This window comes from Streptomyces sp. NPDC050534 (genome assembly GCF_044457745.1).
GTDB lineage: Bacteria > Actinomycetota > Actinomycetes > Streptomycetales > Streptomycetaceae > Streptomyces.
In genome coordinates, this window is sequence record NZ_JBITHF010000002.1 from 170,912 (window position 1) to 1,079,422 (window position 908,511).

The window sequence follows — 908,511 nt, forward strand, 5'->3', positions numbered from 1 at the left end:
GTGTGCACACAGCCCTGCCCGAAGTGGCCGTAGAGGCTGGGCCCGGTGTCGCCGAGGTAGCCGAACTCCTCGTACAGCTTGTTCAGCCGACGCAGGTAGTCGCCCAGCTTCTCCGGTGCCACCGCCGAGTCCTCCCAGCCCTCGAAGGTGTCGGCGTGCTCCGGGACGTGCGCGGTGGCGCCGAGCCCGGCCTCGCGCACCTGCCACAACTCGTCCTCGTGGGAGGGGTCGTCGAGGAAGGCGACGTCGGCCTCGTGCTCGGACTCGTGCAGGCCCCGCAGCATCCGGTGCGCGCGCTCGTCGGCCTCGTCGACGGTGTCCCCGCCGAACTGCACCATCAAGAAGGCGTTCCCGTCGGGCATCTGCTCCCGCGCCTTCGGATTGAGGCCCTTGATCCGCTCGTCCCTCAGCAGCCGCGCGTCGAGACCCTCCAGCGCGATCGGCTCGTACGGCAGGATCGCCGGTACGGCGTCGGCGGCCACCGCGATCTCCGGGAATCCGAGGACGACCAGCGTCCGTTCCCTGACCACGGGCACCAGCTCCAGCTCGGCCCGCACCACGGTGACCAGGGTCGACTCGCTGCCGACGAGCAGCCCGGCGACGTCGAAGCCGTGCTCCGGCAGCAGCGAGTCAAGGTTGTAGCCGGAGACCCGGCGCGGGATGTCCGGGTAGCGGCGGCGCACCTCTTCGCCGTAGCGGTCGCGCAGGGCGCGCAACTGCCGGTAGACCGTGGCCCGCAGGTCGCCCTGCCGCTCGATCTCGGCGAACTCCTCCTCGCCGGTCTCACCGCACCAGAAGCGGGTGCCGTCGTAGAGCAGCACCTCCAGGCGGGCGATGTTGTCGACGACCTTGCCGTGCGCCTGTGCCGTGGCGCCGCAGGAGTTGTTGCCGATCATGCCGCCGATGCAGCAGTTGGCGTGCGTGGCGGGCTCGGGGCCGTAGCGCAGCCCGGTGGGCGCGAGCTGCCGGTTGAGCTCGTCAAGGACGATGCCGGGCTGGACGACGCAGGTGCGCGCCTTCTCGTCCACGGACTCCAGCCGGTTGCAGTACTTCGACCAGTCGATCACCACGCCCGCGTTGGTGCACTGCCCGGCCAGGCTGGTGCCGCCGCCGCGGGAGAGGACGGGGGCGTCGTGCTCGCGCGCGACGGCCACCGCCTCGGCGGCCGCCTCGGGGGTGCGGGGCACGACCACGCCGATCGGGGTCTGCCGGAAGTTCGAGGCGTCGGTGGAGTACGCGGCCCGGCTGCCGGGGTCGAAACGGATCTCTCCGTCCACCCGCTCACGCAGCGCGGCCTCGAGCCGCGCGATGTCCACCGGGGGCGCGGCTCCGTCGCGGACGACGGGTTCGGGCAGGTCCAGTGCGCCCATGGAGGCCCTCCTTCGGTCGCCGTACGGCAAGAGAACGGGAGCGCCGGGTACCCAGGCCCGGACGGGCCATCCGCCCTGCCGGCTACCTCGCCCCGTGCTCCTCGGCGAGCCGCGGCAGCAGACCGCACATCGCCTCGTGCTGGTCCGGGCCCATGACGCGGGACAGGGCCCCGGTGACCGTCGAGGCGAGGGTGGCGGAGGTGTCCTCCAGGAGGCTGCGCGCCTTGTCGGTGAGGGCGACCTCGATGCCGCGCCGGTCGCCGCAGACCGACTTGCGGGTCACCAGGCCGGCGTGCTGCAGGCAGGCGATCTGGTAGGTGAGCCGGGTCTTGGGCCGGCCGAGGAGCTCCGCGATGCGCGTCATCCGCAGGCCCTCCCGGGGCGACTCCGCGAGCAGGCACAGGATCAGGAACTCGTCGTGCGAGACGTCGAGCCGGTCCTTCACCACGGACCGCAGCTCCTGCTCCACCGCTCCCATGGCCGCCAGCATCACCATCCACGCCCGCAGCTCCTCGGGCAGCAGTCCGCCGCCCTGCGCGGACGGGCATTCGGGCAGGTCGCCGGTGTGCTCCTCGGGGTCGGCCATGGTGCCGAGTCTAACCGTTGTCCATTTTTGGACGAGACGGTTGTCCAGATTTGGATAACGGGCTAGCGTGTGGTCATCCAAAATTGAATCAAATGCTGGGAGAAGCGCATGACCGTCGCCGTCGAAACCGGTGTGTGGCAGCTCGACGCGACCGCCTCCACGGTCGCCGTACGCCACAGGACGATCTGGGGTCTCGTCACCGTCAAGGGAGCCTTCGGCGCCGTCGGCGGACAGGGCGAGGTGCGTCCCGACGGCTCCGCCACCGGCACCCTGACCCTGGACGCCGCGACCCTCGACACCAAGAACAAGAAGCGCGACGACCACCTGCGCTCCGCCGACTTCTTCGACGTGGCGAGCCACCCCGAGATCACCTTCGCCGTGCGCGAGGCACGGGCCGGGGCAGGCGACACCGTCGAGGTCTCCGGTCAGCTCACCGTGCGCGGCGTCAGCCGTCCGCAGACCCTCACCGCGCGGCTGGCCGGCGCGGACGCCGACGCACTCACCCTGGAGACGGAATTCGCCGTGGACCGCGCCGAGTTCGGCCTCACCTGGAACCAGCTGGGCATGATCCGCGGCCTGACCACGGTCACGGCCGCGCTCCGCTTCGTGCGCCCTCCCGCGGCCTGACGGGCGTCAACGGCCCCGGTGCGTACGGGAGTCGGCGCGCCCCTTCAGCTGGATGTAGGTGCTCGACAGCGTCTGCGGCGTCGCCGTGAAGGCCCGCAGACGCAGGCGGGTGCTCGGCTTGGTGGGCAGGGCGTACTTCCCGGCGGCCGGGCGGATCTCCATCCGTACGGTGCTGTGGGCGGGCACCGTGGCCGGACCCCGCACCAGTGACCAGTACTTGCCGGAACCCTGGTTCGTCGTGACCATGAAGTGCGGCGTCAGGGCGCTGCCGTCCACGTTCGTGACCTGGAGCGTCAGCCGGGAGACGACGTCCGCCGACAGGCGCCGCACCGCGGCGACGCGCATGCGCAGCGGCGGCGTCCCGGTGGCCGCCACGGCCGCGCTCGCCAGCGCCGGGGCGACCAGGAGCACGCAGGTCACGATCAGCGCCGTACGGCGGTGCGGACCGCGCAGCGGACGCGGGCGCGGCTGCCAGGCGCGGGCGAACTCCGACGGGGGAGCGGTGACCGCCGCCGCCAGCCACAGCGGCGTCATCATCAGGTAGTAGCCGTCCTGGGAGCGGGTCGCCAGGTAGAAGGCGCACCAGGGCAGGACGGTCGCCGCGGGCCCCAGGCGGCGCATGAACAGCACCAGCAGCGCGAGCAGGGCCGCGGCCAGCAGCAGGCTGGCGTGCCCGTACCAGTCGAGCCGGTCGCTGCCGTCGGTGAGGTACAGGGAGATGTCCCCGAGGCCCTGCCCGTGCAGGGTCGCCCCCTGGGTCAGCGGCAGTGCGATGCCCGCGAGCCAGGTGCCCGGCTCGCTCACGATGAAGTACGTGTTGATCAGCAGCCACACGATCGCGTCGATGCCGACGATCCGCAGGGTCACCAGCGTCGCGGCGCGCCGGCCCAGTTCGCCCCGGCGCACGGCGTAGATCCCGGCCAGCAGGAACGGCGCCAGGAACCACGGCAGTTGCTGCGTCGCGCACGCGGCGCCCAGGCACACGGCCCGGGCGACGCCGGCCGGTCCCAGCCGGCCGCCCCGCCCGATCCGCGGCCAGTACATCACCACCGGGATCAGCAGGGCCAGGGCCGTGATCGCCGGGTAGCCGAGCCGGGCGTAGGTCGGCAGGAAGCCGAAGCCGAGGCAGGCCATGGTGGCCGCCGACCGCCACGGCGTGGGGAGCATCCGCCACAGCACGACGGTGCCGGCGACGAGGGCGCCGGTGCTCACGGCTGTCGCCGGGGCGCCGCCGTGGCCCAGCCACAGCAGCGGTGCGGTGAGCAGAGGGGCCAGCGGCGGATAGCCGTAGGTGAAGTCGTAGCCGCCGCTCACGGTGGGGGTGAGCGCGATGCCGTGGCCGAAGAGCCACGGCCAGGGCTGCCCGTAGACGGGGTGGCCCGCGACGAGCTCATGGGCGGCCTGGGTGGTCAGCATCGCCTCGTCGGAGCCGCCGTGGTTCATGACCCAGGTGCACAGGGCGAGCGTCACCGCGGTGACCAGGACGCAACCGTCCAGCCGTGCCAGCGAACGGGCCCGGCGCACCACCAGCGTCAGCACTCCGCACACCAGGATCGAGGCGTAACAGACCGAGATCACCGCGGCCACGGGCAGCCGGTGGCTGGCCGCCTGGACCCACACGGAGCGGGTGCCGATGAAGAGGCTGACATCGGCGAGCAGCGTCAGGACGCGATGCCACTGCGCGGGCGGTTGCGGGATGGGGGTACCACCCGCTCGAGCGGAGTCGAGAGTGGGGGAGGGCACCGCCGACCGTGTCCGCCGACCGCGTGCCACCAGCCGAGTTTCTGCCAAGTGCACGTCAGGTGACGCTAGACGCGCCCGGTGAGCGGGGCGTGGCGGGAGGTGAAGAGTCCGGTGTGAGGCCGGTAAGAAGCCTCGAGCGGGCAGGAACCGGTCATTCCAGACGTCGCGGCCGGCTCCTCCCGGCACGGTTGTGGCGGTCGCGGACCGTGTCGCTGTTGGGCCGAACGGGTGACTTGGCGTAAGAATTGGCTGGTGCAGGCATGGAGTGCGAGTGAGTTGGGGGAACCGGTGAACAGCCACGACGTCACCGATGAGCAGTGGGCGGGCCTTGCGCAGGTCGTACCGCTGCGGGGGCGCGACGCCTGGCCGTCCGCGGTGGACCACCGCTCGCTGCCCGAGGCGGAGACCGAGATGCGCCGCCGCTTCGTGGTGCTCCGGGTGAACGTCTTCGCCGACGCCCGCGACGTCGCCGAGACCCTGATGGCGGGCATCCCCGTCCTCCTGGACCTCACCGGCGCGGAGTCCGAAGTCGCCAAGCGGGTCCTGGACTTCAGCACCGGGGTCGTCTTCGGCCTGGCGAGCGGCATGCACCGCGTCGACCGCAACGTCTTCCTGCTCACCCCCGCGGACACCGAGGTCACCGACCTGATGGAGAGCGCCGGGATCTCCGGCGTCTGACCGCGGTCCCCTGATCGGGCCGCGGTCCCCCGATCGTAGGAAGCTCACGACGACGTAACGGTTCACCTCACGGACGGGGATCTACGGTCCGGACATGACCCTGTCGCCTGCGGACCGCCCGGGCCCCGTCCGCCCCTGTCTCACCGAGCTGCGGCTGTCCGCCTTCGCCGGGCACCGGGGGACCGGGTTCGGGCTCGGGCCGGTCACCGTGCTCGCCGGGGGCAGCGGGCGCGGGAAGACGACCGCGCTGCGGGCGTACGAGGCGCTCGCGCGGCTCGGCGGGGGCGCCGAGGTGGCGGAGGTGTTCCCGGACGCGGGCGCCTGTGTACCCGACCGGGCGCGGCCCGACGCGCAGCGGCGGCGGGGTTTCCGTATCGGCTGCACCGCCGACGGGCCCGAGGGGCCGGTCCGGCTCGACGTCGCCGTGCAGGCCGAGCCCGAACTGCGCGTCGTGGGCGAGCGGTTGACCGCCGGCGGCCTGGTGCTGCTGGAGACCGCCCTGCGCGACCCCTCCCGCCGCACCGTGCAGGCCGCCTGGCACACCGCCGGCTCCGCGCCCGTGACCCGCGCCCCGCTGCCCGACGACCTGCTCGGCACCGCGCTGCTGCCCCTGCGCGTGGCCGGCAAGACCGACGGGCAGCGCCGGGTGCTGGCCGCCGCCGAGCAGATGGTCGTGGCCCTGCGGTCCGTGTTCGCCTGCGATCCGCGCCCGAGCCGGATGCGGGCCCCCGTGCCGATGGGCTCCGGCCGGCTCCTGGGCGGCTGCGACAACCTCGCCGACGTCCTGTGGCGCACCAGCGTCGAGTGCGGGCGGCGCCACGCCCTGCTCGTCGACGCCTTGCGCGCCGGATGCCCGGGACCGGTGGCCGACGTGCTCGCCGAGCCGCTCGGCGACGGCACCGTGCGGGCCCTGCTCGACCGCGGCGACGGCTTCCGTACGGCCCTGCGGCGCCTGGGCGACGGCGAGTTGAGGTATCTGGCCCTCGCCCTGGTCCTGCTGACCGGCCCGGGCGTGCTGGACGTGGACGCCGCCGGCGAGGTGCCCGCCGCGATGCAGACCCTCACCGTCCTCGCCGACGGCTTCGACCGCTCCCTCGATCCGCGGCAGCGACGGGAACTGCTGCGGCTGGCCGGGCGGATGGGCGTACGCGGACACATCCGCGTCGTCGCCGCGGTCAGCGACGCGTCGTGGATCACGGGGGCGGACGGAGTGCGGGAGGACAGGGCGGACGGCGCGGAGGGGAACGGGGTCGATGGGGGCGGGGTGGACGGGACGGCTGGTGTCACGGTGGTACACCTGAAGCCGTGAACGAACCCCAGGGCCCCCGGGGCGGCCCCCCGCGCGAACCCCTCGACGTCGCGAGACTGCAGCGCAGGCTGGCCGACTTCGCGGCCGCCCGCAACTGGCAGCCGTACCACACGCCCAAGAACCTGGTCGCCGCGCTCAGCGTGGAGGCGTCCGAACTCGTGGAGATCTTCCAGTGGTTGACGCCGGAGGAGTCGGCCCGCGTCATGGACGAGGCGGAGACCGCGCACCGTGTGACGGACGAAGTCGCCGACGTCCTCGCCTATTTGCTCCAGCTGTGCGAGGTGCTGGGCATCGATCCGCTCGCGGCGCTGGACGCGAAGATCGACCGCAACGAACGGAGATTCCCCGCGCCGTAAGGCAGTTGCGAGGAGTGGTTCAGTCCACTTTCACTCTCCGGAGTCAAATTCCGGCCTGAAATCGATTTGTTGTCCACAGATTTCCGTCTTGCTCTGGCTTTTCGTCCCACACGCCCTCACTCTGGGTAGTGGACAACGGAGTTCGGGCAGACGCGTGGGCAGCGCGTCGGGACGGACGGGGGCAGCGCATGGACGCTGTGCGGCTCATCGTGACGAGCAGATGTGCCCTGATAGGCAGCTGCGGCACGCCGGAGACCATGACGGAGGTGTGGCAGGCACAGGCCCTGGCGCAGGCGATCGGCAGCCGCCTCGCAGTGGCCGGCCCGCCCGAACTACGCGGCGAGGCACTGGGGTTGACCGAACTGGCGGGCCGCGGCTGCGGCGTCCTGGACACCCCGCGCCTCACCACCGAAGAACTGCGCGCGGCCCAGCTCACCGAGTTGGGCGACGCCCGCCAGGCGCTCCTGTGCCTCGGCGGGCTGCTCGGCGAGGTGAGCATCGCCCTGGTGGGCGTCGCCTGCGCCGCGGGCGAGGAGGGCACCTACTGGCAGTGCATGGAGGCCATCGACGCGGCGGACGAGGCCAGGGACCGGGTGCGGGAGATGCTGCGCAGGCTGGCGGACCGGGAGGAGGCGTTACCGGAGAGGGAGGCGGGCTAGGGGGGCTGACAATTCCCGTCGGCCGCCCGGAGGCCGGGCGTGGCCGGTGTCAGCCGGTCTCCGCCTCCTCGGTGCCCCGCCCCGCCGACTGCAGGTCCGCGTCCAGTGCCGACAGGTCCGCGTTCAGCGCCGCCATCAGCTCCTCCATCTGCTGCAGCAGCCCCTTGGGCCGGCCGGTGCCCTCGCCCTGCTGCGGAACGGACTCTTCGGACATTGGCGGCCTCCTCGACCCCGGGCCCCGGCGAGGCCCATGCGGGTGACACACCGGCGAAGACCGGCCGGTGCGGGCGCCGGGCTGTCCGGCTCCGCACGCCCAACGATCGCCATAAGGCCCGGTCACTGGCGTGTGCGTGCCACGGGCGCGGCGTTGACGGATTTCACCCGACCGAGGACGGACGTTCCGCAGGACGCCGGTGAGGCCGGCCGGCTCCGGGACGTGCAGGATGGGCGTATGGATCTTCGCATCTTCACCGAGCCCCAGCAGGGTGCCTCCTACGACACGCTTCTCACCGTGGCGAAGGCCACCGAGGACCTCGGCTTCGACGCATTCTTCCGCTCCGACCACTATCTGCGCATGGGCTCCGGGGACGGCCTGCCGGGCCCCACCGACGCCTGGATCACGCTCGCCGGCCTGGCCCGCGAGACCAGCCGCATCCGCCTCGGCACGCTGATGACGGCCGGCACCTTCCGGCTGCCCGGCGTGCTCGCCATCCAGGTCGCGCAGGTCGACCAGATGTCCGGCGGCCGCGTCGAACTGGGCCTGGGCGCGGGCTGGTTCGAGGAGGAGCACAAGGCGTACGGCATCCCCTTCCCGAAGGAGAAGATCGGCCGCCTGGAGGAGCAGCTCGAGATCGTCACGGGCCTGTGGCGGACGAAGCTCGGCGAGACCTTCGACTTCCACGGCACCTTCTACGACCTCACGGACTCGCCCGCGCTGCCCAAGCCCGCCCAGGAACGCATCCCGGTGCTGATCGGCGGTCACGGCGCGACCCGCACGCCGCGCCTCGCGGCCCGGTTCGCCGATGAGTTCAACATGCCTTTCGCCGGCGTCGAGGACAGCGAGAGCCAGTTCGCCCGCGTCCGCGCCGCCGCCGTGGAGGCCGGCCGGGCCCCGGACGACCTCGTCCTGTCCAACGCCCTGGTCGTCTGCGTCGGCAAGGACGACCAGGAGGTCGCCCGCCGCGCCGCGGCGATCGGCCGCGAGGTCGACGAGCTGAAGGCCAACGGTCTCGCGGGCACCCCGTCCGAGGTCGTCGACAGGATCGGCCGCTACGCGGAGATCGGCTCCCGCCGCATCTACCTCCAGGTCCTCGACCTCTCCGACCTGGACCACCTGGAGCAGATCTCCTCCCACGTCCAGTCGCAGCTGTCGTAGGAGGAGCGAAAAGGCCCCGGCCGTCGTGGCAACGGACGGTTCCGGAAGCCGTAGGAATATACAAAGGCGCCGGTCGGCAGCCGTGTGCGAAGGTGGGACGGTCGTCCTGCCGAGCCCCCAGGATCACCGTTCCTGGGGGCTTTCGCGCGCACGGCATCGGAAAACCGTCCACCGGCCGGAGAGGCCCTGCCCATGTTCCTGACCATCACCACGACCGGCACGCCGGAACGCCCCGCCACCGACCTCGGCTTCCTGCTCCACAAGCATCCCGACAAGGCGCAGGCGTTCTCCACCTCCTACGGGACGGCGCACGTCGTCTACCCCGAGGCGGAGGATCAGCGCTGCACGGCGGCGCTGCTGCTGGAGGTCGACACGGTGGCGCTGGTCAAGCGGGGCAAGGGCAAGGGGCGCGGCGGCGCACCCGACGCGGCGCTCGCGCAGTACGTCAACGACCGCCCGTACGCTGCCTCCTCGCTGCTCGCCGTGGCGCTGAGCAGCGTGTTCTCCAGTGCGATCAAGGGCACCTGCCACGCCAGGCCCGAGCTGCCGGCGCAGCCGCGCCCGCTCCGCATCGAGGTGCCCGCGCTGCCCGCCCGCGGCGGCCCCGAGCTCGTACGGCGGCTCTTCGAGCCGCTCGGCTGGACGGTGGCCGCCGAACCGGTGGCCCTGGACAGCGAGTTCCCCCAGTGGGGCGACTCGCGGTACGTGCGCCTGGTCCTGGAGTCCGGGGCGCTGACCGTCGCCGAGGCGCTGCGCCACCTCTACGTCCTGCTCCCCGTCCTCGACGACGCCAAGCACTACTGGGTCGCGCCCGACGAGGTCGACAAGCTGCTGCGCGCCGGTGAGGGCTGGCTGCCCGCGCACCCGGAGCAGAAGCTGATCACCAGCCGCTATCTCTCGCGCCGTTGGTCGCTGACCCGGCAGGCGATGGAGCGCCTCGAACTGGTGCGGCTCGCTGAGGCCGACGACAGCGAGGTCGAGGAGCTGGACAACGCGGTCGGCGCCGAGACCGAGGACGAGGAGAAGCCGGCTCCGCTCGCCGTGCTGCGCAGGGACGCGATCATCGAGTCCCTGCGCGGGTCCGGCGCGGCCCGAGTCCTCGATCTCGGCTGCGGACAGGGCCAGTTGGTGCAGGCGCTGCTCAAGGACCCGAAGTTCACCGAGATCGTCGGGGTCGACGTGTCGATGCGCGCGCTGACCATCGCCTCCCGGCGGCTGAAGCTGGACCGCATGGGCGAGCGCCAGGCCTCGCGCGTCAGGCTCTTCCAGGGCTCGCTCGCCTACACCGACAACCGGCTCAAGGGCTACGACGCCGCCGTGCTCAGCGAGGTGATCGAGCACCTCGACCTGCCGCGGCTGCCCGCCCTGGAGTACGCGGTGTTCGGCGCGGCCCGTCCGCGCACGGTCCTCGTGACCACCCCGAACGTGGAGTACAACGTCCGCTGGGAGTCCCTCCCGGCCGGCCACGCCCGGCACGGCGACCACCGCTTCGAGTGGACCCGCGAGGAGTTCCGCGCGTGGGCGGACGCGGTGGCCGAACGGCACGGCTACGGCGTTCGGTTCGTGCCGGTCGGGCCGGACGACCCGGAGGTCGGACCGCCCACGCAGATGGCCATTTTCGAATGGAACACAGCCACGACGCTCACGACGAACGAGAAGGAGGCGAAGGCGGCATGACCGAAGCAGCAGAGCGCAAGGGACGGGTTCTCCCCGTCACCGACCTCTCCCTCGTCGTGCTCGTCGGCGCCTCCGGCTCCGGCAAGTCGACCTTCGCCCGCCGGCACTTCAAGCCGACCGAGGTGATCTCCTCCGACTTCTGCCGCGGACTGGTCTCCGACGACGAGAACGACCAGAGCGCGACCAGGGACGCCTTCGACGTCCTGCACTACATCGCGGGCAAGCGGCTGGCCGCAGGCCGCCGCACGGTCGTCGACGCCACCAGCGTGCAGTCGGACGCCCGGCGTCAGCTGATCGAGCTGGCCAGGCAGTACGACGTGCTGCCCATCGCCGTCGTGCTGGACGTCCCGGAGGAGGTGTGCGCCGAGCGCAACGCGGCGCGCACCGACCGGGCCGACATGCCGCGCCGGGTCATCCAGCGCCACATCCGTGAACTGCGCCGTTCGATACGGCACTTGGAGCGCGAGGGCTTCCGCAAGGTGCACGTCCTGCGGGGTGTCGAGGACGTCGAGAACGCCACGGTCGTCACCGAGAAGCGCTTCAACGACCTGACCCACCTCACCGGCCCGTTCGACATCGTCGGCGACATCCATGGCTGCGCCTTCGAACTGGAGTCGCTGCTGGGCAAGTTGGGCTACACCGACGGCGTCCACCCGGAGGGGCGTACCGCCGTCTTCGTCGGCGACCTCGTCGACCGCGGCCCCGACAGCCCGGGCGTCCTGCGCCGCGTGATGTCGATGGTGAAGTCGGGCAACGCCCTGTGCGTGCCCGGCAACCACGAGAACAAGTACGGCCGGTACCTCAAGGGCCGCAAGGTTCAGCACACGCACGGACTCGCCGAGACCATCGAGCAGATGGAAGGGCAGAGCGAGGAGTTCACGCGGGAGGTTCGGGAGTTCATCGACGGGCTCGTCAGCCACTACGTCCTCGACGGCGGCCGGCTGGTGGTCTGCCACGCCGGTCTGCCGGAGAAGTACCACGGCCGCACCTCCGGCCGGGTCCGCTCGCACGCGCTGTACGGCGACACCACCGGCGAGACCGACGAGTTCGGGCTGCCGGTGCGCTACCCGTGGGCGGAGGACTACCGCGGCCGCGCCGCCGTGGTCTACGGCCACACGCCCGTCCCCGAGGCCACCTGGCTCAACAACACCATCTGCCTGGACACCGGCGCCGTCTTCGGCGGCAAGCTGACCGCGCTGCGCTGGCCGGAGCGCGAACTGGTCGACGTACCGGCCGAGCAGGTCTGGTACGAGCCGGCGCGTCCGCTGCGCACCGAGGCGCCCGGCGGGAACGACGGCCGGCCGCTCGACCTGAACGACGTGCACGGCCGCCGGGTCGTGGAGACCCGGCACCAGGGCCGCGTCGCGGTCCGCGAGGAGAACGCGGCCGCAGCCCTGGAGGTCATGAGCCGCTTCGCGGTCGACCCGCGCCTGCTGCCGTACCTGCCGCCGACCATGGCACCGACGGCCACGTCGAAGGTGGAAGGGTATCTGGAGCACCCGGTCGAGGCGTTCGCGCAGTACGCCGCCGACGGGGTCGAGCGGGTCGTGTGCGAGGAGAAGCACATGGGCTCGCGGGCCGTGGTGCTGGTGTGCCGGGACGCCGAAGCGGCACGGAAGCGGTTCGGCGTTGGGGGTACCTTCCGCTCGAGCGAAGCCGAGAGTGGGGGAGGTCCTACGGGCTCCCTCTACACCCGCACCGGACGGCCGTTCTTCGACGACGAGGCGGTGACGGAGGAGGTCCTCGGTCGCGTCCGCACGGCGGTCGGCGAGGCCGGCCTGTGGGACGAACTCGGCACGGACTGGCTGCTGCTGGACGCCGAGCTGATGCCGTGGTCGCTGAAGGCGTCCGGGCTGCTGCGGTCGCAGTACGCGGCCGTCGGCGCCGCGTCCGGCGCGGTGTTCCCCGGCGCGCTGGCCGCGCTGGAGGGCGCCGCGGCACGGGGCGTCGAGGTGACGGACCTGCTGGCCCGCCAGCGTGAACGCGCCTCGAACGCGGCCGCGTTCACGGACGCCTACCGCCGCTACTGCTGGACGACCGAGGGCCTGGACGGCGTGCGCCTGGCGCCGTTCCAGATCCTCGCCGTCCAGGGCCGCAGCCTCGCGGGGCTGCCGCACGACGAGCAACTCGCCCTGCTCGACCGGCTGGTGGAGCACGACGGCAGCGGCCTGCTGCAGACCACCCGGCGGCTCTACGTCGACACCGGCGACCCGGAGTCGGTGCGGGCCGGCGTCGACTGGTGGCTGGAGATGACCGGCCGCGGCGGCGAGGGCATGGTCGTCAAGCCGGTGGGCGCGCTGGTGCGCGGCACGGAGGGACGGCTCGTGCAGCCGGGCATCAAGTGCCGGGGCCGCGAGTACCTGCGGATCATCTACGGTCCGGAGTACACGCGCCCCGACAACCTGACCCGGCTGCGCACCCGCTTCCTCAACCACAAGCGGTCGCTGGCGATCCGCGAGTACGCCCTGGGCCTGGAGGCCCTGGACCGGCTGGCGGAGGGTGAGCCGCTGTGGCGGGTGCACGAGGCCGTGTTCGGGGTGCTGGCGCTGGAGTCGGAGCCGGTGGACCCGCGGCTTTGAGCCATTCGTGAGCCGTGCTCAGGTACCGCTTGTGTCTCACACGCCCCCCGCCTAACTTGAACACCCGCACGAATCAGGGGAGTTCGGGAAGGGCGGGGCAGGCGTGGAGATCAAGAAGGTCGTCGTCCGCGAGGAAGAGAAGACCAACCGGCAGCCGCGCATCGTGGAGAAACGGCCGACCCGCTGACCGGGCGGCGCGGCCTGCGCGTCCAGCTCGTGACGATGCCCTGGCATCCGATCGATCTGCCGTCGCTCCAGGTGGGCCTGTTGCACACGCTGCTCTCGCGCACCCGTCCGCACGACGAGGTACGCGAGTTCCACGGCTCCCTGCGCTGGGCGGAGTTCCTGCTGGAGCGCTCCGGCGGCCGGCTGCGGCCCGGCGACTACGTACGGGTCGGCAGCGACTCGATCTTCCACGGCCTGGGCGACTGGGTCTTCTCCGGTGTGCTCTACGACGACCCCGGCTGGGGGAGCGAGCGGCTGCGGGACTACGCCGAGCGGCGCTCGCTCACCGTCGGCACCGCCCGCCAGATGCGTGCGCACGCGGCAGGGTTCGTCGCCGAGTGCGCGGACGCGGTGCTCGCGGACGAGCCGGACGTCGTCGGCTTCACCACCACGTTCATGCAGAACGTCTCCTCGCTCGCGCTGGCCCGCGAACTCAAGTCCCGCCGACCGCGGTTGAGGGTCGTCTTCGGCGGCAGCAACTGCGACGGACCGATGGGCCGCGCCCTGCACCGCAACCACCCCTTTGTCGACCATGTGGTGCGCGGCGAGGCGGAGTACGCCTTTCCGGCGCTGCTGCACCACATCGAGGAGGGCACACCGCCCGCGGACGTCCCCGGCCTGTGCTGGTGGGACGGCGAGCGCTCCCGCGCCAACGAGGAGTCCCGGCGCACGGTGGCGCCCGCCGACATCCCCTCACCCGACTACGACCAGTGGCAGCGGGCGCTGGACGCCTCCCCGGTCGCCGAGTACGTACACCCCAAGCTGGTCGTCGAGGGAGCGCGCGGCTGCTGGTGGGGCGAGAAGCACCACTGCACCTTCTGCGGGCTCAACGGCTCGGCGATGGCCTTCCGCGCCAAGCCCGGCGAACGGCTGTGGGACGAGGTCGGCCGGCTGGTCCGCCGGCACCGCATCCTGGACGTGGTCACCGTCGACAACATCATCGACATGGCGTACTTCAAGGACTTCCTGCCGCGGGCGGCCGCCAGCGGCTGGGATCTGCGCATGCACTACGAGGTCAAGTCCAACCTCACCCCCGCCCAGCTCGCCCTCCTCGCGGAGGCGGGCGCCGTGCACATCCAGCCCGGCATCGAGAGCCTCGGCAGCAGGGTCCTGGACCTGATGGACAAGGGCGTCACCGGCGCCCGCAACGTCCGCACCCTGCGCGAGTGCGAGAACCACTCCCTGACCTGCTCCTGGAACCTCCTCTACGGTTTCCCGGGCGAGAGTGCCGACGACTACGCCCACGTCGTCGACCAGCTCCCGGCCCTGGTCCACCTGCAACCGCCGAGCGGCGCCCACCGCATCCAGCTGGAGCGCTTCAGCCCCCACTTCGACGACCCCGGCCTCGGCTTCGGCAAGCGCCGCCCCGCCGAGATGTACCGGCACGTCTACGACCTGCCCGAGGACGAACTCGCCGATCTGGTCTACCTGTTCGACACCGAGGACGCGGGCATCGGGGGAGCGGTGGAGACCCGGCTCAGGCAGGGGGTCGAGCGCTGGCTGCTGGGGCACCCCGGCTCCCGGCTGACCTTCGCCGAGGACGGCGACGCCCTGCTCGTCCACGACCACCGCCACGGCTGGCCGCGGCGCACGCACCGGTTCACGGGGTGGCGGGCGGCCGCCCTGCGCAGACTGGAGGACGGGCGGAGCGCGGCGGCCCTGCACCGCCTGCTGACCGAGGACGGCCACCGGGCGCCGGACGGGGCGGAGTTGGCCGAGTGGCTCCAACAGGCGCTCGCGCTTGGGCTGTTGTTCCGCGACGGGCCGACGTACGTCTCCCTGCCCACCTGGCGGGTGCCGGTGCGGGTGGACGGGCCCGGGTATGAGTACGGGATGTTCTATCACCGGCGCGGTCCCGGCTTCGTCACCGTCATGGACCGCAGGGACAAGGGGGCGGCGGCGCGCTACACGCTCGACGACCCCGACCTGCTCGCGACCTTCGACCTGCTGCAAACGCCCACGCCGATGCAGGAGTTGAGCGACATCCAGCGCGAAGCCGTCTCCCTGCTGGCGGCCGAGGGGCTGGCGCTGGTCGGCGACGACGGCCGGGCGGTGGCCCTGCCACCGCGGATAGGACGCTGGCCCGTGCCCTGCACGGGCATCTGACGGTGACCGTCCCGCCGGACGGTCGCCCCCTGTGGCGCCACCGTCCCTTCGTCCTGCTCTGCGCGGAGCAGACGGCCGGCTCCGTGGGCCGCCAGATCACCGCGCTCGCGCTCATCCTCCTGGCCGTGACCGAGCTGCGCGCGGGGCCCTTCGACGCGTCCGTGATCCTCGCGCTGACGTATCTGCCGGGAGCGGCGCTGAGCCCGTTCGCCGGGGTGCTCGCCGACCGGGTGCGGCTGCGCCGCCTGCTCGTGCTCGCCACCGCCCTGCAGGCCGTGGCCGTCGGCTCGGTCCCGCTCGCCCGCGCGGCGGGACAGCTCACCTGGCCGCACCTCTACGCGGTCGCCGCCGTCTCCGGAACCCTGACCTTCACCCTGTCCGTCGGCCTCCAGGCCGCGCTGCCCCGGGTCGTGGGCGCCGCACGCCTGCTCGCCGCGAACTCCGCGCTGACCGGCGCCCGTACCGTCGGCCAGATCGGCGGCCCGGCCGCGGGTGGTGTCCTCGTCGGCCTCGTGGGCACCGGCCCGGCGCTGACGGCGGGCTGCGCCGCGTACGCCGTGGAGGCGCTGGTACTGCTCGCCCTGCCGTCGGCCCTGAACAGCCCCGCCGCACACGGGGATGCCGCCCGCCCCTCGCCGGCCGCCGCGCTGCGGGCGGGCCTTGACGTCGTCCGCCGGGAACGGCGGCTGCTCCGCATGACGGCGGCGGGCGCCGGCCTCAACCTCGGCAGCGGTGCGGTGGCCGCCCTCTACGTGCTGTACGCGACCCGCGAACTCGGCTTGTCACCCTGGCGGTTGGGGGCGACGTACGCCCTCTTCAGCGGAGCCACCGTCTTCGGGATCCTGGTGTCCGGGCGGTTCGGCGAGCGCGTCGGGGCGTGGCGGGCGACCAGGATCTGCGGGCCGCTCGCGGGCGCCGCGATGTTCCTGGTCCCGGCGGCGGCCCTGGGCGCGCCCTTCCCGCTCCTGCTCGGGTACCAGCTCGTTTACGGCCTCGCCGTCACCGTCTGGTCCATCTCGATGACCACGCTTCAGCAGCTGGCGGCGCCGCCCGGGCTCCAGGGCCGCGTTGCCGGCGTCACCCAGGCGGTGCTCCTGATGACGGTGCCGGTGGGGGCCCTGGGCGGCGGGGCGCTGGCGGCGGCGCTGGGGAACGTGCCGGTCCTGGTGGCGTCGGCGGCGGTGGCGCTGGTGTCGGGGGCGACGCTGTGGGCGCCGGTGCGCGCGGACCACGGGGAGAAGAAGGCCGCGCTAGCCGACCAGGCGCAGTGAGGCCGCGGCCACGCCGACCCGCACCGACTGCCCCCACGTCAGGTGCAGCGCGTCCGTCTCCATGCCGTCCCCGAAGGCGACGAACCGCTCCGACTCGACGGTGACGTGCAGCCCGCCGGACGCGGTGAGTTCGCCCGCGACCAGCGACGTACCGGTCGCCGGGGACGGCCACGCCTCCCGCACGAACCACAGCAGACGGCCCTCGGTGGGGCGCGGCAGGGGCAGGGCGCCGCCCCGTTCCTGCCACACCGACCGGATCCAGCCGGTCGCCCCGGTCCCGGTCCCCACCAGCACCCCGGAGGATGCCTGGGCCTCGACGGCACCCCCGTCGTCCTCGAGGCCCAGGCGGTATCTGGCCGTCTGGTGTCCGACGGCGCCGAGGTAGATCTCGTTGAGGGCCACCAGCCGCTGGGTGTCGTCGGCGACGGCCTCGACCATGGTGAGTTCGTCCGCGCCGGTGACGGGCGCCGCGGGCAGCAGCGTGGGCGCGTCCGCGGGGCGGTGCCGCACCAGCACGCCGGGGTTGCGGCCGGGATCGGTGTCGATGCCGATCACCGGCTGCCCGGCCAGGTACTTGGCGGTGTTCGCCACCAGCCCGTCCTGCCCCACCACGACCACGACGTCCTCCGGCGCGAACAGGAAGCGGTCCAAATCGGCGCGTTCCACCGTCGCCTGACGCCAGGTCAGCGGGATCGCGGCCGTCACCTCTGCCAGCGCACGGCGGCTGCGGCTGTGCCGGTCCGCGACCTCCTCGATGTCCCGCCCCCGGGTGGACAGGAAGAAGGCGGCCTGTCCGTGCGTGCCGTGGTGGGCCACCAACTCCTCGTACTCCGTGGTGCGGTGGACCAGCACGGCGCGCGGCGCGAGGCTCACGCCGGCTCCCCGTTGCCGAGCCGGGCGAGCAGCCCCGTCAGCACGTCCGGCGAGATGGTCACGCTGTCGATGTGCGGCAGGTTCTCCGCCAGCCGGGTCCCGGTGAGGGCGTGCAGGGTCGCCACGTCCACCTCGGCGTGCACCCGCAGCCAGGCCGCCTGCGCCTGGGCCCGCGCCTCGCCCACCTCGCGCGCGCCCTCGGCCTCCGCGCGGGCCAGCCGTACCGCCTTGGTGGCCTCCGCCTCCGCCAGCCGCACTGTCCGCGCCGCCTCCGCGTCGGCCCGCACCGCGTCCGCCGCCGCGTGCTCCTCGGCCTCGCGGCGGCTGTTGGTGCCGCGCTGCTCGACCAACTGCTCCTCACGGCGGGCGAGTTCGATCTGGCTGGCCAGTTCGTTCTCGGCGATGGTCCGCTCCCGCTCGACGGCCACGGCCCGGCGCTCGTAGGTCGCCCGGTCGGCCTCCTGCTGGATCTGCTCACGGGCCGGGGTGCGCAGGGCCCGCTCCACCTCCGGTTCGGGCCGCAGCGCGACCACGCGCACGGCGACCACCTCGATGCCGGTGGCGGGCAGCCGCGGCTCCGCGCCCAGCCCCGCCGCGACCCGCTCCCGCACCGCCGCGACACCGTCGACCAGCGCCGACGACAGCGGTGTCCGGGCCAGCACGTCCAGCGCGTGCTGCTGCGCCGTCTCGGTCAGCAGCGTGCCCAGCTGCTCCAGCGGCGCGCCCCGCCACACGCCCGTGTCCGGGTCGACGGAGAAGTCCAGCCGGGCCGCGGCGAGCGCCGGGTCGCTGATCCGGTAGGTCACCGTCGCCTGCACCGCCACGTCCTGGAAGTCGGACGTACGGGCATGGAAGGTCATCGCCAGCTCCCGGTCGTCGACCGGTACTTCCGACAGTGCCGCGGTCAGTGCACGGAACCAGAAGCTGAGTCCCGGCCCGTCGTGCAGCAGGTGCCCGTCGCGGTGGTGCCGGATGTGCGCCGTCGGCGCCCCGCGCAGGTGGCGCCAGCCCAGGCGCCGGGTGATGTCGGCCATCGGATCCCCTCTTTTTCGTCTCTTCGACGATAATCGGGGGAGCCGTTTATCGTCAAGAGGACGAAAACAAGAAGTCGCGGAAACCTCACAGCGGCGGGTCAAGACGCCCGTCGATGGTCAGGATGGAGGCATGGCATTCCATGTCGACTCCGAGGCCGGGCGGCTGCGCCGCGTCATACTCCACCGGCCAAATCTCGAGCTCAAAAGGCTCACGCCCAGCAACAAGGACGCCCTCCTGTTCGACGACGTGCTCTGGGTGCGCCGGGCACGCGCCGAACACGACGGATTCGCCGACGTCCTGCGCGACCGCGGGGTTGCGGTCCACCTCTTCGGCGACCTGCTCACCGAGGCCCTGGAGATCCCGGCGGCCCGCACCCTCGTCCTGGACCGGGTCTTCGACGAGAAGGAGTACGGCGTCCTCGCCACCGACCACCTCAGGGCCGCCTTCGAGAAGCTCCCCGCGCCGGAGCTCGCCGAGGCCCTGGTCGGCGGCATGACCAAGCGCGAGTTCCTCGAGGGGCACACCGAGCCGACCTCCGTGCGCTTCCACGTCATGGACCTCGACGAATTCCTCCTCGCCCCGCTCCCCAACCACCTCTTCACCCGCGACACCTCCGCCTGGATCTACGACGGCGTCTGCGTCAACGCCATGCGCTGGCCGGCCCGGCAGCGTGAGACGGTCCACTTCGAGGCGATCTACCGCCACCACCCGCTGTTCCGCGCCGAGACGTTCCGCGTCTGGTCCGAGGGGCAGGCCGACTACCCCTCCACCATCGAGGGCGGGGACGTCCTGGTCATCGGCAACGGCGCCGTCCTGATCGGCATGAGCGAGCGCACCACCCCGCAGGCCGTCGAGATGCTCGCGCACAAGCTCTTCGAGGCGGGTTCGGCCGAGACGATCGTGGCCCTCGACATGCCGAAGCGGCGGGCCTTCATGCACCTGGACACCGTGATGACGATGGTCGACGGCGACACCTTCACCCAGTACGCGGGCCTCGGCATGCTGCGCTCGTACACGATCGAACCCGGTGCCGCGGACAAGGAGCTCAAGGTCACCGACCATCCGCCGGAGCACATGCACCGCGCGATCGCCGCCGCTCTCGGGCTGAGCGAGATCCGGGTGCTGACCGCGACGCAGGACGTGCACGCGGCCGAGCGCGAGCAGTGGGACGACGGCTGCAACGTGCTGGCCGTCGAGCCGGGCGTCGTCGTCGCCTACGAGCGCAACTCCACCACCAACACCCATCTGCGCAAGCAGGGCATCGAGGTCATCGAGATCCCCGGCAGCGAACTGGGCCGGGGCAGGGGCGGCCCGCGCTGCATGAGCTGCCCGGTGGAACGGGAGGCGGTCTAGGCGTGTGGGCTGTACAGACCCGCGGTCTGTATAGGCATGCAATTCTTCGTATAGACTTCCAAGAGTAGACGTTCCCGCATTCTGGAGTGCCCCCATGGCGACAGTCCCGACCGCCCTCGCAGGCCGCCACTTCCTCAAGGAGCTCGACTTCTCCGAGCAGGAGTTCCTCGGCCTGATCGAGCTGGCCGCCGAGCTGAAGGCCGCCAAGAAGGCGGGGGCCGAGACGCGGTACCTGAGCGGGAAGAACATCGCGCTCGTCTTCGAGAAGACCTCGACGCGCACACGCTGCGCGTTCGAGGTCGCGGCCGCCGACCAGGGGGCCTCGACGACGTACCTCGACCCGTCGGGCTCGCAGATCGGGCACAAGGAGTCCGTGAAGGACACCGCGCGCGTGCTCGGGCGGATGTTCGACGGGATCGAGTACCGCGGACACGGTCAGGGTGTCGTCGAGGAGCTGGCCGCGTACGCCGGGGTCCCCGTCTACAACGGGCTCACCGACGAATGGCACCCCACCCAGATGCTGGCCGACGTGCTCACCGTGACCGAGCACACCGACAAGCCGCTGACCGGGACGGCCTTCGCCTACCTCGGCGACGCCCGCTACAACATGGGCAACTCCTACCTGGTCACCGGCGCCCTGCTCGGCATGGACATCCGCATCGTCGCGCCCCGGCTGCTGTGGCCGGACCAGACGATCGTGGAACTGGCCCAGCATCTCGCAGTGGCGTCGGGCGCCCGGATCACGCTCACCGACGACGTGAAGGAGGGTGTGCGCGGCGCCGACTTCATCGCCACCGACGTATGGGTGTCGATGGGGGAGCCCAAGGCGGTCTGGGACGAGCGCATAGGGCTCCTCGGCCCCTACGCCGTGACCATGGACGTCCTGCGCGCCACCGGCAATCCCGACGTGAAGTTCCTGCACTGCCTGCCGGCCTTCCACGACCTCGGCACCGACGTCGGCCGCGAGATCCACGAGCGCCACGGGCTCACCGAGCTGGAGGTCAGCGACGAGGTGTTCGAGTCCGAGCACTCCGTGGTCTTCGACGAGGCCGAGAACCGGATGCACACCATCAAGGCGGTCCTGGTCGCGACCCTGGCCTGACCCGCGCGGCCGGCGGTCAGGCGTGGCGCCGCTGCCGCGGCACCGTCGGCAGCCGGAACCAGACGGCCTTGCCCGAGGTGGTCGGCCGGTGTCCGCAGGACGAGCTGAGCGCGCGGATCAGCAGCAGCCCGCGCCCGCCCTCGTCCCACACGTCGGGCTCCTTGTCGCCGGGCCAGGTCAGTTCGTAGGGCGGCATCGGGTCCGGGTCGTGCACCTCGACCTGGCAGCCGCCCGGCAGCAGCTCCACCACGAGCTCTATCGGGGAGTCGCCCACGGTGTGCTCCACGGCGTTCGCCACCAGCTCAGCCGTGAGCAGTTCCGCGGTGTCGCAGTCGGCCCCGTGGTCCAGCTCGGCCAGCACCGTGCGCACGAGCGCACGGGCCACCGGCACGGCCGCGGTGGTGTGCGGCAGCGCGATGCGCCAGGAGGCGGAGGTGGAGGGGCGTTGGTGCAAGGCGGGTCCGTTCATAGCAGGCTGTCCTGCTTTCAACCTTATGAATGGTACGGCGCCGTCCGTCAGAGTCCTCCGGCGGGCGCCGTACGGGACCTTCGGCCCCGATGACGAGCGGCTTACCCGTAACGACGGCTCGCCTCGCACGGCTGATCCGGCCGTAGCCCGTCTGTCGACGATCCGTGACGGATGTGACCCGGCCGGGTCGGATCCGGCCAGCCTTATCGCGCACTCCTGACGACGGTCACAGAAGGGTGATAACTTCGAAGGGCAGAGCTCAGTACGGCAGTGCCCGCCCCCCGAGGAGGCCGCAGTCATGAGTCCCTTCACCGGCTCCGCCGGCCGCACCCCGCGCTGGGAGCACCTGCGCGTAGAGCTCGCCGACGGGGTCGCGACGGTCACGCTCGCGCGCCCCGACAAACTCAACGCGCTCACCTTCGGCGCCTACGCCGACCTGCGCGACCTGCTCGCCGAGCTGTCCCGGGAGCGCGCGGTACGGGCCCTGGTGCTGGCCGGCGAGGGCCGCGGCTTCTGCTCGGGCGGCGACGTCGACGAGATCATCGGCGCCACCCTGTCCATGGACACCGCCCAGCTCCTCGACTTCAACCGGATGACCGGGCAGACGGTGCGGGCGATCCGGGAGTGCCCGTTCCCGGTGATCGCGGCCGTGCACGGCGTGGCGGCGGGCGCAGGCGCCGTGCTGGCCCTGGCGGCGGACTTCCGGGTGGCCGACCCGAGCGCCCGCTTCGCGTTCCTGTTCACCCGCGTCGGCCTGTCCGGCGGCGACATGGGCGCGGCCTACCTGCTGCCCCGGGTGGTCGGACTCGGCCACGCCACCCGTCTGCTCATGCTGGGCGAACCGGTCCGCGCGCCCGAGGCCGAGCGCATCGGCCTGATCAGCGAACTGACCGAGGAGGGCCGGGCCGACGAGGCCGCCCAGGCCCTGGCCCACCGCCTGGCCGAGGGACCGGCCCTGGCGTACGCCCAGACCAAGGCCCTGCTCACGGCGGAGCTGGACATGCCGCTCGCGGCCTCGGTCGAACTGGACGCCTCGACGCAGGCGCTGCTGATGAACGGCGACGACTACGCCGAGTTCCACGCCGCGTTCACGGAGAAGCGGCCGCCCAAGTGGCAGGGGAGGTGAGGTCGCGATGCGCGTCGCGATCATCGGCGGCGGTCCCGGCGGCCTCTACGCCGCGGCACTGCTGAAACGGCTGGACCCCGCCCGCGAGATCACCGTCTGGGAGCGCAACGCCCCGGACGACACCTTCGGGTTCGGCGTCGTCCTGTCCGACGAGACGCTCGGCGGCATCGAGCATGCCGATCCCGTGGTCTACGAGGCCATGTGCGAGGAATTCGTCCGCTGGGACGACATCGACATCGTGCACCGGGGAGCACGGCACACCTCCGGAGGCCACGGTTTCGCGGCCCTCGGCAGGAAGCGCCTGCTGGAGATCCTGCACGACCGCTGCCGCGCCCTCGGGGTGGAGCTCCGCTTCCGCTCCGAGGCCCCGCACCCCGACGAGCTGGCGCGGACGAACGACCTCGTCGTCGCCGCCGACGGCATCAACAGCACCACCCGCGAGACCTACGCCGACGTCTTCCGCCCCCGGGTGACCAGCCACCGCTGCCGCTACATCTGGCTCGCCGCCGACTTCGCCTTCGACGCCTTCCGCTTCGACATCGCCGAGACCGAGTACGGCGTGATGCAGCTGCACGGCTACCCGTACGCGTCCGACGCCTCCACGGTCATCGTCGAGATGCGCGAGGAGGTGTGGCAGGCGGCCGGGTTCGCCGAGCTCGACGAGGCCGGGTCCGTCGAGCGGTGCGCCAAGATCTTCGCGGAGGCGCTGGGCGGCCGGCCGCTGCGCTCCAACAAGTCGGCGTGGACCACCTTCCGCACGGTGACCAACGAGCACTGGTCGCACGGCACCACCGTGCTGCTCGGCGATGCCGCCCACACGGCCCACTTCTCCATCGGCTCCGGCACCAAGCTCGCCGTCGAGGACGCGCTCGCCCTCGCCGCCTGTCTGGAGGAACAGCCCTCCCTGGACAAGGCGCTCGCGGCCTACGAGGAGGAGCGGAAGCCCGTCGTCGCCTCCACGCAGCGTGCCGCCCGCGCGAGCCTGGAGTGGTTCGAGAACCTGGACCTCTATCTCGGCCAGCCGCCGCGCCAGTTCGCCTTCAACCTGCTCACCCGCAGCCGCCGGGTCACCCACGACAACCTCCGCCTGCGCGACGCCCACTTCACCGGTGCCGTGGAGCGCGAGTTCGGCTGCCCGGACGGTACGCCGCCGATGTTCACGCCGTTCCGGCTGCGCGGGCTGACGCTGCGCAACCGGGTCGTGGTCTCGCCGATGGACATGTACTCCGCCGTCGACGGCCTGCCCGGCGACTTCCACCTGGTGCACCTGGGCGCACGGGCCCTCGGCGGGGCCGGCCTGGTGATGACCGAGATGGTGTGCGTCAGCGAGGAGGGCCGGATCACGCCCGGCTGCACCGGCCTGTACACCGCGGAGCAGGCGGACTCCTGGAAGCGGATCACCGACTTCGTGCACGCGCAGTCCCCGGGCACCGCGATCGGCGTGCAGCTCGGCCACTCCGGCCGCAAGGGCTCGACCAAGCTGATGTGGGAAGGCATGGACGAGCCGCTCGAGGACGGCAACTGGCCGCTGACGGCCGCCTCCGCGCTGCCGTACAAGCCGGGCAGCCAGATCCCGCGCGAATTGACCCGCGCCCAACTCGCCCATCTGCGAGAGCAGTTCACCGCCTCCGCCCGGCGTGCCGCCGACGCCGGATTCGACCTCCTCGAACTGCACTGCGCCCACGGCTACCTGCTCTCCGGCTTCCTCTCCCCGCTGACCAACCGCCGCACCGACGGCTACGGCGGCTCGCCGGAGAACCGTCTCCGCTTCCCGCTGGAGGTCTTCGACGCGGTGCGCGAGGTCTGGCCGGACGAGAAGCCCATGACCGTCCGCATCTCCGCCACCGACTGGGCCGAGGGCGGCACGAGTGCCGAGGACGCCGTGGCGATCGCCCGCGCCTTCGCCGCGCACGGCGCCGACGCGATCGACGTGTCGACCGGTCAGGTCGTCTCCGACGAACGCCCGGCCTTCGGCCGCTCCTACCAGACCCCGTACGCCGACCGCATCCGCCACCGCGTCGGCGTCCCGGTGATCGCGGTCGGCGCGATCTCCTCCTGGGACGACGTCAACTCCCTCATCCTGGCGGGCCGCACCGACCTCTGCGCCCTGGCCCGCCCCCACCTCTACGACCCCCACTGGACCCTCCACGCGGCAGCCGAACAGGGCTACGTCGGCCCGGGCGCCATCTGGCCGGAGCCGTACCGCGCGGGCAGCCGCCGCCCCCAGACGGGCCGCACGGACGCTCCCAAGCAGCGGCTCAAACTGGGGAGTTGACGCTCGCCATCCCCGCAGTCAGGGTCGCGCCGTCCGCCGGGTCGATCAGGATGAACGCGCCGGTGCGGCGGGAGGCGGTGTAGTCGTCGAGGGGGAGAGGGGCGGCGGTGCGCAGGGTGACGCGGCCCAGGTCGTTCGCGGCCAGCCCCGCCGCTCCTGCCAGGTCCTTGACGATGGCCTTGACCGTGCGGGTGGTGTGCCGGAGCAGGACGCGGTCGCCGACGCGCAGGGGGCGGTCGGCCAGGTGGCAGACGTTCGCGGTGACGGCACCGGCGCGGGGGCGAAGGCCTTCAGCGCCAGGTGCAGCATGAGGATGGAGTCCTTGCCGCCGGAGAAGAGGATCACCGGCCGTTCGAACTCACCCGCCACCTCACGGAAGATGTGCACCGCCTCGGACTCCAGCGCGTCCAGATGGGACAGGGCGAAGCTCCGCGTCGCCGCGCTCACACCAGCCCCCGCTCCGCCAGCACCGCGTGCACCGCGTCCGCCGACTCCCGCGGCGTCTGGTCCTGCGTCGGCAGCACAAGGTCCGGGTCCGACGGGGGCTCGTACGGATCGTCGACGCCCGTCAGCCCCACCAACTGGCCCGCGGCCTGCCGGGCGTAGAGCCCCTTCACGTCCCGCTCGCTGCACACCTGAACCGGCGTGGCGACGTGCACCTCGATGTACGGCGTGGAACTGGCTTCGTGCCGCCCCCGCACCGCCTCGCGGCTGTCCGCGTACGGCGCGATGACCGGGACGACGGAGAGCACGCCGTTGCGTGCGAGGACCTCGGAGACGAGGCCGATGCGCTGGACGTTGGTGTTGCGGTCCTCCCGCGAGAAGCCGAGGCCCGCGGAGAGGAAGCGGCGTATCTCGTCGCCGTCGAGGACTTCCACACGATGTCCCTCGGCCCTCAGGCGTTCCCCGAGGTGGCGGGCGATCGTCGTCTTGCCCGCGCTCGGCAGTCCGGTGAGCCAGACCGTGGCTCCCTGAGCCCGTGCCCTGGTGGTCATGCGCAACTTCCTCTTTTCTTACCTTGGGAGGCTCCGAGGGACCCTAGGTAAGAACCTTGAGAAGAGTGATAGAAGAAGCTGAGGGTTCCGTGAGTGACGCGCGTTGTGTCTGGGATCACACGCCCGCGAACTCGGCCCCCGCGTCCCTGAGCCGCGCGTGCAGTCCCCGGAAGACGGCCGCCGAGCGCACCCCCGGCCAGTCCTCGGGCAGGAGGCGGGCCGGCAGGCCCGGGTCGACGTAGGGGAGATGGCGCCAGGAGTCCAGGGCGAGCAGGTAGTCGCGGTACGCGTCCTCCGGCGAGGTGTCCGTCCGGTGCTCCCATCCCTGGAGCACGGGTCCGTGGCGGTCGAGGAACGCCTCGTGCTCCTTGGCGATCGCGGCCAGGTCCCACCAGCGGGCCACCGCCTCCGCGGTCGCCGCGAACCCGAGGTGCTCGCCGCGGAAGAGGTCGACGTACGGGTCGAGGCGCAGCCGCTGGAGCGTGTGCCGGGTCTCCTCGTACAGCCCCGCGGGAGCGATCCACACCCCCGGCGTCGCCGTGCCGAAGCCGAGCCCGGCCAGCCGGGACCGCAGCACGTGCCGCTTCTGCCGCTCCGACTCGGGCACGGAGAACACGGCGAGCACCCAGCCCTCGTCCTCGGGTGGGGTCGTGGCGTAGATCCGCCGGTCGCCGTCGTCGAGCAACTGGCGCGCGTCCGGCGAGAGTTCGTAGCCGGCCGCACCTTGGGCCGTGCGGGCCGGCATCAGCAGCCCGCGGCGTTTGAGCCGGGACACCGACGAGCGGACCGAGGGGGCGTCCACGCCGACCGCGGCCAGCAGCCGGATCAGTTCGGCCACGGGCACGGGGCCCTCGGCGAAACGGCCGTAGGCGCCGTAGAGCGTGACGATGAGAGACCGCGGTGCATGCTGGTCGGACACGTTGATCATCTTAGGTCGTCGGCATCAGTGCTGGTCACCATCGGTTTCACGTTCGACCTCCGGTTCGCTGCGCAGCCGGAAGCGCTGGAGCTTGCCGGTCGCGGTGCGCGGCAGCGCGTCCAGGAAGACGATCTCGCGGGGGCATTTGTACGGTGCCAGCTCGGACTTGACGAAGGCGCGCAGGGCTTCGACGTCCCGCTCGGCACCCTCCTTGAGCACGGCGTACGCCACGACCACCTGCCCGCGCGCCTCGTCGGGCCGCCCCACGACGGCCGCCTCCACCACGTCCGGATGGCGCAGCAACGCGTCCTCGACCTCCGGTCCCGCGATGTTGTACCCGGCCGAGATGATCATGTCGTCGGCGCGGGCGACGTAGCGGAAGTAGCCGTCGCCGTCGCGGACATACGTGTCACCGGTGATGTTCCAGCCGCCGCGCACATAGACGTGCTGCCGCGGGTCGGTGAGGTAGCGGCAGCCGACGGGGCCGCGCACGGCGAGCAGTCCGGGTTCGCCGTCGGGCACGGGGTTGCCGTCCTCGTCCTGCACCCGCGCCCGCCAGCCCGGTACGGCCGTGCCCGTCGTCCCGGGTCTGATGTGCTCGTCGGCCGCGGAGATGAAGATGTGCAGCAGCTCGGTGGCGCCTATGCCGTTGATGATGCGCAGCCCGGTCCGGTCGTACCAGGCCTGCCAGGTGGCGGCGGGCAGGTTCTCGCCGGCCGAGACGCAGCGGCGCAGTGACGCGACGGCGTGGGTGTCGAGCTCGTCCAGCATCGCGCGGTAGGCGGTCGGCGCGGTGAACACCACGGAGACCCGGTGCTCGGAGATCGCCGCCAACAGCTGCTTGGGATGGGCCTGTTCGAGCAGGAGCGAACTCGCGCCGGCGCGCATCGGGAAGATGACGAGACCGCCGAGCCCGAAGGTGAAGCCGAGCGGCGGGCTGCCCGCGAAGACGTCGTCCGCGCGGGGCTTGAGCACATGCCGCGAGAAGGTGTCGGCGATCGCCAGCACGTCCCGGTGGAAGTGCATGCAGCCCTTGGGGCGGCCGGTCGTGCCCGAGGTGAACGCGATGAGCGCGACGTCGTCGGCCGCGGTGTCGACGGCCGGGTACGGGGTGTCGGGCGCCGGCCGGCGCAGCAGGTCGTCGGGGGCGTCGCCGCCGTACGTCGTGATCCGCAGGCCGGGTATCTCGGCCTTCGCCAGGTCGTCCACGGCCCGTATGTCGCACAGCGCGTGCCGCACCTCGGCGATCCCGCACACCGTGCTCAGCTCGTGCGGGCGCTGCTGGGCGAGCACGGTGACCGCGACCGCGCCCGCCTTCAGTACGGCCAGCCAGCAGGCCGCGAGCCAGGGCGTGGTCGGGCCGCGCAGCAGGACGCGGTTGCCGGGGACGACGCCGAGATCGCGGGTGAGGACGTGCGCGATGCGGTCGACGCGGGCACGGAGCTCGCCGTACGTCCAGGACGGGCCCGCGGGGGTGTGGAACACCGGGCGCGCGGGGTCGGCGTGGTCCAGCAGTTCGGCGGCACAGTTCAGCCGATCGGGGTAACGCAGCTCTGGCAGATCGAAGCACAGTTCGGGCCAGTCCTCGCGCGGCGGGAGGTGATCGCGCGCGAAGGTGTCGACGTGGGCCGAGACGTTCATGGCGGTGCGCCCCCTTGCCGTTCTGGCCGTCGTGGTGGGCTCGCGCTTCGAGCGTATCGTGTTGGTGACGACAGTCAACGGTACGCGATACGGTCAGGGGAGGCGCTGAGGAGAGGGGACCGGCAATGCCCGCATTCTCGCTCGAACCGGAACAGATCGCCTGGTGTGGCGAGCTGCGCACCCTGGCCGCGGAGCAGTTGCGCCCGCTCGCCGAGAAGGGCGAACCGGGGCACGTCAACCGCGCGCTCGTCGCGGAACTGGGCCGGCTCGGGCTCCTGGGGCGGCTGTTCACCTCGGGCGCCCTGGACCTCTGCCTGATGCGGGAGTCCCTGGCGTACGCCTGCACGGAGGCCGAGACCGCCCTCGCCCTGCAGGGCCTCGGCGCGCATCCGGTGCACGCCTGCGGCACCCCGGCCCAGCGCGACCGCTGGCTGCCGAAGGTCGCCGACGGCACTGCGGTGGCGGCCTTCGCGCTGACGGAACCGGGGGCGGGCTCGGACGCGGCGGCGCTGGAGCTGCGCGCGGAGCCGGAGCCGGAGCCGGGGCAGGCGCCGGAGTCCGGTGGGTCGCTCGCGGCCGAAGCCGACGGCCGTACCGGCTGGCGGCTCACCGGCGAGAAGTGCTGGATCTCCAACGCGCCCGAGGCCGACTTCTACACCGTCTTCGCCCGGACCACGCCCGGCGCGGGCGCACGGGGCGTGACGGCCTTCCTCGTCCCGGCCGACCGGACCGGGCTCACCGGAACGGCCCTCGACATGCTCTCGCCGCACCCCATCGGCGCCCTCGACTTCGACGCCGTACCCGTCACGGAGGACGACGTCCTCGGTGAGGTGGACCGCGGGTTCCGGGTCGCGATGGGAACCCTGAACCAGTTCCGCCCCAGCGTCGGCGCGTTCGCGGTCGGCATGGCGCAGGCGGCGCTGGACGCGACTCTCGCGCACACGTCCCGACGGGACGCGTTCGGCGGCAAGTTGAAGGATCTGCAGGCCGTCGCCCACCAGGTCGCGGAGATGGCGCTGCGCACGGATGCCGCCCGCCTCATGGTCCACGCTGCGGCGTCGGCGTACGACGAAGGCGCCCCCGACGTCCCCAAGCGCGCGGCGATGGCGAAGCTGCTCGCCACCGAGACCGCGCAGTATGTCGTCGACACGGCCGTCCAGTTGCACGGCGCCCGCGCCCTGCGCCGCGGCCATCTGCTCGAGCACCTGTACCGGGAGGTGCGCGCCCCGCGCATCTACGAGGGGGCGAGCGAGGTCCAACGCGGCATCATCGCCAAGGAGTTGTACGCCGGCATGGAGACAGTGGAGGAATCGCAGTGAGCACCGAGCGTGTCAATCCGCCCGACCTGTCCCCGGCGACGGGCTTCTCCCACGCCGTGGTCGCCACCGGCTCCCGCGTAGTCCTGCTGGCCGGCCAGACCGCTCTCGACGCCGACGGCAAGGTCGTCGGCGACACCCTCCCCGAGCAGTTCGCGCGGGCTCTGGCCAATCTGCTCACGGCCCTGCGCGCGGCGGGCGGCACCCCGGCCGATCTGGCCCGGGTCACCGTCTACGCCACCGATGTCGCCGCCTATCGCGCCCACGCGCCCGAACTGGGCCGTATCTGGCGGGAGTCGGCGGGCCGTGACTATCCGGCGATGGCCGTCGTCGGGGTCGTACGCCTGTGGGACGAGCAGGCGATGGTGGAGCTCGACGGGTTCGCCGTGCTGCCGTAGACCGTCCTACGCGGCGATGGTCAGCCGCTCCGCGGGCACCCGGTGCGGCGCGACGGCCCGGCCGTCGGACGTCAGCTCACCGGTGTCGTCGAAGACGATCGCGCCGTCGCACAGCAGGCTCCAGCCCTGCTCGGGGTGGGCGGCGACGACGTGCGCGGCGCCGGCGTCGAAGGAAGGGCACGAGGACTGGTGGGAACACATGGCGCACCTCCACGTCGGTCGGGACCGTCCGTCCGGTCCCTATGGACAGACCATGCTCCCCTCGTGAACTCATCGGAACGGGCCGCCGGGAAGCGTGACAACACGCGGACAACCCCCGGACGGTTCCACGACGGTCGGTGCGGACTCGCCACCGAAGGGGTGACGGTCACGGCCGTCGGCGTTCTCGCCGGGTACCAGTGGAAGCCCCCACCTACAGGAGGTTTCCCATGACCAAGCGTCCCGCCCTGGCCCTCGCCGCCGGTGCCGCGCTGTTCCTGCTCGCCGCTCCGGCCGCCCCGGCGACCGCGGCCCCGCAGCGGGCCACGGACGTGCAGGAGACGGTGACCGTCGACCCGACGGGCCACATCGCCGAGGACGGCACCGTCACGCTCTCCGGCACGTACCGCTGCGTCGGCAGCGACGGACCGGCCTTCGTCAGTTCCAACGTCCGGAAAAGTTCCACGACCTCCTCCGGGGGCAGCACGACCGTGATCCAGGGCATCGGCGGCACGATGGCCATCTGCGACGGTGCGAAGCACCGCTGGGAGAACAGCAGCGTGCCGTCCCCGGAGGTCGAGCCGGGCAAGGTCAGCGTCGAGGCCACGGTCACGGAGCTCCACTTCCAGGGCATCCTGCCCCTGCCCCGCTTCCACGCCGTGGAGCGGCACGAGGTCACCCTGACCAAGGTCTGACAGCCGTCCCGTCGCGCCGCCGAACCGGGAGGCCGGCGGCGCGCGGCAGGTCCGGAACGGACCGGGCGGAGCCCAAGACGATCTACTTATCCCTCGCGTGACGACAAGATATTGTGCAAGTACGGCATCGGGTCACCGGCAGCGAGGGGTGTGACGGGCATGGCGAAGGACGCGTCCGCGCGGCCGGTGGTCAGCAGGCGCCGGGAGGTCGGTGACACGAGCGCCCGTTCGCTGCTGATGACCATGCTCGGCGAGTACGTCCTGCCGCGCGGCCGGCCCGTGTGGACGTCGGCTCTGGTGGAGGCGCTCGCGCTGTTCGGCGTGGAGGAGAAGTCGGCCCGCCAGTCCCTGGCCCGTACCGCCGCGGAGGGCTGGCTGGCCTCGGAGCGGGTGGGCCGCCGGGTGCGCTGGGCGCTGACCCCGCCGGGACGCCGGCTGCTGACCGAGGGCGCGCAGCGCATCTACGACTTCGGACGCGAGGAGCGCTCCTGGGACGGCACCTGGCTGGTGGTCCTGGTCTCGGTGCCGGAGTCCAAGCGCGACCTGCGCCACCGCGTCCGCACCCGGCTGAGCTGGGCCGGCTTCGGCTCCCCTGAGCCCGGCGTGTGGATCACATCGCGCGCCGACCGGGAGGCCGAGGCACTCGCCGTGCTGAAGGAACTCGGCCTGGCCGACGACGCGATGTCCTTCTCCGCGGCCTACGGCGCCGTGGGCAGCGAGCCGGCCATGGTCGCCCGCGCCTGGGACCTGAGCGAGGTGGAGGACCGCTACGAGTCCTTCATCGACGAGTTCACGGGCCTGCACCCGGCGGACGGCGACGCCGTCCTGCACGACCTGACCAGGCTGGTCCACGAATGGCGCCGCTTCCCCTTCCTGGACCCACGCCTCCCGGCGAAGCTCCTCCCCACGGGCTGGAGCGGAGCGCGGGCTGCGGACCTCTTCCACAGCAGGCACGCGGACTGGAGCACGGCGGCACAGCGGCGCTGGGAGGAGCTGGAGGGCTAGCGCCCCCGGGCCCGGCCGGCTAGGGCCCAAGCCCCCGAGGACCGCCGGTCACGTCGCCTCCTCGGAGCGGACCATCTCCCGCAGCACGTTGCGCCGGATCTTCCCCGTCGGCGTGCGCGGCAGCTCGGTCAGGCCGACGACCGCGCGCGGCCGCTTGAACGCCGCCAGGCCCTGTCGGCACCAGGCGACCAGCGCCTGCGCGTCGACCTCGCGCCCGGCCCTCGGCACCACGCACGCCACGGGCTTGTCCAGCCCGTCCGCGTCGCGCGCACCCACCACGGCGACCTCGGCCACGTCCGGATGGGCCAGCAGCCGCTCCTCGACCTCGGCGGGCGAGACCCAGATGCCGCCCGCCTTCAGCAGGTCGTTGGTGCGGCCCATGCAGGTGTACGTGCCGTCGCCGTTGCGTACGTACGTGTCGCCGGTGCGCACCCGGTCGCCGAGGAAGACCTGACGGGTGGTCGCGGCCCGGCACCAGTACCCGGTGGCGGCCGACGCCCCGCGCACGTACAGCTCGCCGGGCACGCCCTCGCCGGCCACCACCCGGCCCTCCGCGTCCCGCAGCTCCACGGCGTACCCCGGAACAGGCTCGCCGGAGGAACCGGGGTGGACCCGTCCCCGCCGGTTGGAGATGAAGATGTGCAGCATCTCGGTCGACCCGATCCCGTCGAGCACCTCGACGCCGAACCGCTCCCGCATCCCCTGGTAGATCCGCGCGGGCAGCGCCTCACCGGCCGAGACGCCCACGCGTACGGTCCCGAAGGCGTCGTCGGGGATGTCGAGGCTCGCCAGCAGCGCCCCGAGGAAACCGGGCACCCCGTACAGGACCGTGGCCCGGTCGGCCGCCGCCCGTTTGGCGAACAGCGCGGGCGAGGGCCGGGCCGGCTCCAGCAGCGCCGTGGCGCCGGCCGACAGCGGGAAGAACATCGAGTTGCCGAGGCCGTAGGCGAAGAACAGCTTCGCCACCGACAGGCAGCGGTCCCCGGGGCCGATGCCGAGCACCTGCCGCCCGTAGTTCTCCGCGACGAGCCTGATGCCGTCGTGCCGGTGCATCGCCGCCTTGGGCGTGCCCGTCGTACCGGACGTGTAGAGCCACAGGGCGGGGGAGTCCGGCCAGGTGGGATACGGCCCCTCGTCCGTGCCGGCGGCCCGCAGCCGCTGCCACTCCTCGCCCAGCACGACGTGCTCGACCTCCGGAGCCTCCTGTACGGCCGCCCGCACCAGGGGCGCGAACTCGGCCGATCCCAGCACCACCCGCGTACGGCAGTCCGCGATCAGGCTGCCCAGTTCCGGCCCGGTGAGCATGGTCGAGGCGGGCACGGCCACCGCGCCGACGCGGAAGGCGGCGAGGATGCCGGTGAACAGCTCGACGTCGTCCGCCATGCAGAACAGGACGCGCTCCTCGGGCCGCACCCCGAGGGCCCGCAGCCCGGCCGCCACCCGGCGGACCTCGCCGGACAGCTCCTCGTAGGTCAGGGACCGGGTGGGCGTCACGACGGCCGTGCGAGCGCCGTTGCCGTCCGCCACCTGCCGGTCGACCAGCCACTGCGCCGCGTTGAACAGCTCGGGCATGACGGCCGCCTCACACCAGTCGGACGTACTCGTAGTCGAAGGGTTTGCCGTTGATTCCGTTGACCGGCGGTGCCACCCAGCTCGCGATCCTCCCGCGCTCGTACACCGGCTGCATCAACGACCGTACGAAAGCCAGGTCTTCGGCCGTCGGCAGCCAGTGCCCGCGGCTCGCCTCCCAGGTCTCCTCGTCGACGATCGTGCCGTCGGGCGTGACGTGATGGCCGGAGGCGAGGCCGACGTGGCGGTTGAAGCCGGGGTGCGGGAGCGTCAGCCGGAAGTCGACACAGTGTTCGTCGAGGATGCGGTTCCAGCGCTTGACGCCGGTCCTGCAGTCGGCGATGTACTCGTCGCGCAGGTCGAGGTTGAGCGCGAGCAGCGCGGGAACCTCGTCCACGCCCCAACTCCCGTCCCCGGCCGGCTTGTCCAGCCGTACGCCGTCCTCGGTGAGCCGGTGGTCGTCGCCCCGCCGCTCCTCCTGCCACCGGCCCTTGAGGCCCGCGGTGTAGTAGTTGGCCGCGTTGGTGGAGGTCTCGCTGCCGAACAGGTCCAGGGAGACCGTGTAGTGGAAGTTGATGTACTTCTGGACGATGTCGAGCGGGATGCCGCCGCAGGCCGCGATGTCCAGCGTGTCGTGCTCGCGCACCAGTTGGGCGCTCCGCGTCACCACCCGGTCGACACCCGTGGTGCCGACCATCATGTGGTGCGCCTCCTCCTTCAGCATGAAGACGCAGGTCCGCGACAGCGGGTCGAAGGCGCTCTCCTTGAGCGAGCCCAGCTGGTACTTGCCGTCCCGGTCGGTGAAGTACGTGAACATGAAGAAGGCCAGCCAGTCGGCGGTCTCCTCGTTGAACGCGCCCAGGATGCGCGGCGAGTCGGGGCTGCCCGAGTTGCGGTACAGCAGCGCCTCGGCCTCCTCGCGCCCTTCGCGGCCGAAGTAGGCGTGCAGGAGGTAGACCATCGCCCACAGGTGCCGCCCCTCCTCCACGTTGACCTGGAAGAGGTTGCGCAGGTCGTACAGGCTCGGCGCGCTCAGCCCGAGCAGGCGCTGCTGCTCGACCGAGGCCGGCTCGGTGTCGCCCTGGATGACGATCAGGCGTTGCAGATCGGCGCGGTACTCGCCGGGCACCTGCTGCCAGACCGGCTCGCCCTTGTGCTCGCCGAAGGCGACCCGGCGGTCCGGGGTGGGCTCGGCGAGGAAGATGCCCCAGCGGTAGTCGGGCACGTTGACATGGCCGAAGTGCGCCCAGCCGTCGCGGCCCACCGACACCGCCGTACGCAGATAGACGCCGTGGTTCTCCAGCGACGGGCCCATCTCGCCCCACCAGCCGAGGAACTTGGGCTGCCAGCCCTCCAGCGCCCGTTGCAGCCGCCGGTCGTCGGCGAGGCCGACATTGTTGGGGATCTTGGAGTCGTAGTCGATGGCCGTGGACATCGGGTCACACTCGCTTCCGGTCGTAGACCGCCCGCTGCCCGGTGCCGTAGCGGCGCAACGCGCCTTCTGGACCTGAGGCGTTGGGGCGTACGAAGATCCAGTTCTGCCAGGCGCTGAGGCGGCCGAAGATCTTGGACTCCATGGTCTCCGGGCCGACGAACCGGTGGTTGGCCTCCATCCCGGTCAGCGCGTCCGGGCTCAGCGCGGCCCGGTTCTCCAGGACGAGACGGATCTCGTCCTCCCAGTCGAGGTCGTCGGGCGCGTCGGTGACGAGCCCCAGCTCACGGGCCCGGGCGGCGGTCAGCGGGTGGCCCGCCTCCCGGCGCAGCCAGTCGAGATGGTCGTCCCGGCCGTAGAAACGAGACTGCAGACGCGACAGCCCGTTGCTCATCGGGAAGACGCCGAAGTTGGCCTCCGAGACGACGAGTTGAGCCCGCTCCTCGCTGTCCGGGTCCTCGATCGGCGGCCCGTCCAGCATGTACTGCACATCGCAGGCGAGGGCGAGCTCCAGCAGCAGGCCCGCGAAGCAGCCGCCCGGCTCGATCAGCGCGACGAGGCTGCGGCTGGTGACGTCGAGCCGCTTCAGGGTGCGCTTCCAGTAGTGCAGGACCTCGTTCCCCAGCCAGTCGTCCGGCGCGCCCAAGTACCGCCGCTCGTGGGTGAGTACGCGTTCCGGGTCGCCCTCGGTGCGCAGCACCCAGGTGCCCAGCTCGGGCTCGTTCGTCCGCAGCCGCAGGATCAGGTCGTCCAGTTCACGGGTGAGGGCGAGCAGCCAGCCGTCCTCGTCACCGGGCCCGCGTACGGTGATCCGGACGAGACCGCCCGGGCGGTCGAACTCGGCGCGCACATACCGGTAGAAGATCCCTTTGCCGGTCACCTCCCTCTGCAGCGGCCCGAGTCGGATGCCCTGAACGTCCCCGGGGCGGGGATGGCGCGCCGCCGCCTCCCGTGCCCGCTGCTCCACGATCGCCCGGAACTCCCGCCGCGGCACGACCTCGTCCACCAGCCGCCAGTCGACGGCCGTCTTGCCCCGTACGCCGTCGCTGCGGGTGGCGAAGACGTCGGCCAGGTCCTTGCGCACCCGGCGCTTGTCCGTCAGCCGGGTCAGCCCGCCGGTGCCGGGCAGCACGCCCAGCAGCGGCACCTCGGGCAGGGCGACCGCCGAGGAGTTGTCGTCGATCAGCAGGATGCGGTCGCAGGCGAGCGCCAGTTCGTAACCGCCGCCCGCGCAGGAGCCGTTGACCGCGGCGATGAAGGTGAGCCCCGAGTGCGCGGAGGCGTCCTCCATGGCGTTGCGGGTCTCGTTGGTGAACTTGCAGAAGTTGACCTTCCACTCGTGCGGGGAGCCCGCGAGCATCCTGATGTTCGCGCCCGCGCAGAAGACCTTCTCCTTGGCGCTGGTCAGCACCACGGCCCGCACCTCGGGGTGCTCGAACCGCAGCCGCTGAAGCGCGTCGTACAGCTCGATGTCCACACCGAGGTCGTACGAGTTGAGCTTGAGCTCGTAGCCCGGCACCAGTCCGCCCTGCTCGTCGACGTCCAGCTCCAGCCAGGCGACCGGCCCGTCCGTACGCAGCCTCCAGTGCCGGTACGTCTCCGGGCTCCGGTCGAAGGACACCTCCACCATGCCGAGCGCCTCCTCGCGCCGGTGCGGGTACCGATGTCTCGATGGTCTACAGGAGTGCGGCAGGGCGTCAAGGTTCTGTAGAACAAAAAGAGGTGTCCGATGGCTCGAGGCCGTCCGCTACGGGATGGCGCGCACCGCCGCTTCCGTCAGCGTCCTCGCCGTCCGTACGGCGCTCGCGACCGCCTGGTCGGCATCGAGTCCGCACAGGTCGGTGAGTGTGAAGAGCGCCTCCGCGCCGACGACCACGGCGAGATCCAGCTTGAGCTGGGCGAAAGCCTGCGGATCCGTCGCCCCCAGCGTGCCTTCCAGGGGTGCGAGGGCGTGGTCGATGAGGCCGAAGCGGATGCCGGGGCGGGTCGTCACCGTCTCGGGCCGGGTGATGGTGGCCGAGATCATCGCACGCACCGACCCCTGGCGGGCGAGGATGCCGCGGAGCAGGAACTCGCAGGCGAAGGCGATGCGTTCGACGGGGTCGGCCGACTCCGCGACCGGCGCGAGCGCCTCGGCGGGAGGCGGCCAGACGCCGGCCAGCGCCTCACTGATCAGCGACGGGAGATCGGGGAAGTACCGGTAGGCGGTGGCCTCCGACACCAGGGCCGCACGGGCGATCGTGGGCATGGTCACCTCGCCGCCGGTGCCGATCAGCTCGCGAGCGGCGTCGACGATCGCAGTGCGCGTGCGCAGCTTCTGGTTGCTGCGCCCGGTGTTCATGCCTGGTCCGGTCTCTGTCGCCATCGGCACGTCCTCATTCCCGCTGGTCGGTCCGCCCGCCAGCTTATCACTGTCCGCTCCCGTCGTGAGAGTGCACTTGCATGACGAGAGTTCATCTTCTACTGTCCTCTTCGTGAGAGCGAGCCCTCATGAACCATCGGCGGCAGAGGAGAAGAAGACAGTGAACGACGTTTCCCTGGTCGGGCCGGACGACGGCGAAAGCATCCAGCTCGGTCCGGCACGGATCCGCATCCTCGAGGACGGCAGCACCACCGGCCACCGCCTCGGCATCGGCGAGATCACCATCGCCCCGCACACCCAGGGCCCGCCCCAGCACCGGCACGCCCAGCACGACGAGGGCTTCTACGTCGTCTCCGGCACCGTGCACTTCACCATCGGGGAGACCACCCACGCCGCCCCGGCCGGCACCCTCGCGATGATCCCGCCCGGCGCCCCGCACACCTTCGCCAACCACGGCGACGAACCGGCGGTGATGCTCAACACCTTCACGCCCGACCTGTACGTGCAGTACTTCCGCGACCTGCGGGACATGATCGCGGGCGGCCGGGAGATGACCCCGGAGTCGACCATCGAGGTGATGAGCCGGTACGCCACGGTTCCGGCCACCGACTTCGCGTGACGCCCGCCGCACGCCCCCCGTACACGACCGTCCACTCAAGGAGCACCTCCATGACCGGCACCAGCACTCGCACGCTCACACTCGACCAGGGCGACGTGGACCTCACCTTCGACGTCAAGGGCAGGCCGCAGGGCGAGGGCCACCCCTTCCTGCTCCTGCACGGCGGTGGCGGCCCGCAGACCGTCGCCCCCTTCGCCGGACTCCTCGCCGAGCAGCGGCCGGCCAGGGTCGTCACCCCGGTCCACCCCGGCTTCGGCGGCACCGACCGCCCCGCCTGGCTGACGGACGTCCCCACCCTCGCCCAGCTCTACCTGCGACTGCTCGACACCCTCGGCCTGGAGGACGTCACCGTCGTGGGCAACTCCATCGGCGGCTGGATCGCCGCCGAACTGGCCGCACTCGGCAGTGACCGGATCAGCAGTGTCGTCCTCGTCAACGCCGTCGGCATCGAGGTCCCTGGCCATTCCGTCGCCGACACGTTCCCCCTGACGCCCGTCGAACTGGCCCGGCTCTCCTTCCACGATCCGTCGAAGTTCCGCTTCGACCCGAGCGCGCTGTCCGAGGAGCAGCGCGCCGTCATGGTCACCAACCGGGCCGCGCTGGTGGTCTATTCGGGCCCGCACGCCATGGCCGACCCGACTCTGCGCGAACGCCTGGCCAAGGTCGCGCACCCGACGCTCGTCGCGTGGGGCGAGAGCGACCAGGTCGTCGACGCCGACTACGGGCGGGCGTACGCCGCGGCCGTCCCGGACGCCCGGTTCGAGCTGCTGCCCGGCACCGGCCACATGCCGCAGGTCGAGACACCGGCCGAATTCCTGCCCGTGCTCTGGGACTTCGCGGACGCCCACGCCACACATCGGCCGGCCCACTGAACGCCGGCCGGCCACACAGGGACCTCCTCGTGTCCGAACCCGGCGGCAGGCGGCGGCAGTCGCTCGTCCTGGCCATCTGCTGCATGAGCGTCCTGCTCGTCAGCCTCGACGCCACCATCCTGAATGTCGCGCTGCCGTCGATGCAGGACGACCTCGGCTCCTCGGTCTCGGGCCTGCAGTGGACCCTCGACGCCTACACCATCGTGCTCGCCTCGCTGCTGACCCTGGCCGGCTCCACGGCCGACCGCGTCGGACGGCGGCGCGTCTTCCAGCTCGGTCTGGTGCTGTTCACCGCCGGGTCCGCGCTGTGCAGCCTCGCGCCGACGCTGGGATGGCTGGTGGCCTTCCGGGTGGTGCAGGCACTCGGCGGCTGCATGCTCACCCCGGTCGCGATGGCCGTCCTCGCCAACACGTTCACGGAACCGCGGGCACGGGCGCGGGCGATCGGCGTGTGGGGCGGAGTGGTCGGGATCAGCATGGCGGCGGGACCGATCCTCGGCGGTGTCCTCGTCGAGTCGGCGGGCTGGCGCTCGGTGTTCTGGCTGAACGTCCCGATCGGCCTGGCCGCCCTCGCCCTTGCCGCGCTGTACGTCCCCGAGTCCCGCGCCCCCCGGGCCCGCAGACCCGACCCGGTGGGCCAGCTGCTGGTCATCACCCTGCTCGGCAGCCTGACGTACGCCATCATCGAGGCCCCCGGCGAGGGCTGGACCGCACCGCCGATCGTGGCCTGCCTGATCGCCGCGGCGGGCGCGCTGGCCTGCTTCGTCCCGTACGAGAACCGTCGCACCGAGCCGCTCGTCGACCCGCGCCTCTTCCGCGGCGCGTCCTTCAGTGGGGCCACGGCGACGGCGGTCTTCTCCTTCGCGGCACTGGGCGGCTTCCTGTTCGCCAACACGCTCTATCTGCAACGTGAGTTGGGTCTGAGCGCTCTGGCCACCGGCCTGCATCTGCTCCCCATGGCCGTACTGTCGCTGATCTGCCCGCCGCTGTCCGGACGGATCGTGGGCAGCCGCGGTCCGCGCATCCCGCTCCTCCTCGCGGGGGCGGGCATCACCGCGAGCGGAGCGCTGGCCGTCCTCGTGACCCGCTCCGCGCACCCCTCGTACATCCTGCTGTCCCTCGCCTACGCCCTGTTCGGCCTGGGGTTCGGTTTCGTCAACGCGCCGATCACCGACACGGCCGTCGCCGGTCTGCCGCGGGCCCAGGCCGGGGTCGCCGCCGCGGTCGCCGCGACCAGCCGCCAGGTCGGCTCCTCCCTGGGCATCGCGGTCACAGGAGCCGCGATCGCCGCCGGGGCCCGCCCCGCGCCCTGGTGGATCATCACCGGCTGCGGGCTGGCCGTCCTGCTCCTGGCCGCGGTCACCGCGCGGGGCTCGCGCCACGGTGCCGAGCGTGCGGCATCGGTACCGAAGCCGATACCGGCCGGCGGACCGACGCGTTGAACGGCCCGCAGCCGCACAGACGCCGCCGCACCTCTTCGGTGCGGCGGCGTTCGCACATCAGATGTCCCGGAAGATCTCGATCTGCGCCCCCACGGAGTTCAACCGCTCGGCCAGGTCCTCGTAACCCCGGTTGATGACGTACACGTTCCGCAGCACGGACGTGCCGTCGGCCGCCATCATCGCCAGCAGGACGACCACGGCGGGCCGCAGGGCCGGCGGGCACATCATCTCGGCGGCGCGCCAGCGGGTCGGGCCCTCCACCAGGACCCGGTGCGGGTCGAGGAGCTGGAGGCGGCCGCCGAGGCGGTTGAGGTCCGTCAGGTAGATGGCGCGGTTGTCGTAGACCCAGTCGTGGATCAGCGTCTGGCCCTGCGCGACGGCGGCGATGGCCGCGAAGAACGGGACGTTGTCGATGTTCAGGCCCGGGAAGGGCATGGGGTGGATCTTGTCGATCGGGGCCTCGAGCTTGGAGGGACGGACCGTCAGGTCGATCAGCCGGGTACGGCCGTTGTCCGCGTAGTACTCCGGCGAGCGGTCGTGGTCGAGCCCCATCTCCTCCAGGACCGCGAGCTCGATCTCCAGGAACTCGATGGGCACCCGGCGCACCGTCAGCTCCGACTCCGTCACCACGGCGGCGGCGAGCAGGCTCATCGCCTCGACCGGGTCCTCGGAGGGGGAGTAGTCGACGTCGACGTCGATGTCCGGGACGCCGTGCACGGTGAGCGTGGTGGTACCGATTCCCTCGACCCGCACGCCGAGCGTCTCCAGGAAGAAGCACAGATCCTGGACCATGTAGTTGGACGAGGCGTTGCGGATGACGGTGACTCCGTCGGAACGGGCCGCGGCGAGCAGCGCGTTCTCGGTGACGGTGTCCCCGCGCTCCGTCAGCACGATCGGCCGGTCGGGCCGGATCGCCTGATCCACCTGGGCGTGGTACTGACCCTCGGTGGCGGTGATGTCCAGCCCGAACCGGCGCAGCGCGATCATGTGCGGCTCGATGGTCCGCGTACCCAGGTCGCAGCCGCCCGCGTACGGCAGCTTGAAGCGGTCCATACGGTGCAGCAGCGGGCCGAAGAACATGATGATGGACCGCGTCCGCACGGCCGCGTCGCCGTCGATCGCCGCCATGTTCAGCTCGGCGGGCGGCACGATCTCCAGGTCCACGCCGTCGTTGACCCAGCGGGTGCGCACGCCGATGGAGCCCAGCACCTCGAGCAGGCGGTACACCTCCTCGATCCGCGCGACCCTGCGCAGCACCGTGCGTCCCTTGTTGAGCAGGGACGCGCACAGCAGCGCGACGCAGGCGTTCTTGCTCGTCTTGACGTCGATGGCGCCGGAGAGCCGACGGCCGCCGACCACGCGCAGATGCATCGGGCCCGCGTAGCCCAGCGACACGATTTCGCTGTCCAGGGCTTCACCGATTCGAGCGATCATCTCAAGGCTGATGTTCTGGTTGCCGCGCTCGATGCGGTTGACGGCGCTCTGGCTGGTGCCGAGCGCTTCCGCGAGCTGCGCCTGTGTCCAGCCACGGTGTTGCCGGGCGTCACGGATGAGCCTGCCGATGCGTACGAGGTAGTCGTCTGCCATGAGGCTGAGGCTATCTCAGATATGAGATGGAGCCCGTTGGGGGGTCCGTTCGGGTGACAGGCCGTCAACGGCGCTTCTCGGTACGGGTGTGCCTCCATCCGAAAGGTCCGGGCAAATCCATCGATGTCGTACGACGTCCCGTGCTGCTGTGCGTATGCCGCGGGCCGTTCTTGCCGCCGGTGGTGATGGACCAGGAATGCCGGTTGATGTTCAGCCGCACCCCGGGCAGGATCCGGAAGCTCTTGCGGAACGTGAGCGGCATGACCGCCTCCTTCGGTATCGGGACTGATGGTCGCTCAGCTCGGATACCCCGTGTGCGCGTACTGATGTGGGCCCGGGTGGCGTCGCCGTGCCTGTCCGTGTGTGGCCAACGCCACCGAATGTCGGCATGCCGGGGCCGGTCCGGACATGACCAGTCGACGGCCATGTACTAGAGTTATCTCGACATCGAGATATCTGCCCAGGAGCACCGCAGTCGCCAGCCTGGTAAGGGTTACCTAATTTAGCCTTACCTTAGTGGATCGGCCGAGTTGCCGTGGCGGCAGGATCGTGGTGAGTACGCGCACATCAATGAAGGAGACTGTCGTGTCGGCGAACAGCTTCGACGCCCGCAGCACGCTGCAGGTGGGCGACGAGTCGTACGAGATCTTCCGGCTGGACAAGGTGGAAGGCTCGGCTCGCCTTCCGTACAGCCTCAAGGTCCTGCTGGAGAACCTGCTCCGCACCGAGGACGGCGCGAACATCACCGCCGACCACATCCGTGCCCTCGGCGGCTGGGACTCGCAGGCCCAGCCCAGCCGGGAGATCCAGTTCACGCCGGCCCGCGTGATCATGCAGGACTTCACCGGCGTGCCCTGCGTCGTCGACCTCGCCACCATGCGCGAGGCCGTCAAGGAGCTCGGCGGCGACGCGGACAAGATCAACCCGCTCGCCCCGGCCGAGCTGGTCATCGACCACTCCGTCATCGCCGACAAGTTCGGCACCAACGACGCCTTCAAGCAGAACGTCGAGCTGGAGTACGGCCGCAACAAGGAGCGCTACCAGTTCCTGCGCTGGGGCCAGACCGCCTTCGACGAGTTCAAGGTCGTCCCGCCCGGCACCGGCATCGTGCACCAGGTCAACATCGAGAAGCTGGCCCGCGTCGTCATGGTCCGTGACGGCAAGGCCTACCCCGACACCCTGGTCGGCACCGACTCGCACACCACGATGGTCAACGGCCTGGGCGTCCTGGGCTGGGGCGTCGGCGGCATCGAGGCCGAGGCCGCGATGCTCGGCCAGCCGGTCTCGATGCTCATCCCGCGCGTCGTCGGCTTCAAGCTGACGGGTGAGCTCAAGCCGGGCACCACCGCCACCGACCTGGTGCTCACCATCACCGAGATGCTGCGCAAGCACGGCGTCGTCGGCAAGTTCGTCGAGTTCTACGGCGAGGGTGTCGCGGCCACGAGCCTCGCCAACCGCGCCACCATCGGCAACATGTCGCCGGAGTTCGGCTCCACCGCCGCGATCTTCCCGATCGACGACGAGACCCTGAACTACATGCGCCTGACCGGCCGCAGCGACCAGCAGGTCGCGCTCGTCGAGGCGTACGCCAAGGAGCAGGGCCTCTGGCTGGACCCGAAGGCCGAGCCCGACTTCTCCGAGAAGCTCGAGCTGGACCTCTCCACGGTCGTCCCCTCCATCGCCGGCCCCAAGCGCCCGCAGGACCGCATCGTCCTCGCCAACGCCGCCGAGCAGTTCAAGAGCGACGTGCGCAACTACGTCGCCGACGACGACGAGGCTGGCAAGGAGTCCTTCCCGGCCTCCGACGCCCCGGCCTCCTCCAACGGCGTGCCGAGCAACCCGGTCCAGGTCACCGCCCCCGACGGCTCGACCTACACGATCGACCACGGCGCGGTCACCGTCGCGGCCATCACCTCCTGCACCAACACCTCGAACCCGTACGTCATGGTCGCCGCCGCGCTCGTGGCGAAGAAGGCGGTCGAGAAGGGCCTGACCCGCAAGCCGTGGGTCAAGACCACGCTCGCCCCGGGCTCCAAGGTCGTCACCGACTACTTCGACAAGTCGGGCCTGACGCCGTACCTGGACAAGGTCGGCTTCAACCTGGTCGGCTACGGCTGCACCACCTGCATCGGCAACTCCGGCCCGCTGCCGGAAGAGGTCTCCAAGGCCGTCAACGACCACGACCTCGCGGTGACTTCGGTTCTCTCCGGCAACCGGAACTTCGAGGGCCGGATCAACCCCGACGTCAAGATGAACTACCTGGCCTCGCCGCCGCTGGTCGTCGCGTACGCCCTCGCGGGGTCCATGAAGGTGGACATCACGCGCGACGCCCTCGGCGCCGACCAGGACGGCAACCCGGTCTACCTGAAGGACATCTGGCCCTCCGAGGCCGAGGTCAACGACGTCGTGGCGAACGCCATCGGCGAGGACATGTTCAACAAGTCCTACGCCGACGTCTTCGCGGGCGACGCCCAGTGGCAGGCGCTGCCGATCCCGACCGGCAACACCTTCGAGTGGGACAGCGAGTCGACCTACGTCCGCAAGCCCCCGTACTTCGAGGGCATGAGGATGGACCCGGAGCCGGTCTCCGACATCTCCGGCGCCCGCGTCCTGGCCAAGCTGGGCGACTCGGTCACCACCGACCACATCTCCCCGGCCGGCGCCATCAAGGCCGACACCCCGGCCGGCAAGTACCTCACGGAGCACGGCGTAGAGCGCCGCGACTTCAACAGCTACGGCTCCCGCCGCGGCAACCACGAGGTCATGATCCGCGGCACGTTCGCCAACATCCGCCTGCGCAACCAGATCGCGCCGGGCACCGAGGGCGGCTACACCCGCGACTTCACGAAGGACGACGCCCCCGTCTCCTTCATCTACGACGCCTCGCGCAACTACATCGAGCAGGGCATCCCGCTGGTCGTCCTGGCCGGCAAGGAGTACGGCTCCGGTTCGTCCCGCGACTGGGCGGCCAAGGGCACCGCGCTCCTGGGCGTCAAGGCCGTCATCGCCGAGTCGTACGAGCGCATCCACCGCTCGAACCTCATCGGCATGGGCGTCCTGCCGCTGCAGTTCCCGGAGGGCCGGACCGCCGAGTCCCTCGGCCTGACCGGCGAGGAGACCTTCTCCTTCACCGGCGTCGAGGAGCTCAACAACGGCACCACGCCGCGCACGGTCAAGGTCACCACCGACACCGGTGTCGAGTTCGACGCGGTCGTCCGCATCGACACCCCCGGCGAGGCCGACTACTACCGCAACGGCGGCATCATGCAGTACGTGCTGCGCTCGCTGATCCGCAAGTAAGCGGCGCCGCAGGGAAGTTGAGGGCCGCGTTCCCGGTTCGCCGGGGGCGCGGCCCTTGCCGTGTGGTGCTGCCAGGCGCGCCGACCAGCTGTTCCACCGGAGCGCATTCCAGCTCCAGGAAGTCCAGCTTCCCAGGCGCGAAGACGATCACACCCGGCTTGTTGGTGTTGTGGTCGGGAACATCCAGGTGTCCTCAGTGGCGGGTCCCTGCCGGGGTGTGGTCATCACTGCTCCCGTGGACGCCGATACGCGGCGTGATCGTACGTACGAAGGTACCGCCACCCGAAGTGGCGATGCCACGGCGCACGATGGACGCGCGTCGCGCCGCGCGGACTTCCCGCAGCCGGTGCGCCTCCCGTTTACAACCGGCCCAAGCGGCGCTACTTTCCCCACGAGCGGGGTGGGAGCGCTCCCATAGCGGGGGGCGTCGGACCGGAACCTGCCGCCCCCGGCCGCCCCCGCCCCGCTCTCCCCTCCGTGCACCTTCCCGCAGCCGTACTCCTGAGAGGAGAAGCTGACATGACCCTGACAAGCGCAATGCAACGGCACCACTCCGCGGGTCGATCAACCACCCGCGCTCTCTTTCTCATCCTCGTCTCCCTCCTCGCCACCCTCCCCGCCTTCGCCCTCGTCGTCACCGCGAGCGGCAGCGCGGAGGCGCACGGGACGCCCATGAAGCCCGGCAGCCGCACCTTCCTGTGCCGGCAGGACGGGATCACCGACACCGGGGAGATCAAGCCCGTCAATCCGGCCTGCAAGGCGGCTCAACAGGTCGGCGGCACCACGCCGTTCTACAACTGGTTCTCCGTGCTGCGCTCCGACGGAGCCGGCCGCACCCGTGGCTTCGTCCCGGACGGGGAGCTGTGCAGCGGCGGCAACCCCAACTTCGCGGGCTTCGACCTCCCCCGCGACGACTGGCCGTTGACCCACCTCACCTCGGGCGCGACCGTCGACTTCTCCTACAACGCCTGGGCCGCGCACCCGGGTTGGTTCCACGTCTACATCACCAAGGACGGCTTCGACCCGGCCAGGCCGCTGACCTGGGACGCCATGGAGGACACCCCGTTCCTCACGGTGGACCACCCGCCGCTCAACGGCACCCCGGGCACGGTCGAGGCCAACTACTCATGGACCGGCAAGCTCCCCGCGAACAAGTCCGGGCGCCACGTCATCTACATGGTCTGGCAGCGCTCGGACAGCGCCGAGACCTTCTACTCCTGCTCGGACGTCGTCTTCGACGGCGGCAACGGCGAGGTCACGGGCATCCACGACCCGGGCAACCCGACCGATCCCGTACCGGGCAAGTGCGAGGCCACCCGCAGGACGACCGGGAGTTGGAGCGACGGGTACCAGTCCGAGGTGACCGTCACCAACACCGGCGACGTCCCGATGCTGGGCTGGATGGTCGACTGGACGCTGCCCGCGGGGCAGCAGGTCGACAGCCTCTGGAACGGCAACGCGACCTACACCGGCCAGGACGTGATGGTCCACAACGCCGACTGGAACGGTTCGCTGGATCCGGGGAAGAGCACGACCTTCGGATACGTGGTCAAGGGCGACGGCGGTGACACGGCGACCGGCCTGCCCTGCCAGGTCGGCTAGACGCGCGCGCCGGACCAGGCGCACTTCTCCGCTCAGGGCGGACCCGGTGGGCTAGGACGGGCCACCGGGTCCGCGAGCCGGGCAGGCCGGGGGAGTACCTGTTCCGGATGGTGCTGGCTTGTGACGGCGCTGCGACGCGACAACGTTGTCTGATGGTCTGTACGTAACTTTACCTCTTCAACGGACAACGATGTCAAGCCAGTTGACAAATCGGCCCGTCCGGGCGGCCGTCCTGCGAGCCCTTCTGCCCGGACGCGCTCTTCCGTGGTACGCGTGGCGCACGCTACTGTCCCTGCGGCTTGTGCGACCTGTGGTGCGCGACCCGTCCGAAGGAGGAGGGGCCGCCCCATGCGTTTCCGTCCTACGTCATTGCTGCTGGCCGCGGTGCTCGCGGTCGGTGGAGCCACCCCAGCCCTCGCGGCGACGACCGCACCACCGGACCTGGTCAAGGACCCGGCCACGTACGTCGATCCGCTCATCGGCACCCGGAACGGCGGCAACGTCTTCCCGGGCGCCGTCACGCCGTTCGGCATGCTCTCCTGGAGCCCGGAGAACACCAGAGGCGACGCGACCAGAACCGCCGCGCCCGGCGGTTACCAGTACGACGCCACCCGCATCCGCGGCTTCAGCCTCACCCACATGTCCGGCACCGGCTGCGCGGGCGGCAGCGGGGACGTCCCGTTCTTCCCGTACGCGGGCGAGGTGACCTCCTCGCCCGCGAGCGACACCAAGGACGCCGTCTACGCGTCCGGCTTCAGCCACTCCGACGAGACGGCGGAGCCCGGCCACTACAAGGTGGGGCTCGCGTCCGGGGTCACCGCCGACCTCACGGCGACGCCCCGGACGGGTTCGGGCCGCTTCACCTTTCCGCCGGACAAGCCCGCCTCCCTGCTCATCCGCACCGCCAACTCCGAGGTGGGCTCCACCGATTCGTCGGTGCACATCGATCCGAAGACCCGTACCGTCACCGGCTCCGTCACCTCCGGCGACTTCTGCGGTTATCTGGACCCCGAGGGCCAACGCCCCTACTACACCCTCTACTTCACCGCCCGCTTCGACCGCGCCTTCAAAGCCACCGGCACCTGGCAGGACGACAGGCTGAGTCCGGGGGCGACGACGGCGAGCGGCGGCACCGGCGGCTTCTCCAGCGGCGGGCGGCCCGTCGCGGGCAAGGGCGCCGGCGGCTACGTCGAGTTCGAGCCCGGCTCCGGTCCCGTGAACGTCAAGGTCGGCATCTCCTACGTCAGTCAGGCCGGCGCCGCCGCCAACCTCGCGGCCGAGAACCCGCCGCACCGCTCCTTCGAGGCGGTGCGGGACGCCGCCCACCGGGCCTGGCGCGAACGCCTCGGCGCCATCCGGGTCGGCGGCGGCACCGACGCCGGGCGCACCACCTTCTACACCGCGCTGTACCACGCCATGATGCACCCCAACGTCATCAGCGACGTCGACCGCAGATACAGCGGCAGCGACGGCAGGGTGCACAAGGTCGCGCGCGGGCACGAGGCGCAGTACGGCACCTTCTCCGGCTGGGACGTCTACCGGGACCAGGTGCAGTTGCTGACGCTGCTCAGCCCGCGCACGGGCTCCGACGTCGCGCAGTCGCTGTACGAGCTCGCCCGGCAGAACGGCGGCGTCTGGGACCGCTGGCTGCACGGCGCGAGCGGCACGCACGTCATGAACGGCGACCCCTCGCCCACCGCCCTGGCCGGCATCCGTGCCTTCGGCGGCACCGACTTCGACCTGCGCGGAGCCCTGGCCTCGCTCGTCAAGGCCGCCACGGTCCCCACCGGACAGGACCTCTCCTCCTCCGGAAAGCCGGTGCTCTCCGTCGGCCAACGGCCCTCCCTCGACAAGTACCTGAAGCTGCACTACATGCCGTCCGTGTCGAACGCGTGGGGCGGCGCCGCCGAGACGCTGGAGATGTCCGGCGCGGACTTCTCCCTGTCCCAACTCGCCACCGCGGCAGGGGAGAAGGACACGGCCGCCGCTTTCGCCAAGCGTGCCCAGTGGTGGCAGAACAACTTCAACATCGCGGCCGATCAGAGCGGCGGCTACATCGCCAACCGCAAGGCCGACGGCAGCTGGGTCACCGGGTTCACCCCGTCGACGGGCAACGGCTTCGTCGAGGGCACTGCGGCCCAGTACACCTGGATGGTGCAGCACAACCCGGCCGGCCTGTTCGCCGCGATGGGCGGCAAGGACAAGGCGCTCGCCAGGCTCGACTCCTTCTTCCACGGCAGTGACGGCGGCTGGGTGTTCACCGGCGGCGGCGGGGACAAGTCCGAGCTGGACAACGAGCCGTCGATCAACGTGCCCTACCTGTACGACTACGCGGGCGCCCCGTACAAGACGCAGGAGACCGTCCGGGCGGCGATGAAGCAGCTCTGGTCGACACAGCCGGAGGGCATCCCCGGCAACGACGACCTCGGCGCGATGTCGTCGTGGTACGTCTTCTCCGCACTCGGCATGTATCCGCAGGTGCCCTCGCGCGCCGAACTCGCCCTCGCCTCACCGCTGTTCCCACGCATCGAGATCAGCAGACCGCAGGGCAACGACATCTCCATCCGCGCGGCCGGTGCCGCCGCGGATGCGCCGTACATCCGGTCCCTGAAGGTCAACGGCCGTACCAGTGAACGCCCTTGGCTGTCGTCCTCCCTCGTGCGCGACGGCGGCAGGCTCGACTACACGCTCTCCGGGACCCCGGACAAGGAGTGGGGGAGCGATCCGTCCGACGCGCCGCCCTCCTTCCGCCAGGGCGAGCAGCCGTACCAGATCGGTGTCGGTCCGACCGCGGCGACGATCGCGCCGGGCGACAGCGCGAAGGTCGGCATCCGCGCCCTGTCGATGAGCGGCGGCAGCGGGCCCGAGGTGCGCTTCAGGGTCGACGTGCCCGACGGGGTCACCGCGACCCCGGCCGAGGGAACCGTCTCCGACGGCTCGCAGGAGATCACCCTGTCCGCCGCCAAGGACGTCAAGCAGGGCTTCTACGACGCCGAGGTCACGGTGACCTCGGGCGACACGTCGTACCGGCAGCCCGTGGCGCTGACGGTGGCCGCGCCCGGCACGCTCCTCGCCGCCTACGACAACACCGGCGTCTCGGACGACGAGGGCGAGCACGACGAGGCCGACTTCGACGGCGGCGGCTGGAGCTACTCCCGCCAGGCCCTCGCGGCGGCCGGCCTCACGCCCGGCGGGCAGGGCACGGCGGGCGGGCTGGCCTTCGACTGGCCCGACTCGCCGCCCGCCCGCCCGGACAACGTCTCGGCGGCCGGCCAGACCATCGAACTCGCGCATCCCGCAGGCACGTTGTCGTTCATCGGCAGCGCGGTCAACGGCAACCAGGCGGCCAAGGCCACCGTCACCTACACCGACGGCAGCACCGGCACGATCGACCTCTCCTTCACCGACTGGACCGTCGGCGGAGGCGGCGGCACCGTGCAGTACGGCAACGAGGTCGTCGCCAGGACGGCGTACCGCAACGTCGCGGGCGCGGACAAGGATCCGGTGGCGACCTACGTCTTCGTCACCAAGCCGTTCACGGCGCCGGACGGGAAGACGATCGCGAGCGTGAAGCTGCCGCAGATCACGGACCTGCACGTGTTCACCCTCGCCACCGGCTGACGCGACGGGCGGCCGAGTGCCGGCCGGCCCTCGCCGCCCGCAGCGGTCTGCGCTCCCAGGACCTCGTGGAGGAGGTCTATCTCGTCGGGCCGCGCGACACCGACCAGCCAGATGCCTGGCGCACTCTCGTGGCCTGGCTGCTCGCCCCCGAACCCGGTCCGCCGCAGACGTAGAGGCGGCGGTCCGCCACACGGCCCGGGGGCCGCGCCGAATCCGGCGCGGCCCCCGGCCGAAACCCAACTCAACTGCTCACGCGAGCAGTTCGACCTCCGAGATCACCGCCTCGCCGTCGAGCACCAGGCGGTACTTCCCGTACGTGCCAGGCGAGTCGACGCTGAACGCGCGTGTCTGCCTGTCCCACCGGAAGGACTCCCCGGACCGCTTGTCCAGCGTCTTCCACGTGGTCCCGTCGGCGGAGCCCTGGAGCGTCCAGCCGGTCGGTGCCTTCGTGTGGTCGGCGGACGACGTCACCGTGTACTGCAGGCCCTTGACCGGCCCGGAGACCGGCAGGTCCACGGAGGTCACGGTCGCGTCGGTCGCCGAGGTGTTGTCGAACAGCGCCCCGTCGCCCTTCAGTACGTCGGCACGCGGCGTCGGCACCTTGTCGTCCTGGGTGATCGACACGGGCGCGGCGTCCTTGCCGGTGCCCCACGAGGAGGGCTTCGACCCCATGTCGAAGTCGAGGACCCCGCCCTTCTGGAGCAGTTCACTGGGCAGCGAAGTCTTCGACCAGGTACGGCCGTTGACCTTCAGCCCCTGCACGTAGACGTTCTTCGCGCTGTTCTTCGGCGCCCGGACGACCAGGTCGTGGCCGTTCTCCAGGTGGACCGTCGCCTTCTTGAACAGCGGGGAGCCGATGGCGTACTCGCCGCTGCCCATCACCAGCGGGTAGAAGCCGAGCGAGGAGAAGAGGTACCAGGCCGACTGCTCGCCGTTGTCCTCGTCGCCGTGGTAGCCCTGCCCGATCTCGCTGCCGGTGTAGAGGCGGGACATCACCTCGCGGACGTTCTTCTGCGCCTTCGAGGGCTCACCGGCCGCGTCATACATGTAGATGACGTGGTGGGCGACCTGGTTGGAGTGGCCGTACTGGCCCATGCGTACATCGCGCGCCTCGGTCATCTCGTGGATCACACCGCCGTAGGAACCGACGTTCTCGGGCGAGGCCGTCTCAGGGCTGGCGAAGTACTCGTCGAGCTTGTCCCCGAGCGCGCTCCGGCCGCCGTACAGGTTGGCCAGACCCCGGCTGTCCTGCGGGGCGGTGAAGGCGTAGCCCCAGCCGTCGGTCTCCGTGTAGTCGTAACCCCACACCTTCGGGTCGTACTTGGCCGAGTCCACGCGCCAGTCGCCCTTGTCGTCCTTGCCCTGGAAGAAGCCGGCCTTGGAGTCGAAGAGGTTGACGTAGTCCTGGGCGCGGTTGAGGAAGTACTGGGACTCCTCCTTGTAGCGCTTCTCGCCCGTCTTCCTGTACAGGGCCTCGCCCATCTTGGCGATGCCGTAGTCGTTGACGTAGCCCTCCATCGCCCACGAGAAGCCCTCGCCGGTGGAGGTGGTGGTGTAGCCGAGGAAGGGCGAGGTGGCCATGCCCTTGCGGCCCACGCCGGAGGACGGCGGGACGACCGTCGCGTTCTTCACGGCCGCGTCGTACGCCGCCTTCGCGTCGAACTTCACGCCCTTGACGTACGCGTCCGCGAACGCCACGTCCGAGGAGGTGCCGGTCATCAGGTCCGCGTAGCCGGGGGAGGACCAGCGCGAGGTCCAGCCGCCGTCCTTGTACTGCTGCACGAACCCGTCGACCATCTCGCCCGCCTTGGAGGGGGTGAGGAAGGAGTACGCCGGCCAGGTCGTCCGATAGGTGTCCCAGAAGCCGTTGTTGACGTACACCTTGCCGTCGACGATCTTCGCGCCGGTGTGCGTCGGGCTGTCGGGACCGGGCATCGGCGAGAACGGCGAGGCGTACTGGTACTTCGAACCCACCTTCTCGAAGCCGGAGTTGGGGTACAGGTACAGCCGGTACATGCTGGAGTACAGCGTGGTCAGCTGGTCCGGCGTCGCGCCCTCGACCTCGACCTTGCCGAGCAGCTTGTCCCAGGTGCTGCGGGCGTGGTTCTTGACCGCGTCGAAGGACATGCCGTCCGGGATCTCCTGGCGCAGGTTGTCCTTGGCCTGGTCGACGCTGATGAGCGAGGTGGCCAGGCGCAGGGTGACGGTGTGGTCGGAGCCCGCGTCGAAGCGCATGAAGCCCTTGACGCCGCCGGCGGAGCCGTCGGTGACGGGCTTGTCGAAGACGCCGTAGACGAAGAGCCGGGTGGCGCCCGTCGACAGTCCGGACTTCACGTCCGAGTAGCCGGTGACGACGCCGTGCTCCTTGTCGAGCGTGAGCCCGGCCTGCTCGGTGACGTTGTCGAAGACCACGCTCGCGTCGTCGCCCGGGTAGGTGAAGCGCAGCGACGCGGCATGGTCGGTCGGCGCCATCTCGGCCTTCAGGCCGTTCTCGAACTTCACACCGTAGTAGTACGGCCGCGCGGTCTCGTTCTCGTGCCGGAACGCCAGCTCACGGGCCTCCCGGCCGGTGTCCGGGGTGCCGGAGGCGGCCGACGGCATCAGCTGGAAGGTCTGCCGGTCGCCCATCCACGGGCTCGGCTCGTGGCTCGCGCTGAACGCCTGGATCGTCGGCAGGTTGTCGTCGTTGTTCGCCCGCGCGTAGTCGTACAGCCAGCTCAGCGAGGACGCGTTGGTGACGGGCGTCCAGAAGTTGAAGCCGTGCGGCATGGCCGTCGCGGGGAAGTTGTTGCCGCGCGAGAAGCTGCCGCTGGAGTTGGTGCCGCGGGTGGTCAGCGCGTAGTCGGCCAGATGCGCCTTCGGCTTCTCCGGCGCCGCCCGCTTGAGCGCGATGTCGTCCAGCCAGCCGCGGAACCTCGCCGGGCCCTTGGGGGAGTCGTACGCCACCAGGATCCGGTCGACGGTCTTGCCGGCCGCGACCGAGCCGATCCGCGAGACCACGTTGTTCCACTGGTTGACGTAGAGGATCTTCGCGGCGCCCTGCGCCTGCGGTGACATCCCGAAGCCGTGCTGGTCGGTCGCGCCCAGGCCGCTCAGGTAGGTGCCGTCGGTGAAGGCCAGGTCGACGGAGACGTTGGTGGCGTCGTAGTCCCGGTCCTTGTCCGCCATCTGCGGGAAGACCCGGTACGAGAGCCGGGTGTCGCGGCCGACGGCCACGTTCACGTCGAAGACCTTGTTGTACGAGTACGCCCGGCCGTCGGCGGTGTGCCGTCCGGCGTAACGCAGGGCCTTCTTTCCGGTGAAGCCGGCGGCCGCCTTCGCGGTCGGGGAGCCGCTCGGGCCGTGGTCGACCAGCGACAGCATGTCCTGCGGGACCGGGCCGCCGCTGTCGCCCGTGGACAGCTGGAGGTCGGCGAGCTGGAGGATGTCGGAGGCGCCGTTGTTCTTCGTGATGTCGAGCCGGAAGTGCTGGTACTCGGCCGGCTCGGCCAGGTCGTAGGACTTGGTCTGGAACCGCTCGGAGAAGGACTCGCCGGTGCGGGAGTCGAGGGTCTTCCAGTCCTTGCCGTCGGTGGAGCCCTGCAGGGTCCAGTCCTTGGGGTCGCGCTCGTCGAAGTCGTTGGCCGAGGTGAGCGCGTAGTTCGTGATCTTCAGCGGCTTGTCGAGGTCGAACTCGACCCAGCCGGTCGGATCGAAGGTCAGCCACTTGGTGCCGGACTCGCCGTCGACGAGGTTCTCCTTCACCTCCCCGCCGCCGGTGTTCTCGCCGCTCGCCCGGACGTCGGTGACATGGTCGTTGACGTTTCCGGGAATGCCGCTGCTGTATCCGCCGTCGACCCCGGAGGCCCGCTTGCTCCCGTCCGCCGTGGTGTCGACCGTGTTGAGCCAGTCCGGCGCCGGATCGCCTGCCTCGAACGAGGAGGCGAACTCCTGGTCGGCCGCCGGTGCCTTCGCGGGCAGTGCGGTCGCCGCCCCCTGTGTGCCCACCGCCAAAGCGAAGGCGGCCGTCAGCACGACCGCCGGTCCCCATCTGTGCCGAGTTCTGTGCCCCATACGCCAGACCCTCCCTGGGCTGTGGACAACGTTGTCAACTTAGCCGCGCAGAGACCAGTAGTGGGCCAAGTGGCCAGTGATGTCAAGGGTGTTGAGTGTGGCATTCGAGGTTTATGTCGTGGATTTTTCCGGCAAGGGGACCACAGGGGGCTCATATTTCCGCGAGGTCTCAACTCGGATAAGACCATCGGCCAACCTTGCATTCGATCTTGCTCCGTTGGCGGGAAGTGGACTATACCTGTCGGCGATTCACCCGATCCGTACTGCACGACACGCACTTTCCGCACGACCCTGCTTGACCTGACCGCGGTGCCGGGAAGGATCCGGTTCACCGCCTGAGTCCTGGAGAAGGCGAGGACTTGAGCATGGGATCCACTTCCGCCGAGAACAACGGCGCGGCGACCACTGGCGCACCCGGTGTCGGCCGCCGCGATCTGATCAAGCGGTCCGCCGCGCTCGGCCTGATCTCCGTACCCACGATGAGCTTCCTGTCCGCCTGTGCCAGCGGTGGCGGCGGCGGCAACGGCGACAAGGCCAAGGCGGGCAAGAAGACCGCCAAGAACCCGCTCGGCGTGAACGAGACGGCGGGGATGGAGTTCGTCCTCTTCGACGGCGGCTTCGGCAAGGAGTACGCCCAGGACGCCGTCAAGATCTACGAGCAGAACTTCCCCAAGGTGAAGGTGAAGTTCTCCGCCACCCAGAAGATCCAGTCCACGCTCCAGCCCCGCTTCAACCAGGGCACCCCGCCGGACCTGATCGACAACTCCGGTGCCGAGCAGATGGACATGGGCGTCCTGGTCGGCAAGAACCAGCTCTCCGACCTCACCCCGCTGCTGGACGCGGCGTCCTACGACGACCCGAACAAGAAGGTCCGCGACACGCTGCGCCCCGGCATCGTCGAGATGGGCCAGTTCGACGGCAAGCCCGTCTGGATCATGTACTACGCCTACACGGTCTACGGCGTCTGGTACTCGCAGAAGGCCCTCGACTCGCTCGACGCGCAGTACCCGAAGACCTGGGACGAGATGCTCGCCGTGTGCGAGAAGGCCAAGAAGAAGGGCATGGCCGGCTGGACGTACGCGGGCAAGTACCCGTACTACATCCCCTTCTCGCTGTACCCGATGATCGGCAAGGTCGGCGGCCGCGAGGTCCTGGACGCCATCGACAACCTCGAGCCGAACGCCTGGAAGCACCCGGCCGTCAAGGCCTGCTTCGAGGCCTACTACGAGCTCTACAAGAAGGGCTACATCCTCAAGGGCACCCCGGGCCTGGACCACATCCAGTCGCAGACCGCGTGGGCCAAGGGCAAGGCGCTGTTCATCCCGAACGGCTCCTGGGTGGAGAACGAGTCGGCGAACGTCATCCCGTCCGACTTCAACCTCGCCGTCTCCGCGCCCACCGGCATCGACAGCTCCGACAAGCTGCCCTTCGGCACCATCTGGGCCTCCGGCGGTGAACCCTTCATCGTGCCGGCCAAGGCGAAGAACCCCGAGGGCGGCATGGAGCAGCTGCGCATCATGCTCAGCGAGGCGTCCTCGAAGAACTTCACCAGCAAGGTGAAGTCGCTGACCGCGTTCAACGGCGGCACCACCGGCATCACCCTGACCCCGGGCCTCAAGTCCGGTGTCGCGGCGCTGGACCTGGCCAAGGACAACGTCCTGAACCCGCGGATCCAGGACTGGTACGTGCAGCTCCAGAAGGAGCAGATTGGTGTGGCGGGCCTCGGCGAGATGATGGCCGGCCGCGCCACTCCCGCCGAGACCATCAAGAAGATCCAGGGCTTCGCCGACGCGGCGGCCAAGGACAGTTCGATCAAGCACTACAAGCACCAGTGAGAGTCCGTCACCAGCGGCGGCACCCGCTCCCGGATCGGGGTAGGTAGTAATGCAGCACGGCAAGTACCGGTTCATCGTGGGGTTCCTGGCGGTTCCCCTCGGGCTGTACGCGCTATTCGTCGTCTGGCCGTTCATCCAGTCCATCTACTACTCGTTCACGGACTGGACCGGCCTGAGCCCCGAATTCAAGATGGTGGGCTTCGACAACTACAGAAGGATGTTCCACGACGAGATCTTCTGGAAGTCGTTGTGGCACAGCCTGCTGTTCGCGTTGCTGCTGCCGCTGGTGACGATCAGTCTGGCGCTGTTCCTCTCCTTCATGATCAATGTGGGCGGGCGGAGCAAGAGGGGCGGTCCGGTGATCTCCGGTGTCCGCGGATCCTCGTTCTACAAGATCGTCTATTTCTTCCCGCAGGTGCTCTCGATCGCGATCGTCGCCCTGCTGTTCGCTTTCGCGTACAACCCGGACAGCGGGGCGATCAACGCGCTGCTGCGGGGGATCGGGCTCGGCAGCATCCAGCCGCTGTGGCTGGGTGACCCGAACCTCGCCCTGTGGTGCGTGATGGCGGTACTCGTCTGGTCCACGGTCGGCTTCTTCGTGGTCCTCTTCTCCGCCGGAATGGCCTCCATCCCGGCCGACCTGTACGAGGCCGCGCTGCTGGACGGCGCCAACCGCATCTCCACGTTCTTCCGGATCACCCTGCCGCTGCTGTGGGACACCGTGCAGTCCGGCTGGGTGTACATGGGCATCCTCGCCCTGGGCGCCGAGTCGTTCGCGGTCGTACAGATCATGACGACCGGGCCCGGCGGCCCCGACTACTCGACCACCGTCATGGTCCTCTACGTGTACCAGAAGGCGTTCCGTGACGGACAGGCCGCCTACGCGACCACCATCGGCGTCGCCCTGCTCGTCGTCACGCTGGCCTTCGCGGCGATCGTGATGCGGCTCGGCCGACGCGAGCGGCTGGAGTACTGATCAATGAAGACGACCGAGACCCCCGCCCCCGTGCCGGCCGAGTCCGGCGCCACCGTCAGCAAGACCGACACCCCGGCCCGCCCGCAGAAGAAGCCGAAGAAGGAGCGAGGCGTCCTCAACGTCTTCTCCCACGGCTTCCTCATCCTGTGGGCGTTCATGGTCGTCATGCCGCTGCTGTGGGCCGTGATGACGTCCTTCAAGGACGACAGCGCCATCTTCTCCTCGCCCTGGTCGCTGCCGGACAAGCTGCACTTCGACAACTGGGCGCGGGCCTGGACCGACGCCAACATGAGCGACTACTTCCTCAACACCATCCTGGTGGTGGGCGGTTCGCTGATCGGCACGCTGGTGCTCGGCTCGATGGCGGCGTACGTGCTGGCCCGGTTCGACTTCCCGGGCAACCGCTTCATCTACTTCCTCTTCATCGGCGGCATGAGCTTCCCGATCATGCTGGCGCTGGTCCCGTTGTTCTACGTCGTGAACAACATGGGCCTCCTGAACACCATCCACGGGCTGATCCTGGTCTACATCGCCTACTCGCTCCCGTTCACGGTGTTCTTCCTGCACGCGTTCTTCCGGACCCTGCCGACCTCGGTCGCGGAGGCGGCCTTCGTGGACGGGGCCTCGCACAGCCGGACGTTCTTCCAGATCATGCTGCCGATGGCGAAGCCCGGCCTGATCAGCGTGGGGATCTTCAACTTCCTCGGGCAGTGGAACCAGTACATGCTGCCGACGGTGCTCAACACCGACCCGGACAAACGGGTGCTGACGCAGGGCCTGGTGCAGCTCGCGGCCAGCCAGGGGTACAAGGGCGACTGGTCCGGTCTGTTCGCCGGTCTGGTGATGGCCATGCTGCCCGTGCTGGCGGCCTACATCATCTTCCAGCGGCAGGTGGTCCAGGGACTGACCGCGGGGGCGCTCAAGTAGCGCCGCGACGCCTCACGAACGCGCCGCCCCCGAACCGGGGGCGGCGCGCCTTCGTGTGTGCAAGAACCCGGATGCGGTTCAACCTCTTGACGGGAGGCGACCCGAACGGCTCAGCTTAGAGTTCACTAGTTGGACATAGTCGGGGCCTCATCGAGGCGGTCCCGCACGCGCAGGAGGTCGTCGTGGAGACTCCGGGGTCGCAGTCGTCGCTGCACCGAGCCAACCTGGAGCGGGTCGTACGTGCCGTGCGGCTGGCCGGGTCGCTCACGCAGGCGGAGATCGCGCGGACCACGGGACTGTCGGCGGCGACGGTCTCCAACATCGTCCGCGAGCTCAAGGACGGCGGAACGGTCGAGGTCACACCCACCTCGGCGGGCGGCCGCAGGGCCCGCAGCGTCTCGCTGAGCGGGGACGCCGGCATCGTCATCGGAGTCGACTTCGGGCATACGCACCTACGGGTCGCGGTCGGCAACCTCGCCCACCAGGTGCTGGCCGAGGAGTCCGAGCCGCTGGACGTGGACGCCTCCTCGGCGCAGGGCTTCGACCGGGCGGAAGAGCTGGTCAACCGGCTGATCGCGGCGACGGGCGTCGACCGCTCCAAGATCGCCGGGGTGGGCCTCGGCGTGCCCGGCCCGATCGACGTCGAGTCCGGCACCCTGGGCTCCACCGCGATCCTGCCGGGCTGGACCGGCACCAAGCCCGCCGAGGAGCTGCGGGGGCGGCTCGGCGTGCCGGTGCACGTGGACAACGACGCCAACCTCGGCGCCCTCGGCGAGCTCGTCTGGGGCAGCGGCCGGGGGGTCAAGGACCTGGCGTACATCAAGGTCGCCAGCGGTGTCGGCGCCGGTCTGGTGATCAACGGGAAGATCTACCGGGGTCCCGGCGGCACCGCAGGCGAAATCGGACATATTACACTCGATGAATCCGGTCCCGTCTGCCGCTGCGGAAACCGCGGATGCCTGGAAACCTTTGCCGCAGCGCGCTACGTGCTTCCGTTGCTCCAGTCGAGCCACGGCACCGACCTCACGATGGAAGGCGTCGTCCGGCTGGCCAGGGACGGAGACCCGGGCTGTCGTCGGGTGATCGCCGACGTCGGCCGCCACATCGGCAGTGGAGTCGCCAATCTCTGCAATCTGCTGAACCCGAGCCGTGTGGTCCTCGGTGGTGATCTCGCCGAGGCCGGTGAGCTGGTGCTCGGGCCGATCAGGGAGTCCGTCGGCCGCTACGCCATCCCCAGTGCGGCGCGCCAACTGTCCGTTCTCCCGGGGGCACTTGGGGGCCGTGCGGAGGTGCTCGGAGCGCTCGCTCTCGCACTCAGCGAGATGGGCGATTCAACCCTTTTGGACGGTTCGCTGTCCGCAGCGACCCCTGCCTTCACTTAGAGAACGGATGGCACCGTTGCCATCTCGTTAAGGATTTACTTCTTGACGTCGCACGCGTGGCCGAGTTGACTTCCAGCCACCTCGGCCGCAGTGTCGCGGCCTCGTCAGGGAGGTTTCTGAAGTGAACACGCGTATGCGTAGTGCCGCGTTTGCCGTTGCCGCGGGTGCGATGGCCGTTTCCCTCGCCGCTTGTGGAAGCGCGAAGGAGTCCGGCGGTGGCTCCTCCTCGTCGTCCGCCAAGAAGGGCGACAACATCAAGGTCGGTCTGCTCCTCCCGGAGAACCAGACGGCCCGCTACGAGAAGTTCGACAAGCCCCTGATCGAGAAGAAGATCAAGGAGCTCACGAACAACAAGGCGACGCTGGTGTACGCCAACGCCAAGCAGGACGCCAGCACGCAGAACCAGCAGGTCGACACGATGATCACCAACAAGGTGGACGTCCTCATCGTGGACGCGGTGGACGCCGCGGCGATCAAGAACTCGGTGCAGAAGGCCAAGGACGCGGGCATCCCGGTCGTCGCCTACGACCGTCTCGCGCAGGGCCCCATCGACGCGTACACGTCGTTCGACAACGAGACCGTCGGCAAGACCCAGGGCGAGGCCCTCCTCAAGGCCCTCGGCTCCAAGGCCAAGTCCGGCAAGATCGTCATGATGAACGGTTCCTCCACCGACCCGAACGCCGCCCAGTTCAAGAAGGGCGCCCTCGAGGTCCTCCAGGGCAAGGTGAACATCGGCAAGTCCTACGACACCAAGGACTGGAAGCCGGAGAACGCCAACGCCAACATGGAGGGCGCGATCTCGGCGATCGGCAAGAAGAACCTCGTCGGCGTCTACTCCGCCAACGACGGCATGGCCGGCGGTATCATCACCGCCCTCAAGGCCGCCGGCATCTCCAACATCCCGGTCACCGGCCAGGACGCGGAGCTCGCGGGTGTCCAGCGCATCGTCGCCGGCACGCAGTACATGAGCGTCTACAAGCCCTACGCGCCGGAGGCAGCCGCCGCCGCCGAGATGGCCGTGGACCTCGCCCAGGGCAAGTCGCTCGACTCCGTCGCCAAGGACAAGGTCGACAGCCCGACCACCAAGCAGGTCCCGTCCGTCCTGGTCCCGGTCCAGTCGCTGACCAAGGACAACATCAAGGACACCGTCGTCAAGGACGGCGTCTACACCGTCGCCGACATCTGCACGGCCCAGTACAAGGCCGCCTGCGACAAGATCGGTCTGAAGTAAGCAGCGGCGCGTCCCTTCCCAGGTAGGGGAATTCGCTCTTGAATTCCCCTACGGGACGCCCGCCCCGAAGGCTCCTCCGGCGCCCCGCGTATCAAACAGCCCCGCAAGCTCGTCGCGGGGCGCCGGACGGATCAGCCCCCCAAACTTTCTGCACAACCTCCCGCCGGGTCAGGCGGCGAAGGAGATGGTTCACGTGTCCGCTACGCCCGTGCTGGCGTTGCGCGGGGTCTCCAAGCGATTCGGTGCCGTCCAGGCGCTCACCGACGTAGAGCTTGAGGTCCACGCCGGTGAGGTGGTCGCCCTGGTCGGCGACAACGGAGCCGGAAAGTCCACGCTGGTCAAGACGATCGCCGGCGTGCATCCCATCGATGAGGGCGTCATCGAGTGGGAAGGAAAGTCGGTCAACATCAACCGGCCCCACGACGCCCAGCACCTGGGCATCGCGACGGTGTACCAGGACCTCGCGCTGTGCGACAACATCGACGTCGTCGGCAACCTGTACCTGGGCCGTGAGGTCCGCAAGTACGGCGTGCTGGACGAGGTCGAGATGGAGCGCCGCTCCCGCGAGCTGCTGGACCAGCTGTCGATCCGCATCCCCAGCGTCCGCATTCCGATCGCCTCGCTCTCCGGCGGTCAGCGCCAGACCGTGGCCATCGCCCGCTCCATGCTCGGCGCGCCCAAGCTGGTCATCCTCGACGAGCCCACCGCCGCTCTGGGCGTCGAGCAGACCGCCCAGGTCCTCGACCTGGTCGAGCGGCTGCGCGAGCGCAACCACGCCGTGATCCTCATCAGCCACAACATGGCTGACGTGAAGGCCGTCGCCGACAAGGTGGCGGTGCTGCGTCTGGGTCGTAACAACGGTGTCTTCGAGGTCAAGTCGACCTCGCAGGAAGAGATCATCTCCGCCATCACCGGTGCCACGGAAAACGCCGTGACCCGTCGTGCGGCGCGCACCACTGGGGAGATCAAGAAGTGAGTATCGACAAGACCTCCGCGGCTCCGGGGGCTCCTGACGACCACGTCGTGGAGAACCCCGATGCGGCGCGCGGCTCCGACGTCGCCGTCGACCCCCGGCTGCTGGTCCGCGAACAGGGCTTCGCGGGCTACATCACCGAGTTCAAGCGCAAGATGAAGGCCGGCGACCTGGGTTCCATCCCGGTCGTCATCGGTCTGGCCATCATCTGGATCATCTTCCAGAGCCTGAACTCCAACTTCCTCACCGCGAACAACCTCTCCGACATCTCGATCGCGATGGTCGGCACCGGCATGATCGCCGTCGGCATCGTCTTCGTGCTGCTGCTCGGTGAGATCGACCTGTCGGTGGGCTCGGTCTCCGGTGTCGCGGGCGCCGCCTTCGCCGTGCTGAACATCAACCACGGCATGAGCGAGTGGCTGGCCTTCGTACTGGCCATCCTCACCGGCACCGCCGCCGGCGCGATCCACGGCTTCGTCTTCGCGAAGATCGGTGTGCCCGCGTTCGCGGTCACCCTGGCCGGCCTGCTCTTCTGGAACGGCCTCATGCTCCAGATCCTGGGCAGCAACGGCACGATCAACCTGAACAGCGACGGCATGGTCGCCAAGCTGACCACGTACTACTTCTCGGACGTGGCCGCCTCCTACGGGCTCGCGATCGCGGTCACCGCGCTGTACTTCGTCAGCTCCTTCGTCGGCAACCGCCGCCGTGAGGCCGCCGGTGTGCCGTCGAGGCCGCTGAGCGAAACCATCCTGCGCACGGTGCTGCTGGCGGTCCTCGCGTTCGCCGTCGCCATCGTCTACAACCAGTACAAGGGCCTGCCGCTGGCCGTCGTGATCTTCATCGGCACCCTGCTGATCACGGACTTCGTGCTGCGCCGCACGTCGTACGGCCGCAAGATCTTCGCGCTCGGCGGCAGCGTCGAGGCCTCCCGGCGTGCCGGTATCAACGTGGAGATGATCCGGATCTCGGTCTTCGCGATCTCCGGCACCTTCGCCGCGATCGGCGGTCTGTTCATCGCCTCGAAGATCGCCTCCGCCAACCAGGGCGCCGGCGCCGGCGACCTGCTGATGAACGCCATCGCGGCGGCCGTCATCGGCGGTACGTCCCTGTTCGGTGGCCGCGGCCGCACCTGGAACGCGCTGCTCGGCGTGCTGGTCATCGTCTCGATCCAGTACGGCCTGGCGCTGGAGGGCATCGCCTCCCCGGTCCAGTACATGATCACCGGTGGCGTTCTGCTGGCGACCGTCGTCATCGACGCGGTCACCCGCAGGACGCAGAAGACGGCGGGCCGCGCCTAGCCCCCACCGATCCTGTGCCCGGTACCAACGGCGGTACCGGGCACAGTCATGTCCCGGGCACAGTCATGTCATGGGTACGGCCGATCCTGGGTACGGCCGACCGCGTGACGCATCACGCACCGCCCGGGCGCCGAGCGCAAAGGCGGAACATTAGACTCGTCAAGGCCCGGCAACAGCTCGATCAGCTCTACTGCAAGGAGGCACGGGTGCCGCTGCTGACCCGCATCAGGGGACCGCGCGATCTGGACCGGCTCAGCCTGGAGGAGCTGGACCAGCTGGCGGAGGAGATCCGTGGCTTCCTCGTCGACGCGGTCTCCAAGACCGGCGGCCACCTCGGCCCGAACCTCGGTGTGGTGGAGCTGACCATCGCTCTGCACCGCGTCTTCGAGTCCCCCAAGGACAGGGTGCTGTGGGACACGGGCCATCAGTCCTACGTGCACAAGCTGCTCACCGGCCGCCAGGACTTCTCCCGGCTGAAGAAGAAGGGCGGCCTGTCCGGCTACCCCTCGCAGGCCGAGTCCGAGCACGACGTCATCGAGAACAGCCACGCCTCCACGGTGCTCGGCTGGGCCGACGGGCTCGCCAAGGCCAACCAGATCCTCGAGCGCGACGCCCACGTGGTCGCCGTGATCGGTGACGGGGCCCTGACGGGCGGCATGGCCTGGGAGGCGCTCAACAACATCGCCGACGGCGACCGTCCGCTGGTCATCGTCGTCAACGACAACGAGCGGTCGTACGCGCCGACGATCGGCGGCCTCGCCAACCACCTCGCGACCCTGCGCACGACGGACGGCTACGAGCGCTTCCTGGCCCGTGGCAAGGACCTGCTGGAGCGCACCCCGGTCGTCGGCAGACCCCTCTACGAGACCCTGCACGGGGCCAAGAAGGGCCTCAAGGACTTCATCGCGCCGCAGGGCATGTTCGAGGACCTCGGGCTCAAGTACGTCGGCCCCATCGACGGCCACGACATCGAGGCCCTGGAGTCGGCCCTCGCGCGCGCCAAGCGGTTCGGCGGGCCGGTCATCGTGCACTGCCTCACCGAGAAGGGCCGGGGCTACCAGCCCGCGCTCCAGGACGAGGCCGACCGCTTCCACGGCATCGGCCCCATCCACCCCGACACCGGCCTGCCCATCAAGGCCTCGGGCGCCGACTGGACCTCCGTCTTCGGCGACGAGATGGTCAAGCTCGGCAAGGAGCGCGAGGACATCGTCGCGATCACCGCCGCGATGCTCCAGCCGGTCGGCCTGAAGAAGTTCGCGGACACCTTCCCGGAGCGGATCTACGACGTCGGCATCGCCGAGCAGCACGGCGCCGTGTCGGCCGCGGGCCTGGCCCACGGCGGTCTGCACCCCGTCTTCGCCGTCTACGCCACCTTCCTCAACCGCGCCTTCGACCAGGTGCTGATGGACGTGGCGCTGCACAAGTGCGGGGTCACCTTCGTGCTGGACCGGGCCGGTGTCACCGGCACCGACGGCCCTTCCCACAACGGCATGTGGGACATGTCGATCCTCCAGGTCGTCCCCGGCCTGAGGCTCGCCGCGCCGCGCGACGCCGACCAGGTCCGCGCCCAGCTGCGCGAGGCCGTCAAGGTCGAGGACGCGCCGACCGTGGTGCGCTTCTCCAAGGGCGCCGTCGGCCCCGCCGTACCCGCCGTGGGACGGGTGGGCGGCATGGACGTCCTGCGCGAGCCGGGGACCCAGGCCCCCGACGTGCTGCTCGTCTCCGTGGGCGCGCTGGCCCCGATGTGCCTGGAGATCGCCGCCCTGCTCGACAAGCAGGGCATCTCCACCACCGTCGTCGACCCGCGCTGGGTCAAGCCCGTCGACGAGGCGATGGCGCCGCTGGCGGAGCGGCACCGCGTGGTCGTCACCGTCGAGGACAACTCGCGGGTCGGCGGTGTCGGGTCGGCGATCGCGCAGGCCCTGCGCGACGCGGGCGTCGACGTGCCGCTGCGCGACTTCGGCATCCCGCCGCGCTTCCTCGACCACGCCGCCCGCGCCGAGGTCATGGCGGAGATCGGGCTCACCGCCCCCGACATCGCCCGCCAGGTCACCGGCCTCGTCTCCAAGCTGGACGGCCGGTTCGACCGTACGGCGACCGAGGTGGACTCGGTGGAGCCCGCGCGCGACTAGACGCGACTGCAGCAGCGCCCCCACGGGCCGGTTTCCCCACTCCTACAGGTGGCGGAACCGGCCCGTTTGCGTGAACCTGCCCTTGCCGGGGCATACGCACACCCGGCCCTCTCGATCATGTCGAGGACGACAAACGTGGGAGGTAGGTACGTGAGCAGCACGCTCTTCAGGACGAAGAACATCGAACAGTCCATCCAGGACACGGAAGAACCGGAACACGCGCTCAGGAAGTCACTGTCGGCCCTCGACCTGACGGTGTTCGGCGTCGGTGTCATCATCGGCACCGGCATCTTCGTCCTGACCGGCACGGCGGCGAAGAACACCGCCGGCCCCGCCGTGTCCCTGTCCTTCGTCGTCGCCGGCGTCGTCTGCGGGCTCGCCGCCCTGTGCTACGCCGAGTTCGCCTCCACGGTCCCGGTGGCGGGCTCCGCGTACACGTTCTCGTACGCCTCCCTCGGTGAGTTCCCCGCCTGGATCATCGGCTGGGACCTGGTGCTGGAGCTGGCGCTGGGCACGGCGGTGGTGGCCGTCGGCTGGTCCGGCTACATCCACTCGCTGCTGGACAACGCCGGCTGGCATCTGCCCGAGGCGCTGAGCGGCCGGGACGGCGCGTCCGGCTTCGGTTTCGACATCCTCGCCGCCGCGCTGGTCCTGGTGCTGACCGCCATCCTCGTCCTCGGCATGAAGCTCTCCGCGCGGGTCACCTCGGTCGTCGTCGCCATCAAGGTGGCCGTCGTCCTCGTGGTCATCATCGCGGGTGCCTTCTTCATCAAGGGCGACAACTACCACCCGTTCGTCCCGCCGAAGCAGGCCGTGGAGGCGGGCGGCAACCTCAAGGCGCCACTGATCCAGCTGATGTTCGGCTGGGCCCCGTCCAACTTCGGCGTCATGGGCATCTTCACCGCCGCGTCCGTCGTCTTCTTCGCCTTCATCGGCTTCGACGTCGTGGCCACCGCGGCCGAGGAGACCCGCAACCCGCAGCGGGACGTGCCGCGCGGCATCATCGGCTCCCTGATCATCTGCACGGTGCTCTACGTCGCCGTGTCGATCGTGGTGACCGGCATGCAGAAGTACAGCAAGCTCTCCGTGGACGCGCCGCTCGCCGACGCGTTCAAGGCCACCGGGCATCCCTGGTTCGCGGGCCTGATCAGCTTCGGCGCCGCCGTCGGCCTGACCACGGTGTGCATGATCCTGCTCCTGGGGCAGTCCCGGGTGTTCTTCGCGATGAGCCGGGACGGCCTGCTGCCCCGGTTCTTCTCGCACACGCACCCCAAGTTCCGCACCCCGTACCGGCCGACGATCCTGCTCGGCGTGATCATCGCGATCATCGCCGGCTTCACCAGCCTCAGCGAGCTCGCCGAACTGGTGAACATCGGGACGCTCTTCGCCTTCATCATCGTCGCGATCAGCGTGATCATCCTGCGCCGGAGCCGCCCCGACCTCGAGCGGTCCTTCCGCACCCCGTGGGTGCCGTTCCTGCCGATCGTGTCGGTGCTGGCCTCGCTGTGGCTGATGCTGAACCTGCCCGCGGAGACCTGGCTGCGGTTCGCCATCTGGATGGTGATCGGCCTCGTCGTGTACTTCCTCTACAGCCGCTCCCACAGCCGGCTCGCGCAGTCCCGGCAGGAGGCCGCGGCGGCCAAGCAGTAGCCGGGGCCCGCACACCCGCGGCCCCGCCGTCCTCCTCGTGGAGAGGACGGCGGGGCCGCACCGCGTCCACGGCCGGCCCAGGGAGTGTCCGACGGTTCCCGCCCGGCCCGCGACGCCCGGCACGCCCTAGGCGGGCCTGACGGTCCGCGGCCCCGCCACCTCCGCGCCCAGGTCCCGCACGCGCCGGCGCAGCTCCCGGTCCGCCGTCACCACCAGGACGGGCCGCTCGCCCGCGCCCGCCACCAGGGCGACCATGTGGTCGTCCCCGCTGCCCGGCGCCGACTCCACCCGTACGCCGGGCACGGACTCCACGCCGCGTGCCGCCCCCTCCACCACGAGGACGATCTCCACGGGACCGGCGTGGCCCGGGAGACCGTCGGCCGCCAGCCGGTCGCGGAGGCGCTCCGCGGCCCCGCGCCGGTCGCGCCACCAGCCGTCGGGGACCGACCCGACGACGTTCGCGGCGTCGACGACCAGGAGCAGCGGGGAACCGCATTCGTCCTCGGGCCCCATGGGTCAGCCGGCCTGCTTCCCGTTCTCGTCCTTGTTCTCGTCCTCCTCGAAGCTGGCGAAGTACGCGGCGGCCATGTCCTCGTCGGCGTGCCCCTGCGCGGCGGCCCGCTCCATGCGCTGCGCGCTCGCCTCGGCCACGTCCAGCCGGACCCCGTGCCGCCGCCCGGCCTCGACGATCAGGCGGGCGTCCTTCGCCGCGGTGTCCACCGCGAAACTGGCCGGCGTGAGCTTGTTCTCCAGCACCAGCGCCGCCTTGGCCTTCAGATAGTCCATGTCGAGCGGACCGCCGGCGATGAGGTCGAAGAAGCTCTCCGGGTCGACGTCGAGGGCCCGTGCCAGCGCCAGCACCTCGCCGGTCGCCGCGGTGGCGGCGAGCACCCAGCTGTTGGCCACCAGCTTCAGCCGGCTCGCACTGCCCGCCGCCCCGTCCTCGCCGGTCCACACGGTGCGGGCGCCGACCGCGTCGAACACCGGCTCCACGGTCTTACGGCCCTCGACGGGCCCGGCGGCCAGCACGGTCAGCCGGCCGGCCTCGGCGGGCTCGCGGGTGCCGAGCACGGGAGCGTCGTAGAAGACGAGTTCGTGCTCCCGGGCGAAGGCAGCGAGGTCGCCGATCGCCTCGGTCCCGGCGGTCGTCGACTGCACCCAGACGGTGCCGGGGCGCAGGGCGGGGGCCGCCTCGCGCAGGACGGCCAGGGCGGCCGGGCCGTCGTAGAGCATGGTGAGGACCACGTCGGCGCCCTGGACCGCGTCGGCGGGGGAGCCGCACACCAGGGCCCCGTCGGCGGCGAGCGGTTCGGCCTTGGCGGCGGTGCGGTTCCAGACGCGGACGGTGTGTCCGGCGCGGGCGATGTTGCGGGCCATCGCGGCACCCATGATGCCCGTGCCCAGGACGCTCACGGTGAGCTGGTCGGTCATGAGGTCGGCTTCCTTACTCGTGCGGGTTTCGCGCTCGTGCGGTGGTTGCTGGGAACAGCCTGCCCGCCGAGTGCCCCACCGTGCGCAGGGGACCCGTCGGAACCGCGCGTCGGCCGGGGGGCCGGGACGCGGTCCGTGTACGCGCCCGCTTAAGGTGAACCGGTGAACGGCGACTGGCTCATACGCGGCCGCGACGGCCGGCTCAGTGTCTACCTGCCGACGGACGACGCCGTCCTGTGCCGCGCGGAGCGCGGACCCGGCGGCCCGTGGGCGCCCGCACGCAGGATCGGCGGCGACCAGAAGCTGCTCCCCTCCCACGCCGTCGGCCAGGGCCGGGACGCGTACGCCCATCTGGTCTCCTGGCGGCCCACCGTCCCCGGTGAGTCCGGCCTCGTCCACTGCACCCACTTCCGGCCCCGGCTCGCGGCCCTCGACTGGAGCCCGATCGGCCACCCCAACAAGAAGGGTGAGGAGACCGGCACCCCGGCCGTGGCGGTCGACGCCGAGGGCCGCGCCCATGTCTTCGTCCGCAACAGGGGCGCCGGGGTGAGCATGATCGCGCAGAAGGAGAAGGGCGGCTGGGATCCCTGGCGCGACCTCAAGGGGCGTGCGGTGCAAGGGGAGTTGGCGGCCGTGACGGGTGAGTCCGGACGTGTCGAGCTGTACGCGGCCGTCCCCGGCGGCATCCTGCACTGGCGGCAGGAGGAGCCGGGAGCGCAGCCGGCCCTGGAGGAGGCGATGGAGGCCCCGGTCCGCCCGGGCACGCTGCGCGCCCTCGCCACCTCCCCGGACAGCACCACGCTGTTCTACACCGACGACTCGGGCGACCTGTGCGCCTGGCGCCCCGGCGGCAAGCCGGTCGTCCTCCTCCCGTCCACCGGCCCGGGCCCGGTCGCCGCGATCCGCTGCGAACTCGACGGCCACGACTGCACGTTGCTCGCCCAGCGCTCCTCGAGCGGCCGCGTGGCCTTCGCGGCGTACCCGACGGAGCAGGAGTCGGCGGGCGCGTGGTGGACGGAGTCGGGACCTCAACTGCCCTCGGACACGGGGGTGTCGCTGGCGGTGGACGAGGAGGGGCGTGTGGTGGCGGCAACGTTGTCCGCCTCGACCGGGCAGCTGCTGGTCACCCGGCGCAAGGACGAGGTGGGCCTGGCGCTGGAGGCCTGGCGGGAGGTGTGACGGGCCCCGGAGACGGGTGACGATCGTCCACATCTCGGTCACACCGTGTTCGCGCGATGTTCGACCTATGATGGGGCGCGCTCGGCCTCCCCTGCGACAGGTGTTCGGGGATCGGCATGTCGGCCGCGCCGGGCGGGAAGGAAGGGGCGGGCCACGTCATGCGGACCGGATCCGGGCGCGGCGCCGCCCGACGAAGAGCTGCCGACCGCGTCGTCGTGCACCAGGATGCCGGGCGGCACGCGGCGGAGGCGACCGTGGACGGGCGCTGGCTGGTGCTCGGCAAGGACGGGCGGCTGACCGCGTACGGCCGTACCCGTGGCGGGCTGCTGCGGTGGACCGAGCTCAGGCCGGGCGGTCCTGAGTGGACGGGCCCCGAGTTCTTCCCCGTCGGGGACCTGACCCATCTGTCGGTGGTCCAGGGCGCCGACACCTACGTCCACTTCCTCGGCCGGCGCGAGGTGCGCAAGGGCGACGGGCCTCCCGCCGTGGACATCGTGCACGCCATCCAGTACCAGACGGGCCGTCCGGTCACCGAGTGGCGTTCGCTGGGCAATCCGCACAAGGACCGGGAGAAGGCCGCGCGGTTCGGCATACCCGTGGGCGCGGTGAGCGGGTCGGGGCGGGTGCACGTCTTCGTGCGCAACGCGGGGCGCGGTCTGATGCTGCGCCGCGAGGGGCCGACCGGGAAGTGGCAGGGCTGGGAGGACCTCAAGGGCAGCGGGCTGCAGGACGGACTCGCCGTGGTCGCGCACGCGTCCGGGCGCATCGAGGTGCTGGCGGGCGGCGGGCAGGACGCCATGTGGTGGCGGCAGGCCGAGGCCGACGGGGGCTTCCGGCAGGAGCCGAACATCGCGCTGCAGGTCACGCCGGGCACGGTGGCGGCGCTGGAGACGGCGCCGGACCGGGCGACGTACTACTGGACCGACCGGAGCACGCGCCAGCTGATCGCCCACCGCCCGGGCGGCTGGCTGATCCCGCTCGGGGGCGGCCCGTCCGACGAGCCCCTCGCCCTGCTGCGGGCGGCACTCGACGGCTACGACTGCACCGTTTTGGCCCACCGCGGCCCCGACGGCCAGGTCATGCTGACCGCCTGCGGCACGGAGAACGAACAGGCGGGCCTGTGGTGGTCCCCGACGGGCGAACACTCCACCACGCCCCCGGCGTTGTCCCTGGACGCCCACGGCCGCGTCGTCCTGGCGACCGTCGCCGAGGACGGCGCCCTGCACATAGCCCGACAGTCCAACGGCCCGGGCTTGGCCTTGTCACCGTCGATACGGATCTGAGTCGATACGGACTGAGTCGATACGGATCTGAGTCGATACGGATCTGAGCGCCGGCGGGACAGGGCCGCCACCCCGGCCGCTCGTCCCACTATGCCCCCGCCCGGAGCGGCCGCGCGGAGCAGCCGTCAGGAGCTGGACCCCGTCCCTCCGCCCCGCGCCGGCGACTTCTTGGCCGAAGCCGGGATTTCCTTGTCCTTGCGCAGGGCCTGCCACAGTTGGCCCGCCTGGGGCTCGGCGGCGACCACGCGGTTGGGGTCCTGGGTGTCGTACTTCACCGGGAGCATGATCGTCTCCATCGTGGCGGGGTCGATGCCGTTCATGCTGCGGGCGAACTTGGCCAGCTTGGTGAGCGAGGCGAGCCCCGAGTCGGTGGTGAGGGACTCGGTGAGACTGTCGGCGATCTTGAACGTCTTGGTGGGACTGCCGAGCAGGTCCTGCTTCTTGATCTCGCTCAGCAGCGCGATCAGGAACTGCTGCTGGAGCCCGATGCGCCCGAGGTCGCTGCCGTCGCCGATGCCGTGCCGCGTGCGCACGAACTGCAGCGCCTGCGTGCCGTCGAGCCGGTGCGCGCCGGCCGTCAGGTTCAGGCCGCTGGACTTGTCGTGGATCTCCTGGTCGACGGTGATGTCGACCCCGCCTATCGCGTCGACCAGCCCCTTGAAGCCCGCGAAGTCGATCTCCACGAAGTGGTCCATCCGGACCCCCGACATCTGCTCGACCGTCTTCACGACACAGGCCGGACCGGCCACCGAGTAGACCGAGTTGAACATCACGCGCTTCGCGGACGGCAGGGCCGAGCCGTCCTTCGCCGTGCACGCGGGCCGCGTCACCAGCGTGTCGCGCGGGATGCTCACAGCGACCGCTTTCCGTCGGCCCTCGGGCACGTGGATCACCAGCGCGGTGTCGGACCGTGCCCCGGAGACGTTGCCCGTGCCCAGCGACGCGTTGGCGCCCGAGCGCGAGTCCGAGCCCAGGACCAGCAGGTTCTGCCCCGACGTGGGCAGCTTCTCGGGACGGTTGTCGCCGATCGCCTTGTTCAGGTCGACGCCCTTGATGTTGCCGTTCAGGTCGCTGTACAGCCAGTAGCCGACACCCCCCGCTGCCAGCACGATCAGCACCAGACTCAGGGCGATCCAGCGCCAGACCCGACGGCGCCGCCGCGGCGGCCTGGCCCGGCGGCGCGCCGGTGCGCGCCGTGATTCCGGGGGCCCCGTCTCCGTCTGGGCGTGCGTCATGTGCGTCGGTCCTCTCTCACTCGACCAAATGGCTCGGGGCACGAGTGGGGGGAGAGGCCGGGCCCGTCAGCAGTGGCGGACGGTCGTCCACCAGTCATCAGACGTTCAGAGTTGGTTAAGGGTTGTATGTGTTTTCTGTCATTTCTGACTGGTGTTGACAGGCGTGTATGCGCTTGCTGATGATGTGCCGGTCCTGTGAACGTTAAATTTCGGTGTGAACCGGCGACGGCTTTTTGCCGTCGTCTTACGTGGTCGTCAGATCGAGCCGGGGGGCACGAAGGCGAGCGGCCACCAGTACTCACCTCGGCCCTGCCGGGTGAGGAGAGGGAGGGGTGGCTGTGCTGGTGCGTGCGTCGGCCCGTGGGGGGCGAGCGGCGTGACGACCGTTTCCGATCATGCTGTCGGCCAGGTGCCGGGCGCAGCCGGGGGCCGCACGGCCCGGGGCGGTGCCGCATCGCGGCCCACCGCCCAGGCCGCGCCCACCACGGTCACCGCGGAGCACGGCGACGTCTACGTCGAGCCTGTACTGACACCGTTGTCGGCCCGTGAGGCCAACCGTTCCGCGCTCACGGCCCTGCTCGACACGGCCGGCGTGCCGCACTTCGCCGTCCGCGGCACCGCCGACCACGGCACGGTCGTGGCCGTCGCGGAGGAGGACCGGGAGCGGGTGCTGGGCGTGGTGTTCCGCGGGCTGAGCCAGTACCCCGGGCATCTGAGCGTGATCGACCCCGACGCGCCCCGCCCGTCCAAGCCCGTCTCCTCCCGCGACCCCAGGGCCTGGCGCGAGGTGGCCACCGCGCGCGTCCTGCAGATCAGCTGGTACCGCACCGACCCGGGCCGGCACCTGCTGCTCGGCCACGAGTACGGCTGCGCGATCGAGTTCTGGCAGCGCAACGGCACCTACCTCGTCGCACCGCGGGCCAACCGGGCCACCTGGGCCGTCGCGGCCGACGGCCCGAACGTCCTCGGCGCCGCCAGACTGTTCAGCCGGTTCGTATCGGACTGGACCCCGCGGCACCTGGCGCCCGCCCTCGCCACCCGCTCCGAGTTCCTGGTGAACTGCGCGGACGACATCGCCTTCCCGGTCGACGCGGTCTACACCTGGGTCGACGGCAACGACCCGGCCTGGAAGCAGCGCAAGGCGCAGGCGAAGGGCGAGGTCTACCACGCCGAGTCGGCGAGCGACGCCCGCTTCATCAGCCGCGACGAACTGCGCTACTCCGTGCGCTCGCTGCACCTGTTCGCGCCCTGGATCCGCAACGTGTACATCGTCACCGACGACCAGGTCCCGCCCTGGCTGCGCGAGGACCTGCCCGGGGTGCGCATCGCCACCCACCGCGAGATCTTCCGCGACCGGTCGGTGCTGCCGGTGTTCAACTCGCACGCCATCGAGTCGCAGCTGCACCACATCGAGGGCCTGGCCGAGCACTTCCTGTACTTCAACGACGACATGTTCATGGGCCGCCCGGTGGCACCGCACGCCTTCTTCACGCCGAGCGGCACGGCCCGCTACTTCCCCTCGCGCAACCGCATCCCGCAGGGCCCGGTCGTGGAGACCGACACCCCCGTCGACGCGGCCTGCAAGAACAACCGGGCTTTGCTGATGGAACGTTTCGGCAGAGTGATCACCCAGCCGATGGAGCACATCCCGTACGCCCTGCGCCGCTCCGCGATGGAGGAGGCCGAACGGGACTTCCCCGAGGCCTGGGCCCGTACGGCGGCCAGCCGCTTCCGCGCGATGACCGACCTGTCGCCCACGTCGTCCTTCGCGCTGTACTACGCGGCGCTGACCGGCCGGGCGCAACCGGGATCGATGCCCTTCACCTACCTCCAGCTGGCGGTGCCGGACCTCGCGGACCGGCTGCAACGGCTGCTCGACGGCCGTGACCAGGACTCCTTCTGCCTCAACGACGCGTTCTCGACACCCGAGGACATCGAGGCGCAGCAGGAGCTGCTGGACGGCTTCCTCAACGCCTACTTCCCCACCCCCAGCCCCCACGAGAGATGAAACGGAGTTCATGACGTGTCGGACCCGACGTCCATGAGCTCCGCGGCCAACGTCTACAAACGCCTCGTCCCCCAGCCCGTACGCTCCGCCGCCGCGACCACCGTCCCGGTGGGCGTACGGCGCAAGGTCAAACGCCGTCTCGCGCGCACCCTGAGCCGCCGCGAGGCCCGGCTGCACCGGCGCGCCCTGCGCCGGGTGCGCAAGGCGGGCCTCGGCCACTCCGAGCGCCGTACCCAGGCACCCGACGGCAGGGTCGCCCACGTGCACGCCGGACTCACCGCCGACCTGGCCCGGCGGCTCGACCACGACCTGGTCACCCAGGCCCTGGACGCGGCCGAGATCCCCTGGTTCGCGGTGCCGGCCCTCGACGACCGGCGGATCTGCCTGGCCGTCGACCACAACGACAAGAAGGCCGTGCGCCGCGTACTACGCGCGTTGCTGGAGGATCACACGGGATACGTCGTCTCCGTCTCGCCCGCCCAGAACGACACCCGCGAGCTCCCGGGCAGCCACGTCAAGGCGTGGAAGAACTACGGCAAGGCCAAGGTGATCCGCCTGACCTGGCTGCGCACCGAGCCCACCGAGAACCTCTGGGTGGGCGAGGACCAGGGCATCGAGATCGAGTTCTGGACCGCCAACACCGACCTGGCCGCGGAGCGGCTGATCGGCCCGCGCCCCAACCGCGTACAGCGCTCGGTGCCCAGTGACGCGCCGGGCGTCGAGATCGGCCTGGACCGGCTCTCCGGCTACTCCGACATCGACGGAGACCTGGAGCCGACGATCACCCTGGAGAACTTCGACGTCCTGCGGCTCGAGGAGATCACCTTCCCCGTCGACGCGGTCCTGCTGTGGCAGCACGCGACCCCGTGGGGCGAATTGCTGCTGCGGGCCGCGCTTCGCTCCCTTCACCAGTACGCGCCGTGGGTGGACGTCGTGCACGTGGTCGCCGAGGCGGAACCGCCGGCCTGGCTGCATGCCGACGACCGGCTCAACGTCGTCCGTGCGCGGCCCGGCTCCGAGTGGCACCTGCACCTGCTGCCCGACCTCGCCGACCACTTCCTGCTGCTGCGCCCCGGCGCCCTGCTCGGCCGCTCGGTCCGTCCCTTCGACTACTTCACCCCGAACGGCGCGACCCGCCCCCGGCGCGGCCCCTGGAACGCCCAGGAGTCGTTCGCCCCGTGGACCCGCACCGCGTACTCGGCCACCGGCCGGGTCGCCGCCCACGGCTATGCCCAGGGCCCCCAGCCGCACCGTGTCGAGACCCTCGCCCGGTTCGCGGAGACCGGGACCGCGCCGCTGCCGCTCGACGACGCGCAATGGTTGCCTGGGGTACCCGGCACCCATCCGCTGGACGGGGTGGTCCATCACTTCGGTCACACCGCCGGCCTGGCCGACCCCTCGGGCGAGGCCACCGTGGCGCTGCACGCCGCGCTGCCCGGTATCGGCAACCACCTGGAGCGGCTGCTGGTCCGCCGGGACAGCCAGCAGATCCAGCTGCTCGGCCTCGGTACCGACGAGGCACGCGCCCGCGGCGGCACCAAGGCCGTCCTGGGCTTCCTGAACCGCTACTTCCCCGTCCCGAGCGTCTTCGAGGGCGACCGGACCACTGACAGACACGACGAGGCGGTCAACCAGCCGTGAGCATGGGCAATCCCGAGGCCTCCGCGGCGGTCGGCGCGTACCGCACCCTGGTACCGGCAGGTCTCAGAAGACGTATCGCGCGCCGCGTCCCGCTGCGCCTGCGCGCGGCGCTCAAGCAGCTGCTGCGCCGGCTGCACACCGTGGGCCTGTTCGCCCGGGTCGTCCGCGGCGCGCGGGCACGCCGCCGCTGGCCGCACCTGTTCGGCGCGGGGGAGCGGCTGGCCGCCCTTCCCGGGCACGGGGCGCGGATCGCGCTGGTCCGCCCAACCGTGTCGCCGCTCGGCCTGCGCGAGGCCAACCTCGAACTGGTCGTCACCGCCCTGGAGGAGATCGGCGTCGACTACTTCGCGGTGCGCGGCAGTTCCGACTTCCGCTCCTGCCTCGCCGTTGCCGAGACCGACCGCGAGCGGGTCGGCGAGGTGCTCCAGCGGTGCGCCGAGCGCAGCCCCGTCCATCTGCGGGCCTGCCGGGGCGAGGCCGCGCAGGGCCGCGTCGTGCTGGCCGGCTCCCGGGCCGGCCGTCAACTGGCGCGTCACGCCGCGGTGCTGCGCGTCGGCATGGTGTGGAGCGACCCGGCCGGCTCCCTGGTGCTCGGCCTGGAGCACGGCTGCGACATCGAGTTCTGGCGGCCCGAGGACGGGCGGCTGCACGCGCCGCGCCCCAACCGCGTCACCGAGGACGTGGCCCTCGACGAGCCACGTGTCACCGTCCCGGTCAGTCGGCTCACCGGCTTCGCCGCCCTGCACACCCGCCGCACCCGCTCGGTGCGCACCATCCGGCCCTGCGCCGACCCGCTGCCCGAGGACGTGCGCTTCCCGGTCGACGTCGTCTACACCTGGGTCGACGGCAGCGACCCCGAGTGGCAGCGGCGGCGCGGCGCGTACGGCGACCACGGCTACCACACCGAGTCCGCCAACGCGGCCCGCTACATCAGCCGCGACGAACTGCGCTACTCCCTGCGGGCGCTGGAGCAGAACGCCCCGTGGGTCCGCCACGTCTACGTGGTGACGGACCGGCAGCGCCCGGCCTGGCTGAACGACGCCCACCACCGCATCACGGTCGTCGACCACTCGGAGATCTTCGACGACCCGGCCGCGCTGCCCACCTTCAACTCGCACGCCATCGAGAGCCGGCTGCACCACATCAAGGGCCTGTCCGAGCACTTCCTGTACTTCAACGACGACATGTTCCTGGGCAGCCCCGTCACCCCGCAGGACTTCTTCCTGTCCAACGGCATGACCCGCACCTTCTTCTCCCCGTCCCAGGTGCCCCGCTGGGACCTGACTCCCGTGGACCGGCCGGTCGACGCGGCCGGCAAGAACAACCGCCGTCTGCTGCAGGACCACTTCGGCAGCGCCATCGTGCAGAAGCTCCGGCACGCCCCCTACGCGCTGCGGTGCAGCGTGCTGGCGGAGATCGAGCGGGAGTTCGCCGATGAGCACCGGCGCACCTCGCAGAGCCGCTTGCGCAGCGCGAGCGACATCTCCATCCCGTCCTCGCTGTACCACTACTACGCCTACTTCACCGGCCGGGCCGTGCCCTCGAACATCACCTTCGCCTACCTCGACCTCGCCAGACCGGAGATCCAGCGCCGGCTCGGCATCCTGCTCGCCCGCCGCGACCGCCAGGCGTTCTGCATCAACGACACCCTCTCCGACGGCCACGACGTGGAGCGCCAGACGGCGATGCTCAGCCGCTTCCTGCGGACCTACTACCCGGTGCCGTCCCCCTTCGAGAAGAAGGAGAGTCACGAGAAGAAAGAGCCCCAGGTCCGGTGAAGATCTCGTTCCTGATCAACAACATCTACGGCATCGGCGGCACCAACCGCACGGTCATCAACCTCGCCGAGGCACTCTCCGTCCACCACGACGTGGAGATCGTCTCCGTGTTCCGGCGCACCACCGCCACCAAGTTCGAGATCTCCCCGCGCATCACCGTCCGCGCCCTGGTCGACCTGCGTCCCGGCTCCGCCGACAAGGGCGCCGCCGGCAGCGACGAACCGAGTGAAGTGGTTCCGCGCCAGGAGGAGTTCTACGCGCAGTACAGCCGGTTCACCGACGCGCGCATCATCCGGGACCTGCAGCGGACGTCCGCCGACGTCGTCGTCGGCACCCGCCCCAGCCTCAACCTCTTCGTCGCCGCCCACACCCGCGACGGGGCCCTGCGGGTGGCCCAGGAGCACATGACGCACCTGGCGATCCCGCCCGCGGTGCGCGCCGAGATGGCCCGCGTCTACCCGCGCCTCGACGCCATCACGACGGTCACCGACGCCGACGCCCGCTCTTTCACGGAGAACACGCCGATCCCCGGCATCCCCGTCGTGGGAATCCCCAACAGCGTGCCCGAACCGGCCGTCACGCCCTCCGACTGCTCGCACAAGGTCGTCGTCAGCGCCGGCCGCATGCACCAGATCAAGCGCTACGACCTCCTCATCCGTGCCTTCGGACAGCTGGCCCAGGACTTCCCCGACTGGCAGCTGCGCATCTACGGCGACGGTGGCGAGGCCGGCAAGCTGCGCGCTCTGGTCACCGAACTCGGCCTGACCGGACGGGTGTTGCTCATGGGCGGCTTCTCGCCCATCGAGTCCGAGTGGGCCAAGGGCTCCATCGCCGCGGTCACCTCGAGCGCCGAGTCCTTCGGCATGACGCTCGTCGAGGCGATGCGCTGCGGACTGCCCGTGGTCTCCACCGACTGTCCCGTCGGCCCCCGCGAGATCCTGCGCGACGGCGAGGACGGCTTCCTCGTGCCCAACGGCGAGGTCGAGGGCATCACCTGGGGCCTGCGCCGCCTCATGGGCGACGAACCGACACGCCGCGCCATGGGCGCCGCCGCCCTGCGCAACGCCACCCGCTTCGACCCCGCGGCCGTGGCCGACCGCTACACCGAACTCTTCGAGGACGCCGCCCGCCGACGCGCCGCCGCCGAACGCGGCTACCGAGCCCCGGCCGGCCCCCGCACGGCCGGCGCCGACCAGCTCACCGTGCCGCCCGTCTCCCTCGGCGCGGCCACCGTGGACGTCACCGCCGACGACGCGGGCTGGCTGCGGTTCTCGGCCGACGGGCCCGACGAGGGACGCCGCCGCTGGCGGTTCGTGCTGCGCCACAAGCCCTCGGACGGCGAACCCCGCCCGGACCTGCCGCTGCGCACCTCGCGCAAGGACCTGGACAACGGCGGCACCCGCTACACCGCCGTCGTCACCCCCTCCGCCCTCGACGACCTCGGCGACGGACGCTGGCAGGTCACGATGAGCGCCCTGAAGTCCTCGCCCGTCCACATGAAGGCGGGCGTGCGCGACACCCGCGCCCTCATCGACGCCCGCGCCCGGCTGATCGCCCGGCCGCCGACCGGCCCGATCGGCTGGAACCTGCCCTACGCCCAGCCCAACGGCAGGCTGATGCTGCGCACCGTCGTACGCGAGGAACACGCCGAGTGCACGCAGGTCGAATCGGCGGACGGCGCCATCACCGTGCGCGGCGTGCTGACCGGCACACGCCGGATCGAGCCCGGCGCGCTGTTCATCGTCAGCCGCCGCGGCCGCCACAGCCGCACCTTCACCGTCCCCGTCGAGGTCCTCGGCCGCCAGGCGTTCCGCGCCGAGGCGCCGCTGCGCCACGTCGTCGACCACCGGCTCGAGCGCTGGGAGGACTGGGACTGGTGGCTGCAGCCCGACCCGTACGACCGGGCCAAGGTGCGCGTCTGCCATCTGCTGGAGGACTTCCCGGACGTCAAGGGCGCCTACGTCTACCCGTCCGTCCCGCTGGTCGGCGACGAGGTCTCGCAGTACGCCGTCGTCCACCCGGCCCGCCCGGTGTGGGTGCGGCCCTACTGCTCCGCCTCGGGCGCCATGGCCATGAACGTGGTGGACCGATGAGCCCGCTGGACCCGATGGCCGAGGAGGGCCGATGACCGAACGCGCCCGCTCCATCCTGCACATCGTCGCCCACCAGGACGACGACCTGTACTTCATGAACCCCGACCTGGTGCGCTCCCTCCAGGACGGCGACCGGATCACCACGGTGATCGTCACCGCGGGCGAGGGCGACGGCATCAACGTCGACACCGACGAACCCCAACGCGCCGCGGTGCAGCCGGACTTCGCCCGCTACAGCACCGAGCGAGGCTGCGGGCAGCGCGCCGCGTACGCCCGTATGGCCACCGGCGACCGCGACCACCCGTGGCGGCGCGAGCCCGTCAGCCTGGTGCCCGGGTTCGCCGCCGAGCGGTTCACCCTCGTCGACCACGACGAGGTGTCCCTCTACTTCTTCCAGCTGCACGAGAACGCCCCCACCGACCGCGGCACCCGCACCCGCCTGCACGACCTGTGGGAGGGCGCCCTGCGCACCCAGGCCACGCTGCCGGTGCACGGCTGCACCGTCGGCGCGGTCCAGCACGTCACCCGGGACCAGCTGATCGCCGCCCTGACCGCTCTCCTCGGCCATGTCCGCCCCACCACGGTGCGCACCATGGACCCGGACCCCGAACACGACGGCGGGCGGCAGGAGTTCGTCTGCTCCGACCACGTCGACCACGCGACCACCACCCAGTTCGCGCTCGCCGCCCTCGCGCACCACCGGGAGGGCGGCCACAACCCGGTCGTCGAGCACTACCGCGCCTACGCCAACCGCTTCTGGGGCTACAACCTCGACCCGGCCGCGATCACCGAGAAGGCCGAGTACCTGGCGACCTACGGCGGACTCGACGCCCCCGCGGTCTGCCCGCACGGCACCTGCCGGACCTGCGGTGACCGCCAGTTGGGGCCCAACCCGTTCCGCAGCACGCACATGAACAGCGCCGCGTACCGCTACTCGCCGGCCACGAACTGGCTGCGGCTCGGCCCGGGCGGGCGGCTCAACGCCTTCGCCGTGCTGGCCGGACGGCTCGCCTTCTGGACGGAGACCGGTCCGGCGAGCGGCGAGTGGAAGGGTCCCTTCGTGCTCGGCGACGGCTGGATCGCGCCCACGCTCGCGGTCACCGGCCTGCCCGGCGGCCCGGCCGAACTCGTCGGTCTGCGCCGCCAGAACGTCGTCGGCGGCGGGGTCACCGTCGACGTCGTGCACACCGCGCAGGACCCGGGCGGCAACGGCTTCAGCGGCTGGCAGACCCTGGAGAACCCCGACTGGGCCCGGGCCGACGGCCGCAGGCAGCGCGAGGCGGGCGTCCCGTCGGCCGCGGTGGACGCGGCCGGCCGGCTCCACGTCTTCGTCCGCACCTTCGACCAGGGCATCGCCTGCCGCCGCCGGGAGGCCGACGGCACCTGGCTGCCGTGGGAGGACCTCGGCGGCAGCTTCCTCCAGGACGCGGGCTGCGCCCTCGCCACCGGGCGCGGCACCGTGGAGCTGTACGTGCCGGGCAAGAACACCGTCCTGCGCTGGCACCAGGCGGAACCCGGCGGCCCCTTCCTCCTCGACGACACCCTGCGGACGGGCCGCCCGGCCACCGGCGGGGTGACCGCCGTCGACTCCGGGGACAACCGCACCTGCCTCTACTTCCGCGAGGCCGGCACCCAGCGGGTCATGGCCTACCGCCAGCACGCCGACGGCCGCTGGCCCGGCTCCGGCGCGGGCCTCGGCGGCCACGGCGGCACCGGAGCCGTCGCCGCGCTGTGGGTCCCCGAACGCGGTGCCCGCGAGTCCTTCCTGGCCCACCGGGGCAGCCGCGGCCGCCTCGTCACCTCCATGCCCGACCGGGACAAGAAGGTCACGGGCACCCACTGGCAGGAGTCCGGCGAGATGGTCGCGCAGGCCCCGGCCCTGGCGTACGACGCCACGGGCGCGCTCGCCGTCGCGGTCATCGGCACGGACGGCCGCCTGCACACCCGCCGTCAGCTGTCCGCGACCGTCGGCAGTCCGCTGGGGCCCTGGTCGGCCTGAGAACAGCGAAAGAGGGCCTCCGCCACGACGGCGGAGGCCCTCTTCACCTACGGACGAGCGTTACGCCGGAACGCTCGCCACCCCCGGTGCCAGGAACCGCTTGCCGTTCACGCGCTCCGAGACACCCTCGCGGTCCAGGTACGGCGTGATGCCGCCCAGGTGGAAGGGCCAGCCGGCGCCCGTGATGAGGCAGAGGTCGATGTCCTGGGCCTCGGCGACGACGCCCTCGTCGAGCATCAGGCCGATCTCCTGCGCCACGGCGTCCAGGACGCGGTCGCGGACCTGCTCCTCGGTGAGGACGGAGTCGCCCTGCTTCAGCAGCGCGGCGACCTCCGGGTCCAGCTCGGGCTTGCCGGAGTCGTACACGTAGAAGCCGCGCTTGCCCGCCTTGACGACGGCGGCGAGGTTCGGGGAGACCGTGAAGCGGTCCGGGAAGGCCCGGTTGAGGGTCTCCGAGACGTGCAGGCCGATCGCGGGGCCGACCAGCTCCAGCAGGACCAGCGGCGACATCGGCAGGCCGAGGGGCTCGATCGCCTTCTCGGCGACCTCGACCGGGGTGCCCTCGTCGATGACGTTCTGGATCTCGCCCATGAAGCGGGTGAGGATGCGGTTCACGACGAACGCCGGGGCGTCCTTGGTGAGGACCGCGGTCTTCTTCAGCTTCTTGGCGACGGCGAAGGCCGTGGCCAGCGAGGCGTCGTCGGTCTGCTCGCCGCGGACGATCTCCAGCAGCGGGAGGATCGCGACCGGGTTGAAGAAGTGGAAGCCGACGACCCGCTCGGGGTTCTTCAGCTTCGACGCCATCTCCGACACCGAGAGCGAGGAGGTGTTCGTCGCGAGGATCGCGTGGGCCGGGGCGACGGCCTCGACCTCCGCGAAGACCTGCTGCTTGACACCGATCTCCTCGAAGACGGCCTCGATGATGAAGTCCGCGTCGGAGAAGCCCTCGGCCTTGTCCAGGACACCGGAGACCAGCGCCTTGAGGCGGTTGGCCTTGTCCTGGTTGACACGGCCCTTGCCGAGCAGCTTGTCGATCTCGGCGTGGACGTAGCCCACACCCTTGTCGACGCGCTCCTGGTCGATGTCCGTGAGGACGACCGGGACCTCGAGGCGGCGCAGGAAGAGCAGGGCGAGCTGCGAGGCCATCAGGCCCGCGCCGACCACGCCGACCTTGGTGACCGGGCGCGCCAGGTTCTTGTCCGGGGCCCCGGCCGGGCGCTTGCCGCGCTTCTGCACCAGGTTGAACGCGTAGATGCCGGAGCGCAGTTCGCCGCCCATGATCAGGTCGGCGAGCGCCTTGTCCTCGGCGTCGAAGCCCTGCTGCAGGTCGCCGTTCTTGGCGGCGGCGATGATGTCGAGGGCGCGGTAGGCGGCCGGGGCGGCGCCGTGCACCTTGCCGTCCGCGATGAAGCGGCCCTTGGCGACGGCCGCGTCCCAGGCCTCACCGCGGTCGATCACCGGGCGCTCGACCTCGACGTCGCCCTTGAGGACGGACGCCGTCCAGAGCAGCGACTGCTCCAGGAAGTCGGCACCCTCGAAGAGGGCGTCGGCGATGCCGAGGTCGAAGACCTGCTTGCCCTTGAGCTGCTTGTTCTGGTTCAGGCTGTTCTCGATGATCACCGAGACGGCCTTCTCGGCGCCGATCAGGTTCGGCAGCAGCGTGCAGCCGCCCCAGCCGGGGACCAGGCCGAGGAAGACCTCGGGCAGCGAGAAGGCCGGCAGGGACTTCGAGACAGTCCGGTAGGTGCAGTGCAGACCGACCTCGACGCCACCGCCCATCGCCGCACCGTTGTAGTAGGCGAAGGTCGGCACCGCGAGACCCGCGAGGCGCTTGAAGACCTCGTGGCCGCCCTTGCCGATGGCCAGCGCGTCCTTGTGCTCCTTCAGCAGCTCGACGCCCTTGAGGTCGGCGCCGACAGCGAAGATGAACGGCTTGCCGGTGATGCCGACACCGACGATCTCGCCGGCCGCGGCCTCCTTCTCGACCTGGTCGACGGCGGTGTTCAGGTTCGCCAGCGAGCCGGGGCCGAAGGTGGTCGGCTTGGTGTGGTCGAAGCCGTTGTCCAGCGTGATGAGCGCGAAGCGCCCGGCGCCGTACGGCAGGTCGAGGTGGCGTACGTGCGCCGACGTCACGACCTCGTCGGGGAACAGCTCGGCCGCACCCTTCAAAAGCTCAGCGGTGGTGCTCACTTGTCCCCCTCGAAGTGCGGGTTCTCCCAGATGACCGTCGCGCCCATGCCGAAGCCGACGCACATCGTGGTCAGGCCGTAGCGGACGCTGGGGTGCTCCTCGAACTGGCGGGCCAGCTGCGTCATCAGGCGGACGCCGGAGGAGGCCAGCGGGTGGCCGAAGGCGATGGCGCCGCCGTACTGGTTGACGCGCTCGTCGTCGTCGGCGATGCCGTAGTGGTCCAGGAAGGCCAGGACCTGGACGGCGAAGGCCTCGTTGATCTCGAAGAGGTCGATGTCCCCGATCGACAGGCCCGCCTTGGCGAGGGCCTTCTCGGTGGCCGGGATCGGGCCGTAGCCCATGACCTCCGGCTCGACGCCGGCGAAGGCGTACGAGACCAGGCGCATGCGGACCGGCAGGTTGTGCTCGCGGGCGAAGTCCTCGGACGCGATGATCGAGGCGGTCGCACCGTCGTTCAGACCGGCCGCGTTGCCCGCGGTGACCCGGCCGTGCACGCGGAACGGCGTCTTGAGGCCCTGGAGGTTCTCCAGCGTGGTCCCCGGGCGCATCGGCTCGTCGGCGGTGACCAGGCCCCAGCCCGTCTCGCCTACCTCCGCGTTGGTGTTGCGCACCGAGATCGGCACCAGGTCCTGCTGGATCTTGCCGTTGGCGTACGCCTTGGCGGCCTTCTCCTGCGAGCGCACCGCGTACTCGTCGGCGCGCTGCTTGGTGATGTGCGGGTAGCGGTCGTGCAGGTTCTCCGCGGTCATGCCCATGAACAGGGCGGACTCGTCGACCAGCTTCTCGCTCACGAAGCGCGGGTTCGGGTCCACGCCCTCGCCCATCGGGTGGCGGCCCATGTGCTCTACACCGCCCGCGATGACGGCGTCGTAGGCGCCGAATGCGATGGAGCCCGCGGTGGTGGTGACGGCCGTGAGCGCGCCGGCGCACATGCGGTCGATCGAGTAGCCGGGCACCGACTGCGGGAGGCCCGCGAGGATGCCGGCCGTACGGCCGATGGTGAGGCCCTGGTCACCGATCTGCGTGGTCGCGGCGATGGCGACCTCGTCGATCTGCGCCGGGTCGAGTCCGGGGTTGCGGCGCAGCAGCTCCCGGATCGCCTTCACGACGAGGTCGTCGGCACGGGTCTCGTGGTAGATGCCCTTCGGGCCCGCCTTGCCGAACGGGGTGCGGACGCCGTCGACGAAGACGACATCCCTGACGGTACGAGGCACGATGGCTCTCCTCCAGAGGTGCGGGATCTGCACTGCTGCGGCACGCAAGCGCTGAGCGCGCGCTCAGGCCCATGCTACTTATGAGTAACGTAGCTGCACACCCCTGGCGGCGGGAGCGGCGAAGGTCACACCGGTGGCGGAGCCGTCGAGCCCCGCGGAGTGAGCACCGGAGTGGCCACGGGGTGGGACCCCGGCCCCTCACCGGTGATCACCCCGAACAGTGTCCGTGCCACGTCCGCGCCGAATCCGTGCACGTCATGGCTCATCGCGGAGAGGGTGGGCCGGGTCAGCCGGCACAGCTGGGAGTCGTCCCAGGCCAGCAGCGAGACGTCACCGGGCACGCTCAGCCCCATCTCGGCCACCACCGAGAGACCCGCCACGGCCATGATGTCGTTGTCGTAGACGATCGCGGTGGGCCGGTCGGGCGGTGCGGCCGTCAGCAGCGACCGTGTCGCCCGCGCCCCGGCCTCCCCGGAGTAGTCGGTCGTGACCTGCCACGCCCCGGCCAGCTCCAGCGACCGCGCCGCCTCGTCGAAGGCCGCCGTGCGGATCGCGGTGTGCCCGAGCGCCGCCGCGCCGCCGACCCGGGCGATCCGCCGGTGCCCCAGCGCCGCGAGATACCGCACCGCCTCCGTCACGGCGGTGGCGTCGTCGGTCCACACCGAGGTGAGGCCGCCGGTCAGCGAGGGGTGCCCCACCGCGACGACCGGCATGCCGAGCCGTCCGACCGCCGCCACCCGGGGGTCCTCCGACCGGAAGTCGACCAGGATCGAGCCCCCGATCTGCCGCCCCCGCCACCACGTCTCCTGCAGTCCGGCCTCCTCCTCCACGGTGCGTACGAGCCTGAGCAGCAGCGAGCAGGAGTGCTCGGTCAGCACGCTCTCCACGCCCGACACGAACTCCATGTAGAAGGGTTCGAGCCCGAGCAGCCGGGCCGGGCGGCAGATCGCGAGGCCCACCACGTCCACCCGCGACCCGGCCAGCGTCCGCGCGGTGGGGTTCGGTGCCCAGCCCAGCTCCCGGGCGGCCTCGAAGATACGGTCCCGGGTCGCCTCCGACAGCCCGGGCTTGTGGTTGAAGGCGAGCGACACGGCGCCCTTGGACACACCCGCGCGCGCGGCGACGTCCTTGATGGTGACGCGGGAGGTCGTCATCGGGTGGGCTCCAGGCAGTACAGGGCGGCTCGGGCGGCATCCGGGTCAGGAGTCTCCCAGCCCCGCACACCGATCGTGACCCGTTCCCCCGGCAGCAACGTCACCAGCCCCCGATCGGCACGAGCCTCCGGCTGCAGCCGGTCGGCCTGCAACAGCAGATCCCGTACGAGGGTGTGGGCCGTCACGGTGACGGCACCCGGCGCCACGGTCACGTCGAACTCCGGCCGCGGGTAGGGGATTTCGCGGTCGGGGGAGGGGAAGTACAGGGCGCGCATCGCCTGTGGATCATCGCCCCCGCGAACATCGGCCACCAGGAACTCCTTCGCCCCCACCGGCTCCAGCTCCCTCGGCACCGGCACGTCCGCGACCGCCCGCCGGTCCGCCCGGAAGGGCACCGTGCCCTCCCCGAGCACCTCGCCGTCCACCGACATCCGCCGCAGCCGCGCTGCCCCCGCCCAGGGCTCGGGCGCCTGGTTGACGGCGGCCAGGACCAGTCCTCCGCCCCGCGCCTGCACCGTCGGCAACCGGTCCGCGTACAGCCGGCGCAGCTCGTGGTAGAGCGGCTTCTCCCGGCCGTCGCCGTCGATCGCCGCCCAGGACGTCACCGGCCAGCAGTCGTTGAGCTGCCACACCACCGTGCCCGCGCACACCGGCCAGTGCGACCGCCAGTGCTCGATCCCGGCCGCCACGGCACGCGCCTGGTTGACCTGCGTCAGATAGTGCCAGCGGTCGAAGTCCCCCTCCGGCACGGCGAAATGACGCGCGAGCCCGCGCCGGAGCTTGCCGTTGCCGTCCTCCGCCTTCTGGTGGTGCAGCATGCCGGGGGAGTCCGGCGCGAGCTCCTCACCGGGCAGCGCCCGCCTCAACGTGGCGTACGCGGGCGGCGCCTGCCACCCGAACTCGGCCACGAAGCGCGGCACTTGGCGCCCGTAGCCGGCGTAGTCCTCGCGGTTCCACACCTCCCACGAGTGATGGGTGCCGTGCGCCGGGTCGTTCGGGTGGTGCGCCCAGGAGCCGGACCACGGACTGCCCGCCGTGTACGGCCGGGCCGGATCCAACTCGGCCACCACACGCGGGAGCAGGCCCAGGTAGTACCCCTCGCCCCAGGAGTCCCCGCCCAGCCGGCCCTCCCACCCCCAGTCCCGGAACCCCCACAGGTTCTCGTTGTTGCCGTTCCACAGCACGAGCGAGGGATGCGGCATCAGCCGCACGACGTTCTCCCGCGCCTCGGCCTCCACCTCGCCCCGCAGCGGCTGCTCCTCGGGGTAGGCCGCGCACGCGAACGGGAAGTCCTGCCAGACCAGCAGCCCCAGTTCGTCGCAGGCGTCGTAGAAGTCCTCGCTCTCGTAGATCCCGCCGCCCCAGACCCGCACCAGATCGACTCCCGCGGCGGCCGCCTGCCGCAGCCGCTCCCGGTACCGCTCGCGGGTGATCCGGGAGGGGAAGACGTCGTCCGGGATCCAGTTGACGCCCCGCGCGAAGAGCCGCTCGCCGTTGACGGCGAGGGTGAACCCGGTGCCGTGCGCGTCGGCCGAGGTGTCCAGCGAGACGGTCCGGAAGCCGATCCGCCGCCGCCACGCGTCCAGCGCCCCGGCATCGTGCAGCAGCGTCAACTCGACGTCGTACAAAGGTTGTTCACCATATCCGCGGGGCCACCACAGCTCTGCGTCCGGCACGCGCAGCCGTACGGCGCCGGCGGTTCCGTCGATCTCCGCGCGCGCCCGCACCCCGCCGACCGCCGCCTCGACCGCGAGGTGCGCCTCGACGCGGGTGCGCTCCACCTCGACGTGCAGCTCGACGACGCCCTCGCCGCCCTCGACGGTCACGACCGGACGCACCCGTGCGATCCGCGCCGTCGACCACCGCTCCAGCCGCACCGGCCGCCAGATTCCGGCCGTCACCAGCGTCGGCCCCCAGTCCCAGCCGAAGGAGCAGGCCATCTTGCGGAGGTACGGATAGGGCTCGGCATAGGCGGCGGGCCGCTCGCCGACCCGCCCGCGCACCGCCTCGGCCTCGGCGTACGCGGAGGCGAACCGCACCGCGAGGCGCCCCTCCATGCCGGTCACGTCGAAGCGGTAGGACCGGTGCATGTTCCTTGTACGGCCGAGGGGTTGGCCGTCGAGCAGGACCTCGGCCGCCGTGTCGAGCCCGTCGAAGACGAGGTCGGTCTGCTCGTGCCCGGACCTGGCCCGCAGATCCGTCTCGTACGTCCACTCCCGGCGGCCCACCCAGGTCACCTCGGACTCGTTCCGCCCGAGAAAAGGATCGGGGATCACCCCGGCCGCCAGCAGATCGGTGTGCACACAGCCCGGCACCACGGCCGGAAGCTGCCCCTGCTCGTGCCGCAGGACCCATCCCTCGCTGAGCGGTGTCGCCTCCAGCATGCACACTCCCTAAACCGTTCCAGTCCGAGCCCCGGTGAACTTTTGACAGCGTTGGCGGAATAGGGACTTTACCGGTTAAGAAAACGTTGTCAGAGTACCGAACCAGCCAACCCGCTCGTGCTCGTCCGTCCCATGAACGGAGCTGATGCACATGAACCGCCGTACAGTCCTCACCGTCGCCGCCTCGGCCGCCCTGCTGCTCGCGGGATGCACCGGCACCGCAGGCACTACGAAGGGCGCGGAGGCAAAGGCGCCTGACGACCCGTCAAAAGTGAGCGGAACCATCAGGGTCCTCACCCAGCGGACCGACCTCGTGCAGGACGGCACGATGAAGAAGTACGCCGCCGCGTTCAACCAGACGTACCCGAAGGTCAAGGTCGAGTTCGAGGCCCTCACCAACTACGAGGCCGAGGTCAAGATTCGGATGAACACGGAGAACTACGGCGACGTCCTGATGATCCCCTCGGTCATCAAGAAGAACGACTACCCGAAGTTCTTCGCGTCCCTCGGCACCCGTGCCGAACGCGCCAAGAAGTACCGCTTCACCGACTTCACCACCGTCGGCGGCAAGGTCTACGGGCAGAGCCCGATCGGCGTGACCCCGGGCTTCGTCTACAACAAGAAGGTCTGGAGCCGGGCGGGCGTTACCAGGTGGCCCACCACACCGGCCGAGTTCCTCACCGACCTCAAGGCCATCAAGTCCAGGACGGACGCGGTCCCGTACTACACGAACTTCGCCGCGCAGTGGCCGCTGACCTCCTGGACGTCCGTGAACGGCTCCGTCACCTGCGACACCCAGGCCACCACCAAGCTGGCCGAGGGCGACCCCTGGACCAAGGGCAGCGACCTGCGCGTCGGCGACACGCTCCTCTACGACATCGTCCACCAGGGCCTGGCGGAGAAGGACCCGGCGACCACCAACTGGGAGCTTTCCAAGCCCGAGTTGGCGAAGGGGAAGATCGCCACGCAGTGGCTCGGCACCTGGGCGATCATCCAGTTCCAGGATGCCGCGCGGAAGGCCGCCGTGAATCCCGACGACATCGGCTTCATGCCCTTCCCGGCCCAAGTGGGCGGCAAGTTCTGCGCGGTGGTGGCGCCCGACTACAACCAGGCCGTCAACGTCCACTCCTCGCACAAGGCGGCCGCCCGCGCCTGGATCGACTGGTTCACCGACAAGTCCGGCTACGACAAGGACAACCTGGCGATCTCCCCGCTCAAGGACGCGCCCCTGCCCACCGTCATGAAGCCGTACGAGGACGCGGGCGTGAAGTTCATCGAGGTGAGCGACGCCAAGGGCGCCCAGGTCAAGGAGATAGACGACCAGTCGGAGGTCGGCATCTACAAGCCCGACTACCGCCAGGACCTGGTCGACCTCGCACGTGGCGCCCGCAAGGGCAGCCTGGACGACTTCCTGGCCGGCCTCGGCAAGAAGTGGACCGAGGCCCGGAAGACCGTGGGGTCCTGATGACGGACACCACCCACAAGGCGGCCGTCGCCGCCGTGGGGCCGATGCCGACCGCCCCCGCGGCGGCCCCGGCCCCACGGGGCACCCGGGTGTGGCGGGGCCTGACCCCCTGGCTGTTCCTGCTGGCCCCGCTCGCCCTGCTGATCACCTTCACCTACGCGCCGATCGCCAACATGCTGGCGTACAGCTTCACCGACTGGGACGGGGTGAGCCCCGAACTGCACTACACGGGCGCCCACAACTACACCGAACTCTTCACCCGCCCCGACCTGTTCGAGGTCTTCTGGGTCAGCGGCTACTATCTCGCCGCCTCCGCGGTCCAGATCGTCGCGGCGCTCTACTTCGCCACGATCCTCAGCTTCCACGTCCGCTTCCGGAACTTCTTCAAGGGCGTGCTGTTCTTCCCGTACCTGATCAACGGGGTGGCGATCGGCTTCGTCTTCCTCTACTTCTTCCAGGACGGCGGCACCCTCGACTCGGTCCTCGGCCTGTTCGGCCACCACTCCGACCACTCCTGGCTCGGCACCCCGGTCTCGGCGAACATCTCCCTCGCCGGCGTCTCGGTCTGGCGCTACACGGGCCTGAACTTCGTGCTGTTCCTGGGCGCGATCCAGTCCATCCCGGGGGAGCTGTACGAGGCGGCCGAACTGGACGGCGCGAACCGCTGGCAGCAGTTCCGTCACATCATCGCGCCCGGCATCCGCCCGGTCCTGGCGCTGACGGTGATCCTGTCCGTCTCGGGCTCGCTGTCGGCCTTCGAGATCCCGTACATCATGACCGGCGGCGCGACCGGCACCGAGACCTTCGTGATCCAGACCGTCAAGCTCGCCTTCCAGTTCAACAAGACGGGACTCGCCTCGGCGGCCGCGGTCGTGCTGCTGCTGATCATCCTGGCGGTGACCTGGGTGCAGCGCCGCCTCGTCCCCGACTCCGTCGACAAGGGAGTGGACCTCGTATGACGCGCCGAACGGTGACCCGCACCCTGATGTACCTGTCGCTGATCACCGCGGCCGTGGTGGTCCTGCTCCCCCTCGGCGTGGTCCTCCTGACCTCTCTCAAGACCGACAAGGAGATGGCGAACGGCAGCGGAGCCCTCTCGCTCCCCGGCGACCCGCTCAACGTCCACAACTACGTGACCGCGTTCCAGGACGGGCACATGCTCGCGGCCTTCGGCAACACGGCCTTCATCCTGGTCTTCGCCGTCGGCGGCACGGTTCTCATCGGCTCGATGACGGCCTACGCCATCGACCGTTTCACCTTCCGCTTCAAGAAGCTGGTCGTCGCGCTGTTCCTGCTGGCCGCACTGGTCCCGGGGGTCACCACCCAGGTGGCGACCTTCCAGATCGTCAACAGCTTCGGGATGTTCAACACCCGCTGGGCGCCGATCGCCCTCTACATGGGCACGGACATCGTCTCGATCTACATCTTCCTGCAGTTCGTCCGGTCCATCCCGACCTCGCTCGACGAGGCGGCCCGCATCGACGGCGCAAACGCCTTCACGATCTACCGCAAGATCATCTTCCCGCTCCTGAAACCGGCGATCGCCACCGTGGTGATCGTGAAGGGGATCACCGTCTACAACGACTTCTACATCCCCTTCCTCTACATGCCGTCCCAGGATCTTGGCGTGATCTCGACGTCCCTCTTCCGCTTCAAGGGCCCCTTCGGCGCCCACTGGGAAACGATCTCGGCAGGAGCGATCCTCGTCATCCTGCCGACCTTGATCGTCTTCCTCTGCCTGCAGAGGTACATCTACAACGGCTTCACGAGAGGGGCGACGCGGTGAACGGGCCTCCCGCCCCGGCCTTCGGGGGCGGCTAGGCGGACAGCGCGGCCACCAGAACCGGCGTCACCTGCTCAACCTGCCAAGGCCGAGCCCCGTACCCCGCAAGCGCCGCACCGACGGATTCCCCGTCGACGACCTTCGGCGGCTCCCAGCACACCCGCCGCACCGTATCCGGAGTGATCAGGTTCTCCTGCGGCATGTTCAGCCGCTCGGCCACCCCGGACACGGCGGCCCGGGCCGCCGAGAGCCGCGCGGCCGCCGCCGGGTCCTTGTCCGCCCAGGCCCGCGGCGGCGGAGGCCCCGTGACGGGCTGTCCCGGCGCCGGCAACTGCGTCTCCGACAGGGACTTCGCACGGTCCACGGCCGCCTGCCACTGCTCCAGCTGGCGCCGGCCCATCCGGTTCCCGAAGCCGTTCAGCGCGGCGAGGGCCTGCACGTCGGCCGGCAGGGAGAGCGCGGCCTCGACGATGGCCGCGTCACCGAGCACCTTCCCGGGGGACACGTCCCGCCGCTGGGCGATCCGGTCCCGGGTCTGCCACAGCTCCCGCACCACGGCGAGCTGCCGGCGCCGGCGCACCTTGTGCATCCCGGACGTACGGCGCCAGGGATCCTTGCGGGGCTCCGGCGGCGGGGCCGAGGCGATCGCGTCGAACTCCTGGTGGGCCCATTCGAGCTTGCCCTGCCGGTCGAGCTCCTTCTCCAGCGCGTCGCGCAGATCCACGAGCAGCTCGACGTCCAGCGCCGCGTACCGCAGCCACGGCTCGGGCAGCGGACGGGTCGACCAGTCGACGGCGGAGTGGCCCTTCTCGAGTACGAAGCCGAGGACGTTCTCGACCATGGCGCCGAGACCCACCCTGGGGAACCCGGCGAGCCGGCCGGCGAGCTCGGTGTCGAACAGCCGCGTCGGCACCATGCCTATCTCGCGCAGACACGGCAGATCCTGCGTGGCGGCGTGCAGGTCCCACTCGACGCCGGTGAGCGCCTCGCCGAGCGAGGACAGATCAGGACAGGCCACGGGATCGATCAGCGCGGTGCCGGCGCCGTCGCGGCGCAGCTGCACCAGATAGGCGCGCTGGCCGTAGCGGTAGCCGGAGGCGCGCTCCGCGTCGACGGCCACGGGGCCCGAGCCGCCCGCGAAGGCGGCGACCACGTCGGCCAGCGAGCTGGCGTCGGCGATCACGGGCGGGATGCCTTCGCGCGGCTCCAGCAAAGGGATCGGCTCTGGTTTCGGCGCCCCGGTAACAGATGTTCCGCCGTCTTCCGGAGGGGCGCCTCCGGTGGTTCGCAGTGAGCTGTCTGCTGCGGTCTCTTGGGCGTCGGTCACCTGTCAAGAGTATCTGTGTATGGACAGCGCCCGCCGACGTAACGTTCCGTCGACGGGCGCCTGGGGGTCGTAAACCAGTCAGGTCGGTGAAAGGTCTGGTTCACGACAGGTGGGACACGGGCGGGGGAATCAGCGGCCGATTCCATTCACGTCCGTGAATGGGTGAGATGTACGGGGGACGGGAGGCGGGACGCGCGGCAGGTGAGGCTGAGCGTTCGGGTCAGTGGATGATGCCGGTCCGCAGGGCGACCGCGACCATGCCGGCGCGGTCTCCCGTGCCGAGCTTGCGGGCGATGCGGGCGAGGTGGCTCTTGACGGTCAGTGCGGACAGGCCCATCGAGACGCCGATCGCCTTGTTCGACTGGCCCTCTGCGACCAGCCGCAGCACCTCGACCTCACGGCCGGAGAGCTCGCGGTAGCCACCCGGGTGGCTCGGGGTACCCGGGGGGCGGCGGTGCATACGGGCGGCGGCTGAGCCGATGGGGGCGGCACCGGGCCGGGTGGGGAGCCCGACGTTGGTACGGGTGCCGGTGACGACGTAGCCCTTGACCCCGCCCGCGAGGGCGTTGCGCACGGCGCCGATGTCGTCGGCGGCGGACAGGGCGAGGCCGTTGGGCCAGCCCGCCGCGCGGGTCTCCGAGAGGATGGTCAGGCCGGAGCCGTCGGGCAGATGGACGTCGGCGACGCAGATGTCGCGGGGGTTGCCGATGCGCGGACGTGCCTCCGCGATGGACGAGGCTTCGATGACGTCGCGCACACCGAGGGCCCACAGGTGGCGGGTGACGGTGGAGCGGACGCGCGGGTCGGCCACGACCACCATGGCGGTCGGCTTGTTCGGACGGTAGGCGACCAGGCTTGCGGGCTGCTCGAGGAGAACGGACACCAGGCCTCCTGGGGTGCGGGACGGCTTTCAAGGTCACAGTCGTCTTCGGCACCGAACCCGGAGTCCTTTAGGGAAAGATCACGATTTAGTGAGTAACAATCTGTGCAATTCGGACAAGCGATCGATCACTTGTTGAACGAATCGGTTCGTCGGAGAACCTGGTCGTGATTGAAAGTGGCCGAATCGACAAAGTGACGGTCAATGAAGTGGCACTCCGTGAGGTGAGGGTCAGCGCGCCTGCGGGTCCCGTCGCTGCGGCAGCGTCACGATCGACGCGTCGCCCGGACCGGCCGGCGGCAGGCCCGCGACCTGGGCCAGCAGATCGCACCAGGCGGCCAGGTGGGCCGCCGTGTCGGGAACGCCGCCCAGGCCCTCGCGGGGCGTCCAGGACGCACGGATCTCGATCTGCGAGGCGGCCGGGCGCTCCGCCAGCCCGCCGAAGTAGTGCGAGCTCGCGCGCGTGACGGTGCCGCTCGGTTCGCCGCACGACAGCCCGCGCGCCTGGAGCGCGCCGGTCAGCCAGGCCCAGCACACGTCGGGCAGCAGCGGGTCCGCGGCCATCTCCGGCTCCAGCTCCGCGCGCACCAGCGTCACCAGGCGGAAGGTGCCGCGCCAGGCGTCGTGCCCGTCCGGTTCGTGCAGCAGCACCAGCCGGCCGTCGGCCAGGTCCTGGTCGCCGTCGACGACCGTCGCCTCCAGCGCGTACGCGAACGCGGCGAGCCGCTGCGGCGCGCGGGTCGCCTCCACCTCGATCTGCGGCCGCAGCCGCGCGGATCTCAGCGCATCGACCGCGGCCCTGAAAGGCAGCGGTGCCGCACTGCCCGCATTCCGGTCCCCCTCCGTGTCGCCCATTCCGTCAGCGCCGTCCGACAGTCGTCCCTGAGCCGCAGCCATGCGGGGAAGATTAAAGGGAACGGAGCCGTCGCGCAGGGAGGGACACCCGTGCGAGCGCCGCCTGTCCGGATCGTGCCCCACCGACCCCGGCCTTCGGCGCGTCGCCGCCGTGCGAGACTTGCCGTCGTGAGTGCGAACGAGAGCCCCGCGGGCCAGGCCCAGACGCTGCCGACAGCCACGCCCGACCCGGTCCAGGAGTCGGCCTTCCTGAAGGCGTGCAGGCGCGAGCCCGTGCCGCACACGCCGGTGTGGTTCATGCGCCAGGCCGGGCGCTCACTGCCCGAGTACCGCAAGGTCCGCGAGGGCATCCCGATGCTCGAATCCTGCGCGCGCCCCGAGCTGGTCGCCGAGATCACCCTCCAGCCGGTGCGCCGGCACGGCGTGGACGCGGCGATCTACTACAGCGACATCGTCGTCCCGCTCAAGGCCATCGGCATCGACCTCGACATCAAGCCGGGCGTCGGCCCGGTCGTCGCCCACCCCGTCCGCACCCGCGCCGACCTGGCCCAGCTCAGGGACCTCACGCCCGAGGACGTCTCCTACGTCACCGAGGCGATCGGCCTGCTCACCCGCGAACTCGGCACCACCCCGCTCATCGGCTTCGCCGGCGCGCCTTTCACCCTCGCGAGCTACCTGGTCGAGGGCGGTCCCTCGCGCACGTACGAGAACGCCAAGGCGATGATGTACGGCGACCCCGAGCTGTGGGCCGACCTGCTCGACCGCCTCGCCGAGATCACGGCCGCGTTCCTGAAGGTGCAGATCGACGCCGGCGCCTCGGCGGTCCAGCTCTTCGACTCCTGGGCCGGTGCCCTCGCCCCGGCCGACTACCGCCGCTCGGTGCTGCCCGCCTCCGCCAAGGTCTTCGACGCCGTCGCCGGATACGGCGTCCCGCGCATCCACTTCGGCGTCGGCACCGGCGAACTCCTCGGCCTGATGGGCGAGGCCGGCGCGGACGTCGTCGGCGTCGACTGGCGCGTCCCGCTCGACGAGGCGGCCCGCCGGGTCGGCCCCGGCAAGGCGCTGCAGGGCAACCTCGACCCGACCGTCCTGTTCGCCTCCACGGAGGCCGTGGAGGCGAAGACCCGCGAGGTCCTCGACTCGGCCGCCGGCCTGGAGGGCCACGTCTTCAACCTCGGCCACGGCGTCATGCCGTCCACCGACCCGGACGCGCTGACCCGCCTCGTGGACTACGTGCACACGCACACCGCCCGCTGACTCACCACGTGTGCCGGGGCCGCGCCTTCCTGCCGAACAGCAGGCCGCGCGGTTCCGGTGGCGGGGGCGTGCCCGGTTTCAGCGGCCAGGCGAGGGCCATCCCGGCCAGGAAGCCGACGACATGCGCGGCGTACGCCACCGTGCCCGCGGAGGAGACGCCCTCGCCGGACGAGTAGACGGCCTGGAGCACGAACCAGAAGCCCAGCACCAGCCAGGCCGGCAGCCTCAGCGGCAGGAAGATCAGGAACGGCACCAGGACCCAGACCCTGGCCTTCGGATACAGCACCAGATAGGCGCCCAGGACTCCGGCGATCGCTCCTGACGCGCCGATCAGCGGGTCGGCGGAACCGGCGTTGAGGAGCGCGAAGCCGTATCCCGACGCGTAGCCGCAGACGACGTAGAAGAGCGCGTACCTGACGTGGCCCATGCGGTCCTCGACGTTGTTGCCGAAGATCAGCAGGAAGAGCATGTTGCCGAGCAGGTGCAGCCAGCCGCCGTGCAGGAACATCGCGGTGAGGACGGACAGCGCGGGGGACTTGTCGTAGGACGGCGGGGCCACCACGCAGCCCGCGCCGTGCGCGCCCACGCCGACGTCGCCCGTGGGCACCAGCCGCGCCATCTGATGGTGGATCAACTCCCGCGGTACGGCCGCGTAGTGGTCCAGGAACGCCTGTAGATGACACGTCTGCGCCAGGCTGCTGTCGCCCACCACGGAACCGGCGAGGCCGGGCATGGACAGGAAGACGAGGACGTTCGCGGCGATCAGCGCGTACGTCACCCAGGGGGTGCGCCGCACCGGGTTCACGTCATGGACGGGGATGACCACAAGGGATTAGTGCCCCCGGCCGTCGGAAATAGTGCCTCCCCGTGCGCCGGGTACGCCGGAGTGCGTCGGTGAACACGGGCACGCGCGCGTGCGTATGAATCGTCAACCGCCCGCGGCACGGGGAAGGCGGGTCGCGGGGACGACGTGAGGAACAGGCGATGAGCGACCGAGTTACTCCTGCGATGCATGCCACGCCCGACGGTGAGGCGGAGATCTCCCTGGTGGTGAAGTTGCCGTGGGAGGACGTCGCCCGGCTCGGCCAGGAGGCGGGGCGGCTCGCTTCGCAGATGCAGCGGCCGGTGACCCTCGACGAGGCGGTGAGTCACCGGCTGCGATCCGTGCGGAGCGCCGCGCACGCGAAACCCGCCGGGGAGCAGCCGGCCGCTGTGGCCTCCACGGCCTCCGTGTCGTCGTTGCCGCCGCGGCCTCCGGCGGAGCAGGCCCGGCAGGCCATCGAGCGGATCAACGGCAGCGCGTAGCGGTCCGCCGTGGGGGCGCGGGTGAGGTGGCGGCCGCGGGTTCGTCGTGGCTCGTCGCGCAGTTCCCCGCGCCCCTTCAGGGGCGCTGCTGCACCGCCTTCGACGCTTTGCGGGCCGCCACCAGTACCGGGTCCCAGACCGGGCTGAAGGGTGGGGCGTAGCCCAGGTCCAGGGCCGTCATCTGTTCCACCGTCATGCGGGCCGTGAGGGCCACCGCTGCGATGTCGACGCGCTTGCCCGCGCCCTCGCGGCCGACGATCTGCACGCCCAGCAGGCGGCCCGTTCGGCGCTCGGCGAGCATTTTGACCGTCATGGGGGAGGAGTCCGGGTAGTAGCCCGCCCGGCTCGTCGACTCGATGGTGACGGCCTCGAACTGGAGGCCCGCCCTGCGCGCGTCCTTCTCGCGCAGGCCCGTGCGGGCGATCTCCAGGTCGCAGACCTTGGAGACGGCGGTGCCGACGACGCCGGGGAAGGTGGCGTAGCCGCCGCCGACGTTGGTGCCGATGATCTGGCCGTGCTTGTTGGCGTGGGTGCCGAGGGCGATGTGGCGCTCCTGGCCCAGGACCAGGTCGAGGACCTCCACGCAGTCGCCGCCGGCCCAGATGTTCTCGTGCCCGCGCACCCGCATGGCCAGGTCGGTGAGCAGGCCGCCGTGGGCGCCGACGGGGAGTCCGGCCGTCCGGGCGAGCGTCGTCTGCGGCCGTACTCCGATGCCCAGGACCACCACGTCCGCGGGATATTCGGCGTCCTCCGTGGCCACCGCCCGTACCCGGCCGTCCTCGTGGGTGTGCAGCTTGGTCACCTCGGCGTCGTTGACCATGGTGATGCCCAGGCCCTCCATGGCCTCGTGCACCAGGCGGCCCATGTCCGGGTCGAGCGTGGACATGGGCTCGCTGCCGCGGTTGACGACCGTCACCTCGTAGCCGCGGTTCAGGAGCGCCTCGGCCATCTCCACGCCGATGTAGCCCGCCCCGACGACCACCGCGCGGCGGCCACGCGTGCGTGCCAGCGAGTCGAGCAGCGCCTGGCCGTCGTCCAGGGTCTGCACCCCGTGCACACCGGCCGCGTCGGCGCCCGGCATGTCCGGGCGGATCGGGCGGGCGCCGGTCGCGATCACGAGCTTGTCGTACGACGTCCAGGACTCGGCCCCGGAATCGACGTCACGCGCGCGTACCCGGCCGCCCGCCACGTCGATCTCCGTGACCTCCGTCCGCATGCGCAGATCGATGTCCCGCGCGCGGTGTTCCTCGGGCGTACGGGCGATCAGCCGGTCCCGCTCGCCGACCTCCCCGCCGACCCAGTACGGGATGCCGCACGCCGAGTAGGAGCTGAAGTGGCCGCGCTCGAAGGCGACGATCTCCAGCTCGTCGGGGCCCTTCAGCCGGCGTGCCTGCGACGCCGCGGACATCCCCGCGGCGTCGCCGCCGATCACCACCAGTCGTTCCCGCGCAGCGCTCATGTTCATGTGAACACGCTACGAGGGCAGGCCATTTCAGTGCTCGTCGCCGTCCCGTCGCGTGCTGTTGCCCGGCACGGGAGGGGCCGACGGCAGCGGGCCGAGCGCGCTCGTCGCGGGCGCGGGGGCCGGGCGGCGCGGCAGGCGGGGCCGGATCAGCCGCAGCCATGCCAGCACGGCCAGGGCCGCCACCGCGGCGAACGGCAGCACCGCGCCGATCGCCACCGCCAGCCAGCGCAGCATCGTCACGAACGCGTCCCAGCCGCCCGCCAGCGCGTCCAGGAACCCGGGGCTCCCGTCCTTGGCGGCAGCCTTCACCGGGGTCTCCGACAGGGACAGGGTGATCGTGGCGAGGCTCGTGCGGTCCTTCAGCGACGCCTGCTGGGCGAGCAGCGCCTCCAGGTCGGCCTCCCGGCTGCTCAACTCGCCCTCCAGCTCCACCACGTCGCTGAGCTTGGTGGCCTGGTCCATCAGCTCACGGACCCGGGCCACGCTCGCGCGCTGCGACTTGATGCGGCTGTCGACGTCGACGACCTGGTCCGTGACGTCCTGGGCCTTCGCGGTGCGGTCGAGCAGTTTGCCCGTGCCCTGGAGTGCGGCGAGGACCTCGTCGTACCTCTCCACCGGCACACGCAGCACGACACGGGTGCGCTCGCGGCCCTTCTCGTCGCGGGTGGTGGTCTCGTCGCCGACGTAGCCGCCCGCGTCCTCGGTGGTGGTGCGGGCCTCGTCGAGGGCCTTCGGTACGTCCTTGACCTGCACGGTCAGCGACGCGGTGCGGATGATGCTGCTGGTGAGCCTGGGCGCCTGGGCCGGCTTGGCGCCGTTCGCGCCCTTCTCACCGCCCGGCGCGGACCCCTTCGCGTCGCTCTGCGCGGCCGCCTTGTCGTTCGCCGCGCCGCCTCCGGAGTCGGAGCCGCTCGCGCTGCATCCGGTCAGCGCGAGAGTCGCGGTGAGCAGGACCGCGGCCAGGGCCGGGACGGGTCGTACGGGATGCCGTGAGCGCATGTGCTGAACCCCCGAGGGTCGTGACGACTGACGCTTCTTGGACGCCCGGAGGGGCCCGGACGTTGGACCGGCGCGATCCCGATGCGGTCACGGTCGGGACTCGTGACGGACACCGGGGCGCGGATGGTCTGTCAGCGGGGTCTGAGAGGCTGGGGACATGCGCGAAGAGGAGAGCCGTACGGGTGCGGGGCAGGTCGTCGTCGTCGGGGCCGGGATCGCCGGGCTGGCGGCGGCCCACCGGCTGCTCGGGCGCGGTGCGCGGGTGACCGTGCTGGAGGCGTCGGACCGGGTCGGCGGCAAGCTGCTGCCCGGCGAGATCGCGGGCACGCGCGTGGACCTCGGCGCCGAGTCCATGCTGGCCCGCAGGCCGGAAGCGGTGGCCCTCGCGCGCGAGGTGGGCCTCGGCGACCGCCTCCGGCCGCCGGCCACCGCCACGGCCTCCATCTGGACCCGCGGCGCCCTGCGCCCCATGCCCAAGGGCCACGTCATGGGCGTCCCCGGGACCGCCGCCGCCCTGGCCGGCGTCCTGTCCGACGAGGGCCTCGCCCGCATCGAGCGCGACACCGACCTGCCCCGCACGGAGGTCGGTGACGACGTGGCGGTCGGGGAGTACGTGGCGGCGCGGCTCGGCCGGGAGGTCGTCGACCGCCTGGTGGAACCCCTGCTCGGCGGTGTCTACGCGGGCGACGCGTACCGCATCTCGATGCGCTCGGCGGTCCCGCAGCTCTACCAGGCCGCGCAGACGCACGACTCGCTCACCGAGGCGGTCCGCGAGATCCAGGCCAGGGCCGCCGCGGCCCGGCAGAACGGTCCCGTGTTCATGGGCATCGAGGGCGGCGTGGGCAGCCTGCCGCTCGCGGTCGCCGAGTCGGTGCGGGCCCGGGGCGGCGAGGTCGTCACCGGGGCGCCGGTGACGGAGCTGCGCCGCACGGACGGCGGGACCTGGCGCGTCGTCGCCGGTGACCGCGAGCTGCGCGCGGACGCCGTGATCGTCGCCGTGCCCGCCCCGGCCGCCGCCGCGCTCCTGCGCGCCGAGGCCCCGGCAGCCGCGACCGAGCTCGCCGCCGTGGAGTACGCCTCCATGGCGCTGATCACTCTGGCCTACCGCCGCGCGGAGGCCGACCTCCCAGAAGGCAGCGGCTTCCTCGTGCCGCCGGTCGACGGGCACACCATCAAGGCGTCGACGTTCGCCTCCCAGAAGTGGGGCTGGATCGCCGACGACGACCCCGGCCTGCTGGTCCTGCGCACCTCGGTCGGGCGCTACGGCGAGACGGAGATCCTCGGGCGCGAGGACGCCGACCTGGTCGAACTCTCCCGCCGCGACCTGCGCGAGGCCACCGGCCTCGACGCCGACCCCGTCGAAACCCGCGTGACGCGCTGGACCGACGGCCTGCCGCAGTATCCCGTCGGCCACCACGCGCGCGTGGCCCGCATCCGCGAGCACGTCGCCAAGCTGCCGGGTCTCGCCCTGTGCGGCGCGCAGTTCGACGGGGTCGGCATCCCGGCGTGCATCGCGAGCGCGTACGCGGCGGTGGATCAGCTGGGAGGCGACCTGAGCGGTGTGCAGGAGCTCACCGCCAACCCGGTGCAGAGTCTGCACGGCGGAGCGGGAGAATAGGGGACATGAGTGACGACGCCCCCACCACCGAGCCCGGCAGGATCCCGAACAAGGGCAAGCTGGCCAAGGATCTCAACGAGGTCATCCGCTACACGCTGTGGTCCGTCTTCAAGCTGAAGGACGTGCTGCCCGAGGACCGTGCGGGCTACGCCGAGGAGGTCCAGGAGCTGTTCGACCAGCTCGCCGCGAAGGACGTGACGATCCGCGGAACGTACGACCTCTCCGGCCTGCGCGCCGACGCCGACCTCATGATCTGGTGGCACGCGGAGACCGCCGACCAGCTGCAGGAGGCGTACAACCTCTTCCGCCGCACCAAGCTCGGCCGCGCGCTCGAGCCGGTCTGGTCGAACATGGCGCTGCACCGTCCCGCCGAGTTCAACCGCTCGCACATCCCCGCGTTCCTCGCCGACGAGACGCCGCGCAACTACGTCAGCGTGTACCCCTTCGTGCGCTCCTACGAGTGGTACCTGCTGGCCGACGAGGACCGCCGCCGCATGCTCGCCGACCACGGCAAGATGGCCCGCGGCTTCCCGGACGTGCGCGCCAACACGGTCGCCTCGTTCTCCCTCGGCGACTACGAGTGGGTCTTGGCCTTCGAGGCCGACGAACTGCACCGCATCGTCGACCTCATGCGCCACCTGCGCGGCTCCGAGGCCCGCCGCCACGTCCGCGAGGAGATCCCGTTCTTCACGGGCCGCCGCAAGGACGTCGCGGAACTGGTCGCGGGCCTGGCCTGACCGAACAGGGGGCTCGGTGCTCGGCTGGGGAGCCGGGATCGACTTCCCGGGGTGTGGCAACGGGTGCATTGGGTTCGGGGCCGTGCTGCTCGACGAGGTCGTCTGATCGCGGGCGATGCCTCATGCCGGCCGGGGGCCCGGGGGTTGTCCCCCGGGAGTCGCAGCACGGGCCGCCGCAAGGACGTCGCGGAACTGGTCGCGGGCCTGGCCTGATCGGCCGAGTCCACGTCCGACTGCACGTCCGAGCCCGGGCCCAGGTGTGAGCCCGGGCCCGGTGGTTGCGTCAGCCTCTGGGGGCCTTGCCCTTCAGGGAGTCCTTCACGGACGTGGGGTGGGCGCGGTCGTCGGAGGACGGCTTCGGTTCGGCGTGCGGGGCGCACGAGGCGCGCCGCTCCGGGGTGCGGCCCTCCAGCAGGTAGGCGTCGAGGTAGCCGTTGACGCACTTGTTGGGGCCGCCGGCGATGCCGTGCGTGCCCGCGTCCCGCTCGGTCACCAGGACCGAGCCGGACAGCCGCCGCTGCATCTCCAGGGCGCCGTCGTACGGCGTCGCCGCGTCCCGCTCCGCGGCCAGGATCAGCGTCGTCGGCAGCTCGCCCGGTCCGGTCCGCACGTCGAGCGGCTGCTGCCGGGGCGCCGGCCAGTAGGCGCACGGCAGGTTCATCCACGCGTTGTCCCAGGTCTCGAACGGCGCCACGCGCGCGAGCCGGGTGTTGTCACGGTCCCAGACCTTGAAGTCGGTCGGCCAGGCCGCGTCGTTGCACTCCACGGCCGTGTAGACCGCGTTGGAGTTCTCCGCCTCGGCCGCCGCCTCCGTGGCCGGCCCCGCCTGTTCGATGAGCGGCTTCGGGTCGCCCTTCAGGTACGCCGACAGCGCCTGCGCGCGCCTGGGCCAGTAGTCGTCGTAGTAGCCGGCCGACAGGAACGCGGCCTGGAGCTCCGCGGGACCCACCTTGCCGCCGGCGGGCTGGGCCGCGAGCTGTGCGCTCGCCTTGGTGTAGTTGTGCTGGACCGTGGCCACGGTCCTGCCCAGCCTGTACACGTCGTCGTGCCGGGCGATCCACTGCCGGAAGTCCGTCCAGCGGCTCTCGAACGCGGCCGACTGGTCGAGGTTGTTGCGGTACCAGATCTGCTCGGGCGCCGGGTCCACCGCCGAGTCGAACACCATCCGGCGCACGTGCGAGGGGAACAGCGTCGCGTAGAGGGCCCCGAAGTAGGTGCCGTACGACGCCCCCATGAACGTCAGCTTCTGCTCGCCCAGCGCCGCCCTCAGCACATCCAGGTCGCGGGCGTTGTTGAGGGAGTTGAACTGCTTCAGCCCGCTGCCCGACCGCCTGGCGCAGCCCTGCGCGTAGGCCTTCGCCTGCGCGATGCGCTCCTGCTTGTACGACTCCGAGGGATGCGCCGGCGCCTGCGAGGGCGCCTTGAAGAAGCGCCCCGGGTCCTCGCAGGACAGCGGCGCGGACCGGCCGACGCCGCGCGGGGAGTAGCCGATCAGGTCGTAGGCCGACGCGATGCGCTTCCACTCCGGGAGCAGGCCGACGAGCGGGAAGTACTGGCCGTCGCCGCCCGGTCCGCCGGGGTTGTAGACCAGCGCGCCCTGCCTCCGCACCCGGCGCTTGCTGTTGTGCGGGTCCTTGTGCGTGGCGGCCACCCGCGTGACGGTCAGCTTGATCTGCTTGCCGCCGGGCCGGGCGTAGTCGAGCGGTACGGACACCGTGCCGCACTGCATGGCGCCGGGCATGTCCTTGACGTCGGAGCACTTCCCGAAGTCGATGCCGGCCGCCCGGGCCCGCGCGGCCGCCGCTGCCGTGCCCTGCTGCTCGGCCGCGCCGGGGGCGGCCGGTGCGCCCGGCGCTGCCGGTGCGCTGCCGGCCGGTGCGAGCGCCAGGGCGGTCACGAGCAAGGATCCGGCGGCCGAGTAGAGGGCGGCAGCTCTCATGACGTATCCCTTCGGTGCATGGCAGCGACAAAAGGGATGTTTCGTTCGGTGTATGGAGAAGGCAAGCACCAAGCGCCGGTGTCGGCGCCAATGCCCCCTATGCGCCCCCGATGTGCGGTTCGCGCCAGGGCTCGTCGCGGTGCGCGAAGGCCGCGCGCAGGTCCGGTTCGCCGATCGCGCGGACCCCCCGCACGGCGACGGTGGTGAGGTACGTACGGTCGTCGCCGCTCGTGGCGCGCCGGGTGAGGGCGCCCAGCAGCCGCTGCCCGGCCGGGGAGGCCCAGCGCGAGTACGGGTGGACCTCGACCCGGGCGATGGCCAGGCAGCTCAGCGTCAGTGCGAGCGGCAGCGCGAACCACAGGGCGACCAGAGCGCGCGGCATGTCCGGCTGGGCGGGCACCAGCAGCGCGGTCGCGCCCAGGGCGAGCACCGCGAGCGCGGCGAGCCGCACCTGGCGCACGCCGGCCGCGACGGTGGTCCGGGCGCCCGCGGGCACGGCCAGGCCCGCGTCGACGAGCCGGTCGGCGAGACCGGCGACGGCGTCCGTGGAGGCGGCGGCGGCCCGTACGGGGGCGATGCGGTTCTGCCCCTCGGGCCCGATGGCCCCGATGACCGACCGCTCCATGTCGTCCCGGCCGCGCGGGTCGACCACCGTCGCCCAGCCGGTGTGGGCGAGCAGCAGCCGCCGCTGTCTGGCCATCGAGACCATGGTCAGATCGGCGACCCGGCCGGGTCCGCCGGACAGGAAGGCGGCCTCGTAAAGGGTCAGCTCATGACGCCGTGCGTCCCCTCGGACGTCCGCGTCGCCCGCCGCCGCGCGTACGGCGGCCAGGCACAGGCGTGTGCACGCGGTGCCGGCCGCGGCCCAGGCCAGCAGCAGGAGAAGGACCCAGAACATGCCGCGTTTCTATGCCAGATGCTCTGGGGAACGCCATGCCCTGTTCACAATACGGACAAGCCGTTGCCGGTATGTGACGTTCCGTTTGATCGTCACGGCGGCGGGCTGGTGGTGGGCGGCGGGAGCGGGTAGGTCGGGGACGGCGACGCCGTGACGGGGGTGGCCGGACTCGGGTCCGCCGTCGGGCCGGGCGGGGCCGGGGAGCCGGTGAGCGGGGGAGTGCTCGCGGAGGCCATGTCCCGGGCGAGCGCGTCCCAGTCCACGTACCCCGTGGCCTCCAGGACCTTGATGTGGTCCAGCACGGTCGTGTTGGCGTCGTCGGCGAGCGACCGCACCAGCGAGTTGCGGGTGGTCGCGCGGACCTGGGCGACGAGGGAGAACACCGTGCCGTGCGCCAGCCGCGCGATGTTCACGAACTGGCGGTCGTAGTCCGTGCCCTCGGCCGTGTGCAGGGTCGCGAGCCACTGCCGCTGCTGGGCCGTGGGCTCGTTGGGCAGCTGGAGCCCGAGCTTGGCGGCGACGTCGCGCACCCGCTGGTCGAGGAAGGTGTGGCCCTGCACGAGGTGCTGCCCCGCCGTGCGGACGGCCTCGGTGGTGCCCTTCTCCTCGGCCTCCTGCCCGGCGGGCAGCTCCCACAGCCCGGCCAGCCGGACCCGGGTGACGAAGTCGCGGTCGAGAGCGGACAGCGGCCCGTACTGGGTCGGCACGGTCTGGGCGCTCAGCGTGCCGGCTGCGGTGCCGGTGCCGGTGCCCGAACGGTCGGCGTAGGACCAGATCGGGAAGATCAGCGCGAGCAGGGTGGCCATCAGGCCGATGACGATGATGCCTGTGCCGCTGACTATGCCTCGGCCCTTGAGGGGTGGTCGGGGTCGCATGGTGCCTCCTGTACGGCACCGCATATTACTGCGAGGTTCGTGCGCCCCCTCAGCGGTGCAGCAGCACGCGCCGGGCCGCCCTCGCCACCCGCCCCGGCCGCGGCGCGGGCCCCGACCGCTCCAGCCACCAGGTCCGCAGCTCCCGCCGGACGCGGCCCTCCTCCAGCCGCCCGTCGAGCAGCAGATGCCCGGCGAAGTCCAGGGCGTCCCTGCGGTAGCCGCCCGTCATGGGGTGCCCGTGGGCGTACGCGAGGAAGGCGGGCCGGTACGTCCCGCCGAGGATCTCCGGCAGTTCGGGCGCCACCTTGGCCACCACGTCCGCGCGCTTCCCGGCGAGCGCCCGCGCCTGCACCCCCAGCCGCACCCGGTCGAACCCCTCCGGCACGGGCGTCCCGGCGACCAGCGCCGACAGCAGGGCGGTCTGGGCGAGCGCGAGCCGCTGGCGGGCGTCGCCGGTGGAGGGGGAGGAGGCCGGCGGGGTGCCGGTGCCGGTGACTGCCGCACCCTGCGCCCGCAGGGCCCGCCCCTTCTCCACGGCCACCCGGATCTCCTTCAACTCCCGCTCCAGCTCGGCCGGTTCGGGGAAGTTCTCGTCCCGCTCCAGCAGCACGCCCGGCGGTGAGATCCGGGAGGCGAGGTCGGTCAGGATGTCGAGGACCGGCCGCGGGACCGGGTGGGCGTGGCTGTCGTGCCAGACGCCGTCGCGTTCGAAGCCGCCCGCGACATGGACGTAGGCGATGGCCTCCAGGGGCAGCTCGGCGAGCGCCTCGGCCGGGTCCTCGCCGCGGTTGACGTGGTTGGTGTGCAGGTTGGCCACGTCGATCAGCAGCCGTACGCCGGTCCGGTCGGCGAGTTCGTACAGGAACTGCCCCTCGGTCATCTCCTCGCCCGGCCAGGAGACCAGCGCGGCGATGTTCTCGACGGCGAGCGGCACCGGCAGCGCGTCCTGCGCGATGCGGATGTTCTCGCACAGCACGTCGAGGGCGTCCCGGGTGCGTGGCACGGGCAGCAGGTGCCCGGCCTCCAGGAGCGGGGAGGCGGTCAGCGGGCCGCCCGCCCGTACGAACGCGATGTGCTCGGTGACCAGCGGCGATCCCAGCGCCTCGGCCCGCTCGGCGAGTGCGGCGAGCCGTCCGGCGTCCGGCCGGTCGGCGCCGCCGAGGCCGAGTGAGACGCCGTGCGGGACCACGGTGACGCCGCGGGCGCGCAGCCGCTGAAGCGACTCGGAGAGGTGCCCGGGGCACACGTTCTCGGACACGGCCTCGACCCAGTCGATGCCCGGCATGCGCTCCACGGCGTCGGCGATCTCCGGCCGCCACCCGATGCCCGTTCCCAGTCGCTCCATGGTCCGTCCCCCTCCTCGGCTGTGTTCCGATCCATGCGTCCGCGGTGATACGTCTCCTTCGATGCGTCGCCCTTGACGTGACGGAGGTATGGCCCCGCCGCCGCGGCCCGAATCCCGCCCCGTCCACCTTCAGAGCAAGATTTGAGGTTCGCGGCTCACTCCAGGAGGCCCTGCGAGTCCACCGGCTCGGGCCGGTTCGTGTTGACCGTGCCGGGTGCGCCCGGGGAGGGGCGCGAGGTCGTCCTGATGTCGCCGCCGGACTCCGCGGCCGGCGCCGAGGGCGGCACCTGGCCGGGAAGCGGCGCGGGCGGGCCGGTCGGGCTGGCGGTGCTGGCCGACACCGCGTCGTTGGCGATGGCGTCGAAGTCGACCCGGCCGGTCTTCTCCAGGATCGTGATGTGGTCGAGCACCGTCTGGTTGGCGTCCGAGGCCAGCTGCCGTACGAGGGTGTTGCGGGTGGTGTTACGGACGGTGCCGATGGCCGGGAAGATCTTGCCGTGCGCGGCGCGCAGCAGATTGACGAAGGTGTACTCGTACGCCGAGCCCGTCGCCGCGTCCATCTCCCGCAGCCAGCCCTGCTGTTGCTCGTTCGGCTGGTTCGGCAGGGGGACGCCGAGCCGGGCCGCGACGATGCGCACCCGCTTGTCCAGATCGGTGTGGCCGACGACGAGGTGGTCGCCGGCCTCCCTGATCGCCCGGCTGGGGGCGCGCTCGATCGCCTGCTGCCCGGCGGGCAGCTCCCACAGCCCGGCCAGCCGCACCCGCACGATCAGATCGCGGTCGGCGGCGGTCAGCGGACCCCATTCGGTGTTCACGGTCCCCGCCGCCACGTTCGCCTGCCCGGTGCCCAGCCGGTCGGCGTACGACCACACGGGGAACACGAGGGCGCCGAGGGTGACGACGAGGGCCACGACGAGCAGAGCCGTGCCGTTGATACGCACGCGCAAGGTGCCTCCCGGGTGAGAGCAACTGGTCGTCGGCGCAGGGTGCTTGGCCGGTGCGCCGGTGCCGGGAGATACGCGCGGGGTTCACCCGCTGTTCAAACAACGGGTAAAGAATCACATTACTTGGCAAAGACTGCTGGTCGGTGGGTGGTCATGGCCGGTCAGCGGAGCGCCGGGTGGTCGGCCACCACGGTGCAGGAGCCGGGAGCGATCTCCGTGAAGCCGGCGTCGCGCACCAACGGCAGCCCACTGGACGTCAGTTCGCCCCAGCGCGCCGGGTCCGCGGTGCGTACGGCGAGCGCGAATCCGCTGTCACGCCAGGCGGCCCGCTCCTCGTCCGGCAGTTCCCACCAGGCCAGTTGGGCGGCGTGGCCCGCCTGGGCCATCGCCTTGCCCGCGGACATGCCGAGGCCGGGGTTCAGCCACAGGACGGGGAGGGCCGGGTCCGCCGCGACCGGCGGCTCCGGGTCGTCGAGATCCGTGCCGGACACCTGCAGCCTGGCCAGGTCCTTGGGCCATCCGTCGAGCGGTACGGGCGGGAAGACCCGCACCTCGGCGTTCTTCCCGCTCACCGTGATGCCGGGCAGGGCCTCGGCCCGCCGCCACTCGGCACCGCGGGCGCGCCGCACCACCTTGCGGATCCGGGCGTCCTGCCAGTCCCGCACGGCCTCGGCCCACTCGCCGTCCCCGAGGGCCCGCTCGTCGCTCAGCATCACGAGCACGGCGCGGGCGGCGGTCTCCATTGCGTCCGTACGGGCGGGCGGCGCCGCCTTCTCGATGCGCACGACGAGGGGCAGCACGAACTGCGGTGCCTGGTCGCGCTCGCTGGGCTCGGAACGGAACGGGCTGTCGGCGGAGGACGTCACTTCATGGCTCACACCAGCCAACTTTAAGGGGGCGCGGGACGGTGCCCCTTTGGGAGGATGCCCGCATGCGACGCGATCTTCGGCTGGACGACGTCGGCCGCCGCTACGGACTGCGCGGCCCCTGGGTGCTACGGGGCGTCCACCTCGCCCTCGCGCCGGGCACGCTGACCCGCGTCGAGGGGGCGAACGGCACCGGCAAGTCCACGCTGCTACGGCTCCTGGCCGGCATCGACGCCCCCACCGAGGGCCGGATCACCGGCCGCCCCCGCACCGCCTACGTCCCCGAGCGCTTCCCGTCGGCCCTGCCCTTCACCCCGCACGGCTATCTCACCCACCTCGGCACGATCCACGGCCTGTCCCGCCCGGCAGCGATCCGCGCCACCGGGGAGTGGCTGGAGCGCTTCGGCGCCGCCGGCTACGCCCGCACCCCCATGGCCCGGCTGTCCAAGGGCAGCAGCCAGAAGGTCGCCGTGGCGCAGGCGCTGCTCGCCGAGCCGGAACTGCTCGTCCTCGACGAGGCGTGGACGGGTCTGGACACCGCCGCCCGAGGCGAGCTGGAGCGCGCGGTCGCCGAGCGCACCGCGGCCGGCGGGGCGGTCGTGTTCGTGGACCACGACCCGGGCCGCCTCGCGGGGGCGCCTGACATGACATACACCGTGCGGGCCGGCGCTCTGGAGAGCCGTACGCGAGAGACCGCCGCACCGGCGGACGGCCCGCAGGTCGTGGTCGAGGCGCAGGGGCCGCCGGGTGCTCGGCCGCCCACCGGCACCCTCGGTGCCGTCCTCTCGGCCGAGCAGACCGCGCCGGGCCACTACCGCCTCACCGTGCCCGCCTCCCACTCGGACGCCGTGCTGCGCACCCTGCTGACGGCCCGCCCACCGTGGCACGTGACCGGCGTGCACCCCCTCGCCCCGGACAGCCACGCCTCGCACACCCGAAACACGGACAGTCAAGACAAGGACAGCCACCGATGACCGCCCCCCTGCGCTACCAGGCCGCCCTCCTCCTGCGCTCGCAGCGCTGGCTGCCGCCGGTCATCCTCTACGCGGCCTTCCTCGGCGTCGGGCTCCAGGGCGGGCAGCCGGTGCTCGACTCGCTCGGCTACGCGGCCGCCGCCCTGCTGCCGGTCGCGGCCTGGCTGGTGCGGATCTGCGTCACGGTCGAGCCGCCCGCGGCACGCGCGTGCGTGGCCGCGGCGTCCGGGTCCGGGCGGGCCCATCTGGCCAGGCTGCTGGTGGCGTTGACCGCCGCGGCCGTGCTCGGCACGGTGGCGACCCTCTTCGTGACGCTGATCAGCGATCCGGTGAGTACCGACCACCACACCCGGGTGCCGCTGCTTCCGGCGGGCGCGGCCGGGCTGCTCGCCGCGCTGGCCTGCGCGCTGCTCGGCACGGCCGTCGGCGCGCTCACCAACTGGCCGGTGCTGCGCTCGCCCGGCCGCGCGGTCCCGGCGATGCTCCTCGCGGCGCTGCTGTCGGTCGTGGCGACGGGCTCGCCCGCGCAGGCGGCGGTCAGCGGCCTGGTCACCGGCTCGCAGTCGGGCACTGTGCACGTGCCCCTGCTCCCGCTGGCGGCGGCCGCCGTCCTCGCGGCGGCGGCGACCGCGGTGGCCTGCGTGCTCTCGTCCCGCCGCTCAGCCTGAACAGGCGGTGCGCTGCGCCTCCTGCCACTCACACACCGGGCACAGCGTGATCCCCTTGTACGACTCCGGATACTCGGTCGGCTCGCGGCACAGGACACACTCCGCATACGGCGGTCCGTCGGCCTTCGGCGGCCTGGTGGCGTCGATCAGGCAGTAGCCGTCGTCGCTTTCGTCGCTCATGCCTCCAGCGTAGGCCGGTCACCGGTGGCCACTGGTGGCCCCGATGAGCTGGGACACCTTCACGAACCGGAAGCCCTTCGCGCGCAGCTCGGGCACGACCGTGCGGACGGCCTGCTCGGTGACGGGAGCCGCGCTGCGCGTGCAGTGCATGACGACGACCGAGCCCGGCCGCACCCCGTCCAGCACCTGCCGCGCCACCGCGTCGGCGTCCGTCGCGAACGCGTCCCCGCTCACCACGTCCCACTGCACGGGCGTGACACCGGTCGGGGCAAGCGCCTTCAGCGTCCGCCGGTCGTAACACCCGCCCGGGAAACGGAAGTACGGCATCGCGTCCGGCACCCCTGCCCTGCGGAACGCCGTGTACGCCCGCTCCACGTCCGACCGCATCCGGTCCGGGGACATGGTCGGCAGGCCGTAGCAGTTCGCCGTGAAGGCGTAGTGGCTGTAGGAGTGGTTGGCCACCTCGAACAGCGGGTCGCGGCCGATGGAGCGTGCCTCCTGCGGATACTCGTCGGCCCACCGGCCGGTCATGAACAGGGTGGCCGGCACCTTCAGCGCCCGCAGCGTCGCGATCAGCTGCGGATTGTCGAACCGCTCACCGGCCGCTGCCCGCGGGCCCTCGTCCGCGGTCATGTCGGCGTCGAAGGTCAGCGCGACCGTCTTGCCCTGCGTGCGCGGGCCGTTCTCGAAGACGCGGGCGAGCCCCGCCGGGCCGGGCGCGAGCGTCGGCGGCCGGGACGGAGCGGCGGAGGTGGCGGACGGTGCCGGGCGGGCGGCACGGGGCGCCTCGGGGGCGCCGCAGGCGGTGAGTACGGCGCCGGCTGCGCAGGCGAGGGCACAGGTGGCGACCACTTGTCGTACTTGAATGATCACCACACGAACATAACGGCGTAAAACGGGCGAATGGTGGACCGGCGCGCTCGCTCACCGAGCAGCGGCCACCGACGGGCGCGCGGCCGTGCCCGCCGGTCGTTCTCAGCGGCCGTAGAGTCCGGTCAGGTGGCCGGCGGCGAGGGTGTGGCCGTTCAGAGCTCGCTTCACGGCGTCGGCCGAGGCGCCGGACGGCAGGCCGAGGGTACGGTCGGCGGCGTAGGCGGAGAAGACGTAGTGGTGCCGTTGGCCCTTGGGCGGGCAGGGCCCTCCGTAGCCGCTCTTCTTGAAGCCGTTGCGGCCCTGGGCCGCGCCCCGCGGGGCCTGTCCGGCCGGCCAACTCGTCGGCGACGGGGGCGCGTTCCACACCACCCAGTGGGTGAAGGTGCCGTGCGGGGCGTCGGGGTCCTCGACCAGGACGGCCAGCCCCTTCGTGCCGGACGGCACCCCGGAGAAGGAGAGCGGGGGCGAGACGTTCCCGCCGTCGCAGGTGTAGCGGCGCGGGATCGTGCCGCCGTCGGTGAAGGCCGTGCTGGTCACGGTGATCCGCCGTGCGGCGCTGGGCGCGGGTGCTGACGAGCCGCCGCCGTCGCCCCCGCATCCCGAAACGAGCCCCACTGCCGCCGCTGCGGCGACGATCACGAGCCTGCGCTGCATGGACGGAACGCTAGCCGCGCCCCTGCGCGGCCGCTACCCGCCGCGTCACGGGCCGCCGGCCGCTGATCACTCGTCGGGCCGATGGTCCTGCGTGGGCTCGATCTGAGGGGTCTCCGCCTGCTCGATCCGAGGGGTCTGGGCTTGCTCGATCCGAGGGGTCTGCGTGTGCTGCTGGTCCTGCGGATGCTCCTGCGCCTTCTCCAGGAAGCGGAGCAGCTCCACCGGGAAGGGCAGGACCAGTGTGGAGTTCTTCTCGGCGGCGACCGCCGTCACGGTCTGGAGCAGCCGCAGCTGGAGCGCGGCTGGGGTGTCCGCCATCTGTTTCGCGGCATCGGCCAGCTTCTTCGAAGCCTGCAGCTCGGCGTCCGCGTTGATGATGCGGGCACGGCGGTCGCGGTCGGCCTCGGCCTGCCGGGCCATGGAGCGCTTCATGGCCTCGGGCAGGGAGACGTCCTTGATCTCGACACGGTCGATCTGCACGCCCCAGCCGATGGCCGGGCTGTCGATCATCAGCTCCAGGCCCTGGTTGAGCTTCTCGCGGTTGGAGAGCAGGTCGTCGAGGTCGCTCTTGCCGATGATCGAGCGCAGGGACGTCTGTGCCATCTGGGAGACCGCGAACTTGTAGTCCTCGACGTTGATCAGCGCGGCCGCCGCGTCGACGACCTTGAAGTAGACGACGGCGTCCACGCGCACGGTCACGTTGTCCCGGGTGATGCCCTCCTGCGCCGGGATCGGCAGCGTCACGATCTGCATGTTCATCTTGCTCATGCGGTCCGCGATCGGGACGATCATGGTGAAGCCGGGCGACCGCACCTCACCGGCCAGCCGCCCGAGCCGGAACACCACCCCGCGCTCATACTGCTTGACGACCTTGGCCGCCGCCGCGAAGTAGACGACCCCCGCGGAACAGGCCGCCACGATCGCCGTCACCACCTCAGGGCCCATGCCGGCCCCCTCTGTCAGAGGTCTCGTGTGTCTGCTCCTGCAACGATATGCCTGGTTACCCGGCCCCGGGCCACGACTGGCTCCCGGGACCGGCCACCAGGGTGCCTACGGCGCTGTCACCCGCGCCGGCTCGGCACGGGCCGTCACCCGCACCGGCTCGGTGCCGGCCGCGCTGTGCCGCTCGGCCCAGTTCTCCAGCGCCGTACGGCAGGCGTGGTCCAGGTGGTGCAGGCCGGAGAGGTCCAGCTCCACCGGGCGGTCCTGGGGCAGCGCCTCCAGACTGTCGAGGATCTTCGGCAGCCGCAGGAAGGTCGCGTTGCCCGAGAGGTACGCCTGGACGGGGCCCGCGCCCTTGTCGACGATCTCCAGCTTGAGGTGCGAGGCCTCCCAGGCCGTCTTGACGACGGAGAGCGCCAGCCCGATCAGGACGCCCTCGAACATGCTGACCGCGACGATCGACAGGGCCGTCACCACGAGGATCAGCGCCTCGCCGCGGTGCTCGCGCCACAGCGTCACGAGGCCGCGTACGGGGATCAGCTTGGCGCCGGAGTGGACCAGGACGCCCGCGAGCGCGGGGATCGGGATGAAGGCGAGGACGCCCGGCAGCAGGGCCGCGAACAGCAGCAGCCACACGCCGTGCAGCACACGGGACGCCTTCGTGCGGGCGCCCGCCTGGACGTTCGCCGCGCTGCGCACGATCACCGCGGTCATCGGCAGCGCGCCGAGGACACCGCTGAGCGCGTTGCCCGCGCCCTGCGCGACCAGCTCCTTGTTGTACTGGGTGCGCGGGCCGTCGTGCAGCCGGTCCACCGCCGCGGCGCTGAACAGCGACTCGGCGGAGGCGATCAGCGTGAAGGCGACGATCGTGCCGAGCAGGCCGAGGCCGGCGAGCTCGCCGAAGGCACTCGGCGGGGGCGGCTGGATCGAGCCCAGCAGGCCCTTCACCTCGACCGTGGCGATCCGCAGCGGGAACACCGTCGCGACGAGGGTCGCGAGTCCGACTGCGGCGAGCGGCCCGGGGATCGCGCGCAGCCGCTTGGGCATCCGCTTCCACAGCACCAGGACGGCGATGGTGCCGGCGCCCACGAGGAGCGAGGTGAGCGCCTGGGTGTTCCCGAAGGTGCCGACGAGCGCCCCCGGGAGGCGGGCTATCTTCTCCAGGCCCGAGGCGGGTGCCTCGGCGTCCGCCATCGAGTAGAGCTGTCCGGCGATCAGTACGAGACCGATGCCGGCGAGCATTCCCTCGACCACCGAGACCGAGATGGCCCGGAACCAGCGCCCCAGCTTCAGGACGCCCATGAGGATCTGGAGCACGCCGGTGGCGAGCACGATCACGCCGAGGGCCGGCAGCCCGAACTCCCGCACGGCCTCGAAGACCAGCACGGTCAGACCGGCCGCGGGTCCGGAGACCTGCAGGCTGCTGCCGCGCATGAGACCGGTGACGACGCCGCCCACGATGCCGGTGACCAGGCCCAGTTCGGCCGGGACACCGGAGGCGACGGCCACGCCCACGCACAGCGGGAGCGCGACCAGGAAGACGACCAGTGAAGCGGCGAAGTCCTGCCGCAGGTGGGGGTATGTGGTCATCATCGCGGCGCTCACAGGGCCTTGAAGACGTCGGTCTGCGGGTCGTGCGTCAGCACGGCACCGGTGTGGACCTCGTAGAACCAGCCGTGCAGGGACAGTTGACCGTCGTCGATCCGCTTCTCGATGTACGGGTACGAGCGCAGCCGCAGCAGTTGCGTCAGGACGTGGCTCTGCACGCCTTCGGTGACGGCCGGGTCCTCGACCGTGCCGGACGGGCGCGGAGTGGCGTGCGTCAGCCAGTCGCGCACGGCCGGCACGGCGGTCAGGTCGTCGCCGCGCACCAGGGCGCCGACGGCGCCGCAGTGCGAGTGCCCGCAGACCACGACGTCGCGGACGCCCAGCACCTCCACCGCGTACTCGATGGTGCACGCCTCGCTGGTGGGGTGCTCGGAGGCGTACGGCGGGACGATGTTGCCCGCGGTGCGCAGCTCGAAGAGCTCGCCCGGGCGGGCGCCGGTGATCAGGGCCGGGACGACCCGGGAATCGGAGCAGGTGATGAACAGCACCTGGGGGGACTGGCCTTCGGCGAGGCCGGCGAACTCCTCAGGGCGCTGTCCGAACAGACGGGCGTTGTCGATGAGGGGCTGCATATGCGTGACTCCTCCTGGCGCGCCGCGGTGGCGCGTCGGTGTGGGCAGGACAGAGGTGGGGGCGGAACTGCTCTGCTGTCAGCAGCGGAAGACCTGAAGTGCTGCCGGAGTGTGGGCTGTCGGGGATCTCGACGTGCCGGGTGCCCGGATCACGGCCGGTTCGTGAGCGGCCGCCGGGCCCGGGGCCGGCTGTCCGCGCTCGGGGCCCTCGGGTGTGAAGTCGGCGGCGCGGGTCCGGTCGCGGGTGCGCAGGGGACCGGTCGGGCCCCCTGAGGGATCGCAGTGGCGGTGCGTGACCGTCTCACCGCGCTGGGCCGAGCCGGACAGTGTGATTCCGGTCTGGGCCTTGGCCTCGACATGACGGGCCGTATGCGCGGATGCGAAGGAAGCGGTGGGAGCGAAGAACGGGAGCGCGACAAGAAGGGCGACGAGGAGCGCCAGCGCGCTCCGGCCCGCGGTGATGCGGAACATGCGCCCCCCTCCAGGTGGTTCACGCCGTTCGTACGCACCAATCGCAGCTCAACCATTGATCAATGGACGGTCTGCGGCGGGTCAACGGCAGGTCAAGAAACAGGTTAACCCTGCAACGTTGTTTGCAGGGTTAACTTTACGTTTCCAGTTGAAGAGAGCCTGAAATGCGCTGCTGGAGTGGCGGGAACTAGTCGCTCTCGGTGAGCCTCTCGGCGTCCCGCGCCAGCGCGGTGAGCCGGGAGATCGCCCTGAAGTACTTCTTGCGGTAGCCGCCGTTCAGCATCTCCTCGCTGAACAGCCGGTCGAAGGGCAACCCGGAGGCCAGGACCGGCACTTCACGGTCGTAGAGCCGGTCGGCGAGCACGACGAGCCTGAGGGCCGTCGACTGGTCGGGGACGGGCTGCACATCGGTGAGGCAGACCGCCTGCACGCCGTCGGTCAGGGCGCCGTACCGGCTGGGGTGGACCTTGGCGAGGTGGCCGAGGAGCTGCGGGAAGCCGTCGAGCGAGGCGCCCGCGGTGGCGTACGCCGCCTTGGTCACCTGCTCCTTCGGGAAAGGTGCCGGCGCGGCGGGCAGGCCGCGGTGGCGGTAGTCCTCGCCGTCGATGCGCAGGGGGCGGAAGCGGGCGGACAGGCCCTGGATCTCGCGCAGGAAGTCGGCCGCCGCGAAACGGCCCTCGCCGAGCTTGCCCGGGAGGGTGTTGGAGGTGGCGGCGAGTGCCACGCCGGCGTCGACGAGCTTGCCGAGCAGGGTCGACACGAGGACCGTGTCGCCGGGGTCGTCGAGCTCGAACTCGTCGATGCACAGCAGCCGGTGGCCGGAGAGGGTCTGGACGGTCTGCTGGAAGCCCAGGGCGCCGACCAGGTTGGTGAGCCCGACGAACGTGCCGAACGCCTTCAGCGCCGGCTCCGCCGGGGTGGCGTGCCAGAGGGAGGCGAGCAGGTGGGTCTTGCCGACGCCGTAGCCGCCGTCGAGGTAGACGCCGCGGGGACCGGCCGGGGGCTTTGCCGCCTTCGCCCTGCCGAACCCGAGGAAGCCGCGCTTGCCGCCGCCGACGGCGTGCGCCCCGCCGAGCCCGGCCGCGAAGCCCTCGAGGACCTGGACGGCCTCGGTCTGGCTGGGCTGGTTCGGGTCGGGTATGTAGGTGCTGAAGCGCACCGAGTCGAAGCGCGGCGGCGGCACCATTTCGGCGACCAGCCGGTCGGCGGGGACATGCGGCATGCGGGCGCACAGGGACAGCGGCGCCGCGTCCGCTATCGGGCTGCGGTCGGTGGCGGAAGGGGAGGACGACACGGTTCACCATGCTAAGCGCCGTGCCACACTGCACGACATGCGACGCCTGTTCCCTGTGACCGACGAGACAGCGCCGAACCCTCCAGGTGAGGCCGAGTGGAGCCTCGCCGAGCTCGCCGCCGCCTACGCCTATCCCGAGCCGGCCGCGGATGGCCGGCCCGTGCCCTGGCTGCGGGCGAACATGGTGTCCACGCTCGACGGCGCCGCTCAGCACGACGGGCGCTCGCAGTCGATCTCCAGCGCGACCGACATGCGGATCTTCGGCACCCTGCGGCAGCTCGCGGACGTCGTGATCGCCGGTGCCGAAACGGTACGTCAGGAGGGGTACCGGCCCGCACGCGCGCGTGCGGAGTTCGCGGAGGCGCGCCGGGCCGCCGGACAGGGGCCGGTGCCGGCCATCGCGGTGGTCAGCGCCAGTCTCGACCTGGACTTCTCCCTCCCCCTGTTCGCCTCGCCCCTGGTGCCCACCCTGGTGCTCACCGGCGCCGCGGCACCCCCGGACCGGGTCGCCGCCGCCGAGAAGGCCGGTGCCAGGGTGGTGGTCGCCGGTGACGGCGTGGGCGTGGAGCCCGCCCGTCTCGTACGGGCCCTGGGCGAGCTGGGGCACACCCGGCTGCTGACCGAGGGCGGCCCGCGGCTGCTCGGCCAGCTGGTGGCCGCCGGAGTGCTGGACGAGCTGTGTCTCGCCGTGTCCCCGACGCTCACCGCCGGTGACGCGCAGCGCATCGCGGGCGGTCCTTCGGTCGCGGTTCCGCAGCGCTTCGTACTCGCGTCGGTTCTCGAGGAGGAGGGGTTTCTCTTCACCAGGTACCGGCGGGCCTGATATTCGGTCAGCGGTACCCCCGGTCCCGAAAACGGCGGAATCAACCGTTCCGCTTTGCTTCGGGCGGGCACACTGAATCTCGCAGTCCCCGTGACACGACGGGGCAGGATGGTTTCCGCAGAAGGGGCGCCCGGTGTTCACAAGCGTACTGATGATCGAGAAGGCACTGACGTCCGCGGACGTGGAGTTCGTCACCGGTCTGCACGGGGACGAGAGCGTCTTCTTCCACGTGCTGCTCCAGCCCCGCGGCGACCAGGCGGACCGCCTGCTGCGGGCCATCGACGACGTGGCGCTCGGCGAACTGGACGAGGCGGCGAAGGAGCACGAGGCCCCCGAGGGGGAGGCCGCGAAAGACTTCGGGACGCGGGCCCTGGAGGTGTCCCTGCAGGCACTGCGGGCCGCCGGCAGCGAGGCCGAGGGCAAGCTGATCGAGGACCATCCGCTGGACGCCCTCAAGGCGATGGTCGACGAGATCGACGCGGACGAGGTCATCGTGCTGACCGATCCGCACTACGTGGAGGAGTTCTTCCACCGGGACTGGGCGTCGCGGGCGCGGCACAAGGTGGGGGTGCCGGTGCTGAAGCTTTTCTCGCACAGTAAGGCGTAGTTCTTCGGGCGCGGGCCGGTGGGGGTTGCTCGCGCCGTTCCCCGCGCCCCTGGGGAGTTGCAGGCCCCCGGAACGCATAGGCTGGGCGGCCGAACGTTCCGCCGTACGCACCACGCACAGGAGAAACGCATGGCACCCGGCCTTCCCCCCGCCATGGACCGACCGCACTTCATCGGCATCGGCGGCGCCGGGATGTCGGGCATCGCGAAGATCCTCGCGCAGCGCGGGGCCAAGGTGGCGGGGAGCGACGCGAAGGAGTCCGCGACGGCCGAGGCGCTGCGGGCCCTGGGCGCGACGGTGCACATCGGGCACGCGGCGGAGCACCTCGCCGACGACGCGAGCTGCGTGGTCGTGTCGTCGGCGATCCGCAAGGACAACCCCGAGCTGGCCCGCGCGGCCGAGCTGGGCATCCCGGTGGTCCACCGCTCCGACGCCCTCGCCGCGCTGATGGACGGCCTGCGCCCGATCGCGGTCGCCGGCACCCACGGCAAGACCACGACGACCTCGATGCTGGCGGTGTCGCTGAGCGCGCTCGGCCTGAACCCGTCGTACGCGATCGGCGGCGACCTGGACGCGCCCGGCTCCAACGCCCTGCACGGCGAGGGCGAGATCTTCGTCGCCGAGGCGGACGAGTCGGACCGGAGCTTCCACAAGTACGCCCCCGAGGTCGCCATCGTCCTCAACGTCGAGCTCGACCACCACGCCAACTACGCCTCGATGGACGAGATCTACGAGTCCTTCGAGACGTTCGCGGGCCGGATCGTCCCCGGCGGCACGCTGGTGATCAACGCGGACCACGAGGGTGCGCGCGAGCTGACCCGGCGGCTGGCCGGAGCCGTCAGGACGGTGACGTACGGCGACGCGGAGGACGCCGACGTACGGGTGCTCTCCGTAGTGCCTCAGGGCCTGAAGAGCGAGGTGACGGTCCTCCTGGAGGGGCGGGAGCTCACCTTCACGGTCTCGGTCCCCGGCCGCCACTACGCGCACAACGCGGTGGCCGCCCTGGCCGCCGGCGTCGCGCTGGGCGTCCCGGCCGAGGAACTGGCGCCCGCCCTGGCCTCGTACACGGGCGTCAAGCGCCGCCTGCAGCTGAAGGGCGAGGCCGCCGGGGTCCAGGTGATCGACTCCTACGCCCACCACCCCACCGAGATGACGGCCGACCTGGAGGCGATGCGCGCCGCGGCGGGTGGGTCCCGGATCCTGGTCGTCTTCCAGCCGCACCTGTTCTCCCGTACGCAGGAGCTCGGCAAGGAGATGGGCCAGGCGCTCGCCCTCGCGGACGCCTCGGTCGTCCTCGACATCTACCCGGCCCGCGAGGACCCGATCCCCGGTGTCACGAGCGAGCTGATCATCGAGGCGGCACGGGCCGCGGGCGCGGACGTGACGCCGGTCCGCGACAAGGCGGACGTGCCGTCCGTGGTCGCGGGAATGGCGAAGCCCCGCGATCTCGTTCTCACCATGGGCGCGGGTGATGTCACCGACCTCGGACCGCGCATCCTGGACCGTCTTTCGCAGTGAGGGGCTGAGGCTCATGTCGTACGACGTCGAAAAGCCGGACGAGCAGTGGCGCGCGGAGCTGACCCCCTCCGAGTACGCGGTGCTGCGCCAGGCCGCCACGGAGCCCGCCTTCACCGGTGAGTACACCAACACCAAGACCGAGGGCGTCTACTCCTGCCGTGCCTGCGGCGCCGAACTGTTCACCTCGGAGACGAAGTTCGACTCCCACTGCGGCTGGCCGTCCTTCTTCGACCCGAAGGACACCGACGCGGTGGAGCTCATCGAGGACCGCTCGCACGGGATGGTGCGGACGGAGGTGCGGTGCGCCCGGTGCGGGTCGCATCTCGGGCACGTCTTCGAGGGCGAGGGGTACGGCACGCCCACGGACCAGCGGTACTGCATCAACAGCATTTCGCTGCGGATGACCGACGACCAGGGGTGACGCGGGCCGACGCGGGCCTCACAGCACCTTCCGCTGCACCAGTGCCGACAGCACCAGTGCACCCGGCAGGAGCGGCAGCCAGACCGTCAGGACGCGGTAGCCGATGACGGCCGTCGTCGCGATGTCCACGGGTGCCCCGAGGGCGCTCATGGTGAAGACGACGGCCGCGTCCACGGGGCCGATGCCGCCCGGCGCGGGCACGGCCCCGACCGCCGTGCTCGCGGCCAGGAAGGCGAAGGTGACCTGGACCCAGGTCAGGGGTGAGCCGAGTGCCGCCCCGACCGCGAAGATCACGCTCGCCTGAAGCACCGGGGCCGCGGCCGCTCCGCCCCAGAGGGCGAGGACCCGGGCGGGGCGGGTGTGCAGCAGGCGTACGTCGGTGAAGGCGCAGCGCAGGGCGTCCAGGAGAGCTCGGCGCAGCGGGCGTACGGTCGCCACGAGGAGGGCCGAGAGGCCCAGGGCGAGCGTGGCTCCTCCGGCGACCAGGAGCAGGGTCCGGTCTTCGGGCACCAGGGCGCGCGTCAGCAGCACGTCGGGGAACACCACCAGGAAGACGAGCAGGAGGAGCGTCTTCGCGATCGGCCTGACCACCGAGTACAGGGCGAGCGAGGCGGTGGCGCGGGGCAGGGGGATGCCCCGGTTCTGCAGGAAGCGCAGCGTGACGGCGTGGGCGCCGAGGCTGGCCGGCAGCGCGTGGTTGGCGGCGCCGGCGGCGAACTGGGAGGCGATCAGCAGGCCCGTCGGGAGCTTCTCCGGCAGGGCGCCCTGGCGGACGCAGGCCGCCGTCAGCCAGCCCAGGCAGGTGAAGAGCAGGGCGAGCAGCAGCCACCGGGGGTCGGCGGACGCGAGGCGCGCGGAGCCGTCGTGGACGGTGCGCCAGTCGACCGCGACCCATACGCCGATCAGCAGCAGGGGCAGCAGCACCAGCACTCGCCGCAGCAGGCGGGTGGCGGAGGAGAACCGCGGGGGAGGGTCGGCGCAGGGGCCCGCGGCGGGGAGGGGTCCGCGGACTTCTTCGAGCGGGAGCAGAGTCACGGCGCACGTCGTCCTTTCACGTCGGCCCGGGCGACGGGGTGCGGCGTATGGCAGCAGGGGACGGCGGAACCGTTCCCGCCCGGCGTGACGGCCTGGTGTCCGGGAGCCGAAGGGGCGCGGGCGGGCGGACGACGCGGCAGCCTTCCCATTTGTGCCCCGCGCGGCGGTCGATGAATCATTCATCCAACCAAGTGTTGACTTCCGGATGAACAAGCCAGCACCATCCTTGGGTGACCTCCGAGCACGTGTACGCGGGCACGGCCCTGTCCTCCGTCTCCTCCGGGCTGGACGAGGCGGTGCACCGTTGCCTCGTCGCCGGCTTCGAGGGCACGACGACCTTCCCCGACACGCTCAAGCGGCTCGTCGACCGCGGTCTGGGCGGCGTCATCCTGTTCACGCGCAACGTGCGGGACGCGGAGCAGGTCCGCGAGCTCACCGACGCCCTGCGGGCGATCCGCCCCGATCTGCTGGTGGCCGTCGACAACGAGGGCGGCGGCATCGGCCACCTCGTCGGCGCGGGCGCCCCCGAGGTCCCCGGCTCCTACGCCCTCGGCGTCGCCGACGACCCGGAGCTGACCGCCCGCTGCGCCGACGCGCTCGCCGGCCACCTGGCCACGCTCGGCATCACCGCCACGTACGCCCCCGTGGCCGACCTCCAGCAGCGTCCGGACAACCCGATCGTGCGCACCCGTTCGTTCGGCACCGACCCGGCACTCGCCGCCCGCCACCTGCGCGCCTGGATCGCCGCCACCGAGGCACGCGGCATCGCCTCCTGCGCCAAGCACTTCCCCGGCCACGGCGGCACCGCGACCGACAGCCACTACGACCTGCCGGTCGATCCGCGGCCGTACGACGAACTGCGCGTCGACCTCGAACCCTTCCGCGCGGCCGTCGCCGCGGGCGTGCCGATGCTGATGAGCGCGCACGTCGTCTTCCCGGCGCTGGACGCCAACCGCCCCGCCACCCTCAGCCGCCGCATCCTGGGCGACCTGCTCCGCCACGACCTCGGCTTCGAAGGGGTGCTGGTGAGCGACGCCCTGGAGATGAAGGCGATAGCCGACCACTACGGCGAGGCGGCCGGTGCCCGCATCGCGCTCGCCGCGGGCGCGGACCAGGTCGTCGTCTCCGTACCGGACCTGGAGGTCACGCTGGCCTGCCGCGACGCGGTGCTCGACGCCCTGGACACCGGCCGGCTGGCCGAGGAGCGGGTGCGGGAGGCGGCGGGGCGGGTGCGGCGGCTCGCCGAGCGGTACGCGGCCCCCGTGGCCGGGCCGGTGCCCGGCTGGGACACCGGGGCCGGAGCGGAGGCGGCCCGGCGCGCCGTGCGCAGCCGTCCCGTGCCGCCCGCCGTGCGCGGCGTGCACATCGTCGACCTCTTCCCGCCGCCCCACCCCGCCCTCAACTGGGGCGGCGAGGACCTGCTCACCGAACTGCGCGCGCTCGATCCGACGGCGTGCGGCACGGCGGTCGGCGGGGAGCCGGCCGACCCGGGCGCCCTGATCGACGGCATCCTGCACATGTCCGCCGACGCACCTCTGGTCGTGGCCACCTGCGACGCCGGCCTGCACCCCTGGCAGGCCCGCTTCCGGGACGCGCTGCTGGCCCGGCGGCCGGAGGCGGTGCGGGTGGACACCGGGCTGCCGGAGGGCGGGGACCTGTGCTCGTACGGCCGCGGACGGGTCAATCTGCGGGCCCTGGCCGAGGTGCTGACCGGCGCCTGAGCCCTGCCGGGAGTGGAATCCAGGAGTGGAATACGCAGCAGACACGGCGAGCGGTCCGAACGAGAGCGCGGGCGAACCGGCGCCGCCCCTGGTGATCGGCCTCGACGCCGGCGGCACCCGTACCCGCGCCGTCCTGGCCCGCGCGGGTGACGGCCGCGTCCTCGGTGAGGGTGCCGCCGGGCCGGGCAACGCCCTCACCGTCCCGCCGCCGCTTCTCACCGCGCACCTCGCGGAGGCCGTCGCCCGGGCGGTGCCCGAGGCCGCGCGCGGCCGGGTCGTCGCCGTGGCGGGCGGTTTCGCGGGCGCCACGGGTGCCGCACAGGACGAGCCCGGGCATCTGAACGCGCTGGCGGCGCTGAAGGACGCGCTGCGGCAGACCGGCGTCCCCGCCTGCCCGATCGCCGTCGGGAGCGACATCGAGGCCGCCTTCGCCTCCGCCCCCGGCGCCCCGGCCGACGGCCTCGCGCTCGTCGCCGGCACGGGCGCCGTCGCGATGCGCATCGAAGGCCGCCGCTGCACGGCCACGGCCGACGGCGACGGCTGGCTCCTCGGCGACGACGGCAGCGGCTTCTGGATCGGCCGCGAGGCGGTGCGGGGCGCGCTGCGGATGGCGGACGGCAGGGGCGGGGCGACCGTGCTGGCCGGAGCGGTGGGGCGGGCGCTGGGACTGCCCGGGGACGTCCTGCCCCAGGACGGTCCCGGCGCTCCCGGCTGGTCCCGCGCCGACCGCGAGCGCTACCGCATGCACCTGCTACCGGTCGTCATGGCCGAGCCCCCGACGCGGCTGGCCCGGCTGGCCCCGCTGGTGGCCGAGGCGGCCCGGGGGAGTGACCCCGTGGCGCGGGCGATCCTCGGCGAGGCCGCCGACCGGCTGACCGAATCGGTGCTTGCGTTGGAGCCGCGGGCCGGTGAGCGCGTGGTCGCCACCGGCGGCCTGCTCGGCCCCGACGGCCCGCTGACCGCAGGACTGACGGCCCGCCTGCGGACACTCGGCCTGACGTTGGACTGGGTGGCGGACGGCTGCCGCGGGGCCGTGGCCCTGGCGCGGATCGAGTACGAACGCTCCGGGTGCGGGGGCCCGAGGTGACCGTCCGCCGAGGGGGCCGCTACCGCTTCCGGCGCGACTTCGCCGCATGCCGCGGCGTGATGTGGTCGGTCAGCGCCAGCGAGGCGCTCGCGCGCTGGTAGGAGAGCTGGGCGACGCGGACGTAGAGGCAGTCGACGAGCATCAGGACGGAGTGGCGGCCGCCGATGCTGCCCGTGCGGAAGCTGGTCTCCGAGGCGGCCGAGATGATGCGGATGTCGGCGGTCCTGGCGAGCGGCGAGCGCGGGTCCGTGGTGAGGGCGATCGTGGTGGCGCCCCGCTCCTTGGCCGTCTCGAGCGGTTCGAGGGTCTCGCGGGTCGCGCCGGAGTGCGAGATGCCGATGGCCACGTCGGCCGGGGTGAGCAGGGCGGCGGAGGTGGCCGCCCCGTGCACCTCGGTCCAGCCGCGCACCTGGCAGCCGATGCGGAACAGCCGCGTCTCCGTCTCCTGGGCCACGGCGCCGCTGCCGCCGACGCCGTAGACGTCGATGCGCCGGGCCTTGGCGAGGGCCTGGGAGGCGCGTTCGAGCGCGTCCAGGTCGATGCGGTCGATGGTCTGCTGGATCGCGCGCAGGTCCGCGACGCCGACGACCTGGACGACCCGCTCCAGGCCGTCGTCGGGGGAGATGTCGGTGTCGATCTCGGTGGAGCCCCAGTCGGAGACCTCGCCGCGGCCGCGCTCCTGGGCCAGTTCGATCAGCAGCTGCTGGTAGGAGTCGAGGCCGATGGCGCGGCAGAAACGGGTCACCGTCGCCTGCGAGGTGCCCGTGCGCCGGCCCAGTTCGGCGGCCGAGCACCGGGTGACGGCGGCGGGGTCGTCCAGGATCAGCTCACCGACCTTCCGCAGGGACCCGGCCAGCCGCGGGAGCTCGGTGCGGATCAGTGCGGTGACGTCCGTCGAGGGCATACGGAGAAGGTACCAGCCACCGTTCGGGGCAAGGATTGAATACCAGGACCAGTGCGGCGGGCACGCTTCGTGCATCACACGTGCATTCCTGACGCATTGCTCGCCGTCCGGACCGTGTGGTTTATTGATTCAGCTGTTGAGGCCCATCTGGGGTGGTTCAGTCCACCCGTCGGTTCCATCCATCAGTGGGGAGTGCCGCGTGACCGCCGAGTCTGTGAGCGCCGAGGGCTTCGCACGGGAGGGCCTGGCCGTCCTGCGGGACATCGCCGAGTCGGCACGCGAGGAGGTGGCGGCCGCCGCCGCACTCGTCGCCGACTGCGTCCGCGCGGACGGCGTGATCCAGGCCTTCGGCACCGGCCACTCCCAGGCCCTCGTCCTCGAACTCGCCGGCCGGGCAGGCGGTCTCGTCCCCACCAACCGCCTCAGCATGGCCGACCTCGTCCTCTACGGCGGCGACGATCCGAGCGTCCTCGCCGACCCCCTCCTGGAGCGCAGCGAAGGCGTGGCCGAGCGGCTCTACGGGCTCGCGGGGCCGAGCCCCCAGGACCTGTTCGTGATCATCTCCAACTCCGGCGTCAACAACGTCGTCGTGGAGATGGCGCTGCACGCCAAGGAACAGGGCCACCGCCTCCTCGCCGTCACCTCCCTCGCCCACACCCGCGCCGTCCCGTCCGGCCACCCGAGCGGCCGGAAGCTCGCCGACATCGCCGACGTCGTCCTCGACAACCGGGCCCCGCGCGGCGACGCCCTCCTCGACCTCCCCGGCGGCGGCTCCGTCTGCGCCCTGTCCACCCTCACCGGCGTGATGCTGGTCCAGATGACCGTCGCCGAAGCCGCCCGCCTCCTCCTCGACTCCGGCGAACGCCCGCCCGTCTACGTCTCCGCCAACGTCCCCGGCGGCTTCGAGGGCAACCTCGAACTGGAGCGGCGGTACGCGGGGAGGATCCGGCGCACGGCCAGTTGACGGCGGTCGGGCCGGGACGTGAGGGGTACACGTCTGACATTGTGGTGTGGGTCACAGCGGGTCTAGTGTGAAGGCGCTTGGAGGGACAGCCCGGGCGGGCCGAACGGCGGCACGCATTCGGGCCTGCTCCGGGTGAGGAAGTGATCTCGTTGTCCGTCGCCTGGGACGACATCGGCGGGCTCGTCGATGCCCATGAACGGTTCCTGGCCGGTGCGCGCGTCGAGGCGGATGTGCGGGGCCCGGTGCTGGAGTCCTGGAAGCGCTGCCGGTCCGTGGGGCTCCAGCCGCATCAGCTGCTGCTGCCCTACGAGGCCGGGCTGAGTCTGGACGAGCTGTTCCTGCGCGCGGCCGAACCGGTGCTGGCGGAGCTGCTGGACTCCCTTGCGGAGATGGGCACGGTGCTCGCCGTGTGCGACGGGCGGGGCCGGGTGATCCAGCGGCTCGGCGGGGCGAAGGCGCTGCGCGAACGCCTCGACGCGGTGCACTTCGCGCCGGGGTTCGACGCCTCGGAAGGGGTGGCCGGCACCAACGGCGTCGGCACCGCGCTCGCCCAGCGCGGACCCGTCTACGTCGTCGGCCGTGAGCACTTCGCCGACTGCCTGCAGCCCTTCGCCTGTGCCGGCTCGCCCGTGCGCAATCCGCTGAGCGGGCGCGTCGAGGCCGTCCTCGACCTCACCTGCCTGCGCGACGACGGCGACCCCGCCATGCTGCGGCTGGTCCGCGCGGCCGCCCAGGACATCGAGGCCCGGCTGCTCGAGCAGGCCACCGAACGGGAGCGGGCGCTCCTGGCCGCCTACCACCGGGCCGACCTCGCGGCGGGCGGCGCCCCGCGCCCGCCGGACCACGGCGCGCCGGGCCAGGGCGGCGACGGACTGGGCCGGATCGACCTCGCCGTGCTGCGGGAGAAGGCCGAGGAGCTCATCGCCTCGCCGAACCGCACCCTCGACGAGGTGCTCCTGTCGGGCGGCCGTGTCGCCACCCTGCTGCGGCGCCAGATCTTCGGCGCGGCGGGGGAGACGGGGGCCGCGGTGGAGGCGCGCATCCTCGGCGGACCGCGGCTGACGGGCCTCGGGCTGCCGGTCACGCCACCGGCCGACGCCGACGCTCACGCCGACGGCTCGGCGAAGGCGTCGGCACCGGCGGCCGGGGCACCGGCGCACCCGGCCCGGGCGCGAGCCGCCGTACCCCCGGCATCCCGGCCCGTCGAAACCGTCGGCGACATCCTCGACGGCGCCGGGAGCCGGCTGCTGCTCCTCGGCGAGCCCGGCGTCGGACGGCTGGCCGTCCTGGCGCGCAGACGTCTGGAGTTCCTGCACGAGGCCGGCACCCGGATCGGCACCACCCTCGACGTCACCCGCACCGCGGAGGAGCTGGCCGAGGTGATGGTGCCCCGGTTCGCCGACTTCGTCGCCGTCGACCTGCCGGACGTGGTGCTGCGCGGCGAGGAGCCCGAGGAACTCGGCGGCCTCGACGCGCTGCGCCGGGTGGCCATCCGCGCCGTACGCAGACAGCCCCACCACCTCTACGACGTCGGCGACACCGTCGCATACGTGCCGTCCACCCCGCAGGCGCGCTGCCTGGATACCAGGCAGTCCGTCATGGAACCGGTCCTGGCCGAGGCGGGCGGCTGGCTCGCGCAGGACCCGCAGCGGCTGGAACGGGTGCTCGCGGTGGGCGCCCACTCCCTGATCACCGTGCCGCTGCGGGCCCGCGGCACGACCCTCGGCGTGGTCAGCTTCTACCGCTCCGTGCGGCCCGCCCCCTTCGAGGACGACGACCTCTCCCTCGCGCAGGAACTGGTCGGCCGGGCGGCGGTCTGCATCGACAACGCCCGCCGCTACACCCGCGAGCACAACACCGCCCTCGCCCTCCAGCGCAGCCTGCTGCCCAAGGGCCGCCCCGAGCAGAGCGCGGTCGAGGTCGCCTGCCGCTATCTGCCCGCGCAGGCCGGCGTCGGCGGCGACTGGTTCGACGTCATCCCGCTGTCCGGCGCCCGCGTCGCGCTGGTCGTCGGGGACGTCGTCGGCCACGGTCTGCACGCCGCCGCCACGATGGGCCGGCTGCGTACCGCCGTGCAGAACTTCTGCTCCCTCGACCTGTCCCCCGACGACCTCCTCACCCACCTCGACGACCTCGTCGGGCGCCTCGACCGGGGCGAGGGCTGGGCGGTGGACAGCGCCCAGGCCGACTCCGGCATCGTCGGGGCGACCTGCCTCTACGCCGTCTACGACCCGGTCTCGCGGCGCTGCACCCTCACCTGCGCCGGGCACCCGCTGCCCGCGGTCGTCGCGCCGGACGGCACGGTCGAGTTCATCGACCTGCCCTCCGGGCAGCTCCTCGGCCTCGGCGGCATGCCCTTCGAGACCGTCGAGGTGGAACTGGCCGAGGGCAGCCAACTGGTGCTCTACACCGACGGGTTGGTGGAGGACCGGCACCGCGACATCGACTCCGGCCTGGACCGGTTGCGTACCGTCCTGGCGGCCGCCGGCCGGGCACCGGAGGACACCTGCGAGGCGGTCCTCGACGCGCTGCTGCCGGTCCGGCCGGGCGACGACGTCGCCCTGCTGGTCGCCCGCACACACGTCCTCGGCCCGGACCGGATCGCCGAGTGGGAGCTGCCCAGCGACCCGGCGGTCGTCTCCCGGGCCCGTTCCGCGGTCACCGCGCAGCTCGCCGCCTGGGGCCTGGACGAACTGGCCTTCACCACCGAACTGGTCGCCAGCGAGCTCGTCACCAACGCCATCCGCCACGCCACCGGCCCCGTCCAGCTCCGCCTCCTGCGCGACCGCGCCCTGATCTGCGAGGTCTCCGACGGCAGCAGCACCTCCCCCCGCCTGCGCCGTGCCCGCAGCGAGGACGAGGGCGGCCGCGGCCTGTTCCTGGTCGCCCGGCTCACCGAGCGGTGGGGCACGCGGTACACGCCGTCCGGCAAGGTGATCTGGACGGAACAGCCGCTGCCGTGACGGACGCCCGCGGAGGTCACCAGAACGTCAGCAGCAGGTGGTTGACCAGGAGCGCGAGCGCGGCCTGAGCGGCCAGCCAGGCGCGGGGCCTCGGCAGGAACGCGCAGCACGCGAGCAGCCACATCGCGAACGGCAGCCAGATGCGTTCCGTCTCCGCCTTGCTCATGCCGGACAGGTCGGCGAGCAGCAGGGCGAGCAGGGCGGCGGTCACGAGGACGGCCAGCCGGAAGGGTGCCCGGTCGGTGCGCGGCACGCGGACGCGGCGCAGGCCCGCCGCCGTCGCCGGGCCCACGATGAACACCGTGCAGGCCAGGTTCGCCCATACCCAGTAGCCGTACGGCCGTACGCCGCCCGCCCCTTGGTAGTAGCGGGTGACCAACAGGCGGTAAGCCTCCCACCAGTTGAAGCCCAGCGCGGTGAACACGGCTGGTACGACGGCGAGTCCGGCGAGGAGGAAGGGGAGCGGGCGTGTGCGGTGGGAGCCCAGCAGGAGGACGGCGGCCGCGAGCACGGCGATGAGCGTGAGTCCGTAGGAGAGGTAGAAGGTGAGGCCGAGGAGGAGGCCCGACGCGAAGCCGATCGGGACCGGGTGGTGTCCCGTCACCGCGAGCGCGAGGAGCGCCAGTGCCCAGGCGGCGACCGCGGTGAACCAGGCGTCGGCCGAGGCACCCATCCACACCGCGCCCGGGGCCAGGACCAGGAAGGGGGCGGCGCGGCGGGCGAGCCGTTCGTCGGCCAGGGTGCGGACGGCGATCAGAACCGCGGCGGTCGCCGTCGTGCCGGCCGTGATGACGAAGGCGCCCGCCCAGGCCCCGCCGCCCAGCCCGATCCGGTCGAGGAGGACGAAGGTGACGGTGGCTCCCGCCGGGTGTCCCGCGACGTGGGCGGGCCAGTTGCCGGGGGAGTCGATGAGGATGTGGTGGGTGAAGTCCCGCAGGGTGCCGGGGATGTCGTGGAAACGGCCGATGACCTGGAGGTATTCGTTGCGGGTGGTGAGCCGGCCGGCGACGCCGAGGTGCCACCCGTCGACGAGGGCGAGGGACCACGTCCAGGCCATGGCGGTGCCCCAGACGGCGAACAGCAGCGGGCGCCAGGGCAGGCGGGCGGCGAGGGCGGGACCGTGGGCGACGACGGCCACCGCGACGGCGATCGCCGCCGGGGTGCCGGGGCCGAGGTGCGGGTCCCAGGTGGCGAGGAGCGGGGGCCAGTTGACGCGGAGGGAGCCGTCGCGGCGCTGGATGCCGGTGCCGACGACCGCGGCCGCGACGACGAGCAGTGCGGCGGCCGTGGCGGCGTACAGGTCTCGGCGAAGGTCGCGGTTCACGGTCCGAACGCTAGGCCGCGGGACCCTCCCCGGGCGGCTGACGTGCGCGGACGTCAGAGTTTCGTCATGGTTCGCGAACCCCTTCATGGGGTGGTCGCGCCCTACGGTCGGGACATGAGACGGACTCCCTTCTCGCCCACCTTCTGGCGCAGCCCCCTGCGGGGCCCGTGGCTCACCTCGGTGCTCGGCGTCGTCCTCCTCGGCGGCATCACGGTCCTGTTCGTGACCGGACTGCTGTCCTACGCCGCCTACAACCCGGACCTGTCGCCGGTGAACGACAAGACGCCGGGCAAGGGGCTCCTCGGCTTCTACCTCTTCGCCTGGCCGACCGACCCGCACTGGCTGTACCGGCTCACCCAGGGCGTCCACGTCACCCTCGGGATCACGCTGATCCCCGTCCTGCTGGCCAAGTTGTGGTCGGTGGTGCCCAAGCTGTTCACCCTGCCGCCGGCCCGTTCCCTCGCGCACGCGCTGGAGCGGCTCTCGCTCCTGCTGCTGGTCGGCGGCGGGTTGTTCGAGTTCGTCACCGGCGTGCTCAACGTCCAGCTCGACTATCTCTTCCCCGGCTCCTTCTACCCCCTGCACTTCTACGGCGCCTGGGTCTTCTTCGGAGCGTTCGCCGCGCACGCCGCGCTGAAGATGCCGGTCGCGTGGCGGAATCTGCGCCGGATGCGGGAGGAGGAGCGGACCGAGTCGACGGCTCCGGACCCGGACCCGCCCACCGTCTCCCGGCGGGGCGCCCTCTGGCTGGTCGGGGGCGGCTCGCTGCTGCTGTTCGGCACGACGGTGGGGCAGGACGTCGACGGGCTGCGGTGGAGCGCGGTGCTCGCGCCGCACGGTGCCGATCCGGGTGACGGGCCCGGCGGCTTCCAGATCAACAAGACGGCCGCGTACGCGGGGATCAGCGCGGCCGACAGGAGCGAGGAGAGCTGGCGCCTGACGGTGACGGGACGGACCGGCACGGTCCGGCTCAGCCGCGCCGATCTCCTTCAACTGCCATTGCACAGCTCGGCGTTGCCCATCGCCTGCGTGGAGGGGTGGTCGACCTCCGACCAGTGGTGGCGCGGCGTACGTCTGCGGGATCTCGCAGCGCTGGTGGGCCACGACGGCGATCCGCCGGACCTGTTCGTGGAGTCGCTGCAACGCCACGGCTCCTTCCGCCGGGCCGCGCTGCGCGCCAACCAGGTCGCCGACCCGCGCTCCCTGCTCGCCCTGTTCGTCAACGGCGAGACCCTGACCCCCGACCACGGCCACCCGGCCCGGGTCATCGTGCCCGCGGCACCCGGCGTCCTGAACACCAAGTGGGTGGCCCGGCTGACCTTCGGAGACCTGCCATGACCCGCCCCCGCCTGGCGCTGCCGCTCGGCAGTCCTCTCCAACTCCTGCTGCTGGCCTGCTCGTTCGCCCTGTCCGCGTATGCGGGTGTACGCCTACTGGAAGGGGACTGGTTCGAAGTGGCCCTGTGGTTCGTGGGCGCGGCGCTCCTCCACGACCTGGTGCTGCTGCCCCTGTATGCGGCGGCGGACCGAGCACTCGTGCGCGCGGTCGGCCCGCGACGCCGGCGGGTGGCCTACGTCCGCGTCCCGGCCGCCCTCTCCCTGCTCCTCCTGCTGGTCTGGTTCCCCTTGATCAGCGGACAGGTGGCGGAGCGCTACGGCGCCGTCACCGACCTGCCCGCGGACCGCTTCCTGACACGGTGGCTGCTGCTGACGGCGGCGCTCTTCGGGGGGTCGGCGCTGGTGTTCGCGGTGCGGTCGTTGCGGCTGCGGAGGGGGACGAAGGGGCGGCCACGGGCGGCCCGTTGACCGGCCGCCGGTTGACCGGCCGCCCGTCGACCCACCGCCCGTCGGCCTGCGCGGTCAGCGGGCGGTGGGGACGTTCGGGGTGTGGCTGCGCAGTGCGACGAAACTCCGTCCCCCGGTCGTCCAGCGATCCACGGTCCGCCAACCCGACCGGCGTGCGTGGCGCAGTAGGGACCGGGTGCCGAGGCGGGCCCAGGGGAAAGGGCTGCCGGCGGCTCCCCGGGTGTCGGTGACGTGGACCTGGACCCGCTCGTCGAGGTTCGGGTCGGGGACCGTTTCGACGATCAACAGGCCGCCGGGGGAGAGGAGTTGGGACATCCGGGTGAGCAGGGCCCCCGGGTCGCCGCCGATTCCGACGTTGCCGTCCATCAGCAGTGCCGTGCCCCAGCGGCCCTCGGCGGGCAGCGGTTCGAAGACCGAGCGCTGAAGGGCCTGGCCGCCGAGACCGAGCGTACGCGTCACCGCTGCCTCGCTCACGTCGATGCCCAGCACCGGCCGGCCGCGTGCGGCCAGCGCGGCGACCAGGCGGCCCGGGCCGCAGCCGACGTCCAGGACCGCGCCCTCGCAGCGCCGTACGACCTCCAGGTCCACCGCGTCGGCGTCGGCGCACCAGCGCTCCACTTCGAGCAGCAGCAGCCAGCCGTCGGCACGGCGCAGGAACAGGGGGCCCCGGCCGGTGCGCAGGGCGTGGGAGTAGGGGTCCGCGGACCAGGTGCCGCCGTCCGCGGGCGCGAGCGGCCGCGGCTCGATCCTCGTCGTCGTCATCCGGTGCGCCGCGCTCATCGGCGCGCCGCCGCGAGCCGCGTCAGCCGCGCCGCGAACCGGCTGCCGGGTGCCTCGCCCGCGACCACGTGCGCGTCGTGCGCCGTGTCGACGTCGCGAAGTTGCGGCAGTTCACGGACCCGCAGGCCCGCCAGTCGCGCCCGCTGGGCGGCGCCCGTGCCGGGTGTCGACATCGGGACGCCCCGGAGGAGGGCGGGGTCCGGGACGGCCAGGCCCAGGGCCCAGAAGCCGCCGTCCGCGGCAGGGCCGAAGTACGCGTCGCAGCCGGCGAAGTCCACCGCCAGCAGTTCCGGCGTCACCTGGGGTGTGTCCATGCCGATGAGCAGGGAAGGGCCCGTGCAGTGCGCGAAGGCGGCGGCCAGCCGTTCGTCGAGACCGCCCGGACACTGCCGTACGACCTCGAAGCCCGCCGGCAGCCACGGACCCGGCGCGCCCTGGAGGACCAGGACCCGGCGGCGGGCCGGTGTCCGGGCCACGACGTCCAGGGTGTCCGCGAGGGCCGCCTCCGCGAGCGCGGCCGCCTCATGCGGGGTGAACGGTGGTGTCAATCGGGTCTTCACCTGCCCCGGCCGGGGCTCCTTCGCGATGACCAGGAGTGTGGTCACCGGACGGCTCCTTCGAGCGCCGGCAGCTCGGTGCGCGGCATCGGCGGCTCCGCCAGCACCCGGCTCATGTCCCGCACCGCCTGCCAGGTGCCTCGCCAGGTGCCGGTCACCTTGGAGGCGCCCGTACGCGGGAGGTAGGGGACGTCGTACTCGGCGACGCGCCAGCCCTCGTCGGCGGCGCGCACGACCATCTCCAAGGGATAGCCGCTGCGGCGGTCCGTGAGGCCGAGGGCGAGCAGGGGCTCGCGGCGGGCGGCCCGGAGGGGGCCGAGGTCGTGCAGGCGCAGGCCGGTGCGGCGGCGCAGCAGGCGGGCGAGGGCGAGGTTGCCGGCGCGGGCATGCGCGGGCCAGGCGCCGAAGGACCGCGGGCGGCGGCGGCCGAGCACCAGGTCGGCCTCGCCGGCCAGGACGCGGCGCACGAAGGGCACCAGGTCGGCCGGGTCGAGCGAGGCGTCGCAGTCGCAGAAGCAGACGATGTCCGCGGTGGCTGCGGTCAGTCCCGCGTGGCAGGCGGCGCCGAAGCCGCGTCGCGCCTCGTGCACCACCCGCGCGCCGAGGCGGCGGGCGATGTCCGCCGAGCCGTCGGTGGAGCCGTTGTCCACGACGAGCGCGCGCCAGCCGGGCGGGATCCGTTCCAGCACCCGGGGCAGGGCCTCGGCCTCGTCGAGGCAGGGCAGCACGACGTCCACGGACGCCGCGACCGGATCTGAGCCCGGTCCTCTTTCGTCTTCGTCGGAAGGGGTCGTCACGCCATTCACCCTACGAAGGGGAGGCGGACAATTCGGGCGCAGGCTCCTTACGAAACACGGACGTCGACGGAGGTGGGCGGCGCTCGCGCGCACGCGGTGCGAGGCTGGCTCCATGGAGCAGCAGCAGGACGCACAGACCGGGGCCCGGGTGCTCGTCGTCGACGACGACCCCACGGTCGCCGAGGTGGTCACGGGGTACCTCGACCGGGCCGGATACGTCGTCGACCGGGCCGGCGACGGCCCCGACGCGCTCGCCCGGGCCGCCGCGCACTGGCCCGACCTCGTCGTCCTGGACCTGATGCTGCCCGGCATGGACGGCCTGGAGGTCTGCCGCCGGATGCGGGGGCACGCGCCCGTGCCGGTCATCATGCTCACCGCGCGCGGCGACGAGGACGACCGCATCCTCGGCCTCGAGGTCGGCGCGGACGACTACGTCACCAAGCCCTTCAGCCCCCGCGAACTCGTCCTGCGCGTCGAGTCCGTTCTGCGCCGCACCCGCCCGGCCCGGCCGGCGCGCCTGCTGAGCGCCGCCGGCCTGTCGCTGGACCCGACGGCCCGCCGCGCCCTCAAGGACGGCACCGAACTCGCCCTCACCATCCGCGAGTTCGACCTCCTCGCCTTCTTCCTCGGGCACCCCGGCCGCGTCTTCAGCCGCGAGGACCTGATGCGCGAGGTGTGGGGCTGGGACTTCGGCGACCTGTCCACCGTCACCGTCCACGTACGGCGGCTGCGCGGAAAGGTCGAGGACGACCCCGGCAGACCGCGCCTCATCCAGACCGTATGGGGCGTCGGTTACCGCTTCGACGGCTCGCACGCGGAGGCGTGAGCATGCGCGACAACCTCCTCATCGCCCTCTTCGCCTTCCTCGGCGCCGGCGCGGCCGGGCTGCTCGGCGCCTGCGTGCTGCTGCTGATCCGGCGCCGCTCGCTCGCCCTGCACCTCGGCGTGGTGGCCGCCGTCGCCGTCACCGCCATGTTCGCGGGCACGCTCGCGGTCGCGCAGGCCATGTTCCTGTCGGCGCACGACCTGAAGGTCGTCACGACCGTCGTCGCGATGGCCGCCGTGGTCTCCTTCGTCACCGCCCTGCTGCTGGGCCGGTGGGTCGCCGCACGCAGCCGCGACCTCACCCTCGCCGCCCGCTCCTTCGGCGAGGGCGGCGGCTTCACCTCGCCCGACGGTCCGGCCACCGCCGAACTGTCCGCCCTGAGCCGCGAGTTGGAGGCCACCAGCGCCAGACTCGCCGAGTCCCGGGAACGCGAGCGTGCGCTGGAGACCTCCCGCCGCGAACTCGTCGCCTGGATCTCCCACGACCTGCGCACCCCCCTCGCCGGACTGCGCGCCATGTCCGAGGCCCTGGAGGACGGCGTCGCCACCGACCCCGGCCGCTACCTCAGGCAGATCCGCACCGAGGTCGAGCGCCTCAACGGCATGGTCGGCGACCTCTTCGAACTCTCCCGCATCCACGCGGGAACGCTCGCGCTGAGCCCGAGCAGGATGTCCCTCTACGACCTCGTCGGCGACGCGCTCGCGGGCGCCGACCCGCTGGCGCGCGAACACGGCGTACGGCTCGTCGGCGGCAGCGTCGCGCCCGTCCCGGTGGAGGTGGACGGCAAGGAGATGAGCCGCGTGCTCGGCAACCTGCTGGTCAACGCGATCCGCCGGACCCCGGCCGACGGCACGGTCGCGGTGGCCGCCGAACGCTCGCCCGACGGCGTCGTCGTGTCGGTGACGGACGGCTGCGGCGGCATCCCGGAAGAGGATCTGCCGCGCGTCTTCGACACCGGCTGGCGGGGCACGCACGCCCGGACCCCGCCCGCCGGAGCGGGACTCGGCCTGGCCATCGTCCGGGGCATCGTGGAGGCGCACCAGGGCACGGCCAGTGTGCGCAACGTCCCCGGCGGCTGCCGTTTCGAGGTGGTGCTGCCCGCTGCCGCTTCGTGAATGCGGGCAGCACCACCGGTACGTGGGGGGTTCGCGCGCCGACCGGTCACGCGCCCCGCATCCCGGCCCGCGCGAACTCCCGCATCCCCTCCGCGAATCCCACGTCGGACTTCCAGCCGTACTCGGCCCGCAGGCGCGCCGAGTCCGCCGTGATGTGCCGTACGTCGCCCAGGCGGTACTCCCCGGTGACGACCGGGTCCGGTCCGCCGTACGCAGCGGACAGCGCGCGGGCCATCTCGCCGACGGTGTGCGGCTCGCCGCTGCCGGTGTTGTACGCGGTCAGCGCGCCCTCGCGGGAACCAGCCTCCAGCACGGCCACGTTGGCCGCCGCCACGTCCCGCACGTGCACGAAGTCCCGGCGCTGGCAGCCGTCTTCGAAGACGCGCGGCGCCTCGCCCCGGGCCAGCGCCGAGCGGAAGAACGAGGCGACCCCCGCGTACGGGGTGTCGCGGGGCATGCCAGGCCCGTAGACGTTGTGGTAGCGCAGCGACACCGCGCAGCCGCCCGTGGCCCGCGCCCACGCCGCCGCCAGGTGCTCCTGGGCGAGTTTGGTCGTCGCGTACACGTTCCGCGGATCGGCGGGGGCGTCCTCCGCGACCAGGCCGGGCCGCAGTGCCGCCCCGCACACCGGGCACGGCGGCTCGAAGCGCCCCGCGTCCAGATCGGCGACGGCGCGCGGGCCCGGCCGTACGGCACCGTGCCGGGCGCAGGAGTAGCGGCCCTCGCCGTAGACCACCATCGACCCGGCCAGCACCAGCCGCCGTACGCCCGCCTCCGCCATGGCGGTGAGCAGGACGGCGGTGCCGAGGTCGTTGCGCGAGACGTACTCGGCGGCGTCCGCGAAGCCCGAGCCCAGGCCGACCATCGCGGCCTGGTGGCACACCGCGTCGACGTCCGCCAGAGCCTCACGGACGACGACGGGGTCGCGGACGTCCGACGCGGGGTCGGCCCGTACGTCGAGGACGACGGGCTCGTGCCCGCGGTCCCGGAGTGCCGTCACGACATGGGACCCGATGAACCCGGCACCGCCGGTGACCAGTACGCGCATACGGCCACGCTAGGGCCGTGCGCGGTCCGGGCGGGCCGGCCCGCCCGGCACGTCACCGGTCCGTAAGACCCGCCGTGCCGCGCAGCGGCAACGACACCGTGAACACCGTGGAGCCCGGCGCGCTGCTCAGCCCGATCGTGCCGCCGTGCGCGCCGGCCAGCGCACCGGCCACCGGCAGGCCGAGGCCGCTGCCGCCGCGGTCACGGCTGCGGGCCTTGTCGACGCGGTAGAAGCGGTCGAAGACGCGGTCCCGGTCGGCGGCCGGGATGCCGGGGCCCTCGTCCGCGATCCGCACCACGGCCTCGCCGCCCTCCCGCGCGACCTGCACCGACACCCGCGTACCGGCCGGGGTGTGCACGGCCGCGTTGGTGAGCAGGTTGTCCAGGACCTGCCGGATGCGGTGCGGGTCCATGCGCAGCTTCAGGGCGGCCGGACGCGAGGTGAGGGTCAGCGGATGCTCCGGCCGGCTCGCCCGGAAGGCGGCGGCCGCCTCCTCGGCCAGCTCCACCAGGTCCGCCTCCTGAAGCCTGAGCGGTGTGGCAGGCTCCGCCGCGTCCAGGCGGGCGAGCAGCAGCAGGTCGTCCAGGAGGGCCCCCATGCGGGCGGCCTCGGCGCGCAGCCGGGCCAGGTGCCTGTCGCGTTCCTCGGGGGCGTTGGCGGCGGCGTACTGGAAGAGGTCCGCGTAGCCCCGTACGGACATCAGCGGTGTGCGCAGCTCGTGCGAGGCGTCCGCGACGAAGCGGCGCAGGCGCTGCTCGGCCTCGGCGCGGACGGCGAGCGAGTCGTCGATGTGCTCCAGCATCGTGTTGAAGGCCGTGCGCAGCTCCTCGACCTCCGGGCCGCCGCCCCGCTCGCCGGCGCGCAGCGGCAGCCGCGCCGCCGACTCCGTCAGGTCGTGCGAGGCGATGCCGTGGGCGGTGTGCGCCATGTCGCTCAGCGGGTTCAGGCCCCGGCGCAGCATCCGCCGGCCGAACACCACCAGCGCCAGCAGCGCGAGCCCGAAGGCGACCACCTGGACCCCGATCAGCCGCCGTACCGTGTCGCCGATGGCGTCCGTCGGCGCACCGCTGACCAGGACCACGCCCGGCTCCACCTCGCAGGCGCGCAGCCGGTACTCGCCCTCGCCCGTCAGGTGCGCGGTGCGCAGTACCTCGGTGTCCTCGGCGGACTGCGCCTTCGCCAGGGAGGTGAGCGGGGCGATGTCCGCGGGCAGGTCGCCGGCCTCCTCCGGCTTGCGCAGCACGGCGGTGCCGTCCTTCACGTCATAGACCGCGTAGTACCAGCGGTAGTACTTCTTGCCCTGGAGGGTGCCGCTCTGCGCGATGCTCTTGGACTGGGCGACCTGGGCGAGGCCGAGCTGGGTGTCGAGCTGGTTCGACAGGTAGTCCCGCATGTACGTCGTCAGGGCCGTGCCGACGACGGCGAACACCACCAGGGCCAGCGCCCCGAGGCCCAGCGCCAGCCGGGTGCCGAGGCGCAGCCGCCGGTACGCACGGCGCACCCGGCGGATCACTCGCCCGCCTGCCGGATGACGTAGCCGAAGCCCCGCACCGTCTGGATCAGCGGCTCACCCGTGTCGTCGAGCTTGCGGCGCAGCCGGCTGACGACCAGCTCGACGACGTTCGAGCGGCCCCCGAAGCCGTACTCCCACACATGGTCGAGGATCTGCGCCTTGGTCATCACGGTCGGCGACTTGCGCATCAGGAAGCGCAGCACCTCGTACTCGGTGGGGGTGAGCGTCAGCAGCCGGTCGCCGCGGCGCACCTCACGGGTGTCCTCGTCCATCGACAGGTCCGCCACCCGCAGCACCGACCGCTGGAACGCCGGCCCGGCGCTGCGCCGCAGCACCGTGCGCAGCCGCGCCATCAGCTCCTCCACCGCGAACGGCTTGACCAGGTAGTCGTCACCGCCCCGGGTCAGCCCCGCCACCCGGTCGGCCACCCCGTCCCGGGCGGTCAGGAACACCACCGGCACCATCGTCCCGGACCGCCGCAGCCGGTCGAGCACGCCGAAGCCGTCCACGTCCGGCAGCATCAGGTCGAGCACCACGATGTCCGGGTGGAACTCGGCGGCCAGCCTGAGCGCGTCCTCGCCGCAGTTCGCGGTGACCGCGTCCCAGCCCTCGTAGCGGGCGACGGTCGCGACGAGATCGGCGATGGGCGGGTCGTCGTCGACGACGAGGAGGCGCACTTTTTCCACCCGCTCATACTGCGTCACGCGGCTGACGAGGCCATGCCGCGGAGCTCACAGGCGGCACATCGATAAGGACTTGTAAGTGGTCCGACAGCTTTCCGACAGCTTCCGGCGGCGAAGCTCGGTACCCCAGGAACCGATCGAGGAGCTGCCGACCCGTGACGACCGTCCCATCACCCCCTGCGCCCCCCACGGCGATACGCCCCAGGGTGGTGGCCCGCACGGGCCTCTACGCCGTGCTGGCCGTCAACGCGGCCGTGGTCGCCTTCTTCTTCACCCAGGCGGGCTTCGCCTCCAACGCGCTGATCGTCATCGGCCGCCTCTTCGGCCTCTACGGCGCCCTCGTCATGGCCTTCCAACTGGTGCTGGTGGCGCGCCTGCCCTGGCTCGACCGCCGCATCGGCATGGACCGGCTGACCTCCTGGCACCGCTGGACCGGCTTCGCCCTGCTGTGGACGCTCCTCGCGCACGCCGTCTTCATCACTCTCGGCTACGCCGACGGCGCGGGCGTCGGCCCGGTCGGCGAGCTCGTCGACCTCGCCGAGACGACGGAAGGCGTGCTCCGCGCGATCGTCGCGCTGGGCATCGTCCTCGCCGTCGGCGCTGTCTCCGCCCGCTACGCCCGGCGCCGCCTCGCCTACGAGACCTGGCACTTCATCCACCTGTACACCTACGTCGCCGTGGTGCTCGCCTTCACGCACCAGGTCGCCGTCGGCACGACCTTCACCTCGTCGGGCGCCGCGACGGCGTACTGGTACGGCGTGTGGACGGTGGCGCTGGGCGCGGTCGTCCTCGGACGCGTCGTACTGCCGGTGTGGCGCAACACGCGCCACCGGTTCCGTGTCTCGGCGGTCGTGCCCGAGTCCGGCACCGTCGTCTCGATCCACATCACCGGCCGCGACCTGGACAAGCTGCCCGCGCGGGCCGGCCAGTTCTTCCTGTGGCGGTTCGCGACCCGCGACCGCTGGTGGCAGGCCAACCCCTTCTCCCTGTCCGCCGCCCCCGACGGCCGCGGCCTGCGCCTGACCGTCAAGGCGGCCAGCGCGGGCAGCGCCGCCCTGCGCCATGTGCGGCCCGGCACGCGGGTGTTCGCCGAAGGGCCCTACGGTGCCTTCACCGCGATGCACCGCACGAGGACCGAGTCCCTGCTCATCGCGGGCGGCGTCGGCGTGACCCCGATCCGCGCCCTCCTGGAGGACCTGGAGGGCCACGCGGTCGTCATTCACCGCGTAGCCGGCGAACGCGACGCCGTCCTCCACGACGAGCTGCGCGAGCTTGCGGAGGCGAGGGGCGCCGAGTTGCACCTGGTCACCGGGCCGCCCGTCCCCGACAGGCTGGCGCCGCGCGAACTGGCGCGGCTGGTGCCGGACATCGCCGAGCGGGACGTCTTCCTGTGCGGACCGCCGCCGATGATGAACGCGGTCCTGCGCACGCTGGGCGACCTCGGCGTGCCCAGGCGGCAGATCCACTTCGAGCGCTTCAGCCTGGCGGGTTGAGGGAGACGGGGAATCCATCATGAAGCGAGCCATACCTGTCGTCGTCCTCAGCATCGCGGGCCTGGTCCCGGTCTGGCGCTACGAGCCGTCACCAGGCGGCACGACGTCCACCGCGGAGCCGGCCACGGCTCCCTCAATTTCCTCCACTTCCGCCTCGGGCGCGGTCGTCAAGGGACCGACGATCAGGACGGAGAAGGGCCCCGTCCAGGTTCAGGTCACCTTCGACGGCGGCCGGATCACCGCGGTGAAGATGCTGCGGCAGCCGGACCATCCGCAGACGGTGGCGGCGGTGCCGAAGCTGGTCGCGGAGACGTTGAAGGCGCAGAGCGCGGACGTCGACACGGTGTCCGGGGCGACGATCACGAGCGACGCCTACAGGACGTCGCTCCAGGCCGCCATCGATGCGAAGGGCGTCCGAAATGCGGCGCGTTGAGCAGGTGATGGGGTTTCCCGTCTCGCTGCGGGTCGACGACGAGGGCGTACCGGAGGAGGCCGGGGACGCGGTCTTCGGCTGGCTCCGCCAGGTCGACGCCCGGTTCAGCCCGTTCAGGCCCGACAGCGAGGTGTCGCGTCTCGGCCGGGGCGAGCTGGCGCGGCACGAGCTGAGCGAGGAGCTGGCCGAGGTCCTCGACCTGTGCGAGCACTACCGGATCGCCACGGGCGGCGCCTTCGACGTACGGCTCCCGGGGCGTGGGCTGGACCCGTGCGCGGTGGTGAAGGGCTGGTCGGTGCAGCGGGCCGCGGAGCTGCTGCGGTCCGCCGGGGCGCGGAGCTTCGTCATCAACGCCGGCGGTGACGTGGTCGCCTCAGGCGGACCCTGGCGGGTCGGCGTACGGCACCCCGAGCACGCAGACCGGCTCTGCACCGTCCTGGAGCTGACCGACGGCGCGGTCGCCACCTCCGCCCGCTACGAACGCGGCGACCACATCCTCGACGCCCGCACGGGCCGCCCGGCGACGGGCCTGCTCAGCATGACGGTGCTGGCCCCCACCCTCACGGAGGCCGACTCGGTGGCAACTGCCGCCTACGCGATGGGAGTCGAGGGCGTCGGGTGGGCGGCCTCGCTCGCGGGGTGCGGGGTGTTCGCGGTGGACGGCGACGGGCAGGTGCTGCGGACGGAGGGCTTTCCCGTCGTTCGGGAGTCCCCGTTGGCCGCCTGAGGGGCGGGCCGCCGATCGGCGCACGCACCGGCAGAGCGCAGGCCGCCAGGGCCGAACCTCCAGGCCGGGCCCCTGCCGGACCGCGCGGTGGAGCCCGTGCGCCGGGCGGAATTACGCCAAGCTCCCGACGAACCGCCGCAACACGGTCGGTCTAGACTCTTCCCTCAACGGCCCGCGCGACCGAGGCCACCGTGCGGACGGCCTCTGCCAGACCCGAAGGGTATTCGGCGCTTTGATACGAATAGATTCAGTCACCAAGCGGTATCCCGACGGGACGGTCGCGGTCGACAACCTCTCGCTGGAGATCCCCGACCGGTCGATCACCGTCTTCGTCGGTCCGTCCGGCTGCGGGAAGACGACGACGCTGCGGATGATCAACCGGATGATCGAGCCGAGCGAGGGCAGGATTCTGCTCGACGGCAAGGACATCACGCAGCAGCCGGTCAACACGCTGCGCCGGTCGATGGGTTACGTCATCCAGAACGCGGGGCTGTTCCAGCACCGCACGATCGTGGACAACATCGCCACGGTGCCCCGGCTGCTCGGCTGGGGCAAGGAGAAGGCGCGCGGACGGGCGCGGGAGCTGATGGAGCGCGTCGGGCTCGACGGAGCGCTCGCCAAGCGGTACCCGTACCAGCTCTCCGGCGGCCAGCAGCAGCGCGTCGGTGTCGCGCGGGCGCTCGCCGCGGATCCGCCGGTGCTGCTGATGGACGAGCCGTTCTCGGCCGTCGACCCGGTGGTGCGCAAGGGCCTTCAGGACGAACTGCTGCGTATCCAGGACGAGTTGGGCAAGACCATCGTCTTCGTCACCCATGACATCGACGAGGCCGTCAAGATCGGCACGATGGTCGCGGTGATGCGCACCGGCGGGCATCTGGCGCAGTTCGCGCCGCCCGCCGAGCTGCTGTCGAACCCCGCGGACGACTTCGTCGAGGACTTCCTCGGCGCGGACCGCGGCATCCGGCGGCTCTCCTTCTTCTCCACCGCCGACCTCGACCTGCTCACCGGCCCGATCGTCGCGGTCGACTCCACCGCCGAGCAGATCGCGGAGCGCGGCACCGACGAGGTGCCGTACCTGCTCGTCACCGACGTGGAGGGCAAACCGCTCGGCTGGAGCGAGCCGGGGGCGCTGACCGCGGGCGCCGTCGACCCCGCGCGGCTGCTGCCGTACGGGCGGCCCTTCGTGGCCGGCAAGGAGTCGCTGCGCGCGGCGCTCGACGGCGCCGTGCTCTCGCCCACCGGGTGGGCCGTCGCGGTCGGCGCCGACGGCCGGGTCACCGGCGTCGTCTCGCAGCAGACCATCGGCGAGGCGATCCGCACCGCCCACGCCGCGGGCCGCAGCGACGAGAAGGTCGCGGGATGAGCGGCGGCCTCTTCGACATACCGAGCGACCTCCAGAACACCTACTGGGGTCTGGTCGGCATGCATCTGCGCCTGGCCCTGGTCCCGGTCGTGGCCGGACTGCTGCTGGCGCTGCCGATCTCCCAGCTGTGCGTGCTGATGCGCTGGCTCTATCCGCCGGTGCTGTGGATCACGACGATCCTCTACGCGATCCCGTCGCTGGCCTTCTTCGTCGTCCTCATCGACTACACCGGCCAGTCCGAGCTGACCGTGATGATTCCGCTGGGCATCTACAGCCTGGTGGTGTTCGTCCCGGCGATCGTGGACGGCGTGCGGTCCGTGCCGCAGGAGACGCTCGACGCGGCCACCGCGATGGGACTTGGGCCCGTACGCCGTTACTTCCAGGTGCAGTTGCCGATCGCCGCGCCCGCGATCATCGCCGGGCTGCGCGTGGCGACGGTCTCCAGCATCTCCCTGGTCAGCGTCGGCATGCTGATCGGCAATCAGGGCGGACTGGGCAACCTGCTCAACGACGGCATGATCTACCACCAGCCGCGCCTGGTCTGGCTGTCCGTGATCGGCACGGCCGTCCTCGCCATCCTGGCGGACGCCTTCCTGGTGCTGGTACGGGTCCTGGTGACGCCCTGGATGCCGCGCGGCAACCGCAAGCCGCGTCCCGTCGACGAGCCCGAGCCCGAACCCCGGCCCGAACCGGCCGCCGCCGCACTGGAGGACGCCGTCCGATGAACGTCCTCCACTTCGTCAACGCCTTCTTCAGCGACAACGCCCACTGGCACGGCTACGACGGCATCCCGACACGGATGCGCGAGCACATCCAGTACTCGCTGATCGCCCTCGCCATCGCCGCCGCCATCGGCCTTCCGGTCGGACTGCTCACGGGGCACACCGGACGCGGCGGCAACAGCGTCGCCTTCGTCGCCACCGCCGGCCGCGCGCTGCCCAGCTTCGGCCTGCTGGTGCTGATGTTCGTGCTGCTCGGGCTCGGCCAGACCCCGGTGATGATCCCGCTGGTGGTGCTCGCCGTCCCGCCGATCCTGGTCACCACCTACGAGGCGGTGCGCTCCGTCGACCCGTCCCCGGTGGACGCCGCACGGGGCATGGGCATGGCCGAGCCGCGCATCCTGTTCCAGGTCGAACTCCCGGTCGCTCTCCCGCTGATCCTCAGCGGGCTGCGCTCGGCGGCCATCCAGATCGTCTCGACGGCCACCATCGCCGCGTACGTCTCGCTCGGCGGCCTCGGCCGGTACATCGTCGACGGCCTCTACCAGCGCAACTACGAGAAGGTGGTGGGCGGCGCGACCCTGGTGGCCGTGCTGGCGCTGGTGACGCTGGGCTTCTTCTGGCTGGTGGCGCGGTTCACGGTGTCGCCCGGCGTGCGCCGCAGCAACTGAACCCCCGAAGACCGCGGGCCCGGGGCGGATCCTCCATCCGCCCCGGGCCCGCACCGTTTCCATGCCCCGGTCCTACGCCTCCGTACGGGCCAGCGCCTGTTCCAGTACGACGAGCAGGGCGTCCCGCACGGAGCCCCGCTCGCGGGCGTCGAACACGAGCAGCGGGACGCGCTCGGCGACGTCGAGCGCCCAGCGCACCTCGTCCAGGCTGTGCTCGACCTTCCCGTCGAAGGCGTTGACGGCGACGGCGAACGGGATCTGGCGGTGCTCGAAGTAGTCGACGGCGGCGTAGCAGTCGTCGAGGCGGCGCGTGTCCACGATGACGAGGCCGCCGACGGCGCCCTCCACGATGTCGTCCCACATGAACCCGAACCGCTCCTGGCCGGGCGTGCCGAACAGATACAGCTTCAGCGTCGGGTCGATGGTGATGCAGCCGAAGTCCATCGCCACGGTGGTCGTGGTCTTGCGCGGGGTGTGGCTGAGGTCGTCCACGCCCGCCGCGACCTCGGTGATGGCGGCCTCGGTCGTCAGCGGCTCGATCTCGGAGATGGAGCCGACGGCGGTGGTCTTGCCCACGCCGAAACCGCCCGCGATCACCAGCTTGACCGGGAGCGGCGGTCTGACGGCGGTCACCTCGGCGGCCGCCACGGGGGCGGCCGGTTCAGTCCGAGTCACGGATTACCCCTCGGGAGTCGGGGATGGCACGCAGGGCGTCGATCACCCTGCGCAGGACGGTGGCGTCGTGCGTGACGCCGGAGTCGGGGACGTGCACCGTCAGCAGCCCGGCGGCCCGCAGGTCCTCCGCGAGCACCCGGACCACGTTCAGGTGCAGCCGCAGCCGGGCCGCGAGCTCCGCGATGGACTGCGGCTGCCGGCAGGCGGCGATGATGTCGTACTGCTCGAAGGAGAGCTCGTCGAGCACGGTGAGACCCTCGACGGTGGCCACCACCTGGGTCTCGACCGGCACCGGCCGTCCGGACGCGGTCGGCGCGACCCGGCCGGCGGTGACCAGGAACGGCCGTACGGCCGAAGCGGGGCCGACCGGGTCCGGACCCGGTGGTGGGGAGCCGTCCGCCATGAGGTCGTCGTCCGTCCCTCGGTCAGAGGGCTGTCGGGGAGCCGACGCTGTTCTTCAGCGCCAGCACCAGCTGAGGGCTGAGCGCGCTGCCGGCCCGGTTGGCGAACAGGGTCATCTCGTAGGCGATGTTGCCCAGCTTGGCCTCCTTGTCGGTGACGACGCCGAGCACGGCGCCGCTGCCGATCGCGGAGACCAGGACATGGCCGCCCTCCAGATCGATGATGACCTTGTTGAGGCCGCCGAGGCCGTAGTTGCCGGACGCGCCCGCGGCCAGGCTGGTGATGCCGGAGACGATCGCGGCCAGCCGCTCGGAGTCTGCGTGCTCGCGCAGCTCGGACACGGCGATCAGCAGTCCGTCGGAGGACACCGCGATGGCATCCACGACGCCTGCCGTCTCCGTGGCGAAACGGTTGAGCAGCCAGGTGAAGTCGGCTGCGGCGGCCTGCAGTTCGGCCGGCGTGGTGGCTCCCGCGTGGGGAGTGTCACCTGTCGACGTGCTCACTGCTCGGCTCCTTCCGGGAGGTGGTTCTGGTCGTGCGGGTCTGTGGTCGCGGGCCGGTCGTCGGCGTCGCTGTCGCGGTGCGCCCGCTCCACGGCCGCCTCGAACTCCTCGAGTGCGGCCCGCACGGCGTCCGCGTCGGCGGGCCGAGGGGCCTGCCGCGCGGCCTGCTGGGCGGCGGTGTCGGTGGTCGTGCGGAGGGTGGCGCCCCGGACGCGGCGGCGCAGCGGGCGGGGGGAGCCGTCGCCGGCCTGGGCGGACCGCGCTGTCGCACCCGGCCGTACGTCGTAAGACGATACCGGTTCGTCAAGCCCGCCCGTGCGTGCGGGCGTTGAATCATCGGACCGACTGTGGGTCGCTCCGGCGCCTGTCTCCGTACGGCTTCGGGATCCGGCGCCCGAGCCCGAGCCCGCGTCCGCTGAGCCCGCGTCCGCGTCCGCCTCCCGGCGCGGCACCCGGCGGGGGAGCGGCCGCGGCAGCCCGCCGTCCGCACCGGCACCCTCACCGACGGCGGCCGCGGGCCGCGGGCCGGACAGGGCACCGCTCGGTGTAGGGGAACCGGCTCGCTCGGCACCGGCTCGCTCGGTACCGGTGCCGACCGCGTCGGCCAGGGCAGCGAGGCCAAAGGCCCCGGCTCCGACCGGGTTCGCGATCCCGGCACCGGCGCTCGGGTCCGCCGTCCCCGGCCACGCGGCGTCCACCGTCCCGGCCGGGCGTTCCGGCGCACCGCCGCCCGTCACGTGGCGCTTCTCTGCCGCCGGACCGCCGGAGGCCCCCGCCCCGACCGGGCTCATGGCCAGCAGCAGCGACGAGGGAACCGTCACCTCCGCCGTCAGGCCGCCGCCCGGTGTGCGGGACAGCTCGACCGAGACGTCCCAGCGGCGGGCCAGGGTGCCCACCACGAACAGGCCGAGCACCTTCGTCGGCACCAGGTCCAGCCGCTCTCGGCGGATCAGGCGGGCGTTCTCCTCGGCCAGGCGCTCGGCGCTCATGCCGAGACCGTGGTCGGAGATCACGATGGTGGCGCCCCCGGAGCGCGCGGCGTCCACGCCGTAGGCGTCGCGGACGTAGACCTCGACCGGGCTGCCCGCGGGCGAGAACGACACGGCGTTCTCCAGGAGTTCGGCCACCATCAGGGTGAGGTCGCCGATGATGTCGGGCTCCACCATGACCTCGGTGTGCGCGTGCAGCCGCACCCGCTGGAAGCCCTCGATCTGGCCGAGCCCGGCGCGCACGACGTTGGTGAGCGCGGTGGGGCCGGAGTCGAGGACCGTCTCACGGATGCCGGCGAGCAGCATCAGGCTGTCGGCGTTGCGGCGCAGCCGGACCGCGATGTGGTCGATGGAGTAGAGGCGTTCGAGCAGCGCGGGGTCGGTCTCGCCGCGCTCCACGGCGTCGATCAGCGCGAGCTGACGCGTCGTCAGATTACTGACGCGGCGGCCGACGTTGCCGAACATCTCGGCGACGTTGCGGCGGCTGAGCACCTGCCGCTCCAGCAGGCCGATCGCGGTGGTCTGCACCCGGTTGAACACCTCGGCCAGCTCGCCGATCTCGTCGCGCGCGGTGACCGGCATCTCGCGCAGCCTCGGCGGGCTGTCGTCCCCGGTGTCGTCGTCGGCCACCCGGGCCAGCTCGCGCCCCGCCACGTCGGCGACCTCGCGCGCGGCGCCGGTGAGAGCCTGCACCGGGCGGACCACCGAGCGGCGCACCAGGACCGAGAAGGCGAGCCAGAGGACGAAGCCGAGCAGGGCGGCGGCCAGCAGCAGACCCGCGCGCCACCAGGCGTCCTTGGACGTGCTGTCCGCCCCGTCGGCGATCTGGCCGATGAGCGAGGAGGTGATCTTCAGCCGGTTGTCCGCCTGCTGCGGATAGGCGGGGTAGTCGCTCAGCGCGTCCTCGAACGCGGCCCGGATCTCGGCCGGCGTGTTCGCCTGGAGTGTGCTCGGGGCGACCTGGAGCTCGGCGTAGGCCTCGGCGATGTCCTGGTGGGCAGCGGTGTGCTCGATGCCGGAGAGCTGGTCGGCCTGCTGCTCGGTGGCGAACCGGGCGAAGCGGTCGGCCTGGGTGGTGTAGAGCTGGTAGGCGCCCACGGCGGTCGTGAACTCGATCTGCGCGTTCGCGTCGCCGGTCGTCGCGGAGAACACGCCGGTCTCGAACGAGCCGTGCGCGGCGTCGGCGCGCAGCAGCGAGTCCAGCAGGTTGCCGGTGAAGGTGGCCGCGAGCTCGGCGTTGCGGTCCAGTCCCAGGCCGGCGATCACGGTCCGGGCGGCGTTGTCGTAGGCGGGGTCGATGTTGCTCGCCGGCAGATAGCTCTGCTCGACGGTGCCGCGCAGGCTGGTGAGGCCCTCGACCTCCTTCAGCGCCTGCGTCTCGCCGTCCGGCAGGGTGTCGCCGAAGGCGTCGCGCACCTTCGCGACCTGGGCCTCGACCGCCTTCTGCGCCGTGCGGTAGTCCGAGAGCGTGGACTTCACGCCGCGCCCTCCGGCCTCGTACCGCACGGAGAGCAGGATCGCCAGCTGGTGTTCGGCCTCGATCTTGTTGACCAGCGACGACACCTGCTCGCTGTTGCGCACGAGGTCCGCCGCGGAGGCCGCGTCCCGCGCCTGGCCCACCTGGTCGGCGATCAGGTAGGCGAGCAGGGCCGCCACGACGGCCAGCGGGATGCCGACCAGGAGGTTGAGCTTGCGCCGGAAGGGCCAGCGGTCGGCGAAGCCTCGTATGCCACCCCTCAGTGGCTTCGGGGCCGGCCGGGCCGGCGCGTCCACCTCTGTCGTGGACACCGGGCCTCCTTCATGGGGTCTCATCGCGCGCGACCACGCCGATGATGACTGATTCTGACCGTTGAGAAAAGGTGCAGGACGGCACCGCAGCGACCCCCGTTGCCGCTGTGACGGACGCCAACTTCCGTGAGACTACCGCCTCTTTGAACGATCAAGCTCGTCGCCCTACGTCAAGAATCCGTTACAAAGAGCCGCTGCTTCCCTCCCGATCTGTTCACGCTCCATTCACAACTGATCACGCATTGAGGCCAATTGGTGACCCGGCTGGTCTTGACTGAGTAAGAACAGGCTGGATTGGATCAGTTCCAGAGTTTGCTTCTCATCAATCCCCTGAGTCCGGAACGAGAATCGTGACTTCCAACGCCCCACGCAGGTCCCTCAAGAGCTACTCCGCGGCGGCCGTCGCGCTTGCCGCGACCACGGCCCTGCTGGCGGGATGTGGCTCCTCCTCCGACGGCAGCAAGTCCTCCGACCCGCTCCAGGGCGGGAAGTCCGACGGCAAGACGGTGGTCGTCGGATCGAACAACTTCGCCGAGAGCATCCTCCTGGCCGACATCTACGGCGAGGCTCTGAAGGCCAAGGGCGTCAAGGTCACCTACAAGCCGAACATCGGCAGCCGCGAGACGACCTACGGGCTGCTGAAGAACGGCTCCATCACCGTGCTGCCCGAGTACAACGGCGCGCTGCTGGCCTACCTCGACCCGAAGGCCGCGCCGAAGACGGTGGAGGCGACGACGGCCGCGATCGAGGCCAAGCTGGACTCCAAGCTGACGCTGCTCGACCCCGCGTCCGCGCAGGACAAGGACTCGGTCACGCTCAACAAGGCCACCGCCGACAAGTACAAGTTGACGTCCGACTCCAGCATCGCGGACCTCAAAAACATCGCGAAGGACCTGGTCATCGGCGCCTCGCCGGAGTTCCAGACCCGGCAGCAGGGCCTGGTGGGCCTGAAGTCGGTGTACGGCCTGGAGTTCAAGGGCTTCAAGGCGCTCGACGCGGGCGGCCCGCTGACCCAGGCGGCGCTGAAGAAGAACACCGTGCAGGCGGCGGACCTCTTCACCACCGACCCGACCATCACCAAGGAGAAGCACGTCGTCCTCCAGGACCCGAAGAACCTCTTCGGGTTCGAGAACGTGCAGCCGCTGGTCTACAAGAGCGGGCTGCCCTCGGACGGCGTCTCCGCCCTCAACGCCGTCTCCGCCAAGCTCGACACCAAGGCACTGCTGGACCTGGACACCCAGGTGCAGGCGGGCAAGGACCCGCTGGACGTCGCCAAGACGTGGCTGAAGTCGGCCGGCATCGGCTGACCCGGCCCGTCCTCGTGCGGATGCCCAAGGGTGCCCCCCTCTTCCGGGAGGGGGGCACCCTTGCGTGTCAGTACCCGACGCGTGTCAGTACCCGACGCGGAAGGTCGCGTCCTGCTTGTCCGTCGTCGTCGAGACCGGGTCGATGCGCAGGACGAAGTCGGAGTGGCGGATGTACCGGGTCGGGTTGTTGTACGACCGGAACGACGCCCAGGAGGCGTCGGCCAGGCCCGCGGTCCGGTAGAACGTGGCGTCCCCGGCGAACGTCGACGTGCCGTCGTTCTCGTCGAGCCGGAGTGCGTAGTCGTAGTGCCGCAGGTAGCGGGTGGGGTAGTTGACCGACTGGAACGACACCCCCGAGCCGTCCGCGAGCCCGGGCACCAGCTTCCACATCCCGTCCGTGTACGGGTCGAAGGCGTACTCGTCGATCCGGCCGACGAAGTTCGAGTGCCGCACGTAACGGGCCGGGTAGTTGTAGGACTTCAGCCGGTTCCAGACGGGGGTGCCCCACTTGGCGAGCAGGTTTGCGTACTCGGTCGCGGTGATCGGCTGGATGCCGCAGTGCTTGGAGTTGAGCGGCTGGGTGTAGGTCCTCTGGTCGAGCGCCGTCCAGCTGCCGGCGGCCAGGCTGCCGGTCTGCCAGGCGTAGAAGACGCCGTTCGGGCTCCAGGTGTCGCCCCACAGGTACCAGGTGCCGCTCGACGCCAGCGACTTCACGAGCGTCGGGGCCTCGGTGCCGCCGTGCGAGACCGCGGTGCTGAACTCGGTGAAGCTGCCCGGGTCCAGTGAACCGGAGCGCGCGCCGACGAGCGTCGAGTTCTTCTTGAAGTAGAGGTAGTTGACGCCGTTCACGCCGACCGCGAGATCACCGTCGATGACGTCGTACCCGGGGTCGAAGAAGACCTGCGGGCTGCCCGCGGTGACGAAGTCGCTCGTGTAGTTCACCATGATCACGTTGTGGCCGCTGCTGTTGACCGCCGAGTAGATCACGCCGTACTGGCCCCGGCCCGCGTCCCAGAAGACCTCCGGCGCCCAGCTGTGGGTGTTCATGTCGTGCAGCTTCATCCGCCGGTAGCCGGTGAAGGTGCGCAGGTCGGTGGAGTCCCAGACGTGGACGTACTGGCTCACGTACGTCCAGTCGGTGCCCTTGAGGTCGGTGGCGAGCACCACGAACGTGCCGTCCTGCTTGCGCAGTACGAAGGGGTCGCGCAGCCCGCCGGAGCCCGCGGTGGGGGTGGCGACGGGGTTGTTCTGGTTCAGCGGGGTCCACTCCAGGCCGTCGGGGCTGACGGCCAGGTGCAGGCCGTAGTCGGCGGCCAGCATGTCCGGCGACTCCGTGAAGTAGCACATCACGTAGGCCGAGTCGGTGGCCGCACGCGCGGTTCCCGCACCGAGGGCGAGGGCGCCGGTGGCGGCGAGCGGAACGCCCGCCGCCATGCCGAGGAAGCGGCGTCGGGAGGAAGAGCGGAGTGAGGGGGGAGGTGCGTCCATGGAGTCTCCAGGGGCGTGTGGGGAGTGGGAATCGGGGAGCAGGGAGCAGGGGCCGGACGGGGAGCCTGGTGATCGACTGTCGGTATTTCGAACGCTGTTCGGTAAACCGATCAGAAGGTAGGGATGTGGCCCGTGGGCGTCAATCACACGGCCGTGGTTGGCTGGATTTCATCCACCCCCAGCTCCGCCCGCGCCCGCGCCGCCGCCCCGATCGCCACCGCGTCGCCGCCGAGGCCCGCCGGCAGCACCCGGAGCGGGCGGCCGCTGACCGGGGGCTCGGCGGCCAGCGCCCGCCGGATCGACGGCTCCACCAGTGACCAGGAACGGCTGACGCCCCCGCCGATCACGAAGGTGGTCACGTCCAGCAGGCCCGCCGTGATCAGGATCGCCCGGGCCACGCCCGCGCCCGCGGCCTCGTAGACGGCGAGCGCGTCCGTGTCGCCCCGTGCCGCCGACTCGGCCACGCGGCGGGCGCTGACGGACCGGCCGGTGCGCTCGCCGTACCGGGCGGCGATGGAACGGCCGGACGCGAGGGTCTCCAGATGGCCGCGGCCGCCGCAGGTGCACGGCAGCTCGCCGAAGCCGGGCACGTGCCCGATCTCGCCGGCCGCGCCGTGCGGGCCGTCGTGCAGACCGCCGTTCAGCCACAGCGCCCCGCCGACCCCGGTGCCCAGCGTCATGCCGAGCACGTGCGGTACGCCCGCGACGGCACCGGCCGCCGCCTCGCCGCGCAGGAACGTGTTGACGTCGTTGTCGAGGAACGCCGGTACGCCCAGCGCCCGTTCGGCCTCCGCGGTCACCTCGAACCCGGCCCAGTCGCGGAAGGAGTCGCTCGCCACCAGGATCCGCCCGGCCCGCGCGTCCACCACCCCGGCCGCCCCGATCCCGACGGCGAGCAGCCGCGTGGGCGTACGGTCCAGCAGCCGTCGTACGCAGTCCAGGGCGGCGCCCACCATGGCCGAGCCGCCCTCGGCCGCGGGGGTCGGCACCTCAAGGCGGCCGACGACGCGCAAGTCCGGCGCGCACAGGATCACCCGGGTGCTCGTGCCGCCGATGTCGACGCCCGCGATCACCTCGGGGACTCCCTCACTCCCGGCTTGGTCCGAGTTGGAGGACCTCCACGTCACGCGGTGGCCTCCGTCCGCTCCCGCGCCCGCCGGCGTCTCTGCACCACCGGATCGGGCACCGGTACGGCCGCGATGAGCCGCCGTGTGTACTCGGTGCGCGGCCGCAGCAGCGTGGACATGGTGGGCCCCTGTTCCTCGACCCGCCCGGCCCGCATGACGACGACCCGCTGGGCGAACTCCTGGACGACCGCCAGATCGTGGGAGACGAACAGGCAGGCGAAGCCGAGTTCGCGCTGGAGCTCGGCGATCACTTCGAGCACCGTCCGCTGCACGCTCACGTCGAGCGCGCTGGTCGGCTCGTCCGCGACCAGCAGCCGCGGTTCGAGGACCAGGGAGCGGGCGAGGCTGACGCGCTGGCGCTGACCGCCGGACAGTTCGCGCGGTCCCCTCCCGGCCAACTCCCCGGGCAACCGCACCAGTTCGAGCACCTGCGCGACCCGGGCCCGGCGGTCGGCCGCCGACATGCCCCGGCGGTGCATGCGCAGCGGCTCGGCGACGCACTCGGCCACACTCATCCGCGCGTCCAGCGAGGCCACCGGGTCCTGGAACACCACGCCCACTTTGGACAGCAGGGCCCGCCGCTTCCGGCCCCGTGAACGGCCCAGGTCGGTGCCGAAGAGCGACACCGTTCCGGAGTCCGGCGGAATCAGGCCCAGGGCGACCCGGGCCGCCGTCGACTTGCCGGAGCCGGACTCGCCGACGAGCCCGACGGTCTCGCCGGGGCGGACGTCGAGCGTCACGCCGTCGAGGGCCTGCACGGCGCGGGCCCCCCGCCCGAACCGTACGGACACGTCCCGGAGTTCGACCACCGCCGCACCCTCCCTCGCCGGGGCGTCCTCCCCGCTGAGCGCCAGCCGCGGGACCGCCGCCAGCAGCTGCCGCGTGTACTCGTGCCGCGGCCGCAGCAGCACCTCCTCCACCGGTCCGGTCTCCACGATCTCGCCGCGCAGCATCACGGCGACCCGGTCGGCGAAGTCGGCGACCACGCCCATGTTGTGGGTGACGAGCAGCACGCCGGTACCGGAGTCCGCCGCCAACTCCCTCAGCAGATCGAGGATTTCGGCCTGCACCGTGACGTCCAGGGCCGTCGTGGGCTCGTCCGCGATGAGCAGGCTCGGCGAGTTGGCGATCGCCATCGCGATGACGACCCGCTGCCGCTGCCCCCCCGACAGCTGGAACGGGAACGCGGAGGCCCGCCGCGCCGGCTCGGGAATGCCGACCCGGCGCAGCAACTCGACCGCCGCACGCGCGGCTTCGGCACGCGAGAGCGGCCGGTGGTTGCGTATGACCTCGGCGATCTGCGCGCCCACCCGGGTCAGCGGGTCCAGAGCGGTGGCCGGTTCCTGGAACACCATCGAGGCCGTACGGCCGCGCAGCCGGGCGAGTTCGGCCTCGCCGGCGCCGACGACCTCCGTGCCGCCGACCGTGACCCGGCCCGACACCCGCGCGCTGCCGGGCAGCAGGCCCAGTGCGGCCAGGGCGACCGTCGACTTGCCGGAGCCGGACTCGCCGACCAGGGCGAGGGTCTCACCGGGCCGCACGTGCAGTGCTATGTCACATACCGCGGGTACGTCACCCGTGTCCGTGCCGAACGTGACCTCCAGCCCCTCGATCTCGAGCACACTCTCCGCCTCCGCGGCGTTCATCCCCGCCCCCTCACGTCGAACGCGTCCCGCAGCCCGTCGCCGATCGCGTTGAACGCGCAGACGACGAGGATGATCGCCAGACCCGGTGGGACGATCAGCCACCAGCGTCCCGAGTACGCCGCCGTCAGACCGGACGACAGCATGCCGCCCCAGTCGGTCTTCGGCGGCTGCACGCCGAGGCCCAGATACGAGACGTACGCGACGAGCAGGATCGCGTCCGCGACCTGGAACGTCGCCGCGACGACGATCGTCGACACCGAGTTCGGCAGGATGTGCCGGGTGATGGCCCGGCCGTGGGTGCCGCCGGTCGCGCGCAGCGTCAGCACGTAGTCGCGGCTCTTGAGCGTGAGCGTCTCCGCCCGCACCAGACGGGACGGCACCAGCCAGGAGACCAGGCCGAGGACGACGATCAGCCCGAGGGTGTCCGGCGTCGTGATCGCGGAGACGACCAGCAGGATGAACAGGGCGGGAATGGCGATCCCGGCGTCCACGACCCGCATCAGCACCGCGTCCGCCCAGCCGCCCGCGTAGCCCGCCGCCGCGCCCCAGAGCGTGCCGATGACGGTGGCGAGCAGGCCGGCAGCGAGCCCTACGACGAGCGAGACGCGCCCACCGAACATGAGCCGCCCGAGCTCGTCGTGCCCCACGGCGTCCGTACCCAGCCAATGGGCCCCGCCCGGACCGAGGTTGACCTGGTGCAGATCCGTGTGGACCTGGTCGGTCGAGTACAGCAGCGGCCCGGCGAAGCAGAAGAGCAGAAAGAGCACGACCACCGCGAGCCCGGCGACGGCCAGCTTGTTACGGCGGAACCGCCGCAAGGACAAACGGTAGTTGGCGACGGGCTCCACCGCCGGGGTTGTGGTCTGCAGCACCGCACTCATGCGCGGCTCCCCTTCACGCGAGGGTCGACGACCCGCTGGACGACGTCGGCAAGCAGCGTTCCGGTGACCGTCGCGACGGAGATGACGAGGACGCAGCCGAGCAGTACCGGATAGTCGGAGGACTGCGCGGCGCTCCAGAACAGCAGCCCCATTCCGGGGTAGTTGAAGAGCTGCTCGACGACGAGCGCGCCGCCGAACAGGACGGGCACGTAGTAGCCGAGCATCGCGACCACGGGGGTCAGCGAGTTGCGGAACACGTGCCGGAAGAGGATCGCCCCCTGCCGTGAACCCCCCGCCCGCGCGGTGCGGACGTAGTCCTCGGAGAGGTTCTCCAGCGTCGAGGCCCGCATGTACCGGCTGAAGACGGCCACCATGGACGCGGCCCCCGTGACGACCGGCAGTACGAGCGCCGCCGGATCCGCGAACACCTGCGCCAGGGTGTCCCCTTGGGGCGCCTGGGAGGGGAACCAGTGCAGGGTCTGGGTGAAGACCAGCACCAGGATCAGCCCCAGGAAGTACACCGGCGTCGAGTACGCCACGAAGCTCAGCGTGGTGATCACGTAGTCGGCGGGCTTGTTGCGCCGCACCGCCTGCCACATGCCGAGCGGGATCGCCAGCAGCAGACCGGCCAGCGCGGACAGCACCGTCAGCACCAGCGTCTTCGGCAGCCGCTGCCCGATGAGCTGGGCGACTCCCTCGTTGAGGGTGTACGACGTGCCCAGGTCGCCGTGGAGCAGCGTGCGCAGGTAGTAGACGTACTGGACCGGCAGCGGCCGGTCCAGGCCCTGTTCGTGGTTGAACGAGGCGATCTGCTGTGCCGTCGCCTGCGGTCCGAGGATCCCGCGCGCGGGACCCCCGGGCAGTGCGTGCAGCAGGCAGAAGACCACGATCGTGACGATGAGGATCACCACGAGGGCCTGGAGCAGCCGCCGGGCCAGATAGAGAAGCGTCTCCATGCCTCAGCTCGTCCACTTCCACTGCGCCGGGTGGAAGTTGGCGAGCGAGTCCTGTGAGAAGCCGCCCAGCCCGTTCTTCATCACGGAGATCTGGTAGTCGGGCTCCGGCAGCCAGATCACCGGCAGGTCCTTGGCGAGGGCCGTGCTGTAGTCCTGGATCGCCTGGTTCGAACTCGACGTCGTGGACGTGCTGATGAGCCGGTCGACCCCGGCGTCGGAGTAGTTGCCGAAGTTCGATCCGCCCTTGGACTGGAAGAGCGAGTCGCCGGTCGGGAAGGCGGGGAAGTACCAGCTGCCGGCCGTGCCGAAGAAGGACAGCTGCCACTTGCAGATCGGCTGGCCCGCCGTGCACTGCGGGGTCTGCGAGAGGACCGAGTTGACCGGCGCGGTCCTGATGGAGAACTTGATGCCGGTCCTGGCGAGCGAGGACTGGATCGTGCTCATCATGTTGTCGGTGACGGCCGAGCCGGACTGCGACAGCACCTGCACCTGGAACTTCGTCCCCTTGGCGACCCCGTCACCGCACTGACGCGCTCCACCGCCCGGGCTCGTGCACGTCATCACCCCGCCCTGCTCGGTCCAGCCGTGGCCGGTGAGAAGGGACTTGGCGGCGCTCGTCGAGAACGGGTACGGGTTGTCCTTCTGCGTCTGCGAGACGAAGGCGGAGGCCTGCGCGGTGGGAATGGGGCCGTAGCCGGGGACGGCGGTGCCGTTGAAGACGACCTTCGCGATGCTCGTCTGGTCGATCGACCGCTGGATCGCCTGGCGGGCGTAGAGCTGCTTGAACACCGGTCCCATGGAAGGGTTGTTGAAGTTGTACGGCATGTAGGTGATCGCCCAGCCCGACCACGGCTTCACCGCGTAGCCCCGTGAGGTGAAGCTCTCCTTCTGGTCGAGGTCGGTCGCCTCGATGTAGCCGTAGTCGACGCTCCCGGAGCGCAGCGCGTTCTTCTCGGCGTCCGCTGTGGTGAACGGCAGCAGGTTCACCGTGGGAATCCCCGGCTTCTCCCCGCCGTCGTACTTCTTGCTGGCGGTCAGGACGACCTTGCCGGCCGTCGAGAAGGACTTCACGGCGTACGGGCCGCTGATGGTCTTCCACAGGGGGTTGGAGGCGTAACTCCCGATGTTCTTGGCCGCGTTGTTGAGGTACGTCCATGTCGCGGCGGGGCTGCCGCCCTTGTCCCAGGCGTGCTTGGGGAGCGGTGTGATGCTCTGGAGCTCGTTCGCCAGCATCCACTGCGGGTTGTACGCCTTGTCGAAGCTGATCGTGAAGTGGCGGTCGTCGTCGGCCTTGAAGGAGGTCCAGTCGTCGGGTGCCTTGCCGGGTGTGTAGCCCGCCCACTGCTTCTTGTTCGCCTTGATGAGGTCGAACCAGAACCGCACGTCCTGCGAGGTGATCGGCTTGCCGTCGCTCCAGTGGCGGTCGCCCAGGGTGATCTTCACGCTCTTGTTGTCGGCGGCGAAGTCGGCGGCCGTCGCGATCGAACCGGCCTTGTTCCAGCCGATCTTGCCGGTCGAGCCGTCGTAGGCGATCAGCGGCTCCCACAGCGCGGCCGTGATCGAGTTGTTGTTGGTGTTCAGGTGCGCCGCCGTGCCGATCGGCAGGATCCAGTTCGGGGTGAAGTTCGCGGGCAGCGCGTAGTTGATCGAGTCCTTGGACGCGGAGGACGAACCGGTCGACCCGGAGCAGCCCGCGAGCAGCAGCGCGCCCGCGGAGAGGGTGACACCGGCCAGGAGTCTCGTGCGGGCAGGGGACATGGCTCTCCTCGGGGAAGGGGGTCGAGCGGAGTGAGGACAGTCAACGACCCGTGTGTCCGAAGAAACAGACGCGCTGCTGTAAAAAGTCTGTTTCTGCTGTTCTGAAAAAAGCATGGAGCGACGCGAGTTGGCCTACGCTCGTCGCTCCGACCGCCGAAGACGGAAGTTGTTTCGTCCATGACTGAAAAAAGTCCGCCGAGGCGGAAGCACAGCGCCGGCGTCTCCTCGCTGGCCGAGCGCGTCCTCGAACTCCTCGCCTCCGGACAGGCCACCACGCGTACCCAGATCGCCGGACTGCTCGGTGCAGCGCCCTCGACGATCTCCTTCACGGTGAGCCAGCTGCTGGAGCTCGGCCTGGTCGCCGAGGAGGGCACGGTGTCCTCCGCCGGCGGACGGCCGCGCAAGGTGCTGCGGCTCGGCGGCAGCGACGGGTTCGCGGTCGCGGCGGAACTCGGCGGACGGCACGCGCACGTGGGCGTGGTGCTGCCCGGCGGCGGCCTCACCGACGTCTCGACCGTGCCGTTCCCGACGGCGGACGGCCCCGACGCCGCCCTGCCCGGACTGGCCGGGACCCTGGCGGACCTCGCCGGCAAGCACGGGCGGCCGCTGCTGCGCGGCGTCGGCCTCTCCCTGCCCGGCCCGGTCGACGTCGCCTCCGGCGTGGTCACGCTCCCCTCCCGGATGCCGGGCTGGAACCGCTTCCCCGTCCGCGCCTGGCTGGAGGACCACTTCGGCGTACCCGCGGCCATCGAGAACGACGCCAACTGCATGGCCGTCGGCGAGCACACCGTCCAGCCCGCCGGGCGCCGCCAGTCGATCATGGTGAAGACCGGCACGGCGATCGGCGCGGGCGTCATCGCCGACGGCCGTCTCTACCGGGGCGGCACCGGGGCCGCCGGCGAGATCACCCACGTCCGCGTCGAGGCCGCCCACGACACCCCGTGCTCCTGCGGGAACACGGGCTGCCTGGAGACGGTGGCCTCGGGCGCGGCCCTCGTCCGCATCCTGCGCGAGCGGGGCCTCGCGGTGGCGTCCACCGAGGACGTCGTACGCCTCGCCTCCGACGCCGACCCCGAGGCGACCCGCGCCGTCCGGCAGGCCGGCCGCTACCTCGGCCAGGTACTCGCCGCGAACGTCAACTTCTTCAACCCCGACGCCGTGTACCTCGGCGGCATCCTCTCCACCCTGGAGCCGTTCGTCGCCGCCGTACGCAGCCAGTTGTACGAGGGCTGCCATCCGCTGGTGACCGAGCATCTGGTGATCGAGCGGGCCAGCCTCGGCGCGGACGCCGGCCTGGTCGGCGCCGGGCAGTTCGCGCTCCAGCGGGCGCTGGCGCACGCGCTGCACACCGTGACCGGCAACCACCACCCCTGACCCTCCCGGAGGAGCCATGCCGCAAGAGCGCCCCGTGATCGCCGTCGCCGGTCTCGGCATCGAGTCCTCGACGTTCTCGCCGGCCCGCACCGAGGCCCCCGCCTTCCACCCGCAGCGCGGGGAGGAGGTCCTGACCCGCTACCCGTTCCTGGCGTCCGGCACCGCCCTGCGCGCCGCCGCCGACTGGCGCGGCGCCCTGGTCGGCAAGGCGCTGCCCGGAGGCACGGTCACGGCGGACGCGTACGCCGAACTCTCCGCCGAACTCATCGAGCGCGTAGGCAGGTTGGGCCGTGTCGACGGACTCTGGTACGACATCCACGGCGCCATGACCGTCGAGGGCCTCGACGACGCCGAGGTGGACCTGCTGACCCGCATCCGCGCCGTGATCGGCCCGGACGTCCTCGTGTCGACCTCCATGGACCTGCACGGCAACGTCTCCCGCGAACTGGTCCACCACAGCGACCTGATCACCTGCTACCGCATGGCCCCGCACGAGGACGCCATGGAGACCAAGGAGCGCGCGGCGCGGAACCTCCTGAGCCTCCTGACGAGCGGTGCGCCCCGCCCGGTCAAGGCATGGGTCCCGGTCCCGGTGCTGCTGGCGGGCGAGCAGACCTCGACCCGGATCGAGCCCGCGAAGAGCGTGTACGGCGCGGTCGCGGACGTGGAGGCGGCCGAGGGCGTCACGGACGCGGCGATCTGGGTCGGCTACGCCTGGGCCGACGAACCGCGCAACCGGGCCGCGGTCGTGGTCACCGGCCCGGACCGGACCGCGGTGTCGGCGGGCGCCGAGAGGCTTGCCCGCGGCTTCTGGGAGGCCCGCCACGACTTCGCCTTCGTCGCCCCGACCGGCACGCTCGACGACTGCCTGGACGAGGCGCTGGCGTCGGGCGCCCGGCCCTACTTCATCAGCGACACCGGCGACAACCCGACCGCCGGCGGCGCCGGAGACGTCACCTGGGGCCTCCAACAGGTGCTGTCCCGGCCGGAGTTCAAGGACCCCTCGGGCCCGACGGTCCTCTACGCCTCGCTGCCCGGGCCGTCCGCGGTCGTCACGGCCGAGAAGGCCGGCGTCGGAGCGACCGTCACCGTCACGGCGGGCGCCGAGACCGACGACCGGCACGCCGGCCCGCTCACCCTGACCGGAGTGGTGCACGCGATCCGCCACGGGGACCGGGACGCCGGGACGGAGGTCGTCCTGCGGGTCGGCGGCGTGCACGTGATCCTGACCCGCCTGCGCAAGCCATACCACCACGAACACGACTTCACCGACCTGGACCTCGACCCCCGCACGGCCGACCTCGTGATCGTCAAGATCGGCTACCTCGAACCCGAGCTCTTCGCCATGGCCGCCGGCTGGAAGATGGCCCTGACCCCCGGCGGCGTCGACCAGGACCTCACCCGGCTCGGCCACCACCGCATCCGCCGGCCGATGTTCCCCTTCGACGCGGACATGGCCGACCCCGACCTCACGGCCCGGATCGTCCCGCCGCCGGCCGAACCGCTCAGCGGCCCGGACCGGTGAGCCGCCCCGACCCGTTCGCCCCGGCCGCCGACGCGATCAACTGGTCGATCAGCGCGATCAGTACGTCCCTGGACGAGTCCCGCTCGCGGGCGTCGCACAGCAGCACCTGCACATGCTCCGGAAGGGCGAGCGCGTCGCGGATCTCGTCGGGCGGGTACGGGTGGTCGCCGTAGAAGCCGTTGACGCCGACGACGAAGGGGATCTTGCGGCGTTCGAAGAAGTCGATGGCGGCGAAGCTGGTCTCGGGGCGGCGGACGTCGACGAGGACGACGGCGCCGAGGGCGCCCAGGGCGAGGTCGTTCCACATGAACCAGAAGCGCTGCTGGCCGGGGGTGCCGAAGAGGTAGAGAACGAGGTCCTGGCCGATGGTGATGCGGCCGAAGTCCAGGGCCACGGTGGTGGCGCTCTTCTCCTCGATGCCGGCGAGGTCGTCGACGTCCACGCCCGCGCCGGTCAGCCGTTCCTCCGTGCGCAGCGGCGCGATCTCGCTGACCGAGCCGACCATGGTGGTCTTGCCGACGCCGAAGCCCCCGGCGATCAGGATCTTCACCGTGTCGGGCGCCGCCGGGGCGACGGTGTCAGAGCCGGCCAAGGCCGTCCCTCACTTTCTGCAGCAGGTCCAGGTCCGGGTTGCAGGAGACGGGGTGCGGGGGCCGGGCGGTGATGCGGCCCGCCTCCAGCAGGTCGCAGAGCATGATCACGACGACGCTCACCGGCAGATCGAGCAGCGCGGCGAGCTCCGCGACGGCGACCGGCTCGGCGCAGCGGCGCAGGATGCGCTGATGCTCCGGCTGCGGCCGGGTGGCCCAGGTCGGCGGCGGGTCCACCGCGGTCACCGTGGTGATGAGCGTGAAGTCTGCGCGGCTGGGCCTGGTGCGCCCGCCGGTCAGCGCGAACGGCCGGACCAGCCGGCCCGCCGTGTCGCCACCGCCCACCTCACGCGCCGGGTTCGGCGGCCGGCCCGAGGCCCGACCGTGGTGCCGCGCTGAGGTGCTCGCCGATCTTCTTCACCAGCATGTTCATCTGGTACGCCACCACGCCGACGTCCGCGCCCTGGCTGGTGAGGACGACGAGGTGGGCGCCCGGGCCGGCCGAGGTGAGTATCAGGTAGCTGTGCGCCATCTCGATGAGCGCCTGGCGCACCGGGCCGCCGCGGAAGTCCATGCTGACGCCCTTGCTCAGGCTCATCAGCCCGGACGCGGTGGCCGCCAGCCGCTCGGCGTCGTCGCGCAGGAACCCGGTGGACTTGCTGACGACCAGGCCGTCCTCGGAGAGGACGACGGCGTGGTTCACCTCGGCGACCCGCTCCACGAGTCCGGTCAGCAACTGGTCGAGCTGGGTGTGGGTGGCTGGGATGGGGCGTGTCATGGCGGTGGTCCTTCGTCAGCGGTCGGCGGGCGGAGTCGAGGGAACGGGGGTGGCGGGGAGCGGCGCGTCCTCGTCCCGGGCTTCGGGCGCGTCCTCCTGGTCGTACTGCGGCTCGGTGTCGTCGTCATGGGCGCGGAGCGTGCCGCGCTGGAATCCGGCGAGCGAGGAGGCGGCCTGCTCCGCGGTGAACTCGTCGGTGTGGCCGTTCTGTTCGCCCGCCGGGGCCTCCTCGCGCAGCTCGGCCGCCAGGCTGGTCTGGGGGACGCGGCGGGGGAGCGGGGCGACGTCGTCGCGCCGGGTGGCGGAGACGGGGCCGGTGGCGGAGACGGCGCCGGTGGCGGCCGGGGGTTTCTCCTCGGCGGGCGGCTGCGCGGGCTCCTCCTCGGCGGGCGGTGCCGGGGTGTCGTCGGGGGCGTCCGGTGTCTCCCGCACGACGATCTCATGCGGCAGCAACACGATCGCCGTCGTGCCGCCGTACGGCGACGGGCGCAGGGTGACCGCGATGCCGTGCCGGGTGGCGAGCCGGGCGATCACGAACATGCCGAGGCGGAGGTCGTCGGCCAGCGCCACCACGTCGAACTGCGGCTCCACCGCGAGCTGGGCGTTGAAGGAGTCGTAGTCCTCCTCCGACATGCCGAGGCCCCGGTCCTCCACCTCGACGGCCAGGCCCTTGGCGACCATCGCGGCCCGCACGCCGACCGGGGCCGGCGCGGGCGAGTACACGGTGGCGTTGTCGATGAGCTCGGCCAGCAGATGGATCACGTCGGCCACCGCGGGCGGCGCGAGGTACACGTCCTCGTCGGTGTGCACCTCGACCCGCTGGTACTCGGCGACCTCGCCGACGGCGCTGCGCAGGATGTCGATCAGCGCGACCGGCTCCAGCCAGCTGCGCCGGGGCTGCTCGCCGCTGATGATGACGAGGTTCTCCTCGTAGCGGCGCAACTGGCTTGCCGTGGAGTCCAGTTCGTACAGGCCCTTGAGGACGTCAGGGTCGGAGTGGCTGCGCTCCAGCGCGTCGAGCTTGGTGAGCTGGAGGTTGACCAGGTTCTGGCTCTGCCGGGCGATGCCGAGGATGACCTTCTGGAAACCGCGCCGGATGTCGGCGAGTTCGACCGCGGTGTGCACGGCCGTGCGCTGCGCCTTGTTGAACGCGCGTGCCACCTGGCCGAGTTCGTCGCGGCCGTAGTCCAGCGGCGGGGTCGCGAGGTCCGCGTCGACCGTCTCGCCCCGGTCGAGGCGGGCCACCACGTCCGGCAGCCGCTCCTCGGCCAGGCTCAGCGTGGCCTCACGCAGGCCGCGCAGCCGCCGGGACAGGGAGCGGGTGATCCGCCAGGACATGCCCACGCACAGAAGCAGGGCGATCAGCCCGCCCGCGCTGAGCGCGGCTGCCTTGAACAGGAGGCTGTCGGCCTTGTCGGCGCTGCGGTCGAGCAGCCCGGACGTCTGGTCGCCGATCAGGCGCGAGTACTGGTCGGCGACCTTCTGGAACGCGGCCGTCCACTCCTTGCGTGCGGCCGGCAGCGCGACCTTCCCGGCGCCGCCGGACGGCCGGGAGGCGAGCACCCGGTCCTCGACGTCCTGCATGGTCTGCCACTCGGGGCTCTGCAGGATCCGCTCGGTCTGCGTCTTCGCGCTGCCGCGCAGTGAAGGGACTATCTGGTCCTGGACCAGCCAGCGGCGGGTGTCCACCAGCTCCGCGAAGTCGGACCACTCCTTGCGGCTCAACTGCCCCGACGGCCAGGCCACGGTGAGCCGCGCGTCCTCCTGGGAGACCAGCTCCGCCGCGTGCTCCAGGGCGACCAGCGGGCCGGCCTGCGAGGTGAGGTCGCCGTCGTCGACCTGGGAGAGCTCCTGGAAGGCGTGGATCTGGTCGTCGATGATCGAGCCGTACTGGTCCAGCGCCTGCGCGGCGGTGATGTCGCTGGGGTCGTCGAGCTGGCTGCGGTAGTACTCCAGGCTGCTCACCGAGCCGAGGACCGAGTACAGCCGGTCCGAGATGCGCGCGGGCGCGTTGTTGATCGCGTCGGTCTGGCCGACCAGTTCGGCGACCGCCTTGTCCGTCGCCCTGCGCTGCGCGTCCAGCGCGGCCCGGGAGCCGTTCGGATCGGCCAGCCAGGCCGCCGACAGGCTGCGCTCCCGCTGGAGTGCGAGCGTGGCCTCGGTGCCCATGGCGCCGGTCGACCGGCTCAGCTCCGTCTGCCCTCGCAGCCGCAGCCCCTCGCTGAACATCTGGGTGGTCGTCAGACCCCACATGGCGGCCAGGGTGACGGTGGGCACCAGGGCCAGCAGGATCAGGGAGAGACGTATGGAGCCGAGACGGCGCCCGGCACCTGCACCTGTCCGTGGAGACATCGTCGTCCTAGGCGTTCAGCGGAGCGGAGGGGGAAACACGGGGGTGGCCGTGAGCGGGGAGAGAAGGGGTGCACAGGATGCTATCCGTACAAGTGACCGCACGTGCCCCAGGTCTCCGAATCTTTCGAGACATCGGCGTCCGAAGTGTCGTCGAGCGAGGTCACGAGTGCCGTTCAGCGTGTCCCGTGCGCCGCGAAGGCGGCGACCGAGGCCACGTTGGCCTTGGTGACGAACGCCGGACCGGTGAGCACGGGGGACACCCCGCCGCCGCTGACGTTCCCGTTGGCCTTGTACAGCCACAGCGAGTCCACCGCGAGATAGCCCTGCAGATACGGCTGTTGATCCACCGCGAACTGCACGTCGCCGCTCTTGACGGCCTTCACCAGGTTCTGGTTGAGGTCGAAGGTGGCCACGTGCGCCCTGCTGCCGGACTGCTTCACCGACTTCACCGCGTTGAGCGCGAACTGTGCGCCCAGGGTGACCACTTCGTCGATCGTCGGGTCCTGCCGCAGCCGGGCGGTGATCGCCGCGGTGGTCGCGGTCGCGTCGGTGCCCTCGACGTAGACGATGTCGGTCTGGCCGGCGAAGGTCTTCTTCACGCCGGCGCAGCGGGCCTCCAGGGCGACGTTGCCGCGCTCGTGGATCACGCACAGCGCGTGCTTGGCCCTGAGCTCGTCCAGCTTGTCCCCGACGGCCCGGCCGGCGAGGCTCTCGTCCTGCCCGAAGAACTCCAGGATCCCCTCGGACTGCCAGGAGTCGATACCGGAGTTGAGGCCGACGACGGGGATGTCCGCCGCCCTGGCCGCGGCGACCGGGCCCTTCATCGCCTGCGGCTTGGCCAGGGTCACCGCGATGCCGTCGACCTTCTGCCGGACCGCGTCCCGCATCAGCGCGGCCTGTCCCGCCGCGTCCGGGTCGTTGGCGTACGTCAGGTCGACACCGTCTTTCGCAGCGGCGTCCTCGGCCCCCTTCTTCACCAGGTTCCAGAACGTGTCGCCCTCCGAGGCGTGCGTGACCAGGGCGACCTTGAGGCGGGCGGTGTCCGCCCCGCTGCCGGAGCCGGGTGCGGAGCCCGACGTGCCGCCGGAGGCGGAGCAGCCCGCCGCGAGCAGGCAGACGGCCGCCGCCGCGGCGATCACGCGAGCGGATCTGTGCGGGGCGGGGGGTGGTGGAGGAATGTTCATGAGGGTGCGGCACCTCGCTGTGCGGCCGAGCAAGTGGAACGGCGAGAGCGGGTCTTCGTACGACGTCCGACGTCCGACGCCGTAGGGGTGACTCTCGCTGGCCGGAGCCAATCGCGTGTGACCGCCGGTAGTCAAGTGATCAGCGACATGGAGTGAGTTGTCGCTGCCGCATCGTGATGATGCCCCTCCGGGCGGCGGCGGCCGTCTACACGTGTACGTGCTCGCCGGTGACCCGCCCGGCCTCCTCCTGCGCGCACTCGGCCGTGTTCGTCGCACGCAGACCGGGCCGTCCACGGGACGGCCCGGTCGTAGGTGCCGCAGGAACGCTCACAGCTGCACGGCTTGTTCCGCGTCCGCCGTCCGTTCCGTCGTGGCTGCCTGTTCCGTGTCCTTCGCCGCTCGTGCGTCGTCGGCCCGTACGGCCTCGGCCGCCCGCGCGTCCTCCCTGCGCCGGCTGCGGCTGCGGCGGGGTTCCTGGTCCGGGAGCCAGCCGAAGGCCAGACAGCTGCCTACGGCCCCCAGGAGCAGGCCGACGAAGAAGCCGCCCAGGTTGGAGGTGACCCAGGTGCCCAGGGAGGTCAGGATGCCGATGATCGAGTAGAAGATGCGCTGGGAGGGGCTGAAGAGGGTCAGCAGGCCGCACAGGAGCATGACCACGGGCAGGAGGTATCCGGCCAGGCCCTGCATGCCGACGTGCATGACGACCTTCAGCGAGGCCTTCTCGGTGAGCAGGATCTCCGCGCCGCCCAGGGCGAGCAGCAGCCCGCCCCAGAACGGACGGCGGGCCCGCCACTGACGGAAGGCGGACCGCACGCCTTGTTCCGGACGGCGCGGCATCAGCAGCCCGAGTCGCTGAACTTCAGCTTCAGACCGGGGAGTTTGAACACGCCCGCGGTCGTCGCGTAGTTGGTCTGCCGCAGGTTGGCGATGTGCACCGTGTCGGCCTGCTGGCTGAAGACGCCCTTCGGGCCCTTGACGCCGGCCTTGGTGAGCGTGCTGGCGTCGTTGCCGATCTCGATGTTGTTGAACGCGGCGTCGCCGGTCAGCTCCGTCGAGTCGGTGGTCAGATCGGTCGCCTGCACCTTGGACGAGCCGCTGCCCGCGGTGATGAGCAGGTTGGTGCCGCCCAGGTCGACGCTCTGGCACAGGCTGTCCAGCGTCGCGTTCTTGATGGCGGATGTGACGACCAGCACCTGGCCGCCGGTGTCCCCCTGGTTCGGGCTGTCGTCGATCATGCTGTCGAGCGCGCCGAACTGCTCGAACCCGGTGCCGTCCAGCGACTTGGCGGTGACGGTGAAGGGCATGCCGGAGATCGAGAAGGACACCCCCAGCGCCCCCTCGGCGGTCATGATCGCGAGGCCGGCGGCGACCGCGACGGCGGGCACCGCCATCACGGCGGCCCGGCGCAGCCGGACCCGCCCGCGTCTGGCGGGATCGGGCGCGGAACCGCTTTCAGGGGTTCCGGGTGTGTGCTCGGCGGACGAGGTGACGTCCGAGGACGAGGCCATTTCTGCTCCCGTGTGCATAGTCAGTGCGGGTTGGGCATCAGCGGCACGTTGTCCTGGCGCGGACAGCGGACTGCGGCGCACGACTCCTCGCAACTCCCGGCGGGTGCAAGGGCTTTCACGTACTCCGCAGTAGCCGACGAGGAAGTTACCCGTGGTTACATTTAAGGGTCAAGGGAGTTGTGGAAAAAGGGTGGTGGTTGTGCCTCACCTGTGCGTCCATGGGCGGCCGCGACGCCGGTGTACTCCTTGAACGATCGTCAACTCCCTTGCCGCACCTTGACGTTGACTGACACTCAGGTCTACAACTGCCCCTGGCTTCCCCCAGGATCCGTGGCGCCGGATCCCCGTCACGCGGCATCGCCCGCGTTCCCGGAAACCGCACACCCCCCACGCTCTCCAGACGGCCCGCACGGGCACTTCCCCCTTGGTCCGTGCGGGCCGCCTCCCACCGCCCGGTTGCGGCAGGCGGCCCTTCCCACGGGTCCTCGGCCGATGGCCGGCCGGTCGCCGTTGCCGGTCCGTCACGTACGGAGAAGGCGTCACGGACCGGCAAGGGCGGACGCAGTTCCGCGTCCCCCTACGCCACTTCCAAACCCCCCATGTCGGAGAAGCCGGCTGCGTCATCGCACAGGAGCCGGCCTCCGCATCCCAGAAGGAAGAGACCCCCGCATGCGTACTCGCACTCTCGTCACCCTCGTCGGAGCCGTCGCCGCCCTCTCGATCCCCGCGGCCGTCCCCGCCTCGGCGGCCGACACCCCCGTCCTGACCACCGGTTCGGCCGGCGGCACCGCCGTCGCCGTCGGCGACGTCCTCACCGCGCCGCTGGCCGCCGGCACCAACGCCACCCTCTACTCCAGCTCGACCGGCACGAGCGGCGTGACCTGCTCCTCCTCGACGTTCACCGCGAGCGTCACCGACAACCCCGCCGCGCCGGGCACGGCCACCGAGTCGGTCAGCGGGCAGAGCTTCGACAGCAGCAGCTGCACCAGCAACGTCCTGGGCGTGACGGGCGTCAGCAGCATCACCGTCGACAACCTGCCGTACACCACCACGGTGGCCTCCGACGGCACCCTCACCGTGACCCCGGCGAGCGGCTCCACCATCCAGACGACGGTCAAGCTGAAGACCCTGCTGGGCAGCATCACCTGCGTCTACCAGGCTCCGAGCCTGACCGGCACGGCGAGCAACGGCGACAACAGCATCGCCTTCACCAACCAGCAGTTCACCAAGACGTCCGGCTCGTCGCTCTGCTTCAGCAGCGGCTACTTCACCGCCAAGTACGCCCCGGTGGCCGACAACGGCGCGACGGTGTACGTCAACTGACCTATCCGCGCCGCGAGTTCAGCGACGGCGCAGACGCAGCGCCAGGGCGGCGCCGCCGGTGAGTGCCAGCACCGCTGCGGCGCCGCCCGCAAGCATGGGCGCGGACGGCCCCGAGCCCGCGGTGGAGGTCGAGGCCACCGGGGTGCTGTCGGGGGCGCCCGTGCCCTGCCGCGGGGTCGCCGCAGCCTCGGCGGTGCGCGAAGGGGCCGTGGAGGATGGGGGTGTGGCCGCAGGGCTGCCGCTCGACAGCTTCTTACCTGCGCCCGAGCCACCGCCCGTGCCGCTGCCCGCGCTTCCTCCCGTGCTCGACGCGGCCGCCTTGCCGCCGGTCCCGGACGCGGTCCGGAACACCACGTCCGAGCAGGAGTAGTACGTGTCCGTCGTGCTGCTGTTCTGCCAGATCGTGTAGAGGACGTGGTGCCCGGTCCGGTCCGACGGCAGCTTGGCGGTGATGCGGTACGCGCCGTTCGTCAGGGCCGGGTCCTTGACCGCGGCGAAGGGCTGGGACGGCAGTTCCGACCAGGTCAGCGGCTTGGCAGGGTCGTAACCCTGCTTGGTGAGATAGAGCTTGAACGTGCCGGTGTGCGGGATCGTCGAGGCGTACTTCATCGACAGTGTTGCGCCCGGGGTCAGTGTGGTCGACGGCCAGTCGGAGCGGGCCAGGTCGAGTCCCTTGTAGGCGGGCAGGCCCCCGCTGCACAGCTTTCCGTCGGGAATGACCTGCCGGTCCCTGCCGCCGACGTCCGGCACGCGCAGGTTGTCCCACAGGGTGAAGGGGGCGCCGTTCGCGGCGACGGCGGCCTTGCAGGCCGCGGACCGTGCGTCGGCGCCGCCGTCGGGGGAGCAGGCGTAGACCCGGCTGACCGGATCCGTTGGTGCGCCGTGCGCCTGCGCGGGGCCCGCCGCCCACAGCGGCAGCAGGAACGGGGTCACCAGAGCGGCCGTCAGGGCGGCGCGGTGTGCGGTCATCCGGGACATCCGGAACGTCTCCTCGGCCGGCGCGGGAACAGGGGTGCTCCCGGTGAGTACGGGGCGCGTGCCCGGCGCGTTCACCAGGGCGGCCCACCTGCGCCGTACGCCTCTGGAGGCCGCCTATGCCTCATTGCAAACCAACCGGTCGCCTCGTACTCTGGCGTCGCCGGGGCGGATGCGCCCGTCTGGCCCGTTGTCGTTCTCGGGGGTCGAGGGAGGGGCATGCCTCAACCGTCCTTGACGGCCGATCCGGAGAAGGCCGGGGCCCGCCGGTCCAGACTGTGCGAACTGCCGCCACGAATGCATGAGTTACACGTGTCCCCGCGCCGACTCGCGCCGCCCGGACGCCCTGGACGCCGGGCACCTCGATCAAATACCGGCCATCCTGTTTTCTTCGATTGCTCAACGGGTCACGTTCCGGACATGCTCCTCTCGAAGGCGGCCCGCCGGACCGCCTCGGTCAGCACCTCCGGCCCCCGCTCGTCCGCGCCCCTTCGTGCCCCCTCCCATCAGCACGCCGAGCTGGACGGACCCCCCCGGACCGAGGTCGTCGAGGGGGACGGTGCGTGCAGGGAAGTCCGGTGCGCCCAAGGCGATTTCGCCCTCTTCGGGGGTGCTGTGGACCCCCACAAATGGGTGGGATATCGTACACGGGGAGTGACAAAAAACAGCACGCCCCGTTCTTTCCAGCCTCAGGAGTGTTCAGTCGATGGCGAGGCAGTTACGAGCCGAGCAGACCCGCGCGACGATCATCACGGCCGCAGCAGACCTGTTCGACCGTCACGGCTACGAGTCGACCAGCCTCAGCGACATCGTCGAACACGCCCAAGTGACCAAGGGTGCCCTGTACTTCCACTTCGCGGCCAAGGAGGACCTGGCCCACGCGATCATGGAGTTGCAGTCCAGGGCGCTGCGTGAGGTGGAGGGGGATCTGGACGCCCAGGGCTACTCCTCGCTCGAGACCCTGATGCGCATCACCTTCGGCATGGCCCGGCTCTCCGTCGAGGGCCCGATACCGCGCGCCGGGCTGCGGCTCACCACCGGGGGAGTCGCCGTAAGGCCGCCGCTCAAGCATCCGTTCACCGAGTTCCGGGACGTGGCCGGCCGCAAACTCCTCGGCGCAGTCAAGGAGTCGGACCTCCACACGGACATCGACGTCGACGCCGTCGCCCACTCCCTCGTCAGCTTCTACGTCGGCACCCGCGTCGTGAGCCGCTCCCTCGAACCCGTCGCCCGCCAGCCCCGCAGACTGGCCGAGATGTGGTACGTCATGATCCGCGGCCTGGTCCCGGTGACCCGCCGGGCCCGCTATCTGAACCTCGCCGCGCGGCTGGAGAGGGAGATCAGGATCGCCTGAGACGGGTGATCGCCTGACACAGGCCCACAGGGGACGCAGGCCCTAGGGTGAGGCACATGTCCGACATCCCGTCCGCGCCCGTGATCCTGGGCAACGAGCCCGGTTCGTTCCCGCACAGCGTGCTCGCCGAGCGGCACCCCGCGATCATCCGGCAGGTGCGGGAGGCGTTCCCGTACGGCCCCGCCCAGCATCGTGCGCTCGACGCACTCCTCGCGAGCTGCACCAAGGGCGTGGTCGAACCGCTGCCCGCCGACGCCCACGACCGGGAGCGCTGGCTGGAGTGGGGCGCGGCCGAGTACACCGGCCGTTCCTGGTACGACATTCCCTGGCTCTGGTCGGAGAGCTACTTCTACCGCCAACTGCTGGAGGCGGTCGGCTACTTCGGTAGGGGGCCCTGGCAGGGCATCGACCCGTTCCGCCCGTTCAAGCTGGCCGAGCTGGACTCCGCGGAGACGGACGAGGAACTGGCCGCCCTGGACTCGCTCTCCGCCGGGGACCAGGACCGGGCCCTGCTGTACGGCTCGCTCTGGGGCAACCGTGCCGACCTCGGCTTCCGCCTCTCCGCCGGGGACGCGAGCGGCGCGGAGGCCGCACCGGGCCTGGTCGCCGACGACAGCTCGGTCCTGTGGTCGCTGCTCCCGCCGTCCGGCGCGGGCACCCTGTGCCTGATCGCGGACAACGCGGGCCGTGAACTCATCCCCGATCTGCTGCTCATCGCCCATCTCCTGGAGCGCGGGCGCATCGCGCGCGCCGTGCTGCACATCAAGCCGTACCCCTACTACGTCTCCGACGCGACGACGGCCGACGTGCTCGACGCGCTGCGCAGGCTGACCGAGGCCCAGGGCGCCGCGGTCGAGTACGGCCGCATGCTGTGGGCGGCGATGACGGACGGCCGCCTCGTCCTGCGCGCCCACCCTTTCTCCGGCGGACCGCTGCCGTACGCGGACATGCCCGGCGACCTCCGCGCGGAACTCGCCGCGGCCACGGTGACGATCGTGAAGGGCGACCTCAACTACCGTCGTCTGGTGGGCGATCGGCTGTGGCCGCCGACCACTCCCTTCCGGGCCGTCACCGCGCACTTCCCCGGTCCGGTCGCCGCGCTGCGCACCCTGAAGTCGGACGTGATCACGGGCCTGGACCCCGAGACTGAGGCCGCGCTGGTGGCGGCCGAAGGGCAGCGGTGGCGGACCGGCGGCACGCACGCGCTCGTCCAGGTCCGCACCTGACTGAGACTCAAGTGATGTGTACCGGCAGGGATTTGATGCCATTGATGAAGTTGGACGTCAGCCGTCTCGCCGGACCCGCCGTGCGCAACACCGGCAGCGTGCGCAACGCCTCCTCGTAGAGCACCCGCAGCTGCAGGCGTGCGAAGTGCGCGCCCAGGCATACGTGCGGGCCGTCCCCGAAGGAGACGTGCGGGTTCGGGCTGCGGGAGAGGTCGAGGCGGTCCGGCGCGGCGAAGACCCGTTCGTCGTGGTTGGCGGAGGCGTGGAAGACGACCACCTTGTCACCGGCGCGGATGAGCCGGCCCGCCAGTTCGGTGTCCTGGCCGGCCGTGCGGCGGAAGGTGAGTACGGGTGGATGCCGTCGCAGCAACTCGTCTACCGCGGTGGGGAGTTCCGCCTTGCCCGTGCGGAGCGCGTCGTACGCCTCCGGGTGCTCCGCCAGGGTGAGCAGTCCGCCGGGGCCCGCGCTGCGGACGGTGTCGTTGCCCGCGACGGTGAGCAGGAAGAAGAACATCTCCAGTTCGGCGTCGGCGAGTTCGGGCTCGTGCGCGAGAGTCGTCAGTACGTCGTCGGCGGGGTGCCGGCGTTTGTGCGCGGCGAGCTGCCGGGCGTAGTCGAACATGTCCCGGAGCATCGCGGGGGAGCGGGGGTTGACCGGCATCCCCGCCGCGTCGAGCACGGGCGGGCCGGCCTCGTCCGGGTCCTGGTAGCCGATGACCCGCTGCGTCCAGTGCAGCAGCAGCCCGCGGTCGCTGTCCGGGACGCCGAGCAGGTCGGAGAGGTTGAGCAGGGCGTAGTCGTCGGTCACGGCGCCGACGAGGTCGACACTCCCGTCCTTCGCGCGGGCGTCCCGCAGTGCCCGCGCGAACAGCGTCCGCGCCCGCTCCCGCGCGACGGCCGTGAATCGGTCGATGCGCCCCGGGGTGAAAGCCCGGCTGACCAGTCGCCTCAACCTTCCGTGTGCGGGCGGGTCCTGATTGAGCATCATGCGCCGGATGAAGGGCAGGTCGGCCGGGTCGGGATCGCGGATCTGGGTCGCGCCGAGATACGAGGAGTACGTCGCCGAGTCCTTGAGGACACGGACGACGTCCGTGTGCCGGGTCACCGCCCAGAAGCCGGGGCCGGCCGGCCAGCCCAGCACCTCGTACTCGTCCTGCCAGGCCACGGGGTGGTGGTCGCGCAGGACGCGGTAGGCGGCATGGGGCACCCCGGCGGCGTACTGCCGCGGGTCGAAGACGTCCGGGACCGGCGGGGCCTCGCGCACATTCATGCGACCACGGTGGCGTGGCGGACGCGCACGCGGCAAGGGAGCGCGCGGCGGGCATGCCCGCGGCGGCAGCGGTGTTGGCCCCTGTGTCAGCGTCGCCGGGCGAGGGGAACGGAACGACATGTTGCGTATCGGAGTGGCACCGCACCGTCTGTGGCCCGCACGGGAGACCGAGATCGACGGGGTCCTGGCGACCGCGCGCAAGGCCGAGGAGCTCGGCTTCGACCACGTCTTCGCGAGCGGCCACGCGGTCGCGGGCGATCTGGGGGTGACCCCCGACCCCCTGGTCACGCTGTCCGCCGTGGCCGGCGCGACCGAGCGGATCGGGCTGGTGACCAGCGTGCTCGTGCTGCCGCTGTACAACCCGGTCGTCCTCGCCCACCAGACCGCCACCCTCGACCGCCTCTCCGGCGGCCGCTTCACGCTGGGCGTCGGCACCGGCTGGGACACGCAGGAGTACGCGGCCGTCGGCGTGCCCTTCGCGGGACGGGGCCGGCGTGCGGACGAACAGCTTGCCGCCGTACGGGAGTTGTGGCGGGGCGAAGGCCCGGCACGGCTCGGAGTGCTGCCGCGCACCGAGGGTGGACCGGCCGTATGGGTCGGCGGGCAGAGCGACGCGGCGCTGCGCAGGGCGCTGCGGTACGCGGACGCCTGGCACGGCTCGGGGGTCGACGCCGCCGGGCTCAAGTCGGTGGCAGAACGGCTCGTCGCCCTCGGCGAGCAGGCCGGACGTGACCCGCGGAGCCTGGGCCTGACGGCGGGCCTCTTCCTCGTGCCGCCGGGTTTCGCCCCGGCCGTGCGGCTGCCGGGGCGCCCGCTGGGAGGTGCGGACGCGAGCGCCGAGAGCGTACGGGAGGAGCTGGCAGCCCTGGCCGACGCCGGGCTCTCCTCCTGCTCGCTGTGGCTGCCGGTGGCCGCCGACGCGCTGCCGGACGCGCTCGCGTGGACGGCCGCGGAAGCCCTTTCGTTTTTCTCCAAAGATTGACGGTTGTACCGATCACTCTGTAGTGATCATGACAAATCTTTGGTAATCATGCCCGTATGGCGTTACGTCGATTACGGCCGGGCATCGCACGACCGGCGGTCGTCCTGACCGCCCTGACCCTGCTCCTCGCAGCCTGCGGTGACGACAAGGGCGACTCCGCGTCCACAGGCGCCGGACACACGAAGCTGAGAGTGGCCGCACTGCCGCTGACCGACTCGGCGGCGCTCTATCTCGCCCGGGATCGCGGGCTGTTCAAGAAGGAAGGGCTGGACGTCACGATCCAGCCGGTCCAGCAGAGCATCCAGGCACTGCCCGCCCTCGCCAACGGCCAGGTCGACGTGATCGCGAGCGCGAACTACGTGACCTTCCTCCAGGCCGACGAGAAGGGCACCCTCGACGTCCGCATCCTCGCCGAGGGCGTACGGGTCGCGCCGCACATGATGGACGTCCTGGTGCCGAAGGACTCCGCAGTCAAGAGCGTCGCCGACCTCGCGGGCAAGAAGGTCGCCGTCAACATCCTCAACAACATCCAGTCGCTGACCCTGAACGCGATCCTCGACGCCAAGGGTGTCGGCCGGCCCGTCTACCGGCAGATCGCCTTCCCGCAGATGGGGCCCGCCCTGGAACGCGACCAGGTCGACGCCGTGCACGCGGTGGAGCCCTTCGACAGCGCGATCCAGGGCGACTTGAAGGCGAAGGTGCTGCTGGACGGCGGCTCGGCGCCCGTCCAGTCGCTGCCCATCAGCGGATACGTCACCACGCAGAAGTTCGCCGCCGGGCACGCCAAGGAGGCGGCCGCCTTCCGGCGCGCCATCGAGGCGGCGTCGAAGATCGCGACGCAGGACCCGAATGCCGTACGCGAGGAACTGCCCAAGTACACCAAGGTGACCGCCGACCAGGCGCAGAAGATCCAGCTGCCGGTGTATCCGGCCACCACCGACCCGGCGCAACTGCGGCGGCTGACCGAACTCATGCTGAAGCAGGGGTTGTTGAAGAAGAAGCTCGACCCGGCGACACTGCTGGTCACATGAAGCGGCCGAACGCCAGGTGAAGCGGCTGAGACGGCGTCATGAACTGTGGCTGGGGCTGCTCGGCGTGCTGCTGGCGTTCGGCGCCTGCGAGGCGGTCGGCCGCGCGGGCGTCGTCCGCCGCAGCTATCTGCCGCCGGCTTCCGAAGTCCTCGCCCGCGCCGTGGAGTTGGGTGGCGACCGGGCCTTCCTGGACGGGGTCGGTGCCACCTTGAAGGCATGGGCCCTGGGGCTCGGCCTCTCCGTCGCGATCGCCGTCCCGCTCGGGCTGCTGCTCGGCAGCGTGCCGCTCGTCGACTCCGCCGTCCGCGTGGTCGTGGAGTTCCTGCGGCCGCTGCCGTCGGTCGCGCTGATCCCGCTGGTCTCCCTGCTCCTCGGCACCGGCACCGAGACCAAGGTCGCCCTGATCACGTACGCGTGCGTCTGGCCCGTCCTGTTCAACACCGTCTACGGCCTCGGCGAGACCGACCCGCTCGCCAAGGACACCCTGCGCGCCTTCGGCTTCGGCCGGCTCTCGGTGCTGCTTCGGGTCGAACTGCCGGGCACAGCACCGTTCATCGCCGCCGGCATCCGCATCTCGGCGGCCGTGGCGCTCATCCTCGCCGTCGCCACCGAACTCCTCTCCGGCTTCGGGGAGGGGCTCGGCATCTTCATCGCCCAGGCGGGCCTGGCCACCGACGGCACCCGGGACGTCCTGGCCGGCGTGGTCTGGGCGGGCGTCCTCGGCCTCGTCATCAACGGCGTCCTGGTGTGGGGCGAGCGCCGGCTGTTCCCCTGGACGCCGGAGCGACGGGCCGGCGGACGCGGGGGGCGGCAGTGAAGGGGGCCGCCGCGCCGGCGCGGAACGCGGCGCGAGGGCCGATGACCGCCGGGCGCGCCGGCGGTCACGTCCTGCTGCGTCTCGTGGTGCTCGCCGTGGCGGTGGCCCTGTGGCAGGTGGCGGCCCAGGCCCACGGGAGCGTGTACTTCCCGCCGCCGGGCCAAATCGCCGGTCGCGCACACGAGTTGTGGTTCTCCGGAACCGTCGGCCGGCTGTTCCTCACCGACGCCGCCGTGGCCGACATCCTGCCCAGCCTCGGGCGGATGGCGGCCGGGTTCGGGATCGCCGCCGTCACCGGGATCGCGCTGGGTCTCGCGGTCGGGCGGTCGCGGTGGGCGTACGCGCTGTGCAATCCCGTACTGCAGTTCGCGCGGGCCGTTCCGCCGCCCGCGCTCGTGCCCGTCTTCGTCGTCGTCTTCGCCCTCGGAACGCCGATGCAGATCGCCTCGATCGCCTTCAGCGCCGTCTGGCCGGTCCTGATCAACACGGCGGAGGGGGCGCGCGGCACCGATCCGCTCCGGCTCGACGTGGCCGCCGTGCTGCGCCTGAACCCCGTCGAACGGCTGTGGTTCCTGCTCCTGCCCTCCGCGCTGCCCCGCATCTTCGCGGGCCTGCGCCTGAGTCTCTCGCTCTCCCTCATCCTCATGGTCTTCTCCGAACTGCTGCCGGGCACCGCCGACGGCATCGGCTTCACCCTCACGGACGCCCAGTCCCGCTCCGACCTGCTCACGGTCTGGGCGGCGCTGCTCCTGCTCGGCGTCCTCGGCTACGTGCTGAACACCGCGCTGCTGGCGGTGGAGAGACGGCTCGTCGGCCGGGGAAGGACCACGGCATGAAGCTCCGCCTCGACGCCCTCGGCCAGCGCTACGGCGACCAGTCCGTCCTGCACGACATCTCGCTCACCGTCCCGGAAGGCCAACTCCTGTGCGTCGTGGGTCCGTCGGGCTGCGGCAAGTCCACCCTGCTGCGCACCGTCGCGGGCCTGCAGCCCGCGTACGAGGGCTCCGTCACCTTCGACGGAACCCCGGTCACCGGCGTGCCCGACCAACTGGCCGTCGTCTTCCAGGACTACGGCCGCTCCCTCTACCCCTGGCTCACCGTCCGCGACAACGTCGCGCTCCCGCTGCGCCGCCGCGGCCTGCCGCGCGCCGAGCGGCGCGCGGCGGCCGAGCGCATCCTGGAACGCGTCGGCCTCGACGGAGCCGGCCGCCGTCACCCCTGGCAGCTCTCCGGCGGCATGCAGCAACGCGTCGCCATCGCCCGCGCCCTGGTCTGCCGCCCCGCCCTGCTCCTCATGGACGAACCCTTCGGGTCCCTGGACGCCCAGACCCGCGAGGACCTGGAGGACCTCCTCCTGGAGGTCCACCGCACCGACGGCGCGACCATCGTCTTCGTCACCCACGACATCGACGAGAGCGTCTACGTCGGCGACCGCGTCGTCGTCCTGTCGCCGGGTCCCGCCTCCGGCGTCGTCCTCGACCTGCCGGTCGAACTCCCGGGCAGGCGCGAGCAGATCGGCACCCGCGGGCTGCCGGAGTTCGTGGCGCTGCGGACGGCGGTGGGGCGGGCGGTGCGGGGGAGCTGAGGCCGGCCGGCAGGCGTGCCACCGCTGCCGGCCGCCCCTGCGGGAACTCCCGCCGATTCACGCGTTGGTGTGATCATGTCCGGGCCGGCGGATGGCGCGGGAGAGCCCCGGGTAGGGCCCGGCCATGACGCACCAGCCCTTCGAACTCCCGCACTTCTACATGCCGTACCCCGCGCGGCTGAACCCGCACGTCGACGAGGCGCGTGCCCATTCGGCCGAGTGGGCACGCGAGATGGGCATGCTGGAGGGGTCCGGGATCTGGGAGCGGTCCGACCTGGAGGCCCACGACTACGGACTGCTCTGCGCCTACACCCATCCCGAGTGCGACGGCCCGGCCCTGTCGCTGATCACGGACTGGTACGTGTGGGTCTTCTTCTTCGACGACCACTTCCTGGAGATCTTCAAGCGCACCCAGGACCGCGCGGGCGGCAAGGCCTATCTGGACCGGCTTCCGCTGTTCATGCCGATGGACCTCGGCACCCCGATGCCCGAGCCGCGGAACCCGGTCGAGGCGGGCCTCGCCGACCTGTGGACGCGCACCGTGCCCGCGATGTCCGCCGACTGGCGCCGCCGCTTCGCCGTCGCCACCGAGCACCTCCTCAACGAATCCCTGTGGGAGCTGTCCAACATCAACGAGGGGCGCATCGCCAACCCCGTCGAGTACATCGAGATGCGCCGCAAGGTGGGCGGCGCCCCCTGGTCGGCGGGGCTCGTGGAGTACGCGACGGCCGAGGTCCCCGCCGCCGCGGCCTGCTCGCGGCCCCTCAGGGTGCTGATGGAGACGTTCGCGGACGCCGTCCACCTGCGCAACGACCTGTTCTCCTACCAGCGAGAGGTCGAGGACGAGGGTGAGAACAGCAACGGCGTGCTCGTCCTGGAGACCTTCTTCGGCTGCACCACCCAGCAGGCCGCCGACACCGTCAACGACATCCTCACCTCCCGCCTGCACCAGTTCGAGCACACCGCGCTGACCGAAGTGCCCGCACTGGCACTGGAGTTGGGTCTCACCGCGCCAGAGGTCGCCGCCGTCGCCAAGTACACGCAGGGGCTGCAGGACTGGCAGTCCGGCGGCCATGAATGGCACATGCGCTCCAGCCGCTACATGAACGCCCGCGCGCGGTCGGGGAATCCGTGGCACGGCCTGACCGGTGCGGCCGGCTCCGCCGCCGACGTCGGCGCCCTGCTCGCGGCGGCCGGGGCGGAGCGCCTTCGCGCGTACACGCACGTGCCGTACCAGAAGGTCGGCCCGTCCCTGCTGCCCGACTTCCACATGCCCTTCCAGGTCGAGCTGAGCCCCCACCTGGAGGCCGCCCGGCCCCGGCTCACCGCCTGGATGCACGCCATGGGCATGCTCCAGGAGGGCGTCTGGGACGAGGACAAACTCGCCGCCTACGACCTTCCGTTGTGCTCCGCGGGCCTGGACCCGGACGCGACACCCGAGGTCCTCGACCTCAGTTCCCGGTGGCTCGCCTGGGGGACGTACGGCGACGACTACTACCCGCTCGTGTACGGCCACCGCCGCGACCTGGCCGCCGCACGGCTGACCACCCGGCGCCTGTCGGACTGCATGCCCGTCGACGGCGAGGTGCCCGTCACCCCGCTCAACGGCATGGAGCGCGGCCTCACCGACCTGTGGGCGCGGACGACCGCGGGGATGTCACCCCAGGACCGGCGCACCCTCAAGAACGCGGTGAACGTGATGACCGAGAGCTGGGTCTGGGAGCTGTCCAATCAGCTGCAGCACCGCATCCCCGACCCGGTCGACTACCTGGAGATGCGCCGCGCCACCTTCGGCTCCGACCTCACCCTGAGCCTGTGCCGGATGGGCCGGGGCCCCGCCGTCCCGCCCGAGGTCTACCGCAGCGGCCCCGTCCGCTCGCTGGAGAACGCCGCGATCGACTACGCCTGCCTGCTCAACGACGTCTTCTCGTACCAGAAGGAGATCGAGTACGAGGGCGAGATCCACAACGCGATCCTCGTCGTGCAGAACTTCTTCGGCATCGACTACCCGACCGCCCTCTCGGTCGTCCACGACCTGATGACCCAGCGCATGCAGCAGTTCGAACACGTCGTCGCGCACGAACTCCCCATCGTCTACGACGACTTCGGTCTCTCGCAGGAGGCACGCGAGGCGATGGACGGCTATGTGGGAGACCTGCAGAACTGGCTGTCGGGCATCCTCAACTGGCATCGGAAGGTGGACCGTTACCAGGCCGACTACCTGGCCCGGCGGGCCCACGGCTTCCTCCCGGACCGGCCGCCCGCCGTACCCGTCCTCTGAGGGGATCAGCCGGTACGGCAGTGGGGACGCGGTACCGGCGCGCGGTCCGCACCCGGACGCCGGGTGCGGGCCCCGCGCGTCCCTCGCATCGAACTGAAGTCCGGCTCTCGTCCGCCGGTGCCGATCGCCGGTCAGTCTCACTCGTTCGTGGCTCGTCGCGCGCCGGGGCTCCCGGGTAGAGCTTGAGCAGGAGGCGATCCATGGAACAGACTGCGTTGCGGCCCAAGCCGATGCCCGGCCAGGACCCCGGCCGCGGAACCCGGCCCGGTGCGTCCGTACGGCATCCGCACGCCGCGCGGAAGCGGGCGCGACGGCTCAGGACCCTGTTGTTCGGGCTGCTGGTGGCCGCGCTTCTGGTGCTCTCCGGGGTCGGCATCGGGACGGTCGGCGCCACGGTGATAGGGATGAGCAAGCTCGCCGATCTGCAACGGCAGGCACCGCAGCGGCCGCCCGCAGCGCCTCGTCCCGGTTCCGCGCCCCCGGCCGCACCCACACCCACCCCCACCGCCTCGTCCGCGCCCCCGGCCCCCGCCACCGCGACCCTCGGCCTGGAGGCGGTCGACGCCTACCGGAAGGGGGCACTGATCGTGGGCGTCCACGTCCCCGGCCCGGGCTACACGGCCGGACTGGTCCGCGGCGACGTGCTCCTCGCGTTCGGCGGGACCCGCGTCGCATCGGCCGCGGACCTCGCCCGCGCCGTCGCGCACGCCCGCCCCGGCTCCGAGGTCGTCCTGACGATCCGGCACCGCAGCGGCACCTACCAGCGGCTGACGGCCGTACCCGGATTCGTCATGTGACCACCGGAAAAACACTGGCCCTGCCCCGCGGCACCGGCCACGATGGCCCTCATGCTGAGCACCCTCCTCGCCTTCCTCGGCGCCTGCACCCTCATCGCCGCCTCGCCGGGACCCAGCACGGTGCTGATCATCAAGCAGTCGCTGCGCAGCAGACGCGACGGCTTCCTGACCGTGCTCGGCAACGAGACGGGCATCTTCACCTGGGGTGTCGTCGCCGCCTTCGGCCTGACCGGGCTGCTCGCCGCCTCCGAGGTGGCGTACGACGTGCTGCGCGTCACCGGCGCGGTCGTCCTCGCCGGCTTCGGCATCCAGGCCCTGCGGCAGGCGCGGCGGGCGAAGGGGGCGCCCGGGGGCGACGCCTGGGAGGGCACCGGGAAGAGCGGCTGGGCGGCCTACCGCGCCGGGCTGCTGATGAACCTCGCCAACCCCAAGGCGGCGATCTTCGCCATGTCCTTCCTGCCGCAGTTCGTGCCGGCGGGCGCCCCGCACCTGCCGGCGATGGCCGGGCTCGCCGCCCTCTGGGCGGTCTACGAGGTCGGCTACTACGGCCTGTACGTGTGGTTCGTCGGCCGGATGCGGACCGTGCTGTCACGCGCCGGGGTGCGCCGGCGCCTGGAGCAGATCTCCGGCGGCGTGCTGCTCCTCCTCGGCGTCCGTCTCGCCCTGGAGAGCTGACGTCATGGACGGCACGATGCCCGAAAGCCCCGCAGACCGGTCGCGCGGCCCCCGCTGTCCGGGCAGGATGCTGCCCGTAGTCCTATGTGGTCCTTGCAACCGCCCAGGGAGGCCCGGATGACCGGCAGCACGCGCGCGCCCTTCACCGCCGACGACTACCGGGCCCGTATGGACCGCGCCGCGCGGGCCGCCGCCGACGCCGGTCTCGACGGGCTCCTGGTGGCGCCCGGACCCGACCTGGTGTGGCTGACCGGCTACGCGCCCACGGCGGTCACCGAACGGCTCACCCTGCTGGTCCTCGCCCAGGGCCGGGCCCCCGTCCTGGTCGTCCCCACACTGGAGGCCCCGGACGCCGCGCAGGCGCCCGGCGCGCCCGCCCTGAACCTGCGCGACTGGACCGACGGCAAGGACCCCTACGCCGCGACCGCCGCGCTCCTGTCCGGCACCGGCCGCTTCGGCGTCAGCGACAACGCCTGGGCGATGCACCTGCTGGGCCTGCAGCGGACGCTGCCCGGCACCACCTACGACTCCCTCACCGAGGCCCTGCCGATGCTGCGCGCCGTCAAGGACGCGGCGGAGCTGGAACTGATGGCGGCCGCGGGCGCGGCCGCCGACGCGGCCTTCGAGGAGATCCGCAAGGTCCCCTTCGCCGGCCGCAGGGAATCCGAGGTCGGCGCGGACCTGGCCGATCTGCTGCGGCAGTTCGGCCACTCCCAGGTCGACTTCACCATCGTCGCCTCGGGCCCGAACGGCGCCGATCCGCACCACGAGGTCGGCGACCGCGTCATCGAGGACGGCGACATGGTCGTCCTGGACTTCGGCGGCCTCAAGGACGGCTACGGCTCCGACACCTCCCGTACGGTCCACGTCGGCGAGCCCACCGACGAGGAGCGCCGGGTGCACGACCTGGTGCGCGAGGCCCAGGAGGCGGGCTTCAGGGCGGTGCGGCCGGGCGCCGCCTGCCAGGACGTCGACCGGGCCGCCCGCGAGGTGATCGCCGGCGCCGGGTACGGCGAGTACTTCATCCACCGCACCGGCCACGGCATCGGCGTCACCACGCACGAGCCGCCGTACATGATCGAGGGTGAACAGCAGCCCCTGGTGCCCGGAATGTGCTTCTCCGTGGAACCCGGCATCTATCTGCCCGGCCGGTTCGGTGTGCGCATCGAGGACATCGTCACCGTCACCGAGGACGGCGGGCGGCGCCTGAACGACACGACCCGCGAGATGGTCATAGTGGACTGAGCGACCAGCAGGAGCCCCAGCAGACCCCCGAGGGACAACGGCGCGGACCATGACCCAGGCACCGACACCCACCGCGGACACCGTCCGCCGGCTGGTCAGTTCCCTGCTCAAGGACGGTGCGGCCGGCGCCGGACCCGAGGTGCGGCCCGTCACCGAGGGCGGCGGGCACGGCACCTGGTGGGTCGGCACCCGGTACGTGCTGCGTCTCGCCCCCGACCGCGAGGCCGCCGTCCGCCAGCGCCGCGAACTGCGTCTGCGCGACCTGCTGCGCCCGTACCTGCAGGTCGCCGTGCCCACCAGCGTGGCGCAGGGGGAGTGGGCGGCCGGGCTGACGTACACGCTGGACACGAAGGTGCCCGGCGGCACGGGCGAGGAGCACGACGTGTCCGCCGTCGGCGAGGCCGACCTCGCGGGGCTGCTCACCGGGCTGCGCGAGGTGCCCGCCCGGCAGGCCGAGGCCCTCGGCGTCCCGCGCGTCGCCCCGCGCTCCCTGGAGGCCCGGCGCCTGGCCGCCGAGCGCGCCGCCGAACGGCTCGCCGCGGCCGACGAGTTCGACCCCGTGCGTCTGCACCAGCTCACCGGCCCGGCCGCCGTGCAGCTCGCCGCCCAGTCCGGCACCGCGGTGCTCGTCCACCACGACCTGAGGGGCGAGCATCTCGTGGTCAGTCCCGACGGCCGGGTGCGCGGCGTCCTCGACTGGTCCGGGGCGGCCGTCGGCGACCCCGCCGAGGACATCGCCGGGCTGGCCGGTGCCGTCGGCTCACCGGCCGCCGTCCGCGCCGCGACCCTCGCCGGCTACGGCGCACGCCCCTGCCTGCGCGGTCTCTGGCTGGCCCGCTGCGACGCCGTCGTCCGTCTCGCCGAAGCCCTCCAGGACCGCGACGCGGCCGCCCTGCCGCTGCTCCGGCTCCGGCTCCGCCGGGCCTGGGAGGCGATCCTCCTGGAGCGGGTGACGGAGTTCCGGGACGGCGAGGCCGACGTCTGACTCGGCTCAGCCCTGCAGCAGCACCACGGCCGACTCCCCGGGCACGTGCAGCCCCCCGTCCGGGCCCGGCGCCTCGACGGGCTCCCACGCGGCGAGCACGCGCGCGTGGCGCGGGCCCAGGGGGATCTGTGCGGGTTCCTTGGCGAGGTTCACGGCCACGCGGACGTCCCCGCGGCGGAAGGCGAGCCAGCGCTGCCGCTCGTCGTACGCCACCTTGATGTCGGCGAGGTCGGGATCGGTCAGGTCGGCCTGCTCGTGCCGGAGCGCGATCAGGCGGCGATACCAGTCCAGCACGCGCGCGTGGGGCTCACCGGCGGGCTCCGCCCAGTCGAGGCAGGAGCGGTCGCGGGTCGCCGGGTCCTGCGGATCCGGTACGTCCTCCTCCGCCCAGCCGTGCGACGCGAACTCCCGCCGCCTGCCGCGCCGTACGGCCTCGGCGAGCTCCGGATCCGTGTGGTCGGTGAAGAACTGCCAGGGCGTGCCCGCCGCCCACTCCTCGCCCATGAACAGCATCGGCGTGAAGGGGGCGGTCAGTACCAGCGTCGCCGCGCAGGCCAGCAGACCGGGGGATAGGGAGGCCGACAGACGGTCCCCCAGGGCCCGGTTGCCGACCTGGTCGTGCGTCTGGCTGTAGCCGAGGAGCCGGTGTGCGGCCACGCGTGTGCGGTCCAGAGGACGTCCGTGGCGCCGGCCGCGGAAGCTCGAGAACGTGCCGTCGTGGAAGTAGCCGCCGGTGAGCGTCTTGGCGAGCGCCGCCACGGGGGCGCGCGCGAAGTCTCCGTAGTAGCCCTGCGACTCGCCGGTCAGCGCGGTGTGCAGTGCGTGGTGGAAGTCGTCGTTCCACTGCGCGTGCAGACCGAGGCCGCCCGCCTCGCGCCCGGTGATGAGCCGCGGGTCGTTGAGGTCGGACTCGGCGATCAGGAACAGCGGGCGGTCCAGTTCGGCGGCGAGGGCGTCCACGGCCGTCGACAGCTCCTCCAGGAAGTGGCACGCGCGCGTGTCCGCCAGCGCGTGCACGGCGTCCAGGCGCAGCCCGTCGATCCGGTAGTCGCGCAGCCACGACAGGGCGCTCTCGCGCAGGTAGTCCCGGACCTCGTCCGACCCCGGCGCGTCGAGGTTCACGGCGGAACCCCACGGCGTGTGGTGGGTGTCGGTGAAGTACGGCCCGAACGCGGGCAGGTAGTTGCCCGAGGGCCCGAGGTGGTTGTGCACGACGTCCAGGACCACGCCCAGGCCGAGTTCGTGCGCCCGGTCGACGAACCGTTTCAGCGCCTCGGGACCGCCGTACGGCTCGTGCACCGCCCACAGGGAGACGCCCTCGTAGCCCCAGCCGTGCCGTCCCGGGAACGGGCACAGAGGCATCAACTCGACGTGGGTGACGCCCAGTTCGACGAGATGGCCGAGCCGCCCGGCGGCCGCGTCCAGGGTGCCCTCATGGGTGTACGTGCCGACATGGAGCTCGTACAGGACCGCACCCGGCAGCGGGCGCCCGGCCCATTCGGTGCGCCAGGCGTAGTGCGCGTGGTCGACGACGGCGCTCAGGCCGTCGGGGCCGTCCGGCTGCCGGCGCGAACGCGGGTCGGGCAGCACGGGGCCGTCGTCCAGTGCGTACCCGTACCGCGAGCCGTCCCGCGCCTCGGCCTCCGCCCGCCACCACCCCTCCCGTCCGGGATCGCGCTCCAGCGCGCGCGTGGCGTCGTCGCACTGGAGCGTCACGCGCTCGGCCTGTGGTGCCCACACCTCGAACTGCACGGACGGTTCCCCTTCGTCTGCTCACCGTGATGTAGCCCGTCCATGGTGCTCCAAACGAGATCAATCCGCCTTTGCATCCGCCGTTTTGCGGCGGGTGTCGCCGGGCACGCGTGCGTGCCCGGCGTTTTCCGGTTTTCTGGACACCCGGAGTTCACTGACCGACAATCACGAACGTGACGTCGTCCTTCGAGTTCCACACGTACCCCGCGCGGCTGTCCGACGCGGAGCGCGACAAGGCGCTCAAGGTCCTGCGTGACGGCGTCGCCATGGGACGGCTGTCGCACGACACGTTCATCCGCCGCATGGAGCTGGCGCTCACCGCCCGCCGTTCCGACGAACTCGCCGTGCTCACCGCCGACCTCCCCCAGGAGAACCGTCTCTCCCGTCTGGTGTTCGGCACCGTGGAGGCGGTCTCCGGCTTCACCGTACGGCTGCGCAGGGCCTGGCAGGCCGAGCGCCTGCCCAAGCTGCTGCTGCCGCACCCGGGCAACGGCCATCCGCTGCGCATCGGACGCGATCCGGCCAACGGACTGCGCCTCACGCACGAAACCGTGTCCCGCGTGCACGCCGAACTCCGCCGCCAGGGCGGCATGTGGGTGCTGCGCGACCTCGGTTCGACCAACGGCACGACGGTGAACGGGCGGCGGGTCATCGGTGCCGCGGTCGTGCGCGAGGGCGATCAGGTCGGCTTCGGACGGATGTCGTTCCGGCTCGCCTGCGACTGAACCCGCCCGGCTGCGCCGAATAGCTTTGGCCTGAGCATGACATCGCGTTGACGTGCTGCGATGGACCAAAGCGGTTTCCGTTCCGCGGTGTTGACGTACCCCCCAAGTCGTGACTGACTGTGCGTACGCCATGTACATCAGGTGAAACGACGGCACCACATTGTGGAGGTGTGCCCTGCCGCCCCTCCTCCGCTACCCGACCGTCGACGAACTCGGCGCGCGGGCGGCAGCACTCGTGGCCCGACGTCCTTCGGACGCTCGTCTGCGCCGCGTCGGCACCTCCCGTGCGGGCAACCCGATGTGGCTGCTTTCCGTCGGTCACGGCAGCCGTCAGGCCCTCGTCGTCGCCGGGCCGCACGCCAACGAACCCGTCGGCGGCGGCACCGTCCTGCGACTGGCCGAACGCGCCCTCGCCGACCCGCGGTTCACCGAGGGCTCCGACGCCACCTGGAACCTCCTGCTCTCCCTCGACCCCGACGGCCTGCGCCGCAACGAGGGCTGGCTGCAGGGCCCGTACAGTCTCGGCCGGTACTTCCGGAACTTCTTCCGGCCCGGCTTCCTCGAACAGCCCGAGTGGCTGCCCGACGGCGCGGCGGGCGCCGCACTGCCCGAGACCCGCACGCTGCTCGAACTTCAGGACGAACTGCGGCCCTTCCTCCAGTGCTCCCTGCACGGCGTCGACGTCGGCGGCGGCTTCGTCGAGCTGACCCACGACCTGCCGGGCCTCGCGGGCCGCGTCGCCCGCGCCGCCGCCCGCCTCGGCATCCCGCGGGAACTCGGCCCCTACGACACGCTGTACTGGCCGAACCTGGGCGCCGCCGTCTACCGCATCCCGCCGCCGCGCATCGGCGACCTCGCCGCGGCCATCACCGAGGCGGCCGTCGAGTCGACCTGGTTCCACCCGTACCGGCACGGCACGGTGACCGCGGTCGTCGAGGCGCCCATGTGGGGCGTGGCGGCCGTGGAGGACGGCTCCCCGCCCGCCGACGCGGCCGCGGTGCTGCGCACCGTCAGCCACGCGCTGCGCCGCGACACGCGGCTCCTGGAGGCGCTCCTCGCCCGGCTGCGGCCGCACCTCGCGCGGACGCCGGACGCGGCCGCCCTGCTCGCCCCGGTGGACGACTATTTACTGGTCTGCCCCGGCCTCGCCGACGCGTGGGACCCCGACGTCGCCGACGGCGCGCGCCCGCTGCCCCCGCTCAGCAGCGGCCACCTGGCCGCCCTGCGCATCGCCGGGCGCCGCCTGGCGCTGCGCACGGCGGGACTGCTGCACCAGCTCGTGACGGCCGCCGGCCGCGACCCGGCCGGTGTGCTGCCGGACCTGGACCGGCTCGTCGACCAGTGGTGCGCCGACTACCGCGACGCCATCGGCGCGCGCTGGATCCCGGTCGCGCGGCAGGTGGAGTACCAGTCGCGCGTGGTGCTCGCCGCGTTCGAGCTCGCCGGGCAGTACGCGCCCGCGTGCTCCCGTTCGGGTGAGCCGGGCTGGGGTTCCCAGGCGCCCGTGCCGATGCATCGGGAATGACGACCAGCACCACACAAGCGATCAGCACCACGGCGAAAGCGGTACGAGGCGGTCTGCTCGCGGCCGCGCTCCTCCTGGCGGGCGCGGCCCCGGCGCAGGCGGTCTCCCACCACTTCCCGCCGGACAACTGGCTCTACCTCACGGTCAGCAAGGGCGACGGCCGCGCCGCGAGCCACCACGACACCCTGCTGCTGTGCGACCCGCCCGAGGGCCACGCACGGGCGGCCGAGGCGTGCGGCGAACTGGCGGCGGCCGACGGCGACATCACCCAGATCCCGGTGAAGGACGCCTACTGCCCCATGGTCTACGCGCCGGTGACCGTCCACGCGCGCGGGGAGTGGAGCAACCGGAAGGTCGACTACACCCAGACGTTCTCCAGCGCGTGCTTCATGAGCGCGCGCACCGGGTCGGTCTTCGCCCTCGACAACTGAGGCCGGTGTCGCTGAGCCGGTGTCGCTGCGGTCGGCGCGCGTGAGCCCGTGCGGCGTGCTCACGCCGCACGGTCGCGCGCGCACCGCGCCGCCGTGACGACCGTGCGGGACTGGTGCTCCACCTGGTGCTCCAGCGGCACCCAGCGCGCCCGGAAGCGCTCCGCGAAGGCCTCGCTCCAGGTCGCCACGAGCCGTTCCAGACCCGGTGCCGCGCGGTCGCCGCTCTGCCGCAGCACCCGTAGCAGCATGGCCGCCGCGCGCAGCGGCAGGCGGCGGCCGAACGCGTCCACGCTGCTGACGTACGCCATCGTGTTGTCGGCGGGCGGTGTGCGGGTCCAGTCCGCGGCCAGTCCCGGGACCAGGTCCAGCACCCACCGGGCGGCCCGCAGCAGCGGCCCGTCCACGCCCTCCAGCCGGGGCAGCGCCTCCGCGAGCACGCGGTCCACCTCGAAGGCGTCCCGCAGCAGCCGGCGGGCCACCCACCGGATCGCCGCGGCCGGCGCGGGATGCGGAGCCGGGTCGTCCACCAGGTCGCTCGCCCACATCGGCACCTCGACCACCGCCGTCAGACCGCCGTACCGGTGCGTGGCGTACCAGGTGCTGTGGCGCGCGTCGTCCGGCATGCTCGGGTAGGCGGCGCCCGCGCCGGGGGCGGGCATCACATGCACCCCGGGTCCGGACGCGGCCCAGCCCGCGGCGTCCGAGGCTCCCGTCTCCACCGGGATGTGCAGCTGCGCCGCGGACTTGGCGAACGGCTCGGCGAGACCCGGTATGTCCTTGGTCAACTGCACCCAGCTGCCGCCCAGATCGGTTCCGTGCAGGGTGACCTGGAGGTAGGGGCGTAGCTCGTCGATGACCCTGGTCAGCGCGCGCGTCTCGGGCGGCAGGCGGTGTGCCGGCAGCACCGAAGGCGACCACTCGGGCTGCTCCTCGGCGGCCGGCCGGAAGAACCCGAGGTGGTAGTCGTAGAGGCTGCGCGGCGCCGGAGTGTCGTGCAGGCTCGCTCCGTCGGGGTCCACGCAGAGCAGGAAGTGCCAGGACGTGTCCCAGCGCAACTCCCGCTCCGCCAGCACCCGTTCGGCGAGCGAGAGGACCGTGCAGGCGCCGGTCGGCTCATTGGCGTGGGCGCCGGCGACGACGAGCACGGCCCGCCGGGCATGGCCCACGGACAGCAGGTACAGGGGCCTGCCGGCCCGGGAGACTCCCACTTTCCTCAGGGCGCACAGGCTGGGCCTCTGAACGGCCAACGACCGTGCGCACGCGATGAGTTGGGTCACAGTGGGATAGCGCCGCTGAGGCAGGAGACTCACCCCCGTCACGTCCGCCCTGCATCGCAATCCGCAGTACCCCACGCTCTCCCCGAAGTGTCAATGACATCAAGGGGGAGGCTCCAGGGGGCGCCCAGATGCATTCGCGGCCGGCGGTGTGCGAGGCACTCATTGCCGGTCCGGCGGGCCCTGCCGCGCACCGTCCGCACACCGGCGTGCGCGATACGCGCGCCCCCACGCACGGTGGTCGCGGCTCACGACGTCCCGCGCGTGGCGACGCACCGGCCGTCGACGACCGTCCGGAGGCGCCCTTCCCCGCCGCTTCCCGCCTCCCTACTCCGCGTCGACCCGCTCCAGGAGCGCCACCGGCTGCCGCTCGAAGAGCTCCTCCACGCGTGCGTGCCCCGTGAACTCCCGCCCCGGAGCGAGTACGTCGGACCAGCGTCCCGGTGGCAGCGGCAGCCGGGTGTCCCGCCAGCCGCCCGCCTCCGCCAGCCGCAGCGACAGCCGCGTCACGGCCGTCACGACCTCCGAGGAGCGCGCGAACGCCGCACAGTGGGCCGCCGCCGGGCCCTGCGCCGCGAGCGGCGTGTACGTGGCCGCGTCCCCGAAGGCCCCGGGCCGCCGTGCGCGCAGCCGCAGCGCCGCCGCGGTCACGGCGTCCTTGTCGCCGGGGTCCTCGGGCGGGAAGCTCACGGGCCGCCGGTTGTCCGGGTCCACCAGCGCCAAGGACTCGCCCTCGGTGCCCTGGTACACGTCGGGCACACCCGGCATCGTCAGATGGACCAGGGCGGTGCCCAGCACGTTCGCCCGGATGTGCGGCTCCAGCGCCCGCCGGAGCGCGATGACGTGCTCGCCCGCAGGCCCGCACGGTCCCGCGGCGACGAAGGCGGCCACCGCCTCCTCGTACGCGGGCTCCTGCTCCGTCCAGCTCGTCAGCAGCCCCGCCTCGCGCACATGCTTCAACAGGGCCTGCTGTACGCGCTCCTCGGCCGCCGCCCCGAGCCCGAACACCGTCTGCCAGGCCGCCCACGCCAGCTGCGCGTCCGGCACGCCCTCGCCCGCGCGGGTCACCTCGGCCAGGACGTCCGCCCACCGCTGCGGGCACTCGGTGAGCACCGCCAGGGCCGCCCGTACGTCGGCACTGCGTTTGGTGTCGTGCGTCGAGACGACGGTCCCCGTCGCCGGCCAGTCGCGCTGCACGCGCGCGCAGTAGCCGTGGAAGTCCTCCGGGGACACCGCCGGGTTCCCCGGGTCGCCGCCCACCTCGTTCGCCGACAGCAGCGGCACGTAGCGGTAGAACGCCGTGTCCTCCACGGACTTGGCGCGCAGCGCCGACGCGGTCTGCGCGAACCGCGTACGGAACTCCTCGTGGTCGGGCCCGGTCGCGTCACCGGCCCGCCCCAGCACCAGATCGCGCACCACGTCGACCGCGCCGGCCTCCTCCGGGACGACGAAGGCGAGCCGGGCCTCGGCGGCGGCCTCCTCGGTGACCACCGAGGCCGCGTCCTGGGAGGCGTAGGGGCGGTAGACCTCGAGGCGGACCAGCAGCTCCTGGAGCGCCGTGCGCAGCGCCCATGGGGCGCGGTCGCGCAGCGCCGGGTCCGGGGCGGTGGCGCACAGCCTGCTCGCCACCCGGGTCAGCCGGTTGATCTCGGTGGCCAGCTCGTGCGTGATCACCTTGTACGCCGCCCGCCGCACCGTGGCCGCCCAGTCGCCTCCCCGGTCCGTCTGCGGGGCCGCGAACCGCCGGTACTGGCCGAGGAGTTCACCGAACCCCGCCGGGTCCGTGAAGAGGCCGTCGACGTGCCGCAGGGCGTCGTAGCCGGTGGTGCCGGCGACGGGCCAGGAGGCCGGCAGGCACTCCCCGTCCGCGAGGATCTTCTCCACGACCGTCCAGCGTCCGCCGGTCGCCTCGTGCAGGCGCCGCAGATACGCGTCGGGGTCGGCGAGCCCGTCGGGGTGGTCGACGCGCAGCCCGTCGACCACGCCCTCGCGCAGCAGCTCGAGGATCTTCGCGTGCGTGGCCTCGAAGACCTCCGGGTCCTCGACCCGCACCCCGATGAGCTCCGAGATGCTGAAGAAGCGCCGGTAGTTGAGTTCGGTGCGGGCCAGCCGCCACCACACCGGCCGGTACCACTGCGCGTCCAGGAGCTGCGGCAGCGGCAGTTCCCCCGTGCCCTCGCGCAGCGGGAAGGCGTGGTCGTAGTAGCGCAGCACGTCGCCGTCGACGCGCAGCTCGCCGATCACCGAGCCGACCGGCTGCCCGAGCACCGGCAGCAGCATCTGGCCGCCCTGCGCCTCCCAGTCGATGTCGAACCAGCGCGCGTACGGCGATTTGGGGCCCTCCCGCAGCACCTCCCACAGGGCGTGGTTGTGCCGCGGTGCCATGGCCATGTGGTTGGGCACGATGTCGACCACCAGGCCGAGACCGTGCTCCCGCGCCGTGCGGGACAGCGCGCGCAGCCCCTCCTCGCCCCCCAGCTCCTCGCGCACGCGCGCGGGGTCGACCACGTCGTAGCCGTGCAGCGAACCGGGCACGGCCTCCAGCACGGGCGACAGGTGCAGGTGCGAGACGCCGAGCGAGGCCAGGTACGGTACGGCGGCCGCGGCGGCCGCGAACGGGAAATCGGGCTGCAGCTGCAGCCGGTAGGTGGCCGTGGGCGCCATGAGGTCGGGTCGCTCAGGTGTCATGCAAACCTACGTACCCGCCCTGCCGCCCTTCGTGTCATCGTCCCCCGCACGGGTGCACGCGTGCGTGGCCCGCTCCGGGCGGGCGATGGGCCGCCGGGGCACACGGAGAAGGGCGTCACCGGCCTGACCGGCCCGCCGGCTCCTCCACGCGCGCGCGGAGGAGCCGGCGGGCCAGGGCCTAGACCGGCCGCCGGAGCACCGTCATGCTCCGGTCCACCAGTGTCAGGTGGTCACCGGCCTGCACCTTCTGGTCCCCGTCCGGCAGCACCCCTTCCGTGCGGGCCGTGTCCACAACGACCTGCCACTGCCGGCCGTGGTTGACCGGCACCACGAAGTCCAGCGGCTCGGGCGAGGCGTTGAACATCAGCAGGAACGAGTCGTCGCCGATCCGCTCTCCGCGCACACCGGGCTCGGAGATCGCGTTGCCGTTGAGGAACACGGTCAGCGCGGAGGCCGGGGCCGTGTCCCAGTCCCGCTGGTTCATCTCCTTGCCCTCGGGAGTGAACCAGGCGATGTCCGACAGGTCGTCGTGCGTGCCCTCCACGGGCCGGCCGTGGAAGAAGCGGCGCCTGCGGAAGACCGGATGGTCCTTGCGCAGCCACACCATCGCGCGCACGAAGTCCAGCAGTTCGCGGTCGGCGGAGCCCTCCTCCGCGTCGGGGTCCGGCCATTTCACCCAGGCCAGTTCGTTGTCCTGGCAGTAGGCGTTGTTGTTGCCGCGCTGGGTGCGCGCGAACTCGTCGCCGTGGCTGATCATCGGCACGCCCTGGGAGAGCATCAGCGTGGCGAAGAAGTTCCGCATCTGGCGGGCCCGCAGCTCCAGCACACCGGAGTCGTCGGTCTCGCCCTCCACCCCGCAGTTCCAGGACCGGTTGTGGCTCTCGCCGTCCCGGTTGTCCTCGCCGTTGGCCTGGTTGTGCTTGTCGTTGTACGCGACGAGGTCGTGCAGGGTGAAGCCGTCGTGGCAGGTGACGAAGTTGATCGAGGCGAGCGGACGGCGGCCGTCGTCCTGGTAGAGGTCGGAGGAGCCGGTCAGCCGGGACGCGAACTCCGCGAGCGCGCGCTGCTCGCCGCGCCACAGGTCCCGTACGGTGTCGCGGTACTTGCCGTTCCACTCGGTCCACAGCGGCGGGAAGTTGCCCACCTGGTAGCCGCCCTCGCCGACGTCCCAGGGCTCGGCGATCAGCTTCACCTGGGAGACCACCGGGTCCTGCTGCACCAGGTCGAAGAACGACGACAGCCGGTCCACCTCGTGGAACTGCCGGGCCAGCGTGGCCGCGAGGTCGAAGCGGAAGCCGTCGACGTGCATGTCCGTGACCCAGTAGCGCAGCGAGTCCATGATCAGCTGCAGGACGTGCGGGGACCGCATGAGCAGGGAGTTCCCGGTGCCCGTGGTGTCCATGTAGTACCGCGGGTCGTCGGTGAGGCGGTAGTACTGCGGGTTGTCGATGCCCTTGAAGGACAGCGTCGGGCCGAGGTGGTTGCCCTCGGCCGTGTGGTTGTAGACGACGTCCAGGATGACCTCGATGCCGGCCTCGTGCAGGGCCCGCACCGCCGACTTGAACTCCAGGACCTGCTGGCCGCGGTCGCCCCAGGAGGCGTACGCGTTGTGCGGGGCGAAGAAGCCGATCGTGTTGTAGCCCCAGTAGTTGTTCAGGCCCATGTCGACCAGCCGGTGGTCGTTCACGAACTGGTGCACCGGCATCAGCTCCAGCGTGGTCACGCCGAGCTCCACCAGATGCTCGATGATCACCGGGTGCGCGAGTGCCGCATAGGTGCCGCGCAGCTCCTCGGGCAGCCCCGGGTGCTGCATCGTGAGGCCCTTCACATGCGCCTCGTAGATCACCGTCTCGTGGTAGCCGCGGCGCGGCCGCCGGTCGTCGCCCCAGTCGAAGTAGGGGTTGACCACGACCGACGTCTGCGTGTGCGGGGCCGAGTCCAGGTCGTTGCGCTCGTCGGGGGCGTCGAAGTGGTAGCCGTACACCTCCTCGCCCCAGCGGATGGAGCCGCTGATCGCGCGCGCGTACGGGTCGAGCAGCAATTTCGCCGAATTGCAGCGCAGACCGCGCTCGGGTGCGTACGGCCCGTGCACACGGAAGCCGTACCGCTGCCCCGGCATGATGCCGGGCACGTACGCGTGCCGTACGAACGCGTCGCTCTCGCGCAGTTCCACCGCCGTCTCCGAGCCGTCGTCGTGCAGCAGACACAGCTCTACTCGGTCCGCGGCTTCCGAGAAGACCGCGAAATTGGTGCCGGCGCCGTCGTACGTGGCACCGAGCGGATACGCCTCGCCAGGCCAGACCTGCATGGATCGACTCTTTCAGCTGGAGCGCGACGCCGGAGGCGCCTTCGGGTCGAGTGTCCCCGAAAGTGATGGAACCACCTATGACTTACGTCCCTCTTACCGCTCGACCAGGCATACGCGGTATGCCGAACCAGTGGGGCAAACAGGTACTCCCGTGACCAGGGGGAGTAGGGGGAAGATGTGCGCAACATAGTGCACCGCCATCTGGGAAAGGTGGTGGCCGGTGCGGCCGTCGCGGTGGCAGGGACCGCCGTGATGGTCGGGATCACCCTGCCGGGGACGGCGGGGGCCGACGAGTCGGGAGGGAGCGGGGCGGGGACACAGTCCGCGCAGCAGGCGGGGCAGGACGGGGCGGTCCGGCCCGGCGTGGTCCAGCAGGCGCCGGCCGACGGTGACCGGGGCAAGGGCAGCGACCCGCTGACCGGCGACGAGATCAAGCGGGCCGAGCAGATCGCCGCGAACCGGCAGCTGCTGAATTCCGCCCAGAACGTGGCGGGCGACCGGGGGCCGCAGCGCCTCACCGTCGACCTCGTCGACCCGGAGGACGACGGGACGGACGGTGCGAACGCGCCGCGCCGGGCCGATGTGACGTTCTACGACTACAAGAACGACACTCTCGTCACGAAGACGGTCAATCTGGACACCGGGAAGGTCGAGGAGACCGGCACGCAGCACGGCGTCCAGCCGCCGCTGAGCCGGGCCGAGAACGCCGAGGCGGCCAGGCTGCTGATCGCCGACCCGCTCGGCGCGGGCCTGAAGGCCGACTACAAGGACGCGACCGGCAAGGAGCTCACCTCGCCGGACCAGCTGCTGCTCAACGGCGCCGTCTACCGCGCCACCGCGGGCGCCCAGCCCGCCGTGCTGGACAAGTGCGGCGAGCACCGGTGCGTGCGGCTGTTCCCGAAGGTCGTCAACGGCCCGTGGATCGACGCCAGGAAGCTGATCATCGACCTCAGCGCCGGCAAGATCGCCAAGCTCGACCGCTGACCCTCGTCCACTTTTCCAACTTGCTCCTCCTGTAAGGGAGTCACCTCTTCATGCACGTACAGCGTCCGATCAGCGGCCCCCGGCCGTGGAGAACGAGCCGTGCACGCACCCGCGCGGCCGTCGGTCTGTCCGTGGTCGCGCTCGCCGCCGGAGCGATGACCGGTGCCGGGCCCGCCTCCGCCCAGCCGAAGACCGCCGCCGCCCCGGCCGCCGGCTGCAGCGCCGCCTACAAGATCCAGCAGAAGCTCTCCAGCGGCACCACCTGGACGATGTGCTGGCGCTACGACAGCAAGGCCGGACTCGTCCTCGACGACGTCTCCTACCAGCCCAAGGGCGAGACCAAGCCGATCAAGGTGCTCAACAGCGCCCGGCTCGCCCAGATCGACGTCCCCTACGACGACGGCAGCGTCGAGTACGACGACCTGACGGGCTTCGGCTTCGCCCAGGGCCTGGTGAACCTGGCGCCCGGCGAGTGCCCCGGCGGCACCATCAAGTCCGTCAAGGTGCCGGACTCCTGGGACCCGCAGCACCCGAACGTCAACGGCCTGTGCACCACCACCCGTTCCCGCGGCCACGCCTACCGCATGCAGGGCGACAGCGCGAACAAGGTCTACCAGCAGCAGGGCAAGGACCTGCTCGTCTACACGGTCAACCAGGTCGGCTGGTACGAGTACATGACCGAGTGGCGCTTCCAGGACGACGGCACGATCAACATGAACGTCGGCGCCACCGGCAGCCTCTCCTACGAGGACTACGACGCCGGCGACGGCCGCGGCTGGCCCATCGGCAAGGGCGCCACCGCCTCCGCCACCAGCCACACCCACAACGTCTTCTGGCGGCTGGACTTCGGGCTCGACGGCTCCTCCAAGACCAAGGTCGAGCAGTACGACTCGAAGGTCAGCGCACCGGCCCGCGGCCAGGAGGCCCCGTCCGCCAAGACCACCCGCACCAAGATCACCAAGGAGCTCGCGGGCGACTACAAGACCTACCGCTGGTGGCGGATGGTCAGCGCGACGGGCAAGAACAAGGACGGCCACGCGCGCTCGTACGAGATCGTCCCCGGCCCCACCACGAAGTACCCGGGCCGCAGCTTCACCCAGCACGACCTGTACGTCACCGAGTACAACAAGTGCGAGCAGTTCGCCAGCAACAACACCGGCAGCTGCCCGGCCGGTGCGGGCAAGTCCGTGGACAAGTGGGTGAACGGCCAGACCCTCACGCACCCGATCCTCTGGATGAACGTGGGCTTCCACCACATAGCCCGGGACGAGGACCAGCAGCCCATGCCCGTCCACTGGCAGGGCTTCTCCATCGCCCCGCGTGACGTCACCGCTATGAATCCGCTCACTCCCGACGCCCTCGCGGCCCAGAACGGCCACTGGGAGCCGCGTAGTTGAGAAACGACCCTGTCCATCCGGCTGCATCGCCGACCGGTCCCGGAGTACCCTTCCTTGATCGTTGAGACGGGGAAGCTCGGGGGAGCGGAAGGCGGTGCGCGGGTGGGCTCGGGAGGGCTGGAGCTGCCCCCTGGTGACGAGGGTCACGAGGGGAACTCCACAGACGTCCCGCCCGGCACGGTGTCTCTGGCCAGGCCCATGGCGACGAACTCCATCGGGCCGGAGCTGGACTGGGACGCCGACGCCTGGCGCGAGGTGCGTACGCGCGCCCAGCGAGCGGGACGGGCCTACATATGGCTGAACCTCGTCGAGCAGCGGCTGCGCGCGGTCGTCGCCGCTGTTCTGCGGCCCATCTACGAACCCGTCCACGGCGACGACTGGGTGGTCGCCGCGGCCGGTCCGGCGGGCCAGGAGTGGGTGCAGCGCGCGGTCGCCGTGCGCGAAGTCAGCCGCCGCAAGGGGTACTTGCTCGACCCGGCCGACGACAACGTCCTCAGCTTCCTGACGCTGCCGCAGCTGCGCGAGCTGATGGTGCAGCACTGGCCGTGCTTCGAGCCGTACGTCGACGACCGCCGCGAGGTGGAACTCGCCCTGGACGAGCTCGAGGTCACCCGTAACGTCGTCTCCCGCAACCGGGCCCTGTCCGAGGCCGTCCTGAGCCAGGCCGAGCGGGCCTCCGCGAAGCTGCTGGACGTCCTGGGCGCGGCCGGGGACGTGCCCTCGGCCCGCCGGCTGCCCGTGGACGCGGTGGAGGACCTGGTCGGCGACCGGTACGCGGACGTGGTCGCCGTGCACCCCGACCGGGTGCGGCTGCTGCGCCACTTCCCGGCCGAGGACATCTTCGGCGGCGCCCGCCGCCTCGACGCCGTCGGCATCGGCCTCAACCTGCTCGTGCAGAACTTCTCCGGGCGGCGGCTCGTGCGCCTGGCCGAGGCGGGCTGCCGGGTACGGCTGCTGTTCCTCAACCCGGCGTCCAGCGCGGTGAAGCGGCGAGAGCGCGAACTGGGCATGAAGCGGGGCGAGTTGAGCCGCGCCGTCGAGATGAACATCCTGCACATGCGCCGGGTCCGGTCGCGGCTGCGCGACCCGGGCGCCTTCGAGATCCAGGTCTACGACGAGACCCCGCGCTGCGCGGCCTACCTGGTCGACGGGGACGGCTCGGACGGCGTCGCCGTCGTGCAGTCCTATCTGCGGCGCTCGCGCGGCATGGAGGCACCGGTGCTGGTGCTGCGCAACGGCAACCGCGTGGTCAAGCCGGGCGATCTGGACAAGGGCGTCGACAACGGACTCTTCCCCACCTACCGCGAGGAGTTCGAGACGACTTGGGCGGATTCACGTCCCGTGTCCTGAACCGTCCCCGGCGGTAAGCGGAATGCGCTCCTCGGATTGTCAGTGGCGCATGGGAAGGTGGAGACCACTGGGGGAAAGCACCACCAAGAAGGGGGGCCGCCCATGGGCTGGCACCAGGAGCTGCTGGTCGGCTTCGACCTGGAGACGACCGGGACCGATCCGCGCGAGGCGCGCATCGTCACGGGGGCCGTGATCGAGGTCAGGGGCGGGCAGCCCGTAGGGCGCCGGGAGTGGCTGGCGGATCCGGGCGTGGTCATTCCGGCGGACGCGGTGGCGGTGCACGGGATCAGCAACGAACGCGCGGCGGCCGAGGGCCGCCCGGCCGACCAGGTGGCGGACGCCATCGCCGACGTCCTCGCGGGTTACTGGAAGACGGGCGTCCCGGTCGTGGCCTACAACGCCGCCTTCGACCTGAGCCTGCTCTCCGCCGAACTGCGGCGGTACGGACTGCCGTCGCTGAGCGAACGCCTGGGCGGCATCGCCCCCGCCCCGGTCATCGACCCGTACTGCATCGACCGCCGGGTGGACCGCTACCGCCGCGGCAAGCGCAACCTCGAAGCGGTCTGCACGGAGTACGGCGTCCCCCTCGACGCCGCGCACGACGCCGCCGCGGACGCCCTCGCCGCGGCCGGACTGGCCTGTGCGATAGCCGGCCGCCACACCAAGATCGCGGCCCTGGGCCCGGCGGAGCTGCACCGCCGGCAGATCGAGTGGTACGCCGAGTGGGCGGCGGACTTCCAGAACTTCCTGCGCGGCAAGGGCGACCCGACGGCGGTGGTCGACGGCACGTGGCCCCTACGAGAGCTTTCGGACGAGCCGGCGGTGTGAGCCGTCACGTCAGAGCAGGGCTCGCCACGCGTTCCACCCGAGGGCGGGCCACCCGCTCGTAGTCGGCACCCGAGAGGGACAGGGAGCGGTCGAGCCGGGCGGCGTTGAAGTACAGCCGCGGCTGCGCGACGACGTCCGGGTCGGTCACCAGCTCGAGTTCGGGATCGAAGCTGAACGGCAGCACGGTACCGGGGACGGCCTGTGCGAGCCGCTCGGCCGTCTCGGTGTCGCTGAAGCCGACGTAGCGGGCCGCGAACAGCGTCTTCACGGCGTCCAGGTCCACCCGGCGGTCCCCGGGGACGACCGCGAGGACGTGCCGGGTCGTGCGGCGGTCGACCTTGACCCGGAGCACGATGCACTTCGCCGCCTCGGACACGGGGTGCCCGCGCAGCGCGCTGACGGCCTCGGTGGTGCCTTCGGGCTCGTGGTCGATCAGCTTGTAGTCGACGGAGGAGGAGTCGAGCAGGGAGATCAGACGGTCGTAGGTGCCGTGGTCCGGCATCGGGCGTCCCCTTCGTGGGCGTGGACTTGGGTCTCGGGCGCGGCCGCGGCGCGATGGGCGCGCTCCACGGACTGGCCCCAGTAGGTGCCGGCGACCATCATGGCGGCGCCGAGCGCGGTGAGCGCGGTGAGGTGTTCGCCGCCGAGCGCGATGCCCGCGGCGACGGCCCACACCGGTTCGGTGCCCAGCAGCAGACTGGCCCGGCTGGCGGAGGTGCGCTGCACGGCCCAGGTCTGCGCGAGAAACGCGAACACGCTGCAGAACAGGGCGAGATACACCAGCTGCGTCCAGGTCGCCGTGCCGGCCCGGGCGAGCGTCGGCAGGCCGTGCACGGCGGCCGGCAGGAACAGCGCCGTGCCGACGAGCGTCTGCACGGCCGTCAGATGCAGCGGGCGGATGTCCCGGCCGCCGGTGAGCCGGCCGACGAGCGCGACATGCGCCGCCCGTACCACCGCGGCGCCGAGCATCAGCAGGTCGCCGAGGCGCGGGGCGTGGAAGCCGTTGCCGGACATCAGCAGCCCGACGGCCAGGACGCACACGCCGGCGGCGGCGAAGAACAGGGGCGGCGGCCCGCCGTGCGCCCGGTCGAGGAGCGGGGTGAGCACGATGGTGAGGCTGATGATCAGCCCCGCGTTGGCGGCACTGGTGTGGGCGACGCCGTACGTCTCCACGATCAGGACGGCTGCCTGCGTCAGGCCGAGCGGCACACCCGCGCGCAGCTCGTCACGGCTCCACCGGCGCGGCCCGCGGCGGGCCGCCACGACGCCCAGACAGGCGAGCGCGGACAGGGCGTAGCGCGCGAAGAGCACCAGCAGGACGGGGAGCGCGGCGGTGGCCGTCCGGGCGGAGAGATAGCTCGAACCCCAGACGACGGCGACAAGGAGGAGTACCGCATCGGTACGGCGGACGTCGGACACCGCCCCACCGTGCACCGGAGACCTCTCTGAAGGCCAGTACCACTTTCTAAAACGATCTTTTAGCAGAGCTACATCGAATCCCTAGACTGGAGGCATGGACGAACGGCAGCTGCGGATTCTCCGGGAGCTCGGCGAGCTGGGCAGTGTCACCGCGGTCGCCGAGGCGCTGCTCGTGACCCCGTCGGCGATCTCCCAGCAGCTGCGGCTGCTCCAGCGGTCGATCCCGGTGCCGCTCACCGAGCGCCAGGGGCGGCGCCTGGTGCTCACCGACGCCGGGCAGACGCTCGCGGGCTCGGCGATCGAGGTGGAGAGCGCGCTGGAGCGGGCCCGCCGCAGCGTCGGGGAGTTCCTGGACCGGCCCGACGGCGAGGTGTCGGTGGCGGCCTTCCACAGCGCGGCCGCGACGTTCTTCCCGTTGTTGCTGCGGGCACTCGCCGGGCCGGGCACACCGGTGCCGAGGCTCGCCGACGAGGACGTACCGCAGGAGGACTTCCCGCGCCTCACCCGGGAGTACGACCTCGTCCTCGCGCACCGTCTCGACCACGCCGCGCCGTGGCCGGACACGGTGACCGCGACGACGCTGCTGCGCGAACCCCTGGACGTGGCCATGCCGGCCGGACACCCCCTCGCCGCCAAGCGCCGCGTGACCCCGCGCGACGTGGCCGCCGAGCCGTGGATCACCGTGCACGACGGCTTCCCGGTCCTGGCGACCGTCGAGGCGATCGCCGCCGCGGCGGGCAGGCGTCTCCATCTCGCCCACCGCATCAACGATTTCGCGGTGGCCGCCGAGGCCGTGGCGGCGGGCGGCGGCCTCGCCCTGATGCCCCGCTGGACCACGCGCCCCCACCCCGCCCTGGTCCTCAAGCCCCTCAGCGGAGTCCAGGCACGACGCCACATCGACGCCCTCCACCGCCCGGAACGCACAGCCCGCACAGCGGTCCGAACGGTCCTCAAGGAGCTTCAGGAGGCGGCCCGAACAATCCAGGCCGGGTGACGGCAACTCCCCGAAGGCGCGCGGGGAACTGCGCGACCAGCCACGAACGACCCGCACCCGCCCAAGGCCAACGCGTCCCGGGACATCACGCGTTCAGAACGAATACCACCGCACCGTCTCGTCCCCGTCCCGCAACGACGCCACCCGGCGCCCGAACTCGGCCAACGCCTTGGGATTACTCGGCGCATGCTGAGCAACCCACGCACAACTGGCCGTCTCCCGGGCCCCCCGCAGCACGGAACACCCCTCCCACTCCCGCACATCCCAGCCGTACGCCGAGACGAACGCGTCATAGGCCGCCGCAGGCAACCCGTACCGGTCACGCGACAGCGCCATGACCACCAGATCGTGCTCCCGCAGATCCGAGGAGAACGTCTCCAGATCGACCAGCACCGGCCCGTCCGGCCCCACATGCACATTCCGCGGCAACGCGTCCCCATGGATCGGGCCCGGCGCCAGACGAGGCGTCAACGCCGCCGCGGCGGACGCGAACCCGTTCCGCCGCGCACGCAGATACGCCGCGTCAGCCGGAGCGATCGCGTCCCCCGCGAGCCGCAGCCAACGTTCCACGCCACCCAGCAACTCCCGCGGCGGCAACCGGAAAGAAGGAACCGGCAGCGCGTGCACCACCCGCAGCAGTTCGGCCAGATCCCGCGGCTCGGCGTCCCGCACGGGATCCGGCAGCCGGTGCCACACGGTCACGGGGTGCCCCTCCACCAGCCGCGGCTTCGGCTCGGCCGCCCGCACCGCAGGCACGCCCGCCTCGGCGAGCCACAGCGCGATGTCCAGCTCGCGGCGTGCCCGGTCCAGCAGCTCCGCGTCCCGGCCCACCTTGACCACCAGGTCGCCGGCGGCGAACACGGCGTTCTCGCCCAGGGCGAGCAGCCACGCGTCCCGTGCCGGGCCCGGCAGCACCCGCGCCGAGGCCAGTACGTCCCGCGCGCGTGCCTCGTCCATCGTCCGCCTCCGTGTCGTCGTACCCCTGCCGTGGACAGCGTCGGACTCCCGCCGTGAGCAGCGTCCAAATCACGCCATACGTCGATCAGTCTCGCATCCGTACAGGTCGCACCGGGTGCGCGGGCACTTTGCGGGGCACATTGCCCTCACGACCATGAGCGGGCCCGGCCGCCCCGCACGATCCGGCCGCGCCGTACAGAGGGGGAGATGCCGTGGCGGCAGTGGCCCAGGCGGTGAGACCGGCGCGGCGCTCCACCGACCGCGGCGCCTGGTTCCTCGTCCTCCCCGCGCTGATCCCCATCCTCGTACTGAGCGTCGGACCGCTGCTCTACGGCGTCCTGCTGGCCTTCACCGACGCCCAGTCGGGCCGGACGCAGGCCACGCGGTGGATCAGCGGCCTCAACTTCCAGGACCTGCTGCACGACACGCTGTTCTGGGAGTCGTTCCGCATCGGGCTGGTGTGGGCGGTCGGCGTGACCGTGCCGCAGTTCCTGCTGGCGCTCGGACTCGCGCTGCTGCTCAACGAGGACCTGCGGCTGAGATGGCTGGCCCGCGCCCTGGCGATCATCCCGTGGGCGATGCCCGAGGTGGTCGTGGGCGTCATGTGGCGGCTGGTCTACAACCCGGACGCGGGCGTCCTCAACGAGACCCTGCGCGACCTCGGCCTCGGCGGGGGCCACGACTGGCTCGCCGGGCTCGCGACGGCCCTGCCCGCGGTGATCGTGGTCGGCGTCTGGGCCGGCATGCCGCAGACCACGGTCGCGCTGCTCGCCGGGCTGCAGAACACCCCGCGCGAACTGCACGAGGCGGCCGCCGTCGACGGGGCGGGCGCCTGGCGCCGCTTCCGCACGGTCACCTGGCCCGCACTGCGGCCGGTCGCCCTCGCCATCACCGCTCTCAACCTCATCTGGAACTTCAACTCCTTCGCCCTGGTCTACGTGCTGACCAGCGGCGGCCCCGGCGGCCGTACCCGGCTGCCCATGCTCTTCGCCTACGAAGAGGCCTTCCGCTACGGCCAGTTCGGGTACGCGGCGGCGATGGGATGCGTGATGGTGGCCGTCGTCGCGGTGCTGCTGGCCCTCTTCCTGGTCGGCCGGCTGAGCGGAGGCGAGGACGCATGAGAACCAGGACCCGCACCCGCACCCGCATCCGCGCCGGCCAGTACGCGGCGCTGCTCGCGTATCTCGTCTTCCTCGCCTTCCCCCTCGTCTGGCTGCTGTCCACCGCCTTCAAGTCCCCCCGGGAGCTGGGCAGTCTGCATCCCACCTGGATCCCCCGGCACCCCACCCTGGACAACTTCCGGCAGGCCTTCGACGAGCAGCCCCTGCTGCACGCCGCGCTCAACTCCCTGCTCGCCGCGGCCGGGGCGGCCGTCGTCGCCGTGGTGATCGCGACGCCGCTCGCCTACGTGATGGCCCGCCGCCGTACCGCGCTGACCCGGGCCGCCACCGGCTGGGTGGTGGTCAGCCAGGCGTTCCCGCTGGTCCTGGTGATCATCCCGCTGTTCCTGGTGCTGAAGAACCTGCGCCTGATCGACTCGCTGTTCGGGCTGACGCTGGTGTACGTGGTGTGGGCGCTGCCGTTCGCGCTGTGGATGCTGGCCGGATACGTCCGCGCCGTACCGGCCGAGGTCGAGGAGGCCGCGGCCGTGGACGGCGCCGGGCGGGCGCGGACGCTGGTGTCGGTGGTGGCGCCGCTGCTCGCGCCCGGGATCGCGGCGACGGGGCTGTTCGCCTTCGTCACCGCGTGGAACGAGTTCTTCTTCGCGCTGGTCCTGCTGAAGACCCCGGAGAAACAGACCCTGCCGGTCGTCCTCACCCACTTCATCGGCGCGGAGGGCGTCGCGGACCTCGGCCCGCTGGCGGCGGCCGCGTTCCTCGCGACCCTGCCTTCCCTGGTCGTCTTCGCGCTCATCCAGCGGCGGATCACCGGCGGCATGCTCACCGGGGCGGTGAAGAACTGATGCGCACCCGAACGATCTGCCTGCTCGCCCTCGCGCTCACCCTGCTGCTGGCGGGCTGCACGAGCGGCGGCAGCGGGGCGGGCGGCTCGGCGGGCGGCCGCATCACGCTGCGCTTCCAGTCCCTGGCCTGGCAGCAGGAGTCGGTCGAGGCCAACAAGGATTTGGTGAAGGAGTGGAACGCGAGCCATCCGGACGTCAAGGTCGAATTTATCCAGGGGAGTTGGGACAGCGTCCACGACCAGCTGCTCACCTCCTTCGAGGGCGGTGAGGCCCCCGACATCATCCACGACGCCTCGGACGACCTCGCGGACTTCGCCTACGGCGGCTATCTCGCCGACCTGACCGGACTGCTGCCCGCACGACTCAAGTCCGATATCCCGCAGCGGAGTTGGAAGACAGCGACCTTCGGCGACGGCGTCTACGGCGTGCCCTTCCTCCAGGAGCCGCGCGTGCTCATCGCCGACTCCGCCCGGCTGCGGAAGGCGGGCGTACGGATTCCGACTCCCGAACGCCCCTGGTCCTGGGCGGAGTTCAGGCAGGTGACGAAAAGGCTGAGCGGAAAGGGGAGGTACGGCGTGGCCTGGCCGCTCAAGGAGCCCGTCTCCGCCACGCTCAACCTGTCCCTGTCGGCGGGCGGGGAACTGTTCCACCGGGGCGCGGACGGCAAGGTGACCATCCGCTTCGGGGCCGCCGACCAGGTGGTGCCGCGCACCATCCACGCGCAGGCGAACACCGATCACAGTGCCTCGCCCACGACCCTGGGCAGCGGCGGCTCCGACACCCTGCCCGGCTTCTTTGCCGGCAGGTACGCGATGGTCCCGCTCGGCTTCTCCTACCGCCAGCAGATCGCGCAGCAGGCCCCCAAGGGCTTCCGGTGGCAGGTGCTGCCGGCCCCGGCCGGCGCCGACGGGCTCACCCAGGGCGTCAGCCCGCAGACCCTGTCCATCGCCGAGGACAGCCCGCACAAGAAGGAGGCCGCCGAGTTCGTCGGCTTCCTGCTCCGGCCGAAGAACATGGTGCGGCTCGCACTGGGGGACTGGATGCTGCCGACCGGCATCCGGGCACTCGCGGACCCTGCCCTGCACACCCCGAAGGACGGCTGGGCGACCGGCACCGCCCTCGCAGCCCACCTCCGCCCGGCGCCAGCGCAGTCCGTCCGCGGCTACCCCGAGTGGAAGGACAAGGTGGCGACACCCGCCTTCCAGGAGTACTACAGCGGAGCCATCGATCTCGCCGAGCTGCGCGGACGGCTGGAGAAGGACGGCAACCTGGTCCTCGCGCGGTACCAGCGCTGAGCGGACCGGGAGTGTAGCCCGGGCGAAAACCCGTTGCCCGCGAACGGCCGGCCGCCCAGCGTCCCGTCCGTGGCAGCTTGCAACGCGATCACCATCTCCGGTCTCGGCCGGGGCACCGCGCACTCCGTACGGATGCGTCGTGGCCCCGGTGCCCTGACCGGTACGGAGAGCCGCGTCCGCTGATTCCCTCGCGGCGCGTGACCCCTTGGCGGCACGCGTCCCGCGCACCTCTCGCTTCCTGTCTTCCGGTCAGGGCCTCGGCTGCCCTCTCCCTTCTCACGGAAGACAAGGACGCAGGCCATGGCCCGTCCCAGCCCCACCTCCCGCGCGCTCTCGCAGAACTTCCTCGCCGATCGCGCCACCGCCGAACTCCCCCACTCTCGACTTCGCTCGAGCGGGGGGAGGGGACCCCACCGCCCGCCTCGCCGTCCCCCGCGGGAGCGAGGCTCCTCTGCTGCTCGAAGTCGGCGCCGGGAAAGGCGCGTTGACCGAACGGCTCGCACCTCGCTGCCGGGAGCTGCGCGCGTACGAGATCGACCGCCGGCTCGTCCCCGTACTCCGCCACCGCTTCGCGAAGGCGACCCAAGTCACCGTCATCGGAGGGGACTTTCTCGTCGCCGAGCCCCCGCGCACCGCCTTCTCCGTCGCCGGGAACGTGCCGTTCTCCCGCACCTCGGCCATCGTCGAATGGTGCCTGCGGGCGCCCGCGCTCACCGAAGCCACCCTCCTGATCCAGCTCGAGTACGCCCGTAAGCGCACCGGCGACTAAGGGAGTTGGACCCTCGTCACGGTCCGCAGCCGGCCGCGCCACGAGTGGCGGCCGGCCGGACGGGTGGAGCGCAGCCGGTTCCGGCCCGCGCCTGGCGTCGACGCCGGGATCATCCGCATCGAGCGCCGCCGCACCCCGCTGCTGGAACCCGCCGCGTACGAGAGCTGGCGGCGCCTCGTCGAACTCGGCTTCTCCGGCGTCGGCGGCTCCCTGTACGCCTCGCTGCGGCGCGGGTGCCCGAGGTGCCGGGTGGACGCCGCGTTCCGTGCGGCGGGACTGGACGCCGGGGTCCTGGTGGGCGAGGTACCGCCGGAGCGCTGGCTGAGGCTGCACGAGGTGCTGGGCGCATGAGGTCACCGGCACGCGCGCGGCTCACCTATTCCAGTTGCACGAGACGTATCGTCTCGCCTACGGTCGATCACATGACCAGTCGAGCCCTCGTGACCCGCCCCGCCCACATCGCGATGTTCTCCGTCGCCGCCCACGGGCATGTGAACCCCAGCCTGGAGGTGATCCGCGAGCTCGTCGCCCGCGGGCACCGGGTGACGTACGCGATCCCGCCGGTGTTCGCGGAGAAGGTCGCCGGGACCGGTGCCGAGCCGAAGCTCTGGAACTCCACGCTGCCCGGGCCCGACGCCGACCCGGATGCCTGGGGCAGCACGCTGCTGGACCACGTCGAACTGTTCCTGGCCGACGCGATCCAGGCGCTGCCGCAGCTCGCCGAGGCGTACGAGGGGGACGAGCCTGACCTCGTCCTGCACGACATCACGTCGTACCCGGCGCGCGTCCTCGCCCACCGCTGGGGCGTGCCCGCGGTCTCGCTGTCGCCGAACCTCGTCGCCTGGGAGGGCTACGAGGAGGAGGTCGCCGAGCCGATGTGGGCCGAGCCGAAGCAGACTCCGCGCGGACAGGCGTACTACGCCCGGTTCGAGAACTGGCTGAAGGAGAACGGGATCAGCCTGCACCCCGATCCCTTCGCCGGCCGGCCCGACCGCTCGCTCGTCCTGATCCCGAGGGCGATGCAGCCGAACGCCGATCGGGTCGACGAGGGCGTGTACACGTTCGTCGGCGCCTGTCAGGGCGACCGCGCCGCCGAGGGCGACTGGAGGCGGCCCGCGGGAGCCGAGAAGGTCGTGCTCGTCTCCCTCGGGTCCGCCTTCACCAAGCGGCCCGCCTTCTACCGGGAGTGCGTGCGGGCCTTCGGCGAGCTGCCGGGCTGGCACCTCGTGCTCCAGATCGGCAGGCATGTGGACCCGGCCGACCTGGGGGCCGTACCGGACGGCGTCGAAGTGCGCTCCTGGGTCCCGCAGTTGGCGATCCTCAAGCAGGCCGACCTGTTCGTCACGCACGCCGGTGCGGGCGGCAGCCAGGAGGGGCTGGGCACCGCCACCCCGATGATCGCCGTACCGCAGGCCGTGGACCAGTTCGGCAACGCCGACATGCTGGTGGGCCTCGGCGTCGCACACCGGATCGACACGGAGGAGGCGAGCGCCGAGGTGCTGCGCGAGGCCGCCCTCTCCCTCGCCGGCGATCCCGAAGTCGCCCGGAGGCTCAAGGACATCCAGGCCGAGATGGCTCAGGAAGGCGGCACGCGGCGGGCGGCCGACCTCATCGAGGCCGAACTGCCCGAACGCCGGGCATGAGTGAGGGCCCGTTGGCTCCCCTGTTGCCAACGGGCCCTCGTCCAGGGAGGGTTCACACCCTCAGCGGCTCACCCTCGTCGTCCCGCGCCGAGGGCGCCACCACGGCGTCCGCGGCCTCGTCGTGCGTCATGTCCGGCAGCCGGTGCATCCACTTCGGCAGGTACCAGTTGCGCTCGCCGAGCAGCGCCATCACCGCCGGGAGCAGCACACCCCGGATGATCGTCGCGTCGATGAGCACCGCGGCCGCGAGACCCACGCCCATCTGCTTCATGGACTGCATCGACAGCGTCCCGAAGATCGCGAACACGGCGACCATGATGACCGCGGCACTGGTGACGACACCGGCAGTTGTGACCACACCGTGCTGGATCGCGTCCCGCGTCGTACGGCCGCGCATCCGCGCCTCACGGATCCGCGAGACCACGAACACGTGGTAGTCCATGCTCAGCCCGAACAGGATCACGAACAGGAACAGCGGCAGCCAGGTGATGATCGCGCCGACGCCCTCCGCGCCCACCAGGGACGCGCCCCAGCCGTGCTGGAAGACCGCGACGAGGATGCCGTAGGCGGCGCCCACCGACAGCAGGTTGAGCAGGATCGAGGTGATCGCCACCGTCAGCGAGCGGAACGACAGCAGCATCAGCGCGAAGGCGAAGACCACGACGAACGCGAAGACCGGGACGACGGCGCCGCCGAGCTGGTCGTTGAAGTCGTGCGAACCGGCCACCTGCCCGGTGATCGGCGCCTGCACCCCGTCCACCTTGCCCAGCGTCGCGGGCCTCACCTCGTCGCGCAGCTTCTCCAGGCTGGCGCCCGCCTTGTCCAGGTCGGAGCCGCCGACCAGCGGGACGTAGACGTAGGCGATGTTCTGCGCGTCGTGCAGCTTGATCTCGACCGGGCCGCGCGAGGCGCCCGAACTGATCGCCCGCTCCTTGAAGCCGGCGAGCGCGGACTTCACCTCGGGGGCGTTGATGTCCTTCGCCTTGACGACCACCTCGGCCGGCTCGGAGCCGCCCGGGAAGGCGTCGTTGACACGGTTGTACGTCTGCACGATCGGCAGCGAGTTCCCGAACTCCTGGTCCAGCGTGAGGTTCTGGGTCTTCATGCCGACCGCCGGAGCCGCGATCGCGAGCAGCGCGCCGGCCGCGACCAGCACCGACACCAGCGGCTTCGCGAGCACGCCGCGCAGGACGGCGGTCCAGAACGGGCTCTCCCCGCCCGTACGGGCGGCGCGGCGCTCCATGGCCTTGGCCAGGAAGGGGACCTTGCCCTTCTCGACCCGACCGCCCAGCAGCGACAGCAGGGCGGGCAGCACCGTCACGGAGCCGACCATGGCGACCGCGACGACCATCAGGGAGGCCAGGCCCATGCCCTGGAACGTGGCGAGCCCGGTGAGCAGCATGCCCGCCATCGCCACGCACACCGTGATGCCCGAGACGATGATCGCCCGGCCACTGGTGGCCGCGGCGATCTGCAGCGCCGTCTGCGCGTCACGGCCCGCGGCCCGCTCCTCGCGCTCGCGGCGCAGGTAGAACAGGCAGTAGTCGACTCCCACGGCCAGACCGACCAGCAGCATCACGGAGTTGGCGGTGTCGGTCATCGGCTGGATGTGGCTGACGATGCCCATCAGGCCCATCGTCGCCATGATCGCGGTGATCGCCAGGGCGACCGGCAGCAGCGCGGCCACCAGTGCGCCGAAGGCGATGAGCAGGATGCCGAGGGCCACCGGCACCGCGGAGAGCTCGGCCTTCTGGAAGTCGTCCCCGAACGCGTCGTCGAACGTCTTCTGCATGCTCGCGCCGCCGATCTCCTCGATCCGCAGCGTCTCGTGGTCCTTCTGCACCCCGCCGACGGCCTTCAGCACGGGCGCCACGCGGTCGCCCGCGGTCTCCGCGTCGCCGCGCATGTCGAACTGCACCAGCGCGCTGCGACCGTCCTTGGAGATGGTCCGCGTGATGTACGGCGACTTCACGTCCGTGACCTTGCCGGTGGCGTCCACGGCCTTGACGACGGCGCCGACGGCCGCCTTGAACTCGGCGTCGGTGGCCTTGAGCTCGCCGCCCTTCGCCTGGATCAGGACCGTCTCGCCTGCCGGCTCCTTGATCCCCGCATCGTCGATGATCCTGGCGGCGGTGTGCGTCTCGCCCTTGAGCTGGTCGCTGTCCTTGAGGTCGACCCGGCCCGCGGCCGAACCGAGCCCCATCGCCAGAACCACGAACAGCACCCAGATGCCGACGGCAGCCCATCGGTGCCGGGCGCTCCAGCCACCGGCCCGGGCGGCTATACCCCGCACCCGCGAATCTCCGTTCCCCATGACGGGCTTGCCCCCTCGTGCACGGTGACAGCCCCCTGCCGCCACCTTTCGCTTCGAAGGTATGGCCGGGATAAGCGCATCTCGTCGTGCTGCCCGGTGAAGTGCCGCGGCCGGAACTCATCCGCTCGGACCCGGCCGCCTCACCGCTGGGGAGGACTCCGGCCCCTTACATCTATCCGGGCTACCCGAAAGTAGTGATCAGGGTGGCCGGTCGGTGTCCGGTCCGTGTCCGGTCCGTCGGCATCGCTCCTCTTTGTGATTACAAAACCTTGTTGAACAAGTCACAGCTGCGTGTAGGTGTTGCTCCGGACCCGGTCGTTCGGCCAGAGTTTCGCGCAGTCCGCCTGTGCGGACACCGGCCGTCGTGCCCACCCCCACGGGGCACGACGGCCGTCCTAGGGTGTGCCTATGACGACGTATGCGGCGCTGCTGCGCGGGATCAACGTGGGCGGGAAGAAGAAGCTCCCGATGGCCGAGCTGCGCCGGCTGATGGAGGGCCTCGGACACGACGGCGTACGCACCCACCTCCAGAGCGGTCAGGCCGTCTTCACGTCCGGTCACGGTGACGAGGAGTCCCTGGCGGCCGAGCTGGCGGACGCGATCGAGAAGCACTTCGGCTTCTCCGTGGACGTGATCGTCCGCGACCACGCCTATCTCGAGGCGGTCGCCGCGGCCTGTCCCTTCCCGGCCGCCGAGCTGGAGGCCAAGCAGCTGCACGTCACCTACTTCTCCGCGCCGGTCGACGCGGCGCGCTTCGCGGAGATCGACCGGGAGGCGTACCTGCCCGAGGAATTCCGGCTCGGCGAAAGGGAGTTGTACCTCTACGCCCCGGACGGACTCGGCCGCTCCAAGCTCGCCGAGCACCTGGCGAAGTCCCGTATCAACAAGGGCGTGATCGCGACCACCCGCAACTGGAACACCGTGGTGAAGCTCGTCGAGCTCACGGCGGAGTGATCGGGCCGGACGACCGGACCGTGCGACCGGACCAGGTGACCAGGGGCGAGGACGGCCGCGCGCACGCGTGTGCGAGGCTCGTCCCATGCGCTACATCATCATCGGGGCAGGCGCCGTCGGCGGCGCGATCGGCGGGCGGCTCGCGGGTGCGGCGCACGAGGTCGTACTGGTCGCGCGGGGCGCGCACCTGGCCGCGCTGCGGGAGGGCGGGCTGCGGCTGAAGGTGCCGGACGGCGAGTACACCCACCGGCTGCCGGCCGTCGAAGGACCGGAGGAGCTGGGCGAGTTGAGGGCCGACGACGTGCTCCTCCTCGCCGTGAAGACCCAGGACACCGTGGGCGCGCTGCAGGTCTGGGGCCCGGCACCGGTCGCGGGCGGCGGCACCGCGGCGGAGCGGCTGCCGCTGTTCTGCGCGCAGAACGGGGTGGAGGGCCAGCGCCTCGCGCTGCGGGTCTTCCGGCACGTGTACGGCGTCTGCGTCTGGCTGCCGGCCACCTTCGTCGAGCCGGGCGCCGTCTCCGCCGCCGGCGCCCCGCTCACCGGCATGCTGCACCTGGGCCGCCACCCGCACGGCACCGACGAGACCGTCCGCCTGGTCGCCGCCGACCTGGAGAAGTCGCACTTCGAGGCGCCGGTGGCCGCCGACGTCGCGCGCTGGCAGTACGCCAAGCTGCTGTCCAACCTGGCAAACGCCCTGGAGGCCGTCGCCGGGCCGATCGCCCGCGACGACGCCGGGGCGCTGTACGCGCGCGTGCGGGCCGAGGGGGAGGCCGTGCTCGACGCCGCCGGGATCGCGTACGCGAGCGTCGAGGAGCAGCAGGCGGTACGCGGCCACAAGGTCGACCTGGTGCCGCTCGACGGCGCCCCGCGCGGCGGCGGCTCCTCCTGGCAGTCCCTCAGCCGTGGCACCGGCACCATCGAGGCCGACTACCTCAACGGTGAGATCGGCCTGCTGGGCAGGCTGCACGGGGTACCGACGCCGCTCAACGACCTGCTCCAGCAGCTCGCCAACACCTTCGCGCGGGAACGCCGGGCGCCGGGCTCGATGCCGGTCGAGCAGCTCGCCCGCCTCGCCGAGGAGGCGACCGAAGCCGCCGAGGCTGTCGCGTTTGTTCAAGAGTCCTGAGCGGGGCCTTTCTAGCGTGGGGTGCATGACGTACGACGACCCGAAGCAACTGCACCCGTACATGAGCGAATGTGCCGCCGAGGCGGCGCGCGTGGCGCGCGGCGTCCCGGCGGACCGGCTCGGCGAGCCCACCCACTGCACCGACTGGGACGTCCGCGCCCTGGTCAACCACTGGGTCCTCTACACCTCCTACGGCCTCGAGCACCGCGCCCTGCGCAAGCAGCTCCCCGAGGAGCTGACCGCGCGCGACTTCACCGCCGACCCCGACTGGGCCACGGCCTACGCCGCCCAGCTGGACCGCGCCGTGGCGGCCTGGGCCGACCCTGCCGTGTGGGAGGGCGAGGTCGACCTCGGCATGGCGAAGGTCCCGGCCCTCGACATCGCCTCGATGGTGGTCAAGGAGACGGCCGTGCACGGATGGGACGTCGCCACCGCCACCGGCCAGCGGTTCCACGTCTCGGACGGCGCCGCCCGCTTCGTCCTCGACGTGGTCGAGAAGCACGGCGACCTCTACCGGCAGTACGACGGCTTCGCCGACCCGGTGCCCGTGCCGGACGACGCGCCCGTGTTCGACCGCGCGCTCGCCGCCAGCGGACGGGATCCGAAATTGGGCCACTGAAACGGTCGCCGAATGGGCCGGTACATTGCACCATTGCCCGACTAGCGTCGACACCATGACGAACACCGAGCCCGCCCGCGTCGACTTCTGGTTCGACCCCGCCTGCCCCTTCGCCTGGATCACCTCCCGCTGGCTGCTGGAGGTCGAGCGTGAACGCCCGCTCGACCTCCGCTTCCACGCGATGAGCCTCTACCTGCACAATCTCGGCAACGAACTGCCGGACTGGTACCGGGAGTTGGTCGACAAGTCGATCGGCCCGGTGCGGGTCGCCGTGGCCGCGGCCGAACGGCACGGCGAGAAGGTCCTGCGCGAGCTGTACACCGCGTTCGGCACCCGCATCCACGAGCAGAAGGCCGGCGACTTCGACGCCGTGGTGGCCGCCTCCCTCGCCGAACTGGGCCTCCCGGCCGACCTCGCGGCCGCCGCCCACGACCCGTCGTACGACGAGGCCGTACGCCGCAGTCACGAGACGGGCGTGGAACCCGAGTCGGGCGGCTATGTGGGCACACCCACCATCCATGTCGACGGAACGGTGTGGTTCGGGCCCGTGCTGCGGGCCATTCCCCGCGGCACCCGCGCAGCCGAACTCTTCGACAGCTTCCGGACGCTGGCCACCTGCCCGGACTTCTTCGAACTCAAGCGCACCCGCACGAAATCGCTTGCTTTTGATTGATCGGACGAATCAGCCTCCACCTTGGAGGATCGCGCCATTTTCCGTCACGTTCATTGACCGAGGCACCCAAGTGCTCCTACCTTTCCCGGCGTTGGGTACAGGCTGACCCACGGGAGGGGTACATGCCCACGCACCGAAGAGCCGCCCTCGTCGCCCTCGCCGGCGCCGTCCTCGCCCTCGGCGTGCCGGCCCTCGCGGCCCCGGCACAGGCCGCGTCCACCGACCTCTACGTCTCACCCGCGGGCGACGACCACGCGGACGGGAGCGCACGGCATCCCGTCCGCACCCTGCAACGCGCCCGCGACCTGGTCCGGGCGCGGGCCGGCGACCTCACCTCCGACCTCACGGTCCACCTCGCCGCCGGCACCTACCGCCAGGCGGGCCCGCTCGTCCTCGACGCCCATGACTCGGGCACGAACGGCCACCGGGTGATCTGGCAGGGCACCGGCACCACGGTCGTCAGCGGCGGCCGCCAGGTCGTGGGCTGGCACCAGGTGCCGGGCCGCAAGGGACTGTGGTCCGCGCCCGCGCCTCAAGGGCTCACCGACACGCGGCAGTTGTACGTCGACGGAGTACGCGCCCAGCGCGCCCGCGGAGCCGTGCCGGTCCAACTGACCCAGACGGCAACCGGATACACCGCCTCGTCCGACGCCATCGCCCATTGGAAGCACCCCGCCGACGCCGAGTTCGTCTACACCGGCGGCGAGGCGCTGTGGAACGTCGAGCGCAACGGCCTCGGCCAGTGGACCGAGCCGCGCTGCCGCATCGCCTCCGCGGAGGGCACCACGATCACGATGGCCCAGCCCTGCTGGGACAACTCCAACAGGCGGGTCGAGTTCCCCGACATTCCCGGCCGCACGGTCAGCATGGTCGGCCCGGGGCATCTCACGAACAACGGCAAGGCGTCGTACGTCGAGAACGCCTACGAACTCCTCGACCAGCCCGGCGAGTGGTACCTCGACCGGAGCGCGCACCGGGTCTACTACCTGCCCCGCAAGGGCGAGAACCTCGACCGCGCCGACGTCGAGGCGGCGGCGGCCGAGAAGCTGGTCGACGGCCGGGGCACGGCGGACGCGCCGGTCCACGACATCGCCTTCCGCGGCATCCAGTTCAGCTACGCGACCTGGTTGACGCCCAATCGGCCGGAGGGCTTCTCCGAGATCCAGGCCGGCTACACCGTCACCGGCGACAAGGGCTGGGCCACGCAGGGCCTGTGCCAGTACGTCGAAGGCGGCACCTGCCCGTTCGCGTCCTGGACGAAGATGCCCGGCAATCTGACCGTCGCCCACGGACAGCGCATCGAGTTCGCCGACGACGTCTTCGCCCATCTCGGCGCAGCCGGACTGGAGTTGGGCACCGGAACCAAGGACGCCTCCGTCCGCGGCAGCATCTTCACCGACATCTCCGGCAACGGGCTCGAGATCGGGGGAGTGGACGGCCGGACCCCCGCCTTCGGAGTGCAGGTGACGGACAATCACCTCTACGGCCTGCCGCGCGAGTTCCACGGCGGCGTCGCCGTCCTCAACGGCTACACCCAGGACGACACCATCGCCCACAACCAGATCGACCACGTCGGCTACTCCGCGATCTCGATGGGCTGGGGCGGCTGGCCCGACAAGATCGGCGACCCGGCGACGCCGAACCCGAGCCACGGAAACACCGTCCGCGACAACCTGATCTCCGACTACATGCAGATGCTCGACGACGGCGGCGGCGTCTACACCCAGGGCCTGACCGGCACCTCCATGACCGACGGCGAGAAGGTCACGGGCAACGTCGTCCACGGCCAGTGGGGCCTCGGCAAGAGCGTCTACACCGACAACGGCTGCACGTACGAGACCGTCGACGGCAACGTCCTCTACGACGCCTCCTACGCCAACGTCGCCTCCCGGCACACCGACTACCGCGACGGCCTCGGCAACAACGACCCGACCCTCGTCAAGGACAACTGGTGGGAGGAGGGCACGGCCGACGGCGACAACAAGGGGCTGGTGACGACGGGCAACGAGATCATGGCGTCCCCGTCCGACGTACCGCCGAAGATCCTGGCCGACGCCGGACTCGAGCCCGCCTACCGGTCCCTGCTCGACCGCCGCGTCGGCGCGCGGTCCGTCCCCGAGGCGCCGTCCCGCGTCGGCACCGGCACCGCGGGCCCGGACGCGCTGTACGTCACCTTCAACCCGGCCTTCGCGGACGGCGGTTCACCGGTGCGGTCGTACACGGCCAGGGCGTACGACATGACGGGCAGGCAGGTGGGCCGGCAGAGCGTGCCGGCGGCCGACTTCGAGCGCACGGCGCTGGTGAGGATCGGCCAACTGCCGGCGGCCGGCGGCCCGTTCACGGTGACGGTCACCGCGAGCAACGACGTCGGCGCCGGCGCCCCGTCCCTCGCCTCATTCCCGCTGGCGCCCACGACGGCGACCGCCCTGCCGGGCGCACCCACAAGCCCGAAGCTGCGCACGGCATCCACGGCAGCCACTCTCGCCTGGACCCCACCCACCGCGACCGGCGACGCGAAGATCACCGCCTATCGGATCACCGTCTCCGACGGCCGCGCCCCCATGGACGTGACCGGCCGGGACGTCCTGGTCACCCAGCCATCGGCCAAGGGCATGTTCCGGGTGATCGGAGACTTGAAGCCGGCAACGTCCTACACGGTGACGGTCGCCGCGGTGACGGCGGCCGGCACGGGCCCGGCGGTCACGGTCACGGCAACGACCAGGCCGTAGGCCTGGACAAGGGGCGCGGGGAACTGCGCGACCAGCCACGGCGGTGCCGCACACGATCGACTGCCCACGCCGGCGAAGTGCTGCGTGCCTGGTCGTACCGCTCCAGCAGCACCCGCGCCACCTCCGGCGCCGGACCGAGCACGTCGGCGAGCACGTCCGCGTCCGCCTCGGCCGCGCCCCGCGCGATCCGGTCCGGCAGAAAGCCGGGGGCGAGCACGTACGGCGCGACGGCGACCCGCTCGCAGCCGAGAGAGCGCAGCTCCCGTACCGCCTCCCGCGTGCGTGGAAGGGAAGCGGAGGCGAACGCAGGCCGCACGGCGCACCAACCGGTGTGCCGCCACTCCCGCGCGATTTCTGCGATCACTGCGATCGCCTCCGGGTCGGAGGACCCCGCCGAGGCCAGGACGACCCCGGTCGAGGACTTGTCGGCGGGGGTCAGCCCCGCCTCGTACAGACGTCGTTCGAGGGCGGAGAGAAGGAGCGGCGAGGGGCCCAGCACCTCCGCCTGGCGGATGCGCAGCTGCGGCGGCGCGTCCCGCAGGACCGCGGGGATGTCGGCCTTCGCGTGGAAGGCGCGCGTCAGGAGCAGGGGGAGGGCCACGACGTCACGGACGCCCTCCGCCGCCAGAGACTCCAGCACCCCGCTCACGGACGGGACGTTGAAGTCGAGGAAGCCGGTCTCCACACGCAGCCCCGGCCGCAGCGACCGTACCCGGCGCACCAGGGCGTGCACGGTCGCCGCGTGCCGCGGGTCGCGGCTGCCGTGGGCGATGACGAGAAGGACCGGCTGCACAGGACGCATGGCGATCAGCTCTTCACCAGCAGGCCGCGGCTGCGCAGCACCCACCGCTCCAGCGGACTGAAGATCAGCAGGTCGATGGCGATGCCGACGAACAGGATCAGCAGGATGGCCTCGAACACCATGGCCATGTCGCTGGCGGTGCGGGCGTTCTCCAGCAACTGGCCGAGGCCCACGCCCAGGTCGGGGAAGCTCGCGATGATCTCAGCCGCCATCAGCGAGCGCCACGAGAAGGCCCAGCCCTGCTTCATGCCGGCCACATAGCCCGGCAGCGCGGCGGGCAGGGTGACGTGCCAGGTGCCCTTCAGACCGATCGCGCCCATCGTGCGGCCCGCGCGCAGGAACAGCGGCGGTACCTGGTCGACACCGGACACCAGGCCGTTGGCGATGGACGGGACCGCGCCGAGCAGGATCACCGCGTACATCATCGAGTTGTTCAGGCCCAGCCAGATCACGGCGGGCGGCACCCAGGCCACCGACGGCAGCGACTGCAGGCCGGACAGGATCGGGCCGATGGCCGCGCGCACGAACCTCACCCGGGCCACCAGCAGCCCCAGCGGGGTGCCGATGAGCAGGGCGAAGCAGAAGCCCAGCAGACCGCGGGAGACGCTGGTCCAGATGTAGCCGAGCAGCGTGCCCTCGAGCCACGACTCGTGGACGGCGTGCCACACGGCACCCGGCGACGGCAGCTTGGTCGGATCGTCCACGATCTTGAGCGAGATCAGCCCCTGCCAGACCACCAGGACCACGACGACCGCGGTGAGCGGCGGGAGGACCTTGGTGACGAGAGTCTGCCGCAAAGACGCCCGGCCGGTGGCCGTGGTCTCCAGCGCGTCGAGGCCCGCCTCGACGCTTCCGGCACCCCGCGCCGGCGTCGTATCAGTGCTGGCCATGACGGCGGATCTCCCCACGCAGCACATCGGTTATCTCGAGGGACAGTTCGGCCACCGGCGCGTCCTCGATGCGGCGCGGCTGCGGGATGCCGACCGTCCACTCACGGGCGATCCGGCCCGGACGGGAGGACAGCAGGACGACCCGCTGGGCCAGTCGTACGGCCTCGCGCACGTTGTGCGTCACGAACAGGACGGAGAGGCCGGTCTCCGCCCAGATGCGGGTCAGTTCGTCGTGCAGCACGTCCCGCGTGATGGCGTCCAGCGCCGCGAACGGCTCGTCCATCAGCAGCAGCCGGCTGTCCTGGGCCAGCGCGCGGGCCAGCGCGACGCGCTGGCGCATACCGCCCGACAGTTCGTGCACCCGCTTGCCGTACGCGCCCTTCAGCCGGACCAGTTCGAGCAGTTCCTCGGCCCTGCCGCGCCGCTCCGCCTTCGCGACTCCCGCGAACTTGAGCGCGAGTTCGATGTTCTTGCCCGCGGTCAGCCACGGGAACAGGGCGTGCTCCTGGAACATCAGGGCCGGGCGCCCGTCGGTCGTGATGCCGCCGGCGCTCGGCCGGTCCAGGCCCGCCACCAGGTTCAGCAGCGTCGACTTGCCGCAGCCCGAGGCGCCCAGGAGGGTGACGAACTCGCCCGGTGCGACATCGATGCTGATGTCGTCGAGGACCAGCTGCTGCCCTTGGGGAGTGGCGAAGGACTTCGAGACATGCTCAAGGCGTGCCGCGTACGCGACCGACTCGGCGGCCTTCGCCGGCATCGTGGTCGTGGCCATGGTCGTCACCTCCTGGGAACTCGTCGGGTACTGCGTCAGCTCGTGCCGGGACCGGCGTCGTCGGCCGTGTCCCTGCCCTGGGCCTCGATGCTCAGAAGTCCCACCCGTCGTCCTCGCCGTCGTCCTTGACGGGCTCGGGGGCCGCGAACGACTCGCCGACCATGCCCGCGGTGAGCGTGGTGCCGTCGCTGGGGTCGATGAGGATGAAGGAGCCGGTGCGGCGCGAGTCGGCGTAGGAGTCGACCGGCAGCGGCTCGGCGGTGCGGATCTTCACCCGGCCGATGTCGTTGGCGACGAGCTGTCCCGGGTGCGGGTGCAGGGACAGGTCGGACAGCGTGAGCCGGGACGGGATGTCCTTGACGATCGCCTTGACCGTACGGGTGCCGTGCTTGAGCAGCACCCGGTGGCCGACCGTCAGGGCGGCGTCGGCGACGTGGCAGACGGTCGCCTCGACGTCCTGCGTGGTCGCCGGGGCGTCCTTGCTGGGCACGATCAGGTCGCCGCGCGAGATGTCGACGTCGTCCTCCAGCAGGAGGGTCACCGACTGCGTGGTCCAGGCGACGTCGACCGGCTCACCGAGCAGGTCGATGGCGGAGATCCGCGACGCACGGCCGGACGGCAGCACCGTGACCGCCTCGCCGACGTGGAACGAACCGGCGGCGATCTGTCCCGCGTAGCCCCGGTAGTCGGGGTGCTCGGCGGTCTGCGGCCGGATCACGTACTGCACGGGCAGCCGCGCGTGGCAGTGGCTCAGGTCGTGGCTGACCGGGACCGTCTCCAGATGCTCCAGGAAGGTCGGGCCGCCGTACCAGTCCATGGTGGCGGAGGGCTCCACCACGTTGTCGCCGACGAGCGCGGAGATCGGGATGGCGGTGACCTCGGGGACGCCCAGCTCGGTCGCGTACGCCGTGAACTCCTCGGCGATCGCGGCGAAGACGGGCTCCTTGTAGTCGACCAGGTCCATCTTGTTGACGGCCAGGACGACGTGCGGGACGCGGAGCAGGGCCGCGATCGCGGCGTGGCGGCGGGTCTGCTCGACCACGCCGTTGCGGGCGTCGACGAGGATCACGGTCAGTTCGGCGGTGGAGGCGCCGGTGACCATGTTGCGGGTGTACTGCACGTGGCCGGGGGTGTCGGCGAGGATGAACCGTCTGCGTGGGGTGGCGAAGTAGCGGTAGGCGACGTCGATGGTGATGCCCTGTTCGCGTTCGGCGCGCAGGCCGTCGGTGAGCAGGGCGAGGTCGGGGGTCTCCTGGCCGCGGTTGCGGGAGGCGTGTGCCACGGCCTCCAGCTGGTCGGTGAGGACCGACTTGGAGTCGTGCAGCAGCCGTCCGACGAGCGTCGACTTGCCGTCGTCGACAGAGCCGGCCGTGGCGAACCGCAGCAGGGTGGTGGCCGAGAGCTCCTCGGTCGTGATCGTGCTCATGTTTAGAAGTACCCCTCGCGCTTGCGGTCTTCCATCGCGGCCTCGGAGAGCTTGTCGTCGGCACGCGTGGCGCCGCGCTCGGTCAGCCGGGAGGCGGCGATCTCGGTGATGACCTGCTCCAGGGTCACCGCGTCGGAGTCGACGGCGCCGGTGCAGGACATGTCGCCGACGGTGCGGTAGCGCACCTGCCGCTTCTCGACGCTCTCGCCGTCCTTCGGCCCGCCCCACTCGCCGGCCGTCAGCCACATCCCGGCGCGCTTGAACACCTCGCGCTCGTGCGCGAAGTAGATCTGCGGCAGTTCGATCCGCTCGCGGGCGATGTACTGCCAGACGTCCAGCTCGGTCCAGTTGGACAGCGGGAACACGCGGACGTGTTCGCCGGGGGCGTGCCGGCCGTTGTAGAGGTTCCACAGCTCGGGCCGCTGGCGGCGCGGATCCCACTGGGAGAACTCGTCCCGGAGGCTGAACACCCGTTCCTTGGCGCGGGCCTTCTCCTCGTCGCGTCGTCCGCCGCCGAAGACCGCGTCGAACTTCTCCGCCTGGATCTTCTCGGTCAGCGGCAGCGTCTGGAGCGGGTTGCGGGTCCCGTCCGGGCGCTCCTTGAGTACCCCCCGGTCGATGTAGTCCTGCACGGAGGCCACATGGAGGCGCAGCCCGTGCTGCTCCACCACGCGGTCGCGGTACTCCAGCACCTCGGGGAAGTTGTGCCCGGTGTCGACGTGCAGCAGCGAGAAGGGAACGGGCGCGGGGGTGAAGGCCTTCAGCGCCAGGTGCAGCATGAGGATGGAGTCCTTGCCGCCGGAGAAGAGGATCACCGGCCGCTCGAACTCACCCGCCACCTCACGGAAGATGTGCACCGCCTCGGACTCCAGTGCGTCCAGGTGCGAGAGGGCGTACGGGGAACCCGTGCCCTCCTCGACTGTGGCGACGGTCGTCATGCCAGTCCCCTTTCGGTGAGCAGCGCGTGGACCGCGGCCGCGGACTCCTGGACGGTCTGGTGCTGCGACTCGATGCGCAGGTCGGGCGACTCGGGCGTCTCGTAGGGGTCGTCGACCCCGGTCAGCCCACTCAGTTCGCCCGCGGCCTGCTTGGCGTAGAGGCCCTTCACGTCACGTACGGAGCACACCTCGACCGGAGTCGCGACATGCACCTCGAGATACGGCGCCCCGCTCTTCTGGTGGCGCCCCCGCACGGCCTCGCGGCTGTCGGTGTAGGGCGCGATCACCGGGACGAGCGCCTTGACGCCGTTGCGGGCGAGCAGTTCGGCGAGGAAGCCGATGCGCTGCACGTTGGTGTGCCGGTCCTCGCGGGTGAAGCCGAGGCCCGCCGAGATGAACTCGCGGATCTCGTCGCCGTCGAGCACCTCGACGAGGTGGCCCTCCTCGCGCAGCCGGCCCGCCAGCTCGTACGCGATGGTGGTCTTGCCGGCGCTCGGCAGACCCGTGAGCCAGACGGTGGCTCCGGTCGTCACGTGCGTCTCCTGATTCGTCGATGTCGCAGTCATGGTCAGCCGTGCAGCCCGCACTCGGTCTTGCCCCGCCCGGCCCAGCGGCCGGCCCGTGCGTCCTCGCCCTCCAGCACCCGGCGGGTGCAGGGGGCGCAGCCGACGGACGCGTAGCCGTCCATCAGCAACGGGTTGGTCAGGACGCCGTGTTCGGCGACGTACGCGTCCACGTCCTCCTGGCTCCAGCGGGCGATCGGCGAGATCTTGACCTTCTGCCGCTTCTCGTCCCAGCCGACAACCGGGGTGTTCGCCCGGGTCGGGGACTCGTCGCGGCGCAGACCGGTCGCCCAGGCCACGTAGTTCTTCAGGCCCTGCTCCAGCGGCTGGACCTTGCGCAACTTGCAGCACAGGTCGGGGTCGCGGTCGTGCAGCTTCGGGCCGTACTCCGCGTCCTGCTCGGCGACCGTCTGACGGGGCGTCAGCGTGATGACGTTGACGTCCATCACGGCCTCGACCGCGTCACGGGTGCCGATGGTCTCCGGGAAGTGGTAGCCGGTGTCGAGGAACACGACGTCCACGCCGGGCATGGCCCGGGAGGCCAGGTGGGCGACCACCGCGTCCTCCATGGACGAGGTCACGCAGAAGCGCTTGCCGAAGGTGTCGGCCGCCCACTTGAGGATCTCCGGCGCGGAGGCGTCCTCCAGGTCGCGGCCCGCCTGCTCGGCGAGCGCCTTCAGGTCCTCGGTCGTCTGTTCTTCCGTCACCGTGGTCATGTCTCGTCTCCCCCTGCTTCGGAGTGCTGCAGGCCCCGGGCGAGCAGCCCGAGGAACTTCAGCTGAAAGGCCCGGTTGCACGCCGCGCATTCCCATGCGCCATGGCCCTGTTCGCCGGGACGGAGGTCCTCGTCGCCGCAGTAGGGGCAGTAGAAGGGGGCGGCGCGCTCGCTCACGACAACGCTTCCTCGGACGCACGCGCGGCCCACGCGGCGAACCGCTCACCGTCCCCGCGCTCGGCCTGGAACCGCTTGAGGACCCGCTCGATGTAGTCGGGCAGCTCGTCCGAAGTCACCTTCAGGCCACGGACCTTGCGGCCGAACCCGGCCTCCAGGCCGAGCGCGCCGCCGAGGTGCACCTGGTAGCCCTCGACCTGCTCGCCCTTGTCGTCGAGGACCAGCTGGCCCTTGAGACCGATGTCCGCGACCTGGATACGGGCGCAGGCGTTCGGGCAGCCGTTGAGGTTGATGGTGAGCGGCTCGTCGAACTCCGGGAGGCGGCGCTCCAGTTCGTCGATCAGCTGCGAGCCACGCTGCTTGGTCTCGACGATGGCGAGCTTGCAGAACTCGATGCCGGTGCAGGCCATGGTGCCGCGCCGGAAGGTGGACGGCCGGGCGGTGAGGTCCAGCGCCTCCAGCTCGTCCACGAGCGAGTCGACCTGGTCCTGCTCGACGTCGAGGATGATCATCTTCTGCTCGACGGTGGTGCGCACCCGGCCCGAGCCGTGTGCCTCCGCGAGGTCGGCGACCTTCGTCAGGGTGGCGCCGTCGACGCGTCCCACGCGCGGGGCGAAACCGACGTAGAAGCGGCCGTCGCGCTGGCGGTGCACGCCGATGTGGTCGCGCCACTGCTGGACCGGCTGCTCGGGGGCGGGGCCGTCGACGAGCTTGCGCCCGCCCAGGTACTCGTCCTCCAGCACCTGGCGGAACTTCTCCGCGCCCCAGTCGGCGACGAGGAACTTCAGCCGGGCACGGTTGCGCAGCCGGCGGTAGCCGTAGTCGCGGAAGATCGAGATGACGCCCTCGTAGACGTCGGGGACCTCGTCGATCGGCACCCAGGCGCCGAGCCGCACGCCCAGCTTGGGGTTGGTGGACAGGCCGCCGCCGACCCAGACGTCGAAGCCGGGGCCGTGCTCGGGGTGGCGCACGCCGACGAAGGCGACGTCGTTGATCTCGTGCACCACGTCCAGCACCGGCGAGCCCGAGATGGCCGTCTTGAACTTCCGCGGGAGGTTCGAGTACGCCTTGTTGTTCAGGACCCGGCGCTTCATCTCCTCCAGCGCCGGCGTGCCGTCGATGATCTCGTCCTCGGCGATGCCCGCCACCGGGGAGCCGATCATCACACGCGGGGTGTCGCCGCAGGCGGTGACCGTCGACAGGCCCACGCCCTCCAGCCGCTCCCAGATCGTCGGGACGTCCTCGATGCGGATCCAGTGGTACTGGACGTTCTGCCGGTCGGTGATGTCCGCGGTGCCGCGCGCGAACTCCTGCGAGACCTCGCCGATGACGCGCAGCTGCTGCGTGGTCAGCGCACCGCCGTCGATGCGCACGCGCAGCATGAAGTACTCGTCGTCCAGCTCCTCCGGCTCCAGGATCGCGGTCTTGCCGCCGTCGATCCCGGGCTTGCGCTGGGTGTACAGCCCCCACCAGCGCATCCGTCCGCGCAGGTCGCCGGGGTCGATCGAGTCGAAGCCGCGCTTGGAGTAGATCGTCTCAATGCGTGTCCGCACATTGAGACCGTCGTCGTCCTTCTTGGTCTGCTCGTTGCCGTTGAGCGGGGTGAAGTGCCCCGCGGCCCACTGGCCCTCGCCACGGTGTCGGCTCACCTTGCGGCGGGGAGTCGCGGCGGCAGGCTTTGGCGGGGTGGCGGCCATGGTTGATACGTCCTTCGGGACAGGCGGGAATGCGGCTCTGGCCTGCGCGTGCGGGCGCATGGGCAGACATACGCGTCATCGCGCAGAGGCAAAGGGAGAAAGTCAGAGATGCCGGGCGTGCTGTGCTGTCAGCTCGCCGGACAGATGGCGCTGGACATGCGGCCGAGGTCGACGTGCCGCCGACTCACCAAGGCAATTCCAGTTCCAGACATGACGGAAGCGTGGCACGGCAATCTGGACACAGTCCAGCTTCGTCCACGATGCGGACATCCTTGTCCCGAAATGCGAGACAAGGGTGTCCTCGATCACATTGGCTGTGACCGGTCTTGTCCGCGCAGGTCAGACCGGGTAGGCGCCGGTCCACGGGCCGGGCGCGGGCACCTCGCGCTGCTCCTCGACCTCGGTGTCGAAGAGCTTGAAGCCCCGGCGCCGATAGTTGTCCATGGCGTGCTCGCCGTCCAGGCTGCAGGTGTGCACCCAGACCCGCTTCGTCTGCGACCGCTCCGGCCAGCGGCCGGCGAGGTCCCAGGCGCGGGCGGTGCCGTAGGACAGCAGATGCCCGCCGATACGGCGGCCCCGGAAGGCGGGGATCAGCCCGAAGTAGGCGATCTCCACGACGCCGTCGTCCTGCGCGTCGAGCTCGATGTACCCCGCGGGCGTGCCCCGGTCGTAGGCGACCCAGGTCTCCGCGCCCGGCCGGTCCAACTGCTCCTGCCACCGCGCGTACGTCCAGCCCAGCCGGTCGATCCAGCGGATGTCGCCGCCGACGGACGCGTACAGGAAGCGGCTGAACTCGGGGGAGGGGACCTCGGAGCGGACGATCCGCACGTCCCCCTCCGGCGCGGCGGCCGGCAGGAGGTCGGCCGGAGCGGTCTGCTCCAGGGACCAGGTGGTCACGGGGATGTTGGTCATGCCCGTCAGGGAATCATCTACCGCAGAGATCTGTCGATCGAGGCCAGCGGCAGTGCGTAGAGCATCCGGCCCGACTGGGACCAGACCTCGCCCGTGTCCCGCGCGTACGACAGCGACCCGGCCCGGCCGGTCCAGCAGTGGTTCGACTCGTCCGCTCCGCACTCGACGGCCCGCGCCTTGCGCGTGTTCTGCCGCCAGAGGGTGCCGCGGCCGTCCGGGGTGTCCGCCGAGCGCGCCAGGTACCAGTCCGAGCGGTAGGACAGGACTCCGCCGACGCCGGTCGTCCTCGTCTCGTACGCCTGGGTCGGGGCCGCGCGTCCCGCTGCGTCGGTGGCCAGCAGGCCGGCGCGTGCCGGGTCGCCGCTGAAGGCGTAGCGCCACAGCCGGGTGGTCTTCTTGGCGTCCGCCGGGACGCGCTCGCTCGCGACCAGGCTGTCGGGCGCGGTGCTGCGGTCGAGCGAGATCGCCGCCGGGCTCGCGGCCCTCCCGGTGAGCCGGTACGAACCGACCGCCGGCAGCACGTACTTCGCGCCGTACGCCGACCAGCCGCCGCGCACCCGGCCGACCGCGCCGCTGTCGACGGTGGCCCGCTGGATGCGGTGCATGTCGTACACGTACAGGCCGTCGGCGGCGGTGACCAGCAGCTTGCCCTGGTACCAGACCATGCCCAGGACGCGGGATCCGAGCCCGCGGTAGTCGCGGCCGCCGTCGACCGGGACGGCGAGCGTGGCCCAGGTGTAGGTCAGGCGGGCCGGGTCGGTGGCGTCGACGAAGGCGACCCGGGCGTGGCCGGCCCGGCCGCTGCCGCGGCTCCAGCCGGAGAGGATCACCCGGTGCTCGCCCCAGTGGCCGTCGTCGTCCGCGTCCCCCGAGGTGGTGACCGCGCCGGCCCGCCAGCCGCGTGTGTCGGCGGCGTCCCAGCAGTACGCGCGCCCCGCCGCCGGCGCGACGGGCAGCGCCGTGCGCACGGTGGACGGGCAGTCGGCCCCGTCGAGCAGGGAGTGGTCGGCGTTGCCGAGGACGGTGGTGACGCCGACGGGCCGGCCCATGGCGGAGGCGAGCCGGTCGAGTGTGCTCGGCGGCACCGCGCGCTCCTGGAGCCGCAGCCCGGCGGCCGCCCGGTCGGAGGCGGAGAGCGCCTTCAGTGCCCCGGTCCTGTCACTCACCGTGGCCTGCGAGGCGCTGATCATCGTGGCGGCGGCGGTGAGGGCGAGGGCGGTCCCGGCCAGCAGGGCGCGCAGCGCTCGTCCCCGCTTCTGCCTGCGATGTCGGCCACGTTGCGTCATAGGTCCTCCCGAGGCGAGCCAACTGCGGCCATTGGTCTGTGTGTTGACCAAAGAAGCAGGTGGGGTGGCCCAAAGAGGGATGCTACGGCAGTCCGGTGCGGTGAGGGACGAAGAACCTGCAAATATGCGGAAGATGACCCTGCAGGGGTCACGTAGCGGCGCACTCCGGTGACACACTGTGCGCGGTCGGCGCCTCGGCAGGCCTCCCTCTCAGGGCGTCTCCGCCGGCTCCCGCCCCTGCCGCACCGCAGGCGCCGTCGACTGCGGCAGCAGGTCACGCGGGTCGGGCGGCAGGAGCAGCTCCACCTCCGAGCCCTCGGTGAAGCGGTACGGCCGGTGCTCCAGCAACCCCCCGAGATAGCGCCGCACCCGGGACATCTCCGCACGCACCGTCACCCGGCGCGCCGGGTCGCCGAACACCTCTTCGGCCAGGCCCGCCGCACTGCACCCCTCGCGGTTCAGTGCGAGCAGATACAGCAACTCGGCGTGCCGGGGGCTCAGTTCGTGACACCAGGAACCCGCGCTTCCGGACACCGTCACCGAACAGCGGCGCGGCTGGGACAGGTCCAGCACGATCCGGGTGGCGCCGTGCGGCAGCGGCTCGTCCGAGGCCCGGACCAGCCAGCCCTCGGCCAGCGGCTCCACCGTGCACAGACCGAGCGGGGGCAGCCACCGGCGGCCCGCCGACAGGGACTTGGGCAGGGTGACCCGGCCGGTGTACGGCATCCCGGTCACCGCCGCGGTCCAGCCGTCCCGGTCCACCGCCAGGGCCCGGCCGCCCACCCGCGCCAGCACCGGTGCGGCCACCGCGCGCAGCCGCTCCAGCGAGGCCAGGTGCAGCTCGCGCAGCCGCGCCTCGGCGAGTTTGGCCACCGAGTCGACCCAGGCGAGGGTGGCCGGGTGCATCGTCTCCAGCGGCCCGCTGACGTCGACGACCCCCAGCAGCCGGCCGTCGCGCGGATCGGTGATCGGCGCGCCCGTACAGGTCCAGCTGGTCATGGAGCGTACGAAGTGCTCGGAGGCGAAGACCTGCACGGGCCGGCGCACCACCGCGGGGGTGCCGACGCCGTTGGTGCCGACGACGTCCTCCCGCCAGTCCGCGCCGAGTTCGAAGCCCAGGCCGTCCGCCCTGCGCAGCACCGCCGGGCTGCCCTCCCGCCACAGCACCCGGCCGTCCTCGTCGGTGACGACCATGATGTGGTGGGCGACGTCCGCGACCGACAGCAGCCCTTCCCGCAGCACCGGCAGGACGTGCCGCAGCACCGAGGTCTCGCGGCGCCGGCGCACCTCGTCGGCGGACAGCAGCCCGGAGCGCCGGTCGTGCTCGGGGTCGATGCCGCTGCGCAGCATCCGCCCCCAGGACTGCTCGATCACCGGGCGCGGGGCGACCGGCGTGCGCTGGCCCGCGAGCCTGGCGGAGCGGAGCTCGCTCAGCACCCGCGCCGCCCGTGCCGTGTCGACCATGGCGAGCTGCGTCACGTCCGTCGGCGGATGCACCACTGGTCCTCCCGCTGGGTGGTCTCCGGACAACCGTTTTCCGTGGCGTATCGGCGACGGGTTCCCGAGTCGTCCGCACTGTCCGTCTCATAGTGCCGTCCGGCACTGACGGACGGAGACAGTCCAGCCACAGACAGCAGCAAGTTGCAACCCCTTGCAACCCTGGTGGACCGCTCCCCGGTTGATTGAATATTGAGCGACGCCGTCCCGAGCGGCGTTCGTGGCCTTGATGGGGCCAGCTGAGCGGGGGTGGTGCCGTGTCGGCGCAGCACCACCCCCGCGTCCCGCGGTGACCCCTCAGGACTGCGGCCGGGCCCGCTCCACGACCGACGCCAGGTCCAGGGTGTGGGGCAGGGTGCCGAAGGCCGAGCCGCCGTCGCCGCCCAGCCGCGCGGCGCAGAAGGCGTCGGCCACCTCGGGCGGTGCGAACCTGACGAGCAGCGAGCCCTGGAGCACCAGCGCGATCCGCTCCGTCAGCCGGCGGGCGCGCCCCTCGACACCCTCCAGGTCGGCCAGGTCCGTCAGCAGGTTCTTGATCGCGGCGTCCAGCCGGTGGTCGGCGCCACGCGCCCTGCCGACCTCCTGGAGATAGGCGTTGAGGGCCTGCGGCTCCCGCTGGAGCGCGCGCAGCACGTCCAGCGCCTGGACGTTGCCCGCGCCCTCCCAGACCGAGTTCAGCGGCGACTCGCGCACCAGCCGGGGCAGCCCCGAATCCTCGACGTATCCGTTCCCGCCCAGGCACTCGGCGGCCTCGACCGCGACCGGAGCGCACCGCTTGGTCACCCAGTACTTGGCGGCCGGTACGGCGATCCGCAGCAGCGCCCGCTCCTGCTCGCCGCCCTCGTCGTAGGCGGCGGCCAGGCGCAGCGCGAGGGTGGTCGCCGCCTCGGACTCCAGCGCCAGGTCGGCCAGGACGTTGCGCATCAGCGGCTTGTCGACCAGCTTCGCGCCGAACGCCTCCCGGTGGGCGCAGTGGTGCACGGCCTGCGCGACCGCCTGCCGCATCAGACCCGCGGAGCCCAGCACGCAGTCCAGCCGGGTGGCCGCCACCATGCCGATGATGGTGTGCACCCCGCGCCCCTCGTCGCCGACCCGGCGCGCCCAGGTGCCGTCGAACTCGACCTCGCCGGAGGCGTTGGAGCGGTTGCCGAGCTTGTCCTTGAGCCGCTGCAGCAGGAAGACATTGCGTGAACCGTCGTCCAGAACGCGCGGTACGAGGAAGCACGTGAGTCCGCCGGGAGCCTGCGCGAGCACCAGGAATCCGTCGGACATGGGGGCCGAGCAGAACCACTTGTGGCCGGTCAGCTCGTACGTCCCGTCCTCGTCGAGCGGCCGTGCGACCGTCGTATTGGCGCGTACGTCGCTGCCGCCCTGCTTCTCGGTCATGCCCATCCCGAACAGGGCCCCGGCCTTCAGCCGGGCGGGCCGCATCTCGCGGTCGTACACCACGGAGGTCAGCCGGGGCTCCCACTCGGCGGCGAGCGCCAGGTCCGTGCGCAGGGCGGGCACGGCGGCGTGGGTCATCGACAGGGGGCACAGGTTGCCGGCCTCGACCTGCGTCCAGACCACGAACGCGGCGGCCCGGCGCACATGGCCGCCGGGCCGGTTCCAGGCCGAGGTCAGGCCCGCGGAGACGCCCTTGCCGAGCAGCCGGTGCCAGGCCGGATGGAAGTCGACCTCGTCGACGCGGTGGCCCTGGCGGTCGTGCGTGCGCAGCCGGGGCGGGTTCTCGTTGGCCTGGATGCCCCATTCCTGCAGCTGCCGGGAGCCCGAGGCCCGCCCCAGGGCGGCCAGTTCCTCGCGTCCCTCGTCGAGCAGCCCGGGGTCCAGGTGCCGCTCGACGGCTTCGGTCAGGGCACGGTCGGCGCTGTAGACGTCGTAGCCGACCAGGGGCGGGGACTGGTTGGTCACGGTGTGGGTGCGGCGTGCCATGCCGCGAACCTACCCCGGGCTGCGCCTTCGGCACACCGCGGACACGGGGTGCCGCTCCGCGATGCCGTCCGGGGGCCGCCGCCCCCGGACCCCCCGCCGTACGGATCAGGCCAGCCTGGCCATGGCCGGTTCCGGTTCGACCGCGTCCGCCGGCCAGCCCTCCCGGTACACCGTGTCCAGATAGCGCTCGCCGAGGTCCGGGGCGATCGCCACCGAGGTGAGGCCCTGCCGGCCGTGCTCGGCCAGCCACTGGCCGGCGCCGCTGATCACCGTGCCGGTCGAGCCGCCGAACATGAAGCCGCGTGCGGCCAGCCGGCGGCAGGCGAGGATGGCGTCGCTCTCCTCGACGCGGACCAGGTCGTCGACGTACGACTCGTCGAGCAGCCGCGGCGGCACGCTGGTGCCGAGGCCCGGGATCATCCGGCGTCCCGGTGCCCCGCCGAAACTCACCGAGCCGACGCTGTCGATCGCGACGATGCGCACCCGGCTCCGCCACTGCCAGAACCAGCGGGCGCAGCCCATCAGGGTCCCGGTCGTGCCGGCCCCGACGAACAGCACGTCCAGATCGGGGAAGCGCCGGGCGATGGCCGGGGCGGTGGTGCGGTAGTGCGCCCTCCAGTTGCCCTGGTTGGTGTACTGGTTGAGCCAGACGTACCGCTCGTCGGAGGCGCACAGGGCGTCGACGTACGCCATCCGCGCCCCGAGGAAGCCGCCGCGTACGTCCGGTTCCTCGATGACGTGCACCTGGGTGCCGAGCGACTCCATCAGCCGGATCGTCGGCTTGTTGCAGCGCGCGTCGGTCACGCACAGAAACCGGTAGCCCCGGCTCGCCGCGATCACGCTGAGCGCCACCCCCAGGTTGCCGGACGAGGACTCCACCAGGACCGAGCCCGGCCGCAGCCGGCCCTCGCGCTCGGCGGCGTCGACCATCTCCGTCGCCGCCTTGAGCTTGATGGACCCGGCGAAGTTGAAGCCCTCGCACTTCAGGTACAGAGGCAGCCCCAGCGCGGCCCGAAGGTCGACGTAGAGCTCCTCCTCGTTGAACTGAACAGGATCAGAAATGACGGGCATGATGCCCCCCTCCTCATGCGCCACGGGCCGGTCAGCCGTGCCGGCGCAGCTCGTGGAAGAACCCGTCGACGACGTGCAGCCCGCCCCCGCGGGCCACTTCGTCGTGGACGAACTTGCCGACCGCGAGGTCGAGCACCCCCAGTCCGAACGGGGAGAACACCACCGTCCGGTCACCCGGGACGGTGGCCCGCCCGGTCAGTACGTCGTTCAGCGTGCCGTCGAGGAACTCCCGCCCGCCCGTGAGCTGTTCGGCCAGGTGCGGCGAGGTCTCCGCCTTCAGGCAGTGCTCGACGTCGTCGACGTAGTTGGCCGACGCGAGCAGGATCCTCGGGTCCAGGTCGCGCAGCGACACGTGCAGGACCAGCGGGTGGTGCGTGAACCACGACGGGTCGTGGATGTGCGGTGCGGCCGCGACCGTGGCGAACACCAGCAGGTCGCTGGAGCGGACCAGGCTCTCGGGGTCGTCGTGCACCCTGAACCGCCCCTTGGCGCCCGAACGTTCCAGATAGCCGTGGAATCCCGCCGCGCTGCCGGGCGACAGGTCGTACACGCCCGTCTCCTCGAACTCCCAGCCGGTGGCGGCGAGATGGGTGTGGATGTAGCGGGCGATCAGACCGGTCCCGACGAAGCCGACGCGCGTGGGACGCTCGCGGGTGCGGCTGAGCCGGTCGGCGGCCAGCGCCGCCGAGGACGCCGTGCGTGTGGCGCTGATGACCGAGCTCTCCAGACACGCGAACGGATAGCCCGTGTCGGGGTCGTTGAGGATCAGCACGGCCGACGCCCGAGGCAGCCCGGACTTCGTGTTCTCGGGGAAGCTGGAGATCCACTTCAGCCCGTCCACCCGCAGCGCGCCGCCGAGCGAGGCCGGCAGCGCGATGATCCGCGACGACGGACGGTCCGGGAAACGCAGGAAGTACGACGGTGGATTCACCGAGTCACCCGCCCCGTGCAGCCGGTACACGGCCTCCACGAGCTCGCCGATCTCCGGTTCCCGGCCCTGCAGCACCTGCTGCACCTGCTCCCCGGAGATCACCGCGAACGGCGGTGCGCCCAGGGCGCTGTGGGCGGCACTGTCCGTGGTCGTCATGCGGTCATCCTCACTTCGATGGTCGGCGCGCAGTCGGTCAGCCGTACCGGGTCGCCGAGCGCGGCCAGCACCTCACGCGGCCCGTCGAAGGGCTCCCTGCTGTGCGAGGTGCGGATGTTGTCGACGAGCAGCAGGTCACCGGAGTGCCACGGCTCGCGCAGGGTGTGGGCCTCGTAGACCTCGTTGACGGTCCGGACGATGTCCTCGTCGAGCGGATCGCCGCCTCCGAAACGGGTGTTGAAGGGCAGCCCGTCCGGCCCGTAGACGTCCACCAGGTACTCGCGCACCTCGGGGTCCATCGTCCACTCGTTGAGGAAGGCGATCTGGTTGAACCAGCAGCGGCGGCCGGTCACCGGGTGGTGCACGACTGCGCTGCGGCGCTGCCGGGTGCGCAGCGAGCCGTCGTCCTGCCAGGCGAACTCGATGGCGTTGGCCCGGCAGTAGCGCTCGACCTCGGCCCGGTCGTCGGTGCCGAACGCCTCGGCGACCGACGCCCCGATCTCGTCGTTGTAGGTCCGGGTCAGCAGCCAGCCCTCCCGTTCGAACCGCTCGACCAGCTCGGCCGGCAGCGCCTGGAGCACCGTCGGGCCGTCGGCGACCGCGGTGGCACCACCCGCCTCCGGCGCCACCAGGCAGGCGAAGAGCAGCAGGCCCGGGAAGTCGAGGGCGTAGCTCAGCTCGTGGTGCATGCACATCTGCTGGTTGGGCGGCCACTTGGAGGAGGAGTACACGCCGTCGGAGTAGGAGCGGCGCGGCGCGAAGGGCTCCCGGTCGGCCATCAGCCGGTCGCCGGTCAGGCGCCGGAACACCTCCTCCGTGACGCCGGGCCCGTCGAGGCCCAGCCCGCGGACGAGGAGACTGCCGTGCTCGGCGACCGCGGCACGCAGCGCTTCGCGGTTCCCGGCGACCCAGCCGGCCACGTCGCCGCCGGGCTCGATGCGCAAGAGCGGCGGCCGGCCGGGGGCCGCTTCGATGTCGGGGAGGTAGGTCGGGGACGCGTGCGACATTGCACAGGTTCCTTTCAGTGGCGCTGATCCAGAAGCCCCGCCAGATCGGCGAGGACCGGGTGGCGGGTGACGTCCTTGAGGGTGATCGCGCGGTCCAGGGCGATCGCCAGCTTCACGGCGGACAGCGAGGTGCCGCCGCGGTCGAAGAAGTGGTCGAGGCGGCCGATCCGGTCGGCGTCGATGCCCAGCACCCCGGCCCAGGCGGCGGCCAGCCGCCGCTCGGCGGGGCCGTCCGGCGCACCGGAACCGCCGGTCTCGAGCTCCTCGGCGAGCGCCGTCAGCGTCTTGCGGTCGATCTTGCCGTTGGCGGTCAGCGGCAGCCGCTCCCGCCAGTGCACGACCGCCGGGACCATGTACGGGGGCAGCGACGCGGCCAGCTTGTTGCGCACCTCGCCTGCGCCCACCGGCTCGGCACCGGAGCAGAACGCCACCAGCTGCGCGCCCCGAACGACGACCACGGCGCCGTCGCGTACGCCGGGCACCCGCAGCAGCGCGTTCTCGACCTCGCCGATCTCGACGCGGAAGCCGCGGATCTTCACCTGGCTGTCCCGGCGGCCGAGGAACTCCAGCTTCCCGTCGGGCAGCCAGCGCCCGTGGTCGCCGCTGCGGTACAGCCGCTCGCCGGGCCGGTACGGGTCCTCGCCGAAGGCCGCGCTCGTCCGCTCGGGGTCGTTGACGTACCCGCGGCCGACGCAGACGCCGGAGAAGACGATCTCGCCGGGTGCGCCCAGCGGCACGGGCGTCAGGTCCTCGTCGACGACGTAGACGCGTACGTTGGCGATCGGCGGCCCGAGCGGCACCCGGTCCTGGTCCGGCACGCGGTCCATGACCTCGTGGTTGGTGTCGTCCGAAGTCTCCGTCAGGCCATAGGCGTTGACGAGCCGGATGCCGGGCATGGCGCCGAACCAGCGCTGCACCAGCTCCTTCTTGACCGCTTCGCCGGTGACCGACACACAGCGCAGATCGGGCAGTTCGCGCGGCCGCTGCTCCAACTCGGCCAGCACGGCCTCGAGATACGACGGCACGATCTGGAGCACGTTCACCCGGCCCCGCACGACCGTGTCCACGAACCGCGGCACGTCGAGGATCGTCTCCTGCCCGATCAGCAGCGTCCGGCCACCGACGAGGAGGGCGGAGACCAACTGCCACAGCGAGATGTCGAAGCACTGCGGCGCGGTCTGCGCGACCGTCCGCCCGGCGCCGACGCCCAGGTCGTCGATCTTGGCGAGGACGTGGTTGAGGAAGCCCGCGTGCTCGCACATCGCGCCCTTGGGCTCGCCGGTGGAGCCGGACGTGAAGTAGATGTAGGCCAGTTGGCCGGCCGCGACCGGGATGCCCAGGTCCTCGTCGGAGTGGCCCTCGGCGCACGCCTCGTCCACGAACAGCCTGCGGACGGACGGGTCGACGTGCGTGGCGCTTCCGTGCTCGGTGAGGACGAGCCCGCAGCCCGCCCGGGTGAGCGTGGTGGTGATGCGGTCCGCCGGGAAGTGCGGCTCGATCGGCAGATACACGCCGCCCGCCTTGAGGACGCCGAGCACGGCGGCCGGCCAGTCCAGGGTGCGTTCCATCACCACCGCGACCGCGTCCTCGGGCCGCAGCCCGCGGGCGAGCAGCGCACGGGCGATGCGGTTGGCACGGGAGTTGAGCTCCCGGTACGTCCACCGGCGCCCGTCCTGCTCGGCGGCCACCGCGTCCGGGTGCATCAGCACCCGCTGTTCGAACAGCTCGTGCACCCGCCGGTCCGGCAGCTCCCGCTCGGGACCCGCCAACTCCTCCAGCTGGAAGCGGAGTTCCTCCTCGGAGAGCAGGCTGCGCCGGTCGGGGCCGGCGAGCGCGGCCAGGTGGTAGCCGGCGATGCGGGCCGCGGCCCCCACGTCGAGGACGTCGGTGCGGTAGCGCAGGCGCAGCGTGCGGCCGGTGACGGTGACGTGCAGGGCGCCGTCGTCGGGCCCGGCCGTCACCTCGTCCTCGCCGGACAGCGCGGCGAGCACCCTGGTGTGTGCGGCCGCCAGCGCGGCCGGTGTGCCGGACACGCCGTCCGGCAGCGGGACTTCGTACTCCGCGACGCCCACAACCGGGTCGAGCGTCCAGCGCGGAATGGTTTCCATCGGTGGTTCCCCCCTGTGTTTCCCTGCTGTTCCTGTCACCCGTGCCGCGGCTCGACCGCCGGGTTCCCGCCCCAGTGGGCCCTCGGCGGCATCTCCTCGCCCTTCATCAGGAAGGAGTCGGGCGCGAGCACGGCGCCGTCGCCCATCGAGACGCCGTAGTGCACGAGTGATCCGGTGCCGAGCGTGCAGCCGGCGCCGATGGTGATGTGGTCGGACTTGAAGGTGCCGTCCTCCTGGGAGTGGGCCTGCACCTTGGTGTGCGCGGCGAGCGTGCAGTCGTCGCCGATCGCGGACAGGGTGCGGTCGGTGATGTAGCAGCCGTCGTCGAAGACCCGGCGTCCCATCCGCACGCCCAGCAGCCGCCAGACGAAGGCCTTGAACGGCGTCCCGTTGAACACCACGAGGTGGTTGTCGGGCACCTTCCACAGGCGCTCCACCCACCAGAAGTGCGGGTCGTAGATGGACCGCAGCTGCGGCTGCAGCGGCCGGAAGCGGGTGATCAGCCGCTCCACCAGCACGTAGTAGCCGGTGCTGAACGCGAGGCCCACGACCAGGGACGCGCCGATCAGCACACCGCCCACGACGCCGCTCGCGCCGTACAGGTCGAACGCGGCGAAGCCGAGCACGCTCAGGCCGAACCAGTGCAGCCAGCGCACGAACAGGAACAGGCCCATCGAGCGCAGGTTGTAGCGGTTCTTCGCGGCCAGCCGACGGTGCAGCTCGTCGCCCTCGCGCAGATGGTCGAAGCGGCTGTCGCGCTCCACCGAGCGCGGGATCTCGAAGGGGGGCGAGCCCAGCAGGCCGACGCCCTCGCGGACTTCGCCGTCCAGCGGGACCATCACCTTCGTCGCCAGCAGGACGTTGTCGCCGGTGCGGCCGCCGCTGGGGTAGGCGATGTTGTTGCCCAGGAAGTTGTGCGCGCCGATCGTCGTGCGCGAGACGCGGAAGGATGTGCCGGAGAACTCCGCGTTCACGATCGACAGTCCGTCGGCGACCATCGTGCCGCTGCCCACGGAGACCAGGTACGGCGCCTCGTGCTGGACCTCGGTGCCGAAGTTGGAGCCGGTCTGCTCCACGTGCGAGAGGTCGTAGCCGATGGACCGCAGGTAGTGGACGATGTACGAGCTGTCGCCGCACAGCCACTTGAAGAACTTGATGTTGGTCATGCGGGCGACCGCGCGCTGCAGCGAGTAGTGGAAGCCGTAGAGCGGGTAGACCCGGTCCGGGCGCAGCATCGGGCTCAGCAGGCGCGGCAGCAGGGACACGGCGGCGAGGCCGAGGACCAGGAAGCCCGCGTAGGCGGCCAGCGAGAAGCCCAGCGCCTCGCCGTAGAAGGCGGCCGAGCCCAGGTCCCGGGAGGTCGGGTCGAGCAGCATGTTGAGGGCGGGAACCACCGTCAGCAGCAGGTAGGTGCCGCCGACCGCGACGGGGACGTAGACGACCAGCATCTGGAGCAGACCCCCGAGGCCGTACACGGTGCGGCGCACGGTGGAGACGCGGGCCGGGGGGACGCGGACGTAGTCGACGTCGGTGGGCTGGGCCGGGGAGCCGTGCCGGCGCTCGCCCGCCGGGACCGCCATGCCGCCGTACAGGGCGGAGGAGTGGCCGAGCCGGGCGCCGTCACCCATCGTCGTGCCGATGTCGACGACCGACTTCTCACCGATGTACACGTCCCGGCCGAGCGTCACCCGGCCGGTGCGGATGCGGCCCGCGTGCGCCTGGTAGCACAGGACGAAGGAGTCCTTGCGGATCACCGAGCCGGCGCCGACCGTCAGCAGATCGGTGCAGACCGGCACGGTGTGCGTCAGGATCGTGACGCCCTTGCCGATCTTCGCACCGAGCGCGCGCAGGTACAGCACGTACAGCGGGCTGCCGGTGAACAGGATCAGCGGGCTGGCGTGCAGCAGCGCCTTGACGGTCCAGAAGCGGAAGTAGGCGAGGCTCCACACGGGGAACTCCGTCTCCTTCCACCGGCCCACCAGCAGCCACTTCGCGGCGATCGGCAGAAGGCAGGCCCCCGCGAACACCGAGGCGCCGAAGACGAGCGAGCGCAGGTAGATGTCCACGACCCCGTCCACGGCGGAGATCCACGCGTAACCCTGGCCCATGACGATCCCGGCGAGCACGCAGTAGGCGGCGAAGACCAGGAACTGCAGCGCGCCGCACAGGAGATGGCGCGCGGTGCCGACGGGCTGCGGGGCGGGCGCCTCCGGGGCCGGGGCGGGCGCGGGGGCGGCGGGAGCCGTGTCGAGGGCGGCGGCCAGGCGGCGGATCGTCGGATGGCCGTAGACGTCCTTCATCGACACGGACGGCAGATCAGGGCGCTTGCGGACCCGTGCGCAGAAGTGGGCCATGGTCAGCGAGTTGGCGCCGAGATCGTCGAAGAAGTGGCTGTCGACCGGTATGTGCTCCTTGCGTACGACGCCGGCCAGAACCTCGGCGAGTACAGATTCGGTGGCGGTGTCTATTTTTTCCAGCACGTCCGCTCCTTACGGGTTTTGCAGTCTTTACGCGCTTTGCCGGTTGCCTGGTTCCGGCGGTGACAGGCTTGTTGCACGGGCCCCCGGGCTCACCGCCCGCGATCGGCGGGCGGTCGGGAGGAGGGCGCGAGGGGCCGGTGCGGCGCAGGGCGGAGTGTCGTCTCCGCCGGCCTGAGGCGGACGCGTCAACGGGTGCGGAGCTGGCATGAGAATTCCCCCGAGAGAAATACGGTGGAACTCCGTCCGCTGTTCACGGAGAGCCGGAATTCCATATCAGTGGTATTCGAGTTCAAAATGATGTGGAAGGTTGTGGAGTGGCCGCGTGGAAAATGGCGCAGGGCAGCACGGCGCGACCCACATGGATCCCATGCGGATCACGGGTAACGCGGCTGGATCGGGCCTTGGTCCCGGGCCCTCGAAGTCCCCGTGTCGTGTACGCCTGAGTCGTTCTCAGCAGCGCAACGAATGCAATGTAAATTCTTTCGGAGAGTTCATGAACGCTTCAAGGGCGTTTCAGCCATTGGCGCATTCCGGTCGCTCCGGAAAGCCTGGGTCATGACGCGGTTTTCCGGTGTTCCGGCGCGTGACCGGGGATGTCGCCGAATCGGCGGTACATGTGCCGGGCACGGTTCCGGTTGAGAAGTTGAACAAACCGGCCAACGGGGACATGACAGAATAATGGGACGGAACCGCCCGTCCGGTTTCCCGTCCGTTGCCGCCCCGTTTCCGTCCGTGCGCCCCGACAGGCGGTGGACCGGGGGGTGAGCGCACCGGGCAACGGCGGATACCTTTAGTGCGTGCAGCCAGCAAGTGAACCCCCACAGGGCCCTTCAGGGCGTCTCCACCGGGCGCGTGCCCTCTACCGGAACGTCTCGAAGCGAAGGACCGCCTGGCTGCTGCTCAAGGACACCGTCAACTCGTGCATGGAGTACCGGATCCTCGGCCTCGCGGCCGAGGCCGCGTTCTTCACCCTGCTGTCCGTGCCGCCGCTGCTGCTCAGCATGATCGGACTGCTCGGCTACGTCGACGACTGGACCGGCGCCGACACCATCGCCAGCCTGGAGAACAACCTCCTGGAGGCGTCCCGGACCGTCCTGTCCGACAAGGGGGTCTCGGAGATCGCCCAGCCGATCCTGCACGACGTGATGAAGGGCGGCAGACCCGACGTCATCTCCATCGGCTTCCTGTTCGCCCTGTGGTCGGGCTCCCGCGCCGTGAACGTCTTCATCGACACCATCACCGTGATGTACGGCCTCGACGGCGTCCGCGGCATCGTCAAGACCCGCATGCTGTCCTTCGCGCTCTTCATCGTGGCCCTGCTGATCGGCTCCATCGCGCTGCCGCTGATGGTGGCCGGCCCGGACGCGGTGGTGAACGTCGTGCCGTGGTCGACGACCGTCGTGCAGGTGCTGTACTGGCCCGTCGTCATCATCCTGTCGGTCGTCTTCCTGACCACGCTGTACCACGTCTCCGTGCCCGTCCGCTCTCCGTGGATCGAGGACGTGCCGGGCGCGCTGGTCGCCCTGGCGATGTGGGTGCTCGGCAGCTTCCTGCTGCGCATCTACCTCACCAGCACGGTCGAGGGACCCACCATCTACGGCTCGCTGGCCGCGCCCGTCGCCGTGCTGCTGTGGATCGGTGTGTCCGCCTTCGCCGTCCTCGTCGGGGCCGCGGTCAACGCCGCGATCGACCGGGTCTGGCCGGCCGCCGCGACGGCCGCGGCCCGCGCCGCGAACGAACGGGTCCGCGAGGCGCAGCTGGCCGAGCACGTGGCCCGCGCCGCCGCGGGCGTCGAACCCGATCCGGACGACCCGGACATGCCCTCCGAGTTCCCCGAGCGCTGGTCGCGCTTCCTGCCGCCGGAGGACGTGACGTCCCGTCTGCGCACCCATGTGAAGAGCACGCACCCACCCCACCATCACAAGCCGGACAGCCCTTAACCTCCTCGGCCCACGCCTGCCGGGTGCCCTGCCACCCCTGCTGACCCTCACCCCCGACGTGTGGGACTGCCCGCTCGCGCCGTTCCTCATGGAGGAGATCGTGCGCGACGGACCGGGCCAGGAGGTGGTCCTCGACTGCTCGACCAGCTGGTCATCGCCGCGCTCAGGGCCGGGTTCTCCCGCCCTGGGGCGGCGGCCCCGGCCTGGTACCGGGCGCTCGTGGACCCCGTCGTGGGCCGGGTGCCGCGACGGCGCCAGGACGACCCCGCGCGCCCCTGGACGGTGGCCTCCCCGGCCGTCAAGGCCGGGGTGTCCCGCGCGGGCCTCGCCCGCCGCTTCGCCGAGCTCGTGGGCGAGCCCCGATGGCGTATCTGACCGGCCGGCGTCTCGCCCTGGCCGCGGACGCACTCCGCGACGCCGGCGACACCCTGGAGGCGATCGCCCGGCGGGTCGGCCACGGCAGCGCGTTCGCCCTGTCCAGCGCGTTCAAGCGGGTCTACGGCGTGAGCCCCCAGGAGCATCGGGAGCGGGTGGGGGAGACCGCGCGCGTAGGCTGACGGACGTGTACGAGGAGAGGCCGTCCCGGCTGCCCGGAGCGGTCGTGTGGCGGAACACTCCGGCCGAGGCCGGCGTGGGACGGGTGCTGCCCGACGGCTGCATGGATCTGCTCTGGCACGAGGGCCGGCTGCTGGTCGCGGGACCCGACACCCGCGCCTACCTCACCGAGGGCGCCCCCGGTGTGTGGACGGGCCTGCGGTTCCGTCCCGGAACCGCCCCCGCCCTGCTGGGCGTGCCCGCCCACGAACTGCGCGACCGGCGCGTGGCCCTCGCCGACCTGTGGCCGGCCGCGGAGGTCCGCCGCCTCACCGCCCGCATGCACGCGGCCGCCGGACCGGCGAGCGGGCTGGACGAGCTGGCACTGCGCCTGGCCGCCGCGGCCGAACCCCCCGACCCGCTGCTACGGCACCTCGTGGCCGCCCTCGACGCGGGCCGCCCGGTCGCGGCCACCGCCGGAGAACTCGGCCTCGGAGCACGCCAGTTGCACCGCCGCTCCCTGGCCGCCTTCGGCTACGGCCCCAAGACGCTGGCCCGCGTGCTGCGGCTGCAACGGGCTTTGGGGCTGGCCCGGCGGGGTGTCCCGTTCGCGGAGACGGCGGCCCGGACCGGGTTCGCCGACCAGGCCCATCTGTCCCGGGACGTCAAGGAGTTGGCGGGCGTCCCGCTGCGCGAGCTGCTGGGGTAGCGGCGGGGATCTACCGGGGCAGCGGGGCGAACAGGTCGACGCCGTTGCCGTCCGGGTCGTGCACGACCGCGTACCGCTGGCCCCAGAAGGCGTCCCAGGGCTTCAGCTCTCCGTGGTGTCCCGCTGCGACCAGCTCCTCGTACGCGGAGTCCACCTCCGCCGGGCTGCCGCAGTGGAAGGCGAGCGCGGTCCGGTAGCCGCCGGTGGGCGGCCGCCATCCGGCGTGGAAGGAGCGGACCGTGTCCTCGGTGTCGAGCAACAGGCGCAGCCCGCCCGGCAGTTCGGCCTCGCAGTGCGGCTCGTTCTCGGCGCCCTCGGGGAACGCCAGGCCGAGCCGGCGGTAGAAGGTGACGGCGGCCGCCATGTCGGAGACGACCAGCCCGACGGCATCGATTCGTGGAGTCATGCGATCACGGTAGGCAGCAGTCCGGTGACGGGTCTTGAAGGAATCGGACATGGCTCACCGGCTCACCCGAAGGTCACCGGCCCCTGAGGCGTCTCCACCGTGAACGACAGCCCCACCGGCCCCTCGGCCACGACCAGTTCGGCCCCGACGGCGGCCAGCAGAGGCCGCAGCTCGTCCGGGTCCGGAGCGGTGGCGGACAGCCGTACCAGGGGAGTGACGGGCAGCTCCGTGGCGGTCGGATGGACCGACGCCCCCCAGTCGATGAGGAACGGCACCAGACCGGAGGGGTGCTGCGTGTCGCCGTCGGTCAGCCGCCACTCCAGCAGGGTGCCGTCGGGCCGGCGGCGGCTCATCGGGCGGACGTCACCCGGGTCGTAGCCCCGGGCGCGGGCGGCGGCCACGGCCGCGTCGAGGTCGGGCGGGCTGATGGCCCAGGTCACGGTACGCGCGCGGTCCACCTCGTCGACGTCGAACGGACGGGGACCGTCCGGCTCCGACTGCTCCGGGTCCGGCCCGATGATCTCCAGATAGCTCGAACCGCCCAGCGACACCAGGAAGTTACGGGTGCCCCGCCCGACATGGGCGCCGCCGGGAGCGGGTGCCACACCGGTGCGACGGGCGAACTCGGCGACCGTCGCCGCCAGATCGGGAGTTGCGAGGACGAGGTGGTCGAGGTGTGAGGGGATCGCGTTCATCGGAGTCGAGGCTACGCAGCCCGGCCTGCGCGATGGAACACCTGTGCGGCGGCGTTGCGTCGCATACGGCAGGATGGGGGAGTGATCCGTACCCTGCGCGCCCTGCCGCCGCTTCTGCTGCTGCCGGTGCTGCTGACGGCCGGCTGCGGCACGGAGAAGGCCGGCGTGGGCGCCGGAGCCGGCGGCTCGGCCGCACCCGCCGACCCGGCCCAACTCAAGGCGCGCGCACAGGCGTTGGGCATCGCACCGGAACTCGTCTACGTCACCGGGTCGCCCGGCTACACCCTTGCCCGGCAGTCCGTGGGCGTGTCCGGCGACGACGGCTTCTCCGCCGTGTACTGGTCGCGGAAGGCCGGCACGCAGATCGAGATCCGGGTGGACCGCGGCACGCTGACCTCTGCCACCTGCCCGCGGCAACCCGTCGGCGACGCACCCGACGGGCAGACCAGCTGCACGCGCGAGGGCGACGCCTGGTACCGCAGCGCCGGGCGGCAGCACGGATACGCGCAGCCGAGGAAGGGCTACGTCATCTGGCTCACCGGCGCCGGCGTCCCCCGCGCCACTCTGCACAAGGCGCTCCTCGCCGTGCACCACCCCTCCGCCACCGAACTCTCCGACCTCCTGCCACCGGCGCCCACATCGACCCCCACCGCACCGGTACGCCGCGGCGACCTCCCGCCGAACGGCGACGGAGCCCCGAACAACGACGTGCCGGACGAGGCCGGCTGAGCAGGCCAAGTGCCGGGTCCCCGCAACGTTTTCAAGGGCGCGGGGAACTGCGCGACCAGCCACAACAACGTTTTTGGGGGCGCGGGGAACTGCGCGCCCAGCCACGACGCACCCGCGGACGACCGAAGAACCCCCGCGACACCCCCCCGAACGCTCAGCGCGAGCGCCCCGTGCTGGCCCGCTCCACCAGCCGCGTCGACAGTTCCGTACGCGTGCTCTCCGGCCGGTCCCCGTCCATCATGCGGACCAGCTGGTGCAGCGCCGTCGCCGCCATCTCCGACAGCGGCTGGCGGACGGTGGTCAGCGCGGGGGAGATCCAGCGCGACTCCGGCAGATCGTCGAAGCCGACCACGCTGACGTCGTGCGGGACCCGCAAGTCCCGTTCCGCCAGGGCCTGGTACACGCCCAGGGCCATGTGGTCCGAGCAGACGAAGACCGCGGTCGGCGGCTGGCGCAGGTCGAGGAGTTCCAGCATGCGGCGGTGCGCGACCGTGTCGTCGAAGCCGGCGTGGCGGACGTACTCCGGGCGATGGCGGACGCCCGCCGACGCGAGCGCCGAACGGTAGCCGGCGACACGCGCACTGCTGCACATCTTGCGCTGGTCGCCGGCGATGACGGCGACGCGTTCGTGGCCGAGGGAGAGCAGGTGCTCGGTCGCGGTGACCCCGCCCTGCCAGTTCGCCGCACCGACCGACACCACGCCCGGCGGTGGTTCGAGGACCGGGTCGATCAGGACGTACGGGATGCGGTGCTGGTCCAGCCAGGCGTACTGCGACACCGACAACTCGGCCAGGTTGAACAGCACTCCGGAGGATCCGCGCGCGATGAGCTTGTCCAGCCAGCCGCGCTCCGGGCGGGCGCCCCGGGTGCGGGTGAGCCCCGCCGAGACGACCACCTCCAGGCCCGCGTCGTGCGCCGCCGACTCCACGCCCTGGAGCACCGCCCCCGACCAGGAACTCTCCAGCGAGTGCACCACCAGGTCGACCAGCCCCGGCACCTTCGCCGCGTCGAAGCGGGGCCTGCGGACGTAGCCGAGGCGGTCCAGGGCCTCGGTGACGCGGCGGCGGGTCTCCGGTGCCACGTCCTCCCGGCCGTTGACCACTTTGGAGGCGGTCGGCACGGACACCCCGGCCTCGCGGGCCACGACGGCCAGCGTCGGCCCGGCCGCCACGCCGGCACTTCCCGTGCGGACCATCGGGGACCGCCTCTCCGGCCCGCCCGAGGGCCATGAAAAGTTTCGACCAGCGCGAAAAGGTAAGCGCTTCCTACCCTAAGTTCACCGGCTCATGACGGGAAGAGCCCGGGCTTCGCAGGTCTCGATGGTCCCGAACTTTCGAAACTTCGAACGTGGCGAGGGGTGTTGGCGGGCGACCGGCTTCACCGGCGGCGGCTGCGGCCGGCTCGGCCCCGGCACGCCGGTGTACGCAACGTAGCCGCGGCCCGCGTGAAGCGGTACGCACCGTAGCCGTGTCCCCCGGTCGGCGGCCTGAACGCGCTCTGCGCCGGAATACCGCGCCGTGCTGTGGTGCTCTGTTGTTCACGGTGCGGCGGCGCGTGAGGAAGCTGGTGGTCGTATGACGGCGGCAGTCCCTGCAGACCCCGTGGTGAACACGCCGTACGGAGCCGTGAGGGGCCGGTACGAGCACGGGATCGCCGTGTTCCGCGGTGTCCCTTACGCTGCACCGCCCTTCGGCCCCCGGCGGTTCAGGCCGCCCGTGCCGCCCGAGCCCTGGGACGGTGTGCGCGACGCCGGTTCCTTCGGGCCGACGGCGCCCAAGCCGCCGTACTCCGAGTCCTTCGCCATGTACCTGTCGGACCCCGAGGTGCCCGGTGACGACTGCCTCAACCTGAACGTGTGGACGCCGGAGCCGGGCCCAGGTGCCCGGCTCCCGGTCCTGGTGTGGCTGCACGGCGGCGCCCTGACCAGGGGCTCCTCCGCGGTGCCGGTGTACGACGGGCGGGCCTTCGCCCGGGACGGCGTGGTCCTGGTCTCGGTGAACTACCGGCTGGGCGTGGAGGGCTACGGACTCTTCCCGGACGCCCCCGCCAACCCCGGTCTGCGCGACCAGCTGGCCGCCCTGGAGTGGGTGCACGCGTCGATCGCGGCCTTCGGCGGCGACCCGGACCGGATCACCCTGGCCGGCCAGTCGGCGGGGGCGATCAGCGCCGGGGCCCTGCTGGCCGCCCCGCAGACACGGGGGCTGATACGCCGGGCGGTCCTGCAGAGCGGGCCGCCCGAGGCGTTCGAACGGGACAAGGTGCGCCGGATGGTGCGCCGCATGGCGACCCGGCTGAAGATCCCCGCGACCGCCGCGGCCTTCGCCGAGGTCGACCGCGACCTGCTGCTGCGCACCCAGGGCGAGGTGGGCCGGCTGAGCAGCCCCGTGGTGGGCGGTCCCTCGTTCGGCATCGTCATCGACGGCGACCTCGTGCCCCGCGACCCCCTGGAGGCCCTCGTCGAGGGCGACGCGGCCCGCGGCGTCGACCTGATGATGGGCTGGACCAGCGACGAGTACCGCCTCTGGCTGGTCCCCGGCGGTCTGCTGGAGCGCGTCGACCGGCTGGGCGCCGTCGCCCTCGCCGGCGCGATGGCCCGCTGCCGCTGCGGCACGGAGGTGCCGCGTGGCTACCGCACCCTGCACCCGGAGGCCGGCACCGCCGAGATCGTCGGGCAGCTCGTCACCGACCATCTGCTGCGCGTCCCGGTGCACCGGCTGGCCGACGCCCGCAGCGGCTCCTCGTACGTCTACGAGTTCGCCTGGCCCTCCAGCCTCCCCGGCCTGGGCGCCTGCCACGCCCTGGAACTCGGCTTCGTGTTCGACACCGGCCACGTGCCGGAGTCGCGCAAGCTGGCCGGTGAGGGCGGGCCCGACGAACTGGCCACGGCGATGCACACCGCGTGGGTGCGGTTCGCGACCGGGGGAGACCCCGGCTGGCAGCGCTGGGACGAGACGCATCCCGTGCGGATCTTCGACGCGGGCCCACCACGCATCGCGTACGGACCGCGGGACGCCGAGGTCGCCCTGTGGAGCGCCGACGCCCTTTCCCCGCCGGAGGCCGCACGCGTGTCGGTCCCCACGCTCGCCGCGCCGCCGCGCGGTACGGAGCTGCGGTCGGTCGTGCGGCGGCTGCGGCTGCCGGGCTCGGTGCGCCGGCAGTGACCACGGCGGTGTCGCCCGGGGCCGGCGCGCGGGCCGGTTCCGGCGGGGCCCGGTCCGGGGTCAGGCTTGCAGCGCTGAGCACACATGTCGGTCCCCGCGCTCGCCGCGCCCCTGCGCGGTTCGGAGTTGCGGTCGGCGGTTACGGCTGCCGGGCTCGGTCCGCCGGCAGTGCCCAGGGCGGCGCCGCCCGGGCCGGTTCCAGCGGGCCCGGTCCGGGTTCAGGCTCGCAGCGCTGAGCGGCTGCGGCTGCCCGGGTCGGTCCGCCGGCAGTGACCACGGCGGCGCCACCCGGGGCCGGCGCGCGGGCCGGTTCCGAGGGGGCCCGGTCCGGGTTCAGCCCCGCAGCGCCCTCGCGATGCCCGCGACCGCCTCGGGCCCCACCCGGCAGCACCCGCCGATCAGGCGGGCGCCGGACGCCCGCCAGCCGGCGACCTCGTCCGGGGCGAAGCTCGCCCGGCCGTCCCAGGCGCGGGCCGCGGCGTCCCAGGTCTCGCCGCTGTTGGGATAGACCACGACCGGCTTGCCCGTCACACGTACGGCGGTCTCGACCGCGCCGCGGACGTCCTTCGGGGCGCAGCAGTTGACGCCGACCGCAATGACCTCGTCGGCCCCGGCGGCGAGCGCGAAGGCCTCCTCCAGCGGCTGCCCGGCACGGGTGCGGCCGCCCGCGACGGAGTACGACAGCCAGGCCGGCACGCCGAGCCCCCGCACGGCCCGCAGCAGCGCCGCCGCCTCGTCGGCGTCGGGCACCGTCTCCAGCGCCAGCACGTCGGGGCCGGCCGCGGCGAGCACCTCCAGGCGCGGCCGGTGGAATCGCTCCAGCTCGTCGACGCTCAGGCCGTACCGCCCCCGGTACTCGGACCCGTCCGCGAGCATCGCCCCGTACGGCCCGGCGGACGCCGCCACCCACAGCGGCCGCGCGATCCCCTCCGCCCGGGCCCGCCGCGCCGCCTCGCGCCCCAACTCAACGCTCAGGGACAGGAGGTCGGCGGCTCTGCCGTGACCGATGCCCCGCTTGGCGAAACCCTCGAAGGTGGCCTGGTAGCTCGACGTGATCGCCACGTCCGCGCCCGCCTCGTAGTACGCGAGGTGCGCCTCGGCGATCGCCTCCGGCCGATCCGCGAGCAGCCGCGCCGACCACAGCTCGTCGCTCAGGTCGTGGCCGGCGGACTCCAGCTGGTTGGCCAGGCCGCCGTCCAGTACGACGGTCCCGGCGGCGAGGGCTGCGGCAAGGCTGTTCGTGCTGGTCATGCCGTCGACGGTAGTCGAACCGGTAAGCACATGTGGAGCAGGGGAGAAAGCGCTGTCTCTTTGTCTCGCCGGACCCGTTGACCTCGTCGCGCCACACCTCTACCTTTTCGGCGTTCGTAATGACAGATGGCGTTCGTGATCTCGAACAGATGAGCCTGTCCACCCCTTCCGTCCCCCCACCCCGCGAGAGGCAGCCGTATGAGCCGCAACGACGACCTCCCCGAGCCAGAGCCCCCCAGCAGACGCCTGATGCTGAAGGGTGCCGCCCTCGCCGCGGGCGCCCTGGCGGCCACCCCGGCCGTGGCGGCGGCCGCGCCGAGGCCGGCGCCGTTCCGCAACCCGCTCGTGCGTCAGCGCGCCGACCCGTACATCCACCGACACACCGACGGCCACTACTACTTCACGGCCACCGTCCCCGAGTACGACCGCATCATCCTGCGCCGCTCCCGCACGCTGAACGGCCTCGCGACCGCCGCCGAGTCCGTCGTCTGGACCAAGCACGCCACCGGTGCCATGGGCGCCCACATCTGGGCGCCGGAGATCCACCGCATCGGCGGCAAGTGGTACATCTACTTCGCCTCCGCGCCCGCCGAGAGCGTGTGGGACATCCGCATCTGGGTCCTGGAGAACGCCAACCCCGACCCGCTCAAGGGGACTTGGGCCGAGAAGGGCCAGATCAGGACGGCCTGGGAGACCTTCTCGCTCGACGCCACCACCTTCACCCACCGCGGCACCCGCTATCTCGTCTGGGCCCAGCACGAGCCCGGCATGGACAACAACACCGCCCTGTGGCTGTCGAGGATGGCGAACCCGTGGACCCTGACCGGACCCCAAGTCCGGCTCTCCACACCGGAGTACGACTGGGAGTGCGTCGGCTACAAGGTCAACGAGGGCCCCGCGGTCCTCGCCCGCAACGGCCGCATCTTCCTCTCGTACTCGGCCAGCGCCACCGACTACCACTACTGCATGGGCCTGCTCACGGCGGACGCGGACGCCGACCTGATGAACCCCGCCAACTGGTCCAAGTCGCCCGTCCCCGTGTTCACCAGCAACGACACCACCAAGCAGTACGGCCCCGGCCACAACTGCTTCACGGTCGCCGAGGACGGCCGCAGCGACGTCCTCGTCTACCACGCCCGCCAGTACAAGGAGATCACCGGCGACCCCCTGAACGACCCCAACCGCCACACCCGGATCCAGAACCTCCGCTGGACCCCGGACGGCACCCCGGACTTCGGCATACCCGTGGCCGACACCGCGACCGGCGCGACGGCCGGCCCGGCCGCCGGCTGAGGTGAAGGAGAGTGTGTGAGATGAGACGTGCCTACGCGGTACTGCTCGCCCTCTGTCTGACGCTGGTGGGCGCCCTCGCGACCGCGGGCCCGGCGCAGGCAGCCGCCCAGACGGTCACCAACGGCGTCCAGTTCACCGACACTTCGGGCAACGCCGTCCACGCCCACGGCGGCGGGGTCATCAAGGTCGGCTCGTACTACTACTGGTTCGGCGAGGACCGCAACGCCGACAACACCTTCAAGTACGTCGACGCCTACCGCTCCACCGACCTGAAGAACTGGGAGTTCAGGAACCACGTCCTGACCCAGTCGTCCGCCTCGGAGCTGGGCACCGCCTACATCGAGCGGCCCAAGGTCATCTACAACGCCTCCACCGGCAAGTTCGTGATGTGGATGCACAAGGAGAACGGCGTCGACTACAGCGAGGCCCGTGCCGCCGTCGCCGTCTCGGCCACGGTCGACGGCAGCTACACCTACCAGGGCAGCTTCCGCCCGCTCGGCGACTCCATGTCCCGGGACATCACGACCTACGTCGACACCGACGGCACCGGCTACATGGTCTCCGCCGCCAACGAGAACTACGACCTGCACATCTACAAGCTCACCGCCGACTACACCGGCATCGACAGCCTGGTCGCCAACCCCTGGCCGGGCGGCCACCGCGAGGCCCCGGCCCTCTTCAAACGGGGCGGCGTGTACTTCATGCTGACTTCGGGCGCCACCGGCTGGAGCGCCAACCAGCAGCAGTACGCCACCGCCACCTCGCTCGCCGGACCGTGGACCGCGTGGACGAACGTCGGCGACTCCACGGCGTACAACTCCCAGACCGCGTACGTCCTCCCGGTCACGGGCACGTCCGGCACCTCGTACCTCTACATGGGCGACCGCTGGGGCAACTCCTTCGGCGGGACCGTCAACGACTCGCGGTACGTGTGGCTGCCGCTGACCTTCCCGAAGTCGACCTCGATGTCGATGTCCTGGTACCCGGAGGTCACAGTCGACACGGCCGCCGGAACCGTCACCGGCACCAGCGCCACGTACAACACGCTGATCGCCCGGCACAGCGGCAGGTGCGCCGATGTCACCAGCCAGTCGTTGTGGCAGGGCGCCCAGCTCAAGCAGTACGACTGCAACGGCGGCGGCAACCAGAAGTACTGGTTCAGGTCCGCCGGCAGCGGCTACTACCAGCTGATGGTCAGGAACAGCTCCCTGTGCGTGCAGGAGAACGCGAGCACCGTCACCCAGGAGAACTGCAGCTCCTCGGCCACCGCCCAGCAGTGGTCGCTGACCACGTCCGGCTCCTACGTCACGCTCACGTCCCGCGCGAGCGGCGAGTGCCTGGACGTGTCCGGCGCGTCCACCGCCAACTCCGCCGCGATCATCACGTACACCTGCAACGGCGGCACCAACCAGCAGTGGACGCGCGGGACCTGACGTCAGGTCAGCAGGTCGATCGCGTCGATCGAGGTGCCCGCGCTCAGGAACGACGTCGATCCCGAGCCGCTCGCCACGTAGATCCTCAGCGTGTTGTACGCGCCGGTGTCCGTCAGCCAGGCGGACGCCGGCACGCTGTAGGTGAACGTGTGGTTGTTGCCCCGGTAGGAGCCCACGGTCAGCGACCGCGTGCTCGGCTGGGCGGGCGGCGTGGGGACGGCGGAGGTCCAGGTGTCGTTGACGGTGACTTGCGGCCGGCCGTTGGCGTAGGCCGTCGTCACCCCGATGCGCAGGGTGTGCGCGGCGGCGGCCTGGGCGGCAGTCAGCCTGAAGTAGACGGTGACGCCGCTGTTGACGTCCTTCCACAGATAGCAGGGGAAGGACGAGGTCTCGGTGCCGCTGCCGACGACGACGTTCCCGGTCCAGGACGCGGCCCGCACGTCGGAGGGGTGCGCGTACGTCATCAGGTCCGCGTTCTTGAACCCGCTCGGCGAGCCGTTCCAGTCACCGATGCGCCAGATCGCGCTCGCGTTGCTCGGGTCGTTGGAGGACGGGATCGCGATGCTGTTGAGCGTGGTCGTGGTTCCGGCCGTGACGGTCACCGAGCCTGTGTGGACGGCGAGTTCACCCTTGAAGACGGTCAGCGTGTACGTCCCCGGAAGGACGCCCCCGATCGAGAAGTAGCCGTCGGAGGACCGTGCCGAACTCCAGTACTGCGCGGCCGAGTTGGCCAGCCCGACCGTGTACGGGGACGCCGTGTCGCGCCCGGTGATCCCGACGCCGGCGACCCGGCCGCGCCCGCTCGCCGCCACATACCCGGAGATGCCGAGCGCATCCGCCCAGGAGGTGTCCATATTGGCGTGGTGGAGCGCGGACGAGGGCGCCCCGCCGTCCGTGAAGGCGATGACGTACGGGCCCTGGAGGCCGAAACGTTGGGCCTCCGTCTGGTTCTCGCCGTAGTAGAGGATCTCGTACAGGCCGCCGCCGTCGGCGCTCTGATGCCGCAGCAGGGAGCGGTAGAACGGGCCACCCGACGCCTTCTCGTGGTTGCTGCGGACCATCCACAGGCCGACACCGCCGGCCGACCAGCCGATGTAGTCGTAGTCGGCGACCCGGAGCTTCGAGTAGTGCTTGGAGCGGGTCTGGCCGTCGGACTTCCGGAAGACGTCCGAGGCCTCGACGGTCGTGGGCGCGTAGGTGTACGAGTCGGGCTCGTCGTTGAGGAACAGGCCGGCCCTGACGCGCACGATGTAGCGGGTGGCGCTCACCGAGTCGTCGGCCTTGTTCGTCCACAGGTAGACGTTGTTCTCGCCGCTGCGGGCCGCGTAGTAGTGCTTGAGCGTGCCGTGGGCGACGGAGACCAGGATCGTCGGACCGGACTGCTCGATGGTCACCGTCGAGGTGCCCAGGCCGGATTCGATGTGCGAGTTCTTGCCGCCGTAGCCCTGGTACTCCGTTCCCTTGTAGACCAGCGAGGTCAGGTCGCCGTTGGCCTTGCTGACCTTGAGGACCAGGCTCGCGCCGGTGTCGACGACGTAGTTCGAGCCGTCGTCGCTCCAGCCGAAGCCGGCGGCGGACGCCCGGCCGGCAAGCGGGCCGGCGAGGGCGGCCGTGCCGGCGGCGGCAGCGGAACCGAGGACGAAGGTGCGGCGGCCGACCGCTCTGTTCGCGGTGTCGGACATGGGGGTGCCTCCTTCGGAAGCCAGTGGGGGGTGCGAGTGACTGTGAGAGTGACAGTTGAACTGCCTTCGCGAAAGGGCTTTCGCAGGACTCAGGTCGGCAGTCCGGCGAATCTGGTCCTATATCTAGAAAGCGCTTGCAGATCAGCGGTACGGTCCCTGCCGCCAGGCCTTGTCGTCCGGTCGTTCACGGAGGGATGCGCGTATGAGACGTTTCCGCGTACGTTTCCACTTCGCCGTGCTCGCGGCGCTGGCACTGAGCGCCGACCTGGGCGCGGCACCCGCCCAGGCGCACGAAGAGCCCAAGCCCCCCGGCATCGCGAACTGCACTGCCACCGCCTGCCACTTCGACGTCCCGCCCGGCACGTACGACGTCCGGGTCCTGCTCGGCGGCGAGGCCGCCTCCAGCACCGCCGTCAGCGGTGAGACCCGCCGCTCGCTGCTGCCCGGGACACCGGTCGCCGCCGGTGAGCGCGTCGCCCGCAGCTTCACCGTGAACGTCCGCACGCCCGAGGGCGAACCGACCGGACCGCAGGGAGCTCCCGGCCTGGATCTGGCGATCGGCGGAACGGCGCCCGCGCTCGCCGGGATCCAGGTCACCCCTGCCCGGCACACGCGCCAGATCTTCCTGGTCGGCGACTCGACCGTCTGCGACCAGCCCGCCGACCCGTACTCCGGCTGGGGCCAACAGCTGCCGCAGTACTTCCGCAAGGGCCTGTCCGTCGCCAACTACGCGGATTCCGGGGAGAGTACGGTCACCTATCTGGGGAATCCGCAGCTGTGGGCCACCGTTCAGCCGCTGATCCGCCCCGGTGACCTGGTCCTGATCCAGCTCGCCCACAATGACAAGACCACCGACGGGGCGACGTATCGCGGGAATCTGGAGACACTGGTGGCCGGTGTACGGGAGAAGGGCGGACGTCCGGTGCTGGTGACCCCCATCGTGCGGCGCTGGTTCAACGCCGACGGAACTCTGAACAACGACACCGCCCTGCTGGTCAACAGCCTCGGAGTGGACCATCCTGCTGTCATCCGTTCGGTCGCCGCGGAGCACGGGGTGCCGCTCATCGACCTGACGGCGCGGACGAAGGCGCTGGTGGAGTCCCTGGGCGTCGAGGGCTCCAAGGCGATCTACCTCTACAACGAGAAGAAGGACAACACCCACACGTCCGTCCACGGCGCCACGGTGTACGCAGGGCTTGTCCGTGACGCGCTCGTCGCCCAGCATCTGGTGCCGAAGGGCCTTGTGCGGGTGGGATGAACCCCTGGGGCGTCTCGACCGGAACCGGGGCGCCCCAGGTCTCACCTTCCGTACGCCGTGAAAGAGAGCCGATGGACCTGCCGCCCGACGACCGCACGCTCAGCCCGCGCACCGGATACACCCGCGCCCACTGGGAGGCCGCCGCCGACTCCCTGCTCGCCGCGGTCGAGCCGTACGCGGTGGAGGGCGGCGCGCTCTACGACCTCCCCGGGGACCACACGAGCTGGTCCGGCCGGCTCTCGGACGGCCTGGAGGGCTACGCCCGTACGCTGCTCGCCGCGGCCTTCCGCCGGGACGAGACCGTGCTCCAGCGGTACGCCGAGGGACTCGCGGCCGGTGTCGCGGGCGTCTGGCCCCGGATCGAGGACCGCAGCCAGCCGCTGGTCGAGGCGGCCTCGATCGCTCTCGCGCTGCGCCTGACGCGCCCGCTGCTCTGGGACCGTCTCGACGACGGTGTACGGCAGCGGGCGGCCGCCTGGCTCGCGGACGCTCTGACCGCCGACGCCTGGCCCTGCAACTGGGAGTTGTTCCCGGTGACCGTGGGCGGCTTCCTCCAGGAGATCGGCCACGAGCCCGAGGCGTCCCGCAAGGCGATCGAGCGCGGTCTTGCCCGGATCGAGGAGTGGTACGTCGGGGAGGGCTGGTACACCGACGGCGACGGCCGCAAGTTCGACTACTACAACGGCTGGGCGATGCACCTCTACCCGGTGCTGCACGCGTGGCTGGCGGACGACGCCGACCTCCTCGACACGTACGGCGGCCGGCTCTCCCGTCATCTGGAGGACTACGCCCGCCTGTTCGGCGCGGACGGCGCCCCGATGCACCAGGGCCGCAGCCTCACCTACCGCTTCGCGACGACGGCGCCGCTGTGGCTGGGCGCGCTCACCGGGCATACGCCGCTGCCGCCGGGGGAGACGCGCAGGCTCGCCTCCGGGGCGCTGAAGTACTTCGTCGAGCGGGGCGCGGTGGACTCCCGCGGCCTGCTCACGCTTGGCTGGCACGGGCCCGACACGGCGCTCCTGCAAGGCTATTCGGGCCCCGCGTCCCCGTACTGGGCGAGCAAGGGGTTCCTCGGGCTGCTCCTCCCGGACGACCACCCGGTGTGGACGGCTCCCGAGGAGCCGGGCCCGGCGGAGCGCTCCGACGCGCTCACGACGATCTCCGCCCCCAACTGGCTTCTGCAGTCCACGCGTTCGGACGGGGTCGTCCGCCTTCACAACCACGGCAGTGAGGACGTCCGCTACGACCCGTACTACACGCGCCTCGCCTACTCGACGGTGACGCAGCCGGTCTCGTCGTACGACAACAGCGTGATCGTCGGCGACGACCCGAGCCGCACGGAGATCGTGCCCTTGGGTGTGGGCGACGGCTGGGTGGCCTCCCGGCACACGGCGGGCGGGGGAGCGCGGGTGACCAGCGTGGTGCTCGTGCAGGGGGCCGTGGAGGTACGGGCTCATCTCGTCGCGGGCGCGCGGCCCGGGACGCCGGTGCGTGTGACGGGGTGGGCGGCTTCGGAGGGGGTGCGCGCGGAACTGCTGCCTGCCGTGGGCCTGTCGGAGACGCCGACGGGGGTCGCCGGGGTCGCCGGGGTCACCGGTGAGGGAGACACCCTGTTCGTCGCCCTGGCCCGGCTGACCGGAGAGCCGGATTCGGTGCCTCTCGGGGAGGCGGTGAGTGTACGGGCCGACGGGGAGCGGGAGTTGACCGTACGGTGGGGCGACGGGTCCGAGGCTGGTGTCCGTTGGGTTGGCTCCGGAGTGGAGGTCGTGGCACCGGACGGCCGGTGAACCGAATCTCGGTTGCTGTGGCCGATCGGCGCGTCTGAGAATCCCTCCCATGACCTCCACGATTCGCCACACCACGTTCGACTCCACCGACGCCCACGCTCTCGCCTCGTTCTGGTCGCAGGTCCTGGACAGGCCGTTGCACGAGGACGACCATCCCGGTGACCCGGAGGCGCTGATCGCTGACGCGGGCCTGCTCTTCGTCACCGTGCCGGAGGGCAAGAAGGCCAAGAACCGGCTGCACTTGGACCTTCAGCCCCAGGACCGCACCCGTGACGAGGAGGTCACCCGCCTGCTCGCCCTGGGGGCCACCCTCCTCGACGACCGGCGCACCGACGACGGCAAGGGCTGGGTCGTCCTCGCCGACCCGGAGGGCAACGAGTTCTGCGTGGAGCGGAGCGCGGCGGAACGCGCGGGCTGAGGCGGGTCAGGACACTTCGGCCGGCGCCGAAGTGATGCGGCCTTAGCGTGCCTGTATGACCGAGAACCCGCAGGAGACCCCCGCCCAGGCCGTCACCGGCATGGTGGGGCACGTCCTGGAACTGGCCGCCACCTGGACGAGCTGGGACGGCAGGCCCGCCCATGTCGACGATCGCGTCTACACCCCGCACAAGGCGGTCCGCCGGGTCGCCGATCATCTGGTCGACCACCTCGCCGAGCTGGAGGCCCGGCTGGCGGGCGAAGTGCCGCAGCCCGACCACTGGCACGCCTCCATGGTGACGACCGAGGCGGACCTCGCGCCCTTCACGCAGGCCGACCTCGACGAGGCCCGCAGCCGTCTGATCCGCCTCGCCCGCATCTGGGCGAACCGCCTCGACGCCCTCACCGACGAGCAGCTCGACCGCTCGCCCGGCGAGGGCTGGAGCTTCCGCGAACTGGCCCTGCACCTCAAGGGATCGACGTACTACGCCGATTCGGTGGGCGATCTGTCATGAGCGAGTTCGCCGATCTGCACCACGCCGCCGAGCCGTTGCTCCTGCCCAACGCCTGGGACCACGCCTCGGCCATGGCGCTCGCCGCCGAGGGCTTCCGTGCCGTCGCGACGACCAGTCTGGGCGTCGCCGCGGCGGCCGGCCTGCCCGACGGGACGTCCGCGACACGCGACGAGACCCTGCGGCTCGCGCTCACCCTGGGCACGGCGCCCTTCCTCCTGTCCGTCGACGCGGAGGGCGGATTCAGTGAAGTCCCGGACGAGGTGGCGGAGTTCGCGCGCCAGTTGGCAGCCGTCGGGGCCGTCGGCATCAACCTGGAGGACGGGCTCGGCCCCGTCGAGCGGCACGCCGCGAAGATCGCCGCGGTGAAGGCCGCCGCACCCGGCCTCTTCGTCAACGCCCGTACCGACACCTACTGGTCGGGCGGCGGAGAGGGCACGCTGCCCCGGCTCGACGCCTACCGGGAGGCGGGCGCCGACGGGGTGTTCGTCCCCGGACTGACGGACCCACGCGAAATCGCCCGTCTCGTCGAGCACTTGGGCGACCTCCCCCTCAACATCCTCTACTCGCCGACCGGTCCCACGCTTCCCCAGCTCGCCGGCCTCGGCGTACGGCGTGTGAGCCTCGGCTCGCTGCTGTACCGGCGGGCCCTGGGCGCGGCCCTGGAGACGGTCGCGGACGTCCGGGCCGGCCGGACTCCGCAGGGCACGGCACCGTCGTACGCGAAAGTCGACGCACGGGCCCGAAGGAGCGACCCGGCTCACAGCGCCGGACGGTGACTCCTTGGTACGGTGGATGCTTTCGTGGGTATCAGACCCTTTGGACTCATCTCCGGCAAGGGACCGAGGAACCATGGACATGGACATCCCCGGCGACAAGCGACTGGCGGCCGCCGTCGTGATGGACGACGACGGCAGGGTGCTGCTGGTCCGCCGCAGCGAGACGGAGAAGTTCCTGCCTCGCGTCTGGGGCGTCCCCTGCGGCAAGCTCGAACCGGACGAGAGCGCCCAGGACGGTGCGCTGCGCGAGCTGAAGGAGGAGACCGGGCTCCTCGGCGAGGTCGTCCGCAAGGTCGGCGAGTCGTCCTTCCTCAGCGAGTACCGCGGCCACGAGGTCAAGAACTGGCAGGAGAACTTCCTGGTCAGGCCGCTGAGCCGGCACATCACCCTGCCCCGGCCCGACCAGGACCACGTCTGGCTGACGCGCTCGGAGCTGACCACGGTCGACATCGACGAGTACAACCTCGGCATCGTGGACCAGGCGTTCACGACATCCTGAGCAGCTTCCCCGCGCCGCCCTCTACGACTTCCTGAGCAGCTCGGCGAGCCCGCTGAGCGCTCCCAGATAGTCGTCCACGCCGAGCGGCACCTTCGCCACCGCTCCCGGATGCGGGCCCGCCGCCGTGAACACATCGGTGTGCGGCCGTCGTTCGGGTCCCGTCTCCAGGAACAGGGTCACCGTCGGCACGTCCGTGTCGCACCAGGCCCGGTGCAGGGTGTGCGCCGGCAGGGCGTACGCGCTGCCGGCCGCGTACTGCCCCACATGGGTCAGCCGCAGCCGCGCCGGGCCGACCGGCTCCAGCAGCCAGTCCGCCGTCCGCTCGGACAGCGACTCCTCGTAACGGGCGGTGGGGATGCCTGTGCCATCACCGTGTCCGACCTCGTACAGCTCCATCGACAGCCGCCCGCGGGCGATGTACGAGGCGAGAGCCGAGCGGTGGTTGTGCACGTCCTCCTCGCCGATCGCACCGGCACCCCGGTGCCACAGGTGGACGCGGAGCATGTGGCGCGGTCCGTCGTCGACGAGCAGCAGCTTGTCGAAACCGAGGACGTGCCGGTACGACAACCGGGCGCAGCCCTCCGGATCGCCCTCCCCGGAGGCGAGATCGGTGACCAGTTCCAGCAGCCGCTCGGGGGAGCCGAGTTCGGCGACGACGGAGCGGGCCGCCGCGACCAGTTCGTGCTCGGGCAGATCACCGTCCAGCGTCCTGGTCAGCAGCCGCCGCGCCTCCAGAACCTGCCGACCGCCCATGCACTTTCCTCCGCCTCCGGCCCCGGTCGCCCAGGGCCCGGGTTCATTGTTCCGGCTGATACATCCATACGGCATGGGCCCGCAGCGCCGAAAGTCCTTGATAGGTCATCCACATGGGCTGCCGCAGTTCACCGCCGTCGGGCCGCCCCCAGGACCAGATGCCGTCGCTCTGCCCGGCCCACACCGCGGCTGCGGCCCCGTCCAGCCGCTCCCGCCATGCCTCCTGAAGCCCGTCCTGTGCCGCGACCTCGCGGGCACCGGGTGTCATCAGGGCGCGGACCAGCCAGGAGGCGGTGAAGTGCCGTACATTCAGCACCTCGTGGCGCGAGGGGTCGTCGGTACGTGGCCGGCGCACCTCCTCGCGCAGGTTCCGTAGATCCTGACACCGGTGATGGGGAGTGTCCGTGCAGGTCAGCAGCCAGCGGACGCCGTCCTCCCGGGTGGCGCGCACGGCCTCGTCCTCGCCCAGGACGCGGGCCGCCCGGTCCAGCGCCACCACGGCCTGCGCGGTGTGCAGCGCGGACGGCAGCCCGTACGGCGCATCGAGCCGGTAGCCCCAGCAGCGCAGGTGCTCACGGCGGGCGTCGCTGATCGCGCCGTCGGCCAGGGCCTCGCGCAGCAGCGGCAGTACGGCGGCGTCGGGCGCGGCGCGCATGAGTCCGCGCAGCACGGTCGTCACGACATGCGTCGACTCCCGCCCGGCGCGGTCGAGTTCATGGGTGAACCCGTCCGTGCAGTGGCCCACCTCCGCCGCCAGCCGCTCGCCGGACACGCCGGCCCGGGCCAGCGCACCCAGCACCAGCGCCGTCACCTCGGGGCGGGCCTCGGCTCCCTGCGACCGCGCCGACCAGCCACCGCCGGGCAGCCTGAGCCGCCACAGCGTGTCCACCAGGTCGCCGGTGCGCAGCCGGCCGTCGGGCACGCCGAGGTCGAGCATGATGTGCAGGCCGTAGGCGGTGCCGACCGAGGTGGGCCGGAACGGCCCCGACTCGCTGAGGGAGTGCGACCAGCCGGTGAGGCGGCCGCGGTCCGGGTCGTCGACCACGGCCGCCTTCTCGACGAGCGTGCCGTATGCGGAGGCGAACACCTCGGGGAGCGGGCCGGGTGAGGGACGCTCCGCGGCGGCGGGGACACGGACGAGGGGCCGGGCCGGGCCGGCCGCGCCCCGGGCCCGGACCAGCGCCGCCGCCAGCCAGGCGGCCACGCCCGTCCCGATCCCGCTGACCCCGGCGACCAGATACCGGGCGGGCTGCCCGCCGAGGGAGTCGGGCAGCACCCCGAACAGGAACTGGAACACCCCGTACCCGGCCGCCGCACACCCGAGACTCCCCAGCCAGCCGACGAAGCGCGCGGTGTCGCTGGGCCCGCCGGGTTCCGGTGGTGTCGTACGGTCGGTTCTCAAGGGACGGCGTCCCAGCTGCTGTTGAGACAAGGCGTGCTCCCTCCCCCCGGGGTTGCACGTGGCTTCCGCGAAGATTCCAGTCTAAGTGGTCTGCGGGGCCTGTGAGTCGCCGACCGGAACGAGTGTCTCCGCGAGCAGTCCGGCGAAGTCCACGGGATGCTCGGCCACGCCGACATGCCCGCCGGGGAACTCGACGAAACGGCTTCCGGTCTCACCGGAGAGGAACTGCGCGGTGCGGTGCAGGAGTTGACCGCGTGAGTCGGAGCCGGCGGCGAGGGTGAGGCGGGTGGAGGAGCTCGTGAGGGCGGTGAGGTCGGGGGCGTGGGCGGTGAAGTTCCGCAGGACATGTGCGAGGAAGAGGGCCATGGGGTTGACCAACTCCTCCTCGCCCGTCAGGGGTTGAGGATCGACATGCGGCTCGGGTTCGGTCTCCGTCAGTACGGCGCCGAGCCGGGCACCGGCGGCCTGGAGCCCGGCCGCCCGATAGGTGTCGTACACCTCCCGGAACCGGGCCAGCTGCAGCGCCCCGTCCGGCAGCACTCCCACACACGGCGGCTCGTGCGCGACGACGTGACTCAGCCGCCGCGGATGGCGGGCGAGCAGGTCGAGGACGGCGATCCCGCCGGAGCTGGTCCCGAGGACGAACGCCGACTCGCCCTCGGGCAGCACGTCGTCGAGCACCCGCCGCGCCCCGTCGCTCCACCCCTCCACCCGCTGGTCGGGCACAGGCTCCCCGAGCCGCCCGTGGGCGAGCCCGAGGGGGTCGTACGTCACGACGGTGAACCGGCCGGCGAGCACGTCGGTCATCCGGTCGAGGCCCATGGGGTGGCCGGCGCCGCCCGGGACCACGAGGAGGACGGGCCCCGATCCTTGGACGTCGTAGTGGATGTCGGTCATGGGTGTCCTTCTCCTCCATGGTTGTCCGTGTCCTCGCGAGGCCAGTGCTCGAGCGTGATGTGCAGGGCGTCGACGGCCTTGTCCCAGGACTTGCGCACGTCGCGCGGGGCGCCGAAGCCGCCGGTGGCCTCCAGGGCGCAGTAGCCGTGGAAGGTGCTGCGCAACAGGCGTACGGCGTCGGTGAGATCGGGCTCCTCGAGGCCGTAGGCGCGGAGCATGCCGTAGGTGATCTCGGCGGTGCGCCGCAAGACCGGGGAGTCGACGACCAGCGACTGGTCGATGCGGATCTGCGTCGCGGCGTACCGTCCCGGCCGCTCCAGCGCGAACTCCCGGTAGGCCCCCGCGAAGGCGGCCAGCGCGTCCTTGCCGGCCCGCCCGGCGACGGCCGCCGCGATCCGGTCGATCATCTCGGCCCCGGCGAGCAGCGCCATCCGCGTACGCAGGTCCTGAAGGTTCCTGACGTGCGAGTACAGGCTCGCGTCCTTGACCCCGAAGTGCCGGGCGAGCGCGGAGAGCGAGACATTCTCGAACCCCACCTCGTCGGCGAGGTCGGCGGCGGTGGCGACGATGCGATCGGGGGTGAGCCCCGCTCTGGCCATGGAGACGCCTTCCTGGGAGGGCCGAACCTAGGGGGTCTAGGTTCGGCCCTAGTGTAGGAAGGACTCCGCCCGCCGGGCGACTGCTTTACGCGGAGGGCTTCGGCGGAGGCGGCGTCAGCGGATCGGGGCGTACAGGACGCCCAGCTTGTCGATCTCGTCGGCCGCGCGGCCCGTGAAGCCGACGATCTGCCAGCCGGCCGGGGCCGTGAAGGTCGTGCTGTCGGAGGTGGGGGTGCCGGACGAGAGGGTGCGGGACCTGTCCGTGGTGAAGGCGGCCGAGAAGATCCGGGTGTGGCCGTCCTTCTGGCCTTCCGTCAGTTTCACCGAGGTGAGGTGTTCGCCGGAGGCGAGGGTCAGGGACGCCGCCGTGCCGCCCGTGCCGCCGTGGGTCAGGGTCGTGCCGCCGTCATGGGTGAGGGACACCGCGTCCAGGCGGGCGCCGCCGCGCAGGGTGAGCGTGCGGGGCGCGGGTGTCGCCGGCAGGCCGTCGGCGTCGGTGAAGGCCGTGCCGTGCGGACCGCCGAAGAAGTCACTCGCCCGCAACGAGGAGTTGAGGGCGTACGAGAAGTCCACCGTGTGCGGGAAGTGGTCGGAGAGGTTGCCGCCTGCGGCGTCCAGGAATTTGGCCCACTCGTCGTTGTAGCGGGTCGCGTCGAGCGAGAGCAGCTTGCTGCCGCGGTAGAGGACCTTGTCCACGACCTCGCAGTCGTTGGCCGGGGCCGTCGTCGGGCAGAGCAGCGGATCGGCGCCCTGCGCCGGCGCCGTGCCGCCCTTGACGAGCTGCACCCATGCGTCCGTCAGGCCGTTGCCGTCGACCAGGGTGCGGATGTTGTCGCCGGTGCGCGTGTACCGCGTGTTGGTGTCGCCCATCACGATCACCGCGTTGCCCGCCGAGTTCGCCCGGATGAACTCCGAGAGCTGCTCGATGTTGGCGCGGCGCGCGGCCAGCGCGTCGTCGGTGTCGTCCGCGTTGGGGTGCAGGTTGTACAGATCGACGAACACGCCCTCGGCCAGCCGCACCCGCGCCAGCGAGAAGCCCTTCGGGGTCAGGCAGTTGGTGCCCGTGCAGTCATTCCACTTCACCCGCTCGAAGTCCTCGAAGGGGAAGTCCGAGAGGGTGTTGAGGCCGTCGCCGATCCCCGCGCCACCACTCGTCGCCGTGCGGTAGGGGTGGTTGTCGTCCGCGTACAGGGCCGCGTGGTAGTTGAAGTCCTCCTGGACGTTCACGATGTCGTAGGACCCCAACCGCGGTGAGATCAGCGGGGTGTTGGCCGCCGGATGGCTGGAGCTGAGGCCCTCCGGGAGGCCGGCGACGTTGTACGTGAGCACATTGAACGAGCCGGTGGCCGCCGCGTCCGCGGCTGCGTCCGCGGAGGCCGCCGTGCCGGTGGCCGTCAGACCCGCGAGGGCGAGCGCGGCGGCCGCGAGGGTGCCGATGAGTCGTCTCATGGTGGGGGTGTCTCCGGTCGGGGGAGTGGGGAAGTGGGGGAGGAACGAGCGCCGAGAACCTGAACGTTGCTCATGTTCGGTGTCAACCAGTGTGACCTGACAGGTCAGTTGAGGGAACATCGCAGGACGAGTTCACAGGGAACGGGGGGACACATGGCGCATGAGGCGCGCAGACGCGACGGCGAGCCCGGCAGACGGACGCTCGACGGCGCACGGTCCGCCACCGGTCAACCCCTCTGGCGCCAAAAGGACTTCGGCATCTTCTGGGCCGCCCAGACCCTCTCCGTCCTCGGTGACTCCTTCGCCCTGATCGCCCTGCCCCTGCTGGTGCTCGAGGCCACCGGATCGGTCGCCCGGATGGGGCTGCTGACGGCCGTCGGATCGGTGGCGGCCGTGGGCGCGGCCGTGTTCGCCGGGGCCCTGGTGGACCGGGCCGACCGCCGCAGGCTTCTCATCGCCTGCGATGTGGTGCGGATGGTGCTGTACGGAGTCGTCCCGGTGGTCTGGCTGTTCGGGGCGCGGATTTGGCTCCTGTACGTCGTGCTGCCGCTGTGCGAGGCCGTCGGCATGCTCTTCGCGGTCGGCTATGTGACCGTCGTGCGCAGTCTGGTCGGTGGTGAGCGGCTGACCGAGGCCAACGGCCGGCTGAACGCCACGGCCGCCGCGGCCGGGGTGCTGGGGCCGCTGGGCGCGGGAGTCGTCGCCGGGTGGACCGGGCCGGCCGCCGCGGTCGGCGTGGACGCGGCCAGCTTCGGGGTGTCCGCGGCCTGCATGCTGCTCGTACGCTTCCGCCCCCGCCCCGCCGACGACCGTGCGCGGCAGGGCGGCAGCCTGTGGCGGGATCTGCGCGCGGGCGTCTCCTTCCTCCGCGGCCACCCGGTCCTGCGCTCCCTCACCGCCCTTCTCTGCGTCTTCAGCTTCTTCACGCTCGGCCTGACCGACCTGGTCATCTACCACCTCAAGCACGACCTCGGCCACGACGACGGGACGGTCGGCACCGTCATGGCGTGCGGCGCGCTCGGCACGATCGCCGGCTCGCTGCTGGTCGCCCGCATCCGGCGCCGGCTCGGTTTCGGACGCACCTGGACGGGCGCCGTCGCCGTGTGCGGACTGGCCTTCGCGGGCCTGGGCCAGGTGCGCGGCGTCCCTCTCGTCGCGGCGCTGAGCGCGGCCTTCCTGGCCTGCGTCGGGATCGCCGGCACCTGCTCCATGTCACTGCGCCAGGAGATCACCCCCGAGGCCCTGCTCGGCCGCGTCACCTCGGCCTTCTGGACCCTCCAGTACTCCGCCGCCCCGCTCGGCGCCGCCGTCCTGACCTGGTCGGCGGAGCACCGGGGGACGGCGCCGGTGAGCCTGGTGGCGGGCGGCTGCTGCGTACTGGTCGCGGGTGCGGCCCTGTTCACCCCGATACGGCGGTCAGGGCGCCCCTCGTGAACGGCTTCCCGTGACGCTCAACTGATCTCCGTGAACACGAAGGAGAACTCCGCCGGTTCGGCCGTCAGGTGGTACTGCGGCAGCACGCCCGGGCCGCAGGAACCCGAGCCGATGCCGTGCAGGCCGTGGTCGAGGTTGACCCAGACCTTGTCGCCGGGCGTGAGGTCGGTGAGGTGGGCGGCCGCGTCCAGCTGCTCGGTCGTCCAGCGCCGGGTGCTGAAGGAGAACTCCGGGTCGCCCTCGACGCGCAGCCCGCCGATCTCCGCCCAGCGGACATCGGCGCGCGCGCCGTTCTCCTGCGGACGTACGTAGGGCGTCTGCAGGCCGTCCACGGTGGACTCCCAACGACCCAGCCTGGAAGCCGACTTGGTGTCCGGATAGCCCTCGCCGGGACCGCCGCCGAACCAGCGCACGGCGTCGGCCCGCGTCAGCCCGAAGCGGACGCCGAGCCGTGGCAACGGCATCGTCCAGTCGCCGTCCGGGCTCACGGACACCGTCAGCCTCAGCCGGTTGCCGTCCGACGTCCAGCGGTACACCGTGCCGAGGCCGAACTCCCAGGCGGCCGGCGCTACCCGGGTCCGCACGGTCAGCGCGTCGTCGCCCAGTTCCACGGCGTCGAGGCGGTGCCGCATGCGGTGCAGGCCGTACGTGCGCCAGACCGTCGCCCAGCGGGTCTCGGACTGCCATTCGGCGCCCGCGTCGTTGTCGGTGGTGGCCCGCCACACGTCCAGGCGCAGCCCGCTCACCTCGACACCGCCGATGGTCCTGAGCGCGCCGGTGCGGGCGTCGAAGGAGGCCGGGCCGAGGGTGATCACCCGGTCGCCGAGAGCCGGTCCGTCGGTCGGCGCGACGGCGGGCAACGGCCGTGCGGCGACCGGGACTTGGCCCCACGCCACCTCGTGGCCCTTCGGTCCCCAGGCGGTGTCCGCCGCGAGCAGTGCCCGTACCGTCCATCCTGTCTCGGCACCCCGCACCTCCACGGGCGGTTCCGGCAGCTTCACCTCGGCCGACGCGCCGGGTGCGAGCGCCGGGACCGGCAGCCTGCCCGTGCCGGCCGTCTCGCCGTCCACCTGGTACGACCACTCGAAGGCGAGGTCGGACAGGTCGGCGAAGTCACGCTTGTTGGTGACGCGAACGGTGCCGTCCGAGTGGTCGGACTCGATGCCGACCGGCTCGATGACCTTCTTGAACTCCAGCAGGCCCGGGGAGGGCCTGCGGTCCGGGAAGATCAGCCCGTCGCAGACGAAGTTGCCGTCGTGCAGCTCCTCGCCGAAGTCGCCGCCGTAGGCGAAGCCCAGCTCCGGGTGGGTGATGCCGTGGTCGATCCACTCCCAGATGAAGCCGCCCTGAAGCCGGTCGTGGGCCTCGAACAGCCGCTGGTAGTCGGCCAGGCCGCCCGGGCCGTTGCCCATGGCGTGGCCGTACTCGCACAGGATGAAGGGGAGTTCGCGCCGCCTGTGCGTGCCGCCGTCAAGTTCCTTCCCGATTCTCTCGACCTCGGCGTGGGCGGCGTACATGCGCGAATAGACGTCCGTGTCACGGCAGTTGATGTCGCCCTCGTAGTGCACGAGACGCGAGGAGTCACGGCCGCGGATCCACTCGGCCATGGCGGTCAGGCCGCGTCCGGTGCCGGCCTCGTTGCCGAGCGACCAGATGACCACCGACGGGTGGTTCTTGTCGCGCTCGACCATCCGCGCGGCGCGGTCGAGGAGGGCCGGGGTCCAGCGGTCGTCGTCGACCGGGTTGTCCCGCCAGCCCTGTTCGGTGAAGCCGTGGGTCTCCAGGTCGCACTCGTCGATCACCCACAGGCCGTACTCGTCGCACAGGTCGAGGAAGGCCGGGTGCGGCGGATAGTGCGAGGTGCGGACGGCGTTGAGGTTGTGCCGCTTCATCAGCAGCACGTCCTCGCGCATGGTGTCCAGGTCGAGTGCGCGGCCCCGCTCCGGGTGCCACTCGTGCCGGTTGACGCCCTTGAAGAGCAGCGGCCTGCCGTTGACCTTGACGAGGCCGTCCTCGAGGACGACCGTCCGGAAGCCGATGCGCAGCGGCACGCGTTCGCCCTCGGTGACGAGGACGCCGTCGTAGAGCCTCGGCGTCTCGGCGGTCCATGCCTCGACGAGGACGGTCACCGGGGTGCCGGTCTCGACATCGATGTCCAGGGCGGGCACGGACACCCGCCCGTCGACGTCGGAGTCGACGCGCAGGGTGCCCTCGCCCGTGCGGTGGTCGTAGGAGGCGTGCACGAAGAAGTCGAGTGCGCCGCCGGCCGGGCGGTGCAGCAGTGTCACGTCACGGAAGATGCCGGGCAGCCACCACTGGTCCTGGTCCTCCAGGTACGAGCCGGCCGACCACTGGTGCACGCGGACGGCCAGCACGTTGCCGCTCGGCCTCAGCAGATGCCCGACCGCGAACTCGTGCGGCAGCCGCGAGCCCTTGAACTCGCCGATGTCCGTGCCGTTGAGCCAGACGCGGGCGCAGGACTCCACACCGTCGAAGCGGATCACCGCACCGCCGTCGGAAAGGTCCGGCCAGTCCTCCGGCAGGTCGAAGACGCGCAGATGGTCGCCGGTCGGGTTCTCCGTCGGGACGCGTGGCGGGTCCACCGGGAAGGGGTAGAGGTGGTTGGTGTAGACGGGCAGGCCGAAGGCGCCGTCGCCCTGGAGCACCCAGTGACCCGGGACCGTGACCTCGGCCCAGCCCCCGGCGTCGAACCCCGGCTCGGCGAACGAGTCGTCCTCGGCGTCAGCGGTCGGCGACATGCGCAGCCGCCAACTACCGTTCAGTGACAGGGACTTGGCGCCCGAGGACGCGTACCAGGCGCGGGGCGGGAGGGCCCCGCTGCCCGGCGAGACGTCCTCTACGTAATCGGTGGCCGTGGTGCGGAAAGACATCGGTCTCCAGGTCGTGAGTGGAGGGCGTCAGCCCTTGATGCCGGTCTGCGCGATCCCCTGGACCAGCCAGCGTTGGAGGAAGAGGAACACGAAGACGAGGGGCAGGATGGAGATGGCGGTGGCCATGAAGATCAGATGGAAGTTGACGGTCTGGTTGGTCATGAAGGAGGAGAGCGCGATCTGGACGGTCCAGGAGCTCGGGTCCTGGCCGATGACCAGCGGCCACAGGAAGGAGTTCCAGGCGCTGATGAAGGTGATCGTGGCGATCGCCGCGAAGAAGTTCAGCGAGTTGGGCACGACGATCCGCCAGTACGCGCCCCAGTAGCCGAGCCCGTCCACCCGTGCCGCTTCCTCCAGCTCCTTCGGGAATCCCAGGAAGTACTGCCGGAAAAGGAAGCAGGTGAAACCACTGAAGAGGCCCGGGATGATCAGACCGCGGTAGGTGTCCACCCAGCCGAGGGACGACACGAGCACGAAGCTGGGCACGAAGGTGACGGCCGTCGGGACCATCAGGGTCGCCAGGACCCCGTAGAAGACCTTGTTGGCGTGCTTGTACGGGATGCGGGCGAGACCGTAACCGGCCAGGGAGCACACCAGGAGGGTGCCGAACGTGGTCAGCAGGGCGACGACCAGCGAGTTGAACATGGAGCGGCCGAAGTCGACCGTGGGGTCGTCGAAGAGTTCGGAGATGTTGCCCCACTGGAAGGAGGGCAGCAGCTTCCAGTTCTCGCCCGTGATCTCCGGATCCGTGGAGAGGGCGTTGCGGACGATCAGATAGAAGGGGATCAGGAAGAGCAGGGCGGCGATGCCGACGGCGATGTACAGCCCCGTGTTGCCGAGGGGGCCCCGGCCCTTCTTGCGCTGCTTGCCGACCTGAGGTGCGGTGGTGGTCACTTGGAATCCTCCCCCCTTCCGAAGCCCATGAACTTGCCCTGGATCAGGGTGACGAGGCAGATGAGCAGCGACAGGATGACCGCGCCCGCGCTGCCGGCGCCGTAGTCCTGGCTCGTGCCGAGGGCGGTCTTGTAGAGCTCCATGAGCGGTGTCTGGGCCCAGGTCGCCTTCTGCCCGATGATGTTGAAGAACTCGTCGAACGCCTGGTACGCGGCGATGAGCAGCAGCAGGATCACCGCGGTCGAGGTGGCGCGCAGCTGCGGCAGCGTGATGTGCCGGAAGGTCTGCCAGCCCGACTTGGCGCCGTCGATGGCGGCGGCCTCGTACAGCTCGGCCGGGATGTTCTGCAGTGCCGCCAGGAAAAGGATCATGTAGAAGCCGGACTGGATCCACAGGCGCAGGGTCACGATGACCAGCCAGTACCAGGGCGGACTGGGGTTGGCCAGGTAGGCGATGTTGTCGACGCCGAACCAGCCGAGGACCGTGTTCATCAGACCGAAGCGGACGCCGCTGAAGATGGACATCTTCCAGATCAGCGCGGCGGCGACGTAGGAGACGGCGGTCGGCAGGAAGAACACCGACCGGAAGAACGCCCGCATGAACCGCAGACGGTTCACCAGCAGCGCCAGCCCCAGTGACAGCGCCCAGGTGGTCGGCACGATGAACGCGGCGAACACGGTGAACGTCAGCAGCGAGGCGGGGAAGTTGCTGTTGGTCAGGATCTGCTTGTAGTTGTCGAAGCCGATGAAATGGCTCGGTGTGACGGTGTAGCGGGCGTCGAAGAAGCTGAGCCAGAGGCTCCAGCCGATCGGCACGAAGACGAAGATCACCAGGCCGATGAGGAACGGCCCGGTGAAGAGCCAGAAGTTGAGGGTGGCGTTGCCCCGCAGGCCCCGCCGCGGCCGGGCCTGGGAGGCCTTGGCCGGGGCGGGCTGGGCGACCCCGCGTGTGGTGGTGGTCGACATGGCGTGGTCTTCCCGGCCGCCTATCCGAACAGCTTCTTCAGTTCGACGTTGACCTTCTTGTCGCAGGTGTCGAGCGCCGCCTCCGGGTTGCCGTTCTTGCGGACGGAGGACGCGATCACCTCGGCGAACGCGGTCTGCATGGTCTGGTCGTAGGAGATGTTGTCGAAGTGGCCGTAGTCGGTGAAGAGCTTCACGCCCTCGGCGGGCAGGCCCGACTTGAGCTTGGTGGCCCCGCTGGCGATCGAGGTGCGCGGCGGGATGTGGAAGCCGTACGACGTGGCCCAGTCCTCCTGGTACTTCTTCTGGTCGATCCACAGCCACTTGACGTACTCCTTGGCCGCGTCGACGTTCTTGCCCTTGGCGTTGACGAAGATCGACCAGCCGCCGTTGTAGACGGACTGCCTGCCGGCGCTGCCGATCTTCGGGAACGGGAAGATTCCGAGATCGTCGCCGAGCGCCTTCTGCATGGCCGGCATGGACCACATGCCGCCCCACTGGATGGCACACAGGCCCTGGTTGAGCGAGGAGGGGTCCCAGAAGTCGGTCGGTGCGTCAAGGAGCACGTTGCCGCTGGTGAACAGCTTGCGAAGCTGCTTGAGGCCCCCGGCGACGCCGTCCGTGTGGTAGGCGATCTCGTTCTTCTCGTTGATGGTGTCGGCGCCGGCGGACCAGATGATGGGGTTCTGGATCGCGGTGAAGTCGTTGCCGAGGAAGACGCCCTTGACCTTGCCGGTGGTGAGCTTGGCGGCGGCCTCGATCAGCTCGTCGAGCGTGGTCGGGACGTCGACCTTCGCCTTCTCCAGCATCGACTTGCGGTAGTAGAAGAACTGCGGGTCGTCGATCATCCGTATCCCGTAGATCTTCCCGTCGACCGTGTGGGACTTGATGTCGTTCGGGTTGAAGTCGTCCTTGACCGGGTCGATCAGGTCGCTCAGGTCGGCCACCTGGCCGCTCTTGACGAGCTGCAGCTGCGGGTGGAACTCGAAGACGTCGGGCGCCTTCTTGGTGAGCAGGGCCGCGAAGAGCGCAGACTCGAAGTTGTTGCCCGTGATCCAGTTGGTGCTCACGTCGGCCTTCTTGTACGCCGCCGCGTACCGCTTGAGGGCCTGCTCCGTCCCGGCCTCACCGTAGGCGTGGAAGTACTGGGTGAGCTGCGGGCCCGAACCTCCGCTCCCAACGCGGCCGTTGTTGCTGCCGCACGCGGCAAGCGTGCCGGCGGCGGCCATGCCCGCGGCGGCGCGGAAGAGGGATCGGCGGGACCAGTTGCTGTTGCTCATTGCCGACATGCTGACGTCCTTGTCTCGAATACGGCTGCGGCTCCACGGCTTCAGCGCGACGTGGCTCGAAATGCGGTGCGGTGCGGGGACGTTAATCTTCGGCCAATCCTTCGGCAAGGGGTTGGACGAAGTCTGCACGAAGCGTTGTCTACGGTTCGGGATGCCGAACGGACGGATGGCGCAAGGGGGTTGAGAACCGCCGGTTCAGGGGTCGCCGGCGGCGGAGTGGAGGATCCCTTCCGTCGTCATGAAGGTGGTGCGGTACGGCTCCTCGCGGGGGTGCGCCGCTGCCCGACGGACTGCAGTGCCCCTTCCAGCGCGAACGTCGCCGCACCCAGGCACACCGGGTCGGTGGGGATGGGGGAGAGGACGATCTCGGTGGCGGCCATCGGGCGCGGCAGCGCGTGCCGGGCGACGGCCTCGCGCACCTCGGTGATCAGGGGGTCGCCGAGGGCGGTCGCGACCCAGCTGCTGAGCACGACCACCTCGGGGTTGAACAGGTTGACCAGGTCGGCGATCCCGGCGCCGAGGTACTTGACGGTGTCGCGGACCACCTTGAGCGCCACCGGGTCGCCGGTGCGCAGTCCCCGCGCCAGCGCGTCGACGGTGGCCGTCTGGTCCTCGGTGTGCAGCAGCGGGCTGTCGGGGCTCAGCTCCCGCAGCGTCAGCATGATGCCGGACGCGCCGACATAGGCCTCCACGCAGCCGTTCTTGCCGCACCGGCACAGCCGGCCGTCCAGGACGATCGTGGTGTGGCCCCACTCGCCGGCGCTGTTGCTGACACCCCGGTGCAGGGCGCCGCCCAGGACGAGTCCGGCGCCCACGCCGGTGCCGAGGTTGACCACCACGGCGTCCCCGCGCCCGCGCGCGGCCCCGAACCACAGCTCGGCGACCGCGGACGCGCGCAGCGGGTTGTCCAGGTACAGCGGGTAGGCGATGTGCTCGGTGAGCAGGTCCAGCAGTGGCACGTCGTGCCAGTCCCAGTTGGGGGCGTACTCGGAGAAGCCGGTCGCGCGGTCGACCTGGCCCGGAACGCTCACGCCGACGCCGAGCACCCGGGCGCCCTCGATCCCGGCCTGTGCCATCACCGAGCCGACGGCGCCGGCCACATGGCCGACCACCTGCTCGGGGAGGCTCTCGCCGGGACGGACGTCCTCCTCGGCGCGGGCCAGCACGTTCAGCGCCAGGTCGAACAGCTCGACATGGACGTACGTCTCCGCGATGTCGACGCCGATCAGGGCGCCGCCCGAGGCGTTGACGGCGACGAGGCCGCGGGGGCGGCCCCCCGCCGAGTCCTCGAAGCCGACCTCGGTGATCATCCGCAGCTCGAGCAGCTCGCCGACGAGCGTGGCGACCGTCGCGAGACTCAGCCCGGTGGCGGCCGCCAGTTCCTGCCGTGAGGTGGGAGACTGGGCGATGATCTGGCGCAGCACCTCGTAGCGGTTCGCGGTGCGGATGTCCCGTGATGTGCCGCGCTTCATCGAACTCCCCTCACGGCCGGGACTCTCCGGCGCGGCGCAAGGCTATGGCCAGCGGAGGACTTTCGACAAGGGGTTAGGAAAGGGGTCCGTAAAAGTCCCTGCCCAGTGTCCCCAAGGGTGCGGCCCGCACGAAACGCGTGGCGGAGATCAGCCCTCGAGCACGTCCCGCACGAACGCGTTGGTGAACTTCCCCGCCGGGTCCAGCGCCCCCGCCAGCGCCCGGAAGTCGCCCAGCCGCGGATACAGCCCCCGCACCGCCGGCGCCGGCATGGTGAAGACCTTGCCCCAGTGCGGCCGGGCGCCGTAGGCGTCCAGGGCCTCCTCCAGTCGCCGCACCACCGGCAGCACGGTCTCGGTGTCCTCGACCCAGGTGAAGTGCAGCGCCACGGTGTCCCGTCCGTACGCCGGGCTCAGCCACTGGCTGTCGGCGGCCACGGTGCGCACCTCGCAGGTCTGCGTGACGGGTGCGAGCGTCGTCCGGATCGCGTCGAGCGCGTGCAGCGCCTCCAGGGCGTGGGGCCTGGGCAGCAGGTACTCCGACTGGAGCTCGGCGCCACTGCTCGGGACGAACTCGGCCCGGAAATGGGGCAGTCGCTCGTGCCAGGGCCCGGGTACGCCGAACTGCTCGGTGCAGTTGACCGCCGGCATGCCGGGCACCGGGTGCAGCTTCTCGGTCGCGGGCGGGGCCCACGGGAAGTCCGGCAGCGGCTGGTCGGTGCGCCGCTTGCGCCACACCTGACGGAAGCCCGGCGCCCGCCAGTCGGTGAACAGGCTCACGCTGTACGCCGACGCCATGATCGTTTCGAACGTCCCGAAGTCCAGCCCTTCCAGGGGGAGTTCGGTGTGCAGGTGCTGCTCGACCTCGTAGGCGGGCTCCAGGTCGAGGGTCAGGGCGGTCACGACGCCGAGCGCGCCCAGCGAGGTCACGGCGCCGTCGAAGCGGTCGTCGCCGCGTGCGATCCGCACCGCCGACCCGTCCGCCACGGCCAGCTCCACCTCCCGTACGGCGGAGGCGAGCGGGCCGTTGGCCACGCCCGAGCCGTGGGTGCCGGTCGCCACCGAACCGGCGACGGAGATGTGCGGCAGGGACGCCATGTTGGGCAGGGCGAGGCCGTGCGAGTGCACCGCGCGGGCCAACTCCGCGTACCGGACGCCGCCCGAGACCCGTACCGTACGGGCCGCCGTGTCGACGTCGAGCACCGGCGGCAGCCCGGCGATCGAGAGCAGGACGCCCTCCGGGCCCGGCTCGGCGATCTCGTTGAAGGAGTGCCCGCTGCCCAGCACGCGCACCGTCGCGCTCGCGGCCACCAGGGCCCGGAGCGCGTCGAGCGAGTGCGGGCGGTGCACCTCCTTCGCCGTGTACGTGATGTTGCCCGCCCAGTTGGTGACCGTGTCCGTCATGCCGTGCCGTCCCTCCGCGGAGTGTGTGCGCGTTGACCCTCTCACCCGCACCCGCCTACTTTAGAGAGCGTTTTCCACGCGGTTTTCCGTGCCCCTGGCGTCCGTGCCCCGGCACGGGTGCCGCCCAGCGGGAAGGTCACGTCGTTGCCCGAGCGTCCCCAGGCGCTGTTCGCCATGACCGCCGAAAACGTTCCGCAGGTGTTCCCGCCGGAGGTGCTGGCGCGGCTGCGTGAGTCCGTGGACATCGATCCGGCCCGGGTGGTCCGGGACTTCACCGATCCCGGGGTCCGCGACGCGCTGGCCCGCACCGAGATCCTGGTCACCGGCTGGGGCTGCCCCCGCCTGGACGCGGCGGTGCTCGACGCGGCGCCCGGGCTGCGCGCCGTCCTGCACTCGGCCGGGTCGGTCAAGGGCTTCACCACGCCCGAGGTGTGGCGGCGCGGCATCGAGGTCTCCTCGGCGGCCGCCGCCAACGCGATCCCGGTCGCCGAGTACACCCTCGCCATGATCCTGCTGGCCGGCAAGGACGTCCTCGGCGCCCGCGACCGGCTGCGCACGGGGCGCGCGTTCCCCGGCTGGGACGTCGTCCCCGGCGTCGGCAACCACGGCCGCCGGGTGGGCGTCGTCGGCGCCTCCCGCGTCGGCCGCCGCCTGCTGGACCTGCTCCGCCCCTTCGACCTGCGCCCGAGCCTGACCGACCCGTACGTGGACGAGGCGGGGGCCGCCGCACTCGGCGTACCGCTGCTGACCCTGGACGACCTCCTGCGCACCTCGGGCATCGTGACGCTGCACGCCCCCGCGACCCCGGAGACGCGCCATCTGATCGGCCGCCGCGAACTGGGCCTGATGCCCGACGGAGCGGTGCTGATCAACACCGCGCGGGGCGCCCTGGTCGACCACGAGGCCCTGACCGCCGAACTGCGCACGGGGCGCCTCACCGCGATCCTCGACGTCACCGACCCCGAGCCGCTGCCGCCCGACTCGCCCCTGTACGACCTCCCGAACGCCTTCGTCACTCCGCACCTCGCCGGCTCCCAGGGCAACGAGGTCGCGCGCCTCGGCGGCGTGGTGGCGGAGGAGGCGGGACGGTTCGTCAGGGGCGAGGGGCTGGCATACGCGGTGGATCCGCGGATGCTGGAGAAGGAAGCGTGAACTGCGGATTTCGTATCCGATGGACGCCATGATCGACGATATCGAAACTCCGTAGCCACATTCATGCGATATCAGTAGCCTATGGGTCCATGGCTCCTGAACCGCTGCCCTCGGCCCTTCCGCTGACCGGCCTCACCCGCCACCGCCGCCTGCGCGAGCAGGGCAGTCTCGACCGGGCCGACCTGGACGCGATCCTCGACGCCGGTTTCGTCTGTCATCTCGGGGTGGTGGTCGAGGGGCGGCCGCTGGTCGTCCCCACCGTCTACGGACGGGACGAACGGCGGCTCTACGTCCACGGGTCCGTGGCCAGCCGCAGCCTCGCCGGCGGCACTCCGGTCTGCGTCACCGTCACACACGTCGACGGCCTGGTCCTCGCCCGCTCGGTCTTCGAGCACGGCGTGAACTACCGCAGCGCGATGATCCACGGCGAGGCCCGCGAGGTCACCGACCCGGAGGAGAAGCTGGAGGGGCTGCGCCGCCTCACCGAGCACGCGGCGCCCGGGCAGTGGTCGTACGCCCGCCGCCCCAACCGCAAGGAGCTCGCGGCCACCACCCTGCTCGCCCTCTCCCTCGAACACGCCTCCGTCAAGATCCGCACCGGGCCGCCCGACGACGGCGACGGCCCGGACGCGGAACTCGGGCTGTGGGCCGGCTCCCTGCCCCTGACCTCGGTCTGGGGTGCCCCCGTTCCCGACCCGGCGCTGCCGCCGGACACCCCCGTACCGGGACACATCGCGCACCGTGGGGGGACCCGGCACGGCTGACGCGCGGGCGAAGGCATACCGTGAGGAGTCGAACGTCCGAACCGGGAGGAGAGTGGGGATGGGCAGCCGTACCGCACTGGTCGAAGACCTGATGGAGCGATTCCCGCATGTGCCGCGGGAAGCCGTCTTCAAGGAGGACCTGCTGCGAGGAGGCGTGGCCTTCGACCCGTCCGCGCTGAGCGACAACGAGTCCGGCGAGGTCAAGCCGAAGTCCTACTTCATCTTCTCCTTCGACCACGGCACCCTGCCGGAGCTGGGCGAGGCCGCGCTGCGCAGGCCGCCGGAGGAGATCATCCTCACCGGCGGCCCGTACGACCTGCGCCGCACCGTCGTCTCCGTGCGCGTGAACCCGTCCTCGCCCTACCGGGTCGCCGCCGACGAGCACGGCGTGCTCGGCCTCTACCTCGACGGGAAGCGCATCTCGGACGTCGGCGTGCCGCCCATGCCCGAGTACTACCGGCACACGCTCTCCAACGGGAAGTCGGTCATGGAGGTCGCCCCGACCATCCAGTGGGGCTACCTGATCTACCTCACCGTCTTCCGCGTCTGCCAGTACTTCGGCGCCAAGGAGGAGTGCCAGTACTGCGACATCAACCACAACTGGCGCCAGCACAAGGCGGCCGGGCGGCCGTACACCGGCGTGAAGGACGTGGAGGAGGTCCTGGAGGCGCTGGAGATCATCGACCGGTACGACACCGCCAAGGCGTCCACCGCCTACACGCTCACCGGCGGCGCGATCACCAAGACGGTCTCGGGCCGTGACGAGGCCGACTTCTACGGCCACTACGCCAAGGCCATCGAGGAGCGCTTCCCGGGACGCTGGATCGGCAAGGTCGTCGCGCAGGCGCTGCCCAAGGACGACGTGCAGCGGTTCAAGGACTACGGCGTACAGATCTACCACCCCAACTACGAGGTGTGGGACGAGTACCTGTTCAAGATGTACTGCCCGGGCAAGGAGCGGTACGTCGGCCGGGACGAGTGGCACAGGCGCATCCTGGACTCGGCGGACGTCTTCGGCGCGCGCAACGTGATCCCCAACTTCGTGGCGGGCGTGGAGATGGCCGAGCCCTTCGGGTTCAAGACGGTCGACGAGGCGATCGCCTCGACCACCGAGGGCCTGCGCTTCTTCATGTCGCACGGCATCACGCCCCGCTTCACCACCTGGTGCCCGGAGCCGACCACCCCGCTCGGCAAGGCCAACCCGAACGGCGCGCCGCTGGAGTACCACATCCGGCTGCTCCAGGCCTATCGCCAGACGATGGACGACTTCGGCCTGTCCTCGCCCCCCGGCTACGGCCCGCCCGGACCCGGCCGCGCCGTCTTCTCCGTCAGCTCCTTCATGGACAGCCTTCCGGCGCGTGAGGCGGCGCAGACGGCGGAGGTGTGAGCCGAGGTCCGGGCCGGAGGTTCGAGTGACCTCCGGGCACGGTGAGTCGATGCATGGTCTCCTTGCGTACATGAAGCTGGAGTTGTGCCCCGCGGCCGGTTCCACAGGGGTCTGTCAGGACAACTGAACACAGCGCTTGTCAGTTGTGAGAAAAACGTGAAAGGCTCCTGCCCTGCCGCGAGGTTCCCCCCAACTCCTTTGCCGTCATGGTGAGTTGACCTCGCTTGTGGATGCAGGAGACCCATGCCCGACCTGCCGACCCCGAAGGACGCCGCCGAGGCCGCGCTGTTCTCCGAGTGCTGGGACGCGGTGCTTTCCTACGCGGACCTGTGCACCGCCGGTACGGCCGCCGCGACGCAGCTGGCCACGGAGGCGTTCGCGCTCGGAATCCGTGAGGTGCGCGCGGCCGGGACCGCGGCCGTCCGCAACAGCGGCCGCCGCCGGCCCCGGCTGCCGGTGATCCCGCTGCTGCTGACCGCCGTACGCACCACGGCGGCGGCCTGGGAGTCCGGCGGCCAGGGGACCGACCTCGACCCGGACCTGCGGCTGTGGCTCAACTCGGACAAGGCCGCGCGCTACACCGGACTCCCGCTGCGCCGCCCGCTCGCCCTGCGTGCCCTGCGCGACCTCCAGGAGCCGGACGCGGCGCTGCTGTGGCTGGCCGAGGTGGAGTCGCTGCCGCTGTCCGTGGTGGCCCGCCGGCTCGGCCTCGACCCCGACCTGGCCGGCGACGAACTCGCCCAGGTACGCGGCCTGTTCAGGGACCGCTGCCACCGCGCCCACATCGACACCCCGATGGACGCGCAGTGCCGCAGCTACGCCCGTCTCCTCGACGCGGTCACCCGCTCACCGGCCGCCGACGTCCCGCCGGACCTCTCGCGGCACCTGGCCACCTGCGTGGACTGCGCGGAGGCCGCCGCCTGTCTGCGCCCGCAGGGCGGCGGGCTGCCCGCCGCCCTCGCCGGCGGCGTCATCGGCTGGGGCGGCCTCGCCTACCTGGAGCGCCGCCGCCGCGCGGCCGAGGTGCGGCTGGGCGCGGGACGCCCCGAGCGCGCCGACTTCGAGGGCGGCGAGCCGAAGAACGGCACGAACCGCGCGCGGATGCTGCGCGGCGGCCTCCTCGCCGCCGCCGTGCTCGTGTCGCTGCTCGCGCTGGCGGTGTCGCTGATGCCCTTCGGGTCCGCGCACGACGGCGCCGCGGGTGGTGACGCCCCGGCCGACAGCTCACCGGTCGCGGCCCCGGCACCGTCCCTGCCCGGGCTCACCACCTCGCCCGCCGCCTCCCCGACGCCCACCCCCACCGCGACGAAGTCCCGCGGCACGGGGAAGAACCCGGATCCGGAGCCGCAGGGCACCACCTCGTCCACGGCCGCGAGCAAGCCGGTGCCCGACAAGAGCGAGCCGGCCGGCTGCGAGGTCACGTACCACCTCGACAGCCAGTGGCCCGACGGCTTCCAGGCCACCGTCTCCGTCACCACCGCCGACGCGCTCGACGGCTGGCAGGTCGCCTGGTCCTTCCGGGACGGCCAGCAGGTCGGCCAGATGTGGGACGCGAACGTCGCCCAGAACGGCTCCCGCGTCACGGCGTCCGCCGCCGACTACAACAAGTCGGTCCGGGCGGGCTCCACCCTCACCTTCGGCTTCCTCGCGTCCTGGAAGGAAACGAACTCGCCGCCGTACGCCTTCGCGCTGAACGGGCGTGCCTGTACGAAAACCGGTTGACGGGCCACCGTCGCTGCGGGCTACTGTTGCGGCGGTTCACACGGCACCCCCTGCCGCCGTGCCGAGACGAGTGTGTGACCGAGGAGGTGTCGACCGATGGCTGTCATTGCGATGAGCGCTGCTCGCATCCAGATCATCAAGTCCACCTCCGTGGCCGCCGGCTGACGACCTCTCACCTCGCCGGGGCCGCCCTTCGAAGGGTCACCCCTTGACTTCCAGCTCTGCTGCTTCCGTTTTCACCGCACTCGCTCCCTACGGCTGGGACGAGGCATGGGCGGACGAGTTCGCCCCCTACGACACCGAAGGACTGCTGCCCGGGCGAGTGATCCGGGTCGACCGCGGTCAGTGCGACGTGGTCACCGCCGGCGGGGTCGTCCGGGCCGACACCGCGTTCGTCACCCCGCACGATCCGCTGCGGGTCGTGTGCACCGGCGACTGGGTCGCCGTCGAACCCGGCGGGAACCCCCGCTACGTCCGCACGTATCTGCCGCGCCGCACCGCGTTCGTGCGCTCCACCTCCTCCAAGCGGTCCGAGGGGCAGATCCTCGCCGCCAACGTCGAGCACGCGATCGTCGCCGTGTCCCTCGCGGCCGAGCTCGACCTCGGGCGCGTCGAGCGCTTCCTGGCCCTGGCCTGGGAGTCCGGAGCGCAGCCGCTCGTCGTGCTCACCAAGGCCGACCTGGTCCCGGACCCGGCGACGCGGGCGCACCTCGTGCAGGACGTCGAGATGTCGGCGCCGGGAGTCCAGGTACTGGCCACCAGCGCCGTGGAAGGCGACGGACTCGACGTCCTCGTCGCCACCGTCTCGGGCGGTACGTCGGTGCTGCTCGGCCAGTCGGGCGCGGGCAAGTCGACCCTCGCGAACGCCCTCCTCGGCGCCGAGGTCATGGAGGTGCAGGCCACCAGGGACGCCGACGGCAAGGGACGCCATACGACGACCACCCGGAACCTGCTCGCCCTGCCGGGCGGGGGCGTCCTCATCGACACGCCGGGCCTGCGCGGCGTCGGCCTGTGGGACGCCGGGAGCGGGGTCGGGCAGGTCTTCTCCGAGATCGAGGAACTGGCTCGGGGGTGCCGCTTCCACGACTGCGCGCACGAAGCGGAGCCGGGGTGCGCGGTGCTGGCCGCTCTCGACTCCGGTGACCTGTCGGTCCGCCGGCTGGAGAGCTACCGCAAGCTCGTGCGGGAGAACCAGTGGATCGTCGCCAAGACCGACGCGCGGCTCCGCGCGGAGCTCCGGCGGGAGTGGAAGAAGAGGGGGGCGGAGGGGAAGGCGGCGATGGACCTGAAGCAGGGCCGACGGCGTTAGCGGCGGCCGCGCGGGCCGGTGCGGCGGCCCGCGCCGGCTGCCGACGTCACGTCCGATTTCCGCCAGCCCCGTGGACCGGGAGGGCGGAGACTGGACACCGTGATGGACGAGGACACACGCTACGAAGCCGTACGCAGCCGCGACGCCCGTTTCGACGGTGAGTTCTTCTTCGCCGTCGAGACGACCGGGATCTACTGCCGGCCCAGCTGCCCGGCGGTGACTCCCAAGCGGCGCAACGTGCGGTTCTTCGCGACGGCCGCCGCCGCGCAGGGCTCGGGGTTCCGGGCCTGCCGGCGGTGCCGGCCGGACGCCGTGCCCGGGTCGGCCGAGTGGAACGTGCGCGCGGACGTCGTGGGGCGGGCCATGCGGCTGATCGGGGACGGCGTCGTCGACCGTGAGGGCGTCGCCGGGCTCGCGGCGCGGCTCGGCTACAGCGCCCGGCAGGTGCAGCGGCAGCTGACCGCCGAGCTCGGTGCCGGGCCCGTCGCCCTCGCCCGGGCCCAGCGGGCGCACACCGCACGCGTGCTGGTGCAGACGACGGAACTGCCGATCACGGAGATCGCGTTCGCGTCCGGGTTCGCCAGCGTGCGGCAGTTCAACGACACCATCCGGGAGGTGTACGCGGCCACCCCGACCGAGCTGCGGACCACCGCACCCGACGGGGGCCGGGGCGGCCGGCGGGTCACCCCGAGCGCCGGGATCCCGTTGCGGCTCGCGTACCGGGGGCCCTACCGGTCCGGTGCCGTCTTCGACCTGCTGGCCGGCGAGGCCGTGCCCGGGGTCGAGGAGATGAGCGGGGAGCGCGGGCGGCGGACGTACCGCCGTACGCTCCGGCTGCCGCACGGCACCGGCATCGTCGCCGTCGGCGAGCGGGCCGGCAGCCCCCGGTCCATGTCCGGGGCCCACCCCGGTGGCTGGCTGGACGCCCGGCTGCACCTCACCGACCCCCGCGATCTGACCACCGCCGTCGGACGGCTGCGTCGGCTTCTCGACCTCGACGCCGACCCGTACGCCGTCGACGAGCGGCTCGGCGCCGACGACCGGCTCGCACCCCTGGTCGCCGCCCGGCCGGGGCTGCGGTCCCCGGGTGCCGCCGACGCCGAGGAGCTGGCGGTGCGCGCGGTGGCCGGGAGGATGGGGGCCATGGGGGTGCACCCGCGCGAGCGAAGCCGAGCGTGGGGGAGGCTGGTGCGGCGGTACGGGAAGGCGCTCGACTCGCCCTCCGGCAGCCTCACCCATCTCTTCCCGGAACCGGCCGTCCTCGCCGGGGCCGAACCCCACGGCACGCTCGGCGCGCTCACCACCGCCCTCGCCGACGGCGCCGTACGCCTCGATCCGGGCGCCGACCGTGAGGACGCGGAGGCGGCCCTGCTGGCGCTGCCCGGTCTGGACGCCGGTACCGTCGCCGTGATCCGCACCCGCGCCCTCGGCGACCCGGATGTCGCCCCGCCCGGCCTGGACTTTCCCGACAGCTGGCGCCCCTGGCGCTCGTACGCCCTGCAACACCTGCGCGCAGCAGGAGAGTTGGACCGACCGTGATGACCACCCTCTGGACCCGCGTCGACAGCCCGGTCGGCCTCCTCCTCCTCCTCACCGCCGACCCGAGCGGCGCCCTGACCTCCGTCTCGGTGCCCGGGCAGAAGAACGGCCGCACGGTGCAGGACGACTGGCGGCACGAGCCCGTCCTCTTCCGCGCCGCCGAGGAGCAACTGGCGGCCTACTTCGCCGGTGAACTCAAGGAATTCCAGCTGGAGTTCAGCACCATGGGCAGTGAGTTCCGGGAGCGGGTGTGGGCCGCGATCGACACCGTGCCGTACGGGGCGACCACCACGTACGGCGCGATCGCCGCGCGGATCGGCGCCTCACGCGCCGCCGTCCGGGCGGTCGGCGGCGCGATCGGCGCCAATCCGCTGCTGATCGTCCGCCCGTGCCACCGGGTGATCGGCGCGGACGGGGCGCTGACCGGCTACGCGGGCGGCCTGGAGCGGAAGGTGCAGCTGCTCACCCTGGAGGGGATCCTCTAAGGGCTTTCGCCACAGGCCCTACTCCTCCAGACCCCAGCTGTGGATCCGCCGCGGACGGATGCGGATCACCTCCTCGCTGAAGTGCGGGCCCAAGTCGTGTGGTCCGGTGAGGAGTTCGGCCTCGCCGCGGATGTCGATGCCGCGTACCTTCCAGGGGCGCAGGCTGACGATGTCGTCGACGACCAGGGCCACTTTCGGGTTCTGCCGGAGGTTGCGCCACTTCTTGGTGGTGCCCATGGCGTAGCCGCCGACCAGGATGGTGCCGTCGTCCTGCGGGAAGAAGCCGACCGGGTTCGCCTGCGGCTGTCCGTGCGGGTCGACGGTGGCCAGCCGCCCCAGCCGCTGCGACTGCAGATACGCGCGCTCGGCCTCGCTGAATTCGGTCATGCCCGTCAGCCAAACACGCCCGGCCGCCCCGCACATCGGGTTCCCGCCCTACGCCGCCGGCCCTACGCCCGCCCCGGAGCGCCGCGTCAGCCCCAGACCACCGCCCCCAGCCAGGCCCCCGCAATGAGCAGGCACGTGAACAGCTCCGCCAGCACGCTGGAGCCGCCCGAGCGCATCACGGTGCGCAGTGCCGCCATCGCCTCCCCGTGCCGGCCGAGGCGGCGTCGCTCGTAGAGGTAGATGCCGCCCAGGAAGCCGGGGATCGCGCCGAGCACGGGGATCAGGACGAAGCCGAGGAACGCCCCCGTGCCCGCGTACGCCCAGGTGCGGGCGGTGGCGTCGCTCGCGCGCAGCCGTCGGGGCGGCAGGGCCCAGCGCACCACCTGGGTGAGGAACAGCGCCGCGGTCGCCCCCACCAGCACCCACCACGCCACCGGCCGCGGATCCTTCAGCGCCCACCACAGCACCGCGGCCCACACGAGCCACGACCCCGGCAGCCCGGGCACCAGCACTCCGCACAGGCCGAGCAGGAGGACCAGTCCGACCAGCAGGAGGTCCCACACTCCCATCTGACCAGAGTGCCGGAGGAGCGCGGATGCCGCAGATCAGCGGTGATCAGCCGGAATGGTCCCGGGCCACCCAGCCCCGCTCGTACGCATGCCAGCCCAACTGGAGCCGGGTCGTCACACCCGTCAGCTCCATCAGTCGCTTCACCCGGCGCTGCACGGTCCGCAGGCCCAGGTCGAGCTGTTTCGCCACGCTCGCGTCCGTGAGGCCGGCCAGCAGCAGGGACAGGACCTCCAGGTCCGTGGCGTCGGGCCCGTCCGGCTCCTGCTCGGTGACCCCCTCCGTCCCCAGCCGCAGCGGCAGCGCGTCCCGCCACACCGACTCGAACAGCCCGGACAGCAGCTCCAGCAGCCCGCTCTCGTGGACGACCAGCGCGGCGGGCTCCGCGGTGTGCGTGGTGAGCGGCACCAGGGCGAGCGTCCGGTCGGCCACCACCAGCTTGGTGGGCACCCGGTCCACCACCCGCACCCGCTCGTCGCGGCCGAGCGCGGCGGACAGCTCGGTGATGCCGTCCGGCAGGTCCAGCACCGAGCGCTCGACCACCACGCGGTAGCGGACCCCGCGTCCGGCCGCCTGCTCCTCCGCCTCGTTGTCCGGGCCGGAGACGACGACGGGGGCGCCGGTGACCAGGGCGCACACCTCCTCGCTCGCCCCGAGCTGAAGCTGGAGGAAGCGCTGGGCGACCGCGGCCGCGCCGATCACCACCTCGACCAGGTCGTGCACGGCGGGCTCGGCCGCCGCCGCCCGGTACTCCTCGGCGAGCAGCGCCACCGCGAGCTCCGCCTGCTCCAGCTCGTGACGCTGCTGGGTGAGCAGCGCACCCAGCGCCACCGCGGGCGGCGCCGCGACCCAGCGCCCCGGCCGGGCCGACGACTGCGCGGCGAGCCCGTGCCGCTCCAGCCGGCGCAGGGCGCGCTCCGTGTCCTGTTCGCCGAGCACCAGCCGCCGCGCGAGATCGGGCACGTCCGCGGCGCCCACGGACACCAGTGCCCGGTACGCCGACTCGTGCGTCTCGTCCAGCCCCAGCACGCCCAGCATCGGCTTCCCGCCCCTTCCCGAAGTTCCGCGCGGGTGTGTGCGGTGGCGGAAAACAGCCACGGCGCAAACCCGCCTCGGCCCATCATCGCCGTATCACCCGGCACTCTGCCAAGGTGTGGACACGCCTGTGTTGATCAGCGTTTGTGCGCGGCGGAGGGGCAAGTCGGCGGCTCACAGCCGACCTTCGGGGAAACCGGTCACGCTCGGGTCCGGTCGACCGGCACCTTGGCGTGATCCGTGCATCCAGACGTGATCCGGGCCCGAGACGTGCCGTCGGCGCAGCGCCGGCACGAAGGGGATTCGGGCCCGGGTCACTCCCGCGTCGCCGGGCGGTTCTCCCGTGGGGGGTGGAACCGCCCGGCGGCCTTGACGCACCGCCGTTCGGCGGCTCACCCGGCGGGCCGTTCGAGGCGGAGAGCCGCGCCGTTCGGGGCGGAGTGCCGTGCCCGATTTTCCTGATGCCCCGTTTTCATACGGCCCGGTCGGTGGACAATTAGGGGCATGAGCCAGCAGGGGGGAAGTCCCACCGGTCACGACGACGACTGGTGGGGACAGCTGTACGACGAGGCCACCGAGGACACGGGGCCCACACCGGCGCCCGACAGCCTGGACGACCGGTTCGCCTCGGCCTCGGGAGCCGTGGGCGGCCCCGATCAGGAGGGTGCCGAGGCGGCCCAGGCACCGCCCCGCGCCGCGATCGCACCGCAGCGGACCCCCTGGGAGCCGCCGCCGGCCGCGCCCGCGGGCCCGGCGGCGATCTCCGCCCAGGCCGCCGCCCAGGCCGGTGGCCGCACCTCCACGGAGACGCCCGCCACGACCGCCCCCGCCTCGGCCACCTCCACGACGGACACCGTCGCGGACACCGATGGCGCCGAGGCGGACCAGCCGCGGGAGCCGGTGCCGGACGGGCAGGCCGCCCGCACCGCCACCCGCCTGGACGTCCCCACCCTCCCGCCGGCCCCGGTCGACTACGTCGGCTCGGGCCCGCCCACCTACGAGGCCGAGCCCACCGCGCTCCCGCCCGCCGACCCGGACGACCTCGACGACCTGGTCGCGGACACCGTGCTCGACGGCGCCCGTTACGGCGCCTGCCTCCTGCGCGCCGCCTCCGTCCGCGGGGACTCCGCGCGCTACCGCGGCGAGCCGCGCCGCGACTCCCTCCTCACCGCCCGCTTCGGCACCGGGGAACAGGCCCTGGTCCTGGTCGCGATGGCCACCGGCGCCCGCGCCACACCGGGCGCGCACCGGGCGGCCGCCGAGGCCTGCCACTGGATCGGCCGGGCCGTCGGCCGCAGCCACGCCCGGCTCGCCGAGGACATAAGGGCCGGCCGGCGCGGCGACCTCAAGTCGGGCCTGCACCGCCTCACCGACCGCAGCCTCGGCAAGCTCCGCGCGAGCGCCGCCGAGCAGGGCGTCGAGCCGGAGGAGTACGCCGCCACCCTGCGCTGCCTGCTGCTGCCGGCCGACCCGGAGTGCCGTACGCGTGTCTTCTTCGGCGTGGGCGCCGGCGGACTGTTCCGGTTGCGCGACGGCGACTGGCAGGACATCGAGCCGCGCGTCGGCGAGGTCGCCGGCGAACCCGTCGTCGGCTTCGGATCGCTTCCGGCCGAGACGCCCGACGGCGACCGGCTCACCATGGACCTCGGGATCCCCACACCCCCGAGCCCGTACGACCCCGCCCCCGAACCGCCCCGTGAACCCTTCCGGTTCCGCGCGTCCGTCGCCCGCACGGGTGATGCGCTGCTGATGTGCACCGGCGGTCTCGCCGAGCCCCTGCGCGGCGAACCCGACCTGTGCCGCCACCTGGCGACCCGGTGGTCCGGAGCCAGCCCGCCCGGTCTCGCCGCGTTCCTCGCCGACACCCAGGTCAGGGTCAAGGGGTACGCGGACGACCGTACGGCCGCAGCGGTTTGGGAGGCGTGAGGGTCCGCGCTGTGAATTGATGGAACCCAGAGGGATCCGAAAGACGCAGACCGCGGAGACCGAAGGGCACTGACAGCCATGGCCAAGCAGAACGTCGCCGAGCAGTTCGTCGACATCCTCGTCCGCGCCGGAGTGAAGCGCCTCTACGGCGTCGTCGGCGACAGCCTCAACCCGGTGGTGGACGCCGTGCGACGCAACGCAGCCATCGACTGGGTGCACGTCCGCCACGAGGAGACCGCCGCCTTCGCGGCCGGTGCGGAGGCCCAGATCACGGGACAGCTGACCGCCTGCGCCGGTTCCTGCGGTCCCGGCAACCTCCACCTCATCAACGGCCTGTACGACGCCCACCGCTCGATGGCGCCCGTCCTCGCCCTGGCCTCGCACATCCCGTCCAGCGAGATCGGCCTCGGCTACTTCCAGGAGACCCACCCCGACCAGCTGTTCCGCGAGTGCAGCCACTACAGCGAGCTCATCTCCAACCCGAAGCAGATGCCGCGCCTGCTGACGACCGCGATCCAGAACGCCGTCGGGCTGAGCGGCGTCAGCGTCGTCTCCCTGCCCGGTGACATCGCCGACCAGCCCGCCCCGGAGCGGGCCGCCGAGACCGCCCTCGTCACCTCCCGGCCGAGCGTCCGCCCCGGCGACGCCGAGATCGACCGCCTCGTCGACATGATCGACCGCGCCGAGAAGGTCACCCTGTTCTGCGGCAGCGGCACGGCGGGCGCGCACGCCGAGGTCATGGAGTTCGCCGGAAAGCTCAAGTCGCCCGTGGGACACGCCCTTCGGGGCAAGGAGTGGATCCAGTACGACAACCCCTACGACGTCGGCATGAGCGGACTGCTCGGCTACGGCGCCGCCTACGAGGCCACCCACGAGTGCGACCTGCTGATCCTGCTCGGCACCGACTTCCCGTACAACGCCTTCCTCCCCGACGACGTCCAGATCGCGCAGATCGACGTTCGGCCCGAGCACCTGGGCCGGCGCTCCCGGCTGGACCTCGCGGTGTGGGGCGATGTGGGGGAGACGCTGCGCTGTCTGATCCCGCGGGTGCGGGCCAAGCAGAACCGGCGCTTCCTCGACCGGATGCTGAAGAAGCACGCGGACGCGCTGGAGGGGGTGGTGAAGGCCTACACCCGCAAGGTGGAGAAGCACGTGCCCATCCACCCCGAGTACGTGGCCTCCGTGCTCGACGAACTCGCCGACGAGGACGCGGTGTTCACCGTCGACACCGGCATGTGCAACGTCTGGGCCGCGCGCTACATCTCGCCCAACGGCCGCCGCCGCATCATCGGTTCCTTCTCCCACGGCTCGATGGCGAACGCGCTGCCGATGGCGATCGGGGCCCAGTTCACCGACCGGAAGCGGCAGGTCGTCTCGATGTCCGGGGACGGCGGATTCGCCATGCTGATGGGCGACTTCCTGACCCTGGTGCAGTACGACCTCCCGGTGAAGGTCGTCCTCTTCAACAACTCCTCCCTCGGCATGGTCGAGTTGGAGATGCTGGTCGCCGGTCTTCCCTCCTACGGCACCACGAACAAGAACCCCGACTTCGCGGCCGTCGCCCGCGCCTGCGGGGCCCACGGCGTACGGGTCGAGAAGCCCAAGGACCTCCCCGGCGCCCTGAAGGACGCCTTCAAGCACAAGGGCCCGGCGCTCGTCGACATCGTCACCGACCCCAACGCCCTGTCCATCCCGCCGAAGATCAGCGCCGAGATGGTGACCGGCTTCGCGCTGTCCGCCTCGAAGATCGTGCTGGACGGCGGCGTCGGCCGGATGGTGCAGATGGCCCGCAGCAACATCCGCAACATGCCGCGGCCGTAGTGCGGCCTCAGCTGTCGTAGGGGACCCAGGCGCGCTCGCCGGAGCCGTCGGTGCCGTACCAGTAGCGCGGCATGCCCTTGATGCCGCTCGTGCGGAACGGGCGGCCGTGGTCGTCGATGCGGAGCGTGCCGCTGCTGCCCTGGCAGGACCAGTCGAGCTCCAGGTACCAGCGGGCGTCGTAGGTCTGCGTCGTCGCGTCGACCAGCAGCACCTCCGGGTCCTCGGCGGAGACGCGGTAGGGGAAGTGCACGGCGGGGATGCTGTGTTCGCTGTCGGCGCCGTCCTTCGGGCGGGCGACGGGGCGGTCGGCGTCGAGGTTCACGGTGAAGCTGCGCGGGGTGAGGTCGCCGCCGCAGCCCTGGTCCATGGCGTACGCGCTGCCGGCGGCCGGGGTGCCGCGGCTGACGACGCGGACCCGCAGCGCCTCCAGGACCACGGCCGTGGAGGACCGGCCCTGCACGGAGACCTGCACCAGCGTCTGCCGCCCGTGCACCGCGCCCTGCGTCGCCGCCCACGCCCCGGCGTCCTGCTGCACCGGGGGCGGCGGGACCTGCGCGGGTGCCTTGTCGATGACGTAGTCGTGGCCGCAGCCGCCCTGCCAGACCTGGGAGTCCGCGTGCCAGGCCAGGGGCACGCCGGTGACCGGCCGGCCGGCGCCGGTGGGGTCCTGTCCCGGACCGGCGGACGTGCCGGCTGACTTCTTCCCGGTGCCGGACGCGGACGCGCTCGGGGTGGCGGAAGGGGACGAACTCGCGGACCGCTTCGGTTTCGGCGAACCGTGGGCTGCCGCGGGGGCGCTCGTCCCCGGCCCGGAGGAGACGCGCGGCCCGGCCGCGCCGGAGTCACGGTCGGCCGACAGCGCGGACAGCCCGCCCAGGGTGCCGAGCAGCGCACAGGCGACAGCGGTGGACGCCAGGACGCGCCGGCGGCGGTACCAGGGGCGAGGGGATGGGGGCTTGGCGGGCGAGGGCTCGGGGCTCTCCGCGCTCTCGGGCGCGGTGTCCTCCTCGCCGGCGGACGGCGCCCGCTCCTCCGCCCCGTCCCCCGCCGCGCCCGCCGTCCGGGGCCGCTGCCGGGCCGCCACCGCCAGCAGCCACCGCCGGTGGAGTTCGAGGCGTTCGTCCGGGGTCGCCTCGCAGAAGGCCGCGAGGCGTTCCACGGGGGCGAAGTCCTGCGGTACCGCCTCGCCCGCGCAGTACCGGTGCAGCGTGGAGGTGTTCATGTTCAGACGGCGGGCCAGCGAACCGTAGCTGCGGTCCGTGCGCGCCTTCAGGCGGCGCAGCAGCGCCGCGAACTCCTCGACGTCGTCCCGAGTCTCCACTCTTCCCCCGTCGTCCACCGTGTCCCCGTATCCCAGGCACTCATATATCTGCACGTCAGATGGGCTGGGATGGTTCCACCGTCGCCGATCGGCCGTCTGTCGTTGCGCCCGGCCCCTGTGACGGCCGATGCTCTTGGTGTCGCACCGACCAGGGCCGGACAGACCATCCGCCGGCGGGGCGGCATCCCGCACCCATGCACCGATTCTCGACCCATGCACTCATCCACGGGGGGACATCCATGCCCAAGCGCACCCGAGCAGGCGCGCTCCTATCACTCGCCACGGCGGGCCTCGCTCTCGGTACGGCGCTCGCCGCACCGGCGAACGCGGCCACCACCACGCCCGGCTTCCTCGCGGCCAGGGACCTGCCGCCGCATCCGTCCTCGTCGTGGACGGCGGACAAGGTCGCCGTCGGCGTGCCGGAGGACACGGAGTGGGACACCTGTCTCCTGGCGCTGCCGGGGCACGAGTGGGCCTGGCACCGCGACTTCCGCACGGACCTCGACACGAACGCCCGCCAGATCACCGTCGTGCTGCCCGACGTCCGCTCCGCGAAGTACCTGATCGCGGCGCTGGACAGGGACATCACGTCCTGCCCGGAGCGGATCGAGGGGGCCGATCCGGAGACCGAGGCCACGGTCAAGGACTACGGGAAGCTCGCCGTCGAGGAGGGCGCCCACGTCTACGGCCTGCACACCGAGACCTCCTGGGGGGCCAGCGACGTCCGGCTCCTGTCGGCCGGCCGGGACGGCAGGACCGTCACGGTCGTGAACTGGGGGCAGATGGGCGGCTTCGAAGGCGCCCCGGTGAAGGCATTCAAGAAGACGACCGTCACGGCCGTGAACAAGCTCCACTGACCGCGGCACCGGGGCCGCCCTCTCGCCACGGGGGTCGGGAGGGCGGCCCGCACACGACCACCGCAACGACCACAGCACTCATCGGAAAACGGGGAACACACATGTCCAGCAAGACCCGCACCGTCCTGACCGCCGGCGTCCTCGCCGTCGCCCTCGGCCTCGGCGCCACCGCCACGGCCTCCGCCGGCACGCCGCGCAGCGTCAGCGGCAAGCCGTCCGACAACATCACCCGCATCGCGAACTTCTACGGCGCCTACATCGACGCGGTGACCGACGAGGACAGCGGCAACCTCGGCACCGCGCTGCGCGGCCACTACCTCACCCCCGCCTTCCAGAAGCAACTGGCCGCCTGGGAGGACAGGGAGCACGCCGACGGCGTCCTGCGCGCCCAGAACGTGCCGCTCGCCTGGAAGGTCACCGACAACGGCAGCACCGCGAAGCGCACGGAGGCCGTCGTCACCCTCACCTGGAGCCGGAACACCACCACCAAGCTGGTGGTCGACATGGCCCGCGACAGCCGCCAGATCTTCCACATCGGCGAGAAGGGCGCGGCAGCCAAGTAGTCACTCCGGTCGAAGCCGCACCGTGAGGATCTGGAACGGCCGCAGCTCGAAGCTCAAGTCGCTTTCGCGCTGCGGCCGTTCCAACAGGTCCGTCACCTCGGCCCGGGCCACCGGGAACCCGGGTGCCAGTGTGGCCCGGGCCCGTCCGCCGCGGGACTCGTAGAGCCGTACGACCACGTCACCGCTGCGGTCCTCGGCGAGCTTGACCGACTCCACGGTCACGGCCGGGTGGTCCACGCGGACCAGCGGTTCCACGGCGGGCGCGGGCGCCACCCGAAGCGGCAGGTTCAGCGCGAGGCCCTCGGCGACCGCCTGCCCGACGTCCGCGCCCGGCAGCAGCGCGTAGGTGAAGCGGTGCGCGCCCAGGTCCGTCTCCGGGTCGGGGCTGTGCGGGGCCCGCAGCAGCGTCAGCCGTACGGACGTGCCGAGGCCGGCCTCGTGCGGCGTACGGGTCACGTCGTGGCCGTACGTCGAGTCGTTGAGGACCGCCACGCCGTAGCCGTCCTCCGCCACCCGCAGCCAGCGGTGCGCGCAGATCTCGAAACGGGCCGCGTCCCAGGAGGTGTTGGCGTGCGTCGGGCGGTGCACATGCCCGAACTGGATCTCCGCCGTGGAGCGTTCGGCGTGCACGTCGATGGGGAAGGCGGCCTTGAGCACCTTCTCGGACTCCTGCCAGTCGACGTCCGTCACGACGTCGATACGGCGGCTCGCGGCCGCCAGCCGGATCTCCTGTGTGATCCGGGACTTCCCGAACCTGCGGGTCACCCGCACCGCCGCCGCGAGCGGCCCGTCCGCGACCAGCTCCACCGACTCGGCGTCCGTGAGATCCGTGTGCCGGCGCCGGTAGTGCCGGTCGATGTCCCAGGCGTCCCAGGCGTTGGGGTGGTCGGGGTGCAGCTGGAGCAGGTTGCCGGGGCCGCACAGCACCTCGCGGCCGGCGGCCAGGTCGCGAACGGAGGAGAGCAGACCCCGCTCGTCCACGGTGACCCGCAGCCGGGAGTTCTCCAGCACGTACGCGCCGCCGTCCCGCCACGCCCGTACGGTCTCCTCCACGGTGTCCGTGAGGGCCGCGCCGCCCAGGCCCGGCACCGTCACGAGCCCGTCCGCGGCCACCTCGGTGCGCGGGTACGGCGAGGCGTTGAGCACCGCGGGACCGCCCGTCCCGAGCGCGGCCACCGCCTCGGCCGTGATGTCCTCGACGCCGGTCAGCACCCGCTCATAGGTCTCCCGAGCCTCCCGGTGCACCCAGGCGATCGACGACCCGGGCAGGATGTCGTGGAACTGGTGCAGCAGCACCGTCTTCCACAGCCGGTCCAGCGCGTCGTACGGGTACGCGTACGACGGATCGCGTACGGCCGCCGTCGCGCACCACAACTCGGCCTCGCGCAGGGCGTGTTCGGAGCGCCGGTTGCCCTGCTTGGTCTTCGCCTGGGTGGTGTACGTCGCCCGGTGCAGCTCCAGGTACAGCTCGCCCGACCACACCGGGGCCTGCGGCCCGTACTCCTGCTCGGCCGCGGCGAAGAAGGCGGAGGGCTTCTCCACCTCGACCCGCGGTGAGCCCTCGAGGGACCGCAGCCGGCGGGCCTTCTCCAGCATCTCGCGGGTCGGACCGCCGCCGCCGTCGCCCCAGCCGAAGGGGACAAGGGAGCGGCTCGCGCGGCCCTTGTCGGCGAAGTTGCGTTCCGCGTGGGCGAGTTCGCGGCCGTGCAGCTGGGAGTTGTAGGTGTCGACGGGCGGGAAGTGGGTGAAGACGCGGGTGCCGTCGATGCCCTCCCACCAGAAGGTGTGGTGGGGCATCTTGTTGGACTGGTTCCAGCTCAGCTTCTGGGTCAGGAACCAGCGGATTCCGGCCAGTTTCGCGAGCTGCGGGAAGGCGGCGGTGTAGCCGAAGGAGTCCGGCAGCCAGATCTCCTCGGTCTCCACGCCGAGTTCTTCGGCGAAGAACCGCTTTCCGTGCACGATCTGCCGCGCGAGTGCCTCACCGCCGGGCATGTTGGCGTCCGACTCGACCCACATCGAGCCCACCGGGGCCCAGTTGCCGTCCCGCACCGCCTTCTTGATCCGCTCCCAGATGTGCGGCTGGTTCTGCTTCACCCAGGCGTACTGCTGGGCCTGCGAGCAGGAGAACACCAGCTCCGGGTAGTCGGCCGCGAGCGCCGTGACGTTGGCGAAGGTACGCGCCGCCTTGCGGACCGTCTCGCGCAGCGGCCACAGCCACGCCGAGTCGATGTGCGCGTGCCCGGTCGCGGAGATCCGGTGCGCGCTCGCCGAGGCCGGACGGGACAGCACGTCCGCCAGCGCGGCCCGGGCCGCGGCCGCCGTACCGGAGACGTCGTGCAGGTCGAGGGCGTCGAGCATGTCCTCCAGGGCGCGCAGGATCTCGTGCCGGCGCGGCCGGTCCATGGGCAGCTCGTGCATCAGCTCCGACAGCACCTCCACATCCAGCACCAACTGCCAGACGGGTTCGTCGAGTACGGCGAGGTCGGCAGAGCGGAATCGGTAGACGGGCCGATCCCCGGCGGTCAGGACGTCGCCCAGGTGCGTAGGGGCGAAGCCGTGCAGAACAGCCGGATTGGCGGCCGCCTCCAGAAGCAGATGCACAGGTTCGCCTCCGCCCGCCGGGGAGCCGACGGGCAGGTGCCGGTTGCGCGGGTGGATGCCCTTCAACGGCACGCCCGAGGCGTCGTAGAGGAGTCCCTCGGCCTGGAAACCGGGGCCGTCGCCGGAGAAACCGGGGTCGATCACCGCCTCGACGCGGCGGCCCGCCCACTCCTCGGGCACCCGGCCGGTCAACCGGAACCAACTCGTCGACCAGGGCTTTCCCCACGCCGTTCCGGTGGTGAAGGGCGCGTACTCGGCCTGCAGCGCCTGGTCCACGGGAACCGGCTCACCGGGCACATGCCAGGCGGACAGGACCAGCGGCACACGCTCCGCGTACCGGGCCGGTCGCACGAACTGCCCCATGGCGCGCTCCAGGCGCGCCTCCACCAGCGTTCGGTCGTCGTGCACGGCGGCTCCCTCGACGCTCGGACGGCACTGTCCAGGGTGGCACCTACCCGGCCGGAATCGTCGCATCCGTGGCCGAACGCCTGGTCGTTGTGGATTCGACATGACTGGCGCGTGCTCAGAGGGGCAAGCATCCCCCGTGAACGTGTTCGACACGGAGGGGACCGACATCGGCACGCGGGCGGGGGTCATGAAGAGGCAGGCGCGAGGGGGCGGTCCCATGGCGATCGGGGCCTTCTCGGCGAAGACGGCGGAGGCGCGGGCGGACGACGGTGCGGGGGAGGAGCACGCGTCCCAGCTGCGGCAAAGACTCGGACAGGCGGACCTGAAGGCGGTGCCGGAGGCACGCAGGGCGCTGCGCGAGCTGCTCACGCAGTGGGGCAGGCCCGGCCGGTCGGAGATAGCGGAGCTGCTGACCAGCGAACTCGTCACCAACGCACTCATCCACACCCAGACCGACGCGGTCCTGACGGCCACGGTCTCACCCCGTGGCCTGAGGGTCGAGGTGCGGGACTTCGTGGCCCGCAGACCCAGACTGCGTGTCACGAACACCGACGACGGCACGCACGGCAGAGGTCTGCTGCTGGTGCAGTCCCTCGCCGACGCCTGGGGCGTCCGCACGCACGGTGTGGGGAAGGTGGTGTGGTTCGAACTGGACGCCGGCGCGGCCTAGCCGGCTTACGGCAACGGGAAGAGGGCGCGACCCGCAGGCCACGCCCCCTTGATCCTGCCGCCGCTGCTAGCCGAACTGCTGCTCGAGGTCCTTGAGCTTGCGCTCCAGGGAGTCGAGGCGCGGCAGGGCCATGGTGTCGTCCTCCGCGGTGAGGTCGACGGTCACCGGCTCAGAACCGCTCTTGCGGACGGGCTGCAGGGACGGGCGAGAGCGTACGGGCAGCGGGTCCGGGTTCGATATGGCAGGCTCCGCGGAGACCGAGGAGGAGGCTCGCTCCAGGGCCTGCGGTTCCGCCTGACGGCCGCCGCCGCGGCCGATGAACCCGCGGTGACCCCGGCTGATGGCCTTGAGCTGAGCCCGCTCCAGGCGGTCCGCCTCGCGCCGGCGCAGCCGGTTGGTCTCCTTCTGCCGCTCGTCCTCACGGACCTCCTCGACGGCCTCGTCCAGGCTGCGCACGCCCTCCAGGAGCATCAGGGACCAGGCCTTGTAGGTCTCGCGAGGGGCCCGCAGCCAGCGCACGATCCGGATCTGCGGCAGCGGACGCGGCACCAGGCCCTGCTCGCGCAGGGCGGCACGGCGGGTCTGCTTCAGCGCGCGGTCGAAGAGGACGGCCGCCGACAGGGACATGCCGGAGAAGAACTGCGGCGCGCCCGCGTGGTCGATGCCCCGGGGCGCGTGCACCCAGTTGAACCAGGCCGCGGCACCCGCGAAGGTCCACACCAGTATCCGGGAGCCGAGGGCCGCGTCACCGTGGCTGGCCTCGCGCACCGCGAGCACGGAGCAGAACATGGCCGCGCCGTCGAGGCCGAACGGCACCAGGTACTCCCAGCCGTCGGTGAGGCCGAGGTTCTGCTGGCCGAAGCCGACGAGGCCGTGGAAGGAGAGCGCAGCGGCGACCGCCGCGCAGCAGAACAGCAGCACATAGGAGGCGGTGGCGTACAGGGCCTCCTTGCGCCTGCGGCGCTCCTCGCTGCGCTCCCACGAGTCGTCCGTCTTCGCGTGCTCCCCGGACCGCTTGCTGCGCGCGAGCACCGCCACCGCCGCCAGCATGCCCAGGAGCAGTACGGCGCCGGGAAGCAGCCAGTTCAGCGATATGTCGGTCAGTCTCATCTGGGGTCCCTTGCATTGGGATAGGGCGTAACGCCCGCCATAGTGGCCCAATCCCTCCGCCCCTCAGGGGGTTTCGGGGCAAGAGGCCGCCAAGGAAGTGCAAGGGGATGCCCATGGCAGCGATCTGCTCGAACTGCCGCTTGAGGGGCGGGAGTTGAGTTCGAATAAGACTACCCGTACGGGTGGTTCCACGGAAAGTTCCTGCGGCAAGTGAGGAAGTTGTGAATTGCCGGTAACCGGGCGGGCGCCTCGTTCCGCGGCTGATCCTACGGGACGGACGGTGCCTCTTGTGCCTGAAGGGGCCTCAACTCACAGCTGTGGCCAGCGGCTTGGTCACCCGGTCGGTGTCACAGGTGCGCGGACGGGTCGCGCACGTGCCCCGGGGGCGCACGGCGCGGAACGCGCAACAACTCGCCCGGTCCCGGGTGGGCGACTCACGTTCCGTAGTCGCGCGTCACCTGTGTGTCGTCCCGCTAGAGGAACGCCTCGAGGTCGGCCCCGCCCTCGGTGCGGGTGTGCACGCGGGCATGCGCGGACGCCGACCCGAGATCGTTAGTAGGTAAGCCTTGCCTTATTCGAGATGGTGGAGGTTTGAACTGACGGCTCCTGCGCCTATGGTGCTTGACGGACGAGTAACAACCCGTCGTAATGGCCCCAAGTACCGATACGTCCGAAGGAGGACCCGTGAGGCAGAGCGCGCAGGGCTCGGCGGAGACGGGGACTCCTCAGACGTGGGCGGCGGCCGTGGCGCGGGTGCCGCAGCAGCCCGTCGCGGCGGACGTCGACCGGGAGCGGCTGAGACCCTCCCGCGCGGGCGGAGCCGAGCGCGGGGCGGTCGACGCGGATGCCACGCGCGGCGAGCACACGCACAGCGAGCCGCCGGCCCCCACTCTCGGCTCCGCCCGAGCGGGGGCACCCCCATCGCGGCCCCGGCCGGTGCAGCGCTCCTCCGTGCGCGGTCAGATCCTCGCCGCGCTGCGCAAGGCGCTGGTCGCGGGCGAGCTGGCACCGGGCGAGGTCTACTCGGCCCCGGCGCTGGGGGAGCGGTTCGGGGTCTCCGCGACGCCCGTCCGCGAGGCGATGCAGCAGCTGGCGCTCGAGGGCGCGGTCGAGGTGGTCCCCAACCGCGGCTTCCGGGTGATCGAGCGCGGCACCCGTGAACTGGCCGAGCTGGCCGAGGTCCGCGCGCTGATCGAGGTCCCGGTGGTGCTGCGCCTCGCCCGCACGGTCCCGGTCGAGCGCTGGGCGGAACTGCGCCCGCTGGCCGAGGCGACGGTGCGCGCGGCGTCCTCCGGCTGCCGCGCCACGTACGCCGAGTCCGACCGCGCCTTCCACCGCGGCCTGCTCTCCCTCTCCGGCAACGATCAGCTCGTCCAGATCGCCGACGACCTCCACCGCCGCGCCCAGTGGCCGCTCGTCGGCACCCCGGTGTCCCGCGCCCGGACCGAGCTCCTCGCGGACGCGGCCGAACACGCGGCTCTGCTGGACGCGTTGATCGCCCGGGACCTCGAGGTGGTACGGGGACTGGTGGGGGAGCACTTCACCGGCGCGCCCTGAGTGACCGGCCACCGTCACGGAACGGTGGGTTCCAGGTGACGGTTCCCGACGCGGCGAACCCCCACCGCGCGGCACGCGTGGACGTCCGCACACGGCACGGACAGTGCCGGCGACGGAGGTGACACCGATGCCCGACCCGTCCTTCTACGCCCAGCAGGCCGCGCAGCAGGCTTCCCGGCAGGCCCAGCAGCAGGCGCAACAGGCACATCAGCAGGCCGTGCGGGCCCACCAGCAGGCGGTCCGGGACGCCGCGCAGCGGGGCCACCGCCCGCCGTCCGCGCCGGTCCGCGCGGGACACCGGGGCCGCGGCGGCGGCCTCGTCCCGTTCCTGCTGCTGGTCGTCGTGGCCGTCGTCCTCGCCCGGGATGCCGCACTGCGCCACTCCGTGCTGGGCTCGCTCGATCATCTGCTCACGAAGGTCCTGCACCGCTAACGTCAGGCCGTCGCCGCCCCCGCGGCCGGCGGGGCCAGCTGGCGTGCCAGCCACGTCGGTACGCCGCCGAGCAGCCGGAACAGCCGTCGTGCCTCCTCCCGCAGGCGGGACGCCTCCGGCTCCGGCTCCGTGTCGGCCAGCGAGACCAGCGCGGGGGCCGTGCCGACCAGATAGCCCAACTCCTCGCGGATGCGCAGGGATTCGGCGAAGCCGTGCCGCGCCTCGGCCAGCTCGCCCTCCCGCAGCGCGAGTCCGGCGAGGTGGCGCCAGGTGAAGGACAGCAGGAGCGGGTCGGAGTGGGCCGTCGCGCCCGCGTGCGCCCGCCGGAACGCCGCCCGGGCGGCCTGCGGCGACCCGGTGAGGTTCTCCGCGAGCAGCCCCCGCCGGAAGTCCAGCACGGCCCGGCCCGCCGCCCCCGGAGCGATCAGCGCCGCCGCCCGCCCCAGCGCCGACCGCGCCTCGTCGGCCCGGTCGCGCACTCCGTGCAGCGTCGCCGCGTACGCAAGCTGCCCCCGTTCACAAGCGGCCGCGCCCCGCTCGTCGTCGGTGTGGGCCAGCGCCTCGGCCGTGCGCAGCGCGTCCTCGGCCTCCTCCCAGCCCTGCTCCGTGTAGAGACACCGTTCGACCAGCAGCGCGGCCCGCTGCAGGGCGGCATCCGCGGTGCCGGGCTGGAGCAGTGCGGCCGCGTCGGCCCAGCAGGCCCGCGAGCGCAGCCGCCATACCGCGGTCTGGAGGGGATCGTCACCAGCGGTCGTTCCGTAACCAGACATGGCGGTATGCGCCACGTTGCCCTCCCCGAGCACGCCATCGAGCTATGAGTGGTGGCGGCATCTCAGCACGAATTCCGGGGCCCGGCCAAGAGGGTGGGTGAAGGATTTCACAAAGTCGTGGGACGGCGACGGCACTTGGTGCCATCCCGCCCGGGGCCTCGGTGACCTCAACTCATCCGCAATGCCAGGAAGAAATCGAGCTTGTCCTCCAGGCGCGAGAGATCACGGCTCGTCAACTGCTCGATCCGCCCGACCCGGTAGCGCAGCGTGTTGACGTGCAGGTGCAGCCGGGCCGCGCAGCGCGTCCAGGAGCCGTCGCAGTCGAGGAACGCCTCCAGGGTGGGGATCAGCTCGGCGCGGTGACGGCGGTCGTAGTCGCGCAGCGGATCCAGCAGGCGGGCGGTGAAGGCGCGGCGGACGTCGTCCGGCACGAACGGCAGCAGCAGCACGTGCGAGGCCAGCTCCTGGTGGCCCGCCGCGCACACCCGCCCGGGCCGGGCCGCCGCCACCCGCCGTGCGTGCCGTGCCTCCTCCAGCGCGCCGCGCAGCCCCTCCGCCGAGTGCACGGCCGCGCTGACGCCGAGCGTGACCTGGCCGTCCTCGTCCAGGCCCGCCGACAGCGGGTCCCGTACGGACTCCAGCAGCGTGTCGGCGAGGATGCCGGCCTCGGAGCCGTCGTGCTCCGCCGAGACGGCGGGCAGCGGTAGGAGCGCGATGGCCTCGTCGCCCGTGTGCGCCACGGCGATGCGGTCGGACGGCTCGGGACCCGTGGCGAGCGGGTCGACCAGGATCTCCTCCAGGAGCGACTGCGCGACCGGCCCCGCCTCGACGTCCGAGCCCGCCCACTCCACCCGGGCCACGACCACCTGCCAGTGCGGGGCCGCCCCGAGGCCCGGCAGCAGCACCGGGGCGGCCACCCGCAGCCGGGCCGCGATCTCGGCGGGCGCCGCACCCGACTGCACCAGCTCCAGGACCTCCTGCGCCAGCCGCCTGCGTACCGTGCGCGCCGCGTCCCGGCGGTCCCGCTCGACCGAGATCAGCTGCGTGACGCCCTGGAGCAGGTCGAGCCGCTCCGCGGGCCAGTCCCCGGCGTCCGCCTCGACGGCGAGCAGCCAGTCGGACAGCACCGTCTCGCGCACGTCCCGCCCGGCCTGCGCGGCGCGACCGCTGCTCCGGATCGGGAAGAGGCTGTACGTGGCCGGGCCGAGCGTCACCCGGTGCGGCCCGCGCCGGCCCGTGCGCACGGCGGCCAGGTGCTCCGCGGCCAGCTCGGCGCAGAGGTCCGCAGGCATCCCGGGCCCCGCGACCTTCGGGCCCGCGATGAGCCGCCCGGTGGGGGAGAGCACCCAGGCCCGCAGGTCCAGGTCGGAGCCGAGCAGGTCGAGGACCACGTCCGGGCCGCCGCCCGTCGGGCCCGAGGTCATCATCCGCCGGTGCCGGTCGACGACGGCCGCGAGATCCCCCGCGCGCTCGCCGGACACCTGCCGTACGACGTGCTCGGTGATGGTCGCGAACGCCACCGACTCGTCCACCGCGAACAGCGGGAGCCGGTGCCGCACGCAGGCCGCGACCAGGTCGCCGGGGACGGCCCCCAGCTCCGCCTCACCGGCGGCCAGCGCGGCCACCCCGGCCTGCGCCAGGATCCTTACGAACGGCTCCGAGTCGTCGGCGTCCCGGCGCCAGGCCAGCCCCGTCAGGACCAGTTCCCCGCCCGAGAGGTAGCGGCTGGGATCGCGGAGGTCCGTCGTCATCACACCGCGCACGGTGCGGTCGAGTTCGTCCTCGCCGCCGAGCAGCCGCAGGCCCAGCGCGTCGGTGTCCAGCAGTGCGCGCAGCCGCATTCTCGTCGCCGCCGTTCTTTGTCTCGAAATCTACGATGATTGGTGAGGAGGGCCGGTGGAAGACGCCGCGCGACCGCCGTGTCAGGCGCATCCTTCGATTACCAGGCTGTTTCCTGCGTTTCTACAGGAAAACGAAGAGGTTGCTGATGACCTCCGTTCATACGAATCTACAAGATGCCCGGCCTGGCCAGCCAACTCCTTCATGGTTTCCGTGACTGACCCCGGCGGAGTACAGCGCTGTGTACTGGCTCCACTCCGCGTAAACAGCACATGAACGAGCCGCGACCGCCGCACCCGATCTGGCTCGATCCGTACGACCACGAGACGAAGAAGAGAGCCGGCAATGGACTTCCTTCGCCCCGCCAGCTGGCAGGAGGCGCTCGCCGCGAAGGCCGAGCACCCCACCGCCGTGCCGATTGCGGGTGGCACCGATGTGATGGTCGAGATCAACTTCGACCACCGCCGGCCCGAGTACCTGCTCGACCTGAACCGCGTCGGCGACCTCTTCGAGTGGGAGGTCGGCGAGGAGAGCGTACGGCTGGGCGCCTCCGTCCCGTACACGAAGATCATGGAGAACCTGCGCGCCGAGCTGCCGGGCCTCGCCCTCGCCTCGCACACGGTCGCCTCCCCGCAGATCCGTAACCGCGGCGGTGTCGGCGGCAACCTCGGCACCGCCTCCCCGGCCGGCGACGCCCACCCCGCCCTGCTGGCGGCCGGCGCCGAGGTCGAGGTCGAGTCGGTGCGCGGCAGCCGCCGTATCCCGATCGACGAGTTCTACACCGGCGTGAAGCGGAACGCACTCGCCGCGGACGAACTCATCAAGTGCGTGCACATCGACAAGGCCGACGGGCCGCAGCAGTACTCCAAGGTCGGCACCCGCAACGCGATGGTCATCGCGGTGTGCGCCTTCGGCCTCGCGCTGCACCCTCGCACCCGCACGGTCCGCACCGGAATCGGCTCGGCCGCGCCCACCCCCGTCCGGGCGAAGGCCGCGGAGGAGTTCCTGAACGCGGCGCTCGAAGAGGGCGGCTTCTGGGACAACGGGAAGATCATCACCCCGTCGGTCGCCAAGCAGTTCGCGGAGCTGTGCTCCGGTGCCTGCAACCCGATCGACGACGTCCGGGGCACGGCGAGCTACCGCCGCCACGCGGTCGGCGTCATGGCCCGCCGCACGCTCACCTGGACCTGGGAGTCGTACCGCGGCGCCCGCCGCATCACCGAGGGAGCTGCGTAATGCGCGTCAACTTCACCGTCAACGGACGCCGGCAGGAGGCGGACGACGTCTGGGAGGGCGAGAGCCTGCTCTACGTCCTGCGGGAGCGCCTGGGCCTGCCCGGCTCCAAGAACGCCTGCGAGCAGGGAGAGTGCGGCTCCTGCACGGTCCGCCTGGACGGCGTGCCGGTGTGTTCCTGTCTGGTCGCGGCCGGGCAGGTAGAGGGCCGTGAGGTCGTCACCGTCGAGGGTCTGGCGGACTTCGCCAAGCAGCGCGAGGAGCACGGCGGTTGCGCCTCCGGCGCCTGCGGTACGTCGCTGCAGGACGCCCAGCAGTGGGCGGCCAAGGGCCACGACTCGCACACCGGCGAGGGCGGCGAACTCTCCCCAGTCCAGCAGGCGTTCATCGACGCCGGCGCGGTCCAGTGCGGCTTCTGCACTCCCGGTCTGCTGGTCGCCGCCGACGAGATGCTCGAGCGCAACCCGAACCCGAGCGACGCGGACATCCGCGAGGCGCTGTCGGGCAACCTGTGCCGCTGCACCGGCTACGAGAAGATCATGGACGCGGTCCGCCTCGCGGCCGCCCGGCAGGGAGAGGCGGTCTGAGCCCGATGCCCACCAACGGAGCCCCCACCAAGATCACCCAGGGGTCGCAGACCAAGGGCGGCATCGGCGAGTCCACGCTCCGCCCGGACGGCACCCTGAAGGTCACCGGCGAGTTCGCGTACTCGTCCGACATGTGGCACGAGGACATGCTGTGGGGCCAGATCCTGCGCTCAACGGTCGCGCACGCCGAGATCGTGTCCATCGACACGGGCGAGGCGCTGGCCACCCCGGGCGTCTACGCCGTCATGACGTACGACGACCTGCCGACCGAGGTGAAGAACTACGGCCTGGAGATCCAGGACACCCCGGTCCTCGCGCACGGCAAGGTGCGCCACCACGGTGAGCCGGTCGCCATCGTCGCGGCCGACCACCCGGAGACCGCGCGCCGCGCCGCCGCCAAGATCAAGGTCGAGTACCGCGAGCTGCCCGTCATCACCGACGAGGCCTCCGCGACCGCGCCCGACGCGGTGCTCGTGCACGAGGGCCGCGACGACCACCACTGCGGCCACGTCCCGCACCCGAACATCGTCCACCGCCAGCCGATCGTCCGCGGCGACGCGGACGAGGCCGCGAAGCGCGCCGACGTGATCGTCAAGGGCGAGTACACCTTCGGCATGCAGGACCAGGCCTTCCTCGGGCCCGAGTCCGGCCTCGCGGTGCCGGAGGAGGACGGCGGCGTCCACCTCTACATCGCCACCCAGTGGCTCCACTCCGACCTGCGCCAGATCGCGCCCGTGCTCGGCCTGCGCGAGGACAAGGTGCGGATGACGCTGGCCGGTGTCGGCGGCGCGTTCGGCGGCCGCGAGGACCTGTCGATGCAGATCCACGCCTGTCTGCTGGCGATGCGCACGGGCAAGCCCGTCAAGATCGTCTACAACCGCTTCGAGTCCTTCTTCGGGCACGTTCACCGCCACCCGGCCAAGCTCCACTACGAGCACGGGGCGACGAAGGACGGCAAGCTCACGCACATGAAGTGCCGGATCGTGCTGGACGGCGGCGCCTACGCCTCCGCCTCCCCGGCGGTCGTCGGCAACGCCTCGTCCCTGTCGGTCGGCCCGTACGTGATCGACGACGTCGACATCGAGGCCATCGCCCTCTACACCAACAACCCGCCCTGCGGCGCGATGCGCGGCTTCGGCGCGGTCCAGGCGTGCTTCGCCTACGAGGCGCAGATGGACAAGCTGGCGAAGAAGCTGGGCATGGACCCGGTGGAGTTCCGCAAGCTGAACGCCATGGAGCAGGGGACCATCATGCCGACCGGGCAGCCGGTCGACTCCCCGGCCCCGGTCGCCGAACTCCTGCGCCGCGTCAAGGCGATGCCCATGCCGCCGGAGCGCCAGTGGGAGTCCAGCGAGGGCGCGGACGTACGGCAGCTGCCCGGCGGTCTGTCCAACACCACGCACGGCGAAGGCGTCGTACGAGGCGTCGGCTACGCGGTCGGCATCAAGAACGTCGGCTTCTCCGAGGGCTTCGACGACTACTCCACCGCCAAGGTGCGCATGGAGGTCGTCGGCGGCGAGCCCGTCGCGACCGTGCACACCGCGATGGCGGAGGTCGGGCAGGGCGGTGTCACCGTCCACGCGCAGATCGCCCGCACCGAGCTGGGCGTCGCGCAGGTGACCATCCACCCCGCGAACACCCAGGTGGGTTCGGCCGGTTCGACCTCGGCCTCCCGGCAGACGTACGTCACCGGTGGTGCCGTGAAGAACGCCTGCGAGCTCGTCCGCGAGCGGGTGCTGGACATCGGCCGGCGCAAGTTCGGCACGTACCACCCCGCCTGGGCCACCGCCGAGCTGCTCCTGGAGGGCGGCAAGGTCGTCACCGACGGCGGCGAGGTCCTCGCCGACCTGGTGGACGTCCTCGACGGCGAGGCGGTCGAGCTGGAGGAGGAGTGGCGGCACCGCCCGACCGAGGCCTTCGACCTGCGCACCGGCCAGGGCAACGGCCACGTCCAGTACTCGTTCGCCGCACACCGCGCCGTCGTCGAGGTCGACACCGAGCTCGGCCTGGTCAAGGTCATCGAACTGGCCTGCGCCCAGGACGTCGGCAAGGCGCTCAACCCGCTCTCCGTCATCGGCCAGATCCAGGGTGGCACCACCCAGGGCCTGGGCGTGGCGGTGATGGAGGAGATCATCGTCGACCCCAAGACGGCGAAGGTCAGGAACCCCTCCTTCACGGACTACCTGATCCCCACGATTCTCGACACGCCGACCATCCCCGTCGACGTGCTCGAACTCGCCGACGACCACGCCCCGTACGGGCTGCGTGGCATCGGCGAGGCACCGACCCTGTCGTCGACTCCGGCTGTCCTCGCGGCGATCCGCAACGCCACCGGTCTCGAGCTGAACAGGACCCCGGTCCGGCCCGAGCACCTCACCGGAACCGTGTGAAAGACCTCCGGGCGGCGCACGGAACGTCACACACTCCGCGCCGTCCGGAGAACCCAGTTCGTTCGTCTCGGGCCGTCCCCCGGGTCGTGCGGCCGCAGCACCATCCCAAATCCCGCAGTCGCCCCCTGGCGCTGCCGGGTGCCCCTGTGAACCTTGGGAGTAGGCCCACATGACCCAGCAGTCACTGGAGCCGGCGACCACCGCCGACGACGCGGGAGAAGGAACCCGCGTCCCGGCCGGCAGGTCCTGGCTCGACCGGTACTTTCACATATCCCAGCGCGGATCCTCCGTCGCACGCGAAGTGCGCGGCGGCGTCACCACCTTCATGGCGATGGCGTACATCCTGCTGCTCAACCCCCTGATCCTGTCCGGCAAGGACGCGGCCGGGGACATGCTCGGCCAGAAGGCCCTGATCACCGCGACGGCGTTCGCAGCGGCCTTCACCACGCTGCTCATGGGTTTCGTCGGCAAGGTGCCGCTCGCCCTCGCCGCGGGTCTGTCCGTCTCCGGCGTGCTGTCCTCGCAGGTGGCTCCGCAGATGACCTGGCCGCAGGCCATGGGCATGTGCGTGATGTACGGCGTGGTCATCATGCTGCTGGTCGTCACCGGCCTGCGCGAGATGATCATGAACGCGATCCCGCTCGCGCTGAAGCACGCGATCACCATGGGGATCGGGCTGTTCATCGCCCTGATCGGCCTGGTGAAGGCCGGCTTCGTGCACCAGGGCAAGGCGACCCCCGTCTCCCTCGGCGCGACCGGTGAACTCGCCGGCTGGCCGGTGCTGCTCTTCGCGATCACCCTGCTCGCGATCTTCATGCTCCAGGCGCGCGGTGTCCCCGGCGCGATCCTGATCGGCATCCTCGGCGGCACCGTGGCCGCCGTCGTCCTCAACGCGGCCGGGGTCATCGACCCGAAGCAGTGGGCGAGCGGCGCTCCCGAACTGCACGGCAGCGCGGTGTCCATGCCGGACTTCTCGCTCTTCGGGAAGGTGGAGTTCGGCGGCTGGGGCAGCGTCGGCGCGATGACCGTCGGCATGATCGTCTTCACGCTCGTGCTGGCCGGCTTCTTCGACGCCATGGCCACCATCATCGGCGTCGGGACCGAGGCCAAGCTGGCCGACGACCAGGGCCGGATGCCGGGCCTGTCCAAGGCGCTGTTCATCGACGGCGCGGGCGGCGCGATCGGCGGCGTCGCCGGCGCGTCGGGCCAGACGGTGTTCGTCGAGTCGGCGACCGGCGTCGGCGAGGGAGCCCGTACGGGCCTGTCCTCCGTGGTCACCGGGCTGTTCTTCGCGGCCTGTCTGTTCTTCACCCCGCTGACGGCGATCGTCCCCGGCGAGGTCGCGGCCGCGGCCCTCGTCGTGATCGGCGCCATGATGATGATGAACGCCCGCCACGTGGACTGGGCCGACCGCGCCACCGCGATCCCGGTCTTCCTGACCGTCGTGATCATGCCGTTCACGTACTCCATCACCGCGGGCGTCGCCGCCGGAGTCGTCTCCTACGTCGCCATCAAGATCGCCCAGAGCAAGGCGCGGGAGATCGGGGCCTTCATGTGGGGCCTGACGGCGATCTTCCTGATCTACTTCGCCCTCAATCCGATCGAGAGCTGGATGGGCGTGCACTAGCCGCCCGTGAACAGCCCTCCGCAGCTACCTTGTGAGGAGACCGACAGATGCTGGACATCGCCGAGGAGCTCAACCGGTGGGTCGGGCAGGGACGCGACTTCGCCGTGGCCACCGTGGTGGCCGTCGGCGGCAGCGCACCCCGCCGGCCCGGCGCCGCCCTCGCGGTGGACGCCGACGGCACGGCCATCGGCTCGGTCTCCGGGGGCTGTGTGGAGGGCGCCGTGTACGAGCTGTGCCAACAGGCCCTGGAGGACGGCGAAACCGTCCTCGAGCGGTTCGGGTACAGCGACGAGGACGCCTTCGCGGTCGGCCTGACCTGCGGCGGCATCATCGACATCCTCGTCACGCCGGTACGGGCGGCAGACCCCGCCCGCCCGGCGATCGCGTCCGCGCTCGCCGCCGCCGCCCGTGGGGAGGCGGCGGCGGTGGCGCGGATCGTGCGGGGCCCGGCCCAACTGCTCGGACGGGCGCTCGTGGTCCGCCCCGACGGCGCGTCCGAGGGCGGCTTCGGCGCCCACCCCGAACTGGACCGTACGGTCGCGGCGGAGGCCGGGGCCTTCCTGGACGCCGGGCGCACCGGCACCCTCGAGATCGGCGAACAGGGCTCGCGCTGCGGCGCCCCGCTCACCGTCCTGGTGGAGTCGTCCGTGCCCGCGCCCCGGATGATCGTCTTCGGTGCGATCGACTTCGCGTCGGCACTGGTCCGCATCGGCAAGTTCCTGGGCTACCACGTGACGGTCTGCGACGCGCGCCCCGTCTTCGCGACGAGGGCACGCTTCCCCGAGGCCGACGAGATCGTCGTCGAGTGGCCTCACACGTATCTGGATCGCACGCCCGTGGACGGCCGAACCGTCCTCTGCGTCCTCACCCACGACGCGAAGTTCGACGTACCGCTGCTGCAACGGGCGCTGCGCCTGCCCGTCGCCTACGTCGGTGCGATGGGCTCCCGCCGCACCCACCTGGACCGCAACGAGCGCCTCCGTGAAGTCGGCGTGACGGAACTGGAGTTGGCGCGCCTTCGCTCCCCGATCGGCCTCGACCTCGGTGCCCGCACCCCCGAGGAGACGGCCCTGTCCATCGCCTCCGAGATCGTCGCCGACCGCCGCGGCGGCACCGGCATCTCCCTCACCGGCGCCCACACGCCGATCCACCACGACACGACGCCGGTGCCGGCGGGGCGGATCGGGTCGGTGGCCTGAGCCGGCCGCTCATCCGGCCGTCGTGTCCATCCGGTCCGGGCGTACGGAGAAGGCGGTGTCGCCCGCCACGGCCACGATCGCGTCCTTGACCTGGAGTACGTACGGCGTGGTCTGCTCCGCCGACTCTCCCGGATCGCCGATCGCGGCGGTGCGCCGGCGGACCGCGCCGGTGGCGGAGTCCAGGGCGAGCAGCCGGCCGTACCGGTTGGCGAAGTACAGCGTGCCGGACTTCGCCGACAGCACCGGCGTCGACAGGTTCTCGATCTCGCTCGCCCGCTGCCACAACTGCTTGCCGTCGGCCGCCCGTACGGCGGTGACCGTGCCGTCGGGCCGGACGAAGTAGACGACGCCCCTGAGCAGCGTGACCGTCCCGCGCGGTGTGCCCGGCAGGGAGCCCCGCCGCACGGCGCCGGTGCGCGGGTCCACCCGCCTCAGCCCGGTGTACGGCTGGTCCTCACCGCTGCTGCCGAACTGGTTCGGCGCCAACTTCGGCATCAGGAACAGCAGTTGCCCGTCGACGGTGCCCACGGGCTCGGCCCCCGTGGGCAGGGTGGCGATCTCCTTGGGCGTGCCGTCGGCCGGGTCGAACCGCAGGAGTGAGACCTTGCCCTTGCCCGGGTCGTCCATGGGGGTGCACAGGCCGTAGGGGGCGCCGCCCAGCACGACCGGCTCGCAGGCGTTCCCGGCCGACGATCTCGCCGGTGCGGTCCACAGCTGCCGGCCCGTGCCGTCGTAGGCGACGAACGCGGTCTTGTTCTCGTCCATCGCCATGATCCCCCCGCTGAACAGGAGGGCGGGTTCGTCCTCGCTGACCGGGCGGGCCCAGAGCTCGCTGCCGGTCCTCTCGTCCAGGGCGACCAGCCGGCGGGCGATGTAGGTCCGGGTCGAGTCCGGCTTGCGGTAGGTGTAGACGCGGGAGTCCCGGACGCCGATGGGACGTGAGGTCTCCGGGCTGGTGCCGTGCCGCCACAGCACCCGGCCGGACGCCGCGTCGAGCTTGGTGACGGTGAAACCGGTGCCCGCGCAGTACACGGCGGTCGAACCGCCCGCCGCGCAGCCGGACTCGCCGTAGTCGAGCGGATCGCCCTTCTTCCCGGTGAGCAGGCTCGCCCGCCACGGCTTCCAGCCCGCGGGCAGGCTCACCGGGGCGGCGCCGGACGCCGAACCGCCGGCGGCGGCCGGGCCGCCGTTCGTCCCGCCGCCCGACACGATGTGCGCCGCGGTGAGGCCGACCGCGGTGACGGCCAGCGCGGCGCCGAGCGCGACCAGGATCCGCCGTGCCCGGCGGCCGCCCCCGGCGGACCTCCCACCGGTCCCGACGGTCGTGCCGCCCGGGCGGTGCGGGGAGCCCGGCGCCGAGGGGGACCCCGCGAGGTCGGGGACCGTACGGGCGCTTTCGAGGTCCGGCAGCGGAGGGACACCCCCGGTCGGCAGCGTCCGCAACATGTCCTGCAGTTCGGCCAGTTGGGGCCGGGCCGCCGGGTCCTTGTCCAGGCAGCGCCCGGCGATGCTCCGCAGCGGTTCCGGCACCCCGTCCAGACGCGGGGACTCGTGCATCACCTGATAGCCCGTCAAGTACGGGCTGCCGCCGTCGAAGGGGCGGTTCCCGGTGGCCGCGTACACCAGGACCGAGCCCAGCGAGAACACGTCCGAGGCGCCGGTGACCTCCTTCGGCGAGGAGAACTGCTCCGGGGACATGAAGGGCGGGGTGCCGATCAGCCGGCCGGTCACCGTCAGGTCCTCGCTGTCGGCGGCGCGGGAGATGCCGAAGTCGATGACGCGCGGGCCGTCCTCGGCCATCAGGACGTTGCTCGGCTTCAGGTCCCGGTGCACGACACCCGCCCGGTGGATGTCCCGCAGCGCCTCGACGAGCCCCAGCGCCAGCATGCGCAGCGCGCGACCGGTCAGCGGGCCTTCTTCGGCAACGATGTCGGACAGCGTCCGGCCGGGCACGTACAGCGTGGCCATCCACGGCAGTCCGGCGTCCGGGTCGGCGTCCACCACGGGGGCGGTGAACGCACCGCTAACCCGCCGGGCCGCCGCCACCTCCTGCCGGAAACGGGCCCGGAACTCCTCGTCGAGCGCGTACTGCGCATGCACGACCTTGATGGCGACCTGCCGCCCCGAGGCGGAGAGCCCCAGGTGGACGACGCCCATCCCGCCGCTGCCCAGCCGGTCGATCAGCGTGTAGCCGCCTATGGAGCCGTCGGTGGACCCGGCATCACCGGGGTTCGGCGACATGCGCCGGTCACCTTTCCCCATTCCCCTGATTCCCTCGTAGGACGTCGAGTTCGAAGGCATCAGCCTAGGACGTGTGTACGCCTCGCCGGTCAGGGCCCGGACATCCGGGCGCGCCCCGGGGCGTCACTCCATCCTGAGGAGGCGGTTCGCCGCCCGGCCGAACATCGAGCGGGCCGCGGCGCCGAGGAGGGGGTCGACGAAGCGGGGGAGGAAGGCGACGGCGATTTCCTCGCGCCAGACCACCCGGCTGCGCCCGCCCGGTCCCGGGCGGACCTCGATCTCCGCCCAGCCGGTGACGACCCGGCCCCGCTTCTCCAGCCGGCACAGGCCCGCCGCCGTGTCCGTGGGCGGGCGCCAGACCGTGACCTCCATCGGATCGTCGAAGGCGAGCGGCCGGATTCCCGAACGGGCCACGACGAGCGTGCCGACCTGGGTCGGCGCGGGCGGCACCACCCTGACCCGGGTCAGCGGGACCACGTCGCCGTGGCGGCGCCACTGCGTGAGGCGGCGCCACGCCTCGTCGAGGGGGAGCGGTGCCGTGCGTTCGAGAAGGAAGTTGACCACACGACGAATCGTAGGCAATCCGCGTTGCTCACCGGGATGTTCACCCGGGCGTCACGCACTTGGGCGAGCGCGCGGACGCCGCCGCCGACGTCCTTTCGTCACTCCGCGCGGCTCATGGCCTCCGTTGGATCACGCGGTGCGGTACAGGTGGTCCATCACCGAGAGGGTGTCGGAGGCGGTGCCCACCTGCAGCGGCGACGTACGGAAGCGTCCGCCCACGACCACCGTGGGCTCCTCGACCACCTGGTAGCGCTCACGGAGCGCGGGCGCCGCCTTGACCTTGGCGTCGACGGACTTGGAACGGTACGCGGTCCGCACCGCGTCCACGTCGAGTCCCTGCGTGGCCGCCCAGGCCAGGACCCGCCTCTCGGTGGTGAGGTCCTGGTGCTGGTCGCGTACGGCGTGGAAGACCGGGAGCGCCTCCCGCTCCGCGAGGCCGAGCCGGTCGAGGGCGTAGAACAGGCGGGCATAGGCGAGTTGGTCGGGCTGGTCCGTCCAGGCCGCGGGGACGCGTACCACCTTCACCCGCGGGCTCTGCCGTGCGGCCCAGTTCTCCAGCGGCTTCTCGAACGCGTAGGAGTCCGGGCAGTCGTACCAGAACACCTCCACCACCTGGCGGGCGGCCACACCGGTGACCGGGTGCTTGAGCCGGAAGTACTGCACCCCCTCCTTCGGGTCGCCGGAGGAGGCCCCGAGCAGGCAGGTCAGCGCGGCTGTCAGCGCCAGCAGGCGCATCGTCTTCTTCATGGCGGCCACCCTCGCGCCCCTTTTCCCCCCGCACCCCGCAGACACACGCAAGGTCCCTCGATCGGCCGCTCGCCGCCGGGGCGCGAGGCGCCGGACGTCAGAGCCAGCCCCGCCGCTTGAAGATCACGTAGAGGCTGAAGCAGACCACGCCCATCAGGCCGATCGCGAAGGGGTAGCCGAAGCCCCAGCTCAGCTCCGGCATGTCGTGGAAGTTCATCCCGTAGATCGTTCCCACCAGCGTCGGCGCGAACAGGATCGCCGCCCAGCTGGAGATCCTCTTGATCTCCTCGTTCTGCTCGAACCCCGCCTGCGCGAGCGCCCGCATCTCCGCGTTCTGCTGCTGGGTGACCAGCGTCGCGTTCACCGTGAGGATGTCCGCGAGGGCCTGGCGGAAGCCGTCGACGCGTTCACTGGTGTGCGTGACATGGTCGGCGACGTCGCGCAGATGGCGCTGGAGTTCCTCGTCCGTGCCGTACTTGGAGAACCCGGCGATCAGTCCGTGCAGCATGCCGACCAGGGGGCGGGTGGCGCGCTGGAACTCGACCATCTCGCGGGAGAGTTCGTAGATACGGCGGGAGACCTCGGGGTCGCCGCGGAAGACCTCGGTCTCGATCTCGTCGATGTCGTTCTGGACGCCGGAGACCACCGGCGCGTACCCGTCGACGACGGCGTCGAGGATGGCGTACAGGACCGCCTCCGGGCCGAGTTTCAGCAGCTCCGGGGAGTCCTCCAAACGGCGGCGGACCGCGGAGAGGTCGGGGGCGGCGCCGTGCCGGACGGTGATGAGGAAGTCGGGTCCCAGGAACACGTGCAGCTCGCCGAAGTCGACCTCCTCGGGGGCGTCGAGGTAGCGGGCCGCGCGCAGGACGACGAAGAGCGTGTCGCCGTAACGCTCCAGCTTCGGACGCTGGTGGGCCTCCATCGCGTCCTCGACCGCCAGCGGGTGCAGGTCGAACTCGGCCGCCAGGGAGAGGAGTTCGCCCTCGGTGGGGCGGGCGAGGCCGATCCACGCCATGCCGGAAGGCTGGTCGAGCAGCTCGCGGTAGGTGTCGGCGAGGGTGGCCGGCGAGGAGATGCGGACGCCGTCCCGGTACAGCGCCGCCTGGACGACGCCGGCCACCTCCGGCTGCTCGGCGGACACCGGCTCGCCCGCGGGCGGCGGGGTCCTCGACGACGGTGGTTGCGGCGGGGTCAGCGCACGGCGCCAGACGGACCTGCGCGCGTTCGCGTTCTCGGGACGGGCGCGTCGCTCGGACATGCGGCTGCCTCCCGGTTCGTGCCTGCTGCCGGAGTGATCCCGGGCAGGATATCCGGGGCGAACGACGGCGGGACGACCTGCGGGTCCGGTATCCGGTGAGAGTTGCGGACAGCAGGTGTCCGCAAGCACCGCTAGCGTGCGGAGCATGACGAAGCGGAGCATGCCGAAGACGACGACCGCGACGAGCCCCGTGCTCGGCATCCGCGACCTGAACCGCGCCACTCTGCAACGTCAGTTGCTGCTGCGCCGGTCGCCGCTCGACGCGAAGTCCGCCGTCGCGCACCTCCTCGGGCTCCAGGCTCAGAACGTCAAGCCGCCGTACTACGCGCTCGCCGCCCGTCTCGACGGCTTCGGCCCCGAGGAGCTGTCCGCACTGATGGCGGACCGCGAGGTGGTCCGCATCGTCACCATGCGCTCGACCATCCACACCCACACCGCGGACGACTGCCTCACCCTGCGCCCGCTCGTCCAGCCGGCCCGAGACCGCGAACTGACCGCTTTCCGCAAGGGACTTGCGGGCGTCGACCTCGGCCGGCTCGCCGCACTCGCCCGTGAGCTGGTCGAGGACGAGCCGCGCACCATGAAGGATCTGCGCGAGGCCCTGCTGGCCGAGTGGCCCGACGCCGACCCGCAGTCCCTCGGCATCGCCGCCCGCTGCACGCTCCCGCTCGTCCAGGTCACCCCGCGCGGACTGTGGGGCAGGAGCGGCCAGGTCGCCCTGACCACCGCCGAGCACTGGCTGGGCCGCCCCGCCGGGACGGCCCCGGCAATCGACGCGATCGTCCTGCGCTACCTCGCCGCCTTCGGCCCCGCCTCCGTCAAGGACATGCAGACCTGGGCCGGACTGACCCGGCTGCGCGAGGCATTCGAGCGTCTGCGCCCGCGACTCCTCACCTTCCGCGACGAGAACGGCGCCGAGCTCTTCGACCTTCCCGACGCGCCCCGGCCCGACGCGGACACGCCCGCCCCGCCCCGCTTCCTGCCCGAGTTCGACAACCTGCTGCTCTCGCACGCGGACCGCAGCCGGGTCGTCCCCGCCGGGTACCGGGGCCGCAGCTGGGTGGGCAACATGGTGCACCGCACCTTCCTCGTCGACGGCTTCCTGGCCGGGGTGTGGAGGCTGACGGACGACGCGCTCGTCATCGAACCCTTCGGCACGCTCGGCGGGCGCGAGCGGGAGGAACTGGTGCGGGAGGGCGGGCGGATGCTCGCGACCATGCATCCGCAGTCGTCGTACGACATCCGGTTCGGGACCGTGATCCCGCAAGGCTGAGTGCCGCGATCCGGTGACCGTCAGTCGGCGCGGCCCGTCACCGCCACCGTCAGCCCCAGTCCGATCATCGTGAACCCGCCCGCGCCGCCGATCAGCGACAGACGGCGGTCGGAGCGGGCGAACCAGGCGCGGGCCGCCGATGCCGTGAGGCCCCACAGCGTGTCGGTGACCAGGCCGATCGAGATCGGGATCAGGCCGAGCAGCAGCATCTGCAGGGGCAGCTGGCCCGCCGAGTGGTCGACGAACTGGGGGAGCACGGCGGCGAAGAACACCACCCCTTTCGGATTGGTGACACCCACCAGTACGCCGTCCAGCACGGTCCGCAGATCGCCGCGCGCCGGCCCGGCGGGGTGGATGCCGATGGCCGACGCCTTCAGCTCCCTGCGGTGCCGGAAGGCGTGCACGCCCAGGTACACGAGGTAGGCGGCGCCGGCCAGTTTCACCGCCAGGTAGACCGTCACCGAGCGTTCCACCAGCGAGCCGATGCCGACCGCGACCGCCACCACCAGCAGATACGAGCCGAAGACATTGCCGATCGCCGTCGCCACGGCGGTGCGGCGGCCGTGGGCGAGCGCCCGGCCGATGACGAACAGCACGCTGGGCCCCGGGATCACGATGACCAGAAGGGACATCGCGGCGAAGGCGAGGAAACGGTCCGTGGACACCATGCGTATCACTCCCATCCGGGCGCTCATTGAAACAGGGGCCGCCGGCTCCCCTCTAGGGCCTGTCGCGAGAATTCCGCCTGCCCGGCGACGCCCGGCACGCCCTCTCGCCGCACCGGGCACAGACCCGAGTACATCCAGTACGAGGGCCTGCGCCCGGCACGCCGAGAGCACGCACCGGACGCCGCCGGGCCCGCCCTTCGGGCGGACGGCGGGACTCTCGCGACAGGCCCTAGAGTCGGGTCCATGGAACTGCGGCAGCTCGCCTGCTTCGTCACGGTCGCCGAGGAGCTGCACTTCGGACGGGCGGCCGAGCGTCTGCACATCGTCCAGTCCGCGGTGAGCATGCAGATACAGCGTCTGGAACGGGAGCTGGGCGCCGAGTTGTTCGACCGGACCCCGCGCCGCGTGCGGCTCACGGCGGCGGGGCAGCGTCTGCTGCCCGAGGCGCGGACGGTGCTGGCCGCGGCCGAGAAGGCGCGCGCCGCGGTCGCCCCGCCGGCCGGCCTCAGACTCGGCACCGGCCGGGGACCCGGCACGCGTCTGGACCGCGTGCTCGCCTCGTTCGCCCTCCGCGCGCCCGACGTGCCCGTCGAGCTGTTCGCGCTCCCGGCCGGCGAACGGCTGGCCCGGGTCGCGGGCGGGCAGCTCGACGCCGCGTTCGTACGGGCCGTGGAGCCGGTGCCGGGCGTACGCGTGCTGCCCCTGTGGCCCGACCCCCTGGTGGCCGCGCTCCCGGCCGCGCACCCGCTCGCCGCGCGCGGGGAGATCGGCGTGGGGGACCTGGCCCGGCTGCCGCTGAGCCTCACCGAGCGCCGCAACAACCCCGCCCTGGTCGACCTGGTCGTCGGCGCCTGCCGCGAGGCCGGCTTCGAGCCGCTGCGCGGACCGGCGGGCGGCTCCCTGCGCGACACCCTCGCCGGTGTCGGGACGCGGCCGTCGTGGACGGTCGTCTACGCGTCCCACGCGCGCGTGCTGCGCGGCCCCCGCGTCGCCTTCGTGCCGTTCCGGGCGCCCGGCCTCGCCCTGCCGACGGGCCTCGCGGTGCCCGCCACCGCCCCGCCCCCGCACCTGGACGCCCTGCTGCTGGCCTGCGGCGACCACGAGAGATGAGCCGCGGGCAGGCCGCGCGCACTGGAGGCCAGGCCGCGCGCACTGGAAAGGGGGCGCTGCGGGCTGCTCGTGGTAGCCCGCAACGCCCCCTTGTCTTTCACCTGAGGGGTGCTCAGAAGTCCTTCCGGGTCATGAGCCGATCTGCTCGGTGACCAGGTCGGAGAAGGTGGCCAGCCGGGTGTAGACACCCGGGTAACCCGCCTCCGCGCACCCTTCGCCCCAGGAAGTGATCCCTGCCAGGACGCCCCCGATGAGCAGGGGACCGCCGCTGTCGCCCTGGCAGGTGTCTACGCCGCCGGAGGAGTATCCGGCGCAAACCATGTCGGACTGGACGAAGTCCGAACCGTAGGAGCTCTGGCAGCCCGAGTCGGCCACGACGGGGACGGTCGCGGTCCGCAGCTGGTTGGAGGAGCTGCCGTTCTCCGAGGTGGTGCCCCATCCGAGGATGCGGGCGGTGGTGCCGGCCGCGTACACCGAGGTGTCGGCGGACGTGACGTACTTGGCCGGTGTGTACGGCATGGACGTCGAGAGCGTCAGCACGGCCACGTCGTCGCCCTTGGTGGCGTCCGTGTAGTCGGGGTTCACCCAGATGCCGCTGACCTTGCTGACGGTGCCGTTCGTGCCGTTGAGGTAGGTGCGGCCGCCGACGACGCGGACCGCGGCGGGGGTCTCCCCGGCCATGCAGTGGGCTGCGGTGACCACCTTGGTGGCCGAGACGAGGGTGCCGCCGCAGAACTGGTTCTGCGAGGCGTCGGTGATCTGCATGACGAACGGATAGGCCGTTGTGGTGGTGGTCGTGCCGCCCACGATGGGCGAAGGCGCGGCTGCCGCGGAAGGCGCGCCGAGCAGTGCGGTGGCGGCCGCCGCGGCGGTCGCGGCCACTGCTGCCGCTGCCTGTCTGGCACGGGTGAGCCCGAACATGAGTCTCCTCAACGGGGGTTGCCGGTGGGGGGTTCGCGCGGGTGGGGGCGTAGCACGGGGGTCGCGGGACCGACCCCCGTATGCCCGGGCGAGCGGCACGTCCTTCACGCTAGGACCCGGAACCCCGGCTCCCAATGAGGGAACCCCCTAGCGGGTTGGGGTGAGGGAAAACCCTCGGTCCGCCTCAGTTAACCTGGCGCGCCGTCACTTCGCGCGCCGTGCGGCCGCCAAACGGACGATATCCACGCGCGAGCGGATCCCCAGCTTGCGGTAGACCCGGGTCAGGGTCGCCTCGACGGTCTTCACGCTGATGAACAGCCGGGCGGCGATCTCCCGGTTGGTCGAGCCCTCCATCACGAGCGCGGCGACCTGACGTTCCATCGAGGCGAGACCCTCCAGGCCCTCCGACGTGGCGGCGGGGGCGATCGGTTCCACGCTGCTCGCCGCGGCGGCCGCCTGCACCTGGCGCAGCCACGGCAGTGCCCGGCAGCGGCGGAACAGCCGGGCCGCCTCGTCGTAAGGCGAGTCCTCCCGTTTCGCCTCCGCGGCGCCGAAACGTGTGGCGGGCGCCGGCCGCCCGGCGCGCAGCGACGCCAGCGCGAAAGCGGCCCGTGCCTCCTCCAGGCCGTAGCCCAGCTTGCCCAGCCGGTCCTGTGCCGACGTCAGCTGGGCCAGCGCGGCCTCGTGCTCCCCGCGCGCGGCCCGCACCAGGGCCTCGGCCCTGTCCAGCACCCCCAGCACGCTCTCGCGCCCGAGCCGCAGGGCGTGGGCGCGCGCCACGTCGAGGAGGTGCTGCGCCTCGTCGACCTCGCCGGTCCGTACGAGCGCCTCGGCGAGGTCGCCGTGCCAGCGGCCGCGGGCCGGGTCGGTGATGCCGAGCCCGCGCTCCAGCTCCCGCACCCGGCGCAGTGAGCTCACCGCGCCCTCGGTGTCCCCGGCGACCAGTTGGGCGTGCCCGAGCGCGGTCAGGCCCCGCGAGACGTACATCTGGTCGCCGGCCTGCTCGGCCTGCTCCACCGCCTCCCGCGCCAGGGCCAGCGCCCGTTCCGGGTCGCCGCCCGAGGCCTCGGTGAGGGAGTCGAGGACGGCGGAGGGTATCTCGCCGATTCCGGAGTCACGGGCCAGCCGCATGCTCTCCCGGGCCAGGTCGAGGGCCCGGCCGCAATGCCCGGAGCGCAGTTCGGTCTCGGCGAGCAGACGCACGAAGTGCACCTCGCTCTCGACCATGCCGCGCCGGCGCACCTCGCGCAGCAGGGCGTTGACGGTGCTGCGGGCCTCGGGCAGCTGGTCGCTCATGATCAGCCAGCGGTACCGGGTCGCGCCCGCGCCGTTGTGGTGGCACGCGACCTGCGGGTCCTGGGGCTCCTTCAGCGCGCGCTTGATGGTCGCGGGGGCGTCCGGGTGGCCCATCAGGGTTTCGGTCTGCGCCTGGAAGGCGAGCGCGAGGAGCTCGGTGCGGCGGTCGCCGGCCCGGGCGGCGAGTTCCGCGGCGTGCGCGGCCTCCTCCCGGCCCTCCGCGAAGTCGCCCTCCACGACCAGTCCGCGCCAGGCCAGCTGGTAGTGGACCAGGGCGAGCAGCCCCGGGTCGTCGCCGGCGTCGGCGAGCGCCTGCGGGTAGACCGTGTCGACGTCGCCGAGCGCCTGCCCGGCCGCCTCGATGACGACCATCCAGGCCCGCACCCGGTCCGCGGGCGCGGTGGCCCGGGTCAGCACGTCACGGGCGATGTCCCGGGCGAGGTCCACCTCGCCGGCGGTGATCGCGTCCTCGGCGGCCTGGAGCCGGCGCTCGTCCGGGCCCGGCTCGTCGTCGGCGGGGGTGTGCCGGGCGGCGAGCAGCCCGAGCGACGCGGCGACCGAGGGCGCCCCGCGGTCCCGGGCCAGGGCGGCGGCCTCGGCGAGGCGGGCCGCGGCCTCCGGGTCGGTGCCGGTGGTCGCGAGGGCGAGGTGGCGGGCGCGCTCGATCGGGTCCGAGGCCGCCGTGGACAGCGCGGCGTGCGCGGCGCGCCGCTCCTGCGCGGGCGCCTCCGCGTACAGCGCGGCGGAGACCAGCGGGTGCGCGAAGCGTACGGCGGGGCCCTCGGGCTCCGTTGCCAGCAGCCCGAGTTCGGCCGCCTGGACCGTCTCGGCCTCGGCGTTGTCCCGGCCGGCCGCGTGCAGCAGGGCCAGCGTGGGCCGGGCGCCGGCGCTGGCCACCAAAAGCGTGCGGCGGGCCTCGTCGGAGAGCAGGTCCAGCCGGTTCAGCACGAGGGTGCGCAGCGAGGTGGGCACCGGCAGCGGCTCGCCGGGCCGTGGCGGGGTCGGGTTCTCGGCCAGGGCGCGGCCCAGTTCGAGGGCGAAGAGCGGATTGCCGCCGCTGGTGCGGTGGATGTCGCGGACCGTGGAGCGGGGCAGGCCGGTGTAGCCGCGGTGGTCGAGGAGGGCGGAGACCTGGCCGCGGGAGAGTGCCCCGAGCCGGACGGCCAGGGTGTCGGGCGGCGACGCGGCCAGGTGCCGGTCGTACTCCTGGCCCTCGGTGCGCACCGCGCACAGCAGTTGCACCGGGGTGTCGCCGAGGCGGCGGGCGGCGAAGCCGAGGAGTTCCGCGCTCGCCGAGTCCAGCCACTGCAGATCGTCGGCGACGAGCAGGACCGGGCCCCCGGCGGCCAGGGCGCGCAGGACGGAGAGCACGGCCAGGCGCAGGGCGAGGCCGTCGCGCTGGAGGGTGGACTCGCCGCGGCCGGTGAGCGCCGACTCCAGGGCCGTGCGCTGTGCGGCCGGGAGCTTGTCGGACACCTCGTCCGCGACCAGCCCGAACAGGTCCGCGAGGGCCAGGAAGGGGAGATGCGATTCGGACTCGGTCGCCGAGCAGCGCAACACCGTACGGGCCGCCGTCCCGTATTCGGAGGCCAATGCCCGCAGAGCGGTCGACTTTCCTATTCCGGCGGGACCGTGGAGCAGCACGCTGCCGCCGCGGGCGAGCTGCTCACGCGCCGTCCTCAACAGCTCGTCCCTGCCGATGACCAGGTCGGGGCGGCATCGGGCAGGCTCCCTGAAGTCCCCTCGCACGGTCCGCTCCCCTCCACGTGTCGTGTCCCCTCCAAATTCTAGGCAATGTCTCCTTGAAATTCGGACGGACGAGGCGGTGAGGGATATAACAATGGTGCAGCATGGGGAAATTCAAAGCCCGTCCGCATGAATAGATGACCTTCGGGACGGCGGCCCGGGCTACGGCAGCAGCCCGGTGCGCCGCGCCGCGGCGACCGCCTCCCCCCGGGTGTGCGTGCCCAGCTTGCGCATCGCCGAGCGCAGGTAGCTCTTCACCGTCTCCGGGCGCAGTCCCAGCCGCTCCGAGGCTGCCGCGTTGGTGGCTCCGGCCGCGACGCAGGCGAGCACGTCCAGCTCACGGGGGGCCAGGCGCACCGGCCCGCCGGCGGCCTCCGGCGTCAGCAGCTCGCACGCGTCGAGCAGTTCCGCCCGCAGCGCCGGGTCCGCGATCCGTGGCGCCAGCGCGCGCAGGACCGCGTGCGCCTCGCGCACCTGCTCCCAGGCGGCGCCCGCGGCGGCGTCCGGCGCCTGCCCGGCGCGGGCGGCCGCCGCCAGGCTCCGCGCCTCGTCCCCGACGGCCAGCGCCTGCTCCACGTCCCGCGCCACCACCATCGCCGCGTCCAGGATGCGGTCGCCGAGCGGCTGGGCGGTGCGCAGGGCGCCGTAGAGGACACCCCGCACCCGGCGTCGTACGACCACCGGCACCGCGAGGATCGACCGCAGGCCCTCCGTGGCGACCGGGATGTCGTACTCGTGGCTGATCTGCGGCGACGAGCTGTAGTCCGTGACGGCGCACGGCCGGGCGAGCGCGATCGCCCGGCCGCCCAGGCCGTTTCCGGAGCTCACCGGGAGTCCGCTCAGCGCGAGCGTGGCCGCGCCGTTGAGTTCGCTGATGCGCACCTGGTGGCGGCCCGCCTCCACCAGTCCGCCGAAGGCGACCGGGAGCCCGGTGGCGCGTCGCAGCCGTACCAAGGCGTTGCGTATCTCGACCGCTCCGGCCGCGTCTGCTGTCACCTGCTTGCCCTTTCCTGCAGCACACACCCCCGTTCGGGGGTAGTGAGACCTGCATCACGGATTACACGATGGCAGAGAGCCGCCCGGCAATGGTCCGGCCGAACGACCTAAAAGGCGAGGTGGACAGATGACGACGGCGACGGAGCTCTTCCGGAGTGCGCGGGACTTCCTGCTGGAGCACCGCGAGGACTACGCGAAGGCGTACGAGGGGTTCAGCTGGCCCAGGCCCGAGCACTTCAACTGGGCGCTCGACTGGTTCGACGTCATCGCCGAGGGCAACGACCGCACCGCCCTGCACATCGTCGAGGAGGACGGCAGCGAGGTCCGGGTCACCTTCGCGGAGATGGCCGAGCGCTCCGACCGGGTGGCCAACTGGCTGCGCGACCGGGGCGTCGGCGCCGAGGACCGGATCCTCGTCATGCTCGGCAACCAGGTCGAGCTGTGGGAGACCGCGCTGGCCGCGATGAAGCTGCGCGCCGTGGTCATCCCGGCCACCCCGCTGCTCGGCCCGGCCGACCTGCGCGACCGCGTCGAGCGGGGCCGCGTCGGGCACGTCGTCGTGCGGGCCGGGGACGCCGCCAAGTTCGACGACGTCCCCGGCGCCTACACCCGCATCTGCGTCGGCGGGCTGCCGCTGGAGGGCTGGGAGCCGTACGAGGACGCGTACGCCGTCGCCCCCGCCGAGTTCCTGCCGGACGGCCCGACGCTGGCCGACGACCCGCTGATGCTGTACTTCACCTCGGGCACCACCGCCCGCCCCAAGCTGGTCGAGCACACCCACACCTCGTACCCGATCGGCCATCTGGCCACCATGTACTGGATCGGGCTCAGGCCCGGCGACGTGCACCTCAACATCTCCTCGCCCGGCTGGGCCAAGCACGCCTGGTCCAACCTCTTCGCGCCCTGGAACGCCGAGGCGACCGTCTTCATCCACAACTACACGCGATTCGACGCCGCCCGCCTGCTGGCCGAGATGGACCGCGCGGGTGTCACCACCTTCTGCGCCCCGCCGACCGTCTGGCGCATGCTCATCCAGGCCGACCTCACCCAGCTGCGCGGCAAGCCGCGCGAGGCCGTCGCCGCGGGCGAGCCGCTGAACCCCGAGGTCATCGAGCAGGTCCGGCGCGCCTGGGGCGTCACCGTGCGGGACGGCTTCGGGCAGACCGAGACGGCCGTACAGATCGCCAACAGCCCCGGCCAGCAGCTCAAGTCCGGATCGATGGGGCGGCCGAGCCCGGGGTACAGGGTCGAGCTGCTGGACCCGGTGACGGGCGCGCCAGGCGCCACGGAGGGCGAGATCTCGCTCGACCTGTCGGCGCGGCCCGTCGGCCTGATGACGGGCTACCACGGCGACCCGGAGCGCACGGCGGAGGCGATGGCCGGCGGCTACTACCGCACCGGCGACATCGGTGCGCGGGACGACGACGGCTACATCACCTACGTCGGCCGCAGCGACGACGTCTTCAAGGCGTCCGACTACAAGATCAGCCCCTTCGAGCTGGAGAGCGCGCTGCTGGAGCACGAGGCGGTGGCCGAGGCGGCCGTCGTGCCCGCGCCGGACGAGCTGCGTCTCGCCGTGCCCAAGGCGTACGTGGTCCTCGCCGAGGGCTGGCAGCCCGGCCCCGGCACCGCGAAGGTGATCTTCGAGCACTCCCGCGAGGTGCTCGCCCCGTACAAGCGCATCCGCCGGCTGGAGTTCGGGGCGCTGCCCAAGACCGTTTCCGGCAAGATCCGCCGCGTCGAGCTGCGCGAGGCGACCGCCGCCGGATCGGACCAGGAGTACCGCGAGGAGGACTTCCGGTGAGTGAACTGTCGTACGCGCACGGGACGAGCGGGACCGTCCTGCTCGGGGACACCATCGGCGCCAACCTGGACCGGGCCGTCGCGGCCTGGCCCGACCGCGAGGCGCTCGTCGACGTGCCGTCGGGGCGGCGCTGGACGTACGCCCAATTCGGCGCGGAGGTCGAGGAGTTGGCGCGGGCGCTGCGCGCGAGCGGGGTCGCCAAGGGGGACCGCGTGGGCATCTGGGCGATCAACTGCCCGGAGTGGGTCCTGGTCCAGTACGCCACCGCCCGCATCGGCGCGATCATGGTGAACATCAACCCGGCCTACCGAACCCACGAGGTCGAGTACGTCCTCAACCAGTCCGGTGTCTCGCTGCTGTTCGCCTCGCTCAGCCACAAGACGAGCGACTACCGCGCGATGGTCGACGAAGTACGCGGCCGCTGCGCCGAGTTGCGCGAGGTCGTGTACATCGGCGACCCGGGCTGGCAGGCGCTGCTCGGGCGCGCGACGCCGGACGTGACGTACGAGGCGCTGTCCTGCGACGACCCCATCAACATCCAGTACACCTCGGGCACGACGGGCTTCCCCAAGGGGGCCACCCTCTCCCACCACAACATCCTCAACAACGGTTACTTCGTCGGCGAGTTGGTCGCCTACACCGAGCAGGACCGGATCTGCGTGCCAGTGCCCTTCTACCACTGCTTCGGCATGGTGATGTGCAATCTCGCCGCCACCTCGCACGGCGCCTGCATCGTCATCCCGGCCCCCTCCTTCGAGCCGAAGGCCACCCTCGACGCCGTCCAGCAGGAGCGCTGCACCTCGCTCTACGGGGTGCCGACGATGTTCATCGCCGAGCTGGGACTGCCCGACTTCGCCGGCTACGACCTCACCTCCCTGCGCACCGGCATCATGGCGGGCTCGCCCTGCCCGGTCGAGGTGATGAAGCGGGTGGTCGCCGAGATGCACATGGAGGAGGTCTCCATCTGCTACGGCATGACCGAGACCTCCCCGGTCTCCCTGCAGACCCGCAGGGACGACGACCTGGAGCACCGCACCGGCACGGTCGGCCGCGTGCTGCCGCACATCGAGGTGAAGGTCGTCGACCCGGCCACCGGCGTGACCCAACCGCGCGGCGCCGCAGGCGAGTTGTGCACCCGCGGCTACAGCGTGATGCTCGGCTACTGGAACGAGCCCGGGAAGACCGCCGAGGCGGTCGACCCCGGCCGCTGGATGCACACCGGCGACCTGGCGACGATGCGCGAGGACGGCTACGTCGAGATCGTCGGCCGTATCAAGGACATGATCATCCGCGGCGGTGAGAACATCTACCCGCGTGAGATCGAGGAGTTCCTCTACGGTCACCCGAAGATCCGCGACGTCCAGGTCGTGGGCGTACCGCACGAGCGCTACGGCGAGGAGGTCCTCGCCTGCGTCATCCCCCGCGACCCGGCCGACCCCCCGACCCTCGAGGACGTACGCGCCTACTGTGAGGGCCGGCTGGCGCACTACAAGGTGCCGAGCCTGCTCCAGGTCCTGGATGCCTTCCCGATGACCGTGTCGGGCAAGGTGCGCAAGGTGGAGCTGCGGGAGAAGTACGGGGACTGAGGTCTTCTTCCCGACGTGACGCCACCGGTGCTCAGGGGCCGGTGGCGTCCAGGTCGTCCGCAGGGCCGTTCACCGGCTGCGGAGTGCCCGTGAGGTCGAGGACGAACAGGGGGATGCCCAGGGTCTCGGCGCGGGTGTGGGCCTCGTCGGCGTAGCCGGCGAGGGAGAAGTAGGCGCAGTTCGCCGACTCCGTCATGGCGGTCAGCCACAGGCACTCCACGTCGCGCAGCGACGCCGGCCGCGCGGTCGGGTCGACCTGCGCCACCAGGCCGCGGGCCGCGATGCCGACGCCGGACGGGGGCCGCTGGTCGGCGCGGCGGATGTCCCGGTAGCCGAGCCAGCGCAGATACACGGCGGCGGCCGTCACCGCGTCCCGGGCCGTGTGGATGGTGACGGGCCGGAAGCGGGAGCGGCGGCGTTCGGGACGGGTGGCCGTCATCGCCGGGGCGCTCCCCTCCGCCATCGGCACGCGCAGCAGCGTGCCGCACGGGCAGCCCATTTCCGGTCGCGGCCACTGGTCCTCGCGGCCGCAGTCGGCGCACCGCAGGGATACCCAGCCCTCATCCCAGGACTCGTGCGTGACGGCCGTCGCGGTCCCGTGCCGGTCCAGCGAGGGCACGACGCGGGCGCCGCACACGCAGCGGTACGACGGCGCCGTGTACCGGTGCTCGCGCCGGCAGGCCGGACAGCGCACCGGGACGCTCTCGGACATGGCCCTCATCGTCCTCCTGCGGGCGCCCGCTTGTCCGCCTCTTGGCCGCCTTCCTCTCTTGACTGCCTTCCCCCACCCTCTTACATTGATTCCAGATAGTAGAAGTAATTTTCCGCATTGCGGAAACAGTGTGGAAAACATCGAGAAGTCGACACGGAAGAGCCACCGCGGGGCGCGACGGGAGCGAATCCGACAGCCGAAGCAGGAGTACTCCATGGCACGTATGACCGCTGCCCGCGCGGCAGTTGAGATCCTCAAGCGCGAGGGCGTCACCAACGCGTTCGGTGTGCCCGGCGCGGCGATCAACCCCTTCTACGCGGCGCTCAAGGCGGCAGGCGGCGTCAACCACACCCTCGCGCGCCATGTCGAGGGCGCCTCGCACATGGCCGAGGGCTACACCCGTACGCACGCGGGCAACATCGGCGTCTGCATCGGCACCTCCGGCCCGGCCGGCACCGACATGATCACCGGCCTGTACTCCGCCACCGGCGACTCCATCCCGATCCTGTGCATCACGGGTCAGGCCCCGACCGCCGTGATCCACAAAGAGGACTTCCAGGCCGTCGACATCGCCTCGATCGCCAAGCCGGTCGCGAAGATGGCGGTCACGGTGCTGGAGGCCGCGCAGGTGCCAGGCGTCTTCCAGCAGGCCTTCCACCTGATGCGCTCCGGCCGCCCCGGCCCGGTCCTGATCGACCTGCCGATCGACGTGCAGCTCACCGAGATCGAGTTCGACCCGGAGACCTACGCGCCGCTGCCCGTCTACAAGCCGGCCGCGACCCGCGCCCAGATCGAGAAGGCGATCGCGCTCCTGAACGAGTCCGAGCGTCCGCTGATCGTCGCCGGCGGCGGCGTCATCAACGCCGACGCCGCCGAACTGCTCGTCGAATTCGCCGAGTTGACCGGCACCCCGGTCGTCCCGACCCTGATGGGCTGGGGCATCCTGCCCGACGACCACGAGCTGAACGCCGGCATGGTGGGCCTGCAGACCTCGCACCGCTACGGCAACGCGACGTTCCTGGAGTCCGACTTCGTCCTCGGCATCGGCAACCGCTGGGCCAACCGCCACACCGGCAAGCTGGACGTCTACACCGCCGGCCGCACGTTCGTGCACGTCGACGTCGAGCCCACGCAGATCGGCAAGATCTTCGCCCCCGACTACGGCATCGCCTCGGACGCGAAGGCCGCGCTGGAGCTCTTCGTCGCGGTGGCAAGGGAGTTGAAGGCGGCCGGCCGGCTGCCCGACCGCAGTGCCTGGGCCGCCGCCGCGCAGGAGCGGAAGGCGACCCTCCAGCGCCGTACGCACTTCGACGACATCCCGATCAAGCCGCAGCGGGTCTACGAGGAGATGAACAAGGCCTTCGGGCCGGAGACCCGGTACGTCTCCACCATCGGCCTCTCGCAGATCGCCGGCGCCCAGATGCTGCACGTCTTCAAGCCGCGGCACTGGATCAACTGCGGCCAGGCGGGCCCTCTCGGCTGGACCATCCCGGCCGCGCTGGGCGTCGCCAAGGCCGACCCGGAGGCGCAGGTCGTGGCGCTCTCCGGCGACTACGACTTCCAGTTCATGATCGAGGAACTGGCGGTCGGCGCGCAGCACAAGATCCCGTACGTCCACGTCCTGGTCAACAACTCCTACCTGGGCCTGATCCGCCAGGCGCAGCGGGCGTTCGAGATCGACTTCCAGGTCAACCTCGAGTTCGAGAACATCAACTCGCCCGAGCTGGGCGTCTACGGCGTCGACCACGTCAAGGTCGCCGAGGGTCTCGGCTGCAAGGCGATCCGGGTGACCGACCCGGCCGAGCTGGGCGCGGCCCTGGAGCAGGCCAAGAAGCTCGCGGCCGAGTTCCAGGTCCCGGTGGTCGTCGAGGCGATCCTGGAGCGCGTCACCAACATCTCGATGTCGACCAGCAACGACATCGGCAACGTGACCGAGTTCGAGGAGATCGCGACCGAGCCGGGGCACGCCCCGACCTCGATCAGGACGCTGAAGGTCTGACGCGCGAGGAACAGACGAGGGGCGGTCCGTCCGGTGGGACGGGCCGCCCCTTCGCGCGTGCTCGAGGCATCACACCGACGCGCAGCTCAGGCCGCCGCCGCTGCCGCAGGAGGCACCCGGCAGCTCCCGCTCCGTCGTGCCGCCCCGGCCGGTCAGGCCCGCCTCCCGGGTGAAGCGCGGCACGAGGGCCGTCAGCGCCCGGTCGCCGTACAGGGCGACCGCGAACAGGATCTCCGCCGCCGGCTGACCGGCCCGGTCCGCGGGCAGTGGATGCCGGTCGCGCAGCTCCCTCAGGGACCGGCGGGCCGCACCGGTGCGGCCGGGCGGGAAGCCGCGCAGCAGCCCGGCGGACATGAGGTCGTCCCGCGCCTCGGCGAGCGCCGTGCGGACGGCCTGCCGCTGCAGCAACTGGCCCATGCCCGCGGGCCGGTAGAGCGCCGCGTGCACGGCGCCGGTCAGCGGAGGAAGAGCGGCGCCGGTGGCCGGTCCCGAGGTCCGCATGGTGCCCGCGCGGACCACGCCGCGCAGATGCAGATCGAGCACGGCGACCGTGACCGCGGCCCGGCGGCCGCCCCGTATCAGCGCGATCTCGTGCGGCTCGAGCACGACCGTCGTGGACCTGGCCATCGCACACCCCCGTCGCGAAGCCCGCCGCCCCCGTGCCGGCGGGCTCCGCGTGACTTCAATGTGCCCGAGTACGGGGGTGGTTGAAGCGCGTTGAACCATGTTCAGAGCTTCTCTTGAGGATTGCGTAGACGTCCTACGTCCGCGGCGTAGGTGCGCGGTCACGCCTCCTCGTGGTGTTCCGACAGGCCGGGCCAGTCGTCGGGCCCGCCGCCCTGCCACTCGATGAGCTCGCTGCTCTCGACGTCGGTGACGTACAGCCCGGCCTGCCGCAGGATCTCGCCCACGTCGTCGACGTGCGTGGCGATCCCCAGCGTCTCGTCGCCCTCGGTGACCCGCCGTGACCCGTCCAGGGCCGGTGAGTGCACCACGATGTGCGGATGCCGCGGTGGGTGTGCCATGCCTCCAGGCTCCTGCGGAAGCAATCGTTCCGCACCCCGGACAGACCGAATCGGCGCCGGATGCGGGACCGTCCGCATCCGGCGCCGACCGGCCGGTGAGGTATTCCGTTGTGGCCGTCCGGCGGTGCGAGGCTGGGCGCGACAGTACGTTCGCGCCGCCGGACGGAGTCGTGGGGCACTGCGTCAAACGGCTGGGACCGCGGCGGATGCGACAGAACCGCGGCACTCCTTCCCTCAGGTCGAAGAAGGAGGGCCCGGGACCTTCACCACCGCACTGGCTCGCAAGCCGCCGCGGTCCTTGCCCCGCCCGCGCACGTCCGGCCGGCCACCCCTCATCCGGGCCGTACGGTCGTGCGCGGGCCGTCTGTGTCAGTCCTCGCGCAGGGCGCGGACCGCCTCCTCCACGCGCTTGCCGTACTCCGGGTCGGCGGCGTGGAAGTGGGCCAGGTTCTTCTCGATCACGTCGTCGCGGGTGACCTGTGAGAGGCCGCCGGCGATGTTGGCGATCAGTCGGGACTTCTCCTCGGCCGACATCAGGCGGTACAGCTCGCCCGCCTGGACGAAGTCGTCGTCCTTGGTGTGCAGGGGCGCCTCGTGGGTGCCCGTGTGGCCGCTGACGGCCAGCGGCGCCGACAGCGGGCGGCCGGTCTCCATCGGGCCGTCGTAGGAGTTCGGCTCGTAGTTCCTGGCGTACCGGCCCTGGGAGTTGACCGCCATGAGGCCGTCGCGGCCGTAGTTGTTCGCGACGGTCGCCTTCGGGGCGTTGACGGCCAGCAGCGTGTGGTTGACGCCCAGGCGGTAGCGGTGGGCGTCCGCGTAGGCGAACAGCCGGCCCTGGAGCATCTTGTCCGGCGAAGGGCCGATGCCGGGAACGAAGTTGTTCGGGGAGAACGCGGCCTGCTCGACCTCGGCGAAGACGTTGTCCGGGTTGCGGTCGAGGACCAGGCGGCCGACGCGCTGGAGCGGGTAGTCCTTGTGCGGCCACACCTTGGTCAGGTCGAACGGGTTGAAGCGGTAGTCGGCCGCCTCGGCCGCCGGCATGAGCTGCACGTACAGCGTCCAGCTCGGGTTCACGCCCCGCTCGATGGCCTGCAGCAGGTCCGTCTGGTGCGAGTTGGGGTCCTTGCCCGCGATCTCCGCGGCCTGCTCGCTGCTCAGGCAGCGCACGCCCTGGTTGGTCTTGAAGTGGTACTTGACGAAGAAGGACTCGCCCTCGGCGTTCGTCCACCGGTAGGTGTGCGAGCCGTAGCCGTTCATGTGGCGGTACGACGCCGGGATGCCGCGGTCGCCCATCAGCCAGGTCACCTGGTGCGTGGCCTCGGGGGAGTGCGCCCAGAAGTCCCAGACGTTGTCCGCCTCCTGGCGGCCCGTGAAGGGGTCGCGCTTCTGGGAGTGGATGAAGTCGGGGAACTTGATCGGGTCCTTGATGAAGAACACCGGGGTGTTGTTCCCGACGAGGTCGTAATTGCCCTCTTCGGTATAGAACTTGACCGCGAAGCCGCGCGGGTCGCGGACCGCGTCCGCGCCGCCGAGCGAGTCGGCCACGGTCGAGAAGCGCAGGAACACCTCGGTGCGCCTGCCGACGCTGCTCAGGAAGTCGGCGTGCGTGAAGCCGGTGACGTCGTCGGTCACCTCGAAGTAGCCGTAGGCGCCCGAGCCGCGGGCGTGCACCACGCGCTCCGGGATGCGCTCGCGGTTGAAGCGCGCCAGCTTCTCCAGCAGGTGCTGGTCCTGGAGGAGGAGCGGGCCGCCGATGCCGGCGGAGGCGGAATTCTGGTTGTCGGCGACCGGGGCGCCGGACTCCGTGGTGAGCGTTCGCGTCGTGGGCACGCGCTTCGACATCGTGGACCTTCCGTGCGTCAGCACTTCCGTGCGGGTGGCAGCGGAAAACTTCTTCCGCTTGGTGGAGCCTAGAAGTGGGGCAAACTGAACGTCAACAGTTTGTTGAAGTTGATTCCGGGCGGCGCCGACGCCTGGGCGCGACAGGACAGATGTCAGCGGCGGCGCCGCCCGGAAGTCCGTGGCTGCGTCAGAGCTGGGCGCCGGAGAGGCGCTCCACGGCCCGCAGCAGGGCCGAGTGGTCCAGGCCGCCGTCGCCCTGGGCGCGCAGGCTGGCGACCAGCTGGGCCACCACGGCGCCGACGGGCAGCGAGGCGCCCACGTTGCGGGCGGCGTCGGTGACGATGCCCATGTCCTTGTGGTGCAGGTCGATACGGAAGCCCGGCTTGAAGTCGCGGTTCAGGAAGTTGTCCTTCTTCCGCGTCAGCACGGTCGAGCCCGCGAGGCCGCCGTTCAGGACGTCCAGCGCGGCCTTCAGGTCCACGCCCGACTTCTCCAGGAAGACCACGGCCTCGGCGCACGCCTGGATGTTCACGGCGACGATCAGCTGGTTGGCGGCCTTCACGGTCTGGCCCGAGCCGTGCGGGCCGCACAGCACGATGGTCTTGCCCAGCGCCTCGAAGAGCGGCTTCGCGGTGTCGAAGTCGGCCTGCTCGCCGCCGACCATGATGGACAGCACGGCCTCCACGGCCCCGGCCTCACCGCCGGACACGGGCGCGTCCAGCACGCGGATGCCCTTGTCCGCGGCGGCCTTCGCCAGGTCGACGGAGGTCTGCGGGGTGATCGACGACATGTCGATCAGCAGCGCGCCGGGCCTCGCGTTCTCCAGGATGCCGTCGGGGCCGTAGGAGATGGCCTCGACCTGGGGGGAGGCCGGCACCATCGTGACGATCACGTCGGCGTCCCCGACCGCCTCGGCGATCGAGCCGGCGACGGTGCCGCCGGCCGCGGCCAGCCGGTCCAGCTTGTCCTGCTCCAGCGTGAAGCCGGTGACGTCGTAACCCGCCTTGATCAGGTTCTCGGACATGGGGGAGCCCATGATGCCGAGGCCTATCCAGGCGATCTTGGGGAGGTTGCTCATATCGGGGGTGCCTCTCTCACTGCTGTGCTGCGTCAGGGGGTTGGGCTCAGCGGGCGGCGCGGGCCTCGCGCGGGAGCCACTCGAAGGCCTCGGAACTCGGCTTGTCGCCCGGCTTGTACTCCAGGCCGACCCAGCCCTCGTAACCGGCCTTCCTCAGCTGGTCGAGGAGCTCCTGCAGCGGCAGCGAGCCCGTGCCCGGCGCACCACGCCCCGGGTTGTCGGCGATCTGCACATGGCCGGTCTTGGCCGCGTACCGCTCGATCACCGCCGGCAGGTCCTCGCCGTTCATGGACAGGTGGTAGAGGTCCATGAGGAAGCGCGCGTTGCCGAGGCCCGTCGCGTCGTTGACGTTGTCGACGACGCCGATCCCGGCCGGGGCGCTGACCAGCGGATACAGCGGCGACTCCGGCTGGTTGAGCGTCTCGATCAGCAGGATCGCGCCGATGCGGTCGGCCGCTCGGGCCGCGAGGACCAGGTTCTCCAGGGCCAGCGCGTCCTGCTCGGCCGGGTCGACGCCGCCGACGCGGTTGCCGTACAGCGCGTTGAGCGCCGTGCAGCCGAGCGACTGCGCGAAGTCCGCCGCCACGTCGATGTTGGCGCGGAACCTCTCCGACTCCTCGCCCGGGATCGACAGTGCGCCCCGGTCGGGGCCGGGCAGCTGCCCGGCGTAGAAGTTCAGGCCCGTGAGCCGGACGCCCGCGTCCTCGATCGCCTTCTTCAGGGCGTCGAGCTCGGACTGCCCGGGGGTGGGGGAGTCGACCCAGGGCCACCACAGCTCGACCGCGGTGAAGCCCGCCGCGGCCGCGGCCGCGGGGCGTTCCAGGAGCGGGAGTTCCGTGAAGAGGATCGACAGGTTGACGTTGAAGCGCTGCTCTGCAAATCCCATGTGGGTCGGCGCTCCCTTCCGTGTAGTGATTCCGTAATACGGAAGTTCGTTTCTGCTTAATGGAAGACTGCCTGCGACCGGGGAGACCTGTCAAGAGCACCCGCGCAAACCGGCGACCTATGAGGACCGCCATGGCGTTAGGTTGTGCGCGTGCGATTGAGAGTGGAGTTCACGACCGAGCCGTTCGACCTCGACGAGGCGCCCGCGCACGCGGTGGCCGCCCGCGAGGTGATCGAGGCGGCCGAGCTGGACGCGGTGGACGTCGGGCCGTTCGGCAACACGGCGGAGGGCGGCGCGGACGCCGTGCTCACCGCCGTGGACGCGCTGCTGCGCAAGACGCTGAAGGCCGGCGCCACCCGGATCTCGCTGCAGGTCAACGTGGTCGACGCGGCCGGGGAGGGCGCCGAGTGACCGGCACCGGGGACGAACCGTTCATCACGGCCGTGAAGCCGCTGGTCGACGCCATGGGCGGCGAGCTCCTCCCGCCCGACGAGGCCGGTCCCGACGACGTCGTGCTCTCCTGGCAGGGCGCCGATGCGGTCGCCGTGCGGCTGCCCCAGCTCGCGGACTCCCTGGACCACATCCTGGCCGCGATGGAGCGCAAGCAGGGCATGCCGCTGGCCGACCTGGACCGCAAGGCCAAGCAGGAGGTCGTGCGGATACTCGAGGCGCGCGGCGCCTTCTCCGTACGGCACGGCGTGGAGACCGTCGCGAGCGCCCTCGGCGTGAGCCGCTTCACGGTGTACAACTACCTGAACCGGGACAAAGGCGCCTGAGGCGACCGGCCCGTTTTCGTTGCCGCGAATTTTCAACAAAGTGTTGACGGCTCGTTGCCGAGGGCGTTAGCTATCGGCACGCCCGTTCAGCACGAAGGCCCTACGCGGCCACGGAGGCACCCGTGACTTCGACTTCCACGCCCCCGGGCCTGCCCCGGTTCAACGCACTGGAGGAGCACGCGGCCCTCGCCGTTCTCCGCGAGGCGTGCGCCTCCACCGCCTGGGCGCAGCGGCTGACCGCCGCCCGTCCGTACGCCACCGCCGACGAGCTCCTCACCGCCAGTGACGCCGCCATGGCCGAGTTGACGGCCGCGGACCTCGCCGAGGCGATGGCCGGGCACCCGCCGATCGGCCGCCCCAAGCCGGGGGACCCCGCCTCGGCACGGGAGCAGCGCGGCATGGCCGGCGCCTCCGACGGGCTCAGGGCGGAGATGCTCGAACTGAACCTGGCCTACCAGGAGAAGTTCGGCCATGTCTTCCTCATCTGCGCCACCGGCCGGACCGGCGAGCAGATGCGCGACGCCGTCAAGGAGCGGATCGGCAACTCGCCGGATCAGGAACGGGAGATCGTCCGCGTCGAGCTGGGCAAGATCAACCGCATCCGACTGGCCCGACTCGTCGAAGAGGAAGCCTGACCCATGAGCACCAGCACCACCGCTTCCGTGTCCACGCACATCCTGGACACCAGCGTCGGCCGCCCCGCCGAGGGCGTCGCCGTCCGGCTCGCGGCCCGCAGCGGGCGCGAGGCGGACTGGCAGGGGCTCGGCGGCTCCGCGACCGACGCGGACGGCCGGTGCAAGGACCTGCCGGCGCTGCCGGAAGGAACGACACACGTACGCCTCGACTTCGCGGTCGAAGCGTATTTCGAGAAGAAGCAAGCCGATGCGCAGCAGGACGCCCCCGCGAATCGGGACAGCGGTGCCGTGTTCTTCCCCGAGGTGGCGATCACCTTCGCCGTGAAGCCCGGGGAGCATTACCACGTACCGCTGCTGCTCAACCCGTTCGGCTACTCCGTATACCGAGGGAGCTAGCTAAATGCCCACGATCCTGGGACAGAACCAGTACGGCAAGGCCGAGAACCGAGTCGTAAAGATCACGCGGGACGGCGCCACCCACCACATCAAGGACCTCAACGTCTCGGTCGCCCTCTCCGGCGACATGGACGAGGTCCACTACTCCGGCTCCAACGCCAACGTGCTGCCGACCGACACCACCAAGAACACGGTGTTCGCCTTCGCCAAGGAGCACGGCATCGAGTCGGCCGAGCAGTTCGGCATCCACCTGGCCCGGCACTTCGTGACGAGCCAGGAGCCGATCCACCAGGCCCGTATCCGCATCGAGGAGTACGCCTGGGAGCGGATCGAGGCATCAGACGCCAACTCGCAGTTCATCGGCGCGGACGAGGTCAAGCACTCGTTCGTGAAGCAGGGCCGGGAGACCCGCCTGACCCAGATCACCTACGACGGTCAGAACTGGGAGGTCGTCTCCGGCCTCAAGGACCTGACGGTGATGAACTCGACCAACTCCGAGTTCTGGGGCTACGTCAAGGACAAGTACACGACGCTCCAGGAGGCCTACGACCGCATCCTGGCGACCTCGGTCTCGGCCCGCTGGCGGTTCAACTGGACCGACGACGAGCAGAAGATGCCCCACTGGGAGAAGTCGTACGAGCAGACCAGGAAGCACATGCTCCAGGCCTTCGCCGAGACGTACTCGCTCTCGCTGCAGCAGACGCTGTACCAGATGGGTTCGCGCATCATCAACAACCGCAGCGAGATCGACGAGGTCCGCTTCTCGCTGCCGAACAAGCACCACTTCCTCGTCGACCTGGAGCCCTTCGGGCTGAAGAACGACAATGAGGTGTACTTCGCCGCCGACCGCCCCTACGGCCTGATCGAGGCGACGATCCTGCGGGACGGTTGCGAGCCGAAGATCCCGGTGGACCTCACCAACCTCTGATCTCCCCCCGAGGGAACCCTCTTTCGGCACCCGTGACCGGGGGAACCGCCTCCCCGCATCCCCGGTCACGGCACTCAAAACTCCCGGGGTCCTGCCGTGCCCTCCTCACAAGTCCATTGAGCGAAAAGGACGAACCATGGCAGCAGCCCAGCGCATCGTCATCGAGAACTGTTCGATCGCGACGGTCGACGCGCACGACACCGAGTACGGACACGGACACGTCGTCATCGCCGGCAACCGCATCGAGGCGCTCGGCGCGGGCAGGGCCCCCGAGGGCCTGGAGAACGTCGCACGCCGTATCGACGCCTCCGGCCATCTGGTGACCCCCGGCCTGGTCAACACCCACCACCACTACTACCAGTGGATCACCCGGGGCCTGGCCACCGACCACAACCTCTTCAACTGGCTCGTCGCGCTGTACCCCACCTGGGCGCGCATCGACGAGCCGATGGTGTACGCGGCCGCCCAGGGCTCCCTGGCGATGATGGCCCGCGGCGGCGTGACCACCGCCATGGACCACCACTACGTCTACCCCAAGAACTCCGGCGACCTGTCCGGCGCGATCATCCGCGCCGCCCGCGAGACGGGCGTCCGCTTCACCCTCGCCCGCGGCTCCATGGACCGCAGCGAGAAGGACGGCGGCCTGCCCCCGGACTTCGCCGTCGAGACCCTGGAAGGGGCCCTCGCCGCGACCGAGCAGACTGTCAAGGAGCACCACGACGCCTCCTTCGACGCGATGACCCAGGTGGCCGTGGCTCCCTGCTCGCCCTTCTCCGTCTCCACCGAACTCCTGCGTGAGGGAGCCGCCTTGGCCCGCCGCCTCGGGGTGCGCCTGCACACCCACGGCTCGGAGACGGTCGAGGAGGAGCAGTTCTGCAAGGAACTGTTCGGCATGGGCCCGACCGACTACTTCGAGTCCACCGGCTGGCTCGGCGAGGACGTGTGGATGGCGCACTGCGTCCACATGAACGACTCCGACATCGCCGCCTTCGGCCGCACGAAGACCGGTGTCGCGCACTGCCCGTCCTCCAACGCCCGCCTCGCGGCCGGTATCGCACGCGTCCCCGACATGCTGGCGGCCGGCGTCCCGGTCGGCCTCGGCGTCGACGGCACGGCGTCCAACGAGTCCGGCGAGCTGCACACCGAACTGCGCAACGCCCTGCTGATCAACCGCCTCGGCGCGCACCGGGAAGCGGCCCTCAACGCCCGCCAGGCCCTGCGCCTCGGCACGTACGGCGGCGCCCAGGTCCTCGGCCGCGCCGCCGAGACCGGCTCCCTGGAGCCGGGCAAGCTCGCCGACCTGGTGCTGTGGAAGCTGGACACCCTCGCCCACGCCTCCATCGCCGACCCGGTGACCGCACTGGTCTTCGGCGCGGCGGCCCCGGTCACCGCGTCCTTCGTGAACGGGCGCCAGATCGTCGAGGCCGGCCGCCTGCTGCACGTGGACGAGGACGCGATCGCCCGCTCCACGCGCAACGAGGCACAGCGGCTCGCACGGATCGTCGCGCAGGGCTGAACAGCTGAAGATCTCCGGTCGGGGGGGACGGCCCCCGACCGGTAGCCGTGGACCCACTGGTTCCATGGCGGCCGTCTCCGGGGCGCGCGTGGACGCGTGCGCCCCGGAACGGTCTCCGTCCCGGTCCCTCCCCCACTCTCGACTTCGCTCGAGCGGGAGGTACCCCCATGACCTGAGCCCCACCTCCCTGACACCCACGTCAGAGCCGACGTGTAACCGACCGGAGGAGCCGCAGTGGCCGCCCACCCCGTTGACGAACGCCTGCCCGCACTCAAGATGGCGACAACCGGCCTGCAGCACGTGGCCGCCATGTACGCGGGGGTCGTCGCCCCGCCCCTGATCGTCGGCGCGGCCATCGGCCTCTCCGCCACCGATCTCACCTTCCTCACCGGCGCCTGTCTCTTCACCGCCGGCCTCGCCACCTTCCTGCAGACCCTCGGCATCTGGAAGATCGGCGCACGGCTTCCCTTCGTCAACGGCGTCACCTTCGCCGGTGTCGCCCCCATGACGGCGGTCGTGGCCTCCACCAAGGACAAGTCCGACGCGTTGCCGATCATCTTCGGCGCGGTGATCGTCGCGGGTCTGCTGGGCTTCCTGGCCGCCCCCTTCTTCAGCAAGGCGGTCCGCTTCTTCCCGCCGGTCGTCACCGGCACGGTCATCACGCTCATAGGCGTGTCCCTGCTGCCGGTGGCCTTCGGCTGGGCGCAGGGACCCAACCCCGCCGCACACGACTACGGTTCGGCGACCTACCTGGGCCTCGCCGCCACAACTCTCCTGATCGTGCTGCTGCTTCGCCGCTTCACCCGCGGCTTCGTCAAGCAGATCGCGGTCCTGCTCGGCATGGTCGCCGGCACGGTGATCGCGATCCCCTTCGGCGTCACGGACTTCGGCCCGGTGGCGGACGCGGACGTGGTCGGCTTCCCGGTCCCGTTCCACTTCGGGGCGCCCCAGTTCCACCTCGCCGCGATCCTCTCGCTGTGTGTGGTGATGGTGGTCTCGATGACCGAATCGACCGCGGACATGCTGGCGTTGGGCGAGATCGTCGAGCGCCCGGCCGACGAGAGGACGATCGCGGCCGGGCTGCGCGCCGACACCCTCGGCTCGGCCCTCAGCCCCTTCTTCAACGGCTTCATGTGCAGCGCCTTCGCGCAGAACATCGGCCTGGTCGCCATGACGAAGATCCGCAGCCGGTACGTCGTCGCCACCGGCGGCGGCTTCCTGGTCCTGATGGGCCTGTGCCCGATGGCCGCCTCGCTCATCGCCGTCGTACCGCGCCCGGTGCTCGGCGGCGCGGGCGTGGTGCTGTTCGGTTCGGTCGCGGCCAGCGGCATCCAGACCCTGGCCAAGGCGGGCCTGGAGAAGGACAACAACATCCTGATCGTCGCCGTCTCGCTCGCCGTCGGCATCATCCCGATCACCGCGCCGGAGTTCTACCACGCCTTCCCGGAGACCGCGCGGATCGTGCTGGACTCGGGCATCTCCACCGGCTGCGTGGCGGCGGTGGCGCTGAACCTGGTCTTCAACCACCTGGGCAAGGGCCGGGAGGAGGAGGACGTCACCCACCCCATGGAGGCCGGCGAGCAGATCGCCGCCGTCCACTGACCCGACCCGGTACCGCGGGGCACGGTAATCGCCGTGCTCCGCACCGGAGATGGGGCAGTCTGTCCTCCATGAACGAGTCCGGCCGCGTGGAGGCCTTCAGCGACGGCGTGTTCGCCATCGCCATCACCCTGCTCATCCTGGAGATCAAGGTCCCGAAGGTCGGCGAGCACGGCAGCCTGTGGCACGCGCTCGGCTCCCAGTGGCCCTCGTACGCCGCCTACGTGGTGAGCTTCCTGGTCATCGGCATCATGTGGATCAACCACCACCAGGTGTTCAGTTACGTCGCCCATGTCGACCGCGCCCTGATGTTCCTGAACCTGCTGGTCCTGATGGTGGTGGCCGCGGTGCCCTGGCCGACGGCGATGCTCGCGGAGTATCTGCGCGAGGACGAGCCCTCGCACGTCGCCGCCGCCGTCTACAGCCTGGTCATGGTGGCGATGGCCCTCACCTTCCAGGCCCTGTGGTGGCACCTGACCCGCACCGGCCACCTCTTCGACTCCCGCGTCGACATCCCCGCGGCCCGCGCGACCCGCGCCCGCTTCGCCCTCGGCACCCTCGCCTACCCGGTCACGGTCGCCCTGGCCTTCGTCTCGGCCCCGCTCACCCTGGCCGCCCACGGCCTGCTCGCCCTGTACTACGGCTTCAACCAGGTCCCGGTGCCGACCCGTCCGAACCCGGCCACTTCATGAGGTTGGCGAGCAGCTCCGCCTGCTCGATCTCGTCGCGTACAGCGTCTTCGTGTCCAGGCAGCCCGAGTGCCCGAAGGGGCTCGTACCGGTGAAGCGGATCAGGTACCAGTACAGGAACCTCCAGTCGTACGAGGCCGGGTAGGCGCACATCACGTGCTGCGCACCGGCGCACCCCTCGCCGACCCAGGCGTTGAACTCGCCCGGTGCGACGGCGGGTTCAACGCCCCTCGGCCTTCAGCCGTTCCCGGTCCAGCCCGCTGACGGCCAGCGCCTGGGGCACGAACTCCTCACCGATCGGCCTGAGTTCACGGTAGAAGGTCTGCCGCTCCGGATCGGCGGCGGTGAACCCGCCGGCGGTCCGGGCGCGCCCGCATCCGAATTCGGGCCGGGTCTCGGCCCGGAGCCGGCCCCGACTTCAGGCCCGGCGGATCGCCTGGCAGGGCGTGGCCCGCGGCAGGCGGCCGGTGAAGTACGAGCGGGGCGGCACGCCCATGAGGGTGCGGAATTCGGACGTCATGTGGGACTGGTCGTAGTAGCCGGTGGCGGCGGCGAGTTCGGCCCAGGAGCGGGTCGCGGCGTGGTCCAGGACCGTGCGCACGCGGTCGATCCGGGCGTAGTGCTTGGGGGAGAGGCCGACGCCCTCGGCGAACAGGTTGCGCAACTGCCGCTCGCTGACGGCGAGATCGCGCGCCACGTCGCCCACCGGCCCGGGGACGTGCCCGCTGCGTACGGACATCGCCTCGACACCGGCGCGCACCAGCTCGACGCGGGCACGGTCCGCGGCGGCCGCCAGCCGCTCCGGAAGCACGTCCGAGAGATGCGCCAGGGCCTCCTCGGGTGTCAACCTTCGCAGCTCGTCGGCCAGTTGGCGGAGCGCGGGCACGGGCAGGTCACCCAGTGGCACGGCACGCCCGACGAGGTCGACGGCCGGGACACCGAGCAGCGGGCGGACGGTGCCGGGCGCGAGCCGCAGCTCCACGCAGGACACCCGGCGCTTGCCCTGGTGGTACGAGGCCCGGGCGCGCGGGCCGACGACCAGCGCGCCGCGGCCGCCGTGCTCCCCGGAGCGGACCACCACCCTGGTCGTGGTCTCCGGCAGATGCACGAACGGCTCCGTCGGCCCGTCCCCGACCGACACGGACCCGACGCCGGCCACCCATGGGCGCAGCACTTCCGGCGTGGGCAGGACCTCTCGGAACACGGCGTTCGTCACCTCTCCACCGTAAGCGCGCGGCAGGGCCGTCCGGGCGGCCCAACCGTGCCGGAATTTCCAAGAGATCCGGGCCGTGCGCCGCCCACCGTGGTGGACATGATCCTCGTCATGGGTGCCACGGGCACCATCGGAAGTGAAGTCGTACGACAGCTCGCGGCGCGCGGCGAGAAGGTGCGGGCCCTGAGCCGGGACCCGGCGAAGGCGCGGGTGCCGGCCGGGGTGGAGACCGCCGCGGGACACCATCGCGACCGGGAGTCCGTCGAGGCGGCGATGGCGGGTGCGCAGGCCGCCTTCCTGGTCGGGGTGTTCGGCCCGGACGACGGCGAGCACGACCGCGGCCTGGTCGCGGCGGCGAAGGCCGCGGGGGTGCGGCGGATCGTGAAGCTCTCCGCCATCGGTACCGGCGACCCCCGGCTGGGCGTGTTCGGGACCTGGCATCTGCACGGCGAGGAGGCCGCGCGCGGCAGTGGTCTGGAGTGGACGCTCCTGCGGCCCTCCGCCTTCGCCTCGAACACGCTGAGCTGGGTCCAGGCCGTACGGGAGGGCACGCCCGCGCCCAACATGATGGGCGCGGGACGGCAGGGGGTCGTCGACCCGCGCGACGTGGCCGAGACCGCCGTGGCCGCGCTGCTCGACCCGCGGCACGCGGGCCGTACGTACACCCTGACCGGCCCGGAGACACTCAGCGCCCATGAGCAGGCCGCCGTACTGGCCGACGTCCTCGGCCGTCCCGTGCCGCTGCACGACCTCTCGCCGCAGGAGCGGCGCGCGCAGCTGCTCGCCGCCGGGCTGAGCGAGGACTACGCGGACGGACTCATGGTCACCGCCCGGTTCATCCACGAGGGCGGCAACGACGTCGTCACCGGGGATGTGCGGGAGGCGCTCGGCCGGCCGGCGCGGACCTACCGGCAGTGGGCCGAGGACCACGAGCCGGCGTTCACGCAAGGGTGAGGCGGGGCGGCCGGGCGGCACCCGGCAGGCTCGCGGGTGCCGCCCGGCGGCCGGTGCTCAGGCCACGGTCTGCTGGACGTACGGCACCAACTGCACAGGTCCGACAAGGCCGTACGCCTGCCGGGCCGCCGTGCCGAACACCGCCGGGTTGCTGACCCGCAGCCGGTTGAACAGCGGTGTGGCCACCTCGATCTCCACGGTGTTGTCGCCCTTGCGCAGGCGGCCGCCGAGGTCCACCACGGGGTTCACGCGGTCGACCGGGTCGAGCCGGACGCCGTTGACGGTGACCCGGCAGGTGTCGGTGACGCTGCCGAGCTTCAGCAGCGCGCCGTTCGCCGGGGACCAGGTCTCCGGCAGGGCGACCGTGGTCCGGTAGGTGCCGATGCCGCCGACGTCGGCCAGCTCCGGGATCTGCGACCAGGGCGGCAGGGCGTCCAGGGCGAGGGTGTGCCGGACCACCTCGGTGCCGGTGGCGTCGGCGCCGGGCTGCCAGTCGTCGACCGAGAGCGTCCACGTGCCGGGCGTGACGGCCGCGGGTACGTCGGCGACCTTCGTGATGACCTTGCGCCCGGTGGACAGCGTGGTGGTGAAGGTGCCGGCCGCGAAGGCACGCACGGCCGGCGAACCGTCCGCGAACACCACGCTGTCCGCGTCGGTCGCCACGGCGTGCGGACGGTTCCCGTCGCGGTCCCCGAACAGCGCCGGGCGGCCCAGCGCGACCACCATCGTCTCGCCCGGCTGCAACGTCACCCGGAACGTGAACGCGGCGCCGTCCCGGGTGTATTGGGCGAGCCGGGTGACCCGCCCGGACCACGGGTCCAGCAGATACGGCACCGTGTCCGCACCCGTGCACACCGTGGCGCGCAGCGTCACGTCGTGGTCGATGGCGGCGACGGCGGGCTTGACGGTCTCCGCGTGCTTGCCGTTGCACAGGTAGTAGAAGTCGGCGTCGCCGGTGGCCCGGTGGGCGTTCAGGAGCGTCGAGGACACGGAGTAGGTGACGTCGGAGGTCACGCCGAGTTCCGCGAACGCCGCGCCGACCAAGGTCTTGTCGGTGACCTTGCGGACGTTCGGCAGCGCCAGCAACTGGGCCGTCAGCGACCGCAGTTCGTCGGTCTCGCCGCCGTCCGGGACGCCCGGCGTCAGGGCCTGGTCGAAGGCGCCGAGCAGCACGGTGGGCAGGCCGGCGCGCGCGAACTTCAGCAGCTTGCGGGCGTCGTCCACGGCCAGCGTGGGCGTGGAGCCGTAGAAGAAGTCGCCTTCCAGGAACAGGGCCTTGTAGGCCGGACCGTCCGGGGCGAGCCGCTTGCCGGAGACCCTGGCGCTCGGCAGGTCGAGCAGCGGGCCGCTGAGGAACTGGTGGGTCCAGCCGAGCGGGACGCCGGTCGAGGTCAGCCAGGACGCCCCGATGCCGGTCGCGGAGTAGCCGGTCTGCCGGAAGACCGCGACGTCCGCGCGGACGGTGCCCGACTGGAGCACCCGCTGGACCCGGCCGATGTAGCCCGCCACGTCGGCCACATGGTGCCAGGTGGGCTGCCTCGGTCCCCACGACTCGCCGTACCCGGGCGCCCCGCCGTACGGGCTGAACGCGGCGAACCCGGGCCAGCCGGCCCCGGGCGTGGTGGCGTAGGAGAAGCCGTGGATCACCGTCTGGTTGACGCCCGCCGCGTACGCCCCGCCCATGGTGCGCAGGAACTTGTCCCAGGTGGTGTTGTAGGCGCCGCCGGCGTAGGCCCCCGACTCGCAGGACAGCACGCGGCTGCCCGCCATGTCCCGGCCGCCGGCCAGGCAGCGGAAGTCGTCGAGGTTCTTGAAGCCGAGCGACTCGCCCTCGGGGATGTCGAGCAGGGCCGCCGAGGCGATGGCGTCGGTCTGCAGGCCGTACGGCTGCGAACGCAGCTTCATGCCGTGACCGTGGGCCCACGCCTTCAGCGCGCCGAGGTGGTGCTCGTTGAACAGGCCCGAGACGGTCTCCCAGAAGTCGTGCCGGATCTCCTGGGTGAGCCGTGCCTCGAAGGCGAAGATCTGGTTGCTGCTGTCGAGGATCACGGCGGGCAGATACGGCAGCAGGTCGCGTCCGGTGTGCGCGCGGAAGGCGGCGGGCAGCCCCGGCGTCCACTGCAGGCCCTTGGTCTCCAGCTCCACGGAGTCCTCGAAGAAGGCGCCGCCCGCCGCCGTCAGGAGCCTGCGCAGCGTGGCGTCGAGGATCGTGGCGTCCCAGTACCGGGTGACGGCGGCGGTGCCGGCCGCGCTGAAGTGGTCGACCACGTAGGCGGCGGGGGAGGAGTGCGGTCCCGCCTCGGGCTGCTGGCCGGAGCCGCGCTGCCAGTACGACAGGACCACCCAGGTCGCCGAGTCGGGCGGGGTCCAGCTCAGGCTGCCGCCGGACACCCGGCCGGTCAGGTCGGTGACGCTGTCGGCGTCCAGGCCGGTGGCCTTGCCGCTGGAGTAGGTGGTGTTGACGCGGGCCGCCTGCACCGCGAACAGCTTCTGCACGGTGACGCCGGAGGCCGCCGCGTGGACGGGGGCGGGCACCGGGCCGTCGAAGGCGGCGCCGCCGGTCAACGTGGCCTTGCCGTAGGCGAGTTCCTTGATCGCGGCCTCGTCGTCCGGGGTGACGCCCGGCACGGCCACCGGCCAGCTCGGGCCGAGGGTGAGGTCGACGGTCAGCCCGCGTCTCGCGGCCTGTCTCAGCGCGGCCTTCACGCCGTCGCGCCAGGGGGCGCTGCCCCACCCGTGGTGGGCGGTGTCCAGCACGGAGGTGTCGGTCACGCTGTGGTGCACGGCCGCTATCTCCGCGCCGCCGAAGCCCGCGTCGGCCATTTGGTCGATCTCCCGGGCGATCTCGGCCGGGTCCACCAGACCGTCCGGCCACCACCAGCGGAACTTCGGCCGTACCGCCTTCGCGGGTGCGGCGAACCAGCTCGCCGTGGGGGCCTCTCCGGCCGAGGCGGCGGTCCGTGCGGAGGAGGCGGCGGCGCTCGCCGCCGGGCCGAGCGCCGCGAGAACGCCGGTCGACAGACCGGCCGCAAGCACGGACCGCCGTGTCATGCCGCCACGGCGCGGGTGGGTTTCGTGCATGGTTCAGCCCCAAGTGGTCACGGGTGAGCGGGTATTGAATCGTTTCAAACACCATGAACTCGGGAACGGTAAATCGGCGCGCCGATGAAGGTCAATAGGGGCGACAACGATTCAAAGGGTTGACTCCGGCGCGTCAGCTCTTACGGATGCTCTTCCGGGTCCGCAGCGTGGCCGCCGCCAGGGCGAGGGCCGCCAGCGCGACGGCCGTCGCCACCCGGAACGCGAGCCGGTACCCCTCCGCCGTGGCCGGAACCAGCTCCGCGCCGTGGCCGAGCAGCCCGTCGGTGCGGCTCGCCGCCAGGGTGCTCAGGACCGCCAGGCCCAGCGAACCGCCCACCACCTGCGTGGTGTTGAAGAGCCCGGACGCCAGCCCCGCGTCCTCCTCCCGGGCGCCCGACATGGCGAGCTGGGTCAGCGGAGGCATGGCGGCGGCGAACCCGGCGGCCAGCAGGAGCATCGGCGGCAGCACGTCGGTGACGTAGGAGCCGTCGTCGGGGGCCCGGCTCAGCAGCGCCATGCCGCCCGAGATCAGCACGAGCCCGGCCAGGAGCACCCGGTACGCCCCGAAGCGGCCGATCGAGCGCGCGGACAGGCCCATCATCAGAAGGCCGATCGCCACGGGGGCCGGCAGGAAGGCGAGGCCGGTGGTCAACTCGTCGAACCCCAGCACGCGTTGGAGGTAGAGCGCGCCGATGAACTGGAAGCCGTACATCGTCGCGATCATCAGGATCTGCACGGTGTTGGCGCCGGTGAGCAGCCGGGAACGGAACAGCCTCGGCCGCAGCAGCGGGCTGGCGGCGCGTGCCTGGCGGACGGCGAACGCCGCGAAGAGGGCGACGGCGAGCAGTGCGAGGAGCAGCGTCGTGGTGGTGCCGCGGCCGCCGGAGCCGACGATGACGTAGACCGTCAGCATCAGCGCACCGGTGACCAGCGCCGCCCCCGGATAGTCGGCGCCGTCGCGGAGCCCGGCGCCGCGCTCCGGTGCGAGGACCCGGACCGCCGCCAGCCAGGCGGCGATGCCGATCGGCAGGTTGATCAGGAAGATCCAGTGCCAGCTCAGCAGTTGGGTGAGCGCGCCGCCGAGGAACGTGCCGAGGGTCGCGCCCCCCGCGCCGACCGCGCTGAACACCGCGATGGCGCGGGCCTGTTCGCGCGGCTCGGGGAACAGCGCCACCAGCATGCCGAGCACCACCGCCGAGGCCATCGCCCCGCCGGCGCCCTGCACGGCCCGCGCGGCGATCAGCAGAGCCTGGCTGTTCGCCGTGCCGCACAGCACGGACGCCGCGGTGAAGACGGCGAGCCCGGCCGTGAACATCCGCTTGCGGCCCAGCAGATCGCCCAGCCGTCCGACCAGCAGGAGCAGCCCGCCGAACGGGATCAGATAGGCGTTCACGACCCAGGCGAGGCCCGCCCGGCTGAAGCCGAGGTCGTTCTGCATGGCCGGCATGGCCACCGTCACGATGGAGCCGTCCAGAATCGTCATCAGCGCCCCCGCGCACAGGACGATGAGGGATGCCCAGCGGGAGTACGTCCGCCCCGGCGCTCTCACCGGGGACTCGGTCAGGGTGGACATGGCTGCACGGCCTCCGCGTTCTCTACGGACTCAAGTCGTGTCCTTGGTGCACGACTTGTAACGGGGAACATCGTGAGTGACCATGAGGGGGTGAGGTAAGGAGGCAGTCCGATGTCCCAGAGGAACACCGGTGTAACCGTCCAGGTGGTGAACGCGGACGCCTGCCCGGTCCGCGAAGTTCTTGACAGGGTGGCCGGCAAATGGAGCGTCCAGATCCTCGTCGCGGCGGCCCACGGGCCCATCCGCTTCACCGAGTTGGAGCGCAGCATCGAGGGCATCAGCCGCCGCATGCTGACGCTCACCCTGCGCAATCTGGAGCGCGACGGCCTCGTCACCCGCACCGTCCACCCGACGGTCCCGCCGAAGGTGGAGTACGAACTCACGCCGGTGGCCCGTGATTTGCACGAGACCCTGCAGCGGCTGACCGACTGGGCCGAGCGCAACCGTGTCTACATCGCCGAGGCGCGTGCGGCCTACGACGAGGAGCACCGGCCCGAGTCGGCCGACATCTGACCTCCGCAGGCCGACGTGTGACGTTCACCGGCCGGGGTGCGGGCGGCCGGGGTGCGGGGTGCGGGCGGCCGGGGTGCGCAAGTCGCCGGCCGGCCCCGCCGGTCAGAGCCCGAACAGGCTTGGGTCGCTCGCCAGCTCCTTGAAGTACTCCTGCGGTTCGGGGAGCAGCCGCCGCTCCTTGAGGTCCATCAGGCCGCCGACCGCGGTGATCTCGGCCGCCACCGTGCCGTCCGCCTTGCGGATCGTCTGCTCCATGCGGAACGTCTTGCGCTCGCCCCACAGGAAGGCGCACGTCACCTCGACCTCGTCGCCCGCGAGCAGCTCCCGCCGGTAGCGGACGGTGGTCTCCAGCGCCACCGGGCCGACGCCTCTGCCTATCAGCTCCGCCTGGCCTATCCCCGCCGCACGCAGCAGCGACCAGCGGGCGTGCTCCGCGTAGTTGAGGTACACGGCCTGGTTGAGGTGGCCCTGGACGTCGGTCTCGTATCCGCGGACGGTCACCGGGACGGAAAACGGCTCGCTCACTGCGTTCCCTTCTCGTACGGGAGTCTGGTGCCTGCTGCGACGATCACTGATCTTGGCATGCTCATCATGTCCGGCGGGGCGATGCCAGCAGATAGCGCGTTCCGGTGCGCGGCTCCGCGTACTCGCCCGTCTGCCAGCCCGCCCGCTCCAGTGTCGCCGCGCAGGCCCGCCGTGCCTCGGCCGACGGTTCGTGGACGGCGACGGCCTCCGGCTGCGGGGTGGCACGCACCCGGTAGCCGTCCGCCCCCTCCGGCCCGGCAGGGCGGTGGCCGGCCGCCTCCAGGGCGAGCGCGGCGGCCTGCACCAGATGCGTGCGCTCCCAGCCGCACGGCCGCTCCGTGGACCCGTCCGGATGGGTCATCCGGCGCAGCTCCAGCAGGCCCTGCCAGGCACTGTGCACCTCACGCGCGCGGGCGGGCCCGCTCTTCGGCGCCTGCTCCTCGCCGCCGACGCGCGCGGTGAACACGCCCGCGGTGGCCGCAGGCGGCTCGGGCTCCGCCGGTGCCTCCGCCTCGGCAGCGGACTCCCGTATCCGGTGCCCTGCCGGCGTCAGAAAGTGGTCGTGCGGCGGGCGCGGATGCCGGAACGCGAGCCCCCGCTTGACCAGCGCCGCAAGCTGCGACTCCGTACCCCGCAGCCGCCCGGTGACGGGATCGGCGGTGTCGATCACGCGCCGCTGAGCGGCGGTGGGCGGTCGCGTCACGGCGTGTTCCTTTCCCCTGGCAGGTCTCGTCCTGGGCCGCCGCACCGGCTGTGACCGGCCCATTCGAAGACTACGACCCGGGTCTGACATTCCACGCCGCGATCACAGGCCGCCCGTGCTCCGTCCCCAGCCGGCCCAGCGTGCCGGTGGCCAGCTGGAACAGCGCCCCGCCCGACGCCGGCAGCCCGAGCCGCCGGGCCGTCAGCACCCGCAGGAAATGGCCGTGGGCCACGAGCACCACGCAGCCCTCGGTGTTGGCGAGCGCCGCGTCGACCTTCGCCAGCACGCGGTCGGCGCGCTCGCCGACCTGATCCGGGGTCTCCCCGGGGTGCTCCGGCGGGCCCGGCGCCACCCCGTCCGTGAACAGGAACCAGTCGGGCCGGGTGCGGTGGATCTCGTTGGTGGTGATCCCCTCGTAGCCGCCGTAGTCCCATTCCTGCAGGTCCGCGTCGATCCGCACGTCCTGGAGCCCGATCAGCTCCGCGGTCTCCCGCGCCCGCTGCAACGGGCTGCAGAACGCCGCCCCGATCCGGTGCGAGCGGATCAGCGGCACCAGCTGCCGCGCCTCCTGGCGCCCGCGCTCGGTCAGCGGAACGTCGCTCCGGCCGGTGTGCCGCCCGGACCGCGACCACTCGGTCTCGCCGTGCCGGACGAGAAAGACGTCACCCATGCCCCTCACCCTTCCGTTCGGCCCGGCCAGGAGCTGCCGGGCCGTCCCAGGCCCTCCCCGCACCGTGTCACACGGTGGTCGCCGCCCGCAGGACGGACTCCGCCAGACGGCCGTTCTCGGGGGAGGCACCGACGCCCGAGGGGAAGGCGAAACGGCGCCGCGTGTAGGCGTACGCCACCCCGCTCGCCGGGTCGGCGAAGCCGAGCGAGCCCGCCGCGCCGCTGTGCCCGAAGCAGTCCTCGCCGAGGAAGGGGTGGCGGCCGGCGAGGTACTCGAAACCCAGCCCGAAGTGGTCGTCGCCGCCGGTCACCAGGTCCGGTCCCGGCGTCCGCAGCCCTCCGAACAGGGCGACCGTCTCCCGGGTGAGGAGCGGCGCCCTGCCGCCCACCGTGCTGATCGCGGCGGCGTACATCCCGGCCACCCCGCGCGCGTTGCCCACCCCGCCCAGGGACGCCGGGCCCAGCGCCCGCACCCGGGGGTCGTTCCCGAGGACGACGAGGTCGGTCGGCTCAGGGGCGCTCCGGTTGAAGGCCACGAACGGGATGCTGCCCGGGGCCGACGCCCGCGCGGCCAGCGCCTGCGCCTCCTGCGGCGTGGGAAGCAGCGGCCGCACTTCCCGCCAGAGCGGCTCCAGCTCCTCGGGGAGGCCGAGGTGGAAGTCCAGTCCGTACGGCGCCCGGACGCGCTCCTCGTACAGCTCCTGGATCGAGCGCCCGGTCACGCGGCGCACCACCTCGCCGGTGAGCGCACCGATCACGAACGCGTGGTATCCGTACCCGACGCCGGCCTCCCACAGCGGTCTCTGCCCGGCCAGACGCGCCGCGACCAGCCGGTCGTCGGCCAACTCGGCTGTGGTGAAGCCGCCGTCGGGGATGCCGACCAGTCCCGCCCGGTGCTCCAGCAGCTCCCGCAGGGTCAGCCGGTCCTTGCCCTCCGCCGCGAACTCGGGCCAGTACGCGGCCACTTCGCGGTCGAGGTCGAGCACCCCCTCCTGCACCAGGAGCGCGACGACCAGATGCGCGGCGCCTTTCGCGATGGAGAAGAGACTGGTCAGCGAGTTCCCGCTGATCCCCTCCCCGGCCCACAGGTCGACCACCCGCCGTCCGTGGTGGTAGGCCACCAGCTGTGCTCCGGGCTCGTCCCGCTCCCCGGCGAGGAAGGCGGCGAACTCCTCACGCACACCCTCGAATCCGTCGGTCACCGTTCCCTGTACGTCCTGCGACACGCGAGCCCCCAGCCGATGATCGGATACGGAATCCACCAACAAGGGGGCAGGGGCAGGGAATTCCCGCCGCCTCACGCAGTGACAGGTGATCGCTACTGCCGGTACCCGCCGAGGAACCGCCCGATCCGGCCGATCGCCGCCTCCAGGTCGTCGGCGTAGGGGAGGGTGAGGATGCGGAAGTGGTCCGGGGCGGGCCAGTTGAAACCGGTGCCCTGGACGACCTGGATCTTCTCCCGGAGCAGCAGGTCCAGGACGAACTTCTCGTCGTCGTGGATCTTGTGGACCTTGGGGTCGATGCGCGGGAAGGCGTACAGCGCGCCCTTCGGCTTCACGCACGACACTCCGGGGATCTCGTTGAGCTTCTCCCAGGCCACGGTGCGCTGTTCGTGCAACCGCCCGCCGGGCGCGGTCAGTTCGCGGATGGACTGGCGGCCGCCGAGCGCGGCCTGGATGGCGTACTGCGCCGGGGCGTTGGCGCACAGCCGCATGGAGGCCAGCATGGTCAGGCCCTCCAGATAGCTGCGCGCGTGCTGCTTGGGGCCGGTCACCACCAGCCAGCCCGAGCGGAAGCCGGCCACCCGGTACGTCTTGGACAGCCCGCAGAAGGTGAGGACGACCAGGTCGGGGGCGAGGGCCGCGGCCGAGTGGTGGACGGCGTCGTCGTAGAGGACCTGGTCGTAGATCTCGTCGGCGAAGACCATCAGGCCGTGGCGGCGGGCGAGGTCGAGGATGCCCTCGACGACCTCCTTGGGGTAGACCGCGCCGGTGGGGTTGTTCGGGTTGATGATGACCACGGCCTTGGTCCGGTCCGTGATCTTCGACGCCATGTCCGCCAGGTCCGGGTACCACTCGGCCTGTTCGTCGCACAGGTAGTGGACCGCCTTGCCGCCGGCGAGGGTCGTCACCGCGGTCCACAGGGGGAAGTCCGGTGCGGGCACGAGGACTTCGTCGCCGTCCTCGACCAGCGCCTGTACGGCCATGGAGACCAGCTCGGACACGCCGTTGCCGAGGAAGACGTCGTCGACGCCGACCTGGAGGCCGAGGGCCTGGTAGCGCTGGGCGACCGCCCGGCGGGCGGAGAGGACACCGCGGGAGTCCGTGTATCCATGCGCCTGCGGCAGCATCCGGATCATGTCCTGGAGGATCTCCTCCGGCGCCTCGAAACCGAAGAGTGCCGGGTTGCCGGTGTTCAGGCGCAGCACGCTGTGGCCCGCCTCCTCCAGCGCGTTGGCGTGCTCGATCACCGGGCCGCGGATCTCGTAACAGACCTCGCTGAGCTTGTTCGACTGCCGGAACTCCATTGCGCCCCTCCGGTATCTGGTGTTGCTTGGTTTTACCAAGTGAGTGCTTGGAAAGTCCAATGACATGTCTAGACTGCGTCGCATGTCACGACGCCGAAGCTACGACCAGTACTGTTCCGCGGCCCGCGCCCTCGATCTGGTCGGTGACCGCTGGACCCTGCTGATCGTCCGCGAGCTGCTGGCCGGGCCCCGCCGCTACACCGATCTGCACGCGGACCTGCCGGGCGTGAGCACGGACGTACTCGCCTCCCGGCTGAAGGACATGGAGCGGGACGGCCTGGCGACCAGGCGCCGGCTGCCGCCGCCGGGCGCGGCCTATGTCTACGAACTCACCTCCCGGGGAAGGGAGTTGCTGCCCGTGCTCCAGGCGCTCGGGACATGGGGCGAGGCCGAGCTGGGGGAGCGGCGGCCGACGGACGCCCTGCGCGCCCACTGGTTCGCGCTCCCGCTGCTGCGCTCGCTGGAGGGGGAGGGGCTCGTCGAAGTCCGGCTGGAGGAAGGCGACTTCCATCTGCACGTCGGCGCCGCGGACGGGCCGGTGTACGGCGACGGGCCCGCTCCCCGCGAGCCCGACGCGCGGCTGGTCCTGGACGCCGGGACCTGCGCGGCGGTCGGCCGGGGGGAGTTGGGCCTCACCGACGCGGTACGGGACGGGCGCGTCACGGTGACGGGCGAGGGCACCTTGGCGAAGGCGCTCCGGGAGGCATGAGCAGCCGGGAGGCGTGAGAAAGGCCCGCCGCGGGTCGGTGCGGCGGGCCTTTCGGCGAACTCTGCGGCTCTCGGGAAACCGTCAGGCGCCCGGAGGCATCCGCGAAGGACGGCCGGACCCCCGCGTCAGCGCGTATCCGCCGATGCCCGCGAGCGCGGCCAGCACCGCGCCCAGCGCGGTCCACACCCAGCGGTCGGACCACCAGCCGGACGTCCAGCCGTCGCCGGGCTCGACGCTCGACAGCACCGCGGCCTTGGACGAATCACCGTCGCTCGCCTCGGACTTGGACGTCACGGCGATCCCCGGCACCAGGGGCTTCGCCAGCGAGCCGTCGACCGCCGCCGAGCCGCCGATGTCCTTGGAGTCGACCTGCACCGAGGCGGCGATCGGCTGCCCCAGGTCGGCCGTCGCCAGGTTCACCGCGGTCAGCCGGACGTAGTACGTGCCCGGCAGCGGGTCGTTGGCCCACTCCTCGGACCAGGAGCGCACGGTACGCAGCGTGCAGGCCAGGTCGACCGAGGCCGCGCCCTGTGCAGCGGTGCGCGTCTGCGCCCCGTACTGGCAGGACTGACGGCGGCGCAGGCCGTCGTACACGTCGATCTGCCAGGTCTGCGCCGCGTGCGCGTCCGGCAGCTTCACCGTCGCCTTGACGGTGGGGCGCCGGCCGGCGTCGGCGGGGAACGACCAGTACAGGTAGTCGCCGGTCGAGGCGCTCGCCGTGGCCTGCTGTCCCTGCTCGATCTCGGCCGCCGTACGGAAGGACGTTCCCGCCGTGGTCGGCGCGGAGCCGTCGCCGGACGCGCTCGGCGACGGCGAGGAGTCGGCGGCGGCCGGCGTGACGGCCAGCGCGAACATCAGCGCGGCCGCGCTCAACACATGGGTGATCCGCATCAGTTGGTCCTCCAGACCGCGACCCGCCAGCGCGACACCCAGCCCCAGACCAGACCGGCGAGGAAGCCGGTCAGCACCAGGACGCCGAGCAGCCACCAGCCGCGGCCGAGGCCGAAGGAGGCCACGTCGCCCGCCTGCGACGGGCCGCCGACCACGTCCACGGTCAGCTCGAGGGGCAGGCCCGGCGTGGTCTTCACACCGGACGCCGCGGAGAAGGAGTTGGTGACCTGAAGGCACACCGTCTCGGCGGGAGCACTGTCGTCGTCGCTCTCCGCCTTCGGGTAGCGCAGGCCCGTGGAGACCATGTCGGTACGGCCGTTGCCCGCCGCCTCGCCGCGGACGATCTCGCGGCCGTGCGCCGTGACGGCCTGCAGCAGCACGCCGTAGTCGGGGTTCACCGCCCGGTCGGCCGCGACGCTCACCGAGGCGCGCAGCTCTTGGCCGGGCCGCACGTCCACCTTGTACCAGCGCTGCTGCCCGAACTCCTCGCGGTCGGTGTAGAGACCGGACTTCAGGGAGGGCGCGGCGGTGCACTGCGCACCGCCCTCGGTGGCCACCGGCGTCACCACCGGGTCGGCCGCGCGGTCCACCAACTGGTTGACCTTGTCGGTCAGTTCGTCGGTGTGCTGGACCGAGGTGTAGGTGCCGCCGGTCGCCTCGGCGATGCAGCTGAGCTGCTTGCGCAGCTTGGTGTTCGGGACCAGACCGAGGGTGTCGATGGTCATGCCGATGCCCTTGGCCGCTATCTCGCGGGCCACCTCGCACGGGTCGAGCGGCGCGCAGGTGTCCTCGCCGTCGCTGATCAGCACGATCCGCTTGGAGCCGGCGTCGGTGCCGAGGTCGTCGGCCGCCTTCAGCAGGGCCGGGCCGATCGGCGTCCAGCCGGTGGGCGAGAGCGTGGCCACCGCGGTCTTCGCCTCGGTGCGGTCCAGCGTGCTGACCGGGTAGAGCTGCGCGGTGTCCTTGCAGCCCGTCCTGCGGTCCTGGCCCGGGTAGTTCGCGCCCAGCGTGCGGATGCCGAGCCGGACGTCCTCGGGCGTCGCGTCCAGCACCTCGTTGAACGCCTGCTTCGCCGCCGCCATCCGGGACCCGCCGTCGATGTCCCGGCTCCGCATGGAGCCGCTGACGTCGAGCACGAGGTCGACCTTGGGCGTGGCCTCGCCCGTGGGTTCGCCGGCGCTCGCCGCGGCCGGGAACGCGAGCCCGGCCGCCAGGGTGGCGAGCAGGGCGCACACTCCTGCCGCCAGCCGTTGTGTTCTGATCATCGGCGGATCTTATTGATCAGACGTGCCGGGCTCCAAAACGGGACGTCACCAGCCCTGATCCAGCAGGGGGTTGGGCAGCTCGGTCCACTGGTCCCCGGGCGTCCCGGGCGACATCCGCATGAGCGTCAGGGCCTTCGTGGGCAGCGGACGGCCGAGCAGCGCGGCCAGGTCGGGCGTGCGCGGCAGATCCCGTACGGCCGTCTCCAGCGCGCTCCGCAGCGCCGCCGCCGATCCCGCCGTGGCGGCGAGGGACCCCGCCACCAGCGACCCGAACAGCTTGCGCCGCAGGGTCTGTTCGTCATCCGTGACGATCCGTCCGGTCAGCTCCGGGAGCGGGACGCCGTGCCGGGCGAGGCGGGCCGGACCGACCCGGATGTCGGCGAGATCGCGGTACACCAGCCGCAGCGGGGCACCCGTGCCGGAGAGCACGACCAGGAGGTTCTGGCCGTGCGCCTCCAGCGCCACACCCAGCTCCAGCAGGCACAGTCCGACAGTGAGGGCGAGACGGGTGAAGTCGGCGAGCCAGGAGGGGGATTCGGGCAGCCCGGTGGCCGGCAGCGCGGCCACCGGCACGACCCGCTCGCCCCTGTCCGTCGCCGCGTACGTCTGCGGCGACTCCCGCACCACGGCCGCGAGGTCGGGCGAACCGGCCGTGGCCGCCCCCAGTGTGCGGGTGACGTGCAACAGCCCGTCCGTGCGCGCCGCCACCGCCTCGGCGAAGGACGACACGGTGGCCGACAGACCCACCGAGTAGACCGAGATGTCCCGTACGGAGGACGTCAGCCGGGCGCTGAGCGCGGTCTTGACGTGGCTGCCGTCCGCCAGGGCGAGGGTGCGGAGAGACATCAGGGGGTGCGCGGCGAACACCACGTCACGGGCCGCGCCCCCGCCGCCGTGCCGCTTGAGCACATGCGCCGCCTGCCACGGATGCACCGGCAGCAACAGCCGCCCCCCGTCCCGCATCGAGTCCGGCCACGCCCCGGTCACCAGGCACTCCCCGGCCCGCACCGGAACCGTGCCCAGCTCCACCACCGGCCGGTGCTCGGGCCCGTACGCCAGCTGCTCGGCGACCGAGAAACCGGGCCTGGAGCGGCAGTTGGGGTGGTAGGGATGCCCGTCGACGACGCGCTGCTCCCACTCCCAGTCGGTCACGGGCCACGCGTCCGAGGGGACCGGCTGCCCGGCCCGCGAGAGCGCCAACGACGCCACGCTGTGCCCGAGTTCGGCCGCGAAGCCGTCACCGTGCGGTACGGCGAGGTCGGTCACCAGCCGCGCCGGATGGTCGTACTCCAGGCCGTCCACGCATACGGCGGTGACGTACGCGGCGGTCGCGTACGGGTCCGCGGGCGGCCCGTGCAGCCGGCGACCGTCCGCGAGGCGCAGGGTGAGCTCCTCGCGGCCCCGCTCGCGTCCGGTGATCCACGGCAGCGGCTCGTGGGCGAGGGCCCGCCACAGCCGGGTCAGCACGGCAGCCCGGGCACCCGGCAGCTCGGTCGCGTACCGTGACAGCAGGTCCGGCCGGACCTCGGCCAGCTCGTCGGCGACCTCGGCCTCCGCGGGATGGGGACGGTGCACGGGCGGGCTCCTCGGGTACGAGTAGGGCGTCACGGACAGGGTGCGACGGCATCCATACTGATCGTCTCCGCCCTCACGGAGTTCAGGGAACGAGTGGATCGCGTGGATCTCATCCCCCCGCCGGCCGGTGACGACATCGCCGCCCGCGCCGACGCCTACGCGGCCGCACCGCTGCTCAACTGCCTCCTGCGCGAGACGGCGGAACAAGTCACGGAGTCCGGCGCCCTGCACACGTACCGGCTGCCCGGCGTGGACCGTCTGCTGCGCGTCCGCGGCACCCGGCGGCCCGCCGCCCCCGAGGTGTACGCGGCGGGCGGCTGGCACTCCGTCGGCCACACCGAGCTGGTCAAGCTGGTCGCCGAGGAACTGCGCCGCCACACCGGCCTGTCCAACCACGACCTGCCCGCCGAGATGATCGACAGCCGGGAGGCGGTGGCCGCGCTGCTCGCCGCACGCGCGCGTGCGACGGCGCCCGAGGACCCGTACCTGCGCTCCGAGCAGTCCCTCCTCACCGGCCACCCCTACCACCCGGCCCCCAAGGCGCGCGGCGGCGGGCCGGTGGCCGGCTGGCTGGCGTACGCCCCGGAGGCGTACGCCCGTTTCCCGCTGGTGCTGCTGGGCGTGCGCGAGGACACGGTCGTCGAGGAGGGCGACACCTCGGCGCTGGACGCGCTGGGGGAGGCCCCGCCCGGGTACCGGCTGCTGCCCGCGCACCCGTGGCAGCTCGACCTCGTCGGCCGGGAGCTCACGCGGGCCTTCGCGGACGGCCGGCTGGTGCGGCTGGGCACGACCGCCTTCGACGCCTGGCCGACGGCCGCGATCCGCACGCTCTACGCCCCCGATCGCGACCTGTTCCTGAAGTTCAGCCTCGACGTGCGCATCACCAACGACATCCGCCGCCTCTGGCGGCACGACCTGCGAAACCTCCGCCGGACCGACGCGGAGGTCACCGAGGCGTTCGCGGGCGGGTCCGCCGCCTGGCTGAGCGATCGCGGCTACCGCACCGCCGGCTTCGCCTTCGAGGAGCTCGCCGTCCTCGTCCGCGACGGACTGGACGGCCATCTGCTCCCCGGGGCGACCCCGCTGCTCGCCGCGGGCCTGGTGGAGGGCTTCGCGGGCAGCCCGCTGGAGACCGCACCCGACCCCGCCGCCTGGTGGGAGGCGTATCTGCGGGCGGTCGTGCCGGCGGCGCTGGCCGCCTTCGCCGGGCACGGCGTCGTCCTGGAGGCGCATCTGCAGAACACGCTGGTCGCCGTCGACGCCGACGGGCTGCCCGTACAGGCGCTGTTCCGGGACGCCGAGGGCGTGAAGCTGCTGGCGGACGTGGGCCGGGCGGCCGGCTGGGAGCGGCTCGTCTACACCCTGGTCGTCAACCACCTGACGGAGATCGCCGCCGTCCTGGCCGAACGCCACCCCGGGCTCGACCCCTGGCCCGCCGCCCGCCGCGAACTCGCCCGCCACGACCTGCCGGAGATCGCCGGGCTGCTCGCCTCGCCGACCCTCCCCGGCAAGACGAACCTGCTGCTGCGCTGGACCGGCGCGGACGGTGCCGACGCCCGCTACCTGCCGCTGCCCAACCCGCTGGCCCGGCCCCTGCCGGAGCGCTGACATACCCTGGCGGGTGTGCTGCGCGACGTGACTGCCGTTCGATACGTGACCCCACTGCGGTCGGGCGGCTCCGTACCCGGAGTCTTCGAGGCCGACGACCTCGGGACGTACGTCGTGAAGTTCACCGGCTCCGCACAGGGCCGCAAGGCGCTGGTCGCGGAGGTCATCGTGGGCGAACTGGCCCGCGCCCTCGGACTGCGCTTCCCCGAGCTGGTGCTCGTGCACTTCGACCCGGCGATCGCCGGCGACGAGCCGCACCAGGAGGTCCGCGACCTGCACGCGGCCAGTGCGGGAGTCAACCTCGGCATGGACTTCCTGCCGGGCGCGAAGGACTTCACCCCGGAGATCGCCAGGGTCTTCCCGGTCGACCCCGTGGAGGCGGGCCGGATCGTCTGGCTCGACGCCCTGACGGTGAACGTCGACCGAACGGTCCACAGCGCCAACCTGATGGTCTGGCCGACGCTCGGCACCGTGCCCCCGCGCCTGTGGCTGATCGACCACGGCGCCGCACTCGTCTTCCACCACCGCTGGGACACCTCGGCGCCCCAGAAGGCGTACGACTTCCGCCACCACGCCCTCGGCCTGTACGGCCCGGACACACGCGCGGCCGACGCCGAGCTCGCCCCCCGAGTGGACGAGAAGCTGCTCCGGGAGATCCTCGCCATGGTCCCGGACCCCTGGCTCACCGACTTCGGCACGCCCGACGAGATGCGCGAGGCGTACATCGGCTATCTGCTGGCGCGGGTGCGGGCCTCTGACCAGTGGCTCCCCACCGACTTCCCGGGCCGTGACCAGCTCGCGGCCGAGGAGGCCGCCCGCGCGGCCCGGACGCAGCAGGGCCGTCCGGACTGGCTGAAGCGGGTCCCCGACCTGCACGGCAAGCCGGCGGCGGAACAGGACTGGTCGGTCCATCTGGGATGAGGGACGCCCGGGTGCGGCAGGCCGTACGCGAGCGAGTGGCCCCGGGCAGAACCCGGGGCCACTCGGACAAGCTGTCTCCTGGCAGGCTCAGCCTTCGAGCTGCTGGTACGCCGGCAGCGTCAGGAAGTCCGCGTAGTCGTCGTCGAGGGCGACCGTCAGCAGGAGGTCGTGGGCCTGCTGCCAGTGACCCGACGCGAAGGCCTCCTCGCCGATCTCCGCACGGATGTTGTCGAGTTCCTCGGCGGCGACCTCGCGGGCCAGCTCCGGCGTGGCCTTCACGGTGGTCCCGGCGTGCTCGAACTCCACGCCCGCGTTGATCCACTGCCAGATCTGCGAGCGGGAGATCTCCGCGGTGGCCGCGTCCTCCATGAGGTTGAAGATGGCGACCGCGCCGAGGCCACGGAGCCACGCCTCGATGTAACGGGTGCCCACCTGAACGGCGTTGACCAGGCCCGCGTAGGTGGGCTTCGCGTCGAGCGAGTCGATCGCGATCAGGTCAGCGGCCTCGACGTGGACGTCCTCGCGCAGCCGGTCCTTCTGGTTGGGCCGGTCGCCCAGGACCTTGTCGAAGGACTCCATGGCGATCGGCACCAGGTCGGGGTGGGCGACCCACGAGCCGTCGAAACCGTCGTTCGCCTCACGGTCCTTGTCGGCGCGGACCTTCTCGAAGGCGACCTTGTTGACCTCGGCGTCCCGGCGCGAGGGGATGAAGGCCGCCATGCCGCCGATCGCGTGCGCACCGCGCTTGTGGCAGGTGCGGACGAGGAGTTCGGTGTACGCCCGCATGAACGGGGCGGTCATCGTCACCGCGTTGCGGTCCGGCAGGACGAACTTGGCGCCGCCGTCACGGAAGTTCTTCACGATGGAGAACAGGTAGTCCCAGCGGCCGGCGTTCAACCCCGAGGCGTGGTCGCGGAGTTCGTAGAGGATCTCCTCCATCTCGTACGCGGCCGTGATCGTCTCGATCAGGACGGTGGCGCGGATCGTGCCCTGCGGTACGCCGACGTAGTCCTGCGCGAAGACGAACACCTCGTTCCACAGGCGGGCCTCGAGGTGCGACTCCGTCTTCGGCAGATAGAAGTACGGGCCCTTGCCGAGGTCCAGCAGGCGCTGGGCGTTGTGGAAGAAGTAGAGGCCGAAGTCGACGAAGGCGCCCGGCACCTGGCTGCCGTCGGCGTCGACGAGGTGGCGCTCGTTCAGGTGCCAGCCGCGCGGGCGCATGACGACCGTCGCGAGCTCCTCGTCCGGGCGCAGGGCGTAGGACTTGCCGGACGCGGGGTCGGTGAAGTCGATGCTGCGGCTGTAGGCGTCGATCAGGTTGGCCTGGCCGAGGACGACGTTCTCCCACGTCGGCGCCGAGGCGTCCTCGAAGTCCGCGAGCCACACCTTGGCACCCGAGTTGAGGGCGTTGATGGTCATCTTGCGGTCGGTGGGGCCGGTGATCTCGACCCGGCGGTCGTTCAGCGCCGCGGGGCAGGCGGCCACCTTCCAGGAGTCGTCCGCGCGGATCGCGGCGGTCTCCGGGAGGAAGTCGAGCGTGGAGGTGCGGGCGATCTCGGCGCGGCGCTCCGCACGGCGGGCGAGGAGTTCGTCACGGCGCGGGGTGAACCGCCGGTGCAGCTCGGCCACGAAGGCGAGGGCCGCGTCGGTGAGGACCTCCTCCTGCCGCGGCAGGGGTTCGGCGTCGACGATGGCCAGCGGGGACGGCGCTGGTGCGGACATGAGCTGTCACTTCCTTCAGCGGTGGCACCGGGTGCCAGTCGAACCGGGTACGGCGAGGAACGCCCCTGGAGCGGTAGGGCGCTTCTGAACAGTGGATACTAGTTTCCTCATCGTGGAACTTCAATGGTTTGTTGATATCGAGATTCTCCGGGTCGAGGGAAGGTGGCGCTCAGTGCCATCCCGTTCACTCAAGGTGGACCAGATCGGCCGCCGTGTCGATGTCGTACGGCCGTGCCACGTCCCCGCACTCGACGAGCGTGATCGCCGGCGCGTGCGCCTTGAGGTAGGCGCGGGCCCCGCGGTCCCCGGTCGCGGTCTCGGCGATGCCCGCCCAGTGGGCGCGGCCGAACAGGACGGGATGCCCGCGGACGCCGTCGTAGGCCGCCGACACCAGTGACGTCTCGTCCCGGTACGCGGCCAGTACCCGGCCGAACGCCTCGGGGCCGATCCCCGGCTGGTCGACGAGCGAGACGACCGCGGCGCCGGCCCCCGTCGCGGCGAGCGAGGCCAGCCCGGCCCGCAGCGAGGACCCCATGCCCTGCTCCCACTCGGGGTTCTCCACGAGCACACACCCCTCCAGTTCGGCCCGCTCCCGTACGGCGTCGGCCCGCGCCCCCAGCACCACATGGACGCGGGAGCAGCCGGCCGCGCGCAGTACTCCGACCGCGTGTTCGACGAGTGGCCGTCCGCGGTGTTGCAGCAGTGCCTTGGGGCGTCCGCCGAGCCGGCGCCCGCCACCCGCCGCGAGCAGCAGTCCCGCGATCCGGTCTTCGTTCTCCGTCATGTGTTCTGCATACCTGACGCGAGGGCGAGTGCCCGGTTTCCGGGGGCTGAATTTCCGTCCGCACTGTGGCGCGGCCCGCATCCGGTGGCGTTTACTGACCCGCGACCCCGGCACCCGACCAGTGCCTCGGTGTGTTCGGCGGGGTCACGTGTGACTGCGCACAAGGGCGTGCGAGGGGGGAGAGCTGTGTTGCGGAGCTTGGGGCAGAGGTCAGTGATCGGCAGCGACGAGGACCCGAGGGTGGCCGGACTGCGGGCCGCCGTGTCCCGGCTGCGTCGCGAACTCGCCGCCCATCCCGCCGAGTTCCCCGACCGCGGGATCGCCGAGGAGGAACTCGCCGCCCTCGCCGCGATGACGACCGGCGGCGCCCCCGAGATCCGCCGCCTGCGCCGCTCGCTGCTGCTGATCGCCGGCGCGATCGGCTCGGTCAGCGCGCTGGCCCGGGGGCTGTCGGACGTGCGCGACGCGGTGGACCTGTTCGGGGACCCGCCGCGCGACTGAAGGATTTGCGCTACGGGAACATTTGCTCGGTGAGACCGTCAGGTGCTCGGTGAGGCCCGTCGGGCCGCGTGCGGCACGCTTCAGGCGGTCGGCCCCGAACTCGCCAGCGCCTCCGACAGCTCCGACGCCACCTGCTGGAGCACGGGGACGATGGTGTCCGTCGCCGCCTCGGTGACCCGGCCCGCCGGGCCCGAGATCGAGATGGCGGCGGCGGTGGGGGAGTTGGGCACGGAGACCGCGAGGCACCGGACGCCGATCTCCTGCTCGTTGTCGTCGACCGCGTAGCCGGCCCGGCGCACGTCCTCCAGGGCGGCCAGGAACCCCTCCGGGGTGGTGATCGTCTTGTCCGTCGCGGCGGGCATGCCGGTGCGCCTGAGCAGGGCGCGCACCTCGTCGTCCGGGGTGTTCGCGAGCAGGGCCTTGCCGACGCCCGTGGAGTGCGGCAGGACCCGCCGGCCGACCTCGGTGAACATGCGCATCGAGTGCTTGGACGGCACCTGGGCGACGTAGACGATCTCGTCGCCGTCGAGCAGCGCCATGTTCGCGGTCTCGCCGGTCTCCTCGACCAGGCGGGCCAGATACGGGCGGGCCCAGGTGCCGAGCAGACGGGCCGCGGACTCGCCGAGGCGGATCAGGCGCGGGCCGAGGGCGTACCGGCGGTTGGCCTGCTGGCGGACGTATCCGCAGGCCACGAGGGTGCGCATCAGGCGGTGGATGGTCGGCAGCGGCAGCCCGCTGCTCGCGGACAGTTCGCTCAGTCCCACCTCGCCGCCCGCGTCGGCCATCCGCTCCAGCAGGTCGAAGGCGCGCTCGAGTGACTGGACTCCGCCGCCGTTGGACCTGGCGGAGTCGGTGGTGCTGGCGCTGGACGTCGGCACGGCGCGTTCCTTTCGGACTGGCGGGGAGTCGCTGAAGCCTACCCGGCAGTCGGTTGACTCCCTGGTTGTGCATAGCTACGTTCTGCTTGCCGGAAGTCTAATTCCGCTTTGTGGAAACGTCCAGAGTCGATGCGGAAGGCGCACTCTGAAGAAGTGTGCCCTTGACGGCTCGGAACCGGGAGTGAAGACTCCTTCAACAGAACGTTGAAATCCGTTCCGTGGAAGTACCTCGCGGCGGCTGAGAGGGGTTCGGGTGTCCGACGTAGAACTGGTGCTGCGCTCGACGCGCGTCGTCACGCCCGAGGGGACGCGCGCCGCGTCCGTCGCGGTCACCGGCGGGAAGATCGCGGCCGTCCTTCCCCATGACGCCGCCGTACCGCCCGGTGCCCGCCTGGAGGACCTCGGCGACGACGTCCTGCTGCCCGGCCTGGTCGACACGCACGTGCACGTCAACGACCCCGGCCGCACCGAGTGGGAGGGCTTCTGGACCGCCACGCGCGCGGCGGCGGCCGGCGGCATCACCACCCTCGTGGACATGCCGCTCAACTCCCTGCCGCCGACGACGACGGTCGGCAACCTCCGTACGAAGCAGAAGGTCGCCGCCGACAAGGCACACATCGACGTCGGCTTCTGGGGCGGCGCCCTGCCGGACAACGCCAAGGACCTGCGCCCGCTGCACGAGGCCGGCGTCTTCGGCTTCAAGGCGTTCCTGTCCCCGTCGGGCGTGGACGAGTTCCCGCACCTCGACCAGGACCGGCTCGCGCAGTCCCTGGCGGAGATCGCCTCCTTCGGCGGTCTGCTGATCGTGCACGCCGAGGACCCGCACCACCTGGACGCCGCCCCGCAGCACGGCGGCCCCAGGTACGCCGACTTCCTCGCCAGCCGCCCGCGCGACGCCGAGGACACGGCGATCGCCCAACTGATCGCGCAGGCCAAGCGGTTCGACGCGCGCGTGCACGTCCTGCACCTGTCGTCGTCCGACGCGCTGCCGCTGATCGCCGAGGCGAGGGCGGAGGGCGTGCGCATCACCGTCGAGACCTGCCCGCACTACCTCACCCTCACCGCCGAGGAAGTCCCGGACGGGGCCAGCGAGTTCAAGTGCTGCCCGCCCATCCGCGAGGCCGCCAACCAGGACCTGCTGTGGCAGGCGCTGGCCGACGGCACCGTCGACTGCGTGGTCACCGACCACTCGCCCTCCACGGCCGACCTCAAGACGCACGACTTCGCGACCGCCTGGGGCGGCATCTCCGGCCTCCAGCTGAGCCTGGCGGCGGTGTGGACCGAGGCCCGCAAGCGCGGTCACGGCCTGGAGGACGTGGTCCGCTGGATGTCGTCGCGCACGGCGGAACTGGTGGGCCTGGACACCCGCAAGGGCGCCATCGAGGCCGGCCGCGACGCCGACTTCGCGGTCCTCGCGCCCGACGAGACCTTCACCGTCGACCCGGCGGCCCTCCAGCACCGCAACCGCGTGACGGCGTACGCGGGCAAGACCCTGCACGGCGTCGTCAAGTCCACCTGGCTGCGCGGCGAACGCATCGTCGCCGGCGGCGAGTTCACCGCCCCGAAGGGCCGGCTGCTCACCCGCACCTCCTGATCCACCCGCACCGCAGCGGCGAGAACGAAAGGAACGACGTGACGGCGATACCGAGTTTCACCGGTGACGCGAACCCCTACGGAGGAGGCGACCCGTACGCGGACTACCGCACCGCCGACCTCCCCTTCACCCAGTACGCCAACCTCGCCGACCGGCAGCTCGGCGCCGGTGTCATCGCCGCCAACGACGAGTTCTTCGCCCAGCGGGAGAACCTGCTGGTGCCCGGGCCGGCCGAGTTCGATCCCGAGCACTTCGGGCACAAGGGCAAGATCATGGACGGCTGGGAGACGCGCCGCCGCCGCGGTGCCTCCGCCGGCCACCCGTGGCCGACCGCGGAGGACCACGACTGGGCGCTGGTCCGCCTGGGCGCGCCCGGAGTGATCCGCGGGATCGTCGTCGACACGGCCCACTTCCGCGGCAACTACCCGCAGGCGGTGTCGGTCGAGGCCACGTCGGTGCCCGGCTCCCCGTCGCCCGAGGAACTCCTCGGGGACGACGTGAAGTGGACGACGCTGGTCCCGCGCACCCCGGTCGGCGGCCACGCCGCCAACGGCTTCGCCGTCTCGGCCGAGCAGCGCTTCACGCACCTGCGCGTCAACCAGCACCCCGACGGCGGCATCGCGCGCCTGCGCGTGTACGGCGAGGTCGTACCGGACCCGGAGTGGCTGCGGACCCTCGGCACGTTCGACGTGGTCGCGCTGGAGAACGGCGGGCGGGTCGAGGACGCCTCCGACCTCTTCTACTCCCCGGCCACCAACACCATCCAGCCGGGCCGCTCCCGCAAGATGGACGACGGCTGGGAGACCCGCCGCCGGCGCGACCAGGGCAACGACTGGATCCGCTACGGCCTCGCGGCCCAGTCCGAGATCCGCGCCGTCGAGATCGACACGGCGTACCTGAAGGGCAACAGCGCGGGCTGGGCGTCGGTCTCGGTGCAGGACGGCGAGAGCGGCGAGTGGCGCGAGGTCCTCCCGCGCACCCGCCTGCAGCCCGACACCAACCACCGCTTCGTCCTCGCGGCCCCGGCCGTCGGCACGCACGCGCGCGTGGACATCTTCCCCGACGGCGGCATCTCCCGCCTGCGCCTGTACGGCTCCCTGACGGAAGCCGGGGCGACGGGCCTCGCGGCCAGGCATCAGGAACTGGGCGGCTGACGCGCACGCGCGTGGGGCGCACCGGCCGGACGGCGGAAGCGCGCCCCACGCGCTGGTTCAGGCGGAGTGTCCGCCGTCCACCGCGAACTCCGCCCCGGTGACGTAGTCCGCCCCCGCCAGGTACGCGACCGTGTCCGCCACCTCCTCCGCCGTCCCGAACCGCCCCAGTGCCGTCATCGCCGCCTGGTCCGGCGCGAACGGCCCGTCCGCCGGATTCATGTCGGTGTCCGTCGGCCCCGGGTGCACGATGTTCGCCGTGATCCCGCGGGCCCCGAGCTCGCGCGCGAGCGCCTTCGTGAGGCCGATGAGCGCCGCCTTGCTCGTCGCGTACAGCGTGCCGCCCGGGCCCGGCACCCGCTGTGTCATGCACGTGCCGACGGTGACGATCCGCCCGCCGGACGGCATCCGCGCGGCCGCCGCCTGGGACGTCAGAAACACGCCACGGACGTTCACCGCCAGCACCCGGTCGACGTCGGCGAGCGTCAGCCCGTCCAGCGGGCCGAGCACGCCCACGCCCGCGTTGTTCACCAGCACGTCGAGTCCGCCCAGCGATTCCGCGGCGCGTTCCACCGCCCCCGCCGCCTCGTCCGCGTCCGCGGCGTCCGCGCGCAGGGCCACCGCCCGGCGCCCCAGCGCCTCGATCCGCCGCACGACGTCCTGCGCCGCCTCCTCGCCGTTCACATAGGTGAGGGCCACGTCCGCGCCCTCCCGGGCGAGCCGTACCGCCGTCGCCGCCCCGATGCCGCGGCTGCCGCCGGTGACCAGGGCGACCTTGCCTTCGAGCGTTCCGTAAGTCGTCGTCATGGCTCCATCCCAGCGGCCGTCGCCCGCGGGTGCTGGCGGCGGGCGGACACCGAAATCGAGTGGCCGAAACACACCGGGTCGGGCCGGAACTCTTCGCTCCACCTCCCGCGTTCTCCTCCCGTGACCCTTCAGCAAGAGATCGTCGGCAACGCCATGCAGATGGCGGTCGTCAGCCTGAGCCCCGGCCAGACCGTGTACTGCGAGGCCGGCAAGTTCCTTTTCAAGACGACGAACGTGACCATGGAGACCCGTCTGTCGGGCCCGTCCAACGGCGGCCAGCCGCAGGGCGGCGGAGGCGGTATGGGCGGCATGCTCCGTCAGGCCATGGGCACCGCCATGCAGGCCGGCCAGCGCATGCTGGCCGGCGAGTCGATGGCGTTCCAGTACTTCGGCGCCCAGGGCGGCGAGGGGACCGTCGGCTTCGCCGGCGTGCTCCCCGGTGAGATGCGCGCCCTCGAACTCGACGGCACGCGCGCGTGGTTCGCCGAGAAGGACGCCTTCGTCGCGGCCGAGTCCACCGTCGACTTCGGCATCGCCTTCCAGGGCGGCCGCACCGGCATGAGCGGCGGCGAGGGCTTCGTCCTGGAGAAGTTCACCGGCCGCGGCACGGTGATCATCGCGGGCGCGGGCAACTTCATCGACCTCAACCCGGCCGACTTCGGCGGCCGTATCGAGGTCGACACGGGCTGCGTCGTCGCCTTCGAGGAGGGCATCCAGTACGGCGTCCAGCGCGTCGGCGGCCTCAACCGCCAGGGGCTCATGAACGCCGTCTTCGGCGGCGAGGGACTGTCGCTCGCCACCCTGGAGGGCAACGGCCGGGTGATCCTCCAGTCCCTCACCATCGAGAGCCTCGCCAACGCCCTGCGGAAGGCCCAGGGCGGCGACAAGCAGGGCCCGACGGGCGGACTGTTCTCCACCCACCAGGGATGAGCGACCGCACGGCCGGCCGATGAGTTGCGGGTCCCGGCGGGGTCTGAGGTGATGACAGCAGACCCCGCACCAGGAAGGCACCCGCCATGGGCAAGCTCGTCTCCACGATCTTCGTCACCCTCGACGGCGTCTACCAGGCACCCGGCGGTCCCCAGGAGGACACCCGCGGCGGCTTCGAGCACGGCGGCTGGAGTTTCCCCTTCGGCGACGACGACTTCGGACGGTTCGTCACCGAGGTGTTCGGCCGCCCGGGCGCGTTCCTCCTCGGCCGCCGTACGTACGACATCTTCTCCGCCTTCTGGCCGAACACGACCGACCCGGCCGACCCGATCGCGGCCAAGCTGAACGGCCTGCCGAAGTACGTCGCCTCGTCCACCCTCACGGACCCCGGGTGGGCGGGCACCACCGTGATCGGCGGCGACCTCGCCAAGGAGGTCACCGCCCTCAAGGAGCGCACCGACGGCGAACTCCAGGTGCACGGCAGCGGCGCGCTCGTGCAGTCCCTGCTGGCGCTCGGCCTCGTCGACACGCTCCACCTGCTGACGTTCCCGGTGGTGCTCGGCACGGGCCTGCGCTTCTTCGCGGAGGGCGCCCCGCCGACCCGGTTCCGGCACGCGGGCGGGAGCATCACCTCCACGGGCGTGTCCATCCAGACGTACGACCTGGCCGGACGCCCGGAGTACGGCTCCTACGCGTGACCCGGCCACGCCCGGTGAGGCCGCCGCGGGCAGGTTAACTCGCGGAAAACTCATCGGGCGTCAAAGGAAAATCTCCGGGCTTGACATTGACATGCCACTGTCTACGCGCGTCATCATGAGGTCATGAACATCCCCCCACGCATCACTCGTATCAGCGCCGCAGCCGCGCTCCTGTCCGCCCTCCTCGTGGGCGGCACCGTCTCCGCCGGCACGGCGGACGCATCCGTCGCCTCCGCCGCCTCGGTCGGCGGCATCTGCTACGGCGCCCTCCCCTCACAGGCGCACGACACCCTGGACCTGATCGCGCAGGGCGGCCCGTACCCGTACGACCAGGACGGCACCGTCTTCTCGAACCGGGAGGGCGTCCTGCCCAGCCAGTCGTCCGGCTACTACCACGAGTACACGGTCGTCACGCCCGGCTCCCCCACCCGCGGCGCCCGCCGGATCGTCACCGGTGAGCAGGCCCAGGAGGACTACTACACGTCCGACCACTACGCCACGTTCGACCTGGTCGACTTCGACTGCTGAGCGAACTTCCCCCGCTCGGCACGAGGAACGGCGAGATCAGCCGGAAGTCCGGTCCGCAGTCAGCCGGACTTCCGGCTCTCCGCGGCGGCGAAGAGCGCGAACGCCAGCACCACCAGCGTGACGCTCGCGTAGATCCCGTGGCCGTCGAGGAAGCCGAGCCGCTGCACGAGGCCGACATGCCAGTCGGTGAACTCGTGCACCAGGCCCAGCACGCCCTGCACCAGGGCGACGAAACCGAGTACCTCCAGCAGCTGCCTCATGGCTCCGAGCCTCGCCCCGCGGTCCCCCCACGGACATCGGCCGCGGGGCGAGTCGTGCCCGCCGGAAGTCCCCCGCCCCGCGGGCCGCGTGCGCCGAAAGTCTCCGGTGGTGCGACTTTGGTCGGGGATACCCCGTCCGGAGCGGTGACGCCGGGCATTCCTGCGTAGATTTGTCGACCGTGAGCAAGGACAAGGCGACGCCGGCCGCGGTGGGGGTCATAGGGCGCAGATGGCTGTTCCCCTCGGCCCTGCTGCACGAGCTCGACCCCGACGTGGAGCGGACCGGGCGGCGGCCCCGGCGCACCGCGCGTGACTGGGTCGTCGACTTCACCTGCTTCCTGCTCGCCGTCGCCCTCGGTCTCGCGGCCGCCGACACCCTCAGCAACGACCCCCACACCCCGCACGCCCTCGCCGTCGTCGACCAGCTGCTCGGCGCGCTGGCCTGCGCCGCGGTGTGGCTGCGCCGCCGCTGGCCGCTCGGGCTCGCCATCGCGATGATCCCGGTCGGCCTGGTGTCGAACACGGCGGGCGGCGCCGGGGCGGTCGTCCTGTTCACCCTCGCCGTGCACCGGCCCTTCCGCTACGTCGCCTGGATCGGCGCCATCGCGATCGTGCAGATCCCGCTGCAGTTCTGGCTGCGCCCGGACCCCGACCTGCCGTACGGGGGAGCCGTCGCCTTCACGGAGCTGGCCACCCTCACCGTCATCGGCTGGGGCATGTTCGTCCGCTCCAAGCGCCAGCTCATGATGAGCCTGCGCGAGCGCGCCCGGCGGGCCGAGACAGAGGCCCAGCTGCGCGCCGAGCAGGCGCAGCGGCTGGCCCGCGAGGCCATCGCCCGCGAGATGCACGACGTCCTCGCGCACCGGCTGACCCTGCTGAGCGTGCACGCGGGCGCCCTGGAGTTCCGGCCCGACGCGCCCCGGGAGGAGATCGCGCGGGCGGCCGGCGTCATCCGCGAGAGCGCGCACGAGGCCCTCCAGGACCTGCGGGAGATCATCGGCGTCCTGCGCGCGGGCGAGTCCGACGACGCGGGCCGCCCCCAGCCGACGCTCGCCGCGCTGGACGCGCTGGTCGCCGAGTGCCGCGAGGCCGGCATGAAGGTCACCCTCGCGAGCCGCGTCAGCGACCCCGCCGACGTTCCCTCCTCCGTGGGCCGCACCGCGTACCGCATCGCCCAGGAGGCTCTGACCAACGCCCGCAAGCACGCCCCCGGCACGGAGGTCACCGTCTCCGTCACGGGCGCCCCGGGCGACGGCCTCGTGGTCGACGTGCGCAATCCCGCTCCGGAGGGCGAGGTACCGGCCGTCCCCGGCTCCGGGCAGGGCCTGATCGGGCTCACCGAACGGGCCACGCTGGCAGGCGGCCGGCTGGAACACGGGCCGGAGGCGGACGGGGGGTTCCGGGTACGGGCCTGGCTGCCGTGGTGATGACACGACCCGTGCGCGGCGGACCCGCCCGCCGTGATTACGTAAGGCCCATGACTGCGATCAGAGTGCTCCTCGTGGACGACGATCCCCTGGTGCGGGCCGGCCTGTCCCTGATGATGGGCGGGGCCGACGACATCGAGATCGTCGGGGAGGCCGCCGACGGCACCGAGGTCGAGGCACTCGTCGACCGCACCCGCCCGGACGTGGTCCTCATGGACATCCGGATGCCGTCGGTGGACGGCCTGACGGCAACCGAGCGGCTGCGGGGCCGCAAGGACGCGCCCCAGGTCGTGGTCCTCACCACCTTCCACGCCGACGAGCAGGTGCTGCGCGCCCTGCGCGCGGGTGCCGCCGGATTCGTCCTCAAGGACACGCCGCCGGCCGAGATCGTCGACGCGGTGCGCCGGGTCGCGGACGGCGACCCCGTGCTGTCGCCCACCGTGACACGCCAGTTGGTGGAGCACGCGGTGGGCAACGCCGCCGACACCCGGCGCACGCACGCGCGCGTGCGCATCGGCGCCCTCAACGACCGTGAGCGCGAGGTCGCCGTCGCGGTCGGCCGCGGCCTGTCCAACGCCGAGATCGCCGCCACGCTGTTCATGAGCGTCGCCACCGTGAAGACCCACGTCTCCCGCATCCTGGCCAAGCTCGACCTCAACAACCGTGTCCAGATCGCCCTGTTGGCCTACGACGCGGGGCTTCTGGAGGAACCGGAGCCCAACGGGCACTAGCGGCACCCGCCGTGCGTTGGCCATGTACCGGGAGGAAGACCGGCGGGGGACGGGCGGGACGGGGCGGGCATGGCGGAAGCGATCGACCTGGGGGAGTTCGGCGACGGGTTCCGCACGGACCCGCACCCCGTGTACGCGCGGCTGCGCGAGCGCGGCCCGGTGCACCGGGTGCGGCTGCCGGTGCCCGACCAGCACCACGAGACCTGGCTCGTCGTCGGTTACGAGGAGGCGCGCGCCGCGCTCGCCGACCCGCGGCTGTCCAAGGACGCCGGCAAGATCGGCATGGTGTTCCTCGACGAGGAGCTGATCGGCAAGTACCTGCTGGGCACCGACCCGCCCCAGCACACGCGCCTGCGCGCACTGGTCTCGCGCGCCTTCACCATGCGCCGTGTGGAGGAACTGCGGCCGCGCGTCCAGGAGATCACCGACGAACTGCTCGACGGAATGCTGCCGCACGGCCGTGCCGATCTCGTGGAGTCGTTCGCCTACCCGCTGCCCATCACCGTCATCTGCGAGCTGCTCGGCGTGCCCGAGATGGACCGTACGGCGTTCCGTGCGATGTCGACCGAGGCGGTCGCGCCGACCGGCGTGGACAGCGAGCACGACGCGTTCGTGAGGCTCGCCGCCTATCTCACCGAGCTGATCGAGGACAAGCGGTGCGCCGGACCGAGCGACGACCTGCTCGGCGACCTGATCCGCACCACCGCCGAGGACGGCGACCGGCTCTCCGCGGGCGAACTGCGCGGCATGGCCTTCGTGTTGCTCGTCGCGGGGCACGAGACGACGGTCAACCTCATCAGCAGCGGCATCCTCTCGGTGCTCCGGCACCCGGACCAACTCGCCGCCCTGCGCGCCGACATGAGCCTCGTCGACCAGGCGGTGGAGGAGACGCTGCGCCACGAAGGACCGGTGGAGAACGCCACGTTCAGGTTCGCCGCCGAGCCCCTGGAGATCGGCGGCACGAAGATCGACCGGGGCGACGCCGTGATGGTCGGCCTCACCGCGGCCGACCGGGACACGCTGCGCTATCCCGACCCCGACCGCTTCGACCTCGGCCGCGACACCCGCGGCCACCTCGCCTTCGGCCACGGCGTCCACTACTGCCTGGGCGCCCCCCTGGCCCGCCTCGAAGCCCGTACGGCGATACGCACCCTGCTTCGGCGCGCCCCCGGCCTCGCCCTCGACGGCCCGCCCGGCGAGTGGCTCCCCGGCATGCTGATGCGGGGGGTGCGCAGTCTGCCGGTGCGCTGGTAGAACTCCCTGATCCGGAAGCATTCAGGGGGCAGGCGTGCTGCGCACCGCGGAGATCACCGCCGAGCTGACAGGAGAGCTCGGCGGCGACAACTTCCACAATCTGCACTGGCGTTCCAAGCTGGAGTTCAGCGTGGACTGCTTCGTCTGCGAGCGGACCGGCCGCACCACGGTCTACGAGCGCGGCGCGGAGCGGGCCCTGTGCTCGGGCAGCCGCAGCGGGTTCCAGCGCCACTACACGGCGGGGCGGATCGCCGCGTACGACGCGACGTCCGGCGCGGACCGGCTGGCGCTGCGGGCCCTCGTCGACTTCTGGTGGGCGCCCTTCGAGGACGCGCGCGACGGCCGGCGCGGCCAGGCGCCCACCAGCCACCCCTGGGTGCGGCTGCACGTCGGCTACTACTGCCCGAAGACGAAGGAACCCGGCAAGAACAGCGTCCAGACCAACCTGGTCCGGCCCTGCGAACTGCGCTGCGCCCACTGCGACGCGCTGCTGGCCACGGACACCACGGCCCCCGCCGTCCGCCTGCTCACCTGAACGCGGTCTCGGCCCGCCCCGGTATCTCCGCCAGGGCCACCGGTCTGCGCTCCCGTCTGGAGACCTCGCACGCCTCGGCGATCCGCAGCGCCTGCAGGGCCTCGCGGCCGTCGCACGGGTTGGCCCGCTGCCCCATCACGACCTCCACGAACGCGGCCAGCTCGGCCTCGTAGGCGGGCCCGAAGCGCTCCAGGAAGCCGGTCCACGGCTTGTCCGCGGCGGGCGGCCCGGTCGGTTCGGTGGAGGCGATCGGCGTCCGGTCGTCCAGGCCGACCACGATCTGGTCGAGTTCCCCGGCCAGCTCCATGCGGACGTCGTAGCCGGCGCCGTTCAGCCGCGTCGCCGTGGCCGTGGCGAGCGTGCCGTCGTCGAGGGTGAGGAGCGCGGCGCCGGTGTCCACGTCGCCCGCCTCGCGGAACATCGGGGGCCCCGCGTCGGACCCGGCCGCGTACACGTCGGCGACCTCGCGCCCGGTCACCCAGCGCAGCACGTCGAAGTCGTGGATCAGCGTGTCCCGGTACAGCCCGCCGGACAGCGGCAGCCACGCGGGCGGGGGAGCGCTCTGGTCGGACGTCAGCGCCCGCACCGTGTGCAGCCGCCCGAGCCGGCCCGAGAGCACCGCGTCCCGGGCGCCCAGGTAGCCCGCGTCGAAGCGGCGCTGGAACCCCATCTGCAGGATGGTCCCGGCCGCCTCGACCTCGCCGATCGCGTGCAGTGTGCCCGGCAGATCGAGTGCGATGGGCTTCTCGCAGAACACCGGGAGCCCCGAGCGTGCTGCCCGACCGATCAGTTCGGCGTGGGCCGCGGTCGCGGTGGTGATCACCACGGCGTCCACGCCCCAACGGAAGATCTCGTCCACCCCCGGCGCCGCCGTCTCCCCGAGCCGGCGGGCGAGCTCCTGGGCCCGCGCCGGATCCACGTCCGTGAGGATCAAGGACCCCACGTCGCGATGGCGGCTGAGCGTGTTCGCATGAATGGCGCCGATCCGCCCCGTACCGATGACCCCGATGCGCATGGAAACAAAGTGAGGGTTCCGTGCGCACGCTGTCAATGCATATGTCCGGACAATCGGACTACACAACTTCCCGTCAACAACGCGTGGAGCTACGCTCGCCCCGTGCCGAAACCAGAAGTGGACCCCACCGTGTCGCTCGAGCTCAGCGTGGACCGGAGCTCTCCGGTGCCGTTGTACTTCCAGCTCTCCCAGCAGCTGGAGGCCGCGATCGAGCACGGCGCGCTCACGCCCGGCAGCCTGCTGGGCAACGAGATCGAGCTGGCCGCACGGCTCGGCCTGTCCCGGCCCACCGTCCGCCAGGCCATCCAGTCGCTCGTCGACAAGGGCCTTCTGGTGCGCCGCCGCGGCGTCGGCACGCAGGTCGTGCACAGCCAGGTCAAGCGTCCCCTGGAGCTCTCCAGCCTCTACGACGACCTGGAGGCGGCCGGGCAGCGCCCCGCGACCAGAGTGCTCGTCAACACGGTCGTCCCCGCGACCGCCGAGGTCGCGGCCGCCCTCAACGTGGCCGAGGACAGCGATGTCCACCGGGTCGAGCGGCTGCGCCTCGCGCACGGTGAGCCGATGGCCTACCTGTGCAACTTCATCCCGCCCGGCCTGCTCGACCTGGACACCGGGCAGCTGGAGGCCACCGGCCTGTACCGGATGATGCGCGCCGTCGGCATCACCCTGCACAGCGCCCGCCAGACGATCGGCGCCCGCGCGGCCACCGCCGCCGAGGCCGAGCGCCTCGCCGAACCCGAGGGCGCCCCCCTGCTCACCATGCAGCGCGTCACCTTCGACGACACCGGCCGCGCGGTCGAGTACGGCACGCACACGTACCGCCCGTCGCGCTACTCGTTCGAGTTCCAGCTGCTGGTACGGCCGTAAAGGGATCAGCCGCCGCCCGGTTCGACACAATGTGCGGACAATGCAACACCCTGTTTCCGGCGGGCGCGGGGAACTGCGTGACCAGCCCGAGCCCACCCGCACCCGGCGGCGAGGGCGCACCCCCCGCCACCGCCCCATTCGGCACACAGCGTGAGCGTGCGGCAGAATCGGGCCTTGATGAGCACCTACGGCAACTTCACCGCCCCCATAGGCTCCCGCCGCGCCCCGGCACTGCGCACGGTCGGCACGCGGGAGCGCCGCTCGCACCTGACCGCGCCCCGCGTGCCGACGGTGGGCATCGACATCGGCGGCACCAAGGTGATGGCGGGCGTCGTCGACGCCGACGGCAACATCCTGGAGAAGGTCCGCACGGAGACGCCGGACAAGTCCAAGAGCCCCAAGGTCGTCGAGGACACCATCGTCGAGCTGGTGCTGGACCTGTCCGACCGGCACGACGTGCACGCGGTGGGCATCGGCGCGGCCGGCTGGGTCGACGCCGAGCGCAACCGCGTCCTGTTCGCGCCCCACCTGTCCTGGCGCAACGAGCCGCTGCGCGACCGCATCGCGGGCCGGCTCGCCGTGCCCGTCCTGGTGGACAACGACGCCAACTCCGCCGCCTGGGCCGAGTGGCGTTTCGGCGCCGGCCGCGGCGAGGACCACCTGGTCATGATCACGCTGGGTACCGGCATCGGCGGCGCGATCCTCGAGGACGGCCAGGTCAAGCGGGGCAAGTACGGCGTCGCGGGCGAGTTCGGCCATATGCAGGTCGTGCCCGGCGGCCACCGCTGCCCGTGCGGCAACCGAGGCTGCTGGGAGCAGTACAGCTCCGGCAACGCGCTGGTCCGCGAGGCCAAGGAGCTGGCCGCCGCCGACTCCCCGGTGGCGTACGGGATCATCGAGCACGTCAAGGGGCAGATCGGCGACATCACCGGCCCGATGATCACCGAGCTGGCCCGCGAGGGCGACGCGATGTGCATAGAGCTGCTCCAGGACATCGGCCAGTGGCTCGGCGTCGGCATCGCCAACCTGGCCGCGGCCCTCGACCCGTCCTGCTTCGTCATCGGCGGCGGCGTGTCCGCGGCCGACGACCTGCTGATCGCTCCCGCGCGCGACGCGTTCAAGCGCCAGCTCACCGGTCGCGGCTACCGCCCCGAGGCCCGCATCGTCCGCGCCCAGCTCGGCCCCGAGGCGGGCATGGTGGGCGCCGCCGACCTGGCCCGTCTGGTCGCCCGCCGGTTCCGCCGCGCCAACCGGCGCAGGGTCGAGCGGCACGAGCGCTACGCGCGCTACACCGAGGCCCGCCGTTCCCCGCGGGACAGCGCATGACGGCCTCCCTGCCGCACCAGTCCGCGTCCTCCGGCGAGCAGCCCCGGCCGCCCGAGGACCGCCGTCACAAGATCCGCCGCCGGGCGCTCACCCTGCTCATCATCGTGCTGCTCATCGGCGTCCCGGCCGGCTACCTGGCGATCTCCGCCAACCAGAGCCGCAACAGCGGCAAGGACAAGGAGGCCAAGTACGCGGCGACCGGCCTCACCAAGGGCTGGCCGTCGAAGGTGCAGCGCCGCCTCTACCAGGTGCCGATGCCGCACCCGTCGGGCAAGGTCGCGGCCTACGAGACCAACAACTGGAAGACCAGCCGGCTCTACGTCCAGTTCCAGACGCCGTTGGCCAACCTGGACGTCTTCCTGAACGACATGGGCGTCAAGCGGTCCGACCTGAAGAAGGGCGAGATCACCATCAGCGCCCGCGACCAGAAGATCACCGGCTGGGACTTCACCAGCCCGGGCCCCTGGTACGGCCTGGTCCACAAGCAGAAGGGCCCGAAGCCCACTCAGGACGTCATGGTGAGCTTCGGGAACAGGAACAACCCGTTCTTCTACGTCGTCTCCCGCACGGTTCCCTAGCGGGCACGCCCGGTCTCCGACGCCGGAGCCGATTGTCAGACCCCGCCCGTAGAGTCGAAGACGTCTGATCCGATTCACGGGCGGGAGGTGACAGGTCGTATGGGCGGCACGGCTGCGGTGGCCGAGCGCGGACAGGGTGCGGAGGTGTCCGTCCCCGTCCGGCTCGCGGCCGTCTTCCTGCCCGCGCCTCTGCCGAGGGACGGCCGGTTCGCCTTCTGGGACCCCGACGGCGGCCCCCTGCCCGCCGAGGACACCGAACTCACCGTCGTACGGCCGCACGGCTCGGGCGTACGGCGCAGGACCGCCCCCGCGCTGTCCCTCCCGGTCGGCGAGGCGCTGCCCCTGCTCGTCCGCGCCCGGCGTGACCCCGCCGCCCACCCCGCCACCGCCTGCTGGGGCGCGGCGGCGCTGCACGCACTGCGGCTCACCGCACGGGGACGCCTGCTGCCCGGCCTGACGGCCACCGGCCATGACGCCTGGCGGGCCGGCCCCCTGGACCCGGACGACATCGCGCATGTACGTGCCGTCGCCGCGGCCCTTCCGTACGAGGGCCACGCGGTCCCGCTGCCCGGGCCGGGCCCGCTCCGGCTGCCCGAGCCGGAGGCGCTGATGCGCGCCTTCCTGGACGCGGTCGCGGACACCCTCCCGCGCACTCCCGCCGCACCGCACGCGTCCGGCCGGCCCTTCGCGGACCGCCGCCCGCAGCGTCTGCCCGACGCCCAGGACTGGGCCGCCGAGGTCGCCGCCGGCATGGACGCGGGCGTACGCATCTCACTCCGCCTCGACCTGTCGGCCCACGACCTGTTCGACCGGGACGAAGGAGTGCGCACCGCGGGCGCCGCGATCGTCCAGGTGCACAGCCTCGCCGACCCCACTCTGGTCGCCGACGCGGCGGCCCTGTGGGCGGGCGAGGCGGACGCGGCGTTCGGCCCCCGCGCGCGCGTCGACGCCGCCCTCGCCGTGCGGCGCGCGGCGCGGATCTGGCCGCCGCTCGACCGGCTCTCCGAGCAGGACGTGCCCGACGTCCTGCCGCTGTACGACGAGGAGCTGGGCGACCTGCTCGGCGTCGCGGCCACCCGGCTCGCGGCCGCCGGGGTCGCCGTGCACTGGCCCCGGGACCTCGCCCAGGACCTGAGCGCGACCGCGGTGGTACGGCCCGCGCCGGGCTCCGCGACGGACGGCACCGCCTTCTTCGACAGCGAGGAACTCCTCCAGTTCCGCTGGCAGTTGGCGATCGGCGGCGACCCGCTCAGCGAGGCCGAGATGGACTCCCTCGCGGAGGCCCACCGCCCGGTCGTGCGGCTGCGGGACCGATGGGTGCTGGTCGACCCCGCCCTCGTCCGCAAGGCCCGCAAGCGGGAGCTGGGCCTGCTCGACCCGGTGGACGCGCTCTCGGTCGCCCTCAGCGGCACCGCGGAGGTGGACGGCGAGACGGTCGAAGCGGTCCCGGTCGGCGCCCTGGCCGGCCTGCGCGACCGGCTCACCGCGGGAATCCCTCCCGCCGAGCCACCGCCCGGCCTGCGGGCGACGCTCCGCGACTACCAGCTCCGGGGCCTGGCCTGGCTGGACCTGATGACCTCCCTGGGCCTCGGCGGCTGCCTCGCCGACGACATGGGCCTCGGCAAGACGATCACCGTCATCGCGCTTCACCTCAGGCGCGCCCGCCGCGAGCCGACCCTGGTGATCTGCCCCGCCTCCCTGCTCGGCAACTGGCAGCGGGAGATCGGCCGCTTCGCACCCGGCGTCCCCGTGCGCCGCTTCCACGGCCCCGACCGCACCCTGGAGGACCTGACCGGCGGCTTCGTCCTGACCACGTACGGCACCATGCGGACCACGGCGGCGCGACTGGCCGAGCAGCACTGGGGCATGGTCGTCGCGGACGAGGCGCAGCACGTGAAGAACCCGTACTCGGCCACGGCCAAGGCCCTGCGCACGATCCCGTCCCCGGCGCGCGTGGCGCTCACCGGCACCCCCGTGGAGAACAACCTCTCCGAGCTGTGGGCCCTGCTCGACTGGACCACCCCGGGCCTCCTGGGCCCGCTGAAGTCCTTCCGCGCCCGGCACGCGCGCGCGGTGGAGAACGGCGAGGACGAGGAGGCCGTACGCCGGCTGGCCCGTCTGGTCCGTCCCTTCCTGCTGCGCCGCAAGAAGTCCGACCCCGGCATCGTGCCCGAACTGCCGCCCAAGACCGAGACCGACCACCCGGTGCCGCTCACCCGCGAACAGGCGGCCCTGTACGAGGCGGTGGTGCGGGAGTCGATGTACGCCATCGAGACCTCCGAGGGCATCGCGCGCCGGGGCCTGGTGCTGAAGCTGCTCGGCGCGCTGAAGCAGATCTGCGACCACCCGGCGCTGTATCTGAAGGAGGCGGCCGCCGCCGACGGCCGCCTGCTCGCCCGCTCCGGCAAGCTGGCGCTGCTCGACGAGCTGCTGGACACGCTGCTGGCGGAGGACGGTTCGGCGCTCGTCTTCACCCAGTACGTCGGCATGGCCCGCCTGATCACCGCCCATCTGGCCTCCCGCGCCGTCCCGGTGGACCTGCTGCACGGCGGCACGCCGGTGCCGGAGCGCGAGCGCATGGTGGACCGCTTCCAGAGCGGCGCGACACCGGTGCTGGTGCTGTCCCTGAAGGCGGCCGGCACCGGCCTGAACCTCACCCGCGCGGGGCACGTCGTCCACTTCGACCGCTGGTGGAACCCGGCCGTCGAGGAACAGGCCACCGACCGCGCCTACCGCATCGGCCAGACCCAGCCGGTCCAGGTCCACCGCCTCATCACCGAGGGCACGGTCGAGGACCGTATCGCCGAGATGCTCGAGGCCAAGCGCGCCCTGGCCGACGCCATCCTCGGCTCCGGCGAGTCGGCCCTCACGGAGCTGACCGACCGCGAGCTCTCCGACCTGGTGTCCCTCCGGAGACCGGCATGACCCCGGGCCCGGCCGACGAGGCCCGGCGGGCGCTGAGGCAGGCGCGGGAGCGGGAGGGGGCCACCGAGCAGGAGCCGGCCCGTGCCTCCGACGAGCCTGAGACGTCCGAAACACGCGACGCACGCGATGCACGCGACGAAGCCGGTGCGCCCGACGCACCCGACGCACCCGATGTACGCGCCGCACCCGATGTACGCGCCGCACGCGTCGCACGCGACACACCCGATCCACCCGAGACGCCCGAGCGCGCCGAGCCGCGGCCCGGGGATGCCGCCCGCGCGGCGCTCCGCCGGGCGGCCGCTTCGGCCCAGCCGGGCGAGTTGCCGGACGAGGCTCGGGAGCCGGGGGAGGAGGAGCACCGGCCGAGGCCGGCCGACCCCGCCGGGGCGCGTCCCGGAGACGCCGCGCGCGAGGCGCTGCGGACCGCGCGGGCAGAGTCGCTGCGGGCGCGGGAGGAGGCCGAGCGCCGGCCGCGGCGTCCGGCGGCCGGCACGTCCCCCGGCGTTCCCCGCCGTCGTACGCCCGGCCTCCAGGCACGTGACATGCGGGAGTTGCTCGCCGACGCCTTTCGCATGCCCGACGCGGCAGCCGGACCGGTTGAGGCGTACGACGACCTTGAAGGCCCGCGGGAGGAGAGCGAGGCGCAGCCCCGGATCGGCTCGGGAGGCGAAGGCCGGGACGGAGCCCGGCTCGGCCTCCCCCCTGCCCTCGCCGATGAGGCGCACCGGCCCGACCCCGCCCCTTCGCGCACTCCGTCCATGGCCGCCCCCGGCCGCGACGGCGAACTGCGCCGCACGTTCCCGGCGTTCGCGCCCCGTGCCTCGGCTTCCCCGGCCGACACCCGCTTCGCCGGGACCTGGTGGGGCAACGCCTGGGTCACGGCGCTGGAGGAGGGCGCGCTGGACGCCAAGCGGCTGGCGCGGGGCCGGAGTTACGCCGAGCAGGGCAACGTGGACGCCATCACGGTGACACCCGGACTCGTGCTCGCCTACGTCCAGGGCAGCCGCCCGCGCCCGTACCGCGTGCAGGTGCGGTTGCACACGCTGGACGACGCCGACTGGGCGCGGTTCCTGGACGCCGCCGCCGAGCGGCCGGGGCACATCGCGGCGCTCCTCGACAAGGAGCTGCCCCAGTCGCTCGCCGACTGCGGAGTGCCGTTGCTGCCGGGACCGCGCGACCTCGACCCCCACTGCAGCTGCCCCGACCGCGGTCACCCGTGCAAACACGCCGCCGCGCTCTGCTATCAGACGGCCCGCCTGCTCGACGCCGACCCCTTCGTGCTGCTCCTGCTGCGGGGCCGCGGCGAGCGCGAGCTGCTCGACGCCCTGTCCCGCCTGAACGCCACCCGCGCGGCCCGCGCCGCCCGCGAACAGGCACCGGCCCCGCTCCCGGGCGTACGCGCCACGGACGTCCTCGCCAGGCGCCAACTCCCGCCGCTCCCGGCGCCGTTGCCGACGCCGGCGCACCCCGAGCAGCCCCCGGTCTACCCGGCGGCGCCCGGCGGCCCCGACCCCTTCGCGCTGGACCAGCTGGCGACCGACGCCGCCGCCCGCGCCCACGCCCTGCTCAGCACCGGCCGCGATCCGGTGGCGGAGCTGACGCTGTGGCAGGACGCGGTCCGGCTCGCCGCCGCCCGCCCCGGTTCCGGCCTCACCGCCGGCTCCCGCCCGCTCTACGCCTCGCTCGCCTCCGCCGCCGACCGCACCCCCGCCGAACTCGCCCGCGCGGTCGCGGCCTGGCGGCAGGGCGGCATCGAAGGGCTCGCCGTTCTGGAGGAGCCCTGGGACCCGCCGGCCGGACGCTTCGACCGCGCCCGCCCGCTCCTGCTCGCCGCCGACCTGCCGGCCTTCCGCCCTTGGCGCAACCACCTCACCCATCCCCGCGGCCATGTCCAACTCCGCCTGGGCCGGGACGGGTTGTGGTACGCGTACGAGTCGGAACCGGGCCATGACGACTGGTGGCCCCGCGGCACCCCCGACCTCGATCCGGTCGGTGCCCTGACCGGTCTGGGTGCTTCGCCGGAGGGCTGACGGGTATGCACGTACGGGGCGCGACGGCAGGGCGGCGCGACCGGCGACGAGTGCGGCCCCTGTCACCCGTGGTGCCACTACACTCCGCGGTGGCACCACAGGGCACACACATCAACTGGCCGAAAGCGAACGGGGAGCGGCATGGCTACGGGGGGATGGGGGCCGGGTAACGGCCCGGGTCAGCCTGGCGGCAACGGACCGGGAGGTCAGGGCTGGGGCGGCGGGCCGTACGGACCACCGCAGGGCGGCCCCTACGGTCCGCCTCCACCGCATCCGGGGCCGTACCCGAATCAGCCGCCGTACCCGAACCCGCATCCGTACCCCTACGGTCCGCAGCCCACCCGGCGCGTGCCCGCCCGGAGCGGCGGCGGTTGCCTGCGCTATGTCTCGCCGTTCTGGCTCGTGGCCGCCGTCCTGCGCTCCGCGCACCGCGTCGCCACCCGGCTCTTCGTGCAGGAGGGGGACGGCCGGATCGTGGACCGCACCGTGGACCGCGTCCAGTTGGCCCGCACGGTCCTCGGCGCCGGCGCCACGGTGGCCCTGGTCTTCGTCTACAACGTGAACCCGGACCGCTGGTCGGACGCGGCGTACGGCGGCGCCGCCCAGATGCTCGTGGCCCCGGTCCTGCTGCTCGTCGCCGGGCCCTTGGTCATCCTCGGATTCATCTACTACGCGCCCTCGCACGTGCGGCCGCACCTGCGCTCCCGGCTCAGTGCCCCGCTCAAGGCGGTCGGCTGGTACGTGCTGACGCTGGCCGTCATCGGCGGGGTCATGTTCGCGGCGGTCCAGGTCGCGAACAGCGGCCGGAAGGACTGGCTGACCTACACGATCGCCTTCGCGACGCTGGCCGTGTTCGTGTGGGGCTTCCCGTTCTTCTTCCTGGCGTCGCTCTACTCGGCCCGCAGCGCCTTCAACACCGCCCAGGTCCACCCGATGCTGCCGCCCGTGATCACCATGGCGCTGGTGTGGGTGTTCGCCGTCTTCAACGTGATCGGCGACGGCCTGCCGGAGGGCCCGCCGGCCGTCCAGTACTGCTCCATGCTCGGCGGACCGCTGTCGGTGACCGCCGTATCGCTGTGGGAGGTGCGGCGGATGAGGACCCGTTTCGGGGTCACCCTCCGCGCCTGACACCCGGACGCGCGGGAGGGCGTGCGGCTGTCCCGATCACGCCAGGGACAGGAACAGCTTCTCCAGGCGGGCACGCATCTCCACGGGGTCCTCGCCGTTCTTGCGGCCGGACTCCATGTCGATCACGCACTGCTGCAGGCCAGTCGCGATGATCGCGAAGCCGGCCCGGTCGAGCGCCCGGGACGCGGCGGAGAGCTGCGTGACGACGTCCTCGCAGTCGCGTCCCTCCTCGATCATCCGGATCACGCCGGAGATCTGACCCTGCGCGCGGCGCAGCCGGTTCAGCACGGCCTTCAGGTCCGCACCCTCGAGCTCCAGTTCCACGATCACTCCTCGAAAAATACCCCTAGGGGTATTGTACGTCGTCCTCAGTTCGCTTCCGCCGCGTTCGCGGCCTCGCGGCGTACGTCCTGCATGTCGACCGCGCGGATCTTGCCGATGAGCTCTTCCAGTGCCTGGGGCGGCAGGGCGCCCGGCTCGGCGTAGAGGACCGTCCGGTCGCGGACGGCCATCAGCGTCGGGATGGAGGAGATCTGGAAGGCGCCGGCGAGTTCGGGCTGCGCCTCGGTGTCGACCTTGCCGAAGACGATGTCCGGGTGCTGCTCCGCGGCCTTCTCGTAGACGGGGCCGAACATGCGGCACGGGCCGCACCACGAGGCCCAGAAATCGATCAGCACGATCTCGGAGCCGGTGACGGTCTCCTCGAAGTTGTCCTTGGTCAGTTCGACGGTCGGCATGGGATCCGCTCCTCTCGTATACCCGGTGGGGTATACGATTCAACCGGCGGCCATCGCGTTTTGTTCCACGCAGGCCGGCGGCAGCGGGAACCAGCGCATCCGCTCGAAGTCGGCCGGCAGTCCGGTGGGGCCGTCGTCGAGCCGGTCGGGACGAGCGGCCAGCACCTCGTGGGCGCGCGCGAGCTGGCCGGACAGTGCCTCCTCGCCCAGGTGGTGATGGCGGGGAGCGGGGGCGCTGAGCCGGCCGTCTGCCGTCAAGCGCACGTCGGTCAGCCGCAGCGGCGTGGCGGCGGGGCCGTCGTGGTGGTGCCACTGTCCGCTGTGCGCGTCGAAGCGGTAGTCCGGCAGGAGCCGGTGGCCGTGGCGGGCGATCAGGTCGACGGCGTCGATGAGGTAGTCGCGGACGGTGTCGCTGATGAAGTAGTTGAAGTTCACGCGGACCCAGCCGGGCTTGATGCCGTCGCAGCCGTGCACCACCTCGTCGAGCAGGGCGTGGGAGGTGTCCGCGTCGATGGCCAGCAGGCGGTGGCCGTAGGGGCCCGCGCAGGAGCAGCCGCCGCGGGCCTGGACGCCGAAGAGGTCGTTGAGCAGCGCGACGACGTAGTTGTGGTGCAGATAGGCATGGTCGCCGTGGCGGATGCGGAAGGAGACGATGGACAGGCGGCGGGCCTGGTGGTTGCCGAGGATCTCGATGCCGGGGTTGCGGTCCCAGCGGGCGAGCGCCCGTCGCCAGTGGCGCTCCTCGGCGGCCTGGATGGTGCCGGTGCCGACGGCCTGCTTGAGGGCGAAGACGAGACCGGCCCGGATGGACTCGACGATCGCCGGGGTGCCGCCCTCCTCGCGGGCGACCGGGTCGTCGAGATAGCGGTGGCCGAGCGGATCGACGAAGGCGACCGTGCCCCCGCCGGGCGCCGTCGGCACCCGGTTGCGCACCAGAGCGCGTCGTACGACGAGCACACCCGGAGTCTGCGGCCCTCCGACGAACTTGTGCGGGGACAGGAACAACGCGTCCTTGTGGTCCCCGGCACCCGGGGCGCTCCCGGCCATCCGGATCGGGATGTACGGTGCCGCCGCCGCGTAGTCCCAGAAGGACAGGGCGCCGTGCGCGTGCAGCAGACGCGCGATGCGGTCGGTGTCGGTGAGGATGCCGGTGACGTTGGAGGCGGCGGAGAAGCTGCCGATGCGCAGCGGGCGGTCGTCGTAGCGCCGTAGCTCCGCCTCCAGGCGGGCGAGGTCGATGTGCCCGTCGCCGTCCTCGCCGATCACCACGACGTCGGCCACCGACTCGCGCCAAGGCAGCTCGTTGGAGTGGTGCTCGTAGGGGCCCACGAAGACCACCGGCCGCTCCTCGGCCGGCAGGGGTTCCGGGCGGCGCAGTTCCAGGATGCCGACCAGCTTGTTGACCGCGGCGGTGGCGCCCGAGCCGCAGAAGACGACGAGGTCGTCCTCGGTGCCGCCGACCGCGTCGCGGATGATCCGGCGGGCGTCCTCGCGCAGCCGGGTCGTCTGCAGGCCGGTGCTGGAGCTCTCGGTGTGGGTGTTGCCGTAGCGCGGCAGCACCTGCTCGCGGACGAAGTCCTCGATGAAGTCGAGGGAGCGGCCGGAGGCGGTGTAGTCGGCGTAGACGATCCGCTTCGGACCGTACGGGCCCTCCAGCACCTCGTCGTCACCGATGAGGCCGCTCCGGATGCGGTCCAGCAGCGCCGGCGGGGCCGGCGCCAGGGAGGTGCTCATGGCTCCAGCTCGATGTCGATCTCGGGCGGCTGGCGGAGGGTGTTGTGGACGGTGCAGCGCGAGACCACGGCCAGCAGGGCCGCCCGGCGCTGCTCGGGAAGCCCCGGTGGCGGCACGACGACGAGGCGCACGGTAGCCACCCGGGCCGGACGGTCGGTGGCCATGGTGAACTCGGTGCGGACGCGCAGGCCGGTCTGGGGCAGGCCGTGCCGGTGGAGGTAGCGGCCCGCGTAGAAGGCGACGCAGGTGGCCAGGGAGGCGGCGAAGAGTTCGGTGGGGGTGGGTGCGGTGTCCGTGCCGCCCGCCTCGATGGGCTGGTCGACCTGCAGGCGGTGCCCGCGGATGTCGACCGTGTACGCGTCCCGCTCGACGTGAGTGACCTCGAACCGGTGCATCTCCGCGGTCTGCGGCAGGCTGGCACTGAAGATCTGCTGTGTGCTGCCGGTCATGGCCTGACCCCCTCCTCGCTGGTGTCGGCTGCTCCGGATTCCAGTCGACCGTGAACGGTGCGGCGGATCGAGAGGCCGACGGGGTGCGGAGGGGACCGTTCGACCCTCGTACGGAAGTGATCCGGAGGTATACCCTGGTGGGTATTTTTCCAGGGGACTCGCGGGAGTACCCGTGGTTGCCGGACCGAGGCCGGAGTCAGGCGGAGGGGGAGTCCTGCGGTGGCGGCCCGGCGGCCCCGGTGTCCTGTTCGACCAGGCCGGCCTGGAGCAGGAGGAGCCGGGCCAGACCGCGTGCCTCGTCGGTGGTGAGCGAGGCCCACACTCCGGGCTCGTCGCCCTGGTCCCGGCCCACGTCCAGGGTGACCCGGCCGATGGGCCGGTTCGCGGGAGCGAGCCGCAGGCACCGCACGGCGATCCTGCGTCCGCAGGCGGTCACGAGAGAGGTGTCCTCGGCCTCGGGGGGCCGGGCACGTCCTGCCGTCGTCATCGTTCTCACGCTCCTTGGCCGGGTCGGTGCCGATCCCGACGGGTGCCGTATCGGACTCGAATACCCTGAGGGGTATTGGTGACAGCGCCGTGAGAGCCGGGATTGTTCCCCGCCGCGCGGGCCGGCGTCATCTCCGTACGGCGCGGACGAGTGTGTCGAGGGCCGTGCGGCTGCCGCCCTCGGGGTCCGACACCGGCCGGGTGACCGTCTCCGCCCGCAGGATGTCGGCGTAGGGCCGCCACAGGTCGGCGACCCGATCGGCGGTGTACAGCACGCGCGGATCCTGCGGGCCGCCGTAACCCTGCTCGGGATTGGCCGCGTCATGGCCGACCAGCAGCAGGGTTCCGCCCACGCGTACGGCAGTGGCCGCCTTGGGGAGTACCTGCGCCATCTCCGGCCACGGCAGGTGCAGGTACGCGAGCAGAGCCAGGTCGTACTGCGCCTCCGCGGGCGCCCAGGCGGTGAGGTCGGCGTGGACGGTGCGGAGCCGCACACCTCGGTCGGCGGCCAGCCGTCCGGCCTTCTCCAGTGCTACGGCGGAGAAGTCCACGGCGTCCACCTCCCAGCCGCGCTCCGCGAGCCATACCGCGTTGCGCCCCTCGCCGGCGGCGAGGTCCACCGCCCGCCCGGTCGGCTCCAGGCCGGCCAGCTCCTCCTCGACGAACCGGTTCGGCTCGGCCTTCCAGACCAGTTCGCCGCCCCGGTACCGCTCGTCCCAGCCCGCTGCGTCCATCGTGCGTACCTCGGCCCTCGGCGTCAGTGGAACTCCCGCCCGTACTGTCGCATGGGCGGCCGGTCGCCGCCCGCGGCGCGGTGGGTCAGACGTCGGCCGATGCGGGGAGGGCGAGCCAGGCGCCGTATCCGCCCAGCAGGTCGGAGACGTCGGTGCGGCGCCGGTGGCGCAGCAGGCTGGCGGCGATTGAGGAGCGGTGGCCGCCCGCGCAGTGCACGACCAGGGGGCGGTCGGCCGGGATCTCGTCCAGGCGGCGGGCGAGTTCGGCCAGCGGGATGTGCAACGAGCCCTCGATGAAGCCTTCTTCGCGTTCGCCGATGTTGCGGACGTCGAGGACCAGCGGGGGTTCGTCACCGTCGAGGGCCCGGCGCAGCTCGTCGGCGGTCAGCCGGCCGGCCTGCTCCATCTCGTCGGCCAGGGCCACGAAGGCGCCCTCGGGCTCACGCAGATACCCGCCGACCTTGTCGAAGCCGATCCGGGCGAGCCGGGTGACGACCTCCTCCTCACGGTCCTGCGGCGCGATGACGACGACCTCCTGTTCGGGGGTGACGACCATGCCCGCCTGTTCGGCGAAGCGTCCGTCGGCGGGCACGTTGACCGAACCGCGCAGATGCCCGGGCGCGAAGTCCTGCGGCGAACGGGCGTCCAGCACGACCGCACCGGCCGCGCGCCGCTCCATGAACTCCTCCGAGGACAGCGGCCGGGGCGCGGTGGCCGCGTCGAACAGGCCGTGCTCCCTGCGGTTGAGGATGGCGTCGTACACGAAGTAGGCGGGAGCGGAGGGCTGGCCCGCCGTCACCAGCTCCACGAACCGCTCCTCGCTCATCGGGCGGCAGGCGTAGTTGGTGGCGCGCTGCTCGCCGATGGTGGACTGGCGCTGGGTGGAGAGGTTCTTGCCGCAGGCGGACCCGGCGCCGTGCGCGGGGAAGACCCGCACCGGGTCCGGGAGGGCCATCAGCTTGTTCTGGATGGTGTCGTAGAGCATCGTGCCGAGCTCGTCGGCGGTGACGCCGATGGAGGCCAGCAGGTCGGGGCGCCCCACGTCGCCGATGAACAGCGCGTCGCCGGTGAGGACGCCGTAGGGCACCGCGTCGTCCGCGTGCTCGTACACGACGATGCTGATCGACTCCGGGGTGTGGCCGGGGGTTTCGAGGATCTGCAGGTACACGTCGCCGAGGCTGATCCGTTCGCCGTCGACCAGCTTGTGGATGGGGTATTCGGCCTCGGCGCGGTGTCCGTAGCCGATCCAGGCGCCGGTGCGGTCGGCCAGCTCCAGGTGGCCGGCGAGGAAGTCGGCGTGGAAGTGGGTGTTGAGGACGGCCTCGATGGTGAAGCCGTGGGCGGCGGCGTCGGTGAGGTATTCGGAGACGTCGCGGCGCGGGTCGACGACGACGGCCCTGCCCGTGGTCTCGTCGGCGATCATGTACGACGCCTGGGAGAGACAGTCGAGGTAGTACTGGGCGAAGAACATGGTCGGGTGACCTCCGTGCGGGAAGGGTTTCAGTTACCCCGGGGGGTATTCGGAAGAGTCGGGTGCGCTCTGGTCGGAGGGCGGGGTGTGTGGTCGGCCCGGGTCGGGGGATGCCCGGGCCGACCGGTCAGAGGCGGCCGGTGAGCATGCCGTGCCAGTAGACGGGCGGCAGGCCGTACCGCTTGAACAGCCACATCGTGCGCCGCTCCTTGAAGGGATCGAGCAGCGGGAAGGTGGGCGTGGGGTTGAGGTCGTAGTCGAACTCGGCGAGCAGCATCCGGTCCCGGGCGGTGACCAGCGGGCAGGACGTGTAGCCGTCGTAACGGTGGGACGGCGTACGGCCGTTCATGACGTCGAGCAGGTTGCCGGCCACGACCGGGGCCTGCTTGCGCACGGCCGCGCCGGTCTTGGAGGTGGGCAGGCTGGCCACGTCGCCGAGGGCGAACACGTTGTCGTGGTGCGGGTGCTGGAGGGTGTGCTTGTCGGCGGCGACGAAGCCTTGGGGGCTCGCGGGGTCGGCGAGCGGGCCTGTCTTGATCCAGTCGGGTGCGCTCTGCGGCGGCACGGCGTGCAGGAGGTCGTAGCCGAGGGTCTCCTTCGTGCCGTTCGCGTGGTCGGTGACTGTCACAGTGCGGGCGTCGCCGTCGAGGGCGGTCATCTCGGAGCGCAGCCGCACCTCGATGCCGTAGCGGGCTGCCACCTTCTCCAGGACCTGTGACCAGGCGGGCACCTTGAACAGCGCCGGATCGGGGATGACGAGGACGATCCGGATGTCGTCGAGGACCCGGCGCCTGCGCCAGTGGTCGGCGGCCAGGTAGGCGATCTTCTGCGGGGCGCCGCCGCACTTCAGCGGGGTGGCGGGGTGGGTGAAGACGGCCGTGCCCGAGCGCATCTGCCGGATCAGCTCCCAGGTGCGCGGGGCGTACTCGGGGGCGTAGTTGCTGCTCACCCGGTCGTGTCCGACGGCCTCGGTGAGACCGGGCACCCCGTCCCAGTCGAGCTGGAGGCCGGGCGCCAAAACCAGGTACTCGTAGGCGAGTTCGGCGCCGCCGGCCAGGGTCACCGTGCGGGCGCCGGGGTCGACGGCCAGGGCGCGGCGGCGGATCCAGCGCACGCCGTCCGGTATCACGGAGCCTTCGGGGCGGCGGGTGGTGCGCAGGGGTGCCTGGCCGCCGCCGACCAGGGTCCACAGGGGCTGGTACCAGTGGGTGTCGGACGGTTCGACCAGGGTGATGTCGGTGACGCCGGCGCGGCGCAGGCGGGCGGCGACGCTGATGCCGGCGCTGCCGCCGCCGATCACGGCGACGCGGTGGCGGCCGGAGATCGGTGCGTCGTCGGGGGAGGGGGTTGCGGCCAAGGCGGTGCTCCTTTCCGGTTGGCCGGTGTGCGGGGGTCGGACGGGGGTCAGGCCGCGCGCCCGGGCGCGCCGGCGGCGATCGGTCGGCCGCCGCGGGCCCAGGTGAGGGTGCCGCCGGCGACGGAGTAGGCGTCGATGCCGCGGGAGGTCATCCAGTCGGTGGCGCTCCTGCTGCGGTTGCCGCTGGCGCAGATCACGAACACCGGCCGGTCGGCGGGCAGTTCACCGCATCGGGCGGGCACGGTGCGCAGCGGCATCAGCCGGGCGCCCGGCACGTGCCCCGCGGCGTACTCGTCGGGCTCGCGTACGTCGACCACGAGGCCGCCGTCGGCCCAGGCGGCCGCGAGCTCGTCGACTGTTGCTTCACGGGCCATTTCGTTGCCTCCTCAATTACCCCGGGGGGTATCTCCCTGGCGAGAGTACGGTGCCTCGGAGAGGGTCGTCAAATACCCCAGGGGGTATTTGCCCGGGAGGCAAGGTCCGGCGACGGGATGCCGGGACCGGTGGCGGGCACTTCTGCGGGCGGGTCCGGGGCCAGGTGCCGGAGCCGACCGAGATCTCGGCCGGGACACCGTTACGGTTGACAGGTGGACGTCGACGAGACGCGCGGAACGAGGGAGCAGTGATGGCGGACAGCGAGCAGCCCGGCCCCGACAGTCCGATCCGGGTGTTCCTGCTGGACGATCACGAGGTGGTACGGCGCGGAGTACGCGACCTGCTCGACAACGAACCGGACATCGAAGTGATCGGTGAAGCCGGCACGGTGGCACAGGCGTTGGTGCGTGTCCCCGCACTGCGCCCGCAGGTGGCGGTGCTCGACATCCGTCTGCCCGACGGCGACGGCGTGAGCGTGTGCCGGGAGCTGCGCTCGGCGATGCCCGAACTGGCCTGTCTGATGCTCACCTCCTTCGACGACGAGGAGGCCCTGCTGGATTCGATCATGGCGGGCGCGTCCGGTTACGTCCTCAAGCAGATCCAGGGCTCGGACCTGGTGTCCGCCGTACGCACGGTCGCCGCCGGCCAGTCCCTGCTGGATCCGAGCGCCACCGCCAAGCTGATGGCCCGGCTGCGGGGCGGGCGGCAACAGGAGGAGAAGCTCGACGAGTTGCAGGGCCTGACCGGGCGGGAGCGGGAGATCCTCGACCTGATCGGCGAGGGTCTGACCAACCGTCAGATCGGCCTGCGGCTCTACCTCGCCGAGAAGACGGTGAAGAACCACATCTCCCGCATGCTCGCCAAGCTGGGCGTGGAGCGCCGTATCCAGGCAGCGGTCATCGCCACCCAGGTCCAGGATCGGCGGCGGCGGGAAGGGAGTTGAGGCAGACGGGAGACGGCTCCGGCCGGTGCCGGGCGTGAAGACTCCGCCCCGGGCGGGTCGCTGCTCCTCCCGCCGGGGACAGGGCCGCCGCCCCCGTGACGGCGCGGGCGGCGGCCCTGGCGCGATCGTCGTGCCTCCCCCGACACGCGACGCGCGAGGATGTCCTCGTGGCTCCTGGGGCTCCGCAGGACGGAGAGCGGCCCCAGCTCGAACGAGCCAGAAGGACGTGGCACCGCAGCTCGTCGTCGACACGTCCGGATGGAGGGGCTGCAGGGCCGGTCTGCCCTTCATTCTCGAAGCGGCCCCCGTCGCCCGGAAGCGGCCGACAGGCCCAAGCAGAGGGCCGAACCGCCTTGTACCAGGGCCCAGTTCACACGCTGGTGGGGGCGGACGGGGCTGGGTGGGCCTGCGGGGCCGGGACCATCGGGCCGCTCAGGGGCCTTGTGGCCGCTGACCCCGCCCGGGCGGGATGCGGAAGATCGTTCACGGATCGATTCCCCGTAGCGCATCACGCAAGGAGTACGACCATGCCCAGAGCCACGAGCGGCGGAAAGCGGACCACGGCTTCGGCCGCGCTCGGCCTTCCTGCGGCCTCCGCGCTGGTGATCGGGAGCATCATCGGCACCGGCGTCTTCGCGCTGCCCTCCGCTCTCGCCCCGTACGGACCGATCTCCCTCGTCGCGTTCGTCGTGGTGACCCTCGGCGCGCTCGCGCTGGCCCTGACCTTCGGCGCGCTGTCGAAGCGGACTCCCGCCAGCGGCGGGCCGTACGTCTATGCCCGCGAGGCCTTCGGCGAGTTCGCCGGGTTCCTCAACGCCTGGTCGTACTGGATCACCGCATGGGCCGGGAACGCCGCGATCGTCGTGGCCTGGGTCGGGTATGTCGAGGTCTTCGTCAACACCGGTCACCAGAAGTGGATTTCCGTGGCACTGGCGCTGGTCGGGCTGTGGATTCCCGCCGCGATCAACCTCACCGGCGTCCGCAACATGGGCGCGTTCCAGGTGATCACGACCGTGCTGAAGTTCGTCCCGCTGATCTTCATGGCCACCGTCGGGCTGCTCTTCATCGACCCCGGCAACTTCGGCCCGTTCAACGCCGGCGGGCAGTCGGAGGTGGGCGCCGTCTCGGCCGCGGGCGCCATCGCGCTCTTCAGCTACCTGGGGCTGGAGGCCGCCTCCGTGGTCGCCGGCCGGGTGCGTGAGCCGCGGCGGAACGTGCCCCGAGCCACCGTCTACGGCACGCTCGTCTGCGCCGTCATCTACATCCTGGGTATCCTCGCCGTCTTCGGCACCGTCCCGCACGGCAGGCTGAGCGGCTCGACCGCGCCCTTCACCGACGCGGCGAACAACATCTTCGGCGGCACCTGGGCCGGTGACGTAGTCGCCGCCGCCGCGATCATCTCCGGCATCGGCGCCCTCAACGGCTGGACCATGCTGTGCGCCGAGATGCCGTACGCCGCGGCTCGCGACGGTCTCTTCCCCCGAGCCTTCGCACGGCTGCGCGGTGAGCACGACGTCCCGGTCTTCGGCATCGTCGCCTCCACGGTGCTTGCCTCGCTGATCACCGTGTTCAGCTACACCCGGTTCGAGGACGTCTTCACCAAGATCGTGCTGCTGAGCGTTCTCACCGCCGTGATCCCCTACCTGTTCTCCGCCGCCGCCCAGCTGTACTGGCTGCTGGTGGGTGACCGGGAGGGCCTGAGCCGCGGCCGGCCGGCTCGTGATGTCACCGTCGCCGCGCTCGCCCTCGCCTTCTCGTACTGGTCGATCCAGGGCAGCGGTTACCAGACCGTCTACTACGGCCTGTTCGTGCTGCTGCTCGGTGTGCCGGTCTACGTCTGGCTGAAGAGGAGCCAGGCCGTCCACGAAGAGACGGTGGCGCCGCAGACCGCGGTGATCCCGGCCCCGCGCGAACGGGCTCCCGAGACGCCTGCGCCGGCTCCGCGGCTCGCCCGCGGGCCGCGCGCGAACCGTACCGGCGGACTCCGTAAGCGGAACGACTCCCCTCACCACGACTGACCATCCCGCCGCACGGAGGAACACCCACCATGAACACGTTCCACGTCGACTCGGAAGTCGGGCGCCTGCGTCAGGTGATCCTGCACCGCCCCGGGCTCGAACTCTCCCGGCTCACCCCGCGCAACGTCGACGCCCTGCTCTTCGACGACATCCTGTGGGCCAAGCGGGCGCGCGAGGAGCACGACGCCTTCGCGCAGGTCCTGCGCGATCACGGCGCACGCGTCCACTACTTCGCCGGCCTGCTGGCCCAGACCCTCGATGTCCCCGAGGCCCGCGACTGGCTGCTCGACCGCGTCGTCACCACGGCGATCGTCGGCCCGGCACTCATCGGCCCGGTGCGCGGACTGTGCGCCGAACTGGACGGGGAGACCCTCGCCGGCTACCTGATCGGCGGGCTGCTCAAGAGCGACCTGCCGCTCGCCGCCCCGCACAGCCTGGTGTGGAACGCGCTCGACGGCGACGACTTCGCGCTCGCCCCGCTGCCCAACCACCTCTTCCCGCGCGACAACTCCTGCTGGATGTACGACCGGTTGTCCGTCAACCCGATGGCCAAGCCCGCCCGGCGGCGCGAGAGCCTGCATGCCGAGGCCATCTACCGCTTCCATCCGATGTTCGCCTCCGCCGTGGCCGAACCGCTCCTCGACGGAGCGGCGGGCACGCTCGAAGGCGGTGACGTACACGTCCTCGGCAACGGCGCGGTCATGGTCGGCATGGGGGAGCGCACCACCCCGCAGGCCGTGGAGAACCTCGCCGCGCGCCTCTTCGCCACCGGCACCGCGAACCGCCTGGTCGCCGTCCAACTCCCCGCCGCCCGCGCCTACATGCACCTCGACACGGTGCTCACCATGGTCGACCGGGACACGTTCGTCATCTACCCCGGCCTCGCCGACTCCCTGCGCTCCTGGACCCTGCGCCCCAGTGGCACCCGCGAGACCGGCTTCGACGTCACCCCGAACTCCGACCTGGCCACCACGCTCGCCGAGGCACTCGACGTGGACAAGGTCCGCATGCTGTCCGCACCGCAGGACATCCGCAACGCCGAGCGGGAGCAGTGGGACGACGGCAGCAACTTCCTCGCCGTCGCGCCGGGCGTGGTCGTCGGCTACGAGCGCAACGTCACCACCAACACCTACCTGCGCAAGCAGGGCATCGAGGTCGTCACCGTCGCCGGCGCCGAACTCGGCCGCGGCCGGGGCGGACCCCGCTGCATGAGCTGCCCCATCGAACGCGACCCGGCCGCCTGACCCACCAAGGACACCACCATGACCACCGACCTGCGAGGCCGCTCCTACCTGAGCGAACTCGACTTCACCGCCGCGGACATCCACCACCTCCTCGACCTCGCCGCCGAGCTGAAGAAGGCCAAGCACGCCCGCAGGGAGCGGCCCCGCCTCACCGGCAGGAACCTCGCGCTGATCTTCGAGAAGACCTCCACCCGCACCCGCTGCGCCTTCGAGGTGGCCGCCGCCGACCAGGGTGCCGCCACCACCTACCTCGGCCCCGGCGACACCCACATCGGCCACAAGGAGTCCATCGCCGACACCGCCCGCGTGCTCGGCCGCATGTTCGACGCCATCGAGTACCGGGGTTCGGCCCAGTCCCTCGTCACCGAGCTCGCGGCCCACGCCGGCGTCCCCGTCTACAACGGACTGACCGACACCGCACACCCCACGCAGAGCCTGTGCGACATGCTCACCATGCGCGAACACAGCCCCAAGCCGCTGCCGGACATCGCCTACTGCTACCTCGGCGACGCCCGCAACAACATGGGCAACTCGCTGCTGTCCATGGGTGCCCTGCTCGGCATGGACGTCCGCATCGCCGCGCCCGCGCAGCTGTGGCCCGACCCCGCCCTCGTGGCCTCCTGCCGCGCTCTGGCCGAGCGCAGCGGGGCCCGCGTCACGCTCACCGAGGACGTCGGGACCGCCGTACGCGGCGCCGACTTCCTGCACACCGACGTCTGGGTCTCCATGGGCGAACCCGCGGACACGTGGCGGGAGCGGATCGAGCTGCTCCTTCCGTACCAGGTGAACGACAAGACGCTTGCCCTCACCGGCAACGCGGACGTGAAGTTCATGCACTGCCTGCCGTCCCTGCACGACCACCGCACCCGGCTCGGCCAGGAGCTGTTCGACGCCTACGGCCTGAACGGACTGGAAGTCACCGACGAGGTCTTCTCCTCGCCCGCCTCGATCGTCTTCGACCAGGCCGAGAACCGCCTGCACACCATCAAGGCCGTGCTCGTCGCCACCCTGGAGGACTGAACCATGCGCATCGTCGTCGCCCTCGGCGGCAACGCACTGCTCCATCGTGGGGAGCGCCCCGACGCGTCGGTCCAGCAGGCCAACATCGACCGCGTCTCCGACGCTCTGGCCGCACTCGCGCACGACCATGAGCTGGTCGTCACGCACGGCAACGGCCCGCAGATCGGCCTCCTCGCCATGGAGAGCGCGACCGACCCCGCGCTCAGCGCCCCGTACCCGCTGGACCTGCTCGGCGCCCAGACCGAGGGCATGATCGGCTCGCTGCTGGCCCGGACGCTGCACAACGCCCTCCCGGGCCGCCGCGTCGCCGCCCTCGTCACCCACACCCTCGTACGCGCCGACGACCCGGCCTTCGAACGGCCCACCAAGTTCGTCGGTCAGGTCTACGCCGGGAACGCGGCGAAGGCCCTCGCCCGCACGCGTGGCTGGCACATGGCACCGGACACGGGCGGGTGGCGACGGGTCGTGCCCTCCCCGGCGCCCCACCACATCGTGGAGACCGACACGATCCACGAACTGCTCAGCGCCGGCACCCTCGTGATCTGCGGCGGGGGAGGAGGCGTCCCCGTCACCGCCGACCCTGACACCGGAGCCCTGACCGGCGCCGAAGCCGTCATCGACAAGGACTTCACCGCAGCCCTGCTCGCCGAGGACCTGAGGGCGGATTTCCTGCTCATCCTCACCGACGTGCCCAACGTCTACGAGGGCTACGGCACCCCCGAGCAGCGACCCGTCCTCGACGCGACACCCGGCGAGCTGCGCCGGGGCGGCTACCCGGACGGCTCCATGGGGCCCAAGGTCCGGGCGGCGGCGCGGTTCGTCGAGCGCACCGGGGGTCTGGCGGCGATCGGTGCTCTGGACGCGGCGTACGAGATCGTCCACGGCAGGTCGGGCACCTTGGTCCGGCCGGATCTGACGACGGCCTGAAGCCGTCTGACGACCGCCTGAAGACCGTCGTTCTTACGAGAGGCGGGTGGAACCTGGGCGGAGGTGGGTGGAACCTGGGTAGAAGCGGGGGCCACCGGTGGTGCGGCGCGAGGAGTGGCGAGATGGCCGAGCAGGTTGATCACATGGCCCTGTTCGCTGCCACGCCCAGCCCCTATCTGGTGCTGGGCCCGGACCTGGTGATCGTGGACGTCAACCGCGCCTACCTGGAAGCGACCGGGCGGAGTCGGGAAGATCTCCTGGGCCAGCACATCTTCACCGCGTTCCCCGACAACCCGGCCGACCCGGACGCGGACGGCGTACGGAACCTGAGCGCCTCGCTGCAGCGCGTTCTGGCCTCCCGCAAGCCGGACACGATGGCGCTGCAGCAGTACGACATCCCCGTCATGCACCGGCCGGGGATGTTCGAGGAACGCTGGTGGTCGCCGGTGAACACCCCGGTGCTGGGATCGGACGGCGACGTGGCGTGGATCATTCACCGGGTGGAGGACGTCACCGCCTTCGTCAAGGCCCACCGGAGCGGTCACCCCGCCGGGATGCGTGTCGATGAGCCCTGGGAGACCGCCCAGGCCCTGGAGGCGGAGCTGTACGCGCGGGCGCGGGAGCTGCAGCGCCTCAACGAGGAACTGCGCCAGGCCAACACCCGCGAGCGCGAGGTCGCCGTCACGCTGCAGGAGGCCATGCTCCACGCCCCCGACCTGGTCCACCACGCACAGGACGTCGCGGTGCGCTACCTGCCCGCCACCGGTTCGCTGAACGTGTGCGGCGACTGGTACGACGTCGTCGACATCCCACCCGACAGGCTCGCCCTGGCCGTCGGAGACGTCATCGGCCACGGCCTCGAGGCCGCCGCCGTCATGGGCATGCTGCGCAGCGCGCTGTCCGCGGCCATCCGCGCCCTGGAACGTCCCGCCCAAGCCCTGGAAGTGCTGGGGCTGTACGCCCGCTCCATCGAGGGCGCCCTGGGCACGACCGCGGTGAAGGCGATCGTCGACCGGCGCAGCAAGCTGATCACCTACAGCAGCGCCGGCCACCCGCCCCCGCTCCTGGTGCACCCCGACGGCCGGTGCGAGCCGCTGGACCAGGCCACCGACCCGCCACTGGGCGCACGGCCGCAGCACGTGCCCCGTCCGCAGGCCAGCATCCACTACACGCTCGGCGACACCCTGGTGCTGTACACCGACGGTCTCATCGAACGCCGCGAGGAGGACATCGACACCGGCCTGAACCGCCTGATCGGCGTCCTTGGTGAATGCGCCAGACTCGGGCCGGAACAGCTCGCCGACACGCTGCTGGCCCGCCTCGACGTGGCCAGCGGCGGTCGAGACGACATCGCCCTCGTCATCGTCCGCCTGTAGAGGCGACCTGGCCGGGCAACCAGTGGTACCGCGGGTCATCCCACGGCGTACGTCTCAACGGGCCCTGGCGGAGGGGACCTTCAGCCCCATGGCCGCGGCCCTTCGGCACCCGGCCGTGTGCGGCACACGCGACAAGAGTGGCGGGTGTCAGGACACCGACAAGACACCCCCGAAGGGATCACCGCCATGGCCGTGCACGAGCATCATCACCGGAGCCCGGGCTTCCACCTGTCCTTCCGCAGGAACCGGAACCGCTCCACGATCGCCGTGTCGGCAGGCACCGACACCTTCGCCGTGCGGGCCCACGCCCTCGCGTCCCTGCGCATGCTCACTGGCTTCGTCTTCCTGTGGGCCTTCCTGGACAAGACCTTCGGCCTCGGCTACGCGACCGCGTCCGGCAAGGGCTGGATCGACGGCGGCTCGCCGACGAAGGGCTTCCTCAGTTCCGTCGCCGCGGGGCCGATGCGGTCGACGTTCCACTCGTGGGCCGGCGCGACGTGGGCGGACTGGTTGTTCATGCTGGGCCTGCTCGGCGTCGGCCTGGCCGCCATGGCCGGTGTGGCGCTGCGTCCGTCCGCGGTGGCGGGCACGGCGATGATGGCGTTGATGTGGATCGCCGAGTGGCCGCCGGCCAGGCACCTGGCGAACGGGGCACCGAGCATGTCGACGAATCCCCTCGTCGACTACCACGTCATCTACGCGGTCGCGCTGATCGCCGTCGCGGTCACGGGTGCGGGCGCCACCTGGGGCCTGGGCCGGCAGTGGGCGCGGCTCCCCGTCGTCCGCGACCACGCCTGGCTGCGCTGACCCCGGACGCGGCGGGACGAACCGTGTCCCGCCGCCCGGACCCGGGGCGCGTGGTCCCCGCCGAAGGACCAATGGCCCCTGCCCCGCAGAACCCCCTGGACACGACGCTGGAACCGGGTCCCGCCGGGACCCGGTTCATGAGGAGGAGAACATGCCCCGCACCATCACCGTAGGCCTGGACGGTTCGCCCGAGAGCCGCGCCGCGGCGGAGTGGGCGGCCCGTGAGGCACAGCGCCGCGGACTGCCGGTGAAACTCGTCCACACCTGGGAGCCGATTCCCGAGCACCTGGCCGAAGCCACGCACCGCGGCGCGGAGACCCTCCAGCACTGGACCGAGCGGATCCCCCGCGAGGCCGCCGAGGGCCTGCGGCTGCACCACCCCGGCGTCGAGGTGACCACCGAGCAGCTCACCGGGCCGCCCGCCGAAGCCCTGGCCCGCGCTGCGAAGGACGCCGAACTCCTCGTCCTCGGCTCGCGCGGCCTGGGCGGCCTCGGCGGCTTCGTGGTCGGCTCCATCGGGCTTGTGGTCGTGGCGCACACCGAACGGCCCGTCGTCCTGGTCCGCGCCGGCGAGCAGACCGCCCACGAGCACGGGACGGACGAGACACGCCCCGTCGTCCTCGGACTCGACGTCGGCCACCCCGACGAGGCTCTGCTCGGGTTCGCCTTCGACGCCGCCGCCCGCCGCAACGTGCCGCTGCACGTCGTGCACGGCTGGAACCCGCCGCCCTACTACGCCTACGGCATGGCCCTGGAGCCCGCGGTCGAGCGGGAGATGGCGAAGGGCGACGCCCTGATGGTGACCGAGGTACTGCGCCCCTGGCGGCAGAAGTTCCCCGACGTCGAGGTCGTGGAGCAGTCCCGCTACGGCAGCCCGTCCACCCTCCTGCTCAACGCCTCGAAGGACGCCTCCCTGGTCGTCGTCGGCCGGCGCATCCGCAGCTCCTCGGTCGGCGCCCACATCGGCCCCGTCACCCACGCCGTCCTGCACCACGCCACCGCTCCCGTCGCCGTCGTCGCCCACGACTGACGCACACCGACCGCGCACACAGGTGACGCCCAGGGCTGGGATCAGCCCTGGGCGTCACCTGTGTGTCCGGCCTGGAGCCGACTTCGCTGGAGTCCGGTCACAGCAGGCTGCTCCAGTAGGGCCAGAAACGGGTGAGGACGAGGACGGCGATCACGCCGTACCAGGCCGTGAGGAGGATCCAGTGCGTTTCCAGCACCAGGGCGAGCGCGCTGCGGCCGGCCGCCGGGGCGGGGATGACGCCGTGCTTGAGGTTGTGCAGCGTGACGTACCAGAACAGGGCGATGGTGACCGCCCAGACCACGGCGCAGTACGGGCAGATCCGGCCCAGGCCGAAGAGGGACTGGTGGATCAGCCAGTGCACGAACACCACTCCGGCCAGGGCCCCGGCGTTCAGCGCGAGCCACAGGGCCCGGTGCAGGCGTGCCCCGCTGAGCACGGCCAGGCCGAGGACGGCGACCGCGGCATGCGCCGACCCGGCGGTGCCGGGGAGAGCGATCTCATGCGGCGCGTCGGTTGGGCGGTTCGGCGCTCGGCACACCGCGCACCACCGGTGCCGCGGTGGCCGCCCGCCGCCGGTAGACCAGGTAGGGACGCGTGAGGTAGCCGACCGGGGCGCTCCACACGTGGACGAGGCGGGTGAACGGCCAGGCGGCGAAGAGCAGACAGGCGCTCAGCGCGTGCAGCTGGAACAGGAGCGGTGCCCCGGCCATGGCCTCGGGGTGCGGGCCGAGGGCGAAGATGCCGCGGGACCAGACGGAGACGGTTTCGCGGTAGTCGTAGCCGCCGCCGAAGACGTTGTGCACGGCGGTGGCGCTGAAGCCCAGCAGGACCGTGACGGAGAGGAGCGGGAAGAGCACCTTGTCGCTGCGGTCGGTGGTGAGGCGGATCCGCCAGGCCGGGGTGTACGGCTCGGACGCGTCCTGGTAGGAGGACGGCCAGTTGCCCGGCAGACCGGGGCGCCGCACGCCGTACTGGGCCAGCATCAGGTCGAAGACGGTGGTGACCAGCCGGCCGCCGATCCGTCGGACCGGCACCCCGCGCACCATGACCGAGCCGCCCTCGGTGGTGCCCTCGTCGAAGCGAGGCAGCGCGACCTCGACCGTGTCCTCGGCCCGCTCCAGCAGGCTCAACTCCGGTACGACATCGCCCAGTTCGAGATTCCAGCGGCCCTGCTCGGCCTCCCCCCACCGGAAGCCGAGCGAGCCGTTCGGCACGACCGGCTCACCGGTGGCGGCGTCGAGGAGCACCGTCTTGGACTCCGCGTGCTCCGTGTCGTGGCCGAGACCGGCCGCGGTGAGGAACCCGTCGGGGATCAGCCCCCGTTCGTGCTCGCGCAGGGTCACCAGGAACGGGGCGTCGGTGAACGTCCGCAAGTACTCCTGGAAGTACGGCACTTCGCGGTCGACCAGGAACTCGCGCAGGATCACGTGCCCCATGGCCATCGCCAGCGCCCCGTCCGTGCCGGGGTGCGGGGCCAGCCACTCGTCGGCGTGCTTGACGTTGTCCGCGTAGTCGGGGCTGACCGCGACGACCTTGGTGCCGTTGTAGCGGGTCTCGGTGAGGAAGTGCGCGTCGGGCGTGCGGGTGACGGGGATGTTGGAGCCCCACATCACCAGGTAGCCGGCGTTCCACCAGTCCGCCGCCTCCGGCACGTCCGTCTGGTCGCCGAAGACCTGCGGCGAGGCGATCGGCAGGTCGGCGTACCAGTCGTAGAAGGAGAGCAGGGTGCCGCCGATCAGCGACATGAAGCGGGCGCCGGCCGCGAAGGAGGCCATGGACATCGCCGGGATCGGCGAGAAGCCGCGACGCGGTCGGGGCCGTACGCCTTCACGGTGTGGACGTGGGCGGCGGCGACGAGCTCGCTCACCTCGTCCCAGTCGGCGCGGACCAGGCCGCCCTTGCCGCGGGCCCGCTTGTAGGCGCGTGCCTTGGCCGGGTCGGAGGTGATCTCGGCCCAGGCCGCCACCGGATCGCCCAGCCGACGGCGCGCCTCGCGCCACAGGTCGAGCAACTCGCCGCGCACATACGGGTAGCGGACCCGGCTGGGGGAGTAGGTGTACCAGGAGAAGGACGCCCCGCGCGGGCAGCCGCGCGGCTCGTACTCGGGGCAGTCGGCGCCGATGGACGGGTAGTCGGTGGCCTGGTGCTCCCAGGTGATGATGCCGTCCTTGACGTACACCATCCAGGAGCAGGAACCGGTGCAGTTGACACCGTGGGTGGAGCGCACCACCTTGTCGTGCGCCCAGCGGTCCCGGTAGAAGCCCTCCCACTTCGGGTCGCCCTCACCGAAGACGGCGCGACCGTCGGCCGACACCTCGCGGCGGGTCAGCAGCCTGCGGGCGGCGAGCGGCCAGCCTTCACCTGCGCGCCGCTGCGAAGGGTGCGCGATCTTGTCGTTCTCCATGGTCACGAACGTTATGGCGGTGCTTCTGGTCGCCGCCTGGGCCGAACGGCCCTGCCCAGGAGACCTTCCGGCCCGCCTCCACGAAGAGGTGCACGCCCTGCGGAACGACGGGTCGGCGACCGCGGGCCGGACGGGAAACCCGGGACCGCCGGGCCGGGTGATGAGGCCGGATGGCCCACCCCCTGGGGGACTCCGCTTCCGGATAGTGAGTTCAGGCCACCGGCACGCACCGCGCGCTCGGAGGGCCTGCGGCCCCGGCTCCAGACCCGGGGCCGCACCACTGCGAACGAAGGGACGGGCGGCAATGCTCCAGCCGTCGAGGAAGCAGCATGAGGTACGGGACACGGCCGGGTCCGTGTCCGGCCGGGCGTGGCAGATGCTGGCACTGGCCACGGCGGGCTTCGCCGTCAACTTCTGGGCCTGGGCACTGCTCAGCCCGCTCGGCCCGCGGTTCAAGGACAGCCTGGGACTGTCGTCGTTCCAGCAGTCGCTGCTGGTGGCGGTGCCGGTGGTGGTCGGCTCGCTCGGACGGATACCGGTGGGCGCCCTCACCGACCGGTACGGCGGGCGGGTGATGTTCCCGCTGGTCTCGGCGGCCACCATCGTGCCGGTGCTCTACCTGGGGCTGGCCGGGCACTCCTCCCTCGCCGCGCTGCTGGTGGGAGGGTTCTTCCTCGGTGTCGGCGGTACCGCGTTCGCCGTCGGCGTGCCGTTCGTCAACGCCTGGTTCCCGCCCGAGCGGCGCGGCCTGGCCATCGGCATCTTCGGAGCCGGCATGGGCGGCACCGCGATCAGCGCGCTGACCACGGTCAAGCTGGTCAAGGCGCACGGCATGGCCGACCCGTTCCTGATCACGGCCGCGGTGCTGGCCGTCTACGCGGTGGTGGCCGCGCTGGCGCTGCGGGACGCACCCGGCCGAACGGTGCCCACCGAACCGCTGGCCCGGCGTCTCGCCGCCACCCTGAAGCTCCGGATCACCTGGCAGGCGTCGGCCCTGTACGCGGTGGCCTTCGGCGGCTACGTCGCCTTCTCCGTCTACCTGCCCACCTACCTGAAGACCGGCTACGGCCTGACGCAGGCGGACGCGGCGAACCGCATGGCGGGCTTCGTGCTGCTGGCGGTCGCGATGCGTCCGATCGGCGGCTGGCTGTCGGACCGGATCGGCCCGGTGCGGGTGCTGGCCGGCGTCCTGGCCGTGGTGGTCGCCGGGGCCGTCGTCCAGTCGTTCACGCCGTCCCTGGCGCCGGCGGGCACCATCGCGTTCCTCGCGATGGCCGCCGCGCTCGGCGCGGGCAGCGGTGCCGTGTTCGCGCTGGTCGCGCCGCTCGCCCCGGCGAACATGGTCGGCTCGGTCACCGGCGTCGTCGGTGCCGCGGGCGGCCTCGGCGGCTTCGTCCCGCCGCTGGTGATGGGTTCGCTGTACGGCGCCTACGGCTCGTACGCCGTCGGTCTGGCCCTGCTCGCGGTGGTCGCGGCCGCGGCGCTGGCCTTCACCGGCACGGGCGTGCGGCACACGCTCACCCGCCGCGTCCCCGCAGTCCACGTCCACTGATCGGGAGAGGACGAGAACGATGTGTGAGTACTGCGGCTGCCAGGCAGTGGCCTCCATCGGCCAGTTGACCAGGGAGCACGAGGCGGTCGTGGGCCTCGTCAGCCACGTCCGCGACGCCCACCGCAAGGGTGAGATCGCGCGGATGGCCGAGCTGGCCAGGGAGATCGCCGCCGTGCTCGGCCCGCACACCGAGGTCGAGGAACACGGACTGTTCCCGGCCATGGCCCCCGACTTCCCCGACAAGATCGCCGCACTGGAGGCCGAACACCGCCTCATCGAGGTCGTGTTGGCCGAGGCGGACGGACCGTTCCTGGCCGACCCCACCTGGCCGGAACGCCTGATCACGACCCTCGATCTGCTGCGTAACCACATCCTCAAGGAACAGGACGGCGTCTTCCCCGCGGCCCTGGCGGTGCTGGACACCGAGCAGTGGGAGACCGTCGAGGCGGTCCGCGCCCGGGTCGGTGCGCGCATGCCCCAGCCGTCCACGTGACCCGACTCCGCCGTGGCCGGTTCGGGCGGCGGCCCCGCCGCACCGGGGTGGCCGTTTCGGCACGTGGACGATTTCCCCGGGCGTGCCTGTGTGCTCGTGGCGCGACTGTTGACCTTTCGGGGGACGGCGGTCGTAGAGTCGTGTGCGGCCAGACTCGATCACGACTCGAACGGGCCTGCACGCCCGGAGCGGAGTGGCGCGGTGGGTACGGAAACCAGCCAGGCACGAGCGGGCATGGACGGCGACCTGGCGGACGCGCTCGTACGCAGCCGCCGCTTCTTCACCCGGGCGGAGGTCTCCGACGACCTGCGCACACTGCACCGCAAGGGCGGCCGTCAGGCCGACGAGTTCTACCGGGACCGCTGGTCGCACGACAAGGTGGTGCGCTCCACCCACGGGGTGAACTGCACGGGTTCGTGCTCGTGGAAGGTGTACGTCAAGGACGGCATCATCACCTGGGAGGCGCAGCAGACTGACTACCCCTCGGTCGGCCCGGACCGCCCCGAGTACGAGCCGCGCGGCTGCCCGCGCGGGGCCGCCTTCTCCTGGTACACCTACTCGCCGACCCGGGTCCGCTACCCGTATGTGCGCGGCGTGCTGCTGCAGATGTACCGGGAGGCCAAGGCCCGCCTCGGCGATCCGGTGGCGGCCTGGGCGGACGTCGTGTCCGACCCCGAGCGGGCCCGCCGCTACAAGCAGGCGCGCGGCAAGGGCGGCCTGGTGCGCGCGAGTTGGGACGAGGCCGCGGAGATGGTGGCCGCCGCGCACGTGCACACGATCAAGGAGTACGGTCCGGACCGGCTGGCCGGCTTCTCGCCGATCCCGGCGATGTCGATGGTCTCCCACGCGGCCGGCGCGCGGTTCTACTCGCTGCTCGGCGGGGTGATGCTCTCCTTCTACGACTGGTACGCGGACCTGCCCGTGGCCTCCCCGCAGGTGTTCGGCGACCAGACCGACGTACCGGAGTCGGGCGACTGGTGGGACGCCGGATATCTGATCATGTGGGGCTCGAACCTGCCGGTGACCCGCACCCCGGACGCGCACTGGATGGCCGAGGCCCGCTACCGCGGGCAGAAGGTCGTCGCCGTGTCGCCCGACTACGCCGACAACGTGAAGTTCGCCGACGAGTGGCTGCCCGCCCAGCCCGGCACGGACGGCGCGCTGGCGATGGCCATGGGCCACGTGATCCTGAAGGAGTTCTTCGTCGACCGGACGGCGCCGTACTTCGCCGACTACGTCAAGCGGTACACCGACCTGCCGTTCCTGGTCACCCTCGAGGAGCGCGAGGACGGCTCGCACGCGCCGGGCAAGTTCCTGACCGCCGCCGACCTGGGCGGTGAGCACGCCGCGGCGGAGCACCCGGAGTTCCGCACCGTGCTGCTGGACAGTGCCACGGGGCTGCCGGTGGTGCCGAACGGGACCCTCGGCGACCGGTACGGCGACGCCGGCGCCGGGAAGTGGAACCTGGACCTGGGCGGCGTCGACCCGCTGCTGTCGGCCGACGGCGCCGGTGAGGAACCCGTGGCCGTGGAGCTGCCACGGTTCGACACCCCGGACGCCGGCCCGGGGCGGCTGCGGCGCGGGGTGCCGGTGCGGCGGGTCGCCGGGCGTCTGGTGACGACGGTGTACGACCTGCTGCTGGCCCAGTACGGAGTGGCCCGCGAGGGACTGCCGGGCCGGTGGCCCACCGGCTACGACGACGCGGAGGAGCCGTACACGCCCGCCTGGCAGGCCGCGATCACCGGAGTGGACGCCGCGAGGGCGACCCGTATCGCGAGGGAGTTCGCCACCAACGCCGAGGAGTCCGGCGGCCGTTCAATGATCGTCATGGGGGCGGGGACGAACCACTGGTTCCACTCCGACACCATCTACCGGGCGTTCCTGACGCTGACCACGCTGACCGGCTGCCAGGGCGTCAACGGCGGCGGCTGGGCACACTACGTCGGCCAGGAGAAGGTCCGCCCGATCACCGGCTACTCGGTGATCGCAACCGCCGGGGACTGGAACCGGCCGGCCCGGCAGATGATCCAGACCGCCTACTGGTATCTGCACGGCGATCAGTTCCGATACGACCCGTTCTCCGCGGATGCGCTTGCCGCGGCAGGGGCGGGCGGCCCGTTCGCCGGCAGGGCGACGGCCGACGTGATCGCGCAGTCGGCGCGGATGGGCTGGATGCCGTCGTATCCGACCTTCGACCGCAACCCCCTCGATCTGGCCGACGAGGCCGAGGCGGCGGGACGCGCCGTCGGGGAGCACGTGGTGGAGGAACTCAAGGCGGGGCGGCTGGGATTCGCGGGCGAGGACCCCGACGCTCCCGAGAACTTCCCCCGGGTGCTGACGGTGTGGCGGGCCAACCTCCTGGGCTCCTCGGCCAAGGGCAACGAGTACTTCCTGAAGCACCTGCTCGGCACCGACGCCTCGGTGCGTGCCACCGAGGCCCCGCCCGAGGCGCGGCCGCGGGACGTGACGTGGCGGGAGGAGGCTCCCGAGGGCAAACTCGACCTGTTGCTGACGCTGGACTTCCGCATGACCAGCACCACGGTCTTCTCCGACATCGTGCTGCCGGCGGCGACCTGGTACGAGAAGCACGACCTCTCCAGCACGGACATGCACCCCTTCGTGCACGCGTTCAACCCGGCCATCGCCCCGCCGTGGCAGACCCGCACCGACTGGGACGCCTTCCACACGATCGCCCGGGAGTTCAGCCGTCAGGCCGCCGGGCACCTGGGGGTGCGCAAGGACGTGGTGGCCGCGCCGCTGCTGCACGACACTCCGGACGAGTTGGCCAATCCGCACGGCCGGGTCCGTGACTGGAAGGCGGGGGAGTGCGAGCCGGTTCCCGGCCGCACGATGCCCAAGCTGATCACGGTGGAACGCGACTACGCCGCCGTCGCCGACAAGATGGGCGCCCTCGGCCCCCTGCTGGACGACCTGGGCGCCACCACCAAGGGCGTCACGTTCCAAGTGGCCGAGGAACTGGACTACTTGCGGCACAAGAACGGCGTCGTACGGGGTGGGGCGGCCGACGGACGGCCCTCGATCGCCCGGGACGTGCACGCCTGTGAGGCCATCCTCGCGATGTCCGGCACCACGAACGGTCATCTGGCCACCCAGGGCTTCCATACCCTGGAGGCGCGCACCGGCATGCGGTTGGCGGACCTGGCCGCCGAGCACGAGGGCAAACAGATCACGTTCGCGGACACCCAGGCCGCCCCGGTGCCGGTCATCACCTCGCCCGAGTGGTCGGGTTCGGAGACCGGCGGGCGCCGCTACTCGCCGTTCACCATCAACGTCGAACGCCTCAAGCCCTGGCACACCCTCACCGGCCGCCAGCACTTCTACCTCGACCACGACTGGATGACCGCACTGGGCGAGCAACTGCCCGTCTACCGGCCACCGTTGAACATGCACGCCCTCTTCGACGAGCCGCGGATCGGCGAGACGGGCGAACTCGGCGTGACCGTGCGCTACTTGACCCCGCACAACAAGTGGTCCATCCACTCCGAGTACCAGGACAACCTGTTCATGCTCTCGCTCTCCCGCGGCGGGCCGACCATCTGGATGAGCACCGAGGACGCGGCCAAGGTCGGCGTCCGGGACAACGACTGGATCGAGGCGGTCAACCGCAACGGCGTCGTCGCCGCCCGTGCGATCGTCTCGCACCGCATGCCCGAGGGAACGGTCTACATGCACCACGCCCAGGACCGCCTCATCGACGTCCCCCGCACCGAGACCACCGGCCGACGGGGCGGCATCCACAACTCCCTGACCCGCCTGCTGATCAAGCCCAGCCATCTCATCGGCGGCTACGCGCAGTTGTCGTACGCCTTCAACTACCTGGGCCCGACCGGCAACCAGCGCGACGAGGTCACCGTCATCCGCCGCCGCACGAACCAGGACGTGGAGTACTGACATGCCCCGTGGCGAAGCCACTATCGGACGCATCATGGCCCAGATGGCGATGGTGATGAACCTCGACAAGTGCATCGGCTGCCACACGTGCTCCGTCACCTGCAAACAGGCGTGGACCAACCGCACCGGCGTCGAGTACGTGTGGTTCAACAACGTCGAGACCCGCCCCGGCCAGGGCTACCCCCGCCGCTACGAGGACCAGGACACCTGGCGCGGCGGCTGGGAGCTGAACAAACGCGGCCGGCTCGCGCTGAAGGCGGGCGGCCGCTTCAAGAAGCTCATCACCATCTTCTCCAACCCGGTGCTGCCCACGCTCGACGACTACTACCAGCCCTGGACCTACGACTACGAGACCCTGACCAACGCCCCCCTGCAGGAGCACACCCCAGTCGCCCGCCCCAAGTCGCTCATCACCGGCAAGGACATGAAGATCTCCTGGTCCGCGAACTGGGACGACGACCTGGGCAACTCCGCCGCGACCGGCGAGAAGGACGTCCTGCTGAACCAGGTCTCGGAGAAGATCAAGCTCGAGTTCGAGCAGACCTTCATGTTCTACCTGCCGCGCATCTGCGAGCACTGCCTCAACCCGTCCTGCGCGGCCTCGTGCCCCTCCGGCGCCATCTACAAGCGGGAGGAGGACGGCATCGTCCTGGTCGACCAGGACCGCTGCCGGGGCTGGCGCATGTGCGTCACCGGATGCCCGTACAAGAAGGTGTACTTCAACCACCGCACCGGCAAGGCGGAGAAGTGCACCTTCTGCTTCCCGCGCGTCGAGGTCGGCCTGCCCACCGTCTGCTCCGAGACCTGCGTCGGCCGCCTGCGCTACATCGGACTCGTCCTCTACGACGCCGACAAGGTCCTCGAAGCCGCCTCCACCCCCGACGAGCAGGACCTGTACGAGGCCCAGCGAGGCGTGTTCCTCGACCCGAACGACCGGGACGTCGTGCGCGAGGCGGAGCGGGCGGGCATCCCCAGGGACTGGATCGAGGCCGCCCAGCGGTCCCCGGTCCACGCCCTGATCAACACCTACAAGGTGGCCCTGCCGCTGCACCCGGAGTACCGCACCCTGCCCATGGTCTGGTACATCCCGCCGCTGTCCCCGGTCGTCGACGCCGTCCGCGACACCGGGCAGGACGCCGAGGACCACACGAACCTCTTCGCCGCCGTCGACGCCTTGCGCATCCCCGTCGACTACCTCGCCCAGCTGTTCACCGCCGGCGACCCCGCCCCCGTCGACGGTGTCCTGCGCCGGCTCGCCGCCATGCGTGCGTACATGCGGGACATCAACCTCGGCCGTGAGCCCGACGCCGCCATCCCGGAAGCGGTCGGCATGGGCGAGGAGCAGATGTACGACATGTACCGGCTGCTCGCGCTCGCCAAGTACGACGAGCGGTACGTCATCCCGTCCGCGCACGCCGAACAGGCCCACAAGCTGGAGGAACTGGCCACCGAGTGCAGCCTGGACTACGAGGGCGGCCCCGGTATGGGCGGCTCCGGCCCCTTCGGCGAGACCTCCGGAGGCGCCGCGCCGATCGCGGTGGAGAACTACCGGGCCCTGCGCGACCGGCAGACGTCCGACACCCCCGCCACCCCCACCGGCAAGGACACCCGCGTCAACCTGCTGAACTGGGACGGCAAGGGCTCCCCGCCCGGCCTCTTCCCGCAGAAGCCGTCCGGCAGTGCCGGCGGTGACAGCGGCGGGGAGGGCGAGCCGAAGCCATGAAGAAGAAGGCCACTCGCACCATCCGCACGGAGACCTGGCAGTCCTACGCCTGGCAGGCCCAGTCCCTCCTGCTCGCTTACCCCGACGAGCAGTTCGGGCAGCGCCTGGCCCTGGCCGACCGGGTCGCCGCCACGCTGCCGGATCCGGTCGCCGAGCCTCTGCTCCGCTTCACCGGGCACGCCGCGCAGTCGGCCCCCGCCGATCTGGCCACGGCCTACGTCGCCACCTTCGACCACCGCAAGCGCTGCTGCCTCTACCTGACGTACTACGCCCACGGAGACACCCGAAAGCGCGGCCTCGCCCTGCTGAGCCTGAAGCAGACCTACGCCGCCGCCGGCTGGCGCCTGGCCGACGACGAACTGCCCGACCACCTCGCCGTCGTCCTCGAGTTCGCCGCCACCGACCCACCCACCGGGCAGCGCCTGCTGAGCGACCACCGGGCCGGCCTGGAACTGCTCCGCCTGGCGCTGACCGACGACGGCTCACCCTGGGCCCACGTCCTGGACTCCGTCTCGGCCACCCTGCCCGCCCTCGCCGGCGACGACCGCGAAGCCGTCCTGCGCCTGGCCGCCCAGGGCCCGCCCGAGGAACAGGTCGGCCTCGACCCCTACGCCTCCCCGGTGTTCCTGCCCGATCCCGTCGTAGGAGGGCTCCGATGATCGTGCCACCCCATTCCCTCACCCTGGCGGCAGAGCAGGCGGGAACCGGCGGCATCCTGCTGTGGGTCGTCCTGCCGTACGTCGCCCTGACCGTCTTCGTCCTCGGCCACGTCTGGCGCTACCGCTACGACAAGTTCGGCTGGACCACCCGCTCCTCCCAGCTCTACGAACGCCGCCTGCTGCGCATCGGCAGCCCGCTGTTCCACTTCGGCATCCTCGTCGTGCTGCTGGGCCACATCGGCGGCCTGGTCATCCCCAAGAGCTGGACCGAGGCGGTCGGCATCGGCGAGGACGCCTACCACGTCTCGGCAGTCGTCCTCGGCACCGTCGCCGGGGTCTGCACGCTGGGCGGTCTGGCGATCCTCGTCTACCGGCGGCGCACCGTCGGCCCGGTCTTCTCCGCCACCACGAGGAACGACAAGGCGATGTACGTCTCGCTCACCGCGACCATCGTCCTCGGCCTGTCCGCGACCGTCGTGGCCAATCTCGTCGGCGGCGGCTACGACTACCGCGAGACCATCTCCCCCTGGTTCCGCTCCATCTTCTACGTCCAGCCCGACCCGAACCGGATGACCGGCGCCCCGATCCTCTTCCAGCTGCACGCCATAAGCGCGATGCTGCTCTTCGCGGCCTGGCCCTTCACCCGCCTGGTGCACATGCTCACCGCACCGCTGGGCTACCTCACCCGCCCCTACATCGTCTACCGCAGCCGGGACACTCAACTCGGCACCCGCGCACCTCGCCGCGGCTGGGAACGCATCGGATGATCACGTAGAAGTGGTACGTGAAGCCGGATGTGGAGGATCTTCGCGGAGCCGCCACAACGTGGGACGGCTTGCATGGGGTTGCGCCCCAGGCACGTCGGAAATTGTGAGATGTGAGAGCGTGCAAGGTGTGAGTGAGAGTGCGACGAACACCCTGCAATACCGCTTTGACGGGCCAGAACACCTGCCCGTGCTGATCCTGGGTCCCTCATTGGGCACCACCTGGCACATGTGGGACCGCCAGGTGCCCGAGCTGACGAAGCACTGGCGCGTCTTCCGCTTCGACCTCCCGGGCCACGGGGGCGCGCCCGCGTACCCGGTCGGCTCCGTCGACGAGCTCACCTCCCGGCTGCTGGCGACCCTGGACGCGGTCGGCGTCCACCGCTTCGGCTACGCGGGCTGCGCCCTCGGCGGCGCGGTCGGCCTCGAACTGGCGCTGCGCCACCCGGAGCGGATCGCCTCGCTGGCGCTCATCGCCGCCTCGCCCCGCTTCGGCACGGCGGACGAGTTCCGCCAGCGCGGGGTGATCGTGCGCACGAACGGCCTCGACCCCATCGCCCGTACCTCTCCCGACCGCTGGTTCACCCACGGGTTCGCCGCCGCACAGCCCGCGATCACCGACTGGGCCGTGCAGATGGTGCGCACCACGGACCCCGGCTGCTACATCGCCGCCTGCGAGGCGCTGGCCACCTTCGACGTACGGTCCCAGCTCGGCGGCGCCGGGGTGCCGACCCTCGTCCTGGTCGGCTCCGAGGACCGGGTCACCGGCCCCGCGGAGGCCCGCACTCTGGTGGCCGGCGTTCCCGACGCCCGCCTGGCCGTCGTCCCCGGCGCCTCCCACCTGGTGCCGGTCGAGCAGCCGGCCGCCGTCTCCGACCTGCTGGTCCGGCACTTCTCCTCCCCCTGGAAGCCCGCGTTCGACTCGGACACGGGCCAGATGGCCATCCTCGCCGCGCCGGTCAAGCCAGTGCTGGCCGCCGCCCCTCCGCAGCCCGTGCCCGTCGCCGAGATCGCGCCCCCGGTGATCGTGCCCGGTCAGCTGTCGGGGCGGCCCGACCCGTACGACACCGGGATCAAGGTGCGCCGCGAGGTGCTCGGCGACGCGCACGTCGACCGGACGCTGGCGCAGGCGGACGAGTTCTCCGGGGACTTCCAGGAGCTCGTCACCCGGTACGCGTGGGGCGAGATCTGGGACCGTCCCGGCCTCGACCGCCGTTCCCGCAGCTGTGTGACGCTCACCGCCCTGGTCGCGGGCGGCCACACGGACGAGCTCGCGCCCCACATCCGCGCCGCCCTGCGCAACGGCCTCACCCCCGGTGAGATCAAGGAAGTGCTGCTTCAGGCGGCCGTCTACTGCGGCATCCCGGCGGCCGGCAGCGCGTTCAAGGTGGCCCAGCAGGTCATAAGAGAGGAGACGACTCCCACGGAGTGACCCGCGAAGGGGCACGATGGGAGTCATGAAGCTCACGAAGAAGTCGCACAGCTGCGTCCGGCTCGAGAAGGACGGGCGCACGCTCGTCCTCGACCCCGGCGGATTCAGCGAGGAGGACGCCGCGGTCGGCGCCGATGCGATCCTCGTCACCCACGAGCACCCGGACCACTTCGACGAGCGGCGGCTGCGGGCGGCCATGGAGGCCGACCCCGCCGCCGAGATCTGGACCCTCAGGTCCGTCGCGGAACAGATCTCGGCCGCGTTCCCGGGCCGCGTGCACACCGTCGGGCACGGCGACACGTTCACCGCGGCGGGCTTCGACGTCCGGGTTCACGGCGAGCTGCACGCCGTCATCCACCCGGACATCCCGCGCATCACGAACGTCGGCTACCTCGTCGACGGCGGCAGTGTCTTCCACCCCGGCGACGCCCTCACCGTCCCCGACCACCCGGTCGAGACGCTGATGCTCCCGGTGATGGCCCCCTGGAACAAGATCTCCGAGGTCATCGACTACGTCCGCGAGGTCAAGCCGCAGCGCGCCTACGACATCCACGACGCCCTGCTCACCGACCTGGCCCGCCCGATCTACGACCGCCAGATCGGCGCGCTGGGCGGTGCGGAGCACCTGCGGCTGGCCCCGGGAGCGTCGGCCGACCTGTGACGGACCCGGGCGGGACCGCGTTGTCGGACCCGCCCGGTAGGTTGTCAGGCATGCGCATCGCGACCTGGAACGTGAACTCGATCACCGCCCGCCTGCCACGGCTCCTGGCCTGGCTGGAGAGCAGCAGCACGGACGTGCTCTGCCTCCAGGAGGCCAAGCTGGCCGAGGAGCAGTTCCCGTTCGACCAGCTGCGCGAAGCGGGCTACGAGGCGGCGGTGAACGCGACCGGCAGGTGGAACGGCGTGGCGGTGCTCTCCCGCGTCGGCCTGAAGGACGTCGTCAAGGGCCTTCCCGGCGACCCGGGTTACGAGGGCGGCGTCGAGCCCCGTGCGGTCTCCGCGACCTGCGGCCCGGTCCGCGTCTGGTCGGTCTACGTGCCCAACGGCCGCGAGGTGGACCACCCGCACTTCGCGTACAAGCTCCAGTGGTTCGAGGCGCTCAAGGCGGCGATCGCCGGCGACGCGGGCGGCAGCCGCCCGTTCGCGGTGCTGGGCGACTACAACGTGGCGCCGACGGACGAGGACGTCTACGACCGGGCCGCCTTCGAGGGCTCCACCCACGTCACCCCGGCCGAGCGCGCCGCCCTGACGTCCCTGCGCGAGACCGGCCTGACGGACGTCGTCCCGCGCCCCCTCAAGTACGACCACCCGTACACGTACTGGGACTACCGCCAGCTCTGCTTCCCCAAGAACCGCGGCATGCGCATCGACCTGGTCTACGGCAACGAGCCGTTCGCCAAGGCGGTCACCGACGCCTACGTGGACCGCGAGGAGCGCAAGGGCAAGGGCGCCTCGGACCACGCGCCGGTCGTCGTGGACCTGGACGTCTAGGTCTCCCGGGCGTTCACGGCACCAGGGCCCGCAGATCCACCGACCCGGCCAGCGCGGCGAGCCCCGCGTCGCCCGGATGCAGATGGTCCCCGCTGTCGTAGGCGGGCAGCATCCGGGCCGGCCGCGCGGGGTCGCGCACCACGCGGTCGAAGTCGAGCACGGCGTCGAACGCCCCGGCGTCCCGGATCCAGGCGTTCACCGCGGAGCGCCGGGCATCGGCGGCGGCCGTGCACAGCGTCTCGCCCTCGCAGGGCAGGATCGTGGCGGCCAGCATCCGCAGCCCCCGCGCATGCCCGCGGTCCGCGATCTCCCGCAGCCCGGCGATCACTTGCTCCGCCGTGTACTGCCACCGCACGTCGTTCACGCCCTCGAAGACGATCGCCGTACGCGCCGAGGTCTGGGCCAGGACATCCCGGTCCAGACGGTGCAGGGCGCTCACCCCGGCCGTGTCCGTGGAGACGCCGTCGCCGGGATACCGGTCGGTGGCCACACGGTTCCCGGAGATCCCCTGGTTGAGCACGCCGTAGCGGGGCACCGCGCGCTGCTCCAGCAGCCGCCCGGCCAGCACGTCGGGCCAGCGCCGGTTCGCGTCCATGGTCGACCTGTCGCCGTCGGTGATCGAGTCCCCGAGCACCACCACCGACCCCGGCCCACCGCCCACGTCCACACCGGTCAGCAGCGGCCACCGGGTCATGAGCGTGGTGTACGCCGCCGCCGAGCCCTCCGCCGCATGGTCGCCCGGCACGCTCACGTACGACCGCTGCACCGCGAGCTGGTGCACGGGCGCCGCCGTCATCGCCTCCGGCAGATGGAAACTCACCAAGAGGTTGGTCCTCGCGGGCACCGTGAAGGCGAGCGGATCGCTGAACGCCTGTGCCCCCGCCGGGATTCGGGTGCCGGCCGCCCCCGAAGGACACCGGCACCGGCACGTCCCGCGCCGTCGCCCCCTTCGCCTGCACGGCCACCGTCGCGCTCCCGATCCGCACCGGCGCCGCCGCGAAGGTGTTGTCGAACCGCAGCCGCACGCGCGGTCCGCCGACGGAGGTGTGCACCACCAGCCGCACCGTCCGGTCGGCCCACGGCCCCACGGCCGGATACCCGGAGGTCGCCGCCGCCCAACTGCCGCTCCAGCGGGCGGCCGAGGCCCGCACGGCCAGCGCGAACACATGCAGCCCGGCGGCGCGCGGCAGCCGCACCGAGGCGACCTCACGCCCCGGCGTCAGCGGCACGGTCACGACGAACAGCCGCGCCTGCGCGGCGCGTTGGCCGTCACGCGTGTTGATGTGCGGCAGCGCGACCGCCTTCGTGGCGAGCGGGCCGGTGAGCCAGTCGGGCACGGTCAGCCGGTACCCGGAACGGGCACCGTCGCGGTACGAGACCGAGCCGGTGCCGCTCACGTCGGCGGCCCCGCTCGTGCCCGCGGCCAGGAAGGCCAGCGCGTCGCCGCGCCCGCCGACGCGCACGGCCTGTCCGCCGGCCCGTACGTTGTCCGGCCGGCCCGGCTGCCGCCGCGGCCAGGCCAGCCGGGCGCCCTGCACGGTGAGCGTGCGCCCCGGCGTCCAGCCCGCGGCCGTCAGGTCCTGTGCCGACAGAGAGGCGCCGGAGCCGTCGAAGTCCGCCCCGCCGGGACGGGCGTCGTCGCTGACCGCGGTGTTGTCGTAGAGGCGGTCCAGCGGCACAGGCTCCGCCCCGCTGCGGGCGGCGGCCTGTACCGCCGTGGGCGGCGACAGGAACGCCAATGAGGCGGTGACCACCACGAAACCCCGGACACGTCGACGCACGGCCGACTCCTCCCGCTCGCCGGTGGGACGAAAGACGCAGGGTGAAGCTAGAGAGACGGCAGAGACGCGTCAACGCGCCATGCACGGACTCGGCGCGAAATCGCCCCGAAGTGACCGCCCGCGCGCCTGTGGTGCGCACGCGGGTGCGAATGACACGCTGGGTGTATGAAGATCCCTTTTCTGGGCCACCGGCAGGAGAGTCAGGGCGTCCCCGACCCGGAGGGCATCGCCGACCTTCTCTCCGAGTGCGAGCTGCTGCGTTCCCAGGCGTCCCAGGACGGCGTCCAACTGGACGACTCCGCGGCCTCGTTGGAGGCGCTGGATCAGTTGCTGCCGCGCTGGAGAGACGACGAAGAGGTGCTGCACTGGCTCGGCAACGACGCCGGCCTGTACCTGGGAACCGTCATCGTGCGCACCGTGCCCGGTGCCACCTGGGAGATCTGGCCGAGCGGCCAGCCCGTCGTACGGCTGGCCTCCGGCCGCGAGTTCGACGTCGTAGCCTCCGGGCACGAGTGGGCCGCGAGCGGGGTGCCCGAACTCTCGCAGCTGTACGGCGAGGTCGCGGAGGTGTGACCCGCTGGACCTAAGATCGACGTAAATACGGCTTATGCCCGAAAAGTGCGTGTCGTACGATCGCTCCCTCCCGGTCCGGATAGTTTGCCGAGAGGACGACACAGCTGAAAGTGAGCAGGGCTGCGTATGGCCGTCGATCCATTGATCGAACTCCATGACGTCAACACGTACTACGGGGAGCTGAATGTCCTGCAGGGCATCGACCTCGCCGTCGGCAAGGGGGAGGTGGTCGTGGTCATCGAAGGAGGACGCCGACAAGCGGTCCCGCCGGCTTCTGGGCCCCGAGGGGCGCGCCGGCGAACCGGCCCGTGACGGCATGACCGGATTCGCCGTCACGCACCGGAGGGACATCGCCCGCTCCGCTTCGAGCCGCGCCGTCACCGGCCCGCGCAGCGAGCGCGCCCGTCTCCTGTCCGAGATCCTCAAGCACTGAGCCGAAGAGCCCCACCCGCCCGGCGGCAGCCGGAGATCACTGCTTGCGCAGCGGAATCGACACGTACGACGGGTCGTCCGCCGGCGAGGAGAAGGTCAGCTGAGCGCCGGACGGGTTGTGCTCGATGTAGAGCGGGTCGACCGTGTCGACGACCAGGGCGAGCCGGTGCCCTGCCGGGACGTCGTAGGCCGTGGAGAACAGATCCAGGTCGAGACCGAACGGCTTTCCGGGCGTGAGCCCGTGGAAGGTGTACGGCGCGTTGCTGACCAGCTTGCCGAGGCCGAGCGGCCCCACGTCGTACAGGTAGGCGACGAGGGTGCCGCTCTCCTTGGTCGGGGTGACCGTGGTGTGCAACGTGGCCGTACCGCGGATCTGCTGGGCGCTGCCGTACTTCTCCGACTGCCACACGGCGGCCCACCGGCGGGGGAGCAGCGGGATCGCGGCGATCGGGGGAAGCTTGGCCACCTGGTCGAGGATGCTGGAGAGGAAGACGATCCCGCCGTCCGCCCCGGAGTCGACGTTCGTGTGGATCGTGGTGGTGCCGCCGAGGGCGATCTTCCGCTCGGTCGCGGCCACCGACTTCCAGTCCGGGTAGCCCTCGTAGCCGCCCGTGGAACGGGACTTGAGCTCCACCGGCTGCTCGCGGTCGATGCCGTTGTCCGCGCCCTTGAGGTAGTGGTCGAACCAGCGCTCGGTGTCCGTCCAGACGTCGTTGGGCACTCCGAACAGACCGGGCAGTTCGGCCGTCGCGTGGTCGCCGGGGCGGAACTCGAGGCGCTTGGGGCCGGTCAGCTTCTCGTAGAAGTCCGCGTTCTGGTTGGGCGGGAAGACCGTGTCGCCCCAGGCGTTGGCGAGCATGACCGCCGCGCCGTTCTTGTTGAGCTGGTCCACGTAGGTCCCGGGAGAACGTTTCTTCCCCCAGTCGATGAGTTCCTGTTCCCTGGCCAGGTTGGACGCGTAGAAGTCGTCGAAGACCTGGCGGGTCTCGGAGCTCTGGCGGCCGGTGACCAGGCTCGCGCCGTCCAGCAGCGCGGCCGCCTGGACGTGCTGCGTGCGGCCTGAGTAGATCGATCCGATGAGATCGGCCCAGCCGCTGAGGGATGCCACCGCCTTGACCCGTCTGTCGTGTGCGGCGGTGAGCAGACTGATGCCGGCGCCGTAGGAGACGCCCGCCATGCCGATGTGCCGTGGATCCGACGGGGTGTTGGCGAGCGCCCAGTCGATGACCTTGGACGCGTCGGCCGTGTCGGACGGCCCCGCCACGTCGATCTCGCCGCCGGACTGCCAGAATCCGCGCACGTTGTAACTGACCACGACATAGCCCAGGTTCGCGAGCTTCTGTGCCTGGGCGAGGTACTCGACCTGGGGGAAGCCCCAGCTCGTGGGGAGCACGAGCAGCGGGTGGCGCTGCGTGCCGTCGTCGCCCGCGGGTGTGACGACGTTCGCCTTCAGGACGGTGCCGCCGTCGCCGGTGATGTCGACGAAGCGGACGTCACCGGCGGCCTGTGCGGTGGGGGCGAGCCCGAGGACGCAGCCCGCGACCAGAGTCGCGGATACGGCGCCCACGGCGGTCGTGCGCAGGGCCTTGCGATGGGGTCCCACGGGTCACTCCTCACTCGTGTCAATGCAAAGTGACCAGACGGTAACCTCCGCGCCTTACTGGAAGTAACCCGTCGGTAAGTTACGTGCCAGTAACGATTGTTGGGATGTGCCGGCCCTCAGGACGCGCGGTGGGAACTGCGTGCCGCGGCGGTCGCCGCGGGCAGCTCCGTCTGCGCCGCACGCGTCACGTCCGCGACGAGTTCGACGACGTCGGGGCCGTACGCCTGCGAGTTGACGACCTTGAGCAGCAGCACGAAGGAGCTGTTGCCGTGCTTGCGGGTCAGGCGCTCGTGGTTGCGGGCGAGATAGCGGGTGGCGGCCTGGTTGGTGATCGCGGTCTGGCCGCAGAAGAGGAAGACGGGGCGGGTGTTCGGGCTCTGACCGGCCGTCAGCCGGGCGAGCAGCGCGTACTCCTCCCGGCCCGGCTCCACGCGGTAGCGTTCCGTGCCGATCTGGAACGCGCCCCGGTCCGGGCCGGGTTCGGCGTCCACGTTCACCCGCACCCCCGGGAGCATGGAGGCCAGATGCGCCACCATGCGCCGGTTGGACGCCGGGCCGCCCACGCAGAACTCGGTGCGTTCGCCGAAGCCCTGGCGTGCCGCGTCGTGCGGGAGTATCTGGGCGTGGGCGTTGCAGTCCTTGATGAGGGCGGCGAGTTCGAGGAGGGCGAACACGTCGTAGCGCATCACCGTCAGTTCGGGCCCGCCGGCACCGCGGTTCACCACCAGCAGTGACTCGGAGTTGTCCGGCAGTCCGAAGAACGCCTGCTTGCGGCGCAGCTTCCGCTTCCACAGGTAGGTACGGGCCAGCCAGCCGAGCGCGGCACTGATGCCGGCGGCGAGCACGCCCAGGACGATGTTGCGTACGTCGTCATTCATGGGCGCGCATGGTAGCGGGCCGCGGGAAACTCGCGTTCGAGCCGTTCCTGACGGGAACATGTCGTTGGATTAAGCTGCGCGGACGGTCTCTCACCGGAGGTGCGCATGCGTCGTCCTGTGGCACGGAAACTGTCCGTCCTGGTGGTCTCCGCCGCCGTGGTGTCGGTGGGCGCGGCTGCGCCACCCGCCGCTTCGAGGAGCGGCACCCCTGCGAAAGTCCCCGTCGCCGTCGGCTACGGCGGCGCCGTCTCGAGCGTCGACGCGGACGCCTCGGCCGCGGGCATCGAGGTCCTGAAGAAGGGCGGCAACGCGGTCGACGCGGCCGTGGCCACGGCCGCCGCCCTCGGCGTCACCGAGCCCTACTCCTCCGGCATCGGAGGCGGCGGCTACTTCGTCTACTACGACGCCAAGTCCCGTACGGTGCACAGCATCGACGGCCGCGAGACCGCACCGCTGACCGCCGACTCGAACCTCTTCGTGGAGAACGGCAAGCCGCTCGCCTTCGCCGACGCCGTCAGCAGCGGCCTGAGCGTCGGCACACCCGGCACGCCGGACACCTGGCAGACGGCGCTCGGCCAGTGGGGGAGCAGGAGACTCGGTGCGGTGCTGAAGCCCGCCGAACGGATCGCCCGCAATGGCTTCACCGTCGACGACACCTTCCGTTCGCAGACCGCCGCGAACGAGACCCGGTTCCGCTACTTCCCCGACACGGCCAGGCTGTTCCTGCCCGGTGGACAGCTTCCGGTCGTCGGCTCCACCTTCAAGAACCCCGAACTCGCGCGTACATACGAGGAGTTGGCGAGGAAGGGGGTCGACGCGATCTACCACGGCGACCTCGGCGAGGACATCCTGCGCACCGTGAACAAGCCGCCGGTCGACCCCGCCTCGGGCTGGAACGCCCGCCCGGGCAAGCTCTCGGACAAGGACCTCGCGGCCTACGGCGCCAAGCTCCAGGCGCCCACCAGGACCTCGTACCGCGGCCTCGGCGTCTACTCCATCGCGCCCTCCTCCTCCGGCGGCACCACCGTCGGCGAGGCGCTCAACATCCTGGAGAACACGGACCTTTCGAAGGCGAGCGAGGTGCAGTACCTGCACCACTACCTGGAGGCCAGCCGGATCGCGTTCGCGGACCGCGGGCGCTGGGTCGGCGACCCCGCCTTCGAGGACGTACCGACGAAGCAACTGCTCTCGCAGAAGTACGCGGACTCACGGGCCTGCCTGATCAAGGACGACGCGGTGCTCACCAGCCCGGTGGCGCCCGGTGACCCGCGGCATCCGGCGTCCTGCGGCAGCGGTGGCACGGCGGCGCCCACGACGTACGAGGGCGAGAACACCACGCATCTGACGGTCGCCGACAAGTGGGGGAACGTCGTCTCCTACACGCTCACCATCGAGCAGACCGGCGGCAGCGCGATGACCGTGCCCGGCCGCGGATTCCTGCTCAACAACGAGCTGACGGACTTCTCCTTCGCCCCGGCCAACCCGGCCGTGCACGACCCGAACCTGCCCGGTCCCGGCAAGCGGCCGCGCTCGTCGATCTCGCCGACGATCGTGCTCGACAAGCACAACAGGCCCGTGGTGGCGCTCGGTTCACCCGGTGGCGCGACCATCATCACCACCGTCCTGCAGACGCTGACCGAGTTCCTCGACCGCGGTCTGCCGCTCGTCGACGCGATCGCCGCGCCGCGGGTGAGCCAGCGCAACGCGGCCAAGACCGAGATGGAGCCCGCGCTCTACAACGACACCAGCGCGACGGGGCTGAGGGCCCGGCTCGAGGCCATCGGGCACTCCTTCTCGCTCAATCCCGAGATCGGCGCGGCCACCGGTGTGCAGCGGCTGCCGGGCGGGAAGTGGCTGGCCGCCGCCGAGAAGGTACGCCGCGGCGGCGGCTCGGCGATGGTGGTCAGCCCCGCACCCTGATCAGAGTTCGGGGGCGGTCGGCAGGTCCTCCGTGCGGAACGCCAGCCGGCCGTCCTCGACGTCCACCGTCACCCGGCCGCCCTCCTTGACCCGGCCGTCGAGCAGCAGCCGGGAGAGCTGGTTGTCGACCTCGCGCTGGATGGTGCGGCGCAGCGGCCGGGCGCCGTACTCGGGCTGGTAGCCCCGTTCGGCGAGCCAGTCGACGGCCGCGTCCGTGAACTCGACCGTGACGTCCTGTGCGTGCAGCAGTCGGCGGGTCTTCTGCAGCAACAGTTCGGTGATCTTGCGGAGTTGGTCGCCGGTGAGCTGGCGGAAGACGACGATCTCGTCGATGCGGTTGAGGAACTCCGGACGGAAGTGCTCGCGCAGCGGACGCAGCGTCTGCTCGCGCCGCGCCTCCTCGTCGGCGTCGGGGCCGCCCGACCCGAAGCCGATGCCGGCGCCGCGCCGGGTGATCGCCTCGGAGCCGAGGTTGCTGGTCATCACGATCACCGTGTTGGTGAAGTCGACCGTGCGGCCCTGGGAGTCGGTCAGCCGCCCGTCGTCGAGCACCTGGAGCAGGATGTTGAAGACGTCCGGATGCGCCTTCTCCACCTCGTCGAGCAGCAGCAGCGAGTACGGGTGCCGGCGCACCACCTCGGTGAGCTGGCCGGCCTCCTCGTGGCCGACGTAGCCGGGCGGGGCGCCGACCAGCCGGCTGACGGTGTGGCGTTCCTGGTACTCGCTCATGTCCAGGCGGACCATGCGCTCCTCGCTGCCGAACAGGGCCTCGGCGAGGGCGCGGGCGAGCTCGGTCTTGCCGACGCCGGTCGGCCCGAGGAAGAGGAAGCTGCCGATCGGCCGGTCGGGGCTGGCGAGTCCGGCGCGGGAGCGCATGACCGCCTCCGAGACCACGCCGACGGCCTCCTCCTGGCCGACCACCCGCTCGTGCAGGTGCTCCTCCAGGCCGAGCAGCTTCTCCTTCTCCTCCTGGGTGAGGCTGGCGACCGGGATGCCCGTCTGCCGGGACACCACCTCGGCGATCGCCTCGGCCGTCACCTCCAGCTGCCCCTCGTCGGCCTTGTCCCCACCGTCGGTGTCCGCGATCCGCTGCTTCAACTCCGCGATACGGTCGCGCAGTTGCATCGCCCGCTCGTACTGCTCGTCAGCGACCGACTGGTCCTTGTCGCAGGTCAGCTGGTCGATCTCGCGCTCCAGGGTGCGGACGTCCGTGCCCTTGGTGCGCGCCCGCAGCCGTACCCGGGCGCCGGCCTGGTCGATCAGGTCGATGGCCTTGTCGGGCAGGCGGCGGTCGGTGAGATAGCGGTCGGACAGCTGCACCGCGGCCGTCAGGGCCTCGTCGGTGTAGCTGACCTGGTGGTGGGCCTCGTAGCGGTCGCGCAGCCCACGCAGGATCTCGATCGTGTCCGGCACGGTCGGTTCGGGCACCAGGATCGGCTGGAAGCGGCGGGCGAGCGCCGCGTCCTTCTCGATCCGGCGGAACTCCTCCAGCGTGGTGGCGCCGACGATGTGCAGTTCGCCGCGGGCGAGCGCCGGCTTGAGGATGTTGCCGGCGTCCATGGCCCCGCCGCCCTCACCGCCGCCTCCGGCGCCGACGACGGTGTGCACCTCGTCGATGAAGATGATCAGCTTCTCGGAGTTGGCCCGGATCTCGCCGACGATGTTGTTCAGGCGCTCCTCGAAGTCGCCGCGGTAGCGCGTACCGGCGACCACACCCGTCAGGTCGAGTGCGACCACCCGCCGCCCGAGCAGTACGTCGGGCACGTCCCCGTCGGCGATGCGCTGCGCGAGCCCCTCCACGATGGCGGTCTTGCCGACGCCCGCGTCACCGATGAGCACGGGGTTGTTCTTGCCGCGCCGGGAGAGTACCTCGATGGTCTGCTCGATCTCCTCGTCCCGTCCGATCACCGGGTCGATACGGCCCTGCCGCGCCAGGTCGGTGAGATCGCGGCCGTATTTGTCGAGGGTGGGCGTGTCGGTGGGGCGGGGGCGCTCGCCGCCGCGGGGCGCGGCCGCCTCCGGCGCCTCGGGCGGCAGGCCCGACGATGCGAAACGGGCCGCGTTGAGGATGTGCCCGGCGGCCGAGTCGGGGTTCGCGGCCAGGGCGCTGAGCACATGCTCGGGGCCGATGTAACCGGCGCCGCTGGCCCGCGCCAGGTCGTGGGCGTCCAGCAGCGCCCGCTTGACGGCCGGCGTGAGGGAGAGCGAGGTGGGCGGCGGTGCCTCCTCCGCCGTGTGCTGGGCGGGGCCGGAACGCTCGTCGATCTCCGACGCCAGCGAGTCAGGGTCCGCACCGGCCCGGCTGAGCAGGCTCCGGGTCGGCTCGCTGGACAGCGCGGCGCGCAGCAGGTGCTGCGTGTCGAGGTCCCGGCTGCCGTGCTCGGCCGCGTACTGCGCGGCCCCCCGGACCATCTCCCGGGCGGGCTGGCTGAGCAGCCTCCCGATGTCGATCTGCCGGGGGCCCGTCCGCGGGCCGCCGAAGAAGCGGGCGAGGAACTCGCCGAAGGGGTCGTAGCCCTCAGGACCACTGAAGCCGCTGGTCATGGCCTTCCGTTCCGGCATCCCGTGGCGCGGCCCGGGACGCGCTCGCTGATCGACGTGCTGGCCCACGCAGGTGCCCCAACAGGGCCCGGTCACACCACCTTCGCACGACCGCCGGACGGGGGCACGTCCAGGAGCGCGGGCACGTTTCGACGAGCCTCCAGGACGTCCGTTCGACGCGCCCTCACGGGGTCCGTCCGACGTGCGTCTAAGGCGTCCGCTCGGTGAGCACGCGGGGCCCGTTCTCCGTGATCGCCACCGTGTGCTCCACATGGGCGGCGCGCGAGCCGTCGTTCGTGCGCAGGGTCCAGCCGTCGGCCGCCTCGTGGTAGCCGTCCCGGCCGCTGCCGATCAGCATGGGCTCGATCGCGATGACCATGCCGTGCCGAAGCGGGAAGCCGCGGCCCGGTCGCCCCTCGTTGGGGACGTCCGGGTCCTCGTGCATACGGCGGCCCACACCGTGGCCGCCGAAGCCCTGCGGGATGCCGTATCCGCCGTCCCGGCACACCCTGCCGATCGCGTGCGCGATGTCGCCGGTGCGGTTGCCGACCACCGCCGCCTCGATACCGGCCGCCAGCGCGCGTTCCGCCGTCTCGATCAGCCGTACGTCCGCCGGGCGTCGCTCGCCCACGACGAAGCTGATCGCCGAGTCGCCCGCCCAGCCGCCCAGTTCGGCGCCGCAGTCGATCGAGACCAGGTCGCCGTCGCGCAGGCGGTAGCCGGTCGGGATGCCGTGCACGATCGCTTCGTTGACGGAGGCGCAGATGACGGCCGGGAACGGCGTCGGGGCGAAGGAGGGGCGGTAGCCGAGGAAGGGGGAGGAGGCCCCCGCGTCCCGCAGCACCGCTCGCGCCACCTCGTCCAGCTCCAGCAGGGAGACGCCCACGCCGGCGGCCTGCCGTACGGCCGTCAGGGCCTGCCCGACGACCTGCCCCGCCTCGTACATGGCGTCGATCGATGTGTCTGTCTTCAGTTCCACCATGCCAATTAATATACCGGCTTGTTCGACCGGATTAAAATGCGGGATTAGAATGACGGCATGGTGCGCACCCCTCTCACCCCCGAAGAGCGTGAACGCGGCGAACGGCTCGGCCGGCTGCTCCGCGAGGCCCGCGGCGGGCGGAGCATGACGGACGTGGCAGCCGAGGCCGGGATCTCCGCGGAGACGCTCCGCAAGATCGAGACCGGGCGGGCGCCGACCCCGGCCTTCTTCACCGTCGCCGCGCTCGCCCGCGCGCTCGGGCTGTCGATGGACGAGCTGGTCGAGCAGTGCGCGCTGCTTTCCGTATGACGTGATGACGTCGTGGCGCGCTGACGTCGCGACGTTGACACACCTCGGTCAAGATCGGGCAATGAGGTGTCCGCGCGCCCGTCGAAAACTCCCCGTAGCACCGCCGTAACACGGCTGGTGTTGCCTACTGAACCGGAGTGTTCCGGTCGGGTGGGAGTTGAGCGATGGCTGTGGACCAACTCCCGGGCAGGGTGCGGGAGTTCGTGAACTACCTGAACGGCCTGCTGGCCCATCTGGACCAGGGCGGCGGCTGGTGCGCGGTCTTCTGGCAGCGCGATCCGGACGGCATGCGCGCCTGCCTCGACGGGCGTGAGGTGCCGCCGTGGGATGTGATCGAGGCGCTGCTCCAGGACCTTGCCACCGTGTACGGTCCGGACGTCGCGGCCCGGGAGGCGCGGCGGGCCCGCCCGCTGCACGCCGCCGCGATCGCCGCGTACGACGGCCGTCCCGGCGGCCGGGACGCGCTCGGTGACCGCCTCGATGCCATGCTCCACGAACAGCGCCAGGCCACCCGACGCCGGCTCGAACTGGGCCGGCTGCTCACCTCCGCCGGCACGCGGGAGGAGGCCGAGGCCCTCCGTCTCGACCTCGCCTGGGCCCGCGACGACCATGAGCGGGCCACCGCCCGCTGCGCCGAACTCCGCTCCCGCATCGACGAGTTGGACCGGCACGCGCCCCCCGGCCCCGCCCCGAATCCGCAGTTCGGGCGCGCTTCTCGCGTTGCGCCCGGGCCTGCCGCGGATCCGGACTCCTGGCGCGCTTCTCGCCTCGCGCCCGGCCCCGCCCCGGCCCCGGACTCCGGGCGCGCGCCTCGCGCCGCCTTCGCGCAGTCCGCCCCGCCGGAAGCCGCCCCGCCCGAACCCGCCCCACCTGAGCCCCTGCGGCCCGAGCCCGTCCCGCCCGAGCCGGCTCCTCCGCAGGCTGCCCCCGAACCACCGCCCCCCACCCCCAGGCAGCGCAAGCGCCGCCGAGGCAGTGCCCGTTTCGCCGGGATGGCCGAGGAGGAGGCCGCGCCCGTCGTCGTACCGCCCACGGCCGGGCCGGTGCTGCCCGCCCCGGACGCCGGCGGGCGCACGCCGCGCGGGGCCCGGTTCGCCGGGGCCGCCGCCGAGGCGCCCGAGCGGCCGGAGCCGCCGGCCGAGACGGTGGACGCGGCAGGGGCGCGCGAGGTCGCCGGGGCCGTCGCCGGGCTCGTACGGCTGCGGGCCGAGGGCCGGAGCGGCGAGGCACACGTGCTGCTCGCGGAGGCCGCCCACTGGCCTCCGGCCCGCCTGCCGCTGCTCGCCGAGGAACTCCGCCGGGCCGGGCTCGGCGCCGACTGGGCGACGCTGCTGTGGGAGGCCGCCTCGCTGCCCGCCGGCCGGCTGGTCGCGGCGGCGGACGCGCTGGTGGCGGCCGGGCGCGGGGCCGACGGCGAGCAGATCCTGCGGCAGGGCGTCGCCCGGCCCGCCGGAGAGATAGGGCAGGCCGTGCTGGAGCTGGCCGCGCAGGGCCGGAACCGCGAGGTGCGCGCCCTGCTCGACGCCTACGTCCGCGTCCGCACCCCCGAGGAGGCGGCCCGCAGCGCCGAGCCCGGCCCGGTGGCACTCGTGCCGCTCCTGCTCGAGGCTGCGCAGGGCGTTTCGGAGGAGCGACACTGGGATCTGGTGCACGCCCTCCGGGTCGCCGGTTTCGCCACCTGACACCCCCGGCCACCCCTGACCAGGGGCCCCGACGCTCACCCACAGGAGTGCGAAACGTGATCGACTTGGCGGGTTGACGGCGATGGTCTTGGCAAGGCTCCCCCGGAGGCTTACGTTCATCCCTCTACGGCCCGCTCTACGGGCGTAGAGGCTCTGACGACACGCCGAAGGAGCAGCTCATGGCCAACGTCGTACGCGCCGCTCTGGTCCAGGCGACCTGGACCGGCGACACCGAATCAATGGTGGCGAAACACGAGGAGCACGCCCGGGAGGCGGCCCGGCAGGGTGCGAAGATCATCGGTTTCCAGGAGGTCTTCAACAGCCCCTACTTCTGCCAGGTGCAGGACGCGGAGCACTACCGCTGGGCCGAGCCGGTGCCCGAGGGCCCGACCGTCAGCCGGATGCAGGAGCTCGCACGCGAGACGCGCATGGTGATCGTCGTGCCGGTCTTCGAGGTCGAGCAGTCCGGCTTCTACTACAACACCGCGGCCGTGATCGACGCCGACGGCACCTTCCTCGGCAAGTACCGCAAGCACCACATCCCGCAGGTGCAGGGCTTCTGGGAGAAGTTCTACTTCAAGCCGGGCAACGCCGGCTGGCCCGTCTTCGACACGGCGGTCGGGAAGGTGGGCGTGTACATCTGCTACGACCGCCACTTCCCCGAAGGCTGGCGTCAACTCGGTCTCAACGGCGCCCAGTTGGTCTACAACCCGTCGGCCACGCACCGCGGTCTCTCGTCGTACCTGTGGCGGCTGGAGCAGCCCGCCGCGGCCGTCGCCAACGAGTACTTCGTCGCGGCGATCAACCGCGTCGGCCAGGAGGAGTACGGCGACAACGACTTCTACGGGACGTCGTACTTCGTCGACCCGCGCGGACAGTTCGTCGGCGAGACCGCCAGTGACAGCAAGGAGGAACTCGTGGTCCGCGACCTCGACTTCGACCTGATCGAGGAAGTCCGGCAGCAGTGGGCGTTCTACCGCGACCGGCGACCCGACGCCTACGAGGGGCTGGTGCAGCCGTGAACGACCTGTACGGACGCCACCGCTCGGTCCTGCCCGACTGGCTGGCCCTCTACTACGAGGACCCGCTGGAGATCACGCACGGCGAGGGCCGGCACGTCTGGGACGCCGAGGGCAACAGGTACCTCGACTTCTTCGGCGGCATCCTGACGACGATGACCGCGCACGCGCTGCCCGAGGTCACCAAGGCGGTGAGCGAGCAGGCCGGGCGCATCCTGCACTCGTCCACGCTCTACCTCAACCGTCCGATGGTCGAACTCGCTGAGCGCATCGCCCAGTTGAGCGGCATCCCGGATGCGCGCGTCTTCTTCACCACGTCCGGCACCGAGGCCAACGACACCGCCCTGCTGCTCGCCACGACCTACCGGCGCAGCAACACGCTGCTGGCGATGCGCAACAGCTACCACGGCCGCTCCTTCAGCGCGGTCGGCATCACCGGCAACCGCGGCTGGTCCCCGACCTCGCTGTCCCCGCTGCAGACCCTGTACGTCCACGGCGGCGTCCGCACCCGCGGCCCGTACGCCTCCCTCAGCGACGACGAGTTCATCGCGGCCTGCGTCGACGACCTGACGGACCTGCTCGGCCACACCCGCCCGCCCGCGGCCCTGATCGCCGAGCCCATCCAGGGAGTCGGCGGCTTCACCTCCCCACCGGACGGCCTCTACGCCGCCTTCCGCGAGGTGCTCGCCGAACGCGGCATCCTGTGGATCGCCGACGAGGTGCAGACCGGCTGGGGCCGTACCGGCGACCACTTCTGGGGCTGGCAGGCACACGGGCGCAGCGGCCCGCCGGACCTGCTCACCTTCGCCAAGGGCATCGGCAACGGCAGCTCCATCGGCGGCGTGGTCGCCCGCGCCGAGATCATGAACTGCCTGGACTCCAACAGCATCTCGACGTTCGGTGGCACCCAGATCACCATGGCGGCGGGCCTCGCCAACCTCAACTACCTGCTGGAGCACGACCTCCAGGGCAACGCCCGGCGCGTCGGCGGCCTGCTCATCGAGCGGCTGCGGGCCGTCGCGGCGCAGGTTCCGCACGTTCGGGAGGTCCGCGGGCGCGGGCTGATGCTCGGCGTCGAGCTGGTGAAGCCGGGCACGGACGAGGCGGATCCGGCGGCCGCGTCCGCCGTGCTGGAGGCGGCCCGCGAGGGCGGGCTGCTCATCGGCAAGGGCGGCGGTCACAACACCAGCGCCCTGCGGATCGCGCCGCCGCTGTCCCTCACGGTCGCGGAGGCCGAGGAGGGCGCCGCGATCCTCGAAGGCGCTCTGCGGAGCCTGTCGTAGCAGCGCACTGAACAAGGGAAGACGGTCATGACCACCACCTTCGGGACCCTCGAACCCGCCCTGTCGGTGCGCCAGGTGCTGACCCTTGAACGGGTGCTCGCCGGGGAGCCCGAGGTGGTGGCCGGCGCGGGCCAGCTCGACCGGCCGGTGCGCTGGGTGCACGTCGCCGAGGCGCCCGACGTGGGCGTGATGCTCACCGGCGGCGAGATGGTGCTCACGACGGGGGTGCTGCTCGCCGGGGACGAGGAGAAGCAGGCCGAGTACATCCGCTCGCTGCACCGCGCGGAGGCGGCGGCCGTCGTGCTCGGCCTCGGGCGGGCGTTCCCCGCCGCGCCGGACGTGATGCGCCGCGCCGCCGAGCGCTGCGGGCTGCCCATGGTGGTCCTCCACCGGCCGTTCCCCTTCGCGGAGTTGACGGAGGAGGTCCAGGCCCGGCTGGTGCGGCGGAAGTTCGCCGCGGTCAGCCTCTCGGAGTCCGTACGCACGGCCCTGACCGGACTCATCACCGCGGGCGCCCCGCTGCAGCCGCTCCTCGACGAGGTCGCCCAGCACAGCGCCTGCCCGGTCGTCGTCACCAACCTCGCCCACCGCGTCCTCGCCACGGCGGGGGAGCGGCCCGCCGTGGACGACGTGCTGCGCGACTGGGAGCGCATCGCCCGGCAGGCCGGCGGCAGCGAGGGCGACGGCTGGATCCGCGCCGAGCTCGGCGGGCGCGGCGAGCGCTGGGGCCGGATCGTGCTGTGCGGCTACCGCGGCGACACCGCCACCGGACGGCTGCTCGCCGACCGGGCCGCCGAGGCGCTCGTCCTGCACCGCATGCTCGGCGGCACCTCGGCGCACACCTGGGAGGAGCAGTCGGCGCAGAGCCTGCTGACCGACCTGGTCAGCGGCGTCGTACCGGCACGGCAGTTGCTGCCGCGCGCGCGTGCCGCAGGACTGCCGGTCAACCGGCGCACCTTCGTGCCGCTGGTCGTGCACGACGGCGAACCCGCCCAACTCGAGCGTGTGCTGCGGCTGCTGGGCCTGCCCGGCCTCGTCGCGGAGCTGGCCGACGGGGCCACCGCCGTCCTGCTCAGCCTCGCCCGCGACCAGGACGCCGCGGCGCTCGTGGCGAACTTCGCGGCCCGGATGCGCTCGGAGGCCGGCCGGACGGTCGTGGCCGCCGCCGACCCGCGGACCGCCTGGGACGACGTGCCGGTGGGCCTGCGCGAGGCGCAGCACGTCGCCGACGCCGTCGCGGACTCCTCGGCCGCCCTCGACCTCCCGTGCGTCGTACGCCTCAAGGACGTCCATCTCCGGGGACTGATACGGCTGTTGAGGGACGATCCGCAGGTGCAGTCGTTCGCGGAGCGGGAGCTGGACGGCCTGCTGCGCCCGGACGGCGACGATCTGCTGTCCGTGCTGCGCACCTATCTCGCCACCGGCCGCAACAAGTCCCGCACCGCCCAGCTCCACCACGTCTCCCGGCCCGCGCTCTACCGCCGGCTGGAGGCCATACAGGGCCGGCTGGGCGTCGACCTCGACGACTTCGAGCAGGCCGCATCGGTACACATCGCGCTCCTCGCGCACGACGCGCAACAGGGCTGAAACAGACCACGACCTGGGAAAACGGCGGTGAAACATGGGCCTTCGCAAGAGTGACACCGTGGCACGCCGCCGGGCCGTATGCGTGACACCGTGCAACTCAAAGACGACTTCAGGACTTCCTACGCTTCCGGCACACCGAGCGACCGGAGGTCCCGATGAGCCGAGTGATCCGTGCCGCCCTCTTCCAGACCGCGTGGACGGGCGACAAGGAATCGATGATCCAGGTGCACGAGCAGGCGGCCCGCGACGCGGCCGCACAGGGTGCCCAGGTGCTGTGCTTCCAGGAGCTGTTCTACGGGCCCTACTTCTGCCAGGTCCAGGACAAGGCCTTCTACGAGTACGCCGAGCGGATCCCCGACGGCCCGATCGTCAAGCGCTTCCAGGCGCTGGCCAAGGAGCTGGGCCTCGTCCTGATCCTGCCGATGTACGAGGAGGAGCAGCCGGGCGTCCTCTACAACACGGCCGCGGTGATCGACGCGGACGGCTCGTACCTCGGCAAGTACCGCAAGCACCACATCCCCCAAGTGCAGGGATTCTGGGAGAAGTTCTACTTCCGCCCGGGCAACAGCGGCTGGCCGGTCTTCGAGACCGCCGTCGGCAGGATCGCCGTCTACATCTGCTACGACCGCCACTTCCCGGAGGGCTGGCGGGCGTTGGGCCTCGGGGGAGCGGAGATCGTCTTCAACCCCTCGGCCACCTCGCGCGGACTCTCCCGCTACCTCTGGCAGCTGGAGCAGCCGGCGGCGGCCGTCGCCAACGAGTACTTCGTCGGCGCGATCAACCGGGTCGGCGTGGAGGAGCTGGGCCCCAACGACTTCTACGGGACCTCGTACTTCGTGGACCCGGAGGCGCAGTTCGTCGGCGAGGTGGCCTCCGAGAAGGAGACCGAGCTGATCGTGCGCGACCTGGACCTGGCCAAGCTGCGCGAGGTGCGCGACCGCTGGCAGTTCTTCCGCGACCGCCGCCCGGACGCGTACGAGCCGCTGACCGCACCCTGACCGAACCGTCCACCCTGGCAGGAGAGGGACCATGAGCAGCCGTACCGTCATCCGCGGTGGCCTCGTCATCACCGCGTCCGACGAGATGCACGCCGACGTCCTGATCGAGGACGGCCGGATCGCCGCACTCGCCGCCTCCGGCACCCCGGCCGCAGAGGCGTTCACGGCCGAGAGGGTCATCGACGCCGCCGGCAAGTACGTCATCCCGGGCGGCGTCGACGCCCACACCCACATGGAACTGCCCTTCGGCGGCACCTTCGCCTCCGACACCTTCGAGACCGGTACCCGGGCGGCCGCCTGGGGCGGTACGACGACGATCGTGGACTTCGCCGTGCAGAGCGTCGGCCAGTCCCTGCGCGAGGGCCTGGACGCCTGGCACGCCAAGGCGGAGGGCAACTGCGCGATCGACTACGGCTTCCACATGATCGTCTCCGACGTGCACGACGAGACGCTCAAGGAGATGGACCTGCTGGTCGAGGAGGGCGTGACCTCCTTCAAGCAGTTCATGGCCTATCCGGGGGTGTTCTACTCCGACGACGGCCAGATCCTGCGCGCCATGCAGCGCTCCGCCGACAACGGCGGCCTGATCATGATGCACGCCGAGAACGGCATCGCGATCGACGTGCTGGTCGAGCAGGCGCTGGCGCGCGGGGAGACCGACCCGCGCTTCCACGGCGAGGTCCGCAAGGCCCTGCTGGAGGCCGAGGCCACCCACCGTGCCATCAAGCTCGCGCAGGTGGCCGGGGCTCCGCTCTACGTCGTGCACGTCTCCGCGGCGGAGGCGATCGCCGAGCTGGCGCGGGCGCGCGACGAGGGCCTGCCCGTCTACGGCGAGACCTGCCCGCAGTACCTCTTCCTGTCCACCGACAACCTCGCCGAGCCGGACTTCGAGGGCGCCAAGTACGTGTGCAGCACGCCGCTGAGGCCCAAGGAGCACCAGGCCGCCCTGTGGCGGGGCCTGCGCACCAACGACCTCCAGGTCGTCTCCACCGACCACTGCCCCTTCTGTTTCGTGGGCCAGAAGGAGCTCGGCCGGGGCGACTTCTCCAAGATCCCCAACGGTCTCCCGGGCGTCGAGAACCGTATGGACCTGCTCCACCAGGCCGTCGTCGACGGGCACATCAGCCGCCGCCGCTGGATCGAGATCGCCTGCGCCACCCCGGCCCGGATGTTCGGCATGTATCCCAAGAAGGGCACCATCGCGCCGGGCGCCGACGCGGACGTCGTCCTCTACGACCCGCAGGCCGAGCAGGTCCTGTCCGCCGAGACGCACCACATGAACGTCGACTACTCGGCGTACGAGGGCAGGCGCATCACCGGCCGCGTCGACACGGTCCTCTCACGCGGCGAAGTCGTCATCAAGGAGCGGGAGTACACCGGACACGCAGGTCACGGCGTCTATACCCCGCGCTCCACCTGTCAGTACCTCAACTAGGAGTGGCGCCATGGACTTCGGACTCGTTCTGCAGACCGACCCGCCGGCATCGCGGGTCGTCAGCCTGATGAAGCGCGCCGAGCGCAACGGCTTCACCCACGGCTGGACCTTCGACTCCGCCGTGCTGTGGCAGGAACCGTTCGTGATCTACAGTCAGATCCTCGCGAACACGCAGAAGCTGACCGTGGGCCCGATGGTCACCAACCCGGGCACGCGCACCTGGGAGGTCACCGCCTCCACCTTCGCCACCCTCAACGACATGTTCGGCAACCGCACCGTCTGCGGCATCGGCCGCGGCGACTCCGCGATGCGCGTTGCCGGCCGCAAACCCAACACGCTCGCCCGTATCAGCGAGGCCATGAAGGTCATCCGCGCGCTCGGCCGCGGCGAGGAGGCCGACCTCGGCGGCGGCACGGTCGTGAGGTTCCCCTGGATCAAGCCGGACGCCCGACTCCCCGTGTGGATGGCGGCGTACGGCCCCAAGGCCCTGAAGATGACCGGCGAGGAGGCCGACGGGTTCATCCTCCAGCTGGCCGACCTCTACCTCACCGAGTACATGGTGAAGGCGGTCAAGGACGCGGCCGCCGCGGCCGGCCGCAACCCCGACGACGTCACCGTCTGCGTCGCCGCGCCCGCCTACGTCACCGCCGACGACTCGCCCGAGGCGCTCGCCCACGCGCGCGAGCAGTGCCGCTGGTTCGGCGGGATGGTCGGCAACCACGTCGCCGACCTGGTCTCCAAGTACGGCGAGCACTCCTCCCAGGTCCCGGAGGAACTCACCGACTACATCAAGTCCCGTGAGGGGTACGACTACTCCCACCACGGCCGCAGCGGAAACCCCGACACCCAGTTCGTCCCCGACGAGATCGTCGACCGGTTCTGCCTCATCGGGCCGGCCGAGCGGCACGTCGAGAAGCTGAACGCGCTGCGCGAGCTGGGCGTCGACCAGTTCGCCGTGTACGACATGCACGACGCGCAGGAGGCCGTGATCGACGCCTACGGCGACAAGGTCATCCCGGCGGTCAACGCCTGAGGCCCGCGGCACCCGCGTAGCACCACCGCCCCCCACTCCAGTTCTCCCCCTCCCCACCTCCCCGGGGAGGTGGCCGGAGACCGGAGACCCGCACGGCCTTTCCGGACCACCCTTGATCGATTGGCCTGCCCATGACCGACACCGCTTCCTCAGCCATACCGCCGACAGCCCAAGTCACCCTCGACGACGGGCGCGTGGAGATCGCACCCGGATCCCCCATGCCCAGCGGTCCGTACGCGAACGAGGACCTGCTGCCGGTCCCCGTCGAAAGGCGCACCTGGACCACGTACAACTTCTCCGCCCTGTGGGTCGGCATGGCCCACAACACGGCCTCCTGGACGCTGGCCTCCGGTCTGATCGCCGTCGGCATGGACTGGAAGCAGGCGGTGTTCACCATCGTCCTGGCCAATGTGATCGTGCTGGTCCCGATGCTGCTCACCGGTCACGCGGGACCGAAGTACGGCATCCCCTTCCCGGTCTTCGCGCGTGCCTCGTTCGGCGTCCGCGGTGCCAATCTGCCCGCCGTCGTACGGGCGTTGGTGGCGTGCGGCTGGTTCGGCATCCAGACCTGGATCGGCGGCGAGGCGATCTTCTTCCTGGCCGGCAAGCTGATCGGCAACGGCTGGTCCGACGCCGCGAAGATCGGCGGGCACCCCTGGACGATGTGGCTGTCGTTCGCGATCTTCTGGGTCATCCAGGTCGCCATCATCTACCGGGGCATGGAGACGATCCGCCGCTTCGAGAACTGGGCGGCGCCCTTCGTCATCGTCGGCGCGCTGGTGATGCTGGTCTGGATGAGCAACAAGGCGGGCGGCTTCGGCCCGCTGCTCGACCAGCCCTCCAAGCTCGGCTGGGGCGGCGACTTCTGGAAGCTGTTCTGGCCGTCCCTGATGGGCATGATCGGCTTCTGGTCCACGCTGTCGCTGAACATCCCGGACTTCACCCGCTACGGCAAGAGCCAGAAGGCGCAGACCTGGGGCCAGGCGCTGGGCCTGCCGACCACGATGACGCTGTTCGCGTTCCTCTCGGTGCTGGTCACCTCCGGCTCACAGGCCGTGTACGGCCAGACGATCTGGGACCCGGTCCAGCTCGCGTCCAAGACGGACAACGTCCTCGGCCTGCTGTACGCGCTGGTGACCGTGCTGGTGGCGACCCTCTCCGTGAACATCGCGGCCAACCTGGTCTCGCCGGCCTTCGACTTCTCCAACGTCGCGCCGCGGAAGGTGAGTTTCCGTGCGGGCGCGCTGATCACCGCGGTGCTCGCCGTGCTGATCTTCCCGTGGAAGCTGTACTCCGACCCGCAGGGCTACATCTTCACCTGGCTCGGCCTGGTCGGAGGTCTGCTCGGCACGGTCGCCGGCATCCTCATCGCCGACTACTGGATCCTGCGCCGCGCCAAGCTGGACCTGGTCGACCTGTATCGCGCGGGCGGCCGTTACTGGTACACGGGCGGCTGGAACTGGCGGGCCGTGGTGGCCTTCGTGGTGGGCGGCGTGCTGGCGATCGGCGGGGCGAGCTTCAAGCCGCTGATCGACGGACGGCCCATCCCTGCGCTGAGGTCCCTCGCGGACTACGGCTGGGCGGTCGGCCTCGGCACCTCGATGGCGCTCTACCTGGTGCTGATGCTGCTGCGCGGACGGGACGGGGAGCGCACCGCCTGACGCGGACTGCGGGGCGGCCGGCCGGGGTTCAGCTCGTCCGGCCGCTCTGCAGTGCGGCCACGGCCTCCTTGGCGGCCTTGATGGCACCCTTGTTGATCTCGTCCGTACTGGGCGCCTTCTTCGTCTCGAAGTCGCTGCCGTTGTAGGTGATGACCACCAGCACGTTGCCCACCCGGGAGATCACCACGCCCTCGCGTGTCTGCTGCTTGTCCTGGGTGGTCAGGTTCACGACGGAGTAGCCCTCGTCACCGAGTCCGGGAACCGCCCCTCCGCCGCTCTTGTCCGCGATGCGGTTCTTGTACGCCGTCCGTCCCGCATCGTCCGAGTTCGAGACTTCGAAGGAGACGTCGAGCCAGCGGTAGTCGAAGCCGTCGAGCGCGTTCCAGGAGCAGGTGCGGCGCAGTTTCTCGTCCGTCGACTTGATCTCCTTGCCGGCCGTCTTGGCGCCCGGCACGAGCGACTTGAGCGTCTTGACGTCCACGCTGCCGCACGGTGCGGGCGCGGAGGAGTACGACTTGCTCTGGGCCGCCGTGGCCGGGGCGGTGGCCGACTGGGTGCCGGTCTTCTGCGCCTGCTTGTGCCCGGCGGCCGGCGTCGCGGCGGGTCCGGACGACAGCGCCCAGCCGGCCGCCGCCAGCACGACGACCGGGGACAGACGCGCGGTCAGAGCGAGCGGCAGAGGAAAATCGCGCACGGCACACTTTTCGGTGGGGGACGGTGTGCGGAAGGGGTCCGCACTGCGGACGGGGCGCCAGTTTCACATGAGTCTCTGTGAGACGGAAGTGTCAACTCGCTCCGTACACGCGCGGTTACCGCTCCGTCATCGCGGGTGGGGGCTCGAGGAGTCCGGCGAGCTCTCCCTGGCGGCGTGCAGGGTGAAGGCGCTCTCGATGCGGTCCACGGCGGCGAACGCGCCGTGGGCGACGAGGCGGACGAGGCAGTCGTCGGTGTGCTCCGGCCGCCGCCAGGCCGCCACGTCCTCCTCCGTGATGCGGTACGGCGCGAGGGCCGCCAGCAGCGCCAGGCGCGCGCCGGGGCGCTCACGCCGGTCCGGGAGCCCCGCCCAGGACAGCGGCGGATGCGATCCGTCCCAGTCCCACAGGGCCTCGCGTACGAGGGCCTGGTCGTCCGCGTCGAGCAGGTCCGCGCCGGCCGCGGTCGCCGCGCGCAGCGCCGCGTAGGCCGGACCGACGGTCGTGCCGGCCGCCCACGCGGGGCCCGGCGCCGGGTCGTCGAGCAGGGCGAGGGCCGCGCCGGGCACGGCGCTGCGGCGGACGGTGCCGGCGAGCGAGCGGCCCGCGAGGCTGCGCACCGGGCGCCACCGCTGGACGTTGCCCGGCAGCAGCTGCTCGGTCAGCAGGGACGACACGATCCGGTTGATGAAGTGGAAGGCGAGCGCCGTGCCGATGTAGGCGGGGGCGTGCTCGGGCGGGAACGGGTACGGCATCAGCCCGGCGCCCGGCACGCGCGTGTGCTGCCCCCAGGCCAGCACACGCGCGTGCTCCTCGCTCTCCGGCTGCTCGCCCCGCGCCAGCCGCTCGGCGAGCGCGTGGTCGCCGGTGGCGTGCAGCAGGACCGTGTGCGCGTCCACGCAGAACGGGCACTTGTTGGCGCGCGACACCCCGTACGCCGCCAGTTCCTTGCCGGTGCGGCTGCCCGCCCCGGCGATCAGAGACTCGCGCATCAGAGCCCAGGCGGGGGCGAGGATCTCGGGCGCCGAGGACAGCACCACGAAGGTGGCCGCCTTGTCGATGCCGAAGTCGCGGGCGAGCTGCTCGTACACCTCGGCGACACGGCCGGTGGCCGCCTTGGGCGGCGGAGGTTCGGTGAAACGGAAAGGTGTGGTCATGGGCAGCAGCGTGCGCCCCGGGGACCGGCCGCGTCGTCGTACGGCCGAATGCAGTGCGCTCTGCGACGGCCGGGCCGCCGGCAGCCGGTTCTACTACGGCGGGAGTAGCGCCAGAGCCGTCCACAGGGCTGACGCCGTTGTCGCGGGCGCCGTCTACTGTGCGTGCATGAGCGGGTACCGGGTCTCACGCAGGCGGCTCGCCGACGTGGCCCTCGTGATCGCCGTCGGCGCCATCGTCATGTCCGCCGCCGCCTTCGACGCGGACACCACCGCCGTCGACTACGTGCTGATCGCGGTGAGCTCGGCCGCCCTGGCCGGCTACCGCGAGGCGCCGCGGGCGGTGCTGGCGGTGTCGACGCTGAGCGGCAGCGCGTACGTCCTGCACGCCCACCCGGGCCTGGCCTCCGCCCTGCCGGTCTTCGGCGCCGTCCATACGGCCGCGCGTGCCGGGCACCGCGGGGCCGCGGCCGCCGCGAGCGGGGTGTTCCTGGCCGCGTACCTCCCCACCGGTCCGACGACCCACGACGTCGTCGAGAGAACCGCCCTGCTCGCGGGCTGGTTCCTGTGCGCGGTGATCACGGGCATGGCCGACCGCAACTGGCAGGCGTATCTGCGCCAGACCGAACAGCGGGCCGTGGAGGCGGAGCGCACCCGGGAGGAGGCGGCCCTGCGCCGCGCCGGCGAGGAACGCCTGCGTATCGCACGGGAGTTGCACGACTCGCTCACCCACAGCATCTCGATCGTCAAGCTCCAGGCGGGAGTCGCGGTCCACCTGGCCCGCAAGCGCGGCGAGGAGGTGCCGCCCGCGCTGCTCGCCATCCAGGACGCCAGCAGCGAGGCGATGCGCGAACTGCGCTCCACCCTGGAGGTGCTGCGCAGCGACGAGCCGACCGGAACGCCCGCCCTGCTGGTGGAGCGGGCCTGCGCGGCGGGCCTCGCCGCTGACCTCAAGGTGACCGGCGAGGTCAGCCCCGTGCCGCCGACGCTCGACCGTGCCGTCTACCGCATCGTCCAGGAGGCCCTGACGAACGCCGCCCGGCACGCGGGCCCCGCAAGGGTTCAGGTCCAACTGGCTTACGAAACAGATGGGTTGACGATCACGGTGACCGACGACGGTACGGCCGACCCGTCCCGCCCGCCCACACCCGGCGTGGGCCTGACCGGTATGCGCGAACGCGTCACCGCGCTCGCCGGCACCCTGCACGCCGGCCCGCGCGCGGAGGGCGGGTTCGAGGTGCGGGCGCGGCTGCCGCTGGGGGAGGCCGGATGATCCGGGTGGCTCTCGTCGACGACCAGGCGCTCATGCGGGCGGGGTTCCGTGCGCTGCTGGAGGCCGAGGAGGGCATCGAGGTGGTGGGGGAGGCACCCGACGGCGAGCGGGGCCTGGCGCTGGTGCGGGCGCACCTGCCCGACATCGCGCTGATCGACGTGCAGATGCCGGTGATGACGGGCATCGAGGCCACCCGCCGGATCGCCGCCGACCCCGCGCTCGCGGCCGTACGCGTCGTCATCCTCACCAACTACGGCCTGGACGAGTACGTCTTCGAGGCGCTGCGCGCCGGTGCGAGCGGCTTCCTCCTCAAGGACACGGAACCGGCCGACCTGCTGCAGGCCATCCAGGTGGTGGCCCGCGGCGAGGCCCTGCTCTCGCCGTCGGTCACCCGCACCCTGATCGGCGAGTTCGTGTCCCGGCCGCCGGACCGGGCGACGGCGCCCGGACTCGACTGCCTGACGCGGCGCGAGCGCGAGGTGACGGCCCTGGCCGCCCGGGGCCTGAGCAACGAGGAGATCGCCGCCCACATGGTCGTCAGCCCCTTCACGGCCAAGACCCACATCAGCCGCGCGATGACGAAGCTGGGCGCGCGTGACCGGGCCCAACTCGTTGTCTTCGCCTACGAGTCGGGCCTGGTCTCGGCACGGCACGCCTGAGCGGGTGCCGCGCCGGGAGCGCTCAGGCGGCCGTACCGCCCGCGTAGTCGCCGGCGAACGTGGTCTCGACGGTGGTGGCCACGGACTGGGCCACTCCGGTGCCGGTGAGGATGATGCCCAGCTCGCGGTTGTTGGACAGCGAGTTGCTGCTGATGTTCATCGAGCCCGCCTCCACCTCCTGGGTGGACAGCCCGTAGTCGGCGACCATGGCCTTGGCGTGGATGTAGAAGCCGTTGGGGTCGGAGTAGCCGACGACCTTGCCGCCGGCGCTCTTCACCGCGGAGACCTCGCTGGCGTAGGAGCCGGGGGTCTCCAGGACCACCCGTACGGCCACGCCCGCCTTCGCCCGTGCCACGATCGCGTCGACGACCGTGCTGTCGCTGAACTCCAGCTCCTCGACGTCGAGCGTCCTGGTCGCGCTGTTGATCACGGACAGCAGACGGTTGCGGGAGTCGGTGGGCGACCAGAGGAGGTGGTCGCCGTCGGTCGGGGTCACCGCGGTGCCGGCGTAGTCCGCGTTGAAGACCTTCTCGATCGCGGCGACGTCACGGGTGTCGTCGGTGAAGACGCCGTAGTCGCGGCCGGTCGCGTAGTACTGCGAGGTGAGATTGCCCGTGAGGACCAGCGACTTGGTGCCGTCCACCGTGATCGTCTTCTGGTGGGTGTAGACGAAGGAGGACGACGACCACACCACGCCCACGCCCGCGGCGGTCAACGCCGTGTAGGCCGAGCTGTTGGCGCTCTGGTGCTGCCGGTCCAGGACGACCCGCACCGTGACGCCCTTGTTCTTCAGGGCTATGAGGTCGTTGACGGCGGTGGTGTCCTCCAGCTCGTACATCGTCATGTCGAGGGAGCTGGTGGCCGAGTTGACGAAGTCGTAGATCGCCGGCTCACCGCCGCTCTGCGAGAAGGCGAACGCGGAGTAGCTCGCGGCGTTCGCGGGGACGGCGGTGGCGAGGACGGCGGTGCCGGCGGTCAGGGCGACTCCCGCGCGGGCGAGGATCTTCCACAACATGCGTGACTCCTGGTCGAGTTGAAGCCCACGTGGGGGGTGGTGAGCGTGGGCATGACACCACGCGCGTAGAACGCCGAGAAGGACGCGCGGGGTTAACGCGTCATGTCCGCCCGCCCAGGCCGCCGGACAAAGGGGACTTCGCGCAGGTGGGAACCGGTTCATGGGCTCCCCGCGAGAACGCAAAATCTTGGTAGGCGCGGGGGATGGGTAGCCTGCCGGTGGACCCGAGCGCCGACCGGACCGGCGAAGGCGCGTCAGCAGTGAGGTGAGAGATGCCGTTCACGACCCGGCCGACCTTGCAGGGCACCTTCGGGATGGTGTCCTCCACCCACTGGCTGGCCTCGCAGTCGGCGATGGCGGTGCTGGAGGCCGGCGGGAACGCGTACGACGCGGCCGTGGCGGGGGCGTTCGTGCTGCACGTCGTCGAGCCGCACCTCAACGGGCCGGCCGGCGAGGTGCCGATCCTGCTCGCCCCGGCGGGCGCCGAGGTGCGGGTGCTGTGCGGCCAGGGCGTGGCCCCGGCCGGGGCCACGGTCGCGCACTACCGGTCGCTCGGCTTGGACCTCGTCCCCGGCACCGGACCGCTCGCCGCCGCCGTGCCCGGCGCGTTCGACGCCTGGATGCTCCTGCTGCGCGACCACGGCACCAAGCCCCTCGCCGACGTCCTCGCGTACGCGATCGGATACGCCGAGCACGGCCACGCGCCCGTGGAGAACGTCGGTGCGACCGTCGAGACCGTACGGGAACTCTTCGAGACGGAGTGGACCTCCTCGGCGGAGGTGTACCTCCCGGGCGGGAAGGCCCCGAGGCCCGGTGAGCTCTTTCGCAACCCCGCCCTCGCCGCCACCTGGAAGCGGCTGCTCGCCGAGGTCGCCGGGGCCGGGGACCGGGTAGCCCAGATCGAGGCCGCACGCGAGGCGTGGCGGTCCGGGTTCATCGCCGAGGCCCTGGTCCGGCAGGCGCGGCGGCCGACCATGGACACCAGCGGCGAGCGCCACGCTGGCACGCTGACGGCCGCCGACCTCGCCGGCTGGTCCGCGACCTACGAGATTCCGGCGACGTACGACTGGAACGGCTGGACCGTGTGCAAGGCCGGCCCCTGGAGCCAGGGCCCGGCCTTCCTCCAGCAGCTAGCCCTGCTCCCGCCCGAACTGCCCGCGTACGGGACCGCCGACTACGTCCATCTGCTGATCGAGGGCTGCAAGCTCGCCATGGCCGACCGCGAGGCCTGGTACGGGGACGCGGCCGAGGTCCCGCTCGGCGATCTGCTGTCGCCGCGCTACAACGCTGCCCGGCGCCACCTCGTCGGCGCCAAGGCCTCGCACGAGCTGCGCCCCGGCGGCCCCGGCGGACGCACCCCGCGGCTCAGCGCGCACGCGCACGTGGTCGTCGGCGACGAGCCCGGATTCAGCCCCATGGGCGCCGGCGAACCGACCGTGGCCAAGCCGCCCGTCTCGCCGGTGCCGGGCGAGCCCCCGGTCGCGGCGGACGGCGGCACCCGTGGCGACACCTGCCACCTGGACGTCGTCGACCGCTGGGGCAACATGGTCGCCGCCACCCCCAGCGGCGGCTGGCTCCAGTCGAACCCCGTCGTGCCCGAACTGGGCTTCCCGCTCGGCACCAGGCTCCAGATGACCTGGCTGGAGGAGGACCTGCCGAACGCGCTCACGCCCGGCCGCCGGCCCCGCACCACCCTCACGCCCTCGATCGCGCTGCGCGACGGCGTCCCGGTCATGGCCTTCGGCACGCCCGGCGGGGACCAGCAGGACCAGTGGCAGCTGCACTTCTTCCTGGCCGTCGCCCTGCGCGCCCAGGCCCGCGGGGGCCTCGACCTGCAGGGCGCGATCGACGCCCCGAACTGGCACAACGACAGCTTCCCGGGCTCGTTCTACCCGCGCGGCATGCGGCCGGGGAACGTGACGGTCGAGTCCCGCATGGACGCCGGGATCGTCGAGGAACTGCGGCGCCGGGGCCACCACGTGACCGTCGGCGACCCTTGGTCGGAGGGGCGGCTGTGCGCGGTCGCCCGGGACCCCGCCACCGGCGTCCTGTCGGCGGCCGCCAATCCGCGAGGCATGCAGGGGTACGCGGTGGGTCGCTGATCGCGACCGCGGAGTTCACGTGGATTCCACCGGGGATCCACCCTCCCGGCGGGGATTGTCAGTGGCGCGTGCTCTCATGGAGGCATGATCGAAGAAAAGGAAACCATCGACGAGTTTCTCGCCCGCCACTCGGCCGACGTGGAGGAGGCGGTCCGCAAGGCCGCCGCGGCCGAGATCATGCCCCGCTTCCGCAGCCTGGCCGCGCACGAGGTCGACCAGAAGAGCGGACCGCACGACCTGGTGACCGACGCCGACCGCCTCACCGAGCGGTATCTCACGGACGTGCTCCGCCGGCTCCTGCCCGGCTCCGTCGTCGTCGGCGAGGAGGCGGTGCACGCCGACCCGGAGGTGTACGCGGCGATACAGGGCGACGCCCCGGTCTGGATCGTCGACCCGGTCGACGGGACGCGCCAGTTCGTGCACGGCGACCCCGGATTCTGCACGCTGGTCGCGCTCGCCCGGCGCGGAGTCCTGCTCGCCTCGTGGACGTACCTGCCGGCCTCGGACCAACTCGCCACCGCCGTGAGGGGGCAGGGCGCCTTCCTCGACGGCGAGCGGCTGCACGCCGGTTCGCCCGACCCTGGACGCGACCTCCAAGTGGCCACCTCCCACCCCGACTACACGACCGACGCGCAGAAGCGGGCCCTGCTCGGCCTGTGGACCGACGGTGTCGCGCCGCGTGCCTGCGGCTCGGCCGGCCTGGAGTATCTGGCCATCGCCCGCGGCGAGTTGGACGCGCTGGCCTTCAGCTGGGAGGCGGCATGGGATCACGCCGCCGGCATCCTGCTGGTCGAGGAGGCGGGCGGTGCCCATCTGACGCCGACCGGCGAGCCGTTCCGCATCACGGGCGGCAACGCCCTGCCGTTCACGGCCGCCCGCGACGCGGCGACGGCCCGCCGGGTGAAGGGGCTGCTGTCGGACATGGCGTGATCCGGGCGACCGTTCAGGAGTGAACCACCCGCCTCGGGAGAGTGCCGGACCTCCGGCATATCCTGATCCTCAGTGGCCATCGGCTGACGAAGGGGTCCGAAGGTGCCGTCGATGCTCGATGCTGTCGTGGTGGGTGCGGGGCCGAACGGACTGACGGCCGCCGTGGAGCTGGCCCGCCGCGGCTTCTCCGTGGCGGTCTTCGAGGCCCGCGACACCGTCGGCGGCGGAGCCCGCACCGAAGAGCTCACCCTGCCCGGCTTCCGGCACGACCCGTGCTCCTCGGCCCATCCGCTGGGCATCAACTCCCCGGCCTTCCGCGCCCTGCCGCTGGACCGGTACGGCCTGGAGTGGCTGCACCCCGAGCTGCCGATGGCGCACCCCTTCACCGACGGCAGCGCCGCCGTGCTGTCCCGTTCGGTGGCCGAGACGGCGGCCTCGTTCGGCCCGCGGGACGCGGGCGCGTACCGCAGGCTCGTCGAGCCGTTCCTGCCCAAGTGGGACACCTTGACGCGGGACTTCATGTCCCTGCCGGGCACCGCGCTCCCACGCGACCCGGTGACCCTCGCCCGCTTCGGCCTGGTCGGCCTGCCCCCGTCGACCTGGCTGGCCCGCCGGTTCCGCGACGAGCCCGCCAAGACCCTGTTCGCGGGCCTCGTCGCGCACGTCATGGCGCCCCTGACCGGCCTCGCCACCGGCGCCATCGGCCTGGTCTTCGCGCTCGCCGCACACGCCCGCGGCTGGCCCGTGGCCCGCGGCGGCTCCCAGTCCATCTCGGACGCGCTCACCGCGTACCTCAAGGACCTGGACGGCGTGGTCCACACGGACTACGAGGTCAAGCGCCTCGACGACCTGCCGCCCGCGCGCGCCTACGTCTTCGACACCTCACCCACCGCCCTGGCCCGTATCGCGGGCTTCGGCCGCTACTACGACGGCTACCGCTACGGCCCGGGCGTCTTCAAGGTCGACTACGCCCTGGACGGCCCGGTGCCGTGGACCGCCCAGGAGGCCCGGGCCGCCGGCACCGTGCAGATCGGTGCGGACAGCGCCGAGATCGGCACCGCGCTGCGCGACGCCTCACGGGAGGGCCGGGCGCCCGAGCGGCCGTTCCTGATCACGGTCCAGCCCAGCGTCGTGGACCCCACCCGCGCACCCGACGGCAAGCACGTCTTCTGGGCCTACGGCCATGTCCCGAGCGGCTGGACGGGCGACCTCACGGACGCCATGGAGCGTCAACTGGAGCGCTTCGCGCCGGGGTTCCGCGACCGCGTCCTCGCCCGCGCGACCGCCGGCCCGCCCGAGATCGCCGCCCGCAACCACAACTACATCGGCGGGGACATCGGCTCCGGCGCGGTCTCCGGCCTGCAGACCCTGCTGCGCCCCAAGCTCTCCCTCTCGCCGTACAGCACCCCGCATCCGGCCATTTTCATCTGCTCGTCGGCGACCCCGCCCGGGCCCGGGGTGCACGGCATGTCCGGTCACAACGCGGCGAAGGCCGTCTGGAAGAGGCTGAGGCAGACATGACCACCATCACGCTCGCCCAGGGCGACATCACGCGCGAGAGCGTCGACGCGATCGTCAACGCCGCGAACTCCTCCCTGCTCGGCGGCGGAGGCGTCGACGGCGCCATCCACCGCCGCGGCGGCCCGGCGATCCTCGAGGAGTGCCGCAAGCTGCGCGCCTCCAGGTACGGCAAGGGCCTGCGCACCGGCCAGGCGGTCGCCACCACCGCCGGCGACCTCGACGCACGCTGGGTGATCCACACCGTGGGACCGGTCTGGTCCGCAGGCGAGGACCGCTCCGGGCTGCTGGCCTCCTGCTACCGCGAGTCCCTCCGCGTCGCCGACGAGCTCGGCGCCCGTACGGTCGCCTTCCCCGCCGTCTCCACCGGCATCTACGGCTGGCCGATCGACGACGGCGCCCGCATCGCGGTGGAGACGGTCCGGGCCGCGGACACGTCGGTCGAGGAGGTCCGGTTCGTGCTCTTCGACGAACGGGCCTACGAGGCGTTCGCGGCGCAGACCCGCTGACCTGGAGCCGGGCCCGGGGGAGCGGCTCCGTTCACCCGGTGCCGTCCCCGTCCGGCCGGCCGTCGTCCAGCAGGGAGCGCAGCAGCTGCTCGTCCGCGGGGCTCAGATCGGAGACGAAGCGGGCGAGGACGGTGCCGCGGTCGGCGTCCTTGTCGAGTTCGGCATGCATCCGGCGGGCCGTGAGGCCGTGCGAGTCCTGGGCCGGGGCATAGGCGTAACCGCGGCCCGAGCGCGCGCGGGTCACCGCGCCCTTGGCGTGCAGCCGGGTGAGGATCGTCGTCACCGTCGTGCGCGCGAGGCCGCCGCCGAGCTCCTTCTGGACGGCGCCGGGCGTGAGCGCCTTGCCGGCGGCCCACAGCGCGGCGAGTACGCTCGCCTCCAGCTCGCCGGCCGGCCGGCGGTCCGTGCGCCCGTCGACCGGCTCGTCACCCTGCCAATCGGACATGGGAACGCTCCTCGGCTCTCGTTCGTCTACAGTGCGGTAGACGGTCTACGTGACTGTAGTCGCTCGGTGCGGGCCCGTGCCCGCTCCGTCCACGTCCCAGTATGAGAGGGGTCGTCTCCGTGGCAGCTGCCCACATGGCCGTGACCCAGGCGGTGAACGTCCTGGACGCCGGTTCCCTGCTGTCCGCGTTCGGTGCTCTCGGCGTCGCCGTGGTGATGTTCGCCGAGACCGGACTGCTGGTCGGGTTCTTCCTGCCCGGCGACTCCCTGCTGTTCACGGCCGGACTGCTGTGCGCCGGCGGCTCCGGGCGCTCCGTCCATCTCTCGCTCTGGCAGGTGCTGGTGGCCGCCGTGGCCGGCGCGCTGCTCGGCGCCCAGACGGGGTACTGGCTCGGGCGCCGCGGCGGCCGCGCCCTGCTGGCGCGCAGCAGAGCGAGGAAGCTGCACGAGGGCGCGGAGCGGGCCGAGCAGCTGCTCGAGCGCTACGGCCATGCCAAGGCGGTGGTCCTCGCCCGCTTCGTGCCGATCGTGCGCACCGTGCTGAACCCCCTGGCCGGTGCGCTCGACGTGCCGCCGCGGGTCTTCACGGTGTGGCAGGTGCTGGGTGGTCTGGTGTGGACGATCGGCCTGACGCTGGGCGGCTACGCGCTCGGTTCCTCGGTGCCGAACATCGACCACTACCTGCTGCCGATGGTCGCGCTCGTGGTCCTCGTCTCCCTGACCCCGATCGCCCTGGAGGCGCGCCGCGCGCGTGCCCGCCGCGCGTCCGGGGGGACCCCTTCCTGACCGGTGGGACGTGCGGCCGAGCGCACTGACCGCCGTCAGGTATGCGCCGTAATCTGGTGCCATGGCCGGCGCGACTCCTCGCGGCAGGGCCGTGCGACGCGGCCCGGGCGAGCTGGAGAGCGAGATCCTCGCCACCCTGTGGGCGACGGACCGCGCCCTCACGCCGGCCGAGATCCAGGCATGTCTGCGCGGCGGCCTCGCCTACAACACCGTGCACACGATCCTGCGGCGCCTGCACGACAAGGGACTCGTCCTGCGGGACGCCGACGGCAGGCGCGGCGCCTACCGCCCGGTGAAGAACGCCGCCCAGCTGACCGCCGAGGCCATGCACCGCGCCCTGGCCCGCGGCCCCGACCCGATCGCCGCCCTCCAGCACTTCGTGACCGGCCTGACCTCGGCGGAGGAGGCGGCGTTGCGTGCGCTGTTGGACGAGAGCGGGGCATGAGGCCGGGGCGATCCGGGGCATTCCAGCGCACGTGAGGTTGATGTCGGATTCTCGCCAGCCCCGGCCCCGCCCGTCCCCGATGCTGGACGTATGCAGAACGGGATGCACACCGACCGAGAGCGCTGCGTGCGCGCCGTCCAGTCCAAGGACGCGCGCTTCGACGGATGGTTCTTCACGGCAGTCCTGACGACCCGCATCTACTGCCGGCCCAGCTGCCCCGTCGTCCCGCCCAAGCCCGAGAACATGACCTTCCACCCGAGCGCGGCCGCCTGCCAGCAGGCCGGGTTCCGGGCCTGCAAGCGCTGCCGCCCCGACACCAGCCCGGGCTCCCCGGAGTGGAACCAGCGAGCCGATCTCGTGGCCCGGGCGATGCGCCTGATCGCCGACGGCGTCGTGGACCGCGACGGCGTCCCCGGCCTCGCCGCCCGCCTCGGCTACAGCACCCGGCAGATCGAACGCCAGCTGCTCGCCGAGCTGGGCGCCGGCCCGCTCGCCCTGGCCCGAGCCCAGCGAGCCCAGACCGCCCGCCTGCTGATCGAGACGACGACGCTCGCGATGGCGGAGGTCGCGTTCGCCGCCGGCTTCTCCTCGATCCGCACCTTCAACGACACCGTGCGCGAGGTCTTCGCCCTGGCGCCGAGCGAACTGCGGGCCCGGCTGCCGAAGAAGAACGCGCCGGCCGGCACTCCGGGCGCGCTGACGCTCCGCCTGCCCTTCCGTACCCCGCTCAACCCCGACAACCTCTTCGGCCACCTCGCGGCCACCGCCGTACCCGGCGTGGAGGAGTGGAGGGACGGCGCCTACCGCCGCACGCTCCGCCTCCCGTACGGCCACGGCATCGTGACGCTCGCGCCCGGGCCCGACCACATCGCCTGCCGGCTCACCCTCGCCGACCTGCGCGACCTCACGGTCGCCATCAGCCGCTGCCGCCGCATGCTCGACCTGGACGCCGATCCGGTCGCGATCGACGACCAGCTGCGCACGGACCCCCTGCTCGCCCCGCTGGTCGACAAGGCCCCCGGCCGGCGTGTCCCGCGCACGGTCGACGAGGCGGAGTTCGCCGTGCGCGCCGTACTCGGACAGCAGGTCTCCACGGCCGCGGCCCGCACCCACGCGGCCCGCCTCGTCACGGCGCACGGCGACCCGGTGGACGACCCCGAGGGCGGCCTCACCCACGTCTTCCCGACCCCTGACGCGCTCGCCGCCGTGGACCCGGAGTCCCTGGCGATGCCGCGCACCCGCCGCACGACCTTCACCACTCTCGTACGTCAGCTCGCGGACCACACCGTCCACCTGGGCCCGGAGAGCGACTGGCCGGAGACCCGCGCCCGGCTCCTGGCCCTGCCCGGTTTCGGCCCCTGGACGGTCGACGTCATCGCCATGCGCGCCCTCGGCGACCCCGACGCCTTCCTCCCCACCGACCTCGGCATCCGCCGCGCCGCCGAGGAACTGGGCCTCCCGTCCACCCCGGCGGCCCTCACCGCCCGCGCGGCGGCCTGGCGCCCCTGGCGGGCGTACGCCGTCCAGTACCTGTGGGCGACGGACAGCCATCCGATCAACTTCCTCCCGGTGTAAGGACGTTCACCATGAGCTCCCCGAAGCGGCACACGGTCGTCCCCAGTCCCTACGGCCCCCTCACCCTGGTGGCCGACGACGGAGTCCTGTGCGGCCTCTACATGACCGACCAGCGCCACCGCCCGCCGGAGGAGACCTTCGGCGACCGCGACGGCACCCCCTTCGCCGAGGCCGAGCAACAGCTGAAGGCCTATTTCGCAGGCGAGTTGAAAGAATTCACCCTGCAACTCCGCCTGAACGGAACCCCGTTCCAGCGCACGGTCTGGGACGAGCTCCGCCGCATCCCCTACGGCGAGACCCGCTCCTACGGCCAACTCGCCGAAGCCCTCGGCAAACCGGCCGCCTCCCGCGCCGTCGGCCTCGCCAACGGCAAGAACCCGATCGGCGTCATCGTGCCCTGCCACCGCGTCGTCGGCGCCGACGGCAGCCTGACGGGCTACGGCGGCGGCCTCGCACGCAAGCGGCTCCTGCTCGACTTCGAGAGCGGAGGCACTCTGGACCACGGCCACGCCGACGCCCTGGTGGCCCACACCCTCGCAGAGGGCGACTAGCCCGCCGATTCCGTGCTCAGCCTGCGCAGCAGTTCGGGCAGCGCCGTTCCGATGGGCTCGCGTACGACCTCGTCCGCGAGGTCGTCGTACGGCGTGGGCTCGGCGTTGACGATGATCAGCCGTGCCCCGTGGTCGGCGGCGACGCCCGCGAGGCCGGCGGCGGGCTGGACCTGGAGGCTGCTGCCGACGGCGATGAACACCTGGCACGCCTTGCTGATGGCGAGCGCTTCACCGAGCACCTCCGGGTCGAGGGGCTCGCCGAACATCACGGTCGCCGACTTCAGGATGCCGCCGCACTCCCGGCAGGGCGGATCGGCCTCTCCGGCGTCGACGCGCGTGAGCGCCTCCTCCATCGGCCCGGGTGACTGACACCCGGTGCACACGACACCGTGCGCGCTGCCGTGCAGTTCGAGTACCTTGCGGGCGGGCAGGCCGGCGAGCTGGTGCAGCCCGTCGACGTTCTGGGTGATGACCCTGACCGGCACGCCGGACCTCTCCAGCTCGGCGACGGCCCGGTGCGCGGCGTTCGGCTCGGCCTGGAGCGCCCGGCTCTCGCGCCGCATCCGCCAGGACCGCCGCCGGATCTCCGGATCACCCATGTAGTACTCGTACGTGACGAGCTTCTCGGCCTCGGGATCCCTGCGCCACAGGCCGTTGGGGCCGCGATAGTCAGGGATCCCGGAATCGGTGGAGATACCTGCGCCACTGAGGATGGCGACAAGAGGCCTGTTCATGGGCCGAGCGTAAGGGCGCTCGCCTGCCCGGGGCCACGAGATATCCGGTGGCGTGACCTGGCCGATCCCGTTGTCGTTGGCCAGGCTATGAAGAAGATCGGCGCCCTCGCGGCGCTCACCATGGTCGGTCTCACGCTCGCCACCCCGGCCCAGGCCGACGACGGCGACCACGGACGCATCAACATCGGGGGCAGGACCCTGACCACCAACGGCCTCTGCAAGGAGGCCATGGCGCTCGTCCCGGTGGCCGCGCCGTGGACCGCCCAGTCGGTGGACGACGCGTGCAACGACCGCGACCACAGCCAGATCCACCACGGCCACATCGACCCGGACGAGGCGCTCGCCCGGTAGGGGCGGCTCAGCCCACCCTGCGGCCGTTCTCCAGCTCCGCCGTGCCCGAGCCCTCCGCCAGCACGTCCAGGGCGGCCAGGACACGGTGGCCGAGGGTGCCGAGCAGGAAGTCGGCGAGGTCCTCGCGCCCCACGAGCCGCCAGGACAGCAGTTCCTCCTCCTGGAGACGGATCGCCTTGAGGTCGTCCTCGGTGAGGACACCGCCGTCGTAGAGGTACGCCACCAGCGGCGGCCAGCCCGGGCGGTACACCCAGTCCACCGCGAGCAGGCGGCCCAGCTCGCGGTCGAGACCGATCTCCTCCAGCGTCTCGCGGCGCGCGCCCTGGCGCGGGCTCTCGCCGTCGTCGGACTCGATGGTGCCGCCCGGAAGCGCCCATCCCTCGCGGTAGTTGGGCTCGACCAGCAGCACCCGGCCCTCGGCGTCGCGGAAGAGGGCGGCGGCGCCGGCGAGGACGCGGGGGAGACCGGCGATGTAGGTGGCGAAGTCTGGAGTGGAGGTCATCCAGGAAGCGTAACCAGACGGCGCGGCACTCCGGCCCAAGCCTCCAGACCCTGGCCCCGGGCCCTGACTCCGGGCCCCGATTCCGGGCGCTAGCTCTCCGTCCCCGCCAGCTGGAGCGTTCGCTCCGCCAGCTCGCTGATCCGTGCCCGGTCGAAGCCGAACACCGCGCTGCGGACCGTGTCCTCCAACGGCTCCTTCCACTGCGCCGGAATGGCGTCGGCCCCCGTCAGGACGCCGGCCACCGAGCCGGCAGTCGCGCCGTTGGAGTCGGTGTCCAGGCCGCCGCGGACGGTGAGGGTGATGGTGCGGGTGAAGTCGCCGTCGCCGTAGAGGAGGCCCGCGGTGATGACAGCCGCGTTCGGGATGGTGTGGATCCAGCCGAGCCCGGCGGTCTCCTCCGAGACCGTCGTCAGGGTGTCCTCCCAGGTCATCCGCGTGTCGTGGAGCGAGACGACACGGCGCACGGTGCGGGCGAGCCGGCTGCTCGCCGGGATCACGGCCAGCGCCTGGTCCACCGCGTGCCGCACGGTGGGCGCCGTGAACGCCGCCGCGATCAGCGCCGCCGCCCACATCGCGCCGTACACGCCGTTGCCGGTGTGCGACAGCACCGCGTCCCGGCGGGCCAGGGAGGCCGCGCGGCGCGGGACGCCGGGGCAGGTCCAGCCGTAGATGTCGGCGCGGATCAGGGCGCCGATCCACTCCTGGTACGGGTTGTCGTACGTGGCCGTCAGCGGCGGCTTGATGCCGTTGGCGAGGTTGCGGTACGTCGCCCGCTCCGCCGTGAAGGTCTGCAGATACGGCAGCCGCAGCAGCCACAGGTCCCCGACCTGCTCGGTGCTGAAGCCGAAGCCGTGGGTCTCCAGCAGGTCCAGGCCGAGGATGGCGTAGTCGACGTCGTCGTCGCGGCAGCTGCCGTGGATGCGGCCGCGTACGCACTGGCGCCACTCGGGGCGCAGCTCGAAGCCGTCGCTCTCCACGGCGGGCTCGGGGAGGTAGTCGGTCAGGGGCAGGGCTGCCGCCTGCCGCAGGTAACGGTCGATGCGGTCGCGCGTCCACAGGTCGCCCTGCTCGACCGGTTTGCCGAGCATGTTGCCCGCAATCCGGCCCAGCCAGCCCCCGAGGATGCGGTCGGCGAGCTCTGGCTCAGTGCCCACAGGGGTCATAGCTCATGGTTTACCCAATTTCGGACCGGCCGCGCGCCCTTCGCGCAAGGACGCGCACCCGGCCGCCGGGCGCGTCCCACGGTCCGGGCGGGGCATGACGACGGGGGCTTCCTCCGGTTATGGTCGCAGCGGCGCGACTGGCCTTGACACGTGCGAGGCCCGGAGAGCAAGGGGAAGACAAGGTGGCGGACGCTGCAGGTAGGAGTGCCCGGAGGGTGCTCATCGCCGCGGACAAGTTCAAGGGGTCGCTGACGGCCGTGCAGGTCGCGGAGCGGGTGACGGCCGGGCTGCGCCGGGTCGTGCCGGACCTCCCGGTGGAGGCCCTGCCCGTGGCCGACGGCGGCGACGGGACCGTGGACGCGGCGGTCGCGGCGGGTTTCGAGCGGCGCGAGGTACGTGTCGCGGGACCGCTCGGGGACGAGGTCACGGCGGCGTTCGCGCTGCGCGGCGGCACCGCGGTCGTGGAGATGGCGGAGGCGAGCGGACTGCAGCGGCTGCCCGCCGGTGTCTTCGCACCGCTCACGGCGTCCACGTACGGCTCCGGCGAGCTGCTGCGCGCCGCACTGGACGCGGGCGCGCGGACCATCGTGTTCGGCGTGGGCGGCAGCGCGACCACCGACGGCGGCGCCGGGATGCTGTCCGCGCTCGGCGCGCGTTTCCTGGACGCTGACGGGGAACCGGTGCCCCCGGGCGGCGGCGGCCTCAGCGAGCTGGCGTCCGCCGACCTCTCGGCCCTGGACCCGCGCCTCGGCTCCGTCGAACTGGTGCTGGCCAGCGACGTCGACAATCCGCTGACCGGCCCGAAGGGCGCGCCGGCCGTCTACGGCCCGCAGAAGGGCGCCTCCCCGGACGACGTGGAGAGCCTGGACTCCGCCCTCGCGCACTACGCGAAGGTGCTGGAGCAGGCGGCCGGGGTGAAGGCGGCGGAGTTCGCGGCCTCCCCGGGCGCGGGCGCGGCCGGCGGCATCGGCTTCGGCGCGCTCCTCCTAGGCGCCCGCTTCCGCCCCGGCATCGAGGTCATGCTCGAGGTGCTGGGCTTCGCGCCCGCGCTGGAGTGGGCGGACCTGGTGATCACGGGCGAGGGCTCCCTGGACGAGCAGACCCTGCACGGCAAGGCGCCCGCGGGCGTCGCCGCCGCGGCCCGCGCCGCGGACAAGGAGGTCATCGCCGTGTGCGGCCGCGTCGTCCTGCCGCCGGAGGCCCTGGGCCGTGCGGGCATCCGCCGCGCCTACCCGCTGACGGAGCTGGAGCCGGACGTGGCGAAGTGCATCGCGGAGGCGGGCCCGATCCTGGAGCGGGTCGCGGAGCACATCGGACGGGACTTCCTCGTCTGAGGGCCGTGCACCGCACAGGCGTGACCCCGCAGCCCTGAGACACCCGGACCGAACGAGCGAGGGGGCCCGAACCGTGAGCGGTTCGGGCCCCCTCGGGAGCGTCGCGGAGGAGCCTACGGGAGCTGGGCCGCCCGTGCCTCGCGCCGGTTGCCGCGGAAGTTGTTCACCCGGCGGGCCGTCGCGAACAGCGGGATCACCGCGCCGGTGACCAGCTGCAGCGCGCAGCCCGTCTGGAGCAGCAGCTGACCGCCCGGGGCGTCGAACGCCCAGGCCGCCAGGAGCCCCATCGACACGACGATCCAGGTCAGCATGGCCACCGCGAGACGGCCCCGCGGCTTCGGGTACTCGACCCGGCTCACCATCAGCCAGGCCGTGCCCACGATCGCCAGGAGCGTCGCCACGAAGGGCAGCTCGAGCAGCACGATCGAGACGACCGTCAGGGCCCCGAACGGTGACGGCATGCCCTGGAACATGCCGTTCGGCACCGTCACGCAGGAGAAGCGCGCCAGCCTCAGTACGACGGCCAGGAGCACCACGATTGCCCCGACCGCGGCCATCCGCTGATGCGCGTCGTCCGCGACCATGCCGTAGACGAGGACGAAGTACGCCGGCGCCAGGCCGAAGCTGATCAGGTCCGAGAGGTTGTCCAGCTCCGCCCCCATGGGGGACGAGCGGAGCTTGCGCGCCACCAGGCCGTCGAACAGGTCGAAGACCGCCGCGCACAGCATCAGGATCACCGCGGTGGCCGCGCTGTGGCGGGCCATGCCGGTCTCCTGGTCGCCGGTGAGGTGCGGGATCAGGATGCCGGTGGTGGTGAAGTACACCGCCATGAAGCCGCACGTGGCGTTGCCGAGGGTGAGGGTGTCCGCTATCGACAGGCGGAGGGAGAGGGGCATCTCCTCCTCTTCGTCCACCTCGTTCGCCTCGGGCACCCAGCCCGCCTGGGTCTCAGGATCAATCACGGTCAATGCGAGTCACCCCAGCCACGGTCTTCTGACCGACCTCGACCGCGACCTCCACGCCCTCGGGCAGGTAGATGTCGACGCGCGAGCCGAAGCGGATCAGTCCGATGCGGTCACCCTGCTCGACCTTCGTGCCCTGCGGGATGTAGGGGACGATGCGGCGGGCCACCGCACCGGCGATCTGGATCATCTCGATGTCGCCGAGTTCGGTGTCGAAATGCCAGACTACGCGCTCGTTGTTCTCGCTCTCCTTGTTGAACGCCGGTACGAACCCGCCGGGGATGTGCTCGACCGATGTCACCGTGCCGGAGAGCGGCGCGCGGTTGACGTGGACGTTGAGCGGGCTCATGAAGATCGCGACGCGGGTGCGGCCGTCCTTCCACGGCATGATGCTCTGCACCACACCGTCGGCGGGGGAGATGACCCGGCCCCGGGCGATCTCACGCTCGGGGTCGCGGAAGAACCACAGCATGCCCGCCGCGAGCGCGGTGGCGGGCACGGCCACGGCCTTGGCGACGCCGGAGCGGCGCGCACGGGCGAGGCTGAGGGCTGCGGTGGCGACGGTCGGGAGAAGCCACGGCGATGCTCCGCGCGCGAGGCGTAGGCCGGCCCGGCTGTCGCTTGGTGCAGAGGTTTGGCTGTGGGGCATGGATGACCTTCGTAGCGGATGATGCCGCGCAGTAACGGGGGACGGCGGCTTTCCCGGGATGGTACCGGTCGCGGACCACAACTGGGCAAGCCAGGAAGCCGAGTCGGGGGTCGAAGAAGGATGACGGGGTGTGATCTTCTTCTCCAAGAAAACACCCCGTATCCGGACATCTAGCCCTGGAATCGATACTCTTCGAGCAGCCTGCGACCGATGATCATTTTCTGGATCTCGGCGGTACCTTCGCCGATCAGCAGCATCGGAGCCTCTCGGTAGAGGCGCTCGATCTCGTACTCCTTGGAGAAGCCGTAGCCGCCGTGGATCCGGAAGGCGTCTTCCACGACCTCCTTGCAGTACTCGGAGGCGAGGTACTTCGCCATCCCGGCCTCAAGGTCGTTTCGCTCTCCGGAGTCCTTTTTGCGTGCCGCGTTCACCATCATCGCATGGGCGGCCTCGACCTTGGTGGCCATCTCGGCGAGCTTGAACTGAATGGCCTGGTGCTGGGCGATCGCCTTGCCGAAAGTGTGCCGTTGCTGGGCGTACCGGACGCCGAGCTCGAAGGCACGCTGGGCGACGCCGCAGCCACGCGCCGCCACGTTGACGCGGCCGACTTCGACTCCGTCCATCATTTGGTAAAAACCTCGGCCTGTGACGCCGCCGAGCACCCGATCGGCCGGAAGCCGCAGGCCATCCATGATCATCTCGGTGGTGTCGACGCCCTTGTAGCCCATCTTGTCGATCTTCCCGGGGATGGTGAGGCCGGGCCGGACCTCTCCGAAGCCGGGCTCTTTCTCGATCAGGAAGGTGGTCATCGACTTGTGGGGCGCGGTGCCCTCGGGGTGTCCTTCGTCACTTCGGACGAGAACGGCCACCAGGCTTGACGTTCCGCCGTTCGTCAGCCACATCTTCTGGCCGTTGAGGACGTACTCGTCGCCGTCCCTGACCGCCTTGGAGCTGATGGCCGAGACGTCCGAGCCGAGGGCCGGCTCCGACATCGAGAAGGCGCCGCGGATGTCGCCCGCCGCCATGCGCGGCAGGAAGTGGTCCTTCTGCTCCTGCGTGCCGTGCTGCTTGAGCATGTACGCCACGATGAAGTGGGTGTTGATGATGCCGGAGACCGACATCCAGCCGCGGGCGATCTCCTCGACGCACAGGGCGTAGGTGAGGAGCGACTCGCCCAGGCCCCCGTACTCCTCGGGGATCATCAGGCCGAACAGGCCCAGCTCCTTGAGGCCGTCGACGATCTGCTGCGGGTACTCGTCGCGGTGCTCCAGCTCGGTGGCGACCGGGATGATCTCCTTGTCCACGAAGTCGCGGACGGTGGAGAGGATCTCCTGCTGGATGTCCGTCAGACCGGCGGTCTGGGCGAGGCGTGCCATGGGGCTCAGCCCTCCTGAAGTTCCGGGCGGCCCGGCTGCTCGCCGCCGCGCTCCTTGATGTACGTCTCGGTCGGCACCATCACCTTGCGGCGGAACACGCAGACCAGCGTGCCGTCCTGCTTGTAGCCCTTGGTCTCGACGTACACGATGCCGCGGTCGTTCTTCGACTTGGAGGGCCACTTGTCGAGCACGGTCGTCTGGCCGTAGATCGTGTCGCCGTGGAAGGTCGGCGCCACGTGCTTGAGCGACTCGATCTCCAGGTTGGCGATCGCCTTGCCGGAGATGTCCGGGACGGACATGCCGAGCAGGAGGGAGTAGATGTAGTTGCCCACGACGACGTTCTTGCCGAAGTCCGTCGTCTTCTCCGCATAGTTGGTGTCCATGTGGAGCGGGTGGTGGTTCATGGTGAGGAGACAGAAGAGGTGGTCGTCGTACTCCGTGACCGTCTTGCCCGGCCAGTGCTTGTACGTCGCCCCGACCTCGAACTCCTCGTAGGTGCGTCCGAACTGCATGACCGTCAGGCCTCCGGGATCTCGAACTTGCTGGTGCGCTGCATGCCGGCGGCGCGGCCCTTGCCGGAGACGACCAGGGCCATCTTGCGGCTGGCCTCGTCGATCATCTCGTCGCCGAGCATCGCGGAGCCCTTCTTGCCGCCCGCCTCGGACGTGTAGTAGTCGTACGCGTCCAGGATCAGCTCGGCGTGGTCGTAGTCCTCCTGCGAGGGCGAGAAGATCTCGTTGGACGCCTCGACCTGGCCCGGGTGCAGCACCCACTTGCCGTCGAAGCCGAGCGCGGCGGCGCGCTGGGCGACCTCGCGGTAGCCGTCGATGTTGCGGATCTGCAGGTAGGGGCCGTCGATCGCCTGGAGGTTGTTGGCGCGGGCGGCCATCAGGATCTTCATCAGGATGTAGTGGTAGGCGTCCGCCGGGTAGCCGGGCGGCTGCTCGCCCACGACCAGCGACTTCATGTTGATGGAGGCCATGAAGTCGGCCGGGCCGAAGATGATCGTCTCGACGCGCGGGGAGGCCGTCGCGATCTCGTTGACGTTGTTCAGGCCCTGGGCGTTCTCGATCTGCGCCTCGATGCCGATCTTGCCGACCTCGAAGCCCATGGTCTTCTCGATCTGGGTCAGCAGCAGGTCCAGGGCGACGACCTGCTGGGCCGTCTGCACCTTCGGCAGCATGATGCAGTCGAGGTTCTGGCCGGCGCCCTCGACGACCGTGACGACGTCGCGGTACGTCCACTCGGTCGTCCAGTCGTTGACGCGCACGACCCTCGTCTTGCCGGTCCAGTCACCCTCGTTGAGGAACTTGACGATGGTGTGCCGGGCCTCGGGCTTGGCGAGCGGCGCGCACGCGTCCTCCAGGTCGAGGAAGACCTGGTCCGCCGGGAGACCCTGCGCCTTCTCCAGGAAGCGCGGGTTCGAACCGGGCACGGCCAGGCACGAGCGCCGCGGGCGGAGACGGTTGACGGTCGTCATGCGGGGACCTCCAGGGGGTCGAGCTTGTTCGCGTTCCGGATCTCGTCGACGATGCGGCCGATGATCCCGGTGATGTCGAAGTCCTTCGGGGTGAAGACGGCGGCCACACCGGCGGCCCTGAGCTGCTCGGCGTCACCATTCGGGATGATGCCACCGGCGATCACCGGTATGTCTGTGGCACCGGCCACACGGAGCCGCTCCAGGACGTCCGGCACCAGCTGGGCGTGCGAGCCGGAGAGGATGGACAGGCCGACCGCGTGCACGTCCTCGGCCAGGGCCGCGTCCACGATCTGCTCGGGGGTGAGCCGGATGCCCTGGTAGACCACCTCGAAGCCGGCGTCACGCGCGCGGACGGCGATCTGCTCGGCGCCGTTGGAGTGGCCGTCGAGGCCGGGCTTGCCGACCAGGAAGCGGAGCTTGCCGACTCCCAGGTCCTTGGCGGTGAGGTCGACCTTGCGGCGGACCAGCGCCATCGCCGAGCCCTCCTCGGCGGGGACCGCCACCGGCGCCGACGAGACACCGGTCGGCGCGCGGAACTCGCCGAACACCTCGCGCAGGGCCCCGGCCCACTCGCCGGTCGTGACACCGGCGCGGGCGCACTCCAGGGTGGCCTCCATGAGGTTGCCGGTGCCCTTCGCGGCCTCCTTCAGGCGCTCCAGCGCCTTGCAGGGGCGCGGGTGGTTGAAGGGCGGCTGGTAGCGGGTGTCCCGCCAGTGCTGAAGACCCGCGATCACCCGGGCCTCGACCGCCGGGTCGACCGTCTGGATGGCCGTGTCCAGGTCGGCCGTCAGCGGGTTCGGCTCGGTCGTCTCGAAGATGTTGACGCCGACGATCTTCTCCTGGCCGGACTCGATACGGCCCCGCCGCTCGGCGTGCGAGGAGACGAGCTGCGACTTGAGGTAGCCGGACTCGACGGCGGCCATCGCGCCGCCCATCTCCTGGATCCGCTCGATCTCGGCGAGGGAGTCCTCGACGAGCTTCGCGACCTTCGCCTCGATGACGTGCGAGCCCTCGAAGATGTCCTCGTACTCCAGCAGGTCGCTCTCGTGCGCCAGCACCTGCTGGATGCGCAGCGACCACTGCTGGTCCCAGGGGCGGGGCAGGCCCAGCGCCTCGTTCCAGGCCGGGAGCTGGACGGCACGCGCGCGTGCGTCCTTGGAGAGGGTCACGGCCAGCATCTCGAGGACGATGCGCTGGACGTTGTTCTCCGGCTGCGCCTCGGTCAGGCCGAGGGAGTTGACCTGGACGCCGTAGCGGAAGCGGCGCTGCTTGGCGTTCTCGATGCCGTAGCGCTCACGGGTGATCTTGTCCCAGATGCGGCCGAACGCCCGCATCTTGCACATCTCCTCGACGAACCGCACGCCGGCGTTCACGAAGAAGGAGATGCGGGCGACCACGTCGCCGAACTTCTCGGCGGGCACCTGACCGGAGTCCCGGACGGCGTCCAGGACCGCGATCGCGGTGGACATCGCGTACGCGATCTCCTGCACCGGCGTGGCGCCCGCCTCCTGCAGGTGGTAGCTGCAGATGTTGATCGGGTTCCACTTCGGGATGTGGGAGACCGTGTACGCGATCATGTCCGTCGTCAGACGGAGGCTCGGACCCGGCGGGAAGACGTGCGTGCCGCGGGACAGGTACTCCTTGACGATGTCGTTCTGGGTCGTCCCCTGGAGCTTGGTGATGTCCGCGCCCTGCTCCTCGGCGACGACCTGGTAGAGCGCCAGCAGCCACATGGCGGTGGCGTTGATCGTCATCGAGGTGTTCATCTGCTCCAGGGGGATGTCCTGGAACAGCCGTCGCATGTCACCGAGATGGGCCACCGGCACGCCGACCCGGCCGACCTCGCCGCGGGCGAGGATGTGGTCGGAGTCGTAGCCGGTCTGCGTCGGCAGGTCGAACGCGACCGACAGACCGGTCTGGCCCTTGGCGAGGTTGCGCCGGTACAGCTCGTTGGACGCCTCGGCCGTGGAGTGACCGGCGTACGTGCGCATGAGCCACGGCCGGTCCTTCTCCCGCTTGCCTTCGGCGGGCTGACGCTCAGTCATCTATGACCTCGGGTGTCTCAGATGTTGCGGAAGCGGTTGATGGCGTCGATGTGCTTGGCGCGCATCTCCTCGTCGCGCACGCCGAGGCCCTCCTCGGGGGCGAGGCACAGCACGCCGACCTTGCCCTGGTGGAGGTTGCGGTGCACGTCGTACGCGGCCTGGCCGGTCTCTTCCAGGGAGTAGACCTTCGACAGCGTCGGGTGGATCTTGCCCTTCGCGATGAGCCGGTTGGCCTCCCAGGCCTCGCGGTAGTTGGCGAAGTGCGAGCCGATGATCCGCTTCAGGGACATCCACAGGTAGCGGTTGTCGTACTCGTGGTTGTAGCCCGAGGTCGAGGCGCAGGTGACGATGGTGCCGCCCTTGCGCGTGACGTACACGGAGGCGCCGAAGGTCTCCCGGCCGGGGTGCTCGAAGACGATGTCGACGTCCTCGCCGCCGGTGAGCTCGCGGATGCGCTTGCCGAAGCGCTTCCACTCCTTGGGGTCCTGGTTGTGCTCGTCCTTCCAGAACTTGTAGTCCTCGGCGTTGCGGTCGATGATCGCCTCGGCGCCCATCGAGCGGCAGATCTCCGCCTTCTGGTCGCTGGAGACGACACAGATCGGATTGGCGCCGCCGGCCAGCGCGAACTGCGTGGCGTAGGAGCCGAGGCCGCCGCTCGCGCCCCAGATCAGCACGTTGTCGCCCTGCTTCATGCCGGCGCCGTTGCGGGAGACCAGCTGCCGGTAGGCGGTGGAGTTGACCAGGCCCGGGGCGGCGGCCTCCTCCCAGCTCAGGTGGTCCGGCTTCGGCATCAGCTGGTTGGACTTGACCAGGGCGATCTCGGCGAGGCCGCCGAAGTTGGTCTCGAAGCCCCAGATGCGCTGCTCGGGGTCGAGCATGGTGTCGTTGTGGCCGTCGCTGGACTCCAGCTCGACGGACAGGCAGTGCGCGACGACCTCGTCACCGGGGTGCCAGGCGTTGACGCCCGGGCCGGTGCGCAGGACGACGCCCGCGAGGTCGGAGCCGATGATGTGGTACGGCAGGTCGTGGCGCTTGGCCAGATCGTTGGTGCGGCCGTAGCGCTCCAGGAACCCGAAGGTGGACAGCGGCTCGAAGATCGAGGTCCACACCGAGTTGTAGTTGACCGAGGAGGCCATGACGGCCACCAGGGCCTCGCCCGGGCCGAGCTCGGGCAGCGCCACGTCGTCGAGGTGGATCGACTTGCGCGGGTCCTTGTCCCGGGTCTCCAGACCCGTGAACATCTCCGTCTCGTCCTTGTGCACGGTGATCGCGCGGTACGACTCGGGGAGCGGCATGGCGGCGAAGTCGGCCGGCGTCGATTCCGGCGACTGGATCGCGTCCAGGATGTCCTTCATGGTCACGGTGTTGCCTCCGGCGGTTGGGGTCTCCCCGGTTCGAGCGGAGCCGAGAACTGGGGAAGCGTCCTGAGGGGGGACGCTGAGGGTTACGTCGGTGCTGCTGAGGGTTTTTGGAGGTGCCGTCGGTTCGGCGGTTCTGCTGTTCGGCAGCGCTTGGTGGCGCAGGAGGTTGCCTGTGACGCAGGCGTCCGGGCGGGCAGGTCGATGACTTGCTGGGACAGCCGGCGTACGAAAGGTCGCTGCACGCCGGCCGCCCGGACTCCTTCAACGTATGACACCGCGTGTCACCCCGCAAGGCACTGAGTGCCAGAGATTGCTCTCAGGTGAAATCTTTACGTAACAAATGAGCGATGATCGATCGAACGGGCCCTGAAATGTCTTCGAAAAGGGGCCCTGACATGCCAAAACGGCCACCCCGAAGGGTGGCCGTCATCACAGCGGGAGCTGGCCCTCAGCGGTCCTTGAGCGCCTCCTCGATGGTCCGCATGACCTCGTCCAGCGGGGCGTCCGTGCGGGCGACCGTGACCAGCACCTCGCCGTGGTGGGACACCGCCGCGGGGGCCGGCTGCTTCGGCGCGGTCGAGCGCCCGGCCCCGATGCCGGACCCGAAGGTCTTCCGCACGATCGCGAAGGCGTGGTCCAGCTGCGCCTCCACGTCGCCCTGCCCGCCGGCCCTGAGCCAGCGCCGCAGGACGTGGTTGTGGGCGGTGACCACGGCGGACGCGGCGACCTCGGCCAGCAGCGGGTCGTCGTTGGCGTCGTCGTCGTGCGCGTGCTCGTCGAAGTGACCGAGCAGGTAGCGGGTGAACAGGCGCTCGTAGCGCGCCACCGACGCGATCTCCGCCTCACGCAGGGTGGGCACCTCGCGCGTCAGCTTGTAGCGGGCGACCGAGATCTCCGGCCGGGCCGCGTACATCCGCATGACTTCCTTGATGCCGCGGCACACCGTGTCGAGCGGATGCTCGTGCGGGGGCGCCGCGTTGAGGACCGCCTCCGCCCGGACCAGCGTGTCGTCGTGGTCCGGGAAGATCGCCTCTTCCTTGGAGCGGAAGTGGCGGAAGAAGGTACGGCGCGCGACCCCGGCCGCGGCCGCGATCTCGTCGACGGTGGTCGCCTCGTACCCCTTGGTCGCGAACAGCTCCATCGCCGCGGCCGCCAGCTCGCGGCGCATCTTGAGACGCTGTGCGGCCGCACGACTGCCTGCGGCACTCTCCGGCGCGTCGGGCGTGGCTGGTGTACGTGAGGACTTGGCGGGCTGGGACATGACCCGAACGTACTGCATGTGTGCAGCTTGTTGCGCAGGTACGGGGTTTCCCCCGCCCGTGACGGACGGGGGAGTGCCGTGCCTCGCGGCCGGGGGAGAACTGCCCGGTTCGAGCAGTCCGCCCCAGTCCTCGCCGCCTGGGAACCAGTCGCCGACGCGCTCAGCGCCGGGCATATTCGCGGAAGCCGCGGCCGGTCTTGCGGCCGAGGCAGCCCGCGGCCACCAGGTGCTCCAGCAGGGGGGCCGGGGCCAGGCCCGGGTCCCGGAACTCGCGGTGCAGCACCTTCTCGATCGCGAGCGAGACGTCGAGCCCGACGACGTCCAGGAGCTCGAACGGGCCCATCGGGTAGCCGCCGCCCAGCTTCATGGCGGCGTCGATGTCGTCGAGGGTCGCGTAGTGCTCCTGCACCATCTTGATCGCGTTGTTGAGGTACGGGAACAGCAGCGCGTTCACGATGAAGCCCGCGCGGTCCCCGCAGTCGACCGCGTGCTTCCTGATCTTGGTGCAGACCTCGCGGACCGTCGCGTGCACGTCCTCCGCGGTCAGGACCGTACGGACGACCTCGACCAGCTTCATCGCCGGCGCAGGGTTGAAGAAGTGCATGCCGATCACGTCCTGCGGGCGCGAGGTGGCGCGGGCGCAGGCGACGACGGGCAGCGAGGAGGTCGTGGTGGCCAGGATCGCGCCCGGCTTGCAGACCTTGTCCAGCGCCTGGAACAGCTGCTGCTTGATCTCCAGGTCCTCGGCGACGGCCTCGACCGCGAGGTCGACGTCGGCGAAGGCCTCGTACGAACCCGCCGCGGTGATGCGGTCCAGGGTCTGCGCCGCGGCCTCGGCGGTCATCCGGCCCTTGTCGACGGAGCGTGAGAGCGACTTGCCGATACGGGCCTTGGCGGTCTGCGCCTTCTCCTCGCTGCGGGCGGCGAGGACGACCTCGTACCCGGCCTTGGCGAAGACCTCGACGATGCCGGACGCCATCGTGCCGGAGCCGGCGACGCCGACCGTGCGGATCTCGCGGCCCGGGGTGAGGGCGGCGCCCTCCAGCGGGGTCAGCGCGTCCCGCACGACGGTGGCGCTGCCGGGGGCCTCGTAGGTGTAGAAGCCGCGGCCCGACTTACGGCCCGTCAGGCCCGCCTCGCTGAGCTGCTTGAGGATCGGCGCGGGGGCGTGCAGCCGGTCGTGGGACTCGGCGTACATGGCCTCCAGGACCGTACGGGCGGTGTCGACGCCGATCAGGTCGAGCAGCGCGAGCGGGCCCATGGGCAGACCGCAGCCGAGCCGCATCGCGGCGTCGATGTCCTCGCGGGAGGCGTACTTCGCCTCGTACATCGCGGCGGCCTGGTTGAGGTAGCCGAACAGCAGCCCGTCGGCGACGAAACCGGGCCGGTCGCCGACCGCGACGGGCTCCTTGCCGAGGTCCAGGGCCAGGTTGGTGACCGCGGAGACGGCGGTCGGCGCGGTCAGCACCGAGGAGACGACCTCGACGAGCTTCATGGCCGGCGCCGGGTTGAAGAAGTGCAGGCCGAGCACGCGCTCCGGGCGGGCCGAGTCGGCGGCCAGGCGGGTCACGGACAGGGCGTTGGTGCCGGTCGCCAGGATGGTGTCAGGCCGCACGATCCCGTCGAGCTCACGGAAGATCTGCTGCTTGATCTCGTACGACTCCGGAGCCACCTCGATGACGAGGTCGGCGTCGGCCGCGGCGCGCAGGTCGGTGGAGGTGCGGACGCGGGCGAGGGCGGCGGCGCGCTCCTGCTCGGTCAGCCGGCCGCGCTCCACGGCGCGGGCGGTGGCGGCCTCCAGGGCGGCGACGGCCTTGGCGGCCGCGGCCTCGCTGATGTCGATGCCGACGACCTCGCGGCCGGCCCTGGCGAGGACCTCGGCGATGCCGGTGCCCATGGTGCCGAGGCCGACGACCGCGACGGTCGACAGCGGAGACGAGGAAGAGGGGGACAGGGGAGTGGCCATCGCGGGACTCCAGGAATGAGGGGTGACGACTGGGAGCGCGTCCGGGTGCGCCGGGGAGACCGGCCGGAGCCGGGCCCGGGGCGCACCGGATGCGGTGCTGAATGCGGGTGTTGCCGGGCTGCTGGCGCACACGCCCGGGTCCGTCGCCATGGGCGCGCACACGCCTGGAGCGAACGGTGGAAACCGACCGGCCCTGTCCCGAGGCCGGGTCGTGCTGCGGTACTCGAAGTACCGAACCGACTGCTCCCACGGCGGCTGCGTCACCAGGCCGCCGTAAGGGGTGCGAGTGGGTAACTCGCTCGTCTGAGCTTAACCGGCGGGTAACGAGCGCGCCAGCCCCCGGGTTTGTGATGTACGTCCCGGAAGATCGGCGACCCCTCTAATCTCGGTGTCATGGACGAAGAGTTGCGATCACTCACGGAGCGCTTACGGACGGAGTCGGGAGGCTCCCTCGCGTACGACCGGCTCCTGGCGACCGACGACCTCGACGAGCTGGCGCGGGTGCTCACCGAGAGCGGACGGCCGCTGTGGGCCCGGGAGCTGGCCGCGTTCCGGCTGGGGCTCGCGGGCGACCGGCGTGCCTTCGAGTCCCTCGTCCTGTTCCTCAACCACCGCGACCCGCAGCGCTGCGCCTCCGCCGCCTACGCTCTCGCCCGCCTCGACGACCCCCGCACCGCCCGCGCGGCCGCCGCCCTCGCGACCAACGAACTCCGTGTCGCCTACGCCCTGCACCCGGTCCGCCTCCTGATCCGCCTGCACGCCCCGGAGTCCGTACCGGCACTCATCACCACCCTGGAACGCAGACTGCGCCCCCACGACCCGTATCGCCGCGTGGCCCTCGCCTGTGTGGAGGGCCTCGGCACGCTGGAGGACGCGCGGGCCCGTCCCGTACTGAACGAGGCCCTGGCCCACCCGGCCCTCGCGGAGGCGGCGGTACGCGCGCTGGCGCGGATTCCGAAGCAGCGGTGACTCAGCCCGCCGGGGCTCCCACGACCGCGAACGCCTCGATCTCCATCAGGAATTCGGGCCGGACCAGCGCGGCCACCTGGATCGCCGAGGCCGCCGGGAGGCGGTCGTCCGGGATGTGGGTGGCGCGGGCCTTGCGGATGGCGGGCATGTGGGTCATGTCCGTGACGAAGAAGGTGAGTTTGACGACGTCGTCGAAGGTGGCTCCCCCACTGCCTTAAGGGCGTGGGAGGTACCCCCAGCGGCGGTGAGGCAGCGGCGGAGGTTCTCGAAGACCTGGCGGGCCTGGGCCTCGGCGTCCCCTTCGCCGACGAGTCCGCCGTCCTCGTCGACGGCGAGCTGGCCCGCGACCGCGACGAAGCGGCCGGTGCCCATGACGACGTGGCTGTACTGGGCGGCGGGGAAGACCCCGTCGGGGGCGGCGATTCTCGTCAGCTCACTCATGCGTCCATCGTGGACCATGGGTCCGACAACGCCCCCGACGGGCCTTCACCTACGGGATGTTCAGCCGTGGAAGCCCAGCATGCCGTGCAGCGCAGAGCCGCCGGCGGACGTGGACGCCGCCTTCGAGCTCAGCGGAGTGGGATCGGGCAGCTTGGGGCAGACCGCGTCGATCTCGCCGCCGCTGCGCGGAACCGTGCCGTTCGCGAGATAGCCGGCGAGGTACTTGTCCAGGCAGGCGTTTCCGCTCAGCGTGATGCCGTGGTTCCCGCCACCCTGCTCGACCACGAAGCTCGACCGGGCCAGCAGTCGGTGGACCGTCGCGCCGCCCTCGTACGGAGTGGCCGCGTCGTTGGTCGCCTGGAAGAGCAGGACCGGCGGCAGCTTGTGGTTCGCGATGCTGATCGGGTGCTTGGAATGCGTCGGCCAGAAGGCGCACGGCGCGTTGTACCAGGCGTTGTTCCAGGCCATGAACGGGGCCTTGTCGTAGACCGCCCAGTTGTCCTTGCGCCACTGGTTCCAGTCCCGCGGCCAGGCGGCGTCACGGCACTGCACCGAGGTGTAGATGCTGTAGCCGTTGTCCCCGGAGGCGTCGACGGCGGCGAAGTTGTCGTAGGCCTCGACCAGCGGGTCGGAGTCGTGGTTGTTCACGTACGCCGCGAACGCCTCGGCCAGATACGGCCAGTAGCCGTTGTAGTAGCCGCCGGGAATGAACGTGTCCTCCAGTTCGGAGGCCCCCACCTTGCCGCCGGCCGGCTTCTTCGCGAGCGCCTTGCGCATCGCGTACCACTTGGCCTCGATCTTGGCCGGGTCGGTGCCCAGCTTGTACGTCGAGTCGTACTTGGCGATCCAGGCCATCAGTGCCTGGTGGCGGGCGTTGAAGGCGTAGTCCTGCGAGATGTTGTCGTCGTACCAGACCCCCGTGGGGTCGACGATCGAGTCGAGGACGAGGCGCTTGACGCGCTCCGGGAAGAGCTTGGCGTACACCGCGCCCAGGTAGGTGCCGTACGAGTACCCGAAGTAGCTGGTCTTCTGGGCACCCGTGGCCGCGCGGATGGAGTCCATGTCCCGTACGGCCTGGATCGTGTTGATGTACGGCAGCAGGCCCGCGTACTTCTGGCCGCAGGCCGCGGCGAAGGACTCGGCGCGGGTGAGGTTGGCCTTCTCCAGGGCCGGCGTGCTCGGCACCGAGTCAGGGCGCACGGGGTTGAAGTAGCCCGGCTTGCAGTCCAGGGCGGGCTTGCTCCGGCCGACGCCGCGCGGGTCGAAGCCGATGACGTCGTACTGCGACGCGACCGACTTGGGCAGCGAGGAGGCGACGAATCCGGCCAGCGACAGACCGCTGCCGCCGGGGCCGCCGGGGTTGACCAGCAGCGGGCCCTGGCTCTTCTTCGCGGTGTGCTGCACGCGCGAGAGCGCGAGCGTGATCTGCTGCCCGTGCGGGTTGTCGTGGTCCAGCGGCACCTTCAGCGACGCGCATTGCAGCGTCGGATAGTCGGTGGTGCCGCAGCCCTTCCAGGTCAGTTTCGCGGCGGAAGCGGTGGGCGAGGTCTGCGCGGAGCTGGCGTCGGCCGGGAGCGCCGTGAAGGACCCGGCCACGACGACGACGGCACCACACAGCACGGCTGCGCGTTTTCTCATGGAGTCCTCCCAGGACGGAGGGTTGCGGACCGCGAGTCTCACGGTTCTCGCCGCATCGTCCCGGAAAGCGCCCCCGGAAGAACTCGTTCTGGCAAGACTTGACCCAATTGGGTCGCGTGATGCCCTCGAATGATCTCAAATGAGCGTTAGTTGGGTCGATTCGGTCACGGCCGGGGCGGTCGGCTCCGGTGGCCGGATCCGGCGGGGCATCCCCGGGCGCGCGGGCCCGATCCCGTACTCCTGTGCCAGCTCGTGGACCTGACGGGTGATCCGGCGCTGGTACCACTTCGGGGCGTAGGGGCCGTCGGCGTACAGGCGCTCGTACCGGCGCACCAGGTGCGGGTGGTGCTGGGCCAGCCAGGTCATGAACCACTCGCGGGCGCCGGGGCGCAGATGCAGCACCAGCGGTGTGACGGAGGTGGCACCGGAGGCGGCGATCGCCCTTACGGTGGCGCGGAGTTGGGCGGGTCCGTCGCTCAGGAACGGCAGCACCGGGGCCATCAGGACACCGCAGTCCAGGCCGTGCTCGGCGAGCGTGCGGACGACGTCCAGGCGGCGTTCCGGGGCCGGTGTGCCCGGCTCCACCGTGCGCCACAGCTCGGGGTCGGTGAAGCCGACCGAGACGGAGATGCCGACGTCCGTCACCTGTGCCGACTGCGCCAGCAGGTCCAGGTCGCGCAGGATCAGCGTGCCCTTGGTCAGGATCGAGAAGGGGTTGGCGTGGTCGCGCAGGGCGGACAGGATGCCCGGCATCAGGCGGTAGCGGCCCTCGGCGCGCTGGTAGCAGTCGACGTTCGTGCCCATCGCGATGTGCTCGCCCGGCCAGCGGCGTGAGCCGAGCTGACGGCGCAGCAGCTCCGGGGCGTTCACCTTCACCACGATCTGCGAGTCGAAGTCGAGGCCCGAGTCGAGGTCCAGATAGGTGTGCGTCTTGCGGGCGAAGCAGTACACGCACGCGTGCGAGCAGCCGCGGTAGGGGTTCACCGTCCACTCGAAGGGCATGCGCGACGCCCCGGGCACCCGGTTGATGATCGAGCGGGCCCGCACCTCGTGGAACGTGATCCCTGCGAACTCGGGGGTGTCGAACTGGCGGCTGACCACCGCGTCCGCGCCGAACAGCGCGGCGTCGGCCGCCCGGCTGTGGCCGCCGGACTCCACTGTGAGGTTCTCCCAGCGCATGACGCCTCCTCGGTGCCGCTGTCACCCGAGTGAAACACGTGTTCGAATTCCCGTGCAAGGGCGGTTTCCGATCCCGTCGGGGCGCCCGGGGCACCCCGATTTGGGTGGCCGAGGGTGGGGGTGGTTGGCTTGCCACCCCGAGAATGCAAGTCCTGGAGGAACCGATGGCGCAGGTCGAGGCCACTACCGAGCGGGTCGTCGCGGCAGACGCGGAGAAGGTGTTCGACGCCCTCGCCGACTACAGCGGCACGCGCGCGAAGCTGCTTCCCGAGCAGTTCAGCGAGTACGAGGTGCGCGAGGGCGGCGACGGCGAGGGCACCCTCGTCCACTGGAAGCTCCAGGCCACCAGCAAGCGGGTCCGCGACTGCCTCCTGGAGGTCGCCGAGCCCACGGACGGCGAGCTCGTCGAGAAGGACCGCAACTCCTCGATGGTCACCACCTGGCGGGTCACCCCGGCGGGCGAGGGCAGGTCGCGGGTCGTCGTGACCACCGTCTGGAACGGCGCCGGCGGCATCGGCGGCTTCTTCGAGAAGACGTTCGCACCGAAGGGCCTCGGCCGGATCTACGACGCGGTGCTCGCGCGCCTCGCCACCGAGGTGGAGAAGTAGAACGACCGAGGTCCCGAGGCAAGTCCCCGGTGTCCGTGGGGTGTTGGCCCCCTCACCGGATCGAGTGGATCTCCGTGGGCCGCGCCGGTATGCCGTAACTCGTCGCGCTTGCTCGTAGTTGTCGCCTTACGCGGGAATTGCGTGGCAGCGTGACGAGGGGAGCGGTACGTGGGCGGGACGACTGCGGTGTACGAGGAAACGGCGCCGGCACCCCCGCGGACCCCCGGCGCCACGCTCGCCATGACGGCCGAACTTAGCCCGCGCCGGGTGCGGTTGGTCTTCCTCGGGCTGATGCTGGCACTGCTGCTCGCCGCCCTGGAGCAGATGATCGTCGCCACCGCGCTCCCGAAGATCGTCGGCGAGCTGCACGGCCTGGACCGGATGTCCTGGGCGATCACCGCCTATCTGCTGACCGCCACCGTCGGACTCCCGATCTACGGCAAGCTCGGCGATCTGCTGGGCCGCAAGGGCGTCTTCCAGTTCGCCATCGTCGTCTTCGTGATCGGTGCCGCTCTCGCGGGCCGGGCGCAGTCCATGGACCAGCTGATCGCCTTCCGCGCCGTTCAGGGCGTCGGCGCGGGCGGGCTCATGATCGGCGTGCAGGCGATCATCGCCGACATCGTGCCGCCCCGGCGGCGCGGCCGCTTCATGGGCCTGATCGGCGCCGCGTTCGGCCTCGCGTCCGTCGCCGGACCGCTGCTGGGCGGCTACTTCACCGACCACCTCTCCTGGCGCTGGTGCTTCTACTTCAACGTCCCCTTCGGCCTGCTCACCCTGGCCGTCGTCACCGTCGTGCTGAAGCTGCCCAGGCCGAGGACCAGGCCCCGGCTCGACGTCCTCGGCGCGCTGCTGCTCGCCGCGGCCTCCACCTGCCTTGTGCTGCTGACCAGTTGGGGCGGCACCGAGTACGCGTGGGGCTCGCGGGAGATCATCGGGCTCGGGGCGGGAGCGGCCGCCGCCACCGTGCTCTTCCTCGTCGCCGAGCACTTCGCGGCCGAACCCCTCATCCCGCTCAGGCTGTTCAGGGATCCGGTCTTCAACGTCACGAGCCTGGTGGGTCTGGTGATCGGCGTCGCGCTGTTCGGCGCAGCCAGCTATCTGCCGACCTTCCTGCAGATGGTCGACGGGGCCTCCGCCACCGAGTCCGGCCTGCTGATGCTGCCCATGATGGGCGGCATCGTCGTCGCCTCCATCGTCTCCGGACAGCTCATCAGCCACACCGGGCGCTACAAGCTCTACCCGGTCCTCGGCAGCGCCGTGTCCGTCCTCGGTATGTGGCTGCTGTCCCGCCTCGAGGCCGACACGCCCCGGCTCCAGTACAGCGTCTGGATGGCGGTCCTCGGTGCCGGCATCGGCATGGTGATGCCGGTCCTGGTCCTCGCCGTGCAGAACTCGGTGCCCCCGGCCGACCTCGGGACCGCCACCAGCGCCAACAACTACTTCCGGCAGATCGGCGGCAGCGTCGGTGCCGCCGTCTTCGGCACCCTCTTCTCCCGCCGGCTCGCCGACGCCCTCGCGCAGCGGCTGCCCGCGCACGCGGGTCCGCGCCTGCCCGACGCCGAGTCGATCACCCCGCAGCTCGTCCACGCGCTGCCCGCACCGTTGCGCGACGACTACATCCGGGCGTACGCCGATGCCATGCCCCGGATCTTCCTCTACCTGGTGCCGGTGCTCGCCCTCGGCCTGGTCATCGCCTTCTTCCTCAAGGAGGTCCCCCTCTTGAACAGCGCACCGTCCCACCGCGCGGCCCCGACGGACTCCGCGAACGCCTCGGTCCCGCAGGCCCGCTCCCAGTCTTCGGCCGGAGGGACCCCGGCCCCGCCGCCCTCGCCCCACCCCGCCGGCATCCCCGTCTGCGGCACCGTGCAGCACCCGGACGGAACCGTCGTCCCGCGCGCGGCGCTCACCCTCATCGACGTGGCGGGGCAGCAGATCGGGCGGGGCGCGAGCGGCGAGGACGGGCGGTACGCGCTGGCCACGCCAGGCTCGGGGTCGTACGTGCTCATCGCCGCCGCGGGCGGGCACCAGCCGCAGGCCGTGTCCGTGACCGTCGGTGACCGCCCCGTGGAGCTGGACGTGGTCCTCGGCGGTGCCGGGCGCCTCGCGGGCAGCGTGCTGACCGCCGACGGAGCCCCGGTGCGCGACGCCACCGTCACGCTCACCAATGTGCACGGCGAGGTCGTGGCCACCACCCGCAGCGGACGCGAGGGCGGCTACGTGATCACCGAGCTGGTCGCGGGCGAGTACACCCTCGCCGCCGGCGCGCCCGCCTTCCGTCCGGCCGCGCTCCCGGTCACCGTGCAGGCCGCCCGGGAGACCCGTCAGGACGTCGAGCTCGCAGGCGGCGCCGTGCTGCGCGGCACCGTGCGGGCGAGCGGCGGGGGACCGGTCGAGGACGCGCGCGTGACGCTGCTCGACGCGGCGGGCAACGTCGTGGACACGCTCACCACCGGACCTGACGGAACGTTCCGGTTCATCGACCTGTCGTCCGGCGAGTACACCGTGATCGCCGCGGGATACCCGCCGGTCGCCACCGTACTCCAGGTCGCGGGGGGCGGGCGGACCGAGCGGGACCTGCAGCTGGGGCACGAGGACTGACGGCGCGGCGTCCCCGCGCCGATGCGGGTGACACGGCACCGTACGGCCTGACGCGGTGTCACGCGGACCTGCACGCCCAGGCGCACGCCCCCGGGTGCGGGTAGCCGCCCCGTTGCACCAATTCCCGAATTGCCGCACATCACCACCGGGGGCAGCCGTACGGTGGAGCAGGCGGCACAGATCTTGCGGAGCCGTGGGGAGAGAGGGCCTGGGCCATGGAAAACGGCAGCGACCGTGGCACCGAGAGGGACACACCTCCCAGCCGCGGAGCCGGGGACGGCGTGGCGGCGGAGCCCGCCGCGGTCGGCCGTATCCCGCTGGCCGTGGTGGTCGTGGACCGCGACGGCCTCGTGTCCCACTGGAGCCGGGGCGCCGGCCGGCTGTTCGGGGTCCCCAAGGACGAGGCGCTCGGGCACTCCGCGGTCGACCTGCTGCCCGTGTCCGGCGCGCTGCCCGATGACGACGATGTCGCCCCGTACGGTGCGTTCGCCCCGTACGACGAACTCGGCCCCGACCTCGAATCCTCCCTCGACGGCAGGCTTTCCTACCCGGCCGCGGGCCGTGCCCGGCTGACCGTTCCCCCTCCCGGGCCGGCCGTTCCCGCGCCCGAGCACGTCCACGCGCGCGTGGACGTGCTGTGGTGGGCGTACCCGCTGGTGGGACCGGGCCACGAGCGGCTGCTCGTGCTCGCCGCCGACGCGGGCGGGCTCCGGCAGGACGAACACGGCGACGACGGCACGGACATGGCGTTCGAGCGGATCGCGCCCGGCTTCGCCCTGCACACGGACTTCCCCGGGGCCGAGCAGCTGGCCCGCCGGCTGCCCGAGATCCTGCCCAGCATGAGCGTCGACGAGAGCGCGCGCATCGTCGCGCAGGTCCTCGAACTGGGCTATCCGATCCTGGAGTTCAGCCAGAACGACCGGGTGCCCGTCACCCCCGACTGGGGCGTACCGCGACGCGCCGAGCGCAGGGCCCGCCGCGAGCGTGCAGCGCGCGCTATGGCCGAGGGGCTGCTGGTGCCGGGGGAACTCGCCGACGAGGGCGAGGACCTGGAGTACGCGGCCGTACGGGAGCACCTGGAGTTCCTCAAGGACGTCAGCGGGCACATCGGCACCTCCCTCGACCTGTCGCGCACCATCGTCGAGGTCAGCAGGGCCGTCGTCCCGCGCTTCACGGACGTCGCCGGCACCTATCTGCGCGAACAGGTCGTCGCCGGCGAGGGGTTCCCCGACGGCGTGCCGGACACGACCACGATGTGGCACCGGGTCGCGCTCGAGCACACCGACGAGCCGGGCCGCTGGGACGACGTCGTGCCCGTCGGCGAGGCCATGCCCTTCCCTGCGCACACGCCGTTCTTCCAGTGCATGACCAGCGGCGAGCCCGTCCTGGTGCCGCGCATCAGCGAGGAGATGGGCCACGCGATCGCCGCGCAGTTCGAGAAGCGCGACATCCGGCCGCTGATCACCCATCGCTCCATGCTGGTCGTGCCGCTCAAGGCGCGGAACGTCGTGCTCGGGTTCATGATCCTGCTGCGCCATCCGGAGCGGCCCGTCTTCAACGACATGGACCGCGTGACCGGCGCCGAACTCGCCGCCCGCGCGGGCCTCGTGCTCGACAACGCCCGCATGTACACCTACCAGGAGAGCGTCGCCGAGACCCTCCAGGACAGCATGCTGCCGCACATCCCGCCGCGCATGGCGGGCTGCGACATCGCCACCCGCTATCTGCCGGGCACGCTGCTCGGTCGCGTCGGCGGCGACTGGTTCGACTCGGTGAAACTGCCCGGCGCCCGCACCGCCCTGGTCGTCGGCGACGTCATGGGCCACGGCCTCAACTCCGCCGCGATGATGGGCCAGTTGCGTACGGCGGTGCAGACCATGGCCGCCCTCGACCTGCCGCCCGCCCAGCTGCTGCGCAACCTCGACGACCTCGCGCAGCGCCTCGGTGACACCTACCTCGCGACGTGTCTGTACGCCGTCTACGACCCGATCGCGGGCGAGCTGGACATCGCCAACGCCGGTCACATCCCGCCCGTCCTGGTCCGTGCCGGGGACGGCCGCAGCGATCTGCTCGACCTGCCGACGGGCGCGCCGATCGGCGTCGGCGGGGTGCCGTTCGAGGCGGTACGCGTGCGCGTGGAGCCCGGCGACCGGCTCGTGATGTGCACCGACGGCCTCGTCGAGGTGCGCGGCGAGGACATCGAACTGGGCCTGGCGACGCTCTGCGAATCCGCGGCGCACCCGGCCGCCTCCATGGATGACGCCTGCGACATGATCATCCGCGCCCTCAACACCCGCGGCGGCCGCAAGGACGACGTGGCCCTGCTGATGGCCCGGCTCAACGGCGTGGCACCGGACGACGTGGCCGAGTGGGGCCTGGCCCTCGACCCGATCGAGGTCGGCCGCGCGCGTGCCGTCGTCCGCGAACAGCTCCACGACTGGGGGCTCGCCAAGCTCACCCATCCCGCCGAGCTGCTGGTCGGCGAGCTGGTCACCAATGCCGTACGGCACTCCCACAGCCGCCCGGTCGAGCTGCGGCTGATCCGGGGCGACACCCTGCTGTGCGAGGTGGACGACGACGACCACGAACTGCCGACGCTGCGCACCGCCGGTCCGTGCGACGAGTTCGGGCGCGGGCTGCGGGTGGTCAGCACCCTCGCCCGCGCGTGGGGCACCAGCCGTACGAAGACGGGCAAGACCGTCTGGTTCGAGCTGACTCTGCCGAGGCGCTGACCGTAGGAGCGGGGCCTAGGGCGCGCGGGAGCGCATGCCTCTCGAATGCGGAGTGAAGGAATGCGCGACGCGCTTGTCGCCGTGACCAGGGCGCGATAGACCGTACTGGCCCGTCACTTGGGGCGGGTCACCGCGTCGCACCCTGGGGAGTCGGTCATGAGCGTGACGAGTCGGTACCGGGAGGCATGGGAGGGCTTCTGGCGTGAGGCCCCCGAGGAGCAGGGAGCCGTCTTCTGGGACGCGGAACCGGCGCTGACCGCCGGCGTCCATCTGGCCCTCTTCGAGCCGCACCTCACCGACCCCGGCCTGGCGATGGTGGACCTGGGCTGCGGCAACGGCACCCAGACGCGTTTCCTCGCCGAACGCTTCGGGCACGTCGTCGGCGCCGACCTGTCGGACGCCGCCGTGGACCACGCGCGGCACGCCGACCCGGCCGGGCAGGCGACGTACCGGGTGCTGGACGCCGTCGAGAAGGGCGAGACGGAGACGATGCACGCCGAACTCGGCGACGTCAACGTCTATATGCGCGGTGTCCTCCACCAGGCCGAGCAGGACGACCGGCAGCCGCTGGTGGACGGGATCGCCGCGCTCGTCGGGGACCGGGGGCGTGTCTTCCTCGTCGAACTCGCCGAGGCGGCCAAGCCCGTCCTGCTGGGCCTGGCGCAGAGCCCCGCGGGACCGCCGCCCAAGCTCGCCCCGATCTTCCAGCACGGCATCGCACCCGGCGAGGTGGCCGACGACGCCGTACCCGAGTACGTGCGCGCGGCCGGGCTCACCGTCCTGGCGAGCGGCGAACTGCCCCTGACCACCACGGAGTCGGCGGCCGACGGCAGCCGGATCGAGCTGCCGTCGAAGTGGCTGGTGGCGGGGCGCACGGCCTGAGGCCCGGCTCATCGAGGTGAGGGCGTGGGCGCAGGGGAACTCCCGCGCCCACGCCCTGTGGACGACGTCGGTCAGTACCGGGCGCCGACCGGGGCGGGCATGGCGTCGAGCTCGGCGAGGTCCGCGGGGGACAGCCGCACATCCGCCGCGCCCGCGTTGTCGGCGAGGTACTTCGGCGTCTTGGTGCCGGGGATGGGGACGACGTACGGGCCCTGGGCGAGGAGCCAGGCGAGGGCGACCTGGGCGGGGGTGGCACCGATCCGGTCGGCGACCTCGCCCACCTTGGCGGCGATGTCGAGGTTGGCCCGCAGGTTGTCCTGCTGGAAGCGCGGCAGGCGCCGCCGCTGGTCGTTCTGCGGGAGTTCGTCGAAGGAGGAGAAGCGACCGGCGAGGAAACCACGGCCCAGGGGCGAGTACGGCAGGAGGCCGATGCCGTGCTCCGTGCAGTACGGCAGTACCTCGTCGCGGACGTCACGGGTCCACAGCGAGAACTCGGCCTGCACGGTGGTGACCGGGTGCACGGCCTGGGCACGCCGGATCTGCTCGACGGTGACGGTGACCTCCGACAGGCCCAGGTGGCGGGCCTTCCCGGCGGCGACCGCCTCGGCCATGGCACCCCAGGTCTCCTCGACGGGGACCTCGGGGTCGATGCGGTGGAGCTGGTAGAGGTCGATGTGGTCGGTGCCCAGGCGGCGCAGGGCGGCGTCGACGGCGGAACGGACGTGCTCGGGCCGCCCGTTGGGCCTGACCACCGGCGAACCGCCCGGGCCGCCGGTGGGATCGACGGCCTCCAGGCCGACCTTGGTGGCGATCACCGCCCGCTCGCGCCGCCCGGCCAGGCCGCGGCCGACGAGCTCCTCGTTGGTGTATGGGCCGTAGACGTCCGCGGTGTCGATCAGGGTCATGCCCAGGTCGAGCGCCTGGTGGATGACCGAGACGGACGTCGCGTCGTCGCGTGGGGTGGCCATGTCGTAGGCGAAGCTCATTCCCATCGCGCCGAGGCCGACGACGCCGACCTCCGGCCCGTGGGTGCCGAGGGTGGTGTTGCGCATGCTGTCTGCTCCGTCTTCATGTCGGATGGTCGAGAGAGCCGGACGGCTCGAAAAGATAGGGGTGCAGCGAGCGGCGGCATCGCCAGCCGACCGGTCGACTATCGAAAACGTAAGCGGCGCCGGCGGGGGAGTCAAAGACCGGTGGTGCGTCCGCCAGGACCGGCTTCCTCGCACGTGGGAGGCCCTGGCTTGCAGTGCAGATCGGTGACCTGACCGGTGACCCCTGGCCCGGGCGTGATCAGCGCGCAGCGCGAGAAGACGACGGCGTTCCTGGCCGGTCCGGGCCGCGGCGCGTAACGTGACGCACCATGAAGATCCTGATCAGCGCCGACATGGAGGGCGCCACGGGGGTGACCTGGCCGGCCGACGTGCTGCCGGGGACCGCGCAGTGGGAGCGGTGCCGTTCGATGTTCACCTCGGACGTGAACGCCGCCGTGCTGGGGTTCTTCGACGGAGGAGCGGACGAGGTCCTCGTCAACGAGGCCCACTGGAGCATGCGCAACCTGCTCCTGGAACGGCTGGACGAGCGCACCGAGATGCTCACCGGGCGGCACAAGTCCCTGTCCATGGTGGAGGGCGTGCAGCACGGGGACGTGGACGGGATCGCCTTCATCGGGTATCACGCCGGGGCGGGGATGGAGGGGGTCCTCGCGCACACGTATCTCGCCAACTCCCTCACCGGCGTCTGGCTGAACGACGTACGAGCCAGCGAGGGGCTGCTCAACGCGCACGTCGTCGCCGAGTTCGGGGTGCCCGTCGTCCTCGTCACCGGTGACGACGTGGCGTGCGAGGACGCCCTCGGATACGCGCCCGAGGCGCTGAAGGTCGCCGTCAAGGACCATGTCTCGCGGTACGCCGCCGTGTGCCGCACGCCGGCCAGGACCGCCGCCGACATCCGGGCCGCCGCCAAGGAGGCCGCGCGGCTGGCGGTCCGTCACGAGCCGGTGCAGGCCGGGCCGTTCACCATGGCCCTGGAGTTCGACGCCGAGCACCTCGCGATGTCCGCCACCGTCGTGCCGGGCGTGGACCGGATCGGCGAGCGGAAGGTGGCATACACCAGCGCCACCATGTACGAGTGCATCCGTACCTTCAAGGCGGTCACGACGATCGTCTCGGCCGCGGTGGAGGAGCAATATGGTTGACGGGCAGGCGCTGGACGAGGTCGTCCGGTTCACCTCCGATCTCATCCGCATCGACACGACCAACCGCGGCGGCGGGGACTGCAGAGAGCGGCCCGCCGCCGAGTACGCGGCCGAGCAGCTGGCCGGGGCGGGCCTCGAACCCACGCTCCTGGAGCGCACGGAGGGGCGGACCAACGTCGTGGCCCGCATCGAGGGAACCGACCCGTCCGCCGGCGCGCTGCTCCTGCACGGTCATCTGGACGTCGTCCCGGCCCAGTCCGAGGACTGGAAGGTGCATCCCTTCTCCGGGGAGGTGGTCGACGGGGTGGTGTGGGGACGCGGCGCGGTCGACATGAAGAACATGGACGCGATGATCCTGGCCATGGTGCGGGCCTGGGCGCGCGAGGGCGTCCGGCCCCGGCGCGACATCGTCGTCGCGTTCACCGCCGACGAGGAGGACAGCGCCCGGGACGGCTCCGGGTTCCTCGCCGACGAGCACGCGGGGCTCTTCGAAGGGTGCACCGAGGGCGTCAGCGAGTCCGGGGCCTTCACCTTCCACGACGGCAGCGGCCGGCAGATCTACCCGGTCGCGGCCGGTGAGCGCGGCACGGGCTGGATGAAGCTCACCGCACGCGGGCGGGCCGGACACGGCTCCAAGGTCAACGAGGAGAACGCGGTCACCCGCCTCGCGGCCGCCGTCACCCGCATCGGCGAGTACGAGTGGCCGCTGCGGCTGAGCCCGACCGTGCGGGCCTCACTGGCCCAACTCGCCGCGCTCTACGGTCTCGAGGACGAAGTGGACGACGTGGTCGGGCTGCTGCGCAAGCTCGGCCCGGCCGCCAAGCTGGTCGAGGCGACCGTCCGCAACAGCGCCAACCCGACCATGCTGGACGCCGGGTACAAGGTCAACGTGATCCCGGGGGAGGCCGTCGCCTACGTCGACGGCCGTTTTCTGCCCGGCACCGAGGAGGAGTTCCGCACCACCCTGGACCGACTCACCGGCCCCGGCGTGGACTGGGAGTTCTACCACCGCGAAGTGGCCCTCCAGGCGCCGGTGGACTCGCCGACGTACGCGAAGATGCGCTGGGCCCTCGAGGAGTTCGCGCCCGAGGGACACGTCGTGCCGTACTGCATGTCGGGCGGCACGGACGCCAAGCAGTTCTCGCGGCTCGGCATCACCGGGTACGGATTCACGCCGCTGAAGCTCCCGGCGGGCTACGACTATCAGGCCATGTTCCACGGAGTCGACGAGAGAGTGCCGGTCGGGGCACTGCACTTCGGCGTGCGGGTACTCGACCGGTTCCTGCGGACGGCCTGAGCAAGGTGGGGGAGAACGTGCAGACGCTGGCATACGGATCCTGGCCCTCGCCCATCCACGCGGCGCTCGCCGCCGCGCACGACGGGCGCCCCGAGTTCGTCGGCTTCGTCGGCGACGAGGCGTGGTGGACCGAGCCCCGGCCCGCCGAGGGCGGCAGACGCACCCTGGTGCGGCGGCGCGCCGACGGCAGCGAGGAGGCTGTGCTGCCCGCCCCTTGGAACGTGCGCAGCCGCGTCATCGAGTACGGCGGTGAGCCCTGGGCCGGCACCGTGGTGGACGGCCGGCCGCTCGTGGTGTTCGTGAACTTCGCCGACCAGCGGCTCTACCGCTACGAGCCCGGAAGCGACCCGCGCCCCCTCACCCCGGTGTCGCCGGTGGGCGGCGGGCTGCGCTGGGCAGAGCCGCAGGTGCTCATCGAACGTGGTGAAGTGTGGGGAGTGCTGGAGGAGTTCACCGGCGAGGGGCCCACCGACGTGCGCCGTGTGCCGGCCGCGGTGCCGCTGGACGGCTCGGCGGCCGAGGACCGGGACGCCGTACGCGAACTCACCGACGCCCGGCACCGGTTCGTCACCGGGCCCCGCCTCTCGCCCGACGGGCGGCGCGCGGCGTGGCTGGCCTGGGACCATCCCCGTATGCCGTGGGACGGCACGGAGCTGATCGTCGCCGGGATCGACGACGCCGGAACCTTTCGCCAGGCGCGCACGGTCGCCGGGGGATCGGACGAGTCGATCGCCCAGGCGGAGTGGGCAGCCGACGGCGCGCTGCTGTACGCGAGCGACCGCACCGGCTGGTGGAACCTCTACCGCGACGGTGTTCCGCTCTGCGCGCGCGAGGAGGAGTTCGGCGGGCCGCTGTGGAAGCTCGGCCAGCGCTGGTTCGCCCCGCTGCCCGGCGGCCCGATCGCCGTCGTGCACGGCCGGGGCGCCACCGCGCTCGGGATACTGGACCCCGAGACCGGCGAGGTCGTCGACGCGGCCGGTCCCTGGACCGAGTTCGCCTCCACGCTCGCGGTGCACGGCGAGCGCGTCGTCACCGTCGGGGCCAGTCCGCGCAGCGCGTACGAGGTCGTGGAGCTGGACACGCGGACCGGCCGGGCCCGGGTGATCGGCGCCGAGCACGACGACGCCGTCGACCCCGCCTACTACCCGGAGCCGCAGATCCGCAGCTTCACCGGACCCGCCGGACGCGACATCCACGCGCACATCTACCCGCCCCACAACCCGCGTTGCGTCGCCCCCGGCGAGGAACTGCCGCCCTACGTCGTCTGGGTGCACGGCGGCCCCACCAGCCGGGCGCCCCTCGTGCTCGACCTGGAGATCGCCTACTTCACCTCCCGCGGGATCGGCGTCGCCGAGGTCAACTACGGCGGCTCGACCGGGTACGGGCGCGAGTACCGGGGCCGGCTGCGCGAGCAGTGGGGCGTGGTCGACGTCGAGGACTGTGCGGCGGTCGCCTTGGCGCTCGCCGAGGAGGGCACCGCCGACCGCGCGCGGCTGGCGATCCGCGGCGGCAGCGCGGGCGGCTGGACCACGGCCGCCTCGCTCACCGCCACCGACCTGTACGCCTGCGGCACGATCCTGTACCCCATCCTCGACCTCGCGACCTGGGGCGCGGGGGAGACCCACGACTTCGAGTCGCAGTACCTGGAGACGCTGGTCGGGCCGCTCGCCGAGGTGCCCGGTCGGTACGCGGAGCGCTCGCCCGCCGAGCACGCCGATCGCATCACCGCGCCCTTCCTGCTGCTCCAGGGCCTGGACGACGTGATCTGCCCGCCCGCGCAGTGCGAGCGGTTCCTGGAACGGATGGAGGGACGCCGCGTGCCGCACGCGTACATCGCCTTCGAGGGCGAGGGGCACGGGTTCCGCCGTGCCGACACCATGATCCGTGTCCTGGAGTCCGAACTCTCCCTGTACGCCCAGGTGTTCGGACTCAGTTCGCAGGGCGTCCCGACCCTGGAGCTGTCCAAGTGAGCGAGCACGTCAAGGAACTGCGGCGGCCGTCCCGGCTCGCGCCCGGCGCCCGCGTGGCCGTCGTCGCCCCCAGCGGGACCGTGCCCGAGGAGAGGGTGCAGGCGGGGCTCGACGTGCTGCGCGGCTGGGACCTCGACCCCGTGGTGGCACCCCATGTGCTGGGTCGGCACGGCGAGTTGGACTACCTGGCGGGCACGGACGCGGACCGCGCGGCCGACTTGCAGCGCGCCTGGTGCGACCCGTCGGTGGACGCGGTGCTGTGCGCCCGGGGCGGGTACGGGGCGCAGCGGATGGTCGATCTGCTCGACTGGGAGGCGATGCGGGCCGCCGGGCCCAAGGTGTTCGTCGGCTTCAGCGACGCCACCACCCTGCACCAGGCGTTCGCCGGCCGGCTGGGCCTGGTCACGTTGTACGGCCCGGCCGCCGCGGGCGTCGACTTCATCAAGAACGCGCGGGCGCAGGAGCACCTGCGGACCACGCTGTTCGCACCGGAGCAGGCCCGCGTCATCGCGTCCGCCGGCGCGACCCTGGCGCCCGGGCGGGCCCGGGGCGTCACGGTCGGCGGCTGTCTGGCCCTGCTCGCCACGGACCTCGGCACCCCGCACGCCCGCGACGGCGCCCGGGGCGGGCTGCTGCTGCTCGAGGACGTCGGCGAACGCCCGTACCGCGTCGACCGGATGCTGACCCAGCTCCAGCGCAGCGGGTGGCTGGAGGGCATCACCGGGATCGCGCTCGGGTCGTGGGAGGAGTGCGGTCCCTATGACGCCGTGCGCACGGTGCTCGTCGACCGGCTCGCCGGCCTCGGCGTCCCCGTCGTCGAGGAGTTCGGATTCGGGCACTGCGCGGGCGCGTTGACGGTGCCCTTGGGCGTGACGGCCGAACTGGACGCGGACGCGGGTACCTTGACGCTCGATCAGCCGGCCCTGCGCTGACCGGCCTTCACTGAATATCCGTCAACAACACCCGACTGGGCGATTGACCTCGTCTGACACGTGTCACACCATGACAACCGGCCGGTACTTACTGGTCGGTAAGCAGGGCTGTCCCGAGTGTGGAGGTCTCAGTGTCCCGACGCGTGCCCAGATCCCGAGCCGTCCTCGCCCTCGCCCTGGGCGCGGCGCTCACCGCACCCCTGGCACTCACCGCTCCAGCGGCCTCGACCGGCCAATACACCGTCTCCGCGCTGAAGTTCACCGTCCAGGCGGGCGGCCGAAGCTGCACCGTCGACGCCGATCTGTACCGCCCCGCGGGCGTCGACCGCGCCCACCCCGCCCCGGCCGTGGTCGCCACGAACGGCTTCGGCGGCAGCAAGTCCGACGGTTCGACCGACGGCATCGGCAAGGCCTTCGCCGAGCGCGGCTACGTGTCCCTGATCTACTCCGGGCTCGGCTTCGGCAGGTCCGGCTGCCTGATCTCGCTCGACGACCCGGGCATCGACGGCACGGCCGCCTCACGGCTCATCGACTTCCTCGGCGGCAGGCGCGCCGCCGACGACGGCACCCGGGCCGACTACGTCACCCTCGACCGCGCGGGCGACCCGCGGGTCGGCATGATCGGCGGCTCGTACGGCGGCGCCATCCAGATGGCGACGGCCGCGGTCGACCACCGCGTCGACGCGCTCGTCCCCCTGATCACCTGGCACGACCTCGCCTACTCGCTCGACCCGAACAACGCCTCAAGTGCCGTCCCCGGAGCCTTCAAGTGGCAGTGGACCAACGGCTTCTACCTCATCGGCGAGGGCCAGCCGCTGACCCAGCCGAACCTCGACCCCTCCCGCTACAACAACCTCACCTGCCTGCACTTCGTCACCAAGGCCTGCGACACCATCCGCACGCTGAACTCCGGGAGTTACCGCTCCGCCCCGACCGCCGCGATGCTCGCCTACGCCCGCAGCGTCTCCCCGGTGTCGTACCTCAGCCGGGTCAAGGCGCCCACCCTGCTGATCCAGGGACAGGCCGACAGCCTGTTCAACCTCAACGAGGCGGCCGCGACGTACCGGACGCTCACGGCGCAGGGCACCACCGCCAAGATGATCTGGCAGTCGTGGGGCCACAGCGGCGGCATCACCGACCCGGCGAGCGGTGAACTCGACCTCAGCAAGGGCAACTTGGAGTCCTCCTACGTCGGCAGGCGAATCCTCTCCTGGTTCGACCGCTATCTGCACGGGCGGAACACCGACACGAGCCCGGCCTTCGCCTACTACCGCGACTGGATCACCGACCCCGCCCACACCTACGCCACCGCCGGCCGGCTCCCCGCGCTCAGCCGGACCTACTACCTCTCCGGCGACGGCAAGCTCGTCGACAACCGCCGCAAGGTAGCGCGCGGCAGCCGTACGTACGCCAACCTGCTGACGCCCACGAGCCATTCGGAGAGCTCGCTGGCCGGGACCATCGGGCTGCCGGACCCGGGGCCGTACGACACCGCGGGCACCTACCTCGGCTGGACCGGCGCACCGCTCGCCCGCGCCACGGACGTCGTCGGCGCGCCCCGGGCCACGCTCAAGGTCCTCTCCCCGACGGCGGCGCGAACCCAGAACTCCGGCAACGCCGCCGACCGGCTCGTGCTCTTCGCCAAGCTCTACGACATCGCGCCCGACGGCAGCAAGACGCTGGTGCACCGGCTGGTCGCGCCGGTCCGGGTGCCGGACGTGAGCAAAAGTTTCACCGTGACGCTGCCGGGCATCGTGCACCGCTACGAGAAGGGGCACCGGCTGCGGTTCGTGATCGCGGCGAGCGACGACGCGTACTTCGGCAACCGGGGGATCAAGCCGGTGACCGTGGTCAGCTCGCCCGGGGACACCGGGGCCCTGGAATTGCCCGTGCTGGGGGGATGACCCCGCCGTAGGGTGGCGGGATGCCGCACACCGCATCCCGCTATCTCGCCGAAGGCCCCCGCGTGGGCATACGTCACTTCAGCTACGAGGACGGCGCCGAGTTCAGCGCCCGCGCCCGCGAGAGCAAGGAGCTGCACCAGCCCTGGCTGTTCCCGCCGGACTCCCCGAGCGCCTACACCGCGTACGCGAGCCGGCTGATCGAGGACCCGACCAAGGCCGGGTTCCTGGTCTGCGAGAAGGAGGGCCGGACGGGCGGCGAACACGGCGGCGGGGCCATCGCCGGCTTCGTCAACATCAACAACATCGTCGAGGGCGGCTTCCAGTGCGGCGCGCTCGGCTACGGCGCCTTCGCGCACGCGGCCGGGCGCGGGCTGATGCGCGAGGGCTTGAACCTCGTCGTGGACCACGCCTTCGGCCCGATGCGGCTGCACCGGCTGGAGATCAACGTGCAGCCGCAGAACGCCGCGTCCATCGCCCTGGCCCGCTCCTGCGGCTTCCGCCTCGAGGGCTTCTCACCGAAGATGATCTACATCGACGGCGACTGGCGGGACCACGAGCGGTGGGCGATCACCGTCGAGATGCGGGCTTCCGGTTGATCTTCATGGCGTCGAGGTCGGTGACGGTCGACCTGAGGTCGCGGAAGCCGTAGCCGAGGCCGGTGAGCGCGGCCTCGGCGCGGTCCTCGGCGATCGCGGCCGCCATCTCCTCGCCGTCCGCCGCGTCGGACACCACGACGTAGCGCATCGAGAAGTGCTTCAGCGGCGCCGGTTCGTACGACAGCGAGCCCTCCTCGGCGAACCGCATGCTCGTCATGCCGTGCTCGCCGGCCTCGGCGAGCAGCCGCTGCCGGGCATCGTCGGTCAGCCCGTCCCATGTGCCCCGGACGATCACCCGGTACGTGTGCTGCTCGCTCATCCCTGCTCCCGTGCTCCATGTCCGTCGAAGGCCCGACTGTACGTCGGCGAGGACGGCCCCCACGCGGAATTTCCTCGCCGGCGCCTTTGCGCAATCCTGACCGATACCTCCCCTGGTCAGCTCACCGGCGAGCGGCTTCCATGGTGATCGTGACGACGATCCGACGTGAGGTACTGACTCTGCCCGCGGCGCAGTTGGGTCCGGACAACCCCCTGCCCCCGCTGCGGCTGCTCCACGAGGTACACCGCATCGACGACCGCGACCTGGAGGAGCTGCCGCGCGACATGGCGCGGCAGGCGGGCTACGAGCCCCTGCGCAGCCTGCTCCCGGTGCGCGTGCGGGACGGCTACGGCAGAGCGCGCGAGCCCCGGCGCATCGACGCCCTCGTGCTCGAGAACGACCGGCTGCGCGCCACCGTCCTGCCCGGCCTCGGCGGCCGGATCGCCTCGCTCCTGCACAAGCCGACCGGCCGCGAACTCCTCTACCGCAACCCCGTGTTCCAGCCCGCCAACTTCGCGCTCAACGGCGCCTGGTACTCCGGCGGCATCGAGTGGAACATCGGCGCCACCGGCCACACCACCCTGTCCTGCGCCCCGCTGCACGCCGCCCGCGTCCCCGCCCCCGACGGCGGTGAGATGCTCCGGCTGTGGGAGTGGGAGCGGCTGCGCGACCTGCCCTTCCAGATCGACCTGTGGCTGCCGAGGCACTCCGACTTCCTGTACGTCGGCGTCCGCATCCGCAATCCGCACGAACGGCCGGCGCCGGTCTACTGGTGGTCCAACATCGCCGTGCCGGAGGAGCGCCGGGTCCTGGCACCCGCCGAGGAGGCATGGCAGTTCGGCTACGAGCACCGGCTGCGCCGGGTGCCCGTGCCGTCGTACGAGGGAATCGACCGCACGTATCCGCTCAACAGCCCTTACGCCGCCGATTACTTCTACGAACTGCCCGGGGACCGGCGCCGGTGGATCGCCGCCCTCGACGCCGACGGGCACGGTCTGGTGCAGACCTCCACCGACGTGCTGCGCGGCCGCAAGCTGTTCGTCTGGGGCACCGGCGACGGCGGGCGGCGCTGGCAGGACTGGCTCACCGAGCCGGGCACCGGCGGCTACTGCGAGATCCAGGCGGGGCTCGCCCGTACCCAGCTGGAGCACGTACGGCTGGAGGCGGAGAGCGAGGTGAGCTGGCTGGAGGCGTACGGGCCGCTGGACGCGGCGCCGGACGGATCCTCCTGGGCGGCCGTCGTGGACGGGGCCGAGGCCCGGCTGGAGGCCGCGCTGCCGCGCGCCGGCGTCGACGCGGCCCATGCCGCCTGGGCACCGCACGCCGACACCGAACCCGGCGAGATCCTCGCCACCGGCTCCGGCTGGGGCGCGCTCGAAGTGCTGCGCGCAGGCTTCAAGCTGCCCGGCACACCCTTCGAGGAGAGCACCCTCGGCGAGGCCCAGGAGCCCTGGCTGCATCTGCTGCGCGCCGGCTCCCTGCCCGAGCCGCGCCGGGTGCGGCCGCCCGGCGAGACACTCGTCGCCCCGCACTGGCGGGACATGCTGGAGACCACGCCCGCGACCCCGCTCACCGAGTACCACCTGGGTGTGGCCCAGTGGCACGACGGCGACCTCGCGCAGGCGGTGCGCAGCTGGGAGCGGGCCCTCGAACTCGCGCCGTCCCTCTGGCCGTTGCTGCGCTGCCTGGCCGTCGCCGACCGGGAGGCCGGCAACCACGAGCGGGCCGCGGACCGTTACGCGGAGGCCTTCGACGACCTGTGCCACGAGCGGCGCGACAACGGGGACCGGTGGACGGCGGCCACGGCCGCGCTCGGCCGCGAGGCGATCGAGACCCTGCTCACCGCGCGCCGCACGGACCAGGCACGCGCCGTCTTCGAGCGGCTGCACCCGGCCACCCGGGAGCGTGGCCGGTTCCGGCTGCTGGAGGCGCAGTTGCTGCTCGCGGAGGGGCGGCGGGAGGATGCGCGGGACGTCTTCCGGGCCGGCTTCGAGGTCGCCGACCTGCGGGAGGGCGCGGAGGTCATCAGCCGGCTGTGGGCACGGCTGGCCGACGAACCGCTCCCGGCGCACTACGACTTCAGGATGCGGCCCCCCGAGTCCTGAGAGGTCTACGAGTTGCGGTCCACGTACTCGTACACCGCACCGTCCGGATGCATCGCGATCAGGTTGCGGCCCGCCGGTGTCGCCACCGGGCCGGCGATGATGTGCGCGCCGAGCTCGGTGAGCACCCGGTGCGCCTCGTCGACGTCCTTGACGGCGATCGTCGCGGCGACCTTGCGCAGCACCTCGATCTCGGCCTCGGGCCCGCTCATCAGCAGGAAACAGCCGACGGCGGCCACCTGGACGCCGCCGCGTTCGAAGCGGAGGGCCCGGCCGCCCGCGAGCCGTTCGTAGAAGGGGACCGCGGTCTCCAGGTCGTCGACGCAGACGCGCAGCGTGGCTCCCAGAATGTCCATGCGGCGAGCCTAGTTGGGGCGGCCGGGGGAAGGTGATCGTTTCACCCGATCGCCCCCTGCCCGGCCGCCCCGGCGTGGATCAGCCGGCGGCCGCGCCGATCAGCCCATCGCCTTGCGTACGACGTCCCGGGTGCGGTCGATGACGGCCGCGACCGGGCCGACCGCGAGGTTCTTCACGGCGGTGTCGGTGCCCGGGTGCGGGCGGGTGGGTGCCAGGGCCTCCGCCGCCTGCACCGCGCGGGCCAGGGTCACCAGCCTGCCGCGGTCGGCGACCTCGTGGAAGTGCGCGAACTCCTCGCGCTCCTCGTTGTCGGCGTGTGCGAGCACGTCCTGGCGCAGGGCCGTGAACCGCTCCAGGAACTCCGGCGAGTCCGTGTCCATCTCGTCCAGTCGGTCCAGTGCCCGCTTGGCCTTCTCCTCCTCCTCGATGCGGTCCTTGACGACCTGTTCGCCGCCCTCGATGTTCTTGCGGGCGAAGGGGTGGACGACTTCCTCCTCGGCGGTCTCGTGCACCGCGAGGAGCCGGACGAGGTCGTGGAAGTGCCGCTTGCGGTCCTCGCCCTTGGTGTTCGCCACCTCGTCGAACAGTTCTCGTATCCGGGTGTGCTGCGCCTTGAGCAGCTCCACGACGTCGATGCGCTCGGTCATAGCGCTCTCCTGTAGAGGGTTCCGTGAGGGTTCTTCCGTGCGGTCGTGCGGTCGTGCGGCGGCGCGGGTACCCGGGCGCCGGGGGCCGACGCAGCGCTTTCCAGCCGTGACGGAGCGCGTTATGCGTACGCCCGTACGGGTACCCGGGGACGCATGGAAGGCTTGGAGCATCTGGAGCATCTGGACAAGCACCTGGTCGACGAGCTGGCGCAGGTGGCGCGCGAGACCGTGCGCGACGAACTGCGCGAACAGACTCGCAAGCAGCGTCGTACGGCGATGCTGTACGCAGCGTCCGGAGCCGTCGCCCTGTACGCGGGGGCGGCCGTGGCGCTCGCCGTGGGACTGGCCCTGGCGATCGGCCTGCCCGACTGGGCCGCCGCGCTCATCACCGCGGTGATCCTGGGCGTCGTCGCCTACGTCCTGCGCAGCGCGGCCCGGCCGCACGCGTCCCGGCCCACCCCCGCACACGACGCCGAACTCGCGGCGGGCGCGGGTCAGGGCGACCGGGTCGTCGGCGGCTCGGCACCCGCGTCGCCCCCGTCCGGCGCCGGTGCGGGCACGCTGTACCCGCCGGTGCCGCCGGTCGCACCCACGGCGGGCTCGGCCACGCCCGACGGCACCGGGACCACGGCATCGCGCGTCGGCGAGAGCGACCCCGAGCAGCCGCACCACCGGGCGTGATGCCTGGTGCGCAAGGGTGGAAGCGAACCGATGCCGAAGCACCGCAGGACCGTGGTGGTGACCGGGGCCAGCGGCGGCGTGGGGCGGGCCACGGCCCTGGCCTTCGCCGCCCGTGGCGACCGGGTCGCCCTGCTGGCCCGGGGACGCGAAGGTCTCGCCGCGGCCGCTGACGAGGTGCAGCGGTCCGGCGGCGAGGCCCTGGTCGTCCCCGTGGACATGGCCGACGCCAAGGCCGTGCACGACGCGGCCCAGCAGGTCGTCGACGCCTTCGGGCACATCGACGTATGGGTCAACAACGCCTTCTCCGGAGTCTTCGCGCCGTTCACCGAGATCACCCCGGACGAGTTCCGCCGGGTGACCGAAGTGACGTATCTGGGCTGCGTGTTCGGCACCCAAGCCGCGCTGCACCACATGCTGCCGCGGGACCGGGGCACGATCGTGCAGGTCGGCTCCGCGCTCGCCTACCGCGGGATTCCGCTGCAGTCGGCGTACTGCGGAGCGAAGCACGCGATCCAGGGGTTCAACGAGTCGCTGCGCTGCGAGCTGCTGCACTCGGGCACCCGGGTGCGGACGACGATGGTGCAGCTGCCGGCGATGAACACCCCGCAGTTCGACTGGGTGCTGAGCCGGATGCCGGGGCGGGCCCGGCCCGTCGCGCCGGTGTACCAGCCGGAGGTCGCGGCCCGGGCGGTCGTGCACGCGGCGTCCCACGCGCGGCGGCGGGAGTACTGGGTCGGCGGCTCGACGGTGGGCACACTGCTCGCCAACGCGGTCGCCCCCGGGCTGCTCGACCGCTACCTCGCCCGCACCGGCTTCGACGCCCAGCAGGACAAGGGCGAGCACGGCGAGCCGGGCAACCTGTGGAGTCCGGCGGACGGGCCGCACGGACGGGACTTCGGGGCGCACGGCCGCTTCGACGAGGAGTCGCACGGCGACAGCGCCCAGGACTGGATGTCCCGCAACCGCGGCCGGGTCGGGACGGCCCTGACCCTCGGCGCCGGAGTGCTTGCGGCCGGCAGACTGGCCCGCAAGGCGCGGGCCTGAATCACTCTGAGCCGGGAAGGCCCGGCCGGGAAACCGGCCGGGCCTTCCCGGCTCAGACGCGTGTGCCGCGACACCCCCTAGGCCACCTGGTACTCCTCCACGTCGTCCGTCCGCAGCGTCAGGCCGTGCCCGAGGCCGGTCAGCGGACCTACCGTGCCGCCCGTCGGATCCAGCGCCCCGTCGAAGAACATGTCCTCGATGCGCACATGGTCGTGGAACCACTCGAGATGGCGGAAGTTGGGGACCGAGGCGGCCGCCGCGGCGTGGACGTGCGGGGCGCAGTGGGCGGAGATCTCCAGCCCGTGCGCCTGCGCCAGCGCGGCGGCGCGCAGGAACTCCGTCAGGCCGCCGCAGCGGGTCGCGTCGGCCTGGAGGCAGTCGACGGCGCCCGCCGAGATCATGCGGGCGAAGTAGGGCAGGTCGTAGCCGTACTCGCCGGCGGCGACGTCGCACACCAGCGCGTCGCGGACGAGTCTGAGGCCCGTCAGGTCGTCCGAGGAGACCGGCTCCTCGAACCAGCCGACACCCAGCTCGGCGAGGGCCCGGCCGACCCGTACCGCCTGCTTGCGGGTGTAGGCGCCGTTGGCGTCGACGTACAACTCGGCCTCGGGGCCGATGACGTGGCGGGCCGCGCGGACCCGGGCCAGGTCGCGGGAGACCTCCCGGCCCCAGCCCTCCCCGATCTTGATCTTGACGCGCGGGATGTGCTGCCCGTGCACCCAGCCGTTGAGCTGCGCGGCCAGGTGCGTGTCGTGGTACGTCGTGAAGCCGCCGCTGCCGTAGACCGGGACCCGCTCGCGGCAGACGCCGAGCAGGCGGGCCAGGGGGAGTCCGAGCAGGCGGGCCTTGAGGTCCCACAGGGCGATGTCGACGGCGGAGATGGCGCAGGCGGCGATCCCGGGACGGCCCGCGTTGCGCACCGCGCGGCACATCGCGTCGTGGGCGGCGGGGATGTCGAGGGCGCTGCGGCCCTCCAGCAGCGGGGCGAGCTGGTCGCGGACGAACTCCCCGACCGCCGGGGGCCCGTACGTCCAGCCCGTGCCGGTCGTCTCGTCCGCCGACACCTCCGCGATCACCATCGTCGTGGACGACCAGGCCAGCGTGCCGTCCGCCTCGGGTGCGTCGGTCGGTACGGTGTACACGGACACGACGGGACGGTGCAGTTTCATCGGCGCTCCTTCACGACTGCTGGAGCTGCGGCAGCACCTTCGTACGGTAGAAGTCGAAGAAGCCGCGCTGATCCGGTCCGATCTGGTTGACGTAGACCCGGTCGAAGCCGGCGTCGGCGAAGGCCGTCAGGGCCGAGACGTGTTCGTCGACGTCGTCCCCGCACACCGCGTTCTCGCGCACCATCTCCTCGGTGACCAGCGGCTCCAACTGCTCGAAGTGTTTCGGCGAGGGCAGGATCTGGCTCATCTCGCCCGGCAGGAACTGGTTGAACCACCGCTCGCGGACGGTGCGCAGGGCCTCCTCGCGGTCGGTGCCGTAGCAGACCTTCGTGCCGCCGCTGACCGGCTTGCCGCCCCCGCCGCCCTTGCGGAACTGCTCCACCATCGGCTCCTCGGGCATCATCGTGATGTAGCCGTCGCCCACGCGCGCCGCGAGCTTCGTGGCGGCCGGGCCGAAGCCGGAGATGTCGATCGGGACGGGCTCGTCGGGGACCGTGTAGAGGCGGGCGTTCTCCACCTTGTAGTGGGTGCCGTAGTGGGTGACCTCCTCGCCGGTGAACAGCCGGCGCATGATCTGGATCGACTCCTCCAGCATCTCCATGCGGACGGTCGCGGGCGGCCAGACATGCCCGAGGATGTGCTCGTTGAGCGCCTCGCCCGTGCCCACGCCGAGCCGGAAGCGGCCGTTCGTCATCACGGCCGAGGTCGCCGCGGCCTGCGCCACCACCGCCGGGTGGATCCGTACGGTCGGGCAGGTGACCGCCGTCTCGATCGGCAGCGACACCGCCTCCGAGAGGGCGCCGATCACGGACCACACGAAGGCGCTCTGGCCCTGTGCGTCGTTCCAGGGGTGGTAGTGGTCCGAGATCCACAGGGACCGGAACCCGGCCTGCTCGGCCATCCTCGCCTGCTCGACGAGGTCCGCGGGACCGAACTCCTCACAGGAGAGGAAATAGCCGTACTCGGGCATGGGGGGCACCTCCGGTGGGTTTGGGTGCGAAGGGGACGCCGCCCGGGTACCCGGGGCCCGGGGCGGCAACCGGTACACCTTCGGGTGCCCCGACCCGTTTGGGCGCCCTGACCAGGGGGACGCGGAAGGCTCCGCACGACGTACGCGACAGCGCCGGAGGCGAACCGTGGCTCGACCCCGCATCGTGATCGTCGGTGCCGGCTTCGCCGGGTACCGGACTGCCCGTGACCTCTCCCGGCTGGCACGGGGCAAGGCCGACATCACCCTGCTGAACCCGACCGACTACTTCCTGTATCTGCCCCTGCTGCCCCAGGTCGCCGCCGGGATCCTGGAACCGCGGCGGGTGGCGGTCTCCCTCTCCGGCACCCTGCCGCACGTCCGGCCGGTGCTCGGGGAGGCGGACTCCGTCGACCTCGACGGGCGGGTGGTGCACTACACCGGCCCCGAGGGCGACCGCGGATCGCTGCCCTACGACCGGCTCGTGCTGGCCGTCGGCAGCGTCAACAAGCTGCTGCCGGTCCCGGGGGTCGCCGAGCACGCGCACGGGTTCAGGGGGCTGCCCGAGGCGCTGTACCTGCGCGACCACGTCACCCGGCAGGTGGAGCTCGCCGCCGCGGCGGACGACCCGGGCCACTGTGCCGCCCGGTGCACGTTCGTGGTGGTGGGCGCGGGCTACACCGGCACCGAGGTCGCGGCGCAGGGGCAGCGGTACACCGAGGCGCAGGTCCGCAAGCATCCGCTGCGGCACGGCATACGGCCGCGCTGGCTGCTGCTCGACATCGCGCCGCGCGTCCTGCCCGAACTGGACGAGCGGCTCTCGCGCACCGCCGACCGGGTGCTGCGGCAACGGGGTGTGGAGGTGCGCATGGGCACCTCCGTGAAGGAGGCCACGCATGACGGAGTCCTGCTGAGCGACGGGGAGTTCGTCGACACCCGCACCCTTGTGTGGTGCGTCGGGGTACGGCCGGATCCGCTCGTCGAGAGCATCGGGCAGCCGCTGGAGCGCGGGCGGCTGCTCGTCGACCCGCACCTCCAACTGCCGGGCCGGCCCGAGGTGTTCGCGTGCGGTGACGCCGCCGCGGTGCCGGATCTGAACGACCCGGGGAAGTACACGCCGATGACCGCGCAGCACGCCTGGCGGCACGGCAAGGTCGTGGCGCAGAACGTCGCCGCGTCCCTGGGCGCCGGTGAGCGGCGCGTCTACCGCCACCGCGACCTGGGCTTCGTGGTCGACCTGGGCGGCGCGAAGGCCGCGGCCAACCCGCTCGGCATCCATCTGCCCGGCCCGCTGGCGGGACCGGTCACCCGCGGCTACCACCTGGCGGCGATGCCCGGCAACCGCATACGCGTCGCCGCGGACTGGCTCCTCGACGCCGTACTGCCCCGCCAGGGCGTCCAGTTGGGCCTCGTCCGCTCCTGGTCGGTCCCCCTGGACACCGCATCACCGGAGCTGGCCCGGGTACCCGGGGGAGAGCGGGAGGCGGCGCCCGAGGAGAACGAGGCCGACGGCGGGTCGGCCACGGGGCGGCCGGGCGCGGTGGCGGCTGAGGGCCGGCCGGGCGCCCCGGCTGCCGAGGGGCAGCCGGCTGCCACGCCCGCGAAGGGTTCGTCCGGCGGCGAGTCCGCGGAGAGCCGGTCGCACACGGAGCCCGCGAAGGAACGGCCGGGCGGCAGCTCGGCGAAGAGTCGCGCAGGCGGTGGGGCAACCAGGAAGCAGACGGGCGGGCAGGCCGCGAAACACCGGTCGGGTGGCCGAACGGCCAAGAAGAAGACGGGTGGTGAGCCCGGTAAGAAGCAGCCCGGTGGCGTACCCGCCAAGAACCACCCCGACGCCGCACCCGCCAAGGCCCCGCCCAGCAGCGCACCCGCCAAGACCCACCCCGGCGGTGAGCCGGTCGAACCCCCCGGCCCCGTCAGGCGTACCGACATACCCGCGGAGGGAGATTCATGAACACCGATGAACTCGTCGAGCTCGCGCAGCAGTTGCGTGTGGACGGGGTGCGTGCGGCGCAGGCTGCGGGATCCGGGCATCCGACGTCCTCGATGTCCGCCGCGGACTTGATGGCCGTGCTGATGGCGAACCACTTCCGGTACGACTTCGAGCGGCCCGCCCACCCGGGCAACGACCGCTTCGTCCTGTCCAAGGGACACGCCTCGCCCCTGCTCTACGCCGCGTACAAGGCGGCCGGCGCCATCGATGACGAGGAGCTGCTCACCTTCCGCAAGCTGGGCAGCCGTCTCGAAGGGCACCCGACGCCGCGCAGGCTGCCGTGGGTCGAGACGGCCACCGGTTCGCTCGGCCAGGGACTGCCCGTCGGCGTCGGCATAGCGCTCTCCGGCAAGCGGCTGGACCACGCCGACTACCGGGTGTGGGTGCTGTGCGGGGACAGCGAGATGGCCGAGGGTTCCATCTGGGAGGCCGCCGAGCAGGCGGCGTACGAGCGTCTCGACAACCTCACCGCGATCGTCGACGTCAACCGCCTCGGCCAGCGCGGCGAGACCCGGCACGGGCACGACCTCGACGCCTACGCCCGCCGCTTCCAGGCCTTCGGCTGGCACACGATCGAGGTGGACGGGCACGACGTGGACGCGATCGACCGGGCGTACGGCGAGGCGCTGTCCACCACCGGACAGCCGACCGCCGTCATCGCCCGCACCCTCAAGGGCAAGGGCGTCGAGGCCGTCCAGGACCGCGAGGGACTGCACGGCAAGCCCCTGCCGGACGCCGACGAGGCGATCGCCGAACTCGGCGGCCGGCGCGACCTGCGCGTCCAGGTGCAGGAGCCGCCCGCCGCCCGCATGCTGCACGCCGTCCGCGCCGGGCACGTCGAACTGCCCCGCTACGACAAGGGAGACGAGGTCGCCACCCGCAACGCCTACGGCGAGGCGCTGGCCGCCCTCGGCGGCGGACGCGGCGACGTCGTCGTCCTCGACGGCGAGGTCGGTGACTCCACCCGGTCCGAGTTCTTCGCCAAGGAGCACCCCGAGCGGTACTTCGAGTGCTACATCGCCGAGCAGCAGATGGTCGCGGCGGCCGTGGGCCTCGCCTCGCGCGGCTGGGTGCCCTACGCCGGCACCTTCGCGGCGTTCCTGACCCGCGCCTACGACTTCGTGCGCATGGCGTCCGTCAGCGGCGCCGGCATCAACCTCGTCGGCAGCCACGCCGGCAGCGCCATCGGCCAGGACGGTCCCTCCCAGATGGGCCTGGAGGACCTCGCGATGATGCGCGCGGTGCACGGCTCGACCGTGCTGTACCCGTGCGACGCCAACCAGACCGCGCAGCTGGTTGCCGCGATGGCCGGCTGCGAGGGCATCCGCTACCTGCGCACCTCGCGCGGCGAGAGCAAGGTGATCTACGGCCCCGACGAGGAGTTCCCCGTCGGCGGCAGCAAGGTGCTGCGCTCCTCGTCCGACGACCGGCTGACCCTGGTCGCCGCGGGCGTCACCGTGCCGGAGGCGCTGGCCGCCGCCGACGCGCTGGACCGCGACGGCATCCAGGCCCGTGTGATCGACCTGTACTCGGTCAAGCCCGTCGACCGGGAGACCCTGCGCCGGGCCGCCGAGGACACCGGCTGCCTGATCACCGTGGAGGACCACCACGAGGAGGGCGGCATCGGCGACGCCGTCCTGGACGCGTTCCTCGACGGGCGGCCCGTGCCGCGGCTGGTGCGCCTCGCCGTCCGCACGATGCCGGGCTCGGCCTCCCCGGACGAACAGCTGCACGCGGCCGGCATCGACGCCGAGGCGATCGCGGCAGCCGGGAAGCTGCTGGTCGAGGAGGCGGTCGTGCGGTGAGTGACGACGCAGTACGCACCGTGCGGGCCGGGCGCCGCACCGTGCGGATCCACCGGGCCGGCAAGGTGCTCTTCCCCGGGGACGGCGACGCGAAGGAGTACACCAAGGGCGACCTGGCCGACTACTACCGCTCCGCCGCGCCCTTGATGCTGCCGCACCTGCGCGGCCGCCCGCTGATGCTGGAGCGGCATCCGGACGGCCTCGACGGGCCGCGCTTCATGCAGAAGAACACCCCGGAGAGCTACCCGGAGTGGATCACCCGGGTCGAGGTCGCCAAGGAGGGCGGCACGGTCTGCCACACCGTGTGCGACGACACCGCCACCCTGCTCTACCTCGCCGACCAGGCCGCCGTCACGCTGCACCGCTGGCTGTCCCGGGCCGCCGGCCTCGACCGGCCCGACCGCATGGTCTTCGACCTCGACCCTCCCCCAGTGCCTGAAGGGCCTGGGGGGACCCCCAGGGACGACTTCGAGGCGGTGCGCGAGGCGGCCTCGCTCCTCGGCGACCTGCTCGGGGAGCTGAAGCTGCCCTCGGGGCTGATGACCACCGGTTCGCGCGGACTGCACGTGGTCGTGCCGCTGAACGCGGACCACGACTTCGACGAGGTCCGCGCCTTCGCCCGGGACGTCGCGGACACCCTGGCCGCGGCGCATCCCGACCGGCTCACCACCGCCGCCCGCAAGAAGGAGCGCGGCGACCGGCTCTACCTCGACATCGGCCGCAACGCCTACGCGCAGACCGCGGTCGCGCCGCTCACCGTCCGGGTCCGTCCCGGCGCCCCTGTGGCCACCCCGATCGCCTGGTCCCAGCTGGACGACCCGGCCCTGCACGCCCGCCGCTGGACCATCGCCGACGCCGTCGAACAGGCCCGCTCCGACCCCTGGGACGGCGTCATGGGCCGCGGCCGCGCTCTCGGACCCGCCCGCCGCAGGCTGGACGCGGTGCGCACCGCGTGAATGTTTGGTCGCCGACATAGCGGCCACCCGCAATCAAGAGGTGGCCATGTCCAACACTAAAAACACACAAGATCCTCAGAATTCCCGGAAGTCGCAGAATTCGGACAAAGGAAACGGCGTGGCAGAGAAGCGGCCGAGCCCCATGGAGGTCCTGCGCCATGCGCGGACCCAGCTCACGGAGCTGACCGGCATGGCTGCCGAGAGCGTCTCCTCCTTCGAACAGACGGAGGACGGCTGGACGTTGGAGATCGAGGTCCTCGAGCTCGAACGCGTGCCGGACACGATGAGCCTGATGGCGAGCTATCAGGTCGACCTCGACGACGAGGGGCAGCTGACCGGTTACCGGCGCGTTCGCCGATACGAGCGCGGACGGTCCGACGCACGCAGGCCCAGCGGCCGCTAGGCCGCCGTCGCGCCACTTACACACGCAAGGAGGAATGGTTGGTATGACCGTTGTCCCGGCACAGCAGACCGGTGGTGGGGGCGGCAGCAGCGGCCTCTACGACGTTCTGGAACTCGTCCTCGACAGGGGTCTCGTCATCGACGCCTTCGTGCGGGTCTCCCTGGTCGGCATCGAGATCCTGAAGATAGATGTGCGTGTCGTCGTGGCCAGCGTCGACACCTATCTGCGCTTCGCCGAGGCGTGCAACCGCCTCGACCTCGAGTCCGGCAACAACAAGAGCCCGGGCCTGCCCGAAATCGTCGGCGAGGTGACCGAATCCGGCGCCCGCGGCAAGTCCAAGGGCGCACTCTCCGGAGCCGCGGAGACCATCTCCGACGCGTTCAAGGAGGCCCGCGGCGAGGGGCGCGAGAAGGAGACCGAGTCCCGGCCGCGCGCCCGTAAGAGCACGTCCTCGCGCAGGAGGGAGGAGCAGGAGTGAGTACCTACGTCTACGGCATCACCGAGAGCTCTCACCCCGCGCTTCCCGAGGGGATGGGCGGTGTCGGCGATCCGCCGCGCCCGGTGCGCATCCTGAAGGAGGGCGACCTCGCGGCCGTCGTGAGCGACGCCCCCGAGGGGCTGCGGCCCAAGCGCAAGGACCTGCTCGCCCACCAGAACGTGCTCGCCGAGACGGGTGCGGCGGCCGTCGTGCTGCCCATGCGGTTCGGCAGCGTCGCGGAGGACGACGAGTCGGTCACAGGCGTGCTCGCCGACCGCGCCGACCACTACAAGGAGCGCGTCAGGGCGCTGGACGGCAAGGTCGAGTACAACGTCAAGGCCACGCACCAGGAAGAGGCCGTTCTGCACCTCGTGATGGTGGAGAACCCCGAGGTCCGCTCCATGACCGAGGCCAACCGTCAGTCGGGCGGCGGGAGTTACGACGACCGGCTGCGGCTCGGCGAGATGGTCGTGGCCGCCGTGAAGGCGCGCGAGACCGAGGACGCGGCCGAGCTCCGGCGCACGCTCGAACCGCTCGCAGCCGATGTGAGCGTGGGCCCCGAATCCAGCGGATGGCTGGCCAACCTCTCCTTCCTCGTGGACCGCGAGACGGCCGAGCGGTTCCTGGGAGCGGTGGAGGAACTCCGCAAGGGCCATCCGCACATCGAACTGCGCGTCAACGGACCGCTTCCGCCCTACAGCTTCGTGGAGCCCGACTCGGCGGAGCAGGCAGAGGGTGCGGCCGGTTTGGGCGCCGCTCAGGAGTGAGCACCTATGGGACTGATCAAGGAAGTGGTCCTGTTGCCCTTCGCCCCGGTACGCGGCAGCGGCTGGGTGATGGAACAGGTACTGCGTGAGGCGGAACGGATCTACTACGACCCCGCCACGGTGAGGGCCGAACTCGCCCGTCTCGAGGAGCAGTTGGAGGCCGGCGAGATCGACGAGGAGGAGTTTGACCGACGTGAGGACGAACTTCTGGACCGGCTGGAGATCGGCCTGCGCGGAGGCGCGGCCACAGGGGACGGGACGGCACTATGAACCGAGTGGGACTTGGCCTCGCGGTAGGGGCCGGATACGTCCTTGGACGTACCAAGAAGATGAAGATGGCCTTCGCGCTGGGCACGCTCGTGGCAGGCAAGAAGCTGCACCTCAGCCCGCGGATGCTCGCTGACCTGGCTTCCCAGCAGCTGCAGAACAACCCGCAGTTCAAGGAGATCGGGGACCAGCTGCGCCAGGATCTGCGAGGCGTCGGCAAAGCGGCCTCCGGTGCGATGGTGGAGCGGCAGATGAGCGCGCTCGCCGACCGCCTGCACGGGCGCACCGCCGAGGTCCGTGACGAGCTCTCGGGCGTCACGGGTAAGGCCACCGGTCTCCTCTCCGACGACGAGGAGGAGGGCGAGGAGCCGGAGGACACCGAGGAGGAGCCCCGGGAGGAGTACGACGACGAGGAGGAGCACGAGGGCGACGAGCCTGAGGACGAGGACTCCGAGGACGAGGAGCCGGAGGCCGAGGACGAGGAGCCGAAGAGGACCGCCAAGCGCGCTCCCGCCAAGAAGGCTCCGGCGAAGAAGGCCGCCAAGCGGGCCCCCGCGAAGAAGGCCCCCGCGAAGAAGGCTCCGGCCAAGAAGGCCGCGGGCAAGCAGACGACGGCGAAGAAGTCCGCCGCCAAGAAGACGACGGCCCGCAAGACGGCCGCTGCCAGAGGCGGCGCCCGCTCGGCCCGGACCCGTCTGCCGAAGGGAGGCGGTGAGTGATGACCGAGGCACTGGGATCGGCGTCGAAAGCGGCAAGCGGCGCCAAGGACGGAGCAGGGCCGCTGAGCGGACTGGCGGGCAGTGAGGCCGCCGACCGGCTCAAGGCGGAGGTGCAGGAGTACCTGGCCGCACAGGCGACCAAGATGCTCACCGGCGTCGGACGCAAACTCGGCGAGACCACCGGCAAGCTGAACGACATAGCCGAGGGCAACAGCCCCGGTTTCGCCAAGCTCGCACTCGACGGCGGCCGCAAGCTGGCCGAGGGCAAGGGCCCGCTGCGCTCGGCGGTGGAACTGGGCGCGACGAAGGCCAAGGACAACGTGGTCGGCGCCCTGAAGAACCTGGGCGGCGGCAAGGGCAAGCGCAAGGGCGGCGCGGGCAACAAGCCCACCGTCATCATCGAGTCCATCGACGTCGGCGTCGATCTGCGCACGGCCTACGACCAGTGGACCAAGTACCAGGACTTCAGCACCTTCGCCAAGGGCGTCAAGAGCGCGAACCGCGCCGACGACACTCAGTCCGACTGGCAGATGAAGATCTTCTGGTCCAACCGGAGCTGGAAGGCGAAGACCACCGAGCAGATTCCCGACGACCGGATCCTGTGGACGTCGGAGGGCGCCAAGGGCACGACGAAGGGCGTCGTCTCCTTCCACCGGCTCGACGACAGCCTCACCCGCGTCCTGCTGGTCATCGAGTACTACCCCAAGGGCCTGTTCGAGAAGACCGGCAACATCTGGCGCGCCCAGGGCCGCCGGGCCCGGCTCGACCTCAAGAACTACGTCCGCTTCATCACCCTCAAGGGCGAGGCGGAGGACGGCTGGCGCGGCGAGATCCGCGACGGCGAGGTCGTCAAGAGCCACGAGGACGCGGTCGCCGAGGAGGAGGAGAACTCCGAGGAGGAGTCCGCGGAGACGGCGGACGAGGGCGACGAGGAGACCGACGAGTACGACGAGGACGAAGAGCCTCGCGACGAGGAAGAGGAAGAGGAGGAGCCCGAGGAGGAGTACGACGAGGACGAGGAGCCCCGGGACGAGGAAGAGGAGGAGCCCGAGGAGGAGGCCGGCGAGTTGGAGGCCGGCGAGGAGGAGCCGGAGTACGAGTACGAGGATGAGGAAGAACCCGAGTACGCCGGAGGCGGGAGCCGTCGATGAGCACGCCCAGCAGGCTGCCTGATCCCTACGGGCACAGCGGCGGCGGCGCCAACCTCGCCGACATCCTCGAGCGCGTGCTCGACAAGGGGGTGGTGATCGCCGGTGACATCCGGATCAACCTGCTCGACATCGAACTCCTCACGATCAAACTGCGGCTGATCGTCGCCTCCGTCGACAAGGCCAAGGAGATGGGCATCGACTGGTGGGAGACCGACCCGGCGCTGTCCTCCGGCGCCCGCCGCGACGAACTCGCGCGTGAGAACGCCGAGTTGCGGGAGCGGCTGGCGCGGCTGGAGCCCGAGCTGGATTCCGGCCGGAGCTCCGGCCGCAGCTCCGGCCGGACCCGCGCCAAGGAGGAGGGCTCATGACCGGACTGCGGTACGTGTACGCCGTCTGCCGCCCCTTCGACGCGGCCCTGCAGGCCCAGCTGACGGGGGTGGCGGGCGACCCGCCCAGAATGCTGAACCATCGCGGCCTCGTCGCCGTCGTCAGCCACGTGCCGGAGCGGGACTTCGCCGAGGACCCGCTCCGGAAGCATCTCGAGGACCTGGACTGGCTCACCGGGACCGCCCGCGCCCACCAGGGCGTGATCGACGCGCTCACCGCCGTCACCACCCCGCTGCCCCTGCGGCTGGGCACGGTCTTCCGGGACGACAGCGGCGTACGCGTCATGATGGAGGCGCGCGAAGAGGCCTTCCGGCGCACCCTCGACCGGCTCGACGGGCGGGTCGAATGGGGCGTGAAGGTGTACGCCGAGAACGAGCCGCCGGAGCCGTCCGAACCGGCGGAGCAGCCGGCGGGGAAGCCCGCCTCGGGCCGTGACTACCTGCGCCGGCGGCGCATGCACGCGCGGGCGCACGAGAACATGTGGGAACAGGCCGAGCAATTCGCGGGCCGGCTGCACGCGACGCTTTCCGACTACGCCGAGGGCTCACGGCTGCACGCCCCGCAGAATTCCGCGCTCTCCGGCGCCTCCGGACAGAACGTGCTCAACGCCGCCTATCTGGTGCCGCGCGGTCATTCCGAGGAATTCGTGGAAGTGGTGGACCGTACGAAGGACGACGTACCGGGAATGCGCGTCGAACTCACCGGACCGTGGGCGGCGTATTCCTTCGTCGAGGAGGTCGGCGATGTCCATGACGCGGGGGAGCGGCCGTGACCGTCGTCGAACGCCGTGAGATCGCCCTCGTGGACCTGCTCGACCGGCTGCTGGCCGGCGGGGTGGTCGTCACGGGGGACATCACGCTGCGCATCGCGGACGTCGACCTCGTCCGCATCGACCTGAACGCGCTGATCAGCTCGGTCAACGAGCAAGTGCCATCACCTTGGGAGAGCTGACGTGACCGCCCGCAGCAACCGGATGGACCTGGATCCCGACACCGTCGAACGCGACCTGGTCAAACTCGTGCTGACCGTCGTCGAGCTGCTGCGCCAGCTCATGGAGCGCCAGGCGCTGCGCCGCTTCGACACGGGAGACCTCACGGAGGACCAGGAGGAGCGGATCGGGCTCACGCTGATGCTCCTGGAGGACCGGATGGCCGAACTGCGCGACCGGTACGGACTGCGGCCCGAGGACCTGAATCTGGACCTCGGGCCGCTGGGGCCGCTGCTTCCCCGGCAATAGGGTTCAGGCGCCCTTCCGGCACAGGATCTCCCCGTGCAGAACGGCGAACCAGCCGTCCTCCCGGGCGCCCCATTCCCGCCAGGCGTCGGACACCGCGCGCAGTTGTTCCGAGGTGGCGTGGCCGCCCTCGGCGGCCCGGTCCGCGTACGCCGACGCCACCGTCCGGTCCGCCCACAGGCCGCTCCACCAGGCCCGCTCCTCGGGCGTGGAGAAGGTCCAGGTGCTGGACGTCGCCGTGATGTCGGTCAGTCCGGCCTGCAGCGCCCAGGACTTCAGCCGGCGTCCGGCGTCCGGCTCGCCGCCGTTGGCGCGGGCCACCCGCCGGTACAGGTCCAGCCAGTCGTCCATCCCCTGGGACGCCGGGTACCAGGTCATGGCCGCGTAGTCGGAGTCGCGCACCGCGATGAACCCGGTCGGTTTCGTCACCCGCTTCATCTCGCGCAGCGCCTGCACCGGGTCGCCGACGTGCTGGAGCACCTGGTGCGCGTGCACCACGCAGAACGTGTCGTCGGGGAAGTCCAGGGCGTGTACGTCCGCGACCGCGAACTCGACGTTCGTCAGGCCGCGTTCGGCGGCCCTGGCCCGCGCCTGGTCCAGGATGCCCGGCGCGTGGTCGACGCCGGTGACCTGCCCGTCCGGGACCAGGGCCGCCAGGTCGGCGGTGATGGTGCCCGGACCGCAGCCGATGTCCAGGATCCTCATGTGCGGCTTCAGGGAACCGAGCAGATAGGCCGCGGAGTTGGCGGCGGTCCGCCAGGTGTGGGAGCGCAGCACCGACTCGTGGTGCCCGTGTGTGTAGACGGCTGTCTCCTGCGGCTTCGACATGGCTGAACTCCCTCGTTCGACATCGTGCCGGTGAGGATCACGCTACGCCCGCATGTCGAATGATGAGACCTTCGTTTTGCCATGTGGACTGACGGTGTGTCAGTCGGTCACTTGCCGGTCGGACTTCGCCGTCGTGCGCGAGGAGGGTGCCGGGAGCGACGCCTCGGCGCGCGGCCGGGCCGGCGGGACCGGCTGGGCGCGGGCGGGCACCAGGACCCGTAGGGCGAAGGCGGCGGCCGCGCCCAGGGCCGCGCCGGCGAGCACGTCGCTCGGGAAGTGCACCCCGGTGTAGACGCGGGAGAGCGCGACGGACCAGGCGACCGGGGCGACCACCGCGCCCCAGGCCGGCGACTCCAGCGCGACGCCGGTCGCGAACGCGGCCGCCGACGCGGCGTGACCGGACGGGAACGACGTGGTGATCGGCTGCCGCTTCAGCCGCCGCCCCAGCGGTACGGGATCGAGGGCGGGCCGGTGGCGGCGCACCGAGCGCTTGCCGATCGTGTTGATGGTCAGCGAGGCCAGGCTGAGGGAGGCGAGGCCGCGGGCGGCGGCGCGGCGGGCCCGCGGGGTGCGGGTCGCCGCCAGCGCGGCCGCGGTCGCGAACCACAGCACGCCGTGGTTGGCGCTCCGGCTCAGCCGGGGCAGCACGGGCCTGGCGGCCGGCCACTTCCGCTCGGCCGCGAACTCGAAGACGCGGCTGTCGAGCGCGCGCAGCCGCTTGCGAAGGGGAGGGAGACCGGGCTTCGGCAGGGTGAGGTCGACGTCGGGGCTCATGTGCTGCCGGTTACCCTGAAGTGCCCGTTTCTTGTCCCGCGGGCGGTGAACGACACCCCGGAGGGCCCCTGTATGCGTCTGCTCCTCATACGCCACGGCCAGACCCCCTCGAACGTCAGTCTGCTGCTCGACACCGCCGTACCGGGCCCGGGCCTGACCGCACTGGGCGAGCAGCAGGCCATGGCCCTTCCCGAGGCGCTCACCGGCGAGGACATCGAGGCCCTGTACGCCTCCACCCTGGTGCGGACCCAGCTGACCGCGGCCCCGCTGGCGGCCGCCCGCGGGCTGGACGTCCAGGTGCGCGACGGCATCCGCGAGCTCGCCGCGGGCGACCTGGAGATGCTGCCCGGCGACACGGAGCACGGCCGCCTCTACATGAAGACCGTGTTCGCCTGGGCGGAGGGGGACACCGCCCTGCGGATGCCCGGCGGGGAGAGCGGCGAGGAGGCGCTCGGGCGCTACGACGCCGTGGTCGCGGAGGCCGCCCGCAGCGGCGCCGGGACGGTCGCCATGGTCAGCCACGGCGCGGCGATCCGGATGTGGACGGCGGCCCGCGCCGACAACGTCGACGTCCCCTTCGCCGCCGCCCGCCCCCTCGACAACACCGGCGTGGTGATCCTGGAGGGCTCGCCCGCCGACGGCTGGAAGGCCCTGTCCTGGGCGGGCGCCGTGGTGACTCCGGCGGGCGAGGGCGGACCCACGGGCCGGCCCGTATAACAGTTTGCCCGCCCTCCGGGGCGGCCCGCAGAATGCGATCTCATGGGACATCTGGAAGCAGCACACCTCGAGTACTACCTCCCCGACGGGAGGGCGCTGCTCGGCGATGTGTCGTTCCGGGTGGGCGAAGGGGCCGCCATGGCCCTCGTCGGCCCCAACGGCGCGGGCAAGACGACGCTGCTGCGGCTGATCTCCGGCGAGCTGAAACCGCACGGCGGCACCGTCACCGTCAGTGGCGGCCTGGGCGTGATGCGGCAGTTCGTGGGCTCCGTACGGGACGAGACGACCGTACGGGACCTGCTCGTGTCGGTCGCGCCGTCCCGCATCCGGGAGGCCGCGCGGGCCGTCGACCTGGCCGAGCACGCCATCATGGCCGTCGACGACGAGGCGGCCCAGCTGGGCTATGCGCAGGCGCTCGCCGACTGGGCCGAGGTGCGCGGCTACGAGGCGGAGACGCTGTGGGACATGTGCACCACGGCCGCGCTCGGGGTGCCGTACGAGAAGGCCCAGTGGCGGCAGGTGCGCACGCTCTCCGGCGGTGAGCAGAAGCGGCTGGTCCTGGAGTCACTGTTCCGCGGCACCGACGAGGTGCTGCTCCTCGACGAGCCGGACAACTACCTCGACGTGCCCGGCAAGCGCTGGCTGGAGGAGCGGCTGAAGGAGACCCGCAAGACGGTCCTGTTCGTCTCCCACGACCGTGAACTCCTCGCCCGTGCCGCCGAGAAGATCGTCTCCGTGGAGCCCTCGCCCGCGGGCGCCGACGCCTGGGTGCACGGCGGCGGCTTCGCCACGTACCACGAGGCGCGGCGCGAACGCTTCGCGCGGTTCGAGGAGTTGCGCAGGCGCTGGGACGAGAAGCACGCCCAGCTGAAGAAGCTGGTGCTGAATCTCCGTCAGGCGGCCAGCATCAGCCATGAGCTGGCCTCCCGCTACCAGGCCGCCCAGACCCGGCTGCGCAAGTTCGAGGAGGCCGGCCCGCCGCCGGAGCCGCCGCGCGAGCAGGACATCACCATGCGTATCAAGGGCGGCCGTACCGGAGTAAGGGCCGTCACCTGCAAGGGACTTGAGCTCACCGGTCTGATGAAGCCGTTCGACCTGGAGGTCTTCTACGGCGAACGCGTCGCCGTCCTCGGCTCCAACGGCTCCGGCAAGTCGCACTTCCTGCGGCTGCTGGCCGGCGAGGAGGTGGCGCACACGGGGGAGTGGAAGCTCGGGGCGCGGGTCGTGCCGGGGCACTTCGCGCAGACCCACGCCCACCCCGAGCTCCAGGGCCGCAAGCTGGTGGACATCCTGTGGCAGGAGCACTCCCAGGACCGGGGCGCGGCGATGTCACGCCTGCGGCGCTACGAGCTGACCGATCAGGCGGAGCAGACCTTCGACCGTCTGTCCGGTGGTCAGCAGGCCCGTTTCCAGATCCTGCTGCTGGAACTCCAGGGCGTCACGGCCCTGCTCCTGGACGAGCCGACGGACAACCTCGACCTGGAGTCCGCGGAGGCCCTCCAGGAGGGGCTGGAGGCTTTCCAGGGCACGGTGCTCGCGGTCACCCACGACCGGTGGTTCGCCCGGTCCTTCGACCGGTATCTGGTGTTCGGCAGCGACGGCCGCGTCCGCGAGAGCGCGGAGGCCGTGTGGGACGAGCGGCGGGTGGAACGGGCGCGGTGATCGGTGGCCTGGGTTCCCGGGGGCCGCTGCCCCCGGACCTGGCCGTCCAGGCCCGGATCGGCGTATGCGGAGGCCCAGGGACCGGGATGTTCGTAAAGTGGATGCAGACAGGTGAGATCCATGGCCTCCACATGGACGGACACGACGAGCGGGGTACCACCATGACCGGAGTCGACCCCAGCCGGCTGGACGATCAGCAGCTCATGAAAGAGCTGGAGACGATCCACCGCACACGCCACGACACCCTGCTGTACGGCTCGACCGATGCGCTGCGGGCCCACAACGATCGCATGGCCCAGCTGGAGGGCGAGTTCCTGCGCCGCAACCCGCGGCGCATGGTGGCCGCGGGCCGCACCCGCGAGGGGGCCCGGGAACGCCACTGCGGGGAGTCGGCGACTCCCCGCAGCTGAGCGCGTGCCGCAGAACCGGTCAGCCCGCACCCTCCGAGAACACGTGCAGGAACGCCTCGCAGAACGCCTTGAGGTCGTCCGGCTTGCGGCTGGTGACCAGCTTGTTGGTGCCGTGGTCGCAGATCTTCACCTGTTCGTCGACCCAGGTGCCGCCCGCGTTGCGGATGTCGGTCTGAAGGCTCGGCCAGGAGGTCAGTTCACGCCCCCGGACCACGTCCGCCTCCACCAGTGTCCACGGGGCGTGGCAGATCGCGGCGACCGGACGGCCCTGCTCGAAGAAGTCCTTCACGAACGACACTGCGTTTTCGTCCATGCGCAGGAAGTCCGGGTTGGCCACGCCGCCCGGCAGGACCAGCGCGCCGAAGGAGCCGGCCGAGGCCTCGCCCACGACCTCGTCCACGGGGAAGGTGTCCGCCTTGTCGAGGTGGTCGAAGGCCTGGATCTCACCGGCCCGCGTCGACACGAGCACGGGCTCGTGTCCGGCGTCCTTCGCGGCCTGCCACGGCTCGGTGAGCTCGACCTGCTCGACGCCCTCGGGTGCTGTCAGAAATGCGATACGCATGATGTTCGACGTCCTTTCCTCGCGCGCCACTTCGACTCGTCGCGGCAACGCTTCCTCGTGCGGCACATCAGTGCCGGCAGCGCGCTGTACATCTGGCATCCCGTCCGCCGGGTACCGACTCCGCGCTCGCGGTCAGCGGATCGATGCCTTCCACGACCGCCCGTACCGTGATGCCGCGATCGGTGAGGACGCCGACGATCCGCTGACCGTCGGCGACCACGCCCGAGGTCATGACCTCCTTGTCATGACCTCCTTGACCAAACCGGCTGTCACCGCGAGCCCTTTCCGGCGTTCTCGGGCCGGGTCAGGGCCTTGGCCAGTTCCTGCACGTTCGCGTAGCGGTCCCTGCCGGGCAGTCGCTCCAAGGCCTCGACGAGGACGTCGGGCGCGTTCTTGCGGCGCAGCACACCCATCAGCTCACCGGGGCCTGCGGGGAAGGAGCTGCGCCCAAGGATCCGGGCCAGCTCCAGCCGGACCGTCTCGAACGAGGCGCCGGTGCTTCCCGGCGCCACCGGGCCTCCCGCCACCTCGGGGTCGTCGTCGGCGGTCGGTTCCGGGTCGTGCCACTCCTCGGTCCGGGTGGGGTGCCCGGAACGGAGCAGTCCCTGCAGTTCATGCTTCATCTCGTCGTCGCGGCGGGCGCTCAGCCGGTCGTTGCCTCGCTGCATGACTCCCTCCAGATCTTCGGGTCCGCACCGCGTACCCGGGGAGCGGACGCCGACACGGGGTTTGTGGGCCCGTGCGGGGTCCGCGCTCGCTTCCCGCGGTCTCACTTCCCGCGATGCGGCAGGAACTCCTGCACCTTCGCCTTGATGCCCTGCCTGACCATGCCGGCGCGGTCCGCGTCGCCCTTGAGGATCGAGGCGGCCGTGGCCTCCATCTGCTCCCAGGTGGCGTGCGGCGGGATCGGCGGGACCGCCGGGTCGGTGAGGAACTCGATGACGGCCGGGCCGTCCGCCTCCAGCCCCGCGCGCCAGCCGGCCTCCACGTCCTCGGGCTTCTCCACCCGCACCCCGGTCAGCCCGAGCGAGCGGGCGAAGGCGGCGTACTGCACGTCCGGGAGCTGCTGCGAGGGCAGGAAGGACGGAGCGCCCTCCATGGCGCGCATCTCCCAGGTGACCTGATTGAGGTCGCGGTTGTTCCAGACGGCGACGACCAGCCGCGGATCCTCCCACAGATCGCGGTACTTGGCCGCCGTGATCATCTCCGCCAGGCCGTTCATCTGCATCGCGCCGTCGCCGACCAGCGCGATCACGGGCCGGTCGGGATGCGCGAACTTCGCGCCGATCGCGTACGGCACTCCGGGGCCCATCGTGGCGAGCGTGCCGGAGAGCGAGGAGCGCATGCCGGGCCGCATCGTCAGGTGCCGGGCGTACCAGTTGGCCGTCGAACCGGAGTCGGAGGTGATGATCGCGTCGTCGGGGAGCATCGGGTCCAGCGCGCGGGCCACGTACTCCGGGTTGATCGGGTCGGCGGACTGCTGCGCCCGCCGTTCCATCACCTCGTGCCAGCGCTTCACGTTCGCGCACACGGTGTCGTACCACTCGGGCCCGCGGTCCTCGCCGATCATCGGGAGCAGCCGCTGCAGGGTCGCCTTCGCGTCGCCGACGAGATTCACCTCGTACGGATAACGCATGCCGACCATGTGCGGGTCGATGTCGATCTGCACCGCCCGCGCCTGGCCGAAGTCCGGCAGGAACTGCGTGTACGGGAAGGAGGAGCCGATGGTCAGCAGGGTGTCGCAGTCCCGCATCAGCTCGTACGACGGACGGGTGCCGAGCAGCCCGATCGAGCCGGTGACGTAGGGGAGTTCGTCGCTGAGGGCGTCCTTGCCGAGCAGCGCCTTGGCCACGCCCGCCTTCAGCCGCCCGGCGATCTGCTCCACCTCGGCGCGTGCCCCGGCGGCGCCCTGCCCGATCAGGATGGCCACCTTGTCACCGGAGTTGAGGATCTCGGCCGCCCGCTGCAGGGACTCCTCGGACGGGACCGCCGTCCACGAGCTGCGGTCCAGGCTCGAGGGCACCATCTTGAACTCGTGCGTGGGCGCCGAGTAGTCGAGCTCCTGCACATCGCCGGGGACGATGATCGCGGTCGGGCAGCGGCGCGCGAGGGAGGTGCGGATCGCCCGGTCGATGACGTTCGGCAGCTGCTCCGGAACCGTCACCGTCTCCACGAACTCCGAGGCGACGTCCTTGTAGAGGGTGTGCAGGTCCACCTCCTGCTGGTACGAGCCGCCCATCGCGGTGCGGTGCGTCTGGCCGACGATGGCCAGCACCGGCACGTGGTCGAGCTTGGCGTCGTACAGCCCGTTGAGCAGGTGGATCGCACCGGGCCCCGAGGTCGCGGCGCAGACGCCGATACGGCCGCTGAACTTCGCGTAGCCGACCGCCTGGAACGCGGACATCTCCTCGTGCCGGGACTGGACGAAACGCGGCTGGTTCTCCGCACGGCCCCACGCGGCGAGCAGGCCGTTGATGCCGTCGCCGGGGTAGCCGAAGACGTGGTCCACACCCCACTCGCGCAGTCGCTGAAGGATGTAGTCGGAGACCTTGATGCTCATGTGCGGTCCTCCCGGGCCTTTGACGTGGAAGTGCGGCAGTCGTCCGCAGGCCGAGTCACCCGGCAGGCTGCCGGAAAACATGCGGGGGTGTTTGCGGCGCCGGCTTCGGGGCAGGCGAGGGTGAGTGCTTCGGACAGGAGGCACGTCCGTGGGTGCGGCATCGAGCCGCCCCGGTCGCGCCTGTTCGAACGCGCGTTCGCTCTCCCACGGTGACCGTCCAAGCCAGAGCACCACCAAGGGAGTTGCGACGCACCATGCCCACCAAAGTGAGCGCGAAGCACCACCCGCACGACGACGCACCCGACACCGGCGAGGCATTCCGCAAGCTCGCCGGCCTTCCCCCGGGCCAGCAGCGCGACACCCTGCGCGGGCAGATTGTCGAGGCATGGCTGCCGATGGCCGAACGGCTCGCGGGCCGCTTCCGCAACCGCGGCGAGAGCTACGAGGACCTGCGGCAGGTCGCGTCCCTCGGCCTGGTCAAGGCCGTCGACCGGTACGACCCCGAGCTCGGCAACGCCTTCGAGAGCTACGCCGTGCCCACCATCACCGGTGAGATCAAGCGGCACTTCCGCGACCACATGTGGACGCTGCACGTGCCGCGCCGGGTCCAGGACCTGCGCAACCGCGTCCGGTTCGCGGCCCAGGACCTGTCCCAGACCATCCCGGGCCGCAGGCCCACCGTCGCGGAGATCGCCGAGCACGCCAACCTGAGCGAGGAGGACGTCCAGGTCGGCCAGCAGGCGCTGGAGAGCTTCACCGCGCTCTCGCTCGACGCCGAAGTGCCGGGCAGCGACGACGGCTACTCCCTGAGCGACGCACTCGGCGCGGCCGACCCCGCGCTGGACACCGTGGTGGACCGGGAGTCGGTCAAGCCGCGGCTGGCCGCGTTGCCCGAGCGGGAGCGGGCCATCCTGTACATGCGGTTCTTCGGCGACATGACGCAGAGCCGGATCGCCGAGGAACTCGGCATCTCGCAGATGCACGTCTCGCGGCTGATCAGCCGCTGCTGCGACCGGATGCGCGACCAGATCATGCGCGAGGCGGCCTGACACCGCAGCCGGCCGCCGGCACTCGCTGCACCCCGGACGCCCGGGCGGGTTCTTCACCCGCTCGGGCGTCCTTGTCGCGCGAATGGGGCTCGGCCGCGCGCGCCTCGCGGCGGGGCGGGCTGTGATGGGCTATGGGGCACGACCACCGTGCTCCTGAGAACCCGCCGGTCGAAGGAGCTCCACCCATGCGTTCCACCGCCCGTGTCCTCTCCGTGGCGGCCCTGGCCAGTGCCACACTCGGCTTCGCCGCCTCGGCCGCCCTCGCGGACGCGGGGGCGGAGGTCAGTCCGAGCACCGTCTCCCCGGGGGGCAGCGTCACCGTCTCGGTCTCCTGCGAAGCCATGGACGGCGAGGCCCCGGCCGCCATCGACGCCACCTCCGACGCCTTCGACGAGGGCACCGTCCAGTTGCAGCGGGTCCCCGGCAACGACGACAAGGCCGCCGGCCCCGCCTACCGCGGCACCGCCCGGGTCTCCTCCGCCGAGGACTTCGCGGCCGACGACGGTCCCGACGGCGCCGCGGCCCAGGACGCCGCCCAGACCGTCGACGGCACCTGCCCGGCGGCCCCCGGCGGCAAGGGCAAGCCGTGGCGCGCCACGTTCCACGCGGACCACGGCGGCGGCGAGAGCGGCCCGGCAGTGCCCGGCGACGACGGCAGCGCGGCGCCGGGAGGCGACGGCAGCGGCTACGTCCCCGGAGGCGACAGCAGCGTCGCCCCCGGAGGCGGCGGTGGCGGTCTCGTCCCCGGCGGCGACAGCGCGGACCGGCCGTGCAAGGAGCCCAGCGCCGGCCCCTGCGCCGACTCGCCGGTCCAGCACGGCGTGCAGGCCGGCGAGGGCGGCACTTTCACCGACTCCGTGCCGGCTCTGGTCGGTGGCGGCATCCTGATTGCGGGAGCGCTGGGCGCGGCCGTGTACCGGCTGTGCCACCGGGGCTCCGTCCTGCGCGGCTGACCGCCGCGCGTGACGGGCGCAACGCCGGCGGACGCCCATGGCCCGGCGGCACCCTGGGTACCCGGGGCCCGAGGGCCACGACTGCGCGGAGGTACGCATGCGGCGGACGGACCCGGAAGGCCGCGGCCCCGTCCGTTACGGGCCCCCGCTTCCCGAGGACGGGCTTCCCGTGCCGCCCGAACTCGCCGCCGCACTGGCCGCGGCCGCAACCCGGACCGACGCCGAACCCATAGGCGGTGGACCCGAGCTGACCGGGGCCGCCTGCGGCTACTGGGAGCGCCGCGGCCTGGCCACCGAGCCTGATCTCGTGGCCGCCGCCCCCGGCGCGCCCGCCCTGCTGGTCGCGCTGACCGCAGCCCTCGGCGGCGACGTCCTGGTGCCCAGGCCCTGCGCGGCCTGGTGGGCGCCGTACGCGCGCCTGTTGGGAAGACCGGCGTTCCACGTCGGGACGCCGGCCGAGAGCGGCGGCGTCCCGGACCCGTACGCCCTGCTGGAGACCGTGCGCCGAGTGCGCGCCGAGGGCGGTGACCCGCGGCTGCTCGTGCTGTCGGTCGCCGACGACCCCACCGCCACCGTCGCCCCGCCCGACGCGCTGCACGAGTGCGTCGAGGCCGCCGCCGCCGAGGGCCTGCATCTGGTCAGCGACGAGACCTGGCGCGACACCGTGCACGCCCCGCACGACACCGTGCTGGTCAGCCCCGCCGAGATGCTGCCCGACCGGGTCACCGTCGTCACGGACCTGGCGGGCGCGCTGCTGCCGACGGGCTGGCCGGCCGCGGTCGCCCGGTTCCCGGCGGACGCGTCCGGCCGCGCCCTCCACGCGCGCGTGCTCGACGTGCTGACCGCGCTCGGCGCCCGGATCGCGGGGCCGGTCGCCGCCACCGCCGCCTACGCGCTGGACGAGCCGGAGCCGGTCACCGCCCGGGTGGCCGGCTCCGTACGCCTGCACGCGCGCGTGGCCGCGGCCGTGCACAGGGAGATCATCGCGACCGGCACCCTGTCCCGGCCCCCGCAGGCCGGCCGCCACCTCTACGCCGACCTCGGCCCGCTGCGCTCAGCCCTCACCGCCCACGGTGTGGGCGACGCGCAGGAACTGGAGGACTTCCTCTCCGCCCGGCTCGGCATGCCCGCGCCCGGCGGCCACCGCTTCGGCGACGAACTCGGCGCCCTGCGCGTCCGGCTGTCCACCGGCCCGCTCCTGGGGCATACGGACGACGAACGCGCGGAATGCCTCACATCCCCCGCGCCGTTGGAACTGCCACACGTGCAACGCGCGTTGACCCATGTGAAGTCGGTCTTCGACGACCTTCGCGACGACGCTCAGCGACGGGAGCCTCCTCGATGACGCAGCAGTCCGAGTCGACCACCACCACGAGCACGAGCACGCCCACCCGGGAGGCCGAAGCCCCCGCGTCCGCGCGGAGGTTCGCGCCCCCGTTCCCGCCGCTCGCCGAACCCCGCCCGCCGGGTGAGCGCCGGGTCTGGCCGCGCACCTTCCACGACCGGCTGACCGCTCCGCTGCCCGGTCTGAAGGCCATGGCCCGCTTCGCCCGCGAGGGCTCGATCCGCCCCGGTCCCGAGGGCCTCGCCGACATCCCCCGGCTCCCCTGCGAACCCGGACCGGTGCCCCGCGTCGACTCCCGCACCGTCGCCGTCTCCTGGGCGGGCCACGCCAGTTGGGTCGTGCAGATCGGCGGCCTGACCATCTTGACCGACCCGGTCTGGTCCCGCCGCATCCTCGGCACCCCCGCGCGCATCACCCCGGTGGGCATCGACTGGAACAGCCTCCCGCGCGTGGACGCGGTCGTCATCAGCCACAACCACTACGACCACCTCGACGCCCCCACGCTGCGCCGCCTCCCGCGCGACACCCCGGTGTTCGTGCCCGCCGGGCTCGGTGCCTGGTTCCGCCGCCGCCGTTTCACCGTCGTCACCGAGCTGGACTGGTGGGAGGCGTCCGAACTGAACGGCGTGCGCCTCGACTTCGTCCCCGCCCACCACTGGTCCAAGCGCACCCTCACCGACACCTGCCACTCCCTGTGGGGCGGCTGGGTCCTCACGGCCCCCGACGGACAGCGCGTCTACTTCGCCGGCGACACGGGCTACGGCCACTGGTTCTCCCGGATCGGCAGCCGCTACCCCGGCATCGACCTGGCCCTCCTTCCCATCGGCGCCTACGACCCCCGCTGGTGGCTCAGCGACGTCCACTGCAGCCCGGAGGAGGCGGTGCGTGCGGCGCAGGACGTCGGCGCGAAGGCCATGGCCCCGATGCACTGGGGCACGTTCGTGCTGTCGGCGGAGCCGGTCCTGGAGCCGCTCACGCGGGTGCGGGCGGCCTGGCAGAAGGCGGGGCTGGACCGTGACGACCTGTGGGACCTCCCGGTCGGGGCCTCACGGGTGTGGTGAGGGCGGTGTGGTGGGGGCTTCGGGCCTCAAGCGGTGGAGCGCACCCGCCTCCACACACTCGGCGCCGCGCCGAGCAGCACGGTCAGCGCGACCGCCGCGACCACGCCTTCCCACGGCTCCGGGAACAGGGAGCCCCCGAGAATCCCGATCAACTGGTACGTCAGCGCCCATGCGAGGCAGGCAGGGAGGTTCCCCCGCGCGAACCGCCGGAACGGCCACTTCGCCAGCAGACAGGCGAGCATCACCGGGATACGCCCGGCCGGCACCAGCCGGGACAGCACCAGGACGGCGATCCCGTGGTCGCCGAGCTTCGCCTGGGCCTGCTCCAGCCGGTCCTCCGGCGCCCGCGCCCGGATCGCCTCCAGCCACCGCGACCCGTTCTTCGACTTCATCCCGCGCCGCCCCAGCCAGTACAGCGCCGCGTCCCCGAGGAACGCGGCCAGTGACGCCGTCACGAAGACCAGCGCCATGGAGAACGGCGCCTCCTGATGGAAGGCCACCACGGCCGCCGAACTCACCAGGGCCCCCGTCGGAATGACCGGGACCAGCGCCCCGAACAGCACCAGCAGGAACAGCGACGGATACCCGATCGCCTGCTGCGTGGACTCCGTCGGCACGACGATCGCGGTGACGGCGAGCCACATCACCGGGCGACCTCCAGCCGTATGCTCTCCCCGTGCCCGAGCCGGTGCACCGCGACGTCCGGGGCGTACTCGGCCGCGAGGCGCACGAACTCCTCGCCGGGGGAGTGGAATTCGTGCGGCCGTACCGCGTCCATGCCGACGGGCCAGTATGTGCCGTAGTGCACCGGGACCGCGCTGCGCGGCGCGAGCCGGGCCAGCGCCCGGGCCGCCCGCCCCGCGTCCAGATGCCCCTCGCCGAGGAACGGGCCCCAGCCGCCCACCGGCAGCAGCGCCACGTCGACCGGCCCGACCTCCCGCGCCATCGCGTCGAACAGCCCGGTGTCCCCGGCGAAGTAGGTGCGCGCCTCGCCCTCCAGGACGTAGCCGAGCGCGGGGGAGCGGTGCGGGCCGAGCGGCAGCCGCCGTCCGTCGTGCCGCGCGGGCACGACCCGTACGACGAGCTCACCGACCGTCACCCGGTCCCCGGGCGCCACTTCGCTCACTCTGAGGTGAGTGAGCCGGCGCAGTGCGGGGACCGCCCGGGGTGCGCCCCGGGGCACCAGCAGGCGCGTGCCCTCGGCGAGCCGCTCCAGGGACGGAACGTGCAGGTGGTCGGCGTGCAGATGCGAGACAAGGGCCACGTCGGCGCGCCAGGCGGCGGGCGGCGGCAGCGCCCCGCGACGGCGGCGTAGGTGGGCGAGGCGGCGGGCGAACAGGGGGTCGGTGAGCAGGCGCACGTCCGAGTCGGTGACCGTGCAGGTCGCGTGACCCCACCAGGTGATCTCCACCGGCACCTCTTTGCCTCCTTCGCGCGACTCCCCCGAAGCCTACGGGCAGGAGTAGGGTCGGCGCCGAAACCCAGAGGTGAGGGGGACGCCATGGGACCGGTGCGTGTCACGGCGATCGCGAGTCTGACGCCGCTCGAGGAACTGGACGCCGATCCCTTCCTGGTGGACTCCCGCAGCCAGCACGCGATGTGCGCGCGCTGGGCCGCCGAGCGGGGCTACATCGTCAGCCGGGAGCTCCTGGTGCGGGGGCTGCGGGCGGACCACTGCGTGCTGTGGGACGGCGTCCGGCCGGGGGTCGACCTGTTCGTGGCGCCCAGCCGCCGGGTGCTGGAGAGCGCGTTGTCGTCCGTCGACGACTTCACCGCCGAGTGCGCCCGGCGCGGGGTGCGGGTCGAGACCGTGGGCTCCGCGGAACCCTGCTACGACGCGCAGATGAAGGCACGGGTGCACCGGCGCCTGTCGATGCCGACCGCCGGGTACGACGGGCGCTGAGCCGCCCCTGCCGCGGCGGAAACAGGTTGCCCGGCCCGTATGACAGTCTGAGTGCAGGCCCGCACCGACGACGGGCCAGGACGTGAGGTGGACTGGGCGTGCGTGGCGGGCGGTGGCGGCGGATCGCAAGTCAGGTGGGGCGGAGCGTCACGGTGTGGGCGGTCTCCACCCTCACCATGCTCGTGCTCGCGGGCATCCTGCCGGACTTCCGCCTCCAGTCGCCCGACGGCGAGAGCGCCACGCACATCGCCGTCACCGCCGCGTTCGGCGCCGGGGCCTTCGGTGTGCTGTCGGCCCTGGTCTGGCCGCTGCTGGTACGGCTGTTGCTGCTCGTGCCCGCGCTCGTGCTGGGACTGCTGGTCTTCGTGCTGAACGGCTCCCTGCTGCTGGTCGCCCTGCGGCTCAACCCGGCCAGCAGCGCCGAGGCGGCCCCCGAGACGGCCGTGGTGGTGGCCGCCGTCATGTCCGCCGTCGCCTCCGCGACCGGCGCCGCCCTCACGGTGCGCGACGACGACGCCTACCGGCGCCGTCTCTACCGCCTCTCCGACCGCCGCCGCAGACACCGGCCCCCGGGCCCGTCCACCCCGGGCACGGTCTTCCTGCAGCTCGACGGCGTCGGCCACGACGTGCTCGTGGCGGCGGCCGCGAAGGGGGTGATGCCCACGATGGCCCGGTGGCTGGAGGGCACCCACCGGCTCACCCCCTGGCGCACCGACTGGTCCAGCCAGACCGGCGCCAGCCAGCTCGGCATCCTGCACGGCAGCAACCACGACGTCCCGGCCTTCCGCTGGTACGAGAAGGACACACGCGAGGTGATGGTCTGCAACCGGCCCACGAGCGCCGCCGAGCTCCAGCGCCGCGCCGTCGAGCGCACCGGTGACGGCGGCCTGCTCGCCGCCGACGGAGCGAGCCGCGGCAATCTCTTCAGCGGCGGGGCCGACGAGCAGGCCCTCGTGCTGTCCATAGCCACCCGCCGCCGCGGCCGGGACAACCGCTCCCGGGCGGGCTATTTCGCGTACTTCTCCGACCCGGCCAACGCCGTGCGCACCGCGATGTCCTTCGTCGCCGAAGTCGGCCGCGAGATCGGCCAGTCCACCCGTGCCGCCGTCCGCAAGCAGCGCCCGCGCGTCGCCCGCGGCGGCCTCTACCCCCTGATCCGCGCCTTCGCGACCGTCGTCGAACGGGACGTCGTCGTCGCCGCGGTGATGGGCGACATGCTCGCCGGGCGCACCGCCGTCTACGCCGACCTGGTCGCGTACGACGAGGTGGCGCACCACTCCGGGCCGATGAGCCGTGACGCCGAGAAGGTCCTCGAACGCCTGGACCGCGCGCTGGCGCTGATCGCGCACGTCGCCGAGCACGCCCCGCGGCCGTACCGGATCGTCGTCCTGTCCGACCACGGGCAGAGCCCCGGCGAGACCTTCCGCGCCCGCTACGGCCTCGGCCTCGGCGACCTGGTCCGGGCCGGCTGCGGGCTGCCCGTGCCGCGCAGGGCGCGGCGCACGCACAGCGGGGCCGAGGCCCGCGCCGCCGTGCGGGCCGCGCTGCGCCGGCCCGTCGAGGCGGGTGGCGAGCAGCGGCTCCCCGCCGGCCGCCGCTCCGAGCCGCTGGTGCTGGCCTCCGGCAACCTCGGCCTGGTCTCCTTCCCGGACGTGCCGCACCGGATGAGCAAGGAGGAGATCGACGCCCGCCACCCGGCGCTGCTGACGACGCTCGCCAACCATCCCGGCGTCGGCTTCCTGCTGGTGCGCAGCGAGGAGCACGGCGGCGTCGTGCTCGGCGCGTACGGCGCCGAGATCCCGCTCGACATGCTCGACGACAAGCCGGGCCCGCTGGAGGTGTTCGGCCCCGGCGCCGCCGACGCCGTCCGGCGTACGCACGCCTTCCCGCACACCGCCGACATCATGGTCAACTCCTTCCACGACCCGGCCGACGGCGAGGTGCTGGCCTTCGAGGAGCAGATCGGCTCGCACGGCGGGCTCGGCGGCGCGCAGGCCAGGCCGTTCCTGCTCTGGCCGCTCGCCTTCTCCGAGCCGGTCGAGGCAGGTGCCGAACTCGTGGGCGCCGAGCAGATGCACCGCGTCCTGCGCCGCTGGCTGTGCGAGACCAACGGCCCCCAGGTGCCGCTCGGCACGGAGCCGGAGGAGCGGGCCGCGTGAAAATCGGCTGCGCCCGCTGATCCGTACGCACACACTGTCCGTATCGGACATCGCGCCCCTGTGCGCCCTTCTCGACCCCTTTGGAGCCGATGCGTGCAGGCAGCCGTCAGTGTCACGCCCGCCCGGATACCGGAGCTGCTGCTCGGTCTCGCGACCGTGCGGCCGGTCTTCATCTGGGGTGCCCCCGGCATCGGAAAGTCCTCCCTAGTAAGGGACTTCGCCGAATCGCTGGGACTCGAGTGCGTGAGCCTGCTCGGTACCCAGCTCGCGCCCGAGGACCTGATCGGCGTCCCGCAGATCCGCGAGGGCCGGTCCGTGTTCTGCCCGCCGGAGGCCATCGCCCGCGACGAGCCGTACTGCCTGTTCCTGGACGAGCTGAACGCGGCCACCCCGGACGTGCAGAAGGCGTTCTACTCGCTGATCCTGGACCGCCGGATCGGCAACTACGAGCTGCCCAAGGGCTCCATCGTCATCGGCGCCGGCAACCGCTCGACGGACAACGCGCTCGCCCGGCCCATCGCCTCCGCCCTCGTCAACCGCCTCACCCACGTCCACCTGGAGGCGTCCGCGAAGGACTGGCTGGCCTGGGCCGCGGAGAACGGCATCCACCCGTGGATCGTGGACCACCTCACCGACCGGCCCGACCACCTGTGGTCCAGGCCGCCGAAGACCGAGGAGCCCTTCTCCACGCCCCGCTCCTGGCACATGCTCTCCGACGCGCTGCACTCCTTCGGCCGGGACCTCGACGAGGAGACGCTGACGATCCTCGCGCACGGCACGCTCACGCCGCGGCACGCGACCGCGTTCTGCGGCTACGTCAAGATCGTGCGCAGCCGGTTCGGCATCGAGGCCGTCATCAAGGGCGACGCCCCCTGGCCGAACCGGCTGGAGGACCGCGACCTGCTCTACTACCTCGCCGAGTCCTTCCGCGGCCGGCTGCTCAAGGAACTCCCGGTCTCCAAGGAGCACATGTCGGCGAACGGCCGCCAAACGGCGTACCGCGCCAAGTCGCTGCTGGTGCAGCTCGCCGAGATCTCCGTGGAGGTCGCGCAGACCGTCATCGCCTCCGACGCCGACGGCAACCCCGTGCTGCCCTCGTGGTTCCTCATCGAGGCCGCCCGGGACATGCCGCGGCTGGTGGAGGCGCGCCGATGAGCCGCAGCCGCGGCAAGGGACAGAAGAGCAAGGGGCAGAAGAAGCGGGACCCCGCGGCCGAGGCGTTCGCCGAGGGACTGCGGCTGGTCAGGGTCAACCCGGCGCTCGCGGCCGTGGAGTTCGACGTCTGCCGGCAGGAGGAGTGCAGCTTCGCGCCCCGCGACGGTCTGGTGGTCGTCGACTCCGACGCCGACCTGCACGTGCACCCGCACCGGCTCGCCGACCCCGCCGCCTGGGCCTGGGCCCTCGCGCACGCGATCCTGCACCTCGGATTCGGGCACGTCCCGGCCGCGCGGGGCGAGCGCACCCAGCCGGACCGCTTCGACCTCGCCGCCCGCTGCGTCGTCGTGAACCGCTTCCTGCTGACCTTCACCGTCGGCAGCACCCCCGAGGACCTGCCCGCCTCCTATCCCGACGGCGACGAGGAGCAACTCGCCGCGCGCTGGCGGCGGGACGGGCTCCCGGCCGTCTACGAACACTGCGGCACCGCCGGCACCGCGCCGGACCAGCTGCTGCTGCCGTCACCGCGCTGGATCGGCCAACCCCCCGACCACCAGCTGGCGTTCGCCGCCGCGCTGACCCGGACGGTGTCGGCGGCGATGGACCTGGCGGGCGGCCGCCGTGACACCCTCGACGGCACACTGGTACCGCGGCGGCCCTGGGAGAGGGCCCTGAGCTGGTTCATCTCCTCCTACCCGCTGCTCGGCGGCATCGCGGCCGGCATCACCCTCGTCGCCGACGCCGAACTCGCCCGCGCGCACGGCATCTCCGTCGCCGCCGTGAACCCGGAGGCGGGCGAGATCTACATCAACCCGCTGCGCAGCCACGAGGACGAGGAGTGGCGGTTCATCCTCGCCCACGAGATGCTGCACGCCGCGCTGCGCCACGGCGACCGCTGCGGCACCCGCGACCCGTACCTGTTCAACATCGCCTGCGACTACGTCATCAACGGCTGGCTGTGCGAGATGCAGATCGGCACGATGCCCGAAGGTCTGCTGCACGACCCGGAACTCGCGGGCCTGTCCGCCGAGGAGGTCTACGACCGCATCGCCGGCGACCTGCGCCGGATGCGCCGCCTGGCCACCCCGCGCGGCAAGGGCCTGGGCGACGTCCTCGGCGCCCCGCTCGGCAGCCCGCGCGACCACGTCGACCTCGACGAGTTCTACCGCCGCGGCCTGTGCCAGGGCTTGGACCTGCACCAGCGGCAGGAGCGCGGCTTCCTGCCCGGCGGTCTGGTGGAGGAGATCCGCGCGCTCAGCCACCCGCCGCTGCCCTGGGACGCGCAACTCGCCCGCTGGTTCGACGAGTTCGTGCCCCGTCCGGAGCCGGTACGGTCCTACGCCCGTCCCTCGCGCCGGCAGTCCGCCACACCGGACATCCCGCGCGCGGGCCGCTGGTTCCCGCCCGAGGAGATCGCCCGCTGCACCTTCGGCGTGGTCCTGGACACCTCCGGCTCCATGGAGCGCACCCTGCTGGGCAAGGCGCTCGGCGCCATCGCCTCCTACGCCGAGGCACGTGACGTACCGGCCGCCCGCGTCGTCTTCTGCGACGCGGCCCCGTACGACGCGGGTTATGTGCCGGTCGCCGAGATCGCCGGCCGGGTCAGGGTGCGCGGCCGCGGCGGCACGGTCCTGCAGCCCGGCATCGACCTGCTGCACCGCGCGGACGACTTCCCGCCGGGCGCGCCGGTGCTGGTGATCACGGACGGCTGGTGCGACGTGCTGCGGGTGCGGCGCGAGCACGCGTATCTGATCCCGCAGGGCGCCCGGCTGCCGTTCAGCGCGCGAGGGCCCGTCTTTCGGGTGCGCTGAGACGGGATGTGATCGGATGGTGCACAGGGACCCAGTCCATGGGACCGTGTTCGAAAGGAATCATCGTGGCTACCACGCGCACCGCACACACCGTGTGGGAAGGCAACCTGCTCGAGGGCAACGGCGTCGTCACCTTCGACTCCTCCGGCATCGGCCAGCAGCCGGTGACGTGGGCGTCGCGGGCGCAGGACGCGAACGGAAAGACCAGCCCCGAGGAGCTGATCGCCGCCGCCCACTCCAGCTGCTTCTCCATGGCGCTGTCGCACGCCCTCGCGGGTGCGGGCACCCCGCCCACCAAGCTGATCACCAACGCCGACGTCACGTTCCAGCCCGGTGAGGGCATCACCGGCATCCACCTCACGGTCGAGGGGACGGTGCCGGGTCTCGACAACGACGGCTTCGTCGCGGCGGCCGAGGACGCGAAGAAGAACTGCCCGGTCAGCCAGGCCCTCACCGGGACGACGATCACCCTGTCGGCGAAGCTCGCCTGACCCCGCCCTTCCTTCGGTGCCGCGCCCGGAAAACGGGCGCGGCATTGACATTCCTGCACTCAAGTTTTGTGCTTGTGGGTGGGAAGTGCCTGGCGGAAGGGGACCGAAATGGCACGTGCGGTCGGGATCGATCTCGGGACCACGAACTCGGTGGTGGCCGTTCTGGAAGGCGGCGAACCCACGGTTGTCGCCAACGCGGAGGGAGCGAGGACCACGCCGTCGGTCGTGGCCTTCGCCAAGAACGGCGAGGTGCTGGTCGGAGAGGTCGCCAAACGGCAGGCCGTGACGAACGTGGAGCGGACGGCCCGCTCGGTGAAGCGCTACATGGGCGACGCGCACTGGCGCTTCCCGGATCAGGGGTCCGTCGACGGCACCCGCTACCGGGCCCAGGAGCTGTCCGCGCGGGTTCTGCAGAAGCTCAAGCGGGACGCCGAGTCCTACCTCGGCGAGGACGTCACGGACGCGGTGATCACCGTACCGGCGTACTTCGACGACTCGCAGCGGCAGGCGACCAAGGAGGCCGGGGAGATCGCGGGCCTGAAGGTCCTGCGGATCATCAACGAGCCGACGGCCGCCGCCCTCGCCTACGGCCTGGACCGGGGCGAGGAGCAGACCGTGCTGGTCTTCGACCTCGGCGGCGGCACCTTCGACGTGTCGCTGCTGGAGATCGGCGACGGCGTCATCGAGGTCAAGGCCACCAACGGCGACACCCATCTCGGCGGCGACGACTGGGACCAGCGGATCGTCGAGCACCTGGTGAAGAAGTTCCAGGGGCAGTACGGCATCGACCTCGGCAAGGACAAGATGGCCCTCCAGCGGCTGCGGGAGGGCGCCGAGAAGGCCAAGATCGAGCTCTCCAGCTCCTCCGAGACGACGATCAACCTGCCCTACATCACCGCCTCCGCCGAGGGCCCGCTGCACCTCGACGAGAAGATGACCCGCGCCCAGTTCCAGGAGCTCACCGCCGATCTCCTCGACCGCTGCAAGACCCCCTTCCACCAGGCGGTCAAGGACGCGGGCATCAAGCTGTCCGTGGTCGACCACGTCATCCTCGTCGGCGGTTCCACCCGGATGCCGGCCGTCACCGACCTGGTCAAGGAGCTCACCGGCAAGGACCCGCACAAGGGCGTCAACCCCGACGAGGTCGTGGCCGTCGGCGCGGCGCTGCAGGCCGGTGTGATCCGCGGCGACGTCAAGGACGTCCTGCTGCTCGACGTCACCCCGCTGTCCCTGGGCATCGAGACCAAGGGCGGCATCATGACCAAGCTGATCGAGCGCAACACGACCATTCCGACCCGGCGTTCGGAGATCTTCACCACGGCCGCGGACAACCAGCCCTCGGTGGGCATCCAGGTCTACCAGGGCGAGCGGGAGATCGCCGCGTACAACAAGAAGCTGGGCGTCTTCGACCTGACGGGGCTGCCGCCTGCTCCGCGCGGGGTGCCGCAGATCGAGGTGGCCTTCGACATCGACGCGAACGGCATCATGCACGTCTCGGCGAAGGACCTGGCGACCGGCCGTGAGCAGAAGATGACGGTGACCGGCGGCTCGGCCCTGCCCAAGGACGACATCGACCGCATGATGCGGGAGGCGGACCAGTACGCGGAGGAGGACCGCAAGCGCCGCGAGGCCGCCGAGACCAGGAACCAGGCGGAGCAACTCGTCTACCAGACCGAGAAGTTCATACGGGACAACGAGGAGCGGATCCCGGCCGACACCAGGTCGGAGGTCGAGGCCGCGGCGACCGAGCTCAAGGGCCTGCTGGAGCGGAACGCGGAGACGAACGAGCTCCGCACGGGCGTCGAGAAGCTCGCCTCCGTCAGCCAGAAGATGGGCCAGGCCATGTACGCCCAGGCCGAACAGCCCCACCAGTCCTCGGCGGAAGGCGGTACCGAGCAGCACACCTCACCGCATGACGAGGAGGGCGTGGTCGACGCGGAGATCGTCGACGAGGACCGCGACGAGAAGGGCGGCGCCGCCTAGATCCGCGTCTTCTCCCAGCCCCGCCGCTCCGGCCGCGGCCCCAGCTGCCTGGGGTCGCGGCTGCGGTAGACCACGTACGGGCGGAACAGGTACTGCAACGGGGCGCTGAACATGTGGACCAGGCGCGTGTAGGGGACCAGTGCGATCAGGATCATGCCGATCGCGGCGTGCACCCGGTACAGCACCGGCACGCCCGCCATGCGGTCCGTGTCGGGCTGGAGGGTGAACAGGCTGCGCGCCCAAGGGGCGATGGTCTCGCGGTAGTTGTAGGGGTCGCCGGAGGCGTGGGTGAGCTTGGCGACCATGCCGAGGTCATGAGGTGGCCGGCCAGCACGAAGAGGATGCCGTAGTGGAAGGCAGGCGAGGCGATGTTGAGCAGCTTCGACTCGTAGACCTGGGACGAGCGGGTCGTCCAGCCGTACTTGTCGTAGCGGTAGCGCCAGATCAGCCCCGCGATCAGCAACGCGAAGGCGACGTACGGCAGTACGCCCCACAGCAGTGTCGTCATGAGCGCGTTCAGGTGCGAGTGGGCGGCAGCGCGGCGCACACGGCGTCCAGGACGGACGCGTACGGCGTGCCGAAGTCGGTGAGCCGGGCGCGGAGTTGCCCCAGGGCGTCGCGGTACTCCGTGAGGAGATCCGTGTCGCCGGTGCGGGACGTGTACTCCAGGACCGCGGGCAGGAAGTCCGGCAGCTCCTCGCCGGTGAACTCCAGCCCGGCGGCCCGGTAGACCTCCTTGAAGCGCACCAGCGACGTGCCGCGCCGCCGGGTGTCGCCGTCCCGCCACCAGCTCAGATAGAGGCTGTGCCGGTTCTTGAAGTCGAAGACCCGCACATAGTGCTCGGCCAGTTCCTGGGCCGGCGTCACGGCCGCGTGGTCGACGAACTCCCGTAGCTGCGGGGCGGCTTCGCGCAGCAGCGGCAGCCGGGCGCGGAAGTCCTCGTCGGGGTAGGTGAGACAGAGCGCGGCGGCTTGGTACAGCACGGCGTCCGAGGGCATCAGACCTCCTTCGCATCGGCCGGGCCGACCGGGTCGTCGGCGGCGGCTGCCGTGTCGCCGGCCGTCTGGCGCCGGCGCAGCAGGTGGAAGTTCTCCACCGACACCAGCGGCAGTCGCCTGCGTCCCGAGTCCTGGCCGAAGGGGCCGTCGCCGCCCATGCCGGGCCCGCCCTCGTAGTCGAGGCTGCAGCCCTCGGGGAGCGCGGTCTCCTCCAGCCGGCGCGCGTCGCCGACGGCGGCCGTCGGGATCACGTACCGGTCCTCGTACTTGGCGATCGCCAGCAGCCGGTACATCGCCTCGATGTCGGCGGGCTCCATGCCGGCCGCCGCGGCGGCCGAACCGTCCGGTTCCTCACCGAGGTTGACCGCCCGCATGCGGGAACGCATCGCGGCGAGCTTCTCCAGCGACGCCCGCACCGGCCCCACGTCGCCCGCCGTGAACATCTCCGCCAGGCACTCCAGCGGAATGCGCAGCGTGTCGATCGCGCCGAACAGGTTCTGCGCGTCCTCCCCGTCGTGCCCGGTCTCCGTCAGCGCGTCCACCACCGGCGACAGGGGCGGGATGTACCAGACCATCGGCAGGGTGCGGTACTCCGGGTGCAGGGGAAGTGCCGCCCGGTACGTGCTGATCAGGGCGTGCACGGGGGAGCGGCGGGCCGCCTCCATCCAGTCGTACGGGATGCCGGCCTCGTCGGCCGCCCGCCGCACCAGCGGATCGTCCGGGTCGAGGAAGACGTCCAACTGGGCCTCGTACAGCTTCTTCTCGTCCCGCACCGAGGCCGCCGCCGTCACCTGGTCGGCGTCGTACAGCACCACCCCGAGGTAGCGCAGCCGGCCGACGCAGGTCTCCGAGCAGACCGTCGGCAGCCCCACCTCGACGCGCGGGTAGCACAGCGTGCACTTCTCGGCCTTGCCGGTGCGGTGGTTGAAGTACACCTTCTTGTACGGGCATCCGGTCACGCACATCCGCCAGCCCCGGCACTGGTCCTGGTCGACGAGGACGATCCCGTCCTCGGAGCGCTTGTACATCGCTCCGGACGGACAGGACGCCACGCAGCTGGGGTTGAGGCAGTGCTCGCAGATGCGCGGCAGATAGACCATGAAGGTCTGCTCGTACTCGAACCGCACCTTGTCGGCGGCCTGTTGACGGGTGCGCTCGACCATCGGGTCGAGGTCGCCGTAGGCGGGGGCACCCGCGAGGTTGTCGTCCCAGTTCGGGGACCACTCGATCTTCATCGGCTTGCCGTCGAGCTGGGAGATCGGCCGGGCCACCGGGTAGTCGTCGCCGAGCGGGGCGTCGGTGAGGTTCCGGTACTCGTAGGTCCAGGGCTCGTAGTAGTACTTGATCTCCGGAAGCCTGGGGTTGGAGAAGATCCCGGCGAGCTTCTTGAAGCGGCCGCCCGCCTTCAGTTTGAGCGCGCCGCGGCGGTTGAGCTCCCAGCCGCCGCGCCACTTCTCCTGGTCCTCGTAGCGGCGGGGATAGCCCCGCCCGGGACGGGTCTCGACGTTGTTGAACCAGGCGTACTCCATGCCCTGCCGGTTGGTCCACGCCTGCTTGCAGGTGACCGAGCAGGTGTGGCAGCCGATGCACTTGGATCGGACGGGTGAGCGAGTTGTGGATGCCGCCGCGCTTTCCGGTGGCCTCCGCCTTCGGGACGTTCACCGTGCGCTCCTGCGCGTGGTGCATGTAGACGGTGCCTTGCGGCATCCGGTGCGAGACGATCGCGCGGGCGACGACCACGCCGTTGCGGTTGGCCGCCTCGATCCAGTCGTCGTCCCGGACGCCGATGGCCTCCGCGTCCTGCGGGGACATCCAGATTCGGTCCCGGTAGAAGGCGTCGGCCTCGCGCCCTCCGACGAGCCCGATGCTGTGCAGGTCGGGTGCGGCCGTGCCGGGGCGGAAGAACCGCCCGGCGCGCAGCAGCGCCGCTCCCGGCTCGGTGGGCGGTGTCCGCGTGTCGGTCACGTGCGCTCCCTTGCTCGCCCTGAGCTTCGACGCTAGGGGCGGGCGGGGGAGCGCACCTGTTCACGCACCCGTACGGGTGCACGCGCGACGGCGTCAGGACTTGCGGGCGACCCCCGCGTACACGGGCACGACGCCCTCCGTCTGGGCCGCCACGTCCTCGGCCTCCGGACGCCAGCCGGTCACCGGGATCACCCCGGGACCGAGCAGCTCCAGCCCCTCGAAGAAGCGCTGGAACTCGGCGATCGGGCGCGGGAAGAAGGGGGTGCCGCCGGCCTCGAAGGCGCCCGCCGCCTTCGCGACGGCCTCCGGATTGAGGTCGGGGGTGACCTGCGACAGGATCAGGTGACTGCCGGGGGCGAGTGCCGCGACGTACTTCCGCAGCAGGCCGTGGACGTCGTCGCCGTCGGCCGCGTCGCCCAGGTAGTGGGTCAGCGCGACCAGCGACAGTGAGACGGGCCGCGTGAAATCCAGGGACTCGGCGGCCCGCTCCAGCAGGGTGCCGATGTCCCGCACGTCCGCGTGCACGTAGTCCGTGGAGCCCTCCGCCGTGCCGCGCAGCAGCGCCTGCGCGTGCCGCAGCACGATCGGGTCGTTGTCCGCGTACACCACCCGGGAGTCCGGTGCCACGCCCTGTGCGATCCGGTGCAGGTTGGGCTCGGTGGGGATGCCCGTGCCGATGTCCAGGAACTGGCGCACGCCCGCCTCGGCGACGGTGCGGACGGCCCGGTGCATGAACCTTCTGTTGGCCCGCGCCCCGCGTACGGCCGTGTTGTCCAGGGCGAGGATCCGGCGGGCCAGTTCCTCGTCCACCGGGTAGTTGTCCTTGCCGCCCAGCCACCAGTCGTAGACGCGGGCGGGGTGCGGACGGCTGGTGTCGATCTGTGGTGCGGCGTCGGATCCGGGCATGCGGTGTCTTCTCCTCAAGGTGGGGCAGGGGATGGACAAGGTGCCGTGCGTGATCAGAAGTTCTCGCGGTACTCCCGCAGGATCTTCTTCGTGCGCTGGGCCGACGCGGCCCGCGCCGTCATGTGGTCGAGGACCTCCAGATGCGCGGAGACCTCCGTGCGCGAGTCGAGGTACAGGGCTCCGGTCAGGTACTCGGTGAAAACCATGTCGGGCAGCTCGGGCTCGCCGAAGCGGAACAGCGTGAAGGGCGCGTACGTCCCGGGGTGCGGGCCGTCCTTGAACTCGGCCAGCTGCAGGGTCACCCGGTCGCGCTCGGTGAACTCCAGCAACTTGTCGAGCTGTTCGCGCATCACCTCGCCGCGGATGCTCACCGGGCGCCGCAGGACCGTTTCGTCCATGATCACCCACAGGTGGGGCGGGTCCGGTCTCTCCAGCAGCCGCTGCCGGGCCATCCGCAGGGACACATGGCGTTCGATGGTCTCCGGCCCGGTCTGCCCTATGGTGCCCGCCTCCAGCACCGCGCGCGCGTAGTCCTCGGTCTGCAGCAGCCCGGGCACGAAGTGCGGCTCGTAGGAGCGGATGAGGGTGGCGGCGCCCTCCAGGCTCACATACATGCTGAACCAGTCCGGCAGCACGTCGTGGAAACGCTGCCACCAGCCCGGCTGGTTCGCCTCCTCGGCGAGGGTGACGAACGCGGCCGCCTCGTCGTCCGGGACGCCGTACGTCTCCAGCAGCACCTGCACGTACGGGATCTTCAGCGCGACCTCGGCCATCTCCATGCGCCGGACGGTCGCGGGGGCCACGCGCAGGACACGCGCCGCCTCCTCGCGCTTGAGCTCGGCCGCCTCCCGCAGCTCCTGCAGACGCTTGCCGAGCACAACCTGGCCCACGGTGGGCGCGGGACGCCGCTCACTCACGCCACGCCTCCCCATACGCGCCGAAGTCTGCGCGAAGCAGTGTGTCATGCTCCGGTGACCTTCCCACAAGGTCTGTGACGAGTCGCTCGCCACGCGGTGCGCCCGCGGGATCACCACCCCCCGGGCGCACCGGGGTATTACCCCGGGGGTAATCGACCCCCTCGGCCGGGCGCGGGATCGTTGCGACACCGGGTTGGGGGGGGGGGGGGCCCCCCCGGGCCCCCCCCCCGCCCCCCCCCCCCCCCCCCCCCCCCCCCCCCCGGGGGGGGGCCCGGCGGCCCCCCCCCCCCCCCCCCCCCCCCCCCCCCCCCCCCCCCCCCCGCGCCGGGCGCGCCGCCCCGGTGGGCGCCGGGGCGGGCGGGCCGGCCGGCGGGGGGGGGGGGGCGCGCGGGCGGCCCGGGGGGCGCCCCCCCCCCCCCCCCCCCCCCCCCAACCCGGGTCCCACCTGCCGCAACACGACCCCGACGGAGGGTGATCCGCCATGTCCGCGACCCAGCTCACCGCGCTCGTCCGCACCGGCGACCCGTACGCCGCGCTGCGCCGCTTCCTCGCGCTCGACGCGGTGGTCACCGGCGCGAACGGCCTTGCCTATCTTGCCGCTTCAGGGCCGCTCGGCCGGTTCCTCGGCGTCGAGCGGGACCTGCTGCTCGCCCTCGGCGCGGTCCTCGCGCTCTACGGCGCCGCCGTGGGCCTGCTCGCCGCCCGGCCCCGCCCCGCCGCGCTGCCGGTCCGGGCGGTGATCGAGGCCAACCTCGCCTGGACGGTGCTGAGTCTGCTCGCCCTTGCTGTGTGGCTGTCGCCGACCACGGCCGGTGCGGTGTGGACGGTGCTCCAGGCGCTGACGGTCGCCGGCTTCGCCGCTCTGCAGCACCTCTCGCTGAAAGCCTGTCAGGACATCAGTGAGTGAAGGTACTTGACCGTCGCCGGGTCGGCCGGGAGCAGCGTCTCGATGGCCAGCTCGGCGACGGTCACGTCCATCGGGGTGTTGAACGTGGAGATCGACGAGATGAACGACAGCACCCGGCCCTCGTGCTCGATCTGCATCGGCAGCGCGAAGTAGGGGACGGGCTCGGCCGGTTCGCGGTCCATGGCCGTCTCGGGCACCGGATAGGCGGCGACCTCCTCGTACAGCGCACGCAGCGGCCCGGAGCGGTACAGCGCGATCTGCCGCTCCATCTGCGCGAGCAGATGGCCGCGCCACTCGCGCAGGTTGCGGATGCGCGGCGCCAGCCCCTCCGGGTGCAGGGTCAGCCGCATCACGTTGAGTGGCGGCCGCAGCAGGTGCTCCGGGACGCCCTCCATCAGCATCACCACGCCCCGGTTCGCCGCGACCACGTCGTACATCGCGTCGACGACCAGCGCGGGGTAGGGCTCGTAGCCCTGGATGAGGCGCTCCATGCCCTCGCGCAGGGTCTCCAGCTCCGGGGAGTCCAGCGGGGTCTCCGGGTAGTGCGGGGCGTAACCGGCCGCCAGCAGCAGGGCGTTGCGCTCGCGTACGGGCACGTCCAGGTGCTCCGCGAGACGCAGGATCATCTCCTCGCTCGGCCGGGAGCGGCCCGTCTCGATGAAGCTGACGTGCCGGGCCGAGGAGTCGGCCCGCAGCGCCAGCTCCAGCTGGCTGACCCGCCGCCGCTCGCGCCAGGCCCGCAGCAGCGGGCCGACGCCCTTGCCGGCGGGGGTGACTACGGAGGCGGAGGATCCGGTCGCGGCAGTGGTCATACGTACGACGGTAGTCGAGGACCCGTGCCGGACGGATGCGCATTATGGCGACGGCCGAGCAGCGGGACGGGCCGTTCAACGTCCGCCGGACGTGTCGGTCCCTCCGTGCCGGGCCCCCGTCTGACCAGGGCCGTAGTCACTCGCATGTGGCAGGCTGAAGGGAAAACCGGCGTCCCGGAAGGAGCGAGGTCATGGCCGTCGAACCGCTGTCGCAGAAGGAGATCGAGGAACGGCTCGCGGAGCTGCCCGGCTGGTCCGTCGACGGCGACCGCCTCACCCGCCTCTACCGCCTCGGCTCGCACTTCGGAGCGACGGCGCTGGTCGTGCACATCGCCCAGGTGCAGGAGGAGCTGAACCACCACTCCGACCTCACCCTCGGGTACAACACGGTCGGCCTGTCCGTGCACACGCACAGCGCGGGCGGGACCGTCACCGCGAAGGACTTCGAGCTGGCGCAGAAGGTCGAGGCGCTCGCGCCCGGCCACGGAGCCCAGTGACGCCGTGCTCGACTACGACAAGGAGGCCGGCGCCTACGACACCCTCCGTGGCGGCGAGCCCCGCGCGGCGGCGGCGGCCGAGGCCGTCCTCGGCCTGGTCCCCGAGGGCGCCGGCCGGCTCCTCGACGTCGCCTGCGGCACCGGCATCGTCACCCGCAGGCTCGCCTCGGCACGTCCCGGCCTGCGGGTGACGGGCGCCGATCTGACCTCCGGCATGGCCAGGATGGCGGCCGTACGGCTGCCCGGCGCCGTCGTGCTGGCCGACAGCCGCCGGCTGCCCTTCGCCGACGCCACCTTCGACGCCGTCACCAGCGTCTGGCTGCTGCACCTCCTCGACGACGCCCACGCCGTGCGGTGCGTCGTCGCCGAGTGCGCCCGGGTGCTGCGGCCCGGCGGGGTGTACGTCACCACCGTCGACAAGGCCGCCGCGCACGACGTGGGCAGCGACATCGACGACGTGCTCGCCGCGCGCCCGCGCCGGGCGGCCCGGGACGCCGCGCCCCGCGTCGAGGCGAGCGCGGCGGCGTGCGGGCTGCTCCCCGCCGGACGGGCCGGCTTCCGGGGCCACGGCCAGGGCCGCAGCCCCCGGCGCACCGCGGCGGACCTCGGGCGCGGCTGGTTCACCACGCTGCCGCCCGGCGACCCGCTCACCGAGCGCTTCGCCGCCGGGCTCGCCGCGCTCCCGGACCAGGACCGGCCGCGCGCCGACCCGGTCTTCGGCCTGCGGTCCTTCAGGAAGCCGGACGCGTGAAGTCCATCGTCCAGTTGGTCACCCAGGTCGCGCCGCCGTCGGTGGAGAACGCCTGCTCCCAGCGCGCGGAGGCGGGGGACACGTCCGCCCAGACGAACCGCACACGGACGTCCTTGCCGTCGTGGGTGTCATCGCCGTAGAACTCGCCGCGGTCGCCGTCGAAGCGGCCGGTCACCGGCGGGAACAGCGTGCCGCTGCGGCTGGAGGACCAGTTCAGCGACCACTCCTCACGCTCCACGTCGAAGAGCCGCAGGGTCAGCCCCTTCGCGCCCAGGTGCGGCAGGTCGATCTCGTCGATGTTGGCGGCACCGCCGAACAGCGACCGGCACCAGCTGGTGGACGCGAACTCCGTCCAGTCGCTGTCCGGGTCGAGGAAGTCGGTGCGGCGGCGGTGGGCGACCTGCCACTCGCCGTGGAAGAAGTCGAAGTCGTGCGGGCTGCTCATCGGCGCTCTCCGGTGGTTCCTTCGGGCAGGGAGTCGGTCAGGTAGGCGTCCAGGTCCGGGACGTCGGGCACGAGCATGTGCCGTACCCAGGCGTCCCGTTCGTGCTGGAGGGGCGGCAGCTCGAAGACGCAGCCGATCCACGGCAGTTCGGGCCGGACGAAGTGGGTGGGGTCGCGGTCGGGGCAGCCGACGACCGGCTGGCCCGCGGCCGCGTTCGCGTAGTGCAGGACGTTGTCCCAGACCCAGCTGTAGGCGTTGACGTAGGCGCCGTCGTCGTTTCCCCGGTGAACGACGACGAAGGTCACCGGCGGCGTGCCGTCCGGCTCGGGCAGCAGCTCGGGGAGGATCGCGTACGCCGCCTTCTCCACGTCGGACGCGATGCCCGCCGGGTCGGCGGTGACGTGGTAGCGCTTGATGTGCCTGCCTGCCACCTCGATCGGGGGCGGCACGGTCAGAAGTTTCTCCGTGAAGGCCATGGGAGGACGCTAGAAGGACTTCACTGACACCATGTGTCAGTGAAGTCCAGTCGTCTCGTCTCGATCCTGCTCCTGCTCCAGACCCGCGGGCGGATGACCGCCGCCCAGCTCGCCGCGGAGCTGGAGGTCTCGGTGCGCACGATCTACCGGGACGTGGAGGCGCTGGCCGCGGCGGGCGTCCCGCTGTACGGCGACGCGGGCCATGCCGGCGGTTACCGGCTGCTCGACGGTTACCGCACCCGCCTGACCGGCCTCACCTCCGACGAGGCCGAGGCCCTGTTCCTCGCCGGCGTCCCCGGCCCGGCCGCCGAACTGGGCCTCGGGACGGTCCTGGCCGCCGCCCAGCTCAAGGTCCGCGCCGCCCTGCCACCGGAACTGCGCGCCCACGCGGACCGCATCAGCGGCCGCTTCCATCTCGACGCACCCGGCTGGTACGCGGACGCCGAGGAGGCGCCGTTCCTGCCGGCGGTCGCCGACGCCGTGTGGAACAGCCGCGTGCTGGACGTCCTGTACCGCCGCTGGGCCGAGCCCACCGACGTCGAGCGCCGGCTGGAGCCGTACGGACTGGTGCTGAAGGCGGGCCGCTGGTACGTCGTCGCCGGCCCCGGACCGCGCACCTTCCGCGTCGACCAGATCCTGCAACTCACCTCAACCGAGGAGGAGTTCACACGCCCGGACGGCTTCGACCTGGCCGCGTACTGGACGGCGTACCAGCGCGACTTCCACGACCGGCTGTACCGCGCGGAGGCGCTCGTCCGGCTGGCGCCGGGCGTGACGCTGCCGCGAGCGGTCGGCATCCGTACGGAAGAAGGTGGTTGGACGCTCGCCCGGGTCCCCGTCGAGTCCGTGGAGCGCGCCCATGGCGAGTTCCTGCGCATGGGTACGGCTGTCGAGATCCTCGAACCGCCGCAACTGCGGGCGCGCATCGCCCGCACGGTGGCCGAACTGGCCGAAAGGTACGGCAACTCGGCGGAGAACCGCGGCGACTGAGGGGCGGAACCCGTCCGTCCTCTCTCGAGGTCCGTCCCGTGCAGCACCCCAGGCCGCGACGGCCCTCCCCCATGGTCGAGAAGCTGGACCGCGGCGTGGTCAGCGTCCACACCGACAGCGGCAACCTGGTCAGCGGTCTACACCCCGTGACAGAGAGGCGGGGGGGGGGGGGGGGGGGGGGGGGCCCGCCCCCCCCGGGGGGGGGCGGGCCGCGCCGCCCCCCCCCCCCCCCCCCCCCCTCTCCCGGGTGGTCAGAGCAGTCCGCCCAGCAGCCCGCCCAGGAGACCGGTCACGGCGCCCAGGAGGCCGCTCAGCGGGTTGTCCGAGGACGAGGTGTCGTCCGAGGACGGCGTGAGACATGCCTCATGGCCCATCAGGGACACATGGGTGGTCCCGGCGCATGCGGCGGGGGTGTCGGTCGTCGTAGCCGCAGAGGCGGACGGCGCCATAAGGGTCAGAGCGAGTACGGGAGCGGCGAGGACCGCCGCGACGCGGGCGCGGGTCACCTTGCTGGTGCGCTGCGACATGTCTGTCCTTTCGACAGCTGTGGGAGAACTTTCTTGATCAGCCTCACGTGGCCCCGTACGCTCCGCAACTCGAGCATGACCCACCGTGACCGTCCCGCCCCTCGGGCGACCGCCCGCTCGTGTCGGAGGTGTCGCCGTAGATGACGCCGCGCCCGTTCGTGGAGACGTACACCCGCCCGTAGACCCGCGGGTCGCCGGTGATCGCCGCGCCCGTCCAGCCCCACTGGTGCGCGTCGTCGTTGATGCGGATCCAGGTCGCGCCCTCGTCGGTGGAGCGGAAGATGCCGCGGACGCCGCCGATCTTCGCGCTGGTGTAGAGGGTCCGGTACGAGGCTCCCGGCGCCGCCTTGCCGAAGCCGATCGTGTCGGCCTGCTCGACGTTCGCCAGCTCGGTGAAACTCGTCCCGCCGTCCGTGGAGTGCCACAGGCCGTACGCGCCGTCGCTCGCGCCGCCGGCCAGCCACACGTCGCCCTTGGTGCCGGGCAGCGCCTTGAAGCGCACGCTGTCACCGCTGGGCAGACCGTTCGCGGAGGACGCGGTGAAGGTCGCGCCGCCGTCCGAACTGACGTAGAACTTCCCGGACTTGAAGCCGTAGAAGGTCTTCGGGTCGACCCGGTCGGACTCGACCGTCGCGCCGGCGGGGATGCCGCTCGACGCGGACCAGGACGAGCCGAAGCCGGTGGTGTACTGCACGCCGGTGCCGGCCGGGCTCCAGACGAACCGGCTGCCGTCCGGGGCCGCGGCGACCGTGCCGCCGCCGCTGACGCCCGAAGGGTCGGTCCCCGCGAACCAGTCGGCGCCGTCGTCGGTCGAGAAGGCGATGTGCGGGCCCGAGTCCAGATCGCCCACCCGGACCACGGTGGAGGGGCTGGTCTCGGCGAAGTCGAGGCTGGTGGTCGTGGTGAACGTGGGGGAGGTGTACATCATCGACGGGACTTTCGTCAGGTCCGCGTGCCGGAACCCGCCGATGTCACCGAGCGCGCTGAACAACTGCGCCCCGCCCGACGGGGGAGCGGCCAGGTCGTTGACGGCCGTCTCCTCCAGCCCCCGCACCATCGGCTTCACGGCGAACCGGCCGCCGCTGTCCCACTCGGTGAGGTCCTCGGTGCCGTAGAGCGTCGCTCCGGTCCCGTACATCATGCGGTCCGAGTCGAACGGGTCGATCTCCAGCGACTCGGTCATCCAGCCCAGTTTGGGCGTCTGCTCGGGCGGCGACGGGTTCGCGCCGAAGGTCAGCCACGGCGACGACGAGACGTCCATCGTGTAGCGGTTCGAGCGGTCGGGGTACGACGTGTAGTCCCACGCCTGCGTCCAGGTCGCCCCGCTGTCGGTGGACCGGAAGATCTGCGTGTCCGGCCACCAGGAACTGTACGCCGTCGCCATCACCGTGCCCGGGTGCTGCCGGTCGACCGTCAGCCCGCCGAAGCCGTAGGAGGTGTCGGCCTCCGCGACCGGGCTGATGTCCGTCCACGTGCCGGTCGCCGTCGCGTACCGCCACAACTGGCCCTTGCCGCCGTCGTAGGGGCCGCCCTTGTCACTGTAGGCGAGATAGAGGTAGCCGTTCTCCGCGTCCAGCACGCCCTTGTGGGCGAGATGGCCGGTGGGCTGCCCGGCCAGCCGCGTCCAGGTCACGCCCGCGTCCGTCGACCGGTACACGGCGTTGTCCTTGTCGGCCACCCCGACATAGATCGTCTTCGTCGCCGAACCCGCCGTCCCCGTCGACTCGTCGAAGGTGACCCATACGATGCCCTGGTTGTCGGAGGCGTACCCGCTCGTGTCGGACGAATCCTGCACGTAGTCACCGGCGTTGGGGAAGTTCGCCACCTGCGACCACGTCACGCCGGAGTCCGTCGACCGCCACAGACCCTTCCCGCTCGGCGCGCCCAGGTACAGCACGCAGTCCTTGTTCGGATCGATCGCCAGCCGCTCGCCCATGCCCCGCCCGGGCATGTTGCCGCCGAGCTTGAAGGGCAGATCGGTCTTCTGCCAACTGCCGCCCCGGTCACCGGACCTGAGGACGGCGCCGTTCGTCGGGTCCCAGCCGTTGGTGTACGTGCCGACAGCGGCGTACACCTTGTCCGGGTCCACGGAGTCGGAGGCCAGACTGACGACACCGGTGTGCCCCCAGTCGTCCCAGCCGATCGAATCCAGCAGCGGAGTCCAGGTCCTCGTCGACTGCTGCCAGCGGTACGCGCCGCCGATGTCGGTACGGGCGTAGACCAGGTTCTTCTCCTTGCGGTTGAACACGACCCCGGGAACGAAGCCCCCGCCGTCGATCCGGGCGTTCTTCCAGGTGTACGTGTCGGCGGCGACGTCGGCCTTCGGAGCGGGCGCGGCGAGGGCGGGCGCGGCGAGAGTCGGCGCGCTGCCCCCGAGTAGTCCGGCGGCCAACGCCAGCACGGCCGTGAAGATACGGGTTCTTCGCACGATGGGGGTCCTTCCAAGTGGGGGGAGACGTGCGAGTGCCGGGCGGCCCCTGTGCGGGTGGGGCCGCCCGGCTGTCGGCCCCGACGTCAGGTGTCAGGACCGTGTACGCGGAGCGTCGACGGGGCTATTCGAGAAGCTCCGCGTACGAGCCCATGGCCAGGGCGATGTCCGCCTGGGCCCAGAACCGGTGATAGGTGAACGACGGTGCCGCCCCGCCCGCGAGATACGCCTGGATCTTCGACCAGGCCGGGTCGTTCTTGTAGAAGGACCTGAGCGAGGCGAACGTCGACGAGGAGTTGATCGCGTCGCCGTTCGGCATCTTGCCGCTGAAGCCGCTCGGGACGTACACGCTGTCGCCGAAGCGGTTGTAGTCGGCGCGGGTCTCCGGCACGGCGATGCCGAGGCCGTCCTGGTAGTGGTCCCACATGCCGTCCAGCAGCGCCTTGGCGGTCGTCTTCGCCTGCGTGTCACCGGACTTGGCGCCGTAGTACGTCAGGGTCTTGGCGTACGCGGCGGCCACCCCGACGTCGTTCGTGTAGTCGGCGACGGTGACGTGAAGTCCGCTGTTGGCGCCGGGGCTTGACGCGTTCCAGGTGTCGGGCCGGCCCGACCACTGGAGCGTCGAGGGGATCAGGTAGGTGCCGTCCGGGTTGATCGTGGTCTTGGACAGCGCCCAGTCGACCCACTTGTCGAGGACCGCCTTGGCCTGCGCGTTCCCCGTCTGCTGGTAGTACTCCGCGACCCGCTCCATCGACCACGCCTGGAAGCCGAACCACTGGTTGGACGGCGGGTCGTGGTAGACGGGCTGCTGGTCGTAGTACATGCCGTAGAAGGTGGGCGTACCGGCCGGCGGGGTGGCGTAACGGCCCGCCCAGCTGTTGGTCGCACCGCCCGCGATGGCGCCCTCGTCGGACTGCAGCCAGCGGTAGAACTCCAGCTGCCGGGTGAGCGAGGTGCTCCAGTCCGAGGCGCCCGTCGAGGACTTGGGCTTCAGGTCGGCGTACGAGCTCAGCGCGTACGCGGCGAGCGGGTTCTGGTAGCCGCCGTGGACGTGGCTGGAGCCGATCCGCCAGGCCCAGCCCGCGCTCGTGTCGGTCGCGCCGCCCCAGGCGTAGTACCAGGACAGCAGGTAGTCGGAGGCGTCCTTGCCGGTGCCGGCGGCACAGGTCGACGGTCCGACACAGTTGCCGATCTTCTTGAAGTACTTGTCGTACATGGCGTAGCGCAGGTAGTCGCCCATCTTCGCGGCCTTGCCGACGGTCGCGGAGACGTCGCTGCCCTTGCCCTGCTGCTTGGCCCACACGTCGGCCCAGTACGCGGCCTGCACCGCACGCGCGTCGGCGTCCGGGGCGTCCGTGTACTTCCACTGCTTCGCGTACGACGAGTCACCCGTGAACAGGTCCAAGTACCCGTTCGTGCCACCGTACTTGAAGGCGTCGCAGGTCGGCTGCGGCACCGTCTCCCACACCGACTCCTGCGCGCCGCGCTGGAAGGTGTTGATGTACGACGGGCCGTCGGCCGCCGGTCCGCCCTCGCAGGTGCCGCCGGGGGTGTCGCCGTAGCCGTAGACGTTGTCCACGTCCTGCAGCCAGTGCATGCCGTACACGTCGTCCGTGCCGTAGGCGCTCTTCAGCTCGCCGGCGATCGGGTCGGAGCCGACGGAGACCGACGGGTCGAGCTTCGCCGGGTACTCGTTCGGGGTGTCGAGCTCGGGCGCGTAGGTGGCCGGCTTCGAGGCGTTGTAGAAGGAGTTGGTCGGCTGGTCGGCGTGGGTGGGGATCATGTACTTCTCCATGAGCGACCACGCGCCGTTGAACTTGGACCAGTCACCGGTGACCTTGCCGTACATCGCCTGCAGCCAGAGAAGGTAGCTGTAGGCCTCCGACGTGGTCTCGTGGCCCTGGTCCGGGGCCTCGACGATCAGCGTCTCGACCGAGTGGTAGGGGATGCCCTCGGGCGAGAAGTAGCCGTTCGCCGGGTTGGTGATCTTCCCGTAGAGGTCCAGGAAGCGGGCGTCGTACGCCTTCGAGGCCGCCAGCTCGGTCACCGTGACGGTGGCCTTGCTGTAGCCCGTCGCCGTGGACTCGAAGGACGCCGAACCGGTGCCGGAGGAGTCCGCGGTGACGGTCACCGTCTGCGCCGTGCTCCAGTTGGCGGGCGTGAAGGTGAGCGTCGCGCCGCCGGTGACCGACAGACCGCTGTTGCCGCTCGCGCGGGCCGTCGTCACGGTCACGTTCGACGCGGGCTGTGTCGACAGCTTCACCGCGTAGGTTCCCGACTTGCCCTGCTGGACGCCCAGTTGAGTGGGCGAGGCCACCACCGCGGGGCCCGCGGCGACCGTGATTCCGACGGGCGTCGAGTCCGCCGACGCGCCCAGGCTGTCGTACGCCTTGGCCACCAGTGAATGGCTGCCCACGGTCAAACCAGTGGCCGAAAACGTATAGGGCGCACTGGTGTCCGTGCCCAGCAGGGTCGTGTCGTCGTAGAACTCGACCTTGCTGACGGTGGCGTTGTCGGCCGCCGCGGCGGTGGCCGCGAGCGGCACCGCCTCGCCCTGCGAGTAGACCGCGCCCGAGGTGGGGCTGGTCAGCACGGTGACCGGCGGCTGGTGCGCACCGGCGCAGGTGGTGCCGTTGACCGCGAAGCCGGTCGGGGCGGTGTTGGTGCCGCTGTAGGTGAACTGCGCACCGGTGGAGACGGCGGCGCCCGCGGCGATCTTCGCGTTGTAGCCGGCGTCCTTCACGCTGACCGACTGCCCGGACTGGGACCAGGTGCCGTTCCAGCCGTTGCTGAGCTTCTGGTTGCCGCTGTAGGCGTACGTCAGCGTCCACCCGTCGATCGCGTCCGTCCCGCGGTTGGTCAGGGTCAGGTCCGCGGTGAAGCCGGAGCCCCAGTCGTTCGTCTTGTAGTCGACACTGCACTGAAGTGCCGCCGCGTGGGCGGGCGTTGTACCGCTGCTGAGCATGGTGAGCGGAAGCGCCAGGACCGCCACGACAGCGGTCCAGAGCCGTGCGACGGCTCTGCGTCTCCTTCTGGGATGCATGTGCTGGTTCCTCCTTGCGGCTCGGAGAAGTGGGGGCGGAGCAACAAGCCTTGAACCAGTGGGAGCGCTCCCATAGTGGGGAAGGGGGTGGGAGCGGTCAAGGTGCTTGAAGAGTCGAAATGATTCGATGTTGGTGAGTTGAGCGAAAGTCAGCGAACTTTCGTAACTCCCCTGTCCTTTGCCGTCACTTGGCGCTAGCTTCGGTGGCACCAGTGGGAGCGATTCCATCAGTCGACGCGTCCGTCACGGCGCGCCCGAGCTGCAAGGAGTCGCTCATGCGACACCCCCCGCGTTCAGTACTTTTAGCCGTCGCCGGAGCGGTCGGACTTGTCGGGTCCATGACCATTCCGGTCGTCACGGCACAGGGAGCCGGGCCCGCGTGCTCGGTGGAGTACTCCGTCACCGGTCAGTGGGACAACGGTTTCCAGGCTGCCGTGAAGGTCACCAACAACACGGCGGCCATGAGCAGCTGGAGCCTGAGCTTCGACTTCGGAGGCGGCCAGAAGATCACCCAGGGCTGGAACGCCAAGTGGTCCCAGTCCGGCACGGCGGTGACCGCGGCGAACGAGAGCTACAACGGCTCGCTGGCCACCGGCGCGAGCGTCAGCGCCGGGTTCCTCGCCTCCTGGCCGGGGTCGGGGAGCGACGCCGCACCGGCGTCGTTCAAGCTCAACGGGACGACGTGCAACGTGGATTCGGAGCCGCCGCCCACGGATCCTCCGCCCACCGATCCGCCCGCGAGCACCACGGCACCGCCCCTGCACGTCCTGGGCAGCAAGCTCGTGGACGCCGGTGGCGCCACGCGCCGGCTGCTCGGCGTCAACCGCTCCGGCGGCGAGTTCATGTGCGTACAGGGCCGCGGCATCTTCGACGGGCCGGTCGACGACGCCGCGATCCAGGCGATCGCCGACTGGAAGGCGAACACGGTCCGCATTCCGCTCAACGAGGAGTGCTGGCTGGGTCTGTCCAACATCCAGTCGCAGTACGGCGGCGCCAACTACATCGGCGCGGTGAAGGACCTGGTGGCCCGCGTCGAGGCGCACGGCATGACGCCGATCGTCGAACTGCACTGGACCTACGGGCAGTACACCGGCAACTCGGCCGGCTGCTCCGACGTGCACGCCACCTGCCAGAAGCCGATGCCGGACGCGCAGTACACGCCGTCGTTCTGGTCGTCGGTGGCGAACACCTTCAAGGCAGACCAGGCGGTCGTGTTCGACCTGTTCAACGAGCCGTACCCGGACCGGGCGACATCCAGTACCACCGATGCCTGGAAGTGCTGGAAGGACGGCGGCACCTGCCCCGGTATCGGCTACGAGGTCGCCGGCATGCAGGACATGGTCGACGCGGTGCGCGGCACCGGCGCCAGGAACGTCCTCATGGCCGGCGGCCTGGCGTACTCGAACGACCTGAGCCAGTGGCTGACGTACAGACCCAGCGATCCGACGGGCAATCTCGTCGCCGCCTACCACGTCTACAACTTCAACACCTGCTCGAACGAGAGCTGCTGGAACTCCACGCTCGCCCCCGTCGCGGCCCAAGTGCCGCTGGTGGCCGGGGAGATCGGGGAGAACACCTGCTCGCACTCGTTCGTCGACCAGGTCATGAAGTGGTTCGACGACCGGGGTCTCTCCTATCTCGGCTGGACCTGGAACACCTGGGACTGCTCCTCCGGTCCCTCGCTCATCTCCGGTTACGACGGGACTCCCACGTCGTACGGCATCGGGCTGCGCGACCACCTGCGTGCCCTGAACGGCTGATCTTCCGCTGATCCTCTACAGGACAGGAAACCCGCGCTCATGAGTCGTACCAGAACAGCGTTACTCGCCGCCCTGGCGCTGATCGCCGCGTCCGCCGGGACGGCGGTGGCCGTCGTCCCCTCGGACACGTCGCTCGCCGCCGTGCCCTGCGCGGTGGACTACAAGGTGCAGAACCAGTGGGACACCGGCTTCACCGCCGCCGTGACGGTCACCAACAACAGTGCCGCCAAGAGCAGTTGGGCGGTGAAGTGGTCGTACGCCGGAAACCAGAAGGTCACCAGCGGCTGGAACGCGAAGATCACCCAGAGCGGTGCCGCCGTCACCGCGGCCAACGAGACCTACAACGCCACGCTGGGAGCGGGCGGTTCGGTGAGCTTCGGCTTCAACGGCACCTACAGCGGCAGCAACGCCGTGCCCACCGCCTTCACCCTCGACGGCGTGACCTGCAACGTCGACTCGACCGATCCCACGGACCCGACCGATCCGACGGGGCCGGGCACCAAGGTCGACAACCCCTACAGCGGCGCCAAGGTGTACGTGAACCCCGAGTGGTCCGCGAAGGCCGCCGCCGAGCCGGGCGGCAGCCGCGTCTCCAACCAGCCCACCGGCGTCTGGCTCGACCGCATCGCCGCGATCAACGGCGTGAGCGGCGGCATGGGCCTGCGCGACCACCTCGACGCGGCGCTGCAGCAGAAGGGCAGCAACGAGGAGGTCGTCCAGCTGGTGATCTACGACCTGCCCGGACGTGACTGTGCGGCCCTCGCCTCCAACGGCGAGCTCGGCCCGACGGAGATCGACAAGTACAAGTCGCAGTTCATCGACCCGATCGCGGCGATCCTCTCCGACAGCAAGTACAGCGCGCTGCGGATCGTCACCACCATCGAGATCGACTCGCTGCCCAACCTGGTCACCAACACCGGCAGCCGGGCGACCGCGACCCCGCAGTGCGACACGATGCTCGCCAACGGCAACTACGTGAAGGGCGTCGGCTACGCGCTGGCCAAGCTCGGCGCGATCCCCAACGTCTACAACTACATCGACGCCGGCCACCACGGCTGGCTCGGCTGGGACGACAACTTCGCCCCCTCGGCCACCCTGTTCCACCAGGCGGCGACCAGTGAGGGCGCGACCGTCGACGACGTGCAGGGCTTCATCACCAACACGGCGAACTACAGCGCGCTGAAGGAGAACAACTTCACCGTCAACGACACCGTGGGCGGCACCTCCGTGCGCCAGTCCAAGTGGGTCGACTGGAACCGGTACGTCGACGAGCAGTCGTACGCACAGGCCTTCCGCAACCAGCTGGTCTCGGCCGGCTTCAACTCCGACATCGGCATGCTGATCGACACCTCCAGGAACGGCTGGGGCGGCACCGCCCGGCCCACCGGACCCGGCGCCACGACCAGCGTGGACACCTATGTCGACGGCGGCCGCTACGACCGCCGGATCCACATCGGCAACTGGTGCAACCAGTCCGGAGCCGGCCTCGGCGAGCGCCCGCAGGCCGCGCCGGCCGCCGGGATCGACGCCTATGTGTGGATGAAGCCGCCGGGTGAGTCCGACGGCTCCAGCACCGCCATCGCGAACGACGAGGGCAAGGGTTTCGACCGGATGTGCGACCCGACGTACACGGGCAACGCCCGCAACGGCAACAACATGTCGGGTGCCCTGCCGAACGCCCCGCTGTCCGGGCACTGGTTCTCGGCGCAGTTCCAGCAGCTCATGCAGAACGCGTACCCGCCTCTGGGCTGAGGTGGTGACGTGACGACGGTCCGCCGGGGTCAGACCCTCTGGGTCAGGCCCCGGCGGATCGCGAACTCCACCGCCGAGTAGTCGCCGTCGGGGCGTTCGAGCTCGTACGGGACCGCCGGCATCAGGGGCGGCTGGGCCATGAAACGGGGGCGGACGCCGTGGTGCGGCTGGGCGGCGTGGACCAGGAAGGGATGGCAGAGGTAGACGTCGCCGGGGCGGCCGGTGGCGTGGGCGAGCGGCCGGTGCGCCGAGGCCGCCGCGACGTTCGGGCCGAGCTCGATGAAGGAGGCGCCCTCCTCGCCGTACGGCTGGAGGACCTGCGGCACGTCGAGGTGCGATCCGACCCGGATGCGGGTGGGCGCGTCGGCCTCGGTGACCTCGCTGAACAGGAACAGCATCAGCAGGGCGCGCCCCCGCGAGCGGAGGTTGGTGTGCCAGAGCGCGGCACCCTCGGGGAGGTAGCTCCCCTCGATGTGCCAGCCCGCGTCGTCGGGCTCCTCCTCGTGCGGGAACCGGAGCGGGAAGCTGCCCAGCGAGTAACGCGGCTCCCAGCGGCGCTCGCCCACCAGCAGGTCGAGCGCCTCATGCAGGACAGGGGAGTTGGCGGCGGCGGCGAACGGGCCCTGCGCCATTCCGGCCACCCACACCACGGGGTCCTTCCAGGTGGCCGGGTCGTCCGGTTCGTACCCCGTCTCCTGCCACAGCAGCCGGGCGCAGCTCTCCGCGACGCGCGGCGGGAAGGCCCCCTCGATCTTCACGAAGCCGTCCTCGAGGAAGTCCTCCACCAGCGTGTCGTCCATCGGGCCATCGTCGGCGACCCGTCCGGCGTCGTGCACCCCATTTTTCCGGCGCCACTTTTTGCCGCGACAGCAACAGTGCTTGCCGTTGCGGGGTGCGTCGGCGCACTCTGGCCGCACCCGGACGAGAGGCTGGCCACCATGGCGCACGGACATCACGACGGACACGACGACGGACCCCACGACGGACCCCGGGCGGGGCATCACCACCACGACCACACCGACATCGACTGGGCCGAGATGGCCCCGCTGCTGGAGTCGCAGGCGGAGCTGTTCGCGCCCCTGTACGAGCGGGCCATGACCTGGCTCACCGACAAGCAGACCGAGCCGGGGCTGATCGTCGACGCGGGCAGCGGGCCGGGCGTCGTCGCATGTCTGCTCGCCGAGGCGTTCCCGGGGGCGCGGGTCGTGGCGGTGGACGGCTCCGAGCCCCTTCTCGAACGGGCCCGCGCACGGGCCGACCGGCTCGGCGTCGGGGACCGCTTCGACACGATCACCGGTGAACTCCCGGTCGTGCTCGACGAGTTGGACTACCCGGCCGATCTGCTCTGGGCCAGCCGCAGCCTGCATCACCTCGGCGACCAGCGGGCCGCCCTGGCCGCCTTCGCCGACCGGCTCGCACCCGGCGGCACGCTGGCGATCCTGGAGGGCGGACTGCCCGCGCGCTTCCTGCCGCGCGACATCGGCATCGGCCGCCCCGGCCTGCAGGCGCGCCTCGACGTGCTGGAGGAGGAGTGGTTCGCCGAGATGCGCGCGAGCCTGCCCGGATCGGTCGCCGAGACCGAGGACTGGACCACCCTGATGACCGCCGCGGGCCTCAAGCCCACCGGCACCCGCACCTTCATGCTCGACCTGCCGGCCCCGGCCAGGGACCGGGCCCGCGCCTACGTCGCCGCCTCCCTCACCCGCCTCCGCGACGGCTTCGGCGAGCACCTCGACGCGACGGACCGCGCGACCCTCGACCGCCTCCTCGACCCCGACGACAGGGCGAGCGTCCACCACCGCCCGGACGTGTTCGTGCTGGCGGCGCACACGGTGCACACGGCGGCCCATGCGATGTGAGGGCCGGGCCGGCCCTCAGCACCGCCCCGGCGCGCGTACACCGTGATCCGTGCGCCGAGTACGCTCTGTGACCTGCTTCGCAAGGGCGTGTGCGGCCCGGACGCCCGCTACCTCGCCGCCGAGGACTCCGGCGGCCGCCTCACCCTGTGGGGCGCGCGGTACCCGCTGTCCGTGCCGTACCGCGGCACCCGCGCCCCTTGACTTCGAGAGCGCTTCAACTGATTCACTCCCGTCGTCCGATGACACCACAGGGGGTAAAGATGTCCACGACCACCGAATCACCCGTCACGCTCATCACCGGCGGTGCCACCGGCATCGGCGCCGCCGTCGCGCGGCAACTGCTCGATGCCGGGCACCGGGTGGCCGTCACCGGGCGCCGGGAGGAGCGGCTGCGCGCCTTCGCCGGCGAACTCGGCAACCCCGAGGGGCTGTTGACGGTGGCCGGCAACGCGGCCGAGTACGCGGACGTACAGTCGGCGGTGGACGCCACGCTCAAGGCGTACGGGCGGCTGGACACGGTCGTCGCCAACGCCGGGTTCGCCACCCACGACTCGGTGGCGGACGGCGACCCGGCGGGCTGGACCGAGATGGTGCTGACCAACGTCCTCGGCCCGGCGCTCCTCATCAGGGCGTCGGTCGAAGCCCTCAAGGAGACCCGGGGCCGGATCGTCCTGGTCGGCAGCGTCGCCGGGTTCGTGAACACGCCCGGCAACATCTACGGCGCGACCAAGTGGGCGGTGACCGGACTCGCCGAGAACACCCGCCGTCAGGTGACGGAGTTCGGCATCGGTGTCACCCTCGTCGCGCCCGGCCGGGTGGAGACCCCGTTCTGGGACGGCAGCCTGCCGCCCGGTCATCTGCTGACCGCCGACCAGATCGCGGACTCCGTGGTCTGGGCACTGCGCCAGCCGGCCGGGGTCGACGTCAACACCCTCGTCGTACGGCCGGTCGGGCAGCCCAACTGACCCCCGCACGAAGGCCGGCCGGGCTGCCCTGCGCCCTCCCCGGGCGGCTCTAGTTGTTCTGCAGGAAAAACCCAGTTGAAGGGACTGTGAGGGACTGAGCTGCGGGTTCCTAGATCGGACAACCCCAAGTGGGAAAGAACTGGGAAACCATGTCCCGCATCAAGAGGCATCCGCCTGCTCCTGGAACCTCTCCCACCGCTCCTGCAGCGCCTTCATGATGGCACGCTCCATCGCGACCGTCACGCTCGAGTACGTGCCCTCAACCCCCGGCACCTCGTGGCCCATCCGGGACTCCACCGCGAACCGGCTGTGCCCGTCCTCGTCCAGCCACGCCTTGTGCCCGTGGCGCAGCAGATAGATCCGCTTGCCCGCGAAGTCCGGCACCGCAGGGATGGCCGGCCGCGCCGGGTACTTGTTGCCGCGCTTTGCCACCCGGGCGTCCGCGCCCTGGGAGATGGCCGGCCAGTAGTTCACCGAGAACGACGTCGACGCGAGGCAGCCGCCCTCGATGCCCGGGAACACCCACTCGTTGCCGTGCGAGGCGAGCAGCTTCTCCAGCATGTCCGCCAGGAACGGCGGCACCACCAGCGTCCGGTAGGAGAAGTACTTCGGCGGCACCAGGGCTATGGTCCCCTTCTCCTGCTGCACCTGCTGCTGCACCCGGATCGCCGGCATGCGGTCCTCGCCGGCCCCGTAGCGGGCGGCGTCCTCCGCATAGCGCTCCTCCTCGTCCTCGTCCGGACGCGGGTCGGCGGCGGGCCAGTTGGGGTAGCAGTACTCGCGGCGCAGCCCGAACAGCTCGCCCGGGCGCATCCCGGTCATGGCCATCGTCCAGATCATCACGTGCCCGGGATAGCCGAACACGGCCTCGGCGTTGCGGGCCAGCCGGCCGACGGCGCCGATGTCCATGTCGCGCTTGCGTTCACGCTGCGTCTTCTTGACGTACCGGCCGCGCTGCCGGGTCCGCTCGACGGGGGAGACCCTGATGAGCCGCGGCACCGCATCGTCGAGGATCATGCCCAGGACGGTCATCACGTTCTTGGCGCTGCCCGGCGAGGGGAGCTTCTTGTGGATGTGCTTGCGGAAGGCCCGGTAGGCGATGACGTCGATCTCGGCGACAGTCTTGCCACGGAAGTACGGCTTGATGTGCCGGTTGATGATGGCCTTGTAGCTCTTGTACGTCGTGTACGCGTGGTCGGTGGCGGCGAACCAGTCGTCGATCCACTCGGTCATCAGGGTGGCGCCGTCGCGGTTGGAGATGCCGGTGCCGTGCCGGATCTCGTAGAGCTTGTCCTGCCCGTACTGGAAGGCCTCGTCCTCGTCGGTGAAGCCGCCCTTGGACTCGAAGCGTTTGCGGCCGTCGTCGTGGTAGTCGCCGGACCACCACTTCACCCGGCAGGTGCCGCCGCGCCATTCGGTGTAGACGTCCTGGGCCCGTCTGGCCATCTCGCCCCCTTGCGGCTGGTGGTGGTGCGGCAGTCCGGCAGGTACCCCACCTGCCGGAACTCCGCATCAATCATGGCCCCTTACCCTGCCTGCCCGAGAGGGCACGAAGGGCAGTGACCGCACTCTCCACCAAGGTCCCGGACCATCTCCCGCATGGAGGCCTGGACTTCAGGTCTCTCACGTATCTGGACCGGGACAACACAGACGATCCCGTGATCGGTACGGACCGCCGTCCCGTCAAACCTGGGCCCGTAATCGACCACGATCGCGCCTTCTTGCAGCATGGCTCCCCCTATGAGTCGCCTGTCAGGGAAGCCTCCGAGGACGTGTCACGACTCTGCCACGTTTGGGACTAGTTGGGACCATGTAGGACTCAAGCGGTTCATGGGGATGGTGTAACAAAACAGTAAATGCAAATGGTTGTACGTCGAACGAGTGAATTTGCCTTAAATCAGGCCGCGTTCGCGCAAGTCGCGCACCACGCGCTCGCTCATCTCCCGGATCTCCTCCGCGGTTGTCCCCTTCGCCGTGGCAATGAGCGCCAGCTGCACGACGTCGCGCGCTTCCTCGTCGACGACCTCCGGCGGCAGCGGTGACTTCTGCACGCCTGCCGCGTCCGGGTCCTTCATCTCGCTGACAGGCGTCGCCTCGCCGCCGCTCAGGATTGCCATGCTGCTGCCGGGGGCCCACTGCAGCGCACCGTCGATCTTGACGTAGTTCGTCTCACGGATCGGCCGGGCCTTCTCGACGCGCTGCCAGGTGCCCTTGGAGAGGCCGGCGGCCTTGGCGGTGGCGTCGGTGAGGGCGAGGCCGAGGTCGGCGCGGCGGCGCTTGGCGACTCGGGCCAGGCGCTCAAGGTCGAGCTCGGGAACGGGTGGCATGGCCTCATCTTGGCAGGACTGGCCGGGACCAGCCAGGACTAGGGGTCACTTAGGCCCAATCCTTACCCCTCATCAGCCCAGCTCAGCGGGCATCTGTGGCTATCCATTGGCAACAGATGTCTCTTGAGGGTCATCTATGGCTAGACATGGTGGGCATCTAAGGGTAACTTCTTCGCATGGCACAAACCCCAACCACTTTCACGGTGGACGGGACGGCTATCTGCACCAAGCGCATGAACGCGGGGATGGAAGTCCAGCAGCTCGCCGACACGGTCGGCATCACCGCCAACTACCTCCGAAAGGTAGAGCGCGGCGACCGCACCCGCATGAGACCTGGCCCCTACCAGGCCCTCCGAGCCGCCCTGAACGCGACCGACACCGAACTCCTCGCCCCCCACACAGACCCCCCAGAAAGGAAGTGAAGTGGCTACCAAGCAGTCCCCCCGGACCCCCACCACGGCGGACGTCACCGCGCTGCGCTACCACAGCGTCCGCGAGACCGCCGACATCCTCAAGTGCAGCACCCGCACGGTGCACCGCCTCATGAAGGCCGGCCGCCTCGGCTACAGCCAGGAAGTCCCCGGTGGCGTGATCCGCATCAGCGACACCGACATCGCCGCCTACTACGAGGCCAGCCGCATCGGGCCGCGCGTCCCCAACCAGCGCCGGGCCCGCGCCGCCGCCTGACGTAAGAACCCCAACCGCCGGGGGCTACCGGCAGCCGGGGCTCCGCGGCCCGAGGGCCGCAGATCCACCCCTCACCACTCCGAGAGAAGAAGAGAAGAGGCAGACCGTGCCTACATCATCCACTACTCCTGATCGCGAAGCCGCCAAGGCCCGCTTCCGCGCCAAGCTTCAGGCCCGCCAGCAGATGACGGCCCGCGAGTACCTCGCCAACCTGCTGCACGCCACGAACACACACGCCGACGCGGAGGCGATCCTCGACCTCTTCGAGCGGCAGAGCGACACGGCCTCCCGCCTGAACCGCGTGATGGACATCTGCGACAAGGCGGTTCGGTCCGGCGACGAGCTCGTCGACGTCGACCTTGTTCACGCTGCCGCGCTCGGCGATGACGTCCGCAAGTCGGGTGGCGCCCGATGATCGCCCTGAACCTCCCGCGCGTCCCCGTCCCGGGCGCCGTCGCCGTCCAGATCGGCTCCCAGCTTCCGCCCCGCGTCCTGGAGGCGGAGCGGAAGGCCACCTCGGCCGCGTACTCGTTCGGTCTGGCGCGTGGCCCCCGGTATGAGGAGTCCCGGCAGTGGCTGCTCGCGGACATCGCCGCCGCGAACAAGGTCCTCGCCGCCTACAACCCGCGGCTCGTCGTCCGGATCGGGGGCGCGTCGTGACTGACATCCGCCAACCCCTGTACGGCACGGCGACCGTCGAGGTGGCCGCCCGCCTCGCCGCTGCACCGAAGCCGCCCCTGTTCCGTTCGCCGGACCACCGCATCTGGTTCCTGTCCCGCACCCACGTCGACATCACCGGCACCGAATGGGCCTGGGACCAGCACGAGTTCGACGACGTCACGGGCCCCGAGATGGTCTCGCCCTCGCACCCGTTCCTGCATCTGCCGCTGCTCGGCCTGGCCGCGCACTGCGGCCTGCACTCCGACACCACGGCCGCTTTCGAGGCGGGCGAGCTGGTCTTCCAGCTGCACGACGCCGCCGAAGCCGGATACACCCCGACCGCCTTGGAGGCGTGATGCTGCTCGACCTCGCGACGTCTGTCGCAGCCGTGAACGCCCTCATCGCCAAGCACCCGCTGCTTCCGGCCGAGGAGATCGTGCCGTCGACGGCCGGTGTCTCCGTCCACCTGTACGGCGGGTTCGGCGATTTCGAAGCCTGGCGGGAAGCCCTCGGCATCCCTGTTGAAGAGGTGGCGTTCTACATCCGCACCGAGGGCCAGACGACGATGCGCGCCGACATCGAGTTCGCCGGGGTGACGGTGGCGTTGGTCGGCTACTCCGGCCCGGTCCCCGCGGATGCCTCCCTGCTGAAAGCGGTGGCGTGATGGTGACCCTCTCCGTAACCCGCTCCCGCATCCGTGGCGTCCTCCTCGACGCCGCCGGCCTGGTCGACGTCGGCGGTTGGGATGCGCTCCGCAACCCGGTCATGACCGCGATCGACCAGGCATCCGGATTCGTTCCCGGCATCTCCGGCCCGGACGCCGAGCGGACCACGCTCGACGCCTACGACGCCCTCGCCACCCACCTCGACGTCGCATCAATCGCCGAGTGGGAGCGCAAGGCAGGCCGCACCCAGCTGCAGATCGTGTCCGCCCTACACGCCGCCGCCGACCGGGTGATGGCGACGTGACCGCCCCGCTGCCGTCGCCGGTGCTGTCGCCGACGGCGGGTTCGTGAACGCGCTCGCCCGGCACACCATCCGCGGCCTCGACCAGCGGGTCCGCGAACTGGAGGCCCGCCTCGCCGCCGCCATCGAGCAAGGGCACGCACTCCGCGACGCCCGCGACTACGCCGACAGCAAGGCCGCCGGCTACATCGACCGCAGCTTCCTGGAGGACGCCTCGTGATCTGGATCGTCGCCGCGCTCGGCAACGTCGCCGTCTTCCTCCTCCTCTTCGGCCCGTCCATCAGCCGCCGCATCAACGCCCGCAAGGAGCAGCAGTGAAGACCGCATTCGAGATCGCCGGGCCAGTCCTGGTGTGCGGCCCGATCCTCGCCGCCTTCATCCGCTGCTTCATCACCGACGACAACCCCGAGGGGGAGCAGTGAGCATCACCGCCTACCTGCCCCGCCTGAGCAGCGCGGCCCGGCCCACGCGCAGGCACCGTGCCAGCGACGAGGTCAAACGCCTTCGCGCCAAGAACCGCAAGCTCAGCGAGTGGAAGGCGCAGGCCGACGCCTACTTCGAGCGGCTCCGCGCAGACCGCCAAGCCGTGTACGCGTCCCTGCAGTTCGCCGAACACGCACGACAGGCCGCCGAGCAGATCGTCGTTGAGCAGGAGCGGCAGATCCGCGACCTCAAACGGCAGCTGGGTGAAGCGAAGCGGCGCCTGGAAATCGGGGTCCTCGCCGAAGCGGCCGCCGCCGAGACGCAGGAACTCGACGTGAGCAGCCTCCGCGAACGGTTCGCCGAGGGGCCCGTCTACGCCCTCCATCAGTCGCCGATGGCCCGTCGCAAGCCGGACCACGTACCCGCCTGGGTCAAAGACCAGCCCGACCCGGCCGCCTGACGTCCGGCTGGCCGGTGCACCCTCCCGGCCAGCCGGCGCCCAAAACGAAACCGCCGCCGAGGTGAAGTCGGCGGCGATCCACCACAGCATCCCACGGAAGGATCACCGTGACCACGATCAACGCCCACAAGCTGCAGCGGCTCATCCACCAGACCCGCCCGCACATCAGCCCCGACGACACCATGCCCGCCCTCAACGGCATCCGCCTTGAGTGCGACGGCATCCACATCCACGCCCTCGCCACCGACCGCTACACCTTCGCCGTAGCCCGCGCCAAGGTCCGCGAAGAGACCGACACCTGGTCCCTCACGGTCAGCGAGAAGACCCTCGGCTGGATGGTCCCCTGGCTGGAGGCTCACGAGGGCGACACCATCCTCGACCTGACGGCCGGCAGCGACGGTCTCGCAATCGCCGACGACGACGGCAAGCTCACCGTCCCGGCGAAGGATCTGACCTGGCCCAAGTGGCAGCACCTGTTCCGCGACGCGATGCAGGAAACCGCCCTCGCCGACGAACTCCTCAGCCTCGACACCGAGATGCTTGCCCGCTGGAAGAACGCCGACAGCCACCTGCGCGTGTGGCAGAGCGCAGCCGAAAAGCCGCTCCTCCTCGTCGGCGAGGACTTCATCGGCATGCAGATGCCCTGCCGCTACAGGGGCGACGCGAAGGACCGCGCCACCGTCCTCACCGCATGGGCCGGGAGCCTCGGCCAGGGCGGCGAGCCAGCCACGATCACCGCACCCCCCGCCCCGGGCGCCGTCGCAGAGATGGCCGAGGAGATGCTCCGGCACACCCTGCGGTCCACGTCCGAGATGTTCGGCGCCGACATGGACACCGAGAAGAGCCGCGGAGCCTTCAACGCCTGGGTCCACTCCGGCATCTACGCCTGGTCCGCCTACCGCATCTTGCAGGCCCTAAAGAAGGCCGACCCCGACCTCGCCGAGAACACGGTCCGCGACCTCAGCGAGCAGCTGGAGTCCGGCGAGATCGGCGAGTGGGCGTGGGACGAGGCCGAGGAGGCCGGCCACAACCCGCAGAAGTGGCACGACGACTACGAGGCGCACAAGAAGAACCTCGCCGAGAAGGCCGCCGCCGAGGCCGCAGACGCCACCGCCTGACCAACCACAGACCGGCCGCTGGCGCTTTCCCCCCGTTGCGCGCCGCGGCCTCCCAGGGCGGTTCGCCCCGCACCACCCCCCGGTCGGGGCGAACCGCCCGCCCTCAGTGCACCCATTTGGAGCCTCACATGAGCACCAGCAGCCCCACCATTCCGCCGGACGTTGCCGCGCACGTCCTGTTCCACTACGGCCGCGAGGGCGGCTACCAGGCCGGATCATTCACCACCGCCCTCCTCGCCGCCATGGGCACCGCGGACCCGGCCAACCTCGACCGGCTCGCCGCCGGATTCCCCGAGTACGTGGCCGCCGTCACCGCCATCCAGTACGACCCGAACGGCGTCGCCCGGCTGCAGGACATCGCCGCCGGACGCTGCACCCGCTGCAAGAACGACGACGGGCCCATCGCCGAATCCGGCCTGTGCGAGGCGTGCGCCCAGCCGATGCCGCTGGACGGTGTCGCGTGACCGCCATCCAGCCTTCGCCGCCCGCCGGGCGCCTGATCGGAACCTTCGAGCCTGGCACCGACGAGTGGCACGCCGCCCGCGCCAACGGCATCGGCGGCTCCGAGATCTCCGCAGTGCTCGGCCTGTCACCGCACGAGTCCCGCTTCTCCCTGTGGCACCGCAAGCAGGGCAACATCGGGCCCGTCCAGGAGACCTCCGAGATGTACTGGGGCAAGAAGCACGAACCCACCATCTGCGCCGAGTTCACCGAACGGCACCCCGAGCTCCTCGTCCTCCCGGCCGGCACCTACGCAGCCGACGACGCGCCGTGGTGGATCGCCAACCCTGACCGGCTCGGCTTCACCGCCGACGGAGAACTCGAAGTGATCGAGGCGAAGACCGCCTACGACGACTTCGAGTGGGGCGAGGAAGGCACCGACCAGATCCCTGTCCACTACAAGGCGCAGGTCCGCTGGTACTGCCGCGCCCTCGGTGCCCGCCGCGCCCGCGTTGCAGTCCTCTTCGGCCTCGCCGACTACCGCGAGTACATCGTCGAACCGGACGACGAGGACGCCCACCTCATGTACGTGGCGGCCCAGGAGTTCATGGACTCCCTCGCCGCGGGCCAGGCGCCCCCCATCGACGGGCACGCCGCGACCTACCAGGCGGTGAAGGAGATTCCCGACGGGATGGTCGACGTCGACGTCCCCATCGACCCCGCCCTCCGCGACCGCTACTTCGCCTCCCTGGCCGCCTTCAAGGCGGCAGAGGAAGAGAAGCGCTGCACCTCCGGCCTCGTCCTCGACCAGATCGCCGACGGCCGCCGCGCCGTCGTCGGCAACGACCGGGTCGCCACCCGCACCGTCCGAAACGGCCAGACCTACTCACTCCAGCCCGCACGAAACAGGAGCAGCGCCGCATGACCGATCAGACAGTCTCCAACGCCGTCGCCGTCCGCGAAACCGGGCCGGCCGCCATGGTCGAGCAGTACCGCGAAACCCTCGCCCTCGTCATGCCCAGCCACCTCCAGCCGCGCGTCGGCGCCTGGATCCGCTCCACCCAGGGCCTCCTTCGCCGCGACCCCAAGCTGATGGAAGCCGCCACGAACGACGTCGGCCAGTTCATCGCAGTCCTCATGGACGCCGGACGCCTCGGCCTCGAACCCGGCACCGAGCAGTACTACCTGGTCCCGCGCTGGAACAAGAGGAAGCGCTGCACCGAGATCACCGGGGTGCGCGGCTACCAGGGCGAGATCGAGCTCATGTACCGAGCCGGCGCCATCTCCTCCGTGATCGTCGAAGTCGTCTACAGCAACGACAAGTTCCAGTTCCAGCCCGGCCGCGACGAACGACCCGTCCACGACATCGACTGGGACGCCGAAGACCGCGGCACCCTCCGCCTCGTCTACGCCTACGCCGTCATGAAGGACGGCGCCACCAGCAAGGTCGTCGTCCTCAACAGGGGCCACATCGCCAAGGCCCGCGCCAAGTCAGACAGCGCGAACGGCAAGTACCCCGAGCGCTCCCCGTGGAACACGGACGAGGAAGCCATGTGGCTCAAGACCGGAGCCCACCGCCTCGCCAAGTGGGTGCCGACCTCCGCCGAGTACATGCGCGAGCAGCTGCGTGCCCAGGTCGCCGTGGACAGCGAGATGCGCCCCGATCCGCTGCCGCCGACCGTCCCTATGCCGACCCCCGGGACCGTCGACTCCGACTACGACGAGGGCCCCGTCGAGGGCGAAATCGTCGACTGATCAACCCACCCGAGTCCGGGGTCCCGCCCGCCGAGAGGAGGCAAGTGACCGTGTCCATTCAGAAGACGTGCACGAGGTGCAAAGAAGTCCGGCCCGAGGGTGCCTTTCACAAGAAGGGCGACGGCCGTCGGCGAACGGTTTGCGGGGTCTGCCGCAACGCCGCTCGCCAAGGAAAGCGGCAAGAAACCCCCGAGCAGCGGCTCAAGCGAAAGCTTTGGGATCTCTACAAGCTCACCCTCGACGACTATGCGGCCCTCCTGGATGCCCAGGCCGGCGTGTGCGCGATCTGCCACAAGGGCCCGACCGCCAAAAGGCGCCTGGCCGTTGACCACTGCCACGACACGGGCGTCGTTCGGGCCCTGCTCTGCAACTACTGCAACGTGATCGTCGGCGTCTACGAGAACCACCGCCAAGCGGCAGCTGACTATCTCGCCGTCTACGGCGCCGGAAACCCAATCCTCAACCCGTGAAATCCGGGGTCGGCCGCACCCGTAATGCGGCCGGCCCCGGCAACACCAGGAGACCACAGCCATGAAGGCACTCACCATTCGACAGCCATGGGCGGGCGCGATCGCCCACCAGACGAAGCGCGTCGAGAACCGCACCTGGAAGCTCCCCGCCAAGCACCACGGCGCCCGGATCCTCATCCACGCCGGAGCCCAGCCCGACCGAGACGCCATCGTCTACGGCGAGCACCTGGCCGTGTACAGCGCGGTCGTCGCCGTCGCCACCCTCGCCGACTGCCACTTCGACAACGGCAACCAAGTCTGCTGCAGCTACTGGGCCCAACCCGGTCTCTATCACTGGGAGTTGGCCGACGTGATCGCCCTGCCCGAGCCGGTCCTCGACGTCCGCGGCCAGCTTGGGATCTGGACGCCGGACGCGGAGTTGATCGCCGCCGTCGAGCAGCAGCTTCAGGTGGCAGCGTCATGACCGCGACCGTGCAGCCCGCCCTCGACGGCAGCGTGCCCGAGCCGCGGCAGACGAAGACGCAGCGGCAGGCCGAGGACTACGAGGCGTGGCTCGCCGAAGTCTGGCCCAGGTTCATAGCCGCTGCCGCGACCGGCCGCACCTTCACCTGCTACGAGATCGCCGACGCGCACGACCTGCCCCAGCCGCCCAACCCGCAAGCCCACTGGGGCCGGTTGATGACGCTGCTGCAGGACGAGGGCTACGTCCGCAAGGTGAGCTGGGCCTGCTCCAGCCGCCCCACCACCCACCACAGCGGCGTCCGCACCTGGCGCGGAACCGCAGCAGCACGGAAGGCGGCCGCGTGATGAAGAGCCCCGTCCCGTACTTCGGCAGCAAACAGCGCATCGCCGACTGGATCGTCCGACTGCTGCCCTCCCACGAGCACTACGTCGAACCCTTCTGCGGCGGCCTCTCCGTGCTCCTGGCCAAGACCCCGTCACGGATGGAGACCGTCAACGACCTCGACGGCGAGCTGATGACGTTCTGGCGGGTCCTGCGCGACCGACCCGACGAGCTGATCCGAGCCTGCATGCTCACCCCACACAGCCGGGCCGAACTCGAGGCGACCTGGGAACCGACCGGCAACGACCTCGAGCTGGCCCGCCGCATCTGGTGCCGCCTCGCCCAAGGCCGATCCGGCACCCTCCGCAACACCGGCTGGCGCTACTACATCGACCCCGCCGGATCCGTCACCTCGATGCCCGGCTACCTCGAGGCCTACGTACTCCGCCTCGCCGCAGCAGCGGAACGCCTCCACGGCGTCTCGCTCGAGTCGATGCCCGCCCTCGACCTGATCGGCAAGTACGGCAAGCAGCCCAAGTGCCTGCTGTACGTCGACCCGCCCTACCTCGGCACCACGCGCGGCTGGGGCAACAACTACCGGATCGAGATGAAGGCCGAGACCGAGCACCGCGAGCTTGCGGCCGCACTCGCCGACTGCAAGGCCGCCGTCGTCCTCTCCGGCTACCACAGCCCGCTCTACGACGAGCTGTACGACGGCTGGCACCGCTACGAGACCTCAACCATGACCGGCAACGCCAAGACCGCCAAGGACCGCACCGAAGTCCTCTGGTCCAACACCCCCCTCGGTGCCCAGTACGACCTCTTCACCGAAGAGGTGAGCGCGTGAACACCCCCGACGTGTACGCGGCCTGGCTCACCGCCGGCAACAACCTCCAGCCCGTCGGCGCCTGGCTCGGCAACAACTGGCCCAACGTCGCCATCGCGGCCGGCCTCCTCGCCTTCGCCGTGTGGTCCATCAACCGCGCCATCAGCGACGACGACACCCGCCCCTACGACCCGCGCCAGGCCCAGCTCATGACCGGCCACGAGCAGCAGGACTGGGACAGCAGCGGCGACCTCGACACCTGCAACGCCATCCTCGCCGCCACCAACGACCAGGCACGGAAGGAGGAGCAGTCGTGAAGCCGCTCGCCGAACACGGAACCACCGCCCGCGCCAAGGGCCGTCCCGCGGCCGGTATCCCCGGCTGCCCCTGCACGCCCTGCCGACGCGCCGAGAACAACTACGACAAGCGGCGCCGCTTCCTCAACCAGACCGGCCGCAGCCTCATGGTCGACACCAAGCCCGTCGCCGACCACATCCGCGGCCTCTTCGCCGCCGACGCCGGATGGATCCAACTCGCCGCCGTCTCCGGCTGCTCCACATCCACCATCCACAACCTGCTCACCGAGAAGAACCCGCAGTGCCGGCGCAGCACCGCCAACAAGCTCCTCGCCATCCAGCCCGGCGACTGCATCCCCGAGCACCGCAGCACGCCCGCACTGGTCAGCATCCGCAAGGCCCGCGCACTCGTCGCCCTCGGCCACAAATGCCGGGACATCGACACCACCTGCGGCATCGACCACACAGTCCTGACCGACCTCCTCAACGGCAGCCTCACCACTGTCAGCCTCGGACTCGCACGCCGCGTCGACGCAGGCTTCCGGAAGCTGTCCACCACACCCGGAACGTCGGCCCGCTCCCGGAACCGTGCCGCCCGCGAAGGCTGGGCGCCGCCCGCCGCCTGGGACGACATCGACGACCCCGAAGCCCAGCCCGACCTCGGCCGCGACCTGAACTTCCACGAACGCGCCGAACTCCGCCGCGAGGAGATCATCCACTTCGCCTGGCACGGCGACACCCCCGAACAAATCCTCAACCGGCTCGGCGGCGAAGTGTCCATCTCCACCGTCCGCCAAATCGTCGCCGAATGGCGCACCGGCCAGAAGCGGCAGCGGAAGCAGGTGGCGGCGTGATGCTCCGCATCGGCTCTCTGTTCACCGGCACCGGCGCCCTCGACCTAGCTGTCATGGACGTCTACGACGCCGAGGTGGCCTGGCACTCGCAGTACGAGCCGCCCGACAAGAACGGCAAGGAAGACAAAAACCAGTACGCCGCGAAGATCCTCGCCCGCCACTGGCCGGACGTCCCCAACCTCGGCGACATCACCAAGGTCGACTGGCAGGCCGTCATCGACGAGCACGGCCCCGTCGACATCCTCACAGGCGGCTTCCCGTGCCAGGACGTCTCCTCCGCCGGCAAGCGCGCAGGCCTGACAACCGACTCCCGCTCAGGGCTGTGGGCCCACTTCGCCCGCGCCATCCACGAACTCAACCCACGATTGGTGGTCATCGAAAATGTCGAAGGGCTCCTCTCAGCACCCGCTGATCGTGGACTGGGACTCGACGCTGAGGCTCTGGAAGAAGAGGCCGACGCAGGACGGATTCTTCGAGCTCTTGGAGCCGTACTCGGAGACCTGGCCACCCTCGGGCTCCATGCGGAATGGGAGCGCGTGGGCGCGGACGAAGTCGGCGCCCCGCACAGGCGCCGCCGCATCATCATCTACGCCTGGCCGGCTTCTCTCGACCCCAGTGGCCTCGGACGGGGGCACGGATCGCGGGTCGTCAGCGGGCTGGGGATTGCGGGACGAAGCGCGGCGCCTGTTCAAGACGCCGACCTCGAACCTGGGGACGAACGGCGGCTCGCAGCATCCCGACAAGCGGAAAGCGGGCGGGCATGGCCCCACGCTGGCCGACGAGGTGGAACACCTGCTGCCGACGCCCAGGGCGAGGGACGGCAAGGGAGCGGGATAGGAGGACGATCTGCCGTCCACGGTGGATCGTCTACTCCCGACGCCGATGGCTGGCGACGCGAAGGGCACCAGGAACGCCACGGCCGGCCGGAAGGCGGACAACCCGAACGTGAACGAGGGCTGGACCCTGTCGGACGTGGTGTTCAGCGGGCAACTGTCGAGCCCGTCTGCCCCACCTGCGGATGCGCAGAGCCCTTCCACGACGCCGGAGGGTTCTGCGCCGGCTGCCACGGCTGCACCGACCCCGAACTCGGACGGCCCGACGAAGCTCTTCCCCACGCCACGGGCCACGGACGGCACGAAGGGCGGCCCGAATCAGCGCGGCAGCAAGGGCGACCTGATGCTGCCGAGTGCCGCAGCGCAGCTCCTGCCGACACCGACCACGTCGGACGGCGAGAGGACGTCCTCCAGCTACGGCCGGGGCAACCCGACCTTGACTGGGGCGATTACGGACCCGCCATCCGCCGCTGGGAACGAGTCCTCGGACGCCCCGCCCCTTGGCCCACCGACGCTTTGGGACGACTGAGCCCCGTCTTCACCGAATGGCTCATGGGCCTCCCCGACGGCTGGGTCACCGACACCCCCGGCCTCACCCGGCCCGCCATGCTCCGCGCCCTCGGCAACGGAGTCGTCTGGCAGCAAGCCGCCTACGCCCTCCGGCTGCTCCACGCCCGCGCCATCGAGGACACCCAGGAGGCAGCCGCATGAACGCCGTCACCCCCAACTGTGCCGAAGTCATCGTCTCCGCCCTCGTCGAGGCCATCACCGGCGAGGACATCGACCGCCACACCGCACCCCAGACGGCACTCGCCGCCTAGCCCGGACACGGCAAGGGCCCCGCAACAGCGGGGCCCAAGGAGAACAGGAGGAGGGGAGATGCGATCAGTCGGACTTGGCAGCGGGCGCGATCTTCGCGACCCACTCACGGGTCATGCCGGACCAGCGGGCCATGTCCGACGGGCCGATGCCCTTGGCGCGCCACTCGACGAAGAGGGCACGCAGCGCTGCGTCGTCGCGGTCGAAGGCGGCCTTCGAGCGCTCGCGCTTCTTGGCGGCCTGTCTGATCTCCGTCTCGGCGTCGGTCATGCAACCCATGTTGCCATGCGCGAACGCGATTCCGCTACGCGAGCGCGGTCATCACTCGCGTATTCACCCCGCGAACGGTATTCTCGTATCTGTGCGAACGGCAATCGAGCCACAGCACCCCCATGAGGGCTGTCCAGAACCAGTTGTAGACCCGAGAGACACCCCTCCTTGAGAAGAGATTTCCCGTGAGTAAAGAGGCCCTGATGTGGGTGATTGAGTCGGCGCCCGACGTGTCGCCGCACTGGATCCCGGTCCTTGTCGGGCTTGCTCGCCATGCCGACAGGGAAGGCCGCGGAGCCTGCCCTTCTCAGGAGCTTCTCGCCGAGTACGCCCGCAAGTCCGACCGGGCCGTTCGCAACGACCTGGCCGCACTGGAGAAGGCCGGCCTCATCCGCCCTGGCGACCCGGCGGTCGTTGCAAAGTTCCCGCCAGACCGGCGCCCCCTCGTATGGGACCTGGCCTGCGAAAGGAAGCGTGAGCTCAAGGCGACCGACTGGAAGCCCACTTCCGGTCGGTCGACCGGGCGGAAGCCCACTTCCGGTCGGTACACCGCCGGTAACACCTCGGAAAAGGCGCATACCCGCAGGTCAGAAGAGAACGACCGGAAGCACACTTCCACCCGGACCGACCGGAAGCACACTTCCACCCGGTCGGCAGATTCGGCGCAGCACGAAACCGCAGGTCAGGAAGGAACGACTGGAAGCACACTTCCACCGAATCTTTCTAACTACGTAAGTACGCAAGCAGGCAGCAGCCGAGTCCCCGAGTGGGCCAAGCCGCTGATCGACGCTCTCGGCGTCAAGGGCATCTCCGTCAGCTGGACCCGCCTAAGCAACTTTCAGTGGGTCGTCGTCCAGCAGCTCATGAAGAGCCACGGCATTCCGTACCTCGTCCACCTCGCCGGCCTCCGCTGGAACCCGCGCAACCCGATCAAGTTCGGGACTCTGCTGCTCGACGTCTGGCGCGAGTACGAGGCGCCCCCGGTTGGGTCGCCCTGGCACCCCGACGCTCAGGCGGCCCGTGCTGAACGGTCGGGCGCCCAACAGAAGCCGCCGTACTGCGGCGACCCGGACTGCGACGAGATCACCCGCCTCCGCCAGCACGAGGACGACAAGGGCCTGCGCTCGCTCTACCCCTGCCCGCAATGCCACCCAAGCCGTAAGGACCCTGCAGCGTGAACGACTACGACCAGCCAGACGAGTTCGAGCGGGTACCGCCCTTCGACCTCGAGGCCGAACAGGCCGTCCTTGGCAGCATGCTGCTGTCGCAGGGCGTCATCGACCGAATGATCGCAATGGTCGAGCCCGGTCAGTTCTACCGCCCCCCACACCAGACGATCTTTACCGCGATCACGGACCTGTACGGGCGCAGTCGCAACCCCAAGGTCGATCCCATCACCGTCGGCGAGGAACTGGCCCGCGCTGGCGAACTCAACAAGATCGGCGGCGGCAGCTACCTGCATCACCTCGTTGCCGCCGTCCCGTCCACCGCACACGCCGAGCGGTACGCCGAGATCGTTCGCGACATGGCCATGCTGCGCGCGGTCATCGAAACGTCCACCCGCGCCGCAGCCCGCGCCTACGCCCGACAGGACACGGCCGCCGAGATCCTCGACGATGCCATGGCCGAGTTCCAGGGCGCGGCAACCGGCGCATCGCCGCTCGAGGTAAAGCTCTCCGTCGCCGATCGGTGGGCTGCCTTCCTCGACGAACTCCAGGCCGGCAACGACCCGCGCGCCCTCGACACCCCGTGGATAGACCTCAACGACGTCATCGAGCTCAAGCCCGGCCAGCTGGTCACCGTGGGCGCCGCGACCGGCGGCGGCAAGTCCCTGCTCGGCATGAACCTCGCCGCCCACGTTGCCCTCACCCGCTGCCGGCCAGCGCTTGTCGCGTCGATGGAGATGGGCGGCTCCGAACTGATGGCCCGCCTCACCGCCGCCGAAGCTGGCGTCGACGTCGACAGGCTGGTCCGCCGCAGGCTCAGCGACCACGAGTGGGCCCGCGTCATCAAGGTCAACGACCGGATGCAGAACGCCCGCAACTTCATCCTCGACGACTCCCCGAACCTCACCCTGTCGAAGATCCGGGCCCGGCTCCGCTGGATGGCTGGCCACGGCCAAGCGGCCGCCATCCTCGTCGCCGACTACCTCCAGCTACTGACGCCCGAGGGCTCGAGCAGCGGCGTCAACCGGGCGCAGGAAGTCGCCACGATCAGCCGCGGCTTGAAGCTCATGGCGATGGAGTTCGAGATCCCCGTCATCGCGCTCGCCCAGTTCAACCGCGGCTCCGTCGGCAGGCAGCCCCTGGTCACCGACTTCAAGGACTCCTCGGCGATCGAGCAGGACTCCAACGTGATCATCCTCATGCACCGGCCGCTCGCCGAGGACGGCACCGACACGGGACCCCGCGCAGGCGAGATCGATCTCATCGTCGCCAAGAACCGCAACGGCGCCAACGGCCGCGTCATCCCGCTGATCTTCCAAGGCCACTACGGCCGACTTCAGAACTTCCGCCGCGACCACTGACAAGGAGAAACCCGTGATCACCTGGCCCGAACTCACCGCCGTCGAGCCCCGATTGCTCGACCTCGAGCAGGACGTCCGTGCTGAAGCCGAGAAGGCCGAGACCGACCCCATGTGGTCGTTCTCGATCTACTGGTCGCACACCCTGCGCCCCGCCATACGGCCGCTCGTCGGCTGGGACCGCGACACCGGCGCCCACCCCCGCCTCGAATCCGAGGAAGCCTGGCACGCCGCCATCAGCCACCTCATCGGCCTCCTCCCCGCAGGCGAAGGGGCGTGGGCAACGTGACGCGAGGAGGAGGCCGCAGCCGCGGCTACCGGGCGCAGGACTCCGAACTCCGCCCCGGCAAGGTCGTCGTGGCGTTCGGCGAGAAGACGACGATCTGCCCCGCCTGCCGCCAGCACAAGCACCACGCCTGCTGGGCCCACACCGCGGCCCTCGGCATCGGCGGGGAGCCCGGCTGCCCCTGCGGCTGCCACGTCCCGCTCGACGAGCCGCTGATGACCGACGAGGCCATCGACGACATGGCCGCCCACGGCACCCTCGCCGACCACGTCAAGTTCCAGAAGTCCTGGGCGCTCGGCTCCGGGGCCATCCACTTCGAAGACCCCTGCCGCCGCTGCGCCGCCATCGAGGCCGCGCGGACCGGCGCCCAGGGCGAGCTGCCCATGGGGGAGTCATGACCGATCTCAGCGCCGAGGACATTGCGGAACTTCGTAAGGACCCGGCCAGCTTCCGCGACTACCTCCGCCACATCACCGGCCGCACGGTGCAGGCCGAGCCCGCGCGCGCCCAGCTCACCGCCGTGCCCACGCCCGGCTATCGGATCGCTCACACCGGCGGTTGGCCGCTCGGTACCGCCGCATCCGGACCCACCCCACCGCCCGACGTGTGCACCTGCGCCAAGTGCGGCGGCAACCCCGCCAACCACCAGCACCAGGAAGGAAACGTCGCATGACCACGGTCCAGCCGTCCGATGTCCGCGAAGCACCCCACGACCTGTACGCCAACGGCCACCTCCTCCACGTCGGCGTCCCCGCCGAACAGGTGCGGATCAACGTCGGCAAGGCCCAGGTGAAGGGCTTCGACCTCGCGCAGGAGGCGGACGGCACGGTCTGCCTCCTCGGCCGACGCTTCGTCCCCCAGACCGCCACCCCCAACGCCCTGCCCCACCACCACCCGCAGCAAGGAGAGGTTGCATGACCACGAACGAGCCCCGCCCCGCCATGACGATGCGCCAGATCCGTGAGGGCCTCGGCCACATCGAGCCGGGACAGCCCGACCCGATCGTCCAGACGACCGGCTACACCGTCAGCTGCCTGCCCGAAGACCACGACGAGCGCTGGACGTACACCGTGCGCGTCTCCTACCGCGGCGACGGCCTGTGGTCCGTGCAGTGCCGCAGCCAGTACGTCGACGCCGACGGGAAGCGCTCGCCCGGCTTCTGCTGGAGTCGCGGCCCGCAGGAGCCGGCCACGCAGGCCGAGATGGACGACTTCGACGCCGAGCAGGCCGAGTGGCTGAAGGCGTACCGCTTCGACCACGTGACGGCGCTGCGGATCGCGAAGCAGCTGGCACCGACGCTGACGTACCGCGGGCGCACCGTCGCCGACGCACTCGCCGAGCCCGTCGCGTGACCCGCACGTTGAACCCCGACCTAAGTAGACGAAGCGTCAGCAAGGAGATTCGCATGACCAGCACACCCACCAACCAGCCCCTCGACCTCGACGAGACCACCGCGGTCCTCGCTGCCGCCGCCGAGATGGGCACCGGCATCGACGTGACCACCGGCCGGCAGCTGCTCGACGAAGTGCGGCGGCTGCGGGCGGCGATCGCCCGCGTGCTGGAGTTCGCCGCCAGCCTCGACGAGACCGGGCGTCAGATTGCCGGGCCGGACGCCAGGCATCCCGTCGCCGTGCACCTCCGCAGCCTGCTCGCGGCCGAGGAGGCGCCTGATGTCGCCCGCTGATGCCCGCCGTACCCGGGGTGCCCGCTGATGTCCGGCCCGTGGCTGCGGTATCCGGCCCGGAACATCCGGCAGACCCGCGTCTGCCCGTCGGGCGAGCAACGCTTCCCGACGGCCGAGTTGGCGCTGCGGTCGGTCCCGTCGGGCGCGCACATCAGCCTCGCCACCACCGTCTGCGACCGCTGCGACGGCGTGCATCTCGTCCGCCGGACCGCCGCATGACCATGCAGCGACTCCGCGGCGCCGGTAACGCCGCGGAGTCTCCGCCCAGCCTTCCATATCGAACCCTGGAGTTGACCATGACCACCGACCCGACGCCCGTCCGCATCCCGATCGGCCGCAACGTCACCTATGCCGTGCGCGGCATGCCCGAGGTGGCCAACGAGTACGGGCCCGGCTACCTCGTCCCGACAGAGATCTCGCTGACCTACCGGGCTACCGAGGACTCGCAGCTCGGCCGCTTCCACGCCTACGTCAAGGGCCACTGGCGCCGTGACGGCGAAGAGGTGTCGGCGGGCGAGAAACTGCCCGGCCAGCACTACTACGGCGACCCGTCCACCTGGCCCGCGTGGCTGGCCGAGGAGGCGCGGCTGCACGACCCGGACGCCGTGCTGCCGCCGCCCGCCGACCGGGCCGCCGTCCTGCTGGAGGCCGCCGACGCGGTGGCCAAGTTGCGCGAGAAGACCGACATCAACGTCGCCGAGTACCAGCGCTACGACTTCCGGCAGCGCTGCGCGCTCGGTGACGCCGAGGGCCTGCTGCGCCGTCTGGCCGCCGCGCCCGCCGCCGTGCAGACCGAGGAGGCCGAGGCGTGACGGGCTCGTGGGCGGCCTCAGTCGCGCCTGGATCGGCCCGAGAAGACCTGCGCGGCCCCGAGAGCGGCCCTGTGCGCCCGTCTGACGGCCGAATGCCGCGAGAACGTCCCGCACGAGCCTGACGCCCCTGAGAGGCGCTCACAGCCACGGAGAGGCCCTGCGCCCGTCTGAGCCCCGCAACCGCCCCCGACCCGCCCGAGCCCCACACCCGCCACCCGCGCCCGCCACACGGGCACACAGCACCCGAGAAGAGGCACGCATGACCGACCTTGCCGAACTGTTCGACCCGGACGACCTAGCCGCCGCCGCCGACGCCGGATACGTCACCCGCAAGACGCACCCGACGCTGCCTTTGTCGATCTACACCTACACGCGGTCTGCGCAGTACGACCGCGTCTGGACTCCGGTCACCACCCGCTGCCGAGGCTTGATCGCCGACGACAAGACCGGCGAGATCGTGGCCTGGCCGTTCCCGAAGTTCTTCAACGTCGGCGAGCACGCCCTCGGCCACGACTACGCGCAACCCCTGCCCGACGGCGAACCGTTCACCGTCTACGACAAGGTCGACGGGTCTCTCGGCATTGTGTTCTGGTACGACGGTCGCTGGCGGGTGGCATCGAAAGGCTCCTTCGCTAGCGAGCAGGCACAGTGGGCGCAGGCCTGGATTGACAGTCGGCCCACGGGATACCTCGTCCCCGGCAACACCTACCTCGCCGAGATCGTCTACCCGGGTAACCGGATCGTCGTCGACTACGGCCAGCGACAAGACCTCGTCCTCCTCGCCGCCTACAACGCAGAAGGCCGTGAGTGGAAACTGGACTTCGTTGCCGACGACTGGGTGGACATCGGATCCGTGGTGCGGACGTGGCCCGCCCCGCCGCTCGACGAGCTTCTGAAACTCACCGAGGCCAACCAACTGCCAGACGGCCAGCAGACGTCCGGAATGCGCGCGGAGGGCTTTGTCATCCGCTACGCCTCCGGCCTGCGCGCCAAGGCGAAGTTCGCCGAATACGTTCGCCTCCACAAGGTGCTGACCGGGATCACTGAGCGGGACATCTGGCGCTACCTCGGCATGCAGAAGTTCGCCGACGCGCAGCCGAAGACGGTCGCGAAGGCCCTCGGCTGCCCAGTCACTGAGATCACGGCGCTGGCGGGCGCGACCCACGGGCCGCTCGACAGCCTGCTGGAGCAGGTACCCGACGAGTTCGACGCCTGGGTCCGCAGCGTGGCCGCCCGCCTTGAGCGGGATGCCGACGCCGTGGAGACGATCGCAGCCCACGAGTACCGGCGCATCGCCGGCCTCGGCGCGGACCGTGGCAAGTTCGCACGTGCCGCACAGCAGATCGGCAACCCGGCCATCCGCTCCGCGATGTTCCTGTACCTGGACGGCAAGCCGGTCGGCCTGCACCTATGGCGGTCCGTCAAGCCGGAGGCGTCTGCCCCGTTCGTCGCCGACGAGGAGGCGTGATGACCGCCCGCTGGACGACCCACGCCCTCCCCGGTACGGCCTTCGACCCCGAACCCGACGACGGCGACGACGGGCCGCACTGCCCGTACCCCGCACGAGGAGACGCCCGATGACCGCCCCGACTCCGCCCCGCCTGCGGGTCACCGCATGGACGTTCACCGTCCTCCGCCGCTGCTACCCCGGCGAGAAGCCCTGGGACGTCCTCCAGCGCGCCGTCCGCATGCTCGCCGACGCCGACGGCCACCTCACCACCGACGGCCACATCAAAACCGGACGGCCCACCAGGAGGCAGCCGTGACGCCGATGCCGCCCGACCCGTGCGACACCGCCACCCCCGACCCGGGCCCCGTACCCCCACACGGCTGGTGGGACCTACGCGGACAAGTCGACTGGCCCGTATACCGCGACATCACCGACGTTCGCATAGCGCTGGAGGAGGTGCTGTGACCCCGCTGACCGACGTCGAGGCCGAAGTGCTGCGCCGCGCCGCGAACGGCCAGACCTACGCCGCGATCGCCCACGAGCTGGGCTACCAGGAGAAGAGCGTCTCGAAGATGGCGCTCCGCCTGGCACGCAAGCTCGACGCCCGCAACATCGCCCACGCCGTCCTCCTCGCCTGCCGTGCCGGGATCCTCGACGGCCGGCCCCGCAGCCAACGCCACGGCGACCACGGCGGCTACACCCAGCACCAGAAACGCGGCGAAGACGCCTGCCAGGCCTGCAAGGCGGGGGAGCGGGACTACCAGGTCGAGAGACGCAAGCGCAGGCAGAAGACCGCAGACAGCAGCGAGACAACCTTGGAGACCGCCGCATGACCGACCGCTACGAGCAGCTCTCCGACCGGGCCCGCTGGTACCTCAACAACTTCGACGAGATCGACCTCGCCGACATCTGCGCCAGCCAAGAAGCCTCCAACCGGGCGCGAGAGGAGACCATCGAACGCGTGCGAACCGTGGCCGGCAGCCTGTCCGCGATGGGAGGCATCGTGGAGCGAACCGCCGCGATCGCCATCCACCACGCCCTCGGCGAGTCCGCGCCCGCCCACGACACCGGGCCCAGCGTGCAAGAAGCTGCCGCCGACGACCGGCGCTACTGGGACGTCGAGCGGGAGGGCCAGTGATGGCCGCCGGTCTCTGCCCCACTGGCAAATTCCGCTACCGGGATCGCATCGGCGCGCTCTTCGCCCTCACCGGCATCGACAACGCCGACCCCAAACGCCGCGAGAAACGCACCTACCGCTGCCCCGCCTGCCGCGGATGGCATCTCACCAGCCAGATCAAACGCCAGACCAAACGCCGAGCCGGACGGTGAAGCACCAGAAGGGCCCGCACCCAACCCGGGTGCGGGCCCTTCGTCGTGTCCGGCCTACGCGGCCTCCTCCACCTCCGGCGGCCTCTTCCCGTTCAGCACTTGCCGCACCCACCCCTCCGACAGCCCGAGCTGCGCCGCCAGTTCCGGCACCGTCACCCCACGCCGGTACGCGCCACGCAACGCCGTGTTCCGCCGCAACTGCACCCGCTCCCGCGCCGCCGGACCAGCCACCGTCCGATGCAGCACCACCGCCAGCCGCAGCAGCAGCCAGCCGGCCATGCCATTCCACGTGCGTTGCACGTCGTCCCCCTCGCGTCGATGCACCACCCCGCGCACAGGCCACCGTCAGGGGAGCGCGGGCGGGCCGCAAGGGCGCGAACAGCAACGCGCCGCCCGTGCAACACGGGCGGCGCGTGTGAGGCGGGAGAGGCGGTCAGGCGCGGGCGGCCTCGATCTCCCCAACGGCGGCCTTGACGACGTCTATTGGGTCACCGACGGCGGATAGATCGAACCACTCGCCGCGAATGCGGTGGGCGGCAAAGTGGATGTGCAGGTCGCGCTCGTAATCCCCGACGGCGGACCACAGCAGATGGAGGGCCATCGGCTGGCCTGTCTGGAGCTCCTTCAGTCGGCGCATCGGGTCCTTCGCGATACCGATCTTCACCAGGTGCGTGCCGTCTGCCCCGATCAGGTAGGTGTGCGACTTGGCACTAGGCACCTTCTGCTTAGGTGGCGGGGGAGGAGCGTCAACGGGGCGGGGCTGCTCCGGCGCCGGCTCTACGTCGCCCGGATATGGAATGCCCTCGCGGGCGTAGGCCCGCCTCCGGGTTTCCTCGGTCATCGGCTTGCGGACCTTAGACCAGTCGGTCCGCGCCCAGAGCCACTGCTCCTGGAACCACCAGGCTGGTCGATCGAGCGTGTCCTTGAATTCAGGTACGACTTCCAGATGGGTCAACGCACTTCCCTCCGCCTATTCGGGTACTCGGCTGTACTTGGCGATCGTCGCCTGATTCGTCGATGGGTCCTCAAGCCGCAATTCCCATGGCCCGGTGTTGATGTCGAACTCCTTGCCGAAGCCGACCCACTTGCCGGCCATGCGGCGGCCCGTCGGCTCGATGAGCATCTGAATGGCGCCGTAGTAGCGGGCCCCGCGGTAGTAGCCGTCGGCAGCGGTCTGTTCCACCCAGGTGCCTGTCACGACGTTGTTGTCCACGGTCAGGTCAATCGTGAGAGGCGAATCCGGGTTCAGGGACGCGCCAGGCAAGGAGCGGACGCTTATCCGATTCCCGTGCTGAAGCAGCACGACGAAGTGCTTGCCAACAAAGACCTGGTCGCCGCGCCCGCTGGAGACGTACTCATACTGCGACAGCCACACGCCGGAGTAGTTGCCGCGAGGAGATGCGGCAGCGGTTGGGCCAGGCGACGGAGCGGCAATTCCGTCGGGGGACAGGTGGACGTCATGACCGCCAGCCCCGTCGTCCGTAACGCGCGACATGGCCGGCGAGGCGAAACCGAGTGAGTCGATCGGCATGCCAGTGACGGCTTCAAGGGCGCGGGCGTAGCGAGGGCTTGGCACGGAAATTGCCCCGGACTCCCATCGCTGGACGAGCCGCTTGCTGGGCTCGATTGGAAGCTTGGCCTGCTCGCCGGCTTCCCGGAGCGCTCTGGCGAAGTCGTCCTGGCTGAGCATCATGGAGATGCGCACTGTTCGGAGGATGGTGTTCGGGTTTGTCATGCATCCACGGTAGCCGGATGCCGCCGCAATGTCGCCCGAGATGTCGTCGCGGGGCGGGCTGCCTCACTGTCACCGTGTAGGCATGAGAGATCACCGACCATGCGGCGTGCCCGGTCCGCCTTCCCGCTTCAGGGGGCGCGGCGGCAGTTCGTCTGTCTCCCGGATCAGCCAACGCAGGAACGCGTTGATGTGTTCATTCATGGTGGAGTCCACCGCGGCGACGGCAGCCCGGGCTTGCTCGTACAGCTCGGGGTCCGGGCGGTACGTGCGGGCTCTCTTGAGGTGGATTCCGGCTGGCATGGAGGAATCTTCCCACAGTGGATTGCCACGGTCTAGGGAAGGCGCTACGTTAGTGGAGTGCCACTCGGGATCGCTCCACCGGTCCGGATGGGACAGCTGTGTCGCTCCACCGACACCCACAAACGAAAACGGCCCCAGCCGAGGGACTCCACTCCCTGGCCAGGGCCTGACCAATCAGGATCTGTGAAGGGACCCCTGAATGGCTACGCAAGAGCTTACCGGTGCGTCGAGCGTCGACCACCCCGCGACCAACGTCGCCACGTTCCCAGCGATCGCGCCGGGTCACCACCTCGCCCCCGTGGCGATCGGCGCTCCCGGCCCCGAGCAGAAGATCGTGTTCGTCGAATGCGCCGACTGGTGCCAGACGAATCACGTCGCCGGGTGGGTCCACTTCATCGAGGACGTCGACCACACCGGTGAAGAGTTCGCGGTCCACGTCCCCTCGTTCCTCAACGAGGGCAAGCCGGCCTACACGCTGAGCGTGACCGTCGGTAGTGACTCGATGTCCACCGACCCGCAGATGCGTGAGGCTCACGTCATCATCGGCGACGCGGGCAGTGTCGACGCCTACCTCACGCCTGACATGGCGTCCGTGGTGGCTGACGACCTGCGCAAGCTGGCCGCGAAGGTCGACGAGGCCGCCCGCACCGCCCGCCTGCACAACCAGCACGCCGAGGCGGTGTCGGCATGAGCACCGCAGCCGAGACGCCGCAGCAGCCGGAGATGTCGGACGCGGACCGTCGAGCCCACGAGCTCGCCTCCTACGTCCGCCGGACGGAGCCGACGCCGGACCTTCCGCCGCTTCCCCGTGACACCGCCGCTCGCCGTCGTGCGCTCGCGGTCCGGGGGTGGTGACGGTGGCTGAGCACGAGAAGACGAAGGACGCGCTTCCGCAGCGGCCTCGCGGCGGGCATCCGGGCTTCGTCCTCTGCCTGGACGACGCCGGGCACGAGCTCCTGTCGAAGAAGGTCGCCGAGGTCAACCGGCGCTCCGAGAACCGGCCCCGCTAGCCCCTAGACCACCGCGAGTGGCGGGGAAGTTCCGAATCCCCCGCGGCCTCCGCCGCTCGCGGTGTCCAACCCCGCATCACCCCCACCTCTTTCACCCCTAAGGAACCCCCATGTCTATTCAGGACCGTGCCCGTCTGATCGACCAGTTCATTGCCGCGGATGAGGAGACGCGCCGTCTGATCCTCGACCAGGCCGCGGGCGTCGACGCCGTCACCCAGCTGGGCCCGCGGCTCGTCGACGAACTGCGCGGGCTGCGACTGCCCGTCGCCGCCTAACCCCGCACCACCCCAACCCCAACCCGAGAGGAGCCCGCATGGGCAGCAAGAAGGATCTGACCAGCCCGGCCGCCGTCGCGAAGAGCCAGAAGGTCTACGACGGCATCAAGTCCGGCCAGGTCAAGGACGCCGGTAAGGCGCTCGACAAGGCGCACGGCCGGAAGGGCTGACCGCCGTGGCCGAGGCCCGTATCACCCGCATCCAGACGGGCGCCGAGGCCGCCGCCGGGCGGCCGGGCCGCGTCCACAACCAGACCATGGCCGACCTGAACGCCCGCATCGACGCCGCCGAAGCCCGCACCCGGCAGCAGACCGCCGAGACGCAGGCCGGCATCGACAAGTCCCGGGCCAACGTCGCCCACCTCAAGGCCACCGGCCGCTTCCCCAACTAGCCGATCACCGCACCGCCAACCCGAGAGGAGCCCGTCATGGGCCTGTTCAGCAAGTCCCCCAAGGAGAAGGCCGCGATCGCCGACATGAAGGCCGCGGACAAGGCGCTCAACGACAACAGCAGCCGCGAGTTCAAGTCCGGCATCCGGCACGAGACGCCGGAGTACCAGCGGCTGAACGCTGCCGCGAACGAGGCCGCGGCGAAGGTGTCGTTCTGGCACGGCGGGACCCGGAAGGGCCGCTGATGGCCGCCGGCTGCCCGCAGTGCGAGGCGCACGCGAAGATCCACAAGAACGCGCTCGGCCTGGCGAATGAGCCGGACTGCCCCGGATGTGAGGCGCACCTGAAGTTGCACGGCAACGACGGCTGCGCGGGCGCGTTCCTCATCGCCCTCGTCACCACGTCCGTCGCCGCACTGCTCGGCGGCCGGATCCTCCGCCGCTAGTCCAACCGATCCGAGAGGAGCCCGCATGCACGCCTATCTGATCACCGCGAAGCCTGGCCGGCTGCATCGTGCCGTCGTCTGGGCGGGCCGGTGGGCGCTGCGGGCCCTCGCCGTGACCGTGATGGTCGCGCTCGGCGCCGTCGTGTTTAGCGTCCGCTGCGCCCGGCCGGTCATCAACTACCTGGCCACCCGGGCCGCCTGGCTGGAGCTGTGGGCGGCGTCGGTGACCGGGATCGGCCCGGTCGGGGCCGCGCTCGGCGCCGGGCTGACCGACGAGTTCCGCACCGAATTCCACAAGGCGCGCACCGGCGCGCCCGCCTGAGAGGAGTCCCGTCGTGGGCCTGTTCAGTCCGAAGTATCCGAAGTCCGACACTCCCGCTCCCGCCGCCCGTAGCGGCCTGACCGACGATCAACTGCGCGGTCGTGCCATGCATGAAGGCGGCGTCCTGGACAAGGGCAGCAAGACCGCCGTGATCCGCGTCGACGAGTGGGATAAGCACGCCCGCATCACCACGCAGCGGTACGTGAAGCGCTCCGACGGCACGTGGGTGGAGGACTAATGCCGCTGACGTTCCGCAAGAGCTTCCGGATCCTGCCCGGGGTCCGCCTCAACATCAACCGGCGTTCCTGGTCGGTGACGTTGGGCGGCCGGGGAGGACCGCACCACACGGTCTCGTCCACCGGACGCCGCACCACCTCGATGGATCTGCCCGGCCCCTTCGGCTGGCGATCCACCCGTTCCCGCCGTAGCCGCTAGAACCCCCGAGAGGATATCGATCACCGTGAGCAGCTGGTTCGAAGAGCGCCGCGCCGACAAGGCTGCGGACGCCGTACAGCGGCGCGAGGACCGCGCGTTCGAGTCCAAGCTGCGCCGCGAGGAAGCCCGCGAGGCGAAGAAGGAGCGCCGAGAGGAGAAGGCGCAGGAGCGCCGCGACAAGACTGCCCGCCGTCAGGCCCGCACCGCTCGCCGGGAGAAGACCCTCACAGCGGGCAACGTGTACCGCCGAGGCACGTTGGCCCTGGTCGCCGCTTCGGCGCTGGCATCGCTGCCAGCGCAGGTCATGCACTTCGCGTCGATCAGCCTGATGCTGCTGCCGCTGCCGTTCGCCCTGGAAGGCGCGGCCTGGGTGATGAACGCTGGTGTCGCCTACGCCGACGAGCGGAAGCTGCCGACCTGGGTGCGGTGGCTGCTGAGGGCCTTCGCGATGGGCGCGGCCGGGTACGCCGCCCACATCAACTACGCCTACGGCGCCGAGACGAACGCCTCGGTGGCGTGGGGGCTGGCCGGGGTGACCGTGATGGGCCCGCTGGTCTTCGAGATCCGCCAGTGGGTGAGCACCCTGTCCGCGGCCGCGGTCGACCCGAAGAAGCGGGCCGAGGAGAAGGCGCAGGCGGCCCACGAGAAGCAGCGCAGGCGTCACCACAAGACTGTCGCGGAGATCGCTGACCGTCTCGTCTCCGCAGCCCCCTACGGCTCCCTGAAGTTCGAGGACGCGTGGGCGCAGGCGTGGGCCATCGTGCACGGCACCGACAAGCCCGGCATGACCCCCCGCTTCCACGCCTACGCCGTCCGCTCGGCGTCCGCTCTCGATGCCGCGCTGGAGCCGGCGCCGCTGGATGAGAAGACGATCCGGCAGCGGATCCTCGACCACCTTCGTCGTCCGGCGAAGGCCTCCGGGCGGCCGGTTCGCTACGTGCTGCCGACACCTCCCGCGACGGCACTCGGAGTGACGAAGAAGCCGCAGGTCGTTACCGATCTCCCCCCCGCTTCCACGACGTCATCGGAGAAGCCCAAGAAGGCGGGTCGCAGGCAGCCCCCGCCGCACCGCCGGACCAAGGGCGACAGCGTCCCGTTCCACCCGATCGTCACGCCCCTGGCCTCCGACACCGCCCGCCAGCACATGGCCGTCAACGGCCACCACCACTGAGGAACGTCATGAGCCTCGACCAGCACCCCGACTTCCCCGCCGACTGGGACCTGTCCAAGGTGATCCCGGGCGAGCTCGAAGTCCCCGACGACCTGTCCGACGAGGACATCCCGCCCGGCATCGTCGTCCCCTACGAGCCGCGCCTGCCCATGGTGCGCAAGACCGGCGGGGCCGCCATGGTCGTCGCCGCGAACACGGCCCGCTTCACCGGGCTGTCGGTGCGCTACTTCGGCATCGGCTTCAAGGCGGTCACGTTCCTCGGCTGGCGGTACGTGCGCGCCCACGACCTCCAGGAGGTCATCGGCGGCATGCAGAAGGCCAGCGACTGGAACAAGGTCGACATCGTCCGCAAGAAGCGGTGGAAGATCCTCGGCTGGGCGGCCGGCACCGCCGCCGGCCTCAACCTGGCTGGCTGGTGGGCGCTCGTGAAGTTCGCGGGCATGACCGCCCTCGACTACTCGTGGGCCATCCCGCCCGCCACCACCGCGGCCATCGGTGCGGCACTCGTCGCCTTCTACGGCCGCTACCGGGACCAGCGGCCCGACATCGCCCCGCAGCAGATGATCGCCGACCAGGACAACCCCGAGTCCGACGAGCCGTTCCCGCTCGCCGTGTGCACGTCGCCGGGCATGGTCGAGGACTGCGTGTCCCGCGCGCTCGCCTGGGAGGGCATCGACACCCGGCAGATCCGGGCGCTCGCCTTCACCGGCAAGTTCTGGGAGATCGACATCATCCTCAAGGGCGCCACCCCCGGCAAGGTCAACGCCGTCGCCGACCAGCTCGACGCCCACTTCAACATCAAGCACGGCGGCACCCTCATCGACCCCGACCCGCAGCAGACCGCGCACATCGTGCTCCGCCTCGTCACCGGCAACCCGTTCGACGACATGCCCAAGCCGGCTGTGCACGCCCCCAACAGCCTGGACATCGCCGACCAGCACAACTTCGGCCGCTGCATGGACGGTTCCACGCTCGACCTCGTCCTCGAAGGGCAGCGGATCATCGTGATCGGCGTCTCCGGATCGGCGAAGTCCACCGGCGTGCTCCGCGATCTGGCCGAGGTCATCACCGCCTGCCACAACGCGATCGCCCTCGACATGGACCCGATCAAGGACGGGCTGCGCGAGTTCGAAGGCGTGATGGCCGTCCCGCCGATCCGCGGCAACAGGGCCTGCGAGGAGTGGCTCGACTACCTGGTGAAGATGGCAAGCGGCCGCAACGTCGTCCGTAACCGTCTGGGCATGGGCGACACCTGGGTCGCCACCAAGAAGCATCCCGCGATCTTCGCGCTGGTCGACGAGTTCATCTTCCTCAGCCAGCCGGCGAAGGAGAAGTTCATCGAACTCCTACGCATCGGCAAGCAGTCCGGGATCTACGTGGTCGCCGCCGGCCAGGACGCCACCTCGGACGCCATGGGCGACGCGATCGCCGACACGTTCACGCTGAAGGTCATGCTCGCCTCCCGCTGGGACGACATCCGCCTCGTCTTCGGGCAGGGCGCCGCCGCGAAGGGCTACCGGCCCGACCGGCTCGTTCCCGCCCAGAACAAGCAGATCAAGAACGATGCCGGCCAGTCCTACATCAAGGGCCCCGGCCTCGACCGGCCGCTGCTGTACGGGTGGAACGAGCACGGCCACTCGGCGATCAAGCAGGCCGTCGAAGCCCGCAAGCAGGCCGGGCGTCCGTGGTTCGACGAGGACACGCTCAAGGCTGCCGGGCTGATGCATCTCGCCGGCGGGGGAGCGGATCAGAAGCTGATCACCGGGGACCGGCAGATCGTCGTCGACGCGCTGGAGGTCATGGCCGATGCCGGCGTCGAGCGGATCCGGCCCGAGCCCCTCGCGGAGGCGCTCGCCGAGCTGAACCCGGACCTGTACGGCGACCTCACGGCGGCCGTGCTGCGCAAGCTGCTGCGGGACGTCGGCGTCGGTGCGCCGGTACCGATCGGCGACATCGACGGGCTGACGAACCCGCGCGGCTACAAGCTCGAAGCGCTGACCGCTTTGACCTAGAAAGTCCACTGCTCGCGCGGTGCTCGGCACTGCTCGACCGCAGGTCACAGCCGCTCGACCAGGTGCTCGGCCAACTGCTCGCCGAAATTCCGAGCACCCCGCGAGCAGTACCCCGAGCGGCTGTGACCAGCAGCGGAGCACCCGCGAGCAGTACCCGAGCACTTCGCAAACCACAACAAACCGATCACCGCCCGAGGAGTCCCGATCATGCCCGCGAAGCGCACGCCGGCCCGCCGCACCGCCCCCGCGCGACGCCGAAAGCCCGCCACCCGCACCACCGCCCGCAAGCACCCCGCCCGCCGCGTCAAGATCCCCCGCAAGGGCCCGATCCACGCCCGCGCCGCCAGCTGGCTCGTCCTGCGCGTCGTCGTCCCCATGGTCGACACCCGCAGCGACGTCGTCCGCTCCCGCAAGGACGCCGCCATCCTCCGCGCCACCCACCAGGGCTGCCCCACATGCAAGGGCAACGGCCAGATCTTCACCAAAGGCAAAGACGGCTCCTTCACCGGCTCCAAGCCCTGCCCCGCCAAGCCCACCAAGCAGAAGGTGTCCAAGCTGGCCGTCTGGAAGTCATCCCGGTTCGGCGCCGACAAGAACACCGGGCTCGTCGGCTGCTCCTGCCCCTGCGGCTGGAAGCAGAAGCCCCGCTACCGCGACGCGAAGGAAGCCACCAAAGCTCTCCGCGCGCACGAGAAGACCAAGCACGGCGGCAAGAGCGTCGGCGGCACCTGGTACGCGCAGACCGCCGCGGCAGCAGCCGCACCCGCCCCGCAACAGGCCACCCCGTCGAAGGTCGTCGCCAACTCCGGCAAGACCGACGCCCAGTGGGTCAAGCAGAACAAAGGCATGCCAGTCGCCAAGGCCATCGCCGCAGGCAAGTGCTGGAAATGCTCCGGCGACGGCAAGCTCCATGCCGTCTTCGGCAACGAACAACTCCTCGTCGTCTGCCCCGAATGCCGCGGCAAGGGCGCCGCACCCAAGGCCGCCTGATCCACCCCTCGAAAGGAACCCGACCCGTGTACGACCTGCCCGAGCCGCCCGCCACGACCGGGCAGGCCGCCAACCCGCTCACCGACGCCGTCATCCGTGCCGCCGTCGACAACGCCATCCACGAAGCCCGCCGCACCGGCACCAGCCCGCAGGCCGTCATCGGCAGCACGCCGCCCGTCGTCCAAACCGACGGCGGCAGACCACCCATGAGCCAGCAAGCCACCGACGCCAGCGCCCTCATGCTGTCCGGAGGAGTCGCATCCGTCCTCGTCGGCGGCGCCGCATCCCTCGTCATGATCGCATCCGGGCATGCCGACCCCACCGTGTGCGGCATCGTCTTCGGCGCCCCCGCCGCAACCTTCCTCGCCGCCAGCCGGCTACTGAAGCGCGCCAAGCAGGCCATGCCGGACACGCATCACCACCACTACAACGGCCCCGTCCAGCAGGACACGCGCATCACCCAGACCCGGGCCGTCTGGTCCAAGACCATCAACAAACACTGACCCGCCGCACGCGAGCTCACGGGCCCCGGCTTCGGCCGGGGCTCTGCCATGTCGTCGCGTTGTCAACCTCATACGGCACACTTAACTCAGCGTCACCGCTTCCCCGTACCGCCGCCGAGGAGCCGCCGTGCACGACCAGCCCGCCGACATCGAATACGAGTGGCCTACCTGCGGCTGCGGCCGGCAACTCCGCCACGACGAACTCGACCGCACCGCCTGCCGCCTCTGCCAGGAACGCGCCGATCAGGCGCTGCGGCAACTCCCCGGCCCCGACGGCCTGTACGCGCAGCTCGCCACCCGGCTGATGCCCGGCCGCGGCGGGGACAGCATCGTCGTCTCCGCCTCCCGCACCGCACCCCTGCCGCTCCGGTTGGAGCCGCTGAACCTGATGGCGCGCGGGGGAGTCGTCACCGTCCTGCAGACGTGGCAGATCGACTGGCACGAGCACTTCGGCTGGACGCATCCCCGCTGGAACGGCGGCCTGCAGCAGCAGCTGGATGAGGTCGTCCGCGCGTTGCGGAACAACCTCGAAGGGGCGGCATCCACGCATCCCGCATTCGCCGAGTTCGTCACCGAGACCACCAGCCTGGTCCGGCAGTGCGAGAGGCAGATCACCGGCGAACGCAAGGAACGGCCCATCGCCGTCGCCTGCCCCTGCGGCGCCACACTCCGCGTCACCGTCTCCACGCCAGGCGCCCGATGCTACGGATGCGGCACCCAGTACGCGCGCGAGGAAGTACTCGGCCTGCCATTGGCCCAACGCGCCGCCGCGTAATCACCCAATCACCCAACGAATCAGCGCTTGCGCAGGTCACTGCCCATATGTCACAGTGCCCACATCCGGATACTCGTGTGTCCGCAGTTCTTCTAGCCCCCAGCTTCCGGCCGGGGGCTTTCTGCATGCACGGGGGTGCGCGTGAACGTCACCGATCTGTACCCCGAAGACCTCGTCTACGAGCACCAGGCCGTCGAAGCAACCGGCATACCCGGCCAGGTCATACGGCAGTGGGCAAGGCGCGGCAAGGTACGCCGATTCGAAGGCAGGCCCGGCGAATACTCCGGCCAAGGCCACGAGTACAAGACGCTGTACGCACTGCCCGACGTACAGGCCAGGGCCGCCACATACCGGCCCATGCCACAGCGTGCACCCAAGGCTGCGTGAGGAGACCCCATGCCACGCTGCCCTGCCACCGACACGCTCACTGTGGATGGTGAGCAGCTCGAACTGCGGTGCGTGCGCTGGAGCGATGACCCTGACGGCCGGCATGTGGGTGACCACCTGGTGCACACCCCACCTGCCATGGGTGATGACCACACCTGGCTCAACGAGGAGCCTCTGCCTGTGGAGTAGGGCCTAGTAGGTAGCTGCCTGGTAGGGCATGGCCTAGTGGTAGTGCACCAGGGGACCAGGGTGTAGGGCCTACTGCCCTACTGCATGCTGGCCTGGGGCTGGGGTGGTAGGGCATGGCATGGCCTGGGCGTGGAGGTAGCCGTGGCCTACAGCAAAGGACGCGCAGGCACTGCATGGTGGAACGTTCAGGCCCGGGTCTATGCGGAGGAGACGCACTGCTGGCTGTGCCGTCGGTGGGTTGATCAGTCTCTCGACGGTCAGACGCATCCGATGGGCCGGACCGTCGACCACGTGCTGGAGCTTTGGCAGGGCGGGGATCCCCTCGACCGGGCGAACTGCCGGCTGGCGCATCGGCGGTGCAACACGGCGAAGTCGAACCGGGCACGGGCCAAGGTGAAGGTGCGACCGAGTCATTCGATCGACGCTGCAAGCCTCTGACCTGCGGAAACGCGTGCGCGTGGGTGGGAATGTCCGTTTTTTTCCATGATCCTTCTTTGACCCCGCCCACACCTGAAAGTCCTCTCCCCCCCGCGATAAAAATCTCAGCGGTGATCATGGAGGGTGCAGATTTCATGGGCAGTCTCGGTGACCGCGGCCAGCGCCTGTGGGACGAGATGACGGCTGGCGGCCAACTCCCGCCCGCGCACCTGGTGCTGCTGGAGGAGGCCTGCCGGATCGCGGACCGCCTGGACGTCATGGATGCGATCATCCGGCGCTGGTCTGAGCCGTCCGATGAGGACGAGGGCGGATCCGGGGATATCACGGGGCTCTTCGCGGAGTCCCGGCAACAGGCGACTGCTCTTAAGGGCATTGTCGCTGAGATTCGCCAGGTTCAGAAGGCTTCCGGGGCGGCTTTGTCGGCTCCGGCGAAGAAGGTGAGGGGTTCTGGTGTCGCGGACCTCTCGCAGAAGATCGCTGAAAGGCGACGCAAGGCCCAGGGTTGAGTGCGCCCCGCCGTTCGCCTATTCGTTGGGCGAGGAGGCGGTGGAGCTCGCCAAGTGCGCCGGCCTGGTCCTGGATCCGTGGCAGGCGGATTCGATCCGGCTGATGCTCAGCGTGCGCGAGGACGGTAAGTGGGCGTGCTTCGAGTACGGGGAGATCGTGGCCCGGCAGAACGGTAAGGGCGCGATCCTCGAAGCGCGGGCGCTGGCGGGCCTGTTCCTGCTGGATGAGCGGCTGATCATGTGGTCGGCGCATGAGTACAAGACGGCGATGGAGGGCTTCCGCCGGTTCAAGGCGCTGCTGAAGCAGTTGGGTGAGCCGCTGTCGGAGAACTTGATTGACGTCGACGGCGTCCAGATCAAGGTCATCAATACCAACGGCGAGGAGTCGTTTGAGCGGCTCGACACCGGCGCGCGCGTGAAGTTCATTGCCCGGTCGAAGGGTTCGGGCCGCGGCTTCTCCGGCGACTGCAACATCATCGACGAGGCGTTCGCGTACACGCTGCTGCAGCAGGACGCGCTGATGCCGACGATGTCGGCCCGGCCGAATCCGCAGATCGTCTACACCTCGAGTCCGCCGCTGGACGGCGATGACGGCTCGGGTGAGGTGATGTTCGCGCTGCACGAGCGGGCGAAGGCGGGCGGCGACGACTCGTTCGGCTGGCGGGACTGGGGTGTCGAGGGCGACCTTGACCACCTGGACCAGATCGACCTCGACGACCGGCAGTTGTGGGCGGCGTCGAATCCGGCGCTGGGCTACCGGCTGTCGGAGGAGGCGGTGCTGCGGGAGCGCCGGTCGATGGGTGATGCCGGTTTCGCGCGGGAGCGGCTCGGGGTGTGGCCGCGGAAGTCGCAGGGCAACGCGGTCATCGACCCTGCGGTGTGGGTGAAGTTGGCGGATCCGGGTTCGGAGCGGGATCGCGAGCATGGGGTGGCGATCGGCATCGACATCAGCCCGCTGCGGGATTACGCGGCGGTGCAGGTGTACGGGCTGCGGGCGGACGGTCTGGGGCACACGCAGCTGGCGGATTACCGGCCGGGAACGAAGTGGCTGATCCCGCGGCTGAAGGAGCTGCGGGAAGCCCTGGATCCGATCTCGATTGCGATGGGGCGTGGCACGTTCGCGTTCCTGGAGACCGCGCTGGACGCCGCGGACTTCCACCGGCCGGAGGATCCTGAGTCGCCGGAGCGTGGCGATCTGGCGGTGACGAACTCGGTGGACATGGCCGCGGCTGCCGGCCAGTTGCTGGAGGCGGTGCGCGAGGAGAACTTCCGCGTGGTGCCGAACCGGCATCTGGACGTGGCGGTCGCGTCGGCGAAGACGAAGCAGACGGGCGAGACGATCGCGTGGACGGTCAAGGGCGTCGACGGCGACATCAGCCCGCTGGTGGCGATGACGCTGGCCCGCTGGTCCTACGAGACCCGGTCCCACCTGCTTCAGGGCAGCCAATACGACGTTCTGGCGTCGGTGTTCTAGGGGGCGTGATGGATTTCGGCAGGTGGTTCCGCCGCGCCCCGAAGCGGCAGGTGTCGGACGATGGCGGGCCGGTTCTCGTGGGTGATGTGTGGATGGATGCCCGCGGCCGGCCGGCGAGCAGTTGGCGGGCTACGGCGCGCGCGACGTGGGGGCGGCGGCTCGGCCTCGCGACGCGCGGTTTCCGGCAGGTGGGAGCGTGGCTTGTCGGGGTCGAGTCTCGTGGCGCAGTGGAGAAGCGCTCGATCAGCTCTGTGCCGTGGGGGAACGGTGGCGGCAATGTCGGGGGGGCTGTCAGCGTCGATAGGGCGTTGCGTCTTGCTCCCGTGTATGCCGCCGGGCGGCTTCTGGCGTCGAACCTTGCGGCGGCGCCGCTGCGCCAGTTCCGGGAGACCGGCGATGGCGTGCAGACGTTGCCGCTCAGCTCGCTGTTTGCGAGCCCCTCGTCGCAGGGCAACCTGAACGACTGGATCTGGCGGGCCGTGCTGAGCATGGTCTACCGGGGCAACGCCGTCGGATACATCACGGCCCGGGACTACTTGGGCTATCCGACGATGGTCGAGTGGCTGCCGATGGACTGGGTGCAGGTTCTCGACTCGATGCCGTCTGGTGAGGGCTCGTTCGTCAATCCGATCTGGTTCGTCCTCGGCAACCGCGTCGACCCCACGGACCTGGTGCACATTCCCTGGTTCACGCTGCCGGGAAAGATCCTGGGCTTGTCGCCGATCGGTGCGTTCGCGTCGATGGCGTCGACGAACCTGGCGGCGCAGGAGTACATGGAGGCGTGGCACGCCACCGGTGGTGTTCCGCCTGGAACCTTCAAGAACACGACGCAGACGGTGGATCAGGCGGACGCCGCGGTCATCAAGACGCGTCTGACGGAGGCGATCAGGACCCGGCAGCCGATCGTTTATGGCAAGGACTGGGACTACAGCCCGATCACTGTGCCCGCCTATGAGGCGCAGTTCATCTCCACGCTGAAGCTCGGGGCGACGCAGCTTGCGGCGATCTACGGGGTGCCGCCGGAGCTGATCGGCGGTGAGACCGGCGGGTCGATGTCGTACAGCTCGCCTGCGCAGCGGGAGATCGAGCTGATTCAGCTCACGCTGCTGCCGTGGATGAGCAAGCTGGAGTCGCACCTGTCGATGCTCACTCCGCGCGGGCAGTGCGTCAGCTTCGACGCGGACAAGCTGATCCGGTTGGATCCGCTGACCCGTTGGACGATCTACGAGAAGCAGCGGCTCATCGGTGGGGCGAACATCGACGAGATCCGCAACAGGGAGAACTTGCCGCCGGTGCCCGGCGGTAAGGGTCAGGACTACACGCCGCTGCCGATCCAGGCTGGGGAGCAGGTCTCGACGCCGACGGTCCGCAGTGACCCCGATGACGACGCCCGTCTGCGGCTGATCCGGGGAAGTGAACAGAACCATGGGTGACCACAACACCGCCACGCCAACCGCCACAGGAGGCAGCACCGTGGATATCGAGCGCCGGTACACCTCCGGCGATACAGGCAAGGCCGAACTGCGCGCCGACAACGGCGAGAAGCGCATCGGCGGCTATGCCGCCCAGTTCAACCGGCAGTCGAAGAACCTCGGCGGCTTCATCGAGGTCGTCGACCCGATCGCCTTCAACCAGTCCCGCGGCGACGGCTGGCCGGACGTCATCGCCCGCTACAACCACGACGACATGGCTCTGCTCGGCACCACCGCGGCCGGCACGCTGCGCATGAGCCTGGACCAGTACGGCCTCTCGTATGACGTTGTGCCACCGAAGGCGATGGCGCACGTGGTGGAGCTCGTCGAGCGCGGCGACGTCCGCAAGTCCAGCTTCGCGTTCCGCACGATCAGCGACGACTGGTCGACGACTGACCAGGGCTACCCGCTGAGGCGCCTCACCGGCGTCCAGCTCGTCGACGTCGCCCCGGTCAACAACCCGGCCTACAACGACACCAGTGCCGGACTCCGGTCGCTCGCCAACAAGTTCGACGCCGACTTCGAAGAGGTCCGCTCGATGGCGAAGGCCGACGAACTGCGCAAGTTCTTCGTCCGCACGGACGGGCCGCAGCCGAAGAAGGCCGCCAGGCGCGGCATGTTCGGCCCGGCCGCCGCCGCGGCGCTCCTGGCCCGGCGCGAAGACCCCTACGTCTGAGCCCTTCCGGCAGCGCAGGCACTGCATCACCAAGACCCCCTTGTGGGGGCGGCACGACAGTCCTGGACCGCGTAACCGCACCGCCACGGCGCCGACTTGGGAAGTCCCGGTCGGCGTCCGCTATGGGTGCGGCGAAGCACACAACGGATCGCGTGTGACACGGAGAGGGATCAGCGGACCGCCGGTTGCGTAAAGGCGCCGGCCGCGGCACCCCACGGGGTGCGGGACCGCGCGGGCTCCCGATTGAGATCGAATTCGATCGGACGGGAGTCCACCAATGTCTGACATGGTTCAGAGGCTGCGGGAGCGGCGCGCCAACGTCTGGGAGCAGATGAAGGCGCTGGCCGACAAGGCGGCCGAGGAGAACAGGGCGTTCGCTGCGGAGGAGCAGGGCAGCTGGGACGCGATGACGGACGAGCTGGACAAGCTCGACACGCGCATCAAGTCCGCGATCGACACCGCGCAGCGCGCCAAGGACGCCGACGACGCCTTCAACCGTCTGTCCGGTGGCAGCCAGGGCAGCCAGGGCGGCGGCCAGCGCGGCACCGGCCCGCAGCCCCAGGAGGGCCAGCAGGCCTCCGAGCTGCGGAACTGGATGCGCGGCGAGGGCCCGCGCTTCTTCGAGGTCAAGCCGTCGGGTCCGCTCGACGTCCGTAGCCTCGTCAAGGGCACGGCGACGGCGGGCGGCAACACCGTGCCCACCTCGTTCTACGACCGGCTGGTCGCGCACCTGATCCAGACCAGCGCGATCCTGCAGTCCGGGGCGACGATCCTCAACACCGACTCCGGTGAGACGATCCAGATCCCGAAGACGACCGCGCACTCGACTGCGTCGATCGTCACCGAGGGGAACACGATCGGGACCTCCGAGCCGACGTTCGGCCAGGTCCCGCTCAACGCGTTCAAGTACGGCGCGCTGATCCAGGTCTCCCGCGAGCTCCTGGACGACACGGGCGTCGACCTCGAGGGCTACCTCGCCATGCAGGCCGGCAGGGCGCTCGGCAATGCGTTCGGCGCGCACGCGATCACCGGCACCGGTACCGGCCAGCCCCGGGGTGTCGTCACCGACGCCACGACCGGCGTCACCGGTGGCACGGGCGTGACCGGCGCGTTCAGCTCGGACAACCTCATCGACCTGTTCTTCTCCGTCATCGCCCCGTACCGGCGTTCGGATGCCGCGGTGTGGATGATGGCGGACGGCTCGATCGCCAACGCCCGCAAGCTCAAGGACACGACCGGTCAGTACATCTGGCAGCCGGGTCTGCAGGCGGGCGTCCCGGACACCATCCTCGGCAAGCCGGTCCTGACCGAGCCCAACATGGCGGCCCTCGCCCTCAGCGCGAAGTCCGTCCTGTTCGGCGACATGTCGCAGTACTTCGTGCGACTGGCGGGCGGTATCCGCTTCGAGCGGTCCGACGACTACGCGTTCAACTCCGACCTGGTGACCTTCCGGGCGCTGATGCGCGCGGACGGCGCCCTCGTCGACCTCACGGGGGCCGTCAAGGTCTTCGCTGGTGGGGCCTCGTAACCCGCCATCTCTCCGGCCGGAGGCGGCATTGGTTGCCTCCGGCCTTCCATCCTGACCCCCTTTGGGAGATGCCATGGCCAAGGGCCAGCAAGTTCTCGCCTCTGACCTGTCGCTCGCCGTCAGCCCGGCTCTGGCGGCCCTGACGTCCGCTGTGGGCACGCCCGCCGCGGGCACGGTCGATGTCACCGCGACGCCGACCCAGTCCACGATCAACAACAACTTCGCAACCCTCGTCCAGCGCCTCAACGCCGTCACGGCGGCGCTGAAGGACGCCGGGATCCTCGCCTGACGGAGGCAGCATGAAGATCCGAATGAAGGCCGACGTGTCCGGCTCGAGGGATGGGGAACCGTGGCCCCCGCGAGGCGGCACGCTGGTGCTGCCTGACGAGGAGGGCGCCGCCTTGTGCGCGTCCGGCATCGCCGAGCCCGTCTCCGACGACAAGGTCGAGAAGGCAGTGCCCGACGACGACTCCGAGAAGCGGGGAGCGCCCAAGGAGGAGACCTCCGAGGCGCAGGACGAGGAGAAGCAGGCTGCACCGGCCAAGAAGGCGCCGGCCAAGCGGGCTCCCGCGAAGCCGCAGGGCGACTCCAAGTAGAACGACTGCTCGGCTGATCGGAGGTGGGTCGTGGCGCTGCCTGCTGGTGTGGATGGTGTGACGGTCTCCTCCGGTAAGCCGCTGACGCTTCCTGACGGCACGCCGTTCGAGGGCAAGCTGCTGTTCACCGGACCGGATGTGGTGACGGTGGCCGGGCAGGACGTCCTGCTGGGCGGCACCCGCGAGGCGAAGCTCGTCGACGGCGCGTTCAGCATCACCTTGGCCGCGAACGACGTGGTCGGGATGTCGCCGTCGGGGTGGACGTACACGGTGACGGCGGTGCTGTCGAATGCCCCGTCGTGGGTGCGGCACATCAGCCTGCCGAAGGCGTCGCCGACCGTGATCCTGGCCGATGTGATCGTGCCGGACCCAGTGGTGGGCAGCTACGCGACCCTGGTCGACGCTTCTTCGGTCGGAGCAGGCTCCCTGGCCAAGAGCCAGAACCTGGCCGACTTGGAGGACAAGCCGGCCGCCCGCACGAACCTCGGCCTCGGTACGGCCGCTGTTGCAGCCGCCAGCTCATTCGACGGTGCGGGCGCAGCCAGCGACGCCCTGGCCGCGGCCATCTCTGATGCAGCCGGCAAGTATCGACGGTTGCAGCCGTGGGTCTTCGACGTCACCGACTACACCACGGGCCACGACTCCAAGGTGGTCATCGACGGGGCCATGCTCGCGGGCAGCGCCGTCCTCACCAGCGCCTCGGGCCAGTTCGAGACGGACATCGTCAACAAGACGGTCATCGTCAACGGGGCCGGCGCGTCCGGCGTCACGAGCCTGGTCGCGGTGGTGCAGTCCCGACAGAGCGCCAGCCAGGTCACCTTGTCCCTGGCGAACGCGTCCGGCGGCAACCTCACGGCGGCGAAGGTCGTCTGGGGTACGAACGACGGCACGGCGCTTCAGGCCGCGACGGATGCGGCCATGTCCTACCTGAACGCCGGCAACCCGCTGGCCGCGGTGTGGTTCCCGCCGGGCGGCTACATGAACGCGGCGCCCCTGAACAGCTCTCACAGCGGCAATGGACAGATCGCGTTCGGGTCTGTCGCCACCAGCGGGCAGAAGAAGACGCTGATGTTCCTGGGGCCGACCGACGGTGCGGCAGCGGTTCGGCACTGGCAGCAGGGCGAGCCGCAGTTCAGCGGTGCGTGCATCATCTCCGCCGGGGTGTACTCGTCGACGAGCGCGCAGACCGCCGACATCAACGCGCACGGCAATCCTGCCGTCATCTGCGGCCCCAACGAGGCCAGCGGGTATGGCGTCGGCGCGAACTTCAGCAACATGCAGGTCGTCGTCAAGAACCTGTCGATCCTGACGACGCACAGCTCCTTCGGTCTCACCTATGGGGCACTGAACCTGTGGGGTGTCGCCAACGCCTACGTCGAGAACGTCGGCTTCGGCACGCTCGGCACGGTTGCCAGCCCCTCCGCGGACTACAACTCGCCGGGCGTGTTCGGTACCGGGCTGTCGATCGGGATGGCGTTGCCGGCGCCGGGCAACAATGACCATGTCATCGCCCGGAACATCTCCTGCGGAGGCGGCTACACCTACGCGATGTTCCTCACCGAGCATGCGGTGATGGACCGCTATATGGCCTTGTACTGCTGGGCTGGCCTGGTCGCTGTCGGCACCTACGCCAGCTCGGTCGGCTCCGTGCATGCGATGAAGGTGCTCAGCGCCAGCATCGAGGCGTGCGTGAACGAGCTGTATATCTACGGCGCGGGGTCTTCCGGCATCGGTCCGATCATCGACATAGATCAGCTCAGTACGGAGAACAGCACTCCGAATGTGGCGGGGAGCAGCACGGCGGCGATGAATTCGGCGCTCGGCCGGGTTCGGCTGACGGGCTTGTTCACCGAGTCGGGGGTGTCCGTCTCGGCGCCGACTGGTATCGAGCTCGTCAACGGCCAGGTCCCCAGGGCGATCAAGCGGAAGACGGGCGCGTTCACGTGCTCGCCGATCGATCGCACGCTGGTGTGCGACACCACCTCGGCGGGCTTCACCGGGACGCTGCCTGATGCGTCGTTCTGTCCGACCGAGTACGTCTTCAAGAACGTCGGCAGCAACACCCTGACCATCGGCACGACGTCCAGCCAGCTGATCTACACGAGCAGCGGCACCGGAGCCACCACCGCCACCGTCACCACCGGGCAGACCCTCCGCGTCCAAGCCCTCTACAACGGCACCTCGTGGGGCTGGTATGCGGTCTGAGAGGGGACTGTCGTGGCGCTCGTAACCCTGGCAGCGGCGAAGGCCCAGCTGAACATCGGCCCGACCGAGACGAAGGACGACGTCGAGCTGCAGACCTACATCGACGCTGCCACCGCCGTGGTGGAGGAGCAGCTGGGGCAGGTCGTCGAGCAGCGCACGGTCGTCGACCAGCTGGACTTCGCCAAGGCGACCACGTCGTTTCTCGTCAACTCGGTCCCGGTCATTTCACTGACCAGTGTGACCTCGCTGGACGGGGTGACGTCTTGGGCGGCCGGGATGCCGACCATGCACGTGGATCCGTCGACCGGCCTGGTGACGGTGCTGTCCGGCCCGTCGATAACGGGCACGGTCCTCGTCTCCTATGAGGCCGGGATGGCGGCGGTTCCGGCGAACTACCGTCTGGCTGGGCTGATCATCATTCAGCATCTGTGGGAGACCCAGCGCGGCACGATGGGCGTGCAGTTGGGCGACGCGGAGACCTACATGGCGGGCCGTGGCTTCGCTGTCCCGCGGCGGGCGATCGAGCTGCTCGGCTCGCAACTGCCGGGGGTGGCCTGATGCCTTGGTCTTCCAAGCTCCCCGCCGCTTTGGACGCGCTGGTGGTGGCGTTCCAGGGATGGCCCCGGATCGGCGGCGACAAGGTGATCGTGAAGGACGGCCCGTCGACGTCGCAGACCACCGGCATGGAGGTCGTCTCTGTCGGCTGGACCGGCGGCGACGACGAGAATGGCGCCGAGTCCACGCTGCTCACCGAAGGGCTGAGCGGTCAGGTGGATCGCGAGCAGTTCACCATCCGCTGCGTCATCGCCGTCCTGCGCGGCAGCGACGACATGGCCAGCGCCCGGAAGCGCGCCTACGAGCTGTTCTCCGAAGCGGGCGCGGCCATCGCCGCGGATAGGCGACTGGGGGGCGCTGTCATGCGGGCGATGATCTCCTCGCACAGCCTGGACCAGGCGCAGACGCAGCAAGGCGCGCAGGCCTCGGTGATGTTCGACGTCTCGTGCGACGCCTACTCCGGCACCTGAGCGGCGGCCTTCTTGTGGGCGTTGACGATGCCCACGACAGCCCACAGCAGCTGGAAGCCGAACAGGGCGTGGAACCAGGACGGGGCCGCTGACAGCGAGTCCCAGGCGGTGAATCCGATCGCCGTCATCACGCCGGTGAAGATCAGTGCCCACGCCCATGCCTTGCCAACGGACGGCGTCTGAGCCTCGGTTCGCGTGTCGTTCGTGTCCATTCCTGCCCCCTGTGTGCGGTAGGCGCGGATCGTCCCACCCCCGATTAGACGGGTCAAGAAGAAGGAGGCGCGATGACCGCGCTCGTTACCCAGGTCGTACCCAACGTCGGGCTCGACATCGGCGCCGTTCCGGTCGCCGCCGCCAACGGGGACACCGCAGCCTGTGGCAGCGGCACGTTCCTGTACGTCAAGAACGCCAACGCGGCGGCGTGCACGGTCACGCTGGCCACTCCGGCGCAGGTCGACGGCCGACTCGCGGTCGCCGACTCTACGTTCAGCGTGGCCGCGACCACCGGCATCGGCATCATCCCGCTGATCTACAACCTGTACGCGGACCCGACGACCGGTCTCGCCACGATCAACTACTCGGTCACCGCCTCCGTCACCGTCGCGGTGGTGAGGGTCCCGTGAGCGACACCATCGTCATGCGGCACCCGACCCTGCCGAAGGACCAGGAGATCGAGGTCCCCAGGGACGCCATGCCGCACTACACGGCCGCAGGCTGGCAGCGCGTCCCGGCCGAGGAGCTGGACAAGCGGGCCGCGCTGAAGGCGCAGGCAGAGGCCGAGGCGCGGGCCGCCGAGGAAGCAGCGGACGCCAAGACCGAAGACCAGCCGGAGACCGACCCCGACGCTTCCGAGGAGCCGGAGCCGGAGTCGGAGGAAGCATCCACCAGCAGGCCGGCGCGGTCGCGCACCAGGGCCACCAAGAAGGACGAGGAGAACTGACATGGTCGCCACGCCGATCGCCGCCACCAGCCGGTACATTCCGCCGGGTACGACCCGCTACTACTGGGTCGCCACGATCTCCAGCTATGCGAGCCCGACCCGGGCCGAGCTGAACGCGGGCTCGGATCTGACGGCGGAAGTGTCCGCTGTTTCCGGGTTCGCGACGAACAGTGACCAGCAGGACACCCCGGACCTGGGCTCCCGCTTCGTCAAGAAGATCCCGGGCCGAATCACTGCGGACGATTCCTCGGTCACGCTGTACGCGTCGTCGAACTCGTCGGACGCGCGCACGCTGATGCCGCGTGACACCGCCGGCTACATCGTCATCTTCCCCGAGGGCGACGTGACCGGGCAGAAGATGGACGTCTTCCCCGTCAAGGTGACCGGCGTGCCGAAGTCTCGCGACGTGGAGAACCCGGCGTCGATGACGTTCCAGTTCGCCATCACCAACGTCCCGGCCGAGAACGTCACCATCCCGTGACGATCGAGCTTCGGCGGAGTGGTGACCTGCAGCGCGTCAGTCGCGAGCTGCGAGGCATGGACAACCCGGAGCTCAAGAAGCGGTTCCGGAAGGAGCTGCGGGCTGCTGCGGCGCCGCTCGTGCCGCGGGTGCGGTCGGCGATCCGCAACGTGCCCTCCAATCGCGGCTACAGCCCGGCCGGTCTGCGCGGCGCCCTATCGCGGGCGACTCGGCTGGAGTTGAAGACGGCGGGCCGTCAAGCCGGTGTGGCGATCCGCGTGGACGGCCGCAAGATGCCCAGCCACATGAAGTCCCTGCCGTCGATGGTCGAGGGCAAGAAGCGCTGGCGGCATCCCGTCTTCGGCCATGACGTCTGGGTCAATCAGACCCCGCACCCCTACTTCTACAGCGCCCTCCGCGTGGCAGGCCCGGCTTCCCGTCGGGCCGTCAGCCGCGTCCTGGACGGCATTTCCAGAGACATCTCCTAGGAGCACCATGGCCCTGTCCCGTGACGGCATTCTCGCCGTAGACGACATCCAGATCGAGAAGGTCCCTGTCCCCGAGTGGGGCGACGAGGCCATCATTCGCGGTCTCACCGGCGACGAACTCGACGCCTTCCAGGGCAGCATCCGCGAGTTCCGGCCCACCTTCGACGGCAAGGGCATGGAGGCGGTCCTCATCCAGGAGGGCATGCGGGCCAAGCTCCTGGTGAAGTGCCTCATCGACGAGAACGGCGACCGGCTGTTCACCGACCAGGACGCTTCTGCGCTCGGCGCGAAGAACGGCGCCGTCCTCGACAAGCTGTACGACGTAGCCGCCCGCCTCTCCGGCCTGTCCGAGGAAGAGAAGGCGACGCTGGAGGGAAACTCCGGAGCGTCGACGGCGGACGAATCTTCTACTTCGTCCTTGCCCGAGACGTCTTCCACTGCTCCGTAGCGGAGATGCTCCGCCGGGTCTCTGCCCGGGAGCTCGCCGAGTGGGAGATCTTCTACCAGATCCAGGAAGAAGAAGAGCAGGCGGCCCAGAACGAAGAGTCCTGAGCCGGCCTTGCACCTGGCCATGACCGCCCGCTGACTGAGGGGAGGGCGTCATGGGCATGGGCTCGTCCGGCATCATCTATACCCTCATCGCCCGGGATGCCGCTTCCCGCACGTTCAACCACATCGGTCGGGCCGCCGGAGCCACGGACTCGACGCTGTCGAAGCTGGGCCGGACCGCGAAGCTCGCCGGTGAGGCCATCGCCGTCGGGCTCGGTGCGGCGCTGGTCGAGGGCGCGAAGTCGGCATCCGAGTTCCAGTCGGAGATGACCCGCATCGCCACGCAGGCGGGCGGCACCGCCAAGGACGTCAAGACGCTGTCGGATCAGGTGCTGAAGCTGGGTACCAGCACCCAGCAGGGCCCGCAGCATCTGGCGGAGTCGCTGTACCACTTGAAGTCCGTCGGCATGGACAACGTGCAGGCGATGAAGGCGCTGAAAGAGGCTTCCGACCTCGCGGCCGTCGGTCACGCCAACCTCGAAGAGACCACCAACGCCCTCGCGGGCGCCTGGCGGACCGGCATCAAGGGCGCCACCTCGTTCCATGAGGCAGTCTCCACGGTGAACGCCATCATCGGCGCCGGCAACATGAGCATGGACCAGTTCAACGCCGCGATCGGCACCGGGATCTTGCCCAGCGCGAAGACGTTCGGCCTGTCGATGAAGCAGGTCGGCGCCGCGCTCGCACTGATGACGGATGAGGGCATCGACTCGGCGTCCGCGGCCACCCGGCTGCGGATGAGCTTCTCTCTGCTCGGCGCCCCGTCGGGGGCGGCCGAGAAGCAGCTGAAGAAGATCGGGCTGACCGGGCTGAACCTGGCCGACGCGATGCGCGGGCCCAAGGGCCTGATCGGCGCCATCGGCCTTCTGAAGGAACACCTCGACAAGAGCGGCCTGTCCGCGTCGAAGCAATCCCAGCTGCTGTCGCGTGCGTTCGGCGGCGGCCGGTCCTCCAGCGGCATCCTCCTCATGCTCAACAACCTCGACGTCCTGAAGAAGAAGCAGGACCAGATCAACCGGTCGACGGGCAGGTTCGACGCCGCGGTCAAGATGCAGCGCAAGACCGCCGAAGCCCAATGGCACCTGCTCACCTCGAACCTTGAGGTGATGGGCATCCGGATCGGCACGAAGGTGCTGCCCCCGGTGACGAGCTTCATCAAATTCCTCGCGGGTACAGCTCTGCCCGCGGCCAGCCGCTTCGGCCGGGCCATGGCCAACCTCATCCCCGTCGGCGCCATCAAGAAGGGCTTCGACGATGCCAAGAGCACGATTGGCGGCTTCCTGACCGGGCTGACCGGCGGCGCGCCCAAGGCCGCGAAGAACCCGATCGACAAGTTCCCGACCACGATCCTCGGCGTTGGTACGGGCGCGCCGCACCTCGGCTCGGCGCAGACGTCGGCCAAGGGAGCCGGCGCCCTGGCGGCGATGCCGCACTTCGGCGTCGGCCAGGTCGCGCCGACGACGGGCGTGCACGGCAAGGCGCTGGCTCCGATGCCGCACGGCGGCTCTGGGCTGGCCGCTCCGCTCATCAAGGCACAGAAGGCGGCACCGAAGAGCGCTGCGCAGCAGTTCGGCGAGACGATCCGGAAGGCCGTTACGGGCGGAATCACCGGCGTCAAGTGGGACAAGCTCGGCCCGATCCTCGGCAAGGGGCTCGGGAACGCGATCGGCTGGGTCGGCAAGCATGCCGCGGACTTCACCAAGAAGATCGCCGACATCTTCCTCAAGCTGGACTTCGTCAAGATCGGCAAGGGGTTCGGTGCGTCCGCGATCCCCCTCGCGATCGGCTTCATCACCTCGCTGTTCGACCCGCTGTTCAGCCTGGACTTCTGGAAGAAGCACTGGCTGGACACCATCATCGCCGTCATCAGCGTCATCCCGATCGGACGGCTCGCCGGAGGTCTCGGGAAGATCTTCGAGCACATCCCGTTCCTGAAGGTGTTCGAGCCGCTCCTGAAAGGCCTTGGGAAGCTCGGCGGCTGGGTCGAGAAGGGCTTCGGCAAAGTCCTCAAGCCGATCGGACGGTTCGGCAAGGCCATCCTCGACGGCATCGTCAGAGGCTTCGTCCGCGTCTTCCCCGGCTCGGCTGGCAAGGTGTCCGAGTTCATCGGGAAGATGGCCCTGAACATCCTCGGCTACGTCGGCCGGTTCGCCGCCACGGGAGAGCGCCTGATCAAGGGGCTGGGCAGCGGCATCCTGAAGGTCGGCGGCTCGATCGGCGAGTGGATCGGCCGGATCATCGGCTGGCTCGTGAAGCCCTTCGCCAAGATCGGCGAGAGGTTCATCAGCCGCGGCCGGGCCGTCGTCACCGGCCTGAAGGATGGGGTTGTTGCCGGCGCCAAGGCCATCGGTACGTGGGCGTTCAACCACATCATCGCGCCGTTCTTGAATCGCTTCGCCCGCTCCAGCTCCTGGCTCATCAGTCGCGGCCGCGCTGTGGTGTCCGGGCTGAAGGCCGGGATCACGGACATCGCGAAGACCATCGGCCAGTGGGCGGTCGACCACATCATCGCGCCGGTCCTGAACCGGTTCGCGGGTGCGGGCAGCTGGCTCAAGTCCCGCGGCGGCCAGGTGATTTCCGGTCTGAAGGCAGGTATCACCGGCATCGCCAGGTCTCTCGGTTCGTGGGCGAAGTCGCACGTCATCAACCCGCTCACCGGCAGCTTCCGGCTCGCCGGGTCGTGGCTCAAGTCTCGCGGCGGTCAGCTCATCTCGGGCCTGAAGAACGGCATCGTGAGCGGTGTCCGCGGCATCGGGTCGTGGATCAAGAAGACGATGATCGATCCGATCGTCGGCGCGGTGAAGCGCTTCTTCGGTATCCGCTCGCCTTCCCGGGTGTTCATGTCGATCGGTGGCCACCTCGTCACCGGCCTGATGAAGGGCATGTCGAAGACCGGCGGCACCGCCATCGCGAAAAAGGTCTTCGGCTCGCTACCCAAGGCGCTCGCGGCGATCGCGAAGAAGGGCCTCGTCTCCATCTCCTCCCTGCCCAGCAAGGCGCTCAAGGCGCTCGGCGGGCTCGGCGGGGACATCCTCGGCCTGCTCGGACTCGGCGGCGGAGGCGGAGGCTCGTCGAAGAACCAGAAGATCGGCGAGCAACTGGCCGCGATCCGCGGCTGGACCGGCGCCAACTGGTCCGCCCTGAAGCAGCTATGGACCGGGGAGAGCGGCTGGAACGAGCGTGCCCTCAACAGGAGCTCGGGTGCCTACGGCATCCCGCAGTCGCTGCCCGCATCGAAGATGGCGTCGGCCGGTGGCGACTGGAAGACGAACCCGGCCACCCAGATCAAGTGGGGCCTGAACTACATCGCGTCCCGCTACGGCAGCCCGATGGCCGCCTACGGCGCCTGGCTGTCGCGTAGTCCGCACTGGTACGCCAAGGGCACCGACGGCGCAGCCAAGGGCCTCGCCTGGGTCGGCGAGCGCGGCCCGGAGCTGGTCAATTTCAAGGGCGGCGAGGACGTCCTCAGCCACCCGCAGTCCATGCAGTTCGCCAAGGCCAACGGCATCAAACTGCCCGGCTACGTCTCCGGCACCATCTCCAACGCCGCCGACCGGGAACGCCGCGCCCACCGGAAGGTCGAGGACGCCAAGGGCGACGTCGCCCGCGCCAAGCGCCGCCACAAGGGGCTCGCCGCAGCGGAGAAGCGTCTGCAGGCCGCCGAGAAGGAACTCAAGGCAGCGAACATCAGCCTCGCCAACGCGCGGCGCTCGGCGAAGACGTCCGTCGCCAACACGATCGCCACCGGCCTGCTCAAGACCCTCTCGACGGGCACGTCGTCGGCGATCGCCTCGGCCATCAAGTCCCTCGCCACGAAGCTGCTCAACGCGGGCTACAACCGGACTGCGTCCAGCATCCAGAAGAAGGGCACCAAGCTCGAATCCCTCGCCAGCAAGCGGGACAGCATCGCCAAGACGATCGCCGCGGCGAACCAGTACGCGTCCGATCAGGCGTCCAACATCACGGACTTCCTCAGCATCTCGGGGACGTCCGCGACGAGCGTCGGCGACCTTCTGTCGCAGATGACCGGGCAGCAGAAGACCGCCTCGAACTTCGTCGCCCTGTCGAAGTCGCTGAAGGCCAGGGGTGCCAGCAAGGGCCTCCTGCAGGCTCTGTCGGATGCCGGTCCGGGCAGCCAGCTCGCGACCATCCTCGGCCAGAAGAACGTCACCACGACGGACATCGGCAAGCTCAACAAGCTGATCAGTAGCGGTAGCAGTCTGGCCAGCAGCTTCGGCAAGACGATGGCCGACCTGATGTACGACAGCGGCAAGGACGCGGGCAAGGGATTCCTGGCGGGCCTGAAGGCGCAGCAGAAGTCGCTTGAGAAGCAGATGGCCAGCCTGGCGAAGGAACTCGTCAAGCAGATCAAAAAGGCCCTGAAGATCAAGAGCCCGTCGGGTGTGTTCCGTGACGAGGTCGGCAAGAACATCGTCCTCGGCATGGCCCACGGCATCGACCTGCACAGCCACCTCGTCGGCGCCGCAACCCAGCGGCTCGCCGACACCGCCACCGGCGTGTCCATGCGCCGCCGCTACGTCCCCACCGCAGCCAGCGGCCGGAACACGGCAACGCAGGACGACCTGTGGGAGCGGCTCGCCGCAGCCCTGGAACAGCAGGCCAGCCAGCCGCAACAGCTCACCGGGCAGCTGGTCCTCGACTCCGGGGAACTCCTCGGCGTCATCCAGGGAGTCGTCAAGCCCGCCGTCAGGCAGTCCGAGACCAAGACGGCCTTCCGGGCGAAGGTGGGGAGGCGGAACTAGTGACGATCTCCTACGGCGCGTCTGGCACGCTGGCGCAGCACACGGACACCGTCACCCCTGCCCTTCCAGCAGGCGCGGCGGCCGGGCAGCTCGCTGTCCTGCAAGTCGTGTCCGCGCACCCCAACCTCAACGTGCCGTCGACACCGTCCGGCTGGTCGCTGGTCGGCTCCTTCACCGGCGGCGGCGGCACGTTCGGGCTGAACACCGGCCCGCGCCGGCTGACCTTCTTCACCCGCGTTCTGGTGGGCGGGGATGGTGCGCCAACGACTGCGATCCCGTCCGGATCGTCCGGGTCGCTGATCGGCGCCCGCGTCTTCACTCTGTCCCGCACGGCCGGGACCGGGTGGCGGTGGGCCATCAGTTTCGGCGAGGACACCGTCTCCGACACGTCGTTCTCGGCGGCCTGCTCGACATCTCTCACCTGGGCTGCGGGCGACTTCTGTGTCCTCGGCTACGCATGGAACACCCAGACCGCATCCACGACCGCGCGGGCCGTCACAGCGACCGGCATCACCTTCGCGACCGCCACCTCCCACCTCGGCGATGCCATCACCAGCGGCAACGGCGGCCGGCTGACGATGGCCGAGTCGTCCGTGACCGCCGGCTCGGGCACGCAGGCCCCCACCGTCACCACGACCCTGACCGCAGCGGCAACCGGTGTAGGCGCCCTGCTTCGCGTGCGCGAGGCGAGCAGCGACGTCAACGCCAGTGCACAGAGCGTCTTCCCGCCCAGGAACCTCGTCAGCGCGACAGGGCTGGCGGGCGACAACATCGTTTCGGCGACCCTGTACCGGCAGGTCGGCACCACCCTCACCCCAGTGCGGGCGGCCAGCAACATCGACGTCACCGGGCAGGCCACTTTGCTGCGGGTCGATGCCGAGCAGCCGTTCGGCGTGTCCATGAACTACGCGGCCGTCCTCACCGATCTCTTCGGCCAGCAGTGGACGGTCTACTCGGGCCCGATCACCTCCACCGTGACGTCGGACGTCATCTCGGATGCGATCCGTGGCGTCGGTGCGGCCGTCAAGATCGAGGCGCCGCTGGGCTGGAAACGCGACCGGAACACCACCCAGTTCAACGTGAACGGGCGCATCATCGTCCAGGGGAAACCCCGCTCGGCCCGCTCCGGCACCATCGTCGCCCGCACCGAGACAGACGGGGACGGTGACGCGTTGAACGGAGTCCTCGACAACGCCACCGAGGGCATCATCCTGGTCCGCAAGCAGAACTCGCTCGAGCGACTCGACGGCACCTACGCGCTGACCGACGACAGCGAAGACCCCAACTGGTACGACGAGTTCCGCTGGTTCCAGCTGAACGTCTACAAGTCCGACGACTGGCCGGACGTACTCGAGGCGGCAGGCTTCACGCTCGCCGACATCGCCGCGAACTTCTCCATCCTCAGCGACATCTCCGCCTTCTTCGCCGGCACTTTGTTGGACATCGCCCAGTACGACTTCGGACCCTGACATGCTCGACATGTCGACTACCGCGCTCGCGGTCGTACTGGGCAGCCACACCATGTCGATGCGCGCCGAGTCCTGGCTCGACGGGCAGCTCATCGCCGACAACATTCCCATCGCCGACGGCAGCGAGTCCCGCGACCGCTCCCTCGCCGTCCCCGAACAGATCAGCCTCACCGTGCCGCGCCGCGACCAGGGCTTCGACTGGGACCCCGGCACCGACCCCGCACACCCCCTCGCCGCGTTCGGGCAGATGCTCCGCATCGACTACGGCGTCGACGTCGGCGGCCAGTTCGAATGGATCAACCGCGGCTGGTTCCTCATCACCGACAGCAGCACCGACGACGCCACCGTCACCGTCAACTGCCAGGGCCTGCTCACCCTCATCGACGAGGCTGACCTCGTCGCACCGTTCCAGCCATCCAGCACCGACACCCTCGCCTCCGTGATCCGCGCCCTCGTCGAACCGGCACTCACCTGCATGTTCGACGGCACGCTCATCGACCGAGCCGTACCCCTGGGCATGCAATGGGACTCCGACCGGCTCGCCGCCGTCACCGAAGTACTCGATGCGTGGGCCGCGGACTCCTACGTCACCGAAGACGGGTTCCTGTTCATCGAACCCGTCACCGACAGCGGCTCCCCAGTCCTCACCATCACCGACGACCGCGACACCGGCACCGTCGTGCGCTGGCAGGGCGCCACCACCCGCGACGGCGCCTTCAACTGCGTAGTCGCACAAGGCGAAGACTCCAACGGAAACCAGATCCAAGGCGTCGCCTACGACGGCCTCGGCGATTCGCCGTACCGCTACGGCGGACCGTTCAATCCACTGCCCGTCCCGTACACCTACCAGTCGTCCCTGCTGACCACGGTCGCCCAATGCCGGACCGCGGCGCAGGCCAAACTGACGATGCTTCGGCGGCAGGCGTTCCGGAAGCTGGACGTCACCCTCGTTCCACACCCGGGCCTGGTGCCGGGCGACATCGTCGCCGTCACCGGCGCCGGGCTCACCAGCGCGCCGTGCGTCATCGAAACGATGTCGCTGCCCTACTCGCCCGGCGAGATGAACCTCACCGTCCGCGTCCTGTAAGAGGGGAGGGCCGGTGGCCGACTTCGCCGACACACGCGTCTCCCTCGCAGGCACCGGCGTGACGCGGGGCATCGCCCAGACCGCGGCATCATCGGGGGCCTGCCTGGTCAAGGTCGGCGGCATCACCGTCACCGCCCGCGTCGCCACCGGGCTGACCGTGGCCGCCGGGAACATCGTCCTAGCCGCCCGCCTGGGCAGCACCTACTACATCACCAACGTCATCCCGGCAGCGCCCACGTCCACACCGGCGACTCCGCCGCCGGCCGATAGCACCGCGGTGGACACTGGGGACCCGCCGCCCGCACCGAAGCCGACCGTTACGACCGGCACCCTGACCTGCGTGCCGGTGTCGACGGCCTGCTACCGGGACGGCAGTTGGCGCTCCGACGGGGATCCGACCAACTCGTTCGATCTGTTCCAGGGCCGCTACGGCGGATCCTCCTACGGCCGCAGCACCGGGGCCGCCTTCTACGGCTCCAAGCCCCACACCCTGAACGGGGCCACCTGCACCAAAGCCACCGTGAAGATCAAACGGCTGTCGGCAGGCGACTACTCGGCCCGCTCGGCGACCCTCCGGCTCATCTCCCAGACCACCCGGCCCGGGGGCGCGCCAACCCTCAACGAATCGACCTCCGGACCTTCGCTGAAGATCGGCGACTCCACCACCTTCACCTTGCCCACCTCCTGGGGACAGGCCCTCATCGACGGCACCCGCGGCGGCATCGGCATCAGCATCAGCAGCGACGACCCCTACATCCACCTCGCCGGCCGCGGCAGTTGGTCCGCGGCCTTCACTGTCTCGATCTCCTGGAGGCGTACCTCGTCATGACCGCCAACACCTCCAAGGGCATCACCTACCCACAGTCAAGTGATCACACGAGACTGTGGGAGCACCTGCAGACCCTCGCCACGACCGCCGACGGCATCATCATCGGCAACGTCGACCGGCAGATCTTCACCAGCTCCGGCACCTGGACCAGACCCGCAGGCGCCATCATGGTCCACGTCCAGGTGCAGGGCGGCGGCGGCGGATCCGGCGGCTGCGGCGCCACCGTCTCCGGCCAGGCCGCCTGCGCACCCGGCGCCGGAGGCGGCGAATACGCCGCCGGATGGTTCACGCCAGCCACCGCCGGAACCAGTCAGGCCGTCACCGTCGGCGCAGGAGGAAACGGTGGCACGGCGGGCGCAAACGCTGGCAGCGATGGCGGAACCAGCAGCTTCGGCACCCTCATCACCGCCCTCGGCGGCTCAGGCAGCAGCGGCTCATCCAGCACCGCCCTGGCGAGTGTCGGCGCCTCCAACGGTGGCAGCGGAGGGACCGGCGGCGACTTCCGCATGGCTGGTGGCGACGGGGGAAACGGCCAGGTCATCAGCAGCACGCCCATCAAATGCAACAACGGCGGACCTGCCTACCTGGCCAACATGCGGCGTGCGACTGGCGTAGCCGCGACCAGCACCAGCGGTTTCTCCGGATACCCCTACGGCGGCGGCGCGTCAGGAGCCTCACTCGGAGCCTCCCAGGCGGCGATCGCTGGAGCTTCTGGGGCGGCCGGCATCGTCATCGTCACCACCTATATCGCCTAGGAGCAGCATGCCTCTCGACACTCCGCAGACACAGACCGGTGACACCACGTGGACGGTCAACGGCCATCTCAACGCGACTTCCGTGACGGGCTTCCAGGTGTCGATCTCCGTCGAAGGCCCCTCCACCGAGAGTGAGGGCGACGCCCTCCTGCAGGCCCTCGTCGACCTCCTCGCGCCCCGCTACTACAACGTGAGCGCCTTCAAGGGCTACAACGCGTACACGACCCGGACCATGACGCCGTCCTGACGCACTCGCGCCACCAGCAAGCCCCTTCCGGGGCCTTTTTTCATGCCCGGGAGGGCCCTTGCACACGCACTCCTTCGAGCCGTCCGACCCGAGACTCGGCCGGCACGTACAGCACGACCCGCGGTCCCTCGCCTTCGCGGCCGGGGTTCTGCCCAAGACGGCCATCAAGTCCGTCGACTGGACCCGCCGGGCACCCATCTTCGACCAGGGGCAGATCGGTTCCTGCACAGGCAACGCCGCGGCGGGCCTCGTCTGCACCGACTCCTCGGCTCGCAGCGGCCTCACCTCCGTCGAGATCGGCAGCAACGTGATGCCCGTCGACGAGGCCCTCGCCCTGCAGGTGTACGAGCTCGCCACGCAGCTCGACAGCATCAAGGGCACCTACCCGCCGGACGACACCGGCTCTTCCGGCATCGGCGCCGCCAAGGCCCTGAAGAAGCTGGGCCTAGCGGCCTCGTACAGCCACGCGTTCAGCCTCGACGCCCTCAAGTCGGCGCTGCAGTCCGGGCCGGTCATGGTCGGCACCGTCTGGCTGGACTCCATGTTCGAGACGGACCCCGACGGCTACGTCATCGTCGACCGCAAGTCGGCTGTGGCGGGCGGCCACGAATACGTCATCTCCGCCTACGACGCCGACCGGCTCGCCTTCCGTATCGACAACAGCTGGGGCGAGTCCTGGGGCCTGCGCGGAAGTGCCTGGTACACCGCGGCCAACCTGCAGTGGCTGCTCTCCCAGCAAGGCGACGTCACCGTCCCTGCCTGGGCCACGGTGCCCACCCCTCCCCCGGCGCCCACTCCTGCTCCGGATTCTCAGCTGGCTGAGGCGGCTTCTCTCGCCCAGCAGCTGGCGAGTCTGATGCAGCCGTGGGCGCCCGGCAGTAACGTGAACGGAGCCTGACCATGGCCACCCCGATGACCGCAACCCAGATCCTCACCGCGCTGCGAGACGAGGGCGTCACCGTCGTCGAGGTCGGCGACTGGGAGCACCACAACCGCAACAGCAAGGGCCCCTGGGGACCCGTGAACGGCGTGATGATCCACCACACCGTCACCTCCGGCGCCACAGCCACAGTGAAGATCTGCTACGACGGCCGATCCGACCTCCCAGGCCCGCTCTGCCACGGCGTGATCACCAAAGACGGCACCGTCCACCTCGTCGGTAATGGCCGCGCCAACCACGCCGGCCTCGGCGACCCCGACGTCCTCGCCGCAGTCATCGCCGAACGGAGCGCCCCGACGGACAACGAAGCCACGGTCGACGGCAACCGGCACTTCTACGGCTTCGAGTGCGAGAACCTCGGCGACGGCCGCGACCCCTGGCCTGCCGCCCAGCTACTGGCCATCGAGAAGGTGTCCGCGGCGATCTGCCGCCACCACGACTGGGATGCCCTGTCGGTCATCGGCCACCTCGAATGGCAGCCCGGGAAGATCGACCCCAAGGGCTACACCATGGACTCGATGCGCGCTCGCGTCGCCAATCGCCTCGGCGTGAAGCCGCAGCCCAAGCCGCTGCCCAAGCCCAGCAAGCCGGTCGTCGACCTGTCGAAGCTCGTCGCCGCCGCCAAGTCCAACCCGAAGGCGTCCGGCACGCCGGTCACCTACACGGGCGTGAAGACCGTCGAAGCCGCCCTCGTCAACGCCGGCCTGCTCGCCAAGGCGTACAGCGACGGCCACTTCGGCACAGCCACCGTCGACGCCTACGCCAAGTGGCAGCGCCACCTCGGCTACAGCGGCACCGCCGCCGACGGCATCCCCGGCATGACCAGCCTCAAGAAGCTCGGCGACAAGTACGGCTTCACCGTCATCGCCTGACCCCTACTCGCAGAACAGGTTCATCCCATGCCCACTTACAGAATCTTCGGTCGCGAGCCCGCAGCGGTCCTGGCCTTCATCTCCATCCTGGTGAAGCTCGCCTCCGCCTACGTCTTCCACGCCACGCAGACGCAGCAGGCCACGGTCAACACCGTCGCCGCCTGTGCAGTCGCTCTGCTCATCGCCGTCAGCGCCCACGACTCCATCGGTGCGGCCGTGTTCAACCTGGCTCAGGCCCTCGTCGCCGCCGCCGTCGGCTTCGGCCTGAAGCTCGACGCCGACCACCAGGCGCTGTGGCTGTCCCTGGTGAGCGTCGCGATCGGCCTGTGGTCCCGCACTCAGGTCGTCGCACCCAAGCCAGCCGCGCCGGTGCCCGCGGCGCCCCAGGCGGTCTGAGTGCCGCGCCGGGTGGTCCGGCGGCTCGGTGTTGCGCTGGGCCGCCGCGGCGCGATCCTCCTCTGCTACGGCATCGTGTGGGCAATCATCGGCTACGGGCAGATCACCTCCCCGGCGCCCGACTTGCGCGGGCTGCGGCTCCTGCTGCAGATGATGCCGCTCGACGTGTGGGGCTGGATCTGGGTCGCCTCGGGGCTCATCGCAATCGTCTCGGCCTGGCTGCCGCCGGAGAGGGACTGGCCTGGGTTTCTGGCGCTGCCGCTGATGGTGCTGCCGTGGACAGTGTCCTACCTCCTCGCCTGGATCCTCGGGGACTACCCGCGGGGCTGGCTGGCGTCGGTGGTGTGGGGGGCGATCGCTGCACCGGTACTGGTAGTTGCCGGATGGCGCGAGCCCGCCCGGCCCAAGAGACTTGAGGGCTACAGATGACGGTGGACACCTGGATTCAGGCCGGGCTGGCACTGATCGGCACGGGCGGCGGCGTCGTGGCCGCCCGATCGGCGCGGCGCACCAAGCGCCAAGAGAACCGCGACGACTTCCTCGCAGTCACGACACAGCAGGGCAACGCGATCGAACGCCTTGAGGCGCGCGTTCAACGCCAGGAGAACGAGGCCGAGAAGCAGCGGGAACGCATTGGCGAGCAGGACGAGGCGATCGGCTGGCTCCTGCACCGGGTCCGCTCCCTGGTCTCCCACATCAAGAAGGCCGGCCTCGAGCCGCCGGCCGCCGAGCCGATGACGGAGGCCGCGGCCCGCTACCTCCGCAACGTCGACGCGTGAGAACTGGAGTGCGAGTCATGCCCGAGGACGCAGACGACCCGCCGTTCTGGCTATCGCCCCGCCCGTTCCGGGAGCCGCCGCCCATGCCGCCGACCGACGACGACGAGACCTGACCAACGCCCCCGCACCTTGCCGCGTACAGCGGTGGGGGAGCGGGGGCGGTCTGTCATGCTGTCCGTATGCATCGTCTGATCCGTCGCCTGCTTGGCAGGCCCACCACCAGCGAGCGGTACGCCTCTCTTGGCCGCGCCATGGCGGACAGCTTCGCGGCGGGTCTGCGGGATCCGCGTCCGCTGACCGCTGAGGAATGGGCGAACCTCGACGCGTACACGGGTGCCGTAGCCCGGCGTTCGTTCTCTGCGCTGTACGACGACGAGGATTGAGGGGCACTGTGAGCGATCTACGGGAAGTGGCCCGGGAGTACGAACGCGATGCGGACCGAGCCTTCGGCGCGGGACGGTCCAGGCGCCTGCGCGCGATGGCAGCCTCGCTCCGCTATATCGCTGGCAACCGTGACGGAATGGACCCGGGCGCGCTGCGGCTCACTCTCGGCGTCCGCCTCGATATTCCCGACCGCTGGTGTCGCCGTCACGGCTACAAGGCCAGCCTCGGCGCCGGTGGCCTAGCCTTCCAGCGCGACGGCGAACCCGCCCAAGTCGCCAGCGTCGGCGACACGCTGCGCTGGGACGGGCAGAGCATCACCGTCGAGCCGCACGCCTGACCGACGCGACCGCCCCCGCTCTGCTGCCAACCGGCAGCGGGCGGGGGCGGCTTCGTCGTGTGTCCGCAAACGAACGTCTGTCGTCACTGCTCGGGTCAACGCCGTTTCCGCAGTACCGATGTGACGCAAACTCATGTCCTTATCTATGTTGTACTAACCCCCCATTGTGATACGTTGCCTTCATGAGGATCGGATATGCGCGGGTCTCCACCCGCGACCAACACCCGGAAGCGCAGGAGGACGCGCTTAGGGCGGCAGGTTGCGAGCAGGTCTTCGTCGACAAGGCGTCAGGCAAGCTCGCCTCCCGGCCCGAACTGGAGAAGGCGCTCCTGGTCGCTCGCGAGGGAGACCAGTTCGTCATCACCAAACTCGACCGCCTCGGCCGCTCACTGAAGAACCTGATCGAGCTGTCGGAGCAGATGCGCGCCAAGGGCATCGGACTCGTGGTCCTGGATCAGGGCATCGACACCAGCACCCCGGCAGGCCGCATGTTCTTCCAGATCATCGGAGCCATCGCCGAGTTCGAGCACAGCCTGATGGTCGAGCGCACGAAGGAAGGACTGGAAGCCGCCCGGGCTCGCGGGCGGAAGGGCGGCAGGAAGGCCGCACTCAAGCCGCGCCAAGTCCAACTTGCACGGGAGATGTACGACGAGCTCGGCGATGACGGCAAGCGCAAGCACACCGTGCAGGACATCGCCGACCAGCTCGGCGTCGCCCGCACCACCATCTACCGGTACCTCGACAGGGAGAAGTGACCATGCGCCTCCGCCAAGCCCACGCCATCCTCGAAACGGCCACTGCCCTCGAAGCAGCCGGCATCGGCTTCGAACTCTTCCCCTTCGACCACGACCGAGACGACCTCGTCCGCCCGCCAGCCGACGACTACATGACCGGATACGCCGAGTTCAACGACCCCGACCACGGCGACAGTCACACCCGCACTTACCACATCAACATCGAGCCGCACCCCGATGGCCGCCGCATCTCCGCGACCCTCACATTCGGCTACGGCAACGATGCCCCGTGCCTGAAGTGCGAGGCAGTCACCGTCTGGATGGAGCACGACGAAGCCGAGAACCCATCCTTCCGGGGACTCGTGGGCGCCGGACTCGCCAACCGGATCGCCGACGCGGTGCGTGAGCACGAGAAGCCGTTCCGCGCCGCCTACGAAGAGCGGTCGAACCGGTAGCTGAACCAAGCACGGCGCCCCGCCCAGGGAAAGTGGGCGGGGCGCCGCTGCGTCAGGCTACCCCGTGCCACACTGCGTTCAGGCCCGTCGCGTCCCCCCGTCGCGGCGGGCTTCCCGCTTGCCCCATAATTCGAACACGCGCTCTACTGGCGTCATGGCCCGCTACAAGGTCGACTACCTGACCGACACCCAGGAGCGCATCCTCGCCGTCATCCGCCGGCATATCGCCGAGGATGGGGTGGCGCCCACGGTGGCGGAGCTGGCCGCCGAGCTCGGCCGTAGCGTGAGCGCCGTGCACTATCAGCTGGGGGAGCTGGAGGCGAAGTACGCGATCGTGCGCCAGCCCGGGACACCGCGCGGGATCCGGCTCACGTGACCGTGCGATCCTGAGCGCATGACCGACGACGTCCAGCAACTCACCAGCCAGCAGGTTGCAGACTTGCGCCGCCAGTTCAACGAGCGGGCCGCCCAGGGGCTCGGGACGATCCTGCGCCACCAGCCTGCCCCGCCTCTGCCGCCTTGCCCGGCCTGTGACGTCGAGCCGGAGCGCATCGACTACCGGGTGGAGGATCCGAAGTTCGACGTCTATGAGCCGGTGTTGCGGTTCCGCTGGCTGCCGTGTGGGCACCGGTTCCGTGGCGCGGTAGACCCGAACGAGGTTCCGTCCGTGGAGGAGTGCGAGACCACGGCCCGCAGGGTGCTGGAATTCGGCGCCCCCAGGACGGTCGTGTACGGAGCCGGTGAACACCGACCCTGACCCGCGCCGTTTCCACCTCCTCCTCGCCGCCGACGGCCGCCCGGTCGCGCACGGCTGGTGGGGGAGCGAGGCCACGGCCCGGACGAAGTTCCGGCGCTGGGTGGGCGACTGGGGTGGGGACGGCGTGCGCATCACCCTCGTCGACGAGGACACCGGGACGACGCTCGCGGAGTGGCCCGACGAGGCGTAGCGGTCTGCGATGCTGACATCGGATGAGGAGGCCCAGATGACGAACCCGATCAAGCCGCCAGTCGGCTCCTACGTCGCCATGGTGTTCCGCGTGACCGGCTATGACCCCGACTGCGGCGAGACGGCGGAGACCGCGACCATGGCACGCCTTGAGCAGGTTGACCTTGACGGCGAGCCCACGGGTTGGGAGACCAAGCAGGTCGGCCTCTACGACACGACCGACCGAGTGGTAGGCGAACCGGGCGACCTTCGGGCGATCGGCCTACCCGTCGACCAGTTCGTCTTCGAGAGTCGGCGCGGGCCGTATCCCATGGGCGACGACCTCAGCTAGCAGTCAGCCCTGCATTGTCGGCCCCGCCTCGTACAGTTGATCGCAACACAAGCCCATGCTGGCTGCGTGAGCTTGACGCCCCGTCCGGAACAGCGCCCGGCCGGGGCGTACTGCTGTCAGCCCGCCGTCTCCCCGTGCCGCACGGCCTTCTTCACCCGCATCTCGACGTCGACCCGCGACTCGCCTTCCGCCTCCGCGTACACGGTCACGGCGGCTTGGAAGGCGGCGGAGGCGTCGACTGCGGCCCGCCGGGCTGCATCCGGGTCGTCGGCGGTGGTGAGGGCGGCGTGCGCATCGACCGCAGCCCGCTCAAGCTGCACGAGATCTTCGAAGGTGTGTGCCACCCGGGGATCCTATGCTGATGGCTCCGCCCTACATCGTGGAGCCTCGAATGCCGGAAGCCATGCCGCTTTACGACTGCCCCTTCTGTGAGATCGTCGCTGGACGCGCACCCGCAGAGATCTTCCACGAGTGGGATGACGCGCTCGCGATCGTGCCACTCAACCCGGTCGTCGACGGTCACCTCCTCGTGATCCCCAAGACTCACGTTGCTGACGTGGGCCACGACCCTGAGGTCAGTGCTGCAACCATGCGACGGGCGGCGGAGCTTGCTGCATCACAGTGGTGCAATATCATCACGTCTCGCGGCCGAGTGGCCACGCAGTCGGTGTTCCATCTGCACTTGCACCTGGTGCCGCGGTCAGAGAACGACGGACTCGCCCTGCCCTGGTACAGCGGACGAGGTGGCAAGCTCGCCAAGCACTAGGCCGCCGTCGTCACGCCCCCGCGTTCCACGGCCCGCAGTGCCTCCAGAGCGGCGAGCAGCCGCTGATACTCCGCCCGCTGGTCGGGCGTGAGCCCCACCGTGGGATGCCCGCGCCCGTCAATCCAGAACGCGCGGATCGCCGCGTTCAGCTCGTCGGCAGAGCGCAGTGGGGGACGCTCAGAAGGCGTGGGGGGCATGGCTTAGATCTTATCGGCGGGGTGTGTCAGCGGGCTACGAGGAAGGCTCAGGCAGCGGGCTCACGAACGTGCCGATGCCCGGCTGCATGTAGGCGAGCCCGGCCGCGCGGAGCTCCGTCAACACGCGCTTAGCAGTCACCTGGCTGATCCCGAACTCGTCGCAGATCGCCATCGCCGACGGGAGCCGTTCGTCGGGCGGGTAGGTGCCGTCGTCGATCCGTTCCGTCATCACGGCGTAGACCTGCCGCCACCGCGGAATTTCCGGCTCCCATCTCATGATCGAGACGCTAGGTGGGCTTAGCCCGACAGGCGAGACGAGACGCCCTATACGGCCTATACCGCCTATCCCGCAGGGGTATCGTGCAATTTCACAGGTGCCCCCGCACCGTGGTAGCGGCCGGGGGCGTGGACGACACCCACCGGAGCGCCGCCATGACAGAGGGTAGAGACCAGCCGCCCGAGCCGGGAAGCCACCCGCCGATAACCGGCCGCGCCACCCTCAGCCCCGTCCAGGAAGCCTGGGGCGCCTACGTCGACCACGCCACCCACTGCTCCCTGTGCCGCAGCCGCGACGGCGGAAAGTGCGAGCGCGCCGAAGAGCTGTACGGCGCGTACAGGGAAGCGGACGGCGAGGCATTCCGGCAGCTGCACGGCGAGGCCGGCTGACCGTCGGCCGCTGGCCACAGCATGCACGGAGGGTTACGCATCCACACTTTGTGCAAACTCTTTTCACGGATATATGCATGCGGCACGTGTATGCGGGTTACCGTGTGGAGCACGTTGACGTTCAGTCAAGAGCGCGCCCTGGACGCTGTCGTGTGCTACCCCAGGCGTCAGTTAAGGAGGTCGGTGACGTGCACTCGAAGAGCATGCGCGATCAGCAGAAGGTCCGAGTACTGCGGATCCCGCTGCGCATTCTCGTAGCGCTGGATCGACCGACGCTCCATGCCGGCGAGATGGGCCAGCTCCTCCTGTGAGAGCTCGGCTCGCCGCCGTAAGTCGGCGATGCGGTGGCCGAGTCGCTCTCGGCGCTGCATGACCCAGTCGGGTCGAGGATTACGGCGGGCTGGCACCCGTCAAACGCTTCGGCGCCGGTGATCTTGTGTCAGTACCCAAATGGTCGCCGATAGATCAAGATTGATTCCGTGCGACGGACGGGCCGCCCGCCGCCGTAGAACTAGTGCACAACCTGCCACCCCCCAATGGCAGCCCTGCGGACTGGCGTGCGCCGCAGGGCCACAGGTACTGTCCACTTTCGAACATCTGTTCGTCCGATCGAGTGAATGGGGGCGTCGGCGCGGTGAGCCGAGGTACTAGATCTGTGAACGTGGCTACGACTTAGCAGCAGACTTCGGCGCCAAGACCCTGCGTCTCGGCGTCGAGGGGTTCAGCGCGGGCCCCTACCCCCCATCGGTGGTCGCGCGCTGGATCTCACGACCGGCCGGCGCGTGCGTCGGGCCGGCCGAGCGAGTGCCGGTGTCCGCCAGTGGCGGCATGGGACACTCGTTGCAGAAAGCCGGACCCGGCTCCCGAATTCGCCTCCGAGGGCGCGCAAGGGGTGCCGGGTCCGGCGTTTTTGTAGCACTCGCCCCAGGGATAGTCTGCCACTGGGAAACGAGTGGGAAACGATCATGACTGTGCGTGGCAATCCATGGCATCTGATGTCAACCCGCTGCCTGGAAAGTAGCAGGTAGAGCCACTCCAGTCGATCGTTTGAGCAGGTGGCGACGTACCGATTCGATCAGCCTAGTTGTTCTGCAGGAACTGCTTGGCCAGCTTGTCGCCCAGTGTGACGGCCGCGCTGTGGCTCTCGATGGGAGAGACCTTCGAGTTCTTGAACAGGATGTAGGTCACCCCGGAGTCGGTGCCGCCGGTCTCCGGGTCGGGGTCGATGCCGAGGGCGTTGGCGGTGGCGTAGGAGGCCTCACCGATGATCTTCGTGGGGCCGGTGTCGCCCACGACGGCGTACTCGACCTTGTTGTTGTAGATCACCGCGACGACGCCGCCGCCCTTGATGCCGGCGCCGGAGTAGTTCCAGATGCTGCTGGAGCTGGGCACGACGACGTACGGCAGTGAATCCGCCTTCAGCGGGCTGCCGTTGGACTGATGGAAGGCCGTGTCGTCCTGGTACCAGGGGTCGGTGTTCTCGTTGCACTTCGAGGTGCGCTGGCCGTCGCAGTCCACGTCCATGTCGGCCTTCCAGAACACGGCGCCGTTCTTGCCGCACACGGGAATCGTGGCCGACGTCTCGTCGTCGGTCTTGTACTTGCCGTTGGAGATCTGGGAGCAGGACGTCACCTTGGCGAGCAGGTCGGCCGCGCTGACCGAGCCCTCCTGGGTGGACGCCGGTCCCGAGGAGCCGGAGGCGTTCGCGGGGAGCACGCCGGCGGCGAGCAGGGCGGCCCCGGAGGCCGCGGCGAGGGTCAGTGTTCGTATGCGCACTGTGGGGGACCCTTCTGTTAGGAAAGTTTCCTGACCGGGTTGCCGTACAAGGTGGACCCAGGAGCATGCTCGCGTCAAGTCCGTGAACAGAGCCTTGTGAAGGGGCCCTTGGGGTCAGAAGGGTGAACCGGCAGCTCGCGGCGGGGGAGCGGCTTCCGCGCGGAACCGCAATTGCGGCGCCCTGTCGGCAGGAGAAGACTGATGATGTCGCACCATCCGGATACCGCCGGACGCTGGGAGGCGAGGCGTCATGTTTGTTCGGACCGTGTACTCGACCGGCGACCCCTCGAAGATCGACGCGGCCGTCAGGGCACTGAACGCGCAGGGGCGGGACCTGCTGGAGGACCGTCCCGGCTACCGGGGCTCGGGCATCTTCGTGGACCGGACACTCGGCAAGCTGCTGGCGGTCAGCTGGTGGACGTCAGAGGAGGCCCGGCGCAACAGCGACGAGGTCATGCGGGAGCGGCGCGGGGCGATGCTGGAGCCGTTCGCCGCGACGACCCTGGTCGAGAACTACGAGGCAGTGGTCTTCCACCAGGTCCGCCGGCCCGAGATGGGCGGCGGACTGCGGCTCAGCAGGCTGGAGTTCGACCCCATGGACGCCGGTCTGCTCGCCGAGACCTTCCGCGCGTCGGTGGCCCCCGGGCTCGAAACCCTGGCCGGGCTGGCCAGGACGTCCCTGTTCGTCGACCGGGAGCGCGGCCGCGGCATGGTCGGCGCGCTGTTCACCGACGGCGCCTCCCTCGCGGCCTCCCGTGGAGCCCACGCGGCGGTCCGGCACGAGGGCGCGGCCAAGGCGCACGTCAGCGTGACCTCGCTGGAGGAGTTCGAGATCGTCTTGACGGACGTACGGGGCGGGTGACGCGGGAGGCCCCGGCGGAGAACGCGTCCGCCCCGCCGCGCAAAGGTCGCGCGGCGGGGCGGAGGCTCGTCCGGGCCGGTGTCAGGCGGCGTTGAAGGTGGACGGGTCGGGGCCCAGGCGCCGGTCCTCGTCCAGTGCGCTGATGGCCGCCAGGTCCTCGGCGTCCAGGCTGAAGTCGAAGACCTCGATGTTCTCCTTGATCCGCGACGGCGTCACGGACTTGGGGATCACGACGTTGCCGAGCTGGAGGTGCCAGCGCAGGACGACCTGGGCCGGGGTGCGGCCGTGCTTCCGGGCGATGGCGACGATCGCCGGGACCTCCAGCAGGCCCTTGCCCGAGCCGAGCGGCGACCAGGCCTCGGTGGCGATGCCCTGCTCGGCGTGGAACTCGCGGGCGGCGCGCTGCTGGAGGTGCGGGTGCAGCTCGATCTGGTCGACCGCCGGGACGACCGAGGTCTCGTCGATCAGCCGGCGCAGGTGCTCCGGCTCGAAGTTGGAGACGCCGATCGCGCGGACGCGGCCGTCGGCGTGCAGCTTCTCGAACGCCTTGTAGCTGTCGACGTACTTGTCCCGCGCCGGGGTCGGCCAGTGGATCAGGTACAGGTCGACGTGGTCCAGGCCGAGCTTCTGCAGCGACGTGTCGAAGGCGCGTAGGGTCGAGTCGTACCCCTGGTCGCCGTTCCAGAGCTTGGTGGTGACGAAGATGTCCTCGCGGGGGACGCCGGCTGCGGCGATCGCCCGCCCGGTGCCCTCCTCGTTGCCGTAGATCGCCGCTGTGTCGATGCTGCGGTACCCGGCCTCCAGCGCGGTGGCGACCGCCCGCTCCGCCTCGTCGTCCGGCACCTGCCAGACGCCGAAGCCCAGCTGGGGCATCTCGATGCCGTTGTTGAGGATGATCGGGGGGACCTTGCTGCTCACGAGCTCTTGATCCTTACGGTTGTCGTCAGGTGGTACTCCCCATCGTCAACGATCACGGGCCGTGATGCATTCCTGACAGGGAAATCCGCCGGAACTGACCGGTGAGTCAGTGACGGGCGCCCGTGATTGGCCGGAAATGCATCCGACGTCTTCGGTCCGGACCATTGACCGCGGCCTCTCCTCCCGCAACTCTGGATCGCGTCACCGAACGAGTTCGTGAACCCGGTGCATGCATGTGAACATCTTGCGCCCTGTCTGGGCATCTGAGATCCCCCACCTCTCAGGAAAGCAGGTACACCCCCATGAATGAGACGCTCCCGTGCGCCCTTCAGGCGGAACGGTCCCTCCAGGAGCCGGACGAGACATCGGATGAAAAGGTCTGGCAAACCCCGGGTCATGTGGTCGTGGAGACCGCGCTCGAAGTGACCGCCTACGCCCTCGGCGACCGCTGACCGGCCCCGTGGCGAGCACACCCGTGACCGTGACACCCCTCCGGGCCGACGGCGCCGCCGCCCGGGCGAGAGCCCGTCTCGCCGAGCGGCTGCGCGCCGTCGCCGCGGCGCGCTACCACGACCGCCACCCCTTCAACCGGCGCATGCACCGCGGCGAGCTGAGCCCGGCGGAGCTACGCCTCTGGATCGCCAACCGCTTCCACTACCAGCGCCACATCCCCGTCAAGGACGCTCTGATCCTCGCCAAGCTGGACCGGCCCGAGCTGCGCAGATCCTGGCTGCGCCGCATCCAGGACCACGACGGCACGGCCGACGGCGAGGGCGGGATCGAGCGCTGGCTGCGGCTCGGCGAGGCGGCGGGGCTGCGCCGCGACGAGCTGTGGGGCGGCTCCCTCGTGCTGCCCGGCGTGCGCCTCGCGGTCGACGGATACGTCAACTTCTGCCGGCTGCGTCCGGCCCTGGACGCGATCGCCGCCTCGCTGACGGAGCTGTCCGCCCCCGGGCTGATGCGCACCCGCATCGCCGCCTTCGAGCGCCACTACCGCTGGATCGAAGCGGACGGACTCGGCTACTTCCGAACCCGTGTCGACCAGGGCGGCCGGGACGGTGCCGAGGCCCTCGCCCTGGTCCTCGACCTGGCCCGGGCTCCCGAGGAGCACCAACGCGCGGTCGCCGCCCTGGAGTTCAAGTGCGACGTGCTGTGGTCGCTGCTGGACGCGGTGCAGGGAGGCGACCCGTGAGCTGGCGTCCCGTTCTCCGGCGCGGCATCGTCCTGCGCCACGACCGTGTGCGCGACGCCGACCTGCTGCTGCTCCCCGAGCGGGTGGTCGTCCTGCACGGCAGCGGCGGGCAGGTGGTCCGCCTCTGCGACGGCACTCGCGCGGTGGAGGACATCGTCACCGAACTCGGCGAGCGACACCCGGGCGCGCCCGTCGCCGCCGAAGTCCCGGCGTTCCTCGCCGTGTTGCGAAAGGAGGGCTGGCTCGCATGACGACCGTGGAGGCCCCCTGGGCCTTGCTCGCCGAGCTCACCCACAGCTGTCCGCTGCGCTGCGGGTACTGCTCCAACCCCCTCGAACTGGTCGGTCGGTCGAAGGAGTTGGACGCCGAGCAGTGGTCCGGGGTATTCCGTCAGGCCGCCGGCCTCGGCGTCGTGCAGACGCACCTGTCCGGCGGCGAACCCCTGCTCCGGCGCGACCTGCCCCAGATCGTCGCGGCGGCCGATTCCGCGGGCCTCTACACCCAGCTCGTCACCAGCGGCGTCGGCCTGGGCGAGCGGCGCATGACCCAACTCGCCGCGGCCGGACTGCGCAGCGTCCAGCTCTCGGTGCAGCACGCCGACCCCCGCGCCGCCGAGCGCATCGCGGGCACCCGCTCCTTCGCGGCCAAGGAGCGCGCCGCCCGGCTCATACGGGCCGCCGGTCTCCCCCTCGGCCTCAACATCGTGCTGCACCGCGCCAACCTCGACGCCCTGGACGAACTGATCGGCCTCGGCCTGCGATGGGGCGCCGACCGCATCGAGCTGGCGCACACGCAGTTCCACGGCTGGGCACTGCGCAACCGCGCGGCGTTGCTGCCCACCCGTGAACAGGTCGAGCGGGCTCGCGCGACAGTGATTCGCAGACGTCAACTCCTCAATGGTGCGCTGGAGTTGGTGTGGGTGGCCGCGGACTGGATGGAGGAGACCGCGAAACCCTGCATGGGCGGCTGGGGCAGGGTCTCGCTCACCGTCGCCCCGGACGGCACGGTCCTGCCGTGCCCGGCCGCGGCCGTCCTCCCGGGCCTCGACCAGCCGAACGTGCGCGACCACGAACTCGGCCTGATCTGGCGGGAGTCGAAGGCGTTCAACGCCTACCGCGGCGAGTCCTGGATGCCCGAACCCTGCCGAAGCTGCGCCCTGCGCACCACCGACCACGGCGGTTGCCGCTGCCAGGCGTACGCGCTCACCGGCGACGCCGCCCGCACCGACCCGGCCTGCCGGCACGCCCCCGACCACCACCTCGTACGCGACCTGGTGCAAGGGCCGCGCGTAGAGCCCGCGTACGCCTACCGAGAGGCCCAGCGAGAGGCCCACCGAGAGGGAGGAACATGAGACCGGGACGTCTGCGGACGACACTGACGGCCCTCGCCGCCGTCACCGCCACCCTTGCCGCACTGCCGGCCGCCGCACCCCCGACGGCCGCTGCCACGACCGCGGTTGCGCACCGCCCGACGGCCGCCACCGACTGGTCCGTGGCCGTCGTCGACTCCACCATGGCCCGCTGGACGCCGAACACGATCGGCGGCTGGTCCTACCCCGTCGGCCTCTACCTCTACGGCCAGTACCTCACGTACGAGCGCACCCACGACGCCCGCTACCTCACCTACATCAAGCAGTACGTCGACCGCTTCGTGAAGAGCGACGGCTCCATCGACCAGTCCTTCAGCAGCCTGGACAGCATGCAGGCCGGCCGGCTGCTGGTGATCCTGCACCACGAGACGGGGCAGGACCGCTACCGCAAGGCCGCGCAGAAGATCCGCGACCGCCTGAACACCTATCCGCGCACGAGCGACGGCGGCTTCTGGCACGCGGACAACTCCAGTCGCGCGCACCAGCTCTGGGCGGACGGCGTCTACATGGTGAACCCGTTCCTCGTCGAGTACGGCAAGGAGTTCGGCGACAGCGCGTACACCGACGACGAGGCGGCGAGACAGCTCTCCGTCTACGGCAGCCATCTCCAGGCCGCGAACGGACTGCTCAAGCACGCCTACGACGAGTCCCGGACGGCGAGTTGGGCCGACCCGCAGACCGGCCTCGCGCCCGAGCACTGGTGCCGCGCGGTCGGCTGGTACGCGATGGCGATCGTCGACGTCCTCGACGCCGTCCCCGCGGACCAGTCCCGCCGCCCCCAACTCCTGTCTGACTTCCGCAAGTTGGCCAGTGGCCTGGAGAAGTACCAGGACCCGGTGACCGGACGCTGGTTCCAGGTGATGGACAAGGGCGGCCGGAGCGACGACTGGACCGAGACGTCCTGCTCCAGCATGTTCACCTACGCCCTCGCGCGCGGAGTCCGGCGGGGCTATCTCGACCCGCACTACGCCGCCGTGGCCCGCCGCGGTTACCAGGGCGTGCTGGCGAAGATCTCACTCGGCCCCGACGGCCGGACACACCTGGCCGGCATCTCGGTCGGCACGAACGTCGGCGACTACGCGTACTACGTCGCCCGCACCCGGGCCACGGACGACTTCCACGGTCTGGGCGCCTTCCTGATCATGAACGAACAGCTGCGAGGTGATTAGTGTCATGAACACATCCAGAAGGGCGCTGCTGGGCGCCACGCTCGGCGGCGCCGCGGGAGCCGCGGTCGGTCTGCCGGCCGCCACCGCCCACGCGGCCTCCTGGCAGCAGAAGTGGGCCCCGTCCGCGTCCCGTGACGGCCTCGGCGCCTTCGAGACTGTCGAGGACGACCGAGCCGACTCGCACCCCGCCGGACATCCGCACATCTTCGCCACCGGCGACAACTGGCGCTTCACCATGCACAGGGTGGACCGCGACACCTCCACCGACCGCCAGCGCCAGGAGGCCACCGGTCTGCGCAACGGCAGCGGCGGCAACTACCTCAAGTGGACCGAGGGCCAGACCTGGCGGCTCACGTACTCGATGTACATCCCGAGCTCGCTGAAGGCGACCACCACCTTCACCCACATCATGCAGATGAAGCAGCCCGGCAGCGGCACGTCCCCGATCGTCGTGCAGTCGCTGCGCCGGGTGAACGGCAAGCGGACCATCGAGCTGCAACTGCCCGTCGAGGGCACCCTCGTCGGCCGCGCCGACCTCGACCCGCTGCACGACAAGTGGACCGACGTCGACTTCCAGATCAAGGTCGGCAACGGCTCGGCGGGCTCGGTCCGCTGGATCCTGAAGTCCGGCGGTGCGACCGTCGTCGACAGGTCGAAGACCGGCGTCGACACCTTCCTGGCCGACCGCGTGCGCCCGAAGTGGGGCATCTACCGCTCCCTCGGCGACACCTCCGGGTCCCTGCAGGACACCTATCTCCTGCTCACCAACCTCCGCGGCTACCAACTCGTCTGAGAGGCCGGCCCATGAGACCCCCCACCGCACAGCGGACGGGGACGGCGGCGATCGTGTTCTTCGTCCTTGCCGTCGTCCTCGGACTGGCCCATCCCGCCGCGCTCGCGGCCCCGCGCACCGGCGCACCCACCACCCCCCGACTCACCGCCGCCGTCTTCGACGTACGCGCCTACGGAGCCAAGGGCGACGGCTCCGCCAACGACACCCCTGCTGTCAACAAGGCCATCACCGCGGCGAGTTCGGCCGACGGTGGCGGCATCGTCCGCTTCCCGGCCGGCGACTACAGGTCCAGGAACACCATCCACATGAAGAGCCACGTGACGCTCCAGCTCGACAAGGGCGCCACGCTCCAAGGCTCGAACGCCGACACCTACGACAAGGCCGAGCCCAACCCGTGGGACGCCTACCAGGACTACGGGCACAGCCACTTCCACGACGCGATGATCTATGGCGACCGGCTGACCGACATCGGCTTCACCGGGCAGGGCGTCATCGACGGCATGGGCAACCTGATCACGGGCAACCCCAGGTCCGGCGAGGCCGACAAGATCATCTCGCTGACACGCTGCGACGGACTGCGGATCGGCGACGGGCTCACCCTCCGCCGGGGCGGTCACTTCGCCGCACTGATCAACGGCTGCACGAACGTCACCTCGGACCGTCTCACCATCGACACCGCGAGCGACCGCGACGGCTGGAACATCATCTCCACGACGAACGTCACGGTCACGAACGCCGACATCAGGGCGAACGACGACGCGCTCGTCTTCAAGAGCGACTACGCCCTGGGCGCCAAGCTCACCAACGGCCACGTGCGGGTGAGCGGTTCGCATCTGTCGGCGAGGTGCTGCAACGCCCTGATGTTCGGCTCCGAGACCTGCGGCGACTTCTCGGACTACCGCTTCGAGAACATCCGCATCGAGGGCGCCGACAAGTCCGGACTCGGCATGGTGACCATGGACGGCGCGAAGATCTCCGACGTCCACTACCGCGACATCACGATGACGAACGTCCACTCGCCGATCATGCAGAAGATCGGCACCAGGAAGCGGTGCGGCAACCGTCCCGGTGTCGGGTCGATCAGCGGCATCACGTACGACAACATCACGGCCACCGGCAGCAGCCCGTCCTTCAGCCCGACCCTGTGGGGCGAGAACGGTCACCGGATCAAGGGCGTCACCTTCAACAACGTCGACATCACGGTCCCGGGCGGCAACGGCACCCTGTCCACCGGTGTGCCGAGCAACGACCCGAACGACTACAACCCGAAGGCGATCGGCACCCGCCCGTCCTACGGCTGGTACCTCCACAACGCCGACGACGTCCAATTCACCGACAGTTCCGTCAAGTTCGCCGTCGACGACGGCCGCCCGGCGCTCCTCGCGAATGCCGCGAGCGACATCCGCCTCACTCGCTTCACGGCGCAGAAGGGTGGCAATTCGCCCTTCGACGTGGGCTTCCAGGACACCACCGGCGGCTGTCTGACGGACAGTCACAACACGTCCGGCGGCGCGCTGCGGGTCTCGGGCGGCCAGGACTGCGGTACGGCGGCGAAACCGCTCGACCTGGAGAACCCCCGCCAGGACTTCCTCCGCAACTCCGTCGGCGGCCTGTTCCTTCACTGGGGTCTGCGCACCGCTCCCGCCCACACCAGTTGCTCCGCCTGGGAGAAGGACGCCACGGACGGCGGCTGGACCCCGGACTACTGGGTGAACGAGGCGCGGAAGCTGCACACCCAGTACCTGGTCCTCGCCTCCTTCCACAGCCGCCTCGGCTACGCCCGCCCCTGGCCGTCGAAGATCCCCGGATCCTGTTCCACCAAGCGGGACTTCCTCGGCGAGCTGATCACCGCTGCCAAGGCCAAGGGCATGAAGGTCATCCTCTACATGACCGACGACCCTCAGTGGCACGACGAGGGCGGCCACGAATGGCTCGACTCGGCCGCCTACTCCGCCTACAAGGGCAAGGACGTCGACCTGACCACCCGCGACGGCTTCGGGCAGTTCAGCTACGACAACTTCTTCGAGGTCATGGACCGCTATCCCGACCTCGGCGGCTTCTGGATCGACAACGACAACGCCTACTGGGAGAGCCACGACCTCTACCGGCAGATCTACCAGAAGCGCCCCGACTACACGCTCAGCAACAACAACGAAGACACGCCGATCATGGACATGATCAGCAATGAGCAGAAGACGGGGATGACGCCGGCCTACGACTACCCGCAGGCCGTCTACACCGCCCAACCCCGCCTGACCGAGGCCGACTTCAAGCTGCCCTCCACCGGCGCCTGGTGGTACGACGGTTCCGACCCGTCCGTCGACAGGAAGCTCACCCTCGGCCGGCTGGTCACCAACGCGGGCTCCTCGGTGAAGGCCCTGATGGCCGAGACCGCCCAGGTCAACGGCAGGTTCCCGGCCAACCAGGCCGCCTTCAACACCTTCGCCGCCTCCTACCTCGACCCGATCTGGGAGTCCCTGCACGGCACCGAGGGCGGCGGCTACATGTACGGCGGCCTCAAGCCCGGCTTCTGGAACGACGGTGCCCACGGCGTGACGACGGTCGCCAAGGACGACCCGAACCGGCAGTACATCCACGTCCTGACCCCGCCCAGCACCACCACCCTGCGCATCCGCGACAACGGCTACCGCATCGCCTCGGTCACGAACCTCCGTACGGGCACGGCGGTTTCATGGTCGCAGTCGGGCGGCGTACTGACCCTGACCGGCCTCGGCGACTGGGACCCGTACGACACCGTCTTCAAGGTCACCACCGCCGGCCGCCAGGGCGTTCTCAGCGGCGTCAAGGCGACCGCGAGTGCCTCCGCAGGCGGACACGCCGGGCAGTCGGCGGCCGATGGTGACTACCGCACCTACTGGGACAACGACAAGACACTGCCGGTGAACCTCACCTTCGACCTCGGCTCGGCGAAGAGGGTCCAGTACATCGGGCTCAACCAGCGCGAGGACTCCGTCGCCTACGCCCGCTCGGCCACCGAGCAGTCGGCGCGGGTCAAGGACTACAAGGTGTATCTGAGCAACGACGGCTCGACCTGGGGGAGTCCGGTCAGGACCGCACAACTCCCCAGCCGCCGCGGCATGCAGGGCATCGACCTCACGGCCGCGAACGCCCGCTACGTCCGCCTGGAGGTCGACAGCACCTGGGCCGCCTCCAGCGATTCCACACGCTACAAGCGGCTGCGGATCGACGAAGCATGGATCGGCACGTCGTACGCCACACCGGCGGCCTTCGCCCCCATGTCCGACAACGGGCAGTCGCTGCGTCCCGCCATGGGCTGGAGCAGCTGGAGCTTCGTGCGCCGGTGGCCGACTGCGGCGAAGATCGAGGCCCAGGCGGACGCGCTCGCGTCGAGCGGCCTGAAGGACCACGGCTTCGGCTACGTCAACCTCGACGACTTCTGGCAGAAGTGCGACTCCGACGGCTTCGTCGTCGACAAGTACGGCCGCTGGACCCCCGACCCGGCGAAGTTCCCGGACGGCATCAAGGCGGTCGCGGACCACGTCCACTCCAAGGGCCTGAAGTTCGGTTTCTACGTGACGCCCGGTATCGCGAAGAGCGCCGTCACGAGGAACACCCCGATCGAAGGGACCCCTTACCACGCCAAGGACATCGTGGACACCTCGAAGACCGAGAAGAACTACAACTGCAAGAACATGTACTACCTCGACTACTCCAAGCCGGGCGCGCAGGAGTTCGTGAACTCGTGGGCGCGGCAGTTCGCCTCCTGGGGAGTCGACTACCTGAAGATCGACGGCGTGGGCAGCCAGGACATCGACGACGTCCGGGCCTGGGACACGGCGCTGCGGGCGAGCGGACGGCCCGTCAACTTCGCGCTCTCCAACAACCTGCCGATCGCCGACGCCGTCAACTGGCGCAAGCTGGCCAACAGCTGGCGTACTCAGGGCGACGTCGAGTGCTACTGCGGATCCGGCGCCAACGGCAGCGGCTATCCCCTCACCGACTGGTCCCATGTGGCCAAGCGGTTCGACTCGGCCGCCTCCTGGCGGGCGTACGCGGGCCCCGGCGGCTGGAACGACCTGGACTCGCTGGAGATCGGCAACGGCGACCGGGCGGGCCTGACCGCGGACCAGCGGCGTTCCCACTTCACCCTGTGGGCGATGGCCGCCTCGCCGCTGCTGCTCGGCACCGACCTCACCCAACTCGACTCCGTCGACAAGGCGATGCTCACCAACGACCGGCTGATCGGAGTCGACCAGGACGGCGTGGCGGCGCAACGGATCGTGGACAGCGGCGTCAAGCAGGTCTGGAGCAAACGTGAGAGCAACGGCGACTACGTGATCGCGCTGTTCAACACCGGGACCTCCGGCAGCTCCACGGTGAGCCTGAACTGGTCGCAGGCCGGCTTCACCGGCTCCGGCGACGTCACGGACCTGTGGTCCGGCGCACACAAAGGCACCGTCGCAAACACATACAGCGCAAGCCTGCGGCCGGGAGAGACACGGCTGATCAGGGTGCGGCCGGTCACAGCTTCGTCCCAGAGCTGAGGGGAACACACGTGAATCTCAGAAGAGTTCTGCCGTACGGCGTGGCCGCGGCCCTCGCCCTGCCCCTCGTGGGCCTGGGCCAGGGGAGCGCTGCCGCCGCCACCGACTACCAGGCGGAGGACGCCGCCATCTCGCAGGGCACCGTGGCCACCAACCACACCGGGTACACCGGCACCGGCTTCGTCGACTACACCAACGTCAAGGGTTCCTATGTGGAGTTCACGGTGAACGCGGCCGCCGCGGGCACCGCGGCGGTGACCTTCCGGTTCGCCAACGGGACCGCCGCCGACCGGCCCATGGACATCTCCGTCGGCGGCACGGTCGTCGCCTCCGGCGTGTCCTTCCCGGCCACCGCCGACTGGAACACCTGGACCACCAAGACCGTCGACGTCCCGCTCAAGGCGGGCTCCGACAAGATCCGTGCGACCGCCACGACCGCCGTCGGCGGCCCCAACCTGGACCGCATCGGCGTCGGTACCGCGGGGGGTGACACCCAGGCCCCGACCCGCCCCGGGCAGCCCAGCTGCTCCGACGTCGGCGAGGACGGGCTCACCCTGGCGTGGGGCGCCTCGACGGACGACGTGGGCGTCGCGGCGTACGACCTCTACGAGCACGGCAACAAGATCGGTGAGGTGCCGGGCAGTTCGACCAGCAAGGCGCTCACCGGCCTCACGCCGAACACCACCTACAACCTGACCGTCATCGCCCGCGACGCCGCCGGCAACACCTCCTCGGCCAGCCCCGTCGTCGACTGCACCACCAGGCCCAGCTCCGACACCACCCCGCCGACCAGGCCGGGCACTCTGTCCGCCGCCGAAGTCAGCGCGAACAGCGCCGACTTGACCTGGGGCGCCGCCACGGACGACCGGGCGGTCGTCGCCTACGACGTGCGCAGCGGCAGCACGGTCTACAAGACCGTCACCGGCGGCACCTCCACCACGCTCACCGGGCTCGCCTGCAACAGCCCGTACGCGCTGAACGTGGTCGCCCGCGACGCCGCGGGCAATGTCTCGCCCGAGAGCAACACCGTCACCTTCACCACCAAGTCCTGCGCCACCGACGGCGGCGTCCCGTCCTCCGTCGCCACACTGTCGCCGGGCTGGACCGTCCCGTGGGGCACCGGCTGGATGCCCGACGGCAGGACCGCGCTGGTCACCGAACGGGACGACTTCCGGGTCTGGAAGGTGACCAAGGACGGCGCCAGGACCCAGGTGGGAACCGTCCCGAACGCCGTCACCACCAACGGTGAGGGCGGCCTGCTCGGTGTCGCCGTCGACCCGAAGTGGGAGACGAACCACTACGTCTACTTCATGCACACCGCCTCCGAGGGCAACCGCGTGGTGCGCATGACGTACGACGGGACCGGGCTGAGCGAATACAAGGTGCTGCTCCAGGGCATCAAGAAGAACCGCTACCACAACGGCGGCCGCCTCGCCTTCGGCCCCGACGGCTATCTGTACGTCTCCACCGGCGAGGCCCAGACGCCGGATCTGGCGCAGGACAAGAACTCCCTCAACGGCAAGATCCTGCGCATGACCACGGACGGCAGGCCGGCCCCGGGCAACCCGTTCGGCAACTACGTCTACAGCCTCGGCCACCGCAACCCGCAGGGCCTCGCCTTCGACCGCAACGGTCGGCTGTGGGAGGCGGAGTTCGGCAACAGCTCCAAGGACGAGCTGAACCTCATCAAGCCGGGCGCCAACTACGGCTGGCCCACGTGCGAGGGCAACTGCAGCGTCTCCGGCATGACCAACCCGAAGGCCACCTGGAACGTCGACGAGGCCTCGCCCAGCGGCATCGCCATCGTGCGCAACGTCGTCTACATGGCGTCCCTGCGCGGCGAGCGGCTGTGGCGCATCCCGATCAACGGTGACAACGAGAGCGTGGGCACGCCGACCGCGTACTACGTGGGCACCTACGGGCGGCTGCGGACCGTGACGAAGGTGCCGGGCGCCGACCAGCTGTGGCTGTCGACCACCAACTGCGACAACAACGGCAACCAGCCGGACGGCTCGGACAAGATCTTCCGGGTGACCATCGGCTGACGGGCCGTCAGGCCTGGTACAGGGCCTCGACCTCGTTGGCGTAGGCGTTCTCGATGGCCTTCCGCTTCAGCTTCAGGGACGGGGTCAGCAGACCGTGTTCCTCGGTGAACGGCTGGGCCAGTATCCGGAAGGTGCGGATCGACTCGGCCTGGGAGACGAGGGTGTTGGCGGCGACCACCGCACGCCGCACCTCCGTCTCCAGGTCGGCGTCGCGAACCAGCTGGGCGGGGGCCATCTGCGGCTTGCCGCGCATCTGCAGCCAGTGCTCGACGGCCTCCTGGTCGAGCGTGACCAGAGCGGCGATGTAGGGGCGGTCGTTGCCGACGACGATGCACTGGTTGACCAGCGGATGGTCGCGGACCCGCTCCTCCAGCACGCCGGGCGAGACGCTCTTGCCGCCGGAGGTCACGAGGATCTCCTTCTTGCGGCCGGTGATGGTGAGGTAGCCGTCCTCGTCCAGGGAGCCCAGGTCGCCGGTGCCGAGCCAGCCGTCGTGCAGGGTCTCGTCGGTGGCCTTCTGGTTGTTGAGGTAGCCCGAGAAGACGTTCGGGCCGTGCAGCCAGATCTCGCCGTCGTCCGCGATGTGCACGGTGACGCCCGGGATGGGCTGGCCGACGGTGCCGTAGCGGGTGCGCTCGGGCGGGTTCGCGGTCGCGGCCGCCGTCGACTCGGTGAGGCCGTAGCCCTCGTAGACCTGCACGCCCGCGCCCGCGAAGAACAGGCCGAGCCTGCGGTCCATCCCGGAGCCGCCCGACATGGCGTTGCGGATCCGGCCGCCCATCGCGGCCCGCACCTTGGAGTAGACGAGCTTGTCGAAGAGCTGGTGCTGCACGCGCAGACCGGCCGAGGGGCCGGGTCCGATGCCCCAGGCCTTCGCCTCGACGGCGTCCGCGTACTTCACGGCGATGTCGACGGCCTTCTCGAAGGGCCCGGACTTGCCTTCCTTCTCGGCCTTGCGGCGGGAGGCGTTGAAGACCTTCTCGAAGATGTACGGCACCGCGAGGATGAACGTCGGCCGGAACGCCTGCAGGTCGGGCAGCAGGGCGGCCGCGTTGAGCTGCGGCTGGTGGCCGAGGCGCACCCCGCCGCGGATGGTGGCGACCTCCACCATGCGTCCGAAGACGTGCGCGAGCGGGAGGAAGAGCAGGGTCGACGCCTCGTCGCCCTTCTTGGTGTGGAACACCGGCTCCCAGCGCTCGATGACGGTGTCCGACTCGTACATGAAGCTGCCGTGGGTGATCACACAGCCCTTCGGGCGGCCCGTGGTGCCCGAGGTGTAGATGATCGTCGCGACCGAGTCCGGGGTGATCGCCTGCCGGTGGCGGTGCACCAGGTCGTCGTCGAGGTGGGCGCCGGCGTCGTAGAGCTCGTGCAGGCAATCGTTGTCGAGCTGCCAGAGCTGGTGGAGCTGCGGAAGCCGGTCGATGACGGTGGCGATCGTCATCGCGTGGTCCTCGTGCTCCACGATCGCGGCCGTGCACTCGGCGTCGTAGAGCATCCAGAAGCACTGCTCGGCCGACGACGTGGGGTAGATCGGCACCACCTGGGCGCCGATCGTCCACAGTGCGAAATCGAACAGGGTCCACTCGTAGCGGGTACGGGACATGATCGCGACGCGGTCGCCGAACCGGATGCCCCGGGCGAGCAGCCCCTTGGCGAGGGCCAGTACCTCGTCCCGGAACTCGGCCGCGGTCACGTCGCGCCACTGTGCGCCGTCGTCCTTGCGGCCGAGCGAGATGTGCAGCGGGTCCTTCTGGGCACGCTCGAACACCACGTCGGCCAGACCGCCCACTGTCGGTGCCAGCGTCAACGCAGGGCTGGTGAACTCGCGCAAACCCACTCCCCGCTCCCTCAGCGCTGTATCGAGTACTAGGCAAGCGCCGTGAAAGCTACCCCACCCTGAGACAGGGCGGGAGGGGGGTCAAAAGCGAACAACCCTCAGCCTCAGCCTGGTCAGCTGCCGGAAAATGCGCTCACATCCGGAAGGGTCGGACAGAAAACTGACGGTTGAGTAAGTTTCGGTTCCGCAATCTCCACCGAATCTGTACGAGTGAACTACCGCCCTTGACCCCTGGTCAACGACCTCACCGGCGCGGTGAAACCGTCTCCTCCGTCAGCGTACCGGGGGCGGAATTCGTCACTCCGGTCCGGTCGGCGCGGGGCGTCCGGACCAGTGTCACGACCAGTGCCCCGGCGATCGTCGCGGTGAGTCCGGCCACCACCGCGGCGGTGTTCAGACCCGACGCGAACGCCGCTCGCAACGTGTGCTCGGGGAAAGATCCCCGCAGCGCACCGGCCGCACCACCCGCCAGCGCGTGGGCCGCGTCGTGCGGCAGCGTGTCGCTCATCCGCGAGGTCACCGCCGTGCCGTAGACCGCGATGCCGAGCGCGTACCCGAGCTGCCGGAACGTGTTCACGGCGCCGCCCGCCATCCCGGACCGCTCCGGCGGTACGGCTGCCAGCGCGGCGCCCGCGATCCCGGGCGAGACCAGACCCGTGCCCACGCCCACCAGGATCAGCCCCGGCACCAGCGCGGACGCCGTCGAGCCCGCGTCCAGCCCGGTCATGCAGAACTGGCCCGTGCCGATCAGCAGCAGCCCGCCGCCGACGGTGATCCGCGCCGGCACCCCGTGCAGCAGCCGCCCGCCCGCCGCCGCCACCACGAACGACGACAGCGACAGCCACAGGAAGACCAGCCCGCCGCGCACCGGGCTCATCCCGAGCAGCGTCTGGAGCCAGATCGAGTCGTACGCCATGAGGCTGAACGCCGCCGCGTTGAAGGCGAGCGCGCCCACCATGACGCCCGAGAACGCGGGCTTGAGGAACAGCCGGGGGTCCAGCAGCGGGTCGCTGCCGCGCCGCTCGACCGCGAGGAAGCCCACCAGCGCCACCACGGCGGCCGCGAAGGTGAGCAGGGTGCCCGTCTCGCCCCAGCCGTGCTGCCCGGCCCGTACCGCCCCGTACGTCAGCGCCCCCGCGAACGCGGCGAACGTCACCGTGCCCGCCCAGTCCACGTGCCGCTCGCGCAAGCCGTGCGACTCAGGCACCACCTTCAGCGTCAGCCACACCGTGGCCACGCTCACCGGCAGATTGACGTAGAAGATCCACCGCCAGCCCGGCCCGTCGGTCAGCAGACCGCCGACCACCGGGCCCACCGCGGCCGCCGCGCCGCTGACCGCGCCCCACACGCCGAGCGCCACGGACCGCCGCCTGCCCTGGTAGACGGAGCCGAGCAGCGGCAGCGTGGTGGCGAACATCGCCGCCGCGCCGAGACCCTGCACCGCGCGCGAGGCGACCAGCATGCCCGGCCCGCTCGCGAGGCCGCACAGCAGCGAGGCGCCCGCGAACACCACCACGCCCACGACGTGCACCCGCCGCCGCCCCAGGATGTCGGCCGCGGCGCCTGTACCGAGCAGCAGCGCGGCCAGGGCCAGCGCGTACCCGTCCATCACCCACTGCAGATCGCTCAGCGACGCGTCCAGCGACCTGGCCATGTCCGGCAGCGCGACCACCGCGATCGTCACGTCCAGCAACAGCATGAACGTGCCCAGGCACACGGCCGTGAGCGTCCCCCATGTACGCATGTCCTCAACTCCTCGTCGGTTCCCCTCGGTGCGTTGTGCACCGGATGCGTGTCTCTCCGTACGATGGGCATCGAGCGGCCGATCACAGTGGTACGGAGCCGTGGTCCGACGGAATCCGACGGGAGCGGCCGTTATGGAGATGGAATCCGATGTCTTCGACCGACTCGACCTGCGGCTGCTGAACGCGCTGGAGGTCAACGGCCGGGCCTCCTTCAGCAGGCTCGCCGCGGTGCTCGGCGTCTCCGACCAGACCGTCGCGCGCCGCTACCGGCGCCTGTGCGCCGAGGGCGGTCTCAGGGTCGTCGCTGTACGGGACGCCGACGCCCTCGGGCAGGACCAGTGGACGCTGCGGCTGCGGTGCGTCCCGGACAGCGCCCAGACCATCGCGGAGGCGCTCGCCAAACGGCCCGACACCAACTGGGTCGGCCTCGCCTCCGGCGGCACCGAGATCATCCTCGGCACCCGCCCGCGCAGCCCGGGCGACCACGACGACCTGCTGCTCGGCAAACTGCCGCGCACCCCGCGCGTCCTGGAGATCCGCGCCCACCAGTTGCTGCACCGCTTCTACGGCGGCCCGAGCGGCTGGCTGCACAAGTTCGCGGTCCTCACCCCGGACGAGATCGAGGCCCTCACCCCGGACCCCGTTCCCGACCCGGGCCCGGCCCGCATCGGCCCCGAGGACGAGCCCCTGCTCGCGGTCCTGGAGCGCGACGGCCGCGCCACCTACCCCGAACTCCAGCGCGCCACCGGCCGCTCCGAGTCCGCCGTCAAGCGCCGCCTCGGCGCGCTGCTCGCCTCCGGCGCCGTCTACCTGGACGTGGAGTACCCCTCAGAGGCCATCGGCTACCCGGTGGCCGCGGCGCTCTGGCTCACCACGACCCCGGCGGCACTGCACTCCGTGGGCGAGGCGCTCGCCACGCACGACCAGATCGCGCATGCGGCCGCCACCGCGGGGCCCACGAATCTCACGGCCACGGCGGTGCTGCGGAACACCGCGGAGCTGTACGCCTACCTCAGCGGGCCGCTCGGCCGGCTGGAGGGCGTCCAGCACGTGGAGGCGACGCCGTTCCTGCGACGGGTGAAACAGCTGACGTACCGGCCTCGGCCCCGCTAACCGCTCCGCCTGCGCTGCAGCCTGTCCCCGCCCGCCAGGATCGTCGCCGCAAGGGCGTCCGCCGCCTCCTGGGCCGTGCTGTGGCGGTGGCCGTGGAGCAGGACGAAGTCGACACGGCCGAGTTCGGGCAGGCCGAACCGGTCGGGGAGGCGCACGAGGCCCGGTGGGATCAGGCCGCGGGAGTGGGCCATGACGCCCAGGCCCGCGCGGGCCGCCGCGATCAGTGCACTCAGGCTGCCGCTGGTGCAGGCGATGCGCCAGGGCCGGCCCTCGCGCTCCAGGGACTCCAGGGCCACGGCCCGCGTGATGCCGGGCGGCGGGAAGACGATCAGCGGCACCGGGCGGTCCGCCTCCAGGCGCAGCCGCTCCGCGCCGATCCACACCAGCTCGTCGTGCCAGACCAGATCGCCGCGCCGGTCCTCGGGCCGCCGCTTGGCCAGCACCAGGTCCAGCCTCCCGGCCGCCAGCTGCTCGTGCAGCGTGCCCGAAAGCTCGACCGTCAGCTCCAGGTCCACCTCGGGGTGGTCGTGGCGGAAGCCCTCGAGGATCTCCGGCAGCCGGGTCAGCACGAAGTCCTCCGAGGCGCCGAAGCGCAGCCGGCCGCGCAGCCGGGTACCCGTGAAGAACGCCGCCGCCTGCTCCTGCACCTCGAGGATCCGCCGCGCGAACCCGAGCATCGCCTCGCCGTCCTCGGTCAGCTCCACGGAGTGGGTGTCCCGGGAGAACAGCTGCCGCCCGGTCGCGTCCTCGAGCCGCCGTACGTGCTGGCTGACCGTCGACTGGCGCAGTCCGAGGCGCCGGGCGGCCTGGGTGAAGCTCAGGGTCTGGGCGACCGCCAAGAAGGTGCGCAGGTGGGAGGGGTCGTACATAAGGACAACGGTAGCCGCTCATCACGAAACGCGATGACAGTCAGAGCGGTATGACGGATTCCCGATCAGCCTCCGGAGGAGGACGATGAACGGGGGCCCTCCGGCCCCCGGACCGACGACATGAACCAGCAAGTGGAGCACCGTGAAACGCCTGCAGTGGCCGAGTTGGATGCCGATCGACCCGTACATCCTGCTGCTGCTCGGGACGGTGGGGCTCGCGGCCCTGCTCCCGGCGCGCGGGACGGGGGCCGACGTGGCCTCGGGCGCCTCCACGGCCGCGATCGCCTTCCTCTTCTTCCTGTACGGCGCCCGGCTCTCCACCCGTGAGGCGCTGGACGGGCTCAGGCACTGGCGGCTGCACACCACGGTCCTCGCCTGCACGTTCGTGATCTTCCCGCTGCTGGGCCTGGCCGCCCGCGGCCTCGTCCCGGTCCTGCTGAACCAGCCGCTCTACCAGGGCCTGCTCTTCCTCACGCTCGTGCCGTCGACCATCCAGTCGTCGATCGCCTTCACCTCGATCGCCCGCGGCAACGTGCCCGCCGCGATCTGCGCGGGCTCCTTCTCCTCCCTCGTCGGCATCGTCGTCACGCCGCTCCTCGCGGCCGCCGTGCTCGGCAGCAGCGCCGGCGGGTTCTCCGCCGACTCGCTCGTGCAGATCGTGCTCCAGCTGCTGGTGCCGTTCGTCGCGGGGCAGCTGCTGCGCCCCTGGATCGGCGGCTTCATCGCCCGGCACAAGAAGGTCCTCGGCCTGGTCGACCGCGGCTCCATCCTGCTCGTCGTCTACACCGCGTTCAGCGAGGGCATGGTCAAGGGCATCTGGCACCAGGTCAGCCCGCTCCGGCTCGGCGGCCTGCTGGTCGTGGAGGCCATGCTGCTCGCCGTGATGCTGGCACTGACCTGGTACGGCGCGAAGGCGCTCCGCTTCGGCCGCGAGGACCGCATCGCCATCCAGTTCGCCGGGTCCAAGAAGTCCCTGGCCTCCGGACTGCCCATGGCGAGCGTCCTGTTCGGCGCCCACGCCTCGCTGGCCGTGCTGCCGCTGATGCTCTTCCACCAGATGCAGCTGATGGTGTGCGCGGTGATCGCCAAGCGCCGTGCGCAGGACGCGGACGACGCGGGCGGCGCGGGCGGCGCGGGCGACAAGCCCGCGCCGGTCACCCCCCGCGAGTCAGCCGGACCGTCACGAACCGCGGTCGGTACAGGGTCACGTTCGCGTTGATGCTCGCCGAGGCGCCGGTCGTGGCCAGCCAGTTGACGTCGTAGCTGAGCACCAGCCGTCCGTCACCGCCGCCCGCGCCGGAGGCGCTGTTCGACACAGCGGGGTGCGCCTGCGGGTTGTACGCGGCGACCCCGGCCGTCGGCAGGGCGGGGCTGAAGTCCTTCGCCGGGCCGTGCCAGGGCCCGGTGGGGGAGCAGGACCAGTACGAGGTCACGGTGGTCAGGCCCGCCGTCCCCGAGGCCATCGTGAACAGCATGTACGTGCCGTCCACCGGCACCACCGAGAAGGCGCTGCCCACCTTGGCGCCGCGCAGCGGCTGCGGCGTCAGCCCCCATCCGGAGCCGCTCCAGTACCGCCACGCGGACGGCTCCCCGAGCCGCCCCTCCGGCACCCGCGCCACGTACGCGGACGAGGCCGGCCGTGACGCGGCCTGCCCGTCGTCGCCGCCGAACACGTACGTCCAGCCCTCCTTCTCGACCAGCGTGGTGCCGAACAGGACGCGCCGGGAGGGATCGGGGACCAGGCTCTGGTCGAGCACCTTCACCACCGACTCGACCCGCAGGCCGGGAAGCGACAGGGTGGCGACCTCGGTGGCGGTGGGCACCCCGTAGATCCACGGCGACTGCCCGGCCGTCCGCACCCACAGCAGTACCCGGACGACCTTCTCGGCAGAGCCGGGGGAGCGGGGCTCGACGCGGGCGGCGACGGGCCAGCGCCACTGGTCGGGGGCCGGGTCCGGGAAGAGCGGGGTGGGGAGCGTGGTCCTCAGCCGGTCCTTGCCGTCCATCACCACGGCCGAGTTGCGCACCAGCGGGGCCGTCCGGTCCCGCCAGGCGTACGACTCGCCGACCGGGTTGGGCGGACCGTGCACCTGGCCGAGATACGTGTCCGAGAACAGCCACAGCACCCGGCCGTCCGGCAGCCGCACCGAGTGGGTGCCGTCGCCGCCGGTCCAGTCGTCGGTGCGGGTGGCGTCGTCGCCGTAGCGGGCGAACTCGCCGGTGAGGCCCTTGTCGGGCGACCACGAGGCGACCTTGTGCGGTGCGCATCCGCCCTCCCGGCCGTGGTGGTCCGGGAGGGCGGTGAGCAGCACGGCCCCGAGAACCAGGGCCAGCAGCAGGCCGAGGCCGGTTCCCGTCCGCTGTCGTGCTCGTGCGTCCTCGGGCACGGACGGGACGTTAGTGGCTGCCGCTCACATGGTCCATGGGTAGCCACAGCACGGTGTCCTTCAGCGAGGCCGCTCGGCCGGCGAGCTCCTCGTCGCTCAGCGCCCGGTCCCACACATGGACGTCGTCGATCGCACCGGTGAAGAAGGCGCGGCTGTCCATGCGCTGCCCGATGTGCACGCCGAACGGCGAGTTGCGGCTGACCGACCCCGGTACGTCCGCCGTCGTCGTCTGCACACCGTCGACCGCGATCGTGAGCTGTCCGCCGCCGCGGCGCAGGGTGAGACGGTGCCACTGGCCGTCGTTGTAGGCGCCGTTCGTGCGCACGGACGCCGACTGCGGGGCCGCCGCGCCGTTGCGCACGGTGATCAGGCCCTGGATGCGGTTGCTCGCGGGCTCGCCGCGCAGCCAGACCTGGGGCTGCGTGGTCCCGATCCCGCCCATCCACAACAGCGGCTGCTCACCGGTCGTGGCGGTGTAGCGGAACCAGAGCGACGCGGTGAAGTCCTCGGTCCCCAGGGGGAGTTCGTCGCGATACGGCAGGCGTACGGCGTCGTCGACGCCGTCGAACTCCAGCGCCCGGCCGAACACGCCGTCCGTCGTCCCGGCGCCGCCGAGCACGGCCGCGGGACGCGCGTGCCGGGCGAAATCGGTGGTGGTGGGGTCCGGGCCGCGGCGCGGTTGCAGCCAGTCCTCGTCGAAGCGCGCGAAGCGGATCTCGTCGCGCGCGTCGACGGCGCCGCCCTCGTACATCAGCCCCACCGTGTCCACGTCGATGCGCGCCATGTCGGAGTAGCCCGACCAGTCCGTGGTGACGACCGTGCCGTGGTCCACGCTGTCCCAGGTGCGGCCGCCGTCGTAGGAGGAGCGGATCATCATCGTTCGGCGGCGGTCGGGGTCGCCGGGACAGGCCAGCAGGATGCGGTCGCCGAGGCGGAGCATCGAGCCCTGCACCTGGGGCGTGTAGAGGTCCGGGAGGGCGCGGAAGGGGGCGGTGAAGCTGTCGCCGCCGTCGCGGCTGACGGCCTGGGTGCGGTGGCCGAGGTCGGTCCCGTCCGTCTCACGGCCGCTGACCAGGACCGAGCCGTCGGTGCGCTCGGTGAGCGTCATCTCGGAGGGCTTCTGCCGGAAGGTGCCGTCGTCGGCGATCGGCCAGGAGTCGGTGGCGCCGATCCGCCAGTGGTCGCCGCCGTCGTCGCTGACGATCAGTGCCGCATGGTTGGCCACAACCCGACTGCCGTTCCACGTCTCGGTGTTGACGCCGAACACCAGCCTCCCGGCGTGCTTGCCGCGGCTCAGCTGGATGCCGTGCACGGGGCCGGTGGCGTACCAGGAGTTCCAGTTCGCGGGCAGGATCTCGGAGCTGAGGTCGCGCGGCGGGGACCAGGTGACTCCGTCGTCGTCGCTGTACTGCAGGTGCGGGGTGCGGTCGCACGGGACCGAGCAACTGCCGCTGTCCGTACGGCCGGTGTTGTACGTCTCGGCCAGCAGGACGCGGCCGGTCCTGCGGTCCACGATCGGCGCCGGGTTGCCGTGCGTGTCGCCGCCGCCGTCGCTGACGACCTGCAGCGGGCCCCAGGTGCGGCCGCCGTCCGTGGAGCGCTTGAGGACGATGTCGATGTCGGCCGCGTCCCCGCAGTTGAGGACGCGGCCCTCGGCGAAGGCCAGCAGCGTGCCGTCGTTCGTCCTCACGATCGCCGGTATGCGGAAGCACGCATAGCCGGGGTCCTGCGATGCCTTGAAGATGATCTGCTGCTCGAACACGGGGGTCCCGGCCGGGGATTGGGCGTGTGCGGGACTCGGGAGCACGGCCACGCCCACCAGGACGGCGACCGCGGTGACGACGGATCTCAGACGCGCGCGAAGACGTGACGGCATGGTGCGAACCTGCCCTTCGGAGGTCTGGACATCTGGACATCCCACGTCCAACGTCCGGGTCACCGAGGCTAGTTGCGGTCTCCCGGGCCCCACAAGGACCGTGCGCCCGATCGGTGTCTTCCGGGCCGGTGTCTCCCCCGGCCGGTGGCCTCCCGGCGGCGCAGGACGGCCGGCAGGACGGGAAGTACGGCCGCGGGTCCGGGACTCGGCGACGGGGCGGTCGCCGCGCCCCCCTTGCGGCAGACGAGGGCGTCCGGGTCGTCGGCAGGGACCTGGGGGGTGCAGCCGCCGGGGCAGGCGGGTCCCGTTTCACCCCTTGGGGTGAAGCTCGCCGTTCGGGCCTTTCTCTCTCTTAGGGCCTACTAGCGTCCAGCCCATGCCGGTAGTGGACCAGACATACCTGTACCGTGGCATGCCGCTCAGCCCGGCAGCCTGCCTCGACCTGCTGCTTCAGCATGCGGGGGACCAACCGTTGACGCGCGGCGAGATCATCCGCCTGCTGGAGAGGCTGCACGCGGAGCAAGGGGGGATCTTCAAGGAGCCCGGGCACCTCCTCGGGGCGGTCAAGAAGGCCCTGCGGACGGGCAAGGCGACAGGAGTGCCGGCCAATCCCCGACAGGGCTACTACACGCGAGCGAGCACGGCGCCGGACCGGGATGCGGTGCAGGAGCTCGTCCTGGGCCCTCCTGCGGACGGATTCGACGCGGCTGTGGGCAAGGGGGGCGGCAGCGTCTACGTGTGGTACCTCCCGGCGTACCGCGACCGTGCCCGGGCGGCCAAGTCGGAGCACTGGGAATGCAAGGTGGGCATGAGCGCGTACAGTGCTGCCCGCCGCGTCGCGGAACAGGGATACGTACCTGAGAAGCCGGTGTGCGCCCTGCTCCTTCGCACCAATCACCATCGCGACCTCGAGCGCTATCTGCATTCGGTCCTGGACGGCCGGGGACGGCGGATCGCGTCTGCCGTGGGCACGGAGTGGTTCCACACCAACCCTGCCGAGGTGCTGTCCATCGCCCGTGAGACACGCTGGCTCGACGTGGGGACCTGACGTACGGGGTTGGAGGAGGCGGCTCTCGGCCAAGCAGGGTGGGGCCGGCATCCAAAGTGGCTTCCTCCGACGCGGACGTCCGGCCGCACGGGCGTGGCACGGGCGCGGCCCATGAAACTCTTCACAAGTGACGAGCCACCTGCCGGGGGTGCCGTGCCCGGCGGCTGCCCGGAGGGGTGGGTGATGGGGCGTCAGAGACGACGCAGGAAGCAGATTTCACGGCCGGAGCACCACCTTGCCCCGGTTGCCCCGCGACTCGATCACCGCGTGGGCCCGCGCCGCGTCCTCCAGGCTGAACTCGCCGTGCAGAGCGGGTTGCAGATCCCCCGCGGCGAAAAGACTCCAGAGCTCCTGCCGCCATCGCTCGTACAACTCCGGCTGGCCTCGCGCGATTCGCGCCATCTGGAAGCCGATCACCGACTTGGCGCCCACGAGCAGGTCGTACGCCTGGACGGTCCCGCCGCCCGAGCTGTACGCCACCAGCCGGCCGCCGGGTGCGAGTGCGGCGATCGCCGGGGTGAGGAGGTCGCCGCCCACGGCGTCGAGGGCGTAGCCGACGGGCTCGCCCCAGCTCGCGTCGCCGTACGAGACCACTTCGTCGGCGCCGAGGGAGTGCACGAAATCGGCCTTTCCCGGGTCGGACACGGCCCCCACCACCCGGGCCGCACCCCGTGTCCTCGCCAGCTGAACGGCGAGGTGGCCGACGCCGCTCGCGGCGGCCGTGACCAGGGCCGACTCGCCCGGCTCGGGGCGCGCGGCGGTCAGGGCGCCGAGCGCGACCAGGCCGCTACGCACCAGGGCGACCGCGTCCACGGCCGTGGCGCCGTCCGGCACGGGTGAGGCCATGGCCTCCTGCAGGGGCGCGAAGTCGGCGTAGCCGTGCCCGAAGCACAGGCCGGTCACGCGCTCACCGGTCCGGAAGCGGGTGACGCCCTCGCCGACGGCCACGACGTCCCCGGCGATCTCGCCGCCCAGCGGGATCGGTTCGGCGGCCTCGGTGACCTTGCGCACGACGGGGAGCGTGACACCGACGGCCTCGCAGCGGACGAGGAGTTCGCCGGGGGCTGGTTCGGGGACCGCCGCCTCCTCCAGGAACAAGGGGCCGCCCTGGGATTCGTAGCGGACGCGGCGCACGGCACCTCCATGGCTCGTCGGATCTCCCGACGGAATCGTCGGAATCGTTGGGGGCCCCAACGGTATTTGCGATTCATGGGGAAGTCCAACGACTTCTCGCTAGGCTGTCGCCATGCCCGACGCACCCCCGCCCGAAGCTCCCCTCGCCGCGATCCGTTCGCTGCCCAGCTGGCTGCTCGGCCGTGCCGCCGCCCGCGGCCGGGCCCTGGTGGCCGAGGCGCTGGCCGCGGAGGGGCTGAAGATGTGGCACCACGTGGTGCTCTCCGCCGTCCGCGACCTCGCGCCCGTCGCCCAGGCCGACCTCGGCCGCGGCGTGGGGCTCGATCCCAAGGACCTGGTCGGCGTCCTCAACGACCTACAGGCCGCCGGGCTGGTCGTGCGCGAGCCGGACCCCAGGGACCGCCGCAAGAACGCGGTGTCCCTCACCGGGGAGGGCGCGCGGCTGCTCGAGCGCTGCGAGCGGGCGGCGCGTGCCGCCAACGACGAACTGCTCGCCCCGCTCTCGGCGGCCGAACGTGACCGGTTCCTGGGCTTGTTGATCCGGATCTCCGGCACGGAGGGCTGATGACGGATAACGTTCCGTCATGACCGCACCTCTCGCCCTCGACCCCGCGCGCACCGCCCTCGTCCTCGTCGATCTGATGGACCGGATCGTCGCGCTGCCGCTGGAGCCGCACAAGGGCACCGAAGTCCTGTCCGCCGCCCAGGAGCTGGCGACCGCGTTCCGCGAGGCGGGCGCGCCCGTCGTCCTGATCCGCGTCGAACGCACCGGCGTCGCCGAGCAGCCACCCGGCAGCGGGCTGGTCGCCGGACTGGCCCGGGACGGCGATCTGGAGATCGTGAAGCGGACCATCGGCGGCTTCCAGGGCACGGACCTGGACGAGCGGCTGCGCGAACTCGGCGTCCGTACCCTCGTGTTCGGCGGCATCGCCACCAACCTCGGCGTCGAATCCACCGCCCGCGCCGCCGGCGACCTCGGCTACGACCTGGTCTTCGTCGAGGACGCCATGTCGGCGTTCACCCCGGCCGAGCACGAGGCGTCGGTGCGGCTGGACTTCCCGCGGCTGGGGACGGTGGTGACGGTGGGGGAGGTGCGGTTCGTGGGGTGAGAGGGGGACGCCGTGCGCGTGGGCCCCGCACCCGCCTCAGACCAGCGTCCCGCCGCCGTCCACCGTCACGACCGAGCCCGTGCTGTAGCCGCCGCGCATCAGGTACAGGTACGCCTCGGCGACGTCGGCCGGTTCGCCGACGCGGCCCACCGGGAGGGCGCCGGCGGTGGACGCAGCAGTACTCCCGCCGCGACATCACCTACGTGCCCGTGCCGGACGCCGAGCCCGGCCAGGTGTTCCTGGCCTGGGAGACGAGCCGCCGCTCACCCCTGATCGCCGCCTTCGTCGAGGCGGCGCGGTCTTCGGGGCCGGCCTGAGCCTGAGGCGGGGCCCCTGCGGCGCAGGGGGCGCTCCCCGCCGGTCGGGGCCCCGCCGCCGTGTCGCGGAGAGGCGGTCACCCTTGGGCGGCCGCGGTCCGCAGGGCGATGCGGTCCTCGCCCGCGTACACGTTCATGGAGCTGCCCCGCAGGAATCCCACCAGGGTCAGCCCGGTCTCCGCGGCCAGGTCGACGGCCAGCGAGGACGGTGCCGAGACGGCCGCCAGGACCGGGATCCCGGCCATGACCGCCTTCTGGGCCAGCTCGAAGGAGGCACGGCCGGAGACCAGCAGGATCGCCCGGGAAAGCGGCAGCCCGCCGTTCTGCAGGGCGCGGCCGACCAGCTTGTCGACCGCGTTGTGCCGGCCCACGTCCTCCCGTATGTCCAGCAGCTCGCCGTCCTCGGAGAACAGTGCCGCCGCGTGCAGGCCCCCGGTCCGGTCGAAGACCCGCTGGGCCGCCCGCAGCCGGTCGGGGAGGCTCGCGAGCAGCTCGGGCCCGACGCGGACCGGGGGAGTGTCGGCGATCGGCCATCGGGCCGTCGTACGGACCGCGTCCAGGCTCGCCTTGCCGCACAGGCCGCAGGACGAGGTCGTGTAGACGTTCCGCTCGAGCGTGATGTCGGGGATGGCCACGCCCGGGGCGGTCTGCACGTCCACCACGTTGTACGTGTTGGAGCCGTCGGCCGTGGCGCCCGCGCAGTACACGATGTTCCGCAGGTCCGACCGCTCGGCCAGCACGCCCTCGCTCACCAGGAAGCCCGCGGCCAGGGCGAAGTCGTCGCCCGGGGTGCGCATGGTGATCGCGAGCGGCTTGCCGTTGAGTCTGATCTCCAGGGGTTCCTCGGCGACGAGCGTGTCCGGGCGGGTGGAGATCGCCCCGTCCCGGATGCGGATCACCTTGCGTCGTTCCGTGACTCGTCCCATGTCGTGTCTCAGTCCCGGTTCTGTACGTGCTGGTAGCCGAAGCGGCCCTTGATGCAGAGGTTGCCGTGGGTCACCGGGTTGTCGTGCGGGGAGGTGACCTTGACGATCTCATTGTCCTGCACATGGAGCGTGAGGTTGCAGCCCACTCCGCAGTACGCGCAGATGGTCGTCGTCTCCGTCTGGGCCGCCTCGTCCCAGGTACCCGCCGCACGCATGTCGAACTCCGACTTGAACGACAGCGCTCCGGTGGGGCAGACCTCGATGCAGTTGCCGCAGTACACGCACGCCGAGTCGGTGAGCGGGGCGTCCTGCTCGACGGCGATCCGCGCGTCGAAGCCGCGCCCGGAGACCGAGATCGCGAAGGTGTTCTGCCACTGGTCGCCGCAGGCGTCCACGCACTTGTAGCAGAGGATGCACTTGTCGTAGTCGCGCACGTACAGATCGTTGTCGACCTTCGGTTCCTCGTCGAGGCGGGCCGCGTCCGGGCCGAAGCGGTCCGGCTTCGCCTTGTACTCCTTGATCCACCCGGCGACTTGTGGCGTCGTCGACAGGTCGACCGAGGAGGCCAGGAGTTCGAGGACGATCCTGCGGCTGTGGCGGGCCCGTTCGGTCCCGGTCCGCACCTCCATGCCTGGTTCGGCCTTTCGGGAGCAGGCCGGGACCAGGGTCCGGGAGCCCTCCACCTCGACGACACAGACGCGGCAGGCGTTCTTGGGCCGCAGCGTGTCGCCCTCGCAGAGGGTCGGGACGTCCTTCCCGGCGGCCCGGCAGGCGTCGAGGATCGTCGCGCCCTCGGGTGCGCGCACGGCCTCCCCGTCGATGGTGAACTCCAGCAGCCGGCGCGGGATCCCCAGCGGTGTCACGGTCATTCGTACGCCCCCAGACGGTCGATGGCGGATTCCACGGCGTTCCACGCGGTCTGTCCCAGACCGCAGATCGAGGCGTCCCGCATCGCGCGGCCGACGTCCCTGAGCAGGGCGATGTCGTCGGCGGCGGCCGCGCCCGAGCGCTCCACGATCCGGTGCAGCGCCTCCTCCTGGCGTACGGTTCCGACCCGGCAGGGCACGCACTGCCCGCAGGACTCGTCGCGGAAGAACTCCGCGATGCGCAGCAGCAGCCGGGGCAGGGGGACGGTGTCGTCGAAGGCCATCACCACGCCGGAGCCGAGGGTGGTGCCCGCCTCGCGGGTGCCTTCGAAGGTGAGCGGGATGTCCAGTTCGTCGGCCCGTACGAAGCCGCCGGCGGCCCCGCCCAGGAGCACGGCCCGTAGCCCTGGGCGTACCCCGGCGAGGTCCAGCAGCTCGCCCAGCGTGGCGCCGAACGGCAGCTCGTAGATGCCGGGCCGCGCCACGCTGCCCGAGACGCAGAACAGCTTCGGTCCCGTCGACTTCTCCGTGCCGATCGCCGCGTACGCCTGGGCGCCCATGGTCAGGATCGGCAGGACGTTGACCAGCGTCTCCACGTTGTTCTCGACGGTGGGCCTGCCGAACAGGCCCTTCTCCACCGGGAAGGGCGGCTTGGAGCGCGGTTCGCCCCGGTAGCCCTCGATGGAGTTGAACAGTGCCGTCTCCTCGCCGCAGATGTAGGCGCCCGCGCCGCGCCGTATCTCGATGTCGAAGGCGTAGCCCTGGCCGAGGACGTCGTCGCCGAGGAAGCCACGCGTGCGTGCCTGCGCGATCGCGTGCTCCATGCGCCGCAGCGCGCGCGGGTATTCGCCGCGCAGGTAGATGTAGCCCCGGTGCGCGCCGGTCGCGTACGCGGCGATCGTCATCGCCTCCACCAGCGCGTACGGGTCGCCCTCCATGATCACGCGGTCCTTGAAGGTGCCCGGCTCGGACTCGTCGGCGTTGCACACCAGGTAGTGGGGGTGGTCGGGCTGCGACGCCGTGGCCTGCCATTTGCGGCCGGTGGGGAAGGCGGCGCCGCCGCGCCCGACCAGGCCGGAGTCGGTGACCTCGCGGATGACTCCGGCGGGGCCGAGCTCGAAGGCCCGGCGCAGGGCGGTGTAGCCGCCGTGGGAGCGGTAGTCGTCCAGCGACGACGGGTCCACGACTCCGACGCGGCCGAGGAGCGCCAGCCCGGGGTTCCCGGCCTGTGGGACCGCCATCGCCGCAGGCGGTTCCTCCGGCGCCGAGTCCGGCGAGCTCGCGGCCAGTACGGCCTCATGGACCGTCGCCGGCGCCGACACCGCCGTACGCACCGGGTCGCCGGCCTTGATCGCGAGCGCCGCCGGGGCCCGCTCGCACAGGCCGAGGCAGGGGCTGCGCTCGACCTGGACGCCGCTGCCGGGCCCGAGCCGGGACTCCACGCCTTCGCAGAGTCCGGACGCCCCGGCCGCCGCGCATGCGAGGTCGGTGCAGACGTGCAGGACGGTGGCCGGACGTGGCTTCACCGAGAACATGGCGTAGAAGGTGGCCACGCCGTACGCCTCCGCCGGCGGCACGGTCAGCCGCCGGCACAGGTGGTCGAGGGCGCCCTCGCTGATCCAGCCGACCCGGTCGTTGATCGCGTGCAGCCCCGGCAGCAGCAGGTCACGCCGGTCCCTGGCCTCGCGGCCGCCGCGCGCCCACCGGAGGTCGGCGTCGGACCGGTCGGCGCCCTCCCAGGAGGACTCCGGAGGGCCGAGCAGCGCGTCCACGGCCGCCCGTTCCTCGTCCGTCGGCTTGCTGTCGCCGAAGTGCAGATCCACCAGGTCACCTCACGATGGTCGCGACGGGAAGCTTCTCGATCCGGATGGCCGACGCCTTGAACTCCGCCGTGCCGGCGATCGGGCAGTTGGCCTCGATCGTCAGGCTGTTGGTGTCCACCTCGTCGGGGAAGTGCATGGTCATGAAGGCGAGCCCGGGCCGCAGCGCCGGATCGACCCACACCGGGGCCACGACCGCGCTCCGCCGGGAGGACACCTGTACCTCCTCGCCCACGACGACCCCGTACCGCTCGGCGTCCTCCGGGCTCAGCTCGACGTACTCGCCGCGCCGCAGCGGTGAGGCGAAACCGCCGCTCTGCACACCGGTGTTGTAGGAGTCGAGGCGCCGTCCGGTGGTCAGCCGGAGCGGGTACTCCTCGTCCGTGAGGTCGACGGGCGGATCGTGCTGGACGAGCCCGAACGGCGCGGGCGTTCCCCGCCGGTCCGGGTCCTTCTCCCACAACCGGCCGTGCAGATAGGTCGGTTCGATCCCGTCGGTGCTCGGGCAGGGCCACTGGATGCCCTGGTGCTCCTCCAGGCGGTCGTACGTCATGCCGTAGTGGTCGGGGGAGACGGACCTGAGCTCGTTCCAGACTGCCTCGGAGTCGGCGTACTTCCAGTCGTGCCCGAGGCGTTCGGCGATCTCGCACATGATGTCGACGTCCTCGCGGGCCTCGCCGGGCGGGGTGACCGCCTTGCGCACCCGCTGGACCCGCCGCTCACTGCTGGTGGTCGTGCCGTCGGTCTCCGCCCAGCCCGCGGTCGCGGGCAGCACCACGTCCGCCAGCTCGGCGGTCCTGGTCAGGAAGATGTCCTGGACGACGAGGAAGTCGAGCGCCTGCATACGGCGGATCGCCTGATCGCTGTCCGCCTCCGACTGTGCCGGGTTCTCGCCGATGCAGTAGACGGCCCGGATGGAGCCGTCCTCCATCGCCTCGAACATCTCGGTCAGGTTCAGTCCGTAGTGGGGCTGGAGGACGGTGTCCCAGGCCGACTCGAACTTCAGCCGGGTCCCGGGGTCGAGGATGTCCTGGAAGCCGGGCAGGCGGTTGGGGATCGCGCCCATGTCGCCGCCGCCCTGCACGTTGTTCTGGCCGCGCAGGGGCTGCAACCCGGCGCCGTAGCGCCCCACTTGGCCGGTGAGCAGCGAGAGGTTGATCAGCGCGCGGACGTTGTCCGTGCCGTTGTGGTGCTCGGTGATGCCGAGGGTCCAGCACAGCTGGGCGCGCTCGGCGCGGGCGTAGGCGTGCGCCAGTTCCTTGATGGCCCTGGCCGGTACGCCGGTCACCTTCTCGGCGAGCGAGAGCGTCCACGGCTCGACGAGCTTCTTGTACTCCTCGTAGCCGGTGGTGGCCCGCTCGATGAACGCCTCGTTGGCCAGGCCCGCGTGGATGATCTCGCGGGCGACGGCGTGCGCCATCGGGATGTCGGTGCCGACGTTGAGGCCGAGCCAGCTCTCCGCCCACTCGGCGGTGGAGGTGCGGCGCGGGTCGACGGCGTACATCCGGGCGCCGTTCCTGATCCCCTTGAGCACGTGCTGGAAGAAGATCGGGTGCGCGAAGCGGGCGTTGGAGCCCCACATCACGATGACGTCCGTGTGCTCGATCTCCTCGTAGGAGGAGGTCCCGCCGCCCGAGCCGAACGCGGCCGAGAGGCCGGCGACGCTCGGCGCGTGGCAGGTGCGGTTGCAGGAGTCGACGTTGTTGGTGCCCATGACGACCCGCGCGAACTTCTGCGCCACGTAGTTCATCTCGTTGGTCGCGCGGGCGCAGGCGAACATGCCGAACGCGCCGCGGTTGCGCTCCAGGCCCCGCGTCACCCGGTCCAGGGCCTCGTCCCAGGTGGCTCGCCGCAGCGGCTCGTCGCGGGAGTCCCGCACGAGGGGGTGGGTCAGTCGGGTGTAGGTCTTCGGTTGCCGCTTCCTCATACGAGACTCCTCATGCGGCGCTCCTCAGCGCGAGCAGGTCCGAGATGGCGTGCACGGTGCGCAGGGTGGGCACGTCGACGCCGGTGATCTCCGCCAACTCGACGACGGCGGCCAGCAGTACGTCGAGTTCGAGCGGTTTGCCGCGCTCCAGGTCCTGGAGCGTGGAGGTGCGGTGGTCGCCGACCCTCTCGGCGCCCGCGAGCCGGCGTTCGATGGAGATGCCGACCTCGCAGCCGAGCGCCTCGGCGACGGCGAGCGTCTCGGCCATCATGGTCTCGATGACCTTGCGGGTGCCGCCGTGCAGGCACATCTGCCGCATGGTGGCGCGGGCCAGCGCGCTGATCGGGTTGAAGGAGATGTTGCCGAGCAGCTTGAGCCAGATGTCGTTGCGCAGATCCGGCTCCACCGGGCACTTCAGCCCGCCGGCGACCATGGCCTCACTGAACTCCGTGCAGCGCTTGGACATGCTGCGGTCGGGCTCGCCGATGGAGAACCGGGTGCCTTCCAAGTGCCGTACGACACCTGGCTCTTCGAGTTCGGTCGCCGCGTAGACGACGCATCCCACGGCCCGTTCGGGCGCGAGCACCGCACTGACCGCGCCGTCCGGGTCCACGCTCTCGACGCGGTGGCCGTCGTACGGGCCGCCGTGCCGGTGGAAGTACCACCAGGGGATGCCGTTCTGGGCGGCCACGACCGCCGTGGTGTCGTGCAGCAGTGGCTCGATCAGCGGCCCGCACGCCGCGTACGAGTTGGCCTTCAGGCCCAGGAAGACATAGTCGACCGGGCCGATCTCGGCCGGGTCGTCGGTGGCGTGGGCGCGCGCGGTGAAGTCTCCGCGCGGGCTGAGCACCCGTACTCCGTGCTGCCTCATGGCCGCCAAGTTGGGTCCACGGGCTACGAGATGCACGTCGGCGCCGGCGCGATGCAGCGCGGCTCCGACGTAGGCGCCGATCGCACCGGCGCCGAGGACTGCGACTTTCATGGTGAGGGAGCTCCGTTCGGTTCGAGGGATACCGCGGAGATGGTGTCTGTCGAACGTCGTCGACTGAATATTGTCTACAGTATGGAGGGAGGGGCAGCAAGGGTTCGCGCACGCATTGGAAAACCGGTCGGTCCGACCGTTCGTCGCGTTCTGCATACCGTTCACCGCATACGGTCGACCCGTCGCCTTTTCAACAACCGTGCGACTGCCTACCGTTCGGGATCATGAGTCCCCCCGTCGCCCCCGCCGGCTGGAGCCGCTGGCTCGTTCCCCCCGCCGCGCTCGCCGTCCACCTCTCCATCGGCCAGGCGTACGCCTGGAGCGTCTTCAAGCCGCCGCTCGAGTCGGCGCTGGGTCTGAGCGGCACGCAGAGCGCGCTGCCCTTCCAGCTCGGCATCGTCATGCTGGGCCTGTCGGCCGCGTTCGGCGGCACGCTGGTGGAGCGCAAGGGCCCGCGCTGGGCGATGACCGTCGCCCTGATCTGCTTCTCGTCCGGCTTCCTGCTCTCGGCGCTCGGCGCCTACACCGAGCAGTACTGGCTGATCGTCTTCGGCTACGGCTTCGTCGGCGGCATCGGCCTCGGCATCGGCTACATCTCGCCCGTCTCCACCCTGATCAAGTGGTTCCCGGACCGGCCCGGCATGGCCACCGGCATCGCGATCATGGGCTTCGGCGGCGGCGCGCTCATCGCCTCGCCGTGGTCGGCGCAGATGCTCCAGTCGTTCGGCACCGACAGCACCGGGATCGCGCTCGCGTTCCTCGTGCACGGGCTGTCGTACGCCGTCTTCATGTCCCTGGGCGTGCTGCTGGTGCGGGTCCCGCGCACGGAGAAGCCGGTCGAGGGTGCGCCGAGCGCCTTCCAGGGCCCGCAGGTCTCCGCGCGCAGCGCCGTGCGCACCCCGCAGTTCTGGCTGCTGTGGCTCGTGCTCTGCACGAACGTGACCGCGGGCATCGGCATCCTGGAGAAGGCCGCCCCGATGATCACGGACTTCTTCGCGGGCACGTCCACGCCCGTGTCGGTCTCGGCCGCGGCCGGCTTCGTCGCGCTGCTGTCCGCCGCCAACATGGCGGGCCGCATCGGCTGGTCCTCGGCCTCCGACCTGATCGGCCGCAAGAACGTCTACCGCGTCTACCTGGGCGTCGGCGCGCTGATGTACGCGCTGATCGCGCTGTACGGCGACTCCTCCAAGCCGCTGTTCGTCCTGTGCGCGCTGGTGATCCTCTCCTTCTACGGCGGCGGCTTCGCGACCGTCCCCGCCTACCTCAAGGACCTCTTCGGCACCCACGAGGTCGGCGCGATCCACGGACGGCTGCTGACCGCCTGGTCCACGGCCGGCGTCCTCGGACCGCTGATCGTCAACTGGATCGCCGACCGGCAGGAGAGCGCGGGCAAGCACGGCTCCGCCCTGTACGGCCTGTCCTTCCTCATCATGATCGGGCTGCTCGTCGTCGGCTTCGTGGCCAACGAGTTCGTCCGCCCCGTCAGTGCCCGCCACCACATCCCCGCCCCGAGGGAGGCCGCCGATGTCGCACGACAGCAGCCAGAGTCCGCCTGACCTCCCCCACTCTCGGCTTCGCTCGAGCGGGGGGACCCCCATCCCCCTGATCGCCTTCTCCTGGCTGTGGGTGGGGGCGCCGCTCGTCTACGGGCTCTACGAGCTAGTCCAGAAGGCGACGCAGCTGTTCACGGGGTGAGGCGACGCCGGGTGACCGTTCGACAGGTGTTCGGGCGTCCGAGAGCCTGACAGAATCCGACAACCCGGACGCCGTAATCCTGTCCGCTCGGCTGCCCTCGTACCCGTGAGTCACTGATCAGACTGGTGGATCCGCAACCCAGGGCAACAAGGGGGACCACCGCATGAACGGCTCGCGCATCGCCGCCGTCGGCCATTACCAGCCCGCCAAGGTACTCACCAACGAGGACCTGGCGGGCATGGTCGACACCAGTGACGAGTGGATCACGTCGCGGGTGGGTATCCGCACCCGCCACATCGCAGGGCCCGACGAGCCGGTCGACGAGCTGGCCGGCCACGCCGCCGCCAAGGCCCTCGCCGCGGCGGGCCTCGCGCCGGGCGACATCGACCTGGTGCTGGTGGCCACCTCGACGGCCGTCGACCGCTCGCCCAACATGGCCGCCCGCGTCGCCGCCCGGCTGGGCATCCCCTCGCCCGCCGCGATGGACGTCAACGTCGTCTGCGCCGGGTTCACCCACGCCCTGGCCACCGCCGACCACGCGGTGCGGGCGGGCGCCTCGGGCCGCGCGCTGGTCATCGGCGCGGACAAGATGTCCGAGGTGACCGACTGGAGCGACCGCACCACCTGTGTGCTCGTCGGCGACGGCGCGGGGGCGGCCGTCGTGGAGGCGACCGACGACGCCGGCATCGGTCCCGTGCTGTGGGGCTCGGTGCCCGAGATGGGGCACGCCGTGCGGATCGAGGGCACCCCGCCGCGGTTCGCCCAGGAGGGCCAGAGCGTCTACCGCTGGGCGACCACCCAGCTGCCGCCCATCGCGCGCAAGGCGTGCGAGCGCGCCGGGCTCGCGCCCGAGGACCTCGCAGCAGTCGTGCTGCACCAGGCGAACCTGCGGATCATCGAGCCCCTCGCGGAGAAGCTGGGCGCCGTCAACGCCGTCGTCGCGCGGGACGTCTCCGAGTCCGGGAACACCTCGGCGGCGAGCATTCCGCTCGCGTTCTCCAAGCTGGTCGAACAGGGTGCGATCTCCACCGGCGACCCGGTCCTGCTCTTCGGCTTCGGCGGAAATCTCTCCTACGCCGGTCAGGTCGTCCGCTGCCCGTGACCTGCGGGTACGGCCGGGTGTGACACATCCAACTCCCGATCTGACTGGCCGTTGTGCGCCGTAGACTGTAGACGAAAGACAATTCATACTGGCTTTCCGGCTGCAGGTTGCTCCGTGCCGCCAAGGAGGGGACCGACCGATGTTGTCGACAGGACTGCCGCAGGGCGCGGTGCCCAAGCTCGAACGTCCCGGCCCGTTGCGCGACCGCGTCTACGAGGCGCTCCTCGAACTCATCACCACGCGCGCGCTGCAGCCCGGCCAGCATCTCGTCGAGAGCGAACTCGCGGGTCACCTCGGGGTGTCGAGGCAGCCGGTGCGGGAGGCGCTCCAGCGCCTGAACACCGAGGGGTGGGTCGATCTGCGGCCCGCCCAGGGCGCGTTCGTGCACGAGCCCACGGAGGAGGAGGCCGACCAGCTCCTCACGGTCCGCACACTCCTGGAGGCGGAGGCCGCCCGGCTCGCCGCGGCCAACGCGAACGCCGCGGGCATCAAGGCCCTCGAGGACCTGTGCGCGGAGGGCGAGCGGGCGGTCGCCGCCGACGACGTGGACGGGGCCGTCGGCATGAACGCCCACTTCCACGCCAAGGTCATGGAGCTCGCCGGCAACGCCGTGCTGTCCGAGCTGGCCGCCCAGGTGGACCGCCGGGTGCGCTGGTACTACACGCCGATCGCCCGGCAGCGCGGCAGCCAGTCCTGGATCGAGCACCGCGCGCTGATCGCCGCGATCGTGGAGCGGGACGAGCAGCGCGCCACCCAGCTGATGCGCGAGCACACGGAGCACACGCGGCGGTCGTACCACGAGCGGGCGAAGTCGTAGGGCCCGCCTTCTCCTTCGCGTCTTTGTCCTGTCAGTGGAGAAAGTCGGCGCCAATTCGTGCACGACTTCTTCCCAGGTTCGGCGGCCACTGCTACGTTCCCCTCGAAAGCCCGAACACAGGCGTGGCCGATTGAGGCGGGGAGGGGCTCGTGAGACGTATGACGGCACGACCCGCGAATGCTCACCAGGCCAAGCTGCTCAAGCTGCTGCGTGACGGCGGTCCCAACTCCCGTGCGCAGCTGGGCGATCAGGTCGACCTCTCACGGTCCAAGCTGGCCGTGGAGGTGGACCGGCTGCTGGAGACGGGGCTGGCCGTGGCCGACGGACTCGCCGCCTCGCGCGGCGGCCGCCGCTCCCACAACATCCGGCTCAATCCCGAACTGCGTTTCCTCGGCGTGGACATCGGCGCGACCTCGGTCGACGTCGCGGTCACCAACGCCGAGCTGGAGATCCTCGGACACCTCAACCAGCCCATGGACGTACGCGAGGGACCGGTCGCGGTCTTCGAGCAAGTACTGTCCATGGCCGCGAAGTTGAGGGCCTCCGGGCTGGCGGAGGGCTTCGACGGCGCCGGCATCGGCGTCCCGGGGCCGGTCCGCTTCCCCGAGGGCGTCCCGGTGGCTCCGCCGATCATGCCGGGCTGGGACGGCTTCCCCGTACGGGAGGCGCTCAGCCAGGAACTCGGCTGCCCGGTCATGGTCGACAACGACGTGAACCTGATGGCGATGGGGGAGATGCACGCGGGCGTCGCACGCTCCGTGGGCGACTTCCTCTGCGTCAAGATCGGCACCGGCATCGGCTGCGGCATCGTCGCCGGCGGTGAGGTCCACCGCGGGGCGACCGGCAGCGCGGGCGACATCGGGCACATCCAGGCCGTGCCCGACGGACGCCCGTGCGCCTGCGGCAACCGGGGCTGCCTGGAAGCACACTTCAGCGGGGCGGCCCTCGCCCGCGACGCCGTGGAGGCGGCCGAGCAGGGGCAGTCGGAGGAACTGGCGAGCCGGCTGGAGGCGAACGGCGGTCTGAGCGCCGTCGACGTCGCCGCCGCTGCCGCCGCCGGCGACGCCACCGCCCTCGATCTGATCCGCGAGGGCGGCAACCGCACCGGCCAGGTGATCGCCGCGCTGGTCTCCTTCTTCAATCCCGGCCTGGTGGTGATCGGCGGCGGGGTGACCGGCCTCGGCCACACCCTGCTCGCCGCGATCCGCACCCAGGTCTACCGTCAGTCGCTGCCTCTGGCGACGGGCAACCTGCCCATCGTGCTGGGGGAGTTGGGTCCGACCGCCGGCGTCATCGGCGCGGCCCGTCTCATCAGCGACCACCTGTTCTCACCCGCGTAAGCACCCCAGCACCCCAGCACCGCAGCACCACCGAACACCGAGCACAGCGCCCTGCTTCGCCCTGCCCTGAATTCGGCTGCCCGAAAGCACCCTGAAACCGGCCCGCACGCCCGCCAAGGGGATCCGCATGGCTCCAGAACCACCGCTGCTCAGCATGTCCGGCATCACCAAGTCCTTCCCCGGAGTCCGGGCCCTCGACGGCGTCGACCTCGATGTCCAGGCCGGCGAAGTGCACTGCCTGCTCGGCCAGAACGGGGCCGGCAAGTCCACCCTGATCAAGGTGCTGGCCGGCGCCCACCAGCCCGACACCGGCACCATCCGCTGGCGCGGCGAGGAGGTCACCCTGCGCTCTCCGATCGCCGCCATGCGCCTCGGCATCGCCACCATCTACCAGGAACTCGACCTGGTGGAGCATCTGTCGGTGGCCGAGAACGTCCATCTCGGGCACGAGCCGACCGCCGCCGGCTTCGTCGTACGGTCGAAGGCGGCCAAGGCCGCGACCGCCGCTCTGCTCAGGCGGCTCGGGCATCCGGAGATCGAACCCGCGCGGCTCGTGGGGGAGTTGTCGGCGGCGCAGCAGCAGATCGTGTCCATGGCGCGGGCGCTCTCCCACGACGTACGGCTCATCGTGATGGACGAGCCGTCCGCCGCCCTCGACCCGGACGAGGTCGACAACCTCTTCCGCATCGTCGGCGACCTGACCGCCGAGGGCGTCGCCGTCGTCTACATCTCCCACCGGCTGGAGGAGATCAGGCGGATCGGCGACCGCGTGACCGTGCTGAAGGACGGCCGGGCCGTCGCGGGCGGGCTGCCCGCGAAGTCGACGCCGACCCGTGAGGTCGTCGCGCTGATGACGGGGCGCAACGTGGAGTACGTCTTCCCGGAGCGGCCCGCCTCTGCCCCGTCGGCCCCGGACGGGGCACCGGTGCTGGAGGTCACGGGCCTCACCCGGCAGGGCGAGTTCGAGCCCCTCGACCTGGACGTCCACCCCGGCGAGATCGTCGGCCTGGCGGGGCTGGTCGGGTCCGGGCGCTCGGAGATCCTGGAGACGATCTACGGAGCCCGTAAGGCGTCCGGCGGGCAAGTCCGCGTCGACGGGCGGGCGTTGAGGGCCGGCAGTGTGCGCGCGGCCGTCCGCGCCGGTGTCGGGCTCGCCCCGGAGGAGCGCAAGGCGCAGGCCCTGCTGATGCTGGAGTCCGTCACCCGCAATGTCTCGGTCTCCTCCATGTCCCGCTTCTCACGCGGCGGTTGGATCGACCGGCGGTCCGAGGCGGGGGCGGCGCGGGCGGCCACCCGCGAGCTGTCGCTGCGGCCCGACAACCCGTCCGTGCCGGTGCGCACTCTGTCCGGCGGCAACCAGCAGAAGGCCGTCCTGGCGCGCTGGCTGCTGCGCGGCTGCCGGGTGCTGCTGCTGGACGAGCCGACCCGGGGCGTCGACGTCGGCGCCCGCGCCGAGCTGTACGCCGTGATCCGCCGTCTCGCCGACGAGGGACTCGCCGTACTGCTGGTCTCCAGCGAGGTCCCCGAGGTGCTCGGCCTCGCCGACCGCGTCCTGGTGCTCCGCGAGGGCCGCGTCGTGCACACCGCGCCCGCCCGCGAACTCGACGAACACCGCGTACTCGACCTGGTCATGGAAGGAAGCCCGGCCTCATGACGCAGCATGCCTCCCCGCCACGGGACAACACCGACAAGGTGCCATCGGTGGGCCGACCGCCGTCCTGGCGCGGTCTGTTCGCCCGCGCCGACGTCCGGACCCTCTCGCTCCTCGGCGTCCTCGCCGCGCTGGTCCTGATCGGCGGGATCACCAAACCGGACGAGTTCCTGGACACCCGCAACCTCCAACTCGTCCTCACCCAGGCCTCGGTGATCGGCGTCGTCACCGTCGGCATGACGTTCGTCATCACCTCCGGCGGCATCGACCTGTCGGTCGGCGCGATCGTCGCGCTCGCCTCGGTCTGGGCGACGACGGTGGCCACCCAGGAGTACGGCTTCGCGGGCATCCTCTTCACCGCGGTGCTCGTCGGCGTCGGCTGCGGCCTGGTCAACGGACTGCTCATCGCCTACGGCGGCATGGTCCCGTTCATCGCCACCCTCGCCATGCTTGCGTCGGCGCGCGGCCTGGCGCTGCAGATCACCGACGGCAAGACGCAGATCGTCACCATCAGCAGCGTCCTCGACCTGGGCGAGCGCGACGCCTATGTGCTCGGCGTGCCCCCGCTCGTCATCGTGTTCGCAGTCGTGACGGTCATCGGCTGGCTGATCCTCAACCGCACCACCTTCGGCCGCCGCACCGTCGCCGTCGGCGGCAACGCCGAGGCGGCCCGGCTGGCCGGCATCGACGTACGCCGCCAGCGCCTCTACCTCTACCTGCTGTCGGGGCTGTGCTGCGGCATCGCCGCCTTCCTGCTGATCATCCTGTCGGGCTCCGGCCAGAACACCAACGGCAACCTCTACGAGCTGGACGCCATCGCGGCCGCGATCATCGGCGGCACGCTGCTCAGCGGGGGCCGCGGCACCATCACCGGCTCCGTGCTCGGCGTCCTGATCTTCACGACGATCACCAACATCTTCGCTTTGAACAACCTGCAGAGCGACGTCCAGCAGATCGCCAAGGGGGCGATCATCGTGGCCGCCGTGCTGGTCCAGCGCCGTACTGCCAGCACGTCCTGAGGACCTGAGGAAAGGGTCAGTACCATGTCACATCCCACCAGTGCCATGTCACATACCACCAGTCGCAGAGGCCTGCTCCTCGGGACCGCAGCCGTGTCCGCCACCGCCTTCCTCGCCGGTTGCACCAGCAACGAGAGCAAGGACGGGAAGCCGGCCGCGAACGAGCAGCCGTCGGCCGACGACAAGCCCGGCAAGCACGTCACCATCGGCTTCGCGGGCCCCCAGGCCGACCACGGCTGGCTCAACGCGATCAACGACAACGCCAAGAACCGCGCCAAGAAGTACTCCGACGTCACGCTGGAGATCACCGAGGGCTCGAACGACACGGCCGCCCAGATCGGCCAGATCGAGACCCTCATCAACAAGAAGGTCGACGTCCTGGTCGTGCTGCCCGCCGACGGCAAGGCGCTCACCCAGGTCGGGCTGAAGGCGATGCGGGCCGGCATCCCGGTCGTCAACCTCGACCGGATCTTCAACTCCCCGCAGGCGTACCGGTGCTGGATCGGCGGCGACAACTACGGCATGGGGCTCAACGCCGGCACGTACATCGGCGAGCAGCTCAAGGACAAGAAGGGCGCCAAGGTCGTCGAACTGGCTGGCCTGGACAACCTGGAGCTGACCAAGCAGCGCACCCAGGGCTTCGACGACGCCCTGAAGAACTACCCGAACATCAAGAAGGTGGCCCGCCAGGCCGCCGAGTTCACGGTGGAGTCCGGGCAGGCGAAGATGGCCCAACTCCTGCAGGCTCAGCCCAAGTTCGACGCCCTGTGGAACCACGACGACGACCAGGGCGTGGGCGCGCTGCGGGCCATCGAGCAGGCCGGCCGCGACGAGTTCCTGATGGTCGGCGGCGCGGGCGCGCTCTCCGCCTTCCAGGCCATCAAGCAGGACAACGGCGTCCTGAAGGCGACCGTGCTCTACCCGCCGACGATGGCCGCGTCCGCGATCGACCTCGCCCGTGCGCTCGGCCAGTCCAAGGGCGTCAGCGGTCTCGCGGAGTTCGAGATCCCGGCCTCGCTGACGCTCTACTCGGCCGTCGTCGACAAGGACAACGTCGACCAGTACATGCCTACGGGCTTCCGCTGACCGAACCCTTCCCGCACCCCCCACGGCGCTTTCACCACCAGGACGAGGAGGACATCCGTATGGGACAGCCCCAGCAGCCGGACGGATCGGAGGGCGCGAAGCCGCCCCTGCGCGTCGGCATGGTCGGCTACGCCTTCATGGGCGCCGCCCACTCCCAGGGCTGGCGCACCGTGGGCCGCGCCTTCGACCTGCCGCTGAGCCCGGTCCTGTCCGTGATCTGCGGGCGGGACGCGGACGCCGTGCGCCGGGCCGCCGACCGGCACGGCTGGGCGGCGGCCGAGACCGACTGGCGGGCCCTGGTGGAGCGGGACGACGTCGACCTCGTCGACATCTGCACCCCCGGCGACAGCCATGCCGAGATCGCGCTCGCCGCGCTCGCCGCGGGCAAGCACGTGCTGTGCGAGAAGCCCCTCGCGAACACCGTGGAGGAGGCCGAGGCGATGACCGCGGCGGCCCAGGCGGCCCACCGGCGCGGGCAGTTGGCGATGGTCGGCTTCAACTACCGCCGGGTGCCCGCGACCGCCCTCGCCAGGAACATGGTCGCCGAGGGCAGGATCGGCACGCTGCGGCACGTACGGGTGACGTACCTTCAGGACTGGCTGGTGGACCCGGAGTTCCCGCTCACCTGGCGGCTGCGCAAGGAACTGGCCGGCTCCGGCGCCCTCGGCGACCTCGGCGCGCACATCGTCGACCTCGCGCAGTACCTGGCCGGCGAGCGGCTGGCGGGGGTGTCCGCGATGACGGAGACCTTCGTACGGGAGCGGCCGCTGCCCGTCGGCGCCACCAGCGGCCTGACCGCGGTGCGGTCCGCCGGAGCCGGGCAGGTCACCGTCGACGACGCCGCCCTGTTCACCGGCCGCTTCACCTCGGGCGCGCTCGCCTCCTTCGAGGCGACCCGGTACGCGACCGGCCGGAAGAACGCCCTGCGCATCGAACTCAACGGCGTACGCGGCTCGTTGGCCTTCGACCTGGAGCGGCTCAACGAGCTGTCGTACCACGACGGCACGGAGCCCGGGACGCACGCCGGCTTCCGCCGCATCCTCGTCACCGAACCCGACCACCCCTACCTGGACGCCTGGTGGCCGCCGGGCCACGGCCTCGGCTACGAGCACACCTTCGTCCACCAGGCCCGCGATCTCGTCCACGCGATCGCCGAGGGCCGCCGGCCCGAACCCTCCTTCGCCGACGGGCTGCAGGTGCAGCGCGTGCTGGCGGCGGTGGAGGAGAGCGCCGAGAAGAACTCCGTCTACACGACCATCGCCGTCTGAGAAGGGTTCGAGCACCATGCCGCGCCAGTTCACGCTCTTCACCGGCCAGTGGGCCGACCTGCCGCTCGAGGAGGTCTGCCGCCTCGCCCGCGACTTCGGCTACGACGGCCTCGAACTCGCCTGCTGGGGCGACCACTTCGAGGTCGACAAGGCGCTCGCCGACCCGTCGTACATCGACTCCAGGAAGCAACTGCTCGACAAGTACGGCCTGAAGTGCTGGGCCGTCTCCAACCACCTGACCGGCCAGGCCGTGTGCGACGCCATCATCGACGAACGCCACCAGGCGATCGTGCCGCGCGAGGTGTGGGGCGACGGGGACCCGGAGGGCGTACGGCAGCGTGCCGCGCAGCGCATGAAGGACACCGCGAGGGCCGCGGCGGCCTTCGGCGTCGACACCGTCATCGGCTTCACCGGCTCCGCCATCTGGCACCTGGTCGCGATGTTCCCGCCCGCGCCGGAGTCGATGATCGAGCGCGGCTACGAGGACTTCGCCGAGCGCTGGAACCCCATCCTGGACGTCTTCGACCAGGAGGGCGTGCGGTTCGCGCACGAGGTCCACCCGAGCGAGATCGCCTACGACTACTGGACGACTCACCGCGCCCTCGAGGCGGTGGGCGGCCGCCCCGCCTTCGGCCTGAACTTCGACCCCTCCCACTTCGTGTGGCAGGACCTCGACCCGGTCGGCTTCCTGTGGGACTTCCGCGAGCGGATCTACCACGTGGACTGCAAGGAGGCCCGCAAGCGCCTCGACGGACGCAACGGGCGCCTCGGCTCCCACCTGCCCTGGGGCGACCCGCGCCGCGGCTGGGACTTCGTCTCGGCCGGGCACGGCGACGTCCCCTGGGAGGACGTCTTCCGGATGCTGCGGTCCATCGACTACCGGGGACCCGTCTCGGTCGAGTGGGAGGACGCCGGCATGGACCGGCTCCAGGGCGCACCCGAGGCCCTGAACCGCCTGAAGGCGTTCGACTTCGAGCCGCCGTCGGCCTCCTTCGACGCGGCGTTCGGCGGCAACGACTAGATCCCGTCCGCCAGACCACACCCACGCGTTCCGGGATGACGGCGCATCCCGGCGTACTGCACCCCGCCCGTACAACCGGCCCCCACTGGAGGCATCCGTGCACGGGAACACCCGCACCACCAGAACCGGCAGAACCGAGGCCCACAGACACCGCTTCCGCAGGGCCGTCGCCCTCCTGGGCGGCGTACTCCTCGCAGGAGCATCCCTCAGCCTCACCGCTCCCCAGGCCGGCGCAGCCGTAGCCGACCCGGGGGCCGCACCGGCGGCAGCCGCGGCCGAGGACTTCCAGCAGGTCACCCTCGCCAAGGGCGAACCGGAGGTCGGCGAGCCCATGTCGCTCGCCGTGCTTCCCGACCGCTCGGTCCTGCACACCTCGCGCGACGGCGAACTCCGTATGACGGACGCGGCCGGCAACACCCGGCTGATCGGCAAGCTCGACGTCTACTCCCACGACGAGGAGGGCCTCCAAGGCGTCGGTGTGGACCCGGACTTCGCGAACAACCGGGCCATCTACCTCTACTACGCGCCCCCGCTGGACACCCCGGCGGGCGACGCCCCCGAGACCGGCACGGCCGCCGACTTCGCGCCCTTCGACGGCGTCAACCGCCTCTCCCGCTTCACTCTGAACGCCGACGGCACCCTCGACGCCGCGAGCGAGAAGAAGGTCCTCGACGTCAAGACCTCGCGCGGCATCTGCTGCCACGTCGGCGGGGACATCGACTTCGACGCGGCGGGCAACCTGTACCTGTCGACGGGCGACGACTCCAACCCCTTCCAGTCCGACGGCTACACCCCCATCGACGAGCGCGCCGACCGCAACCCGGCCTTCGACGCCCAGCGTTCGGCAGGCAACACCAACGATCTGCGCGGCAAGATCCTGCGCATCAAGGTGAACGCCGACGGCTCGTACTCCATCCCCGACGGCAACCTCTTCGCGCCCGGCACGGACAAGACGCGGCCCGAGATCTACGCGATGGGCTTCCGCAACCCATTCCGCTTCAGCGTCGACAAGAAGACCGGCATCGTCTACGTCGGCGACTACGGGCCCGACGCGGGCGCCGCCGACCCGGCCCGCGGCCCCGGCGGCCAGGTCGAGTTCGCGCGGGTGACCGCCGCCGGCAACTTCGGCTGGCCGTACTGCACGGGCAAGAACGACGCCTACGTGGACTACGACTTCGCGACGAAGGCGTCCGGAGCGAGCTTCGACTGCAACGCCCCGAAGAACAACTCCCCGCACAACACGGGCTTGACGGACCTGCCTCCCGCGCAGCCCGCCTGGATCCCCTACGACGGCGCGTCCGTACCGGAGTTCGGCGACGGCTCCGAGTCCCCGATGGGCGGCCCGGTCTACCACTACGACGCCTCGCTCGACTCGCCGGTGAAGTTCCCCGAGGCGTACGACGGGAACTTCTTCGCCGGGGAGTTCGGCCGCCGCTGGATCAAGCGCGTCGTCAGCGACGGCAACGGCGCCGTCCAGTCGATCAACGCCTTCCCGTGGTCCGGCACCCAGGTGATGGACATGGCGTTCGGACCCGACGGCGCGCTCTACGTCCTCGACTACGGCACCGCCTGGTTCGGCGGTGACGAGAACTCGGGCCTGTACCGCATCGAGAACGCCACCGACGGCCACTCACCCGTGGCGCAGGCAGCGGCGAGCAAGACCTCGGGGCAGGCCCCGCTGAAGGTGCAGTTCTCCTCCGCGGGCACCTCCGACCAGGACGGTGACGCGGTCACCTACAGCTGGGACTTCGGCGACGGCGGCACGTCGACGGCCGCGAACCCTGCGTACAAGTACAAGAAGAACGGCACCTACACCGCGACCCTGACCGCCAAGGACACCTCCGGCCGCACCGGAAGCGCGAGCGTGCAGATCGTCGTCGGCAACACCGCGCCCAGCGTGTCGATCGAACTCCCCAAGGACGGGCAGCTGTTCAGCTTCGGCGACCCGGTCCCGTTCAAGGTCAAGGTCACCGACCCGGAGGACGGGACGGCGATCGACTGCTCGAAGGTCAAGGTCACCTTCATCCTCGGCCACGACACCCACGGCCATCCGCTGACCTCGGCCCAGGGATGCAGCGGCACGATCCAGACCAGCGCCGACGGCGGCCACGACGAGGACGCCAACATCTTCGGGGTCCTCGACGCCGAGTACACCGACAACGGAGGCGGCGGCCAGGCCGCGCTCACCACGCACGACCGCAACGTGCTCCAGCCCCGGCACCGCCAGGCCGAGCACTTCGGCGACTCCTCCGGCGTCAGCGTCGTCGCCAAGTCCACCGCGCACGGCGGCAAGACCGTCGGCGACATCGACAACGGCGACTGGATCTCCTTCACGCCGTACGTGCTGAACAACGCCCAGAAGGTCACCGCGCGCATCGCGTCCGGCGGCGCGGGCGGCACCCTCGAGATCAGGGCCGGCTCGGCGAAGGGCACCCTGCTCGGCAAGGCGGCCGTGCCGGTGACCGGGGGCTGGGAGAACTTCCAGGACGTCAGCGCCGACCTGTCCCGCGCGCCGAGAGGCACGACCACGCTCTACCTGGTCTTCAAGGGCGGCTCGGGCGCGCTGTTCGACGTGGACGACTTCACCTTCACCACCGGCTGAGAGGAGGGAACATGATGCGCTCAACGAGCCGACTCACCACCGTGGTTGTGGGTGCCGGGCTACTGCTCGGCTGTGTCTCGGGACCCGCCTCCTCGCACGCCGGGGAACTCTCCGCCGACGCCGGGAAGCGGGTGCTGGTCTTCTCGAAGACGGCCGGCTTCCGGCACGACTCCATACCCGTCGGCATCGAGACGGTGAAGCAACTCGGCGCGAGCGGCGGTTTCGCGGTCGACGCGACCGAGGACGCGGGCGCGTTCACCGCGAAGAACCTCCGGCGCTACGACGCCGTGGTGTTCCTGTCGACGACGGGTGATGTCCTCGACGACGCCCAACAGGGTGCCTTCGAGGGCTACATCAAGCACGGCGGCGGCTATGTCGGCGTCCATGCCGCCGCCGACACCGAGTACGACTGGGCCTTCTACGGCGGCCTCGCCGGCGCCTGGTTCCAGTCGCACCCGGCGATCCAGCCGGCGACGGTGAACGTCGAGGACCGCTCCCACCCCGCCACCTCGGGGCTGGGGCGGACCTGGGACCGCACGGACGAGTGGTACAACTACCGTTCCAATCCACGGGATCGGGCCCATGTCCTCGCCTCGCTGGACGAGTCGTCCTACACCGGCGGCACCATGAACGGCGACCACCCGATCTCCTGGTGCCAGAACTACCAGGGCGGCCGGGCCTTCTACACGGGCCTCGGCCACACCAAGGAGTCGTACGCCGAACCCGCCTACCGGCAGCACCTGCTGGGCGGCATCCGGTGGGCGATCGGGGACAGCCAGGCCGACTGCCGCGCGGAGAACGGCTACCGGCCGCTCTTCGACGGCACGTCCGCCTCGCTGGCCGGCTGGCGGCAGGCGGGCCCCGGCTCCTTCACCCTCGGCGACGACGGCACGCTGACGTCGTCGGGCGGCATGGGCCTGCTCTGGTACGCCGCCTCGGGCTTCACCTCGTACTCCCTGAAGCTCGACTGGAAGATGGCCGGCGCCGACGGCGACGACAACTCCGGTGTGTTCGTGGGCTTCCCGCCCTCGGACGACCCGTGGTCGGCCGTCGACAACGGCTACGAGGTCCAGATCGACGCCACCGACGTACCCGAGAAGACGACAGGGTCCGTCTACGGTTTCCGGTCCGCCGACCTCAAGAAGCGCGACCGTGCGCTGAACCCGCCGGGGGAGTGGAACACGTACGAGATCCAGGTCGAGGGCGAACGCCTGCGCATCTGGCTCAACGGCGTGAAGATCAACGATTTCACCAACACCGATCCGGCCCGGAGCCTCGTCGACGGACACATCGGCATCCAGAACCACGGAGCCGACGACCAGGTGTCCTTCCGCGACGTCCGGATCAAGGAACTGCCCGTCACGGGCGACTGATCGGCGGCGGGCGGGGGACGCCGGACCTCCGCCCGCCGTCTCCCGGCACGACGCGCTCGACAAGGAGGCTGCCCATGTCCGCGTCCGTTTCCGCATCCGACTCTCCCGCGCGCGTCGGCGTCTGGCTGATCGGGGCGCGCGGCTCCGTCGCGACCACCGTCGTGGCGGGCTGCGCCGCCCTGACCGCCGGCCTGCACCCACCGGTCGGCCTGGTCACCGAGACACCCGTCTTCGCCGGGGCCGGTCTGCCGTCCCTGAGCTCCCTCGTCTTCGGCGGACACGACACCCTGGACTGCCCGCTGCCCAAACGCGCGGAGGCGCTCGCGGCAGGCGGCGTCCTCCCACCGGGCCTCCCGACGGCGGTGGCGTCCGAACTCGCCGCCGCGGACCGGGAGATCAGACCCGGCGGCCCCACCCCCGGCGACACCCGCGGCCAGGACGAATTGATCGCCGCCTTCGCCGCGGACATCGGCGACTTCGTACGACGGCGCGGCCTGGCGCGTGCCGTGGTGGTGAACGTCGCCTCCACCGAGCCCCCGGCCACGGGCGGCACCCTGCCCCCCAGCTCCCTCTACGCGGCGGCCGCCCTGCGCGCGGGCTGCCCCTACGTCAACTTCACCCCGTCCACGGGCCTGCACCACCCGGCGCTGGCCACGGCGGCGGAATCCGCCGGCCTGCCGTACGCGGGCCGCGACGGCAAGACCGGCCAGACACTGCTGCGCTCCGTCCTCGGCCCGATGTTCACGCAGCGCGCCCTCGACGTGCGCGCCTGGTCCGGCACCAATCTGCTCGGCGGCGGCGACGGTGCCGCCCTGGCCGACCCGGGCGCCGCCGCGGCGAAGAACGCCGGCAAGGAACGCGTCCTCGCCGACACCCTCGCCGTGACGCCCGAGGGCGAGGTCCACATCGACGACGTCCCCGCGCTCGGCGACTGGAAGACCGCCTGGGACCACATCGCCTTCGACGGCTTTCTCGGCACCCGCATGATCCTCCAGACGATCTGGCAGGGCTGCGACTCGGCGCTGGCCGCCCCGCTGGTCCTCGACCTGGCCCGGCTGGCCGCACGGGCGCAGGAAGCGGGGCTGTCCGGCCCGCTCGGCGAACTCGGCTTCTACTTCAAGGACCCGGTGGGCGACGGGCCGGCGGCGCTGGGGGAGCAGTACACGGCGCTGACCGGGTTCGCGTCGCGGCTGCGGGCAACGCGCGACGGCTCCACGCGTGCCGGCGATCAGCCCCGGCCGGGAGAGTCGCGATGAGCGCGGCTGCCGGGACACCCCGGCCCTCCGGCAGCGCGGGCCGCGCTCGCGCCTGGGCCGAACTGCTGCGCCTCCCGGCCCTCTTCACGGTTCCGGGCGACGCCCTCGCCGGCGCGGCGGCCACCGCCGCGGCCCCCAATTCCCGCACCCTGCTGGCCATCGGTTCCTCCCTCTGCCTCTACGAAGCCGGCATGGCTCTCAACGACTGGGCGGACCGCGCCGAGGACGCCGCCGAACGCCCGCACCGCCCCCTTCCCTCCGGCCGCGTCCACCCGGCCGCCGCGTTCACGACGGCCTGCCTCCTCACCGGCGCGGGGCTCGCGCTCGCCGCCCGCGCCGGCCGCCCCGCCCTCGCGGTCGCCGCCCCCCTCGCGGCCACCGTGTGGGCCTACGACCTCGCCCTGAAGCACACCCCGGCAGGACCGGTCGCCATGGCCACCGCCCGCGGCCTCGACCTGCTCCTCGGCGCGGCGGCCACAACGGGGCTTCCTGGCAGGGCACTTGGCCCCGCAGCCCTGCTCGGCACCCACACCCTTGCGGTGACGGCCGTGTCCCGCCGGGAGACGACAGGCGGAGCGCCCCTGGCGCCACTGGCCGCGCTCGCCGCCACCGGCGTGCTGACCCGGCTGGTCACCGGCCGCCCTTCCCGACCCCCGGCAGGCCGCCGGGAAGCAGCCACCCGCGGCCTGCCGGGCACCACCTCCGCGCCCGACGGCGTGGTCTCCCGCCCCAGGGCCGCGTTCGACTTCACGCCCGCCCACCCTCCGGCCGAAGCGATCGCGACAGCGCTGCGTCCAACGCTCGCCGCCGCCTACCTGGCCACCGCCGCCCGCCCCTACCTCCACGCCACCCTCAATCCGTCACCCCCACTCACCCAACGCGCCGTCGCCGGCGGCATCCGCGCCACCATCCCCCTCCAGGCGGCCCTCACCGCCCGCTCCGGAGCCGGCCTCACCGCGCTGCTCGTCGCGGCCCTGGCCCCGCTCGGCAGGAGGTTCGCGAGGACGGTGAGCGTCACATGAGCCGTCACATGAGCCGTCACATGACCCGTCATATGGGCGCAGCGAACGGGACGGCCTCGCCGACCCGGGCGCCCCTCAGCCCCCTCCGCTTCGGCTACGGCACCAACGGCCTCGCCGACCTCCGCCTCGACGACGCCCTCGCCCTCCTCGCCGACCTCGGCTACGACGGCGTGGGACTGACCCTCGACCACATGCACCTCGACCCGCTGGCGCCCGGCCTCGCCGCACGCACTCACCGGCTCGCGGGGCGGCTGGCCGCACTCGGGCTGGGCGTCACCGTGGAGACAGGGGCCCGCTATGTGCTCGACCCGCGGCGCAAACACGGCCCGTCGCTGCTGGACCCGGACCCCGGCGACCGGGCCCGGCGCGTCGACCTGCTGATCCGCGCGGTCCGGGTCGCCGCCGACCTCGGGGCCCACGCCGTGCACTGCTTCAGCGGCGTCACGCCCGCCGGCACGGACACCGGCACGGCGTGGAGGCGCCTGGGCGAGACGCTCACCCCCGTCCTGGCGGCCGCCGACACCGCCGGTGTCCCCCTCGCCGTCGAGCCCGAACCGGGCCACCTCCTGGGCGCCCTCGCCGACTTCCACCGGCTCCGCCGCCTCCTCGGCGACCCGGAGCCGCTCGGTCTGACCCTCGACATCGGCCACTGCCAGTGCCTCGAACCCCTCTCTCCCGCCGAGTGCGTACGCGCCGCCGCTCCCTGGCTGCGGCACGTCCAGATCGAGGACATGCGCCGCGGAGTCCACGAGCACCTTCCCTTCGGAGACGGGGAGATCGACTTCCCGCCCGTCCTCGCGGCCCTGGCCGCCACCGGCTACCAGGGCCTGACCGTCGTCGAACTGCCCCGCCACTCCCACGCGGGCCCCCACTTCGCCGCTCACTCCCTGCCGTTCCTGCGCCGCGCCTCCGGAACGGCCGCCGCCCCCGCACCGCCGCACGGCGATCCCTCCGCCACCCCCGAAGGGAGCAGGACCTCATGACGCGCCCCCACACCGCCTGGGACACCCCCGCGGCAGACACCGAGGGCACCACCCCCGCCCGCACGTCACCGGCCGAACTGCACGACCACCTCAGGACCCGCCTCGACGGAGCCGCCCGCGCCTGGCTCGACCAGGCCCTCGACGAGGCCGCCGCACAACCCGGCATCCGCGGACCAATCTCCGTATGGGAACTGCGCCTCGCCGAGGCCGGACGCCGGTGCGGCTCCGAGCACGCCGACGCCGCCCGCGTGCTGATCCTGCACACCGCCCGCGCCGGCACCGACGCCGTCACCCGCGTCTACCACCAGGGCACCGCCGCCGAACGCCGCTCCGTGCTGCACGCCCTGCCCCATCTGATCGAGGGCCCCGACGCCCTGCCGCTGGTCGAGGACGCCCTGCGCACCAACGACACCAGCGTCCTCGCCGCTGCCGTCGGCCCTTACGCCGCCCGGCACCTGGCCCCCCATCTGTGGCGCCACGCCGTCCTGAAGTGCCTGTTCACCGGCGTGCCCGTCGCCGAGGTCGCCGACCTCGACCGCCGCGCCCACGCAGACGCCGAACTCGCCCGCATGCTGCGCGACTACGCCGCCGAACGCACCGCCGCGGGCCGTCCCGTGCCCGAAGACCTGTACCGCGTCCTGACCCTGTCCGACCCCACGGCCACCCCACCCGCGCGGACCGCCGAGCACGGCGCGCGCGGCACCGACGGCAAGGAGTCCTGATGCGCATCTTCGACCCCCACATCCATATGACGTCGCGCACCACCGACGACTACGAGGCGATGCACGTCGCGGGCGTCCGCGCCCTGGTCGAACCCGCCTTCTGGCTCGGCCAGCCGCGCACCTCGCCCGCCTCCTTCTTCGACTACTTCGACTCTCTCCTGGGCTGGGAGCCCTTCCGCGCCGCCCAGTACGGCATCGCCCACCACTGCACGATCGCCCTCAACCCCAAGGAGGCGAACGACCCGCGCTGCGTCCCCGTCCTCGACGAACTGCCCCGCTATCTCGTCAAGGACCAGGTGGTCGCCGTGGGCGAGATCGGCTACGACTCGATGACCTCCGCCGAGGACACCGCCCTCGCCGCCCAGCTCCAGCTCGCCGCCGACCACGAGCTGCCCGCCCTCGTCCACACCCCGCACCGCGACAAGCTCGCCGGACTGCGCCGCACTCTCGACGTCGTGCACGAGTCGGCGCTGCGCCCGGACCGCGTCCTGGTCGACCACCTCAACGAGACCACCGTCAAGGAGGCCAAGGACAGCGGCTGCTGGCTCGGCTTCTCCGTCTATCCCGACACCAAGATGGACGAGCAGCGGATGGTCGCGATCCTGCGTGCCTACGGTCCCGAGCAGGTGCTGGTGAATTCCGCCGCCGACTGGGGCAGGAGCGACCCGCTCAAGACCCGCAAGGTCGGCGAGCTGATGCTGGCCGAGGGCTTCACCGACGACGAGGTCGACCGGGTGCTGTGGCGCAACCCCGTCGCCTTCTACGGGCTCAGCGGCCGCCTGAACCTCGGCGTCACGGCCCCGGAAGCCACCCACGAGGGCAACTCCATCCTGCGCGGCGGGGCGTGAGCCATGCGCTTCCGGCACCCCGACGGCTCCACCGTCCACCTCGCCTACTGCACCAACGTCCACCCGGCCGAGACCCTCGACGGCGTCCTCGCGCAGCTCCGCGACCACTGCGAGCCCGTCCGCCGTCTCCTCGGCCGCGACCGCCTCGGCATCGGCCTGTGGCTAGCCAAGGACGCCGCGCACGCCCTCGTCACCGACCCCTCCGCCCTGCGCGGCCTGCGCACCGAGCTCGACCGGCGCGGCCTCGAGGTCGTCACCCTGAACGGCTTCCCCTATGAGGGCTTCGGCGCCGAGAAGGTCAAGTACCGTGTGTACCGGCCCGATTGGGCCGATCCCGAGCGCCTCGAGCACACCACCGCCCTGGCCCGCGTCCTCGCCGGACTCCTCCCCGACGACGTCACCGACGGCACCGTCTCCACCCTGCCGCTCGCCTGGCGCACCGCCTATGACCCCGGCCGCGCGGAGAAGGCCCACGCCGCCCTCGTCACGCTCGCCGAACGTCTCGACGCCCTCGACGAACTGACCGGCCGCTCCATCCGCGTCGGCCTCGAACCCGAACCGGGCTGCGTCGTCGAGACCACCGCCGACGCCCTCACCCCGCTCACCGCGATCGCCCGCGACCGCGTCGGCGTCTGTGTCGACACCTGCCACCTCGCCACCTCCTTCGAAGATCCGCACACCGCCCTGGACGCGCTCGCCGCAGCTCGTGTCCCCGTCGTCAAGTCCCAGCTGTCAGCCGCCCTGCACGCCGAACACCCCCATCTCCCCGAGGTCCGCGCGGCCCTCGCCGCCTTCGACGAACCCCGCTTCCTGCACCAGACCCGCACCTCCACCGCCGCCGGCCTCCGGGGTACCGACGACCTGGGCGAGGCCCTCGACGCCGACGCCCTGCCCGACTCGGGCCCCTGGCGCGCCCACTTCCACGTCCCCCTGCACGCGGCCCCCGCCGCGCCCCTCACCTCCACGCTCCCCGTCCTCAAGGCCGCACTGACCCGGCTCGTGGGCGGCCCGCACCCGCTCACCCGCCATCTGGAGGTCGAGACCTACACCTGGCAGGCCCTCCCACCCGAGCTGCGCCCCCGCGGCCGGACCCAGCTCGCCGAGGGCATCGCCGCCGAACTCACCCTCGCCCGCGACCTGCTGACCGACCTCGGCCTGAAGGAGCTCCCATGACCACCCATCGGGCGGCCCCAGAGCCCACCCCGCTCCTCGTCCTGGACGTCGTCGGCCTCACCCCCCGTCTCCTGGACCACATGCCCCACCTCAAGACGCTCGCCCAGTCCGGCTCCAGGGCAGCGCTCAGCACCGTCCTGCCCGCCGTGACCTGCGCCGCCCAGTCCACCTTCCTCACCGGCACCCACCCGTCCGAACACGGCATCGTCGGCAACGGCTGGTACTTCCGCGAGCTCGGCGACGTCCTGCTGTGGCGGCAGCACAACGGACTGGTCGCCGGCGACAAGCTCTGGGACGCCGCCCGCCGCGCCCACCCCGGCTACACGGTCGCCAACATCTGCTGGTGGTACGCCATGGGCGCCGACACCGACATCACCGTCACCCCCCGTCCCGTCTACTACGCCGACGGCCGCAAGGAACCCGACTGCTACACCCGGCCCCCGGCCCTGCACGACGAACTCACCGCGAAACTCGGCACGTTCCCCCTCTTCCACTTCTGGGGCCCCGGCGCCGACCTGGTCTCCAGCCGCTGGATCATCGACGCGACCCGCCACATCATGGCCACCCGCCATCCCGACCTGACGCTCTGCTACCTCCCTCATCTCGACTACGACCTGCAGCGCTTCGGCCCCGACGACCCACGCTCCCTGCGAGCGGCGGCCGACCTCGACGCCGCCATGGCCCCGCTCCTGGACGACGCCCGCGCCGAGGGCCGTACCGTCGTCGCGCTGTCCGAGTACGGCATCACCCGCGCCGACCGCCCCGTCGACATCAACCGGGCCCTGCGCCGCGCCGGCCTCCTCGAAGTGCACACGCAGGACGGCATGGAGTACCTCGACCCGATGGCGTCCCGCGCCTTCGCGGTCGCCGACCACCAGATCGCCCACGTCTACGTACGCCGGCCCGAGGACCTCGACGCCACGCGGGCGGCCCTGGCAGACCTGCCCGGCATCGGCCAACTCCTCGACGACGAGGGCAAGAAGACCCACCACCTCGACCACCCGCGCTCCGGCGAACTGGTCGCCGTCGCGGAGCCGGACGCCTGGTTCACGTACTACTACTGGCTCGACGACGCCCGCGCGCCCGACTTCGCGCAGCTCGTCGAGATCCACCGCAAACCCGGCTACGACCCGGTCGAACTCTTCATGGATCCGCTCGACCCCTACGTCAAGGTCAAGGCCGCGACCGCGCTGGCGCGCAAGAAGCTCGGCATGCGCTACCGCATGGCGGTCGTGCCGCTGGATCCCTCACCTATTCGCGGCAGCCACGGCCGCCTCCCTGCGAGCGACGACGAAGGTCCGCTCCTCATCTGCTCCACCCCCCGCGCCGTCGGCGACCGCCTCGCGGCCACCGACGTGAAGTCACTGCTGCTCCAACTCGCCGGTCTCACCTGAAGAAACCGGCCCCACCGGCCCGCCGGATCCCGGTGATCCGACTGGTCACAAGTGAAGCACTCACCTCTGACAACGCCCTCCGACACCGAGGAGTTCCAGGCATGAGCCGCACCTCTCAGACGGACCCCGAACTCGCCCACCGCCTCACCAGACGAGGCATGCTCGGCGTGGCCGCGGGCGCCACCGCCGCCGCCCTGCTCGGCGCAGCCTCGACCCCCGCCGCCGCGGCCGGCACCTCCGCCGCCGGCCGCGGACGTCCCGTCCTGCCGCCCGGCCGGCTCGGCGTGCAGCTCTACAGCCTGCGCGACAAGGTCGCCTCGCTGGGCTTCGCGGCCGTCTTCACCGAGCTGGAGAAGTACGGGTACGACGAGATCGAGTTCGCCGGATACACCCAGGGCACGGGCCCGATCACCCTGGCCCAGCTCAGGCGGCTGGCGAAGAACCACGGACTGAACCCGATCGGCAGCCACGTCGGCTACTCCTCCGGCGACCCCAGCGCCTACACGTTCGCCCAGAACCTCACCAAGGTCCTCGACGACGCCGAGGCCCTCGGCCTCAAGCACATCGGCACCGCCTCGGGCCCGGGCCGCTACGGCAACACCGTCGACGCCTGGAAGCGGGCCGCCGAGGAGTTCAACACCTACGGCGCGGCGGCGAAGGCGCGCGGCATGAAGTTCTACCAGCACAACCACTCCGACGAGTTCGGCTTTGCCACCGACGACCCCAAGGTCCGCCTCTACGACGTGCTGCTCGCCGAGACCGACCCCGGCCTGGTCTACCTGGAGATGGACATCTTCTGGGCGTACGCGGGCCAGTTCCGCTTCTCCAAGCGCCCCGACGGCAGCGCCGCACCCTTCGAGCCCCTCGACTACGTGCTCAAGCAGCCCCACCGCTATCCGCTCTTCCACGTCAAGGACGGCGTGAGCGATCCGTCGAACCAGTTCGGCTACCGCATGGTCGACGTCGGTGACGGCGACATCGACTACCAGAAGTTCATGTCCGCCGTGACCCGGCTGCGCGGCGAACGCCTCGCACACCACTGGCAGACCGAACACGACCAGCCCACCGAGTCGTTCACGTTCGCGCGCCGCTCCAGCGAGTATCTGCACAGCCTGCGCGAGAAGTGCTGACGGCCCTCTCGGGAGCACCGGGCGCACATGTGAGGAGGCCCTCCCCGCATCCGGGGAGGGCCTCCTCACGCGCGCGTGCCGTCAGCTCGCGGGCTGCGGCTGCGGAGTCAGCGCGTCCCTGCTGCTGCGCCCGGGCTGGCGCAGGAGCAGTGCGATCGCCGCCGCGATCATCGAGACGCCGCCCGCCAGGGCGTACGCCCCGTTGTAGCCCCAGGCCGCGACCACCATGGAGCCCAGACCGCCGCCGAACAGGCCGCTGACCAGCTTGCCGCTGTACACCAGGCCGTAGTTGGTGGCGTTGTAGTTCTCACCGAAGTAGTCCGGGGTGAGGGCGGCGAACATCGGGTAGAAGGCGCCGCCGCCGAAGCCGGAGAGGAAGGCGAAGAACAGGAACAGCCACTCGTTCTTCATGTCACCGGCCCAGATGACGCCGAACTGGGCGAGGCCCAGGACCAGGATGACGAACACCAGGGTCAGCTTGCGGCCCCACAGGTCCGACAGCCAGCCGACCACGGCCCGGCCGACTCCGTTGATGACGGCCATGACACCCATCGAGGAGGCCGCGACCAGCGGGCCGAAGCCAGCCTCCTTGGCGAAGTCGACCTGGAAGGAGATGCCGAAGATCGACACACCGGCCGTCATGACGATGGTGATCCACATCAGCGGGAGCATGCCGGTCCTGATGGCCTCCTTCGGCGTGAACTGCCGCACCGCCGGGGGGTTCTTGGCCAGGCTGTGCGCGCTCTTGGTGTTGCCGGAGAAGGACAGCGGGTCGATGTCCGCGGGCCACCAGTTCTTCGGCGGGTCCTTGAAGAAGTAGGCGCAGACGGCCACCGCGATCAGCACGTAGACGCCGATCAGGTCGAGCACCTCGTTGTAGTTCCCGGTGTCGAAGGCGTAGTTGAAGATGAAGATGAACGGCAGCGAGCCGTAGGCGAAGCCGCCGTTGACGAAGCCCGTCTTCGCGCCGCGCCGTTCGGGGAACCACTTGCCGACCATGTTGATGCAAGTGGCGTAGATCAGGCCCGAGCCCAGACCGCCGACCACACCGAAGCCCAGGATGGCCAGCATCACGTTGTCGAGGTGGGACAGGGCCAGGAAGCCGACCAGACACATCGCCGCGCCGGTGTACATGGCCCGGCGCGCGGTGAGGATGCCGCGCTCGCGCAGCCAGCCGGCCGGGAAGGCGATGCCTGCCTGGAAGAACACCCAGACGCTCAGGATCCAGAAGGTGTTGCTCTGCGTCCAGCCGTGCGCCGAGGACAGGGTGTCCTCCGCGGAGCCGTACGCGTACTCGGAGACGCTGATGGCCATCATGGCGGCCCACGGGAGATACACCATGAACTTGCGGGAGTGGCCGAGGATGTCCCTGTCGGTCTCGCCGACGCGGTAGACACGGCCGTGGGAGTCTTTGACCTCTCGGTAGGGACGGTTTGCGGCGCCGGGCTCTGCCGGCGAGCTGCCTGTTGCTATCGGGTCCGCGGTCATGTCAGGGACATCTCCTCGCCGAGCGGGTGCGGGTTGGGGACGATGCGCCGGGCGTCGGGCCTGCCCGGGGATTTCAGGAAGAGGGCCGGTACTGCGGAGGCCAGGCCGATGGAGCCGGCCAGGACGAATGCGCCGTGGTAGTCCCACGTGCCGACGACGAGCGCGGCCACGCCCGTGGCGACGAGCCCGGCGATCAGCGCCGAGCCGTGGAGCAGCCCGTGGATGGTGGCGTTGTTGTTCTCACCGAAGTGGTCCGCCGTCATGGCCGCGAACAGGGGGAGGACCGCCCCGCCGCCGAGACCGCAGACGACGGAGCAGAGCAGCAGGAGCGGCATGCTGCCCGCCTGGCCGGAGACCAGCACGCCGAACTGTGCCGTGCCGAGGACGACGCAGACGGCGATGAGCGTGTTGCGGCGTCCCCAGCGGTCGGAGATCCAGCCGGCGGCAGCGCTTCCGGTGCCGTACGCGACGGCCGTCAGGGCCACCGCCGTGGCCAGGGACCGGCCCGTGAAGCCGGACTCGTCGCCGAACGGCACCAGGACCGCGATGCCGTACACGCTGACGCCGGCCGTGCACAGCAGGCAGAGCCACATCCTCCACAGGACGGGAGTGCGGACGGCCTCCTTCACGGTGTACTGCCTGACCGCCGGCGGGTTCCTCCGCAGTGCCCGGCGGGCCTTCGGGTCGCCGGTCAGCCGCAGCGGATCCACGTGGGCCGGCCACCAGTTCTTCGGCGGGTCCTCGAGAGAGCGGCCGGCCGCGGCCACCACCAGGCACAGCCCGATGCCCGCGGCCGCGAGCACCGCCCGGTGGGCCCCCAGGTCGAGGCCCGAGGCAACCAGGACGGCGAAGGGCACGGACCCGCAGGCGAAACCGCCGCTCACGAAGCCCGTCCTGAAGCCCTTTCGCTCCGGGTACCACTTGCCGGCCGTGTTCAGGCAGGTCGCCACCACAAGTCCGGCGCCGATGCCGCTCAGGACGCCGAATCCGATCTGGGAGACCGCCATGTCCGGTACGACCGTCAGCCACAGGTAGCCCAGCAGCGCGCCGACGGCGCCGAGGGACATCGCCGTACGGGCGGGGAGCCTGCCGCTCTCCCGCAGCAGTCCGGCGGGGTAGGCCGTAGCCGCCTGGAAGAAGACCCAGACGCCCAGCAGCCGGAAGATGTGCCCGCCGCTCCACGCCTGCGCCTCGTGGAGCGTGCCCCCCGCCGACGCGCATGCGAGTTCGGCGGAGCTGATGCCCGTCATGCCCACCCAGGGCAGGACGACCATCAATGTGCGTGTTCGGCCCATCAGATCGACATCCGATTCGCCGACCCGATACACGCGGCCTTTGCGGTCCGTCACCTCCCTACAGGGGACGGACGGATAGTGGGTGGTTGTCATTTGCTCAGTGCCCCTTGCGTCGAAAGCTCTGGCCAGCGCCCCCTGTCCAATGCATTTCGCGTGCGCACGGGTCCCGGGGCCGACCGGCCGCACTGCCGGCCGGCCCCGCTTCGACTCACCTCATGAACCGCCCCCCAACAGTCCCGCCGCCCTGGCCCAGCGGTACTTGGCGCCGAGCACGTCCACCGGCTTCTCGGTCGTGTACGGGTACGCCACGACCCCGCGCTCGTAGAGGTACTGGCAGGCCTCCTCGACCTCGACGTCGCCCGCGAGCGAGGCCACCACGGGCTTCTCGATGCCGCGCTCCCGGAACTCGGCCACCACGCGCGCGGTGAGCTCCGCGAAGACCATCGGGGGAGTCACGATCGTGTGCCAGTAGCCGAGGACGAGAGCGTGGATGCGCGGGTCCTCCAGGCCCAGCCGGATCGTCGCCTCGTACGTCGACGGCGGCTCGCCCCCGGTGATGTCGACCGGGTTGCCCGCGGCCCCGAAGGGCGGGATGAACTTCCGGAAGGACGCGTCCAGGTCCTCCGGAATCTCCATCAGGGACAGGCCGTTGTCGGTCACCGCGTCCGACAGCAGCACCCCGCTGCCGCCCGCCCCGGTGATGATCACGATGTTGTCGCCCTTGGGAACGGGAAGCACCGGCAACGCGCGCGCGTACTCGAGCATCTCGTTCAGCCCGGGCGCCCTGATGACGCCGGCCTGCCTGAGGATGTCGTCGTAGACGGCGTCGTCGCCCGCGAGCGCCCCGGTGTGCGAGCCGGCGGCCTTCGCGCCCGCCGCCGTACGGCCCGCCTTCAGCACCACGACCGGCTTCTTCGGCACGGTCGCGCGCGCGGCCTCCACGAAGGCGCGCCCGTCCTTGAGGTCCTCCAGGTGCATCGCGATGCACTCGGTGTGGGGGTCCTCGCCGAACCAGGTCAGCAGGTCGTCCTCGTCAAGGTCCGACTTGTTGCCGAGGCCCACGATCGCCGACACACCCGTCTTCGTGGTGCGGGCGAAGCCCAGGATGGCCATGCCGATGCCGCCGGACTGCGAGGTCAGCGCCACCCCGCCCTTGACGTCGTACGGCGTGCAGAACGTGGCGCACAGGTCCTGCCACGTGGAGTAGTAGCCGTAGATGTTCGGACCGAGGAGGCGGACGCCGTACCGCTCGGCGATCGCGACGATCTCCTCCTGGAGTTCGTGCTCGCCGGTCTCCGCGAAGCCGGAGGGGATCAGCACGGCATTGGGGATGTTCTTGCGTCCCACCTCCTCCAGGGCCGAGGCCACGAACTTGGCGGGGATAGCGAAGACCGCCACATCCACCTCACCGGGAACGTCCGTGACACTCTTGTACGCCTTGCGGCCCAGAATGTCATCGGCCTTGGGGTTCACCGGATGGATCTCTCCGGAGAAGCCGCCGTCGATGAGATTGCGCATCACCGAGTTGCCGATCTTGCCCTGCTCGTTGGAGGCGCCGATCACGGCGACCGAGGCGGGCTGCATCAGGCGCCGCATCGAGGTGAGGATCTCCTCGCGCGTGTACTTCCTGCGCGGGGCCGGCTGCTTCTCGGCGAGGATCACGCGGATGTCGGCGGCGACGGCACCTTCCGGGGTCGCGATCACCGGGTTGAGGTCGACCTCGGCGATCTCCGGGAAGTCCGCCACCAGTTGCGACACCCTGCGGATCTGCTCGGCGATCGCCCACCGGTCCACGGCCGGGGCGCCGCGCACCCCGTGCAGGATCTCCGCCGACCGGATCGAGTCCAGCATGGACATCGCCTCGTCGGCGCTCACCGGCGCCAGCCGGAACGTGACGTCCTTGAGGACCTCGACGAGCACCCCGCCGAGCCCGAAGGCGACGACCTTCCCGAAGGTCGGGTCGGTGACCGCGCCGACGATGACCTCCTGCCCCTGCGGCAGCAGCTCCTGGACCTGCACGCCCTCGATACGCGCCTGGGCGTCGTACGCCCGCGCGTTCTCGACGATCTTGTGGAACGCGGCCCGTACGTCCGCGGCGCCCTCGACACCGACGATCACACCACCGGCGTCCGTCTTGTGCAGGATGTCCGGCGAGACGATCTTCATCACGACGGGCCCGCCGAAGCGCGCCGCGTACGAGACGGCCTCATCGACGTCGGTGGCCAGCTCCTCTCCCGGTACCGCGATGCCGTACGCGTCGGCGATCACCTTGCCCTCGGGCGCGGTCAGCGCGGTCCGCCCCTCGGCCCGCACAGTGTCGAGGAGCGACCGCACCCTCAGCTCCCGGTCTTCCGCCATCACGTCAGATCACTCCGTTCGACTTGAGCAGGCGCAGCTCCTCGTCGCCGAGGCCGAGCTCGCCGACGTAGACCTCTTCGTTGTGCTCGCCGAGCAGCGGTGAACTGGTCACCTCGACGGGGGAGTCGGACAGCTTCAGCGGGCTGCCGACCGTGGTGAACTCGCCGCGCTCGGGGTGCGGCACGGTGACGACCATCTCGTTGGCGACCAGCGACCGGTCCTCGATGATCTCCCTGGTGGAGAGGATCGGCCCGCACGGGATGTTGTGGGCGTTCAGCCGCTCCAGCACCTCCCACTTGGGCAGGGTCGAGGACCACTCCTCGATCAGCTGGAACATCTTGCCGAGCTTGGGCAGGCGGGCCTCCGGCGACGCCCACTCGGGGTCCTCCGCCAATTCCGGCCTGCCGATCAGCTCACTGATGGGCTTCCAGCCGACGGGCTGGACGATGACGTACACGTAGTCGTTCGGGCCGCCCGGCGCGCACTGCACCGCCCAGCCTGGCTGACCGCCGCCGGAGGCGTTGCCCGACCTGGGAACTTCGGTGCCGAAGTCCTCGTTGGGATATTCAGCGAGCGGGCCGTGGGCCAGGCGCTGCTGATCGCGCAGCTTCACCCGGCAGAGGTTGAGCACAGCGTGCTGCATGGCCACGTTCACCCGCTGGCCGCGCCCGGTGTGCTCGCGCTGGAACAGCGCCGCGAGGATCCCCGCCACCACGTGGACGCCCGTGCCCGAGTCCCCGATCTGGGCCCCCGTAGCCAGCGGCGGTCCGTCCTCGAAACCGGTGGTCGACATCGATCCGCCCATGGCCTGCGCGACGACCTCGTACGCCTTGAAGTTGGTGTACGGGCCCTCGCCGAACCCCTTGATGGAGGCATAGACGATCCGAGGATTGATCTCCTGGATGCGGTCCCAGGTGAAGCCCATGCGGTCGACCGCGCCCGGCCCGAAGTTCTCGACCATGACGTCGGAGCGCCGGATCAGCTCGGTCAGGATGTCCTTGCCACGCTCGGTCTTGGTGTTGAGGGTGATGCTCCGCTTGTTGCAGTTGAGCATCGTGAAGTAGAGGGAGTCGACGTCCGGCAGATCGCGCAGCTGCTTGCGCGTGATGTCTCCGGTCGGCGCCTCCAGCTTGATCACGTCCGCGCCGAGCCAGGCCAGCAACTGGGTCGCGGAGGGCCCGGACTGGACGTGGGTCATGTCGAGGACGCGGACGCCGGCCAGCGCCTTGGTCGGCTGCGAGGTCGAAATGATCTCCGTGGTCACCAGGTCACCTCACTTGTACATGGTCTGGTTCATGGTTCCGGGGGCGTACGCGTCCGGGTCGACCCAGACGTTGATCAGCGACGGCTTGCCCGACTCGCGGGCGCGGCGCAGCGCGGGGCCGATGTCGGCGGGGTCGCGCACCTCCTCGCCGTAACCGCCCAGCATCTGGGCGAACTTGTCGTAGTGGACGTCGCCGAGGGTGTTGCCGATCCGCTCGCGCTCCAGGCCGTACTTCTGCGCCTGGCCGTAACGGATCTGGTTCATGGAGGAGTTGTTGCCGACGATGCCGACGAAGGGGAGGTCGTAGCGGACGAGGGTCTCGAAGTCCCAGCCGGTGAGGGAGAAGGCGCCGTCGCCGAAGAGGGCCACCACCTCCTTGTCGGGCCGCGCCTGCTTGGCCGCGAGCACGAAGGGGACGCCGACGCCGAGGGTGCCGAGCGGCCCCGGGTCCATCCAGTGCCCGGGGGACTTGGGCTGCACGACCTGCCCGGAGAAGGTGACGATGTCGCCGCCGTCACCGATGTAGATCGAGTCCTCGGTCAGGAAGTCGTTGATCTCGCTGACCAGGCGGTACGGGTGGATCGGTGAGGCGTCCGACCTCAGGCTGGGCAGCCGCTTCTCGATGGCGGCCTGCTCGGCGGTGCGCAGCTCGTCGAGCCACTCCTTGCGCTTGGCGGCACCGCCGTTGACGCGTCCGGAGGCGGCCTCGGTCACCGACTTCAGGACGAGTCCGGCGTCGCCGACGATGCCGAGGTCGATGTCGCGGTTCTTGCCGACGGTGCGGTAGTCGAGGTCGATCTGCACGACGGTCGCGTCCGGCGAGAGCCGCTTGCCGTAGCCCATGCGGAAGTCGAAAGGCGTGCCGACGATGACGATGACGTCGGCGTTGGAGAAGGCGTAGCGGCGCGACAGCTGGAAGTGGTGCGGGTCGCCGGGCGGGAGGGTGCCACGGCCTGCACCGTTCATGTACGCCGGGATGTTCAGGGTGCGCACGAGGTCGATGGCCGCCTCGGTGCCGCGGGTCGTCCAGACCTGGCTGCCGAGCAGGATGGCCGGCTTCTCGGCGTGCACCAGCAGGTCGGCGAGCTTCTCGACGGCCTCGGGGTCGCCGGCCGAGCGGGTCGAGGCGCGGTAGGCGCCGGCCTTCGGCACGCGCGCCTTCTCCACCGGCACCTTGGCGTCCAGCACGTCGCGCGGGATCTCCAGGAAGGAGGGGCCGGGCGCGCCGTGGTAGCACTCGCGGAACGCCATCGACACCATGTCCGCGGCGCGCGCCGTGTCCGGCACGGCCGCCGCGAACTTGGTGATCGGCGTCATCATGTCGACGTGCGGCAGGTCCTGCAGCGACCCCATCTTGTGCTGGGTGAGGGCCCCTTGGCCGCCGATCAGCAGCATCGGTGACTCCGCACGGAAGGCGTTGGCGACACCGGTGACGGCGTCCGTCGTCCCCGGGCCGGCGGTGACCACCGCGCAGCCCGGCTTGCCGGTGAGCCGGGCGTAACCGTCGGCGGCGTGCGCGGCGACCTGCTCGTGGCGGACGTCGACGACCTCGATGCCCTCGTCGACGCAGCCGTCGTAGATGTCGATGATGTGGCCGCCGCACAACGTGTAGATGCGGTCGACTCCCTCGGCCTTGAGGGCCTTGGCCACCAGATGACCGCCGGAAATCACGTCCTGGGTGTCGTCGGGCATGGCGAAGTCCTGTCCCTTCGTAGGGGGTTGAACTGCTCTCGCGGTACATTGCATACAGTCGACGAATACTGTATGAACCTTGTTATCCCGCATCCGGTGGGTGGTGTCCAGGGGGCGTGCGGCACTTTTAAGACAGGAGCCGAAATGGACCTGTACGAACACCAGGCAAGAGAACTCTTCGAGGAGCACGGCATCGTGGTGCCGAGGGCGGAGGTCACCGACTCGCCCAAGGAAGCACGCGAGATCGCCCGCAGGCTGGGCGGGCGAGTGGTGGTGAAAGCCCAGGTCAAGACAGGCGGACGAGGCAAGGCGGGCGGGGTGAAACTGGCTGCCGATCCGGCCGCCGCGGAGCTCACCGCACGGCACATCCTCGGCATGGACATCAAGGGCCACACGGTCGGCAGGGTGATGCTGGCGCAGCCCGTGGACATCGAGACCGAGTACTACGTCTCCTACGTGCTCGACCGGGCGGCGGGCACGTTCCTCGCGATCGCCTCCGCCGAGGGCGGCATGGAGATCGAGGAGGTCGCCGCCAGTCGTCCGGAAGCGGTGGCCCGCATCCCGATCGACCCGGCCGAGGGCGTGACCTCGGCGAAGGCGGGCGAGATCGCGGAGGCGGCGGGCCTGCCGCCGCAGACCGTCGACGTGCTCGTACGGCTGTGGCAGGTGCTGGTCCGGGAGGACGCGCTGCTCGTCGAGGTCAACCCGCTCGTGCGTACGGAACAGGGCCAGATCCTGGCACTCGACGGCAAGGTCACCCTGGACGACAACGCCCGCTTCCGGCAGGCGCGTTGGGGCGCCGAGGGCGTGGAGCACGACGACAGGCTGGAGGCGGCGGCCGCCGCCAAGGGCCTCAACTACGTCAAGCTGGACGGCGAGGTCGGCATCATCGGCAACGGCGCCGGCCTGGTCATGTCGACCCTCGACGTGGTCGCGGGCTGCGGCGCCCGCCCCGCCAACTTCCTCGACATCGGCGGCGGGGCCTCCGCCCAGATCATGGCCGACGGGCTGTCCGTCATCCTCTCCGACCCGGCCGTGAAGTCGGTCTTCGTCAACGTCTTCGGCGGGATCACCGCCTGCGACGCGGTCGCCGACGGCATCGTGCAGGCGCTGGACGCCGTGCAGTTGACCAAGCCGCTGGTGGTGCGGCTCGACGGGAACAACGCGGCACGCGGCCGCGCCATCCTCGACGAGCGCGCCCACCCACTGGTGCAGCAGGCCACCACCATGGACGGCGCCGCCGCCCGGGCCGCCCAACTCGCCACCGCCAACTGAGGAGACGGGACGACATGGCCATCTATCTCACCAAGGAGAGCAAGGTTCTCGTCCAGGGCATGACCGGCGGCGAGGGCATGAAGCACACCCGGCGGATGCTCGCGGCCGGCACGAACGTCGTCGGCGGCGTCAACCCGCGCAAGGCCGGCCACAGCGTCGACTTCGACCACCGGGCCGTCCCCGTCTTCGGGTCGGTCGCCGAGGGCATCCACGCCACCGGCGCCGACGTCACCGTCGTCTTCGTGCCGCCCGCCTTCGCCAAGGCCGCCGTCATCGAGGCCGCCGACGCCGGCATCGGCCTGGCGGTCGTCATCACCGAGGGCATCCCCGTCCACGACTCCGTCGCCTTCCACACGTACGCGAAGTCGAAAGGCACACGGATCATCGGCCCCAACTGCCCGGGCCTGATCACTCCGGGACAGTCCAACGCGGGCATCATCCCGTCCGACATCACCAAGCCCGGCCGTATCGGCCTGGTGTCGAAGTCGGGCACGCTCACCTACCAACTCATGTACGAGCTGAGGGACATCGGCTTCTCCACCTGTGTCGGCATCGGCGGCGACCCGGTCGTGGGCACCACCCACATCGACTGCCTGGCCGCCTTCCAGGACGACCCCGACACCGAACTCATCGTCCTCATCGGTGAGATCGGCGGCGACGCCGAGGAGCGGACGGCGGCCTACATCCAGGAACACGTCACCAAGCCCGTGGTCGGCTACATCGCCGGCTTCACCGCGCCCGAGGGCAAGACGATGGGGCACGCCGGCGCGATCGTGTCCGGTTCCTCCGGCACCGCGCAGGCGAAGAAGGAGGCGCTTGAGGCGGTCGGGGTCAGTGTGGGAAGCACACCGACGGAGACGGCGAAACTTGTGCTCTCACGTCTCGAAGAGCAGCGATAGGTCGCTCATAGTCGAACTGAGCCACGCAATCCCCGCCCCCGACTGTGCACCGAGAGCGGAGCAACCGAATGGCATCGACCCTCACCACCAACTCCCGGACGCTCAAAGCCGGTACGTCCTGGCAGGACGCCTGGCAGCGCTGCCTCCGCGTCGCCCCCGAGGCGTTCCGGGACGACCGCGTCCTCAACCTCTGGGGCTCCGGCTGGAAGGCGGACGGCCGGGCGCTGCCCGGCACCAGCCCCGTCGACGGCAGCCCCATCGCCGGCCCGCCCCGCCTGGACCGCGACACCGCGCACCAGGCCGTCCGCGCCTCGCTCGACCAGCACCGCGCCTGGCGGCACGTCCCCCTCGAGGAACGCCGCGCCCGCGTCGCGGCCACCCTCGACGCGCTCACCCAGCACCGCGAACTCCTCGCCCTGCTGCTCGTCTGGGAGATCGGCAAGCCCTGGCGGCTCGCGCAGGCGGACGTCGACCGGGCGATCGACGGCGTGCGCTGGTACGTCGACGGCATCGAGCCGATGCTCGACGGCCGGGCCCCGCTGGACGGCCCGGTCTCCAACATCGCGAGCTGGAACTATCCGATGAGCGTGCTCGTCCACGCCATGCTGGTCCAGGCCCTGGCCGGCAACGCGGTGATCGCCAAGACCCCGACCGACGGCGGCGTCGCGTGTCTCACCCTGGCCTGCGCGCTCGCCGCGGGGGAGGGGATCCCGGCCACTCTGGTCAGCGGCAGCGGGGGTGAGCTGTCCCAGGCGCTGGTGCGGGCGCCGGAGATCGGCTGCGTCTCCTTCGTCGGAGGCCGCGACACCGGCGCCGCGGTGGCCACGGCCGTCGCCGACCTCGGCAAGCGCCACGTGCTCGAACAGGAAGGACTCAACACCTGGGGCATCTGGAACTACTCGGACTGGGACGCGCTCGGCGCGGTGATCCCCAAGCTCTTCGACTACGGCAAGCAGCGCTGCACGGCGTACCCGCGCTTCGTCGTCCAGCGGCAGCTGTTCGACGACTTCCTGGCGGCGTACCTCCCGGCGGTGCGCACCCTGAAGGTCGGCCACCCGCTCGCCGTCGAGCGGCCCGACGACCCGTATCCGCAGCTGGACTTCGGGCCGGTCATCAACGCCGCCAAGGCCAAGGAGCTGCGCGACCAGATCGCCGAGGCCATCGCGCGCGGCGCGGTCCCGCTGCACCGCGCCGGTGAGGACGAGGCCCGCTTCCTGCCCGGCCAGGACACCTCGGCGTACGTCCAGCCGGTCACGCTCCTCAATCCGCCGCCGTCGTCACCGCTGCACCACGCGGAGCCGTTCGGCCCGGTCGACACGATCGTCCTGGTCGACACGGAGGCGGAGCTGCTCGCCGCGATGAACGCCTCCAACGGCGCGCTCGTGGCCACCCTGTCCACGGACGACCGGTCCACCTTCGACCGGCTGGCCCCGCAGATCCGCGCGTTCAAGACAGGACACGGCAAGGCCCGCTCCCGCGGTGACCGGGACGAACTGTTCGGCGGCTTCGGGGCGTCCTGGCGGGGCGCCTTCGTCGGCGGCGAACTCCTCGTCCGAGCCGTGACCCAGGGGCCGGCGGGGGAGCGGCTGCCCGGGAACTTCCCGGACTACCACCTCATGCCGTGACGGACGGCCGACGGCCGTAACGGCCCGATCACCGTTGGTGACGCGCTTTCGGCCGGCCTTCCCGGCCGGCCGAAAGCGCGTCGCCGCGGCCGGGACAGGCACCCGGGAAGCACGCGGATATGCAGGTGAAGGGCACTGCGAAACCTTGGTATTGTTGTCCGTGTCGCCGCGGGGAACACCCCCCGTCAAGGCGGCAGACACCTCGTCCGGGTGGCGGAATGGCAGACGCGCTAGCTTGAGGTGCTAGTGCCCTTTATCGGGCGTGGGGGTTCAAGTCCCCCCTCGGACACCAGCCAAGACCCCTGTTGATCAGGGGTCTTTCGCGTTTCGCTGACGCGAGCGGAGGGCCGGAACCGATGATCGAACCGGAGTGGGGGCCTGCCTCGGCCCTGTCGTTCGAGCCGCTCACCCCCGTGTCGTATCTGGACCGGGCCGCGGCGGCGCACGGAGAGCGGATCGCGGTCGTGGACGGCGACCGGCGCTGGTCGTACACGGAGTTCCACGACCGCTGCCGCCGGCTGGCCGGCGTGCTGGCACCTCTCGCGCAGGGCCGGCCGGTCGCGGTGCTCGCGCCCAACACGCACGTACTGCTGGAGGCGAACTTCGGGGTGCCGTGGGCCGGTGTCCCGCTGGTGGCCGTCAACACCCGGCTGTCGGCCGGCGAGATCGCCTACATCCTGCGCCACTGCGAGGCGTCGGTGCTGGTGCACGACCCCCTTTTCGACGACTTGGCCGACGCCGCGGTCGCCGACCTGCCCGAGCCCCCGCACCGGATCCGGGCGGGGGAGCAGTACGAGCGCCTGCTGGCCGGCGCGACCCCGACCGCGATCCGTCCGGAGGACGAGCGGTCTCTGCTGTCGATCAACTACACGTCCGGGACGACCGGACGGCCCAAAGGCGTGATGTACCACCATCGGGGCGCCTATCTGCAGTCGCTGGCCATGGTGGGGCACACCGGGCTGTCGCCGTCCGCGGTGCACCTGTGGACCCTGCCGATGTTCCACTGCAACGGCTGGTGCTTCCCGTGGGCGGTGACCGCGGCGGCGGCCACGCACGTATGCCTGCCGAAGGTCGAACCCGCCGAGGTGTGGCGGCTGTTGCACACGGAGGGAGTGACTCACCTCGAGGGCGCCCCGACGGTGCTGTCGATGCTCGCCCACGCGCCGGACGCCTCGCCGCTCGCGCAGACGGTGAAGGTCGCGACCGGCGGCGCGCCGCCGTCCCCGGCGATCCTGCGGCGGATGGGGGAACTGGGCTTCGACGTCACGCATCTGTACGGGCTGACCGAGACGTTCGGCCCGGCCATGATCTGCGACTGGCGCCCGGAGTGGAACACCCTCGACGACCAGGCCCGGGCCCGTCTCAAGGCGCGCCAGGGCGTCGGCAACATGATCTCGTGCGCGGTGCGCGTGATCGCCGGGGACGGTTCCGACGTTCCCGCGGACGGGACGTCGGTGGGGGAGATCTCGTTGCGCGGCAACAACCTCATGCTCGGCTACTTCAAGGACGAGGAGGCCACCAGGAGGGCCGCACCGGACGGCTGGTTCCGCACCGGCGACCTCGGTGTCGTCCACCCGGACGGATACGTCGAACTGCGCGACCGCAGCAAGGACGTGATCATCTCCGGCGGGGAGAACATCGCCTCGGTCGAGGTCGAGCAGGTCATCGCCGACCATCCGGCCGTCTCGGAGGTCGCGGTCGTCGCGGTACCCGACGAGCGGTGGGGGGAGGTGCCTGCCGCGTACGTGAGCCTGCTGGACGGCGCCGAGGCCACCGAGGCCGAGATCATCGAGTTCGTCCGGACCCGGCTGGCCCGGTTCAAAGCACCCAAGCACGTGGTGTTCGGAGAACTGCCCAAGACGTCCACCGGCAAGATCCAGAAGTTCGTCCTGCGCGATCGGGCCTGGGCCGGCGCGGAACGCAGGATCCGGTAGCGACCCGGCCGGCCGGGGTGGGCGGCTCCTCAGGACAGCCGCAGTTCCTGCGGGTTCCGTCGGAACGCCCAGTCCATCCCCGGCTCGATCACGAAACGGAAGATCCGCCGGACCGGCGGTGTGCACAGAACGGTCACCACCGCGCCGGCGACGAGCGTCACGGTGATCTCGCCGAGCGGGCCGTGGATCCAGGTGGGGTCGTACCAGCCCCAGAACTTCGAGCCCTGGGCGAGGAAGCCGTGCAGCAGATACCCGTAGAGCGTGCCCGCGCCCAGCGCGGTGAACCACAGGCGGCGGCCCGGCACCCAGGACAGGAAGCAGGCGACCAGGACCATCGAGCAGCCGAAGCCGGCGAGCGTCATCAGGGGCCCGTACCAGGCGGGCGCGCCCAGCTCCTGGGCGCTGTCGCGGTGGAAGAACCAGGCGCCGGTCATGCGCGGGGCCGCCCAGTACGACACGGCGAGCGCACCGGCGAGCACCGGCACGGCCAGCGTGCGCACCCGCCAGCGGCGCAGCAGCCGGAAGTGCTCCGGCCGCAGGCACAGGCCGAGCACGAAGTAGGGCAGGAACTGCAGCACACGCTGGAGATCGAGGTCGTTGCCTATGGACGGCGAGACGGACGCCAGCATCGCGATCACGAGCGCCACCGGCAGCGGCCACCGCACGGTCCTCCAGATCGGCGTCGTCAGCCGCCAGACGAACAGCGCGATCAGGAACCACGTCAGATACAGGGGGTCCAGCAGCGTGATGGGCCGGTCCGGGACGCCGTCGGTCCAGCGGGTGAAGAGGGTGTACGCCGTCTCGAAGACGACGTACGGCACCAGGACGCCCGTGACCAGGCGTTTGATCTTCGCCGGACTCGCGTCGAAGCCGCGGGAGAAGTAGCCGGAGATGACGATGAACGCCGGCATGTGGAAGGCGTAGACGAAGTTGTAGAGCGCGGTGACGGTCCGGCTTCCGTCGCGCAGCGGCTCCCACGAATGCCCCATCGCCACCAGCACGATCGCCAGGTACTTCGCGTTGTCGTAGTACGCGTCGCGCCGTTCCGGCCGCTTTTGGCGCCAGCCCCGAGGGGAACCTGTGGCCTCGGGGGACTGTCTTGCCTGAGGTGCGGCTGTGGTCTGAGGATGGGACATCCCACGCGCCTGACCGATTCTCTGCCGCGTAAACCCCTGCCGGGCATCTCACGACGACGGAGCGGCTGATTCGCCGGCGGGGGCCGGGCGAACCGGAGGCCCAGGTGCTCGCCGCCCTGCGGGCCGCCCCGGAACCGGTGCCCGCGGGCCGAGTCCGCGAGCGTCCCGACGGCACCCTCGCCCACACCCGGCGGTCGCCTGCGCGACCCTGCCGCTGTGACCGTCACCGGGTACGCCGCCGCGACGCAGGGACGGTGGCCGCCGGTGCCGCCCTCTCCGCCATGTCCTCGGCGAGCGCGGCGTTCACCATGTTCCCGATCCCCAAGGCGGCGACCCCGTTGTAGCGCGCCAGAGGGCCGCCGGCCGGCGGATCAGAGGTCGAACTCGTGCGGGGGCAGGTCGAGCGTGAAGCACGCCTCCCGCACGACGGCCTGCTCCGTCTTGTCGAAGTCGCCGTCGGCACCGCCGATGACGATGCCGATCTGGATGACGGCACGGGCCTCGGCGGGCTTCTTCTTCGCCTTGGCGACCTCCTGGAGCACGCTGACCTTGCCGAAGGCGAAGTCGGTCGTCAGCTTGTTCAGGTTCTCCTCGAAACGGCGGCGCAGATCGTCGGCGGGGAAGTTCTGCAGGACCTCGTTGGTGGCGATCAACTGGGCCACGCGCTGCCGCTCGGCCGGGTCGATGGTGCCGTCCGCCGCGGCGACCAGGGCGCACATCGCCATGCTCGCGTCGCGGAAGGCACCGCTCTTCAGATCGTTCTTCTTCGCCACGAGCTGGGTCTGCATCGTCGACGCGGATTCCTTGATGCGGTCCCACAGGGCCATGAGAACTCCATGTTGTCGGTGGTCGTAAGAGATCTACAGCATCGTGGAAACTTGCGGCACGGCGGATAAGTTCCGGCCGTTCCAGGAAAGTTCACCGGCTGCGTACCGCTGGAAAATCCGGTGCCCCGCCCCCTCCGCGTTCCCTACACTCGCCACGCACCGTGCGTCGTCGTGACGTGCGGCACGAGTGAGGAGGACGGCTGTGCGCTACCGCACCGATGTCGTCGTCCCCTGCTCGCAGTACGAGGTGATCCTCGTGTCCCCGGCCGTCCGGTGCCCGCCGCGCGGCCGGTACCGGATGCCCGTGACGAACGTCTGACGCGGCCTGCAGTGGTCAACTGCCCCCGTAATCGAGGCCGTTCGCCCGGAATCGCGCTGCCCTTTTTCGATTCTTCGATCATCGACGATGATCACCGATCACCAGAAAGGCCAACGGGCCGTGCGCACCAACACCAACACCACCTCCAACACGCTCGCCGTCGTCCGCAACCTCGGCATCCTCGCCCACGTCGACGCGGGCAAGACCACCGTCACCGAGCGGATCCTGTACGCCACCGGCACCACGCACCGGCGCGGCGAGGTGCACGACGGCACCACCGTCACCGACTACGACCCGCAGGAGCGCGACCGTGGCATCACCATCTTCGCCGCGGCGGTCAGTTGTGCCTGGGACGGCCACCGGATCAATCTGATCGACACCCCGGGACACGTGGACTTCGCCGACGAGGTCGAGCGTTCGCTCCGTGTGCTGGACGGTGCCGTCGCGGTGTTCGACGCGGTGGCCGGGGTGGAGCCGCAGAGCGAGTCCGTGTGGCGGCAGGCGGACCGGCACGGCGTGCCGCGGATCGCGTTCGTCAACAAGCTGGACCGCGCCGGCGCCGACCTCGACGCGGCCGTCGCCTCGATCCGTGAACGGCTGCATCCGGCGCCGCTGGCCGTGCAGTTGCCCATCGGCGCGGAGGACGCCTTCAGGGGTGTCGTCGACCTCGTCCGCATGCGGTCGCTGGTCTGGGCCGACGGCCGTGACACGGCCGTGGAGGGGCCGGTGCCGGAGGAGCTGCGCGAGGAGGCGCGGCGGCGTCGGCGGCTCCTGGAGGAGGCGGTGGCGGAACTGCACACCGGTGCGCTGGAGGAGTTCTGCGCGCGGTCGGCCCTCTCCGCGCCGACGCTGGCCGCCGCCCTGCGCGACGTGACGCGCACCGGCGACGGCGTGGTGGTGCTGTGCGGTTCGGCCTACCGTAACCGCGGCATCGAGCCGCTGCTCGACGCGGTGGTCTCGTACCTGCCCTCGCCGCTCGACGTGCCCGCCGTCCGCGGCGTGCACGACGGTACGGAGCAGGAGCGGGCGGCCGATCCGCAGGCGCCGTTCGCGGCGCTGGCGTTCAAGGTGAACGCCACCTCGACGGGGCGGCTGACGTACCTGCGGGTCTATTCGGGAACGATCGGGAAGGGGGATACCGTGTGGGACGCGGGTGCGCGCCGCAGCGAGCGGATCGGGCGAATCCTCAGGGTGCAGGCCGACCGGCACGCACAGGTGGACCGTGCGGTCGCCGGGGACATCGTCGCCGTGATCGGGCTGAAGTCCGCCCGCGCCGGCTCGACCCTCTGCGATCCCGGGGCGCCGCTCGTCCTCGAACCTCCCGGCGTCACCGAGCCGGTGGTGTCCGTGGCGGTCGAGGCGCGCCGGGCCGCCGACACCGACAAGCTGGTGTCGGCCCTCGCGCGGCTGGCCGAGGAGGACCCGTCGCTGGTCGTGCGGACGGATCCCGAGACGGGCCAGACGGTGCTGTCCGGGATGGGTGAACTGCACCTCGAGGTGGCGGCGGAGAAGCTCCGGCTCTCCCACGGGCTGGAGGTCAACGTCGGGCGTCCCAGGGTGAGTTACCGTGAGACGGTCGGCCGCGGGGTGTCCGGGCTGGTCTTCCGGCACGTCAAACAGGACGGTGGGGCAGGGCAGTTCGCCCATGTCGTCCTCGATGTCGAGCCGCTCGACGGCGGGTTCGAGTTCCGCTCGGCCGTCGTCGGTGGCCGGGTGCCGCAGGAGTACGTCCGCGCGGTCGAGGCCGGCTGCCGGGACGCCCTCGCCGAGGGACCCCTCGGCGGGCACCCGGTGACCGGGCTGCGGGTCACCCTCACCGACGGGGCGACCCATGTGAAGGACTCCTCGGAGACCGCCTTCCGCACGGCGGGCAGGCTCGGTCTGCGCGAGGCGCTGCGCGCCTGCGCGATGGTCCTCCTGGAGCCGGTCGTCGAGGTCACGGTCACCGTGCCCGAGGACGCCGTCGGCGGCGTGCTCGGCGACCTCGCCGCCCGTCGCGGCCGGGTCTCCGGCTCCACGGCAAGCGGTGGCGCGGCGCTCGTCACGGCATCCGTCCCGCTGGCCGAACTCTTCGGCTACGCGACGCGGTTGCGCAGCCGGACACAGGGCCGCGGCACGTTCACGGCCCGGCCGGCCGGTTACGCGCCGGCGCCGGCAGCGGAGTCGGCGCCGGCAGGGGCGTCGGTGAAGTGACCGGTCGCCGTTCGTGAGGCCGGTGCGGTGACCGGCGGGGCGGCCCCGTCCTCATACGGACGGGGCCGCCCTCGGCTCACGGGTAGGACACCACCGTGGACGGTGTCGTCGACGTGCCCGACGTCGGCGCGCCGGTCTCGTTGATGACGTGCTCGTACTGGCCCTGTCCGCCCAGCGAGACCACCAGCAGGTTGTGGAACTTCACCCCCGGCTTGTTCGGCGCGGCGAAGCCGTTGTGCTGCACGATCGTCGGGTCGACGTTGTAGTAGCAGTAACTTCCCAGCCCCCAGCCCTCGTGCGCGGTGACCGAGTCGCCGACCTTGTAGGCGGCGTAGCCCTTCACCGAGCCGTTCTGGATCGCGGCCTGGTTCGGGGCGTCGTAGGCCTTCTCGTTCTGGAAGAAGATCGTGCGGCCCCGCTGGCCGTTCCACTGCACGTCGTACTTGTTGAAGTGCTCCACGAACAGGCCGGTGCAGAGCACGTCGTCACCGTTGACGACGATGCCGTAGTCGGCCCGGTTGGTGTCCCAGCCGACGCCCGTGCCGTGGTCGGCGCGCCATACCCAGGTGTGGTCGACGATGGTGTGCCTGCTGTTGATGACCATGCTGGTGGTGGCCTTGCCGGCGCCCGCGCCGCCGATGCGCACGAACACGTCCTGGACGGTGGTCGGGTTGGCGGAGTGGTCCTTGGAGGCGCCCTTCGGGCCGACCTCCAGCAGGGTGGCGGAGTTGACCGGCCCGGCGTCGATGAGGAATCCCGCCAGGCGTACGCCGTCGACGTCGGAGACCCTGAGGGCCGTAACCCCGTTGTCGGGTACGAGCGTTGCGTAACCCAGGCCCAGGACCACGGTGTTGGGCCTGGTGACCTGGATCGGCTGGTCGAGGTGGTAGACGCCCGGCGTCAGCAGCAGGTGAAGTCCTTGAGCGAGCGCCTGGTTGAGGGTCGCCGCGGTGACGCCCGGCTTGGCGACGTAGAACCGCGACAGCGGCAGCGACGTGCCCCTGGGCGTGCCGTTGCCCCAGGTCACTCCGCGGGCGTTCGTCCTCTTCTCCGGCAGGAAGACGCGGTACTCGCTGCCGCTGAGGTGCAGGAAGGGCTTCTCACGGGAGACCGGGGTGGTGTCGAGCGTGGTGTACGGCGGGTTGGGGAAGCTCTGCGCGGGGGCGCCCTCGACGCCCGAGAACACCATGTTCCACACGCCGTTGAGCCAGCTGCCGATCGCGCTGTCGCGGGTGTACCACTGCTGCTGCGAGTACGGCCCGACCTGGCCGTCGACGCGGCTGTCGGCGATGTAGCCGCCGCTGGCCCAACCGTAGCCCGTGGGCGAGAGGTTGAGGCCGCCGCGGACGTGCATACGGCGGAACGGGGCCGCCTGCGCGACCGCCCACCGGTTGGTGCCGTTCGCCGGGACCAGGGCCAGGTTCTCCGCCGAACGCCAGAAGTTCTGCGTGGCGTTGCCGTTGAACCAGCCCGCGTCGACCGTGACGTCCCCGTTGATGGTCGTGTCGTCGGGGGAGAGGCCGAGGCCCGCGATGGAGGTGTAGAAGCCGAGTTGGGCGTTGAGGCCGCTGTACGAGCCGGGCTTGAAGAGCAGGGCGTAGCGGCCGGTGCCGAACTGGGCGGACTCCTGCTGCTTGAAGACCTCGTCCAGCTTGGCCTGGATGCCGGCCGTGGACGGGTCGAAGACCAGGACGTTCGGGCCGAGGTCGCCGCCACCGGGCAGGAGGCGCGGCTTCTTCGGCCGTTTCTTCGGCCGCGGGGCGGCGGAGGCCGGGGCGGACAGGCCCAGCACCACCGGCGCGGAGGCGGCTGCGGCGCCGAGGACGGTTCTACGGCCTATGTCAGGCAGGGGCATGTGGCGGCTCTCCTGTTCAGGAAGTGAACGGGGTGGGGCTTTGGGAGCGCTCTCTCGCCGGTGAATGCTTCAACTATCCGAAGGAGTGCGTCAAGGGGTACGACCGGAGTTCCACAAGCGTTGCCGCACCCCTTGACTAGGCCATCTCCTGAGGTTTAACTCACGTCCTAAATTAAGACGTGAGTGCAACCCCTGAAGGGACACCCAGAGCCATGCGCAGCATCCGAGCCGCGGCCGTAGGCGCCGTCACCATGTCACTCGCCCTAGCCGCCACGGCCTGCGGAGGCGGTTCGTCCAGCGGCGGCGGTTCCAACGACTCGCCGAAGACGCTCACCTACTGGGCCTCCAACCAGGGCGCGAGCATCGCCGTGGACAAGAAGGTCCTGCAGCCCGAACTCGACAAGTTCGAGAAGCAGACGGGCATCAAGGTCAAGCTGGAGGTCGTCCCCTGGTCCGACCTGCTCAACCGGATCCTCACCGCGACCACCTCCGGGCAGGGCCCCGACGTCCTGAACATCGGCAACACGTGGAGCGCCTCGCTGCAGGCCACCGGTGCCCTGCTGCCGTGGGACGCCAAGAACTTCGGCAAGATCGGCGGCAAGGACCGCTTCGTGGACTCGGCCCTCGGCTCGACGGGCGCCGAGGGCAAGGACCCGGCCGCGGTCCCGCTGTACTCGATGGCCTACGCCCTCTACTACAACAAGCAGATCTTCGCCGACGCCGGCATCAGCAAGCCGCCGGCCACCTGGGACGAGCTGATCGCGGACGGCAAGAAGATCAAGGCGAAGGGCAAGTCGCCGCTGGGCGCCGAGGGCGCCAACGTCTCGGAGAACATCCACCACGTCTTCGTCTTCGCCAAGCAGCACGGCGGCGACTTCTTCACCGCCGACGGCAAGCCCGACTTCACCAACCCCAAGGTGGTCGACGCGGTCAAGCAGTACGTCGACCTGATGGCCAAGGACAAGGTCATCCCGACCGGCGACGCCGAGTACGCGCAGAACCAGTCGGTGAGCGACTTCGCCAAGGGCAAGCAGGCCATGCTGCTGTGGCAGTCGGCCGCCGCCAACCTCAAGTCGCAGGGCATGAGCGAGAGTTCGTACGGCATCGCGCCCGTGCCCGTGCAGTCCGGCGCTCCGGGCACCGGTGCCCAGGTCAACTCGATGGTCGCGGGCATCAACCTCGCCGTCTTCAAGAACAGCCACAACATGGACGGCGCCACGAAGTTCGTGAAGTTCATGACCAGTGACGCCGAGCAGAAGATCCTCAACACGGCCTACAGCTCCATCCCGCCGGTCAAGGGCGCGCAGTCGGACGCCGCGTTCAACTCCGCCTCCAACGCCGTGCTGAAGCAGACCCTCGCGACGAGCGCATCGGCGCTGCCGCAGGTCGCCGACGAGTCGCAGTTCGAGACCGCGGTCGGTACGGCGGTCAAGGACCTGTTCGCCGACGCGGCCGCCGGACGCGCGGTCACCACCGACTCGGTGAAGGCGAAGCTCGAGAAGGCCCAGCAGCAGATGCCGGCGAAGTGAGCCCGATGACCACCACGACCCTCAAGGAGCCGGTGAGGGGGAGTGCCCCCGGGGCGGAGCCGCGCGAACGGCGTCGCCGCCCCGGGCGGATACGCCGGATCGGGCTCCCGTACCTGCTTCTCCTGCCCGCCCTGCTTCTCGAACTCCTGGTCCATCTCGTGCCGATGGTCATCGGCATCGTGATGAGCTTCAAGGAGCTCACGCAGTTCTACATCCGCGACTGGGGCTCCGCGCCCTGGACGGGCCTCGGCAACTACAAGGTGTCGGTGGACTTCGACGCCCCCGTCGGCGAGGCACTGCTGCACTCCTTCTTCGTCACGGTCGGCTTCACCCTGCTGTCGGTCGGCCTGTGCTGGCTGATCGGCACGACGGCGGCGATCTACATGCAGGACACCTTCCGCGGGCGCGGCCTGCTGCGGGCCCTGTTCCTGGTGCCGTACGCGCTGCCGGTCTACGCGGCCGTCATCACCTGGGTGTTCATGTTCCAGCACGACAACGGCCTGGTGAACCACGTCCTGCACGACCAGCTGCACCTCACGGACAAGCCGTCCTTCTGGCTGATCGGCGACAACAGCTTCTACGCGCTGCTGATCGTGCACGTGTGGAAGGGCTGGCCGTTCGCCTTCCTCATCGTCATGGCGGGACTGCAGAACATCCCGAAGGAGCTGTACGAGGCGGCCGCGCTGGACGGCGCCGGCATGCTCCAGCAGATCCGCCGGATCACCCTGCCGTCCCTGCGGCCGGTCAACCAGGTGCTGGTCCTGGTGCTGTTCCTGTGGACGTTCAACGACTTCAACACGCCGTACGTCCTGTTCGGCAAGGCCGCACCCGAGGCCGCGGACCTCATCTCGGTCCACATCTACCAGGCGTCCTTCGTCACCTGGAACTTCGGCACCGGCTCCGCGATGTCCGTGCTCCTGCTGCTGTTCCTGCTCGTCGTGACCGGCGTGTACCTGGTGCTCACCTCACGCGGACGGAGGACCGGAGATGTCTGAGTCGCTGCGGATGCCGAAGTCGAGGCGGCTGTCCACGTCGAGGCCGCTGTCCACGTCGAGGTCGGCGTCCAAGTCGCCCATGGCGATGCCGAGTTCGTTCATCTGGTCCCGGCGTGTCTTCCTCACCCTGCTCACCGGCTTCGTGCTGATCCCGGTGTACGTCATGGTCTCCAGCTCGCTGAAGCCGCTCGCGGACGTCACGGGCAAGTTCCGCTGGCTGCCCAGCGGCCTGACGATCCGGCCGTACATCGACATCTGGTCGACCGTCCCGCTCGCGAAGTACTTCATGAACTCGCTGATCGTGGCGGTGTCCGCGACGGTCTGCTCGGTGGTGGTCGCGGTCTTCGCCGCCTACGCCGTCAGCCGCTACAGCTTCCGTGGCAAGCGGGTCTTCACCGTCACCGTGCTGTCCACCCAGATGTTCCCGGGCATCCTCTTCCTCCTCCCGTTGTTCCTGCTCTACGTCAACATCGGCAACGCGACGGGCATCGCCCTGTTCGGCTCGCGCGGCGGCCTGATCCTCACCTACCTCACCTTCTCCCTGCCGTTCTCGATCTGGATGCTCATCGGGTACTTCGACTCGGTGCCGCGCGACCTGGACGAGGCGGCGCTGGTGGACGGCTGCGGACCGCTGGGCGCCCTCTTCCGGATCGTCGTGCCGGCCGCCATCCCGGGCATCGTCGCCGTCGCCGTCTACGCCTTCATGACCGCCTGGGGCGAGGTGCTGTTCGCCTCCGTCATGACCAACGACGCCACGCGCACCCTGGCCGTCGGCCTCCAGGGCTACTCCACTCTCAACGACGTCTACTGGAACCAGATCATGGCCGCCTCGCTGGTCGTCAGCGTGCCCGTGGTGGCCGGCTTCCTGCTGCTCCAGCGCTATCTCGTCGCCGGGCTGACGGCGGGCGCCGTCAAGTGACCAACTCCCATCGCTTTGAGAGGACTTCCGTGTCCGACCGCATCGACCTCGCCGCCTTCCCCCACGACTTCCTGTGGGGAACGGCCACAGCGGCGTACCAGATCGAGGGAGCCGCCGCGGAGGACGGCCGCGCCCCGTCGATCTGGGACACCTACTCCCACACGCCCGGCAAGGTGGCAGGCAACGACAACGGCGACGTCGCCTGTGACCATTACCACCGCTGGCGCGAGGACATCGGTCTGATGCGTCAACTGGGCGCCAACGCCTACCGGTTGTCGGTCGCCTGGCCGCGGGTGATGCCGGGCGGCGACGGCCCGGTGAACCCCAAGGGCCTCGCCTTCTACGACGAGTTGATCGACGCCCTGCTGCAGGCGGGCATCACCCCGTCCGTCACCCTCTACCACTGGGACCTGCCGCAGGCCCTCCAGGACCGCGGCGGCTGGCCCGAGCGGGACACCGCCCTCGCGTTCGCCGAGTACGCCTCGGTGGTGGCCGAACGCCTCGGCGACCGCGTCACCCACTGGGCGACGCTCAACGAACCGCTCTGCTCGGCCTGGATCGGCCACCTGGAAGGCAGGATGGCGCCCGGCCTGACCGACCTGACGGCCGCCGTCCGCGCCTCCTACCACCTGCTGCTCGGCCACGGTCTCGCCGTCGACGCGATCCGCGCCGCGGCCCCGTCCGCCCAGGTCGGCATCGTCACCAACCTCTCCACGGTGCACGCCGCCACCGACCGCGACGAGGACGTGGCGGCCGCCCGCCGGCAGGACGGCCACATCAACCGCTGGTGGCTGGACCCGGTGTACGGCCGCGGCTTCCCGGCCGACATGCGTGAGGTGTACGGTGTCGAACTGCCCGAGCATGAGGGCGACTTGGCGAAGATCGCCGCGCCGCTCGACTGGCACGGCCTGAACTACTACATGCCGTCCACCGTTGCCGACGACCCCTCGGCCCCGGCGCCCCACGTCCGCTCCGTACGCAGCCTCGGCGTCCCGCGCACCGGCATGGACTGGGAGATCGACGCGAACGGCATCGAGACGCTCCTGCTGCGCCTCACCGACGAGTACCCCGTCCGCAGGCTGTACGTCACCGAGAACGGCTCCGCCTACCCGGACGTCGTACGCCCCGACGGAACGGTCGACGACCCGGAGCGCCAGGACTACCTCGAGCGCCACCTCGCCGCCTGCGCCTCGGCCATCCGCAAGGGCGTCCCGCTGGCCGGCTACTTCGCCTGGTCGCTGCTCGACAACTTCGAGTGGGCGTACGGCTACGACAAGCGGTTCGGGCTGGTCCACGTGGACTACCGGACACAGGTCCGCACGATCAAGGGGACCGGGTACCGGTACGCGGACATCATCCGCGCCCACCGGAACCGGGCACGCCGGGCGGCCTGACACATACCGCGGTGGGCGCAGCCCAGGGGAGCTTGCGCCCACCGCGCCGTTCGTTGATCTGCCGTGTGATCCGCCATGTGATCCATCACGCACGCGCGCACATCTGTCATGTACGCAACATCAACGACCCCAGGAGAGCCGCATGCCATCCCGTCTACCCCGCACGCTCCTGGCCGCCCTCGCGACGGCGGTCCTGCTGTCCCCGGGCATCACGGCGCTCGCCGCACCGGCGTCGGCCGCGGCAGCCGCCGCGACCTGGGACACCGACCGGGCGAACGCCGCGTACGCGGCGAACCCCGCCGCCGTCACCGCCTCCGGCAGCGAGAACGGCGGCACCGCACCCGGCCTCGCCTTCGACGGCGACGGTGCCACCCGCTGGTCCAGCAACTTCGCCGACGACGCCTGGATCCGCATCGATCTGGGCAGCACGATCCGGATCGACCGGGTGGTCCTCGACTGGGAGGCCGCCTACGGCAAGAGATACGTACTGGACGTCTCGGCGGACGGCACGAACTGGACCCCGTTCTACACGGAGACGGCCGGCACGGGCGGCTCGGTCACCGCGAGCACGTACCCGCAGGAAGTGACCGGCCGTTACGTCCGCATGCGGGGCATCGAACGCGCCACGCCGTACGGCTACTCGCTGTACTCCTTCAAGGTCTACGGCGGCGAGCCGGCCCCCGCGTCGACGACCCGCACGAACCTCGCCCTGAACCACCCCGCATACTCCAATTACTACCAGCACGCGGGCAATTCACCGGCGTTCGTCACGGACGGCGGTTGGCCCGCGAACCTGAAGGACGACGCGACCCGCTGGTCCAGCGACTGGAACGCCGACCGCTGGGTCTCGGTGGACCTGGGCGCCACGTCCACGATCTCCTCGGTGGACCTGTACTGGGAGGCGGCCTACGCGGTCGACTACGAACTCCAGGTCTCGGACGACAACCGCACCTGGCACACGGTCTACGAGCCCTCGGCGGCGGAGATCGCCGGCCGCCGCGCGAACGTCAAATCCCCGTCGGAGGCGGTGGGCATACACGACACAGTGAACCTCCCCGCCCCTGTGACCGGCCGCTACGTCCGCATGCTCGGCAAGGAACGCCGCAGCTTCTACAACCCGGCGCCCGCCACGGCCCAATTCGGCTACTCCCTCTACGAGTTCCAGGTGTGGGGCACGGGAGGCAGCGCGTCGGCGGCGTACCCGGCCCTGCCGGGGGACCAGCCGGGCACGTATCAGACGACGTTCTTCGACGACTTCACCGGCACGACACCGGACCGCAGCAAGTGGCGAGTGGTGCGCACCGGCACCGAGATGGGCTCGGTCAACGGAGAGTCGCAGGCGTACGTCGACTCACCGGACAACGTCCGCACGCAGAACGGCGAGTTGGTGCTGAACGCGAAGTACTGCAAGGGCTGCACGAAGGCGGGCGGCGCCGCGTACGACTTCACGTCGGGCCGCGTCGACACCAACACGAAGTTCGACTTCACGTACGGCCGGGTCAGCGCCCGTATGAAACTCCCGGTCGGCGACGGCTTCTGGCCCGCCTTCTGGCTGCTCGGCTCCAACGTCGACGACCCCTCGGTGTCCTGGCCCGCCTCCGGCGAGACCGACATCATGGAGAACATCGGCTACCCGGACTGGACCAGCAGCTCCCTGCACGGTCCCGGCTACTCGGCCGACGGCAACATCGGCACCCGCCAGACCTTCCCCGCCGGCGGCACGATCGCCCAGTGGCACACGTACGCCGTCGAATGGACCCCCACGGCGATGCGCTTCTACGTCGACGACCATCTGATCCAGGAGACGACCCGCAACAAGGTCGAGTCGACGCGGGGGCAGTGGGTCTACGACCACGACCAGTACGTGATCCTGAACCTGGCGTTGGGCGGGGCGTATCCGGCCGGCTGGAACCAGGTGACCAGTCCCTATTGGGGGTTGCCGCAGTCGAGCGTGGACAGGGTTGCGGGTGGGGGAGTGCAGGCTGAGGTTGACTGGGTGCGGGTGGAGCAGAAGCGGTAGTCCGCACGCCCGAGGAAAGGTGCGCTGCGTTGGCTCACGAGAAGGATCGCCAGAGGGAGCTTCTGAGAAGGCAGTCCCGGGTGCGCGGGATGCTGCTCGGGCTGGCCCTCGGGGAGACCCTGGGCAGGGCTCGGGGCGCGCTGCCGGGCAGCGGGCCGCTGCGAGCCGGTGTCAGTACGCAGCTGGCGTGCTTCACCGCCGAGGGCGTCATCCGCGCGCAGGTACGCGGAAACCACAAAGGCATCTGTTACGCGCCCGGGGTCGTCCTGCACGCCTACTGCCGGTGGGCCTACCTGCAAGGCATCGAGGCGGAGAAGATGCGGCACCGGTGGCGGCCCTACGGCGGGGCATGGCCGGACGGCTGGCTCGCGGGAGTGCCCGCACTGGGTGAGCGGCGCGGCAGTGCACCGGCGACGGTGACGGCTCTGTCCCGGATCGACGAGGACGAGAAGCGGATGGCCACCTCGAGCCGGGGCTGGCACGCACTGACCAGGGGATTGCCGATCGCGGTCACCGGCATGGGAGGGATCGCCCAGGCCGGACGTGTCGCCGCGCTGACCCATGGCGACACGGCCGCGCAGGCCGCCACCGTGCACGCGGCCGTGCTCGCCCACCACTGCCTGTCCGACTCCAGCGCGGAATCCGGCAGTTCCGCCCTGAACGCGCTGCGTGCGGGCATCTCCGCGCTCACGCCGTCCGGCAGACGCGGCACGGACGACGAGGACACTCATCTCGTGGCCACGGGCGACGAGCACAGCCGTCTCGTCGCGACGTTCCAGCACGCCGTCGACGGACCGGCGGACGCGGTACGGCTGGCACGGCTCGCACCCGACCCCACGGCGCTCTCGGCCATGCTCGGCGGCCTCTACGTCGCCGCATCCTTCCCCGACCGTGCCGACCTGCCCGTCGCATTGCGGTTCGCGGCGAACGCGCCGGACGGTGAGTCCGTCGCCTGCGTGGCCGGAGCGCTGCTCGGAGCCGCACACGGGGTGGAGGCGCTGCCCGTCGACCTGGTCAGCCGTCACGAACTGGCCTGGGCCCTCGACACGTTGGCCCGGGACCTGGTGTCCGAGCTCGACGACTCACCGAGTGGCAGCGAGTACGTCAAAGGGTGGGACCCGCACTGGTGGGACCGCTATCCCGGCTGGTGAGGTTCCGCTTGGCCGAGCGGGTCAGCAGTCCGTGAAACCGTCGGCCTGCTGCCGTCCCGATAAGGTCGCCGCCATGAAGATCGAGGTGGAGCCCGCGCGGCAGGTGGACCAGGAACTCGTGGACGCCTTCGGGCGGTTGCTGCCGCAGTTGTCGGGGAGTGCGAGGCCGCTCGATGTCGAAGCGGTGGGCCGCATTCTCGCGTGCGACGCGAACACCGTGCTCGTCGCCCGTGCCGGCCACGCGATCGTCGGCACCCTGACCCTCGTGATGTTTCCGCTTCCGGCCGGGCTGCGGGCTCGCATCGAAGACGTCGTGGTCGACGAGTCGGCGCGCGGTCACGGAGTCGCCGGGCTGCTGATCGAGGAGGCTTTGCGGATTGGCCGGGAGGCCGGGGCCCGGACCGTTGATCTCACCTCGCGGCCGGACCGCGAGGCCGCCAACCGGCTCTACGAGCGGCTCGGCTTCGGGGTGCGGGAGTCGACCGTGTACCGGATGACCTTGGGCGGCTGAGGGGCCGGGGCTCAGGACGCCACCGTCTGCGGCTCCGCCGCCAGGCCCAGTATCTCCTCCACCTCGGCGTCCTGGATCCGTGAGGTGCGTCGCAGCCACAGCACGTCGCGGCCGAAGGACCAGATCAGGGAGCCGAGGGCCAGCAGTACGACGCCGAGGGACATGCCCCGCGGCAGGTAGCCCGAGGCCGCCAGCAGCAGGCAGATGCCCTGCATCGCGGCCACCGTCTTGCGGGCCATGCTCGGGGGGAGTTCGGCGTTCAGCCAGGGATATGCGCGGGCCGCGGCGACGAAGGCGTAGCGCATGCCGCCGATCATCAGTACCCACGGGCCGAACTCCATGGAGACGTAGACGCTGAGGACCAGGATGAGGAACGCGTCGACCTCCATGTCGAAGCGGGCACCCAACGGGGTGGACGTGCCGGTGGCGCGGGCGACCTTGCCGTCGACGCCGTCCAGGATCAGGGCGATCGCCGTGAGGCCGACGAAGAGAGTGACCGGCGGGGAGCTCTCGAAGGAGTCGGCGACCAGGGCCGTGACGCCGCCGACCAGCGTGGCCCGGCCGAGGGTCACCCGGTTGGCCGGGCCGAACGAGCGCAGCCGGGAGCGGTGCAGCGCCCGGGAGAGCACCGCCCAGCTGGCCACGGCGAAGGCCAGGCCGGTCAGCCAGCCTGCCGGCCCCATGCCGATCGCCGTGCCGAGCAGGGCCAGCAACAGGATCTGAACGCCCGCTCCCACAGCGGTCTCCTGCTGGACCAGCCTTGCGTCGTAAGTGTTGTTCAGGGCCACCGCACACCCTCCGGCCGTATGACAGAGTCGATCAACGCCGCGTACTGTGCGCGGCCTGTGCACACCTCGGTACGTGAACGGCTTCCCGATCGTTCAGGAGGACACCCGATGAACCGCGTCGCTCGAGCGTTCTGGCTCAGTCGTCCGGGTTTTGGCGAGATACGGACCGCCGACCTGCCGGAACCTGCGGAGGGCGAGGTCCTGGTGCGCTCGCTCTATTCCGGGATCAGCCGCGGCACGGAGACTCTCGTGTTCCGTGGCGGGGTGCCGGAGAACCAGCACGCGGCCATGCGGGCACCCTTCCAGGAAGGCGACTTTCCCGCGCCTGTGAAGTACGGCTACCTCAATGTCGGGGTGGTGGAGGAGGGGCCCGGGGAACTGGTCGGGCGGACCGTCTTCTGTCTGTATCCGCACCAGACCCGGTACGTCGTTCCGGCCGCCGCCGTCACCGTCGTACCGGACTCCGTGCCCGCCGAGCGCGCCGTTCTCGCCGGCACCGTCGAGACCGCCGTGAACGCGCTCTGGGACGCCGCGCCGCTGGTCGGCGACCGGATCTCGGTGGTCGGCGGCGGCATGGTCGGCTGCTCGGTGGCGGCGCTGCTGGCGCGCTTCCCGGGCGTGCGGGTCCAGCTCGTCGACGCCGATCCGGGCCGCGCCGAGGTCGCCCAGACCCTCGGCGTCGGCTTCGCCTCCCCCGCGGACGCGCTCGGCGACCGCGATCTCGTCGTGCACGCCAGTGCCACCGAGCAGGGCCTCACGCGTGCGATGGAGCTGCTGGCACCCGAGGGCACCGTCGTGGAACTGAGCTGGTACGGCGACCGGAAGGTGAGCCTCCCGCTCGGCGAGGCCTTCCATTCGCGGCGGCTGACCATCCGCGGCAGCCAGGTCGGCACCGTCTCCCCGGCCCGCGCGAGCCGGACGTACGCCGACCGTCTCGCCCTCGCCCTCGATCTGCTGTCCGACCCGGCGCTCGACGCGCTCATCACCGGGGAGAGCGCGTTCGAGGAGTTGCCGGAGGTGATGCCGAAGCTGGCCTCCGGCGAGATTCCCGCCCTGTGCCACCGTGTGAGGTACCCCGAAACGGCCTGACCTCAGAAAAGAGTCTGAGAAGGCTGAACACGGGGAAGCGAAGAGCCGTACTAAGGGCATCCCCCGGCAGGGATCAGCCGGGGGGCCAGACGCGCCGCACCTGGAGGGTCGTCCGTTGTTCAGTGTCACCGTCCGCGATCACATCATGATCGCCCACAGCTTCCGCGGCGAGGTCTTCGGGCCCGCGCAGCGCCTGCACGGAGCGACGTTCCTGGTGGACGCCACCTTCCGGCGCGAGCAGCTGGACGACGACAACATCGTCGTCGACATCGGCCTCGCCACGCAGGAACTGGGCGCCGTGGTCGCCGAGCTGAACTACAGAAACCTCGACAACGAGCCGGAGTTCGCCGGAACCAACACGTCGACGGAGTTCCTGGCGAAGGTCGTCGCCGACCGGCTCGCCGCCCGGATCGAGAAGGGCGCGCTCGGCGAGGGCGCCAAGGGCATCGCGGGGATCAGCGTGACCCTGCACGAGTCGCACATCGCCTGGGCGAGTTACGAGCGTGCCCTGTGACCCACGTGACCTTGGAGAAGCTGGACAAGGGCCGGGAGACGGCGGAGCAGGCGATGCTCGGCTACGTGCCCGTCCAGCACTCCGCCCTGAAGAACGCCGAGATCATTCCCATGTCCCTGCGCTCCGTGCACTTCGTCATGCCGGGCGGTGTCGACGACCCGGCCGCGCCGAGCGGCGGCAACGCCTACGACCGGCGCGTCAGCCTCGATCTGCCCGGCTTCGGCTGGCAGGTCCACAAGCACGCCGTGGCCGGTGACTGGCCCCTGCCCACGGCCGCGTCACGTGCCGAACTCGCCCGCACACTGCGGGAGTTGCCGGACGGCTCGGCCGTCCTGCTGGACGGCATCGTGGCCTGCGGCGTGCCGGAGGTCGTCGTCCCGGAGACCGAACGGCTGCGCCTCGCCGTGCTGGTGCACCTTCCGCTGGGTGACGAGACGGGCCTCGAGCCCGCCGTGGCAGCCGAGTTGGACGCCAAGGAGCGAGACGTGCTGCGGGCCGTGCCCGCGGTGATCGCCACCAGCGACTGGGCCGTACGGCGCCTCGTCTCGCACCACGGCCTCGCGCCCGAGCGCGTTCATGTCGCCCCTCCCGGCGCCGACATCGCGCCCCTCGCCTCCGGCACCGACGGTGTCTCCCGGCTGCTGTGCGTGGCGGCCGTGACCCCGCGCAAGGGGCAGCACCGGCTGGTGCAGGCGCTGGCCGCGGCGGCCGACCTGCCGTGGAGCTGCGTGTGCGTCGGCGGACTCGGACACGACCCCGAGTACGTCGCCCGGCTGCGGCTGCTGATCAAGGAGAACGGTCTGGAGGACCGCATCGAGCTGGCCGGCCCACGGGCCGGTGCCGCGCTCGACGCCAGCTACGCCACCGCCGACCTGATGGTCCTCACCTCGTACGCGGAGACGTACGGCATGGCGGTGACCGAGGCCCTGGCGCGCGGCATCCCCGTGCTGGCCACGGACGTCGGTGGTCTGCCGGAGGCGGTCGGACGCGCCCCCGACGGCGGCGTGCCCGGCATCCTGGTGCCGCCGGAGGACCCCGCCGCGCTCGCCGCCGAACTGCGTGGCTGGTTCGGCGAAGCCGATGTACGACGCCGGCTGAAGGCCGCCGCCCGGGGCCGTCGGGCCGCCCTGAACGGCTGGGCGACCACGGCCCGCAGCCTTGCCGGAGTACTGGGCCGGCTACCGAGCGAACCCAGGAGGGCGGCATGAACAGGACCGCAGAGATCGGCGGGAAGATGCCGGCGCGGCCCGGGTCGCGCGACGACTCCGGATCGGCGGGCGCCATGATGTCCGGTTCCGAATCGGCGGACTCCGTGATGCCCGGCTCCGGGCCGGCCGACCCCGTGATTCCCGGCGCCGGCCCCGGGGAGCGCGCCACCCTCCGGCTGCGGGACGACGGGCCCGAGGAGCCGCCCCGGTACGCGCCCGAGTGGCTGGAGCTGCGGGAGCCCGCCGACGCCGCGGCGCGGGCGCACGACCTGCTCGACCCGCTGCGGATCCGGCTGGCCAACCTGCCCGGCAGAAGCGGCCTCGTCATCCACGACCTGGGCTGCGGCACCGGCTCCATGGGCCGCTGGCTCGCGCCCCGGCTGGACGGCGCCCAGCATTGGATCCTGCACGACCGCGACCCCTACCTGCTGCACTTCGCGGCCGTCGCCTCCCCGCGCTCCGGCGCCGACGGCAGCCGGGTCACCGTCGAGACGCGGCGCGGCGACATCGCCCGGCTCACCGCGGACGCCCTGTGCGGGGCCTCCCTGGTGACGGCCTCCGCGCTGCTCGACGTCCTCACGCGGGAGGAGATCGAGACCTTCGCGGACGCCTGCACCGGAGCCGGCTGTCCGGCCCTGCTGACCCTCTCGGTCGCCGGACGTGTGGAATTCGGTCCGTCCGACCCGATGGACGAGGAGATCGCCGAGGCGTTCAACGCCCATCAGCGCCGGGACGGCCTGCTCGGCCCGGACGCGGTGACAGCGGCGTGCGAGGCGTTCTCGGAGCGGGGTGCGACGGTACGGGTCGACCCGAGCCCCTGGCGGCTCGGGCCGGACGAGGCCGCGCTGACCGCCCAGTGGCTGCGCGGCTGGGTGGGCGCGGCCGTCGAGGAGCGGCCCGAGCTGAAGGCGCGTGCGGAACGGTATCTGCGCGAGCGCCTGGCCGCCTGCGAGGCGGGCGAGCTGTCCGTCATCGTCCACCACAGCGACCTGCTGGCGCTGTCCCGGCCGACGGGCGGGGCGTCATGAGCGTGGACACGGTGCCGGCGCCGGTGGTGCGGCGCGAGCCGCACGGCGGGGCGGCGGCCGAGCCGCACGGCGATGTGCTGGCCGAGGCCCGCGCGACGGCCACGCCCCGGTGGCGCAAGGCCCTGGCCGTGCTCAACTCTCCAGCCGTACGTACCCACTTCGGCACCGTCGCGGGCGTCGCCATCCTCGGCGGCCTGCTGTGGCGCCTCGGTACCGGAGTCCTGCTGGACGGCCTTCGGCGCATCGACGCGACGACGCTGCTGCTCGCGCTCGTCGTCGGCCTGGTGACCACCGTGCTCAGTGCCTGGCGCTGGGCGCTGGTGGCCCGGGGCCTGAAGATCCGGCTGCCGCTCGGGACGGCCGTCGCGGACTACTACCGGTCGCTGTTCCTGAACGCCGCCCTGCCGGGCGGTGTCCTCGGAGACGTGCACCGGGCGGTGCGGCACGGGCAGAGCGCCGGTGACCTCGGCCGCGGTGTGCGGTCGGTGGTGCTCGAACGGGTCGCCGGGCAGGTCGCGTTGACGGTCGTCGGGGCGGCGATGCTGCTCACGATGCCGTCGCCGGTGCGGGCCGAGGTGCGCCACTTCGCCCCGCCGGCCGGGCTCGCCGCCCTCGGCGCGCTCGCCGTCGTCGTCGCACTGCGGATGAACAAGGCGCCCTCCCGGCGCGGACGGGCGCTGCGCGCCACGCTCAGCGAGGCGCGCGAGGGGCTGCTCTCGCGCCGCAACTGGCCTGGCGTGACCGTCTCGTCGCTGCTGATCCTGGCCGGCCACCTCGCGATGTTCGTGCTCTCGGCCCGCGTCGCGGGTTCCGGCGCCTCCGTCGCCGTACTGCTGCCGCTGGCCGTGCTGGCGCTGGTCGCCATGGGAGTGCCGCTCAACGTGGGCGGGTTCGGGCCCCGCGAGGGCGCCACCGCCTGGGCGTTCGGCGCGGCGGGCCTCGGCGCGAGCAGCGGCGTGGCGGTCGCCGTGGTGTACGGAGTGCTCAGCTTCGTGGCCGCACTGCCCGGTGTTGTCGTCCTCGTCGCCCGCTGGTACACCGGTCTGCGCACGGATTCCGGGACGGCCGGGGCGGCCCCGGAACCCGCCGCCGGCTATGCCCGCCCGTCCGCCGAGGTGAGGAGCGAGAAATACGCGCCGAAGGAATCCGCGAGGCTCGCCAGCAGTTCCTTCCCCTTTTCCGCGGAACCCAGTGAAGGGCGCCCGATGACGCCCGAATCGGTATAGCCGGACATACCGAGGGTAAGGAGATGACGCCGGTCGTCCGCGACGAAATCGGAGGTCTCATAACCGGGCCGAAGGAATTCCGGGTGAGCGTGCAGAAGGATGGAGGTCTCGATTTCTCCCGCGTGCATGTCGGTCAGCAGCGAGGTGGTCACTCCCGCCCGCTGCCGCGCCGCTTCCCAGTCCTCCGCGGCCGGGAACAGCGCCATCCGTTCGCCGCGGGCGGAGGATTCCTGAACGACGTTGCCCAGTACGTAGTTTCCGCCGTGCCCGTTGACCACCACCAGGGCGTCGACGCCGGAGCGGCGGAGCGAGGCCGCGATGTCCGACACCACCGCATGAAGGGTCACCGAGGAGATGCTGACGGTACCGGGCCAGGCCGCGTGCTCGTGCGAGCAGGAGATCGTCACCGGGGGAAGGAGGTGCACGGGGTACGCCGCGGCGATCTCCCGGGCCACGGCACAGGCGACGAGCGTGTCGGTCGCCAGCGGAAGGAACGGACCGTGCTGCTCGAAGCTTCCGACGGGAAGCACCGCGACCTGCGTTGAGACACTCGCGGCCCTGGTCCGTACCTCTTCCGTAGTGTCCGCCGGCACCAGCCCGTCCGCCGCCGTACGCGCGCCCGAACCACTCATTTCTTCACGGCCTTTCGTCTCTGCTTAGGAATCAGATCATGACAGAAAAAATCGGTGTCCTCGGCAAGAAGTCTCCACAGCGCACGGGTGTGGAGCGGATCGTGAATGCACCGCTGCCCACGGTGTACGGGCAATTCCGCGCGGTGGGTTACCTGGACCACGATCGCGGTGATGAGCAAGTGGCCCTCGTGCACGGTGACATCGGCACGGAAGGCGTTCTCACCCGGCTGCATTCCGAGTGCCTCACCGGTGACGCGTTCGGTTCGCAGCACTGCGAGTGCGGGGACCAACTGGCGTCCGCGCTCAAGGCCGTGGTCGCCGAGGGCAGCGGCATCGTCGTCTACCTGCGCGGCCACGAGGGCCGCGGCATCGGGCTGCTGGCCAAGCTGCGGGCGATGGCGCTGCAGGCGGAGGGCCTGGACACCGTCGAGGCGAACCTGGCGCTCGGGCTGCCGGTGGACGCCCGCGACTACGGCGTGGCCGCCGGAATCCTGCAGGACCTGGGCGTGAACTCGGTGCGCCTGATGTCCAACAACCCGCGCAAGCGGGAGGCGCTGGTGCAGCACGGCATCGAAGTGGCCGAGACCGTACCGCTGTTGATCCCGCCGTGCGAGAGCAACATCACCTACCTGCGCACCAAGCGGGAGCGGCTCGACCACGTCCTGCCGCACCTGGACGCGGTGGCGCACCTGTCCTGAGCACGCCTTCCCACCTCGCCGCCGGTGTCTGCAGGGGAATCTACCGTCGGCGAGGTGGGCCGTGGCCCGGCCGGCCCGAGCGCCTACCCGGTGACGGCCTCGTGGACCAGGCGCCGTAGCTCCGGGATGATCCCCAGCGAGGTCTTCGGACGGACCTGGGTCATGAACTGCACGGTCAGGTCGCGCCCGGGGTCGACCCAGAAGGTCGTGGTCGCCGCGCCGCTCCAGCCGAAGGTGCCGGCCGCCGTCGGTGACAGGGTGCGCTCCGGGTCGAGGACGACGGAGACGCCGAGGCCGAAGCCGACGCCGTCGTTGTTGGGCTCGTCATGGGCCGGGCGGCTGCCGTAGGCGCGCAGGTCGGCGCCGCCGGGGAGATGGTTGCGGGTCATCAGGTCCACCGTTTCGGGCGCGAGCAGACGGACGCCGTCGAGTTCGCCGCGGCGGCGCAGCAGCTCCATGAACCGGTGGAAGTCGTACGCGGAGGCCACCATGCCGCCGCTGCCGGACAGGAAGCGGGGCCGCCCGCCGCGCAGCGGCAGCCCGGGGACGGGCTCGATACCGCCGTCGTCGCTCTCGCCGTACAACTCGGAGAGCCTGGGCGCCTGTTCGTCGGTGACGTGGAAACCGGCGTCCGTCATGCCGAGCGGTCCGAGGATCCGCTCGGCGAAGAACGTGTCGAGCGGCTGCCCGGAGACGACCTCGATCACGCGGCCGAGCACATTGGTGGAGACGGAGTAGTTCCACTGCGTGCCCGGCTCGAACTGCAGCGGCATACGCGCGTACACGTCGACCGTCTGCGCCAGGTCGGTGCCCGGGATCACCGAGGACTCCAGGCCGGCCTCGCGGTAGAGGGCGTCGACCGGGTGGCTGTGGTAGAAGCCGAAGGTCAGGCCCGAGGTGTGGTTCAGCAGGTGGCGGATCCGTATCGGCCCCTCGGCCGGGCGCGTCCGTACGTCGCCGCCCTCGCCGCTCTCGTACACGCGCGGGTTCGCGAAGGCCGGGACGTAGCGGTCGAGCGGGTCGTCCAGCGACAGCCGGCCCTCCTCCACGAGCATCAGCGCGGCGACCGAGGTGACCGGTTTGGTCATGGAGTAGATCCGCCACAGGGTGTCGGGCTCGACGGGCAGGTCCGCCGCGACGTCGCGCCGGCCGTGCGTGGTGAGATGCGCGACGCGCCCGCCGCGGGCCACGGCCACCAGGAAGCCGGGCAGGCGTCCTTCGTCGACGAAGCGGGCGCAGGCCTGGTCGAGCCGGTCCAGCGCCTTCGCGTCCAGCCCGGCCTCGTCCGGTTCGGCCTCTTGTCGCAGCGTTGCCATCGCTCTCCTCCGAAATGCGCTCGTCGAGGTGTGGTCCGGCGGCACCCCCGCCCGGACGGCCTCGGACCTCATCGTCGCGCAGGAACCCGGACCTGGTCCCCCTGTCGGCCATGATTGATCATTTGAGTGGACCCGGACCCCGGCGGTGCCGGCCCTGTGGGAATGCGTGACTCGGCCGCGGTGGTTGATCCGGGTATGACTCAGGACACACTGCTCGAGCTGCTCTCCGAAAGCCGCGGTGGGGTGCTGGTCACCCTCAAGCGCGACGGCCGGCCCCAGCTGTCGAACGTCAGCCACCGCTACTACCCCGACGAACGCGTCGTCCGGATCTCGGTCACCGACGACCGGGCCAAGACGCGCAATCTGCGCCGGGACCCGCGGGCGTCGTACCACGTGACCACGCCCGACCGCTGGGCCTACGCCGTCGTCGAGGGCACCGCCGAGCTCTCGCCGGTCGCGAAGGACCCGCACGACGACACGGTCGAGGAACTGGTCCGGCTCTACCGTGACCTCGTGGGCGAGCACCCGGACTGGGACGACTACCGCGCCGCGATGGTCCGCGACCGGCGCCTGGTGGTGCGGCTGAAGGTGGAGCACGCGTACGGCATGCCGAAGGGGGCGAACCGGGGCTGAGGGCGAGCAGCCCCGGTGCATCCCGGCCACGTGCTCCGGCCGCCCCTGAATCCGGCCGGAGCACGCGCCGACACCTCATGATTACCGCAGTGCGTGCAATGCCTCAACGGCGCCTTTTGCTCCGAGCTTCACGAAGGCCGGTGTGACGGTGAGCGGAGTGGCGTACGCCTTCAGGGTCGCGGGGCCCTTGATCGTCGTACGGCGGTTGACGTCGTACCACCTGCCGGGCGGCAGATGGATGTCGCGCGAGGCCGCGGACGTCAGGTTGGGCGCGGAGAGCACCGCCGGGCCGAGCATCCACTCGTCCCCCACCGTGTAACCGGCCTTGTCCCGCGGGAAGTCGAAGAACAGCGGCCGGACGATCGGGTCGCCGGTCTGCAGCGAGTTCTGCACCTGATCCCAGATGTACGGCGCGAGCCGCTCGTGGCGGGCGATCGCCTCGCGGTACAGGTCGACGGTCTGCTGGTCGTAGTCGACCTTCCGGCCGGTCGTCGCGTCGATCGTGTCCACGGGGGAGGTGGAGGCGTACATCAGCGGCATGTACGACGCCGTCTGCGCCCAGCGGACCAGGACCTCCTTCGTCGGCGCGGGCTGCCCGCTGGAGCCGCCGATCATGTCGGTCTCGACGAAGGGGTAGCCGATCGTGGACAGGGCGAGGTTCTGCGAGACGGCGGCCCGCAGGGAGTCCCAGCCGGTGCCCTTGTCGATCTGGCGGACGACGAAGCCCGCCTGGTGCGCGGCGCCGCCCCAGTGGACGCGGATGCCGGCGCCCTGGAGGTCGTAGGAGTCGGCGAGTTCGGAGCCCAGGCGCTGGTAGTCGGTGCGGGTGTTGCCGTCGCGGCCGGCGCAGTGGTCGTCGAAGAAGCGGGTGTCGAACTTCAGGCCGTCGACGCCGTAGGTGTCCATCAGCTTCTTCAGGTTGCCCTGGTACCAGGCCCTGGCGTCGGGGTTGGCGAGGTCGACGATGCCGGCGGTGCCGTTCCACCAGGTCACCGTGCAGGGCTTGGTGGGGTCGGCGGCGTCGTGCAGCAGGTAGTCGTGGTCGGCCGCGTACTGGTAGTTGGCCGAGTCGAGGTTGATCCACAGGGTGACCCAGAGGCCGAAGTCGTAGCCCATGGCGTGGATCTGGTCCGACATCGCCTTCGGGTCGGGATACGCCTTCGGGTCGAAGGTCATGTTGCCGTAGTTCGACTCCCACTTGTCGTCGAGCTGGATGGTGTGGCCGTCAACCCCGTTGGCGTGCAGGTCGGTTGCGTACTTGAGCAGCTTCTCCTGGTTCACGTTCGTGTAGAACTGCGCCCAGGAGTTCCACAGCGGCTTCGCGTACTGCTCGTAGGTCGCGTCGCTCTTGCGCGGCTTGCCGACGATGCCGATGTAGTCGCGGTAGACGGCGCGCGGCGTCGACTCGACGAACACGGTGGCCCGGTAGGTGCTCCCGGACTCGACCGTGAAGCGGCCCAGGCCGTCGCCTGACCTGTTGAGGGAGACGTCCATGGTGTCGCCGGTGTCGACGTACAGCCCGGCCGAACTCTGCGTGTACCAGAAGGGATCGACCATCTGGTACGAGGCCGCGCTGAAGTCGTCCTGCTCGACCTGCCCGGCGTCCAGCGGCCAGGGCTGGTCGGTGTACGGGCCGCCCGAAGGGGTGGTCGTCTCGCCGTGGCCGTACCAGTGCCCGGCGCTGTGCAGCCCGTAGCTGAGGCCGAGTGAGGAGGCCTGAACGCCCTTGACGTCCCAGTCCAGTTGGTAGCGGTCGGCGGTGGGGGTGACCCGGGCCTCGACGCGGGTCCCGGCGAGGGTCGTGTCGGCGGTCAGGGTGAGCACGCCGTCGCGCCAGCTCCAGCCGGTGAGCCCGGTGGCGTGCTGCCAGGCGCCGCCCGCCCGGAACCGGAGGGCGTCGGTGCCGGTGGCGAGGACGGTGTGCCCGGATCTGCTGGTGGTGAGGGCGAGTTGGCCGTTCTTCGGGACGGAGACCGTGTAGCCGGGGGAGTCGCGGGTGGCCGGCACGCCGAGGGTGACCGCGCCCGCGGACTGCGAGACGTGCGGTCCCGGCGCGGGGGCCGAGGCGTGGGCCGTGGAGGGCAGGAGCGCCACCGTCAGGGTGGCGGCGAGGAGACAGCCGGACTTGCGGGAAAGGATGCGCACCACTCATGTCCTTCTGCGGGAGAGGGGGGAGCCATGGGGTTGCTGTGCCTTGCCGTGCCTTGCTGTGCCGCAGTGTTGTTCATTTCTGCTCGTTCCGGCCGATGTTCTTGCTGAAAACGTCATCTGTCAACGGGGGCGGGGCGCTCTGCGAAGACCTAGGGCCCGGGGCGCAGGGCGGATGGCCGATGGTCCGGGGATCACTGGCTGCCTAGGCTGCGAGGGACGAAGCCGCAGCTCGGAAAGAGGTCAGCATGTCTGTCGACGGCCGTAGCCACATCCGTATCGCCCGACCGTCCCGGGACCTCGCGGCCGCCGAGCGGTTCTGGGTGGGCGGGTTCGGGCTGAGCGTGGTGTGGCGGACCGAGGGCGGCTCGGAACCGGGCGAGCACGACCTGCTCATGGTCGGCCGGCCGGACGCGACCTGGCACCTGGAACTCGTCCACGAGCCCGGGCGCCCCGTCGAGCCGCGCCCCACCGAGGAGGACCTTCTCGTCGTCTACGTCGACGGGCCGGTGCCGCAGGACGTGGTCGCCCGTCTGGAGGAGCACGGCGGCAAGCGGGTGGCCTCGCCGAATCCGTACTGGAATCGGTGGGGGGTGACGGTCGAGGATCCGGACGGGTACCGGCTGGTGCTGTGCGAGCGGGGCTGGTCGAACGCATAACCCCCACGGTGCTTGCCGCGGGCGCCCTCCGCGCATACTCTCCGCGCGTGATCAATGGGGCCCATGTGGTGATCTACAGCAATGATGCCGAGGCGGACCGGGTGTTCTTCCGGGACGTTCTCGGCTGGGAGCACGTCGACGCCGGGCACGGGTGGCTGATCTTCAAGGCGCCGCCGGCCGAGGTGGCCGTTCATCCGGCCGACGGTGAGCCGTCGCACGAACTGCTGCTGATGTGCGACGACCTCGACGCGACGACGGCCGAACTCACCGACAGGGGGGTTGAGTTCACCCGCCCCTTGCAGGAGGCGCGTTGGGGCCGGGTGACCGGGTTCCGGCTGCCGGGCGGCGGCGAGGTCGGTCTCTACGAGCCGCGGCACCCGAAGCCGTAGACGGCGAACCCCGGCCCCGGGAGCCGTATGGCGTCCGGGGGCCGGGGTGGTCGTGAGGCGGTGGGACCGTCAGGCCGTCACGCTCTGCCGCTGTGACGCGCTGCCGGGCGCGCGCTCACCCAGCTGCTCCGTCGGGACCGTGTGGGTCTCACGGGCCGAGAGCGCGGCGACGACCGGCGGGACGCACAGGGCCGCGGTGAACAGTGCCACCGAGGACCAGTCGGTGCCGTCGGGGCCCGCGATCTGCGCGGCGAACGTGACCGCGAAACCGGCCACGGCGAAGCCGATCTGGGTGCCGATCGCCATGCCGGACAGGCGGACGCGGGTGGAGAACATCTCGCCGTAGAAGGAGGGCCAGACGCCGTTCGCCGCACTGTAGACCACGCCGAAGGCGACGACGCCGAGGATCAGGGTCAGCGGGTAGTTGCCCGTCGAGATCGCCCACAGGTAGAGGAACATGGCGATCGCGCTGCCGGCGGCGCCGATCAGGAACACGGGGCGGCGGCCGATGCGGTCCGACAGGGAGGCCCACAGGGGGATCGCGGCGAGCGCGACGAGGTTGGCGAGCGCGCCCACCCACAGCATGGAGGACCGGGACATGCCGACGGAGTCGCTGGTGGCGTAGGCGAGGGCCCAGACCGTGAAGATCGTGGAGACCGAGGCGACCAGTGCGCCCCCGATCACCCGCAGCACGTCGGCCCAGTGCTCGCGCATCAGCACCGCGAGCGGCAGTTTGGCCACGCCCTCGGTGGCCGCCTGCTTGGCGAAGGCCGGGGTCTCCTCCAGCCGGCGGCGGATGAAGTAGCCGGCGGCGGCGACCACGACGCTCGCCCAGAACGGGATCCGCCAGCCCCAGGTCAGCAGCTGGTGCTCGGGGAGCGCGGCGACCGGGATGAAGACCAGAGTGGCGATGAGCTGGCCGCCCTGGGTGCCGCCGAGGGTGAAGCTGGTGAAGAAGCCGCGCCGGTTCGACGGTGCGTGTTCGAGCGTCATGGAGTTCGCGCTGGCCTGCTCGCCGGCGGCGGAGATGCCCTGCAGGACCCGGCACAGCACCAGCAGCACCGGGGCCAGGGTGCCGACCTGGGCGCGGGTGGGCAGACAGCCGATCAGGAAGGTCGACAGGCCCATCAGGAGCAGGGTGAAGACCATGATCTTCTTGCGGCCGATCCTGTCGCCGAAGTGCCCGAGGAAGAGGGCGCCGACAGGCCGGGCCGCGTATGCGACGCCGAACGTGGCCAGCGACAGCAGGGTCGCGGTGGCCGGGTCGGACTCGTCGAAGAAGACCTTCGGGAAGATCAGCGCGGCCGCGCTGCCGTAGATGAAGAAGTCGTAGTACTCCAGGGCGCTGCCGATCCAGGCGGCTGCGGCGGCCTTTTTCGGTTGCCCGACGGCTTCGGCGGGGACGGACACGGCAAAGCTCCTTCGAGGAGACTCCAACGTAGGCGGAGTGAGCGGGAGGGGGAAGCGAAGAGCGAGCGGAGGCAGAGGGCCGATGAAGGAGCCGGATCTCGGCTTAATTAACCCACTGGGTAGTTAGTCCCGGTGGGTAGGGATGTTGCGCCGCCGTTTCCCACGTGTCAAGGGGGGCCGCCGGGCGGCCTCAGTCCGCGGCGCGCTCCGCCGTCAGGTAGGCGATCACCATGTCGCCGAGCATGGCGCGGTAGTGCTCGCGCTGCGCCGGGTCCACCAGGTCGCGGCCGAACAGGGCGCCGAAGGTGTGCCGGTTGGCGACCCGGAAGAAGCAGAAGGAGCTGATCATCGCGTGCAGGTCGACCGCGTCGACGTCGGCCGTGAAGAGCCCGGACTCCTGCCCGCTGGCCAGGATGCGGCGGATCACGTCGAGGGCGGGGGAGCCGATCTTCCCGAGCTTCTCGGAGCCGGCGATGTGCGCGGCGCCGTGGATGTTCTCGATGCTGACCAGGCGGATGAAGTCGGGATGCTGCTCGTGGTGGTCGAAGGTCAGCTCCGCCAGGCGCCGGATCGCCGCGACCGGGTCCAGGTGCTCGACGTCCAGCTCCTGCTCGGCCTCGCGGATCACTCCGTACGCCCGCTCGAGCACGGCCGTGAACAGCTGCTCCTTGCCGCCGAAGTAGTAGTAGATCATCCGCTTCGTGGTGCGGGTGCGGGCGGCGATCTCGTCGACGCGGGCGCCGTCGTATCCGGCCCGGGCGAACTCCTGCGTCGCCACGTCGAGGATCTCGGCCTGGGTGCGGGCGGCGTCACGGATCCGCCCGTTCGGTCGTGCCGGTTCGTCGACGCTGGTCATCGGGTTCCTTCGGGAGTGCGGCCGGTGCCGCAGATTGTAGAAGGCGGGCCGGCCGGCGCCGCCCCGGTCCGCCCGGTAAGGAGGCCGGGGCTTCCCAGGGGGCGGTCCGGCTGATATAGCTAACGTACTGGTTCGTACATTAGCGCTCGGTTCAGGAGGTCCGCGTGGCCAAGGACTCGTATCTCGTCGGTCTGATCGGTTCGGGCATCGGCCCGTCGCTCAGCCCGGCGCTGCACGAGCGGGAGGCGGATCGGCAGGGTCTGCGCTACCTGTACCGGCTCATCGACATCGACGTGCTCGGCGTGCCTCCGCAGGCGGTCGGCGACCTGGTGCGGGCCGCCCGCGACCTGGGCTTCGACGGACTGAACATCACGCACCCGTGCAAGCAGCTCGTCATCGAGCACCTGGACGCGCTCGCTCCGCGGGCCGAGGCGCTGGGCGCGGTGAACACCGTGGTCTTCGAGGACGGCCGTGCGGTCGGCCACAACACGGACGTCACAGGGTTCGCGGCGTCGTTCGCGCGTGGACTGCCGGACGCCTCGCTGGAGCGGGTGGTGCAGCTCGGTGCCGGCGGCGCGGGGGCGGCTGTGGCTCATGCGACGCTCACTCTCGGCGCCGAGCGGGTCACCGTTGTCGACGCGCTGGAGGATCGGGCGGTCGCGCTGGCCGGTCAGCTGAACCGGCACTTCGGCGCGGGGCGGGCTGCCGCCGGCTCGCCCGATCAGCTGGCTCCGTTGATCTCCTCCGCCGACGGCGTCGTCCATGCGACGCCTACGGGGATGGCCGCGCACCCCGGGTTGCCGTTTCCTGCGGAGCTTCTGCGGCCCGCGTTGTGGGTTGCCGAGGTGGTGTACCGGCCGCTGGAGACCGAGTTGGTGCGGGCTGCTCGGGCGGGTGGCTGTGCCACGTTGGACGGGGGTGGGATGGCTGTGTTCCAGGCCGCTGACGCGTTTCGGTTGTTCACGGGGTGCGAGCCGGACGCTTCGCTGATGTTGGCGGATATTGCCGGGTTGGCGGGGGCTGCGGAGAGCTCGGTCGGACCGGTGCGTTGACGGCTGCCGGTCGTATGTGGCCGATCGCGCAGTTCCCCGCGCCCCTGGAAGGAGTTGGACCGTGCGTACCTCTATCGCCACCGTTTCGCTGAGTGGGTCGCTCACCGAGAAGCTGACCGCCGCCTCGCGGGCCGGGTTCGACGGTGTGGAGATCTTCGAGAACGATCTGCTGGCCAGCCGGCTCACTCCCGAGGAGATCCGGGAGCGTTGTGCCGACCTGGGGCTGAGCATCGACCTCTATCAGCCGATGCGGGACATCGAGGCCGTGCCCGAGGAGGAGTTCGGGCGGAATCTCCGGCGGGCGCGGCACAAGTTCGAGGTGATGCGGCGGCTCGGTGCCGACACGGTGCTCGTCTGTTCCAGCGTGCATCCGCTCGCCATCGACGACGACGATCTCGCGGCCCGGCAGCTGGGCCGACTCGCCGGTCTGGCGCAGGAGTTCGGCGTCCGTGTGGCCTACGAGGCGCTCGCCTGGGGGCGGCACGTCAGTACGTACGACCATGCCTGGCAGATCGTCGAGAGGGCGGACCACCCCGCTCTCGGGACCTGCCTCGACAGCTTCCACATCCTTTCCCGGGGGTCCGATCCCAAGGGGATCGAGGACATCCCGGGCGAGAAGATCTTCTTTCTGCAGCTCGCGGACGCCCCGCTGCTCGCGATGGACGTCCTGCAGTGGAGCCGTCACCACCGCTGCTTCCCGGGGCAGGGCGGATTCGACGTCGCCGGGCTCGTGGGGCATGTGCTGCGCGCGGGGTACGACGGGCCGCTCTCGCTCGAGGTGTTCAACGACGTCTTCCGCCAGGCCGACGCCGGTCCCACGGCCGTGGACGCGCAGCGGTCGCTGCTGGTGCTCCAGGAGGCGGTGGGGCCGGCCGGCCTGCCGGGTCCCGTCGTTCCCACGGGGGTGGCGTTCGTCGAACTGGTCACCCCCGATGCCGAGCCGGTCGCCGAGGTGCTCGGCGCTCTGGGGTTCGCCCGTACCGCGCGGCATCGCAGCAAGCCCGTCGACCTGTGGCAGCAGGGCGAGGCGCGCGTCCTCGTCAACACCGGGCCGGCCGCGCGACGCGACGGCACCGGACTCGCCGCCATCGGCCTGGAGTCACCGGACCCGGCCGGTGCCGCCCGCCGCGCGGAGGCCCTGCTGGCGCCGGTGCTGCCGCGCCGGCGCGCCGCGGACGACGTGCCGCTGGACGCGGTGGCGGCCCCCGACGGCACGGAGCTGTTCTTCTGCGCCACGGGGCGGCCCGAACTCCCGGACTGGCGCCGGGACTTCGAGGACGTCGCGCACACCGCGACGGACTCCGGCGTGATGCGGGTCGACCATCTGGCGCTGGTCCAGCCCTGGCACCACTTCGACGAGGCCGCCCTCTTCCACCGCAGCGTCCTCGGCCTGTCCGCGCAGGAGAGTGTGGACGTCGCCGATCCGTACGGGCTGCTGCGCAGCCGGGCCGTCACCAACGCCGACGGGAGCGTACGGATCGCGCTGTCCGTGGGCGCGGCACCCAGCGACGACACGGTGCACGCGCAGCACATCGCCCTCGCCACGGACGACGTGGTGGCCGCGGCCCGGCGCTTCCTCGCGGCGGGCGGGCGGCTGCTGCCGATCCCCGCGAACTACTACGACGACCTGGCCGCCCGGTTCGAGTTCGCCGACGGGGAGCTGGAGACGTATCGCGAGCTCGGCATCCTCTACGACCGGGACGCGCACGGGGAGTTCCGGCACTGCTACACCCGCACCGTCGGCCGTGTCTTCTTCGAGCTCGTCAAGCGCGACGGCGGCCATCGCGGCTACGGCGCGCAGAACGCGCCCGTCCGGCTGGCCGCCCAGCACCTCACTGGCGGCTGACGCTTCTGGTCACGCCGGTGACGACCGTCGTGGCCAGGATCCAGCCGGTGATGATCAGCGCGTAGGCGAGGTACTGGTACCAGCCGTCCGGCGCGAAGGCGTCCTCCTGGCCGAAGGAGATCACCGGCAGGAGCAGGTCCAGGGTGTAGAAGACGGGGTTGAAATGAGGGGCCTCGGACGCCTTGAGCGGGTGCGGGTGGTGCAGGGCGTAGGCGATCGAGCCGACGGCGAGCAGGGAGAGCAGCCAGACGGCGGCACGCAGCGGGCGGAAGCCGTAGCCGACGGTGGCGTCCTGGATGTAGCCCCAGACGCGGCCGTACCAGGTGCGGGTGGCGCGCAGCCGTCGCTGCTTGGCGAGTTGGACCAGGCGGGCGGCGTAGTCGTCGCCGACGCGGCGGTAGGCGGCCGTCAACTGCTCGTAGGCGTACGGGACATAGCCCTCGGGGTCGCGTTCCAGCATGGTCAGGCGGCGCTCGGCGGGAACGTGCGGGGTGAGGGCGGTGTAGGTGAGCTCGTTGACGTAGACCTGGTCCGGCAGGGTCGCCGGATCCAGGGTGAGCAGGTCGATCTGGGAGCGCCGCAGGTTGAGGGCGCCCTCGATGCGTTCGTCGGGGCGCAGCCAGAGTTCGCCGATGACGCAGCTGCTGGCCCGCAGGGCCGTGCCGCCCGGCTGGGAGAGGCGGGAGTGCAGCAGGTCGAGGCAGCCGGGTATGCGTGCGCCGCGGAACTCGATGCGGCCGCGTGCCGAGAGGCAGGGGGCCCGGACGTCGGATCCCACGGTGAGGTTCTGTGCGTCGAGCGCGGTGCCGTGCGGCAGCTCGAACTCGGTGTCGCGGAAGTTGACGGCCCCGGCGACGCACGCGCCGGTGAGCCGGACCTGACCGTGGGCCCGCAGCCCGGGCGCCCACAGGTCGTCGCCGATCTCGACCTGGTTCAGCTGCAGTACGGGCTCGTCGGCGTCCGGCGCCTCGAAGCTCGCGCGGTCCATGAACAGCGCGCCGGCGATGTGCGCCCCGCCGAGGCGCACCGGCCCCCGGAACCGGCAGTCCGTCAGCCGCAGCACGCCCTCCACGCGGATGGTGGCGGCCGTCAGGCCGGGCAGCACCGAGTCGCTCAGGTTGAGCTGGCGCACGCGCCAGCCGTACAGCTGCGGCACCTCGTCGAAGTGGCAGCCGCTGAGCCGTACGGCGTGGTCGGTCTGCGCGTACCGCAGGTCGAGCACGCCGGTGACGCGCGCTCCCGACAGCTTGAGGGCGGCGATCTCCCCTGGTTCCCGCGGTCCGTTGAGCAGCAGGTGCCGCAGGACGGAGGCGCGGACGGAGCGCTCCGGGCCCCGGACCGCACCGTCCGTCGCGTCCTCGTCGTCCCCCGCGCGGAAGCCGACCGCGTCCCCTGTCGCGAACGCCCGCCACACCTGCTGCTCGGCCGGCGTCAGATCGTTGATCTCCACAAACCGGGAACTCTAGTCCCACAACTCCGCGTGCCGCCGGTGTGTTTCGGTGAGACCGTGCACGAAGTACCGCTCGTAGTACTCCCGTTCCACGTGGTGGGTCTGGAGCCAGATCCCCGGCACATGGATCGCGTCCGTGTGCGCCGGGAAGCGGCGGTGGGTGCGGATGACGTACTCGCAGATGTCGCGGGCGCAGTCGATCACCCGCTCCTCGTACTCGCTCGCCTCGGCGAGATAGCGCTGCCCGTAGTCCTCCTTGTAGATGCGGGTGAAGACGTCCTTGTCCGTGTAGGTGCCTCCGGTGCCGAACTTCGAGCTGATCACCGAATCGACCGCGTCCGACATCGACTTGTGCGCAGGCGGGCACGCGGCCGCGATGAGGGGTTCGCCCTCCGGCGAGGTGAGGCCGACCGGGTGCGAGCGCAGCGTCGCGTACTTCGGCAGCGGGACGTGCCAGCGCCAGATGTCCGCGAGGCGCCAGCGCGGGGTGACGAAGGTGAAGCCGAGCATCCTGCCGTACGTGCGCGAGAACTTCGGGTCGCCCAGGGCGATCTGCGGGTTGATCGACGCGTGGATCCACGCTCCGAGCCCCATGGCCTCCGCCGTCAGCATCAGGTTCTGCAGCAGCAGGTCCGCCTCGATCTGCGTGCGCATCGGGCCGAGCGCGCCGAGCGGGAGCTTCAGATCGCCGTTGAGGAAGCCGTTGTCGACCCACTTCTTCACGCCGGCCGGTCGGTAGAAGTTGCGGTCGTCGACCAACGTCGGCCGGGCGCCGTCGGGTTGGGTCAGCAGATACATCAGGGCGTTGATGTACTGGTGCGAGAGGTCCACCACCGGGAAGAACACCGTCGTCCCGGTGAGGTTGGACAGGAAGCGGTTGGAGTCCAGGTAGGCCGGGAAGTCCCGCTTGTTCTGCGGTACGTCGAGCCGGTGGTCGAGAACCTTCACCTTGGCCTGGTCCGCCCGCGCCACCAGCGTCTCGGCGCCGAACGGCTCCTGGGGAGCCGGCGGCAGCTTGCGCAGGTAGTACGTACCGGTGTCGTTGATCATGAAGAAGTGGGTGCCCTGCGCGTTGTCGGGGCTGCCCGCGGTCCGGCCGGCCATGGTCAGGTTGGGCTTGGCCATGATGGGTTTGCCGTCGCGGGGGTCCTCGAAGGGGCGGTCCGGCATGGTCAGGCCCGTGCAGCCGGTGATCGCGACGAGCACCGCCTCCTCAAGCTCCGACAGCGGCTGCTGGGTGTGCGTGGAGCGGTAGCTCATCGAGCCGGCCGGCACCGAGGCGCCCCGGCTGACGCGGTGGGTGCGCCGGTGCCAGACCGTGTCCAGCAGGGGCCGGCCGAACAGGTCGGCCAGCCCCGGGTGTTCGTCGACCGTGCTCATGCACGCCCCCCGTCGGCGCCCTCGTCGTCCGTCGGCCGCACGCTGCGCCACGGCGCGAACGCGCTCGCCCCGCGCGGCAGCAGCGCCGCCAGCTCCGGGCAGTGCCGCAGGATCACGGAGTTCATGCCGCCGCGCTCCACCCAGTCGATGCCCAGTGGCGTGTACACCTCGGGCCGGTAGTCGACGTTGAGGAACCGGTCGGACTGAAGGCGGCGGCTCGCCATCAGGATGAAGATGCGGAAAGCCGTGTCGCTGAAGCCGAAACCGGTCGGCGGGTTCTCGCCGAACAGGCCCACCACGGTGTCGATCTCGTCGACCGAGCGGTAGACGTCCTTGAGCCGGGCGAGCGTCTCCGCGTTCTCGGTCAGCTCCTCGAAGGAGCGGATGCGCTCCTTGTGCAGGCCCGCGCGGAAGTCGTTGTAGCGCGGCACGCCGCGTCGCCGCGTCCGCACGAGGTCCACCACCGACATGTCGATGATCTCCCCGTCCCGCTCGAAGTGCTGGAGTGCGCGCGGGTAGTTGTGCAGGGTGATCGCGCCCGGGTGGGCGATGCCGAACGAGTACAGGGTGTTCGCCAGACCCGTCTTGCGGATCTGTGCCTCCGCCGCGCCGCCCTGGATGTCCAGGAAGCCCACCGTCTCCAGACGCTGCCCGAAGTGGTGCTCGCGCAGCTCGAAGTCGTCGGGGACGAGCGGGTGCATGCGGTAGACGGTGACGAAGTCCTCCGTCAGCGAGTACGGCGCCGTGTGGTGGTCGGGAAGGGTCTTCGGGATGCCCGTCAGCGAGTGCGCCTCGAACAGCCACAGGCCCAGCTGGTTGAGCCACTTCCTCGGCGGACCCTGCCAGTTGGTCTTCAGGGCGATGTCGATCGCCTCGGTGGCGAGGATCGCCGGCGTCCACTCCACCGTGTGGATCTTGGCGATCAGCGCCGAGACGACGAGCCGCGCCGTGTGGTAGATCCGCTCCTCGCTCATCGTGGGGTACTGGTCGCGCAGCGCCTCGCACACCGCGTTGTGCTCGCGGGCGAACAGGGTGTGCATGCAGCTCAGGCCCATCCACCAGCTCTCGTTGAAGCCGGTCAGCGGGATGTGGCCGTTGCTGCCGCCGGGCAGATGGCCGTCCTCCAGGCGCAGTTCGGCGCGACCGTCGGCCTCGCGCAGGAAGCGGGAGGTCTGCTCGTCCTCGCCGTACACCTCGGAGCCGTCCCACCAGTGCGAGGCGGTGTTGCCGAACAGGATGGGCGGGCGGCCGGGCACCTCGATGCCCTCGTTCTCGGCGAACCGCATCACGTTCTCGTCGGGCCCGCCGGGTGTGTTGTGCCAGGGCCCGCTGCCGGGCGGCAGCGGCACCTCGACGCTGCGCTCGCCGGGCTTGTGGCGGCGGTGGTTGACCCAGTCGTGCACCTGGAACTGGATCCAGGCCGCGGCCAGCACGTTGAGCGAGGTCGCGGGCACGAAGCTCTCGCGGTAAAGGAGTTGGCGGCTGACGGTGACCGGGTTGGGGGTGTCGAAGAGGTCGGGCCGGTAGTCCGGCTGGAGGTTGCGGCCGAAGGCGGCGCCCACCGCGCCCATCTTCGGCGCCGACATATCGTTGTACGTCCCGTCGTATGACCGCTCGCCGCGCAGTCGTTCGGGGATCGGCGCCGGGACCCGCTGGGCCTTCGGCGGTGCCTCGCGCGGTTCGGTGTCGATCAGGTTGAGCCGGCGCAGCACCTTGCGCAGGAACACCAGGTTCAGCAGGCTCAGCTGCAACGGCAGCCGGTGCCAGGGCACATACCGGTTGAGCAGGGCGAAGCCCGCTTCCATCGGGCGGCCCAGGACGCGGTTGCGCAGGGGCTCCTCGGTGACGAACCGCAGCCCCAGCCGGTGGGCGCTCGCGGCCTGGTAGGCGGCCTTGCGGGCCCGGTTGATGTTGCCGAGCGGGCGGAAGTCGTCCGTGGTGTACCAGGGGTTGAAGGCGAGGTCCTCGACGCGGGCGGCGGCCGCACGGGCCTCGGCGGTGGTCAGGTCCTGGCCGGAGAGGGTGAGCCGGGCCACCGCGACCGCGGGAGACACGGCGTCCTTCCACTCCACCGAGGCGTCCTCGACCGGGGTGCGCCGCTCGTCCACGAACCGCTGCACGCACAGGTCGAAGCTGACGTCGCCCTGGGCCAGCCGGTGCGTGAACTCGCGGCGCAGGGCGTCCTGGTCGCGGCGGTCCGGCGCGGGCGCGGACGGGGTGCCGGGCGCGGGCCGGAACAGGTACCGCACGGGTCCCGCCTCGCCCCACAGGGTCGCGCCGCGGCTCCAGAAGGTCTCGTGGGCAAAGGAGTTGACGGTGTGCCGGGTGGCCGCCCGGACGTTGCGGCGCATCCGGTTCGCGGTGCCGAGGCCCACCGCCAGCGGCAGCCGGACCAGCAGCCCGAACGCCTTCTGCACGGGGCTGCGCGCCCCCGCCATGGCCTTGGCGAAGGCCACGAACTCCCGTGCGTCGCGGGCGTGGGAGACGGGATAGCTGGTCGCCAGCAGGTCGTGGCTCTCCTCCTGGGACACCTGCACCCGTACGGCCGCCCCGCGCAGGTCGGGCGAGCCGTCGCCCTGCCGGATGCCGCTCGCGTTGGACAGCCGCACCACCGCCGGGTACTCGGCGCCCGGCTGGGCGAAGCCGACACGCAGCGCCGCGGGGAGGTCGTCGTGGAAGCGCAGCCGGGCGTTCTCCACGGCCACCGGTGCCTTGGCGTGGAAGGTCCGGGCGATGCCGCCGCCCCCGGCCCGCGCGTTCTTGACCTGCACCTTCATCAACTCGGCGGCCAACTGCTCGAACACCAGCCGTTCCGCTTCGGGACTGCCGCCCTCGTACCGCTCGTATTGCGGTTCTTGCTGCCCGGTCTCGGCCATCGGTCATTTCCTCACGTACGGATACGTACGGGACAGGGCCCTGCACGCTACCGGCGGCCGGGGGGGCTGACAGCGATGGTTCGCGCCGTTGTGCGCCATCTTGCGCGCGATGCGCACAATGGGGGTCCGTACGGCATGTGAGCCGGTCAGCCGGGCGGATGCGACGGCGGTGACCTCCCGTGGCCGCACCGCACGCGTCTCCGTTATCCAGCAACCACATCCGCCGCCCCCGCCGTGGCCGGGGAACGACTGCCGGTCGGTTGACGGCCCACGGGGGCGGTGGTGTGCTCACCTCCCGCACCATTCCGGGGGAGGTCACACATGCGGGACGAATACGTCAAAGGGCCCGCCTACAGCGCGCTGCGCCCATGCAAGACGGAGACCGATCCGAGCAGTTTCCCCGTCTACCCCGACCTGGTGGAACGGCTCGTCGAGGACAAGCACCAGCCCGATCCGGAGGGAGTCCTCCCGCACGTCCTGGCGACCTGCTCGGCCTACTCGTACGCCGGGTTCGAGCAGCACAGCGACCCGGGCACCATCGCCATGATCATGACGCGGCTCGGTCTGGAGGAGAACGAGGTCCGGGTCTTCGAGCAGCGCGTGGACGCCATGTACATCGCGTCCGCCGCCTCTCTGATCCTCGACCGGGACCGCCGGGTGGCGATCCTCTGCTACCGCGGCACCCAGCCCGAGGACATCATCAGCATCCTCACCGACGCCGACGTACGCCCGGAGATGCTCGCGGTCGAGCTGGAGGGCCGCCGCTACGAGGTGCACGCCGGCTTCTACCGCAACGTGCGCGCCACCCGGCATCTGGTCGTCGAGGCCCTGGAGCGGGCCGTGCGCGGCGAGTCCCTGAACCCGGAGGAGGAGGGCACCCGAGGGGACGGCCTGGAGGCGCTCTACATCACCGGGCACAGCCTCGGCGCGGCGATGGCCGCCATCATGGCGGTCACGCTCGTCCACGAGCCCCGCTACCGGCACATCGCCGAGAAGCTCAAGGGCGTCTACACCTTCGGCCAGCCCATGGTCGGCGGTCCCGACCTCGCCCGCGCCTGCGAGGAGACGCCCGGTCCGCGCGGCACCTATCTGCTGCGCGACCGGCTGCTGCGCTACATCTTCGACCGGGACGTCGTGCCCGCCCTGCCGCCCCGGCCGGTCGGCCCCTACGCCCCCTTCGGCCGCGAGTTCCACTACCGCAGGCGGCACGGTCCCGTCGACGCGACGCTCACCTTCGCGGCCGACTCGGCGATCGAGGCCCTGACCCTGCCGAGCGACCTGGTGCGCACGGCCGCCGACCGGGACTGGGGCGGGCTGCTGCTCCGGATCACGGAAGGGGCGCGCCGGTCGGCAAGGCCCCTGCTGCGCGGCGGCGGGAACGGCGGCTGGACCGAGATCGACCAACCGGGTCTGAACTACCCGCAGATGGACAGCCTCGCGGGTCTTGCCGTCGTGGCGCCGCTGGCGTTCTTCGCGACCCGCCTGGCGCTGACCCGCACGATCCCCTTCAAGTACTCCTTCGACGACCACGGCCCGGGCCACTACGTCAACGCGCTTGCTCCACCGGGGGTGTTGAGCGAGTTCGGTGACGTGCTGTAGCCCGGGCCGGTACCGCTAGGGCCGGGTGTTCCACTCGGCGATCACCGGGCGGTCGTGCTCGGTGGAGAGCCGGCTGACGGTGCCCGTCGCCAGCTGGAAGAGCCGTCCGTCCGCCGGCGCGAGCCCCAGCCGGCGGGCCGTCAGGACCCGGAGGAAATGGCCGTGGGCCACGAGGATCACATCGCCGTCCGGGAGGGCGGCGTCCACCCGGGACAGCACCCGGTCGGCGCGCTGCCCGATCTGCCCGGGCGACTCGCCGGGATGGCCGTCGGGACCGGGCGGTACGCCGTCGGTCCACAGGTCCCAGCCGGGGCGGGTGCGGTGGATCTCGACGGTGGTGACGCCCTCGTAGGCGCCGTAGTCCCACTCGTGCAGGTCGGGTTCGACCGACGTCCCGGTGATGCCCGCGAGATCCGCCGTGCGTATCGCGCGGCCGAGCGGGCTGGTCAGGGCGAGTGCGTAGGTCCGCTGCGAGAGGAGCGGAGCGAGGGACTTGGCCTGCCCCTCACCGTGCTCGGTGAGGGGCAGGTCGGTGAAGCTGGTGTGCTGTCCCGAGACGCTCCACTCCGTCTCGCCGTGGCGGACCAGGAGAAGGTCCCCCACGGCCGGCCTACTTCGACTCGACGGCGTGCCCGCCGAACTGGTTGCGCAGCGCCGCGACCATCTTCATCTGCGGCGAGTCGTCCTGGCGGGACGAGAACCGCGCGAAGAGCGAGGCGGTGATCGTGGGCAGCGGAACGCCGTTGTCGATGGCCGCCTCGACCGTCCAGCGGCCCTCGCCGGAGTCCTGCGCGAAGCCCTTCAGCTTGTCCAGGTGCTCGTCCTCGTCAAGGGCGTTGACCGCAAGGTCGAGCAGCCAGGAGCGGATGACGGTGCCCTGCTGCCAGGAGCGGAAGACATCGCGGACGCTGTCCACCGAGTCGATCTTCTCCAGCAGCTCCCAGCCCTCGGCGTAGGCCTGCATCATGGCGTACTCGATGCCGTTGTGGACCATCTTGGAGAAGTGCCCGGCGCCCACCTTGCCGGCGTGGACATAGCCGTACGGGCCCTCCGGCTTGAGCGCCTCGAAGATCGGCTGGAGCCGCTCGACGTGCTCCTTCTCGCCGCCGACCATGAGCGCGTAGCCGTTCTCCAGACCCCACACACCGCCGGAGACACCGGCGTCGACGAAGCCGATGCCCTTGGTGCCCAGCTCCTCGGCGTGCTTCTCGTCGTCCGTCCAGCGGGAGTTGCCGCCGTCGACGACGGTGTCGCCGGGGGACAGCAGCCCGCCCAGTTCGTCGACGACCGACTGGGTGGCGGCGCCGGCCGGGACCATCACCCAGACCACGCGCGGCGCTTCGAGCTTGCCGACCAGGTCGGCGAGGCTGTCCGCGTCGGAGAGGTCGGGGTTGCGGTCGTAGCCGACGACGGTGTGGCCCGCGCGGCGGATCCGCTCGCGCATGTTGCCGCCCATCTTGCCGAGACCGATGAGACCGAGCTGCATGTCACTTCACTTCCTTGAGCTCGCGGTACGCGGCCACGAGAGCGGTGGTGGAGGGGTCGAGACCGGGGACGTCGGTGCCCTCGGTCAGGGCGGGCTCGACGCGCTTGGCGAGGACCTTGCCGAGCTCGACGCCCCACTGGTCGAAGGAGTCGATGTTCCAGACGGCGCCCTGCACGAACACCTTGTGCTCGTAGAGGGCGATCAGCTGGCCGAGGACCGACGGGGTCAGCTCGCGGGCCAGGATCGTGGTGGTGGGGTGGTTGCCCAGGAAGGTGCGGTGCGGCACCTGCGCCTCGGGCACGCCCTCCGCGCGCACCTCCTCGGCTGTCCTGCCGAAGGCCAGCGCCTGGCCCTGCGCGAACAGGTTGGCCATCAACAGGTCGTGCTGCGCGCCCAGTTCGTCGCTCAGCTCGGCCGCCGGACGCGCGAAGCCGATCAGGTCGGCGGGGATCAGCCGGGTGCCCTGGTGGATCAACTGGTAGTAGGCGTGCTGGCCGTTGGTGCCGGGCGTGCCCCACACCACCGGACCGGTCGCCCAGCCGACCGTATGGCCGTCGCGGTCCACCGACTTGCCGTTGGACTCCATGTCCAGCTGCTGGAGATAGGCGGTGAACTTCGACAGGTAGTGGCTGTACGGCAGCACGGCGTGGGACTCGGCGCCGAAGAAGTTGCCGTACCAGATGCCCAGCAGGCCCATGATCAGCGGGGCGTTGGCCTCCGCGGGCGCGTTCTGGAAGTGCTCGTCGACGATGCGGAAGCCGTCGAGCATCTCGCGGAAGCGGTCCGGGCCGATGGCGATCATCAGCGACAGGCCGATCGCCGAGTCGTACGAGTACCGTCCGCCGACCCAGTCCCAGAACTCGAACATGTTGTCCGGGTCGATGCCGAACTCGGTGACCTTGCCGGCGTTGGTCGACAGCGCCACGAAGTGCCTGGCGACCGCCTTCTCCTCGCCGCCGAGCCCGGCGAGCAGCCAGGAGCGGGCGGAGGTGGCGTTGGTGATGGTCTCGATCGTGGTGAAGGTCTTGGAGGCGACGATGAAGAGCGTCTCCTCCGGGTCCAGGTCGCGGACCGCCTCGTGCAGGTCGGAGCCGTCGACGTTGGAGACGAAGCGGAACGTCAACTCCCGTGCCGTGAAGGTGCGCAGGGCCTCGTACGCCATCGCGGGACCGAGGTCGGAGCCGCCGATGCCGATGTTGACGACGTTCCTGATGCGCTTGCCGGTGTGGCCGGTCCAGGCGCCGGAGCGGACGCGGCCGGCGAAGTCGCTCATCTTGTCCAGCACGGCGTGCACCTGGGGCACGACGTTCTCGCCGTCGGCCTCGATCACCGCGCCCCGGGGCGCCCGCAGCGCGGTGTGCAGCACGGCGCGGTCCTCGGTGATGTTGATCCGCTCACCGCGGAACATGGCGTCACGCAGCCCGAACACGTCGGTGGCGGTGGCCAGTTCCCGGAGCAGGGCGAGGGTCTCGTCGTTGATCAGGTGCTTGGAGTAGTCGATGCGCAGGTCGCCGACGCGCACGACGTACCGCTCGGCGCGGGCGGGGTCCGCCGCGAACAGCTCACGCAGCCGCGGGCGTTGCAGCGCCTCCGCGCGGTGGTCCTCCAGAGCGGTCCACTCGGGGCGCCGGGTGAGCCTGGGGGAGTCGGCCGAAGAGTCGGGCATGTCAGACGGTCTCCTTGGTGGCTGCCTCGCCCCGCAGGGCGACGGCGTACATCTCGTCGGCGTCGAGGCGGCGCAGTTCCTCGGCGATGAGCTCGGACATGGTGCGGACCTTCAGCGCGAGGGTGCGCGGGGGCTGGTCCGGCAGGGTCAGCGTGGCCAGCGGGCCCTCGGGGCGGTCGATGACGATGTCGCCGCCGGCGGTGCCGAGGCGGACGGCGGTGACGACCGGGCCGTCGGTGACCACGCGGTCGATCTTCACGTTCAGCCGGGCCTCCAGCCAGCGCGCCAGCAGCTCGGCGGCCGGGTTCTCGGCCTCGGCCTCGACGGCGCCCGAGACGATCTTCGTGCGGGCCTGGTCCAGGGCCGCGGCCAGCATCGAGCGCCACGGCGTCAGCCGGGTCCAGGCGAGATCGGTGTCACCGGGCGCGTAGGAGCGGGCCCGCTGCTCCAGCGCCGCCAGCGGGTCCCCGACGGCGTACAGGTCGGTGATCCGGCGCTGGGCGAGGGCGCCGAGCGGGTCCTTGGCGGGCACCTCGGGCGCGTCCACCGGCCACCACACGACGACCGGCGCGTCGGGCAGCAGCAGGGGCAGGACGACCGAGTCGGCGTGGTCGGACACCTCGCCGTAGGTGCGCAGCACGACCGTCTCGCCGGTGCCGGCGTCGGAGCCCACCCGCACCTCGGCGTCCAGCTTGGAGGCGACGCGGTCGCGCGGGGTGCGGGCCTGCCGCCTGATGACGACCAGGGTGCGCGAGGGGTGCTCGTGCGAGGCCTCCTCGGCGGCCTTGATCGAGTCGTAGGCGTTCTCCTCGTCCGTGACGATCACCATCGTCAGGACCATGCCCACGGCGGGCGTGCCGATGGCGCGGCGGCCCTGCACCAGCGCCTTGTTGATCTTGCTTGCCGTGGTGTCGGTCAGGTCGATCTTCATGGCCTGCGCCAGCTCCGTCCGTCTCGTGCGAGCATCTCGTCGGCTTCCTCGGGTCCCCAGGAACCCGAGGCGTACTGCGCGGGCCTGCCGTGGTCCGCCCAGTACCCCTCGATCGGGTCGAGGATCTTCCAGGACTCTTCCACTTCCTGGTGACGGGGGAACAGGTTGGCGTCGCCGAGCAGTACGTCCAGGATGAGCCGCTCGTACGCCTCCGGGCTGGACTCGGTGAAGGACTCGCCGTAGGCGAAGTCCATCGTGACGTCCCGGATCTCCATCGAGGTGCCCGGCACCTTGGAGCCGAAGCGGACCGTCATGCCCTCGTCCGGCTGGACCCGGATGACGATCGCGTTCTCGCCGAGCTCCTCGGTGGCGGTGGAGTCGAAGGGGGAGTGCGGCGCCCGCTGGAAGACGACCGCGATCTCGGTGACCCGGCGGCCCAGCCGCTTGCCCGTGCGCAGGTAGAAGGGGATGCCGGCCCAGCGGCGGTTGTCGATCTCGATCTTGACGGCGGCGTAGGTGTCGGTCTTCGACTTGGGGTCGATGCCCTCCTCCTGGAGGTACCCGGCCACCTTCTCGCCGCCCTGCCAGCCCTCGGCGTACTGCGCGAGAACGCTGCTCCTGCCCGGATCGTCCGGCACCCGCGCCGACTTGAGCACCTTGAGCTTCTCGGTGAGCAGCGCATCGGCGTCGAAGGCGATGGGCTCCTCCATCGCGGTCAGCGCCATCAGCTGGAGCAGGTGGTTCTGGATGACGTCGCGGGCGGCGCCGATGCCGTCGTAGTAGCCGGCCCGGCCGCCGATGCCGATGTCCTCGGCCATGGTGATCTGCACGTGGTCCACGAAGGACCGGTTCCAGATGGGCTCGTACATCTGGTTGGCGAAGCGCAGCGCCAGGATGTTCTGGACGGTCTCCTTGCCCAGGTAGTGGTCGATACGGAAGACCTCTTCCGGCTCGAACACGTCGTGCAGGAGCGCGTTCAGCTTGCGGGCGCTCGCCAGGTCGTGCCCGAACGGCTTCTCGATGACCGCCCGCCGCCAGGCGTCCCCCGGGGCCTTCGCCAGACCGTGCTTCTTCAGCTGCCGGACGACCTTCGGGAAGAACTTCGGCGGTACGGAGAGGTAGAAGGCGTAGTTGCCGTTGGTCCCGCGCGCCTTGTCGAGCTCGTCGACGGTGCCGCGCAGCAGCTCGAACGCCGTGTCGTCGTCGAAGTCGCCCGGGATGAACCGCATGCCCTCGGCGAGCTGCTGCCAGACCTCCTCGCGGAACTCGGTCCGGGCGTGCTCGCGGACCGCGTCGTGCACGACCTGCGCGAAGTCCTGGTCCTCCCAGTCCCGGCGGGCGAAGCCGACGAGCGAGAAGCCCGGCGGCAGCAGCCCGCGGTTGGCGAGGTCGTAGACGGCCGGCATCAGCTTCTTGCGGGACAGGTCACCGGTGACGCCGAAGATGACGAGACCGGACGGGCCCGCGATACGGGGCAGCCGCCGGTCGCGCTCGTCGCGCAGCGGGTTGGTCCAGTCGAGATCCGCGTCCGTTGCAGCCTGCTCGGTCATTCTGCATCGACTCCCTTGCCGTCCAGGGACTTCGTCACGGTGTCCAGCAGGTCCTGCCAGGCCGTCTCGAACTTGGCGACGCCCTCGTCCTCGAGCTGCTGGACGACCTCGTCGTAGGAGATGCCGAGCGCCTCGACGGCGGCCAGGTCCGCGCGGGCCCGGTCGTAGCCGCCGGTCACCGTGTCGCCGGTGATGCCGCCGTGGTCGGCGGTGGCGTTCAGCGTGCCCTCCGGCATCGTGTTGACGGTGCCGGGCGCGACCAGCTCGTCGACGTACAGGGTGTCCTTGTACGCCGGGTCCTTCACCCCGGTCGAGGCCCACAGCGGGCGCTGCGCGTTGGCCCGCGCGCCGGCGAGGGCCGTCCAGCGCGCCGACGGCCGCGTCGGGCCGGCGACCGAGCCGAACACCTCTTCATAAGCCTCGTACGCGAGCCGTGCGTTCGCCAGCGCGGCCCTGCCCTTCAGGGCGAGCGCCTCGTCGGTGCCCAGCACGGTCAGGCGCTTGTCGATCTCGGCGTCGACGCGGGAGACGAAGAAGGAGGCGACGGAGTGGATCGTGGCCAGGTCCAGGCCCCTCGCCTGCGCCTTCTCCAGGCCGGCCAGGTAGGCGTCCATGACCTCGCGGTAGCGTTCCAGCGAGAAGATCAGCGTGACGTTGACGCTGATCCCGAGGCCGACGACCTCGGTGATCGCCGGGAGGCCCGCCTTGGTCGCCGGAATCTTGATCATGACGTTGGGGCGGTCGACCAGCCAGGCGAGCTGCTTTGCCTCGGCCACGGTGGCCCTGGTGCGGTGTGCGAGGCGCGGGTCGACCTCGATGGAGACCCGTCCGTCGCGGCCGTCCGTCGCGTCGTACACGGGCCGCAGGATGTCGGCGGCGGCGCGCACGTCGGCGGTGGTCATCATCCGTACGGCCTCGTCGACGGTGACGCCCCGCACCGCGAGGTCGGCGAGCTGCTCCTCGTAGCCCTCGCCGGAGCCGATGGCGGCCTGGAAGATGGACGGGTTGGTGGTCACGCCGACCACGTTGCTGTTCTGGACGAGTTCGGCCAGGTTGCCGGACTCGATGCGCCTGCGGGAGAGGTCGTCCAGCCAGATGGAGACGCCTTCGCCGCTGAGGCGTTCAAGGGCTCCCACGGTGGTCGCGGTTGCTTCGGTCACAGTGATCATCTTCTTTCTGGCGATCGGATCAACCGCGGGCGGCGGCCACGGATTCCCGGGCTGCGGCGGCGACGTTCTCGGGGGTGAAGCCGAACTCGGCGAACAGGGTCTTGGCGTCGGCGGAGGCGCCGAAGTGCTCGAGGGAGACGATGCGTCCTGCGTCACCCGTGAAGCGGTACCACGTCAGGCCGATGCCGGCCTCGACCGCAACGCGGGCCTTCACCGACGGCGGAAGGACGCTCTCGCGGTACTCGCGCGGCTGCTCCTCGAACCACTCCACGGACGGCATCGACACCACGCGCGTGCCGGTCCCCTCGGCCTCCAGCCGCTCGCGTGCGGCGACGGCGAGCTGGACCTCGGAGCCGGTGGCGATCAGGATCACGTCCGGCGTCGGGGTCGAGGACTCCTTCAGGACGTAACCGCCCTTCGCCGCATCGGGGTTGGGCGCATAGGTGGGCACGCCCTGACGGGTGAGCGCGAGGCCGTGCGGGGCCGGCTTGGTGGAGTGCCGCTGGAGGATCTCGGCCCAGGCGATCGCGGTCTCGTTGGCGTCGGCCGGGCGGACCACGTTCAGGCCCGGGATGGCGCGCAGGGAGGCCAGGTGCTCGACCGGCTGGTGGGTCGGGCCGTCCTCGCCGAGACCGACGGAGTCGTGCGTCCAGACGTACGTCACCGGCAGCTGCATCAGGGCCGACATACGGACGGCGTTGCGCATGTAGTCGGAGAAGACCAGGAAGGTGCCGCCGTAGATACGGGTGTTGCCGTGCAGGGCGATGCCGTTCATCTCCGCGGCCATCGAGAACTCTCGGATGCCGAAGTGGACGGTGCGGCCGTACGGGTCGGCCTCCGGCAGCGGGTTGCCCTTCGGCAGGAAGGACGAGGTCTTGTCGATGGTGGTGTTGTTGGAGCCGGCCAGGTCGGCGGAGCCGCCCCACAGCTCGGGCAGCACCCCGCCGAGGGCCTGCAGCACCTTGCCGGAGGCGGCACGCGTGGCGACGGCCTTGCCCTCCTCGAAGACCGGCAGAGCGTCCTGCCAGCCCTCCGGCAGCCGCCCGGCCACGACCCGGTCGAACAGCTCGGCCCGCTCGGGGTTGGCGCCCCGCCACTTGTCGATCTGCTTGTCCCAGGCGGCGTGCGCCTCGGCGCCGCGGTCCAGGGCCTCGCGGGCGTGGGCGAGCACGTCGGCGTCGACCTGGAAGGACTGCTCGGGGTCGAAGCCGAGGACGCGCTTGGTGGCGGCCACCTCGTCGGCGCCGAGCGCGGAGCCGTGGGAGGCCTCGGTGTTCTGCGCGTTCGGGGCGGGCCAGGCGATGATCGTGCGCATCGCGATGATCGAGGGGCGCCCGGTCTCTGCCTGCGCGGCCTTCAGCGCCGCGTGCAGCGCGGGCACGTCGACGTCGCCGCTCTCCGACGGCTCGACGCGCTGGGTGTGCCAGCCGTACGCCTCGTAGCGCCCGAGGACGTCCTCGGAGAACGCGGTCGCGGTGTCGCCCTCGATCGAGATGTGGTTGTCGTCGTAGAGGAAGACCAGGTTGCCGAGCTTCTGGTGACCGGCCATCGAGGATGCCTCGGCGGAGACGCCCTCCTCCAGGTCGCCGTCGGAGACGATCGCCCAGACGGTGTGGTCGAAGGGGGAGGTGCCCTCGGGGGCCTCGGGGTCGAACAGGCCGCGCTCGTAGCGCGCGGCCATCGCCATGCCGACGGCGTTGGCGGCGCCCTGGCCGAGCGGCCCGGTGGTGGTCTCCACGCCGGCGGTGTGGCCGTACTCGGGGTGACCGGGCGTCTTCGAACCGTGCGTCCGGAAGGCCTTCAGATCGTCCAGGCCCACCTCGTAGCCGGCCAGGTACAGCTGGGTGTAGAGGGTCAGCGAGGTGTGGCCGGGGGACAGAACGAAACGATCCCGGCCGGTCCACTCAGGGTCGGCGGGATCGTGACGCATCATCTTCTGAAAGATCGTGTACGCGGCCGGGGCCAGGCTCATCGCGGTGCCCGGATGGCCGTTGCCCACCTTCTGCACCGCGTCGGCCGCCAGCAGGCGGGCAGTGTCGACCGCACGCCGGTCGAGTTCGGTCCATTCGAAGCTGTCCGGTGTCTGCGTGCTCATCTTCAAAAAGTCCTCGATCGAAGCGGTTCTCGTGCTCGGATGCGTTCAAATCTAAAAGTCTGACTTTTGAGCCGGAAGGTCGCCGTGTGTCAGCCTGTGGTGAAAGTGGGACACCGACGGCACGACCGAGGCGGCACGAGACGGACATGGCGGGCAGAACCATCCAAGGCGGGGGCGATGACGGCGCGGTGGACGGCATCCGAACGTTCCCTTTCCCGGTCGAGCTGAGCGTGGGCGGAGTCGGCATGCAGGTCGGCCCGATGGAGGCGGGCCGCACCTGGCACGCCCAGGCACCGCTGGAACGGGTGCACCGCATCGACTTCCATGTCGTGATGCTCTTCGACGGCGGCCCGGTCCGCCACATGATCGACTTCGCCGAACACGAGGCGTCCGCCGGCGACCTGCTGTGGATCCGTCCGGGCCAGGTGCACCGTTTCTCGCGGACCAGCGAGTACCGCGGAACCGTGCTGACCATGCAGCCCGGATTCCTCCCGCGCGCCACGGTGGAGGCGACCGGCCTCTACCACTACGACCAGCCGCCGCTGCTCCACCCCGACGCGCCCCGGCTCGCCGCCCTGCGCGCCTGTCTGGCCCAGCTGCAACGCGAGTACGAGGACACCGAGACGCTGCCGCCGAGCCTGCACACGGCCGTGCTGCGGCACTCCCTGACCGCGTTCCTGCTGCGCCTGGCACATCTGGCTGCCAGCTCCGCGGAGGCGGAACGCGGCCAGGCCGACACCACCTTCACCCTCTTCCGGGACGCCGTGGAGCGGAACTTCGCCACCAACCACAGCGTCAGCGCCTACGCCGACTCCCTCGGCTACTCCCGCCGCACCCTCGTCCGCGCGGTCCGCGCCGCCACCGGCGAGACCCCCAAAGGCTTCATCGACAAGCGGGTCGTGCTGGAGGCGAAACGGCTGCTGGCCCACACGGACATGCCGATCGGCAGGATCGGCGCGGCGATCGGCTTCCCCGACGCCGCGAACTTCTCGAAGTTCTTCCAGCAGCACACGGAGCAGACGCCGGCGGCGTTCCGGGCGGAGCTGCGGTAGGTCCGCCCGGCCGGCACGCGTGATGCCCCGCGAGGAGGGAATCCTCGCGGGGCATCGTCAAGTGCCGTATCAGTGACCGAAGTCGAACCAGTTCACGTTCACGAAGTCGGCCGGCTGGCCGCTGGTGAAGGTGAGATAGACGTCGTGCGTGCCGGTCACCGAGCTGATGTTGGCGGGCACGGTTCTCCACGACTGCCAGCCGCCCGTGTTGGACAGTGCGAAGCTGCCGATCGGTGCGTTGCTGCGGCTGTCCAGGCGCACCTCGACCAGACCGCTGACACCGCTCGCCGCGCCGCTCGCCACCCGGGCGCTGAACTGGGTGGCCGCCGTGGAGCCGAAGTTGACGCCCTTGTACAGCGCCCAGTCGCCGTTGGTGAGGTAGCCCATGTCCTGTCCGCCGCCGCTGTCCGTGGTGCTCTCGGTGGTGACGCCGGACTGGCTGTCGTAGGACTCGGCCTGGATGGGGCTGTAGGCGTCGCGGTTGCCGGTGGGCGGCGGTGTGGTGCCACCGCCGCCGCCGGAGGAGAGCACCTGGACGTAGTCCACGACCATCGGATGGCCGGACTCGGTGGCGCTGGTCGGGCCGCCGCCGAAGGCGTCCGGGAAGCCTCCGCCCATCGCCACGTTCAGGATCACGAAGAAGCCGTGGTTGGTGGCGTTGGCCCAGGTCGTCGCGTCCATCTGACTGGCCGTCACGGTGTGGTAGTTGACGCCGTCGACGTAGAAGCGGATCGCCTCGGGGCTGACCGAGCGGTCCCACTCCATGCTGTAGGTGTGGAAGCCGGACTGGCAGGTGCTGTTCGGGCAGGCGATCGAGTTGCCGATGCCCGTCGTCTCGTTGCAGGGCCCGCCCGGGTTGGTGCCGCAGTGCATGGTCGCCCAGACCTTGTTCATGCCCTGGACGTTCTCCATGATGTCCAGCTCGCCGACGCTCGGCCAGTTCTGGTAGTTGCCGCGGTAGGGCGCGCCCAGCGCCCAGAACGCCGGCCAGTAGCCCGCGGCCGCGTTGCCCGTGACGTTGGGCATCTGGATCCGGGCCTCGACGCGCAGCTTGCCGCCCGCCGGGGGCTGGAAGTCGGTGCGGGCGGTCTCGATACGGCCGGAGGTCCAGTGGCCGGACGAGTCGCGCACCGGGGTGATGCGCAGGTTGCCGTTGCCGTCGAGCGCGACGTTGCTGGTGCTGCTGGTCATCGTCTCGACCTCGCCGGTACCCCAGTTGGCGGCGCCGCCGGGATACGAGGTCCCGGTGTCGTACTGCCAGTTGGAGGTGTTGACGCCGGTCCCGGCGGAGCCGTTGAAGTCGTCGAGGAAGACCTGGTTCCAGCCCGACGGGGGAGTCGGGGCGGAGGCGCTGGCGGACTGGGTGGTGATCGTGGCGGCGGCCGCCACCAGACCGAGGGTGCCGACAGCGGCGACGAGTGCCCGCCGTAGCGGGCGCCGTCTGTGATGCGTGCCGGAGGTGTCACTCATGCGGGGTGCCTCCCGGGGGCGGAGTGAGGTGCGCTGGGTGCCATGAGTCCCGAACGTTTCTGAGAGCGCTCTCAGAGTGGGCCCAATGTGCTCCCGGTCCTCCCGGTCGTCAAGAGTTGAAGCAGGCAAAGTCTTTCTGTGGCAGGTGAGTTCACCCCATGAACGGCATATGTGCTAAAGAGCGCTGCCCTTCTTCCACTCCGCCCACGACAGGTTCCAGCCGTTGAGCCCGTTGTCCGGGTCGACGATGCGCTCACCCGAGTTCCTGACGACGACGACGTCGCCGAGCATCGAGCTGTCGTAGAACTCGTAGCCCGCCACCGAGGCGTCGTCCGCGCCCTTGGCGTCGTGCAGGCCCACGCAGCCGTGGCTGGTGTTCTCGTGGCCGAACACCGCTGTGGACGCCCAGTAGTTGCCGTGCACGAAGGTGCCGGAGGTGGTCAGGCGCTGGGCGTGCGGGACGTCGGAGATGTCGTACTCGTCGCCGAGCCCGACCGTCGAGGACTCCATACGGGTCTGCTTGAACCGCTCGCTGATCACCATGATCCCGGACCAGGTGGTGTGGTCGGCGTCGCCGCCGGAGACCGGGTAGGTGGCGTACGTCGTCCCGTTGCGCCGTACCGTCATCTCCTTGGCGGCCAGGTCGACCGTGCTGATCTGCTCGCGGCCGATGTGGAAGGTGACGTCCTTGGACTGCGTGCCGTAGACGCCGTCCGCGCCCTCGACGTCCTTCAGCCGCAGGCTGAGGGTGATCTTCGTGCCGGCCGCCCAGTACGTCTCGGGGCGGAAGTCGAGCCGTGTGTCGCTGAACCAGTGGCCGACCATCTCGACGGCGGGCTCGGCGGTGACGGTGACGGCCTTCTGGACGGCGGCCCGGTCCGTGACGGCGTGCGTGAAATTGATCGACACGGGCATGCCGACGCCGGAGGTGGAGTCCGCCTCCGGCGTGAAGTAGCCGACGAACGTCTCACCGGGCGACTTCGTGGTGAAGCTCGCCGTCCGCGCCGATGCGCCCTCGGCCGTGGCCGAGACCGTGTACTTCGTCCCCGAGTAGGGATTTCCGGCCGAAGTCCACCTGGTCTTCGCCGCGTTGAAGGAACCGGCCAGCGTGGAACCGTCGTTTCCGGTGACCTTCACCGAGGCGAGCGTGCCGTCGGTCACGGTGACCTCGACGGGGCTCGAGAACCCGGCCTTCCTGGTGCCGTCAGCGGGTGTGACCGAGATCGTGGGCCTCTTCGCCGCTGCCTTCGTGGCCGTCCTCGCCGCCCCTTCCGAGGCGTCCGCCGAACCGCTGCACCCGGTCAGTGCGGCGGCGGCCGGCGCGATGCCGAGCACCGTCAGCAGCCCGCGCCGGGACCACTTCCGCGACGACGGCTCGGACCGGTTCGATATGTGCGCAACGCCCACGGCAGGCCCTCCTGGGATGTCCACCTTTTCCGGATGCATCCTGCGCCGCGTAACTTTGTTGATCCTTTGAATCCACGGGCCGATTCCTGAGATTCCTGTGAGGACGGTGACGAGAAGCCTGAAACCACGGTGAGCCGCGGACGTCGTCCGGAAACCTCACGCGTTCGTCGTCACCCGCTCCCGGGGTGCCGCCTCCTCGCTCAGCCCGAACCGTTCGTGCGCCCGGCGCAGCGGCTTCGGTGCCCACCAGGCGCGGCGGCCCAGGAGGGTCATCGTCGCCGGGACGAGCAGCATGCGGACGACGGTCGCGTCGATCAGTACCGCGAGGGTGAGGCCGAGGCCGATCTGGAGGATGGGGGAGAAGCCGCCCGTCATGAAGGCGCCGAAGACGACGGCGAGGAGCAGGGCGGCGCAGGTGACCACCCGGCCGGAGCGGCGCAGTCCGGTGACCACGGCCTCCTGGTGGCCGCCGGACGCGAGCCACGCCTCGCGCATCCGGGCCAGGATGAACAGCTCGTAGTCCATGGCCAGTCCGAAGGCGATCGCGACGATCAGCGGGGGTGCGGTGAGGCTGAGGGCGCCCAGTCCCTCGGCGCCCAGCACGCCGGCCAGATGGCCGTCCTGGAAGACCAGCACCACCACGCCGAGGGCCGCGCCCAGGCTGAGCAGCGTGGTCAGGATCGTGCGCAGCGGGATCAGCACCGACCCGGTGAAGGCGAAGAGCAGGACGAAGATGCCGGCCAGCACGGTCACCGCGGCCCAGGGCGCCCGCTCGGAGAGCATGGCGCGGAAGTCGACCAGGCGGGCGGCGGGTCCTGTCACCCGCACGGGCTGGTCGCCGCGCACGGCGCGGACCTGTTCGACCAGGTCGGTGGCCTGTGTGCCGTCGACCCGGCCGGACGGCCGAAGGTTCACGACCGTTGCGCCGCCCGGCAGTTCGCGGGAGCCGGCGGTCGGGGAGAGGGCGCGGATCCGGTCGGCGGTCGCGGTGTCGGTGCCGGGCCCGAGGACGACCGTGACCGGTGAGACGCCGGTGCCGGGCGGGAAGTGCGCGTCGACGGTGTCGTACAGCTGCCGTGCCTCGGTGCTCGCCGGGAGCTGGGTGGCGTCGCCGATCTCGATCCTCATCCCGGTGACGGGCAGGGCGAGCAGGAGCAGGGCCGGTACGACGGTGGCGAGCACGGCGATACGGCGGCGGGCCGCGAAGCGGGCGATGCGGGCGAAGAAGCGGCCTTCCTCGCCCGCCGGGCGTTCCTTCGCCGGGGCGATATTCGCGCCGAACCTCACCAGCAGCGCGGGGAGAAGCGTCACCGCGGCCAGCATGTCGACGACGACCACCGCCGCCACGGCCAGCCCCATGCTGCGCAGGAACACGCTGGGGAAGACCAGCAGTCCGGTCAGGCTGACGGCCACCGTGAGCCCTGAGAACATCACGGTCCGCCCGGCCGCGGCGACCGTCCGGTGCACCGCCTCCACGACGTCCGCCGTGTGCCGGCGCTCCTCGCGGAAGCGGACCAGCATCAACAGGGCGTAGTCCACGGCCAGTCCGAGGCCCAGCATGGTGGTCACCTGGATCGCGTAGACCGATATGTCGGTGAGGTGGCTGAAGCCGAACAGGGCGAGGAAGGCGCCCGCGATCCCGCTGACCGCGATCACCAGCGGCAGTGCGGCCGCACGCAGTCCGCCGAACACGACGAGCAGCAGGGCCAGTACGACGGGCAGCGAGATCAACTCGGCGTTCCTGACGTCCTGCTGAGCCCGTTCCCCGAGCTGCTTGCCCAGCAACGGGCCGCCACTGACGTCGACCTGGGGCGCGTCGATCTGCTTGATGAGGTCGGTGGCGGCGTCCACGGCCCGTTCCTCGGCGTCGTCGCCGAGGCCGCCCTTGAGCGTGACGGGGAGGATCAGCGCCTGCCCGTCCTCCGAGGTCAGGCCGCGCGTCGTGTACGGGTCCGGCACCGCGGCGACCCCGGCGATGCCGCGTACGTCCGCGACGGCTCGCTCGACCTGGCGGCGCAGCGCGGGACCGGAGACCGGGGCGCCCTCGACGACGCCGGTGATCGACTCACCCGTCGGGTCGGTCCGGTCCAGGTACCGGGCGGCGTGCTCCGACTCGGTGCCCGGCACCTCGGGCACGTTGTCGGAGAGCCGCGCGAAGACGCCCGTCCCCAGCCCGAAGCCGAGCAGCAGGAAGAGCACCCACAGAAGGATGACGGTCAGCGGGCGGCGGGTCGCGGCCCGGGCAAGGCTGGAGAGCACGGTGCCTCCCGGCAAGTGGTCGGTTCTCGACGACCCCAGGCTCGTCCCGGCGGGGGTGGTCCCGGATCGCCGGTGGGAGCGGTTTCGAGGCATGGGCCGTACGGGGGAGGCCGGGGCCCTTCTCCCTCCCGCGGGGGAGAAGCCCTCCCGCGAGGGGAAAGGAGGGAATCGTGCGGACCGGTGGCGTAGTTGACCGGGCAAGGTACCCGCGATTCCCGAGGAGCCCGTATGCCCGACGAACCGGCCGTCCGCGAACTCCGCCTGGTGGTCACAGCCGCCGACTACGACGAGGCGCTGCGCTTCTACCGCGATGTGCTGGGCCTGCCCGAGCGTGCCGCGTACTCCTCGCCCGACGGGCGGGTCACCATCCTCGAGGCGGGCCGCGCCACGCTGGAGCTGACCGACCCGAACCACGCCGCGTTCATCGACGACGTCGAGGTGGGGCACCGGGTGGCCGGGCACATCCGGGTGGCCTTCGAGGTCGGCGACTCGGCCGCCGCTACGTCGAGGCTGGCCGCCGCGGGCGCCGAGGTGCTCGCGGAGCCGAGGCGGACCCCGTGGAACTCGCTCAACTCGCGGCTGGAGGCGCCGGGTGCGCTGCAGCTCACCCTCTTCGAAGAGCTCGACGGCTAGGACTGGCCCGGCGCCACCAGCCCCGTCTCGTACGCGCAGATCACCGCCTGCACCCGGTCCCTGAGTCCGAGCTTGCCCAGGACGTTGCTGACATGGGTCTTGACGGTGTGCTCGCTGACGAACAGGGTCGTGGCGATCTCGGCGTTGGACAGGCCGCGGGCCAGCATGCGCAGGGTCTCCACCTCGCGGGCGGTCAGCGCGTCCAGCCGCTGCGGGGTCGCCTCGGCGGCGGCCTCCTCCCGGCGGCGCCGCACGATGTCCGCGACCAGCCGCCGGGTCACCGTCGGCGCGAGCAGGGAGTCGCCGGCCGCCACGACGCGCACGGCGTGCACGAGGTCGTCGCGGCGCACGTCCTTGAGCAGAAAGCCGCTGGCGCCCGCGTAGAGCGCCTCGTAGACGTACTCGTCCAGGTCGAACGTGGTCAGCATGACCACCTTGCAGGCGGACTGCGCGCACACCCGCCGGGCCGCCTCCAGCCCGTCCATCACGGGCATGCGGATGTCCAGGAGCAGCACGTCCGGCGCGTGCTCCCGCACCGCCGCGACGGCCTCGTTGCCGTCGCCGGCCTCGGCGACCACGGCGATGTCCTGCTGCGCCTCAAGGATCATGCTGAAGCCGCTGCGGACCAGTTCCTGGTCGTCGGCGACGACCACCCGGATGCTCACCCCAGGGCCGCCTGCCGGTCGGCGGTGGCGGGCAGGCGTACGACGACGCGGAAGCCGCCGTCCGGCCCGCGTCCGGTCTCGGCGCTGCCGCCGCAGGCGGTGGCCCGTTCCCGGATGCCGATCAGGCCGTGTCCGCCGCCCGGTGCCGTGGGCCCGCGCCCGTCGTCCGTCACGGTCAGCGTCAAGTGGTCCTCCGCCCAGTGGAGTTCGACGGTCGCGTGGGAAGCGTACGCGTGCTTGACCGTGTTGGTCAGGGCCTCCTGGGCCACGCGGTAGGCGGCGGCCTCGGCGTCCGGCGGCATGGCGTACGGCTCACCCTCGGTGCGCAACTCGACGTGCAGGCCGGTCGATTCGGCGACCTGCCGGACCAGGCCGGGCAAGGCCGCGACACAGGGCTGCGGCGAAGTGCCGCTTCTCTGCTCCTCCTTGAGGACTCCGAGGATGCGCCGCAGCTGTGCCATGGCGTCCCGCCCGGCCGCGGCGATCGCCTCGAAGGATGCCTCCGCGCGGTCCGGATCGCTGCGCACCACGACCGGCCCGGCCTCCGCCTGCACCACCATCAGGCTCACCGCGTGGGCGAGGACGTCGTGCATGTCCCGGGCGATACGGGCGCGTTCCTGCGCGAGGGCCCGCGCGGTGTCGGCGGCGCGCTCCCGTTCCAGGCGCCGGGCCCGGTCCTCCACTTCGGTGGTGTAGGCGCGCTGCACGCGGGCGAGCGTCCCGAGGCCGTACGCGCACAGGACGGTCAGCAGGTGGAATGCGTACTCGAAGGGACGGGCGTTCTCCTTGTGCTGCATGGTCAGGGTGGCGCCGACGAGCCAGCCCGCCAGCATCAGCCGCCGCTGCCAGACGGGGGAGCGGGCCGCCAGCGTGTAGAGGACGACCAGGCCGCCCCAGACCACGTCCGGCGGGGGCGCATGATAGACGGCCATCGCCGGTGTCGCGGCCGAGACGACCCACGCCGTCGCGAAGGGCCAGCGCCGCCGCCACACCAGCGGCACGGCGGTGGCGGCCCCCAGCAGCCAGCCCTGCCAGGACAGCGGGTCGTCGCCCTCGTCGGGGAACATCCACTGCAGGGAGACCGCGAACAGCACGAGTGCGGCGAGTGCGGTGTCGACGGCGTACGGATTGGCCGTGCGCAGACGTGCGGCGGCCTGCGTGAACCAGGACTGCGGGGACATGGGCGGCTCCTCGGGGCAAGGGCAGCTCCAGTATCACGACGGCCGCGCGGGCGGGCCTCGCCGGTGAGAGGGATATCCGGCACCCGCCGGGCGGGCCTCACGGCTCCTTCGCCGGCCGCCAGCCCATCGCCCGCGAGATGCCGAGTGCCGCGAGCCGCACCGCGGGCGCCAGCACCGGTACCTGCGCGTCGGTCTGCGGCACCACCACCGACACCGCGGCGACCACCGCCCCGCCCCGGCCGCGCACCGGGGCGGCCACCGACAGGGCGTCGTCGGTCACCTGGCGGCTGCTCACCGCGACCCCCGTGTGCCGCACCTCGGCCAGCACCCGGCGCAGCCGCGCCGGATCCGTGATGGTGTACGGCGTGAAGGACGCGAGCGTGCCCGCGCAGTACTGCTCCTGGAACTCCGGATCGCCGTGCGCCAGCAGCACGAGCCCGACCCCGGTGGCGTGCAGCGGCCAGCGGGCGCCGACGCGGATGTGCACCCCGACCGCGGAACGCCCCGAGATCCACTCGGTGTAGACGACCTCTCCGCCGTCCTGCACCGCCAGCTGCACGTTCTCGTGGGTCGCCTCGTACAGGTCCTCCAGGTACGGCAGGGCGAGCTGGCGCAGCGCGAGTCCGCGCGGGGCGAGCGTCGCGATCTCCCAGAGCCGGAGCCCGACGTGATAGACGCCGGAGTCGTCCCGCTCCAGGGCACCCCAGTCGGTGAGGGCGCCCACGAGCCGGTGCGCGGTGGTGAGGGTCAGCCCGGCCCGCCGGCTGATGTCCGTCAGGGACAGCGCCGGGTGCTCGTGGTCGAAGGCGGCGAGCACGGCCAGCAGCCGGTCGGGCGCGGTGGGGGTGCCCCCGCTCGGGCGAAGCCGAGAGTGGGGGAGGTCGTTCATGGGCGGGCGTCCTTCGGGTGGGCCGGGTCGTAGGGGCGGGCGCTTCACGGACTCACGCGCGACATCAGGCCAGTCCGTCCTCCGCGATCCGCAGCAGCAGCGCGTGCAGCGCCTCCCGTTCGGCCGGCTCCAGCGGGCCGAGCAGCTCGTTCGTCACGCGCAGGCCCGCCTCGTCGGTGTCGCGCAGGAAGGCGCGGCCCTCGCCGGTGAGGGCGACGATGCGGCTGCGGCGGTCGCCGGGGGAGGGGCGGCGCTCGGCGAAGCCCAGCTTCTCCAGGTCGTCGACCAGGCCGACGATCGCGCTCGGGTCGTAACCGAGCCGGGCACTCAACTCGCGCTGCGGCGCACCCTCCGAGGTGGCCAGGAAGCGCAGCACCGCGTAGTGGCGCAGGCGCAGTCCGGACTCCTGGAGGAACGTGTTGAACAGCTGACCGGAGCGCAGGCCGAGGCGGTACAGCAGATAGCCCGTGTCCGCGTGGAGCCCGCGCATCCACGGCTCGTCCGCGTCGATGGGCTGCGGGGTGGCGTGCTGGCGTGTGATGGCGGGCTCCCTGTGCTCGGTGCGTGGTGGAGATTCCAGCATGGCGCACCTCCCGGTCGCCAACAACTATTGACGTCAACAATCATTGCTCTTAGCTTCGATCTCGTAGCCGCACCCAGCAAGCCGAAGGGACCCACCCGTGCCCAGCATCGATCTCACCGGCAAGGCCGCCGTCGTCACCGGCAGCGGCCGGGGCCTCGGCCTCGCCTACGCGCACGCCCTGGCCGCCCACGGCGCGTCCGTGGTCGTCAACGACGTCGACGAGGCGGTGGCCGAGGCGGCCGTGAAGTCCATCCGCGAGGCCGGCGGCACCGCCGTCGCCGAAGTGGTCCCGGTCGGCACGACCGAGGCCGCCGACCGCCTGGTGGCCCGCGCGGTCGAGGAGTTCGGCCGGCTCGACATCCTGGTCACCAACGCCGGCATCCTGCGCGACAAGGTGCTGTGGAAGATGACCGACGAGGACTTCGACGCGGTCGTCACCACCCACCTCAAGGGCACCTTCACCTGCGCCCGCGCCGCCGCCGTCCGCATGCGCGAGCAGGGCGAGGGCGGCACGCTGATCCTGGTCGGCTCCCCGGCCGGCCAGCGCGGCAACTTCGGGCAGACCAACTACGCGGCCGCCAAGGCCGGCATCGCCGCGATGGCCCGCACCTGGTCGATGGAGCTGGGCCGCGCCAACATCACCGTCAACGCGATCGTGCCGGTCGCCGCGACCGCGATGACCGAGACCATCCCCGCCTTCGCCCCGTACGTCGAGGCCATGCGGAACGGCGAGCCGCTGCCGGACTTCCTGCGCAAGGGCGAGGGCTTCGGCACCCCCGAGGACTGCGCGGCCCTGGTGCCCTTCCTCGCCTCCGGGGCCGCCCGGGGCATCACCGGCCAGGCCATCGGCATCGGCGGCGACAAGGTGGCACTCTGGTCCCATCCGCAGGAGATCAAGGCGGCGTACGCCGACGGCGGCTGGACCCCCGACACCCTGGCCGACGCCTTTCCGACGTCCGTGGGCGCCGAACTCCAGTCGGTCGGCATTCCGGCACCCAAGCTCCCGGAGGCGTGATGACCCCCGCCACGAACCGCGGCACGAAACCCGCCATGAACCTCGACGAGCTCGTCGCGATCGACGTCCACACCCACGCGGAGGTCTCCTCCAAGGGCGGACAGTCCTCCCTCGACGACGACCTGCACGAGGCCTCCTCCGCCTACTTCAAGGTCGAGGGCAAGCGGAAGCCCACGCTGGAGGAGACGGCCGCCTACTACCGCGAGCGGAAGATGGCCGCCGTGATCTTCACGGTGGACGCCGAGTCGGCGACCGGCACCGCGCCCGTCCCGAACGAGGAGGTCGCCGAGGCCGCCGCCGCCAACGCCGACGTCCTCGTCCCCTTCGCCTCCATCGACCCCTTCCGCGGGAAGGCGGGCGTCAAGCAGGCCCGCCGCCTGGTCGAGGAGTACGGGGTGAAGGGCTTCAAGTTCCACCCCAGCATCCAGGGCTTCTTCCCCAACGACCGCTCGGTGGCGTACGAGCTCTACGAGGTGATCGAGGAGACGGGCACCATCGCCCTCTTCCACACCGGCCAGACCGGCATCGGCGCCGGCGTCCCCGGCGGGGGCGGCATCCGGCTCAAGTACTCCAACCCGCTCCACGTCGACGACGTCGCCGCCGACTTCCCGCACCTGAAGATCATCCTGGCGCATCCGTCCTTCCCCTGGCAGGACGAGGCGCTCGCCGTCGCCACCCACAAGCCGGGCGTGCACATCGACCTGTCCGGCTGGTCGCCGAAGTACTTCCCGCCGCAGCTCGTGCAGTACGCCAACACGCTGCTCAAGGACAAGGTCCTCTTCGGCTCCGACTTCCCCGTCCTCACCCCCGACCGCTGGCTCGCCGACTTCGGCAAGCTGTCGATCAAGGACGAGGTCAAGCCGAAGATCCTCAAGGAGAACGCCGCCCGGCTGCTCGGGCTGGCCAAGCCGTAAGGGGCCGTAGATGCGCAATGAGGGACTGGGGTCGTGGCCCGCACGCCGGGCCCGCAAGACCCCGCACCGCACCGCCCTGATCCACGGCGGCACCTCGCTCACGTACGCGCAGCTGTACGACCGCACCACCCGCCTCGCCCACGCGCTGCGCGCCCGCGGCGTCCGGCGCGGCGACCGCATCGCCTACCTCGGCCCCAACCACCCTTCCTATCTGGAGACTCTGTTCGCGGCGGGCACGCTCGGCGCGGTCTTCGTACCGCTCAACACTCGTCTCGCAGGCCCCGAGATCGCCTTCCAGCTCACCGACTCCGGTGCGAAGGCGCTCGTTTACGGTTCCGCGCACGCCGGCCTCGTCGCCGGACTGCCGGGCGGCACCGACGTACGGACGTATCTCCAAGTCGGCTCCGAATACGAGGAGTTGACGGCCGCTGCCGCGGACGAGCCGATCGACGAGCCGGTCACGCCCGACGACACCTGCGTCATCATGTACACCTCGGGGACCACCGGCCGCCCCAAGGGCGCGATGCTCACCCACGCCAACCTGACCTGGAACGCGCTCAACGTCCTCGTCGACACCGACCTGATCGCCGACGAACGCGCCCTGGTCTCCGCGCCGTTGTTCCACACGGCCGGCCTGAACATGCTGACGCTGCCGGTGCTGCTGAAGGGCGGCACCTGCGTCCTGGTGGAGAGCTTCGACCCGGAGGCGACCTTCGACCTGATCGAACGGCACCGGATCACCTTCATGTTCGGGGTGCCGACGATGTTCGAGCAGGTGGCCCGGCATCCGCGCTGGCCGGACGCGGACCTGTCGTCGCTGCGGATCCTCACCTGCGGCGGCTCACCGGTGTCGACGCCCCTGATCGCCGCGTACCAGGAGCGGGGCCTGACCTTCCTCCAGGGCTACGGCATGACCGAGGCGTCCCCCGGCACCCTGTTCCTGGACGCCGAGCACGCGGTCAGCAAGGCGGGCTCGGCAGGCGTCCCGCACTTCTTCAGCGATGTCCGCGTCGTACGGCCGGACTTCACGCCGGCCGACGTCGGCGAGACCGGCGAGGTCGTGGTCCGCGGGCCGCACGTCATGCCCGGCTACTGGGGGCTGCCCGAGGAGACGGCCCGCACCTTCACCGACGGCTGGTTCCGCAGCGGGGACGCGGCCCGGGTGGACGAGGACGGCTACGTCCACATCGTCGACCGCATCAAGGACATGATCATCTCCGGCGGCGAGAACATCTACCCCGCCGAGATCGAGGACCTGCTGCTCTCCCACCCGGACATCGTCGAGTGCGCGGTCATCGGCGTGCCGGACGACAGGTGGGGCGAGGTGCCGCGCGCGGTCGTCGTGCCGCGTGCGGGCGCCGCGCTCGACCCCGACGAGGTGCTGGCCTCGCTGTCCGGCCGCCTCGCCAAGTACAAGATCCCGAAGTCGGTGGCGCTCGCGGACGAACTCCCGCGCACCGCCTCCGGAAAGCTCCTCAAGTCCCGGGTGCGCAAGCACTACGGCACCCCCCGACTCCCGTAAGGAACAAGGCTGCTCATGAGCGTCACCGTCAACGGCATCGACGAGCTGAAGAAGCTCGCCGGCAGCGATCTCGGCACCAGCGAGTGGATCGAGGTCACCCAGCGGCGCATCGACACCTTCGCCGACGCCACCGGCGACCACCAGTGGATCCACGTGGATCCCGAGCGCGCGAAGGAGGGCCCCTTCGGCGCGCCCATCGCGCACGGTTATCTGACCCTCTCCCTCTTCATCCCCCTGTTCACCGAACTGCTCGACGTCCAGGGCGTCACGACGAAGGTCAACTACGGCCTGAACAAGGTCCGTTTCCCCTCGCCGGTGAAGGCCGGCTCCCGGATCCGTCTCGTCGGCAGGCTCGCCGGGGTCGAGGACGTGCCGGGCGGGGTGCAGATCACCGTCGACGGCACGATCGAGATCGAGGGCGGCACCAAGCCGGCCGCCGTGCTGCAGAGCCTGTCGCGCTTCTACGCCTGATCGGGGCGGACCGGCACCAGGTCGAGAAGGCGCCCCGAGGCCTCGCGCGCGAGCGGGGTGAGCCGGTCGTGCACCGTCCGGAACGTCTTCTCGGCCCGCTCCGCCGGCCAGTCGTCCGGCAGGTGCTTCACCGGCAGGCGCGGGTCGCCGCGGATGATCCGCAGCCACTCGGTGTGCAGCCGCAGCCGCAGCACGAGGGCGTCCTCGGGCTCCGGCAGCGGATCCTCCCGGCCTTGCCAGCGCTCTGTGAACTCCTCGTAGCGCGAGGCCAGTTCGGGCAGCTCCCAGGTCTCCTCGATCATCGCGCCGATGTCCATGCCGCTGTCGGCGTGCGCGCGGAAGACCTTCACGTGGGCGGACAGGCCCAGCTCGGCCACGAGCTCCGCCACGTCGATCTCGCCCGGCGCGATCCACAGGCCGCTGAACAGCGGGCCGAAGCCGCTCCAGGTGAGCTTGGAGCGCAGGTCGTGCCGCTGCCGCTGCCAGGACTCGGGGAGGGAGAAGCCGAGCAGGGTCCAGGTGCCGTCCCAGTCGCGGTTGACCGCGCCGGTGTGCCAGATGCGCCGCTCCCCGTCGTGCAGCACGGCCCGCGCGTGCTCGGTCAGGCCGAAGTACATCCTGCGGCCCTCGCGCTGGCGGCGCAGCAGCCCCCGGTTGACCATCCGGGTCAGGGTCGAGCGGGTCGCCTGCTCGCCGACGCCGGCGCGCTCGAACACGTCGATCACGCTGCCCGAGTACACGCAGACGTCCCGCCCGAGCACCTGGTCGCCCAGGAACGTCAGCAGGAGGGACTGGGGCCGCAACGACTCCTCACCTGTCATGCGGCCACCGTACGTCGTCCTCGATCAGCTCGTCGTCCACCGGTACGAGTACACCGTCGTCGCCAGCGCGCACACCCCCGGCGGGACGACCTCCGCCCGCAGCGTGCCGCTGTTCACGTCGTAGTCGACGCCCTCCGCCTCGAACGTGCCGTCCTTGCAGATGCTCTGCTGCGGGAGGCCGAACAGGGCCGTCACCGAGCCGGTGACCGGCTGCCCGTCGAGCTTGTGCGGCAGGTCGACCTGGAGGAGGGGGCGGCTTTCGGGGAAGAGCTGCCCCGACGCGTCGTCCGAGGCGCACACCAGGCGGGTGTCCGTCACGAAGTCGCAGCCCTGGATGTCGCGCACCGGCTTGTCCAGGGTGATCTGCCAGGCCTCGTCGAGCTCGCCGCCCTGTTGCGGGGTGGACGGGTTCAGCAGGGGGGCCGGGAAGACCTGGAGCCGGTTCTGGTCGCCCCACTCGCCCGACACCAGCCACTGCGCGTCGGGCGACACGGCCGCGAAGGAGTTGTTGATCTTCTCGCCGGGGTTGAGCCGGTGCACGTACTCGTAGCGCTTCCCGGCCGGCGTGGTGACCGCGAACATCTTCGACGTGCCCGTGTCGGCGCCCTGGTAGGCGTCGAAGGTGTAGCCGCGCGCGATGTCCGGGTCGCCGACGTGGTTCCAGCCCTTGACTCTCAGGCTCAGCGGGATGTCCGCGAGGCCGCGGTACAGCACCGAGCCGTCGGCGCGGCTCGCCGGGCCCTGCCCGCCGCCCAGCGTGTCGGTGTACGACGTACCGGACTGCGCCCAGTGCGGCTCACCGGAGGCGAAGGCGCTCGGGGCGCCGACGGCGAAAGCGGAGGTTAATGCGGCCAGAGCAATGAGCTGACGCTTCATCAGATACCTGCCACGTCGACGAAGATGGGGTTGGAATAGAACCACGTATCGGCCCACGGGTCACCGTTTCCGGGCTCGTGCGGAATCGGCCCGTTCGGGTCGACGGAGGCGCCCAGGTAGCCGGTGCCGTGGCGGTTGCCGTCACTGCCGCGCAGCCGGACGTAGAAGGACTCGTCGCCCGCCGTCAGCGGGATGCGCAGCGTGTAGGTCCCGTCGCGGCCGGACACCTCCTTGGTGTGCACGACCTTGGTGTCGGGTGCCTGCCAGGCGTCCCGGTCGCTCTCCGGGCCGCGCACCGCGCCGCGGATCACGTCCACGTGCGCCAACTGCGGCAGGATTCCGTGGGGGTTGGCCCGGGAGGCCGTCGTCACCGTCACGTACAGGGTGATCTTCTCGCCTTTGCGGACCCGCAGCCGTCCGCCCAGCGTGACGCCGCGTCCGTGGTCGCAGTCCCGCTTCAGGCGGACGTCGAGCCCGTCGAGCAGATGCCCGTGGTCGAGCCAGACGCGGCCCGCGCGCAGGCCCGCCATCACCGCGCGGTGGCCGTAGCGGGTGACCCCGACGTGGGTGCGGCTGAACTCGCCGGGCCAGAAGTCGCTGCCCGGCTGCGGGGAGTCGGTGTTCACCGGGTCGGGCAGCTTGCCGGTGTTGTCGAAGTTCTGCCCGGCCGGCCAGTCGCCGTTCCTCCAGGTGTCGAAGACCGTGCGGTGGTTGTCGGAGTTGGTGGTGATCGTGAAGAGACGGCCCTCCGACAGCATCGCGTCCCACAGGCCGCCGACGGTGGCGGTCGCCCAGTCGAAGCCGCCGTAGGTGAGGTACGCGTCCGCCGGGTAGCCCGGCCACGACTGCGCGGACGGCTTGTTCTCGTACTCGCCGCGGATGGACGTGCTGCCGCGCCAGCCCGGGATCGCCGCACCCTGGGCGCCGGGCGCGCCCTCCATGCCGATCACGATCTCCGGGGCCGCGTCCCGCCAGTTGCGCATCTCGTGCGGGGAGTCGATGCCCAGGCGCAGGGGATGGTTGGCGAGGACGAGGACATCGTCGACGTAGCCCGAACGGCGCTGCTCCGCCAGCCACTTGACCGCCTTGACGGCGTGCGCCTCGTTGCGGGCGGTGTCGGCGTCGGCGGCGCCGCCCTTGTCGTAGCCGAGCAGTTTGCCGTCGTAGGCGAGCTCGAACCGCGTGAGCAGGTCGGTCTCGTGCGGGCCGGGCGCGGCGAACACGGTGCAGTGCTCGGCGGCCGGGATGTACCACTCCAGGCCCTGGAAGATCAGCTGACGCGGGTTCTCCCGGCGGGCCTTGACGATCTCGGCGTGCTCCAGCTTCGCGCCGTAGCGGGCGTGCCCGAAGTTGGAGTGCTCGTTGAACACCATCCAGTCCAGGCCGTACGTGGCGGCGGCGCGCGCCTGCTGGGAGAACGTGTACTTCGCGTCGTGGCTGTAGACGGAGTGCACGTGGTGGTCGCCGACGAGGTAGGCCAGGCGCGGGTCGTCTCCGCCGAAGCCGCGGCCGGAGGCGGCCTCGGCGGCGGAGGCGGGTCCGGCGAGGGCCGGTGCAGCCGCCGCACCGAGCGCGAACGCGGCGCCGAACAGGCCCGCGCGGCGCAGTAGTTGGCGCCTCGACACGCCCTGGGCGTCGAGGTCGCCGGGGGAGACGGACGGGTCGGCCCAGACGGGCAGCTGCTGCTCGGTCATGGTCGGGTACGTGTCCATTTCGAGGGCGTCAGTGGGTCATGAAGGAGGTGACGGGCAGCGCCCGCGCGACGATCCGGACGTCGCCGAGGCGGCCGTGCAGGATCTGGTCGATCTTGTCGGCGTACGTGTAGCCGCCCAGCAGCCAGGGCAGGCCGGCGGAGGCGATGCCGGTCGCGGTGGCGCTCGGGTTGCGGACGACGGGGCAGCCCTCGACATAGAGGGTCGTGTGCCGTCCGTCGTTGACCACGGCGAGGTGCCACCAGGTCTCCAGCGGCGTCTCCTGGCCCCAGTTGGTGGCGATGCCCTCCTGGTTGAGCGGGCGCATCGCCCACTGCGGCTCGCGGTCGTCGGACAGCGAGAGCGTGGCCAGGGGCTCGTCGGGGTCGTCGGCGGTCTTGCCCGCATCGCGGCCCGTGCCGGTGCGGCCGACGATGCCGGACCAGGCGTGGTGAGCCGGATCCCAGTCGGCGGGCAGCCGGTAGAACGCCTCGATGGTGTAACCGCCGCCGAATGTGGCCGAGTTGAGCGGGGCGCCGTCGACCGTCTTCAGATACGCGCCCTTCAGCGGCGACTTGTAGCCCTGGAACTCCAGGCTGCCGTGGCCGGGCTGGTCGGGGTGGTGGTCCGCCGACCAGCCCAGTGTGCCGCCGCCGACGGAGACCACGGTGAGGTCGTTGCCGTGGCCGGACAGGTCGCGGACCGTGCCGGTGCCGGGGACGGCCGAGTCGAAGCGCCAGTAGGCGGCCGTGCCACGGACCAGCATCGCGGAGGCGGGACGCGCCGGGCGGGCCGGTTCGGGGTCGAAGCCGGAGAAGCGGTCGGCGAAGTCGATGTCGACGGAGAAGCGGTCCGCGTCGCCGCTGAGCTCGAGCTCCTGCCGCTCCAGCTCGTTGAGACCCTTCTTCGCCCGGCCGAGGATCCACGGCGAGACCGTCTCCACGTCGATGACGTTGCGGTCCAGGTCGAAGTGGTAGAGGCGGATCATCGCCGCACCGCCGAAGTAGCGGTTCTGGTAGTTCGTGAGATGGAGATGGACCGCGTTGCCGGCCGCGTTCTCGCGGGTCGCCCGGCCCGCGGGCCAGTAGTGGCCGTTGAGGGTGAGGAAGATCTGGTCGTGGCCGTCGACCAGCTGGTCCCAGAGCTGCTGCCCGTGGTCGGACAACTCCTCTTCCGCCACGACGAGTTCGTGCGTGGTGAGGATGACCGGCGTCTTCGGGTGCTGAGCCAGCACGTCCTTCGCCCAGGCGTACCCCTTCGCCGACAGCCGCCAGTCCAGCGCCAGCACCAGCCACTCGCGCCCGGCTGCCCGGAACCGGTGGTAGGTGTGGTAACCGTCCGAAGAGGCGCCCCCGAACGTCGGCTTGCCTTTGAAGCGCTGCGGTCCGAAGGCGTCCAGGTACGGCGTCGGACCGCGCTGGTCGTCCGTCGACGACTTGATGTCGTGGTTGCCGGCCAGGACGCTGTAGCCGACGCCCCGCCGGTCGAGCAGCCCGAACGCCTCGCTGATCGCGGCGAATTCCTCCTTGGCGCCGTTCTGGGTGAGGTCGCCGAGGTGGGACAGGAAGACGATGTTGTCGTCCCTGCCGTGCTCCAGCAGGTAGCGCAGGGACGCCTCGATGGGCGCCGGGTTGATGCTGGGCCCGTCGAAGAGGTACTGGGTGTCGGGCATCACCGCGAGGGTGAAGCGCCGACTCTCCGTGTCGGGTCGCCAACCGCTCGCCAAGGCCGCTTCGGCGACGGCCGGCAGCGCGACCGAGGCCGAGGCGGCGGCGCCCAGCAGCGCGGTGGCCCTGAGGAAACTGCGTCTTCCGGCGCTGGCCTGCGCGGGTTCGCTCTGGCTGTGGTCATGCGAAGTACACACGCGTGCTCCGTGGGATGTGACATGTCACATGTGACATGGGACAGGAAGGCGGGCGGGGGAGTTCAGTGAACGCGCAGCGTCCAGCTCCAACGGTGGACGCCGGGGGAGATGAGGTACGAGGCGGAGGTGTCGGGCCCGCAGGACGCCGTGCCCAGCCCCCGGTGCGCCGCGTCTACGTGCACGATGCACCCGGGCCGCGGCACCAGTCCGTCGTGGTGCGTGGCGGCGGTCAGGTCCTCGGCACGGAACCGGGTCACCGAGACCTGACGCGGCTCGTCCAGCTCGACCTCGAGACCGGTCGCGTCCGGCGCGGACAGCGTGAAGCGCCGTACGCCGTGCCGGCCGCCGCTCTCCTGCGGACGCAGGTAGGGGGTGAACAACTCGTCCACGGGAACGGCATGATGGCCGACGGGCGCGCCCGCGCTCCGGTCGGGATACGACTCCCACGGTCCCTGCCCGAACCACTCCAGCAGGTCCAGGCCCCCTACCGTCTCGAAGACCGAGCCGACCCGCGCCACGTCGTCGAACTCCTCCGGCAGTTCGGCCTCCTCGGCGATCAGGATGCCGCCCTCGACGGGAGTGAGCACCTGCCGGTGGCGTACGACGCCGGCCGTGCCGGCGTACTCGGCGTCCACGGTGACCCGGCCGTCGTCCCGTCGTACCGAGACCGCCTTGCGGACCAGGGCGTCGAGCCCCCACGTCCGCCGGCGCGGGGCCGTGCCGCCGAGCTCGTCGTTGTCGGTGGGCGCCCGCCACAGGGACAGCGTGGGGCCGGCGGTCAGCAGGGGATGGAGCAGGAGGCCCTCGTCGTCGACCCGCACGACACCTTCCACGGGGACGTCCCGGGACACGGAGGGCCCGCGCAGCCGCACCTGCGGCACGCACACCTCCGTGCCGCGCGGCGCCCACGGCAGGTCCTCGGCCGTCGTCACCCGCAGCGTCAGCCAGGTCTCGCCGCCGTCGCACGGCACGGCGAAGGGCAGCGGCACGGCGGCCGTCTCGCCCGGCCGCAGATGGGGCAGCTCGGCCGGTGCGGTCAGCGTGCGGCCGTCGGCCAGGGACAGCTCCCAGGTGCCGGACAGCCAGTCCAGGCCGCGGAAGTGCTGGTGGTTGCCGAGCACGATGCCCTCGTGCCGGTAGCACTCGATGCGTACGGGCGCCGCGATCTCCCGGTGCTCGTACAGCGCGGGCTTCGGGGTGCGGTCGGGGAAGACGACACCGTCGGCGACGAACGCGCCGTCGTGGATCGTCTCGCCGAAGTCGCCGCCGTAGGCCCAGCGGTGGCCGGGTGCGGTGACACCGTTGTCGTACAGCCCGGCGCCCGCGCGCCCGGCAGGTCTGCCGTCGCTCACGCGTTGCAGGATTCCGTGGTCCCAGAACTCCCAGATGAACCCGCCCTGAAGACCCGGCGTGGACTCGATGGCCGCCCAATGGTCCGCCAGCGTGCCGTTGCTGTTGCCCATGGCGTGGCTGTACTCGCACTGGATGAGGGGCCTGGTCTGCCGCCCCGAGAGGGCGTGGGCGACGCAGTCCTCGATCGGCGCGTACATGGGGCAGGCGATGTCGGAGGCGTCGTCGGTGGCCGCCCAGTCGAGCTTGGCGGCGCCCTCGTACTGGATCGGCCGGGTCGGGTCGTGCCGGCGCACCCATCCGGCCGCCGCGTCGTGGTTCGCGCCGTAGTCGGACTCGTTGCCCAGCGACCAGACGATGACCGAGGGGTGGTTCTTGTCCCGCAGCACCATCCGCGAGACGCGGTCCACGAAGGCGTTCAGGTAGCGCGGGTCGTCGGCGATCTCGTGGGCATGGTCGTGTGACTCGATGTCCGCCTCGTCGACGACGTAGAAGCCGAGTTCGTCGGCCAGGTCGTAGAGGGCGGGGTCGCACGGGTAGTGGGAGGTGCGGATCGCGTTGAAGCCGAACCGCTTCAGCAGGACGAGGTCCGCGCGCATGTCGTCGCGGGTGACCGTGCGGCCGGTCAGCGGGTGGAAGTCGTGCCGGTTGACGCCGCGGATGAACACGCGCTCGCCGTTGAGGAGGAGGTCGCGGCCGGCGATCTCGACGTCGCGGAACCCGATGCGGTGGCGGGAGGTGTCGGCGACGGTGCCGTCCGGGCGGTGCAGGCGGACGGTCAGGTCGTACAGCTCGGGCGTCTCGGCGTTCCAGGTGCGCACCTCGGGCACGGTGGTCTGGATGCGGGCCTCGCCGAGGAAGTCGGAGACCCTTTCGTCCTCGGTGTTGAGACGGTCGAACTCCGAGTCCTGCGACAGGAGTTGATCCGTCAGGTCGGCGCTGACGTACCACCCGGCCGGCAGCGCGCCCCGCGCGTCGCGTACGCGGCAGTCGACGCGCAGTCCGCCGTCGTACCCGGCGCGCACGGTCACGTCGGCCAGGTGCAGTGGGTCGGTCGCGTACAGCAGCACCGACCGTGTGATGCCCGCGTGCCACCAGTGGTCCTGGTCCTCGATGTGCGAGGCGTCCGACCACTTCACCACGGTCAGCCGCAGCACCGACCGCTCACCGGCGCGTACCACGCCGGTGAGGTCGAACTCGGCGGCCAGGTGGGAGTCCTTGGAGATGCCGACGGGCCGCCCGTCGACGTGCACGAGCAGCACGCTTTCGGCGGCGCCGACCTGGAGCACGATCCGGCGTCCGGACCAGTCGGCGGGAATGTCCAGCTCGCGTTCGTACACGCCCGTCGGGTTGTCGGCGGGGGAGCCGGGCGGGACGTCGGGGAACGGCATCCGGACGTTGGTGTACTGCGGCAGGTCGTCGGCACCGGCGGACTGCATGGTCCAGGCGCCGGGGACGCATGCCGAGGACCAGGCACCGCCGACCGGCGCGTCCGGAACGGGCAGCAGCTGGAAGCGCCAGTCGCCGTCCAGGGAGAGGGCTCCCGCGCGCCGGTCGACGGCGTGCGCCGCGAGCCGCCCCCAGGAGGTCACCTCGGGTGCCTCCCAGGGGCGGAGCGCGAGCAGGGGGTCGGTCAACGGATGGCTCCCTTGCCGAGGTCGCCGATGATCTGCTTGGCGCCGATCGCGAAGACGAGCAGCAGCGGGACCAGCGCGAGCAGGGCGCCGGTCATGACCATTCCGTAGTCCGTGGTGCCGTGGACGCCGTTGAGCTGGGACAGCGCGACCTGGAGGGTGACGTTGTCGGGGTTGGTGAGGGCGACCAGGGGCCAGGCGTAGTCGTTCCACTGGCCCATGAAGGTGAAGATGCCGAGAAAGGCCAGGCCAGGCCGGACCACCGGGAGGGCCACGTGCCAGTACTGACGCAGGAAGCCCGCTCCGTCGATGCGCGAGGCGTCTAGCAGCTCGTCGTGGATGGCGCTCTTCATGTACTGGCGCATCCAGAAGATGCCGAAGGCGTTGGCCGCCGCCGGCACGATCAGCGCCGTCATGGAGCCGATCCAGCCGATCTTCGCCATCATCACGAACTGCGGGATGATCGCCATCTGCGTCGGCACCATGAAGATCGCCATCAGCAGGACGAACAGCACTCTGCGGCCCGGGAATTGGAACTTGGCGAAGACGAACGCGGCCAGCGAGTCGAAGAACAGGACCAGGAAGGTCACCGCCGACGCCACCAGCAGCGAGTTGAGCATCGAGCCGAAGAAGTCGATGTTGTCGAAGAGGCTGCGGACGTTCTGCAGGAAGTGCGAGCCGGGCAGCAGCTTGGGCGGGTAGGAGAAGATCTCGCTGGAGGTGTGGGTCGACATGACGACGGCCCAGTAGAAGGGGAAGGCCGACAGCAGCAGTCCGGCGACGAGGACGGCGTGCAGTGCGATGCCGCGGCCGCGGGTTCCCTTGATGCCCCTGGGGCGCTTGGTGTGCTGGAGGGATGCCATGGCGCTCGGGCCTCCTAGTCTTCGCCCCGGCGCTGCACCAGCCGCCAGTTGATGATCGAGAAGATGACGACGACGAGGAAGATCCCCCATGCCACGGCGGCGCCGTAGCCGAAGTCGTTGTTGTCGAAGGTCTGCTGGAAGAAGTAGAGGACCATCGTGCGGCCCGCGTGGTCCGGGCCCCCGGAGAAGGTCGAGTCGTTGGAGGTGTTCTGCAGCAGCACCTGCGCCTCGGTGAAGCTCTGCAGACCCGTCACCGTCGAGACCACGAGCACGAACAGCAGCGTCGGGCGCAGCATCGGCAGCGTGATCCGGAAGAACGTCTGCACGGGGTTCGCGCCGTCCACCCGCGCCGCCTCGTACAGCTCGCCCGGGATGGTCTGCAGGCCGGCGAGGAAGATGATCGCGTTGTAGCCGGTCCACTGCCAGGTCATCAGCGTCGCGATGGCGACCTTGATGCCCCACGGCGTGTTCAGCCAGGCCACCTGGTCCAGGCCCACGGCCTGCAACAGGGCGTTGACGAGGCCGAAGTTGGTGGAGAAGACCGAGCCGAAGACGATGGCGATCGCGACGACCGAGGTGACGTTCGGCAGGAAGTAGGCGAAGCGGTAGGCGTTCTTGAAGCGGACCGCCGAGTTGAGCATCACGGCCGTGACCATCGCCAGGAAGATCATGGGGAAGGTGGCCAGCGCCCAGATGATGAGCGTGTTGCCGATCGAGCTCCAGAAGTCGCTGTCGGCCAGCAGGTACCGGTACTGCGACAGGCCGGCCCACTCCGTCGGGCCGAGGCCGTCCCAGCGGTGGAAGGACAGATAGAGCGAGAAGCCGACGGGGACCAGGCCGAAGGCGAGGAAGAGGAGATAGAAGGGGGAGATCGCGGCGTAGAGGTGCCAGTACTTGCGGAGTCCCGTGCGGGGCCGGGTAGTTGGGGCCGCTTCCGTGATGACGGGAGGCTTCTCCAGGGCGGTGGCCATCAGTAGCTCACCCCCAGATGCTTCGCGATGCGCCGGCACTTGCTCATGGCGTCACTCCAGGCCTTCTCCGGGTCCTTGCCGAGGACGCCGACGTTCTTGATCTCGTCCTTGATGGGCTGCCCGAGCGCCACGTCGTACGGGCTGTTGTAGGCGATGGCGATCTTCTGCGCGGCCGGGCCGAAGACGTCCGTGGTCACCTGGCCGCCGAAGAACGGGTCGGGCTCGCGCAGTTGCTTCAGGCCGTAGGAGGCGGGTGTGGAGGGGAACAGGCCCGCGTCGACGTAACCTGTGGCCTGGTTGGCCGCGTTGAGCATCCACGCGATGATCTCGAAGGCGTGCTCGGGCTCCCGGCACGCCTTGGTGATCGACAGGAACGAGCCGCCGTTGTTGGACGGCCGCACCGGCATGTCGGCGATCCGCCACCTGCCCTTGGTCTTCGGGTTGCCGTTCTTGATGTCGTACGTCGCCCAGGAGGCACCGAGCTGGCTGGGGAGCTTGCCGGTGTCCACCGCGGAGATCTGGTCCGGGGTGCCGGTGACGAGGTCGGAGACGATGCCGCGCCGCTTGGCCTCCACCGCGAGATCCCAGGCGTGGCGCACGTGGTGCTGGTCGCCGATGAAGCGGCGGTCCTTGTCGACGTAGCGCTTGGCGCCCTGCTGCACGATGTTCTCGAAGACGCTGTTGACGTCGGTGAGCAGCGAGGTTCCCGGGATCCGCTTCCTCAGCTGCTCGCCGGCCGTGAAGAACTTCTCCCAGGTGTTCAACTCCGCGGAGACGTCGGCGGGTTCGTAGGGCAGTCCCGCCTTCCGGAAGACCTGGTACTGGTAGAAGTGCGCGACCGGGCCGCAGTCGATGGGGAAGCCGACCATCGTGCCGTCGTCGGCGATGCCCTGCTGCCATTTCCACGGCAGGTACTGGGACCTGTACTTCTGCGCCCCGAGCGTGCGCAGGTCCACGAACTGCTCGGCGTCGGGCAGGTAGGACGCCATGTCCTCGCCCTTGAGGCCCGCGATGTCGGGGACGTGGGCGCGGCCCGTGAGCGTGGTGATCAGCTTGGACCGGTAGTAGCCGCCGATCTTGATGGCCTTGAGATCCACCGTGGAGTCGTAACGGGCCCTGGCCTTCTTCAGGACCGTGTCGCCGAGGCCGCCGTCCCAGTACCACAGGACCATGTTCCGGCCGGTCGAGCCGGTCGGTACGGCACAGCCGGACGTCAGGCCGCCGAGGGCCGTGGCGGCCGTGCCGGCCAGGCCCGCGCGCAGCAGGCCTCTTCGTGAGAGCCGCACAGCTCCCACCGCCTTTCGGATCTTTTCTGGACTTCGCATGAGAGGGGCGCCATGTGAGGGGCGTGAAGGGGGTCAGTGCGGCCGTGCGGGCGGGGTGACGGGGGCGTACCGGACCGGCGGGCCGACGTCCGCGGGGATCCGGTCCGCGAGGAAGCCGTACGCGCGCTTCAGCCCGGGGTCGGTCAGGGAGCGCCACCAGCGGTCGACGCCGTACCAGCCGGGGGCGGCGAGCGCGCCGCCGTGGTGGCGGACGGACAGTCCGGCGGCGAGGACGGCGAACCGCAGCCGCTCCTCGAGCGGCCAGCCGCCGAGCGAGGCCGCGACGAAGCTCGCGCCGAACACGTCGCCGGCGCCCGTGGCGTCCACGACGTCGACGTCCAGGGCCAGGACCTCCGCGTACTCGCCGGTGGTCTGGTCGACGGCGACCGCGCCGTGCCCGCCCCGGGTGACCACGGCCACCGGCACCAGCTCGGAGAGCGTGCCGAGGGCCGCGACCGCGCTGCCGGTGCGGGTGTAGGCCATCGCCTCGGTCTCGTTGGGGAGGAAGGCGTGGCACAGGGCGAGCTGGTCCAGCAGGTCCGAGGACCACTCCTGGGTGGGGTCCCAGCCGACGTCGGCATAGATCCGCGTGCCGTTCGCGGCGGCCTTGGCGAGCCAGGCGCGCGGCTCGGCCTCTAGGTGGACGAGGGCGGTGCGCGCCTCGGGCGGGTCGCCCACCAGCGCGTCCTGGGAGTACGGGGGCTCCTGGCCGTGTGTGACCAGGGCCCGGTCGTGCCCGGCGGCCAGCGAGACGGTGACGGGGGTGGGCCAGCCGTCCGCGGTGCGGGAGAGTGAGAGGTCGACGCCTTCCTGGTCGCCGAGGACGTCGCGGCAGTACGCGCCGTAGAAGTCGTCGCCGAAGACCGTGGCCAGCGAGGTGCGCAGGCCGAAGCGGGACGCGGCCACCGCGAGGTTCGCGATGCCGCCGGGGCCGCAGCCCATGCCGGCCGTCCAGATCTCCTCGCCCGGCGTCGGCGGCTTCCCGAGCCCCGTGAGGACGAGGTCGTAGAAGAGCAGCCCGGTCAGCAGCACCTCAGGCCTGTCGTCGTCCACGCGCAGCCTCTCGTCAAAACTCGTCAATTTCGATGACGGGAATCGTGCGCCGCTCCGCGAGATTGGTCAATACCTCAGCAGAAGTGAGCATGGAAATGATTGAAGATGACGAGTAGTGTTCACGGCGTGCTGGCTGAACGACGACATCAACTCATCCTGCGGGCCCTGCGCTCCGGCGGCCCCGCATCCGTGACCGACCTCTCCGAGAAGCTGGACGCGAGTCCCGCCACGATCAGGCGCGACCTGGTCAAGCTGGAGGAGGACGGGCTGCTCACCCGCGTGCACGGCGGCGCCGTCGTGGAGGAGGGCGACCAGCCCTTCGCCGAGGTCGCCGAGGTGCGCGTGGCCGAGAAGGACGCGATAGCCGCGCGCGCCGCGGCGATGGTCGCGGACGGCCAGTCGGTGCTGCTCGACATCGGCACCACCGCCTACCGGCTGGCCCGCCAGCTGCACGGCCGCCGCCTCACCGTGATCACCAGCAACCTGGTGGTCTACGAGGAGCTCGCCGACGACGAGGGCATCGAGCTGGTGCTGCTCGGCGGCATGGTGCGCCGCGAGTACCGCTCCCTGGTCGGCTTCCTCACCGAGGACAATCTGCGCCAGCTGCATGCCGACTGGCTCTTCCTGGGCACCAGTGGAGTGCGCCCGGGTGGGCAGGTGATGGACACGACGGTCGTCGAGGTGCCGGTCAAGCGCGCCATGATCAAGGCGAGCGAGAAGGTCGTGCTGCTCGCGGACACGGCGAAGTTCCCGGGTACGGGGATGGCGAAGGTCTGCGGTCCCGACGACCTGGACGTGGTGGTGACGAACGCGCCGGTCGACCCGGCGACCCGCTCCTCCCTGGAGGAGGCGGGCGTCGAGGTCGTGCTGGCAGGAAAGGTGCAGCCGTGAAGCTGACGATTCTTGGCGGCGGCGGGTTCAGGGTGCCGCTGGTGTACGGGGCTCTGCTGACCGACCACGCCGAGGGGCGGGTCACCGAGGTCGTGCTGCACGACCTGGACGCCGGCCGGCTGGGCGCGGTCGCCCGGGTCCTGGCCGAGCAGGCGGCGGGCAGTCCCGGCGCCCCCACGGTGACCGCCACGACCGACCTCGACGAGGCCCTGCGCGGCGCCGACTTCGTCTTCTCCGCGATCCGCGTCGGCGGCCTGGAGGGCAGGGCGGAGGACGAGCGGGTGGCCCTCGCGGAAGGCGTCCTCGGCCAGGAGACCGTCGGCGCGGGCGGCATCGCCTACGGCCTGCGCACCGTCCCGGTCGCCGTCGACATCGCACGCCGCGTGGCCCGCCTCGCGCCGGACGCCTGGGTCATCAACTTCACCAACCCGGCGGGCCTGGTCACCGAGGCCATGTCCCGCCACCTCGGCGACCGCGTCATCGGCATCTGCGACTCCCCGGTCGGCCTCGGCCGCCGTATCGCCCGCGTCCTCGGCGGCAACCCGCAGGAGGCGTGGATCGACTACGTCGGCCTCAACCACCTCGGCTGGGTGCGCGGCCTGCACATCGCGGGGCGCGACGAACTCCCGCGGCTGCTCGCCGATCCCGACCTGCTCGGCTCCTTCGAGGAGGGCAAGCTCTTCGGCGTGGACTGGCTCCAGTCGCTCGGCGCGATCCCCAACGAGTACCTGCACTACTACTACTTCAACCGCGAGGCCGTGCGCGCCTACCAGCAGGCCGAGAGGACCCGCGGCGCCTTCCTCCGCGACCAGCAGGCGCGTTTCTACGAGGAGATGCGCGACCCCGAGGCCCGGGCGCTCGCCACCTGGGACCGCACCCGTGCCGAGCGCGAGGCGACGTACATGGCCGAGAACCGGGAGAGCGCGGGCGCCGGCGAGCGCGACGCCGACGACCTCTCCGGCGGCTACGAGAAGGTCGCCCTCGCCCTGATGCGGGCCATCGCCCGCGACGAACGCACCACGCTGATCCTCAACGTCCGCAACCGCGGCACCCTCTCGGTGCTCGACACCGAGGCCGTCATCGAGGTCCCGTGCCTGGTCGACGCCAACGGCGCGCACCCGGTCACCGTCGCCCCGCTGCCCGGCCACGCCACCGGCCTGGTCTGCGCGGTCAAGGCGGTCGAGCGCGAGGTGCTGGCCGCCGCCGAGTCCGGCTCCCGTACGACGGCGGTGAAGGCGTTCGCGCTGCATCCGCTCGTCGACTCTGTGAATGTGGCCCGGCGGCTGGTCGAGGACTACGCGCACGTTCACCCGGGCCTTTCCTACCTGAAGTAAGCTCCGGGCAGAAAGCGCTTTCCCCTGTACGCTCGCCGCCCCGCCGCCCTCTCTGGAGACCTCTCATGCACGACGAACGCCGCCGGATCGAGGAGCGCGCCGAGCGCCTCCACAACCAGCGCATCAAGCCCGCGCTCTACGCGGCCACCGTCCCCCTGACGGTCGAGGCCTGGCAGGCGCCGGGCGAGCCGGTCCCGTTCGAGGCGGCGTCGGCCGCCTCCTACGAGCCCTTCGCCATGGACACCCCGTGGGGCCCGCCCTGGGGCACCACCTGGTTCCGTATGCGGGGGCAGGTGCCCGCCGAGTGGGCCGGGCGTCGCGTCGAGGCCGTCATCGACCTCGGCTTCGTCGGCGACTGGCCGGGCAACCAGGCCGAGGCGCTGGTCCACCTCACCGACGGGACGCCGCTGAAGGCGGTCAACCCGCTCAACCAGTACGTGCCGATCGCCAACCCGGCGGCGGGCGGCGAGGAGATCCACTACCTGGTCGAGGCCGCCTCCAACCCCGACATCCTGGCGAACGACTTCGCCGGGCCCACGCACCTGGGCGATGTGCTCACCGCCGGTGACAAGCCGCTCTACACCTTCCGGCGCGCCGACCTCGCCGTCCTCGACGAGGAGGTCTTCCACCTCGACCTGGACCTCCAGGTGCTGCGCGAGCTCATGGTCCACCTCGGCGAGCACGAGCCGCGCCGCCACGAGATCCTGCACGCCCTGGACCGCGCCATGGACGTCCTCGACCTGGACGACGTCCCCGGCAGCGCGGCCGCCGTCCGCGAGGTGCTCGCGCCGGTCCTGGCCAGGCCCGCCCACGCGAGCGCGCACACGATCTCCGGCGTCGGCCACGCGCACATCGACTCCGCGTGGCTGTGGCCCATCCGCGAGACCAAGCGCAAGACGTCCCGCACCTTCTCCAACGTCACCGCGCTCGCCGACGAGTACGAGGAGTTCATCTTCGCCTGCTCGCAGGCCCAGCAGTACGAGTGGGTGCGCGACAACTACCCGCAGGTGTGGGAACGGATCAAGAAGTCCGTCGCCAAGGGCCAGTGGGCGCCGGTCGGCGGCATGTGGGTGGAGTCAGACGGCAACCTGCCCGGTGGCGAGGCGATCGCCCGCCAGCTGATCCACGGCAAGCGGTTCTTCATCGAGCACTTCGGCATCGAGACCAAGGGCGTCTGGCTGCCGGACTCCTTCGGCTACAACGCCGCCTACCCGCAGCTCGCCAAGCTCGCCGGCAACGACTGGTTCCTCACCCAGAAGATCTCCTGGAACCAGACCAACAAGTTCCCCCACCACACCTTCTGGTGGGAGGGCATCGACGGCACCCGCATCTTCACCCACTTCCCGCCGGTCGACACCTACAACGCCCGCTTCAGCGGCGAGGAGATGGACCGCGCGGTCCGCAACTACGCGGAGAAGGGCGCCGGTACGCGCTCGCTCGCCCCGTTCGGCTGGGGCGACGGCGGTGGCGGTCCCACCCGCGAGATCATGGAGCGGGCCCGCCGGCTCGCCGACCTGGAGGGCTCGCCCAAGGTCGTCGTCGAGCACCCCGACACCTTCTTCGCCAAGGCCCGCGAGGAGTACCCGGACGCCCCCGTCTGGAACGGCGAGCTCTACCTGGAGCTGCACCGCGCCACCTACACCTCCCAGGCCCGCACCAAGCAGGGCAACCGCCGCAGCGAACACCTGCTGCGCGAGGCCGAGTTGTGGGCGACGACGGCCGCCCTGCACGCGAGCGGCTACTCCTACCCGTACGAGAAGCTGGACCGGCTGTGGAAGACGGTGCTGCTGCACCAGTTCCACGACATCCTGCCGGGGTCCTCGATCGCCTGGGTGCACCGCGAGGCGGAAGCCGAATACGCGCGTGTGGCGGGGGAGTTGGAGGCGCTGACGGCGGAGGCGATCGCCGCGCTCGGCGGCGGCGGCGCCCGGGTGTTCAACACCAGCCCGTACGCCCGCACCGAGGTGGTCCGCACGTCCGAGGGCGCGCCCGCCTACGTGCACGTGCCCGCGAGCGGCAGCGCGCCGCTCGCCGCCGCCGAGCCGCCACAGCCGGTGACGGTCGACGGCCGGGTGCTCGACAACGGCCTGGTCCGGGTCGAGGTCGCCGAGGACGGCACCCTGTCCTCCGTGTTCGACCTGCGGGCGAGGCGCGAAGTCCTCGCCGAGCGGGGCAACTTGCTGCGCCTGCACACCGACCTGCCCAACTACTGGGACGCCTGGGACATCGACAAGCACTACAAGAACCGCTACACGGACCTCCTCGAGGCCGAGGCGGTCACCGTGACCGAGGCGGACCCGCTGGTCGCCTCGATCCGCGTCGAGCGCTCCTTCGGCAAGGGCTCGAAGATCACCCAGACGATCACGCTGCGCGCGGGCAGCCCTCGTATCGACTTCGCGACCGACATCGACTGGCACGAGGCCGAGAAGATCCTCAAGGCGGGCTTCCCGGTCGACGTCCGGGCGCCGCACTCCTCCGCGGAGATCCAGTTCGGGCACATCCAGCGGCCCACGCACACCAACACCAGCTGGGAGGCGGCCCGTTTCGAGGTCTCCGGCCACCGCTGGGTGCACATCGCCGAGCCCGGCTACGGCGTCGCTGTCATCAACGACTCGACCTACGGCCACGACGTCTCCCGCACCGTCCGCGAGGACGGCGGCACCACGACCAGGGTCAGCCTCAGCCTGGTCCGCGCCCCGCGCGTCCCGGACCCGGAGGCCGACCAGGGACGCCACCACTTCGTCTACTCCCTGCTGCCCGGCGCGAGCATCGAGGACGCCGTCGCCGAGGGCTACGCCCTCAACCTGCCGCTGCGGGTGGCGGATGCGGCGGGCGCACCCGAGCCGGTGGTCTCGGTGGACGGCGAGGGCGTGACCGTCGAGGCCGTGAAGCTCGCCGACGACGCCTCCGGCGATGTCGTGGTGCGGCTCTACGAGTCCCGCGGCGGCCGCGGCCAGGGCGTCCTGCGCACCGGCTTCCCGCTGGCCGGCGCCCAGGTGACGGACCTGCTGGAGCGCCGCCTGGAGGACGCGGAGGTCGCCGACGGCGGCGTCCCGGTCACGCTGCGGCCCTTCCAGATCCTGACCCTCCGGCTGCGCAGGGGCTGACCGGGTGGCCGTACAACCCTGGTTCACCCACGCCAAGTCGGAGATCTTCGTGCACTGGGGCATCTAGGCCGTCGACGGCGTCCAGGAGTAATTTCCATCGAAAATTAAGAGAGCGGTAAGTCGCCTGGTCACGGGAGCTTCGACGGCGCCCGTGACCAGTGCCGTTCCCCTCCCCGACACCTGTGGTTCGCCTCCACCCCCTGGGATGCGGCCCAACGGGCAAGAGGAAGGTGTCAACGTGAGTGACCGGCGTATGTCGGCGATACGGAGGGGACTCAAGCGTCGTGGGAGGCTCATGGCCCAGGCGGTGAGTCCGCCGCGCCGGACCCTGGACGCCGTGCCGTCCCCGCGCGGCCCCGAGCCGTCCTACACCGCACCTCCCGCGCCGCGCATGGTGGAGTCGCCGGTCTTCGTCCTGTCCTCGGTGCGGTCCGGCTCCACCCTGCTGCGGGTCCTGCTGAACAGCCACAGCCGGATCCGCGCCCCGCACGAGATGCATCTGCGGACGGTGCACGTCCACCTCTCGCGCGATTTCACCGCCGACGCCATGCAGGAGCTACGGCTCGACAAGGACGAACTGGAGCATCTGCTGTGGGACCGGGTGCTGCACCTGGAGCTGACCCGCAGCGGCAAGGACGTCATCGTCGACAAGACGCCGCCCAACACCCTCATCTGGCCGCGGCTGCAGCGATGTTGGCCCAAGGCCCGCTACATCCTGCTGCTGCGCCACCCGGGAGCGGTCATCGCCTCCCTGACCGGCCGCCGCGCGGACCCGGACCACGAGGCCATCCGCGCCGAGGTCCTCGACTACAGCCAGAAGCTGGAGGCGGCGCGGCACGCCCTCGACGCCCACGTGGTGACGTACGAGGACCTCACCGCCGAACCGGAGCGGACCACGCGCGGACTGTGCGACTACCTCGGCGTCGAGTGGGAGAGCGGCATGCTCGAGTACGGCGCCAAGGACCACGGCACCTTCCGCCCGCAGCTCGGCGACTGGTCCAGCACCATCAGGTCGGGCCGCATCCAGCCCGCCCGCGCCGCCGGCGAAAGGGCCGAACTGCCGCCGCGGCTGGCGGAGATGGCCAAGGCGTGGGGGTACCCGGTCGGGGCACCCCCACGCCACTGAGCGGCGGGCTTCAGCCGGTGGGCCGGCCCGTCGGTCTCAGCCGGTGAACCCGGCCGTGATCGAGGTGAACTGCCAGTTGTTCTGGCTGATGCCGGAGCAGTTGCTCACCACGCCGCCGCCCGGGCACGGCCGGTCGCGGTTGACCGACCAGAAGGCGAGCCGCGCGATGTGGTGCGAGTTCGACCAGTCCTTGATATGGGTCCAGATCGCCGGAGTCGTGGTCTCCTGCTGGTCGGACAGGCCGTTCATGCCGGAGATGCCGATGTGGGAGTACGCGGTGGCGTCGTCCCAGCCGAAGGTCGACTTCAGCTTGGCCTTCAGGCCCTCCGCGGCGTTGACGGTGTTGCCGTACATGTCGGAGCCGCCGCCGAAGTCGAACGGCATGATGGTGAAGACGTCGATGCCGGCGTTCAGCGACTGGGCCTGCTCGATGAGCCGGTTGCCGTAGTACGTCGGGCCGGTGGTCGACGTGCCGAAGGTGACGATGGTCCTCAGGCCGGGGTTGTTGGCCTTGACCGTCTTCAGCGCGGTGAGGATCTTCGCCTGGACGGCCTCGTTCTCGAACTCGTCGGTGTTCTCGATGTCCATGTCGATCGCCTTGAGCGAGTAGGCGTCGATCACCTTCTGCAGGGCGCCCGCGAGCGCGCTCGCGGAGGAGCAGTTGGCGCCGAGCTTGCTGCCCTGCCAGCCGCCGAAGGACGGCACGATGTCACCGCCCGCGGAGCGGATGGCGTTGATCGCGCTCTGGTCGGCGCCGCCGGTCAGCGGCCGGCTGCCGTCCCAGGCCGGGTTGCAGCCACCGGAGTCGAGCACGAAGGCCATCGTGAACCACTTGACGCCGGTCGCGCTCATCACCGTCGACGGGCTCGGCGGGTCGCCCCAGCCCTCGTAGAGATAGGGCGCGGCCTGCTTGAAGCCGGTGCCGCCGCCACCGCCCGCGTCCGTCGTCACGCTCACGGAGTTGGAGGCGCCGGAGGTGTTCCCGGCCGCGTCGCGCGCCTTGACGGTGAAGGTGTACGCCGTGCTCGACGCGAGCCCGCCGACCGTGGCGCTCGTACCGGAGACGCTGAGGACCTGGTTGGAGCCGCTGTAGACGTCGTACGCGGTCACGCCCGTGTTGTCGGTGGAGGCGTTCCACTGCAGCGACACGCTGGAGGAGGTCTTGCCGGTCGAGGTCAGCCCGGTGGGCGCGGTCGGCGCCTGGGTGTCACCCCCGCCGCCCCCGCCGCCGGGGCCGTCCAGGCTGATGTCGTCGGCCCAGTACGTGCCCTGCGCGTACCAGCCGTGCACGTAGATCTTGGCGCTGGTCTGCGAGGCGCCCGTGGTGAAGGAGACGGTGAGCTGGCTGTACGCCGTCGGAGACGTGGTCCAGGTGGAGGCGCCGCCGTCGACGCCCAGGTACACGTAGGAGCCGCGCACCCAGCCGCTGAGCGAGTAGGTCGTGTTCGGCTGGACCGAGACGGTCTGGGAGCACTGCGCGTTGTCGCTGGAGGTCACCGCTCCCTGCAGGGCCTTGGAGCCGCCGTGCACGGGGGAGGAGACGACGGAGCCGAGGTTGCCGGAGCAGGTCCACGGGGAGAGGCTGCCCGACTCGAAGCCGGGGTTGGAGAGGATGTTCGCCGCCTGGGCGGTGCCGGGGAGGGCGATGGCTCCGGCGAGCGCGAGGGCGGCGGAGCCGAGAAGTGCGAAGAACCGGCGTCTGTGACGCCCGAAAGTGTTGCGCATGCGATCTCCCTGGAGAAATGGGGGTGTTCGGGAGTGCAGGAAGGTGCGCAACCAAGTTGGTATGGACCAATCATGGTGTCAAGATGCTGCGCCATGATTGGTCCAGACCGGTTGGCGGTGCGGGCGTCAGGCCGGTGTGATCGCCCGGGTGCCGGTGTCCGCCGCGGCGGCCTCCGCCGGTTCCGCCGCCGGCGAGGGCACGGCCGGCAGCAGCGGCTCCACCTCCTGGGTGCGCTGGTGCGGCAGCGTCACCGGGCGCAGCGGGCGCGGACCCGACACGACCGTGTAGTCCTGGCCGAGGAAGGGCGGCGTGATCTCGCCCGGGTCCTCGCCCAGCGCCAACTGCACCGCCGCCCAAGGGGCGTTGATGCCGCACTGGGAGAGCTGGTGCAGCCCGCCGGCCGGGCGTGTGTTGACGTCCATCAGGACCGGTCGGTCGCCGTACATGCGGAACTGGATGTTGGAGAGGTGGTGCAGCCCGAAGCCCTCGGCGATCCGGCGCGCCGGCTCCAGCCACTGCTCGTGGAGCGTGAAGCCGCGGCGGCGGCCGTTCTTGGTGCGGCCCACGGCCAGCCGGACCCTGTTGTCGGGGCCGGTGAGGCAGTCCACCGACACCTCGGGCTGCTCCAGGCGCGGCATCACCAGCCAGTCGACGGGCTCCTCGGCCTGCCGCAGCGCCTCGACGACCAGGTCGAGCGGCACGTACGGGCTGGGGAAGCCGCTCAGGTGCGTCATCGAGAAGGGGGAGCGGGTGATCATGCGGAAGCCGACCCCGCCCGCGCCGGACGCGGGCTTGAAGCACGCCGTGTGCCCGTCCGCCTCCAACTCCTCCACGGCGAAGACGAGTTCCTCCGCCGACCGGACCCGCCACCACGGCGGCACCGGAGCCCCGATCGCCTGCACGGCCTCGTAGGCGACGACCTTGTCCTCGAAGACGGCCACGGCCTGGGGCGTCGGCGCCAGCAGCGCCGTGCCCACGGCCTCGAACTCCGCGCGGTGCGCCACGACGGCCGACTGGTGCAGCCGGGGCACGAACACGTCGATGCCGCGCCGCTGGCACTGGTCCAGCGCGAACTCCACGTATGCGGCCGGAGACAGGCCCTCCGGCTCCAGCTCGGCGGTGTCGGCGGCGGCCAGCACGGGGGAGTCCGCGTCCCCGTGCGTCGCATGGATCTCCACCGCGCGATCACTGGGATTTCGGCGCAGCTGATCCATGAAGAACACGTTCTCCGCGTACGTGCGGTTGAGCCAGACGCGTACGCGAGAGACCATGCAGGCCGCCTTTCAGGGCGTGCGGGCAGGGCGGAGCGGCCCGTGCCCGGGCAGGGGTGGTTGGAGGGTCACCAAACCGCCCCTGTCTGAAGGGATTTCGAGGCGGTGGTGTCGGGGCGATCATACGGCCTTGCGAGGGGCGCGCGTGCAACGTCCGTGTTACGGATTCCGGAGCCCCCGCGCCCGACGGGGCGCCTTGTCGGCAGGCCGTGCCATGTGTTCTCGTGGTGCCGTCCGGGAGTGCGCTCGGTGTGCGGAGGGGGACGCGAGGTGACGTCGACGGCCGGGGGTGCCGGACAGCTGCTGGCCATCAGCGACCTGCACATCGGATATACCGAGAACCGTGCCCTGGTCGAGGAGATGCGCCCCGGGTCGGAAGGGGACTGGCTGCTCGTGGCCGGTGACGTCTCGGAGATCGCGTCCGACATCCGCTGGGCGCTGAAGACGCTGGCGAGCCGCTTCGCCAAGGTGATCTGGGTGCCGGGCAACCACGAGCTGTGGACCCACCCCAAGGACCCCGTCACCCTGCGCGGCGTCGCCCGCTACGAGCACCTCGTCGAGATGTGCCGCGAACTGGGCGTCCTCACGCCCGAGGACCCCTACCCCGTCTGGGAGGGCCCCGACGGCCCCGTCGCCGTCGCACCCCTCTTCCTCCTCTACGACTACTCGTTCCTGCCGGCCGGCTGCACCACCAAGGCGCAGGGCCTGGAGTACGCGCACGGGACCGGCATCGTGTGCACCGACGAGTACCTGCTGCACCCCGACCCCTACCCGAGCCGCGAGGACTGGTGCCGGGCCCGGGTCGCCGAGACCGAACGCCGGCTGGCCGAACTGCCCGCGGACCTGCCCACCGTGCTCGTCAACCACTACCCGCTGGACCGGCACCCCTGCGACGTCCTGTGGCACCCCGAGTTCGCCATGTGGTGCGGCACCGGGCTGACCGCCGACTGGCACCGGCGCTTCCGCGTGGAGACGATGGTCTACGGGCACCTGCACATCCCGCGGACCACCTTCCACGAGGGCGTCCGCTTCGAGGAGGTCTCGGTCGGCTACCCGCGCGAGTGGCGCAAGCGGCCCGAACCACCGGGACGACTGCGCCGCGTACTGCCGAAGGAGGTGGGCGTCGGGTGATCGAGGAGCTGCTGCCGCACGAGGTGGTGGCCGTGGAGGTGCACGGCGACGACGGCAGCGAGCACGCGCCCCTGTACCCCGAGGAGGCCGCGGTCGTGGCGCGGGCCGTCCCCAAGCGCCGTCGCGAGTTCGCCCTCGTCCGGGCCTGCGCACGCCGCGCCATGGACAAGCTCGGCGTGCCGCCGCAGCCGCTGCTGCCCGGCGAGCGCGGAGCGCCGGGCTGGCCGCCCGGGCTCGTCGGCAGCATGACCCACTGCGACGGCTACTGCGCGGCCGCCCTGGTGCGCGCCACCGACCTGGCCTCCCTCGGCATCGACGCCGAACCCCACCAGCCGCTCCCGGAGGGCGTCCTGGACGCCGTCTCCCTGCCCACCGAGGCGGCCCGGCTGAACCGCCTGGCCGGGCGGCATCCCGAGGTCCACTGGGACCGGCTGCTGTTCAGCGCCAAGGAGTCCGTCTACAAGGCGTGGTTCCCCCTCACCGGGCAGTGGCTGGACTTCTCGGAGGCCGACATCGAGGTGTCGGTCGATGCGGGCGGGCCGCTGCACGGCGGCCTCCGCGCCGAACTCCTCGTCCCCGGCCCGGTGGTCGGCGGCCGGCGCCTCGGCCACTTCGAGGGCCGGTGGACCGTCCAGCGGGGGCTGGCGGCGACCGCGATCACCGTCTCCCACACCTCCTGACGGCCCCACACCTCCTGAAGGCCCATTCCCTCCTGACGGCCCCACACCTCCCGAAGGCCCATTCCCTCCTGACGGCCCCTCCGAGCGGTCGTCACGGCTCCGGGCACCAGGTCTGCAGCAGGCGGAAGAACTCCTCCTCGTTCCCCGTCAGGCCCGCGGCCGACAGCGCCTGTTCGGCCTCCTCCAGCACAGCGGGCGGCACGACGGGTGGTCGAGGATCGCCAGGAGGACCGTCGAAGGCGGCTCGTACGGTGTGCAACAGGCGCAGATAGGCCTGCACGGCGGTCCGCTCGCGGTCGGTCAGTACGGCGGTGGGCATCGTCGGCTCTCCCCTGTCGGCGTCATCTCTCCACGCCCGCACGAAGGGGCGCGACTCCAGCTTGCCTGCCACCACTGACAATGGGGTTCCCGCCCTGCTCACGGCGTCGCCCGAGCGGCGGCACCCCCGCGCGCCGGCCGCTCACGTAGCGGAGGCGAAACGTCTGTGAAATCCCTTGTGGGTAAGCCGTTCTACGCTGGAGAACAAGGGAAGTGGCCGCTGCCCGCGCGGCCGGGGAACGGGGAGGCGAGCGCACATGGTCGACGTCCTGGGCCGGAGCCCGGTGCGCTCCGCACGGCTGCGCCCCGTGGGGGACGGGGAACTGGAGCTGAAGTACCGCGTGGTGCACGGCTACCGGCGTGCCTTCCGCATGGCCGGGGAGGGCCCGGCACTGGTGCTCATCCACGGCATCGGGGACTCCTCGGCCACCTGGGCGGAGCTGATCCCGGACCTCGCGCGCACGCACACCGTGATCGCCCCCGACCTGCTCGGTCACGGCGCCTCGGACAAGCCGCGCGCCGACTACTCGGTGGCCGCGTACGCCAACGGCGTACGGGACCTGCTCACCACGCTCGGCATCGAGTCGGCGACGCTGGTCGGGCACTCGCTGGGCGGGGGTGTGGCCATGCAGTTCGCCTACCAGTTCCCCGAACGCACCGAGCGGCTCGTCCTGGTCGGCGCGGGCGGTGTCGGCCGCGAGGTCATCCCCGTCCTGCGGCTGGTCTCCCTGCCCGGCGCCCATCTGCTGCTGTCCGCGCTGCGGCTGCCGGGCATGCGGCTCCAAGTGGGCCTCGCGGCCCGGCTGCTGCGGTTGCTGGACACCGACCTCGGCCTGGACGCCCCCGAACTGCTCACCCTCGTCGACGCCCTGCCGGACGAGACCTCGCGCAACGCCTTCATCCGCACCCTGCGCGCGGTCGTCGACTGGCGCGGCCAGGTCGTCACCATGCTCGACCGGTGCTATCTGACCGAGGGCATGCCGACCATGCTGCTGTGGGGCGATCGCGACAGCGTGGTGCCCGTGCGGCACGCGTACGGGGCGCACGAGGCGATGCCGGGCAGCCGGCTGGAGATCTTCGAGCAGGCGGGCCACTTCCCGTTCCACAGCGACCCCGCGCGGTTCGTCTCGCTCGTCGAGGACTTCACGGCGAGCACGGCCCCGGCCGACTGGAGCCGCGAGCACTGGTGCGAGCTGCTGAAGGAGGGGCGCGCCGGCACCGGTGCCGGCCGCCCGGACACGGCCCGCAACCGTCAGGTGGAGTGCGAGCTCAAGGAGGCGAGTGAGCGCAGCGCGACGTGAGGGGGACGAGGGACGGCAGCGGGGCCCGGGACGGAACCGCAGTCCGGCCGGCGGGAGTTGAGGCTGCTCAGCCCTGCGGCCCGAGATACCCCAGCGACGCCTCGATCCGGCCCGCCAGGTGATCGCGCTGCACCGGCGCGCGATGCCCCGAACCGGCCAGCCAGGTACGGCACTTGCTGCCCAGGAGCAGGCCGAAGCTCTCCGCCTCCTGCTCGTCGGCGAGGTCGAAGCGGCTGCGGGCGGCCACCGTGCGGACGGTGGCGCGCAGGTCGGCGCCGTCACTGAGCAGCCGGGCCGCGGCCCTGGCGCCCTCGACGTGGTGGCCGCTGTGCCCGGCCGTCATGTGCCACAGCTCGTGGCCGAGGATCACCAACTGGTGGTCCGGCGCGGTCCGTTCCTCGATCACCACGAGGTCCTGGTCGGTCATGTCGAGCCACAGGCCGCTCGCGGTGCCGGCCGGGAAGGCGGCCGTACGGAAGCGGACCGGCCGGCCGCGGCGCCTGCTCATGGCCGCGCACAGGGCGCCGTAGAGGTCGTCGGGCCGGGCGGGTGCGGTGAGCGTGAGTTCCCCGACCAGCTCCTGGCACAGGCGGCGCATGTCCCTTCCGATGCCCACAGCCCTCCCCCGGCTCACGACTCGGGCCGTTTGACGCTCTCCAGGAGCATGTCCAGCCACTCCGCGACCTTGTCGCGGTGCTGGTCGGTGGGCAGTTGCGCGGCCCGCCAGGCGATTCCGCGGACGCCGTGGTCCTGGAGCAGCCGCTCCAGCGGGTCGTCGACGGCGGCGGCCTCCTCCCGCTCGGCGAGCTTCTGCAGCAGCTCCTGCTCGGTGCTCTGCAGGGCGCCGGTGAGGGCCTCGGGGTCCTCGGCCGTGAGGAAACCGGCGTGCACCCGGAAGAAGCGCTGGATGGCGTCGCAGTGCTCCATGGTGGGACGCCGGTCGCCGTTGATGAGCGCGCCCGCCTGCTGGCGCGACATGCCCGCGCCGTCGGCGATCTCCTGCTGGGTGTACTTGCGCCCGTTGGGCTTGAGCCGGGTGCGGCGCAGCAGGTCCAGGCGCTGCAGGAACCGCTCCTGCACATCGGGCTCGCCCGCCGGACGGCCGCTCAGCAGGGCCCTGACCACGGGCTCGGGTACTCCCGAGGCGGCGGACAGGCGGGCCGTGTCGAAGACCTCCGCGTGGGCCACGCCGAGCCGGTCGGCGAGCGCGGTGACGCGGTCGACGACGGCCGGCAGCGCAGCGGTCGCCGCCGTGGTGCCCGGACCCTCGAAGCCTTCCGTCACCGACAGATCTCCTACGTATCTCACAGGCTTCTCACAAGCGGTTGCCGTGAACTCGACGGAGATTACCGGGTAGTTCGAACTCACATCCAGACGTCGCCACAACTGTGGCCAATTTCAGCCGTCAACGAGCACGAAATGCCACGATAGTTGACACGATCCGCGTCGGGACAGCAGGATCAAGGCGCCGCGTGAAGGCCGCAGAGGCAAGAGGGGTGACCTCCCGATGGCATATCAGGCAGGTGGGCAGCGGTCGGCACCGCGGCCCGTCCCCGACAGTCTCGACGCCCAGGCGTATCTGGAGGACTACGCCGTCCTCCTGGAGGCCGTGCCCTTTCCGTCCGTCGTCATCGACCACCGTTGGGACGTAGTCCTCTCCAACAACGCTTTCGCGTCACTTTTCCGCGAGGTGGGCCCGCACCCGACGGCCATGCCGGCCGACAACTTCCTCAGGTTCGTCCTCTTCCACCCCGACGCGGCCACGGTCCTCGGCGAGCACGAGTCGAGCTGGTGCCTGCCGATGCTGGCGCACTTCGCGGCCGCGGTGGAGCGCTACGGCCACGACCACGGGCTGCAGTCCATCCGCCGCGACATCGCCCTGGACCCGATCATGGAGGCCGCCTACCGGCAGGGCCTGCCGCACTGGATCCGCGCGGTCGGCGAACAGGCCGTGGCGCACGACGGTGCCGTACGCACCCTGAGGCATCCCGATCCGCGCTGGGGCGCCACCGACTGCCGTGTGGTGGACGAGACGCCGCGGACGCTGCAGGACATGGGGTACACCCGGATCACGCTGGTGCTGCGGGAGACCCGCCGAGAGCGGCCCCGGACCCGCAGGGCGCGGCACACGGCGGCGCATCTGACCGTGGTGCCGGCCCAGGGGACCTGAGCGCCGGCGCCGCGCTCAGCCCTGCGCGATCACGAGTACGAGCGGGATGTCCCGGCAGGGGACCAGCCGCAGGTCGCGGAACCGCTCCGGCCGCGCGTGCTCCAGCACGGCGGCGAAGTCCGGTCCCTTGGTGAGGGATCCGGCGAGATGGGCGGGGTCGGCGGAGGCGGTCACCCGGCCGCGCGCGTTCACCAGATGGGCCGGCGCCGGCAGCCCTCGCAGCATCGGCATCACGGCGGCCTCGAAGTGCCGCAGGTACACGTCCGCCGCGGCCACCCCGGCGAAGCGTCCCGCCATCCGCACCGGTGCGGACAGCGTGAGGCTGTACTCGTCGGAGCAGAGGTAGTCGACGTACGGCCCGGCCACCGCGCGCTCGCCGGTGTCGCGGGGGATGGTGAACCAGTCCCAGTGCGTGTAGTCCGCGTACGCCGACTGCTCGGGGTCGAGATCGAGCAGCAGCGGCCGTACACCGCCCTCGGAGTCGCTCTGCCACCACTCCAGCCAGGCCGGCACGTCGCCGAGCAGCCCCGGGGCGGCGACGAAGCCGACGCCGGAGACCAACTCGTGGCGGGCCAGGCGCAGATGGAGCCCCGGGCGGAGCGCCGCGAGGTCCACGGTCGCGGGGTGGCGGCCCTCGGCGGCCACCCGGTCCAGCAGCCGCGCGGTGTCGGTGCGGGTGGCGGCCACGGCGTCGAACACGCTCTCCAGGGCGGAGCGGACGCCCGCCGCGACCGCCTTCTCCGGCGCCGTGCCGGCTGCTGCCGTCGCGAGGCTCATGCGCACCCTCCAGCGGACCGGGCGCGGCGCGGCTACAGCAGCAGGCGCAGCGCGACGAGCCGCGCCGTGGACTCCTGGACGCACCGCTCGGCCAGTTCCCTGGCCGTTTCGTGGGCCCCATCCTGCACCGCCGAGATTACGGAGCGGTGACGGTCTGCCACCTCTTCACGATATTCGTCGTCCGCGAGCACAAGACAGAGCACGGCGCCGATCTCGGTCTGGAGCGCGACCTGCTCCCGGGTCAGCCGCGCCGACTGCGCGGCGGCGGCCAGCTCCACATGGAAGCGGCCGTAGACCCGGCTGCGCGCCGCGGTGTCCGCCGCCTGGGTCAACTCCTCGGCCGTACGCCGCAGTTGTACGAGGTCGTCGGGCTCGGTGCGCTCCGCGGCGAGCCGGGCCGCGGTGCCCGACAGGGCGGCCCAGTGGTCGCCGAGGTCGCGCAGCTCCTCGGTGCTCCAGCCGCGCAGCCGGACCTTGAGGCGCTCCTCGCCCGGGGCCTCGGGCAGCGAGACGAAGGAGCCGCCGCCGCGGCCCCTGCGGGTGGTGACCAGGCCCTGCTGGCGAAGGGCCATGAGCGCCTCCCGCAGGGTCACGGTGGACACTCCGAGCTGTCCGGCCAGCTCGCTCTCGCCGGGCAGTTGCTCCCCTTCGGCGAGCAGGCCGAGCTCGATGGCGTCGCCGATCCGGCGGACGACGGCGTCGACGCGCGCCCGGTTGTCCACCGGGGCGAAGACGGCCCTGCGGGCACCGCCGTTCATCTGCTGCTGCTTCACGGGCACCACCTTGTGCGTTGACTCAAGCTTTACCTTAAGGGGGACTTGAGCTTTGAACTATGACTTCATATCTTTCCGTGCAACGTAAGAGAACGCCAGAAAGGTTCCCGTGCATGGAGGGAATGGCGATCCGGCTGCACGATCTGCGGAAGTCGTTCGGGGAGACGACCGCCGTGGCCGGGATCGAACTGGAGATCAGGGACGGGGAGTTCTTCTCGATGCTCGGTCCCTCGGGCTCCGGCAAGACCACGGTCCTGCGCCTGATCGCCGGCTTCGAGACCCCGACCGCCGGCAGTATCGAGCTCGCCGGGCAGGAGGTGACGGGCCTCGCCCCGTTCGAGCGGGACGTGCACACGGTCTTCCAGGACTACGCCCTGTTCCCGCACATGACCGTCGAGCAGAACGTCGCCTACGCCCTGAAGATCCGCAAGGTGCCCAAGGCTGAACGCCTGGTCCGCGCCCGCAAGGCCCTCGCCGAGGTCCGCCTCGAAGGCTACGGCGCCCGCCGCCCGGCCCAGCTCTCCGGCGGCCAGCGCCAGCGCGTCGCCCTCGCCCGCGCCCTGGTCGGCCGCCCCCGCGTGCTGCTCCTGGACGAACCGCTCGGCGCCCTCGACCTCAAGCTGCGCGAGCAGATGCAGGTCGAACTCAAGGAGATCCAGCGCGAGGTGGGCATCACCTTCGTCTTCGTCACCCACGACCAGCAGGAAGCCCTGACGATGAGCGACCGTATCGCCGTCTTCGACCAGGGCCGCATCCAGCAGGTCGGCACCCCCGCCGAGATCTACGAACGCCCCGCCACGCCCTTCGTCGCCTCCTTCGTCGGCACCTCGAACCTGATCGACGGCGAGGCCGCCCAGCGTGTCGTCGGCGACGTGGGCATCTACAGCATCCGGCCCGAGAAGATCCGCGTCCTCAAGGAGTCCGCGGAGGCCGACCGGCCGGACCACGCCACCGCCACCGGCACCGTCGCCGAGGTCGTCTACCTCGGGGACAGCACCCGCTTCCTGGTCGACCTCGACGCCGGCGGCCGGCTCACCGCGCTCCAGCAGAACCTGGAGACCTCCGCCGAGGACGTCGCCGCCTACCGCGGCATGCGGGTGTGCCTGCAATGGCATCGCCGCCACACCGTCCCGGTCCCGGACACCCGCTGAAGCCCCGGTCCCGGCCGCCGAAGCCCCCACACCGCAGGGAGAACGACGTGCGTCTCACCCGAACCCTCAAGGTCGCGGCCTGCGCCGCCACCATGCTCCTCGCCGCCGGCGCGTGCGGCTCCTCCGACTCCGGCGGCGGCTCCTCCTCCACCGGGCTCAACCCCCCTGATCTCAAGGCGCCCACGAAACTCGGCAAGACCGAGGGCAAGGTCAACCTGATCGCCTGGGCCGGCTACGTCGAGGACGGCTCCAACGACCCCAAGGTCGACTGGGTCACCGACTTCGAGAAGCAGACCGGCTGCCAGGTCAACTCCAAGGTCGCGGCCAGCTCCGACGAGATGGTCAAGCTCATGAAGACCGGCGAGTACGACGCCGTCTCCGCCTCCGGCGACGCCTCCCTGCGCCTGATCGCCTCCGGCGACGCGGCACCCGTCAACACCAAGCTCGTACCCAACTACCGGGACATCTTCGCCGGGTTGAAGAACGGCGGCTGGAACTCCGTCAAGGGCCAGATGTACGGCATCCCGCACGGCCGCGGCGCCAACCTGCTGATGTACAACACCCAGAAGGTCTCTCCGGCCCCCACCTCCTGGGCCGCCGTCTTCGACGACGCCGCCAAGTACAAGGGCCACGTCACCGCGTACGACTCCCCGATCTACATCGCCGACGCCGCGCTGTATCTCAAGGCCACCAAGCCCGAGTTGAAGATCAAGGACCCGTACGCGCTCGACCAGAAGCAGTTCGACGCCGCCGTGGCCCTGCTGAAGAAGCAGAACGCGGACGTCGGCGAGTACTGGAGCGACTACCTCAAGGAGGTCTCCGCCTTCAAGAGCGGCGACTCCGTGGTCGGCACCACCTGGCAGGTCATCGCCAACCTCACCTCCGGCGAGGGTGCCAAGGTCAAGGCCTTCGTGCCCAAGGAGGGTTCGACCGGCTGGTCCGACACCTGGATGGTCTCGGCCAAGGCCAAGCACCCCAACTGCGCCTACAAATGGCTCGACTGGATCGTCTCGCCGAAGGTCAACGCCCAGGTCGCCGAGTACTTCGGCGAGGCGCCGGCCAACGCCAAGGCGTGTCAGCTCACAAGCGACAAGAACTTCTGCACCATCTACCACGCCGCCGACGAGAACTACTGGAAGAACATCGCCTTCTGGAACACCCCCATCGAGCAGTGCCTGGACGGCCGCACCGACGTGAAGTGCGTGCCGTACGCCAAGTGGGTCCAGGCGTGGACCGAGATCAAGGGCTGACCGCATGACCGCCATCGAGGCGAGCGCCGGGCGGAGCACCGTCCGGCGCCTCGCCGGGGCGCTGCACCGCCGCCCCCGGCTCCGGCTGACCCTGCTGCTGACCGCGCCGCTGCTGTGGCTGGCCGTGCTCTACCTCGGTTCGCTCGCCGTCCTGTTCGTCTCCGCCTTCTGGACGACCAACTCCTTCACCTCCCAGGTGGTCAAGGTCTGGTCGACCGACAACTTCCACGAGCTGCTGACCACTCCGGTCTACCGGCAGGTGATCCTCCGCAGCATCGGCGTGGCCCTCGCGGTCACCGTCGTGTGCGCGGTGATCGCCTTCCCGCTCGCCTTCTACACCGCCCGCGTGGCCCGGCCGAAGTGGCGGCCGCTGCTGGTGGTCGCCATCCTCACGCCGCTGTGGGCCAGTTATCTGGTCAAGGTGTACGCCTGGCGGCTCATCCTCTCCGAGGGCGGACTCGCCGACTGGATGCTGAAGCCGTTCGGGGCGGCCGGACCCGGGTACGGCCTGCCGGCCACGGTGCTGACCCTGACGTACCTCTGGCTGCCGTACATGATCCTGCCGATCCACACCGCGCTGGAGCAGCTGCCCGCCAACCTCCTGGACGCGTCGGCCGACTTGGGCGCGAAGAGCTGGCGCACCTTCCGCTCGGTGGTGCTGCCGATGGTGCTCCCGTCCGTCGCCGCCGGGTCGATCTTCACCTTCTCGCTCAGCCTCGGCGACTACATCACCGTGCAGATCGTCGGCGGCAAGACCCAGCTCATCGGCAACGTCGTCTACTCCAACATCGAACTCAACCTGCCCATGGCGGCCGCGCTCGGCACGGTGCCGGTGGTGGTCATCGTGGTGTATCTGCTGGCCATGCGCCGAACGGGTGCGTTGAGCAGTCTGTGAGGCGGGGCCATGTCGTCCGAAGCCAGGTGCTATGTCGTCCGACGCTAGGTGCTATGTCACATGACACTCTCCAGGTCCGCCCGCATCGCGATCCGCGTCGCCGCCGCGCTCGGCTTCGCCGTGATCTACGTCCCGCTGCTGCTCGTCCTCGTCAACTCCCTGAGCCCGGACCGCAGTGCGAGCTGGCCGCCGCCCGGGTTCACGCTGCACTGGTGGGAGGTCGCCTGGCGCAACGCCGGTGCCCGTGAGGCGCTGTGGGTCTCGGTCAAGGCAGGGCTCGGTGCCACCGCCATCGCCCTGGTCCTCGGCACGCTGATCGCCTTCGCCGTCGCCCGGCACCGGTTCTTCGGCCGCGGCACCATCTCCTTCGTGGTCGTCCTGCCGATCGCCCTGCCGGGAATCGTCACGGGCATCGCCCTCAACTCGGCCTTCGGCACCGTCCTCGAACCCCTCGGCGTCGGCCTCGGCCTGTTCACCGTGATCGTCGGCCACGCCACCTTCTGCATCGTCGTCGTCTTCAACAACGTGGTGGCCCGGCTGCGCCGCACCTCCGGCTCCTACGAGGAAGCGGCGATGGACCTCGGCGCCAACACCTTCCGCGCGTTCGCCGACGTCACCTTCCCCCTGGTGCGCTCCGCGCTGTTCGCGGGTGGACTCCTCGCCTTCGCGCTCTCCTTCGACGAGATCGTGGTGACGACGTTCACCGCGGGCCCCGGCATCGAGACGCTGCCCATCTGGATCTTCAACAACATGACCAGGCCGCAGCAGGCGCCGGTGGTGAACGTGGTGGCGGCCGTGCTGGTGCTGCTCTCCGTCGTTCCGATCTACGTGGCCCAGCGGCTGTCCTCGGACACGGCGACCACGAGCCGGGTGTAGCGGAGAGGTGGCGGGTGGGCGGGGCTGGGGGCGCGGTCGGGGGCGCGGCTGGGGGCGCGGCACTGTTCCCACCATCTGTGGTATGTGACATAGTACAAGCGTGAGCCACCCACTGACCTGCGACGTCGTGGTCGTCGGCGCCGGAATGGCAGGCGCCGCCTGCGCCCTGTACGCGGCTCGCTCGGGCCTGGACGTCGTCGTCGTGGACCGGGGCCCGGTGGCCGGCGGCACGACCGGTGCCGGGGAGGGCAACCTCCTGGTCTCCGACAAGGAGCCGGGCCCGGAGCTGGACCTCGCACTTCTGTCCAACCGCCTGTGGAGTGAACTGGCCGGGGAATTCGGGGAATTCGGGGAGTTCATCGAGTACGAGGCCAAGGGCGGCGTCGTGGTGGCCACGTCTCCGGGCGGCCTGACCGCACTGGAACGCCTCGCCGGCGAGCAGCGCGCCGCGGGAGTAGTCGCCGAACCGGTCGACGGCGACGCCCTGTACGGCCTCGAACCCCACCTGGCCCCGGGGCTGCCCGGAGCCGTGCACTATCCGCAGGACGCGCAGGTAATGCCCGCCCTGGCCGCCGCGCATCTGGTTCGGGCCTCCGGCGCGCGCCTGCTGACCGGCCGGACCGTCACCGGCGTACTGCGCACGCGCGACGGCGCGGTGCTCGGCGTCCGTACCGACCACGGTGACATCCACGCCCCGGCGCTCGTCAACGCGGCGGGAACCTGGGGCGGCGAGGTCGCCGCCCTCGCCGGGGTGATCCTTCCCGTCCTCCCGCGGCGCGGCTTCGTGCTCGTCACCGAGCCGCTCCCGCGCCTGGTCCACCACAAGGTGTACGCCGCCGACTACGTGGCCGACGTGGCCAGTGACTCAGCCGCGCTGCAGACCTCACCGGTCGTGGAGGGCACGGCCGCGGGTCCGATCCTGATCGGCGCGAGCCGCGAACGGGTCGGCTTCGACCGGTCGTTCTCGCTGCCCGCCCTGAGGGCCCTGGCGGCGGACGCGACGCGGCTGTTCCCCTTCCTGGCCGACGTCCACGCCATCCGTTCCTACCTCGGTTTCCGCCCCTACATGCCCGACCACCTCCCCGCCGTCGGTCCCGATCCCCGGGTCCCCGGCCTCTTCCACGCCTGCGGCCACGAGGGCGCCGGCATCGGCCTGTCCACCGGAACCGGGCACCTGATCGCGCAGGTGCTGACCGCGAGGACACCCGATCTGGACCTGACGCCGTTCCGCCCCGACCGCTTCGCCGAGGAGGCTGCGTGAGCTCCCCGCTCGACCTGGCCGGTGCCCGCCCGGGCCCCGCCTTCACGGTCACCCTGGACGGCCGTGAGATCGAGGCGCTGCCCGGCCAGACGGTCGCCGCGGCGCTCTGGACGGCCGGCATCACCTCATGGCGCACCACGCGCGGCGCGGGCCGCCCGCGCGGCGTCTTCTGCGGGATCGGCGTCTGCTTCGACTGCCTGGTGACCGTCAACGACCGCCCGGGCAGGCGGGCTTGCCTGGTCACGCTGCAGCCGGGCGACGCGATCCGTACGCAGGAGGGGACGGGCCACCATGGCTGATGGACTCCCCAAGGACCCTCATCTCCCCAAGGACTCTCATCTCCCCGAGTCCCCTCATCTCGCGAAGTCCCCTCATCTCGCGGTGATCGGCGCGGGCCCGGCCGGCCTCGCCGCGACCGTGGCCGCCGCCGCCCACGGTGTCCGCGTCACGCTGATCGACGCGGCCGAGCAGGCCGGCGGTCAGTTCTTCAGGCAGCCCGCCGCGGGGCTCCGCGCGGGCCGGCCGCAGGCGCTGCACCACGACTGGCGGACGTGGGAGCGGCTGCGCGAGTCGCTCGCGGCACACGTCGAGGCAGGCGCCGTAAGACACTTGACGGACCATCACGTCTGGTTCGTCGAGCGGCGGCCGGGTGAGCGGCAGTCCGGCCGGTTCACCGTGCACGCCCTCCTCGGCCCCGAAGAGGAGGACCCGGCGACCGTGGACGCCGACGCCGTTCTCCTGGCCACCGGCGGATACGAGAAGGTGCTGCCCTTCCCCGGCTGGACCCTCCCCGGAGTCGTCACCGCGGGCGGGGCGCAGGCCATGCTCAAGGGGGCGCTCGTGGTGCCCGGCCGTACCGCCGTCGTCGCCGGGACCGGGCCGCTGCTGCTGCCCGTGGCGGCCGGACTCGCCGCGGCCGGTGTGGAGGTCGCCGCCTTCGTCGAGTCCGCCGCTCCCCGGGTCTTCCTGCGGCGGACCCGGGCGCTGGCCGCCCAGCCGGGAAAGATCGCCGAAGGGGCCGGATACGCCGCCCGGTTGCTCCGCCATCGTGTGCGCACGCTCGCCCGGCACACCGTCGTCGAGGCGCACGGCGGCGACCGGCTGGAGGCCGTGACGGTCGCCGCGCTGGACGGCGACGGGCGGGTCAGGCCCGGCACCGGGCGCCGTATCCCCTGCGACACCCTCGCCGTCGGCCACGGCATGCTCCCGCACACCGACCTCGCCGGAACCCTCGGCTGCGGCCTCGACGGCCTGACCGTGCACGTCGACGACGAGCAGCGCACCGACGTGCCGGGCGTCTGGGCCGCGGGCGAGGCCACCGGCATCGGCGGCTCGGGCCTCGCGCTGGCCGAGGGGCACATCGCAGGCCGCTCGGCCGCCGCCCGTCTCGGCGGCGGCGCCCCCGACCCGAGTGAGTGGGCCGCGGCCGCCAAGTCCCGTGCGCGGCTACGGGAGTTCGCGGCCGCGCTCGACTCCGTGTACACCCCGGCCGTGCACTGGACGGAACAGGTCCTGGACGACACCATGGTGTGCCGCTGCGAGGAGGTCACCGCCGGCACGATCCGCGAGGCCGTCGCGGAGCTGGGCGCCGGTGACCTGCGCACGGTGAAGCTGCTGACCCGGGCCGGCATGGGCTGGTGCCAGGGCCGCGTCTGCGCACCCGGGGTGGCAGGACTCACCGGGTGCGAACTCACGCCGTCCACAAGGCCGTTCGCCCGCCCTGTCTCGCTGGGCGTCCTGGCCCGCGAGCACCCACAGCCGCTGGACCGCGTGCGCACCCACCCGGTGAAGCACGAGCACACCCAACCGGTGCAGCGCGAGCACACCCACCCGACCGATGGAGGGCTCTCATGACCGACCACCGTCCTTGGCGCGGCGTTCTCGTCGCCACCGCGCTGCCCCTGAACGACGACCTCTCCGTCAATTACGGCAAGTACGCCGAGCACTGTGCCTGGCTGGTCGAGAACGGCTGTGACGGCGTGGTGCCCAACGGCTCGCTGGGGGAGTACCAGGTGCTCACCCCCGAGGAGCGGGCCAAGGTCGTCGAGACGGCCGTCGGCGCGATCGGCGGGGAGCGCGTGATGCCAGGCGTCGCCGCGTACGGGTCCGCCGAGGCCCGCCGCTGGGCCGAGCAGGCGCGTGACGCGGGCTGCCGTGCGGTGATGCTGCTGCCGCCCAACGCCTACCGTGCCGACGAGTGTTCGGTGCTCGCCCACTACGCGGAGGTCGCGAAGGCGGGCGTGCCGGTGGTGGCGTACAACAACCCCATCGACACCAAGGTCGACCTCGTGCCGGAACTCCTCGCCAAGCTGCACGGCGAGGGGTACGTCCAGGGCGTGAAGGAGTTCTCCGGGGACGTCCGGCGTGCCTACCGCATCGCCGAACTCGTCCCGGAACTAGACCTGTTGATCGGTGCCGACGACGTGCTGCTGGAGCTGGCGATCGCGGGCGCGAAGGGCTGGGTGGCGGGCTACCCGAACGCGCTGCCGAGGTCGAGCGTCGAGCTGTACCGTGCGGCCGTGGCAGGAGACCTGGGCACGGCCAAGAAGCTGTACGAGCAGCTGCACCCGCTGCTGCGCTGGGACTCCAGGGTGGAGTTCGTGCAGGCCATCAAGTTGTCCATGGACATCGTCGGGCGGCACGGAGGCGCCTGCCGTCCGCCGCGCGTGCCGCTGCAGCCCGAGCAGGCGGCCGCGGTCCGGGCCGCCACCGAGCAGGCCGTCGCGGCCGGACTGGCGTAGCGGCATGCGCAGCAGACTCGTCCTGCACGCCGTCGACTCGCACACCGAGGGCATGCCCACCCGTGTGATCACCGGCGGGATCGGCACCATCCCCGGCGCGACGATGAACGAGCGGCGGCTGTACTTCCGCGAACACCGCGACGACATCAAGCAGTTGCTGATGAACGAGCCGCGCGGCCACTCCGCGATGAGCGGCGCGATCCTCCAGCCGCCCACCCGGGACGACTGCGACTGGGGCGTCGTCTACATCGAGGTCTCCGGCTATCTGCCCATGTGCGGGCACGGCACCATCGGCGTCGCGACGGTGCTGGTGGAGACCGGCATGGTCGAGGTCGTCGAACCGGTCACCACCATCCGCCTGGACACCCCGGCCGGGCTCGTCGTCGCCGAGGTGGCGGTGGAGGGCGGGGCGGCCAAGGCGGTGACGCTGCGCAACGTGCCGTCGTTCGCGGTCGCACTCGACCGCAAGGCGACGCTGGCCGACGGACGGTCGGTGACATATGACATGGCATACGGCGGCAACTTCTACGCCATCCTGCCGCTGGAGCAGTTCGGCCTCCCCTTCGACCGCGCGCGCAAGGACGACATCCTCGCGGCGGGCCTGGCCCTGATGGACGCCGTCAACGCCGAGGCGGAGCCGGTCCATCCGGAGGACCCGTCCATTCGCGGCTGTCACCACGTCCAACTGATCGCTCCGGGCGCGACCGCGCGCCTGTCGCGGCACGCGATGGCGATCCATCCAGGCTGGTTCGACCGCTCACCGTGCGGCACCGGGACGAGTGCGCGCATGGCCCAGTTGCATGCGCGCGGCGAACTCCCGCTGCACACCGAGTTCGTCAACGAGTCGTTCATCGGCACCCGGTTCACCGGCCGGCTCCTCGGCACGACCGAGGTCGCGGGCCGCCCCGCCGTGCTGCCCAGCTTCACCGGCCGCGCCTGGATCACCGGCACCGCCCAGTACCTGCTGGACCCCGAAGACCCGTTCCCCGCGGGCTTCGTGCTGTAGGCGGCTTCGATAATGTCGGGTGACCCTAGGAGGACGATCACCATGGCCCCGCAGAAACGCCCGGCCCTGCCGTCGCTCGGCGGCCGGAAGCCCAACTTCCGCGAGCGCACGGTGGACGTGCTGCGGGCCGCCCTGATCGCCGGTGAACTGCGCCCGGGCGAGGTGTACTCGGCCCCGGCGCTCGCCCCCCGTCTGGGCGTCTCCGCGACGCCGGTGCGCGAGGCGATGCTCGAGCTGGTGAAGGAGGGCATGGTCGACATCGTCCCGAACAAGGGTTTCCGGGTCACCGCCGTCTCCGACAGGCAGCTCGACGAGTACAAGCACGTCCGGTCCCTGATCGAGATCCCGACGGCTGTGGGCCTCGCGACCACCGCCGACGCCGGCGACCTGAAGGCGCTGCGCCCGCTCGCCATGGAGATCGTGAACTCGGCCGCGAAGGGCGACCTCATCGAGTACATCGAGGCCGACCTGAACTTCCATCTGGGCCTGCTGGCCCTGGCGGGCAACGACCACCTCGTGGAGGTCGTACGGGATCTGCGACGCCGGTCCCGGCTGTACGGGCTGACCGCCCTGGTGGAGGCGGGGCGGTTGCGGGCATCCGCGGAGGAGCATCTCGAGCTTCTCGACGCGTTGCTCGCGCGGGATCCGGAGGGCGTGCGCGAGGTCATGACCAGGCACCTCGGGCACATTCGCGGTTTGTGGGCAGCCCACTGACACCATTACGCAAGCTGTTTGCATTTCTTGCGCTATTCTTGCGTTCATGACGCGACGACTTGCTGAGGTGGCGAAGAAGGTCGGGGTCAGCGAGGCCACGGTCAGCCGGGTGCTCAACGGCAAACCGGGGGTCTCCGAGTCCACCCGGCAGGCGGTGCTCTCCGCCCTGGACGTCCTCGGCTACGAACGGCCCACGCAACTGCGCGGCGAACGCGCCCGGCTGGTGGGCCTCGTGCTGCCCGAGCTGCAGAACCCGATCTTCCCGGCGTTCGCCGAGGTGATCGGCGGGGCCCTGGCCCAGCTCGGCCTGACGCCGGTGCTGTGCACGCAGACCAAGGGCGGTGTCTCGGAGGCGGACTACGTGGAGCTGCTGCTGCAGCAGCAGGTCTCCGGCGTCGTCTTCGCCGGCGGGCTGTACGCCCAGGCCGACGCCCCGCACGACCACTACCGGCTGCTCGGCGAGCGCAACATCCCGGTGGTGCTGGTCAACGCCTCCATCGACGACCTCGGTTTCCCGGGCGTCTCCTGCGACGACGCGGTGGCGATGGAACAGGCCTGGCGGCACCTGGCCTCGCTCGGGCACGAGAGGATCGGGCTGGTGCTGGGACCGTCCGACCACATGCCGTCGGTGCGCAAGCTCGCCGCCGCCCGGGGAATGGGGAACCTCCCGGACGAGTTCGTCGCCCGGGCCATGTTCTCGATCGAGGGCGGGCACGCGGCGGCCTCCCGGCTCATCGACCGGGGCGTCACCGGTTTCATCTGCGCCAGCGACCCCCTCGCCCTCGGGGTGATCCGGGCCGCGCGCCGCAAGGGGCTCGGCGTTCCCGCTCAGGTGTCGGTCGTCGGCTACGACGACTCCGCGCTGATGAACTGCACCGAACCCGCGCTGACCACCGTCCGCCAGCCCATCGAGGCCATGGGCAGGGCGGCCGTGGAGCTGCTGAACGCGCAGATCAACGGCAGTTCCGTAGCCGCCGAGGAGCTGCTGTTCGAGCCCGAGCTGGTGGTCAGGGGGTCGACCGCCCAGGCACCCCGTTCCTGAGATCCACCTTGCTGTCGAATAATTTCAAATTGCGCGCGACATCTTGCGTCAGGATGTCGGCGGTGCTTGAGTGTGCGTCGCCCACCGCTCCTGCCCAGAGGGGTCCACCGATGACAAGCACCGGGTTCCGCCGTACCTTCGCCGCACTCGGCGTCTGTTCGCTCGCTCTGACCGCGTCCGCCTGCGGGTCGAGCGACGACGACTCCTCCAGTGGCAAGACACGCATCACGGTCAACTGCGAACCTCCCAAGAGCGCCAAGGTCGACCGCGGGTTCTTCGAGCAGGACGTCGCCGCCTTCGAGAAGCAGAATCCGGACATCGACGTCGTCGCGCACGACGCGTTCCCCTGCCAGGATCCGAAGACGTTCGACGCCAAGCTCGCCGGCGGTCAGATGGAGGACGTCTTCTACACGTACTTCACCGACGCCAGGCACGTGGTCGACATCAACCAGGCGGCCGATCTCACCCCGTACATCAAGGAGTTGAAGAGCTACGGCACGCTGCAGAAGCAGCTGCGCGACATCTACACCGTCGACGGGAAGATCTACGGCATCCCGCGCACCGGTTACTCGATGGGCCTGATCTACAACCGCAAGCTCTTCCAGAAGGCCGGCCTCGACCCCGACCAGCCTCCCACCACGTGGGACGAGGTCCGCGCGGACGCCAAGAAGATCGCCGGGCTCGGCGGCGGCACCGTCGGGTACGCCGACTACAGCGCCCAGAACCAGGGCGGTTGGCACTTCACCGCCGAGATGTACTCCCAGGGCGGCGACGTCGTGAGCGCCGACGGCAAGAAGGCCGCCATCGACACCCCCGAGGGCCACGCCGTCCTGCAGAACCTGCACGACATGCGCTGGGCCGACAACTCGATGGGCAGCAAGCAGCTCCTCGTCATCAACGACGTGCAGCAGATGATGGGTTCGGGCAAGCTCGGCATGTACCTCTCCGCCCCCGACAACATCCCGATCCTGGTCAAGGAGAAGGGCGGCGACTACAAGGACCTCGCGCTCGCCCCGATGCCCGGCGGCAAGGGCACGCTCATCGGCGGCGACGGCTACATGTTCAACAAGCACGACACCCCCGCCCAGATCCGTGCCGGGCTGAAGTGGCTCGACCACATGTTCCTCACTCCCGGATCGGGCTTCCTCGGCGACTACGCCCGCGCCAAGAAGGCGAACGCGCCCGTCGGCCTGCCCGAGCCGCGCCTGTTCACCGGCGCCGCCGACGTCAAGGACCAGCAGGTCAAGAAGGTCAACGCCAATGTGCCGGTGGAGAACTACCAGTCCTTCCTCGACGGCAACCACCAGCTCCAGATGAAGATCGAGCCGCCGAACGCGCAGCAGATCTACTCCGTCCTCGACGGTGCCGTCTCCGCCGTCCTCACCAAGAAGGACGCCGACATCGACCAGCTGCTCAAGGAAGCCTCAGGCAAGATCGACAGCATCCTGGCGCGGGGCTGAGCATGACGAAGACGGCCGAGCGGCGACCGGTCGGCAAGGTCGCCGTACGCCCGGTGCAGGCGCCGCCCCCGGCAGGGGACCGGAGGCGGCGCCGCCTCGCCGACCAGGCCCGCGCCTACGCCTTCCTCCTCGGTGGCCTGATCTGCTTCGCCCTGTTCTCGTGGTACCCGGCGATCCGCGCGGTCGTGATCGCCTTCCAGAAGTACACGCCGGGCTCCTCGCCCGAGTGGGTCGGCACCGCCAACTTCACCCGCGTCTGGCACGACCCGGAGTTCACCGCCGCCTGGCGCAACACCTTCACCTTCACGCTGCTGGCCCTGCTGATCGGCTTCGCGATCCCGTTCGTGATGGCGCTGGTCCTGAACGAACTCCGGCACGCCAAGGCCTTCTTCAGGGTCGTGGTCTACCTCCCGGTGATGATCCCGCCGGTGGTCAGCGCCCTGCTGTGGAAGTGGTTCTACGACCCCGGGGCCGGCCTCGCCAACGAGGCGCTGCGCTTCCTGCACCTGCCCACCTCGAACTGGTCCAACGGCGCCGACACCGCCCTCGTCTCCCTGGTGATCGTGGCCACTTGGGCCAACATGGGCGGCACCGTCCTGATCTACCTGGCCGCCCTGCAGTCCATCCCCGGCGAGCTGTACGAGGCCGCCGAACTGGACGGCGCGGGCCTGCTGCAGCGCATCAGGCACGTGACGGTCCCTCAGACTCGTTTCGTCATCCTGATGCTGATGCTGCTTCAGGTCATCGCGACGATGCAGGTCTTCACCGAACCGTTCGTGATCACGGGCGGCGGTCCGGAGAACGCCACGGTCACCGTCCTGTACCTGATCTACAAATACGCCTTCCTCTACAACGACTTCGGCGGCGCCTGCGCGCTCAGCGTGATGCTCCTGGTGCTGCTCGGTGCCTTCGCGACCGTCTACCTGTGGCTCACCCGCTCCGGAGGGGAGGACGCATGAGCGCCACCCGCACCCTCGTCTCGCCGGCGGCACTCGCCCGCCCGCGCGGCAAGGCCGTGTACTGGACCGTCTTCGCGGCCGTCGTCCTGCTCTTCGCCCTCGCCTTCCTCTTCCCCGTGTACTGGATGGTGACCGGCGCGCTGAAGTCGCCGGACGAGATCGCGCAGACCCCGCCCACCCTCGTCCCGAAGCAGTGGCACCTCGGCGGCTACACCGACGCCTGGGATCTGATGCAGCTCCCGGAGCACCTGTGGAACACGGTGGTCCAGGCGGCCGGCGCCTGGGCGTTCCAGATCGTCTTCTGCACGGCCGCCGCGTACGCCCTGTCCAAGCTCAGGCCCGCCTTCGGCAACGTGATCCTCGGCGGCATCCTCGCGACGCTGATGGTCCCGGCGCAGGCCCTCGTCGTACCGAAGTACCTGACCGTCGCCGACCTGCCCCTGATCCACACCAGCCTGCTCAACGACCCCCTGGCCATCTGGCTGCCGGCCGTCGCCAACGCCTTCAACCTCTACCTGCTCAAGCGGTTCTTCGACCAGCTTCCCCGCGACGTGCTGGAGGCCGCCGAGATGGACGGCGCCGGAAAGCTGCGCACCCTCTGGTCGATCGTGCTGCCCATGTCGCGGCCGGTCCTCGGCGTCGTGTCGATCTTCGCGCTGGTCGCCGTGTGGCAGGACTTCCTGTGGCCGCTGATGGTCTTCTCCGACACCGACAAGCAGCCGATCAGCGTGGCACTCGTCCAGCTGTCGCAGAACATCCAGCTCACCGTGCTCATCGCCGCCATGGTCATCGCCAGCATCCCGATGGTCGCGCTCTTCCTCGTCTTCCAGCGGCACATCATCGCCGGGATCAGCGCGGGCAGCACGAAGGGCTGACGCCCTCCCTTCGACAGAAAGGCATGCACAGTGGGACAGCCCACCCCTGCCCAGAAGGACCCGAAGGACCTGACGGACGAAAGGGACTGGTGGCGCTCCGCCGTCATCTACCAGGTGTACGTCCGCAGCTTCGCCGACGGCGACGGCGACGGTACCGGCGACCTCGCAGGCGTCCGCTCCAGACTGCCCTACCTCGCCGAACTCGGCGTGAACGCCCTGTGGTTCACCCCCTGGTACCTGTCGCCGATGAAGGACGGCGGCTACGACGTCGCCGACTACCGCGCGATCGACCCGTCCTTCGGCACCCTCGCCGAGGCGGAGAAGCTGATCGCCGAGGCCCGTGAACTGGGCATCCGCACCATCGTCGACATCGTGCCCAACCACGTCTCCGACCAGCACCCGTGGTTCCGGGCCGCGCTCGCCGCCGGCCCGGGTAGCCCGGAGCGCGAGCTGTTCCACTTCCGGCCCGGACGCGGCGCACACGGCCAACTCCCGCCCAACGACTGGCCGTCGCAGTTCGTCGGTTCCACCGAACCGGTGTGGACGCGGCTGCCCGACGGGCAGTGGTACCTGCACCTGTTCACCCCCGAGCAGCCCGACCTCAACTGGGCCCACCCGGCCGTCCGTCAGGAGCACGAGGACATCCTGCGGTTCTGGTTCGAGCGCGGAGTGGCGGGCGTCCGCATCGACTCTGCGGCGCTGCTCGCCAAGGACCCCGCGCTGCCCGACTTCGCCGAGGGCCACGACCCCAGCCCCTTCGTCGACCGCGACGAACTCCACGACATCTACCGCTCCTGGCGGGCCGTCGCCGACGAGTACGACGGGGTGTTCGTCGGCGAGGTGTGGTTGCCGGACGCCGAGCGCTTCGCCCGCTACCTGCGCCCCGACGAACTGCACACGGCCTTCAACTTCTCGTTCCTTTCATGCCCTTGGGACGCGCGGGGACTGCGCACGTCGATCGACACGACGCTCGCCGAGCACGCCCCGGTGGGCGCGCCGGCCACCTGGGTGCTGTGCAACCACGACGTCACGCGGACGGTGACCCGTTACGGCCGCGCCGACACCGGCTTCGACTTCGCGGCCAAGGCCTTCGGCACCCCGACCGACCTCGCCCTCGGCACCCGGCGCGCCCGCGCCGCCGCCCTGCTCTCCCTCGCCCTGCCCGGCGCCGTCTACGTCTACCAGGGCGAGGAACTCGGCCTGCCCGAGGCCGACATCCCGCGCGAGCGCATCGAGGACCCGATGTACTTCCGCTCCGGCGGCACCGACCCCGGCCGCGACGGCTGCCGGGTGCCGCTGCCGTGGAGCGCCGATGCACCGTACGCGGGCTTCGGCTCGCGGCAGGAGCCGTGGCTGCCGCAGCCCGCCGGCTGGTCCGCGTACGCCGCCGACCTCCAGGCCGCCGACCCCGCTTCGATGCTCGCCCTCTACCGCGCGGGCATCCGGCTGCGCCCGGTCTTCGGGACCGGCCCGCTCACCTGGCTGCCCGCGCCGGACGGCGCCCTGGCCTTCACCCGCGGCGGCGCCGTCTGCGTGGTGAACCTCGTCGGCACCCCCGCCGAACTGCCCGTCCACACTGAACTCCTGCTCGCCAGCGCCCCCTTGGACGCCGACGGACGGCTGCCGAAGGACACCGCGGTCTGGCTGCGCGGCTGAGCCCGCACCGCGTTCGTACCTCCGTCCCAACCCCGTACCGCTATCCCCGCACCCCCACACGAAGGGATCAGCACATGCACAGAACTGTCAGGGGCATGCCAGCAGCGATGGTGGTGGCCCTCTCCGCCGGACTGCTCACCGCCGCCGCACCCGCCGCCCACGCGGCGGCCGGCGCGAGCCTGCCCTTCACCTCCGTGGAGGCCGAGTCCGCCACCACCACCGGCACGAAGATCGGCCCCGACTACACCCAGGGCACGATCGCCTCCGAGGCATCCGGACGCCAGGCGGTGCGTCTCGACCCGGGCCGGCGCGTGGAGTTCACCGTGCCGCGCGCGAGCAACGCGGTGAACGTCTCCTACAACGTCCCGGACGGCCAGTCGGGTTCGCTGAACGTGTACGTCAACGGCACCAAGCTCGCCAGGTCGCTTCCGGTGACGTCGAAGTACTCGTACATCGACACCGGCTGGATCGCCGGCGCGAAGACGCACCACTTCTTCGACAACGCCCGCATGCTGCTCGGGCAGAGCGTCCAGCCGGGCGACAAGGTCGCCTTCGAGTCGACCGGTACCCAAGTCACCGTCGACGTCGCGGACTTCGAGCAGGTCGACGGGGCCGCCACGCAGCCCGCGGGCTCGGTCTCGGTCACCTCCAAGGGCGCCGCCCCGAGCGGCAACGGCGACTCCACGCAGGCCTTCCGGGACGCGATCGCCGCGGCCCAGGGGGGAGTGGTGTGGATCCCGCCGGGCGACTACAGGCTGACGTCCTCGCTCAGCGGTGTGCAGAACGTCACGCTCCAGGGCGCGGGCAGCTGGTACTCGATCGTGCACACCTCCCGCTTCATCGACCAGTCCAGCTCCTCCGGCAGCGTGCACATCAAGGACTTCGCGGTGCTCGGCGAGGTCACCGAGCGGGTCGACTCCAACCCGGACAACTTCGTCAACGGCGCGCTCGGACCGAACAGTTCGGTCTCCGGCATGTGGATCCAGCACATGAAGGTCGGCCTGTGGCTGATGGGCGACAACGACAACCTGGTCGTCGAGAACAACCGCATCCTCGACACCACCGCCGACGGCCTCAACCTGAACGGCAACGCCCACGGTGTCCGCGTGCGCAACAACTTCCTGCGCAACCAGGGCGACGACTCGCTCGCCATGTGGTCCCTGAACGGGGCGGACAGCAACAGCAGCTTCGAGAACAACACCATCTCCCAGCCGAACCTCGCCAACGGCATCGCGATCTACGGCGGCACCGACATCGCCGTCAGGAACAACCTGGTCTCCGACACCAACGCCCTCGGCAGCGGCATCGCGATCTCCAACCAGAAGTTCCTCGACCCCTTCTCCCCGCTGGCCGGCACGATCACGGTCGCCGGCAACACCCTCGTGCGCACCGGCGCGATCAACCCCAACTGGAACCACCCGATGGGTGCGCTGCGCGTCGACTCCTACGACAGCGCGATCAACGCGACGGTGGACATCACCGACACCACGATCACCGACAGCCCGTACAGCGCCTTCGAGTTCGTCTCCGGCGGCGGTCACGGCTACCCGGTCGCGGGCGTCAACGTCGCTGGCGCGACGGTGAGGAACACCGGCACGGTCGTCGTCCAGGCGGAGACGCAGGGCGCGGCGAAGTTCAGCAACGTCCAGGCCACCGGGGTCGGCGCGGCAGGCATCTACAACTGCCCCTACCCGTCCGGCTCCGGCTCGTTCACGGTCGGCGACGGCGGGGGCAACTCCGGCTGGAGCAGCACCTGGGGCGACTGCTCGACCTGGCCGCAGCGCGGCCAGGGCAACACCGACCCGGACCCGGGCCGCAATCTCGCCAAGGGCCGCCCGGCCACCGCGACCGGCTCACAGGACGTCTACACACCGGGCAAGGCGGTCGACGGCGACGCAGGCACCTACTGGGAGTCGGCCAACAACGCCTTCCCGCAGTCCCTCACGGTCGACCTCGGCTCCGCCCAAGCCGTACGCCGTCTGGTGCTGAAGCTGCCGCCCTCGTCCGCCTGGGGCGCACGCACCCAGACCGTCACCGTGCTGGGCAGCACCGACGGTTCCACCTACTCCACGGTCGTCGGCTCCACCGGCTACCGCTTCGACCCGGCCACCGGCAACACGGCCACGGTCCCGCTCCCCGCGAGCACCAGCCTGCGCTACCTGCGCCTGACGGTGAGCGCCAACACCGGCTGGCCCGCAGGGCAGTTCAGCGAGGTGGAGGCGTATGTGACTTCGTGACCGGCTGCGGCCCGGTCCCGCGCTTCGCCGACTGGATCTGCTCGTAGACATGGGTACGCAGTTCGGCGAAGCGCGGGGCTGCCCGGGTGTGCAACTGGTCGCGTTCGTCGGGCAGATCGACCTTCAGCTGTTCCTGCACGACGGTGGGGGAGGCGGACAGGACGATCACGCGCTCGCCGAGGTAGACGGCCTCGTCGATGTCGTGGGTGACGAAAAGGATCGTGATGCCGCGCTCGCGCCACAGGCCCCGTACGAGATCCTCCAGGTCCGCGCGGGTCTGCGCGTCGACCGCAGCGAACGGCTCGTCCATCAGCAGGACATCGGGTTCGTAGGCGAGGGCGCGGGCGATGGCGACGCGCTGCTGCATGCCGCCGGGCAGCTGCCAGGGATACGCTCCGGCGGCGTCCGCGAGGCCGACCGAGTGCAGGGCGTCCGCGACCAGCTCCCTACGCCACCAGGACGGCCGGCTCTTCCGCCTCACCCCGCGCGTGCTGGAGCTCGGCTACTCCTATCTCTCCAGCATCACGCTGCCGCAGATCGCCGAGCCGCACCTGGAGCAACTCGTCGAGCAGGTAAGGGAGTCGTCGTCGCTCTGCGTCCTCGACGGTGACGACGTCGTCTACGTGGCGCGGGTGCCCACCCGGCGCATCATGTCCGCGGTGATCACCGTGGGCACGAGGTTCCCGGCGCAGGTGACCTCGGTGGGCCGGGTGATCATCACCCATCTGCCGGAGGAGGAGATCGAAGCGCGGCTCGCCCGCATCGAGCTGCTTCCCCTGACGGAACACAGCGTGATGTCAACTGCCGCCCTGCGGGAGGAACTCGGCCGGGTACGCCGGCAGGGGTACGCCCTCGTCGACCAGGAGCTGGAGGAGGGGCTCCGGTCGGTGGCCGCCCCGGTGCGCGACCCGGGCGGCGAAGTGGTCGCGGCCGTCAACCTCGCCGTCCCGGCCGGCCGCAACTCCGTCGAGTCGATCCGCCGGGACCTGCTGCCGCACCTGCTCGCCACGGTCGCCCGGATCGACGCCGACCTGGAGATCACAGGTCCAGCACGAGCCTCTTCCCACGGCAGCGGGACACACAGATCATCATCGTCTCCCCGCTCTGCCGTTCCGCGTCGGTGAGCACCGAGTCGCGGTGGTCGGGGGTGCCTTCGAGCACGTCGGTCTCACAGGTGCCGCAGGTGCCCTCGGTGCAGGAGAACAGCACCTCGACACCGGCGGCACGCACGGCGTCCAGCACGGAGACGTCCGCGGCGACGGTGACGCTACGGCCGCTCTGCGCCAGCTCCACCTCGAACTCGGCGTTCTCGCCGCCCGGTTGCTCCTTCGGCGTGAACCGCTCCACCCGCAGCCGTTCCGCCGGGCAGCGCTCCTCGACCGCGTCCAGCAACGGGCCGGGACCGCAGCAGTACACGAGGGTGCCGTCGGGCAGGCCGTCCAGCACCGTATCCAGGTCCAGCAGCCCGGACTCGTCCTGCGGAGAGACGGTGACCCGGTCCCCGTAAGGCGCCAACTCCTCGGTGAAGGCGAGGGAGTTGCGGGTACGGCCGCCGTACAGCAGCGTCCACTCCGCACCCGCCGCCTCGGCCGCGGCCAGCATCGGCAGGATGGGGGTGATGCCGATGCCGCCGGCGACGAAGCGGTAGCGGGCGGCGGGCTCCAGCCGGAAGTGGTTGCGCGGTCCGCGCACCCGCACCTTGTCGCCCTCGCCCAACTGCTCGTGTACGTGGGCGGATCCGCCGCGCCCGGCCGGCTCCAGCAGCACGGCGATCCGCCACGCCGAACGGTCCGCGGGGTCCCCGCACAGCGAGTACTGCCGCTCCAGCTCCGGCCCGAGTACGACGTCGACATGGGCGCCCGGCTCCCAGGACGGCAGGTCCTCGCCGAGCGGATGGCGCAGGGTGAGGGCGAGCACGCCGTCGGCCGCGGACTCCGTTCGGTCGACGACGAGTTCGGCTTCGTACACGGTCATGGTTCCTGCCGCTCCTGTGCTCGGGGCGCGTGCCCTTCGGGATGGCCGAGCATCCACTCCCACATCTCGACCGGGTCCTGGGCGGTGTGCTCGGCGCCGCAGTGACAGGTGCCGTGCAGGACGTCGGTGCCCGGCAGCCAGTCGATGCGGTAGATCTCGCCGGTGGGGCTGCCGCTCACTGGACCTTCTCCACGGGCTTCTCGCCCTCCTCGACCAGCCGGGCGAGGATGCGGCGGGCGGCCAGGCCGCCGGTGTCGATGTTGATGCTCAGCTCCTGGTACCCCGTCCGCTCCGAACCGAGCGTCCGCTGCAGCAGGTTGAGGGCGTCGACGTCCTGCATGACCACGGTGTGGTTGTTGCCCCGCAGGAACTCGGTGACCTCGGCGTCCTCGACCGCCCAGTCGCGGGAGACCATCCAGAAGTCGTACACGTGGCCGTCGCCGGAGGGCGTGATGGCGTACGTGATCTCGGTGTGGAAGCCGTTCGGGTCGCTGCCGTCGGCCTCCGGCACCACGCCGGCCGGAGCGATCCGGCTGTGCAGCAGATACAGGCACGGGGCGTGGTACTCGATGTCCTGCCAGCGCGTGATCCGGCCCTCGATGCCGGTGGAACTGGCGTAGAACGGCGGGCACTCGGCGTCGTCCATGTGCCGGCTGACCCGCACGATGCCCGCACCCTCGTCGACCTCGGTCGTGATCGGCGTCTCGGCGACCTCGGGTGTGCCGATGTAACCGCCGTGCAGATACGTCTCGTGGGAGAGGTCGAGGAGGTTGTCGACCAGCAGCCCGTAGTCGGCGTCGATGGGTTCCATGCCGCGCACGGTGACCCAGCCCGGGGCGTCGAGGTGCCTGGCCCGCGGGATGGTCTGCGCGTCGGCGAGCGCCGGGTCACCGATCCACACCCACACCAGCGAGTCCTGCTCGACGACGGGGTAGGAGGCGACGCGGGCGGTGCGCGGTATGCGCTTCTGCCCCGGGACGTACACACATGTACCGCTCGTGTCGTACGTGAACCCGTGGTACCCGCACACGATCCTGTCGCCGTCGAGCCGGCTCGGCTTCTCGTGCAGCGGGAAGCGCCGGTGCACGCAGCGGTCGGCGAGCGCCACGGGGGTGCCGTCCTCCTCGGTCCGGTAGAGGACGAGCGGCTCACCGAGGATCGTCCGTCCGAGGAGTTCCTCGCGCCCGACCTCGTCGCTGTAGGCGGCGACGTACCACTGGTTCCTGGCGAAGGCGGTCATGTGAGGCATGGCGTTCCCGTCCCTGAGAGCGGGGCGTCCTCGCCCCGCGAGCCGTGGTTGAACTCAGGTTCGTGACGGGCGCCACACTCGGGCAAGGGGGCTTCCGTCTGACGGAAGCCTTCTCCGACCCGCCCGCAGCCGGCGCCCGCGGTGGGAAGCACGGCACCGAGAACGAAAGGAATGCGCCACCCCCAGCCGTCCACAGACCGGTCGTCCGAAGTGTCCACGAGCAGGGTTGCGATCCCCGGCGCGACCAGCTGTCCGGCGCAGCAGGCCGGCACGCTGCTGCCGCTCACCTCACTTCCCTCGGCGCACACCGCTCGTACCTGCGACTTTCACATTGGCGCCATCCGACCCTTCCCTGACGTTTGTTGCTCTTGGAACACTCGCTCCGCGCGCATTCCGTCATGTTCCGGCCGTCCGCACCAGGATGAGAGGCACCCACACCATGCCCGAAGTCAATCGGCGCCGATTCCTGCAACTCGCGGGCGCGACCACCGCGTTCACCGCGCTGTCGAGCAGCATCGAGCGTGCTGCCGCGCTGCCCGCGAACCGCCGCACGGGGTCCATCGAGGACGTCGAGCACATCGTCGTCCTGATGCAGGAGAACCGTTCCTTCGACCACTACTTCGGCTCGCTCAAGGGTGTCCGCGGCTTCGGCGACCCGCGCCCGGTGACCTGGCCCGACGGCACCTCGGTCTGGCACCAGAAGGACGCGGGCGGCAAGGAGATCCTGCCGTTCCACCCCGACGCCGACGACCTGGGCCTGGCGTTCATCCAGGACCTCCCGCACGGCTGGAACGACGGTCACGCCGCCTTCAACGGGGGCAAGTACGACAAGTGGGTGCCCTCCAAGGGCACCACGACGATGGCGTACCTGACCCGCGACGACATCCCGTTCCACTACGCGCTCGCCGACTCCTTCACCGTCTGCGACGCGTACCACTGCTCGTTCATCGGCTCGACCGACCCCAACCGCTACTACATGTGGACCGGTTACACGGGCAACGACGGCCAGGGCGGCGGCCCGGTCCTCGGCAACGACGAGGCGGGCTACGGCTGGACGACCTACCCCGAGCGCCTGGAGAAGGCGGGCGTCTCCTGGAAGATCTACCAGGACGTCGGCGACGGCCTGGACGCGGCCGGCGGCTGGGGCTGGATCCAGGACGCCTACCGCGGCAACTACGGTGACAACTCGCTGCTGTACTTCAACCAGTACCGGGGCGCGAAGCCCGGCGACCCGCTCTACGACAAGGCCCGCACCGGCACCGACGCGACCAAGGGCGAGGGCTTCTTCGACCAGCTCAAGGCCGACGTCAAGGGCGGCAAGCTGCCGAAGATTTCCTGGGTCGTCGCCCCCGAGGCCTTCACCGAGCACCCCAACTGGCCCGCGAACTACGGCGCCTGGTACGTCTCCCAGGTCCTCGACGCGCTCACCTCCGACCCCAAGGTCTGGGCGAAGACGGCGCTGTTCATCACCTACGACGAGAACGACGGCTTCTTCGACCACCAGATCCCGCCGTACCCGCCGCAGTCCGCCGCGCAGGGCAAGTCCACGGTCGACCCGGCCCTCGACCTGTTCAAGGGCAGCGGCAGCAACCCGGCCGGCCCCTACGGACTCGGCCAGCGCGTGCCGATGCTGGTCGTCTCGCCCTGGAGCAAGGGCGGTTACGTCTGCTCCGAGACGCTCGACCACACCTCGATCATCCGGTTCATGGAGACCCGCTTCGGCGTCAAGGAGCCGAACATCTCGCCCTGGCGGCGCGCCGTCTGCGGCGATCTGACCGCGGCGTTCGACTTCTCCCGCACGGACACCAAGCCGGTCGCCCTGCCGGACACCGACGGCTACCGGCCGCCGGACAAGAACCGCCACCCCGACTATGTGCCGACCCCGCCGGCGAAGGGCGTCCTGCCCAAGCAGGAGCGCGGCCTGCGCCCGACGCGACCCCTCAAGTACGCGCCGTACGTGGACGGTTCGGCGGACACCGCGAGCGGGAAGTTCACGCTCACGTTCGCCTCGGGGGCGCACGCGGGTGCCGCCTTCCTGGTCACCTCCGGCAACCGCACCGACGGCCCGTGGACCTACACCACCGAGGCCGGCAAGACGGTCTCGGACACCTGGAACTCGGCGTACTCGAACGGCTCGTACGACCTCGCCGTGCATGGTCCGAACGGCTTCCTGCGCGTCTTCAAGGGCCCGAACAGGACCGCCGGGCCCGAGGCCACCGCCCGCCACACCGGCGAGGACGTCGAGCTGACCCTCACCAACAAGGGCTCGGGCACGGTCCGTCTGAAGTTGGCCGGCGGCTACGGCGTCAGGCCGCAGACGTTCTCGGTGCGGCCCGGCGCGACCGTCAAGCACACCGTCGGCCTCGCGGCGAGCCGGCGCTGGTACGACCTCACCGTCACCTCCGAGGCCGACCAGAGCTTCCTGCGGCGATTCGCCGGACATGTCGAGAACGGGACTTCCGGCGTCAGCGATCCGGCGATCATCACGGTGTGACGGGCACGGTGAAGTGCCGGGTAAAACCTGATGAATACCGCAACGGAAGGGGTGGCGAGGTGCCGGTGGGGCCGGGGTAGTGTGCCCCGGTGACCACGCATTCGAACACACCTGCAGGCTGGTTCCCGGATCCGCACGGAGCGCCCCAGACTCTCCGTTACTGGGACGGCGCTCAGTGGACCCAGCACACGCACGCCGACCAGCAGCAGGTCGCGGTCGGGCAGCAGCCGTCGCACATGCCGCAGATGCAGGTGCCGCAGGCGCAGACGCAGATGCCGCAGGGGCACATGCCGCAGGCGCAGATGCCGCAGCAGGCCGCGGGTCCCGACCCGCGGGTGCAGCGTCAGGTGCAGCAGCAGGCCGGGGTCGCCGCGGGCGGCCCCGGTGGCGGCAGCCTGTTCTCCGAGCCGGTCCTGGTGGTGAACCAGAAGGCAAAACTGATCGAGCTGACCAACGAGTACACGGTCATGGATCAGAACGGCAACCAGATCGGCTCGGTCACCGAGATCGGGCAGAGCGCGCTGAAGAAGGTGGCGCGCTTCGTCTCCAGCCTCGACCAGTTCATGACCCACCGGCTGGAGATCCGGGACGCCTACGGCCAGCCGCAGTTGGTGCTGACCCGGCCCGCGAAGTTCTTCAAGTCGCGGGTGGAGGTGAGCCGTCCGGATGGTTCGCCGGTGGGCGAGATCGTCCAGCAGAACATGATCGGCAAGATCAACTTCGCGATGAACGCGAACGGCCATCAGGTCGGCGCGATCAGGGCGGAGAACTGGCGGGCCTGGAACTTCGCCATCGTGGACCACGCGGAGAACGAGGTCGCCCGGATCACCAAGACCTGGGAAGGGCTCGCCAAGACGATGTTCACGACCGCGGACAACTATGTCCTGCAGATCCACTACCAGTTGCCCGAGCCGCTGCTGAGCCTCGTCGTCGCGACGGCGCTGACCGTCGACACAGCGCTCAAGCAGGACTCACGCGGCCTGGGTTAGCAGAACTGCTGATGCCCCGGCCGAAGTTCACAACGGGGTGAGGTGGCCCGGGTCCGACGACTGCCGGGGCACCAGCACCGGTTCGAGCGTCGCCGTTTCCGGCTTGAGGGCCAGGACCGCGACCACGGGGTGTTCCTCGTCGGCGGGGGCGGCGGGGGCGGGGGCGGGGGCGGGGGCCAGGCGGGTCAGCAGGACGACGCCCCAGGAGGCGAAGGCCGCGCCCGCGAGGGCGAGGAGCACGCCCGCCGCGCCGCCGCGCAGCCCCTGGCCGAGCAGGGTGAGGCCGATCACCGAGGCCGCCATCGGATTGGACAGGGTCAGCACCGCCAGCGGAGCGCCGAGACCGCCCTTGTACGCCGTCTGCGACAGGAGCAGTCCGCCCGCGGCGAAGGCGGCGACCAGCACCGCCACCAGGACGACCTGCGGGCTGAGCGCAGGGCCGGAACGGTCGGTCGCGGCCACGGTCACCGTCTGCGTCAGCGCGGAGGCCACGCCCGAGGCGAAACCGGACGCCGTGGCGTGCCGCAGACCCGGCCGGGCTCCCGGCCGCGACAGCAGGCCGATCAGCGCGGCCGTGGTGCCCGCGACCGCCAGCGCCTGGGTCAGGCTCAGCACCTGCTCGGGGGCCGAACCCGACGCGGCGACCAGCAGCGCGGCCAGCCCGGCCAGCGTCAGCGCGGTGCCCCGCCACTCGGTCGTGCTGACCTTCCGGCCGGCCGCCCGCGCCCCCATCGGCACCGCGGCCACCAGGGTGAGCGCGCCGAGCGGCTGGACGACGGTCAGCGAGCCGTACTTGAGCGCGACTACGTGCAGCAGCGCCGCGGAGGCGTTGAGCCCGACCGACGCCCACCAGGCACCCGCGCCCAGCAGCCGCAGCACGCCGCTGTCGGAGTTGCGTGCGGCGAGGCGCTCCTGGGCCACGGCCGCGGCCGCGTAGGCGACGGCGGAGACCAGGGAGAGGGCGACGGCGAGGAGTATGGGGGTCATCGGCCCGCTCCGACCAGGACCTCGTCGTCGGTGTTCTTGGCGGCGGGGTTCCCGGCGGCCGGCGCGAGCCGCCCGCTGCCCCGCCCGGCCGTGCTGACGGTGAGGTGCGGCCGGTCGACCAGCGCGAGCGCGACACCGAGCATGGCGGTCGCGACGAGGGCGTCGACCCAGTAGTGGTTCGCCGTGCCCACGATCACCAGCAGCGTCACCAGCGGGTGCAGCAGCCAGAGCCAGCGCCAGCGCGAGCGCGTCGCCGCGATCAGGCCGACGGCGACCATCAGCGCCCAGCCGAAGTGCAGTGACGGCATCGCCGCGAACTGGTTGGAGAGGTGGTCCGAGGAGGGCGGGCCGTACACCGACGGGCCGTAGACGTGCGCCGTGTCGACCAGGCCCGTGCCGGCCAGCATCCGCGGCGGTGCCAGCGGATAGACGAAGGGCAGCACCAGGGCCGCCGAGGTGACGGTGGCGAGTATCCGGCGGGCCCAGACGTAGTGCGCCGGGCGCCGCAGGTAGAGCCAGATCAGGAAGGCCGCGGTGGCCGGGAAGTGGACGGTCGCGTAGTAGGTGTTCGCGATCTGCGCGAGGCCGTCGCCGTGCAGCAGCAGGGACTGCACCGAGCTCTCGCCGGGCAGGTGCAGCGCCCTTTCGAGGTCCCACACGCGGTTCCCGTTGTGGCGGGCCTCGCCGGTGTGGCCTGTGGCGAGCTGCCGGCCGAACTTGTAGACGAGGAAGAGTCCCGCGACGAGCAGAAGCTCGCGGACGAGCGGCGGCCGCGGTATGGCGGCCGCCTCCGCGTCTGGAGGCTCAGTGCGTCCGTTCATCCCCCGGCTCCCTTGCTCACTGTCTTGCTTGGTGCTTGGTGCTTGGTGCTTCGTGCCTGTGCATGCCGTACGTGCCTGCTGTACGGGGTGAGACCCCGACCGGGGCCGGAACTCATCGGTACGCGTGCGTCCCGAAACGAATGCGTTCCGATACGGGAGTGTACCGATACGTCAGCGTTCCGGTACAGTGGCGTATCGATAGGTACGACACACTGGAAGCCGGGAATAATCCCGGCCTGGAAGTGAGGGAGAAGAGCACATGACGTCGCAGGCCTGGGACGGACCGGAATCGGTCGCCTCCTCGCGCCGCTCCAAGATCACGCCTGAGCGTGAGAAGGAGTTCTTCGACGCGGTGCTCGAGCAGATCCGGGAGTGCGGCTACGACGCCGTGACCATGGAGGGCGTCGCCGCGAGCACGCGGTGCAGCAAGTCCACCCTCTACCGGCAGTGGAAGACGAAGCCCCAGTTCGTGGCGGCGGCGCTGCGGTCCGCCCGGGAGTTCCGCTTCGGCGGCATCGACACCGGGTCGCTGGCCGAGGACCTGCGCCAGGCCGCGCGGGTCGCCGCGCTGTGGGGGCGCAAGGACACCAGGCTCCACCAGGCGCTCGGCCATGCCGTCACCCAGGACCCGGACCTTCAGCAGGCGCTGCGTGAGGCGCTGGTCGAGCCGGAGGTCCGTGCGATGCAGCAGATTCTTCAGCGGGGCGTGGAGCGGGGCGAGATCGCCGCCGACCATCCGGCCCTGCCGTTCGTACCGGCGCAGATGTTCGGCGTGATGCGGGCCAGGCCCGTCCTGGAGGGGGAGTACGCCGACCCCGACTATCTGGTCCGCTTCGTGGAGGCCGCCGTGCTGCCGGCACTCGGCCTCACCTGAGACCCAGGTCGCCGTCCACGGGATGACTGGACGGGGACCTGATCGCGCCGCACCGTGGGGACGGGGGCGGCGCGCACCCCCCGGCCGGGCGGGGCTCCTCCTGAGCGGAGAGGAGTTCCGCCCGGCCGACCGTTTTCCGGGGCCGGGTCGGGGTCATCCGGGGCCGGGCGGGGTCAGACGTTCTGGCCGCTGCCGCCGCCGGTCGACACCTTGATCCCCTTGGTGATGGTGTCGATCACGGTCTGCTTCTCGGCGACGTCCACACCGAAGCGGACGACGACGATCTGCCGGGGCTCGGCGGGCGAGGGGAACGCGAGCGACTCGACGTAGCCGTCCGAGCCCTTGCTGGTGACCGCCTTCCAGCGGACCAGGTAGCCCTTCTGCCCGGCCACGGTGACCGCCTTGGACGCGAGTACGTCGTGGGAGGTGATCGAGCCGTAGGTCTTGCCGCCGTAGGAGTCCTTGGCGTTGGCGGCGATGTCGGCCTTCGCGACCGCCTCCGCCGTGCTGCCCTTGCTGCCCAGGACCAGCGCGGGCGCCGAGTACGCGCCGCCGTTCGTGCAGGTCTGGGACGTGTCGCCGGGGCACTTGTAAGACTTGTTGGACGAGATCTGCGCGCCCACGGACATCTGCTGGCCGTACCAGTCTTCAGGGATGGGCAGGCTGATGCCGCTGATCCCGTCGGTCACCGACCCGCTGCGGATCTTCGGCGCCTCGGACTGCCCGGGAGCGGGCGACTCGGTGCCGCCCCCACCGCCCCCACCGGACCCGCCGGACCCGCCGCCGAAGGGTCCGCCCTGACCGCCTGGACCGCCCTCCCCGCCGGGGCCGCCCTGCCCCTGACCCGGCTGTGCGGCGCTGCCGCCGCCCGAACTGCCGTTGCCGGCCAGCGCGTACACACCCACGCCGATGCACGCCAGGACGACCACGGCCGCCCCGACGGCGATGCTCGTACGCAGCCCACGTCGCGAAGCGGCCGGCGGCTGGGCCGGATACACCGGGTACGCCGGAAAGGCGGACGTATCGGCCGGATAGGCGGACGTGTCGACCGGATAGGGCGACGGCGTCGGCTCCGCCCCGGCCGCCGGCATCTGCGCCGGGGGACCCCATACGGCGGCCGAGCCCGCGGGGCGGGTCCGGTCCGTCCATGCCTTGCCGTCCCACCACCGCTCGGTGGCGGGACCCTCACTTGTCTGCCCGGGATCGGGATACCACCCGGGAGGAGTCACCTGCGTCATGCCCCCACCGTATGAGGCGTCGGTGAAAGGCGGATGAGAGGACCCCGGGCGCGGGGAGCCGACCGGGACCTCGGGCCGCCGCAGACCGGCCGATTTCGGGTCACCACCCAGGGTCCGGCCGTCACACCACCACCAACCGCTCCGGCACCCGAGCCCCCTGCGGTGGCAGCCGGAACCCCTCCCGGCCTGGTGTGATCGAGCCGAGCACGGTCGCGTGACGGGCGCCGGTGCTGGTGGGGGAGGTGCCTGGGAGGCCGTGTGCGGTGAGGAATCCGAGGACGGCGAAGGCGTATGCCTCCTTCGCGGGCGCGGGGAGGCCCAAGTCGGTGGAGGTGCGGAGCTCCACGCAGGGGAGCCGTTGCGCCAGCATGGCCATCAGCACCGGGTTCCTGGTTCCTCCGCCGGAGGCGATCAGTTCCGTGGCGTCCAGGGGCAGGACCGCGTCGGCGACCGTTCGGGCCGTGAGCATGGTCAGGGTGGCGACCACGTCCTCCGCCCTGAGAGTGCCGAAGCAGGCCAGCGCGTCCTGCAGGTACCCGAGGTGGAAGAGTTCCTTGCCCGTCGTCTTGGGCGCGGGCAGCGTGTAGTACGGCTCGTCGAGCAGGCGGTGCAGGAGCGGTTCGTGGACGGTGCCGCGCGCTGCCAGGGCGCCGTCGACGTCGCAGGTCGTGCTTCCGCCGCTGAAACCCCGTGCCGCGGCGTCGATCAGGGCGCAGCCGGGTCCCGTGTCGAACGCCGTGCCGTCGGGGGCGGTGAGGTTGGCGATGCCGCCGAGGTTGAGGGCGACGGGCGTACCGGGGCGACCGCGCAGCCACAGCAGGTCGACCAGGCTCACCAGGGGCGCGCCCTGTCCGCCCGCCGCGATGTCGCGCGGACGGAAGTCGGCGACCACCGGCAGCCCCGTCGCCTCGGCGATCCACGCCGGCTGGCCGAGTTGCAGCGTCCCGTGCACCTTGCCGCCGTCCGTCCAGTGGTAGACGGTCTGCCCGTGGGAGGCGATCAACACCGCCTCGCCGTAGCACAGTTCGGCATTCGCTCGCCCGGCTGCCGCCGCGAAGGCCCGCCCGATCTCCGTGTCCAGGCGGCACACCTCCGCCAGCGAGGTCACGCTCGGCGGCAGCGCGGCGGCGAGCGCGTCCCGCAGCGCCTCGCCGTACGCCTCGCTCACCATCCCCAGCGGTCTGAGTACGAGGCTGTCACCGCTGAGGCTCAGGTCGGCCGCCGCCGCGTCGATGGCGTCGTACGACGTGCCCGACATCAGTCCGATGACCCGCATCCGCTCAACCTGCCTTCCGTCCCGGTCCCTTGGCCAGCGCGAGCGCGCTCACCGCGCAGGTCGCCGCCGCGTAGTACCCGGGAATGCCGGCGTTTCCCGTCCGCTTCACCGTTTCCGTGATGATGAGTCCGGCGCAGCCCGAGAAGACCGCATTGGACAGGGCGTAGGCGAGTCCCAGGCCGGTGCAGCGGACGTTCGTGGGGAAGAGTTCCGAGAGCATCGCCGGTCCCGGGCCCGCCATCAGGCCCACCACCGCTCCCGCGGCGAACACCGCCGCCGCCTTCGTGACGTTCGAAGTCCCGGAATCCTGCAGCAGGTTGAGCAGCGGCAGCGACAGCAGAGCCACCAGCAGCGCTCCCGTCAGCATCACCGCCCGCCGCCCCACCCGGTCGCTCAGCAGGCCGGCCGGGACGATCGTGACCGCGAAGCCCAGATTGGCCAGGACGGTTGCGATCAGCGCCTGTTGGAAGGTCGCGTCGAGGGTGCTCTGGAGGTACGAGGGGAGGACGACCAGGAAGGTGTAGCCGGCCGCCGCCCAGCCCATGATCCGTGCGGCACCCAGCGCGACGGTCGACGCGACCTCGCGCGCGGACGGGCTCACGGGCGGGAGCATGGTCTCGGCCTCCCGCCGGAACGCCGGCGTCTCCTCCAGCCGCAGCCTCAGCCACAGCGCCGCAAGCCCCAGCGGCAACGTCAGCAGGAACGGCACCCGCCAGCCCCAGTCACCCAGTTGCCGCTCGGTGAGCACGGAGCCCAGCAGCGCCGCCACCCCCGCGCCGCCCAGCAGCCCCAGTGCGACCGTGAACGACTGCCACGACCCGTACAGCCCGCGCCGGCCCGGCGGCGCGAACTCCGTCATCACCGCCACCGCACCACCGAACTCCCCACCCGCGGACAGCCCTTGGAGCATCCGCAGCAACGTCAGCAGCCACGGAGCGAGGGCTCCGGCCGCCGCGTACGTCGGCAGCGCCCCGATCAGCGTCGTCGCCACCGTCATCAGCACGATCACCAGGATCAGCACCGGACGGCGCCCGATCCGGTCGCCCAGCCGCCCGAACAGCGCCGCTCCGACGGGCCGGAAGAAGAACGCGAGCGCGAAGGACGCGTACGTCTTCACCAGCGCCTCGGCCTCGCTGCCGCCCTCCGGCGTGAAGAAGCGCGCCGCGATGACGGTCGCGAAGCAGCCGTAGACCCCGAACTCGTACCACTCGACGAAGTTGCCGATCGACCCCGCCACCAGGGCCCGTACCGCAGACGGATTCCGCACGTCTCGGCGTTGTCCGGAAAACAGCGTCATCTCATTGCCTTTTGACTGTCGGTTACCTTTCGAAGGGCAGATCACAGGCATGGCGCGTCGCCTGCCCGCACCGGCTGTCACCCATCACGGCAAGAGGTACCCGGACCGGGCTCCACTTCCTCGATCAGACGGCTACGCTCGAGGTCTGTACGTCGTTCGGGCGACTTGGGGAGGTAGCGGGATGACGGAGGTCCGGCCTACGGAGGCCGCCTCGGCCTCCCTCTGGGAGCGCGACGAGGAAATCGCCGCCGTCGAGGAGGCGCTCAACACCCTGCGCGCCGACCGCTCGTCCTCGGGCAGCCTGCTGATGGTCAGGGGCGAGGCGGGCATCGGCAAGACGGCCCTGCTGGCCGAGGCCCGCCGTATCGCCGAACGGCGCGGCTGCACGGTCTGGTCGGCCCGCGGCGGCGAGACCCTGAAATCCGTCCCGTTCAACGTGGTACGGCAGTTGCTCCAGCCCGCGCTGGTGTCGCTGATGCCGGAGGAGGCACGCGAGTACCTCGGAGACTGGTACGACATCGCGGGCCCCGCCCTCGGCATAACGGAACCCGGCGAGCGCCAGGCGGACCCGCAGGGCGTGACCGACGGCCTGGTCGCCGGGGTCCGCCGGCTGGCCCGCCGGGACTGGCCGCTGGTCCTGCTGATCGACGACGCGCACTGGGCCGACCTGGAGACGCTGCGCTGGCTCGCCGCCTTCGCCGAGCGGCTGGACGACCTGTCCGTACTGGTCGTGGTGGCCCGCCGGCCCGGCGAGGTCGGCGGCGAGGGCGCCCGCTACCTGGAGGCGGTCGCCGCCGCCGCGGGCCAGCCCCAGGCCATGCTGAGCGCCCTCACCCCGGAGGCCACCGCGGGTCTCACCCGCGCCACCCTCGGCGCGCACGCCGACGCCCCGTTCTGCCGCGAGGTCTGGGCCGTCACCGGCGGCAACCCGTACGAGACCGTGGAACTCCTCGCCAAGGTCCAGGACAGCGAGCTGGAGCCGACCGAGCACGCAGCCGCCGAGCTGCGCGCCCTCAACCGCTCGGCCCGCGGCGGCGGCCTCGTCGCCCGCCTGGAGGAACTCGGCATCGACGCCACCCGGTTCGCCTGGGCGGCCGCGATCCTCGGCACCGGCATCTCCGTCGGCCTGGTGGCCAAGCTCGCCACCATGGGGCACGACGACGCCGCGCGCTGCGCCGAACTCCTCGAAGGCGCCCGCATCCTCACCGAACCCGATCCGGCGAACGCCCAGATCGGCGACGGCGACCTGGAGTTCGTGCACCCGCTGATCGCCTCCGCCGTCTACAACTCCATCCCGGACGCCCTGCGCACCGCGATGCACGGCATCGCCGCCCAGGTGGTCACGGACTCCGGACTCGGCGCCGCGATGGCCTCCCGGCACCTGCTCCAGGTGCATCCAGACGATGACGAGGAGCTGGTCGAGCAGTTGCGCGAGGCCGCCCGCGAGCACCTCGCCGTCGGCGCGCCCGACGCCGCCCGCCGCTGCCTCGAACGCGCCCTGCTGGAACCGCCGGTTCCGGAGGTCCACGCGCGCGTGCTGTTCGAACTCGGCTGCGCCACCCTGCTGACGGCGCCCGCCACCACGATCGACCATCTGCAGTCCGCGCTCGCCATGCCCGGCCTCGACGCCGACGAGCGCGTCGACGCCGTCGTCCGCCTCTCCCAGGCCCTTCTCCACAACGACCAGTTGGGGGAGGCCGTCCGCACCGTCGAGGCGGAGGCCGCCCGGCACGAGGAAGGGCCCGCCAAGCTGCGGCTCCAGGCCGTGCAGTACATGTGGGAGGGCATCTACGCCGGCGAGTCGAACACGCCGGGACGCTCCGAACGCCTCGCCGACCTCGCCCGCACCTGCACCGGCCGCAACAACTCCGAACGCGCCCTGCTCATGCTGCGCGGCTTCGACGCGCTGCTCCAGGGGGAGAGCGCGGAGGAGGTCGTCGAGGCGTGCGACCGGGCGCTGGTCAACGGGCGGTTGGCGCCGGGGCTGGGGTGGATCGATACCGAGTGGGGTATCGAGCTTCCGCTGATGCTCGCCAACTCCTACCTCTACACCGACCGGCTGGACCGCGCCGAGAGCCTCTACAACGAGGCTCTGCGCACCTACGAGTCGGCGGGCTGGAGTGGCGGCCATCTTTCTCTCGCGCATGCGCACGTCGGCCTCGGACACCGCAGGCGCGGACGGCTCAGGGAGGCGGAGGCGTCTCTGCGGGAGTCGCTGCGCATCGCCGAGCGCGTGGGCCGCGGTCTGCCTCTGTACTGGACCACGATCTGCAATCTCGTCGACGTCCTGCTCGCTCGTGGCCGCGTCGAGGAGGCGTGGACGACGGCCGAGCTGTACGGTTTCGCGCCGCCCTACCCCTCCATCGTCGTCATGCCCGACCCCCGGTCCGTGCGCGGGCGGCTGCTGCTTGCCGTGGGCCGGACGAAGGATGGCGTCAACGAGCTCGAGGCGGCGGAGAAGTCGGCGGCCACGCGGGGGCATCACAATCCGGTCGTGGTCCCCTGGACCCTTGACCTTGCCCGTGCTCTCGCCACCGATGACCCGGCACGCGCTGCCCAGTTGGCCGCGGATGCCCGCCGGCAGGCCGAGCGATTCGGTACGGACACGGCCATCGGCGAGGCCTTGCGGTGTGCTGCCGCGCTGGAGACGGGGCAGCGGGCGGTGCGTCTTGCCGCCCAGGCCGTGGCCTATCTGGAGGCTTCGCCCTGCCAGTACGAACATGCTGCCGCTCGCGTCGAGTACGGGATCGCCGCGCGGTCGGTGGCAGAGCTGAATCGAGGCCTGGCGCTTGCCCGTTCATGCGGTGCGGATGGCTTGGTGGCGAAGGCTCGGGGGGTGCTGGAGACCGGACGGGGGTTGCGCTGAGCGGAGTTGATCGCGCAGTTCCCCGCACCCCCGAAAAGCCCCTACAGCGCAAGCAGTTGACCCGTCACCGTCGACAGGCGTTTCTGCAAGTCGGGGTCGTAGGTTGACTCGTGTGCCCGGGCCGGGTTTGTGCCGTCGAAGTAGTTGCCCGTGCCGTGGTCCTCGGTTGCCAGGGCCAGGACGCCCGGGGCGCCGTCGGCGATCGTGTTCCAGGGGGTGACGCCGCCCTCGCGGACCATCGCCGTGTCCATGAAGGTGGCCGGATGCAGGACGTTCACGGCCACACCCGTATCCGCGAGCTCGTCCGCCAGGGCGAACGTATGGGCCGCCAGGGCGAACTTGGCGCGGCGGTAGGCCGTGAAGCCGTCGTAGGCGCGGCGGTATTCGACGTCGTCGAAGTCGAGGGGGTCCTGGCCGACCGAGCCGACGTTGACGATGCGGGAGGGGGCGTTCGAGCGCAGGACCGGCAGGAGGGCGCGGGTCAGCACCACCGGCGCCAAGTAGTTCACCGCCAGGCGTAGTTCGTGACCGTCGGCGCTCAACTCGCGTGACGCGCCCGGGGCCCCCGCCCCGACGCCCGCGTTGTTGATCAGCACGTCCAGGTCGGGGTGGGCGCCGGCGACGTGCGCGCCCAGGTCGCGTACCTGTGCGAGGGAGGCCAGGTCGGCGACGAATCCTTCCGCGTCCCCCTCCGCGCGCAGCTCCGCGACCAGCTGCTCCGTACGGCCCGGATCGCGGCCGTGCGCGAGGACGACGTGCCCGGCGCGGACCAGCTCGAAGGCGACGTAGCGGCCGAGACCCGAGGTGGCGCCGGTGATCAGAATGGTGGACATGCCTCCACCGTAGGCACGCGGTGAAGGCATGTGCGAGATGTTGCTGAGGCTACGACCACCAGGGTCACCCTCCCCGGCCGTCCTCCTCCGCCAGGACCCGCTGGGCCGTCGCGAACGCCGAGTTCGCCGCCGGAACCCCGCAGTACACGGCCGTCTGGAGCAGAACGGCGCCGATCTCCTCGGGCGTGAGCCCGTTGCGCCGGGCCGCCCGGACGTGCATGGCGAGTTCGTCGTAGTGACCGTGCGCGACCAGCGCCGTCAGTGTGATCATGCTGCGTTCGCGGCGCGAGAGCGTCGGGTCGGTCCAGATCTCGCCCCAGGCGTAGCGCGAGATGAAGTCCTGGAAGCGTGCGGTGAAGGGCGTCTGGCGGGCCTGCGTGCGGTCCACGTGCGGGTCGCCGAGCACTTGCCGCCGTACCTCCATGCCCCGCTCGGCACCGCCGCCGAGGTGGGCCCGCAGCGCGGTCAGGACGGCTACGGGGCACTGCGCCGGAGCCAGGTGCCCGGCGCCGGGGAGTTCGACGAGCGTGGAGCCGGCGACGGCGTCCGCGATCTCCCGCAGGTGCGGGGGCGGGGTCGCCTTGTCCTCCCGCCCGGCGATCAGCAGCGTGGGTACGGAGATCTCCGCAAGGCGGTCGCGCAGGTCGAAGGCGGCCAGCGCGTCGCAGCAGGCGGCGTAGGCCCCGGGGTCGGCCTCCGCCTGGTCGCGCACCAACTGCGGCATGGTGAAGCCGGGGGTGAACCAGCGCGCGTCGGCGCTCTCCACCAGGAAGTCCAGGCCCTCCCGCCGTACGCGCTCGGCCCGCTCCTCCCACGGCTTCGCCCCGTTGAAGTGCGCCGACGAGCAGATCGCGGCCAGCGACGTCACCCGGTCCGGGTGGTGCAGGGCGAGATGCAGCCCGACGGCGCCACCGAGTGACACGCCGGCGTAGGCGAACCGGTCGATGCCGAGCGAGTCGGCGAGGGCGAGCACCAGGCCGGCCAGGTCGCCGACGGTGGCGCCTGGCCCGATCAGCCCGGGGGCCGACCCGCCGTGCCCGGGCAGGTCCCAGCGCACCACACGATGGCTGATGGACAGCTCGGGCGCCACCGTGTCCCACAGGGCGTACGACGTGCCCAGCGAGGGTCCGAGCAGCAGTGGGGGAGCGGAAGTGGCCCCCTCGGCACGGTGGTTGAGGAGTTTCTCGGTCAACGTCGCTCCAGTGCACGGTCGGTGAGGACTCCGGCGGAGCCCGTGTAGCGGGCGGGGTCGGTCAGGTCGTCGAGGTCAATGTCCTTCAACTCGGCTTCCTCGGCGAGGAGTTCACGCAGGGAGCGACCCTCGGCGTAGGTGCGCCTGGCCAGGTCCGTGAGCAGTTCCCTGGCACGGGCGCGGCCCAGTACCGGGGTGAGTTCGGCGGACAGGCGTTCCGAGACGATCAATCCGTGCGTGAGAGCGAGGTGTTCGCGCATCGCGTCCGCGTTCACCCGCAGCCCCTCGGCCAGTTCGGCGGCGTCATGGGCCGCGCCGCCGGCCAGCCGCAGCAGGTCCCGCAGGGGCTCCCACTCGGCGTGCCAGGCCCCGGCCGGGCGCTCGTCCTCGGCGGCCTGCGCGCCGTACAGCGTGGCCGCGAGCTGCGGGGCCCGCCGGGCCGCCGCCGCGATCAGCGTGGACCGGACCGGGTTGGCCTTGTGCGGCATGGCCGACGAGCCGCCTCCGCTACCCTCCGCGACCTCGGCGATCTCGGTCCGGCCGAGCGCCAGCACGTCCGCGGCCATCTTGCCCAGCGCCCCGGCCGCGAATGCCAGGCAGCCGGCGAGATCGGCGATCGGCGTGCGCAGGGTGTGCCAGGGGAGAAGCGGTTCGCGCAGGCCGAGTTCGCGGGCGAAGGCCGCCGTCAGGGCCGGCGGGTCCGGAGCGCCGTACGCTGCGAAGGACGCCAATGTTCCCGCTGCGCCCCCGAGTTGAGCCGGAAGGCTGTCCCTTACGGACCTGATCCGATCCCGCGCGTCGAGGACGAGCGAGCGCCAGCCGGCCGCCTTCAGCCCGAACGTCGTCGGAACGGCGTGCTGGGTGAGCGTGCGGCCCGGCATCGCGGTGTCCCGGTGCTCGGCGGCCAGCCGGGCCAGTGCCCGCTCGGTGCGCCCGAGGTCGGCGAGCACCAGGTCCAGGGTGCGCACGGCGACCAGCATCGTCGCCGTGTCCATGATGTCCTGGCTGGTCGCCCCCCGGTGCACATAGGGCCCGTACTCCGCGCCGACCGCCTTCGTCAGATCGGCGACCAGTGGGATGACCGGGTTGCCGCCGCCCCGCGCCCGCTCCGCGAGGGACCGTGCGTCGAAACGGCCGGCGTGGGCCGCCTCGGTCACCGCGGCCGCGGCCTCGGCCGGGGCGAGATCCAGGGCCGCCTGGGCGCGGGTGAGCGCAGCCTCCGCGTCCAACAGGGCTTGCAGACAAGCCGCGTCGGCGGTGGCCGCCGCCGTGGGGGAGCCTGCCCACCCTGGGGCGAGCAGGCCGGTGTCGGCATCGACAGATGTCACTGGAACTCCAGGAAGACCGTCTCGCCTTCGCCCTGAAGGCGGATGTCGAAACGGTAGGTGCCCTTGCCGTCGTCCTTCGCGATCAGCGTGTCGCGGCGCGCCGCGTCCAGCTCGGTCAGCAGCGGGTCGGCGGCGAGCGCCGCCTCGTCGCCCGGCAGGTAGATCCGGGTGAACAGGTGCATCAGCAGCCCGCGCGCGAAGACGCACACGCTGATGTACGGCGCGCTCCGCCCGCGGGCGCCGGGCCGCAGCGTCCGCGCGTACCAGTGGCCGTTGGCGTCCGTCTGGATGCGTCCCCAGCCGGTGAACTCCACGCCGTTGCGGCCCAGATAGCCGCCGCTCGCCGGGTCGCGCCGGATCGAGCCGTCCGTGGCCGGCACATTGCCGTCGGGGTCGGCGCCCCACAGCTCCACGAAGGCGTCCGGCAGCGGCTTGCCCTCGCCGTCGTACACGTATCCCTGGAGTGTGATGGTGTCCGGGTGCCCGACCGGCGCGATGTCACCGCCGCCCGGGAACGGCAACGCGTACCCGTAGAAGGGGCCCACCGTGTGCGAAGGAGTGGGCAGGACGGTCTCGGGCCGACTCGTGTCGATCTTCGTCATGGCAGGTCAGCGCCCTTCTTCGAGCCAGGTGGCGTTCGGGCCGTCCAGCACGATGTCCCAGTGGTAGCCCATCGAGAACTCCGGCACGGACAAGCTGTGGTCGTACGTCGCCACCAGCCGCTGGCGCGCCGCGTCGTCGGTGACGGACTGGATGATCGGGTCGTACGGGAACAGCGGATCGGCGGGGAAGTACATCTGCGTCACCAGCCGCTGCGTGAACGCCGAGCCGAACATCGAGAAGTGGATGTGCGCCGGGCGCCAGGCGTTGAGGTGGTTGCGCCAGGGGTACGGGCCCGGCTGGACGGTGGTGAAGCGGTAGCCGCCGTCGGCGTCGGTGATCGTACGGCCGACGCCGGTGAAGTTCGGGTCCAGCGGGGCGTCGTGCTGCTCGCGCTGATGGGCGTACCGCCCGGCCGAGTTGGCCTGCCAGATCTCGACGAGCTGACCGCGGATCGGACGGCCGTCGCGGTCCAGGAGGCGGCCGGAGACCGTGATGCGCTCGCCGATCGGCTCGCCCCGGTGGTGCCGGGTGAGGTCGTTGTCGATCTCGGTTATGTCGCGCTCGCCGAAGGCGGGGGAGTGCAGCTCCACCAGCTCCGGGTCCCTGCTGACGTCGATGGCGACGGGCGGCTGCTTCGGGTGGCGCAGGATCGACGAGCGGTACGGCGCGTAGTCGCGGCGCGGGTGGTGCTCGACCGGGGCGCCGTCGGCCACCCGCTTCTCGTACGCGGCGTGTTCCGCCGCGATCTCCTGGTCGATGTCGTGCTGTGTGAGAGTCATGGGGCTTCCTCGGGCTTCCCGGGTGTTCTTAGCGTTCGAGGACGAGGGCGAGGCCCTGTCCGACGCCGATGCACAAGGTGGCGACGCCGGTGCCGGAGCCGCGGCGGGCGAGTTGGTGGGCGACGGTGCCGGCGAGCCGGGCGCCCGACGCGCCCAGCGGATGCCCCAGCGCGATCGCCCCGCCCTGCGGGTTCAGGATCGCCGGGTCGAACTCCGGCCACTGGGCGACACAGCCCAGCACCTGCGCGGCGAACGCCTCGTTGAGTTCGAGGACGTCCAGCTCGGCGAAGGACCGGCCGGCCTTGGCCAGCGCCCGGTTGACCGCCTCGACCGGCGCCAGACCGAAGTAGTCCGGATCCAGCGCGTGCACCCCGGTGGCGCTGACCCGGGCCAGCGGCTCACGCCCGGTGACCTTCAGCCCTTCGGCGTCGGTCAGCAGCAGCGCCGCCGCGCCGTCGTTGAGGGGGGAGGCATTCCCGGCCGTCACGGTGCCGTGCTCGGTGCGGAAGGACGGCTTGAGCCGGGCCATCGCCGACAGCGACGCGTCCGCGCGCACGCACTCGTCCGTCGCGAAGGGGATCGGGTCGCCCTTGCGCTGCGGGACCGGGACCGGGGCCAACTCCGGCTCGAACAGGCCCTGTTCCTGCGCGGCAGCCGCGTTGCGATGGCTGGCCAGGGCGTATTCGTCCTGCTGCTCACGTGTGATCTTGTGCTTGTCGGCGATGAGTTCCGCGGACTCGCCCAGCGGGATGGTCCACTGCGGATCCATCGCCGGGTTGACCATCCGCCAGCCCAGCGTGGTCGAGTACAGCTCGGTGTGCCCGGCCGGGAAGGGCCGCTCGTTCTTGGGCAGCACGTAGGGGGCGCGGGTCATCGACTCCACCCCGCCGGCCAGGGCGATGGAGGCATCCCCGGCGGCGATCGCCCGGGCGGCCTGGATCACCGCCTCCAGCCCCGACGCGCACAGCCGGTTGACGGTCACTCCGGGCACGCTGGTGGGCAGGCCGGCGAGCAGGCCGGCCATCCGGGCCACGTTGCGGTTCTCCTCACCCGCCCCGTTCGCGTTGCCGACGTACACGTCCTCGATTCGGGACGGATCCAACTCGGGTACGCGGGCGAGGAGTTCACGGATCGCGTGCGCGGCCAGATCATCCGGACGCACCGCGGCCAGGCCGCCGTTGTAGCGGCCGAACGGGGTACGCACCGCATCGACGATGAACACGTCTTTCATGACTGGATCTCCTCGGGGATACGCACCTTGGCGGCGGTCCTGGCGATGATTTCCTCGACGTCCACGCCAGGCGCGGTCTCCACCAGGACCAGTCCGTCGCCGGTGACGTCCAGGACGGCCAGGTCGGTGATGATGCGATCCACGCACCCCTTCCCGGTCAGCGGCAGCACGCACTCCTCCAGGATCTTCGCGCTGCCGTCCTTCGCGCAGTGCGTCATCACCACGATCACCGTGCGGGCGCCGTGCACCAGGTCCATCGCCCCACCGATGCCGGTGATCAGCTTGCCGGGGATGGCCCAGTTGGCGAGGTCACCGGACGCCGAGACCTGCATCGCGCCGAGCACGGCGACGTCGATGTGCCCGCCCCGGATCATCGAGAACGACAGCGCCGAGTCGAAGAACGAGGCCCCGGGCAGGACCGTCACCGTCTCCTTCCCGGCGTTGATCAGATCCGGGTCGACCTGGTCCTCGGCCGGATACGGGCCGGTGCCCAAGATCCCGTTCTCCGACTCCAGCACCACCTCCACCCCCGCCGGCAGATAGTTCGGGATCAGCGTGGGCAGGCCGATGCCCAGATTCACGTACTGCCCATCGCGCAGCTCACCGGCCGCGCGGGCCGCCATCTGCTGCCGTGTCCAGGCCATCAGCTGCTCACCGTCCGCTGCTCGATCTTCTTGTCCGCCGCCTGCGCCGCGCTCAGCGCCACCACCCGCTGCACGAAGATCCCCGGCAGGTGTACCGCGTCCGGATCGATCTCGCCCGGCTCGACCAGCTCCTCCACCTCGGCGATCGTCACCTTCCCGGCCATCGCCGCCAGCGGGTTGAAGTTCCGCGTCGACTTGCTGAAGACGAGGTTTCCGTGCCGGTCGCCCTTCGCGGCCCGCACCAGCGCGAAGTCCGTGCGGATGCCCCGCTCCAGCACGTACTCGCCGCCGTCGAACTCGCGGACCTCCTTCGGCGGCGAGGCGAGCGCGACCCCGCCCTCGCCGTCGTAGCGCCACGGCAGTCCGCCCTCGGCGACCTGGGTGCCCACGCCGGCCGGCGTGTAGAAGGCCGGGATCCCCGCCCCGCCCGCGCGCAGCCGCTCGGCCAGCGTGCCCTGCGGAATCAGCTCCACCTCCAGCTCCCCGGCCAGGTACTGGCGCGCGAACTCCTTGTTCGCCCCGATGTAGGAGCCCGTGACCCGCGCGATCCGCCTGGCGGCGAGCAGCACCGCCAGCCCCGTCTCCATCGCCCCGCAGTTGTTGGAGACCACCGACAGGCCCGCCACGCCCTGCTCGTACAGGGCCTGGATCAGCACATTGGGCACCCCGCTCAGCCCGAAGCCACCCACCGCCATCGACGCGCCCTCGGGCACATCCGCCACCGCCTCAACGGCCGTGGCGACCACCTTGTCCATCCGTGAAGCCCCATCCCGTCCGTGTACCCGGCCATCAAATACTCAGAGCACTGAGTATTTCGGTGAAGTTTCCTTCACGCTGCCACTGTCGCTGCGAGGCGTCAAGACCCAGACGAAATGCGAGGTCAATGGCAGGCGCCGCCGCGCAGACAGCTCCCGCCGTATCCAGGTATCGTCAGTGCACCAATGATTTCGACCTCGGGAGCGCACATGGCCGCGGTGGACCTCACCACCCACCCCGGGCACCTGGCCCGGCGGCTTCAGCAGGCCCACTACCTGCTGTGGAACACGATGGTCTCGGAGGAGATCACCTCGCCGCAGTTCGCGGTCCTCAACGCGCTCGTCGCCGAGCCGGGCCTGGACCAGCGCACAGTGGGGGAGCGGGTGGGGCTCGACCGGTCCACGATCGCCGAGGTGGTCAGCCGGCTCGGCAGGCGCGGGCTGGTGGACAAGGTGCGTGATCCGCAGGACGGCCGCCGTTTCCTGCTGCGCCTGACCGACGAGGGTCTGCGCACCCACCGCAAGCTGACCGTGCGCACGGCCCGGATGAACCAGGTCTTCCTGGCGCCGCTCTCCGCCGAGGAGCAGGCGGTGTTCTTCGACCTCATCCGGCGGGTCGCCGACGCCGCCGAGGGCCTCCGCAACCCGGCGGAACCCCTCGTGGCGCAGAGCTGAACCGGCCCGCGCTGAACCGGCCCGCGCTGAACCGGCCCGCGCTGAACCGGCCAGGGCCGACCCGGCGAGAGCCGACCCCGTCACGAGGTCTGGGCCAGCACCACCCACACCTGGCCCTTGGCGAAGTTGACCGGCTTGCCGTCCTTCGTCGTGAAGTCGGTGCCGTCCGTGGCCGTCTTGCGCTGCCAGTTGACGTCGTAGGCGCGCCCGTCGCGCAGGACGCTCGCCGTTCCTGAGCCCACCGTCTCGGTGTACGGGGTGTTGTTGCCGAGGAAGTCGTGGAAGGCGGACCTGTGCATCTTCACGTTCTGCACGACGACCGTCGCGGGTGCCACCCGCTTTCCGTCGGTGGTCACGGTGGGGGTGCCGTCCATCGCGACCAGGTAGCGGTGCAGGCCCGGGGACCACGTGAAGGTGAAGCCGGCGGCCGGGTAGTGGATCGTGCGCGTGGTCGCGGCCTTGCCGCCGGCCGGTGCGGCGCCGTAGTGGAAGCCGGTGGTGAGGGCGTCCGGGCCCGGTGCCGAGTGCATCAGGGATGCGGGGCGCAGGTAGAGGTTGTGGGGTGCGGGTTTGCCGGCGCCGCGGAAGTAGGCGCCGGTGGCCTTCGACGGCGGCTCCGGGTTCAGAGGGGCCTGGTCGATGAGCGGCAGCAGTTTGTGCTGGGCACCGGAGAAGGCGAGCGTCGGGTTGTCGAACTGGCGCAGCAGCTCCAGGTCGGACTCGCGGGCGCTGCGCACCGGCCCCACGGCCTGCGGCAGCGTGGTCGCGTACACCGCCATCAGGCGGCTGAGCCCGCCCTCGACCTGCTCGGCGTAGACGATGTCGGCGGCGTCGAGGCCGGTCTGGGGCCGGGCCGCGGGCGCGTTGTCGATCTTCACGGCGAGTACGGGCCCGACCGCGCTGTGCTGCGGGGTCGGCGTCTTCAGCTCTCCGCGTCCGTCGTCGGCCGGGCCGTGGTGCTGCGTGCAGCTCGCCGCCAGCGCGGCCGTCACCGAGGCGGCGAGCAGCGCCACCGCCGTGGAGGTGCGTCGCAGGCGTCTTTTCCGTCTCGTGTTCACCGTGGCCACCACATCCCGTGTAGATGATTGTGCGCTTATACGTTCATTGCTGGCCATACCCGGTTGGTTCTGATTGCGCGCGTCGAATAGGCCCATTGGCCCCTGAACCTGCTTCGGGAGGCGGACGCCCGGGTACTCGGGCCGGACCGCAGGACCGGACATACCGGAGCGACGGAGGGAGCACCACGCGATGAAGGCTGTGACCTGGCAGGGGAAGCGGGACGTACGGGTGGAGGACATGCCCGATCCGAGGATCCAGGAGCCCACGGACGCCGTCATCCGCATCACGTCGACAGGGCTGTGCGGTTCCGATCTGCACCTGTACGAGGTGCTCACGCCGTTCATGACTCCGGGCGACATCCTCGGACACGAGCCGATGGGCATCGTCGAGGAGGTCGGGCCGGGGGTGCCGGACCTCGCGGCGGGCGACCGGGTCGTGGTGCCGTTCCAGATCGCCTGCGGCAACTGCTGGATGTGCCTGACGGGGCTGCCGACGCAGTGCGAGACCACGCAGGTGTCCAGTGAGGGCATGGGCGCCGCGCTGTTCGGCTACACACGGCTGTACGGCGCGGTGCCGGGTGCCCAGGCCGAGTATCTGCGCGTCCCGCAGGCCCAGTTCGGCCCGATCAAGGTACCGGAGGGGCCGCCCGACGACCGCTTCGTCTATCTCTCCGACGTGCTGCCCACCGCCTGGCAGGCGGTCGAGTACGCGGGCATCCCCAAGGGTGGCAGCGTCGCCGTGCTCGGCCTCGGGCCGATCGGTGACATGGCCTGCCGGGTGGCCCAGGTGCGCGGCGCCGGGCAGGTCTTCGGCGTCGACCTGGTGAGCGAACGGCTGCGCCGGGCCCGCGCGCGAGGCGTGGAGACGTTCGACATCAGGAGCTTCGACGGCGAGAAGGAGCTCATCACCGCGATCCGCGACCAGACCGACGGCCGCGGCCCCGACGCGGTGATCGACGCGGTGGGCACCGAGGCCCACGGCAGCGCGGCGGCCCGGCTGGCCCAGGCGGCCTCGGCCATCCTGCCCCGCAAGATCAGCGGGCCGTTCGCCGAGCGCTTCAGCATCGACCGGCTGTCCGCGCTGTACACGGCGATCGACCTGGTCCGACGCGGCGGCACGATCTCGCTCAGCGGGGTCTACGGCGGCATGGCCGACCCCATCCCGCTGCTCACCCTCTTCGACAAGCAGATCCAGATGCGGATGGGACAGGCCAACGTCCGCCGCTGGAGCGACGACATCATTCCGTATCTGACGGACGAGGACCCGCTCGGCGTGGACGACTTCGCCACGCACCGGGTGCCGCTGTCGGAGGCGCCGCACGCGTACGAGATGTTCCAGAAGAAGCAGGACGGCGCGGTGAAGGTGCTCATGACGCCCTGAGTCAGCCCGGTGAGCGGAGGATCTCGTCCAGGTCGTAGCGGACCGGCTCCTCCAGTTGCGCGTACGTGCAGCTCTCCGGGGTGCGGTCCGGGCGCCAGCGCCGGAAGCGGGCCGTGTGCCGAAAGCGCGCACCGTTCTCCATGTGGTCGTAGGCCACCTCGGCCACGCGCTCGGGCCGGAGCGGCACCCAGGACAGGTCCTTCTTGCCCGACCAGCGGCTCGGTGCGCCGGGCAGCCGGGCGGTCTCGTGTGCCGCCTCGTCCGCCCAGGCCGCCCACGGATGGCCCGCCGGGTCCTCCATCCGCAGCGGCTCCAGCTCCTCGACGAGTTCCGCCCGCCGCTTCATGGCGAAGGCGGCCGACACGCCCACGTGCTGGAGGCGGCCCTGGTCGTCGTGGAGGCCGAGCAGCAGCGAGCCGACGACGGGGCCGCTCTTGTGGAAGCGGTAGCCCGCGACGACGACGTCCGCCGTCCGCTCGTGCTTGATCTTGAACATGGCGCGCTGGTCGGGGAGGTAGCGCAGGGTGAGCGGCTTGGCGATGACGCCGTCCAGGCCCGCCCCCTCGTACTGCTCGAACCAGTTCTGCGCGACGTCGATGTCGGTGGTCGCCGGCGCCAGGTGGACGGGGGCGGTGACGCCCTCGAGCGCCCGTTCCAGCAGCGTCCTCCGGTCGGTGAGTTGCACGTCCAGCAGGGACTCGTCGGCCAGGGCCAGCAGGTCGAAGGCGACGAAGGACGCCGGGGTCCGCTCGGCGAGCGTCCGCACCCGGGAGTCGGCGGGGTGGATGCGTTCCGTGAGCGCGTCGAAGTCGAGCCGTCCCTCCCGGGCGATCACGATCTCCCCGTCCAGCACGCACCGCTCGGGCACCCGCTCCTTCAGCGCCGCCACCAGCTCGGGAAAGTACCTGGTCAGGGGCTTTCCGGTACGGCTGCCGAGTTCGAGTTGGCCGCCGTCGCGGAACACGATCGCCCGGAAACCGTCCCACTTCGCCTCGTACTGCATGCCCGGAGGGATCTTCGCCACCGACTTGGCGAGCATCGGCTTCACGGGCGGCATCACCGGGAGATCCATGACTCCGATTCTGCTCGCATACGTCGCTTGCCGCCCGGTATGCGAGGTTTGCACGTGGCGCCTACCGTGGCGGCATGGGTGCAGCGGTGGAACTGGAGGCGGGCGGCCGCACGGTCCGGCTGTCCAGCCCGGACAAGATCTTCTTTCCCGAGCGCGGTTTCACCAAGCTGGACCTCGCCCGCTACTACATCGCGGTCGGCCCCGGCATCCTGCGCGCCCTGCGCGACCGGCCCACCACTCTCGAGCGCTACCCGGACGGGGTGACCGGCGAGTCCTTCTTCCAGAAGCGGGCGCCCAAGAACATGCCCGACTGGATCCCGACCGCCCACATCACCTTTCCCAGCGGTCGCAGCGCCGACGAGATGTGCCCCACGGAGGAGGCCGCCGTGCTGTGGGCCGCGCAGTACGGCACGCTCACGTTCCATCCCTGGCCGGTGCGCCGCGACGACGTCGACAGCCCCGACGAACTGCGCATCGACCTCGACCCGCAGCCCGGCACCGACTTCGACGACGCCGTCCGCGCCGCCCATGAACTGCGCGCCGTGCTCGACGAGTTCGGCGGCCTGCGCGGCTTTCCCAAGACCTCCGGCGGCCGTGGCCTGCACGTCTTCGTACCGATCGAGCCGCGATGGACCTTCACCCAGGTCCGGCGGGCAGCCATCGCGGTGGGCCGCGAGCTGGAGCGGCGGATGCCGGAGCAGGTGACCATCAAGTGGTGGAAGGAGGAGCGGGGCGAGCGCATCTTCGTCGACTACAACCAGACGGCGCGGGATCGCACCATCGCCTCCGCCTACTCCGTACGCCCCCGCCCGCACGCCCCCGTCTCCGCGCCCCTGACCTGGGACGAGGTCGGGGTCGCCCACCCCCAGGACTTCGACATCGCGACCATGCCCGCGCGCTTCGCCGAACTCGGCGACGTGCACGCGGACATGGACGACCACCGCTTCTCCCTGGAGCCCCTGCTCGAACTCGCCCGCCGGGACGAGCACGACCACGGGCTGGGGGATCTGCCGTACCCGCCCGAGTACCCCAAGATGCCGGGGGAGCCCAAGCGGGTGCAGCCGAGCCGGGCGAAGAAGACGGACCCTCCGCAGAGAGCGGCGACTCCTCCGCCCGCGGAACCTACAACTCCTTGATCCGGATGTCCCGGTAGGAGATCACGTCCGTCGTGCTGTGCACCTGGAGACCGACGTAGCCGGAGGCGAACCGCCGTCCGTCCGTGCCCGGGTCGGAGGGCGTCGGAGCGGGTGCGTGGATGTACCACTGCCACGTCCAGAGCCACTCCGACATGGGGATGGTGGGGCTGTTCCTGGTGAAGAAGACGGACGGCACGATTCCGGGGTACGAGCCGCATCACCACTGACGCGTACGCACCCCGCGGCGAGCCTGTGAGCGCTCTCACCTACCCGCCCGCCTGGGGTTATCCTGATCGGCACCCGCCGATGAGGAGTCCCGAAGTGACCGACACAGCGCCGCGACCCACACTGGAGGCCGTGGCCGCCCGGGCCGGCGTGTCCCGGGCGACCGTCTCCCGGGTGGTGAACGGCGGCGACGGGGTGCGCGAACCCCTCGTGGAGCGGGTGCGCCGGGCGGTGGATGAACTCGGGTACGTGCCGAACCAGGCGGCCCGCAGCCTGGTGACGCGGCGGCACGACGCCGTCGCGGTGGTCATCGCCGAACCGGAGACCCGCGTCTTCGCCGACCCCTTCTTCGCCCTCCAACTGCGCGGCATCAGCAAGGAGTTGACCGCTCACGACAATCAGCTCGTGCTGCTGCTCACCGAGGGCCGTGACGACCATGCCCGGGTCGGACGCTATCTGGCGGGTGGCCATGTCGACGGCGCGCTCGTCTTCTCGCTGCACCTCGCCGACCCGCTGCCCGGTCTGATCCAGCACGCCGGCGTGCCCACCGTGTTCGGCGGACGGCCGGGCTGGAGCGACGGCCGCAGCGACGCGGTGTACGTCGACTGCGACAACCGTGCCGGGGCGCGCGAGGCCGTGGAGCACCTGGTCGGCCTCGGCCGCACCCGGGTCGCGCACATCACCGGGCCGCTCGACCAGACATCGGCGGCGGACCGGCTCGAAGGCTTCCGGGACGCGCGGGTCGACGCCGATCCGCGGCTGATCGTGGAGAGCGACTTCACTCCGGCCGGCGGGGAGCGGGCGATGCGTGAACTGCTGGAGCGACGGCCCGACCTGGACGCCGTGTTCGCCGCCAACGACCTGACCGCCGCGGGTGCCCTGCGGGTGCTGCGCGAGCACGGGCGGCGGGTGCCGGAGGACGTGGCCGTGATCGGGTTCGACGACATGCTGCCGGTGGCCGAGCAGAGCGATCCGCCGCTGACGACGGTGCGTCAGGACATCGAGGAGATGGGGCGGTTGATGGCCCGGTTGCTGCTGCGCCGGCTCGGGCATCGGGCGTCGGCGGAGGGCGAGGCGGGCGCGCCGTCCAGCGTGGTGCTGCCCACCACGCTGGTACGGCGCGCCTCGGCCTGAGCGCTCCGCCGGTCGAGCCGTAACAGGTTGTTCGTCGGCTGCGGCTGCGGCGCCCGTCGTGGCTGGTCGCGCAGTTCCCCGCGCCCCCAGGGGCGGGCGCTCGCTGACGGAGCTCTACGTCTGCTGTGGGGCGCTCTTGATCACGGCGAATCGGGCGCCGTACGGGTCGGCCAGCTTGGCGATGCGGCCCACGCCCTCGATGTCGGTGGCCGGGGCGCGGACCGTGCCGCCCAGTTGCCTGGTCAGGGCTACCGCGGCGTCCGTGTCGGCGACCTCGAAGTACGGCAGCCAGTAGGCGCTCTCCTCCGTGGGGTCGTCGGCCAGGTCGACGATGCCGCCGAACATGGCGTCCTCGCCGGCGCCCGCGGGGTTGATGCAGGTGTATGTGCCGCCGGGGAAGGGCACCGCGGAGGTCTCCAGGCCCAGGGTCTCGTGGTAGAACCAGGCCGCCTGGGCCATGTCGAGGGTGTACAGCTCGACCCAGCACAGGGCGCCCGTCTCGTTGGCGATGTCGACGCCCTTGGTGCGGCCCGGCTGCCAGATGCCGAACGGCACGCCCGCCTTGTCGCCGAGGATCGCCATGTGGCCCTCGCCCATCACATCCATGGGCTGCATGAGCACCTTGCCGTGCGCCTGCTCCGCCGCCTTGGCGGTGGCGTCGGCGTCGGCACTCTGGAAGTACACGGTCCACGAGGGCGGGCCCTGCTCGGGGGTGGTCTGCATGCCGCCGGCCACGGTCCTGCCGTCCAGCTGGAAGAAGCCGTAACCGCCGGCGTCCGGTCCCGCCGACTGGAACTGCCAGCCGAAGAGACCGCCGTAGAAGGTGATGGCGCCGTCGATGTCGGAGGTGCCGACGTCGAGCCAGTTCGGAGCGCCGTTGACGAAACGGGTGGTGAGCATCATCGCCCTCCTCGGAAGGGTCCCGTTCTCTGCACTGCCGAGTCTTGCACCCCACACTGACAATCGCTGCCGGAGCGTCCGGGCGGGTCGGAGCGGAGGAAGCGGTTCACCGGAGCGGCGCCGCGGTGACCAGGAGTGACTGACAGGGCTCGGACGTGTTTGCGACACGTTCAGCGCGCCGCCGTGCGCCGCCGGGGGCGGGCGCGCCACCATCAAGGTGGCCGGAGGCCCCGGCGGCGGCGTTGATCGGGCGTTGATCGAACGTTTTTCGCCGCAGGGCACGCTCTGGCTCATGCACATCGACATGACCGCCCCGACGGACCTCGCCTGGCAGGCCGAGGCGCTGTGCGCGCAGACCGGGGCCGACTTCTTCTTTCCCGAGCCGGGCAGCTCGGTGCGTGAGGCCAAGCGGATCTGCGGCCTGTGCGAGATGCGGCCGATCTGCCTCGACTACGCCCTGCGGAACGACGAGCGCTTCGGTGTCTGGGGCGGGTTGTCGGAGAAGGAACGGCTGGAGCTCCGGCGGCGCGAAAACCGGTGAGCCCGGCGGGCCCCGCTGCGGTTAGGATCCGGGGGCGCACCCGGGCGTAGCGCAGAGGCAGGCGCACTCGCCTTGCCCAGGCGAACGACATCGGTTCGAATCCGATCCCCGGGCTGCGTACGGGGGCCCTGTGGAGCAGAGGCAGACTCGCCGCCTTCTCAGGGCGGATACGCCGGTTCGAATCCGGCCGGGGCCCACCGCGCAGGGGACGGTAGCGCAGAGGCAGGCGCACCTTCATGGCATGAAGGACACGTCGGTTCGAATCCGGCCCGGCCCACCGCACGGCACGGCAGGGCGGGAACGGGGCGGGGCACATGACTGACGCGATCGGCGACGAGGAGCTGGCCGCCTTCCACCGCACGGTGGGTCGGCTGCGCGAGCTGCCCGTCGACGACCCGGTGCGGCTGCGCGCCGAGCAGGTCGCCGCCTCCTTCGCCCGCGACGGCCGGCTGCGGCGGCGCAAGGCGCGCGGCGCGGAGTCGTCCGCGGCGGACGCCGACGCGATGGCCGCGACCGCGACCGGCGCCCGCAACCGGCGTGAGGACGCGCCGCTCGCGGTCCCCGGCAGTTCCGGTGTCTTCCGCAAGCCGCGCAGTTGCTACGTCTGCAAGTCGCCCTATCGACAGGTCGACGCCTTCTACCACCGGCTCTGCCCGGACTGCGCCGCCGACAACACGGCACGGCGCGCCCTGGGCACCGACCTGAGCGGGCGCCGCGCGCTGCTCACCGGCGGCCGCGTGAAGATCGGCTTCCAGCTCGCGCTGATGATGCTCCGCGACGGCGCGCGGCTCCTGGTCACCTCACGCTTCCCGCACGACACCGTGCGCCGCTTCCGCGCCGAGCCGGGCAGCGAGAAGTGGCTCGACCGGCTCACCGTGCTCGCTGTCGACCTGCGCGATCCACGCCAAGTGCTGGGTCTGTGCGAGGAGTTGCGGGCCGGGGGCGAGCCGCTCGACATCCTCGTCAACAACGCCGCCCAGACCGTGCGGCGGCCGCCCGAGTCGTACGCCCTGCTCGCCGGCGGCGAGTACGACGGGCTGCCCGAGGGCGCCCGGCAGGCACCCGGCTTCACCCCTATGCGGATGCTGGAGCGCGGCGCCGCGTCCTTGCCGGTCGCGCTGCGCGAGGCCGACGAGGCCGGGCTGCTGCCCGACCCGTCCCCGGAGAACTCCTGGTCGGCGCAGCTCGGGGCGCTCGACCCGGCCGAGGTCCTGGAGACCCAGCTCGTCAACGCCCTCGCCCCGGCGCTGCTGTGCGACCGGCTGCTTCCGTTGCTGCTCGCCTCTCCGCATCCGCGCCGCTACGTCGTCAACGTCACCGCGGTCGAAGGCCGGTTCGCCGTCCGGAACAAGACGGCCGGCCATCCGCACACCAACATGGCCAAGGCGGCCCTCAACATGCTCACCCGCACCAGCGCCGCCGAACTCGCCGCGCAGGGGGTCCACATGTGCGCCGTCGACACCGGCTGGATCACCGACGAGAACCCGGCGCCGAAGAAGGCACGCATGGCCGGAGCCGGTTTCCGTACCCCGCTGGACATCGTGGACGGAGCGGCCCGCGTGTACGACCCGATCGTGCGGGGCGAGGCCGGGGACCCGGTGTCCGGCGTGTTCCTCAAGGACTACCGCGAGGCTCCGTGGTGACCGGGGAGACGGGGCGGGCGGGGTCCGGCGGCGAAACCGGTGGCGAGATCGCCGGTGTGCCGCGCGTCGTGCCCGGCCGGCCGAACTCGGCCCCGCTGGTCAGCGCCGCAGCGTCATGAACACCTCCGTCCAGAAGCGCTGCTGCTGCGCCGACGCGCCCACCAGGTACGTCGCCCGCAGCTTGGCCGGCAGCAGGGCGACCAGGCGGCTCACGGCGGCGCGGTGCTTCTTCAGTTGGGACAGCTCGGCGTTGGCGAGGATCTGGTGGACCATGTCGCTGTCGTTGCCGCCCTCGGAGGAGTGCGCGGCGGCGCGACGCAGCCGGGCCTCCCAGGCGTCCACGTCGCGTGCGAGCTCGCGCAGGCCGGTGACCGGGCGGTCCTTGAAGCGGTCCATCAGCGCGGTGAGCGGCACGGGCGCGTACTCGCCGTCACCGAGGTAGACCGTGCCCATCTCCAGCGGCAGCCCGCGGCGGTGCAGCTTGATCAGCCGCTCCAGGGTGCGCTTGGTGATCCAGGCTCGGCCGTCGTCGTCGATGTCGTGCTTCCACCACTCCAGGACCGTCTCGGCGTCCGGGCCGTAGCGCGCGAGCAGCCACTCGTTGGCCGGTATGTCCTCCGGTTCCACCTGGAGCGAGGCCGTGAACCGGGTCGCCTGCGCGATGTTGTTCCGCGCGACCAGCACCTTGCGGCCCAGGTGGTACGGCGGATTCTGCACCGCGATCTGCGCCCGCAGATGCTCGATCCGCAGACCCGCCAGCGACCACTCCTGGGTGATCTCCATGAGCTTGGCGAACGCCGCCTTGTCCTTGGGCCGGTTGTACTCGTCCCACACGATGGCTTTCGGCTCCGGCCCCGTGAACTTCGCCGCCAGCAGGTTGTCCAGCGTGCCGTCGGCCGACGGGATCGGCGCGCACAGGTCCTCGACGTTGGTCACCGGCAGCGAGAAGTACAGCGGCTCCCGGCCCAGGACCTCGCGCAGCGTCTCCCGCACCAGCTCCGTCTTGCCGCAGCCGGGCGGCCCTTGCAGGAGCACCGTCCAGCGGTTGCGCAGGGCGGCGCGCACGACCTGCCGTACCGGATCGGGAATCCGCTGCGGATCGGGCACGCCGAGCGACCCGGCGATGCGGTCCAGTATCTCCGCCGTGCGGTTCATCCCCGGCCTGCCGTCCGGGCCCGGCTCCGCCAGCCGCAGCCGCTCGCCGTCGACCAGGGGAAGGCCCCAGCGCAGCGGGAAGCCCTCCTTGGCGTTGGCCAGGACGTGGTCGAGGGTGCGCGGTGACAGCAGCTCGCGCAGCGCCGGGGACAGCGAAGCCCACAGGGAGAAGACCGGACGCAGGTCCCACGGGCGGTACTTGGCCGCCAGGTGCCGGCGCCAGGCCGTGTCGTTCGCCGTGACCCGCAGCGTCACCATGCGGTCCAGCAGCGCGAGGTCGCTGCGCCGGGCCGACGTCTCGGCCAGTGACTCGTTGTCCGTGAGGAACACGCCGATGCAGCCGAGGGCGCGCAGATCGTGCTCCCCGAGCGTCCAGTTGCAGGCGATCTGCATCAGCTGCGACTGGATCGTCTCGCCCGCCTGGAGCGAGTCGTCGACGAGCAGCACGAAGGGGCGGCCGGGCTTGAGCTGGCTCATCACCAGCTGGCGCAGCACCAGTTCACCGGTGTGCGGGTCGCGCACCGGCGCGTTGACGAGGAGGTCGTCCGGCGTCAGGTTCGCCGCCGGGACGTACACCAGCGTCGCGTCCGGGCGCGCGCGGGCGATGTGCGAGAAGAACGTCGCCGTCTTGCCGATGCCGTGCTCGCCGAAGATCTGGCCCGTCTGCCCCATGTCGATCATCGCGTCGATGAAGGTCTCGAGGCGGGAGAGCCCGGCGGGTCCAGGCGAGCCGTCGGCGGGCCCGCGCGCACCTGCGGTACGGCTCAACTGCCCCTGCTCCTCGGCCATGTGCTGTGCGGTCATGGGTCCCTCACCTCGATCCTTTCGTGACGCGATGGCAGTCCATCGCCGGGGTGTGCGTCTCGGGCCACTCGCTGCCGCCCTCCGTGATCAGCCAGATCCATTTGTCCGGCTCGGCGGGCGTGACGGGCGGGGCGTAGCCGTCGGTGAGCATCACCACGGCGTCCGGGGTGACGTCGAAACGCCGGCCGTTCACCTCCGTGCGGCCCTCCACGTAGTCCGCGACGACCTGGAAGCTTGTGCCGCCACCGCCGTAGACGCGCTCGCCGGGCTTGAACGGCATCACATGGGCGTCGAAGGACACCCAGTGCGCCTCGACCCCGTCGATCCGGCCGACCAGTCGGGTCAGCCAGGTGATGACGTGGTCCGGCATGGAGCCCGAGGTGTCGTAGGCGACGACGAGGACCTTGTCGCGTACCGGGCCGCGCCGGGAGAGCATCGGGTCCTGGCCGAGGGCGGCGAGCAGCGCGCCGCGCTTCTTGGGGTACACCAGGCGCTCGCCCTCGCGCAGCTTCGAGCCGAGGACGTCCACCAGCCAGCGCTGCCACCAGTCGACGGTGCGCGTGCGGGTGGTCTCGCCGCGCAGCGCGCCCGCGCCGAGGCTGCCCCAGATCCTCGCGGCGCGCGCGTTTCCTTCCTCCGTGCGGCGCATCAGGTCCAGCAGCTCACCCTCGGCGCCCGTGTGCCCGCGGCGGGCCGCCAGCAGGGAGTTGAGCAGGGCGGAGGAGGCGACCGCGTCGACGGTCTCCTGGTCGGCGGGGACGGCGTCGTCCAGCAGATGCACGCACAAGTGCCGCTCCGGGACAGGCGGCCGGTGCATCCGCTTCAGCTCGCCGTACACCCGCATGTCCGTCTCGGTGAACGTCTCGTACGGCACCGGCTCCAGGCCGTGCGCCGTCAGATCCGCGACGTAGAGGTCGTACACCTGGCGCGGGTCGACGCCCGTGGGGCGGCCGTCCAGCAGCGGCAGGCCCTCGCGGGCGAGGCGGACGAGCGCCACATGGTTGATGGACACCTCGGCGGCCAGCTCGAAGACCGGGTCCTCACGCAGCCCGGCGTCGGCGAAGAGGTGTCGCTGCAGCAGGTGACGTGCCTCGTGGAACAGCACGAACTTGACGCCGGCCAGGCCGAGTCCGACGAAGAAGCCGGGGTTGTAGAGCAGCAGGCAGGTGCCGTCGCCGGAGGCCACCACGGCCGCCGTTTCCACCGCCGTCGTGGGGATCTGGTGATGGCACTTCGCGTACAGCCACGACGCCACCGCCGACTCGGTCAGGCCGAAGTCGAGCAGCGCGGCCTCCTTCAGCCGCCGCGCCTCCTCGACCACCGCCCCGTCCGCCGGACGGTACCGCTCCAGCGCCCTGCGGTCGGCCAGGTCGACCACAGGGAGTCGCCGCCCCCGCTCTCCGTACGCCATGCCAGGCCCCCCGTACCCGCTTTCCCCCGGTGGATCATTGGTACCAGCGCCCACTGACAACGGGCCAACGCATTACGCTCTGGCCACAAGGGCGGGGTCGTAGCGCAGAGGCAGGCGCGCCGGTCTCCAAAACCGGAACACGCTGGTTCGAATCCAGCCGCCCCGCCCCCCTTTTTTTCGCGGGCGCCCCTGTCAGGCGATGGCGCCCGCGGTCGCCACGAGTTCCGGCACGGTGCCGTGGAAGCCGCCGACCAGCTGGGCCAGCACCGCCCAGGACTCCTCGCGGTCGCCCAAGTGGTCGCGTACGAGCGGCCGTAGCGCGTCCTCGGCGTCGTGCACGCGCGCCGGGAACAGCAGGTGGCCCAGTGAGAGCACGTGGAGGGTGTCCGAGGCGGGGCCGTGTGTCGCCGCGTACTCGGCGGGGCCGTCCAGCACGCCGGCGCGGCGCACCCGGTTCGTGAACTTGCGGTGCGCCCCGAACTGGGTCCGCAGTTCCGGCGGGCAGTCCGGGCGCACCACGAGAGCCCAGCGTGCGTAACCGGGCAGCGGGCGCTCCCGGTCCGCCTCGGCGACCGTCCGCCAGTCGGCGCGCTCGAGCACCATCGAGGCCGCCTGCCGGGCGGGCGCCATGGCGGTGGCCTGCCGCAGCGCGCCGACGAGTCCCTCCCGGGCGTAGCCCTTGGGTACCGGAGGTTCCTCGCTGCCACGCAGGACGCGGTCCACCGGGACCCGTGCCGTACGCCCGGGACCGAACGGCACACCGCGCAGGATGGCGCGCCGCATCGAGTCGTCGGCGTGGGAGTGCCGCCACACCACGGCGTTGAGGTCCGGGTCGTCCTCCTCCAGCACCCACAGCAGCACGGAGGAGGGCACCGCCCGCCAGGTCCACGAGGAGATCAGCTGCGCCCGGTCGCCCGCGCTGTCCACGCGCGCGTGCACGGGCACGCCGATCCGGCGCCGTATCCGCTCCGCCTCCCCGGTGTCCATCAGGTCCAGCAGAAAGCCGACCGAACGGTGGGACGCGCTGTTGTCACCCATGGGCCGCATGATGGCGCGCACGGGCGGTGATCCGCACCGGAAATTCGGCGCACCGGAGATGCGGCGCACCCGAAATCAGGGCACCGGGGATTCGGCGCACCGGGATTTCGGTGAGCCGTCAGGCCTTCGCCCGGGCCGCCATCCGCGCCTTGCGCGCGGCGAGCTTCTCGTCGAACTTCAGGGCCTCCGAGTCCAGGCCGCCCATGAAGAGGCCGAGTTCCTCCTGGGCCTGGAGACCCTCGGGGCCGAGGCCGTCGATCTCCAGGACCTTCAGGAAGCGCAGGACGGGCTGGAGGACGTCGTCGTGGTGGATGCGGAGGTTGTAGACCTCGCCGATGGCCATCTGGGCCGCCGCGCGCTCGAAGCCGGGGATGCCGTGGCCGGGCATGCGGAAGTCGACGACGACGTCGCGCACGGCCTGCATGGTGAGGTCGGGGGCGAGCTCGAAGGCGGACTTCAGGAGGTTGCGGTAGAAGACCATGTGCAGGTTCTCGTCGGTCGCGATGCGCGCCAGCATGCGGTCGCAGACCGGGTCGCCCGACTGGTGGCCGGTGTTGCGGTGCGAGATGCGGGTCGCGAGCTCCTGGAAGGCGACGTAGGCGATCGAGTGCAGCATCGAGTGGCGGTTGTCCGACTCGAAGCCCTCGCTCATGTGGGCCATCCGGAACTGCTCCAGCTGGTCCGGGTCCACCGCGCGCGAGGCGAGCAGGTAGTCGCGCATCACGATGCCGTGCCGGCCCTCCTCGGCGGTCCAGCGGTGCACCCAGGTGCCCCAGGCGCCGTCGCGGCCGAAGAGCGAGGCGATCTCGTGGTGGTAGCTGGGGAGGTTGTCCTCCGTCAGGAGGTTCACGACGAGCGCGATGCGGCCGATCTCCGTGACCTTGGACTGCTCCTTGCCCCAGGCCTCGCCGTCCTCGAAGAGGCCGGGGAAGTTACGGGCGTCCGACCAGGGCACGTACTCGTGCGGCATCCAGTCCTTGGCGACACCCAGATGCCGGTTGAGCTCCTTCTCGACCACTTCCTCCAAGGCGTACAACAGCCGGGCGTCGGTCCAGACGGCGGGACTGCCGAGGTGCGGGGAAGTGATCGTCACGGGAACTCCAGGGGGACGCGACAACGGGGACGGACCGGCGAGCGGTGCCGGAACTTACGGGATCGTAGGCTACGAAACCGTAGGTTACGTTGCCGTAGGTTAAGGACGCTGTAAAGATCCCTGATCAGGTGGGCTGCCCAACGGTTTCGAGACCATGTCAAAACAGTCGGGGAGTCGCAGGTCCCAGCGCCGCAAGGGTGAGTGCGGCACCCGTCAGGCGTACAGATCCCGCAGTCGGACCGAGAGGCATGTCACACAGCCTTCGAGCTTCTCGAATTCGCTGATGTCCACCACGACCGGCTCGAAGCCGAGGTCGGCGAGCAGCTCCGCGGACTTCGGGGCGCTCGCCGCCATCAGCAGCTTCTGACCGCCGAGCAGCACCACGTGGGCGCCGCTCTCCTCGGGCACCGACAGGAAGCGCGGGAACAGCGCCGGCCGGTCCACCTTCGGGATGTGCCCGATGACCGTCCCGTCGGGCAGCGCGGTGACCGCCGACTTCAGATGCAGCACCTTGCTCACGGGGACGGCGACGACCCGCGCCCCCAGCGGCTCGAAGGCGGCCCGCAGCTGCTGGACGCCGGCCGCGTTGGTGCGCCCGCCCCGGCCGACGTAGATCGTGTCGTCGATCTTCAGCACGTCGCCGCCGTCCAGGGTGCCCGGGTCCCAGATCCAGTTCACCGAGCAGCCCAGGCGCGCCACGGCCTCCTCGACCCCGGCCGTCTCGTCCCGCCGGGAGTCGGCGCCTGGCCGGGTGATCAGCGCGACGTTCCTGTACATGACGACGGTGTCCTCGACGAACACCGAGTCGGGGCAGTCGTCCTCGGGGTCGACCTCGACGGTCTCCCAGCCGTGCGTGCCCAGGGCCTCGACGTAGGCCTCCCACTGCTCCACCGCGAGATCGGCGTCGACCTTCTCCCGCTCGATGTGCGTGACCAGGCCGTCGGCGAGACGCGGGCTCGGACGGCGGACGAGGGCCTTCTTGCTGGGCACGACGGGACTCCGTTACGGCGGGACGGTGGACCGGGCCCCTTGGAGAGGGACCCGGACCGCCATCATGCAGCGCGGATGTGCGCGGGCAAAACCCCCGTAGCCAGGATGTGCCCCTCCTGAGACGCGCTTCCGGGGCGCGTCATCCGACCTCCTCCGGTGCGGTCTCCCGCAGTTCGCCGTCCATCAGCAGCCATCGGGTGATCCCGATCGACTCCAGGAACGGCAGGTCGTGGCTGGCCACGATCAGCGCACCCTCGTACGACTCCAGGGCCGACGTCAGCTGCCGGACGCTGGCCATGTCGAGGTTGTTCGTCGGCTCGTCGAGCATCAGCAGCTGCGGGGCCGGCTCGGCGAGCATCAGCGCGGCCAGGGCCGCCCGGAAGCGTTCGCCGCCGGACAGCGTCGCCGCCTGCTGGTCGGCGCGGGCGCCGCGGAACAGGAAGCGGGCCAGCCGCGCCCGGATCCGGTTGTTGGTGGCGCCCGGCGCGAACCGGGCCACGTTCTCGGCGACGGACAGCCCGTCGTCGAGGACGTCCAGCCGCTGCGGCAGGAAACGCAGCGGCACGTGCGCGTGCACCTCGCCGGAGACCGGCGCCAGCTCACCGGCGATCGTCCGCAGCAGCGTGGTCTTGCCCGCGCCGTTGCGCCCGATCAGCGCGACCCGCTCCGGGCCGCGCAGGTCCAGCCCGCCGGCCACGCACGCGCCGTGGGCGAGCTCCAGCTGCCGCAGAGTGAGCACGTCACGGCCCGGCGGTACGGCCGTGAACGGCAGGTCGACGCGGATCTCGTCGTCGTCCCGTACGGCGTCCGCCGCCTCGTCGAGGCGCTCCTTCGCCTCGGTGAGCTTCTCCTCGTGCATGATGCGGTGCTTGCCCGCGGACTCCTGAGCCGCGCGCTTGCGCGCCCCCATGACGATCTTCGGTTCGCGCTTCTGGTCCCACATCTTCTGGCCGTAGCGTTTGCGGCGGGCCAGTTTGACCTGGGCGTCGGCCAGTTCCCGTTTCTGTTTGCGGTAGTCGGCCTCGGCGACGCGCACCATGCGCTCCGCGGCCTCCTGCTCGGTGGCGAGAGCCTCCTCGTAGGCGGAGAAGTTGCCGCCGTACCAGGCGACCTCACCGGAGCGCAGGTCGGCGACCTGGTCGACGAGTTCCAGCAGTTCGCGGTCGTGGCTGACCACGACCATGACGCCCGGCCAGGCGGACACGGCCGCGTACAGCCGTCTGCGTGCGTACAGGTCGAGGTTGTTGGTCGGCTCGTCCAGGAGCAGGACGTCCGGGCGGCCGAGCAGCAGGGCGGCCAGCCGCAGCAGCACCGACTCACCGCCCGACACCTCGCCGATGGTGCGGTCCAACTCGATGTGGCCGAGACCGAGTTCGCCGAGGGTGGCGAGGGCGCGCTCCTCCACGTCCCAAGCGTCGCCGACCGTCTCGAAGTGCTCCTCGGACACGTCGCCGGCCTCGATGGCGTGCAGCGCGGCCCGCCGGCCGGCGATGCCGAGCGCCTCGTCCACCCGCAGCCGGGTGTCGAGCGTGACGTTCTGCGGGAGATAGCCGACGTCGCCCGCGGTGCGCACGACGCCGTCGGACGGGGCGAGTTCGCCGGCGATCAGCTTCAACAGGGTCGATTTTCCTGATCCGTTGACACCGACGAGCCCGGTCCTGCCGGGGCCGAAGGAGACATCGAGGCCTTCGAAGACGGACGTGCCGTCGGGCCAGCCGAAGGAGAGGGACGTGCAGGTGATGGATGGAGACATGCGGGCCTCGCGGTTGCTTGATGCGGTCAGGGGCAAACGCGTATCGAGACACCGGGGACCTACGGCCGCAGAGAAGAGTTCCAGAAAGGAAGGAGGCCCCGGAAAAGGGAGGCCCGGGGCATGAGAAATGCCCTGTTCCGTCGGGACGGCTGCCGAGGTCGCACGCGGCGCACACCTGTGGTGTGTCACACGGTGTCTCAGGACCTCAGAGGAGCAACGTCCTTCTCCGATCGACGGCAACAGAAGCGCTTTACACCGTATGAGCGGCTCTGGCGGCTGTCAACGCATTAACGAACTACCGTGATCTTGACGACGCCGCACCAAGGAGACCTCGTGCCCCACGGTTCGCTCTCGCTCCCGGCCCGGCTGTGCCTCCTCACCTGGGACCCCACCGGCACCGAGGGCGCGGCCGCGCACCTGGTGCGGGCAGGCGCCCTCACCGAGCTGGTCCGGCGCGGCCTGCTCACCGACGAGGACGGCATCGCGACCCCGGCCGACCTGGACGCCCTCACCGCGGACCCCGTCCTCGACGGACTGCTGGAACTGGTCCACGAGTCCATGCCGCACCGGTGGCGGGCGTGGGTGGGCCTGCACGCGCGCGTGACGGCGGACGCCGTGCGGGAGCAACTGACCGCCGACGGGTGGCTGCGGGCGGAGAAGAAGCGGGTGCTCGGTGTCTTTCCGAGCGTGGAACACGTGCTGGAGCGCACGGACGCCGTGGAGGCGCTGCGGCAGGAGGCGCGGGACGTGTGGCAGGGGCGCGGGGAGGTCTCCGAGCAGGAGGCCGCCGCCGTGGCCCTGGCGGCCGCCGCGGGGGTGCGCGGCCTGGCCCCGGACGGGGACGGCCGTGACCAGCTCAAGGAGCGGGTCGAGGAGCTCGTCGAGCGCAGCGGGGTGGGCGGGGTCCTCGGCGAGCTGTGTTCGGCCCTGACGCCGGCGGTCTGAGCCTTCGACGTACGTGTCGGATTTCTGCCAGCCTCCGCCCCGCGGCCGCTGGTTGAGTGGGCGGCATGACGACGAACGAGATCCTTCGCGCGCGTGCCCTCGCCTTCCGCTCCCTGCACGTCCCCGGTGCTCCGCTCGTCCTGCCGAACGCCTGGGACATCACCAGTGCCCGCATCGTCGAGGACGCCGGTGCCGCCGCCGTCGCGACCACGAGCGCGGGTCTCGCGTGGGCGCTCGGCGCGGCGGACGGCGACCGGCTGGAGCGTGACGAGGCCCTCGGCGCCGTGGCCCGGATCGCCGCCGCCGTGGCGGTGCCCGTCAGCGCCGACATCGAGTCCGGCTACGCGCGGGACGCGGCGGGCGTCGCGGGCACGGTCCGTGCGGTGATCGAGGCGGGCGCGGTCGGCGTGAACATCGAGGACGCGCTCTACGAGGCCGGGACGGGGCCGTTGCGTCCCGTCGCGGAGCAGTCCGAGCGGATCTCCGCCGCCCGGCAGGCGGCCGACGCGGCCGGGGTGCCGCTGTTCGTCAACGTCCGCATCGACACGTTCCTCAGGGGCGCGGGGGGAGTGGACGAGACGCTGGAGCGGGCCGCCGCCTTCCTCGCGGCGGGCGCCGACGGGATCTTCGTCCCCGGGGCCGTCGACCCGGGGGCGGTCAAGCTCCTCGCCGACGGGATCGAGGGGCCGCTGAACGTGATGGCCGGCCCGGGCGCACCGCCGGTCGCCGAGCTGGCCGCGCTCGGTGTGGCCCGGGTGAGCGTCGGCTCGGGCATCGCGCAGGCCGCACACGCACTGGTCCGGCGCGCCGCGGGGGAGCTGTTGGGCGCGGGGACCTACGACTCGCTGGCGGGCGGGCTCGACTACGGCGAGCTCAACACGCTGATGGGTGGGGGCCGTTAGGCCGCGTCGCGCATCAGTTCCGCGAGGTCGTGGTCGAGGTCCAGCTGCAGGTGCTCCATGCCGACCGGCACCAGGGCGTTGGTGGCGGCGAGGAACCGGAATATCGCGTCCGAGTGGACGTGGATGACGGCGGTGCCCTCGGGGGCGTGGAACTCCATGACGGTGCGGTCGTAGCCGTAGGGGCGCACGCGGACGTCGCCGTCGCCCGCGGGCTCCTCCAGGCCGTCCGTGAGAAGTTCACGCGAGAAGGTCCAGCAGACGTCCACGCCCTCCAGGGTGGCCGGGGCGGGGAAGGTCATGCGGACCGCGAACGGATCGCGGCGGTCGTAGTGCAGCGTCGCCGGGATGCTGGGCATGCGGGGCGCGGCGGCCACGAGGCGGGCCTCCACGGGCTGCTCGATGACGGTGGACAACGCCTTGCTCCCTTGCTGACGGCTGGACGGATGGGCGGCTGGACGGACGGGCGGTGGGGCGGATCGGACCGGGCTACGGTGCCGATCGGGCCGGGCACTGCTAGAGACGCCGGAATCAGCCAATCCGTGCACCCGAATTCCGAGTGACCTCCGTCACCGAGTTCATTCACAGGAGTGACGGGGTCCACTTTCCGTGCACTGCTGTGCATTTGTGGTTCGGGTGGGCCCTCTGGACGGTGTCCGCATGGTGGACTAGCTTCGCCCGCCATGAGGCGCATGGGGAGCTCGCGACGCATGAGACGTACGTTCCACACGGTGGCCGCGGGGGTGGTGTGTTCGGCGGCACTGACCGCGCTGACCGCCGTACCCGCGCAGGCCCGGGCATCAGCACAGACACAAGCACCCGCACAGACACAGGGGCACAGAGCACCCCACTGGGAGCTCAAGGACACCGGCGCGAGCGGCGTGCGCTTCCGCGGGCTGTCGGCCGTGGGCCGGGACACCGCCTGGGTGGCCGGAACCAAGGGCACCGTGCTGCGCACCACGGACGGCGGGACGAACTGGCGCAACGTCTCGCCGCCGGGCGCCGGTGAGCTGGAGTTCCGGGACATCGAGGCGTTCGACGCGCGGCGGGCCGTGGTGCTGGCCATCGGCGAGGGCGAGGCGTCCCGCGTCTACCGCACCGACGACGGCGGCGCGACCTGGACCGAGTCGTTCCGCAACACCGACCCCAAGGCCTTCTACGACTGCCTGACCTTCTTCGACCACCGTCACGGCCTGGCCATGAGCGACCCGGTGGACGGCAGGTTCCGCATCCTGTCGACCGCCGACGGCGGCCGCTCCTGGAAGGTGCTGCCCAGCGACGGCATGCCGGCCGCCCTGGACGGCGAGGCGGGCTTCGCCGCGAGCGGCCAGTGCCTGGTCGCCTCCGGCCCGTCGGACGTCTGGCTGGCGACCGGAGGCGGTGCACGCGCGCGTGTGCTGCACTCCGGCGACCGCGGGCGCACCTGGACGGCAGCCGACACCCCGATCCCGGCGGGCGACCCGGCCAAGGGCGTCTTCGCACTCGCCTTCCGCGACCGCACCCACGGCCTCGCCGTCGGCGGCGACTACCGCCCCGGCCAGACCTCGCCGCGGGCCGCCGCACGCACCGCCGACGGCGGCCGCACCTGGCAGCCGGCCGCCGAGCCGCCGCCCGCCTACCGCTCCGGCGCCGCCTGGCTCCCGCACAGCCGCACCACCGCCCTCGCGGTCGGCCCCACGGGCACCGACGTGACCGCCGACGGAGGCCGCACCTGGCGCACGGTCGACACCGGCTCGTACGACACCGTCGACTGCGCATCCGGTCCCACCTGCTGGGCGGCCGGCGAACAGGGGCGGGTGGCCCGGCTGGAGCGATGACGTAGGACGCCGGAAGGCGGGTACTCGTTCCCTGCCGCAAAGACCTGTCAGAGGTCCGTCGCAGAGGAAGGGAGCGATCATGCCAGCCGGTTCCAGCCCCAAGCGTGAGCGTCAGTACGAGCACATCAAGCAGAGCGCACAGGACCGGGGCGAGAGCGCGGGGCGCGCCAAGGAGATCGCCTCGCGGACCGTCAACAAGGAGCGCGCCCGCTCCGGCGAGTCCAAGACCGCCAGCCGCACCTCCAAGCAGGACATGTCGTCCGGCGAGCGGGGCGGCCGGCGGTCGGGCGGCGGATCGCAGGGGCCGACCCGTGACCAGCTCTACAACGAGGCCAAGCAGCGTGGTATCGAAGGCCGTTCGAACATGAACAAGGACCAGCTGCAGCGCGCGCTGAACGCGAAGAAGAGCTGAGCCGCGCGGCTCAGCCGATCGTCTGCCGGTGGTGCGCCAGCTCCGGAGCCGTCTTCGTGGCGAGGAACTCCGTGACCCGGTACACGCACACACCGGCGACGGCGAACGGGTCGCCCGCGACGATCTCCTCGATGCGCGCCCGGTCCTCCGCGACGGCGAGGATCACCCCGCCGTCGCGGGGGTCCTTGCGGCCCGACGCCAGGAAGAAGCCCTTGCCGTACTGCTCCTCCAGCCACGCCACGTGGTCCGGCAGCAGGGCGTCCACGGCGTCGAGCGGGGCGGTGTAGGTCAGCTCCAGTACGAACATGATCGCGAGCCTACGCCGCCCGGTCAGGGCCCGTACGCTCGTCCCCATCATGACGACCGTAAGCATCCCCGCGGGCTGGCCCGCGACCGAGGAAGAGGCCCGCGCCGTCCAGGACGAGCTGCGCGAGCGCGTGCTGCTCGACGAGGCCGGACCGCCGCCCGGCACGGGGTACGTGACCGGTGTCGACGTGGCCTACGACGACGAGCGGGACGTCGTCGCGGCAGCGGCGGTGGTCCTCGACGCGGGGACCCTCGAGGTCGTCGAGGAGGCCACGGCCGTCGGTCGGATCTCCTTCCCGTACGTGCCGGGGCTGCTCGCCTTCCGCGAGATCCCCACGGTCCTCGCCGCCCTCGACGCGCTGGCGCGGCCGCCCGGCCTGGTGGTGTGCGACGGCTACGGCCTCGCCCACCCGCGCCGCTTCGGCCTCGCCAGCCACCTCGGCGTCCTGACGGGCCTGCCCACGATCGGCGTCGCCAAGAACCCGTTCACCTTCGCCCATGAGGAACCGGGTGCCGCGCGCGGCAGCGCCTCACCGCTGCTGGCGGGTGCCGAGGAGGTCGGCCGGGCCCTGCGCACCCGGGACGCCGTCAAACCGGTCTTCGTCTCCGTCGGCCACCGCGTCGGCCTCGACAACGCCTGCGCCCACACCCTGGCGCTGACCCCCGCCTACCGGCTCCCGGAGACGACGCGCAGGGCGGACGCGCTGTGCCGCCGGGCGCTTCAGGAGGCGACGATCCGCCACTGACCGACTTCGCGGTACGCGGAGTCGTGGATCGCCGCCTCGTCCCCGGACTTCAGTGGGTAGTGGCGGAGGTTGCCGCCCCAGTACCGCAGGATCCGGCCCAGTTCGCCGACCGGGTCCTCGGTCAACGCGGCGTCGTCCATGGTGACTTCGAGAAGGAATTTCATGCCTTCAAGTCTTTCATTGAACTGCTTGTTGGCACTTTTCCGCCAACTGCGCGGGGATGGCGGGCCGTGGCGTCGGAAAGTCTCAAATCGCGCTTGCGGGAGCAGGCAGGCCCGCGTCGCGATCTGAGTACGTGTACTGAGTAGCCGTACGGATGTGGGCCCGGTGCGTCGGCGGACAGGCTGTGCCGCATGACGACGCACCGGGCCCCGAAGCCCCTCGCCGATCCCAACCGTCCCGTCGAGCGTGCCGTGACGGCCGTGCTGATCCTCGCCGTGCTGGCCGGGATCGGCTGGATCGCCGGGATGATCTACACCGTGGCCGGCTGGTCGCTCTAGGGCGAACCCGGGCCCGGACGGGCCCCGTTCACCGGCTCAGCGGCCGGCGGCGACCCGGAAGGTGATGCCGGCCGCGCGCAGACGCTCGATCAGCGCATCGCCCATGGCCACCGCCGTGGTCACCTGGCCGGCCGTCGGCGGCAGGTCGTCGAAGGCCAGCGACAGCGCCGACTCGGCGAACATCTTGGCCGTCTCGCCGTAGCCGGGATCGCCGCCCGCGACCTCCGTGAACACCCGCCGGCCGCCGCCCTCGCCCACGAAGCGGACCTTGAACCAGCTCTTCGCGCGCTTCTCGGCGTCCGGCCCCTCGCCGGGCTTGAGGCGGTCCGACAGCCAGCGCCGCGCGGGCGGCAGCTGGGCCGCCGTGAACAGGCCGCCGACGGCCGCGATCCCGGCCAGCGCGACGGGCAGATGGCGCACCGCCGCGTAGTGCCGGTAGCGGAAGTCGGGGCCGTAGCGCTCCAGGGCCTTCGCGGAGCGGTGCACGATCTGCGGGTCGATGGTCGGCAGCGGCAGCGCCCACGCGCCGACCTCCTTGGCGAACTTCGGCGCCCCGGTGGGCACGGCGGCCCGCCGCCCCACCAGGCGCGGCTCGTGCCGCCTGCGGTCCCGCTCGGCCGCCAGCATCGGACGCACCCGCGCGAACTGGTTGAGCGCCGAGGCGAACGTACCGCCGGAGAAGGTGGCGTCCGCCGTGACGTATCCGTCCACGGTCAGCGGGACGCCCTCGGGCAGCTGCCGGACGGTGAAGTACGCGCCCAGGTCGTGCGGGATCGAGTCGTAGCCGCAGGCGTGCACCAGCCGTGCGCCGGTCTCACGCGCGCGTGCGTCGTGGCGTACGTACGTCAGGTCCACGAACTCGGGCTCGCCGCAGAGGTCGAGGTAGTCCGTGCCGCTGTCGGCGCAGGCGGCCACGAGGTCCTCGCCGTAGGTGATGTACGGGCCCACGGTCGTGGCCACCACGCGCGCCTGCTCGGCGAGTTCGCGCAGGCCGGCCGGGTCGGACACGTCCGCCCGCAGCACGCCGACCTTGTCGCCGCCGGGCAGCCGTTCGCGCAGCTGCTCCAGCTTGGCCTCGCTACGGCCCGCGATCGCCCAGTGCAGCCCGTCGGGGGCGTGCGCGGCGAGGTACTCCGCGGTGAGCTCCCCGACGAAGCCGGTGGCCCCGAAGAGCACGATGTCGTACGGGCGGTCCGCCCTGTTCAGCCTGCTCATGACACCTCTCGGTCCACTGCTCGCGCCGTTGTCGGTGGCCGAGGTTAGCGTGAGGAGGCGGCGGAGCTGCCGCGGACCCCGACAATTGGCTAAGCGCTTGCTCGCTCAGGTCTTGTGTTCGGTGGAACGTGTTCTTAGCATCACTGGTGTTACATCAGTAGTGTCACAGTGCTGGGGGCTGGATGACAACGGCAGAGACGCCGGCCGGGCAGGGCCCGCTCGCCGGCGTGCGCGTGGTCGAGCTGGCCGGGATCGGGCCCGGCCCGTTCGCCGCCATGCTCCTCGCCGACCTGGGCGCCGACGTGGTCCGCGTGGACCGCCCCGGCGGCGCCGGACTGGCGATCGACCCCGCGTACGACGTCACCAACCGCAACAAGCGCTCGGTGATCGTCGACCTGAAGTCCGCGGACGGTGCCGCGCGCGTCCTGGACCTCGCCGAACGCGCCGACATCCTCATCGAGGGCTACCGCCCCGGCGTCGCCGAACGCCTCGGCGTCGGCCCCGATGCCTGCCACGCCCGCAACCCGAGGCTCATCTACGGCCGCATGACCGGCTGGGGCCAGGACGGCCCCCTCGCGCAGCGCGCCGGACACGACGTCGCCTACATCGCGCTCACCGGCACCCTCGGCATGATCGGCGACCCGGACCGGCCGCCGGCCGTCCCCGCCAACCTCCTCGGCGACTACGCGGGCGGCTCCCTCTACCTGGTCGTCGGCGTCCTCGCCGCGCTGCACCACGCGCGCGCGGGCGGCACCGGCCAGGTCGTGGACGCCGCCATCGTCGACGGCACCGCCCACCTCTCCGCGATGATCCACGGCATGCTCGCCGCCGGCGGCTGGCAGGACCGGCGCGGCGCCAACCTCCTGGACGGCGGCTGCCCCTACTACGGCACGTACGAGACGGCCGACGGCCGGTACATGGCGGTCGGCTCCCTCGAGCCGCAGTTCTACGAGGAGTTCGTGTCCCTGCTCGGCGTCCCCGAGCACGCCGGGGCCCGCAAGGACTGGGCCCGCTGGGGCGAGCTGCGCACCGCGGTCGCCGCCCGCTTCAAGTCCCGCACCCAGCAGGAGTGGACGGCCGTCTTCGAGGGCTCCGACGCGTGCGTGGCGCCCGTGCTGTCGCTGCGCGAGGCCCCGCACCACCCCCATCTCGCCGCCCGCGGCACCTTCACCGACCACGGCGGCATCACCCAGCCCGCCCCGGCGCCGCGCTTCTCCGCGACCCCGACGGCCGTACGGACCGGCCCCGCGCAACCCGGCGCGGACACCGCCGGAGTGGCCCGCGACTGGGACGTACCCGACCTCATGAAGGACCAGGAACCCATGAAGGGCCCCGAATGAAGCGGCAGATCTTCGCCCCCGAGCACGACGCGTTCCGCGAGACGGTGCGCGCCTTCCTGGCGAGGGAGGTGCTGCCGTACTACGAGCAGTGGGAGAAGGACGGCATCGTCTCCCGGGGGGCCTGGCGGGCGGCCGGCAAGCAGGGCCTGCTCGGACTCGCCGTGCCCGAGGAGTACGGGGGCGGCGGTACGGCCGACTTCCGCTACAGCGCCGTACTGGCCGAGGAGTTCACGCGCGCGGGTGCGGCCGGCCTGGCCCTCGGCCTGCACAACGACATCATCGGCCCGTACCTGACGTCGCTCGCCACCGACGAGCAGCGGCGCCGCTGGCTGCCCGGCTTCTGCGACGGCTCGATCATCACCGCCATCGCCATGACCGAGCCCGGCGCCGGCTCCGACCTCCAGGGCATCCGCACCCACGCCGAGGACCGCGGCGACCACTGGCTGCTCAACGGCGCCAAGACGTTCATCTCCAACGGCATCCTCGCCGACCTGGTCGTCGTGGTCGCCAAGACGACCCCGGAAGGCGGCGCGCGCGGGCTGTCGCTGCTGGTCGTCGAGCGCGGCATGGACGGCTTCGAGCGCGGCCGCAACCTCGACAAGATCGGCCAGAAGGCCCAGGACACGGCCGAGTTGTTCTTCAACGACGTCCGGGTGCCGAAGGAGAACCTCCTCGGCACGCTCGACGGCGCGTTCGTGCACCTGATGACGAACCTCGCCCAGGAGCGCCTCAGCATCGCCGTCTCGGCGATCGCCGCCGCCGAGCACCTGCTGGAGATCACCACCGAGTACGTCAAGGAGCGCGAGGCCTTCGGCCGGCCGCTCGCCACCAAGCAGCACATCCGCTTCGAGATAGCCGAGATGGCCACCGAGTGCGCCGTCACCCGTACCTTCCTCGACCGCTGCATCGAGGAGCATTCGGCCGGCACGCTCGACGCCGTCCACGCCTCCATGGCCAAGTGGTGGGCGACCGAGCTGCAGAAGCGCGTCGCCGACCGCTGCCTCCAACTGCACGGCGGCTACGGCTACATGACCGAGTACCCGGTCGCGCGAGCCTTCACCGACGGCCGCATCCAGACCATCTACGGCGGCACGACCGAGATCATGAAGGAGATCATCGGCCGTTCGCTGCTCGGCTGAAGCCTCCCGTCCGGCCGGACCCTCATCCCTGCCGGCCGACCCTCACCCCCGAAAGGCTTGCTTGTGAGCACCGAAGCGTACGTGTACGACGCGATCCGCACCCCGCGCGGCCGCGGCAAGGCGAACGGCGCCCTGCACGGCACCAAGCCCATCGACCTGGTCGTCGGGCTCATCCACGAACTCCGGGTCCGCTTCCCGGGCCTGGACCCGGCCGCGATCGACGACATCGTGCTCGGCGTCGTGGGCCCGGTCGGCGACCAGGGCTCCGACATCGCGCGTATCGCCGCGATCGCCGCCGGACTGCCGGACACGGTCGCGGGGGTGCAGGAGAACCGCTTCTGTGCCTCGGGCCTGGAAGCCGTCAACATGGCGGCCGCCAAGGTCCGTTCGGGCTTCGAGGACCTCGTCCTCGCGGGCGGCGTCGAGTCCATGTCGCGGGTGCCGATGGCCTCCGACGGCGGCGCCTGGTTCAACGACCCGATGACCAACCTCGCCACCAACTTCGTGCCGCAGGGCATCGGCGCCGACCTCATCGCCACCATCGAGGGCTTCTCCCGCCGGGACGTCGACGAGTACGCCGCCCTCTCGCAGGAGCGCGCCGCCACGGCCGTCAAGGAGAACCGCTTCGAGCGCTCGCTCGTCCCCGTCAAGGACCGCAGCGGCCTGGTCGTCCTCGACCACGACGAGCACCTGCGCCCCGGCACCACCGCCGACTCCCTCGGCAGGCTGAAGCCGTCCTTCGCGGACATCGGCGACCTCGGCGGCTTCGACGCCGTGGCGCTGCAGAAGTACCACTGGGTCGAGAAGATCGACCACGTCCACCACGCGGGCAACTCCTCCGGCATCGTGGACGGCGCCTCGCTGGTCGCGATCGGCACCAAGGAGGTCGGCGAGCGGTACGGCCTCACCCCGCGCGCGCGGATCGTCTCCGCGGCGGTCTCCGGCTCGGAGCCCACGATCATGCTCACCGGCCCCGCGCCCGCCACCCGCAAGGCCCTCGCCAAGGCCGGGCTCACCATCGACGACATCGACCTCGTCGAGATCAACGAAGCCTTCGCGGCCGTCGTGCTCCGCTTCGTGAAGGACATGGGCCTGTCCCTGGACAAGGTCAACGTCAACGGCGGCGCGATCGCCCTCGGCCACCCGCTCGGCGCCACCGGCGCGATGATCCTCGGCACGCTCGTCGACGAACTGGAGCGCCAGGACAAGCGCTACGGCCTCGCGACGCTCTGCGTCGGCGGCGGCATGGGCATCGCCACGATCGTCGAGCGCGTCTGAAGACCCCAGCGGCCACACGAGACTTCAACGGAGAACCCCTCATGACCGAGAGCACCACCATCCGCTGGGAACAGGACGAGACCGGCGTCGTCACCCTCGTCCTCGACGACCCCAACCAGTCCGCGAACACCATGAACCAGGCGTTCCGCGACTCCCTCGCCGCCGTCACCGACCGCCTGGAGGCCGAGAAGGACTCCATCCGCGGCATCGTCCTCACCTCCGCCAAGAAGACCTTCTTCGCCGGAGGCGACCTGCGCGACCTCATCCGGGTCACCCCGGAGACCGCGCAGGACCTCTTCGACGGCGGCATGGCGATCAAGCGCAACCTGCGGCGCATCGAGACCCTCGGCAAGCCGGTGGTCGCCGCGATCAACGGCGCGGCCCTGGGCGGCGGTTACGAGCTCGCCCTCGCCTGCCACCACCGCGTCGCCCTCGACGCACCGGGTTCCAAGATCGGCTGCCCCGAGGTCACCCTCGGCCTGCTGCCCGGCGGCGGCGGAGTCGTCCGCACGGTCCGCCTGCTGGGCATCGCCGACGCCCTGCTGAAGGTGCTGCTCCAGGGCACCCAGTACAACCCGCGGCGCGCCCTCGACAACGGCCTGGTCCACGAGGTCGCCGCCACCCAGGACGAGATGCTCGCCAAGGCCCGCGCCTTCATCGACGCCAACCCCGAGTCGCAGCAGCCCTGGGACAAGCCCGGCTACCGCATCCCGGGCGGCACCCCCGCCAACCCCAGGTTCGCGGCCAACCTGCCCGCCTTCCCGGCCAACCTGCGCAAGCAGACCAACGGCGCGCCCTACCCGGCGCCACGCAACATCCTCGCCGCGGCCGTCGAGGGCTCCCAGGTCGACTTCGAGACCGCGCAGGTCATCGAGGCCCGCTACTTCGTCGAACTGGCCGCGGGCCAGACCTCGAAGAACATGATCCAGGCGTTCTTCTTCGACCTCCAGGCCGTCAACTCCGGCGCCAACCGCCCCAAGGGCATCGAGTCCCGCAAGGTCCGCAAGGTCGCCGTCCTCGGCGCCGGGATGATGGGCGCGGGCATCGCCTACTCCTGTGCCCGCGCGGGCATCGAGGTCGTCCTGAAGGACGTCTCCCTGGAGGCGGCCGTCAAGGGCAAGGGGTACTCCGAGAAGCTGTGCGCCAAGGCCGTCTCCCGCGGCCGTACGACACAGGAGAAGGCGGACGCCCTGCTCGCGCTCATCACGCCGGCGGCGGATCCGCAGGACGTGGCCGGCTGCGACGCCGTGATCGAGGCCGTCTTCGAGAACCCCGAGCTCAAGCACAAGGTCTTCCAGGAGATCCAGCACGTCGTCGAGCCGGACGCGCTGCTGTGCTCCAACACCTCCACCCTGCCGATCACCGTGCTGGCCGAAGGCGTCGAGCGCCAGGCCGACTTCATCGGCCTGCACTTCTTCTCCCCGGTCGACAAGATGCCGCTCGTCGAGATCATCAAGGGTGAGCGCACGGGCGACGAGGCCCTGGCGCGCGCCTTCGACCTGGTCCGCCAGATCAGCAAGACGCCGATCGTCGTCAACGACTCCCGCGGCTTCTTCACCTCCCGCGTCATCGGCCACTTCATCAACGAGGGCGTCGCCATGGTCGGCGAGGGCATCGAGCCCGCGTCGGTCGAGCAGGCGGCGGCGCAGGCCGGCTACCCGGCCAAGGTCCTGTCCCTGATGGACGAGTTGACCCTCACCCTCCCGCGCAAGATCCGCAACGAGTCCAAGCGGGCCGTCGAGGAGGCCGGCGGCACCTGGCCGGCCCACCCCGCCGAGGCCGTCATCGACCGCATGGTCGACGAGTTCGAGCGCCCCGGCCGCAGCGGGGGAGCGGGCTTCTACGACTACGACGAGGGCGGCAGGCGGGCGGGCCTGTGGCCGGGCCTGCGCGAGCACTTCACCAAGCCGGGCCACGAGATCCCCTTCGAGGACATGCAGGAACGCATGCTCTTCGCCGAGGCCCTCGACACGGTCAAGCTCGTCGAAGAGGGCGTCCTCACATCGGTCGCCGACGCCAACATCGGCTCCATCTTCGGCATCGGCTTCCCCGGCTGGACCGGCGGCATCCTCCAGTACATCAACGGCTACGAGGGGGGCCTGCCCGGGTTCGTGGCCCGCGCGCGCGAGCTGGCCGAGCGGTACGGGGAGCGTTTCGACCCGCCCGCACTGCTGGTGGAGAAGGCCGAGAAGGGGGAGCGCTTCACGGACGCGTGACGCGACCGGGCGGGGCGGCGGAGGCAGGACGTATCGCTGAGCGGTACGCGGGTCTTGCACCCCGCCCCCCGGGCCCTCGACGCTGACCCGCGAACGCTCCGCACGGCCACCGTCCCCCGGAGGAGCCCCCCATGGGTCAGCGTCCCGCCCGCGCCGTCCTGGACATCCTGCGCGGCGAGGGCGTGGACCGCGTCTTCGGCAACCCCGGCACCACCGAACTCCCGTTCCTGGCCGCCCTCGCGGACGCCCACGGCGAACCCGAGTACGTGCTCGGCGTCCACGAGGGCTCCGTCGTCGCCATGGCCGACGGCTACGCCCGCGGCACCGGCCGCCCGGCCTTCGTCAGCCTGCACATCGCCGCCGGCCTCGCCAACGGCCTGATCGGCCTGCTCAACGCCCGCCGCTCCCGCACCCCCTCGTCGTGACGGCCGGCCAGCAGGACCGCCGCCACCTCCAGCAGGACCCCATGCTCTCCGGCGACCTGATCGGCCTGGCCACCCCGGCGGTGAAGGCGGCGTACGACATCCAGCACGCCCGCGACCTCCCGCTGGCCCTGCGCCGCGCCTTCGCCCTCGCCGTACGGCCGCCCGCGGGACCGGTGTTCCTGTCCCTCCCCATGGACGTGCTCGGCGAGGGCACCGAGGTCGAGGTCCCGGCCCGCACCCCCACGCCCCCGCTCGGCCCGGCCGCCGGCCTGGAGCGCGCCGCGCTGCTGCTCGGCGCCGCGGCCCGCCCCGCCGTCGTCGCCGGGGACGGCGTGGGCCGCGAGGACGCCGTCGCCGCCCTCGTCCGTACCGCGGAGGCGTGTGGCGCCGTCGTCCACCACCAGCCGATGGCCGACTGCCTCAACTTCCCCACGACGCACCCCCTTCACGCCGGGATGCTGCCGCCCCGGCACGACGCGGTCCGCCAGGCCCTCGCCCCCTACGACACCGTGCTGATCGCCGGGGCGCACGCCTTCACGCCCCATCACTACAGCCCCGGGCCCGCGCTGCCGCCCGGCCTCACCGTCATCCAGCTCGACTCCGACCCGCACGAGATCGGCCGCAACTTCGCCGCCGCGGCAGGGCTGGTGGGCGCCCTCGCCCCCTCTCTGCACCGCCTGGCCGAGCTTCTGCACGACCGCGTACCGGCCCATACGGCCAAGGCCCGCATCCTGCGCGCCGGCGAGCGGCACACCGCCGACCGCGACCGCGCCGAGTCCGCCGCCCGCGCCGCCTACTCGCCGGCACCGCTCGCGCCCTGGGCCGCCGCCCACGCCGTGGCCCGCGGTCTGCCACCGGACGCGATCGTGGTCGAAGAGGCCATCACGGTCGGCCTGTTGGTGCGCCGCCTCGTCCGCCTCGAACGCCCCGGCAGCTACACGCACACCGTCGGCGGCGGCCTGGGCTGGGGCATCGGCGCCGCCGTCGGCCGCGCCCTCGCCGAACCCGGCCGCCCGGTGGTGGCCGTCCTCGGTGACGGCTGCACCCTCTTCGGCCTCCAGGGACTGTGGAGCGCCGCCCGCCAGAACGCCCCCGTCCTGTTCGTCGTGATGAACAACGGCGTCTACCAGACCCTCCAGGACACCTACACGGCCATGGGCAACCCGGGCCCCTGCCCCGGCACCGACCTGGGCCGGCTGGACTTCACCCAGGCGGCCCGTTTCTTCGGCGTCGACGCCGTCCGCGCGGCGAGTGCGGACCATCTGCGTGAACTGGTCGCGGGCGCGGGGGAGCTGACGCGGCCGTTGCTGATCGACGTGCCCCTGCGGTCCTGAAGCAGGTCCGGCAGGCCCACCGCAGGGCCGTCCGGCCCATGGCAGCGGCCCAGGTCCCGCGCCCACGCTGACGGCACCTCAACCGCTCACCGCCCGGGGGCTGTCATGCCGCATCCGCACTCCGTCCTGCGAAGACTCCTCGCCGTCTGGTCCGCCGGCGTCCTGGGCGCGGCGACCGCCCTGGTTCTCGCCCCGGCTGCGGCGGCCGAACCGGCCACCTCCGTCGGCTACCCCTCCGGCGCGAGCGCGACCCGCTACTCGGGCCTCGCCTTCGACGCCTGTACGGCCCCTCCGCTCGCGTCCGTGCAGGCATGGAGCGCCTCGCCGTACCGTGCGCTCGGCGTCTACGTCTCGGGCGTCAACCGCACCTGCGCCCAATCGCAGCTGACCGCCTCGTGGGTGGCCTCCGTGTCGCAGCTGAAGTGGCGTCTGCTGCCCATCCACAAGGGCCTGCAGCCACCCTGCGGGGCCCGCCCCACCGACGCCAAGATCAGTACGGCACCGGCCACCGCGCGCTCACAGGGCACCGCGGCCGCCACGCAGGCGATCACGGCGGCCAAGGCGCTCGGCATGCAGCCCGGCAGCGCTCTCTACAACGACATCGAGAACTACAGCCAGACGGACACCACGTGCCGCATGGCCGTCCTGACCTACCTCTCGGCGTGGACCAAGGAACTGCACCGACTCGGCTGGGTCTCCGGCGTCTACATGAACCTCAACCTGGGCGCCAAACAACTCGCCGACGTCTACACATCGACGGCATACGCCCGTCCGGACGCCCTGTGGATCGCCCGCTACGACGGGGTCGACTCCCTCAAGGGCTGGACCAGCATCGCCGACTCCAAGTGGGCCGTCCACCAGCGGGCCAAGCAGTTCCGCGGCGGCCACGACGAGACGTACGGCGGGGTCACGATCAACATCGACACCGACCGCGTCGACGCTCCCGTGGCGACGGTGGCCCACCCGTACAAGGTGACCAGCTCGACCGCGCTCAACGCGCGCAGCGGACCCGCGACGTCGTACCCGGTCGTCACCTCGTACGCGCCCGGCGCGACCGTGAACGTCGTCTGCCAGGCCCCCGGCACCAAGGTCGGCACGACGACCGTCTGGGACAAGCTGACCAACGGCGCCTACGTCTCGGACTACTACGTCAGCACCGCCTCCAACACCGGTTACACCGCGCCCCTGCCGCGCTGCACCTACCCGTACCAGGTGACGGCCGCCGCCGGCCTGACCGAACGCAGCGGACCGGGCTCCGGGTACACCGCCGTCGGCACCTCGCCGAACGGCGCGCTCGCCTGGGTCACCTGCCAGCGCTCCGGTACGACGACCGGCACCACCAAGATCTGGGACCGGCTGGAGAACGGCCACTACGTGTCGGACTACTACGTGGCGACGCCGAGCAACACCACCTACAGCAAGCCCGCGCCACGCTGCTGAGCCACTCACGGCGACCCGCACCTTGTCACCCGCCCGGCCAGCCACCACCATCGGTCCATGACGGACGGTCAGCTGCCGAAGTCGGTGCTCGCCCGCGGGGTCATGCTGCTGCGCGCCTGCGGCGACTCCGGGACCGCCCTCACGCTCGCCGAACTGGCCCTGCGCACGGGGCTGCCGAAGCCGACCGCGCACCGGCTGGTCGGCGAGCTGGTCCGGCTCGGCCTGGTCGAGCGCACCGAGGAGGGCAGTTACCGCATCGGGCTCGGGCTGTTCGTACTGGGCCAGTCGGCACCGACCGTGCGCGAACTGCGGGACGCCGCGCTGCCCTATCTCGGCGATCTGCACGAGGTGACGCTGGAGAACGTGCATCTGGCCGTCCCCGACGGCACCGACACACTCTTCCTGGAGAAGGTCACCGGCCGTCGCGCGACGCCGATCGTCTCCCGCACCGGGGGCCGGCTGCCCGCGCACTGCACGGCCACCGGCAAGGTGTTCCTCGCCCAGGACCCGCGCCCGCCGCACCGCATCCTGCTCCGTCTCACCCCGCGCACCATGGTCCTGCCCGGCCAGCTCGCCCGCGACCTGGCGCTGACCCGGGCCCGCGGCTACGGCGTCAACCTGGAGGAGGCCGAGGTCGGCATCTCCGCCGTCGCCGCCCCGGTCTACGTCCGCGACCACGGCCCCCGCCCGATCGCCGCGATCTCCGTCACCGGGGGTACCCGCCGCCTGGACGTCGACCGCATGGGCGCCCGGGTGTGCGCGGCGGCGAGAGCCCTGACGCGCACGCTGTCGGCCTGACTGCCGTCCCTCCGCAGCCGGTTGGGGCCCGGCCTCTGTCAGCCCGCCCCGGACTCGGGCACCGCCTGCTGCATCGCCACCGCCAGCGCATGCTCCGTCAGCCGCTCCCCGTGCACCTCACCCGTCACCCGCCCCCTCACGAACACCAGCACCCGGTCGCACACCTCCGTCAGTTCGGCCAGGTCGGTCGAGGCGAGCACCGCCGCGCCGACCGCCGCCAACTCGCCGACGATGCGGTGCATTTCGGTCCGTACGCCGACGTCGACACCCCGCGTCGGGTCGTCGAGGACGACGATCTTCGGGTCGGTCGCCAGCCACTTGGCGAAGACGACCTTCTGCTGGTTGCCGCCGGAGAGGCGGGCCACGACGTCATAGGGGCCGCCGCGCAGCCGCAGCCGCTGCGTCAAGTCGGTGGTGCGGCGCACCAGTTCGGAGCGGGAGGGCATGACGCCGCCGCGGCCGAGCGCCATCCAGCTCACCGTCGTGGTGTTCTCCCACACCGTCCGGTCCGTCATCAGGCCGTGGCGTTTGCGGTCGCTCGGTACGAAGGCGACGCCCGAGCGGACCGCGTCCCGCAGCGAGCGCGGCGTCCCGCGGCCCGCGACGTCGACCCGGCCCGCGGAGATAGGAAGTCCGGGTAGGCGATGCCGATCCCGGTGATCAGCAGCGCGAGCACGAGCAGGACGCCCAGCTCGTCCCGTACCAGACGGCCGGGCAGCGGGACGAGCCGGCGCAGCCCGCCGCCCTGATCGCGGGCGCGCTCGGCGTCGTCCACGGCACGCTCGGCCTCGGTCATCGGGCACGGCTCCCGTACGGCTGGTGCTGGCGGGCGGGGCCTGATCCACCGGCCAGGCCCCGACATGGTCCCCTACGTCGCCTCGAAGATGGGCCTGATCGGGTTCACGCGCGCGCTGGCCTCGGCGCTCGGCCTGTACGGCATCACCGTCAACGCGATCGCGCCGACCATGGTGCGCACCGCCACCGCCGAGCGGACGGTCGGCGCGGGCGGCGGCTTCGAGGCCGTCCGCGCCGGGCAGGTCGTGCGGCGCACCCAGGAGCCGTCCGACCTGGTGTCGAGCCTGCTGTACGTGGTGGACGAGGGCAGCGGCTTCCTGACCGGGCAGACGCTCAACGTGTCAGGCGGATCGGCCTTCCTGTGACCCCGGTGACTCCGGCTGCGGTTCCGCGAGCCACTGGTGCACCTCTTCCTTGAGTGAGCGCTGGAAGGTCGTCAGCAGCGCCTGCACCACGAGGGGCTGCATGTGCGCCGACAGCAGCTTCACGTCCTGCTCGTCGCGCTCGGCCACCTCGCCGCGGAACAGCTGCGACAGCTCGTGCGCCGCCGCGCGCGAGTGCTCGATCAGGACCTTGCGCGAGGCGAGGATGGCCGCCTCGGACAGCGGTACGTCGAGGAGCTGCACCCCGAGCCGCAGCAGCCCCGCGTCGACGCGGAAGGCGTCCCCGTCGGCCCGGACGACCCCCATGGCGGCGAGCCGCTCGACGTCGTCCTCGCTCAGCGGGCGCCCGGCCCGGCGGTGCAGCTCCTCCGCCGTGAGCCTCTCCACGGTGTCGGGGGCCCACGACGCGACGACGGCCCGGTGGATCGCCAGGTCGTGGTGGCTGAGGCCGGGCGGCAGCTGCTCCATGTAGCGCTCGATCGCCGCCAGGGTCATGCCCTGGTGCTGGAGCTCCTCGATCAGCGCAAGCCGGGCCAGGTGCTGCTGCCCGTAGTGCCCGACCCGGCGCGGTCCGATCACCGGCGGGGGGAGCAGCCCCTTGGTGCTGTAGAAGCGGACCGTGCGGACGGTGATGCCGGCCCGCGCGGCCAGTTCGTCGACCGTGAGCTTCGGCTCCCCGGTGTCGCTGTCGGTGTCGGTCGTCATGTGCAGCAGTATCGCTGTCTCACCAGAACTGTGAAACCCGTACGACGTGGTCGCCCTGGGCATGTGAGGTGCTGGTGAGGCGTGTGAGAAGCACCGCTGTGTGATCTATGCCATCGCATGCGCCCGGGGGACCGGGGGAAGGTGCCGCGTTGGTCCGCGTTCCCCCACCGAGTGCGCGGCCCTTGTACGTCCGGAGAACCCGAGCGCGATCCGCTCGGGCGCACCAGAGAGTGGTACCCCCGTGAGCAAGGACGCCGTCACCACGGCACAGGTCGCACCCCACAGCGACGCCGCCCCGACGCCCGCGGACGCGGGCGACGCGGGCTACAGCAAGGGCCTCAAGCACCGCCACGTCAACATGATCGCCATCGGCGGCGCGATCGGCACCGGACTCTTCCTGGGCGCCGGAGGGCGCCTGCACACCGCGGGCCCCGCGCTCGCGGCCGCCTACCTCGTCTGCGGCGTCTTCGCCTTCTTCGTGGTCCGGGCGCTCGGCGAACTGGTCCTCTACCGCCCCTCCTCCGGGTCCTTCGTGTCCTACGCCCGTGAGTTCCTGGGCGAGAAGGGCGCCTACGTCGCCGGCTGGATGTACTTCCTGAACTGGTCGACGACCGGCATCGCAGACATCACCGCCATCGCGCTCTACACGCACTACTGGAGCATGTTCACGAGCATCCCGCAGTGGGTGCTGGCCCTGATCGCGCTCGCCGTGGTCCTGGCCGTGAACCTGATCTCGGTGAAGATCTTCGGCGAGATGGAGTTCTGGTTCGCGATCGTCAAGGTCGCCACCCTCGTCGGCTTCATGCTGATCGGCATCTGGCTGCTGGCCACCCGGCACGAGGTGGGCGGCCGGACCCCGGGCATGAGCGTGATCTCCGACCACGGCGGCGTCCTGCCGCACGGCATGATGCCGGTCGTCCTGGTCATGCAGGGCGTGATCTTCGCGTACGCCGCCCTCGAGCTCGTCGGCGTCGCGGCGGGCGAGACCGCCGAGCCGGAGAAGGTCGTCCCGCGCGCGGTGAACTCGATCATGTGGCGCGTGGGCCTGTTCTACGTCGGCTCGGTCGTCCTCCTCGCCCTTCTCCTGCCCGGCTCGGTCTACTCGGCGGACGAGAGCCCCTTCGTCACGGTGCTGTCGAAGATCGGTGTCTCCGGAGCCGGTGACGTGATGAACCTGGTGGTCCTCACGGCGGCGATGTCGTCCCTCAACTCGGGCCTGTACTCCACGGGCCGCATCCTGCGCTCGATGGCGATGGCGGGTTCGGCGCCCAGGTTCACGGCGCGCATGAACCGCAGCCAGGTCCCCTACGGCGGCATCCTGCTCACCTGCGCGGTGTGCGTGCTCGGCGTCGGCCTCAACTACCTCATGCCGAGCCAGGCCTTCGAGATCGTGCTGAACGTGGCCTCGCTCGGCATCGTGTCGACCTGGGTGATCATCATGATCTGCCACCTGGTCTTCGTCCGCCGCGCGAAGGCGGGCCTGCTGTCCCGCCCGTCCTTCCGCCTCCCCGGCAGCCCGGTCACCGAGATCACCACGATCGTCTTCCTCCTCGCCGTCCTCGGCCTGATGTGGAACGACCCCGAGGTCGGCCGCAAGACCCTCCTGCTCATCCCGCTCATCGCCGCGATGCTGGTGGCGGGCTGGTTCGGCGTACGACGCCGGGTCGCCCGCGCGGAGAACGAGGAACTGACGGAACTCACGAGGTAGCCCGCGCGAAAACCCGGGGGCGGTTGTCAGTGGCGGGCCGTACGGTGGCGTCATGTCGGAGATCGTCTGCATCCGGGGTGACGCCACCACGCCGTCGGTGAAGGGCGTCAAGGTGATCGCGCATGTCTGCAACGACCTCGGGGGCTGGGGGAAGGGCTTCGTCCTCGCGCTGTCGCGCCGCTGGCCGGAGCCGGAGGCGGCGTACCGCGCCTGGCACCGTGGCCGCGCGGCGAACGACTTCGGGCTGGGCGCCGCCCAGTTCATCCAGGTCGAGCCCTATGTGTGGGTGGCCAACATGATCGGCCAGCGCGGCACCAGGACCGGCAGCAAGGGCGTCCCGGTGCGCTACGAGGCGATCGACGCGGCCCTCGCGAAGCTGGCCGACAAGGCCCTGGAACTGGGCGCCTCCGTCCACATGCCCCGGATAGGGTGCGGTCTGGCCGGCGGCAGATGGTCGCGGGTGGAGCCGCTGATCACGGAGCGGCTGGTGAGGCGCGGTGTCAAGGTCACCGTGTACGACCACGGGGAGGGCGGGACATGAGCCGCGACATCGACGTTCTCGTACTGGGCGGTGCGGGTGTGGACACGATCGTGTACGTGCCGCAGCTGCCGCTCCCGTACGCCGACAGCTACATGATCGAGCAGGGCATCCGCACGCGGGCCGGGCAGACCGGCGACTTCGTCGCCCTGGGGATCGGCGCGCTCGGTCTGCGCGTGCACCACCTCGACATGCTCGGCGACGACCCCGAGGGCGAGCTGGTACGCGCCCTGCACCGGGACAAGGGCATCGCCCTCACGGCGGTCCCACAGCCCGCCGGGACCAAGCGCGCGGTCAACCTCGTCAGTCCCGACGGCAGGCGCCTGTCGCTGTACGACGCGAGCCGCACGCTGGTCGAGGACCGCTTCCCGGAGGACACGCTGCGCGCCCTGGCCGCGGCGAGCCGCCACGTCCACGTGACCATCACCCAGCCCTGCGCCGACACCCTGCCCCTCCTGCGCGAGACGGGCGCGACGGTCTCCACCGACCTGCACGACTGGGACGGCGAGAACCCGTACCACGAGCCCTTCGCCTACAGCGCCGACGTCGTCTTCCTCTCCACCACCGCCCTCTCCGACCCGGAACGCACCATGCGCCGCATCGCCGACCGCGGCCGCGCCGAGGTGGTCATCGCCACCGCGGGCGCGAAGGGCGCCTACCTCCTCGCCGACGACGAACTCACCCACATAGCCCCCGCCACCCCACCCGCCCCGGTCCTCGACTCCAACGGCGCGGGCGACGCCTTCGCAGCGGCCTTCCTCTACGGCTGGCTCAATCGCGAGACACCTCGCCGCAGTGCGGTGTACGGCACGGTGGCGGGTGCCCACGCGTGCACGGTGCCGTCGACGGAGACGGAGTCGATAGGCCGCGACGACCTGCTGGCAGGCGTGGCGGGCCTTTAGGGGCGCGGGGAACTGCGCGACCAGCCACATCCGGCCTGCAGCCCCCACGCCACCGAACCCACCAACCCCTCAGTGCACGTCGTTCGTGGCCGCGATCTTCTTCCACGACTTCGGCTGCACAGCAGCGGACTTGGCGACCGCCGCCCCCGTCACCGCGGCAGCGCCCGGCTTCGTCGGCTGGAACAGCCACGTGTCGAACAGCGAACTCAGCGACTTGCCCGACACCTTCTCCGCATACGCCTCGAAGTCGGCGACCGACGCGTTCCCGTACGCATGCTCCTGGGGCCAGCCCTTGAGGATGGCGAAGAACGAGTCGTCGCCGACAGCGTTCCGCAGGGCCTGGATCGCCAGGGCACCGCGGTCGTAGACAGCGATGTCGAACTGGTTGTCCGGACCGGGATCACCTGGCTCGACCTTCCAGAACGCGTCGTCGGCCGGATGCGAGGCGTACACGTAGTCGGCGAGTTCCTGCGTCGTGCCCTCGCCCTCGTGCTCGGACCACAGCCACTGGGCGTACCGCGCGAAGCCCTCGTTGATCCAGATGTCCTTCCAGCCCTTCAGCGACACGCTGTCGCCGTACCACTGGTGCGCCAACTCGTGTACGACGACAGAGGCGTTGGAGCCGTTCGCGAACTGCTTCGGGCTGTAGTAGACCCTGGTCTGCGTCTCCAGCGCGTACCCGGTGGTCGTGTTGGGGACGTAGCCGCCGGCCGAGCTGAACGGATACGGCCCGAAGTAGCCGCTGAGCCAGTCGACGAGCTCCCCGGTCCGCTCCACGCTCGCCCGAGCCGCCCCGTCGTTGTCGCCGAGGTCCTTGCTGTAGGCGTTGACGACCGGCACCCCGCCCTCGGAGGTGCTGGTCGTGATGTCGAACTTCCCGACCGCCAGCGTGGTCAGGTACGTGGCCTGCGGCTTGTTCTGGCGCCAGTTGTAGCGCGTCCAGCCCAGCTGCGAACTCGTCGACTGCAGCGTGCCGTTGGACAGGGCCTGCGTGCCGTTCGGCACGGCGACCGACACGTCGTAGGTGGCCTTGTCGAGCGGGTGGTCGTTGCTCGGGTACCACCACCAGGCCGCTTCGGGCTCGTCCGCCGCGACGGCCCCGTCCGGCGTCCGGTGCCAGGTGTTGAAGCCGTAGGCGCTCTTCGTCGACGGCACCCCGCTGTAGCGCACGACGACGGTGATCGGCGTGCCCTTGGGCAGCGGCGTCTTCGGCGTGATGACCAGTTCGTGCTGGCCGGAGGTGGTGAAGGACGCCTTGGCGCCGTTGACCCGCACCTCGCTGACGTCCAGCAGGAAGTCGAGGTCGAAGCTGGACAGGTCCTGCGTGGTCCTCGCCAGGATCGTCGCCGTACCGGACAACTCGTCCGTCGTCGGCTGGTACTTCAGGCGCAGGTCGTAGTGGGAGACGTCGTATCCGCCGTTGCCGTAGGCCGGGTAGTAGGGGTCGCCGATGCCCGGAGCGCCAGGGGCGTAGCTTGCGGCGGACGCCGGGATCGCCAGCATCAGGGAGGCCGCAGCGAGTGCGCCCGGCGCGATGATTCTGCGGTGCACGAAAGCTCCAAGTCGTAGGGGCACGAGGTCTGTCCGGAGCCTATGGAGTCCCTGTGCCACTGGGCACGTCCATGGCCCCGCCTGTCACACGATCGCCATTCGGCCGTCATCAACCCCCTTGTGACAAGGCCCGATCCGGCCACGCCCGCCCCGCACGGCGACTCACGGCCCTCTTCTGCACGGCAGTTGACCGATGTACCGTCCCGCGCATGCCGATACGCATGCGCTTCACGACCTGGAGATCGCTCGCGACGGCGGCCATCGCCGTCCTCATGGCAGCCTTCCTCACCCCGGCGGCAGCCCACGCGGCCCACGCGGCCACCGCGTCACCGCGGGAGAGCCGGCCCGTCTACTCGTACGCGAACGCCATCCGCGAGGCCGTATGGGTGGACACCGGGCTCGACGGCGACCGCGACGGAAAGCACGACCGCGTCGCCGTCGACATCGTGCGCCCCCGCGAACCCGCCCGGCAGGGCCGCAAGATACCCGTCATCATGGACGCCAGCCCGTACTACTCCTGCTGCGGCCGCGGCAACGAGAGCCAGCTGAAGACGTACGACGCGCAGGGCCACGTCGTCCAGATGCCGCTCTTCTACGACAACTACTTCGTGCCCCGCGGCTACGCCTTCGTCGGCGTCGACCTCGCCGGCACCAACCGCTCCGACGGCTGCGTGGACGTCGGCGGCCGCTCCGACGTCCAGTCCGCGAAGGCCGTCGTCGACTGGCTCAACGGCCGGGCGAAGGCGTACACGACGCGCACGGGCGGCACGACGGCCAAGGCGACCTGGACCAATGGCAGAACCGGCATGATCGGCAAGAGCTGGGACGGCACGATCGCCAACGGCGTCGCCGCGACCGGCGTCAAGGGCCTGAAGACCGTCGTCCCGATCAGCGCCATCTCCTCCTGGTACGACTACTACTTCGCCAAGGGCGCCCCGCTGTACGACTCGGGCCCCGACGGGCTGTCGAACTACGTGGACAGCCCCGACGCCCAGGCCAAGTGCGCCGTGGTGCAGAACAAGCTCGTCGACGGCGCCCCGCGCACCGGCGACTGGACACCGTTCTGGACCGAGCGCGACTACGTCAAGGACGCGGGCAAGGTGCGGGCGAGCGTCTTCCTCACCCACGGCATGCAGGACCTCAACGTCCGCACCAAGCACTTCGGCCAGTGGTGGAACGCCCTCGCCAAGAACGGCGTCGAGCGCAAGATCTGGCTCTCCCAGACCGGCCACGTCGATCCCTTCGACTTCCGCCGCGGCGCCTGGGTCGACACCCTGCACCGCTGGTTCGACCACGAACTCCTCGGCTACGACAACGGAATCGACCGCGAGCCGATGGCCGACATCGAACGCCACCCCGACCAGTGGGTCACCTCGAAGGTCTGGCCGCCGAGCGGCGGGGGCGCCACGACCCTGCGCCCCGGCCGGGGCACCCAGGCGGGCGTCGGCACCCTCGGCCTCGGCAAGGGCCACGGCAGCGAGACCTTCACCGACGACCCGCAGCTGAGCGAGACCGACTGGGCCGCCAAGATCGCCACGCCGACCCCGGAGAAGGCCGGCTTCCTCACCGGGCCCCTCACCCACGACCTGCGTCTGTCCGGCTCCTCCAAGGTGACGGTCACCGCGACTCCGACCACCAGGACGGCCCACCTCTCCGCCGTCCTGGTCGACCTCGGCCCGGACACCATCCGGGACTACGCGGACGCCGCCGAGGGCATCACGACCGGCACCGACCGCAGCTGCTGGGGCGCGAGCACCGCGGGCGACAGCGCCTGCTTCAAGAACACCGCGGCGAAGAGGACGAACGTCGACTACACGGTGTTCAGCCGCGGTTGGGCCGACCTAGGCAACTACGCCTCCGACCGCAAGGGCGTCCCGCTCACCCCGGGCAAGGCGTACACCATCACCCTGGACCTCGCGGCCACCGACCACGTCGTCCCGGCCGGCCACCGGCTCGCGCTGATCGTCGCGGGCACCGACAAGGACCTCATCGACCCCCCGGCCGACAGGCCGACCCTCACCCTGGACCTGTCCCGCACCTCGGCGAGCGTCCCATTGGTCGGCGGCGCGCCGGCCTTCGACCACGCCACACCCACCAAGCCCTCGTCCGCACCCACGGCGACACCCCTGACGGGCGTACGCAACCCGAGCACCGCCCACCGCATCCCGATCGGCTGAGCAGCACCCGTAAGGGGCGCGGGGAACTGCGCGACCAGCCACGACGGCGCCGCAGACGAATTCGCCGCACCCCGCGGAGCGCTAGGCGGCCGGGCAAGCCAGTCCGGCCGCCTCCTCCGCACACCCCCAAGCCACGGTCACACCCGCCCCGCCATGCCCGTAGTTATGCACCAACACCCGCCCGTCCGGCAGGACTTCACGCTCCAGCCGCACCGCGTCCCGCACCGGCCGCAGCCCCACGCAGTGCCCCAGCACCCGCGCCCCCGCGATCTCGGGCCGCAGCGCCGCACAGCGCCGTACGATCGCCTCGGCCACCGCCGGGTCCGGCTCCGGCGACCAGGCGTCCTCGTCGGCCGTGCCGCCCAGCAGCAGCCGGCCGGGCTGCGGGAAGAAGTACGCCATCTCCCCGTCCGGGCCGGTGGAGGTGAGCCAGGTGCGGATGCCGGGGTTCTCCACCACGACCAGCTGCCCGCGCACGGGCCGTACGGACGCGTCCGGGACGAGCTCACGCGCCCCCAGCCCGGTGCAGTTGACGACGACGGGGGCGTCCGCCTCCGCGAAGCCGGCGACCGTACGCTCCTCGACCACTCCGCCCGCCTTCACCAGCCGCTCCCGCAGCCACGGCAGATGCGCGAGCATGTCGACGAGTGGCAGCCGTGCCCACAGCCCGCTCCCGGCGTACTCCTCGGGCGTCGACACGCGCAGCCCCGGCACCCGGGCGGCCGCCCAGGCCTCGGCCCGGTCGAGGTCCGCCTCGCCCAGTACCCCTTCGACCATCCGTACGCCGGTCGCCTCGGGGTCGCCCGCCAGCTCCTCGTACACGTCCAGGGACCGCAGTGCCCACTCCCGTGCCCGGGCGATTGGCTCGATCCGGTACGGCCACCACAGCGCCCCGGCGACCGCCGAGGTGGTCCGCTCGGCGGGATCCCGTGTCCACACCCGCACCCGTACGCCGCGCTCGGCGAGAACGACGGCGGTGGTCAGCCCGACGACCCCGCCTCCCACCACGATGACATCGTTGTTCAATGTGCCCTCCCGCCAGGGACGGTAGCGGAATGTGGCATGCCGTGCTCGGAGAGCTTCGACTGCGGGAATACTCACAGCATGTCTGCCGGATACGCGACCTTCGGCCTGGCACCGGCGATGCGCGCCGGTGGAGTCCTCACCAACGGTGACTACCAGATCCACCGGGACTTCGTGGACTTCATCGTCGACGGACGGCCGCTGCTGTTCCAGCTCTCCGACCTCGACGCCGTCTCCCCGCTCGCCTCCGACGTCCCGCCCGCGATCTTCACCGAGCAGGTCCGCAGCCTCCTGCTGGAGGCGGAGGCACCGCTTCCGGACGGCCGTTACATGATCTACGGCTGCCCCGAGTGCGCGGACCTGGCCTGCGGCGCGGTCACCGCGGTCATCCAGCGCGACGGCGAGGACTTCATCTGGCGGGACTTCGCCTGGCAGACCGGCGAACACGCCGATCTGGAGCGCGACGGGTACCACGGGATAGGACCCTTCCGCTTCCAGGGCGACCGCTACCGCGAGGCGCTGGCCGCGCTTCTCGACGGCCAGGTCCCGGGCACGCGGCGCCGGGTCCTGCTCATCGGCGCGCGGGTCGCCCTGCTCGCCAAGCTGGCCGCCGCCCTGCGCGCCATCGGCATCGGCGCCGACATCGCCCACGACGCGCACGGCGTCCCCGCGGACGAACTGCGCGGCTACGGCGCGGTCGCCTTCGGCCGCGCGGTCGGCCAGGACCAGCGGGCCCAGGTGCGCCGCTCCTTCCAGCAGGCCGGCGTCGAGGTGGCGTACGTCGAGGGACTCGCCCCGATCGTCCCGCTGCTCGTCGCCCAGATCGAACACGCCCTGGACCGCAGCCCGGTGGAGCGGCGCCGGCTGACCCGGCTGGTGGCGGCCGACGGCGAGGCGGGCATCGAGGTCACCTCGCCCTGCCGGGTCCGGCTGACCGCGTACCGGGTGGACCGGCTCTACCGCACCCACGCCCACGATGTCTTCGACGGGGTCCTGGAAGCGGGCCGGCACCGCATCGCGCTGGACGCCAGGGCGGTCAGGGGCGAGTCGTTCGTGGTGGCGCGGACGGCGGGGAGCGTGCTGGTGGAGGCGATGGCCCGGTGAACACGGCGAGGCGGGGCGGGCCCGGCGGCGGTTAGGATCGGCGGCCTGATGACTGCCACACTCGTCGCCAAGAACCTCGCCGCCGGGCACGGCGACCGCTCCCTGTTCGCCGGGCTCGACCTCGTCGTCGCGCCCGGTGACGTGATCGGGCTGGTCGGTGCCAACGGCGCGGGCAAGTCCACGCTGCTCAGGATGCTCGCGGGGCTCCTCGCCCCGGAGCAGGGGGAACTGCGGCTCTCCCCGCCGACGGCGACCGTCGGCCACCTCCCGCAGGAACCGGAGCGCCGCCCCGGCGAGACGATCCGGGAGTTCCTGGCCCGCCGCACCGGCGTCGCCGAGGCCCAGCGCGTCATGGACGAGGCCACCCAGGCGCTGGTCGACGGAGCACCCGGCGCCGACGACGCCTACGCGACGAGCCTGGAGCGCTGGCTCGACCTCGGCGGCGCGGACCTGGAGGAACGGGCGGAGGAGGTCGCCGACTCCCTCGGCCTCGCGGTGGACCTGGACCAGCCGATGACGTCCCTGTCCGGCGGCCAGGCGGCCCGCGCCGGGCTCGCCTCCCTCCTTCTGTCCCGCTACGACGTCTTCCTGCTCGACGAGCCGACCAACGACCTCGACCTGGACGGCCTGGAACGCCTCGAACGGTTCGTCTCCGGCCTGCGCGCCGGCACCGTCGTCGTCAGCCACGACCGCGAGTTCCTCACCCGCACGGTCACCAAGGTCCTCGAACTCGACCTCGCCCAGGGGCAGATCAACCTCTACGGCGGCGGCTACGCGGCCTACCTGGAGGAGCGCGACGTCGCCCGACGGCATGCCCGGGACGACTACGAGGAGTACGCGGACAAGAAGGCCGCCCTCCAGGACCGGGCGCAGACGCAGCGCTCCTGGATGGACAAGGGCGTGAAGAACGCCCGGCGCAAGGCGGGCAACGACAACGACAAGATCGGCCGCAAGTTCCGCAGCGAGGCCAGCGAGAAGCAGGCGGCGAAGGCCCGGCAGACCCAGCGCATGATCGAACGGCTCGAGGTCGTCGACGAACCCCGCAAGGAGTGGGAACTGCGCATGGAGATCGCGTCGGCCCCGCGGTCGGGCGCCGTCGTGGCCACCCTGCGCGACGCGGAGGTCCGGCGCGGCGACTTCACCTTCGGCCCGGTCTCCCTGCAGATCGACTGGGCGGACCGGGTGGCGGTGACCGGGGCGAACGGCGCCGGCAAGTCGACCCTGCTGGGCGCCCTGCTGGGCCGCCTCCCGCTCGACTCCGGCGCCGCCGCCCTCGGCTCCGGCGTCCTGGTCGGCGAGGTCGACCAGGCGCGCAAGCTCTTCCTCGGCACGGAGTCCCTGCTGGACGCGTTCAGCGCCGCCGTACCCGACACCGAGCCGGTCGAAGTCCGCACCCTGCTGGCCAAGTTCGGTCTCAAGCGCGACCACGTCCTGCGCCCGGCGGCGACTCTCTCCCCGGGCGAACGCACCCGTGCGGCCCTGGCGTTGCTGCAGGGCCGGGGCGTCAACCTCCTGGTCCTGGACGAGCCCACCAACCACCTGGACCTGCCCGCCATCGAGCAGCTGGAGTCCGCCCTCGACGCCTACCAGGGCACCCTCCTCCTGGTCACCCACGACCGCCGCATGCTGGACGCGATCCACGTCACCCGCCGCCTGGAGGTGGCGGACGGAAAGGTGACGGAACGCTAGCGGCCGGCGGCGTCAACTTTGCCTCCCCGCAAGGCACTTGCGGGTCGCCGAACGATCCGTTCGCGCCCATGTTCGGTCGTCGGAGGTCAGTCCCAGACAGTTGCACCTGACGTGACGGCGGCGTGCGTACGGTCCGGAGACCGAGGCGGGCCGCGCACCGGTCCGCGCTGTCAACTGCACGCAATGGGAGGCGCTGTGGCGAGTGTGGAAGTGTCGCTGAAGGAGATGATGGCCGGGATCGAGGGATCCCTGGGGGCCGCCGTCGTCGACTACACCAGTGGAATGGCGCTGGGCACGCTCGGCGGGAGCAAGGAGCTGGACCTGACCGTCGCCGCGGCCGGCAACACGGATGTCATCCGGGCCAAGGTCCGCACCATGGAGCAGTTGGGCCTCAAGGGCCTGATCGAGGACATCCTGATCACGCTGGACCGCCAGTACCACGTGATCCGCCTGGTGAAGGGCCGTTCGGGCAACGGGCTGTTCCTGTACCTCGTCCTCGACAAGGCCAACTCGAACCTGGCGATGGCGCGCCACCAACTCAAGCGCGTGGAGGAGGCGATCGAGATCTAGCGCGCCCGGGGACACCGGCGGCCACGTCTGCCCATGATGTGAAGACTTCTTCAAGTCACCACATCAGCATGGTGCCAATGTGCGTTCCCGCCGGGTCCGAGGCGTGAAGGATCGGCTTCGAAGACGGTCCGTGGTGCGGCGGTGTCCCGCGACGCCGCCGCACCACGTCGGCCGCAGTCCCACCCACCCGACCAGGAGCGAGCCCATGCAGGCCCCCCTCTACCAGGTCAAGGCAGAGTTCTTCCGCATGCTCGGCCACCCCGTGCGCATCCGGGTGCTGGAACTCCTCCAGCACGGGCCGGTGTCCGTACGGGATCTGCTCGCCGACATCGACATCGAGCCGTCCAGCCTGTCGCAGCAGCTGGCCGTTCTGCGGCGTTCCGGCATCGTCGTCTCCATGCGGGAGGGCTCCACCGTCCGCTACGCGCTCGCCGGCGGAGACGTCGCCGAGCTCCTGCGTGCCGCCCGCCGGATCCTCACCGAACTCCTCGCCGGCCAGAACCAGCTCCTCACCGAACTCCAGCAGGCCGACGCCCCGGCAGCCCTGCACCACCACGAGGTGAGGCCGCCGGATGCGCACGCTGCCACGGCATCGCTGAATTCACCGTCCTGAACCGGCCCGTCCGGGGTACCCGCGCGCTCACGGACGGCGTCCCATGGCGCCGTCCGGACGAGAGAAGCGAGAGACGGGAGGTGATCGCCATGTCGTCGGACACACAGCCCCACCACGGGCCGGGCCGGTCAGGGGCGGGGTCGGAACCGGTGGGCGAGCTCGTGCAGCGGGCCTCGCAGCAGCTGACCGAACTGGTCCGTGGCGAGCTGCGCCTGGCCCAGGCGGAGATGAAGGAAAAGGGCAAGCGGTACGGGAAGGGCGGCGGGTTGTTCGGCGGTGCCGGCCTCGTCGGATTCCTGATGCTCGAGGCCCTGGTGGCCACCGCGATCGCCGCGATCGCGGTGGCCCTGCCCGTGTGGACCGCGGCCCTCATCGTGACCGCGGCCCTCGGTGTCGTAGCCGCCGTCATGACGCTGACGGGGAAGAAGGAGGTCTCCCAGGCCGCCCCGCCCGCGCCGCAGCAGACCATCGAGAACGTGAAGGCCGACGTGGCCGAGATCAAGGAGAGTGCGCACCGATGACCCAGCCGCCGCACGACGAGCCCACCGCCCAGAGCCCGGAGGAACTGCGCGAGCAGGTCGAGCAGACCCGTCACGAGCTGGGCGACACCGTGGAGGCACTGGCGGCCCAGGCCGACGTCCCGGCCCGCGCCCGGGAGAAGGCCGCCGAGCTGAAGGAGCAGGCCGCCGTCAAGGCCGGGGAGGTCAAGGCCAAGGCCGCGGAGGCCGCGTCCCTGGTGCAGGAGAAGCTGCCCGAACCGGTCAAGGACAAGGCCGCCCGGACCGCCTCGCAGGCCCGGGCCAAGGCGGCCCAGGCAGCCCAGGTGTGGCAGGACAAGGCCCCCGAGCCGGTGCGGGCCAGGACGGCCCAGGGCGCGCGCGTCGCCCAGGACAACCGCGGGCTGCTGCTGGCGGCCGGCGCGGCGCTGGCCGTCGCCTGGCTGGTGTGCCGCAGGAAGGACTGAGCGGGGTGCTCCCCGCGTCCCCGCGAGGGGCGCGGGGGGCCGCGCGACCGGTCACGACCCGTCCGCGGTCACCCACGCCCCCGTGGGGCCGAGCTCTCAGCGCTTGCCGTTCTTCGGATCCAGCAACCCGGCCCGCCGCAGCGCATCGGCCATGGCGCTGTTGGCCGGCGGCGCCGCCTGCCGTGAGCCCCCGCCCTGGCGTGCACCCCCGCCCTGCCGCGAGGCGCCGCCCTGCCGCGTGCCGCCGCCCTGCTGCTGCCGCTGCTGAGGCGGACGCCCACCGCGCTGGCGGCGCTCACCGCCGCCACCCTGCTGACCCTGCGGAGCAGCCTCGTCGTCGAGCCGCAGCGTGAGCGAGATCCGCTTGCGGGGGATGTCGATGTCGAGGACCTTCACCTTGACGATGTCGCCGGGCTTGACGACGTCCCGCGGGTCCTTGACGAAGGTCTTGGACATGGCGGAGACGTGCACCAGGCCGTCCTGGTGCACGCCGACGTCGACGAAGGCGCCGAAGGCCGCGACGTTCGTGACGACGCCCTCCAGGACCATCCCGGAGGACAGGTCGGAGATCTTCTCGACGCCCTCCTTGAAGGTGGCGGTCTTGAAGGCCGGACGGGGGTCGCGGCCCGGCTTCTCCAGCTCCCTGAGGATGTCGGAGACGGTCGGCAGACCGAACGTCTCGTCCACGAAGTCGTCCGGCTTGAGCGAGCGCAGCACCGACGTGTTGCCGATGAGGGCCGCGACCTCCTGGCCCGAGGTCTTCACCATGCGGCGCACGACCGGGTACGACTCGGGGTGCACGCTGGAGGAGTCCAGCGGGTCGTCGCCGCCGCGGATGCGCAGGAAGCCCGCGCACTGCTCGTACGCCTTCGGGCCGAGCCGCGCCACGCCCTTCAGTTCCGTACGGGACGTGAAGGGGCCGTTGGCGTCGCGGTGCGCCACGATGTTCTCCGCGAGGCCGGAGGTGATGCCGGAGACGCGGGCCAGCAGCGGTGCGGACGCCGTGTTGACGTCCACGCCCACGCCGTTGACGCAGTCCTCGACCACCGCGTCCAGCGAACGCGACAGCTTCACCTCGGACAGGTCGTGCTGGTACTGGCCGACGCCGATCGACTTGGGGTCGATCTTCACCAGCTCGGCCAGCGGGTCCTGCAGCCGGCGCGCGATGGAGACGGCGCCGCGCAGCGACACGTCCATGTCGGGCAGTTCCTGGGAGGCGAAGGCGGACGCCGAGTACACCGAGGCGCCGGCCTCGGACACCGTCACCTTGGTGAGCTTCAACTCCGGGTGCTTGGTGATGAGTTCACCGGCGAGTTTGTCGGTCTCGCGGGACGCCGTGCCGTTGCCGATCGCGATCAGCTCGACCGCGTGCTCCTTGGCCAGACGGGCCAGCTTGGCGATCGCCTCGTCCCACCTGTTGGCCGGGACGTGCGGGTGGATGACGTCGGTGGCCACCACCTTGCCGGTCGCGTCGATGACGGCGACCTTCACGCCCGTACGGAAGCCGGGGTCCAGGCCCAGCGTCGCGCGCGTGCCGGCCGGGGCGGCGAGCAGCAGGTCGCGCAGGTTCGCGGCGAAGACCTGCACCGCCTCGTCCTCCGCGGCCGTGCGCAGGCGCAGCCGCAGGTCGATGCCGAGGTGCACCAGGATGCGGGTGCGCCAGGCCCAGCGGACCGTGTCCACAAGCCACTTGTCGGCGGCGCGCCCGCGCTCGGCGATCTCGAACCTGTGGGCGACGATGCCCTCGTACGAGGACGGGCCGTCGGTCGCCTCCTCGGGCTCCAGGACGATGTCGAGGACGCCCTCCTTCTCGCCGCGCAGCATCGCGAGGATGCGGTGCGAGGGGAGCTCGGTGAACGGCTCGGCGAAGTCGAAGTAGTCGGCGAACTTGGCGCCCGCCTCCTCCTTGCCGTCCTTGACCTTGGCGGCCAGGCGCCCGCGCACCCACATGCGCTCGCGCAGCTCGCCGATGAGGTCGGCGTCCTCCGAGAAGCGCTCGGTGAGGATCGCGCGGGCGCCGTCGAGCGCGGCCTGCGCGTCGGCGACGCCCTTGTCGGCGTCGACGAACGCGGCCGCGGCCGCGAGAGGTTCGACGCTCGGATCACTGAGCAGCCCCTCGGCCAGCGGCTCCAGACCGGCCTCGCGGGCGATCTGCGCCTTGGTGCGCCGCTTGGGCTTGTAGGGCAGGTAGATGTCCTCGAGCCGGGCCTTGGTCTCGGCGGCGCGGATCTGCGCCTCCAGCTCCTCGGTGAGCTTGCCCTGCTCACGCACCGAGTCGAGGATCGCGGCCCGTCGCTCCTCCAGCTCCCGCAGATAGCGCAGCCGTTCCTCGAGCGTGCGCAACTGCGCGTCGTCGAGCATCTCGGTGGCTTCCTTGCGGTAACGGGCGATGAAGGGCACCGTCGAACCGCCGTCGAGCAGTTCCACGGCAGCCCGCACCTGCCGCTCCCGTACGCCGAGCTCCTCGGCGATCCTGCCTTCGATGGTTCCGACTGTGCCGGACCCGGGTGTCGTCACGATCCCGTACCGCCTTCTCACTGAGGTTGCGCGGCAATTGTGGCAGGTGGCGGTGACAGTCGGGGATCAGGGCGGCACCCGGGCGGGCCGTGACGGCGGAATCAGGCTCCTCGGCCGCGCGCGGTGGACGAGGCTCCACCGAAGAGGCGGGCCAGGGCCCGGAAGGGCAGCGTCACGACGGTGGCGATGGCGCCACCGATCTGCCGCAGCACGTCAGCTATCGCTCGGAACACGGATATCCCCTTTCCTCTCCCGGCCACGGCGACCGGGAGAGGACCGGGTACCCCGTTTCGATCAGTCCTTGCCGATCAGTCCTTGCCGATCAGATCCGCCGGGAAGGCCCCGGCGCCGACGGCGGCCCCCGCGAAGGCCTTGCCCAGCTCCGTCAGCCGCTCGACGCCCTCCGCGCCCAGGTGCTCGTAGGGGGCCCGGTCCAGCCGGTCCGTCTCCGCCTCGATCTCGGCGCGCAGCATGACGCCCTGCTCGGTCAACTCGCCCGCCGCGTCGATCAGTCCGCGCTCGCGCAGCCTGCCGCGGGCCGCGTCCCACTCCTCCTGGCTCCACCCGCGCGTGCCGAACACCCACTTGGGCGTCATGCCCTTGCCGGTCGCGGTGTGGGTGACCACGGCCTCCAGACCGTCGAGTTCGGCGGACATCAGGACCGCGACATGGCCGTCGCCCCGGTGCTCGCGCAGCAGCGTGGCGGCGTGGAAGAGCGCCATGTGCGGCTGGTCGGGGACGGGCAGGTCCGCGTGGGCGGAGTACAGCGGCCGAGCCGGGCGCGTACAGGCCTCGGTGGCGCGCAGCGCCAGCCGCGCGGCCTCGGCCATCTCCGCGGACGCCAGGACGTCCTCGCCCAGCAGGCGGCGCAGGGTGGAGTCGGCGGCACGCGCGCGTGCGGCGAGGGTCTGCGCGGGCGTGGCGGTCTCCCACACGGTGGGCACGTGCCTGGCCACGAGTTCGTACTTGTAGTTGTAGAAGGTCGCCGCCACCGTGCCCGGGCCGACCGGTCCCAGGGCGGCCGCGCGGACGGCGAAGTTGCGGGCCTTGGGGTGGGTGATGCCGAGCGCGCTCAGTTCCTCGCCCAGGTCGGGCGAGAAGTAGTGCGTCGCGTGCAGGGAGTTGAGCATGTTGTGGCAGCGGCGGCCGGCGCGGGCGTCGAGGGCGGCAGTAGTCATGACCGGCAGGTTACCGACTGGTTGGTACGTGACTCCAGGGGCGGTCACGCGATGGCAGGAAAGGTGGGGTACTCGTCATTGCGGCCTCCGGCATCGACATGGGGCTCGCGCTCCTCGGCCGGATGTCGGGCGACGCCGTCGCCCAGGCCGTACAGCTGGGCATCGAGTGCGACCCGCAGCCGCCCCACGACGCCGGGTCGCCGGACAGGGCGGCCGCGGACGTCGTCGAGCTGGTCCGGTCGATGAGCCGGTTCATCCTGGGAAAGGAACCGACCATGTGAAGCGCGGCGGACGGCGCTCCAGGAAGGCGGCGACCCCCTCGGCGGCGTCGCCGCTGCCGCGCGCCTGCTCGCTCCAGTGGGCGTCCCGGTCGGCGCGGCCGCCCGCGAACTCCTTCGCCGCGGCCTGGGTCAGCTGCGAGCGGGAGGCCAGGATGCGGGTGAACTCCGTTACTCGCTTGACGAGTTCACCTTCGGGCAGCACCTCGTCGACCAGGCCGGTGCGCAGCGCCCGCGCCGTGTCGATCAGCTCGCCCGAGAACAGCAGGTACTTCGCGGCCGCCGGGCCCACCAGCGACACCAGCCGCCGGGTGGACGACGCCGGATAGACGATGCCGAGCTTCGCGGGCGTCACCCCGAACAGGGAGCCTTCCTCGGCGAAGCGCAGATCGCAGGCCGCAGCGAGCTGCGAGCCGCCGCCGACGCAGTGCCCGCGCACGGCGGCCAGGGTCGGTTTGGGAAAGGCGGCCAGGGCCTCCTCGGCGCGCACCGCGAGCGCCTGCGCCTCCTCCGGCGAGCCCCGCAGCGTGGAGATGTCGGCGCCCGCGCAGAATGTGCCGCCCTCCCCGGTCAGCACCAGCGTCCGCACGCCCGGATCGGCGGCGAGGGTGTCGAGCAGCGGCGGCAGCGCGGCCCACATCGCGGCCGTCATGGCGTTGCGCTTGGCCGGGTGGTGGATGACGACGGTGGCGACCGAGTCGGCGACGTCGTGCAGCAGCTGGGGCTCCATGGGCCGGATGCTAGCCGCCCCGCCGGACGCGTGATCACGAAGGGCGGGACGAATGGGACGAGCATGCTGGCAAACCCGTACAACCCGAAAAGTTCGCGAAGTCGGCTACGGGGTGACAGGAGTAGTCCCACAACTGACCGTGTCATACGCCAACGGTCAGAAACGCTCGATTGTCGCTGACTTCTGTTCAGTCATACGGAAGGGAGTGGGTCGTTACCAACACTCGACGTGTGGTGACAATCGAGCGCAAGGGTGGCGACCTGACGATGGACAACCACGGGCGCGGGACCGGCCCACGCCCAGAAGGCGGGGCCGAGGGGCCCGGTGATACGGAGCCGACGGGCCCGTTGCCCTACGAAGGCGTCTGGCGGTTCACCGCACCCGCCGTCGACGCCTCGGTCCCGCAGGCACGACACGCCGTACGTGACCTGCTGTACCGCCAAGGAGTGCCCATCTCCGACGACCTCGTCCACGGCCTGCTGCTGATCGTCTCCGAGCTTGCCACGAACGCCGTCAAGCACGCGGCGCTGCTGTCGCCGATGCTCGCCGTGGAGGTCGCCGTCGGCGCCGAGTGGGTGCGGGTGTCCGTGGAGGACAACCACCCCTACCGCCCGACCGCCCTGGAGGCCGACCACGCCCGCACCGGCGGCCGCGGGCTGCTGCTGGTGAGCGAGGTCGCGCGGGAGGCGGGCGGCGTCTGCGACGTCGAGCACACCGCGAGCGGCGGCAAGGTGATCTGGGCCGCCCTGCCGCTCAAACCCGTCCGCGTGCTCTGAGCGTCACCAGCCGGCCGACGGGCCGGTCAGCTCCCTGACCGCCGGACGCGCAGCGTCCAGCACCGTCATGAACCAGGCCGAGAAGGTGTCCTTGGCGTGCCGCTCCGCCAGCTCCGCGGGACTCACGAACGCGGTCTCGCCGACCTCCTCCGGGTCCGGCCGCAGCGCGGCCTGCACCATCCCGACGAACAGGTGGTTGTACTCCTGCTCGACCAGGCCCGAGGCCGGGTCCGGATGGTTGTAGCGCACCGTGCCCGCCTCGGCGAGCAGTGAGGGGGAGACGCCCAGCTCCTCGTACGTGCGCCGGGCCGCGGCCGCGAAGGGTGCCTCACCGGGGTAGGGGTGGCCGCAGCAGGTGTTGGACCACACACCGGGGGAGTGGTACTTGCCCAGCGCCCGCTGCTGCAGCAGCAGCCGGCCGTGCTCGTCGAAGAGGAAGACGGAGAAGGCGCGGTGCAGCCGGCCCGGTGGCTGGTGGGCGGCGAGCTTCTCCGCGGTGCCGATCGTCACGCCGTTCTCGTCGACCAGTTCCAGCAGAATCGCGTCAGCGGTGCCGTTCGACGGACTGTGCGTCGCGGTGGCAGGTGTGATCGGCATACCCATCCTTCACATCGGTCTTCGCGCCCCAAGTGTGCCGCACGAATCCGGCACTCCCGGCACTTCACGGTGCGCCCGCATGTCCCGCGCACGGCGCGGGCGACGGCCGTCACCGGTAGGAGACCGGAAGAGGGGCCCGGTAGTTGATCGTGCCCGGCGCGATCGGCGGGGAACCGTCCGGGCGGGGCTGTGAGGCTCAGGACGCGCCCCCGCGCCGGACGGCTGCATTCCGCTCCGAGGGCGCACCACCCGGCTCACCGGCGGGCTCTCGCCCCGTGCGCCGCGCCTCCGTCCGGCTCCCGCAGGCGGGATGCCTCACATGCCGTGGTGCAGCCGCCAGCCCTGCCACGCCGACTCGATCATCTCGCGCACCCCGCGCCGGGCACTCCAGCCGAGCTCCTCGGCGGCCCGGGCGGCCGAGGCGACCGCGCGGGGCGCGTCCCCGGGGCGGCGGGCCTCGACGAGGGGGGCGCGGCGATCGCCGGTGACCTCGCCGATGACGGTGACCATCTCGCGGACGGAGACGCCCTCGCCGCGGCCGATGTTGACCGTCAGATCGCCGCTCGCGCCGCCGTCCAGCCTGCGCGCCGCAGCCAGATGGGCCTCGGCCAGGTCGGCGACGTGGATGTAGTCGCGGATGCAGGTGCCGTCCGGCGTCGGGTAGTCGTCACCGAAGATCCGCGGGGCCTCGTCGCGGGTGAGCCGGTCGAAGACCATCGGCACGATGTTGAAGACGCCGGTGTCCGCCAGCCCGGGTGCGGCCGCGCCCGCCACGTTGAAGTAGCGCAGGCACACCGTCGCGATGCCGTGCGCCTGTCCCGCCGCCCGGACCAGCCACTCGCCGGTGAGCTTGGTCTCGCCGTACGGGTTCACCGGCGCGCACGGGGTGTCCTCGGTGATCAGGTCCACGTCCGGGTTGCCGTAGACGGCCGCCGAGGAGGAGAACACGAACCGCTCGACGCCCGCCTCGGCGACCGCCTCCAGCAGCGTCGCGAGACCGCCGACGTTCTCCCGGTAGTAGCGCGTGGGCTGCGCCACGGACTCGGCGACCTGCTTGCGCGCCGCGAGGTGGACGACGCCGGTCACCTCGTGCCGGGCGAGGACCTGCTTCAGCAGGGCGCCGTCGAGCGAGGAGCCCTCGACGAGCGGCACGTCGGCAGGCAGCCGCGCGGGGTGTCCGGCCGAGAGGTCGTCGAGCGCGACGACGCGCTCCCCGGCGCCGCTCATGGCCCGCGCCACATGGGCCCCTATGTATCCCGCTCCGCCTGTGATCAGCCATGTCATGGTCGTCCACCCTATGCCGACGCCCCACGGCGATCCCCAATGTCCCGGATGCCCCTGTTCCGGCCGGCACGGTTTGTCGGCGGGACCCCGAATCCCCGATGATGATCGCGGCAAAGGCCAGTGGAGACGGCGTTGATCGGCCCGTTAACGGGCGGTGAACGGTGTTCTTCGAGCATCCGATAGCCTCTGCCGACATGCCGCCCGCCTGGTGCAGCCAAGGGGCGTCCCCACCGCGCACATGACCGGCGCCCACGCGTCGGCACAGGGAGTGAGTTCGGTTGTCGACCGCCATCCTCACCGGTCAGCCGGTCCCCGGATCGTCGATCGAGGACGACCTGCGGTCCCTCGGCTTCGACGTCCGGGTCGCCGGCGACGTCGCCGACGCCGAGACGCTCCTGGCGCGGGTTCCCGGTGACGAGCGGGTCGCCGTGGTGGACGCCCGCTTCGTGGGCCACCTGCACGCCCTGCGCCTCGGCCTGACCGACCCCCGCTTCCCGCTCGCCGCGATCTCGGGCGCCGTCACCGCGCAGGCGGCCGGCCGCCAGGCGCTGACCCGGGCCATGGCCCGTGAGAACTCCGCGGGGGGCGGCGCGGCCGTCGCGGTGGACAACCTCGCCGACCGCATAGTCACCGCCCTCGACGCCGACGGCGCCGACGTCCACCGCCCCGAGCTGGGCAGCCTGGTCGCCGAGGTACCGGCCGACCCGCAGGCCCGCAACGAGGCGCGGCAGGCCGTCACCGCCGTCGACGACGAGGCCGTACGCCTGAAGTCGGCCGTGAAGTCCCGCGACGGCTTCTTCACCACGTTCTTCATCAGCCCGTACTCGCGCTACATCGCCCGCTGGTGCGCCCGCCGCGGACTGACCCCGAACCAGGTCACCACCGCCTCGCTGCTCACCGCGCTGATCGCGGCGGGCTGCGCGGCCACCGGCACCCGTGCCGGCTACGTCGCCGCGGGCATCCTGCTGATCTGCTCCTTCGTGCTGGACTGCACCGACGGCCAGCTCGCCCGCTACTCCCTGCAGTACTCCACGCTCGGCGCCTGGCTGGACGCCACCTTCGACCGCGCCAAGGAGTACGCCTACTACGCCGGCCTCGCCCTGGGCGCGGCCCGCGGCGGCGACGACGTATGGGCCCTGGCACTGGGCGCGATGGTCCTGCAGACCTGCCGGCACGTCGTCGACTTCTCCTTCAACGAGGCCAACCACGACGCCACCGCCAACACCAGCCCCACGGCGGCCCTTTCGGGCCGGCTGGACAGCGTCGGCTGGACGGTGTGGCTGCGGCGCATGATCGTGCTGCCGATCGGCGAGCGCTGGGCGATGATCGCCGTCCTCACCGCGGTCACCACCCCGCGCATCACCTTCTACGTCCTGCTGATCGGCTGCGCCTTCGCGGCGACGTACACCACGGCGGGCCGGGTGCTGCGTTCGCTGACCCGCAGGGCGCAGCGCACGGACCGGGCGGCGCAGGCGCTGGCGCACCTCGCGGACAACGGACCGCTCGCGGAGGCGGTGGCGCGTGTCGCCCCACGTATCCCGGCGCCGGTGAGCGCCGCGGCCGGCGGGCTCCTCGTGGTGATCTCTGCCGCAGTCTGGGGCGCAGGATGGCCGACCGTGCTGGGTGCCGTGGCCTACGTCCTGCTCTCCGGCGTCGCCGTCTCCCGGCCCCTCAAGGGCGCCCTGGACTGGCTCGTTCCGCCCTTCTTCCGGGCGGCCGAGTACGGCACCGTCCTGGTGCTCGCGGCCAAATCCGGGGTGAACGGAGTGCTGCCCGCGGCTTTCGGCCTGGTGGCGGCCGTCGCCTACCATCACTACGACACGGTCTACCGCATCCGCGGCAACGCCGGAGCGCCGCCGGCCTGGCTGGTGCGCGCCATCGGGGGGCAAGAGGGCCGGACGCTGCTCGTCACCGTCCTCGCCGCGCTGGTCACCGCATCGCAGTTCAAGGTCGCGCTCACGGTCCTCGCCGTGGCCGTTGCCCTGGTGGTGCTCGTCGAGAGCATCCGCTTCTGGGTGTCCGCTGGGGCGCCCGCAGTACACGACGAAGGAGAACCCGCATGATCGGCCTCGTGCTGGCGGCCGGCGCCGGACGGCGTCTGCGCCCCTACACCGACAGCCTTCCCAAGGCTCTGGTGCCGGTGGGGCCCGCGGGCATAGAGGGCGAACCGACGGTCCTGGACCTGACGCTCGGCAACTTCGCCGAGATCGGCCTGACCGAGGTGGCGATCATCGTCGGCTACCGCAAGGAAGCCGTGTACGAGCGCAAGGCCGCCCTGGAGCAGAAGTACGGCCTCAAGCTCACCCTCATCGACAACGACAAGGCCGAGGAGTGGAACAACGCCTACTCCCTGTGGTGCGGCCGTGACGCCCTCAAGGACGGTGTGATCCTCGCCAACGGCGACACCGTCCACCCGGTCTCCGTCGAGAAGACGCTGCTCGCCGCACGCGGCGAGGGCAAGAAGATCATCCTCGCGCTGGACACGGTGAAGAACCTCGCGGACGAGGAGATGAAGGTCGTCGTCGACCCCGGCAAGGGCATGACGAAGATCACCAAGCTGATGGACCCCGCCGAGGCCACCGGTGAGTACATCGGCGTCACCCTCATCGAGGGCGACGCCGCCCCGGAGCTGGCCGACGCCCTGAAGGCGGTCTGGGAGACCGACCCGCAGCAGTTCTACGAGCACGGGTACCAGGAGCTGGTGAACCGCGGCTTCCGCATCGACGTGGCGCCGATCGGCGACGTCAAGTGGGTCGAGATCGACAACCACGACGATCTCGCCCGGGGACGGGAGATCGCATGCCAGTACTGACCCGGCTCATTCCCTCGCCGCTCGTCGTGGACATCCGCCCGGGTGCCCTCGACGACCTGGCCTGTGTGCTCGCCGACGAACGCATCTCCACCTCGGGCAGGCTCGCCGTCGCCGTCAGCGGCGGCTCCGGTGCCCGGCTGCGGCAGCGGCTCGAGCCCACCCTGCCCGGCGCCACCTGGTACGAGGTCGACGGCGGCACCCTCGACGACGCGGTCCGGCTGGCCGGCGACATAAAGGCCGGCCACTACGACGCGGTCGTGGGCCTCGGCGGCGGCAAGATCATCGACTGCGCCAAATTCGCCGCGGCACGCGTCGGCCTACCCCTGGTCGCCGTACCGACCAACCTCGCGCACGACGGCCTGTGTTCGCCGGTCGCGACGCTCGACAACGACGCCGGCCGCGGCTCGTACGGCGTGCCCAACCCGATAGCGGCCGTCATCGACCTCGACGTCATCCGCGAGGCCCCGGTGCGCTTCGTGCGCGCGGGCATCGGCGACGCGATCTCCAACATCAACGCGATCGCCGACTGGGAGCTGTCCAACCGCGTCAACGGCGAGAAGATCGACGGTCTCGCCGCCGCCATGGCCCGCCAGGCGGGCGAGGCGGTCCTGCGTCACCCCGGCGGCATCGGGGACAACAACTTCCTCCAGGTCCTCGCCGAGGCGCTGGTCCTCACCGGAATCGCCATGTCGATCTCCGGCGACTCGCGGCCGGCCTCGGGCTCCTGCCACGAGATCAACCACGCCTTCGACCTGCTCTACCCCAAGCGTGCCGCCAGCCACGGCGAGCAGTGCGGCCTCGGTGCCGCCTTCGCCATGCACCTGCGCGGTGCGCACGAGGAGTCGGCGTACATGGCCGAGGTGCTGCGCCGGCACGGGCTTCCGGTGCTGCCGGAGGAGATCGGCTTCACGGTGGACGAGTTCGTCCGCGCGGTGGAGTTCGCCCCGGAGACCAGGCCCGGCCGCTACACCATCCTCGAACATCTCGACCTGACAACCGACCAGATCAAGGACGCATACGCCGACTATGTCAAGGCCATCGGTAGCTGAACTCCGTCCGGTCGTCCACCCCGCAGGGGTCAAGGACCGGCGCAGCGGTGAGCACTGGATGGGGCGCCTCTACATGCGAGAGGTGTCCCTGCGGGTCGACCGCTACCTGGTGAACACCAGGGTCACGCCCAACCAGCTCACGTACCTGATGACCGTCTTCGGCGTGCTCGCCGCCCCGGCACTGCTGGTGCCGGGGATCTGGGGCGCGGTGCTCGGCGTGGTGTGCGTCCAGATGTATCTGCTGCTGGACTGCGTCGACGGCGAGATCGCGCGCTGGAAGAAGCAGTACTCCATGAACGGCGTCTACCTGGACCGGGTCGGCGCCTACCTCACCGACGCCGCCGTGCTGGTCGGCTTCGGGCTGCGCGCCGCCGACCTGTTCGGCAGCGGCCGTATCGACTGGCTGTGGGCGTTCCTCGGCACGCTGGCCGCGCTCGGCGCGATCCTGATCAAGGCCGAGACCGACCTGGTCGGCGTCGCCCGCCACCAGGCCGGGATGCCCCCGGTCAAGGAGGCGGCCGCCGAGATGCGCTCCTCCGGCATGGCGCTGGCCCGCCGGGCCGCCGCCGCGTTCAAGTTCCACCGGCTGATCCTCGGCATAGAGGCGTCCCTGGTGATCCTGGTCCTGGCGTTCGCCGACCAGGCGCGCGGGGACCTGTTCTTCTCCCGGCTCGGTGTCGCGGTGATGGCCGGCATCGCACTGCTGCAGACCCTGCTGCACCTCGTGTCCATCCTGGCCTCCAGCAGGCTGAAGTGAGCGCCATGAAGGTCGGCGCGGTCATCATCACGATGGGCAACCGGCCCGAGGAGCTGCGCGCCCTGCTGGAGTCGGTCGCCAAGCAGGACGGCGAGGCCGTCGAGGTCGTCGTGGTCGGCAACGGCTCGCCCGTGCCGGACGTCCCCGGCGGTGTGCGCACCATCGAACTGCCCGAGAACCTCGGCATCCCCGGCGGCCGCAACGTCGGCATCGAGGCCTTCGGGCCCAGCGGCCGCGACGTCGACATCCTGCTGTTCCTCGACGACGACGGCCTGCTCGCCGGCCACGACACCGCCGAGCTGTGCCGGCAGGCCTTCACCACGGACCCGAAGCTCGGCATCGTCAGCTTCCGCATCGCCGACCCCGACACCGGCGTCACCCAGCGCCGGCACGTGCCGCGGCTGCGCGCCGCCGACCCGATGCGCTCCTCCCGGGTCACCACCTTCCTCGGCGGCGCCAACGCCGTCCGCACCCAGGTCTTCGCCGAAGTCGGCGGCCTGCCGGACGAATTCTTCTACGCGCACGAGGAAACCGACCTGGCATGGCGGGCCCTCGACGCGGGCTGGATGATCGACTACCGGTCCGACATGGTGCTGTACCACCCCACGACCGCGCCCTCGCGGCACGCGGTCTACCACCGCATGGTCGCCCGCAACCGGGTCTGGCTGGCCCGCCGCAACCTCCCGGCGCCCCTGGTCCCGGTCTACCTCGGCGTGTGGCTGCTGCTCACCCTCGTCCGCCGCCCCTCACGGTCCGCCCTGAGGGCCTGGTTCGGCGGGTTCCGGGAAGGCTGGACCACCCCGTGCGGGCCGCGCAGGCCCATGAAATGGCGTACGGTGTGGCGGCTGACCCGACTGGGCCGGCCTCCTGTGATCTGACAAGCTCTTTCCTGAGAGCGACGCGGGCCCGGCCCGGGTCCCGAGCTCTGCCCGTGCCCGCACCGGCGCATCCCGAAGACGAAAGTTTCCACCAGTGAGTGAGTCAACGCACGAAGGCACGGTCGCCCTGAGCGCGGCCGTACCGACCGACGAGGGCCTCGTGGCGGGGCAGCTCGCCGCCAAGTACGGCCTGACCGTGAGCGGCGCCCGGCCCTCCCTCGTCGAGTACGTACGCCAGCTCTGGGACCGGCGTCACTTCATCCTCGCCTTCTCGCGGGCGAAGCTGACCGCCCAGTACAGCCAGGCGAAGCTCGGCCAGGTCTGGCAGGTGGCGACACCGCTGCTGAACGCGGCCGTGTACTTCTTCATCTTCGGCGTCATCCTGAACGCCAGCCGGGGCATGTCGAAGGACGTGTACATCCCGTTCCTGGTCACGGGCGTCTTCGTGTTCACCTTCACGCAGAGCTCGGTGATGGCGGGCGTGCGCGCGATCTCCGGCAACCTCGGCCTGGTCCGCGCGCTGCACTTCCCGCGCGCCTCCCTGCCGATCTCCTTCGCGCTCCAGCAGCTCCAGCAGCTGCTGTTCTCGATGGTCGTGCTGTTCGCGGTGGCGGTCGGCTTCGGCAGCATGCCGGACCTGTCCTGGCTGCTGATCGTCCCGGTGCTCGCGCTGCAGTTCCTCTTCAACGGCGGCCTGGCGCTGATCATGGCCCGGGCGGGCGCCAAGACCCCGGACCTGGCGCAGCTGATGCCGTTCGTCATGCGTACGTGGATGTACGCGTCGGGCGTGATGTTCTCCATCCCGGTCATGCTGGCCGACAAGCCGCAGTGGGCGGCGACCGTCCTGCAGTGGAACCCGGCCTCCATCTACATGGACCTGATGCGCTTCTCGCTCATCGACGGCTACGGCGCCGAGAACCTCCCCGACCACGTCTGGGCGGCCGCGGTCGGCTGGGCCGTCCTGGCGGCCCTGGGCGGGTTCCTGTACTTCTGGAAGGCGGAGGAGAGGTACGGCCGTGGCTGACGAGCGAGACCACCAGACCGGCGAGCGGATCCCCACCGTCATCGCCGACGAACTGCACATCGTCTACCGCGTGCACGGGGCGAAGAGCGGCAAGGGCAGCGCCACCGCCGCCCTCAGCCGCATCCTCAAGCGCGGCGAGGAGCGCGGGGTGCGCAAGGTGCACGCCGTCAAGGGCGTCTCCTTCGTCTCCTACCGCGGCGAGGCCATCGGCCTCATCGGCTCCAACGGCTCCGGCAAGTCGACGCTGCTGCGCGCCATCGCCGGCCTGCTCCCGGCGGAGAAGGGCCGCGTCTACACCAACGGCCAGCCGTCGCTGCTGGGCGTGAACGCGGCGCTGATGAACGACCTGACCGGCGAGCGCAACGTCATATTGGGCGGGCTCGCCATGGGTATGACCCGCGAGCAGATCAGGGAGCGCTACCAGGGGATCGTCGACTTCTCGGGCATCAACGAGAAGGGCGACTTCATCACCCTGCCGATGCGCACCTACTCCTCCGGCATGGCGGCCCGTCTGCGTTTCTCCATCGCCGCGGCCAAGGACCACGACGTCCTGATGATCGACGAGGCGCTGGCCACCGGCGACCGCAAGTTCCAGAAGCGCTCCGAGGAGCGCATCCGTGAGCTGCGCAAGGAGGCCGGCACGGTGTTCCTGGTCAGCCACAACAACAAGTCGATCCGCGACACCTGCGACCGCGTCCTGTGGCTGGAACGCGGCGAGCTCCGCATGGACGGGCCTACCGACGAGGTCCTCAAGGAGTACGAGAAGTTCACGGGCAAGTAGTCCACCCACCCATGGGCCGACCGGCCCAGCACGCTTCGCGGGGCCCCGCCGGAACTGTTCCGGCGGGGCCCCGCGTCTGCAAAGGAAACGTCAACTCGGTCTCGCCCAAGGAATCTTGACGCCAATCGGTGTGTTGTTGTGATGTGCAGGACACCCCAGGGAAGCGCGCTGCGTTGTACAACGTAAGCTGTAGCGGTCCCGAAAGGCGGCAAGTGGGGCGATAATGCACGACACCCTCAAGGGGGACCGCCGCGCGGACGGCCGGTTGGCGTGTCCGAAATAGTATGCATTGGGTCGGCAGTGTAGAACGGGAGATGTGACGGCAATGGCTACGGAAACTCCCCAGCTCAGCCCAGCATGTGCCGTCCCCGCCACGGGCAGTCCCCGGTGACGGGAACCGGCGCCTCGCACACCGCTGATCCGGAGCGCGGCACCCTCGACAAGGCCGCGGGCGAGAACTTCCCCGTGGCGCCTTTCTTCCTGCCCAGGGCCTGGCGCGCCGACCTCATGGCGGTGTACGGATTCGCCCGCCTCGTCGACGACATCGGCGACGGCGACCTGGCGCCCGGCGGCGCCGACGCAGCTCTGCTCGGCGTGTCGCCCTCGCAGGCCGAGGATCGGCTGCTGCTTCTGGACGCCTTCGAGGAGGACCTGAACCGGGTCTTCGACTCCACCCCGCGCCACCCCCTGCTGCGCCGCCTGCAGCCGACCGTCCGGCGCCACGCGCTGACCCCGGAGCCCTTCCTCGGCCTGATCGCCGCCAACCGCCAGGACCAGCTCGTCAGCCGCTACGAGACCTACGACGACCTGCTCGCCTACTGCGAACTGTCGGCCAACCCCGTCGGACGTCTGGTGCTGTCGGTCACGGGCACCTCGAGCCCCGAGCGCATCCGTCTCTCGGACGCGATCTGCACGGCTCTGCAGATCGTCGAGCACCTTCAGGACGTCGCCGAGGATTTCGGCCGGGACCGCATCTATCTGCCCGCCGCGGACATGAAACACTTTCATGTGCAAGAGGCGGATCTCGCCACACCCACCGCGGGCGCATCGGTGCGCGCACTGGTCGCATTCGAAGCACAACGCGCCCGGGATCTCCTGAATGAAGGAGCCCCTCTCGTGGGTAGCGTCCACGGCAGGTTGAAGTTGCTGCTCGCGGGGTTCGTGGCGGGGGGAAGGGCGGCGATCCACGCGATCGCGGCCGCCGAATACGACGTACTTCCCGGCCCGCCGAGGCCCGGCAAGGGCCGGCTGCTGCGTGAAGTGGGCGTGACCCTGCGAGGAGAGGGGTGATCCGGACCGTGGAGTCGGAACAACACGTGTCCGCGCCGGTACTCGCCGCCTACAGCTACTGCGAGGCCGTCACCGGGCAGCAGGCCCGCAACTTCGCCTACGGCATCCGGCTGCTGCCGACGCCCAAGCGGCGCGCGATGTCGGCGCTGTACGCGTTCTCCCGGCGCGTCGACGACATCGGCGACGGCGTGCTGGCGGACGACGTCAAGGCGGCCAGGCTCGAGGACACCCGCGAGGTGCTGGTGCGGGTGCGCGAGGGCGCGGTCGCCGAGGACGACACCGACCCCGTCGCGGTCGCCCTCGCCCATGCCGCCGACGTCTTCCCGATCCCGCTCGGCGGCCTGGACGAGCTGATCGACGGCGTGCTGATGGACGTCCGCGGCGAGACCTACGAGACCTGGGACGACCTGAAGGTCTACTGCCGCTGCGTGGCCGGCGCCATCGGCCGGCTCTCGCTCGGCGTGTTCGGCACCGAACCGGGGGCGCGCGGCGCCGACCGGGCCCCGGAGTACGCCGACACCCTGGGCCTCGCGCTGCAGCTGACCAACATCCTCAGAGACGTCCGGGAGGACGCCGAGGGCGGCCGCACCTATCTGCCCTCCGACGACCTCGCGAAGTTCGGCTGCTCGGCCGGCTTCAGCGGCCCGACCCCGCCGGAAGGCTCCGACTTCACGGGCCTGGTGCACTTCGAGGTGCGGCGGGCCCGTGCCCTTTTCGCCGAGGGCTACCGGCTGCTCCCCATGCTCGACCGGCGCAGCGGGGCCTGCGTCGCCGCCATGGCCGGCATCTACCGCCGCCTGCTGGACCGTATCGAGCGCGATCCGGAGGCCGTGCTGCGCGGCCGGGTCTCGCTGCCCGGCCGGGAGAAGGCCTACGTCGCCGTGCGCGGCCTGTCCGGCCTGGACGCCCGCCATGTGACCCGGAGGACCGTCAGGAGGCGCGCCTGATGGACAAAAGGGGCCAAGGTGATTCCATCGGTGAAATGCGGCACGCAACCCTCCGGGCGGGGACGGCGTCCCTGACTGCGACGGCCTGCCGTGCACCGTTCAATCATCTCGGCGGCCGCGCAGGGGAGGGTGCACGATGACCGACGACACGCGCTCCGACGAGCCGCTCTCGGCTGTGCCGGGGCGTCCCGGACGGGACGCCGTCGTGATCGGCGGCGGCCTCGCCGGCATCACCGCCGCGCTCGCGCTCGCCGACGCGGGTGTCCGCGTCACCCTGATCGAGGGCAGGCCACGCCTGGGCGGCCTGGCCTTCTCCTTCCAGCGCGGCGACCTGACCGTCGACAACGGTCAGCACGTCTATCTGCGCTGCTGCACCGCCTATCGCTGGTTCCTCGACCGCATCGAGGGCGCGGCGCTGGCGCCACTGCAGGATCGTCTCGACGTGCCCGTTCTCGACGTCGACAAGCCCGCGGGCCGGCGCCTGGGCAGACTGCGGCGCGACGCGCTGCCGGTGCCCCTGCATCTGGGGCGCAGCCTCGCGACGTATCCGCATCTCTCCCTCGCCGAGCGGGCCAGGGTGGGGCGTGCCGCACTGGCGCTGAAGGGGCTCGACCTCGCCGATCCGAGCCTGGACACCCAGGACTTCGGCAGCTGGCTGACCGCGCACGGTCAGTCGGCGCGTGCCGTCGAGGCCCTGTGGGACCTGGTCGGGGTCGCCACCCTCAACGCGGTCGCGGGCGACGCCTCACTGTCGCTCGCCGCGATGGTGTTCAAGACCGGTCTGCTGTCCGAACCGGGCGCGGCCGACATCGGCTGGGCGCGCGTCCCGCTGGGTGAACTGCATGACCGGCTGGCCCGCAAGGCGCTCGACTCCGCGGGCGTGCGTACCGAGGTCCGTACACGCGTCACCTCCATCTCTACTGACGAAAACGGGCGTTGGAGCGTTCAGGTTCCCGGCGAGACGCTGCAGGCGGACGCCGTCGTGCTCGCCGTACCCCAGCGCGAGGCCCATGACCTGCTGCCCGCCGGTGCGCTCGACGCCCCGGAAAGGCTGCTGGACATCGCCACCGCGCCGATCCTGAACATCCACGTCGTCTACGACCGCAAGGTGCTCGGCCGGCCGTTCTTCGCGGCCCTCGGCACCCCGATCCAGTGGGTCTTCGACCGCACCGAGGCGTCCGGACTGCGCGAGGGCCAGTACCTCGCGCTGTCGCAGTCGGCCGCGCAGGACGAGATCGACGCTCCCGTCGCCGTGCTGCGCGAGCGCTACGTTCCCGAGCTGGAACGCCTGCTTCCGGGTACCCGCGGTGCCGAAGTGAAGGACTTCTTCGTGACCAGGGAGCGCACGGCCACGTTCGCCCCCACCCCTGGCGTCGGGCGGCTGCGGCCCGGCGCCCGCACCAAGGCCCCCGGCCTCAGTCTGGCCGGAGCGTGGACCGCCACAGGGTGGCCCGCGACCATGGAGAGTGCGGTCCGCAGTGGCGTCAGTGCGGCCGACGCCGCCCTCGGCGCCCTGGGCCGGCCACGCCCGAGCGACCTCTTCGACATCGAGGAGGCGGCCTGATGCTCGAGCAGCAGGCGGCAGGCCCCCGCACCCCCGGTACCGCACAAGAAGGAGAAACTGTGCCCACTGTGCCCCCGGCCGAGACGGCTGCCGACGCGGTGGACGTGACCGCGCTCCTTGAGCGCGGCCGGACCCTTGCCACACCGGTACTGCGGGCGGCCGTGGACCGCCTGGCCCCTCCCATGGACACCGTTTCCGCCTATCACTTCGGCTGGATCGACGCCGAGGGCAACCCCGCCGACGGCGACGGCGGCAAGGCCGTGCGCCCCGCCCTTGCGGTGCTGTCCGCCGAGGTCACGGGGGCCGCGCCCGAGGCCGGCATCCCCGGTGCCGTCGCCGTCGAACTCGTCCACAACTTCTCGCTGCTGCACGACGACCTGATGGACGGCGACGAGCAGCGCCGCCACCGCGACACCGTGTGGAAGGTGCACGGCCCCGCGCAGGCGATCCTCGTCGGCGACGCCCTGTTCGCCCTGGCCAACGAGGTGCTGCTGGAGCTCGGCACGGTCGAGGCCGGCCGCGCCACCCGCCGTCTGACCACCGCCACCCGCGCCCTGATCGACGGCCAGGCCCAGGACATCTCCTACGAGCACCGCGACCGCGTCAGCGTCGAGGAGTGCCTGGAGATGGAGGGCAACAAGACCGGCGCGCTGCTGGCCTGCGCCTCCTCCATCGGTGCGGTCCTCGGCGGCGCGGACGACCGCACCGCGGACACGCTGGAGAAGTACGGCTACCACCTGGGCCTCGCCTTCCAGGCCGTCGACGACCTCCTCGGCATCTGGGGCGACCCGGTCTCCACCGGCAAGCAGACCTGGAGCGACCTGCGCCAGCGCAAGAAGTCCCTGCCGGTGGTGGCCGCGCTCGCCGCGGGCGGTCCCGCCTCCGAGCGGCTCGGCGAGATCCTCGCCGCCGATGCCAAGAGCAGCGACTTCGAGAACTTCTCGGAGGAGGAGTTCGCGGCCCGCGCCGCCCTGATCGAGGAGGCGGGCGGCCGCCGGTGGACGGCCGAGGAAGCACGCCGCCAGCACACCATCGCCATCGAAGCCCTCGACGCCATCGACATGCCCGACCGGGTGCGGGCCCAGTTCGCGGCGCTCGCCGACTTCGTCGTCGTACGAAAGAGATGATCACTATCGGTCGAACAGTCCTCGCGTAGTCGCCGGCCGGTGCCTGCGAAAAGGTTTCAGTCACCGGCCGACGGCGGACCCACAGCAGCACGACTTGCACGACTGCACGAAGGGGAAGCCATGACAGCGACGACCGACGGAAGCGCCGGGGCCCTCCCGCCCCGGCCTGCCTCGGCCAGCGACACCGACAGCACGAGCCCCGTCGCGGCCGGGGTACACGACATCGCCGTACACGCCACACAGCGCGCCACCGACTTCCTGCTCTCCCTGCAGGACGCGGAGGGCTGGTGGAAGGGCGACCTCGAGACCAACGTGACCATGGACGCCGAGGACCTGCTCCTGCGCCAGTTCCTGGGCATCCTGGACGAGGCCACCGCGCATGCCGCCGCCCTCTTCGTCCGCGGCGAGCAGCGCGAGGACGGCACCTGGGCCAGCTTCTACGGCGGGCCGGGCGAACTCTCCACCACCATCGAGGCCTACGTCGCCCTGCGCCTGGCCGGCGACACACCGGACGCCCCGCACATGGCCAGGGCCTCGGCGTGGATCCGCGAGCAGGGCGGCATCGCACGCTCCCGCGTCTTCACCCGCATCTGGCTCGCCCTGTTCGGCTGGTGGAAGTGGGACGACCTGCCCGAACTCCCGCCGGAACTCATCTACTTCCCCACGTGGATGCCGCTGAACATCTACGACTTCGGCTGCTGGGCCCGGCAGACAATCGTGCCGCTCACGATCGTCTCCGCCAAGCGGCCGGTGCGGCCCGCGCCCTTCCCGCTGGACGAGCTGCACACCGACGCGAGCGACCCCAACCCCGCCAAACCCCTTGCCCCGGTCGCGAGTTGGGACGGCGCCTTCCAGCGCCTGGACAAGATGCTGCACCAGGCGCGCAAGGTCGTGCCGCGCCGGCTGCGCAAGGCCGCCATGAACTCCGCCGCCCGCTGGATCATCGAGCGGCAGGAGAACGACGGCTGCTGGGGCGGCATCCAGCCGCCGGCCGTGTACTCCGTCATCGCCCTGTACCTGCTGGGCTACGACCTCGAACACCCCGTGATGCGCGAGGGGTTGGCCTCCCTGGACCGGTTCGCCGTATGGCGCGAGGACGGGGCCCGGATGATCGAGGCCTGCCAGTCGCCGGTGTGGGACACCTGCCTCGCCACCATCGCGCTCGCCGACGCCGGCGTGCCCGCCGAGCATCCGCAGCTCGTCAGGGCGGCGGACTGGATGCTCGGCGAGGAGATCGTGCGGCCCGGTGACTGGGCCGTCAAGCGGCCCCAACTGCCGCCCGGCGGCTGGGCGTTCGAGTTCCACAACGACAACTACCCCGACATCGACGACACCGCGGAAGTGGCCCTCGCGCTGCGCCGGGTCAGGCACCACGACCCGGAGCGGGTGGACAAGGCGATCGGGCGCGCGGTGCGCTGGAACCTCGGCATGCAGTCGAAGAACGGCGCCTGGGGCGCCTTCGACGTCGACAACACCAGCCCCTTCCCCAACCGGCTGCCGTTCTGCGACTTCGGCGAGGTCATCGACCCGCCGTCGGCGGACGTCACTGCGCACGTGGTGGAGATGCTGGCCGTCGAGGGCCTCTCGCACGACCCGCGCACCCGGCGCGGCATCGAGTGGCTGCTGGCCGAACAGGAGCCGGACGGCTCGTGGTTCGGGCGCTGGGGCGTCAACTACGTCTACGGCACCGGCTCCGTCGTACCCGCGCTGACCGCGGCCGGACTGCCCGGCTCGCACCCGGCGATCCGGCGGGCCGTGGCCTGGCTGGAGAAGGTGCAGAACGACGACGGCGGCTGGGGCGAGGACCTGCGCTCCTACAAGTACGTCAAGGAGTGGAGCGGCAGGGGGGCCTCGACCGCCTCGCAGACCGCGTGGGCGCTGATGGCGCTGCTGGCGGCCGGCGAGAAGGACTCCAAGGCCGTCGAGCGGGGCGTCGAATGGCTGGCGGCCACCCAGCGAGAGGACGGCTCCTGGGACGAGCCGTACTTCACCGGGACCGGCTTCCCCTGGGACTTCTCGATCAACTACCACCTGTACCGGCAGGTCTTCCCGCTGACCGCGCTCGGCCGGTACGTGCACGGCGAGCCGCGCGTCGTGGCCAACGCCGGCAAGGGGGGTCGATGAGCACACAGCCCGCCCCGGCCCCGCTGCTGATCGCCTGCGCGCTCGGCATCGAGCACCTCGCCCTGCGCACGAGCGACCGCAGCGGGTCCGGCGGGCCGGTCACGGTTCTGAGGACCGGCATGGGCCCCAGGGCGGCCGAGCAGGCGGTCACCCGGCGGCTGGCCGACCCGGCCCTGCGCGAGGCGGCCGTGCTGGCCACGGGCTTCTGCGCCGGGCTCGCACCCGGGATGCACCCGGGTGATCTGGTGGTCGCCGAGGAGACCCGCGATCCGGACGGAACCGTTCGGTGTGTGGGGACCGACCTACTCGTCAAGGAGCTCGCGCGGGCGGTGCCCGGACGGACCGTCCACACCGGCCCCCTCGCCGGCTCCGACCACGTCGTTCGCGGTCACGAACGATCCGATCTGCTCACGACCGGTGCAATCGCGGTCGACATGGAATCCGCGGCGACGCTTCTGAGCGCCGTCCGCACCGGTGAGCGCCCGGTTGCGGCCGTACGGGTGGTCGTGGACGCTCCAGAACATGAACTCGTCCGGATCGGCACGGTGCGCGGTGGAATATCGGCTTTCCGCGTCCTTCGTGCCGTTCTTCCGGCTTTTTTCGAATGGCACCGTTCTTTGCTGCTCCCCAGGAGGTGAGCCAGATGGCCATGCCGCTGCGCCAGTCCATCAAGGTCGCTACGTATTTGGCTGAACAGAAGCTTCGCAAGCGGGACAAGTTCCCCCTGATCGTGGAGCTGGAACCTCTCTTCGCGTGCAACCTGAAGTGCGAGGGCTGCGGCAAGATCCAGCACCCGGCGGGCGTCCTCAAGCAGCGCATGCCGGTCGCCCAGGCGGTCGGAGCGGTGCTGGAGTCCGGTGCGCCGATGGTGTCCATCGCGGGCGGCGAGCCCCTGATGCACCCTCAGATCGACGAGATCGTGCGGCAGTTGGTGGCGAAGAAGAAGTACGTCTTCCTGTGCACCAACGCCATGCTGCTGCGCAAGAAGATGGACAAGTTCAAGCCCTCCCCCTACTTCGCCTTCGCCGTGCACATCGACGGACTGCGCGAGCGGCACGACGAGTCCGTGGCCAAGGAGGGCGTGTTCGACGAGGCCGTGGAGGCGATCAAGGAGGCCAAGCGGCGCGGCTTCCGAGTCACCACCAACTCGACCTTCTTCAACACCGACACCCCGCAGACCATCATCGAGGTGCTCAACTTCCTCAACGACGACCTCAAGGTCGACGAGATGATGATCTCGCCCGCCTACGCCTACGAGAAGGCGCCCGACCAGGAGCACTTCCTGGGCGTGGAGCAGACCCGCGAGCTGTTCAAGAAGGCCTTCGCGGGCGGCAACCGCAAGAAGTGGCGCCTCAACCACTCGCCGCTGTTCCTGGACTTCCTCGAGGGCAAGGTCGACTTCCCCTGCACCGCGTGGGCGATCCCGAACTACTCCCTCTTCGGCTGGCAGCGCCCCTGCTACCTGATGAGCGACGGGTACGTGCCCACCTACCGCGAGCTGATCGAGGACACCGACTGGGACAAGTACGGCCGCGGCAAGGACCCGCGCTGCGCCAACTGCATGGCGCACTGCGGCTACGAGCCCACCGCCGTCCTGGCCACCATGGGCTCGCTGAAGGAGTCCCTGCGCGCCATGCGCGAGACCGTCTCCGGGAACCGGGAGTGACGCCGTGACCGCCATCGCCCTGGGTGTCCCCGACATGCCGGCCCGGCCGATCGCCGAGCGGCGCGCGTCGCGGCAGATCCACGTCGGACCGGTCCCGGTCGGGGGCGGTGCCCCGGTCTCGGTGCAGTCGATGACGACGACCCGCACCTCCGACATCGGCGCCACCCTGCAGCAGATCGCGGAACTCACCGCCTCCGGCTGCCAGATCGTCCGCGTCGCCTGCCCCACGCAGGACGACGCGGACGCGTTGGCCACCATCGCCAGGAAGTCGCAGATCCCGGTCATCGCCGACATCCACTTCCAGCCGAAGTACGTGTTCGCGGCCATCGAGGCCGGGTGCGCGGCGGTGCGGGTGAACCCCGGCAACATCAAGAAGTTCGACGACCAGATCAAGGAGATCGCGCGGGCGGCCAAGGACCACGGCACCCCGATCCGCATCGGCGTCAACGCGGGCTCCCTCGACAAGCGGCTGCTGGAGAAGTACGGCCGCGCGACCCCGGAGGCACTCGTCGAATCGGCGCTGTGGGAGGCGTCGTTGTTCGAGGAGCACGACTTCCGCGACATCAAGATCTCGGTCAAGCACAACGACCCGGTCGTCATGATCGAGGCGTACCGGCAGCTCGCCGCCCAGTGCGACTACCCGCTGCACCTCGGCGTGACGGAGGCCGGGCCCGCCTTCCAGGGCACGATCAAGTCGGCCGTCGCCTTCGGGGCGCTGCTCTCCCAGGGCATCGGCGACACCATCCGCGTCTCCCTGTCGGCCCCGCCGGTCGAGGAGGTCAAGGTCGGCATCCAGATCCTGGAGTCGCTGGGCCTCAGGCAGCGCCGCCTGGAGATCGTCTCCTGCCCGTCCTGCGGACGCGCACAGGTGGACGTCTACAAGCTCGCCGACGAGGTCACGGCGGGACTGGACGGCATGGAGGTGCCGTTGCGGGTGGCCGTCATGGGCTGTGTGGTCAACGGCCCGGGCGAGGCACGGGAGGCGGATCTGGGGGTCGCCTCCGGCAACGGCAAGGGTCAGATCTTCGTGAAGGGCGAGGTCATCAAGACCGTACCCGAGTCGAAGATCGTGGAGACCCTGATCGAGGAGGCGATGAAGATCGCCGAGCAGATGGAGCACGACGGGGCCGCATCGGGCGCCCCCACCGTCACGGGGAAACCGGCAGTGACTGTGAGTTGAAGCAAGGCACGGACCGAGAGGGGGCCCGAGCGTGACGATTCTGGAGAACATCCGGGGACCACGTGACCTGAAGGCGCTGTCCGAGGCGGAACTCGGCCAACTGTCCGAGGAGATCAGGGAGTTCCTGGTGCACGCGGTCGCCAGGACCGGCGGACACCTCGGGCCCAATCTGGGGGTGGTGGAACTCTCCATCGCACTCCACCGGGTCTTCGAGTCGCCCGTCGACCGCATCGTCTGGGACACCGGCCACCAGAGCTACGTACACAAGATCCTGACGGGTCGTCAGGACTTCTCCAAGCTGCGCGGCAAGGGGGGCCTGTCCGGCTACCCCTCGCGTGAGGAGTCCGAGCACGACATCGTCGAGAACAGCCACGCCTCCACGGCGCTCGGCTGGGCCGACGGCCTGGCCAAGGCCCGCCAGGTGCAGGGGGAGAAGGGGCACGTGGTCGCCGTCATCGGCGACGGCGCCCTGACCGGCGGCATGGCCTGGGAGGCACTGAACAACATCGCGGCCGCCAAGGACCGGCCACTGATCATCGTCGTCAACGACAACGAGCGCTCCTACTCGCCCACCATCGGCGGCCTCGCCAACCACCTGGCCACCCTGCGCACCACCGACGGCTACGAGAAGGTTCTCGCCTGGGGCAAGGAGGTCCTGCTGCACACACCGGTCGTCGGCGGCACCATCTACGAATCCCTGCACGGCGCGAAGAAGGGCTTCAAGGACGCCTTCGCCCCGCAGGGCATGTTCGAGGACCTGGGCCTGAAGTACGTCGGCCCGATCGACGGCCACGACATAGGGGCCGTCGAATCCGCGCTGCGGCGCGCGAAACGCTTCCACGGGCCGGTCCTCGTCCACTGCCTCACCGAGAAGGGCCGCGGCTACGAACCCGCCCTCGCCCACGAGGAGGACCACTTCCACACCGTCGGCGTCATGGACCCGCTCACCTGCGAGCCGCTCGCCCCGGCCGGCCCGTCCTGGACCTCGGTGTTCCGCGACGAGATCGCCGCGATCGGAGCGGAGCGCGAGGACGTCGTCGCCATCACGGCGGCCATGCTGCACCCGGTCGGACTCGGCAAGTTCGCCGAACGCTTCCCCGACCGTGTCTGGGACGTCGGCATCGCCGAACAGCACGCCGCCGTCTCCGCGGCCGGCCTCGCCACCGGCGGCCTGCACCCCGTCGTCGCCGTCTACGCCACCTTCCTCAACCGCGCCTTCGACCAGCTTCTGATGGACGTCGCCCTGCACCGCTGCGGCGTCACCTTCGTCCTGGACCGGGCCGGCGTCACCGGCGCCGACGGACCCTCCCACAACGGCATGTGGGACATGTCCATCCTCCAGGTCGTCCCCGGCCTGAGAATCGCCGCCCCGCGCGACGCCGACCAACTGCGCGCCCAGCTCCGCGAAGCCGTCGCCGTCGACGACGCACCCACCCTGGTCCGCTTCCCGAAGGAGAACGTCGGCCCGCAGATCCCGGCGATCGACCGGGTGAGCGGTCTGGACGTCCTGCACCGCGGCGCGGGCACACCCGACGTGCTGCTCGTCGCCGTCGGCGTGATGGCGCCGGTCTGCCTGCAGGCCGCCGACCTGCTCGAGGCCCGCGGTATCTCCTGCACCGTCGTCGACCCCCGCTGGGTCAAACCCGTCGACCCCGCGCTGCCCGGCCTCGCCGCCGAACACCGCCTGGTCGCCGTCGTCGAGGACAACAGCCGCGCCTCCGGAGTCGGCGCCGCGGTCGCCCTCGCGCTCGGCGACGCCGAGGTCGACGTCCCCGTACGCCGCTTCGGCATCCCCGAGCAGTTCCTCGCCCACGCCAAACGCGGCGAGCTCCTCGCCGACATCGGCCTCACCCCCGTCGAGGTGGCAGGCCGGATCAGCGCGAGCCTCGCCGTCAAGGAGGCGGAGAACACCCTGGCCGCCGGGCAGCGGCCGGACGGAACCCTCAAGGAGAAGGCTGAATGAGCAAGGAGTTCGACCTCGGCGCTCTCCTGGCCGAGCGCGGAGCCGAGCGCTACGAGCTGCACGGCAGGTACCTCAACCCGCAGCTCCCGCGCATGCTGCACACCATCGGCTTCGACAAGGTCTACGAGCGCGCCGAGGGGGCCCACTTCTGGGACGCGGACGGCAACGACTACCTGGACATGCTCGCCGGGTTCGGGGTGATGGGCCTGGGCCGCCACCACCCCGTCGTCCGCAAGGCGCTGCACGACGTCCTCGACGCCCAGCTCGCCGACCTGACCCGCTTCGACTGCCAGCCGCTGCCCGGGCTGCTGGCCGAGAAGCTGCTCACCCACAGCCCGCACCTGGACCGCGTGTTCTTCGGCAACAGCGGCACCGAGGCGGTGGAGACGGCGCTGAAGTTCGCCCGCTACGCCACCGGCAGGCCCCGGATCCTGTACTGCGACCACGCCTTCCACGGCCTGACCACCGGCTCCCTGTCGGTCAACGGCGAGGACGGCTTCCGAGACGGCTTCGCCCCGCTGCTGCCCGACACCGCCGTACCCCTCGGTGATCTCGACGTTCTGGCGCGGGAGTTGAAGCGGGGCGACGTCGCGGCACTGATCGTCGAGCCCATCCAGGGCAAGGGCGTGCATGCGGCCCCGCCCGGCTATCTGCGCGCCGCGCAGGAACTCCTGCACAAGCACAAGGCGCTGCTCATCGCCGACGAGGTGCAGACGGGCCTCGGCCGTACCGGCGACTTCTACGCCTACCAGCACGAGGAGGGTGTCGAGCCGGACCTGGTGTGCGTCGCCAAGGCGCTGTCCGGCGGCTACATCCCGGTCTCGGCCACGCTCGGCAAGGACTGGATCTTCAAGAAGGTCTACTCGTCGATGGACCGGGTCCTCGTCCACTCGGCGAGCTTCGGGGCCAATGCCCAGGCCATGGCGGCCGGGCTCGCCGTGCTGTCGGTGATGGAGGACGAGCAGATCGTCGCCAACGCGCGGGCGAGGGGCGAGCAGCTGAAGTCCCGTCTGTCGGCGCTGATCGACAAGTACGAGCTGCTGGCCGACGTCCGCGGCCGGGGCCTGATGATCGGCATCGAGTTCGGCCGGCCCAGGTCGCTGGCACTGCGCAGCCGCTGGACCATGCTGCAGGCCGCGCGCAAGGGCCTGTTCGCGCAGATGGTCGTGGTGCCGCTGCTCCAGCGCCACCGCATCCTCACCCAGGTCTCCGGCGACCACCTGGAGGTGATCAAGCTGATCCCGCCGCTGGTCGTCGGAGAGGCCGAGGTGGACCGCTTCGTCGACGCCTTCACGGCGGTCATGGACGACGCCCACAGCGGCGGCACCCTGATGTGGGACTTCGGCAAGACGCTGATGAAGCAGGCGGTGGCCAACCGGTAGCGCTTCATCTGCCGACGCTCCGGGCTTTTGCCTCTGAGGCAAGAAATTTGCCGCAGAGGCAAAGCTGCGGCTGAATGGAGAGCATGAGTTCTCCCGAGACCGAGCCCGAGCCGCCGGGCGATGACCCGGCCGGGCCGGAGGAAGTCCTGCCCGCCGTCGCACCCCAGCTCCGCGCCCTGCGCCGCCGTGCCTCCCTCACCCTGGAGGCCGCGGCCCGCACGGCCGGGCTGTCGCCGGCCCATCTCTCCCGGCTGGAGACCGGGCAGCGCCAGCCTTCGCTGCCGGTGCTGCTCGCTCTTGCCCGTATCTACGGTACGACCGTCTCGGAGTTGCTGGGCGAGTCGGTCGCGGACCGGGACGCCGTCGTGCGCGCCGGGGACATGGAGCCGACCGCCGCGGGCGGCTGGACCTACTGGCAGGCCGGCGCCCCCGGCCGCGGGATGCAGGCCCTGCGCGTACATGTGCCGCACGGCTCGCAGGGCGACATCGTGCGCGTGCACCCCGGTGAGGAGTGGCTGTACGTCCTCAAGGGCCGGCTGCGGCTGCGCCTGGGGGACACCGCCCATGTGCTCGGCCCCGGTGACAGCGCGCACTTCGACTCGCTGACCCCGCACCGGATCGCCTCCCAGGATCCCGACGGGGTCGAGCTCCTGTTCGTCCACACCTTGCTGCAGAGTCCCACGGCCACGCTGTGCCTGGGCCCGATCACCGGAGACATGACATGAGCAACAACGACATGGAGGAGAAGTTCCCCCGCGGCCTGTGGGTGCGCCTGATCATCTACATCGCGGTGGGGCACCTCTTCGCGGCCTTCGTCTACCTGCTGTTCGAGCTCGGCGCGAAGTAGGGCACCGCGGGGGACGGGGTGGCCCGGCTCAGTCCAGCAGCCGCTCGCGCAGGCCCGCGCGCAGCTCCGGGGTGAGGTCGAGTCCCCGCTCCAGGTAGGTGTCGACGTCGCCCCAGGTCAGCTCGATCGTCTCGAAGGCCGCCGCCAGATACTCGGCGCGGGCCTCGAACAGGGGGCTGAGCAGCTCCATGACCTCGGGGGAGTAGCCCGCGCTGGAGGAGCTGCTGCGGTGCACCTTGTAGCGGCGGTGCCTGGCGTTGGACTCCAGGTAGTCCGTGACGATCGCCTCGCGCTCGACGCCCAGGGCGAGCAGCGTCACGGCGATGGACAGACCCGCACGGTCCTTGCCCGCCGCGCAGTGCATCAGTGCGGGCACGCTGTCCTCGGCGAGTGAGCGCAGCACGCGCGCGTGCTCGGCGGTGCGGTCCCTGATGATCGTGCGGTAGGAGGAGACCATCCGGCCTGCGGCCTGGCCGTCGCCCAGGATGCCGCGCAGCTGCTCGATCTCGCCGTCGCGGACCATCTGCCAGAACTCGGCGCCGTCGGCCGGGTCGGTCAGCGGCAGGTTCACATTGCGCACGCCCGGCAGCTCGACGTCCGGGCCCTCCAGCTTCTGGTCCGCGGCGTTGCGGAAGTCGAAGATCGTGTGCAGGCCCAGCGAGGACAGGAAGGTGGCGTCCTCGTCGGTCGCGTGCGCGAGGTGGCCGCTGCGGAACAGCACTCCGTGCCGCACCCGCCGTCCGTCCGCGGTCGGGAGGCCACCGACGTCACGGAAATTGCGGACACCGGCGAGTTCGGGTTCGGTCGACGGCATCTGCTGCGTCACGGGTGCTCCTCCCACTCCACCCGAACGGCGCGACTCGTCGACGGGCGCTCAGTCGACCATACGACATGGATTCCTGAGGCAATGAGTTGTCCACAGGCGTTGCGACCAGGCCTCACCACCCCTAATGATGTTGGCAATTGAGCGCACCTGTTCGGATGTGTGGGGGCTGGAATGCTGGAAATCGCCGACAACGGCCGTACGTGGCTCCTCAGTGGGCCGGCGAGCAGTTATGCCGTGCACCTCACCGAGGACGACGAACTGCTGCACCTGCACTGGGGCCCGAAGATCACGCTCGCCGACGCCGAGGCCCTCGCCGTGCGTCCGCTGCCCGACTACTGGCCCTTCGAGTCGCCGCTCGACGGACGCGAGGAGTACCCGGTCGAGGGCGGCCCCCGCTTCGTGCGCCCCGCCCTGTCGGTCCGCACCGACGAGCGGCGCGGCACCGAGTGGCACTTCGAGGCCCACGAGAGCGAGCACGGCGGCGACGGCGGGCTGCGGCTGCGCTTCCGCGACGGTGGCCTGACGATCACGCTGCACTACCGGATGCGGCACGACGTCGTAGAACGCTGGGTGAGCCTCGGCAACGAGGGACCCGCCCTGGAGCTGCTGCGCGCCGATGCGGCGACGTGGACGCTGCCCGAGCGTGAGGGCTGGCGGCTGTCCCAGCTGCACGGGCGCTGGGCCGCCGAGTCCCGGTTGGCCGCCTCGCCCCTCACCTACGGCGAGAAGGTCATCGGCAGCCGCCGCGGCCACACCGGGCACCAGCACCTGCCCTGGGTCGCCCTCGACACCGACGCTACCGAGGACCGCGGCGAGGTCTACGGCTGCGCGCTGGGCTGGTCGGGCTCCTGGCGGATCGCCGTGGCGCAGCTGCCGGACGCGCGCGTGCAGATCACCGGCGGCGCCGGATACGACGACTCCGGGCTGCTGCGCCTGGAGGCGGGGGAGTCCTACGAGACACCCGTCTTCGCGGGCCTGTGGAGCGACGGCGGCTTCGGCGGCGCGAGCCGCGCCTGGCACGCCTACCAGCGCGCGTACGTGATCCCGGACGCGGACCAGGACCGGCCGGTCCTGTTCAACTCCTGGGAGGCCACGGAGTTCGACATCTCCGAGGAGCAGCAGTCGGCGCTCGCCCGGCGGGCCGCCGCGATCGGCGTCGAGCTGTTCGTCGTCGACGACGGCTGGTTCGGCAGGCGCACCAGCGACCGGGCCGGACTCGGCGACTGGACCCCCAACCCGGACCGCTTCCCGAAGGGGCTGACGCCCCTCGCGGAGTATGTGCACGCCCTCGGCATGCAGTTCGGCATCTGGGTCGAGCCCGAGATGGTCAACCCGGACAGCGACCTGTACCGCGAGCACCCCGACTGGGTCCAGTTCCAACCGGGACGAAAGCGGACGGAACTCCGTAACCAGCTCGTGCTGAACCTGGCGCGTGAGGACGTCCAGGAGTACCTGTGGCAGCAGCTCGACGCGCTGCTGTCCAGCGCCCCGATCGACTACGTGAAGTGGGACTTCAATCGCTGCTTCACCGACGCGGGCTGGCCCGGCGAGCCCTATCCGCAGCGACTGTGGACCGACCATGTGCACGCCCTGTACGCGCTGTTGGACCGGTTGCGTGCGGCCCACCCCGGTGTCGCCTTCGAGTCGTGCTCGGGCGGCGGCGGCCGCATCGACCTCGGGATCATGAGCCGTACGGACCAGGTGTGGACCTCCGACAACACCGACCCGCTCGACCGGCTCGCCGTCCAGCACGGCTTCAGCCAGCTCCACCCCGCGCGCGTGATGGCCGCCTGGGTCACCGACAGCCCCAACACCCAGCTCAACGGCCGCGTCAGCTCGCTGCGCTTCCGGTTCGTCAGCTCCATGGCCGGCGTGCTCGGGGTCGGCGGCGACCTCACCCGCTGGAGCGAGGAGGAGCTGGCCGAGGCGGGGGAGTGGGTGGCCCTCTACAAGGAGATCCGGCCTCTGGTGCAGCACGGCGACCTCTACCGGCTGCGTCCGCCGGCGGGCGGCCTGAGCGCCGTGCAGTACGTGCACGGGGGTGACGCGGTCGTCCTCGCCTGGCTCCAGGCGCAGAGCTACGGCGAACCCGTGCCCGCGCTGCGCCTGAAGGGCCTCGACCCGGCAGCCTCGTACGAATGCCTCGAAACGGGCGAAATCCACGGAGGCGCCGTACTCCTGCACCACGGACTGCGCACCGGACTGCGGGGCGATCTCGACGCGGCGGTCTTCCGTCTGCGCCGCATGTGAGCGAGTTGTCCGTATTGGGGTATTGGTGTAACTCGCTCCGGAATAAGGGCTCCTGGCGGGAAGGTGCGTGAGGAGCGTCATATCCGTGACCGAACGTGGTCCGTCATGTTCACGTAATTCGCATGCTTCACAAGGGAATTCGACCGGGAAGACGCACCCTTAATCCACGCAGGGTCACCACTGTTTCCCATTAAGGATCAACAGAAACGCTTTCACGGGGAACCGTCACTTGTCCCTTTGCGTCCTCGTCGCTTACGTTCGCCACCGATCCGGACGGACGCCCAATCCTGCCGCCGCCCGGTGCCCGCACAACTCACCCGTGAACGGCAGGAGCGGGGGACCCACAGGTATGACCGCCTGTTCCGGTTCCCGGAACGGCTTGGGGTAAAGCCGCGTCAAACGCGCGGCCGGGCATCTCCAGCCCGCACCCGACAGCTCACCTCGTAGGCGCCGGAGAGGAATTCGTCATGCCCGCGAAGGGTAAGCACCGCCGTCCGAAGTCCCTGCGCTTCACCCGCACCATCGCCGTCGCCGGTACCGGTGGCGCCGCACTCGCGCTCCCGCTGATGGGTGCCACCGGCGCCCACGCCGCCACCGCGGACTCCGTTTCCCAGTCGGTTTCGCAAAAGGCCGTCCAGTCCCTTCCGGGTGCCGAGAAGAAGGCCACCGAGAAGAAGAGTGCCGGGAATCACAACGGCGTTCGGACCTATGCGGTACGAGCCGGCGACTATCTCTCGAAGATCGCCAATGAGCAGCACGTGGCCGGTGGCTGGAAGAAGGTCTACTCGGACAACCGCCAGGCCGTCGGCGACGACCCGTCGCTGATCCACCCGGGCCTGAAGCTCACGCTCGGCAAGAAGGCCGCGCCGGACGCCACCAAGTCCTCGGCCGCCCCGAAGGCCTCGGCCAAGAAGTCGGCCGTCAAGAAGTCGACGGTGAAGAAGTCGACGGTGAAGAAGACCACCGCTACGCAGGCTTCCGAGACCACCGGCAGCGGCTTCACCCTCCCGGTGAACAGCTCCTCCATCGGCACCGGCTACAAGGTGGCCGGCAGCATGTGGTCCAGCGGCTACCACACCGGCGTCGACTTCGTCGTCCCGACCGGCACCACCGTCAAGGCGGTCGGCACGGGCACGGTCGTCTCCGCCGGCTGGGGCGGCGCGTACGGCAACCAGGTCGTCGTCAGGCTCGCCGACGGCTACTACGCCCAGTACGGCCACCTGTCGCAGATATCCGTCTCGGCCGGCCAGGCCGTCACGGCGGGCCAGCAGCTCGGCCTCTCCGGCGCCACCGGCAACGTGACCGGCCCGCACCTGCACTTCGAGATCCGCACCACGCCGAACTACGGCTCCGACGTGGACCCGGTCTCCTACCTCCGCTCGAAGGGCGTCACCGTCGGCTGAACCCCCTCGCGCCAACCTGCCTGACACGCCACCGAAGGCCGGACCCTCGATCCCCGGGTCCGGCCTTCGGTATGTCCACGCACAAGTACGGCAGTTGAGACGGCAACAGCGCCGGACAGGTGGTTATTCCGAGCTTGGCGAACACTTTAGAAGTGTCTTATCTCACCGCCCGTCAACCCCTTCTGACGCTTTCTTACGGTCGCGTAGGTCACATTCCAAGGTGGATCATCGGTCGATGTGGCAGACGATTCGAAGAGTGACAGCAGAGCAGTGATCGGGTCGTACGTTGCGGTGGGGGACAGCTTCACCGAGGGCGTCGGCGACCCCGGCCCCGACGGGGCGTTCGTCGGCTGGGCCGACCGTTTCGCGGTGCTCCTTGCGGACCGCCGACCCGAGGGCGACTTCGGCTACACGAACCTGGCGGTGCGCGGGAAGCTGCTCGACCAGATCGTGGCGGACCAGGTGCCCCAGGCGATCGCCCTGAAGCCGGACCTGGTCTCCTTCTGCGCGGGCGGCAACGACATCATCCGGCCAGGCACCGACCCCGACGAGGTCGCCGAGCGCTTCGAGCGGGCCGTCGTCCGGCTCACCGAGGTCGCAGGAACCGTCATGGTGACGACCGGGTTCGACACCCGGGGCGTCCCCGTGCTCAAGCACCTGCGCGGCAAGATCGCCACCTACAACGGCCATGTCCGGGCCATCGCGGACCGCTACGGCTGTCCGGTGCTCGACCTGTGGTCCCTGAAGACCGTGCAGGACCGCCGGGCCTGGGACGGCGACCGGCTCCACCTCTCGGCCGAGGGGCACACGCGCGTGGCGCTGCGCGCCGGGCAGGTCCTCGGTCTTCCGGTCCCGGCCGACCCGGACCAGCCCTGGCCGCCGCTCCCGCACCGCGGCACCCTCGAGATCCGGCGGGACGACGTGCACTGGGCGCGCGAGTACCTGGTGCCCTGGATCGGCCGCCGGCTGCGCGGCGAGTCCTCCGGGGACCACGTCACCGCCAAGGGCACGCTGTCGCCGGACGACATCAAGATGCGGATCTCCAAGGTGGCTTGAGACCGCCCGGGTCCCGCACGAAGCACGGTGTGAGCCCCCGCCCCGAGCGGGGGCTCAGCGCTCGGACGCGGTCAACGCCTTGCGCTCCAGGCCCAGTTCGCGCGCCAGGGCATCGTCCACCCACTCCTGCGCCCGCGTGCGGGAGACCGCACCGGCGTACGACGTCATCTGCACGGCCAGCCCGTCGAGCAGGGCCGTCAGGCGCAGAGCCGCGCCGTGCGGGTCCGGGCAGCGGAACTCGCCCGCGGCGACGCCCTCGGCGATCACCTCGGCAAGCGCGGCCTTCCACTGCTTGTCGAGATCGCGCGTGACGTCCTGCAGTGCGGTCTCGCGCAGCGCCGCCGCCCAGCCCTCGATCCACAGCCGCCAGCCCTTGGCCTGGCCCGTCGGCGCGTACCAGCGCACCGCCGAGCGCAGCCGCCGCAGCGCCGTGGTCCGGCGGCCGAGCAGTTTGCGCAGCTGGGCGAGGTCGTCCTCGGCCGCGAACGTGAACGCGGCGGCGACCAGCTTCTCCTTCGTCGAGAAGTGGTACAGCACCAGCGCGTTGCTGACGCCGAGTGCGGAGGCCACGTCGGCGATCCTGACCGCCGCCACGCCCCGCGCCTCGATCTGCTCGATGGCTGCCCGCAGCAGCTCCTCACGCCGCTCGGCCACGCTCAACCGCACTCTCGCCACGCGGTCACCCTATTCCGTTACCGCGTGCGGCGCCGGGCCTGACCGTCACTTGGCGAGTTCGACCGGGTACAGATCGGTCCGTGCGACCGCCGCGTCGCGCTCGGCGGCCAGTGCGGTGCGCCGCGCGTCGGCCATGTAGCCGTCGTAGCCGGCCTGCGAGGCGAACTCGATGAGCTGGATCTCGTCCGGCCGGCCGTCGGCCCCGTCGGCCCGGGCGCGCCGCACCAGCCGGCCGTCGTGGTCGCCCAGCAGGGCCAGCACCTTGTCCTCGTAGGCGGCCAGCGCCTCGGCGGCACCCGGCCGCGCCCACAGTAGAACGCACAGTTGAACGGTCATGACCCCCGACCCTAGCGACGCCGGACGCCATCGCCCCCGACAACCTCGTGGAGGCCGGTGCGGTCAGTCCGGGAACTGGTAGTCGAGACGGATGCGGCCGGTCTCGTCCAGGACGAGGAAGTCCCGGCCGCCTCCGGTCACTTGGCCCTCCTCACGGTGAAAGGCCTCCCAGCGGAACGTGATCACGTCCCGCAGCTGACGGGCCTCCTCCTGGACGCGGAAGACATAGGTGCCGGGTGCCACGAACTCCTCGTACGCACGCGTCACGCGCGCGTGCAGCTCGTCGTGGCCCCTGGCCTCCAGGGCGGCGCTGGTGAAGCCGAGACCCACCGCCTGCTCGTGCATCTGCTGCGGCGGCAGGAGGATGTGCTGTCCGTCCTCCGCCCACAGGCCGTGCACGGTCTTGCGGCGGGTCTCCGGGTCGGGTTCGTTCCACAGGGCGATGTAGCGGTGGGCGAGGTCGTGTGCGTCGATGGCGGGCATGCCTGCTCCTCATGCGGGGTGAGCTGCGTATGCCTTCGACTCTGCGGTGGCCGGCCTGTCGTCTCAATTCCCGGCAGGGTATGGCGCTAGTGCACGCGCGCGTGCGTGCGTCAGCGGGGCGAGGGCTACGGCGGTGGCGGACAACTCGTCCGCGAGCGGTGGCGGGACCGCCGTCACCGGTACCACCCGAAGCGTTCGGCGATCACCGGCAGGCGGTCGGCGACGATGGCGTGCGCGGCCGCGCGCGGGGTGGTGCCGTCGGTCTCCGCGCGGGCCAGCATCTGATCCACCAGGGTGCGCATCGAGCGGCGGGTGTGCGCGAACGCCTCGTCCGCGTGGGGACCGATGTCACCGAACAGGGTCCACCACCACCACGCGTTGGTACCGGAGTTGACGACCACGTCGGGCAGCACGGTCACGCCGCGCGCGGCCAGCAGCTCCTCCGCCTCGGGCAGGACGGGCATGTTGGCGGCCTCGACGATCCAGCGGGCGGTGACGTGTTCCTGGCTGGCGGTGTCGATCGCGTACGAGACCGCCGCCGGCACCAGCACCTCCGCGTCGGCCGACAGCCAGGCGTCGCCGGGCAGTTCACGGTCGCCGGGGCGCAGCGCCGCGCGGTCCACGGTGCCGTAGGCGTCCCGTGCGGCCAGCAGCGCCTCGACGTCGAGGCCCGCCGGATTGGCGATGGTGCCCTTGATGTCGGCGACGGCCACCACGGTGAGGCCCGCGCGCGTGAGGAAGCGGGCCGTTGCCCCGCCCATGGTGCCAAGTCCCTGCACGGCGAACCGCGTTCCCGCGTGCGGCACGCCCGCCCGGTCCAGGGCCGCCAGCGCCGCTTCGGCGACCCCGCAGCCGCCGACCAGCTCGTCCAGCCCGATGCCGTCCACCTCGACCGCGAACGCGTCCGTGAGCCGCCGTCTCGCGGTCGGCTCGTCGTCGAGCAGCGGATAGACGGCCTGGACGGACGACACGAGCCCGGCTTCGGCGGCGGCCCGGTCCACCAGGTCCTGGCTGAGGCCGAGGTCCTCGCCGGTGGTCCAGAAACGCTCGATGTACGGCTTCATGGCGCGCAGGTAGCGCACCAGGAGGGGGTACGCCCGCGGGTCCTGGGGGTCGCAGTCGATGCCGCCCTTGGCGCCGCCGAGGGGGATGTAGCGGCCCTCGGGGTTGTAGTGCAGCGCCTCCTTCATGGTCATCCCGCGGGCCAGCCCGGTGACCTCGTCGAGGGTGCAGCCCTCGCGCATGCGCAGACCGCCGCTGGAGACGCCGCGCACCAGCCGGTCGACGACCAGGAAGCCCTGGCGCCCGGTGAGGTGATCGGTCCAGGTGAGCGACATCAGGGGGGTGGTCATGAGGTCTCCTCGGGAACGGTGATCAGGGTGGGGCCGGGCGTGTCCAGGGCCTCGGCGACGGCACGGCTCAGCTCATCGGCGGTGCACGCGCGCGTGCCGTGCCCGCCGTAGGCGCGGGCCAGGGCCGGCAGGTCGACCGGCGGGAAGTCCACCGCGGTGGGTGTGTCGCCGCGCGCCGCCATCTCGGCGCGGATCTCGCCGTACCCGCCGTTGTCGAACACCACTATGGGCAACGGGAGTTGCAGCTGTACCGCGGTCGCCAGTTCCTGCACCGTGAACTGCAGCCCGCCATCCCCGCTGAGCGCCAGGACCTGCCGGTCGGGTGCGGCGGTCCTGGCGCCGATCGCGGCGGGCAGCGCGTAGCCGAGGGTGCCGAAGCCGGTGGGGTGGAGGAAGCGGCCGTGCGGGCTCAGCGGGAGGTGGGGGAGTGCGCCGTAGTAGCAGCACTGTGCGCTGTCGGAGGTGATGATCGCGTCGTCGGCGAGGACGGAGCGGATCGCCTTCAGATACGGGATCCAGCGGGCGTCGCGGGCGGCGGTCCCGGCGTCGCGGGCGCCGCGGAGGGCGGCGACTTCGGCGGGCACGCGCGCGTGGTGGCCGTCTTGCCGAGCCGCCGGGATCTCGGCGAGCAGCGCCTTCACGGTCGTACGCGCGTCTCCTACGAGGGCGAGGTCCGCCGGTGTCTCGCCGTACATCTGGGCCGCGTCGATGTCGATCCGCACCAGGGTGCCGTCGAGCGCGGGCGGCGGTGACCAGAAGTCGGACTCGGCCAGTTCCGTGCCCACGGCGATCACGACGTCCCGCGCGGTGAGCCATTTCTGCACGCCGGGGCTGTGCAGTGCGACCCCGAGCGAGAGCGGGTGCGTCTCCGGGACGATGCCCTTGCCGTTGGCGGTGGTGACGACCGGCGCGGCCAGCCGTTCGGCGAGGGAGAGGCAGGCGCTGCCGGCGTCGCGTGCGCCGCCGCCGAGCAGCAGCGCCGGACGCCGTGCCGCGGTGAGGGTCCGGGCGGCACGCCGTACGGCATGCGGGTCGGGTGTCGCGCGGGGGAGCGGCGGGGCGAGCCGGACGGGGCCGAGCGCCTCGGTCGCATCCAGGAGGTCCAGCGGGATCTCGATGTGCGCGGGCCGCGGCCGGCCGGCGCGGAACAGGGTGAAGGCGCGCGCCAAGGCCGTCTCGATCTCGGCGACCGAGGAGACGCGATGGCTGAAGGCGGCCACGCCGCGCAGCGCCTCGGTCTGGCTGCGCATCTCGTGCAGCAGGCCCGTGGACAGGCGCGGATGGCGCAGCGGCATCCCCGGCGAGACGACGAGCAGCGGCACGCTGTCGGAGTACGCCTGCCCGACGGCCGCGGCGGCGTTCAGCAGGGCAGGCCCCGTCGTCGTCAGAACGACGCCGGGCCGTCCCGTCACGCGCGCGTACCCGTCGGCGGCGTATCCGGCGCCCTGTTCATGACGGGGCGTCACATGCCGTATGCCGTAGGCCGTCAGGTGCCGGTAGATCTCCAGGTTGTGGGTGCCGGGGATGCCGAAGACCTGTGTGACGCCGTGGCCGGCGAGGGCGCGTACGAGGGTCCGGCCGCCGCTGAGGATCCCGTCCGCCGCGGGAGCCGCCTCCGGGCGCCGGACATCGTGTGCCATCACAGGCTCCGGGCGATGACGAGCCGCACGACGTCCGAGGTGCCTTCCTCGATCTCCTCCAGCTCCGCGTCGCGCGTCCACTGCCCGATCCGGGACTGCCGTGAGTGGAAGACGTCGGTGGAGCCGCCCCCGCCGTGCTCCTCGGGCAGCGTGAAGCCGGTCGCACGCGCCAGTTCCACGATGTCGCGCTGCTCGTCGCTCGGCGGGACCAGCTCGGTGGGGAGGTCGGACATGGTGCCTCCATCAGGCCTCGGGGGATGCTCACCGGCAGACGTTACTGAACCGTGAGTCAGTATTGGAGCGGGAGCAGGCTCTGTCAACGTGCTGAACCGATCGTCAGTAGGGGGCGGCTGCGCGGGGCGGTCCCGTTCCCACGCTTTTTGCGAGCATGCACATGGCGGCAGGGCAACGGGAGCAGATGACGGACGGCAACAGGAGGCGACAGGAATGGGCGCCGACGCTCCGGGGTTGACCTGAGACCTGGTTCTTTGGGCTTTCCTTGGAAAGTGCCCGCGGCGCCCGCATGACACGGGTGTTGTCGGAGGCGCCGACCATAATGGAATGCCTCACCCACTCCACCTGGAGGTACCGTGTCCGGTTTCCGTTCCCTGAGCTCCGGGCTCCGTGCGCTGCGGCCCGAGGCCTTCGGCGCGGATCCGAGCGGTGAGCGCCTCGCGCGTATCCGCAGATCGCCGCACTTCAAGGACGGTGTCTTCCAGAATCCCGGCGGTACCGCCCGGACCCGGCCCTCCGGCTCGACGGTGGACTTCGCGAAGGTCTTCTTCGACAAGGACGAGCGCCCCCGGCGCTCCCCCGAAGGCACCATCCCCGTGCACCCGACCACGCTCGCCGACATCGCCCGGCCGCCCGCCACCGGGCTGCGGCTGACCTGGATGGGCCATTCCAGCGTGCTCGCCGAGATCGACGGACAGCGGGTGCTCTTCGACCCCGTGTGGGGCGAGCGCTGCTCCCCCTTCAACTTCGTCGGGCCCAAGCGGCTGCACCCGGCGCCGCTGCCGCTCGCCGCACTCGGCCCCGTCGACGTCGTCGTCATCTCGCACGACCACTACGACCACCTCGACCTGCCCACCATCAAGGCGCTGGCCGGCACGGACACGCTGTTCGCGGTGCCCCTGGGCGTCGGGGCCCACCTCGAGCGCTGGGGCATCTCCGCCGACCGGCTGCGCGAGCTGGACTGGCACGAGGCGACCAAGGTCGGCGGCCTCACCCTGACCGCCACCCCGGCCCGCCACTTCTGCGGCCGCGGCCTGCGCAACACGCAGCACACCCTGTGGGCCTCCTGGTCCGTCGCCGGCCCCGAGCACCGGATCTTCCACAGCGGCGACACCGGGTACTTCGACGGCTTCAAGGCCATCGGCGCCGAGCACGGCCCCTTCGACGCCACGATGATCCAGATCGGCGCGTACTCCGACTTCTGGCCCGACATCCACATGACGCCGGAGGAGGGCATGCGCGCCCACCTCGACCTGCAGGGCGGCGAGCCGCACGGCGTGATGATGCCGATCCACTGGGCCACCTTCAACCTGGCCACGCACGCGTGGGCGGAGCCCGGCGAGGGCACCGTCGCGGCCGCCCGTGCGACCGGCTCCCGCATCGCCGTGCCCCGGCCCGGCGAGCCCTTCGAGCCCACCGCCGAGACCGTGCCGACCGAGCCCTGGTGGCGCGCCGTGGCCCTGGCTCCGGCGAACGGCTGGCCCGAGGCCCTGACCGAGGTGGCGATCAAGACGGCCGCCGGCTCCGGCGCCAAGGCCCAGGCCGCGGCGGACGGCGTCGAGGGCACGGGGGAGCCCGAGACGGTTCCGGCGAGCTGACTTCGCCGGCGGAGGGGGAGGCCGTGAGCCGGGCCGGCGGGCCGGGGGAGGACCCGGGCGCGGGGCATCGGCGCCGGCCGGCGGTGACGGTCGGGATCGATCTGGCCGCGAGCGCACGGCGGACCGCCGTGTGCCGGATGGAGTGGCCGGACGAGGGCGCCGTGACGGCGGAGTTCGTCGTGCCGCCGACCGACGAGGACCTGTCGGTGCTGATCCGGGCCGCCGACAAGACCGGCCTGGACTGCCCGCTCGGCTGGCCCTCCAGCTTCGTGGCCACGGTCGTCGCCCACCACCAGGGCGTACGGCTGCCGCCGCCGGCCCGGTTCGAGGCGCGCGCGGACGGACGAGCGGGCCTGGACCCGCTGCGGTTCCGGATGACCGACGACCTCACCTGGAAGGCCACCGCGATGCGTCCTCCGCTGTCGGTGTCCACCGATCTGCTGGGGGTCGTGGCCCTGCGCGCGGCCCGTCTCCTCGACGCCCTCGCGGCAGCGGACGTCCCGGTGCCACGGGACGGTTCGGGCCTCATCGCCGAGGTGTACCCGGCCGCCGCGCTGAGGCTGTGGGGGATCCGCCCGGGGCGCAGCTACAAGAACGCCGGGCCCGAATCGCGCGAGGTGCGCGAGTACGTGGTCAGCTCGGTGGAGGAGGGCCTTGGGCTGCCCCTGCCCGAGCAGGTGCGCGCGACCTGTCTCGACAGCCACGACCACCTCGACGCCCTGGTCTGCGCGCTGGTCGCCCGCGCGGCACAGCTCGGCGGCACCCGCCGGCCGGACACGGCGGACGAGCGCGCGGCAGCGCGGCAGGAGGGCTGGATCCATCTGCCGGGCGGTGACCTGGCCGGCCTGCGCTGACGGCGGTTCCGTCGCGGCCGAACTGCAGCGCCGGCGGCCCCCGCCGTCTCGCCAAAGCCCTTTCGGGAAGATCGGTGCGGGCAAAGACGCCACTAGGGTGGCGGTTGTGGACACGGGGGCAGGAAACGAGTTGGTCGCCATTCCGCCGGGACGGGTGACGCTGTCGGACCGGCGGACGCGGAGCAGTTGGCATGTCGAGGTCGCACCGTTCCAGATCTCGGCGTTCCCCCTCACGCAGCGGGTGTACGCACAGGTCACCGGTCGGCAGCCGAGCAGCGCCCGAGGCGACCGGCTGCCCGTCGAGGGCGTCTCGTGGTGGGACGCGGTCCGGTTCTGCAACGCGCTGTCCCGGCAGGACGGGCTGACGCCCGCCTATCACCTTCACGACGGTGCTGGTCACCCTGATGACGGCGCTGAGACGGCCGACTGGGACACCTCCGCGGACGGGTACCGGCTGCCGACCGAGGCCGAGTGGGAACACGCCTGTCGTGCGGACACCACCGGCCCGCGCTACGGCCCGCTGGACGAAGTCGCCTGGTACCAGGGCAACTCGGGCGGGCGGAGCCACCCTGTCGGAGGCAGGCAGCCCAACGCCTGGGGCCTGTACGACATGCTCGGCAACGTGTGGGACTGGTGCTGGGACGTCTACGACGCCGAGGTGTACGGCACCTATCGGGTGCTCCGTGGCGGCGGATGGGCCGACGAGCACTGGAGCTGCCGGGCCTCGGTGCGGCGGCGCAGCCACCCCACCTTCCGGATCGACGACGTGGGCTTCCGTATCGCGCGCACCCACACCGCTGCATCGGCCGGATCTCTGCCGTGGATCCAGGACGCCGACGAATGATCCGGCGCAGAGGAAGCACGTCTCCGACGCGCCCACGTCGGCGAAGACCTACGACGCGGCGGACACCAGCCGCGCCTCGGCGATCTGCCGGGCCGCCCGCTGCGGGGTCACCCCGTTCGAACGGGCCAGGTCCAGGATGTGGCTGACGGTGGCGCCGATCCCCTCCACCCGCTTCTGGGCGGCCTCGTGGCCGTAGTGCTCCGATTCGCGGCTGAGGGCGTAGACGATGCCGCCGGCACTGGCCACGTAGTCCGGGATCCAGACGACGCCGTGCTCGGCGAGGGCGTCGGCGACGGACTCCTCGGTGAGCTGGTTGTTGGCCGGTCCGACGACCAGCGGTGCGGCGAGCCGGGGCACGGTCGCCTTGCTGAGGACGCCGCCGACGGCCGCCGGGACGAAGATGTCGGCCGGTGCGGACAGTGCGTGGCCGGGCTCGACCCATCGGTACCCGCTCGCCGACGCGGCCTTCTTGCGGAGGGGGTCCACGTCCGACACCACGACGTGCGCGCCGTCGGCGGCCAGGCCGGCCGCGACGCCGCTGCCGACCGAGCCGAAGCCGCTGACGACCACCGTGCGACCGGTGCAGGAGGCGTCGCCGAACACGTGGCGGGCGCCTGCGTGCAGGGCGGCCAGGACACCGGTGGCGGTGGGGCCGCCGGAGTCGCCGGTCCCGCCGTGCTCCACGGGGGCGCAGTGCGCGTAGGGCGAGAACCGCCGGAGGACCACCATGTCGTCCGGGCCGGTGCCGATGTCGGGGCCGGTCCGGTACGAGCCCTGCAGGGAGGCGATGAGCTCGCCCAGGTCTTCGAGCGCGGCCCGGCGCAGGTCCGCCGTGAGTTCGGTGTCCTTGCCGAGGGCGATCACCGTCTTGCCGCCGCCGAAGTCGAGACCGGCCACCGCGGCCTTGTAGGTCATGGCCTCCGACAGGCGCAGCGCGTCCGCCAGCCCGTCCTGCCAGGTGTCGTAGCGGCGCAACCGGCACCCGCCGACCGCCGGCCCCAGCGTCCGGGAGTGGATCGCGACGATCAGCGGCAGCCCTGAGCGGCTGCCGCGGCGGACGACGACCTCTTCGTGCGCAAATGCTTGGCTCATGTCGGCGAAGCTAGATTGATGCACGGCCTGAACGGCTCTGCACCGAATTCAATTCGGCACACGCGGCGTGGAGGTAGTCATGGACGAAGTTGATTCGGCGATCGTGCGTCATCTGCAGGTGGACGGTCGGCTCTCCAACCGTGCCCTTGCCGAGAGGCTCGGCATCGCGCCCTCCACCTGCCTCGAACGCACACGGCTTCTGCACCGGCGCGGCATCATCCAGGGCTACAAGGCCCAGGTCTCCCTGCGCGCGCTCAACCGCTCGGTCCAGGCGATGGTGGCCACCCAGATCCGGCCCTTGCGCCGGGATGTCGTCGCCGCCTTCGAGAAGTCGGTGACCGAGCTGCCGGAAGTCGTCTCCGTCTACACGATGGCCGGCAACGACGACTTCCTCGTCCACGTCACGGCCCAGGACATCGACCACCTCCACGCCTTCCTCCTGGACCAGTTCACCAACCGGCGCGAGATCGTCGGCTTCCGCACCTCGATCATCTACCAGCACCTGACCAACCCGGTGCTCGATCCACTGCCGCCGACGCCGGAGCAGCCCAAGTGAGGGACCGGTGCCGCGCGGCAGGCCGCGGCAGGCTGCGGTAATTCGATGGCGCGCTCGCATCACTGAGCCCACCCTGGTCCCGTGGCAGAACCGAAGTACCAGATCCGAGCCCGGCACACGGACTCCACCGTCACCGTCTACCAGGCGTACGCACCGGAGATCGGCCTGCCTGCCGCCCGCGAGGGCCGTTTCCCCGAAGCGTGGAGGCGGGATCGGATGACATGGGTCATCAAGGCGCGTTCACAGACCTCAAACACGCTGCTGGTGCGGTCTGGTGGACACGGCTGACCAGATGGGAACGGGCAGGTCCATGAGAAGGTGCGGCATGATCCACCATCTGCGGTTCTTCTTCGAGGCCGGCGTGGACACCCCGCTGTGGCCGGAAGACATGGACAGCCCGTACGGCTACCCCTGTGATCTGGCGCGCCTGCCGATCAGTCCGGAGACACGGGCCGAGCTGGCCAGGTTGAGCGAGTGGTACCAGTCGTCGATCGACTGGGACTATCCGCCGGATCCGTCACCGTGGTCCGACCAGGAGCTCCAACGGTTCAAGCAGCAGGCGCTCAGCAGATTGGATGTGCTGCGTCGCGAGTTGGGTGCGGGGTGGATCGTTCGGGACGAAAGCCTCCTGTGAGGAGCGGTACGGTCCGCGGAGAGCAGGCCTTGAGCCCTTGTGAGCGCACTTCCCAAGGCCGGATGGAGCTGGAAGCAGCGCGCGCTCAGAGACGTGAGGAGCGCGAGCACGCCGAGGAGCGTCGGCAGGCAGAGCGCGCAGAGCAGAAGGCCGAGGCGCTCGTCGTGCTGCTCCGGTGCTGTTACACAGCGCTGAACACGGCCTCACGGCAGTACATGACCGCCCAGGTCAACCTCCTGCACGCGCTGCGGAGGGACACGGGTGTCGACCTGTGCCTGGAGCAGCTCGAAGCCAGTCCCATTGCTCAACGGGACAGCTGTGCAGAGGCCGAGATGGTGGTACCTGACATGCTGGCGGCAGCCACAACTGCTGGTCACCGGCTGAACACGGGCTACGGACTGCTCAAGCGCACAGCTGCGACCACGCCGTACGACCAGGACGAACTGAGCGCCTTCGCGGCAGGAGTCGACCAGTCGTGGAGCCAACTGGCTGTCATGCAGCAGCAGATGCGCCAGGCCCTCGGTATCGAGAGCGGCGTGAGGGCCGACGGCGCCGACTGAGTCGTCCACTCGGCGAACAGAAACGAACAGAAACCTGGATCGAGTCCAAGCGGTGAAGCGCGAGGCCAAACAGTTGGCTTCGAGCCGGTTCGCGCACAGCCGAACATGGGTCAAATGGTCTGTGAGCATGAGCCACCACGCCTTGGTCGCTCTGCGCCCTTCCCGGTGTCGAGCCGGTTCCAAAACGGTTGACCCGGTTCCCAAAAGGGACATGAGCGCGGCTTGACATGGATCTCCCAGCCGTGCCCTGTCGATGACGAGCAAGGATGCCGTTGCCAGGCTCGTTTGGCTGGTGGCAATGACGCCCCTGGCCGCTGTTCTTTCCGGGGCAAGCGCACCCGCCCGAGTCGCGGCCTTCCACCTCGCGTGTCAGCCTGAATTCATGATCAGGCGACCGCCTTGCCGCCTGCCCGTTCGGGTGCGTGCACGGTCGGATGGCGGCCGGGCGGGGACGCTCGAAAGGAGTTGGTCCACATGATTCCTGTTACCGCGTCCACTGTACGTATCGAGGCGTCTGTCGATCCCGGGCTGTCCAGATGGCTGTGGCTGGTGAAGTGGCTCCTCGCCGTCCCGCACTACATCGTGCTCTTCTTCCTGTGGATTGCGTTCGTGTTCGTGACCGTCGTCGCGTTCTTCGCCATCCTGTTCACCGGCCGCTTCCCCCGGTCCCTCTTCGACTTCAATGTCGGCGTACTACGCTGGAACTGGCGTGTCAGCTATTACGCCCACACCGTGCTCGGCACCGACCGGTACCCGCCGTTCACCCTCGCGGATGTGCCCGACTATCCAGCGCACTTCGACGTCGCCTATCCCGAGCGCCTCTCCCGCGGCCTGGTCCTGGTGAAGTGGTGGCTGCTGGCGATCCCGCAGTACATCGTCGTCGGGATGTTCGTCGGTGGCTGGGCGGAAGGGAGTGGGGACAGTTGGCGTTACGGCGGTCTGATCCCCTTCCTCTCCCTGGTCGCCGTGATCATCCTGGCGTTCACCGCCCGTTACCCGGTTCACCTTTTCGACTTCCTGCTAGGCCTGGCCCGCTGGGTCGCACGGGTGGCTGCCTATGCCGCGCTGATGACCGATGAGTACCCGCCATTCCGCATCGACCTGGGCGGGCAGGACTCCCCGCTGACAAGGACTCCGGCGAGCGGTTCCGGTCGGTAGTGCAACCAAGCATGGGGCTGTGGACGCGGCTTGACATGGATCAAACCGTCGTTCCTGTGGATGATGTACCGGTGCGGGTGGGGCACCGAGGAGGGGCAGGCGACCGTTCTCGCCGTCGAGATCTCCCGTGCCGGATTCGAGTGGGCGCTGCGGCACGCCTTTCTGTCCCACTACGAGCGCGGGCTGCACGCCGACCAGGCCACCTGGAAGCGCCAGTTGAAGCGGGCTCCGGCCCGGGTGCAATGGGACCCCGAACGCGACCTGCACCGCCGGCCGCTGCCCCATCGGTCGCTGCAGCTCGGGCTCGCCGGAGAGGCGGCGCGGCTCTACGCCGACGAGTGGGCCGTCTCCATCACCGACGTCACCTCGCTCGCCCGCACCGTCCACGCGCACGTACAGGACGGAGATCTGGACGTGGCACGGCGGCTCCTGTCCGATGAACGCCCCTACCCGGTGGACGAAGGGTGCCTGGCTCACCTCCACCGCTGAGGTCCCACGACGGCTCTCCCGGCCCGGCCATGGTGTGATGGCCCGGTGAGCCGCGCCTCCGAAGAGACCAATCGCCGCATGCTCCGGGCCCGGGACGCGATGGACCGCGCCTACGCGCAGCCGCTGGACGTGCCGGCCCTGGCCCGGATCGCGCACGTCTCCCCGGCCCACTTCGCGCGCACCTTCCGGGCCACGTTCGGGGAGACGCCGCACCGCTATCTGCAGCGACGGCGCGTGGAGCGGGCGATGTTCCTGCTGCGGGAGAGCGACCGCAGCGTCACGGACATCTGCTTCGAGGTCGGCTTCGGCAGCCCGGGCACCTTCAGCCGCACGTTCCGGGACATCGTGGGCCGCTCGCCGCGGGAGTACCGCAGGACGGCCGTCGCCCTGGACGTGCCCACCTGCTTCACGATGGCGTGGATGCGGCCCGGCGCATGAGGTTCCGCCAGGACGGCGGCCTTCGGCCGACAGAGCAGTTTTGGATAAGTTTTCGTGCGGCCGGGCTCGTAGCGTGAGGTGCATGTTCACAGGAATCACGCACTCGCAGATCTACGTCCTCGACCAGGACGAGGCCCTCGACTTCTACGTCGGCAAGCTCGGCCTTGAGGTCAACACCGACGCCGACCTCGGCTTCATGCGCTGGCTGACCGTCAACGTCCCCGGACAGCCGGACCGCGAGGTCCTGCTGGAGAAGCCCGGCCCGCCGCGGCTCTCCGACGAGATCGCGGAGCAGGTCCGCGACCTGCTGACCAAGGGGGCGACGGGCGGCTTCCTCATCTTCGGCACGGACGACTGCCGCAAGACCTACGACGAACTGCTGGCCAAGGGAGTCGAGTTCACCGAGGAGCCCACCGAGCGCGAGTACGGCATCGACTGCGGGCTGCGCGACCCCTTCGGCAACAGCATCCGTTTCACCCAGTCGAAGGCGTAGGCCGAAACCCATCATCGATACTCTGAGTGACGTTCGGGGGAGGGGTTCCGTGGGTCTGGGGACGCCATGAGGCGGTCCCGGCGGAGCGGGCGGCGGGCGGTGGAGGCCGGTCGGTGAAGGCCGGGGAGCAGATGCTCCCCGGCCTTCAGTGTTTCGTCGTGACCGCTTCTGGCCAGCTCTGATCGTTCCCTTACCTGGCAGGTTCATGACCCCGCCCGGTTTATCGGTCTGTCGTACGAGGCCTCATACCAGAGCGGGACGCTGTGCGTGGGACTTTGTCAACTGCCCACCGCACATGATGCGTTGACGACTACTGTGAGTGTCCATCGGGCGTCCGCCTGCCCGAAAAGCGCAGCCCGCGCTTCCGCACCGACGGACCAGTACGACGAGGACACCGATGTCTCACCTCCGCGCCCCGGCCGCACGCGCAGACCGCCGCGAGGGCGGGCGGCACGGACGGCCGGTCACCCGTCCCGTGCCCCCGATGCCCGAGGCCCACATACGGCCTCAGCTGATGCGGCTCGCGGTGCTGCCGCCGATCGCGGTGGCCCTGAGCGCCGCCGCGGCCGTGCTGTTCACCGTCCGCTCCACCGGAGCGCGGCCGGGCCTGACCCTGTGGGGGGTGATGGCCGGTGCCGCCGCGGTCACGCTCGCGGGCATCCTCATCGCCGTCGTGGCCGCCGACCGCGCCGCCCGTGCGGTCAGCGACCGCGTCGGGGCCCTGCGCCGCAACAGCGCCCGCGGGGAGGCCGACCTGCGCGCCCTCGTCGAGACGCTGCGCCGCGGTGAGGCCCCGCCCCGGCGCAAGCCGCGCAGTGGTCCGCCCGAGGGCGCCGACGACTTCGAGCTGCTGGCCGCCGACCTGAGCCGTGCGCACGACGGCGCCGTCACCGCCGTCGTGCAGGCCGCGCAGCTTTCCAGCCAGGCGGGAAGCGAGCAGAAGCTCGAGGTCTTCGTCAATCTCGCCCGGCGGCTCCAGTCCCTGGTGCACCGGGAGATCTCGATCCTCGACGAGCTGGAGAGCGAGATCGAGGACCCCGATCTGCTCAAGGGCCTCTTCCACGTCGACCACCTCGCCACCCGCATCCGCCGGCACGCCGAGAACCTCGCCGTCCTCGGGGGTGCCGTCTCGCGCCGGCAGTGGAGCCACCCCGTCTCCATGACCGAGGTGCTGCGCTCGGCCATCGCCGAGGTCGAGCAGTACTCCCGGGTCAAGCTGGTGCCCCCGATCGACGGCACCCTGCGCGGCCACGCCGTCGCCGACGTCATCCACCTGCTGGCCGAACTCGTCGAGAACGCCTCGGTGTTCTCCGCCCCGCACACCCAGGTCCTGCTGCGCGCCAACCTCGTCACCTCCGGCCTCGCCGTCGAGGTCGAGGACCGGGGCCTGGGCATGCCGGTCGGCGAGCAGAAGAAGATGAACGCCCTGCTCGCCGACCCCGACCAGGTCAATGTCGCGAGCCTGCTCGCGGACGGCCGAATCGGACTGTTCGTCGTCTCGCAGCTCGCCCGACGGCACGGCATCAACGTCCGTCTGCAGACCAACATCTACGGCGGGGTGCAGGCCGTCCTCGTCGTGCCGCAGGCGCTGCTGGGCTCGGGGCCGGGTGCGCCCGGAGACGCGGCGTCGCAGGCGCAGGGTGGCACGGGGGCGATGGGCGCGGTGGGGGCAATGGGCGCGATGGGGCCGTCCGCGCCCACGTCCCCGGCGCAGGCGCCGACGCCCTCCCCGCAACCACGTACACAGCCGCAGTCACATACGCAGCCGCAGCCGTCGGCCCCGTCGGCGTCCGTGTCCGAGACGGCCGGGCTGCGTGTCGTGCCCGAGCCGCGGTCCTCGCGGCGTGCGCAGCAGCCTGAGAGCCCACGGCCCCCGGCATCCGCGCCCAACGGGAGCCCCCTCAACGGCAGTTCACCGGGTGCGGGCGGACCGCTGCCCGTGCGCGGCACCCGCGAGGAACGGGCCAACCCGGCCGAGGCCCTGCCCGGCATCCGCCCCGACGAGCGGCGGCGCGTGGCGGAGAACACGGCCGAGGCGCCCGCGCCCCGCACCGGAACCGTGCGCGGCACCATGGGCAAGCCCCAACTGCCGCGCCGCCGCGCCCAGGAGCACATCGTGCCCCAGCTGCGGGAGGGCCCGGCGCCCCGGCAGGACACCGACTACGTCGCCGGCCACGACCCGGGTCTGATGGCCGCCTTCCAGCGCGGCATCGGCCTGGCGGAGGCCCAGCAGAGTCTGG

At 71.3% G+C, this 908,511-nt stretch carries 829 protein-coding genes, 5 tRNA genes, 20 pseudogenes and 1 riboswitch (2 of these 855 only partly in view); of the genes and pseudogenes, 513 read left to right on the forward strand and 341 right to left on the reverse strand.

Translation table 11 applies throughout. The features are described 5' to 3' along the window. A protein-coding gene (locus ACIBN2_RS06375; protein WP_399133039.1) for an FAD-binding and (Fe-S)-binding domain-containing protein crosses the window boundary here: on the reverse strand, positions 1–1,370 show its 5' portion. It extends 1,753 nt beyond the left edge of the window; only the first 1,370 of its 3,123 coding nucleotides appear in the window; its start codon is at positions 1,368–1,370; its stop codon lies off the left edge, out of view. A gap of 82 nt (positions 1,371–1,452) precedes the next feature. Continuing rightward, positions 1,453–1,956: a MarR family winged helix-turn-helix transcriptional regulator gene (locus tag ACIBN2_RS06380; protein WP_399133040.1), complete on the reverse strand. Its 504-nt coding sequence runs from the start codon at positions 1,954–1,956 to the stop codon at positions 1,453–1,455. A gap of 108 nt (positions 1,957–2,064) precedes the next feature. On the opposite strand from ACIBN2_RS06380, the gene ACIBN2_RS06385 reads away from it, so the two are divergent. Then, positions 2,065–2,583, forward strand: a complete 519-nt coding sequence (locus tag ACIBN2_RS06385) for a YceI family protein (RefSeq protein WP_399133041.1) — start codon at positions 2,065–2,067, stop codon at positions 2,581–2,583. Positions 2,584–2,589: 6 nt separating this feature from the next. On the opposite strand, the gene ACIBN2_RS06390 is transcribed toward ACIBN2_RS06385, so the two are convergent. Next, positions 2,590–4,326, reverse strand: a complete 1,737-nt coding sequence (locus ACIBN2_RS06390) for a hypothetical protein (RefSeq protein ID WP_399133042.1) — start codon at positions 4,324–4,326, stop codon at positions 2,590–2,592. 288 nt (positions 4,327–4,614) lie between these two features. On the opposite strand from ACIBN2_RS06390, the gene ACIBN2_RS06395 reads away from it, so the two are divergent. The 4 genes from ACIBN2_RS06395 (at position 4,615) to ACIBN2_RS06410 (ending at position 7,328) form a co-directional block, all read left to right on the forward strand. Then, positions 4,615–5,004 carry a cell division protein SepF gene (locus ACIBN2_RS06395; RefSeq protein ID WP_399133043.1) on the forward strand — a complete coding sequence of 130 codons (390 nt, stop codon included), beginning with the start codon at positions 4,615–4,617 and terminating at the stop codon, positions 5,002–5,004. Positions 5,005–5,098: 94 nt separating this feature from the next. Further along, positions 5,099–6,313: an AAA family ATPase gene (locus ACIBN2_RS06400; protein WP_399133044.1), complete on the forward strand. Its 1,215-nt coding sequence runs from the start codon at positions 5,099–5,101 to the stop codon at positions 6,311–6,313. Then, positions 6,310–6,669 carry a nucleotide pyrophosphohydrolase gene (locus tag ACIBN2_RS06405; RefSeq protein WP_399133045.1) on the forward strand — a complete coding sequence of 120 codons (360 nt, stop codon included), beginning with the start codon at positions 6,310–6,312 and terminating at the stop codon, positions 6,667–6,669. Before ACIBN2_RS06400 ends, ACIBN2_RS06405 begins: the two co-directional genes overlap by 4 nt. 188 nt (positions 6,670–6,857) lie before the next feature. Continuing rightward, the gene (locus tag ACIBN2_RS06410) at positions 6,858–7,328 is read left to right on the forward strand and encodes a DUF6099 family protein (protein ID WP_399133046.1); all 471 of its coding nucleotides are present in this window, start codon (positions 6,858–6,860) and stop codon (positions 7,326–7,328) included. A 49-nt stretch (positions 7,329–7,377) separates the two neighbouring features. On the opposite strand, the gene ACIBN2_RS06415 is transcribed toward ACIBN2_RS06410, so the two are convergent. Next, positions 7,378–7,542, reverse strand: a complete 165-nt coding sequence (locus ACIBN2_RS06415) for a hypothetical protein (protein ID WP_399133047.1) — start codon at positions 7,540–7,542, stop codon at positions 7,378–7,380. A 237-nt stretch (positions 7,543–7,779) separates the two neighbouring features. Here ACIBN2_RS06415 and ACIBN2_RS06420 point away from each other — a divergent pair, with 237 nt between their 5' ends. The 5 genes from ACIBN2_RS06420 to ACIBN2_RS06440 all read left to right on the forward strand — a co-directional run bounded on the left by ACIBN2_RS06420 (position 7,780) and on the right by ACIBN2_RS06440 (position 16,561). Continuing rightward, complete coding sequence (locus tag ACIBN2_RS06420; RefSeq protein WP_399133048.1) at positions 7,780–8,703, forward strand: LLM class F420-dependent oxidoreductase; 924 nt, start codon at positions 7,780–7,782, stop codon at positions 8,701–8,703. Positions 8,704–8,895: 192 nt separating this feature from the next. Next, entirely contained in the window at positions 8,896–10,380 is a 1,485-nt protein-coding gene (locus tag ACIBN2_RS06425; RefSeq protein WP_399133049.1) for a 3' terminal RNA ribose 2'-O-methyltransferase Hen1, read from the forward strand. After that, a complete protein-coding gene (locus ACIBN2_RS06430) occupies positions 10,377–12,959 on the forward strand; it encodes a polynucleotide kinase-phosphatase (RefSeq protein ID WP_399133050.1) in 2,583 nt (860 codons plus the stop codon). Before ACIBN2_RS06425 ends, ACIBN2_RS06430 begins: the two co-directional genes overlap by 4 nt. 216 nt (positions 12,960–13,175) lie before the next feature. Continuing rightward, positions 13,176–15,290: a RiPP maturation radical SAM C-methyltransferase gene (locus ACIBN2_RS06435; protein ID WP_399133051.1), complete on the forward strand. Its 2,115-nt coding sequence runs from the start codon at positions 13,176–13,178 to the stop codon at positions 15,288–15,290. Between the two features lie 2 nt (positions 15,291–15,292). Then, positions 15,293–16,561, forward strand: a complete 1,269-nt coding sequence (locus tag ACIBN2_RS06440; protein WP_399133052.1) for an MFS transporter — start codon at positions 15,293–15,295, stop codon at positions 16,559–16,561. Here the strand turns inward: ACIBN2_RS06440 and ACIBN2_RS06445 are convergent. Together ACIBN2_RS06445 and ACIBN2_RS06450 are read right to left on the reverse strand one after the other, a co-directional pair. Then, positions 16,541–17,434 (reverse strand): hypothetical protein, encoded by an 894-nt coding sequence (locus ACIBN2_RS06445; RefSeq protein WP_399133053.1) that lies wholly within the window; start codon positions 17,432–17,434, stop codon positions 16,541–16,543. The two genes, ACIBN2_RS06440 and ACIBN2_RS06445, sit on opposite strands and share 21 nt — an antisense overlap. After that, positions 17,431–18,468: an SPFH domain-containing protein gene (locus tag ACIBN2_RS06450; protein WP_399133055.1), complete on the reverse strand. Its 1,038-nt coding sequence runs from the start codon at positions 18,466–18,468 to the stop codon at positions 17,431–17,433. The genes ACIBN2_RS06445 and ACIBN2_RS06450 overlap by 4 nt, the downstream gene beginning before the upstream one ends. A gap of 130 nt (positions 18,469–18,598) precedes the next feature. On the opposite strand from ACIBN2_RS06450, the gene ACIBN2_RS06455 reads away from it, so the two are divergent. After that, on the forward strand, positions 18,599–19,822 hold the full coding sequence (locus ACIBN2_RS06455) for an arginine deiminase (protein ID WP_399133056.1): 1,224 nt from the start codon (positions 18,599–18,601) through the stop codon (positions 19,820–19,822). Positions 19,823–19,916: 94 nt separating this feature from the next. Continuing rightward, on the forward strand, positions 19,917–20,924 hold the full coding sequence (gene argF, locus ACIBN2_RS06460) for an ornithine carbamoyltransferase (protein WP_399133057.1): 1,008 nt from the start codon (positions 19,917–19,919) through the stop codon (positions 20,922–20,924). Between the two features lie 16 nt (positions 20,925–20,940). Here argF (ACIBN2_RS06460) and ACIBN2_RS06465 read toward each other — a convergent pair whose 3' ends face one another. Beyond that, on the reverse strand, positions 20,941–21,393 hold the full coding sequence (locus ACIBN2_RS06465) for an ATP-binding protein (RefSeq protein ID WP_399133058.1): 453 nt from the start codon (positions 21,391–21,393) through the stop codon (positions 20,941–20,943). A gap of 298 nt (positions 21,394–21,691) precedes the next feature. On the opposite strand from ACIBN2_RS06465, the gene ACIBN2_RS06470 reads away from it, so the two are divergent. Both ACIBN2_RS06470 and ACIBN2_RS06475 read left to right on the forward strand, forming a co-directional pair. After that, positions 21,692–22,519, forward strand: a complete 828-nt coding sequence (locus ACIBN2_RS06470; RefSeq protein WP_399133059.1) for an enoyl-CoA hydratase family protein — start codon at positions 21,692–21,694, stop codon at positions 22,517–22,519. A gap of 7 nt (positions 22,520–22,526) precedes the next feature. Further along, entirely contained in the window at positions 22,527–24,794 is a 2,268-nt protein-coding gene (locus tag ACIBN2_RS06475) for a bifunctional salicylyl-CoA 5-hydroxylase/oxidoreductase (protein WP_399133060.1), read from the forward strand. Here the strand turns inward: ACIBN2_RS06475 and ACIBN2_RS06480 are convergent. The 4 genes and pseudogenes from ACIBN2_RS06480 to ACIBN2_RS06495 form a co-directional block, all read right to left on the reverse strand. Further along, positions 24,778–25,059 (reverse strand): annotated as a pseudogene (locus ACIBN2_RS06480) (hypothetical protein); the annotation flags it as partial. The gene ACIBN2_RS06475 and the pseudogene ACIBN2_RS06480 sit on opposite strands and share 17 nt — an antisense overlap. Before the next feature lie 178 nt (positions 25,060–25,237). After that, complete coding sequence (gene cysC / locus ACIBN2_RS06485; protein ID WP_399133061.1) at positions 25,238–25,789, reverse strand: adenylyl-sulfate kinase; 552 nt, start codon at positions 25,787–25,789, stop codon at positions 25,238–25,240. Positions 25,790–25,904: 115 nt separating this feature from the next. Further along, positions 25,905–26,717 carry a PaaX family transcriptional regulator C-terminal domain-containing protein gene (locus ACIBN2_RS06490; RefSeq protein WP_399133062.1) on the reverse strand — a complete coding sequence of 271 codons (813 nt, stop codon included), beginning with the start codon at positions 26,715–26,717 and terminating at the stop codon, positions 25,905–25,907. A 15-nt stretch (positions 26,718–26,732) separates the two neighbouring features. Next, the gene (locus ACIBN2_RS06495; RefSeq protein WP_399133063.1) at positions 26,733–28,349 is read right to left on the reverse strand and encodes an AMP-binding protein; all 1,617 of its coding nucleotides are present in this window, start codon (positions 28,347–28,349) and stop codon (positions 26,733–26,735) included. 125 nt (positions 28,350–28,474) lie between these two features. Here ACIBN2_RS06495 and ACIBN2_RS06500 point away from each other — a divergent pair, with 125 nt between their 5' ends. Together ACIBN2_RS06500 and ACIBN2_RS06505 are read left to right on the forward strand one after the other, a co-directional pair. Then, the gene (locus ACIBN2_RS06500) at positions 28,475–29,668 is read left to right on the forward strand and encodes an acyl-CoA dehydrogenase family protein (protein WP_399133064.1); all 1,194 of its coding nucleotides are present in this window, start codon (positions 28,475–28,477) and stop codon (positions 29,666–29,668) included. Continuing rightward, entirely contained in the window at positions 29,665–30,063 is a 399-nt protein-coding gene (locus tag ACIBN2_RS06505; protein ID WP_399133066.1) for a RidA family protein, read from the forward strand. Before ACIBN2_RS06500 ends, ACIBN2_RS06505 begins: the two co-directional genes overlap by 4 nt. A 6-nt stretch (positions 30,064–30,069) precedes the next feature. On the opposite strand, the gene ACIBN2_RS06510 is transcribed toward ACIBN2_RS06505, so the two are convergent. Continuing rightward, positions 30,070–30,264, reverse strand: a complete 195-nt coding sequence (locus ACIBN2_RS06510; protein ID WP_399133067.1) for a DUF5999 family protein — start codon at positions 30,262–30,264, stop codon at positions 30,070–30,072. Positions 30,265–30,491: 227 nt separating this feature from the next. Here ACIBN2_RS06510 and ACIBN2_RS06515 point away from each other — a divergent pair, with 227 nt between their 5' ends. Both ACIBN2_RS06515 and ACIBN2_RS06520 read left to right on the forward strand, forming a co-directional pair. Next, positions 30,492–30,956, forward strand: coding sequence for a DUF6299 family protein (locus tag ACIBN2_RS06515; RefSeq protein WP_399133068.1), 465 nt, complete (start codon positions 30,492–30,494; stop codon positions 30,954–30,956). A 159-nt stretch (positions 30,957–31,115) separates the two neighbouring features. After that, positions 31,116–31,961 (forward strand): PaaX family transcriptional regulator C-terminal domain-containing protein, encoded by an 846-nt coding sequence (locus ACIBN2_RS06520; protein ID WP_399133069.1) that lies wholly within the window; start codon positions 31,116–31,118, stop codon positions 31,959–31,961. Between the two features lie 48 nt (positions 31,962–32,009). On the opposite strand, the gene ACIBN2_RS06525 is transcribed toward ACIBN2_RS06520, so the two are convergent. The 4 genes from ACIBN2_RS06525 to ACIBN2_RS06540 form a co-directional block, all read right to left on the reverse strand. Continuing rightward, positions 32,010–33,533 carry a benzoate-CoA ligase family protein gene (locus tag ACIBN2_RS06525; RefSeq protein ID WP_399133070.1) on the reverse strand — a complete coding sequence of 508 codons (1,524 nt, stop codon included), beginning with the start codon at positions 33,531–33,533 and terminating at the stop codon, positions 32,010–32,012. 10 nt (positions 33,534–33,543) lie between these two features. After that, positions 33,544–34,965 (reverse strand): benzoyl-CoA 2,3-epoxidase subunit BoxB, encoded by a 1,422-nt coding sequence (gene boxB, locus ACIBN2_RS06530; protein ID WP_399133071.1) that lies wholly within the window; start codon positions 34,963–34,965, stop codon positions 33,544–33,546. Positions 34,966–34,969: 4 nt separating this feature from the next. Continuing rightward, positions 34,970–36,592, reverse strand: a complete 1,623-nt coding sequence (boxC, locus tag ACIBN2_RS06535; protein ID WP_399133073.1) for a 2,3-epoxybenzoyl-CoA dihydrolase — start codon at positions 36,590–36,592, stop codon at positions 34,970–34,972. A gap of 117 nt (positions 36,593–36,709) precedes the next feature. Then, positions 36,710–37,327: a TetR/AcrR family transcriptional regulator gene (locus ACIBN2_RS06540; protein WP_399133074.1), complete on the reverse strand. Its 618-nt coding sequence runs from the start codon at positions 37,325–37,327 to the stop codon at positions 36,710–36,712. A 157-nt stretch (positions 37,328–37,484) separates the two neighbouring features. On the opposite strand from ACIBN2_RS06540, the gene ACIBN2_RS06545 reads away from it, so the two are divergent. From ACIBN2_RS06545 to ACIBN2_RS06555, 3 genes are all read left to right on the forward strand, one after another. Beyond that, positions 37,485–37,943, forward strand: a complete 459-nt coding sequence (locus tag ACIBN2_RS06545) for a cupin domain-containing protein (RefSeq protein WP_399133075.1) — start codon at positions 37,485–37,487, stop codon at positions 37,941–37,943. Between the two features lie 50 nt (positions 37,944–37,993). Continuing rightward, a complete protein-coding gene (locus ACIBN2_RS06550; RefSeq protein ID WP_399133076.1) occupies positions 37,994–38,815 on the forward strand; it encodes an alpha/beta fold hydrolase in 822 nt (273 codons plus the stop codon). 83 nt (positions 38,816–38,898) lie between these two features. After that, entirely contained in the window at positions 38,899–40,257 is a 1,359-nt protein-coding gene (locus tag ACIBN2_RS06555) for a DHA2 family efflux MFS transporter permease subunit (RefSeq protein WP_399133945.1), read from the forward strand. Between the two features lie 57 nt (positions 40,258–40,314). Here ACIBN2_RS06555 and ACIBN2_RS06560 read toward each other — a convergent pair whose 3' ends face one another. Both ACIBN2_RS06560 and ACIBN2_RS06565 read right to left on the reverse strand, forming a co-directional pair. Then, positions 40,315–41,844: a helix-turn-helix domain-containing protein gene (locus tag ACIBN2_RS06560; RefSeq protein ID WP_399133077.1), complete on the reverse strand. Its 1,530-nt coding sequence runs from the start codon at positions 41,842–41,844 to the stop codon at positions 40,315–40,317. Between the two features lie 64 nt (positions 41,845–41,908). Continuing rightward, positions 41,909–42,106, reverse strand: coding sequence for a DUF4236 domain-containing protein (locus tag ACIBN2_RS06565; protein ID WP_399133078.1), 198 nt, complete (start codon positions 42,104–42,106; stop codon positions 41,909–41,911). Between the two features lie 323 nt (positions 42,107–42,429). Between ACIBN2_RS06565 and acnA the strand changes: the two genes are divergently transcribed. The 3 genes from acnA to ACIBN2_RS06580 all read left to right on the forward strand — a co-directional run bounded on the left by acnA (position 42,430) and on the right by ACIBN2_RS06580 (position 50,367). Continuing rightward, positions 42,430–45,144, forward strand: coding sequence for an aconitate hydratase AcnA (acnA, locus tag ACIBN2_RS06570; protein WP_399133079.1), 2,715 nt, complete (start codon positions 42,430–42,432; stop codon positions 45,142–45,144). 519 nt (positions 45,145–45,663) lie between these two features. Beyond that, on the forward strand, positions 45,664–46,746 hold the full coding sequence (locus tag ACIBN2_RS06575; protein WP_399133080.1) for a lytic polysaccharide monooxygenase: 1,083 nt from the start codon (positions 45,664–45,666) through the stop codon (positions 46,744–46,746). Positions 46,747–47,094: 348 nt separating this feature from the next. Next, a complete protein-coding gene (locus ACIBN2_RS06580; RefSeq protein ID WP_399133081.1) occupies positions 47,095–50,367 on the forward strand; it encodes a GH92 family glycosyl hydrolase in 3,273 nt (1,090 codons plus the stop codon). Positions 50,368–50,616: 249 nt separating this feature from the next. On the opposite strand, the gene ACIBN2_RS06585 is transcribed toward ACIBN2_RS06580, so the two are convergent. After that, positions 50,617–54,420 (reverse strand): GH92 family glycosyl hydrolase, encoded by a 3,804-nt coding sequence (locus ACIBN2_RS06585; RefSeq protein ID WP_399133082.1) that lies wholly within the window; start codon positions 54,418–54,420, stop codon positions 50,617–50,619. A 365-nt stretch (positions 54,421–54,785) separates the two neighbouring features. On the opposite strand from ACIBN2_RS06585, the gene ngcE reads away from it, so the two are divergent. The 9 genes from ngcE to ACIBN2_RS06630 all read left to right on the forward strand — a co-directional run bounded on the left by ngcE (position 54,786) and on the right by ACIBN2_RS06630 (position 66,827). Further along, a complete protein-coding gene (gene ngcE / locus ACIBN2_RS06590) occupies positions 54,786–56,255 on the forward strand; it encodes an N-acetylglucosamine/diacetylchitobiose ABC transporter substrate-binding protein (RefSeq protein WP_399133083.1) in 1,470 nt (489 codons plus the stop codon). Between the two features lie 49 nt (positions 56,256–56,304). Next, positions 56,305–57,231, forward strand: coding sequence for a carbohydrate ABC transporter permease (locus ACIBN2_RS06595; protein ID WP_399133084.1), 927 nt, complete (start codon positions 56,305–56,307; stop codon positions 57,229–57,231). Positions 57,232–57,234: 3 nt separating this feature from the next. Continuing rightward, complete coding sequence (locus tag ACIBN2_RS06600) at positions 57,235–58,158, forward strand: carbohydrate ABC transporter permease (protein ID WP_399133085.1); 924 nt, start codon at positions 57,235–57,237, stop codon at positions 58,156–58,158. Between the two features lie 182 nt (positions 58,159–58,340). Further along, entirely contained in the window at positions 58,341–59,540 is a 1,200-nt protein-coding gene (locus ACIBN2_RS06605; RefSeq protein WP_399133086.1) for an ROK family transcriptional regulator, read from the forward strand. 133 nt (positions 59,541–59,673) lie between these two features. Next, positions 59,674–60,771, forward strand: a complete 1,098-nt coding sequence (locus ACIBN2_RS06610; RefSeq protein ID WP_399133946.1) for a sugar ABC transporter substrate-binding protein — start codon at positions 59,674–59,676, stop codon at positions 60,769–60,771. 184 nt (positions 60,772–60,955) lie between these two features. Continuing rightward, a complete protein-coding gene (locus ACIBN2_RS06615) occupies positions 60,956–61,747 on the forward strand; it encodes an ATP-binding cassette domain-containing protein (RefSeq protein WP_399133087.1) in 792 nt (263 codons plus the stop codon). Further along, positions 61,744–63,045, forward strand: coding sequence for a sugar ABC transporter permease (locus ACIBN2_RS06620; protein WP_399133088.1), 1,302 nt, complete (start codon positions 61,744–61,746; stop codon positions 63,043–63,045). Before ACIBN2_RS06615 ends, ACIBN2_RS06620 begins: the two co-directional genes overlap by 4 nt. A 206-nt stretch (positions 63,046–63,251) precedes the next feature. Next, positions 63,252–65,177: a 1-deoxy-D-xylulose-5-phosphate synthase gene (gene dxs / locus ACIBN2_RS06625; protein WP_399133089.1), complete on the forward strand. Its 1,926-nt coding sequence runs from the start codon at positions 63,252–63,254 to the stop codon at positions 65,175–65,177. 150 nt (positions 65,178–65,327) lie between these two features. Then, entirely contained in the window at positions 65,328–66,827 is a 1,500-nt protein-coding gene (locus ACIBN2_RS06630) for an amino acid permease (protein ID WP_399133090.1), read from the forward strand. A 126-nt stretch (positions 66,828–66,953) separates the two neighbouring features. On the opposite strand, the gene ACIBN2_RS06635 is transcribed toward ACIBN2_RS06630, so the two are convergent. Next, complete coding sequence (locus tag ACIBN2_RS06635) at positions 66,954–67,340, reverse strand: NTP pyrophosphohydrolase (protein ID WP_399133091.1); 387 nt, start codon at positions 67,338–67,340, stop codon at positions 66,954–66,956. A 3-nt stretch (positions 67,341–67,343) separates the two neighbouring features. After that, positions 67,344–68,258, reverse strand: a complete 915-nt coding sequence (locus ACIBN2_RS06640; RefSeq protein WP_399133092.1) for an NAD(P)-dependent oxidoreductase — start codon at positions 68,256–68,258, stop codon at positions 67,344–67,346. A gap of 162 nt (positions 68,259–68,420) precedes the next feature. Between ACIBN2_RS06640 and ACIBN2_RS06645 the strand changes: the two genes are divergently transcribed. Further along, complete coding sequence (locus ACIBN2_RS06645) at positions 68,421–69,437, forward strand: hypothetical protein (RefSeq protein WP_399133093.1); 1,017 nt, start codon at positions 68,421–68,423, stop codon at positions 69,435–69,437. A 158-nt stretch (positions 69,438–69,595) separates the two neighbouring features. Next, complete coding sequence (locus ACIBN2_RS06650; protein WP_399133094.1) at positions 69,596–70,720, forward strand: hypothetical protein; 1,125 nt, start codon at positions 69,596–69,598, stop codon at positions 70,718–70,720. Positions 70,721–70,845: 125 nt separating this feature from the next. On the opposite strand, the gene ACIBN2_RS06655 is transcribed toward ACIBN2_RS06650, so the two are convergent. After that, positions 70,846–71,955 carry an LCP family protein gene (locus ACIBN2_RS06655; protein ID WP_399133095.1) on the reverse strand — a complete coding sequence of 370 codons (1,110 nt, stop codon included), beginning with the start codon at positions 71,953–71,955 and terminating at the stop codon, positions 70,846–70,848. A 376-nt stretch (positions 71,956–72,331) separates the two neighbouring features. Here ACIBN2_RS06655 and ACIBN2_RS06660 point away from each other — a divergent pair, with 376 nt between their 5' ends. From ACIBN2_RS06660 to ACIBN2_RS06680, 5 genes are read left to right on the forward strand one after another with little or no spacing between them, the layout of a single operon-like run. After that, positions 72,332–73,963: a stealth family protein gene (locus tag ACIBN2_RS06660; RefSeq protein ID WP_399133096.1), complete on the forward strand. Its 1,632-nt coding sequence runs from the start codon at positions 72,332–72,334 to the stop codon at positions 73,961–73,963. 15 nt (positions 73,964–73,978) lie between these two features. Continuing rightward, on the forward strand, positions 73,979–75,604 hold the full coding sequence (locus ACIBN2_RS06665; RefSeq protein ID WP_399133097.1) for a sugar phosphotransferase: 1,626 nt from the start codon (positions 73,979–73,981) through the stop codon (positions 75,602–75,604). Next, positions 75,601–77,382, forward strand: a complete 1,782-nt coding sequence (locus ACIBN2_RS06670; RefSeq protein ID WP_399133098.1) for a stealth family protein — start codon at positions 75,601–75,603, stop codon at positions 77,380–77,382. The genes ACIBN2_RS06665 and ACIBN2_RS06670 overlap by 4 nt, the downstream gene beginning before the upstream one ends. Further along, positions 77,379–79,475: a glycosyltransferase family 4 protein gene (locus ACIBN2_RS06675; protein WP_399133099.1), complete on the forward strand. Its 2,097-nt coding sequence runs from the start codon at positions 77,379–77,381 to the stop codon at positions 79,473–79,475. Before ACIBN2_RS06670 ends, ACIBN2_RS06675 begins: the two co-directional genes overlap by 4 nt. Positions 79,476–79,506: 31 nt before the next feature. Beyond that, complete coding sequence (locus ACIBN2_RS06680) at positions 79,507–81,474, forward strand: hypothetical protein (RefSeq protein ID WP_399133100.1); 1,968 nt, start codon at positions 79,507–79,509, stop codon at positions 81,472–81,474. A gap of 60 nt (positions 81,475–81,534) precedes the next feature. Here the strand turns inward: ACIBN2_RS06680 and ACIBN2_RS06685 are convergent, their stop codons facing one another. From ACIBN2_RS06685 to ACIBN2_RS06700, 4 genes are all read right to left on the reverse strand, one after another. Further along, positions 81,535–83,664, reverse strand: a complete 2,130-nt coding sequence (locus tag ACIBN2_RS06685) for a 3-hydroxyacyl-CoA dehydrogenase NAD-binding domain-containing protein (RefSeq protein ID WP_399133101.1) — start codon at positions 83,662–83,664, stop codon at positions 81,535–81,537. Next, positions 83,661–84,878, reverse strand: a complete 1,218-nt coding sequence (locus tag ACIBN2_RS06690; protein WP_399133102.1) for a thiolase family protein — start codon at positions 84,876–84,878, stop codon at positions 83,661–83,663. Before ACIBN2_RS06690 ends, ACIBN2_RS06685 begins: the two co-directional genes overlap by 4 nt. A gap of 125 nt (positions 84,879–85,003) precedes the next feature. Continuing rightward, entirely contained in the window at positions 85,004–86,032 is a 1,029-nt protein-coding gene (locus tag ACIBN2_RS06695; protein WP_399133103.1) for a LacI family DNA-binding transcriptional regulator, read from the reverse strand. Then, on the reverse strand, positions 86,029–88,416 hold the full coding sequence (locus ACIBN2_RS06700) for a glycoside hydrolase family 2 protein (RefSeq protein WP_399133104.1): 2,388 nt from the start codon (positions 88,414–88,416) through the stop codon (positions 86,029–86,031). The genes ACIBN2_RS06695 and ACIBN2_RS06700 overlap by 4 nt, the downstream gene beginning before the upstream one ends. A 151-nt stretch (positions 88,417–88,567) precedes the next feature. On the opposite strand from ACIBN2_RS06700, the gene ACIBN2_RS06705 reads away from it, so the two are divergent. The 3 genes from ACIBN2_RS06705 to ACIBN2_RS06715 are packed head-to-tail and all read left to right on the forward strand — an operon-like array spanning position 88,568 to position 91,667. Beyond that, positions 88,568–89,881 carry an ABC transporter substrate-binding protein gene (locus ACIBN2_RS06705; RefSeq protein ID WP_399133106.1) on the forward strand — a complete coding sequence of 438 codons (1,314 nt, stop codon included), beginning with the start codon at positions 88,568–88,570 and terminating at the stop codon, positions 89,879–89,881. After that, complete coding sequence (locus tag ACIBN2_RS06710; RefSeq protein ID WP_399133107.1) at positions 89,881–90,840, forward strand: carbohydrate ABC transporter permease; 960 nt, start codon at positions 89,881–89,883, stop codon at positions 90,838–90,840. The genes ACIBN2_RS06705 and ACIBN2_RS06710 overlap by 1 nt, the downstream gene beginning before the upstream one ends. Next, on the forward strand, positions 90,837–91,667 hold the full coding sequence (locus ACIBN2_RS06715; protein WP_399133108.1) for a carbohydrate ABC transporter permease: 831 nt from the start codon (positions 90,837–90,839) through the stop codon (positions 91,665–91,667). Before ACIBN2_RS06710 ends, ACIBN2_RS06715 begins: the two co-directional genes overlap by 4 nt. 31 nt (positions 91,668–91,698) lie before the next feature. On the opposite strand, the gene ACIBN2_RS06720 is transcribed toward ACIBN2_RS06715, so the two are convergent. The 3 genes from ACIBN2_RS06720 to ACIBN2_RS06730 form a co-directional block, all read right to left on the reverse strand. Next, entirely contained in the window at positions 91,699–92,991 is a 1,293-nt protein-coding gene (locus ACIBN2_RS06720) for a ribonuclease D (RefSeq protein WP_399133109.1), read from the reverse strand. A 220-nt stretch (positions 92,992–93,211) separates the two neighbouring features. Next, entirely contained in the window at positions 93,212–93,874 is a 663-nt protein-coding gene (locus tag ACIBN2_RS06725) for a LuxR C-terminal-related transcriptional regulator (protein ID WP_393863931.1), read from the reverse strand. 228 nt (positions 93,875–94,102) lie between these two features. Then, the gene (locus ACIBN2_RS06730) at positions 94,103–94,768 is read right to left on the reverse strand and encodes a DUF3000 domain-containing protein (RefSeq protein WP_399133110.1); all 666 of its coding nucleotides are present in this window, start codon (positions 94,766–94,768) and stop codon (positions 94,103–94,105) included. 126 nt (positions 94,769–94,894) lie between these two features. Between ACIBN2_RS06730 and hemE the strand changes: the two genes are divergently transcribed. Beyond that, the gene (hemE, locus tag ACIBN2_RS06735) at positions 94,895–95,983 is read left to right on the forward strand and encodes a uroporphyrinogen decarboxylase (protein ID WP_399133111.1); all 1,089 of its coding nucleotides are present in this window, start codon (positions 94,895–94,897) and stop codon (positions 95,981–95,983) included. A 1-nt stretch (position 95,984) separates the two neighbouring features. On the opposite strand, the gene ACIBN2_RS06740 is transcribed toward hemE, so the two are convergent. Continuing rightward, positions 95,985–96,809 carry a rhomboid family intramembrane serine protease gene (locus tag ACIBN2_RS06740; protein ID WP_399133112.1) on the reverse strand — a complete coding sequence of 275 codons (825 nt, stop codon included), beginning with the start codon at positions 96,807–96,809 and terminating at the stop codon, positions 95,985–95,987. A gap of 158 nt (positions 96,810–96,967) precedes the next feature. On the opposite strand from ACIBN2_RS06740, the gene ACIBN2_RS06745 reads away from it, so the two are divergent. Further along, positions 96,968–97,288, forward strand: a complete 321-nt coding sequence (locus ACIBN2_RS06745; RefSeq protein ID WP_399133113.1) for a hypothetical protein — start codon at positions 96,968–96,970, stop codon at positions 97,286–97,288. 76 nt (positions 97,289–97,364) lie between these two features. On the opposite strand, the gene ACIBN2_RS06750 is transcribed toward ACIBN2_RS06745, so the two are convergent. Next, positions 97,365–98,753 carry an FAD-dependent oxidoreductase gene (locus ACIBN2_RS06750; RefSeq protein WP_399133114.1) on the reverse strand — a complete coding sequence of 463 codons (1,389 nt, stop codon included), beginning with the start codon at positions 98,751–98,753 and terminating at the stop codon, positions 97,365–97,367. A gap of 27 nt (positions 98,754–98,780) precedes the next feature. Further along, positions 98,781–99,752, reverse strand: coding sequence for a DUF4349 domain-containing protein (locus ACIBN2_RS06755; protein ID WP_399133115.1), 972 nt, complete (start codon positions 99,750–99,752; stop codon positions 98,781–98,783). 157 nt (positions 99,753–99,909) lie between these two features. Between ACIBN2_RS06755 and hemG the strand changes: the two genes are divergently transcribed. Both hemG and hemQ read left to right on the forward strand, forming a co-directional pair. After that, complete coding sequence (gene hemG, locus ACIBN2_RS06760) at positions 99,910–101,370, forward strand: protoporphyrinogen oxidase (protein WP_399133116.1); 1,461 nt, start codon at positions 99,910–99,912, stop codon at positions 101,368–101,370. A gap of 5 nt (positions 101,371–101,375) precedes the next feature. Then, positions 101,376–102,107 (forward strand): hydrogen peroxide-dependent heme synthase, encoded by a 732-nt coding sequence (gene hemQ / locus ACIBN2_RS06765; protein ID WP_399133118.1) that lies wholly within the window; start codon positions 101,376–101,378, stop codon positions 102,105–102,107. Positions 102,108–102,390: 283 nt separating this feature from the next. Here the strand turns inward: hemQ and ACIBN2_RS06770 are convergent, their stop codons facing one another. From ACIBN2_RS06770 to ACIBN2_RS06795, 6 genes are all read right to left on the reverse strand, one after another. Next, positions 102,391–104,046 (reverse strand): alpha/beta hydrolase, encoded by a 1,656-nt coding sequence (locus tag ACIBN2_RS06770; RefSeq protein ID WP_399133119.1) that lies wholly within the window; start codon positions 104,044–104,046, stop codon positions 102,391–102,393. 97 nt (positions 104,047–104,143) lie between these two features. Next, complete coding sequence (locus tag ACIBN2_RS06775) at positions 104,144–104,944, reverse strand: TIGR04222 domain-containing membrane protein (protein WP_399133120.1); 801 nt, start codon at positions 104,942–104,944, stop codon at positions 104,144–104,146. Positions 104,945–105,036: 92 nt separating this feature from the next. After that, positions 105,037–105,819, reverse strand: coding sequence for a DUF4142 domain-containing protein (locus ACIBN2_RS06780; protein WP_399133121.1), 783 nt, complete (start codon positions 105,817–105,819; stop codon positions 105,037–105,039). A gap of 49 nt (positions 105,820–105,868) precedes the next feature. Next, positions 105,869–107,164, reverse strand: coding sequence for a DUF692 domain-containing protein (locus ACIBN2_RS06785; RefSeq protein WP_399133122.1), 1,296 nt, complete (start codon positions 107,162–107,164; stop codon positions 105,869–105,871). Between the two features lie 155 nt (positions 107,165–107,319). Continuing rightward, entirely contained in the window at positions 107,320–108,111 is a 792-nt protein-coding gene (locus ACIBN2_RS06790) for a DUF4142 domain-containing protein (RefSeq protein WP_399133123.1), read from the reverse strand. A 158-nt stretch (positions 108,112–108,269) separates the two neighbouring features. After that, positions 108,270–108,986 carry an aminoacyl-tRNA hydrolase gene (locus ACIBN2_RS06795; RefSeq protein WP_399133124.1) on the reverse strand — a complete coding sequence of 239 codons (717 nt, stop codon included), beginning with the start codon at positions 108,984–108,986 and terminating at the stop codon, positions 108,270–108,272. Between the two features lie 53 nt (positions 108,987–109,039). Between ACIBN2_RS06795 and ACIBN2_RS06800 the strand changes: the two genes are divergently transcribed. Next, positions 109,040–109,948 (forward strand): ATP-binding cassette domain-containing protein, encoded by a 909-nt coding sequence (locus ACIBN2_RS06800; protein ID WP_399133125.1) that lies wholly within the window; start codon positions 109,040–109,042, stop codon positions 109,946–109,948. Continuing rightward, positions 109,945–110,616, forward strand: a complete 672-nt coding sequence (locus tag ACIBN2_RS06805) for an ABC transporter (protein ID WP_399133127.1) — start codon at positions 109,945–109,947, stop codon at positions 110,614–110,616. The genes ACIBN2_RS06800 and ACIBN2_RS06805 overlap by 4 nt, the downstream gene beginning before the upstream one ends. Here the strand turns inward: ACIBN2_RS06805 and ACIBN2_RS06810 are convergent. The 8 genes from ACIBN2_RS06810 to zapE form a co-directional block, all read right to left on the reverse strand. Further along, positions 110,608–110,796, reverse strand: coding sequence for a hypothetical protein (locus tag ACIBN2_RS06810; RefSeq protein ID WP_399133128.1), 189 nt, complete (start codon positions 110,794–110,796; stop codon positions 110,608–110,610). The two genes, ACIBN2_RS06805 and ACIBN2_RS06810, sit on opposite strands and share 9 nt — an antisense overlap. Positions 110,797–110,814: 18 nt before the next feature. Then, entirely contained in the window at positions 110,815–111,669 is an 855-nt protein-coding gene (locus tag ACIBN2_RS06815; protein ID WP_399133129.1) for a polysaccharide deacetylase family protein, read from the reverse strand. Positions 111,670–111,771: 102 nt separating this feature from the next. Next, complete coding sequence (locus ACIBN2_RS06820) at positions 111,772–112,323, reverse strand: YbhB/YbcL family Raf kinase inhibitor-like protein (protein ID WP_399133130.1); 552 nt, start codon at positions 112,321–112,323, stop codon at positions 111,772–111,774. A 66-nt stretch (positions 112,324–112,389) separates the two neighbouring features. Continuing rightward, positions 112,390–113,268: a slipin family protein gene (locus ACIBN2_RS06825; RefSeq protein WP_399133131.1), complete on the reverse strand. Its 879-nt coding sequence runs from the start codon at positions 113,266–113,268 to the stop codon at positions 112,390–112,392. 105 nt (positions 113,269–113,373) lie between these two features. Further along, the gene (locus ACIBN2_RS06830; RefSeq protein WP_399133132.1) at positions 113,374–114,858 is read right to left on the reverse strand and encodes a SulP family inorganic anion transporter; all 1,485 of its coding nucleotides are present in this window, start codon (positions 114,856–114,858) and stop codon (positions 113,374–113,376) included. A gap of 8 nt (positions 114,859–114,866) precedes the next feature. After that, on the reverse strand, positions 114,867–115,445 hold the full coding sequence (locus ACIBN2_RS06835) for a carbonic anhydrase (protein ID WP_399133133.1): 579 nt from the start codon (positions 115,443–115,445) through the stop codon (positions 114,867–114,869). 78 nt (positions 115,446–115,523) lie between these two features. After that, on the reverse strand, positions 115,524–115,916 hold the full coding sequence (locus tag ACIBN2_RS06840) for a hypothetical protein (RefSeq protein WP_399133134.1): 393 nt from the start codon (positions 115,914–115,916) through the stop codon (positions 115,524–115,526). A gap of 187 nt (positions 115,917–116,103) precedes the next feature. Further along, on the reverse strand, positions 116,104–117,210 hold the full coding sequence (gene zapE, locus ACIBN2_RS06845; protein WP_399133135.1) for a cell division protein ZapE: 1,107 nt from the start codon (positions 117,208–117,210) through the stop codon (positions 116,104–116,106). A gap of 37 nt (positions 117,211–117,247) precedes the next feature. On the opposite strand from zapE, the gene ACIBN2_RS06850 reads away from it, so the two are divergent. The 4 genes from ACIBN2_RS06850 (at position 117,248) to msrB (ending at position 120,579) form a co-directional block, all read left to right on the forward strand. After that, positions 117,248–118,033, forward strand: coding sequence for a pyrimidine reductase family protein (locus ACIBN2_RS06850; protein ID WP_399133137.1), 786 nt, complete (start codon positions 117,248–117,250; stop codon positions 118,031–118,033). A 133-nt stretch (positions 118,034–118,166) separates the two neighbouring features. Next, entirely contained in the window at positions 118,167–118,640 is a 474-nt protein-coding gene (locus ACIBN2_RS06855) for an indole-3-glycerol phosphate synthase (RefSeq protein WP_399133138.1), read from the forward strand. Between the two features lie 129 nt (positions 118,641–118,769). Further along, positions 118,770–120,158, forward strand: a complete 1,389-nt coding sequence (murC, locus tag ACIBN2_RS06860; protein WP_399133139.1) for a UDP-N-acetylmuramate--L-alanine ligase — start codon at positions 118,770–118,772, stop codon at positions 120,156–120,158. Between the two features lie 13 nt (positions 120,159–120,171). Further along, positions 120,172–120,579, forward strand: a complete 408-nt coding sequence (gene msrB / locus ACIBN2_RS06865; RefSeq protein ID WP_399133140.1) for a peptide-methionine (R)-S-oxide reductase MsrB — start codon at positions 120,172–120,174, stop codon at positions 120,577–120,579. An 18-nt stretch (positions 120,580–120,597) separates the two neighbouring features. On the opposite strand, the gene ACIBN2_RS06870 is transcribed toward msrB, so the two are convergent. Beyond that, complete coding sequence (locus ACIBN2_RS06870; RefSeq protein WP_399133141.1) at positions 120,598–121,614, reverse strand: YbhN family protein; 1,017 nt, start codon at positions 121,612–121,614, stop codon at positions 120,598–120,600. Positions 121,615–121,844: 230 nt separating this feature from the next. Between ACIBN2_RS06870 and nagZ the strand changes: the two genes are divergently transcribed. Further along, complete coding sequence (nagZ, locus tag ACIBN2_RS06875) at positions 121,845–123,335, forward strand: beta-N-acetylhexosaminidase (RefSeq protein WP_399133142.1); 1,491 nt, start codon at positions 121,845–121,847, stop codon at positions 123,333–123,335. A 25-nt stretch (positions 123,336–123,360) separates the two neighbouring features. Beyond that, positions 123,361–124,422: an N-acetylglucosamine kinase gene (locus tag ACIBN2_RS06880; RefSeq protein WP_399133143.1), complete on the forward strand. Its 1,062-nt coding sequence runs from the start codon at positions 123,361–123,363 to the stop codon at positions 124,420–124,422. A 19-nt stretch (positions 124,423–124,441) separates the two neighbouring features. On the opposite strand, the gene ACIBN2_RS06885 is transcribed toward ACIBN2_RS06880, so the two are convergent. Next, positions 124,442–125,326: a MurR/RpiR family transcriptional regulator gene (locus ACIBN2_RS06885; protein ID WP_399133144.1), complete on the reverse strand. Its 885-nt coding sequence runs from the start codon at positions 125,324–125,326 to the stop codon at positions 124,442–124,444. A gap of 199 nt (positions 125,327–125,525) precedes the next feature. Between ACIBN2_RS06885 and ACIBN2_RS06890 the strand changes: the two genes are divergently transcribed. Beyond that, positions 125,526–126,290, forward strand: coding sequence for a sugar isomerase domain-containing protein (locus tag ACIBN2_RS06890; protein ID WP_399133146.1), 765 nt, complete (start codon positions 125,526–125,528; stop codon positions 126,288–126,290). Between the two features lie 140 nt (positions 126,291–126,430). Continuing rightward, entirely contained in the window at positions 126,431–129,253 is a 2,823-nt protein-coding gene (locus ACIBN2_RS06895; RefSeq protein WP_399133147.1) for a SpoIIE family protein phosphatase, read from the forward strand. A 16-nt stretch (positions 129,254–129,269) separates the two neighbouring features. On the opposite strand, the gene ACIBN2_RS06900 is transcribed toward ACIBN2_RS06895, so the two are convergent. Continuing rightward, positions 129,270–130,577 (reverse strand): hypothetical protein, encoded by a 1,308-nt coding sequence (locus ACIBN2_RS06900; protein ID WP_399133148.1) that lies wholly within the window; start codon positions 130,575–130,577, stop codon positions 129,270–129,272. A gap of 114 nt (positions 130,578–130,691) precedes the next feature. On the opposite strand from ACIBN2_RS06900, the gene ACIBN2_RS06905 reads away from it, so the two are divergent. Beyond that, positions 130,692–131,915, forward strand: a complete 1,224-nt coding sequence (locus ACIBN2_RS06905) for a molybdopterin-dependent oxidoreductase (RefSeq protein WP_399133150.1) — start codon at positions 130,692–130,694, stop codon at positions 131,913–131,915. Next, positions 131,912–132,382 (forward strand): hypothetical protein, encoded by a 471-nt coding sequence (locus tag ACIBN2_RS06910; protein WP_399133151.1) that lies wholly within the window; start codon positions 131,912–131,914, stop codon positions 132,380–132,382. The genes ACIBN2_RS06905 and ACIBN2_RS06910 overlap by 4 nt, the downstream gene beginning before the upstream one ends. 54 nt (positions 132,383–132,436) lie before the next feature. On the opposite strand, the gene ACIBN2_RS06915 is transcribed toward ACIBN2_RS06910, so the two are convergent. From ACIBN2_RS06915 to ACIBN2_RS06925, 3 genes are read right to left on the reverse strand one after another with little or no spacing between them, the layout of a single operon-like run. Continuing rightward, entirely contained in the window at positions 132,437–133,144 is a 708-nt protein-coding gene (locus ACIBN2_RS06915) for a class I SAM-dependent methyltransferase (protein ID WP_399133152.1), read from the reverse strand. Between the two features lie 14 nt (positions 133,145–133,158). Further along, a complete protein-coding gene (locus ACIBN2_RS06920) occupies positions 133,159–133,767 on the reverse strand; it encodes a DUF2064 domain-containing protein (RefSeq protein WP_399133153.1) in 609 nt (202 codons plus the stop codon). Further along, positions 133,764–134,516, reverse strand: a complete 753-nt coding sequence (locus tag ACIBN2_RS06925) for a glycosyltransferase family 2 protein (RefSeq protein WP_399133154.1) — start codon at positions 134,514–134,516, stop codon at positions 133,764–133,766. Before ACIBN2_RS06925 ends, ACIBN2_RS06920 begins: the two co-directional genes overlap by 4 nt. A gap of 112 nt (positions 134,517–134,628) precedes the next feature. Between ACIBN2_RS06925 and ACIBN2_RS06930 the strand changes: the two genes are divergently transcribed. Beyond that, complete coding sequence (locus ACIBN2_RS06930) at positions 134,629–135,342, forward strand: response regulator transcription factor (RefSeq protein ID WP_399133155.1); 714 nt, start codon at positions 134,629–134,631, stop codon at positions 135,340–135,342. 2 nt (positions 135,343–135,344) lie between these two features. After that, on the forward strand, positions 135,345–136,457 hold the full coding sequence (locus ACIBN2_RS06935; protein WP_399133156.1) for a sensor histidine kinase: 1,113 nt from the start codon (positions 135,345–135,347) through the stop codon (positions 136,455–136,457). A gap of 46 nt (positions 136,458–136,503) precedes the next feature. On the opposite strand, the gene ACIBN2_RS06940 is transcribed toward ACIBN2_RS06935, so the two are convergent. The 3 genes from ACIBN2_RS06940 to ACIBN2_RS06950 are packed head-to-tail and all read right to left on the reverse strand — an operon-like array spanning position 136,504 to position 139,704. Continuing rightward, a complete protein-coding gene (locus ACIBN2_RS06940) occupies positions 136,504–137,505 on the reverse strand; it encodes an NAD-dependent epimerase/dehydratase family protein (protein ID WP_399133157.1) in 1,002 nt (333 codons plus the stop codon). Positions 137,506–137,557: 52 nt separating this feature from the next. After that, the gene (locus ACIBN2_RS06945; RefSeq protein ID WP_399133158.1) at positions 137,558–139,018 is read right to left on the reverse strand and encodes a sensor histidine kinase; all 1,461 of its coding nucleotides are present in this window, start codon (positions 139,016–139,018) and stop codon (positions 137,558–137,560) included. Further along, positions 139,015–139,704 carry a response regulator transcription factor gene (locus tag ACIBN2_RS06950; protein WP_399133947.1) on the reverse strand — a complete coding sequence of 230 codons (690 nt, stop codon included), beginning with the start codon at positions 139,702–139,704 and terminating at the stop codon, positions 139,015–139,017. The genes ACIBN2_RS06945 and ACIBN2_RS06950 overlap by 4 nt, the downstream gene beginning before the upstream one ends. A 152-nt stretch (positions 139,705–139,856) precedes the next feature. Here ACIBN2_RS06950 and ACIBN2_RS06955 point away from each other — a divergent pair, with 152 nt between their 5' ends. The 6 genes from ACIBN2_RS06955 (at position 139,857) to ACIBN2_RS06980 (ending at position 145,107) form a co-directional block, all read left to right on the forward strand. Further along, positions 139,857–141,194 carry a ferric reductase-like transmembrane domain-containing protein gene (locus ACIBN2_RS06955; RefSeq protein WP_399133159.1) on the forward strand — a complete coding sequence of 446 codons (1,338 nt, stop codon included), beginning with the start codon at positions 139,857–139,859 and terminating at the stop codon, positions 141,192–141,194. A gap of 19 nt (positions 141,195–141,213) precedes the next feature. Next, positions 141,214–141,627, forward strand: a complete 414-nt coding sequence (locus tag ACIBN2_RS06960) for an FMN-binding protein (RefSeq protein WP_399133160.1) — start codon at positions 141,214–141,216, stop codon at positions 141,625–141,627. Continuing rightward, positions 141,614–142,354 carry an FAD:protein FMN transferase gene (locus ACIBN2_RS06965; RefSeq protein ID WP_399133161.1) on the forward strand — a complete coding sequence of 247 codons (741 nt, stop codon included), beginning with the start codon at positions 141,614–141,616 and terminating at the stop codon, positions 142,352–142,354. Before ACIBN2_RS06960 ends, ACIBN2_RS06965 begins: the two co-directional genes overlap by 14 nt. A gap of 232 nt (positions 142,355–142,586) precedes the next feature. Beyond that, on the forward strand, positions 142,587–143,717 hold the full coding sequence (locus tag ACIBN2_RS06970; protein WP_399133162.1) for an ABC transporter ATP-binding protein: 1,131 nt from the start codon (positions 142,587–142,589) through the stop codon (positions 143,715–143,717). After that, positions 143,714–144,442, forward strand: coding sequence for an ABC transporter permease (locus ACIBN2_RS06975; protein ID WP_399133163.1), 729 nt, complete (start codon positions 143,714–143,716; stop codon positions 144,440–144,442). Before ACIBN2_RS06970 ends, ACIBN2_RS06975 begins: the two co-directional genes overlap by 4 nt. Next, positions 144,439–145,107, forward strand: coding sequence for an ABC transporter permease (locus ACIBN2_RS06980; RefSeq protein ID WP_399133164.1), 669 nt, complete (start codon positions 144,439–144,441; stop codon positions 145,105–145,107). Before ACIBN2_RS06975 ends, ACIBN2_RS06980 begins: the two co-directional genes overlap by 4 nt. A gap of 72 nt (positions 145,108–145,179) precedes the next feature. On the opposite strand, the gene ACIBN2_RS06985 is transcribed toward ACIBN2_RS06980, so the two are convergent. Genes ACIBN2_RS06985 through ACIBN2_RS07000 form a run of 4 tightly spaced genes read right to left on the reverse strand, consistent with a single transcriptional unit; the run spans position 145,180 to position 149,464 of the window. Further along, complete coding sequence (locus ACIBN2_RS06985) at positions 145,180–145,782, reverse strand: GTP-binding protein (RefSeq protein WP_399133165.1); 603 nt, start codon at positions 145,780–145,782, stop codon at positions 145,180–145,182. Next, a complete protein-coding gene (locus ACIBN2_RS06990) occupies positions 145,769–146,185 on the reverse strand; it encodes a DUF742 domain-containing protein (RefSeq protein ID WP_399133167.1) in 417 nt (138 codons plus the stop codon). The genes ACIBN2_RS06985 and ACIBN2_RS06990 overlap by 14 nt, the downstream gene beginning before the upstream one ends. 22 nt (positions 146,186–146,207) lie before the next feature. Further along, positions 146,208–146,687: a roadblock/LC7 domain-containing protein gene (locus ACIBN2_RS06995; protein ID WP_399133168.1), complete on the reverse strand. Its 480-nt coding sequence runs from the start codon at positions 146,685–146,687 to the stop codon at positions 146,208–146,210. After that, entirely contained in the window at positions 146,684–149,464 is a 2,781-nt protein-coding gene (locus tag ACIBN2_RS07000; RefSeq protein ID WP_399133169.1) for an ATP-binding protein, read from the reverse strand. Before ACIBN2_RS07000 ends, ACIBN2_RS06995 begins: the two co-directional genes overlap by 4 nt. 350 nt (positions 149,465–149,814) lie before the next feature. Here ACIBN2_RS07000 and ACIBN2_RS07005 point away from each other — a divergent pair, with 350 nt between their 5' ends. Beyond that, positions 149,815–150,771 carry an ABC transporter substrate-binding protein gene (locus ACIBN2_RS07005; protein ID WP_399133170.1) on the forward strand — a complete coding sequence of 319 codons (957 nt, stop codon included), beginning with the start codon at positions 149,815–149,817 and terminating at the stop codon, positions 150,769–150,771. A gap of 84 nt (positions 150,772–150,855) precedes the next feature. Here ACIBN2_RS07005 and ACIBN2_RS07010 read toward each other — a convergent pair whose 3' ends face one another. From ACIBN2_RS07010 to ACIBN2_RS07035, 6 genes are all read right to left on the reverse strand, one after another. Next, entirely contained in the window at positions 150,856–152,259 is a 1,404-nt protein-coding gene (locus tag ACIBN2_RS07010) for a glycoside hydrolase family 43 protein (RefSeq protein ID WP_399133171.1), read from the reverse strand. A 143-nt stretch (positions 152,260–152,402) separates the two neighbouring features. After that, positions 152,403–153,332, reverse strand: coding sequence for an ROK family protein (locus ACIBN2_RS07015; protein WP_399133948.1), 930 nt, complete (start codon positions 153,330–153,332; stop codon positions 152,403–152,405). A gap of 50 nt (positions 153,333–153,382) precedes the next feature. Continuing rightward, entirely contained in the window at positions 153,383–155,032 is a 1,650-nt protein-coding gene (locus tag ACIBN2_RS07020) for a dipeptide ABC transporter ATP-binding protein (protein WP_399133173.1), read from the reverse strand. Beyond that, positions 155,029–155,913, reverse strand: coding sequence for an ABC transporter permease (locus tag ACIBN2_RS07025; protein ID WP_399133175.1), 885 nt, complete (start codon positions 155,911–155,913; stop codon positions 155,029–155,031). Before ACIBN2_RS07025 ends, ACIBN2_RS07020 begins: the two co-directional genes overlap by 4 nt. Then, positions 155,910–156,869: an ABC transporter permease gene (locus tag ACIBN2_RS07030; RefSeq protein WP_399133176.1), complete on the reverse strand. Its 960-nt coding sequence runs from the start codon at positions 156,867–156,869 to the stop codon at positions 155,910–155,912. The genes ACIBN2_RS07025 and ACIBN2_RS07030 overlap by 4 nt, the downstream gene beginning before the upstream one ends. A 3-nt stretch (positions 156,870–156,872) precedes the next feature. Then, positions 156,873–158,627, reverse strand: coding sequence for a peptide ABC transporter substrate-binding protein (locus ACIBN2_RS07035; protein ID WP_399133177.1), 1,755 nt, complete (start codon positions 158,625–158,627; stop codon positions 156,873–156,875). 177 nt (positions 158,628–158,804) lie between these two features. Between ACIBN2_RS07035 and ACIBN2_RS07040 the strand changes: the two genes are divergently transcribed. Together ACIBN2_RS07040 and ACIBN2_RS07045 are read left to right on the forward strand one after the other, a co-directional pair. Next, positions 158,805–160,001: an ROK family protein gene (locus ACIBN2_RS07040; RefSeq protein WP_399133178.1), complete on the forward strand. Its 1,197-nt coding sequence runs from the start codon at positions 158,805–158,807 to the stop codon at positions 159,999–160,001. A gap of 16 nt (positions 160,002–160,017) precedes the next feature. Next, entirely contained in the window at positions 160,018–161,526 is a 1,509-nt protein-coding gene (locus ACIBN2_RS07045; RefSeq protein WP_399133179.1) for a M81 family metallopeptidase, read from the forward strand. Here ACIBN2_RS07045 and ACIBN2_RS07050 read toward each other — a convergent pair. From ACIBN2_RS07050 to ACIBN2_RS07080, 7 genes are all read right to left on the reverse strand, one after another. Continuing rightward, positions 161,507–162,118: a GTP-binding protein gene (locus ACIBN2_RS07050; RefSeq protein ID WP_399133180.1), complete on the reverse strand. Its 612-nt coding sequence runs from the start codon at positions 162,116–162,118 to the stop codon at positions 161,507–161,509. The genes ACIBN2_RS07045 and ACIBN2_RS07050 overlap by 20 nt on opposite strands. Continuing rightward, positions 162,105–162,461: a DUF742 domain-containing protein gene (locus tag ACIBN2_RS07055; protein WP_399133181.1), complete on the reverse strand. Its 357-nt coding sequence runs from the start codon at positions 162,459–162,461 to the stop codon at positions 162,105–162,107. Before ACIBN2_RS07055 ends, ACIBN2_RS07050 begins: the two co-directional genes overlap by 14 nt. A 1-nt stretch (position 162,462) precedes the next feature. Continuing rightward, positions 162,463–162,894, reverse strand: a complete 432-nt coding sequence (locus ACIBN2_RS07060; protein ID WP_399133182.1) for a roadblock/LC7 domain-containing protein — start codon at positions 162,892–162,894, stop codon at positions 162,463–162,465. A 15-nt stretch (positions 162,895–162,909) separates the two neighbouring features. Then, on the reverse strand, positions 162,910–165,246 hold the full coding sequence (locus ACIBN2_RS07065) for a nitrate- and nitrite sensing domain-containing protein (protein ID WP_399133183.1): 2,337 nt from the start codon (positions 165,244–165,246) through the stop codon (positions 162,910–162,912). 173 nt (positions 165,247–165,419) lie between these two features. Further along, complete coding sequence (locus ACIBN2_RS07070) at positions 165,420–166,430, reverse strand: substrate-binding domain-containing protein (protein WP_399133184.1); 1,011 nt, start codon at positions 166,428–166,430, stop codon at positions 165,420–165,422. Between the two features lie 327 nt (positions 166,431–166,757). Continuing rightward, positions 166,758–167,267: a DUF6114 domain-containing protein gene (locus ACIBN2_RS07075; protein WP_399133185.1), complete on the reverse strand. Its 510-nt coding sequence runs from the start codon at positions 167,265–167,267 to the stop codon at positions 166,758–166,760. Beyond that, a complete protein-coding gene (locus tag ACIBN2_RS07080; protein ID WP_399133186.1) occupies positions 167,267–167,938 on the reverse strand; it encodes a DUF6230 family protein in 672 nt (223 codons plus the stop codon). The genes ACIBN2_RS07075 and ACIBN2_RS07080 overlap by 1 nt, the downstream gene beginning before the upstream one ends. Before the next feature lie 669 nt (positions 167,939–168,607). On the opposite strand from ACIBN2_RS07080, the gene ACIBN2_RS07085 reads away from it, so the two are divergent. After that, positions 168,608–169,261 (forward strand): Tat pathway signal sequence domain protein, encoded by a 654-nt coding sequence (locus ACIBN2_RS07085; protein ID WP_399133187.1) that lies wholly within the window; start codon positions 168,608–168,610, stop codon positions 169,259–169,261. 18 nt (positions 169,262–169,279) lie between these two features. On the opposite strand, the gene ACIBN2_RS07090 is transcribed toward ACIBN2_RS07085, so the two are convergent. Beyond that, the gene (locus ACIBN2_RS07090; RefSeq protein ID WP_399133188.1) at positions 169,280–170,239 is read right to left on the reverse strand and encodes a lytic polysaccharide monooxygenase; all 960 of its coding nucleotides are present in this window, start codon (positions 170,237–170,239) and stop codon (positions 169,280–169,282) included. A gap of 703 nt (positions 170,240–170,942) precedes the next feature. On the opposite strand from ACIBN2_RS07090, the gene ACIBN2_RS07095 reads away from it, so the two are divergent. Continuing rightward, complete coding sequence (locus ACIBN2_RS07095; RefSeq protein ID WP_399133189.1) at positions 170,943–171,590, forward strand: ScbR family autoregulator-binding transcription factor; 648 nt, start codon at positions 170,943–170,945, stop codon at positions 171,588–171,590. A 56-nt stretch (positions 171,591–171,646) separates the two neighbouring features. Further along, positions 171,647–172,816, forward strand: coding sequence for a damage-control phosphatase ARMT1 family protein (locus tag ACIBN2_RS07100; RefSeq protein WP_399133190.1), 1,170 nt, complete (start codon positions 171,647–171,649; stop codon positions 172,814–172,816). Between the two features lie 7 nt (positions 172,817–172,823). Here the strand turns inward: ACIBN2_RS07100 and ACIBN2_RS07105 are convergent, their stop codons facing one another. After that, the gene (locus tag ACIBN2_RS07105; RefSeq protein ID WP_399133191.1) at positions 172,824–174,086 is read right to left on the reverse strand and encodes a cytochrome P450; all 1,263 of its coding nucleotides are present in this window, start codon (positions 174,084–174,086) and stop codon (positions 172,824–172,826) included. A gap of 118 nt (positions 174,087–174,204) precedes the next feature. Between ACIBN2_RS07105 and ACIBN2_RS07110 the strand changes: the two genes are divergently transcribed. From ACIBN2_RS07110 to ACIBN2_RS07155, 10 genes are all read left to right on the forward strand, one after another. Continuing rightward, positions 174,205–175,068, forward strand: a complete 864-nt coding sequence (locus ACIBN2_RS07110) for a TIGR03619 family F420-dependent LLM class oxidoreductase (protein WP_399133192.1) — start codon at positions 174,205–174,207, stop codon at positions 175,066–175,068. A gap of 56 nt (positions 175,069–175,124) precedes the next feature. Then, positions 175,125–176,099, forward strand: coding sequence for an ABC transporter substrate-binding protein (locus ACIBN2_RS07115; RefSeq protein WP_399133193.1), 975 nt, complete (start codon positions 175,125–175,127; stop codon positions 176,097–176,099). Between the two features lie 16 nt (positions 176,100–176,115). Next, complete coding sequence (locus ACIBN2_RS07120) at positions 176,116–176,916, forward strand: ABC transporter permease (protein ID WP_399133194.1); 801 nt, start codon at positions 176,116–176,118, stop codon at positions 176,914–176,916. Positions 176,917–176,957: 41 nt separating this feature from the next. Beyond that, complete coding sequence (locus ACIBN2_RS07125) at positions 176,958–177,752, forward strand: ABC transporter permease (RefSeq protein ID WP_399133195.1); 795 nt, start codon at positions 176,958–176,960, stop codon at positions 177,750–177,752. Continuing rightward, positions 177,749–178,501, forward strand: a complete 753-nt coding sequence (locus ACIBN2_RS07130) for an ABC transporter ATP-binding protein (RefSeq protein ID WP_399133196.1) — start codon at positions 177,749–177,751, stop codon at positions 178,499–178,501. The genes ACIBN2_RS07125 and ACIBN2_RS07130 overlap by 4 nt, the downstream gene beginning before the upstream one ends. Positions 178,502–178,625: 124 nt before the next feature. Beyond that, complete coding sequence (cyc2, locus tag ACIBN2_RS07135; RefSeq protein ID WP_399133197.1) at positions 178,626–180,782, forward strand: germacradienol/geosmin synthase Cyc2; 2,157 nt, start codon at positions 178,626–178,628, stop codon at positions 180,780–180,782. A 200-nt stretch (positions 180,783–180,982) separates the two neighbouring features. Then, positions 180,983–181,579, forward strand: coding sequence for a PDZ domain-containing protein (locus ACIBN2_RS07140; protein WP_399133198.1), 597 nt, complete (start codon positions 180,983–180,985; stop codon positions 181,577–181,579). A 51-nt stretch (positions 181,580–181,630) separates the two neighbouring features. Next, complete coding sequence (locus tag ACIBN2_RS07145) at positions 181,631–182,254, forward strand: LysE family translocator (protein ID WP_399133199.1); 624 nt, start codon at positions 181,631–181,633, stop codon at positions 182,252–182,254. A 117-nt stretch (positions 182,255–182,371) separates the two neighbouring features. Continuing rightward, positions 182,372–183,499, forward strand: coding sequence for an aminopeptidase P family protein (locus tag ACIBN2_RS07150; protein WP_399133200.1), 1,128 nt, complete (start codon positions 182,372–182,374; stop codon positions 183,497–183,499). A 49-nt stretch (positions 183,500–183,548) separates the two neighbouring features. Continuing rightward, positions 183,549–184,484: an aminoglycoside phosphotransferase family protein gene (locus ACIBN2_RS07155; RefSeq protein ID WP_399133201.1), complete on the forward strand. Its 936-nt coding sequence runs from the start codon at positions 183,549–183,551 to the stop codon at positions 184,482–184,484. A 6-nt stretch (positions 184,485–184,490) separates the two neighbouring features. Here the strand turns inward: ACIBN2_RS07155 and treZ are convergent, their stop codons facing one another. Further along, entirely contained in the window at positions 184,491–186,236 is a 1,746-nt protein-coding gene (gene treZ / locus ACIBN2_RS07160; RefSeq protein WP_399133202.1) for a malto-oligosyltrehalose trehalohydrolase, read from the reverse strand. Positions 186,237–186,409: 173 nt separating this feature from the next. On the opposite strand from treZ, the gene ACIBN2_RS07165 reads away from it, so the two are divergent. The 3 genes from ACIBN2_RS07165 to ACIBN2_RS07175 all read left to right on the forward strand — a co-directional run bounded on the left by ACIBN2_RS07165 (position 186,410) and on the right by ACIBN2_RS07175 (position 188,917). Next, positions 186,410–186,961, forward strand: coding sequence for an FHA domain-containing protein (locus ACIBN2_RS07165; protein ID WP_399133203.1), 552 nt, complete (start codon positions 186,410–186,412; stop codon positions 186,959–186,961). A gap of 160 nt (positions 186,962–187,121) precedes the next feature. Then, positions 187,122–188,486 (forward strand): M14 family zinc carboxypeptidase, encoded by a 1,365-nt coding sequence (locus tag ACIBN2_RS07170; protein ID WP_399133204.1) that lies wholly within the window; start codon positions 187,122–187,124, stop codon positions 188,484–188,486. After that, positions 188,483–188,917: an SSI family serine proteinase inhibitor gene (locus tag ACIBN2_RS07175; protein ID WP_399133205.1), complete on the forward strand. Its 435-nt coding sequence runs from the start codon at positions 188,483–188,485 to the stop codon at positions 188,915–188,917. Before ACIBN2_RS07170 ends, ACIBN2_RS07175 begins: the two co-directional genes overlap by 4 nt. A 59-nt stretch (positions 188,918–188,976) precedes the next feature. On the opposite strand, the gene ACIBN2_RS07180 is transcribed toward ACIBN2_RS07175, so the two are convergent. The 3 genes from ACIBN2_RS07180 to glgX form a co-directional block, all read right to left on the reverse strand. Then, positions 188,977–190,227, reverse strand: coding sequence for a M14 family zinc carboxypeptidase (locus ACIBN2_RS07180; RefSeq protein WP_399133206.1), 1,251 nt, complete (start codon positions 190,225–190,227; stop codon positions 188,977–188,979). Between the two features lie 291 nt (positions 190,228–190,518). Beyond that, positions 190,519–192,879 carry a malto-oligosyltrehalose synthase gene (gene treY, locus ACIBN2_RS07185; protein ID WP_399133207.1) on the reverse strand — a complete coding sequence of 787 codons (2,361 nt, stop codon included), beginning with the start codon at positions 192,877–192,879 and terminating at the stop codon, positions 190,519–190,521. Between the two features lie 178 nt (positions 192,880–193,057). After that, complete coding sequence (gene glgX, locus ACIBN2_RS07190) at positions 193,058–195,187, reverse strand: glycogen debranching protein GlgX (RefSeq protein ID WP_399133208.1); 2,130 nt, start codon at positions 195,185–195,187, stop codon at positions 193,058–193,060. A gap of 177 nt (positions 195,188–195,364) precedes the next feature. Here glgX and ACIBN2_RS07195 point away from each other — a divergent pair, with 177 nt between their 5' ends. The 4 genes from ACIBN2_RS07195 to ACIBN2_RS07210 all read left to right on the forward strand — a co-directional run bounded on the left by ACIBN2_RS07195 (position 195,365) and on the right by ACIBN2_RS07210 (position 199,746). Then, positions 195,365–196,171, forward strand: a complete 807-nt coding sequence (locus ACIBN2_RS07195; RefSeq protein WP_399133209.1) for a Tat pathway signal sequence domain protein — start codon at positions 195,365–195,367, stop codon at positions 196,169–196,171. A gap of 50 nt (positions 196,172–196,221) precedes the next feature. Beyond that, the gene (locus tag ACIBN2_RS07200) at positions 196,222–197,568 is read left to right on the forward strand and encodes a copper amine oxidase (protein ID WP_399133210.1); all 1,347 of its coding nucleotides are present in this window, start codon (positions 196,222–196,224) and stop codon (positions 197,566–197,568) included. 102 nt (positions 197,569–197,670) lie between these two features. Further along, positions 197,671–198,918 (forward strand): SAV2148 family HEPN domain-containing protein, encoded by a 1,248-nt coding sequence (locus ACIBN2_RS07205; protein WP_399133949.1) that lies wholly within the window; start codon positions 197,671–197,673, stop codon positions 198,916–198,918. A gap of 102 nt (positions 198,919–199,020) precedes the next feature. Continuing rightward, entirely contained in the window at positions 199,021–199,746 is a 726-nt protein-coding gene (locus tag ACIBN2_RS07210) for a 3'-5' exonuclease (RefSeq protein ID WP_399133211.1), read from the forward strand. A gap of 4 nt (positions 199,747–199,750) precedes the next feature. Here ACIBN2_RS07210 and ACIBN2_RS07215 read toward each other — a convergent pair whose 3' ends face one another. Together ACIBN2_RS07215 and ACIBN2_RS07220 are read right to left on the reverse strand one after the other, a co-directional pair. Then, on the reverse strand, positions 199,751–200,248 hold the full coding sequence (locus ACIBN2_RS07215) for a YbaK/EbsC family protein (protein ID WP_399133212.1): 498 nt from the start codon (positions 200,246–200,248) through the stop codon (positions 199,751–199,753). Continuing rightward, positions 200,218–201,165, reverse strand: a complete 948-nt coding sequence (locus ACIBN2_RS07220; protein WP_399133214.1) for a DMT family transporter — start codon at positions 201,163–201,165, stop codon at positions 200,218–200,220. Before ACIBN2_RS07220 ends, ACIBN2_RS07215 begins: the two co-directional genes overlap by 31 nt. A gap of 94 nt (positions 201,166–201,259) precedes the next feature. Between ACIBN2_RS07220 and ACIBN2_RS07225 the strand changes: the two genes are divergently transcribed. After that, positions 201,260–202,159 carry a LysR family transcriptional regulator gene (locus ACIBN2_RS07225; RefSeq protein ID WP_399133215.1) on the forward strand — a complete coding sequence of 300 codons (900 nt, stop codon included), beginning with the start codon at positions 201,260–201,262 and terminating at the stop codon, positions 202,157–202,159. Between the two features lie 93 nt (positions 202,160–202,252). On the opposite strand, the gene ACIBN2_RS07230 is transcribed toward ACIBN2_RS07225, so the two are convergent. Further along, positions 202,253–203,116, reverse strand: a complete 864-nt coding sequence (locus ACIBN2_RS07230) for a phosphotransferase enzyme family protein (RefSeq protein WP_399133216.1) — start codon at positions 203,114–203,116, stop codon at positions 202,253–202,255. A gap of 212 nt (positions 203,117–203,328) precedes the next feature. Between ACIBN2_RS07230 and ACIBN2_RS07235 the strand changes: the two genes are divergently transcribed. The 5 genes and pseudogenes from ACIBN2_RS07235 to mgt all read left to right on the forward strand — a co-directional run bounded on the left by ACIBN2_RS07235 (position 203,329) and on the right by mgt (position 208,786). Then, positions 203,329–204,237 (forward strand): carbohydrate ABC transporter permease, encoded by a 909-nt coding sequence (locus ACIBN2_RS07235; RefSeq protein WP_399133217.1) that lies wholly within the window; start codon positions 203,329–203,331, stop codon positions 204,235–204,237. Next, positions 204,234–205,079 carry a carbohydrate ABC transporter permease gene (locus ACIBN2_RS07240; RefSeq protein ID WP_399133218.1) on the forward strand — a complete coding sequence of 282 codons (846 nt, stop codon included), beginning with the start codon at positions 204,234–204,236 and terminating at the stop codon, positions 205,077–205,079. The genes ACIBN2_RS07235 and ACIBN2_RS07240 overlap by 4 nt, the downstream gene beginning before the upstream one ends. Further along, positions 205,079–206,374: an ABC transporter substrate-binding protein gene (locus tag ACIBN2_RS07245; RefSeq protein WP_399133219.1), complete on the forward strand. Its 1,296-nt coding sequence runs from the start codon at positions 205,079–205,081 to the stop codon at positions 206,372–206,374. The genes ACIBN2_RS07240 and ACIBN2_RS07245 overlap by 1 nt, the downstream gene beginning before the upstream one ends. Positions 206,375–206,674: 300 nt before the next feature. After that, positions 206,675–207,494, forward strand: a pseudogene (gene erm, locus ACIBN2_RS07250) (ErmE/ErmH/ErmO/ErmR family 23S rRNA (adenine(2058)-N(6))-methyltransferase). 34 nt (positions 207,495–207,528) lie between these two features. Continuing rightward, positions 207,529–208,786 (forward strand): annotated as a pseudogene (gene mgt / locus ACIBN2_RS07255) (macrolide-inactivating glycosyltransferase). Between the two features lie 52 nt (positions 208,787–208,838). Here the strand turns inward: mgt and ACIBN2_RS07260 are convergent. Further along, positions 208,839–211,100, reverse strand: a complete 2,262-nt coding sequence (locus tag ACIBN2_RS07260; RefSeq protein ID WP_399133220.1) for an MMPL family transporter — start codon at positions 211,098–211,100, stop codon at positions 208,839–208,841. Between the two features lie 408 nt (positions 211,101–211,508). Between ACIBN2_RS07260 and ACIBN2_RS07265 the strand changes: the two genes are divergently transcribed. The 5 genes from ACIBN2_RS07265 to ACIBN2_RS07285 all read left to right on the forward strand — a co-directional run bounded on the left by ACIBN2_RS07265 (position 211,509) and on the right by ACIBN2_RS07285 (position 217,201). Then, positions 211,509–212,054 carry a DUF1697 domain-containing protein gene (locus ACIBN2_RS07265; protein ID WP_399133221.1) on the forward strand — a complete coding sequence of 182 codons (546 nt, stop codon included), beginning with the start codon at positions 211,509–211,511 and terminating at the stop codon, positions 212,052–212,054. Between the two features lie 85 nt (positions 212,055–212,139). Next, a complete protein-coding gene (locus tag ACIBN2_RS07270) occupies positions 212,140–213,180 on the forward strand; it encodes a ketopantoate reductase family protein (protein WP_399133222.1) in 1,041 nt (346 codons plus the stop codon). Positions 213,181–213,205: 25 nt separating this feature from the next. After that, on the forward strand, positions 213,206–213,799 hold the full coding sequence (locus tag ACIBN2_RS07275) for a TIGR03086 family metal-binding protein (RefSeq protein WP_399133223.1): 594 nt from the start codon (positions 213,206–213,208) through the stop codon (positions 213,797–213,799). A gap of 55 nt (positions 213,800–213,854) precedes the next feature. Then, a complete protein-coding gene (locus tag ACIBN2_RS07280; protein WP_399133224.1) occupies positions 213,855–214,472 on the forward strand; it encodes a DsbA family protein in 618 nt (205 codons plus the stop codon). Between the two features lie 122 nt (positions 214,473–214,594). Beyond that, on the forward strand, positions 214,595–217,201 hold the full coding sequence (locus ACIBN2_RS07285) for a fibronectin type III domain-containing protein (protein ID WP_399133225.1): 2,607 nt from the start codon (positions 214,595–214,597) through the stop codon (positions 217,199–217,201). On the opposite strand, the gene ACIBN2_RS07290 is transcribed toward ACIBN2_RS07285, so the two are convergent. From ACIBN2_RS07290 to ACIBN2_RS07380, 19 genes are all read right to left on the reverse strand, one after another. Further along, positions 217,179–218,003, reverse strand: coding sequence for a sirohydrochlorin chelatase (locus ACIBN2_RS07290; protein ID WP_399133226.1), 825 nt, complete (start codon positions 218,001–218,003; stop codon positions 217,179–217,181). The two genes, ACIBN2_RS07285 and ACIBN2_RS07290, sit on opposite strands and share 23 nt — an antisense overlap. A gap of 5 nt (positions 218,004–218,008) precedes the next feature. Further along, entirely contained in the window at positions 218,009–218,893 is an 885-nt protein-coding gene (locus ACIBN2_RS07295; protein ID WP_399133227.1) for an ABC transporter permease, read from the reverse strand. Then, on the reverse strand, positions 218,880–219,665 hold the full coding sequence (locus tag ACIBN2_RS07300) for an ABC transporter ATP-binding protein (protein WP_399133228.1): 786 nt from the start codon (positions 219,663–219,665) through the stop codon (positions 218,880–218,882). The genes ACIBN2_RS07295 and ACIBN2_RS07300 overlap by 14 nt, the downstream gene beginning before the upstream one ends. A 91-nt stretch (positions 219,666–219,756) precedes the next feature. Then, positions 219,757–221,091, reverse strand: coding sequence for a sulfate adenylyltransferase subunit 1 (locus tag ACIBN2_RS07305; protein ID WP_399133229.1), 1,335 nt, complete (start codon positions 221,089–221,091; stop codon positions 219,757–219,759). 2 nt (positions 221,092–221,093) lie between these two features. Continuing rightward, positions 221,094–222,029: a sulfate adenylyltransferase subunit CysD gene (gene cysD, locus ACIBN2_RS07310; protein WP_399133230.1), complete on the reverse strand. Its 936-nt coding sequence runs from the start codon at positions 222,027–222,029 to the stop codon at positions 221,094–221,096. Further along, positions 222,026–222,595, reverse strand: coding sequence for an adenylyl-sulfate kinase (gene cysC, locus ACIBN2_RS07315; RefSeq protein ID WP_399133231.1), 570 nt, complete (start codon positions 222,593–222,595; stop codon positions 222,026–222,028). The genes cysD and cysC (ACIBN2_RS07315) overlap by 4 nt, the downstream gene beginning before the upstream one ends. Positions 222,596–222,597: 2 nt before the next feature. Beyond that, positions 222,598–223,308 (reverse strand): phosphoadenylyl-sulfate reductase, encoded by a 711-nt coding sequence (locus ACIBN2_RS07320; protein WP_399133232.1) that lies wholly within the window; start codon positions 223,306–223,308, stop codon positions 222,598–222,600. Then, positions 223,305–223,484: a hypothetical protein gene (locus ACIBN2_RS07325; RefSeq protein ID WP_384256866.1), complete on the reverse strand. Its 180-nt coding sequence runs from the start codon at positions 223,482–223,484 to the stop codon at positions 223,305–223,307. Before ACIBN2_RS07325 ends, ACIBN2_RS07320 begins: the two co-directional genes overlap by 4 nt. Then, positions 223,481–225,181 (reverse strand): nitrite/sulfite reductase, encoded by a 1,701-nt coding sequence (locus tag ACIBN2_RS07330; RefSeq protein WP_399133233.1) that lies wholly within the window; start codon positions 225,179–225,181, stop codon positions 223,481–223,483. Before ACIBN2_RS07330 ends, ACIBN2_RS07325 begins: the two co-directional genes overlap by 4 nt. Before the next feature lie 128 nt (positions 225,182–225,309). After that, on the reverse strand, positions 225,310–225,393 hold the full coding sequence (locus tag ACIBN2_RS07335; RefSeq protein WP_309486338.1) for a putative leader peptide: 84 nt from the start codon (positions 225,391–225,393) through the stop codon (positions 225,310–225,312). 127 nt (positions 225,394–225,520) lie between these two features. Beyond that, entirely contained in the window at positions 225,521–226,093 is a 573-nt protein-coding gene (locus ACIBN2_RS07340; RefSeq protein ID WP_399133234.1) for a GNAT family N-acetyltransferase, read from the reverse strand. A 17-nt stretch (positions 226,094–226,110) separates the two neighbouring features. Beyond that, entirely contained in the window at positions 226,111–227,379 is a 1,269-nt protein-coding gene (locus ACIBN2_RS07345) for a hypothetical protein (RefSeq protein ID WP_399133236.1), read from the reverse strand. Positions 227,380–227,589: 210 nt separating this feature from the next. Next, entirely contained in the window at positions 227,590–228,843 is a 1,254-nt protein-coding gene (locus ACIBN2_RS07350) for a GAF domain-containing protein (protein ID WP_399133950.1), read from the reverse strand. 330 nt (positions 228,844–229,173) lie between these two features. Further along, entirely contained in the window at positions 229,174–230,808 is a 1,635-nt protein-coding gene (locus tag ACIBN2_RS07355) for an acyl-CoA dehydrogenase family protein (protein ID WP_399133237.1), read from the reverse strand. A 105-nt stretch (positions 230,809–230,913) separates the two neighbouring features. Next, positions 230,914–231,879: a 2,3-diaminopropionate biosynthesis protein SbnA gene (gene sbnA / locus ACIBN2_RS07360; protein WP_399133239.1), complete on the reverse strand. Its 966-nt coding sequence runs from the start codon at positions 231,877–231,879 to the stop codon at positions 230,914–230,916. Positions 231,880–231,910: 31 nt separating this feature from the next. Further along, entirely contained in the window at positions 231,911–232,966 is a 1,056-nt protein-coding gene (sbnB, locus tag ACIBN2_RS07365) for a 2,3-diaminopropionate biosynthesis protein SbnB (protein ID WP_399133240.1), read from the reverse strand. Beyond that, positions 232,963–233,973 carry a TauD/TfdA family dioxygenase gene (locus tag ACIBN2_RS07370; protein WP_399133241.1) on the reverse strand — a complete coding sequence of 337 codons (1,011 nt, stop codon included), beginning with the start codon at positions 233,971–233,973 and terminating at the stop codon, positions 232,963–232,965. Before ACIBN2_RS07370 ends, sbnB begins: the two co-directional genes overlap by 4 nt. Before the next feature lie 14 nt (positions 233,974–233,987). Continuing rightward, a complete protein-coding gene (locus ACIBN2_RS07375) occupies positions 233,988–236,081 on the reverse strand; it encodes an amino acid adenylation domain-containing protein (RefSeq protein ID WP_399133242.1) in 2,094 nt (697 codons plus the stop codon). A gap of 35 nt (positions 236,082–236,116) precedes the next feature. Next, positions 236,117–238,561: a Pls/PosA family non-ribosomal peptide synthetase gene (locus ACIBN2_RS07380; RefSeq protein ID WP_399133243.1), complete on the reverse strand. Its 2,445-nt coding sequence runs from the start codon at positions 238,559–238,561 to the stop codon at positions 236,117–236,119. A 797-nt stretch (positions 238,562–239,358) separates the two neighbouring features. Here ACIBN2_RS07380 and ACIBN2_RS07385 point away from each other — a divergent pair. The 3 genes and pseudogenes from ACIBN2_RS07385 to ACIBN2_RS07395 all read left to right on the forward strand — a co-directional run bounded on the left by ACIBN2_RS07385 (position 239,359) and on the right by ACIBN2_RS07395 (position 241,744). Beyond that, positions 239,359–240,501: a YihY/virulence factor BrkB family protein gene (locus ACIBN2_RS07385; protein ID WP_399133244.1), complete on the forward strand. Its 1,143-nt coding sequence runs from the start codon at positions 239,359–239,361 to the stop codon at positions 240,499–240,501. Positions 240,502–240,514: 13 nt separating this feature from the next. Then, positions 240,515–241,058 (forward strand): annotated as a pseudogene (locus ACIBN2_RS07390) (helix-turn-helix domain-containing protein); the annotation flags it as partial. Positions 241,059–241,063: 5 nt separating this feature from the next. Beyond that, positions 241,064–241,744, forward strand: a complete 681-nt coding sequence (locus tag ACIBN2_RS07395; protein ID WP_399133245.1) for a helix-turn-helix domain-containing protein — start codon at positions 241,064–241,066, stop codon at positions 241,742–241,744. A gap of 10 nt (positions 241,745–241,754) precedes the next feature. Here ACIBN2_RS07395 and ACIBN2_RS07400 read toward each other — a convergent pair whose 3' ends face one another. Together ACIBN2_RS07400 and ACIBN2_RS07405 are read right to left on the reverse strand one after the other, a co-directional pair. Then, positions 241,755–242,150: a VOC family protein gene (locus ACIBN2_RS07400; RefSeq protein ID WP_399133246.1), complete on the reverse strand. Its 396-nt coding sequence runs from the start codon at positions 242,148–242,150 to the stop codon at positions 241,755–241,757. Positions 242,151–242,212: 62 nt separating this feature from the next. Beyond that, complete coding sequence (locus ACIBN2_RS07405; RefSeq protein ID WP_399133247.1) at positions 242,213–242,845, reverse strand: VOC family protein; 633 nt, start codon at positions 242,843–242,845, stop codon at positions 242,213–242,215. A gap of 81 nt (positions 242,846–242,926) precedes the next feature. Here ACIBN2_RS07405 and ACIBN2_RS07410 point away from each other — a divergent pair, with 81 nt between their 5' ends. Then, on the forward strand, positions 242,927–243,574 hold the full coding sequence (locus ACIBN2_RS07410) for a hypothetical protein (RefSeq protein ID WP_399133248.1): 648 nt from the start codon (positions 242,927–242,929) through the stop codon (positions 243,572–243,574). 154 nt (positions 243,575–243,728) lie between these two features. Here the strand turns inward: ACIBN2_RS07410 and ACIBN2_RS07415 are convergent, their stop codons facing one another. After that, on the reverse strand, positions 243,729–244,769 hold the full coding sequence (locus ACIBN2_RS07415; protein WP_399133249.1) for a LacI family DNA-binding transcriptional regulator: 1,041 nt from the start codon (positions 244,767–244,769) through the stop codon (positions 243,729–243,731). 379 nt (positions 244,770–245,148) lie between these two features. Between ACIBN2_RS07415 and ACIBN2_RS07420 the strand changes: the two genes are divergently transcribed. Then, positions 245,149–246,735 (forward strand): carboxylesterase/lipase family protein, encoded by a 1,587-nt coding sequence (locus ACIBN2_RS07420; protein WP_399133250.1) that lies wholly within the window; start codon positions 245,149–245,151, stop codon positions 246,733–246,735. A gap of 333 nt (positions 246,736–247,068) precedes the next feature. Here ACIBN2_RS07420 and mmuM read toward each other — a convergent pair whose 3' ends face one another. Then, entirely contained in the window at positions 247,069–247,986 is a 918-nt protein-coding gene (gene mmuM, locus ACIBN2_RS07425; RefSeq protein ID WP_399133251.1) for a homocysteine S-methyltransferase, read from the reverse strand. Positions 247,987–248,184: 198 nt separating this feature from the next. On the opposite strand from mmuM, the gene ACIBN2_RS07430 reads away from it, so the two are divergent. After that, positions 248,185–249,279: a family 43 glycosylhydrolase gene (locus ACIBN2_RS07430; RefSeq protein WP_399133252.1), complete on the forward strand. Its 1,095-nt coding sequence runs from the start codon at positions 248,185–248,187 to the stop codon at positions 249,277–249,279. A gap of 20 nt (positions 249,280–249,299) precedes the next feature. Continuing rightward, positions 249,300–250,712, forward strand: a complete 1,413-nt coding sequence (locus ACIBN2_RS07435; RefSeq protein WP_399133253.1) for an RICIN domain-containing protein — start codon at positions 249,300–249,302, stop codon at positions 250,710–250,712. Positions 250,713–250,714: 2 nt separating this feature from the next. On the opposite strand, the gene ACIBN2_RS07440 is transcribed toward ACIBN2_RS07435, so the two are convergent. Continuing rightward, positions 250,715–252,394, reverse strand: coding sequence for a rhamnogalacturonan lyase B N-terminal domain-containing protein (locus tag ACIBN2_RS07440; protein ID WP_399133254.1), 1,680 nt, complete (start codon positions 252,392–252,394; stop codon positions 250,715–250,717). Between the two features lie 202 nt (positions 252,395–252,596). Between ACIBN2_RS07440 and ACIBN2_RS07445 the strand changes: the two genes are divergently transcribed. The 6 genes from ACIBN2_RS07445 (at position 252,597) to ACIBN2_RS07470 (ending at position 257,646) form a co-directional block, all read left to right on the forward strand. Continuing rightward, the gene (locus tag ACIBN2_RS07445; RefSeq protein ID WP_399133255.1) at positions 252,597–253,652 is read left to right on the forward strand and encodes a rhamnogalacturonan acetylesterase; all 1,056 of its coding nucleotides are present in this window, start codon (positions 252,597–252,599) and stop codon (positions 253,650–253,652) included. A gap of 71 nt (positions 253,653–253,723) precedes the next feature. Continuing rightward, on the forward strand, positions 253,724–255,439 hold the full coding sequence (locus tag ACIBN2_RS07450) for a DUF2264 domain-containing protein (protein ID WP_399133256.1): 1,716 nt from the start codon (positions 253,724–253,726) through the stop codon (positions 255,437–255,439). A 49-nt stretch (positions 255,440–255,488) separates the two neighbouring features. Next, positions 255,489–255,857 (forward strand): VOC family protein, encoded by a 369-nt coding sequence (locus ACIBN2_RS07455; protein ID WP_399133257.1) that lies wholly within the window; start codon positions 255,489–255,491, stop codon positions 255,855–255,857. A 55-nt stretch (positions 255,858–255,912) separates the two neighbouring features. Then, positions 255,913–256,371, forward strand: coding sequence for a hypothetical protein (locus ACIBN2_RS07460; protein WP_399133258.1), 459 nt, complete (start codon positions 255,913–255,915; stop codon positions 256,369–256,371). Beyond that, a complete protein-coding gene (locus ACIBN2_RS07465; RefSeq protein WP_399133259.1) occupies positions 256,368–257,147 on the forward strand; it encodes an isocitrate lyase/phosphoenolpyruvate mutase family protein in 780 nt (259 codons plus the stop codon). The genes ACIBN2_RS07460 and ACIBN2_RS07465 overlap by 4 nt, the downstream gene beginning before the upstream one ends. 79 nt (positions 257,148–257,226) lie before the next feature. After that, positions 257,227–257,646: an NUDIX hydrolase gene (locus ACIBN2_RS07470; protein WP_399133951.1), complete on the forward strand. Its 420-nt coding sequence runs from the start codon at positions 257,227–257,229 to the stop codon at positions 257,644–257,646. Positions 257,647–257,667: 21 nt separating this feature from the next. On the opposite strand, the gene ACIBN2_RS07475 is transcribed toward ACIBN2_RS07470, so the two are convergent. The 5 genes from ACIBN2_RS07475 to ACIBN2_RS07495 all read right to left on the reverse strand — a co-directional run bounded on the left by ACIBN2_RS07475 (position 257,668) and on the right by ACIBN2_RS07495 (position 262,746). After that, positions 257,668–258,399, reverse strand: a complete 732-nt coding sequence (locus tag ACIBN2_RS07475; RefSeq protein WP_399133260.1) for a hypothetical protein — start codon at positions 258,397–258,399, stop codon at positions 257,668–257,670. Positions 258,400–258,442: 43 nt separating this feature from the next. Continuing rightward, positions 258,443–259,831 (reverse strand): hypothetical protein, encoded by a 1,389-nt coding sequence (locus tag ACIBN2_RS07480; RefSeq protein ID WP_399133261.1) that lies wholly within the window; start codon positions 259,829–259,831, stop codon positions 258,443–258,445. 51 nt (positions 259,832–259,882) lie between these two features. Then, positions 259,883–260,698: an alpha/beta fold hydrolase gene (locus tag ACIBN2_RS07485; protein WP_399133262.1), complete on the reverse strand. Its 816-nt coding sequence runs from the start codon at positions 260,696–260,698 to the stop codon at positions 259,883–259,885. Next, positions 260,695–261,297, reverse strand: a complete 603-nt coding sequence (locus ACIBN2_RS07490) for a TetR/AcrR family transcriptional regulator (protein WP_399133264.1) — start codon at positions 261,295–261,297, stop codon at positions 260,695–260,697. Before ACIBN2_RS07490 ends, ACIBN2_RS07485 begins: the two co-directional genes overlap by 4 nt. A gap of 114 nt (positions 261,298–261,411) precedes the next feature. After that, positions 261,412–262,746 (reverse strand): jacalin-like lectin, encoded by a 1,335-nt coding sequence (locus ACIBN2_RS07495; RefSeq protein ID WP_399133265.1) that lies wholly within the window; start codon positions 262,744–262,746, stop codon positions 261,412–261,414. A 153-nt stretch (positions 262,747–262,899) separates the two neighbouring features. Here ACIBN2_RS07495 and ACIBN2_RS07500 point away from each other — a divergent pair, with 153 nt between their 5' ends. Further along, entirely contained in the window at positions 262,900–264,180 is a 1,281-nt protein-coding gene (locus tag ACIBN2_RS07500; protein ID WP_399133266.1) for an MFS transporter, read from the forward strand. Between the two features lie 17 nt (positions 264,181–264,197). On the opposite strand, the gene ACIBN2_RS07505 is transcribed toward ACIBN2_RS07500, so the two are convergent. The 6 genes from ACIBN2_RS07505 to ACIBN2_RS07530 all read right to left on the reverse strand — a co-directional run bounded on the left by ACIBN2_RS07505 (position 264,198) and on the right by ACIBN2_RS07530 (position 273,089). Then, positions 264,198–267,071, reverse strand: a complete 2,874-nt coding sequence (locus ACIBN2_RS07505) for a glycoside hydrolase family 2 TIM barrel-domain containing protein (protein WP_399133267.1) — start codon at positions 267,069–267,071, stop codon at positions 264,198–264,200. Positions 267,072–267,098: 27 nt separating this feature from the next. Further along, the gene (locus ACIBN2_RS07510; protein ID WP_399133268.1) at positions 267,099–267,965 is read right to left on the reverse strand and encodes a carbohydrate ABC transporter permease; all 867 of its coding nucleotides are present in this window, start codon (positions 267,963–267,965) and stop codon (positions 267,099–267,101) included. Further along, a complete protein-coding gene (locus ACIBN2_RS07515) occupies positions 267,962–268,930 on the reverse strand; it encodes a carbohydrate ABC transporter permease (protein WP_399133270.1) in 969 nt (322 codons plus the stop codon). The genes ACIBN2_RS07510 and ACIBN2_RS07515 overlap by 4 nt, the downstream gene beginning before the upstream one ends. Positions 268,931–268,950: 20 nt before the next feature. Beyond that, on the reverse strand, positions 268,951–270,216 hold the full coding sequence (locus ACIBN2_RS07520; protein ID WP_399133271.1) for an ABC transporter substrate-binding protein: 1,266 nt from the start codon (positions 270,214–270,216) through the stop codon (positions 268,951–268,953). A gap of 236 nt (positions 270,217–270,452) precedes the next feature. Beyond that, a complete protein-coding gene (locus ACIBN2_RS07525) occupies positions 270,453–271,688 on the reverse strand; it encodes an ROK family transcriptional regulator (RefSeq protein WP_399133272.1) in 1,236 nt (411 codons plus the stop codon). 147 nt (positions 271,689–271,835) lie between these two features. After that, positions 271,836–273,089 carry a D-arabinono-1,4-lactone oxidase gene (locus ACIBN2_RS07530; protein WP_399133273.1) on the reverse strand — a complete coding sequence of 418 codons (1,254 nt, stop codon included), beginning with the start codon at positions 273,087–273,089 and terminating at the stop codon, positions 271,836–271,838. Positions 273,090–273,233: 144 nt separating this feature from the next. Here ACIBN2_RS07530 and ACIBN2_RS07535 point away from each other — a divergent pair, with 144 nt between their 5' ends. From ACIBN2_RS07535 to ACIBN2_RS07565, 7 genes are all read left to right on the forward strand, one after another. Further along, a complete protein-coding gene (locus tag ACIBN2_RS07535; RefSeq protein ID WP_399133274.1) occupies positions 273,234–274,241 on the forward strand; it encodes a hydroxyacid dehydrogenase in 1,008 nt (335 codons plus the stop codon). An 89-nt stretch (positions 274,242–274,330) separates the two neighbouring features. Then, positions 274,331–275,005, forward strand: coding sequence for a pyridoxamine 5'-phosphate oxidase family protein (locus ACIBN2_RS07540; RefSeq protein WP_399133275.1), 675 nt, complete (start codon positions 274,331–274,333; stop codon positions 275,003–275,005). Between the two features lie 58 nt (positions 275,006–275,063). Next, on the forward strand, positions 275,064–276,392 hold the full coding sequence (locus tag ACIBN2_RS07545) for a radical SAM protein (protein WP_399133277.1): 1,329 nt from the start codon (positions 275,064–275,066) through the stop codon (positions 276,390–276,392). 243 nt (positions 276,393–276,635) lie between these two features. Then, positions 276,636–278,114 (forward strand): cellulose binding domain-containing protein, encoded by a 1,479-nt coding sequence (locus ACIBN2_RS07550; RefSeq protein WP_399133278.1) that lies wholly within the window; start codon positions 276,636–276,638, stop codon positions 278,112–278,114. Between the two features lie 208 nt (positions 278,115–278,322). Continuing rightward, on the forward strand, positions 278,323–279,423 hold the full coding sequence (gene rsgA, locus ACIBN2_RS07555) for a ribosome small subunit-dependent GTPase A (protein ID WP_399133279.1): 1,101 nt from the start codon (positions 278,323–278,325) through the stop codon (positions 279,421–279,423). A 102-nt stretch (positions 279,424–279,525) separates the two neighbouring features. Beyond that, positions 279,526–280,962 carry a bifunctional transcriptional activator/DNA repair enzyme AdaA gene (locus tag ACIBN2_RS07560; protein WP_399133280.1) on the forward strand — a complete coding sequence of 479 codons (1,437 nt, stop codon included), beginning with the start codon at positions 279,526–279,528 and terminating at the stop codon, positions 280,960–280,962. Beyond that, positions 280,962–281,447: a methylated-DNA--[protein]-cysteine S-methyltransferase gene (locus ACIBN2_RS07565; RefSeq protein ID WP_399133952.1), complete on the forward strand. Its 486-nt coding sequence runs from the start codon at positions 280,962–280,964 to the stop codon at positions 281,445–281,447. Before ACIBN2_RS07560 ends, ACIBN2_RS07565 begins: the two co-directional genes overlap by 1 nt. Positions 281,448–281,465: 18 nt before the next feature. Here the strand turns inward: ACIBN2_RS07565 and ACIBN2_RS07570 are convergent, their stop codons facing one another. From ACIBN2_RS07570 to ACIBN2_RS07580, 3 genes are all read right to left on the reverse strand, one after another. Then, positions 281,466–281,834 (reverse strand): PPOX class F420-dependent oxidoreductase, encoded by a 369-nt coding sequence (locus ACIBN2_RS07570; protein WP_399133281.1) that lies wholly within the window; start codon positions 281,832–281,834, stop codon positions 281,466–281,468. Positions 281,835–281,920: 86 nt separating this feature from the next. Further along, on the reverse strand, positions 281,921–282,403 hold the full coding sequence (locus tag ACIBN2_RS07575; RefSeq protein WP_399133282.1) for a DUF456 domain-containing protein: 483 nt from the start codon (positions 282,401–282,403) through the stop codon (positions 281,921–281,923). A 46-nt stretch (positions 282,404–282,449) separates the two neighbouring features. After that, on the reverse strand, positions 282,450–283,439 hold the full coding sequence (locus tag ACIBN2_RS07580) for a helix-turn-helix domain-containing protein (RefSeq protein ID WP_399133283.1): 990 nt from the start codon (positions 283,437–283,439) through the stop codon (positions 282,450–282,452). 501 nt (positions 283,440–283,940) lie between these two features. Here ACIBN2_RS07580 and ACIBN2_RS07585 point away from each other — a divergent pair. After that, a complete protein-coding gene (locus ACIBN2_RS07585; protein ID WP_399133285.1) occupies positions 283,941–285,362 on the forward strand; it encodes a PP2C family serine/threonine-protein phosphatase in 1,422 nt (473 codons plus the stop codon). Between the two features lie 78 nt (positions 285,363–285,440). After that, positions 285,441–287,183, forward strand: coding sequence for a pyruvate dehydrogenase (locus ACIBN2_RS07590; RefSeq protein WP_399133286.1), 1,743 nt, complete (start codon positions 285,441–285,443; stop codon positions 287,181–287,183). Positions 287,184–287,190: 7 nt separating this feature from the next. On the opposite strand, the gene ACIBN2_RS07595 is transcribed toward ACIBN2_RS07590, so the two are convergent. Further along, positions 287,191–288,504, reverse strand: a complete 1,314-nt coding sequence (locus tag ACIBN2_RS07595) for a helix-turn-helix domain-containing protein (protein ID WP_399133287.1) — start codon at positions 288,502–288,504, stop codon at positions 287,191–287,193. A gap of 239 nt (positions 288,505–288,743) precedes the next feature. Between ACIBN2_RS07595 and ACIBN2_RS07600 the strand changes: the two genes are divergently transcribed. Both ACIBN2_RS07600 and ACIBN2_RS07605 read left to right on the forward strand, forming a co-directional pair. Continuing rightward, positions 288,744–289,361, forward strand: coding sequence for a hypothetical protein (locus ACIBN2_RS07600; RefSeq protein WP_399133288.1), 618 nt, complete (start codon positions 288,744–288,746; stop codon positions 289,359–289,361). Positions 289,362–289,462: 101 nt separating this feature from the next. Then, on the forward strand, positions 289,463–289,924 hold the full coding sequence (locus ACIBN2_RS07605; RefSeq protein WP_399133289.1) for a hypothetical protein: 462 nt from the start codon (positions 289,463–289,465) through the stop codon (positions 289,922–289,924). Here the strand turns inward: ACIBN2_RS07605 and ACIBN2_RS07610 are convergent, their stop codons facing one another. Further along, positions 289,925–292,933, reverse strand: a complete 3,009-nt coding sequence (locus ACIBN2_RS07610; protein ID WP_399133290.1) for an alpha-mannosidase — start codon at positions 292,931–292,933, stop codon at positions 289,925–289,927. Positions 292,934–293,150: 217 nt separating this feature from the next. Here ACIBN2_RS07610 and ACIBN2_RS07615 point away from each other — a divergent pair, with 217 nt between their 5' ends. Next, positions 293,151–293,603, forward strand: coding sequence for an ATP-binding protein (locus ACIBN2_RS07615; RefSeq protein WP_399133291.1), 453 nt, complete (start codon positions 293,151–293,153; stop codon positions 293,601–293,603). A gap of 66 nt (positions 293,604–293,669) precedes the next feature. On the opposite strand, the gene ACIBN2_RS07620 is transcribed toward ACIBN2_RS07615, so the two are convergent. After that, positions 293,670–294,713, reverse strand: coding sequence for a DUF2637 domain-containing protein (locus tag ACIBN2_RS07620; protein WP_399133292.1), 1,044 nt, complete (start codon positions 294,711–294,713; stop codon positions 293,670–293,672). Positions 294,714–295,017: 304 nt separating this feature from the next. Then, a pseudogene (locus ACIBN2_RS07625) lies at positions 295,018–295,143 on the reverse strand (iron-sulfur protein); the annotation flags it as partial. Positions 295,144–295,397: 254 nt separating this feature from the next. Here ACIBN2_RS07625 and ACIBN2_RS07630 point away from each other — a divergent pair. Further along, on the forward strand, positions 295,398–296,270 hold the full coding sequence (locus ACIBN2_RS07630) for a GntR family transcriptional regulator (protein WP_399133293.1): 873 nt from the start codon (positions 295,398–295,400) through the stop codon (positions 296,268–296,270). Between the two features lie 127 nt (positions 296,271–296,397). Further along, the gene (locus ACIBN2_RS07635; protein ID WP_399133294.1) at positions 296,398–296,703 is read left to right on the forward strand and encodes a hypothetical protein; all 306 of its coding nucleotides are present in this window, start codon (positions 296,398–296,400) and stop codon (positions 296,701–296,703) included. Between the two features lie 2 nt (positions 296,704–296,705). On the opposite strand, the gene ACIBN2_RS07640 is transcribed toward ACIBN2_RS07635, so the two are convergent. Together ACIBN2_RS07640 and ACIBN2_RS07645 are read right to left on the reverse strand one after the other, a co-directional pair. Continuing rightward, the gene (locus tag ACIBN2_RS07640) at positions 296,706–297,488 is read right to left on the reverse strand and encodes a hypothetical protein (RefSeq protein WP_399133295.1); all 783 of its coding nucleotides are present in this window, start codon (positions 297,486–297,488) and stop codon (positions 296,706–296,708) included. A 152-nt stretch (positions 297,489–297,640) separates the two neighbouring features. Further along, complete coding sequence (locus ACIBN2_RS07645) at positions 297,641–299,314, reverse strand: PucR family transcriptional regulator (protein WP_399133296.1); 1,674 nt, start codon at positions 299,312–299,314, stop codon at positions 297,641–297,643. A gap of 343 nt (positions 299,315–299,657) precedes the next feature. On the opposite strand from ACIBN2_RS07645, the gene ACIBN2_RS07650 reads away from it, so the two are divergent. From ACIBN2_RS07650 to ACIBN2_RS07670, 5 genes are all read left to right on the forward strand, one after another. Beyond that, a complete protein-coding gene (locus tag ACIBN2_RS07650) occupies positions 299,658–300,548 on the forward strand; it encodes an FAD binding domain-containing protein (protein ID WP_399133297.1) in 891 nt (296 codons plus the stop codon). Next, complete coding sequence (locus ACIBN2_RS07655) at positions 300,548–301,132, forward strand: (2Fe-2S)-binding protein (protein WP_399133298.1); 585 nt, start codon at positions 300,548–300,550, stop codon at positions 301,130–301,132. Before ACIBN2_RS07650 ends, ACIBN2_RS07655 begins: the two co-directional genes overlap by 1 nt. Before the next feature lie 5 nt (positions 301,133–301,137). Beyond that, positions 301,138–303,522 carry a xanthine dehydrogenase family protein molybdopterin-binding subunit gene (locus ACIBN2_RS07660; protein ID WP_399133299.1) on the forward strand — a complete coding sequence of 795 codons (2,385 nt, stop codon included), beginning with the start codon at positions 301,138–301,140 and terminating at the stop codon, positions 303,520–303,522. A gap of 169 nt (positions 303,523–303,691) precedes the next feature. Further along, positions 303,692–305,149, forward strand: coding sequence for an NCS2 family permease (locus ACIBN2_RS07665; RefSeq protein WP_399133300.1), 1,458 nt, complete (start codon positions 303,692–303,694; stop codon positions 305,147–305,149). A 47-nt stretch (positions 305,150–305,196) separates the two neighbouring features. After that, positions 305,197–306,348, forward strand: a complete 1,152-nt coding sequence (locus ACIBN2_RS07670; protein WP_399133301.1) for an XdhC family protein — start codon at positions 305,197–305,199, stop codon at positions 306,346–306,348. Positions 306,349–306,357: 9 nt separating this feature from the next. Here ACIBN2_RS07670 and ACIBN2_RS07675 read toward each other — a convergent pair whose 3' ends face one another. The 4 genes from ACIBN2_RS07675 to ACIBN2_RS07690 all read right to left on the reverse strand — a co-directional run bounded on the left by ACIBN2_RS07675 (position 306,358) and on the right by ACIBN2_RS07690 (position 311,158). Continuing rightward, positions 306,358–308,589: a PQQ-binding-like beta-propeller repeat protein gene (locus ACIBN2_RS07675; RefSeq protein ID WP_399133302.1), complete on the reverse strand. Its 2,232-nt coding sequence runs from the start codon at positions 308,587–308,589 to the stop codon at positions 306,358–306,360. 123 nt (positions 308,590–308,712) lie between these two features. Beyond that, entirely contained in the window at positions 308,713–309,153 is a 441-nt protein-coding gene (locus ACIBN2_RS07680) for an SRPBCC family protein (protein WP_399133303.1), read from the reverse strand. A 129-nt stretch (positions 309,154–309,282) separates the two neighbouring features. Beyond that, positions 309,283–309,900: a thiol:disulfide interchange protein DsbA/DsbL gene (locus ACIBN2_RS07685; RefSeq protein ID WP_399133304.1), complete on the reverse strand. Its 618-nt coding sequence runs from the start codon at positions 309,898–309,900 to the stop codon at positions 309,283–309,285. A 97-nt stretch (positions 309,901–309,997) separates the two neighbouring features. Continuing rightward, the gene (locus ACIBN2_RS07690) at positions 309,998–311,158 is read right to left on the reverse strand and encodes a magnesium and cobalt transport protein CorA (protein WP_399133305.1); all 1,161 of its coding nucleotides are present in this window, start codon (positions 311,156–311,158) and stop codon (positions 309,998–310,000) included. Positions 311,159–311,303: 145 nt separating this feature from the next. On the opposite strand from ACIBN2_RS07690, the gene ACIBN2_RS07695 reads away from it, so the two are divergent. Beyond that, on the forward strand, positions 311,304–312,431 hold the full coding sequence (locus ACIBN2_RS07695; RefSeq protein ID WP_399133306.1) for a winged helix DNA-binding domain-containing protein: 1,128 nt from the start codon (positions 311,304–311,306) through the stop codon (positions 312,429–312,431). A 20-nt stretch (positions 312,432–312,451) separates the two neighbouring features. Here ACIBN2_RS07695 and ACIBN2_RS07700 read toward each other — a convergent pair whose 3' ends face one another. Further along, on the reverse strand, positions 312,452–313,099 hold the full coding sequence (locus ACIBN2_RS07700; protein ID WP_399133953.1) for a LysE family translocator: 648 nt from the start codon (positions 313,097–313,099) through the stop codon (positions 312,452–312,454). Between the two features lie 243 nt (positions 313,100–313,342). Between ACIBN2_RS07700 and ACIBN2_RS07705 the strand changes: the two genes are divergently transcribed. Next, a complete protein-coding gene (locus tag ACIBN2_RS07705; protein WP_399133307.1) occupies positions 313,343–314,209 on the forward strand; it encodes a LysR family transcriptional regulator in 867 nt (288 codons plus the stop codon). Between the two features lie 129 nt (positions 314,210–314,338). Here the strand turns inward: ACIBN2_RS07705 and ACIBN2_RS07710 are convergent, their stop codons facing one another. From ACIBN2_RS07710 to ACIBN2_RS07720, 3 genes are all read right to left on the reverse strand, one after another. Continuing rightward, positions 314,339–315,130, reverse strand: a complete 792-nt coding sequence (locus tag ACIBN2_RS07710) for a S1 family peptidase (protein WP_399133308.1) — start codon at positions 315,128–315,130, stop codon at positions 314,339–314,341. Between the two features lie 204 nt (positions 315,131–315,334). Next, a complete protein-coding gene (locus tag ACIBN2_RS07715; RefSeq protein ID WP_399133309.1) occupies positions 315,335–318,175 on the reverse strand; it encodes an AAA family ATPase in 2,841 nt (946 codons plus the stop codon). A 159-nt stretch (positions 318,176–318,334) separates the two neighbouring features. Next, on the reverse strand, positions 318,335–319,168 hold the full coding sequence (locus ACIBN2_RS07720) for a response regulator transcription factor (RefSeq protein WP_399133310.1): 834 nt from the start codon (positions 319,166–319,168) through the stop codon (positions 318,335–318,337). Positions 319,169–319,295: 127 nt separating this feature from the next. Here ACIBN2_RS07720 and ACIBN2_RS07725 point away from each other — a divergent pair, with 127 nt between their 5' ends. Both ACIBN2_RS07725 and ACIBN2_RS07730 read left to right on the forward strand, forming a co-directional pair. Further along, positions 319,296–320,972, forward strand: a complete 1,677-nt coding sequence (locus ACIBN2_RS07725) for an AMP-binding protein (RefSeq protein WP_399133311.1) — start codon at positions 319,296–319,298, stop codon at positions 320,970–320,972. Further along, the gene (locus tag ACIBN2_RS07730; protein WP_399133312.1) at positions 320,969–322,558 is read left to right on the forward strand and encodes an AMP-binding protein; all 1,590 of its coding nucleotides are present in this window, start codon (positions 320,969–320,971) and stop codon (positions 322,556–322,558) included. Before ACIBN2_RS07725 ends, ACIBN2_RS07730 begins: the two co-directional genes overlap by 4 nt. Before the next feature lie 31 nt (positions 322,559–322,589). Here the strand turns inward: ACIBN2_RS07730 and ACIBN2_RS07735 are convergent, their stop codons facing one another. Next, positions 322,590–323,279: a hypothetical protein gene (locus tag ACIBN2_RS07735; protein ID WP_399133313.1), complete on the reverse strand. Its 690-nt coding sequence runs from the start codon at positions 323,277–323,279 to the stop codon at positions 322,590–322,592. Between the two features lie 205 nt (positions 323,280–323,484). On the opposite strand from ACIBN2_RS07735, the gene gcl reads away from it, so the two are divergent. Further along, positions 323,485–325,269, forward strand: coding sequence for a glyoxylate carboligase (gcl, locus tag ACIBN2_RS07740; protein ID WP_399133314.1), 1,785 nt, complete (start codon positions 323,485–323,487; stop codon positions 325,267–325,269). Positions 325,270–325,338: 69 nt separating this feature from the next. On the opposite strand, the gene ACIBN2_RS07745 is transcribed toward gcl, so the two are convergent. From ACIBN2_RS07745 to ACIBN2_RS07765, 5 genes are all read right to left on the reverse strand, one after another. Then, positions 325,339–325,995, reverse strand: coding sequence for a TIGR04222 domain-containing membrane protein (locus tag ACIBN2_RS07745; protein WP_399133315.1), 657 nt, complete (start codon positions 325,993–325,995; stop codon positions 325,339–325,341). Positions 325,996–326,054: 59 nt separating this feature from the next. Then, positions 326,055–326,294 carry a hypothetical protein gene (locus ACIBN2_RS07750; protein WP_399133316.1) on the reverse strand — a complete coding sequence of 80 codons (240 nt, stop codon included), beginning with the start codon at positions 326,292–326,294 and terminating at the stop codon, positions 326,055–326,057. Positions 326,295–326,663: 369 nt separating this feature from the next. Further along, positions 326,664–328,136, reverse strand: coding sequence for a catalase (locus ACIBN2_RS07755; RefSeq protein ID WP_399133317.1), 1,473 nt, complete (start codon positions 328,134–328,136; stop codon positions 326,664–326,666). A gap of 187 nt (positions 328,137–328,323) precedes the next feature. Then, positions 328,324–329,214 (reverse strand): 2-hydroxy-3-oxopropionate reductase, encoded by an 891-nt coding sequence (locus ACIBN2_RS07760; RefSeq protein WP_399133318.1) that lies wholly within the window; start codon positions 329,212–329,214, stop codon positions 328,324–328,326. A gap of 46 nt (positions 329,215–329,260) precedes the next feature. Next, positions 329,261–330,100: a TIM barrel protein gene (locus ACIBN2_RS07765; protein WP_399133319.1), complete on the reverse strand. Its 840-nt coding sequence runs from the start codon at positions 330,098–330,100 to the stop codon at positions 329,261–329,263. Between the two features lie 150 nt (positions 330,101–330,250). On the opposite strand from ACIBN2_RS07765, the gene ACIBN2_RS07770 reads away from it, so the two are divergent. The 8 genes from ACIBN2_RS07770 to ACIBN2_RS07805 all read left to right on the forward strand — a co-directional run bounded on the left by ACIBN2_RS07770 (position 330,251) and on the right by ACIBN2_RS07805 (position 336,642). Beyond that, positions 330,251–330,511 carry a hypothetical protein gene (locus tag ACIBN2_RS07770; protein ID WP_399133320.1) on the forward strand — a complete coding sequence of 87 codons (261 nt, stop codon included), beginning with the start codon at positions 330,251–330,253 and terminating at the stop codon, positions 330,509–330,511. Then, positions 330,508–330,876: a helix-turn-helix domain-containing protein gene (locus ACIBN2_RS07775; protein WP_399133321.1), complete on the forward strand. Its 369-nt coding sequence runs from the start codon at positions 330,508–330,510 to the stop codon at positions 330,874–330,876. The genes ACIBN2_RS07770 and ACIBN2_RS07775 overlap by 4 nt, the downstream gene beginning before the upstream one ends. A 122-nt stretch (positions 330,877–330,998) precedes the next feature. Next, positions 330,999–331,511, forward strand: a complete 513-nt coding sequence (gene uraD, locus ACIBN2_RS07780; protein WP_399133322.1) for a 2-oxo-4-hydroxy-4-carboxy-5-ureidoimidazoline decarboxylase — start codon at positions 330,999–331,001, stop codon at positions 331,509–331,511. A 3-nt stretch (positions 331,512–331,514) separates the two neighbouring features. Continuing rightward, the gene (gene uraH / locus ACIBN2_RS07785; RefSeq protein WP_399133323.1) at positions 331,515–331,907 is read left to right on the forward strand and encodes a hydroxyisourate hydrolase; all 393 of its coding nucleotides are present in this window, start codon (positions 331,515–331,517) and stop codon (positions 331,905–331,907) included. A 4-nt stretch (positions 331,908–331,911) separates the two neighbouring features. Continuing rightward, the gene (pucL, locus tag ACIBN2_RS07790; RefSeq protein ID WP_399133325.1) at positions 331,912–332,835 is read left to right on the forward strand and encodes a factor-independent urate hydroxylase; all 924 of its coding nucleotides are present in this window, start codon (positions 331,912–331,914) and stop codon (positions 332,833–332,835) included. A gap of 136 nt (positions 332,836–332,971) precedes the next feature. Beyond that, positions 332,972–334,351 (forward strand): 8-oxoguanine deaminase, encoded by a 1,380-nt coding sequence (locus ACIBN2_RS07795; protein ID WP_399133326.1) that lies wholly within the window; start codon positions 332,972–332,974, stop codon positions 334,349–334,351. Positions 334,352–334,585: 234 nt separating this feature from the next. Then, positions 334,586–335,953: a nucleobase:cation symporter-2 family protein gene (locus tag ACIBN2_RS07800; protein ID WP_399133327.1), complete on the forward strand. Its 1,368-nt coding sequence runs from the start codon at positions 334,586–334,588 to the stop codon at positions 335,951–335,953. A 68-nt stretch (positions 335,954–336,021) separates the two neighbouring features. Beyond that, positions 336,022–336,642: a TMEM175 family protein gene (locus ACIBN2_RS07805; protein ID WP_399133328.1), complete on the forward strand. Its 621-nt coding sequence runs from the start codon at positions 336,022–336,024 to the stop codon at positions 336,640–336,642. Between the two features lie 415 nt (positions 336,643–337,057). Here ACIBN2_RS07805 and ACIBN2_RS07810 read toward each other — a convergent pair whose 3' ends face one another. Further along, positions 337,058–337,855 (reverse strand): helix-turn-helix domain-containing protein, encoded by a 798-nt coding sequence (locus ACIBN2_RS07810; protein WP_399133329.1) that lies wholly within the window; start codon positions 337,853–337,855, stop codon positions 337,058–337,060. Between the two features lie 96 nt (positions 337,856–337,951). Here ACIBN2_RS07810 and ACIBN2_RS07815 point away from each other — a divergent pair, with 96 nt between their 5' ends. Then, on the forward strand, positions 337,952–338,806 hold the full coding sequence (locus ACIBN2_RS07815) for an NAD(P)H-binding protein (protein ID WP_399133330.1): 855 nt from the start codon (positions 337,952–337,954) through the stop codon (positions 338,804–338,806). Positions 338,807–338,863: 57 nt separating this feature from the next. On the opposite strand, the gene ACIBN2_RS07820 is transcribed toward ACIBN2_RS07815, so the two are convergent. Both ACIBN2_RS07820 and ACIBN2_RS07825 read right to left on the reverse strand, forming a co-directional pair. Beyond that, on the reverse strand, positions 338,864–341,887 hold the full coding sequence (locus ACIBN2_RS07820) for a glycosyl hydrolase (protein ID WP_399133331.1): 3,024 nt from the start codon (positions 341,885–341,887) through the stop codon (positions 338,864–338,866). 133 nt (positions 341,888–342,020) lie between these two features. Beyond that, a complete protein-coding gene (locus ACIBN2_RS07825; RefSeq protein WP_399133332.1) occupies positions 342,021–343,460 on the reverse strand; it encodes an MFS transporter in 1,440 nt (479 codons plus the stop codon). Between the two features lie 111 nt (positions 343,461–343,571). Here ACIBN2_RS07825 and ACIBN2_RS07830 point away from each other — a divergent pair, with 111 nt between their 5' ends. After that, the gene (locus tag ACIBN2_RS07830; protein WP_399133333.1) at positions 343,572–343,973 is read left to right on the forward strand and encodes a winged helix-turn-helix transcriptional regulator; all 402 of its coding nucleotides are present in this window, start codon (positions 343,572–343,574) and stop codon (positions 343,971–343,973) included. Positions 343,974–344,075: 102 nt separating this feature from the next. On the opposite strand, the gene ACIBN2_RS07835 is transcribed toward ACIBN2_RS07830, so the two are convergent. From ACIBN2_RS07835 to ACIBN2_RS07855, 5 genes are all read right to left on the reverse strand, one after another. Beyond that, complete coding sequence (locus tag ACIBN2_RS07835) at positions 344,076–344,498, reverse strand: acyl-CoA thioesterase (RefSeq protein ID WP_399133334.1); 423 nt, start codon at positions 344,496–344,498, stop codon at positions 344,076–344,078. 64 nt (positions 344,499–344,562) lie between these two features. Beyond that, positions 344,563–345,201, reverse strand: a complete 639-nt coding sequence (locus ACIBN2_RS07840) for a hypothetical protein (RefSeq protein WP_399133335.1) — start codon at positions 345,199–345,201, stop codon at positions 344,563–344,565. 70 nt (positions 345,202–345,271) lie between these two features. Continuing rightward, positions 345,272–345,871, reverse strand: coding sequence for a histidine phosphatase family protein (locus tag ACIBN2_RS07845; RefSeq protein WP_399133336.1), 600 nt, complete (start codon positions 345,869–345,871; stop codon positions 345,272–345,274). Positions 345,872–345,938: 67 nt separating this feature from the next. Next, complete coding sequence (locus ACIBN2_RS07850) at positions 345,939–347,096, reverse strand: serine hydrolase domain-containing protein (RefSeq protein ID WP_399133337.1); 1,158 nt, start codon at positions 347,094–347,096, stop codon at positions 345,939–345,941. 92 nt (positions 347,097–347,188) lie between these two features. Continuing rightward, positions 347,189–348,397 carry a pyridoxal phosphate-dependent aminotransferase gene (locus ACIBN2_RS07855; RefSeq protein WP_399133338.1) on the reverse strand — a complete coding sequence of 403 codons (1,209 nt, stop codon included), beginning with the start codon at positions 348,395–348,397 and terminating at the stop codon, positions 347,189–347,191. A gap of 82 nt (positions 348,398–348,479) precedes the next feature. On the opposite strand from ACIBN2_RS07855, the gene ACIBN2_RS07860 reads away from it, so the two are divergent. Further along, positions 348,480–349,106, forward strand: a complete 627-nt coding sequence (locus ACIBN2_RS07860; protein ID WP_399133339.1) for a winged helix-turn-helix transcriptional regulator — start codon at positions 348,480–348,482, stop codon at positions 349,104–349,106. A gap of 81 nt (positions 349,107–349,187) precedes the next feature. On the opposite strand, the gene ACIBN2_RS07865 is transcribed toward ACIBN2_RS07860, so the two are convergent. The 3 genes from ACIBN2_RS07865 to ACIBN2_RS07875 are packed head-to-tail and all read right to left on the reverse strand — an operon-like array spanning position 349,188 to position 352,837. Then, positions 349,188–349,997: a hypothetical protein gene (locus ACIBN2_RS07865; RefSeq protein ID WP_399133340.1), complete on the reverse strand. Its 810-nt coding sequence runs from the start codon at positions 349,995–349,997 to the stop codon at positions 349,188–349,190. Then, complete coding sequence (locus ACIBN2_RS07870; protein WP_399133341.1) at positions 349,997–351,262, reverse strand: VWA domain-containing protein; 1,266 nt, start codon at positions 351,260–351,262, stop codon at positions 349,997–349,999. Before ACIBN2_RS07870 ends, ACIBN2_RS07865 begins: the two co-directional genes overlap by 1 nt. A gap of 45 nt (positions 351,263–351,307) precedes the next feature. Then, the gene (locus ACIBN2_RS07875) at positions 351,308–352,837 is read right to left on the reverse strand and encodes an IucA/IucC family protein (RefSeq protein WP_399133342.1); all 1,530 of its coding nucleotides are present in this window, start codon (positions 352,835–352,837) and stop codon (positions 351,308–351,310) included. 93 nt (positions 352,838–352,930) lie between these two features. Between ACIBN2_RS07875 and ACIBN2_RS07880 the strand changes: the two genes are divergently transcribed. Continuing rightward, a complete protein-coding gene (locus ACIBN2_RS07880; RefSeq protein WP_399133343.1) occupies positions 352,931–354,445 on the forward strand; it encodes an IucA/IucC family protein in 1,515 nt (504 codons plus the stop codon). Between the two features lie 15 nt (positions 354,446–354,460). Then, the gene (locus ACIBN2_RS07885; protein ID WP_399133344.1) at positions 354,461–355,366 is read left to right on the forward strand and encodes a HipA family kinase; all 906 of its coding nucleotides are present in this window, start codon (positions 354,461–354,463) and stop codon (positions 355,364–355,366) included. An 87-nt stretch (positions 355,367–355,453) separates the two neighbouring features. Here ACIBN2_RS07885 and aceB read toward each other — a convergent pair whose 3' ends face one another. Continuing rightward, positions 355,454–357,088, reverse strand: a complete 1,635-nt coding sequence (gene aceB, locus ACIBN2_RS07890; RefSeq protein WP_399133346.1) for a malate synthase A — start codon at positions 357,086–357,088, stop codon at positions 355,454–355,456. A gap of 184 nt (positions 357,089–357,272) precedes the next feature. Continuing rightward, positions 357,273–357,872: an NTP transferase domain-containing protein gene (locus tag ACIBN2_RS07895; protein ID WP_399133347.1), complete on the reverse strand. Its 600-nt coding sequence runs from the start codon at positions 357,870–357,872 to the stop codon at positions 357,273–357,275. A 186-nt stretch (positions 357,873–358,058) separates the two neighbouring features. Here ACIBN2_RS07895 and ACIBN2_RS07900 point away from each other — a divergent pair, with 186 nt between their 5' ends. Next, entirely contained in the window at positions 358,059–358,373 is a 315-nt protein-coding gene (locus ACIBN2_RS07900; RefSeq protein ID WP_399133348.1) for a DUF5955 family protein, read from the forward strand. 80 nt (positions 358,374–358,453) lie between these two features. Here the strand turns inward: ACIBN2_RS07900 and ACIBN2_RS07905 are convergent, their stop codons facing one another. Next, positions 358,454–359,251, reverse strand: a complete 798-nt coding sequence (locus ACIBN2_RS07905; RefSeq protein ID WP_399133349.1) for an IclR family transcriptional regulator — start codon at positions 359,249–359,251, stop codon at positions 358,454–358,456. Positions 359,252–359,504: 253 nt separating this feature from the next. On the opposite strand from ACIBN2_RS07905, the gene allB reads away from it, so the two are divergent. Then, positions 359,505–360,845: an allantoinase AllB gene (allB, locus tag ACIBN2_RS07910; protein ID WP_399133350.1), complete on the forward strand. Its 1,341-nt coding sequence runs from the start codon at positions 359,505–359,507 to the stop codon at positions 360,843–360,845. Positions 360,846–360,883: 38 nt separating this feature from the next. Further along, positions 360,884–361,999: an allantoicase gene (gene alc / locus ACIBN2_RS07915; RefSeq protein ID WP_399133351.1), complete on the forward strand. Its 1,116-nt coding sequence runs from the start codon at positions 360,884–360,886 to the stop codon at positions 361,997–361,999. Positions 362,000–362,056: 57 nt separating this feature from the next. On the opposite strand, the gene ACIBN2_RS07920 is transcribed toward alc, so the two are convergent. After that, the gene (locus tag ACIBN2_RS07920) at positions 362,057–362,803 is read right to left on the reverse strand and encodes an SDR family oxidoreductase (protein ID WP_399133352.1); all 747 of its coding nucleotides are present in this window, start codon (positions 362,801–362,803) and stop codon (positions 362,057–362,059) included. Between the two features lie 120 nt (positions 362,804–362,923). Between ACIBN2_RS07920 and ACIBN2_RS07925 the strand changes: the two genes are divergently transcribed. From ACIBN2_RS07925 to ACIBN2_RS07935, 3 genes are all read left to right on the forward strand, one after another. Then, positions 362,924–363,733: an AIM24 family protein gene (locus ACIBN2_RS07925; protein WP_399133353.1), complete on the forward strand. Its 810-nt coding sequence runs from the start codon at positions 362,924–362,926 to the stop codon at positions 363,731–363,733. 86 nt (positions 363,734–363,819) lie between these two features. Further along, positions 363,820–364,431 carry a dihydrofolate reductase family protein gene (locus ACIBN2_RS07930; protein WP_399133354.1) on the forward strand — a complete coding sequence of 204 codons (612 nt, stop codon included), beginning with the start codon at positions 363,820–363,822 and terminating at the stop codon, positions 364,429–364,431. A gap of 123 nt (positions 364,432–364,554) precedes the next feature. Further along, positions 364,555–364,959 (forward strand): ribonuclease domain-containing protein, encoded by a 405-nt coding sequence (locus tag ACIBN2_RS07935; RefSeq protein WP_399133355.1) that lies wholly within the window; start codon positions 364,555–364,557, stop codon positions 364,957–364,959. A 59-nt stretch (positions 364,960–365,018) separates the two neighbouring features. Here the strand turns inward: ACIBN2_RS07935 and ACIBN2_RS07940 are convergent, their stop codons facing one another. Continuing rightward, a complete protein-coding gene (locus ACIBN2_RS07940) occupies positions 365,019–365,219 on the reverse strand; it encodes a hypothetical protein (RefSeq protein WP_399133356.1) in 201 nt (66 codons plus the stop codon). Positions 365,220–365,398: 179 nt separating this feature from the next. Between ACIBN2_RS07940 and ACIBN2_RS07945 the strand changes: the two genes are divergently transcribed. The 4 genes from ACIBN2_RS07945 (at position 365,399) to ACIBN2_RS07960 (ending at position 369,166) form a co-directional block, all read left to right on the forward strand. Beyond that, positions 365,399–366,646, forward strand: a complete 1,248-nt coding sequence (locus tag ACIBN2_RS07945; RefSeq protein WP_399133357.1) for a sensor histidine kinase — start codon at positions 365,399–365,401, stop codon at positions 366,644–366,646. Positions 366,647–366,696: 50 nt separating this feature from the next. Beyond that, a complete protein-coding gene (locus tag ACIBN2_RS07950; protein ID WP_399133358.1) occupies positions 366,697–367,377 on the forward strand; it encodes a response regulator in 681 nt (226 codons plus the stop codon). Between the two features lie 69 nt (positions 367,378–367,446). After that, positions 367,447–368,631 (forward strand): cytochrome P450, encoded by a 1,185-nt coding sequence (locus ACIBN2_RS07955; RefSeq protein ID WP_399133359.1) that lies wholly within the window; start codon positions 367,447–367,449, stop codon positions 368,629–368,631. 34 nt (positions 368,632–368,665) lie between these two features. After that, on the forward strand, positions 368,666–369,166 hold the full coding sequence (locus ACIBN2_RS07960) for a hypothetical protein (protein ID WP_399133360.1): 501 nt from the start codon (positions 368,666–368,668) through the stop codon (positions 369,164–369,166). Here ACIBN2_RS07960 and ACIBN2_RS07965 read toward each other — a convergent pair. Further along, complete coding sequence (locus ACIBN2_RS07965; protein ID WP_399133361.1) at positions 369,159–370,181, reverse strand: Gfo/Idh/MocA family oxidoreductase; 1,023 nt, start codon at positions 370,179–370,181, stop codon at positions 369,159–369,161. The two genes, ACIBN2_RS07960 and ACIBN2_RS07965, sit on opposite strands and share 8 nt — an antisense overlap. 129 nt (positions 370,182–370,310) lie before the next feature. Between ACIBN2_RS07965 and ACIBN2_RS07970 the strand changes: the two genes are divergently transcribed. The 6 genes from ACIBN2_RS07970 to ACIBN2_RS07995 all read left to right on the forward strand — a co-directional run bounded on the left by ACIBN2_RS07970 (position 370,311) and on the right by ACIBN2_RS07995 (position 379,035). Next, complete coding sequence (locus ACIBN2_RS07970) at positions 370,311–371,048, forward strand: GntR family transcriptional regulator (protein ID WP_399133954.1); 738 nt, start codon at positions 370,311–370,313, stop codon at positions 371,046–371,048. Between the two features lie 177 nt (positions 371,049–371,225). Next, the gene (locus ACIBN2_RS07975) at positions 371,226–372,374 is read left to right on the forward strand and encodes an ROK family glucokinase (RefSeq protein ID WP_399133955.1); all 1,149 of its coding nucleotides are present in this window, start codon (positions 371,226–371,228) and stop codon (positions 372,372–372,374) included. Continuing rightward, on the forward strand, positions 372,371–372,952 hold the full coding sequence (locus ACIBN2_RS07980; protein WP_399133362.1) for a sugar kinase: 582 nt from the start codon (positions 372,371–372,373) through the stop codon (positions 372,950–372,952). The genes ACIBN2_RS07975 and ACIBN2_RS07980 overlap by 4 nt, the downstream gene beginning before the upstream one ends. A 99-nt stretch (positions 372,953–373,051) precedes the next feature. Next, on the forward strand, positions 373,052–375,877 hold the full coding sequence (locus tag ACIBN2_RS07985) for a DEAD/DEAH box helicase (protein WP_399133363.1): 2,826 nt from the start codon (positions 373,052–373,054) through the stop codon (positions 375,875–375,877). Next, positions 375,874–377,907, forward strand: coding sequence for an SWIM zinc finger family protein (locus ACIBN2_RS07990; RefSeq protein WP_399133364.1), 2,034 nt, complete (start codon positions 375,874–375,876; stop codon positions 377,905–377,907). Before ACIBN2_RS07985 ends, ACIBN2_RS07990 begins: the two co-directional genes overlap by 4 nt. A gap of 348 nt (positions 377,908–378,255) precedes the next feature. Continuing rightward, complete coding sequence (locus ACIBN2_RS07995; RefSeq protein WP_399133365.1) at positions 378,256–379,035, forward strand: hypothetical protein; 780 nt, start codon at positions 378,256–378,258, stop codon at positions 379,033–379,035. A gap of 36 nt (positions 379,036–379,071) precedes the next feature. On the opposite strand, the gene ACIBN2_RS08000 is transcribed toward ACIBN2_RS07995, so the two are convergent. From ACIBN2_RS08000 to ACIBN2_RS08040, 9 genes are all read right to left on the reverse strand, one after another. Further along, positions 379,072–379,359, reverse strand: coding sequence for a metal-sensitive transcriptional regulator (locus tag ACIBN2_RS08000; protein ID WP_399133366.1), 288 nt, complete (start codon positions 379,357–379,359; stop codon positions 379,072–379,074). A gap of 44 nt (positions 379,360–379,403) precedes the next feature. Next, positions 379,404–379,772 carry a thioredoxin gene (gene trxA, locus ACIBN2_RS08005; protein WP_399133367.1) on the reverse strand — a complete coding sequence of 123 codons (369 nt, stop codon included), beginning with the start codon at positions 379,770–379,772 and terminating at the stop codon, positions 379,404–379,406. Between the two features lie 39 nt (positions 379,773–379,811). Next, positions 379,812–381,506, reverse strand: a complete 1,695-nt coding sequence (locus tag ACIBN2_RS08010) for an aminotransferase class V-fold PLP-dependent enzyme (protein WP_399133368.1) — start codon at positions 381,504–381,506, stop codon at positions 379,812–379,814. Next, entirely contained in the window at positions 381,503–381,955 is a 453-nt protein-coding gene (locus tag ACIBN2_RS08015) for an OsmC family protein (protein WP_399133369.1), read from the reverse strand. The genes ACIBN2_RS08010 and ACIBN2_RS08015 overlap by 4 nt, the downstream gene beginning before the upstream one ends. A gap of 196 nt (positions 381,956–382,151) precedes the next feature. Further along, positions 382,152–382,442 carry a hypothetical protein gene (locus ACIBN2_RS08020; protein WP_399133370.1) on the reverse strand — a complete coding sequence of 97 codons (291 nt, stop codon included), beginning with the start codon at positions 382,440–382,442 and terminating at the stop codon, positions 382,152–382,154. Positions 382,443–382,569: 127 nt separating this feature from the next. Further along, the gene (locus tag ACIBN2_RS08025; protein ID WP_399133371.1) at positions 382,570–383,175 is read right to left on the reverse strand and encodes a class I SAM-dependent methyltransferase; all 606 of its coding nucleotides are present in this window, start codon (positions 383,173–383,175) and stop codon (positions 382,570–382,572) included. Positions 383,176–383,260: 85 nt separating this feature from the next. Further along, entirely contained in the window at positions 383,261–384,646 is a 1,386-nt protein-coding gene (locus ACIBN2_RS08030; protein ID WP_399133372.1) for a rhodanese-like domain-containing protein, read from the reverse strand. 127 nt (positions 384,647–384,773) lie between these two features. Then, positions 384,774–386,003: an FAD-dependent oxidoreductase gene (locus ACIBN2_RS08035; RefSeq protein ID WP_399133373.1), complete on the reverse strand. Its 1,230-nt coding sequence runs from the start codon at positions 386,001–386,003 to the stop codon at positions 384,774–384,776. A 47-nt stretch (positions 386,004–386,050) separates the two neighbouring features. Continuing rightward, positions 386,051–386,377, reverse strand: coding sequence for a rhodanese-like domain-containing protein (locus ACIBN2_RS08040; protein WP_399133374.1), 327 nt, complete (start codon positions 386,375–386,377; stop codon positions 386,051–386,053). A 251-nt stretch (positions 386,378–386,628) separates the two neighbouring features. Between ACIBN2_RS08040 and ACIBN2_RS08045 the strand changes: the two genes are divergently transcribed. The 8 genes from ACIBN2_RS08045 (at position 386,629) to ACIBN2_RS08080 (ending at position 395,743) form a co-directional block, all read left to right on the forward strand. Further along, positions 386,629–387,321 carry a response regulator gene (locus ACIBN2_RS08045; protein WP_399133375.1) on the forward strand — a complete coding sequence of 231 codons (693 nt, stop codon included), beginning with the start codon at positions 386,629–386,631 and terminating at the stop codon, positions 387,319–387,321. A 602-nt stretch (positions 387,322–387,923) separates the two neighbouring features. Beyond that, positions 387,924–389,339 (forward strand): APC family permease, encoded by a 1,416-nt coding sequence (locus tag ACIBN2_RS08050; protein ID WP_399133957.1) that lies wholly within the window; start codon positions 387,924–387,926, stop codon positions 389,337–389,339. 29 nt (positions 389,340–389,368) lie between these two features. After that, positions 389,369–390,583 (forward strand): arginine deiminase, encoded by a 1,215-nt coding sequence (locus tag ACIBN2_RS08055; RefSeq protein WP_399133376.1) that lies wholly within the window; start codon positions 389,369–389,371, stop codon positions 390,581–390,583. Between the two features lie 18 nt (positions 390,584–390,601). Next, a complete protein-coding gene (argF, locus tag ACIBN2_RS08060; RefSeq protein WP_399133377.1) occupies positions 390,602–391,603 on the forward strand; it encodes an ornithine carbamoyltransferase in 1,002 nt (333 codons plus the stop codon). A 3-nt stretch (positions 391,604–391,606) separates the two neighbouring features. Next, positions 391,607–392,530: a carbamate kinase gene (locus ACIBN2_RS08065; protein ID WP_399133378.1), complete on the forward strand. Its 924-nt coding sequence runs from the start codon at positions 391,607–391,609 to the stop codon at positions 392,528–392,530. Positions 392,531–392,652: 122 nt separating this feature from the next. Continuing rightward, positions 392,653–393,906: a PP2C family protein-serine/threonine phosphatase gene (locus ACIBN2_RS08070; protein ID WP_399133379.1), complete on the forward strand. Its 1,254-nt coding sequence runs from the start codon at positions 392,653–392,655 to the stop codon at positions 393,904–393,906. 186 nt (positions 393,907–394,092) lie between these two features. Beyond that, positions 394,093–394,713, forward strand: coding sequence for a hypothetical protein (locus tag ACIBN2_RS08075; protein ID WP_399133380.1), 621 nt, complete (start codon positions 394,093–394,095; stop codon positions 394,711–394,713). A 151-nt stretch (positions 394,714–394,864) separates the two neighbouring features. Next, positions 394,865–395,743, forward strand: coding sequence for a universal stress protein (locus tag ACIBN2_RS08080; RefSeq protein WP_399133381.1), 879 nt, complete (start codon positions 394,865–394,867; stop codon positions 395,741–395,743). Positions 395,744–395,840: 97 nt separating this feature from the next. Here ACIBN2_RS08080 and ACIBN2_RS08085 read toward each other — a convergent pair whose 3' ends face one another. The 3 genes and pseudogenes from ACIBN2_RS08085 to ACIBN2_RS08095 all read right to left on the reverse strand — a co-directional run. After that, the gene (locus tag ACIBN2_RS08085) at positions 395,841–396,281 is read right to left on the reverse strand and encodes a vitamin K epoxide reductase family protein (RefSeq protein WP_399133382.1); all 441 of its coding nucleotides are present in this window, start codon (positions 396,279–396,281) and stop codon (positions 395,841–395,843) included. Continuing rightward, positions 396,241–396,633, reverse strand: a pseudogene (locus ACIBN2_RS08090) (respiratory nitrate reductase subunit gamma); the annotation flags it as partial. The gene ACIBN2_RS08085 and the pseudogene ACIBN2_RS08090, both read right to left, overlap by 41 nt. Then, a pseudogene (locus ACIBN2_RS08095) lies at positions 396,616–398,147 on the reverse strand (molybdopterin-dependent oxidoreductase); the annotation flags it as partial. The pseudogenes ACIBN2_RS08095 and ACIBN2_RS08090, both read right to left, overlap by 18 nt. A gap of 304 nt (positions 398,148–398,451) precedes the next feature. Between ACIBN2_RS08095 and ACIBN2_RS08100 the strand changes: the two are divergent. The 9 genes from ACIBN2_RS08100 to ACIBN2_RS08140 all read left to right on the forward strand — a co-directional run bounded on the left by ACIBN2_RS08100 (position 398,452) and on the right by ACIBN2_RS08140 (position 410,173). Next, complete coding sequence (locus tag ACIBN2_RS08100; protein ID WP_399133383.1) at positions 398,452–399,699, forward strand: MFS transporter; 1,248 nt, start codon at positions 398,452–398,454, stop codon at positions 399,697–399,699. 19 nt (positions 399,700–399,718) lie between these two features. Next, complete coding sequence (locus ACIBN2_RS08105; RefSeq protein WP_399133384.1) at positions 399,719–400,192, forward strand: hemerythrin domain-containing protein; 474 nt, start codon at positions 399,719–399,721, stop codon at positions 400,190–400,192. 234 nt (positions 400,193–400,426) lie between these two features. Continuing rightward, a complete protein-coding gene (locus ACIBN2_RS08110; protein WP_399133958.1) occupies positions 400,427–404,104 on the forward strand; it encodes a nitrate reductase subunit alpha in 3,678 nt (1,225 codons plus the stop codon). Between the two features lies 1 nt (position 404,105). Then, positions 404,106–405,827, forward strand: coding sequence for a nitrate reductase subunit beta (narH, locus tag ACIBN2_RS08115; protein WP_399133385.1), 1,722 nt, complete (start codon positions 404,106–404,108; stop codon positions 405,825–405,827). Then, complete coding sequence (gene narJ / locus ACIBN2_RS08120; RefSeq protein WP_399133386.1) at positions 405,824–406,486, forward strand: nitrate reductase molybdenum cofactor assembly chaperone; 663 nt, start codon at positions 405,824–405,826, stop codon at positions 406,484–406,486. The genes narH (ACIBN2_RS08115) and narJ (ACIBN2_RS08120) overlap by 4 nt, the downstream gene beginning before the upstream one ends. Continuing rightward, positions 406,483–407,253: a respiratory nitrate reductase subunit gamma gene (gene narI, locus ACIBN2_RS08125; RefSeq protein ID WP_399133387.1), complete on the forward strand. Its 771-nt coding sequence runs from the start codon at positions 406,483–406,485 to the stop codon at positions 407,251–407,253. Before narJ (ACIBN2_RS08120) ends, narI begins: the two co-directional genes overlap by 4 nt. Before the next feature lie 127 nt (positions 407,254–407,380). Further along, positions 407,381–408,682: a 4-carboxymuconolactone decarboxylase gene (gene pcaC / locus ACIBN2_RS08130; protein WP_399133388.1), complete on the forward strand. Its 1,302-nt coding sequence runs from the start codon at positions 407,381–407,383 to the stop codon at positions 408,680–408,682. Between the two features lie 25 nt (positions 408,683–408,707). After that, entirely contained in the window at positions 408,708–409,343 is a 636-nt protein-coding gene (locus ACIBN2_RS08135) for an MBL fold metallo-hydrolase (RefSeq protein ID WP_399133389.1), read from the forward strand. Between the two features lie 50 nt (positions 409,344–409,393). Continuing rightward, a complete protein-coding gene (locus ACIBN2_RS08140) occupies positions 409,394–410,173 on the forward strand; it encodes an exodeoxyribonuclease III (protein WP_399133390.1) in 780 nt (259 codons plus the stop codon). 13 nt (positions 410,174–410,186) lie between these two features. Here ACIBN2_RS08140 and ACIBN2_RS08145 read toward each other — a convergent pair. After that, positions 410,187–411,954: pseudogene (locus tag ACIBN2_RS08145) on the reverse strand (GDSL-type esterase/lipase family protein). Between the two features lie 165 nt (positions 411,955–412,119). Here ACIBN2_RS08145 and ACIBN2_RS08150 point away from each other — a divergent pair. Further along, positions 412,120–412,527 (forward strand): DUF6278 family protein, encoded by a 408-nt coding sequence (locus ACIBN2_RS08150; RefSeq protein WP_399133391.1) that lies wholly within the window; start codon positions 412,120–412,122, stop codon positions 412,525–412,527. Between the two features lie 126 nt (positions 412,528–412,653). Next, positions 412,654–412,767 (forward strand): annotated as a pseudogene (locus ACIBN2_RS08155) (amino acid ABC transporter ATP-binding protein); the annotation flags it as partial. A 229-nt stretch (positions 412,768–412,996) separates the two neighbouring features. On the opposite strand, the gene ACIBN2_RS08160 reads toward ACIBN2_RS08155, so the two are convergent. Then, the gene (locus ACIBN2_RS08160) at positions 412,997–414,562 is read right to left on the reverse strand and encodes an alpha/beta fold hydrolase (protein ID WP_399133392.1); all 1,566 of its coding nucleotides are present in this window, start codon (positions 414,560–414,562) and stop codon (positions 412,997–412,999) included. A gap of 116 nt (positions 414,563–414,678) precedes the next feature. Beyond that, a complete protein-coding gene (locus tag ACIBN2_RS08165) occupies positions 414,679–415,440 on the reverse strand; it encodes a hypothetical protein (protein WP_399133393.1) in 762 nt (253 codons plus the stop codon). Between the two features lie 105 nt (positions 415,441–415,545). Here ACIBN2_RS08165 and ggt point away from each other — a divergent pair, with 105 nt between their 5' ends. Further along, the gene (gene ggt / locus ACIBN2_RS08170) at positions 415,546–417,360 is read left to right on the forward strand and encodes a gamma-glutamyltransferase (RefSeq protein ID WP_399133394.1); all 1,815 of its coding nucleotides are present in this window, start codon (positions 415,546–415,548) and stop codon (positions 417,358–417,360) included. On the opposite strand, the gene ACIBN2_RS08175 is transcribed toward ggt, so the two are convergent. Both ACIBN2_RS08175 and map read right to left on the reverse strand, forming a co-directional pair. Continuing rightward, positions 417,361–419,904: an ATP-dependent Clp protease ATP-binding subunit gene (locus tag ACIBN2_RS08175; RefSeq protein WP_399133395.1), complete on the reverse strand. Its 2,544-nt coding sequence runs from the start codon at positions 419,902–419,904 to the stop codon at positions 417,361–417,363. Positions 419,905–420,109: 205 nt separating this feature from the next. Then, entirely contained in the window at positions 420,110–420,883 is a 774-nt protein-coding gene (gene map / locus ACIBN2_RS08180; protein ID WP_399133396.1) for a type I methionyl aminopeptidase, read from the reverse strand. A gap of 57 nt (positions 420,884–420,940) precedes the next feature. Here map and ACIBN2_RS08185 point away from each other — a divergent pair, with 57 nt between their 5' ends. The 9 genes from ACIBN2_RS08185 to ACIBN2_RS08225 all read left to right on the forward strand — a co-directional run bounded on the left by ACIBN2_RS08185 (position 420,941) and on the right by ACIBN2_RS08225 (position 431,890). Beyond that, entirely contained in the window at positions 420,941–421,192 is a 252-nt protein-coding gene (locus tag ACIBN2_RS08185) for a helix-turn-helix domain-containing protein (protein WP_399133397.1), read from the forward strand. 164 nt (positions 421,193–421,356) lie between these two features. Then, positions 421,357–422,874 carry a hypothetical protein gene (locus ACIBN2_RS08190; protein ID WP_399133398.1) on the forward strand — a complete coding sequence of 506 codons (1,518 nt, stop codon included), beginning with the start codon at positions 421,357–421,359 and terminating at the stop codon, positions 422,872–422,874. 179 nt (positions 422,875–423,053) lie between these two features. After that, positions 423,054–423,896, forward strand: a complete 843-nt coding sequence (locus ACIBN2_RS08195; protein ID WP_399133399.1) for a nitrilase-related carbon-nitrogen hydrolase — start codon at positions 423,054–423,056, stop codon at positions 423,894–423,896. Continuing rightward, on the forward strand, positions 423,893–425,176 hold the full coding sequence (locus ACIBN2_RS08200; protein WP_399133401.1) for an aspartate aminotransferase family protein: 1,284 nt from the start codon (positions 423,893–423,895) through the stop codon (positions 425,174–425,176). The genes ACIBN2_RS08195 and ACIBN2_RS08200 overlap by 4 nt, the downstream gene beginning before the upstream one ends. Before the next feature lie 27 nt (positions 425,177–425,203). Beyond that, positions 425,204–426,763, forward strand: a complete 1,560-nt coding sequence (locus ACIBN2_RS08205; RefSeq protein WP_399133402.1) for a PucR family transcriptional regulator — start codon at positions 425,204–425,206, stop codon at positions 426,761–426,763. Between the two features lie 155 nt (positions 426,764–426,918). Then, positions 426,919–427,761, forward strand: coding sequence for a nitrilase-related carbon-nitrogen hydrolase (locus ACIBN2_RS08210; RefSeq protein WP_399133404.1), 843 nt, complete (start codon positions 426,919–426,921; stop codon positions 427,759–427,761). Between the two features lie 31 nt (positions 427,762–427,792). Beyond that, entirely contained in the window at positions 427,793–429,196 is a 1,404-nt protein-coding gene (gene hydA, locus ACIBN2_RS08215; RefSeq protein WP_399133405.1) for a dihydropyrimidinase, read from the forward strand. A gap of 10 nt (positions 429,197–429,206) precedes the next feature. Beyond that, positions 429,207–430,229 (forward strand): TIGR03842 family LLM class F420-dependent oxidoreductase, encoded by a 1,023-nt coding sequence (locus ACIBN2_RS08220; protein WP_399133406.1) that lies wholly within the window; start codon positions 429,207–429,209, stop codon positions 430,227–430,229. A 131-nt stretch (positions 430,230–430,360) separates the two neighbouring features. Next, positions 430,361–431,890, forward strand: a complete 1,530-nt coding sequence (locus ACIBN2_RS08225) for an NCS1 family nucleobase:cation symporter-1 (protein ID WP_399133407.1) — start codon at positions 430,361–430,363, stop codon at positions 431,888–431,890. A gap of 28 nt (positions 431,891–431,918) precedes the next feature. Here ACIBN2_RS08225 and ACIBN2_RS08230 read toward each other — a convergent pair whose 3' ends face one another. After that, positions 431,919–432,584 (reverse strand): hypothetical protein, encoded by a 666-nt coding sequence (locus tag ACIBN2_RS08230; RefSeq protein ID WP_399133408.1) that lies wholly within the window; start codon positions 432,582–432,584, stop codon positions 431,919–431,921. Between the two features lie 126 nt (positions 432,585–432,710). After that, positions 432,711–433,739 (reverse strand): carboxymuconolactone decarboxylase family protein, encoded by a 1,029-nt coding sequence (locus ACIBN2_RS08235; protein ID WP_399133409.1) that lies wholly within the window; start codon positions 433,737–433,739, stop codon positions 432,711–432,713. A gap of 166 nt (positions 433,740–433,905) precedes the next feature. Here ACIBN2_RS08235 and ACIBN2_RS08240 point away from each other — a divergent pair, with 166 nt between their 5' ends. Together ACIBN2_RS08240 and ACIBN2_RS08245 are read left to right on the forward strand one after the other, a co-directional pair. Beyond that, positions 433,906–435,009, forward strand: coding sequence for a sensor histidine kinase (locus ACIBN2_RS08240; protein ID WP_399133410.1), 1,104 nt, complete (start codon positions 433,906–433,908; stop codon positions 435,007–435,009). Continuing rightward, on the forward strand, positions 435,006–435,668 hold the full coding sequence (locus tag ACIBN2_RS08245) for a response regulator (RefSeq protein WP_399133411.1): 663 nt from the start codon (positions 435,006–435,008) through the stop codon (positions 435,666–435,668). The genes ACIBN2_RS08240 and ACIBN2_RS08245 overlap by 4 nt, the downstream gene beginning before the upstream one ends. A 22-nt stretch (positions 435,669–435,690) precedes the next feature. Here the strand turns inward: ACIBN2_RS08245 and ACIBN2_RS08250 are convergent, their stop codons facing one another. Then, positions 435,691–436,683, reverse strand: coding sequence for a phospholipase D-like domain-containing protein (locus ACIBN2_RS08250; RefSeq protein WP_399133412.1), 993 nt, complete (start codon positions 436,681–436,683; stop codon positions 435,691–435,693). A 272-nt stretch (positions 436,684–436,955) separates the two neighbouring features. On the opposite strand from ACIBN2_RS08250, the gene ACIBN2_RS08255 reads away from it, so the two are divergent. The 4 genes from ACIBN2_RS08255 to ACIBN2_RS08270 all read left to right on the forward strand — a co-directional run bounded on the left by ACIBN2_RS08255 (position 436,956) and on the right by ACIBN2_RS08270 (position 441,742). Next, on the forward strand, positions 436,956–438,785 hold the full coding sequence (locus ACIBN2_RS08255; RefSeq protein ID WP_399133413.1) for a gamma-glutamyltransferase family protein: 1,830 nt from the start codon (positions 436,956–436,958) through the stop codon (positions 438,783–438,785). A gap of 84 nt (positions 438,786–438,869) precedes the next feature. After that, a complete protein-coding gene (locus tag ACIBN2_RS08260) occupies positions 438,870–439,715 on the forward strand; it encodes an inositol monophosphatase family protein (RefSeq protein WP_399133414.1) in 846 nt (281 codons plus the stop codon). 111 nt (positions 439,716–439,826) lie between these two features. Then, positions 439,827–441,236: a phytoene desaturase family protein gene (locus ACIBN2_RS08265; protein WP_399133416.1), complete on the forward strand. Its 1,410-nt coding sequence runs from the start codon at positions 439,827–439,829 to the stop codon at positions 441,234–441,236. Next, the gene (locus ACIBN2_RS08270; RefSeq protein ID WP_399133417.1) at positions 441,233–441,742 is read left to right on the forward strand and encodes an O-acetyl-ADP-ribose deacetylase; all 510 of its coding nucleotides are present in this window, start codon (positions 441,233–441,235) and stop codon (positions 441,740–441,742) included. The genes ACIBN2_RS08265 and ACIBN2_RS08270 overlap by 4 nt, the downstream gene beginning before the upstream one ends. A 31-nt stretch (positions 441,743–441,773) precedes the next feature. Here ACIBN2_RS08270 and ACIBN2_RS08275 read toward each other — a convergent pair whose 3' ends face one another. Next, positions 441,774–442,187, reverse strand: coding sequence for a BlaI/MecI/CopY family transcriptional regulator (locus tag ACIBN2_RS08275; RefSeq protein ID WP_399133418.1), 414 nt, complete (start codon positions 442,185–442,187; stop codon positions 441,774–441,776). A 101-nt stretch (positions 442,188–442,288) separates the two neighbouring features. Here ACIBN2_RS08275 and ACIBN2_RS08280 point away from each other — a divergent pair, with 101 nt between their 5' ends. From ACIBN2_RS08280 to ACIBN2_RS08295, 4 genes are all read left to right on the forward strand, one after another. Next, on the forward strand, positions 442,289–442,972 hold the full coding sequence (locus ACIBN2_RS08280; RefSeq protein WP_399133419.1) for a DedA family protein: 684 nt from the start codon (positions 442,289–442,291) through the stop codon (positions 442,970–442,972). A gap of 61 nt (positions 442,973–443,033) precedes the next feature. Next, a complete protein-coding gene (locus tag ACIBN2_RS08285) occupies positions 443,034–443,417 on the forward strand; it encodes a BlaI/MecI/CopY family transcriptional regulator (protein ID WP_399133420.1) in 384 nt (127 codons plus the stop codon). A 102-nt stretch (positions 443,418–443,519) separates the two neighbouring features. Continuing rightward, positions 443,520–444,992: a DNA-3-methyladenine glycosylase 2 family protein gene (locus tag ACIBN2_RS08290; protein WP_399133421.1), complete on the forward strand. Its 1,473-nt coding sequence runs from the start codon at positions 443,520–443,522 to the stop codon at positions 444,990–444,992. 11 nt (positions 444,993–445,003) lie between these two features. Then, positions 445,004–445,543, forward strand: a complete 540-nt coding sequence (locus tag ACIBN2_RS08295; protein ID WP_399133422.1) for a methylated-DNA--[protein]-cysteine S-methyltransferase — start codon at positions 445,004–445,006, stop codon at positions 445,541–445,543. Here ACIBN2_RS08295 and ACIBN2_RS08300 read toward each other — a convergent pair. Further along, positions 445,540–446,277, reverse strand: a complete 738-nt coding sequence (locus ACIBN2_RS08300; protein ID WP_399133423.1) for an SIR2 family NAD-dependent protein deacylase — start codon at positions 446,275–446,277, stop codon at positions 445,540–445,542. The two genes, ACIBN2_RS08295 and ACIBN2_RS08300, sit on opposite strands and share 4 nt — an antisense overlap. A gap of 87 nt (positions 446,278–446,364) precedes the next feature. Here ACIBN2_RS08300 and ACIBN2_RS08305 point away from each other — a divergent pair, with 87 nt between their 5' ends. After that, a complete protein-coding gene (locus tag ACIBN2_RS08305; RefSeq protein ID WP_384260031.1) occupies positions 446,365–446,628 on the forward strand; it encodes a hypothetical protein in 264 nt (87 codons plus the stop codon). A gap of 7 nt (positions 446,629–446,635) precedes the next feature. Here ACIBN2_RS08305 and ACIBN2_RS08310 read toward each other — a convergent pair whose 3' ends face one another. Continuing rightward, on the reverse strand, positions 446,636–447,130 hold the full coding sequence (locus ACIBN2_RS08310; protein ID WP_399133424.1) for an NUDIX domain-containing protein: 495 nt from the start codon (positions 447,128–447,130) through the stop codon (positions 446,636–446,638). Positions 447,131–447,219: 89 nt separating this feature from the next. After that, on the reverse strand, positions 447,220–448,293 hold the full coding sequence (locus tag ACIBN2_RS08315) for an ADP-ribosylglycohydrolase family protein (RefSeq protein WP_399133425.1): 1,074 nt from the start codon (positions 448,291–448,293) through the stop codon (positions 447,220–447,222). A 215-nt stretch (positions 448,294–448,508) separates the two neighbouring features. On the opposite strand from ACIBN2_RS08315, the gene ACIBN2_RS08320 reads away from it, so the two are divergent. Continuing rightward, entirely contained in the window at positions 448,509–449,627 is a 1,119-nt protein-coding gene (locus tag ACIBN2_RS08320) for a glycerate kinase (RefSeq protein WP_399133426.1), read from the forward strand. Positions 449,628–449,740: 113 nt separating this feature from the next. On the opposite strand, the gene pssA is transcribed toward ACIBN2_RS08320, so the two are convergent. The 9 genes from pssA to ACIBN2_RS08365 all read right to left on the reverse strand — a co-directional run bounded on the left by pssA (position 449,741) and on the right by ACIBN2_RS08365 (position 460,727). Then, positions 449,741–450,595, reverse strand: a complete 855-nt coding sequence (pssA, locus tag ACIBN2_RS08325; RefSeq protein WP_399133427.1) for a CDP-diacylglycerol--serine O-phosphatidyltransferase — start codon at positions 450,593–450,595, stop codon at positions 449,741–449,743. Continuing rightward, positions 450,582–451,238, reverse strand: a complete 657-nt coding sequence (locus ACIBN2_RS08330; RefSeq protein ID WP_399133959.1) for a phosphatidylserine decarboxylase — start codon at positions 451,236–451,238, stop codon at positions 450,582–450,584. Before ACIBN2_RS08330 ends, pssA begins: the two co-directional genes overlap by 14 nt. A 170-nt stretch (positions 451,239–451,408) precedes the next feature. Beyond that, positions 451,409–452,614, reverse strand: coding sequence for an acyl-CoA dehydrogenase family protein (locus ACIBN2_RS08335; protein WP_399133428.1), 1,206 nt, complete (start codon positions 452,612–452,614; stop codon positions 451,409–451,411). 5 nt (positions 452,615–452,619) lie between these two features. Then, complete coding sequence (locus tag ACIBN2_RS08340; protein ID WP_059195327.1) at positions 452,620–453,126, reverse strand: MaoC family dehydratase; 507 nt, start codon at positions 453,124–453,126, stop codon at positions 452,620–452,622. 5 nt (positions 453,127–453,131) lie between these two features. Next, complete coding sequence (locus ACIBN2_RS08345) at positions 453,132–454,094, reverse strand: HpcH/HpaI aldolase/citrate lyase family protein (protein WP_382486804.1); 963 nt, start codon at positions 454,092–454,094, stop codon at positions 453,132–453,134. Beyond that, positions 454,091–456,139, reverse strand: coding sequence for a protein meaA (locus ACIBN2_RS08350; RefSeq protein WP_399133429.1), 2,049 nt, complete (start codon positions 456,137–456,139; stop codon positions 454,091–454,093). Before ACIBN2_RS08350 ends, ACIBN2_RS08345 begins: the two co-directional genes overlap by 4 nt. 17 nt (positions 456,140–456,156) lie before the next feature. Continuing rightward, a complete protein-coding gene (gene ccrA, locus ACIBN2_RS08355) occupies positions 456,157–457,494 on the reverse strand; it encodes a crotonyl-CoA carboxylase/reductase (RefSeq protein WP_399133960.1) in 1,338 nt (445 codons plus the stop codon). A 454-nt stretch (positions 457,495–457,948) separates the two neighbouring features. Beyond that, positions 457,949–458,761: a TetR family transcriptional regulator gene (locus ACIBN2_RS08360; RefSeq protein ID WP_399133430.1), complete on the reverse strand. Its 813-nt coding sequence runs from the start codon at positions 458,759–458,761 to the stop codon at positions 457,949–457,951. A gap of 160 nt (positions 458,762–458,921) precedes the next feature. Continuing rightward, positions 458,922–460,727, reverse strand: coding sequence for a 3-hydroxyacyl-CoA dehydrogenase family protein (locus ACIBN2_RS08365; RefSeq protein ID WP_399133431.1), 1,806 nt, complete (start codon positions 460,725–460,727; stop codon positions 458,922–458,924). Positions 460,728–461,120: 393 nt separating this feature from the next. Between ACIBN2_RS08365 and ACIBN2_RS08370 the strand changes: the two genes are divergently transcribed. After that, entirely contained in the window at positions 461,121–461,696 is a 576-nt protein-coding gene (locus ACIBN2_RS08370) for an adenylosuccinate lyase (RefSeq protein WP_399133432.1), read from the forward strand. 1 nt (position 461,697) lies between these two features. On the opposite strand, the pseudogene ACIBN2_RS08375 reads toward ACIBN2_RS08370, so the two are convergent. From ACIBN2_RS08375 to ACIBN2_RS08385, 3 genes and pseudogenes are all read right to left on the reverse strand, one after another. After that, positions 461,698–462,137: pseudogene (locus ACIBN2_RS08375) on the reverse strand (RidA family protein). Positions 462,138–462,197: 60 nt separating this feature from the next. Beyond that, a complete protein-coding gene (locus ACIBN2_RS08380; protein ID WP_399133433.1) occupies positions 462,198–463,775 on the reverse strand; it encodes an alpha/beta hydrolase in 1,578 nt (525 codons plus the stop codon). 135 nt (positions 463,776–463,910) lie between these two features. Further along, entirely contained in the window at positions 463,911–464,954 is a 1,044-nt protein-coding gene (locus ACIBN2_RS08385; RefSeq protein WP_399133434.1) for an Rv2578c family radical SAM protein, read from the reverse strand. A gap of 164 nt (positions 464,955–465,118) precedes the next feature. Between ACIBN2_RS08385 and ACIBN2_RS08390 the strand changes: the two genes are divergently transcribed. The 4 genes from ACIBN2_RS08390 to ACIBN2_RS08405 all read left to right on the forward strand — a co-directional run bounded on the left by ACIBN2_RS08390 (position 465,119) and on the right by ACIBN2_RS08405 (position 471,774). After that, complete coding sequence (locus ACIBN2_RS08390) at positions 465,119–465,562, forward strand: SRPBCC family protein (protein WP_399133435.1); 444 nt, start codon at positions 465,119–465,121, stop codon at positions 465,560–465,562. A 168-nt stretch (positions 465,563–465,730) separates the two neighbouring features. After that, positions 465,731–468,160 carry an MFS transporter gene (locus ACIBN2_RS08395; protein WP_399133436.1) on the forward strand — a complete coding sequence of 810 codons (2,430 nt, stop codon included), beginning with the start codon at positions 465,731–465,733 and terminating at the stop codon, positions 468,158–468,160. A gap of 215 nt (positions 468,161–468,375) precedes the next feature. Beyond that, complete coding sequence (locus tag ACIBN2_RS08400) at positions 468,376–470,892, forward strand: SpoIIE family protein phosphatase (RefSeq protein WP_399133438.1); 2,517 nt, start codon at positions 468,376–468,378, stop codon at positions 470,890–470,892. A gap of 156 nt (positions 470,893–471,048) precedes the next feature. After that, entirely contained in the window at positions 471,049–471,774 is a 726-nt protein-coding gene (locus tag ACIBN2_RS08405; RefSeq protein ID WP_399133439.1) for a class I SAM-dependent methyltransferase, read from the forward strand. A 71-nt stretch (positions 471,775–471,845) separates the two neighbouring features. Here ACIBN2_RS08405 and ACIBN2_RS08410 read toward each other — a convergent pair whose 3' ends face one another. Beyond that, positions 471,846–472,826: an aldo/keto reductase gene (locus tag ACIBN2_RS08410; RefSeq protein ID WP_399133440.1), complete on the reverse strand. Its 981-nt coding sequence runs from the start codon at positions 472,824–472,826 to the stop codon at positions 471,846–471,848. A 308-nt stretch (positions 472,827–473,134) separates the two neighbouring features. Here ACIBN2_RS08410 and ACIBN2_RS08415 point away from each other — a divergent pair, with 308 nt between their 5' ends. The 6 genes from ACIBN2_RS08415 to ACIBN2_RS08440 all read left to right on the forward strand — a co-directional run bounded on the left by ACIBN2_RS08415 (position 473,135) and on the right by ACIBN2_RS08440 (position 480,667). Further along, positions 473,135–473,968, forward strand: coding sequence for a M55 family metallopeptidase (locus ACIBN2_RS08415; RefSeq protein ID WP_399133441.1), 834 nt, complete (start codon positions 473,135–473,137; stop codon positions 473,966–473,968). Further along, on the forward strand, positions 473,961–475,265 hold the full coding sequence (locus ACIBN2_RS08420) for a M20/M25/M40 family metallo-hydrolase (RefSeq protein ID WP_399133442.1): 1,305 nt from the start codon (positions 473,961–473,963) through the stop codon (positions 475,263–475,265). Before ACIBN2_RS08415 ends, ACIBN2_RS08420 begins: the two co-directional genes overlap by 8 nt. Before the next feature lie 17 nt (positions 475,266–475,282). Next, positions 475,283–477,235, forward strand: coding sequence for a prolyl oligopeptidase family serine peptidase (locus tag ACIBN2_RS08425; RefSeq protein ID WP_399133443.1), 1,953 nt, complete (start codon positions 475,283–475,285; stop codon positions 477,233–477,235). After that, entirely contained in the window at positions 477,232–478,167 is a 936-nt protein-coding gene (locus ACIBN2_RS08430; RefSeq protein WP_399133444.1) for an LD-carboxypeptidase, read from the forward strand. The genes ACIBN2_RS08425 and ACIBN2_RS08430 overlap by 4 nt, the downstream gene beginning before the upstream one ends. A 143-nt stretch (positions 478,168–478,310) precedes the next feature. Next, positions 478,311–480,071, forward strand: coding sequence for a CocE/NonD family hydrolase (locus ACIBN2_RS08435; protein ID WP_399133445.1), 1,761 nt, complete (start codon positions 478,311–478,313; stop codon positions 480,069–480,071). A gap of 20 nt (positions 480,072–480,091) precedes the next feature. Continuing rightward, on the forward strand, positions 480,092–480,667 hold the full coding sequence (locus ACIBN2_RS08440; RefSeq protein WP_399133446.1) for a GNAT family N-acetyltransferase: 576 nt from the start codon (positions 480,092–480,094) through the stop codon (positions 480,665–480,667). On the opposite strand, the gene ACIBN2_RS08445 is transcribed toward ACIBN2_RS08440, so the two are convergent. Then, positions 480,639–480,986 (reverse strand): DUF6204 family protein, encoded by a 348-nt coding sequence (locus ACIBN2_RS08445; protein WP_399133447.1) that lies wholly within the window; start codon positions 480,984–480,986, stop codon positions 480,639–480,641. The genes ACIBN2_RS08440 and ACIBN2_RS08445 overlap by 29 nt on opposite strands. 140 nt (positions 480,987–481,126) lie before the next feature. Here ACIBN2_RS08445 and ACIBN2_RS08450 point away from each other — a divergent pair, with 140 nt between their 5' ends. Further along, the gene (locus ACIBN2_RS08450) at positions 481,127–483,091 is read left to right on the forward strand and encodes a DUF5107 domain-containing protein (protein ID WP_399133448.1); all 1,965 of its coding nucleotides are present in this window, start codon (positions 481,127–481,129) and stop codon (positions 483,089–483,091) included. 5 nt (positions 483,092–483,096) lie between these two features. On the opposite strand, the gene ACIBN2_RS08455 is transcribed toward ACIBN2_RS08450, so the two are convergent. Next, positions 483,097–483,444, reverse strand: a complete 348-nt coding sequence (locus tag ACIBN2_RS08455; RefSeq protein WP_399133449.1) for a VOC family protein — start codon at positions 483,442–483,444, stop codon at positions 483,097–483,099. Between the two features lie 99 nt (positions 483,445–483,543). Beyond that, a complete protein-coding gene (locus ACIBN2_RS08460; protein ID WP_399133450.1) occupies positions 483,544–484,092 on the reverse strand; it encodes a hemerythrin domain-containing protein in 549 nt (182 codons plus the stop codon). A 153-nt stretch (positions 484,093–484,245) separates the two neighbouring features. Between ACIBN2_RS08460 and ACIBN2_RS08465 the strand changes: the two genes are divergently transcribed. Both ACIBN2_RS08465 and ACIBN2_RS08470 read left to right on the forward strand, forming a co-directional pair. Further along, positions 484,246–484,773 (forward strand): phage holin family protein, encoded by a 528-nt coding sequence (locus ACIBN2_RS08465; RefSeq protein ID WP_399133451.1) that lies wholly within the window; start codon positions 484,246–484,248, stop codon positions 484,771–484,773. A 30-nt stretch (positions 484,774–484,803) separates the two neighbouring features. Beyond that, positions 484,804–485,817 carry an SDR family oxidoreductase gene (locus ACIBN2_RS08470; protein ID WP_399133452.1) on the forward strand — a complete coding sequence of 338 codons (1,014 nt, stop codon included), beginning with the start codon at positions 484,804–484,806 and terminating at the stop codon, positions 485,815–485,817. 77 nt (positions 485,818–485,894) lie between these two features. On the opposite strand, the gene ACIBN2_RS08475 is transcribed toward ACIBN2_RS08470, so the two are convergent. Further along, complete coding sequence (locus ACIBN2_RS08475) at positions 485,895–486,986, reverse strand: enolase C-terminal domain-like protein (RefSeq protein ID WP_399133453.1); 1,092 nt, start codon at positions 486,984–486,986, stop codon at positions 485,895–485,897. Positions 486,987–486,996: 10 nt separating this feature from the next. Next, positions 486,997–487,956: an LLM class F420-dependent oxidoreductase gene (locus ACIBN2_RS08480; protein WP_399133454.1), complete on the reverse strand. Its 960-nt coding sequence runs from the start codon at positions 487,954–487,956 to the stop codon at positions 486,997–486,999. A gap of 166 nt (positions 487,957–488,122) precedes the next feature. On the opposite strand from ACIBN2_RS08480, the gene ACIBN2_RS08485 reads away from it, so the two are divergent. The 13 genes from ACIBN2_RS08485 to ACIBN2_RS08545 are packed head-to-tail and all read left to right on the forward strand — an operon-like array spanning position 488,123 to position 498,116. Beyond that, complete coding sequence (locus ACIBN2_RS08485) at positions 488,123–489,907, forward strand: FAD-dependent oxidoreductase (RefSeq protein ID WP_399133455.1); 1,785 nt, start codon at positions 488,123–488,125, stop codon at positions 489,905–489,907. Continuing rightward, the gene (locus ACIBN2_RS08490) at positions 489,904–491,751 is read left to right on the forward strand and encodes a transketolase (protein WP_399133456.1); all 1,848 of its coding nucleotides are present in this window, start codon (positions 489,904–489,906) and stop codon (positions 491,749–491,751) included. The genes ACIBN2_RS08485 and ACIBN2_RS08490 overlap by 4 nt, the downstream gene beginning before the upstream one ends. Continuing rightward, the gene (ligD, locus tag ACIBN2_RS08495) at positions 491,748–492,707 is read left to right on the forward strand and encodes a non-homologous end-joining DNA ligase (protein ID WP_399133457.1); all 960 of its coding nucleotides are present in this window, start codon (positions 491,748–491,750) and stop codon (positions 492,705–492,707) included. Before ACIBN2_RS08490 ends, ligD (ACIBN2_RS08495) begins: the two co-directional genes overlap by 4 nt. A 46-nt stretch (positions 492,708–492,753) precedes the next feature. Then, positions 492,754–493,110, forward strand: coding sequence for a gas vesicle protein (locus ACIBN2_RS08500; RefSeq protein WP_399133961.1), 357 nt, complete (start codon positions 492,754–492,756; stop codon positions 493,108–493,110). 43 nt (positions 493,111–493,153) lie between these two features. Further along, on the forward strand, positions 493,154–493,588 hold the full coding sequence (locus ACIBN2_RS08505; RefSeq protein ID WP_399133458.1) for a gas vesicle structural protein GvpA: 435 nt from the start codon (positions 493,154–493,156) through the stop codon (positions 493,586–493,588). Continuing rightward, on the forward strand, positions 493,585–494,355 hold the full coding sequence (locus ACIBN2_RS08510) for a GvpL/GvpF family gas vesicle protein (RefSeq protein ID WP_399133460.1): 771 nt from the start codon (positions 493,585–493,587) through the stop codon (positions 494,353–494,355). The genes ACIBN2_RS08505 and ACIBN2_RS08510 overlap by 4 nt, the downstream gene beginning before the upstream one ends. Positions 494,356–494,361: 6 nt before the next feature. After that, a complete protein-coding gene (locus ACIBN2_RS08515) occupies positions 494,362–494,625 on the forward strand; it encodes a gas vesicle protein GvpG (protein ID WP_399133461.1) in 264 nt (87 codons plus the stop codon). Then, complete coding sequence (locus ACIBN2_RS08520) at positions 494,622–495,341, forward strand: DNA primase (RefSeq protein WP_399133462.1); 720 nt, start codon at positions 494,622–494,624, stop codon at positions 495,339–495,341. Before ACIBN2_RS08515 ends, ACIBN2_RS08520 begins: the two co-directional genes overlap by 4 nt. Continuing rightward, positions 495,341–496,492, forward strand: a complete 1,152-nt coding sequence (locus tag ACIBN2_RS08525) for an SRPBCC family protein (RefSeq protein WP_399133463.1) — start codon at positions 495,341–495,343, stop codon at positions 496,490–496,492. Before ACIBN2_RS08520 ends, ACIBN2_RS08525 begins: the two co-directional genes overlap by 1 nt. Further along, the gene (locus ACIBN2_RS08530; RefSeq protein ID WP_399133464.1) at positions 496,489–496,860 is read left to right on the forward strand and encodes a gas vesicle protein; all 372 of its coding nucleotides are present in this window, start codon (positions 496,489–496,491) and stop codon (positions 496,858–496,860) included. The genes ACIBN2_RS08525 and ACIBN2_RS08530 overlap by 4 nt, the downstream gene beginning before the upstream one ends. Next, positions 496,857–497,651: a GvpL/GvpF family gas vesicle protein gene (locus ACIBN2_RS08535; protein WP_399133465.1), complete on the forward strand. Its 795-nt coding sequence runs from the start codon at positions 496,857–496,859 to the stop codon at positions 497,649–497,651. The genes ACIBN2_RS08530 and ACIBN2_RS08535 overlap by 4 nt, the downstream gene beginning before the upstream one ends. Then, positions 497,648–497,830, forward strand: coding sequence for a gas vesicle protein (locus ACIBN2_RS08540; RefSeq protein ID WP_384260136.1), 183 nt, complete (start codon positions 497,648–497,650; stop codon positions 497,828–497,830). The genes ACIBN2_RS08535 and ACIBN2_RS08540 overlap by 4 nt, the downstream gene beginning before the upstream one ends. Position 497,831: 1 nt before the next feature. Then, positions 497,832–498,116, forward strand: coding sequence for a gas vesicle protein K (locus ACIBN2_RS08545; RefSeq protein ID WP_384260138.1), 285 nt, complete (start codon positions 497,832–497,834; stop codon positions 498,114–498,116). A gap of 3 nt (positions 498,117–498,119) precedes the next feature. Here ACIBN2_RS08545 and ACIBN2_RS08550 read toward each other — a convergent pair whose 3' ends face one another. Together ACIBN2_RS08550 and ACIBN2_RS08555 are read right to left on the reverse strand one after the other, a co-directional pair. Next, positions 498,120–498,941 carry a class I SAM-dependent methyltransferase gene (locus ACIBN2_RS08550; RefSeq protein ID WP_399133466.1) on the reverse strand — a complete coding sequence of 274 codons (822 nt, stop codon included), beginning with the start codon at positions 498,939–498,941 and terminating at the stop codon, positions 498,120–498,122. Positions 498,942–499,103: 162 nt separating this feature from the next. Beyond that, a pseudogene (locus tag ACIBN2_RS08555) lies at positions 499,104–499,715 on the reverse strand (phosphatase PAP2 family protein); the annotation flags it as partial. A gap of 72 nt (positions 499,716–499,787) precedes the next feature. Between ACIBN2_RS08555 and ACIBN2_RS08560 the strand changes: the two are divergent. The 3 genes from ACIBN2_RS08560 to ACIBN2_RS08570 all read left to right on the forward strand — a co-directional run bounded on the left by ACIBN2_RS08560 (position 499,788) and on the right by ACIBN2_RS08570 (position 502,504). Then, complete coding sequence (locus ACIBN2_RS08560) at positions 499,788–500,432, forward strand: histidine phosphatase family protein (protein ID WP_399133467.1); 645 nt, start codon at positions 499,788–499,790, stop codon at positions 500,430–500,432. Positions 500,433–500,474: 42 nt separating this feature from the next. Continuing rightward, a complete protein-coding gene (locus ACIBN2_RS08565) occupies positions 500,475–502,094 on the forward strand; it encodes an ABC-F family ATP-binding cassette domain-containing protein (RefSeq protein ID WP_399133468.1) in 1,620 nt (539 codons plus the stop codon). A gap of 131 nt (positions 502,095–502,225) precedes the next feature. Next, entirely contained in the window at positions 502,226–502,504 is a 279-nt protein-coding gene (locus tag ACIBN2_RS08570; protein WP_399133469.1) for a DUF6158 family protein, read from the forward strand. Between the two features lie 19 nt (positions 502,505–502,523). On the opposite strand, the gene ACIBN2_RS08575 is transcribed toward ACIBN2_RS08570, so the two are convergent. The 4 genes and pseudogenes from ACIBN2_RS08575 to ACIBN2_RS08590 form a co-directional block, all read right to left on the reverse strand. Continuing rightward, positions 502,524–503,066: a type 1 glutamine amidotransferase domain-containing protein gene (locus ACIBN2_RS08575; protein ID WP_399133470.1), complete on the reverse strand. Its 543-nt coding sequence runs from the start codon at positions 503,064–503,066 to the stop codon at positions 502,524–502,526. A 112-nt stretch (positions 503,067–503,178) separates the two neighbouring features. Continuing rightward, positions 503,179–503,286, reverse strand: a pseudogene (locus ACIBN2_RS08580) (CBS domain-containing protein); the annotation flags it as partial. A gap of 49 nt (positions 503,287–503,335) precedes the next feature. Beyond that, entirely contained in the window at positions 503,336–503,734 is a 399-nt protein-coding gene (locus ACIBN2_RS08585) for a DUF2795 domain-containing protein (protein ID WP_399133471.1), read from the reverse strand. 101 nt (positions 503,735–503,835) lie between these two features. Then, entirely contained in the window at positions 503,836–505,626 is a 1,791-nt protein-coding gene (locus ACIBN2_RS08590) for a thiamine pyrophosphate-requiring protein (protein ID WP_399133472.1), read from the reverse strand. A 254-nt stretch (positions 505,627–505,880) separates the two neighbouring features. On the opposite strand from ACIBN2_RS08590, the gene ACIBN2_RS08595 reads away from it, so the two are divergent. From ACIBN2_RS08595 to ACIBN2_RS08610, 4 genes are all read left to right on the forward strand, one after another. Beyond that, on the forward strand, positions 505,881–506,675 hold the full coding sequence (locus ACIBN2_RS08595) for an RNA polymerase sigma factor SigF (RefSeq protein ID WP_399133473.1): 795 nt from the start codon (positions 505,881–505,883) through the stop codon (positions 506,673–506,675). 185 nt (positions 506,676–506,860) lie between these two features. Next, positions 506,861–507,628, forward strand: coding sequence for a hypothetical protein (locus ACIBN2_RS08600; RefSeq protein WP_399133474.1), 768 nt, complete (start codon positions 506,861–506,863; stop codon positions 507,626–507,628). Between the two features lie 97 nt (positions 507,629–507,725). Continuing rightward, entirely contained in the window at positions 507,726–508,973 is a 1,248-nt protein-coding gene (locus ACIBN2_RS08605; RefSeq protein ID WP_399133475.1) for an aminotransferase class I/II-fold pyridoxal phosphate-dependent enzyme, read from the forward strand. Continuing rightward, the gene (locus ACIBN2_RS08610; RefSeq protein ID WP_399133476.1) at positions 508,970–510,034 is read left to right on the forward strand and encodes an MBL fold metallo-hydrolase; all 1,065 of its coding nucleotides are present in this window, start codon (positions 508,970–508,972) and stop codon (positions 510,032–510,034) included. The genes ACIBN2_RS08605 and ACIBN2_RS08610 overlap by 4 nt, the downstream gene beginning before the upstream one ends. A gap of 26 nt (positions 510,035–510,060) precedes the next feature. On the opposite strand, the gene ACIBN2_RS08615 is transcribed toward ACIBN2_RS08610, so the two are convergent. Continuing rightward, complete coding sequence (locus ACIBN2_RS08615) at positions 510,061–510,678, reverse strand: DedA family protein (RefSeq protein ID WP_399133962.1); 618 nt, start codon at positions 510,676–510,678, stop codon at positions 510,061–510,063. Further along, entirely contained in the window at positions 510,678–511,451 is a 774-nt protein-coding gene (locus ACIBN2_RS08620; protein WP_399133477.1) for an MBL fold metallo-hydrolase, read from the reverse strand. Before ACIBN2_RS08620 ends, ACIBN2_RS08615 begins: the two co-directional genes overlap by 1 nt. Before the next feature lie 84 nt (positions 511,452–511,535). Here ACIBN2_RS08620 and ACIBN2_RS08625 point away from each other — a divergent pair, with 84 nt between their 5' ends. The 6 genes from ACIBN2_RS08625 (at position 511,536) to dnaK (ending at position 519,536) form a co-directional block, all read left to right on the forward strand. Beyond that, positions 511,536–511,937: a hypothetical protein gene (locus ACIBN2_RS08625; protein ID WP_399133478.1), complete on the forward strand. Its 402-nt coding sequence runs from the start codon at positions 511,536–511,538 to the stop codon at positions 511,935–511,937. Between the two features lie 152 nt (positions 511,938–512,089). After that, positions 512,090–514,096, forward strand: a complete 2,007-nt coding sequence (locus tag ACIBN2_RS08630; protein ID WP_399133963.1) for an alkaline phosphatase family protein — start codon at positions 512,090–512,092, stop codon at positions 514,094–514,096. 93 nt (positions 514,097–514,189) lie between these two features. Continuing rightward, entirely contained in the window at positions 514,190–515,251 is a 1,062-nt protein-coding gene (locus ACIBN2_RS08635; protein ID WP_399133479.1) for an ATP-binding protein, read from the forward strand. Beyond that, a complete protein-coding gene (locus tag ACIBN2_RS08640) occupies positions 515,248–517,062 on the forward strand; it encodes a hypothetical protein (protein WP_399133480.1) in 1,815 nt (604 codons plus the stop codon). The genes ACIBN2_RS08635 and ACIBN2_RS08640 overlap by 4 nt, the downstream gene beginning before the upstream one ends. Before the next feature lie 65 nt (positions 517,063–517,127). After that, positions 517,128–517,553: an OsmC family protein gene (locus ACIBN2_RS08645; RefSeq protein WP_399133481.1), complete on the forward strand. Its 426-nt coding sequence runs from the start codon at positions 517,128–517,130 to the stop codon at positions 517,551–517,553. A gap of 108 nt (positions 517,554–517,661) precedes the next feature. Then, positions 517,662–519,536 (forward strand): molecular chaperone DnaK, encoded by a 1,875-nt coding sequence (dnaK, locus tag ACIBN2_RS08650; RefSeq protein ID WP_399133482.1) that lies wholly within the window; start codon positions 517,662–517,664, stop codon positions 519,534–519,536. On the opposite strand, the pseudogene ACIBN2_RS08655 reads toward dnaK, so the two are convergent. The 6 genes and pseudogenes from ACIBN2_RS08655 to ACIBN2_RS08680 form a co-directional block, all read right to left on the reverse strand. Beyond that, positions 519,533–520,044: pseudogene (locus ACIBN2_RS08655) on the reverse strand (respiratory nitrate reductase subunit gamma). The gene dnaK and the pseudogene ACIBN2_RS08655 overlap by 4 nt on opposite strands. Before the next feature lie 8 nt (positions 520,045–520,052). Further along, complete coding sequence (gene narJ / locus ACIBN2_RS08660) at positions 520,053–520,535, reverse strand: nitrate reductase molybdenum cofactor assembly chaperone (protein ID WP_399133483.1); 483 nt, start codon at positions 520,533–520,535, stop codon at positions 520,053–520,055. Then, entirely contained in the window at positions 520,535–522,121 is a 1,587-nt protein-coding gene (narH, locus tag ACIBN2_RS08665; RefSeq protein ID WP_399133964.1) for a nitrate reductase subunit beta, read from the reverse strand. The genes narJ (ACIBN2_RS08660) and narH (ACIBN2_RS08665) overlap by 1 nt, the downstream gene beginning before the upstream one ends. Next, positions 522,099–522,500, reverse strand: a pseudogene (locus ACIBN2_RS08670) (molybdopterin dinucleotide binding domain-containing protein); the annotation flags it as partial. The pseudogene ACIBN2_RS08670 and the gene narH (ACIBN2_RS08665), both read right to left, overlap by 23 nt. A 93-nt stretch (positions 522,501–522,593) precedes the next feature. Continuing rightward, complete coding sequence (locus tag ACIBN2_RS08675) at positions 522,594–523,406, reverse strand: SAM-dependent methyltransferase (RefSeq protein ID WP_399133484.1); 813 nt, start codon at positions 523,404–523,406, stop codon at positions 522,594–522,596. Positions 523,407–523,459: 53 nt separating this feature from the next. Continuing rightward, positions 523,460–524,323 (reverse strand): helix-turn-helix domain-containing protein, encoded by an 864-nt coding sequence (locus tag ACIBN2_RS08680; RefSeq protein WP_399133485.1) that lies wholly within the window; start codon positions 524,321–524,323, stop codon positions 523,460–523,462. Positions 524,324–524,804: 481 nt separating this feature from the next. Here ACIBN2_RS08680 and ACIBN2_RS08685 point away from each other — a divergent pair, with 481 nt between their 5' ends. Next, positions 524,805–525,230 carry a hypothetical protein gene (locus tag ACIBN2_RS08685; protein WP_399133486.1) on the forward strand — a complete coding sequence of 142 codons (426 nt, stop codon included), beginning with the start codon at positions 524,805–524,807 and terminating at the stop codon, positions 525,228–525,230. On the opposite strand, the gene ACIBN2_RS08690 is transcribed toward ACIBN2_RS08685, so the two are convergent. After that, positions 525,212–526,042 (reverse strand): helix-turn-helix domain-containing protein, encoded by an 831-nt coding sequence (locus tag ACIBN2_RS08690; RefSeq protein ID WP_399133487.1) that lies wholly within the window; start codon positions 526,040–526,042, stop codon positions 525,212–525,214. The genes ACIBN2_RS08685 and ACIBN2_RS08690 overlap by 19 nt on opposite strands. Positions 526,043–526,233: 191 nt before the next feature. On the opposite strand from ACIBN2_RS08690, the gene ACIBN2_RS08695 reads away from it, so the two are divergent. Both ACIBN2_RS08695 and ACIBN2_RS08700 read left to right on the forward strand, forming a co-directional pair. Continuing rightward, on the forward strand, positions 526,234–526,539 hold the full coding sequence (locus ACIBN2_RS08695) for a 4a-hydroxytetrahydrobiopterin dehydratase (RefSeq protein ID WP_399133488.1): 306 nt from the start codon (positions 526,234–526,236) through the stop codon (positions 526,537–526,539). A gap of 4 nt (positions 526,540–526,543) precedes the next feature. Beyond that, positions 526,544–527,290 carry a class I SAM-dependent methyltransferase gene (locus ACIBN2_RS08700; protein ID WP_399133489.1) on the forward strand — a complete coding sequence of 249 codons (747 nt, stop codon included), beginning with the start codon at positions 526,544–526,546 and terminating at the stop codon, positions 527,288–527,290. On the opposite strand, the gene ACIBN2_RS08705 is transcribed toward ACIBN2_RS08700, so the two are convergent. Next, complete coding sequence (locus ACIBN2_RS08705; protein WP_399133490.1) at positions 527,271–527,735, reverse strand: hypothetical protein; 465 nt, start codon at positions 527,733–527,735, stop codon at positions 527,271–527,273. The two genes, ACIBN2_RS08700 and ACIBN2_RS08705, sit on opposite strands and share 20 nt — an antisense overlap. Continuing rightward, on the reverse strand, positions 527,732–528,211 hold the full coding sequence (locus ACIBN2_RS08710; protein WP_399133491.1) for a hypothetical protein: 480 nt from the start codon (positions 528,209–528,211) through the stop codon (positions 527,732–527,734). The genes ACIBN2_RS08705 and ACIBN2_RS08710 overlap by 4 nt, the downstream gene beginning before the upstream one ends. Positions 528,212–528,250: 39 nt before the next feature. On the opposite strand from ACIBN2_RS08710, the gene ACIBN2_RS08715 reads away from it, so the two are divergent. Beyond that, complete coding sequence (locus tag ACIBN2_RS08715; RefSeq protein ID WP_399133492.1) at positions 528,251–529,201, forward strand: helix-turn-helix transcriptional regulator; 951 nt, start codon at positions 528,251–528,253, stop codon at positions 529,199–529,201. A 251-nt stretch (positions 529,202–529,452) separates the two neighbouring features. On the opposite strand, the gene ACIBN2_RS08720 is transcribed toward ACIBN2_RS08715, so the two are convergent. The 3 genes from ACIBN2_RS08720 to ACIBN2_RS08730 form a co-directional block, all read right to left on the reverse strand. Continuing rightward, a complete protein-coding gene (locus ACIBN2_RS08720; protein WP_399133493.1) occupies positions 529,453–529,728 on the reverse strand; it encodes a hypothetical protein in 276 nt (91 codons plus the stop codon). Positions 529,729–529,771: 43 nt separating this feature from the next. Beyond that, positions 529,772–532,156 carry a xyloglucanase gene (locus tag ACIBN2_RS08725; RefSeq protein ID WP_399133494.1) on the reverse strand — a complete coding sequence of 795 codons (2,385 nt, stop codon included), beginning with the start codon at positions 532,154–532,156 and terminating at the stop codon, positions 529,772–529,774. Positions 532,157–532,280: 124 nt separating this feature from the next. Then, a complete protein-coding gene (locus tag ACIBN2_RS08730; RefSeq protein ID WP_399133495.1) occupies positions 532,281–535,199 on the reverse strand; it encodes a glycoside hydrolase family 48 protein in 2,919 nt (972 codons plus the stop codon). 275 nt (positions 535,200–535,474) lie between these two features. Between ACIBN2_RS08730 and ACIBN2_RS08735 the strand changes: the two genes are divergently transcribed. Then, the gene (locus ACIBN2_RS08735) at positions 535,475–536,959 is read left to right on the forward strand and encodes a cellulase family glycosylhydrolase (protein WP_399133496.1); all 1,485 of its coding nucleotides are present in this window, start codon (positions 535,475–535,477) and stop codon (positions 536,957–536,959) included. 39 nt (positions 536,960–536,998) lie between these two features. Continuing rightward, positions 536,999–538,711 (forward strand): glycoside hydrolase family 6 protein, encoded by a 1,713-nt coding sequence (locus tag ACIBN2_RS08740; RefSeq protein WP_399133497.1) that lies wholly within the window; start codon positions 536,999–537,001, stop codon positions 538,709–538,711. Between the two features lie 29 nt (positions 538,712–538,740). On the opposite strand, the gene ACIBN2_RS08745 is transcribed toward ACIBN2_RS08740, so the two are convergent. Further along, entirely contained in the window at positions 538,741–539,511 is a 771-nt protein-coding gene (locus ACIBN2_RS08745) for a phytanoyl-CoA dioxygenase family protein (RefSeq protein WP_399133498.1), read from the reverse strand. Between the two features lie 138 nt (positions 539,512–539,649). Between ACIBN2_RS08745 and ACIBN2_RS08750 the strand changes: the two genes are divergently transcribed. After that, positions 539,650–540,570, forward strand: coding sequence for a class I SAM-dependent methyltransferase (locus tag ACIBN2_RS08750; RefSeq protein WP_399133499.1), 921 nt, complete (start codon positions 539,650–539,652; stop codon positions 540,568–540,570). Positions 540,571–540,830: 260 nt separating this feature from the next. Continuing rightward, positions 540,831–541,535, forward strand: a complete 705-nt coding sequence (locus ACIBN2_RS08755) for an SDR family oxidoreductase (protein ID WP_399133500.1) — start codon at positions 540,831–540,833, stop codon at positions 541,533–541,535. A gap of 159 nt (positions 541,536–541,694) precedes the next feature. Here ACIBN2_RS08755 and ACIBN2_RS08760 read toward each other — a convergent pair whose 3' ends face one another. Both ACIBN2_RS08760 and ACIBN2_RS08765 read right to left on the reverse strand, forming a co-directional pair. Beyond that, complete coding sequence (locus ACIBN2_RS08760) at positions 541,695–542,981, reverse strand: tyrosine-type recombinase/integrase (RefSeq protein ID WP_399133501.1); 1,287 nt, start codon at positions 542,979–542,981, stop codon at positions 541,695–541,697. Between the two features lie 446 nt (positions 542,982–543,427). Then, positions 543,428–543,862, reverse strand: coding sequence for a hypothetical protein (locus ACIBN2_RS08765; RefSeq protein WP_399133502.1), 435 nt, complete (start codon positions 543,860–543,862; stop codon positions 543,428–543,430). Between the two features lie 176 nt (positions 543,863–544,038). Between ACIBN2_RS08765 and ACIBN2_RS08770 the strand changes: the two genes are divergently transcribed. The 20 genes from ACIBN2_RS08770 (at position 544,039) to ACIBN2_RS08865 (ending at position 555,146) form a co-directional block, all read left to right on the forward strand. After that, positions 544,039–544,284 carry a multiprotein-bridging factor 1 family protein gene (locus tag ACIBN2_RS08770; RefSeq protein WP_399133503.1) on the forward strand — a complete coding sequence of 82 codons (246 nt, stop codon included), beginning with the start codon at positions 544,039–544,041 and terminating at the stop codon, positions 544,282–544,284. A 1-nt stretch (position 544,285) separates the two neighbouring features. Then, entirely contained in the window at positions 544,286–544,549 is a 264-nt protein-coding gene (locus ACIBN2_RS08775) for a helix-turn-helix domain-containing protein (protein ID WP_399133504.1), read from the forward strand. Positions 544,550–544,655: 106 nt separating this feature from the next. Further along, the gene (locus ACIBN2_RS08780) at positions 544,656–544,964 is read left to right on the forward strand and encodes a hypothetical protein (RefSeq protein WP_399133505.1); all 309 of its coding nucleotides are present in this window, start codon (positions 544,656–544,658) and stop codon (positions 544,962–544,964) included. Next, positions 544,961–545,209: a hypothetical protein gene (locus ACIBN2_RS08785; protein WP_399133507.1), complete on the forward strand. Its 249-nt coding sequence runs from the start codon at positions 544,961–544,963 to the stop codon at positions 545,207–545,209. The genes ACIBN2_RS08780 and ACIBN2_RS08785 overlap by 4 nt, the downstream gene beginning before the upstream one ends. After that, a complete protein-coding gene (locus tag ACIBN2_RS08790; protein ID WP_399133508.1) occupies positions 545,206–545,565 on the forward strand; it encodes a hypothetical protein in 360 nt (119 codons plus the stop codon). The genes ACIBN2_RS08785 and ACIBN2_RS08790 overlap by 4 nt, the downstream gene beginning before the upstream one ends. Further along, on the forward strand, positions 545,565–545,873 hold the full coding sequence (locus ACIBN2_RS08795) for a hypothetical protein (RefSeq protein WP_399133509.1): 309 nt from the start codon (positions 545,565–545,567) through the stop codon (positions 545,871–545,873). The genes ACIBN2_RS08790 and ACIBN2_RS08795 overlap by 1 nt, the downstream gene beginning before the upstream one ends. After that, positions 545,873–546,178: a hypothetical protein gene (locus tag ACIBN2_RS08800; protein WP_399133510.1), complete on the forward strand. Its 306-nt coding sequence runs from the start codon at positions 545,873–545,875 to the stop codon at positions 546,176–546,178. The genes ACIBN2_RS08795 and ACIBN2_RS08800 overlap by 1 nt, the downstream gene beginning before the upstream one ends. 43 nt (positions 546,179–546,221) lie before the next feature. Then, positions 546,222–546,395: a hypothetical protein gene (locus ACIBN2_RS08805; protein ID WP_399133511.1), complete on the forward strand. Its 174-nt coding sequence runs from the start codon at positions 546,222–546,224 to the stop codon at positions 546,393–546,395. Between the two features lie 198 nt (positions 546,396–546,593). Continuing rightward, on the forward strand, positions 546,594–547,058 hold the full coding sequence (locus tag ACIBN2_RS08810; protein ID WP_399133512.1) for a hypothetical protein: 465 nt from the start codon (positions 546,594–546,596) through the stop codon (positions 547,056–547,058). 107 nt (positions 547,059–547,165) lie between these two features. Beyond that, a complete protein-coding gene (locus tag ACIBN2_RS08815; protein ID WP_399133513.1) occupies positions 547,166–548,176 on the forward strand; it encodes a hypothetical protein in 1,011 nt (336 codons plus the stop codon). Between the two features lie 128 nt (positions 548,177–548,304). After that, positions 548,305–548,640: a hypothetical protein gene (locus ACIBN2_RS08820; protein WP_399133514.1), complete on the forward strand. Its 336-nt coding sequence runs from the start codon at positions 548,305–548,307 to the stop codon at positions 548,638–548,640. Beyond that, positions 548,637–549,542 (forward strand): YqaJ viral recombinase family protein, encoded by a 906-nt coding sequence (locus ACIBN2_RS08825; protein ID WP_399133515.1) that lies wholly within the window; start codon positions 548,637–548,639, stop codon positions 549,540–549,542. The genes ACIBN2_RS08820 and ACIBN2_RS08825 overlap by 4 nt, the downstream gene beginning before the upstream one ends. Beyond that, positions 549,539–550,372, forward strand: a complete 834-nt coding sequence (locus ACIBN2_RS08830) for a recombinase RecT (protein WP_399133516.1) — start codon at positions 549,539–549,541, stop codon at positions 550,370–550,372. The genes ACIBN2_RS08825 and ACIBN2_RS08830 overlap by 4 nt, the downstream gene beginning before the upstream one ends. Before the next feature lie 50 nt (positions 550,373–550,422). Continuing rightward, a complete protein-coding gene (locus tag ACIBN2_RS08835; protein ID WP_399133517.1) occupies positions 550,423–550,842 on the forward strand; it encodes an endonuclease VII domain-containing protein in 420 nt (139 codons plus the stop codon). Between the two features lie 61 nt (positions 550,843–550,903). After that, entirely contained in the window at positions 550,904–551,305 is a 402-nt protein-coding gene (locus ACIBN2_RS08840) for a hypothetical protein (protein WP_399133518.1), read from the forward strand. Continuing rightward, positions 551,302–551,649 (forward strand): hypothetical protein, encoded by a 348-nt coding sequence (locus tag ACIBN2_RS08845; RefSeq protein WP_399133520.1) that lies wholly within the window; start codon positions 551,302–551,304, stop codon positions 551,647–551,649. Before ACIBN2_RS08840 ends, ACIBN2_RS08845 begins: the two co-directional genes overlap by 4 nt. Beyond that, the gene (locus ACIBN2_RS08850; protein ID WP_399133521.1) at positions 551,649–552,473 is read left to right on the forward strand and encodes a DNA adenine methylase; all 825 of its coding nucleotides are present in this window, start codon (positions 551,649–551,651) and stop codon (positions 552,471–552,473) included. The genes ACIBN2_RS08845 and ACIBN2_RS08850 overlap by 1 nt, the downstream gene beginning before the upstream one ends. Further along, the gene (locus ACIBN2_RS08855) at positions 552,470–552,769 is read left to right on the forward strand and encodes a hypothetical protein (protein ID WP_399133522.1); all 300 of its coding nucleotides are present in this window, start codon (positions 552,470–552,472) and stop codon (positions 552,767–552,769) included. The genes ACIBN2_RS08850 and ACIBN2_RS08855 overlap by 4 nt, the downstream gene beginning before the upstream one ends. Then, positions 552,766–553,602 (forward strand): hypothetical protein, encoded by an 837-nt coding sequence (locus ACIBN2_RS08860; protein WP_399133523.1) that lies wholly within the window; start codon positions 552,766–552,768, stop codon positions 553,600–553,602. Before ACIBN2_RS08855 ends, ACIBN2_RS08860 begins: the two co-directional genes overlap by 4 nt. Further along, entirely contained in the window at positions 553,602–555,146 is a 1,545-nt protein-coding gene (locus ACIBN2_RS08865; protein WP_399133965.1) for a DNA cytosine methyltransferase, read from the forward strand. Before ACIBN2_RS08860 ends, ACIBN2_RS08865 begins: the two co-directional genes overlap by 1 nt. 174 nt (positions 555,147–555,320) lie before the next feature. Here ACIBN2_RS08865 and ACIBN2_RS08870 read toward each other — a convergent pair whose 3' ends face one another. Then, positions 555,321–555,524: a hypothetical protein gene (locus ACIBN2_RS08870; protein ID WP_399133524.1), complete on the reverse strand. Its 204-nt coding sequence runs from the start codon at positions 555,522–555,524 to the stop codon at positions 555,321–555,323. A gap of 185 nt (positions 555,525–555,709) precedes the next feature. On the opposite strand from ACIBN2_RS08870, the gene ACIBN2_RS08875 reads away from it, so the two are divergent. The 16 genes from ACIBN2_RS08875 to ACIBN2_RS08950 all read left to right on the forward strand — a co-directional run bounded on the left by ACIBN2_RS08875 (position 555,710) and on the right by ACIBN2_RS08950 (position 563,609). Next, complete coding sequence (locus tag ACIBN2_RS08875) at positions 555,710–556,702, forward strand: helix-turn-helix domain-containing protein (protein WP_399133525.1); 993 nt, start codon at positions 555,710–555,712, stop codon at positions 556,700–556,702. Then, positions 556,699–558,051, forward strand: coding sequence for a replicative DNA helicase (locus ACIBN2_RS08880; RefSeq protein ID WP_399133526.1), 1,353 nt, complete (start codon positions 556,699–556,701; stop codon positions 558,049–558,051). Before ACIBN2_RS08875 ends, ACIBN2_RS08880 begins: the two co-directional genes overlap by 4 nt. A gap of 13 nt (positions 558,052–558,064) precedes the next feature. Continuing rightward, the gene (locus tag ACIBN2_RS08885) at positions 558,065–558,337 is read left to right on the forward strand and encodes a hypothetical protein (protein ID WP_399133527.1); all 273 of its coding nucleotides are present in this window, start codon (positions 558,065–558,067) and stop codon (positions 558,335–558,337) included. After that, positions 558,334–558,732: a hypothetical protein gene (locus tag ACIBN2_RS08890; protein ID WP_399133528.1), complete on the forward strand. Its 399-nt coding sequence runs from the start codon at positions 558,334–558,336 to the stop codon at positions 558,730–558,732. Before ACIBN2_RS08885 ends, ACIBN2_RS08890 begins: the two co-directional genes overlap by 4 nt. After that, complete coding sequence (locus ACIBN2_RS08895) at positions 558,729–559,007, forward strand: hypothetical protein (RefSeq protein WP_399133529.1); 279 nt, start codon at positions 558,729–558,731, stop codon at positions 559,005–559,007. The genes ACIBN2_RS08890 and ACIBN2_RS08895 overlap by 4 nt, the downstream gene beginning before the upstream one ends. After that, positions 559,004–559,252, forward strand: a complete 249-nt coding sequence (locus tag ACIBN2_RS08900; RefSeq protein ID WP_399133530.1) for a hypothetical protein — start codon at positions 559,004–559,006, stop codon at positions 559,250–559,252. Before ACIBN2_RS08895 ends, ACIBN2_RS08900 begins: the two co-directional genes overlap by 4 nt. Next, positions 559,249–559,686, forward strand: a complete 438-nt coding sequence (locus ACIBN2_RS08905) for a hypothetical protein (RefSeq protein WP_399133531.1) — start codon at positions 559,249–559,251, stop codon at positions 559,684–559,686. Before ACIBN2_RS08900 ends, ACIBN2_RS08905 begins: the two co-directional genes overlap by 4 nt. A gap of 53 nt (positions 559,687–559,739) precedes the next feature. Beyond that, the gene (locus ACIBN2_RS08910; protein ID WP_399133532.1) at positions 559,740–560,018 is read left to right on the forward strand and encodes a hypothetical protein; all 279 of its coding nucleotides are present in this window, start codon (positions 559,740–559,742) and stop codon (positions 560,016–560,018) included. A gap of 27 nt (positions 560,019–560,045) precedes the next feature. After that, the gene (locus tag ACIBN2_RS08915) at positions 560,046–560,237 is read left to right on the forward strand and encodes a hypothetical protein (protein WP_399133534.1); all 192 of its coding nucleotides are present in this window, start codon (positions 560,046–560,048) and stop codon (positions 560,235–560,237) included. A gap of 77 nt (positions 560,238–560,314) precedes the next feature. Then, on the forward strand, positions 560,315–560,830 hold the full coding sequence (locus ACIBN2_RS08920) for a hypothetical protein (RefSeq protein WP_399133535.1): 516 nt from the start codon (positions 560,315–560,317) through the stop codon (positions 560,828–560,830). Between the two features lie 259 nt (positions 560,831–561,089). Continuing rightward, positions 561,090–562,298: a T4 RnlA family RNA ligase gene (locus tag ACIBN2_RS08925; protein ID WP_399133536.1), complete on the forward strand. Its 1,209-nt coding sequence runs from the start codon at positions 561,090–561,092 to the stop codon at positions 562,296–562,298. Between the two features lie 109 nt (positions 562,299–562,407). After that, positions 562,408–562,596: a hypothetical protein gene (locus ACIBN2_RS08930; protein WP_399133537.1), complete on the forward strand. Its 189-nt coding sequence runs from the start codon at positions 562,408–562,410 to the stop codon at positions 562,594–562,596. Continuing rightward, positions 562,593–562,745, forward strand: coding sequence for a hypothetical protein (locus ACIBN2_RS08935; RefSeq protein WP_399133538.1), 153 nt, complete (start codon positions 562,593–562,595; stop codon positions 562,743–562,745). The genes ACIBN2_RS08930 and ACIBN2_RS08935 overlap by 4 nt, the downstream gene beginning before the upstream one ends. Beyond that, complete coding sequence (locus ACIBN2_RS08940; RefSeq protein ID WP_399133539.1) at positions 562,742–563,113, forward strand: response regulator transcription factor; 372 nt, start codon at positions 562,742–562,744, stop codon at positions 563,111–563,113. The genes ACIBN2_RS08935 and ACIBN2_RS08940 overlap by 4 nt, the downstream gene beginning before the upstream one ends. Beyond that, positions 563,110–563,418, forward strand: coding sequence for a hypothetical protein (locus ACIBN2_RS08945; protein ID WP_399133540.1), 309 nt, complete (start codon positions 563,110–563,112; stop codon positions 563,416–563,418). Before ACIBN2_RS08940 ends, ACIBN2_RS08945 begins: the two co-directional genes overlap by 4 nt. Further along, entirely contained in the window at positions 563,418–563,609 is a 192-nt protein-coding gene (locus ACIBN2_RS08950) for a hypothetical protein (protein ID WP_399133541.1), read from the forward strand. Before ACIBN2_RS08945 ends, ACIBN2_RS08950 begins: the two co-directional genes overlap by 1 nt. A gap of 54 nt (positions 563,610–563,663) precedes the next feature. On the opposite strand, the gene ACIBN2_RS08955 is transcribed toward ACIBN2_RS08950, so the two are convergent. From ACIBN2_RS08955 to ACIBN2_RS08970, 4 genes are all read right to left on the reverse strand, one after another. After that, entirely contained in the window at positions 563,664–563,909 is a 246-nt protein-coding gene (locus ACIBN2_RS08955) for a hypothetical protein (RefSeq protein WP_399133542.1), read from the reverse strand. A 133-nt stretch (positions 563,910–564,042) separates the two neighbouring features. Beyond that, positions 564,043–564,564, reverse strand: coding sequence for a GIY-YIG nuclease family protein (locus tag ACIBN2_RS08960; protein WP_399133543.1), 522 nt, complete (start codon positions 564,562–564,564; stop codon positions 564,043–564,045). Positions 564,565–564,579: 15 nt separating this feature from the next. Continuing rightward, positions 564,580–565,344 (reverse strand): helix-turn-helix domain-containing protein, encoded by a 765-nt coding sequence (locus ACIBN2_RS08965; RefSeq protein WP_399133544.1) that lies wholly within the window; start codon positions 565,342–565,344, stop codon positions 564,580–564,582. A 90-nt stretch (positions 565,345–565,434) separates the two neighbouring features. After that, complete coding sequence (locus ACIBN2_RS08970) at positions 565,435–565,644, reverse strand: hypothetical protein (RefSeq protein WP_399133545.1); 210 nt, start codon at positions 565,642–565,644, stop codon at positions 565,435–565,437. Between the two features lie 199 nt (positions 565,645–565,843). Between ACIBN2_RS08970 and ACIBN2_RS08975 the strand changes: the two genes are divergently transcribed. From ACIBN2_RS08975 to ACIBN2_RS09110, 28 genes are all read left to right on the forward strand, one after another. Further along, positions 565,844–566,335, forward strand: coding sequence for a DUF6907 domain-containing protein (locus ACIBN2_RS08975; RefSeq protein WP_399133546.1), 492 nt, complete (start codon positions 565,844–565,846; stop codon positions 566,333–566,335). Continuing rightward, on the forward strand, positions 566,332–566,499 hold the full coding sequence (locus ACIBN2_RS08980) for a hypothetical protein (protein ID WP_399133547.1): 168 nt from the start codon (positions 566,332–566,334) through the stop codon (positions 566,497–566,499). Before ACIBN2_RS08975 ends, ACIBN2_RS08980 begins: the two co-directional genes overlap by 4 nt. 2 nt (positions 566,500–566,501) lie before the next feature. Beyond that, complete coding sequence (locus ACIBN2_RS08985; protein ID WP_399133548.1) at positions 566,502–566,654, forward strand: hypothetical protein; 153 nt, start codon at positions 566,502–566,504, stop codon at positions 566,652–566,654. 110 nt (positions 566,655–566,764) lie between these two features. Further along, positions 566,765–566,929: a hypothetical protein gene (locus ACIBN2_RS08990; protein ID WP_370266359.1), complete on the forward strand. Its 165-nt coding sequence runs from the start codon at positions 566,765–566,767 to the stop codon at positions 566,927–566,929. Positions 566,930–566,967: 38 nt separating this feature from the next. After that, positions 566,968–567,099: a hypothetical protein gene (locus ACIBN2_RS08995; protein ID WP_399133549.1), complete on the forward strand. Its 132-nt coding sequence runs from the start codon at positions 566,968–566,970 to the stop codon at positions 567,097–567,099. A gap of 5 nt (positions 567,100–567,104) precedes the next feature. Further along, positions 567,105–567,320: a hypothetical protein gene (locus ACIBN2_RS09000; protein WP_399133551.1), complete on the forward strand. Its 216-nt coding sequence runs from the start codon at positions 567,105–567,107 to the stop codon at positions 567,318–567,320. 36 nt (positions 567,321–567,356) lie between these two features. Beyond that, positions 567,357–567,563, forward strand: coding sequence for a hypothetical protein (locus tag ACIBN2_RS09005; RefSeq protein WP_399133552.1), 207 nt, complete (start codon positions 567,357–567,359; stop codon positions 567,561–567,563). Continuing rightward, positions 567,563–567,763, forward strand: a complete 201-nt coding sequence (locus tag ACIBN2_RS09010; RefSeq protein ID WP_399133553.1) for a hypothetical protein — start codon at positions 567,563–567,565, stop codon at positions 567,761–567,763. The genes ACIBN2_RS09005 and ACIBN2_RS09010 overlap by 1 nt, the downstream gene beginning before the upstream one ends. 25 nt (positions 567,764–567,788) lie before the next feature. After that, positions 567,789–568,085, forward strand: coding sequence for a hypothetical protein (locus tag ACIBN2_RS09015; protein ID WP_399133554.1), 297 nt, complete (start codon positions 567,789–567,791; stop codon positions 568,083–568,085). A 13-nt stretch (positions 568,086–568,098) separates the two neighbouring features. Further along, the gene (locus tag ACIBN2_RS09020; protein ID WP_399133555.1) at positions 568,099–568,323 is read left to right on the forward strand and encodes a hypothetical protein; all 225 of its coding nucleotides are present in this window, start codon (positions 568,099–568,101) and stop codon (positions 568,321–568,323) included. After that, positions 568,323–568,520 carry a DUF4236 domain-containing protein gene (locus ACIBN2_RS09025; protein ID WP_399133556.1) on the forward strand — a complete coding sequence of 66 codons (198 nt, stop codon included), beginning with the start codon at positions 568,323–568,325 and terminating at the stop codon, positions 568,518–568,520. The genes ACIBN2_RS09020 and ACIBN2_RS09025 overlap by 1 nt, the downstream gene beginning before the upstream one ends. A 25-nt stretch (positions 568,521–568,545) precedes the next feature. Next, positions 568,546–569,691: a hypothetical protein gene (locus ACIBN2_RS09030; RefSeq protein WP_399133557.1), complete on the forward strand. Its 1,146-nt coding sequence runs from the start codon at positions 568,546–568,548 to the stop codon at positions 569,689–569,691. A gap of 8 nt (positions 569,692–569,699) precedes the next feature. Further along, complete coding sequence (locus tag ACIBN2_RS09035; protein ID WP_399133558.1) at positions 569,700–571,703, forward strand: hypothetical protein; 2,004 nt, start codon at positions 569,700–569,702, stop codon at positions 571,701–571,703. Between the two features lie 207 nt (positions 571,704–571,910). Then, positions 571,911–572,693 (forward strand): hypothetical protein, encoded by a 783-nt coding sequence (locus ACIBN2_RS09040; RefSeq protein ID WP_399133559.1) that lies wholly within the window; start codon positions 571,911–571,913, stop codon positions 572,691–572,693. A gap of 26 nt (positions 572,694–572,719) precedes the next feature. Then, entirely contained in the window at positions 572,720–573,196 is a 477-nt protein-coding gene (locus ACIBN2_RS09045; protein WP_399133560.1) for a hypothetical protein, read from the forward strand. 127 nt (positions 573,197–573,323) lie between these two features. After that, entirely contained in the window at positions 573,324–573,971 is a 648-nt protein-coding gene (locus tag ACIBN2_RS09050; RefSeq protein WP_399133561.1) for a hypothetical protein, read from the forward strand. 141 nt (positions 573,972–574,112) lie between these two features. Then, a complete protein-coding gene (locus ACIBN2_RS09055) occupies positions 574,113–574,358 on the forward strand; it encodes a hypothetical protein (protein WP_399133562.1) in 246 nt (81 codons plus the stop codon). Between the two features lie 330 nt (positions 574,359–574,688). Then, positions 574,689–574,985 (forward strand): HNH endonuclease, encoded by a 297-nt coding sequence (locus ACIBN2_RS09060; RefSeq protein ID WP_399133563.1) that lies wholly within the window; start codon positions 574,689–574,691, stop codon positions 574,983–574,985. Positions 574,986–575,095: 110 nt separating this feature from the next. Further along, the gene (locus ACIBN2_RS09065) at positions 575,096–575,491 is read left to right on the forward strand and encodes a hypothetical protein (protein ID WP_399133564.1); all 396 of its coding nucleotides are present in this window, start codon (positions 575,096–575,098) and stop codon (positions 575,489–575,491) included. Between the two features lie 40 nt (positions 575,492–575,531). Further along, entirely contained in the window at positions 575,532–576,965 is a 1,434-nt protein-coding gene (locus ACIBN2_RS09070; RefSeq protein WP_399133565.1) for a hypothetical protein, read from the forward strand. Positions 576,966–576,973: 8 nt separating this feature from the next. Next, the gene (locus tag ACIBN2_RS09075; RefSeq protein ID WP_399133966.1) at positions 576,974–578,398 is read left to right on the forward strand and encodes a phage portal protein; all 1,425 of its coding nucleotides are present in this window, start codon (positions 576,974–576,976) and stop codon (positions 578,396–578,398) included. A 40-nt stretch (positions 578,399–578,438) separates the two neighbouring features. Next, the gene (locus ACIBN2_RS09080; RefSeq protein ID WP_399133566.1) at positions 578,439–579,113 is read left to right on the forward strand and encodes an HK97 family phage prohead protease; all 675 of its coding nucleotides are present in this window, start codon (positions 578,439–578,441) and stop codon (positions 579,111–579,113) included. Positions 579,114–579,390: 277 nt separating this feature from the next. Continuing rightward, positions 579,391–580,641, forward strand: a complete 1,251-nt coding sequence (locus tag ACIBN2_RS09085) for a phage major capsid protein (protein WP_399133567.1) — start codon at positions 579,391–579,393, stop codon at positions 580,639–580,641. Between the two features lie 73 nt (positions 580,642–580,714). After that, positions 580,715–580,930 carry a hypothetical protein gene (locus ACIBN2_RS09090; RefSeq protein WP_399133568.1) on the forward strand — a complete coding sequence of 72 codons (216 nt, stop codon included), beginning with the start codon at positions 580,715–580,717 and terminating at the stop codon, positions 580,928–580,930. Between the two features lie 10 nt (positions 580,931–580,940). After that, positions 580,941–581,237 carry a hypothetical protein gene (locus tag ACIBN2_RS09095; RefSeq protein ID WP_399133569.1) on the forward strand — a complete coding sequence of 99 codons (297 nt, stop codon included), beginning with the start codon at positions 580,941–580,943 and terminating at the stop codon, positions 581,235–581,237. A gap of 30 nt (positions 581,238–581,267) precedes the next feature. Next, positions 581,268–583,442, forward strand: coding sequence for a hypothetical protein (locus tag ACIBN2_RS09100; RefSeq protein WP_399133570.1), 2,175 nt, complete (start codon positions 581,268–581,270; stop codon positions 583,440–583,442). A gap of 12 nt (positions 583,443–583,454) precedes the next feature. Then, a complete protein-coding gene (locus ACIBN2_RS09105) occupies positions 583,455–584,000 on the forward strand; it encodes a phage head-tail connector protein (protein WP_399133571.1) in 546 nt (181 codons plus the stop codon). Then, the gene (locus ACIBN2_RS09110) at positions 584,000–584,467 is read left to right on the forward strand and encodes a hypothetical protein (protein ID WP_399133572.1); all 468 of its coding nucleotides are present in this window, start codon (positions 584,000–584,002) and stop codon (positions 584,465–584,467) included. Before ACIBN2_RS09105 ends, ACIBN2_RS09110 begins: the two co-directional genes overlap by 1 nt. Here ACIBN2_RS09110 and ACIBN2_RS09115 read toward each other — a convergent pair. Then, positions 584,452–584,679: a hypothetical protein gene (locus tag ACIBN2_RS09115; RefSeq protein WP_399133573.1), complete on the reverse strand. Its 228-nt coding sequence runs from the start codon at positions 584,677–584,679 to the stop codon at positions 584,452–584,454. The genes ACIBN2_RS09110 and ACIBN2_RS09115 overlap by 16 nt on opposite strands. 72 nt (positions 584,680–584,751) lie before the next feature. Between ACIBN2_RS09115 and ACIBN2_RS09120 the strand changes: the two genes are divergently transcribed. The 24 genes from ACIBN2_RS09120 (at position 584,752) to ACIBN2_RS09235 (ending at position 602,228) form a co-directional block, all read left to right on the forward strand. Then, entirely contained in the window at positions 584,752–585,090 is a 339-nt protein-coding gene (locus ACIBN2_RS09120; RefSeq protein WP_399133574.1) for a hypothetical protein, read from the forward strand. Continuing rightward, positions 585,087–585,407: a hypothetical protein gene (locus tag ACIBN2_RS09125; RefSeq protein ID WP_399133575.1), complete on the forward strand. Its 321-nt coding sequence runs from the start codon at positions 585,087–585,089 to the stop codon at positions 585,405–585,407. Before ACIBN2_RS09120 ends, ACIBN2_RS09125 begins: the two co-directional genes overlap by 4 nt. Before the next feature lies 1 nt (position 585,408). Next, the gene (locus ACIBN2_RS09130; RefSeq protein ID WP_399133576.1) at positions 585,409–585,888 is read left to right on the forward strand and encodes a hypothetical protein; all 480 of its coding nucleotides are present in this window, start codon (positions 585,409–585,411) and stop codon (positions 585,886–585,888) included. Beyond that, positions 585,885–586,355, forward strand: coding sequence for a hypothetical protein (locus ACIBN2_RS09135; protein ID WP_399133577.1), 471 nt, complete (start codon positions 585,885–585,887; stop codon positions 586,353–586,355). The genes ACIBN2_RS09130 and ACIBN2_RS09135 overlap by 4 nt, the downstream gene beginning before the upstream one ends. Positions 586,356–586,362: 7 nt before the next feature. Next, positions 586,363–586,803, forward strand: a complete 441-nt coding sequence (locus ACIBN2_RS09140; protein ID WP_399133578.1) for a hypothetical protein — start codon at positions 586,363–586,365, stop codon at positions 586,801–586,803. 154 nt (positions 586,804–586,957) lie between these two features. After that, positions 586,958–591,667, forward strand: coding sequence for a phage tail tape measure protein (locus ACIBN2_RS09145; protein ID WP_399133579.1), 4,710 nt, complete (start codon positions 586,958–586,960; stop codon positions 591,665–591,667). After that, positions 591,667–593,136 (forward strand): hypothetical protein, encoded by a 1,470-nt coding sequence (locus ACIBN2_RS09150; protein WP_399133580.1) that lies wholly within the window; start codon positions 591,667–591,669, stop codon positions 593,134–593,136. The genes ACIBN2_RS09145 and ACIBN2_RS09150 overlap by 1 nt, the downstream gene beginning before the upstream one ends. A gap of 10 nt (positions 593,137–593,146) precedes the next feature. Continuing rightward, a complete protein-coding gene (locus ACIBN2_RS09155; RefSeq protein WP_399133581.1) occupies positions 593,147–594,223 on the forward strand; it encodes a hypothetical protein in 1,077 nt (358 codons plus the stop codon). Positions 594,224–594,236: 13 nt separating this feature from the next. Further along, positions 594,237–595,052, forward strand: a complete 816-nt coding sequence (locus ACIBN2_RS09160; protein ID WP_399133582.1) for a hypothetical protein — start codon at positions 594,237–594,239, stop codon at positions 595,050–595,052. Beyond that, a complete protein-coding gene (locus ACIBN2_RS09165) occupies positions 595,049–595,807 on the forward strand; it encodes a hypothetical protein (RefSeq protein WP_399133583.1) in 759 nt (252 codons plus the stop codon). The genes ACIBN2_RS09160 and ACIBN2_RS09165 overlap by 4 nt, the downstream gene beginning before the upstream one ends. Before the next feature lie 7 nt (positions 595,808–595,814). Continuing rightward, the gene (locus ACIBN2_RS09170; RefSeq protein WP_399133584.1) at positions 595,815–596,054 is read left to right on the forward strand and encodes a hypothetical protein; all 240 of its coding nucleotides are present in this window, start codon (positions 595,815–595,817) and stop codon (positions 596,052–596,054) included. A gap of 58 nt (positions 596,055–596,112) precedes the next feature. Continuing rightward, positions 596,113–596,952, forward strand: a complete 840-nt coding sequence (locus tag ACIBN2_RS09175; RefSeq protein WP_399133585.1) for a hypothetical protein — start codon at positions 596,113–596,115, stop codon at positions 596,950–596,952. Between the two features lie 2 nt (positions 596,953–596,954). Continuing rightward, entirely contained in the window at positions 596,955–597,866 is a 912-nt protein-coding gene (locus ACIBN2_RS09180; RefSeq protein ID WP_399133586.1) for an N-acetylmuramoyl-L-alanine amidase, read from the forward strand. Positions 597,867–597,893: 27 nt separating this feature from the next. Beyond that, a complete protein-coding gene (locus tag ACIBN2_RS09185) occupies positions 597,894–598,262 on the forward strand; it encodes a hypothetical protein (protein WP_399133587.1) in 369 nt (122 codons plus the stop codon). Next, entirely contained in the window at positions 598,263–598,691 is a 429-nt protein-coding gene (locus tag ACIBN2_RS09190; protein WP_399133588.1) for a hypothetical protein, read from the forward strand. After that, positions 598,688–599,041, forward strand: a complete 354-nt coding sequence (locus tag ACIBN2_RS09195; protein WP_399133589.1) for a hypothetical protein — start codon at positions 598,688–598,690, stop codon at positions 599,039–599,041. Before ACIBN2_RS09190 ends, ACIBN2_RS09195 begins: the two co-directional genes overlap by 4 nt. A 179-nt stretch (positions 599,042–599,220) precedes the next feature. Continuing rightward, complete coding sequence (locus ACIBN2_RS09200; RefSeq protein WP_399133590.1) at positions 599,221–599,424, forward strand: hypothetical protein; 204 nt, start codon at positions 599,221–599,223, stop codon at positions 599,422–599,424. Between the two features lie 8 nt (positions 599,425–599,432). Then, positions 599,433–599,762 carry a hypothetical protein gene (locus tag ACIBN2_RS09205; protein WP_399133591.1) on the forward strand — a complete coding sequence of 110 codons (330 nt, stop codon included), beginning with the start codon at positions 599,433–599,435 and terminating at the stop codon, positions 599,760–599,762. A 182-nt stretch (positions 599,763–599,944) separates the two neighbouring features. Next, entirely contained in the window at positions 599,945–600,517 is a 573-nt protein-coding gene (locus ACIBN2_RS09210; protein WP_399133592.1) for a recombinase family protein, read from the forward strand. A 2-nt stretch (positions 600,518–600,519) separates the two neighbouring features. Further along, positions 600,520–600,951, forward strand: a complete 432-nt coding sequence (locus ACIBN2_RS09215; RefSeq protein ID WP_399133593.1) for a hypothetical protein — start codon at positions 600,520–600,522, stop codon at positions 600,949–600,951. Between the two features lie 154 nt (positions 600,952–601,105). Continuing rightward, positions 601,106–601,327: a LexA family protein gene (locus ACIBN2_RS09220; protein ID WP_399133594.1), complete on the forward strand. Its 222-nt coding sequence runs from the start codon at positions 601,106–601,108 to the stop codon at positions 601,325–601,327. An 18-nt stretch (positions 601,328–601,345) separates the two neighbouring features. Continuing rightward, positions 601,346–601,708 carry a hypothetical protein gene (locus ACIBN2_RS09225; RefSeq protein WP_399133595.1) on the forward strand — a complete coding sequence of 121 codons (363 nt, stop codon included), beginning with the start codon at positions 601,346–601,348 and terminating at the stop codon, positions 601,706–601,708. Beyond that, the gene (locus ACIBN2_RS09230; RefSeq protein WP_399133596.1) at positions 601,692–601,898 is read left to right on the forward strand and encodes a hypothetical protein; all 207 of its coding nucleotides are present in this window, start codon (positions 601,692–601,694) and stop codon (positions 601,896–601,898) included. Before ACIBN2_RS09225 ends, ACIBN2_RS09230 begins: the two co-directional genes overlap by 17 nt. 36 nt (positions 601,899–601,934) lie before the next feature. After that, the gene (locus ACIBN2_RS09235; protein ID WP_399133597.1) at positions 601,935–602,228 is read left to right on the forward strand and encodes a hypothetical protein; all 294 of its coding nucleotides are present in this window, start codon (positions 601,935–601,937) and stop codon (positions 602,226–602,228) included. Positions 602,229–602,344: 116 nt separating this feature from the next. Here ACIBN2_RS09235 and ACIBN2_RS09240 read toward each other — a convergent pair whose 3' ends face one another. After that, the gene (locus ACIBN2_RS09240) at positions 602,345–602,572 is read right to left on the reverse strand and encodes a hypothetical protein (RefSeq protein ID WP_399133598.1); all 228 of its coding nucleotides are present in this window, start codon (positions 602,570–602,572) and stop codon (positions 602,345–602,347) included. A gap of 17 nt (positions 602,573–602,589) precedes the next feature. Here ACIBN2_RS09240 and ACIBN2_RS09245 point away from each other — a divergent pair, with 17 nt between their 5' ends. Next, positions 602,590–602,994, forward strand: coding sequence for an HIT family protein (locus ACIBN2_RS09245; protein WP_399133599.1), 405 nt, complete (start codon positions 602,590–602,592; stop codon positions 602,992–602,994). Here the strand turns inward: ACIBN2_RS09245 and ACIBN2_RS09250 are convergent. Next, positions 602,991–603,191 (reverse strand): hypothetical protein, encoded by a 201-nt coding sequence (locus tag ACIBN2_RS09250; RefSeq protein WP_399133600.1) that lies wholly within the window; start codon positions 603,189–603,191, stop codon positions 602,991–602,993. The two genes, ACIBN2_RS09245 and ACIBN2_RS09250, sit on opposite strands and share 4 nt — an antisense overlap. 34 nt (positions 603,192–603,225) lie before the next feature. Further along, positions 603,226–603,468, reverse strand: coding sequence for a winged helix-turn-helix domain-containing protein (locus tag ACIBN2_RS09255; RefSeq protein ID WP_399133601.1), 243 nt, complete (start codon positions 603,466–603,468; stop codon positions 603,226–603,228). Positions 603,469–603,623: 155 nt separating this feature from the next. Between ACIBN2_RS09255 and ACIBN2_RS09260 the strand changes: the two genes are divergently transcribed. Beyond that, positions 603,624–603,857: a hypothetical protein gene (locus tag ACIBN2_RS09260; RefSeq protein WP_399133603.1), complete on the forward strand. Its 234-nt coding sequence runs from the start codon at positions 603,624–603,626 to the stop codon at positions 603,855–603,857. Between the two features lie 167 nt (positions 603,858–604,024). Here ACIBN2_RS09260 and ACIBN2_RS09265 read toward each other — a convergent pair whose 3' ends face one another. Next, a complete protein-coding gene (locus tag ACIBN2_RS09265) occupies positions 604,025–604,228 on the reverse strand; it encodes a helix-turn-helix domain-containing protein (protein WP_399133604.1) in 204 nt (67 codons plus the stop codon). Positions 604,229–604,937: 709 nt separating this feature from the next. Beyond that, positions 604,938–605,633, reverse strand: a complete 696-nt coding sequence (locus ACIBN2_RS09270; protein ID WP_399133605.1) for a glycoside hydrolase family 75 protein — start codon at positions 605,631–605,633, stop codon at positions 604,938–604,940. Positions 605,634–605,883: 250 nt separating this feature from the next. Here ACIBN2_RS09270 and ACIBN2_RS09275 point away from each other — a divergent pair, with 250 nt between their 5' ends. Further along, positions 605,884–606,495, forward strand: coding sequence for a hypothetical protein (locus ACIBN2_RS09275; RefSeq protein WP_399133606.1), 612 nt, complete (start codon positions 605,884–605,886; stop codon positions 606,493–606,495). Between the two features lie 81 nt (positions 606,496–606,576). Here ACIBN2_RS09275 and ACIBN2_RS09280 read toward each other — a convergent pair whose 3' ends face one another. Next, positions 606,577–607,413 (reverse strand): aldo/keto reductase, encoded by an 837-nt coding sequence (locus tag ACIBN2_RS09280; RefSeq protein WP_399133607.1) that lies wholly within the window; start codon positions 607,411–607,413, stop codon positions 606,577–606,579. Positions 607,414–607,715: 302 nt separating this feature from the next. Between ACIBN2_RS09280 and ACIBN2_RS09285 the strand changes: the two genes are divergently transcribed. From ACIBN2_RS09285 to ACIBN2_RS09320, 8 genes are read left to right on the forward strand one after another with little or no spacing between them, the layout of a single operon-like run. Next, positions 607,716–607,865, forward strand: coding sequence for a pyrroloquinoline quinone precursor peptide PqqA (locus ACIBN2_RS09285; protein WP_399133608.1), 150 nt, complete (start codon positions 607,716–607,718; stop codon positions 607,863–607,865). A 29-nt stretch (positions 607,866–607,894) separates the two neighbouring features. After that, a complete protein-coding gene (gene pqqC / locus ACIBN2_RS09290; RefSeq protein ID WP_399133967.1) occupies positions 607,895–608,605 on the forward strand; it encodes a pyrroloquinoline-quinone synthase PqqC in 711 nt (236 codons plus the stop codon). Next, the gene (gene pqqD / locus ACIBN2_RS09295; RefSeq protein ID WP_399133609.1) at positions 608,602–608,856 is read left to right on the forward strand and encodes a pyrroloquinoline quinone biosynthesis peptide chaperone PqqD; all 255 of its coding nucleotides are present in this window, start codon (positions 608,602–608,604) and stop codon (positions 608,854–608,856) included. The genes pqqC and pqqD overlap by 4 nt, the downstream gene beginning before the upstream one ends. Next, entirely contained in the window at positions 608,853–609,956 is a 1,104-nt protein-coding gene (gene pqqE / locus ACIBN2_RS09300) for a pyrroloquinoline quinone biosynthesis protein PqqE (RefSeq protein ID WP_399133610.1), read from the forward strand. Before pqqD ends, pqqE begins: the two co-directional genes overlap by 4 nt. Next, positions 609,953–611,143 (forward strand): glycoside hydrolase family 105 protein, encoded by a 1,191-nt coding sequence (locus ACIBN2_RS09305; RefSeq protein WP_399133611.1) that lies wholly within the window; start codon positions 609,953–609,955, stop codon positions 611,141–611,143. The genes pqqE and ACIBN2_RS09305 overlap by 4 nt, the downstream gene beginning before the upstream one ends. 4 nt (positions 611,144–611,147) lie before the next feature. Next, on the forward strand, positions 611,148–611,936 hold the full coding sequence (locus ACIBN2_RS09310; RefSeq protein WP_399133612.1) for a Tat pathway signal sequence domain protein: 789 nt from the start codon (positions 611,148–611,150) through the stop codon (positions 611,934–611,936). An 11-nt stretch (positions 611,937–611,947) separates the two neighbouring features. Then, positions 611,948–616,462: a glycosyl hydrolase family 28 protein gene (locus ACIBN2_RS09315; protein WP_399133613.1), complete on the forward strand. Its 4,515-nt coding sequence runs from the start codon at positions 611,948–611,950 to the stop codon at positions 616,460–616,462. 11 nt (positions 616,463–616,473) lie between these two features. Next, complete coding sequence (locus ACIBN2_RS09320) at positions 616,474–618,507, forward strand: PQQ-dependent sugar dehydrogenase (protein WP_399133614.1); 2,034 nt, start codon at positions 616,474–616,476, stop codon at positions 618,505–618,507. A gap of 7 nt (positions 618,508–618,514) precedes the next feature. Here ACIBN2_RS09320 and ACIBN2_RS09325 read toward each other — a convergent pair whose 3' ends face one another. Together ACIBN2_RS09325 and ACIBN2_RS09330 are read right to left on the reverse strand one after the other, a co-directional pair. After that, positions 618,515–620,341 (reverse strand): AMP-dependent synthetase/ligase, encoded by a 1,827-nt coding sequence (locus ACIBN2_RS09325; RefSeq protein ID WP_399133968.1) that lies wholly within the window; start codon positions 620,339–620,341, stop codon positions 618,515–618,517. A gap of 250 nt (positions 620,342–620,591) precedes the next feature. After that, entirely contained in the window at positions 620,592–622,091 is a 1,500-nt protein-coding gene (locus ACIBN2_RS09330) for an MFS transporter (RefSeq protein WP_399133615.1), read from the reverse strand. 133 nt (positions 622,092–622,224) lie between these two features. Between ACIBN2_RS09330 and ACIBN2_RS09335 the strand changes: the two genes are divergently transcribed. After that, complete coding sequence (locus tag ACIBN2_RS09335) at positions 622,225–623,205, forward strand: Lrp/AsnC family transcriptional regulator (protein ID WP_399133616.1); 981 nt, start codon at positions 622,225–622,227, stop codon at positions 623,203–623,205. Here ACIBN2_RS09335 and ACIBN2_RS09340 read toward each other — a convergent pair. Beyond that, complete coding sequence (locus ACIBN2_RS09340) at positions 623,202–624,074, reverse strand: LysR substrate-binding domain-containing protein (protein WP_399133617.1); 873 nt, start codon at positions 624,072–624,074, stop codon at positions 623,202–623,204. The two genes, ACIBN2_RS09335 and ACIBN2_RS09340, sit on opposite strands and share 4 nt — an antisense overlap. Before the next feature lie 142 nt (positions 624,075–624,216). Here ACIBN2_RS09340 and ACIBN2_RS09345 point away from each other — a divergent pair, with 142 nt between their 5' ends. After that, entirely contained in the window at positions 624,217–625,293 is a 1,077-nt protein-coding gene (locus ACIBN2_RS09345) for a bile acid:sodium symporter family protein (RefSeq protein WP_399133619.1), read from the forward strand. Here ACIBN2_RS09345 and ACIBN2_RS09350 read toward each other — a convergent pair. Then, positions 625,229–626,461 carry a hypothetical protein gene (locus ACIBN2_RS09350; protein WP_399133620.1) on the reverse strand — a complete coding sequence of 411 codons (1,233 nt, stop codon included), beginning with the start codon at positions 626,459–626,461 and terminating at the stop codon, positions 625,229–625,231. The two genes, ACIBN2_RS09345 and ACIBN2_RS09350, sit on opposite strands and share 65 nt — an antisense overlap. A 10-nt stretch (positions 626,462–626,471) precedes the next feature. Then, positions 626,472–628,337 (reverse strand): exo-alpha-sialidase, encoded by a 1,866-nt coding sequence (locus ACIBN2_RS09355; RefSeq protein ID WP_399133621.1) that lies wholly within the window; start codon positions 628,335–628,337, stop codon positions 626,472–626,474. A 376-nt stretch (positions 628,338–628,713) separates the two neighbouring features. Between ACIBN2_RS09355 and ACIBN2_RS09360 the strand changes: the two genes are divergently transcribed. Beyond that, the gene (locus ACIBN2_RS09360; protein ID WP_399133622.1) at positions 628,714–629,385 is read left to right on the forward strand and encodes a GIY-YIG nuclease family protein; all 672 of its coding nucleotides are present in this window, start codon (positions 628,714–628,716) and stop codon (positions 629,383–629,385) included. Positions 629,386–629,601: 216 nt separating this feature from the next. Here ACIBN2_RS09360 and ACIBN2_RS09365 read toward each other — a convergent pair whose 3' ends face one another. Beyond that, entirely contained in the window at positions 629,602–630,519 is a 918-nt protein-coding gene (locus ACIBN2_RS09365; protein WP_399133623.1) for a zinc-binding alcohol dehydrogenase family protein, read from the reverse strand. 112 nt (positions 630,520–630,631) lie between these two features. Here ACIBN2_RS09365 and ACIBN2_RS09370 point away from each other — a divergent pair, with 112 nt between their 5' ends. After that, positions 630,632–631,084, forward strand: coding sequence for a MarR family winged helix-turn-helix transcriptional regulator (locus tag ACIBN2_RS09370; RefSeq protein ID WP_399133624.1), 453 nt, complete (start codon positions 630,632–630,634; stop codon positions 631,082–631,084). Between the two features lie 19 nt (positions 631,085–631,103). Continuing rightward, on the forward strand, positions 631,104–631,628 hold the full coding sequence (locus ACIBN2_RS09375; protein WP_399133625.1) for an isochorismatase family protein: 525 nt from the start codon (positions 631,104–631,106) through the stop codon (positions 631,626–631,628). Positions 631,629–632,022: 394 nt separating this feature from the next. Here the strand turns inward: ACIBN2_RS09375 and fdhD are convergent, their stop codons facing one another. From fdhD to ACIBN2_RS09400, 5 genes are read right to left on the reverse strand one after another with little or no spacing between them, the layout of a single operon-like run. Continuing rightward, entirely contained in the window at positions 632,023–632,871 is an 849-nt protein-coding gene (fdhD, locus tag ACIBN2_RS09380) for a formate dehydrogenase accessory sulfurtransferase FdhD (protein WP_399133626.1), read from the reverse strand. An 8-nt stretch (positions 632,872–632,879) separates the two neighbouring features. After that, positions 632,880–633,740 (reverse strand): 2Fe-2S iron-sulfur cluster-binding protein, encoded by an 861-nt coding sequence (locus ACIBN2_RS09385; protein WP_399133627.1) that lies wholly within the window; start codon positions 633,738–633,740, stop codon positions 632,880–632,882. Beyond that, positions 633,737–635,560: an NADH-ubiquinone oxidoreductase-F iron-sulfur binding region domain-containing protein gene (locus ACIBN2_RS09390; protein WP_399133628.1), complete on the reverse strand. Its 1,824-nt coding sequence runs from the start codon at positions 635,558–635,560 to the stop codon at positions 633,737–633,739. The genes ACIBN2_RS09385 and ACIBN2_RS09390 overlap by 4 nt, the downstream gene beginning before the upstream one ends. Positions 635,561–635,564: 4 nt before the next feature. Beyond that, positions 635,565–637,484, reverse strand: a complete 1,920-nt coding sequence (locus tag ACIBN2_RS09395) for a molybdopterin oxidoreductase family protein (RefSeq protein WP_399133629.1) — start codon at positions 637,482–637,484, stop codon at positions 635,565–635,567. A 10-nt stretch (positions 637,485–637,494) separates the two neighbouring features. Continuing rightward, positions 637,495–638,466 carry a 2-dehydropantoate 2-reductase gene (locus ACIBN2_RS09400; protein ID WP_399133630.1) on the reverse strand — a complete coding sequence of 324 codons (972 nt, stop codon included), beginning with the start codon at positions 638,464–638,466 and terminating at the stop codon, positions 637,495–637,497. 224 nt (positions 638,467–638,690) lie between these two features. Here ACIBN2_RS09400 and ACIBN2_RS09405 point away from each other — a divergent pair, with 224 nt between their 5' ends. The 19 genes from ACIBN2_RS09405 to ACIBN2_RS09495 all read left to right on the forward strand — a co-directional run bounded on the left by ACIBN2_RS09405 (position 638,691) and on the right by ACIBN2_RS09495 (position 661,968). After that, on the forward strand, positions 638,691–640,022 hold the full coding sequence (locus ACIBN2_RS09405) for an OFA family MFS transporter (protein ID WP_399133631.1): 1,332 nt from the start codon (positions 638,691–638,693) through the stop codon (positions 640,020–640,022). Between the two features lie 302 nt (positions 640,023–640,324). Next, on the forward strand, positions 640,325–641,263 hold the full coding sequence (locus ACIBN2_RS09410) for a beta-ketoacyl-ACP synthase III (RefSeq protein WP_399133632.1): 939 nt from the start codon (positions 640,325–640,327) through the stop codon (positions 641,261–641,263). A 139-nt stretch (positions 641,264–641,402) separates the two neighbouring features. Beyond that, a complete protein-coding gene (locus ACIBN2_RS09415; protein WP_399133633.1) occupies positions 641,403–642,080 on the forward strand; it encodes a GntR family transcriptional regulator in 678 nt (225 codons plus the stop codon). A 158-nt stretch (positions 642,081–642,238) separates the two neighbouring features. After that, positions 642,239–643,420, forward strand: a complete 1,182-nt coding sequence (locus tag ACIBN2_RS09420; protein WP_399133635.1) for an ROK family protein — start codon at positions 642,239–642,241, stop codon at positions 643,418–643,420. Between the two features lie 127 nt (positions 643,421–643,547). Next, on the forward strand, positions 643,548–645,074 hold the full coding sequence (locus ACIBN2_RS09425) for a sugar ABC transporter ATP-binding protein (RefSeq protein ID WP_399133636.1): 1,527 nt from the start codon (positions 643,548–643,550) through the stop codon (positions 645,072–645,074). Then, positions 645,071–646,090, forward strand: coding sequence for an ABC transporter permease (locus ACIBN2_RS09430; protein ID WP_399133637.1), 1,020 nt, complete (start codon positions 645,071–645,073; stop codon positions 646,088–646,090). Before ACIBN2_RS09425 ends, ACIBN2_RS09430 begins: the two co-directional genes overlap by 4 nt. A 45-nt stretch (positions 646,091–646,135) precedes the next feature. Beyond that, a complete protein-coding gene (locus ACIBN2_RS09435; RefSeq protein WP_399133638.1) occupies positions 646,136–647,176 on the forward strand; it encodes a substrate-binding domain-containing protein in 1,041 nt (346 codons plus the stop codon). Between the two features lie 59 nt (positions 647,177–647,235). Continuing rightward, positions 647,236–648,444: a Gfo/Idh/MocA family protein gene (locus ACIBN2_RS09440; RefSeq protein ID WP_399133639.1), complete on the forward strand. Its 1,209-nt coding sequence runs from the start codon at positions 647,236–647,238 to the stop codon at positions 648,442–648,444. 16 nt (positions 648,445–648,460) lie between these two features. Beyond that, on the forward strand, positions 648,461–649,465 hold the full coding sequence (locus ACIBN2_RS09445; RefSeq protein WP_399133640.1) for a sugar phosphate isomerase/epimerase family protein: 1,005 nt from the start codon (positions 648,461–648,463) through the stop codon (positions 649,463–649,465). 97 nt (positions 649,466–649,562) lie between these two features. Next, positions 649,563–652,067 (forward strand): PQQ-dependent sugar dehydrogenase, encoded by a 2,505-nt coding sequence (locus ACIBN2_RS09450; RefSeq protein WP_399133641.1) that lies wholly within the window; start codon positions 649,563–649,565, stop codon positions 652,065–652,067. 14 nt (positions 652,068–652,081) lie between these two features. Then, positions 652,082–653,440, forward strand: coding sequence for a ThuA domain-containing protein (locus tag ACIBN2_RS09455; protein ID WP_399133969.1), 1,359 nt, complete (start codon positions 652,082–652,084; stop codon positions 653,438–653,440). 74 nt (positions 653,441–653,514) lie between these two features. Next, positions 653,515–654,696 carry an inositol-3-phosphate synthase gene (locus ACIBN2_RS09460; protein ID WP_399133642.1) on the forward strand — a complete coding sequence of 394 codons (1,182 nt, stop codon included), beginning with the start codon at positions 653,515–653,517 and terminating at the stop codon, positions 654,694–654,696. Beyond that, positions 654,693–655,718, forward strand: coding sequence for an SCO3242 family prenyltransferase (locus ACIBN2_RS09465; protein ID WP_399133643.1), 1,026 nt, complete (start codon positions 654,693–654,695; stop codon positions 655,716–655,718). Before ACIBN2_RS09460 ends, ACIBN2_RS09465 begins: the two co-directional genes overlap by 4 nt. A gap of 32 nt (positions 655,719–655,750) precedes the next feature. Further along, on the forward strand, positions 655,751–656,701 hold the full coding sequence (locus ACIBN2_RS09470; RefSeq protein WP_399133644.1) for a sugar phosphate isomerase/epimerase family protein: 951 nt from the start codon (positions 655,751–655,753) through the stop codon (positions 656,699–656,701). Continuing rightward, positions 656,698–657,423, forward strand: coding sequence for an EboA domain-containing protein (locus tag ACIBN2_RS09475; protein WP_399133645.1), 726 nt, complete (start codon positions 656,698–656,700; stop codon positions 657,421–657,423). Before ACIBN2_RS09470 ends, ACIBN2_RS09475 begins: the two co-directional genes overlap by 4 nt. Then, entirely contained in the window at positions 657,423–658,271 is an 849-nt protein-coding gene (locus tag ACIBN2_RS09480; RefSeq protein WP_399133646.1) for a TatD family hydrolase, read from the forward strand. The genes ACIBN2_RS09475 and ACIBN2_RS09480 overlap by 1 nt, the downstream gene beginning before the upstream one ends. 3 nt (positions 658,272–658,274) lie before the next feature. Continuing rightward, positions 658,275–659,444 (forward strand): metabolite traffic protein EboE, encoded by a 1,170-nt coding sequence (eboE, locus tag ACIBN2_RS09485; protein ID WP_399133647.1) that lies wholly within the window; start codon positions 658,275–658,277, stop codon positions 659,442–659,444. Further along, positions 659,441–660,838 (forward strand): nucleotide pyrophosphatase/phosphodiesterase family protein, encoded by a 1,398-nt coding sequence (locus ACIBN2_RS09490; protein WP_399133648.1) that lies wholly within the window; start codon positions 659,441–659,443, stop codon positions 660,836–660,838. Before eboE ends, ACIBN2_RS09490 begins: the two co-directional genes overlap by 4 nt. 101 nt (positions 660,839–660,939) lie before the next feature. Next, complete coding sequence (locus ACIBN2_RS09495; RefSeq protein ID WP_399133649.1) at positions 660,940–661,968, forward strand: sugar phosphate isomerase/epimerase family protein; 1,029 nt, start codon at positions 660,940–660,942, stop codon at positions 661,966–661,968. Between the two features lie 81 nt (positions 661,969–662,049). Here ACIBN2_RS09495 and ACIBN2_RS09500 read toward each other — a convergent pair whose 3' ends face one another. The 5 genes from ACIBN2_RS09500 to ACIBN2_RS09520 form a co-directional block, all read right to left on the reverse strand. Beyond that, positions 662,050–663,456: an OFA family MFS transporter gene (locus ACIBN2_RS09500; RefSeq protein WP_399133650.1), complete on the reverse strand. Its 1,407-nt coding sequence runs from the start codon at positions 663,454–663,456 to the stop codon at positions 662,050–662,052. Continuing rightward, positions 663,453–664,844: an OFA family MFS transporter gene (locus tag ACIBN2_RS09505; RefSeq protein ID WP_399133651.1), complete on the reverse strand. Its 1,392-nt coding sequence runs from the start codon at positions 664,842–664,844 to the stop codon at positions 663,453–663,455. The genes ACIBN2_RS09500 and ACIBN2_RS09505 overlap by 4 nt, the downstream gene beginning before the upstream one ends. A 120-nt stretch (positions 664,845–664,964) precedes the next feature. Continuing rightward, positions 664,965–667,109 carry an acetate--CoA ligase family protein gene (locus tag ACIBN2_RS09510; RefSeq protein WP_399133970.1) on the reverse strand — a complete coding sequence of 715 codons (2,145 nt, stop codon included), beginning with the start codon at positions 667,107–667,109 and terminating at the stop codon, positions 664,965–664,967. 4 nt (positions 667,110–667,113) lie between these two features. Next, the gene (gene frc, locus ACIBN2_RS09515) at positions 667,114–668,373 is read right to left on the reverse strand and encodes a formyl-CoA transferase (RefSeq protein ID WP_399133652.1); all 1,260 of its coding nucleotides are present in this window, start codon (positions 668,371–668,373) and stop codon (positions 667,114–667,116) included. A gap of 9 nt (positions 668,374–668,382) precedes the next feature. After that, positions 668,383–670,065 (reverse strand): thiamine pyrophosphate-binding protein, encoded by a 1,683-nt coding sequence (locus tag ACIBN2_RS09520; protein ID WP_399133653.1) that lies wholly within the window; start codon positions 670,063–670,065, stop codon positions 668,383–668,385. A gap of 144 nt (positions 670,066–670,209) precedes the next feature. On the opposite strand from ACIBN2_RS09520, the gene sucC reads away from it, so the two are divergent. The 5 genes from sucC (at position 670,210) to ACIBN2_RS09545 (ending at position 675,798) form a co-directional block, all read left to right on the forward strand. Continuing rightward, entirely contained in the window at positions 670,210–671,340 is a 1,131-nt protein-coding gene (gene sucC, locus ACIBN2_RS09525; protein WP_399133654.1) for an ADP-forming succinate--CoA ligase subunit beta, read from the forward strand. A 14-nt stretch (positions 671,341–671,354) separates the two neighbouring features. Next, on the forward strand, positions 671,355–672,239 hold the full coding sequence (sucD, locus tag ACIBN2_RS09530) for a succinate--CoA ligase subunit alpha (protein ID WP_399133655.1): 885 nt from the start codon (positions 671,355–671,357) through the stop codon (positions 672,237–672,239). A gap of 68 nt (positions 672,240–672,307) precedes the next feature. Then, a complete protein-coding gene (locus ACIBN2_RS09535; protein ID WP_399133656.1) occupies positions 672,308–673,864 on the forward strand; it encodes an aldehyde dehydrogenase family protein in 1,557 nt (518 codons plus the stop codon). A gap of 204 nt (positions 673,865–674,068) precedes the next feature. Next, positions 674,069–674,156, forward strand: a tRNA-Leu gene (locus tag ACIBN2_RS09540). Between the two features lie 64 nt (positions 674,157–674,220). Beyond that, positions 674,221–675,798: an AMP-binding protein gene (locus ACIBN2_RS09545; protein WP_399133657.1), complete on the forward strand. Its 1,578-nt coding sequence runs from the start codon at positions 674,221–674,223 to the stop codon at positions 675,796–675,798. 29 nt (positions 675,799–675,827) lie between these two features. On the opposite strand, the gene ACIBN2_RS09550 is transcribed toward ACIBN2_RS09545, so the two are convergent. Together ACIBN2_RS09550 and ACIBN2_RS09555 are read right to left on the reverse strand one after the other, a co-directional pair. Then, positions 675,828–676,934: an acyltransferase family protein gene (locus tag ACIBN2_RS09550; protein WP_399133658.1), complete on the reverse strand. Its 1,107-nt coding sequence runs from the start codon at positions 676,932–676,934 to the stop codon at positions 675,828–675,830. A gap of 371 nt (positions 676,935–677,305) precedes the next feature. Next, positions 677,306–677,761 (reverse strand): tellurite resistance TerB family protein, encoded by a 456-nt coding sequence (locus ACIBN2_RS09555; RefSeq protein WP_384261047.1) that lies wholly within the window; start codon positions 677,759–677,761, stop codon positions 677,306–677,308. Positions 677,762–678,167: 406 nt separating this feature from the next. Between ACIBN2_RS09555 and fusA the strand changes: the two genes are divergently transcribed. Further along, a complete protein-coding gene (fusA, locus tag ACIBN2_RS09560) occupies positions 678,168–680,273 on the forward strand; it encodes an elongation factor G (protein WP_399133659.1) in 2,106 nt (701 codons plus the stop codon). Between the two features lie 76 nt (positions 680,274–680,349). Here fusA and ACIBN2_RS09565 read toward each other — a convergent pair whose 3' ends face one another. After that, positions 680,350–682,128, reverse strand: coding sequence for a coagulation factor 5/8 type domain-containing protein (locus tag ACIBN2_RS09565; RefSeq protein WP_399133660.1), 1,779 nt, complete (start codon positions 682,126–682,128; stop codon positions 680,350–680,352). A 212-nt stretch (positions 682,129–682,340) separates the two neighbouring features. On the opposite strand from ACIBN2_RS09565, the gene ACIBN2_RS09570 reads away from it, so the two are divergent. The 7 genes from ACIBN2_RS09570 (at position 682,341) to ACIBN2_RS09600 (ending at position 690,647) form a co-directional block, all read left to right on the forward strand. Beyond that, complete coding sequence (locus tag ACIBN2_RS09570; protein ID WP_399133662.1) at positions 682,341–683,657, forward strand: ABC transporter substrate-binding protein; 1,317 nt, start codon at positions 682,341–682,343, stop codon at positions 683,655–683,657. A 5-nt stretch (positions 683,658–683,662) separates the two neighbouring features. Then, positions 683,663–684,652, forward strand: coding sequence for a carbohydrate ABC transporter permease (locus ACIBN2_RS09575; protein WP_399133663.1), 990 nt, complete (start codon positions 683,663–683,665; stop codon positions 684,650–684,652). 79 nt (positions 684,653–684,731) lie between these two features. Beyond that, positions 684,732–685,571, forward strand: coding sequence for a carbohydrate ABC transporter permease (locus tag ACIBN2_RS09580; protein ID WP_399133971.1), 840 nt, complete (start codon positions 684,732–684,734; stop codon positions 685,569–685,571). Between the two features lie 29 nt (positions 685,572–685,600). Then, positions 685,601–686,965 (forward strand): GH1 family beta-glucosidase, encoded by a 1,365-nt coding sequence (locus ACIBN2_RS09585; protein ID WP_399133664.1) that lies wholly within the window; start codon positions 685,601–685,603, stop codon positions 686,963–686,965. A 142-nt stretch (positions 686,966–687,107) separates the two neighbouring features. Further along, positions 687,108–688,985 carry a discoidin domain-containing protein gene (locus ACIBN2_RS09590; protein WP_399133665.1) on the forward strand — a complete coding sequence of 626 codons (1,878 nt, stop codon included), beginning with the start codon at positions 687,108–687,110 and terminating at the stop codon, positions 688,983–688,985. An 89-nt stretch (positions 688,986–689,074) separates the two neighbouring features. Beyond that, on the forward strand, positions 689,075–690,136 hold the full coding sequence (locus tag ACIBN2_RS09595) for an ADP-ribosylglycohydrolase family protein (protein ID WP_399133666.1): 1,062 nt from the start codon (positions 689,075–689,077) through the stop codon (positions 690,134–690,136). Between the two features lie 73 nt (positions 690,137–690,209). Continuing rightward, positions 690,210–690,647 (forward strand): GNAT family N-acetyltransferase, encoded by a 438-nt coding sequence (locus ACIBN2_RS09600; protein ID WP_399133667.1) that lies wholly within the window; start codon positions 690,210–690,212, stop codon positions 690,645–690,647. An 11-nt stretch (positions 690,648–690,658) separates the two neighbouring features. Here the strand turns inward: ACIBN2_RS09600 and ACIBN2_RS09605 are convergent, their stop codons facing one another. Continuing rightward, positions 690,659–691,435 carry a CDP-alcohol phosphatidyltransferase family protein gene (locus ACIBN2_RS09605; protein WP_399133668.1) on the reverse strand — a complete coding sequence of 259 codons (777 nt, stop codon included), beginning with the start codon at positions 691,433–691,435 and terminating at the stop codon, positions 690,659–690,661. 108 nt (positions 691,436–691,543) lie between these two features. On the opposite strand from ACIBN2_RS09605, the gene ACIBN2_RS09610 reads away from it, so the two are divergent. From ACIBN2_RS09610 to ACIBN2_RS09630, 5 genes and pseudogenes are all read left to right on the forward strand, one after another. Continuing rightward, the gene (locus ACIBN2_RS09610; RefSeq protein WP_399133669.1) at positions 691,544–692,524 is read left to right on the forward strand and encodes a dehydrogenase; all 981 of its coding nucleotides are present in this window, start codon (positions 691,544–691,546) and stop codon (positions 692,522–692,524) included. Between the two features lie 115 nt (positions 692,525–692,639). Further along, positions 692,640–693,038: a 6-pyruvoyl tetrahydropterin synthase family protein gene (locus ACIBN2_RS09615; protein ID WP_384261102.1), complete on the forward strand. Its 399-nt coding sequence runs from the start codon at positions 692,640–692,642 to the stop codon at positions 693,036–693,038. Further along, positions 693,035–694,246: a glycosyltransferase family 4 protein gene (locus ACIBN2_RS09620; RefSeq protein ID WP_399133670.1), complete on the forward strand. Its 1,212-nt coding sequence runs from the start codon at positions 693,035–693,037 to the stop codon at positions 694,244–694,246. The genes ACIBN2_RS09615 and ACIBN2_RS09620 overlap by 4 nt, the downstream gene beginning before the upstream one ends. Continuing rightward, positions 694,243–695,274, forward strand: a complete 1,032-nt coding sequence (locus ACIBN2_RS09625; protein WP_399133671.1) for a trans-aconitate methyltransferase — start codon at positions 694,243–694,245, stop codon at positions 695,272–695,274. The genes ACIBN2_RS09620 and ACIBN2_RS09625 overlap by 4 nt, the downstream gene beginning before the upstream one ends. After that, positions 695,271–696,224: pseudogene (locus ACIBN2_RS09630) on the forward strand (YbhN family protein); the annotation flags it as partial. The gene ACIBN2_RS09625 and the pseudogene ACIBN2_RS09630, both read left to right, overlap by 4 nt. A 143-nt stretch (positions 696,225–696,367) precedes the next feature. Here ACIBN2_RS09630 and ACIBN2_RS09635 read toward each other — a convergent pair. Beyond that, the gene (locus ACIBN2_RS09635) at positions 696,368–697,132 is read right to left on the reverse strand and encodes a creatininase family protein (protein ID WP_399133672.1); all 765 of its coding nucleotides are present in this window, start codon (positions 697,130–697,132) and stop codon (positions 696,368–696,370) included. A gap of 38 nt (positions 697,133–697,170) precedes the next feature. Here ACIBN2_RS09635 and ribA point away from each other — a divergent pair, with 38 nt between their 5' ends. After that, on the forward strand, positions 697,171–697,830 hold the full coding sequence (gene ribA / locus ACIBN2_RS09640; protein ID WP_399133673.1) for a GTP cyclohydrolase II: 660 nt from the start codon (positions 697,171–697,173) through the stop codon (positions 697,828–697,830). 83 nt (positions 697,831–697,913) lie between these two features. Here ribA and ACIBN2_RS09645 read toward each other — a convergent pair whose 3' ends face one another. Beyond that, on the reverse strand, positions 697,914–699,146 hold the full coding sequence (locus ACIBN2_RS09645; RefSeq protein ID WP_399133674.1) for a serine hydrolase domain-containing protein: 1,233 nt from the start codon (positions 699,144–699,146) through the stop codon (positions 697,914–697,916). A 195-nt stretch (positions 699,147–699,341) separates the two neighbouring features. On the opposite strand from ACIBN2_RS09645, the gene ACIBN2_RS09650 reads away from it, so the two are divergent. Then, positions 699,342–699,779, forward strand: a complete 438-nt coding sequence (locus tag ACIBN2_RS09650) for a PPOX class F420-dependent oxidoreductase (protein WP_399133675.1) — start codon at positions 699,342–699,344, stop codon at positions 699,777–699,779. 81 nt (positions 699,780–699,860) lie between these two features. Here ACIBN2_RS09650 and ACIBN2_RS09655 read toward each other — a convergent pair whose 3' ends face one another. Continuing rightward, a complete protein-coding gene (locus ACIBN2_RS09655) occupies positions 699,861–701,924 on the reverse strand; it encodes a glycoside hydrolase family 31 protein (RefSeq protein WP_399133676.1) in 2,064 nt (687 codons plus the stop codon). Positions 701,925–702,175: 251 nt separating this feature from the next. Here ACIBN2_RS09655 and ACIBN2_RS09660 point away from each other — a divergent pair, with 251 nt between their 5' ends. Both ACIBN2_RS09660 and ACIBN2_RS09665 read left to right on the forward strand, forming a co-directional pair. Beyond that, a complete protein-coding gene (locus tag ACIBN2_RS09660; RefSeq protein ID WP_399133677.1) occupies positions 702,176–702,586 on the forward strand; it encodes a VOC family protein in 411 nt (136 codons plus the stop codon). 47 nt (positions 702,587–702,633) lie between these two features. Next, positions 702,634–702,975, forward strand: a complete 342-nt coding sequence (locus tag ACIBN2_RS09665) for a VOC family protein (protein ID WP_399133678.1) — start codon at positions 702,634–702,636, stop codon at positions 702,973–702,975. A 69-nt stretch (positions 702,976–703,044) separates the two neighbouring features. Here ACIBN2_RS09665 and ACIBN2_RS09670 read toward each other — a convergent pair whose 3' ends face one another. Beyond that, positions 703,045–704,385: an MFS transporter gene (locus ACIBN2_RS09670; RefSeq protein ID WP_399133680.1), complete on the reverse strand. Its 1,341-nt coding sequence runs from the start codon at positions 704,383–704,385 to the stop codon at positions 703,045–703,047. Between the two features lie 190 nt (positions 704,386–704,575). Beyond that, a complete protein-coding gene (locus tag ACIBN2_RS09675) occupies positions 704,576–705,241 on the reverse strand; it encodes a TetR/AcrR family transcriptional regulator (RefSeq protein ID WP_399133681.1) in 666 nt (221 codons plus the stop codon). A gap of 164 nt (positions 705,242–705,405) precedes the next feature. Here ACIBN2_RS09675 and ACIBN2_RS09680 point away from each other — a divergent pair, with 164 nt between their 5' ends. Together ACIBN2_RS09680 and ACIBN2_RS09685 are read left to right on the forward strand one after the other, a co-directional pair. Continuing rightward, the gene (locus tag ACIBN2_RS09680; RefSeq protein ID WP_399133682.1) at positions 705,406–706,293 is read left to right on the forward strand and encodes a shikimate dehydrogenase; all 888 of its coding nucleotides are present in this window, start codon (positions 705,406–705,408) and stop codon (positions 706,291–706,293) included. Between the two features lie 61 nt (positions 706,294–706,354). Beyond that, positions 706,355–708,139, forward strand: a complete 1,785-nt coding sequence (locus ACIBN2_RS09685; RefSeq protein WP_399133683.1) for a bifunctional sugar phosphate isomerase/epimerase/4-hydroxyphenylpyruvate dioxygenase family protein — start codon at positions 706,355–706,357, stop codon at positions 708,137–708,139. Here ACIBN2_RS09685 and ACIBN2_RS09690 read toward each other — a convergent pair. Genes ACIBN2_RS09690 through ACIBN2_RS09700 form a run of 3 tightly spaced genes read right to left on the reverse strand, consistent with a single transcriptional unit; the run spans position 708,126 to position 713,845 of the window. Continuing rightward, a complete protein-coding gene (locus tag ACIBN2_RS09690; protein ID WP_399133684.1) occupies positions 708,126–709,589 on the reverse strand; it encodes a membrane-associated oxidoreductase in 1,464 nt (487 codons plus the stop codon). The two genes, ACIBN2_RS09685 and ACIBN2_RS09690, sit on opposite strands and share 14 nt — an antisense overlap. Positions 709,590–709,601: 12 nt before the next feature. Beyond that, complete coding sequence (locus tag ACIBN2_RS09695) at positions 709,602–710,969, reverse strand: hypothetical protein (RefSeq protein ID WP_399133685.1); 1,368 nt, start codon at positions 710,967–710,969, stop codon at positions 709,602–709,604. Continuing rightward, on the reverse strand, positions 710,966–713,845 hold the full coding sequence (locus ACIBN2_RS09700; protein WP_399133686.1) for a peroxidase family protein: 2,880 nt from the start codon (positions 713,843–713,845) through the stop codon (positions 710,966–710,968). Before ACIBN2_RS09700 ends, ACIBN2_RS09695 begins: the two co-directional genes overlap by 4 nt. Before the next feature lie 321 nt (positions 713,846–714,166). On the opposite strand from ACIBN2_RS09700, the gene ACIBN2_RS09705 reads away from it, so the two are divergent. Next, the gene (locus ACIBN2_RS09705) at positions 714,167–715,444 is read left to right on the forward strand and encodes a lipase family protein (protein ID WP_399133687.1); all 1,278 of its coding nucleotides are present in this window, start codon (positions 714,167–714,169) and stop codon (positions 715,442–715,444) included. Positions 715,445–715,459: 15 nt separating this feature from the next. Here the strand turns inward: ACIBN2_RS09705 and ACIBN2_RS09710 are convergent, their stop codons facing one another. The 7 genes from ACIBN2_RS09710 to tkt are packed head-to-tail and all read right to left on the reverse strand — an operon-like array spanning position 715,460 to position 724,341. Next, the gene (locus tag ACIBN2_RS09710; RefSeq protein WP_399133688.1) at positions 715,460–716,047 is read right to left on the reverse strand and encodes a histidine phosphatase family protein; all 588 of its coding nucleotides are present in this window, start codon (positions 716,045–716,047) and stop codon (positions 715,460–715,462) included. 7 nt (positions 716,048–716,054) lie between these two features. Further along, a complete protein-coding gene (gene gnd, locus ACIBN2_RS09715; RefSeq protein ID WP_399133689.1) occupies positions 716,055–716,930 on the reverse strand; it encodes a phosphogluconate dehydrogenase (NAD(+)-dependent, decarboxylating) in 876 nt (291 codons plus the stop codon). A 1-nt stretch (position 716,931) separates the two neighbouring features. Beyond that, positions 716,932–718,596, reverse strand: a complete 1,665-nt coding sequence (gene pgi, locus ACIBN2_RS09720; protein ID WP_399133690.1) for a glucose-6-phosphate isomerase — start codon at positions 718,594–718,596, stop codon at positions 716,932–716,934. Between the two features lies 1 nt (position 718,597). Further along, positions 718,598–719,527, reverse strand: a complete 930-nt coding sequence (gene opcA / locus ACIBN2_RS09725) for a glucose-6-phosphate dehydrogenase assembly protein OpcA (RefSeq protein ID WP_399133691.1) — start codon at positions 719,525–719,527, stop codon at positions 718,598–718,600. Further along, positions 719,524–721,077 carry a glucose-6-phosphate dehydrogenase gene (gene zwf, locus ACIBN2_RS09730; protein WP_399133692.1) on the reverse strand — a complete coding sequence of 518 codons (1,554 nt, stop codon included), beginning with the start codon at positions 721,075–721,077 and terminating at the stop codon, positions 719,524–719,526. Before zwf ends, opcA begins: the two co-directional genes overlap by 4 nt. Then, a complete protein-coding gene (tal, locus tag ACIBN2_RS09735) occupies positions 721,074–722,246 on the reverse strand; it encodes a transaldolase (protein ID WP_399133693.1) in 1,173 nt (390 codons plus the stop codon). The genes zwf and tal overlap by 4 nt, the downstream gene beginning before the upstream one ends. Positions 722,247–722,265: 19 nt before the next feature. Further along, a complete protein-coding gene (gene tkt / locus ACIBN2_RS09740; protein ID WP_399133695.1) occupies positions 722,266–724,341 on the reverse strand; it encodes a transketolase in 2,076 nt (691 codons plus the stop codon). Positions 724,342–724,487: 146 nt separating this feature from the next. Between tkt and ACIBN2_RS09745 the strand changes: the two genes are divergently transcribed. After that, positions 724,488–725,393: a helix-turn-helix domain-containing protein gene (locus tag ACIBN2_RS09745; protein WP_399133696.1), complete on the forward strand. Its 906-nt coding sequence runs from the start codon at positions 724,488–724,490 to the stop codon at positions 725,391–725,393. A 69-nt stretch (positions 725,394–725,462) separates the two neighbouring features. Here ACIBN2_RS09745 and ACIBN2_RS09750 read toward each other — a convergent pair whose 3' ends face one another. The 3 genes from ACIBN2_RS09750 to ACIBN2_RS09760 form a co-directional block, all read right to left on the reverse strand. After that, positions 725,463–726,863 (reverse strand): glycoside hydrolase family 16 protein, encoded by a 1,401-nt coding sequence (locus ACIBN2_RS09750; RefSeq protein ID WP_399133698.1) that lies wholly within the window; start codon positions 726,861–726,863, stop codon positions 725,463–725,465. 174 nt (positions 726,864–727,037) lie between these two features. Then, positions 727,038–728,270 (reverse strand): Ig-like domain-containing protein, encoded by a 1,233-nt coding sequence (locus tag ACIBN2_RS09755; RefSeq protein WP_399133699.1) that lies wholly within the window; start codon positions 728,268–728,270, stop codon positions 727,038–727,040. A gap of 156 nt (positions 728,271–728,426) precedes the next feature. Further along, positions 728,427–730,529 carry an MMPL family transporter gene (locus ACIBN2_RS09760; RefSeq protein ID WP_399133700.1) on the reverse strand — a complete coding sequence of 701 codons (2,103 nt, stop codon included), beginning with the start codon at positions 730,527–730,529 and terminating at the stop codon, positions 728,427–728,429. A 228-nt stretch (positions 730,530–730,757) separates the two neighbouring features. On the opposite strand from ACIBN2_RS09760, the gene ACIBN2_RS09765 reads away from it, so the two are divergent. After that, positions 730,758–731,162 carry a VOC family protein gene (locus ACIBN2_RS09765; protein WP_399133701.1) on the forward strand — a complete coding sequence of 135 codons (405 nt, stop codon included), beginning with the start codon at positions 730,758–730,760 and terminating at the stop codon, positions 731,160–731,162. Here ACIBN2_RS09765 and ACIBN2_RS09770 read toward each other — a convergent pair. From ACIBN2_RS09770 to ACIBN2_RS09785, 4 genes are all read right to left on the reverse strand, one after another. Continuing rightward, positions 731,159–731,827: a response regulator gene (locus ACIBN2_RS09770; RefSeq protein WP_399133702.1), complete on the reverse strand. Its 669-nt coding sequence runs from the start codon at positions 731,825–731,827 to the stop codon at positions 731,159–731,161. The genes ACIBN2_RS09765 and ACIBN2_RS09770 overlap by 4 nt on opposite strands. Continuing rightward, complete coding sequence (locus ACIBN2_RS09775; RefSeq protein WP_399133703.1) at positions 731,824–733,008, reverse strand: sensor histidine kinase; 1,185 nt, start codon at positions 733,006–733,008, stop codon at positions 731,824–731,826. Before ACIBN2_RS09775 ends, ACIBN2_RS09770 begins: the two co-directional genes overlap by 4 nt. A gap of 97 nt (positions 733,009–733,105) precedes the next feature. After that, a complete protein-coding gene (locus tag ACIBN2_RS09780; RefSeq protein WP_399133704.1) occupies positions 733,106–733,897 on the reverse strand; it encodes an IclR family transcriptional regulator in 792 nt (263 codons plus the stop codon). A gap of 64 nt (positions 733,898–733,961) precedes the next feature. Then, the gene (locus ACIBN2_RS09785; RefSeq protein WP_399133972.1) at positions 733,962–734,387 is read right to left on the reverse strand and encodes a MarR family winged helix-turn-helix transcriptional regulator; all 426 of its coding nucleotides are present in this window, start codon (positions 734,385–734,387) and stop codon (positions 733,962–733,964) included. A gap of 190 nt (positions 734,388–734,577) precedes the next feature. On the opposite strand from ACIBN2_RS09785, the gene ACIBN2_RS09790 reads away from it, so the two are divergent. The 4 genes from ACIBN2_RS09790 to ACIBN2_RS09805 are packed head-to-tail and all read left to right on the forward strand — an operon-like array spanning position 734,578 to position 738,402. Then, positions 734,578–735,495 carry an SDR family NAD(P)-dependent oxidoreductase gene (locus tag ACIBN2_RS09790; RefSeq protein ID WP_399133705.1) on the forward strand — a complete coding sequence of 306 codons (918 nt, stop codon included), beginning with the start codon at positions 734,578–734,580 and terminating at the stop codon, positions 735,493–735,495. Positions 735,496–735,530: 35 nt separating this feature from the next. After that, entirely contained in the window at positions 735,531–736,409 is an 879-nt protein-coding gene (locus tag ACIBN2_RS09795) for an amidohydrolase family protein (protein ID WP_399133973.1), read from the forward strand. A 10-nt stretch (positions 736,410–736,419) separates the two neighbouring features. After that, positions 736,420–737,931, forward strand: coding sequence for a long-chain fatty acid--CoA ligase (locus tag ACIBN2_RS09800; RefSeq protein WP_399133706.1), 1,512 nt, complete (start codon positions 736,420–736,422; stop codon positions 737,929–737,931). Between the two features lie 15 nt (positions 737,932–737,946). Then, positions 737,947–738,402: a MaoC family dehydratase gene (locus tag ACIBN2_RS09805; protein WP_399133707.1), complete on the forward strand. Its 456-nt coding sequence runs from the start codon at positions 737,947–737,949 to the stop codon at positions 738,400–738,402. Here ACIBN2_RS09805 and ACIBN2_RS09810 read toward each other — a convergent pair. The 9 genes from ACIBN2_RS09810 to ACIBN2_RS09850 all read right to left on the reverse strand — a co-directional run bounded on the left by ACIBN2_RS09810 (position 738,393) and on the right by ACIBN2_RS09850 (position 750,850). After that, complete coding sequence (locus tag ACIBN2_RS09810) at positions 738,393–739,223, reverse strand: PaaX family transcriptional regulator C-terminal domain-containing protein (RefSeq protein WP_399133708.1); 831 nt, start codon at positions 739,221–739,223, stop codon at positions 738,393–738,395. The genes ACIBN2_RS09805 and ACIBN2_RS09810 overlap by 10 nt on opposite strands. 24 nt (positions 739,224–739,247) lie before the next feature. Then, positions 739,248–740,099 (reverse strand): hypothetical protein, encoded by an 852-nt coding sequence (locus tag ACIBN2_RS09815; RefSeq protein WP_399133709.1) that lies wholly within the window; start codon positions 740,097–740,099, stop codon positions 739,248–739,250. Beyond that, on the reverse strand, positions 740,099–741,793 hold the full coding sequence (locus tag ACIBN2_RS09820) for a histidinol-phosphatase (protein WP_399133710.1): 1,695 nt from the start codon (positions 741,791–741,793) through the stop codon (positions 740,099–740,101). Before ACIBN2_RS09820 ends, ACIBN2_RS09815 begins: the two co-directional genes overlap by 1 nt. A gap of 28 nt (positions 741,794–741,821) precedes the next feature. Further along, entirely contained in the window at positions 741,822–743,654 is a 1,833-nt protein-coding gene (locus ACIBN2_RS09825; RefSeq protein ID WP_399133711.1) for a LamG-like jellyroll fold domain-containing protein, read from the reverse strand. A 62-nt stretch (positions 743,655–743,716) separates the two neighbouring features. Further along, positions 743,717–746,641, reverse strand: coding sequence for a glycoside hydrolase family 2 TIM barrel-domain containing protein (locus tag ACIBN2_RS09830; protein WP_399133712.1), 2,925 nt, complete (start codon positions 746,639–746,641; stop codon positions 743,717–743,719). Then, on the reverse strand, positions 746,638–747,501 hold the full coding sequence (locus tag ACIBN2_RS09835; RefSeq protein ID WP_399133713.1) for a carbohydrate ABC transporter permease: 864 nt from the start codon (positions 747,499–747,501) through the stop codon (positions 746,638–746,640). The genes ACIBN2_RS09830 and ACIBN2_RS09835 overlap by 4 nt, the downstream gene beginning before the upstream one ends. Positions 747,502–747,515: 14 nt before the next feature. Then, positions 747,516–748,472: a carbohydrate ABC transporter permease gene (locus ACIBN2_RS09840; protein WP_399133714.1), complete on the reverse strand. Its 957-nt coding sequence runs from the start codon at positions 748,470–748,472 to the stop codon at positions 747,516–747,518. Then, the gene (locus ACIBN2_RS09845; RefSeq protein WP_399133715.1) at positions 748,472–749,758 is read right to left on the reverse strand and encodes an ABC transporter substrate-binding protein; all 1,287 of its coding nucleotides are present in this window, start codon (positions 749,756–749,758) and stop codon (positions 748,472–748,474) included. The genes ACIBN2_RS09840 and ACIBN2_RS09845 overlap by 1 nt, the downstream gene beginning before the upstream one ends. Before the next feature lie 72 nt (positions 749,759–749,830). Then, on the reverse strand, positions 749,831–750,850 hold the full coding sequence (locus ACIBN2_RS09850; RefSeq protein WP_399133717.1) for a carbohydrate kinase family protein: 1,020 nt from the start codon (positions 750,848–750,850) through the stop codon (positions 749,831–749,833). Positions 750,851–750,976: 126 nt separating this feature from the next. On the opposite strand from ACIBN2_RS09850, the gene ACIBN2_RS09855 reads away from it, so the two are divergent. The 4 genes from ACIBN2_RS09855 (at position 750,977) to ACIBN2_RS09870 (ending at position 757,308) form a co-directional block, all read left to right on the forward strand. Continuing rightward, on the forward strand, positions 750,977–751,741 hold the full coding sequence (locus tag ACIBN2_RS09855; RefSeq protein WP_399133974.1) for a DeoR/GlpR family DNA-binding transcription regulator: 765 nt from the start codon (positions 750,977–750,979) through the stop codon (positions 751,739–751,741). Then, a complete protein-coding gene (locus ACIBN2_RS09860; RefSeq protein ID WP_399133718.1) occupies positions 751,738–753,075 on the forward strand; it encodes a 6-phospho-beta-glucosidase in 1,338 nt (445 codons plus the stop codon). The genes ACIBN2_RS09855 and ACIBN2_RS09860 overlap by 4 nt, the downstream gene beginning before the upstream one ends. A 65-nt stretch (positions 753,076–753,140) precedes the next feature. Further along, entirely contained in the window at positions 753,141–756,182 is a 3,042-nt protein-coding gene (locus tag ACIBN2_RS09865) for an alpha-mannosidase (protein WP_399133719.1), read from the forward strand. Between the two features lie 295 nt (positions 756,183–756,477). Then, a complete protein-coding gene (locus tag ACIBN2_RS09870; protein WP_399133720.1) occupies positions 756,478–757,308 on the forward strand; it encodes a sulfotransferase family protein in 831 nt (276 codons plus the stop codon). Positions 757,309–757,344: 36 nt separating this feature from the next. Here ACIBN2_RS09870 and ACIBN2_RS09875 read toward each other — a convergent pair whose 3' ends face one another. Both ACIBN2_RS09875 and ACIBN2_RS09880 read right to left on the reverse strand, forming a co-directional pair. After that, the gene (locus ACIBN2_RS09875) at positions 757,345–759,033 is read right to left on the reverse strand and encodes a carbohydrate binding domain-containing protein (protein ID WP_399133722.1); all 1,689 of its coding nucleotides are present in this window, start codon (positions 759,031–759,033) and stop codon (positions 757,345–757,347) included. A 126-nt stretch (positions 759,034–759,159) separates the two neighbouring features. Beyond that, complete coding sequence (locus ACIBN2_RS09880; RefSeq protein WP_399133723.1) at positions 759,160–760,305, reverse strand: ATP-grasp domain-containing protein; 1,146 nt, start codon at positions 760,303–760,305, stop codon at positions 759,160–759,162. Between the two features lie 270 nt (positions 760,306–760,575). Between ACIBN2_RS09880 and ACIBN2_RS09885 the strand changes: the two genes are divergently transcribed. Together ACIBN2_RS09885 and ACIBN2_RS09890 are read left to right on the forward strand one after the other, a co-directional pair. Then, the gene (locus tag ACIBN2_RS09885; protein WP_399133724.1) at positions 760,576–761,436 is read left to right on the forward strand and encodes a metallophosphoesterase family protein; all 861 of its coding nucleotides are present in this window, start codon (positions 760,576–760,578) and stop codon (positions 761,434–761,436) included. Beyond that, complete coding sequence (locus tag ACIBN2_RS09890; protein ID WP_399133725.1) at positions 761,433–762,116, forward strand: 4'-phosphopantetheinyl transferase; 684 nt, start codon at positions 761,433–761,435, stop codon at positions 762,114–762,116. Before ACIBN2_RS09885 ends, ACIBN2_RS09890 begins: the two co-directional genes overlap by 4 nt. Before the next feature lie 91 nt (positions 762,117–762,207). Here the strand turns inward: ACIBN2_RS09890 and ACIBN2_RS09895 are convergent, their stop codons facing one another. Further along, positions 762,208–762,435: a hypothetical protein gene (locus ACIBN2_RS09895; RefSeq protein ID WP_384261232.1), complete on the reverse strand. Its 228-nt coding sequence runs from the start codon at positions 762,433–762,435 to the stop codon at positions 762,208–762,210. 256 nt (positions 762,436–762,691) lie between these two features. Between ACIBN2_RS09895 and ACIBN2_RS09900 the strand changes: the two genes are divergently transcribed. Continuing rightward, the gene (locus ACIBN2_RS09900; RefSeq protein WP_399133726.1) at positions 762,692–763,735 is read left to right on the forward strand and encodes an alpha/beta fold hydrolase; all 1,044 of its coding nucleotides are present in this window, start codon (positions 762,692–762,694) and stop codon (positions 763,733–763,735) included. A gap of 67 nt (positions 763,736–763,802) precedes the next feature. Here ACIBN2_RS09900 and ACIBN2_RS09905 read toward each other — a convergent pair whose 3' ends face one another. Together ACIBN2_RS09905 and ACIBN2_RS09910 are read right to left on the reverse strand one after the other, a co-directional pair. Continuing rightward, entirely contained in the window at positions 763,803–764,351 is a 549-nt protein-coding gene (locus tag ACIBN2_RS09905; RefSeq protein WP_399133727.1) for a toxin-antitoxin system, toxin component, read from the reverse strand. A 14-nt stretch (positions 764,352–764,365) separates the two neighbouring features. Continuing rightward, positions 764,366–765,019, reverse strand: a complete 654-nt coding sequence (locus tag ACIBN2_RS09910; protein ID WP_399133728.1) for a helix-turn-helix domain-containing protein — start codon at positions 765,017–765,019, stop codon at positions 764,366–764,368. Between the two features lie 223 nt (positions 765,020–765,242). Between ACIBN2_RS09910 and ACIBN2_RS09915 the strand changes: the two genes are divergently transcribed. Then, positions 765,243–765,905 carry a hypothetical protein gene (locus ACIBN2_RS09915; protein WP_399133729.1) on the forward strand — a complete coding sequence of 221 codons (663 nt, stop codon included), beginning with the start codon at positions 765,243–765,245 and terminating at the stop codon, positions 765,903–765,905. 15 nt (positions 765,906–765,920) lie between these two features. Here the strand turns inward: ACIBN2_RS09915 and ACIBN2_RS09920 are convergent, their stop codons facing one another. Next, positions 765,921–766,682, reverse strand: coding sequence for a cache domain-containing protein (locus tag ACIBN2_RS09920; protein ID WP_399133730.1), 762 nt, complete (start codon positions 766,680–766,682; stop codon positions 765,921–765,923). Between the two features lie 32 nt (positions 766,683–766,714). Beyond that, entirely contained in the window at positions 766,715–767,440 is a 726-nt protein-coding gene (locus ACIBN2_RS09925; protein WP_399133975.1) for a FadR/GntR family transcriptional regulator, read from the reverse strand. A 128-nt stretch (positions 767,441–767,568) separates the two neighbouring features. Here ACIBN2_RS09925 and ACIBN2_RS09930 point away from each other — a divergent pair, with 128 nt between their 5' ends. From ACIBN2_RS09930 to ACIBN2_RS10005, 16 genes are all read left to right on the forward strand, one after another. Then, entirely contained in the window at positions 767,569–768,606 is a 1,038-nt protein-coding gene (locus ACIBN2_RS09930; protein WP_399133731.1) for an ABC transporter ATP-binding protein, read from the forward strand. Positions 768,607–768,653: 47 nt separating this feature from the next. After that, the gene (locus tag ACIBN2_RS09935) at positions 768,654–769,856 is read left to right on the forward strand and encodes an ABC transporter substrate-binding protein (protein ID WP_399133732.1); all 1,203 of its coding nucleotides are present in this window, start codon (positions 768,654–768,656) and stop codon (positions 769,854–769,856) included. A 4-nt stretch (positions 769,857–769,860) separates the two neighbouring features. Continuing rightward, a complete protein-coding gene (locus ACIBN2_RS09940; RefSeq protein ID WP_399133733.1) occupies positions 769,861–770,751 on the forward strand; it encodes an ABC transporter permease in 891 nt (296 codons plus the stop codon). A 60-nt stretch (positions 770,752–770,811) separates the two neighbouring features. Then, complete coding sequence (locus tag ACIBN2_RS09945; RefSeq protein ID WP_399133734.1) at positions 770,812–771,627, forward strand: ABC transporter permease; 816 nt, start codon at positions 770,812–770,814, stop codon at positions 771,625–771,627. 100 nt (positions 771,628–771,727) lie between these two features. Beyond that, positions 771,728–772,888 carry an NAD(P)/FAD-dependent oxidoreductase gene (locus ACIBN2_RS09950; RefSeq protein ID WP_399133735.1) on the forward strand — a complete coding sequence of 387 codons (1,161 nt, stop codon included), beginning with the start codon at positions 771,728–771,730 and terminating at the stop codon, positions 772,886–772,888. Next, a complete protein-coding gene (locus ACIBN2_RS09955) occupies positions 772,885–773,187 on the forward strand; it encodes a (2Fe-2S)-binding protein (protein WP_399133736.1) in 303 nt (100 codons plus the stop codon). The genes ACIBN2_RS09950 and ACIBN2_RS09955 overlap by 4 nt, the downstream gene beginning before the upstream one ends. After that, positions 773,180–774,742 (forward strand): FAD-dependent oxidoreductase, encoded by a 1,563-nt coding sequence (locus ACIBN2_RS09960; protein WP_399133737.1) that lies wholly within the window; start codon positions 773,180–773,182, stop codon positions 774,740–774,742. The genes ACIBN2_RS09955 and ACIBN2_RS09960 overlap by 8 nt, the downstream gene beginning before the upstream one ends. Then, positions 774,739–775,629: a dihydrodipicolinate synthase family protein gene (locus tag ACIBN2_RS09965; RefSeq protein ID WP_399133738.1), complete on the forward strand. Its 891-nt coding sequence runs from the start codon at positions 774,739–774,741 to the stop codon at positions 775,627–775,629. Before ACIBN2_RS09960 ends, ACIBN2_RS09965 begins: the two co-directional genes overlap by 4 nt. Positions 775,630–775,633: 4 nt before the next feature. After that, a complete protein-coding gene (locus tag ACIBN2_RS09970; protein ID WP_399133739.1) occupies positions 775,634–776,635 on the forward strand; it encodes a proline racemase family protein in 1,002 nt (333 codons plus the stop codon). A 42-nt stretch (positions 776,636–776,677) separates the two neighbouring features. Continuing rightward, complete coding sequence (locus ACIBN2_RS09975) at positions 776,678–777,349, forward strand: GntR family transcriptional regulator (protein WP_399133740.1); 672 nt, start codon at positions 776,678–776,680, stop codon at positions 777,347–777,349. 46 nt (positions 777,350–777,395) lie between these two features. Further along, positions 777,396–778,391, forward strand: a complete 996-nt coding sequence (locus ACIBN2_RS09980) for a LacI family DNA-binding transcriptional regulator (RefSeq protein WP_399133741.1) — start codon at positions 777,396–777,398, stop codon at positions 778,389–778,391. 110 nt (positions 778,392–778,501) lie between these two features. Then, the gene (locus ACIBN2_RS09985) at positions 778,502–779,851 is read left to right on the forward strand and encodes an ABC transporter substrate-binding protein (protein WP_399133742.1); all 1,350 of its coding nucleotides are present in this window, start codon (positions 778,502–778,504) and stop codon (positions 779,849–779,851) included. Positions 779,852–779,853: 2 nt separating this feature from the next. Next, positions 779,854–780,810 carry a carbohydrate ABC transporter permease gene (locus tag ACIBN2_RS09990; RefSeq protein ID WP_399133743.1) on the forward strand — a complete coding sequence of 319 codons (957 nt, stop codon included), beginning with the start codon at positions 779,854–779,856 and terminating at the stop codon, positions 780,808–780,810. Then, a complete protein-coding gene (locus ACIBN2_RS09995) occupies positions 780,807–781,685 on the forward strand; it encodes a carbohydrate ABC transporter permease (RefSeq protein ID WP_399133745.1) in 879 nt (292 codons plus the stop codon). The genes ACIBN2_RS09990 and ACIBN2_RS09995 overlap by 4 nt, the downstream gene beginning before the upstream one ends. A 30-nt stretch (positions 781,686–781,715) precedes the next feature. Then, entirely contained in the window at positions 781,716–783,341 is a 1,626-nt protein-coding gene (locus ACIBN2_RS10000) for a glycoside hydrolase family 13 protein (RefSeq protein ID WP_399133747.1), read from the forward strand. A gap of 95 nt (positions 783,342–783,436) precedes the next feature. After that, positions 783,437–785,578 (forward strand): discoidin domain-containing protein, encoded by a 2,142-nt coding sequence (locus ACIBN2_RS10005; RefSeq protein ID WP_399133748.1) that lies wholly within the window; start codon positions 783,437–783,439, stop codon positions 785,576–785,578. On the opposite strand, the pseudogene ACIBN2_RS10010 reads toward ACIBN2_RS10005, so the two are convergent. Next, positions 785,547–786,029: pseudogene (locus ACIBN2_RS10010) on the reverse strand (ABC transporter ATP-binding protein); the annotation flags it as partial. The gene ACIBN2_RS10005 and the pseudogene ACIBN2_RS10010 overlap by 32 nt on opposite strands. Position 786,030: 1 nt before the next feature. Here ACIBN2_RS10010 and ACIBN2_RS10015 point away from each other — a divergent pair. After that, positions 786,031–786,702 (forward strand): annotated as a pseudogene (locus ACIBN2_RS10015) (IclR family transcriptional regulator C-terminal domain-containing protein); the annotation flags it as partial. Here the strand turns inward: ACIBN2_RS10015 and ACIBN2_RS10020 are convergent. Genes ACIBN2_RS10020 through ACIBN2_RS10030 form a run of 3 tightly spaced genes read right to left on the reverse strand, consistent with a single transcriptional unit; the run spans position 786,617 to position 788,801 of the window. Continuing rightward, on the reverse strand, positions 786,617–787,552 hold the full coding sequence (locus ACIBN2_RS10020) for a PDR/VanB family oxidoreductase (RefSeq protein WP_399133749.1): 936 nt from the start codon (positions 787,550–787,552) through the stop codon (positions 786,617–786,619). The pseudogene ACIBN2_RS10015 and the gene ACIBN2_RS10020 overlap by 86 nt on opposite strands. Then, entirely contained in the window at positions 787,549–787,731 is a 183-nt protein-coding gene (locus ACIBN2_RS10025; RefSeq protein WP_399133750.1) for a hypothetical protein, read from the reverse strand. Before ACIBN2_RS10025 ends, ACIBN2_RS10020 begins: the two co-directional genes overlap by 4 nt. Next, the gene (locus tag ACIBN2_RS10030) at positions 787,728–788,801 is read right to left on the reverse strand and encodes a Rieske 2Fe-2S domain-containing protein (RefSeq protein ID WP_399133751.1); all 1,074 of its coding nucleotides are present in this window, start codon (positions 788,799–788,801) and stop codon (positions 787,728–787,730) included. Before ACIBN2_RS10030 ends, ACIBN2_RS10025 begins: the two co-directional genes overlap by 4 nt. Positions 788,802–789,240: 439 nt before the next feature. On the opposite strand from ACIBN2_RS10030, the gene ACIBN2_RS10035 reads away from it, so the two are divergent. Beyond that, positions 789,241–791,295, forward strand: coding sequence for a phosphocholine-specific phospholipase C (locus ACIBN2_RS10035; protein WP_399133752.1), 2,055 nt, complete (start codon positions 789,241–789,243; stop codon positions 791,293–791,295). 89 nt (positions 791,296–791,384) lie between these two features. Beyond that, positions 791,385–792,284, forward strand: a complete 900-nt coding sequence (locus tag ACIBN2_RS10040) for a phospholipid scramblase-related protein (protein WP_399133753.1) — start codon at positions 791,385–791,387, stop codon at positions 792,282–792,284. A 27-nt stretch (positions 792,285–792,311) separates the two neighbouring features. On the opposite strand, the gene ACIBN2_RS10045 is transcribed toward ACIBN2_RS10040, so the two are convergent. Next, positions 792,312–793,271, reverse strand: a complete 960-nt coding sequence (locus ACIBN2_RS10045; RefSeq protein ID WP_399133754.1) for a hypothetical protein — start codon at positions 793,269–793,271, stop codon at positions 792,312–792,314. Beyond that, positions 793,268–794,092, reverse strand: a complete 825-nt coding sequence (locus ACIBN2_RS10050; RefSeq protein ID WP_399133755.1) for a phosphatase PAP2 family protein — start codon at positions 794,090–794,092, stop codon at positions 793,268–793,270. The genes ACIBN2_RS10045 and ACIBN2_RS10050 overlap by 4 nt, the downstream gene beginning before the upstream one ends. A gap of 259 nt (positions 794,093–794,351) precedes the next feature. On the opposite strand from ACIBN2_RS10050, the gene ACIBN2_RS10055 reads away from it, so the two are divergent. Beyond that, a complete protein-coding gene (locus tag ACIBN2_RS10055) occupies positions 794,352–794,966 on the forward strand; it encodes a TetR/AcrR family transcriptional regulator (RefSeq protein WP_399133756.1) in 615 nt (204 codons plus the stop codon). 173 nt (positions 794,967–795,139) lie between these two features. Here ACIBN2_RS10055 and ACIBN2_RS10060 read toward each other — a convergent pair whose 3' ends face one another. From ACIBN2_RS10060 to ACIBN2_RS10070, 3 genes are all read right to left on the reverse strand, one after another. Next, a complete protein-coding gene (locus ACIBN2_RS10060) occupies positions 795,140–796,204 on the reverse strand; it encodes a DUF2510 domain-containing protein (protein ID WP_399133758.1) in 1,065 nt (354 codons plus the stop codon). A 121-nt stretch (positions 796,205–796,325) separates the two neighbouring features. Next, a complete protein-coding gene (locus ACIBN2_RS10065; protein ID WP_399133759.1) occupies positions 796,326–797,480 on the reverse strand; it encodes an anhydro-N-acetylmuramic acid kinase in 1,155 nt (384 codons plus the stop codon). A gap of 4 nt (positions 797,481–797,484) precedes the next feature. Further along, on the reverse strand, positions 797,485–798,777 hold the full coding sequence (locus tag ACIBN2_RS10070) for an MFS transporter (protein ID WP_399133760.1): 1,293 nt from the start codon (positions 798,775–798,777) through the stop codon (positions 797,485–797,487). Positions 798,778–798,958: 181 nt separating this feature from the next. Between ACIBN2_RS10070 and ACIBN2_RS10075 the strand changes: the two genes are divergently transcribed. Beyond that, the gene (locus ACIBN2_RS10075; protein ID WP_399133761.1) at positions 798,959–801,643 is read left to right on the forward strand and encodes an ATP-binding protein; all 2,685 of its coding nucleotides are present in this window, start codon (positions 798,959–798,961) and stop codon (positions 801,641–801,643) included. A 41-nt stretch (positions 801,644–801,684) separates the two neighbouring features. On the opposite strand, the gene ACIBN2_RS10080 is transcribed toward ACIBN2_RS10075, so the two are convergent. From ACIBN2_RS10080 to ACIBN2_RS10115, 8 genes are all read right to left on the reverse strand, one after another. After that, on the reverse strand, positions 801,685–802,476 hold the full coding sequence (locus ACIBN2_RS10080) for an SDR family NAD(P)-dependent oxidoreductase (protein ID WP_399133762.1): 792 nt from the start codon (positions 802,474–802,476) through the stop codon (positions 801,685–801,687). Positions 802,477–802,540: 64 nt separating this feature from the next. Further along, entirely contained in the window at positions 802,541–803,668 is a 1,128-nt protein-coding gene (gene pcaD / locus ACIBN2_RS10085; RefSeq protein WP_399133763.1) for a 3-oxoadipate enol-lactonase, read from the reverse strand. Beyond that, on the reverse strand, positions 803,665–804,996 hold the full coding sequence (gene pcaB / locus ACIBN2_RS10090; protein WP_399133764.1) for a 3-carboxy-cis,cis-muconate cycloisomerase: 1,332 nt from the start codon (positions 804,994–804,996) through the stop codon (positions 803,665–803,667). The genes pcaD and pcaB overlap by 4 nt, the downstream gene beginning before the upstream one ends. Beyond that, positions 804,993–805,598, reverse strand: coding sequence for a protocatechuate 3,4-dioxygenase subunit alpha (gene pcaG, locus ACIBN2_RS10095; protein ID WP_399133765.1), 606 nt, complete (start codon positions 805,596–805,598; stop codon positions 804,993–804,995). Before pcaG ends, pcaB begins: the two co-directional genes overlap by 4 nt. A 6-nt stretch (positions 805,599–805,604) precedes the next feature. Then, a complete protein-coding gene (gene pcaH, locus ACIBN2_RS10100; protein WP_399133766.1) occupies positions 805,605–806,378 on the reverse strand; it encodes a protocatechuate 3,4-dioxygenase subunit beta in 774 nt (257 codons plus the stop codon). Positions 806,379–806,406: 28 nt separating this feature from the next. After that, positions 806,407–807,609 carry a thiolase family protein gene (locus ACIBN2_RS10105; protein WP_399133767.1) on the reverse strand — a complete coding sequence of 401 codons (1,203 nt, stop codon included), beginning with the start codon at positions 807,607–807,609 and terminating at the stop codon, positions 806,407–806,409. Next, on the reverse strand, positions 807,606–808,253 hold the full coding sequence (locus ACIBN2_RS10110; RefSeq protein WP_399133768.1) for a CoA transferase subunit B: 648 nt from the start codon (positions 808,251–808,253) through the stop codon (positions 807,606–807,608). The genes ACIBN2_RS10105 and ACIBN2_RS10110 overlap by 4 nt, the downstream gene beginning before the upstream one ends. After that, a complete protein-coding gene (locus ACIBN2_RS10115; protein ID WP_399133769.1) occupies positions 808,253–809,008 on the reverse strand; it encodes a CoA transferase subunit A in 756 nt (251 codons plus the stop codon). The genes ACIBN2_RS10110 and ACIBN2_RS10115 overlap by 1 nt, the downstream gene beginning before the upstream one ends. Before the next feature lie 210 nt (positions 809,009–809,218). Between ACIBN2_RS10115 and ACIBN2_RS10120 the strand changes: the two genes are divergently transcribed. Beyond that, on the forward strand, positions 809,219–809,683 hold the full coding sequence (locus tag ACIBN2_RS10120; RefSeq protein ID WP_399133770.1) for a MarR family winged helix-turn-helix transcriptional regulator: 465 nt from the start codon (positions 809,219–809,221) through the stop codon (positions 809,681–809,683). A gap of 80 nt (positions 809,684–809,763) precedes the next feature. Here the strand turns inward: ACIBN2_RS10120 and ACIBN2_RS10125 are convergent, their stop codons facing one another. Then, the gene (locus tag ACIBN2_RS10125; RefSeq protein WP_399133771.1) at positions 809,764–810,798 is read right to left on the reverse strand and encodes a DUF3048 domain-containing protein; all 1,035 of its coding nucleotides are present in this window, start codon (positions 810,796–810,798) and stop codon (positions 809,764–809,766) included. Between the two features lie 133 nt (positions 810,799–810,931). Here ACIBN2_RS10125 and ACIBN2_RS10130 point away from each other — a divergent pair, with 133 nt between their 5' ends. Continuing rightward, positions 810,932–812,122: a zinc-dependent alcohol dehydrogenase gene (locus ACIBN2_RS10130; protein WP_399133772.1), complete on the forward strand. Its 1,191-nt coding sequence runs from the start codon at positions 810,932–810,934 to the stop codon at positions 812,120–812,122. A gap of 1 nt (position 812,123) precedes the next feature. Here ACIBN2_RS10130 and ACIBN2_RS10135 read toward each other — a convergent pair whose 3' ends face one another. Then, the gene (locus tag ACIBN2_RS10135) at positions 812,124–813,194 is read right to left on the reverse strand and encodes an ATP-dependent DNA ligase (protein WP_399133773.1); all 1,071 of its coding nucleotides are present in this window, start codon (positions 813,192–813,194) and stop codon (positions 812,124–812,126) included. Between the two features lie 74 nt (positions 813,195–813,268). On the opposite strand from ACIBN2_RS10135, the gene ligD (ACIBN2_RS10140) reads away from it, so the two are divergent. From ligD (ACIBN2_RS10140) to ACIBN2_RS10150, 3 genes and pseudogenes are all read left to right on the forward strand, one after another. Next, complete coding sequence (ligD, locus tag ACIBN2_RS10140; RefSeq protein ID WP_399133774.1) at positions 813,269–814,330, forward strand: non-homologous end-joining DNA ligase; 1,062 nt, start codon at positions 813,269–813,271, stop codon at positions 814,328–814,330. Between the two features lie 83 nt (positions 814,331–814,413). Then, positions 814,414–814,557 (forward strand): annotated as a pseudogene (locus ACIBN2_RS10145) (multicopper oxidase domain-containing protein); the annotation flags it as partial. Between the two features lie 94 nt (positions 814,558–814,651). Then, positions 814,652–815,689: a LacI family DNA-binding transcriptional regulator gene (locus ACIBN2_RS10150; protein WP_399133775.1), complete on the forward strand. Its 1,038-nt coding sequence runs from the start codon at positions 814,652–814,654 to the stop codon at positions 815,687–815,689. Between the two features lie 114 nt (positions 815,690–815,803). Here ACIBN2_RS10150 and ACIBN2_RS10155 read toward each other — a convergent pair whose 3' ends face one another. Then, on the reverse strand, positions 815,804–816,589 hold the full coding sequence (locus tag ACIBN2_RS10155) for a VOC family protein (protein ID WP_399133976.1): 786 nt from the start codon (positions 816,587–816,589) through the stop codon (positions 815,804–815,806). 292 nt (positions 816,590–816,881) lie between these two features. On the opposite strand from ACIBN2_RS10155, the gene ACIBN2_RS10160 reads away from it, so the two are divergent. From ACIBN2_RS10160 to ACIBN2_RS10180, 5 genes are all read left to right on the forward strand, one after another. Next, on the forward strand, positions 816,882–817,130 hold the full coding sequence (locus tag ACIBN2_RS10160) for a WhiB family transcriptional regulator (protein WP_399133776.1): 249 nt from the start codon (positions 816,882–816,884) through the stop codon (positions 817,128–817,130). A gap of 39 nt (positions 817,131–817,169) precedes the next feature. Then, a tRNA-Gly gene (locus ACIBN2_RS10165) sits at positions 817,170–817,244 on the forward strand. Between the two features lie 10 nt (positions 817,245–817,254). Further along, positions 817,255–817,326, forward strand: a tRNA-Glu gene (locus tag ACIBN2_RS10170). Between the two features lie 9 nt (positions 817,327–817,335). After that, positions 817,336–817,407 (forward strand) — tRNA-Ala (locus ACIBN2_RS10175). 37 nt (positions 817,408–817,444) lie between these two features. Continuing rightward, complete coding sequence (locus ACIBN2_RS10180; RefSeq protein ID WP_399133777.1) at positions 817,445–818,773, forward strand: SDR family NAD(P)-dependent oxidoreductase; 1,329 nt, start codon at positions 817,445–817,447, stop codon at positions 818,771–818,773. Between the two features lie 99 nt (positions 818,774–818,872). Here ACIBN2_RS10180 and ACIBN2_RS10185 read toward each other — a convergent pair whose 3' ends face one another. Continuing rightward, positions 818,873–820,609 (reverse strand): ATP-binding protein, encoded by a 1,737-nt coding sequence (locus ACIBN2_RS10185; RefSeq protein ID WP_399133977.1) that lies wholly within the window; start codon positions 820,607–820,609, stop codon positions 818,873–818,875. A 130-nt stretch (positions 820,610–820,739) separates the two neighbouring features. Continuing rightward, positions 820,740–822,143, reverse strand: a complete 1,404-nt coding sequence (locus tag ACIBN2_RS10190; protein ID WP_399133778.1) for a hypothetical protein — start codon at positions 822,141–822,143, stop codon at positions 820,740–820,742. Between the two features lie 91 nt (positions 822,144–822,234). On the opposite strand from ACIBN2_RS10190, the gene ACIBN2_RS10195 reads away from it, so the two are divergent. Then, a tRNA-Trp gene (locus ACIBN2_RS10195) sits at positions 822,235–822,310 on the forward strand. A 25-nt stretch (positions 822,311–822,335) separates the two neighbouring features. On the opposite strand, the gene ACIBN2_RS10200 is transcribed toward ACIBN2_RS10195, so the two are convergent. From ACIBN2_RS10200 to ACIBN2_RS10215, 4 genes are all read right to left on the reverse strand, one after another. Next, positions 822,336–823,181, reverse strand: a complete 846-nt coding sequence (locus ACIBN2_RS10200) for a hypothetical protein (RefSeq protein WP_399133779.1) — start codon at positions 823,179–823,181, stop codon at positions 822,336–822,338. Positions 823,182–823,299: 118 nt separating this feature from the next. Continuing rightward, positions 823,300–824,274, reverse strand: coding sequence for an acyl-ACP desaturase (locus tag ACIBN2_RS10205; protein WP_399133781.1), 975 nt, complete (start codon positions 824,272–824,274; stop codon positions 823,300–823,302). A gap of 213 nt (positions 824,275–824,487) precedes the next feature. Further along, positions 824,488–825,264: a dimethylargininase gene (gene ddaH, locus ACIBN2_RS10210; protein ID WP_399133783.1), complete on the reverse strand. Its 777-nt coding sequence runs from the start codon at positions 825,262–825,264 to the stop codon at positions 824,488–824,490. A 139-nt stretch (positions 825,265–825,403) separates the two neighbouring features. Beyond that, positions 825,404–827,017: an ABC-F family ATP-binding cassette domain-containing protein gene (locus ACIBN2_RS10215; RefSeq protein ID WP_399133784.1), complete on the reverse strand. Its 1,614-nt coding sequence runs from the start codon at positions 827,015–827,017 to the stop codon at positions 825,404–825,406. Between the two features lie 333 nt (positions 827,018–827,350). On the opposite strand from ACIBN2_RS10215, the gene ACIBN2_RS10220 reads away from it, so the two are divergent. Together ACIBN2_RS10220 and ACIBN2_RS10225 are read left to right on the forward strand one after the other, a co-directional pair. After that, the gene (locus ACIBN2_RS10220) at positions 827,351–827,962 is read left to right on the forward strand and encodes a GPP34 family phosphoprotein (RefSeq protein WP_399133785.1); all 612 of its coding nucleotides are present in this window, start codon (positions 827,351–827,353) and stop codon (positions 827,960–827,962) included. 65 nt (positions 827,963–828,027) lie between these two features. Continuing rightward, the gene (locus ACIBN2_RS10225; RefSeq protein ID WP_399133786.1) at positions 828,028–828,864 is read left to right on the forward strand and encodes an isocitrate lyase/phosphoenolpyruvate mutase family protein; all 837 of its coding nucleotides are present in this window, start codon (positions 828,028–828,030) and stop codon (positions 828,862–828,864) included. On the opposite strand, the gene ACIBN2_RS10230 is transcribed toward ACIBN2_RS10225, so the two are convergent. Further along, on the reverse strand, positions 828,861–829,277 hold the full coding sequence (locus ACIBN2_RS10230; protein ID WP_399133787.1) for an SsgA family sporulation/cell division regulator: 417 nt from the start codon (positions 829,275–829,277) through the stop codon (positions 828,861–828,863). The genes ACIBN2_RS10225 and ACIBN2_RS10230 overlap by 4 nt on opposite strands. Before the next feature lie 294 nt (positions 829,278–829,571). Here ACIBN2_RS10230 and ACIBN2_RS10235 point away from each other — a divergent pair, with 294 nt between their 5' ends. Together ACIBN2_RS10235 and ACIBN2_RS10240 are read left to right on the forward strand one after the other, a co-directional pair. Then, positions 829,572–830,678 (forward strand): WD40/YVTN/BNR-like repeat-containing protein, encoded by a 1,107-nt coding sequence (locus ACIBN2_RS10235; protein WP_399133788.1) that lies wholly within the window; start codon positions 829,572–829,574, stop codon positions 830,676–830,678. Positions 830,679–830,757: 79 nt separating this feature from the next. Beyond that, positions 830,758–831,090, forward strand: a complete 333-nt coding sequence (locus tag ACIBN2_RS10240; RefSeq protein WP_399133789.1) for a plasmid stabilization protein — start codon at positions 830,758–830,760, stop codon at positions 831,088–831,090. Positions 831,091–831,100: 10 nt separating this feature from the next. On the opposite strand, the gene ACIBN2_RS10245 is transcribed toward ACIBN2_RS10240, so the two are convergent. After that, complete coding sequence (locus tag ACIBN2_RS10245; protein ID WP_399133790.1) at positions 831,101–831,397, reverse strand: YciI family protein; 297 nt, start codon at positions 831,395–831,397, stop codon at positions 831,101–831,103. 49 nt (positions 831,398–831,446) lie between these two features. On the opposite strand from ACIBN2_RS10245, the gene ACIBN2_RS10250 reads away from it, so the two are divergent. Continuing rightward, positions 831,447–832,142, forward strand: coding sequence for an endonuclease V (locus ACIBN2_RS10250; protein WP_399133791.1), 696 nt, complete (start codon positions 831,447–831,449; stop codon positions 832,140–832,142). Here the strand turns inward: ACIBN2_RS10250 and ACIBN2_RS10255 are convergent. Further along, a complete protein-coding gene (locus ACIBN2_RS10255) occupies positions 832,118–832,306 on the reverse strand; it encodes a hypothetical protein (RefSeq protein WP_399133792.1) in 189 nt (62 codons plus the stop codon). The genes ACIBN2_RS10250 and ACIBN2_RS10255 overlap by 25 nt on opposite strands. Positions 832,307–832,495: 189 nt before the next feature. Between ACIBN2_RS10255 and mmpA the strand changes: the two genes are divergently transcribed. Continuing rightward, positions 832,496–832,642, forward strand: coding sequence for a morphogenic membrane protein MmpA (gene mmpA / locus ACIBN2_RS10260; protein ID WP_399133793.1), 147 nt, complete (start codon positions 832,496–832,498; stop codon positions 832,640–832,642). 36 nt (positions 832,643–832,678) lie between these two features. Here the strand turns inward: mmpA and ACIBN2_RS10265 are convergent, their stop codons facing one another. Further along, complete coding sequence (locus ACIBN2_RS10265) at positions 832,679–833,857, reverse strand: saccharopine dehydrogenase family protein (protein WP_399133794.1); 1,179 nt, start codon at positions 833,855–833,857, stop codon at positions 832,679–832,681. Between the two features lie 182 nt (positions 833,858–834,039). Here ACIBN2_RS10265 and ACIBN2_RS10270 point away from each other — a divergent pair, with 182 nt between their 5' ends. The 8 genes from ACIBN2_RS10270 (at position 834,040) to ACIBN2_RS10305 (ending at position 843,827) form a co-directional block, all read left to right on the forward strand. Continuing rightward, positions 834,040–835,197 (forward strand): CaiB/BaiF CoA transferase family protein, encoded by a 1,158-nt coding sequence (locus ACIBN2_RS10270; protein ID WP_399133796.1) that lies wholly within the window; start codon positions 834,040–834,042, stop codon positions 835,195–835,197. Next, a complete protein-coding gene (locus ACIBN2_RS10275) occupies positions 835,194–836,336 on the forward strand; it encodes an acyl-CoA dehydrogenase family protein (RefSeq protein WP_399133797.1) in 1,143 nt (380 codons plus the stop codon). The genes ACIBN2_RS10270 and ACIBN2_RS10275 overlap by 4 nt, the downstream gene beginning before the upstream one ends. A 63-nt stretch (positions 836,337–836,399) precedes the next feature. Next, positions 836,400–837,614, forward strand: a complete 1,215-nt coding sequence (locus tag ACIBN2_RS10280) for an acetyl-CoA C-acetyltransferase (protein WP_399133798.1) — start codon at positions 836,400–836,402, stop codon at positions 837,612–837,614. A gap of 41 nt (positions 837,615–837,655) precedes the next feature. Further along, a complete protein-coding gene (locus tag ACIBN2_RS10285) occupies positions 837,656–839,830 on the forward strand; it encodes a 3-hydroxyacyl-CoA dehydrogenase NAD-binding domain-containing protein (RefSeq protein ID WP_399133799.1) in 2,175 nt (724 codons plus the stop codon). 131 nt (positions 839,831–839,961) lie between these two features. Continuing rightward, the gene (locus tag ACIBN2_RS10290; protein ID WP_399133800.1) at positions 839,962–840,255 is read left to right on the forward strand and encodes a thiamine pyrophosphate-binding protein; all 294 of its coding nucleotides are present in this window, start codon (positions 839,962–839,964) and stop codon (positions 840,253–840,255) included. After that, positions 840,252–841,589: a thiamine pyrophosphate-dependent enzyme gene (locus tag ACIBN2_RS10295; protein WP_399133801.1), complete on the forward strand. Its 1,338-nt coding sequence runs from the start codon at positions 840,252–840,254 to the stop codon at positions 841,587–841,589. The genes ACIBN2_RS10290 and ACIBN2_RS10295 overlap by 4 nt, the downstream gene beginning before the upstream one ends. Before the next feature lie 105 nt (positions 841,590–841,694). After that, the gene (locus ACIBN2_RS10300) at positions 841,695–843,029 is read left to right on the forward strand and encodes a glycoside hydrolase domain-containing protein (RefSeq protein WP_399133802.1); all 1,335 of its coding nucleotides are present in this window, start codon (positions 841,695–841,697) and stop codon (positions 843,027–843,029) included. A gap of 57 nt (positions 843,030–843,086) precedes the next feature. Continuing rightward, a complete protein-coding gene (locus tag ACIBN2_RS10305; RefSeq protein WP_399133803.1) occupies positions 843,087–843,827 on the forward strand; it encodes an IclR family transcriptional regulator in 741 nt (246 codons plus the stop codon). Between the two features lie 38 nt (positions 843,828–843,865). Here ACIBN2_RS10305 and ACIBN2_RS10310 read toward each other — a convergent pair whose 3' ends face one another. Together ACIBN2_RS10310 and ACIBN2_RS10315 are read right to left on the reverse strand one after the other, a co-directional pair. After that, positions 843,866–844,453, reverse strand: a complete 588-nt coding sequence (locus ACIBN2_RS10310) for an ATP-binding cassette domain-containing protein (RefSeq protein WP_399133978.1) — start codon at positions 844,451–844,453, stop codon at positions 843,866–843,868. Continuing rightward, the gene (locus tag ACIBN2_RS10315) at positions 844,342–844,623 is read right to left on the reverse strand and encodes a hypothetical protein (RefSeq protein WP_399133984.1); all 282 of its coding nucleotides are present in this window, start codon (positions 844,621–844,623) and stop codon (positions 844,342–844,344) included. The genes ACIBN2_RS10310 and ACIBN2_RS10315 overlap by 112 nt, the downstream gene beginning before the upstream one ends. A gap of 64 nt (positions 844,624–844,687) precedes the next feature. Here ACIBN2_RS10315 and ACIBN2_RS10320 point away from each other — a divergent pair, with 64 nt between their 5' ends. Beyond that, a complete protein-coding gene (locus tag ACIBN2_RS10320; protein ID WP_399133804.1) occupies positions 844,688–844,987 on the forward strand; it encodes an SDR family oxidoreductase in 300 nt (99 codons plus the stop codon). Here the strand turns inward: ACIBN2_RS10320 and ACIBN2_RS10325 are convergent. Next, entirely contained in the window at positions 844,964–845,710 is a 747-nt protein-coding gene (locus ACIBN2_RS10325) for a MerR family transcriptional regulator (protein ID WP_399133805.1), read from the reverse strand. The genes ACIBN2_RS10320 and ACIBN2_RS10325 overlap by 24 nt on opposite strands. A gap of 241 nt (positions 845,711–845,951) precedes the next feature. Between ACIBN2_RS10325 and ACIBN2_RS10330 the strand changes: the two genes are divergently transcribed. The 3 genes from ACIBN2_RS10330 to ACIBN2_RS10340 are packed head-to-tail and all read left to right on the forward strand — an operon-like array spanning position 845,952 to position 848,858. Beyond that, the gene (locus tag ACIBN2_RS10330; RefSeq protein ID WP_399133806.1) at positions 845,952–847,418 is read left to right on the forward strand and encodes an amino acid permease; all 1,467 of its coding nucleotides are present in this window, start codon (positions 845,952–845,954) and stop codon (positions 847,416–847,418) included. A gap of 52 nt (positions 847,419–847,470) precedes the next feature. Further along, positions 847,471–847,959, forward strand: coding sequence for an Appr-1-p processing protein (locus tag ACIBN2_RS10335; protein WP_399133807.1), 489 nt, complete (start codon positions 847,471–847,473; stop codon positions 847,957–847,959). Further along, on the forward strand, positions 847,956–848,858 hold the full coding sequence (locus ACIBN2_RS10340) for a PfkB family carbohydrate kinase (RefSeq protein ID WP_399133808.1): 903 nt from the start codon (positions 847,956–847,958) through the stop codon (positions 848,856–848,858). Before ACIBN2_RS10335 ends, ACIBN2_RS10340 begins: the two co-directional genes overlap by 4 nt. A 69-nt stretch (positions 848,859–848,927) precedes the next feature. Here the strand turns inward: ACIBN2_RS10340 and ACIBN2_RS10345 are convergent, their stop codons facing one another. Next, positions 848,928–850,409, reverse strand: a complete 1,482-nt coding sequence (locus ACIBN2_RS10345) for a M1 family metallopeptidase (protein WP_399133809.1) — start codon at positions 850,407–850,409, stop codon at positions 848,928–848,930. Positions 850,410–850,618: 209 nt separating this feature from the next. Here ACIBN2_RS10345 and ACIBN2_RS10350 point away from each other — a divergent pair, with 209 nt between their 5' ends. Continuing rightward, complete coding sequence (locus tag ACIBN2_RS10350; RefSeq protein WP_399133811.1) at positions 850,619–852,586, forward strand: Xaa-Pro dipeptidyl-peptidase; 1,968 nt, start codon at positions 850,619–850,621, stop codon at positions 852,584–852,586. An 81-nt stretch (positions 852,587–852,667) separates the two neighbouring features. Here ACIBN2_RS10350 and ACIBN2_RS10355 read toward each other — a convergent pair whose 3' ends face one another. Then, positions 852,668–853,612: an FAD-dependent oxidoreductase gene (locus tag ACIBN2_RS10355; RefSeq protein ID WP_399133812.1), complete on the reverse strand. Its 945-nt coding sequence runs from the start codon at positions 853,610–853,612 to the stop codon at positions 852,668–852,670. A gap of 78 nt (positions 853,613–853,690) precedes the next feature. On the opposite strand from ACIBN2_RS10355, the gene ACIBN2_RS10360 reads away from it, so the two are divergent. The 6 genes from ACIBN2_RS10360 (at position 853,691) to ACIBN2_RS10385 (ending at position 858,549) form a co-directional block, all read left to right on the forward strand. Continuing rightward, positions 853,691–854,713, forward strand: a complete 1,023-nt coding sequence (locus ACIBN2_RS10360) for an oxidoreductase (RefSeq protein WP_399133813.1) — start codon at positions 853,691–853,693, stop codon at positions 854,711–854,713. Positions 854,714–854,761: 48 nt separating this feature from the next. Continuing rightward, complete coding sequence (locus ACIBN2_RS10365; protein WP_399133814.1) at positions 854,762–856,402, forward strand: ABC-F family ATP-binding cassette domain-containing protein; 1,641 nt, start codon at positions 854,762–854,764, stop codon at positions 856,400–856,402. 195 nt (positions 856,403–856,597) lie between these two features. Next, a complete protein-coding gene (locus tag ACIBN2_RS10370) occupies positions 856,598–856,972 on the forward strand; it encodes a hypothetical protein (RefSeq protein ID WP_399133816.1) in 375 nt (124 codons plus the stop codon). 205 nt (positions 856,973–857,177) lie between these two features. Continuing rightward, positions 857,178–857,585 (forward strand): ArsR/SmtB family transcription factor, encoded by a 408-nt coding sequence (locus ACIBN2_RS10375; protein ID WP_399133817.1) that lies wholly within the window; start codon positions 857,178–857,180, stop codon positions 857,583–857,585. An 89-nt stretch (positions 857,586–857,674) separates the two neighbouring features. Next, a complete protein-coding gene (locus tag ACIBN2_RS10380; RefSeq protein ID WP_399133818.1) occupies positions 857,675–858,106 on the forward strand; it encodes a phage holin family protein in 432 nt (143 codons plus the stop codon). Next, entirely contained in the window at positions 858,103–858,549 is a 447-nt protein-coding gene (locus ACIBN2_RS10385; protein WP_399133819.1) for a DUF3618 domain-containing protein, read from the forward strand. Before ACIBN2_RS10380 ends, ACIBN2_RS10385 begins: the two co-directional genes overlap by 4 nt. Positions 858,550–858,645: 96 nt before the next feature. Here the strand turns inward: ACIBN2_RS10385 and ACIBN2_RS10390 are convergent, their stop codons facing one another. From ACIBN2_RS10390 to ACIBN2_RS10400, 3 genes are all read right to left on the reverse strand, one after another. Further along, positions 858,646–861,066 carry a Tex family protein gene (locus ACIBN2_RS10390; RefSeq protein ID WP_399133821.1) on the reverse strand — a complete coding sequence of 807 codons (2,421 nt, stop codon included), beginning with the start codon at positions 861,064–861,066 and terminating at the stop codon, positions 858,646–858,648. A 101-nt stretch (positions 861,067–861,167) separates the two neighbouring features. Then, positions 861,168–861,299 (reverse strand): LPFR motif small protein, encoded by a 132-nt coding sequence (locus ACIBN2_RS10395; protein WP_016431377.1) that lies wholly within the window; start codon positions 861,297–861,299, stop codon positions 861,168–861,170. A 75-nt stretch (positions 861,300–861,374) separates the two neighbouring features. Next, the gene (locus tag ACIBN2_RS10400; protein ID WP_399133822.1) at positions 861,375–862,244 is read right to left on the reverse strand and encodes a hypothetical protein; all 870 of its coding nucleotides are present in this window, start codon (positions 862,242–862,244) and stop codon (positions 861,375–861,377) included. A gap of 83 nt (positions 862,245–862,327) precedes the next feature. Here ACIBN2_RS10400 and ACIBN2_RS10405 point away from each other — a divergent pair. Then, positions 862,328–862,525, forward strand: a pseudogene (locus tag ACIBN2_RS10405) (DJ-1/PfpI family protein); the annotation flags it as partial. Here ACIBN2_RS10405 and ACIBN2_RS10410 read toward each other — a convergent pair. Then, positions 862,497–863,252 (reverse strand): enoyl-CoA hydratase/isomerase family protein, encoded by a 756-nt coding sequence (locus ACIBN2_RS10410; protein WP_399133823.1) that lies wholly within the window; start codon positions 863,250–863,252, stop codon positions 862,497–862,499. The pseudogene ACIBN2_RS10405 and the gene ACIBN2_RS10410 sit on opposite strands and share 29 nt — an antisense overlap. 266 nt (positions 863,253–863,518) lie before the next feature. Here ACIBN2_RS10410 and ACIBN2_RS10415 point away from each other — a divergent pair, with 266 nt between their 5' ends. Continuing rightward, on the forward strand, positions 863,519–864,028 hold the full coding sequence (locus tag ACIBN2_RS10415; protein ID WP_399133979.1) for an ATP-binding protein: 510 nt from the start codon (positions 863,519–863,521) through the stop codon (positions 864,026–864,028). A 3-nt stretch (positions 864,029–864,031) separates the two neighbouring features. Here the strand turns inward: ACIBN2_RS10415 and idi are convergent, their stop codons facing one another. Together idi and galE are read right to left on the reverse strand one after the other, a co-directional pair. Continuing rightward, positions 864,032–864,625 (reverse strand): isopentenyl-diphosphate Delta-isomerase, encoded by a 594-nt coding sequence (gene idi / locus ACIBN2_RS10420; protein WP_399133824.1) that lies wholly within the window; start codon positions 864,623–864,625, stop codon positions 864,032–864,034. A gap of 315 nt (positions 864,626–864,940) precedes the next feature. Continuing rightward, positions 864,941–865,909 carry a UDP-glucose 4-epimerase GalE gene (gene galE, locus ACIBN2_RS10425; protein WP_399133825.1) on the reverse strand — a complete coding sequence of 323 codons (969 nt, stop codon included), beginning with the start codon at positions 865,907–865,909 and terminating at the stop codon, positions 864,941–864,943. Between the two features lie 278 nt (positions 865,910–866,187). Here galE and ACIBN2_RS10430 point away from each other — a divergent pair, with 278 nt between their 5' ends. The 20 genes from ACIBN2_RS10430 (at position 866,188) to ACIBN2_RS10525 (ending at position 887,300) form a co-directional block, all read left to right on the forward strand. Next, entirely contained in the window at positions 866,188–867,972 is a 1,785-nt protein-coding gene (locus ACIBN2_RS10430; protein ID WP_399133826.1) for a DUF5941 domain-containing protein, read from the forward strand. Next, complete coding sequence (locus ACIBN2_RS10435; protein ID WP_399133827.1) at positions 867,969–868,721, forward strand: sugar phosphate nucleotidyltransferase; 753 nt, start codon at positions 867,969–867,971, stop codon at positions 868,719–868,721. The genes ACIBN2_RS10430 and ACIBN2_RS10435 overlap by 4 nt, the downstream gene beginning before the upstream one ends. Next, on the forward strand, positions 868,709–869,770 hold the full coding sequence (locus tag ACIBN2_RS10440) for an iron-containing alcohol dehydrogenase family protein (protein ID WP_399133828.1): 1,062 nt from the start codon (positions 868,709–868,711) through the stop codon (positions 869,768–869,770). Before ACIBN2_RS10435 ends, ACIBN2_RS10440 begins: the two co-directional genes overlap by 13 nt. Continuing rightward, positions 869,748–870,527: a CDP-alcohol phosphatidyltransferase family protein gene (locus tag ACIBN2_RS10445; protein ID WP_384255203.1), complete on the forward strand. Its 780-nt coding sequence runs from the start codon at positions 869,748–869,750 to the stop codon at positions 870,525–870,527. Before ACIBN2_RS10440 ends, ACIBN2_RS10445 begins: the two co-directional genes overlap by 23 nt. Positions 870,528–870,532: 5 nt before the next feature. Continuing rightward, positions 870,533–871,405: a glycosyltransferase family 2 protein gene (locus tag ACIBN2_RS10450; RefSeq protein WP_399133980.1), complete on the forward strand. Its 873-nt coding sequence runs from the start codon at positions 870,533–870,535 to the stop codon at positions 871,403–871,405. Between the two features lie 94 nt (positions 871,406–871,499). Continuing rightward, on the forward strand, positions 871,500–872,429 hold the full coding sequence (locus ACIBN2_RS10455; protein WP_399133829.1) for an ABC transporter permease: 930 nt from the start codon (positions 871,500–871,502) through the stop codon (positions 872,427–872,429). Continuing rightward, the gene (locus tag ACIBN2_RS10460) at positions 872,422–873,210 is read left to right on the forward strand and encodes an ABC transporter ATP-binding protein (protein WP_399133830.1); all 789 of its coding nucleotides are present in this window, start codon (positions 872,422–872,424) and stop codon (positions 873,208–873,210) included. Before ACIBN2_RS10455 ends, ACIBN2_RS10460 begins: the two co-directional genes overlap by 8 nt. Positions 873,211–873,567: 357 nt before the next feature. Further along, positions 873,568–874,500, forward strand: coding sequence for a squalene synthase HpnC (hpnC, locus tag ACIBN2_RS10465; RefSeq protein WP_399133832.1), 933 nt, complete (start codon positions 873,568–873,570; stop codon positions 874,498–874,500). Next, positions 874,497–875,447 (forward strand): presqualene diphosphate synthase HpnD, encoded by a 951-nt coding sequence (gene hpnD / locus ACIBN2_RS10470; RefSeq protein WP_399133833.1) that lies wholly within the window; start codon positions 874,497–874,499, stop codon positions 875,445–875,447. Before hpnC ends, hpnD begins: the two co-directional genes overlap by 4 nt. Before the next feature lie 35 nt (positions 875,448–875,482). Further along, positions 875,483–875,587, forward strand: coding sequence for a DUF6380 family protein (locus tag ACIBN2_RS10475; protein ID WP_399133834.1), 105 nt, complete (start codon positions 875,483–875,485; stop codon positions 875,585–875,587). Then, the gene (gene hpnE, locus ACIBN2_RS10480) at positions 875,584–877,011 is read left to right on the forward strand and encodes a hydroxysqualene dehydroxylase HpnE (protein WP_399133835.1); all 1,428 of its coding nucleotides are present in this window, start codon (positions 875,584–875,586) and stop codon (positions 877,009–877,011) included. Before ACIBN2_RS10475 ends, hpnE begins: the two co-directional genes overlap by 4 nt. Continuing rightward, complete coding sequence (locus ACIBN2_RS10485) at positions 877,011–878,138, forward strand: polyprenyl synthetase family protein (protein WP_399133836.1); 1,128 nt, start codon at positions 877,011–877,013, stop codon at positions 878,136–878,138. Before hpnE ends, ACIBN2_RS10485 begins: the two co-directional genes overlap by 1 nt. Before the next feature lie 120 nt (positions 878,139–878,258). Continuing rightward, positions 878,259–880,262, forward strand: coding sequence for a squalene--hopene cyclase (shc, locus tag ACIBN2_RS10490; protein ID WP_399133837.1), 2,004 nt, complete (start codon positions 878,259–878,261; stop codon positions 880,260–880,262). Beyond that, positions 880,259–880,900, forward strand: a complete 642-nt coding sequence (locus tag ACIBN2_RS10495; RefSeq protein ID WP_399133839.1) for a 1-hydroxy-2-methyl-2-butenyl 4-diphosphate reductase — start codon at positions 880,259–880,261, stop codon at positions 880,898–880,900. Before shc ends, ACIBN2_RS10495 begins: the two co-directional genes overlap by 4 nt. Positions 880,901–880,905: 5 nt before the next feature. Then, entirely contained in the window at positions 880,906–881,928 is a 1,023-nt protein-coding gene (gene hpnH / locus ACIBN2_RS10500) for an adenosyl-hopene transferase HpnH (RefSeq protein ID WP_399133840.1), read from the forward strand. A gap of 4 nt (positions 881,929–881,932) precedes the next feature. After that, positions 881,933–883,108, forward strand: coding sequence for a flavodoxin-dependent (E)-4-hydroxy-3-methylbut-2-enyl-diphosphate synthase (gene ispG, locus ACIBN2_RS10505; protein ID WP_399133841.1), 1,176 nt, complete (start codon positions 881,933–881,935; stop codon positions 883,106–883,108). A gap of 31 nt (positions 883,109–883,139) precedes the next feature. Next, positions 883,140–885,071, forward strand: coding sequence for a 1-deoxy-D-xylulose-5-phosphate synthase (dxs, locus tag ACIBN2_RS10510; protein WP_399133843.1), 1,932 nt, complete (start codon positions 883,140–883,142; stop codon positions 885,069–885,071). Next, positions 885,068–886,453, forward strand: a complete 1,386-nt coding sequence (locus tag ACIBN2_RS10515; protein WP_399133844.1) for an aspartate aminotransferase family protein — start codon at positions 885,068–885,070, stop codon at positions 886,451–886,453. The genes dxs (ACIBN2_RS10510) and ACIBN2_RS10515 overlap by 4 nt, the downstream gene beginning before the upstream one ends. Before the next feature lie 83 nt (positions 886,454–886,536). Continuing rightward, positions 886,537–887,178 carry a helix-turn-helix domain-containing protein gene (locus tag ACIBN2_RS10520; protein WP_399133845.1) on the forward strand — a complete coding sequence of 214 codons (642 nt, stop codon included), beginning with the start codon at positions 886,537–886,539 and terminating at the stop codon, positions 887,176–887,178. Further along, positions 887,175–887,300 carry a DUF6126 family protein gene (locus ACIBN2_RS10525; RefSeq protein WP_399133846.1) on the forward strand — a complete coding sequence of 42 codons (126 nt, stop codon included), beginning with the start codon at positions 887,175–887,177 and terminating at the stop codon, positions 887,298–887,300. The genes ACIBN2_RS10520 and ACIBN2_RS10525 overlap by 4 nt, the downstream gene beginning before the upstream one ends. Before the next feature lie 28 nt (positions 887,301–887,328). On the opposite strand, the gene ACIBN2_RS10530 is transcribed toward ACIBN2_RS10525, so the two are convergent. After that, positions 887,329–888,126, reverse strand: coding sequence for a tyrosine-protein phosphatase (locus ACIBN2_RS10530; RefSeq protein WP_399133848.1), 798 nt, complete (start codon positions 888,124–888,126; stop codon positions 887,329–887,331). A 171-nt stretch (positions 888,127–888,297) separates the two neighbouring features. Here ACIBN2_RS10530 and ACIBN2_RS10535 point away from each other — a divergent pair, with 171 nt between their 5' ends. From ACIBN2_RS10535 to ACIBN2_RS10545, 3 genes are all read left to right on the forward strand, one after another. Then, positions 888,298–890,376 carry an alpha-galactosidase gene (locus ACIBN2_RS10535; protein WP_399133850.1) on the forward strand — a complete coding sequence of 693 codons (2,079 nt, stop codon included), beginning with the start codon at positions 888,298–888,300 and terminating at the stop codon, positions 890,374–890,376. A 304-nt stretch (positions 890,377–890,680) separates the two neighbouring features. Further along, a riboswitch (cyclic di-AMP (ydaO/yuaA leader) is annotated at positions 890,681–890,839 on the forward strand. A 4-nt stretch (positions 890,840–890,843) separates the two neighbouring features. Continuing rightward, positions 890,844–891,779, forward strand: coding sequence for a peptidoglycan DD-metalloendopeptidase family protein (locus ACIBN2_RS10540; protein WP_399133852.1), 936 nt, complete (start codon positions 890,844–890,846; stop codon positions 891,777–891,779). 270 nt (positions 891,780–892,049) lie between these two features. Further along, positions 892,050–892,835 carry an SGNH/GDSL hydrolase family protein gene (locus tag ACIBN2_RS10545; RefSeq protein ID WP_399133981.1) on the forward strand — a complete coding sequence of 262 codons (786 nt, stop codon included), beginning with the start codon at positions 892,050–892,052 and terminating at the stop codon, positions 892,833–892,835. 54 nt (positions 892,836–892,889) lie between these two features. Here ACIBN2_RS10545 and ACIBN2_RS10550 read toward each other — a convergent pair whose 3' ends face one another. From ACIBN2_RS10550 to ACIBN2_RS10575, 6 genes are all read right to left on the reverse strand, one after another. Then, positions 892,890–893,510, reverse strand: coding sequence for a TetR/AcrR family transcriptional regulator (locus tag ACIBN2_RS10550; RefSeq protein ID WP_399133853.1), 621 nt, complete (start codon positions 893,508–893,510; stop codon positions 892,890–892,892). Positions 893,511–893,555: 45 nt separating this feature from the next. After that, the gene (locus ACIBN2_RS10555) at positions 893,556–893,846 is read right to left on the reverse strand and encodes a hypothetical protein (protein WP_399133854.1); all 291 of its coding nucleotides are present in this window, start codon (positions 893,844–893,846) and stop codon (positions 893,556–893,558) included. Positions 893,847–893,909: 63 nt separating this feature from the next. Then, positions 893,910–894,329: a hypothetical protein gene (locus ACIBN2_RS10560; protein WP_399133855.1), complete on the reverse strand. Its 420-nt coding sequence runs from the start codon at positions 894,327–894,329 to the stop codon at positions 893,910–893,912. A gap of 173 nt (positions 894,330–894,502) precedes the next feature. Continuing rightward, positions 894,503–895,681, reverse strand: coding sequence for a Glu/Leu/Phe/Val dehydrogenase dimerization domain-containing protein (locus ACIBN2_RS10565; RefSeq protein ID WP_399133856.1), 1,179 nt, complete (start codon positions 895,679–895,681; stop codon positions 894,503–894,505). Beyond that, on the reverse strand, positions 895,678–897,321 hold the full coding sequence (locus ACIBN2_RS10570; RefSeq protein ID WP_399133857.1) for a thiamine pyrophosphate-binding protein: 1,644 nt from the start codon (positions 897,319–897,321) through the stop codon (positions 895,678–895,680). Before ACIBN2_RS10570 ends, ACIBN2_RS10565 begins: the two co-directional genes overlap by 4 nt. Beyond that, positions 897,321–897,554 (reverse strand): acyl-CoA dehydrogenase family protein, encoded by a 234-nt coding sequence (locus tag ACIBN2_RS10575; protein ID WP_399133858.1) that lies wholly within the window; start codon positions 897,552–897,554, stop codon positions 897,321–897,323. Before ACIBN2_RS10575 ends, ACIBN2_RS10570 begins: the two co-directional genes overlap by 1 nt. 357 nt (positions 897,555–897,911) lie before the next feature. Between ACIBN2_RS10575 and ACIBN2_RS10580 the strand changes: the two genes are divergently transcribed. From ACIBN2_RS10580 to ACIBN2_RS10590, 3 genes are all read left to right on the forward strand, one after another. Continuing rightward, positions 897,912–899,153, forward strand: coding sequence for an MBL fold metallo-hydrolase (locus ACIBN2_RS10580; protein ID WP_399133859.1), 1,242 nt, complete (start codon positions 897,912–897,914; stop codon positions 899,151–899,153). Between the two features lie 23 nt (positions 899,154–899,176). After that, positions 899,177–900,007, forward strand: coding sequence for a DUF429 domain-containing protein (locus ACIBN2_RS10585; RefSeq protein WP_399133860.1), 831 nt, complete (start codon positions 899,177–899,179; stop codon positions 900,005–900,007). A 106-nt stretch (positions 900,008–900,113) separates the two neighbouring features. Continuing rightward, positions 900,114–900,851, forward strand: a complete 738-nt coding sequence (locus ACIBN2_RS10590) for a formylglycine-generating enzyme family protein (RefSeq protein WP_399133861.1) — start codon at positions 900,114–900,116, stop codon at positions 900,849–900,851. A 48-nt stretch (positions 900,852–900,899) separates the two neighbouring features. Here ACIBN2_RS10590 and ACIBN2_RS10595 read toward each other — a convergent pair whose 3' ends face one another. Next, positions 900,900–901,943 (reverse strand): Glu/Leu/Phe/Val dehydrogenase dimerization domain-containing protein, encoded by a 1,044-nt coding sequence (locus ACIBN2_RS10595; protein ID WP_399133863.1) that lies wholly within the window; start codon positions 901,941–901,943, stop codon positions 900,900–900,902. Between the two features lie 79 nt (positions 901,944–902,022). Here ACIBN2_RS10595 and ACIBN2_RS10600 point away from each other — a divergent pair, with 79 nt between their 5' ends. The 9 genes and pseudogenes from ACIBN2_RS10600 to ACIBN2_RS10640 form a co-directional block, all read left to right on the forward strand. Further along, positions 902,023–902,499, forward strand: a complete 477-nt coding sequence (locus tag ACIBN2_RS10600) for an Lrp/AsnC family transcriptional regulator (protein WP_399133864.1) — start codon at positions 902,023–902,025, stop codon at positions 902,497–902,499. Between the two features lie 81 nt (positions 902,500–902,580). After that, positions 902,581–902,787, forward strand: coding sequence for a DUF4291 family protein (locus ACIBN2_RS10605; RefSeq protein WP_399133865.1), 207 nt, complete (start codon positions 902,581–902,583; stop codon positions 902,785–902,787). Positions 902,788–902,824: 37 nt separating this feature from the next. Next, entirely contained in the window at positions 902,825–903,133 is a 309-nt protein-coding gene (locus ACIBN2_RS10610; protein ID WP_399133866.1) for a hypothetical protein, read from the forward strand. 62 nt (positions 903,134–903,195) lie between these two features. Beyond that, a complete protein-coding gene (locus tag ACIBN2_RS10615) occupies positions 903,196–903,693 on the forward strand; it encodes a hypothetical protein (RefSeq protein ID WP_399133867.1) in 498 nt (165 codons plus the stop codon). 474 nt (positions 903,694–904,167) lie between these two features. Further along, positions 904,168–904,851 carry a DUF4389 domain-containing protein gene (locus ACIBN2_RS10620; protein WP_399133868.1) on the forward strand — a complete coding sequence of 228 codons (684 nt, stop codon included), beginning with the start codon at positions 904,168–904,170 and terminating at the stop codon, positions 904,849–904,851. 18 nt (positions 904,852–904,869) lie between these two features. Next, positions 904,870–905,340: pseudogene (locus ACIBN2_RS10625) on the forward strand (DUF4291 domain-containing protein); the annotation flags it as partial. A 45-nt stretch (positions 905,341–905,385) separates the two neighbouring features. Next, the gene (locus ACIBN2_RS10630) at positions 905,386–905,778 is read left to right on the forward strand and encodes a helix-turn-helix domain-containing protein (RefSeq protein WP_399133869.1); all 393 of its coding nucleotides are present in this window, start codon (positions 905,386–905,388) and stop codon (positions 905,776–905,778) included. An 82-nt stretch (positions 905,779–905,860) separates the two neighbouring features. Continuing rightward, positions 905,861–906,271, forward strand: a complete 411-nt coding sequence (locus ACIBN2_RS10635) for a VOC family protein (RefSeq protein ID WP_399133870.1) — start codon at positions 905,861–905,863, stop codon at positions 906,269–906,271. Between the two features lie 397 nt (positions 906,272–906,668). Beyond that, positions 906,669–908,511, forward strand: the 5' portion of a protein-coding gene (locus tag ACIBN2_RS10640) for an ATP-binding protein (RefSeq protein ID WP_399133871.1). Its footprint extends 314 nt past the window's final position; 1,843 of the gene's 2,157 nt are visible here — the first part of the coding sequence; it begins with the start codon at positions 906,669–906,671; its stop codon lies off the right edge, out of view.

Bases quoted from the DNA above. Each gene is read 5' to 3' on its own strand.
- ACIBN2_RS06380 (WP_399133040.1), bottom strand. From the start codon at position 1,956: ATGGCCGACCCCGAGGAGCACACCGGCGACCTGCCCGAATGCCCGTCC.
- ACIBN2_RS06385 (WP_399133041.1), top strand. From the start codon at position 2,065: ATGACCGTCGCCGTCGAAACCGGTGTGTGGCAGCTCGACGCGACCGCC.
- ACIBN2_RS06400 (WP_399133044.1), top strand. From the start codon at position 5,099: ATGACCCTGTCGCCTGCGGACCGCCCGGGCCCCGTCCGCCCCTGTCTC.
- ACIBN2_RS06410 (WP_399133046.1), top strand. From the start codon at position 6,858: ATGGACGCTGTGCGGCTCATCGTGACGAGCAGATGTGCCCTGATAGGC.
- ACIBN2_RS06415 (WP_399133047.1), bottom strand. From the start codon at position 7,542: ATGTCCGAAGAGTCCGTTCCGCAGCAGGGCGAGGGCACCGGCCGGCCC.
- ACIBN2_RS06420 (WP_399133048.1), top strand. From the start codon at position 7,780: ATGGATCTTCGCATCTTCACCGAGCCCCAGCAGGGTGCCTCCTACGAC.
- ACIBN2_RS06425 (WP_399133049.1), top strand. From the start codon at position 8,896: ATGTTCCTGACCATCACCACGACCGGCACGCCGGAACGCCCCGCCACC.
- ACIBN2_RS06430 (WP_399133050.1), top strand. From the start codon at position 10,377: ATGACCGAAGCAGCAGAGCGCAAGGGACGGGTTCTCCCCGTCACCGAC.
- ACIBN2_RS06450 (WP_399133055.1), bottom strand. From the start codon at position 18,468: ATGGCCGACATCACCCGGCGCCTGGGCTGGCGCCACCTGCGCGGGGCG.
- ACIBN2_RS06455 (WP_399133056.1), top strand. From the start codon at position 18,599: ATGGCATTCCATGTCGACTCCGAGGCCGGGCGGCTGCGCCGCGTCATA.
- argF (WP_399133057.1), top strand. From the start codon at position 19,917: ATGGCGACAGTCCCGACCGCCCTCGCAGGCCGCCACTTCCTCAAGGAG.
- ACIBN2_RS06465 (WP_399133058.1), bottom strand. From the start codon at position 21,393: ATGAACGGACCCGCCTTGCACCAACGCCCCTCCACCTCCGCCTCCTGG.
- ACIBN2_RS06470 (WP_399133059.1), top strand. From the start codon at position 21,692: ATGAGTCCCTTCACCGGCTCCGCCGGCCGCACCCCGCGCTGGGAGCAC.
- ACIBN2_RS06475 (WP_399133060.1), top strand. From the start codon at position 22,527: ATGCGCGTCGCGATCATCGGCGGCGGTCCCGGCGGCCTCTACGCCGCG.
- cysC (WP_399133061.1), bottom strand. From the start codon at position 25,789: ATGACCACCAGGGCACGGGCTCAGGGAGCCACGGTCTGGCTCACCGGA.
- ACIBN2_RS06490 (WP_399133062.1), bottom strand. From the start codon at position 26,717: ATGATCAACGTGTCCGACCAGCATGCACCGCGGTCTCTCATCGTCACG.
- ACIBN2_RS06495 (WP_399133063.1), bottom strand. From the start codon at position 28,349: ATGAACGTCTCGGCCCACGTCGACACCTTCGCGCGCGATCACCTCCCG.
- ACIBN2_RS06500 (WP_399133064.1), top strand. From the start codon at position 28,475: ATGCCCGCATTCTCGCTCGAACCGGAACAGATCGCCTGGTGTGGCGAG.
- ACIBN2_RS06510 (WP_399133067.1), bottom strand. From the start codon at position 30,264: ATGTGTTCCCACCAGTCCTCGTGCCCTTCCTTCGACGCCGGCGCCGCG.
- ACIBN2_RS06515 (WP_399133068.1), top strand. From the start codon at position 30,492: ATGACCAAGCGTCCCGCCCTGGCCCTCGCCGCCGGTGCCGCGCTGTTC.
- ACIBN2_RS06520 (WP_399133069.1), top strand. From the start codon at position 31,116: ATGGCGAAGGACGCGTCCGCGCGGCCGGTGGTCAGCAGGCGCCGGGAG.
- ACIBN2_RS06525 (WP_399133070.1), bottom strand. From the start codon at position 33,533: ATGCCCGAGCTGTTCAACGCGGCGCAGTGGCTGGTCGACCGGCAGGTG.
- boxB (WP_399133071.1), bottom strand. From the start codon at position 34,965: ATGTCCACGGCCATCGACTACGACTCCAAGATCCCCAACAATGTCGGC.
- boxC (WP_399133073.1), bottom strand. From the start codon at position 36,592: ATGGTGGAGGTGTCCTTCGACCGGAGCCCGGAGACGTACCGGCACTGG.
- ACIBN2_RS06540 (WP_399133074.1), bottom strand. From the start codon at position 37,327: ATGGCGACAGAGACCGGACCAGGCATGAACACCGGGCGCAGCAACCAG.
- ACIBN2_RS06550 (WP_399133076.1), top strand. From the start codon at position 37,994: ATGACCGGCACCAGCACTCGCACGCTCACACTCGACCAGGGCGACGTG.
- ACIBN2_RS06555 (WP_399133945.1), top strand. From the start codon at position 38,899: ATGAGCGTCCTGCTCGTCAGCCTCGACGCCACCATCCTGAATGTCGCG.
- ACIBN2_RS06560 (WP_399133077.1), bottom strand. From the start codon at position 41,844: ATGGCAGACGACTACCTCGTACGCATCGGCAGGCTCATCCGTGACGCC.
- ACIBN2_RS06565 (WP_399133078.1), bottom strand. From the start codon at position 42,106: ATGCCGCTCACGTTCCGCAAGAGCTTCCGGATCCTGCCCGGGGTGCGG.
- ACIBN2_RS06575 (WP_399133080.1), top strand. From the start codon at position 45,664: ATGACCCTGACAAGCGCAATGCAACGGCACCACTCCGCGGGTCGATCA.
- ACIBN2_RS06580 (WP_399133081.1), top strand. From the start codon at position 47,095: ATGCGTTTCCGTCCTACGTCATTGCTGCTGGCCGCGGTGCTCGCGGTC.
- ACIBN2_RS06585 (WP_399133082.1), bottom strand. From the start codon at position 54,420: ATGGGGCACAGAACTCGGCACAGATGGGGACCGGCGGTCGTGCTGACG.
- ngcE (WP_399133083.1), top strand. From the start codon at position 54,786: ATGGGATCCACTTCCGCCGAGAACAACGGCGCGGCGACCACTGGCGCA.
- ACIBN2_RS06595 (WP_399133084.1), top strand. From the start codon at position 56,305: ATGCAGCACGGCAAGTACCGGTTCATCGTGGGGTTCCTGGCGGTTCCC.
- ACIBN2_RS06600 (WP_399133085.1), top strand. From the start codon at position 57,235: ATGAAGACGACCGAGACCCCCGCCCCCGTGCCGGCCGAGTCCGGCGCC.
- ACIBN2_RS06610 (WP_399133946.1), top strand. From the start codon at position 59,674: ATGCGTAGTGCCGCGTTTGCCGTTGCCGCGGGTGCGATGGCCGTTTCC.
- ACIBN2_RS06615 (WP_399133087.1), top strand. From the start codon at position 60,956: ATGGTTCACGTGTCCGCTACGCCCGTGCTGGCGTTGCGCGGGGTCTCC.
- ACIBN2_RS06635 (WP_399133091.1), bottom strand. From the start codon at position 67,340: ATGGGGCCCGAGGACGAATGCGGTTCCCCGCTGCTCCTGGTCGTCGAC.
- ACIBN2_RS06640 (WP_399133092.1), bottom strand. From the start codon at position 68,258: ATGACCGACCAGCTCACCGTGAGCGTCCTGGGCACGGGCATCATGGGT.
- ACIBN2_RS06650 (WP_399133094.1), top strand. From the start codon at position 69,596: ATGCGGACCGGATCCGGGCGCGGCGCCGCCCGACGAAGAGCTGCCGAC.
- ACIBN2_RS06655 (WP_399133095.1), bottom strand. From the start codon at position 71,955: ATGACGCACGCCCAGACGGAGACGGGGCCCCCGGAATCACGGCGCGCA.
- ACIBN2_RS06680 (WP_399133100.1), top strand. From the start codon at position 79,507: ATGACCGAACGCGCCCGCTCCATCCTGCACATCGTCGCCCACCAGGAC.
- ACIBN2_RS06695 (WP_399133103.1), bottom strand. From the start codon at position 86,032: ATGACGACCTCCCGCGTCACCATCAAGGACGTCGCCGCGCGCGCGGGT.
- ACIBN2_RS06700 (WP_399133104.1), bottom strand. From the start codon at position 88,416: ATGCTGGAGGCGACACCGCTCAGCGAGGGATGGGTCCTGCGGCACGAG.
- ACIBN2_RS06705 (WP_399133106.1), top strand. From the start codon at position 88,568: ATGAACCGCCGTACAGTCCTCACCGTCGCCGCCTCGGCCGCCCTGCTG.
- ACIBN2_RS06710 (WP_399133107.1), top strand. From the start codon at position 89,881: ATGACGGACACCACCCACAAGGCGGCCGTCGCCGCCGTGGGGCCGATG.
- ACIBN2_RS06715 (WP_399133108.1), top strand. From the start codon at position 90,837: ATGACGCGCCGAACGGTGACCCGCACCCTGATGTACCTGTCGCTGATC.
- ACIBN2_RS06730 (WP_399133110.1), bottom strand. From the start codon at position 94,768: ATGGCTGCGGCTCAGGGACGACTGTCGGACGGCGCTGACGGAATGGGC.
- ACIBN2_RS06745 (WP_399133113.1), top strand. From the start codon at position 96,968: ATGAGCGACCGAGTTACTCCTGCGATGCATGCCACGCCCGACGGTGAG.
- ACIBN2_RS06750 (WP_399133114.1), bottom strand. From the start codon at position 98,753: ATGAACATGAGCGCTGCGCGGGAACGACTGGTGGTGATCGGCGGCGAC.
- ACIBN2_RS06755 (WP_399133115.1), bottom strand. From the start codon at position 99,752: ATGCGCTCACGGCATCCCGTACGACCCGTCCCGGCCCTGGCCGCGGTC.
- hemG (WP_399133116.1), top strand. From the start codon at position 99,910: ATGCGCGAAGAGGAGAGCCGTACGGGTGCGGGGCAGGTCGTCGTCGTC.
- hemQ (WP_399133118.1), top strand. From the start codon at position 101,376: ATGAGTGACGACGCCCCCACCACCGAGCCCGGCAGGATCCCGAACAAG.
- ACIBN2_RS06770 (WP_399133119.1), bottom strand. From the start codon at position 104,046: ATGAGAGCTGCCGCCCTCTACTCGGCCGCCGGATCCTTGCTCGTGACC.
- ACIBN2_RS06775 (WP_399133120.1), bottom strand. From the start codon at position 104,944: ATGTTCTGGGTCCTTCTCCTGCTGCTGGCCTGGGCCGCGGCCGGCACC.
- ACIBN2_RS06780 (WP_399133121.1), bottom strand. From the start codon at position 105,819: ATGCGACCCCGACCACCCCTCAAGGGCCGAGGCATAGTCAGCGGCACA.
- ACIBN2_RS06785 (WP_399133122.1), bottom strand. From the start codon at position 107,164: ATGGAGCGACTGGGAACGGGCATCGGGTGGCGGCCGGAGATCGCCGAC.
- ACIBN2_RS06800 (WP_399133125.1), top strand. From the start codon at position 109,040: ATGCGACGCGATCTTCGGCTGGACGACGTCGGCCGCCGCTACGGACTG.
- ACIBN2_RS06805 (WP_399133127.1), top strand. From the start codon at position 109,945: ATGACCGCCCCCCTGCGCTACCAGGCCGCCCTCCTCCTGCGCTCGCAG.
- ACIBN2_RS06810 (WP_399133128.1), bottom strand. From the start codon at position 110,796: ATGAGCGACGAAAGCGACGACGGCTACTGCCTGATCGACGCCACCAGG.
- ACIBN2_RS06820 (WP_399133130.1), bottom strand. From the start codon at position 112,323: ATGCAGCGCAGGCTCGTGATCGTCGCCGCAGCGGCGGCAGTGGGGCTC.
- ACIBN2_RS06825 (WP_399133131.1), bottom strand. From the start codon at position 113,268: ATGGGCCCTGAGGTGGTGACGGCGATCGTGGCGGCCTGTTCCGCGGGG.
- ACIBN2_RS06830 (WP_399133132.1), bottom strand. From the start codon at position 114,858: ATGATGACCACATACCCCCACCTGCGGCAGGACTTCGCCGCTTCACTG.
- ACIBN2_RS06835 (WP_399133133.1), bottom strand. From the start codon at position 115,445: ATGCAGCCCCTCATCGACAACGCCCGTCTGTTCGGACAGCGCCCTGAG.
- ACIBN2_RS06840 (WP_399133134.1), bottom strand. From the start codon at position 115,916: ATGTTCCGCATCACCGCGGGCCGGAGCGCGCTGGCGCTCCTCGTCGCC.
- ACIBN2_RS06850 (WP_399133137.1), top strand. From the start codon at position 117,248: ATGCGACGCCTGTTCCCTGTGACCGACGAGACAGCGCCGAACCCTCCA.
- murC (WP_399133139.1), top strand. From the start codon at position 118,770: ATGGCACCCGGCCTTCCCCCCGCCATGGACCGACCGCACTTCATCGGC.
- msrB (WP_399133140.1), top strand. From the start codon at position 120,172: ATGTCGTACGACGTCGAAAAGCCGGACGAGCAGTGGCGCGCGGAGCTG.
- ACIBN2_RS06885 (WP_399133144.1), bottom strand. From the start codon at position 125,326: ATGCCCTCGACGGACGTCACCGCACTGATCCGCACCGAGCTCCCGCGG.
- ACIBN2_RS06905 (WP_399133150.1), top strand. From the start codon at position 130,692: ATGAGACGGACTCCCTTCTCGCCCACCTTCTGGCGCAGCCCCCTGCGG.
- ACIBN2_RS06910 (WP_399133151.1), top strand. From the start codon at position 131,912: ATGACCCGCCCCCGCCTGGCGCTGCCGCTCGGCAGTCCTCTCCAACTC.
- ACIBN2_RS06915 (WP_399133152.1), bottom strand. From the start codon at position 133,144: ATGACGACGACGAGGATCGAGCCGCGGCCGCTCGCGCCCGCGGACGGC.
- ACIBN2_RS06930 (WP_399133155.1), top strand. From the start codon at position 134,629: ATGGAGCAGCAGCAGGACGCACAGACCGGGGCCCGGGTGCTCGTCGTC.
- ACIBN2_RS06935 (WP_399133156.1), top strand. From the start codon at position 135,345: ATGCGCGACAACCTCCTCATCGCCCTCTTCGCCTTCCTCGGCGCCGGC.
- ACIBN2_RS06940 (WP_399133157.1), bottom strand. From the start codon at position 137,505: ATGCGCGTACTGGTCACCGGCGGTGCCGGGTTCATCGGGTCCCATGTC.
- ACIBN2_RS06960 (WP_399133160.1), top strand. From the start codon at position 141,214: ATGAAGCGAGCCATACCTGTCGTCGTCCTCAGCATCGCGGGCCTGGTC.
- ACIBN2_RS06965 (WP_399133161.1), top strand. From the start codon at position 141,614: ATGCGGCGCGTTGAGCAGGTGATGGGGTTTCCCGTCTCGCTGCGGGTC.
- ACIBN2_RS06975 (WP_399133163.1), top strand. From the start codon at position 143,714: ATGAGCGGCGGCCTCTTCGACATACCGAGCGACCTCCAGAACACCTAC.
- ACIBN2_RS06980 (WP_399133164.1), top strand. From the start codon at position 144,439: ATGAACGTCCTCCACTTCGTCAACGCCTTCTTCAGCGACAACGCCCAC.
- ACIBN2_RS06990 (WP_399133167.1), bottom strand. From the start codon at position 146,185: ATGGCGGACGGCTCCCCACCACCGGGTCCGGACCCGGTCGGCCCCGCT.
- ACIBN2_RS07010 (WP_399133171.1), bottom strand. From the start codon at position 152,259: ATGGACGCACCTCCCCCCTCACTCCGCTCTTCCTCCCGACGCCGCTTC.
- ACIBN2_RS07020 (WP_399133173.1), bottom strand. From the start codon at position 155,032: ATGAACGCCGCGGAGGCGGAGAGTGTGCTCGAGATCGAGGGGCTGGAG.
- ACIBN2_RS07025 (WP_399133175.1), bottom strand. From the start codon at position 155,913: ATGAGTGCGGTGCTGCAGACCACAACCCCGGCGGTGGAGCCCGTCGCC.
- ACIBN2_RS07030 (WP_399133176.1), bottom strand. From the start codon at position 156,869: ATGGAGACGCTTCTCTATCTGGCCCGGCGGCTGCTCCAGGCCCTCGTG.
- ACIBN2_RS07035 (WP_399133177.1), bottom strand. From the start codon at position 158,627: ATGTCCCCTGCCCGCACGAGACTCCTGGCCGGTGTCACCCTCTCCGCG.
- ACIBN2_RS07040 (WP_399133178.1), top strand. From the start codon at position 158,805: ATGACTGAAAAAAGTCCGCCGAGGCGGAAGCACAGCGCCGGCGTCTCC.
- ACIBN2_RS07045 (WP_399133179.1), top strand. From the start codon at position 160,018: ATGCCGCAAGAGCGCCCCGTGATCGCCGTCGCCGGTCTCGGCATCGAG.
- ACIBN2_RS07060 (WP_399133182.1), bottom strand. From the start codon at position 162,894: ATGACACGCCCCATCCCAGCCACCCACACCCAGCTCGACCAGTTGCTG.
- ACIBN2_RS07065 (WP_399133183.1), bottom strand. From the start codon at position 165,246: ATGTCTCCACGGACAGGTGCAGGTGCCGGGCGCCGTCTCGGCTCCATA.
- ACIBN2_RS07070 (WP_399133184.1), bottom strand. From the start codon at position 166,430: ATGAACATTCCTCCACCACCCCCCGCCCCGCACAGATCCGCTCGCGTG.
- ACIBN2_RS07075 (WP_399133185.1), bottom strand. From the start codon at position 167,267: ATGCCGCGCCGTCCGGAACAAGGCGTGCGGTCCGCCTTCCGTCAGTGG.
- ACIBN2_RS07080 (WP_399133186.1), bottom strand. From the start codon at position 167,938: ATGGCCTCGTCCTCGGACGTCACCTCGTCCGCCGAGCACACACCCGGA.
- ACIBN2_RS07085 (WP_399133187.1), top strand. From the start codon at position 168,608: ATGCGTACTCGCACTCTCGTCACCCTCGTCGGAGCCGTCGCCGCCCTC.
- ACIBN2_RS07090 (WP_399133188.1), bottom strand. From the start codon at position 170,239: ATGTCCCGGATGACCGCACACCGCGCCGCCCTGACGGCCGCTCTGGTG.
- ACIBN2_RS07095 (WP_399133189.1), top strand. From the start codon at position 170,943: ATGGCGAGGCAGTTACGAGCCGAGCAGACCCGCGCGACGATCATCACG.
- ACIBN2_RS07100 (WP_399133190.1), top strand. From the start codon at position 171,647: ATGTCCGACATCCCGTCCGCGCCCGTGATCCTGGGCAACGAGCCCGGT.
- ACIBN2_RS07105 (WP_399133191.1), bottom strand. From the start codon at position 174,086: ATGAATGTGCGCGAGGCCCCGCCGGTCCCGGACGTCTTCGACCCGCGG.
- ACIBN2_RS07110 (WP_399133192.1), top strand. From the start codon at position 174,205: ATGTTGCGTATCGGAGTGGCACCGCACCGTCTGTGGCCCGCACGGGAG.
- ACIBN2_RS07115 (WP_399133193.1), top strand. From the start codon at position 175,125: ATGGCGTTACGTCGATTACGGCCGGGCATCGCACGACCGGCGGTCGTC.
- ACIBN2_RS07125 (WP_399133195.1), top strand. From the start codon at position 176,958: ATGACCGCCGGGCGCGCCGGCGGTCACGTCCTGCTGCGTCTCGTGGTG.
- ACIBN2_RS07130 (WP_399133196.1), top strand. From the start codon at position 177,749: ATGAAGCTCCGCCTCGACGCCCTCGGCCAGCGCTACGGCGACCAGTCC.
- cyc2 (WP_399133197.1), top strand. From the start codon at position 178,626: ATGACGCACCAGCCCTTCGAACTCCCGCACTTCTACATGCCGTACCCC.
- ACIBN2_RS07140 (WP_399133198.1), top strand. From the start codon at position 180,983: ATGGAACAGACTGCGTTGCGGCCCAAGCCGATGCCCGGCCAGGACCCC.
- ACIBN2_RS07145 (WP_399133199.1), top strand. From the start codon at position 181,631: ATGCTGAGCACCCTCCTCGCCTTCCTCGGCGCCTGCACCCTCATCGCC.
- ACIBN2_RS07150 (WP_399133200.1), top strand. From the start codon at position 182,372: ATGACCGGCAGCACGCGCGCGCCCTTCACCGCCGACGACTACCGGGCC.
- ACIBN2_RS07155 (WP_399133201.1), top strand. From the start codon at position 183,549: ATGACCCAGGCACCGACACCCACCGCGGACACCGTCCGCCGGCTGGTC.
- ACIBN2_RS07175 (WP_399133205.1), top strand. From the start codon at position 188,483: ATGACGACCAGCACCACACAAGCGATCAGCACCACGGCGAAAGCGGTA.
- treY (WP_399133207.1), bottom strand. From the start codon at position 192,879: ATGACACCTGAGCGACCCGACCTCATGGCGCCCACGGCCACCTACCGG.
- glgX (WP_399133208.1), bottom strand. From the start codon at position 195,187: ATGCAGGTCTGGCCTGGCGAGGCGTATCCGCTCGGTGCCACGTACGAC.
- ACIBN2_RS07200 (WP_399133210.1), top strand. From the start codon at position 196,222: ATGCACGTACAGCGTCCGATCAGCGGCCCCCGGCCGTGGAGAACGAGC.
- ACIBN2_RS07210 (WP_399133211.1), top strand. From the start codon at position 199,021: ATGGGCTGGCACCAGGAGCTGCTGGTCGGCTTCGACCTGGAGACGACC.
- ACIBN2_RS07215 (WP_399133212.1), bottom strand. From the start codon at position 200,248: ATGCCGGACCACGGCACCTACGACCGTCTGATCTCCCTGCTCGACTCC.
- ACIBN2_RS07225 (WP_399133215.1), top strand. From the start codon at position 201,260: ATGGACGAACGGCAGCTGCGGATTCTCCGGGAGCTCGGCGAGCTGGGC.
- ACIBN2_RS07230 (WP_399133216.1), bottom strand. From the start codon at position 203,116: ATGGACGAGGCACGCGCGCGGGACGTACTGGCCTCGGCGCGGGTGCTG.
- ACIBN2_RS07240 (WP_399133218.1), top strand. From the start codon at position 204,234: ATGAGAACCAGGACCCGCACCCGCACCCGCATCCGCGCCGGCCAGTAC.
- ACIBN2_RS07245 (WP_399133219.1), top strand. From the start codon at position 205,079: ATGCGCACCCGAACGATCTGCCTGCTCGCCCTCGCGCTCACCCTGCTG.
- ACIBN2_RS07260 (WP_399133220.1), bottom strand. From the start codon at position 211,100: ATGGGGAACGGAGATTCGCGGGTGCGGGGTATAGCCGCCCGGGCCGGT.
- ACIBN2_RS07265 (WP_399133221.1), top strand. From the start codon at position 211,509: ATGACGACGTATGCGGCGCTGCTGCGCGGGATCAACGTGGGCGGGAAG.
- ACIBN2_RS07270 (WP_399133222.1), top strand. From the start codon at position 212,140: ATGCGCTACATCATCATCGGGGCAGGCGCCGTCGGCGGCGCGATCGGC.
- ACIBN2_RS07275 (WP_399133223.1), top strand. From the start codon at position 213,206: ATGACGTACGACGACCCGAAGCAACTGCACCCGTACATGAGCGAATGT.
- ACIBN2_RS07280 (WP_399133224.1), top strand. From the start codon at position 213,855: ATGACGAACACCGAGCCCGCCCGCGTCGACTTCTGGTTCGACCCCGCC.
- ACIBN2_RS07285 (WP_399133225.1), top strand. From the start codon at position 214,595: ATGCCCACGCACCGAAGAGCCGCCCTCGTCGCCCTCGCCGGCGCCGTC.
- ACIBN2_RS07290 (WP_399133226.1), bottom strand. From the start codon at position 218,003: ATGCGTCCTGTGCAGCCGGTCCTTCTCGTCATCGCCCACGGCAGCCGC.
- ACIBN2_RS07295 (WP_399133227.1), bottom strand. From the start codon at position 218,893: ATGGCCAGCACTGATACGACGCCGGCGCGGGGTGCCGGAAGCGTCGAG.
- ACIBN2_RS07300 (WP_399133228.1), bottom strand. From the start codon at position 219,665: ATGGCCACGACCACGATGCCGGCGAAGGCCGCCGAGTCGGTCGCGTAC.
- ACIBN2_RS07305 (WP_399133229.1), bottom strand. From the start codon at position 221,091: ATGAGCACGATCACGACCGAGGAGCTCTCGGCCACCACCCTGCTGCGG.
- cysD (WP_399133230.1), bottom strand. From the start codon at position 222,029: ATGACGACCGTCGCCACAGTCGAGGAGGGCACGGGTTCCCCGTACGCC.
- cysC (WP_399133231.1), bottom strand. From the start codon at position 222,595: ATGACTGCGACATCGACGAATCAGGAGACGCACGTGACGACCGGAGCC.
- ACIBN2_RS07320 (WP_399133232.1), bottom strand. From the start codon at position 223,308: ATGACCACGGTGACGGAAGAACAGACGACCGAGGACCTGAAGGCGCTC.
- ACIBN2_RS07330 (WP_399133233.1), bottom strand. From the start codon at position 225,181: ATGGCCGCCACCCCGCCAAAGCCTGCCGCCGCGACTCCCCGCCGCAAG.
- ACIBN2_RS07335 (WP_309486338.1), bottom strand. From the start codon at position 225,393: ATGTCTGGAACTGGAATTGCCTTGGTGAGTCGGCGGCACGTCGACCTC.
- ACIBN2_RS07340 (WP_399133234.1), bottom strand. From the start codon at position 226,093: ATGACCAACATCCCCGTGACCACCTGGTCCCTGGAGCAGACCGCTCCG.
- ACIBN2_RS07345 (WP_399133236.1), bottom strand. From the start codon at position 227,379: ATGACGCAACGTGGCCGACATCGCAGGCAGAAGCGGGGACGAGCGCTG.
- ACIBN2_RS07350 (WP_399133950.1), bottom strand. From the start codon at position 228,843: ATGGTCGACACGGCACGGGCGGCGCGGGTGCTGAGCGAGCTCCGCTCC.
- ACIBN2_RS07355 (WP_399133237.1), bottom strand. From the start codon at position 230,808: ATGGCACGCCGCACCCACACCGTGACCAACCAGTCCCCGCCCCTGGTC.
- sbnA (WP_399133239.1), bottom strand. From the start codon at position 231,879: ATGCCCGTCATTTCTGATCCTGTTCAGTTCAACGAGGAGGAGCTCTAC.
- sbnB (WP_399133240.1), bottom strand. From the start codon at position 232,966: ATGACGACCACGGACAGTGCCGCCCACAGCGCCCTGGGCGCACCGCCG.
- ACIBN2_RS07370 (WP_399133241.1), bottom strand. From the start codon at position 233,973: ATGTCGCACGCGTCCCCGACCTACCTCCCCGACATCGAAGCGGCCCCC.
- ACIBN2_RS07375 (WP_399133242.1), bottom strand. From the start codon at position 236,081: ATGGAAACCATTCCGCGCTGGACGCTCGACCCGGTTGTGGGCGTCGCG.
- ACIBN2_RS07400 (WP_399133246.1), bottom strand. From the start codon at position 242,150: ATGACTCCACGAATCGATGCCGTCGGGCTGGTCGTCTCCGACATGGCG.
- ACIBN2_RS07405 (WP_399133247.1), bottom strand. From the start codon at position 242,845: ATGAACGCGATCCCCTCACACCTCGACCACCTCGTCCTCGCAACTCCC.
- ACIBN2_RS07415 (WP_399133249.1), bottom strand. From the start codon at position 244,769: ATGGTCCGCACGGGAAGTGCCGGCGTGGCGGCCGGGCCGACGCTGGCC.
- ACIBN2_RS07420 (WP_399133250.1), top strand. From the start codon at position 245,149: ATGACGGCGGCAGTCCCTGCAGACCCCGTGGTGAACACGCCGTACGGA.
- mmuM (WP_399133251.1), bottom strand. From the start codon at position 247,986: ATGACCAGCACGAACAGCCTTGCCGCAGCCCTCGCCGCCGGGACCGTC.
- ACIBN2_RS07430 (WP_399133252.1), top strand. From the start codon at position 248,185: ATGAGCCGCAACGACGACCTCCCCGAGCCAGAGCCCCCCAGCAGACGC.
- ACIBN2_RS07435 (WP_399133253.1), top strand. From the start codon at position 249,300: ATGAGACGTGCCTACGCGGTACTGCTCGCCCTCTGTCTGACGCTGGTG.
- ACIBN2_RS07440 (WP_399133254.1), bottom strand. From the start codon at position 252,394: ATGTCCGACACCGCGAACAGAGCGGTCGGCCGCCGCACCTTCGTCCTC.
- ACIBN2_RS07445 (WP_399133255.1), top strand. From the start codon at position 252,597: ATGAGACGTTTCCGCGTACGTTTCCACTTCGCCGTGCTCGCGGCGCTG.
- ACIBN2_RS07450 (WP_399133256.1), top strand. From the start codon at position 253,724: ATGGACCTGCCGCCCGACGACCGCACGCTCAGCCCGCGCACCGGATAC.
- ACIBN2_RS07455 (WP_399133257.1), top strand. From the start codon at position 255,489: ATGACCTCCACGATTCGCCACACCACGTTCGACTCCACCGACGCCCAC.
- ACIBN2_RS07460 (WP_399133258.1), top strand. From the start codon at position 255,913: ATGACCGAGAACCCGCAGGAGACCCCCGCCCAGGCCGTCACCGGCATG.
- ACIBN2_RS07465 (WP_399133259.1), top strand. From the start codon at position 256,368: ATGAGCGAGTTCGCCGATCTGCACCACGCCGCCGAGCCGTTGCTCCTG.
- ACIBN2_RS07470 (WP_399133951.1), top strand. From the start codon at position 257,227: ATGGACATCCCCGGCGACAAGCGACTGGCGGCCGCCGTCGTGATGGAC.
- ACIBN2_RS07475 (WP_399133260.1), bottom strand. From the start codon at position 258,399: ATGGGCGGTCGGCAGGTTCTGGAGGCGCGGCGGCTGCTGACCAGGACG.
- ACIBN2_RS07485 (WP_399133262.1), bottom strand. From the start codon at position 260,698: ATGACCGACATCCACTACGACGTCCAAGGATCGGGGCCCGTCCTCCTC.
- ACIBN2_RS07490 (WP_399133264.1), bottom strand. From the start codon at position 261,297: ATGGCCAGAGCGGGGCTCACCCCCGATCGCATCGTCGCCACCGCCGCC.
- ACIBN2_RS07495 (WP_399133265.1), bottom strand. From the start codon at position 262,746: ATGAGACGACTCATCGGCACCCTCGCGGCCGCCGCGCTCGCCCTCGCG.
- ACIBN2_RS07500 (WP_399133266.1), top strand. From the start codon at position 262,900: ATGGCGCATGAGGCGCGCAGACGCGACGGCGAGCCCGGCAGACGGACG.
- ACIBN2_RS07505 (WP_399133267.1), bottom strand. From the start codon at position 267,071: ATGTCTTTCCGCACCACGGCCACCGATTACGTAGAGGACGTCTCGCCG.
- ACIBN2_RS07515 (WP_399133270.1), bottom strand. From the start codon at position 268,930: ATGTCGACCACCACCACACGCGGGGTCGCCCAGCCCGCCCCGGCCAAG.
- ACIBN2_RS07520 (WP_399133271.1), bottom strand. From the start codon at position 270,216: ATGTCGGCAATGAGCAACAGCAACTGGTCCCGCCGATCCCTCTTCCGC.
- ACIBN2_RS07525 (WP_399133272.1), bottom strand. From the start codon at position 271,688: ATGAAGCGCGGCACATCACGGGACATCCGCACCGCGAACCGCTACGAG.
- ACIBN2_RS07530 (WP_399133273.1), bottom strand. From the start codon at position 273,089: ATGACGGACACGGTCACCAACTGGGCGGGCAACATCACGTACACGGCG.
- ACIBN2_RS07540 (WP_399133275.1), top strand. From the start codon at position 274,331: ATGGCTCCTGAACCGCTGCCCTCGGCCCTTCCGCTGACCGGCCTCACC.
- ACIBN2_RS07545 (WP_399133277.1), top strand. From the start codon at position 275,064: ATGGGCAGCCGTACCGCACTGGTCGAAGACCTGATGGAGCGATTCCCG.
- ACIBN2_RS07550 (WP_399133278.1), top strand. From the start codon at position 276,636: ATGCCCGACCTGCCGACCCCGAAGGACGCCGCCGAGGCCGCGCTGTTC.
- ACIBN2_RS07560 (WP_399133280.1), top strand. From the start codon at position 279,526: ATGGACGAGGACACACGCTACGAAGCCGTACGCAGCCGCGACGCCCGT.
- ACIBN2_RS07565 (WP_399133952.1), top strand. From the start codon at position 280,962: ATGACCACCCTCTGGACCCGCGTCGACAGCCCGGTCGGCCTCCTCCTC.
- ACIBN2_RS07570 (WP_399133281.1), bottom strand. From the start codon at position 281,834: ATGACCGAATTCAGCGAGGCCGAGCGCGCGTATCTGCAGTCGCAGCGG.
- ACIBN2_RS07575 (WP_399133282.1), bottom strand. From the start codon at position 282,403: ATGGGAGTGTGGGACCTCCTGCTGGTCGGACTGGTCCTCCTGCTCGGC.
- ACIBN2_RS07580 (WP_399133283.1), bottom strand. From the start codon at position 283,439: ATGCTGGGCGTGCTGGGGCTGGACGAGACGCACGAGTCGGCGTACCGG.
- ACIBN2_RS07585 (WP_399133285.1), top strand. From the start codon at position 283,941: ATGAGCCAGCAGGGGGGAAGTCCCACCGGTCACGACGACGACTGGTGG.
- ACIBN2_RS07590 (WP_399133286.1), top strand. From the start codon at position 285,441: ATGGCCAAGCAGAACGTCGCCGAGCAGTTCGTCGACATCCTCGTCCGC.
- ACIBN2_RS07600 (WP_399133288.1), top strand. From the start codon at position 288,744: ATGCCCAAGCGCACCCGAGCAGGCGCGCTCCTATCACTCGCCACGGCG.
- ACIBN2_RS07605 (WP_399133289.1), top strand. From the start codon at position 289,463: ATGTCCAGCAAGACCCGCACCGTCCTGACCGCCGGCGTCCTCGCCGTC.
- ACIBN2_RS07615 (WP_399133291.1), top strand. From the start codon at position 293,151: ATGGCGATCGGGGCCTTCTCGGCGAAGACGGCGGAGGCGCGGGCGGAC.
- ACIBN2_RS07620 (WP_399133292.1), bottom strand. From the start codon at position 294,713: ATGAGACTGACCGACATATCGCTGAACTGGCTGCTTCCCGGCGCCGTA.
- ACIBN2_RS07635 (WP_399133294.1), top strand. From the start codon at position 296,398: ATGCCCGACCCGTCCTTCTACGCCCAGCAGGCCGCGCAGCAGGCTTCC.
- ACIBN2_RS07645 (WP_399133296.1), bottom strand. From the start codon at position 299,314: ATGCGGCTGCGCGCACTGCTGGACACCGACGCGCTGGGCCTGCGGCTG.
- ACIBN2_RS07650 (WP_399133297.1), top strand. From the start codon at position 299,658: ATGGACTTCCTTCGCCCCGCCAGCTGGCAGGAGGCGCTCGCCGCGAAG.
- ACIBN2_RS07655 (WP_399133298.1), top strand. From the start codon at position 300,548: ATGCGCGTCAACTTCACCGTCAACGGACGCCGGCAGGAGGCGGACGAC.
- ACIBN2_RS07660 (WP_399133299.1), top strand. From the start codon at position 301,138: ATGCCCACCAACGGAGCCCCCACCAAGATCACCCAGGGGTCGCAGACC.
- ACIBN2_RS07665 (WP_399133300.1), top strand. From the start codon at position 303,692: ATGACCCAGCAGTCACTGGAGCCGGCGACCACCGCCGACGACGCGGGA.
- ACIBN2_RS07670 (WP_399133301.1), top strand. From the start codon at position 305,197: ATGCTGGACATCGCCGAGGAGCTCAACCGGTGGGTCGGGCAGGGACGC.
- ACIBN2_RS07675 (WP_399133302.1), bottom strand. From the start codon at position 308,589: ATGTCGCCGAACCCCGGTGATGCCGGGTCCACCGACGGCTCCATAGGC.
- ACIBN2_RS07685 (WP_399133304.1), bottom strand. From the start codon at position 309,900: ATGAAGAAGACGATGCGCCTGCTGGCGCTGACAGCCGCGCTGACCTGC.
- ACIBN2_RS07690 (WP_399133305.1), bottom strand. From the start codon at position 311,158: ATGTCCGAGCGACGCGCCCGTCCCGAGAACGCGAACGCGCGCAGGTCC.
- ACIBN2_RS07695 (WP_399133306.1), top strand. From the start codon at position 311,304: ATGACGAAGCGGAGCATGCCGAAGACGACGACCGCGACGAGCCCCGTG.
- ACIBN2_RS07700 (WP_399133953.1), bottom strand. From the start codon at position 313,099: ATGGTGTCCACGGACCGTTTCCTCGCCTTCGCCGCGATGTCCCTTCTG.
- ACIBN2_RS07705 (WP_399133307.1), top strand. From the start codon at position 313,343: ATGGAACTGCGGCAGCTCGCCTGCTTCGTCACGGTCGCCGAGGAGCTG.
- ACIBN2_RS07710 (WP_399133308.1), bottom strand. From the start codon at position 315,130: ATGTTCGGGCTCACCCGTGCCAGACAGGCAGCGGCAGCAGTGGCCGCG.
- ACIBN2_RS07725 (WP_399133311.1), top strand. From the start codon at position 319,296: ATGACGACGGCGACGGAGCTCTTCCGGAGTGCGCGGGACTTCCTGCTG.
- ACIBN2_RS07735 (WP_399133313.1), bottom strand. From the start codon at position 323,279: ATGAGGGCCATGTCCGAGAGCGTCCCGGTGCGCTGTCCGGCCTGCCGG.
- gcl (WP_399133314.1), top strand. From the start codon at position 323,485: ATGGCACGTATGACCGCTGCCCGCGCGGCAGTTGAGATCCTCAAGCGC.
- ACIBN2_RS07745 (WP_399133315.1), bottom strand. From the start codon at position 325,995: ATGGTTCAACGCGCTTCAACCACCCCCGTACTCGGGCACATTGAAGTC.
- ACIBN2_RS07750 (WP_399133316.1), bottom strand. From the start codon at position 326,294: ATGGCACACCCACCGCGGCATCCGCACATCGTGGTGCACTCACCGGCC.
- ACIBN2_RS07755 (WP_399133317.1), bottom strand. From the start codon at position 328,136: ATGTCGAAGCGCGTGCCCACGACGCGAACGCTCACCACGGAGTCCGGC.
- ACIBN2_RS07760 (WP_399133318.1), bottom strand. From the start codon at position 329,214: ATGAGCAACCTCCCCAAGATCGCCTGGATAGGCCTCGGCATCATGGGC.
- ACIBN2_RS07765 (WP_399133319.1), bottom strand. From the start codon at position 330,100: ATGGGATTTGCAGAGCAGCGCTTCAACGTCAACCTGTCGATCCTCTTC.
- uraH (WP_399133323.1), top strand. From the start codon at position 331,515: ATGAGCACCAGCACCACCGCTTCCGTGTCCACGCACATCCTGGACACC.
- pucL (WP_399133325.1), top strand. From the start codon at position 331,912: ATGCCCACGATCCTGGGACAGAACCAGTACGGCAAGGCCGAGAACCGA.
- ACIBN2_RS07795 (WP_399133326.1), top strand. From the start codon at position 332,972: ATGGCAGCAGCCCAGCGCATCGTCATCGAGAACTGTTCGATCGCGACG.
- ACIBN2_RS07805 (WP_399133328.1), top strand. From the start codon at position 336,022: ATGAACGAGTCCGGCCGCGTGGAGGCCTTCAGCGACGGCGTGTTCGCC.
- ACIBN2_RS07815 (WP_399133330.1), top strand. From the start codon at position 337,952: ATGATCCTCGTCATGGGTGCCACGGGCACCATCGGAAGTGAAGTCGTA.
- ACIBN2_RS07820 (WP_399133331.1), bottom strand. From the start codon at position 341,887: ATGCACGAAACCCACCCGCGCCGTGGCGGCATGACACGGCGGTCCGTG.
- ACIBN2_RS07825 (WP_399133332.1), bottom strand. From the start codon at position 343,460: ATGTCCACCCTGACCGAGTCCCCGGTGAGAGCGCCGGGGCGGACGTAC.
- ACIBN2_RS07830 (WP_399133333.1), top strand. From the start codon at position 343,572: ATGTCCCAGAGGAACACCGGTGTAACCGTCCAGGTGGTGAACGCGGAC.
- ACIBN2_RS07845 (WP_399133336.1), bottom strand. From the start codon at position 345,871: ATGGGTGACGTCTTTCTCGTCCGGCACGGCGAGACCGAGTGGTCGCGG.
- ACIBN2_RS07855 (WP_399133338.1), bottom strand. From the start codon at position 348,397: ATGGAGTTCCGGCAGTCGAACAAGCTCAGCGAGGTCTGTTACGAGATC.
- ACIBN2_RS07860 (WP_399133339.1), top strand. From the start codon at position 348,480: ATGTCACGACGCCGAAGCTACGACCAGTACTGTTCCGCGGCCCGCGCC.
- ACIBN2_RS07865 (WP_399133340.1), bottom strand. From the start codon at position 349,997: ATGCGGATCACCCATGTGTTGAGCGCGGCCGCGCTGATGTTCGCGCTG.
- ACIBN2_RS07870 (WP_399133341.1), bottom strand. From the start codon at position 351,262: ATGATCAGAACACAACGGCTGGCGGCAGGAGTGTGCGCCCTGCTCGCC.
- aceB (WP_399133346.1), bottom strand. From the start codon at position 357,088: ATGTCCGCACCAGCGCCGTCCCCGCTGGCCATCGTCGACGCCGAACCC.
- ACIBN2_RS07895 (WP_399133347.1), bottom strand. From the start codon at position 357,872: ATGACGGAGAACGAAGACCGGATCGCGGGACTGCTGCTCGCGGCGGGT.
- ACIBN2_RS07920 (WP_399133352.1), bottom strand. From the start codon at position 362,803: ATGACGACGACTTACGGAACGCTCGAAGGCAAGGTCGCCCTGGTCACC.
- ACIBN2_RS07930 (WP_399133354.1), top strand. From the start codon at position 363,820: ATGGGCAAGCTCGTCTCCACGATCTTCGTCACCCTCGACGGCGTCTAC.
- ACIBN2_RS07935 (WP_399133355.1), top strand. From the start codon at position 364,555: ATGAACATCCCCCCACGCATCACTCGTATCAGCGCCGCAGCCGCGCTC.
- ACIBN2_RS07940 (WP_399133356.1), bottom strand. From the start codon at position 365,219: ATGAGGCAGCTGCTGGAGGTACTCGGTTTCGTCGCCCTGGTGCAGGGC.
- ACIBN2_RS07950 (WP_399133358.1), top strand. From the start codon at position 366,697: ATGACTGCGATCAGAGTGCTCCTCGTGGACGACGATCCCCTGGTGCGG.
- ACIBN2_RS07955 (WP_399133359.1), top strand. From the start codon at position 367,447: ATGGCGGAAGCGATCGACCTGGGGGAGTTCGGCGACGGGTTCCGCACG.
- ACIBN2_RS07965 (WP_399133361.1), bottom strand. From the start codon at position 370,181: ATGCGCATCGGGGTCATCGGTACGGGGCGGATCGGCGCCATTCATGCG.
- ACIBN2_RS07975 (WP_399133955.1), top strand. From the start codon at position 371,226: ATGAGCACCTACGGCAACTTCACCGCCCCCATAGGCTCCCGCCGCGCC.
- ACIBN2_RS07980 (WP_399133362.1), top strand. From the start codon at position 372,371: ATGACGGCCTCCCTGCCGCACCAGTCCGCGTCCTCCGGCGAGCAGCCC.
- ACIBN2_RS07985 (WP_399133363.1), top strand. From the start codon at position 373,052: ATGGGCGGCACGGCTGCGGTGGCCGAGCGCGGACAGGGTGCGGAGGTG.
- ACIBN2_RS07990 (WP_399133364.1), top strand. From the start codon at position 375,874: ATGACCCCGGGCCCGGCCGACGAGGCCCGGCGGGCGCTGAGGCAGGCG.
- trxA (WP_399133367.1), bottom strand. From the start codon at position 379,772: ATGCCGACCGTCGAACTGACCAAGGACAACTTCGAGGAGACCGTCACC.
- ACIBN2_RS08010 (WP_399133368.1), bottom strand. From the start codon at position 381,506: ATGAGCACCTCCCTGGCGCCGGCCCCGCCGGCGCTGCTGGACCGCATC.
- ACIBN2_RS08015 (WP_399133369.1), bottom strand. From the start codon at position 381,955: ATGACCGGCAGCACACAGCAGATCTTCAGTGCCAGCCTGCCGCAGACC.
- ACIBN2_RS08020 (WP_399133370.1), bottom strand. From the start codon at position 382,442: ATGACGACGGCAGGACGTGCCCGGCCCCCCGAGGCCGAGGACACCTCT.
- ACIBN2_RS08025 (WP_399133371.1), bottom strand. From the start codon at position 383,175: ATGGACGCAGCGGGCTGGGACGAGCGGTACCGGGGCGGCGAACTGGTC.
- ACIBN2_RS08030 (WP_399133372.1), bottom strand. From the start codon at position 384,646: ATGTTCTTCGCCCAGTACTACCTCGACTGTCTCTCCCAGGCGTCGTAC.
- ACIBN2_RS08040 (WP_399133374.1), bottom strand. From the start codon at position 386,377: ATGGCCCGTGAAGCAACAGTCGACGAGCTCGCGGCCGCCTGGGCCGAC.
- ACIBN2_RS08045 (WP_399133375.1), top strand. From the start codon at position 386,629: ATGGCGGACAGCGAGCAGCCCGGCCCCGACAGTCCGATCCGGGTGTTC.
- ACIBN2_RS08055 (WP_399133376.1), top strand. From the start codon at position 389,369: ATGAACACGTTCCACGTCGACTCGGAAGTCGGGCGCCTGCGTCAGGTG.
- argF (WP_399133377.1), top strand. From the start codon at position 390,602: ATGACCACCGACCTGCGAGGCCGCTCCTACCTGAGCGAACTCGACTTC.
- ACIBN2_RS08065 (WP_399133378.1), top strand. From the start codon at position 391,607: ATGCGCATCGTCGTCGCCCTCGGCGGCAACGCACTGCTCCATCGTGGG.
- ACIBN2_RS08070 (WP_399133379.1), top strand. From the start codon at position 392,653: ATGGCCGAGCAGGTTGATCACATGGCCCTGTTCGCTGCCACGCCCAGC.
- ACIBN2_RS08075 (WP_399133380.1), top strand. From the start codon at position 394,093: ATGGCCGTGCACGAGCATCATCACCGGAGCCCGGGCTTCCACCTGTCC.
- ACIBN2_RS08080 (WP_399133381.1), top strand. From the start codon at position 394,865: ATGCCCCGCACCATCACCGTAGGCCTGGACGGTTCGCCCGAGAGCCGC.
- ACIBN2_RS08100 (WP_399133383.1), top strand. From the start codon at position 398,452: ATGCTCCAGCCGTCGAGGAAGCAGCATGAGGTACGGGACACGGCCGGG.
- ACIBN2_RS08105 (WP_399133384.1), top strand. From the start codon at position 399,719: ATGTGTGAGTACTGCGGCTGCCAGGCAGTGGCCTCCATCGGCCAGTTG.
- ACIBN2_RS08110 (WP_399133958.1), top strand. From the start codon at position 400,427: ATGGACGGCGACCTGGCGGACGCGCTCGTACGCAGCCGCCGCTTCTTC.
- narH (WP_399133385.1), top strand. From the start codon at position 404,106: ATGCCCCGTGGCGAAGCCACTATCGGACGCATCATGGCCCAGATGGCG.
- narJ (WP_399133386.1), top strand. From the start codon at position 405,824: ATGAAGAAGAAGGCCACTCGCACCATCCGCACGGAGACCTGGCAGTCC.
- narI (WP_399133387.1), top strand. From the start codon at position 406,483: ATGATCGTGCCACCCCATTCCCTCACCCTGGCGGCAGAGCAGGCGGGA.
- ACIBN2_RS08135 (WP_399133389.1), top strand. From the start codon at position 408,708: ATGAAGCTCACGAAGAAGTCGCACAGCTGCGTCCGGCTCGAGAAGGAC.
- ACIBN2_RS08140 (WP_399133390.1), top strand. From the start codon at position 409,394: ATGCGCATCGCGACCTGGAACGTGAACTCGATCACCGCCCGCCTGCCA.
- ACIBN2_RS08150 (WP_399133391.1), top strand. From the start codon at position 412,120: ATGAAGATCCCTTTTCTGGGCCACCGGCAGGAGAGTCAGGGCGTCCCC.
- ACIBN2_RS08165 (WP_399133393.1), bottom strand. From the start codon at position 415,440: ATGAATGACGACGTACGCAACATCGTCCTGGGCGTGCTCGCCGCCGGC.
- ggt (WP_399133394.1), top strand. From the start codon at position 415,546: ATGCGTCGTCCTGTGGCACGGAAACTGTCCGTCCTGGTGGTCTCCGCC.
- ACIBN2_RS08175 (WP_399133395.1), bottom strand. From the start codon at position 419,904: ATGACCAGCGGCTTCAGTGGTCCTGAGGGCTACGACCCCTTCGGCGAG.
- map (WP_399133396.1), bottom strand. From the start codon at position 420,883: ATGGTGGAACTGAAGACAGACACATCGATCGACGCCATGTACGAGGCG.
- ACIBN2_RS08185 (WP_399133397.1), top strand. From the start codon at position 420,941: ATGGTGCGCACCCCTCTCACCCCCGAAGAGCGTGAACGCGGCGAACGG.
- ACIBN2_RS08190 (WP_399133398.1), top strand. From the start codon at position 421,357: ATGGCTGTGGACCAACTCCCGGGCAGGGTGCGGGAGTTCGTGAACTAC.
- ACIBN2_RS08195 (WP_399133399.1), top strand. From the start codon at position 423,054: ATGGCCAACGTCGTACGCGCCGCTCTGGTCCAGGCGACCTGGACCGGC.
- ACIBN2_RS08205 (WP_399133402.1), top strand. From the start codon at position 425,204: ATGACCACCACCTTCGGGACCCTCGAACCCGCCCTGTCGGTGCGCCAG.
- ACIBN2_RS08210 (WP_399133404.1), top strand. From the start codon at position 426,919: ATGAGCCGAGTGATCCGTGCCGCCCTCTTCCAGACCGCGTGGACGGGC.
- hydA (WP_399133405.1), top strand. From the start codon at position 427,793: ATGAGCAGCCGTACCGTCATCCGCGGTGGCCTCGTCATCACCGCGTCC.
- ACIBN2_RS08220 (WP_399133406.1), top strand. From the start codon at position 429,207: ATGGACTTCGGACTCGTTCTGCAGACCGACCCGCCGGCATCGCGGGTC.
- ACIBN2_RS08225 (WP_399133407.1), top strand. From the start codon at position 430,361: ATGACCGACACCGCTTCCTCAGCCATACCGCCGACAGCCCAAGTCACC.
- ACIBN2_RS08235 (WP_399133409.1), bottom strand. From the start codon at position 433,739: ATGACCACACCTTTCCGTTTCACCGAACCTCCGCCGCCCAAGGCGGCC.
- ACIBN2_RS08240 (WP_399133410.1), top strand. From the start codon at position 433,906: ATGAGCGGGTACCGGGTCTCACGCAGGCGGCTCGCCGACGTGGCCCTC.
- ACIBN2_RS08245 (WP_399133411.1), top strand. From the start codon at position 435,006: ATGATCCGGGTGGCTCTCGTCGACGACCAGGCGCTCATGCGGGCGGGG.
- ACIBN2_RS08250 (WP_399133412.1), bottom strand. From the start codon at position 436,683: ATGTTGTGGAAGATCCTCGCCCGCGCGGGAGTCGCCCTGACCGCCGGC.
- ACIBN2_RS08255 (WP_399133413.1), top strand. From the start codon at position 436,956: ATGCCGTTCACGACCCGGCCGACCTTGCAGGGCACCTTCGGGATGGTG.
- ACIBN2_RS08260 (WP_399133414.1), top strand. From the start codon at position 438,870: ATGATCGAAGAAAAGGAAACCATCGACGAGTTTCTCGCCCGCCACTCG.
- ACIBN2_RS08265 (WP_399133416.1), top strand. From the start codon at position 439,827: ATGCTCGATGCTGTCGTGGTGGGTGCGGGGCCGAACGGACTGACGGCC.
- ACIBN2_RS08270 (WP_399133417.1), top strand. From the start codon at position 441,233: ATGACCACCATCACGCTCGCCCAGGGCGACATCACGCGCGAGAGCGTC.
- ACIBN2_RS08275 (WP_399133418.1), bottom strand. From the start codon at position 442,187: ATGTCCGATTGGCAGGGTGACGAGCCGGTCGACGGGCGCACGGACCGC.
- ACIBN2_RS08280 (WP_399133419.1), top strand. From the start codon at position 442,289: ATGAGAGGGGTCGTCTCCGTGGCAGCTGCCCACATGGCCGTGACCCAG.
- ACIBN2_RS08285 (WP_399133420.1), top strand. From the start codon at position 443,034: ATGGCCGGCGCGACTCCTCGCGGCAGGGCCGTGCGACGCGGCCCGGGC.
- ACIBN2_RS08290 (WP_399133421.1), top strand. From the start codon at position 443,520: ATGCACACCGACCGAGAGCGCTGCGTGCGCGCCGTCCAGTCCAAGGAC.
- ACIBN2_RS08295 (WP_399133422.1), top strand. From the start codon at position 445,004: ATGAGCTCCCCGAAGCGGCACACGGTCGTCCCCAGTCCCTACGGCCCC.
- ACIBN2_RS08300 (WP_399133423.1), bottom strand. From the start codon at position 446,277: ATGAACAGGCCTCTTGTCGCCATCCTCAGTGGCGCAGGTATCTCCACC.
- ACIBN2_RS08305 (WP_384260031.1), top strand. From the start codon at position 446,365: ATGAAGAAGATCGGCGCCCTCGCGGCGCTCACCATGGTCGGTCTCACG.
- ACIBN2_RS08310 (WP_399133424.1), bottom strand. From the start codon at position 447,130: ATGACCTCCACTCCAGACTTCGCCACCTACATCGCCGGTCTCCCCCGC.
- ACIBN2_RS08315 (WP_399133425.1), bottom strand. From the start codon at position 448,293: ATGACCCCTGTGGGCACTGAGCCAGAGCTCGCCGACCGCATCCTCGGG.
- ACIBN2_RS08330 (WP_399133959.1), bottom strand. From the start codon at position 451,238: ATGCCCCACAGCCAAACCTCTGCACCAAGCGACAGCCGGGCCGGCCTA.
- ACIBN2_RS08335 (WP_399133428.1), bottom strand. From the start codon at position 452,614: ATGGCACGCCTCGCCCAGACCGCCGGTCTGACGGACATCCAGCAGGAG.
- ACIBN2_RS08340 (WP_059195327.1), bottom strand. From the start codon at position 453,126: ATGCAGTTCGGACGCACCTACGAGGAGTTCGAGGTCGGGGCGACGTAC.
- ACIBN2_RS08345 (WP_382486804.1), bottom strand. From the start codon at position 454,094: ATGACGACCGTCAACCGTCTCCGCCCGCGGCGCTCGTGCCTGGCCGTG.
- ACIBN2_RS08350 (WP_399133429.1), bottom strand. From the start codon at position 456,139: ATGACTGAGCGTCAGCCCGCCGAAGGCAAGCGGGAGAAGGACCGGCCG.
- ccrA (WP_399133960.1), bottom strand. From the start codon at position 457,494: ATGAAGGACATCCTGGACGCGATCCAGTCGCCGGAATCGACGCCGGCC.
- ACIBN2_RS08360 (WP_399133430.1), bottom strand. From the start codon at position 458,761: ATGTCCCAGCCCGCCAAGTCCTCACGTACACCAGCCACGCCCGACGCG.
- ACIBN2_RS08365 (WP_399133431.1), bottom strand. From the start codon at position 460,727: ATGGCCACTCCCCTGTCCCCCTCTTCCTCGTCTCCGCTGTCGACCGTC.
- ACIBN2_RS08370 (WP_399133432.1), top strand. From the start codon at position 461,121: ATGGACGAAGAGTTGCGATCACTCACGGAGCGCTTACGGACGGAGTCG.
- ACIBN2_RS08380 (WP_399133433.1), bottom strand. From the start codon at position 463,775: ATGAGAAAACGCGCAGCCGTGCTGTGTGGTGCCGTCGTCGTCGTGGCC.
- ACIBN2_RS08385 (WP_399133434.1), bottom strand. From the start codon at position 464,954: ATGCGCTGGGAGAACCTCACAGTGGAGTCCGGCGGCCACAGCCGGGCG.
- ACIBN2_RS08390 (WP_399133435.1), top strand. From the start codon at position 465,119: ATGGCGCAGGTCGAGGCCACTACCGAGCGGGTCGTCGCGGCAGACGCG.
- ACIBN2_RS08400 (WP_399133438.1), top strand. From the start codon at position 468,376: ATGGAAAACGGCAGCGACCGTGGCACCGAGAGGGACACACCTCCCAGC.
- ACIBN2_RS08405 (WP_399133439.1), top strand. From the start codon at position 471,049: ATGAGCGTGACGAGTCGGTACCGGGAGGCATGGGAGGGCTTCTGGCGT.
- ACIBN2_RS08410 (WP_399133440.1), bottom strand. From the start codon at position 472,826: ATGCGCAACACCACCCTCGGCACCCACGGGCCGGAGGTCGGCGTCGTC.
- ACIBN2_RS08415 (WP_399133441.1), top strand. From the start codon at position 473,135: ATGAAGATCCTGATCAGCGCCGACATGGAGGGCGCCACGGGGGTGACC.
- ACIBN2_RS08420 (WP_399133442.1), top strand. From the start codon at position 473,961: ATGGTTGACGGGCAGGCGCTGGACGAGGTCGTCCGGTTCACCTCCGAT.
- ACIBN2_RS08440 (WP_399133446.1), top strand. From the start codon at position 480,092: ATGCCGCACACCGCATCCCGCTATCTCGCCGAAGGCCCCCGCGTGGGC.
- ACIBN2_RS08445 (WP_399133447.1), bottom strand. From the start codon at position 480,986: ATGAGCGAGCAGCACACGTACCGGGTGATCGTCCGGGGCACATGGGAC.
- ACIBN2_RS08450 (WP_399133448.1), top strand. From the start codon at position 481,127: ATGGTGATCGTGACGACGATCCGACGTGAGGTACTGACTCTGCCCGCG.
- ACIBN2_RS08455 (WP_399133449.1), bottom strand. From the start codon at position 483,444: ATGGACATTCTGGGAGCCACGCTGCGCGTCTGCGTCGACGACCTGGAG.
- ACIBN2_RS08460 (WP_399133450.1), bottom strand. From the start codon at position 484,092: ATGACCGAGCGCATCGACGTCGTGGAGCTGCTCAAGGCGCAGCACACC.
- ACIBN2_RS08465 (WP_399133451.1), top strand. From the start codon at position 484,246: ATGGAAGGCTTGGAGCATCTGGAGCATCTGGACAAGCACCTGGTCGAC.
- ACIBN2_RS08470 (WP_399133452.1), top strand. From the start codon at position 484,804: ATGCCGAAGCACCGCAGGACCGTGGTGGTGACCGGGGCCAGCGGCGGC.
- ACIBN2_RS08475 (WP_399133453.1), bottom strand. From the start codon at position 486,986: ATGAAACTGCACCGTCCCGTCGTGTCCGTGTACACCGTACCGACCGAC.
- ACIBN2_RS08480 (WP_399133454.1), bottom strand. From the start codon at position 487,956: ATGCCCGAGTACGGCTATTTCCTCTCCTGTGAGGAGTTCGGTCCCGCG.
- ACIBN2_RS08490 (WP_399133456.1), top strand. From the start codon at position 489,904: ATGAACACCGATGAACTCGTCGAGCTCGCGCAGCAGTTGCGTGTGGAC.
- ACIBN2_RS08500 (WP_399133961.1), top strand. From the start codon at position 492,754: ATGTCCAACACTAAAAACACACAAGATCCTCAGAATTCCCGGAAGTCG.
- ACIBN2_RS08505 (WP_399133458.1), top strand. From the start codon at position 493,154: ATGACCGTTGTCCCGGCACAGCAGACCGGTGGTGGGGGCGGCAGCAGC.
- ACIBN2_RS08515 (WP_399133461.1), top strand. From the start codon at position 494,362: ATGGGACTGATCAAGGAAGTGGTCCTGTTGCCCTTCGCCCCGGTACGC.
- ACIBN2_RS08520 (WP_399133462.1), top strand. From the start codon at position 494,622: ATGAACCGAGTGGGACTTGGCCTCGCGGTAGGGGCCGGATACGTCCTT.
- ACIBN2_RS08525 (WP_399133463.1), top strand. From the start codon at position 495,341: ATGACCGAGGCACTGGGATCGGCGTCGAAAGCGGCAAGCGGCGCCAAG.
- ACIBN2_RS08530 (WP_399133464.1), top strand. From the start codon at position 496,489: ATGAGCACGCCCAGCAGGCTGCCTGATCCCTACGGGCACAGCGGCGGC.
- ACIBN2_RS08535 (WP_399133465.1), top strand. From the start codon at position 496,857: ATGACCGGACTGCGGTACGTGTACGCCGTCTGCCGCCCCTTCGACGCG.
- ACIBN2_RS08550 (WP_399133466.1), bottom strand. From the start codon at position 498,941: ATGTCGAAGCCGCAGGAGACAGCCGTCTACACACACGGGCACCACGAG.
- ACIBN2_RS08560 (WP_399133467.1), top strand. From the start codon at position 499,788: ATGCGTCTGCTCCTCATACGCCACGGCCAGACCCCCTCGAACGTCAGT.
- ACIBN2_RS08565 (WP_399133468.1), top strand. From the start codon at position 500,475: ATGGGACATCTGGAAGCAGCACACCTCGAGTACTACCTCCCCGACGGG.
- ACIBN2_RS08570 (WP_399133469.1), top strand. From the start codon at position 502,226: ATGGACGGACACGACGAGCGGGGTACCACCATGACCGGAGTCGACCCC.
- ACIBN2_RS08575 (WP_399133470.1), bottom strand. From the start codon at position 503,066: ATGCGTATCGCATTTCTGACAGCACCCGAGGGCGTCGAGCAGGTCGAG.
- ACIBN2_RS08585 (WP_399133471.1), bottom strand. From the start codon at position 503,734: ATGCAGCGAGGCAACGACCGGCTGAGCGCCCGCCGCGACGACGAGATG.
- ACIBN2_RS08590 (WP_399133472.1), bottom strand. From the start codon at position 505,626: ATGAGCATCAAGGTCTCCGACTACATCCTTCAGCGACTGCGCGAGTGG.
- ACIBN2_RS08595 (WP_399133473.1), top strand. From the start codon at position 505,881: ATGCCCACCAAAGTGAGCGCGAAGCACCACCCGCACGACGACGCACCC.
- ACIBN2_RS08600 (WP_399133474.1), top strand. From the start codon at position 506,861: ATGCGTTCCACCGCCCGTGTCCTCTCCGTGGCGGCCCTGGCCAGTGCC.
- ACIBN2_RS08605 (WP_399133475.1), top strand. From the start codon at position 507,726: ATGCGGCGGACGGACCCGGAAGGCCGCGGCCCCGTCCGTTACGGGCCC.
- ACIBN2_RS08610 (WP_399133476.1), top strand. From the start codon at position 508,970: ATGACGCAGCAGTCCGAGTCGACCACCACCACGAGCACGAGCACGCCC.
- ACIBN2_RS08615 (WP_399133962.1), bottom strand. From the start codon at position 510,678: ATGTGGCTCGCCGTCACCGCGATCGTCGTGCCGACGGAGTCCACGCAG.
- ACIBN2_RS08625 (WP_399133478.1), top strand. From the start codon at position 511,536: ATGGGACCGGTGCGTGTCACGGCGATCGCGAGTCTGACGCCGCTCGAG.
- ACIBN2_RS08640 (WP_399133480.1), top strand. From the start codon at position 515,248: ATGAGCCGCAGCCGCGGCAAGGGACAGAAGAGCAAGGGGCAGAAGAAG.
- dnaK (WP_399133482.1), top strand. From the start codon at position 517,662: ATGGCACGTGCGGTCGGGATCGATCTCGGGACCACGAACTCGGTGGTG.
- narJ (WP_399133483.1), bottom strand. From the start codon at position 520,535: ATGCCCTCGGACGCCGTGCTGTACCAAGCCGCCGCGCTCTGTCTCACC.
- ACIBN2_RS08675 (WP_399133484.1), bottom strand. From the start codon at position 523,406: ATGCCCGGATCCGACGCCGCACCACAGATCGACACCAGCCGTCCGCAC.
- ACIBN2_RS08685 (WP_399133486.1), top strand. From the start codon at position 524,805: ATGTCCGCGACCCAGCTCACCGCGCTCGTCCGCACCGGCGACCCGTAC.
- ACIBN2_RS08690 (WP_399133487.1), bottom strand. From the start codon at position 526,042: ATGACCACTGCCGCGACCGGATCCTCCGCCTCCGTAGTCACCCCCGCC.
- ACIBN2_RS08695 (WP_399133488.1), top strand. From the start codon at position 526,234: ATGGCCGTCGAACCGCTGTCGCAGAAGGAGATCGAGGAACGGCTCGCG.
- ACIBN2_RS08705 (WP_399133490.1), bottom strand. From the start codon at position 527,735: ATGAGCAGCCCGCACGACTTCGACTTCTTCCACGGCGAGTGGCAGGTC.
- ACIBN2_RS08710 (WP_399133491.1), bottom strand. From the start codon at position 528,211: ATGGCCTTCACGGAGAAACTTCTGACCGTGCCGCCCCCGATCGAGGTG.
- ACIBN2_RS08720 (WP_399133493.1), bottom strand. From the start codon at position 529,728: ATGTCGCAGCGCACCAGCAAGGTGACCCGCGCCCGCGTCGCGGCGGTC.
- ACIBN2_RS08730 (WP_399133495.1), bottom strand. From the start codon at position 535,199: ATGCATCCCAGAAGGAGACGCAGAGCCGTCGCACGGCTCTGGACCGCT.
- ACIBN2_RS08735 (WP_399133496.1), top strand. From the start codon at position 535,475: ATGCGACACCCCCCGCGTTCAGTACTTTTAGCCGTCGCCGGAGCGGTC.
- ACIBN2_RS08740 (WP_399133497.1), top strand. From the start codon at position 536,999: ATGAGTCGTACCAGAACAGCGTTACTCGCCGCCCTGGCGCTGATCGCC.
- ACIBN2_RS08745 (WP_399133498.1), bottom strand. From the start codon at position 539,511: ATGGACGACACGCTGGTGGAGGACTTCCTCGAGGACGGCTTCGTGAAG.
- ACIBN2_RS08750 (WP_399133499.1), top strand. From the start codon at position 539,650: ATGGCGCACGGACATCACGACGGACACGACGACGGACCCCACGACGGA.
- ACIBN2_RS08755 (WP_399133500.1), top strand. From the start codon at position 540,831: ATGTCCACGACCACCGAATCACCCGTCACGCTCATCACCGGCGGTGCC.
- ACIBN2_RS08760 (WP_399133501.1), bottom strand. From the start codon at position 542,981: ATGGCCAGACGGGCCCAGGACGTCTACACCGAATGGCGCGGCGGCACC.
- ACIBN2_RS08765 (WP_399133502.1), bottom strand. From the start codon at position 543,862: ATGCCACCCGTTCCCGAGCTCGACCTTGAGCGCCTGGCCCGAGTCGCC.
- ACIBN2_RS08770 (WP_399133503.1), top strand. From the start codon at position 544,039: ATGGCACAAACCCCAACCACTTTCACGGTGGACGGGACGGCTATCTGC.
- ACIBN2_RS08785 (WP_399133507.1), top strand. From the start codon at position 544,961: ATGATCGCCCTGAACCTCCCGCGCGTCCCCGTCCCGGGCGCCGTCGCC.
- ACIBN2_RS08795 (WP_399133509.1), top strand. From the start codon at position 545,565: ATGCTGCTCGACCTCGCGACGTCTGTCGCAGCCGTGAACGCCCTCATC.
- ACIBN2_RS08800 (WP_399133510.1), top strand. From the start codon at position 545,873: ATGGTGACCCTCTCCGTAACCCGCTCCCGCATCCGTGGCGTCCTCCTC.
- ACIBN2_RS08820 (WP_399133514.1), top strand. From the start codon at position 548,305: ATGAGCACCAGCAGCCCCACCATTCCGCCGGACGTTGCCGCGCACGTC.
- ACIBN2_RS08830 (WP_399133516.1), top strand. From the start codon at position 549,539: ATGACCGATCAGACAGTCTCCAACGCCGTCGCCGTCCGCGAAACCGGG.
- ACIBN2_RS08840 (WP_399133518.1), top strand. From the start codon at position 550,904: ATGAAGGCACTCACCATTCGACAGCCATGGGCGGGCGCGATCGCCCAC.
- ACIBN2_RS08845 (WP_399133520.1), top strand. From the start codon at position 551,302: ATGACCGCGACCGTGCAGCCCGCCCTCGACGGCAGCGTGCCCGAGCCG.
- ACIBN2_RS08850 (WP_399133521.1), top strand. From the start codon at position 551,649: ATGAAGAGCCCCGTCCCGTACTTCGGCAGCAAACAGCGCATCGCCGAC.
- ACIBN2_RS08865 (WP_399133965.1), top strand. From the start codon at position 553,602: ATGCTCCGCATCGGCTCTCTGTTCACCGGCACCGGCGCCCTCGACCTA.
- ACIBN2_RS08870 (WP_399133524.1), bottom strand. From the start codon at position 555,524: ATGACCGACGCCGAGACGGAGATCAGACAGGCCGCCAAGAAGCGCGAG.
- ACIBN2_RS08895 (WP_399133529.1), top strand. From the start codon at position 558,729: ATGACCGATCTCAGCGCCGAGGACATTGCGGAACTTCGTAAGGACCCG.
- ACIBN2_RS08900 (WP_399133530.1), top strand. From the start codon at position 559,004: ATGACCACGGTCCAGCCGTCCGATGTCCGCGAAGCACCCCACGACCTG.
- ACIBN2_RS08905 (WP_399133531.1), top strand. From the start codon at position 559,249: ATGACCACGAACGAGCCCCGCCCCGCCATGACGATGCGCCAGATCCGT.
- ACIBN2_RS08910 (WP_399133532.1), top strand. From the start codon at position 559,740: ATGACCAGCACACCCACCAACCAGCCCCTCGACCTCGACGAGACCACC.
- ACIBN2_RS08915 (WP_399133534.1), top strand. From the start codon at position 560,046: ATGTCCGGCCCGTGGCTGCGGTATCCGGCCCGGAACATCCGGCAGACC.
- ACIBN2_RS08920 (WP_399133535.1), top strand. From the start codon at position 560,315: ATGACCACCGACCCGACGCCCGTCCGCATCCCGATCGGCCGCAACGTC.
- ACIBN2_RS08925 (WP_399133536.1), top strand. From the start codon at position 561,090: ATGACCGACCTTGCCGAACTGTTCGACCCGGACGACCTAGCCGCCGCC.
- ACIBN2_RS08930 (WP_399133537.1), top strand. From the start codon at position 562,408: ATGACCGCCCCGACTCCGCCCCGCCTGCGGGTCACCGCATGGACGTTC.
- ACIBN2_RS08945 (WP_399133540.1), top strand. From the start codon at position 563,110: ATGACCGACCGCTACGAGCAGCTCTCCGACCGGGCCCGCTGGTACCTC.
- ACIBN2_RS08950 (WP_399133541.1), top strand. From the start codon at position 563,418: ATGGCCGCCGGTCTCTGCCCCACTGGCAAATTCCGCTACCGGGATCGC.
- ACIBN2_RS08965 (WP_399133544.1), bottom strand. From the start codon at position 565,344: ATGACAAACCCGAACACCATCCTCCGAACAGTGCGCATCTCCATGATG.
- ACIBN2_RS08970 (WP_399133545.1), bottom strand. From the start codon at position 565,644: ATGCCAGCCGGAATCCACCTCAAGAGAGCCCGCACGTACCGCCCGGAC.
- ACIBN2_RS08975 (WP_399133546.1), top strand. From the start codon at position 565,844: ATGGCTACGCAAGAGCTTACCGGTGCGTCGAGCGTCGACCACCCCGCG.
- ACIBN2_RS08980 (WP_399133547.1), top strand. From the start codon at position 566,332: ATGAGCACCGCAGCCGAGACGCCGCAGCAGCCGGAGATGTCGGACGCG.
- ACIBN2_RS08990 (WP_370266359.1), top strand. From the start codon at position 566,765: ATGTCTATTCAGGACCGTGCCCGTCTGATCGACCAGTTCATTGCCGCG.
- ACIBN2_RS08995 (WP_399133549.1), top strand. From the start codon at position 566,968: ATGGGCAGCAAGAAGGATCTGACCAGCCCGGCCGCCGTCGCGAAGAGC.
- ACIBN2_RS09005 (WP_399133552.1), top strand. From the start codon at position 567,357: ATGGGCCTGTTCAGCAAGTCCCCCAAGGAGAAGGCCGCGATCGCCGAC.
- ACIBN2_RS09010 (WP_399133553.1), top strand. From the start codon at position 567,563: ATGGCCGCCGGCTGCCCGCAGTGCGAGGCGCACGCGAAGATCCACAAG.
- ACIBN2_RS09015 (WP_399133554.1), top strand. From the start codon at position 567,789: ATGCACGCCTATCTGATCACCGCGAAGCCTGGCCGGCTGCATCGTGCC.
- ACIBN2_RS09025 (WP_399133556.1), top strand. From the start codon at position 568,323: ATGCCGCTGACGTTCCGCAAGAGCTTCCGGATCCTGCCCGGGGTCCGC.
- ACIBN2_RS09035 (WP_399133558.1), top strand. From the start codon at position 569,700: ATGAGCCTCGACCAGCACCCCGACTTCCCCGCCGACTGGGACCTGTCC.
- ACIBN2_RS09040 (WP_399133559.1), top strand. From the start codon at position 571,911: ATGCCCGCGAAGCGCACGCCGGCCCGCCGCACCGCCCCCGCGCGACGC.
- ACIBN2_RS09075 (WP_399133966.1), top strand. From the start codon at position 576,974: ATGGATTTCGGCAGGTGGTTCCGCCGCGCCCCGAAGCGGCAGGTGTCG.
- ACIBN2_RS09085 (WP_399133567.1), top strand. From the start codon at position 579,391: ATGTCTGACATGGTTCAGAGGCTGCGGGAGCGGCGCGCCAACGTCTGG.
- ACIBN2_RS09090 (WP_399133568.1), top strand. From the start codon at position 580,715: ATGGCCAAGGGCCAGCAAGTTCTCGCCTCTGACCTGTCGCTCGCCGTC.
- ACIBN2_RS09095 (WP_399133569.1), top strand. From the start codon at position 580,941: ATGAAGATCCGAATGAAGGCCGACGTGTCCGGCTCGAGGGATGGGGAA.
- ACIBN2_RS09110 (WP_399133572.1), top strand. From the start codon at position 584,000: ATGCCTTGGTCTTCCAAGCTCCCCGCCGCTTTGGACGCGCTGGTGGTG.
- ACIBN2_RS09115 (WP_399133573.1), bottom strand. From the start codon at position 584,679: ATGGACACGAACGACACGCGAACCGAGGCTCAGACGCCGTCCGTTGGC.
- ACIBN2_RS09120 (WP_399133574.1), top strand. From the start codon at position 584,752: ATGACCGCGCTCGTTACCCAGGTCGTACCCAACGTCGGGCTCGACATC.
- ACIBN2_RS09130 (WP_399133576.1), top strand. From the start codon at position 585,409: ATGGTCGCCACGCCGATCGCCGCCACCAGCCGGTACATTCCGCCGGGT.
- ACIBN2_RS09140 (WP_399133578.1), top strand. From the start codon at position 586,363: ATGGCCCTGTCCCGTGACGGCATTCTCGCCGTAGACGACATCCAGATC.
- ACIBN2_RS09145 (WP_399133579.1), top strand. From the start codon at position 586,958: ATGGGCATGGGCTCGTCCGGCATCATCTATACCCTCATCGCCCGGGAT.
- ACIBN2_RS09155 (WP_399133581.1), top strand. From the start codon at position 593,147: ATGTCGACTACCGCGCTCGCGGTCGTACTGGGCAGCCACACCATGTCG.
- ACIBN2_RS09165 (WP_399133583.1), top strand. From the start codon at position 595,049: ATGACCGCCAACACCTCCAAGGGCATCACCTACCCACAGTCAAGTGAT.
- ACIBN2_RS09170 (WP_399133584.1), top strand. From the start codon at position 595,815: ATGCCTCTCGACACTCCGCAGACACAGACCGGTGACACCACGTGGACG.
- ACIBN2_RS09180 (WP_399133586.1), top strand. From the start codon at position 596,955: ATGGCCACCCCGATGACCGCAACCCAGATCCTCACCGCGCTGCGAGAC.
- ACIBN2_RS09185 (WP_399133587.1), top strand. From the start codon at position 597,894: ATGCCCACTTACAGAATCTTCGGTCGCGAGCCCGCAGCGGTCCTGGCC.
- ACIBN2_RS09195 (WP_399133589.1), top strand. From the start codon at position 598,688: ATGACGGTGGACACCTGGATTCAGGCCGGGCTGGCACTGATCGGCACG.
- ACIBN2_RS09200 (WP_399133590.1), top strand. From the start codon at position 599,221: ATGCATCGTCTGATCCGTCGCCTGCTTGGCAGGCCCACCACCAGCGAG.
- ACIBN2_RS09210 (WP_399133592.1), top strand. From the start codon at position 599,945: ATGAGGATCGGATATGCGCGGGTCTCCACCCGCGACCAACACCCGGAA.
- ACIBN2_RS09215 (WP_399133593.1), top strand. From the start codon at position 600,520: ATGCGCCTCCGCCAAGCCCACGCCATCCTCGAAACGGCCACTGCCCTC.
- ACIBN2_RS09220 (WP_399133594.1), top strand. From the start codon at position 601,106: ATGGCCCGCTACAAGGTCGACTACCTGACCGACACCCAGGAGCGCATC.
- ACIBN2_RS09225 (WP_399133595.1), top strand. From the start codon at position 601,346: ATGACCGACGACGTCCAGCAACTCACCAGCCAGCAGGTTGCAGACTTG.
- ACIBN2_RS09235 (WP_399133597.1), top strand. From the start codon at position 601,935: ATGACGAACCCGATCAAGCCGCCAGTCGGCTCCTACGTCGCCATGGTG.
- ACIBN2_RS09245 (WP_399133599.1), top strand. From the start codon at position 602,590: ATGGCTCCGCCCTACATCGTGGAGCCTCGAATGCCGGAAGCCATGCCG.
- ACIBN2_RS09250 (WP_399133600.1), bottom strand. From the start codon at position 603,191: ATGCCCCCCACGCCTTCTGAGCGTCCCCCACTGCGCTCTGCCGACGAG.
- ACIBN2_RS09255 (WP_399133601.1), bottom strand. From the start codon at position 603,468: ATGAGATGGGAGCCGGAAATTCCGCGGTGGCGGCAGGTCTACGCCGTG.
- ACIBN2_RS09260 (WP_399133603.1), top strand. From the start codon at position 603,624: ATGACAGAGGGTAGAGACCAGCCGCCCGAGCCGGGAAGCCACCCGCCG.
- ACIBN2_RS09265 (WP_399133604.1), bottom strand. From the start codon at position 604,228: ATGCAGCGCCGAGAGCGACTCGGCCACCGCATCGCCGACTTACGGCGG.
- ACIBN2_RS09275 (WP_399133606.1), top strand. From the start codon at position 605,884: ATGTTTGTTCGGACCGTGTACTCGACCGGCGACCCCTCGAAGATCGAC.
- ACIBN2_RS09285 (WP_399133608.1), top strand. From the start codon at position 607,716: ATGAATGAGACGCTCCCGTGCGCCCTTCAGGCGGAACGGTCCCTCCAG.
- pqqE (WP_399133610.1), top strand. From the start codon at position 608,853: ATGACGACCGTGGAGGCCCCCTGGGCCTTGCTCGCCGAGCTCACCCAC.
- ACIBN2_RS09305 (WP_399133611.1), top strand. From the start codon at position 609,953: ATGAGACCGGGACGTCTGCGGACGACACTGACGGCCCTCGCCGCCGTC.
- ACIBN2_RS09310 (WP_399133612.1), top strand. From the start codon at position 611,148: ATGAACACATCCAGAAGGGCGCTGCTGGGCGCCACGCTCGGCGGCGCC.
- ACIBN2_RS09315 (WP_399133613.1), top strand. From the start codon at position 611,948: ATGAGACCCCCCACCGCACAGCGGACGGGGACGGCGGCGATCGTGTTC.
- ACIBN2_RS09330 (WP_399133615.1), bottom strand. From the start codon at position 622,091: ATGCGTACATGGGGGACGCTCACGGCCGTGTGCCTGGGCACGTTCATG.
- ACIBN2_RS09335 (WP_399133616.1), top strand. From the start codon at position 622,225: ATGGAGATGGAATCCGATGTCTTCGACCGACTCGACCTGCGGCTGCTG.
- ACIBN2_RS09340 (WP_399133617.1), bottom strand. From the start codon at position 624,074: ATGTACGACCCCTCCCACCTGCGCACCTTCTTGGCGGTCGCCCAGACC.
- ACIBN2_RS09355 (WP_399133621.1), bottom strand. From the start codon at position 628,337: ATGCCGTCACGTCTTCGCGCGCGTCTGAGATCCGTCGTCACCGCGGTC.
- ACIBN2_RS09360 (WP_399133622.1), top strand. From the start codon at position 628,714: ATGCCGGTAGTGGACCAGACATACCTGTACCGTGGCATGCCGCTCAGC.
- ACIBN2_RS09370 (WP_399133624.1), top strand. From the start codon at position 630,632: ATGCCCGACGCACCCCCGCCCGAAGCTCCCCTCGCCGCGATCCGTTCG.
- ACIBN2_RS09375 (WP_399133625.1), top strand. From the start codon at position 631,104: ATGACCGCACCTCTCGCCCTCGACCCCGCGCGCACCGCCCTCGTCCTC.
- fdhD (WP_399133626.1), bottom strand. From the start codon at position 632,871: ATGGGACGAGTCACGGAACGACGCAAGGTGATCCGCATCCGGGACGGG.
- ACIBN2_RS09385 (WP_399133627.1), bottom strand. From the start codon at position 633,740: ATGACCGTGACACCGCTGGGGATCCCGCGCCGGCTGCTGGAGTTCACC.
- ACIBN2_RS09395 (WP_399133629.1), bottom strand. From the start codon at position 637,484: ATGAGGAAGCGGCAACCGAAGACCTACACCCGACTGACCCACCCCCTC.
- ACIBN2_RS09400 (WP_399133630.1), bottom strand. From the start codon at position 638,466: ATGAAAGTCGCAGTCCTCGGCGCCGGTGCGATCGGCGCCTACGTCGGA.
- ACIBN2_RS09405 (WP_399133631.1), top strand. From the start codon at position 638,691: ATGAGTCCCCCCGTCGCCCCCGCCGGCTGGAGCCGCTGGCTCGTTCCC.
- ACIBN2_RS09410 (WP_399133632.1), top strand. From the start codon at position 640,325: ATGAACGGCTCGCGCATCGCCGCCGTCGGCCATTACCAGCCCGCCAAG.
- ACIBN2_RS09415 (WP_399133633.1), top strand. From the start codon at position 641,403: ATGTTGTCGACAGGACTGCCGCAGGGCGCGGTGCCCAAGCTCGAACGT.
- ACIBN2_RS09420 (WP_399133635.1), top strand. From the start codon at position 642,239: ATGACGGCACGACCCGCGAATGCTCACCAGGCCAAGCTGCTCAAGCTG.
- ACIBN2_RS09425 (WP_399133636.1), top strand. From the start codon at position 643,548: ATGGCTCCAGAACCACCGCTGCTCAGCATGTCCGGCATCACCAAGTCC.
- ACIBN2_RS09430 (WP_399133637.1), top strand. From the start codon at position 645,071: ATGACGCAGCATGCCTCCCCGCCACGGGACAACACCGACAAGGTGCCA.
- ACIBN2_RS09435 (WP_399133638.1), top strand. From the start codon at position 646,136: ATGTCACATACCACCAGTCGCAGAGGCCTGCTCCTCGGGACCGCAGCC.
- ACIBN2_RS09440 (WP_399133639.1), top strand. From the start codon at position 647,236: ATGGGACAGCCCCAGCAGCCGGACGGATCGGAGGGCGCGAAGCCGCCC.
- ACIBN2_RS09445 (WP_399133640.1), top strand. From the start codon at position 648,461: ATGCCGCGCCAGTTCACGCTCTTCACCGGCCAGTGGGCCGACCTGCCG.
- ACIBN2_RS09455 (WP_399133969.1), top strand. From the start codon at position 652,082: ATGCGCTCAACGAGCCGACTCACCACCGTGGTTGTGGGTGCCGGGCTA.
- ACIBN2_RS09460 (WP_399133642.1), top strand. From the start codon at position 653,515: ATGTCCGCGTCCGTTTCCGCATCCGACTCTCCCGCGCGCGTCGGCGTC.
- ACIBN2_RS09465 (WP_399133643.1), top strand. From the start codon at position 654,693: ATGAGCGCGGCTGCCGGGACACCCCGGCCCTCCGGCAGCGCGGGCCGC.
- ACIBN2_RS09470 (WP_399133644.1), top strand. From the start codon at position 655,751: ATGGGCGCAGCGAACGGGACGGCCTCGCCGACCCGGGCGCCCCTCAGC.
- ACIBN2_RS09475 (WP_399133645.1), top strand. From the start codon at position 656,698: ATGACGCGCCCCCACACCGCCTGGGACACCCCCGCGGCAGACACCGAG.
- ACIBN2_RS09480 (WP_399133646.1), top strand. From the start codon at position 657,423: ATGCGCATCTTCGACCCCCACATCCATATGACGTCGCGCACCACCGAC.
- eboE (WP_399133647.1), top strand. From the start codon at position 658,275: ATGCGCTTCCGGCACCCCGACGGCTCCACCGTCCACCTCGCCTACTGC.
- ACIBN2_RS09490 (WP_399133648.1), top strand. From the start codon at position 659,441: ATGACCACCCATCGGGCGGCCCCAGAGCCCACCCCGCTCCTCGTCCTG.
- ACIBN2_RS09495 (WP_399133649.1), top strand. From the start codon at position 660,940: ATGAGCCGCACCTCTCAGACGGACCCCGAACTCGCCCACCGCCTCACC.
- ACIBN2_RS09500 (WP_399133650.1), bottom strand. From the start codon at position 663,456: ATGACCGCGGACCCGATAGCAACAGGCAGCTCGCCGGCAGAGCCCGGC.
- ACIBN2_RS09505 (WP_399133651.1), bottom strand. From the start codon at position 664,844: ATGACAACCACCCACTATCCGTCCGTCCCCTGTAGGGAGGTGACGGAC.
- ACIBN2_RS09510 (WP_399133970.1), bottom strand. From the start codon at position 667,109: ATGGCGGAAGACCGGGAGCTGAGGGTGCGGTCGCTCCTCGACACTGTG.
- ACIBN2_RS09520 (WP_399133653.1), bottom strand. From the start codon at position 670,065: ATGCCCGACGACACCCAGGACGTGATTTCCGGCGGTCATCTGGTGGCC.
- sucC (WP_399133654.1), top strand. From the start codon at position 670,210: ATGGACCTGTACGAACACCAGGCAAGAGAACTCTTCGAGGAGCACGGC.
- sucD (WP_399133655.1), top strand. From the start codon at position 671,355: ATGGCCATCTATCTCACCAAGGAGAGCAAGGTTCTCGTCCAGGGCATG.
- ACIBN2_RS09535 (WP_399133656.1), top strand. From the start codon at position 672,308: ATGGCATCGACCCTCACCACCAACTCCCGGACGCTCAAAGCCGGTACG.
- ACIBN2_RS09545 (WP_399133657.1), top strand. From the start codon at position 674,221: ATGATCGAACCGGAGTGGGGGCCTGCCTCGGCCCTGTCGTTCGAGCCG.
- ACIBN2_RS09550 (WP_399133658.1), bottom strand. From the start codon at position 676,934: ATGTCCCATCCTCAGACCACAGCCGCACCTCAGGCAAGACAGTCCCCC.
- ACIBN2_RS09555 (WP_384261047.1), bottom strand. From the start codon at position 677,761: ATGGCCCTGTGGGACCGCATCAAGGAATCCGCGTCGACGATGCAGACC.
- fusA (WP_399133659.1), top strand. From the start codon at position 678,168: ATGATCACCGATCACCAGAAAGGCCAACGGGCCGTGCGCACCAACACC.
- ACIBN2_RS09565 (WP_399133660.1), bottom strand. From the start codon at position 682,128: ATGCCCCTGCCTGACATAGGCCGTAGAACCGTCCTCGGCGCCGCAGCC.
- ACIBN2_RS09570 (WP_399133662.1), top strand. From the start codon at position 682,341: ATGCGCAGCATCCGAGCCGCGGCCGTAGGCGCCGTCACCATGTCACTC.
- ACIBN2_RS09575 (WP_399133663.1), top strand. From the start codon at position 683,663: ATGACCACCACGACCCTCAAGGAGCCGGTGAGGGGGAGTGCCCCCGGG.
- ACIBN2_RS09580 (WP_399133971.1), top strand. From the start codon at position 684,732: ATGGCGATGCCGAGTTCGTTCATCTGGTCCCGGCGTGTCTTCCTCACC.
- ACIBN2_RS09590 (WP_399133665.1), top strand. From the start codon at position 687,108: ATGCCATCCCGTCTACCCCGCACGCTCCTGGCCGCCCTCGCGACGGCG.
- ACIBN2_RS09595 (WP_399133666.1), top strand. From the start codon at position 689,075: ATGCTGCTCGGGCTGGCCCTCGGGGAGACCCTGGGCAGGGCTCGGGGC.
- ACIBN2_RS09600 (WP_399133667.1), top strand. From the start codon at position 690,210: ATGAAGATCGAGGTGGAGCCCGCGCGGCAGGTGGACCAGGAACTCGTG.
- ACIBN2_RS09610 (WP_399133669.1), top strand. From the start codon at position 691,544: ATGAACCGCGTCGCTCGAGCGTTCTGGCTCAGTCGTCCGGGTTTTGGC.
- ACIBN2_RS09625 (WP_399133671.1), top strand. From the start codon at position 694,243: ATGAACAGGACCGCAGAGATCGGCGGGAAGATGCCGGCGCGGCCCGGG.
- ACIBN2_RS09635 (WP_399133672.1), bottom strand. From the start codon at position 697,132: ATGAGTGGTTCGGGCGCGCGTACGGCGGCGGACGGGCTGGTGCCGGCG.
- ribA (WP_399133673.1), top strand. From the start codon at position 697,171: ATGACAGAAAAAATCGGTGTCCTCGGCAAGAAGTCTCCACAGCGCACG.
- ACIBN2_RS09645 (WP_399133674.1), bottom strand. From the start codon at position 699,146: ATGGCAACGCTGCGACAAGAGGCCGAACCGGACGAGGCCGGGCTGGAC.
- ACIBN2_RS09650 (WP_399133675.1), top strand. From the start codon at position 699,342: ATGACTCAGGACACACTGCTCGAGCTGCTCTCCGAAAGCCGCGGTGGG.
- ACIBN2_RS09660 (WP_399133677.1), top strand. From the start codon at position 702,176: ATGTCTGTCGACGGCCGTAGCCACATCCGTATCGCCCGACCGTCCCGG.
- ACIBN2_RS09675 (WP_399133681.1), bottom strand. From the start codon at position 705,241: ATGACCAGCGTCGACGAACCGGCACGACCGAACGGGCGGATCCGTGAC.
- ACIBN2_RS09695 (WP_399133685.1), bottom strand. From the start codon at position 710,969: ATGAGCACGGTCGACGAACACCCGGGGCTGGCCGACCTGTTCGGCCGG.
- ACIBN2_RS09700 (WP_399133686.1), bottom strand. From the start codon at position 713,845: ATGGCCGAGACCGGGCAGCAAGAACCGCAATACGAGCGGTACGAGGGC.
- ACIBN2_RS09705 (WP_399133687.1), top strand. From the start codon at position 714,167: ATGCGGGACGAATACGTCAAAGGGCCCGCCTACAGCGCGCTGCGCCCA.
- gnd (WP_399133689.1), bottom strand. From the start codon at position 716,930: ATGCAGCTCGGTCTCATCGGTCTCGGCAAGATGGGCGGCAACATGCGC.
- pgi (WP_399133690.1), bottom strand. From the start codon at position 718,596: ATGCCCGACTCTTCGGCCGACTCCCCCAGGCTCACCCGGCGCCCCGAG.
- opcA (WP_399133691.1), bottom strand. From the start codon at position 719,527: ATGAAGATCGACCTGACCGACACCACGGCAAGCAAGATCAACAAGGCG.
- zwf (WP_399133692.1), bottom strand. From the start codon at position 721,077: ATGACCGAGCAGGCTGCAACGGACGCGGATCTCGACTGGACCAACCCG.
- tal (WP_399133693.1), bottom strand. From the start codon at position 722,246: ATGATCACTGTGACCGAAGCAACCGCGACCACCGTGGGAGCCCTTGAA.
- tkt (WP_399133695.1), bottom strand. From the start codon at position 724,341: ATGAGCACGCAGACACCGGACAGCTTCGAATGGACCGAACTCGACCGG.
- ACIBN2_RS09745 (WP_399133696.1), top strand. From the start codon at position 724,488: ATGGCGGGCAGAACCATCCAAGGCGGGGGCGATGACGGCGCGGTGGAC.
- ACIBN2_RS09750 (WP_399133698.1), bottom strand. From the start codon at position 726,863: ATGAGTGACACCTCCGGCACGCATCACAGACGGCGCCCGCTACGGCGG.
- ACIBN2_RS09765 (WP_399133701.1), top strand. From the start codon at position 730,758: ATGCCCGACGAACCGGCCGTCCGCGAACTCCGCCTGGTGGTCACAGCC.
- ACIBN2_RS09775 (WP_399133703.1), bottom strand. From the start codon at position 733,008: ATGTCCCCGCAGTCCTGGTTCACGCAGGCCGCCGCACGTCTGCGCACG.
- ACIBN2_RS09780 (WP_399133704.1), bottom strand. From the start codon at position 733,897: ATGAACGACCTCCCCCACTCTCGGCTTCGCCCGAGCGGGGGCACCCCC.
- ACIBN2_RS09785 (WP_399133972.1), bottom strand. From the start codon at position 734,387: ATGCGCGGGCTCCACGCGGACACGGGCTATCTGCTGTACCGCCTCGGC.
- ACIBN2_RS09795 (WP_399133973.1), top strand. From the start codon at position 735,531: ATGAACCTCGACGAGCTCGTCGCGATCGACGTCCACACCCACGCGGAG.
- ACIBN2_RS09800 (WP_399133706.1), top strand. From the start codon at position 736,420: ATGCGCAATGAGGGACTGGGGTCGTGGCCCGCACGCCGGGCCCGCAAG.
- ACIBN2_RS09805 (WP_399133707.1), top strand. From the start codon at position 737,947: ATGAGCGTCACCGTCAACGGCATCGACGAGCTGAAGAAGCTCGCCGGC.
- ACIBN2_RS09810 (WP_399133708.1), bottom strand. From the start codon at position 739,223: ATGACAGGTGAGGAGTCGTTGCGGCCCCAGTCCCTCCTGCTGACGTTC.
- ACIBN2_RS09815 (WP_399133709.1), bottom strand. From the start codon at position 740,099: ATGAAGCGTCAGCTCATTGCTCTGGCCGCATTAACCTCCGCTTTCGCC.
- ACIBN2_RS09820 (WP_399133710.1), bottom strand. From the start codon at position 741,793: ATGACCGAGCAGCAGCTGCCCGTCTGGGCCGACCCGTCCGTCTCCCCC.
- ACIBN2_RS09835 (WP_399133713.1), bottom strand. From the start codon at position 747,501: ATGGCATCCCTCCAGCACACCAAGCGCCCCAGGGGCATCAAGGGAACC.
- ACIBN2_RS09840 (WP_399133714.1), bottom strand. From the start codon at position 748,472: ATGGCCACCGCCCTGGAGAAGCCTCCCGTCATCACGGAAGCGGCCCCA.
- ACIBN2_RS09865 (WP_399133719.1), top strand. From the start codon at position 753,141: ATGCACGACGAACGCCGCCGGATCGAGGAGCGCGCCGAGCGCCTCCAC.
- ACIBN2_RS09870 (WP_399133720.1), top strand. From the start codon at position 756,478: ATGGCCCAGGCGGTGAGTCCGCCGCGCCGGACCCTGGACGCCGTGCCG.
- ACIBN2_RS09875 (WP_399133722.1), bottom strand. From the start codon at position 759,033: ATGCGCAACACTTTCGGGCGTCACAGACGCCGGTTCTTCGCACTTCTC.
- ACIBN2_RS09880 (WP_399133723.1), bottom strand. From the start codon at position 760,305: ATGGTCTCTCGCGTACGCGTCTGGCTCAACCGCACGTACGCGGAGAAC.
- ACIBN2_RS09895 (WP_384261232.1), bottom strand. From the start codon at position 762,435: ATGCCCACCGCCGTACTGACCGACCGCGAGCGGACCGCCGTGCAGGCC.
- ACIBN2_RS09900 (WP_399133726.1), top strand. From the start codon at position 762,692: ATGGTCGACGTCCTGGGCCGGAGCCCGGTGCGCTCCGCACGGCTGCGC.
- ACIBN2_RS09915 (WP_399133729.1), top strand. From the start codon at position 765,243: ATGGCATATCAGGCAGGTGGGCAGCGGTCGGCACCGCGGCCCGTCCCC.
- ACIBN2_RS09920 (WP_399133730.1), bottom strand. From the start codon at position 766,682: ATGAGCCTCGCGACGGCAGCAGCCGGCACGGCGCCGGAGAAGGCGGTC.
- ACIBN2_RS09925 (WP_399133975.1), bottom strand. From the start codon at position 767,440: ATGAACGGCGGTGCCCGCAGGGCCGTCTTCGCCCCGGTGGACAACCGG.
- ACIBN2_RS09930 (WP_399133731.1), top strand. From the start codon at position 767,569: ATGGAGGGAATGGCGATCCGGCTGCACGATCTGCGGAAGTCGTTCGGG.
- ACIBN2_RS09940 (WP_399133733.1), top strand. From the start codon at position 769,861: ATGACCGCCATCGAGGCGAGCGCCGGGCGGAGCACCGTCCGGCGCCTC.
- ACIBN2_RS09945 (WP_399133734.1), top strand. From the start codon at position 770,812: ATGACACTCTCCAGGTCCGCCCGCATCGCGATCCGCGTCGCCGCCGCG.
- ACIBN2_RS09960 (WP_399133737.1), top strand. From the start codon at position 773,180: ATGGCTGATGGACTCCCCAAGGACCCTCATCTCCCCAAGGACTCTCAT.
- ACIBN2_RS09965 (WP_399133738.1), top strand. From the start codon at position 774,739: ATGACCGACCACCGTCCTTGGCGCGGCGTTCTCGTCGCCACCGCGCTG.
- ACIBN2_RS09970 (WP_399133739.1), top strand. From the start codon at position 775,634: ATGCGCAGCAGACTCGTCCTGCACGCCGTCGACTCGCACACCGAGGGC.
- ACIBN2_RS09975 (WP_399133740.1), top strand. From the start codon at position 776,678: ATGGCCCCGCAGAAACGCCCGGCCCTGCCGTCGCTCGGCGGCCGGAAG.
- ACIBN2_RS09980 (WP_399133741.1), top strand. From the start codon at position 777,396: ATGACGCGACGACTTGCTGAGGTGGCGAAGAAGGTCGGGGTCAGCGAG.
- ACIBN2_RS09985 (WP_399133742.1), top strand. From the start codon at position 778,502: ATGACAAGCACCGGGTTCCGCCGTACCTTCGCCGCACTCGGCGTCTGT.
- ACIBN2_RS09990 (WP_399133743.1), top strand. From the start codon at position 779,854: ATGACGAAGACGGCCGAGCGGCGACCGGTCGGCAAGGTCGCCGTACGC.
- ACIBN2_RS09995 (WP_399133745.1), top strand. From the start codon at position 780,807: ATGAGCGCCACCCGCACCCTCGTCTCGCCGGCGGCACTCGCCCGCCCG.
- ACIBN2_RS10005 (WP_399133748.1), top strand. From the start codon at position 783,437: ATGCCAGCAGCGATGGTGGTGGCCCTCTCCGCCGGACTGCTCACCGCC.
- ACIBN2_RS10020 (WP_399133749.1), bottom strand. From the start codon at position 787,552: ATGACCGTGTACGAAGCCGAACTCGTCGTCGACCGAACGGAGTCCGCG.
- ACIBN2_RS10030 (WP_399133751.1), bottom strand. From the start codon at position 788,801: ATGCCTCACATGACCGCCTTCGCCAGGAACCAGTGGTACGTCGCCGCC.
- ACIBN2_RS10035 (WP_399133752.1), top strand. From the start codon at position 789,241: ATGCCCGAAGTCAATCGGCGCCGATTCCTGCAACTCGCGGGCGCGACC.
- ACIBN2_RS10045 (WP_399133754.1), bottom strand. From the start codon at position 793,271: ATGACCCCCATACTCCTCGCCGTCGCCCTCTCCCTGGTCTCCGCCGTC.
- ACIBN2_RS10050 (WP_399133755.1), bottom strand. From the start codon at position 794,092: ATGAACGGACGCACTGAGCCTCCAGACGCGGAGGCGGCCGCCATACCG.
- ACIBN2_RS10055 (WP_399133756.1), top strand. From the start codon at position 794,352: ATGACGTCGCAGGCCTGGGACGGACCGGAATCGGTCGCCTCCTCGCGC.
- ACIBN2_RS10060 (WP_399133758.1), bottom strand. From the start codon at position 796,204: ATGACGCAGGTGACTCCTCCCGGGTGGTATCCCGATCCCGGGCAGACA.
- ACIBN2_RS10065 (WP_399133759.1), bottom strand. From the start codon at position 797,480: ATGCGGGTCATCGGACTGATGTCGGGCACGTCGTACGACGCCATCGAC.
- ACIBN2_RS10070 (WP_399133760.1), bottom strand. From the start codon at position 798,777: ATGACGCTGTTTTCCGGACAACGCCGAGACGTGCGGAATCCGTCTGCG.
- ACIBN2_RS10075 (WP_399133761.1), top strand. From the start codon at position 798,959: ATGACGGAGGTCCGGCCTACGGAGGCCGCCTCGGCCTCCCTCTGGGAG.
- ACIBN2_RS10080 (WP_399133762.1), bottom strand. From the start codon at position 802,476: ATGTCCACCATTCTGATCACCGGCGCCACCTCGGGTCTCGGCCGCTAC.
- pcaG (WP_399133765.1), bottom strand. From the start codon at position 805,598: ATGACGAAGATCGACACGAGTCGGCCCGAGACCGTCCTGCCCACTCCT.
- pcaH (WP_399133766.1), bottom strand. From the start codon at position 806,378: ATGACTCTCACACAGCACGACATCGACCAGGAGATCGCGGCGGAACAC.
- ACIBN2_RS10105 (WP_399133767.1), bottom strand. From the start codon at position 807,609: ATGAAAGACGTGTTCATCGTCGATGCGGTGCGTACCCCGTTCGGCCGC.
- ACIBN2_RS10110 (WP_399133768.1), bottom strand. From the start codon at position 808,253: ATGGCCTGGACACGGCAGCAGATGGCGGCCCGCGCGGCCGGTGAGCTG.
- ACIBN2_RS10115 (WP_399133769.1), bottom strand. From the start codon at position 809,008: ATGGACAAGGTGGTCGCCACGGCCGTTGAGGCGGTGGCGGATGTGCCC.
- ACIBN2_RS10120 (WP_399133770.1), top strand. From the start codon at position 809,219: ATGGCCGCGGTGGACCTCACCACCCACCCCGGGCACCTGGCCCGGCGG.
- ACIBN2_RS10125 (WP_399133771.1), bottom strand. From the start codon at position 810,798: ATGGCCAGCAATGAACGTATAAGCGCACAATCATCTACACGGGATGTG.
- ACIBN2_RS10130 (WP_399133772.1), top strand. From the start codon at position 810,932: ATGAAGGCTGTGACCTGGCAGGGGAAGCGGGACGTACGGGTGGAGGAC.
- ACIBN2_RS10135 (WP_399133773.1), bottom strand. From the start codon at position 813,194: ATGGATCTCCCGGTGATGCCGCCCGTGAAGCCGATGCTCGCCAAGTCG.
- ligD (WP_399133774.1), top strand. From the start codon at position 813,269: ATGGGTGCAGCGGTGGAACTGGAGGCGGGCGGCCGCACGGTCCGGCTG.
- ACIBN2_RS10155 (WP_399133976.1), bottom strand. From the start codon at position 816,589: ATGCTCACCACCCGTTTCGTCAACGGCGCTCCGAACTGGCTCGACGTC.
- ACIBN2_RS10160 (WP_399133776.1), top strand. From the start codon at position 816,882: ATGCACATCGACATGACCGCCCCGACGGACCTCGCCTGGCAGGCCGAG.
- ACIBN2_RS10180 (WP_399133777.1), top strand. From the start codon at position 817,445: ATGACTGACGCGATCGGCGACGAGGAGCTGGCCGCCTTCCACCGCACG.
- ACIBN2_RS10185 (WP_399133977.1), bottom strand. From the start codon at position 820,609: ATGATCGACATGGGGCAGACGGGCCAGATCTTCGGCGAGCACGGCATC.
- ACIBN2_RS10190 (WP_399133778.1), bottom strand. From the start codon at position 822,143: ATGGCGTACGGAGAGCGGGGGCGGCGACTCCCTGTGGTCGACCTGGCC.
- ACIBN2_RS10200 (WP_399133779.1), bottom strand. From the start codon at position 823,181: ATGGGTGACAACAGCGCGTCCCACCGTTCGGTCGGCTTTCTGCTGGAC.
- ACIBN2_RS10215 (WP_399133784.1), bottom strand. From the start codon at position 827,017: ATGTCTCCATCCATCACCTGCACGTCCCTCTCCTTCGGCTGGCCCGAC.
- ACIBN2_RS10225 (WP_399133786.1), top strand. From the start codon at position 828,028: ATGACGACGAACGAGATCCTTCGCGCGCGTGCCCTCGCCTTCCGCTCC.
- ACIBN2_RS10235 (WP_399133788.1), top strand. From the start codon at position 829,572: ATGAGACGTACGTTCCACACGGTGGCCGCGGGGGTGGTGTGTTCGGCG.
- ACIBN2_RS10240 (WP_399133789.1), top strand. From the start codon at position 830,758: ATGCCAGCCGGTTCCAGCCCCAAGCGTGAGCGTCAGTACGAGCACATC.
- ACIBN2_RS10245 (WP_399133790.1), bottom strand. From the start codon at position 831,397: ATGTTCGTACTGGAGCTGACCTACACCGCCCCGCTCGACGCCGTGGAC.
- ACIBN2_RS10250 (WP_399133791.1), top strand. From the start codon at position 831,447: ATGACGACCGTAAGCATCCCCGCGGGCTGGCCCGCGACCGAGGAAGAG.
- ACIBN2_RS10255 (WP_399133792.1), bottom strand. From the start codon at position 832,306: ATGAAATTCCTTCTCGAAGTCACCATGGACGACGCCGCGTTGACCGAG.
- mmpA (WP_399133793.1), top strand. From the start codon at position 832,496: ATGACGACGCACCGGGCCCCGAAGCCCCTCGCCGATCCCAACCGTCCC.
- ACIBN2_RS10265 (WP_399133794.1), bottom strand. From the start codon at position 833,857: ATGAGCAGGCTGAACAGGGCGGACCGCCCGTACGACATCGTGCTCTTC.
- ACIBN2_RS10270 (WP_399133796.1), top strand. From the start codon at position 834,040: ATGACAACGGCAGAGACGCCGGCCGGGCAGGGCCCGCTCGCCGGCGTG.
- ACIBN2_RS10275 (WP_399133797.1), top strand. From the start codon at position 835,194: ATGAAGCGGCAGATCTTCGCCCCCGAGCACGACGCGTTCCGCGAGACG.
- ACIBN2_RS10285 (WP_399133799.1), top strand. From the start codon at position 837,656: ATGACCGAGAGCACCACCATCCGCTGGGAACAGGACGAGACCGGCGTC.
- ACIBN2_RS10290 (WP_399133800.1), top strand. From the start codon at position 839,962: ATGGGTCAGCGTCCCGCCCGCGCCGTCCTGGACATCCTGCGCGGCGAG.
- ACIBN2_RS10300 (WP_399133802.1), top strand. From the start codon at position 841,695: ATGCCGCATCCGCACTCCGTCCTGCGAAGACTCCTCGCCGTCTGGTCC.
- ACIBN2_RS10305 (WP_399133803.1), top strand. From the start codon at position 843,087: ATGACGGACGGTCAGCTGCCGAAGTCGGTGCTCGCCCGCGGGGTCATG.
- ACIBN2_RS10315 (WP_399133984.1), bottom strand. From the start codon at position 844,623: ATGACCGAGGCCGAGCGTGCCGTGGACGACGCCGAGCGCGCCCGCGAT.
- ACIBN2_RS10320 (WP_399133804.1), top strand. From the start codon at position 844,688: ATGGTCCCCTACGTCGCCTCGAAGATGGGCCTGATCGGGTTCACGCGC.
- ACIBN2_RS10325 (WP_399133805.1), bottom strand. From the start codon at position 845,710: ATGACGACCGACACCGACAGCGACACCGGGGAGCCGAAGCTCACGGTC.
- ACIBN2_RS10335 (WP_399133807.1), top strand. From the start codon at position 847,471: ATGTCGGAGATCGTCTGCATCCGGGGTGACGCCACCACGCCGTCGGTG.
- ACIBN2_RS10340 (WP_399133808.1), top strand. From the start codon at position 847,956: ATGAGCCGCGACATCGACGTTCTCGTACTGGGCGGTGCGGGTGTGGAC.
- ACIBN2_RS10350 (WP_399133811.1), top strand. From the start codon at position 850,619: ATGCCGATACGCATGCGCTTCACGACCTGGAGATCGCTCGCGACGGCG.
- ACIBN2_RS10360 (WP_399133813.1), top strand. From the start codon at position 853,691: ATGTCTGCCGGATACGCGACCTTCGGCCTGGCACCGGCGATGCGCGCC.
- ACIBN2_RS10365 (WP_399133814.1), top strand. From the start codon at position 854,762: ATGACTGCCACACTCGTCGCCAAGAACCTCGCCGCCGGGCACGGCGAC.
- ACIBN2_RS10375 (WP_399133817.1), top strand. From the start codon at position 857,178: ATGCAGGCCCCCCTCTACCAGGTCAAGGCAGAGTTCTTCCGCATGCTC.
- ACIBN2_RS10380 (WP_399133818.1), top strand. From the start codon at position 857,675: ATGTCGTCGGACACACAGCCCCACCACGGGCCGGGCCGGTCAGGGGCG.
- ACIBN2_RS10385 (WP_399133819.1), top strand. From the start codon at position 858,103: ATGACCCAGCCGCCGCACGACGAGCCCACCGCCCAGAGCCCGGAGGAA.
- ACIBN2_RS10400 (WP_399133822.1), bottom strand. From the start codon at position 862,244: ATGACTACTGCCGCCCTCGACGCCCGCGCCGGCCGCCGCTGCCACAAC.
- ACIBN2_RS10410 (WP_399133823.1), bottom strand. From the start codon at position 863,252: ATGGAGCCCCAGCTGCTGCACGACGTCGCCGACTCGGTCGCCACCGTC.
- ACIBN2_RS10415 (WP_399133979.1), top strand. From the start codon at position 863,519: ATGGACAACCACGGGCGCGGGACCGGCCCACGCCCAGAAGGCGGGGCC.
- idi (WP_399133824.1), bottom strand. From the start codon at position 864,625: ATGCCGATCACACCTGCCACCGCGACGCACAGTCCGTCGAACGGCACC.
- galE (WP_399133825.1), bottom strand. From the start codon at position 865,909: ATGACATGGCTGATCACAGGCGGAGCGGGATACATAGGGGCCCATGTG.
- ACIBN2_RS10435 (WP_399133827.1), top strand. From the start codon at position 867,969: ATGATCGGCCTCGTGCTGGCGGCCGGCGCCGGACGGCGTCTGCGCCCC.
- ACIBN2_RS10440 (WP_399133828.1), top strand. From the start codon at position 868,709: ATGCCAGTACTGACCCGGCTCATTCCCTCGCCGCTCGTCGTGGACATC.
- ACIBN2_RS10445 (WP_384255203.1), top strand. From the start codon at position 869,748: ATGTCAAGGCCATCGGTAGCTGAACTCCGTCCGGTCGTCCACCCCGCA.
- ACIBN2_RS10450 (WP_399133980.1), top strand. From the start codon at position 870,533: ATGAAGGTCGGCGCGGTCATCATCACGATGGGCAACCGGCCCGAGGAG.
- hpnC (WP_399133832.1), top strand. From the start codon at position 873,568: ATGTGCCGTCCCCGCCACGGGCAGTCCCCGGTGACGGGAACCGGCGCC.
- ACIBN2_RS10475 (WP_399133834.1), top strand. From the start codon at position 875,483: ATGCGGCACGCAACCCTCCGGGCGGGGACGGCGTCCCTGACTGCGACG.
- hpnE (WP_399133835.1), top strand. From the start codon at position 875,584: ATGACCGACGACACGCGCTCCGACGAGCCGCTCTCGGCTGTGCCGGGG.
- ACIBN2_RS10485 (WP_399133836.1), top strand. From the start codon at position 877,011: ATGCTCGAGCAGCAGGCGGCAGGCCCCCGCACCCCCGGTACCGCACAA.
- shc (WP_399133837.1), top strand. From the start codon at position 878,259: ATGACAGCGACGACCGACGGAAGCGCCGGGGCCCTCCCGCCCCGGCCT.
- ACIBN2_RS10495 (WP_399133839.1), top strand. From the start codon at position 880,259: ATGAGCACACAGCCCGCCCCGGCCCCGCTGCTGATCGCCTGCGCGCTC.
- hpnH (WP_399133840.1), top strand. From the start codon at position 880,906: ATGGCCATGCCGCTGCGCCAGTCCATCAAGGTCGCTACGTATTTGGCT.
- ACIBN2_RS10515 (WP_399133844.1), top strand. From the start codon at position 885,068: ATGAGCAAGGAGTTCGACCTCGGCGCTCTCCTGGCCGAGCGCGGAGCC.
- ACIBN2_RS10520 (WP_399133845.1), top strand. From the start codon at position 886,537: ATGAGTTCTCCCGAGACCGAGCCCGAGCCGCCGGGCGATGACCCGGCC.
- ACIBN2_RS10525 (WP_399133846.1), top strand. From the start codon at position 887,175: ATGAGCAACAACGACATGGAGGAGAAGTTCCCCCGCGGCCTGTGGGTG.
- ACIBN2_RS10535 (WP_399133850.1), top strand. From the start codon at position 888,298: ATGCTGGAAATCGCCGACAACGGCCGTACGTGGCTCCTCAGTGGGCCG.
- ACIBN2_RS10540 (WP_399133852.1), top strand. From the start codon at position 890,844: ATGCCCGCGAAGGGTAAGCACCGCCGTCCGAAGTCCCTGCGCTTCACC.
- ACIBN2_RS10555 (WP_399133854.1), bottom strand. From the start codon at position 893,846: ATGACCGTTCAACTGTGCGTTCTACTGTGGGCGCGGCCGGGTGCCGCC.
- ACIBN2_RS10560 (WP_399133855.1), bottom strand. From the start codon at position 894,329: ATGCCCGCCATCGACGCACACGACCTCGCCCACCGCTACATCGCCCTG.
- ACIBN2_RS10565 (WP_399133856.1), bottom strand. From the start codon at position 895,681: ATGACCACCCCCCTGATGTCGCTCACCTGGACCGATCACCTCACCGGG.
- ACIBN2_RS10570 (WP_399133857.1), bottom strand. From the start codon at position 897,321: ATGGCACACGATGTCCGGCGCCCGGAGGCGGCTCCCGCGGCGGACGGG.
- ACIBN2_RS10575 (WP_399133858.1), bottom strand. From the start codon at position 897,554: ATGTCCGACCTCCCCACCGAGCTGGTCCCGCCGAGCGACGAGCAGCGC.
- ACIBN2_RS10595 (WP_399133863.1), bottom strand. From the start codon at position 901,943: ATGAGCCAAGCATTTGCGCACGAAGAGGTCGTCGTCCGCCGCGGCAGC.
- ACIBN2_RS10600 (WP_399133864.1), top strand. From the start codon at position 902,023: ATGGACGAAGTTGATTCGGCGATCGTGCGTCATCTGCAGGTGGACGGT.
- ACIBN2_RS10610 (WP_399133866.1), top strand. From the start codon at position 902,825: ATGATCCACCATCTGCGGTTCTTCTTCGAGGCCGGCGTGGACACCCCG.
- ACIBN2_RS10615 (WP_399133867.1), top strand. From the start codon at position 903,196: ATGGAGCTGGAAGCAGCGCGCGCTCAGAGACGTGAGGAGCGCGAGCAC.
- ACIBN2_RS10620 (WP_399133868.1), top strand. From the start codon at position 904,168: ATGATTCCTGTTACCGCGTCCACTGTACGTATCGAGGCGTCTGTCGAT.
- ACIBN2_RS10635 (WP_399133870.1), top strand. From the start codon at position 905,861: ATGTTCACAGGAATCACGCACTCGCAGATCTACGTCCTCGACCAGGAC.